This is a genomic window from Pedobacter sp. WC2423, from assembly GCF_040822065.1.
GTDB lineage: Bacteria > Bacteroidota > Bacteroidia > Sphingobacteriales > Sphingobacteriaceae > Pedobacter.
Genome location: NZ_CP162005.1, coordinates 1 through 922,746, shown reverse-complemented (window position 1 = coordinate 922,746; position 922,746 = coordinate 1). Strand labels below are relative to the sequence as shown.

Annotated in this window: 686 protein-coding genes, 1 tRNA gene, 1 other RNA gene, 2 pseudogenes and 1 riboswitch (1 of these 691 only partly in view); of the genes and pseudogenes, 259 read left to right on the top strand and 431 right to left on the bottom strand. The window is 38.6% G+C overall.

All coding sequences use genetic code 11. The features are described from left to right. A protein-coding gene (locus AB3G38_RS03450; protein ID WP_367867103.1) for a reverse transcriptase domain-containing protein crosses the window boundary here: on the bottom strand, window positions 1-466 show its beginning. The gene continues 2,012 nt to the left of window position 1, outside the view; 466 of the gene's 2,478 nt are visible here — the first part of the coding sequence; its start codon is at window positions 464-466; its stop codon lies beyond the left edge, outside the window. Further along, window positions 466-1,545 carry a ComEC/Rec2 family competence protein gene (locus tag AB3G38_RS03445; RefSeq protein WP_367867102.1) on the bottom strand — a complete coding sequence of 360 codons (1,080 nt, stop codon included), beginning with the start codon at window positions 1,543-1,545 and terminating at the stop codon, window positions 466-468. The genes AB3G38_RS03450 and AB3G38_RS03445 overlap by 1 nt, the downstream gene beginning before the upstream one ends. 1,289 nt (window positions 1,546-2,834) lie before the next feature. Between AB3G38_RS03445 and AB3G38_RS03440 the strand changes: the two genes are divergently transcribed. Next, the gene (locus tag AB3G38_RS03440; protein ID WP_367867101.1) at window positions 2,835-5,006 is read left to right on the top strand and encodes a hypothetical protein; all 2,172 of its coding nucleotides are present in this window, start codon (window positions 2,835-2,837) and stop codon (window positions 5,004-5,006) included. Window positions 5,007-5,429: 423 nt separating this feature from the next. Here AB3G38_RS03440 and istB (AB3G38_RS03435) read toward each other — a convergent pair whose 3' ends face one another. The 8 genes from istB (AB3G38_RS03435) to AB3G38_RS03400 form a co-directional block, all read right to left on the bottom strand. After that, window positions 5,430-6,179 (bottom strand): IS21-like element helper ATPase IstB, encoded by a 750-nt coding sequence (gene istB / locus AB3G38_RS03435; RefSeq protein ID WP_367866589.1) that lies wholly within the window; start codon window positions 6,177-6,179, stop codon window positions 5,430-5,432. A gap of 4 nt (window positions 6,180-6,183) precedes the next feature. Next, window positions 6,184-7,743, bottom strand: coding sequence for an IS21 family transposase (gene istA, locus AB3G38_RS03430; protein ID WP_367867100.1), 1,560 nt, complete (start codon window positions 7,741-7,743; stop codon window positions 6,184-6,186). Between the two features lie 143 nt (window positions 7,744-7,886). Further along, on the bottom strand, window positions 7,887-9,218 hold the full coding sequence (locus tag AB3G38_RS03425; RefSeq protein ID WP_367867099.1) for a hypothetical protein: 1,332 nt from the start codon (window positions 9,216-9,218) through the stop codon (window positions 7,887-7,889). 462 nt (window positions 9,219-9,680) lie between these two features. Continuing rightward, window positions 9,681-11,057, bottom strand: coding sequence for a hypothetical protein (locus AB3G38_RS03420; RefSeq protein WP_367867098.1), 1,377 nt, complete (start codon window positions 11,055-11,057; stop codon window positions 9,681-9,683). Window positions 11,058-11,323: 266 nt separating this feature from the next. Then, complete coding sequence (locus AB3G38_RS03415) at window positions 11,324-11,728, bottom strand: hypothetical protein (RefSeq protein WP_367867097.1); 405 nt, start codon at window positions 11,726-11,728, stop codon at window positions 11,324-11,326. Window position 11,729: 1 nt separating this feature from the next. Beyond that, a complete protein-coding gene (locus AB3G38_RS03410; protein WP_367867096.1) occupies window positions 11,730-12,407 on the bottom strand; it encodes a hypothetical protein in 678 nt (225 codons plus the stop codon). Between the two features lie 214 nt (window positions 12,408-12,621). Next, entirely contained in the window at window positions 12,622-13,158 is a 537-nt protein-coding gene (locus tag AB3G38_RS03405; RefSeq protein ID WP_367867095.1) for a hypothetical protein, read from the bottom strand. 120 nt (window positions 13,159-13,278) lie between these two features. Then, window positions 13,279-13,974, bottom strand: coding sequence for a hypothetical protein (locus AB3G38_RS03400; RefSeq protein WP_367867094.1), 696 nt, complete (start codon window positions 13,972-13,974; stop codon window positions 13,279-13,281). Window positions 13,975-14,075: 101 nt separating this feature from the next. Here AB3G38_RS03400 and AB3G38_RS03395 point away from each other — a divergent pair. Together AB3G38_RS03395 and AB3G38_RS03390 are read left to right on the top strand one after the other, a co-directional pair. Beyond that, a protein-coding gene (locus tag AB3G38_RS03395) for an IS3 family transposase (protein ID WP_367868746.1) occupies window positions 14,076-15,192 on the top strand; the annotation gives its coding sequence in 2 pieces (ribosomal slippage) (window positions 14,076-14,329 and window positions 14,328-15,192; 1,119 coding nt in all). A gap of 85 nt (window positions 15,193-15,277) precedes the next feature. Continuing rightward, window positions 15,278-15,880, top strand: coding sequence for a hypothetical protein (locus AB3G38_RS03390; RefSeq protein WP_367867093.1), 603 nt, complete (start codon window positions 15,278-15,280; stop codon window positions 15,878-15,880). Window positions 15,881-16,766: 886 nt separating this feature from the next. Here the strand turns inward: AB3G38_RS03390 and AB3G38_RS03385 are convergent. Then, window positions 16,767-17,774, bottom strand: a complete 1,008-nt coding sequence (locus tag AB3G38_RS03385) for an alpha/beta fold hydrolase (protein ID WP_367867092.1) — start codon at window positions 17,772-17,774, stop codon at window positions 16,767-16,769. Window positions 17,775-18,184: 410 nt separating this feature from the next. After that, window positions 18,185-18,499 (bottom strand): hypothetical protein, encoded by a 315-nt coding sequence (locus AB3G38_RS03380; RefSeq protein WP_367867091.1) that lies wholly within the window; start codon window positions 18,497-18,499, stop codon window positions 18,185-18,187. Window positions 18,500-18,919: 420 nt separating this feature from the next. Here AB3G38_RS03380 and AB3G38_RS03375 point away from each other — a divergent pair, with 420 nt between their 5' ends. Further along, window positions 18,920-20,098, top strand: a complete 1,179-nt coding sequence (locus tag AB3G38_RS03375; protein WP_367867090.1) for a glycoside hydrolase family 76 protein — start codon at window positions 18,920-18,922, stop codon at window positions 20,096-20,098. 262 nt (window positions 20,099-20,360) lie between these two features. Here AB3G38_RS03375 and AB3G38_RS03370 read toward each other — a convergent pair whose 3' ends face one another. Beyond that, the gene (locus tag AB3G38_RS03370) at window positions 20,361-20,831 is read right to left on the bottom strand and encodes a hypothetical protein (protein WP_367867089.1); all 471 of its coding nucleotides are present in this window, start codon (window positions 20,829-20,831) and stop codon (window positions 20,361-20,363) included. Window positions 20,832-20,951: 120 nt separating this feature from the next. Then, a complete protein-coding gene (locus AB3G38_RS03365; protein ID WP_367867088.1) occupies window positions 20,952-22,259 on the bottom strand; it encodes a hypothetical protein in 1,308 nt (435 codons plus the stop codon). A gap of 125 nt (window positions 22,260-22,384) precedes the next feature. On the opposite strand from AB3G38_RS03365, the gene AB3G38_RS03360 reads away from it, so the two are divergent. Continuing rightward, a complete protein-coding gene (locus tag AB3G38_RS03360) occupies window positions 22,385-22,765 on the top strand; it encodes a helix-turn-helix domain-containing protein (RefSeq protein ID WP_367867087.1) in 381 nt (126 codons plus the stop codon). A 143-nt stretch (window positions 22,766-22,908) separates the two neighbouring features. On the opposite strand, the gene AB3G38_RS03355 is transcribed toward AB3G38_RS03360, so the two are convergent. Both AB3G38_RS03355 and AB3G38_RS03350 read right to left on the bottom strand, forming a co-directional pair. After that, window positions 22,909-23,592 carry a retron system putative HNH endonuclease gene (locus AB3G38_RS03355; protein WP_367867086.1) on the bottom strand — a complete coding sequence of 228 codons (684 nt, stop codon included), beginning with the start codon at window positions 23,590-23,592 and terminating at the stop codon, window positions 22,909-22,911. 3 nt (window positions 23,593-23,595) lie between these two features. Further along, window positions 23,596-24,888 (bottom strand): AAA family ATPase, encoded by a 1,293-nt coding sequence (locus AB3G38_RS03350; RefSeq protein WP_367867085.1) that lies wholly within the window; start codon window positions 24,886-24,888, stop codon window positions 23,596-23,598. Between the two features lie 179 nt (window positions 24,889-25,067). On the opposite strand from AB3G38_RS03350, the gene AB3G38_RS03345 reads away from it, so the two are divergent. Both AB3G38_RS03345 and AB3G38_RS03340 read left to right on the top strand, forming a co-directional pair. After that, window positions 25,068-25,451 (top strand): helix-turn-helix domain-containing protein, encoded by a 384-nt coding sequence (locus tag AB3G38_RS03345; protein ID WP_367867084.1) that lies wholly within the window; start codon window positions 25,068-25,070, stop codon window positions 25,449-25,451. Between the two features lie 78 nt (window positions 25,452-25,529). Further along, window positions 25,530-25,868 carry a hypothetical protein gene (locus tag AB3G38_RS03340; protein ID WP_367867083.1) on the top strand — a complete coding sequence of 113 codons (339 nt, stop codon included), beginning with the start codon at window positions 25,530-25,532 and terminating at the stop codon, window positions 25,866-25,868. Window positions 25,869-25,917: 49 nt separating this feature from the next. Here AB3G38_RS03340 and AB3G38_RS03335 read toward each other — a convergent pair whose 3' ends face one another. Continuing rightward, the gene (locus tag AB3G38_RS03335) at window positions 25,918-26,121 is read right to left on the bottom strand and encodes a hypothetical protein (protein ID WP_367867082.1); all 204 of its coding nucleotides are present in this window, start codon (window positions 26,119-26,121) and stop codon (window positions 25,918-25,920) included. 132 nt (window positions 26,122-26,253) lie between these two features. Here AB3G38_RS03335 and AB3G38_RS03330 point away from each other — a divergent pair, with 132 nt between their 5' ends. After that, the gene (locus AB3G38_RS03330; protein WP_367864486.1) at window positions 26,254-26,733 is read left to right on the top strand and encodes a helix-turn-helix domain-containing protein; all 480 of its coding nucleotides are present in this window, start codon (window positions 26,254-26,256) and stop codon (window positions 26,731-26,733) included. Next, window positions 26,733-27,581 carry an IS3 family transposase gene (locus AB3G38_RS03325; RefSeq protein WP_367864487.1) on the top strand — a complete coding sequence of 283 codons (849 nt, stop codon included), beginning with the start codon at window positions 26,733-26,735 and terminating at the stop codon, window positions 27,579-27,581. The genes AB3G38_RS03330 and AB3G38_RS03325 overlap by 1 nt, the downstream gene beginning before the upstream one ends. A gap of 56 nt (window positions 27,582-27,637) precedes the next feature. Here AB3G38_RS03325 and AB3G38_RS03320 read toward each other — a convergent pair whose 3' ends face one another. Both AB3G38_RS03320 and AB3G38_RS03315 read right to left on the bottom strand, forming a co-directional pair. Beyond that, window positions 27,638-27,844 (bottom strand): hypothetical protein, encoded by a 207-nt coding sequence (locus tag AB3G38_RS03320; protein ID WP_367867081.1) that lies wholly within the window; start codon window positions 27,842-27,844, stop codon window positions 27,638-27,640. Window positions 27,845-28,005: 161 nt separating this feature from the next. Continuing rightward, window positions 28,006-28,317 (bottom strand): hypothetical protein, encoded by a 312-nt coding sequence (locus AB3G38_RS03315; protein ID WP_367867080.1) that lies wholly within the window; start codon window positions 28,315-28,317, stop codon window positions 28,006-28,008. Window positions 28,318-28,563: 246 nt separating this feature from the next. On the opposite strand from AB3G38_RS03315, the gene AB3G38_RS03310 reads away from it, so the two are divergent. Next, window positions 28,564-29,877, top strand: coding sequence for a sensor histidine kinase (locus AB3G38_RS03310; RefSeq protein ID WP_367867079.1), 1,314 nt, complete (start codon window positions 28,564-28,566; stop codon window positions 29,875-29,877). Window positions 29,878-29,893: 16 nt separating this feature from the next. Here AB3G38_RS03310 and AB3G38_RS03305 read toward each other — a convergent pair whose 3' ends face one another. The 5 genes from AB3G38_RS03305 to AB3G38_RS03285 all read right to left on the bottom strand — a co-directional run bounded on the left by AB3G38_RS03305 (window position 29,894) and on the right by AB3G38_RS03285 (window position 33,857). Further along, on the bottom strand, window positions 29,894-30,310 hold the full coding sequence (locus tag AB3G38_RS03305; RefSeq protein WP_367867078.1) for a hypothetical protein: 417 nt from the start codon (window positions 30,308-30,310) through the stop codon (window positions 29,894-29,896). Window positions 30,311-30,708: 398 nt separating this feature from the next. Further along, the gene (locus tag AB3G38_RS03300; RefSeq protein ID WP_068399462.1) at window positions 30,709-30,975 is read right to left on the bottom strand and encodes a helix-turn-helix domain-containing protein; all 267 of its coding nucleotides are present in this window, start codon (window positions 30,973-30,975) and stop codon (window positions 30,709-30,711) included. A 206-nt stretch (window positions 30,976-31,181) separates the two neighbouring features. Continuing rightward, window positions 31,182-31,736, bottom strand: coding sequence for a peptidoglycan-binding protein (locus tag AB3G38_RS03295; RefSeq protein ID WP_367867077.1), 555 nt, complete (start codon window positions 31,734-31,736; stop codon window positions 31,182-31,184). 402 nt (window positions 31,737-32,138) lie between these two features. Then, window positions 32,139-32,801: a DUF6266 family protein gene (locus AB3G38_RS03290; RefSeq protein ID WP_367867076.1), complete on the bottom strand. Its 663-nt coding sequence runs from the start codon at window positions 32,799-32,801 to the stop codon at window positions 32,139-32,141. A 255-nt stretch (window positions 32,802-33,056) separates the two neighbouring features. Continuing rightward, complete coding sequence (locus tag AB3G38_RS03285; RefSeq protein WP_367867075.1) at window positions 33,057-33,857, bottom strand: hypothetical protein; 801 nt, start codon at window positions 33,855-33,857, stop codon at window positions 33,057-33,059. Window positions 33,858-34,505: 648 nt separating this feature from the next. Here AB3G38_RS03285 and AB3G38_RS03280 point away from each other — a divergent pair. The 8 genes from AB3G38_RS03280 (at window position 34,506) to AB3G38_RS03245 (ending at window position 44,731) form a co-directional block, all read left to right on the top strand. Further along, on the top strand, window positions 34,506-36,362 hold the full coding sequence (locus AB3G38_RS03280; protein ID WP_367867074.1) for an acyltransferase family protein: 1,857 nt from the start codon (window positions 34,506-34,508) through the stop codon (window positions 36,360-36,362). A gap of 328 nt (window positions 36,363-36,690) precedes the next feature. Next, window positions 36,691-37,605 (top strand): alpha/beta hydrolase, encoded by a 915-nt coding sequence (locus AB3G38_RS03275; RefSeq protein WP_367867073.1) that lies wholly within the window; start codon window positions 36,691-36,693, stop codon window positions 37,603-37,605. Window positions 37,606-37,648: 43 nt separating this feature from the next. Beyond that, on the top strand, window positions 37,649-40,048 hold the full coding sequence (locus tag AB3G38_RS03270; protein WP_367867072.1) for a beta-L-arabinofuranosidase domain-containing protein: 2,400 nt from the start codon (window positions 37,649-37,651) through the stop codon (window positions 40,046-40,048). Between the two features lie 109 nt (window positions 40,049-40,157). Further along, window positions 40,158-41,099: a hypothetical protein gene (locus tag AB3G38_RS03265; RefSeq protein WP_367867071.1), complete on the top strand. Its 942-nt coding sequence runs from the start codon at window positions 40,158-40,160 to the stop codon at window positions 41,097-41,099. A 71-nt stretch (window positions 41,100-41,170) separates the two neighbouring features. Beyond that, entirely contained in the window at window positions 41,171-42,451 is a 1,281-nt protein-coding gene (locus tag AB3G38_RS03260) for a DKNYY domain-containing protein (protein WP_367867070.1), read from the top strand. A gap of 287 nt (window positions 42,452-42,738) precedes the next feature. Then, window positions 42,739-43,614 (top strand): alpha/beta fold hydrolase, encoded by an 876-nt coding sequence (locus tag AB3G38_RS03255; protein ID WP_367867069.1) that lies wholly within the window; start codon window positions 42,739-42,741, stop codon window positions 43,612-43,614. Window positions 43,615-43,622: 8 nt separating this feature from the next. Beyond that, entirely contained in the window at window positions 43,623-44,135 is a 513-nt protein-coding gene (locus tag AB3G38_RS03250) for an RNA polymerase sigma factor (RefSeq protein ID WP_367867068.1), read from the top strand. Then, the gene (locus AB3G38_RS03245; RefSeq protein ID WP_367867067.1) at window positions 44,132-44,731 is read left to right on the top strand and encodes a hypothetical protein; all 600 of its coding nucleotides are present in this window, start codon (window positions 44,132-44,134) and stop codon (window positions 44,729-44,731) included. The genes AB3G38_RS03250 and AB3G38_RS03245 overlap by 4 nt, the downstream gene beginning before the upstream one ends. A 50-nt stretch (window positions 44,732-44,781) precedes the next feature. Here AB3G38_RS03245 and AB3G38_RS03240 read toward each other — a convergent pair whose 3' ends face one another. The 3 genes from AB3G38_RS03240 to AB3G38_RS03230 all read right to left on the bottom strand — a co-directional run bounded on the left by AB3G38_RS03240 (window position 44,782) and on the right by AB3G38_RS03230 (window position 48,019). Further along, complete coding sequence (locus AB3G38_RS03240; RefSeq protein ID WP_367867066.1) at window positions 44,782-45,876, bottom strand: GAF domain-containing protein; 1,095 nt, start codon at window positions 45,874-45,876, stop codon at window positions 44,782-44,784. Between the two features lie 24 nt (window positions 45,877-45,900). After that, entirely contained in the window at window positions 45,901-47,031 is a 1,131-nt protein-coding gene (locus AB3G38_RS03235; RefSeq protein ID WP_367867065.1) for a GAF domain-containing protein, read from the bottom strand. 199 nt (window positions 47,032-47,230) lie between these two features. Then, window positions 47,231-48,019 (bottom strand): carbon-nitrogen hydrolase family protein, encoded by a 789-nt coding sequence (locus tag AB3G38_RS03230; RefSeq protein WP_367867064.1) that lies wholly within the window; start codon window positions 48,017-48,019, stop codon window positions 47,231-47,233. 320 nt (window positions 48,020-48,339) lie between these two features. Here AB3G38_RS03230 and AB3G38_RS03225 point away from each other — a divergent pair, with 320 nt between their 5' ends. Next, on the top strand, window positions 48,340-48,825 hold the full coding sequence (locus AB3G38_RS03225; protein ID WP_367867063.1) for a hypothetical protein: 486 nt from the start codon (window positions 48,340-48,342) through the stop codon (window positions 48,823-48,825). Window positions 48,826-48,875: 50 nt separating this feature from the next. On the opposite strand, the gene AB3G38_RS03220 is transcribed toward AB3G38_RS03225, so the two are convergent. The 5 genes from AB3G38_RS03220 to AB3G38_RS03200 all read right to left on the bottom strand — a co-directional run bounded on the left by AB3G38_RS03220 (window position 48,876) and on the right by AB3G38_RS03200 (window position 56,635). Continuing rightward, window positions 48,876-49,964: a GAF domain-containing protein gene (locus tag AB3G38_RS03220; RefSeq protein ID WP_367867062.1), complete on the bottom strand. Its 1,089-nt coding sequence runs from the start codon at window positions 49,962-49,964 to the stop codon at window positions 48,876-48,878. Between the two features lie 20 nt (window positions 49,965-49,984). Continuing rightward, window positions 49,985-51,067, bottom strand: coding sequence for a GAF domain-containing protein (locus tag AB3G38_RS03215; RefSeq protein WP_367867061.1), 1,083 nt, complete (start codon window positions 51,065-51,067; stop codon window positions 49,985-49,987). A 121-nt stretch (window positions 51,068-51,188) separates the two neighbouring features. Beyond that, window positions 51,189-55,100, bottom strand: a complete 3,912-nt coding sequence (locus AB3G38_RS03210) for a PAS domain S-box protein (RefSeq protein ID WP_367867060.1) — start codon at window positions 55,098-55,100, stop codon at window positions 51,189-51,191. A gap of 185 nt (window positions 55,101-55,285) precedes the next feature. Then, on the bottom strand, window positions 55,286-55,720 hold the full coding sequence (locus AB3G38_RS03205; protein ID WP_367867059.1) for a macro domain-containing protein: 435 nt from the start codon (window positions 55,718-55,720) through the stop codon (window positions 55,286-55,288). Between the two features lie 33 nt (window positions 55,721-55,753). Further along, window positions 55,754-56,635 carry an AraC family transcriptional regulator gene (locus tag AB3G38_RS03200; RefSeq protein WP_367867058.1) on the bottom strand — a complete coding sequence of 294 codons (882 nt, stop codon included), beginning with the start codon at window positions 56,633-56,635 and terminating at the stop codon, window positions 55,754-55,756. A 173-nt stretch (window positions 56,636-56,808) separates the two neighbouring features. Between AB3G38_RS03200 and AB3G38_RS03195 the strand changes: the two genes are divergently transcribed. Both AB3G38_RS03195 and AB3G38_RS03190 read left to right on the top strand, forming a co-directional pair. After that, window positions 56,809-57,402 carry a hypothetical protein gene (locus AB3G38_RS03195; protein ID WP_367867057.1) on the top strand — a complete coding sequence of 198 codons (594 nt, stop codon included), beginning with the start codon at window positions 56,809-56,811 and terminating at the stop codon, window positions 57,400-57,402. Window positions 57,403-57,713: 311 nt separating this feature from the next. Further along, window positions 57,714-58,688 carry a YihY/virulence factor BrkB family protein gene (locus tag AB3G38_RS03190; protein WP_367867056.1) on the top strand — a complete coding sequence of 325 codons (975 nt, stop codon included), beginning with the start codon at window positions 57,714-57,716 and terminating at the stop codon, window positions 58,686-58,688. Here the strand turns inward: AB3G38_RS03190 and AB3G38_RS03185 are convergent. After that, on the bottom strand, window positions 58,685-59,995 hold the full coding sequence (locus tag AB3G38_RS03185) for a PAS domain S-box protein (protein WP_367867055.1): 1,311 nt from the start codon (window positions 59,993-59,995) through the stop codon (window positions 58,685-58,687). The two genes, AB3G38_RS03190 and AB3G38_RS03185, sit on opposite strands and share 4 nt — an antisense overlap. A gap of 479 nt (window positions 59,996-60,474) precedes the next feature. Between AB3G38_RS03185 and AB3G38_RS03180 the strand changes: the two genes are divergently transcribed. Both AB3G38_RS03180 and AB3G38_RS03175 read left to right on the top strand, forming a co-directional pair. Continuing rightward, entirely contained in the window at window positions 60,475-60,963 is a 489-nt protein-coding gene (locus tag AB3G38_RS03180) for a hypothetical protein (protein ID WP_367867054.1), read from the top strand. 149 nt (window positions 60,964-61,112) lie between these two features. Further along, window positions 61,113-61,985: an FkbM family methyltransferase gene (locus tag AB3G38_RS03175; protein WP_367867053.1), complete on the top strand. Its 873-nt coding sequence runs from the start codon at window positions 61,113-61,115 to the stop codon at window positions 61,983-61,985. Window positions 61,986-61,997: 12 nt separating this feature from the next. Here the strand turns inward: AB3G38_RS03175 and AB3G38_RS03170 are convergent, their stop codons facing one another. The 7 genes from AB3G38_RS03170 to AB3G38_RS03140 form a co-directional block, all read right to left on the bottom strand. Next, window positions 61,998-62,729: a thioesterase II family protein gene (locus tag AB3G38_RS03170; RefSeq protein ID WP_367867052.1), complete on the bottom strand. Its 732-nt coding sequence runs from the start codon at window positions 62,727-62,729 to the stop codon at window positions 61,998-62,000. 390 nt (window positions 62,730-63,119) lie between these two features. After that, window positions 63,120-64,490 carry a TolC family protein gene (locus AB3G38_RS03165; protein WP_367867051.1) on the bottom strand — a complete coding sequence of 457 codons (1,371 nt, stop codon included), beginning with the start codon at window positions 64,488-64,490 and terminating at the stop codon, window positions 63,120-63,122. Between the two features lie 83 nt (window positions 64,491-64,573). Continuing rightward, window positions 64,574-67,720 carry an efflux RND transporter permease subunit gene (locus AB3G38_RS03160; protein ID WP_367867050.1) on the bottom strand — a complete coding sequence of 1,049 codons (3,147 nt, stop codon included), beginning with the start codon at window positions 67,718-67,720 and terminating at the stop codon, window positions 64,574-64,576. Window positions 67,721-67,795: 75 nt separating this feature from the next. Further along, entirely contained in the window at window positions 67,796-68,884 is a 1,089-nt protein-coding gene (locus tag AB3G38_RS03155; RefSeq protein WP_367867049.1) for an efflux RND transporter periplasmic adaptor subunit, read from the bottom strand. Window positions 68,885-69,107: 223 nt separating this feature from the next. After that, window positions 69,108-69,470: a hypothetical protein gene (locus tag AB3G38_RS03150; RefSeq protein WP_367867048.1), complete on the bottom strand. Its 363-nt coding sequence runs from the start codon at window positions 69,468-69,470 to the stop codon at window positions 69,108-69,110. A gap of 28 nt (window positions 69,471-69,498) precedes the next feature. Beyond that, window positions 69,499-69,669 (bottom strand): hypothetical protein, encoded by a 171-nt coding sequence (locus AB3G38_RS03145; protein ID WP_367867047.1) that lies wholly within the window; start codon window positions 69,667-69,669, stop codon window positions 69,499-69,501. A 13-nt stretch (window positions 69,670-69,682) separates the two neighbouring features. Further along, window positions 69,683-71,836, bottom strand: coding sequence for a PAS domain S-box protein (locus AB3G38_RS03140; RefSeq protein ID WP_367867046.1), 2,154 nt, complete (start codon window positions 71,834-71,836; stop codon window positions 69,683-69,685). A gap of 584 nt (window positions 71,837-72,420) precedes the next feature. Here AB3G38_RS03140 and AB3G38_RS03135 point away from each other — a divergent pair. Both AB3G38_RS03135 and AB3G38_RS03130 read left to right on the top strand, forming a co-directional pair. Further along, on the top strand, window positions 72,421-73,803 hold the full coding sequence (locus AB3G38_RS03135) for a PAS domain S-box protein (RefSeq protein ID WP_367867045.1): 1,383 nt from the start codon (window positions 72,421-72,423) through the stop codon (window positions 73,801-73,803). After that, window positions 73,793-73,996: a DUF4385 family protein gene (locus AB3G38_RS03130; protein ID WP_367868745.1), complete on the top strand. Its 204-nt coding sequence runs from the start codon at window positions 73,793-73,795 to the stop codon at window positions 73,994-73,996. Before AB3G38_RS03135 ends, AB3G38_RS03130 begins: the two co-directional genes overlap by 11 nt. On the opposite strand, the gene AB3G38_RS03125 is transcribed toward AB3G38_RS03130, so the two are convergent. Beyond that, on the bottom strand, window positions 73,993-74,286 hold the full coding sequence (locus AB3G38_RS03125; RefSeq protein ID WP_367867044.1) for a hypothetical protein: 294 nt from the start codon (window positions 74,284-74,286) through the stop codon (window positions 73,993-73,995). The genes AB3G38_RS03130 and AB3G38_RS03125 overlap by 4 nt on opposite strands. A gap of 232 nt (window positions 74,287-74,518) precedes the next feature. On the opposite strand from AB3G38_RS03125, the gene AB3G38_RS03120 reads away from it, so the two are divergent. The 6 genes from AB3G38_RS03120 (at window position 74,519) to AB3G38_RS03095 (ending at window position 79,037) form a co-directional block, all read left to right on the top strand. Beyond that, the gene (locus tag AB3G38_RS03120; RefSeq protein ID WP_367867043.1) at window positions 74,519-75,862 is read left to right on the top strand and encodes a hypothetical protein; all 1,344 of its coding nucleotides are present in this window, start codon (window positions 74,519-74,521) and stop codon (window positions 75,860-75,862) included. A gap of 120 nt (window positions 75,863-75,982) precedes the next feature. Further along, on the top strand, window positions 75,983-76,561 hold the full coding sequence (locus AB3G38_RS03115; RefSeq protein WP_367867042.1) for a Crp/Fnr family transcriptional regulator: 579 nt from the start codon (window positions 75,983-75,985) through the stop codon (window positions 76,559-76,561). 79 nt (window positions 76,562-76,640) lie between these two features. Beyond that, a complete protein-coding gene (locus AB3G38_RS03110) occupies window positions 76,641-77,030 on the top strand; it encodes a DUF4267 domain-containing protein (protein ID WP_367867041.1) in 390 nt (129 codons plus the stop codon). After that, the gene (locus tag AB3G38_RS03105) at window positions 77,027-77,548 is read left to right on the top strand and encodes a cupin domain-containing protein (protein ID WP_367867040.1); all 522 of its coding nucleotides are present in this window, start codon (window positions 77,027-77,029) and stop codon (window positions 77,546-77,548) included. Before AB3G38_RS03110 ends, AB3G38_RS03105 begins: the two co-directional genes overlap by 4 nt. A 106-nt stretch (window positions 77,549-77,654) precedes the next feature. After that, the gene (locus AB3G38_RS03100; protein ID WP_367867039.1) at window positions 77,655-78,242 is read left to right on the top strand and encodes a ferritin-like domain-containing protein; all 588 of its coding nucleotides are present in this window, start codon (window positions 77,655-77,657) and stop codon (window positions 78,240-78,242) included. 123 nt (window positions 78,243-78,365) lie between these two features. Continuing rightward, window positions 78,366-79,037 carry a DUF6766 family protein gene (locus AB3G38_RS03095; protein ID WP_367867038.1) on the top strand — a complete coding sequence of 224 codons (672 nt, stop codon included), beginning with the start codon at window positions 78,366-78,368 and terminating at the stop codon, window positions 79,035-79,037. Between the two features lie 82 nt (window positions 79,038-79,119). Here AB3G38_RS03095 and AB3G38_RS03090 read toward each other — a convergent pair whose 3' ends face one another. From AB3G38_RS03090 to AB3G38_RS03080, 3 genes are all read right to left on the bottom strand, one after another. Continuing rightward, window positions 79,120-80,130 (bottom strand): SDR family oxidoreductase, encoded by a 1,011-nt coding sequence (locus tag AB3G38_RS03090; RefSeq protein WP_367867037.1) that lies wholly within the window; start codon window positions 80,128-80,130, stop codon window positions 79,120-79,122. A gap of 101 nt (window positions 80,131-80,231) precedes the next feature. Continuing rightward, entirely contained in the window at window positions 80,232-81,800 is a 1,569-nt protein-coding gene (locus tag AB3G38_RS03085) for an FAD-dependent oxidoreductase (protein ID WP_367867036.1), read from the bottom strand. Window positions 81,801-81,923: 123 nt separating this feature from the next. Then, window positions 81,924-83,660 carry a glycogen-debranching protein gene (locus AB3G38_RS03080; RefSeq protein WP_367867035.1) on the bottom strand — a complete coding sequence of 579 codons (1,737 nt, stop codon included), beginning with the start codon at window positions 83,658-83,660 and terminating at the stop codon, window positions 81,924-81,926. A gap of 258 nt (window positions 83,661-83,918) precedes the next feature. Between AB3G38_RS03080 and AB3G38_RS03075 the strand changes: the two genes are divergently transcribed. Continuing rightward, complete coding sequence (locus tag AB3G38_RS03075; protein WP_367867034.1) at window positions 83,919-84,395, top strand: CinA family protein; 477 nt, start codon at window positions 83,919-83,921, stop codon at window positions 84,393-84,395. A gap of 170 nt (window positions 84,396-84,565) precedes the next feature. Here the strand turns inward: AB3G38_RS03075 and AB3G38_RS03070 are convergent, their stop codons facing one another. Then, window positions 84,566-85,009: an Hsp20/alpha crystallin family protein gene (locus AB3G38_RS03070; protein WP_367867033.1), complete on the bottom strand. Its 444-nt coding sequence runs from the start codon at window positions 85,007-85,009 to the stop codon at window positions 84,566-84,568. Between the two features lie 351 nt (window positions 85,010-85,360). Here AB3G38_RS03070 and AB3G38_RS03065 point away from each other — a divergent pair, with 351 nt between their 5' ends. Then, window positions 85,361-85,624 carry a hypothetical protein gene (locus tag AB3G38_RS03065; RefSeq protein WP_367867032.1) on the top strand — a complete coding sequence of 88 codons (264 nt, stop codon included), beginning with the start codon at window positions 85,361-85,363 and terminating at the stop codon, window positions 85,622-85,624. 58 nt (window positions 85,625-85,682) lie between these two features. Here AB3G38_RS03065 and AB3G38_RS03060 read toward each other — a convergent pair whose 3' ends face one another. From AB3G38_RS03060 to AB3G38_RS03000, 13 genes are all read right to left on the bottom strand, one after another. Beyond that, window positions 85,683-86,135, bottom strand: coding sequence for a GNAT family N-acetyltransferase (locus tag AB3G38_RS03060; protein ID WP_367867031.1), 453 nt, complete (start codon window positions 86,133-86,135; stop codon window positions 85,683-85,685). 94 nt (window positions 86,136-86,229) lie between these two features. Continuing rightward, window positions 86,230-87,474: an arsenic transporter gene (locus AB3G38_RS03055; RefSeq protein WP_367867030.1), complete on the bottom strand. Its 1,245-nt coding sequence runs from the start codon at window positions 87,472-87,474 to the stop codon at window positions 86,230-86,232. 79 nt (window positions 87,475-87,553) lie between these two features. Then, a complete protein-coding gene (locus AB3G38_RS03050; protein WP_367867029.1) occupies window positions 87,554-88,771 on the bottom strand; it encodes an MFS transporter in 1,218 nt (405 codons plus the stop codon). Window positions 88,772-88,876: 105 nt separating this feature from the next. Next, window positions 88,877-90,154 carry a sensor histidine kinase gene (locus AB3G38_RS03045; protein WP_367867028.1) on the bottom strand — a complete coding sequence of 426 codons (1,278 nt, stop codon included), beginning with the start codon at window positions 90,152-90,154 and terminating at the stop codon, window positions 88,877-88,879. 122 nt (window positions 90,155-90,276) lie between these two features. After that, complete coding sequence (locus AB3G38_RS03040; RefSeq protein WP_367867027.1) at window positions 90,277-90,960, bottom strand: response regulator transcription factor; 684 nt, start codon at window positions 90,958-90,960, stop codon at window positions 90,277-90,279. Next, a complete protein-coding gene (locus tag AB3G38_RS03035) occupies window positions 90,957-91,652 on the bottom strand; it encodes a hypothetical protein (protein WP_367867026.1) in 696 nt (231 codons plus the stop codon). Before AB3G38_RS03035 ends, AB3G38_RS03040 begins: the two co-directional genes overlap by 4 nt. Window positions 91,653-91,796: 144 nt before the next feature. Next, window positions 91,797-92,537 carry a hypothetical protein gene (locus tag AB3G38_RS03030; protein ID WP_367867025.1) on the bottom strand — a complete coding sequence of 247 codons (741 nt, stop codon included), beginning with the start codon at window positions 92,535-92,537 and terminating at the stop codon, window positions 91,797-91,799. Between the two features lie 161 nt (window positions 92,538-92,698). Continuing rightward, window positions 92,699-93,622: a helix-turn-helix domain-containing protein gene (locus tag AB3G38_RS03025; protein ID WP_367867024.1), complete on the bottom strand. Its 924-nt coding sequence runs from the start codon at window positions 93,620-93,622 to the stop codon at window positions 92,699-92,701. A 16-nt stretch (window positions 93,623-93,638) separates the two neighbouring features. Further along, window positions 93,639-93,773, bottom strand: coding sequence for a hypothetical protein (locus tag AB3G38_RS03020; protein ID WP_367867023.1), 135 nt, complete (start codon window positions 93,771-93,773; stop codon window positions 93,639-93,641). Continuing rightward, entirely contained in the window at window positions 93,742-94,659 is a 918-nt protein-coding gene (locus AB3G38_RS03015) for an SDR family oxidoreductase (protein ID WP_367867022.1), read from the bottom strand. The genes AB3G38_RS03020 and AB3G38_RS03015 overlap by 32 nt, the downstream gene beginning before the upstream one ends. Before the next feature lie 179 nt (window positions 94,660-94,838). Then, window positions 94,839-95,750: an SDR family oxidoreductase gene (locus AB3G38_RS03010; RefSeq protein WP_367867021.1), complete on the bottom strand. Its 912-nt coding sequence runs from the start codon at window positions 95,748-95,750 to the stop codon at window positions 94,839-94,841. A 364-nt stretch (window positions 95,751-96,114) separates the two neighbouring features. Further along, window positions 96,115-96,750, bottom strand: coding sequence for an OmpW family protein (locus AB3G38_RS03005; protein ID WP_367867020.1), 636 nt, complete (start codon window positions 96,748-96,750; stop codon window positions 96,115-96,117). Window positions 96,751-96,895: 145 nt separating this feature from the next. Next, window positions 96,896-99,334: an outer membrane beta-barrel protein gene (locus tag AB3G38_RS03000; RefSeq protein ID WP_367867019.1), complete on the bottom strand. Its 2,439-nt coding sequence runs from the start codon at window positions 99,332-99,334 to the stop codon at window positions 96,896-96,898. Window positions 99,335-99,526: 192 nt separating this feature from the next. Here AB3G38_RS03000 and AB3G38_RS02995 point away from each other — a divergent pair, with 192 nt between their 5' ends. Next, the gene (locus tag AB3G38_RS02995) at window positions 99,527-99,943 is read left to right on the top strand and encodes a MauE/DoxX family redox-associated membrane protein (protein WP_367867018.1); all 417 of its coding nucleotides are present in this window, start codon (window positions 99,527-99,529) and stop codon (window positions 99,941-99,943) included. On the opposite strand, the gene AB3G38_RS02990 is transcribed toward AB3G38_RS02995, so the two are convergent. Continuing rightward, on the bottom strand, window positions 99,940-102,375 hold the full coding sequence (locus AB3G38_RS02990; protein ID WP_367867017.1) for an outer membrane beta-barrel protein: 2,436 nt from the start codon (window positions 102,373-102,375) through the stop codon (window positions 99,940-99,942). The two genes, AB3G38_RS02995 and AB3G38_RS02990, sit on opposite strands and share 4 nt — an antisense overlap. A 129-nt stretch (window positions 102,376-102,504) precedes the next feature. On the opposite strand from AB3G38_RS02990, the gene AB3G38_RS02985 reads away from it, so the two are divergent. The 3 genes from AB3G38_RS02985 to AB3G38_RS02975 all read left to right on the top strand — a co-directional run bounded on the left by AB3G38_RS02985 (window position 102,505) and on the right by AB3G38_RS02975 (window position 104,751). Then, the gene (locus AB3G38_RS02985; protein ID WP_367867016.1) at window positions 102,505-103,848 is read left to right on the top strand and encodes a sensor histidine kinase; all 1,344 of its coding nucleotides are present in this window, start codon (window positions 102,505-102,507) and stop codon (window positions 103,846-103,848) included. Continuing rightward, window positions 103,845-104,528, top strand: a complete 684-nt coding sequence (locus tag AB3G38_RS02980) for a response regulator transcription factor (RefSeq protein ID WP_367867015.1) — start codon at window positions 103,845-103,847, stop codon at window positions 104,526-104,528. The genes AB3G38_RS02985 and AB3G38_RS02980 overlap by 4 nt, the downstream gene beginning before the upstream one ends. Window positions 104,529-104,664: 136 nt before the next feature. Continuing rightward, a tRNA-Ser gene (locus AB3G38_RS02975) sits at window positions 104,665-104,751 on the top strand. Between the two features lie 773 nt (window positions 104,752-105,524). Here the strand turns inward: AB3G38_RS02975 and AB3G38_RS02970 are convergent. The 22 genes and pseudogenes from AB3G38_RS02970 to AB3G38_RS02865 all read right to left on the bottom strand — a co-directional run. Beyond that, window positions 105,525-106,262: pseudogene (locus AB3G38_RS02970) on the bottom strand (recombinase family protein); the annotation flags it as partial. After that, window positions 106,246-106,389, bottom strand: coding sequence for a hypothetical protein (locus AB3G38_RS02965; RefSeq protein ID WP_367867014.1), 144 nt, complete (start codon window positions 106,387-106,389; stop codon window positions 106,246-106,248). The pseudogene AB3G38_RS02970 and the gene AB3G38_RS02965, both read right to left, overlap by 17 nt. A gap of 112 nt (window positions 106,390-106,501) precedes the next feature. After that, a complete protein-coding gene (locus tag AB3G38_RS02960; protein ID WP_367867013.1) occupies window positions 106,502-106,795 on the bottom strand; it encodes a hypothetical protein in 294 nt (97 codons plus the stop codon). Between the two features lie 19 nt (window positions 106,796-106,814). Beyond that, window positions 106,815-107,966 carry a hypothetical protein gene (locus AB3G38_RS02955; RefSeq protein ID WP_367867012.1) on the bottom strand — a complete coding sequence of 384 codons (1,152 nt, stop codon included), beginning with the start codon at window positions 107,964-107,966 and terminating at the stop codon, window positions 106,815-106,817. 39 nt (window positions 107,967-108,005) lie between these two features. Beyond that, entirely contained in the window at window positions 108,006-108,872 is an 867-nt protein-coding gene (locus tag AB3G38_RS02950; protein ID WP_367867011.1) for a hypothetical protein, read from the bottom strand. Window positions 108,873-108,917: 45 nt separating this feature from the next. Then, the gene (gene traN / locus AB3G38_RS02945) at window positions 108,918-109,754 is read right to left on the bottom strand and encodes a conjugative transposon protein TraN (protein WP_367867010.1); all 837 of its coding nucleotides are present in this window, start codon (window positions 109,752-109,754) and stop codon (window positions 108,918-108,920) included. A gap of 45 nt (window positions 109,755-109,799) precedes the next feature. Further along, window positions 109,800-111,077 carry a conjugative transposon protein TraM gene (gene traM, locus AB3G38_RS02940; protein WP_367867009.1) on the bottom strand — a complete coding sequence of 426 codons (1,278 nt, stop codon included), beginning with the start codon at window positions 111,075-111,077 and terminating at the stop codon, window positions 109,800-109,802. 53 nt (window positions 111,078-111,130) lie between these two features. Next, entirely contained in the window at window positions 111,131-111,628 is a 498-nt protein-coding gene (locus AB3G38_RS02935) for a hypothetical protein (protein WP_367867008.1), read from the bottom strand. Between the two features lie 5 nt (window positions 111,629-111,633). Continuing rightward, on the bottom strand, window positions 111,634-112,251 hold the full coding sequence (gene traK, locus AB3G38_RS02930) for a conjugative transposon protein TraK (protein WP_367867007.1): 618 nt from the start codon (window positions 112,249-112,251) through the stop codon (window positions 111,634-111,636). A 49-nt stretch (window positions 112,252-112,300) separates the two neighbouring features. Further along, window positions 112,301-113,521: a conjugative transposon protein TraJ gene (traJ, locus tag AB3G38_RS02925; protein WP_367867006.1), complete on the bottom strand. Its 1,221-nt coding sequence runs from the start codon at window positions 113,519-113,521 to the stop codon at window positions 112,301-112,303. Between the two features lie 11 nt (window positions 113,522-113,532). Continuing rightward, window positions 113,533-114,168, bottom strand: a complete 636-nt coding sequence (locus AB3G38_RS02920) for a TerB family tellurite resistance protein (RefSeq protein WP_367867005.1) — start codon at window positions 114,166-114,168, stop codon at window positions 113,533-113,535. Between the two features lie 16 nt (window positions 114,169-114,184). After that, window positions 114,185-114,817, bottom strand: a complete 633-nt coding sequence (locus tag AB3G38_RS02915) for a hypothetical protein (protein ID WP_367867004.1) — start codon at window positions 114,815-114,817, stop codon at window positions 114,185-114,187. A 36-nt stretch (window positions 114,818-114,853) separates the two neighbouring features. Further along, entirely contained in the window at window positions 114,854-115,522 is a 669-nt protein-coding gene (locus AB3G38_RS02910; protein ID WP_367867003.1) for a conjugal transfer protein TraI, read from the bottom strand. Between the two features lie 48 nt (window positions 115,523-115,570). Beyond that, window positions 115,571-115,954: a hypothetical protein gene (locus AB3G38_RS02905; RefSeq protein WP_367867002.1), complete on the bottom strand. Its 384-nt coding sequence runs from the start codon at window positions 115,952-115,954 to the stop codon at window positions 115,571-115,573. Between the two features lie 11 nt (window positions 115,955-115,965). Then, window positions 115,966-118,404: a TraG family conjugative transposon ATPase gene (locus AB3G38_RS02900; protein ID WP_367867001.1), complete on the bottom strand. Its 2,439-nt coding sequence runs from the start codon at window positions 118,402-118,404 to the stop codon at window positions 115,966-115,968. A gap of 45 nt (window positions 118,405-118,449) precedes the next feature. After that, window positions 118,450-119,349: a hypothetical protein gene (locus tag AB3G38_RS02895; RefSeq protein ID WP_367867000.1), complete on the bottom strand. Its 900-nt coding sequence runs from the start codon at window positions 119,347-119,349 to the stop codon at window positions 118,450-118,452. 13 nt (window positions 119,350-119,362) lie between these two features. Next, window positions 119,363-120,157, bottom strand: coding sequence for a hypothetical protein (locus tag AB3G38_RS02890; RefSeq protein ID WP_367866999.1), 795 nt, complete (start codon window positions 120,155-120,157; stop codon window positions 119,363-119,365). 108 nt (window positions 120,158-120,265) lie between these two features. Next, window positions 120,266-121,099: a hypothetical protein gene (locus tag AB3G38_RS02885; protein ID WP_367866998.1), complete on the bottom strand. Its 834-nt coding sequence runs from the start codon at window positions 121,097-121,099 to the stop codon at window positions 120,266-120,268. Next, complete coding sequence (locus AB3G38_RS02880) at window positions 121,096-121,461, bottom strand: DUF4133 domain-containing protein (RefSeq protein ID WP_367866997.1); 366 nt, start codon at window positions 121,459-121,461, stop codon at window positions 121,096-121,098. The genes AB3G38_RS02885 and AB3G38_RS02880 overlap by 4 nt, the downstream gene beginning before the upstream one ends. A gap of 33 nt (window positions 121,462-121,494) precedes the next feature. Next, a complete protein-coding gene (locus AB3G38_RS02875) occupies window positions 121,495-121,749 on the bottom strand; it encodes a DUF4134 domain-containing protein (protein ID WP_367868744.1) in 255 nt (84 codons plus the stop codon). Between the two features lie 449 nt (window positions 121,750-122,198). Next, window positions 122,199-122,687: a hypothetical protein gene (locus tag AB3G38_RS02870; RefSeq protein ID WP_367866996.1), complete on the bottom strand. Its 489-nt coding sequence runs from the start codon at window positions 122,685-122,687 to the stop codon at window positions 122,199-122,201. Between the two features lie 289 nt (window positions 122,688-122,976). After that, entirely contained in the window at window positions 122,977-124,158 is a 1,182-nt protein-coding gene (locus AB3G38_RS02865; protein WP_367866995.1) for a hypothetical protein, read from the bottom strand. 613 nt (window positions 124,159-124,771) lie between these two features. On the opposite strand from AB3G38_RS02865, the gene AB3G38_RS02860 reads away from it, so the two are divergent. Next, the gene (locus tag AB3G38_RS02860) at window positions 124,772-125,929 is read left to right on the top strand and encodes a hypothetical protein (protein ID WP_367866994.1); all 1,158 of its coding nucleotides are present in this window, start codon (window positions 124,772-124,774) and stop codon (window positions 125,927-125,929) included. A 93-nt stretch (window positions 125,930-126,022) separates the two neighbouring features. Here the strand turns inward: AB3G38_RS02860 and AB3G38_RS02855 are convergent, their stop codons facing one another. Further along, entirely contained in the window at window positions 126,023-126,826 is an 804-nt protein-coding gene (locus AB3G38_RS02855; RefSeq protein WP_367866993.1) for a TIGR02391 family protein, read from the bottom strand. Between the two features lies 1 nt (window position 126,827). Beyond that, entirely contained in the window at window positions 126,828-127,565 is a 738-nt protein-coding gene (locus AB3G38_RS02850; RefSeq protein WP_367866992.1) for a GNAT family N-acetyltransferase, read from the bottom strand. A gap of 82 nt (window positions 127,566-127,647) precedes the next feature. On the opposite strand from AB3G38_RS02850, the gene AB3G38_RS02845 reads away from it, so the two are divergent. Further along, complete coding sequence (locus tag AB3G38_RS02845; protein ID WP_367866991.1) at window positions 127,648-129,072, top strand: SEFIR domain-containing protein; 1,425 nt, start codon at window positions 127,648-127,650, stop codon at window positions 129,070-129,072. A 51-nt stretch (window positions 129,073-129,123) separates the two neighbouring features. Here the strand turns inward: AB3G38_RS02845 and AB3G38_RS02840 are convergent, their stop codons facing one another. Then, window positions 129,124-129,678, bottom strand: coding sequence for a GNAT family N-acetyltransferase (locus AB3G38_RS02840; RefSeq protein WP_367866990.1), 555 nt, complete (start codon window positions 129,676-129,678; stop codon window positions 129,124-129,126). A 683-nt stretch (window positions 129,679-130,361) separates the two neighbouring features. Between AB3G38_RS02840 and AB3G38_RS02835 the strand changes: the two genes are divergently transcribed. The 11 genes from AB3G38_RS02835 (at window position 130,362) to AB3G38_RS02785 (ending at window position 136,685) form a co-directional block, all read left to right on the top strand. Next, window positions 130,362-130,745: a single-stranded DNA-binding protein gene (locus AB3G38_RS02835; protein WP_367866989.1), complete on the top strand. Its 384-nt coding sequence runs from the start codon at window positions 130,362-130,364 to the stop codon at window positions 130,743-130,745. A 51-nt stretch (window positions 130,746-130,796) separates the two neighbouring features. Further along, window positions 130,797-131,864 carry a DUF932 domain-containing protein gene (locus AB3G38_RS02830; protein WP_367866988.1) on the top strand — a complete coding sequence of 356 codons (1,068 nt, stop codon included), beginning with the start codon at window positions 130,797-130,799 and terminating at the stop codon, window positions 131,862-131,864. A gap of 90 nt (window positions 131,865-131,954) precedes the next feature. Beyond that, the gene (locus AB3G38_RS02825; protein WP_367866987.1) at window positions 131,955-132,206 is read left to right on the top strand and encodes a hypothetical protein; all 252 of its coding nucleotides are present in this window, start codon (window positions 131,955-131,957) and stop codon (window positions 132,204-132,206) included. Between the two features lie 45 nt (window positions 132,207-132,251). Further along, window positions 132,252-132,626 (top strand): hypothetical protein, encoded by a 375-nt coding sequence (locus tag AB3G38_RS02820; RefSeq protein ID WP_367866986.1) that lies wholly within the window; start codon window positions 132,252-132,254, stop codon window positions 132,624-132,626. A 19-nt stretch (window positions 132,627-132,645) separates the two neighbouring features. Beyond that, window positions 132,646-132,849 (top strand): 3-isopropylmalate dehydratase, encoded by a 204-nt coding sequence (locus tag AB3G38_RS02815; RefSeq protein ID WP_367866985.1) that lies wholly within the window; start codon window positions 132,646-132,648, stop codon window positions 132,847-132,849. A gap of 30 nt (window positions 132,850-132,879) precedes the next feature. Beyond that, window positions 132,880-133,128 carry a hypothetical protein gene (locus AB3G38_RS02810; RefSeq protein ID WP_367866984.1) on the top strand — a complete coding sequence of 83 codons (249 nt, stop codon included), beginning with the start codon at window positions 132,880-132,882 and terminating at the stop codon, window positions 133,126-133,128. Between the two features lie 26 nt (window positions 133,129-133,154). Continuing rightward, complete coding sequence (locus tag AB3G38_RS02805) at window positions 133,155-133,712, top strand: hypothetical protein (RefSeq protein WP_367866983.1); 558 nt, start codon at window positions 133,155-133,157, stop codon at window positions 133,710-133,712. A gap of 25 nt (window positions 133,713-133,737) precedes the next feature. Then, window positions 133,738-133,959: a PRTRC system protein C gene (locus AB3G38_RS02800; RefSeq protein WP_367866982.1), complete on the top strand. Its 222-nt coding sequence runs from the start codon at window positions 133,738-133,740 to the stop codon at window positions 133,957-133,959. 58 nt (window positions 133,960-134,017) lie between these two features. After that, window positions 134,018-135,118 carry a hypothetical protein gene (locus AB3G38_RS02795; protein WP_367866981.1) on the top strand — a complete coding sequence of 367 codons (1,101 nt, stop codon included), beginning with the start codon at window positions 134,018-134,020 and terminating at the stop codon, window positions 135,116-135,118. After that, the gene (locus AB3G38_RS02790; protein WP_367866980.1) at window positions 135,115-135,828 is read left to right on the top strand and encodes a PRTRC system protein B; all 714 of its coding nucleotides are present in this window, start codon (window positions 135,115-135,117) and stop codon (window positions 135,826-135,828) included. The genes AB3G38_RS02795 and AB3G38_RS02790 overlap by 4 nt, the downstream gene beginning before the upstream one ends. Next, the gene (locus tag AB3G38_RS02785) at window positions 135,825-136,685 is read left to right on the top strand and encodes a PRTRC system ThiF family protein (RefSeq protein WP_367866979.1); all 861 of its coding nucleotides are present in this window, start codon (window positions 135,825-135,827) and stop codon (window positions 136,683-136,685) included. The genes AB3G38_RS02790 and AB3G38_RS02785 overlap by 4 nt, the downstream gene beginning before the upstream one ends. 438 nt (window positions 136,686-137,123) lie before the next feature. On the opposite strand, the gene AB3G38_RS02780 is transcribed toward AB3G38_RS02785, so the two are convergent. Next, entirely contained in the window at window positions 137,124-137,282 is a 159-nt protein-coding gene (locus AB3G38_RS02780; protein ID WP_367866978.1) for a hypothetical protein, read from the bottom strand. A gap of 238 nt (window positions 137,283-137,520) precedes the next feature. Between AB3G38_RS02780 and AB3G38_RS02775 the strand changes: the two genes are divergently transcribed. From AB3G38_RS02775 to AB3G38_RS02760, 4 genes are all read left to right on the top strand, one after another. Beyond that, complete coding sequence (locus tag AB3G38_RS02775) at window positions 137,521-137,805, top strand: IS66 family insertion sequence element accessory protein TnpB (RefSeq protein ID WP_367866680.1); 285 nt, start codon at window positions 137,521-137,523, stop codon at window positions 137,803-137,805. A gap of 55 nt (window positions 137,806-137,860) precedes the next feature. After that, a complete protein-coding gene (tnpB, locus tag AB3G38_RS02770; protein WP_367866681.1) occupies window positions 137,861-138,145 on the top strand; it encodes an IS66 family insertion sequence element accessory protein TnpB in 285 nt (94 codons plus the stop codon). A 50-nt stretch (window positions 138,146-138,195) separates the two neighbouring features. After that, window positions 138,196-139,701, top strand: coding sequence for an IS66 family transposase (locus AB3G38_RS02765; RefSeq protein ID WP_367866682.1), 1,506 nt, complete (start codon window positions 138,196-138,198; stop codon window positions 139,699-139,701). 782 nt (window positions 139,702-140,483) lie between these two features. Continuing rightward, the gene (locus tag AB3G38_RS02760) at window positions 140,484-141,026 is read left to right on the top strand and encodes a hypothetical protein (protein WP_367866977.1); all 543 of its coding nucleotides are present in this window, start codon (window positions 140,484-140,486) and stop codon (window positions 141,024-141,026) included. Window positions 141,027-141,115: 89 nt separating this feature from the next. Here AB3G38_RS02760 and AB3G38_RS02755 read toward each other — a convergent pair whose 3' ends face one another. Next, entirely contained in the window at window positions 141,116-141,403 is a 288-nt protein-coding gene (locus tag AB3G38_RS02755) for a hypothetical protein (protein ID WP_367866976.1), read from the bottom strand. A gap of 149 nt (window positions 141,404-141,552) precedes the next feature. Between AB3G38_RS02755 and AB3G38_RS02750 the strand changes: the two genes are divergently transcribed. The 9 genes from AB3G38_RS02750 (at window position 141,553) to AB3G38_RS02710 (ending at window position 154,255) form a co-directional block, all read left to right on the top strand. Next, window positions 141,553-142,443: a toprim domain-containing protein gene (locus AB3G38_RS02750; RefSeq protein WP_367866975.1), complete on the top strand. Its 891-nt coding sequence runs from the start codon at window positions 141,553-141,555 to the stop codon at window positions 142,441-142,443. Between the two features lie 209 nt (window positions 142,444-142,652). Next, window positions 142,653-143,063: a plasmid mobilization relaxosome protein MobC gene (locus tag AB3G38_RS02745; RefSeq protein WP_367866974.1), complete on the top strand. Its 411-nt coding sequence runs from the start codon at window positions 142,653-142,655 to the stop codon at window positions 143,061-143,063. Beyond that, window positions 143,051-144,352 (top strand): relaxase/mobilization nuclease domain-containing protein, encoded by a 1,302-nt coding sequence (locus AB3G38_RS02740; protein WP_367866973.1) that lies wholly within the window; start codon window positions 143,051-143,053, stop codon window positions 144,350-144,352. Before AB3G38_RS02745 ends, AB3G38_RS02740 begins: the two co-directional genes overlap by 13 nt. 20 nt (window positions 144,353-144,372) lie before the next feature. Then, window positions 144,373-146,361, top strand: a complete 1,989-nt coding sequence (gene mobC, locus AB3G38_RS02735; RefSeq protein ID WP_367866972.1) for a conjugal transfer protein MobC — start codon at window positions 144,373-144,375, stop codon at window positions 146,359-146,361. 48 nt (window positions 146,362-146,409) lie between these two features. Continuing rightward, the gene (locus AB3G38_RS02730) at window positions 146,410-147,342 is read left to right on the top strand and encodes an RES domain-containing protein (RefSeq protein ID WP_367866971.1); all 933 of its coding nucleotides are present in this window, start codon (window positions 146,410-146,412) and stop codon (window positions 147,340-147,342) included. 81 nt (window positions 147,343-147,423) lie between these two features. Continuing rightward, complete coding sequence (locus AB3G38_RS02725; RefSeq protein ID WP_367866970.1) at window positions 147,424-148,035, top strand: hypothetical protein; 612 nt, start codon at window positions 147,424-147,426, stop codon at window positions 148,033-148,035. Window positions 148,036-148,292: 257 nt separating this feature from the next. Beyond that, window positions 148,293-149,450, top strand: a complete 1,158-nt coding sequence (gene dinB, locus AB3G38_RS02720; RefSeq protein ID WP_367866969.1) for a DNA polymerase IV — start codon at window positions 148,293-148,295, stop codon at window positions 149,448-149,450. Then, on the top strand, window positions 149,450-152,395 hold the full coding sequence (locus tag AB3G38_RS02715; RefSeq protein WP_367866968.1) for a DNA polymerase III subunit alpha: 2,946 nt from the start codon (window positions 149,450-149,452) through the stop codon (window positions 152,393-152,395). Before dinB ends, AB3G38_RS02715 begins: the two co-directional genes overlap by 1 nt. Window positions 152,396-152,746: 351 nt before the next feature. Next, window positions 152,747-154,255, top strand: a complete 1,509-nt coding sequence (locus tag AB3G38_RS02710) for a hypothetical protein (protein ID WP_367866967.1) — start codon at window positions 152,747-152,749, stop codon at window positions 154,253-154,255. A gap of 233 nt (window positions 154,256-154,488) precedes the next feature. Here AB3G38_RS02710 and AB3G38_RS02705 read toward each other — a convergent pair whose 3' ends face one another. Then, window positions 154,489-155,028, bottom strand: coding sequence for a hypothetical protein (locus AB3G38_RS02705; protein ID WP_367866966.1), 540 nt, complete (start codon window positions 155,026-155,028; stop codon window positions 154,489-154,491). A 167-nt stretch (window positions 155,029-155,195) separates the two neighbouring features. Here AB3G38_RS02705 and AB3G38_RS02700 point away from each other — a divergent pair, with 167 nt between their 5' ends. From AB3G38_RS02700 to AB3G38_RS02685, 4 genes are all read left to right on the top strand, one after another. Further along, on the top strand, window positions 155,196-155,765 hold the full coding sequence (locus AB3G38_RS02700; RefSeq protein WP_367866965.1) for a Crp/Fnr family transcriptional regulator: 570 nt from the start codon (window positions 155,196-155,198) through the stop codon (window positions 155,763-155,765). Window positions 155,766-156,012: 247 nt separating this feature from the next. Then, window positions 156,013-156,480: a MauE/DoxX family redox-associated membrane protein gene (locus tag AB3G38_RS02695; protein ID WP_367866964.1), complete on the top strand. Its 468-nt coding sequence runs from the start codon at window positions 156,013-156,015 to the stop codon at window positions 156,478-156,480. Window positions 156,481-156,507: 27 nt separating this feature from the next. Next, window positions 156,508-156,765 (top strand): hypothetical protein, encoded by a 258-nt coding sequence (locus AB3G38_RS02690; RefSeq protein ID WP_367866963.1) that lies wholly within the window; start codon window positions 156,508-156,510, stop codon window positions 156,763-156,765. A gap of 116 nt (window positions 156,766-156,881) precedes the next feature. Next, window positions 156,882-157,139, top strand: a complete 258-nt coding sequence (locus AB3G38_RS02685) for a hypothetical protein (RefSeq protein WP_367866962.1) — start codon at window positions 156,882-156,884, stop codon at window positions 157,137-157,139. Window positions 157,140-157,183: 44 nt separating this feature from the next. Here the strand turns inward: AB3G38_RS02685 and AB3G38_RS02680 are convergent, their stop codons facing one another. The 5 genes from AB3G38_RS02680 to AB3G38_RS02660 form a co-directional block, all read right to left on the bottom strand. Further along, the gene (locus tag AB3G38_RS02680) at window positions 157,184-158,524 is read right to left on the bottom strand and encodes a TlpA family protein disulfide reductase (RefSeq protein WP_367866961.1); all 1,341 of its coding nucleotides are present in this window, start codon (window positions 158,522-158,524) and stop codon (window positions 157,184-157,186) included. Window positions 158,525-158,526: 2 nt separating this feature from the next. After that, window positions 158,527-159,876, bottom strand: coding sequence for a RagB/SusD family nutrient uptake outer membrane protein (locus tag AB3G38_RS02675; RefSeq protein WP_367866960.1), 1,350 nt, complete (start codon window positions 159,874-159,876; stop codon window positions 158,527-158,529). Between the two features lie 12 nt (window positions 159,877-159,888). Further along, window positions 159,889-163,158, bottom strand: a complete 3,270-nt coding sequence (locus AB3G38_RS02670; protein WP_367866959.1) for a SusC/RagA family TonB-linked outer membrane protein — start codon at window positions 163,156-163,158, stop codon at window positions 159,889-159,891. A 149-nt stretch (window positions 163,159-163,307) separates the two neighbouring features. Beyond that, window positions 163,308-164,462: a FecR family protein gene (locus AB3G38_RS02665; RefSeq protein WP_367866958.1), complete on the bottom strand. Its 1,155-nt coding sequence runs from the start codon at window positions 164,460-164,462 to the stop codon at window positions 163,308-163,310. An 87-nt stretch (window positions 164,463-164,549) separates the two neighbouring features. Next, window positions 164,550-165,131 (bottom strand): RNA polymerase sigma-70 factor, encoded by a 582-nt coding sequence (locus AB3G38_RS02660; RefSeq protein WP_367866957.1) that lies wholly within the window; start codon window positions 165,129-165,131, stop codon window positions 164,550-164,552. A gap of 984 nt (window positions 165,132-166,115) precedes the next feature. On the opposite strand from AB3G38_RS02660, the gene AB3G38_RS02655 reads away from it, so the two are divergent. Then, complete coding sequence (locus AB3G38_RS02655; protein WP_367866956.1) at window positions 166,116-166,340, top strand: hypothetical protein; 225 nt, start codon at window positions 166,116-166,118, stop codon at window positions 166,338-166,340. A 76-nt stretch (window positions 166,341-166,416) separates the two neighbouring features. Further along, the gene (locus tag AB3G38_RS02650) at window positions 166,417-166,638 is read left to right on the top strand and encodes a hypothetical protein (protein WP_367866955.1); all 222 of its coding nucleotides are present in this window, start codon (window positions 166,417-166,419) and stop codon (window positions 166,636-166,638) included. 140 nt (window positions 166,639-166,778) lie between these two features. Here the strand turns inward: AB3G38_RS02650 and AB3G38_RS02645 are convergent, their stop codons facing one another. The 7 genes from AB3G38_RS02645 to AB3G38_RS02615 all read right to left on the bottom strand — a co-directional run bounded on the left by AB3G38_RS02645 (window position 166,779) and on the right by AB3G38_RS02615 (window position 176,271). Beyond that, the gene (locus tag AB3G38_RS02645; RefSeq protein ID WP_367866954.1) at window positions 166,779-168,134 is read right to left on the bottom strand and encodes a TlpA family protein disulfide reductase; all 1,356 of its coding nucleotides are present in this window, start codon (window positions 168,132-168,134) and stop codon (window positions 166,779-166,781) included. After that, window positions 168,131-169,498: a RagB/SusD family nutrient uptake outer membrane protein gene (locus AB3G38_RS02640; protein ID WP_367866953.1), complete on the bottom strand. Its 1,368-nt coding sequence runs from the start codon at window positions 169,496-169,498 to the stop codon at window positions 168,131-168,133. Before AB3G38_RS02640 ends, AB3G38_RS02645 begins: the two co-directional genes overlap by 4 nt. A gap of 18 nt (window positions 169,499-169,516) precedes the next feature. Next, window positions 169,517-173,071 carry a SusC/RagA family TonB-linked outer membrane protein gene (locus AB3G38_RS02635; protein WP_367866952.1) on the bottom strand — a complete coding sequence of 1,185 codons (3,555 nt, stop codon included), beginning with the start codon at window positions 173,069-173,071 and terminating at the stop codon, window positions 169,517-169,519. A 118-nt stretch (window positions 173,072-173,189) separates the two neighbouring features. Beyond that, window positions 173,190-174,341, bottom strand: coding sequence for a FecR family protein (locus AB3G38_RS02630; protein ID WP_367866951.1), 1,152 nt, complete (start codon window positions 174,339-174,341; stop codon window positions 173,190-173,192). Window positions 174,342-174,493: 152 nt separating this feature from the next. Next, window positions 174,494-175,072 carry an RNA polymerase sigma-70 factor gene (locus AB3G38_RS02625; protein WP_367866950.1) on the bottom strand — a complete coding sequence of 193 codons (579 nt, stop codon included), beginning with the start codon at window positions 175,070-175,072 and terminating at the stop codon, window positions 174,494-174,496. A 221-nt stretch (window positions 175,073-175,293) separates the two neighbouring features. Further along, the gene (locus AB3G38_RS02620; protein WP_367866949.1) at window positions 175,294-175,581 is read right to left on the bottom strand and encodes a hypothetical protein; all 288 of its coding nucleotides are present in this window, start codon (window positions 175,579-175,581) and stop codon (window positions 175,294-175,296) included. 132 nt (window positions 175,582-175,713) lie between these two features. Beyond that, the gene (locus tag AB3G38_RS02615) at window positions 175,714-176,271 is read right to left on the bottom strand and encodes a hypothetical protein (protein WP_367866948.1); all 558 of its coding nucleotides are present in this window, start codon (window positions 176,269-176,271) and stop codon (window positions 175,714-175,716) included. A 306-nt stretch (window positions 176,272-176,577) separates the two neighbouring features. Between AB3G38_RS02615 and AB3G38_RS02610 the strand changes: the two genes are divergently transcribed. The 6 genes from AB3G38_RS02610 to AB3G38_RS02585 all read left to right on the top strand — a co-directional run bounded on the left by AB3G38_RS02610 (window position 176,578) and on the right by AB3G38_RS02585 (window position 183,284). Continuing rightward, complete coding sequence (locus AB3G38_RS02610) at window positions 176,578-177,393, top strand: DUF6597 domain-containing transcriptional factor (protein ID WP_367866947.1); 816 nt, start codon at window positions 176,578-176,580, stop codon at window positions 177,391-177,393. 15 nt (window positions 177,394-177,408) lie between these two features. Then, window positions 177,409-178,224 carry a DUF6597 domain-containing transcriptional factor gene (locus tag AB3G38_RS02605; RefSeq protein ID WP_367866946.1) on the top strand — a complete coding sequence of 272 codons (816 nt, stop codon included), beginning with the start codon at window positions 177,409-177,411 and terminating at the stop codon, window positions 178,222-178,224. A 74-nt stretch (window positions 178,225-178,298) separates the two neighbouring features. Next, complete coding sequence (locus AB3G38_RS02600; RefSeq protein WP_367866945.1) at window positions 178,299-179,306, top strand: nitrilase family protein; 1,008 nt, start codon at window positions 178,299-178,301, stop codon at window positions 179,304-179,306. Between the two features lie 73 nt (window positions 179,307-179,379). Next, a complete protein-coding gene (locus tag AB3G38_RS02595) occupies window positions 179,380-180,156 on the top strand; it encodes a PIG-L deacetylase family protein (RefSeq protein WP_367866944.1) in 777 nt (258 codons plus the stop codon). 9 nt (window positions 180,157-180,165) lie between these two features. After that, window positions 180,166-181,929, top strand: a complete 1,764-nt coding sequence (locus AB3G38_RS02590) for a carbamoyltransferase (RefSeq protein ID WP_367866943.1) — start codon at window positions 180,166-180,168, stop codon at window positions 181,927-181,929. Window positions 181,930-182,762: 833 nt separating this feature from the next. Further along, window positions 182,763-183,284 carry a hypothetical protein gene (locus AB3G38_RS02585; protein WP_367866942.1) on the top strand — a complete coding sequence of 174 codons (522 nt, stop codon included), beginning with the start codon at window positions 182,763-182,765 and terminating at the stop codon, window positions 183,282-183,284. A gap of 507 nt (window positions 183,285-183,791) precedes the next feature. On the opposite strand, the gene AB3G38_RS02580 is transcribed toward AB3G38_RS02585, so the two are convergent. From AB3G38_RS02580 to AB3G38_RS02505, 16 genes are all read right to left on the bottom strand, one after another. Further along, entirely contained in the window at window positions 183,792-184,925 is a 1,134-nt protein-coding gene (locus AB3G38_RS02580) for a hypothetical protein (protein ID WP_367866941.1), read from the bottom strand. A gap of 4 nt (window positions 184,926-184,929) precedes the next feature. Continuing rightward, the gene (locus AB3G38_RS02575; protein ID WP_367866940.1) at window positions 184,930-185,352 is read right to left on the bottom strand and encodes a hypothetical protein; all 423 of its coding nucleotides are present in this window, start codon (window positions 185,350-185,352) and stop codon (window positions 184,930-184,932) included. A gap of 559 nt (window positions 185,353-185,911) precedes the next feature. Then, window positions 185,912-186,253, bottom strand: a complete 342-nt coding sequence (locus tag AB3G38_RS02570; protein ID WP_367866939.1) for an immunity 22 family protein — start codon at window positions 186,251-186,253, stop codon at window positions 185,912-185,914. A gap of 175 nt (window positions 186,254-186,428) precedes the next feature. After that, window positions 186,429-187,253, bottom strand: coding sequence for a hypothetical protein (locus AB3G38_RS02565; protein ID WP_367866938.1), 825 nt, complete (start codon window positions 187,251-187,253; stop codon window positions 186,429-186,431). A gap of 4 nt (window positions 187,254-187,257) precedes the next feature. Beyond that, window positions 187,258-187,977: a tetratricopeptide repeat protein gene (locus tag AB3G38_RS02560; RefSeq protein WP_367866937.1), complete on the bottom strand. Its 720-nt coding sequence runs from the start codon at window positions 187,975-187,977 to the stop codon at window positions 187,258-187,260. 25 nt (window positions 187,978-188,002) lie between these two features. Continuing rightward, window positions 188,003-188,827: a tetratricopeptide repeat protein gene (locus tag AB3G38_RS02555; protein WP_367866936.1), complete on the bottom strand. Its 825-nt coding sequence runs from the start codon at window positions 188,825-188,827 to the stop codon at window positions 188,003-188,005. Window positions 188,828-188,843: 16 nt separating this feature from the next. Next, a complete protein-coding gene (locus AB3G38_RS02550; RefSeq protein WP_367866935.1) occupies window positions 188,844-189,530 on the bottom strand; it encodes a hypothetical protein in 687 nt (228 codons plus the stop codon). 2 nt (window positions 189,531-189,532) lie between these two features. Beyond that, the gene (locus AB3G38_RS02545) at window positions 189,533-189,865 is read right to left on the bottom strand and encodes a DUF4280 domain-containing protein (RefSeq protein WP_367866934.1); all 333 of its coding nucleotides are present in this window, start codon (window positions 189,863-189,865) and stop codon (window positions 189,533-189,535) included. A 10-nt stretch (window positions 189,866-189,875) separates the two neighbouring features. Beyond that, the gene (locus AB3G38_RS02540; protein ID WP_367866933.1) at window positions 189,876-191,690 is read right to left on the bottom strand and encodes a type VI secretion system Vgr family protein; all 1,815 of its coding nucleotides are present in this window, start codon (window positions 191,688-191,690) and stop codon (window positions 189,876-189,878) included. Between the two features lie 89 nt (window positions 191,691-191,779). After that, window positions 191,780-192,439 carry an RNA polymerase sigma factor gene (locus AB3G38_RS02535; protein ID WP_367866932.1) on the bottom strand — a complete coding sequence of 220 codons (660 nt, stop codon included), beginning with the start codon at window positions 192,437-192,439 and terminating at the stop codon, window positions 191,780-191,782. Continuing rightward, on the bottom strand, window positions 192,418-192,912 hold the full coding sequence (locus AB3G38_RS02530; RefSeq protein WP_367866931.1) for a hypothetical protein: 495 nt from the start codon (window positions 192,910-192,912) through the stop codon (window positions 192,418-192,420). Before AB3G38_RS02530 ends, AB3G38_RS02535 begins: the two co-directional genes overlap by 22 nt. A 288-nt stretch (window positions 192,913-193,200) precedes the next feature. Next, entirely contained in the window at window positions 193,201-195,966 is a 2,766-nt protein-coding gene (locus AB3G38_RS02525) for a family 78 glycoside hydrolase catalytic domain (RefSeq protein WP_367866930.1), read from the bottom strand. A 31-nt stretch (window positions 195,967-195,997) separates the two neighbouring features. Further along, window positions 195,998-197,434 carry a RagB/SusD family nutrient uptake outer membrane protein gene (locus AB3G38_RS02520; protein WP_367866929.1) on the bottom strand — a complete coding sequence of 479 codons (1,437 nt, stop codon included), beginning with the start codon at window positions 197,432-197,434 and terminating at the stop codon, window positions 195,998-196,000. Window positions 197,435-197,443: 9 nt separating this feature from the next. Beyond that, entirely contained in the window at window positions 197,444-200,758 is a 3,315-nt protein-coding gene (locus AB3G38_RS02515; RefSeq protein WP_367866928.1) for a TonB-dependent receptor, read from the bottom strand. Between the two features lie 100 nt (window positions 200,759-200,858). After that, window positions 200,859-202,013 carry a FecR family protein gene (locus tag AB3G38_RS02510; RefSeq protein WP_367866927.1) on the bottom strand — a complete coding sequence of 385 codons (1,155 nt, stop codon included), beginning with the start codon at window positions 202,011-202,013 and terminating at the stop codon, window positions 200,859-200,861. A 79-nt stretch (window positions 202,014-202,092) separates the two neighbouring features. Continuing rightward, window positions 202,093-202,671 (bottom strand): RNA polymerase sigma factor, encoded by a 579-nt coding sequence (locus AB3G38_RS02505; protein WP_367866926.1) that lies wholly within the window; start codon window positions 202,669-202,671, stop codon window positions 202,093-202,095. 575 nt (window positions 202,672-203,246) lie between these two features. Here AB3G38_RS02505 and AB3G38_RS02500 point away from each other — a divergent pair. Together AB3G38_RS02500 and AB3G38_RS02495 are read left to right on the top strand one after the other, a co-directional pair. After that, on the top strand, window positions 203,247-203,936 hold the full coding sequence (locus tag AB3G38_RS02500; protein WP_367866925.1) for a hypothetical protein: 690 nt from the start codon (window positions 203,247-203,249) through the stop codon (window positions 203,934-203,936). 31 nt (window positions 203,937-203,967) lie between these two features. Then, window positions 203,968-204,633 carry a hypothetical protein gene (locus AB3G38_RS02495; RefSeq protein WP_367866924.1) on the top strand — a complete coding sequence of 222 codons (666 nt, stop codon included), beginning with the start codon at window positions 203,968-203,970 and terminating at the stop codon, window positions 204,631-204,633. 626 nt (window positions 204,634-205,259) lie between these two features. Here AB3G38_RS02495 and AB3G38_RS02490 read toward each other — a convergent pair. Next, entirely contained in the window at window positions 205,260-207,401 is a 2,142-nt protein-coding gene (locus AB3G38_RS02490) for a P-loop NTPase fold protein (RefSeq protein WP_367866923.1), read from the bottom strand. An 88-nt stretch (window positions 207,402-207,489) separates the two neighbouring features. On the opposite strand from AB3G38_RS02490, the gene AB3G38_RS02485 reads away from it, so the two are divergent. Next, on the top strand, window positions 207,490-207,669 hold the full coding sequence (locus AB3G38_RS02485) for a hypothetical protein (protein WP_367866922.1): 180 nt from the start codon (window positions 207,490-207,492) through the stop codon (window positions 207,667-207,669). A 253-nt stretch (window positions 207,670-207,922) separates the two neighbouring features. On the opposite strand, the gene istB (AB3G38_RS02480) is transcribed toward AB3G38_RS02485, so the two are convergent. From istB (AB3G38_RS02480) to AB3G38_RS02460, 5 genes are all read right to left on the bottom strand, one after another. Next, window positions 207,923-208,639, bottom strand: a complete 717-nt coding sequence (istB, locus tag AB3G38_RS02480; RefSeq protein ID WP_367866921.1) for an IS21-like element helper ATPase IstB — start codon at window positions 208,637-208,639, stop codon at window positions 207,923-207,925. A gap of 3 nt (window positions 208,640-208,642) precedes the next feature. Continuing rightward, on the bottom strand, window positions 208,643-210,187 hold the full coding sequence (istA, locus tag AB3G38_RS02475) for an IS21 family transposase (protein WP_367866920.1): 1,545 nt from the start codon (window positions 210,185-210,187) through the stop codon (window positions 208,643-208,645). A gap of 400 nt (window positions 210,188-210,587) precedes the next feature. After that, window positions 210,588-211,856 (bottom strand): hypothetical protein, encoded by a 1,269-nt coding sequence (locus tag AB3G38_RS02470; RefSeq protein ID WP_367866919.1) that lies wholly within the window; start codon window positions 211,854-211,856, stop codon window positions 210,588-210,590. 108 nt (window positions 211,857-211,964) lie between these two features. Then, window positions 211,965-212,816 carry a hypothetical protein gene (locus tag AB3G38_RS02465; protein ID WP_367866918.1) on the bottom strand — a complete coding sequence of 284 codons (852 nt, stop codon included), beginning with the start codon at window positions 212,814-212,816 and terminating at the stop codon, window positions 211,965-211,967. 9 nt (window positions 212,817-212,825) lie between these two features. Next, window positions 212,826-213,743 carry a hypothetical protein gene (locus tag AB3G38_RS02460; RefSeq protein WP_367866917.1) on the bottom strand — a complete coding sequence of 306 codons (918 nt, stop codon included), beginning with the start codon at window positions 213,741-213,743 and terminating at the stop codon, window positions 212,826-212,828. A gap of 313 nt (window positions 213,744-214,056) precedes the next feature. On the opposite strand from AB3G38_RS02460, the gene AB3G38_RS02455 reads away from it, so the two are divergent. The 4 genes from AB3G38_RS02455 to AB3G38_RS02440 all read left to right on the top strand — a co-directional run bounded on the left by AB3G38_RS02455 (window position 214,057) and on the right by AB3G38_RS02440 (window position 216,956). Beyond that, window positions 214,057-214,668, top strand: coding sequence for a hypothetical protein (locus tag AB3G38_RS02455; RefSeq protein ID WP_367866916.1), 612 nt, complete (start codon window positions 214,057-214,059; stop codon window positions 214,666-214,668). A gap of 10 nt (window positions 214,669-214,678) precedes the next feature. Further along, window positions 214,679-215,590, top strand: a complete 912-nt coding sequence (locus AB3G38_RS02450) for a DUF6615 family protein (RefSeq protein ID WP_367866915.1) — start codon at window positions 214,679-214,681, stop codon at window positions 215,588-215,590. Window positions 215,591-215,772: 182 nt separating this feature from the next. Next, window positions 215,773-216,420: a transposase family protein gene (locus AB3G38_RS02445; RefSeq protein WP_367866914.1), complete on the top strand. Its 648-nt coding sequence runs from the start codon at window positions 215,773-215,775 to the stop codon at window positions 216,418-216,420. A 227-nt stretch (window positions 216,421-216,647) separates the two neighbouring features. After that, window positions 216,648-216,956, top strand: coding sequence for a hypothetical protein (locus AB3G38_RS02440; protein WP_367866913.1), 309 nt, complete (start codon window positions 216,648-216,650; stop codon window positions 216,954-216,956). Window positions 216,957-217,004: 48 nt separating this feature from the next. Here AB3G38_RS02440 and AB3G38_RS02435 read toward each other — a convergent pair whose 3' ends face one another. The 4 genes from AB3G38_RS02435 to AB3G38_RS02420 form a co-directional block, all read right to left on the bottom strand. Continuing rightward, entirely contained in the window at window positions 217,005-218,588 is a 1,584-nt protein-coding gene (locus tag AB3G38_RS02435) for an MAC/perforin domain-containing protein (RefSeq protein ID WP_367866912.1), read from the bottom strand. A gap of 822 nt (window positions 218,589-219,410) precedes the next feature. Beyond that, the gene (locus AB3G38_RS02430; protein ID WP_367866911.1) at window positions 219,411-219,893 is read right to left on the bottom strand and encodes a fibronectin type III domain-containing protein; all 483 of its coding nucleotides are present in this window, start codon (window positions 219,891-219,893) and stop codon (window positions 219,411-219,413) included. A gap of 1,181 nt (window positions 219,894-221,074) precedes the next feature. Next, window positions 221,075-221,815, bottom strand: coding sequence for a hypothetical protein (locus tag AB3G38_RS02425; RefSeq protein WP_367866910.1), 741 nt, complete (start codon window positions 221,813-221,815; stop codon window positions 221,075-221,077). Next, complete coding sequence (locus AB3G38_RS02420) at window positions 221,772-228,287, bottom strand: hypothetical protein (RefSeq protein WP_367866909.1); 6,516 nt, start codon at window positions 228,285-228,287, stop codon at window positions 221,772-221,774. Before AB3G38_RS02420 ends, AB3G38_RS02425 begins: the two co-directional genes overlap by 44 nt. Window positions 228,288-228,691: 404 nt before the next feature. On the opposite strand from AB3G38_RS02420, the gene AB3G38_RS02415 reads away from it, so the two are divergent. From AB3G38_RS02415 to AB3G38_RS02380, 8 genes are all read left to right on the top strand, one after another. Beyond that, window positions 228,692-229,597: a DUF4145 domain-containing protein gene (locus AB3G38_RS02415; RefSeq protein WP_367866908.1), complete on the top strand. Its 906-nt coding sequence runs from the start codon at window positions 228,692-228,694 to the stop codon at window positions 229,595-229,597. Window positions 229,598-229,612: 15 nt separating this feature from the next. Then, window positions 229,613-231,109: a hypothetical protein gene (locus AB3G38_RS02410; RefSeq protein ID WP_367866907.1), complete on the top strand. Its 1,497-nt coding sequence runs from the start codon at window positions 229,613-229,615 to the stop codon at window positions 231,107-231,109. A 12-nt stretch (window positions 231,110-231,121) separates the two neighbouring features. Beyond that, entirely contained in the window at window positions 231,122-232,186 is a 1,065-nt protein-coding gene (locus AB3G38_RS02405; protein WP_367866906.1) for an HNH endonuclease, read from the top strand. Then, window positions 232,183-232,584: a hypothetical protein gene (locus AB3G38_RS02400; RefSeq protein WP_367866905.1), complete on the top strand. Its 402-nt coding sequence runs from the start codon at window positions 232,183-232,185 to the stop codon at window positions 232,582-232,584. The genes AB3G38_RS02405 and AB3G38_RS02400 overlap by 4 nt, the downstream gene beginning before the upstream one ends. A gap of 463 nt (window positions 232,585-233,047) precedes the next feature. Beyond that, window positions 233,048-233,851 carry an SDR family oxidoreductase gene (locus AB3G38_RS02395; RefSeq protein ID WP_367866904.1) on the top strand — a complete coding sequence of 268 codons (804 nt, stop codon included), beginning with the start codon at window positions 233,048-233,050 and terminating at the stop codon, window positions 233,849-233,851. A gap of 44 nt (window positions 233,852-233,895) precedes the next feature. Further along, entirely contained in the window at window positions 233,896-234,810 is a 915-nt protein-coding gene (locus AB3G38_RS02390) for a helix-turn-helix domain-containing protein (protein WP_367866903.1), read from the top strand. Between the two features lie 532 nt (window positions 234,811-235,342). Continuing rightward, window positions 235,343-236,146 (top strand): SDR family oxidoreductase, encoded by an 804-nt coding sequence (locus AB3G38_RS02385; protein WP_367866902.1) that lies wholly within the window; start codon window positions 235,343-235,345, stop codon window positions 236,144-236,146. 44 nt (window positions 236,147-236,190) lie between these two features. Next, on the top strand, window positions 236,191-237,105 hold the full coding sequence (locus AB3G38_RS02380) for a helix-turn-helix domain-containing protein (protein WP_367866901.1): 915 nt from the start codon (window positions 236,191-236,193) through the stop codon (window positions 237,103-237,105). Window positions 237,106-237,539: 434 nt separating this feature from the next. Here the strand turns inward: AB3G38_RS02380 and AB3G38_RS02375 are convergent, their stop codons facing one another. The 5 genes from AB3G38_RS02375 to AB3G38_RS02355 form a co-directional block, all read right to left on the bottom strand. Beyond that, window positions 237,540-238,682: a redoxin domain-containing protein gene (locus tag AB3G38_RS02375; RefSeq protein WP_367866900.1), complete on the bottom strand. Its 1,143-nt coding sequence runs from the start codon at window positions 238,680-238,682 to the stop codon at window positions 237,540-237,542. Between the two features lie 201 nt (window positions 238,683-238,883). After that, window positions 238,884-239,525 carry an adenylate/guanylate cyclase domain-containing protein gene (locus AB3G38_RS02370; RefSeq protein ID WP_367866899.1) on the bottom strand — a complete coding sequence of 214 codons (642 nt, stop codon included), beginning with the start codon at window positions 239,523-239,525 and terminating at the stop codon, window positions 238,884-238,886. Between the two features lie 47 nt (window positions 239,526-239,572). Next, window positions 239,573-240,958 carry a TolC family protein gene (locus AB3G38_RS02365; RefSeq protein WP_367866898.1) on the bottom strand — a complete coding sequence of 462 codons (1,386 nt, stop codon included), beginning with the start codon at window positions 240,956-240,958 and terminating at the stop codon, window positions 239,573-239,575. Window positions 240,959-240,967: 9 nt separating this feature from the next. Beyond that, complete coding sequence (locus tag AB3G38_RS02360; RefSeq protein WP_367866897.1) at window positions 240,968-244,129, bottom strand: efflux RND transporter permease subunit; 3,162 nt, start codon at window positions 244,127-244,129, stop codon at window positions 240,968-240,970. 32 nt (window positions 244,130-244,161) lie between these two features. After that, a complete protein-coding gene (locus AB3G38_RS02355; protein ID WP_367866896.1) occupies window positions 244,162-245,322 on the bottom strand; it encodes an efflux RND transporter periplasmic adaptor subunit in 1,161 nt (386 codons plus the stop codon). Between the two features lie 362 nt (window positions 245,323-245,684). Between AB3G38_RS02355 and AB3G38_RS02350 the strand changes: the two genes are divergently transcribed. Continuing rightward, window positions 245,685-246,245, top strand: coding sequence for a TetR/AcrR family transcriptional regulator (locus AB3G38_RS02350; RefSeq protein WP_367866895.1), 561 nt, complete (start codon window positions 245,685-245,687; stop codon window positions 246,243-246,245). 35 nt (window positions 246,246-246,280) lie between these two features. Continuing rightward, window positions 246,281-246,865 (top strand): pentapeptide repeat-containing protein, encoded by a 585-nt coding sequence (locus tag AB3G38_RS02345; protein ID WP_367866894.1) that lies wholly within the window; start codon window positions 246,281-246,283, stop codon window positions 246,863-246,865. 54 nt (window positions 246,866-246,919) lie between these two features. On the opposite strand, the gene AB3G38_RS02340 is transcribed toward AB3G38_RS02345, so the two are convergent. From AB3G38_RS02340 to AB3G38_RS02330, 3 genes are all read right to left on the bottom strand, one after another. Further along, complete coding sequence (locus AB3G38_RS02340) at window positions 246,920-250,144, bottom strand: glycosyl hydrolase (RefSeq protein ID WP_367866893.1); 3,225 nt, start codon at window positions 250,142-250,144, stop codon at window positions 246,920-246,922. A 249-nt stretch (window positions 250,145-250,393) separates the two neighbouring features. Continuing rightward, a complete protein-coding gene (locus tag AB3G38_RS02335) occupies window positions 250,394-251,380 on the bottom strand; it encodes a hypothetical protein (protein WP_367866892.1) in 987 nt (328 codons plus the stop codon). Window positions 251,381-251,710: 330 nt separating this feature from the next. Beyond that, window positions 251,711-254,038, bottom strand: coding sequence for a GH92 family glycosyl hydrolase (locus AB3G38_RS02330; protein ID WP_367866891.1), 2,328 nt, complete (start codon window positions 254,036-254,038; stop codon window positions 251,711-251,713). Between the two features lie 233 nt (window positions 254,039-254,271). Between AB3G38_RS02330 and AB3G38_RS02325 the strand changes: the two genes are divergently transcribed. Next, window positions 254,272-256,611: a glycoside hydrolase family 3 N-terminal domain-containing protein gene (locus tag AB3G38_RS02325; protein WP_367866890.1), complete on the top strand. Its 2,340-nt coding sequence runs from the start codon at window positions 254,272-254,274 to the stop codon at window positions 256,609-256,611. Window positions 256,612-256,859: 248 nt separating this feature from the next. Further along, window positions 256,860-258,029 carry an alpha/beta hydrolase-fold protein gene (locus AB3G38_RS02320; protein WP_367866889.1) on the top strand — a complete coding sequence of 390 codons (1,170 nt, stop codon included), beginning with the start codon at window positions 256,860-256,862 and terminating at the stop codon, window positions 258,027-258,029. 80 nt (window positions 258,030-258,109) lie between these two features. Here the strand turns inward: AB3G38_RS02320 and AB3G38_RS02315 are convergent, their stop codons facing one another. Together AB3G38_RS02315 and AB3G38_RS02310 are read right to left on the bottom strand one after the other, a co-directional pair. Next, window positions 258,110-259,360, bottom strand: a complete 1,251-nt coding sequence (locus tag AB3G38_RS02315) for a cation:proton antiporter (RefSeq protein WP_367866888.1) — start codon at window positions 259,358-259,360, stop codon at window positions 258,110-258,112. 76 nt (window positions 259,361-259,436) lie between these two features. Further along, window positions 259,437-259,814: a winged helix-turn-helix transcriptional regulator gene (locus tag AB3G38_RS02310; protein ID WP_367866887.1), complete on the bottom strand. Its 378-nt coding sequence runs from the start codon at window positions 259,812-259,814 to the stop codon at window positions 259,437-259,439. Window positions 259,815-259,936: 122 nt separating this feature from the next. Here AB3G38_RS02310 and AB3G38_RS02305 point away from each other — a divergent pair, with 122 nt between their 5' ends. Further along, entirely contained in the window at window positions 259,937-260,539 is a 603-nt protein-coding gene (locus tag AB3G38_RS02305) for an FMN-dependent NADH-azoreductase (protein ID WP_367866886.1), read from the top strand. A 71-nt stretch (window positions 260,540-260,610) separates the two neighbouring features. Here the strand turns inward: AB3G38_RS02305 and AB3G38_RS02300 are convergent, their stop codons facing one another. Further along, window positions 260,611-260,778, bottom strand: coding sequence for a hypothetical protein (locus AB3G38_RS02300; RefSeq protein ID WP_367866885.1), 168 nt, complete (start codon window positions 260,776-260,778; stop codon window positions 260,611-260,613). A gap of 375 nt (window positions 260,779-261,153) precedes the next feature. On the opposite strand from AB3G38_RS02300, the gene AB3G38_RS02295 reads away from it, so the two are divergent. After that, entirely contained in the window at window positions 261,154-263,736 is a 2,583-nt protein-coding gene (locus tag AB3G38_RS02295) for a TonB-dependent receptor (RefSeq protein ID WP_367866884.1), read from the top strand. 151 nt (window positions 263,737-263,887) lie between these two features. On the opposite strand, the gene AB3G38_RS02290 is transcribed toward AB3G38_RS02295, so the two are convergent. Continuing rightward, the gene (locus AB3G38_RS02290; protein ID WP_367866883.1) at window positions 263,888-264,454 is read right to left on the bottom strand and encodes a DUF4256 domain-containing protein; all 567 of its coding nucleotides are present in this window, start codon (window positions 264,452-264,454) and stop codon (window positions 263,888-263,890) included. 191 nt (window positions 264,455-264,645) lie between these two features. Further along, window positions 264,646-266,955 (bottom strand): 5-methyltetrahydropteroyltriglutamate--homocysteine S-methyltransferase, encoded by a 2,310-nt coding sequence (gene metE / locus AB3G38_RS02285; RefSeq protein ID WP_367866882.1) that lies wholly within the window; start codon window positions 266,953-266,955, stop codon window positions 264,646-264,648. 236 nt (window positions 266,956-267,191) lie between these two features. Here metE and AB3G38_RS02280 point away from each other — a divergent pair, with 236 nt between their 5' ends. Beyond that, window positions 267,192-267,653 (top strand): Lrp/AsnC family transcriptional regulator, encoded by a 462-nt coding sequence (locus tag AB3G38_RS02280; RefSeq protein ID WP_367866881.1) that lies wholly within the window; start codon window positions 267,192-267,194, stop codon window positions 267,651-267,653. Window positions 267,654-267,688: 35 nt separating this feature from the next. Here AB3G38_RS02280 and AB3G38_RS02275 read toward each other — a convergent pair whose 3' ends face one another. From AB3G38_RS02275 to AB3G38_RS02265, 3 genes are all read right to left on the bottom strand, one after another. Beyond that, window positions 267,689-268,072 (bottom strand): acyl-CoA thioesterase, encoded by a 384-nt coding sequence (locus AB3G38_RS02275; RefSeq protein ID WP_367866880.1) that lies wholly within the window; start codon window positions 268,070-268,072, stop codon window positions 267,689-267,691. Between the two features lie 310 nt (window positions 268,073-268,382). Then, entirely contained in the window at window positions 268,383-269,804 is a 1,422-nt protein-coding gene (locus AB3G38_RS02270; RefSeq protein ID WP_367866879.1) for a serine hydrolase, read from the bottom strand. Between the two features lie 96 nt (window positions 269,805-269,900). Then, window positions 269,901-270,521 (bottom strand): hypothetical protein, encoded by a 621-nt coding sequence (locus tag AB3G38_RS02265; protein ID WP_367866878.1) that lies wholly within the window; start codon window positions 270,519-270,521, stop codon window positions 269,901-269,903. Window positions 270,522-270,719: 198 nt separating this feature from the next. Between AB3G38_RS02265 and AB3G38_RS02260 the strand changes: the two genes are divergently transcribed. Both AB3G38_RS02260 and AB3G38_RS02255 read left to right on the top strand, forming a co-directional pair. Then, window positions 270,720-273,731 carry an amidohydrolase family protein gene (locus tag AB3G38_RS02260; RefSeq protein WP_367868743.1) on the top strand — a complete coding sequence of 1,004 codons (3,012 nt, stop codon included), beginning with the start codon at window positions 270,720-270,722 and terminating at the stop codon, window positions 273,729-273,731. A 1-nt stretch (window position 273,732) separates the two neighbouring features. Continuing rightward, complete coding sequence (locus AB3G38_RS02255; RefSeq protein ID WP_367866877.1) at window positions 273,733-275,028, top strand: amidohydrolase family protein; 1,296 nt, start codon at window positions 273,733-273,735, stop codon at window positions 275,026-275,028. Window positions 275,029-275,162: 134 nt separating this feature from the next. Here the strand turns inward: AB3G38_RS02255 and AB3G38_RS02250 are convergent, their stop codons facing one another. From AB3G38_RS02250 to AB3G38_RS02210, 9 genes are all read right to left on the bottom strand, one after another. Beyond that, window positions 275,163-275,921, bottom strand: coding sequence for a hypothetical protein (locus tag AB3G38_RS02250; RefSeq protein WP_367866876.1), 759 nt, complete (start codon window positions 275,919-275,921; stop codon window positions 275,163-275,165). A 122-nt stretch (window positions 275,922-276,043) separates the two neighbouring features. Then, entirely contained in the window at window positions 276,044-278,755 is a 2,712-nt protein-coding gene (locus AB3G38_RS02245) for a glycoside hydrolase family 3 N-terminal domain-containing protein (protein ID WP_367866875.1), read from the bottom strand. 42 nt (window positions 278,756-278,797) lie between these two features. Further along, on the bottom strand, window positions 278,798-280,231 hold the full coding sequence (locus AB3G38_RS02240; RefSeq protein ID WP_367866874.1) for an alpha-L-fucosidase: 1,434 nt from the start codon (window positions 280,229-280,231) through the stop codon (window positions 278,798-278,800). A 99-nt stretch (window positions 280,232-280,330) separates the two neighbouring features. Then, entirely contained in the window at window positions 280,331-281,938 is a 1,608-nt protein-coding gene (locus AB3G38_RS02235; RefSeq protein WP_367866873.1) for a SusD/RagB family nutrient-binding outer membrane lipoprotein, read from the bottom strand. Window positions 281,939-281,957: 19 nt separating this feature from the next. After that, window positions 281,958-285,224: a SusC/RagA family TonB-linked outer membrane protein gene (locus tag AB3G38_RS02230; protein ID WP_367866872.1), complete on the bottom strand. Its 3,267-nt coding sequence runs from the start codon at window positions 285,222-285,224 to the stop codon at window positions 281,958-281,960. A 75-nt stretch (window positions 285,225-285,299) separates the two neighbouring features. Beyond that, a complete protein-coding gene (locus AB3G38_RS02225) occupies window positions 285,300-286,478 on the bottom strand; it encodes an ROK family protein (RefSeq protein WP_367866871.1) in 1,179 nt (392 codons plus the stop codon). Window positions 286,479-286,633: 155 nt separating this feature from the next. Continuing rightward, window positions 286,634-287,122, bottom strand: a complete 489-nt coding sequence (locus tag AB3G38_RS02220) for a DUF421 domain-containing protein (protein ID WP_367866870.1) — start codon at window positions 287,120-287,122, stop codon at window positions 286,634-286,636. An 18-nt stretch (window positions 287,123-287,140) separates the two neighbouring features. Next, a complete protein-coding gene (locus AB3G38_RS02215; RefSeq protein WP_367866869.1) occupies window positions 287,141-287,431 on the bottom strand; it encodes a hypothetical protein in 291 nt (96 codons plus the stop codon). Window positions 287,432-287,498: 67 nt separating this feature from the next. Continuing rightward, a complete protein-coding gene (locus AB3G38_RS02210; RefSeq protein WP_367866868.1) occupies window positions 287,499-288,605 on the bottom strand; it encodes a hypothetical protein in 1,107 nt (368 codons plus the stop codon). Window positions 288,606-288,821: 216 nt separating this feature from the next. Here AB3G38_RS02210 and AB3G38_RS02205 point away from each other — a divergent pair, with 216 nt between their 5' ends. The 7 genes from AB3G38_RS02205 to AB3G38_RS02175 all read left to right on the top strand — a co-directional run bounded on the left by AB3G38_RS02205 (window position 288,822) and on the right by AB3G38_RS02175 (window position 297,684). Beyond that, a complete protein-coding gene (locus AB3G38_RS02205) occupies window positions 288,822-290,225 on the top strand; it encodes an alpha-amylase (RefSeq protein ID WP_367866867.1) in 1,404 nt (467 codons plus the stop codon). Window positions 290,226-290,245: 20 nt separating this feature from the next. Further along, window positions 290,246-291,232 (top strand): hypothetical protein, encoded by a 987-nt coding sequence (locus AB3G38_RS02200; RefSeq protein WP_367866866.1) that lies wholly within the window; start codon window positions 290,246-290,248, stop codon window positions 291,230-291,232. A 618-nt stretch (window positions 291,233-291,850) separates the two neighbouring features. After that, window positions 291,851-294,736, top strand: coding sequence for a TonB-dependent receptor (locus AB3G38_RS02195; RefSeq protein ID WP_367866865.1), 2,886 nt, complete (start codon window positions 291,851-291,853; stop codon window positions 294,734-294,736). Window positions 294,737-294,796: 60 nt separating this feature from the next. Beyond that, window positions 294,797-295,462 (top strand): HAD family hydrolase, encoded by a 666-nt coding sequence (locus AB3G38_RS02190; RefSeq protein WP_367866864.1) that lies wholly within the window; start codon window positions 294,797-294,799, stop codon window positions 295,460-295,462. A gap of 72 nt (window positions 295,463-295,534) precedes the next feature. Further along, on the top strand, window positions 295,535-296,056 hold the full coding sequence (locus AB3G38_RS02185) for a hypothetical protein (protein WP_367866863.1): 522 nt from the start codon (window positions 295,535-295,537) through the stop codon (window positions 296,054-296,056). A gap of 183 nt (window positions 296,057-296,239) precedes the next feature. Next, the gene (locus AB3G38_RS02180) at window positions 296,240-296,731 is read left to right on the top strand and encodes an Lrp/AsnC family transcriptional regulator (RefSeq protein ID WP_367866862.1); all 492 of its coding nucleotides are present in this window, start codon (window positions 296,240-296,242) and stop codon (window positions 296,729-296,731) included. After that, on the top strand, window positions 296,728-297,684 hold the full coding sequence (locus AB3G38_RS02175; RefSeq protein ID WP_367866861.1) for an EamA family transporter: 957 nt from the start codon (window positions 296,728-296,730) through the stop codon (window positions 297,682-297,684). The genes AB3G38_RS02180 and AB3G38_RS02175 overlap by 4 nt, the downstream gene beginning before the upstream one ends. Before the next feature lie 54 nt (window positions 297,685-297,738). On the opposite strand, the gene AB3G38_RS02170 is transcribed toward AB3G38_RS02175, so the two are convergent. Both AB3G38_RS02170 and AB3G38_RS02165 read right to left on the bottom strand, forming a co-directional pair. Next, entirely contained in the window at window positions 297,739-298,257 is a 519-nt protein-coding gene (locus AB3G38_RS02170; protein ID WP_367866860.1) for an ExbD/TolR family protein, read from the bottom strand. 226 nt (window positions 298,258-298,483) lie between these two features. Continuing rightward, on the bottom strand, window positions 298,484-298,789 hold the full coding sequence (locus tag AB3G38_RS02165) for a hypothetical protein (RefSeq protein WP_367866859.1): 306 nt from the start codon (window positions 298,787-298,789) through the stop codon (window positions 298,484-298,486). A 247-nt stretch (window positions 298,790-299,036) separates the two neighbouring features. On the opposite strand from AB3G38_RS02165, the gene AB3G38_RS02160 reads away from it, so the two are divergent. Continuing rightward, window positions 299,037-299,909 carry an N-acetylmuramoyl-L-alanine amidase gene (locus AB3G38_RS02160; protein WP_367866858.1) on the top strand — a complete coding sequence of 291 codons (873 nt, stop codon included), beginning with the start codon at window positions 299,037-299,039 and terminating at the stop codon, window positions 299,907-299,909. A gap of 52 nt (window positions 299,910-299,961) precedes the next feature. Here AB3G38_RS02160 and AB3G38_RS02155 read toward each other — a convergent pair whose 3' ends face one another. From AB3G38_RS02155 to AB3G38_RS02115, 9 genes are all read right to left on the bottom strand, one after another. Next, the gene (locus AB3G38_RS02155) at window positions 299,962-301,848 is read right to left on the bottom strand and encodes an MASE3 domain-containing protein (protein WP_367866857.1); all 1,887 of its coding nucleotides are present in this window, start codon (window positions 301,846-301,848) and stop codon (window positions 299,962-299,964) included. A gap of 98 nt (window positions 301,849-301,946) precedes the next feature. Further along, the gene (locus AB3G38_RS02150) at window positions 301,947-302,522 is read right to left on the bottom strand and encodes a DUF1572 domain-containing protein (protein ID WP_367866856.1); all 576 of its coding nucleotides are present in this window, start codon (window positions 302,520-302,522) and stop codon (window positions 301,947-301,949) included. Window positions 302,523-302,647: 125 nt separating this feature from the next. After that, window positions 302,648-303,334: a hypothetical protein gene (locus AB3G38_RS02145; RefSeq protein WP_367866855.1), complete on the bottom strand. Its 687-nt coding sequence runs from the start codon at window positions 303,332-303,334 to the stop codon at window positions 302,648-302,650. A 71-nt stretch (window positions 303,335-303,405) separates the two neighbouring features. After that, a complete protein-coding gene (locus AB3G38_RS02140) occupies window positions 303,406-304,278 on the bottom strand; it encodes a helix-turn-helix domain-containing protein (protein ID WP_367866854.1) in 873 nt (290 codons plus the stop codon). A 120-nt stretch (window positions 304,279-304,398) separates the two neighbouring features. After that, the gene (locus AB3G38_RS02135; protein ID WP_367866853.1) at window positions 304,399-305,841 is read right to left on the bottom strand and encodes a M16 family metallopeptidase; all 1,443 of its coding nucleotides are present in this window, start codon (window positions 305,839-305,841) and stop codon (window positions 304,399-304,401) included. 31 nt (window positions 305,842-305,872) lie between these two features. Then, window positions 305,873-307,186 carry a M16 family metallopeptidase gene (locus AB3G38_RS02130; RefSeq protein WP_367866852.1) on the bottom strand — a complete coding sequence of 438 codons (1,314 nt, stop codon included), beginning with the start codon at window positions 307,184-307,186 and terminating at the stop codon, window positions 305,873-305,875. 106 nt (window positions 307,187-307,292) lie between these two features. Further along, window positions 307,293-309,443, bottom strand: a complete 2,151-nt coding sequence (locus AB3G38_RS02125) for an ATP-binding protein (RefSeq protein ID WP_367866851.1) — start codon at window positions 309,441-309,443, stop codon at window positions 307,293-307,295. A gap of 120 nt (window positions 309,444-309,563) precedes the next feature. Next, window positions 309,564-310,034, bottom strand: a complete 471-nt coding sequence (locus AB3G38_RS02120; RefSeq protein WP_367866850.1) for a ferritin-like domain-containing protein — start codon at window positions 310,032-310,034, stop codon at window positions 309,564-309,566. A 34-nt stretch (window positions 310,035-310,068) separates the two neighbouring features. After that, on the bottom strand, window positions 310,069-310,551 hold the full coding sequence (locus AB3G38_RS02115; protein WP_367866849.1) for a hypothetical protein: 483 nt from the start codon (window positions 310,549-310,551) through the stop codon (window positions 310,069-310,071). A gap of 115 nt (window positions 310,552-310,666) precedes the next feature. Here AB3G38_RS02115 and AB3G38_RS02110 point away from each other — a divergent pair, with 115 nt between their 5' ends. The 5 genes from AB3G38_RS02110 to AB3G38_RS02090 all read left to right on the top strand — a co-directional run bounded on the left by AB3G38_RS02110 (window position 310,667) and on the right by AB3G38_RS02090 (window position 316,320). Continuing rightward, window positions 310,667-311,254 (top strand): RNA polymerase sigma-70 factor, encoded by a 588-nt coding sequence (locus AB3G38_RS02110; protein WP_367866848.1) that lies wholly within the window; start codon window positions 310,667-310,669, stop codon window positions 311,252-311,254. Between the two features lie 19 nt (window positions 311,255-311,273). After that, a complete protein-coding gene (locus tag AB3G38_RS02105) occupies window positions 311,274-312,266 on the top strand; it encodes a FecR domain-containing protein (RefSeq protein WP_367866847.1) in 993 nt (330 codons plus the stop codon). Next, window positions 312,250-314,793: a carboxypeptidase-like regulatory domain-containing protein gene (locus AB3G38_RS02100; protein WP_367868742.1), complete on the top strand. Its 2,544-nt coding sequence runs from the start codon at window positions 312,250-312,252 to the stop codon at window positions 314,791-314,793. The genes AB3G38_RS02105 and AB3G38_RS02100 overlap by 17 nt, the downstream gene beginning before the upstream one ends. A gap of 2 nt (window positions 314,794-314,795) precedes the next feature. Further along, on the top strand, window positions 314,796-315,746 hold the full coding sequence (locus AB3G38_RS02095; protein WP_367866846.1) for a DUF4249 family protein: 951 nt from the start codon (window positions 314,796-314,798) through the stop codon (window positions 315,744-315,746). A 217-nt stretch (window positions 315,747-315,963) separates the two neighbouring features. Next, entirely contained in the window at window positions 315,964-316,320 is a 357-nt protein-coding gene (locus AB3G38_RS02090; RefSeq protein ID WP_367866845.1) for an RNA polymerase sigma factor, read from the top strand. 87 nt (window positions 316,321-316,407) lie between these two features. On the opposite strand, the gene AB3G38_RS02085 is transcribed toward AB3G38_RS02090, so the two are convergent. The 5 genes from AB3G38_RS02085 to AB3G38_RS02065 all read right to left on the bottom strand — a co-directional run bounded on the left by AB3G38_RS02085 (window position 316,408) and on the right by AB3G38_RS02065 (window position 320,327). Beyond that, on the bottom strand, window positions 316,408-317,322 hold the full coding sequence (locus AB3G38_RS02085; protein WP_367866844.1) for a hypothetical protein: 915 nt from the start codon (window positions 317,320-317,322) through the stop codon (window positions 316,408-316,410). A 10-nt stretch (window positions 317,323-317,332) separates the two neighbouring features. Next, window positions 317,333-318,259, bottom strand: coding sequence for a TIGR01777 family oxidoreductase (locus AB3G38_RS02080; protein ID WP_367866843.1), 927 nt, complete (start codon window positions 318,257-318,259; stop codon window positions 317,333-317,335). Window positions 318,260-318,299: 40 nt separating this feature from the next. Next, window positions 318,300-318,806, bottom strand: coding sequence for a GbsR/MarR family transcriptional regulator (locus AB3G38_RS02075; protein ID WP_367866842.1), 507 nt, complete (start codon window positions 318,804-318,806; stop codon window positions 318,300-318,302). Between the two features lie 89 nt (window positions 318,807-318,895). Then, window positions 318,896-319,837 carry a GNAT family N-acetyltransferase gene (locus AB3G38_RS02070; RefSeq protein WP_367866841.1) on the bottom strand — a complete coding sequence of 314 codons (942 nt, stop codon included), beginning with the start codon at window positions 319,835-319,837 and terminating at the stop codon, window positions 318,896-318,898. Further along, complete coding sequence (locus AB3G38_RS02065; RefSeq protein WP_367866840.1) at window positions 319,824-320,327, bottom strand: GNAT family N-acetyltransferase; 504 nt, start codon at window positions 320,325-320,327, stop codon at window positions 319,824-319,826. Before AB3G38_RS02065 ends, AB3G38_RS02070 begins: the two co-directional genes overlap by 14 nt. 272 nt (window positions 320,328-320,599) lie before the next feature. Here AB3G38_RS02065 and AB3G38_RS02060 point away from each other — a divergent pair, with 272 nt between their 5' ends. Beyond that, the gene (locus AB3G38_RS02060) at window positions 320,600-322,909 is read left to right on the top strand and encodes a glycoside hydrolase family 3 protein (protein ID WP_367866839.1); all 2,310 of its coding nucleotides are present in this window, start codon (window positions 320,600-320,602) and stop codon (window positions 322,907-322,909) included. Between the two features lie 74 nt (window positions 322,910-322,983). Here the strand turns inward: AB3G38_RS02060 and AB3G38_RS02055 are convergent, their stop codons facing one another. Next, the gene (locus tag AB3G38_RS02055; RefSeq protein WP_367866838.1) at window positions 322,984-325,317 is read right to left on the bottom strand and encodes a hypothetical protein; all 2,334 of its coding nucleotides are present in this window, start codon (window positions 325,315-325,317) and stop codon (window positions 322,984-322,986) included. Then, on the bottom strand, window positions 325,247-326,287 hold the full coding sequence (locus AB3G38_RS02050) for a hypothetical protein (protein ID WP_367866837.1): 1,041 nt from the start codon (window positions 326,285-326,287) through the stop codon (window positions 325,247-325,249). Before AB3G38_RS02050 ends, AB3G38_RS02055 begins: the two co-directional genes overlap by 71 nt. 363 nt (window positions 326,288-326,650) lie before the next feature. On the opposite strand from AB3G38_RS02050, the gene AB3G38_RS02045 reads away from it, so the two are divergent. Then, window positions 326,651-327,301 carry a response regulator gene (locus AB3G38_RS02045; protein ID WP_367866836.1) on the top strand — a complete coding sequence of 217 codons (651 nt, stop codon included), beginning with the start codon at window positions 326,651-326,653 and terminating at the stop codon, window positions 327,299-327,301. A 27-nt stretch (window positions 327,302-327,328) separates the two neighbouring features. Here the strand turns inward: AB3G38_RS02045 and AB3G38_RS02040 are convergent, their stop codons facing one another. The 5 genes from AB3G38_RS02040 to AB3G38_RS02020 all read right to left on the bottom strand — a co-directional run bounded on the left by AB3G38_RS02040 (window position 327,329) and on the right by AB3G38_RS02020 (window position 338,246). Next, window positions 327,329-328,567: an MFS transporter gene (locus AB3G38_RS02040; RefSeq protein WP_367866835.1), complete on the bottom strand. Its 1,239-nt coding sequence runs from the start codon at window positions 328,565-328,567 to the stop codon at window positions 327,329-327,331. Between the two features lie 213 nt (window positions 328,568-328,780). Continuing rightward, window positions 328,781-331,459: a TonB-dependent receptor gene (locus AB3G38_RS02035; RefSeq protein WP_367866834.1), complete on the bottom strand. Its 2,679-nt coding sequence runs from the start codon at window positions 331,457-331,459 to the stop codon at window positions 328,781-328,783. Between the two features lies 1 nt (window position 331,460). Next, on the bottom strand, window positions 331,461-332,375 hold the full coding sequence (locus AB3G38_RS02030) for an S-adenosyl-l-methionine hydroxide adenosyltransferase family protein (RefSeq protein WP_367866833.1): 915 nt from the start codon (window positions 332,373-332,375) through the stop codon (window positions 331,461-331,463). A 128-nt stretch (window positions 332,376-332,503) separates the two neighbouring features. Continuing rightward, window positions 332,504-336,970, bottom strand: coding sequence for a Pls/PosA family non-ribosomal peptide synthetase (locus tag AB3G38_RS02025; RefSeq protein WP_367866832.1), 4,467 nt, complete (start codon window positions 336,968-336,970; stop codon window positions 332,504-332,506). A 295-nt stretch (window positions 336,971-337,265) separates the two neighbouring features. After that, a complete protein-coding gene (locus tag AB3G38_RS02020) occupies window positions 337,266-338,246 on the bottom strand; it encodes a glycoside hydrolase family 43 protein (protein WP_367866831.1) in 981 nt (326 codons plus the stop codon). A gap of 176 nt (window positions 338,247-338,422) precedes the next feature. Here AB3G38_RS02020 and AB3G38_RS02015 point away from each other — a divergent pair, with 176 nt between their 5' ends. Further along, window positions 338,423-338,884, top strand: a complete 462-nt coding sequence (locus tag AB3G38_RS02015; RefSeq protein ID WP_367866830.1) for a VOC family protein — start codon at window positions 338,423-338,425, stop codon at window positions 338,882-338,884. Window positions 338,885-338,971: 87 nt separating this feature from the next. Here AB3G38_RS02015 and AB3G38_RS02010 read toward each other — a convergent pair whose 3' ends face one another. The 7 genes from AB3G38_RS02010 to AB3G38_RS01980 all read right to left on the bottom strand — a co-directional run bounded on the left by AB3G38_RS02010 (window position 338,972) and on the right by AB3G38_RS01980 (window position 351,151). Continuing rightward, complete coding sequence (locus AB3G38_RS02010) at window positions 338,972-339,841, bottom strand: glycine betaine ABC transporter substrate-binding protein (protein WP_367866829.1); 870 nt, start codon at window positions 339,839-339,841, stop codon at window positions 338,972-338,974. A gap of 73 nt (window positions 339,842-339,914) precedes the next feature. After that, window positions 339,915-340,745, bottom strand: coding sequence for an ABC transporter permease (locus tag AB3G38_RS02005; RefSeq protein ID WP_367866828.1), 831 nt, complete (start codon window positions 340,743-340,745; stop codon window positions 339,915-339,917). Window position 340,746: 1 nt separating this feature from the next. Next, the gene (locus AB3G38_RS02000; protein WP_367866827.1) at window positions 340,747-341,985 is read right to left on the bottom strand and encodes a glycine betaine/L-proline ABC transporter ATP-binding protein; all 1,239 of its coding nucleotides are present in this window, start codon (window positions 341,983-341,985) and stop codon (window positions 340,747-340,749) included. Window positions 341,986-342,002: 17 nt separating this feature from the next. Next, entirely contained in the window at window positions 342,003-343,205 is a 1,203-nt protein-coding gene (locus AB3G38_RS01995) for a hypothetical protein (RefSeq protein ID WP_367866826.1), read from the bottom strand. 539 nt (window positions 343,206-343,744) lie between these two features. Next, entirely contained in the window at window positions 343,745-344,542 is a 798-nt protein-coding gene (locus AB3G38_RS01990) for a hypothetical protein (RefSeq protein WP_367866825.1), read from the bottom strand. Between the two features lie 96 nt (window positions 344,543-344,638). Next, complete coding sequence (gene purL / locus AB3G38_RS01985) at window positions 344,639-348,313, bottom strand: phosphoribosylformylglycinamidine synthase (protein ID WP_367866824.1); 3,675 nt, start codon at window positions 348,311-348,313, stop codon at window positions 344,639-344,641. A 117-nt stretch (window positions 348,314-348,430) separates the two neighbouring features. Further along, a complete protein-coding gene (locus tag AB3G38_RS01980) occupies window positions 348,431-351,151 on the bottom strand; it encodes a DEAD/DEAH box helicase family protein (RefSeq protein ID WP_367866823.1) in 2,721 nt (906 codons plus the stop codon). A 151-nt stretch (window positions 351,152-351,302) separates the two neighbouring features. Here AB3G38_RS01980 and AB3G38_RS01975 point away from each other — a divergent pair, with 151 nt between their 5' ends. Further along, the gene (locus AB3G38_RS01975) at window positions 351,303-351,905 is read left to right on the top strand and encodes an HD family hydrolase (RefSeq protein WP_367866822.1); all 603 of its coding nucleotides are present in this window, start codon (window positions 351,303-351,305) and stop codon (window positions 351,903-351,905) included. A 25-nt stretch (window positions 351,906-351,930) separates the two neighbouring features. Here AB3G38_RS01975 and AB3G38_RS01970 read toward each other — a convergent pair whose 3' ends face one another. The 4 genes from AB3G38_RS01970 to AB3G38_RS01955 form a co-directional block, all read right to left on the bottom strand. Continuing rightward, a complete protein-coding gene (locus AB3G38_RS01970) occupies window positions 351,931-352,485 on the bottom strand; it encodes a hypothetical protein (RefSeq protein ID WP_367866821.1) in 555 nt (184 codons plus the stop codon). Window positions 352,486-352,714: 229 nt separating this feature from the next. Beyond that, a complete protein-coding gene (locus AB3G38_RS01965) occupies window positions 352,715-353,242 on the bottom strand; it encodes a DUF3828 domain-containing protein (RefSeq protein WP_367866820.1) in 528 nt (175 codons plus the stop codon). 174 nt (window positions 353,243-353,416) lie between these two features. Further along, a complete protein-coding gene (locus AB3G38_RS01960; RefSeq protein ID WP_367866819.1) occupies window positions 353,417-353,938 on the bottom strand; it encodes a DUF3828 domain-containing protein in 522 nt (173 codons plus the stop codon). A gap of 43 nt (window positions 353,939-353,981) precedes the next feature. Beyond that, window positions 353,982-354,824, bottom strand: coding sequence for a DUF3828 domain-containing protein (locus AB3G38_RS01955; protein ID WP_367866818.1), 843 nt, complete (start codon window positions 354,822-354,824; stop codon window positions 353,982-353,984). Between the two features lie 219 nt (window positions 354,825-355,043). Here AB3G38_RS01955 and AB3G38_RS01950 point away from each other — a divergent pair, with 219 nt between their 5' ends. Continuing rightward, the gene (locus tag AB3G38_RS01950; RefSeq protein ID WP_367866817.1) at window positions 355,044-356,099 is read left to right on the top strand and encodes an endonuclease/exonuclease/phosphatase family protein; all 1,056 of its coding nucleotides are present in this window, start codon (window positions 355,044-355,046) and stop codon (window positions 356,097-356,099) included. Between the two features lie 17 nt (window positions 356,100-356,116). After that, window positions 356,117-357,160 (top strand): hypothetical protein, encoded by a 1,044-nt coding sequence (locus AB3G38_RS01945; RefSeq protein ID WP_367866816.1) that lies wholly within the window; start codon window positions 356,117-356,119, stop codon window positions 357,158-357,160. 3 nt (window positions 357,161-357,163) lie between these two features. Here the strand turns inward: AB3G38_RS01945 and AB3G38_RS01940 are convergent, their stop codons facing one another. The 7 genes from AB3G38_RS01940 to AB3G38_RS01910 all read right to left on the bottom strand — a co-directional run bounded on the left by AB3G38_RS01940 (window position 357,164) and on the right by AB3G38_RS01910 (window position 367,535). After that, complete coding sequence (locus AB3G38_RS01940) at window positions 357,164-359,053, bottom strand: 7TM diverse intracellular signaling domain-containing protein (RefSeq protein WP_367866815.1); 1,890 nt, start codon at window positions 359,051-359,053, stop codon at window positions 357,164-357,166. Between the two features lie 112 nt (window positions 359,054-359,165). Further along, window positions 359,166-360,050: a polysaccharide lyase gene (locus AB3G38_RS01935; RefSeq protein ID WP_367866814.1), complete on the bottom strand. Its 885-nt coding sequence runs from the start codon at window positions 360,048-360,050 to the stop codon at window positions 359,166-359,168. 413 nt (window positions 360,051-360,463) lie between these two features. Beyond that, window positions 360,464-361,597, bottom strand: a complete 1,134-nt coding sequence (locus tag AB3G38_RS01930) for a sensor histidine kinase (RefSeq protein ID WP_367866813.1) — start codon at window positions 361,595-361,597, stop codon at window positions 360,464-360,466. 13 nt (window positions 361,598-361,610) lie between these two features. Further along, window positions 361,611-362,402, bottom strand: a complete 792-nt coding sequence (locus AB3G38_RS01925; protein WP_367866812.1) for a sensor histidine kinase — start codon at window positions 362,400-362,402, stop codon at window positions 361,611-361,613. Between the two features lie 254 nt (window positions 362,403-362,656). Beyond that, window positions 362,657-364,114, bottom strand: coding sequence for a S41 family peptidase (locus tag AB3G38_RS01920; RefSeq protein WP_367866811.1), 1,458 nt, complete (start codon window positions 364,112-364,114; stop codon window positions 362,657-362,659). Between the two features lie 15 nt (window positions 364,115-364,129). Next, window positions 364,130-364,318 carry a class I lanthipeptide gene (locus tag AB3G38_RS01915; protein WP_367866810.1) on the bottom strand — a complete coding sequence of 63 codons (189 nt, stop codon included), beginning with the start codon at window positions 364,316-364,318 and terminating at the stop codon, window positions 364,130-364,132. Window positions 364,319-364,409: 91 nt separating this feature from the next. Beyond that, window positions 364,410-367,535 (bottom strand): lantibiotic dehydratase, encoded by a 3,126-nt coding sequence (locus tag AB3G38_RS01910; protein WP_367866809.1) that lies wholly within the window; start codon window positions 367,533-367,535, stop codon window positions 364,410-364,412. 375 nt (window positions 367,536-367,910) lie between these two features. On the opposite strand from AB3G38_RS01910, the gene AB3G38_RS01905 reads away from it, so the two are divergent. After that, the gene (locus AB3G38_RS01905) at window positions 367,911-368,651 is read left to right on the top strand and encodes a LytR/AlgR family response regulator transcription factor (RefSeq protein ID WP_367866808.1); all 741 of its coding nucleotides are present in this window, start codon (window positions 367,911-367,913) and stop codon (window positions 368,649-368,651) included. Window positions 368,652-368,655: 4 nt separating this feature from the next. Here AB3G38_RS01905 and AB3G38_RS01900 read toward each other — a convergent pair whose 3' ends face one another. The 4 genes from AB3G38_RS01900 to AB3G38_RS01885 form a co-directional block, all read right to left on the bottom strand. Next, window positions 368,656-369,453, bottom strand: a complete 798-nt coding sequence (locus AB3G38_RS01900; protein WP_367866807.1) for an NIPSNAP family protein — start codon at window positions 369,451-369,453, stop codon at window positions 368,656-368,658. Between the two features lie 142 nt (window positions 369,454-369,595). Continuing rightward, window positions 369,596-371,146, bottom strand: a complete 1,551-nt coding sequence (locus tag AB3G38_RS01895) for a L,D-transpeptidase family protein (RefSeq protein WP_367866806.1) — start codon at window positions 371,144-371,146, stop codon at window positions 369,596-369,598. A 77-nt stretch (window positions 371,147-371,223) separates the two neighbouring features. Continuing rightward, window positions 371,224-371,958: a DNA-formamidopyrimidine glycosylase family protein gene (locus AB3G38_RS01890; protein ID WP_367866805.1), complete on the bottom strand. Its 735-nt coding sequence runs from the start codon at window positions 371,956-371,958 to the stop codon at window positions 371,224-371,226. Between the two features lie 26 nt (window positions 371,959-371,984). Further along, on the bottom strand, window positions 371,985-372,440 hold the full coding sequence (locus AB3G38_RS01885) for a PA2169 family four-helix-bundle protein (RefSeq protein ID WP_367866804.1): 456 nt from the start codon (window positions 372,438-372,440) through the stop codon (window positions 371,985-371,987). Window positions 372,441-372,872: 432 nt separating this feature from the next. Here AB3G38_RS01885 and AB3G38_RS01880 point away from each other — a divergent pair, with 432 nt between their 5' ends. Then, the gene (locus AB3G38_RS01880; RefSeq protein ID WP_367866803.1) at window positions 372,873-373,112 is read left to right on the top strand and encodes a hypothetical protein; all 240 of its coding nucleotides are present in this window, start codon (window positions 372,873-372,875) and stop codon (window positions 373,110-373,112) included. Between the two features lie 81 nt (window positions 373,113-373,193). Here the strand turns inward: AB3G38_RS01880 and AB3G38_RS01875 are convergent, their stop codons facing one another. From AB3G38_RS01875 to AB3G38_RS01840, 8 genes and pseudogenes are all read right to left on the bottom strand, one after another. Beyond that, window positions 373,194-374,936, bottom strand: a complete 1,743-nt coding sequence (locus tag AB3G38_RS01875) for a hypothetical protein (RefSeq protein WP_367866802.1) — start codon at window positions 374,934-374,936, stop codon at window positions 373,194-373,196. 111 nt (window positions 374,937-375,047) lie between these two features. Further along, window positions 375,048-375,716 carry a hypothetical protein gene (locus AB3G38_RS01870; protein ID WP_367866801.1) on the bottom strand — a complete coding sequence of 223 codons (669 nt, stop codon included), beginning with the start codon at window positions 375,714-375,716 and terminating at the stop codon, window positions 375,048-375,050. Window positions 375,717-375,793: 77 nt separating this feature from the next. Beyond that, window positions 375,794-377,101 (bottom strand): NAD-dependent epimerase/dehydratase family protein, encoded by a 1,308-nt coding sequence (locus tag AB3G38_RS01865; RefSeq protein WP_367866800.1) that lies wholly within the window; start codon window positions 377,099-377,101, stop codon window positions 375,794-375,796. Between the two features lies 1 nt (window position 377,102). Beyond that, entirely contained in the window at window positions 377,103-378,206 is a 1,104-nt protein-coding gene (gene rfbG / locus AB3G38_RS01860) for a CDP-glucose 4,6-dehydratase (protein WP_367866799.1), read from the bottom strand. After that, window positions 378,191-378,964 carry a glucose-1-phosphate cytidylyltransferase gene (gene rfbF / locus AB3G38_RS01855; protein ID WP_367866798.1) on the bottom strand — a complete coding sequence of 258 codons (774 nt, stop codon included), beginning with the start codon at window positions 378,962-378,964 and terminating at the stop codon, window positions 378,191-378,193. Before rfbF ends, rfbG begins: the two co-directional genes overlap by 16 nt. Before the next feature lie 244 nt (window positions 378,965-379,208). Continuing rightward, a pseudogene (locus AB3G38_RS01850) lies at window positions 379,209-379,696 on the bottom strand (integrase core domain-containing protein); the annotation flags it as partial. A 773-nt stretch (window positions 379,697-380,469) separates the two neighbouring features. Further along, window positions 380,470-380,685 (bottom strand): hypothetical protein, encoded by a 216-nt coding sequence (locus tag AB3G38_RS01845; protein WP_367866797.1) that lies wholly within the window; start codon window positions 380,683-380,685, stop codon window positions 380,470-380,472. Window positions 380,686-381,426: 741 nt separating this feature from the next. Then, window positions 381,427-382,215 carry a DUF72 domain-containing protein gene (locus AB3G38_RS01840; protein WP_367866796.1) on the bottom strand — a complete coding sequence of 263 codons (789 nt, stop codon included), beginning with the start codon at window positions 382,213-382,215 and terminating at the stop codon, window positions 381,427-381,429. Window positions 382,216-382,296: 81 nt separating this feature from the next. Between AB3G38_RS01840 and AB3G38_RS01835 the strand changes: the two genes are divergently transcribed. Next, window positions 382,297-382,476, top strand: coding sequence for a hypothetical protein (locus AB3G38_RS01835; protein WP_367866795.1), 180 nt, complete (start codon window positions 382,297-382,299; stop codon window positions 382,474-382,476). A 43-nt stretch (window positions 382,477-382,519) separates the two neighbouring features. Here the strand turns inward: AB3G38_RS01835 and AB3G38_RS01830 are convergent, their stop codons facing one another. From AB3G38_RS01830 to AB3G38_RS01815, 4 genes are all read right to left on the bottom strand, one after another. Next, on the bottom strand, window positions 382,520-382,807 hold the full coding sequence (locus AB3G38_RS01830) for a hypothetical protein (RefSeq protein WP_367866794.1): 288 nt from the start codon (window positions 382,805-382,807) through the stop codon (window positions 382,520-382,522). A 74-nt stretch (window positions 382,808-382,881) separates the two neighbouring features. Beyond that, window positions 382,882-383,346 (bottom strand): NUDIX domain-containing protein, encoded by a 465-nt coding sequence (locus AB3G38_RS01825; RefSeq protein ID WP_367866793.1) that lies wholly within the window; start codon window positions 383,344-383,346, stop codon window positions 382,882-382,884. Window positions 383,347-383,508: 162 nt separating this feature from the next. Then, window positions 383,509-383,910, bottom strand: a complete 402-nt coding sequence (locus AB3G38_RS01820; RefSeq protein WP_367866792.1) for a hypothetical protein — start codon at window positions 383,908-383,910, stop codon at window positions 383,509-383,511. A 126-nt stretch (window positions 383,911-384,036) separates the two neighbouring features. Beyond that, window positions 384,037-384,810, bottom strand: a complete 774-nt coding sequence (locus tag AB3G38_RS01815; RefSeq protein WP_367866791.1) for a hypothetical protein — start codon at window positions 384,808-384,810, stop codon at window positions 384,037-384,039. Window positions 384,811-385,035: 225 nt separating this feature from the next. On the opposite strand from AB3G38_RS01815, the gene AB3G38_RS01810 reads away from it, so the two are divergent. Next, window positions 385,036-385,650: a hypothetical protein gene (locus AB3G38_RS01810; RefSeq protein ID WP_367866790.1), complete on the top strand. Its 615-nt coding sequence runs from the start codon at window positions 385,036-385,038 to the stop codon at window positions 385,648-385,650. Between the two features lie 856 nt (window positions 385,651-386,506). Here the strand turns inward: AB3G38_RS01810 and AB3G38_RS01805 are convergent. Together AB3G38_RS01805 and AB3G38_RS01800 are read right to left on the bottom strand one after the other, a co-directional pair. Next, entirely contained in the window at window positions 386,507-386,833 is a 327-nt protein-coding gene (locus AB3G38_RS01805) for a hypothetical protein (protein WP_367866789.1), read from the bottom strand. A 323-nt stretch (window positions 386,834-387,156) separates the two neighbouring features. Then, the gene (locus AB3G38_RS01800; protein WP_367866788.1) at window positions 387,157-387,288 is read right to left on the bottom strand and encodes a hypothetical protein; all 132 of its coding nucleotides are present in this window, start codon (window positions 387,286-387,288) and stop codon (window positions 387,157-387,159) included. Between the two features lie 174 nt (window positions 387,289-387,462). Between AB3G38_RS01800 and AB3G38_RS01795 the strand changes: the two genes are divergently transcribed. The 12 genes from AB3G38_RS01795 to AB3G38_RS01740 all read left to right on the top strand — a co-directional run bounded on the left by AB3G38_RS01795 (window position 387,463) and on the right by AB3G38_RS01740 (window position 400,679). Further along, window positions 387,463-387,975, top strand: a complete 513-nt coding sequence (locus AB3G38_RS01795) for a hypothetical protein (protein ID WP_367866787.1) — start codon at window positions 387,463-387,465, stop codon at window positions 387,973-387,975. Between the two features lie 651 nt (window positions 387,976-388,626). Then, a complete protein-coding gene (locus AB3G38_RS01790; RefSeq protein ID WP_367866786.1) occupies window positions 388,627-388,986 on the top strand; it encodes a DUF1493 family protein in 360 nt (119 codons plus the stop codon). 344 nt (window positions 388,987-389,330) lie between these two features. Then, window positions 389,331-389,744 (top strand): hypothetical protein, encoded by a 414-nt coding sequence (locus AB3G38_RS01785; RefSeq protein WP_367866785.1) that lies wholly within the window; start codon window positions 389,331-389,333, stop codon window positions 389,742-389,744. 457 nt (window positions 389,745-390,201) lie between these two features. Next, window positions 390,202-390,585 carry a hypothetical protein gene (locus AB3G38_RS01780; RefSeq protein ID WP_367866784.1) on the top strand — a complete coding sequence of 128 codons (384 nt, stop codon included), beginning with the start codon at window positions 390,202-390,204 and terminating at the stop codon, window positions 390,583-390,585. A gap of 148 nt (window positions 390,586-390,733) precedes the next feature. After that, entirely contained in the window at window positions 390,734-390,928 is a 195-nt protein-coding gene (locus AB3G38_RS01775; RefSeq protein WP_367866783.1) for a hypothetical protein, read from the top strand. 1,626 nt (window positions 390,929-392,554) lie between these two features. After that, entirely contained in the window at window positions 392,555-392,854 is a 300-nt protein-coding gene (locus AB3G38_RS01770; RefSeq protein WP_367866782.1) for a hypothetical protein, read from the top strand. Window positions 392,855-392,931: 77 nt separating this feature from the next. Continuing rightward, window positions 392,932-393,588, top strand: a complete 657-nt coding sequence (locus AB3G38_RS01765; RefSeq protein ID WP_367866781.1) for a hypothetical protein — start codon at window positions 392,932-392,934, stop codon at window positions 393,586-393,588. Continuing rightward, on the top strand, window positions 393,585-394,523 hold the full coding sequence (locus AB3G38_RS01760) for a hypothetical protein (RefSeq protein WP_367866780.1): 939 nt from the start codon (window positions 393,585-393,587) through the stop codon (window positions 394,521-394,523). Before AB3G38_RS01765 ends, AB3G38_RS01760 begins: the two co-directional genes overlap by 4 nt. A gap of 11 nt (window positions 394,524-394,534) precedes the next feature. Continuing rightward, entirely contained in the window at window positions 394,535-396,262 is a 1,728-nt protein-coding gene (locus tag AB3G38_RS01755) for an O-antigen ligase family protein (protein ID WP_367866779.1), read from the top strand. Beyond that, the gene (locus AB3G38_RS01750) at window positions 396,259-398,664 is read left to right on the top strand and encodes an outer membrane beta-barrel protein (protein WP_367866778.1); all 2,406 of its coding nucleotides are present in this window, start codon (window positions 396,259-396,261) and stop codon (window positions 398,662-398,664) included. The genes AB3G38_RS01755 and AB3G38_RS01750 overlap by 4 nt, the downstream gene beginning before the upstream one ends. Before the next feature lie 11 nt (window positions 398,665-398,675). Beyond that, a complete protein-coding gene (locus tag AB3G38_RS01745; protein ID WP_367866777.1) occupies window positions 398,676-400,172 on the top strand; it encodes a hypothetical protein in 1,497 nt (498 codons plus the stop codon). 36 nt (window positions 400,173-400,208) lie between these two features. Beyond that, window positions 400,209-400,679, top strand: a complete 471-nt coding sequence (locus AB3G38_RS01740) for a thiol-disulfide oxidoreductase DCC family protein (RefSeq protein ID WP_367866776.1) — start codon at window positions 400,209-400,211, stop codon at window positions 400,677-400,679. A gap of 56 nt (window positions 400,680-400,735) precedes the next feature. Here the strand turns inward: AB3G38_RS01740 and AB3G38_RS01735 are convergent, their stop codons facing one another. The 3 genes from AB3G38_RS01735 to AB3G38_RS01725 all read right to left on the bottom strand — a co-directional run bounded on the left by AB3G38_RS01735 (window position 400,736) and on the right by AB3G38_RS01725 (window position 403,140). Continuing rightward, a complete protein-coding gene (locus AB3G38_RS01735) occupies window positions 400,736-401,242 on the bottom strand; it encodes a transcriptional regulator (protein WP_367866775.1) in 507 nt (168 codons plus the stop codon). A 33-nt stretch (window positions 401,243-401,275) separates the two neighbouring features. Next, the gene (locus AB3G38_RS01730) at window positions 401,276-401,788 is read right to left on the bottom strand and encodes a hypothetical protein (RefSeq protein WP_367866774.1); all 513 of its coding nucleotides are present in this window, start codon (window positions 401,786-401,788) and stop codon (window positions 401,276-401,278) included. A gap of 182 nt (window positions 401,789-401,970) precedes the next feature. After that, complete coding sequence (locus AB3G38_RS01725) at window positions 401,971-403,140, bottom strand: hypothetical protein (protein ID WP_367866773.1); 1,170 nt, start codon at window positions 403,138-403,140, stop codon at window positions 401,971-401,973. A gap of 131 nt (window positions 403,141-403,271) precedes the next feature. On the opposite strand from AB3G38_RS01725, the gene AB3G38_RS01720 reads away from it, so the two are divergent. The 7 genes from AB3G38_RS01720 to AB3G38_RS01690 all read left to right on the top strand — a co-directional run bounded on the left by AB3G38_RS01720 (window position 403,272) and on the right by AB3G38_RS01690 (window position 413,604). Next, complete coding sequence (locus AB3G38_RS01720) at window positions 403,272-403,835, top strand: RNA polymerase sigma factor (protein WP_367866772.1); 564 nt, start codon at window positions 403,272-403,274, stop codon at window positions 403,833-403,835. Window positions 403,836-403,915: 80 nt separating this feature from the next. Then, complete coding sequence (locus tag AB3G38_RS01715; protein ID WP_367866771.1) at window positions 403,916-404,902, top strand: FecR family protein; 987 nt, start codon at window positions 403,916-403,918, stop codon at window positions 404,900-404,902. Between the two features lie 133 nt (window positions 404,903-405,035). After that, window positions 405,036-408,467, top strand: coding sequence for a SusC/RagA family TonB-linked outer membrane protein (locus AB3G38_RS01710; protein WP_367866770.1), 3,432 nt, complete (start codon window positions 405,036-405,038; stop codon window positions 408,465-408,467). Further along, on the top strand, window positions 408,467-409,909 hold the full coding sequence (locus AB3G38_RS01705; RefSeq protein ID WP_367866769.1) for a SusD/RagB family nutrient-binding outer membrane lipoprotein: 1,443 nt from the start codon (window positions 408,467-408,469) through the stop codon (window positions 409,907-409,909). The genes AB3G38_RS01710 and AB3G38_RS01705 overlap by 1 nt, the downstream gene beginning before the upstream one ends. Window positions 409,910-409,922: 13 nt before the next feature. Next, window positions 409,923-411,176 (top strand): DUF5689 domain-containing protein, encoded by a 1,254-nt coding sequence (locus AB3G38_RS01700; protein WP_367866768.1) that lies wholly within the window; start codon window positions 409,923-409,925, stop codon window positions 411,174-411,176. A 58-nt stretch (window positions 411,177-411,234) separates the two neighbouring features. Then, complete coding sequence (locus tag AB3G38_RS01695) at window positions 411,235-412,782, top strand: calcineurin-like phosphoesterase C-terminal domain-containing protein (protein ID WP_367866767.1); 1,548 nt, start codon at window positions 411,235-411,237, stop codon at window positions 412,780-412,782. Window positions 412,783-413,124: 342 nt separating this feature from the next. Continuing rightward, the gene (locus AB3G38_RS01690; RefSeq protein WP_367866766.1) at window positions 413,125-413,604 is read left to right on the top strand and encodes a hypothetical protein; all 480 of its coding nucleotides are present in this window, start codon (window positions 413,125-413,127) and stop codon (window positions 413,602-413,604) included. Between the two features lie 146 nt (window positions 413,605-413,750). On the opposite strand, the gene AB3G38_RS01685 is transcribed toward AB3G38_RS01690, so the two are convergent. The 19 genes from AB3G38_RS01685 to AB3G38_RS01595 all read right to left on the bottom strand — a co-directional run bounded on the left by AB3G38_RS01685 (window position 413,751) and on the right by AB3G38_RS01595 (window position 446,512). After that, window positions 413,751-414,326: a hypothetical protein gene (locus AB3G38_RS01685; RefSeq protein WP_367866765.1), complete on the bottom strand. Its 576-nt coding sequence runs from the start codon at window positions 414,324-414,326 to the stop codon at window positions 413,751-413,753. A 117-nt stretch (window positions 414,327-414,443) separates the two neighbouring features. Next, window positions 414,444-415,106 (bottom strand): hypothetical protein, encoded by a 663-nt coding sequence (locus AB3G38_RS01680; RefSeq protein WP_367866764.1) that lies wholly within the window; start codon window positions 415,104-415,106, stop codon window positions 414,444-414,446. A gap of 118 nt (window positions 415,107-415,224) precedes the next feature. Then, entirely contained in the window at window positions 415,225-415,887 is a 663-nt protein-coding gene (locus AB3G38_RS01675; protein WP_367866763.1) for a hypothetical protein, read from the bottom strand. A gap of 8 nt (window positions 415,888-415,895) precedes the next feature. Continuing rightward, entirely contained in the window at window positions 415,896-417,053 is a 1,158-nt protein-coding gene (locus AB3G38_RS01670; RefSeq protein ID WP_367866762.1) for a hypothetical protein, read from the bottom strand. After that, complete coding sequence (locus tag AB3G38_RS01665; RefSeq protein ID WP_367866761.1) at window positions 417,053-417,988, bottom strand: hypothetical protein; 936 nt, start codon at window positions 417,986-417,988, stop codon at window positions 417,053-417,055. The genes AB3G38_RS01670 and AB3G38_RS01665 overlap by 1 nt, the downstream gene beginning before the upstream one ends. 2 nt (window positions 417,989-417,990) lie before the next feature. Continuing rightward, window positions 417,991-419,772, bottom strand: a complete 1,782-nt coding sequence (locus AB3G38_RS01660) for a type VI secretion system Vgr family protein (RefSeq protein WP_367866760.1) — start codon at window positions 419,770-419,772, stop codon at window positions 417,991-417,993. 153 nt (window positions 419,773-419,925) lie between these two features. Then, window positions 419,926-420,957, bottom strand: a complete 1,032-nt coding sequence (locus tag AB3G38_RS01655; protein ID WP_367866759.1) for a GntR family transcriptional regulator — start codon at window positions 420,955-420,957, stop codon at window positions 419,926-419,928. Window positions 420,958-421,097: 140 nt separating this feature from the next. Beyond that, window positions 421,098-423,833, bottom strand: coding sequence for a family 78 glycoside hydrolase catalytic domain (locus AB3G38_RS01650; RefSeq protein ID WP_367866758.1), 2,736 nt, complete (start codon window positions 423,831-423,833; stop codon window positions 421,098-421,100). A gap of 6 nt (window positions 423,834-423,839) precedes the next feature. Continuing rightward, complete coding sequence (locus AB3G38_RS01645) at window positions 423,840-425,354, bottom strand: RagB/SusD family nutrient uptake outer membrane protein (protein ID WP_367866757.1); 1,515 nt, start codon at window positions 425,352-425,354, stop codon at window positions 423,840-423,842. A 13-nt stretch (window positions 425,355-425,367) separates the two neighbouring features. Continuing rightward, window positions 425,368-428,490 carry a SusC/RagA family TonB-linked outer membrane protein gene (locus tag AB3G38_RS01640; protein ID WP_367866756.1) on the bottom strand — a complete coding sequence of 1,041 codons (3,123 nt, stop codon included), beginning with the start codon at window positions 428,488-428,490 and terminating at the stop codon, window positions 425,368-425,370. 205 nt (window positions 428,491-428,695) lie between these two features. Then, complete coding sequence (locus AB3G38_RS01635) at window positions 428,696-431,413, bottom strand: family 78 glycoside hydrolase catalytic domain (RefSeq protein WP_367866755.1); 2,718 nt, start codon at window positions 431,411-431,413, stop codon at window positions 428,696-428,698. Continuing rightward, the gene (locus tag AB3G38_RS01630) at window positions 431,410-432,798 is read right to left on the bottom strand and encodes an FGGY-family carbohydrate kinase (RefSeq protein WP_367866754.1); all 1,389 of its coding nucleotides are present in this window, start codon (window positions 432,796-432,798) and stop codon (window positions 431,410-431,412) included. The genes AB3G38_RS01635 and AB3G38_RS01630 overlap by 4 nt, the downstream gene beginning before the upstream one ends. Continuing rightward, the gene (locus AB3G38_RS01625) at window positions 432,798-434,072 is read right to left on the bottom strand and encodes a TIM barrel protein (RefSeq protein ID WP_367866753.1); all 1,275 of its coding nucleotides are present in this window, start codon (window positions 434,070-434,072) and stop codon (window positions 432,798-432,800) included. Before AB3G38_RS01625 ends, AB3G38_RS01630 begins: the two co-directional genes overlap by 1 nt. Before the next feature lie 10 nt (window positions 434,073-434,082). Beyond that, window positions 434,083-436,203, bottom strand: coding sequence for a bifunctional aldolase/short-chain dehydrogenase (locus AB3G38_RS01620; RefSeq protein ID WP_367866752.1), 2,121 nt, complete (start codon window positions 436,201-436,203; stop codon window positions 434,083-434,085). A gap of 22 nt (window positions 436,204-436,225) precedes the next feature. Next, the gene (rhaT, locus tag AB3G38_RS01615) at window positions 436,226-437,302 is read right to left on the bottom strand and encodes an L-rhamnose/proton symporter RhaT (RefSeq protein ID WP_367866751.1); all 1,077 of its coding nucleotides are present in this window, start codon (window positions 437,300-437,302) and stop codon (window positions 436,226-436,228) included. Between the two features lie 107 nt (window positions 437,303-437,409). Then, the gene (locus AB3G38_RS01610; protein WP_367866750.1) at window positions 437,410-437,976 is read right to left on the bottom strand and encodes an HD domain-containing protein; all 567 of its coding nucleotides are present in this window, start codon (window positions 437,974-437,976) and stop codon (window positions 437,410-437,412) included. 140 nt (window positions 437,977-438,116) lie between these two features. Continuing rightward, window positions 438,117-439,760 carry an MAC/perforin domain-containing protein gene (locus AB3G38_RS01605; RefSeq protein WP_367866749.1) on the bottom strand — a complete coding sequence of 548 codons (1,644 nt, stop codon included), beginning with the start codon at window positions 439,758-439,760 and terminating at the stop codon, window positions 438,117-438,119. Window positions 439,761-440,105: 345 nt separating this feature from the next. Continuing rightward, a complete protein-coding gene (locus AB3G38_RS01600; RefSeq protein WP_367866748.1) occupies window positions 440,106-444,956 on the bottom strand; it encodes a chemotaxis protein CheB in 4,851 nt (1,616 codons plus the stop codon). Between the two features lie 29 nt (window positions 444,957-444,985). Beyond that, window positions 444,986-446,512, bottom strand: coding sequence for a GAF domain-containing protein (locus tag AB3G38_RS01595; protein WP_367866747.1), 1,527 nt, complete (start codon window positions 446,510-446,512; stop codon window positions 444,986-444,988). Between the two features lie 175 nt (window positions 446,513-446,687). On the opposite strand from AB3G38_RS01595, the gene AB3G38_RS01590 reads away from it, so the two are divergent. From AB3G38_RS01590 to AB3G38_RS01575, 4 genes are all read left to right on the top strand, one after another. Beyond that, a complete protein-coding gene (locus AB3G38_RS01590) occupies window positions 446,688-447,230 on the top strand; it encodes a biliverdin-producing heme oxygenase (protein WP_367866746.1) in 543 nt (180 codons plus the stop codon). A 118-nt stretch (window positions 447,231-447,348) separates the two neighbouring features. Then, window positions 447,349-447,888 (top strand): hypothetical protein, encoded by a 540-nt coding sequence (locus tag AB3G38_RS01585; protein WP_367866745.1) that lies wholly within the window; start codon window positions 447,349-447,351, stop codon window positions 447,886-447,888. After that, complete coding sequence (locus tag AB3G38_RS01580) at window positions 447,882-448,418, top strand: STM3941 family protein (RefSeq protein WP_367866744.1); 537 nt, start codon at window positions 447,882-447,884, stop codon at window positions 448,416-448,418. Before AB3G38_RS01585 ends, AB3G38_RS01580 begins: the two co-directional genes overlap by 7 nt. 235 nt (window positions 448,419-448,653) lie before the next feature. Then, complete coding sequence (locus tag AB3G38_RS01575; RefSeq protein WP_367866743.1) at window positions 448,654-451,137, top strand: DUF5686 and carboxypeptidase regulatory-like domain-containing protein; 2,484 nt, start codon at window positions 448,654-448,656, stop codon at window positions 451,135-451,137. A 104-nt stretch (window positions 451,138-451,241) separates the two neighbouring features. On the opposite strand, the gene AB3G38_RS01570 is transcribed toward AB3G38_RS01575, so the two are convergent. The 6 genes from AB3G38_RS01570 to AB3G38_RS01545 form a co-directional block, all read right to left on the bottom strand. Continuing rightward, on the bottom strand, window positions 451,242-451,769 hold the full coding sequence (locus tag AB3G38_RS01570; protein ID WP_367866742.1) for a carboxypeptidase-like regulatory domain-containing protein: 528 nt from the start codon (window positions 451,767-451,769) through the stop codon (window positions 451,242-451,244). Window positions 451,770-451,782: 13 nt separating this feature from the next. After that, a complete protein-coding gene (locus AB3G38_RS01565) occupies window positions 451,783-452,436 on the bottom strand; it encodes an MBL fold metallo-hydrolase (RefSeq protein ID WP_367866741.1) in 654 nt (217 codons plus the stop codon). Between the two features lie 14 nt (window positions 452,437-452,450). After that, window positions 452,451-454,220, bottom strand: a complete 1,770-nt coding sequence (locus tag AB3G38_RS01560) for an ABC transporter ATP-binding protein (RefSeq protein WP_367866740.1) — start codon at window positions 454,218-454,220, stop codon at window positions 452,451-452,453. Between the two features lie 98 nt (window positions 454,221-454,318). Next, window positions 454,319-455,365, bottom strand: coding sequence for a hypothetical protein (locus AB3G38_RS01555; protein ID WP_367866739.1), 1,047 nt, complete (start codon window positions 455,363-455,365; stop codon window positions 454,319-454,321). Beyond that, the gene (gene sbnA, locus AB3G38_RS01550) at window positions 455,308-456,282 is read right to left on the bottom strand and encodes a 2,3-diaminopropionate biosynthesis protein SbnA (RefSeq protein WP_367866738.1); all 975 of its coding nucleotides are present in this window, start codon (window positions 456,280-456,282) and stop codon (window positions 455,308-455,310) included. The genes AB3G38_RS01555 and sbnA overlap by 58 nt, the downstream gene beginning before the upstream one ends. Before the next feature lie 707 nt (window positions 456,283-456,989). Further along, entirely contained in the window at window positions 456,990-459,374 is a 2,385-nt protein-coding gene (locus AB3G38_RS01545) for a glycoside hydrolase N-terminal domain-containing protein (RefSeq protein ID WP_367866737.1), read from the bottom strand. Between the two features lie 700 nt (window positions 459,375-460,074). On the opposite strand from AB3G38_RS01545, the gene AB3G38_RS01540 reads away from it, so the two are divergent. After that, window positions 460,075-461,523 (top strand): hypothetical protein, encoded by a 1,449-nt coding sequence (locus AB3G38_RS01540; protein ID WP_367866736.1) that lies wholly within the window; start codon window positions 460,075-460,077, stop codon window positions 461,521-461,523. 33 nt (window positions 461,524-461,556) lie between these two features. On the opposite strand, the gene AB3G38_RS01535 is transcribed toward AB3G38_RS01540, so the two are convergent. Together AB3G38_RS01535 and dnaA (AB3G38_RS01530) are read right to left on the bottom strand one after the other, a co-directional pair. After that, window positions 461,557-461,988, bottom strand: coding sequence for a hypothetical protein (locus tag AB3G38_RS01535; protein WP_367866735.1), 432 nt, complete (start codon window positions 461,986-461,988; stop codon window positions 461,557-461,559). Between the two features lie 19 nt (window positions 461,989-462,007). Further along, window positions 462,008-463,438: a chromosomal replication initiator protein DnaA gene (gene dnaA, locus AB3G38_RS01530; RefSeq protein WP_183865632.1), complete on the bottom strand. Its 1,431-nt coding sequence runs from the start codon at window positions 463,436-463,438 to the stop codon at window positions 462,008-462,010. A 170-nt stretch (window positions 463,439-463,608) separates the two neighbouring features. On the opposite strand from dnaA (AB3G38_RS01530), the gene AB3G38_RS01525 reads away from it, so the two are divergent. The 3 genes from AB3G38_RS01525 (at window position 463,609) to AB3G38_RS01515 (ending at window position 465,190) form a co-directional block, all read left to right on the top strand. After that, window positions 463,609-463,794 (top strand): hypothetical protein, encoded by a 186-nt coding sequence (locus tag AB3G38_RS01525; RefSeq protein WP_367866734.1) that lies wholly within the window; start codon window positions 463,609-463,611, stop codon window positions 463,792-463,794. A gap of 221 nt (window positions 463,795-464,015) precedes the next feature. Beyond that, window positions 464,016-464,738, top strand: a complete 723-nt coding sequence (locus AB3G38_RS01520) for a hypothetical protein (RefSeq protein ID WP_367866733.1) — start codon at window positions 464,016-464,018, stop codon at window positions 464,736-464,738. 23 nt (window positions 464,739-464,761) lie between these two features. Next, window positions 464,762-465,190 (top strand): SRPBCC family protein, encoded by a 429-nt coding sequence (locus AB3G38_RS01515; RefSeq protein ID WP_367866732.1) that lies wholly within the window; start codon window positions 464,762-464,764, stop codon window positions 465,188-465,190. Between the two features lie 8 nt (window positions 465,191-465,198). Here the strand turns inward: AB3G38_RS01515 and AB3G38_RS01510 are convergent, their stop codons facing one another. From AB3G38_RS01510 to AB3G38_RS01500, 3 genes are all read right to left on the bottom strand, one after another. Beyond that, window positions 465,199-465,612, bottom strand: coding sequence for a VOC family protein (locus tag AB3G38_RS01510; protein ID WP_367866731.1), 414 nt, complete (start codon window positions 465,610-465,612; stop codon window positions 465,199-465,201). A 74-nt stretch (window positions 465,613-465,686) separates the two neighbouring features. Then, window positions 465,687-466,670 (bottom strand): DUF1080 domain-containing protein, encoded by a 984-nt coding sequence (locus AB3G38_RS01505; RefSeq protein ID WP_367866730.1) that lies wholly within the window; start codon window positions 466,668-466,670, stop codon window positions 465,687-465,689. A gap of 193 nt (window positions 466,671-466,863) precedes the next feature. Continuing rightward, the gene (locus tag AB3G38_RS01500) at window positions 466,864-467,391 is read right to left on the bottom strand and encodes a protease (RefSeq protein ID WP_367866729.1); all 528 of its coding nucleotides are present in this window, start codon (window positions 467,389-467,391) and stop codon (window positions 466,864-466,866) included. A 309-nt stretch (window positions 467,392-467,700) separates the two neighbouring features. Here AB3G38_RS01500 and AB3G38_RS01495 point away from each other — a divergent pair, with 309 nt between their 5' ends. Beyond that, window positions 467,701-469,095, top strand: a complete 1,395-nt coding sequence (locus AB3G38_RS01495) for a glycosyl hydrolase family 18 protein (protein ID WP_367866728.1) — start codon at window positions 467,701-467,703, stop codon at window positions 469,093-469,095. Between the two features lie 113 nt (window positions 469,096-469,208). Here the strand turns inward: AB3G38_RS01495 and AB3G38_RS01490 are convergent, their stop codons facing one another. The 7 genes from AB3G38_RS01490 to AB3G38_RS01460 form a co-directional block, all read right to left on the bottom strand. Then, window positions 469,209-470,027, bottom strand: a complete 819-nt coding sequence (locus AB3G38_RS01490; protein WP_367866727.1) for a DUF4249 domain-containing protein — start codon at window positions 470,025-470,027, stop codon at window positions 469,209-469,211. Between the two features lies 1 nt (window position 470,028). After that, the gene (locus AB3G38_RS01485; RefSeq protein WP_367866726.1) at window positions 470,029-472,356 is read right to left on the bottom strand and encodes a TonB-dependent receptor; all 2,328 of its coding nucleotides are present in this window, start codon (window positions 472,354-472,356) and stop codon (window positions 470,029-470,031) included. A gap of 78 nt (window positions 472,357-472,434) precedes the next feature. After that, window positions 472,435-473,829: an undecaprenyl-phosphate glucose phosphotransferase gene (locus AB3G38_RS01480; RefSeq protein ID WP_367866725.1), complete on the bottom strand. Its 1,395-nt coding sequence runs from the start codon at window positions 473,827-473,829 to the stop codon at window positions 472,435-472,437. Between the two features lie 353 nt (window positions 473,830-474,182). After that, the gene (rfbA, locus tag AB3G38_RS01475; RefSeq protein WP_367866724.1) at window positions 474,183-475,043 is read right to left on the bottom strand and encodes a glucose-1-phosphate thymidylyltransferase RfbA; all 861 of its coding nucleotides are present in this window, start codon (window positions 475,041-475,043) and stop codon (window positions 474,183-474,185) included. 3 nt (window positions 475,044-475,046) lie between these two features. Next, window positions 475,047-475,919 (bottom strand): dTDP-4-dehydrorhamnose reductase, encoded by an 873-nt coding sequence (gene rfbD / locus AB3G38_RS01470; RefSeq protein WP_367866723.1) that lies wholly within the window; start codon window positions 475,917-475,919, stop codon window positions 475,047-475,049. Then, window positions 475,920-476,975: a dTDP-glucose 4,6-dehydratase gene (rfbB, locus tag AB3G38_RS01465; protein WP_367868741.1), complete on the bottom strand. Its 1,056-nt coding sequence runs from the start codon at window positions 476,973-476,975 to the stop codon at window positions 475,920-475,922. Between the two features lie 33 nt (window positions 476,976-477,008). Beyond that, window positions 477,009-477,917: an NDP-sugar synthase gene (locus AB3G38_RS01460; RefSeq protein ID WP_367866722.1), complete on the bottom strand. Its 909-nt coding sequence runs from the start codon at window positions 477,915-477,917 to the stop codon at window positions 477,009-477,011. 384 nt (window positions 477,918-478,301) lie between these two features. Between AB3G38_RS01460 and AB3G38_RS01455 the strand changes: the two genes are divergently transcribed. Together AB3G38_RS01455 and AB3G38_RS01450 are read left to right on the top strand one after the other, a co-directional pair. After that, window positions 478,302-479,381, top strand: a complete 1,080-nt coding sequence (locus AB3G38_RS01455) for a mannose-1-phosphate guanylyltransferase (RefSeq protein WP_367866721.1) — start codon at window positions 478,302-478,304, stop codon at window positions 479,379-479,381. 60 nt (window positions 479,382-479,441) lie between these two features. After that, complete coding sequence (locus AB3G38_RS01450; protein WP_367866720.1) at window positions 479,442-481,004, top strand: capsule assembly Wzi family protein; 1,563 nt, start codon at window positions 479,442-479,444, stop codon at window positions 481,002-481,004. Between the two features lie 3 nt (window positions 481,005-481,007). Here the strand turns inward: AB3G38_RS01450 and AB3G38_RS01445 are convergent, their stop codons facing one another. The 12 genes from AB3G38_RS01445 to AB3G38_RS01390 form a co-directional block, all read right to left on the bottom strand. Next, window positions 481,008-482,114, bottom strand: coding sequence for a DUF1972 domain-containing protein (locus tag AB3G38_RS01445; protein ID WP_367866719.1), 1,107 nt, complete (start codon window positions 482,112-482,114; stop codon window positions 481,008-481,010). Further along, window positions 482,105-483,226: a glycosyltransferase family 4 protein gene (locus tag AB3G38_RS01440; RefSeq protein WP_367866718.1), complete on the bottom strand. Its 1,122-nt coding sequence runs from the start codon at window positions 483,224-483,226 to the stop codon at window positions 482,105-482,107. The genes AB3G38_RS01445 and AB3G38_RS01440 overlap by 10 nt, the downstream gene beginning before the upstream one ends. Beyond that, on the bottom strand, window positions 483,226-484,332 hold the full coding sequence (locus AB3G38_RS01435) for a glycoside hydrolase family 99-like domain-containing protein (RefSeq protein WP_367866717.1): 1,107 nt from the start codon (window positions 484,330-484,332) through the stop codon (window positions 483,226-483,228). Before AB3G38_RS01435 ends, AB3G38_RS01440 begins: the two co-directional genes overlap by 1 nt. A gap of 3 nt (window positions 484,333-484,335) precedes the next feature. Further along, window positions 484,336-485,391 carry an alpha-2,8-polysialyltransferase family protein gene (locus AB3G38_RS01430; protein ID WP_367866716.1) on the bottom strand — a complete coding sequence of 352 codons (1,056 nt, stop codon included), beginning with the start codon at window positions 485,389-485,391 and terminating at the stop codon, window positions 484,336-484,338. Next, window positions 485,348-486,595, bottom strand: a complete 1,248-nt coding sequence (locus tag AB3G38_RS01425; protein WP_367866715.1) for a hypothetical protein — start codon at window positions 486,593-486,595, stop codon at window positions 485,348-485,350. Before AB3G38_RS01425 ends, AB3G38_RS01430 begins: the two co-directional genes overlap by 44 nt. Next, the gene (locus tag AB3G38_RS01420) at window positions 486,579-487,814 is read right to left on the bottom strand and encodes a hypothetical protein (protein ID WP_367866714.1); all 1,236 of its coding nucleotides are present in this window, start codon (window positions 487,812-487,814) and stop codon (window positions 486,579-486,581) included. The genes AB3G38_RS01425 and AB3G38_RS01420 overlap by 17 nt, the downstream gene beginning before the upstream one ends. Next, window positions 487,811-488,443: an HAD family hydrolase gene (locus AB3G38_RS01415; protein ID WP_367866713.1), complete on the bottom strand. Its 633-nt coding sequence runs from the start codon at window positions 488,441-488,443 to the stop codon at window positions 487,811-487,813. Before AB3G38_RS01415 ends, AB3G38_RS01420 begins: the two co-directional genes overlap by 4 nt. After that, window positions 488,427-489,164 carry a 3-deoxy-manno-octulosonate cytidylyltransferase gene (locus AB3G38_RS01410; protein WP_367866712.1) on the bottom strand — a complete coding sequence of 246 codons (738 nt, stop codon included), beginning with the start codon at window positions 489,162-489,164 and terminating at the stop codon, window positions 488,427-488,429. Before AB3G38_RS01410 ends, AB3G38_RS01415 begins: the two co-directional genes overlap by 17 nt. Beyond that, window positions 489,164-490,705: an aldolase catalytic domain-containing protein gene (locus tag AB3G38_RS01405; RefSeq protein WP_367866711.1), complete on the bottom strand. Its 1,542-nt coding sequence runs from the start codon at window positions 490,703-490,705 to the stop codon at window positions 489,164-489,166. Before AB3G38_RS01405 ends, AB3G38_RS01410 begins: the two co-directional genes overlap by 1 nt. A 6-nt stretch (window positions 490,706-490,711) precedes the next feature. Beyond that, entirely contained in the window at window positions 490,712-493,075 is a 2,364-nt protein-coding gene (locus AB3G38_RS01400) for a GumC family protein (protein ID WP_367866710.1), read from the bottom strand. Between the two features lie 25 nt (window positions 493,076-493,100). Then, window positions 493,101-493,910 carry a polysaccharide biosynthesis/export family protein gene (locus AB3G38_RS01395; protein WP_367866709.1) on the bottom strand — a complete coding sequence of 270 codons (810 nt, stop codon included), beginning with the start codon at window positions 493,908-493,910 and terminating at the stop codon, window positions 493,101-493,103. Window positions 493,911-494,024: 114 nt separating this feature from the next. Further along, window positions 494,025-494,753, bottom strand: coding sequence for a tyrosine-protein phosphatase (locus AB3G38_RS01390; RefSeq protein WP_367866708.1), 729 nt, complete (start codon window positions 494,751-494,753; stop codon window positions 494,025-494,027). 763 nt (window positions 494,754-495,516) lie between these two features. Between AB3G38_RS01390 and AB3G38_RS01385 the strand changes: the two genes are divergently transcribed. The 3 genes from AB3G38_RS01385 to AB3G38_RS01375 are packed head-to-tail and all read left to right on the top strand — an operon-like array spanning window position 495,517 to window position 498,655. Beyond that, window positions 495,517-496,872 (top strand): BamA/TamA family outer membrane protein, encoded by a 1,356-nt coding sequence (locus AB3G38_RS01385; protein WP_367866707.1) that lies wholly within the window; start codon window positions 495,517-495,519, stop codon window positions 496,870-496,872. Window positions 496,873-496,917: 45 nt separating this feature from the next. Further along, a complete protein-coding gene (locus AB3G38_RS01380; RefSeq protein WP_367866706.1) occupies window positions 496,918-498,087 on the top strand; it encodes an RsiV family protein in 1,170 nt (389 codons plus the stop codon). Between the two features lie 22 nt (window positions 498,088-498,109). Next, window positions 498,110-498,655 (top strand): HD domain-containing protein, encoded by a 546-nt coding sequence (locus AB3G38_RS01375; RefSeq protein WP_367866705.1) that lies wholly within the window; start codon window positions 498,110-498,112, stop codon window positions 498,653-498,655. A gap of 38 nt (window positions 498,656-498,693) precedes the next feature. Here the strand turns inward: AB3G38_RS01375 and AB3G38_RS01370 are convergent, their stop codons facing one another. The 11 genes from AB3G38_RS01370 to AB3G38_RS01320 all read right to left on the bottom strand — a co-directional run bounded on the left by AB3G38_RS01370 (window position 498,694) and on the right by AB3G38_RS01320 (window position 525,705). Next, window positions 498,694-499,374 carry a DUF2461 domain-containing protein gene (locus tag AB3G38_RS01370; RefSeq protein ID WP_367866704.1) on the bottom strand — a complete coding sequence of 227 codons (681 nt, stop codon included), beginning with the start codon at window positions 499,372-499,374 and terminating at the stop codon, window positions 498,694-498,696. 126 nt (window positions 499,375-499,500) lie between these two features. After that, window positions 499,501-502,632 carry a lantibiotic dehydratase gene (locus tag AB3G38_RS01365; RefSeq protein WP_367866703.1) on the bottom strand — a complete coding sequence of 1,044 codons (3,132 nt, stop codon included), beginning with the start codon at window positions 502,630-502,632 and terminating at the stop codon, window positions 499,501-499,503. 67 nt (window positions 502,633-502,699) lie between these two features. Further along, window positions 502,700-502,897 carry a class I lanthipeptide gene (locus AB3G38_RS01360; RefSeq protein ID WP_367866702.1) on the bottom strand — a complete coding sequence of 66 codons (198 nt, stop codon included), beginning with the start codon at window positions 502,895-502,897 and terminating at the stop codon, window positions 502,700-502,702. 59 nt (window positions 502,898-502,956) lie between these two features. Next, window positions 502,957-503,142, bottom strand: coding sequence for a class I lanthipeptide (locus tag AB3G38_RS01355; RefSeq protein ID WP_367866701.1), 186 nt, complete (start codon window positions 503,140-503,142; stop codon window positions 502,957-502,959). A gap of 86 nt (window positions 503,143-503,228) precedes the next feature. Then, window positions 503,229-504,440 (bottom strand): lanthionine synthetase C family protein, encoded by a 1,212-nt coding sequence (locus AB3G38_RS01350; RefSeq protein WP_367866700.1) that lies wholly within the window; start codon window positions 504,438-504,440, stop codon window positions 503,229-503,231. Window positions 504,441-504,658: 218 nt separating this feature from the next. After that, window positions 504,659-505,051 carry a tetratricopeptide repeat protein gene (locus AB3G38_RS01345; protein ID WP_367866699.1) on the bottom strand — a complete coding sequence of 131 codons (393 nt, stop codon included), beginning with the start codon at window positions 505,049-505,051 and terminating at the stop codon, window positions 504,659-504,661. Window positions 505,052-505,127: 76 nt separating this feature from the next. Further along, entirely contained in the window at window positions 505,128-512,576 is a 7,449-nt protein-coding gene (locus tag AB3G38_RS01340; protein ID WP_367866698.1) for an amino acid adenylation domain-containing protein, read from the bottom strand. Window positions 512,577-512,601: 25 nt separating this feature from the next. Then, a complete protein-coding gene (locus AB3G38_RS01335) occupies window positions 512,602-522,219 on the bottom strand; it encodes an amino acid adenylation domain-containing protein (protein ID WP_367866697.1) in 9,618 nt (3,205 codons plus the stop codon). Between the two features lie 71 nt (window positions 522,220-522,290). Then, window positions 522,291-523,889 carry an MBL fold metallo-hydrolase gene (locus AB3G38_RS01330; RefSeq protein ID WP_367866696.1) on the bottom strand — a complete coding sequence of 533 codons (1,599 nt, stop codon included), beginning with the start codon at window positions 523,887-523,889 and terminating at the stop codon, window positions 522,291-522,293. Between the two features lie 609 nt (window positions 523,890-524,498). Next, on the bottom strand, window positions 524,499-525,194 hold the full coding sequence (locus AB3G38_RS01325) for a GNAT family N-acetyltransferase (RefSeq protein ID WP_367866695.1): 696 nt from the start codon (window positions 525,192-525,194) through the stop codon (window positions 524,499-524,501). Between the two features lie 10 nt (window positions 525,195-525,204). After that, window positions 525,205-525,705: a MarR family winged helix-turn-helix transcriptional regulator gene (locus AB3G38_RS01320; protein ID WP_367866694.1), complete on the bottom strand. Its 501-nt coding sequence runs from the start codon at window positions 525,703-525,705 to the stop codon at window positions 525,205-525,207. A 640-nt stretch (window positions 525,706-526,345) separates the two neighbouring features. Between AB3G38_RS01320 and AB3G38_RS01315 the strand changes: the two genes are divergently transcribed. The 3 genes from AB3G38_RS01315 (at window position 526,346) to AB3G38_RS01305 (ending at window position 527,955) form a co-directional block, all read left to right on the top strand. Then, window positions 526,346-526,876, top strand: coding sequence for a Crp/Fnr family transcriptional regulator (locus AB3G38_RS01315; protein ID WP_367866693.1), 531 nt, complete (start codon window positions 526,346-526,348; stop codon window positions 526,874-526,876). 129 nt (window positions 526,877-527,005) lie between these two features. Next, window positions 527,006-527,440 (top strand): MauE/DoxX family redox-associated membrane protein, encoded by a 435-nt coding sequence (locus tag AB3G38_RS01310; protein WP_367866692.1) that lies wholly within the window; start codon window positions 527,006-527,008, stop codon window positions 527,438-527,440. Between the two features lie 182 nt (window positions 527,441-527,622). Beyond that, on the top strand, window positions 527,623-527,955 hold the full coding sequence (locus AB3G38_RS01305) for a hypothetical protein (RefSeq protein ID WP_367866691.1): 333 nt from the start codon (window positions 527,623-527,625) through the stop codon (window positions 527,953-527,955). Window positions 527,956-528,013: 58 nt separating this feature from the next. Here AB3G38_RS01305 and AB3G38_RS01300 read toward each other — a convergent pair whose 3' ends face one another. The 3 genes from AB3G38_RS01300 to AB3G38_RS01290 are packed head-to-tail and all read right to left on the bottom strand — an operon-like array spanning window position 528,014 to window position 533,892. Then, a complete protein-coding gene (locus AB3G38_RS01300) occupies window positions 528,014-529,387 on the bottom strand; it encodes a RagB/SusD family nutrient uptake outer membrane protein (protein ID WP_367866690.1) in 1,374 nt (457 codons plus the stop codon). A 7-nt stretch (window positions 529,388-529,394) separates the two neighbouring features. After that, window positions 529,395-532,592, bottom strand: a complete 3,198-nt coding sequence (locus tag AB3G38_RS01295; RefSeq protein WP_367866689.1) for a SusC/RagA family TonB-linked outer membrane protein — start codon at window positions 532,590-532,592, stop codon at window positions 529,395-529,397. 10 nt (window positions 532,593-532,602) lie between these two features. After that, window positions 532,603-533,892 (bottom strand): TlpA family protein disulfide reductase, encoded by a 1,290-nt coding sequence (locus AB3G38_RS01290; RefSeq protein ID WP_367866688.1) that lies wholly within the window; start codon window positions 533,890-533,892, stop codon window positions 532,603-532,605. 327 nt (window positions 533,893-534,219) lie between these two features. Here AB3G38_RS01290 and AB3G38_RS01285 point away from each other — a divergent pair, with 327 nt between their 5' ends. Together AB3G38_RS01285 and AB3G38_RS01280 are read left to right on the top strand one after the other, a co-directional pair. Beyond that, entirely contained in the window at window positions 534,220-534,777 is a 558-nt protein-coding gene (locus tag AB3G38_RS01285) for a helix-turn-helix domain-containing protein (RefSeq protein ID WP_367866687.1), read from the top strand. Between the two features lie 170 nt (window positions 534,778-534,947). Continuing rightward, entirely contained in the window at window positions 534,948-535,280 is a 333-nt protein-coding gene (locus AB3G38_RS01280) for a multidrug efflux SMR transporter (RefSeq protein WP_367866686.1), read from the top strand. Between the two features lie 53 nt (window positions 535,281-535,333). Here the strand turns inward: AB3G38_RS01280 and AB3G38_RS01275 are convergent, their stop codons facing one another. Continuing rightward, window positions 535,334-535,777 carry a rhodanese-like domain-containing protein gene (locus tag AB3G38_RS01275; protein ID WP_367866685.1) on the bottom strand — a complete coding sequence of 148 codons (444 nt, stop codon included), beginning with the start codon at window positions 535,775-535,777 and terminating at the stop codon, window positions 535,334-535,336. 37 nt (window positions 535,778-535,814) lie between these two features. After that, a complete protein-coding gene (locus tag AB3G38_RS01270) occupies window positions 535,815-536,390 on the bottom strand; it encodes a hypothetical protein (protein WP_367866684.1) in 576 nt (191 codons plus the stop codon). A 102-nt stretch (window positions 536,391-536,492) separates the two neighbouring features. Between AB3G38_RS01270 and AB3G38_RS01265 the strand changes: the two genes are divergently transcribed. Beyond that, entirely contained in the window at window positions 536,493-537,251 is a 759-nt protein-coding gene (locus AB3G38_RS01265; RefSeq protein WP_367866683.1) for a DUF4932 domain-containing protein, read from the top strand. 1 nt (window position 537,252) lies between these two features. On the opposite strand, the gene AB3G38_RS01260 is transcribed toward AB3G38_RS01265, so the two are convergent. Genes AB3G38_RS01260 through AB3G38_RS01250 form a run of 3 tightly spaced genes read right to left on the bottom strand, consistent with a single transcriptional unit; the run spans window position 537,253 to window position 539,433 of the window. Beyond that, window positions 537,253-538,758, bottom strand: coding sequence for an IS66 family transposase (locus AB3G38_RS01260; RefSeq protein WP_367866682.1), 1,506 nt, complete (start codon window positions 538,756-538,758; stop codon window positions 537,253-537,255). Between the two features lie 50 nt (window positions 538,759-538,808). Continuing rightward, the gene (tnpB, locus tag AB3G38_RS01255) at window positions 538,809-539,093 is read right to left on the bottom strand and encodes an IS66 family insertion sequence element accessory protein TnpB (RefSeq protein ID WP_367866681.1); all 285 of its coding nucleotides are present in this window, start codon (window positions 539,091-539,093) and stop codon (window positions 538,809-538,811) included. 55 nt (window positions 539,094-539,148) lie between these two features. Then, window positions 539,149-539,433: an IS66 family insertion sequence element accessory protein TnpB gene (locus AB3G38_RS01250; protein WP_367866680.1), complete on the bottom strand. Its 285-nt coding sequence runs from the start codon at window positions 539,431-539,433 to the stop codon at window positions 539,149-539,151. A gap of 37 nt (window positions 539,434-539,470) precedes the next feature. Between AB3G38_RS01250 and AB3G38_RS01245 the strand changes: the two genes are divergently transcribed. Continuing rightward, window positions 539,471-539,908 carry a DUF4932 domain-containing protein gene (locus tag AB3G38_RS01245; RefSeq protein ID WP_367866679.1) on the top strand — a complete coding sequence of 146 codons (438 nt, stop codon included), beginning with the start codon at window positions 539,471-539,473 and terminating at the stop codon, window positions 539,906-539,908. Window positions 539,909-539,925: 17 nt separating this feature from the next. On the opposite strand, the gene AB3G38_RS01240 is transcribed toward AB3G38_RS01245, so the two are convergent. From AB3G38_RS01240 to AB3G38_RS01230, 3 genes are all read right to left on the bottom strand, one after another. Then, window positions 539,926-540,342, bottom strand: coding sequence for a hypothetical protein (locus AB3G38_RS01240; RefSeq protein WP_367866678.1), 417 nt, complete (start codon window positions 540,340-540,342; stop codon window positions 539,926-539,928). Between the two features lie 187 nt (window positions 540,343-540,529). After that, window positions 540,530-540,973: an acyl-CoA thioesterase gene (locus AB3G38_RS01235; RefSeq protein ID WP_367866677.1), complete on the bottom strand. Its 444-nt coding sequence runs from the start codon at window positions 540,971-540,973 to the stop codon at window positions 540,530-540,532. 65 nt (window positions 540,974-541,038) lie between these two features. Beyond that, window positions 541,039-541,590, bottom strand: a complete 552-nt coding sequence (locus AB3G38_RS01230) for a Crp/Fnr family transcriptional regulator (RefSeq protein WP_367866676.1) — start codon at window positions 541,588-541,590, stop codon at window positions 541,039-541,041. 93 nt (window positions 541,591-541,683) lie between these two features. Between AB3G38_RS01230 and AB3G38_RS01225 the strand changes: the two genes are divergently transcribed. Next, a complete protein-coding gene (locus AB3G38_RS01225; RefSeq protein ID WP_367866675.1) occupies window positions 541,684-542,181 on the top strand; it encodes an ankyrin repeat domain-containing protein in 498 nt (165 codons plus the stop codon). Window positions 542,182-542,272: 91 nt separating this feature from the next. Here AB3G38_RS01225 and AB3G38_RS01220 read toward each other — a convergent pair whose 3' ends face one another. Next, the gene (locus tag AB3G38_RS01220; RefSeq protein WP_367866674.1) at window positions 542,273-544,420 is read right to left on the bottom strand and encodes a catalase; all 2,148 of its coding nucleotides are present in this window, start codon (window positions 544,418-544,420) and stop codon (window positions 542,273-542,275) included. 225 nt (window positions 544,421-544,645) lie between these two features. On the opposite strand from AB3G38_RS01220, the gene efp reads away from it, so the two are divergent. Beyond that, window positions 544,646-545,206, top strand: a complete 561-nt coding sequence (gene efp / locus AB3G38_RS01215; protein WP_068400487.1) for an elongation factor P — start codon at window positions 544,646-544,648, stop codon at window positions 545,204-545,206. Window positions 545,207-545,301: 95 nt separating this feature from the next. Here efp and AB3G38_RS01210 read toward each other — a convergent pair whose 3' ends face one another. The 3 genes from AB3G38_RS01210 to AB3G38_RS01200 all read right to left on the bottom strand — a co-directional run bounded on the left by AB3G38_RS01210 (window position 545,302) and on the right by AB3G38_RS01200 (window position 548,277). After that, complete coding sequence (locus AB3G38_RS01210) at window positions 545,302-546,243, bottom strand: carbohydrate kinase (RefSeq protein WP_367866673.1); 942 nt, start codon at window positions 546,241-546,243, stop codon at window positions 545,302-545,304. Next, a complete protein-coding gene (locus AB3G38_RS01205) occupies window positions 546,240-547,295 on the bottom strand; it encodes a LacI family DNA-binding transcriptional regulator (protein ID WP_367866672.1) in 1,056 nt (351 codons plus the stop codon). The genes AB3G38_RS01210 and AB3G38_RS01205 overlap by 4 nt, the downstream gene beginning before the upstream one ends. A 280-nt stretch (window positions 547,296-547,575) precedes the next feature. After that, entirely contained in the window at window positions 547,576-548,277 is a 702-nt protein-coding gene (locus tag AB3G38_RS01200; protein ID WP_367866671.1) for a toxin-antitoxin system YwqK family antitoxin, read from the bottom strand. 174 nt (window positions 548,278-548,451) lie between these two features. On the opposite strand from AB3G38_RS01200, the gene AB3G38_RS01195 reads away from it, so the two are divergent. After that, window positions 548,452-549,828, top strand: a complete 1,377-nt coding sequence (locus AB3G38_RS01195; RefSeq protein WP_367866670.1) for an aspartate kinase — start codon at window positions 548,452-548,454, stop codon at window positions 549,826-549,828. 104 nt (window positions 549,829-549,932) lie between these two features. Here AB3G38_RS01195 and AB3G38_RS01190 read toward each other — a convergent pair whose 3' ends face one another. From AB3G38_RS01190 to AB3G38_RS01170, 5 genes are all read right to left on the bottom strand, one after another. Continuing rightward, window positions 549,933-550,061 (bottom strand): hypothetical protein, encoded by a 129-nt coding sequence (locus AB3G38_RS01190; RefSeq protein ID WP_260159932.1) that lies wholly within the window; start codon window positions 550,059-550,061, stop codon window positions 549,933-549,935. Window positions 550,062-550,187: 126 nt separating this feature from the next. Further along, window positions 550,188-551,471 carry a diaminobutyrate--2-oxoglutarate transaminase gene (ectB, locus tag AB3G38_RS01185; RefSeq protein ID WP_367866669.1) on the bottom strand — a complete coding sequence of 428 codons (1,284 nt, stop codon included), beginning with the start codon at window positions 551,469-551,471 and terminating at the stop codon, window positions 550,188-550,190. 65 nt (window positions 551,472-551,536) lie between these two features. Next, on the bottom strand, window positions 551,537-558,904 hold the full coding sequence (locus AB3G38_RS01180; RefSeq protein ID WP_367866668.1) for an amino acid adenylation domain-containing protein: 7,368 nt from the start codon (window positions 558,902-558,904) through the stop codon (window positions 551,537-551,539). A 9-nt stretch (window positions 558,905-558,913) separates the two neighbouring features. Next, complete coding sequence (locus AB3G38_RS01175; protein WP_367866667.1) at window positions 558,914-582,436, bottom strand: non-ribosomal peptide synthase/polyketide synthase; 23,523 nt, start codon at window positions 582,434-582,436, stop codon at window positions 558,914-558,916. 918 nt (window positions 582,437-583,354) lie between these two features. Further along, window positions 583,355-584,956, bottom strand: coding sequence for a hypothetical protein (locus tag AB3G38_RS01170; protein WP_367866666.1), 1,602 nt, complete (start codon window positions 584,954-584,956; stop codon window positions 583,355-583,357). A 212-nt stretch (window positions 584,957-585,168) separates the two neighbouring features. Here AB3G38_RS01170 and AB3G38_RS01165 point away from each other — a divergent pair, with 212 nt between their 5' ends. Continuing rightward, window positions 585,169-586,785, top strand: a complete 1,617-nt coding sequence (locus AB3G38_RS01165; RefSeq protein ID WP_367866665.1) for a DUF6377 domain-containing protein — start codon at window positions 585,169-585,171, stop codon at window positions 586,783-586,785. Between the two features lie 253 nt (window positions 586,786-587,038). Then, window positions 587,039-587,797, top strand: coding sequence for a rhamnogalacturonan acetylesterase (locus tag AB3G38_RS01160; protein ID WP_367866664.1), 759 nt, complete (start codon window positions 587,039-587,041; stop codon window positions 587,795-587,797). A gap of 45 nt (window positions 587,798-587,842) precedes the next feature. Here the strand turns inward: AB3G38_RS01160 and AB3G38_RS01155 are convergent, their stop codons facing one another. The 6 genes from AB3G38_RS01155 to AB3G38_RS01130 form a co-directional block, all read right to left on the bottom strand. Further along, window positions 587,843-589,477: a hypothetical protein gene (locus tag AB3G38_RS01155; protein ID WP_367866663.1), complete on the bottom strand. Its 1,635-nt coding sequence runs from the start codon at window positions 589,475-589,477 to the stop codon at window positions 587,843-587,845. A gap of 235 nt (window positions 589,478-589,712) precedes the next feature. After that, window positions 589,713-590,387, bottom strand: a complete 675-nt coding sequence (locus AB3G38_RS01150) for a response regulator (RefSeq protein WP_367866662.1) — start codon at window positions 590,385-590,387, stop codon at window positions 589,713-589,715. 7 nt (window positions 590,388-590,394) lie between these two features. Next, entirely contained in the window at window positions 590,395-591,195 is an 801-nt protein-coding gene (locus AB3G38_RS01145) for a sensor histidine kinase (RefSeq protein WP_367866661.1), read from the bottom strand. After that, window positions 591,180-591,836, bottom strand: coding sequence for a hypothetical protein (locus tag AB3G38_RS01140; protein ID WP_367866660.1), 657 nt, complete (start codon window positions 591,834-591,836; stop codon window positions 591,180-591,182). The genes AB3G38_RS01145 and AB3G38_RS01140 overlap by 16 nt, the downstream gene beginning before the upstream one ends. Continuing rightward, window positions 591,836-592,369, bottom strand: a complete 534-nt coding sequence (locus AB3G38_RS01135) for a hypothetical protein (protein ID WP_367866659.1) — start codon at window positions 592,367-592,369, stop codon at window positions 591,836-591,838. Before AB3G38_RS01135 ends, AB3G38_RS01140 begins: the two co-directional genes overlap by 1 nt. A gap of 28 nt (window positions 592,370-592,397) precedes the next feature. Next, window positions 592,398-593,039, bottom strand: coding sequence for a hypothetical protein (locus AB3G38_RS01130; RefSeq protein ID WP_367866658.1), 642 nt, complete (start codon window positions 593,037-593,039; stop codon window positions 592,398-592,400). Between the two features lie 370 nt (window positions 593,040-593,409). Between AB3G38_RS01130 and AB3G38_RS01125 the strand changes: the two genes are divergently transcribed. Together AB3G38_RS01125 and AB3G38_RS01120 are read left to right on the top strand one after the other, a co-directional pair. Further along, the gene (locus AB3G38_RS01125) at window positions 593,410-594,414 is read left to right on the top strand and encodes an aldo/keto reductase (protein WP_367866657.1); all 1,005 of its coding nucleotides are present in this window, start codon (window positions 593,410-593,412) and stop codon (window positions 594,412-594,414) included. A gap of 8 nt (window positions 594,415-594,422) precedes the next feature. Further along, window positions 594,423-595,310 carry a helix-turn-helix domain-containing protein gene (locus AB3G38_RS01120; protein ID WP_367866656.1) on the top strand — a complete coding sequence of 296 codons (888 nt, stop codon included), beginning with the start codon at window positions 594,423-594,425 and terminating at the stop codon, window positions 595,308-595,310. Window positions 595,311-595,328: 18 nt separating this feature from the next. On the opposite strand, the gene AB3G38_RS01115 is transcribed toward AB3G38_RS01120, so the two are convergent. From AB3G38_RS01115 to AB3G38_RS01090, 6 genes are read right to left on the bottom strand one after another with little or no spacing between them, the layout of a single operon-like run. Further along, window positions 595,329-596,486, bottom strand: coding sequence for an aldose epimerase family protein (locus AB3G38_RS01115; RefSeq protein WP_367866655.1), 1,158 nt, complete (start codon window positions 596,484-596,486; stop codon window positions 595,329-595,331). A 16-nt stretch (window positions 596,487-596,502) separates the two neighbouring features. Continuing rightward, on the bottom strand, window positions 596,503-598,989 hold the full coding sequence (locus AB3G38_RS01110) for a DUF4965 domain-containing protein (RefSeq protein ID WP_367866654.1): 2,487 nt from the start codon (window positions 598,987-598,989) through the stop codon (window positions 596,503-596,505). A gap of 24 nt (window positions 598,990-599,013) precedes the next feature. Beyond that, window positions 599,014-600,855 (bottom strand): glycoside hydrolase family 2 protein, encoded by a 1,842-nt coding sequence (locus tag AB3G38_RS01105; RefSeq protein ID WP_367866653.1) that lies wholly within the window; start codon window positions 600,853-600,855, stop codon window positions 599,014-599,016. A gap of 54 nt (window positions 600,856-600,909) precedes the next feature. Next, window positions 600,910-601,605, bottom strand: coding sequence for a DUF3823 domain-containing protein (locus AB3G38_RS01100; RefSeq protein ID WP_367866652.1), 696 nt, complete (start codon window positions 601,603-601,605; stop codon window positions 600,910-600,912). 24 nt (window positions 601,606-601,629) lie between these two features. Further along, window positions 601,630-603,531: a RagB/SusD family nutrient uptake outer membrane protein gene (locus AB3G38_RS01095; protein WP_367866651.1), complete on the bottom strand. Its 1,902-nt coding sequence runs from the start codon at window positions 603,529-603,531 to the stop codon at window positions 601,630-601,632. A gap of 4 nt (window positions 603,532-603,535) precedes the next feature. Continuing rightward, window positions 603,536-606,718, bottom strand: a complete 3,183-nt coding sequence (locus tag AB3G38_RS01090; protein WP_367866650.1) for a SusC/RagA family TonB-linked outer membrane protein — start codon at window positions 606,716-606,718, stop codon at window positions 603,536-603,538. A 218-nt stretch (window positions 606,719-606,936) separates the two neighbouring features. On the opposite strand from AB3G38_RS01090, the gene AB3G38_RS01085 reads away from it, so the two are divergent. Further along, a complete protein-coding gene (locus tag AB3G38_RS01085; protein ID WP_367866649.1) occupies window positions 606,937-610,101 on the top strand; it encodes a two-component regulator propeller domain-containing protein in 3,165 nt (1,054 codons plus the stop codon). Beyond that, window positions 610,086-610,913 carry a response regulator gene (locus tag AB3G38_RS01080; RefSeq protein WP_367866648.1) on the top strand — a complete coding sequence of 276 codons (828 nt, stop codon included), beginning with the start codon at window positions 610,086-610,088 and terminating at the stop codon, window positions 610,911-610,913. The genes AB3G38_RS01085 and AB3G38_RS01080 overlap by 16 nt, the downstream gene beginning before the upstream one ends. Before the next feature lie 78 nt (window positions 610,914-610,991). Here the strand turns inward: AB3G38_RS01080 and AB3G38_RS01075 are convergent, their stop codons facing one another. The 3 genes from AB3G38_RS01075 to AB3G38_RS01065 form a co-directional block, all read right to left on the bottom strand. Next, window positions 610,992-613,019 (bottom strand): GxGYxYP domain-containing protein, encoded by a 2,028-nt coding sequence (locus AB3G38_RS01075; RefSeq protein WP_367866647.1) that lies wholly within the window; start codon window positions 613,017-613,019, stop codon window positions 610,992-610,994. 381 nt (window positions 613,020-613,400) lie between these two features. After that, a complete protein-coding gene (locus tag AB3G38_RS01070) occupies window positions 613,401-614,909 on the bottom strand; it encodes a hypothetical protein (protein ID WP_367866646.1) in 1,509 nt (502 codons plus the stop codon). A gap of 41 nt (window positions 614,910-614,950) precedes the next feature. Further along, window positions 614,951-616,219, bottom strand: a complete 1,269-nt coding sequence (locus AB3G38_RS01065; RefSeq protein ID WP_367866645.1) for a hypothetical protein — start codon at window positions 616,217-616,219, stop codon at window positions 614,951-614,953. Window positions 616,220-616,483: 264 nt separating this feature from the next. On the opposite strand from AB3G38_RS01065, the gene AB3G38_RS01060 reads away from it, so the two are divergent. From AB3G38_RS01060 to AB3G38_RS01050, 3 genes are all read left to right on the top strand, one after another. Continuing rightward, on the top strand, window positions 616,484-617,110 hold the full coding sequence (locus AB3G38_RS01060; RefSeq protein ID WP_367866644.1) for a hypothetical protein: 627 nt from the start codon (window positions 616,484-616,486) through the stop codon (window positions 617,108-617,110). Window positions 617,111-617,826: 716 nt separating this feature from the next. Next, complete coding sequence (locus AB3G38_RS01055; RefSeq protein WP_367866643.1) at window positions 617,827-618,513, top strand: sensor histidine kinase; 687 nt, start codon at window positions 617,827-617,829, stop codon at window positions 618,511-618,513. Then, complete coding sequence (locus AB3G38_RS01050) at window positions 618,503-619,138, top strand: response regulator (RefSeq protein WP_367866642.1); 636 nt, start codon at window positions 618,503-618,505, stop codon at window positions 619,136-619,138. Before AB3G38_RS01055 ends, AB3G38_RS01050 begins: the two co-directional genes overlap by 11 nt. A gap of 638 nt (window positions 619,139-619,776) precedes the next feature. Here the strand turns inward: AB3G38_RS01050 and AB3G38_RS01045 are convergent. The 7 genes from AB3G38_RS01045 to AB3G38_RS01015 form a co-directional block, all read right to left on the bottom strand. After that, on the bottom strand, window positions 619,777-621,330 hold the full coding sequence (locus AB3G38_RS01045) for an ATP-binding protein (protein WP_367866641.1): 1,554 nt from the start codon (window positions 621,328-621,330) through the stop codon (window positions 619,777-619,779). Window position 621,331: 1 nt separating this feature from the next. Continuing rightward, a complete protein-coding gene (locus AB3G38_RS01040; protein ID WP_367866640.1) occupies window positions 621,332-621,817 on the bottom strand; it encodes a hypothetical protein in 486 nt (161 codons plus the stop codon). A gap of 35 nt (window positions 621,818-621,852) precedes the next feature. After that, window positions 621,853-622,041, bottom strand: a complete 189-nt coding sequence (locus AB3G38_RS01035; RefSeq protein ID WP_367866639.1) for a hypothetical protein — start codon at window positions 622,039-622,041, stop codon at window positions 621,853-621,855. 19 nt (window positions 622,042-622,060) lie between these two features. Continuing rightward, window positions 622,061-623,761: a hypothetical protein gene (locus AB3G38_RS01030; protein ID WP_367866638.1), complete on the bottom strand. Its 1,701-nt coding sequence runs from the start codon at window positions 623,759-623,761 to the stop codon at window positions 622,061-622,063. A gap of 9 nt (window positions 623,762-623,770) precedes the next feature. Continuing rightward, window positions 623,771-624,223: a hypothetical protein gene (locus AB3G38_RS01025; RefSeq protein WP_367866637.1), complete on the bottom strand. Its 453-nt coding sequence runs from the start codon at window positions 624,221-624,223 to the stop codon at window positions 623,771-623,773. Window positions 624,224-624,228: 5 nt separating this feature from the next. Beyond that, a complete protein-coding gene (locus AB3G38_RS01020; RefSeq protein ID WP_367866636.1) occupies window positions 624,229-625,293 on the bottom strand; it encodes a type I restriction endonuclease in 1,065 nt (354 codons plus the stop codon). A gap of 133 nt (window positions 625,294-625,426) precedes the next feature. Then, a complete protein-coding gene (locus AB3G38_RS01015; RefSeq protein WP_367866635.1) occupies window positions 625,427-625,633 on the bottom strand; it encodes a hypothetical protein in 207 nt (68 codons plus the stop codon). A 564-nt stretch (window positions 625,634-626,197) separates the two neighbouring features. On the opposite strand from AB3G38_RS01015, the gene AB3G38_RS01010 reads away from it, so the two are divergent. After that, a complete protein-coding gene (locus AB3G38_RS01010; protein WP_367866634.1) occupies window positions 626,198-626,686 on the top strand; it encodes a hypothetical protein in 489 nt (162 codons plus the stop codon). Window positions 626,687-626,811: 125 nt separating this feature from the next. Here AB3G38_RS01010 and AB3G38_RS01005 read toward each other — a convergent pair whose 3' ends face one another. The 3 genes from AB3G38_RS01005 to AB3G38_RS00995 form a co-directional block, all read right to left on the bottom strand. Beyond that, on the bottom strand, window positions 626,812-627,477 hold the full coding sequence (locus AB3G38_RS01005) for a response regulator (RefSeq protein WP_367866633.1): 666 nt from the start codon (window positions 627,475-627,477) through the stop codon (window positions 626,812-626,814). Window positions 627,478-627,490: 13 nt separating this feature from the next. Further along, window positions 627,491-629,158 (bottom strand): tetratricopeptide repeat protein, encoded by a 1,668-nt coding sequence (locus AB3G38_RS01000; protein WP_367866632.1) that lies wholly within the window; start codon window positions 629,156-629,158, stop codon window positions 627,491-627,493. A gap of 197 nt (window positions 629,159-629,355) precedes the next feature. Next, on the bottom strand, window positions 629,356-629,511 hold the full coding sequence (locus tag AB3G38_RS00995) for a hypothetical protein (protein WP_367866631.1): 156 nt from the start codon (window positions 629,509-629,511) through the stop codon (window positions 629,356-629,358). Window positions 629,512-629,873: 362 nt separating this feature from the next. Here AB3G38_RS00995 and AB3G38_RS00990 point away from each other — a divergent pair, with 362 nt between their 5' ends. Together AB3G38_RS00990 and AB3G38_RS00985 are read left to right on the top strand one after the other, a co-directional pair. Beyond that, complete coding sequence (locus AB3G38_RS00990; protein ID WP_367866630.1) at window positions 629,874-630,920, top strand: hypothetical protein; 1,047 nt, start codon at window positions 629,874-629,876, stop codon at window positions 630,918-630,920. A gap of 521 nt (window positions 630,921-631,441) precedes the next feature. Beyond that, entirely contained in the window at window positions 631,442-631,801 is a 360-nt protein-coding gene (locus tag AB3G38_RS00985) for a YtxH domain-containing protein (RefSeq protein WP_367866629.1), read from the top strand. Window positions 631,802-631,909: 108 nt separating this feature from the next. Here AB3G38_RS00985 and AB3G38_RS00980 read toward each other — a convergent pair whose 3' ends face one another. Genes AB3G38_RS00980 through AB3G38_RS00935 form a run of 10 tightly spaced genes read right to left on the bottom strand, consistent with a single transcriptional unit; the run spans window position 631,910 to window position 640,482 of the window. Then, window positions 631,910-632,521, bottom strand: coding sequence for a TMEM175 family protein (locus AB3G38_RS00980; RefSeq protein WP_367866628.1), 612 nt, complete (start codon window positions 632,519-632,521; stop codon window positions 631,910-631,912). Between the two features lie 21 nt (window positions 632,522-632,542). After that, window positions 632,543-633,157, bottom strand: a complete 615-nt coding sequence (locus AB3G38_RS00975; RefSeq protein ID WP_367866627.1) for an alpha/beta hydrolase — start codon at window positions 633,155-633,157, stop codon at window positions 632,543-632,545. A 47-nt stretch (window positions 633,158-633,204) separates the two neighbouring features. Continuing rightward, on the bottom strand, window positions 633,205-634,140 hold the full coding sequence (locus AB3G38_RS00970) for a ring-cleaving dioxygenase (RefSeq protein ID WP_367866626.1): 936 nt from the start codon (window positions 634,138-634,140) through the stop codon (window positions 633,205-633,207). A gap of 25 nt (window positions 634,141-634,165) precedes the next feature. After that, window positions 634,166-634,861, bottom strand: coding sequence for a YoaK family protein (locus AB3G38_RS00965; protein WP_367866625.1), 696 nt, complete (start codon window positions 634,859-634,861; stop codon window positions 634,166-634,168). Between the two features lie 9 nt (window positions 634,862-634,870). Next, window positions 634,871-635,344 carry a Dps family protein gene (locus AB3G38_RS00960; protein WP_367866624.1) on the bottom strand — a complete coding sequence of 158 codons (474 nt, stop codon included), beginning with the start codon at window positions 635,342-635,344 and terminating at the stop codon, window positions 634,871-634,873. 13 nt (window positions 635,345-635,357) lie between these two features. After that, window positions 635,358-635,792, bottom strand: a complete 435-nt coding sequence (locus AB3G38_RS00955; protein ID WP_367866623.1) for a DoxX family protein — start codon at window positions 635,790-635,792, stop codon at window positions 635,358-635,360. Window positions 635,793-635,800: 8 nt separating this feature from the next. Beyond that, entirely contained in the window at window positions 635,801-637,645 is a 1,845-nt protein-coding gene (locus AB3G38_RS00950; protein WP_367866622.1) for an amidohydrolase, read from the bottom strand. Window positions 637,646-637,676: 31 nt separating this feature from the next. Beyond that, window positions 637,677-638,414: a M17 family peptidase N-terminal domain-containing protein gene (locus AB3G38_RS00945; RefSeq protein WP_367866621.1), complete on the bottom strand. Its 738-nt coding sequence runs from the start codon at window positions 638,412-638,414 to the stop codon at window positions 637,677-637,679. Between the two features lie 16 nt (window positions 638,415-638,430). Continuing rightward, on the bottom strand, window positions 638,431-639,813 hold the full coding sequence (locus tag AB3G38_RS00940; protein ID WP_367866620.1) for an alginate export family protein: 1,383 nt from the start codon (window positions 639,811-639,813) through the stop codon (window positions 638,431-638,433). Window positions 639,814-639,849: 36 nt separating this feature from the next. Then, on the bottom strand, window positions 639,850-640,482 hold the full coding sequence (locus AB3G38_RS00935) for a hydrolase (RefSeq protein ID WP_367866619.1): 633 nt from the start codon (window positions 640,480-640,482) through the stop codon (window positions 639,850-639,852). 238 nt (window positions 640,483-640,720) lie between these two features. Here AB3G38_RS00935 and AB3G38_RS00930 point away from each other — a divergent pair, with 238 nt between their 5' ends. From AB3G38_RS00930 to AB3G38_RS00895, 8 genes are all read left to right on the top strand, one after another. Beyond that, complete coding sequence (locus AB3G38_RS00930) at window positions 640,721-642,367, top strand: sigma 54-interacting transcriptional regulator (protein WP_367866618.1); 1,647 nt, start codon at window positions 640,721-640,723, stop codon at window positions 642,365-642,367. Window positions 642,368-642,401: 34 nt separating this feature from the next. Next, window positions 642,402-643,889, top strand: coding sequence for a sigma 54-interacting transcriptional regulator (locus tag AB3G38_RS00925; protein ID WP_367866617.1), 1,488 nt, complete (start codon window positions 642,402-642,404; stop codon window positions 643,887-643,889). Beyond that, a complete protein-coding gene (locus AB3G38_RS00920; RefSeq protein WP_367866616.1) occupies window positions 643,890-644,195 on the top strand; it encodes a helix-turn-helix domain-containing protein in 306 nt (101 codons plus the stop codon). 19 nt (window positions 644,196-644,214) lie between these two features. After that, entirely contained in the window at window positions 644,215-646,158 is a 1,944-nt protein-coding gene (locus tag AB3G38_RS00915) for a sigma 54-interacting transcriptional regulator (protein WP_367866615.1), read from the top strand. After that, window positions 646,142-647,029, top strand: a complete 888-nt coding sequence (locus AB3G38_RS00910) for a sensor histidine kinase (protein WP_367866614.1) — start codon at window positions 646,142-646,144, stop codon at window positions 647,027-647,029. The genes AB3G38_RS00915 and AB3G38_RS00910 overlap by 17 nt, the downstream gene beginning before the upstream one ends. Then, on the top strand, window positions 647,022-649,565 hold the full coding sequence (locus AB3G38_RS00905) for a histidine kinase dimerization/phosphoacceptor domain -containing protein (protein ID WP_367866613.1): 2,544 nt from the start codon (window positions 647,022-647,024) through the stop codon (window positions 649,563-649,565). The genes AB3G38_RS00910 and AB3G38_RS00905 overlap by 8 nt, the downstream gene beginning before the upstream one ends. A 155-nt stretch (window positions 649,566-649,720) precedes the next feature. Further along, window positions 649,721-650,542: an alpha/beta fold hydrolase gene (locus tag AB3G38_RS00900; RefSeq protein WP_367866612.1), complete on the top strand. Its 822-nt coding sequence runs from the start codon at window positions 649,721-649,723 to the stop codon at window positions 650,540-650,542. Window positions 650,543-650,712: 170 nt separating this feature from the next. Continuing rightward, the gene (locus AB3G38_RS00895) at window positions 650,713-652,662 is read left to right on the top strand and encodes a tetratricopeptide repeat protein (protein ID WP_367866611.1); all 1,950 of its coding nucleotides are present in this window, start codon (window positions 650,713-650,715) and stop codon (window positions 652,660-652,662) included. 4 nt (window positions 652,663-652,666) lie between these two features. Here AB3G38_RS00895 and AB3G38_RS00890 read toward each other — a convergent pair whose 3' ends face one another. The 9 genes from AB3G38_RS00890 to AB3G38_RS00850 all read right to left on the bottom strand — a co-directional run bounded on the left by AB3G38_RS00890 (window position 652,667) and on the right by AB3G38_RS00850 (window position 712,080). Next, complete coding sequence (locus tag AB3G38_RS00890; protein WP_367866610.1) at window positions 652,667-654,430, bottom strand: ABC transporter ATP-binding protein; 1,764 nt, start codon at window positions 654,428-654,430, stop codon at window positions 652,667-652,669. Between the two features lie 58 nt (window positions 654,431-654,488). Further along, window positions 654,489-672,419 (bottom strand): non-ribosomal peptide synthase/polyketide synthase, encoded by a 17,931-nt coding sequence (locus AB3G38_RS00885; protein WP_367866609.1) that lies wholly within the window; start codon window positions 672,417-672,419, stop codon window positions 654,489-654,491. A 33-nt stretch (window positions 672,420-672,452) separates the two neighbouring features. Continuing rightward, window positions 672,453-706,127, bottom strand: coding sequence for a non-ribosomal peptide synthase/polyketide synthase (locus AB3G38_RS00880; protein WP_367866608.1), 33,675 nt, complete (start codon window positions 706,125-706,127; stop codon window positions 672,453-672,455). Window positions 706,128-706,346: 219 nt separating this feature from the next. After that, the gene (locus tag AB3G38_RS00875; RefSeq protein ID WP_367866607.1) at window positions 706,347-707,324 is read right to left on the bottom strand and encodes a pyridoxal-phosphate dependent enzyme; all 978 of its coding nucleotides are present in this window, start codon (window positions 707,322-707,324) and stop codon (window positions 706,347-706,349) included. A gap of 47 nt (window positions 707,325-707,371) precedes the next feature. Further along, complete coding sequence (locus tag AB3G38_RS00870) at window positions 707,372-707,875, bottom strand: hypothetical protein (RefSeq protein ID WP_367866606.1); 504 nt, start codon at window positions 707,873-707,875, stop codon at window positions 707,372-707,374. A 46-nt stretch (window positions 707,876-707,921) separates the two neighbouring features. Next, a complete protein-coding gene (locus AB3G38_RS00865) occupies window positions 707,922-708,548 on the bottom strand; it encodes an RNA polymerase sigma factor (protein WP_367866605.1) in 627 nt (208 codons plus the stop codon). Between the two features lie 948 nt (window positions 708,549-709,496). Next, window positions 709,497-709,739, bottom strand: coding sequence for a hypothetical protein (locus AB3G38_RS00860; RefSeq protein WP_367866604.1), 243 nt, complete (start codon window positions 709,737-709,739; stop codon window positions 709,497-709,499). 556 nt (window positions 709,740-710,295) lie between these two features. Then, a complete protein-coding gene (locus tag AB3G38_RS00855) occupies window positions 710,296-711,054 on the bottom strand; it encodes an SDR family NAD(P)-dependent oxidoreductase (protein WP_367866603.1) in 759 nt (252 codons plus the stop codon). A gap of 438 nt (window positions 711,055-711,492) precedes the next feature. After that, window positions 711,493-712,080, bottom strand: a complete 588-nt coding sequence (locus tag AB3G38_RS00850) for a Crp/Fnr family transcriptional regulator (RefSeq protein WP_367866602.1) — start codon at window positions 712,078-712,080, stop codon at window positions 711,493-711,495. Between the two features lie 730 nt (window positions 712,081-712,810). On the opposite strand from AB3G38_RS00850, the gene AB3G38_RS00845 reads away from it, so the two are divergent. From AB3G38_RS00845 to istB (AB3G38_RS00785), 13 genes are all read left to right on the top strand, one after another. After that, window positions 712,811-713,203 (top strand): hypothetical protein, encoded by a 393-nt coding sequence (locus tag AB3G38_RS00845; RefSeq protein WP_367866601.1) that lies wholly within the window; start codon window positions 712,811-712,813, stop codon window positions 713,201-713,203. Window positions 713,204-713,308: 105 nt separating this feature from the next. Continuing rightward, a complete protein-coding gene (locus AB3G38_RS00840) occupies window positions 713,309-713,653 on the top strand; it encodes a PepSY domain-containing protein (RefSeq protein WP_367866600.1) in 345 nt (114 codons plus the stop codon). Further along, complete coding sequence (locus AB3G38_RS00835) at window positions 713,650-713,886, top strand: hypothetical protein (RefSeq protein WP_367866599.1); 237 nt, start codon at window positions 713,650-713,652, stop codon at window positions 713,884-713,886. The genes AB3G38_RS00840 and AB3G38_RS00835 overlap by 4 nt, the downstream gene beginning before the upstream one ends. Before the next feature lie 29 nt (window positions 713,887-713,915). Next, window positions 713,916-716,129 (top strand): TonB-dependent siderophore receptor, encoded by a 2,214-nt coding sequence (locus AB3G38_RS00830; protein ID WP_367866598.1) that lies wholly within the window; start codon window positions 713,916-713,918, stop codon window positions 716,127-716,129. A gap of 277 nt (window positions 716,130-716,406) precedes the next feature. Beyond that, entirely contained in the window at window positions 716,407-718,416 is a 2,010-nt protein-coding gene (locus AB3G38_RS00825; protein WP_367866597.1) for a glycoside hydrolase family 97 catalytic domain-containing protein, read from the top strand. 39 nt (window positions 718,417-718,455) lie between these two features. Further along, window positions 718,456-722,475, top strand: coding sequence for a two-component regulator propeller domain-containing protein (locus AB3G38_RS00820; protein WP_367866596.1), 4,020 nt, complete (start codon window positions 718,456-718,458; stop codon window positions 722,473-722,475). Window positions 722,476-722,651: 176 nt separating this feature from the next. Next, entirely contained in the window at window positions 722,652-725,783 is a 3,132-nt protein-coding gene (locus AB3G38_RS00815; RefSeq protein ID WP_367866595.1) for a SusC/RagA family TonB-linked outer membrane protein, read from the top strand. A 17-nt stretch (window positions 725,784-725,800) separates the two neighbouring features. Then, window positions 725,801-727,633, top strand: coding sequence for a RagB/SusD family nutrient uptake outer membrane protein (locus AB3G38_RS00810; protein WP_367866594.1), 1,833 nt, complete (start codon window positions 725,801-725,803; stop codon window positions 727,631-727,633). Window positions 727,634-727,644: 11 nt separating this feature from the next. Further along, window positions 727,645-728,322: a DUF3823 domain-containing protein gene (locus AB3G38_RS00805; RefSeq protein WP_367866593.1), complete on the top strand. Its 678-nt coding sequence runs from the start codon at window positions 727,645-727,647 to the stop codon at window positions 728,320-728,322. Between the two features lie 11 nt (window positions 728,323-728,333). Further along, the gene (locus AB3G38_RS00800) at window positions 728,334-730,253 is read left to right on the top strand and encodes a family 43 glycosylhydrolase (protein ID WP_367866592.1); all 1,920 of its coding nucleotides are present in this window, start codon (window positions 728,334-728,336) and stop codon (window positions 730,251-730,253) included. Window positions 730,254-730,262: 9 nt separating this feature from the next. Continuing rightward, entirely contained in the window at window positions 730,263-732,758 is a 2,496-nt protein-coding gene (locus AB3G38_RS00795) for a sugar-binding domain-containing protein (protein ID WP_367866591.1), read from the top strand. Between the two features lie 202 nt (window positions 732,759-732,960). After that, window positions 732,961-734,520, top strand: a complete 1,560-nt coding sequence (gene istA, locus AB3G38_RS00790; protein WP_367866590.1) for an IS21 family transposase — start codon at window positions 732,961-732,963, stop codon at window positions 734,518-734,520. Between the two features lie 4 nt (window positions 734,521-734,524). Then, window positions 734,525-735,274, top strand: a complete 750-nt coding sequence (istB, locus tag AB3G38_RS00785; protein WP_367866589.1) for an IS21-like element helper ATPase IstB — start codon at window positions 734,525-734,527, stop codon at window positions 735,272-735,274. A 673-nt stretch (window positions 735,275-735,947) separates the two neighbouring features. On the opposite strand, the gene AB3G38_RS00780 is transcribed toward istB (AB3G38_RS00785), so the two are convergent. The 12 genes from AB3G38_RS00780 to AB3G38_RS00725 all read right to left on the bottom strand — a co-directional run bounded on the left by AB3G38_RS00780 (window position 735,948) and on the right by AB3G38_RS00725 (window position 756,148). Beyond that, window positions 735,948-736,262, bottom strand: coding sequence for a hypothetical protein (locus AB3G38_RS00780; RefSeq protein WP_367866588.1), 315 nt, complete (start codon window positions 736,260-736,262; stop codon window positions 735,948-735,950). 59 nt (window positions 736,263-736,321) lie between these two features. Beyond that, complete coding sequence (locus AB3G38_RS00775) at window positions 736,322-736,585, bottom strand: hypothetical protein (protein WP_367866587.1); 264 nt, start codon at window positions 736,583-736,585, stop codon at window positions 736,322-736,324. 477 nt (window positions 736,586-737,062) lie between these two features. Continuing rightward, window positions 737,063-740,029 carry a type I restriction endonuclease subunit R gene (locus AB3G38_RS00770; protein WP_367866586.1) on the bottom strand — a complete coding sequence of 989 codons (2,967 nt, stop codon included), beginning with the start codon at window positions 740,027-740,029 and terminating at the stop codon, window positions 737,063-737,065. A gap of 2 nt (window positions 740,030-740,031) precedes the next feature. Continuing rightward, complete coding sequence (locus AB3G38_RS00765; protein WP_367866585.1) at window positions 740,032-741,720, bottom strand: AAA domain-containing protein; 1,689 nt, start codon at window positions 741,718-741,720, stop codon at window positions 740,032-740,034. After that, entirely contained in the window at window positions 741,717-746,333 is a 4,617-nt protein-coding gene (locus tag AB3G38_RS00760; RefSeq protein WP_367866584.1) for a hypothetical protein, read from the bottom strand. Before AB3G38_RS00760 ends, AB3G38_RS00765 begins: the two co-directional genes overlap by 4 nt. A gap of 30 nt (window positions 746,334-746,363) precedes the next feature. Then, window positions 746,364-748,403, bottom strand: coding sequence for a hypothetical protein (locus AB3G38_RS00755; RefSeq protein WP_367866583.1), 2,040 nt, complete (start codon window positions 748,401-748,403; stop codon window positions 746,364-746,366). Between the two features lie 10 nt (window positions 748,404-748,413). Next, a complete protein-coding gene (locus AB3G38_RS00750) occupies window positions 748,414-749,685 on the bottom strand; it encodes a restriction endonuclease subunit S (protein WP_367866582.1) in 1,272 nt (423 codons plus the stop codon). Beyond that, a complete protein-coding gene (locus tag AB3G38_RS00745) occupies window positions 749,685-751,142 on the bottom strand; it encodes an N-6 DNA methylase (protein ID WP_367866581.1) in 1,458 nt (485 codons plus the stop codon). The genes AB3G38_RS00750 and AB3G38_RS00745 overlap by 1 nt, the downstream gene beginning before the upstream one ends. After that, window positions 751,139-752,632, bottom strand: a complete 1,494-nt coding sequence (locus AB3G38_RS00740) for a DNA methyltransferase (protein ID WP_367866580.1) — start codon at window positions 752,630-752,632, stop codon at window positions 751,139-751,141. The genes AB3G38_RS00745 and AB3G38_RS00740 overlap by 4 nt, the downstream gene beginning before the upstream one ends. A gap of 17 nt (window positions 752,633-752,649) precedes the next feature. After that, window positions 752,650-754,446, bottom strand: coding sequence for a DUF262 domain-containing protein (locus AB3G38_RS00735; RefSeq protein WP_367866579.1), 1,797 nt, complete (start codon window positions 754,444-754,446; stop codon window positions 752,650-752,652). Continuing rightward, window positions 754,446-755,930 carry an N-6 DNA methylase gene (locus AB3G38_RS00730; protein WP_367866578.1) on the bottom strand — a complete coding sequence of 495 codons (1,485 nt, stop codon included), beginning with the start codon at window positions 755,928-755,930 and terminating at the stop codon, window positions 754,446-754,448. The genes AB3G38_RS00735 and AB3G38_RS00730 overlap by 1 nt, the downstream gene beginning before the upstream one ends. Continuing rightward, window positions 755,930-756,148, bottom strand: a complete 219-nt coding sequence (locus tag AB3G38_RS00725) for a helix-turn-helix transcriptional regulator (protein WP_367866577.1) — start codon at window positions 756,146-756,148, stop codon at window positions 755,930-755,932. The genes AB3G38_RS00730 and AB3G38_RS00725 overlap by 1 nt, the downstream gene beginning before the upstream one ends. A gap of 941 nt (window positions 756,149-757,089) precedes the next feature. Between AB3G38_RS00725 and AB3G38_RS00720 the strand changes: the two genes are divergently transcribed. Further along, complete coding sequence (locus tag AB3G38_RS00720; protein ID WP_367866576.1) at window positions 757,090-757,332, top strand: helix-turn-helix transcriptional regulator; 243 nt, start codon at window positions 757,090-757,092, stop codon at window positions 757,330-757,332. A gap of 488 nt (window positions 757,333-757,820) precedes the next feature. Here the strand turns inward: AB3G38_RS00720 and mnmE are convergent, their stop codons facing one another. Beyond that, the gene (gene mnmE, locus AB3G38_RS00715; protein WP_367866575.1) at window positions 757,821-759,191 is read right to left on the bottom strand and encodes a tRNA uridine-5-carboxymethylaminomethyl(34) synthesis GTPase MnmE; all 1,371 of its coding nucleotides are present in this window, start codon (window positions 759,189-759,191) and stop codon (window positions 757,821-757,823) included. 95 nt (window positions 759,192-759,286) lie between these two features. Between mnmE and AB3G38_RS00710 the strand changes: the two genes are divergently transcribed. Further along, window positions 759,287-760,408, top strand: coding sequence for an AI-2E family transporter (locus AB3G38_RS00710; RefSeq protein ID WP_367866574.1), 1,122 nt, complete (start codon window positions 759,287-759,289; stop codon window positions 760,406-760,408). 74 nt (window positions 760,409-760,482) lie between these two features. On the opposite strand, the gene AB3G38_RS00705 is transcribed toward AB3G38_RS00710, so the two are convergent. The 3 genes from AB3G38_RS00705 to rocF are packed head-to-tail and all read right to left on the bottom strand — an operon-like array spanning window position 760,483 to window position 764,598. Then, the gene (locus tag AB3G38_RS00705) at window positions 760,483-761,826 is read right to left on the bottom strand and encodes a deoxyguanosinetriphosphate triphosphohydrolase (RefSeq protein ID WP_367866573.1); all 1,344 of its coding nucleotides are present in this window, start codon (window positions 761,824-761,826) and stop codon (window positions 760,483-760,485) included. 35 nt (window positions 761,827-761,861) lie between these two features. Next, complete coding sequence (gene argS / locus AB3G38_RS00700; protein WP_367866572.1) at window positions 761,862-763,643, bottom strand: arginine--tRNA ligase; 1,782 nt, start codon at window positions 763,641-763,643, stop codon at window positions 761,862-761,864. A 4-nt stretch (window positions 763,644-763,647) separates the two neighbouring features. Further along, the gene (gene rocF, locus AB3G38_RS00695) at window positions 763,648-764,598 is read right to left on the bottom strand and encodes an arginase (RefSeq protein WP_367866571.1); all 951 of its coding nucleotides are present in this window, start codon (window positions 764,596-764,598) and stop codon (window positions 763,648-763,650) included. 102 nt (window positions 764,599-764,700) lie between these two features. Here rocF and AB3G38_RS00690 point away from each other — a divergent pair, with 102 nt between their 5' ends. Continuing rightward, a complete protein-coding gene (locus tag AB3G38_RS00690; RefSeq protein ID WP_041885712.1) occupies window positions 764,701-766,092 on the top strand; it encodes an arginine decarboxylase in 1,392 nt (463 codons plus the stop codon). Between the two features lie 283 nt (window positions 766,093-766,375). On the opposite strand, the gene AB3G38_RS00685 is transcribed toward AB3G38_RS00690, so the two are convergent. Beyond that, entirely contained in the window at window positions 766,376-766,810 is a 435-nt protein-coding gene (locus AB3G38_RS00685) for an Hsp20/alpha crystallin family protein (protein WP_367866570.1), read from the bottom strand. A 73-nt stretch (window positions 766,811-766,883) separates the two neighbouring features. Here AB3G38_RS00685 and AB3G38_RS00680 point away from each other — a divergent pair, with 73 nt between their 5' ends. Beyond that, a complete protein-coding gene (locus AB3G38_RS00680) occupies window positions 766,884-767,366 on the top strand; it encodes an acyl-CoA thioesterase (RefSeq protein ID WP_367866569.1) in 483 nt (160 codons plus the stop codon). A gap of 85 nt (window positions 767,367-767,451) precedes the next feature. On the opposite strand, the gene AB3G38_RS00675 is transcribed toward AB3G38_RS00680, so the two are convergent. Then, entirely contained in the window at window positions 767,452-768,861 is a 1,410-nt protein-coding gene (locus AB3G38_RS00675; protein WP_367866568.1) for an FAD-binding oxidoreductase, read from the bottom strand. A 21-nt stretch (window positions 768,862-768,882) separates the two neighbouring features. Further along, on the bottom strand, window positions 768,883-769,251 hold the full coding sequence (locus tag AB3G38_RS00670) for a dihydroneopterin aldolase (protein ID WP_367866567.1): 369 nt from the start codon (window positions 769,249-769,251) through the stop codon (window positions 768,883-768,885). 169 nt (window positions 769,252-769,420) lie between these two features. Here AB3G38_RS00670 and AB3G38_RS00665 point away from each other — a divergent pair, with 169 nt between their 5' ends. The 5 genes from AB3G38_RS00665 (at window position 769,421) to AB3G38_RS00645 (ending at window position 775,532) form a co-directional block, all read left to right on the top strand. Then, complete coding sequence (locus AB3G38_RS00665; RefSeq protein ID WP_367866566.1) at window positions 769,421-770,611, top strand: acyl-CoA dehydrogenase family protein; 1,191 nt, start codon at window positions 769,421-769,423, stop codon at window positions 770,609-770,611. A 54-nt stretch (window positions 770,612-770,665) separates the two neighbouring features. Then, window positions 770,666-771,049, top strand: coding sequence for an SRPBCC domain-containing protein (locus AB3G38_RS00660; protein ID WP_041884573.1), 384 nt, complete (start codon window positions 770,666-770,668; stop codon window positions 771,047-771,049). A gap of 369 nt (window positions 771,050-771,418) precedes the next feature. Further along, window positions 771,419-774,145, top strand: coding sequence for an outer membrane beta-barrel protein (locus tag AB3G38_RS00655; RefSeq protein ID WP_367866565.1), 2,727 nt, complete (start codon window positions 771,419-771,421; stop codon window positions 774,143-774,145). Window positions 774,146-774,204: 59 nt separating this feature from the next. Next, window positions 774,205-774,657 carry a GNAT family N-acetyltransferase gene (locus AB3G38_RS00650; RefSeq protein WP_367866564.1) on the top strand — a complete coding sequence of 151 codons (453 nt, stop codon included), beginning with the start codon at window positions 774,205-774,207 and terminating at the stop codon, window positions 774,655-774,657. 47 nt (window positions 774,658-774,704) lie between these two features. Continuing rightward, window positions 774,705-775,532 (top strand): ion transporter, encoded by an 828-nt coding sequence (locus tag AB3G38_RS00645; RefSeq protein WP_367866563.1) that lies wholly within the window; start codon window positions 774,705-774,707, stop codon window positions 775,530-775,532. Between the two features lie 32 nt (window positions 775,533-775,564). On the opposite strand, the gene AB3G38_RS00640 is transcribed toward AB3G38_RS00645, so the two are convergent. From AB3G38_RS00640 to AB3G38_RS00625, 4 genes are all read right to left on the bottom strand, one after another. After that, the gene (locus tag AB3G38_RS00640) at window positions 775,565-776,020 is read right to left on the bottom strand and encodes an NTF2 fold immunity protein (protein ID WP_367866562.1); all 456 of its coding nucleotides are present in this window, start codon (window positions 776,018-776,020) and stop codon (window positions 775,565-775,567) included. Window positions 776,021-776,047: 27 nt separating this feature from the next. Further along, window positions 776,048-776,953 (bottom strand): TolB family protein, encoded by a 906-nt coding sequence (locus AB3G38_RS00635; protein ID WP_367866561.1) that lies wholly within the window; start codon window positions 776,951-776,953, stop codon window positions 776,048-776,050. A 695-nt stretch (window positions 776,954-777,648) separates the two neighbouring features. After that, the gene (lysA, locus tag AB3G38_RS00630; protein WP_367866560.1) at window positions 777,649-778,800 is read right to left on the bottom strand and encodes a diaminopimelate decarboxylase; all 1,152 of its coding nucleotides are present in this window, start codon (window positions 778,798-778,800) and stop codon (window positions 777,649-777,651) included. A 186-nt stretch (window positions 778,801-778,986) separates the two neighbouring features. Then, window positions 778,987-780,300, bottom strand: a complete 1,314-nt coding sequence (locus AB3G38_RS00625; RefSeq protein WP_367866559.1) for an aspartate kinase — start codon at window positions 780,298-780,300, stop codon at window positions 778,987-778,989. A 248-nt stretch (window positions 780,301-780,548) separates the two neighbouring features. Here AB3G38_RS00625 and AB3G38_RS00620 point away from each other — a divergent pair, with 248 nt between their 5' ends. Beyond that, entirely contained in the window at window positions 780,549-782,282 is a 1,734-nt protein-coding gene (locus AB3G38_RS00620) for a phospho-sugar mutase (protein ID WP_367866558.1), read from the top strand. Between the two features lie 68 nt (window positions 782,283-782,350). Here AB3G38_RS00620 and AB3G38_RS00615 read toward each other — a convergent pair whose 3' ends face one another. After that, window positions 782,351-783,364 (bottom strand): LacI family DNA-binding transcriptional regulator, encoded by a 1,014-nt coding sequence (locus AB3G38_RS00615; RefSeq protein ID WP_367866557.1) that lies wholly within the window; start codon window positions 783,362-783,364, stop codon window positions 782,351-782,353. Between the two features lie 321 nt (window positions 783,365-783,685). On the opposite strand from AB3G38_RS00615, the gene AB3G38_RS00610 reads away from it, so the two are divergent. Both AB3G38_RS00610 and AB3G38_RS00605 read left to right on the top strand, forming a co-directional pair. Next, a complete protein-coding gene (locus AB3G38_RS00610) occupies window positions 783,686-784,594 on the top strand; it encodes a DnaJ C-terminal domain-containing protein (protein ID WP_367866556.1) in 909 nt (302 codons plus the stop codon). Between the two features lie 19 nt (window positions 784,595-784,613). Further along, a complete protein-coding gene (locus AB3G38_RS00605) occupies window positions 784,614-784,907 on the top strand; it encodes a chaperone modulator CbpM (protein WP_367866555.1) in 294 nt (97 codons plus the stop codon). Here the strand turns inward: AB3G38_RS00605 and AB3G38_RS00600 are convergent. The 8 genes from AB3G38_RS00600 to AB3G38_RS00565 all read right to left on the bottom strand — a co-directional run bounded on the left by AB3G38_RS00600 (window position 784,904) and on the right by AB3G38_RS00565 (window position 792,599). Beyond that, complete coding sequence (locus AB3G38_RS00600; protein ID WP_367866554.1) at window positions 784,904-785,881, bottom strand: 2-hydroxyacid dehydrogenase; 978 nt, start codon at window positions 785,879-785,881, stop codon at window positions 784,904-784,906. The two genes, AB3G38_RS00605 and AB3G38_RS00600, sit on opposite strands and share 4 nt — an antisense overlap. A gap of 4 nt (window positions 785,882-785,885) precedes the next feature. Continuing rightward, entirely contained in the window at window positions 785,886-787,610 is a 1,725-nt protein-coding gene (gene poxB / locus AB3G38_RS00595) for a ubiquinone-dependent pyruvate dehydrogenase (RefSeq protein WP_367866553.1), read from the bottom strand. Between the two features lie 52 nt (window positions 787,611-787,662). Next, complete coding sequence (locus tag AB3G38_RS00590; RefSeq protein ID WP_367866552.1) at window positions 787,663-788,334, bottom strand: superoxide dismutase; 672 nt, start codon at window positions 788,332-788,334, stop codon at window positions 787,663-787,665. Between the two features lie 105 nt (window positions 788,335-788,439). Next, the gene (locus AB3G38_RS00585) at window positions 788,440-790,017 is read right to left on the bottom strand and encodes a PepSY-associated TM helix domain-containing protein (RefSeq protein ID WP_367866551.1); all 1,578 of its coding nucleotides are present in this window, start codon (window positions 790,015-790,017) and stop codon (window positions 788,440-788,442) included. A 1-nt stretch (window position 790,018) separates the two neighbouring features. Next, entirely contained in the window at window positions 790,019-790,633 is a 615-nt protein-coding gene (locus AB3G38_RS00580; protein WP_367866550.1) for an SCO family protein, read from the bottom strand. Then, the gene (locus AB3G38_RS00575; RefSeq protein ID WP_367866549.1) at window positions 790,633-791,067 is read right to left on the bottom strand and encodes a hypothetical protein; all 435 of its coding nucleotides are present in this window, start codon (window positions 791,065-791,067) and stop codon (window positions 790,633-790,635) included. Before AB3G38_RS00575 ends, AB3G38_RS00580 begins: the two co-directional genes overlap by 1 nt. Before the next feature lie 149 nt (window positions 791,068-791,216). Further along, window positions 791,217-791,558, bottom strand: a complete 342-nt coding sequence (locus tag AB3G38_RS00570) for a hypothetical protein (RefSeq protein WP_367866548.1) — start codon at window positions 791,556-791,558, stop codon at window positions 791,217-791,219. A 39-nt stretch (window positions 791,559-791,597) separates the two neighbouring features. Beyond that, window positions 791,598-792,599, bottom strand: a complete 1,002-nt coding sequence (locus AB3G38_RS00565; protein WP_367866547.1) for a beta-ketoacyl-ACP synthase III — start codon at window positions 792,597-792,599, stop codon at window positions 791,598-791,600. Between the two features lie 100 nt (window positions 792,600-792,699). Between AB3G38_RS00565 and AB3G38_RS00560 the strand changes: the two genes are divergently transcribed. The 6 genes from AB3G38_RS00560 (at window position 792,700) to AB3G38_RS00535 (ending at window position 796,901) form a co-directional block, all read left to right on the top strand. After that, a complete protein-coding gene (locus tag AB3G38_RS00560; protein WP_367866546.1) occupies window positions 792,700-793,353 on the top strand; it encodes an SCO family protein in 654 nt (217 codons plus the stop codon). 2 nt (window positions 793,354-793,355) lie between these two features. Continuing rightward, window positions 793,356-793,775, top strand: coding sequence for a cytochrome c (locus AB3G38_RS00555; RefSeq protein WP_367866545.1), 420 nt, complete (start codon window positions 793,356-793,358; stop codon window positions 793,773-793,775). Window positions 793,776-793,809: 34 nt separating this feature from the next. Further along, an RNA gene (gene rnpB / locus AB3G38_RS00550) (RNase P RNA component class A) lies at window positions 793,810-794,199 on the top strand. A gap of 66 nt (window positions 794,200-794,265) precedes the next feature. Then, window positions 794,266-795,675 (top strand): sigma-54-dependent transcriptional regulator, encoded by a 1,410-nt coding sequence (locus AB3G38_RS00545; protein WP_367866544.1) that lies wholly within the window; start codon window positions 794,266-794,268, stop codon window positions 795,673-795,675. A gap of 193 nt (window positions 795,676-795,868) precedes the next feature. Beyond that, complete coding sequence (locus AB3G38_RS00540; protein ID WP_367866543.1) at window positions 795,869-796,087, top strand: hypothetical protein; 219 nt, start codon at window positions 795,869-795,871, stop codon at window positions 796,085-796,087. Window positions 796,088-796,220: 133 nt separating this feature from the next. Then, complete coding sequence (locus tag AB3G38_RS00535) at window positions 796,221-796,901, top strand: hypothetical protein (protein WP_367866542.1); 681 nt, start codon at window positions 796,221-796,223, stop codon at window positions 796,899-796,901. A 60-nt stretch (window positions 796,902-796,961) separates the two neighbouring features. On the opposite strand, the gene AB3G38_RS00530 is transcribed toward AB3G38_RS00535, so the two are convergent. After that, window positions 796,962-798,458 (bottom strand): gluconokinase, encoded by a 1,497-nt coding sequence (locus AB3G38_RS00530; RefSeq protein ID WP_367866541.1) that lies wholly within the window; start codon window positions 798,456-798,458, stop codon window positions 796,962-796,964. 68 nt (window positions 798,459-798,526) lie between these two features. Next, window positions 798,527-799,759 carry an MFS transporter gene (locus AB3G38_RS00525; RefSeq protein ID WP_367866540.1) on the bottom strand — a complete coding sequence of 411 codons (1,233 nt, stop codon included), beginning with the start codon at window positions 799,757-799,759 and terminating at the stop codon, window positions 798,527-798,529. 193 nt (window positions 799,760-799,952) lie between these two features. On the opposite strand from AB3G38_RS00525, the gene AB3G38_RS00520 reads away from it, so the two are divergent. The 3 genes from AB3G38_RS00520 (at window position 799,953) to AB3G38_RS00510 (ending at window position 804,106) form a co-directional block, all read left to right on the top strand. Further along, the gene (locus AB3G38_RS00520; RefSeq protein WP_367866539.1) at window positions 799,953-801,677 is read left to right on the top strand and encodes a hypothetical protein; all 1,725 of its coding nucleotides are present in this window, start codon (window positions 799,953-799,955) and stop codon (window positions 801,675-801,677) included. Between the two features lie 72 nt (window positions 801,678-801,749). Next, entirely contained in the window at window positions 801,750-802,142 is a 393-nt protein-coding gene (locus AB3G38_RS00515) for a MerC domain-containing protein (protein WP_367866538.1), read from the top strand. Window positions 802,143-802,207: 65 nt separating this feature from the next. Next, window positions 802,208-804,106: a CocE/NonD family hydrolase gene (locus AB3G38_RS00510; RefSeq protein WP_367866537.1), complete on the top strand. Its 1,899-nt coding sequence runs from the start codon at window positions 802,208-802,210 to the stop codon at window positions 804,104-804,106. On the opposite strand, the gene AB3G38_RS00505 is transcribed toward AB3G38_RS00510, so the two are convergent. The 4 genes from AB3G38_RS00505 to AB3G38_RS00490 form a co-directional block, all read right to left on the bottom strand. Continuing rightward, on the bottom strand, window positions 804,103-804,972 hold the full coding sequence (locus tag AB3G38_RS00505; protein WP_367866536.1) for an aldose 1-epimerase family protein: 870 nt from the start codon (window positions 804,970-804,972) through the stop codon (window positions 804,103-804,105). The two genes, AB3G38_RS00510 and AB3G38_RS00505, sit on opposite strands and share 4 nt — an antisense overlap. Window positions 804,973-805,008: 36 nt before the next feature. Further along, window positions 805,009-805,371, bottom strand: coding sequence for a response regulator transcription factor (locus AB3G38_RS00500; RefSeq protein ID WP_068400803.1), 363 nt, complete (start codon window positions 805,369-805,371; stop codon window positions 805,009-805,011). Between the two features lie 80 nt (window positions 805,372-805,451). Then, a complete protein-coding gene (locus AB3G38_RS00495) occupies window positions 805,452-808,067 on the bottom strand; it encodes an ABC transporter permease (protein ID WP_367866535.1) in 2,616 nt (871 codons plus the stop codon). Then, the gene (locus tag AB3G38_RS00490) at window positions 808,045-808,734 is read right to left on the bottom strand and encodes an ABC transporter ATP-binding protein (protein WP_367866534.1); all 690 of its coding nucleotides are present in this window, start codon (window positions 808,732-808,734) and stop codon (window positions 808,045-808,047) included. The genes AB3G38_RS00495 and AB3G38_RS00490 overlap by 23 nt, the downstream gene beginning before the upstream one ends. Before the next feature lie 94 nt (window positions 808,735-808,828). On the opposite strand from AB3G38_RS00490, the gene AB3G38_RS00485 reads away from it, so the two are divergent. Both AB3G38_RS00485 and AB3G38_RS00480 read left to right on the top strand, forming a co-directional pair. Continuing rightward, window positions 808,829-809,533 carry an arylesterase gene (locus AB3G38_RS00485; protein ID WP_367866533.1) on the top strand — a complete coding sequence of 235 codons (705 nt, stop codon included), beginning with the start codon at window positions 808,829-808,831 and terminating at the stop codon, window positions 809,531-809,533. Between the two features lie 12 nt (window positions 809,534-809,545). Next, window positions 809,546-810,922 carry a serine hydrolase domain-containing protein gene (locus tag AB3G38_RS00480; RefSeq protein ID WP_367866532.1) on the top strand — a complete coding sequence of 459 codons (1,377 nt, stop codon included), beginning with the start codon at window positions 809,546-809,548 and terminating at the stop codon, window positions 810,920-810,922. On the opposite strand, the gene AB3G38_RS00475 is transcribed toward AB3G38_RS00480, so the two are convergent. Together AB3G38_RS00475 and AB3G38_RS00470 are read right to left on the bottom strand one after the other, a co-directional pair. Next, window positions 810,919-811,923 carry a type IX secretion system membrane protein PorP/SprF gene (locus AB3G38_RS00475; RefSeq protein WP_367866531.1) on the bottom strand — a complete coding sequence of 335 codons (1,005 nt, stop codon included), beginning with the start codon at window positions 811,921-811,923 and terminating at the stop codon, window positions 810,919-810,921. The genes AB3G38_RS00480 and AB3G38_RS00475 overlap by 4 nt on opposite strands. Further along, the gene (locus tag AB3G38_RS00470) at window positions 811,923-823,397 is read right to left on the bottom strand and encodes a gliding motility-associated C-terminal domain-containing protein (protein WP_367866530.1); all 11,475 of its coding nucleotides are present in this window, start codon (window positions 823,395-823,397) and stop codon (window positions 811,923-811,925) included. Before AB3G38_RS00470 ends, AB3G38_RS00475 begins: the two co-directional genes overlap by 1 nt. Before the next feature lie 958 nt (window positions 823,398-824,355). On the opposite strand from AB3G38_RS00470, the gene AB3G38_RS00465 reads away from it, so the two are divergent. Then, on the top strand, window positions 824,356-824,553 hold the full coding sequence (locus tag AB3G38_RS00465; protein ID WP_367866529.1) for a hypothetical protein: 198 nt from the start codon (window positions 824,356-824,358) through the stop codon (window positions 824,551-824,553). Window positions 824,554-824,626: 73 nt separating this feature from the next. Here the strand turns inward: AB3G38_RS00465 and AB3G38_RS00460 are convergent, their stop codons facing one another. The 4 genes from AB3G38_RS00460 to AB3G38_RS00445 all read right to left on the bottom strand — a co-directional run bounded on the left by AB3G38_RS00460 (window position 824,627) and on the right by AB3G38_RS00445 (window position 826,930). Further along, window positions 824,627-825,523, bottom strand: coding sequence for an IS3 family transposase (locus AB3G38_RS00460; protein ID WP_367868740.1), 897 nt, complete (start codon window positions 825,521-825,523; stop codon window positions 824,627-824,629). Then, the gene (locus AB3G38_RS00455; protein ID WP_367865484.1) at window positions 825,442-825,987 is read right to left on the bottom strand and encodes a transposase; all 546 of its coding nucleotides are present in this window, start codon (window positions 825,985-825,987) and stop codon (window positions 825,442-825,444) included. The genes AB3G38_RS00460 and AB3G38_RS00455 overlap by 82 nt, the downstream gene beginning before the upstream one ends. 88 nt (window positions 825,988-826,075) lie before the next feature. Then, window positions 826,076-826,558 (bottom strand): YMGG-like glycine zipper-containing protein, encoded by a 483-nt coding sequence (locus AB3G38_RS00450; protein ID WP_367866528.1) that lies wholly within the window; start codon window positions 826,556-826,558, stop codon window positions 826,076-826,078. Between the two features lie 114 nt (window positions 826,559-826,672). Next, the gene (locus AB3G38_RS00445) at window positions 826,673-826,930 is read right to left on the bottom strand and encodes a hypothetical protein (protein ID WP_367866527.1); all 258 of its coding nucleotides are present in this window, start codon (window positions 826,928-826,930) and stop codon (window positions 826,673-826,675) included. A gap of 145 nt (window positions 826,931-827,075) precedes the next feature. Between AB3G38_RS00445 and AB3G38_RS00440 the strand changes: the two genes are divergently transcribed. The 4 genes from AB3G38_RS00440 to AB3G38_RS00425 all read left to right on the top strand — a co-directional run bounded on the left by AB3G38_RS00440 (window position 827,076) and on the right by AB3G38_RS00425 (window position 831,281). After that, complete coding sequence (locus AB3G38_RS00440; protein ID WP_037438206.1) at window positions 827,076-827,282, top strand: cold-shock protein; 207 nt, start codon at window positions 827,076-827,078, stop codon at window positions 827,280-827,282. 105 nt (window positions 827,283-827,387) lie between these two features. Continuing rightward, window positions 827,388-828,203 (top strand): NAD(P)H-binding protein, encoded by an 816-nt coding sequence (locus AB3G38_RS00435; protein ID WP_367866526.1) that lies wholly within the window; start codon window positions 827,388-827,390, stop codon window positions 828,201-828,203. 133 nt (window positions 828,204-828,336) lie between these two features. Next, window positions 828,337-829,722: an MBL fold metallo-hydrolase gene (locus tag AB3G38_RS00430; protein ID WP_367866525.1), complete on the top strand. Its 1,386-nt coding sequence runs from the start codon at window positions 828,337-828,339 to the stop codon at window positions 829,720-829,722. Window positions 829,723-829,943: 221 nt separating this feature from the next. Continuing rightward, complete coding sequence (locus AB3G38_RS00425) at window positions 829,944-831,281, top strand: OmpA family protein (protein ID WP_367866524.1); 1,338 nt, start codon at window positions 829,944-829,946, stop codon at window positions 831,279-831,281. An 82-nt stretch (window positions 831,282-831,363) separates the two neighbouring features. On the opposite strand, the gene AB3G38_RS00420 is transcribed toward AB3G38_RS00425, so the two are convergent. The 8 genes from AB3G38_RS00420 to AB3G38_RS00385 all read right to left on the bottom strand — a co-directional run bounded on the left by AB3G38_RS00420 (window position 831,364) and on the right by AB3G38_RS00385 (window position 840,053). Then, a complete protein-coding gene (locus AB3G38_RS00420; RefSeq protein ID WP_367866523.1) occupies window positions 831,364-832,464 on the bottom strand; it encodes an NADH:flavin oxidoreductase in 1,101 nt (366 codons plus the stop codon). Between the two features lie 10 nt (window positions 832,465-832,474). Next, the gene (locus AB3G38_RS00415) at window positions 832,475-832,774 is read right to left on the bottom strand and encodes an ArsR/SmtB family transcription factor (RefSeq protein ID WP_367866522.1); all 300 of its coding nucleotides are present in this window, start codon (window positions 832,772-832,774) and stop codon (window positions 832,475-832,477) included. Window positions 832,775-832,935: 161 nt separating this feature from the next. Continuing rightward, entirely contained in the window at window positions 832,936-833,874 is a 939-nt protein-coding gene (locus tag AB3G38_RS00410; RefSeq protein WP_367866521.1) for an L-histidine N(alpha)-methyltransferase, read from the bottom strand. 4 nt (window positions 833,875-833,878) lie between these two features. Continuing rightward, window positions 833,879-835,027, bottom strand: a complete 1,149-nt coding sequence (gene egtB, locus AB3G38_RS00405) for an ergothioneine biosynthesis protein EgtB (protein ID WP_367866520.1) — start codon at window positions 835,025-835,027, stop codon at window positions 833,879-833,881. Between the two features lies 1 nt (window position 835,028). Then, window positions 835,029-836,597: an ABC transporter permease/substrate-binding protein gene (locus tag AB3G38_RS00400; RefSeq protein WP_367866519.1), complete on the bottom strand. Its 1,569-nt coding sequence runs from the start codon at window positions 836,595-836,597 to the stop codon at window positions 835,029-835,031. 1 nt (window position 836,598) lies between these two features. Beyond that, the gene (locus AB3G38_RS00395; protein ID WP_367866518.1) at window positions 836,599-837,486 is read right to left on the bottom strand and encodes an ABC transporter ATP-binding protein; all 888 of its coding nucleotides are present in this window, start codon (window positions 837,484-837,486) and stop codon (window positions 836,599-836,601) included. Continuing rightward, a complete protein-coding gene (gene lpdA / locus AB3G38_RS00390; protein ID WP_367866517.1) occupies window positions 837,487-838,869 on the bottom strand; it encodes a dihydrolipoyl dehydrogenase in 1,383 nt (460 codons plus the stop codon). Between the two features lie 14 nt (window positions 838,870-838,883). Beyond that, window positions 838,884-840,053, bottom strand: coding sequence for an aminotransferase class V-fold PLP-dependent enzyme (locus AB3G38_RS00385; protein ID WP_367866516.1), 1,170 nt, complete (start codon window positions 840,051-840,053; stop codon window positions 838,884-838,886). A 152-nt stretch (window positions 840,054-840,205) separates the two neighbouring features. Here AB3G38_RS00385 and AB3G38_RS00380 point away from each other — a divergent pair, with 152 nt between their 5' ends. Further along, on the top strand, window positions 840,206-841,495 hold the full coding sequence (locus AB3G38_RS00380; protein WP_367866515.1) for an acetyl-CoA hydrolase/transferase family protein: 1,290 nt from the start codon (window positions 840,206-840,208) through the stop codon (window positions 841,493-841,495). An 88-nt stretch (window positions 841,496-841,583) separates the two neighbouring features. Here AB3G38_RS00380 and AB3G38_RS00375 read toward each other — a convergent pair whose 3' ends face one another. From AB3G38_RS00375 to AB3G38_RS00355, 5 genes are all read right to left on the bottom strand, one after another. Further along, window positions 841,584-842,150, bottom strand: coding sequence for an AraC family transcriptional regulator (locus AB3G38_RS00375; protein WP_367866514.1), 567 nt, complete (start codon window positions 842,148-842,150; stop codon window positions 841,584-841,586). 1 nt (window position 842,151) lies between these two features. Beyond that, window positions 842,152-842,364 (bottom strand): heavy-metal-associated domain-containing protein, encoded by a 213-nt coding sequence (locus AB3G38_RS00370; protein WP_367866513.1) that lies wholly within the window; start codon window positions 842,362-842,364, stop codon window positions 842,152-842,154. 52 nt (window positions 842,365-842,416) lie between these two features. Beyond that, window positions 842,417-844,651, bottom strand: coding sequence for a heavy metal translocating P-type ATPase (locus AB3G38_RS00365; RefSeq protein ID WP_367866512.1), 2,235 nt, complete (start codon window positions 844,649-844,651; stop codon window positions 842,417-842,419). Window positions 844,652-845,264: 613 nt separating this feature from the next. Further along, window positions 845,265-845,585, bottom strand: coding sequence for a hypothetical protein (locus tag AB3G38_RS00360; protein ID WP_367866511.1), 321 nt, complete (start codon window positions 845,583-845,585; stop codon window positions 845,265-845,267). Between the two features lie 368 nt (window positions 845,586-845,953). After that, entirely contained in the window at window positions 845,954-846,133 is a 180-nt protein-coding gene (locus AB3G38_RS00355; RefSeq protein WP_367866510.1) for a hypothetical protein, read from the bottom strand. Between the two features lie 30 nt (window positions 846,134-846,163). Between AB3G38_RS00355 and AB3G38_RS00350 the strand changes: the two genes are divergently transcribed. Genes AB3G38_RS00350 through AB3G38_RS00330 form a run of 5 tightly spaced genes read left to right on the top strand, consistent with a single transcriptional unit; the run spans window position 846,164 to window position 851,124 of the window. Further along, window positions 846,164-847,204, top strand: coding sequence for a hypothetical protein (locus AB3G38_RS00350; protein WP_367866509.1), 1,041 nt, complete (start codon window positions 846,164-846,166; stop codon window positions 847,202-847,204). Between the two features lie 25 nt (window positions 847,205-847,229). Next, window positions 847,230-847,802, top strand: a complete 573-nt coding sequence (locus AB3G38_RS00345) for a DUF4833 domain-containing protein (RefSeq protein ID WP_367866508.1) — start codon at window positions 847,230-847,232, stop codon at window positions 847,800-847,802. Between the two features lie 22 nt (window positions 847,803-847,824). Further along, on the top strand, window positions 847,825-848,409 hold the full coding sequence (locus tag AB3G38_RS00340) for an RNA polymerase sigma-70 factor (RefSeq protein WP_367866507.1): 585 nt from the start codon (window positions 847,825-847,827) through the stop codon (window positions 848,407-848,409). A gap of 1 nt (window position 848,410) precedes the next feature. Beyond that, window positions 848,411-849,379: a FecR family protein gene (locus tag AB3G38_RS00335; RefSeq protein WP_367866506.1), complete on the top strand. Its 969-nt coding sequence runs from the start codon at window positions 848,411-848,413 to the stop codon at window positions 849,377-849,379. Then, entirely contained in the window at window positions 849,379-851,124 is a 1,746-nt protein-coding gene (locus tag AB3G38_RS00330; RefSeq protein ID WP_367866505.1) for an STN and carboxypeptidase regulatory-like domain-containing protein, read from the top strand. Before AB3G38_RS00335 ends, AB3G38_RS00330 begins: the two co-directional genes overlap by 1 nt. A gap of 57 nt (window positions 851,125-851,181) precedes the next feature. Here AB3G38_RS00330 and AB3G38_RS00325 read toward each other — a convergent pair whose 3' ends face one another. The 4 genes from AB3G38_RS00325 to AB3G38_RS00310 are packed head-to-tail and all read right to left on the bottom strand — an operon-like array spanning window position 851,182 to window position 856,650. Further along, window positions 851,182-852,516: a DUF5074 domain-containing protein gene (locus AB3G38_RS00325; protein ID WP_367866504.1), complete on the bottom strand. Its 1,335-nt coding sequence runs from the start codon at window positions 852,514-852,516 to the stop codon at window positions 851,182-851,184. 8 nt (window positions 852,517-852,524) lie between these two features. Continuing rightward, window positions 852,525-853,430 (bottom strand): PKD domain-containing protein, encoded by a 906-nt coding sequence (locus AB3G38_RS00320; RefSeq protein WP_367866503.1) that lies wholly within the window; start codon window positions 853,428-853,430, stop codon window positions 852,525-852,527. A gap of 20 nt (window positions 853,431-853,450) precedes the next feature. Further along, a complete protein-coding gene (locus AB3G38_RS00315; protein WP_367866502.1) occupies window positions 853,451-854,587 on the bottom strand; it encodes a YncE family protein in 1,137 nt (378 codons plus the stop codon). A gap of 23 nt (window positions 854,588-854,610) precedes the next feature. Then, complete coding sequence (locus AB3G38_RS00310; protein ID WP_367866501.1) at window positions 854,611-856,650, bottom strand: TonB-dependent receptor plug domain-containing protein; 2,040 nt, start codon at window positions 856,648-856,650, stop codon at window positions 854,611-854,613. Window positions 856,651-856,744: 94 nt separating this feature from the next. Beyond that, a riboswitch (cobalamin riboswitch) is annotated at window positions 856,745-856,937 on the bottom strand. A 197-nt stretch (window positions 856,938-857,134) separates the two neighbouring features. Between AB3G38_RS00310 and AB3G38_RS00305 the strand changes: the two genes are divergently transcribed. Beyond that, window positions 857,135-858,769, top strand: a complete 1,635-nt coding sequence (locus AB3G38_RS00305) for a hypothetical protein (RefSeq protein WP_367866500.1) — start codon at window positions 857,135-857,137, stop codon at window positions 858,767-858,769. Window positions 858,770-858,846: 77 nt separating this feature from the next. On the opposite strand, the gene AB3G38_RS00300 is transcribed toward AB3G38_RS00305, so the two are convergent. Next, a complete protein-coding gene (locus tag AB3G38_RS00300; RefSeq protein WP_367866499.1) occupies window positions 858,847-859,728 on the bottom strand; it encodes a polyphosphate kinase 2 family protein in 882 nt (293 codons plus the stop codon). Between the two features lie 254 nt (window positions 859,729-859,982). On the opposite strand from AB3G38_RS00300, the gene AB3G38_RS00295 reads away from it, so the two are divergent. Continuing rightward, on the top strand, window positions 859,983-862,463 hold the full coding sequence (locus AB3G38_RS00295) for a transglycosylase domain-containing protein (RefSeq protein WP_367866498.1): 2,481 nt from the start codon (window positions 859,983-859,985) through the stop codon (window positions 862,461-862,463). 41 nt (window positions 862,464-862,504) lie between these two features. On the opposite strand, the gene AB3G38_RS00290 is transcribed toward AB3G38_RS00295, so the two are convergent. Beyond that, window positions 862,505-862,960 (bottom strand): ORF6N domain-containing protein, encoded by a 456-nt coding sequence (locus AB3G38_RS00290; protein WP_367866497.1) that lies wholly within the window; start codon window positions 862,958-862,960, stop codon window positions 862,505-862,507. A 57-nt stretch (window positions 862,961-863,017) separates the two neighbouring features. Beyond that, entirely contained in the window at window positions 863,018-863,368 is a 351-nt protein-coding gene (locus AB3G38_RS00285; protein WP_068400917.1) for a GIY-YIG nuclease family protein, read from the bottom strand. A gap of 134 nt (window positions 863,369-863,502) precedes the next feature. Between AB3G38_RS00285 and AB3G38_RS00280 the strand changes: the two genes are divergently transcribed. The 4 genes from AB3G38_RS00280 (at window position 863,503) to AB3G38_RS00265 (ending at window position 867,884) form a co-directional block, all read left to right on the top strand. Next, the gene (locus AB3G38_RS00280) at window positions 863,503-864,279 is read left to right on the top strand and encodes an XRE family transcriptional regulator (RefSeq protein WP_367866496.1); all 777 of its coding nucleotides are present in this window, start codon (window positions 863,503-863,505) and stop codon (window positions 864,277-864,279) included. 150 nt (window positions 864,280-864,429) lie between these two features. Further along, on the top strand, window positions 864,430-864,840 hold the full coding sequence (locus AB3G38_RS00275; RefSeq protein ID WP_367866495.1) for a hypothetical protein: 411 nt from the start codon (window positions 864,430-864,432) through the stop codon (window positions 864,838-864,840). A 200-nt stretch (window positions 864,841-865,040) separates the two neighbouring features. Further along, window positions 865,041-866,177, top strand: coding sequence for a hypothetical protein (locus AB3G38_RS00270; RefSeq protein ID WP_367866494.1), 1,137 nt, complete (start codon window positions 865,041-865,043; stop codon window positions 866,175-866,177). Between the two features lie 171 nt (window positions 866,178-866,348). Next, on the top strand, window positions 866,349-867,884 hold the full coding sequence (locus AB3G38_RS00265; RefSeq protein WP_367866493.1) for an IS1182 family transposase: 1,536 nt from the start codon (window positions 866,349-866,351) through the stop codon (window positions 867,882-867,884). A 153-nt stretch (window positions 867,885-868,037) separates the two neighbouring features. Here the strand turns inward: AB3G38_RS00265 and rplT are convergent, their stop codons facing one another. The 8 genes from rplT to AB3G38_RS00225 all read right to left on the bottom strand — a co-directional run bounded on the left by rplT (window position 868,038) and on the right by AB3G38_RS00225 (window position 874,494). Further along, a complete protein-coding gene (gene rplT / locus AB3G38_RS00260) occupies window positions 868,038-868,382 on the bottom strand; it encodes a 50S ribosomal protein L20 (protein ID WP_068400926.1) in 345 nt (114 codons plus the stop codon). Between the two features lie 76 nt (window positions 868,383-868,458). After that, a complete protein-coding gene (gene rpmI, locus AB3G38_RS00255) occupies window positions 868,459-868,659 on the bottom strand; it encodes a 50S ribosomal protein L35 (RefSeq protein WP_041887185.1) in 201 nt (66 codons plus the stop codon). A 26-nt stretch (window positions 868,660-868,685) separates the two neighbouring features. Continuing rightward, entirely contained in the window at window positions 868,686-869,255 is a 570-nt protein-coding gene (infC, locus tag AB3G38_RS00250; protein WP_051759761.1) for a translation initiation factor IF-3, read from the bottom strand. Window positions 869,256-869,268: 13 nt separating this feature from the next. Then, window positions 869,269-871,194, bottom strand: coding sequence for a threonine--tRNA ligase (gene thrS, locus AB3G38_RS00245; protein WP_367866492.1), 1,926 nt, complete (start codon window positions 871,192-871,194; stop codon window positions 869,269-869,271). A gap of 136 nt (window positions 871,195-871,330) precedes the next feature. Then, window positions 871,331-872,269, bottom strand: coding sequence for a LysR family transcriptional regulator (locus AB3G38_RS00240; protein WP_367866491.1), 939 nt, complete (start codon window positions 872,267-872,269; stop codon window positions 871,331-871,333). 82 nt (window positions 872,270-872,351) lie between these two features. After that, window positions 872,352-872,900, bottom strand: a complete 549-nt coding sequence (locus tag AB3G38_RS00235; RefSeq protein ID WP_367866490.1) for a GNAT family N-acetyltransferase — start codon at window positions 872,898-872,900, stop codon at window positions 872,352-872,354. Next, complete coding sequence (gene rpiA, locus AB3G38_RS00230) at window positions 872,887-873,582, bottom strand: ribose-5-phosphate isomerase RpiA (protein WP_367866489.1); 696 nt, start codon at window positions 873,580-873,582, stop codon at window positions 872,887-872,889. Before rpiA ends, AB3G38_RS00235 begins: the two co-directional genes overlap by 14 nt. Before the next feature lie 174 nt (window positions 873,583-873,756). Beyond that, window positions 873,757-874,494 (bottom strand): LytR/AlgR family response regulator transcription factor, encoded by a 738-nt coding sequence (locus tag AB3G38_RS00225; protein ID WP_367866488.1) that lies wholly within the window; start codon window positions 874,492-874,494, stop codon window positions 873,757-873,759. 275 nt (window positions 874,495-874,769) lie between these two features. Here AB3G38_RS00225 and AB3G38_RS00220 point away from each other — a divergent pair, with 275 nt between their 5' ends. Next, window positions 874,770-875,477: an HlyD family secretion protein gene (locus AB3G38_RS00220; RefSeq protein WP_367866487.1), complete on the top strand. Its 708-nt coding sequence runs from the start codon at window positions 874,770-874,772 to the stop codon at window positions 875,475-875,477. Window positions 875,478-875,480: 3 nt separating this feature from the next. Here AB3G38_RS00220 and AB3G38_RS00215 read toward each other — a convergent pair whose 3' ends face one another. From AB3G38_RS00215 to AB3G38_RS00195, 5 genes are all read right to left on the bottom strand, one after another. Beyond that, window positions 875,481-876,125: a response regulator gene (locus AB3G38_RS00215; RefSeq protein WP_367866486.1), complete on the bottom strand. Its 645-nt coding sequence runs from the start codon at window positions 876,123-876,125 to the stop codon at window positions 875,481-875,483. A 52-nt stretch (window positions 876,126-876,177) separates the two neighbouring features. Next, window positions 876,178-877,191 carry a chemotaxis protein CheB gene (locus tag AB3G38_RS00210; protein ID WP_367866485.1) on the bottom strand — a complete coding sequence of 338 codons (1,014 nt, stop codon included), beginning with the start codon at window positions 877,189-877,191 and terminating at the stop codon, window positions 876,178-876,180. 20 nt (window positions 877,192-877,211) lie between these two features. Next, window positions 877,212-878,837, bottom strand: a complete 1,626-nt coding sequence (locus AB3G38_RS00205; RefSeq protein ID WP_367866484.1) for an ATP-binding protein — start codon at window positions 878,835-878,837, stop codon at window positions 877,212-877,214. Next, the gene (locus AB3G38_RS00200; RefSeq protein WP_367866483.1) at window positions 878,830-881,742 is read right to left on the bottom strand and encodes a CheR family methyltransferase; all 2,913 of its coding nucleotides are present in this window, start codon (window positions 881,740-881,742) and stop codon (window positions 878,830-878,832) included. The genes AB3G38_RS00205 and AB3G38_RS00200 overlap by 8 nt, the downstream gene beginning before the upstream one ends. A gap of 172 nt (window positions 881,743-881,914) precedes the next feature. After that, window positions 881,915-882,601, bottom strand: a complete 687-nt coding sequence (locus tag AB3G38_RS00195; protein ID WP_367866482.1) for a hypothetical protein — start codon at window positions 882,599-882,601, stop codon at window positions 881,915-881,917. Between the two features lie 217 nt (window positions 882,602-882,818). Between AB3G38_RS00195 and AB3G38_RS00190 the strand changes: the two genes are divergently transcribed. Beyond that, window positions 882,819-883,400, top strand: a complete 582-nt coding sequence (locus tag AB3G38_RS00190; protein ID WP_367866481.1) for a YceI family protein — start codon at window positions 882,819-882,821, stop codon at window positions 883,398-883,400. A gap of 96 nt (window positions 883,401-883,496) precedes the next feature. Here the strand turns inward: AB3G38_RS00190 and AB3G38_RS00185 are convergent, their stop codons facing one another. Continuing rightward, entirely contained in the window at window positions 883,497-885,539 is a 2,043-nt protein-coding gene (locus AB3G38_RS00185; RefSeq protein ID WP_367866480.1) for a M13 family metallopeptidase, read from the bottom strand. A gap of 171 nt (window positions 885,540-885,710) precedes the next feature. Between AB3G38_RS00185 and AB3G38_RS00180 the strand changes: the two genes are divergently transcribed. Further along, on the top strand, window positions 885,711-886,988 hold the full coding sequence (locus tag AB3G38_RS00180; RefSeq protein WP_367866479.1) for a nucleotide sugar dehydrogenase: 1,278 nt from the start codon (window positions 885,711-885,713) through the stop codon (window positions 886,986-886,988). Then, window positions 886,975-887,979 carry an SDR family oxidoreductase gene (locus tag AB3G38_RS00175; RefSeq protein WP_367866478.1) on the top strand — a complete coding sequence of 335 codons (1,005 nt, stop codon included), beginning with the start codon at window positions 886,975-886,977 and terminating at the stop codon, window positions 887,977-887,979. The genes AB3G38_RS00180 and AB3G38_RS00175 overlap by 14 nt, the downstream gene beginning before the upstream one ends. 1 nt (window position 887,980) lies before the next feature. Here AB3G38_RS00175 and AB3G38_RS00170 read toward each other — a convergent pair whose 3' ends face one another. After that, the gene (locus AB3G38_RS00170) at window positions 887,981-888,706 is read right to left on the bottom strand and encodes a DUF6166 domain-containing protein (RefSeq protein WP_367866477.1); all 726 of its coding nucleotides are present in this window, start codon (window positions 888,704-888,706) and stop codon (window positions 887,981-887,983) included. Between the two features lie 563 nt (window positions 888,707-889,269). Between AB3G38_RS00170 and AB3G38_RS00165 the strand changes: the two genes are divergently transcribed. Further along, window positions 889,270-889,626 carry a hypothetical protein gene (locus AB3G38_RS00165; RefSeq protein ID WP_367866476.1) on the top strand — a complete coding sequence of 119 codons (357 nt, stop codon included), beginning with the start codon at window positions 889,270-889,272 and terminating at the stop codon, window positions 889,624-889,626. Window positions 889,627-889,634: 8 nt separating this feature from the next. On the opposite strand, the gene AB3G38_RS00160 is transcribed toward AB3G38_RS00165, so the two are convergent. Next, a complete protein-coding gene (locus tag AB3G38_RS00160) occupies window positions 889,635-890,150 on the bottom strand; it encodes a DUF892 family protein (RefSeq protein ID WP_367866475.1) in 516 nt (171 codons plus the stop codon). Between the two features lie 153 nt (window positions 890,151-890,303). Here AB3G38_RS00160 and AB3G38_RS00155 point away from each other — a divergent pair, with 153 nt between their 5' ends. Next, a complete protein-coding gene (locus tag AB3G38_RS00155) occupies window positions 890,304-890,555 on the top strand; it encodes a hypothetical protein (RefSeq protein WP_367866474.1) in 252 nt (83 codons plus the stop codon). Between the two features lie 41 nt (window positions 890,556-890,596). Here the strand turns inward: AB3G38_RS00155 and AB3G38_RS00150 are convergent, their stop codons facing one another. Then, entirely contained in the window at window positions 890,597-891,286 is a 690-nt protein-coding gene (locus AB3G38_RS00150) for an SOS response-associated peptidase (RefSeq protein ID WP_367866473.1), read from the bottom strand. 17 nt (window positions 891,287-891,303) lie between these two features. Here AB3G38_RS00150 and AB3G38_RS00145 point away from each other — a divergent pair, with 17 nt between their 5' ends. Further along, window positions 891,304-891,531 (top strand): hypothetical protein, encoded by a 228-nt coding sequence (locus AB3G38_RS00145; protein WP_367866472.1) that lies wholly within the window; start codon window positions 891,304-891,306, stop codon window positions 891,529-891,531. Between the two features lie 7 nt (window positions 891,532-891,538). On the opposite strand, the gene AB3G38_RS00140 is transcribed toward AB3G38_RS00145, so the two are convergent. Next, window positions 891,539-892,204 (bottom strand): HAD family hydrolase, encoded by a 666-nt coding sequence (locus tag AB3G38_RS00140; protein WP_367866471.1) that lies wholly within the window; start codon window positions 892,202-892,204, stop codon window positions 891,539-891,541. Window positions 892,205-892,212: 8 nt separating this feature from the next. Further along, window positions 892,213-893,538, bottom strand: coding sequence for an alpha/beta fold hydrolase (locus AB3G38_RS00135; RefSeq protein ID WP_367866470.1), 1,326 nt, complete (start codon window positions 893,536-893,538; stop codon window positions 892,213-892,215). A gap of 146 nt (window positions 893,539-893,684) precedes the next feature. Here AB3G38_RS00135 and dapB point away from each other — a divergent pair, with 146 nt between their 5' ends. The 9 genes from dapB (at window position 893,685) to AB3G38_RS00090 (ending at window position 900,652) form a co-directional block, all read left to right on the top strand. Continuing rightward, window positions 893,685-894,506, top strand: coding sequence for a 4-hydroxy-tetrahydrodipicolinate reductase (gene dapB, locus AB3G38_RS00130; protein WP_367866469.1), 822 nt, complete (start codon window positions 893,685-893,687; stop codon window positions 894,504-894,506). Between the two features lie 164 nt (window positions 894,507-894,670). Continuing rightward, window positions 894,671-895,525 carry an SPFH domain-containing protein gene (locus AB3G38_RS00125; protein ID WP_367866468.1) on the top strand — a complete coding sequence of 285 codons (855 nt, stop codon included), beginning with the start codon at window positions 894,671-894,673 and terminating at the stop codon, window positions 895,523-895,525. 2 nt (window positions 895,526-895,527) lie between these two features. Beyond that, complete coding sequence (locus AB3G38_RS00120; protein WP_367866467.1) at window positions 895,528-895,704, top strand: Arc family DNA binding domain-containing protein; 177 nt, start codon at window positions 895,528-895,530, stop codon at window positions 895,702-895,704. A gap of 22 nt (window positions 895,705-895,726) precedes the next feature. Beyond that, a complete protein-coding gene (locus tag AB3G38_RS00115) occupies window positions 895,727-895,957 on the top strand; it encodes a hypothetical protein (protein ID WP_367866466.1) in 231 nt (76 codons plus the stop codon). A gap of 487 nt (window positions 895,958-896,444) precedes the next feature. Continuing rightward, the gene (locus AB3G38_RS00110) at window positions 896,445-896,798 is read left to right on the top strand and encodes a hypothetical protein (protein WP_367866465.1); all 354 of its coding nucleotides are present in this window, start codon (window positions 896,445-896,447) and stop codon (window positions 896,796-896,798) included. 167 nt (window positions 896,799-896,965) lie between these two features. Beyond that, window positions 896,966-897,559, top strand: a complete 594-nt coding sequence (locus AB3G38_RS00105) for a hypothetical protein (protein ID WP_367866464.1) — start codon at window positions 896,966-896,968, stop codon at window positions 897,557-897,559. A 680-nt stretch (window positions 897,560-898,239) separates the two neighbouring features. Next, window positions 898,240-899,049, top strand: coding sequence for a hypothetical protein (locus AB3G38_RS00100; protein WP_367866463.1), 810 nt, complete (start codon window positions 898,240-898,242; stop codon window positions 899,047-899,049). 138 nt (window positions 899,050-899,187) lie between these two features. Further along, complete coding sequence (locus AB3G38_RS00095) at window positions 899,188-899,697, top strand: DUF6705 family protein (RefSeq protein ID WP_367866462.1); 510 nt, start codon at window positions 899,188-899,190, stop codon at window positions 899,695-899,697. A gap of 742 nt (window positions 899,698-900,439) precedes the next feature. After that, complete coding sequence (locus tag AB3G38_RS00090) at window positions 900,440-900,652, top strand: hypothetical protein (RefSeq protein WP_367866461.1); 213 nt, start codon at window positions 900,440-900,442, stop codon at window positions 900,650-900,652. Between the two features lie 622 nt (window positions 900,653-901,274). Here the strand turns inward: AB3G38_RS00090 and AB3G38_RS00085 are convergent. The 3 genes from AB3G38_RS00085 to AB3G38_RS00075 all read right to left on the bottom strand — a co-directional run bounded on the left by AB3G38_RS00085 (window position 901,275) and on the right by AB3G38_RS00075 (window position 903,812). After that, a complete protein-coding gene (locus AB3G38_RS00085) occupies window positions 901,275-902,150 on the bottom strand; it encodes a PfkB family carbohydrate kinase (protein WP_367866460.1) in 876 nt (291 codons plus the stop codon). A gap of 81 nt (window positions 902,151-902,231) precedes the next feature. Beyond that, window positions 902,232-902,693: a DUF4268 domain-containing protein gene (locus AB3G38_RS00080; protein ID WP_367866459.1), complete on the bottom strand. Its 462-nt coding sequence runs from the start codon at window positions 902,691-902,693 to the stop codon at window positions 902,232-902,234. Window positions 902,694-902,723: 30 nt separating this feature from the next. Then, a complete protein-coding gene (locus tag AB3G38_RS00075; protein WP_367866458.1) occupies window positions 902,724-903,812 on the bottom strand; it encodes an acyl-CoA desaturase in 1,089 nt (362 codons plus the stop codon). A gap of 212 nt (window positions 903,813-904,024) precedes the next feature. Between AB3G38_RS00075 and AB3G38_RS00070 the strand changes: the two genes are divergently transcribed. Beyond that, window positions 904,025-906,286, top strand: coding sequence for an NADP-dependent malic enzyme (locus AB3G38_RS00070; RefSeq protein ID WP_367866457.1), 2,262 nt, complete (start codon window positions 904,025-904,027; stop codon window positions 906,284-906,286). Between the two features lie 71 nt (window positions 906,287-906,357). On the opposite strand, the gene cysM is transcribed toward AB3G38_RS00070, so the two are convergent. The 5 genes from cysM to AB3G38_RS00045 all read right to left on the bottom strand — a co-directional run bounded on the left by cysM (window position 906,358) and on the right by AB3G38_RS00045 (window position 911,888). After that, entirely contained in the window at window positions 906,358-907,236 is an 879-nt protein-coding gene (gene cysM / locus AB3G38_RS00065; protein ID WP_367866456.1) for a cysteine synthase CysM, read from the bottom strand. A gap of 2 nt (window positions 907,237-907,238) precedes the next feature. Then, on the bottom strand, window positions 907,239-908,051 hold the full coding sequence (gene epsC, locus AB3G38_RS00060) for a serine O-acetyltransferase EpsC (protein ID WP_367866455.1): 813 nt from the start codon (window positions 908,049-908,051) through the stop codon (window positions 907,239-907,241). 20 nt (window positions 908,052-908,071) lie between these two features. Then, window positions 908,072-908,896, bottom strand: coding sequence for a mechanosensitive ion channel family protein (locus AB3G38_RS00055; protein WP_367866454.1), 825 nt, complete (start codon window positions 908,894-908,896; stop codon window positions 908,072-908,074). A 167-nt stretch (window positions 908,897-909,063) separates the two neighbouring features. Next, on the bottom strand, window positions 909,064-909,774 hold the full coding sequence (locus tag AB3G38_RS00050; RefSeq protein ID WP_367866453.1) for a hypothetical protein: 711 nt from the start codon (window positions 909,772-909,774) through the stop codon (window positions 909,064-909,066). Window positions 909,775-909,977: 203 nt separating this feature from the next. Next, entirely contained in the window at window positions 909,978-911,888 is a 1,911-nt protein-coding gene (locus AB3G38_RS00045; RefSeq protein ID WP_367866452.1) for an AAA domain-containing protein, read from the bottom strand. A 94-nt stretch (window positions 911,889-911,982) separates the two neighbouring features. Here AB3G38_RS00045 and AB3G38_RS00040 point away from each other — a divergent pair, with 94 nt between their 5' ends. Then, entirely contained in the window at window positions 911,983-912,837 is an 855-nt protein-coding gene (locus AB3G38_RS00040; protein ID WP_367866451.1) for an alpha/beta fold hydrolase, read from the top strand. A gap of 8 nt (window positions 912,838-912,845) precedes the next feature. Here AB3G38_RS00040 and AB3G38_RS00035 read toward each other — a convergent pair whose 3' ends face one another. Further along, a complete protein-coding gene (locus tag AB3G38_RS00035; protein ID WP_367866450.1) occupies window positions 912,846-913,586 on the bottom strand; it encodes a DUF6515 family protein in 741 nt (246 codons plus the stop codon). Window positions 913,587-913,744: 158 nt separating this feature from the next. On the opposite strand from AB3G38_RS00035, the gene AB3G38_RS00030 reads away from it, so the two are divergent. Further along, window positions 913,745-915,658: an alpha-L-fucosidase gene (locus AB3G38_RS00030; RefSeq protein WP_367866449.1), complete on the top strand. Its 1,914-nt coding sequence runs from the start codon at window positions 913,745-913,747 to the stop codon at window positions 915,656-915,658. A gap of 4 nt (window positions 915,659-915,662) precedes the next feature. On the opposite strand, the gene AB3G38_RS00025 is transcribed toward AB3G38_RS00030, so the two are convergent. Then, window positions 915,663-916,256: an RNA polymerase sigma factor gene (locus AB3G38_RS00025; protein ID WP_367866448.1), complete on the bottom strand. Its 594-nt coding sequence runs from the start codon at window positions 916,254-916,256 to the stop codon at window positions 915,663-915,665. Window positions 916,257-916,548: 292 nt separating this feature from the next. Between AB3G38_RS00025 and AB3G38_RS00020 the strand changes: the two genes are divergently transcribed. Then, the gene (locus AB3G38_RS00020) at window positions 916,549-918,105 is read left to right on the top strand and encodes a YdiU family protein (RefSeq protein WP_367866447.1); all 1,557 of its coding nucleotides are present in this window, start codon (window positions 916,549-916,551) and stop codon (window positions 918,103-918,105) included. A gap of 8 nt (window positions 918,106-918,113) precedes the next feature. On the opposite strand, the gene AB3G38_RS00015 is transcribed toward AB3G38_RS00020, so the two are convergent. Next, entirely contained in the window at window positions 918,114-919,097 is a 984-nt protein-coding gene (locus tag AB3G38_RS00015) for a 2-hydroxyacid dehydrogenase (RefSeq protein ID WP_367866446.1), read from the bottom strand. 208 nt (window positions 919,098-919,305) lie between these two features. On the opposite strand from AB3G38_RS00015, the gene AB3G38_RS00010 reads away from it, so the two are divergent. Continuing rightward, window positions 919,306-921,255, top strand: a complete 1,950-nt coding sequence (locus tag AB3G38_RS00010) for an SPFH domain-containing protein (protein WP_367866445.1) — start codon at window positions 919,306-919,308, stop codon at window positions 921,253-921,255. Between the two features lie 60 nt (window positions 921,256-921,315). Here AB3G38_RS00010 and dnaA (AB3G38_RS00005) read toward each other — a convergent pair whose 3' ends face one another. Then, complete coding sequence (gene dnaA / locus AB3G38_RS00005; RefSeq protein WP_068401097.1) at window positions 921,316-922,746, bottom strand: chromosomal replication initiator protein DnaA; 1,431 nt, start codon at window positions 922,744-922,746, stop codon at window positions 921,316-921,318.

Below are 922,746 nucleotides of genomic sequence, written 5' to 3'. Positions count from 1 at the left end.
CCCTGTTTGAATTTGGAAATCCAGCCGACCTGAAACTTCCTGAATCACGTTTATTAGAATGAAGGACTATCTCTGGGAAACCGGTGCGATTGGCTATCAGCTTCTTGTCAACCTTTAAGATACAGAAATCACGTTTGGGGTGGATAAAAATATCTTGCGCTGTAACTTTCTGTGCGCGGAAACTGCTGGTGGCAAGGTTTTCATTGTGTTCTACGAGAACATAATCAATATCACTTATGGCATGATGGTAAACGTTTTTATTCTCAATAACCTCTCTTTGCCCAAAGATACAATGGAGTGCTGTGAAAACATATAAATAGTTACAATCAGCCGAAGTGAAATAGATTACCCCGCTCCCCCCGGTATTTGTGGTGACCAAAATGCTTTCTTTAAACTTTACAGTAATCCTAACTGCAATTTTACTGAGCAAGTATTCGGTGTTATTGGTTGTCAAATTTGGTTGCATTAAATGGTGAGACAATAGCCATGCTGATAGTTTGCATTGAGGCACTCAAAATGATCTGCTCTTTTTTCGTCCACTGTTAAGTTCAGACAATCGGAAAAATTTTCGTAATTAAAGTGAAACGTTATACGCTCCCCTTCTTTCCGTTCTGTTCCAAGCAAGATTTTAGCGATGGTGGACTTATTTGGCAGACCGGCCTTCTTTCCATTCGTACTGATAATAAATTTCCTAGAATCAATCATTTTAAGCATCGTCACGCTTAAGCTCTTTCGGCTTCCGTGATGGGAAAGTTTGACCGCGTCGACTTTTAGCTTTTCCACTTTCCGATCCATTAAAATCTGCTTTAAGGATACTTTAATTATTTCCGGGATAGCGTCACCGAGATACAATAGAGACTTTTCTTTATATTCCAACAGAAATGCAATGCTTGTTGCGTTTTGTAATTTCTCATCTAAATCCTCCTTCTGTTCGTTATACATACGATTTTCCAACTTTTTTAACTCATTAATTGTTTTCTTGTAGTCTGTTGATTGAAATCCAACATCAGGATTGCCATATGCCGTTTGAAATTTAGCCATGAGCTCATCATTGGGTGAAAGTATGGTGATTTTCGCACCATAAAGCTCAATCTCCATTGGCATTTTCAACCTGTTGTTAATATCCCACTGAATATCAGGCAGCGTATGTAAATAGCTTTCGAATACGGCCATCTCCCTTGCACTTACATCGAGATTTCTAATCAGAGTGGTAACTTTTTTGTCTTTTTGTGCGGAGTTAAACCAATATTTATCAATACTACTTCCAAGAATGGGGCTGCTAGGGTTTTTGATATCTTCAGTAAGGTAAATAAGCCCCTTGATATGATCTTGGTCAATGTGGGTTATGATAAAAACATCAATGATCTGCTTTTTTTTTATCCTGCTTTCTATCTCTTTTCTGATATGATCTTCAAAAGTTTGTCGGCCATTGCCGCCATCAACCATTATATTTACGCGTTTGCCATGGTTTCCGATATAAGATATCAGAAAGCTATCGCCGTTGCCCGCCTTAAGTGCCTTAATTTGAATTCTATTGTTATTCATGGATAGATTTAACTTAGAAATATTTCTAAAAGGTATAGAATATCTAGATGATCTCACATTTTTTACCAATTTAAATAAAAAATTCCATCACTATTGGCTCATTTCCAATCTGTTATTTTCCTTATTCGGAAGGTGCTGATAATATAGATCAGCAAATGTGGTTCTCCAGAACCATTTTGATCCTTCTGTTATCCACTCAAAAAAAAGGAACAACCAGTCCGCTTTTTTGTATCCCAGTTACCACGGAGAAAAGAACGAAAGTTGGAAAAAATCATTTAATAAATAAGGATTTCTCAAAGGAAAATTAAGTGGCTAAAAATTATCGTATTTGCAATCTCTAACTGATTGTGTTAATCAGATTACTTTAATGTGTTTTAAACAGAAAATCTATTTAAGAAGATTCTCAACATGATTGAACTTTGGTAAGATTCGCATAATAAATGATAAAAATGGCAATATTAATTTGTCTTATTTTCGGTAGATTGCATAACTTCGAATAGAATTTACAGCTAAAACGTACCAAACAAAAGATGAGTGATTCGGTGAGTCAAATCCAAAACCTCCATAAATACTATTTAAAACCTGATTTTCACGCTAGGTACAAATCCCAGCGGGATTATTATTAATTAAGCTAGATTATTTTAATCCACTAAAAAAACTCAAAAGCGGTATCAGGGGTTCGACTGTGGCACCCCACTCTCCGCCAAACAAAAAATGCTACCCATTTCGGGTAGCATTTTTTGTTTTAAAGCAAGTTCTGCGCGCCTTCGCGCAAGGCTTGGTTTAAAACAAAAAATGTCATTGAGCGCAGCGAAAAGCATTTTTGGTTGAAGCCTCCCCCAAAAGGGATCAGCGAGAGTAACGAGCTAATCCACATTGGAGAATGGACTCGTACTTAAATTCTATGGAAACGCAGAGAATTATAACAACAATTATCTAAAGTTATTAACTGCTCTTTCAGGATAGGATTAGTTAAGTCATAAAAATGATCATTTAATTTTTATACTTTTTACTAGATCTATAATCAAAAGAATTCTATTCCTTAAGCTATAAATTTGATCTTTCATAATCAGACTTTTTCAATTCACAGAAGAGATATAGTTATTAAAATCATCTTTTACTCGTTATAATAGTTTAAAAATCAAGGAAAACCGTAATTTCAGTAACTATTTTTATCTTATCATTGCAATAAAATATTCTCTTCATTATTGCACAATCACGTAATAATTATCGAATATCAACCTACACGAGGTGCTACTAACGATACTATTAACCAAACAAATATAATAATGAAAGTATTATCAATTGATTTCGAAAACTGCTTTGGCATTGGAAAGTTAAATCATGAGTTTGACTTTAACAACTCAAATTCTTACTTAATATATGCACCGAATGGTACTATGAAAACTTCATTTGCCAAAACGTTAGATTTAATTGCTAAAAATGACAAAAAAAACCAACCAAAAGACCACATACATAACAAAAAATCCAAATTCAAAGTTTTATCAGATGGAGTTGAAATCAATCCCAATACAATTTTAATTATAAATGCAGAAGATAATTCCTTCGATGCAACAAATAAAATAACATCATTCATTGCAAGTAAAGAACTAAAAGAACGATATGACGCGATCTATGCAGAATTAAACAATGCTAAAAATGAACTTATAAAAAAACTTAAGGCGATTTCCCAAAGCTCAGACTGCGAAGGAGAGTATATTGGGACATTTGAAGAAGACAAAAACAGTAACTTCTTTGGAATTTTATCCAACCACATTCATGAATTAAAAGATGACATTGACAAAATTTCATTTAAATATAATAGTGTATTCGACACTAAAGGGAATGTGAAAGTTTTCCTATCTAAAAATGAAGATCTGCTTGATAACTATATTAAGGATTACAATGAAATAATATCCAATTCAAAACTTTTCAAATTGACAGGTAGCAATACTTTCGGAACTTACCAAGTTAATGAAATATTAAAGTCTATCGAAGATAATTCTTACTTTGAAGCAGGACATAAGTTCGTTTTAGAAGACGGTACGGAAATCAAAAATTCCACAGAATTAAAAAAGTTATTTCAAGATGAGGTTGAAAAGATTTTGGCTGATAAAAAACTTAAAGAATCATTTGATAAGGTTGATAAGGCAATTGGGGCAAATACTGAATTAAGAGCCTTTAAAAAGGTAATTGAAAAAGACAATTCCCTCTTGGTCAATTTAAAAGACTATAACGAATTTAAAAAGAAGGTCTGGACAAGTTTTCTCTCAGAGATCAAAGATGAGGCCAAAACCTTAGCTGAACTATATGAAAGACAAAAGAAAGAACTAGAGGCAATCATAAGGGAAGCTAAAAAAGAAGCCTCACTTTGGGATGAAATTACAAGAAAATTCAATGCACGTTTCTACATTCCTTTTGAAGTAAAAATAGTGAACCAACATGATGTTATTCTTAAACAAGAAACTGCAAGCCTACAATTTATCTATAAGGACAAAGAGGAAGCTCCTGCTGTACAAACTAAAGAAAATCTATTAAAGATATTAAGCAAAGGTGAACAAAGAGCATATTTTATTTTACAATTCTTATTCGAGATTGAATCAAGACAACTTAGTGATGAAACTACACTCTTAATTTTTGACGATATAGCTGATTCATTTGACTATAAAAATAAGTATGCTATAATTGAATATATTCAAGATTTGCATCTTTCCAATAAGTTTAAATCCCTGATATTAACACACAACTTCGACTTTTACAGAACTCTTGCCTCAAGACTTGCATTATACAAGCATACACTTATGGCAACTAGGGACAACAACAGATGCATACAGTTAAAAGAAGGATTATACATGAGAGATCTTTTTAAAGAATATTTAAAGAACCACGAAGAACCGAAAGTTTTCATTAGTTTAATCTCATTTGTAAGAAACTTGATTGAATACACGGACTCATCAATGTCAGCTGACTGTATTAAACTAACCGGCTGCTTGCACCAAAAAGAAAATTCTGAAGCTATCACTATAAATGAAGTTTTTGATGTTTTTAAAAGTAGGATTACGAAGCTCAAAGATAAAGTAATAGATTTCAATGGCAATGAAAAAATCATAGATTTCATATTTTCAACCGCCGATCACATAGAAAATGAAAAAAATATAAACGAAATCTTATTGGAAAATAAAATTACACTGGCAGTTGCATGTAGATTAAAAACTGAACAATATTTAATAAAGTCTTTACCAGAAGTTGATTTGGCCAAAATCAAGGCAAATCAGACAAAAGAATTATCAACCAAATACAAAACAAAATATGTAGACAGTAAGAATTTAGAAATTATAGATAAAGTAAATTTAATGACACCTGAAAATATCCATATTAACGCTTTTATGTATGAACCACTCATTGATATGTCAGTTTATCATTTAATAGATTTATATAAGCAAACAAAAGGCTTAAATTAGAATCAATATTCCAACATTAAGAGATAAACTTCTAGTTAAATAACCTATCTTTGTATAACTAAACAATTCATAATTATTTAAGTAAATGCTTTTATTAACTTAAATTATTATATTATGAAAAAGTGTTTAGTATGTACTAGTATCAGACCAGTGTTTGTAAGAGCCTATACCAGAATGCGCCTCGGCCGTCTAGAAAAAGTGATTCAACATTGTAGGTCTACAAGGGGCTAGTACTGATTATTTTAGATAAGCAGGGTTTAATTACCCTGCTTTCTTTTATAAAAAATTATATATTTTGGTTTCATTATATACACAAATTAATTTGTTGTAATCGGTAAATAGCAATGCACAGAAAATGGCAAATAAGAATGCACAACTTTTGGCAACAATAGTGCACAGTTTTACAAAAGTATATATCCCAGTTTAAGTTTCAAAAATAGTTTTTCTATTCTCCATTCTGTAGCTTTTTCCAGCGAGGTTAATGACTTCACATCTGAAGAGTAAGCGATCAAGTAATGCGGTTGCCAGCACTTCGTCATCAAGCATTTTAGCCCAATCTGCAGGCATCTTATTGGTGGTAATAATAAATGAAGTATTCTCATACAATTGATTGATAAAGTTGAACAGATTAATTGCCTGGGCTTTTTCTACCGGAAAGAGCATAATATCATCAATGATAATTAGATTGGCCTTGGCGAGCCTCTTATAATCTGCCATTGCAGCTCTGGAAAAGTCCTTCATGCGAAGTATATTCAGGATATCATCCATTGTTCTGAAATAAGCTTTATAGCCTTTTTCTATTGCCTGTGCACAAAGTCCGGCTGCAAAAAAAGTCTTTCCTACCCCTGAAGGGCCGAGCAACATAATATTATAGATTTGATCCAGCCAGTCCATTTCCTTCAACGTATTTATTTTTTGCAGAGAGAGCCCGTTTTGATCCCGTATTTCATATTGGTCAAGGCTGCATTTCGCGGGCAATTGCGCAGTTTTAAGTAATCTTTCTTTGGCCTGCTGCTCTCTGTGCAGGGATTCCTGTTCAAAAAGCTCAATTAGAAAACCCATGTAACTGAGTTGCTTGTTTTCGGCTATTTTAACCATCTGTTCTATTTTTACGGCCATTCCTGTAATCTTATACTGGCGGCAGTATTGATCAATCTGTTGTTTTTGGTTCATATGATTAATTAAGTTGATTCAGGATTTGCTGATAGTCATCAATTCTACTTACCTGGGGCTGTAGCAAAGCTTGCGGTGGATAAGACCCGTTCAAGGGGTTTAACCCTGTTGGGGTGACTGCTACCGGGATGGCCTGTTGCTTAAACTTTGAGATCAGTGCCTTAAAGTCATTGGCACTGTTTACGCCTTGCTGCAGGCAGAAGAGTAATCCTTTTTCAATCAGCTGATGGTCGTTACTGGTAATGACCTCACGGAGCAGGATCAACTGATCACGCAGATACCGGGGCTTATCAGCGCGAATGGCGCTAATGAAGCGGCGCAAATTATCTCCGTCACTGATCAGCTTACAGACTTCAGCCGTCATTTCTGCCAGGGCTGCACTTTTATCCCTTTTGTGATCAGTATTGATGATCTTTAGGCCAATCCCTTCAGCGACCGCGTGCCTGCATAATTCTCTCTGACCTGGTCCACAGATAACCAGATATCCATTTTCAAAACTAACAGCTATCTGACTTCCCCGGCCGGTATAGGTTCCAAGGGGCAATGAATAAAGATTACTTTTCCAGGAAATCATGTTATCTTTTCTCACTGAATATAATACCGGAGCTGGCCCGGTATCAGCGATAGGCTCAAAAGGCCTGAGAAAGTCCTGTTCAATCTGCCACTCATTCAAAGGGGATTTCTTAGTCAGGGCATGATCCAGTCTGTTGGCAGTGCGTTCCAGCCATTTTAATCCATCTTCATTTAGTGTTTCCAGGTCGTGGAAGGCGCGGTTATAAAGGAAGTTCTGTTTAATATACTTCACCACGTTCTCTATCTTGCCTTTACTTTCAGGATCTGCTTTTCTGCACATATGGACTTTAAACTTCCGGTCGCGCACATATGCTTTGAATTGCGCAGTCAGGATCAGTTCTCCATGGTTCTCATTGCTGATAAATACTTTATCCTGGTCGTAAACCAAAGTATCAGGTATGCCTTTGATATACTTAAAGGCACTTTCATGCGCAGTAATGGCGGTACTACTGGTGAATGGTTTACAGCTGAAACAAACGTATTTGAACCGGGAACGGGACAGCACAAGCGTGAAGAAATAGATCTTTACACGTTTTCCATCACCAGAACGCATATTATATTCTCCAAAATCTATCTGGCCCTGCATTCCATAAGCAGCGTCTTCAACTGCAGAATAATCCCGCAAGGGGCGCTCAAAAGGCAGGTGATGCTGATGACGAACCCACTTTACAAAATTGAAAATAGTTTTCTGGTTAACCTGTGGAAACTCGGCATGATGTTCTTTTAACCAATCATGCATCTGAGCGGCAGAGGTATCGCGGTACAGTTCCAGCCGCTCACGAACGAAAGTTTCGTAGGGTAAAAGCAGCTTTCCCCGCGTACTTTGGGACTTCAGGAAGGATTCAAATTCCTCATCCTCCATATCCAGATACTTTTTTACTGTCCGGCGATTGCAACCCAGGGCTTTGCTAATCTGAGAAATCGAACGACCGTCAAGGTGCATTCGTTTAATATCATAATACATCATAAATTTGCGTAAGAATGCGTTCATCTTCATTAGTTTTCGTAGACCAATGAAGTTCGTATTTAAACGGCGGGGTATAAAAACTCCGTCGTTTTTTTGTGCACTCTTGTTGCCATTTTCTGTGTATTCCTATTTGCCGATTTCTGTGCAGTTTTAATTACCGACTACAACTAGACGCTATGATTTGGATGTTGGATCGCCACCTTAAGATTGTAAGTATTAAAACGATTATTGTATTGATCAAACTGGCAAATGAGCTGATAATTTTTATAAAGCATTTGGCACTTCTTGCCCTTGATGATTGCATTAGCTAGTCCAGCAGGTACAGAATCTCCGGGAAATATCTTATCAAATAGTAAGGTAAAATAGTTTGCAAATACTTCGTGACCATTTCCTTTTTTACTAAGATCAAAAACTTTTAGAATCATTTCCAATTGAGTAACAATGGTTTTATTCCCTGTAACCTCATAAACAAGGTCATTAGCAAAATAATCATCTGAAAGGCGGAGAGGCGCTGATGTAGCACTCCAAGAATTATCATAATGATTTACATACTGACCTGTGGGCAGGGAATGTTCTTTCATATAGTTTTTAGATATATAGGGTGACCATCCACTATCTGCAAGAACAGCAGGCGGGTTTTCTTCCGCCTTTTGGAGCTCTTTAACGTCCTTTATCGATTTCAAAACGTCCTGCCTCGTTTCAGGTCGACGCATTAAAAACTGTTGTTCCCATCTTTTAATCCCCTTAAGGTTGAAGAAGAAATTCAGCAACAAGATCCATTTAGTATGCATCAAAAGATCTGGATGTTTCATTCTACTGTTAATTGTTAGAAAAATCTCTTCAAACCTCATATACACTACCAGCAGATACAAAAATGGAATCAACATCAATGTAAACTCTAGAGATAAAGCAAATTGTTCAAAATAAGCAAATGTCCAATACTGTAAAAAATGGTCATAAAGGTGGATTCCCACGGCGAAAAGCATGAATATAAAAATTAGTTTATTTATGCTTTTAAATATCTTATGAACTTTTACTTGTTCCGGTTTATGACTAAATACAATCAAACCTTGCAATAATAACAAAAATGCACCTATTAGTAATTCAATCCATAGAACAAAAGTATGCAACCCCAAAATAAATTCTAGAAAGATCGTTACTTGGATAAGTTCAAATAAAGTGGTTTTGAAATACATCTTTACATTGGATGCTGTACAAGCCTTATACATAGTTGGCAATGCAGCGAAAATCATCCAAACTATTGTGTCTTTTAGAAGACTAAAGTCCCACATTCCAATTTTCACAAGCAACATAACACAAAAAGTCGTATAAACAATTGTAAGCAAATAAATGATTAAGATGTGTTTGGTAAACAGTGCAGCTAGAATTGGTTTTATGTCTTTCTGAATTCCTTTATGGAAACATGTAAAAATAAAGAATAAGGCACCTAATAGGATATAGGCAATTTCTCTGGTATTGAATATTTCGGAGAGGGTCATTTACAAATATACGCATCCCGCTTAAAACACATTTGTACAAAGGCAAAGACATGAAGTTGACATTACAATTAATAGTATAAACACCCAGATATTTACAGACCAACTATATTTCTATAAAATGAGTATTTCAAATAGACTATAAGTATCTTAAAACCAATAAGAAAGATCATTAAAATCAGTTATAAATGAATATATGCTAATATTGCATTATTAAAGCTCATATACATAGCCCGCAATAACATCAGCCAGAAATGGACTATGTACTTAATTAATTGGAGAATAACTGCTAAGAAGCTTGTAATTTGATTTCCTAATCGAATGATATTTTTTTGAATTAAAATGAACGAAGCATCAATCCTTATGGATCAATGCCCTGACAAAGTTTATTTTGCATACCCAAACAATATCTGTAAATCTCATAAATAAAGTTCATTTCACTACTTAAAGCTTAGAGAAGATCGGTTACTCAATCTTTAAAAAGGGTTCTTCATAAATATCTTTACCTATACCTTTTTCTTGAAGCTTTGCGTGGTTCAAAATCAGACCGTCATAACCAATCATTTTCATAAAAATTGCGTTAATTAAAGTAAGTAGCCTTAAGGATATTTCAAAACTATCCATGCTCACTGGGCGACCTTTTTTAGGATTTAGATTAATATTGCCGTGCAAAAAATCATTTCTGAATTCAATAACTTCTTCAGCTAGCTTATCAATAGGAATCTTTAAATAATTAAATGGAAATTTTAGCTTTTCTCGGTTTGTAGGAGAATTCAACGTTTCTAATTTTCTATTTAATACAGTGAAATTTTTAATATGTGGGTCCTGTTGATAATTTTTTAGTACATCTTTAAGATCAGCTATAATTCTTGAAGACAGTTGTTTATCGTCTATTGGAGCAATCCTAAAACTATATTTATTATAAAAATACTCTGAAATTCCTTCAAGAACAACTGATAAACCAGCAGGCATTAACAACATTGAACTTGAAACCGACTCAACTAGTAATAACAACATAGCCTTAATATCAGGAATATCATGAATTAGGTTACATAATAAAGAGAAATGTTCAATTCCTAGTTCGCGAATTCTACCATAATATTCATCAGCAGACTTTGCAGGCAATCTCCAAGCATGAGAATTTGCGTTCACCGGAGCATAAATGGAGTAAATACTATTTCTCATTGTCTTGAAAGAAAAATTAAAATCACCAATCAATTCGGAATCATTGTAGTAAAAGAAATATTCTTCATCTTGTGGTAGGTAACCTGTAATGTATCCAATGCCAACTAAAACTGACCAACTGAGTTCAGAAAAAATATCTTTTGTCATTGCTTCTATTCCGTCTATCACCAAAAAGTCTTTTTCGTAGATAAAAACATGTATTTGGGAATAATTCGGAATTTTTATCCTTAGCAATCCCCGTATAATACTTTCTTCAGTTTCATAATCTTCAAAAGAATCTGACAGAATATTATTAAAACTTAAGCTACGCTTCAATGGAATAATAGTTCTGCAATATGGCAGGTGTTGTTCAAAACCATTGATCTCAAACTCGAAAATTTTAACGGTAAGAGAATTACCTCCTCTAGAACAAAACTCCCTAGATCTTTCAAAAAAATTGGTCAATGTAATTTCATAGTCCTGGAATTGAAATTTTAGGTTATTCATATCTCCAAGTTTAAATCGGTTACTAGAGTTTATATTTAGCAAGAAATCCTTTGTACCCTTTTCAAGTGAACCCGAAAAAAAATCCTCATTATATTTGAAAGTTACCGAGTTTGACTTATCTAGTGATTTGATTAACCTAAGTTCTTGTTTAAGAGATTTAAAATTTCCCATGATTATTTCTTTTCTTGTGAGGTAGCTTAATATTCCTCACAAATCTTTAGCTCTTCAGTATATTAAAAATAGTCTCTACTTCATTATCTCCCTTTGGAACTATTTTATATGAAAATTTCGATATCTTATGAAGTTACTTATCCTCATAATCAAGCTTTTAAAGCTATTTTTTCAAGAATAGCTAACATTTATCTTCAATTTACAATAACTACTTCTAAACCTAAAGACTAATAAGACCTAAATATTTAAAAGCCTATCAGGCATCCCTACTCACGCAAAAACATCAAAGCAGATTCATTATCAATCGGCTTCCAATTAATAAGTTTAATATGCTTATTATCTCCTTCTTCATTATCGTTTATTATTTCAATATTAATGCTTTTCAACTGATCTGCTTTTTTATCATTGAACATTTCAGAAAAGGGTTTAATGTCCCCATTACTTGAAACATAAGTAGGATTACTAATAGCATAATCCTTCGTCTTAAGGAATTCCATAAATTTATAAACCAGCTCTTTCTCTTCTTCTTTACTCTTGGCCTTTTTAATATGATTCCATTGATCATTAAAAATTTTATTCATATTTTTTTTACTTGAAATAGAGCTCTCCCCTTTTTGAACACAAGAAGCTGTGAAAAACAAAACAATTATATAAGTGATTACTGTCTTCATTTTAATTAATTTTTTTTTCTCTTAATACTTTTTGCATCCATTGTATAAACACAGAACGATGTCTTAATCTAACAACCTCACCCACATTCATTATAGAATCAAAGTCATTAACAAATGCTCCTGGCTTATATTCATCATCCAATCCAAGCATATGCCCAAATTCGTGAACCGCTCCTCTTTGTTGTTTATTCTTCTTTTTTTTGACAAAATCAAAATCATTAGAATCTAGTTTACCAGTTCTTAAACTAGATGTTATAGAACTTTGATTCCATATACCCTTATTAAATTTTTTGACACTTAAAGTCCAATGATTGTTTTGAAAATATGACTCCTGTCTACTGAAAGAGAACCTGAAATCTAAAGAAATTATCTTTTTACTATTCAATCTGTAAAGTGTCTCATTACCATATAGACCCCATTTCCTATTTATTTTCTCTTTAAAATCCTTTTCGAATAAATCTTTATCAATAAATTTCCAAGGTTCAGCACTATCGCTATATATTATTCTAATTCTCATATAAATAATTAGAACATAATTACCGCTTGAATTTTGAACAAAAAGCATGTCAAATGAAGGTGTAACTCTACTATTGTATGCTACGTCATTCGCAGACGGAGGATTTTCCATGGAAGAAATTAACCTCTCTCCGTATTTTAATATTTCCCATGTATTAATCATATAGTAAATATAATTATTCCTTAGCTAAATCTAGTATTTAGTTTTAAAGTATAAGAAACACTAAACAATCAAATCTTAGTGTTTAAATAGTTCCCATTTAAAGCCAAAAAAGAAAATGTGGAATTTGGGAGCTGCTATATTTGATTAGACAGTAAATTAAGAGTCTTATACATCTTATGCTCTGCCCAAATGTAGCAACTCAATCCTATGACATTTACATTAAATTGTAGATGTGCTTATTTTGTAATCTACAATTTAACAGAAAATCTAAGCCCATTAAATTACAACCAACCAGGCTGCAACAAAAGACGTTTCTCCATAACCAATCCACTTTGAGAAACCGAAAGTGATAATAATAATCATCAAGAATCATCTCCATAGTTAACCTCGTCCGATGATTTGTGAAATTTATCCAATTCAGCATTGCGTAAAGGCTCTTAGTTGTTTGAAAATCATTCCCTTTGGGTGGTCTTATTTTCTTGATATCAGCAATATTATTAGCAACCCGCTCTTGGAAGTGATTTCTCACATTGTCTGATATTTGTGGAGAATCCAGCAACCTGACAATTGTTTGTGCAAAGAATTCAATACTCTTCATTTCCGATACTTTAAGCCCAGTTAAATCACTGCTTCCTAATATCCGAAGTACCGTTTCATGAAAAACACATATATCATTGTAATTGTATTTAGCATTGATTGAATCAATTGCTTTTAGCTCATTAACAGAGCCCGGCTTATTTAACTTTTTCATACTCGTTTTGATTTTAAAATTTAAATGAATCTTTAAAAATTGAGCATCGCTGATTACAAAAACTTAAACCAGGCATCTCATTACAAAACCCAACTTTTCATTATTAATATTTTTAACCAACTATTTATCTATAAATTCATAAGTATCCCTTAGCTGATCCACAAAACAGCTGAAATAAGCCTCATAATGAACTTTAAGAAATAACATGCGATAGTTTGTTTCACCAAATAAAGCCAGGATTTCACAATCCATAAGAGAGTTTAGCAAGTGCATTTTCCTGGGATTCATACATGATGCTACAAAAAAAGAGGCATTGAAATAAGAAGGTAATCCATACAACTTACTACCTATCCTAAAACGAAGTTCAAGTTTATAGTAATCTGATTTCTCTTTCCACAAAAAACATAATTCAGCCTCTTCATTGCTAAATGTACAAGGTGACATACCCGATTTTACAGGTTTTCCTTTGATGTTTCTCATACCATAAGTAAAGTGATAATGCGTATATCGCCTACTCTGTAACAATGGAAACGCTTCATGCCATAAGGCAAAAACCTTACTAAAATTAGCCTTATTTAGTCTCTTGATTTCAACTCTCCTACTTTCGCTATCCTTCTGTTTTGGATATTGAACAGGTGATAATTCTCTCATTAAAAAGCAAATATCTTTTAAAGCTTGCTGTTCAGCAGTAAGCTCCTGATCTGGTAAATCCTCTGGTTTTAAAATATAGCTATTAAACCATTTTACAGATATTTTATCCTTACTTGGAATCCCAGTATAAGATATTAGAGATGGAACGTGATTCGTATGCCACATGGAACTACGCGTATCTAGTAAGTGACCTCCTCCCACAAAAGCGGACTTTTATAAAGTAGAGATTTTCGGTGTCAAAAAGATAAAATACTTAAATTGACATGATTAAAAAATCAAAGTTTACCGAGGCGCAGATCACCTTTGCCCTGCGTCAATCCGAGACGGGTACACGTGTAGAAGAAATCTGTCGGCAGATGGGTGTTTCGCAAGCTACGTTTTTCAATTGGAAGAAAAAATACGGTGGTTTAGGAATTCCTGAATTAAGAAAATTAATAAAACTTGAAGAGGAAAACGTTCAGCTCAAAAAACTGGTTGCTGATCTCAGTTTGGATAAGCAAATGCTTCAGGATGTGATAAAAAAAAGTTGTAAAATCACCCTATAAGAAAGAAATGGCGAACTGGATGGTTAGTAATTACCGGATATCGGTACAAAGGGCCTGCTGCTGTGTACGGCTGCCGAAATCTATGTATTATTATATCCATCATCGCCGGGATGAAAGCCTGCTGAAAATGCGGATAAATGAAATCGCGCAGACGCGTATTAGATATGGCTTTGAGCGGATTTTCGTTTTATTGCGACGGGAAGGTTTTGTTGACTATCACAAAAGGGTTTACCGCATTTATAAAGCCTGTGGCCTGAACCTGCGTACCAAACGGCCCAGACGTAGTAGAAGTGCAGCACATCGTCTGGAACGGCTGGAGACTCAAGCAATAAATAAGGTATGGAGCATGGATTTTGTGCAGGATGCTTTGTTCAACGGGGAGCGTTTCAGGATCTTAACTATAGTGGATAACTGTAGTAAAATATGCCATGGATTGCTGGTCGGAAAATCACTCAAAGGGTTAGATGTTGTGGGCGAATTGACTAGGGCATGTCTGGTAGAAGGCTGCTTTCCTGAAAGGATTCAGTGCGATAACGGGAGTGAATTTATATCCAGAGATGTAGAAATGTGGGCATACCAGAACCAGGTAACCCTTGACTTTTCAAGGCCTGGGAAACCCACTGATAATCCGTACGTCGAATCTTTTAATGGCAAATTTAGAGATGAATGCTTGTCAGTAAATTGGTTTCTTTCACTGGAAGATGCCAGAGAAAAAATTGAGAATTTCAGATGGGAGTATAACCACTACAGACCACATAGCAGCCTTAATGATCTGACTCCCAAAGAATTTGTTAACTTGCAGGTAAAAACATCGAAAACTCCACTTTTGACAGTCTGAATAACAGGGAGGAGGTCAATTATATCTAATGGTCTAAAAACAATAAACCTTATTAAAGGAAAATCAACAAAGGAACAGTTATAACATGAAAAAAGCATCATTAATGATCATATCATCTTGTCTTATAATACTAATCTACTCATGCGGATCAAATATAGAAGGCAAAGATCAAAAAAATAAGTTAACTATGAATGATTCATCTGTAGTTACAGGCGCTCCTGATAAAGAATTAAAATTTATAACAATAATCGACAGTAATTCTTACAAATCAAGTATATCTAACAATGAATTTGACAAGAAACAAAAAGTAAATGCATTATATCTTGAATTCAGATCTTATGTAAAAACAATATTAAATGATCGATTCGATAAATGGACTGCTAAAGTGACTAAAATTGAAAATGGCGACGATGAACATCGAGGAGTAATTCTTTCTTTCAATATTTATAACAATGAACAAACCGATAAATCAGTACAATTTAATTGTTTTGTACCCATTAATGAAAATAAACTTACTACTGAAATTAGAGAACTAAGCATAGGTGATAAAGTTATTATATCAGGAAAATTTGAATATAGTAATGAATTATTGTTGAAAATGCAATCAACAAAAGATGACAACTCATTTTCTGAAATATTTACTTCACCTGAATTTTTCATACTTCTAACCCAAATTAAGAAAAGTTGAGTTAGGCTATTATATATAATAATTATCAAAGAGCTTTTTTGAGTTAACAAAAACTAGATTGCAATTACAGCAAGGCTAGAAATATAGAAGTAAGTAAACCAACCTATATTAAAAGGTGCTTTATTCTCTTATTGTCAATTATTTATGTATATTACAATATACAAGGAATAGCGATTATGTGTTGTTTTGTAGGTGCCCCGATTAGGTGCCCTAAGAGCAAAAAAGATATGGAATACGGGTTATAGAGTGTATTAAGTCGATTATGGTCGATCCCCCACTCTCCGCCAAACAAAAATGCTACCCGATAGGGTGGCATTTTTTGTTGAAGCCTCCCCCAAAAGGGATCAGCGAGAGTAACGAGCTAATCCATATTGGAGGATAGACCGTAAAGAGGACTCATAGATAAACTAAGACTGCAAATCATACGATAAGCAGGCTTTTTGCATTTTAGAGATATCCAAAATATGCACCGTTTCCCATCCTGTAGGTGAGCGATTCGGTGAGTAGTTTTGGAAATTAAAATGACTCACCGAATATCGTATATCTATTTGATATACAACCCGTTCAAAGACTGAACATCTTGATTTACAGTAACTGCAAAGCTAAATTTGTAAACCCCTAATGTGCAACATTATGAAAACTAATTTCAGCTTATTCTTCTACATGAAGAAGCCAAAAAACTACGTAAAAGGCTCTGCCAGGATTAAGCGGAATTCTTGGGGGGAAGAAAATCCCTGGGGATCTGAATAGCCAGGTCACCTTGATCACTGTGAACTTTTTTCTTCGTGTGATTTACCGAGATCATCCAAGTAGTGAATGTTATACACATTTAATTGCTGTTATTATACACTTCAAACAATGAAGCGCTACGACGGGATCAATTATTTTATTTTCCTAAAAAAGACTCAAGTTCTGCTACAATTCGTTTAGATTGTGTATGATGTAGATAATGAGAACCAGGCAATAAGATTAGTTTTCCCTTATCCACGCTGTTGGCTTGCGCTTGATGCATTTCTGTCCAGCCTTTGACAGCTGAGTTTTCGTCTGCAAATAATAAAACCGGTAAATCCTTCGGGAAAGATAATTTTCGAGCATCTTTAAAACTATTACTTAATGAAGTTGCTTCTCTGTGCAAAGTATTGTTTCCGGTTACTTTCATCGTAATCATGTGTTCTTGTTCAAAACGGTGTACTTCTGATTCTTCTTTAGGTTTTTCATTTCCAAAAAACTTTAAAAATGCACGCATTACACCTACTTTGGCTAAAAAATCCATAGGTGCCGAATTATAACCCGGCCAAGGTTGTGTTGGCACACTGGTATCAATACCTACAAATGCGATTGCTTTACCTGGATAATTGTTAATGTATGCTAAGCTGTAAAGCCCAGCAATGGAATGCCCCATTAATATAAACCGATTAAGATTTAATTGTTTCACAACTTCATGGATTTCTTCCGATATATTATTCAAACTGCGTTCACGATTTGTTTCACTACTCAATCCATAACCAAAAGGTTCAATCGTGATCACTGTATACTTTTTGTCTAATTCTCTGATTAATGGTTCAAAATCTAATCTTGGGCTTGCCGTTCCAAATCCGGTGAGTAACACAATCGTGTCTGGATCATGGCCATCTATTGTAATATTCATTGTACCGTCAAAAATTTTTATTTTTTGACCATAATCTTCAATTTTATCAGCTTCGATGCTTGAATTGACTTGATGAATCAGGAATGTTGTGATGAGTAGGATAGCGATTATGGCTACAATTCCTATGATTGTTTTTAAAAAAAATTTTGATATTCTCATTATGAGCGAAGGACGGTTTTTATCCATTTTTTTAATTTCGGTATTATTTTGCAAGATTACAGCTTGAATATTTAATCCCTTGGGCATTTCGGAATGTTGATGCCAGTGTTTTCGGTCAACCTATGCCAATTATAAGATCATACAAATTTATAAAAAATACTGCGATTATTCCTGCTCTTAGTTTTTGCGCTTTCATTGCTACCACTGAATAAAAATTTCTGTAAATTTGTATTCAGTTAATACTGTGCTTACGACAGATCTCGGCGATAGAACCCCTCTTCCCCCGCTGAATGGGATTCCATTAAAACTAAATAAGGCTATTCCTAAAAAGCAGCCTTATTTAGTTTAAAATCATTGAATAAAAATCAAATTCAATAACCCTTAAGTGTTCAAAGTATTTTTCGATTAGATGTGGGATTAGGTTAGAACACCCCATTTTAAGTTGAATATCTTTAGATTAACCATAGTATCAATGTGTGTATGTTATTTAAAACCACTTATCTAAAATTTGATAGCTGGTATTGATTGAGGCCAACACCTTCAATATAAATTTCGTTAAAACCCTGAATATCAGTAATCCCTATACCGCCTTCCAAATTTAAATCTATATTACCATACAAGGTAATACGATAGTCGAAATCATGAATATTTGAAATCCCTTTGTTGTTGCAGTGGCTTTGAACTAGAGCCTGATATTTAAAATAATTCTCATTTGGAATAAATAATCCTCCGATTGTTCCCATAGAAACATCGGTTAATTCAAAGTCAGCTTCACCGATTGTTTCTTCTGCTATATTGATAATGCACTTCATTATTATAAAATTTGATTTCTGTATTTACGTTCGTTTTTTGATACAGGTGGCTGTCTGTTTGTAGTAATTAAGGCACTTCATTAGTTAAATAAAATGAAACAGGGTCGAAATACCATTAAGGTCCCAAACTAGCAAAATATCTGTTTTCTGATACACTAATTTTTTCTTCCGTATCAATGCGTTAAGAATCTTCAGAATTCCGACTGTCTACACCCTATAATAATTTTAATGTCTAAATAATAACGCTTGAAACATAGCATTGAAGCTTAATAATAAATCTGCCTTACTTAAAATATTAGTTATCTTCATTTATAAAGTTTAAGAACGACAAAAAAAATCTTGCTAGTACACATTAGAGACGCAGACTGGTACATCTGAACAAACAAAATAACCATCTATAAACCTTTTAAAAACTAAACAATGAACACGAACATTAAACTTATGGCTATGATCGCCATAGGAGCAGGCGCCGTATTTACAAACTGTAAAAAAGATAATGTCGTCACGGAGCCGGTTGCACTCAACGCGATTAATAACAAATCTAATTTATCCAGCCAAGCTGCTGCCACGCTCCCTACAAAAGCCGAAGCTTTGCTGGCCATGCAGGTATATAACAATCATTTTTACAATCAGTACGGTACCTATGGTCCCTCGTTTAAGGCGTATTATTGGAAAGACGATAACCATACAGGCAGAATGGATTTCTGGACGCAGCAGGAAGCTATAGAAACCCTAATTGACGCTTACAACATCAATCCAAGTGTAGATCTCAAAAATAAAATTTCTTATTTATATAATGGAGTAAGAGACGGGTACGGATTGCTTTGGACTAACAATATTTATAATGATGATATTGTTTGGGGAGCATTAATGTGCGTGAGGGCATTCAAGATTACCAACGATGGCGGAATGTTGGACATGGCAAAAAACAACTTTAACATGATGTGGAACCGTGCCTGGGATACCCAGACTTTGGGTGGCGGACTCTGGTGGACAACTAACAATCAGACTAAAAACACCTGCGTTAATGCTCCAGCCGTAATTTGCGCGATGCTTTTATATCAGGCAACCGGTGATGTTACGTATATGACTAAAGCAAAGCAAATTATGGATTGGATGGTCATCAAGCTTTACGATTCATCTACTGGCGAGGTTAAAGGAGCCATTAACACTTCAGGAACTATTACAGAAGGAGCACTTTCTTACACTCAGGGTACTTTTATTGGTGCATGTGATCTTTTACGTTCCTATTATCCGGCAAGTAACTACTTGGCGATGGCTTTGAAGGCAATGGATTATGCCCGTAGCAGCATGTGCAACAAATCCGGAGGAATTTTGAAAGATGAAAATGGTATTGCCGACACGCAGGGAATGAAAAGTATTTTCGCACGCTGGGCCACAATATTTGTAAAAAACACCGGTACGGCAAGTAACTACGGGCCCTGGCTTGACGCTAATGCAGCTCAAGCGTGGTCTATTCGAAATTCCCAGGGTTTGATGTGGAACATATGGGGAACCCAGACGCCGGAGAGCGTACGCAATGCTTTTGAAACCACTTGCGGCGTCGCAATGATGAACGGTATTTACAACTATCACTAATAAAAATCAGCCTTTAAAATTTACTTCTGGTCTTAAATTGGAGCTTTCGGATGTTTTCCAAGATTTTCTTTGGACAGAAAATGGTTGTTAGGAAAATAGGCGTTTCTTCACTTTCTCAGAGCGAAGAGTAATTTGTCTACAGGATACACCTGAAAAAATAATAAGGGACAACATAATAATTAAGCTTTCAAACGCTTTGATACATGAAAGCGTTAACTTAGATAAAGTTCCAGGATCGGAGGTCCTGGGGCTTTCTTTCGAATCACAGCCAACCAGGCTGCAACAAAAGACGTTTCTCTATAATCACTGCACTTCGAGAAACCGGAAAATGATAATAATAATCATCAAGAATCATCTCAATCGTTAACCTCGTCCGATGATTTGTGAAATTTATCCAATTCAGCATTGCATAAAGGCTCTTAGTTGTTTGAAAATCATTCCCTTTGGGTGGTTTTATTTTCTTGATATCAGCAATATTATTAGCAACCCGTTCTTGAAAGTGATTTCTCACATTGTCTGATATTTGTGGAGAATCCAGCAACCTGACAATTGTTTGTGCAAAGAATTCAATACTCTTCATTTCCGATACTTTAAGCCCAGACAAGTCACTGCTTCCTAATATCCGAAGTACCGTTTCATGAAAAACACATATATCATTATAATTGTATTTAGCATTGATTGAATCAATTGCTTTTAACTCATTAACAGAGCCCGGCTTATTTAACTTTTTCATACTCGTTTTGATTTTAAAATTTAAATGAATCTTTAAAAATTGAGCTTCGCTGATTGCAAAAACTTAAACCAGGCATCTCATTACAAAACCCAACTTTCCATTAATAATATTTTCAACCAACTATTTATCTATAAATTCATAAGTATCCCTTAGCTGATCAACAAAACAGCTGAAATAAGCCTCATAATGAACTTTAAGAAATAACATGCGATAGTTTGTTTCACCAAATAAAGCCAGGATTTCACAATCCATAAGAGAGTTTAGCAAGTGCATTTTCCTGGGATTCATACATGATGCTACAAAAAAAGAGGCATTGAAATAAGAAGGTAATTCATACAACTTACAACCTATCCTAAAACGAAGTTCAAGTTTATAGTAATCTGATTTCTCTTTCCACAAAAAACATAATTCAGCCTCTTCATTGCTAAATGTACAAGGTGACATACCCGATTTTACAGGTTTTCCTTTGATATTTCTCATACCATAAGTAAAGTGATAATGCGTATATCGCCTACTCTGTAACAATGGAAACGCTTCATGCCATAAGGCAAAAACTTTACTAAAATTAGCCTTATTTAGTTTCTTGAGTTCAACTCTCTTACTTTCGCTATCCTTCTGTTTTGGATATTGAACAGGCGATAATTCTCCCATTAAAAAACAAATATCTTTTAAAGCTTGCTGTTCAGCAGTAAGCTCCTGATCTGGTAAATCCTCTGGTTTTAAAATATAGTTATTAAACCATTTTACAGATATTTTATCCTTACTTGGAATCCCAGTATAAGATATTAAAGATGGAACGTGATTCGTATGCCACTTGGAACTACGCGTATCCAGTAAACAGTACCCCATCAACTGCTCCTCTGTTGTTAATGCTTCCGGTATTATATCAGCAGTTTTCCTCCTGATCATAACTTTATCCCGTTTAACCGCCGGCAGATACTTCACCGGTTTACACAATCCACGATATATAGTCTTTAAAATGACCTTTATCCCTCCTTTAGATTTTGATGTTGTTAAAAACTTATTTTGCATCTTATCATCAAAAAAGTCCGGCCAATAATATTCATCAAAATCACATTCATCAGATGCCCCTAATAAATCGCAGAGTGCGAAATAAGCATAACGACCTAAATAATTTTCATCAGTATCTACGCTGCAACTAACTAATAATTCCAGAGGCTTTACCTTGATGTAAACCATTTCTTCTGCTTCCTCTCCCACTATTATGCCTACTATCAGCAACTCATTCAAAAATGATATTTTCCTGGTCTGTATGCGTAAATACGGATGTTTGGGTTTTCTGAAATCTGAGAACTTATTTAACGTATCAATACCCAATTTAAAACTGCCATGCTGAAAAGGTAATCTAAAAAAAAGCCCTCCTTTTTTGGACAAGGTGTTTGTGCTAATCATGGTTTGCGCGTACATATAATCCGATTTTAGTTTCCATTACCAAATCTCGGGTTATCTAATGCCGTAACCTACCAATTCAAGTTGTACTTTACCCATATTTAATTGTTACTTACCATCTGGAAATTAATTATATTTGTTCTATGGAAACAGCTACAAAATCCAACAAAGTTCATATAGGAAAAAAGATTAGTCGCATTCGTGAAATCAGAGGTATAAAACAAGATTTTCTTGCTGGTGAGCTGGGCGTAAGTCAACAAACTATTTCAAAAATTGAGCAAAGCGAAGAGATAGACGATTCAATGCTTGAAAAAATTGCTGATGTTTTAGGTGTGAGTGCTGAAGCTATAAAAAACTTTAGTGAAGAAGCTATATTTAATATAATCGGAAATACTTACCACGATAATTCAGCATCATTAAATTACCAATGCTCATTTAATCCATTAGATAAAGTTGTTGAGCTTTACGAACGCTTACTAAAAAGCGAACAAGAAAAAGTCGAAATATTGAAAAACAGTAAATAGAACAGCATTACCAAATAAAAAAGGGGAGACAAAACTTATTTTGCCTCCCCTTTAAATAATACCTTGTTATTTAGTCGAAATTATCAATTAAAGTAACCATCAAGCCAATTATTTCTTTTCAACCTGGCTAATTAAAATTTGAACTAAAAGCCCAGTATTCTTCCTATATAAATCAAAAGAAACATACGAAAAGGCCTCTCCTTATCACGTGAGATATTACTAAATTGTAGTTCCCAAAATTTACGCCTGTCGCCTTTTTTAAACCCTATTGCAATACTTATAAGCGGATTGAGATGATCAATAGCACGCTTGGCTTTTAACAAGCTATGATTGAGATTCAACACCTCAATAAATACCTCCGCCAGCTTTTTATCTTCAATGCTACCTTTTCCTTTTGCAGAAATTGACCCATCAGAATTTGCCTCAAGAAAACGATGATTACTTTGTTGAGTGACATCAGATGCCGAAGAAAATATTAAAGAGGCGATCATTTCACTCTGTTTATATTTGTCACAATGAAACCTATCGTCTATTGGATCTGTAGGAGTTTCCTTACATACTGCTACTAAGTTATGATAATTTGTAGACTGTTCTTTGTTGAACTCTTTTGGGATAACATGCTCGATTGAGGCCTGTTCTAAAGTAAGCTTTTGCTGGCAATAAGCACAAAGCCAATTCTGTTCTTCAAGTAAATGCTTCTTAGCAAGAGGAAGATTACGCATAGCGCTCGCATCTGAATTATAATTATATGACCTATTACCAGTTCCAGTAGTAAACCATAAATCCCAATCACCCGGTTGCGGTCCGCTTTTTTGAATGTATTGCATGTATTATTCTAATTGCTGTTTGTCCTCATTTCTCCAATCAATAAGAGCTTGAGCCTTTATAATATCTGGATCATCATCTCCTAGCAAGGCCTTAAGTTGCAATAACAAAGGCTCGTACTCATTAATGACATCATTATCGATCAAAACAAATAGTTTATCTAGTTTTTGCTGCGTTTGTACATGCCTGTCTGAGGCATCGAGAACATCTCTGAGTATATAATTAATTTTTTTACCAAAGAAATCATTCTCAGATTTAATCACCGTTTTATTGTTGACCTCATACAATGTCCCTTCCTCCAAATTAGCAACAACAGTCGGGCTATGGGTAGTAATAAAAAACTGAACCTTTGGAAATAATTTTTGCAACATAGCAACTGCTTTCGCCTGCCATCTTGGATGAAGGTGCAGATCTATTTCATCAATGGTTACCACACCGTTAACATTTGCAGATAGCTCAGTAAGTTTTAGCCATGGATTAAGCTGTGAGGCTCTCCAGACTAAATCAAAAATGAGATAGATGAGATTACGAAAACCATCTGAATAATAACTTAACGGTAGATTATGTTCATTATCATAATTTACATAGATTTCGTTTCCAAAGTCAGGATCCTGATAGATCTTGAGTGCAAAATCTTCAGGCAAATTCATAAAGAAAATTAATGTTTGCCTTATCGCTTGTTCTACATTTTCGAGTACCAGATCGTCACTTTCAATGTCATTGATAAACTTTGTCGCTCTTCTCGTCACCGCATTACCAAGCCATTCATTTAGTGTCCCTTTAATGGCATTTTCCTTTAAGCTTTGCAAATAACCATTTCTTCTGGCACTTGCAGCATCATATCGTTGCTTATGTGATTGAGAACTGTCTTTAAACAATCTTTGAGTGGAATAAAAGGCTATAAGGGGTGCGATCGTCCTATCATCTGCATTATCAAAGTTATCAAAAAACTGCTTCCCAAAATCTACAGCTACTTTGATACCTTTAATATCATTGGCCCTGGTATCCCTTTTAATATTTCGAGTCCATTCCTGATTAATTTCATCAGAAAAGCCAGTAACAGATGAAAACGGTTCTCGTTTACCATTAGTAATTTTAATCTCATCAAATTCAATTCCACGTTGCATTTTTTGTTCTTGGGAACCAAAAAAACCTCCCAACGCTACATTTATTGCTTCCAAAATACTGGTTTTCCCACTTCCATTTCCACCTACAAAAAGATTTACCCCAGGGGCAAAAGACGCATCTAACTGGTCAAAATTTTTAAAATTGGCAACCTTTATCCGGTCAATTCTCATACAATGGATATTTACTAAAACCTATGGCTTTTGATTTAAAATGTAAATATATCAAAATTTATTTTCAAGCAGTCTGGAACTCCCGAATGAAACTTGGCAATAGCTAGTTTCCAATTCAAATTGTACTTTACCCATATTTAATTGTTACTTACCATCTGGAAATTAATTATATTTGTTCTATGGAAACAGCTACAAAATCCAACAAAGTGCATATAGGAAAAAAGATTAGTCGCATTCGTGAAATCAGAGGTATAAAACAAGATTTTCTTGCTGGTGAGCTGGGCGTAAGTCAACAAACTATTTCAAAAATTGAGCAAAGCGAAGAGATCGAAGATTCAATGCTTGAGAAAATTGCTGATGTTTTAGGTGTGAGTGCTGAAGCTATAAAAAACTTTAGTGAAGAAGTTTTGATTTTCCATATTCAGAATATGAATGACAATTCAACCGCTTATGCTTATAACTACCAGTGCTCATACAACCCATTAGATAAAGTTGTTGAGCTTTATGAGCGTCTACTAAAAAGCGAACAAGACAAAGTAGAAATATTGAAAAACAACAAATAGTTAAAAGCTTATTACAAAAAGCAATCAAAACTAGATGTAATTTGTATATGTTCAATTATAACCCATCATTTTGTAGTTATGGAACGTAAGCAGCATATACAAGGCAAACTATTTGGTGATCTGGAACGATCTGAGAAAAAAGGTTATTCGGAAGCCTATTTACGATGCCCAGAGCGAATTGAAAGACTTCAACAGGTTATTCGCAAACTGAGAGAAAATGATCTTGGTAGTGGGCATTGTTTTATGGTCTTTGATGATCGTTTGGAAGAAGATGAGGCATTTTATGAATACCCTGATGGTCGAATCCGGGTTGAGAGACTTGACAAGAGCAATATAGAAGTTCCCCGCCAAATCGTTAGGATACTGACTAAAACAGAGGTTAGAGCATTAAGAAGCAAGCATGCCATTATCCGCTAATCCTCAGCTATTTACAATTACAGAGAGTAAAGGTGCAGGAAAGTCTACTCTAAAACAGGCCCTGCTTCCACCTGAATTTAGTGATATGAAAATTTTTGATGGAGATATCTTTTATACTCAAAAAAGCACTGAATTCTACAAATAACATGGCAGCAGCAAGGAATCTATCCAGCGGGTGGAAGTCAGGTTTAAAAAGGTTTCCATATAAGTCCATTGGATGTAACTGCTCTGCTAACTTTATCAAAATGATCAAAGACACATACTTTCTAAACAAAAGGCAGACAAAAATGCAATGCCCCCAAAAAGTTAGACACTTTCTGGGGGCATTATTATGAAAAAGAAAAACAGACACAGTTTTGAATTCAAGTTATACTGTGTGAAGCAGATGTCGGAACATTATCGTTCTGCAAAATCTCTGGGTGAGGAATACGGGATTACTTATTCTCTTTTCGAAGATTGGTTTAGGATATACGAGCATCTGGGAGCTCCTGGATTACTTCCCAGAAAGGGGAAAAGAGTTTTTAGTCCATCCTTTAAGCTAGCAGTCCTGAAGTCAATTCGTGAAGAAAAGTTATCTTTGAGAGCGGCGGTGCTACGTTTTGGGCTTTCAAGTGATGCGGGAATTATCGAATGGCAGAAACGATTTGAGAAGTTTGGATCATCTGGACTAGAACCGCGACCTAAAGGAAGACTACCGATGGCATATAAGGAGAATCCAGCAAACAAGCGAAAACCGAGAAAATCGGATAGGCCACTTACCCGTGAGGAAGAGCTTTTACGGGAAAATGAATATTTACGTGCAGAGAATGCCCTGCTAAAAAAGCTCCAGGCCTTAGTTCAAGCCGAAAACAAGCGCAAGCCATAATGGAACTAAGGCATCAGTTCGACCTGGATACCCTGTTGAATTGTATTAGCATGGCAAGAAGTACATTTTATTATTATTCTAAGAAGGCCAGTTTGCCTGATAAATACGAACAGGTCAAGATCCAGATCAACAAGGTCTATCATGCCCATAAAGGTCGCTTCGGCTATCGGCGCATTACCTTGCAACTGAAACGGGTCGGAATGGCTATTAACCATAAGACTGTATTTAGATTGATGGGAGAAATGAGGTTGAAGAGCCTGATCAGGATAAAAAAATACAGGTCTTATAGGGGCAAGCTAGGGAAAATAGCTCCAAATATCCTTAATAGGAATTTCAAGGCTAACCAACCTATGCAAAAATGGGCCACAGATGTTACAGAATTCAAAGTCAAGGGAAAGAAATTGTACCTCTCTCCAATAATAGACCTGTTCAATCAGGAGATTATCAGCTATGAACTCACTGACAGGCCGGTTTTCAAGGGAGTATTGGACATGCTCAAAAAAGTATTACCACAAGCTAGGAATACTTCTCAGTTAGTCTTGCATTCTGACCAGGGATGGCAATACCAGATGCCAAAGTATCAGCAACTGCTAAAAGCAAATGGGATTATCCAAAGTATGTCCAGAAAAGGTAATTGCTTAGATAATGCTATAATTGAAAACTTTTTCGGAACCTTAAAATCGGAACTCTTCTACTTAAATGAATATGAATCGACAGATCAGCTCAAAAAAGATATAAATGACTATATCTGGTACTACAACAAGGAACGAATAAAATTGAACTTAAACGGAATGAGCCCGATGGAATATCGGGCTCATTATAACAAATCTAATACTAAATTTGTCTAAACTTTTGGGGGCAGTCCAAAACATCTTTATCTGCCTTTTAAATCTTTTTCGAAAAATTAGTTTGGCAATCCGTTTTTAGGATTTACAAGGTAGAAGTACTCATTTTCATACCGGGTAACTACAGATATTTTCTGAAGCTCTGACTTCACATCATTAATTCCCTTTTCCAATGATTCCATAGTTGAAACAGAATTCCCTTGTAATAAATCTATCCTTTTATTAAGCGACTCAAAGTTGTGATCTACTTTCTTATCCAAATTCATGGTATCCTTCTTCCATTTCTCACCCAATCAGCCATCCTGTAAATACTCTTCCACCCTTCCCAATCGTTATTTCCAAACCTGTCCCTCACACCTTGCTCCAATCCTAACCACCTGCAGCCGGTACTTCAAATCCAGGATTGCCTGATACTGCTAGTTACCCATTAACAAATTGCTGCCAGGCATATCGATGCTGCAAGCAAAAGCAACCCAAATGATGCCCAATAAAAGCTTAATTGTTGCCATAACATTAAAGTATTAAACTGTGAATGGATATTCTGGACGATGCCAGAATATCCACCTGATTCTCCATCCTTTGCAAAATTAAACTGTACCTGCTGTTCTTCATCGGAACTAAACGTTTTAATCCAGCCGTGATCCATTAATAAATTCAAGCCTAATATTTCCTGATAAAACTGCATAGCTAAATTAACGTCATGTACATCTATATCCATGACAATTATATTAACTTTCATTGTAATTATTTGAAATCTTATTCAAACTTATAATTTAAAAGGTAAAATATTCATCTATAAACGGATACTATGCTTAAACGTTTATATTCCTTCAGAATTTAGCATTAGACAAGCATTTTTCTTTGTAATATTGAGATTGAGTATTGATATAATATTCCAGAAGAAGAATACTATATCACACTAAAAGGCATAGGTTTTTGCCAACTAAAATTCTAATTTTAACAGCCATCGTAGTTTATAATCTTCATGCCAAAATTCAACTTCAGTATTCTTAATGCTCATCTTTCAAAAAAAAATGCTTTCCGGGTTGATCTGATAGGGAGTCCATCAATGTTTTCTTTAGAAAGCAGGATATTTCATTCTATTTGTATTGGCCTGATCGCTTTGACCTGTTTATATGTGCCATACGATATATCTGCAGGTCTTTATATTGCGGCGCTGTCCACTTTTCTAATTGGTTTATTCTTTTTGCACCAGTACTATTATTCCAGATTTCATAGCAAAACACATAACAGTACGTTATTCGGTTTAATAGGTGTTTTACTTCTGGGTATTAACTACTTTGCTAATTCAGGAATCAATGGATCTACTGACCTGATATGGCCTGCTTATCTTTTATTAGTATTTACAATTTCTCCCTATCACCAACATATCAAATGGTTAGTTATCTATTTGTCGTGTTTTCTGGTATTGCATATTCTTGAATATTACTGTCCGTCTTTAGTGAAATACCCCTTTAATACCGGCCGGGGTCAGTTTATTGACCGGATTACTGCATTTCCTATACCTGTAATCATAATTTACGTCGTCATTAAATTCATGAGACGGAGTTATGATAAAGAGCGAAAAGCTACGGAAGAAAAGACAATAGCAGTCCAAACACTGATGTCTATCATTTCACACGACATGAGGACTCCGCTAATGAATATACAAGGCTACCTGGAGTTATTAAATACAAGTGTAGTGGACACACAAGACCGGTTAGTATTAGAAAAGGCATTACTTAAATCTACTAATAATACGATGGAAATGCTTTCCAATTTGTTGCATTGGTCTAAGTCGCAGATGGAAGGCCCAAATGTAAACCTGGTTGTTGTAGATTTGATGACAACATTACAGCCAACAATAGAGATGGAAAGCATCCATGCCTTGAAAAAAAATATAACTCTGAATCATCACATCCCTCCTGCACTGGAAGTAATTGCTGATATCAATATGCTCCAGCTGATCGTACGCAATCTGATCAGCAATGCGTTGAAATTCACTCCGCATGGAGGACAAATTACGATCAAAGCTGAGTTGATATCCGGTAAATGTAAAATAAGTATCAGCGATAATGGAAAAGGGATCCCGGTAGATAAACAGGAAAGGATTTTTTCTATTAAGTCCGAACCTGCATTTGGTACGGATAACGAAAGAGGAATTGGCTTAGGCCTGGTGCTTTGCAAGGAGTTTATAGAGCGGCAAGGCGGGAGAATAGGGTTTGAAAGTAATCCAGGAGTTGGTTCCGACTTTTTTATTTTTATAAATTACAAGCAAATAGAAAGCCCGCGGTTTTAATTTCTTATTCTAGCTTCTACTCCCGTAAAAACATTACAGCAGATTCATTATCAATCGGCTTCCAATTCATAAGTTTAATACGTTTATCCTCTCCTTCTTCGTTATCGTTTATTATTTCAATATTGATACTCTTCAACTGGTCTGCCTTTGTATCATCCAACATTTCAGAAAAAGGTTTAACAGCCCCATTACTTGAAACATAAGTAGGATTACTAATAGTATAGTCCTTTGTTTTAAGGAATTGCATAAATTTATAAACCAGCTCTTTTTCTTCTTCTTTATCCTTGGCATTTTTAATTTGATTCCATCGATCATTAAAAATTCCATCCATATTTTTTTCATTTGAAATGGAGGTCACCTCTTTTTGAACACAAGAAACTGTGAAAAACAAAACAATAATATAAGTAATTACTATCTTAATTGATATTTTCATTCTTTATACTTTTTGCATCCTTTTTATAAACACAGAACGATGTGAGATCCTTAATTTAAACTGATTACTTTTTTAGCCACTGACCGAAAGCATATCCTTTTTGCATCAGAAGTATTAGAACAAGAAGAACAACTATTACAGCTAAAGTATTTCTTGCGAAATCAGATTTAATAAATGGAAATATGTTCATATTTAAGATTAATTATATTTAAAAAAAGCTACAATTGCAATCGCTACAAATACTGTAACTGACCTCTCACCGTAAAAACAGACTTTTGTAAAGTATAGATTTTCTGTTCAATTAATATTACTTTTAATTATAGTCGATGCTGCGTGATATAACATCGACTATAGTTTGTTCAATTTACTAAGATTCTTTGTTGGTGGAAATCTGTTCTTCATTTTATCTCATCCCTGAATTTACTTTCCATTAAGCTCATCACATCTTCTCTTCTGTAATAAAGACAGCCAACAATAATCACAGACTTCAATAACCCTCTGCTTCGCCATCTTCTTAAAGTACGGTCGCTAATTCGGAACATAGATTTCACATCATTGGTATCTAACAAATTTCTTTCATGAGCAACAAATTTCTCCTGCTTTTTCGTACACATCATTTCAGCCAGGACATTTATCAACAAATTCACTTTATCGTTCATTTCCATATTCACATGATTAAATTTTAAACTATCTGAATTATTCAACGATTGTTAAATAGTCACGTTAGGGAGGAATAATCAAAAAAGTATTTATAACTCTTTTGCAGAATAATTTTGCGTTTTTCAAAATAAATAGGTTTAATAACACAACAATATAATAAATATTATTTATTGAAAAGAAAACAAAATATCTTATTTAACAATAATTAACACTAATTAACTTTTACCCAATCAGCAATTCTATAAATAGTCTTGATATGTCTCTTTTTTCTATAAACCCCATCACCTTCTCTGCTGCCTTGAATATTCGTATTACCTTCTACACTATTTACCCAATCTCCTTTTTGATTAACGATCATCCCAACATGAGCTATTCTTTTTAATTTAACAAAGTATATACCCAGCAAATTACCTGGTAAGGCAGAACGTGCTAAACGGGATGAAGGGAAAAGATCTGGTGTCCATCCTGATCGTGGTTTATCATATCCAGCCTGCGCAAAAACCCAGCTTACAAAACCTGCGCACCAGGGCTGCCCTTTTTTTAAACTTACACTGGTCAAATAAGTCTCTACACGAAATCCGTCATTGTTTCCAGTTATTTCCCTCACCCCTATTTCTTTTTCCGCAATACGAACAAGAAGCTCTCTTTTTTGACACTCCAGAGCGTTGAAGCTACATTTGTTATTTAACAGATTGCGATCAAGCAAGCCGAAGCCGCTAATAATAACAAAGCAAAGGATGCCCAGTAAAAGCCTAATTGTTGCCATGACGATAGAAAATTAAATTGTGAAACCATAAATGTTAGAGCGGGTAATTTCATCAGTAGCCAAAACCATTGTAATAACCACCACGATAAAGCGGTTATTAAAAGAAAACTAATCATGCTCAATAAAATCAATAGCCAGATACTTTGATCTATGCTACCTACCCTTTCATCAAACAAGTTGAGAAACCTGGGCGCAAAGCACCATATTAACAGCAAAACTGCGAGTATCATTCTGGGTTCCGATCTTTTTAAGGAGGTATTGACAACCGGTAATAATTTAATTATCCCCGGCAATTCTATAGTTTTTATATTCATCACATTTTAAATTTTAAGAATTTATCAGTTAATAGCAGTCTTATTATATAAACCGGCAAACTCGTCAGCTTGCCGGTTTATTCAAATCCTATGCAATAGCTTTGATAGGCCCCAGATAAACACTGGTACTTACCTTTTTACCATCTAAAGAAGAAATGTAAAACCAGCAATGTAAAGTGTTACCGACGCTAGTTTTAGACAGCATACGTGCTTCTAATTTACCAGCGGTTCTGACCGCGGTTGATGGAATTAGAAAATAATCATTCGTTTCATCGTAAATTATTATACTAGCTCTATCCGTAGAACGCTCCAGACGTTCATTTTCTGTGTTAAAATCCAAAGGATCATAGGCCCAGGTGATTGCTACTTTACGGCCTGAAACTGGCACTGCTAAAAGGTCTTGTGGAATGTCCAACTTTCCAAGAGTCAGTTTTAACTTAGCATAATTGATCGTAAATAATGGAGACACACCTGAGATAGCTTCTTTCAGATTAAATTTAACCGCCTCGTTCATCGGGCCAGACAGTTTGTTGCCGGATTGGTATCCTTTACTCACAACCTCACTAATAGCACCTAAAAAACCGGTTATTAAGCCAAATTTTTTACGTTGATCAATTTGTGATCTGACTGGTGGCTTACTGGTTTTTTTGGGTAAACTTCTCATTACATCCAACGTACGCCAGCTGGCACCGATTACTGTTCCTACTTTTCCTGAGAATCCACCAAGGATTCCTGTTCTGATCTTTCCCATTTTCTTTAATTTTAAATAATGAATTATTCTATTAATTCAAGTCAATAGCATGCCGGCTGCTTAAACTCGTTAAACAAAAGTATATCAATAAATTAGCTCAAAAATAAATTGACCGCAATAGTCCGTTATTGTCCGCAATTGACCGGATTTGACCGGATTTGTCCAACACTGAAAAAGCTTTATTTATTAAAAACAGGGTTAAAACAAGAAAGGCCCTCCAGTTAAGGAGAGCCTTTGATAATAGCTGCTGCAAAATTAACCGAAGTTCAAACCTGGCATTTCCATCCATGAATGATTATCCTGATTGGTAAAAGTGCCGGGACTTAAGATTGCATCACATATGACTGCGGGATTAAATGATTTACTATTTAACAAGGTGATACCATTATAGAAACTCAAAAACATTACAGCGATGCTTAGACAACCATCTGGAATTTTAAAAGAAAAATCAATCAGATTTATTAATTCTTCGTTTTTTTTAAGGGTAATGCTATATTTTTCCGGATTAAGAATTCTTTTACCATCTTTCAGCCGGATTAATCCGACTACGAATGTTAGTTTGCATTGAGTTGCATGCTTTGGAAAACGCAATTTTGGCGCGTTACCTGACTCATCATAAACAATCTTCATAATTCCCTGATTGAGTTCGATTTTCGGTTTTAAATTCAAAATCTTTTTTACAGGAGATTTAATATTAAATTCAAAACCGGCTAAATTACCAAAACTGTTTCGCTTAAAAAAGTATCCCGTTTTTGTGGGATTCTCACATGCTGCAAGGGCTGTAGTCAGCACACTGGTGAATCGAAAAACGTAACTTGTTTCGTTCATTCCGCCGTTGGTATTATGAAATATACCTCTAACATGTTTTCCAAGCATGCTACTTTTACTAAAATTCGCTGATGCCTTTTTGGTTTCCACTGTTTGTTTCATTGTGCCTGGCACAGGTCTTTTTGAAACAACCTGTACTCCATCTACTACTTTAAAAATGAAATCGCCCAGGATTCCCTTTAAAAATTTACCGTCGAAAATTGCCATAAATATTTGTTTTTTTATCAATGTAAAAGATTTGTGCTAAAGAGTATCATCCTAAGCAGGCAATGTCCATAATTGTCCGCAGCTGTCTGCAATTGTCCGTAATTGTCCATGTTCTGGTCAAAGGAAAAATTATAAGGTTCATCAGTCTTCAACTAGTCATGCTTTGTTTGTGCCTGAGTGGTGGTCGGTGTAAGACCAAGCTGTAAACAGCTTTTAAGCGTAGGTACTCTAAGTCATTTCAACTAGTTGTTTTGACTTAGAGTTGCCATGCTCTCGCGTTACTTCAGCATTGTTCTTACCCTAACGAGTACTCAGGCAGTACTCAGGCAGTACCCGGATGTTGCAGGTCAAAAACATCTTTTTGATCAGGATGACTTATATCAAGTGAAAGGGTTTGAAAACTGGCTTTCCTGAAGTTGTCGAGTTCAATAATTTTAAAATTAATGTTCTTCGATTACCCGCGTTTTTCGCCTTTTAAATTTTAAAGTTTTTTGGGGAGAGGTCATTTCTATTTAGATAATCAATGCATTGTCTTCCTAACAACGGGGAGTAATTATTCTTTATATTTAACATACATTCGCTTAATTAAATCACTGATTCAAAATCAATAATGATAGATCACGCGCATTCAATTTATTTATAAATAAGTTATCTATCTTTCCGATAACAATGAATCAAAAAAAAATATACAGAATTGATATTCAGTCAATTAGAGCGATAGCTGTTATATCAGTAGTTATTTTTCATTTTAATAAATTTTTATTACCAGGTGGTTTTATTGGAGTAGATATTTTTTTTGTGATTTCTGGATATTTGATCACATCAATTATTATAAAACAAAAAGAGAACAACACCTTCCGTTTTAAAAAATTCTACCTAAACAGAATTAAAAGAATTGTTCCTGCTTATTTGTTTTTGCTGTTGTTTGTTACAGTCTGTACCACAATATTATTTATAGGGAAAGACTTTTCGAATTTCAGAACTATTTTGGCAAATTCCATCATATTTAACAGCAACAATTATCTGCCTGCTGCAGTTAATGACTATTTTGGTGCCAGGGCCGAACAAACACCGCTATTGCATACCTGGACATTGTCTGTAGAAATGCAATTTTATTTGATGCTGCCTATTGTTTTGATTTTCTTACCTGGAAGATTTAATAAATACATTTTTCCAATTATAATTATATTACTTACTACATATGCAGCATATAAAATCCGGCTTGGGGACAAGCAAGGAATGTATTTTTCTTTATTAGCCAGAATCCCGGAATTTCTTTTAGGATCTGTAGCGATTTTATGGAGATTAGAGGAAAAAACGTCAATTAGAACACGTAATATTTTGAGTTTGACAGGTATTACAGCAATAGTCTTCAGCTTTATTTTTATCAGTGAGGCCTCAGATTTTCCTGGTTTTTTATCTTTAATACCTTGTGTTGGAAGCTTATTTATTCTAATATCATGTGGAAGCTGGTTTAACAAGATAATTTCTGTAAAACCAATAGTATATATTGGAGAACTATCCTATTCAATTTATTTATGGCATTGGCCAGTACTTGCTTTTCTTAGATACTATTCAGATCGTTATATTCTAAATTTAAATCTGACCATATTTGCGTTAATAGCTATTGCATGCCTTTCATGGCTATCTTACAAGTTCATCGAAACTCCTTTTAAGGATTTAAAAGAAAACAGGAAATTCTTTATATTTTTCATACCACCAGTTATTTGTCTGATTTCATTAGGCTTTTTATCAAAATCTATTAATAGCAAAATATTTATTACTACAGATGAAGTCACATCACCAAATGCATTAGGACTGGAAAACCACAGTAATGGAGATAGAATTATTATCCGCGGAGATACAAGTTCTGCTAAAGAATTACTTTTAATTGGTGATAGCCATGCATTACATCTCAATCCTTTTTTTGATGTCATAGGTAAAGCCCACAATTTTAAATTTAGAAGTATCACGTTTGATAGATTTATTAACGTCCCTACATTCGATATCAAGAGCACACAAAGCTCTAAACCAGAAATTGATAATTGGAATAAACAGCAGCAGCTATTAAAGCCTGTTATTAATAAATCTAAAATTATTGTGATTGCAGGACTTTGGAAAGATAAAGGTCAGGAAGAGATTAAAAGCCTTGAAAATTTTTTCAAAGAAATGTCCAGAAATCAACAGCTTATAATTGTTTCAGACGTTCCTCATTTTTCTGTAAATCCAATTAAATATCAACGATTTAAACATTTAGGGTTACCTGTAATTAATTCTTTCAATGCGCTATATGATAAAGATGATTATGAAAGGCTACTCATGATCATCAAAAAATATCCTAATGTTCACTTTTTAGATTTAAGGAATAGTAAGCTCTTTAAATTAAAGGATTTTCCATTCTGCAATGGGACTTGCCTATATTATGATAATAGTCACTTGAATGCCATTGGATCTAAATTATATGGTAAAGCTGAAGATAAAAAAGTGATGATATTATTAGATCAATTATTCAGACACTGTCTTTAGTTATCCTTACCAATTGCCTTCCTGATAGCCCAAAGGAAAGCTTACTGGCTAATTTAAATATTAAATTACTGGCGGTCTAAAAAAATGGAAGCTCCTTTCTTGTAAAATAAATAAAGTTAAAAGGGTAACATGACCTGTATTTTATATTTAAAGGAACAGGAGCCGAATTATTTAATTTTAACTAGTGTAAATTTAATAAATAAGTAGTAAATTATTCCGGACAAAAATCCGGATGAATTAAAGATTGCAACCAAAGTTAAATAGTTAATGGCCTGGAAGTAATTTCAGGACTTATTCGAATATAAATTAGTAACCAATAAAACCAAATATGATTAAGTTAACCAGATATTTACGCATTAGAGAAGTATTGCTGATCGGCGCTTCTTTCTTGTGCAGCACCCCTGTTTTCTCTCAGGGAATGGTGGCACCAGCTGCTCCGGGTTTTGATGTAGAAAGCACTTCCATACCACATGGTCAGATAGATACCATAAGTTACTATTCTAAAACTGTGGGTAACAACAGAAAAGCCATAACCTATACCCCACCCGGGTATTCAAAAAATAAGAAATATCCCGTTTTGTATCTGCTTCATGGTATTGGAGGAGATGAAAAAGAATGGTTAAACGGAGGTAAGCCACAGGTTATATTAGACAATTTGTATGCGGCTGGCAAACTGGAACCGATGATTGTTGTGATGCCTAACGGACGTGCCATGAAGGACGATCGTGCTACCGGCAACGTGATGTCGCGAGATAAGGTCGAAGCATTTTCTACTTTTGAAAAAGATCTGCTCAATGATTTGATCCCATTTGTAGAAACGAATTTCCGTGTGTATTCAGACAGAGAGCACCGTGCCATCGCCGGATTATCAATGGGCGGAGGGCAATCTTTAAATTTCGGGTTAGGTCATCTTGATAAATTTGCCTGGGTTGGCGGATTTTCATCAGCTCCTAATACAAAATCACCAGAACAATTGGTCCCTGATCCAAAAAAGGCAAAAGAAATGCTGAAGCTATTGTTTATTTCGTGTGGTGCCAGTGATAATCTGATCGTAAATAGCAAACGTACCCACGATTACCTGGTAAAAACTGATGTTCCGCATATTTATTTTATTGAACCTGGATTTCATGATTTTAAAGTATGGAAAAACGGATTATTTATGTTTTCTCAGTTGTTGTTTAAGCCCGTAGATCCTTCTACCTTTTCTAAATATAATGTTACAGATAGCCAGGCCATTAAGTAACATGAATATGATTCACCCTATATCTGTTAAACTATAAAAAACAATGAGTAATTATTCTTTGAGTACCAGGGCCTGCAAAATCGCAATCGCAATATGTTTTTTCTCTTTACAAATAAATGCGCAGGAAAAGCTCTATCCAAATACATTTCCGCTGGATCAGGTGAGTTTGACGAACGGACCTTTTATAAAAGCCAGGGATCTTAATATTAAAACACTGCTGAAATACGATGTAGATCGAATGTTAGCGCCATACCTGAAAGAAGCTGGCATTCCTGTGAAAAAAGCAAGCTATAAAAACTGGGAAGGATTAGATGGACATATCGGGGGTCATTATTTAACTGCCATGGCGCTTAATTATGCGTCTACAAGAAATGCCGAATGCAAACGCAGAATGGACTACATGGTTGCAGCACTCAAGGCTTGTCAGATCAGGAACGGCATTGCTTATCCTGACTGGGGTGCTGGTTATGCAGGTGGAGTTCCCAATAGCCATGAAATATGGCCGGCATTTAAAAAAGGCGATTTTAAAGCTTACCGCACTGCCTGGGTTCCATGGTACAATGTACACAAGATGTATGCGGGATTAAGGGATGCCTGGTTGTATGGAGGTAATCAGGATGCGAAAGATGTATTTTTGAAGTTTTGTGACTGGGCAATTGATATAACATCAGCACTGTCTGAAAAGCAAATGCAAGCTATGCTTGATACCGAGCATGGGGGAATGAACGAAGAATTGGCAGATGCCTATCAAATCACCGGCAACAAAAAGTATCTGGTTGCTGCAAAGCGTTTTTCCCATAACCAGCTCTTAACCCCAATGGCAGCGGGCCAGGACAATCTGGATAACAAGCATGCCAACACACAGGTGCCAAAAGCTATTGGATTTCAACGCATAGCTGAATTGAGTCATGATGATCAATATACGAAATCCAGTAATTTTTTCTGGGAAACAGTTACCAGCAACCGTACGCTTGCATTTGGTGGAAACAGCAGACGCGAGTTTTTTCCGAGTGCAGCAGCGAGTACAGACTTTGTGAATGATGTGGAAGGGCCTGAATCCTGTAACACCTACAATATGCTTAAACTTACAGAAGGCTTATTCAGGGAACAGCCCGATGCAAAGTATGCCGATTTTTATGAGCGTGCATTATACAATCATATTTTATCGACTCAACATCCTGAGCATGGAGGATACGTTTATTTTACACCGGTAAGACCGAGGCATTACAGGGTTTATTCTGCGCCAAATGAGGCCATGTGGTGTTGTGTAGGAAGCGGCATGGAGAATCATGGTAAGTATAACGAGTTTATCTATACGCATACAAAAGATTCCTTGTATTTAAATTTGTTTATCGCTTCAAAATTAAACTGGAAGGAGAAAAATATAGCGTTAAAACAAGAGACTTCTTTTCCTGACGAAGAGCAGTCTACACTGACCATTACAGCAGGATCTGCAAATTTCACATTGATGCTGAGGCACCCATCGTGGGTAAAAGAAGGTACTATGCAAATTCTGATTAACGGTAAAGTAATACCCTATAAAAAGCTTCCCTCCTCTTACATCGGCATTCAGCGAAAATGGAAAAAAGGGGATGTGATCAAGGTAATCATGCCCATGCAGACTACAATCGAGCAAATGCCAAACGTTCCGGAGTATGTTGCCATTATGCATGGTCCTATCATGCTGGCTGCAAAAACAGCAACGGAACGACTGAAAGGACTGGTTGCGGACGATAGCCGTTGGGGGCATATTGCCAGTGGCCAGAAGCTTCCTGTTGACAAAGCACCTATCATTATTGAGGATAACATTGCAGCAATTCCGGGAAAGATCGTCCCTGTAGCCGGGCGGCCGATGACTTTTGCATTCGCCAGTGAAAAAATTATAAATTCAGAGACATTGGTGCTCGAGCCTTTTTATCGTATTCACGATGCCCGGTATATGGCCTATTGGATGAGGTTAACTCCGGCACAGTATGTTAATTACCTGGATTCAGTGGCAAAAATAGAAAAGGAGAAACTGAAGCTGGATCAGCGGACAGTGGATTTTGTAGCACCAGGCGAGCAGCAACCAGAAGTTGATCATGCCTTACGCCAGGAAAACTCCCGTACCGGTAGTAATGCTGATGAATTCTGGCGTGATGCCAATAACGGAGGATATTTCAGTTATAACATGTCCACTCAGGGACTTACTGATTTATCACTTAATGTCAGGTACCAGTTTGCCACCATAGCCGGGAAAAAGTTTGAGATTTATGTTGATGACCAGAAGCTTAAAGTAATTGATCATACTGATGACACAAAGAAATCTGGTTTCTATCACGAAGAATACCTTATTCCAGCAGCAATGCTAAAAGGTAAACAACAGGTAAGAATAAAATTTCTTTCGGTTTCGGGAAGTGATACAGCCCCGGTTTATCGTGTCAGATTGGTTAAAAATAATTAGGCACCGTTTAAAATAATAGATATTAAATAATTAGCCGGCGCCTTTTCAGACTATAGTCCGGTGCAAATATTGATCATAACTAACGAAAGAACAATTAAATTTAACTTCTATGGCGGAAAACCCGATTAGTGTTGTGATAAAAAACATAGTCATTCCCGAAGTTTACAGCTTTCGCTATGGACAGCACTCGCATGACCAAAGGTTTTTTGAACTCAGGTTCCGGCAAGCGCTGTTAGGCTCACCCTTGTCTTTTGCAAATGACGATGCAGCAACTTATATTCATCAGCCGATGACACTCCAGTTCCAGGGTGCTTTTGGCAAAATGAGATCGGTCAGTGGTACGATTGTGAATCTGGAATTCATCAATATACCGGGACAGAACGCAGAAGTTGTGGTGAGCGGAACGATGTATGAACCATCCGGCAACTTCTCTAAATTCACCCTGGCCCTGATTGCTTTGCTGCTGTTTCCGCTGCTGTTTACCGGAGGCCTTTTTGAATATGTTTCACTAATCAGTGGTTCGCTTATCAAAACAGAAGGCACAATAAACTCGCTGCGGGAAACAGGCAGTAAAGGATTTCACAACTATACATTTAAGATTGCCCCATACAATGCTTCTTTCTACCGGTCGTATCATTCACCGGTATTCAGCACAGCCCGCGAAAACATTATTGCTTTGTCTGTGCCTGAAGATGGCAGCTATGACCAGGAGCATAAAGGTGAGGCAGTGAACTTTTATGTTTTTAAAAATGACCTGGTTAAGTTAAATGATCCCCGTGCAAAGGTTGATTTCTTTTACCTGAAGTCAGCCCTACAGCCACAGGTAAAATTTGATTATTACTATGATGTTTTAGTATATGCAACAGATAAAACCTGGATCTATATTAGCTGGATTTTTTACCTCTTTATAGAAGTCTTCTTTTTTATCTGCGCATTTTTCTGCTATAAAATGTACGCACTTGATCAGCAAACAAAAAACAGGATCATCTGGTACACCTGCGTGGTCATAGCGGCCCTGTTCAATACGGCAATACTGGCAATGATGCTGTAAAACCGAATTTATAATTCTACATATTGATGCCGAAATTTTAAATCCTTAATTCTATCTCAAACAGATGTTTTATGAAGCCTGTTAAAATTGTAACCATCCTGATCATCTTAATCTCATTATTTGGAGGTTACGTCATCTTTAAACAAACCCAGTATAATAATGCACATGACGGCATCAACTTAACATCAGAGACAATTAGCTATCCGTACAGCAGATATTGCTCCAGTGAAGGAAAGATTTATTTCAACAAGCCCGGCGTGGGCTACTTTTGGGTAAAGGATGCCGATTTAGCTACTTTCCAACCTCTAAAGGATGTCTCATACAGGGGGGACATGGGCAAGGATTCCCATCATGTTTTTTTCAAGGCAGATAAAGTAGCCGGCATGAATCCTGCAACGACAGCGTATTTAGGCAATAATTTTTGCAGGGATGGGCGGAAGGTGTTTTATGCCAATATTGAGATAAAAAAAGCAGATGCAACCTCCTTTGCACATTTGCGTAGCTATTATGCCTTCGATAAAAATCACCTTTATTATAAACAGAACATCGTATCGTGGGCTGATGTAAATTCGCTGCATCAGGTGGAATACGGACCTGATGGATCTGCCCAGGCAGATGAATACATCTGCGATGAGAAAAATGTATTTTTCAGAGGTGTAAAAATAAAGGGTGCGAATCCATTAAGATTTAAAGTATTGAACCCACCAGATGACCAGTATCAATCACAATATGCCTTCGATGGGAGTCATTATTTCAACGATCAATACATTATATCTGCAGAAAAACATAGCCCTGAAAACGGTGGCTTAAAGCTTCTCTCTCTTGACGGGGATTTCGGCTGGCACGCAATTTTTTACAGCGGAACGGATTTTTATTGCTACGATCACCAACGTCATGAACTTGTTTCCCTTGGGCGCCTTGATAATACTGCACCATTGACTAGGATTGACCGTGGAATTTACACTGACGGAAAACATGTATATTTTACATTTGGCAAATGGGATAAGACAGGTGGCCGCATGCCCCATTACACAGGGCATACAACAGGTATCTGTGCAGTAGATGGAGTTGATGCCAGGAATTTTAAGGCTTCCGGTAGCAATGTCACTATGGAGGGCAAAGCAGGAACTCTTTACCTTTGCGGAAACCAAAATTATTTTCATCCTGAATACAGAAACGACGGTAACTACAATCAGGCTTTGATGATTCTTGGAACTGACGGAAAAACAAAGGAGCTCCCGATAAAGAATGCCCTGTCGAAATCAATCGACGACTATGAAGGCCCTTCCATATTTAGCACGGAATTTTATAAGCGTTTATTTAATCCGGGTTGGGACGACCAGGAGTATTAATATTCATCCCTTTACGCCCAATTCTTTGAATTGGCACTAGCGCATCGCACAGAGAACTATTGTTGAGGTTTATCTATTTTCTTCCTATATCCATAACACATTGTTTATCAGGCTGATTTTATCTGGCTCATTAATGTTTTGAATTAGCTTGCCTTAAAATTGCAAGAACACCAAATTTGCGCAATGTTGTTTCTTTTTACCATTCAGACAGGCACCATTTTCATAAAATTTAAATTTTGTTGTAATAAATTAAAGTGATGGCTTACTAATGAAGAAAAGAACCGAATATGAAAAAAGTAATTTTAGTTTTCAGCGTGATTTTAAATGTGGCCATTTCTGCATATGCAAATGGTTCGAATGAACCTTTTAAAGTACAGGTAAGTGGTAAAGGGCAACCGATGTTGTTTATACCCGGCGCAACCTGTAGTGGTGAGGAGTGGCAAAGTACAGTAGCGCATTACAATAAAAAATTCGAGTGTCACGTTTTCACACTTGCCGGATATGCTGGTGTTCCTCCAATGACTGAAGGCCCGTATCTAAGCAAGTTCAAATTGGCCTTGATGGATTACATCAAAACCCGAAAACTTAAAAACGTCATTCTCGTTGGCCATTCGATTGGTGGCTTTCTTGCACTCAATATTGCAGCTGAAATGAAAGATGGATTGAGCCGGGTTGTTGTAATCGATGCAATGCCTTTTTACGCGGCGGCAATTAATCCTGCTGCTCAAAGGGGTTTTAAGGAAAGCCAGGCAATAAAACTTCTGGCGCAATACAATGAGATGAGCGATGCAAAACTCAAAGCCTACCAGTTAAACGTTGCCAAAAGCTTATGTGCAGATTCAACAAAATGGGAAGCGATCGCGACCTGGGGAGCACAATCTGACCGGAAAACAATGGCCTATACTTTTACTGAAATGATGAGTGATGACATTCAGGACAAAATTGCATCGATAAATGTCCCGGTACTGGTACTGGCTGCTTTTAAAGAATCTCCGCAGTATATTGGTTTTACCCGCTCTTATGTTAGCGGAGTTTTCCAAAAGCAGTATGCGAAATGTAAAACCTGTACCATTCAGGTGAGCAACGACGCCAGGCATTTTATAATGTTTAATGAGCCACTCTGGATGTTAAACCAAATGGATAATTTTATCACCAAATTATAAAAGACACTGTGCAACAGAACAATCGCGATCAGCAGGAATTCTTTAATGAATTAGTCAGGGCCAATCATGCGAGTATTTATCGGATTTGCAGAGCCTATTTGTATGATGTTTCTTATGCCGACGATTTATATCAGGAAATCCTTTATCAGATCTGGAAAAGCATTCAAAGTTTCAAAGGAAAATCGAAAGTAAGCACATGGATTTACCGCATCGCGATCAATACTGCTATTGGTTTTAATTCCCAAAATAAGCGACATGATCATTTGTCTATTCCTGATGCCTATCAAATGCCTGATATCGAATATATTCCGGAAAAGATGGAACAGGAAGCGAAACTGGAAAAACTCAGGTTTTGTATTAGTCAGCTTGCTGCGCAAGACCGGCTTATCATCTCGCTTTTATTGGAACAGAAAAGCTATAAAGAAATCGCTGAGATTACTGGTGCAAGTTTAACCAATACAGGCGTAAGAATAAACCGGATTAAAGAACGATTACTTAACCTAATGGAGGATAAAAAATGACAAATTTCGAGGAACTTCAGCATAGCTGGCTTTCACAGTCAATAGAAAAAAACACTACAGATAATATCACTCCTATTTTACAAGATAAATTGGAAAAACATCAGCGTAAACTCCGGAGGTCTAACCTTTTCATGAGCGCCGGCTTCGTGCTTGCAGGATCAGTAATTGCCTGGGTTTACCTGACCTACCACCAGCAATACCGTTGGCCTTTTGATGTAAGCATTGGTTCGGTCATTTTCCTCATGGTTGTTTTTGCGGTTTTAAGCTGGAAAAGTTACAGCTTCCGGAAAGATCAGCGTGACGTTGCGGGCATCGATTACCTGGATAATCAAATTGGAAAACTGAAATGGCAAAAAAAAATGCTAACCAGTTATGTATGGGTGTATACTGTATTATTATGGCTTGCTATGGTTGGTTATATTATAGAAATTACAAAAAGGGGCAGTTTGCTTTTTACCTTTACCGCTCTGGCCATCACTACGATTTATATTGCAGGAGTCTCTATATGGAGCAGGTTTTATAAACAAAAAAAACAGTTGAATGCTATTGACGAACTGCTTAAGAACTTTGAACAGATGCGCGACGAAATTGGATAGGTGATATCAATACATGAAATTAATTTCGACCATGTAAGCAATAAAGTTTACTATCCAGTGCTTTTAACTGTAAAATTTACGATTTCGACAATGCGATCATCTATCTCATTTACGCTATTTCTGATCACTTTTAACAAGGGATAAGTCACATCGTATCCATCCATTTCCATCAGATTAAGCATGCCTTTGATTGTTGCTACCGGTCTGCGAAATTCGTGGGACTGTATAAATGCAATATGGCCGAGCTTACGCTGCTGGGCTAAAGCGGTTTGCTGAGAGGCTATTCTTTTGGAAATGTCGATGGAATTATAAGATATGCCGATAATTTCACCGTCGTTGTTTCTGGCTGGATCATAACTGGATATGAACCAACCGGAGTATACACCAAAATTATGTAAAAGTTCCAGTCTGATACTTTCTCCTGATAAAGTAAGCCTGCAATTCTCCATAAAATGAGCCATATATTCAGGATCAATAAACTGTTTAATATCCATGCCTGGTTGTATTTCAACATCATAAGCCTTCTTGATTAAATCTTTCACTGCTTTATTACAGCAAATGATGTTCAGATCCTTATCCAGCAATAAGTGATTGCTCGTAGTGCTTTCAAAAAATGAATTCATTTTCAATTCAAGCTTTTTGGCATTCACATATTGTTCTTTTAAAAAGTAAATATTGCTTTCAAAATCCAGCAACTGGATAACCTGTTTAGCTAAGTTTTGCAGCATTTTTGTCTGGATTCCGGTAAGTTCTCCTGGATTTTTATCAAAAACACATAAACTTCCCAGTGTTTGTCCGTCATCAGTGGTTAGCGGTGCACCTGCATAAAAGCGGATACCGGCCTCTCTTGTTACCGCAGCATAATTTTTAAAATTAGGGTCCAGTTGCGCATCTGGAACAATCATTATATGCTCGCTTTCCACTACGAAATGACAAAAGGATTGATCCCTGCCAGAGCTGGGTATAAACCGGTCATTAAACAGAATATATTCTGTATCCTGACCTATTAGCGTGATCAGCGCGTTGGGTACGCCGCAGATATCTGCAGCTAGCTGGGCAATTTCTTTGAATTCTTCCTGTTTATCAACCTGAACCTTTAGAAATCTATTTACCGCCTCCAGTCGTTTTAATTCATTATATGGCATTGAAAAGCGTAGTTTAATTAATGATTACTTATATGGAAGAGTTAATGAGGAAGGCACATACCCAATGTTGCGTTCGTCTGATAAAATAATTAAACTCCCTTTGTTCAAAAGTTCATTACATGCTTTTTCCAGTAGTTCAAACTCAATGATACCATCGGGATAGCCTTGCTGTTTCATCTTAGACATTGCACCTTTGATAACTTCAAGAGGATGATGTAAGTCAGCTGAGAGTATACGATCAATCTGACGAAGAGATTCTCCTTGTTCTAAGACCGTTTTTTCATCCCTTACCATTTGTGTAATATCAGTTGCACTATAAGTAACACCTGTAATGGCCCCCATCGAATCAAAAGCAGGCTCAAAAATAAGCTGCCATGGGTTATTTCCTTTTGACGGGTTGATGATGGCTTCAATATTGACATTTTCTCCCTTTAATGCGCGTTTACAATTCCTGATAAACTCCTCAACAAATCCAGTTTCAATGTAATCATTCACCTCCATGCCTTCTGCAATGGTGAGCTGGTAGTTGCTCCTGAGCAAATTGACCATGGCGTTGTTAAAAGAAAGTACACGCAGTTGAGTGTCGAGCAGCAAATGACAGCAACCTGAACTTTCAAAGAAAGAGCGGAGCTTAATTTCTTCTACACGTGAAAATTCATATTGTTCTTTCAAGAGCTGCAGGCTGGCATCAAATTCCAGCAAGCGGGTAACCTGGCGGGCAAGCCGGTGCAGCATCTTTTGCTCAATGGTTGTCAGTGTTTTAGGCTGTATATCGTACACGCATAATGTACCTATATTATAGTCATCGTGAGTAGTTAATGGTGACCCTGCATAAAAGCGGAGGTGAGGGTTCTGAACTACAGATGGATTATTCTTCACCCGCTCATCTACCAGTGTATCGGGAATAATCAACAGTTCTTTTTGTATAACAGTATACTTACAAAACGTATCAGTAAAAGAAATTTCGCTATGATCAGTACCGGCTTTGAATTTGATATGTTGTGTCTGATCATCCATAAATGTAATCATCGCTATCGGTACATTACATATATTGGCTGCCAACTCGACGATTTGCTGCAGCTCGTCCTCTCTATCAATCTTCCTATGCAAAAAACGATTTACTGTATTGCCCGTTTTTAATATACTATCTGACATATCTTAATTCCTGTTTAGTAATCATAAGCCCACAATGGTGAACTAAATTTTATTAAACATACGTAAGCTCTCTGCAAACAGTTTCTTAACAAACCCCAAAACGAGCAGGATCAATTTTGCTGCGAAAAAACAAGAAGAGGAACAAGAGGCATTAAAACCAATAGGAATAAAGCAGGATCTTAAAAAACCCGCCCAATTATTAACTGTATAAAGCGTTTTTAAATCTTTTGGCTAATAGGCCAGTTGCTTGATCAGGATCAATTTCTCCAACAATGATACCAGATCTCCCATAAACTTCATGGAGTACACAATTTCCAGAAGGGTCGATTAATGAACTGGCTGATTCAGGATAAAGGGATGAATAATTAACGCTGGCAAAATAAATCGTGTTTTCCAAAGCTCTCATCATCATTGCTTTTTCATAGTATGGATTGCTTTTATTGCCCCATTCCGTTAGCTTTACTCCATTCGTATTACTTCCGGAAAAGTGAGGATGAAAAACGATCCGGGCACCGTTTTGTGCAGCCCACCTTACTGATTCAGGATAACGAAATCCTTCATGGCATATAGTTATACCAAATTTGACATCTTTAATTTCAAATATAAATCTATGCGTACCCGGTACCCAAATAGTGTCCTCTGAAGGATCTAGTTGGTTTTTAGTTTGATAACCTAATATTTCACCTTTTTCGGAAACAACATAAGCCAGGTTGACAAGTTGTTTATTCATATACCAATCCATAGGAACAATTATGGCAATTGAGTTCTCAGCCGCAATTCTGCATACTTCGTTTAATGCCCTCTCCAGGTTTGCGCTGGTCTGGTCTGCTTTTGAATAGCCCATACCTGGATATCCTGGAAGATAAGACTCTGGAAAACAGATTATTTCAGCATTCATATCAGCTGCTTCTATAGCCATCTTCTCGAGTGTCTGTAAACCCTCACTCAGATTTTTCGGAAATGGAGGGGAAGCTAAAGCTATTTTCATAAATAAGGATAATTTAAAAATTTAGTGAAACTTATAGATAAGCTATTAAACAAGACTATAGCACCTTTGCAAATTATAAAAAAAGCTCCTTTTTTGAGGTTTTAAAGTTATTTTTATCCTATTTAAAATTCCTTCCTCCATAAAACACCTCTTTTGAACTGTCTTCGCGAATTTGCGTCTTCTTCTTTTGTGTGGTTCCAGGTGCCTGAGATCAGCCCCTACTTGTTGTATAAAGGGTTAATATAGAAAACATTGGAGATTAAAAACTGTTATTAATCTATAATATAAGTATTTTATATACCATAAAACGTTTGCAACCCATGATGAAACAGACCAAGAAAACCGTTTTTTTCGCAGTATTGCTCTCGATCGCTCTTTTTGCTCTGGGACTCTTTACTTTTGACAAATTTATCTATTTAGTGCTTCCAGAAGCTGCCGAGGTATCTTATCATCTTACAGACCTTAATAGAGAATTATGGACAACATTGTCTTTTTCTCTGGTAATTGGACTGATGCCCATTTTGGTATTGGCAACCTGGATGTTGGCTCCCATTGTTAGTGCGAATAAAAAATGCGCCAGCATGATTATAGTAATGATATGTACGGTTCTGGCAATTTTTGCAAGAAAACAGCTGCTCAGCTCATATTTTAGTGGAGTTTCAAAAAACTTCAGTTTGTCCCCTGATAAAATAGATATCGGTTATCTTATCGATCAAATGAATTTTGAATATTATATATTCTTGGGAAGCTGTATGGGATGCCTGATTTCTTATTTTTTACTAAAGGAAAAAAGAATACAGCGATAGGTGACTAAAAGATATGTCTAAGGCATTTTAATCCTTGAACATCCTAAAAATTAAACTCTTGTGCATTCCACTATAGCGCGAATTCTTTCGTCAAGGACATTGGTAGCTTTTTCCATTTTTTGTAGTGAACCATAATTTTCGAAGTATCCCTCCATTTGAAGCAGTGCTAAAATCCCCTTAATATTGGCCACGGGTTTACGTAATTCATGAGATTGTAAAAATGCCGTTTTCGTCAAACTGTCCTGGTGACTTAACAGCTTATTTTGCTGTACAATACGATCTGTAACATCTGTTGAATTAAAGGAAACACCAATAATTTCTCCTTCAGAATTTTTTGCAGGGTTGTAATCAATATCACACCAAATCGACGTACCTCCAAATTGCATCAATCTTTCATGCCTCACCTGTTCACCAGCCAGTGCCCGATTACAATTGACTATAAAATCCTGCATATAAACTTTCCCGACAAATTCCGTAATCTTCATTCCCTTTTTAATGGTGATATGATACTCTTTATAAATAAAATCTCTCAACCTTTTATTAAAAGCCAGGATAATGTACTCCCGGTCAATGATAATATGTTCAGAGGTAGAGCTTTCAAAGAATGATCTAAGTTTGATCTCTGTTTGTTTTGTCTGGATAAACTGTTGTTTCAGTAATGCCAGTCCAGATTCAAAATCAAACAAATTAATCACATGCCTGGCCAGCATCTTAAGCATTTTTAAATTAACAGCTCCTATTTTCCCTGGAATCTGATCGATTACACAAAGACTCCCCAAATTGTAGCCGTCATCTGTAGTTAACGGTACTCCTGCATAAAATCTGATATTGGGATTCCCGGTTACCAGTGGATTATTATTAAACCGTTCATCGTTTAATGTATCTTCTACAACGAAAAAATCAGGTTCCAAAATGGTATGATTACAAAAGGCATCTGCCATGGGCATCAGCGTAAAGTCAAGGCCCTGATTGAATTTAATATATTGCGTATCTTCACTAATCAGAGCTATCAATGCCGTTGGTGTACCACAAATCTCAGCAGCTGTTTTTACAATTTTCTGTAATCTATCAGCTACACTGATTTCCAAAGTAAGATATCTATTAACAGCTTCCAGACTTTCAAGTTCTTTCAGTGGCATATTTGTAAAATAAATTATTCTTAAGTAACAGTTATGATCTTTGCTTTCTTTTCCTTCAATTCTGCAACAGCCAATTGGAGCAGGTGAAATTCTTCCACTTCGCCCGTTGATATCATCTTTTTGATTTCTTCCGCTTCCTGAATGATCTGATCAATCGGCCCGGCAAGATCATTCGCCTGGATATCATTAATCTTAATAATGGCGTCAGCCTGGTTATTAAGTTGCCTTTGATTGATGACACTGCTGGTGATGTCTGTGGCATTGAGTGAAACCCCGAAAAGTTCACCATTGGAATCTAAAGCTGATTCATAGATCATATACCAGCAGATCGTTCCTTGGGTATAATCCAGGTGGCGCTCTACTTTAATCACCTCACCTGACAGTGCCCTGTTGAAGTAATCAGTAAACTCTTCCAAAAAGGATGCAGGAACATAATCTTTTATACTTATCCCTTCTACAATTTGGGGCTGATCATTTGCAACTATGAAATTTGCCATAGTTTGGTTAAAGGCTATTACCTGCATATGCTTGTCCATGAGTAAATGGCAAGAACTGGAGCTATTAAAATAAGTTAACAAAATACTGGCATTTTCATTTGACTCTTCATACTTCTCTTTTAAAATTTGCAGGGTTACATCAAACTCTAATAAGTTAGTAACTTGCTCAGATAAACTACGTAAAATCACTTGCTGAAAGTGAGATAATGAATGGCTTTCTAAATCAAAAACACAGAGCGTACCAATTGCATTACCTTTTTCACTGATCAGCGGCATGCCTGCATAAAATCTTAAATAGGGACCGGACTGAACAAAAGGGTTATTTAAAAACCTGTCATCCTTGATGGCATCCTCAACAATATGCAGGTCAGCATAATGGAGGGTATGCTGGCAGAAAGTGTCATTATAATCAACCAGATCAATATCAGCTCCGGTATGGAATTTAATAAATTGCGTTTCACCATCCATTAAAGTAATCAAAGCAATGGGTGATCCGCAGACTTCAGCAGCAAATTCCACAATTTCCTGTAGTTCCTTTTCTTTACTTATATTTAGTTTCAGAAAACGATCAACATCGGCCAACCTTTTTGGATTATAGCGGTTCATATGATAATAGTCAACATTAAACAATATACGAATTATAGTAAAAATCTGAATTTCATTTGTGATTAATTTTTTTCTTTTTTTAGCAAAAAAGACAAAATTAATCCCATGCTGCCCGATTGTCTCAAAATAAGTCAGTAAATATATTTATTTCTTCAGTTAACTCCTCTAACAGAACATTCATATTCAAATCGGGTTGATCTTTAATCATTTCCACTTTCCTTGCTATTTTTGCCAATCTGGGCAAACCTGCCGAAACAGCAGTACCATATATTTTGTGCCCTTGTGCAGAGGCCTCTTCAGGTGAATTCTTTTCTACGGCCTTTCTAAGCACGGCTAAAGATCCAGCCAGTTGTATTTTGGTCAGGGCGATAATTTCAGCAATAACCACCTGATTATCTCCAATATGTTTTTTTAAGATATCAGGATCGAAATGTGGTAACTCATCTTTTGCCATCTGTGATTCAGAACTAGTACTAAAGACACTAATATGCAGCCATTTCTTAAGAATTTGTACAATCGTCTCTTCCACTACAGGCTTAACTACAAAATCATCCATTCCTGAAGCAATACAGCGTTCACGCTCATTCTTTACATTCCCGGCTGTCAAAGCAATAATTGGGGTTCTATACTTACTTTTTTCCAATTTCCTGATCTCAACCGTTGCGTCATATCCATTCATTTGCGGCATTTGTACATCCATTAAAATGAGGTCTGGTCTGGTCTTATTAAAATGCGCTAAAACCTCAATTCCATTTTTCGCCTCTATGACCTCCGCATTCACAGCCGCCCTTTCAATAATGATTTTGGCCAGCATCATATTCACTGGATTATCATCAGCAACCAGGATCCTGAGTTGTGCTGTTGTTATGATTGGATCATCATCCTTCAATAGTAAAGGAGATGTTTTTTCCTTTAATTGGATACGCGATAGCAGCTCATAAAATTCTGTCATCTTAACTGGTTTGACCAGGCGGGAATTTACTTTCAATTCTTCACATCCTTTTATAATTTTTTCATCGTCCGAAGAACTGAATAGTAAAACAATGGGTTGTAAAATTTCTGTATCATTGAAACTTTCCCTGATCTGGCGTATAGTATCCAGACCATCCAGATAAGGCATATGATAATCCATTAGAATAATATCGAACTTTTCACCTGATGCCAGTATCTGCAAAGCTTCAAATCCATTTTTTGCCTGTCTGCTATTGATACCTTTATACAATAACATCTGTTCCAGGATCACTCTGTTATTTAAATTATCATCAACAATTAATGCATTTTTGAGCATGCTGATGTTTTCCCATTCTTTAGGTTCACCTTTTTCACATTTCAGCCAGATTTCAAAATAGAATTCGCTTCCTTTTCCAATAGTGCTTGTCAATTCCAGCTTGCTGTTCATCAGCCCCAGGAGTTTATTGGTAATCGCCAGGCCAAGGCCAGTGCCACCGTATTTTTTCGTAGTAAACCCGTCTTCCTGGGCAAAAGCTTCAAATATCTTGTCCTTTTTATCCTCTTTTATTCCAATACCTGTATCTCGTACTGCAAATCGAATCAGGGATAGGCCTTCCTGCTCCTTTACAACATCTATTTTAAGTTCAATTTCACCTTGTTCTGTAAACTTTGCGGCATTTCCTAACAAGTTGATCAGTATTTGTTTTAAACGTATCGAATCAGCCCAAATAAATCTGGGCAAATCATTGGAGAGATTGAGCAGCATTTCCAGGCCTTTCTTTTGTACCTGATAGGTAATTATATCGGTAGCCTGGCCACTAATCTCATAAATATCACACTCCTCAACGTCAAGTTCGAGTTTACCTGCTTCTATCTTGGAAAAATCGAGAATATCATTGATAATACCGAGCAAAGCAGTCGCCGATTGATTGACGATAGATAAATATTGTAATTGGGTATCTGTTAGCTTTGTTTTCAAAACCAGATCTGTAAAACCAATAACCCCGTTTAAAGGAGTTCTTATTTCATGGCTCATATTTGACAGGAAATCTGATTTTGCCACGCTGGCTTGCTCAGCAGCTAATTTAGCCTGTTCCAATTCATTTCTCTGATTAACCGCCGCAGTAATGTCCTGAGTAAATATGATCATTCCACCAATGGAACCATCAGCCTCTGACCAGGGCCGCATTTCCCAGTTGATAAATTCCTGATTGCCAAACCCCTTACCCAGATAACGGTCCTCTTCCATTCTTTCTATTGCTCCTTTTAAGATACGTTGATGCCGCTCTATGCCAGCCGCTGTAATAAAAGGAAAATGAGTATAGTATGATGTTCCGATGATCTCCAGTCCTGCAAGATTATAATCTTCCAGCCATCTGTTGCTCACGGCAATATAGTTCATGTGTTTGTCAAGCATTGCCACAGCCGCAGGAGCATGAGCGGCAAAAGAACTGAGTAACACCCGTGCGCGCTCGGCCCTTAGTTCTATTTTCTTTCTCTCGTCTATATCCTGGAAAGACCCATATAATCTTTTACATACCCCATCCTCGAAAAGAGCATTCCCTATTGCTTTTACCCAAATTTCTTTACCTGTAAAAGTGGTAATTTGTATTTCTATTGCCCATCCCTCCCCAGTTTGAATGGCCAAATCAACTGCTTTTAAAATCCGGTCCCGGTCTGTCCCCTCTTTATAATAAAGGACAGCGGTATCCATAGCAGGCTCAAATTGCTCAGGAAGCTCGTGGATCTCCCTGGTTACTGTTGTCCAAAATAATTTTTGCGTGGAAAGATCAAGTTGCCACCCTCCCACTCTTGCCACTTTATTGGTTTGCTCCAGCATTTCGGTTAATTGAACCAAACGTTCCTCCATAGATTTACGTTCGGTGATATCCAGCGCATTGGCAATCACATAGGCAGGCCGCCCAGCTATATTTTCCAGCACATTATTGAACAATAATGTGCGAAGTGAACCATCTTTATGCCTAACTAACATCTGTCCGGACCCATGACCGGATTGCTCGATTTCAAGAAGATATGCTGTTAGATAGTCGTGTCTTTCTTTGGGAATAACATCAAATAAGCTCATTTGACCGATCTCTTGAACGCTGTAACCCAAAATTGCAGCACCAGCACCATTAACCGTAATAAATTTTCCGGCAAGGTCGTGTGTAGTAATCAATCCCTGGGAATTTTCAAACACGGCCCTCAAATTGGCTTCTTTTTCAGCTAGTTTTTCCTCATTTGCTTTGATGCTGGTTATATCCCGGCCAACGGCAAAAAGATTATCGGTATTCTTTTCTGGAGTAATTACCCACTGAAATATTTTATAGGTGCCTGTTGAAGTGAGTAGTCTATGCTCAAAATTGACAATCGAAATCCCCTTTCTCAACTTTTCCATTTCATTTTCAGTGATTTGGAGGTCTGCCGGATGAACTAGTTCAAAAATATTCTTGCCTAAAATATCAACTTCACGCCAGCCCAGCAGATTTTCAAATGCTGGATTTATTTTCTTAAAGTAGCCGTCTGTACCAGAGATACAGATCAGGTCATTAGACAATAAAAAAAGCTTCTCAAAATTTCGGAGCTCCTCTTTCAATCTGCGATCTGTAATCAATTGCATGACCTCCAAACTGAGTAAACGAAGTGCTTCCTTTTGTTGTTCACTTAATGCGTTAGGTTTCCTGTCAATCACACAGAGCGTCCCCAAATTATATCCCTTAGGATCAATGAGCGGGTAACCCGCATAATATCTTATATGTGGTTCACCCAGCACTAAATCGTTATCCTTAAACCGCTCATCAAGGGTAGCATCATGAATTTCAAATAGGTCATTATCCATGATCGTATATTGGCAAAACGCGAGTTCCCTGGAAGTATGATCGACTTCCAGGCCTACTTTAGATTTGAACCATTGACGGTCCTCGTCCAGCAGGGTAATCAGCGAAATGGGAACTCCGCAAATGTTAGCAGCAATGGCGGTGATCCTGTCATATTCCTCTTCAGATAAAGAATTGAGTATTTCGTAATTCTTCAACGCTTTCAGGCGTTCATTTTCATTTTCAGGTATTGGAAATTTCACCATTTCGTTTAAGAATTTGATGATCCAATTTAACGAAAATTGATAATAATTGTACCCTAAAGGGGAATTTACGTAGTTTTACCCAAAGCGCAACTTTAAGTTAGAATTTATTATAATTACTATATTTTCTTATCAACAAGATAAAAAAAAGAAGCTACGCAGATTTCTTGAATTAAATGCACTCTGGATTATTGGATGTAAATTGAAACCGGTATATCGCATCCATCCAGATATCGTCTCATGATTTCCAGCGACCGCTGCGGGTCAATCTTACCATTACTGGCACCTAGTAAGGGAAAAGCCACGGAGGTTATTTTTTTGTCCTTGTAAGTCTCCATGAATTTCTCAAGTCCTTGTTCAAGATATTCTTCTTTACTGGGCTGTCGCCAGTCATATTTTGTTGGAAAATTCAATATCCATTTGTGCCCGGTCTTATAAAGCCAAAGTTTGCCAATGTCAAGCAACTGCCTGCTGCATAAATCTTCATAGTCACTGAACATATGCGGATAACGCTGTTTAAACTCTAATGCTATTCCTTTTCCCATAACACCAACACAGTTAACGGTATTAACCAAAGTCTGCGCGTTACTCTCGAAAATATTACCAGATTTAATAATCTGCATGTTAATTTAAAATTTTAATGATCTTTCTAAAAACTAAACAGTTTCATAGATTACTGAATTCAGTTCTTTTCTATATTGTGAAGCATTTTTACCTGTAAATTCTTTAAATGACTTATTGAAATGACTAAAATTATTAAATCCACTTTCGTAACAAATATTTGCGATACTGGTCTGTTTTTCAGCTAAAAGTTTTGAAGCATGTACAACACGGTACTCATTAACAAAAGCAGTAAACGTTTTTTTGGTAATTTTTTTAAAATATCTGCAGAAAGAAGGCACCGTCATACTTGCCATCGCAGCTACATTTTCTAAACTTATTTGTGTCTTGAAATTATCTTTAACATAATTGAGAACCATATTAATTCTATCGTTATCCTGAACCTGTGTTTCAAGTGAAAACCCGGAAGCATTTAAAATTCTATAATCGGCAGAGTTTTGAAGTTCTTTTAAAACGGCTAATAGTGCTAATAGTCTTTCAAAAGGTAATAAATTCTCCATTTTCTCTATCTGTTTGCCAACAACTTTTTTGATTTCATTTCCAAAAGCAATTCCTCCTCTGGCCTTATCAAAAAGTTCTTGTATCCATTTTGTTTCTTGTAAACCCAGAAATCCTGCTCCAAGAAAATCTGGTTTCATCTGGATGACCGTTTCATTCTTGTTCCCGGTATCGTAATCTGTAAAGCCACAATGTGGGAGATTGCTTCCAATTAAGATTAAGTCTCCATCGGTATAGTAAGATATATGACTCCCAATTTGTCTTTTTCCAGCACCACCATTTACAAAAACCATTTCTATTTCCTGGTGGTAATGCCATACATGAGCTTTGTTATTGGAATTCATTAAATATTTAGAATAATAGAAAGAGCTTCCAAAAGAAGTCTCAACTACCTCGTATCCAGGCTTTATTGCTTTCATATTTTTTCAGTTTATCAAATCAAAAATATACTTTATTATGAGTTTTAGCAAAAAAGAATACATATCAATGGTAATATAGCATAACTATCGGAAAATATGCAGTCAATTATACTAACTCATTGTCAATAACTTAGACCCATCAAATAATTACTAACTCTTCTAAAATTAATGATATGAAAAATCTATTCAAAATTAGCGTTATAGCTACCATCCTTTTTACTAGTGTAAATACATATGCAAATAATGATGACCTTTCATTAAAAGTCAACAGTGCAGAAGGAAAAACTATTAGTCTTTCTATAAATGAGACGCAAGACATGAAAGTAACGTTCTATGGCATGAATGATGAAATACTATATGAGAAAAAAGGTCACGAATTAAGCGGATCCACTAAAACTTACGACTTAACTGATTTTCCTGATGGAAATTATATAATGAAACTAGAAACGGATTTAAAATTGGTTGAATATCAAATTAACATTCAAAATAATAAAGCCTCTCTTTCTATAGCTTCAAATAAAGAAGTCTTTAAACCAGTATTAACTAAGAAAGATGGAGTGATAACCCTGAATTTAGATTACACCAATAAGGCTCCGGTTGAAATTGTGATTTTCGATGAATTCAACAATCAACTTTACACGAATACTTATAACAATTCAGAAAAATTAGTTAAAAAATTTAATATTGGAAAAGCCCTTTCTAATCAATTAACTTTTGTTATCACCTCTAAAGATCAAGCGTTTAACAAAACGATAGATGTTAGATAAATCGAATGATTTTTCTATTGGGCTTGCCTGATAATACCTGGAATATAATAAATAAACCATTTAATTTAAATCGTCTGCCAGTTTAACTGACTATTTAAATTAAATGGTTTATTTATTTTAATCTTTAGCGCTTCGGAATTAAAAACATGCATCTTTTGACAATAACTGCATATAAATATTGAATTTGCCCCTTCTGGCCATAAAGCTTTCGTCTGAAAATAAGGCTCCATTATTGTTTGAATACAATCAAAACAATCGCAGGATATTCAGGTTTACTAATACACAATAAACCGGATAATAATAAAGAAAGAATGAGCAAGAATACAAAGATCACTTTGAAAGGTATATGGGAAGTATTGAAAAATTCTTTTGCTGGTTTCAGCGACCATAAGATAACTAAGCTAAGCGGCTCGTTAGCTTATTACACTGTATTTTCGATGGCACCCTTATTAGTAGTGATCATATCCTTGTGTGGTATTTTCTTAGGACAAGAAGCCGCGCAGGGACAAATATATGGTCAGCTTGCCGGTTTTATGGGCAAAGAAACAGCATTACAACTCCAGGAAATTGTTCAAAAAGCTGCAATTAACAATAAAGGAACAATTGCATTTATTATCGGAATGGTTACTTTGCTAATTGGTGCGACTACTGTATTTGCTGATATTCAGGATTCGATTAACACCATTTGGGGACTGAAGCCAAAACCGAAACGTGGCTGGCTAAAGATGCTTCAAAACCGCTTTCTCTCTTTTTCGGTCATCATTAGTTTGGGATTCCTGTTATTGGTTTCTCTTGGAATTACTTCAATTTTAGATGGATTTAGTTCCCGGTTGCAGGCAAGGTTCTCCGACGTTTCTGTAGTTATATTTTATATCCTTAATCAAGTCCTTACTCTTGCAGTTGTCACATTGATTTTTGGCGTAATTTTCAAAGTATTACCTGATGCAATTATCAAATGGCGGGATATAATCTATGGTTCTTTAGTAACAGCCGTTTTATTCATGCTGGGCAAATTTGGGATTTCTATATATATTGGGCAAAGTGATATTGGCAGTACTTATGGAGCCGCTGGCTCACTTGTAATCTTACTGCTTTGGACTTATTATTCTTCAATTATTCTTTATTTCGGCGCGGAGTTTACTAAAGCATATGCATTAATGTACGGTCATGAGATTCATCCCTCCCATTATGCTGTAACGACCAGAGAAATTGAAGTGGAAACCGGCAACAATTCTATTCAGGCTAATGCATCAACTTCTGTCCACCCATCTAAACCATCAAATTAATCTGCAACGTCATCATGATTATTTGCTTGTGTCATAATATCAAATATCACCTGATTCAGCTGGTCTGCGGAAGTTTTCAGCATCGACAGCATATTTAAAAATTCTTCTTCCGGCATATCTGTAGCTGTTAACAGTTGTACGAGCCCCATAATATTTGCCAGAGGCGACCTTACTTCGTGTGACTGTATCCATGCGATCTTCCTTAGCTGCTGATTTTGCCGGAGAATCCTTTCCCGATCTATCCTTGCTTCTGTAATATCCCTGGAAAAGCAACTGATGGCTGAAACTTTATCCTGTTGATCAAACACCGGGTTAAAGCTGACTTCTTCATAAATAGGATTCCCATCTTTAGTATCTGTCCAGATGATTTTAAAGGAGTTACCGTCCATCGCCTGACGGTAGTAAGCGTTCCAGATAACCAGCAAATCTGCCGGGTAATCTGCATCAGCCAATTTATCTTTCGCCCTGCCAGTAATTCCAGCCATTCTATCCCGGAAGGCGCGGTTGGCAGATATGATTTTAAAATCTGTATTGACCAGCCATATCAGATCAGTTGTATTATTAATAATAGCCCTTAGGTTTTGTTCATTCGTATAGATCGTTTCACGGAGCTGCCGTTGTTCGCTGATATCTACCATATAAACTGCCAGTCCTTCGGTGGTTGGATAGGCATTCACCGAAACCCAGCTATTGTTTATTGGAATGTATTCCTCGAAGTGGACGCTAACCTGATCCTTGACCACCTGATGGTACCGGTCATAATAGCTGAATTCTCTGCCGTAAGGAAATAATTCCCAGATGTTTCCGCCAATCATGTCTTCACGTTTTCTTCCAAGCAGCTTTTCATAGGCTTTGTTAACATGAGTGAACTGCCAGCGATGATTTATGGTGTAAAATGCATCGGTTATGCTATCGAGAATATTTTCTATCTCAAGTGCTTTTTCCGTCTGGTCCACATCGATAGCCAGAAAAAGGATTGCTGTATGTTGCTCAAATATTGTTTGATGCGAATAGCTTTGGACGTAAAATATTTCCCCATTTTTTCTGCGATGCCTTAACCGCCCGCTGGATGTATACATCCCAGGAACAATCTTTGGCTGCTGAATCAAAGCATCCTGTTCCTCGACCGGTTGTATATCAGACAGGCGAAGGGTTAAAAACTCTTCATGGCTATATCCGTACTGGCACAGCGCCGTGTTATTGACTGCCAGGAATTTTTCGGCTTCATCGTCATAAATATACATGGTGAGTGGCCCTTCTCTAAATAGATGCAAGTATTCCTCAGTAATGGTTGGTAATTGTTGCATGAAGGGGTTAATTGAGTAATCCTAAGATAGGATAAAGAACGTAAAATTTCAATAACTGGTTTTTTATTTACTATTTTTCTGTTTGATAATAGTTACTGATTTGATTGGCAAGTTTATATGTCCCGGAACAGAAATTTTATAAGTTGTGTAATATGCTTTCGGTCCATCCTGTATTGATTTTTATTCACATTCAGACACAATCTGGAAAGATTAGTTAGCCAGGAAATAATCTTTATCTGATCATTCTAAATTACGCTGTTTGATTTGAGGTACTCAGAATAAACTTCCTTTTACAGTCTCATACGAATTAAATATCTGATTATAAGTACGATATGAAATAATTTTTGAAGCTGTTTCTTATTTGATATATAAAAAAGGTTTTCAACATAAAAAACTTCATCCAAGCCTAAATAAGTGAAAAATATCACGGCACCAAAGTTGTTGGGCAAAGAATTTAAAAATATAATACAATCAGGATTATGAAAAAATTATTTACAATTTTAGGATGTCTGGCTTTAACGGTAGCCACAATGAATGTTAAAGCACAAAATTACAAGACAGGTTTAGGTCTGGGGCTGGATTTTGGTGATGGTGCAACTTTAGTAGGTCCATCACTGAGGACACATTTTAACAGGAATACAGCTTTACAGGCAGAAGCTTTATTTGGTGGAAACACCACTGTACTTCAGGCTTTCCTGCAATACAATGCCCCGATTAAAGGTGCCCGCGGACTGGATTGGTACATTGGAGGAGGACCAAAGGTTCAGATTTATGACAGAAAAAGATACTTTTTTGCTGATAACTACACTGCATTTTATTTAGTTCCCGTTGCTGGTTTAGACTACAAATTCAGAGGCGCACCTTTGGCATTGGCATTTGACTGGAGACCGAGTATATATGTTGGTGATAATCCATTTCTTGGTAGTGAAGCCGGCAGGTTCGGCCTGGCACTTAGATTTACATTCTAAGCTGTTTATTAATTTACATAAAGAAGTTGTCTCATTTTAAAGTACCCCCTTAAAAGTTGAACAAAAACTTTGGGGGTACTTTACCTCATACAATCGGTATAAGCATTAAAACCATTTCAGGAACTAATTTTTAATGTATACTTTGCTGAATGAACAGGACACTAAAATTTATTTTTAATCATCCGCTTACGAGAAACAATCGCTTTTCTGCAATTATTAATTTGTTAAAATGGCAGATTTTTTCCAGGGTCATCAATTTTCCAATTGTATACCAGTTTACGGAAAAAAGTAAGCTTTTAGTTTGGAGAGGCCTTACTGGTGCGACAGGCAATTTTTATTGTGGACTTCATGAGTTTGAAGATATGGCCTTTCTGCTTCATACATTAAGGGAGGATGATTTATTTTTGGATATCGGGGCTAATGTAGGCAGTTATACTATGCTGGCTTCTTCGGAAATTGGTGCAAAGACGATTGCATTTGAACCGATACTTAAAACATTTAAAATCTTTAGCCAAAATATCGCAATTAATAGCATTCAAGATAAAGTAGAGGCTTTAAATATCGGCTTAGGCAGCTGTAAAAGCGTTTTAAAATTTACAACATCTTTTGATACCGGGAATCATGTGAGCAGCCCTGGAGACACAGAGAGTACAGAGGTAAATGTCGACACTTTGGATAATATCCTTTCAGGCAGAAGCCCTTTATTAATGAAGATTGACGTAGAGGGTTTTGAAACAGAAGTGCTGAATGGCAGCAGCAATACTCTTGAAGATAAGTCACTGAAAGCGATTATTATTGAGCTTAATGGTTCTGGTGACCGATATGGTTTTGATGAAAAAAACATTCATCTACTCCTTTTAAATCATGGTTTTAACCCTTATAAATATGATCCTATGGTTAGGGATTTGACTGTAAAACTACCTGGTGGACATCATAACACGTTGTATATACGTGATCTTGATTTTGTAAAGGAAAGGTTAAAAACAGCGAGAAAAATTAAGGTAAAAAATAAAGAAGTGTAAGCATTGATCATATTATTTTGTATTTAATTCACCATCAAAGGCTTCACATATTCTCTGTACAATAGTTTCAGGATGTTTGAGAATAAAAAAGTGATCTCCTTTTAATAATTCGAAGGAAAAAGAACCAGATGTTTCCTCACTCCATGCTTTCATACTTATCAGTGGAGTTTTGTTTTCTTCTTCACCAATTTCTTTATCTCCCATACAAACATGTATGGGAATTAGAAATGGACTTTTCATTGAATTAAACTCATAATCCTCAATAGCTTTAAAATCTGATTTCATGATAGGAAAATACAAATCTAAAAGATCATCATACTCAAAAAGCTCTTTAGGGAAACCTCCCATTTCATATACTTCTTTCCAGAATATGTCTTTTGGAAGAACTGATTTTTTATTTTTAAACCTATCAAATCCTGGAGCTCCACGTCCAGTAAAAAACAGATAAACAGGTTGTTTCAATTTATTTTTAATGATTCTTTTTGTGAGTTCATAACCTAATAATGTACCCATACTATGCCCATATAAAATATAATTTCCTTCTTTTATATGTGGTATTATTTGACTCAAAAGATCATCTACCATCTGGTCAACTTTATCCAGCAAACTTTCTTTAAAACGATTCCCTCTTCCAGGAAGCTCCAAAGTAATCCACGCTAATTTTTTGGGCACATGCTTTTCAATACTATTAAAACTATATCTGTTACCTCCTGCAAACGGGAGAGCTATTACCTTATTACTCATTATCATTAAATTTAAATTAATTCAGCATAATAATTAAAGAATTTTATTAAAATTATCAACCCATCTATAAAGTATTATTCTTCCTGATAATGACAATTGAGCATCCTGCCATCTTCGATAGCCAGTTATTTTATTTTGAAAATCAAATGAAAATGTTAACAAAAACTCTTGTATTATTTTTCTAGTCACTTTGACTTATAATATTTAGATATTATGTAAGTTTAGCAGTTATTTAATTAATAAAAAAATAAAATTTCTTAACAATCAATAGAACAGACTTTTAAACAGAAAACCTTTAAATATTCAAACCAGCAAAAACAATACTGGTTTGAATATTTAAAGGCGTATATTTAAGTTCAGGTTTTAGCAATCAAAATCTTCCAACTAAGCTTATTCAGAAATATTCCCGCCCAAAGCCCTGAAAAGGTTGATCAATGTGATATAGGAATCACGCTTTAAACCCACTTGCTCGATTTCTGAATTCAACATACTTCCTTGCGCAACAATCACTTCCAGGTAGGATGCATAGCCGGCAAGATAAAGATCGTTGGCTGTTGACAATGCAGTTTTCAATTCCTCGACCTCACTCGTTTTCAATTGGTAAGCACGCTTGTAATTATCAATTGCACTTAATTGGGTAGAAACTTCCTGATATCCTTGTAGTACTGTTCGCTGATAATTGTAAAAAGAGCTGAGCTGTGCTGCGTTTGCAATGCGGTTACCATTCTTTAGTACCCCTCTATTAAAGATCGGAGCTGTTAATCCGCCTAATACACCAGAGGCCAAAGATCCCGGCGAAAATAAAAGGGGTAACTTAAAGGAATTAATTCCACTGTAAGCATCTAATGTAAATGAAGGCAGCAAAGCCTTACGCGCTGCCTGAACATCTGCTTTCGCCGCTCTTAATTCCAGCTCAGCTTGTTTTATATCCGGTCGGTTCAAGATTACCCTGACAGGTATACCTGCGTAAATTTGATCAGGCAGCACCCTGGTAATCGAAGAGGTATCCCTTTTGATTGGGGCAGGAAACCTTCCTAACAAGTTGTTTAGTTCATTTTCGGTCTTTACAATGGCTTGTGTAATTTGATATGAACTGCCTTGTGTAGCCATCATTTGTGCTTTGAACTGGCTAACAGCTAATGATGTAGCCCTCCCTCCTGCCATTTGAGCCTCAATAATTTCAACACCTTTTTTTTGAAGCGCAATATTCCGCTTTAAAATTTCGGCATGTTTATCCAGGGCAATCAATTCAAAATACAACTTAGCAACCTGTGCGACCACCTGGGTACGGAGCCATTGCTGGCCCATTTTAGTAGCCAGGTAGCGGGAGTATGCAGCCTCTTTGCGCTTTGACAATTTCCCCCAGATATCAATCTCCCAGGAACTTCTAAAACCCATAAAGTAATCTGGTGTGGGAGTTGGAATTTGCTGATTGGTACTTACATTTGGCGAAAGGTTGGTGTCATAGTTCCCCACTCCATTCATCGTATATTTCCCAAACCTGTCCAGGCCTGCAGTTACACTCGTATTTAAACCTGGCAGCATACTGGCTTTTGCAAGTTTTAAATTTGCTTCTGCCACAATGATCTGTTGCATTTCGGATTTAAGTTCAAAGTTAGTATTCAGGGCGGTGTCAATTAATGCCACAAGTTCCCGGTCAGTAAAGATCTCTTTCCAGTTCAACAGGTGCTCAGGTGAATTTTCAGTGCTATTAAATGCACGGGGCATGGTCTGCATTGTGGGCATAACTACAGGTTCCATGCTCTTGCACCCCGTAAAAGCTATCAAGGTGGATAACAAAAGCGTTTTATAGCAGAAGGTGGTATTTTTATAGCTTAATCTCATTACGCGTTTTCCTTATTATTTTCAATAACTAATTTTGGTTTCTTTTTACCTATCGACGCAAAAATTGCATATAGTCCTGGTATAATGATGACACCGAAAAGTGTTCCGATCAGCATACCGCCTACCGCGGCAGTTCCTATAGAACGATTACCTACAGCACCGGCACCAGTAGCAATACAAAGCGGTATCAACCCGGCAATAAATGCAAACGAGGTCATTAAAATTGGCCTTAACCTGGATACAGCTCCGGCTTTTGCCGCCTCTGCTACTGTTGCGCCTTCTCTGCGCTTGAGCTCGGCAAACTCGATAATCAGGATTGCATTTTTCCCCAATAGCCCAATGAGCATGACCAGTGATACTTGTGCATAAATATTGTTTTCAAGTCCCGCGAGCTTTAAGGTGAAAAAGGCACCGGCTATACCTGCAGGAAGTGAGAGCAGCACCGGTAAGGGTAACAGAAAACTTTCGTATTGTGCAGCGAGCAAAAGATAGACGAATATAAGACAGATGATAAAAATGTAAATTGCCTGATTCCCTGAAAGGATCTGTTCGCGGGTCATCCCAGACCATTCGATGCTGAAGCCACGTGGAAGTTTTTCTTTGGCGGTAGCCTCAACTGCAGCAATGGCGTCACTACTGCTAAAATCGGCCGAAGCATCACCATTGATCATCGCCGAAGTATACATATTGTAACGGTTGATCTGCTCTGGTCCAAAAACTCTTTCCAGCTTTACAAAGGTAGAATATGGAATCATTTCACCCCTATCATTTTTAACGTGCAACCGTAAAAGATCATTTGGTTTGCTGCGGTATTCCGGATATGCCTGAAGCATTACCTTATACATTTGACCGAAACGGATAAAGTTAGTGGCATAATAACTACCTACTAAAGTTTGCAGTGTGCTCATTGCGTTATCTATAGAAACACCTTTCTGTGCAGCCATATCCTGGTCAATATGTATCATATACTGCGGAAAATTCGGATCAAAACTCGTAAAGGCTCCAGAAATTGACGGATGGCTTCGCAGTGCTTTTAAGAAGTCATTGGTAACCTGGGCAGTTTTATTCAAGTCTTCACTCTTGTTCTTATCCAGGAGCCTCAGTTCAAATCCGCTGGCATTTCCAAAACCAGGTACTGTTGGCGGAGCAAAAAATTCAATCGAGGCATCACTGATTCCCCTGGTTTTTTCTTTTAATGCTGAGATTACTTCTGTTACTGTTTCTTTTCGTTTATCCCATGGGGCCAGATTAATCATCCCCATTCCGTATGATGCTCCTGTTATATCACTCATCAAACTATACCCCGCAAGTGTACTTACATTTTCTACCATTTTAAGGCTGCGCGTACTTTGTTGTATCTGATCCAGTACTTTTTCTGTTCTTTCTACAGTTGATCCTGGTGGAGTGGTCACATTTACATAGATCATCCCCTGGTCTTCTGTCGGAATAAATCCAGACGGCAGTATTTTACTTCCTGCCCAGGTAGCGATACAAAAGAAAAGGAACAGACAAATAGTAATAGGTTTACGTCCAATGATATAGCCTATAAGGTGACTAAACTTCTTTTCTGTTTGATCATATCCTTTGTTAAACAGTTTGAAGAATCTGCCCATCAGGCCCTTACCAGCAGTGTGTCCTTCCTGGTGTTTGAGCATAATTGCACATAAAGCTGGTGTTAGCGTCAATGCATTAATTCCAGAAATGACAATGGCAATAGCTAGTGTAAGTGAAAATTGCCGGTAAAAAACACCCACAGGTCCTGACAGGAAGGCTACCGGAATAAATACAGCAGACATCACCATGGTAATAGCTATGATAGCACCACCAATTTCTTTCATTGCAGCAATAGTTGCCTCCATTGGCGGCAGGTGCTCTTCGCTCATTTTCACATGCACAGCCTCTACCACAACAATCGCATTATCCACCACAATACCGATTGCCAGAACAAGCGCAAACAGCGTGAGTATATTGATGGAGAAACCCAATATTTGTAAAAAGGCCAAAGTACTGATGAGCGCCACTGGTACTGCTAATGCGGGAATCAGGGTACTTCTGAAATCTTGTAAAAAGATATAGACCACGATAAATACCAGGATAAAGGCCTCCACAAGTGTGCGGAGTACTTCATGAATACTGGCATCCAAAAAACGGGAAACATCGTAAGCAAAATTATATTCCATTCCTGGTGGAAAACTGGTACCTTTTAATTCGGCCATTTTCTCCTTGATATTGTCAATAACCTCACTGGCATTTGAGCCAGGCCTTTGTTTAATCATAATCGAGGCAGAAGGCTTGCCATCTGTTTTGGATACCATATCATAACTTACGGTCCCGAATTCGATATCCGCTATATCTTTTAACCTAACTAAAGCACCATTTTTTTCAGCTTTTAAAACAAGGTTTTCGTAGTCTTCTTTGCTGTTAAATTTTCCTGTATATTTTAAAACGTATTGTTTTACTTCAGTTCCTTTTCCAGAATTTTCACCGGCAACACCGGGTGCCGCTTCAATATTCTGTTTACGCATGGTGCTGATAACTTCATCTGCAGATATATCATGAGATAGCATCCTGTCTGGCTTCAGCCATACCCTCATAGAATAATCTCTGGCACCCATAATATCTACAAAACCAACCCCATCTATACGTTTTAGTTCTTGAAGGACATTGATATCTGCAAAATTGTAGATGAACTCCTCGCTCATATCTTTATCATTACTGGTTACATTCAGATAAAGCAACATACTGTTTACTTCCTTTTCTGTAGTTACACCTGCTTTGATAACTTCTTCTGGTAGTTCATCCAATACTGTAGTCACCCTGTTCTGCACGTTTACTGCAGCCTGGTCGGGATCTGTTCCAACATTAAAGAAAACTTGTATTAGTGTTACCCCATTGTTGCTGCTTACAGAGTTCATATAAGTCATTCCAGGAACACCATTAATGGCTTTTTCAAGCGGAGTAGCGACGGCTTTGGCACATACTTCTGCGTTTGCTCCATTGTAACTTGCTGTAACGACTACGGATGGCGGAACAATATCTGGGAATTGCGTAATGGGGAGCGAAAAAAATGCGAGCACACCCAGCAAAATTAAGGAGAGAGAAATAACCAGTGACAATACTGGCCTTCTAATAAATGTTTCAACCATTTTTCTTTAATTATAAATGCAGCAGCTTACCCTGTGTTATACAAGGAAATTAGCTATGATGATAAGTTAGTTGTACTATTTTTTTGCGGAAAGACTATTGGATTTATTAAATACGGGGGTAATCGTAACACCGTCTTTGATATTCTGTATACCCTCATAGACGATATTTTCGCCAGCTTTTAGTCCGCTGCTTACCACATAATATTCAGCAAGCTTCATTTTAGGTACAAAACTTTTCATTTTCACTGTATTCTTTTCATCAACCACAAACACGTAGTTTTTGTCCTGAATTTCAAAGACAGACTTTTGAGGTACTAACAGGCTGCCTTCCAGTTTAGATATCAATTGGACTTTACCTGAAGCACCGTGTTTGAGTATGCGATCGGGATTGGGGAACATTGCTCTATAGGCAATTGAACCAGTACTTCCGGAGAAGCTGCTCTCCTGCGTCTGTATTTTGCCTTTGAGCGGATAAGTATTACCGTCCGAAAGTATCAGTGCAGTTTCTGCATGTGTAGAAAAATGCCCCTTGCCTGTACGCATAAATTGAAGATATTCATTTTCTGAGATATCAAAATAGGCATACATATTACGGCTATCGGACAAGGTTGTCAATAGTGCTCCTTCACTCACCAGACTACCAGTTTTTAAAGGTATGCGGTCTATAACACCTTCAAATGGTGCGCGGACGGATAAATAGGAAAGTTTTTGATTGGCATCATCAATGATTGACAAGGCTTCGCTCGCTTTAGCTTCAGCTTCTGCAAGGCGGGCCGTTCCCAGTGTCAGTTCTGATTTAGATATAACTTTTTTCTCTACCAGAGTTTTAATCCGCCCGAGTTCGACCTCGGCAATCTTTACGGATGAATGAGCACTTGCTAATTGTGATTTAGCCTGGTTTAGCTTAATCAAGTATTCTTTGTCGTTCATTTTAAAAAGCAGCTGTCCTTTTTTTACTTGCTGCCCTTCATCAACCAGTATTTGTTCAATAAAGCCTTGTACTCTGGCCCTGATTTCTATATTACGGACCGCCTGAATGTCTGCAACATAATTAAGTGCAAGAGCGGTATCAACTATTTTCAATTTAACAACAGGGATTTCCGTTAATTTCTCCTCCTTAGTTTTGGCGCTGTTAGTGGAGCATGCCTGGGTAACTACCATCATAAATATGATGAATATCCAATTTAATTTCATTAAGTATATATTGTTATATAAGTACTGAAGCTTAGCTATGCGCCGGGCATATTTCATCCGCGATGCTATATCAAAGCTTCGTTTTTTCGTTTCTGAATTTCATACAAAGTACCGGACCAGCCCCATAATTGTTATAGCGTGATTCAGTACACTTCCTGTTTTCAACAGGAGAAAGAATAATTTTAATGGGAATCTAGAAGACCGAAAGCCTGTACAGGAAAGATAGTTGCTCCGAAACGAAATAAGGAGATTCGTAATTCAGTTTAACAAATGAGTTCAGATACCGGATATACTGTAACTCTTTAACATAGGGAGAATGGTCGTCATTTCCCTCTATCAGATGTTTAAACTTTTTGCGATAGCTTGTAACTTTTCCTCTTACTGAGGAAGTAGTTTGACGCAGCAGGTCATTTTGATGAAAGAGTACTTCTGCCGTGTTAAAACTCGACTGCAAAATCTCCGAACGCAGAGATCTTTTTTTTGTGACCGTAGTTTTAAAATCACCAGTACTTATGACAAGCAAGAGCAGCGATGCAAGAAACCCAAGGCTCCACATTCTTGATTGTTTATACCTAAATATGATTTTAAAGTCCATAGATACTTAATCGTGTGCCGCAAATATACAATCCTTTGCTTCGCAAATATAATTTGAGTTGTAACAGACTTGTAACAGTAGCGAGATTATCTGTAGGGTGTGCCTGGCGGGTAATAAGATTCTTATCTTCCAATGTTCTCAATACCTTTGATACCATCATCTTAACATTATCATTATCCAGAAGGTATAGTAAAATAAAAAACACTCCCTATGCCTAAATCACTATTTACCCAGATTTTCCCTCCATGCCTCAATACAAAATCAACGATAAGATTTAATCCGAGTCCTGTCCCCTTTTCTCCATTTGTACCATAAGTAGTATAATTTGATTTACTGTTAAGGAGCTCCAAAACTTTCTCTGCTGGCACTCCAATCCCATTGTCAGCTACAGAAAAGAGCACATGACTTTCTTTTTTTAATACATTGATAGTTATTTCTCCTCCAGTATGTGAAAATTTGATAGCATTGGAGAGTAAATTTCTGACTATAGTTTCCAGCATTTCTTTATCTGCATAGATGCCCACATCCGGCTCTGTTTGGTGTACTATCCGAATAGATTTCTTATTGGCCATTGGCAAAACATTATGCACTGATCTTTCTATAAGGTTTGAAATATCAGCAATTTTCACAGGATGAAAACCAATCGCATTAAATTGCGACTTCGCCCAAATCAACAGCCCTTCTAAAAGCTCATTTGCATTCGATAATTCTTGCTTGATCATGGAGAGATGCAGGTGAATATCATCAACTGAAATTAAATAAAGATCAGCTAGTGTCATTTCTAAAAGCTCCAGACTACCTGAAATTGGATTCCTGAGGTCATGACCAATAATGGAAAGGAGCTTGTTCTTCTGCTCATTTGATGCAGTTAACTCCGAATTCAATGTTTTCAATGCATTTTCCTGAAACTTCCTGGCTGTTACATCTCTCATACTCCCTTCAGTGCCTGCAATCCGGCCATCTTCTAAAATTAACCTGGCATTCACAGATACATATCTTAGTTCCTTATCTGCTGTTTTTAGTCTGACCTCAAAATCAATTACTGTACCGTCATTTTTCAAACTATTGATAATCCTTGCTCTATCTTGAGGATAATAGTAAAAATCAGAAACAGGCTGGCCAATAATGGCGGCTCTGGAAAAGCCGGAATATTGAAGAATTGACGGGCTGATTTCAGTCACTAACCCAGATTGATCAGCCTGATAAAATACGTCTTGTACATTTTCAAATATAGAACGGTATTTCTTTTCGCTTTGCTTCAGGTCACCTTCAATTTCTTTTCTATTAGTAATGTCTTCAATCTGTGATACATAATGAAGTGCCCTGCCCTGGCTGTCTTTTAACATCGTTGCCGCAATTACGACCCAGATTATATCGCCATTTTTATGAATATACCGCTTTTCAATTTTAAGACTTTCGGTAACATTATTAGCAAGATCAATAAGTTTGGCAATACTTTCCGGTAAATCATCCGGATGTGTAATATCTTGTATACACATAGACTGCAATTCTTGTTCAGTATATCCTGTGATCAGACATAAACTGGCATTAACACGCTTCCAGCATCCTTCAGGAGAGATTAAAGCCATCCCCACCAAAGAGTGTTCAAATGCCTGGCGAAATTGTTCTTCGCTCTGGTACAGATTTTCTTCAAGTTGTTTATGCTTCGTTATATTAAAACCAACGGCTCCTACTAAACTCATATTTCCTGAAGAATCTAAAAAAGGAAACTTGAAAGTCATAAAGTATTGAGGAAAACCTTCCTGGTCCCGGATAGTTTGTTGAAATTCTTTACTTTGCTTTGTTTTCAGGACTTCTGAATTGTTAACGAACGCATTTGCTGCCATATCATTACCGAAAATGTCCTTTTTATTTTTACCTATTACTGTAGACGGAAGCTGATGTGTATCTAAAAAATGTTTATTTGCATAGGTCAGGACATTGGCTGAATTAGTGATCCAGCAAAGACCAGGTATATAATCCATAAACACATGAAATTGTGTCTCTTGAAGCTTACTAGTTTTAATTGCTGTAATATCTTCACAATACAACACAAGTCCTCCGCAACCTGGTGTATTTGCAGTCCACTGATTAATTTGCCATTTGATCCATACCTTGGTTTTATCAATAGGATCTACCCTGTTTGTCTCTCCATTGTAATCAATACCAAGCAGACAATTATCAAAAATCTCCTGCCACTTGCGGCTATTTACCGTGAATAGTTCACTATGTAATTTGCCAACTACTTGCACCTCTTTAAGCCCATTAATGATCAACCATTGGTTAGACACAGCCTGAAATCTCCTATCTAAGTCTAAAATAGCCATGGAAACCGGGCTACTGTTTAAAATATTATTTAAATCAGCGAAAGAAAGCATAATTCACAAACAATTAATCTTTAATTAAAATTATACAATTAATAACCTGAAAAGGTAAGCATAAGCTTACAATTATTTGATATCATTTATAATTTCAAACATTTAATAATTCATTTAAGACCAAAAAAAACAACATTTCAGAGATAAGAATTATATATAAAACAATATAACGCTTTAATTCTTTAGTGTTACATTATATCAACATACGTAAAAAACAGGTTCTGGTTTGTTATTTAATATTTAAAACTTTTAATATATTTTTTTTGTTAAATAACCAGAAAACATCAGTTATTTCATCTAAAAACGAAATACTATTATCATAACCAAATATCACACGAATTGTTATTTTGATTAAAAATGATTAAACTTTTTTAACAGAAAAGTTCTTCTTACTTAAAAAATACAGATAATCAGTTTTTCCGATACGAACTAGCTTATTATAGTATAGCTATACCTTTAATATTCAATGCGCGTTCAGCTATTATTTTCCTATGCCTGTAAGCTTATTTATAAAAAATACTATTCAATAATTTATGGACTTTCTAAATAACCTTTATAAAGATATCTTCCAGCTAAGCCCGCAGCCAATGTGGATTTATGATATTGATACTTTACGTTTTCTTGAAGTCAATGAAGCTGCTATACGCCATTATGGATATTCCAGAGAAGATTTTTTAAGCATGACTATCAAAGAAATAAGGCCAGAAGATACTATCCCCAAATTTGAGCTGGCTATGGAGAATGTTCACAGGTATAAAGAGCGCTTCACAAACAAACGCTATAAACACTTAAAAAAAAACGGGGATATTATTTCTGTCGAAATTAAGAGTAATCTATTTGAATCAGATGGAAGGTCCGTTGAACTTATAATCGCTACTGATATAACTTCACAGTTACAATATGAACAAGCAGCAAAAAGATTAGAAGAAACGCTGTTCCTCAGTGAAAACAGATTTAAAGCACTTGTACAGGCAGGATCAGATTTAACATCCGTAATCGATATGGACGGAAAATATAAGTTTCTAAGTGAAAGCTGTATTAGTTTGCTTAAAATATATCCCGAAAAAATGATAGGTAAAACTGCCTATGATTATGTACACCCCGAAGACCGGGAAAGGGTTATAGAACAGATGAATTCTTTGCTTGAAGTTGAAAGGATCCACATAAAACCTTTCCGGTTCCTGAATGGTGACAATGAATGGCGATGGTTAACGACTACCGCAAGAAATATGCTTGGAGACCCTGCTATTTTAGGGATTGTGACAAATTCTACTGATATAACCGAGCTCATCAATAAAAATGAAGAATTAAGGCTAAGCAATGACAGGTATAAGTTAATGCTTAAGGCAGCAGATGAAGCTATCTGCGACTGGGATATTGAAAATGATATAGCTAACTGGAGTGTGGGTTTCAATGAAATTTTTGGTTATAATATGGATGTATATAACAATACATTATGGTCTGACAATATCTTTCCCGAGGATAAGGAACAAGCTTTAAAAGAGTTAAATGATGCAGTAAAAAATCCAGAAACAGAAGTGCTGCATTCTGAATACCGATTTTTTAAAGCAAATAGAGAAGTTGCTATTATCCATTATAGAGGCATATTTCTGCGGGATAAAGACGGAAATGCAATTAGAGCTATTGGCTCTTACAGAGATATTACAGCTTATAAAGAGACCATCTCCCGGGTGCAGAGACAGGCCATGCAATTGCAGGAAATTGCATGGACACAATCCCATAAAATCAGAGACTCTCTCGCGAAAATAATTGGATTAGCTGATTTGCTGAAGAATGAAGATTTTACCACTGATGCTCAAAAAGAGATTTTAACTTTTTTAAATGAATCCGCAACTGAACTGGATAAAGGAATCAGAAATATAGTCAGTATCACCTATACTTTAGATAAATCTTAATACCCGATTATTTAGCATAACCAGGCAACGAAAACCCTCTTACCTTAATAACGGTTATACCCAGCTGGAGCGCGGAACCGGGGAAACAGAAAAAGCAGCATCAGCAGCCATCTTTTATAAGAAATGGAAAGCTGCTGAAGCCGATATAAAATATGCTAAAATGAAGTCAGCATGGAAAAAAGAGCGGGGTTAACCTGCTTTCAAAGTCAAAAATTCCACCAGGTGCTGTTCCAGCAATTCGGTATTATAAGTTCCCTCAGTAGTATGATCTGTGAGCTCCAAACTATTATCGCCTACGGTAACCGTATAAGCATTACCTTCAATGATTTCCGGGAAACTGATGTTGACAATATCTGAAACATGAGCAAACTCAACTGCCAGGTTGCTCCCCAATTTTTCATTTACATAAGCAGGAAATTCAGTTTTTAAAAGATCAAATAAGCTTTCAGGACTTAATGGTTGTACGTTGTTTATAGAAATCATATGTTTTTTTTTCCATAAGCATCCAATAATGGTGCCCCAAAATCCAAACAGCCATTTACCCTTTCCTATGCAGCTAAAATGACCAGGCCCGCAAAAAGTGTATGATTTGAACGAATAACTGCCTTAAAAGAATATTATCCGGTAATTAACAAAATTTAAATAGTCTCTTAAACTTTTTCGTCATTTGTTTATCTTAGTTTTAGCCGAAACTAGTTATTCCTTATTCATATTTATGAAACTATTTATTACAATCCTTATTTCTTTCATTTGGTGTTTGCCTGTAATTGCTCAATCTCCTGTTAATGATACCAGAACAAAAACGCAAAAATATTTTCTTGAATATGACCCGAATGTATTACGTATAGAAGGCAATTCGTTACCTATAGGCATTATAGTGTTATCTGATATGGGGATAAAATCACAAACTAAAGGTTTTTTAAATGGTTTTGATGATTGGTCGAAATATAAAATTGAAATAGATAGCGGCAATTACTCGAATGGAAAAATCAAAATAAAAGGAAGTAGAAAAGTATATAAAAAAGGAGATTCACTAACGGTTAATGTCTACACAAAAAAATGGTTTTTAGGCGGTAAAGACAAGTGGCTATTTCTGCAAAAAATACCTTATAATTATGAAACAAGCATAAATATTTTAACCACAGAGAATTTTCCGAAAGCACCGGGTGACCATGTTCAGTTTGGTGTGAGAAAAAACTTTGATAACAAAATGTTTATTGATAAATGGACTCCGGTCAGGAAAAATTTAAAAGATTTCGTTTTCTTATTTAATGGTGTTCATATTTCGAAATCAAAAGATGATTTAAAAATTGATAATGACCCGACAAAAATTAAAAATAATAAAATACAGTTGATAACTTTATTAGCCAAAAATACGGCTATAACTGATACCCTTAACGTTCTGCTGGATTATGTTGCAAACTATCAGTTCAATGCACGATCAGCCGGAAAAGGTTATGATTTAAATGTTACTGCAGATATTTATCACGATTCGGTTATCAATGCTCAATTGTTAAAGATTAAGATACAAAATCAGGCTACACAGCAAACCTATAATTATTGGGTGAATACAAATGGAGGTTCGATTGATATTTCAACCAGAAGTGCAAATGGAAGTGACGGTGCAAATGGCCCGGATGGCCATGCCGGTACAACCGGGTCATCTGGCATAGTTTCGACGCTTACAGAAACTAAAATCAATAGCGACGGAACAACTGTCACTACAACCAGCACAGTAACTGGTCAGGGTGGAGATGGTGGCAATGGCCAGGATGGTGGAAATGGCCGGGATGGTGATTCAGGTGGCAATGGCGGAAATATTACGATTAATTATTCTCCCGGTGTTACCCCCTATCTGAATCTGATTAAAGCGTATAGCATCCCGGGTACAGGCGGATCTGGAGGTAAAGCCGGTAAAGGTGGCGCAGGCGGAACTGGAGGTGCTGGAAATCCGAATGGGAATAATGGTTCAAGTGGCAGCGATGGCCGCAAAGGTTTCGATGGTTATAATGGACGAAAAGGAAATGTGACTTTTAAAATGACCGGTCAGATAAGTTAAAACCGGAGCGGATTGATAATTAACCTTTTATTACCTTCCGCAGAACCAAAGTTTATTTATTTTTGTTAAGTTAACAATCACAATCATAGCCTTTAGACGAAACTTCAGCGCAATAGCCGGATGATAAATAACTTACTTGATAGTATACAAAATCTAATTACACTAAGCCCGGCCGAGATAGGCACTGTAACTGCTTTGTTTAAAGAAAAGAGCTATAAAAAGGGAGATTTCTTTTTAGAAGAGGGACGAATTTGTAAACAAGTTGGGTTTGTTGTAAAGGGATTAATGCGATACTACATTAATCATGATGGTGAGGAAAAAACATATGCCTTTTCACAGGAAAATAATTATGTGTGTAATTATGAAAGTTTTCTTCCCCAAAAACCATCTTCAAAAATCATTCAAGCCTTAGAAGATTGTATGGTTTTAACGATTTCGTACGATGACCTGCAATTGCTCTATGCGAACGTTCGTGAAGGGGAACGTTTTGGCAGGATAGCAATTGAAGCTGTTTTTATACAATTACTGAAAGATATCAATTCATTTTATACCGAAACTCCTGAACTGCGCTATGAGCGGTTTATAAATGCCCATGCAGACTTGCAACAAAGAATTTCCCAATATCACATAGCCTCATTTGTTGGGGTTAAGCCACAATCGCTTAGCCGTATCCGTAAAAGAATTTTTACCCGATTTTGATTTGTTAACCCAGGTGCATTAATGCCGGAAGTTGTTCTGATAATTTTGTGTTATTATTTAACATTTAAAACAAATTATCATGTCAACAAAAATTTCTTATACAATCGCACTTTTACTGGGACTGGGAATGATTTTTCTGGGAGCCCGCTTTTTCTTATCTCCTGAAGTTGCTACAGCCGGATATGGCATACACTTTAATGTAAATGGCGACTATTCTTTTCAATACATAAAAGGGATCAGAGACATATTTTCAGGGCTGCTGATCTGTGTATTTGTACTGATGAATGAAAGACGCGCTTTGGGCGTGACTTTATTAGCAGGGACCATGATTCCGGTTACCGATATGCTTATTGTTCTCAGCAAAAGCTACAATGGCGTTATTCAAGCTATGCCCCACATCATTGCGATCGTCATTTGTGCGGTATTCGGGATAATCTTACTTACAACTAAATCAAAAAAACAATTATGAAAACTCAGGGATATATTAAACTGATTAGTTCAGCAGACAACAATGAAAACAGTGTGCTGCAATTAAATATTCTTCCGGGTGAAAAAACGCCATGGCATTTCCACACTTTATTTTCAGAAACATTTGAGGTTTTAAAAGGGACACTGGAAGTAGGTAAAGGTAAAGATATCCACTATTTAAAGAAGGGGGATATCGTCACTATAGCACCGAACGAAAAGCATTATTATCATAATATTTCTAACGAGGAATGCAGGGTAACGACAACCCTTAATCCTGGCAATAAAAACTTTGAGAATTCAATGTTTATTCTAAAAGGGCTTGCGAAAGATGGCTTGGCAAATACAGCAGGAACTTCACGCAAGTTTTCAGATTTAGTGCTGTTTATATATTTAAGCAATTCCAGAATGGTAGGGTTTCAAAAAATAGCCGAACCGGTATTTAATTTTTTTGCTAAAGCAGCTATCAAAAACGGAAGTCTGAATAAATTGATAAAGAGATATTGTAATAGTCCTATTTGAAAATTCAAAAAAAATTAAACAAAGAATAAAATAGTTGGTTGTAACCTAAGCTCGATTAAATGCCTATAAAAGAAGCATTAATAAACAATCTTTAAAACAAATAATTATGGCAACTACAACAAAATCAAACGAAAAAGCAACTCCAAAAGCAAACACAAAAAAAACAGGTTCAAAACCAACTGAAAAAACTGGTAAGATGGAAAACTCCGAATTCCATGAATTCTTTGTGGATGAGTTGAAAGACATTTACTGGGCAGAAAAACATTTGGTCAAAGCTTTACCAAAAATGAAAAAAGCAGCTACCAGTCCGGAATTGGCCAATGCTTTTGAAAAACATACCGAAGAGACCAATACGCATATAGCAACCCTGGAGCAGGTATTTTCATTATTAGAAGAAAAGCCACAGGCCAAAAAATGTGATGCAATGGATGGCTTGTTAAAAGAAGCGGATGGTATTATTGAAGATACCGATGCGGGTACTATGATTCGTGATGCAGGTTTAATCCTTGCCGCACAGAAAGTAGAACACTATGAGATCGCAACGTATGGAACGCTTGTAGTATTTGCACAAAATATGGGCCATACCAAAGTTGCTGAGTTATTGCAATTCACTTTGGACAACGAAAAAGAAACTGACGCAGCATTAACAGAAGTAGCTGAAAGCTTCATCAATGAGGAAGCAGCTGCAGAATAATAGGATAGCAGGCTAAGTCAACATTAGCTTAGCCTGCTTCCATTTTGTTTAAATTTATGATTAGTATATAGTTACCCAATGGAGCGGAACTCCTCATCGCATTAACCTTCTATAAATTGAAGCATGAAAACAAAACCAGGGCGACCTTCCTACTTCTACCGCAACGGCCTTACTATAGTTTTCCTTATTTTATTTGTGATTACCCTTGGTGCCCAGGCATTAACAGGCTGGAAACAGCACAATAATGATTTAAAGGAAGCGCACGCACAGGAAATCAGTTTGGGTACTTATCTTAAAAGCGGTCATTTCATATCTGCAACTTTCGAAAACTTCGAAAGTGAATTCCTGCAAATGGCGTTATATGTGATGCTTACAATTTCACTCCGCCAAATTGGTTCGGCAGAGTCAAAACAACTCGACAAGCCCGAAGAAGTTGATCGGGAGCCCATCCCCTCACCAAATGCACCCTGGGCCGTAAGAAAGGGTGGATGGATTCTGAAATTATACAGTAATTCTCTTTCTATTTGTTTTGTCATTCTGTTTTTTGCCAGCTGGGCAATGCACTTATACGGAAGCTGGGATAACCACAATGCAGAACAGTTGTCCAAAAAGCTACCAACAGTAACTATAATAGATTACCTTGGAGAGTCAGAATTCTGGTTTGAGACCTTTCAGAACTGGCAAAGCGAGTTTCTATCTGTAGCCTCAATAGTGTTTTTAACCATTTATCTACGCCAAAAAGGCTCGCCAGAGTCAAAGCCGGTCGATGCCCCACATTTGGAAACTGGTAAATAATAACTACTTATAAAAATTCACCAGTAAATATAAAACCGGATAGTTTTCTGACTACCCGGTTTTATATTTACTGGTGAATTTCTTATGGTTGTCCGCCGCCACCGGCTGCACCATAAATCTGGCCTGTAGCATAACTGGCGTCAGCTGCTGCCAGTTGAACATAGATAGAGGCTAGTTCAGCTGGCTGTCCTGGTCTGCCAAATGGTGTATCACCTCCAAAGTTTTTGAGTTTTTCCATAGTAGCCCCACCACTTACTTGCAAAGCAGTCCAGATCGGACCCGGCGCAACGCCATTTACACGAATACCTTTAGACGCTAATTGCTTGGCAAGCGACCTTACATAGCTGGTATTAGCTGATTTAGTTTGTGCATAATCAAACAATTCTGCAGAAGGGTCAGTAGCCTGCACAGATGTTGTCGAGATGATAGCAGATCCAGGTTTCAAATGCGGCAATGCAGCTTTTGTAATCCAGAAAGGAGCGTAAATATTGGTTTTCATGGTTGCATCAAAATCCTCAGAAGAGATGTCCAGAATCGATTCCCTGGTTTGCTGGCGCCCTGCGTTGTTAACCAGGATGTCCAACCCTCCCATACCTTTCACTGCTTGTGCTACTAATTTTTTACAAAATTCTTCTTCCCGCAAATCACCAGGAATGGCAATCGCTTTACGCCCTTCTTTTTTAATCAGTTCAATCACTTCTCTGGCATCAGATTCTTCTGCCGGAAGGTAATTTATGGCTACATCTGCTCCTTCTCTTGCATAAGCAATTGCAGCAGCCCTGCCCATACCCGAATCACCGCCAGTAATCAGTGCTTTACGCCCTGCCAAACGACCGGAACCTTTATAACTGGCTTCACCATGATCAGGTCTTGGATCCATTTTACTGACCAGCCCGGGCCAGGGTTGCTTCTGTTCCTTAAATGGAGGTTTGGGATATAAACCTGTCGGATCTTCAAGACCTTTAGCCAGAGAAAAACTGCTTAATCCTGATTTTGAAGCTCCCAATACAGGGGTCGCTGCCAGAGCGGCTGCCCCAAAAGCAAGGTTGCCTATTACCTTACGACGTGTGATTTTGTTCTTTTCATTTTCCATTGTCATTGTTTTTAGATTTACCTTTGATTAGTCTCCGGATTCTCCTGACCAGTAAAACTTATTCCAGAAGAACAGATTTTGTTGGAGAATAAATAGCTGTATCATACCTGCAGATCATAATTGATGATAATTTTTTCGAGATCCTGAGTTGGGGGACCATTCAGGACTTTGCCTGAAATATCAAATCTGCCGCCGTGACAGGGGCAATCCCAGCTCTGCTCTGCATGGTTAAACTGTACTATACACCCTGCATGTGTACAGGTTGGGTTTAATGCCGTAATTTTACCCGTTGCATCTTTATAAACTGCTAATTGTTTATCCTCAAACTTGACAAGCTTCCCCTCGCCTGCTTTTAATTTCTGAAGCTCATCAAGTCGTTCAAATGAAAAACGGTCAGCCAGAAAATGCCAGGCCACATCTGCATTTTCTTTTACAAATGCTTTGAAACCTGCCAATGGTTTTAACCTGGAAGGATCAAACAATTGTTGATATTTATTTTTCTTTCCCAGGATAAGATCTGCTATAATTCTGCCGGAAAGTGTACCGAACATCATTCCATTACCATTAAAGCCGGTGGCAACAAAAATATCCTGATCATGACCAGGAAGTTGCCCGATGTAAGGTAAACCATCTGCTGGCACATAATATTGAGCAGACCATTCAAAGTCTACAGATTCGACTTTGTAGTACTGGCTTACATAAGTTTTCAGATTTTCAAAAGCCTTATCGGGATCACCATGACCAGTTTTATGGTCTTCTCCGCCCACGAGCAGATATTTTTGCCCATCAATAATATGTGTTCTGAAGTAATGATAAGGTTCCTGCATATCATAAGCTAAACCTGCAGGGTACTGGTCATCTTTTAATCTTAAACCAATCACATAACTCCGATAGGGTGCATTGCTTAAATCCAGCAGGTTTATCCCTGGGGGCATATGTGTGGCATAAACAATTTTATTGGCTTTTATGGCTACTGAACCGGCTTTAGCGATGTGACTATCTCCTTCAGGTTCATAAGATATGATTGGTGTATTTTCAAGGAGTATTCCGCCTAAAGCTATATATTCAGCAAGCAATCCGTTGATATACTTCAAAGGATGAAACTGCCCTTGCTGTTCAAATTTAATTACAGTTGAAAAAGGAACTGGCACATCACTTTCAGTTGCGATTTCAACTTGCAGGCCTGCTCTTTTAGATGCTTCAAGAATTTGTATTAACTCCTTGTTTTCCTTTTCATTTTCGGCATACAGCCAGGCTTGTTTAAACTCCAGATCGCAATCAATCTTCAAGTCTTTTACAAAACTACAAATGATATCAAATGCTTCTTTACCGGCCTGGGCTGTTAACTTTGCAGCATCATGTCCGAAATCACTTTCGATCTCTGGATAAGTCGCATCGAAAAAGGTGTTTAAATGTGCGCTGGTACCACTGGTTGTCCCAAATCCAGCAGAGCGCGCCTCAGCAATCACACAGTTCAGGCCTGCCTGCTGCAGCAGCAAAGCGGTGGTAATACCGGTGATTCCTGCGCCAACAATTAAACAATCGTATACTTGATCGCGATTAAAACCCTTTGTTTGCTGAAGATCGGGCATAATAGCATTTCTTTGCCATACGCTCAGGGTTGCACTATCTCTTTGGACAGTTAAATCTTGTTTGCTTTTATTCTCCATATTGTCATTCTAAATCATCACCTGCATAGTACTTTATGAGAAATTTTTAGTTGAAGCAGACTGAGGATGTTACTTATTTATATTTTTTAAACCATAACATCTTTATAATAAAGTTGTTTATAATTATTGTTCTTCCTTCAATAGCATAACCGATCTGCCGCCAACCGTAACAATTGATTCTGCCAGATAGTTAGGGTCACTGCTTACCTGGAGCATAGTATTCATTACAGGAACCCATGACCTGCCATAAGCTGCTTCAGGCAATTTGTAATTGATTTGTTCAACACTTGAATTATAAATCATATAAAAGTTAACATCGGTAATCTTTTCTCCAGCAGCATCTACACTATTGATACCTTTACCGTTTAAAAATATAGCTATAGATTGCGCTTCTCCTATAGGTATATGCCAGTCCTGTTCATTCATGGTTTGTCCTGAAGGTAGAAAACACGCAATATCATTTACTCCATTTTCTTTGACCGGGCTCCCTTTAAACCAATTTTTACGGCAAAAGACAGGATGTTGCTTGCGAATATGGATCAATTGCTTTGTAAAGTCTAATAAATCGTTGTCTAAGAGGCTCCAGTTAATCCATGATATTTCATTGTCCTGACAATATCCATTATTATTACCTTTTTGCGAACGTCCCATTTCATCACCTGCCAATAGCATCGGCACGCCTTGAGATAGGAAAAGAGTGGCCAGAAAATTTCTTTTTTGTTGTGCTCTGGCCGCATTAACAGTTGCATTTTCTGTCGGTCCTTCTACGCCAAAATTAAAAGAATGGTTATGGCTTTCCCCGTCACGATTTTCCTCACCATTAGCCTGGTTATGTTTTTCATGATAAGAAACCAGGTCGTTCAATGTAAAACCATCATGGGCAGTAATAAAATTGATACTGGCCGTAGGTTTTCTCTCATTCTGGTACAAATCAGCACTACCAGTGAGCCGATTAGTAAACTCGGGCAAATTAGGTGCAGTATGGTTCCAGAACTGGCGAACTTCGTCACGGTATTTACCATTCCATTCTGCCCAGCCCGGTGGAAATTTCCCAACTTGATAACCATCTTCACCGATGTCCCAGGGTTCAGCAATAAGTTTGACCTGAGCTCCGTGTTTACTACTTGAACAGTAGCGTGAATCAGGAGCGAAAAAACCTATCGTATGGTAACCCCAATAATTACTCAGGCCTTTTTCTTCAAGGTGTCTGTCACTTAAAAAGTCATGAACAGGCATTAGCTCAATGGCTGTTATACCAAGCCTTTTCAGGTAGTCAATCATAACCGGGTGCCCGACTGCTGCATAAGTTCCACGAATTGTTTCGGGAATACCAGGATGTAGTTTAGTGAGCCCCTTTACATGTGCCTCATAAATAATTGAATTTTCATAAGTAATATCGGGGCGCTTATCATCGTGCCAGTCAAAGGCAGGATCAATAACTACAGATTTAGGGACGTAAGGGGCACTATCTACTTCACTATAGCTCAAATCATCATCTTTGTTGCCAATGATGTATCCAAAAAGTGCATCGTTCCAATCAATTTTTCCCGCCATCGCTTTTGCATAAGGGTCTGCAAGTAGTTTATGCGGGTTAAAACGATGTCCATCCTGGGGTTCATATGGTCCATAAACCCGAAACCCATACAATTGGCCGGGACAGATACCTTCAACATAAATATGCCAGATCAGGTTTGTCCGCTCAGTGATTTTCAACTTGATTTCAGTATCCTCGTTCTCAGCATCAAACAGGCACAACTCTACTCCTGTTGCATTTTCAGTATACAAGGTGAAATTTACACCATTGCCGTCCCAGGTAGCCCCTTGTGGAAATGATTTTCCAGGTAAAATTTTTAATTCCATCAGTATTTATGATTTGATAATTTCATGTTAACAAATTAATATAAACTGTGTTTTAGCAAATGCGCTAAGCCGGAAATTGCGCTATATTTTGTTATAATGAGCGCAAATCACATTTTAAAATATTTTATACAAGTAAAAAATAAGTATTAGTAACCGGTCAGAAAAGATCATACTATGATTTAAAAGAAATTAAACAAAACAGATAAGTGCCGGTTATATAATCCAAAATCAGTGACTTAGTTTTTAATATTCACTAATATGAATGACCAACTTGAAATATGCGGAAGATTATTAATCGCTCAGGGACTCACCCTTGCATTTGCGGAAAGTGCAACTGCCGGAAGGATTGCATCAGATTTTTCATTGCTGAATGATGCCGGAAAATTTTTAAAGGGCGGAATTATTTGTTACGATGCAATGCTTAAAGAAACTTTATTAAATGTTCCTGAAGAAATGATCAAAACTTTTACACCGGAATCTATGGAGGTCACACAAGCCATTGCTAAAGGACTCTTTGAATTGATTCCAGCTGACATACACATTGGTGTAACTGGACTTACCTGTCCCGGCGGTAGTGAAAGTCCGGAAAAACCAGTCGGCACGATATTTATTGATTGCCAGCTCCATAGCAAGCCCTTGTTTTCGGACAGAAAAGTATTTGAGGGCTGTCCAGAAGAAATTGTTGATCAGGCTGTACAAAGAACAGCTGAATTGCTGATTACATATTTGTCTTAAATTATAGCGATAAAAGACACGGAACCTGCGGTGAATTCTTTCTCTATGCTTTTAATGTAAATAAATTCAAAAGGCTTTCTGCTTTAAATAATAATTGATTAGAGATATAAAATTGACAAGAGATATAAAAAAGGGCCCTTTACAAGTAAAAGGCCCTTTGTTGAAACATTTTATTGGATCTCAATCTGACGGCTTATTGTTTTAGCCTCTTCTTTTTTTGGAATTTCAATTGTCAATATACCAGCTGCATATTTAGCCTGAATATTGTTCTCATCAGCTGATTCCGGCAAGCTGAAAGAACGTACAAAAGAAGTGTAGCTATATTCACGCTTGGTGAAATGCTTTTGATTTTGTTGATCTTTAGGTTGTTTTTCGACAGTGACGCTCAATACATTTCTTTCCAGGTTAAGTTTGAAATCTTCCTTATTTAAGCCAGGTGCAGCAAGCTCCAAATGAAAGTGATCAGGGCTTTCGCTGATGTTGGCTGCCGGAACTCTGGTTAGCAGACGGTCAGAAAAAAAAGTATCATTGATAATTGAATCAAAAACGTCGTTAAAGCCTGGTATTAATACGTTTTTCTTTTTGTTTTCAGCATTTAATTTAACCAATGTCATGGGTTTTTCCTCCTTAATTTGATTTAATGATTAAAACTTTTGTTAATTAAAATTTTTGAACTCATATTCATAAAATGAAATACAAGGTCAATGCCATTTGCATTTTGAGCTATTCTACCTGAAAAAATTTCAATATTTATACTATTTTCTCAGTAAAAATCTGTCAAAAATTCAGACAAACTATTCAAATGGGATGTCAGATTAGCCATACTCATTTTGGTTCCTTTAGCCCGTCAATATATTTTTCCGTTTACAATATTAATCAGCTGTTGATTACCTTAAATATTTGTGATTAATTTTCTGGCAGTTATTGTATATTAGATTTATCGCACAAATTAAACTTAAATATTTATGAAGTATTCAGTTGACATTAAATCAGTTATGATCGGTCTTTTTACTGCAACACTATTATTCGGCGCTTTTAGTTTCAAGCAAGAAGGTTCTGAACAAATTGGAAGGTATCAGACCGCTGTAGGAGAAAAAGGAGTAGTTATTTTAGATACCAAAACAGGTGCATATATTACCAACCCTTATGGTAATAACGCTGGATGGAGCAAGGGTAACTTTTCTCATACTTCTGAAATAGTTAAAGAGACAAAGGATAAAAACCTTTAATCAATTTAGCGGTGAAACTAGTTTTACATCTTTATAACTAGTTTCACTAATATGTTATTTACATTAACCTATTTTCCATTTTCATGGTATACTTATCGATTCCCTTACCAAAACCATCTGGTATAATGCAGACTATATTGAAACCATTTTTTTCATAAAATGCCGCCGTATGCTGTGAAGTATCAATTTTGTAGATTTTGGCAGGATATAATTTCTTTAAGAGATCTATCCTGTATTGTGTAAACAATTTACCAATTCCTTTCAGGTGATGCCGGGCATGCACCATGCCCCATGACAGGCCCGCCTCATCAGTTTTTTCATCTAAAAAAATGCCACCACAGCCTAATAAGTGTCCATCGTCCTCTACAACATAATAGTTATCTTCAGTATCATGATCTAAAAAGGCTTCAAATAATTGCAATTCATCCGGAGCAAAGAATTTAGGTAAATTACTTTTAAATATTTCGATACATTTCTCTTTAAAAACTGGTGTGTATTTTATAATAAGCATAGGCATCAGGGTTAATAACAATCAAGATATAGCAAGTTTACAAGAAAAAATAATTAACAAACTATAAATTTTAGCTACGGAAAATAAAAAGTATTTATATCCATAGAGACAGTATCGATATTAGCAGTGCTGCAGTCATGATCATGCTTCCTAATTTCAAGAATGTCCAGGCACTAATTTCCTGGCCTTCCCTTCGCAGCGCCACGAGCCACAAAATGGTAGCCAGCGAGCCGGTGATGGAAAGGTTCGGGCCAAGATCCACTCCAATAAGCACTGCACTTTTTACACTTTCAGGAACATGACCATTCTGGAGCACACTCCCTGCAATCAAACCAGCTGGCAAATTATTAACCAAATTACAGGCCACTGCAACCACTGAACCACTTAGCCAAACTGCTGCCGCTTCGGATCTGGAGATGGTATGCATTAAAAGCGCAGTTAATTGCTGAATCATACCGGTTTCATTTAAAGCTTCAACGATTATAAACAAACCTGCTACTAAAGGTAATACAGACCAGGACACACCTTTGACAATAGTTACAGGATTTTTATTTGTCCTGGCCAGCACGATCACAGTGGTAATAATGCCGGTAATTGCCGTTGGTAAACCAAGCTGAATATTCCATGCTGATGAAACTAAAAGTACTACTGTTGTAACACATATACCGATCAATGCCATTTTACCTCCCTGAGTCAGTTGAGGTAATTCGATGTCAGTTTCAATTTTCTCTGTAAAGCAGTCGCGTTGTGTATAGCGAAGCATAAAGTAAGTAACAGTTATGGCACACACAGAAGGTATTAAAAACTGCCCAAGCCAATGTAATAAAGAAGGCATGTGAGTACCGTAAATCACTAAGTTTGCCGGGTTGGATATAGGTAATACAAAGGAAGCTGCATTAGCGACAAATGCACAGATCAATAAATAGGGTAAAGGTTTTTCCACCTTTGCAGTTTTCACAACGGCAGCTACAGCTGGTGTCAAAACCACCGCAGTTGCATCATTCGATAGAAATACTGTTACGATAATACCAACAAGATAGATTAATAAAAATAATTTCCCTGAGGATCCTTTGGCCATTATAGTCGCATGTGCGGCCAGCCAGTCGAATAGTTTTTCCTCTCTGGCTGTTTCAGCCAGCAACATCATTCCGGTCAGAAACAGATAAACATCCAGACCCTTTGCTACTCCTGCCAGCGCATCTGATGTACTGATGAGTTGAAGAATTATAAGTACAAAGGCCCCACTTACCGCATAAAATGCTTCTGTGACTTTAAAAGGCCGTATAATGACACCTGCAATTGCAATAAAAGAAATGCTCCAGATAAGTATGTTATTCATAAAAACAGGTAAGATTGTTCAACTTGATTTATTTGATATTATTAGATGAAGTTAATGAGATGAAGAAAATTAATACCAGCTAACAAACAGCTCTGATAGTTTTTGCAAATAAAACCCACAGTAAAATTGAACCGATGGCAAATCCTCCAAGGATCATAAAGGTGGAGTTGTACCCTATTTCCTGTGCTATCCAACCGCCTATTGCAGGGCTAAACGAGGCACCAAGTCCCTGAACTGTCATAACCGCACCCTGACCGATGTTTACACGGCCTGTTCCGTTCAGAATATGCGCGACTAGTCCGGGAACAGCCACACTTTGCAGACCAGCACCGATACCGTCAAGGATTTGTACTGGATAGATACCGATATGGCTTGCCATATGTGCTGCAATTAAACCACGGATAGGTAATGAGATAAAAGAAATCAATAATACCAGCCAATAACCGCTTTTTTCAGACATACGAATTGCAAGCAAAGAAGCACCTATCATGACCAGTTGAGCGATAATTATTGTCATGGATACAAATACCGACGCATTCTCCTGATTTTTGGCAGCTGCCGCCAACCCATATAAGGGTAACATTGCACCATTACCAAGATGGAAAAAGGCAAGTGCGCCCGCAAGCACCAATAGAGGTTTACACTGAAACAGCACCTTAAAACCACTTGCTTTATCGTCTTCTCCCCCTTCTTTCATCCCTCGTGCAGCATTATCGTCGATGGACTTTGCCGGTATCATTAAAACTGAAATAATGGATAATACTCCGAAAAAGGCGGATAATAAAAATATAGCAGTCATTCCAAATTTATAGCCGAGATAACCTGAAAAAGCTGAACCTAAAACGTTACCTGCATGATTAAATGCCTGGTTATTACCGTTCTGCCGGTTAAAACCCTTCTGCTTAACTATTCCAAGCGTAATACCGATTATTGCCGGACCTATAACCGAACCTGCGATAGCTGTAGCAACGAGCGATATACTGACCACCCAAAACTCCTGGGAGAATAAAATAACGCAGGATGCCAGTATAGTAAAGACTGCTGAAATCACTACGTAAAACCGTTTTCTTTTAGTCGCATCGATTAATGCCCCCGCAGGAATAGTCATAATCATTCCTGCTACTCCACCAATAGTCATTACCGAACCAATCAGTCCACTTTTCCAGCCATGGGCTAATAGGAATATACCCAAAAACGGACCTACCCCTGCCTGGAGATCGGCCATAAAAAAATTGAGAGATTGCAATGGCCAGATGATCTTTTTGTTTACCGTGGCTCCTTTTATGTGTTTGCTCATATTAAATTGTCAACAGAAGGATTGGAACTATTGTTTGGACACTAAAAAACCACAAAACAAAATAACTAAATAAAAATCAGACACTTATCAAGAAAAGTATGCATATTAATTTTTCTTCATATGGGTTGGATATACGGATTGCCCATCAATTTGATGAACAGCACCAAATTTTGTTAAGGGCAGGGTAATCTCTGCTTCAAAAATGAAATCAGCACTGGTAATATTAAAATTTCCACCATGTAAATGGATTATTTCTTTGACCAGCCATAAGCCAATGCCTGCACCATTTGCCTGAAGAGTTTCTCTATGAAAAGCATTTTGCAGATTTTCGGTTGGAAAGCTCTCTTCAGGAATCGTATTTTTGAAGCTAATTGCTATATGATTTTTTTGTAATGTTTGTTGAACACAACAAGTAATAATAGTACCAGCAGCACTATACTTGATCGCATTTTCAATAAGATTCATTAACAGGATGTTTAACTTATCTTCGTCTGCCCAAATCATGAATGTTTCTGCTTCCTTATCAAAATGGATTGTAGTTTTCAGTTCTTTTTCCTGTAATAATGGTTGAACCCTGTGGAATAATTTCAGGATAACTGACGAGAGGTCTAACTGTTGTTTATGTAAAGTGATCCCTTTGCTTTTCAGCTGACTGATCAATAAAAACTCTTGTACTACCTGTTCCAGCCTGTTAATTTCTGATAACTGGCTTTCCATTAAATTTGATAGCTGCGTGGCCAATCCTGGTTTTAACAAGTGAACCTCTATCTCCGCGCGCATAATGGCCAGCGGTGTTTTAAGCTCATGAGAAGCCGACGCAAAAAAGTTTTGCTGCTGCTGCAGCGATTCATCGATTCTCAATAGCATAGTATTAATGGTTTCTGTAAGCTCCTGCAGTTCATCATTGGTTTTTTTAACCGGGATAACATCCCTGAGCTTATTGGTATTGATTACTTTGGCCGCATTGATGATCCGCTGTACAGGTTGCAACAAATAGAAAGACAAGATATAAGCGATTAAACCTGCCAGTAATACACTGATCAGACTGCAGGCGAAAAGTAGTAACAGCAGGTAATGCAGGTTATGGTTTAATTGATCTGCATTGCGCACAAGCATCAATTCGGCTGGATCATCTGCATTGCTGCTGATTACATAGGCCACCCTCATTCCTAAGGTATCTGTCACTCCGGTCTTTGAAGGTATGCTGATATTTTTAATGATCCCAGGAGACTGGAAAACTGTGACAGGTTTACCTGCTGAATGGTATAAAACCCTTATAGAGGTATTATTATCGGGCAAAGGGATAATTACAGGTGATATTTCTGTTTTATCCAGAAGCGTCTGCGCCATTGCCAGCAAGTAGGTATTATTATCAGAAATCATTAAGGTTCTGATCTGCCGGTAACAATACAGATTGAATGAAAAACTTAGCAATATAAAGATCAGACTAAATACTATAGTTATTTTTAACTTGATCCCAAACTGTCGTTTTCCCAGCATCCTTCTTATCCCTTTTTTACTTCGCCTTTGAGGATATATCCCCGCCCAATAACTGTGTGGATCAGCTCTTCATTATATCCCCTATCCATTTTTTTTCGCAACTGATAAAGATGTACTTCTACTATATTACTTCCAGGATCAAAATTTATATCCCATACTTTTTCAAGTATTTGTGATTTGGTAATCACTTTATTTGAATTGGAAACCAGGAATTCCAGTAAACTAAATTCACGATTACTCAGAATCACTGGTTTTTCGGCCCTGCAAACTTCCCTGCTCAACAGGTCAATATGGAGATCTGACACCTGTAATTTTAAAGTACTATGTGCTAGTGAACGTCGCTGAACAGCGCGGACCCTGGCTAATAACTCATCAAAATCAAATGGCTTTTTCAGATAATCAATAGCACCAAAGTCAAGACCTTTAATCACGTTTTCGGTATCATTTAACGCACTGAGTATGATTACCGGAGTTTGGTTATTGAAATTGCGCAAGTTTTTCAATACCTCAAAGCCATTAAGTGCTGGCAACATCAGATCGAGCAAGATCAGGTCGTAATTATTTACCATGGCCGTTTCCAAGCCCTTATTACCATCGGCTATATGGTCACATACGTGACCAGCATGCATCAGGCCATCGGCAATGAAACCTGCTAATTTAATTTCGTCTTCTACCAATAATATCTTCATCTGACTAGAAAAGTTTTGTTATCCATGGTTATGCTGAGAACAATATATACTTTATCGTGGTTCACATTGATAAAGCCAAGGTTATCAGGACGCCTTACTGCGACAAGATTTAACTGCTGGCTTAATTTGATCAGGGGTGCTATATTATTTACCAGCCCGGGTTTAAAATGAAAAAGTAATTGTTGCTGTTTTAACGCCACAATACCACCATATTGATCTGTGATAATTAAAGGTTTATTCAATTTGAAACTCTCCGTTTCATGATCAGGTATATCAGGAGGTGGTGGCAAGTTTTCAAGAACCTGACCAATGCCGGTTTTATTATTCTTTATGGCCATCAGCTGGTATCCAGCTTCCTCATCGTTTGGCTGTAAGCTATAAGTTATGGTAACCAGCTGCCCTGTAATACCAATCTTTTTTACCGCTTCGGCTGTATGCGGACGAAAATCAATAGTCATCATTCCTGCTGTTTTGGTTTTAAGTTCCAAAGCATTAATATCTAAATGAGGATTGTTTTTATAGGCTGTAACTATTCCTGTAACAGTACGCAGTTTCTGCACTTTTTTATGTTTTGGAAGATCTTCACGTAATGGTGGTCTGGGCAGTACCGGAACGGGAGATTTTACCAATAACCATACAATAACCAGCAATAGTGCGATGATCACCAATACTAAAGAACGGTTATTACTCATTTGCGGTTGTTTGTCTAATGATTTTTTTTATTCAGCATCTATTATCGCCTGAAAGAGATTTGAATAATTTAATTAACAGCAAAACAGCCCTGTTAGTTTGCTATTTCATAAAAAAACGGGGAGAGGCTGTTCTCCCCGGTTATCTTATCGTAACAGATAGGTCTGACCATTGAGTTCAATGGTTTGCGGATGAATAATCGCAGGTGCATTGGATGCCAGCGCAACACCATTTGGTACGGTATCTTTAAAGCCGGTAACTTTAACCTTCTCACCAGTTTTCAACAGGGACTGTAATTGTTCAGTAGCAGGTGGAGGTAAGTCTACCTGCACTTTGTTATCAAGATTAAATCCCCGGATCGCACCGCTCTGGTCACGCCTGATCTCCCTTATGCTTCCAGTAAAAGTTCCGGATTCTGCTGTTACCGGTACCATTGGAGGTCTTGGTGGCGTATCAACAATATTTTTACCACCTACCACGGCACTCACCAGCTGAAAAGTACTCAAGCCGTCCGGATCAAGATCTGTAAACCCTTTAACGGTAACTGTTTTTCCTTTATCAGCGTTGCTCATTAGCTGCTTACCCAAATGTTCAGGAAACCTGACTGTGATCACCTGGCTGCCATTTTGAAGGGTAAAGCTGTTGTAGGCATAGCTGTCATTTGTTTGGTATGCCAACACTTTCCCATTCAGAGTTGTAAGTGTTTTTAGTACCGGACGACGCTCCGGGCCGCCATTATTTCTTTCTGGTGGAGGTGGCGGCATATCACCAGGACCTTTAACTGGCCCGGCCGGAAGATTATTTAATGGGCGTACCTGAGACATTGCCAATCCGCTCATAAGAGCAAGAGTTGCAGTTATTGCGATTTTTTTAATTTGACTTTTCATTTTTTCTCCTTATTAGTTTTGCATTATTTATACCTCAAAACTATCCATGTGAACTGAACAGGAGATGAAAAGGAGATTAATTTAACTTCATACGGAATTTTTTCAGATAGTTTAATTAACAATATCAGGCCGGAGTTAGTGCTAACTCCGGCCTGATATTGTTAATTAAAGGAATGTCTGAATTCCATTGGTGAAAAGCTTGTCTTGATCTTGAAAAGTTTGCTGAAGGATTGCAAATGTTCAAAACCCAACTCATAAGCGATCTCACTGACCGACAGATTGGTGGTGGAGAGTTTCTCCTTTGCAAGTTCAATCAACTTGTGATGTAAATGTTGCTGAGTATTTTGCCCGGTAAGGGATTTAAGCAAACCACTTAGATAACCTGGTGAGATATTTAAGTTTCCGGCAATATAAGTCACGCTGGGCAGCCCTTTTTGAGCCAGTGCACCACTGTTAAAATAATTGGTCAGTAAATCTTCCAGCCTGGTCAATATTTCATGGCTGGCGATCTTTCGGGTGATGAATTGACGTTGATAGAATCTTTCGGAATAAGTGAGCAAGAGCTCTAACTGGGCAATGATTACACTTTGACTGAAACGGTCTGTAGTGGCATGGTATTCTTGTTCTATATTTTGCCCGATTGTAGTAAGCATCATTTCTTCCTTATCCGATAAATAAAGTGCCTCATAAACCGAGTAGTTAAAGAATTCGTATTGCTTAATGGTTTTGGCAAGCGGTGTGTTCCACAAAAAATCCGGATGAATAAGGATCATCCAGCCTTCTGGACGGTGCATTACACTACCCTTCTCAATCCCGACACCAAATACCTGACCGGGTGACATAAAAAACAATACACCTTCATCAAAATCACTGGCCTGCTGACCGTATTTAAATTTAGTATTCTTTACTCTTTTCATTGAGATTGAATAAAAATCATAGATCAAATTGAACGAGCCTTCGGCCAGTGGCTTGTTGATGTTTTCCATATGCACCAAACTAATCAGCGGATGCGCAGGATTAGGTAGCCCCACTGCCCGATGATATTCGGTGATCGTATGAAAACGAAAAAGCTGGTGATTATTCATAAGTATACTAATTTCGTTATTTTTTATGATAAACTGTGGCGAACTCTTGCGCGAAATCAGCGAGTTTGACTTTACCCATTTTTTGCTGGCTCTGGTGAAAGTTCTCCAGTGTTTTTCCGCTATGCATCGCTGCCTGCATTTCTACCAGCATTGGTATAAATACCGTTTTCAATATCTGTAAGCAAGCTGACATTCGTTGGATGCCAATTTAAATGCTCCTGTGTCCATTGGCTTGATGTCGGACAGTCAATAGCAGCCATGTGTGAGAACCATCCAAAATGTTCAGCTGCTACTTCAGGTGCTACTGAAATTATCGGGATGTTCAGTTGTTTACCAATGGCTTCGGCTATTGTTTTAACTGTAATGGCTTCCTCAGCAGAAGCATGATAACGGGCTCCAGAAGTAGCATTTTCCAATGCCAGCCGGAATAAATGAGCAGCATCCAGCCGATGTACGGCGTTCCAGCGATTCTGTCCCTCACCCACATAGGCCGATACTCCTTTTTCTTTGGCAATATTGACCAATATGGGTATAAATCCGTGTTTATCTTCGTCACCATGTACCGATGGAGATAAGCGAACCGTTGCTGCACGAATACCAGATACGGCTACTGCATCTGCTGTCTGTTCGGAAGCACGCGGCCAGTCGGGGTTAACTGGCGGGATGATATTTTCGGTAGCGAGCTTTCCCGGGCTGATCAGCGCTGTGCCTGAGGTAACGATAAAAGGACGGTCAGAGCCTGCCAATATTCTGCCAATGGTTTCAATAGCGATTTTATCTACCTCGCAAACTTCTGCAAAGCGGGTAAAGTCATGGATAAAACCGGCGTGAATAACGCCATCGGCCTGAGTTGCGCCACTGCGCAGACTGTCCAGATCTTCAAGATCACCGCGATGAACTTCTGCACCGGCATCGGTCAGCTTTTTTGCTGATGCGGCTGAACGGGCCAGTCCCAGTACCTGGTGACCGGCATTTAATAGTTCCTGCACAATGGCAGTACCAACGAAGCCTGTGGCTCCTGTAACAAATACACGCATAATTGATTTCTTTTGTTTCTACAAAGATGGGCTGACTGGATGGCCAGGATTTATCCAAATCTGCTTTTGGTTTAGCCAAAACCTTAAAAATATCCAATACTTTTTAGTTGGGCCGAAAAGAATCCTGAATGCCAGCAGTGAAAGCTGAGTTGCTGCTTAATTAGCATCGTGTGAAAAACTTATTCTTCCTGCTGATAAACTGCAGCAAAGTTCTTTGCAAATTCAGCAAGTTTGACTTTGCCCAGAACCGGCCGGTTGCGGTAATAGTCTTCGTACAATCTGCCACTGCCCTGATTGGCTTGCATTTCAATAAAACCCTGGGCAATCTGAGGATTAAAACCGATGCTTAACCAGGAATTTAAAAGCTGCTCATCTGAAATAACCTTCCATTGCAAATCTGGCTTTCCGATTGCTTTTCCAAGTGCCACGGCAATTTCATCAGGTGATACTTCATCACTGGCGATATAACGTATAGTTCTTCCCTCAAAAGGCAACTCCATCTCTTCTGCAATTACCGCAGCAATGTCCAGGGGGGAAACCCATGGTTCTTTTTGACCACCACCGTAATTAGAGATGATTGCGCCCTTGTTTTTGATCGTTGAAATGAAAGAAAACATATTCGTATAAAAACCAACCGGACGTAACGTTTTAATGGATACTTCAGCCTGCAACTGCTTTAATATATTTTCCACATTATGGTGAAATACTAAAAAGCCATTACCTTTATCCATGTGCGCGCCAATACTACTCAGGTGGATTACCTTTTTCACTCCTGATTGTTCGATCGCCTGCTTATAATTACGGCCAATCTGGCTAATCAGACCAATAAAATCGGTTTCCTTCTCTGACATATCACCACCGGTGGCATCCAGCGTTTCCATCAGATATACGATATCTGCACCTTGAAAGGTTTTGACAAGAAAAGAAGCATCCTTTATGGAGCCGATTGCTGCCTGAGCGCCAAGTGCCTCAATTGCCGGTTGTCGTTCTGCATTACTACTGATAACTGTGACCGCATGTCCGTTTTTTATTAAACTCTGGGTAAGGGGTTTTCCAATGTTTCCGATGGAACCTGTAAGTACAATATTCATAATTTTTCTATTTTGCTGATACAAAGTTCCGAAGCAACGCAATAGAAAAAATAACCAAATACCCAATTGTTGTAGCCAAATGGCAGGATTCAGTGCTTATAGATTGATGTTAAACACGTGATTCCATATAATGGATGCTGGAGATACAATCCAATGTACAAAACTTGATTAGGTAATCAGTATTCGATCTTAGTTAACTTCAGAAAACTCATCGAATGCTGCCCTTTTAATCTAAGCGATGCCTGTTTGCAGCTACCCAGGTTAAAAGCACCAGCTGCATCAGCGGGTCATTGCTTTTTTGGGTATAAAATATATAAAAGAAGGGTTATTTCTGACTAATAACCCTTCTTTAAAAAGTTAGATACTAGAACCTTTTTCCAATACCAAAACTAAATAACCATGGATCTATTTTGGTATTTGCAATTACAGTTGCACCACCTGCAACACTTGGTATAGTAGTTACTGTGGCGTCTGTTCTCAGCCATATTTTCTTCACATCTATATTCAGGAATAAGTTTTTGCCAATATCAAAATCACTACCAATCTGTGCAGCGAAAGCGAATTTATTTTTATAATCAGTATTAGCTATGGCGGAGCCATTTTTAGCACCATAAAAAATAGTGTAGTTTAAGCCGGCACCCAGGTAAGGTAAAATCCCTTTTGCAACTGGTGCATGGTATAAAAATGTTAGAGTTGGTGGTAATAACCATACTTTTCCAACATTTACATCTCCCAGGGCAGTTTGTGTTGCTGTTATTTGATGACGGGTTGTACCCAGAATTAAATTTGCTGAGAAATTTTTAGTTAAGAAATAAGTAAAATCCAGTTCAGGAATTAATGTTGTACTAATATCTGCCGATCCGCCTATTGTGCTGATAGTTGCACTGGCATCAGGGGCAACTACTGTTCCACGTAATCTTACACGCCACTCCCCTTTTTGTTGCGCCAAACTTGTTAATGTCACACTTACTAAAAGCGCTAGTATCCATATTTTTCTCATAATGAATTATTTAAATTATGGTCAAATATATTTAGGACAACCTTGCCTCTAAATGAGCTTAGACAGTTTTCATGATGATCTTTATCATAAAATCTAATAGATTTTCATAGTTTATTTTAAAAAACATCTGGATACAAGATCCTATTTACAATCTTTGTGATTCGTTTTGTAAACCTGACTCGCGGTTATCCTTCGTTTTGACCTTATTATTGCCAAACCGATAGGTAAAATTCAAGCGTACCTGACGACTCTCCCCTACATAGGTGGTATGAAGCAATAAATTATTCAGTTTCGCATCCGTATTAATTTTATTTGTCCTTAAAAGATCTGTAACAGCGAGTTTAAGCGTTGCCTTATCTTTCATTAAGTTCTTTTGCAAGCCCAGATCGACCTGTGAATTACTCTTTATATAAGTATTCAATCCACTTATATTTTTCGAGTTTACTATGCCAGCAACTTCAGCCGTCAGATGACCAGGCAGATTAAAGGTTTGCTGAACATTAATTGTACCTGCGAAACGGCTGCGGCTATAATTTCCATATTCCAAAGTACCTACCTTATTCTCCAGACGATACCCGATCCCGGTCAGGCTCACGTTCCACCATTTGGCCAGGGTAAACTGCTGAGTAACGGTCAGGTTAAGATTACGCTGAAAACCTATATTTCTGGGGATCATAATAATCCTGTTCTCCTGTAAAACCTCTGTTATTCCACTGCTCAGATCAGTTGTTTTAGTATAACTAGTTGATATGGTTGTATTTTTGAAACTATATTGCAGTGCCAGCGTATTTGCATACTGAGGCCGGAGAAACGGATTCCCTTTCCAATAAGAAAGCTCATCAACAGGATAAGAGAACGGGTTCAGATCATTATACGCAGGCCGGTCAATACGGCGGGCAAAACTTAAATTATAAGCACCAGAATTTTTGGTTTTATAAGTAATGCTTGCCGTCGGAAAGACATTTAAATAATTTCTGACTACTAAAGCCGGCGACTGGCTACTACCTTCTCTTGGCTGCAAATCTCCTTTAGAATGCGTATTTTCTATCCTTACACCAATATCCATACTAAATTCGTCATTAACGGGTGTCTCATATTTCAAATATCCCGCGCTAATTTGTTCCTGATATTTGAAGGTATTTGATAGATTAATATCAATCACATTCACACTACCGTTCGCATCATACTGATTAAATACATTATCAGCGTTTACATTAGAAAACTTTGCACCAGCAGCCATTCTTCCCTTCCCAACGAGAAAGCCATAATCAGCCTTAACTGCATACAATTTAATGTCCCTGCTATTGGCCACCAGGAAATTATTGGAGGATTGAAAATCACCATTTGGTGCATAAAAACTATTCGTACTCAGATTTTTCGTAGCTGCATCAAAGATTCCATAATCAGCATCTATATCCAGTGTAGTATGCTTACTCCCTTTATACCGGTAATTTAAATTAAAATTGTAGCGGTTAGCTTTCTGATCAGGATAATCGCTCTGGCTTCTCAGTGTTTGTAAAAGCTGGCCTGTTGGCTGATCATAGATATTCGTTAACGGAGTGATCAAACCACCACCATTCGAAAAATTACCATTGACCACCATTCCAATCGTTTTGGTTGTATCTATAGCGTAATCTGCGCCCAGGGTTGACCCGATATTACGGCGTTTATCTACATCATGATTCGAGTTCAGATAAACCTTTCCATTGGTTGTGCGGTCATTGTCATAGTCCATCGCAAAATGTCCGAAGTTATGGTTGTAACTTCCAAACAGGTTAACTTTTCCTTTACGGAAGTTAAGATTCAGGTTGGTATTCTGCTTTAAAGTGACACCATAAGCAATTCCATTATTGATACTGCCATTGAAACCTTCAGCAATTGATTTTTGAAGTACGAGATTAATAATACCACCAGTACCAGCAGCATCGTATTCAGCAGATGGATTTCTAATAATTTCGATAGATTTTAAGTCGGAAGAAGACATCGTTTTCAGCAGTTGTGCCAGCTCCGCAGCCTGTAAATAAGTTTGTCTGCCGTTAATCATTACCAGCGCACCGTTTGCCCCATTCAGTGTAATTGAATTATCCTGATTGACAATTACGCCAGGAGTCTTCTTTAAAGCCTCCAGCACATTAGTCCCTTGCGCGGTTATACTTTTCTGGATATTATAAATCATTTTTCTGCCTTCAATCTTAATTAAAGGCTTATTGGCGGAGCTTTGAATAACAACTTCCTTTAAGCTACGGGCGGCTGTTTCAATTTTGATGGTCCCCAAATCCAGACTTCCTGATAATTTTAACAGTTCACTCTGATAAGACAACGTACCTGAATAACTAACAGAAACCACATAACTTCCTGCAACTACAGTAAAAGCAAAAGTTCCATCTATAGCGGTCAATCCCTGTTTTATGACTTCTCCAGTATGGCCATCCTTTAAGAATAAAGTTGCACCATCAATAGCCACATTATCTGTATTCTTGATAATCCCTTTTAGTGTGATATTATTTTGAGCAAAGCTCTTTGAAAAAAAACAGGTGAGGATAAAAATGAATAAGACGTTTTGCTTTAAGTTAGAATCAATCATGAATAAGGGCTGCTATATTTCGGTTCTGTTATAATTTATCGGAGAGAAAGTTAAGACAAATTAACTATTGGGACGATAAAAAATACCTATTTAATAATCCGGACTCCTGTAGTCATCCTTCATTTTGGGACATTTGTCCCTACTCATACTACAAAAATCTTCTGACATTGGTATTAACCAACAAGGAAAAAAATGATACTTACAATCTTAACCTATTCCATCACTGGCATCTTCATCGCACTTTGGTCTTATGCATCGTTCCCAAAGTTTCGTAATCTGAGATATTTCAGAGCAATACTACGCAGTCAGGCTATTCCTAAATGGATTGTTTCTCCGCTTACCATATTGCTGCCATTAACTGAAATCGGAGTTATTATTTTACTGATCAATTCTGCAACCAGGCTCTTTGGGATGTATCTTTCCCTAACGATGATGTCCATTTTCACCATTTATGTGGCGGGAATCATGTATCAGGCTTACGAAAGATATCCATGTCCATGCGGAGGTTTTTTCAGCCATATGGGGTGGAGAAAACATTTCAAAGTGAATATTGCCCTAACCTTGCTTGCTTTAGCTGGCGTGATCTTGCTGGAACGTTTACCGCATTAGTTCTTTACCCGCTTTTGTTCACTTTCCGCACCGTTTCCTTCATGTTTGCGCAAATTGGAAATAGCTTTACCAAACCTGTAGCTTAAAGAAAGAACCGCGGTACGGCTATCACTTACATTATGATAATCAGCGCTGGTCAGTGCTAAATTATTAATCACACCACTATTCACATACGAATGAAACATATCATTAACCACCAGCTTAACTGTGGTACCCGGTGATATTTTTTTAGCAACGGCTACATTAATCCTTTTCTGTTCGCCAGCAACAAACTGAGCATTCGTTACTTTACTCTGATAATAACCATCCAGCTGTATCGTCCAGTCTTTTCCGGCTTTAAACTGTAATATTGGTTTTAAGTAGAAGAATGTTCCTTTCGTATCCAACTGACCAGTATAAAATGCACTGACTGTATGAATATTGGTTACTTGTCCATAAAAATGAAAGTTAAACCAGGAGGCCAGATCAAAACTCCCATCAAAAGATAGCGACTTCACTGTAGCCTTCCCGATATTTCCTGGTCTGCTGTAGTAAATACCGTTAACAATTTCGATAGTTTCATTCACCTGATCTATTGATTTCCCATAACTCAGCGACGTTGTAAATTTGCCTTTATAAGTATGAGACAACTCAATGCTATTTGTATAAGACGGCTTCAAAAAGGGATTTCCTGTATAATAAGTAAACTTATCAATCGGCGCCAAAAATGGGTTTAAATCCTGATAATAAGGTCTTTCAATTCTTCTTCCATAATCCATGCTGAGCAAATTAGTGCCCGCTGTGTCCAGCTTGTATTGTAAAAACAGCGTAGGAAAAAATCCTGTATAATTACGTTTAAACGTAGAATCAGTTTTCTGTGCATTGCCTAACTGATGTCCATCAGAAACTGTATTCTCCAACCTCAGTCCAGCCTGTACAGTTAACTGGTTAAAATCTTTATTTACATTTACATAGGCCGCATTAATATGCTCTATATATAAAAAATGATTGATCTTGTTATAATCAGGTTTGGTAACCTGGTTTACAGTATAAAAATAATCGGCGATATTGTCAGTCTGCGTATAGCTGGTTTTAAGTCCTGTTTCCAGTTTGACACCGCTTTTCAAAGGATGCGAGTAATCTATTTTAGCTGAATATATATTAATCTGTGCAGGCAGAGATCCGGTTAATAAATAATTGTTTGCAGGCAGTACGCCCTTCGGATAACTATTGTTATCAAATAACTGATCATTCTGAGTGTTATAGTTTACATAATCTATATCCGCCGTTAATTCCCTGCCATTTTTATCATATAAATGCCTGTAATTTAAATTAACACCAATATTTTTGAATTTATTCTTTTCTCTGTTATCCGCCAGTACAGTAGAATCCATCAAATGCTGAGCATTTGTAAAAACACTTTCAACAAGCATTTTTTGTTTCGAAGGACGGTATAGCCCGGTCAATCCAATGCCAAAAGTGGTTTTATCAGATAAATAATAATCCATACCGATCTTACTTGTATAACTTTGTCCGGTTGTGCGGGAAAAAGAATGCTGTAAAAAGTTAGCAACGACTTCTGCATTTACATTTTCAAAATGCCTGTTAATATCCAGATCGCTATAGTTATTAATGACTGTATACCCGACGTTCCCAAAAAAGTTCATTTTATGATAACGGTAATTGAAGTTAAAACTATTATTGGTTCGTGCATATTTCCCCTGAACATAACTTAGGTTAGCGCCACCATTAAACCCTTTTATTTTACTTTTCTTCGTTCTGATATTGATAATCCCGCCATTCCCGGCCGCATCATATTTAGCTGGTGGATTAGTCATCAGCTCAATCTGATCAATGGTAGACGAAGGCAAAGATTTTAAATAACTTTCCAGATCTGCTCCTGAAAGATAGGCAGGCTTATCATCAATAAATATAGCAGCACCTTTTCCCTTTAAGCTGACCCCTCCACTTTGATCAATCCTAATACCTGGAGATTTCTCCAGGACTTCATAAACAGTACTTCCTGCACTGCTGATCATTGCATCTACATTGATCACGGTACGGTCTATCTTTTTTTCTATCAAAGCTTTATGGCTGCTTATGCTGACCTCTTGTAAAGCTAGTCCGGTTTGCTGCAACTGGATAACGGGTAAAACCGTATTCACATTTAATTGGAAACTATCTCCCTTATAAACTGAATGTCCGATCATTATTACAGTAATCCTGTAAGCACCGGGTTTTAAATGAGCTAAACTAAACGCACCTTTCGAATCTGTTATTGCTGTTTGAACAGGTATTGAATCAGCAGTTTTATAAAGGGAAACAGTAGCACCATCCAATGGAATATTGCTATTGACCTGACCACTTAATGTTAAGTTATTTTGTGCAGCTGCAAAGTTTGAGATTGTAATCAGCCAGGCGACCAGTAGCATTATAATTCTAAGTTTCATCATCGTTGAGTTGAGTTGAAACAAAAGTGCTGTCGTTCTACCGGATAGATGGTTAACAGAGAGTTAATGAAGAGTTAACGGACACACAATGATGACTTAAATAAGGTAGTATCATTATATTTGACAGCGCAGATGAATAAAAATCACACGACCAGAGCCCTTTTAATAGCATGCATAATCATTGTATGCACTTTATCATTTATACAGTATTATCTGGTCAGAAACACTTACCAGCTGACCAGGAATGACTTTTATAAAGAGATCAAAGAAAAAATACTCAGCATTACGGGTAGTCCTGTTATGTTATCTTTAGCAGAGCGAACCAAGGCAAATCTGCGTCAGACAGTTACTCAATATGTAACTCATCCAATAGACAAAGCTATTTTTCTGAAATTACTGAAACGCAATACACAGGAATCCGGTAATCAAGCCAGTATTTACCTGAAAAATATATTCAATAAAGATCCAGGTATTCAAGGCATAAGTTATAAATCGCAATTCGATGAAATCATTTATGAGATTGACGGAAAATCCGACACATTGCTCTCTGCGAAAGCAAAACCTGTCATCTTTTCTGGTGATGACTTCCATACTGCGGATGTGATTACAGTAAATAAAGATATGACACTGAGTACTGGAGAAAATTTACGCATCTTAATCAAACAGTCGAATCACATAGATGCTTCAAGCCACGAAAAAGAAGTTTTTAAACGGATGGCTGGCATATTATCTCTTGCTATTGGTTTAATTGTAGCCGTAATTATTTTATTGTATCTGGTTTTTAGTGCAATGATCAGACAAAAAAAACTGGCAGAGATGAAAACGGATTTTGCTAATAACATTACACATGAACTGAAAACTCCTTTAAGTTCTGTAAGTATCATCTTGAAAAGTATTTTATTAAAAGAAGTCCAGACAAAACCAGCCCTGCTAAATGATTTGTTACACTCATTAAACAGGCAACATGGAAAAATAAGGCAGCTCGTGGATAGTGTACTGGACAGTGCAATGGTAACGGCTATAAAAGTTGAACAGAAAGAATTGGAAATTACTGGATTTCTGCATGAATATGTGAATGATTTAGCTATTGCCAATCACGAATTGATAACTGAAATAGGGACAAAGCCGCAAATACTGCTGACCAATGCTATGACGCTGGAAAAGATATTAAATATATTAGTAGACAACGCTGCAAAATATAGTGAAGAAGGTTCGCCGGTTCATTTAACAGCTTCTCACAGTCAAACTCATTATCATATAGAAATTGGTGATCAGGGAGCTGGTATTCCGGTACAGTATCAGCAACATATCTTTGATAAGTTTTACCGCATTCCGGAGGAAAATAAACATACAGTTAAAGGCTTGGGCCTTGGATTATACCTGGCTAAACAAGCGGCTTTACAGCTCGGTGCTGAGCTTGTTGTAAAAAGCAAACCAGGCAAAGGCAGTACATTTCAAATCAGCTTACCTATATGAGTATTAAAGTATTAATTGTGGAAGATGATATTGATCTGGGAAACTTGTTGAAACAGTATTTGGAAATAAACAATTTTCAAGCGCACCGGGTATATAATGGTGTTGAAGCCCGTGAAGAACTGAAAAGGAAAAATTATGATATCTTAATCATTGATGTGATGATGCCAAAAGAAGATGGTTTCACACTCGCAGAAAAACTGGTACAGACTTATCCGCAACTCCCCTTTTTATTTGTAACTGCCCGTAAACTAAAAGAGGACATTTTGCACGGTCTTAAACTAGGTGCCGATGATTATATTCTAAAACCCTTTGATGCAGACGAGCTGATACAGCGGGTCAGGAACATTTTAAAGCGAACGAAGATTAATCCGGTTTCACAGGAAATCATTCAAATTGGCATTTATAAACTCGAACCAGCGAATTTAATGCTTACTTGTTTGGAAGAAGCAAAGTTACTCACAGAAAAAGAGGCTCAGTTACTTCACTACCTATGCCTGCATCAGAACCAGATCATTAAGCGGAATGATATACTCAACCACTTATGGAAAGAATCTGATTTCTTTAACGGCCGGAGTATGGATGTATTTATCAGCAGGCTGAGAAAGTATTTAGCACAAGATAAAACCATTCATATAGAAAGTATAAGAGGAATTGGCTTCCGCTTTATCATTGATCAGTGAGGTTATTAGAAGTTTTTCAGTAAAAATGCTGCCTGTTTTGTTGTAAACAGCATTTTTTTCAATTCATAATGAGGCATTTAAACATATAAAGCAGATTAGCGTTTGCAGAAATGCGCATTATTTGTACTTTTGTCGCGGAGAGTTGGCAGAGTGGTCGATTGCGGCAGTCTTGAAAACTGTTGACTTGTCAAAGGGTCCGCGGGTTCGAATCCCCCACTCTCCGCTGTGAGGGGAGATCGTAAGATCTCCCCTTTTTTGTTCATATATCAGATACCCTTTCTCTTTCATTAACAATGAGTTACCAGTGAAAATCTCCATCATTGTAGGTGTTCGATAGATCCCATTTTGATAGTATAGATTGCTGTCGAACACCAGCTTAACAAGCTCTCTTTTATCTAATGTGCTTAAATGAGTGTAAACATAACTCATGTTACCAAGATGATCTAAATACTTGTTTAAAATATTAAATGCTTTATTATGATCTTGACTGAGCCTATCTATAGTAGCCTTTAAATCATCTATATTTGAATTATATGATAAATACCATCGATCGTAAGTTTCTTTGCTAATATCATTTCTTATCCACTTTTCCTCTAATGCAAATAGTTTTTCTTGTTCTGCTTCAAGTAATTGCTTTTTAGAGATAACATTCTTCGCATTTACAGATATTTCCTGTTCAATAGATTTTTGTGAACCAATACGAATGTCTTTAATCTTATTATCAGAAAGACTCATTAATTCCCACGCACCTAAGAGCTGGTTATGTGATTTTATTGCGCTTATGTTGTTATGACCTGAAAATCGACACTTATAGTAATAAAAATAATTGCCAAGCTTACCTCTTGATGGTGCTCCTGTAAGTGGATTTCCACAATGGCATCTTAAAAGCCCCCTTAAGGGTAATGAATCGTCAATGTCTGTTCTATGAATTACAGGTTTCTTCAATTTACTCTGAACTAGTCGCCAGGTAACTCCATCAATTATTGGTTCATGCAGGCCAGGAAATAATCCACCTTGATATTCCTTAAAAGGAATTGCATAAATCAAACCCGCATAAACTGGATTTGATAAGACTTTAGCCATAGCCACATTTCCTTTACGATCGTAGCCCATCTCTCGTGCCAATTCCTGAATTTTTTTTAGAGGAACATCTCTAAGGAAAGAATCAAAAATAAATAATACAATCTTAGCCTCTTCCTCAAAAACAACTATTTTACGATCCTTATTCTCACCCACTTTCCTATATCCAAATGGCGCTACTCTTGACACGTATCGACCTTCTTTCTTTGCAGTATAAAGTCCACCCCGAACCTTTATACTGCGATTGATGTTATCTTCTTCAGCTAGCAAAAGTTGTAAACCTGCTCTAAAAAAACTACCTGGTGTATCGTAATCAAATGTTATTCCTTCAGTTACACTTACAATTTGAATACCGTATGATTTCTGAAGGTCCTTAACCATACTAAGTGCTTCGCCAGCGATACGGCTAAATCTATCAAACTGATCTACTACTAAATAATCAACTCGTTTATGGTGTTTAACAATAAATTCCTTAAGCTTAATAAAATCTGGCCGATCAAAGTTTGTAGCAGTTTTCCCCCTATCAATAAAGGAATCAACAAGCTCAACATTATTATTTTTCAACCATTGGTTAGTATAAATTTCTTGTCTTTCGATAGAACCATTACTTTGGCCAACATTACTAAACCTTAAATACCTAATTGCCTTTTTCATAAAACTCTGTTAATGTCAATGTTACAATCATTTTAATTATTAAATCTACCAACTTCCTTTCTTTTTCATCTCTTATTTCTTCATCGAAACTTGGTTCTAAGGCATTCTTTTTTATCTCATCTTCCATCACACACCCTCCTTTTTAAACCACAAAAGCCTTTAAAAGGCTTTAGCATACATTTTTAAAAATTAAATTATTTTATTTTGCTTGAATAAATTTTACTTTTTAATCTTGAACTTTAAATGCTGTTGAGCAAATAGACCTTACTTCCTTTATTTCGCTTAAATGATGGCTCATACACTAAATAACCAAAATCGTTCAAATCTTTAATACTCTTATGGTATGTTGCACTTGCAGATATCTTTGCAATAGGCATAATTTCATGGCTGAATACATACATTGGATTATTTGATCCATGCTCTTTCCAATATTGCAATAACGCCGCAAAAACCCCGATATGTGTTACACTTATACGGGGGTCTGTTTTAATTGCAGCAAAGAAACAAGATAATGGCTGTAAATTTTCCATCATAAGAGATAATAGATGTCCGCTAACTAGCGGACATCTTAGTTTTCTTTTTTGTATTTCTAACAACTTTCAATCTCGGCTCTTTCTGGCTTGTCTTTGTATCAGAAGAAACATTAGGCGATTCTGTTTGCTTATTTCTCATTTCTTCCTTAACCACGCTTTCAGTGGCTCTAATTGAAATGGCATCCTTCAGCGTGATTTTTTTATGATGCTCATTATAAACAGTAAATGACTTTTGTCCTGGGTTAGCTTCAATATAATAAGTCTCTTCTACCCCATTCTTCAAAAATGTAACCTGCGCTCTATTACCATTAAGAATGTCATTTTCTAGTCTTGATAGAAGTGCACGGGTTTTATCTTTCAAAGGAAGAGCCGAAAGTTCTTTCATATAGTCAAAATCCAGAGGAAATTCCTTTGTCCGAAAATTGCCAGATACATCCTTGTCTGTAAAATCAAGCATGGTCATACTGGATTGTTTTTCTCCATCCATGGAATACGAATGAGCAACAGCTCTACCATTTAATTGGTTATAAGCTTTCACCGCTGTATAAGGCTTGTTATCATCCCATTTATACTGCTGAGATAAAGCTTCCTTACCATCCTTGCTATCCAAAATAATTTTAAATCCAAGAAATTGTAAATTGCCTTCTTCATCTTTTTTAAAATCAGCCTTATAACTGGTTTTTTCACCTGGTTTGAAGTAGATGGCTGCAGAAACAGAAAACTCATCATTACCTTGCTTTATCTGCCCTTCCAATTCACTGATGCAGCTACCTAAACCAGCTTGAATAAGCTGTTTTTTAACATCTTTAAGGGAGGCTTCATTATTGCCGGGAAAAGATTCTGAAAAAGGAACTGGCGCTGAAAACACTTTAGGTTTAGAAAATACATCGAAAACCTTTTTCAAAAATCTAACTGTACTACTTGGGTATAAAGCCCGTTCTAATTTTACTTTTTGTTCGCCTAAGAAGCGCGCAGCAAGACGGTCATTAGGATCTGGAGAATTTATATACTTAGCATGTACAAATTCATAATATTCGAGCTTTTCTAATTTGAACGCTCTACTCTCTAATGCTTTTGGATACTTTTTAAATGTTTCTTTAAACCATTCCTCTCTTTTATCCCACTCCGCCTGTTCAACCTCCACATGATTGATTGGTTTATCATTTTTCATATAAATACTTATTGATTGATTATAAAACTAAAATCTGCATTAGATCCCTTTACCTTTCCGTCTACTTTTATTAGTTTTTTTTGCAGTTGTATCTACCTGTTTATTATTTTTTTTTGACTCTTCATTGGTAATTTTATTATCCGTTTTAACTTCCTCGCCATTATGAATACCAAGGCGGTTCATACCAGAATCATATATCGCAATAGTTTTAGCCACAGCATCTAGTGCAAGAAAATGTTTTACCTCTTCCCCACCGACTAATAATAACACAGATTGGATATTACCTTTTTCCAACGATTCAATAAGCACACTTTTATTATCATTTTTGTCAAGATCTTTAATTGGGATAGAATCTATCTTACTTTCAAAATCAAAATCCGGCAGCTTTACAATTTTAAAATCACCATTTGTAAGTTTATCATTAAAATCGACTTTAATATGAGCCTTATAGTAGGATTTTACCTGATTTTGTTCTTTAATGAATTCTTTTAGCGGGTATCTACCCTGCATCGCATTAAAAGCTTCTTTCTTACTAATTGTGCTGTTAACTTTTTTCTCTAAAGGTTTTCCGTTAATCACTTCTGTCTCGCCATCAATTTTTATTTCCATGGCCTGCCAGTTCTGAACTCTGAAATTTTGAGTTAAAGGCTCTTTTCCTGACTCCATTAGCGTAAAATCATATGAATTAAAGAAAACCATATTAGAGTCTCCCTTGCCTCTTATAAAATTCAGATTCGTAAACGTATCGATACCATTAATTTTCTCACTATGAGCTACTGAAAATGAATTTTTCTCAGCATTCAAAGAAGCTATTCCCTCTCCAATTTCAAACCTGTGTGTGTCCCCAAACCCTGTATAAAATACTTGCGTATTTAGGTACTCTTGATTTTTGACATTGATTTCCATAATAAATTAGTTTTTATTGTTAAAAAATTATTTAATGCGCTATTACTAGAGCGATTTTGCCTGGATTATCTTATTATTAGCAATGTTAAGTTCCAAATGCCTGCCCCCTCCTTTCTCCATTAGCTGGATTGTCAAATATTTTTTATCAGGAATAGTCAGTTTTTTAATGACATAGACGTAATTCTGTTCAGCGTTTCCTTTTATAGTCTTGTTGGAGTTATTAATATATAAAGGCATCATTTCCTGCTCCTGAATTGCAGTACGCTTTGATTTCTTTTCGTCACGGACAAAAAATCGTAACTGATCAATGTCATACTGCACATTAGTTCTGTTTTTAATGTGCAGCTTATAATACATAAGATTGCCATTAACAAAAATTCCATCAAGACCAAACTGAAGCCCGTACTTCCGTTCCTTAATTCTTATGGATTCGCTTTTACTCATGGAAACTTTCTCTGAATTCTTTTGAACGCTGGCTTCATTTAAGCTGTTTTCTTCCGAAAAAGTGACCAAAGGCTTTTCCTTTACCTGGTATTTATGATTGATCACACTTAGTTCATTAGAATATCCAATGACAAAAGAGTAAAACTGACCATCAGTCGTAACCACTGATACATTCGTTAGTGGAAAATCTTTCTTGTTGGCTTTAAGGAGTAAAATATTATCAACTCCCTTAAACTGTTGAACCGTAATTGCGGTGCTTACCCATTGTGCCCGTTTAACTGGGAAAGGAAAAATTAAATTAACAGCCATGTTTTCATTTACAGCAACATAGTTTGGCTGCATATTTAAAACTTCTGTTGCTGCAACTTGCGCAAACACAGAAAAATGAAGTAATAAACTAAATAACCCTACTATCACCCCTACACTAATCTTTTTCATTTTTAGTTTTTTTTAGATTTATACTTATTTTATTGATCCTAATTACTATTTCATATTATGGTCTCTCAAAATGACCTGATAGCCTGATTTGACAGTTACACTTATTAACTTCACCTTTTTACTGACCAGTGTTTTAACAGCTTCAACTCCTGTACTTGCAACCTGTGTCATTAGTGAAGCATCGAAATTAGAAACGCCAAGGTTTTGAATGGCCTGGTCAGCGGACTGTTTACTCACATCCCTGCTAATAGTACCTGGAATATAAAGGCCAGGTAAGCCATCCAGATCATACACAGTTAGCTGTACCGGAAATATAGCTCCTGGACTTTGGATGCTTTTAATTTCTATATTTAAACGATCTCCATTCAGCACAGCCAGGCCATACAGGTAGTTATTTTTTTGAATTAGGATCCCGTTGATGTAGACATCACTCGTTAGGCGGATCTTAACTGTCGATCCACTAACAATTGATTGGCTTTCATCAAATACCCCAGTTATCATGCTTATACTATTCCCATTTATAAGTGTATCATTTAATCCAAAAAAGGTGTTTACTGTGCCGGCCTGTGGTTGACCATACTGATTTATATTATTCAAAAACAAACTAACCGGGTTAAAAATTCCGGTTGCAGAAACAGGAAAGACTTGCCCTTTTCTTAACTCAGATGTTTGTTTTATTTTTTCCTGTACACGATCAGGATGTTGTATATCTAATATTTTCTCCAGCATATCATTCAGCTGGCGAACTTCAGGGTCATCTCCATCTTTTTGGCCCATCATTTTCATCATGCTTTCAAGTCTGTCAATATCAGCGCTGTTAACAGTTGCAGTACTTAATGGAAGGGCAGGATCTGCTTTCTTTGGTTCAGATATAGCATTAGTATTCAGTGCATGGTTCAACTGAGCTAACTTCTCATAAACTTTTTTTTCACGATGTTCATTATTGCTACCATCAAAAGGTGAGGTTTTAAGATTACCTGTATTCCCCATACTTGGGAAGGAAGCAGATAAGGTAGTCGCGGAAGAATCAGAATTTGATTTAAAATAGGGATCTGATCTTGTGAGTGCCTTATATTTATCGGAATCTGATTTTGCTTTATCATAATAGCTCATTTTATCCAGCATATCACCTTTTTTAAAATGTGCATCTGGAAGATTCATATTAAAAGCAGCTTTCTTCTTATCCATCCCATCAGTTTCAGTTGATTTCCGCCCGCCCAATGCCCAGGTAAACAATAACAGAATTGGCACTATAATAATTGGGATGACCAGGAAAAATTGGCGCTTCCTGAGAAATTTTTCAGTTTTTAATGTTGGTTCCATAGTTTTAATTTTAATTAATTATTCAGTTTAATATCTTCAATCATTGATGCTTATTACCTACTGGTTTCTTTTTGCTGTTGCTTATATATATGTTCAATTTCATCCATGCTATCCAATAGCCCAGCTCGTTCATGTATTATTTTCTCATATTCAATTTTACCACCGGGGCTGAATTTTATACTGTCTAGATATTTCCTGAAATTCTGAACGGCCAGATAATCCCTTTTCGTAACCACAATGATGTTCCTATTCACCTCTGCCATTGTTTTATTGATAAATGGAAAGTGTTTTACCGAGGTAATGGATAATTGATATTTCCCAGCCAGGGAATTTAAAATCAGATATAAACTACATCCAGATCCAACTAATAAAAACAGACCGAGCAGAACCAATTTTGTCCTGCGTGAAAGAAGCTCACTCCTATGCTGAAGGTAAACCGCCAGCTTACGCAGCTGTGCCACAAATTGTTCTGCAACCTTTTCTATACTTTTTCTTGTAAAAGAATGATTTCGCTTCTCTTCACTGTTACCTATATTAGTTTCTTCAGCCATGATATTTAATGGTTTTCAATTTTTAGATCCTTGTTTTCTATCGTATTCCACCGCTCAATTAAAAATCCATGAGGGTTATTATCACTCCTAACCTGTTCCCGAACGTATCCTTCTGTTACCAGACTTCTAATCACAGTGCTTGTCGTTCTTACAATCTTTAGTGTGGCATAGCACTTGAAATAGTAGGGAAGCTTGTCTATATTAACTTTTATACTGTCTACTGTTATCCTCTGGCTGATATTCCCGGAAATGATATTGGAATAATAACCGTTCTCCTGCAAGTTGTCATATTCAATTTTTGCTGAATTATCAGCTAAATAGAGTGCTTTCTTTATATTAGATAGAATGACACTTTCATCAGGTGCCAGCGTAAAAAATAACAGATGAAAACTGGCAATATGGTCTTTAACTTCAACCGGAAGATTTGCAACCCTATCTGATACCTCAACTGGAATAACCTTTCCATTATTAATAAGTAATACCCTATTTTCTGCCTGCTCTATCCGTTTGTCTGATCTATAGGTGTAGAAACAGAACATAACAACATTGGCAAGAATCAGTATTATGTTGAAAATTTTGATATGCTTAAAGGCCGTATCTATATTTTGTAATTGCTTAAACATGATAATTATATTGCTCCCGCATATAAATGCGGTGATGAGAATTAAACTATTATTTAGATTTTCCGGATAGTCTTTCATTTAAGAATGACCCAACATGGCCAGACACACGGCCAACATGACCATGAGTGCCACTTCCGCGTGCAGCACCAGAATAACCCAGATTGAAGTTTTCCCTTGCATTTTTAATGTTGCTAAAGGTTTGCCCGGCTCTGCCAGCAACCATACCAGCAGAACTATTGACAGTACTCGACATCATGCTGGTTACTTTTTGCAGCATACCGCCCGCTCCGCCAGCATTTACGATATAACCAGCAACCGTTGGAACAGTAAAATATCCTATAATTCCTATAATGAGAAAGACCAGATAAGCCATGTCCGTAGCACTGAAAAAGGTACTGCCTTGATTCTGAATTTGCCCAATATCGAGTTTGAGCATGTTTTCCTGAATAGTACCTATAATTGCTCCAAAAATATTAGCAACAGGTAACCATAAATAAACATTGATATACCTCGATAACCACGCAATTAAAGAATTTTGCAATCCATCAAATACTGCAAATCCAAAAACAAGCGGTCCCAAAATACCAAGAATGATCAATTGAAATATCCTTAAAGTATTGATACAAAGCGCTGCGGCCTGATACAGTACATTTAACACCTCACTCATCCATTTTTTAACAGAATTTTCGAAATTATAAGCAACCTTTGACATTGCAAACTTGATATCATTTCCAATTCCAGCTAAAAAGCCTTCATTTGAAGGGTCATCGTCATCATGGGTATACTTGTACCACTCGTCACGATTACCCTCACCCGAATTTCCAACATACATTTGCCATTCTGGTGTAGACTTAATGGCTTCTGCTTTCCTTTTCAACAGCACCTCAATTGCTTTATTAGAATCAGTCACCATTAGACTGGTCACCATAACTGTAGGTTTTAAAATTCCATTTATAGTCGCCAATACCAAGGGAAAAAACATGATACAGAATCCCAATACGAAAGGTCTGAATAAAGGATAGAAGTCTATTGGCTCTGCATTGGCAATATGGCGCCAAACTCTTGTTCCTATATAAAAAACAGCAGCAAACCCTGCAATTCCTTGTCCAACCCCGATGAGCTGACTACATCGGGGTATCATATCATCATAAAGTCTATCCAGTACTGCCTGTAATCCTCCGATCTGTTCGCCCACCCCCTGGGCATGACTAAACTGAGGCAATAACACCCACACTGCTGCAACAATTGCAGCTCCAACCCACTTTGCCATCTTATTATTATTTAATTGTTTATACCATGTAAACCGCTAATAGTTACCGCATCATTTCTTTCTTTTGCACGCTGCAGCGATAATAAATAGGTTTCTTTATTGAAATTTTGAAGGAAAGAAACTTTATCCTGCATGTCAGTATATATCTTATCAATAGCTTCCAGCCGCTCATCATCAGACATCCTGAGCTTATTCGCTGTAACAACTGTCGTCAGGTTATCTATATTATTTAAGGACTGATCAAATAATTTTGTATAAACACGCCCGATATATGCGAGCTCATCATCATTGAAATTTTTATCTAACCTGAACCGTTTTAATGCGGTCTTATAATCCTTGACAATACGTATTTGAAGATTGATGATATCGCTTACCCGTCTATATTTTTTCACCGCCGGACTCACGGCCATTAATCCATCTAAAAATGTCTTATGGAGACTAAAATTGCCTTTCGATATGTCTTTAACCACATTATAGCCACCGTTTAAAATATCATATCCCTTTTTCATATCAGTAAGGATTTGCTTAAACTGAGTTAGTTTTTCGACATTTAATAGTAACTGCTCAACTTCGGTACTTTGTGCTGAAGTCTTATTTAAGCTTCCTAAAATCAAAAAGGCAATAATTGCTAAGAATATCCTTTTCATGTTTATGATTTTTAATTCAATAAAGTTTACCAATTGAGTAAGCGTCATTTTTCGATTTCAATCTTAAATTGATCAATACCAATGTTTGATTTGTAAAATCCTGGGAAAACACTGATTTGCGCTGCATTTCATAAAACAATTTATCGATGCGGTCTAATCTTTCACCATCAGTCATTCCCATTTTCCCTGTAGTGGTCAAATCAATCAGTTCATCTGTAGCTCTGGAACAATCTTCCAATAACTTCTCAAAAACGGCAGAGAGATAATTAATTTCACTGATACTCATTATATCACTTTTCCTGACCACACGAAATAGCCGCTTATAGTTAGAAATAACCTGGATCTGGAGTAAGATGATATCAGCAACCCTTGCATAATTCTTAATCTTTGGGTTTACAGATTTTAAGGCTGAAAAATAACCGCTGTGCAAATTGAGTTCTCCCTTTTTCAAGTCCCCAACCAGTGTTAATCCATTTTTAGCAATGGAATATCCTTTTTTAGCATATCCGATATAAATTTGCAATGCTGCAATTTGCTGGATCAGATACTTCTTTTGAGTTTTCTTTTGTGAGAACCATTCTGAAAATGTCTGGGCATTTGTGCTGATTGATAAAAAGCAGGAAATCGCAATCAAGATGAAATATTTCATATAACTGATTTTAATTTGATTATACTTTGAAATGGCCTATTCCGCCAGCCCATATAGTTTTTTAACTACCAAAACATCATTTCCAGTCCTTGCCCGCTGCAGACTAAGCATAATATTTTGCTGATTAAATCTCGTGAGGTCATTGTAATTGTCGTCTACCTGATCCGCAGCACTATTGATGATCTCTAACCGCTTTGCATCCGACATTTGTGTTTGAAAGGAATTTACAACTAGAAAGATCTGGTCTATATTTTTAAGGCTCTCATCAAGAATACCGGAGTAAACCTTACCTATGTATTCCAATTCCTGCGGAGAAAAATTAGGATCTTTTTTGGTTAACTGCCAGGCCCGCTGATACGCTTGTACCAGCCTAACTTGTTTATCTGAAATATCCCTGATCCTTTTATAATAGGAAATCAGCATTTTCACTTTGTACAATTCATCGTAATAGTCCTTGTAAAGACTTTTCTGACGATTTGCCCAATCTGAAATCTCATCCAGTTTTAATTTAGACATGGTATTTTCCAACGTCTTTTGCGCATTTTGAAGCCAGATTGTATTGTTCTGCAAACGCTGAACTTGCAGATCCACTGCTTTGATAACTTTCTTGACACCTGCCTTTATGATCTCTAAATAAGCCAATTGAGCATTAGCCTTTTCCGCAGATATATTAGTCGCGGTAAAAATTACAAATAATAATATCATCACCTTTTTCATCACATCCCCCCTTTCTCAATCCCTGTTAGATACTTCTCATTCAACTTTAACATAGCCATGCTTATCAAGCAACGCCTCGTTTTCGTCAGGAAAAAACGTAAAGGTCCTGGTACCCCCAACTTCAATGAGCTGCCTTCTGCTAGTATCATAAATCGCCAGCCATTCATCCGGCTGCTTAGTGTAAACCATTTGTTCATTATGAATCACAAGCTTGGATTTTACGATGGATACCTCGTACGCTTCCGCGATCTCATTATAAATTTTAATGGTAATGACTTCAACATGCTCACATTCTGCATCTTTCCATTCCCGGCGAAACCTTCCGGTCATAAATGAAAATATTGCTGCCTCCTGAAAACTTTGCCTTGAAAGCATTATAAAAGAGAACCTTACCTTTTTCACAAATCTTTTCCAACTCATCTCTTTATTTTTTAATTATAATTCTGTTTTACTAATGCAGAAATAGCCAGCTCTATACTACCAAGCTGTTTCGCTAATTCAAGGACCTTAAACCGCTCCTTACCTTCAGTCGTGAAAGCAAAATACTCTTGCGGACAAAGTTCATTTCTATATACCTGCTGAACCTGACCACCCAGGTCAATGAAAATATCACGGTCATCTTTGTTCACCGACAAAAGAATGGTTTTGGCCTTTTCAGATAAACCTAAAGTGTCCTGTATCTTGTCAAATTTGTTTATGAACTTTTTCATATCCATAAGAATTTTGATATCAGCATTGTTAATAATCGCATCTTTAATAATTGGGCTGCTGATCAAATCATCCAGTTCCTGCGTGATCACAATAGGGACTCCATTGAACTTACGTATCGTTTTAAAAGCATATTTTAAAAATGCGGCCATTCCACTTTTAGCAATAGCCGACCATGCTTCATCGATTGCCAGCACTTTTCTTATTCCTTTGAGCTTCCTCATCTTACTGATGAACATTTCCATAACTAAGATTGTAGTCACTGGAAACAAAATTGGATGGTCTTTTATATTATCCAGCTCCACCACTACGAATGGCTGATTTAAGATATCCAGGTTCTCTGTAGCATTAAGTAGGTAATCAAATTCGCCACCTTCATAATATGGACGCAGCACATATAAAAAATTGTCTACATCAAAATCGCGATCTTTAACTTTATGCTCCTTTAATATATTGACATAATCATCTTCCAGATATTTATAGAATGAATTGAAACATGGAAAAATATCCTTATTGATAGCGAGATGTGCATAATATCCACTAAGTGCATTGGAAAGTGCTACATACTCAGATCTGTTAAAACTTTCATTCTCCTGCTTCCAAAGGGCAACCAGCAATGATTTAAGACTTTCCTTTTTCTCTGTATCCAAGACTTGTCCATCAGGAATATAGAAAGGATTAAAACGGATCGGATTACTCTCTTCATAGGTAAAGTAATAACCTCCTACCAGCTCACATAAGCCCTTATAACTTCCTCCAATATCTACAGTTAAGCAATGCGCACCCTGAATAAACAGAGAATGCAAAATATGATTGATCGTCATTGATTTTCCACCACCACTTGTTCCGCAGCACAAAACTCCCATATTACTTGTTACACCTGAATTTCTTGGTGCATCAAAAAGATCAAGATATACTGGTCTTGAAGATAGCCGGTCACAGAACCTAATTCCTTCATCAGGTAACGCAGATTTTGGAGCGCCTTCGTTGTTAATGAAACAGCTTGCCTGTTCTAAGAATGTATCATAGCAATCATTAATTGGAAAATCTGACTCATTCCCTGGTATTCCGGCCCAAAAAATCTGTGCAGCTCCAGCAGTTTCTTCTTTAGCAACAGCATCCATCTGCGCAAGTGCAGATCCAACATGATTTTTAATGTCCTTAAGCTTTTCACTATCCTGTGTCCAAACCAATAAATTGCTGTGCGCTTTGACTGGCAAACGTTGTTCGGAGATCGCTTCATTTAAAAAATCATTTACACCATCTCTTGATATTGAATTTTCACGACTATATGCAGAGAGCGATTGCAATCTTAATCTTTTGCTCTCCAAAGATTTTATAGTTACCTGCGGATCTTCGATAAATATGTATTGATTATAAATATGATCAAATGGAAGCAGGTGATTTAATGAACTGGCAAATCCCAATGAAAATTTTGTGTTGTCATTACTAAATTTGTCATAATTGATCCTGCTCCCGCACAATCCCGGCAAATCAGCTACGTCACCAAGTGTATAAAGTTGGCAATTGCGATCCCCAATTTTAATTTTATCCCCAAACTGGATATCCCTGATTATGAATTCTTCTGGACTATCATTTAAATAGCAATACTTTTCTATTAAACCAACAAACCTGCCGTCACTGGCCAATTCTCCATCAGATAACCTACGTAACTTTAATAGACCTGTATCCTCTAAAATTCTTTTGAATTGGCCGCAACTATCTAAAAAATGCTGGAGCATATCCGGTTTAATGGTTTGATCTGGCACAATACTTTTTCTTAACAGGTTAGAAAACAGAGATGTGCTTAATTTCCGTCCATCTGGTTTTTTAGTCAGGTAAATGAAACACTGATGATCCATGTACTTCCTGCCAGCAAAATAATTGTCTGCAGAATCAGTTAAAAAACTCCGGGATTTTTTATTAATCGGTTTATAAACCGCGGCAGTGTACCAATCTTGCTTATGAAAAACTGAAAATTTTGGCAATAATCTGATCGCCTTAATCCACGATTGGTGAAGCAGCTCATACTCCTGATCACTAAGCGTAAAAATCTCTGGCAATTCTATTTTATAGACAACCGTAATATCGCCTTGCTTACTGAGGATGCAATCCCGTTCTACACCAAAAATTGGTAAAATATCCTTCAACTCCTTTTCCATCTTCTTTTTTATTTACCCACTTATAACTAACTGATTGTAATTACATTAATTCAGCCCCCTCTTATATTTTTTACTATGCTGTTTTTTCGGAACAATGATTTGACTTATTGCCCGAAGACGAATATCTTCCCGAACAGCTTTTTCTATGATCTTAGGTATCTGACTCTCTGCCACAGGACTAATTTTTGCACTATAGTCTTCAATGATCGGATATTTTCTAAGTATGCTCCTCATATCTAATCCATGATTAAGCGCAACGCCTACAGGGTCTAGCTTTATCATATTCGGCAGTTCAAAAGCCACAATATTTTCTGGAAACTTTTTATTTATGTCAAATTCAACTTTAACACCACAATGACCGTTTAAATCATAAAGTCCTATATTTTGGCCGTTATCTGACTTTAATAAATTACCCATATTTATTTCCAGGCCTGACCCGAAATCTACCGGATGAAGCACACCTGTTTTTGGCTCTAAAGAATACATATCACCAGCGATATTTATTTGAGGTAAGAATTCATTATTACGCCGCCTTTGATAGGCTTTTTGATCAACTAAAAGACTGAAATCTGCTTTTCCACCTAATTCTTCAACCGGGATTTTACATCTAATTGCCATTCCTTCTGGATCAAGCTCAACCATTTGTGGAATACGAAGCATAACATGATTTTCGTCGTAACTATATACATCCATGAATAACTTTAAATGGATACTATCATACCCAAAATCAAAATTTTGATTCAGTTGCCTGTCCGGGACATCTTTTAATTTTCCAATATTACATGTGTCGCTGTCATAAAAGAATTTATAATATATACCCTTATCTTCCATATCATTAAATGAAATGATATTATCAGGTTTTTCAGCTTGTATTAGCCTGCTGTTCATTACGTCAATAACAAACTCCGTGTTTCCTATTTTTAGTTTAGGCAATTCTCTATCCATGATCACTTATCCCTTATATTCCTCTACCTTTTTTCTTTTTATTGGTGCTTACCTTAATGGTGTTTTTATAATTTTTATCAAAATTCTGCCATAAGTTCTTTTGGATAATATCTACAAGCGGTGTTTCACGCCATGGTATAACAGTAGCCCTCAAATCCTTCTGAGGTGGATATTTGCGTAAAACTTCTTTTAAATCAAAACCATGTCTTCTTGCCCAACCTACAGGGTCTAAAATCCATTGATGAGGAACATGAAGTAAATACAAATCCTTGGGGAACTTGGTAATTGTTTGTAGATTTAATTCTGCAATAGCATGTTTTTTAGGATCATACACAAAGCCTAACTCCCGGTCATTAATTTCTTCCATATCATCAAAATAAATTCCCATTGTCCGGAAATCGTCTTTTGGCCGCAATGAGCCTAGTCGTTCATCAACAAAGAAAGGATGATCCATGAGCTTAATTATTGGAAGTGCTCCGCCCAATCTCAACTTAACTAACTCCTCATCTACAATAATTTCGTAATCGGTTTTTAGGTTCATGTCTGCTACAAGATAATTGTAGTGCATAGCCATTGTAACTGGGTCAAAATGCCGCATTTGAGGGACTGTAATATATATACTTGGATATACAGTGTCAATGGAGATATTTTTATCAACAGGATCATAATAAAATGAATATGATTCTCCATTATCAATCATCTCATGAAATCCAATGATATTCGCTGGATTTGCACATTCCCTCATTTCCCTTGCTATAACATCAACCTGGAACTGTGTTCCTTCGATCTCATATACTGGTAATTTCATCTCCACTTTATCTCCTTTCTTTTTACCCGGCCTTCTAATTACATGATCACAACTACTAATTGTGCGAAATTTGCTATTGCTACCTTCTCAGTCATGCCATCAAATTCACTATAACCTATTCCCCTTATTCTTTTTCTTTACCTTTTTTGTAGTTTTATTTTTTTCAGAGGTTCGATTTGAAATCCACTTATCACTAACGATTAACCTTTCCCTATTTTTAAGCACCAGCGCTTTAAAGAAATATAGCTCAGATAATGGAGTGAGCTGAGCTGTCATTGATTTTTGTATTGGAAATTTAACCAGGGTATCTTTTACATGCAGCCCAAGCTTTTCAATCATCCCATAAGGATCAAGTCTGAGTTGATTTGGGATTTTAGCCATAAAAACACCTGCTGAAAATTCAACCATATTTCGGTCGTAATGAACTATTTCTCTTTTTACAGGATTATATAAAAACGTATAATGCATTTCATCTTCGCTTAGATAAACATCAGGGCCAATCATCAAGTTGCCTCCAATTTTATCCTTTGGAAGAAGCGCATTTAGTTTTATATCATATATAAAATCTGAACCTGCAATTGATATTTCCGGTAACTTGCCATTGATACGCTGATTTAAAAGATCCTGGTCCACCATTACATCATAATCAGTTCTACCTTTCAATGCTTCGACAGTGACGCCATATTTCCTTGCCATGGCTACTGGATTCAATATCACTTTATGAGGAATAGGAACATCTACAATTTGCCCGGGATTAACTTTACTATTGTCCCCATCTACTGGTGATAACCTATTATATTTTAGGAGGTAATGTGTATCAGTGTAATGCATGTTTTTAAATGAGAGTCCAATTTCAGGGTCTTCAACAAGCAATAACATATCCCGGTCAACGTCCACTAAATAACTTACACCAAGAATTTCATAATCTGTCAGAAGGGTCATAATTCTCTCCGTTTAAACTGGATACTATTATTTTCTTTTTTCCCAGGTTTTAACGTTCTAAATGTTTTTCTGCTATAAATCTTGACTACTTTAGGTATGCTACGCCGTGCAATTTTTTTCATCAGTCCATGTTCACCATATTTATTACTAAGCCCGTAAATCTTCATAGTCATCATCGTTCCCAAAACACCTATTATTCCCAGGCATAAATAAGAGTTTATGCCAATGACATACATGATTGCAAACCCAATAAGCAAGGCGGCGGCACCAGCACCAAAATACCAGATATATTGAGCCTTTAACCCTTTAAATTCTATACTCTTATTGACACCCTTATTAATTTCATAGACGCTATTTGTCATAATCTTTAAATTTTATTTTACTACCGATAGTATTTAGGCAATGCCGAAGAAACTTTGAATTATTGTGGCTACTACTACCAAAAAGATGCAACTTCCAAACCATGCGGCTGCAACCTTTGATGTATCCTGATCTCCGCCATTCCATTTTTGATAAACCTTAACAGCTCCAATCAGACCGGTTAGTGCACCAATGGCATACATTAGATTGGTGCCCGATTTAAAATAACCTCTGACCTGCTCATTTGCTTTTTCTATCCCGGCATTTCCATCCTGAGCCATTACTGTCATCGTCAGTGCTAATAATATAAGCACACCGCCATAAGCAACAAGTTGCTTTCTTTTTAATCTCTTAATTTTCCACCCGCACATTTTCATCCTTACTCCTTTATTAAAAGTTCAATTTCAAAATTTAAAACCTTCATGTTGCCTGCTCCTTTATCAGGAACAGGCATGAAGGGTGCTGTCCTCTCAACATTCCATCATCGATCTCACAATAGCTCTACAGCACCTGGCATGGAGAACAGCATTTCTTTAATTTCTTTTCAAGCCTACCCCACCTTCACGGTGGGGAGGGTCGAAAAGAAGCCATTTCCCTTATCATCCTCTTCACTTCACCTTCAGCACTGAATAAGGAAAACAGCAATATTATTAATAGGATTCTTTCTTAAGCTGGTAATCAATCCCTCCTGTTACTTCCTGTCGAAACCGGCAGGAAGTCAGGAAGGTCCCTCAACCTATCACCACAGCTCTAAAATTTCCTCCTCTGTCAAAAGCACATAGTTATATTTCTCACATTCAGCTATGATCAGCTCATTGATCACCGGTATAAATAAGGAATTCTTCAAATCCGGATGCAGTCGTAATAAACTAGAAATCCTGCTCACAAATTCCGCCTTTCCGATTTTTTCATCAGCATTGCTTGCAATTAAGAATTGTAAGCCAGTAATGAGCTGCTCAACTTCTTCAAAGGTCTCATCACTTGTTTCGACAAATGGCTTATGAATCAGCTGAGCCTCATTTCCCTTATTACCTGCATTATCCTGTAAGTAATCCTGTTCCAAAAATTCAATGTGCTCCGGAGATGGCTTAAAATTTAGTTTCCTTTTACCATTAAGGATCTCTTTAAGTTCATTTGAATAGAACAGCAATATTATGATTAGATAATAAAGTGCAACTAGTAAGGCAATCACCACCAGGTAATCAAACCCTGAAATGTTTTTTAACATATAAAGCAGTATTTCATTTACAATTATCAACCCGGTCTGTCCTTGATCCGGTTTGTTTTAAATTACAGTTCAAATGTATCTATCATGAAAAGGCACAGAAAAGCACGAAATATTATCGTGCTCTTTCGTGCCTCAGCTAAAAACTGATTTACACCCTGAAATTCAGCAACTTAAAAGAAATTAATATTGTAAAAAAAAAGCATTCAATATTTACGATTTGTGTAAATGATTGAATGCCTGATATTAATTATGACAGCAGCTATGCGCTGAAAGGTGAAAACTCTGCCAATTAAAACTCTCTTATGGTCTGGATTAGCTTTTCTAATGCCATGATTAAAGTTTCTTTGTCATGATCTGTCGCTTCATATGATTTTACACGAGTATTTTCTACACTCAATTCCTCTCTATCCTTAGTAGACAGAGAAGGAACAATAGCCTTAAATATTGCAGTCATTGATGGAGCGATCAGCAATCTGTTCTGATCAGATGCCCGCAAAAACAGTCCGATCTGATCCCCGGTTAGCATACAAAGTACTTTATCACGCTCTTTTCTTTTTGGAAGAACCGGTGGCGGATTAAGGGCAGCAGAAATTTCCGGTACTTTTAATTCCTGTGAAACGAAGTATATCTCATGTGTAAACCAGCGCTCAATTTCAGCTTTTATTCCATTATACTCTGGATTTAAGATAACTCCTGGCTTCACATGCATTTGCTGAAATTCTTTTCGCTTAAATTCCAATTGTACAATCTTCTTATCAATAAATGGCAGCGAATTGATCTGCAATTTAATTTTGGATGTAAAATGATTGATGAAGAGCTTACTATTATAGTTTAGATATACTAAAAGTTCTACAAGAGCGGTATAGATACATTTTGGATTTTCTGGCTGATCAATATGCTCTAATTCTTTAACAAGATCTTTCATATAAATCACCTCTTTAAACGTAACTGAAGAGTTTTCAGATGGTGTTTCAATAAACTTTAAAATTTCATTGAGGACAATTTCAGATAATTCCTTATCAGGTACAGCATTCAAAAAAGAGTTTTTAAATCTTTCAATACTTTGTTTGATCTCATTTTTAGCGACTTCCAGGTAAGTAATTGGAACTGTTTCCAATAAACTTAAATAAGGGGCAAACCGCTCTTCAATAAATACCAATAGTTCATCTAGGGAGCCAACCAGCAGATTAAATGCCTTGCTCAGGACTGGATTTCCTTCATTAAAATAGGGCTTATTTTTATAAACCTGCTGCAAAAGCAGGATTAAAGTGGAATGATACTGTGAGACAAAAAGTTCAATTTCTTTTTCATTGTTGCTTTTAAAAATCCTGCTCTTTAAGTTTTTCTGAAGCTTTTCCTTTTCTTTTTCAATGATGCCTTCAATTATATTCAGCTGGATGCTTGATAAAGACTCAATTTCATTTTTTAGAGGATTTAGGGTAACGCTGATCACTTGATCTATCGCTGCCAAGGGATAATTGCTTAACATGATTCATGCTTAATTTACATTTTTATACATACTTTCAATTTTAAAGGTTAATTACAACCGGCTTCAATAAAAAGAGTTATCTCCGTCAAGTATCCTCTGTAAATTAGAACTATTAAACTATCAGGAGAGCTGTCATTAAAGCGGCAGGCTAATGCCATGATGCTATTTGTTATAAAACCAATAATATTAAAATATGTTTATTTCCCGTATTAAAAAAACATTATTAAAATGGCGTTTTTCGCAATGATTTTGAATTATTTTTTTACTAAAGATTAAACACCAACGTATAATCTTACGTAAAACCCTATTATGCATTTAACATGATGTTTTGCCCATATCTAAAATCGATATTTTATTTATCTATTTGCTATATAACCTATTAAAATGGGATGCTTTCTACCAAAATACGACACATTTACACATATAAATGTATTAAACAACTGTTTTTCAGTTCGTTAATTATTAATTTATGCTTAAATTTCATATTAACGAAGTCCAGCTATTCTAACTGACCATTATGATTAATGAATTAATTGCTTTTCCTGCCAACTTATAAAAGTAGAATTGTCCTTGAATTTAACCTGAGCTAAAGGCTATGAAGAAAGAACTTACTGAGTATGTGAACAACATTGAAAATTTGCTGCAACAGTTAAAAGAAATTCCATCCATTCCTACCAAAGATATCGATAGCCTGCTGTGTTATTTAAATGAAGAAAGGAAAATGATGGGGGAAACATTTGAGGAATTCTTATTTAGTAAAAAGCAGAATGGATATGTAGGAAGGATATGCAAACTATATTTTAACAGGTTAACTTCCTTATCCAATAAAGCTTACCGTAAAATTGATGTGAAAAATCAGGAAAAGATCAATTCAAATAACAGGCTCATCTATTTAAATACGGCAATGTGTATCGATGACCTCCAAAAATCAGCAATGTTAATTGCCAGGGATTATCTGAATAACAGATTGAACGCCTCAGATTATGCGGTTAATTTACAAGGCAACATTTTTCGGGAAACCTATGCAGGCATAGAGGGGCTTTTAAGGCAAAATCTAGTACCTGCTAACCTGGTTGAAATATTCTACGACTTTTTTCAGGAATTTTCAAGTATATATCCAAAAGCTTTTAATTATAAAAGAATAGAGTATGCAGCAAAACTCCTAAGGGGTTTACAGCGTGTCATTAAAAAAGAAGATAAGATCAATTGGAGTGAAAAGATCTGGAAATTGGTCATCTATCTAAACTTCAATAAGGAGAGGATTTTTCAGTATGCCAAACAGCAGGTGTATACAAATGCCATTCAGGACAAATCGTTACCGGAAATTATTGATTCTTTGTCTTTATTACTCAAAGATTTAAAACCAGCTGAGGTAAATCAGCATCTGAGTTATAAAACAAATCACATATCGCTGAAAAAGTATTACGAAAACTTGATTATTGAAGAAATTAACTGGTCAAAAAACACTCTTATCTTGCACAGTAAAGTAATTCAAATTGATACCACACTTGAAGAAATGCATCTTTGGGCAATATTAAATATTGAGCTGAATAAAATTCCTAATCAAGCGCAAGATGAGGTAGTAGAGATTATGAAAGGGTTTCTTGAAGTAATTAACCGTAATAATCACTCAGCAGATAAGCATATCAATGGCTTGGTTGACCTGGATACAAAAACTATCAATGATTATTATACAAACTTACAGCTGCAGTCCGGAATTCTAAAAATGAAATTTCCGGAACTTTTATTTTAAATAGAAAATTATATTTAGCTTAATTTGGGAATTGTGATCTTATAATAACCTTTTAGTTCATAAAAAATTTGAACAGAATACTAAATTTTAGAATTAAACACCTTTATCAAGCTTCTTATGTACGTATGATACAATTGTCATGATGTCCAAAGCTTCGGCTTCATTAATTACAAATTTGATTTTTGGAGTATGTGCAGTTGGGTTTCTAATGACACCAAAGAGCCCTTTTATCATATTGGAAAGTCCCAGATGCTCGCTTCTTTGCGTGTCCGTAAGTAGTGGATTAATTTTCAAAAGCGGATTAGCAGTTGAAAAAATCACATCTACAAGAGCATTTCCATCGGCATGTACACCTGTCTTATCCCTTAGTCTTTGAGCTACTCCTTTTACTCCTTCAAATACAGAGTGAAAATAATTTTCTTTAACAAGTTCTTCATCGCAATATTTAAAAACTTCAGGATGTATATTTCTAAGCTCCAATTTTGATTTATAATGACTGGCTCTTTCCTGAGCGTCAGAAAGCGTTCTTGCAGCAGCAACCTTTTTATATTTGGCTTCTTTTGATAATTCAAGGCCAATGAAAGATAGAGACTTATTAAGTTCATTTAGTCGGTATTGAAACAGCTCATTTCTTTTCATATATCTGGCTGGATGCATTGCATGACTTAGGAATTTTAAAATCCCATTTGAGCATTGGTTTCTATTTTGATAAAGTACGAATGCATTATATAATCGGGTTGATTTACTCGCCATTGATAAATTATCCGTCATCTTGCAGTCAGCCAGAATTTTTGTGATTTCAGTACCAGTAAGCCCTTCAACGGTGTCTCCGATCACAGCACAAATGCTTTCAAGATATATTTCCGTGATTATTGGTTGCTTTTCTATATTTGCCATACTAAGTTATTGGTAACTCTTCTATGATAATGAAACTCTTAAAATCGATTTCATTACGACTAAAGTATTTAATTTTACTGGTTTTGATGGGCATATCATTTTTACTCCAGCTGATTTGCCAATTACGATTTGCAGGAAAGACTATTGGTAACATTAATTTTCTTGTTCCTTTTTGGAATTTTGGATGCCATTTCCAGCGGGCTGCTTCACGTTCAGCCAAACGAGGTTCAACTCCCCAAAGGTATATGGATTCTTTAGATATCTGGGACTTTGTGGGTTTGAGATGCGGGACCATTATCTTGTATAAATGGCTGCCTCTCTCCGAATTTTCCCATTCAAATTCTTTAACATCAGGAAAGCGTACAAATCCCAACCGTTTCCATACAGCTTCGGACTTGGCAGGCTGGCAATGCAAATCTAAAACGGCGAATCCCCTTTTTAACAGCTTTTGAAAGAGTTTTTCTGCTAAATGTCTTCCATACCCCTTTTTTCTTAGTTCTGGTTTGATCTCCGCGATATCTATAGTAGCTACTTTCTCCCCTTCACGCCAAGTGATAAAGCCAATTGCTTTTTGCTCTGATATAAGTACTACTAATTTTTTATCTTCGTAAGATTGGAGTATTACTGACCAGTTGCAATAGAATCCCTCTTTGAAACTCTCATTTTCAGCGATTAACCAGCTTTTGATTTCTGCAATGTCATCTTGGGATGGTGTAAATTTCACTTTGAGACCTTTCATGTCTAAATATAAATCTTTTGGAGATGAAAGGCACCATAGCCCTTTAAAAGTTTGTTTATATTTACACTTCAATTAAGCGCCAATGAGTTTATCAAGCTATCATTCTCAAATCTCAAAACTACAAAAAGAAATACTTGACCTGGACAAAAAGATCTTTGCTGAAACGAAGAAAACAATAGACAAACAATCTCAAATCAATTCAGTTAGTAAATCAATTACGAAAACCACTTCATTATCTACACTCCAAAGTAAACAAAGTCAGATTTTAAGATATAATAAGGAGTCTTTGAGTATTCAGCAGAAGATTAACGATTATGAAAAGCAGAAACGTACTAAAAAAGAATCTCTGAACAAGAGAATTGATGCGTTAAAAAAAGAAGAGGCCGCGTTACAAAAAAGACAGCAATCATCCAGCAGAATCCAAAATAGTTCATTAAATTTCGGCAGAACACTTCAGTTATCATCTAATTTAAATGACTCAGAAGAACCTCAAATAGATTTTATGCGAGCAACAAATAACCAAACAGAAACTATCTCAAATGACAACCGGGTTTTTATCACCTATAGATGGGAGTCAAAAGAACATGATGACAAAGTTTTTGATTTTGCAAATTATTTAAGAGACAACGGTTTTGAGGCAGATATGGATAAAAAGCTAGCACAGCAAGAAACCTCAATTAATTTCGTTAAAATGATGCATAAAGCGATGCATGATTACCCAAAAATTATTATTATCCTATCTGAGGGTTACAAACAGCGAGCTGATAGTTTTGAAGGCGGAGTCGGGACAGAATACGAATTAATAATTAATGATATCAACAATAGTCCCAATAAATATATTTTAGCCAGTTTCCAGGGCAGAGCTAAAGAGATCACCCCAGCAGGTTTTAAGGGCAGGGATATAGTTGACCTCTCAGTTAAAGAAGAAAGAACCCGTCTTTTTGAAAAGCTAACAGGGCATGAACGATATATTTTTGCCGAAGTTGCTAAAAACAAACCCAAATTACCAGTTAAGGTTGCTCGTGCATTTGCTGTGGATGAGGCAGCTGATGTAATAGATCGCATTACAATAGATCCTGTAATTAAAGCAACGGGAGAGGCAGTCGTTTTGGGCGGTCTCTATAAATTCATAGATTTCAAGTTAAAATTCGTTTTCACCAACATAACAAATGGGAGCATCGGTGGATTCAATTATATTATAAAGATACCACGTGAGCTAGACCTTGCTAATTATGAAGACGCTGATCCGGATGGCTTCGTAAATTATGAGAGATCCTATAAAGGCACAGTATTTCAGAAACAAAGAGTAACAACAGAAGATTTTCTAATAAAGGTAGCCCACCAAAATGTTCGCCAGATTATCGGATCTCTTATTAAAGTCGATCTTTATACTGAGCATGGGGCACTTGAAAAAGAATTTCAGGCAACCGAACTTATTAAATTAAAACCAGGAGGTGAGCAGCATAAAGACGTAGTGCCACTTTCTTTGGACTTGTTTATTTCTTGAAAATATATTCAAAAAAGATAATTCTATCAGTAGCTTAGCATGTAGGATACTTTACTTGTAATTTCCCAAGTCAGTTTCATAAAAATCCTGAAGAATGTCAAATCTTGATTTGTAAAGGAAACTTGCTTTTTCAAGCACCTTTTTTGCAGCTGTGTTATTGCGATCAATGACTGCACCTATGCAAGTTATCCCCTGGCTAATTACATTACTTACAATCGCAGGAAGAATCTCAGACATAATTGAAGTCCCCGCTGCAAGTCCACTTAGATAAAACTCAATAAAATACGGGTACTTTTCAATTTCATAGTGTTCTCTGGCAACTTTTGGGGATATCAAGTCAATTATGCCTATTACACGGTTCATCTTTTTATCTGTGATAAAGTGCATAAAATTCCGCCCGTTGTGAAAATTAACAATCATGGTTTGCAGAAAGGCTTCGGCTTCAACAATAGTATTGAGCCGCTTTCCAGGAATAAATTTTAAGGTAAAATCGTCTGATAAGATAGAAAGAATATCAAGTGCGAATTGATCAAACCTTTGCAAGTCATAGGGTCTGAAGGAATGAACACACAATCTCTCACTTTCATAATCAATAGGTTTTAACATAAATAGCCTCTCAAATTAGCGTTCGCCAATTTGTGTAAAATCTCATTATTAAAAGAATAAAATATAAAATTCAATACTGCGTAAAATGATTTGTGCCCTAAACCCTTATGTATAATCTTTTCATTTATATAATTGTCTTGTGAACAAATCAGGGATTTATATCTGGCCATATTAATTTTCTTTATGCCGTTGCCGTAACCGGCCCGTCTCTCCGCTACAATTCCTCATTTCATTCCGGGATTTCCACTTCTTTCCTAACGGTTTTCTATAGCCTGTTACTAATACTGACTTTAATTTTATTACCAACCCTGTATTTCAAATAGCCCGAATTCATTATTGTTTGGTTTTCTTCTATCTCTAAAGGCATTAATATTCAATGCTGAATGCTTTATGATTTTGAAAGCTTTTTAATGGGTGTGAAATTTTTCATATGAAAACGGACGAAAAGGGCAGCTAAGATAGTGACCATAGTCTGGTACGTTCAGTTGTCGGAAAAAAAAATGGGTATCCCTGAAGAGGGAGCCTCCCATTTTTTTTTTCTGTCCGTCCTCACTCCCCAGTCTTCCTGGCCACTGTCTTTAAGGGCTTTCTTTTTTTCCGTTTTTTCTTTTGAAAAATGTCTTTTGAGGCAGGTCGGGTAAGGAGGAAGTAACTAACAGTATGTAAAATTTAAACTTAAAACAATGGAAATTATTGGAAGATTAACCGCAGATGCAAACATTAATCCGGTTAAAGGAAACAAAGAGGTAGTGAATTTTAGTATTGCCATTAATGACAGTTACAGGGCAAATGGTGAAACCAAAAAAGTGACTACTTATTACGAATGTGGTTACTGGATAAATACAAAAATCGCCCAGTATCTTAAAAAAGGCGTATTGGTGCAACTTATAGGCCGTACCACTTCAAGGGCTTATTTAGATCGTAATGGCGAACTCAAAAGCAGTCTTCACTTTTTCACCAATGGAATAAAGCTCTTATCCAAAGGCACTACCGGAGCAACAGCAGGAAATTCTGCTTCGCAAACCAGATCAGCCAGCACAGATATAACGGATGACCTTCCATTCTAACAGCGCAAACCATAACAGTTCATTTCAATTTCAACCTTAAAATTCAATATCATGTCACACAATCTTAATTACAACGAATTAACCGGAAATCACAGTTTCTTTTCAGTACGCGAAAAAGCATGGCATGGCCTCGGTCAAATTGTAGAGGATTATCCTACAAGCGCCGAAGCCATCAAATTTGCCGGGCTTGATTTCACCGTAGAAAAACGCAAATTATATACTCCTGACAGTGGTCAGTTCAATTTCAACAATCCTGATGAATGGATTTATTCACAAATTGAAGTCCCTGACTTCTTCGCCAATGTCAGAACCGACAACGATCAGGTTTTGGGAGTGGTGGGAAAAGGATACCAGATCGTACAGAATGTAGATGCCTTTTCTTTCTTTGATGAAATTGTAGGCGGTGCAAATGATATAAAATATGAAACTGCAGGTGCTTTGGGCAATGGGGAACGTATTTTCATCACCGCCAAACTTCCTGATTATATTACCGTTGGCCGGAATGATCTGATAGAGCAATATTTGTTTTTAACAACTTCGCACGATGGTTCAGGCAGTATAAATGCTGCTTTTACACCGATCCGTATCGTTTGTAACAACACGCTTAATGCAGCCTTAAAAAGCCAGACCAATGCGGTTAAAATTCGTCATACTTCCTCTGCTAAAGACCGTTTAAGCACTGCACATAAACTTTTAGGCATCAGCAACAGGATGACAAATGAACTGGGAGACATTTTCAACCACTGGTCTAAAGTCAGCATCACAGACAAAGAGGTGAAAAAACTGATACAGATTGCTATGGCTCCTAATAGAGAGGTACTCCACAATTTGGAAAAAGGGAAAACCGACCTGCTTTCTACTGCCTACCTGAATATTGTGGGTGATGTTTATAAATACGCTATGTCTAATCCAACTCAGCAGCTGGATACCACAGCAGGTACGGTATATGGTGCTTATAATGCGGTAACCGGGTACTTCCAAAATGTTCGCAAGTTCCAGAATGAAGAGGATAAATTCCGCTCAATCGTGGAAGGTACGGCAAAATTGAGATCGCAGACCGCATTTGATCTGTGCAATGATTTTTCACTTAAAGGAAGCGATTCACTCATTTTCAATTAAAAATCCGGGGGAGGAAACCCTCCCCCATTTAAAATCTAAATCAAATAGCAGAAATAAATATAAAAATCATTTAACCTAATATCTAAAACTATGTATTACGAAATCAATGTAGCGCATAAAGGAAAGCACTTTTTCGCTACTCACCCAAGAAGCATCACTGATCTGACCGAATTAATAGAAGTTTTCGGTGTAATGGATAAGAAATTCACAACAAAAGAGGGGTATTCACTTTCTGTTTCTTATCACCCGGAAATGGGATACGGTTGCGGTGCAGAAGCAATTCGGGAAGCTATTAAGAAAAATGACAGACAAGCAGTATCAGATATTTTCAATAGAAAATGATCTGCTGTTCTAATAATCAAATAGATCACATTAAAATCAGAAATCATGGAATTAAATAAATGCACCGCACAGGCTAAAGGCCAACTGTTATATGAATTTTTCCCAGGTGAAATACCTCCTTTACTGGATTTCATTCAATATACCTCGGAGAATATATTGGCCTTTGAAGATGATAACCGGGACAGGTGGAATCATCCGAACTATACTTTTACCACATGGCTGTATTTGATCCGCAACGTGGAACTGGCTGTAGCTGAATTTAAAAAATGTAAGAAAAGGGATGCTTACCTGTTTGCTACACTCCTGTACAAGGGGAACCAATCCTTATACATTAATCATTGCGTAAGGCTGTACATCAAAGATAAGCGGTGTCAGAATCCAAAGTTCATACAAACATTTGATCTTCTTTTTAATACTTAAACCATACAATTCTACGAAAATGGAAATAACAGATTTATCAGGTACAAAAATCAAGGTTACCGATTTGAAAAAGGCCATAAAGCAGGCGAATCTATTTAAAAGCTATGCACATGAGAATCCTAGTCCCGCACAAATCCTTTCGGATATGAAACTGCAATCTTACTGGTCAGATTTTCACGACAAACTTGTAGAACTGCAATCAAAATTAGCAGAGGAAAAATAATTCAATAATTAACATTTAATCAGAAAAACCATGAATACATTATTAATCATCAACATGAAGCCACAGACTTTTGGCTACCTGTTCATCATCATAGGAATTTTAATACTATTTATTATAGGAATGCGAAGATTTAACCGCAGGGGTTTAGGTGGGATGCAGCATTACAGCAATTATTTCATTGCTGTAATCTCTTCAATATTGGAATGGGTTTTATCAAAAGTCGCTTTTATATTGATAGTCATAGGGCTTTTTATGGCTATTCAATGGCAGTTACTGTAATCATAAATTCATCAAAAATCAAAATAATGAAAACCAATTTCTTCGAGGCTTTAGAAAGCCTCAATGTAAAAGGCGTGTTTAACATTGCTATCCAAATCAAAGACGATGATCAGGTTATTGCAAGTGTCCTGTTTAATCCTGAAATCAGTCATAAAGAACAGCAAAAGTCCCTCCCTCCGATGCTCTTTACAGGCACATCTGAACATTTAGGGGAAACTTTCTTTGAGGAGTTACTAAATCCCGTAAAAAAAACAGCCGAAGGGTTTATTAATAAAGCGCATTATGAAAAGGCATTACAAGAAGCTATTGCTCCTAAAAAATCTGAGAAATCAACTAAAAAATCCAATGTGGAGGATGATCAGATCGAGACTGCCCCGGCCGTATCTAAAGAGGAAATGAAAAAAAACTATGAAGAGGCCATGAAAAAAATTGAAGAGTTCAATGGCCTGTGCAAATATGAAGATGCGCTTAAAATATTACCATCTGAAATAGATTACCCTGAAAAAGAAAAGGAGCTGAAAAAGATGGCAATTGATTTAGATCGTAAGGCCAAACAATATGCTGATCAGCTCCAATTATTGTAAATCTATAACCTAAAAATAATACATCATGTCAAGTATAATATTAAAACGGGTTTTCATCCACGAAGAAAATGGGCAGCAAATCCCTTTAAGTGACCCTGATCCACAGGAAAAATTCACTCCCGAATATGTACGGGAGTTCTATTCTAATATTTACCCAATTCTAACTACTGCCAGAATAGAAGGCCCCTTAATTAAAAATGATAAACTACAATATACGTTTGTGTCTACAATGGGCACTAAAGGTTAAAAAAAATGAAAACAGAGCAGGAAACTGGCATTATTAAAATGCCGAAAAATAAAAAACAATGGAAGCTTTATCAACTTTTAGGACAAATTACAGAAACAATGGACATTCTTCCAGATGCCGGAAGCGTTCAAAGTATGGAACCGAAGTCGTTACCGGCCAACCGATTGCCGATGGTTTTCTAAACCATCGGTTCCTCCCGGTTTATGAACCCTCCGCGGAAAAATTACCAGACCAACTGGCTACAGAAAGGGACTTCTTTGATTCCGTTTCTATTTTTGCCAAAGCCCATAATTTTGAGCCTTTAAATGTAAAGGATAAACCATATCCTTATAATATTTTGTTAGCCTACTGGCATTGTTATGCCCATTTTGAGAACAATCAGCTGGATACTGAAATGTCTATTGTGATCAATGATGACAATAGAATTGTCCTCACTACAAAACAAACATTTGATGTTAGCTATACTTTGTACTATATCCCCGTACTTCCATTATATAAATTATTAAGGAATAAGAAGCAAAAAGATACTGCTGATCTATTGCTGTCTGTTTTCGCCTATCTGTATGATAAAACCGGAATCCCTTTTTACAGGGATGAGGGAACCTTTTTATATGATCAGTATGACATGCTCCGGGATTGCCTGGAATGGGATCAGGATTGTATGGAGGAATACAATTACCGGAATAGGTTAAAAGAACTGAATGATATTGAACATATCGGTGATGTGGTCAAGCGTATACTTCATAGCACAGATCATTTAGCGCAATTGCGAAAACGTATTGATGATTTTCATCCTAAAAATGAAACAGAACAGCTTTGTTTAAATGTGGCCAAACATGCCTATTACCTTGCTGAGAAATATCCTTACGGAAATGTATTCGACCATATGTACCACGATACGGAACCAGATGATCCAGATTTTGAGTATGTAAGCGGTGAACAGATCATTTCCTTTGTTTATAACAATATTGGAAGCATCTGTGATGAATTATGTGAATATGTCAGGGACAATTATGCAAATACAGGATGCGGAGATCAGCCCACAATTTTCAAGACTTATGACAGCAAATTCAATCAGGATGCAAAGAGCTTAGATTTCACAATAGAACTCTTTAGGCTGATAGATGATTTATGTTTTATTCTTAATAAGAAGCTATGAAAAATATAACTGAAATTTTTGGGACAGGTTACCACCCTGTAAAAACAATAGTGATCTATAAGACCAAAACAAGGGATAAAAACAGCTATGTACAAGCTTTTGATTTTGATGAAAATGGACGTCCTGTTAATGCCCATCCATTAAACAATAAAGAGTGCCACACATTTGCAAAAGTTTTCAATTCACTGGCCGATCAGAAAACGACCTATCTGAAGTCAAAAGGGTTAATGCCTAAAAATATTATTTATATAAATCACGATCAGAATGGTTATGTGATCTGGCATACGCCTGTAATGAAGGCAGACCTCTTGTTCAAAGATTTAGACTTACCATCCGGGAATGCTTATGTACCTGCATTATTATGGAAAGCATCAAAGGATAGCCTGTCAATTTATGCCATAACCGAAAGTGCAGATATTACTCAGGATACCCCGCTCTACCATGCGCCCTTCTTTAATTTATACAGGCAGGGAAAGGTTTGCATGGGGTCTGTTCAGATAAATATTCCAAAGGATTGTATGCTCGAAGATTTTATAGCACGATGGGAAGTTTATTTTTTTAACAGTTATTTCAGTCACCTTATTGATGGACACAATCCAATTAATGGCAACCTGCACCAGTTATGGAAACAATTGATCAACAGGAATAAAAAATTCCCTGTTCAGCATCTCGTTAAAACTGGTTCTACAATTAAAAATCTACTCCAATGAAAACTAAGCCGATCATCCATTTTACAGCAAATTACTTGCTTGCCCCTACCAACCAGCTCACCGTTAATTTAATCGGATGTGGCGGAACAGGAAGCCGGGTATTAACAGCTCTTGCAGAAATTAGTCATTCACTGATTGAACTGGGACACCCCGGTTTGCACGTGAATTTATATGATGATAAAGTCGTAACGACAGCAAATTTAGGAAGGCAAAGGTTCGCCCGCTCTGAACTTGGATTAAAGAAGTGTGTTGCCCGGATAAACAATATTAATGGTTTTTTCGGAACAAACTGGAAAGCCTGCCCCTATCAGTATAATAAGGAGAACTTGTCTGGTTTTAAGAATAAAGGAACCGCTAATATATTTATAAGTTGTGTGGATACGGTTCAAGCGAGGTTTGATATTGCTGAAATCCTTAAAAAATTTGAAATGACAAACTTTAATGAAAGGTATAGACCTTATTACTGGATGGATTACGGCAATAGTAAGGATACTGGTCAATTGCTCTTGTCTACCATTGGTGAAATCGTTCAGCCCAAATCCAAAAAATATCAGACAGTTGGGTTGCTCCCTTTTATCACTGATGAATTTAAAACTTTGTTGGTTCAATCCGAAGCAGAAGACAATACACCAAGTTGTTCTCTGCGTGAAGCTCTACAAAAGCAGGATCTTTTTATAAATCCAACGCTTGCGCAATTTGGCGGTGAAATATTATGGCAGTTGATCCGCAATAAATGGATAGCCAATAGAGGGATATTTCTAAACTTGCATGACTTGAAAGTGAACCCGATCAAAATTAATACGCCTTTGTCTGCTCCTGTGATCAGGACTTTAATACGGAAAAAAACCGCAGCCTAATCGCTGAAAATCGTCCGGTGGGCGGGCTTTGCCCGCCCCATTTTTCGCTCCCTGTTTTCCCCATGCTATGCCTGGGCTTAAGAAAAACAGGGAGCGCCGCAATTTTAAAAGACCTCTGATTTATTTGCTTTTTAGATTAGACTTCTAAAACTATTTAGAATTAAAGACTATTTAAAAATTACAGAAGAATTTTCTGTTAACCAGAAAGATTAGCAATCAAAGTTTTTTTGCATTGATATTTAATTGTTTTTGAGACATCTTCCCCTAGTGAACCACCCAGTTTTTTCTGAATTTAGTGTTGGGTATCGGTTGTAAGACTCATATTAGAATCATGAGTTTATAAAGTTATCCGAAAACATGGGAGAAGCTGAAAACCCAGAACATAGTAAGCTTAAAATAAAGTTTTTGTTGCTTTTTGACTTATAAAAGTAATGTACGTTATGGCAGATTGGTATTTAAGATCCCCAGCAACAAATCCATATGACTCAGGAAGCTATACCCTATGGGGTACAACTGCTCCATCATGTCCAGGCGCAAGATATATTTGTGCAGTACTTGCAGATAGTAATGGGCATGGTGGTCCAGTATTATCTCCATCTATACAGCAACAAATTGACAATGCACTAAGTACTCAGACAGATCAACAAGATGTTTTACTGAGAAGTAATAATTAATATTTTTAAATCAGTAACTGTTCAATGATTTTAGTAGTTAATGGTTAATACACTTGTTAAGTACTTGGAATATAGCTTAGACTTTAGCCGATCACAATAATTGTATCCGCCCTACTAAGTACATCTTGACTAGCTAACTTTCTCGGTTTAGCTTTGCCTGTATGAATAATTTAAAAGAAAAGCGCAGCGCGATGCACGCCATGATCGAAGATTGGCAATCCAGTGGCAAGTCAAAGAAAGACTATTGTCTGGAAAAAGGCATCAATGAGGCCAAGTTTTATTATTGGTATTCTCGGAGCAATGGAAAAGAAGATACTCCCCTGGGATTTATCCCGATCGTTCGGGATTCTGGTATTAGGGAGATAGAAGTATTTTACCCAAATGGAGTGAAACTGAAAGTTAATGGCGATCTGCCGCTTTTAGCTCAGTTGATTCGCCTGTATTGAAATGTTCTCACTAGGATCTTCGCATCGTTTTTATCTTTATTCGGGGCATTGTGATATGCGTAAAAGTTTTGATGGGCTTTGCGGATTAGTCAGCTCCGGGCTGCAACGCAGTCCCACCAGCGGTGAAGTGTTTGTTTTTTTGAATCGCAGTCGTACACACATCAAACTACTACATTGGGAAAGTGGGGGCTTTGTTCTCTATTACAAACGGCTGGAACAGGGCACCTTTCTTGCTCCAAAAGGCGGGGAAAATGAAATGTCATGGAGCGATCTGGTGCTGATGGTAGAGGGCATTCATGTGGTAAAGAGTATTCGAAAAAAACGTTATTCATTAGCATAAAAACAGGCTTTTATCTTGTTAAATAGCTGGTAAATCCGTATTTTTAGCGTATGGAAACGGCACTGGAAAATCTATCGAAAGAGGACCTTTTAAAGGTTATTTCCAGCCGTGATGAAAAGATAGATTCCCTTTCCCAAGAACGCGATTATCTGAAATCGCAAGTGGAGATGTACAAACGTATGCAGTTTGGACAGAAACGTGAGCGCTTTGAAGGTGACTCAAACCAAACGATGCTTCCTTTTGGAGCTGAGCCTGCTGAAATAGAGCAACAACACGAAGTAATCAAGGAAAAGATTGAATATGTACGTAAGCGTCCTAATCACAAAGGACGAGCTAAACTTCCAGCCCATCTTCCTGTAGAAGAGATCGAGATCCACCCTGATGGTGATTTATCAGAGACGGTATGCATTGGCAAGGAAATCACCGATGAATTAGAATGTGAGCCTGCTAAGTTCTATATTAAACGATATATCCGTTATAAATATGCAGCTAAAAATGGTGAAGAGATCAGGATCGGAGAACTTCCTGAGCGTGTAGTCGACAAAGGAATACCAGGATCGGGGCTGCTGGCGATGATAGTCACGGGCAAGTATGCTGATCACCTCCCGCTGTACCGCCAGAAGCAGATCTTCGCCAGGGAAAATATACAAATCCCATCATCAACAATCGAAGGATGGACCAAACAAGCGCTGGAAAAACTAGAACCACTGTATGATCAGCTCATTTTCGACACCAAATCCAAAGGCTACTTACAGGTCGACGAAACGCCAATAAAGGTACTGGATAGCGATAAAAAAGGCGCTGCCCATCAAGGTTATTATTGGGTTTATCACGCTCCGCTGGACGGAACCGTGGTGTTTGATTATAGTCCCACCCGTGGTGGCATCGCTGCTGTACCCATGCTTGGAAACTTCAAGGGATATCTTCAGACCGACGGCTATGCCGTGTACGAAAAATACGGAAAAAAGAAAGAGGTGACGCACCTGGCCTGCTGGGCGCATGCTCGCCGTGAGTTTGAAAAATCACTGGACAATGATAAACCAAGAGCTGAAAAGGCGTTGCTGTTGATCCAAAAATTATATGCTGTAGAGCGGCAAGCTAAACAAGGAAGCCTTTCTTCCCAGAAGATCAAGGAGCTGAGACTTGCTGAGTCTTTACCAGTAATCAATGAACTTGGTAAATGGATCTTTGAAGAAATAAAGACTACGCTCCCTAAAAGCCAGATCGGAAAAGCGATGGCCTATGCTTACGCTCGATGGGATGCTTTATCGGCTTACTTATATGATGGAAATCTACAGATCGACAACAATCTTGTCGAAAATGCGATAAGACCAGTGAGTTTGGGCAGAAAAAATTACCTCTTCGCAGGAAGCCATGAGGCTGCACAGCGGGCAGCAATGATATATTCGTTCTTTGCTATATGCAAGAAACATGAGGTAAACCCTTTTCGCTGGCTAAAACATACACTGCAAAATATCATGTCCATAAACCACAAAAACATCAAGGATCTATATCCCCAGAACTATAAACAAATTATCGAGCAATCAAACATGTAGTCTATAGGGCGGATACCAATAATTGAAATGATTCTCAAATTACTTGTCTTTTAACAAAGCTTTTTTACATTGATAATTAATTATTTTTGAGGCATCTGCCCCTAGTGAAGCACCCAGATTTTTCTGAATTTAGTGTTGGGTATCGGCCGTAAAACTCATATTAGAATCCTGAGCTTATAAAGTTATCCAAAAAACATGGGAGAAGCTGAAAACCCCGAACATAGTAAGCTTAGAATAAAGTTTTTGTTGCTTTTTGATTTATAAAAGTAATGTATATTATGGCAGATTGGTATTTAAGAGGTGCAGGATTAAATCCATACGATTCAGGAAGCTATAGCCTATGGGGTTCAAATGCTCCGTTTTGTCCAGGCGCCGGAAATATTTGTGCAATACTTGCAAATGATAATGGATCTGGTCGCCCAATAATAACCCCAGATTTGCAGCAACAAATTGACAATGCACTAAGTACTCAGACAGATCAACCAGATGTTTTACTGAGAAATATACCTTGATGCTTTAAATCATTAATTAATTGTTCAATAGCTTGGTTAGTTACTGATTAATGTACTTGTTAAGGCACTATATACTAAGTATAGTATATATACATTAACGGATCAAGTAATTGAAATAATTATTAGATTACTTGTCTTTTAACAACCTTTTTAAAAGAGAATCTCAATTCAAATAATTTATAAATACAACAATATATTGGTTATTCATATATTTTTTCAGTAGTATTTCAAAATCGATTTGTAAATTTAGATGATCAGATATGAAAAATTATGAAAAGGAATTTATCAGTTTTATCAGCAATTTGCTTGCTTTCATTATTGATTGCTTGCAGCCCCAAAAAATTAAATGAAAGTCAAGCCCTTGAAATTATAAAGAAGGATTACAGCACCCCCAAATTTTATGACTTTAAAATCTATTGTGCTGATCCGAAAACGGCGGCTAAATTACTGGATGCAGGATTGGAGACAGATGGTTTCGTAATCTTAAAACATTCTTATTCGTTAATGGATATAGGTAAGCCATTGGTTGCCTTTACAGAAAAGTCAAAACCTTATTTACTATCCACTCCAGAGGAAGACAGGAAGCATTCCGTCCAGCTGGTTAAATTGGCGGATATAAAATTAGGTTCGGTTACAGGTATTAAGACTGCTGAAGATGGTAAATCTGCCATTGTAGATTATTATGAAATTTATCAGAACATCTCTCCTTTCTCAAAAATAACTACTAAAGATTTTAATAAGAAGAATTTAAAGACAGCTCATTTCAGCCTCTATGATGATGGCTGGAGGTTAAAGAAAAAGGAAGAAATCTAATTTATTAGTCCGCTTATTATTAGCAATACAAGCACATCACAAATAAGGCCGTCTACTTGGACGGCCTTATTTGTTTACAAATTCATTTCTTACTTAACATTTAATGCTTTCAGCTTTTCACTGAACTCTGTCATCCCCGCTTTTTTTAAGCAGTCATCTGCGAAATTTCTAAGTTCAGCAATGGTTTCCTTTGCCATAGAGTCCAATAGATTCGAAGATTTATCATCCGGGTCTTTCAATGTCAATCCTCTTTCGAGAACATTACTGAGTAATAAAACATTTCTCCGGGTGATCTTAAGATCAATCTTTACAGGTTCACTCATTCCTGGGATACTCATAATGGTATCGTACACTTTTACAATTTCATTGTTTGTCATCGCTCTCCTCCTTATCGTTATTTAACTAAACAAAAATAAGGTGATGTCATGTAATGATCCCCATCAAAATATAGTGAGGATGGGTGAATGAGCTTTACACTACCTAATTTAGTATGGTATTCTGAGTGTGAAAGTGATAAGGTGTAGTTATGGAATCAAAGAATGGAATCTCTCTGCAAGAGATTAAAGAAATAGATCTGGTATCTTATTTAGGAAGTCTTGGTATTGAGCCTGTGAAAATCAGGGGCAATATATTCTGGTATTTATCACCCTTTAGGGAAGAGAAAACACCTTCCTTTAAAATTGATAGGCAAAAGAATGTATGGGTTGATTTTGGTGAGCGCAGTTCATCTGGAAAATTTAGTGGGGGGACTATCATTGACTTCGCAATGCAGTTTCACGATTGTACTATCGGCGAGTTCCTGGCCTGCTTTAATCAATCTTCTTTTCCCCCGCAAAAACAGAAGCACTTTGCTGTTTTCAAAGAAGACCCGGCAAGTAAAATTTTGGTCTCGTTCGAGAAGTCTCTCTACTCCAATGCACTCTTGCAATACCTAAAAAAAAGAAGGATCTCTGTAGCAATTGCGGACATATATTGTAAAGAAATTCATTATGAAGTAAATGGTAAGAATTACTTTGGAATAGGGTTCAAAAATGATTCAGGAGGATTCGAAATTCGCAATCCTTATGCTAAGATCAGCAGCGCCCCAAAGGACATTACCACCTTAGAAAATGGAGCTGATGAAGTGATAGTTTTTGAAGGCTTCATAGACTTCCTCTCCTATCTTTCAGTTCAGGAGAATCTACCTGGTTCCAAATATGATTATGTGATTTTAAATGGCGTGTCATTATTTGAGAGGGCACGTCCCTTCCTCGAAAAGCATCAGGGTATACACCTCTTTTTAGACCGGGATAAAACCGGAAAAGAATGTACGCTGTATGCCCATTCCTTAAGTGAAAAATATATTGATGAAAGCAACCTGTATAAAAATCACAAAGACTTTAATGACTGGCTCACAAATTTCGGAAACAGCTCTTAAATAGATCAGGATAGATAATATCGAAGTTTCATACAGACATTCCCAGGAGATAGAGCTTACAGTCCCAAAAAGCTATAAAGCTCTTTAAAGGGCTTACAGAATGCTGGAATCTTGCATTCGGCCAGATGTCCGGTTGTAATACAATCCGATCTGGCCGCTAATATCACTCCGAAGTCGTGGGCGGTGGAATTTAAACAGAATTAGTATTGATGTGTGAAAATGATGATGTGATGAGAGATGCTAAATCTAACAGAACCTGTACTATAATATGCAGGCTGACACCTGGTGAATATCAGCAGCTGGAGAAAAAATTCAAAGCCAGCACTTGCAGAAAACTAAGTGAATTTGTACGGAAAAGGTTGTTTGACAGACCTTATGTAACGACCTATAGGAATGCATCATTAGATGATTTTATGTCAGAAATGATGAAGCTCAGAACTGAATTGAATGCACTTGGAAACAACTTTAACCAGGCCGTTAAGAAGCTGCACACTTTAAATCAGATTCCTGAATTTAAACACTGGCTCATTACCCACGAACAGGACAAACAAAAGTTGTTCGGTAAGATGGATGTGATCAAAGACAGCATCAATAAAATCGCAGACAAATGGTTGCTGTGATCAAAACCTCATACTCATTGCACCGGATTTTCAACTACAATGAGAACAAAGTTAAGGATGGTGTAGCATCATGTATCGGAGCTGAAAATTATCCGAAAGATTTAGCTGATCTGACCTTAACCAATAAGTTAAACCGCTTATTAAACCAGGCTGCTTTAAATGAGAATGTGAAGCGAAATGCCGTTCATATTTCTTTAAATTTTGATCCCTCAGAAACGCTTTCCAATGAGCGCCTGGTTCAGATCGCAAAGAGCTACATGAAGCAGATTGGCTTCGGTAATCAGCCATATATTATTTATCAGCATTTTGATGCCGGACACCCTCATATTCATATTGTATCATTAAAAGTTCGTGAGAGCGGACAAAGGATTGATACGCAGAACATCGGTCGTAACCAGTCTGAAGTTGCCCGCAAAAACATAGAGAAAATATTCGGATTAGTAAAGGCAGAAGACAGTAAAGGAAACCTTTCCTATGAATTGCCACCAATTCAGGCTCAAAAGGTTCAATATGGAAAATCTGCAACAAAAAGAGCCATTACTAATGTACTGGATACTGTTCTTAACTCTTATAAATATGCTTCCCTTCCTGAGCTCAATGCAGTATTGAAAAGATACAATGTAATGGCTGACAGAGGAAGTGAAAACAGCACCGTATTTAAAAAGAACGGATTGTTATTCCGTGTTCTGGATGAAAACGGCAACAAGACTGGCATCCCGATTAAAGCCAGTGATTTCTACAATAAACCCACCCTTAAATTTTTACAGGACAAGTTTTCTCAAAATGAATCCAAAAAGCTTCCTCATAAAACACGTATAAAAAATATCCTCAACACTGCTTTAATGAAACGTGCCGGATTCTCTTTGGCAGGTTTCATTGCAGAGCTGGAAAAGGCCGGCATTTCTACCACGCTCAGACAAAATGAAAATGGATTGATTTATGGAATTACCTATGTAGATCACACCACGAAATGTGTCTTCAACGGCAGTTCGCTTGGTAAACTGTATAGTGCGAATTCAATTCAACAGCGGCTCATCCAATCTTCAGCAACAGCTGATCAGATCCATACTAAAAAAATCAGCGAAGAATTTCCAGAGACACAACTTCCTCCCCTGCCTAAGTCCGCAGATCCTTCAGAGAGAAATTACTTAGAAGAGCTTACTACAACTAACGCCAGTGAATCATCAGACAGCTTGCTCGAGCTGCTTTTCCAACCCGAATATACCAATGAATACATTCCGGGACACCTTAAACCCCGCAGAAAAAAGAAAAGGAAGAAACGCATTTAAACAATTAAAAATTTACGGCTATGCAGACAGGTGAAAACGAACAGGCGATGAGGAAAATTCTGGATATGACGAGACTGATTAGTATCATATTACTATTCATTCATTGCTATTATTATTGCTACGGTGCTTTCCAGGAATGGAAGTACACCAGTGAATTATCGGACAGGGTGCTGAAGAATATCACAAACTCCGGGTTATTTTCAAGTTTCAATAAGTCAAAGCTTATTGCCCTTGTATTCCTCATAATTTCTTTAATAGGTGCCAAGGGGCGCAAGGACGAAAAGTTAAACTATCGGACAGCACTTGCTTACATCATTACTGGTTTATTAATCTATTTTATAAGCCAGCTGACCATGTATTTACCACTTCCAATGGTAATTATTGCAGGGATATATATGTGCTTTTGTACGGCAGGATTCTTACTGCTGCTGTCTGGAGGCACTTTACTTTCCAGGATTATCAAGGATAAGCTTAAGGATGATGTTTTCAATGATGAAAATGAAACCTTTCCCCAGGAAGAGCGGCTTCTGGTAAATGAAAACTCTGTAAACATCCCGATGAAATATCGGCTGAAAGATAAATGGAGGTCAGGTTATTTGAACTGTATCGCACCATATCGAAGTATTCTTGTCTCGGGATCTGCTGGAGCTGGTAAAACAGCCTTCGTCATCAGGCAATTCATTGCCCAGGCTTTTAACCGGCCAGATCCATATACAATGCTGGTTTATGACTTCAAGTTCCCTGACTTAAGCATTATTGCCTACAACCATTTCTTAAAGAACAAGCATAAATATAAAGGGGAGCCGGAATGCTTATTTATCAATTTCGAAGATCCTTCCAGATCACACCGCGGCAATCCCTTAGAGCCGCAAAGCATGACAGACATTACAGATGCTACAGAGTGCTCCAGGACAATTTTATTAGGGCTGAATAAAATGTGGCAGACGAAACAAGGCGATTTTTTCGTGGAAAGTCCTATCAATTTTTTCACCGCCATCATCTGGTTTTTACGCCAATATAAGGATGGAATATATTGTACGCTGCCTCACGCCATAGAATTCCTCCAGCTTCCTTACGATAGCCTCTTCACTTTGCTCAGGTCAAACAAACAGCTTGAAGTACTCGTTGGCCCCTTCATTAATGCCTATCTCGCTGATGTCATGGAGCAGCTTGAAGGACAGATTGCAAGTGCAAAGATTGCGTTAGGCAGGCTTTCAAGTCCTCAGCTTTATTATGTACTCACTGGTCGTGATTTCTCGCTCGACATCAATAATCCGGAGAAGCCAAAAGTACTTTGTATCGGTAATAATCCACAAAAACAGCAAGTATATGGAGCTGTGCTTTCTCTGTTTGCTAATCGCTTGCTGAAAGTCATCAATAAGAAGGGCAAATCAAAATCTATGCTCATCTTCGATGAGTACCCTACCATTTCAGTTGACCTGATCCCTACCATCTCTACGGGCAGATCCAATAGGATTTGTGTGCTCATGGGTGTTCAGTCTATAAATCAGCTGCGTAAGGAATATGGCAAGGAACAGGCAGATGTAATTATGAGTATTGCAGGTAATATTATAGCAGGACAGGAAACTGGAGATAGTGCTAAACAACTGTCTGAACAGATCGGTAAGATCATGCAGAAAAGGGAAAGTCTTTCTATCAGTGATTCTGGTACCAGCATCAGCAAAAGCAAGCAACTGGAATATGCTGTGCCAGCATCAAAAATTGCTAAATTATCTTCAGGCCAGTTTGCAGGAATACTTTCTGATACTCCAGATCAAAAAATAGAATTGAAAGCGTTTGATTGTGAAATTATAGCTGACTTCAAGGCAATTAACAGCGAGGAAGCCGCATATAAAGAAATACCTGTAATCCGGCAGGTTGATGATGAAATGATTCAAACGAATTATCTGCAAATCAAACAAGACATACAGGATCTGATGGCCTCAGAAATAGGACGGATGATGAGTGATCCGGCTCTTGCGCACCTGGTTATTTATAAAGAAACGTAATGGCTGAATTCAAATGAGTATCTTAACAATTCAAATTAATGCTCGCTAATGGAATCTAAAAACAACAATCACCAACATGAACAGTCATCATCTGAAAATTGGTTGCTTCTGATTAATAAGTTTCCTGAGCTAATCCAGTTTAAAGAAGATTTGAATGAGCTCTTCCAAATAGATAAAAGCAGCATGAACCAACAGGAAATTGGTGAGCTTTTTTATAGAAAAGCTTTGATTCAGCCATTTGCATCAATTCAATATTTACCCGATCACATCAATAGCTTTCCTGTGTATCGAGCTAGAAAGAATATTGATGAAAATAATGAAAATATATATCTGGTTAAAACATATTCATACCCTAACCCGGAATTTTGTGAAAGCAACGGAAGGGCAAATTTAAAAGGACAATCTGTTTTCTATTCTGCTCATAATGCAGGAACTGCACTAATGGAAAACAAACCAGTCAATGGGGATATCCTTTATCTTTCAAAATGGAATATCAGATCTGATCGCCCAGCTGAAGTTATGTTCTTTTTTCCAGAAAATGTACCTGAGAAAAATATATTTTTTAAAATGTCTAGACGACTTCATCAGGAACGACTTATAGATGCTGGCATTAATGGTGAAAAAAAAGCCAGGCAGTTAGAAATGATTATAGAATTTATTGCCGATGCATTTGTAACTGAACAAGAACCATATAGTTTAACGTCATGGTATTCCAACTGCGCATTGTTTGAGCAAGCCGATATAGATATGTTAATCTATCCAAGTATGCAACGAAAGTACGTGACATCAAACATCGTCATACATCCTGAATTTGTAGATAAATACTTAGTTTTTGATCGTGTTTTTAAAGTTATAGTAACCAATCGTTATGACAACAACATGGGATACAAGTTATTAAAGACGGGGAATTGCATTGGAGAAAATATTACCTGGAGAGACCCTGTTGATGATGATTATAAATTTTTAGAGAATAATTACTAACTGTTATTAACTATAATCATTGTTAGCGTTTCTATAATATAAAACTGACCAATACCGCTGATAGCCTATAAAGAACTAATTATGATAAATAAAAATACAATTTTGTGGTTTGGTGGCATGTTCATAATTTTTCCGCTTTTTGTCCATTACTATAACAAATTCACGATTCCTAAAAATGATGCACAACCATATTTCCAGACTTATTTTAATAAAATAATTCCATTAACTATTCAAATCCCTAATCAGTCGGCCAAAGCTGAATATAGGGTTAATACTAATTATAAAAGCTATAAAATAGGTGGTAGCGCAATCGGATATAAAAGCATCAGTGGAGATATCCTGTATGTAACTTTTTTCGATGAAGTACTTAGGAAGTACTTTAAGATTAATATGTTCGACGTTGATTCTCAAAATTATGCAAGCTTCGGCATGCTAATGATCAGCAGAAAAATTACAGCTTATGTAAATAGTGATGATTATAAAAATTCAAAGTATGGAACCCGGGAAAATCCAGTTCCTATTTTTAGTTTTAAAGGGATAGACAAGAAAATCTGTCAGTTCTATTTTGATGATAATGATAAGTATATCGAAATCAGACTAGAACCAAATGCTACAGAATACAAACATAATGTGCTCACCTATTTAACCTACATCATGTCTGAAGAAGAATTTGAGCAACGCTTTAAAAAATAGATTAAGCTGTCAGTAAATTACAATCACTCATTTTCAAGACCATTTGACAATGGATAATAACATAGTTTGTCTTTATTGATTTAAATCTCCAAATCCTTTAAAAGAATATTATTTTCAGGTTGTAGTGACTATGGAACCTATTCATGTAAACATCTGTTAGTTACAATTAAAACGATTTTACTAATTATATTAGTAAAATTTATTTTGCAATTACCAAAAATATTAGCATAGATTTGTGTGATCTAAATACACGATTTATGAATAATGACAAACATATTATACACATGGATCAAGACGCATTTTTTGTGTCTGTCGAAGTTCGTAAAAATAAAAACCTGATTGGAAAACCTGTAATTATCGGAGGTACTTCAGATCGTGGAGTTGTTGCATCGTGTAGCTATGAAGCCAGGAAATTTGGTGTTCACTCAGCAATGTCTTCCAGACTAGCCAAAAGGCTTTGCCCTGATGCTATTTTCATTAAAGGTAACATGGATGAATACTCTAAAGCTTCACATGAAATTACTGCAATTATTAAAGACAGGGTGCCATTATTTGAAAAAGCCAGTATAGACGAGCATTATATTGATATGACGGGTATGGATCGCTTTCATGGGTGCATGAAATATGCACACGAATTGAGAGAAACGATTATACGTGAATTACATTTACCCATTTCATTTGGTTTATCGGTCAATAAAACTGTTGCTAAAATGGCGACAAATGAATGTAAACCTGGTGGAGAGAAAAATGTTGAGCAGTTAGGAGTGCAGCCTTTTTTGAACCCGCTTTCCATTAAGAAAATCCCAGGCTTAGGGGAAAAAACATTCATCAAGCTTAGTGATATGGGTATAAAAAAAATATATACGCTTTCACAAGTCCATCCTGATCATATGACTGCGCTTTTAGGTAAAAATGGTCTAAGCTTACTGCAAAAAGCTAAAGGAATTGACCATTCTCTTGTTATCCCCTATCAGGAACAGAAATCTATTGGTACTCAATGTACTTTTAAATCAGATAGCATAGATATTGCTATGATTAATAACCTGCTGACTTCTATGGTAATGGATGTTGCCTATCAGCTCCGGGAAAAGAAAAAGCTTGCCGCCTGTTTAACTGTTACCATCCGGTATTCCAATTTTGAAGACGTGACTAAACAGGTAACTATTCCTTATACCTCACTTGATTGGATACTAATTGCTAAGGCTAAAGATCTTTTTAGACAGCTCTACCAAAAGCGGATGCTCATCCGTCTGGTTGGCGTAAGATTGTCAAATTTAGTAACTGGTTTTGAACAGATTGATTTATACAGTGCATCAAATGACCAATATAATCTGGTACAGGCGATGGATAAAATCCGTCAGCGGTTCGGTGAAAAAGCGATCACCTTAGCTTCTACGATTAATTTAGAGTTGTAATGTATATCAACGTTCATTCTCAGTACAGCTTACGCTTTGGTACAATGTCCATAGAAAAGATTGTAGATGAAGCTCAGGCAAGAGGCATCAATCAAATCGCATTGACGGATATTAATAATTCCACCGGAATAATGGAGTTTATGCGGGAATGCGATAAAAGGGGCATTAAGCCAATTGCCGGAATTGAATTCAGAAGGGATAAAAAATTGCTTTATGTGGGTATTGCCCGCAATAGAGAAGGAATGAAAGAACTCAATGACTTTCTAACTTTTCATAACCTGGAACAAGTACCGCTTCCAGATCAGCCTCCTGTTTTTAACAATGTCTATGTCATCTATCCTTTTAATTATAGCCTGGGATTAAGAAATAATGAATTTTTCGGTATTCGGTTTGATGAACTGCATCTTTTGCATAACAGGGATCTTATTAATCTGAAGGATAAATTGATTGCATTGCAACCTGTTTTCATATCAGATAAATTAGAATATCGACTGCATGAATATTTGAGAGGAATTGACCTCAATACCTTGTTGACAATGGTTACTGATGACGATAAGTGCTGCAGAACAGATATGTTTCTTCCGCCTGGTCAGCTGGAAGCCAACTTTACCAGACATTCTTATATTCTGGATAATACACGGAATCTAATGAACAGTTGTGTCATGGATTACCAGCGTGGTAAAGTTAAGCTAAATAGAAAATCATACACTGGAAACAAGCTTGATGATAAGCAGCTGCTTGAAAAGTTAGCGATCAAAGGAATGATCGACAGGTATGGTAAAGACAATAAAGAGGCTTTAAAAAAGGTAAAGCATGAGCTTAAAGTAATTTATGAGCTTGATTTTTGTTCCTATTTTCTCATCACATGGGATATATTGAGATTTGCATCTGAACAGGGTTATTATCATGTTGGGCGGGGATCTGGTGCAAACAGTACAGTAGCTTATTGTTTAAGAATAACAGATGTCGATCCGATAGAGCTTGATTTATACTTTGAGCGTTTTTTGAATGCACAGCGTACTTCTCCCCCAGATTTTGATCTTGATTTTTCCTGGGATGAACGGGAGGATGTTCAAGATTATATTTTTAAGAGGTATGGGCGTGAGCATACTGCCTTATTAGGTACCATGACGACATTTAAAGATCGCTCCGTGATTAGAGAAATTGGTAAAGTAATGGGGTTACCGAAAGCAGAGATAGACGGTTTTACAGATCGTTCGCAATCGGCGGTAAATAGAAATAATGATACTTTCAAAAAGATTCTCGCCATCTATGAAATGATGGGGAATATGCCAAACCAGCGTAGCATTCATGCCGGAGGTGTACTCATATCCGAAGAACCCATTACTTACTATACAGCTTTAGATCTCCCACCAAAAGGAATGCCCGTGGTTCAGTGGGATATGTATGAAGCCGAGCTCATCGGATTTGACAAATATGACATCCTCAGTCAGAGGGGGATTGGACACATAAAGGAAGCTGTGCGTTTAGTCGAGGAGAATCAACGTCAAAAAATTGATATTCATGATGTAAAAGCCTTTATGAAAGATCCAAATCTTAACGAACGCTTAAAAACTGGAAATACTATTGGCTGCTTTTATATTGAATCTCCGGCGATGAGGCAATTACTAACTAAGCTGGCTTGTGATACTTATCTCGTTTTGGTAGCTGCCAGTTCAATTATTCGGCCAGGCGTGGCAAGTTCCGGAATGATGTCAACTTACATTCGCCACCATCATAATCCTGAAAAAGCGAATTACCTCCACCCTGTTATGAAAGAGCAGTTAAAGGAGACTTACGGTGTGATGGTCTATCAGGAGGACGTCATCAAAATTTGTATTCATTTTGCAGGTATGGACGGTACAGATGCTGATATATTAAGACGTGGCATGAGTGGAAAATACAGGTCAAAAATTGAATTTGAAAAACTTGTTGAACGTTTTAAAGAAGGTGCAAAAGCCTTGGGAAGACCAAATGAAATTGTTGAGGAGGTATGGCGGCAGGTGTCTTCTTTTGCAGGATATAGTTTCTCTAAAGCGCATTCCGCCAGTTTCGCTGTGGAAAGCTACCAGAGTTTATACCTAAAAACTTATTATCCTATCGAATTTATGGTAGCGGTATTGAACAACTATGGTGGTTTTTATACCAGATGGCTTTATGTTGAAGAACTGAAAAAGGCCGGGGCAATTGTACATCTCCCATGCGTGAACCATAGCACCCAGGTAGTTTCAATTGTTGGTAAAGAGGCTTATCTCGGATTTATAGGTATTCAGGGCCTGGAAATAAAGTTTATTGAACTGATCACCAATGAACGTAATAAAAATGGGCTTTATGTTAATTTAGAAAATTTCATTAAGCGTACAGGAATAGGTTTGGAACAAACCATAACGCTCATTCGCGTAGGTGCTTTACGCTTTACAGGAAAAAGCAAAAAAGCATTACTATGGGATGTGCATTTGTTATTTGGTGCTGCTAAAGCCAAGCCAACAAATCATGCTGAGCTTTTTGTAGTGGAAAATAAGGACTACAGCATGCCCGAATTGATCAATACAAAACTTGAAGATGCTTATCATGAACTTGAATTATTAGGCTTCCCACTCAGTTTATCTTCATTTGATCTATTACATACCTCTTACAGAGGAGAAATTAAAACTAAAGATTTGAAAAAGTATGTCGGCCAGACCATTAAACTAGCTGGAATGTACGTTTGTGAAAAAACTGTTCACACTAAAAATAATAAAAAAATGTGGTTTGGTACTTTCCTGGATACGGAAGGGAGTTTCTTTGACACCACTCATTTCCCCAATAGTACCCCTAACTATCCATTCCGGGGTACTGGATGTTATCTGATCATGGGAAAGGTGGTAGAAGATTTCGGGTTTCCAAGTATAGAGATCCAGAAGTTTGCAAAACTTCCGATTCTGTCTAATCCGGTGATGGATTAATAGTTTTCAGGCATAGTAGCTTAGTAAAAAACAAAAATTTCAGATACATTTCCAACCCTTTAAAGCATAGATATAAATGGGAGCCTTTAATTGCTTACCTGAATAACTTATCGCCTCGAATAATTTATCTTTTATATGAAAAATTCCTGCCAGAGTATTAAATCTCAAATGAGTGATATAGGAGCGCTGATATTTTTCTAAACCACAATTATAATGTTTGATTAACAACCTAATCAAACAGCGTAAAACACACTGAAAGACAAACCATTACACCTGTTTTAAGCTATTTTTTTTTGATTTTATAAATGTCCCTTTGTAGATTTATTGTATCTAAAATTAAAAACTATTCTCATGGACTTAATTAAACACCCAACTCTTGACAAGAGTGCTAAACGTATCAAATGGAGTAAGCTTTCATTTCTTTTAACCTTACTCCTATCATGTTTTCTCTTATATCCAAATGTGTCTATTTCCCAAGATTGTGCTGAATGCAAGGAAGCGCTCAGAAAAGATGTATTTAAGTATACGAGCAATTCCCTCATTTATTCTAAATATATGGAGCAAATAACTGAAAAAGAATATAATGAATTTAAAACTGACATTTCAAGTAGTGCTACAATTCCAGTACCCGAAATAGCAGATATTATCACGGCCAGTTTTAATTATTCAGATTTTAAAAAGAGAATGCATGATTTTCTTTCAAAAACTGAAAGTGAAAATTATAATAGCGAGATTAAAAATTATGAAGTCTACCGTACAGAACCAGTTGCATATGATAATTGGACTAAATGTATGCTGGAGTGTATAGGTAAACCAGGCGTCTTTTTGATTAAAAGCAATGATACGGAAAGAAGCTGTACATATACCGTGAGGTATAGAGGTGGAGTTGAAATGCCTGAAACTTATTATTGTGTAATAGAAATTAATTCTGAAGGTGCCAAAGAGGTTAAAAATATTATACTCAAAAGAGATGGCTACGCTTCTTTTACTTTTAACAGGAAATTTAATAACAATAAGTCTGAAACTTTAATAACTCTTAACGCTAAGAAACAAAGGAATAGTAGTTCAATATCATTTTCAGATAATTCAAAGACAGTTTTTATTAAGCCAGCAGGAATTACTATTAAAGGATTAAATTATTCTTACGTAACCAGATTATCAAAACTTGAAAAAGGGGCAATTGTAACAAACTGCGATGTTCATATTAAAATAGACCAACCTATGGGAGGTGATAAAGGTGGTCAGCGTGGTTTTGCAGCAACAAACGATGCAAAATCCGTAGAGGTTACTCAGAAACAAACACTCCGTTTTGTAGAAAAGTATAACAAAAAATTACGCAAAGCCGGATATTCAGAATTCGTAAATTATTTTGGGTGCGAGGGAAATGCGATTGGAATGAGTTGCGATAATAAATACCCAGGATATTACCATATCATTGATATTCAGCCATCTTCAGGCTATCATTTCGAAAATGTTAATAATTATCTGGATATGTTAAAGCTGGAAGGCGATGATAGAGATTGGAATGGCATGCAAAGGTGTTCACAGAACGATAGAATTTTGGCCGACCGTTCCGATTACAAACAATTAAGAGTATGGCTTCATAAGGCCGTTACTGCCCATTTAGAATTAACCTCATATAAGGACATGACAATTTTTGATACCGCTCATGGAAATGTTGATGAAAATGGAAATATAAGTTTTAAAATTCCGGATGAAAGGTTAAATAAATACAATATTGAAATTAGATTATCAGATGGAAGTATTACTAATATCAACGAATCCAATGTAAATGATTTAGCATATCTCAATAAAGTTAGTGGTCAGGCGATATTTACGTTGAAACGTAAACTTCTTTGATCACAGAAATAAGCTGGCAGATTGATTCATAATTCATACCCATATATCAAACTAATCGTTTTCTTTAAAATGGGGATCAGTATAATTAATTGCTTCTGCCAGCTTATTTCTTACACATTTAATAATCGCTATCTGATCATGGGCAAGGTAGTAGAAGATTTCGGTTTTCCAAGTATAGAGATCTAGAGTTTGCAAAGCTTCCAATTCTGCCTAATCATATGATGGGTTAATTATTAACTTTTGGCCACAACCTTCTTTAATAATTCCAAATAACGACTTTTATTTAGGTCTCTTTTAGCGTCTTGCAGTATTGAACTATATGTTTTTCTTACGATGTCAGACGTCAGCTGCAAATAATCCAATGTCGAAACAGCCCGGTGTTCTCTTATAACCCAATATTCACCAATAAGATCTTCAAGATCAGCTATAGATTTATCTGATAGAAAAATACGTCCTATATTCACTTGCTCCCGAATATTTTGATAAGCATTTCGACCTTGTTCACTTCTTGCCAAAAAATAAGGTTTATTCTCATGCTCCGTGTCATACTCCGACCCTGGCTGCTGATAGTAATCTAATCTATCAGATAGACTATCCTTCCAAATTCCCAGATTTTTTAAGATATCGTAATAGAACTTTTCACGTTCTGACCACCTGGCCTGTGAAGAAATGACAATCCTAATTGTAAAAAGGACTGATAAAATTAGTAATAGCGATATTCCATAGCGATTTGCTAAATTTACGCTATCTTCAAATAAATTAATAAACCACATAAATTATTAAGTTTTTATACATTACCAAGATAAATATTTTAAATTTCCAATACTATAAGTCGTATTAATAAAGTGCGTTTTTTTTCAGCATGACACTTTCAGCAGACCTCATGTAACTTGACATTCCTGATAAATAATATTCTTCTGTAAGAATAAATCAAAGCAAGATGAATAAACTTGAAGAAAAATTACTTTCTATGGCCTCTGCAGATAAAAGAGGAATAGAAGATTTACTAAGTCTTTTCATGCCTATAAGCTTTCGTAAAGGATTGATCATAGGTACTCCTGAACACTCCTATCCAATTCTACATTTTATAGAATCTGGCTTGCTCATGGGTAATTACATAGTCGATGACAAGGAATATCCTTCCTGGATTTCTGATCATGGCTTTGTACTTCCAATAGGGGGATTTCTTTCAAAAAAAAATTACAGCGAATTTATAATGGTACTCGAAAATTCGCAATGCTGGTATTTAAACTTAGCAAAAGCTGAAATCCTTGCGCAAAAGAATTACCACTTATACAGAATGTTATTGGAGATTTTTGAGGAAAATTTGCAGTTAACAAGGGAACGGGAAATATCTCTTAGGATACCAAATGCCTATGAACGCTACCTGAAATTTATGAACGAACAATCATCACGTAAATATCCATTGACGAATTCGGTTCTTGCCTCACTTCTGAGTATAAACGAAAAACATCTATCTAAACTTAAAAGAAGATATGTAAAATCATAATCCATTATTAGTAATGGCATTTTAAGTAGTGGATAAATCTTTCAAAACATTGGATGTTTCAATGTAATTCAGAATATAGTTTGTATCAAACCCTCACAGTATTATGAATTTTAATGGTTTACGTAATAATTACAGGCGCAATTGCGTCTGATTATTACCGCAATTGCGGTTTGTTTTCACCGCAAAGTGATGGTATATAAATTCTGTTTTAGCACTAATTTTATTTTGTTACTCCAACGCGATCAAAATGAAACAAGCCGATAAAATAGAAGCAGTTACGATGGCAGCAAGTGTACTCATCATTTGCTTATTTGGGTATACTGCAATAGCCAAAATTTTAGATTACGGTACATATGTATCGCAGATGAAATCAGCACCTGTGCCATATATGTCCCTTTTCGCTCCCATTATAGGCTGGTTAATTCCGCTTATAGAAGTGATTATAGTGTTATTACTCTTGTTTGATAAAACAAGGGTAAAAGGACTTTATGGTTCCCTGGTACTGTTAATAGCTTTTGAAATTTACATTTCATCAATGTTACTGTCTGGACGAAGTTTACCGTGTACATGTGGTGGATTTATTGCGACTATGGGATGGAAAACACATTTAATATTCAATGCAGTCTTTATTGTAATTTCTGTAATCGCCATAATTTATAAAAACATACCACATAATAAATATTCATCACATCAATCCGCAGGAATAGATATGTAGCCAAAATTTTAACTTAAACTTTTAATCATGAAAAAATCATATAAATCAATAATACTTGCCATTGCATTAATGGTCAGCATTACTGGAGCATTCGCCACAAGCTACACTAATTCTTCAAAAACACAAGATCCGAAGTATAATTGGAGCCGTTTTGACGGAAATGGAAACCCATTACCTCCATTGATTAATAAAACATTTGCAGAGGCAGTAGCAATAACTGGATGTAACGGATCATATCACATCTGTGCATCAGCTTTTGGAGGCCCAACGTTACGGTATTCATAATAAATGGAATCTTAATAATCAAATTACACTATAATATTAATTATCCAATTGAATATTCACCACACCAATTTACGGGAATAGATATATAACCAAATTTTTTACTTAAACTTTTAATCATGAAAAAGTCACTTAAATCAACAGTACTTGCCATTGCATTAATGGTCAGCGTAACTGGAGCATTCGCGACAAGCTATGCTAATTCTTCAAAAGCACAAGATCCAACATACAATTGGACTCGTTTCGACAGGAATGGTAATCCATTACCTCCACTATTTAATAAAACTAAAGCTGAAGCCATTGGTATCACAGGATGTAATTCTACATTGGCTGTATGCGCAGTAGCCTCCGGAGGTCCAACACTGAGGTACAATTAAGTTTAAACTGGCATTTCTAACAATTAGAAATGCCGGTTTAATAATTATTCCAATTCGTTAATAATTAAATATGGAAATAAATGTTTCTTTAATTTAATTTCTAGTCCAATACCATTTAGAGCTTTACGCATTTTTTTTATAGAAACTGCTGGATCACTAGGATCAGTGAAATCAAATAATAGGTTAATCCCCTTCTCCAATCTACTCTCATCAACAAAATGTGGTTCACTTGGATAATAAGCAGATAGCTGGTTTGCTAATTCTTTAATCGTTTGGTTTTTAGCAATCATTTTAGATCCATCCATAAATTGAAGAGGCATCTTCGCTTTGTCTGTGGAGATAGATTTCCTAATCTTCTCATTTAATTTCGTAATCACCCAACAATCTGTTAATCGAGACATCATTTTGACCTTAACATTAAAAAACAAACACAGCTCTTGTGCCATTAATTGATAAAAACGATCCACATCAATTCTTCTAGAAAAAGATATTTCATAACAATAGGAATTCCTATTTAAAAAGCTATTTAAACTATCAATGCCATAAGTTTTAATCCAATTCTCATCCCGAAATCCATTTCTATAATTAGGTCCAAAATAGCTGGATGAATCTTTTGTATTTACTTGGATTAGTTTATAATCTCTCGGCGTCATATCACTTCTCATATAAGCCGCCCATAAAAAGTCAGATTTTAATAAATTCCATCCTAAATAGCGCATGCCACCTTTTGTAGTATCTAATAGCCAAGAACCACCATTGCCAATGTTCTGAGATGGCGTGATTACAGAACGATAACTAAAGTTACTGTCCTTAACGCCTAATGGTTTGGTCCAATCAAAATCGAGTTGCTCATTTTTTATAGGCATTGCAATTTGATTGCTTAAAAACTTTTCGATATTAACGGCAGTAACCTGGTAATCATCTGTAATTGCTTTTACAGTGCCTGTTTTATCTATCCAGATGTTGTGAGGTAATACCCTAAAAGGAAAATATTTCTTTAGTACATTATCGCTGGCTATATATGCCAAATGATGAAACTTATTATTCTTTTCTAAAAACACGTCAATTTCCTTATCAGATTGGTCTGAAATGCAAATTACACTGAAGTTGTCTTTAAACTTTCCTGCCAGTTCATTGATTTCAGGCATTTCCCTCACGCAAGGTGTACACCAGGTGGCCCAGAAATTCAAGATCAGTATTCCTTTCTTGTAAAGTTCAGATGCTTTTATAGACTGCACTTTATTATTCTTTAACTTTTCAAATTGAAAATCAGGTATTTTATCTCCAATTTTTAATGGCTGAATATCCAGGTTCTGACCAAAAGTTACAGTACAAAAGAGCATTGTTAGCAAAAAAAATGGCACAGAATATTTAATAGTCTTCATGATTAATAGTTTGGATTTTGAATTAATGAATGATTATAGGTGATCTCATTTTGTGGGATAGGCAATACTTTAGCCGATGGTTTCCAGGTATTTTTATAGCTGAGGGCAGCGTCCAAACTCCCAGTTCTTTTTAAATCGATGAACCTTGAACCCCATTCACAGAATAATTCACATCTACGTTCTTTCATAATAGCGTTTAATAAATCTATCTGTGTATTTGCTGTTGAGTTTAAAAGACCAGCACGTCTCCTGATAATATTTAAATCATCCCTTGCATCATCTAAGGAGGATAAATGCGCTCGCGATTCAGCCCTGATTAAAAACTGTTCTGATAACCTCAATCCAATTAAATATTCAGGTTCCGAAGCGCTAGCTAATCTGTTTTTGTATTTATTGGGAAATGATAAAACGGTTCCAGCCTGATCAATGATGCTTTCCCCTATCCATAAGGATTTCCTCAAATCACCAGTCTCAAAGGCATCCAAAAGTAGTTTAGTGACCGGATACACAGGTATTGAAGTCAGAGATGATGGAACAAATATTGATGCTAATCCGGTAAAACCATCTTTTGTCCAAAACTGTAAAATGCTTTCCTTATTGTTTGATTTAAAAACCTGATCTACAGCGTCTAAAGGCAAATACGACCCACTATTGATAACCAAGGAAGATTCCATTTCAGCATTTGCCCAGTTTTGCATGATTAAATAGACCCTTGCAAGAAGCGCAGCTGCTGCCCATTTATTTGCACGCACTTTTTCCAATCCCTGATATTGCGCAGGAAGGTTTTGTTGTGCAAAAATTAAATCCCTTGTAATCTGATCATATACGACAGATTCATCTGATTGTTTTAATGATCTATTTAAATTTGCATCAGTTGTTAGTACTAAAGGTATCCTTCCATAAAAATTAGTCAGATATAAATAACAATATGCCCTCAGAAATTTTGCTTCTGCTACATAGATAATTGCCTTAGATGGGGAAATTCCATTTGAGTTAGAAATACGCTCAATTAAGTCATTACAACTATATATCGTAAAGTAAAAATTCCCCCACAAAGTTTCATTCAATGAATTAGACGCAGTTAGTCTACTGAATAAAAATTCTTTGGTTGTAGGATCAATAGAGGTAATTTCTAATTCATCAGTATACAATCCGAATGTGTTTGTCAGATTAAGTTCTATCCTTTTATCGAATTGTCCGTAAATGTTAACCAGTGCTGCGGTTGCTGATATTGTATCTGAAAAAACGGCATTAGATGTTAACTGATCTTTTGGGGCTTCAATATTTATTAATTTTTTACACCCTAAAGTTGATAATCCCAAAACCAAAATGATTATAATTATATTTTTCATATCATTCATAAATTAAAACGTAAATTGAACACCTAGATTAATACATTGTAGTGGGGGAATATTTGAGCTGGCACCACTTTCCGGATCATAAAGTGCGTTATTCTTGTTCCACCAAGTGGCTAAGTTTTGGGCTTGAATATAAATGGTCGCTCTATCTACCCTTATCTTTTTAAGAATATGATCTGACACAGCATAAGATATTTGTACGTTTTTTAACCGCAGGTATGTCGAATTGAAAAAATTTGCTGACGATAACGTATAATAAAAATCTGATGATGTAGAAGCCTTTGGTGTAATTGTTAAATCATTAGGATTTTGCCAGCGGTTTTTCACCAAATCAAAACTATTGAATATAGTTCCTGGAGAATTTACACTTCCAGATATACCTTGCTTGGCAAACTGAAAGAAAACATCCAATCTAAATCCTTTGAAACTAAAAGTATTACCCATACCACCATAAAAAGACGGGTCTTTTCTACCGATAGTTGAATAATATGAATCGAAATCTGGCAAGCTAGTACTGTTGCCATCCTTATCTTTAAATAAAGATGATCCTGTTGCCGGATCTGTACCTAAGTACATAAATCCGGTCGCCCTTTGTACACTTTCACCAACAACAAGAGTTTTAGAATAACTGCTGGATTCAATATCTGGAAAACTAATTAACCTATTTTTTAGAAACGTAATATTAAAATTAGTTGACCAATTAAATTTTTCTGTCTTAAAATTTGTACTGTTCAATTCTAACTCCCAACCAGAATTTCTAACTTTTGCTGGCAGATTAGCCTGATAACTGGTGAACCCTGTCATTAATGGTAAAGTATAATTTACAAGCTGGTCGCCACTAACATTTTCAAAATGACTAATGGTAAAATTGAATCTGTTATCAAACAAGCCTACCTCTAGTCCAACTTCAGTCTTTTTATTGGATTCCCAATGATAATTATCATTAGCAATTCTTGCTGGTTCTAATCCATTTTGATTTTGATAAACAATCCCAGATGTCCGATAAGTAGATAGGTATTGATAGTCAGCTATTTGATCATTCCCTGTAATTCCGTAACTACCTCTAATTTTAGCATAGTATAAAAATCTCAACTTATCTTTTAACCAATTTTCATTACTGATTAACCATGCAGCACCTATTGCACCAAAATTTCCAAATTGATGATCAATTCCAAAACGTGACGAACCATCTCTCCTGCCGCTAACATTTAAAAAATATTTCTGATCAAAATTATAGCTCACCCTGCCAAATAATGAAACATATTTATAAACTATATTATAACCATTTGGAGTGATCGTAGATGCAGATCCAGGATTTTCCAATAATGATTCACTATTAAAATTTGTACCTACTAATATTTGGTTTTCTGTAGAATTCTTCTGGTACGTGCCACCTGCTAGAAAATTTAAGCTGGACTTATTAATATTAGTTGAGTAGTTTATTTGGGGCTCAATTATAAATGTTCTGGTTAAATTGTCTCCGAAAGTGGTTTGGCTCGTTGGGGAATAATTAGGATTACTTCCCGATTTTGGAGAGACAATTATTTGACTCATCTCCAGCTGATTAAAACCAAAATCAGTTTTAACAGTTAAACCTTTTAACAACTGGAGCGAGGCTGTGGTATTAAAAACCGTATTTCCTGTTCGGGTTTTGGAGTAATTATTTATTGCTGCAATAGGATTACTACCTGTTGCCCAATTCAATTCTCCATTTTGGTTGTATAATGGAAAATTAGGAGGAAGCAATAAAAAATTGAGAAAATCATTCTTTGGATTTGAAGAATTATTATCATCTGCCGTATATGATAAAGAACTGGATAAATTGAATTTATTATCAATGGAATGATGTTGCAGGCTAAATCTGGCTCCTCCTCTTTGGTATTTGTTATCTCCACGTAATACTGAAGTTTCATTTCTATAATTGATGCCTCCAAGCATTTTTGTTTGCTCAGATCCACCGGAGAGGCTGGCATTTACGTTTGTTGTCCTTCCAGTTCGACCCATAATATATTTGCCCCAATCAGTAGCATCAGTTTGGCTCCAGAGCTTTAAATCAGGTGCATAACCTAAAGAACTTGGATCAGTAGAAGGTTCCAGTCCATCGTTTTTAAATGCCTCCCTACGGATCGTCAAATAGTCGGAGAGTTTTAACAGTTTTGGAAAACTAGCTACCTCACTTACACCAGAGCTAATGTTTATATCTGCTTTAGTTTTACCAGCGATACCTTTTTTTGTTGTTATCAAAACTACACCATTAGCACCTCGGCTTCCATAAATTGCCGTAGCATCTGCATCTTTAAGTACATTTATGCTCTCAATATCATTTGGATTAATAGAATTGAGCGGACTTATTTCCCCGCTTATTATATCACTTAAAGAAGTGTTATGTACAAGTGAAGTACCAGGGAAAGGTACTCCATCAACAACATAAAGCGGATTTGTACCAGCGGTAATTGAACCTTTCCCCCCAATTTGCACTTCTATATTCCCTCCTGGCAAACCATTAGTGGTTTGCAAAAAAACGCCAGGGAGCCTGCCAGATAAAGCTGATAATACATTTGTTACAGGCTGCTTCTCTAAATCTTTAGAAGTTATGGTAGATACGTTTCCAGTATTGAATTTCCTGGATACTTGTCCATAACCTATCACCTGGATTTCTGACAAATTACCAGCTTCTTTTAATTTGATAGTGATAGGCCCGGAATTCTTCACAGGAACTTTTTGGGACTGATATCCAATATAACTAATTAAGAGCACAGCGCTCTCATCAACGTTATAAAACTCAAAAGCGCCATTTTCATCCGTTAATAGCGCTCTGTTCGTATTTATAATCTTAACAGTTGCACCGATAAGTGGTTTTTCCTTTTCATCTACGACACGCCCACTGACATCAATTTCCGAAAAAAAACCAGTAACAGCGGTGCTTATTTTATCTAATATGGACTTGCTCAGTGGTTTTAATGAAACAACCTTGTTCTCAATTTTATAGGTAATTGACTGCCCGGTAAAACACAATTCAAGTGCATTTTCAATGGTTGCGTTTTTTATTTTAATGCTGACCGGCTTTGTATTTTTAATTAAATTACCATCATAAAAGAACTCATAACCAGTTTGCTTACTGATTTCCTTTATGATGACATTTAGAGGGGCATTTTTAACATCAAGGGAAACCCTCTGGCCAAAGCTGCTAGCGTTAACCTGCATTATTGTTGCTATTAAAATAATTGTAGTTAACCGCATAATGAGCTGAATTTTAGGGACACGCCGTTCTGACATACCCCTTTTCTTGGTATATATTACATACATTTGTATTCTGGTTTAAATTGATAAGTAACTCAAATTTTTTATTGGTATAATCCAGATATAGCCAGTGGTGTTCTAGCACTACTGGTTTTTTTGTGGATCACACTTTAACTTCTGATCGTTTATTTTGTCACAATGACCCTCCTTCCTTCGATTTTAAAGTGTACAATTCCCTGATATTCCATAATCTTTAATACTTCTGATATATTCCTGGTTCTGGCTATCTTTCCCTGAAAATTATGATTGGGATCTGGTACGGTCTCATATACAACTTCTACATCGTACCACCTTCCAACCCTATTCATTATACTTTTCAAATTTTCATTAAAAATGAAATAGCCATCTTTCCATGCGATTACATCTTCCAGATCAGCATTATTTATAACTGATATATGATTTGCCGTTAATTGTGCTTGTTGGCCAGGATTCAGGATAGTCTCAGATTTCTTTTTACCTGGCAGTGAATCATTAGAATTGGTATTGATTTTTACAGACCCTTCTAATAGAGTGGTTTTCACAACAGGTTCATCGTCATAACTATTTACGTTAAATCTGGTTCCCAGCACTTTAACCTCCTGCCCTTTACTGGAAACATAAAATGGATGACTTTTATCCTTAGCTACCTGAAAGTAAGCCTCACCTTTTAATTCAACTCTTCTTTCTTTTAATGAAGTGAAAGAAGTAGGGTATTTAAGGGACGAGGCGGCATTCAGCCACACGATGGAGCTATCGGGTAAGCGAATCTTATATTGCTCGCCTCTGGAGGTAGAAAGTGTATTAAATCTTAAGTCTTTGCCCCTATTGCTATTTGCAGGAGAGGAACTTGAAAGTTCATATAAAAGTTCTCCGTCAACAGTTTTCGTAATTTTTACTCCGGCCTCCTGAGCGAGCTTTTCATTTGAAACTTCGGATAAGATGATTTTCTTACCACTAGATAAGATTAGTGTCGCACTGTTTTTACCGGGAGCTATGTCTTTAGAGTCAGCAATAATATCTTGATCTGTTTTATTTTTCAGGAAGCTAAACATAGCCAGAACCATAACCATAAGCATGATTGAAGCTGCAATACCAATCTGTTTCAAAGTTGGGCTGTAGATTGATTTTTTAATTTTTGAAGGTTCAGGATTCATCAATATCTCCAATTGTTCTTCGGTTAAATCAGAAACATCAACTTCCACATAATTCATGTAAAATGTCTCTATCAAGGCAATTTCCTCAACAGTACATTGACCCGAATTATATCTTTTTAATAATTTTATGATATCCGTTCTTTCCATACACCGACTTTTTTTGCTGGTTATAGTAGTATAACGGCGAGTGCACTATGCAGGGACTATACGAAAATCAAAAAAAAATGAAAAAGTTTAATAAAAAAGCACGAAAACCAGAAACCAGAATAAGCCAAACTTGCACTTCAATTTTTTAAGGGCACCTTTAACCTGGTTTTTAACGGTATTTTCAGAAATGTTTAGTTTTTCTGCGATCTCTTTATGAGATAACCCGGTGGTTCTGCTCAAAATAAAGATTTCTCTCATTTTTGGTGGCAGCTCATTTATTTCCTTCTCAATAATTTTAGCAAATTCCCGCTCTCTAATGAACAGATCAGTTACATAACTACTTTTATCATTTATGAAAATTTGAAAGCTATTAATATATTTTGATTCTACTTTTTTGTGAGAAATGAAGTCCAGTATTCTATTACGGACAGATACAAATAAGTAACTTTTAAGGTTGGTTTGATCCGGCAAAGCAGAACGCTTAATCCACAGATTGGTAAATAGTTCTTGTATGATGTCACTGGCATCATCAAAGTCACCCAGTTTTTTATAAGTGTGAATGTGTAATAAACTTTTATAACGAAAGTAAATCTCATCAAATGCGACTGCATTACCATTTCGAAGCAAATGTGTCAATTCAATATCTGAAAGGTCACTATATAATCTCATACTTACGTTTAGTTACAATTAGCCTAACATAAATTCATTGTAACAGTAGAAGAGATTAAAAGCAAAATTAGTATTATTTAAATTAGTGTTAACTAATTATTATTAGTTCTCATGTGAGTTGTAGGATTTGAAATTTAAATCTCAGGATTTAAAACCTAAATTAACAAGGCGAATAATGCATTATAGACGTATTTAAGGTAAAATTTCATTTTTAATCCAACTAAATATTATTTTTATTTTTTAGATATTCAACTTCAGCCTTCTGAAACAAACCGCCAAAATAAATGAATTATCAGGTAGTGAATATACATATGAATAGCTTTTTATTGACAAATGAATAGTTTCTTTCATACAGATGAATAGTCTATTTGTGGCAACTGTCCCTAGGTAGTATTTAGAATTCTTGCTAACTTATTAGATATTTTACAATAACCTCATTAGAATTAAAATTGAGGTAATATTCAAATAAATAATATTTGGGGAGTACCAATGTGTAAACGCTCTTCCAGTGCGTATTAAGCATCAGAGAAAATTACAGTCCCCAAACCCAATTAACTGTAATTTTTTAAATACCGGAAGGTACTGGTAACAAACCACCGCTACTGATGCAAGGGACGTAAGCAAAGCGATATTGTATTAATACTAAAAAGTAATAACTCCGCCAAGGGTGTGGGCTATTACTAAGGATAAGAGATAATCAATTGATATCTCTTATCCTTAAACAATATAAAAAAAAATATAAAAAACTGAATTTGAGCCACTTGACCCTTTTATTCGAAATAAAATCTTTCGATATTAGTATTACATTATCTGATGATACAACCTTTTGAAAAGCAAATTAAACATGCAGTTTGCATGGCAGTTAGTAAAAAGGAAAATGCTGAATATCCTTAACATAGTAGGCAAAGGGCTAGCTGAAAACCTTGAAAAGAGTAGGCAGTTAATGAATTAGAGTTTACACTTTTATATTAAAAGTGAAATATTATGAACTGGTTTAAATTAAATACAGGTGCTACTAATCCTTATCTTCCAGCTAATTATACGCTCAACAATAATCCGGGCTGTGTTGGATCAGAAACTTTATGTTCTATCAATGCGCAAACTGATGCAAATAACAAGCCTATTATAACTGGGCAAATTCAAACAGCCATCACTAACGCTTTAAATGGCATAATTACACCAAATGTGACTCAGCTGAAAGCTGCTTAGTCTTTAGCCAAGTGGTAATTTGATAAGGACCACTTGGCTTATTTTAATTTTGATAAAATATTTAAAACTTAAAATTATGAATTGGTTTAAATTAAATGCAAATGGAGACCCTTATGTAGCATCTAACTATATAATTAACAATAATCCTGGTTGCATAGGTGGTGAAACACTATGTGCAATTTTTGCAAATAGTGATGCCCATGCGAAACCAATTATAACAGGAGATATTCAAAATGCAATTACAAATGCTTTAAATGGTATAATTACGCCTGATGTGACTCAGCTTAAATATGTATAAAATATTTAAAGCCGAATTAAGATAAAAGTCTGGCCATCATGAGAATCCAGACTTTTAAAAGTTCCCAAATTAAATATATACCATTTTGAAAATGAATATCATAACTGTGCATTACAATAAATCATTTTCCATTCAATAGACTATTTTTCGGTCAATACAAACACATCAAGCTCACGTTCTTCTTCTTTAAAATCAAGACCGTATTGCCGAAGTACTTTCTTTATGGTTTTTATATCAGTCCAGGAATCTATCTTAAGCTCAATATCTACAGGGTCTTCATATCCGGTTTCATTAATTATTGGTGGATTATTTTCATAATCGTTTAACTTATAGACCAAATTATCAAATGGGGTGTTTTTGAACTCTTTAACCGATTTATCAAAAGATAAAATAGTTTCTCCGCCTTTTGATTTAATTTTGTCAGCGGAAGATGTTCTGGTCAACACAAGACATTTCATTAATCGTTTTTCCCACCGTGCATCTAATCCAAATAAGCGATTCAGATCAGCAATCATCAACTCATATTGTTTTTTATCATCACCAACTCTATCTGGAGTAATAGACTCATAACAAAATTGATTTTTTCTGTTCCATTCCTCTTTAGTACCTAACGCCCGATCATAAATGTACTTAGATTTGTCCTTTACGTTTAAAATAAGCCGGTTGCGACTCCCACTTGATAAAGGAATTTGAACCAAATAGCTCAATAAAGCTTTATAAGCTGATAATATACCCAAATTCAAAAAATAATTTCTGCGGGTTTTAGTATTGGAATCCAAACTGCTTATGATTTTTTTGTCGTGCACACCTTCTCTAAATGGTGTTATAACAGTATAACTCACAGTTTGACCGAATCCCCCTTTACTGATCAGGGGTTTGCTGTCATCAAGTTGCTTAAAATCATCCTTAACAGGCCATTCAGGTAAATTCCCATCCAGTACATATTGGATATTTTTTGCCGTAACATATTCACCCCCGGTAAGTGCAATGACTTTTCCTCTGTAAATCCAAGCTTCGTGGGGTATTGCCCAATGCTTAAACCATTTATTTAATACATTATCTTCTACCACAGACGGTAGCATCGTTGTTTTTGCATATTTATTATTTTTAAAAAATGAATTAATATGGCTTTCAGCTTCATAAGTAACCGCAAGTATTTTAATCTGATCGCCAAATACTTTTTGTAAAGAATCCATTTTAGGAAATTCAGCAATGCAGGCGGTACAGCCTGTTGTCCAAAAATCCAGAATCAATAATACATCTTTGTAATCTGACAGATGTGTGCTTCGCTGTTTATCATTAACTATCTTTTTAATAATAATGTCCGGTACAACATCTCCGACATTCAAACTCTTTATTGTATCAGTAAAGGTACTTACTTGAAGATTATCACTGTGGATTGGATTAGCATTCAACACCAAATGGGTAGATAAAATAACTGCAATCATCATACTTACCCAGCCAAAGAAAGGAAGATTTTTTAGTTTTAATTTCATCTGGGATTTTGTTGGAGATTTGAATTATTGATAACTTGCTGATCAATTAGTAATACATAACGTTTATCATTTGGCGGAAGTGAATAGGTTGTCCCATCAAGATTGCGATATAGTGTTTTTTGAAATTTAGTATCCTTATTTAATCTCCTTAGATCAGACCATCTTAGCCCTCTGAATAAAAGTTCCTTTCTTCTCTCTTCAATCACTTTACTTAATGCTTCATCTACAGTAGTAGCCCCAATCGTAGGATAAACAACATTATCATCCCACCTTGTTTTCATTAATGTATTGAGATCTGCCATAGCCAGATCTATTTTTCCATTTCGGGCATAACATTCTGCACGTATAAGGTATACCTCATCCGTAGCAAATCCATTAAAAAATGCGGCAATAGTAACCGGGTTATAATTTCCGGTAAATCTTTGCCCGGCAGCGACAGGGTTAAAAAAAATTTCCTTTCGCAGATCATGGTCGTTATAAGACCTATAAAGCAAGGTATCTATTAGTGCTATTGACGGGCGCACAGGGCCAGCTGCATTCGTGGTACTATGAAATATCACTTCATCATTAAATCTGGTAAAAGGTGTAAGAGAAGTTCTGCTGATAGAATTATAGTCTAGTAAGGTCTTATGGTATTTTAAGCAGGAGTCTGCATATATACCAGCATTATTGTAATCTTCCATAGCCAGAAATGTTCTTGCGAGCGCAGCAAATGCCGCTACCCTGTTTGGACGTGACTTAATGCTACTTGTTAAAGGTAATAAGGTGATTGCCTCTTTAAAGTCCTGTATGATCCGGTCATAGGTTTGCTTTACAGTTCCTCTCTCAGATTCAACTTCTAAATCTGGTTCTGTCCGTACAGGAATTCCAGGATCTGAATTAGTAGAATTTTGATCGTAAGGTTTTGCATACAACTGGGCTACTTGAAAAAAAGCGTGTGCCCGAAAAAACAATGCAGATCCCCTTAAAGTATTTATTGTTATCTGGTTGAGATTACCCGGGTCATCTTGAAGTACCTTTATTACCAGGTTCGCATTATATACAACGGTATAAGGTGCAATCCAACTGCTGTTAGCGCCATTCCTTCTAGCATCAGAAGCCCATCTGTGTATATCTTTGTCTGCCTGATCAAAAAGTCCGTTATATGTAGAAGTCAGCAGGTAATAATTATCTGATGATAACTCACCATCTATAGGATAGAGGGCATTCATTACATCAAAATTATCTAATAAAGCCTGGCAATCAGCAGCAGAAAACTTCACTTCTTTACTGTTTGGCCTAACATCCAGAAAATCCTTTTTACAGGAAATAGAGCATACACAGATTAAAATGAAGAGTGTTAAAAATATGTTTTTCCGATTCATAATTAGTTTTACTAAAAATTAAAAATTCGCTGTTAGTCCCATTGAAAATGTACGTGGAGAACGGTAGCCACTGATGATATCTGGATCAATACCTTTTTTATTAGCCCTCCATAGAATTCCAACATTATTCACATTTGCATAAAGTCTGACAGATTTCAGACCTGGTATCCTATTTTGGAGCAGATAAGCAACTGTAATATCTTGCAGGCGAATATGGTCAGCCTTTTCTACAGTAGCCGCAGAGCCATTATAAAAATCATCACGCTCAGAGTTTGGAGGATAGATCATAGCAGGTATATCTGTGATTTTTTCATCTCCTTGTTTTTGCCATCTTCGTGAATATTCTTCATTACCCATACCTATGGCATAAAGATTATTGTAGTTTATCCCGGGTCTTTTAAAATAATAATCAAATTTATAAAGGATATTAGCTGACACTTCTATTCCTTTAAAGGAAAATGTATTACGAAACGCTCCATAATAAACTGGCGTGGCAGAGCCAAAATACCGAAGATCCTCTATTTTAGCATTCAATAAGTTTGAATAATCTTTACTCACTTCGCCATTAAGATAACCTTGAGGCTCTCCATTGGAAGAATCAAGGCCAGCCCAATTATATGCAAGAACAGCATACGCATCCTTTCCCTCAATTGGATTGAGAAAATTTGACCGACCAATGTAATCCAGAGCAGTATTTTCCTTTAATAAATAACGGGTCACTATTGTTCTGCTATAATTAAATATTAAAGTGCTCCTCCATTGAAAATCGGACATATTCATGTTCAAAGAATTTAAAGTTATATCAATTCCTTTTCCATGCAGGTTAGCAGAATTTAAAGTTTGTGTATATGATCCCTTGGTAAGATCAATTGGTGCGTTAGTGACCAGATCTTTTGAGCGCTTATCAAAATACTCAATACTTCCTGTAAGCCGGTTATTCTTCATACTAAAATCTAATCCTATATTTAACATTCCGACCTTTTCCCATCTTAAATCTGGATTAGGGGGATTAGTAGTCTCTGCATAAGGAAGTCCTGTTATAGAATTACTGCCAGGATAAGTGACAACTGCATACGCAGGAACTCCAGTTACAACGTTTCCGCTATAGCCATATGTTCCCCTAAGTTTCAAATTAGGTATGAATTCAAATCTATAAAAGTTCTCTTTAGATATATCCCAACTTGCACCTCCAGACCATAAAGGAGACCCTCGTTTATTGGCATTATCTCCAAACACATTTGAAGCATCTTTACGAACACTTGCAGATATTGAATAACGATTATTATACGTGTATGCTGAGTTGAAAAATAAAGAAGTGAATCTATTGTTATTATCATTTATTGATGGCTGGTTAGGTATTAATTCTGTTCCTCCATAATAAGTTTGGACAGGGTTCTTGTAGTCTACATTTAAAAAAGAATTGGTATTAGGATCAAAACCATATAATGTATTTTGAATTGTTGTCAATCCATAATTTTTTCGAGCTTCGGCACCAGCAATTGCATTAAGTTCATGTTTATTATTCCAGATTTTGTGCTCATTGACCTGTGCACGGATAGTTTGGGCTTTAAATATTGATTCCCTTGGAATATTTATTGCACCAGAAGGAATAGCCCGCTCAAAGGTAATTGGATCAGTATAGGTGTTTACCAGATTCCGTACATAGTAGGAATCTTTGTCGTACAATGTTTTGGAATCTGTATTAGTTTGCTGATATTGATATTTGATGTCTGCTGACAGTATTGAATTTAAATTGTATGTAACGCCAAGGTTGAATAGGATATCCTGTGAATTTCCAGTAAAGACAGTTTTATGAAGATCATCCAAAGGCTTAAATCTCCAGTCAACCAGTCGGGAATCCTTACTTAAGTTGTCAAGATAAGTCGGATTATAGATCATGCCAGGCGCGAGATGGTTGCCGGAGCCGTCAGCCAAACGAGCATAAGGGTAGAACAATCCAGGATCATATGATGTCGCGCCAGCAGCTGCCTCGTCAGAATTTACGTCTTTTGTTCTTGTGTACAAAAAACTGGTTTGAATATCAAGCTGTTTAATTGGTTTAAAAGTGACATTAGATCGGAAGGATGTTCTATTATAAGTAGAAGTTACTAAACTATTTAAGTTTCGGTCATACCCTGCAGATAACATATAGGTAACTTGTTTACTACCACCATTTATATTAAGTGAATACTGTTGGTTTATAGCGTCCCTATACATATATTTTAGATAATCGTTACGTACATCATACTGACGAAAGGCATTAATCTGATTATCTATCAGTGCTCTTCCTTCTGTATCTGATAAAGGTAGTTCACGTTGCTTTGCTAATAGTTCAACTACGGGGGTTAAAAATGGAGGATAAGGACTGGTGGTTGTTAATTTGTTATCATAATACTGATTGGCAAATAAAAACCTCTCAACATCAATGGCATCTGAACTACTTATTTGAGGCAGGTAAAATAAATCCGGCTTTTCTGAAATAGTGACATTTCCATTGAATGATATAGATAGAGGTTTATCATATGCGCCTTTTTTTGTAGTTATTACGATTACACCATTACCAGCTCGTGTTCCCCAGATAGAAGCAGCAGCAGCATCTTTAAGAATTGTGATATTTTCAACATCATTTGGGTTCAAATTAGATAGATCTCCTTCATAAGGGATATTATCCAATACTACCAGCGGCCTGGTAAGAATGGTATTATTATTTAGTGAACTTATTCCCCTTATTGATATCGCATCACCAGTTGGAGATGTTGCCGATCTATTATTAAAATACACCCCTGCAACAGTTCCAAGTAATCTTGATGTGACAGTGGTTCCTGTTACGCGATTAAATAAATTATTGTCTATCTTTTCAAATGAACCAGTTGTACGTTCTTTTGGTAAAGTTTGGTATCCTGTACTCACAATTTCTACACCTTCAAGGTCTGAGGGTTGAAGTTCAAGTTTAATAATTAAAGGCCCAGATTGCTGGGCTGGTATCTGCTGTGATTTGTAGCCAATATAACTTACAATTAAAATTGCTTTTTCATCAACATTTAATAATTCAAAATACCCTTCATTATTCGTTAAAACTGCTTTATTGCTATTTAACACTTTAACTGTTGTCCCAACTAAAGGCAAATTGTTATTATCAACGACATGTCCCCTGATATCAATTTCAGTAAACAATTCAGACAGTGCTTTATTTAAGCTTTTAATAATTGATGGGCTTTTAGGTTTTAAAGAAACCGCTTTATTACGGATTTCAAATGTGAAAGGCTGATTAATGAAGCATTTAATTAATGCTTCTTCTAAAGATGAATTCCTTATATTAATTGTAATTGGGCTGGTTTTCTCAATCAAATCATTATTATAAAAAAACTCGTAGCCGCTTTGCCTGCTTATTTCTTTAATGACATTGTTTAATGGCGCATTCTTAATGTTGAGAGAAATGCGCTGGCTATAGCCAGTAGCACTCAACTGCATTATGGTTGCTATTAAGATCAAAGTAGTTAATCGCATAATTAGCAATAATTTACTGATGTGCCGATTAAGCACACCATCTTTCTTAGTATAAATTTTATACATTTGTAGTTCTGGTTTAAGGTTGATAACTATCTCAAATTTTTATTATCGGAACCCAGACTTAGCCAGCAGTGTTTCGAGCACTTCTGGCTTATTTTTTGGATTCTTAACAGTTAAGTATTTAATTTATCGTAATTGTAACCCTCCTTCCTTCAACTTTAAAGTTTACTGCTCCTGTTCTTTCCATAATTCCAAGTACTTCACTTAGACTTCTACTTCTGGCAATTTTACCTTGAAAAGCAAGCTTAGGGTCTGGCTCATTTTTATAGAAAATTTCTACATTATACCACCTTGCCACCTTATTCATAATGCTCTTAATATTTTCATTGAAAATAAAATATCCATCTTTCCATGCAACAATGTCGTCCAGATCAACATTGCTTAAAATCTTAATCTGGCCTTTTCTGATTTGGGACTGTTGACCAGGTTTAATAACTACAGTTTTATTTTCAGCTATTCCGCGCTGATATAGATGATTTATCTCCTTTTTAGAGGTCACTTCAATAGAGCCCTCTAATAAAGTGGTTTGAACAGAAAATTCATCATCGTATCCATTGATATTGAAGTGCGTCCCCAGAACTTTTACTTTCTGACCTCTGCTGTAAACGATAAAAGGACGTTTTTTATCCTTTGCTACCTGAAAATAGGCTTCGCCGCTCAACTCTACTACCCTGTCTTTGAGTGACGCAAAAGATGAAGGGTATTTGAGAGCTGAGGCAGCGTTAAGCCATACTATCGAACTATCCGGCAAACGCACCTGATATTGTTCGCCCCTGGCTGTTGTCAGAGTATTATAGTGTAATTCCCCCTTTCCATTTTTGGAAGAGGAATTCGAAACTTCATAAATAATTTGTCCGTCAGCAGACTTAGTGATTTTTACACCCGCCTCTTTAGCAAGAATTCCGTTTATAGCATTTGATAAGGTAATATTCTTACCATTTGCCAATGTTAGCGTAGCACCATTCTTTCCTGGCCTGATTTCGTTTTTAAAAGTGATTTCAGTTCGGACAGTACCTACGCTTTTATAAAAATAAAACCAAATGCAGATTGAAATAATTATTGATGCGACAGCAGCTATTTGGGGCCAGAGCTTATTCTCTCTCTTGTTAGCAATGATATTAGGAACTGAAGTGTTGATTTCTTCAAATTGGAGTTCTGTTAAACGGGGAATATCATTAAGTTCAAATTTGTTATACCAGGATTCCAGCAGTATTTTTTCACCTTCAGTACAAGTGCCATTACTATACTTCTTTATTAATTCCGATTTATTCATAAGCCCCAGCTGTTTTTTCTAATTTTAACTAAGACAGGTAACGCTATGGCAAAGGGCTAGTCATGCTGAAAAAATATTTTATTTTCTCAAACACAATCATAAAAACACTGTATAGGCAAAGATTAAGCTATCCGATTAAGAAAAGTAAATAATTAGAATTTTAAAAGCAGAGCTAGGTAAAGAATCAACCCTAGTTTTGTTCTGAGAATCTTTAATGAACTTTTTATCTGATTTTTCACTGTATGTTCAGAGACTCCCAGGGTATTGGCAATCTCTTTATGGCTCATATTTTTTCTGCGGCTCAAAATAAAGACTTCTCTCATTTTTGGTGGCAATGCATTGATTTCCTTCTCTATGATGCTAGCCAGATCCTTTTCACGCATGATCAAATCAGTAGTGAAATTATTTTCATCAATGAAGCTAGTGATAGAATCCGTATATTTTGATATTACCTTTTTATGAGCAATTATATTAAATATCTTATTCCTGATCGTTATATATAGATAACCAGAGATATTTGTAGTTAGCGGCATATCCTTATGCTTTAACCATAAAGTGGAAAATAAATCCTGTATAACATCTTTAGCTTCTTCGAAGTCACCTAGCTTTTTATAAGCATGAACGTGAAGGATTCCTTTGTATCTATGGTAGATTTCGCTGAATGCGGTTTTATCACCATCACGGAGCAAGACAGCCAATTCATCATCAGAAAGTTTACTATACAAAATCATTACAATGGAATTATTTTTTGTAAACACAATAACAATAAATCTTTGGAGATGATCTTGTAAAATTAGGTAATATTTAAATCATTGTTAAATTATTATTAATCGCAAACATATAAGTTGTATAACTTTAGCAATTGATTTATTAAAAAACATCAAAGGAATATCAATGAAGCAACATTCTGGGAATTATTAATTGGTCAAATAATAGATCTAATTTTATTCTATCAGATGAATACAATTGAAGTAGTTTGTTTTGTATAGGAATCATTAAGCTTCTTTTGTTCCAGCTTTGCTTCTTCTAATAAGTCCGTCAATACAGTGTGCACATCAAATATAAATTCCCGGTATTCCTGGTTATAATCAAAATTGTATAAAAAGGGTTGTATTGAGGAAATGATGATATGCTCCAGTTGTTTTATAGAAAATGTTGTGGTTTTCTTTGTCCTTCTCTCTTGAATGCAAGATAGCCAATATCTGCCGTCGACTGATTTAGGATTAATAACTGTGTTCATCTTAACAGCTATCTTTATAAAATTAAAAACATGATCTGGCAACTTTACATCAAGTTGAAGATTACATTCAAAGGAATAATTCATACAAGCGTTAATAAGGTAAGTATAGTTTAGGCTCTTTATTGGTTACTCTTAATGGAATTCCTGACTATAAATCTTTCTCAGTTCCAGAATAGCCATCCGAATCTTGCATTTAATTACTTCAAGTGGTGATCTAAGAATCTCTGATGCTTCTTCTAACGTATTTCCTAAGAAATAAACAGTATAAAACACTTCTGATAACTCCAGATCCAGGTAATTTAAAAGCTCTTCAGCTCTTAAATGACAATATTCATTCTTTTCATCATTATTAAATGTAGTGTAGTTAATATGCTGCTGGTTTTGTAAATCTTTTCGATTAGAATTCTCCTCAATTATTTTCAAAGTCTTTTTCGCATGTTTTACAGCGAGGTTTAAAATCCATGTAAATAAGCGCCTATCATTTGGGTTGTAATCAACAGCTGTCCTCCATGCTTCTACAAATACATCTTTAAGTACCTGTTCAGCTAAATCTGTGCGTTCAACTATATATAATATTTTGAATAACAAAGCGCCCGAATATTTATCATACAATTCACTGATCGCAAAAGTTCTATTTGTTCTTAGGGTTTCAACCAGCTCCTTTTCACTTAAAAAAACTTCTTTACTCATATTATTGACCATTATTCATATACTCAAATTGCAGTTATAACAGTTTATGTAAAAAGGCCTTTAAAGCTTAAAAAGCACCATTTCTGATGTAATGTTAAGGATTCCTACAAAAAAAAACGAATCTAAAATTGTACAAATTCGACACGAATAAGGCTAAAAGCATTTATAATTACGGAAACATCAAAATTATTTTTTCAATAAAAATAGGACAAAATAATCCATCATCATTTTTGAGGTGTTTGAGACTTTTTACATTTTTATGTAGTTTAAGAAAGATACATTTGGTAATAAATTGAGGGATCTGATATGCAGTTTTACCCAGCAAAGCAATTGTCAACATTGATTAAACATTACTTATTTGTTGAGAGCAATGCAAAAGGAATCAAAAAATTCCGTCTATTTTCAGATGGGAATACAGGGATTGTTTTTTCGTTCAAAAATAAATTGATTACAAGTTCCAGCCAAACAGGGCTAACTGATTCTTTACCTGTTTCATTTGCTTATGGCCAAATTAGCGGATTCAAGAATATCTTTTGTGTGGATGAAACTTCTTTATTGATCGTGGTCTTCAAACCGTATGCATTGAGCAACTTACTAAATATACCTGCGAATGAATTGGTAGAACAGACTATTGATCTGACTGATTTATTTGGGAATATCGCCACTGAGGTGACTGAGAGATTATTTCTTTGTCAGAATCTGGCTGAAAGAATTCAAATGTTGGAATCATTTTTTATTAAGATCATTGCAAATGTTAATAATCCAGCTACTCCAATGATAACAGCATCTGTAAATTTCATTCAGCAAAACAATGGTTTAATCAACCAGGAACAATTAATTAGGTACACTGGCTGCGAGCAGAGGCAAATTGAAAGAAAGTTCATTGAAACAATTGGGATTACTCCAAAAAAATATTGCGATATCGTCAAGCTTACAGTTTATTTAAAATATCTCAGAGACTCAAAGCCTGCTAAACTAAGTAATCTTGCTTATGAATCAGGGTATTATGATCAGGCTCATGTTACGAGGTACTTCAAGAAAATAACTGGGGTGACACCAACACAATATTCATTAAAATTTGATGCACTAGCGCTTAATCTTTTGGAATTTCCAAATTTATAATAAAATAGATCTGATATGCAGTTTTATCCTACAAAGCAATTATCATCATTAATAAAACATTACTTATTTGTGGAGAGCAATACAAAAGGAGTCAAGAAATTCCGGCTATTCTCTGATGGTAATACTGGAATTGTCTTTTCGTTCAAAAACAGGTTAATAACCAATTCTGGAAAAACTGGTATAACTGATTCCTTACCTTCCTCATTTGCTTATGGCCAAATTAGCGGATTTAAGAATATCTTTTGTGTGGATGAAACTTGTTTACTGATAGTGGTCTTCAAACCTTATGCATTGAGCAACTTGCTAAATATACCTGCGAATGAATTGGTTGAACAGACTATCAGTCTCACTGATTTATTTGGAAATATCGGCACTGAGGTGACTGAAAGGTTATTTGTTTGCCAGAATCTGGCTGAAAGAATTCAAATATTGGAATCATTTTTCATTAAGATCATTGCAAATATCAATAATCCAGCTTTGCCAATGATAACAGCATCTGTAAATTTCATTCAGCAAAACAATGGATTAATCAACCAGGAGCAATTAATTAGGTATACGGGCTGCGAGCAGAAACAAATTGAAAGAAAGTTCATTGAAACAATTGGAATCACTCCAAAAAAATATTGTGATATCGTCAAGTTTACCATCTACTTAAAAAGTCTTCGAGACACACATCATCTCAAATTAAAAGATAGTGCTTATGATGCCGGGTATTATGATCAGGCTCACGTAGCCAGGTATTTCAAAAGAATAACTGGGATAACACCAACTCAATATTCATTAAAATTTGATGCACTGGCCCTAAATCTTTTAGAATTTCCAAAAATTTAAATTATTTTTTTTTATATGTCGAATTCTTACAACCCGTTTTCATGTATGAAGTATACATTTGTTTTTAATAGGATATGAAAAATATAAAAATAGCTACTGCTCAGTTTGAGAATAAAAGTGGAGACAAAGATTATAATTTGTCTGTCATCGCTGCTTTAGCTGACAAAGCATCTAAAGCAGGCGCAGATGTGATTTCATTTTACGAATGTTCTATTACTGGATACACTTTTGCACGCAATTTATCAGAAGGGCAACTGCTGGAGATTGCAGAATTCATTCCTGCAGGAGATAGTATTCTTAAACTTCAGGGAATTGCTGATCAGCACAACATTGTTATTCTTGCTGGATTATTCGAAAAAGATGAGCAAAACAACATTTATAAAGCTTATGTATGTGTGGACAGGAATGGATTAGTAGCGAAATACAGAAAACTGCATCCTTTCATTAATCCCTACATAAAACCAGGTAATGATTATTGTGTATTTGATCTTTTTGGCTGGAAATGCGGAATTCTTATTTGCTATGATAACAATGTTATTGAGAATGTGAGGGCGACAAAATTACTGGGTGCTGAAATCATCTTTATGCCTCATGTTACAATGTGCACTCCTTCTACCCGTCCTGGTGCCGGATTTGTATCTCCGGATTTATGGTTCAACAGAGAAAATGATCCGAATTCGCTTCTTGCTGAGTTTAATGGATTAAAGGGAAGAGCCTGGTTAATGAAATGGCTTCCTGCCAGAGCTTACGATAATGCCATTTATGCTGTTTTCTCGAACCCGATTGGTATGGACGATGACCAGCTTAAAAACGGTTGTTCTATGATCATAGATCCTTTTGGTGATATCATTGCTGAATGTAAGGTGCTTGGAAACGATTTTGTCATAGCCGAGTTAACGGAGGAAAAATTAACCCAAGCTGGCGGCCACAGATATATTAAGGCGCGCAGACCTGAGCTATATGCCGATATTCTGGGACAAAGCCATAAATCCAGTCAAAGTGTTATCTGGCTGGAATCCGGTAAAACAGAAGATCTATCTTACGCTGAAATTAATGAACCTAAACATCTAACAATAGAATAATTATGGGTCATTTGTCCAATTAACAGGTAAGCTAAAATTGTAAATTACTTTCAAAAACAAGAGATAATTTACAATGAATACTCCCCTTAATAACACTTCTTTCTTTCTTGATTTACGTAATAAAACGTTAGTATCTGATTACAATAAATTCATTTTAAATCGTCTGGCTATCGTTGTTTCCCCCCATCACGATGATGAATCGATCGGTATGGCTGGTACGATAGCGAGGCTAATTGATTATGGCTTCAATGTTTATATCCTCTACGTAACGTCCGAAAAATTAGATTTAAAAAGCGGGACAAATCCTTTGAATCGTAAAGCTGAGACTATTGCTGCTGTATCTGTTTTAGGTGTAAATACAATTGATAATATCTCTTTTTTGGATTTTGAAGATGGAAATCTCAAAGAGTTTTCTTTAAACTACTCTAAATCCGTGGAGATCCTTAAATCTAAAATTCATTCAATTGAATTTAAAAATGGAGTTATTGACCAAAATGGCAATAACCTGAATCAAGGTAATACATTGGTATTAACTACTTCAAGATATGATGCTCACCGCGATCATGAGGAAACATTTAATATGATCAAGAATGCACTTAGAAAAAGGATCATTCTTGAATTCCCAACTGTCAATCATATGGCATCCTGCTACGTACCTAATTGTATCATTGACATATCTGATTTCTTCTTTTTAAAGGAAAAAGCATTGAAAAATTATACCGGAGAAATAAAAAAAAACAGAATTCTTTGGGACGACATCTTCGCGCTTGACGAGCTGACTGGAAAAAAAATAAATGTGGATTATGCAGAAAGTTGCTTTATCAGCTGGTATGGACTATTAACCAATTAATAATTTCAAATGATAACATTGGGCATATATAATTTAGGTGTAGATCCTTCTGCAGCTATCATACAAAATGGTAATGCAATAGCTTATGTAGAAGAAGAACGTTTAATACGTTATAAACATGCCAGTAACCTTTTTCCGATTAACGCAATTGCTCAGGTTTTTAAACAGACAAAATTAGATTGGGATCAGATTGATAATATAGCCATCCCCTGGCAATGCGCAAAGTATGATGATGGTACAATGGAGAAACACTATGATTCCATAAATACCAGATATGATATTAACCATAAAAATGATATCGCTTATGAAAAGGCAAAACTAGCTGAGTATAAGAGTGAAAATCAAAAATCAATTATTTTAAAGCAATTAAGAAGAGTTTATGGTAATATTCAATTTCCTGAAATATTATTCGTAAATCATCATCTAGCTCATGCATGCACTACTTTTTTCACCTCTGGTATTTCTGAATCTATCGTTTTAACACTTGATGGTTCTGGGGAAGAAGTGACAATTTCTATTTGGGAGGGTAAAAACAATAGGCTTGAATTGCTTAAAGAGGTAAAAACTCCGGTTTCATTGGGCTGGTTTTACTCTGCAATCACCGAATATCTTGGATTTACAGCTTATGGTGATGAATGGCAGGTAATGGGTCTTTCTGCATATGGAAAAAAAAGCGCTATTTATAAAAAAGCCAAAATGAGATTAGATGCTGTAATCTGGTACGATCAAACAGGTGGTGTTGATTGCAACCCTCATTATATTTCACTTGGCAATAAAACTTTTTCAAATTTTTGCTCAGATTCATTCGCCACTTTGATGGGAAGATCGCCGAGAGCTTCAGATGCCGAAATCACCCAATGGCACAAAGATATTGCACTGGCAGCTCAGAACCATCTTGAAGAAATTATACTTGAGGTTTCCAAATATTGGGCTATTAAAACCGGCAACCACAATTTGTGTTTAGCCGGTGGAGTTGCTATGAATGTTAAAATGAATGGTGCACTATTTGAATCTGATTGGATTCAAAAAATGTACGTCTACCCCATTGCTTCGGACTCTGGAACATCAATCGGCGCTGGAATGGCGCTTTATTATAATCTCGAAGGTAATTTGCAAAATCAGCCATTAGGTCATGTATACTTAGGAAACAAATATTCTGATAGAGAGATTGAAGTGATATTAATGAGATGTCAGTTGAAATTTTTTAAGCCTGAAAACTTAGAAGGATATGTCGCTCAGCAAATTGCAGACAATAAGGTGATCGGATGGTTCCAGCTTGGTATGGAAGGTGGCCAGCGAGCATTGGGTGCGCGCTCTATATTGGCCAATCCATTAAACATTGAGTCTAAAAATACAGTCAACCGGATTATTAAGCAAAGGCAGATCTGGCGACCTTTTTGTCCTTCAATGTTACAAGATGATGTTTCAAAATACTTTGTTTTAGGAGAAAAGATTAAAAAAAATCTGAAAAACGGAGCATTCAGTTTTATGACAATGACTTTAACTGCAAATGATTTGGCTAAGCGAGAAATTCCGGCAGTAATTCATGAGGATGGCACTTCAAGGATTCAGATTGTAAGTGAGCATCCTAATGAGCGTTATTACAAATTGTTAACTGAATTAAAAGAACTCACTGGTACTGGTACCGTATTAAATACATCATTTAATGTAAAAGGAGATCCTATTGTATGCAGTCCAGTTGATGCTATCCGGACATTTTATGCAACCGGTATTGATCTCCTGGTTATAGGCAATTGTATTCTTCTAAAATAAAATTTCAACTTTTTGTTTATCACCACCGTTTTCCTGATCCTAAATGAATCAGGAAAACTACTATTGGTAGGTGGTGAACAGAAATCTGGTGCTTTGTTTATGAATGACCACTAAACTTAAATAATTCCAGGATGAAATATTAAAAATAATACTCTTAAAAGCTATAAAACACCATTAACTAGCAATCTAAACGTACAATTCGATTTAGTCTACTGTAAGAAATTGATTTTACACGAGAGGTAAATTGAAAAGGAAATTTGTACAACTTTTAGTGCTAAAAAAAATAAAAAAATAATTCTGTCAGTCAATATATAAAAAATCGATTTAACATTTTTCTCATTAAATCACTGACTAATAATTACTTGTCGATGAAAAAAAAAGTATTTATAATTGACCCGAAATATTTATTTACCCCTAAAAATAATGATGAAAAATATAAACAATACAACTGCTAATTGGACAACATGGTTGCTAATACTTTCAATTGCAGTTCGTAAAAATTACAGCCAAAACACTAAAGGTTACATTATATGCATGCTAGTTATTCCATTCTTTGTAGATGGCTTTTTGCCAAAGGTTTTAATGCTTACATAAGCAACATCATTTATGAAATTGAATCCAAAAAGTAATTTATTCACAAAATTAATTTAAATACACTCCTTTTAGGATAATTATTCATCTCATTAGGAACTACAGTAATAAATTACAAACAAAAATATTAACCAATAAATTTAATCAACAACTTCATGTTATTGTAATAGACTTTTATTGTCATTTATTTTAAATGTATCAACTTAAATCTATTTATAATTTGATAAAAATAATCCTGAATAATGGCGCTAATAGCAATGCCCTGGCCACCAATAAAACCCGTATATGAAGAAATATACCAGCAAACCCCTATCCTAACCTTATCATTAATTGCGATAATCAATTTAGCACTGGCATTAGGTGCTTATCAACTTATAATCGATGTTAAAAAACTGAATAAAGTAGATGAAATCTTCTCTCTTGAAAAGCTGTTAGTTGATGACATTATTACTTATTTACTTATCATCATGCGAGCAAACAGATCAAAATCAATAAATTTTGATGTTGAGAAATTTGCCAGCAAACACAGGAGAAAACGTTATGTTTTAAATGGAAAATGCAAACCAGAAATAAATTGCAGTATTAAGATAACACCAGCAGTTTGCATTGCTGTAGCAAATATCCTTATGAGAAAAGAGATTAGAATTGATTTAAATGATGCTTTAAAATTGGAAGAGATTATAATTTTTTCTGAGACCGGGTTTAATTACTCAATATCAATTGATGTGATCAAATCACTTTATTTACCAGTAATACGTGATTGAAAGCATTGTTCTTCTGTATTGAGTTTCAGGGAACAGTTATAGGTTAGTTAATAAGGAGCCGATGTATGTGGATGCAACATCGGCTTTATTCGATCTAGAACTCAAACTTTATTCCTCGATTATCAATAAGTAATTTGGCCTTACATTTATTAATTAATTCATCCTGTGGATAGTCAATACTATCTTTAGGTGGATATTCCGCTACATAGTACGCCACGATTCCGCTTCAAAGTGGTTCTTCGTCACTTTTGGTGAAATCATAAAAGATAAATCACCGTTGATGGATCCCTGTCTATAAAATAGTTTTTTGTAGCACCGAATTGTAAAGATGTATACTGGCTGAATCCTTCATCAAAAGTGATTAAGAGCCACTTTCGCTGAAATACACACTCCCTGACTTTACCGTCAAAAAATAGCTTAAACTGCAATCTGCATGAAAATCATCGCTCGTGAGAAATAATTCAAAACGACCAGTGCCGATTGCGTATTTTTAGACTCTATCATCTGTCAGTTGAGGTTGATCAGTTTATAATTGAACTGAAATACTGTGTTAATTGTCTGACCTTTAGACTTGGTATCGAAAAGCTCGGAGTTTTTAAACGGAAATCCCATCCTGAACTGCACAGTCGGGATAATGGCGAACTCAATATATGGCGTCCAAGTGTAGATATGTTTGGCTCCTTCTTCTGCAAACAAATAATCCTGTCCCAAAAACTTAGACCGTTCATAAGATACGCCGAACAAAATGGAAGGAATGAACCTAGTGTTCTTGTAAAAATCTTTTTTCTTAAGTGCTTCCGTTCCGATCAGCTGTACAACCCTCTTTGACACACCAAAAGAAAATCCATCGTAGCGGTTGAGTATTTGTGTGGAATCAGCAGCTTTGCGTTTATTAAAATAATTATATCCTGCACTAAGGTTTAACCAGCCATTATTAAAGCTGTAAGAAGCCGTTAGGAATAAGTTGTTGCCTTTAAAGCCATGGTAGTTCAGGCTGTCAAAAGTTGATGTGGGACTGTTACTGCCTAGCACGCTGAAGAACTGCGCATTGTAACCGCCCTGAACCTTAAACACGTGCTTGAGCCTAGCGAGATCGAATTCTTCGATTAGTTCATCGAGTTTTTTCCGGTAAACGCTCTGGTAATAAATGGTATAATCGGCTGTCGATTCGGCGGCCCCCCTGGGTCGTAAAACCGGAAGTAATTTATCATCATCAAGCTTGGCCTTAAGTTTTGTGTAAAGCCCCCTTACCCGAGCGCTTTCCAACGCCGAGCCGTCGTAGCCAAGACTGAGCCCCGAGGTTAGGCCGGTACTGCTATTCGCCGCACTTATCCGTAAGTTGGATATACCCCAGTCTGTATACCAGTTGCTGATCAGCTTTAAAGGCGAAAATCCGATTTTTTGAACCTGATCTTTCTCGGAAAAAGAAAGGTTGGCGTTGAACAGGTCGAAACCCAAAGGATCGACTTCCTTAAATATCTGGTTTTGGGATAAGGTGTTGCCGGTCACGTCTGAAATAAACGGAGTTTCCTTGCCTTTGACTTTCGCTTCATCTCGTAATTGCTTCACAACGGCTGGGCTGACCTGAGCGAACACATCGCTGGCCATTATAAACAGGAAGATCATTAAAATATATTTCATAGCTTCAAAAGTTTAACGAGATATCCTTTTTTTCGTCGATCCAGTCCTTGCCTTTCTCAATTACCTTACTTCCTTCGGCAGGGGCAATCCTAATAAATTTCTTTGTTTCCTTGTTGCCAAGAAATATCGCTACGGAAGACAACTTAGTGATACCGTTTACGATCCAGAACAGCTGTAGTGGCAACTCGGGACTGAACGAACCAAGTTCGAATGTTATCTCATGGTTGTTCGACGATAAATTGCTCGCCTTGACTATCCACGGACTGGTCGGATCGAACCGGTATTGCAGGGTTGACAATAAGCAGATCTCATATTTGGGAAATACGATAGCTATGAGATACGTTTGGAAGTTAAGATCGAATTCGTCAGCGAGCGCGTTGATCTTTTTTGCCGTCAAATTGTCCGGCAATATTTTGTAGTGATCCATGATTGGGAATTTAATCTACCCTAAGCTACTAAATATCAATTGCTTATAATAATAGTTTGAGGAAATTTTATCCTATCACCATATTATGGGACAAACTGGTTCTTCGTCACTTTTGGCGAAGAATCATTAATGCGTATGTAATAAAACGGTTTTGATACTTCGAAAGCACTTTTAAAGCTAAAGATTTAAGTTGATTTTACCCCATTGGGGTTTTCACCAAAAGTGACGAAGAACCACTTTAGTACGGAACACTGGTGTACTTTCTTCGGAATATTTATTTAGGCAAAGAATTGATTTGCATTAGCATTAATTCATTATTATCGGCAATGAATTCGGGTAACACCAAATTTCTACGAATGGCCAAGCATGTTAATATTTCTACAGGAAAAATAAAGTAGCTCGAGTCTGAGAATTCAGAACCATATACTCATTATCATACTCATCGGTAGCCACATCCTCATCTACACCCAATATCTTAAAAACACCTCTAGTCGGTTTATACTTTGATTCGACTAACAACAGATATAATTCTGTAGATCCTATCTTACAATAAGTCAAATCAACGGTAATCATAAACCCCTATTAAAGTAATTTTTTGAGGTTTATTTTTACAGTTAAAATTATATAATAAAATCACACTATTATAACCTGATAAATCCTCGTTTATTAAATGCAAAAAAGATTCTGAATACGAAAATTGCACCAAATCATCCTTAATAACTTCCTTACCAATATAAAGCACTTCTTGAAATTGATTATCTATGTAATCAACTTTTAGATCATCCATTAAATCTGAATAGATATCACCATCCTCCGTAAAATTCTCCTTAACAAATGAGGAAAGGTGTTCTTCAGATAAAACAAATCCACCAAATATTGACACTTTGTTTTCTTCTTCCATAAAATTAAATTACTATAAACTATCAATTTAATCAAAAAATCCTGGTGGCAGAGAGCTCCTGCCTCCTTCCAAACTTCTATCAGACCAGTCAATTAGTTTTTGCTTAAATTCAGTATAATTTTTTTTATTCTCAGAGAACTAGTCTTAGTATTATACTTTATGATTATTTAATATACTATATCAGAAAGCTCCTGTTTTTTGGTCTGAAAATATTATCCAGGCCATCCTGAGTAAATTCATAATCAATTTCTTCAATAATTTGTTCCTCTTTTCCTGATATTTTTAGCCTAAATACTGCAGAATGAATATATCCCGTATTCAGATCATATGCAATTTTTATTTCCGACTGAATCTGAAAATTTCTTGAATAATGGTAAGGTTTGGCCCTGCTTTGGAAATTCTTATCGGCTATTACCTTAGTCAGCATTTCTTCGTCCAAGGAAATTACACCTAGAATATAAATGATATCTCCTTTAGTACCGCCTGCCTGATAATCAATTCTCAGGGGTAAGTTTAAAGGTGTATGCACCCAGTCCATGCCTCTTAGAATAGTGTCCTCCTTTAGATCTGTATAGTAAACATAAAGAAGAAACGGGACGTATGCACCATTAGACGCCAATTCATATTCCAATCCTAAAGGAGTATGGAAATACAACCGTTCAAAGGTCATCAGTACGGATAAATTCTCAGCATTCCTATATTTTTCCTTATACTTACTCCATTGAATTTTAAGGTTTTCTCTGTTTTTAATTAAAAATAAATTCCCGTCAGGGTGATATATGAGTTTTACGGGAGAAAAAACCAATGGGTCTTTTGAGGTATTATTCGTGTAGAATTCATTTCTAAAAACAAGTTCGAGACCTTTTTCAGTAGATTCTAAAAAGAAACTAAACTTACCATTACCGATTGTATTAACCAGAGTCTTGGTTTTGTATACAGTATTTTTTTTATAAGCAAATTGATATTTAACAGGGTCTATAGTTTTGAGCGTGATTTCCATGTTGTTAGAGGCTATCTAATAAGTCTTGATATTCATCTACTTTTTCCAGGTTATGCAATTTACCATATATCCTGATCAGGGCTTGGTAGCAAACTTTTTTTACAGTATCATTTGTGTTTTGAGCGAGTATTTTTTCGAAATTTCGGCAGGCCTCTAATTCTTTGCCATTAATTTCCTGATTAACGGCAAGAGTCACTGTTTTTAATATTTCCTCATCTTTAAGCGGGTTACTGGCCTTAGCATTGAGCAAGATTGCCATTTGATCGAAATCTGCTTTCGCCTGATCCTTCTGGCCTATTGCTTGAAAAATAGCTCCTCTTTTTTCGTAAGCATCTATATTTGAGGGGTCTAGTTCAATTACTTTATTTAGTAGCCCGATTTGGTATGCTCCGCTAAACTGATCAAAATAAGCGGGATCGTATTCTGTTAATATGTCAATTAATTTATACTCATATAGGTGCAAATTTGCTAAAAATTGATCTTCACACAGAGATTGGCCGGACTTAATTTTTTTGATTACGGATACCAGAGTTTCCTCAACACCTGCTTCTGTATCCATGAATTCTTCGTAATTCGTCAACATATACTCTGCCAAATTTCTATAGGAAAAATATTCTGTTGGATAATTTTTAATCAATTTGCTATACAAAACATAAACTTCTTCAATATCATCATTGTTCAATGCCTCTTCTAAATCTCTGTTTAGTTGTTCTCTATTTTCCATATGTTGATTTTATGCTTCAATCTGATTACAGATAAACTAGTCCTTTGTCTGCTTCAGCAATCGAATTCAGAACATGCTCTTCGGATTCTTTCTTGTTACCGCCTTGATTCATATAGGATTCAAATATTTTTATATATTCTTTCTTCTTTTCTTCGTTGCCTAGTAAATGATATAATTTAAAAATGTTTGTTTCTTCGTTAATGAAAAAGCCAGGAAAGAGTTTAGTGTGTAAGGATGAAAATTCTATTTGTTTCTTTAAACATTGGATACAATCCTCATATTTCCTTAATTTATATAATGCGACAGAAAGCAAACGGAAAGTGAGCAAACAAAATTTTGAAAGTTCTCTTGTCTTCTTTTTTGTCAGTTTATCTAAATCTACAATGTTCTTTTCTAACAAATAGGTAGCATGTTTCGCTACTTTTTCAGGGACATTAAAGAACTCGATATATCCATCTTGGTACTCACCTAAACGTTTTGGAAAAAAATAATTCGAATACAATTGAACTAAGAGAAAGCGGGCATTGTCAAAATTTGGATCAATCTCTAAACATTTTAGGTAGCAGCCTTCTGCTGCTTCAAACTTTTCTTCCGCTTCATTAATTAAGCCAAGTAGTTCTATAGCTTCTTTATAATTGGCCTGTATGGTTATTGCTTTATCTGCATATAGCCTGGCAGCTTCGGTGTTTTCGGCTTCAAGATAGGTGCTTGCTAATAAATAAGTATAAACTACATTATCAGTCACTGCATTGACAATCTGGTGAAGATCTTCTAATGCACCAGCATAATTCCGCATATCACGGTAGGCACGAGCCTCTAATAACAAAACTTCTATTTCTTCTTTTTTCATTACCCAATAAAGTGTGTTAACCTAATTTTGAATTGCCCGGGGGGAAAGTTAAATGTTTACCAAAGTAAGCTGCAATATAGCCAGTTTCTTCCATTTTTGCCGTTAGAGCATCGTAAGGTCCATGAAAGAATCCCTGTTCCAATCTACCGAGACTTAGCTGAATACTAATATAGCCGCCTGTATATCTTTCGGGAACGGTATTTCTTATGGTAATCCCATATTTAAAGGTATTATCTCCATTGCAGTCAGCTGGATAGTTATGCCATATATTCCAGCCAAAGCCCCAAGTCCTTTTTTGGTATCTACCCGGCTGTTTCATAATAATCTGGTATACGTTCCATTTTCTTATCAGTGCTGTTTCAGCTGCAATAAGAGCTGCAAGTTCTTTAGCCCAATCCTTTACTTTCTTTTCAGCCTTTTCTTCTACTACTGTTGCAGCATCCCAAACGGCAACGGCTGTAGCTGCGACCCAATTGGCTGCAGCCACCATTTCTCCCCCTACCCAGGTGCAGAAAGCACAAATTGCATCCCAATTATCAATAATTAGTACCACTGCCGCCAGTATTGTTGCGACGACCAGCACGACTGCTACAACAATCACAACGATGTCAATGATCCACCCTATTGGATTCCATGACATTGATAATCCTGTCGCTGCTGCTGTTCCTTCAAATGCCCACGCTGTGGCTAATGCTGCTGCCATAATTAAATTTGTCCGGAGTTAATACTTGAAATAATGCCTCCTAAAGGGCAAATACACTTAGAAACTTCATAAAGGGGCTTCATTCCTGAAATACTGACTTTTGGAACCGTATTTATCCAGTTAAGGGGTTGTCCACTTAAGTTTAGGTTTAGCCTGCATATCCCAGCTATGGCACATAATGTGAAATGAGTGATATTAACTCCCGCTATGTTGTCTTTATCAGTAGCGAAAACGCCATCTCGGTTTTTGATTTTTGAGTTGCTTGTTACGTTGAGTGGCGAAGAAATTAACCCTTTGTCACACTGTAATATCGCATTGTTCTTTAAATATTGCATGATGTATTATCTATTTCAGTTGAACTTCTTTTCCTCCGCTTACAATTACATTTTGATCGCTATTAATTTTAAAATTCGCCCCTTTTGCAGTTTGCGTGACTCTTTTAGCATCTAAATCGTAGTTATTTTTAACGGTTTGCTGTAAATTTTTGCCGTTTAGTTTAATGAGTCCTTCTTTATCAATAGACAACAGGTTATCACCAACTTTTAGGGTAATGGATGTTTTTGCATCTAAAACAATGTTGCCTTCTGCGTCGGCATGAATAACTGATTGAGGTGGATTATCTTTATCACCGCCTACATTGATGGTCTTAGAGTTTGCAGCATTGAGGGTGGCGTTACCTGCCCCATCAAAATGGAGGTTAGCACTTCCTTTATCCATAAGGTTAACACTTCCATCTGCGTCATTCATTTGCAGCTTATTACCACTTCTGGTCGCAATACTTTTTAAATGATTATCCTCTGACCCTCCAGAGCCGTTATTACCATGATAAACACTGCCCAAAACAATGGGCCTTGCTATATTCCCTTCTTCAAAAGCTATTACAACCTGATCCCCTTTTTCGGGGATAAATGCGAACCCTCTATTTTTACTCACTTTGTCGCTGCTGCCTGCATCAGGTGTCATTACCCGAAGCCATTCCGTTTCGTCATTGGTTCCGCATTGCCATTTAAACTTCACTTTTATGCGTCCGTGTCCTTGGGGATCATTATTGTCCACCACATTGGCCAATTGCATATCTGGTTGAGGTTTTAAAGCGCGTCTAACTGGTAACTTCTCACTCTCCGAAGAAACCCCTTCAAAAGTATGGTGATAATGTCCAACACCGTCAATTTCATGATGGATGGCCATCACAACAAATTTTCCGAAGTCTTCTACCTGGAAATCCTGTCCATTGCGCATACTGGTACTGATATTAACCACTTTGCCAATCCCTACCTGAGGATTGTCGCCACGGCCATTGACTTGGACAAGTCCAGACACGAGCGCTTTATGCTCATCGTTTACAAATGTATCAATCTCTTTTTGGGAGTTCACCCTGACACTTAGTGGCTGGCTGAAGCGTTTACTATATACATCGTTAGAGGCAGAAATGGCGTGGGAGACATCTGACAAGCTTGAGCTTTTTACTGAAGGCTTTGCGCTCAATAATATGTCTTCCGGGGAATGATAGGCAAACTTCTGATAATTCAGAGGGGCAATCTGCATTCCATATTGCATGCTGTGAAGATCCCTTCCGTATATAAGTGCAACTTCTTCCTGCTGGTCTGGCTTACCGAAATGCAGCATACTGCCATCATAATAAAACCATTCATGGTATTCAGCAGAAAGCCGGTTGATGAAATCAAAATCACTTTCTTTATATTGTATGATATAATCAATCATGGAGGTATAAGCTGGATTGATTTGAAAATTCAGGTCATTCTGCGGCGTATCATTGGTAGCTTGTTTCAAAATGGTTTTTAGGTTTTTATTGAGATAAGAACCCAGATCGGGGCCTCTGTCAAGCAGGATACCCGGACTATACCCGGTGATTACTATATCGCCCTGAAAACCGTGGGTTTGGGCGATCTCAACTTTTGCAATGATCCCCGTGAAGATGTTTTGGGGTTCTCCAAGAATACCAAATTGAGCAGTCAAGCTCTTCCCTATGAAATCTTTGGATTTGGCAAGAGTAATGCTACTGGTACCCTCGACCTGATCGTGATTAATACGGAGTTCAAAAATATGATGTTCATTGAAACGCTGGTCCAGCGAAAAAAGGCTGAAATGCGTAATAGGCACCTGCTCTATGTTTATGTCTGCGATTAATTTGTTTACCATGATATTAGGATTTATCATCAATATATATACCTTAATCAATTGTATTGTAGTTTATTACGTCAACGTTATTATAGTAGTGGCACAAAGAGCTATTGTATATGTTTTCGCCGCTTGAATAATGACCTGATCCGATGCGTTTTTCTTCTATTTAATTTCATTATATGGAATCGCTGAACATATTCATTTAAACTGCGCCCGGAACCGTTTATTTGTGCATTTACGACATTTAACGGAATATCTAATTTTTCGCATATCTGTTTTGAAGTCATTTTCACCTTGTATTTAAGGTTAAAAATCTGAACTCGTTCTGGAGGTTGGATAAGGAGCCATTTATCAATGAGCTCCTTAATTTTCGGGATACTCAATGCTGAATCAGCCTTAAGTATTACCAGGGCAAAATGATTTAGGGACTCGGTATAGGCACTGTGTAACTCATTTTTCTCATCAAGTTCGTATAGCTTGTCTTTCAAACTACCTACCAGATACTCTGATGCCTTTCTTATTTTGAGTTTCCTCCTGTTAACCCAAAGCTCATTGAATACCTGCTCTACAAGATCCATTACAATTGATTGATTCCGTAACTTTCTATATGCTTTTTTGTAAAGCTTTGTTGCCCATCTTTCGGTAAGCTCATAATGTGCAGCCTTTACATCTTCCTTTATCAGAGAAATGAGTTCTTCATCATTTTTTAAATGAAAATATTTCGAATATCTATTGAAATTATCATTCATGTCAGCAACCCTCTCCATAGGATTAGTGCATCTATATTTTCCCGTTCCCTTTCTATCATGAAAGACAGTAGGTCAAAAAAGCTTCCTTTCATCTTTGGTTCTTCCTCCGAAAAAGTAAATAGTTCCTCGTTATCTAATTCAAGTATCTCATTTTTTAGAATAGGGCTGATTATTTCCCAATCTTTTCTGAAAGTTTCAAGCGAGGGATATTCGATATAAAGCTGAGTACCATCGGTACGAAAAATTTGATCAGTAGACGGATTAATCTCAATTCCTAATACATTTGCTATCTGAAATCTAAAACTTACCTGGCCGCCTACTATCCATGGAACAGACTTGGAATAAACATCGAAGCGGTAAAGATCCTTTTCAGTAATCTCATTTAATATCTTGGAGAGTTGTAAAGTATGCTCATCATATTTTAGAATGAGCATTTTTAACCTGATGTCCTTATTATCCATGACCATAAATTTTGAGGTGTTATATTCCATATTAATTTTAGGGTAACTGATACAATTAAGTTTCGATAGGACAGAAGTAATAGACATAGATGTGGCATTAACTATAATTCTGTTATAGTTTTAGTGAGATTAATTAAACAAAATGAGGAGTCAGATCAGTGTATTCCTATATTTCAAATATGATACACCTGCTTTCTTTAGCATAGTGCATCTGTAAATTAAAATACAGGATAATCCAACTGAATAATTAACTTAATCAGTTGTATGTTGGATCTCTTATGCAAACTGTAGAATAAAGGTTTGTATGTGCCATACTTATTAGAAATGAAAGGTATATTCAAAATGATAATTTCCGGAACCAACGCTCATTTGTTGGGTATCCCCAACCTTCTTTATTTCATGAAGATCTTTTACAGAGTAAATGTCATTTCCGTTCTCCAGTACCTTGCCGGCAACATTAGGTAGTTCTATTTTTGCCGTTGTATTAGGAGGTATTACAATGTCTATTTTCAGTTTTTTTCCATCAATCATCCATTTTGAAGATACTTTACCATAAAGGGTTTCCAATTCTGCCTGAGCAGTTGTGAGATTTGCTCCGGGCTTAGGGGAAATCACCATTTCTTTAAACCCTGTGGCGGTTTCGCTGGTGTTTATTCCAGCAACAACTCGGTACATCCAATCACCAATGGCACCATATGCATAATGGTTAAATGAGTTCATCCCTGGATCTTCAAATGAACCATCTACTTTAATGCCATCCCATCGCTCCCAAATTGTTGTTGCACCATTTTTTACCGGGTATAGCCAGGAAGGGTATGTTTCCTTAATTAATAAACGATAAGCCATATCAAGATGGCCAAAACGAGTAAGTACGTGATTAAGATATGGTGTGCCTAAAAATCCTGTAGTAAGATGTTCATCATAGTTGTCGATATTTCTGCGGAGCCTGTCGGCTGCAGATTGTCTGAGCTCTTCTGGCAACATATCAAAGTTAAGGGCTAAAACATAGGCCGTTTGAGTTCCTGAAGCAATCCTTCCTGAAGGTGTCACGTATTCTTTTTGGAATGCTGATTTTAAGTGATTTAACAATATGGAATATTTCCTTTCATCTTCAACTTTCCCTAAAATTTCAGCTGAATTGATCAATAATTGTGTTGAATGTGCAAAGAAAGTCTGCGCGATAAGTCCTTTGTCCGTTACTGCTGCACCATCTTCGTAATCCGTCCCGGCATACGATAACCAGTCTCCGAAATGCGTTCCTGTACTCCACAAATAATCTTTGCTGTGACGAACCATATAATCAACCCATCCTTTCATTGAAGGATACTGTTGTTCAAGTATCCTTTTATCTCCATAAGCCAGATAAACGTTCCAGGGAACTATTGTTGCGGCATCCGCCCAGCCAGTGGCAGCTACAGCGCTACTATCCTGTACTGTTGGTATTACATAAGGTACTGCCCCGTCTTTATGTTGATCTGCTGCAAGATCCTTTAACCATTTACCATAAAAACCAGCCACATCCATATTGAAAGTTGCTGTTCTGCAAAAAGCCTGTGCATCGCCAGTCCAACCCATTCTTTCATCTCGCTGAGGGCAGTCGGTCGGTACATCTACAAAATTTCCTTTCTGTCCCCACACAATATTATGCTGAAGCTGATTAATTAAGGGGTTTGAAGTTGAAAATGTGCCGGTTTGGGGCATATCCGAGTAAATCGCATAGGCTACAATGCTTGTGGAGTCTAATACACCTGTATATCCTTTAACCTTAACGTACCGGAAGCCTTGAAAGGTAAAATGAGGTTCATACGTCTCTTCAGCTCCTCCTTTAAATACATAAGAGATTTCCTGTTTGGCAGAACGAAGGTTTTGCGTATAAAAATTGCCCTTTTGATCAAGAACCTCAGCATGGTATAATTTCAAGGTATCACCAGATTTACCAGCCAGTTTAAATTTCACCCAACCGACAAGATTTTGCCCAAAATCTATTACCCGATCCCCCTGCGGGGTAGTAAGGACTTTCAGCGGAACAAATTTTTCATGTTTTCTAACTGGCGGGCCTGCCATTGAAACCAAATTGTCTTTGATACTTGAATTGACCAATACTTGCTTCCAGGCTTTATCATTATAGCCGACTGTTGACCAGCCTATTTTTTCCATTCTAGCATCATATACTTCTCCGTCAAAAAATGAAGAGGAATGAATCGGACCTTGTGAAGTTTTCCAGGTTCCGTCGGAAATAAATGTGCCACGTGTTCCATCTTTATATTCGACCTCCAACTGAACGAGTAAAGCTAATTCTTTACCATATATATCCTTTTTCTTGTCATAAGTATAACCGCGATACCATCCATCTCCCAAAGTCACTCCAATAGCATTCAGGCCATTTTTAAGTTGACTTGTTACATCATAAGTCTGGTATTGAATGCGGTTATTGTAACTTGTCCAGCCCGGAGTGAAATAATCGTTGCCGATTCTTTCACCATTAAGCCAACCTTCATATACACCATGTGAGGTTATATACAAATAGGCTTCCTTTACAGGTCTGTTAAGTTTAAAATCTTTTCTGAATTGTGAGCTTGGGCTTCCCGTGGTGTCATTTTTAAAATTAGATTGTATCCACTTTGCTTTCCATTCCCGGGCATTTAAAATACCCATTCTCCAGCAGTTAACCTTACTCCATGTAGAGGATTCTCCTTCACTGTTCCATACCATAACCCTCCAAAAATACGCCTGTTTTGATTTTAATGCCGGCCCATTATAAGGTACCTGAACAGATTGATCTGAAAATATCTTGCCAGATGACCATAATGGAGCTTTTAATGTATTCGCAGATTCTTTTTCAGTAAAGACCTGAATTTCATAGGCTGTCTGCCTGATATTCCTTTTGGCACCTGTAAGTTTCCAGCATAGTCGAGGTTTAAGTACATCAATACTTATTGGATTCATTTTATATTCACAGATCAGGTGATCAACTCCGAAATTCGTTGGTTCACCCTGTGCCCGTAATACGAAAACCTGTACAATTATTAAGAACAAAAGCCCCTTTAAATACCGGTTCCTGAACAATGTTTTAATATAAATCATGGGTGTATGGTTAGAATTTATAAGGTTTCTATTATTGCTGTAAGTTAATGTCACGTTGAGGGTATTGATACAGCAAACGAATATTCCCGTAAGCTGCAACACTCAGGTAATTTTTCTCTTTTTTCTCTTTGGCAGCGTGTCTCGTCATGACTTCAAGAGCTGTACCTGTTCTCAGTAAATCATACCATCTTTGATTTTCAAACGCAAATTCTATTCGTCGCTCATGTAGGATAGCTCTTCTGAGTTCGGCCTGACCGGTTCTTAGGAAATCAGGTAATCCTGCCCGTTTTCGGACTTGGTTCAAATATGGGATAGCTTCCACTGACATTCCTGTTTCATTTAAACATTCAGCAAGCATTAACAGCACATTTGAATACCGATAAACCGGGAAGTTGTTTCCGGTAATTTCTCTAACAGCATGAACGCTATTATATTTCTTTATATAAGGGACTATTTTCCCGGTATTTTCTGATTCGTAATTTTCGTCAATGGAAGCGGCTCTTCTCAAATCTCCTTCTTCATAGGCATCCAATAGATCCTGAGTAGGTATGTTCCATCCATTGCCGGTATCATGAGTGATTTCAAAGCCAGTTACTAAACCGTCAGGAGAATCCCAGGGTGCAAAAAGATCCGTAAAGTCACTTCCTAATCCATTAGGGCCTTCCATAAACTGGATTTCAAATATTGATTCCGGCCCATTCTTCTTTTTTACATCGAAATTGTCTGCATAGTTCTCAAGTAGATGATAGTTAGAAGTTAGCAAGGGGCGCAATTTCTGTATTGCCAGATCATATTTATGTGTGCTTAAATACACATCTGCCAGCAGTATCCTTGCTGCCCCTTTGGTCGCCCTACCTTTTTCATCAAATACTTCCGGAAGTTTGGTAATTGCCAAATTCAAATCATTAATAATTGATATATATATATCAGCTGCCGGCTTCCTTTTATTTAAGGAAAATGCATTTTCAGTAGAAGTAATTTCTTCAAGTATGAGCGGTACTTCACCGAACATCCTTACCAGATTGAAGTAGTAATAGGCACGCAAAAAACTAGCCTGTCCAATAATTTCATCAGTTGCTTTCGCATCACTGATAGCTGCTTTTGGCAACCTGGTTAAAATAACATTACAGCGCCCAATTCCAAGGTAGTTACCCTGGAGAAAATCTTGTACATCATCATTTAGATTGATTTCTCTGAATTCGTCCAGCTCTTCGCGAAGGTTGCCTGATCGGTCATCTGTATTTAATTGGTAGGATGTGTTATCAGAGCGCATTTCGGCAATTTCCCAGTAGGAACGGGTATATAACCCATGCAACGGCGCATAGGCCCCATTCAAAGCTTTCACAAACTGGTCTAATGTTTTAAAATAATTGGCTCCATTTTGATTCGTTTCTGGCTCGACGGTCAGATAATTTTTTTTGCAGGCACTTAACCCTATAATGAATATGATAATTAGTAATTTTTTCATAGGAGCAGATTATAATGTTAAATTAATGCCTAAGGTATAAACCGCTGATATGGGATACCCCGTAAAATTAATTCCTGGTGCCAGGGAATGGTTGCCCTCCTCTGAATTTATACCCACTTCCGGATTACCACCTTTATAGGCAGTGATCAGTAAAGCATTTTGTGCACTTGCATAAACCCTGAAATTCTGACTGAACTTTGTTTTGAAAGTGTAGCCTAAAGAAATATCCTTAAATGCGATATATGAATTGGACTTAACCCAATAGGATGGATAATAATCTCTTGCCAAATTGGTATTTGCATTGGTTGATGGTAAAAGGCCAGCACCCGGATTAGTTTCAGATCGCCATCGATTTGCCACTTCTTTCTCTACATTAAACACTCCATCAAGATTGGTCGTGAATTGCTTATATAGATCGAAAACGTGGCCACCTTGTGAGCCAGCCATTACAATGTTCAGGTCAAAGTTTTTATATGATAAACGGTTGTTCAGACCAAATGTAAAGTTAGGATGCGGATTTCCTATTATAGTTTGATCATTCCCATCAATTATACCATCACCATTGATGTCCTTATATTTAATCGAGCCAGGCAACTGGCCTTCAAAATGTGGCTGCTGATCAATTTCTTTTTGATTTTGAAAGATGCCTTCGAAAACATATCCAAAAAACATTCCTAATGGCTGCCCGACTTTTGTAATGCTCGTTGGATTCTCGAATTCAGGGGCATCTAAAATCTGAGGGGTTTTTCCAAGACTTATTACTTTATTCCTGTTGAATGAAATGTTAAAATCTGTGGACCAGTTGAAATCCTTTTTTAAAATATTTTTAGTTGTTAATGTAAATTCTAACCCCCTGTTTCTTACATTTCCAATATTAGTCAATGAGGAGGTAAAGCCTGAGCTTATGGGTAGCTGAAGGTAGCTCAGCATATTTTCTGTATACCGGTTATAAAACTCTGCTACTAAATAGATTCTTCCTTTAAGCAGGGATAGATCCATCCCGATATTTAGCTGAGTGGTAGTTTCCCATCCCAATTTAATATTCCCTAGCTCATTGAGCGCATTTCCAGGAGCAAGGACATTACCAAATACATAGTTGTATTTATCCAGAGTGGCGATGTAAGCATAGTTTCCAATGTTGTTGTTACCCGCAAGTCCATAACTTGCGGTAAATTTGAGCTGATCAATTGCTCCGGTTTTTGGAAAAAAAGATTCATTTGAAATTCTCCATCCAGCTGATATAGAAGGGAATGTGCCCCAACGGTTATTTGGGGCAAACCTTGATGATCCGTCACGGCGAATAGAAGCTGTTAAGAGGTATTTATCCTGATAGGCATAATTGAATCGGCTATATAAGGAAAGTAGTTTCCATTGTTCTTTCCTGGCTTCAGCGGTTAAGCTTGCCGCAACATTTAAAGTCCTTACAATATCGTCTGGAAATCCTGAGCCAAAAGTAGCTCTGTAATCACTTGTCTCATTTTGGATGGAAAAACCTGCTAAAGCGGTCAAACTGTGTTTACCCCATTGATGATTGAAGTTTACCGTATTTTCATTTAAACAGTTCATTGAATTACTTGCCGAGGTCGAGCCAGTAGCCAGTTGTGGAGGTGCTTTTCGGAAATCCCCAACGTAAGATGGTCTGAAAGAGTCCGTGTTACTGTTATTGTAATCTGCACTTAAAGTAGTTTTAACGTTCAATCCTTCAACCACTTTCCATGCTGCATAAACATTTGCCATGGTCCGAAAATCTACCTGCTTGTTCATGGTGTTGGTCAATGCATTGACAGGATTGTTGTTGACGAAGGTGCCTGGTGAAGTTATTCTTGGATTAAAAGTTCCATCCGTAAGTCTGACTGGAGGAATAGGACTATCAAGCAATGCCTGGGTTATCACGCCACTTTGAAAATGGCCATCGGTCTCCTGCTTATTTCTTCTATTATATGTTGGCGCTAAATTTAAGCCAATCGTTAGGTTCTTTAGTACATCCGCTTCAATATTTGCCCTTAAGGAATACCTGGTAAATCCGGTATTGATTACCGATCCTTTCTGATTAAAAAAGCCTATAGAGAATAAAGACCTGACTTTACTGGTGCCATTTGCAATAGTCAAATTGTAATTTTGCATTAATGCTGGCTGTGTCAATTCATTATACCAATTTGTTCCCTCGCCAAGAGAAGAAGGATTACGATATTCAACTGGAATAGTAGAAGGATCAAATACTTTCCCATTGAATTTAGCCAAATCTTCAGCTGCCTCATTGCGAAATTGAGCGAACTCAGTAGCATTCATCATCTTTATTTTGCTCTTTTGGGTGATAGATTGTAAGCCTGTAAATGTGCTTAGGGCTATGGATGACTGACCGATTTTTGCCTTTTTTGTATTAATAATGATAACTCCATTTGAGCCACGAGATCCATAAATCGCAGTTGAAGCAGCGTCTTTTAATACACTGATTGATTCTATGTCATCAGGATTCAATGTACTTAAAGGATTGGAATGCTGATCAAAACCTGTGGAAATTGGAAAACCATCTACAACATATAGTGGGTCATCTCCGGCACCAGTTGAACCTGATCCTCTTATTCTTATGATCACACCGCCACCAGGAGTACCTGTAACCTGGTTGACTGTTACACCTGCCAGCTGACCCGCTAGTTTCAGGTCAACGCTTGCTGCTTTAATACCCTGGATATTTTCCATTTTTACCGACCCTATGGCACTGGTCAGATTGCGACGTTCCTGGTTTCCATAACCTACAACTATGAGCTCATTCAATTCCCTTTCGTCCTGTTGAAGTATAATATTAATTGAAACGCGGTCTTTTATTTCCTGCTCTTTAGTCTTAAATCCAATAAAGGAAATAATTAATATCGCATCAGGGTTAACATTTATGGTGAATTTGCCTTGCCGGTCGGTAGTTGTACCTCCAGATATTCCCTTTATCCGAATACTTACCCCAGGGAGAGGCTGGTTTTTTTCATCCTTTACAAATCCGGTAACAGTATTTTCAGAATTTGATCTGTTAAGATTGCCTGGTTTCAAACTTACTATAATATTATCATCTACAACTTTATAGCTTAAAGGCTCATTTTCAAAACATTTTATTAACGCTTCATCAAGAGTTACATTATCTAATTTAATACTGAGTGGCTTTGCTTTAATTATCTCCGAGTATTTATAAAAGAAATGATATCCACTCTGCTTTTCAATTAATGTGAAAACTTTCTCCAGATCAGCATTCTTTACATTGATACTGATATTTTGAGAATAACTTTCGGCGCTTAGATGTAAACAGCATACAAGCAAAATAATAGTAAATTTCAATCTCAAGAAAGATTGTGAGCATACTTTTATAAATCTGAATAACTGCAATGGAGAGATTAGACGCATATTGATTTATTAAATTTTAGATATAGGTTGGACTTTATTGCTTTTTTGGCGTAACAATGACCTGGCGGTCCTTGACTTTAAAGCGAACTCCGCTAAATTCTAATAATTCTAAAGTTTTAGAGAGATTGCTATTTCTTTTAATCTTTCCGAAAAGATCTTGTTCATTAGAAACCTTTCCATGAAAGATCACTTCAATATTATACCATCGTGATATCTGTTGCATGATTTCAGGCAGGCTGGTTCTTTTAAAAGAAAAGTAACCATTTTTCCAGGCGACTGCCTGCTCAGGATCTATATCTGTGATTTTAATTGATCCGGCATTATCAATTACACCTTGCTGGTTTGGCTTTAGAACCTTATTCGCTTTTCCATTACTTAATTGAATAGAACCTTCGAGTAGTGTAGTTTTTGTTGAAGACAAGTCTCCATATGCACTGATATTAAAATGCGTACCAAGAACTTTAACTGTTGTAGAATTTACAGTGACCTTAAAAGGCATAGCAGGATTTTTGGCAACCTCAAAATACGCTTCTCCAGTTAGCTGTACGAGACGTTCTTCACCGATAAACTGAGCAGGGAATTTTAAAGAAGAGGCAGAATTAAGCCAAACTTTAGTTCCATCCGAAAGAGTGACCTGGTACTGTCCACCTCTTGGGGTCTTAAGAAGATTTGTCGAAAAATTATTTTTAGTGTGGTTTATTTTTGACAGATCTAATACATTATTAGCCGTATAAATGAGTTGACTATTTTTTGTGTTTACAATACTCAAACCATTGTTCTGCACAAGAACTCGATCTCTGCCTGTATTAAGGTCGATAGATTTTCCATCTGAAAGAGTTAACGTTGCAAAATTACCACCGGGCCCAATATCTTTAGTTACTGAAAGAGTATTTCCTTTTATGTCATTTTTAGCAGGTGCTGATGTGTAGAAATATAAACCAGTACAAACAACCAAAAAAATTGCAGCTGCAGCTGCAAAAGTTCGAATAAAATTATGCTTTTTGACATTATGATTTAATCCCATTCTAAAATCAAGATCAATCAGATTTTGCTTTAATTCTTGATCAGATAGATTAAAATCAGTTTTATTTTCATAAAAAAGCCAGTTCTCAACAATAGCCCCCTCCTTTTCAGTGCATTGTCCTGATTGATATTTTAATAAAAGATCTTTAACTTCTTTTTTGTTCATATTTAAATAATTGATTATTCTCAATTCATATAGATGACGATAAGAGAAGTTCGGCGGGTGCAATTAAAATTTATAAATATTACAGTTTCATAAACATATAAAGGAAAGTAACGACCCCAAGTTTTGTTTTTAATATTAATAACGCCCGGCGTATATGACTTTTCACAGTTTCTTCGGATAAATTAAGCTTTGCGGCTATTTGTTTTCGAGTTAAATTAGACTTTCTACTCAATTCAAAAGCTTGTCTCATCTTTGCAGGCAAAGCAGAAATCTCAGATTCAATAAATTTAGATAGATCGTTATGACGCACCAGGTAATCGGTATCGGCCTCATGCTCTATGAGATAATTTGAAAAAGAGTCTATATACTTTTGAGTTACGGTTTTGTGTCTGAAAGAATCAAAAATTTTATTTCTCAGAGTCCAAAACAAATAAGCCGATAACTCTTTGGTTATGACTATTTCTGTACGTTTTTCCCAAAGCGTTAAAAATAATTCATGGATCAGATCTTTAGCTTCTTCTTCGCTATTTGTCTTTTTATATGCGAATACGAATAAAAACTCTTTATATCGATGATAGATCTCAGCATAAGCAACTTTGTCACCGGCCTTTAGTCTGTAAAACAATTCGTTATCACTGATTTTAAAAGAATTGCTCATTGAATTTTTATGATTTTATTTTAGAATTATCCCAATAAAAGGCCGCAGAAAAACTAATATTTAGTAATGCCAGTGAAATTTCGCTTCGATGTTGAATCATTTAAAATATAGTGCAATAAATGATAATTTTTATACTTAATAGATATAATTTATGCCAATTATAGAGTTTTAAATATGGATTTTTTTAAATATTACGCGAACGATCTCGATCTCATGGTCAAATTCATTATGGTTTAGGCGTATAGGATAATTGGGAAATTATTAAAATCTATATAAAGCTATTTTAATACTAAGTTCTGAATCAACCCTGCATTGCATTGATTTTTGATATCCCAAGTTTATTTTTTTTAAAACCTCCTGTTCCCAATGCACCCATGTGCTTTAACTAAGCGTCATGTATTTGAAAAGGCAATAATTGCTTATGTAATTGAGGTATTGAAGTCTGGTCGTTAAAATATGAACTGATTAATAATGTCACTGTTTAATTGACATATGCAATTTTCAAAATAGGTGAACAAATTTGTCTCATTGACTCAAACAATTCAATATTTAACTTAAAATAAATAATTACGATCATGAATAAATCAGTTAAAAAAATTTTACTTCTGGCTTTTGTATTTCTAAATTTTTACTCCTGCAAAAAATCTGAATCAGATAATTTAGAGATTAAAAATAATACAGAAGAATCTGCTTCACTTGACTCGTTGAAAGCTCTAATGATGAGCAAAGCAACACATAGTAGATCTTATTTAGATAAGATCGATTCCAGCAATGTGCAAGTGACTGTCAATGATTATTATGTACCCGAACCTTTTCCATCAAATGTACCTGAAGTTTATCCACTAAATGGCGGGGACCTTGGATATGCACATATCAGAGGGTATTATGCTAATATTAAAACCGGAGTTGGGTATACAGGTGGGGTAAGCAATTTAGGAGTGATCCTTTCAATCAGAGAAGGGAATGTGCAGGAATACACTAGAGTACCTGCCGTGCTGCCTACAACCTGCTGGCAAGTCGGTAGAGCATCTAATAGTGCAAGTGCGTCAGCTCTATTTGTTTTAGCCTATAACCTCGCTGTCGATGAGCTTAAGCTCGCAGTACAACGTAATCCGGCACCTTTTTATATATCTTATAATGTTCAGCAAACTTTAGTTAACTTAGTGAGAGCTAATTTAAGTGTTGTCGGTGGAAGTTTTAGTATGGGGACATGTTCAGGCATTACAGTTCCTTATCAACCTGCTGTATTTGGACGTTTAACGTAATATTACCTTTAATAAATTAACCAAGATCAAAATGAAAGATAAGCTAATAAACGACATTTATAATTATTACCCAATTGGTTCAAGTATAAAAAGAGCTGAATATTCAGGTTATAGCGAATTAATGAATAGACTAGAGAAAAAAAATGATGTCTATAACCTTAATAATAACAATGGTGGTACATTTGAAATCGGTGAATTCCTCTCAGCTAATCAGATAGAGTACATACCAGATTTTCAAAATTTTCCATCATATGGTGTATCTATATTTTTAGGGGAATCCGAGCAAAACAACACAAAGATATCAGGTCAGTTGATATTGAGGATTTCAATGCTAACTAACTCGTTTACTGTTTTCTACATAGAAGTTATTTCAAGTAATAACTACCACGAAACCTTATCATTTAAGAACTTGCAGCTATCAAAAAATAATTTTTATTTAGATCCTGGGGCGAGAATATTAAACCTTGTTAAAACGGCTGTTAATCAAAGTAATAGTGATCTGATATTTGCAGATCCAATATTGCTTTTTACCAATAAAATCGGTAAAGGTGTACCACATGGATTAGATGATGTTCCTGAAGCATTGAATTACTATTCTATCTACGATTATCTTTACGGTTCAGATTTTTCAAGCTATTCTACCTTGATTTCAGATTTTTTTGTTGCTCCGACTACTCTTACAATCGTACCTTATTAAACTATGTAATTAAATAAAATAAACGTATTTCTCTCAAGCCCATTAGTTGCAACGTGGAAATCCCAGAATGAAATCGCGGAGCCGGCCGCTCTAAAGGCGGCAACGGCATAATGCTTTTTCAATTCAGGGTAGTGCAATTCCAAAATATCAATGCAGAGGACTGAGTATCGCACAAGTAGTTCGGGTAGAAACGTCTATGTAAGCATTGGCTGTATGTTTCGACAAATGTAGTCATCAAATACGCGCCAAACTGTCCACCCCTTTTCTGCCATGGGGATTAGCGAATGCTAAAATTATTGGATTCTAATTTAGAATATCATATCTTTATAGAATAGAAGGAATTTCTTTAAAACGACACAAATCAGGTCTAAATAATCGGTTATCTTTTCGGTTACCTATAAAATACGAGAGAGTGGAAACTCATTTTAAACCCATTTAAATGCATATTGGTATGATCCCGAAACGATTACAAAAAAAGCCTCACATTTGAGGCTTTTTTTGTAATCGTTTCGGGGGCTATCCGACCAAGAAGATTTACAATAAAGCATAAGTCAGCCAATTTCATACCCCAACACGGTAAGACTTGCGCTAGAAAAGGTTATTTTTTATTGCTGTTCTGAGCTTGGCTAAATGTTGGTTTTGCGCTCATACCAGTGCATGAACTGTCGGACTAAGTTTTCATCGGTCTGGTATGCTCCGGCGTAAGAATCCCAGATAATTTCCGGCTGACCGGATTTATTAAGCCTAAAGTTCTTCTCGATCTCGGTTTTAATCAGTTCGGCATCAATCATCCCGGTGATATAATCGTATTGCTTTTCATCAATGTTAGAGTAATATGGTTTGGGATTGCTGGAGCTATGGATTTTACTAGTCAGGCAATAAAGGATTTTGATGTAGGCATCTTTATGCCTTTGGATTAATCCGCTAATGTAAGTTTTAAAACTTTCCGAATCCTCTTCATGCCAAGTGTCAAATAATCGGTAAGTAAGCTCCGGAAAAACTTGGTATAATGGGCTTTCCCCAGCCTGCTCTATTGCTCGCTTCAAGATAAGGTTAGAAAGTTCATTGATTTGCGATTTATTGAAAATTTTTTGCTCGTTTTCTTCTTTTGCTGCATTTATCCACCTGAGTAAGGCAAAGGCGTAATCAATGTCAGCAATTGAGAAAAGTTCTGTAGCTAATGTGTAGCTTTCTGTTTTATTGGAGCTAAGCTGGAGCTGCTTGCTGATGAAGATAGCAGATTGGCTGTATGGACGCAGGTAGGCAAAAAAACCTTCGCTTTGATCATTATCCAGCAGATGTGAATTTCTGGTTAGGGTTACGGCAATGGCGGTAGAAAAGGCCCAAGAATATTCTTCTTCCCTGCTGCGCAGTTTACGCATTAGGTTTTCTGCAGTACCGTCGTCCAATAGTTTTTTAAGCTCACGGTCCTGCTCAGTTCCGCTAAAGCTTTCCAGGGTTTTAATAAAGGTTTCAAAGGCGCCATCGGCCAGGTCGCCAGTAATCACGCAATAGCTAAAGTAGCGGTTAAAGTAGATCGTGGAGGCGATACGTTTTTGCCTGTAATACTCACTATCCATCCTTGTATTATGGCGTATGTTGCTGAAGGCTTCTGCTAATCTTGGAAAGAGGCTTTTTAGTAGGTCATTGATGGCTCTTATAATTCTTGTATCTTCTTTTTCACCGAGTTTTTCAAGCTGGCTATTCAGGCGATTAATCTTATTCTTGTCTGAACTTTCAGAATATTCATCTTGGAAGCCTTCGGTAAACAGGTTGGCATCCGAGCGGATCAATTCATAGTGCTGGGGATAGACAATTTTAATAGCCTCGATTAACATCAAATCAACAACGTTTACTTCACCGAGTAATAGCGGTAGCGAAAAGGAAAGGGTATTGCTGTATCGGAGCACCATTCTTGGGGTTTTAAGTTTGGGCATAATGGCCTGTTGGAAGCCTTCGATAAAACGGTTTGCCTCTTCTCCAGCGACATTGATCTTGTGTTGATCCAGGATTATGTTGATGAGCGAGATGCTGTACTCCTGTAAAGCGCGAATTTGCGCGGCAGGGATACGCAAAGGCACCTGAATTATTTTTTCCAAAAATTGTTTTCCGGCGGCAGCATTACCTTCACCAAAGCGCTCGCCAATTGCAGCAGATACCATTTCCTCATCGAAGGATAACAGGTATATGGTATTGGAAAAATCAGCAGTCAGCTTTACCAGCCGGAAGATGGAATGAATTTCTAATTTCTCCAGGCGGTCAATGTCATCAATAAAGATGACCAGTTTCTTGTTTTTTTCTAAAATGATCTGGTTAATTCTATCTTTCAGGGATTCTATACTAGTTTTATCGAGCAGTTTGGAAGCACCTTTTGCAATACCGGACCCATCACCCACCATGGGAACGTTAACCAAATCGCTGTACTGGGCAATTAATTCGCCGAGTTTTTCTTTTTTGGTTTTTAGCTTGGCATCAAGAGTTTGAGCCAAAAGGTTAAAAAATTGGAGTAAAAGAGTGTTGTCATCCTGGTACCTCCAGGGATTGAATTTAACAGTGAGGACGTTTTCGTCCAGCTGAAGTTCCTGCTCGATAAAGTTAAGCACAGAGGTTTTTCCTTCACCCCATGCACCGTAAATGCCGATAGTTATGCAGTCCTGACTTTGCCTGTTGATGATGGTTTGGGCAATTTGGCGGGAAAAACCGTAGCGCTGGAAGCGATCATCGCTAGAGCGGAAGATAGGGCTATCGGAAGAAAAATTTAAGTCCATTGATGTTGAGTCGTTTTTAGAATTGATTAATATAAAAATAAAGGATTTGTTTAATTGTATCGATAAGAGTTGTTAACAATCAGCCTGCATGAAAGTAATCGCTGATTTTAAGTGGTTTGTGACGAAGTATGATATTGCGAAAATCATTGTCCACCCGGAGTCGGCTTTGAGAAATTATAAGGCGCTGACAGAGCGGGTTTGCAGGTATTGTAACCGGGATTCCACGCTTACAACTAAAAAAAAGAAGCCTATATTATCCCTCAGTTGATTTGTAACCATTATTTGTGCTCTGATTTTGAATGTGAAGAATTCAACAGCTATTTTTCAAGGCTTAAACATCATTTAGCAGACTTCTTTCTGCATGGCCGGCTTCCAATGAAAGATACAGGGGATTCTGAGTATTTAACCGGTATCATCTTAAAAATGTACCTGCTGGATATTCTGGCAATGTTGACCCCAGTAATGCATCATACTGACCCCCTTCGGGGATTTGGCCTGTCATAGCTGACGGCATGACAATTTTACCTTTTTTTTCTAAGACTTTCTCCTTTTAATTCAATTCTGTAAGAAGTGTGCACCATACGGTCCAAAAATGCATCTGCCAGGGTTGAATCCCCAAAGATATCCCACCATTTATCCACCGGCAATTGGCTGGCAATTATTGTAGCCTTTTTTGCATGTCGGTCCTCAATTATCTCTAACATGTCCATTCGCTGTTGTTGTTCAAGATGTGTCAGTCCGAAATCATCCAAAATGAGCAAATCTGCTTTTGATATCTTTTCAAAAAACTTGTATACACTTCCATCAATCCGGCTCATCTTTGTTTTTAACAATAATTTCTGGACATTGAAGTAAGCCACTCTGTATCCCTGGGTACAGGCCTGGTGTCCGAGTGCTGACACGAGAAACGATTTTCCTGTTCCCGTAGAACCGCACACTAATATTGCTTCTCCTTTGGGTATATACTCACCTGTGGCAAAGATACCGACAGCGGCTTTGTCCAATCCTCTTTTTGCATCCATGTTCAGTTCCTCTATTGATGCTCTGTAACGGAAGTTTGCATTTTGCTGAAGCCGTTCAAACCGCTTTCCATCCCGATCGTCAGCTTCTGCCTGCAGAAGCACTTCCATCCCTTCGCTCAGGGTAAGTTCATGGATTCTTCTTGTTTCGCTAAGCGCTTGCCAGCTCCGGATCATACCATGTAGGCGTAAGTCCCTTAATTGAGTTTCAATGTTCATTTTTTAGAATTTGATAGTTGATTGTGAATAATATTCTTTGCCCCGAATGTTCGGGTGCTCTGGAAGCGACTGTTCCTGTTTTGGCTTATCCTGATGATCGACCATATTGTTTTTGAGGATGCGTTCGACAAAGCGGTAGGAAAGGTTGCGTACATCCATTGCCAGTTCGCAAGCAGCTGCAAATCCGCTGGGACTTGCGGTTTTCTGCAATCTTAACAAGCCATCACATGTACGGTAAAGTTGTTCAGGATGTGTATTCTGTTCAAATACCATCTGGAACAAAAGATACATTTCCGGAGATCTCTCCTTTGCCCGGGCAATATAATAATCTGGACTCCTCTGCAGGTAGTGTTGGTGATGTGAGCTTAAGTGATCTTTCTGTGTGGAGTAACCTGCCGGGTTCACATTCCGCACATGAACGGCAATCTGCTTACCCCTTGCATAGATCTTGACCATGCTCCTGGTATAAATCACCTGAACCTTAAGCCCTACGTATGCAAAGGGAACGCTATAATAGTGTTTGTCCTTCCCAAGGTAGATATGGTTATTGTGCGCCACTTTGGGCTCTGAATAATACTTGACCTCAAAGCCATCGGCCGGCAGCGGTTTGAGCAGGCTTTTTTCCGCTGCAAGAAATCGCTCTTCCCTGCAATAGGGCTTTTGCTGCATCCTGGTCTGGTTATGCGCCTTTACTTTTTCCCTGATAGCCAGGTTAAGGGACTCGATATCAAAGAACTGACGGTTTCTGAGTCTGGCATACACACGATTGTATACCAACTTAACCTGATTCTCTACCAGTGCCTTATCTTTTGGCTTTCTTGATCTTGTGGGGATAACTGTGATTCCATAATGGTTTGCAAAGTCCTCCAGTGCCCGGTTAATCTCTGGCTCAAATCTATTAGACTTGATCACCGCGGATTTGAGATTGTCCGGTACCAAGACTGCCGGAGCACCTCCAAGTTCCCTAAGACAGCATTCCAGTGCATGGAGAAAATCATCCACTCTCTGGCTTTTAACGGCCATTACAAAACAATAATCAGAGAATGGAAGCGATGCAACAAATATCTGGCAGGCCACCACTTCACCAGTCTCTCTGTTTATGTAATGCATTTGCTTGCCTGCAAAGTCAACAAAGAGCTTATCTGCAGCCAGATGCTCTAAGCGCATGCCCGGACGCCTGGCAACTAATTGCTGGCGAAGGTGGAAGCAGAACTGGGGGTAGCTGTAGGCGGGCTTGCAGCCAGCCTCATACTCTTCATAAAGAAGAAGCCGCGTCATGCCTACGGATTCAAGCTCCTTGGCATAATAGGTCAGGTTGTTCCGAAGATATTCAAACCGCGGATCCTTATAGGCTGGACTACCAACATGGAATTTCCCCATTAACAATGGGTCTTCCATTTCCAGAAGTTCTGCTACCGGGATTTCACCAGCCGCTAGTTTGGAAATATATGCTTTTACGGTGTTCTTGCTTATCCCTAGATTACGCGCAATACTTTTGATGGAATCGCCCTGTTTGTGAAGACGTAATAATTGTTTGATCTGACTCATAGCTTTCGATTTTCCGGCCATCAACACGCTGCTTTAGGTAAATATTATTTACCTAAGTAAGCCAAATCAAATTAAAGAAGGGGGTCAACATGCTCCATTATAACCTGCTTTAACACAGATCAAGAGGGGTCAATATGCTCCATTACAAAATCTTTAATAACCCGGGGTGGGGTCAGTATCCGCCGGAATGTCAGTAAAAGCTTAAAGTACTTTTAATGTAAACCGAAATTAGAACCATTACTGGGGGGTCAACATGCACCAGAATATCCACCTGCTGTTATATGTCCTGATTTTGGCCGATTCAGGTTATCTCGGCTATTATTTTAACTTCTATAATTATAGGTTCCAAAAAAGTTGCACGGAAGATTTATATCGTACAATGAAATGATCGGTTTTTATTTTACTCAGCACTATGTTTTGGTTGAATGCGATTGATTTGGTTGATGTAATTGGTGCAGGAGGCATCCATCTTCTCCCGCCAATGCTCAAACGAACTATGTGTTACATAGGCAATGCAATTAAAGTCTCCGACCTGAAGATCCTTTTTTCTCAATTTCATCCTTTTGGCTTTTTGATGAGAAGCGATATAATCATATATGGATTGTAGGGTTTCCTCATAGCTCTGCTCATCGGTGGCGAAAAGGTAGGTAGCCCTTCCATGGAGTGTACTTTCCCAAACCAAAAATAAAACTTCCTCTCTCACAATGGTGAAAACAAAAGTTTCTTCTGTTACGATTGAGTGTCCATTCGTGATGACCTCATAAGCTGGCGCAAGCTTGTAGCGCAAGTCACTATGTTGGGAAAGGTAGGTTATACACTCGATTTGGCCAGCTGCACTTTTTGCGACTTCAGTTAGAAAATTTGATGGTAAGTTTTCGATAAGGTCTAAGATGGATTTAACTTGTACCGTTTTATCCTTCTCGAAATGTTCTATAAATTCATTCCGAACTTTTAAAATGGTCACGATGTTTTTGAGCTGATCAAGATTTTCAATCTCTTTAATTTCATTGCCAGCCAGCAATACTGATAAAGGCTTAAGGTTGAGACCCAACAAATATTTTTTCAAAAATTTGAAAGATTTTCGAGATTCTGCTATCGGATATGGCTTGGAATAATTGACATCGAACTTTAAGGTAATTGTATAATCATTGAATACAACATCATTCCATGGAATTTCCAGCCGTTGGCTGATCGGAGTCGGCGCTAGGTAAGGTATACGAAAAGGACGTGATACCGCTGGCGGGGTGATAGCTGCCCTTTTATTTAGATCAACCTTGATCTTCTTCTGAAGCTCCGTTAATAGAAACTGCTTTTGTTCCTTTTGCTTTTCACTGACAATCAAGTCCTGAAAGTAATATTCGAAATATTTATAGGTTTTAGGATCGAACTTTTTAATGAGTTCAATAAAGTCTAAAATTTTAAGGCGTTGCTGATGCACTTCATTTACAGGAAATATGCGATTAGTGCGGATATGATTAAAAAGCGCATCTGAAGTAATTCTCAATTGCTCCGCAGCGCGGATGAGCGTCGGTTGTAATTGCTTACTGTAAGCCTTCCACTGTTTTTTAACTTGCGGCGAAGGTATGGGTAAAGGAAATTCATCTTTCGCCTGGGAAAGCTGCTCCTGCCAACTTATTTTCTTGGCGTCTACTCGCTTTTTATCACTCATAATTTATTTCAGTAATAGCTAAGATAAAAATATCCTCGTTCATTCTGACATCTTAACAAAGAGTCAATTATATAAGCAGCGAAGGATCAGTTGGATCATTCCCCTTTTCTATTTAAGTCGATATCTAAATTCTTCAGTCATGGCATCCTGTTCAAATACCAATTCATTAAGAAAGTCCATGGCTTTGAAATATCCTTCCAGGCACAGCTCCATTTGCTGGTGTAAAAATGGTAGCAAGTCCTGACGCTTCGCATCCAGCACCTCCATTTCACTAATTGCTGTGGTATCAGCATCTAAAAAGTTCCTGAAGAACTGATTTTCAAAGCCTTCAGTATGTACAAACACTTTCCGCTGTTTGTTGATCAGCGGATAGGTCTGGTCTGCAAAGTTATTTATCCATTGAAAATTTAATGACGAGGTCAAATGTGGCTGCGTATTATTGATGTGATTAATGACGGTATGAAAATACGTCACCCCTTTTGTTTTTAGCAACAGTTCTGGAAAAAAAGCCGTTATATAGTCCATCAACCGCTGCCAGAATTTATATAAGGTTTCAAAAGCTACAGGAATCTCTCTGTTGTACCTGCTGTCAAGGTAGGTGGGCTCGTGGTAAAACTGATCCTTTCCATTAAACTGATAATAAGAATCTTGTAATTTCACTACGTAAGGAGCGTAAAGATATAAAGTTCCCAGGCGGTATTTGAGATCAGCCGTCGTCCCAATAAGTTCGTTCTCGGCATGCATGAAATTATTGTCCGCTTTGTTGAGTGTAAGTATTTGTTCCAGTCTTGTGTATAGGCCAGAGCGAACCATATCTTGTTCGGCATCATTGGCCGGGCTGAGCACATTTCTGCCTTTGTAGGTGTAGTCTTCATCAGCAAGACATCTCAGGTCATATTCCATATAAATTTCCCGTAGCAGGGTGTTGTATTCCTCAATTATTTCAATTCGTGCTTTCATATTTTGTTTTTAATTTTCCGGACCGCATTTTTTCTTCGCTAGGTGCGGATACAACGCTTGTATTCGTTTCCTTTTCTCTTCAGTATCTGCCTTGTCCAACATCCGTTGATAAATGTTTGATTTTAAGTAATGTGTTTCAGTGCCCATGTAAAAATAGTCCGTAATAAAATCCACAGACAATTCCAGTAAATGGATCATTTCAGTTAAAGCTGCTGGTTCGAATAAGATAATAGTGTCATCAAGCGGATTATCGTCGTATTTGATAAATTGCTCTTTGAAATCGCCCGGAATATTGCTTACATGTTCCACTACTTTGTAAAGTGGATCAAGTACCAATATCTGAAAGAGAGAATCGTCGTGCTTGTTGGTAACCATAGATTCTACTGTATTTTTGTAAATTACTTGAAGCTTATGCCCATGGAAAGCTGGAATGCCAGATAGTGAAAGATAAGCCTTACAAAAGACCTCAATATAAAAGGTCATGTTATGAAATATGGCGGGCGACAGTTCGCCCAGGTGTTCAAAATTATAAGAATCGATGTCATATACATTCTCATCTTCAACCACTTCAATCGCTTTTTTGATTAGCAGTGAAATCACTGTATACTGATTTAAACAGGAATTTACGGCGCGGTTTGTAGTAGCCTTTCTCCTTGCGATCAAACCGTGGGTGCTAATCCATACATGCCCGAAGTCACTCTCGGCTATATGCAGTCTCCGGCTTGCATCGTAATGATAGTACTTTGCAGTAAAATCGTCGTAACTGATGTTGACTGATTCAAGTAAAGAGATAAAGAATTCCCGTTCAGCAAATTTGAATAGGTAAGCAAATGCTTCTCGTGTTGCAATCCGATCAATTAATTCTTTCAAATCAGTTTCATTCGAAACCAGCATAAATTTCTCACCTTTTTCAGTTATAGACTCCATATCAGATAAAATTTATTGTTAGCCGGATCGCTAACTGAAACAAAGTAAAACTAATACTGCGCAACCTATTTGCGCAATACGTTAAAATATCTGAATTTAATTGCTAATTATATTTAAGCTAAAGCGAAAATATTTTCTGAATGAAATTTAACGAGGTGTAGGAATAACTGAAATTTCGACGTGGATATATTTTTGGGATATTTTAAGCCGTATAATTGTTTCATATTTTATATTTCAAACAATAAGTGCATTTCGGAAATTTAGTAAATAGAGATGCCCCATACTCTTATGTTGATATCTAGATCATTAAGAAATGAATTTTAATACGAACTGCGCTTTTAAAGAAGAACCACATCCTTTTGATGTATATATTACCAAAAAATGCCGATTTCTAATTCTTGGTACTTTTCCGGCAAAGCCAAAGGACAGAAGATTTACTTTTTTCTATCCAAGTGGGAGAAACCGGTTTTGGGAAGTAATGTCTATAGTATCAGGTATAACTATTAATTCATTTACCGATCCCTTAGCTAGACATGAAAGAGAAATAATACTTGATAAACTAAATGTAGGTCTTGCGGATATGGGGAGTCGCGTGCTCAGACAAGCAGATAGTTCAATGGACATCAACATTTTTCCAATTGAATTTCAGGATATCTTTAGAATTTTAGAAAAACATCCTGGGATCACTCATCTTATTTTGACAAGTAAAGGTAAAGGCAATAGTGCTTATGATTGGTTCAAAAGCTATTGTAAATTGAATAGGATGAATTTTACTTTAGAAAAAGGAGCATATCCAATGCAAAAAGATCTTATATTAGTAGATAACAGGAAAGTCAAAGTTGTCCTACTGCCCTCTACATCTAACATATGCCGATATTCCACCCCTGAACTTGTTCAGTTCTATAGAGATCTCTTAACACCTTAATTATTAATTTATGAGCATTGAACATTATCTGCCCTCCAAGAAAGTTCTTGATAACTGTAGTTTATTTAAAGCTGTAGCTATTGATACATGGGAAAGGATTGAATTTTCCCGCAAAACACCTGGTCTTAGGATAATGGAAACTACCATTACGCAAAATATAGTTTATGAACTAAGATTATTGAAAGACCGATTTATGCATACTGGTTATAGTCTTTTTGAATCAAGGAATGAAAAAGCAAATGGACACGACATATTATTGCGAATCATACATAATAATCATAAAGTATATACCTACGCTCTCCAAGCTAAGATCATTTACCACAACCTAGGCGACCATAAAAAAGGAACTCATTTAGATGATGGTACCTATCCACAACTCAAGCATATGGTAGCAAAAGGTAAGGTAAACGAGAAAGCTCAAGTAGATGTACTACTCGAATATGCAAGAGACGAAGGATATATACCAATGTATCTTCTATATAACTACATTAAAAGGAAATACCGTGGGATAGACCGCAATAGCGGATGCACAGTGATTGGAGCCCAATTCATAAAAGATAAATATTTCAACAATACAACCAAGGATTTAAGTGACAAGGTTAAGTTTAGTAACCTACATCCTCACTTAGCTTTTCCGCTTTCAAAATTGATCTGCACAATGGCAGGCGAAGACGACAAAACGATCCTAGAAGCAGTGGGTTTACCACCCGATTATAGTTTAACATTAGGTGATCCATATTATCTTAGAACAGATAAGGAATGGTTTGATATCGAAGATTCAGGTAAGATCATGGAATTGATTCTTCCTGAGCCAAAATTGAATATAGCTTCCAGTATAAATAACGTAATAGATGTTTCATCTGAAGGGTTCAATCCAAAATTTATGATTCTTGTTGATCAGCAAGGCAATTCTTTTGGTTAAATTCACTGTATTGAAGGATATTTATAATAAGTAAAAAAATATCCGAATGGATGATATTTAATCTCAGCCATTTATGAATTTCGTTTGTTTCCAATATCTGGATATTCTGGACGATGCTGGTTCTTACCCATTTTTGGTGGATAATTTAATAATCTTTAAATTAGCATTATAAATTACTGATTATGAGTACTGAAAAATTAATTTTCTCTACTTCAGAAAAGTTTAAAGTGGTTTCAGTAGATAGGATTGCAGATCTTGCTAATATTTATGTGAAAAGTGTACAGAAAAAATGTTTTTGTCCTAACTGTCTTGAACCTAGCTATGGTGTTCACAGTTACTATACCCGCAAGATAAAAGATTTACCCGCATTTGGGAATCGTATAATTATTTATTTAAGAGCCCGTAAATTTTATTGTAGAGAACCAGAATGCCCCGTCAAGGTATTTACAGAAAGGTTTACTGATCATTTTGAATCCTTCAAACGGTTTACCAAACGTGCCGAAAAGCTACTGTTAACGACAGTGGTTGAAACAGGGGCAAAACCTTCCGAGCGGTTATCGATAAAAATGTCAATACCAGTCAGTGATACAACGTTACTGCGATGGTTGAAGATACAGGCAATACCCATATTAAAAGTTCCTATTGCGTTGGGATTAGACGACTGGGCCTTAAAAAAATGCGATCGGTACGGAACCGTTCTTATAAATCTTGAGAATAGAAGAATTATTGATTTGCTTCCTGACAGAGAATCCAGTACGGTAGAGAAATGGCTCCAGGAGAATCCAGGTGTAGAAATCATTAGTAGAGACCGATATGGTAAATATCGGTAGGGAGCGACGAAAGGTGCCCCATTGGCCGAATAAGTTGTTGACCGATGGCATTTACTTAAAAATTTGGGCGAAGCACTTCGCAAGTTGCTAGAGCAAGAATATCAAGTACTTAAATCAATAAGAAATCAGGAAATAAATTCGGTCACCATTGATCCAAAGAAATTACCAATGCGCAATATGGATCTGGAGAGTGGTGCTTCAGACCGACAAAGGAAAAGTCTAAGCAGGTGAAAAAACTGCATGCTGAAGGTGCATCTATTAAATCTATAGCCAGAAAATTTAAGATGTACAGAACGACAATTCGAAAATATATTGCAGCACAAAGCTTACCCCGCCATCATTATAATCTTCCCACCCAGCTTGAAAAATCTTTGCCTTACATTGTTGAAAGACTCATGGAAGAAGCTAAACTTTTACTTCGTAATTTATTGAATCAGCTAAAAGAACTGGGATATACTGGGGCCTATAGCCTCTGTCTGCTTCTAAAAGTGTTAAGAGCAAGTAGCCAGATTTTTATCTCTGGCTACTTACGGTAATAATGTTATGAAGTATTTTTAAATAATATATTTCAGGATCATATCAATTTATAAACCTATTATAGTGTAACTCTGAAGTTGTACAAATGAAAAGTTCGTTGTTGGCATCGCATTGACCCAAGCGCGTATGCCGTACGTATCTAATACATAATCATCGTGGATAGAAAATGCATATTTCTTTCCACCTCCGGAGTATAAAAGATAAGTTGTATTTGTCTTATCATGATGAAATTTACGCATTGTATTCTCCTCTATTCCAGTCAAAGAAAACACTGGTATACCATCAGAATCAGGTATAAAATAATCCCCGCCTGCATAGTAAGTTAAGTCGAAGAAGGGCTTCTTCCTGGCGACATATGAATTATAAAGCTCAGATGGAAAATCGAATCGGGTTTGAAGCATGTCACTTGGAGTGATGTTGATAAACTCACCAAATCTGGTAAATAGAAACATTGAATATACTGTACCAGCTCCACCACCAGGAGGGTATGTAGGTCTTATCCATATCAGCGGCTCTACAAGTTTTGTTTGATATTTTAAAGTTTCAGGATTTTTAAGATATAGATAAATTGATTTCTTGAAATTTTCTTCCATTACAAAATCGCTGATAGGATTTAAACCACCTTCGTTTATTCCAATCAAATTATACTTCGAGTGGTCATTTAGTGACATCACCCAATCACCTAAATTGATATTAATATCTTCAATTCTTTTAGGAACGGTGAATGCTCCTAATCCTTTAGTTCCACCGATTGTCTGAATTGACAACCTCAATTGCGTAATGTTATGTTGCTCACCCGTGGATCCTCCACTTCCATTTGCAAAACCAAAGTCGCCACCAACCTTTCCATCAACACCTTTTTTTATGTTAAATCCAAAAGAGCCGTTAATAGATCCATCCATTCCTTTCTCTTTAGTCTCGTTTGTTGTAGTTTTATTATCAGTTCCCGTGTACATTGCAGTTGCTTTCCCACCTGTATAATATCTTGCAAGTACAAAAGCTCCGTAGTTACGAACGAATTCACCTCTTGAGCTGTTATTAACTTCACTAAGGAAGTCTGGACTCAGATAATTCTCCATGATAGTTCTTTGTGCATTTTCTGAGGACAATAGCGAATAAGATGAACCTTTTACTTCAACATTCAATTCTCCAAAAACTGCATTGGTTTCATTAACTACTGATGATGTAAATATAGTTGTCCATTTGTTTTTTGCTCCAAAACTAAAAAGCCCCAGATTAACACTGAACCCACCTGATATTGTTTTATTTGAGTTAGTTTTGTGCTCATACCTATCAAAGGAAGCGAAAGATGAACTTGTCGCTGTAACAACATCCAGGTTTAAGGGGGTGTAATAATCCGGATGTTCTTGTAACAATCGTTCAATATCTATTACCTTAAAACTTACGTTTATCGGATCTACTATAATACTTCCGTCTCCACGATAAGATCTGCCCAAGTAATATTCTGGCTGTAAAGGTTGTGGAATTGAAAGAGGAGTAGTCAATGCTGATCTACCGGAACTTAATTCTTTAGAGCTCAGGATAATCTTTCCGGTGCCAGTACGCTCAGATACCACCTCCATGTCTTTCATAAATTCAGGAATTGAACTAGAATGGTTCTCTGGTTTCATAATGTCCTTGCTACACGAAGAGAATGCAAGAAGAGCAATGATTATAGATTTGTTTGAAATTTTCATTTTAAGAGTGTTTTTTAGTTAAAAAAGTTGATCAGTATTATTGTTGTTTTTATTTCATTTATTTATATAAATTATAAGCTATAAAATAGTGCATGAACTCCATCTATTTAATTTTTTTACATATTGATGTGTCTTACGTAGACATATTATTAAATAATATATCTACTTAAGACACATATGTTAATTTAAGTGTAAATGTAACTTAAATATATGTACGTTTTTTTTTATTTATTATCAATATGACATTTAGCAATACGATGGTAGAGCCCATTTGAAGACACACCTTTTCATATCCAAAATATAAGGCGTTCAGTCGCGGATAAAAATGCTCTTCAAGATAGCTTTCTTCGATTGCCATATTACCTTGTTGAAGAATAATAACTTTTCACAATATCAAAAGTATAGGCAAGTTTGATCCCAAATGCGGTAATCTTTTTAGACCTGTACACTCCGTCTTCACTTGTATTGATTGATGTCTGCACTTCTGAATTGACTGTATATTGCAGGCCATTACCTCTATATTTTTCAATAAAAGATTCCTTAGGCTGCCTTAACGAAAAAAATTCGGATGTTGCAAGTATTGAAAAGAACCCGGTTCGATAACCTATTGCAAGGCCGAGATCTACCGGAGAGCTTTGGGTAGTATTGATTGTCGAAAGTTCAACGGGATTGAAGAAAAATCCGAAGGTTATTCCTCTCGGGTAGTGATCATAGACTACTTTAGTTTCTGTATCGCTTATTTTTTAATGCTTCTTCTTATATCAGACACAAATGGTGTGTAAGGATTCCTAGACTTAGATTGGTACGCAATTTATCTGCCTTTTCGATAAGGACGTTATTGGTGGATTTATCGATAGCTACATCCTGATAAACGGTGTTAGCAATCAACGATGGCCCGCCTCCAACAATGAAAATGATACGCTTTGACCATCCATAGTTGTCATCTGAACCAACATTATTGGCGATTGGTGTGACGCTGTTAGAGACTGCTGAAGTCGAGCCTTGTCCACTATCGTTGCTTGCCGTAACTGTAAAGCTATAGGCTTTGCCGTTAGTAAGACCGGTTATTACAACCGGAGAGGAAGTTCCCCATGCAGAAATTCTAACCGGCGAGGATATGACTGTGTATCCCGTAATTTCAGAGCCGCCGATGGTGGTTGGCTTTGTAAAAGTTACTGAGACGCTGACGTTTCCAGCAGTTGCAACACCGATTAATGGAGCACCCGGCGCTTGTGACAAGGCTATTTTAGAGCAGAATAATACTGTCGCGAAAATTAATATTTTTTTTTCACAATGTTTGTTGGTTTTGAAATTGTTTATTGTTTCCGCTACAAAGATTTGCTAGTACTTCCGGAAACAAGGAAAGTAAAATACATGGCAATGCCACTGCCCGTGTATGAACTCGGAAGCAACCATATATAGAGAGCCGTATCCTTCATATATTTTTGATTTAGATGCAATGTGCAATTCAAATCTAAATCAGGAAATATTTTTTCCTTTCAGTGCAAACGGAGCAATTACTACAGGCAAGGACGCATGAGTGAAATTTACCGAATATCAGGGTTATCCTGGATCATTCGGAATTCAAAATGTGATGGATCTGTCTATTTTTCAAGAACTAATTAGTCTGTATATCAACCACCTCTTCTGTTCATTTGAGGAAGGATCAGATTTAGGTACTCAACTAATCTTATTGTTTAATTTAATAATTAATCAATATATTTAATTAAATTTGATTCATTTTGGTTATTGTAAATATTTTAAATTCTGTATACTTATATCTAGCAATTGCAGCTAAAAACGTATAAATAAATGGTGAGCGATTCAGACTAGGTTCGAATCCTCGCGGGATTATTATTATTCTAAGCTAGAATATTTTTAATCCACTAAAAAAGCTTAAAAGTGGTATCAGGGGTTCGACTGTAGCACCCCCACACCCTGATCAATTTTGATCGTTTCTTTTTTTTATGCTCATATTTAATTGTTTTTCAACACTTTATACTTGAATTGGCGGAACAAACATAGTGTTCGAGTTTTTTTAGAATATTAGTTTACTGATAGCAATGACAACCAAGAATCAGAATATAAGTGTTCGAGTCATCCCTTATGTTCTGATTCTTGGTTGTCAACATATAGTTTTTGTATGTCTTGGCTATAGGATAAAGGAAATTCAATATCTTTTCAGCTTTTTCTTTGTTTACACAAATGTCACTTCTTCCCAGCAATTTTATAGTTTGATAAATGGAGACTTTTCTGATTGAGAAACAGCCAGTTTTTTTATAGAGAAATTGGTTCTGACACAAACCCTAAAGTGATCACAAGTTAAAGTATCGAAATGTTAGAGTTTATGCTTGAAGGTTTTAATAAATGTTCATAATAGTCCTAAAGCTACACTTACGCAAGGTTTCGAAATTGAAAAATCAGTCCAGAAAATCATTGAACTGATTTTCCCAGTCATCACTATCGTCGGCTAGCTCACGTCCTTTCAGCACAGATTGTTTCAGTGCTTCAAACTGTTCCTGCTGCTGTTTCAATAACTTTTCTATCCGACCCAGCACCTTGTCTTTCTTTTCCACTTTCCTGGGCTTGTCCTTTTTGTCGGCACTGGTATAATGGATTTTAATGGGATTTTCATCCCGTTTGAGGATCTCATCTATATAGTTCAGAACCTCTCTTTCTTCATCAGACAGCAGGTTGGGAAACTTCTCCCATTCCTTTTCTTTGGCCAATGCATCTTGCCCAATACTTGCAAATATGGTGAGCGCAAAAATGTTCTCCGAAGAATTCCGCATGGTTTCAGCGAAATTTCCCCAGGGACCGTTTTCCTGGTACTCCCGGCTGCGCTTCCAATAGTCCATCTCCGGATCTTTCCGCCTGAGAGACCTGATCACTTCAACAGCTGAGGACAGGCCGTTTAGAGGCTTGGTTCCCCTTGGAAAATCATTGCGATTCTGCCAAAGGGTAAGGATCATATCAAAAGCCTCTTTGTTCAGCTTCGTTTTCTTTGTCTGGTTCTGTTCTTTTTCGGCAGATACGATCAGGTCGGAAAGGTAATGGGCCATCCAGTTTAAGGTGAGGTCCCTCTTGTCATGCGCAGAAAATTCACTAATCAGTTTCTTACCAAGGTCTATAGTCTCCTGAGAGTATTTCAATTCTTCCATTTGCTTTGAATAAATAAATTTTAGTGTAGGCAGGATAGTACTTATGGTCCCGTCTTTCCACGCTGCGCTTCATCTCCACCTTGATAATCAGGTCTTTTCCCTGATCATTCAGAAAAGCTTTCAGCTGCTTCCTTTTGATACAAAGGGAAACCCCACAGCTTGAGAAATCGCTGTAGCTTTCCTTTTCGTTGACCGTAGACCAGCTCGAAAATTCGGAGATCCGGTTTTTCTCTGTCTGCTGCCCCTTGTAGCTATAAGTAAAATCATCCGAAAAACTGCAACCGCTCCACTTCTGGAATGCCGTTCCAGGGCGTATCCTTATTTTAGAGACATTCTTGAAAAGGGGATCGTTGTCATCTATGCACTTGCCCTCTACCTCAGTCTTTTCCTCATATAGCCAGCCCCCCACGTTAAACCTAGGAAATCTTTCCTTGAGTGCACGGGTCTCATAGCCTCCATAATCGTGATCGCTTTCCAGGGAAATATAGTTATCGTTTGCAGATCTGGCCTGGAAAGACCTCAACAAGGCGGGCGCTGTCTGGGGATCCACAAGACCAGAGCGCAGGCTCAGGGTTTCGCTGTCCTTTCCGATATGGACAGTGGCCCCAAGGTAGACTACAACAGTATCCTCCGTATCCAACCCCAGTAGGCTATCGAAATCTTCTTGTACGATTTCCCATTCCCAGTCGGGATTCCCCTCTTGATGGTGTACCCAGTATTTTTTGATCAGCGGAGTGGGCTGGTTGAAATCAGAGAGCCAGAAATCTTTCCAGCAGGTGGCCCATCCTTCCAGCCATTCCTCCCAGGTTTCCCTCCAGCTGTCCTCCAGCACAACCAGCTGTTTGGTCTGCAAAAGCGTATAGGCCGCACAGAACATGGCATGGTACTCGTAATAACTACTCAGGTTTTCTATTTGGGGCTCGGAACCATGACGGTTGTCAGTTTGCGTATAGTCCGAGTCATGGATATAGTCATCCTTTCTTGTATCCCCAACATAGCCCCAATGTTCGCTGATGAACCTATCGGCAGTGGCAGCCACCGAATAACTTCCCACCTTAAAAATCCTTCCAAGCGGCTCATACCAGTACGGCAGGGTGTCCATCGTATCAAAAGAAAACTTTAGCTCTGTCCGTTCCGGATCTTCGGAATATTCGGTCTGCTCGAAATTAATGATCTCAAATGGCGAAGAAAGCGCTCTGTCTATTTCCGCTATCTCCTCAGCGGTAAATGCTGTAGCCTCATTTTTAATAATGGCTTTTGCCGCGAGCTGGGCAAAGTATTTGATCTGGGCATGTGGAAGCTTCTGGTCCCTTAACTCAGCCAGCAGATACCGTGCAAGCGGAAGCATCACCTGCGGGCTTTCCTGGCAGATACGCGCGATGGCCACCCATAAGAACAGTTTGGCGGAAATCCAATAGAAGAAATTCTGCTGATCCTGAAACGGATGACATTCATGGTCATTTTGCCGCTCCAGCAGCGCCTTAATCACATCGGTATTTCCCAACCTTGCCATACGGCGAAGTATATGAGCAGTGATCCAGCGCACCCGCTTTTTGGGATGTCCCAGATGGTAGCGTAGGAATGCAGCGACCACATCGGCGGAACTACCTGAGCGCAATATGTCAGAGGTTGCTGTCTCCGCATAATCCTCGGGAACGCGCGTCGACCACCGGCCCAGGATCCAGCCGAGAACCTCTGGCCGCTCTTGCGCTTCTACTAATGGATAGACAATGGTCAGCATCTGATAGAGCACTTTGGATGAAAACCCATCCAGTTTTTCTGGTATCATTTTGATCAGTCCCAGTGCAAAGCTCTGCTCGTCGATTTCCAGGATCTTCGACAGGCGCTGCAATGAACTGTAGCTGATGTAATCCTCTGAAAAGAAAATATTGAACCAGCTTTGAACAATTTTGTCAAATGCACCTTTTTTCCAGTTCATGACCTGTGGATCGTTCTTCCACTTCTCAAGCAATACTTTCAGGCCATCTTCGAAATCATTGTAACATACACCTAAACTGTCCACTTCAACCAAGGCTTCAAGGTAGGTGATATAATCCTCTTGCTTTGCAATTTGGGCAATCTGGGTGAAAAGCTGTTCAATATTTACGTAGGCATGCTGTTCACCTCCCCTGATTTCTTCAATGACTTCCCTCAGGGTATCTGGCCCGAGGTTCGCGTGTTTCTTTATCACCGCAGCATACAGCAGGTACTCCTTTTTGGAATATTCTTGGTTTTCAGCGTGCTCTTGATCCGGCGTTTTTAGGATGATGGCTTCTAGGGCCACAATATATTGCTCCAGATCACGGACAATCGCACTGTCTGTAAATTTCCCGTCCTTGATTATATCCAGGAATCCCCTCAAAAAGGTGGTGTTCTTCATTCCCGGGCGGTGGAGCTTCATGTCTTTAATGATCTGCTTTAATGCTTCATTTTTCAGTTTATGGTCCTTCAGCCTATCGATCTTTTCTAGGAGCAACTTGTGGTAGCTTTCCAGTCCATCGTAATAATACCTGTTCATGGCCAGCATGGCGGTAGCGATGTCCGCGGGAATAAAGTCCTGTTGTAGCGCCGAGGAAATCAGTTCCATATAGTGCCGGTCAGTCGACCGGACATACCTGTGGTCCCATTGGCATACCACGGCAAATGCCGTACGGATGTCCAGCTGCGCTAGTGATGGGACCACCACGTGCCAGGGGAAGCCGTCCCAGCTCCGCATCCGCTGAGCACAGTATTCGGCATACCTAAAAAACTGGATGGCAAGTTTAGGATTGTCCAATGGCTGGATCAGTTCGGTCAGTTCATTAACACTCCTGATCTGGTCGAAGGCTTCGAAATCGATCTCGGTCGAGGCCTGCACCATCTTGTCGAAATAGTATTTTCCCTTTTCAAGAGAACAGCGGCTGCCGGTAATGGCCGCCCTGGTATAGTCATCTATGATCTCCTTGCCGGAAAGGTTCGCCGAATCGATAATTCCCTCGGTGTGAGACAGGATAGCGACCACAGTATTTCGCAAACGTTCCTTCCTGCCGAGCTTTTCGCAGATCGACAGTAGCAGATCGATTTCCCGCAGTTCACCCTGGAGGATACGGTTCCTGATCGAATTGATCAGCCCATCCCCTTTCTGGTGAAAAGCGATATCCAACAGTTTCAGAATGATGAACTTCTGGAGCCCGGGGGTCTCGTGGCGCTGGTAGTGTTTGAGCTCCCAATCATTGTCAAAATTTGAGAGCAGACTCCCGAAATTTTCGAGCTGCGCCTTTAACGGCTGCTTTTTCAAAAAATAGTTCCCCCTGATCGAGTAGGCGGGGAGCAGATGTCCATAGATACGTTCGAACCTTTTTACCTGGTCCTCTACCTGTGATCGGACCTTATGGTCCGGACTCGCATTTTTTTCCTGGAGGCTCTTCGGATAAAAATCCTTAGTGGTAAAGGAGCTGCCTTCGAAGAGGTGCAAGATCACCCCCTTTCTGAGAAGCACGTCCAGGTGTTCCATCTCAGAGCGCGATGTGGAATAGAAGCTCGGGGTATGACTCGGGACCTGCACAGCGATCAGGTTCAGCACCGGTCTGACCTCTGCATAGGAAATACCCGCTGCAAGGCTTGCCTCACAGCAGACGATTAAAGAAGTCAGCAGTTCATCCTCCTTTTTTACGATCCTTGAAAGCGGCAGCACGTCTGCCAATATCTTTTTCAGGTTAAGCGGGACCTTCAGAGCGTTTGTAAAATAGACCTCAACGATCATTAGCCTGAAATCTATACGCAACTGGTCGCCGTTTTTCTTAAACCAGCGATCGACCTGCGCAGTATTGCCGAGGGCAAAAAGGTTGTTCAACAGGATATGGACGACATCATAAATGGCCTGTCTGGGCTTCCACCTGCCGAGCCATTCGATGGCCTTTTCCGCTCCGTGGAGGTGCAGCACTGCCTCGGCACCAAAAGCAAGATCATTTGCCGTCAATTTATAATCTTTTAGTTCTTCTTCGTCCAATTTGTTACGATAGTCCAACCATTCGCGGGCCTTGCTCAGGTGCTGTTTGGCCAGGTCCCAGGTCTCTTTCTGCCTGGCATATACCGCCGCATTGCGATAGTGTACCTTGCCGAACCATCCGGGGTTCCCCGACTGGAAGTAGATCTTCTGGTTGGTCTGCAGGTTACCATATTTTGCAGCAAGGTCCGGCTTGTCTAAAAGAATTTCCTCCAGGACACTATTAGTCTTCGCTGCCTCTGCCGCTACGATCTGCAGCTTTATAAAATCCTGCGGATCAAACTCAGCGCTGGACATGCGCATAGCGGTCTTCGTCCGTTCGATGAATACTTCCTTATTTTTGACCGGATCCAAGGGATATGCAAGATATTTTTTCTCTATAACAATATCCCTAAGTTCACCGTAATTGCCTGATTTGCTCAGAAAATTTGAGAGATGCGTACTGCAATATTCGTCTGACTCCGCGCCTTCTAACAGTTTAGAGGCAATCTGCTCAAAATCCTGTTGCGCGAGCTTATAGGTCTTTCTCAGAAAGGTTTCAAAGTCCTCGTCACGGAAGGTAAATTCACGGCCATTTTCCAGAATCTCCCGCCATAGGTCGATCCTAATGTCGCCGATTCCTTCCTCGCTCAGCTGGGCAGCCTTAGTGATAAAGTCCATAGGGACGGGTCGGGGCATAGCAATCAGGTTCTTCAGAAAAGCCGTTACCTCTTTCTTAGAGGCCTTTCGTTCAGCCTCCCTTACCCGTAGCCTGAAGATCTGCTCCAGTGTCTTCCCGTTTGGCTTAAGTGGCAGCAGTTTAGCACTCAAGGTTTTTCCGGGAAGCTCCAGCGCGTATGCCATTACCCGTGGAGTCGCATGGGTAAGCTTTCTGAATTCGGAAACCTGGTTCTCGGTTACTTCTGTATAATACCCCTCCAGAAAAACTCTGGTCTCCGGCTGGGAAAAAGGCTTGATTGGGATGACTATAGCCTCCTGGGGCAGTTGCAGTGTTTTTACCCGTTCGGTCCTTGACGATACGATGATTTTGCAGCCCTCTGGAAATTGCATTTCTATCAGATCTCTGACAAAGGTTTTGCCCTGATAAAGTTCCGATGCCGTAACGCTGTTGTCGGCAGCATCTAGGATAATGGCAACGATCGCTTCTGGATTGATCGAGCGGACGATTGAAAGCGCCGAGATCATCCTTTCCTTTAACTGTTTAAGATAGAACTCGTCAGGTTTGTCGACACTTAGCAGTAGGCTTGAACCAGATTTAAGGGAAAGTTCGTTGGAGATCTGAAGGATCCCCGCCTCATGCTTGTGCCTGCGATCTTCAGGATCCAGATAGCTACCTCCACCATAACAGTCGAAAACTACCGAAACTGAACTAGCAGGAAGTATCCCAGGTATCATATTGACCAATGTAGACTTTCCGATGCCAGCACCGCCATGTAGACAGATGATCTGATTCTCCTGCTTGAGCAACTGCTCGCTGATGGAAGAAAGCTGCTCCCTAGGTACCAGTTTTTCGGGCGCGGCGATCTTATTGTTCACTGGAAATATCGCAGATATGTCGGGCAAACCGAAAGCAAGAACTACGTCAGATAGCACTATAGTGCTGATCTTCTTCTGTTCCGGCATCATCTTGCCCCAGATTAGTTTGTGTAGGTAGGTATATTCCAGTGAGGTCTTGAAAGCAGTCCATTTTGAAATTGCAGAGACGATCTGCTGTTCCAGCTGGAAACGCGAAGCCTGGTTGCAGTCGGAAAAATCAAGGACAGCAATAAAATCTATAAACTGATTTACCGAAAGCTTAGAGGCATTAAAAAGCCTGGAAAGATCCTTTTGCTGCGCTTGGCTAAGCTTGGCATTAAGGTCATTAATATCGACACTTTTTAGAGATCGCTGGTTGATGACCGATTTACAAGTTTCTACAACTCCCAGAAGTTTTCTAGCTGCAGGGCGGTTGCTGACCAATTTTATAGTAAGCTTGTTCAGCACCGAAGATCTGTCTACCTGGTCAGATAGTTTCCTGTAGAATAGGGCTAATCTGTCTATAATCGAACCCTCTGTTCCGCCTTTGCTGCTGGTACATATCCTCGATGCGGTCCAGTCCTTGTCCGGTGTTCGCGTACTGTATTTGAGTTGGGAGACGACAACCTTGCTGGAATCCAGGATACCTGAACCGCCATAATATTCGGTCAGGTCTACACCCAGATTCATTCCTCCCCCGGTATCTAGGTAGGAGCTATCGGAGATAGAGAGGTTCTCTACCGAAATTGCCTTTAAGGCATTCGGCTCAAAGTTAATCAGCTTCAGGCACTTTTGAATGGACCAAAGTATGTGAAAATCATCGCCCGCACTTGATTCTGCGGCATCTGGGGTATCGTCCTGGAGCATCGGTTTATCTGGTTTATTCTGTTTGGTAAATTTATTGATAAAAAAATGGAATCCTATAAAGCAAAGGTTCAAAAAATCATGCAATCTGATACCTGAAAATAACATCAATGCGAGCTTTTAGATAGCATCTGGGTAATACTCATAATTTAGCGATCAGTTGCATTCATGTCACCCCCTACAGTATTTGCATCTACCAAATTCCCTTGGTGCTCATAAGAAAGTCTCGGTTTGGTTTTGAAAACTTCCGGTTTTTTTATTGGCATAAGGATTCGTTGCAGAAGATATAACGGACAGCAATGTTCCTCGCGACCGGCCATATAAACACATCGGATAAAAAACCGGTTCTATAATAGAAAGTTATCAAAATCGAACTATCCTGCAGATAAAAAAATGTTATAGATTACCCGGGCGAATTTTTGGCTCCAATGCTGAACGCATATTAGACAACCCTAAACAAAAAAGCACACTACTAATAACTCAAAAATCGGTTATTTTGATTAATTTTCGCGATGGATCAGACCTACGAAAAATATTTCTGCCAGGCATGTAGAGGCGAACGGAAGCACATTGTCCTCTTTGAGAAAAAAACAAAAGGCTCAGAGGATGAATATAACTTCCAATGGATTAACCGTTTCCGAGTTATCGAATGCGCGGGTTGTGAGAATATTTCCTTCCTTAAGATGTACGGGGATAACTTCATGATGAGAGAAGATCCCGATGGAGGCATGGAGTACTATGAGGATGCGGAGGTCTATCCACCTTATTTATATCAGGGCGAGGAGCTCAGCGGCATACACCAAGTTCCTGAAAACATCAAGAGCATCTATAAAGAGACCATCAACGCACTCAAAGTCGGTTCCTTGCTGCTAACGGCCGCGGGCTTTCGTGCTTTGATCGAGGCCACGTGCAACCACCTGAAGATCAAACATACCAATCTTGCAGAACGTATAGACCTGTTGCACAGCAATGGCTACCTTACCAAGGCAGAATCCCGTAGGCTGCATTCGATCAGGTTTCTAGGAAATAGTGCACTTCACGAAATCCAGACGCCGAAGGCAGATCAACTGGTGATCCTTTTGAGCATTGTCAACCACCTGTTGAGCAATTTGTTCATTAGTGATAAACTGCTGAAGAGCAAACTAGATATTCCCTTGGATAACTATGAGGATTTCACCAATGTGATCAAGCGATCTGTACGAAAAGATATGATCGGAACTGAGGTAGAATTGGACGATCTGCTGGGCAAGGCAAAGCGTTTGATGTCCAACAAAGACTATAAATCCTTTACGGCTTCATTTACCGAAGAAGCCGTAAAGGGAGCCTTCGATTTCCTTGAGCTAAGCGAGGCGGGTAGCGCCAGGTTTAAGGTTTTGAAGGAGTCCAAGGTGTTCAGCACCTTCGATATCGGTCTTTAGTTCCGTGAGGGAAATTTGAAAGACAAAATTAAACAGCTGATGAGGATTTACCTAGATACCAATATTATCACAAAGCTTGACGACCACACCGAACTGAAAAAGGTAATCGACGCATATGGTGAATACCTGAATATTGTCTATTCCGAGGCCCACATCGATGATCTCATAAGAAGCAACAACCGGGAAAAGACGATAGCCGACTTGGAAAAGATCCGCGAGATCACCCATAAACAGTGCATCGCCAAATACCCCAAGCAGCAGCATGTCACCTATGAGATCAGGGATCCAGTGGAGTTCTACCAGACTACCTTGGATAACAGTTTTAGCGCCGAAAGCCTTGAAGGCCTCGACGATGTATTTGCGGGTATCGATTTTACAGCTCTGGGAATGGAGGATCCTGTTGAAAAACTCAACTCAGCAATCGCGGCCTTCAAGCGGACCGTCCTGGACAACCTGGCTACACCGGAATATGATTATTCATCGCTGTTCAAACAATCCAACGACCAGCCCACAATGAAGTCGCTGATCACGGACATGCTTAATCTGGTCAATGGCTCCTCAGAGGCAAAGGCTTTCTACAGGCACGCTAGGACAATGATGGATGAACATGTAGAGCAGCGCAAGGAACTGAGCAATCAGAACGACCCCATTGCACATTTGAACAGTATATTGCCCGGCTCTGTGATGGGTCACACTTTCAAAGAATTCAATGCGATGGCCATGGAAATTGGCAAAAACCACTTCATTGATCAGGGCGAAAAGGAATATTTCGTAACCAGTTACTCCAACCTTGATCTGATGGGATTCAGGTCTGACAGCAAGATGTCTGCGCAGAACATCAATACAGATGCGACACATGCTTATTTTGCCGGACACTGTGAGATTTTCGTCACGCAGGACCAGAAACTGAGTGCAAAGTCAGTGGCGATATACCGTGAGTTTGGAACTCATACACTAATCATGGACGTAGCGCAAGCAAGTCGCTTTATACCCGAAATGATCCCATTTACCAATACCGCAGATGATCTGATAGCTGAAATCGGTAGGCATGGCCAGGCCCAAGTATCCCAATATCATTCAGAGGTGGAAACAAGGGTTACAAGTATCGTCAGGTTTCTTGATGAATTTTTTCTGGGCTTTTTTGACGTGTATCTTCACCAAATTGATCCCCAGGATGGCTTTATCTCAGTTTATTATAAGGACATGCCTACATTTAACCTGTGGTACTACAGCCGCGAATACGAGATGTTGACCAACAAACTGTTCGCTGTATTGGGGCCGGACAACTTTGGCAATGGAAAATTCGAAAGCTGGGCAAACGAATTTCAGGGAGAGCAGCAACACTGGCGCGGCAGACATTGGGGCAGTAAATGCGGCATAAGCCTCAAGCAGACCGAAAAATTCGGTATCAGCCTGTTTATTACCGGCAGACTGGAAGCTAAAAAACCGGATTCTACTGATCCCGCAACCCAACACAGCGATGCCCAATTAAAGGTGGATTCAAATTGTTAGAAAGTATACGTTATGATGAAAATTGTTTCCAATTTTAACGAACAGACCGGAATGGTAGATATAAATTTTGTGGTAAATCTTCCCGAGAAGTTCCGCAAACAGCATGAGGATTTCTTTTCGATATATGAAGTCACCGATTTCCAGCCCAACCAGTTGCAGGATAGATTGCTCAAGCCAAAGCACGAGCGAACCTGCCGGTTCTGCACCAAGAGCTTTCCAGAGGTCACATTCAAGAAAAAGGCGCATATTATTCCCGAACTTCTTGGAAAGAGTTCCTTTGTTTCGGATTTTGAATGCGACGTCTGCAACTTGCTTTTTTCGACCTATGAAACCGATCTAGCCTCCTTCATCGGGGCGCCAAGATCTCTCTCCTCCAAGAAAGGGAAGAACGGAAATCCGACCTACAAATCTGCGTACGGAAACCTGGAGATCAGGCACCGTGAGGATCCAGAAACTGGCAGTAAGAAGGACCTTACCTCGTCCAATTTCGAGGAGGACATCGAGATTAATCTTGATGACAAAAAAATGACCATCAATGCAGACCGGCCGCCCTATACGCCATTAAGGGTATTCAAGTCGCTGGCAAAAATAGCACTCACTTTGTTCAATGAAGAAGAATTTGCAGAATACGCCGATCTGAATCTCATGCTCCAACAAACCGATGAACAGCAAAATAAACTGTCTGGCAATCCATTGTGTAGGGCGATGATCTATGTCAATCCCGGCCCGGAATTCCCCAGTCCCTTGGCGCTGATGGTCAGGAAAAAGAAAAGTTCGGAAACATTCCCCACACATTCAATGCTGCTCTATTTCCATAATTACATTTACCAGATCTTTTTACCATTTTGCAAACAAGACCTGTGGATGTACGACGGCAAGACAAATATTACCTTACACTCCGCGCCACCGATGGTAGACAAGGCCTTTACAAATAAATATGGACTTCCCGAATTGCATAACGTGGAACTCTCATCGGCCGAGCGTATTAAGAATCAGAAACACACCATCGTTATGAGCTTCAACAATATCCTAAAGATGGAGGGTAATGAAAATGATGTTACAAAAAGCGAAGAATGAGACCCGAACATCCAATCATCAGTCTCTATGACAGGCTGATCTCCACTTTCGAGAATACCTGCGAGGCAGCCAATCGCCGATTGTCGTCCTATAACGAGACGCAGCTCAGCCGTTATGTCAGGATCGAAACAGAAGGTTTTCGCACCCCCTATTCCGACCACCAGAGAAACGAAGTCGTGCCGAACAGGCGTTTTCTGTCTTTTTGTTGGTGCATCGTTTATATCATAATAGAAGTTGCTGGAAAAAAAATGCAAAAAGCGATCAGGATTAGTGAAAATTATAGCATCTTGGACAGCTCGGATCCCGAATTGAGCGAACTTGATCATCTCTTCGATTTTGCGATGAGTTTAAAAAATAGTTGCGTTATTCGGGGAGTTCGAATTTCAAAGCCATTCTAAAATATTGCAAACTTTGATTTTTGCACTGGGTGCAAATCCCAGCGGGATCATTATTAATAAATTTAGACAATTTTTAATACACTAAAAAAGCTTAAAAGTGGTATCAGGGGTTCGACTGTAGCACCCCACACCCCGCTTAAAGAGACGTACAGCTTTGTACGTCTCTTTTTTTATTGAACTCAACTCATTGAATACGAATTATTTACTTGTTTATTTTTAAGCATCAAAAACGGTTCGATATTTTTTTTAATACATATTATAGCTTTATCTTTTATTAAAAAGTGCTCAAATTCATCAGAAATGGCTATTTTGGGTTCGACACTCCCTCAAGGTATCGTAATTCTCAAGTAGCTGAATCTTTGATATTAAAAATCAGAGAAATGTATAAGTGTTTCCGTGAAATCATCAAATGCCTCACAATTATTTGAAGGAAATTTGTACCAGAAATATTAAATCATTTATTATGAAAAAGACAGTATTGATAACAGGGGCATCATCAGGATTTGGAAAAGCGTCCGCAAAATTGTTTCAAAACCAGGGCTGGAATGTCATCGCTGCTATGCGTTCTCCTGAAAAGGAAGACGAATTAAAGGATAGTGAAAATCTACATTTGGTAAAACTGGATGTTACAGATTTGGAAAGTATTAAAAAATCAGTTGAACAAGGACTAGAAAAGTTCGGTAAGATTGACGTTCTCATCAACAGTGCAGGTTACGGTTTGATAGGCGTTTTCGAATCGTCGGACGAAGCTCAGATTCAAAAACAATTTGAAGTCAATGTTTTCGGCTTGATGAATATGACTAAAGCCATTTTACCGGCGATGAGAAAACAAAAAAAAGGAGTTATCATCAATATTTCATCTTTTGGAGGTGTGACAGCCAGTCCTTTTACAAGTTTATACAACAGTTCGAAATTTGCCGTCGAAGGTTTTTCTGAAGCATTATATTTTGAATTGTCATCTTTTGGAATTTCCGTAAAAATTGTAGAACCCGGAAGCGTTGCGACCAATTTCAGAAACGGAATGGAAATGATTCAGAATACGATCGAAGATTACAATCAAGAATTGGCGACTTTCATTCCAAAGTTTACAAAACGTACGGAACATTTAGCAAATGCTACAACCGAAGAAGTTTCAGATACTATTTTTGAGGCAGCAACAGATGGTCAATCCAAATTGAGATACAGTATTGGGGATGATGCAAAGTTCTATATCGATTTGAAAAATCAAAATTCTGAAGAAGATTTTTTAAGAGGTATGCAGGAATAATCGCTGCAGAAAGATTTAACTTTATCATTACAAATTCCAACAAAATGCCAGAATCATTCATCAATATTCATTCGATTGCAGAGTTTCATCGATATTACGGTCTTGAAAGTCCGAAACATCCTCTGGTAAGCGTTATCGACCTTAAAAAAATCAAAAGAAAAGATATGGATTCTGCCCTTCATTTTCATCATCTGGGTTTATATGCAGCTGTATACAAAAAATTTGACGGGAGCTTTAAATACGGCCGTTCAGATTATGATTTTCAGGAAGGTGCTTTGATGTTCATTGCGCCTGATCAGATAATACAGACAAGTTCTGATACTGATGCTGAGATTGACGAAGGATGGTTTCTGGCATTTCACCCTGATTTTATCTATGGTTCCGAATTGGGCAAAAAGATTCGGAACTATACTTTTTTCGACTACTCAAGCAATGAAGCACTGTACGTTTCTGAAGAGGAAAAGAAAACGCTTGAGGTAATAATTTCTACCATTGAAACAGAGTATTCAAAAAACATTGACCGGCACACACAAGGTTTGATTTTAAATAATATCGAGTTACTTCTCAACTATTGCGACCGCTTCTACGAAAGGCAGTTTTTGACGAGGTCAAAAGTGAGCAGCGATATTCTTCAGAATTTTGAACAGTTGCTCAATCACTATTTTGATGACGAAAATCTCATTGACAAAGGTATCCCCGAAGTGAAATATTTTGCAGAAAAACTTTATCTTTCATCTAACTATTTATCTGACCTTCTCACTAAATATTCCGGGAAAACTACGATTGAACATATTCATCTCAGGTTGGTTGATAAAGCAAAAAATCTGCTGCTTGGAACTTCAAAATCTATCAGCGAAATTGCTTATGAGCTTGGATTCGAACATCCTTCACATTTCACAAAAATATTTAAAACAAAAACAGGATTATCGCCACTTTATTTCAGGAAAAACCAGAATTGACTAATCCGTAGAAAGACTGAGTATTTCAGGCAAAATGGACGTGCGCCCCATTTTCAAAGTCATATTGTATATATAACCCCTGGTAATTGCACTAGGTGCAAAAATTCCAGCGTGATCATTATTAATATAATTTAGATAATTTTCAATCCACTAAAAAAACTCAAAAGTGGTATCAGGGGTTCGACTGTAGCACCCCACACTCCGCTTAAAGAGACGTACAGCTTTGTACGTCTCTTTTTTTATTGAACTCAACTCATTGAATACGAATGATTTACTTGTTTATTTTTAAGCATCAAAAACGGTTCGATATTTTTTTTAATACATATCATAGCTTTATCTTTTATTAAAAAGTGCTCAAATTCATCAGAAATGGCTATTTTGGGTTCGACACTCCCTCAAGGTATCGTAATTCTCAAGTAGCTGAATCTTTGATATTAAAAATCAGAGAAATGTATAAGTGTTTCCGTGAAATCATCAAATGCCTCACAATTATTTGAAGGAAATTTGTACCAGAAATATTAAATCATTTATTATGAAAAAGACAGTATTGATAACAGGGGCATCATCAGGATTTGGAAAAGCGTCCGCAAAATTGTTTCAAAACCAGGGCTGGAATGTCATCGCTGCTATGCGTTCTCCTGAAAAGGAAGACGAATTAAAGGATAGTGAAAATCTACATTTGGTAAAACTGGATGTTACAGATTTGGAAAGTATTAAAAAATCAGTTGAACAAGGACTAGAAAAGTTCGGTAAGATTGACGTTCTCATCAACAGTGCAGGTTACGGTTTGATAGGCGTTTTCGAATCGTCGGACGAAGCTCAGATTCAAAAACAATTTGAAGTCAATGTTTTCGGCTTGATGAATATGACTAAAGCCATTTTACCGGCGATGAGAAAACAAAAAAAAGGAGTTATCATCAATATTTCATCTTTCGGAGGTGTGACAGCCAGTCCTTTTACAAGTTTATACAACAGTTCGAAATTTGCCGTCGAAGGTTTTTCTGAAGCATTATATTTTGAATTGTCATCTTTTGGAATTTCCGTAAAAATTGTAGAACCCGGAAGCGTTGCGACCAATTTCAGAAACGGAATGGAAATGATTCAGAATACGATTGAAGATTACAATCAGGAATTGGCGACTTTCATTCCAAAGTTTACAAAACGTACGGAACATTTAGCAAATGCTACGACCGAAGAAGTTGCAGATACTATTTTTGAGGCAGCAACAGATGGTCAATCCAAATTGAGATACAGTATTGGGGATGATGCAAAGTTCTACATCGATTTGAAAAATCAAAATTCTGAAGAAGATTTTTTAAGACGTATGCAGGAATAATCGCTGCAAAAAGATTTAACTTTATCATTACAAATTCCAACAAAATGCCGGAATCATTCATCAATATTCATTCGATTGCAGAGTTTCATCGATATTACGGTCTTGAAAGTCCGAAACATCCTCTGGTAAGCGTTATCGACCTTAAAAAAATCAAAAGAAAAGATGAGGATTCCGCCCAGCATTTTCATCATCTGGGTTTATATGCAGCTGTTTACAAAAAATTCGACGGCAGCTTTAAGTACGGCCGCTCAGATTATGATTTTCAGGAAGGTGCTTTGATGTTCATTGCGCCTGATCAGGTAATACAGACAAGCTCTGATACTGATGCTGAGATTGACGAAGGATGGTTACTGGCATTTCACCCTGATTTTATTTATGGTTCCGAATTGGGTAAAAAGATTCGGAACTATACTTTTTTCGATTATACAAGCAATGAAGCACTGTACGTTTCTGATGAGGAAAAGAAAACGCTTGAGGTGATAATTTCTACCATTGAAACAGAATATTCAAAAAACATCGACCGGCATACACAAGGTTTGATTTTAAATAATATCGAGTTACTTCTCAACTATTGCGATCGCTTCTACGAAAGGCAGTTTTTGACGAGGTCAAAAGTGAGCAGCGATATTCTTCAGAATTTTGAACAGTTGCTCAATCACTATTTTGATGACGAAAATCTCATTGACAGAGGTATCCCCGAAGTGAGATACTTCGCAGAAAAACTTTGTCTTTCTTCTAACTATTTATCTGACCTTCTCACTAAATATTCCGGGAAAACTACGATTGAACATATTCATCTCAGGTTGGTTGATAAAGCAAAAAATCTGCTGCTTGGAACTTCAAGATCCATCAGCGAAATTGCTTATGAGCTTGGATTCGAACATCCTTCACATTTCACAAAAATATTTAAAACAAAGACAGGATTATCGCCACTTCATTTCAGGAAAAACCAGAATTGAGTAATCCGTAGAAAGACTGAGTATTTCAGGCAAAATGGACGTGCGCTCCATTTTCAAAGTCATATTGTATATATGACCCCTGGTAATTGCACTAGGTGCAAATTCCAGCGTGATCATTATTAATATAATTTAGATAATTTTCAATCCACTAAAAAAACTCAAAAGTGGTATCAGGGGTTCGACTGTAGCACCCCACACTCCGCCAAACAAAAATGCTGCCCGCAGGGTGGCATTTTTTGTTTTAAAGCAAGTTCTGCGCGCCTTCGCGCAAGGCTTGCTTTAAAAAAAAATTGCCATTGAGCGCAGCGAAAAGCATTTTTGGTTGAAGCCTCCCCCAAAAGGGATCAGCGAGAGCAGCGAGCTAATCCCCTCTTGGAGTATAAACCCTTGGAAGTACTGTCTGGTCTAAAGACGAACCTTTTTAATAATCGGTATTATTTCTTAAAAATCTCTTGCAGCTTATTGGTGAGATCCTGCCCCAGAAGATCTTTACCTACAATTTTACCATCTGGTCCGATCAGAAAATTTTGTGGAATAGCGCTAACTGAATATAGCTGTGAAACCTGATTCTGCCATGCTTTAAGTTCTGACAGCTGTGTCCATGTCAGATGATCATCATGGATGGCCTTTAGCCATTTATCTTTTGCTCCTTGTTGGTCAAGTGATATACCCACAATAGCAAATCCACTGTCTTTATATTTGTTGTAGGCAGCAACTACGTTTGGATTTTCCGCCCGGCAAGGGCCGCACCAGCTGGCCCAAAAATCAAGTAGCACATATTTACCTTTAAAATCATGAAGTGATACGGCTTTACCGGATGTGTCTGCCTGCGTAAAATCGGGAGCAATCGCGCCGATTGCTGTGTTTTTCAGCTTCGCGAGCTCGGCACCATATTCCTTGCCCGGCTTAGATGACCGGACGTTTTGGGATAAAGTACGAAAAATCGCTTCGAGTTGATTGGCGTCTGGAAAATAGTCGGCATAGCTATGTAAAGCGTATAAGCTGATCAGTGAATTGGGATGATCCTTTATAAAAGCATAGTATACTCTATTTTGCTCACTACGAAGAGAATCATTTACCCTTTCCATTTTATCATTAAATTCTTTGTTCTCTCTCATCGCTTGCGTTGCCTTACTATAATCGCTTTTCATTGTAGTCAGTTTTTTATTTACTGCTGACATCGCGGCATTCAAACGGGCATTATCTGTATTCAATGGCCCGCCTGAAACCGTGGAATTGCTGGCCGAATCCGGACTGTTTACGTTAATATTTCCTGCTTCAAGGTAAAGCTTGATATAGACAGCATTACTGGAACGTACACCATCGCCTAATTTGTTGACAAATAGAGCAGCCTGTTGATCAGCAAAAATTGGTCCTGAAAAAGTAAATTTACCTTGTTTGATCAAAGTCGAATCTATTTTCCAGCCAGTAGAGTTAGTATAATACAAATAGGCTTTGGCAGGTATGTTCAACTGCCCGATCTTCCCCTTTAGCGAATAAGTATGGACTTGCGCAAATACCATAGGAGAATATATGGTCGCGACAGTGGTCATTAGTAAAAGTCTGATGTATTTCATGTTTTCTAATTTAGTTTTTAATTATTGGGCAAAAAAAGATTTTTCTAATGATTTTATCAAAAAAAATACGATCAGGTAAAAAAATGTTTAGCCTGATCGTATTTAGCCATTATTTACAGAATTTAGCTTTTTTCCGTGCGCTCTGATTTATGACACAGCTCTTCTACTGATGTTATAGAAGAAAGTACAGATGGGTATAAGTTATTTTGCCTGGACAGATTTCACGCCGAAGATCTCTAGTGGGAAGGCACTCCCCCTAATTTTAACCAATCCTATTGCAAACGCCCGATAGCTCTTATTAACCGGGATTTTTTCCCATACATTTAGTGAAACGATCAGCTCCTGCCCGTACTGATAACAAAGCTCTTGTAACCTGGAAGTAACATTGAGCACATGCCCATGGTATACTGGCTTTTCTCTATATATTAATGGAGCTGTGGGCATCACTTTTCCTCCGTGGATACTTCCCTTGAAGACGGGCATCTGTCCGAATTCCCTAATGTATAGAGATTTATGTGCCGCCACATCATCTTTTATCATAAAAAAACAGCGGATACAATTTTGCTGATTATAGGCATCATTTTTTTCCCAGCTCAATACTACCTCGTCTCCAACGCATTCATAGATTTCTCCATTACAGCTATAGGCGGCATCTTCGACCTGCTCAAAAAACCGATTTAAATACCGGCTATATTCCCTGTTTCCCAAGCGTTCTGCACTCTCTGTAGAAGAATTGATGTCCAGAAAAAGAAAAACCCTATCTTCTTCCAATACTTCTGATGATCTTCTAAAAAAATCTGCGATTGAAAGAATAACAGCTTTAAGATTATTGATTAAATTCATTGATTAGTTTTTTAAGAGAACGCGGCCAGGTGCGTTCCAATTATGATTTATCTCCATCCTCCACCTAAGGCCTTGTATAACAAAATTATTCCCTGTAACTTTTGAACTTTATCTTCAATGTTTCCTGATTGTGCATTTAAAAGATTATTCTCAGAGGTGAGTACATCGGTATAGTTCGTTGAGGAATTGTACCTCAGTAGTTCTTTGGTAAATTCTACCGATTGCTCGAGAAACCTGACTTGCGAAGTACGTTCAGTCTGCTTTTCCTGGGCAGTCTGAATGGTAAACATCGCATCAGATACTTCTTTTGCAGCTACCACCATTACCTTCTGGAAGTTATACAGGGCTATTTGCTGCTCGGATTCCATAATTTTGAGCTTTGCTTTATTCTCGCCCCTGGCCAGGATGGGCTGTGTTAGCCCTCCTGCAATATTAGCAAACAGACTGCTTACAGTAAATAAATTCTTAAAATTAAAGCTCGAAAACCCGGAACCGCCTGTAATCCTCAAGCTTGGGTAAAAGGAGGTTCTTGCCACATTTGTATGCTGGAAAGCTGCCCTTAACAACTGCTCTGCCTGTTTTACGTCCGGCCTGTTTTGCAGTAGCGCGGATGGTACACCAGTCTGCAAGCTTTCGGGTAAACTAAAGTTGGCCAGAGATCCTCTTTCCACATTACCCTGTTCACGGTTCAATAAAGCGCAAATTGCATTTTCAGTCTCGAAGATCTGTTTTTTTACTTCAGGAATAGCAACTTTGGCGGCCGCATGGTTTGCTTTACTCTGTACTACCGCTGCACCATTTACAATATTTGATGCATTCAGTGCCTCCATGGTTTCTACATCTTCTTTACGGTTTTTGACCGTCTTTTGTAGAAGTTCAAGTTGGCTGTCCAAAGAGAGCAAAGATATATAGTTGCTGGCAATATCAGCAACCAGTTGCGTCTGTATTGCCCGCTGTGCCTCTTGGGTAGCCATAAGTTCTGCATAAGCTGATTTCTTGGCACTTCCCAGTCTTCCCCAAATATCGACTTCCCAATTCATCTGTAGCCCAATATCAAATTGCGTGGCATCCTTTACCAACCCAAAACCTTGTGGAAAAGGAAGTTTGGATTGTTTGATGCCTATTGTGCTGTTTAGTTCCGGAATGAAGGCCTGTTTGCTTCTCCATAAACCGGTTCTTGAAGATACAATCCGCTGATAGGCTATTTTCAGATCGAGATTATTACTAATCCCTTCGGCGATCAAGTCTTGTAGTACCGTATCAGCAAAAAAGGACTTCCAGGGTACACTTGCTGTGCTGATGGTATCCGAAATTTTAATTGATCGATAGTTGGTGGACGCAGGTACCGCCGCCGCCTCATATTTTTTGGTTACCTGGCACGATGCCATAAGCAGCAGTGCGGGTATAAGCCATTTATAATTGTTGTTCATCATATTCATATTTTAGATAAAAGCCTCATCATGCTCGCTTTCTGTCCTTTTCGAGGGGGCACCGCTTATTTTTTCCTGCAGGCTTTGGCAGATGATGAATAGTGTAGGGATAATTAAAATGCCAAAGATGGTACCCACAAGCATACCTCCAATTGCAGCTGTACCAATAGAACGATTGCTCATCGCTCCCGCACCTTGTGCGAACATCAGTGGCAAAAGCCCAAAGATAAAGGCAAAAGAGGTCATCAGGATCGGGCGCAACCTCGCTGTGGCACCACCAACTGCCGCGGCCACAATTCCCTGTCCACTCCTGCGGTGCAACAATGCAAATTCTACAATCAGAATGGCATTCTTGGCCAATAGGCCAATCAGCATTACAAGACTGATCTGTACAAATATATTATTATCTACCCCAAACAGTTTCCCGAAAAGGAATGCGCCTGATAGCCCGATTGGGAGCGATAACAGTACTGCGAATGGAACTATGTAACTTTCGTATTGTGCACACAATAGAAAGTAAACAAAAACAAGTACCAATAAGAAAATGAGGATGGTCTGTCCTCCGCTTTCTACTTCTTCCCTTGATAAACCTGAAAATTCGTATGTAAATTTTCTGGGTAAGGTCTGATCTGCAACTTCCTGTATTGCCTTTATCGCATCTCCGGAACTATAGCCAGGTTTTTGTAACCCCGTAATAGCAGCTGAGTTGAATAGATTGAAGCGATTTAAGAATTCCGGGCCATGTACCTTTTTAAGGGTAACAAACTCCGATATTGGCGCCATCTGCCCGCTATTTGTTTTTACAAATATACTATTGATGCTTTCAGGAGTTGCCCTGGAACCTGCATCGGCCTGTACCATTACACGATACTGTTTGCCGAAACGGTTAAAGTCAGAAGCATAAATACCACCATAGTAGCCCTGCATAGTATTAAGTACCATATTTACAGCTATTCCAGCCTGCTCACATCTTTCTACGTTTATATCAAGTTGGAACTGTGGAAAGTTGTTATTGAATGAGGTGGTTGCATATAGGATCTCCGGTCGCTGGTTTAATGCCCCGAGGAATTTACCCATGGCCTGTCCGAATTTGCCCGGATCGCCATTGGTGCGGTCCTGCAGGTTGAATTCGAAACCGGTAGTGTTTCCAAAACCAAGTAGTGTTGGAGCGGCAAAGAAAATAATTTGTGCGCCTTTTACATGAACGGTTCGGCCAAAAAGCTGGCCCACAATGCTCTGTACATCCTGACCTTTGTGTTTACGCTCTTTCCATGGTTTTAGCCTGATGAAAAGTGTTGCATATGATCCGCCCGCACCGCTAATCAGATCTTGCCCGGCTAAACGGGTAACTGATTCTACTTCCGGAACTGAGCTAACAATCTTCTCTACCTGATCTGCAAGCACCTCTGTTCTTTCCAGCGAAGAGGATGGGGGAAGGATAATGTCTGAAAAAATAGCTCCACCATCTTCATTCGGCACAAAGCCTGTCGGAGTGGTCTTTATGAGGTAAAAACTCAATGCAGAAAAAACAATAATAGAACAAAGCGCCAGCCATTTCCTTTTAATGAGGAATTCTACAGTTTTTTTATATTTGGATGTCATGGCCTCAAAAGAAGCATTAAACCCATTATAAAATCTATTCATTACACCTTTTTGCTGATCACCATCATGCTGCACATGGGGCTTAAGGAAAATGGCGCACAAGGCAGGACTAAGGGTTAAAGCATTGATGGCTGAAATTACAATGGCAATAGCCAGGGTTAGTCCGAACTGTTTATAAAAAACACCTGCAGAACCGTCGATAAAGGATACGGGAATAAAGACAGCTGCCATTACCAGTGTAATTGAAATAATGGCGCTGCTGATTTCGCTCATGGCATGTAAAGTTGCTTTTTTTGCATTTTTAGCACCATGTGCCAGTTTAGCGTGCACTGCTTCTACCACTACAATGGCATCATCTACTACAATACCGATGGCAAGTACCAAAGCGAACAGCGTGAGCATATTGATACTGAAACCGAATAGTTTTAGGAAGAAGAATGTGCCGATAATGGCTACCGGAACCGAAATAGCAGGAATAAGTGTTGAACGAAAATCCTGTAGGAATATAAAAACTACAATAAAGACCAGGATAAATGCCTCAATGAGCGTATGTATTACTTTCTCAATGGAGGCATCCAAAAATTCGTTAGCGTTAAGGAAGGTCTTATGGTGCAGGCCTTCCGGAAAATCCTTTCCACTTTCGTTTACGATTTTTTCACATTGTTTTATTAGTTCGTGCGCATTGGAACCGGCCGATTGCGTAATGGCAATAGAGGTGGAAGCCAAACCACCTTTTGTTACTGCTCCGCTGGCATAGCTTAGTGCACCGAGTTCTACCCTTGCCACATCTTTCAGACGCAGAATGTTGCCCTTCTGGTCTGCCCGGATCACGATCTTGTCGAAATCTTCTGCCGTTTTAAGCCTTCCTTTGTATTTCATTACATACTGGAAAGCCATTTTCCCATTCTCGCCGAATTTGCCAGGTGCTGCTTCTATGTTCTGTTCTGTAAGTTTCTGCATTATATCCTGGGGGACAAGTTTATATGCAGCCATTGCTTCTGGCTTCAGCCAGATACGCATGGAATAGTCTTTCGCACCGTATAAAAATGCATCGCCAACACCGGGAACCCGCTTAAGCTGGGGCATCAGGTTTAGGTTAACATAGTTTTGGATAAAGGCTTCATCGTATGTCTTGTTGGTGCTGTATACATCAAAAATAAACACTAAACTGGACTGGCGTTTGCTGGTGGTTACACCCGATTTGATCACTTCAGCAGGCAACAGGCTGGTGGCTTTGGTTACCCTGTTCTGTACATTTATAGCAGCCAGATCGGGATCGGTTCCCAGCTTAAAAAAGATAGTTATGGTCGCTGTACCGTCATTACTTGCAGTAGAAGTCATGTAAGACATATTTTCTACTCCGTTGATCTGTTCCTCTAATGGTACGATCACACTGTTCATAACTACATCAGCATTGGCGCCCTGGTAACTCGTTTTTACCTCAACAGTTGGTGGGGCAATGTCAGGATATTGTGATATGGGAAGAGTATACAATCCAAGTATGCCTAAGATCACAATGATCACAGAGATAACAGTAGACAATACCGGGTTTTCTATAAATTTTCTTAACATATTGTTATGGTATAAATAAGTTGGATACCTGACTAGTAATTTGGTTGTGTACCCATTTTCGAAGGGTCTGTAGGAATGATTTTCATTTTGTCTTTAAGGCCTGACATTCCATCTGATACAATCCTTTCGCCGGCTTTAATTCCTTCTTTTACTACAAAGTTTGTATCGTTGGAAATTGGATTCACCTTGATTTCTCTGCTATTGATGGTACCATCAGCTGCAACAACATATACAAAACGTTTATCCTGCATCTCATAGGTAGCACTTTGGGGTATGATTACTGCATTATTTATTGCCATTGGGATGCGTATGGTCGCACTCGATCCGCTTCGCACCAGATTTTCAGGATTATCAAATACAGCACGTAAGGTTGCCGTACCGGTAGAGGGATTGATTTGTCCTGCAATAGTCTCCAATTTCCCTTTTGAACTGTACGCTTTACCATTAGCAAGCACAAGGCTAACCTCCGGGAACTTATTAATTTTTTCTTTTGTGTTTTTGCCTGGATAAGACGCTGCAAAGTCGAGGTATTTCTTTTCATCTAACGAAAAATAAGCATACAACCTGCTCACATCAGATACGGTGGTAAGCGGCTGTGGTGCAGCACTGCTGACTAAACTTCCGGTTTTATAGGGAATGGCTCCAATGATACCATTCATTGGGCTAACGATATTTGTGTATCCAACATTTACCCTGGCATTGACCAGTGTTGTACGTGCCTGTGATAGTGCAGCTTCCTTGGCTTGAAGGTTGTAACGGGCCTCATCGACCTCAAATTTATTTACAATTCCCCGTTCAGCCAGTGGCTCGGCTTTTTTGAGCTGAAGTTTAGCAGAATTGAACGCCGCCACGGCACTTTTGATATTGCCTTCCGCATTTTTCACCTCCTGTTCGTACTGTGGGGCCTGAAGTCTAAAAAGAAGTTGACCCTTAACGACATTAGAGCCTTCATCTACATAAATTTTTTCGATGAAACCGTCTACCTTGGGACGGATATCTACATTTTGCTGCCCTTCTAGCATTGCCGGGTAATCTTCGGTAAGGATTGTATTGGAGGCCGATACCATAATTACGGGGAAAGGTTGCGGTGCGCCGGAACCCCATTTCTGGTCGCCTTGCTGTTGGTTTCCACAGGAACTAAAGAATAAGCCCGCGAAAGAAATAGGCACAAAAAGCCTTCTCAAATTTTGCATATTGGTGTGATTTGTTAAATTAAAAAGCATAGAGAAACCGTTGTGCATATATATGCACGAACAGGGGCTCAAATAAATGAGCTGTTTTTAGGAGTCAGAATTAGGAGTTAACTCAATAAAGCGCGTTCCAGAATGGAACTATAAACAAAACAGTGATTGGCTTAGCATCAGAATAAATAATTACGTTGCATGAAGCACTTTTAACAATTTCTGAATGAACTATATCTACAGCCAATTTTTTTTCCATTTATAACGAGATATTTTTACTACCCGCTTTTAGTTTTAAAGCAGGATTATGTCACAAATATAAGAATTATTTTGAAACAAACCATACGTTCGGTATATTTAAAAAAAATATTAGTATGGTATTAGAGAATGCTTATAAACGTAAAAAGGAGCCAGAGATCAACAAAAAAATGATCATTGATATGGCTATTGAGATAGGTGCAACTGAGGATTGGCATCAGGTAACTTTTCAGGCGATAGCCGACCGGACGGGGCTGAGTAAAGGTGGTATTATACATCACTTCCGGAACAAGGAAGAACTGCTCGATGAAATGATGAGGCAAGGCCTTGACGAATTGACCGAATCAGTAAAGCAATATAAACTCGATGGCAACATATTGGAAAAGGATGGAAGTCTGGCCTATCTTAAGTTCATCATCAGCAAAAGTGATGATGAAAGCTACAAGAAGAAAATGCGGGTTGTGCTACAGGCCATAATGATCAGCGAGCATTATAGGGAAATGTGGGACAGCTGGTGCAGGGCAAACATTTTGCCACCCGAGGGTGAAATCAATATACACGGACTGGTTACCAAACTAGTTGCAGATGGGATATGGTATACAGAAAATCTGGGTTACGGTGCACTTACTGAGAAAAATAAGCAGGATATCCTGGATTATTTAACACCAAAACTATAAAAGCCACAAATTTCACTTAAAAATAGATCTGTTTCATGAGCGAGCAAACCGAGCCTACAATACACCAGGATAAAACATTTACGAATATTGATTATTCAGAGAAACAGTTATTGAACAGAGAGTTTATTAAATGTGTTTTCATTAACTGTGACTTTAGCAAGAGCGACTTGCGAAATAACGATTTTGAAGGTTGCTACTTTAAACAGTGCAACTTTTCGATGGCCATGGTCGATGGTGCTGGGTTTAGGGACGTTACCTTTACGGGTTGCAAAGTATTGGGCGTAAATTTCACACGCTGTAACAAGTTTATGTTTTCTTTTACTTTTGTTCAATCCTATCTGGATTATTCTACTTTTTTTGGGACGAAGTTGAGAAAGACAAATTTTACCGACTGCTCATTAAAAGAGGTCGATTTTTCGAATGTAGATCTCTCTGAATCTGTATTTAAAAATTGCGAACTAAGTGGCGCAACATTCATAAATACGATACTTGAGAAAGCAGATTTTAGAACTGCACTGAACTATGGTATGGATCCTGATCTGAACAAGATGAAAAAAGCAAAGTTTTCGGCACTTAATTTAAGTGGTCTGCTCCATAAGCACAATCTAGATATTGAATAAAATATAGGATTTTTCCGTAAAGCGGTAATGGATTGATGAAAGTATATATATTGTTCAGATTTGGGTCTTCGAAAAAGCTGATTTAATTATTTCCAACTTTACAGGTCCGAAAAGACCTGATGGTTTTAATTTGCTTTGTGGTGTATACTTATCATAAGTTACCGAGGTTTTACGTTCTTTAACTGCCAATTTGCTATCACCAATCAAACGGTTCACCCAAGTATTGACTACCTTGATTTCAAGTTCGTTATTACCAGATTTAAGTGCTTTAGAAATATCTACTTTATATGGCGAGGTCCATACACCACCTACATCTATACCATTAACCTTAACCTTTGCAATTGCAGAAACAGCACCTAAATCTAATATTACCCGCTCTTTTTTTCCAAGATTTGTTAATTTAAAGGTATTGTGATAATATGCTGCTCCAGAGTAATATTTGATACTGTCATTTTTACTTATTGACCAGTCCTCTAATTCCTTAAATACAACAGGATTGGATGGCCCTATGGATTTGGATTCAAAATTAACCAGCCATTCACCAGTTATTTTCATTATTCGTTTAGTCAAAAAATAATTTGAATTTGGTTGCACCACCTTTATATCCTTAGTTATATCATCCTTTTTAAACATGACAAAGGCACTTTCAAATGGTGCCAGGGTTAATGGTACAGTAGTGCTAACTGAGTTATGACCATAACCTGAAAGTTCCCGCATAGTTCCTTTAGTAGCATCCCATAGCTCTGGCACTCCAAAGGGTATCCGAAATTCTGGTTTAATATTAATTGATTTATCTTTTTGGTTGGATATAAAATAAACAGAACCTTCTTTCAAATCTCTATGAATAAACATAACAGAATCAGTAGGATTAGTTTTCAAATCAGGTACCAAATTGACCATTTTGAATACTTCTTCCAGACTCATACTATTAATTACCATTCCCTTTCCCAGCCTGTTCACTTTGATATCGGTGTTATTTATACTTCCCCAAAGCTGAGCAGCAAGCTGCTGAACTTCTTCATCAGCCTTTCCAAAATTTTGTAAACTTGGAGATCTTGATGGTTTCGGACCTAAAACTACAGCGCCGTCAAGAACTAATTGTTTAATTTTCATTAGAAGCTCTGGTCTCATCGTTTCCAACTTCGGCAAAACCAAAACTTTATAACTCATTCCATCAGGCAGCACAATTCTTCCATCTTTTACAGACATGCGGGTTTTAATAACTTCAGCATTAATATAATCAAAAGAGTAACCTATTGGTAATGCAGGATCCTGCGAGCCTGTCATTTTAGGTGCATCTTCACTAATAAAATAGGCTACATCTGCTACATACTTACCCTGTTGCAATAGTAGATTACATCTCTTTATATATTTCAGGAAGTCGTCCATATCATAGAACCAAGTATTATGACGATTAAACTCATTTCCAAACCTGGCATTTACGCCAGGCGTTTTTTCATCTGGTTGCTGAATATATACATGCAGCAGTGTATTATTAATACCTTCTGTAAAAAAGCGGTCCAGACGTTGTTTCATTAGCGCCGGATAACGTGAATAAGAATCACGCGAACAAGTAAGCGACTCGGCAGATACTTTTGTTTTCCCATAAATATGGGCACAAGAAGATGCAGCCCTATTCTCAATTGCACCCAGACTCCCTTCACTCCAAAATTCACCACTGACCTCATCAGATTGACCGCCATATTGTAAAAATTCACCTGGAAAGCCCCAATGTCCATAGTTTTCCAACCAGGTAGTTAATCCATTTTTATGACTTACTTCTCTTAAACCAGCTACATATTCATAAGCCAACTGATCAGCTACAAAGCGTCTTAAATCCCATAGAAAACGATCAGAACGGTCAACGCTCCCTACAACCCTTCCCTGTAATACAGGTAAATAATGTAACGGATCATAACCATAAACCTTTTTAAATGGCTCTATAAAATCATCGGTCCAATTCTGGCTCCCTGTTTCGTAACTATCTTCTACAGCCACCTTCCATGTCTTTCGGTCTTCTGCAGGTATTCTCCGCATAATCTCTCCTAAAAAAGAATCAAAATGAGCTGCTATATGCATCTTGCTCATCTTATCAGTTTCTAAACCTGTACCTTCAGCTGAAGCCGGACTATTACGCATTTTTGTTGGTAACATTCCTGTACGCTCAATAATCCATTTACCAGGAGGTACATTCCAATTTAAGTTACCATCAGCAGAAATGAATCCAGAGATATCTATAATTTTATCAGGATCAATCAAAAGGCTCCTATCATCAATTGCGGGTTTTAACATCCACTGATAAGCATTCCAATAAGGATAAGGAGTCTGCCACATCTTAGCCAGGGTCTTTTCCATATAATCTTCTACAATAGGAGCCGATGAAAATTTGATCTCCGCTATTCCACTTCCATCAGAAACTTCATTAAATAACAGTCTGAATTCTTTGGCCGTTATTTTGGGAATGGAGATTGCGACAGGCGCATATGGTTTAAAACCAACATTCAATCCCGGATTTGTACGATCCATTGTAAAATGCTTTATCGTTTGGTAAACTCCATTAATTTTGCATTGTAAATCTACCTCACAATATGCTGGCGCATTTGCTGGATAGATTAGCAAGCTACGTGCAGTAAATGCATTTTCCAATATAAAATCTAAAGTAAAGGCTTTATTTACAGGTAAATTGATTACCGATACTTCATTCTTGTCAACCAGATTTTTTAGATTATCTACTTCAGGTGTTCCAATTAATTTCACTTTATGATTACGCAGGTCCGAATCAAAGTCTTTAGGTGCGGGATAAGCAATTACTTTTACATCCTGAAAGTCAGGATCTGGTTTAATTAATTTTCTATTCAATAACATAGGCCCATTCACCGAAATTTCAGAAGACGTCAGATAACGCATTCCTTGTTTAGGTTTAACCCATGGTCCGCCAGACTGGCTCCAGCCCGGACTATTAAAAATTCCAATTTCTATACCTAGTCTGGTAGCTGTTTTTAATGCAGTATGAATTATATTCCACCATTCAGAAGAAAATAATTTCACTTTTCCATAAGGGATATCACTTATACCAATATTTCCAATAAACGCACGATTAATCCCTACTTTTTTCATGGCTTCGAGATCTTTAATTACCCCGTCTTTAGAAATATTATCAGACAACCAATACCAATAAACACTTGTTTGGATACTATCTGGAACAGCAATAAATCCTTTTTCGAGTTCTGCAAATGTTGTAGCATTTTTATGTTTGCCCTGAGCATAGCTGCTACTCATTAATAGAACAATTATAAAAGTAAGCAACATGATTTTTTTTAAAAAAAACAGGATAATATTGCAAAAAAAACGATTCATTATGATCAATAAATATGGTCTGTAATTGGTTGATTCCTATAAAGGAACAAAATATAAATAATAATAGAAACTTAAATAAAAGCCCTTTGAACCTGTAAATAACCCATTTCAGCCACTCGGATTGAACTAAAAGCTTTTTTCAAACTGTAAAAAAAAGGAGATGTTTTTCAATTAACTGGTTAATCCAAGAACTATTTTCCAGGCCATAAGTCCTGCTTTTGCTTCTTCAGCCGTATAATATGTTTTTCCATTATCCGGATGAATACTTCGGCAGTCATTTTTTAACACAGATAATTCATTTTGAGGTCCACCCAGCCAATCTTCGAAATACCACCTATGTGTTTTTATTTCCGGAACTTCACAAGTTAGAATATAACTAGCCCTGGCGTACCAGAAATTATACCATATCCATCCCCCCCTGGATCCAGCCAGCCATTTAGACTCCATATCCTCTAATGCAGGAAATAACCCTATTTTATTAATGCTATTATCTTTAAAAACCTCTAAATTCTTTCTCCAGTTATCAAAGGTTCCAGTTAGCAGGGCAATATCAGCAGTTGCTCTGCTTTGTCCGTGATAACTCATTCCTTTTGTATGCAGATAGATGATTGTAGATTCAGGATATTGGCCAGATAAATCATATGCCAATTTAATCCCATAATATTCAAAATGATTCTGATTAGATTTAAGAATATAGGCATGCTTGCAAATATTTTTAATAATTCCTACTACATCATTAAAAATACCTTTAACATCAGTGATGTGAACATACAAGTCGGCCTCATCAAGAATTCCATAACACCGAAGCTGTTTTAATTGACCTGAAATTATCTCTTGCCAATTCGAATTTCTATCAATATAAGCATAATATATAATTTTAATATTTTTGTCAAGTTGATTTAAATCAATCTCAATATCAAATTGATAATCGTCTTGTATAATATTAAACTTTCTATATGGGCTAATTATCTGTATAAATTTTCTTTTACCAGCTGCAGGGTCGCCAAAATATTCGATAAAATCCGTATTTGGCGGGATTATAATTTTCAGGTCACGATGAAAATTATCTTTAATTATTTCAGTAATATCAATCACGGAAACCGGTTCCATATCTACGTCAAAAGTACCAAAAAATGCATTGAAATTTAATTCTTCCATAATTCCTGTGTCTAATTCTAATATTTAAAGGCTCTGCCAACAACAATCAAGTAAATTCATAGATTGATCTAAGATATTGTCTGGATAAACCACAATTAAAACTTAGTATTATACTATATATTTACCCATTATGTAAAATACATAAAACACATTAAGGAAATTACATTGATTTGTGATAGAATAAATGAATAATATGATTGCATTATTCTGAATAGCGGCGATAAGTGCTGAATTTTAAAAAAAGTAAAAAAATCATTTATAATTTTTCTCCTGACACAGTTGGCTCATACGTCTAATACGAACCATTTAATTAGTCAAAACACTGATAATTTAATTGTAGCTCCCAACAACCAATTCCAAAACCCCGCCCCTAACCAAATCCCCAAACCCAATCGACAACCCTTTCAACGCCCTACCATTAAACCTTCCACTCTGAATATAAATATGATCGGGCTCCTGTTGACGAACTTTAATCAAAAACTCATTTTTCCTTACACTTTCAGGAAGTTTAATCCTTACCGTTTCAAACAAAGGCGTTCCTATTAAAAAAGAAGGATTGGGTGCCGTCAACCCCTTCACATCAAAAAGCCCTATGGAAGCCAGAACATACCAGGCACCCAGCTGCCCTTGATCCTCATCCTGACCATATCCATAACCATGTATACCATCAGTACCGTAAAATTCATTACAAATTGCTCTTACCCATTTCTGGCTCAGATCCGGTCTTCCGGCATAATTAAACAACCAGGAAACATGTAAATTCGGCTGATTCCCATGGTTATACAAGCCCTGAATCCCTGCAAACGCATCAATTTGCGTTCCTCCACCAAATGAATTTTTCTGAGAAATAGTAAAAATACTATCCAGTCTGCTGCTGAAAGTCTCCTTTCCAATCAAACTCACTAACTGCTCTGGCGCTTGAGGAACATAAAACGTATACTGCCAGGCATTCCCCTCCTGAAAACCTTTCCAGGCTTCAAAAGGATCAAACTTATCTAAAAACCTGCCCTCCCTATCTCTGGGTCTGATGAATTTTGTAGCCGGATCATACAACAACTTCCAGCCTTCTGAAAGTTTGGTCAACTGCTCATAATCCTTTGTCTTTTGAAGAGACTTGGCAAAAGTTGCTGCTGCAAAGGCAGAAAAAGAATATTCCAGCGTATGAGAGGCTCCAAAAGGAGAACCTTGCGTATTTAACTCCGGTTTACCGGTCACATCCTTCAAATACGGTGAATAACCCTTCTCCACAAAAATACCAACATCCAGCTTTCCAGCTCCGGGAATCCGTCCCTTAGCTTCCAGTTCATTTTTCCGTACTGCTGCATAAGCAAGAGGAACATCATAATTCCGGATTCCTGCATTATAAGCTGCTGCAATCGCCAGTCCTGTAAAATTTGTTCCAACACCAGATACGTATTTACTAGTGGCTATACCATCACCTAACCAGCCTGCATCCTTATAAACCAGCAATTGACTTTGTACCCAGTCATTATAATATTCCGGATAAGCGATGGCCCATAACTGAGTCAAATTCCAAAAAGCTCCCCAAATGGCATCCGTATTATAGTACTGATACTTCGGAGTACCATTTTTCAATAATGAAATGTGCCCTATATCTCCATTATTTTTAGGATAAGCACCATTCACATCACTTGCCAGACCTCTGCCTGAAAGCGCATGATAGAGTCCTGTATAAAACTTAATCCGATCTTGTTCGAGTCCGCCTTTTACCTCAATTCTACCCAATAATTTATTCCAGTTTTGAATGGCATTAGCCTTTGCTTTTGCAAAACTTAATCCTGAAGCTTCCTGCTTCAAATTAAGTTTTGCATTTTCTACAGAAGTATAAGAAAGACCTGTTTTAATTCCAATCTGTTCATCTTTCTTAGTCTTAAACTGCAAATATATTCCAGCACCCTTTCCCTTTATGGTCTTAAGCCCTTTAAACTGTGTATTATCCTTAAATACACCATAAGAGGAAGGGATTTTATCCAGTAATGCATAAAAATACATCGTGACATTTGCTGATTCCTGATATTTCTGAACATATACAGGTTTAGTTACTACATAGCCCCATACATGACCATGATCATAAGTCACTTTTGCATCAAGAACCGGCCCGCTCTCTCCCATCTTATGGCCAATATCAAAGATCACATTGGCACTATCTGTTTTTGGAAAAGTATATTGATGAAAACCAACCCTTTCTGTAGCAGTAAGTTCGGCTTTGATATGATAATCTTTTAAAATCACCCGGTAATATCCAGCAGTAGCATATTCATCAGACTTATCAAAAGCAGACCTGTACCCCGAATTTTTCTCTTCCTTTTGACCAGGAAATGTTTTCAACTTCCCTACTGTTGGTGCAAAGACTACTCCTCCAATCTGAAACTCATGAAAATTTGCAAAGCCCTCTATAGAATTATGGCGATCGTCATATCCTACTGCTTCCCATCCGGATGCATTGCCTTCGCTACCATTCGTGCTGGGTGCTAATTTGGCCATACCAAAAGGAACGGCTCCGGGGCTATAAAAAAAATACCGGCTATGCGCGGATCCGATGTTCGGCCTCACATATTGAACTGGCCCATTCTCTTGCTGTGCATAAAGTAAGGTCGCCTGAATACTGATTAATAAGAGGAGAACAGTCCTTTTCATTATGGTTTAAGGTTTTGGTTTTATTAAAGAAATGGCAAATATAAAATACAACTAATCTAAATGTACATACATAATAACCAAATATATTTTAAATTCTTAATAATCCAACATACAGTAAAAAACCACCATATATAAATATTAACCATTTTGATTTCTGAAAAAAGTCAATTACCTATAAGGTAATATTTAAATTTTACTATACTTGTATGTACATATATTTAGGAATTAACCAGATGAATAGACTTGTAATATTGACCTGCTGTACTTTTCTTTCATTACCTGTTAGCGCTTACTGCCAGCAACCGCTTTACAAAGATGCCAGTCAGTCTGTAGCCTTAAGAACTCAGGATTTAATCAAAAGAATGACGCTCAAAGAAAAAGTAGGTCAACTTTTAAGCCCGCTTGGATGGGAAATGTACGAACGACAAGGAAATAAGGTTAAAGTATCTCAAAAATTCAAGGACATTGTTGCCGAAAAACAAATTGGCATGCTCTGGGCAACATTCAGAGCCGATCCATGGACACAAAAAACCCTGAAAAACGGTCTTAATCCTGAGTTGGCAGCCGAAGTTGCGAATGAATTACAACGATATATGCTAAAAAATACGCGTCTTGGTATTCCGGTATTTTTGGCAGAAGAGGCACCTCATGGCCATATGGCGATTGGTACTACCGTATTTCCGACTGGTATTGGCCAGGCTTCCACCTGGAACCCATCATTAGTAGAAAAAATGGCCAAATGTGTATCAAAAGAAGTCCGTTTACAAGGAGCTCATATCAGCTATGGCCCGGTACTGGACTTATCACGCGATCCGCGCTGGTCACGTGTGGAAGAAAGTTATGGTGAGGACCCTGTACTCACAGGAACGCTTGCTGCTTCGATGATTAAAGGATTGGGAGCAGGAAAGCTGTCTGCTCCATATAGCACAATAGCCACACTCAAACATTTTGTAGCTTATGCAATACCTGAAGGAGGACATAACGGAGCCGCTGCCAGTGTTGGTGAGCGGGAACTTCGTGAATATTACCTCCCTCCTTTTCAATCGGCCATAAATGCCGGAGCCAGATCAATTATGGCCGCTTATAATTCCATAGATGGTATCCCCTGTAGTTCCAATAGTTTTTTATTGACAGATATATTAATTAAAGAATGGGGATTTAAAGGTTTTACAGTGTCTGATTTAGGAAGTATAGAGGGGATAAAAGGCAGTCACCGGATCGCACGGGATTATACTGAAGCTGCTATACTGGCACTCAAAGCTGGTTTAAATGCAGATCTAGGAGGGAATGCTTACCCTAACCTGATCCAGGCTGTTGAAAAAGGAAGAATTGAAGAGCGCTTTATTGATACCGCCGTATCCCGCGTGCTCCGTTTAAAGTTCGAAATGGGATTATTTGAACATCCTTTTGTCAATCCTCAAAAAGCTAAAAAGGAAATTAAAACACAGGAACAGCTCCTGCTTTCCCGACAGGTTGCCAGAGAATCGATTATCCTATTGGAAAATAAAAATAGCATCCTCCCACTAAAAAAGGGAATTAAGATTGCTGTTACGGGCCCTAACGCAGACAATGTATATAATATGCTGGGCGATTATACAGCACCACAAGCTGAAGGAAATGTGATTACTATATTACAAGCACTTCGCTCCAAATTATCTGATGCGCAAGTAAGCTATGTGAAAGGGTGTGCCATTCGTGACACTACAGAAAACACTATTCCTCAAGCTATTGCAGCGGCACAACAGGCAGATGTGGTCATCGCAGTAGTAGGTGGATCAAGTGCCCGGGATTTTAAGACAGCCTACGCAACAACGGGGGCTGCAATTGCAACGGCTCAAACAATTGGAGATATGGAAAGTGGTGAAGGGTTTGACCGCTCTACGCTAGACCTGCTGGGTAAGCAAATGGATTTACTAAAAGCATTAAAAAAGACAGGAAAACCTCTTGTTATTATCTACATACAAGACCGGCCGCTGAACATGAACTGGGCTGCGGAAAATGCAGACGCACTACTTTGCGCCTGGTATCCCGGCCAGCAAGGAGGTTCTGCTGTTGCAGATATCTTATTTGGAGAGTATAATCCAGCTGGGAGAATGCCTGTTTCCGTACCCCGAAGTGTCGGACAAATCCCTGTCCATTACAATAGAAAAAGTCCGCTTGACCATCGTTATGTCGAAGAAGAGGCAACTCCTCGCTATGCATTTGGTTACGGCAAGAGCTATACAACATTCGCTTATCATGACCTGAACATCAGCAAAGCATTATCAAATCGAACTTATCAGGTGTCATTTACCTTAGAAAATACCGGGCCATATGACGGAGATGAAGTAGTCCAGCTTTACTTGAAAAATCAGTTTGCCTCAACAGCTCAACCAATCAGGCAATTGAAACATTTTGAGCGTATTAAACTCAAAGCAGGAGCATCAAAACGTGTGGAATTCCTTCTGACAACTGATGACCTGTCCATCATTGATCTGCAGATGAAAAAAGTATTTGAACCCCGCAGCACATTCACCATCATGATCGGTTCATCTTCTGATAAAATCCAGCTACAAAAACAACTGGAAATTTAATTAAATCATAGAATTGCTTTTTCAGTTCTATGATGGAACTTAATTAGGAAACTGAGCTATCTGATAGTTAATATTTGTGATAGACAGAAGCGGATGAAGACTGATTACATTCCAGATTGCATAATTTTTAACAGTATAGAAAAAAAAGTGGATATTACCAATAGAATACAGTAGCTTGGAGAAAATAAAATAGTACTCATACAGCTGGATTTTGATGATCAAATGAGAACGTCTGTAAAAGAAAAATTATGAAATATATCAGTATACTATTCCTTACCATCTTTGCGTCCAATAGTTACGCGCAGGAGAATCTTAATTTTGGCAAACAAAAGGAAATTATCTCTCCGGAAGTCCATGAAAATGGTACGGTTACCTTCCGGTTAAAAGCATCTGCTGCCAGAAAGGTAGAGGTGCAGGGAGATTTCAACACTGCTGGCAGTAATAACGCTGGTACAGATCCCATGGTCTTATCCGCAGATAGTGTCTGGACTTTTACAACCAAAGTGCTGCCCTCAGAATTATATAGCTATTCCTTTATAGTCGATGGATTAAAAATACGCGATCCTAATAATGTTTATCTGATCAGAGATGTGGCTTCTGTTGTAAATGTATTTCTTGTTGGTAAAGGCAAAGCAGATTTATATAAGGTCACGGATGTTCCCCATGGAACGGTATCCAAGCGCTGGTATAGCTCAGATGGGTTAAAAATGTCCCGCAGATTAACTGTTTATACACCCCCTGGCTACGAATCAACCAAAGAAAATTATCCCGTACTCTACCTTTTACATGGTGTAGGTGGTGATGAAGAAGCATGGATGCAGCTTGGCCGTGCTTCACAGCTATTAGATAATCTTATTGCCGCAAAAAAAGTAAAACCTATGATCGTTGTCATCACTAACGGGCATACCATTAACAGTGCTGCGCCAGGTGAATCAAGTAAAGGAATGTATAAACCCATTATGATGACACCAGACGTATTTAATGGCGATATGGAACAGTATTTTCCGGAAATAATTAAATTTACTGAAAGTAATTACCGTACTAAAAAGGATAAAGCCAACAGGGCTATAGCTGGCCTTTCAATGGGTGGTTTCCACTCGCTTTACATCTCGGCAAACTATCCAAATACCTTTGCTTATGTAGGTCTTTTTTCTCCGGCAATTTTACCACCTGCAAACAATCAGCAACCTATCTATCAGCAGCTTGACGAAAAACTAAAAATACAAGCCAAAAATGGCTTTAAACTTTATTGGATAGCGATTGGCAAAAAAGATTTTTTGTTTAAAAATGTGGAGACTTACCGTAAAAAATTAGATACTCTCCCCCTAAAATACGATTACGTAGAAAGCGATGGCGGACACACCTGGTCTAATTGGAGAGCTTACCTATCAGAATTCTTACCCTTACTTTTTAATTAAATTTCCGGAAATCCTATAATAGACCATCTTTAACAAAAAACATAGAAACCTGAAAATAATAATCTCCTTTCCTGAACGGATTATTTGGCAATTAATTCGTTATCCTCAGGTAATACCTGCTCGAGTTTTTTAAAAGTAAAGCCAGCAGTAATCCCGTGTATACCAATAGAAATAAGTACAATAAAGGCTATAATTGACCAAAGGGCATCCTGATATTTAAAAAAAGTGGTTCCAAAAGCGAAAGCCAGATAATAAATAGATCCCATTCCCCGGATACCGTAAAAACTGATGACCAGTTTCTCCTGGATTTTGAGCTTGGTGCCAATCAGTCCGATCAGACCAGATAATGGTCTGATCACAAAAATAAAGACAATGCCGAATGCTGCCATTGGCCAGGTGAGGCTGTTCATTACACCACGCACAAGGCTGCCTCCAAAAAGAATCAGCATAATGGCAACAAGTATCCTTTCAATCTGATCTGAAAATGCATGCAGGCGGTTATGATATTTATGCCCCCTCTCGTAACCTCTGAGTGTTATCGCAGCAATAAATACGGCAATAAATCCATATCCATGAACAATTTCAGTTGCGCCGTATACGATCAGTGTCGCTGCTATAGAGACAAAACCATCCTGAGTAAAGAAAGTTTCATATCTCTTACCAAGCGTAAAAAGTACATAACCCAATAATTTACCCAGTAGAAATCCGCAAACTAACCCGGCAGCAATCTGGTAAAGTACATGTTTCAATGCCCATGTAAATAAAAAGGGAATTTCGCCTCCTGAAGTCATGGCCAGTGCGATGGCAAGCCATACAAATGGAAATGCCATACCATCATTAAAACCAGCTTCAGTGGTAAGAGAAAACTTAGCATTGTCACGATCTTCCTGATTGGGATCACCTACCTGCACATCAGTAGCCAGTACAGGGTCTGTAGGTGAAAGTACCGCAGCAAGTAATATGGAAGTAGAAAGAGGCATTTTAAAATAATAGATGCCTATTAATGTAACTGTTGCTATACAAAGGAACATGGTAATAGTAATCAGCCGGAATGGAATTATCCATGTCCTGAATGAAAATTTCTGGTCGATTTTAAGCCCCGTGCACATCAGTGAGACAATAAGCACCAGTTCTGTCAAATGAAGTGTAAATTCACCATGTACCCTTGGATTTGGGGCAGGCAGGAAATCAAAAACGCTGTAAAGCAGCATACCGATCAAAAGGTAAACGATAGAATATGATATCCTGGTTTTGGCAGTAAAGGACGGCATCCAGGCCATCCCAAGGATTCCTACCCCTATGATCGTGAGTATAACGAGGTATTGATCCATTGTTTTTATAATTTGTAAATAATAACACTGAACTTTAAAGATTGTTAGTTTTAATTCCTGTTAAAGAATTCAGGTCTCAGGATTGTTTTCGCATACTTTGCTTAATTTTCTCTCTATGCTGCTGACCCCATGTACTCAGTTCACCTATTACATTTTTCAAAGTCCTGCTATAATCGGTTGCTTCATAGATAATAGTTACCGGGGTAGTTGGATATACGTTACGTTTGATAAAGTCATTCAATTCCAGATTCTTTAACTCGTTAGCCAATACCTTGGAGGATATTCCCTTGATTTCATGCTGAATTTCATTAAAACGTTTGGATGATTGCACCAGGCAAAGGATCAGCGCCAGCCTCCACTTTCCATTCAGAACATACAATGCATCAAGGACGTTTTTGAGTGAGCCTGTGCACTCTTCATGGCTTGGAAGATCCTCATTTCTAATCATTTTCATAGCCGTAAAGATACATCACTTACCTCAATGTAACCGCTTTCCTTCAGGTAAGTATGGACTTTTGATCAATAGGTAACTATACATTTGCTTTAATTAATATTATTAAATAAACAAATTTTCATATGAAACGTATCCTTCATTTAATCTCAAGCATACAAGGCAAAGAATCACAAAGCATTAAGCTGGGTAATACTATAGTTGAAAAAATTCAGCATAAGTACCCGGGTAGTACAGTGGAAGAATTAAATCTTGTAGATGCCAAAATTCCGCATCTTACGCCTGAGGTTCTCCGGACCTTTTTTATTCCCGCAGACCAGCTTACTGAGGAAGAAAAAGAATCTATCCGTTTTTCTGACCAGGTCGTTAAACAATTATTCGCTGCAGATACCATTGTTATTGGTGCACCGCTTTACAACTTTACCATACATACCTCCTTAAAGGCCTGGATTGATCATATTACAAGGGCAGGAATAACTTTTGGTTATAGTGAAAACGGCCCTGTCGGAATGGTAACAGGAAAAAAAGTTTATGTGGCTATGTCTTCTGGTGGTGTCTATTCACAAGGCCCGGGTAAAGCCAACGACTTTGTTGCGCCTTATTTAAAAGCCTTCCTTGGTGCTTTAGGCATGACAGATCTGTCGGTATTCCGTGCTGAAGGATTAAAAGTACCTGGAATAAAAGAGCATGCAATGGAGAAAGCAATAGACAGTATAAAGATTGATTAAATCTTCTTTTAACTAAAAATAATGTTTGAGGAGGCTACCCTGCACTACCTCAAACATGATCACCATGTTAACTAATTTGTTTCTTCTTCAATTGAATGATCAGATTCAATTGAAGAAGCCTTTTGTACCAGTTCATCAGGTTTACCAGTCATCCTCTTTGCTTTTGAGTCCAGATTAATTTGTTGTTCTTTGATCTGATCTTCAACAACTAACACCTGCCTTAATATATTATAAATCATAATATTACAAGGGTTTCATTGTCCGTTCAAATAAAAACTACAAAATCTATAGATTTAATCTTTTAAACAAAAAAAGAATACTATATTCGTATAATCAACATAAATCTTTACAATCAGAACCAAATGAAAACAGACTTACATTTTATAAAAATGAAAAGAAAAACAGCTAAAGAAGGAACCCTCTTTCTAACCTACTGTTGCTGTTGATTCAGTTCAGTAATCACTGAGCAAGACTAAAAAGCCTGCAAATATCATATTTTAAAACGTTGCTGGATGTTGAAAACGTCCATATGGCTTTGCTATGCAATAATCACCGAAAACTAACGCATAAAACCAATTACCTGGTTGCGTATAATCAAACTATTGACTATTAATATGATGAAGAAACATTTACTCATTATCCTTTCACTCCTGCTCACAGCAAATTATGTTTTTGCCCAAAGTGCGATAACGGGCATTATAAAAAGCAGTAACGGCGTTCCTGTACCACATGCAACAGTACTGATCAGAGGCACTAAGATTTCTGCAACTGCAGATGTTGACGGCAAATTCACTATCGATTCAAAACAAGAGCTTCCATTTTACCTTCGGGTGAGTTCAATTGGCTACAAATCCCAGGATTTCCAGATTCTAAAACTTCAGGATACACCTTTTGAATTAATCCTGATTGAAAGTGCACTGCTTGATGAAATCGTTGTTACCTCAAGAAGACGTTCAGAAGTATTACAGGATGTACCTATCGCAATTACAGTTATCGGAGGCCAGGCCGCAGAAAACGCAGGCGCTTTTAATGTTAACCGCTTAAAAGAACTGGTTCCTTCAGTACAACTGTATGCTTCAAATGCCAGGAACACTACATTGAATATCAGAGGGCTGGGCTCAACATTTGGCTTAACCAATGACGGTATAGATCCTGGAGCAGGCTTTTATGTAGACGGGGTTTACCAGGCCCGTCCTGCTGCTACTTCTACTGATTTTCTTGACATTGAACAAATAGAAATATTACGTGGCCCACAAGGAACATTGTTTGGCAAAAACACGACCGCAGGTGCCTTTAACATTACTACAGCCAAGCCAACACAAACGCCAGGCGGGAAAGTTGAATTGAGCTTTGGAAACTATAACTTTATGCAGGCGAAAACCTCAGTTACCGGAGGTGTTGGAAAAAATCTTGCCGCAAGATTATCCATTTCGGGAACTCAGCGTGATGGTACAATTTTCAATACTAAAGAAGAACGCAGATATAGCGGTCAGAACAATCTTGGTTTTAAAGGCCAATTGTATTATACCCCTTCAGATAAATTACAAATCTTGTTTAGTGGAGATGCAAGCATTCAGCATCCCGCAGGTTACCCACTGGTAATTGCAGGCGTTACTGCAACAGAAAGAAGTCCTTACCGTCAATATGCCAAAATTGTTTCTGATTTAGGCTACCAGCAGCCTGTCGCAGACCCGAAATCCAGGACAATCAATACCAATACACCATGGAAGCACGATCAGTCTATTGGTGGTTTATCCGTAAACCTGGATTATAAAATAGGCAATGGGACACTGACTTCAACTACCGCCTGGAGGTTCTGGAACTGGAACCCTACAAACGACAGGGATTTCTCAGAATTGTCTGCACTAACTAAATCTCAGGGAACCTCCCGTCATGATCAATATTCACAGGAAGTCAGATATGCCGGTAATTTATCGGAAAAAGTAAGCGGCGTAATCGGTGTATATTTCCTGAGTCAGAATTTGAAAGGATTAGGGCAGACAGAAGAAGTTGGTAAAGATCAGTGGAGATTTGTGCAAACAAGTAATACCGGTGCGCAGGCATTATACTCCACACCAGGCCTGTTAGATGGCTACGGTATCAAAACCAATTCAACCATCAAATCATTAAGTGCTGCTGTATTTGCACAGGTTGACTGGGAAATTCTGAATCACCTGCACGTTTTACCCGGCTTAAGATATACTTATGATAAAAAAGATGTAGACTATGACAGGACAACTTATGGAGGATTGCAAACCGCAAATCCGGCTTTACTTGCATTAAAAACAGCTGTTTATGCCAATCAGCGCTTCAATACCCATGTGGACAATAATAATTTGTCCGGTAATATCACAGTTTCCTACCGCCCTACTACTAAGTTAAACGCTTATGGAACCTTTTCTACCGCATATAAACCAGTTGGTGTTAATGTAGGTGGCTTGCCAACTACTGCTACCGGAGAAGCAGATTTGTCTGTGGCCGTCGTAAAACCAGAATATGTTCAGCATTATGAACTGGGCATTAAAACTAAACCTGTTAAAGGTGCAATCTTAAACATCAGTGTTTTCAATACAGCTATCAAAGATTACCAGACCAATGTACAATCGCCACAATTAGGTGTAAACAGAGGTTATCTTGCCAATGCAGAAAAAGTGAGGGTAAAAGGTCTGGAAGTTGATGGAACTTATCAAGCAGGAAGGTTCTTAACTATAAATGCCGCTCTGGCTTATCTTGATGGTAAATATATAAAATTCACCAATGCACCGCTCCCCTTAGAAGAAACCGGCCATACTGAACTTGTAAATGGCGTAGCTACTCAGGTAGCATTTAAAGATGCTTCCGGAGGCAGGTTACCAGGTATTTCTAAATGGAATGTTTCTGGTGGTGCAGAATTCAGCAATCCTGGCAAACTGGCCACCACAGCAGGCAGATATTTTATTGCAGCTGATGCCAGTTACCGTTCACAATATTCTTCAAATCCAACACCATCGAGTGTGTTAAATGTCGAAGGTTATTCTTTGTTGAATGGTAGATTAGGATTCAAGTCAGATAAATTCTCTGTATTCATCTGGGCAAGAAATATAGCTAATAAAAATTATTATGAACAATTGCAGGCCGCAGCAGGTAACTCCGGTTTATATGCTGGTGTACTCGGTGATCCAAGAACTTATGGAGTAACACTACGTTATTCTTTATAAGGTTTTATAGGTTAAAAAGCTGTCTTCTTATCTAAAAAAGACGGCTTTTTTATAAATTGATCAGGATAGACGGGCTCTTTTGAGTACCATTATGTAGAATAATTAGATACAATCCATCGACCATAGCAATGCTTAAAGCATGTCTAAAACATCAGACCCTCAATGCACCACGAAAACCACGGGAAGCATAATAAGATTCTGCTCCATTGTGGTAAACAAAGACCGTATTATAACGCCGGTCACAAAAAATAGCTCCACCTAATTTTCTGATATCAGCAGGTGTTTTTATCCAGCTCGAGGTTTTGGCATCAAAACTCCCTATTTGCTGTAATTCCCGGTATTCTTCTTCTGTTAAAAGTTCAACGCCAATATCAGCTGCCACGTCAATGACATTATTTTCCGGTTTAAACTCTTTCCTTGATGTATGCGCTTCGAGGTCATAACAAAGACTTCTGCGGCCTTTCGGACTCTCCGGGGAACAATCATAGAAAACATATTCTTTTGTCTTTTGATCATAACCAACAACATCCGGTTCACCGCCAGTTTTTTCCATTGCCCACAGCGACTTCATTTTTTCAGGATGCGCTTCTAATTTTTCCTGTACGCCAGCCCATTCCAAATCCTTATGACGGTTCCTGTTCTTCTCAAAACGTGCCTTCAATATTTCGAAAAACTCTTTTTGTTCCTCTGCTGAAAATTCTTCTTGAATACTATCCATTTTGCTATTATTTTGACTGATAATTTTTCAAGATAAATGTAGCTATTTAACACACAAGGTTTTTCTTCATTTTTTTCGGTTAAGTATGAACACAAATCTTTAATAAACCAATAAAACCCGCTCTGCAAATTGTCAGAGAAGGTTTTATTACCAGGTGATCCTCAAAATATATTAAACTGCTTACCTTTAATTTAACAGGTATTGTTTGCACTTAGTTCTTTAGCTGCTGCTACCATAGCAATCAAAGCACTTTTGGTTTCTGGCCAGTGACGGGTTTTTAATCCGCAATCAGGATTTACCCAAAGTTGCTCAGCGGGAATCACGGCCTTCGCTTTGATTAAAAGCGCTACCATTTCTTCTTTTGAAGGTACTCTTGGAGAATGGATATCATATACTCCCGGCCCGATATCATTCGGATATTTAAAGTCTGCAAAAGCATCTAACAATTCCATTTGTGAACGGGAACACTCTATAGTAATCACATCCGCATCCATATCAGCAATGTTCTGAATGATATCGTTAAACTCAGAATAGCACATATGCGTATGGATTTGTGTTCCATCCTTGACACCGCTTGCTGAGATTTTAAACGCATTTACTGCCCATTGCAAATAAGCTTGCCAAGCTGCTTTTCTCAAAGGCAAACCTTCGCGGATAGCAGGTTCGTCAATCTGAATAACTTTGATTCCTACTTTTTCCAAATCTACTACCTCATCACGAATTGCTAATGCGATTTGATTACAAGTAACAGAACGAGGCTGATCATTCCGGACAAAAGACCATTGTAAAATCGTAACGGGCCCGGTTAACATACCTTTAACCAAACTTTTGGTCAGTGATTGTGCAAACTCCGTCCAGTAAACAGTCATTGCCGCTGGTCTGTGTACATCTCCATAAATAATAGGAGGCTTAACACAACGGCTACCGTAACTTTGTACCCATCCGTTTTTTGTAAAGGTGAAACCGTCCAGCTGTTCGCCAAAATATTCTACCATGTCATTGCGTTCAAACTCACCATGAACCAATACATCAATACCTACTTCTTCCTGCCAGCGGATTGTTTCTTCCGTCTCTTTTTTCAATAAAGTATCATATTCTGCCGGAGTAATTTCACCTTTCTTAAACTGCGCTCTCCAGCTTCTAACCTCAGGAGTCTGTGGAAATGAACCTATAGTGGTCGTTGGAAAAAGAGGTAACTGTAAAATTTCCTGCTGTGTCTTTTTACGTACAGGAAAAGGACTTATACGCGCTGCATCTTTAGCTGTAATCGCACTTACACGCTGTTTGATTTGCTCATTGTGAATCAGTTTCGACGTTCTGCGGTTGGAAGCAGCCTCTTTATTTTCTTCCAGTTTCTCCAATGCAATTGCACCAGGATTCTCAGAAGCTAATGCCTTCAACGTCACTACTTCATCAATCTTTTGTTTAGCAAAAGCTAACCATTGTTTAAGCTCAGGAGTTAAAGTCTGATCATTGGTTTCTAAATCCAGATCACAGGGTGAATGCAGCAAGGAGCACGAAGGCGCAATCAATACGCGTTCGCTTCCTAATTGAGCTACCGCTTTTTTTATGATCGACAAAGACTGCTCGAAATCATTTTTCCAGACATTTCTTCCATCAACTACACCCAAAGATAAAATCAATTGTCCAGGGATAGCCTTCAGCACTTCATCCAACTGCTCTGGATTACGTACCAAATCAATATGTAAGGCATGAACAGGTAATGATGCCGCTAAAACCAGGTTATCTTTTAAACCTTCAAAATAAGTAGCCACCAGGATTTTTAGCAATGGAAATTTCTTTTTCAGCTCTGCATAAACATACTGGTAAGCTTCTTTTGCCTGAGCATTAATATCTAAAGCCAGGAACGGCTCATCAAACTGTATCCATTCAGCTCCATGTGCTTTTAATTCCGTTAAAATCTCCACATAAACTGGCAATAAACGTTTCACTAAATCCAGTTTATCAAAACCCTCTTCCTTTTCTTTGCCCAATAACAGGTACGAAACTGGTCCGATAATTACAGGCTTACTATTAATGCCTAAACGCTTTGCACTCACAAACTCGTTAACGATTTTATTAGAGAATAACTTAAATTCCTGATCTTTATAAAATTCAGGAACGATATAATGGTAATTTGTATCTAACCATTTTGTCATTTCCATCGCGGTAATGTCCAATCCTTCTTTCTGATAACCTCTTGCCATAGCAAAATACAAATCCATTTCATTATTGGATTTTAAGGCCACCTGATTATAGCGTTTCGGGATAGCGCCTACTGTTAACGACATATCCAGGATCTGATCATAATACGAAAAATCATTAGAAGGGATCAGATCTATTCCGGCTTCCTGTTGTAATTTCCAGTTATGCTCGGATATATTTTTGCCTTTACTTAATAAATCAGCTAAGGTAATTTTGCCAGACCAGTATTGTTCGCAGGCTTTTTTCAGTTCTCTGTTGCTACCAATTCGCGGGTAGCCTAGGTTGTGCGTTTGCATCTTTGTTCAACTTTTTAAATGGTTAATAATCATTGTAAAAAACTCCCCGGTTATTGCTCAATAACCAGCGCTTTATTTGCTACAAATCAGTTTTTAATTCCTCACAAATGTATATATGAAGATTTTAAAACTATGTTAGTCCCAATAAATAAGGATAAATTACTTTTCTATGAACAAAAAGAAGCATATTATGCTTTTAAGTTGTTATTTTTGGTATCACTAAGGAAAATTATTCTATGGAAGAACTGGACGGCACAGATTTATTGCTATTAAAGATATTAGGTAACAATTCAAATTACACGATAAAAGAGCTGGCGGCCCAGGTAAGTTTATCACCATCGCCAGTATTTGAACGGGTAAAAAGACTGGAAAGTAATGGATATATTAAAAAGTACATTGCCATACTTGATCCCGAAAAATTTAACCAGGGATTTATAGTCTTCTGCAATATTAAACTTAAACAACACGATAGAAAAATAGGCCATCAATTTGTAGAAGACATTTTAAAGATCGATGAAGTAGTGGAATGTTATAATATTTCGGGGGATTTCGATTTTATCCTGAAGGTTTATGCAAGGGATATGAAACATTACCAGGATTTTGTTTTTAACAAATTAGGCTCTGTTAAAAGTATAGGAAGTACACATAGTACTTTTGCAATGGCAGAAATAAAAAACTCGTATAACATTAGTTTCTAAAAATCAACCCGGATTAAAATCCGGGTTGATTGAATTTACCGGATTAAAACAGGTTTATTATCTTCATCAATCGCAACTAAAGTAAAAGCGCCGTTCACTACCTTTTCCCTGAACTCTTCCCTCATCTTTTCTAAATAGACTTCTACTTGTATCACAATACTTGTATGACCAATACGTTCAACTCTGCCTACCAGTTCAACCAGAGAACCAGCAGGGATAGGTTTCTTAAAGTCTATCTGACCGCTGCTCACCAGCACAAAGCTCTTCCTGCAAAACCGGGTAGCAGTCATGAACGCTGTTTCAGTCATCATCATTAATATTCTTCCACCAAACATCGTATTGTGGTGATTGGTAGTATCAGGAAATACTACTTTAAAAACGTGTGTTTCCGATTCATTGATTTTTTCTTCTGTTGTCATGTATGACCAAGTTCATTTAAAATAATCAGATCACCAATAAATCCATGAATTTATCAACAGGCGCATTGGCAAGTCTGTTCTTGTTTTCAGGGAATTTCCGCCCAAGATTGATCTTGAATTTTTCAATAATTCAGGCATTCCTGGATGAATATTAGGATTGCTTACATTCTCACTCACAATAATTCTTCTGAGTCTTTTAATTGAACTAGAATAAAATGAATGAAGTGGATTTTGAGTAACTGATTTGTCTATTAATTAGGAAATTAACAAATAAATGGCCGGTGAACTATTTTACCGGCCATTTAAATCACTATAATTTATCTGAAATTCCTACGCCTATACTATCAGTTTCGACATCCGAATTAGAAAGTATAACTACAGCAGTTTTTTTATCGATATTGATGAGCATAAAACTTCTGCTTCCGGCAGTTCCACCATTATGCCAATAATAAGTATCCGCCGCTGGTTTCATCACATGCCAGCCTAAACCAACCATAGGTTCTTTTGAAAAAGTAACCTGATGGGTAAGTTCAAATGCTTTTGCCAAATCTGGATTTTTACTTTCAATATTGTTAGCTGCATAAATCAACAGATCATTGACAGTAGACCGAAGACCTCCGGCACCAACGAGTACATCGAAATCCCAGGCTTTAACTTCCCTGGCCTCATTGTTATATACTTTCGTAAAGCGTTTTGCCGATTCAGGAGTCAGGTGCTGAAATGTGCTGTTCATTTTTAAAGGATCAGTTATAATTTCTTTCACTAGCTGCGCATAGCTTCTACCGCTGATCCGCTCTAAAATCACACCCACAAGCGCAGTGCCCGTATTGGAATAACTATAAGTTTCCCCTGGAACGGAAACTAACTTACATGACTTCAAATAACTGAATAATAACTCCTTAGTATAGTTTTTATAAGGATTTTCAGCTTCTAAATTTTTGCCAGCCATATTGTCTGGTAAACGAATTAATCCAGAAGTATGGTTAATTAAATTTACCATCTTTATTTGCTGAAGCTCGGGATTTGCAGCTACTGAATCCGGCAGATATTTCGTCATCGGATCTGTTAAACTGATTTTCCCTGCATTCACAAAGTACGCTAATAACTGAGCAGTAAATGTTTTGCTAATGGAACCTATTTCAAAAATTGTATTTGCATCAGGAACTACCCCATTTTTCTTTTGTGTGGTACCATATCCATAAGTAAAGGTCTTTCCATCTTTCAAAATACCAATGCTCAAGCCTACAGTATTTGAATTTTGAATATAATTCCTGGCCAGCGTATCAACTTCTTTGTCCAGTTTAGATTTTAAAGGATTGGAAGAAGGAACCAATATAGTCTTTTTGGTAACGAGAGGTACAAAAGGTGAAAAAGAGAGTTTGTTTAATTTGTTATTTTGATCAAGTGAGAAAGAAAGTTCAACATTCCCAGCTTCAAATTCCAGTTTATATTTGCTTTGATTTTTTTTAGTCCCAAGGAAAGAAGATTCTTTTATTTTCCCCAGGATATAGGCATTTTTCTCTATAAAAATAGTTAAGCTATCCTTACTGACAGCAGCTTTATAAGCTTTACTGCCCAGTGCGTAAATCTGATCCGGGCGTTTTTCAGTAATATATTTTTTGATCAATACTACTACCAGGTCACTTTTTCTTTGTCTGCTATTTTGTGCCAGGGTCATTAAAGGTGTAAGGCACAGCAACATAACCAACGCCTTAAAATTTGTAAGTTTCATAATTTAAATTGTATAATCAATAGTGTATAATTAACACTTACAACTTAAACGAACTAAAAATCAATACCCCTATTGTCCTTAAAAATAATCGGCTTTCTATTTCTTTAATAACAACCTCAGCTGATCAAGATCTTCCTTTAATTCACTAATCAGCTGCTTTAATAATACCACATTATTATCGTCAGTGTTCAGCAGACGCGACCAGTTCTGATCAGCTGAATTAAACTGTCTTTTAAATACCAGCGGAATTTTATAACGCTGTACAGTGATCGCCGCAGCATAACTATATAAACAAGCAATAATCCCTTCTAATGTCCGCTCATAATAAAGCTTTAGCTTTTTATAACTTTTAGCCCGTTTATAAATCAGTACATAAGGCTTAAACCGCTGTGCCTGTATAATAATTTCAGCATCTTCCAGATCTTCTGTTTCCGTAAACCCAAATCTCCGGATCAGTTCCAGCTTAAACTTCATAAGTTTGAACTGAGCTTTAAGTGCATTCTGCACAAAAGGATCTTCTATCTTTTCAAAAAACTCATCTTCGTCCAGGTATTGTTCCCATGCATCATTGAAATCTTTCGCATAGGATTTCATTACCTTTTTAAAGGTGAAATAGTAGATATATTCATAAATATCAGAATGCATGTAAGTAGTTAAAACACCTAATCCTCTGATACAAAGATTCAAGTCAAACAGATCGTCTCTGGAAATTTTCATAAAATGGCTCCTGGTTCTAATAGCGTAATATCATTCGCTTAAAGTAAGGCTATATATCGATACTTTCACTTAAACCCAGCAAATTTCCCGAACATGAAAAGCCCTGTTTCGTGCCTGATCAATTGTAAAAATTGAGTGATTAAGTAAGTTGATTATTAATTTATATTATTTTTAAATGAATTAACCTCTTAACCTATGATGAAGAAACTTTTACTCGCCATTGTGCTGGTATTTTATGCTGCATTTCTGTTTGCACAGCAAACTACCTATCCTGTTAATGGCTCTTTTGACACCAGACCGGGCATGTTTGCGTTTACCAACGCCACAATCGTCGTCAATTCCAACCAAACCCTTACAAACGCTACTTTATTGGTGAAAGGCCAAACGATACAAGCAGTTGGGCCAGACCTTGCTGTACCTAAAGGCTATGTGATCATTAACGTGAAAGGAAAGTTCATTTACCCTTCCTTAGTGGATGCATTTACTGGTTATGGCTTGCCAGAAGCCGTTGTCCAGCCCCGTGCGGCACGCCAATCTGTCTTTATTTCCACCAAAAAAGGCGCTTATGGATGGAATGAAGCCATCAGACCAGAAACACAGGTAAAAAACATTTTTTCTGTGGATAGCAAAAAAGCAGATGATTTACGAAAAGCTGGTTTCGGAAGTGTCAATGTGATCAACCGGGATGGAATTGCACGCGGGATTTCTGCGGCAGTAACCTTAAATGATGGTGCAGCTAACACTGTATTTCTGAAAGATCAGACTGCTGCAAACTATTCATTCAGCAAAGGGACATCTTCAAACGATTATCCGACTTCTTTAATGGGTTCAATTGCTTTATTGCGCCAAACTTATTACGATTCACAGTGGTATGGCAGGCAGAAAGAAGAATATAATATTTCGCTCGAAGAATTTGGAAAGCAGCAAAATATCCCTCAGCTTTTTGAAGTGGATGGCTGGGCTAATATCCTTCGTGCCGATAAAATTGGCAAAGAGTTTGGCAAAAAATATATCATCAAATCTACAGGTGATGAATATCAGCGCATTCAGGAAGTTAAAGCAACCGGGGCGAGCTTGATTATCCCATTGAATTTCCCTAAGGCTTATGAGGTGGAATATCCTTCGGAAGCAAGAAATTTAACTTTAACACAGATGAAAGCCTGGGAAATGGCACCTGCCAATGCAGCTGCTTTAGAAAAGGCAGGAATCAAATTCGCATTGACTTCTTTCGGTTTAGAAAACACCCGTGATTTCTGGGCTAATATTCGCCTTGCGATAGAAAAGGGACTGACTGAGAAACAAGCTTTACAATCCATTACCGAAATTCCGGCTTCTCTTTTAGGCATCAGCGATAAAGTAGGTTCACTGGAAAAAGGTAAAGTGGCCAACTTCCTGATTTCATCTGATAATCTGTTCAAAAAAGAGAACATCATTTTTGAAAACTGGGTACAGGGAAAACGCTTTATAATCAATAAAATAGACGTCACTGATATCCGTGGAAATTACAATTTAAACATCGGCGGTTTAGGTGCGTTAACGTTAAAAATCACCGGGGCATCGGGTGGTTCGGTCGCAGCAATTGAAAGAATTGGTGCAGATAGCGTTAAAGCTACTGCTGCTTTTACCAGAAATGGTGATTGGATAAGTATTAACTTCAATTTAAAGAAAAACCCTGTTGGTAATGTCCGCTTAAGTGGATTTCTGACCGCTGCTTCTCCCCTGGTATTCAAAGGTGAAGCGGTAATGCCGGATGGATCGGCTGGCAGATTTACAGCAACTTACAAAGACGCAGCTAAAGAAACACCTAAAAAGGAAGAACCAAAATCTATTTTAGCAATGGGTACTGTAATCTATCCTTTCGGCGCTTTCGGAAATGCAGAATTGCCAAAAGCTGAAACTGTGCTGATTAAAAATGCAACGGTCTGGACAAATGAAAAAGATGGTATCCTGAAAAATGCAGATGTATTGCTGCAAAATGGAAAAATCAAGGCAGTAGGCAAAAATCTGAATGCGGGCAATGCGAAGGTTATTGATGCAACGGGCAAACACGTAACTGCGGGAATTATTGATGAACATTCGCATATTGCAGGCAGCGGTGGTATTAATGAAGGTGCACAGTCTGTTTCTGCAGAGGTTCGTATTGCTGATATTATCAATTCGGAAGATGTGAATATTTATAGACAGCTGGCAGGAGGTGTAACGACTTCACATATTTTACATGGCTCGGCAAATCCAATTGGTGGTCAGTCTCAGTTGATTAAATTACGTTGGGGTAAAGCTCCCGAAGAACTGAAATTTGCTGGTGCTGATGGTTTTATCAAGTTTGCTCTGGGTGAAAATGTGAAGCAGAGTAATTTTGGTACCGGTGCCCGTTTTCCGGTAACCCGTATGGGTGTTGAACAAACCTTTGTGGATGAGTTTACACGTGGAAAAGAGTATGAGAAAGCAATCGCTGTAAAAGGAAATAATGTCCGCCGTGACCTGGAATTAGATGCTATTGTTGAAATCCTGAAGAATAAGCGTTTTATCACCTGTCATTCTTATGTGCAAAGTGAAATTAATATGCTGATCCATGTTGCGGACAGTATGGGTTTTAAGATCAACACATTCACACATATTTTAGAAGGTTATAAAGTGGCTGCACAAATGAAAGCACATGGCATTGCTGGTTCAACGTTTTCTGATTGGTGGGCCTACAAAAATGAAGTTGCAGAAGCCATTCCTTACAACGGGAAGATTATGCACAATGTAGGGATTACAACTGCTTTCAATTCTGATGATGCAGAAATGGCGAGACATTTAAACCAGGAAGCAGGCAAGGCTGTTTTATATGGTAATGTTTCTGAAGAGGACGCTTTTAAATTTGTGACCTTAAACCCTGCAAAGATGCTTCATATTGATGGTCAGGTTGGGAGTTTAAAAGCCGGTAAAGATGCTGATGTTGTTATCTGGTCAGATAATCCGCTTTCTATTTATGCGAAAGCCGAAAAGACTTTTGTAGATGGGGTAGCTTATTGGGATATAGAGAAAGATGCTTTGGTCATTAAAACTCAGCAAACTGAAAAAGCACGTTTAATTCAAAAGATGCTAGAGAGCAAAAGCAGCGGTTCTGGTATGCAACGTGCCCAGGGAATTGCTCCACGCCTTTACAATTGCGAAACTTTAGAAAACTATTCAGCAGAATTAAACGAATCAGCACATGCACACTAATATGAAAACCTATCTATTTACCCTCGCTTTAACGGCATCAGGCCTGATGTGTTTTGCACAGGCCAACATATCTCCAGCAAAAAAACAAAGTAAAACCATAGCGATAACCGGAGCAACGATACATGTTGGAAACGGCACAGTCATTGAAAACGGAACGCTTCTTTTTGAGAATGGAAAAATTATAGCGGCAGCTGCAGGCGTACAAGTTCCTCAGGGTGATGTATTGCGTATCCATGCGAGTGGAAAACATATTTATCCAGGCTTTATTGCGGCAACAACAAATTTAGGTTTAACCGAGATTGAAGCTGTAAAAGCTACACTTGATTTTGAGGAAATTGGTGATTATAATTCACATATCCGCTCTATTGTTGCTTACAATACGGATTCAAAAGTACCCGCTACTTTAAGGAGTAATGGTATCCTGATGGCACAACCAACACCGCAAGGTGGAGTAATTTCAGGAAGTTCTTCTGTAGTGCAACTGGATGCCTGGAATTGGGAAGATGCTGCGCTGCGAAAAGATGATGCAATGCATATGAGCTGGCCGGCGACTCCCCGTTTCAGAGGATATGGCAGGCCGCAGCTGGCTCCTGAAGTATTAGCAGAACGTACACAGTCAGCTATTGATCAATTAACTTCTTTCTTCGCTGAGGCAAAGGCATATGCAGAAATGGGTAAACCAGAAGTGATCAATACTCGCTTTGAGGCTATGAAACGTGTTTTTGCAGGTACGGAAAAGTTATTTATTGGAGCAGAGCGTCAAAAGGATATTGTAGCGGCGGTTAATTTCGCTAAGAAATTCGGGATTATACCGGTAATTACGGGTGCGGATGAGGCTTATTTAATCATTGATTTTTTAAAGGCGAACAGCATTACGGTGGTGGTTAAACAGCCGCATGCTTTGCCAGATCATAATGATGATGATGTGAATATGCCTTATAAGAATGCAGCTATTCTGGCTAATGCTGGTTTAAATGTTGTTTTAAGCATTGATGGATACTGGCAACAGCGAAACTTACCTTTTATGGCGGGAACTGTTACCGCATGGGGTCTGGATAAAGAGAAAGCATTAGCTACAATTACCTTGAACGCAGCCAAAGCAATGGGTGCAGACAAAACTACCGGAAGTATTGAAGTTGGGAAAGATGCCACTTTCTTTATTTCTGCGGGTGATGCACTGGATATGAAAACAAATAAGGTGGAGCAGGCTTTTATACAAGGAAGGGATATTAATCTGGATAATCTGCATAAACAACTGGACAAAAAGTTCAGTGATAAATATGCGGCAGAGCAATAAATGGTCAGGCAGTAAAGTTGGATTTACAACTTGTAATTTAACAAAAAATGCTGCTCAGATCGGGCAGCATTTTTTTTGTATTTTCGATTGTGAAATATACCAGCTCTGTGGTACAATGGATCAAATAAACAAAGCTATTTTGTTCTCTTTTTTTGAAACGTATTGAGATAATCTGCAGATTTTTGATTGAGCTTTTCAATTTCCTGCTGATAGCGTTTATCATCGTTGAATATTAAATGAAGCTGTTTAAATGCTTCAATTCTGTCTGAAATCTCTTTTCCGGCTGCAGGATCATCTTTAAACCGTTCGTAAACAAAAAGTTCACGTTTTAAGAATTTTGCGTGAGATTGATTAAATAGGGCTATATCCCTCGCTTTAAATGAGCTATCATAAAATAAAAGGTCAGCACTTACAAATTCAGGAATAGTCTCACTATCATTTGTGCGATAGTGTTTTAATAAATCCTGATGATGAAGCACTACTTTTTGATAACTATCATATTGATCAAAAAAAGGGATTAAGCTTTTCCTTGTTTCTTCCACAAGGTGTCCGGCAAGTAACAAGTACTCCTGCGTTAAAGGATAACTCCTTTTAAACCCTGCTGAAATCTCAAATGCTTCCAGAATCCAATACGGGATAGCTGGATCAGAAAAAAGTGGTTTTATAGCTATTTTTATTCTGAAATCAGTTTTAGAACTCAGAGTTTCAAAATAAACAGCTTGTTCAAAATCTTCATTAAACCGATAAAACTTCTTGACTGTTTTTGATTCCTTCAGTTTAAAATTCTCTTTAAACAGTTCATTCGCAATATAATGTGCGAAATTTTTGAATGATGGAGAAATCTCTTCTGCTTGTAATTGCCGGTAAACTTCCAGTTTTTTCCAATGTGTCATGATCAAATTGATAGTCGGGTATTTGTTATCCAATATAAACTTCGCCAATATAGTAACTTATCAGGGTCCAGGTGTTATCAGTTTACACCACCTGGACCTGATAGGCTACACTATTTTTCCGATCATTTAATCACCTTTAATGTGTCTTTCAACAGCAATTCTTTGCTTGAAGAACCGATCATTATTCTAAAGTCTCCAGGCTCAATAACGGTCTTCATTTCAGCATTCAGCATTTGCAACATTTGAGGAGTAATTTCAAATTTAACCTGTTTAGACTCCCCTGCTTTTAACCTGACGCGCTCAAAACCTTTCAATTCTAAAACCGGTCTGGCTACTGTACTCAGCAGGTCACGGATATAGAGCTGTACCACTTCTTCTCCATCATAAGTACCAGTATTTTGTAATGTAAAACTTGCTGTTACAGATTCTGTTCTGGAAATAGCTGTTTTACTTAATTTCAGCTCTCTGTAGTCAAATTTTGTATAACTCAGGCCAAAACCAAACGGGAAAAGAGGCTCACCACTCAGGTTGTTATAATCATCGCCCCTGCCTGTTGGTTTATGGTTGTATACCAATGGCAGTTGTGATTCATGAACCGGATAAGTAATCGGTAAGCGTCCTGCAGGATTATAGTCACCGAACAAAGTTTCTGCAACCGCATTTCCTCCTTCTTCTCCCGGATACCAGATCGACATAACTGCCGCAGCATCATTGTACCAATTGTCCATCGTGATGGCACTGCCCCCAACTAATAAAACGATTACAGGTTTCCCGGATTTCTCCATCGCCTGAATCAATTGTTCCTGGTTACCTGGTAAGCTCAATAGTGCGCGATCCTGAAACTCTCCTTCTTTAATTCCCGCAGCGACTACAATAACATCTGCATGCTCAGCGAGTTGAATCGCATCAGCTAAATTTTTAGCACGCTCATCTGCAACGCCATAATTCCAGATCAGCCTGAGGTGTGCATTGCCTTTAGTTTCTTTAAATTCTACCCGGACCTGATACGATTTGTTCTGCTCAAAAGTGAATGGAACCAAACGGGTATGATAAGATATTTTATCCCACTGATCAATTAATAGTTTTCCATCCACATAAAGACGATAACCGTCATTTCCTTCCAGCCCAATTTGATAAGTTCCTGATTTTGGAGCTTTAAGCATGCCGTTCCAGCGGATCGCATACTGATCTTTCGCTAAACGTTTGTCCGGTGCAGAGAGCGTCCACATGAAGTCTATTCCCTGATCTATCCGCGTAAACAAGGGTTTACCACTTAAGGTAAGGTTATCAAAGTATTCAGCGAAAAGCCCTGAAGCAGTATCCGCTTTCAGAAATTGTTTAGCTACGGGAATATATAAAACCGGATCCCGCGTGCTTCCTTTACTGTAAGTCACCTTAACCTGTTCACCCGCTCTTTTCTTTAAACCGTCCACAATACTGATCTTACCATTACCAGTTCCGCTGTAACCTCCTAAACGCGCTTCGGCAGCATCTTCTCCAACGACTAGTATGTTCTTAATATCTTGCAACGGCAACACAGATTTTGCATTCTTTAGCAAAACAAATGATTTTAAAGCTGCCTGTTTAGCAATTGCTTTATGACTTTGATCATTCAAAGCATTTTCAGCATCCTTTTCAGAGACATAAGGATTTTCAAAAAGACCCAATTCAAATTTTGCTCTTAAAACTCTTGAAACTGCATCATCTATCCGTTTTTGTGGAATTGATCCATCAAGGAATGGGGGAATAAACAATTTATAATGGTCATACTCTATTTGAAAAATCACATCCAGACCTGCAATAATCGCCTGCCTGGTGGCTTCAGTATAATCTGCTGCGGTATAGTGTAAAACATTTGCACCACCAACTGCTCCGGCATCAGAAATAACAAATCCTTTAAAGCCCCATTCTGTTTTCAACTTTTGTGTCAGCAAATAAGCATTTGAAGTAGCGGGAGTACCGTTTAAGCTATTATAGGCAGTCATGAGTGACCTGCTTTTACCTTGCTGTATGGTAGCTTTAAATGGAGGAAAATAGATTTCTTCCAGTAAACGTTCATTCGCATGGATCGGATAACTATCACGGCCACCATCGCCAACATTGGCTACAAAATGTTTAGGCGTAGTTATGATATTCTGTTTTTCAAATGCGCTTACGAAAGCCAGTCCCATTTGAGAAGATAGAAAAGGATCTTCCCCATATGTTTCTTCGGTGCGCCCCCAGCGTACATCTGCAGCGATATTCACTACTGGTGTTAAAATATCCCTGATCCCCCTCACCTTAGTTTCCTGCGCTATAGTGCCGGCAACCTGTCCCATCATTGCGGTATCAAAGCTGGCTGCAAGACCAATGGCTTGCGGAAAAGCGGTAGCTCCCTGTCTCACCAGACCATGAAGCGCTTCATCAAATGCAATCATAGGAATACCTAAACGGCTTTCTTTAACAAAATACCGCTGTATGGCATTAATCTTTTTGGCTAAGGTATAAGCGTTCTCCTTTGTATTATAACTTAACATTTGTCCTGCTCCCCCTCCGCCCTGAGAAACAGCACTGACTTGTAAGCCAAAAATCCCGTTTTTATAGCGGTTTTTATCTACTCCATCCAGGTCTCCCGGAATCATAAAAAGCTGCCAGAATTTCTCTTCCGGTGTCATCCTGGAGAGCAGATCACGCACTCTTTTATCGATGCTCATCCCCGGATTTTTATATAAGGGCAAGGCTGACGAGGTCTTTATCCGGCTTTTATTTTTAACAACTTTAAGTGTATCATTCGCAATAGCAGCATAACTTAAAAGGGAAAGCAGGAACGGCAATAAAACGACTTTATACTTCATTAATCATAATTTAAGTTTTCTTCCTATAAAAATTCTAAACCACTAAATGGCTGGCGTAAATTCAAAAGACAAAGCAGCTGCTGAGCCCACTATATTCGCTGGCAATTCTACTGTAGTCTGATCATTTAATACTGTCCATTTTAAGGACTGACCTGTAGAGACCAATCTCAGCACTGTCCCCTTTTTTGGTAAATTACCTGTCCATTGAATGGTCTTGGCGGGGTGCTCTCCAACATTTTCACAATAAATCGCATACCTTAATTTACCATCTTTACTTTGCGTAAACCAAGTTTGGCCACTGTGGTAGTTCTTAGTAATCCTCGTATTGTAAATGGCTTTACCATTTTTAGAAGTCCATTGACCAATCTCATTTAATTTAGTGACCACCGAAGCTGGTAAAGTACCATCCGGATCAGGCCCGATCCCTAAAAGCAAACTTCCGCCTTTAGCAACAATCTCCACTAGCTTGTGAATCACTTCACTGGCAGGTTTATACTGATCATTGGGAACAAATCCCCATGCCCCGCCCAGTGTCATGCAGCTTTCCCAGGGATGATCCAGTTGCGTATCAGGAATCTTTTGCTCTGGTGTCTGGTAGTTCTCATAAGGCCCGTGAACCGTTCTGTCTACCATCAAAATACCAGGTTGTGCTTTTCTTGCCATCCGGGCAATTTCAGGCATGTTAATATCCTGGCTCCATTTAGGGATATCAGCGCCCCAGGAGCGTACTTCTTCATTAACAGTTTCCAATGGTCTGACCCATCCTCCATCAAGCCATAAAATATCAATACCACCATAACGGGTCATCAGTTCTTCCAGCTGATTGTAGACAAAACCTTTAAATTTGTTCCATCTCCACGGGTTTTTCTGAATGTCGTAATTGTTATTGCGGTTGGGGGTCGCATATTTAGACCACCAGTAATATTCAGAGTGCCAGTCGGGCTTGGAAAAATAAGCACCGATCATAAAGCCTTCTTTTCTGAAAGAGTCAAATACATATTTAGCCACATCTGCTTTCGGATTATTTGCAAAGGGACCTTGAGCGATACTGAAGTCAGATGCCCTGGTATCAAACATGGCGAAACCGTCATGATGTTTGGTGGTAAAAACAAGATATTTCATGCCTGCACTTTTACCAGCTTTTGCCCATTGTTCCGGATTAAAATGTACCGGATTAAAAGCTTTACTCAACCCCCAGTACCACTTTTTATAATCGTCATAAGTCTTTGTACTGTCGCGTTCTATCCAGTCTTCTGAACAAAGTGTCCAGGATTCGATCATCCCTGGCACAGCATACAATCCCCAATGAACAATCATTCCAAATTTCTGATCCTGCCATTTGTCCAGTTTCTTTTTAACCAGGGGATCTGTTGGGGCTTCATAAATGGTTGATTGCTGATGAATTCCGTTTTCTTGTGCTGCTAACTTACCGGCAGCACAAATCAGCATCGCTGCAATTATAATTTTTGTTTTCATTAGGATCGGATTTGTTGAACTGATTTTATCTCCTGAATATAAAAATGTCCCGGCTAAAAAAACTAACCGGGACAAGATATTAATTAAAAATGCTATAGCTTACGGTTGCCAGAAGATCTTGGTTTTACGCGTATCCTTAGCTTGAACAGCCTGATAATTTGCCGCATTCAGAATCTTTTCTTTACCTGGATAGATTAACCGGTTTGGAGGAGTATCAAAACCTGATAGTTTACCATCTGCAGGGAAATTTAAAACAGGGAAACCAGTTCTTCTGTATTCAGACCAGGCTTCTGTAGATTGGAGTACCCCTAAATGCACCCATTTCTGAGTATAAATATTAGCCAGTTTATTTGCAGAAGTACCTGTATAAGCAGCTGAAGAGGTATTCACCCAGGTATCTATAGCAGCAGCGTCGGGAGCCTGAACATTCACATATCCACCACCCTGATTTAAGTTATTCAGGTAGTAATAAAAAGTAACAGATTGTCTTAGGGCATTTCCATATGCAGTCTGCGCACTGGCTGAGCTACCCCATCTTTCAAAAGCCTCTGCTTTCAAAAAATTCACTTCAGAAGCAGTGATCACAATACCTGGTAATTTTTGATTAAACAGGAAAGTTGCAGAGTCAAGTACTGAATAATCCGCAAATTTAGTTTCCTGATCTGATGCAATCATCGTAACCGGCATAGCTTTATATGTTTTATTAGGCACAAATACATCCTTTTTATCAATCTTCACTATTCTGCCGTATTTATCATAGATTACAGGAATACGCGGATCATTAGCTGGCAACATCACCGTGTTTAACATATAATCAGTAGCATACCAGCTGCCTTCCATAAAAGCGGCCCTTAAATCACTGGTGCTATTGGTTAAAGGTTGTAGTAAAACATCAGATGCTCCCGGGTTATAGGAAGGATTATTTCCTCCATCGACTAATGGAAAAGCGGACGGATTGTTTAACATATCCAATACTGCTGTTCTGGCTGTCCCCTCATCTACTTTTGAAATACGCATCAGTAATCTTAAGCGTAAAGAATTGGCATAGCGCACCCACTGATTGACATCGCCTTTCAGCAATATATCCGCTTTGGAAAAATCTTTATTGGTAGGGTTTGCTTTGAAATAAGCAGCAGCAGTAGTCAGATCACTGATAAAACTGGTATACAAAGCTTTTTGCTCATCAAATTTAGGATTTACAATCGTACTGCTTGTTTCCAGACTCCCTGTTTCACTATAAGGAATATCTCCCCATAAGTCTACCATTTTTGCCGCCTGCTCTATCAATACAACCTTTGCAGCCTGCATAATTATAGCCTGAGTCGCTTTTTCCGCATCTGAAAGTGTTTTGAATTTGACTTCCATAGAACGGTATTGTGCCATACTTCCGCTACCGTTACCACCTGTAGCATAAAAATCATCCCAATAGTTTTGAGCATAACCATCATTTTGCTGATAAACTGAATTTGCATTCGGGAAATAAGAAGTCTGCGCATATACGCCTGGCATCTGACATAAAAAAGTACGTACATTCCAATATTTCGCCGCAACTCTGTCATTGTTTAACATTGCAGTAAAAAGGCCTGGAACACTAGCATCACGTGCTTTTTCCGGGTTATAGAATTTATCTTCAAGTGCTTTTTTGCAACTCACTAATGACGTCGCTGCAACTAAAACAAAGCTTATATTTATAATTAATTTTTTCATCTTAAAAATATTAATGCGATTAGAAATTCGCGCTTATAGAAAAACCATAATTTCTTGAGGCAGCTGTTGAACCTACATCTACTCCTTGTGACCACCATTTATTTCCCAGTGGTGCTTCAGGATCCAGATCTTTCAGCGTACGCCAGATATAGAATAAATTACGGCCAATCAATGAAACTCTCAGGTTGGTGATTTTAAGTTTACTGGTAAATGAAGCTGGCAATTTGTAGCTTAATACCACTTCTCTCATTTTGATAAAACTGTTATCAAAAATTTCTCCATCTGTCAAAGAACCTTCTCCCCAGTTATAAGTATTAATGTAATAATCAGCAGCACTAATAACTTTGGTATTCGGTAAGCCTGTAGTCTGGTTTACACCTTGTAAGAGTACACCGTCGTTATATGTTTTACCATTACTGGTAAAAGCAATTCCACCGTGTTCAGCATCTCTGAATTCCATAGAGTTTTCCAGCATACCTGCTCCACGCATATATTTAAGATTTGGAGACAGCATCTTTCCGCCGAAACGACCATCAATAGTAAAATCTAAAGAGAAGTTACCATAGCTGAAGGTGTTAGAGATACCACCAACAACTTTCGGCATAATGTTCCCTGCTTTAACATAAGTACTGTTGTCCATCACATACAAACCATCAGCATTAATGATATAATTGCCTTTGGAATCTGTGGATCTTGGGCGTACATAGATATTACCTAATTCTTCTCCGGCTTTAGCTACAATTTTAGCAGTTGCCTGATCTGAAGAATAGAAATTCAACTCTGACATGCCTCCCGTCAATGAAATTACACGCGATTTATTAGAGGAGAAGTTCAAACGTGTGTCCCAACGGAATTTACCAGCTTTTACAGGGGTTGCATTTAAAGCGACTTCAAATCCTCTGCTCCCAATTTCACCCACATTTACAATCTGACTCGTCGCACCAACAGTTGAGCTTACTTGTAGTGGTACAATCTGGTTTTTAACACGGTTGTTGTAGTAACTCACATCTAAACCAAGACGTCCTTCTAAAAAGCGGGTTTCCAGGCCAAATTCTGCTTCATGTTTCTTTTCTGGCATTAAACTATTATTTCCATAAGCATTAGCAACTACTAACGAAGGAACTGAACCATTTATAGTTTGAAGAGAAGTTTGTGTATAGACAATATTTGATTCAAATAAAGGTGGCGCATTACCAACCACACCGTAAGAAGCCCTTAATTTACCATAGTTCCAGAAACCTGGTAATTTCACTACATCACTGAAAACAAAACCACCATTTAATGAATAGTAAGAGTAATTGTTATTTTGTGGAGGCAGTGTAGATGCATATTCCTGACGGGCTGTACCTTCTAAGAATAAGAAGTCTTTATAGCTTAAATTTAAGATTCCCAGGTAAGCATATTTCGATTGTTGTTTCCTGGTGTCAGTAGTTTCAGGAACACTGAATGAATTACTGATCGCAAACCAGTTTCTTGAAACCAGTCCATCTTTCGTATTCGATTGCTGGTCTTTATAAGTTTCATTTCTACCTTGGTAACCTCCACTTACTGACAGATTCAGGTCTTTACCAATTTTGTTGGAGTAAGTTAATAAAGCGTCTCCATATAAAACTGCATATTGTCCTTGTGTAGTAGTGTATCCACCAGTACTGGTATTCCCATTTAATGCAATCGGAACTTCAGTAAACTGACGGTTTTCTGTTCTTGCGCCGGTATAGTCATTACCAATACGTCCTCTGAATTTCAGATTTTTAGCAATATCATAGTTTAAAGTAAAACTTGATAGTAATCTGTTTTCATTTTCAACGTACTCGTTTTTCAATTGCTGCCAGTAGAAATCCAGTAAATTAGTTGCTCTGATATTGTAAACGAATGGCTCCGGACGATCCAGTTGGTCGAAAGTGGCATATTTATACCCGTCACTAGTCTGGAATTTTTGTTTCATCAGGTTCATATCTTCAGCACGGCTGAAGAAACCACCGAATGATCCTAAAACCTGGCCCAATTGATAAGGTCTGTTTTTTGTGATCGTATTTACATAACTCACAATTACATCTGCGGAAAGTTTTGGTGCAAGTTTAATCGTAGAGTTTAAGTTGAAAGAGTTCTTTGACCCTGTGTTTCCTGGCTGTGTACCTTTATAATCCAGACGTGATGCTGAGAAACGGTAATTGATAGCCTCGCTTTGGTTAGAGATAGCCACGTTTGCGTTTGAGGTATAACCTGTTTGATAAACGTCTTTATAATTATCAGGTTGCGGAGAATAAGAACGGATCGAACCATCCCACCATTTGACCTGCTGACCTTCCATTTTAGGGCCAAAGTTTGCATAGGCTCTGAAATATGGTCTTAACCCTGTTGGTGAAGTCGCATCTACATTCCAGCCATCTTCACGGCCGACATTGGCTAAGTTAGTTGCCCTGTCATAACCCGGCCCATATACATTTTGGAAATTTGGTAAAAAAGCAACCTGATCAACTGATCCCTGGTAATTAAAATCAATTCCAAGACCTTTGCCTTTCATTCCTTTTTTAGTGGTAATTACGACTACGCCACTTCCTGCATCCGAACCATATAAAGCAGAAGCACTCGCTCCTTTTAAAATAGTCATACTTTCAATATCCGCAGGATTGATATCTAAAATACCGTTTCCTCTGATACGCTGATCTCCCCAATAGTCATTGTTATTAGCACCTTTAGCTCCATTCTGGCCATCATTTCTAATCATTACCCCATCTACAACATATAAAGGCTGCTGGTTATAACTGATCGAATTGATTCCACGAATTTGTACGCTTACCGCACTGCTCGCACCACCTGGTGCAGTAGTAATTTTTACTCCGGCAGCTTTACCATATAAAGCGGATGCAAAATTGGTATTACCAGCTTCTGTTAGTTGTTTAGCTGTGACCGTACTTACTGCATATCCTAATGATTTTTCTTGTCGTTTAATCCCTAATGCGGTGGTTACAACAACTTCATTCAGACTATTTGAACTTTCAGTCAAGGTAACGTTTAGTGACGTTTGATTCCCAATAGTGACTTCCTGTTTAGCGTATCCTACCGCAGAAAAAGACAAAACATCATTTGTACTGGCGGTAATGGAGAACTTTCCAGTACCATCTGTCTGGGTAACTTTGGAAGTTCCTTTTAGCGAAACACTAACTCCCGGCACAGGGCCAGAAGCATCCCTTACTATCCCGGTAAGGGTTTTTTGTGCAAAAGCGCTGACTGTCAACAGGGTTAACAGAAAAACGCTTAAATACTTTAAGTAAATTTTTCTCATGTTTAGTGTGTTCTAGGTTAGTTATTCGATTTAGTTTTATTTTATATTAGTTATTAGTGTGAATTAAAAGTTAAATCAGTCAAATTCGCAATGCTCAATGACTAAGCTTGCTCCTGCCAGTAATTCTGCATCCGCGGCTAATTCTGAGAGTATGACTGAAGTCTGAGCAGCTATTCTTGGAATACAGAACTCATTGATAGCTTGTTGTATAGGTGGCAGCAATATTTTACCTGCTGCTGCACCCCTACCGCTCAGTACGATACATTCAGGATTCATAATATGGATTAATGTGGCTACACCTTTTCCAATGTGAAACGCAGCTTCAGAAAGAATAGAAACGGCTAAAGGATCATGGTTACTTGCTGCTTCTAAAAATAATTCCCCCGTATTCCTGCTTTCATCTTTAAAAAGTTCAGTCATACTGGTGGCTTCGCCAGTTTCCATAGCCATTTTTGCTTTCTGTGTCATCACCAAAAGAGAGGTTTCCACTTCCAGACAGCCGCGTTTGCCGCAGGAGCATAATGTATTGGTTGCAGATAAAGGAATATGGCTGAACTCACCTGCGTATCCGCTGTTTCCACGGTATAACTGGCCGTTGATAATCATCCCTAAACCAGTTCCCCAGCCAATATTAACAACCATTACATCTTTCATTCCTACTGCGGCACCAAAAAACAACTCTGCATTGGCAATCAGGCGCGAATCATTATCTATGAATACCGGAAGTTTAAGCCTGGTTGTTAAATATTGACCAAAATGAGATCCGTCTTTAGTTTTCAGATGCGTGTAGTTTACACCTTCTTCTGCACTGATAAAACCAGGCATACCGATTCCGATTCCAAGGAATTTTTTTTGATCTATACCAGATGCATCAATATTTTCTGCAATAAATGAAACGAGCTTATCTACTGCTTCTTCATCATCAAGAATATCAAGTTCAAGTTTTTTAACGGGAAGAATGATTGTATTGGCCAGATCATAAATGATTAACCGGGCGGTGAACTGATCTGTAGCGACAGAAATAACATAACGCTGTTTTTCGATATTTAAAAGGAATAAAGAAGCTCTTCTTCCCCCTGTTGAAGGCCCAAGGCCTTGCTCCTGTACATATCCTTCTGAAACCAGCTCATTAACTACTTTCGTAACCAATGGTAAACTCTTAGCAGTCAGTTTACTTAGCTCAGTTAGCGAAAGTGGATTTTTATAATAAAGTTGCTTGATAATATCAACTCTTAATAGTTCCCTATTATTCATAGTTGCAATAGTCTGGTTTAGTTGGCTTTACCAAACTTAATAATTAAATTTTAAACATTGCTAATACTTATTAAATAAAATAAAAAGTATTAGCAATGTTTAAAATTTATTTGCTAACTAAAATATGGAGGGTATATTTTCCTTATTTATAAAATTTATTCTTTTTTGATGATACTGATCTCCCCGCTTCTTTCCAGACGTGCTTCTTTTATAACCTCAAGATTATTAAGATTCCCATTTATTCTGACACTTTCCATCAGATCACCTTTGGACATCAGGCTTTTATCCAGATTTTGCTGCTCTACTATCCCTTGTTTATATAATATTCTTTCTGGTCCTTTAATGATACGGTCAATCCATTTGTGATGTAAACTTGCCCAGGCTAAAACACGGTGTGCCATAACAAGTACAAAACCAGCGGTGACTGTGGGGATAAAAGCAGAAGCACCGACTACTACTCTGCTAAGTAATGCGCCAATTGTGATCACAATGATATTATCAAATGTGGTTTTTTTACCGAATGTCCTGCTACCGGAAATCCGGATAAATAATAGCATGATGATATACATCACCAGTGCCCGGCATCCCATATTTAATGCATTAAGATCCTTGCCCTCACCAAATATCCTGATCATTAAGTCCATTGGATTTATTTATATTGCTCAGATATGTTCCTCAAGGTATAAGTCAATTTCACGGCCTGCACGCTCAACCAGGTACTCAGTTAGCGAGAGGCCTTCATGATCATCATGAGCAGGATCTGGTTCATACATTGGCAGATCTCCTGCAATAACATCGGCTGGCGGAACTTGTTCCCAGTTATGCCCGTCAAAATAGATGGCTCCTAATATTCCTCCATAATAAATTACTTTAAAATAGCCCTTGTCGTCGGGCAGGATGGTTAAGGTAATTTCTTTTTTACCGTGTTCGATTTTAATGTTAAATGGTTCCATATGCTGATTGCTGCCCTTTTGTGGGTGATAGGTTTAAACATCAGCTTATTTAAAATGTTTTCGAATTCTATGGAAGATCCTTTTTGAATTGTTCAAAAAGTTCAGGGTTCATTACTTTGAAGTTCTTTTTTAAATCAGCCTGTTCATTATCGGCAGCTATAATTACAAAATCATTTGTCTTATTCAGTTTGAATTCGTTCAAACAGGCCTTCAACTTCATGGTTACGTTTAAGATAGTTTTTTTTGCAACTGCCTGTTTTTGCTGCATTTCCGTCTCCTGATTGTAGAAGGAAAAAAAGTTTTCCGTTTCCTTATCCATTTTAACATCCATGTTGAATTGATAATCAGCAGGATTCCAGACTATCCATTTCATTTTGATCTCTTGAGCCTGCCAGTGGTCTTTTTCGGCTTTAGTACCGTAAGCAATACCTGGTGGGAACAAATCAGCATTACCATAGCAGATATACAAACAGTATAATTCTTCTTGTACAGCATGCTGGTGGATATTTTGCCGGAGTACAGTAAATAATCTTTCTTCGGCCATCACCGTAAGCTGCTTAAAACTGATGGACTTATCCGGTTTCTGATAGATGACGCTTTCCTGGTTTTCTGTAATAGTTTCCAGCAGGCCAAACTGGTCATATTTGTATTCATGGTTCCTGTCTGTTTCAAAATCTTCAAATTCCAGATGGCATTTCTTTTCAATCAGCTTTTGATGGCTGTCATAATGATAAGTTGCATAGTCACATTTGCATTGATTGTCAGCAACAGTAATATGTTGGGTAAGCCGATCTTGCTGGTAATAGAAACGGGAAATTTGTTCGATCTCCTTTTCATCATAAGAAAATCTATAGCGGGTTATTGTATCGTGAGTTCTGATAAAAAACAGCTCATAAAAATAGGACTCAAAACTAGTGTATTGTCTTTCAACAATGATTTCACCCTGAGCATTTAAACCATAATGATGATGCTGCGCTTTTTTTTCCGGCTCCTCCTTGAGCTTGCGTCCCCTTGCCCAGTTATTACTTTCATAATGAAAAGGCTCTGGATTGTATAAATCACTGGTTGCCCAGAACCATGTTGCAACCTGATTTTCGGTTTCACTTTTTAGTTGTTCAAAGTCTGCTTTTGTAAAGTGTTCAATTTTTATTTTAAGATCGGCTATTTCTCTCATTATATAATATGCTTACAGCAACGAATTATCAATGAAGACGAAGATAATGGAATTGCTTTCTTTACCAATAAATTATTAATTATAATCAACAATTGTGTTCAGATTAAATAAATTATTGTATTTTTATTCTGGTTCGGGAACGTTCCCGAATCAGATCAGACTTGTCGGGAAATATGCGCTGAACAAAACATTAAACCAAATAAATAACCAAATCGTATGAACAAAAAATCAGCTTACCTGGCAGGGAAGACTGTCCTGTTTATGGGCTTTTTTCTTTCTTTCACTGCATGCAAAAAGTCAGTAGTCACTGACCCTGCCCCATCAAACAATTTTAAACAGATTCAAGTTGACGCAGCCAAAGGCTCCGGAAGCGATGTAATGATGCAAGCATTTTACTGGGACGTTCCTCAGGGCGGCTGGTGGAATACCCTGAATGACAAAATACCGGCATGGAAAGCAGCAGGAATTGGCGCAATCTGGCTTCCGCCTGCTACTAAAGCACAAGGTGGTGCAACAAGTATGGGTTATGATCCTTATGATTATTTTGATTTCGGCAGTTACACTCAGATGGGTACAAAACCCACAAGATTTGGTGATTCTACCAGCCTTGGCAAATTGATAACTACTGCGCATAATAATAGTATAAAAGTATATGCAGATATTGTACTCAATCATTGTAGTGGAGGGACTTTAGAAGCGAACCCTTATACCAATACCAGTACTTATACGAAATTCACTCCTTTGTCCGGAAAATTTCAGCGGACTTATAATGATTTCCATCCAAATGACATTGAAGCTGCTGACGAGGGTGCTTTTGCCGGATTCCCCGATCTTTGCCATAAAAAAGCAAATGTTTCTAACTGGATCTATAATGCTTCCTACAGCATGTCTAAATTCTATAAAAACAATCTTCACTTTGATGGATTTCGTTTTGATTACGTGAAAGGCTACGGTGCCTGGGTAGTCAAAAACTTCGTAAACAGTGTAGGTGGCCCAGCTGCCGTTTTTGCTGTTGGTGAGGAATGGGATGGAAATGCTGCAAATTTACAGAACTGGGTAGATGCAACTGAACAAACTTCTTCAGCTTTTGATTTTGCTTGTTTTTATGCAATGCATAGTGCTTTTGATACGAATGATCTGACACATTTGAATGATGACATGTTATTAAAGAGAAATGCAGCCAGGGCAGTTACTTTTGTAAGTAACCATGATACTGATATTACGACGAATAAGTATGCTGCTTATGCTTATATCATGACGCACGAAGGGTATCCTTGTGTTTTCTATAAAGATTACGAGAATCTGCTGGACAAAAACAGGATGAACAACCTGATCTGGATCCACAAAAACCTGGCTGGAGGAACAACAACCAATTTATATTCAGCTACTGATCAGTACATTGACAGAAGAAATGGATACGGAACGCTTCCTGGTTTAATTGTTTACTTTAATGGTAGTGATAACTGGCAGCAACAGTGGGTAACTTCTAACTGGGCAAATAAAAAGATAAAAGAATATACAGGAGCATCGAACTGGGAGCCAACTGTAGCGGCTGACGGAAGGGTGCTGATCCAGGTTCCTCCACACGCTTATTCCATCTGGTCTGTTACTGGTTTGTAACACCACTCATCATTTATCCTATGAAAAGAATCATTTCTTTAGTCCTGCTCTCTTTACTTTTTGCCTGTAAAAATCATTCCGAAACTCAAAGGATTAAAGGTGATTTGAATTATACACCCGTTAAGATAGAGTCTGAACGGATATCGGCCGGATTCTATCTGACTGCTGATCTTAAAACGCAGGAACTGCAGGCCAGTATTCAGCTCAGTAATCCGGGAAGCAGTGTTTTAACGATCAGTGAAATTGAAATAGCTACAGGTGAAGGTCTGCGGACATTGCCCAAGACTGGAAGTACCGGATCAATAGTGCTTAAACCCGGAGAAAACAAGTCTCTTTTTTTAAAATTTCAGCCTTTAAATGAACTCAGAACGTATCAGCTTACAGGCAGGAACGGTCATTTCAAATCCCTCTACAATCTTTTAGTCAATTATAAAACAGAGGATAATAAATCAGCAGTAATCAGTATGACCACAACTTTACTACCAGCTGAATATAAAGTATACCTTGACCAGCATCAAATTACTGCCACTAGTTATTCTTTTAATACAAAGTCCGGTTTCACCAGAAAGCAGCTTACTTATTTAAACAGTATAAAACAAGTTAAAAAACCGCCATTTGTTTATGTAAGCGATCAGGAAATTGCCCTTTCAGGTATAAATTTCAGACTCAGAAGTTATCAGGAGCGGGACACTTTAAATGCTGAAATATTTATAGTAAACCATTCTGGTTTTTCTGTAAAAATAAATCAGGGTAAACTGGATATCAAATATCCCGGGGAATCTCCTGCTGTTGATTTGAAGGGAGTAGTCACCGTAGAAAAGATTTCGGGGTCAAAACAGGAGCTGTATACCATAGAAAAAGGTGACCGCGTTTTAATCCATCTTAAAAAACCGTTTAAAACCACCGCAGAAAAGGTGATTCTATCTTTTAATAAAGCTTTTGAATTTAATGATCATCTTCCGTTATTTAAAAATAACATAGAGTTAATAAAGGTTAACCTGCCTTAAATCACCACAGGGTATTAAAGCAACTGAATAATATAAAAACCTGTATCCTAAAAAATGCAATTAAAAGGATTAAGCATGCGGCCTGGAAACGGGCCGTATTCTTTAAACTGATTTTCCAATTTAGCAACAACCAGCTGCTTAAGAGAGAAAAGCATAACAAAAACAGTTATTTATCGAATTTAATTCGATTTTCCAGCTTTTAATTCACGCATAGTCTTAAAAAAGAAAATGCAAATTCTCATTTCACAGAAAAAACAATCAAATACAAACAGAAGGCTAATATAAAACCACACGAAATCAGACATATACCCCAGAATTAGATTACAATAGGATTAAAAAACAGTTAATTACTGAAATACAAAAAATAAGCAGCGTTCGCATCACTAAATGGATGCTTGAATTCAATTTACAACGATTTATATAAATAAACAACAATAAATTTAAAAAAATACAAACAATGCTGTTTTAACGAATAACATTTCCAGAAGTTGACATCAAAGTACTTAAATTATTAGCCCAAAATAGCAAACACAAAATAAAAAAAAATCATAAATAGGTTTGTAACCATAAATTTATTGTAATATTTTAGTTAGATTACAATCTAAATAAACCTAACCTATGATTAAAACCTTACAAAAAATCGTTTTCATCCTCTTTTTTCTGATGATTACGAACCAACTATTCTCCCAGGTATTAAAGGGAAAAGTCACTGATTCTGCCGGACTCGTGATTCCGGGCGCAACACTACAGGTAATTGGCCTTAAATTGGGAACTTCTACAGATTCTAATGGAAAATATGCCATTAAGTTTCCAAAAGCTGGAACTTATAAACTCCGTGTTTCTTTTACAGGGTATCAGAACACAGAAGCAGCTATTCAAATGGATAGCAGTTCAAAAACTACAGATTTCGTTTTAATGGACACTAAAACATTATTGCAGAATGTAGTAGTTATCGGATCCAGGTCAGCGGTACCGAGAACAAACATTGAAAGTGTAGTTCCTGTAGATTTAATTACAACCAAAGACGTGAAAACATTTGCACAAGTAGACCTGACCCAGATATTAAACTATGTAGCTCCTTCATTTAGTTCCAACAGACAAACTGTTGCAGACGGAACTGACCATATTGACCCGGCATCACTCCGGGGATTGGGCCCTGACCAGGTATTAGTTTTAGTAAACGGTAAACGCAGGCACACTACCGCACTGGTGAATATCAATGGTACATTTGGCCGGGGTTCTGTCGGTACTGATTTAAACTCAATTCCTGTGTCGGCTATTGAACGGATTGAAGTTTTACGTGATGGTGCAGCAGCACAATATGGTTCGGATGCGATTGCAGGCGTAATCAACATTGTCTTGAAAAAGGTAACCCCTTATAGCTTTTCTACTTCATTCGGCCAGTCTGATTCTAAAGCTTTAGGACGCGAATTTAGTGATGGACGTACTTTTCAGGCCGATTTCAGCAAAGGATGGGCTTTCAATAATGACAAGGGCTTTATCAATTTTGCAGGTCAATATATCAAACGGGAATATACAAATCGTGGTGGTTTAGACACCCGCCCGCTCTTATATTCAGCAGCACCTGCAAAGGGCGCGCTGGAAACCGAGGCAGCATTTGAAGCCAGGTATGCAATTTTAAAAGCCGCGGATGATGCAAGAGCAGCCGCAAATGGGCTGGATAGAAATAATATGCGTGTAGGGAACTCTGATTCAAAAAACGGAGGTTTCTTTTTAAACGGGCAATACAATTTCACAAAAAGTTCCAATCTTTATTTTGCAGCCGGATATACGCATAAAACGGGTAGTGCTGCTGGATTTTTCCGTTTACCAACGCAAACTACACAGATTGACCTGACTTTGTTTCCTAATGGATTTCTTCCTTTTATAGACACAAGAATTAATGATCTTTCCTTCTCTATCGGTTCAAAAGGTAAAATAGGAACCTGGGATTATGATATTAGCAATACCAGCGGTGAGAACAATATTAAGTTCAACATCAACAATACAGTTAACGCTTCCCTCCCGCCTGGCACAAGCCCTACTTCATTTTATGCGGGTGAATTACTGTTCAGACAAAATACCAGCAACCTGGACCTGAGTAAAAAACATGAGTTTGATGGCGGATTTATCACCTCACTAAATACCGCTTTTGGGGGAGAATTCAGGGTTGATAATTATCAGATCAAACCAGGCGAGGAATTATCTTATTCTTTTGGCCAGCCATCGGCAGGTATCCCGGGAAGACTGGCAGGCACTTCGTTTACGGCAGCTGGTTCACAGGTATTTCCTGGATTCAAACCCAGTAATGCAGTTGACAAATCAAGAAATAACGTAAGTGCTTATGCAGATTTTGAAGCTGAGTTTGGCCCAAGAGTACTGCTGGAAGCTGCAGGACGTTATGAAAACTACAGCGATTTTGGTGCTAACTTCTCTTACAAATTCACCGGTAAAGTGAAATTATTTGGCGACATCTCTTTACGTGGTGCTTATGCAACTGGCTTTAGAGCCCCTTCTTTACATCAGCGCTATTTCAACAATGAAAGTACACAGTTTGTTGCGGGTAATCCAACACAGGTATTAACTGTTAATAACGATAATCCTATTGTTGGCCAGTTTGGTGTTGGCTCTTTAAAACCAGAAATCTCCAGATCAGGAAGTCTTGGTTTAGCAGGAAAGATAGCCAAAACGTTTACTTTCACTATTGATGCTTACAATATTGATATTAAAGACCGGATAGTTTTCTCTAGTCAATATGCACGCGAAAGAACAAGTGCAGGAGCATTAATTCCAACGGGTGTAGTCAATCAGATTTTAAACACAGTTGATCCGAATGCGCAGGTAAACAGTGTGCAATTTTTCACGAATGCCATTACAACCAATACTGCCGGTTTGGATGTCGTGCTGACCAATAAATTTTATTTAGGCAGTAAAAGCAATTTATTGTTAAGTATTGCTGGAAACTTAAATAAAACTGTAGTGAGAAGCATTAACGGAGGAGATAAAATAGAAAGCAATCCTACATTAAAAGCCAAATTATTTGACCGTTTAGAGCGTTCACGTTATGAAAGTTCAGTACCTAAAAACAAGTTAAATATTACTGCTAATCTGACTATTGACAAATTAAGTTTTGTGGCAAGAGCGGTTCGTTTTGGAGAAGTAACTTATCTGAATGCGATTGATCCAAACATTCCATCAAATAACTTACCAGTACAGCTGGATCAAACATTTACACCAAAGTGGGTAAGTGATTTTTCTGTTAGCTATGCAGCAAATAAGGTTTTAACATTAACCATTGGTGCAAATAACATTTTTGATGTATATCCTGATAAACTATATATCAATCCAAGAAACAATGCGAACAATTTAAGTGGTATTCCTACCGAAAATTATACAGGTAACCTGGATAATACTTCAAATGGAAGATTTTTATATCCAAGGGCAATCAGTCAGTTTGGTTACAGTGGTCGTTATGTATATGCAAAAATTGGCTGTACATTCTAAATTCTTATAAAATGGAAAAGGCTGTAGCCTTTTCCATTTTATTCAGCTTAACTTTGCAGGATGAATAAAGAAATTGCTGTCATCTTTGACATGGACGGAGTAATCTGTCATACCAATCCCTATCATTCCATGGCTTTCCGTGAATTTTTCTCCGTACGTAACCTTTACCCTACGCCAGAAGACTTTGCAGCACATATGTTTGGAAAAAGCAATCGCTATATCCTGTCCCATTTTTTAGGAAGACCTGTTGCAGAGGAAGAGTTATATGAAATGGAAAATGAAAAGGAAAGTCTTTTCCGGAAAATATATGCTCCGCATATCGAACCCATTGCTGGTATCCTTGAATTCATTACTGATTTACAGCATAACGGGGTTAAAATGGGGGTGGCTACATCTGCACCTTGCGCCAACCTGGATCTGATTTTAAGCGAGGTACCCATCCGTGAAAAATTAGGTTCTATCCTGGCGAGTGAAGATGTTAAAAAGCACAAACCAGATCCTGAAGTATACCTGGCCTCCGCTCATAATCTGAGTGTCTCTCCTGAACAATGTCTTGTTTTTGAAGATTCATACTCAGGCATTTCCGCTGCACTAAATGCAGGAATGCGGGTAGTGGGCGTATTAACTTCTCACACCGCAGAAGAACTGCCAAAGTGTAATTTATATATAGATAATTATAAAGAGTTGTCATTTGATAAAATTAAAGCGTTGTTTCTTAATTTATAAGGATGTGGCATTATTTTCGAATGTGATATTACTATGCTGTAATCAGCACAGCTATAACCTAATAACCACAAAATGAAAAAGCTAATATTACTTAGTTTGCTTGGCATGATAGGCTTTTTGCCATACCATGCAGCAGCACAGATCAATGTAAATGTCAATATCGGATCACAGCCACTGTGGGGCCCGGTAGGTTATGATCATGTAGATAACTATTATCTTCCGGATATAGAAAGTTATTATAACGTACCTAAGCGGCAGTTTTCGTACCGTGAAGGGAGCAGATGGATATCTTCATCTTCACTTCCTCCCAGATACAGTAGTTATGATCTGTACAATGGCTATAAAGTTGTCGTAAATTCAAGTAATCCTTACCGCAATTTTAATAGTGACAAAGTAAAATATGCAAAGTATAAAAAAGTACGTAATCAAAAAGTAATCAAGTATAGTGATGATCCAAGGTATTATGCAGTCAAAGGACATCCACACGGAATGCCGCCCGGACAGGCTAAGAAATATGATTCAGGAAATGACAAAAAAGGTGACTGGAAAGACAAAGGCAATAATGGTCATGGAAAAGGAAAACATAAAGATTAAAATGAGTTCTTAACAAGAATCTATAAGATTTTATAAACACAAAACCACTCTGCTGAACGGCAGGGTGGTTTTGTGTTTATAAAGAGATGTTATCCTAATCAGCGGCAATCATCTATTCAGAATTTATTATATTTATTTCACAATATAAATGAATATAATTCTGAATTGTATTACATTTATAGAATGATAGTCGAAAACAACATTAATTTAGATCATATTGATCTTGCGATATTAAGATTAATGCAGGATAATTCAAGAATTTCCAATGTCCACCTGGCAAAAGAACTTGATATGGCACCATCTGCTGTTCTGGAGCGGGTAAAGAAACTGGAACAAAAGCAAGTAATTGTTCAATATACGACCAGGATTAATCCCGCAGCAGTAGGTCTGAAATTGCTGGCCTTCATCTTCATGAAAGCATCACACAGCCTGGGATGTACAACTACCGCAATTGAACTTGCTAAAATAGAAGAAGTTCAGGAGGTGCATATCATTGCAGGAGAGGATTGTTATTTAGTTAAAGTGAGAACGGCAGACTCTGCCTCTTTGATGGAGTTGATGCGAAATTCCTTTAGTAAGATCACAACGATCGTGTCTATCCGTACGACGATCGTTCTGGAAACTGTAAAAGAACAACAACAATTAGTCATTCCTGAAAACAAAAAAGTATCATGACCAACAAACCCGCCTCTCCGCTCCTCGTCTATCTCGCATTTGCCACTGTATATATTGTATGGGGGTCTACCTATTTTTTCATTCAAAGAGCCCTTGCCGGCTTTCCGCCATTTTTTCTTGGCACTTTCCGTTTCGTCATTGCAGGCACCCTGCTTATGACCTGGTGTAAATTCAGAGGAGAAAAAATATTCGACTGGAAAAATATAAAATATGCAATAGTTAGCGGTCTGTTAATGCTTGGGGTTGCCAATGGTACAGTAATCTGGGTAGAACAATTTATTCCAAGTGGCCTGGTAGCCATTATGGTTGCATCCGCAGCCATCTGGTTTGTAATTCTGGACAAACCTAAATGGAAGGAAAACTTAAGTAGTCAATCGACAATAGCAGGATTGATTATAGGCTTTATTGGTGTAATCCTGTTATTTTCGGAACAAGTAATTCAGGCAGTAAATACAACTCAAAGCTCAAACCAGATAGTAGGAATGTGTTTGTTGGTTCTCGGCCCGGTTGCCTGGGCTGGAGGATCTTTATATTCTAAATACCATTCAGCACCCGGGAGTTCTGTATCTGTAAATACAGCCTGGCAAATGCTGGCTGCAGGTACTGCTTTTATAGGAGGTAGTGCACTGAGCTCTGAGTATCAGCATTTCCACTGGGGCAGTGTATCACTTAGTGCCTGGTTAGCTATTATTTACCTGATCATATTTGGTTCAATTGCTGCATTTAGTGCCTATGTATGGCTCTTAACAGTTCGTCCTGCAACCCAGGTAAGTACCTATGCTTATGTTAATCCCGTGGTAGCAATTCTATTAAGCGTATGTTTTACCAGTGAAACAGTCAGTCTGATTCAAATTCTCGGATTGTTTGTTATTCTTGGAAGTGTACTCTTGATTAATCTTGCCAAATACAGGAAAGATAAAAACTTAACTGCTGATTTAGAGTTAACCAAATAAAAACAGTGCAGGCAAGGTCGTTACAATGCTTACCTGCACTGTTGAACAGTTCAATTATAAAATATTATTGAGTTTCATAAATGTCTTTTCAGCATCAGTAATATGATGATCATCAATTGCCGGAGCATTCGTGATTTTTACTACAGACAACTCATCCATGATATCTACAAAATTTTTATAGGTAGCCCCTGCTGTAGGCTTAATAATGACAGTAAGTGTCTTGTCAGGACGATTCGCATTCGCAAGAGCTACATTCATTTTATTGTTTAAAATGGAGTGCCTGATATGACTGAACCCTTCAATATTTGGCCTGCTTTTTCCTGCTTCTCCCATATACCACGCCACTTTATTATCTTTACCCAGTAAAATAGTCATGGTTCTTGAAGCTGCATAATCCAGGGTCGCATCCGGATCACTAGTGTCTGGTTTAGCAATATCCATAGCCACTGGCTTAGCAAGGGAAGTAGTCAGCATAAAAAAAGTAATCAGTAAAAAAGCCAGGTCTACCATTGCAGTCAGATCAACTTTAGGAATACTTTTTCTGTTACGGGAGGTATTGTTTAATTCAGCCATAATCTTTTTGTTTTTATCGCCACTGGCGAATGGGGTTCGGTTTATTAAACAGATGATGCTGATTATGGATCATTTCCATAGCATTATCTTAAAAAAACACTTAACCAGATAAAAACAGATTAAACAATAGCTTATTCAGACAAGAACTGAAGCTCATTCATAGCATTCAGGAAGAAAAACAAACTGGTAGTTTTACAGAATGAACTATAAAACTACCAGCATTTGATTAAGGTTTTACCGGACTCGGATTTTTGTCACCTGTCATTCCAGGAGTAGTTGTGGTACCAGGAGGCGGCGTACCTTGCCCGTTAGTGCCTGTCGCACCAGCCCCTGAGCCTTCAGTACCCGGGCCAGCCCCGCTAACGCCCACACCTGAAGTATCTGACCTGGTGGTATCATGCATTGTAGTATCCATGGAAGATGTATCTGTCATTCCAGTATTTGAGGTATCACTACTACCTCCTTTGTTTGAATTACATGCCGTAAAAACCATTCCGGTTAAGGCTACGACTGCCAGAAACTTTAAATTCATAATGTTCTGTTAAGGTTAAACATCTGTTTTGAACAACTCCTATTGTTCAGTTTCTACCTTAAATCAAAAAAAACGTTTAAAGTTTTATATTTTTTATTATTTCTGCCGAAACTTGTTATTTCTTCTTCTTAGTAATTTTCAGGGCAATGAATTCGAACTAAGTTTAGAATTTCAGCGTTATCTTTGTAAATTTGTGAATTATCCTCAAAAGGATTTTATAAAAACACTAATAAACCTGCAAAAAATAATGCCTGAAAACATTAAAAACAAAACAGCCTTTAGAACTGCTTTTACTGTTCTTTTTCTGCTTAGTTCTTCTTATATATACGCACAAACGCCTCAGCAAGTACAACCAGTACCACAAATACAAACAGCGCCTGCGGTACAACAAGTCAAACCAGCTCCTGTTCTTAAGCCAATGATCATCGTTATTGATGCGGGTCACGGTGGAAAAGACGGATCAACAAGGGGTTTGTTTTCTAAAGAAAAAGACGTTGCTCTGGATGTTGCCATGCTGCTGGGACAAACAATCGAGAAAGAAATTGAGAACACCAAGGTAATATATACACGTACAGAGGATGTTTTTATCCCTTTATATGAACGGATCGACATCGCAAACAAAGCGCACGCCGACTTATTTATTTCTATTCACTGTAATTCAATGCCAGGAAACATGAGAGGCAGAACAGAAACTACAGGAGTGGAAACATTCGTTTCCGGTTCTGGCAGATTAGGCGAACAGGATGTAGCGGTCAGAGAGAATGCGGTAATCTTACTAGAGAAGGATTACAAGGAAAACTACGACGGATATAACCCAAATGATCCGGAAAGTTTTATCATCCTTTCGCTGATGAAAAATGCGTACCGCCGCCAGAGTATTAAACTGGCAACTTTAATTCAGCAGCAATATGTCAAAGTTGGCCGCGTTAACCGTGGGGTAAAAGAACAAAGTCTGGCTGTATTGGCAAGAGCAGGTATGCCTGCGGTATTAACCGAAATAGGATTTATCAGTAATCCTGAAGAAGAAGAATATATCAACTCTTTAAGTGGAAGACAAGAGATTGTTCAAAATATCAAAAATGCGATTCAGGAATATACAAAGCAACTGATCGCTAATTAAGTTGTTAAATGATAAAAGCTCCTGAGGAGCTTTTATCATTTAACAACTACGTTTAAACAGAAATATCTTTGGAAGAATGCACCGTCTGAGTTGGTATCGTAAAATAGATAGTCGTCCCCAGCCCCAGCTCACTTTCCAGCCAGATACTTCCACCGCTTATTTCTACAAATTCCCTGCATAATCTTAGCCCCAAACCTGTTCCTGTTTCATTTTGAGTTCCAGGTGTAGAAAAACTGCTGTCGGCTTTGAACAGCAACTCCATCTGTTTCTTTTCAATACCGACGCCAGAATCCGTTACTGAAAACAGGATCTCATCCTGACGGTCATAAGCATTGAGCACCACACTCCCACCTGCATAACTGAACTTGATCGCATTAGCAATGATATTCCTCAATATTGTACTCACCATTTGTTTATCTGCAACAATTCTGGCCGAAGGTAATTCTTCAATTTTGATCTCTATTCCTTTCGCAACAGCAATGGAAGAAGAAATATGTTTAATTTCGTTGAACAACTCAACAACGTCCAATTCCTGTAAATCAGGTTTCAGCACTCCGGTCTGCATCTTTGACCAATGCAGCAGATTTTCTAATAAAACATAGGCTTGTTTAGCGGAATCATTCATTCTCATAGCTAAACTTTCAATTTTCTCAGGACTCAGCCTATTCACATTTTTATAAATCAGCTCACTAAAAGAGATCAGTGAAGTGAATGGATTTCTCAGGTCATGCGCGATAATTGAAAAGAACTTATCCTTGGTATTATTCAACTCCATTAACCTTAATTCCGTAATCCTTAAAGCTGTAATATCGTAGCAAATGACTAAATAAGTCGCTTCATGATCTTCCAGGCCATATTCAGGAATTACCTGGATAGAGAAAGATCTGGCATAATTTCCTTCATTCAGATCAAAATTAGCTTCCTGGGTGATCTTTGTTTGTTTCACCGCGATTAACATTTTGATTAACAGGTGCTCAAAAGAAGCAGGAAATCCAAGATGGCTTAATTTCCTTCCAGTATAAGTTCCATGCTGCAGGGAAAGAAATTGTTCCAGCGCGCAGTTGGCATATAAACACCGGAAGCTCCGGTCAAAGCGGAAGATCAGCTCAGGAAGATTTTCCGTCAGCGTCCTGTACTTTTCTTCATTATCCTTCAGATCTTTAAAGATGAGTTCTGTGGGTTTGGTAAATCCGGTTTCTACGTTGGCCTTATAAATTAAAAAGAACGAAATCAACTTTGCATAATGCCCTATTTCTGCAGGTACACTAAAAAAAGAAACATATAAGGTGAAACAGAATTCACTGAGGATAGCAAAAAACAGAGATACAATCAAAAACCGAAACACAGAGGCACTAAAACTATTGCGGGAACTATACAACAGAAATCCGGCAAAAAAGAGCATGGCGATAATTACATATTCAGCAGTAATTTTGAAAGGCGTCTGCCCTATTCCTTCCAGATAACAAACAGGAAATATCTTCCAGTATAAAATAGATAAGGTAAAGAGTATCGTTACTACGCAATAAGTCAATATTGTAATATCTCCGTTGAGTACTTTCTTTCTTTTCAGAAACCAGAAACCCATCATGAAGGTTAAAGCTTCAAGAAATCTTGTGGCAATCCAAAACTGATTTGTATAATAAATAGTTCCTGGAATAATATTCAGGCCCGGATAAGTAATGGTATGCAGCAGATCTAAGGTGCCAATAAAAATATAGGCCATCCCAACGAAATACAAATAATTGTTATCAATTATTTTCCTGGTGTTCCAGGTCACTATAAAAACTGCGAAGGCAATTACAATGGCAGAAAGTTCAACAATAGTATGAAATAACAGGAAATTTTGCTTCACACTTATCTGAAATATCAATACCAGTAACCCCACTGTAAAAATGGTTCTGTAATTAGCCTTGATAAAACTATGCAGATAAGCTTTCAACTGTCAATTGATTAGATACTATCACCAGCCTAAATTTAAATAATTGTCCTTATAAACAAAAACATAAAAATCACCGTTTATAAAAGCTATCGTAAAGACTAAATCTTTCCTTTATTCAGGAATTCATCTGTAAAATGCGTCTTCGTTTTCGGCCGAGCAAATTTTTCTCCGTTAAACTTTTGAGAATCTCCACGTGGAATGGATAAAGAATCCCAGTTGTCATTCTTCAGCATTTTACCCAAAAATACGAGCTGACCGATATGATATGGGTAATGCGCCAGCTGTCTGTTCACTGCTTCAGTAATGGAGTGCCCCTGATTCCTGATATAAATAATTTTTTCAAAATTATCCTCATTAATCGTATTCAAAGCTGTAAACAAACAATCCCAGCCTTTATTCCATAGCAACATTAATTCTGCTCTGTCTTTAACATCATTATCAAATTCCGCTTCCCGGTTACGCCATTCCTTTTCACCATCCGCTGTCAGAAAGTCTGTCCAGCGCGATAACATATTCCCGGATATATGCTTAACAATAGTTGCGATACTATTACTTTCCTGATTATATTGATAAAAAAGCTGTGCATCCGTCAGTTGTACAAAAGTTTTTTCGCCAAGCATTTTATAATATTCAAACTGTTTGAATACGCTTTCAAGATAGTTGTTGATCAGCATAAGCTTAATTGATATGATGACACTAATTTACAATATACCAACCAAATTTAATAAGCAATTAAGCGCGACCATTAAAAACCACAGATCCAGTAAAATATCTGATTTCATTTCGTTAATTCGTTTCATTATTGCCAGAATCCCTGTAATTTAATACTTCCGTTAAAATCATTTCGCTGTTTTAAATGGCTGCGGAGTTGCATCGCTGTTGGAATATGGCCAGCAATATAAATTGTCTCATTACTCAATTCCTGCTCATTCAGCCAGGTAACCAAAGAAAGATCCTTTTTATTTTCATTTAATGGCTGCAGATAAGTATCAAAATATTCTGAGAATTCCTGTGCATGTGATTCCATATTAAAACTAATCGCGCCGTAGACTTCACCAATACCCAGAGCCAATTGCTTTAAAGCCAGAAAATGACCGATACTACTGCTATCGCCTAAGCACAATAACCTGCTATCTGCTACTGGTTTGTGAAAAGTGCCTCCTATGCCGACATAAGAGAGAATGTCATCTTTTTTCAAATTACTGACCCAGTCACTTCCCGGCCCTTTGTGGTCTGAACTGATACAAAGCGTACACGTTTGTGTTTCAGTATCCCACAATGCCGGGGTATAATCACGATAGGTATATTCGGAAACTTTAACTTTTATATGCTGGACTGAAGTCCATTTTTCCATATCTACACCCGGAAGGTGCACATCTACTTCAAAAAAAGTGGCGGGATTCCACGCCCTTACTTCTAATACACGTCCTTGTTTTAAAACGCGGCTTTCAAAAATTGATAAGACTTTCTTTTTGATACTGTTCATCAGCTTTATTTTATACAAAAAAACGATAAAACAAATGCCCATTCAAGAGACTATCCAAGGTTTAACTTGGATTATTCGCGGTAGTCTTTCCGGAATTGTACAGCGGAAACACCCGCCACTTTACTGAACAGCCTGGAGAAATAAGCATGGTCATCATAGCCCAGTGAAAACGCAATCTGCTTCACCGTTAAATCGCTATAATATAGCATTCTCTTGGCTTCAAGAACGATTTCATGATGGATCCAATAGCTTACAGGGAAACCGGTTACCACTTTAACCACCTCGTTCAGGTAAGACAGGGAAAGCGAAAGCATATCTGCATACTGACTTGGATTTTTAAGGGTTTTAAATTGACTGCTTACTAATTTCCGGAACTCACTGGTAATAATTTCCGGTCTTAGCAGTTGCTTATCCTTTTCGGGATTACTGGACTTATAAAGTGCAGCAAAAATCCCTACATAAGCGGAAGCAAGCGAATGAATCACCGTGCCCGGCATCAAGGCTTGTTCGCCATCATCAAACATATCACACAAAAGCGCTGCACATTTAACCAACTGAGCTATTTTTTCGGTACTAACCACCAGGGTTTGCTGATGCAGTGCAAGTTCCTCGAAAACCTGCTGATAACTTTTGTCTACCAAAGAGGAATCTATAGCCATAAACCAACCTGCTGCCTCTTGAGAATCAGGCACATAATGCACTTGTCCTGGTAAGATAAAAAAAGCAGCACAACCACTGATTACTATAGTTTTAAAATCAATATTTACATGGCTATTTCCATATTCCTGAAGAATCAAAATATAATGATCATCCCGGTGTGCGCCCAATTTTCGCATATCATGTTTATTGAAATTGACAAAATGGCGAATGATTAACCCCAGTGAGGTACGTTCCTGCAATTTATGAACAGGTATGGTAGTCCGTTTTGGCTTTGATTTTTTCACGATTAAAATTAGCGTATTCAAAGATGACAAATTCCGGCAGTATAATACAAAAACCCCTGGTTTATAGCTAAAATTAAGTTTAACCTATAAACCAGGGGTTTTAATCCGTTAAAAAACAGCTTATTCAGCTACCTTTTTTGCTGCTTCAGAAACCACTTTTACCGGAACTGCATATCTATCATAGGCTTTAACAACAAATCCCATTTTCTTTAAACCCGGAACAAATTTCTCCTGGTTACCGACAATAACGATCCTTGCATCATCATAACCAAAATACTTTTTACTCACACGCAGGATATCATCGGCAGTCACTGCATTAATCTTCTGAAGATAAGTCCGGTAGAAATCTTTTGGAAGGTTATTGATCAGAATATTGCTTGCAAAACCAGCGGTACGCGCCGGATTTTCCAACCCCAGAGCAAAAGAACCATTGTAAAGGTTTTTGGCATTCTGAAGGTCATCAGCACTTACTTTTTCGGTACGCATCACCTTGATTTCTTTCAGAAATTCAACCACTGCACTGTCTACTTTTTCATTTCTTACTGCCGCATTTGCACGGAACGCTGATTGAAAACGACCTGAACCCGTGGAAGCATAAGCACCATAAGTAAAACCGTGTTTCTCTCTCAGATTTCTGAATAATTTAGCATCAGCACCACCACCCAGAATTTCATTCGCCAGTAAAACAGCATGATAATCAGGGCTGCTCATCGGAAGATCAATCAGGTTGGTTACCGTAATTTCTGATTGCACCGCGTTGGATACATCCACTACATCGACCTCAGTTTTAGAAGGGTTATTTACTTTTGCTAAAACCGGAAGCGCTAAAGAAGCACCTTTCCAGTCTCCTAATGCTTTAATTGCTATAGCTTTTGCCGCTTCAGGTTTAATATCTCCAACAAAAGTAAGATAGCCTCTGGAAGGAGTTACATATTTACTATAAGCTGTTTTAATATCATTCAAACTAAGTGCTTTAATACTTTCTTCAGTTTCAAACTCTCCAAACGGATGGTTCACCCCATAAGCAAGTGCATTTACTACACGTCCAGAAATAGCTTTAGCACTGCGTTCACTGGATTTTAAACCGGTCAGTGCCTGAGATCTTAATTTCTCAAAAGAAGCTTCCGGGAAAGCAGGATGACGTAAAGCATCAGCCATTAAAAGGAATGCGCTATCGAAATAACGGGTAAGTGCACTGGTATGTCCGCCAGTTGAAGAAACACTCACATCTGCACCCATCTGATCTACAGCTTCATCAAACTGCGCTTTGGTTTTGCTTGTCGTTCCCTCGTTCATTAATCCGCTTAGTAAAGCGATTGAACCCCCTTTCGACCCTTCAGTAACCGGGCCGGCATCTATGCTGAAAGTAGCGGAGACTTTTGGTAATTTATGATTTTCAACAACCAGAACCGTAATCCCGTTAGGGAGTTTATAGATCACCGGATCAGCAAAAGTAAGTACAGGTGCCGGCCCTGGTTTTGGTTTCTGACTTCTATCTAATTTTTGCGCTACTACAGACTGTACAAACAGTGTGGCAAAGGCAAGTATGAATATCTTCTTCATTTTGTAATTTTAATCTTGATTGGAAAGCGGACTATTTTTTAGGTAAGTAATAAAGAACAATACGTTGGTTCTTATTTAAATATTTACGGGCAACTTCCCTGATTTCTTCCCGTGTGATAGCTCTCACTTTATCTAATTCCTCATTCACATCATTCGTATCTTTATTGTGGAAAGTATAGCCATTGGCAAGATTCTCAGCAAGACCGATCATTTTACTGTTTTTACTCACATAGCTGTTTTCAAACTGGTTTTGTAATTTAGTCAGTTCAGATTCGCTGATCAGGTCAGTCTGTAAACGTGTAACCTCCGCATCGATATCTTTCAAAAGATCATTCAGTGGTGTATTGTTGTTAGGCAGTGCCAAAGTAATATAGACACCATAATCCTCTAAAGAATAATTAAAAGCGGCAACCTGAATTGCAGTTTTCTTTTCATCCACCATTTTAGTACTCAGTCTTGAACTGCCACCACCCGAAAGCAAGGTACTGATCATACCTAAAACCTGGCTGTCATGACTTTTCATACCTGGTACACGGTAAGCAGCAAATATCGCAGGGATCTGAATATTTGCATCATATGCAGTATCAATGATTTCTTTCTCTACAGGCTTCACTTCATAAACTGTTTTCACAACCGGAGCACCTTTTGGAACTTCTTCAAAATATTTCTGTACCAGGGCTTTCGTCTGGGCAACATCAATATCACCGGCAATAGTTAGTACGGCATTATTCGGAACGTAATACTTTTTAAAGAAAGCGATAAACTCACTTAATTTTGCAGCATCCAAATGTTCCATCGAGCCAATTGGCTGCCAGCGGTAAGAATGTCCCTGGAACAAACGGTCAAATATCTTTTCTGTAAACTTTCCATAAGGAGAGTTATCAATACGTAATCTTTTCTCTTCTTTAACAACTTCATTCTGTGTTTTAACCCCGATCTCATCTATTTTAGGATGCAGCATACGCTCACTTTCCAGCCATAATCCCAATTCTAACTGATTCGAAGGAAATACCTCGTAATAAAAGGTTCTGTCTTGCGAAGTATTTGCGTTGTTTTGCCCGCCATTGCTACTCACAGTTTTCATAAACTCTCCGCGTTTCATATTGTCGCTGCCTTCAAACAGCAAGTGTTCAAAGAAATGTGCAAAACCAGTTCTTTGCGGATCTTCATCTTTCGAACCTACATGATACATCACAGAAACAGCCACCACTGGCGCTGTTTTATCCTGGTGTAAGATGACATGTAATCCATTATCCATATCATACTCGGTAAACTTCACCTTTTGCGCCGAAGCACTCAGGAACAAGCCCGAAATGGCCATTGTGATTAGTAATTTTTGTTTCATATTTAAATTTATCGATAATTTATAAAATGGTAAGGTCGTTATTATAGTTCTCCCCTATCGTAAGACTCCGCGAAAAGATTAAAATTACATAAAAGAATAAAAATATTTATGACGGCTGTGATGGAAGGAGTTGTAATACAGCTGCAATTTTTCTAACCAGTTCTGACTCGATAAAAGGTTTTCTGATTAAGCCGGAAAAATCACTTGCTGAAATCTTTATATTTTCCAGCTCAGTTTCATTTCCTCCGATTACAATCACGGGTACTTTATGGATAGAACCCTCAGCAGACCGGATGGCAGAAAGCAGCTCATAGCCGTCCATTTCTGGCATATGAATAGCTGTCAGCACCACACTTACAGGGTTTTTATGTAAAATATCCAGAGCTTCAGCGCCATTTAATGCCTGGTAGAAGCTGATGTTCCACTTACTGGTCATCATTTTCAGAAACATTAAATTCAGTTCATTGTCATCGACTGCCAGAATACTGATGCCGTTCATCAATACCAGCGGGTCATCTGTTGCAGGTTTAACAACCCCGCTCTCTAAATCAATTCCTTGTTGATAAGGGATATAAAATTTGAAAGTACTGCCTTCTCCGGCTTTGCTTTCCACACTGATCTCTCCTTTTTGCAATTCGACCATCTGCTTGCATATATATAAGCCAAGACCAGTCCCAGCTTTACCTTTAGCAGAATTAGTTTGATAGTATTTAGAGAATAAATTGGTTTGCTGTTCCGCGCTAATCCCCATTCCAGTGTCTTTAATACTAATTTCCAGCTTGTTTTGCTGCGCCTCATTGCTAAGTTTTGCATTCACGGTAATACTGCCTGTATTGGTATACTTAATCGCATTACTCAGCAAATTAACCATGATCTGTTTTAACCTGAAACTATCGCCTGACAAGATAGCTTGTTTATCTCCTTCAAAATTATAATGGATTGCCAGCTTTTTTTTAGTGGCACTGAATTCCATGCTCTCTATCACTTCTTTCAGCGCAAAATCAGCATTAAAAGGCTCAGCATTAATCTTAAATTCATTAGTTTCCATCTTTGCTGCGTCCAGTGTATCATTCAGGGTAAGCAGCAGCATATCAGAAGATAAGGTAATAGAGCCCAGCATTTCTGTTTGACGCGGAGAGAGGCTGGTACGACTGAATATATAAAGGAAACCTTTGATCGCTGTTAGTGGATTTCGGATTTCATGGCTCATATGCAGCAGCAAGTCCATTTTTTGCTGAGCAATAGTTACAGCGCGATCATTTTCTTTACGCAGATCCACTTCTGACTTATCCAGCTTAATAATAAATATGATCAGTAATATGGCAAATACCAGCACCAGGAAAAGTGCCGCAAGGTAAAACTTGTTCAATAAAGCAGTAGTTTCCTGATAACTTTTGAAAGCCATCTCCTTAAATTCAGCAACAATACTATAATTGATTTCCCTGACGCCATTGATAATACGTTCCATCTCATTGTTGATGCGTATATTCAGAGTAATCAGTTCCTTTTGCGCAGTTAATAACTTTTCATTACGTTCCTGTAATTGTTTAATACCTTTTGTATAGGCTCTTTTATCATTTCCTGCAATTTTCATCGTCACAGAGTCAATAGCACCACTGGTCCGGTTATGGTTAATCTCAATTACCCCTGTTTTAGTTGAATTCGTATTAGAAATAGCATCTTTTAACCTGCTAAAGAGCCCTTTCTTTTGAACTTCCAATTCCTTACGGATAGTATCGGTTTGACTCTTCGTAATCTTTTTATTCGCATGCACCACCGTTTGGATACCGGGTAAATGCCGATTATTCAGGTTAAAATCAGTATAAGCAGTAAGCAGGGAATCAAAATTATGCTTGAGCGTATATAAGTTTTCAGATAGCTTTAATTTTTGATGATACCAATATCTAACTTTATTACGCTGTATAGCAGATAAACCTGCTGTATCCGTATTTTCTTTAAGCAGGGAATCGATCTCATTAAACGCTTGTGACAATTTTATTTTATAAGCATTGCTTTTAGTACTGTCTGTACTTAAAAGTGATTCCTGAAAATCATCTTCAGCCTGATGAAGCAGTAATAAAGCCCGCTGTGGTTTAGATTGATCGCGTTCTATATCGTAAGCGAATCTGGAAAGGTTTTCTAATTTATGAGTGATAGAATAGCGCACAAATAATGCAGCTATAGCCAGAACGATAACCCCGGCTAAAAAGGCAAGAATAATTTTTCTCGATAGAAATTTAGTATATGTAGGTTTCAAATCGTAAATATTTCATTCAATAGAACGACAAAAATACCATTAATTTTTTTAGACTCCCTTTATATTCAGAATAGATAGCAAAACCCCTGTGGTAATCATATCCCACAGGGATTGCTGAATTTACAGATAAATCTTCAGGTCGAGCCGCATTCTCTGGTGTATTGCTATGAGTTCCATCATATAACGTCCAACTCCGGATTCCTGAAGCTCATTTCCAAAGTAAACCGCTTTCTTTTGCAGGCGGATGATTAAACTTTCATGATCTTCGAGTAATTCATGGATAAGCTCTACCCCACTATAATTAAACTGGGACTGCTCAGCCAGGTGCTCCAGTTCCAGAAATATATCGAGTGTGGCCGGAATATTGTAACCTGTGGAGTGGATATGCTGTGCAATACTATCCATTGTCATTTCCAATTGCTCATATTGTCCCTTGAAAAGCATTAATTTCCGGTAGAGGTCATTTTCATCAAGATTCAGGTGAGCATTCTTCGTTTTGGTATAAAGCAAAAATTCATCTGCTAAAACTACATTCAGCGTCTGTGCTACTTTTGCCGAGTTATTTTCTATAATTCCGATAATTGGTTCCATATAATTTAAAATGTAAAAAATGAGCGATCAGGAGTTAAAATTTATAGGCGAGCCCGGCAGTCAGAAGGCCTCTGTATCCCCAGCCCAGTTCAGCAAAACCGACTATACTGCCATTGCCAATCCGCATAGCCAGAGGGTTGAACTGATAGATAAACTTATTGGCAAGAATGCCGGTAAAAAAGCCATACCCAGCGCTGGCTGATCCATAGAGTTCTACCGTTCTGCCATGTGAATAAGTGAAATCAATGCTGGCGGCACTATTAAATTCCTTTACTATACTATCGTCATAAGTACCACTATGAAAACCAAAATCAACACCAGCTTTGAGTTCCTCACTGAACTGGTAACGATAGCCCAGAACTGTTAATATAGAGAGATTTGAATTTCCCCTCACCAGACTTTCAGAAAGGCGTAAACTATTTAGTCTTCCAAATTTGAGGCCTTGTGCTTTAACCTCAATGAAGCCCCCACATAAAACAATTAGTATAGAAACTACAGCAATTTTCCTTCTAAACATTGGGCATAATTTATTATTCCTTTCCCCATAGACGACAAGAATCATAAATACCCCCACGTTATATTTTAAATTAATTTATCTTTGTCAATTGCAGGCCCATACTGGGTATTACTATATGCACATACAAGAACCTTTATATTCAGATTTTCAGAAGTTATTCCGTCTGCATTACAAAACTTTATGTATGCATGCTTATAAATATCTTGCCGACGCCGACGAGAGTCAGGATGCCGTACAAGAAGTATTTGTAAAATTCTGGGAAATAAAGCAGGACATGGTCAATGATAAAAATGCACTTTACTACCTGATTACTGCGGTACGCAATAATTGCATTTCAAGACTGAGGAAGAAAGTTCATACGGTATCCATGGAGGATGAAATGGTTTACAATAAAATAACCGACACCCCATTAGAAGCAGAAGAAGATAAAGAAAGTACAGATATACAAACACTTGTTGATGAAGCATTAGCACTCCTTCCACCAAAATGTGGTGCTATTTTCAGGATGAGCCGGATTGATAAGCTCACTTATCAGCAAATTGCCAACGAACTTGGAATTTCCATTAAAACAGTTGAAAACCAAATGGGTAAAGCGATCAGTATTATGCGGGAATTTGCCCGTACGCACTATATTCCCCTTTCTGTTTTGTTTTCATTAATTTATTTTCTGGAACATAGGGGTATGCTAAATTTTTACGTTTAATCTTTGTTTAACAGCTACCATGCAAAATCAAGATATTAATTCTCTTCTGGCCAAACACTTCAACGGCGAGCTTCTTCCAGAGCAAAACGTAGTTGTGGAAGAATGGATCAGATCCAATCCGCAGGAGTACAGCCGTTTGAAATCATTGATAGCAAAAGCTGAACAAACTGTTTATAATCCTGATTGCAACTTAGATGATGCCTGGCAAAATATAGACGCTCAAATCAGAGGAAAACAAACTCCAACAGTAAAATTAGTCAAATCAGCAGGACAACGCAGCTGGTGGATGTCTATCGCAGCGTCACTGTTCCTGATCACCAGTTTTGCACTTATCTATTATAGCTCTTATTATAACCCTTTAATCACTGTCAGCTCAGGCAACTTTGCCAATAAGCAGGTTACACTGCCAGATGGATCTCTGGTTACTTTGAATGCAAACAGTACTTTAAAATATTTCAAACTGCTTTCCGGAGATAAAAGGCAGGTAAGACTTGAAGGAGAAGCGTTCTTTGAAGTCACTAAAAACCCGGCAAGACCATTTGTTATTGATGCCGGAAAAGGACAGGTAAAAGTTCTGGGTACATCATTTAATGTCAATACCGCAGAGGCGCAGGTTGAAGTTACCGTGAGAACCGGAAAAGTACAACTCAGCAGTACTGAAAAACGTGGCCTTGCAATTACGCTTTTACCAGGTAACAGAGGAACATTACATAACGATCAGCTTCAAAAAGACACTGTCACTTCTGAGAATGAATATGCATGGAAAACAGGCATGTTAGTTTTCAGAAAAGAAAAGCTGTCCAGCCTGGTCAAAGTACTTGAAAATACCTATCACAGAAAAATTATATTGGATAATAATGCTACATCGTGTGCGGTGACAGCAACTTTTAAGAACCAGGCTTTGGAAAGCGTATTAGAAGAACTAAAACTCATTCTTAAGTTTAATTACGAGGTTAAAAAAGATTATATATTAATCCATAATTTAGCCTGTGAGAATGACAACAGGGAATAAATTCTATCTTTTCCTACTTTTAATTCTGGCTCCTGTTATTTTAAATGCACAAAACAGGACCGGGCTATTAAACACGCCCATAAAAATCAGCCACAGAAAAGGGTTAATCTCTTCTTTTCTGACCCAGGTTGAGCAAACAGGCATCCTATTAACTTATAATCCTGATGACATCAGGATGAACAGAAAAATAACTTTATCTAACCGTATCACAACAGTTGGAGAATTACTGGAGGAAATTTTACGTGCAGAATCTATTCAAATTAAAGAATATGAAGGTAAAATACTACTTATCAGCAATCCCAGACTGATTACATTAAGTGGATTTATCAAAGAAGAAGGAAGTGCAGAGGTCATTATTGGTGCCAATATAACGGAGACTGAAAATAATAATATTGCCGTAACCAATGGTTTTGGCTTTTATAGTATCAGTCTTGAAAAAGGTGTTTATGAGTTAGTTATTAGCCATACAGGTTACGCGCCAGTTCGTGTAAAAGTTAATCTGGAAGGTGAGAGTATCCGGAAGGACATTTTTCTCAGATCCGGAGTAGACCTGCCCGAATTAGTGGTTACAAAAAGTCAGGAAACCCGGAACAATTTAAATGTTGGCGGTGATCATGTGGATCTGGAAGCAGCGAATAAACTCCCCTCCTTTCTGGGAGAAAAAGACGTGATCAGGGCTATACAATTATATCCTGGTGTTTCAGGTAATACCGGTGGTTCGGTAAGTATGTTTGTAAGAGGTGGAAATGCAGATCAGAATCTGGTTACGCTGGATGATATCTCCATTTATAATATCAATCACTTTAACGGAATGTTCTCCATCTTCAATCCCGATGTGCTCAAAAGTGTAGACTTTTACCGCAGTGATTTTCCTTCAAAATACGGCGGTCGTCTTTCCTCGGTATTGAATGTCCGTTCCAAAGATGGTAACATGGAAAAATACCATGGCTATACAACCATTGGTTTATTGTATGCTTCTTCTGGTTTTGAAGGGCCTATTATTAAAGATAAGGCTTCTTTTTCTTTAAATACCAGAAGAAGCTGGCTGGATCTATTAGGCGCAAAAGCATTGGAAGACGCAGGGTTATACTATTATTTTTTAGACTTTAATTTAAAGCTCAATTATATCGCAAACCCAAATAACAGGTTTTATATCAGTACTTATTTCGGCAATGATTCTTACCGGCAAAAATTAGATTTCCCCGAGGAACTTAAAATTTCAGAATCTTTAAGATCGACCCTGAAATGGGGAAACAGGCTGGTCGCATTCAGGTGGAATAGCATTTTAAGCCCGCGTCTATTTAAAAACACGACGGCTACTTTTAGTCAGTACAGAAATACGCTGGATGCAAATCTCGTCTCGTCTCTGGTTGGCCTGCCAAAACGTATATATACTACCGTAAAGGATTATGGGTTAAAAAGTGATTTTAATTATTATTTGAGGCCAGATCTTAAACTGAATTTTGGAGGTGGCGTGAGTATGAATTCATTTATTTTTCCTGTTGGATTGAGCACAGATGAGAGTATCACGATTAATACGCTTAATTTGGATGCCTATATCGAAGATGAAGTTAAGATTGGAGAACGCTCAGAATTAACAGCAGGCTTACACTATACAGGATTTAAATCCGGGAAGACATTTTACAATACCCTGCAACCAAGAATAAGATTTTCTTATCATTTAAGTGATAATCAGGTGTTCACTGCTTCTTATTCCAGAATGTCGCAATTTATACATCAATTTACCACGAATGGACTTTCAGTTCCCACAGAATTCAGGATTCCCAGCAGTAAAAATATTAAACCAGAGACCTCTGAGATCTACAACCTGTCTTATCGTTTGCAGGCAGGAAAAACAACTAGTTTTACTGTAGAGGCCTATTATAAAAATATGGATAACTTACTGGCTCTGGGTTCAGGACAGGATATTGCGAATGGTTATTTTGCCAGGGCAATTGAAGACAGACTGGCATCAGGAAAGGGAATCAGCAAGGGAATAGAATTGAGTTATGTACAACAACTCAACTGGCTGCGATTTCAGATGGCCTATACCCTATCCAAAACAACCGGACAGTTTAAGGCCCTTAATCTGGGACAAAGCTTTCCTTTAGATCAGGATTTAAGGCATAATTTCAACATTGCACTGAACGCTTCTTTAAGTAAAAGGCTGGAAATATCCGCGCTTTGGACCTATATTACCGGCCGGCATGTTACTGTACCACAAAACATCCATAAAAACATTGACGAAGTGCTGGGAAATAAATCAGAGAACTATACCTATATAATTTCAGGATTAAATAACTATACGCTCAGCAACAATTACAAGCTTGATCTTGGTTTAAATCTTACCCGTAAATTTAGTAACGGACACCAGAGAATCTGGACTTTAGGAATGTACAATGCGATTGCGAATTCAACGTCGTCGTCTTTATATGTATCAACTGGTAATCCGCCTGATAAAGTCAATATTCTGGAACAAGTCAAGTTAAAATTAATCCCCTATTTTACGTTCACCTATAAATTTTAGTCATGTTTATTTACAGAAAAATAAATATTTTTGCCTTACTGCTTTTTTTAGTTGTGAGCAGCTGTGAGAAAGAAACAAATCTGGACATTTCACCCAAAAATCCTAAATTGGTTGTATTAGGGGAGCTTAACCAGGCAGACAATGGATTCATTAACCTGAGTACCTCAGATTTCTCTGCTGGTGCAGCTGGATTCCCTGATGTTTCAGCTGCGCAAGTCAATCTTCTTGATCAGCATAATAACCTGCTAGAGAAGTATCTTTACCAGGGAAAGGGGAATTACACGGGTAAAAAGGCTTTCGCTGGTCAGAATTATAAGCTGTCTATTGCGTACCAGGGAAAAACATACCAGGCAGAGACCACTATTCCTACGGCTTTTAAACTGAATTTGCTTGAACAGGATTCAACTTCCATGGATGTAGAAATTATTGACCCCGGTGCGGAACCTGATTTTTACACTTTTGAACTGAAGGCCAGGCATTATACACTAAATAGATATTATCTGTCGAACGGACAAAAGGTAACAGTCAATTCAGAAGCCGAATTTATGGAGTTATTGAAAACCAACCCTGCTTTAGAACTTAAACGCGACACTACTTTTGATGAAAAATTTAACAGATTAATTATTGCCACTGATGATAAGAGAACTGAAAATGTAAGATTCAATGTTTTAAAAGATCACTCAGGAAGGATTTTTTTAACAGATAAAACATTTAACGGAAATAAAACTATCTTAGAAATCTATTATGATAATACCACGCTGAAATCTGAAAACACACAGTATACATTAGTTGTAAAATCAACATCTGCTGCTTATTTTGATTATTTATACAGTATTGATCTACAGGCAGCCAAAGGTATTGTTGGTGTGCTGGATGTTCCTATTAAAGGAAACATATCAGATGCTTTTGGAATTTTGGGCGCAGCTTATATTCAGAAAATCACTATCAAATAATAAAAGTTATGTTCTGCCTGCACCATCAAACATCGCAAAACACATTCAGCTGAAGCAGCCATAAAAAAAGCTTATTATAAATAACCATTATTATTATATTTAAATGCTTTTAGCTATAAAAAACTAAATTACAGACATTTATTTTGATGATAATTAGCGGTTATTTTTTTATAATTGGTAAATAAAATGCTAATTATATTGACCTAAAAGGATTACTATGGAATCAGAAAAAACCGTCTACAGTTACTTCAGCGATGCTATGCTGCTCGAACATTTGAAAAAAAGCGACCGGCTGGCATTCATAGAAATTTTTGAACGGTATTGGAAGAAAGTCTATAACGAATCTTATAAGAGAATAAAAAATCACACGCTCGCTGAATCAATTACTGAATGTGTTTTTATCAATCTTTGGGAGGAAAGAGAAAATGCAAAAACCGATAAATTACTTCCGTACTTGTTAGCTTCATTACGTTTTTGTATACTGCAATTATACATTGAGGGCAAAGCAGACGGGCACTTTGAAAACGGTTTAAGCTACCGAATGCTATCTTCCACACCTACCGGAATTAATTAAAAAAGGAAAAAAGGTAGTGAAATCATAATTTCACTACCTTTCTAATCAAATAACTATTGAGGCGTAAATTTAAAAGAGTGAATAAGCTTATCTTTTTTCACTTAGTTCTTTAATATGTTCCATTACTCTTAAATGCACATTTCTGGTAATACTTTCCGCCCAGATATCGTAATACCAGGTCGGAAAAACATGTAATTTATACCAGCTGTTGCCAACCAGCGTAGTTGTACCGTTGCCATTATCTTTGAGTATAAATTGTCCTTTCAGGATATCAATATGTCCCATAATTTCAGGATCCTGCGGCTGTCCGATAATATCGAAAGTCAGCTCCTTATTTACTTCATAAGTGGCTATTTTTTCATCGAAAATATAGCCATTACTAAAAATACATTTACGCCCTGCTCCTTTATAATGCCCGGTCACTGTAGTTGCAGCAGGGCTTGGCATGCCGATATTAAATAACCAATAATTATTTTTCTTCTTTATGGGTTCAAATGAAACTACATTCTTCCATATTTGTTGAGGGCTTGCTTTAATAATGATTTCATCAGCAACCATATTCTCATAATGATGTTCCTGAACTGCATCCGTAATAAACAGGACAAATATTAAGGAAAAGACACTCACACTTAGCTTTTGACTTTGTTTTTTCAAGATCACGCGGCCAATAAATCCACCAGCGATGATACAACAAAAAATCAGCGGAGAAACGATGAGCAGACAAATGACCCCTTCTCTCAGAAAAACAAAACTGAGTAGTATTGCTGTTAAACCACTCAAACACGAATAGCCAACAATTGCCCTGCTGCTCAAATTAAGGCTCTTCCAGAACCAGCTATTGATCATTCCCATGAGCAGCGGGAGGATGACAAACTCAGAATAAATCATTACTCCACTCTTGTTCGTAATAAAATAACCGGTAAGCCAGATAATGAATAAGGCAAATAGATTTGAAAAAAGGATTCCTGTTAATAAGGAAAAATTGAATGGTTTACGAGGCATATATTTAAATTTAAATCCGGATACTTAAAATATCTTTCACAGCATGTTCAGCTTTAGAGAATAGAAAAGGATAACCACCATCCAACAGACGTTTGGGCTTAACCCACCTGCTTTTTAAGATCAGTTCTGTTTCTGTTCCAATGAATTTCGCGCCGATTTCCAGTAACCAGGCAGGGGCAGGAAGTCCGAAGGGAATGCCGTAAGACCTGCGGAGCAATTTCATCAGGTCTGTGTTACTGATGGCTTCTGGCGCAGCACAATTAATAACCCCGCTTAATTCTTCCTGCTGTAATAACCATTCTGTACATTTTGCAGCATCCTGCTCATGAATCCATGAAACATATTGCTGACCATCTCCCTGATGCCCACCCAATCCAAGTTTTACCAGGTTCAGCAGGCGGGGAAACGCGCCATCGTTCCTGCCCAGTACAATGGCCATACGCAAAGCAATTTTCCTGGTTTTTGGCGTAACAGTTTCAAAGAAAGAACGTTCCCATACCCGGCACACATCAATAGAAAAACCATAACCAATATCTCCCGTTTCCTCATCCTGAGGCCGGTCTTCTGCATGGCGGTAAATAGTTGCAGAAGTTACATTGATCCATAGTTTTGGGGCGGCCTTCATTTTTCCAATAACCAAACCGAGTAATTCAGTTGGCTGCTGCCTTGAGGAAATAATTTCTTTCTTACTTTTCTCCGTATACCGGCAATTCACATTTTTACCGCAAAGATTAATCAAAAGATCAGCTCCTTCTAATGCATCAGCCCATTCTCCCTCCTCTATTCCATTCCACACTAATGTTTTAACATTTTCATCTGCTACTTTTTGAGTTCTGCTCAGAATGATAACTTCAGTAGCCAGTTCCCGATAATATTGTGTCAACACGCGCCCCAGGTAACCATTACCTCCGGCCAGAATAATTTTATTGTATTTCATTTGAATGGACTAGAAACTTAATGAATATTTTAATATTTGTTTATTTAAACATCTTAAATATTGACCCCCAAAACCAGCTCTCTTCTGCCTTAAGCATGGTATCTAAAGTTTTATCTACGTTTTTCGCCAATTTATTAATGTCTTTGACAGATTTCGTAAAGGTCATAAACTCAGGATCTTTTACATTCCCCTCCACTTTAGACAATTCATCAAGAATTTTGATCACTGGATCAAGTTCTCTTTTTCTTCGCTCTTTAGCTACTTGTCTGGCAATATTCCAAGTGTCTTTGTCTGCAAAGAAATACTCTTTACGCTCTCCTGCTTTATGTTGTTTTTCCACTAATCCCCAACCAATCAATTCTCTGAGCGTCATGTTTGCATTCCCTCTTGAAATACTCAGGGTAATCATGATTTCTTCAGTAGTCAATGCTTCTGGTGAAATCAATAATAAGGCATGAACTTGTGCCATAGTCCGGTTGATCCCCCACTCAGAACCCAATTTACCCCATGCCTCTATAAACTTTTGTTTTGCTTCTGGTAATTCCATAAACAAACATACACAATTTATCGAACTTTCAGTTATTACTGAAAGTTTATTTTACAATAAAATAAGTAATTATAAAGATTCTTAGTCATTTAAGTATTAAAAACCATTTTGTAATAAAGATTACCGGATTCTTCCAGTTGTTTACCTTTTTTCAAAAAACCTGTTTTTTCAAACCAACTCACCAAAGCAAGCGGTGAATGCACATAAAAGAACTCGTTAGGGGAAGCAGTGATTGCTTTAATTAAAGCTTTTCCTACTCCCATTCCCCGGTATTGCTCTAGTACAGCGAGCCCTTCGATTTTGTATCCTGTTTTGGTTTTGTAATAACTGCATGTTCCTGCGGGCAGATCATGTACAGTTGCCAGAAAGTGTGAGGACTGATCAATTGCAGCAACAGCAAATAAATGATCTCCATTTATTCCCCTTAAAACTGACTTCAGTATAGCACCCGAAGTTTTCAACCCCTCGGTAGTTTTTACTAACTGAACCTCCATTTCAAGAGGCTCAATAATAGTTCTGACCTTCTCATTTTTGAGCTGATCTACCAGAACCAATGCCCGTTCTAAAAATCCTTTTTTGCGAAGTTGTGCTTCGGACTCATTCAGCGCCTTCAGCAAACTATTTTCATTCTCAGTAATTTCTGAAAGCACTTTGACCATAATTTCCCATACCGGTTTCATCTGTTCAATCAATTCCCAGGCCTTGCCTGTCAGAACAATCAGCCGCTTGCGTTCATCATTCTTATCACGCAAAGAGCTGATCAGCTTTTGCTGCTCCAGCTCTTTCAGCAAACTGATTGTGGAAGGATGTGCATAGCCAATTTCTGCCGCAAGCTCCAGGATACTCAAAGGAGATTTGAATTGCAGTGTATAAATTACAGGAAACCATTTCGGTTCAAATTCTATCCCAAAAGTTTTATAAAGGAGTAGCCCATCTTTACGAAGCTGTTCACTTAAGCGCTGTAAACGCGTTGAAATGGCAAGTATACCAGATTCATCTATTAAATTTGCAGTTTCTTTATTTGTCATCATTGCTATGTAAAACAAAAAAGTGAGTATCCAGTTTCATCAAAGGCATATGCGCTGGTAAGTTAGCTTTTTCGACAGGCACAAAACCATTACGCTGATAAAACCGGATTGCTGCCTGTAACTTCTCCACAGTACCAAGATAGATCGTATTGATTCCTTTTGTTCTGGCATAAGCAATCAGGGTAACGAGCAGCTTTTGCGCAATCCCTTTCTCTTTACCCCGGTAATCTTTATGGACGAACATCTTACGGATAACACCAATACCGTTACCTATATTAATTAAGGCGATAGAACCGATTACCTGATCATGATGTTTTGCAATCCAGAATTCTCCACCTGGTGCTTTGTAAAATTGATCAATCTCATTCAGATCTGGCTGATCTGCCGCAGTAATCGGAATATTAAATTCCTGTTGCTGAATAGTGAGTATTAAATCAATGATTTGCTCAGTTTCTGCAACTGTTGAGGGGATAATTTCAAATTGTGTTTCCATCGCTATTCAATATATAAGTTTAAAATTACGTAGTTAACTACATAAGTACAAATTTTTATTAAATAATTGCATTTGCAGGATAAAGTAATCTAAAGTTTTTACAGCAATATTATTCCCTGATTAAATATGAATTTGGAAAAACAGAAAATAAAGTCTACCATTGCTTCCTACTGAAGCACATAAATATAAGAAACACCTCAGACCACCTTATATCACTGATAATAAACTATATCAATAACCAAATAGTCGAAGAACAAACCAAATTAAGCTGTATGAAAAAGGAAATATTAACGCTCCTGGCTTTCTCCTGCCTCCAGGTCACGAATGCACAGGAAGGAAAAAACTATAAATTAATTACGAATCCGAACGGAGTTATATTAGGTTATAATCCGGCGTCTGGTGTCAAAATACTGACCGTTGACGGGCTTCAATTCAAGGATTTGAACAAAAACGGGAAGCTGGATAAGTACGAAGACTGGAGATTATCAGCCGGTGTGCGGGCTAAAGATCTGGCACAGCAAATGACCATCGCACAAATCTCAGGCCTGATGCTTTACAGCGGTCATCAGATGCTCCCTGGTGCTGAAGCTGGTTTTGGTGCGGCAACTTATGATGGAATGGCTTTCAGTAAAAGCAAAGCTAAAGCAGCAGACCTGAGCGATAACCAAAAGAAATTCCTGAAAGAAGATAATCTAAGACATATCCTGATTACCAAAGTACAGAGCCCTGAAGTAGCCGCAGCCTGGAATAACAATATGCAGGCCTTTGTGGAAGGCATAGGGCTTGGTGTGCCGGGAAATACCAGTACTGATCCCCGGCATACCGCAACTATAAACAGTGAATTTAATGCAGGTGCCGGAGGTACCATTTCCATGTGGCCTGATGGATTAGGAATGGCCGCAACATTTGACCCGGCAACCGTGAAAGAATTTGGACATATCGCCGCTCAGGAATACCGGGCATTGGGTATTTCTACAGCACTTTCTCCACAAATCGACTTAGGTACAGAACCACGCTGGTACCGCATTGCTATGACTTTTGGAGAAAGCCCGTTATTGGCTGAGGATATGGCGCGTGCTTATATCGATGGTTTTCAGACTTCCTTCGGAAAGGATGAAATCAAAGATGGCTGGGGTTATAAAAGTGTCAATGCCATGGTTAAACACTGGCCTGGCGGAGGCGCTGAAGAAGGTGGTCGTGACGGTCACTGGGCTTATGGTAAATTCACTGTTTATCCCGGAAAGAATTTAGCACAACATCTGAGTCCTTTTATCAACGGAGCTTTTAAACTGGAAGGTAAAACCAAAGAAGCGGCAGCAGTAATGCCTTATTATACGATTACTTATGGACAAGATCCTTCTGGTCAGAATGTAGCCAATGGATATAGCAAATACATGATTACAGACCTGTTGAGAAAAAAATACAATTATGATGGTGTAGTCTGTACAGATTGGCTGATTACTGGTAATGAAGGTGCTACACCTGATATTTTTGCAGGTAAACCCTGGGGTGCTGAAGCTTTAACGATCAATGAAAGACATTATAAAGTGATTATGGCTGGAGTAGATCAGTTTGGCGGGAACAATGAAATCAAACCGATCATGGCGGCTTATCAGATGGGTATCAAAGAATACGGAGAAAAATTTATGCGTGCACGTTTTGAAACCTCGGCAATCCGGTTGTTGAAAAACATTTTCAGAGTGGGTCTTTTTGAGAATCCTTACCTTGATCCTCAGGAAAGCAAGCAGATTGTGGGTAATACTGAATTTATGAAAGCAGGATTTCAGGCACAGCTGAAGTCGGTAGTTTTGCTTAAAAACAAATCTTCCATCCTGCCTGTTGCTAAAAACAAAACTGTGTTTGTACCAAAAATCTATTATCCTGCCTCCAGAGACTGGTGGGGAAACTTGACTGCGCCAAAATTTGATTATCCGGTAGATATCAATCTGATCAAAAAATATTATAACCTGACTGAAGATCCTGCTCAGGCTGATTTTTCTATTGTCTTTGTATCCAGCCCTTACAGTGCAGAAGGTGGTTATGATTTAAAAGACAGAAAAGCCGGGGGCAATGGTTATGTGCCAATCACCTTACAATATGGCGCTTACACCGCTTCTACAGCCAGAGTACAAAGTATGGCTGCCGGAGATCCGGTCATAGACCCTGCAATCAGCAACCGCTCTTACGCTAATAAAACAGTTACGGCTTATAATACAATGGATTTGAGAACGATCCTGGATACAAAAGCAGCGATGAAAGACAAACCAGTGATTGTAGTTGTTAATGCTTCCAAACCTATGATATTTAATGAATTTGAGCAGCAGATAGAAGGAATTGTATTACACTTTGGTGTGTCAGGACAAGCTGTGCTGGATATTATTTCAGGAGCAGCAGAACCTTCAGGCTTACTGCCTGTTCAGATGCCCGCTAACATGCTCACAGTAGAGCAGCAATACGAAGACGTCCCTTTCGATATGACCTGCCATACAGACGCGCAGGGACATGTTTACGATTTCGGTTACGGATTAAACTGGAAAGGACAAATCAGCGATGAGCGCAATACTAAATATCATTCCAAATAGATTGGATATCATTTCATAAAAAAAGGAGCAGATAAAAACATCTGCTCCTTCCTGAAAGTTGAATAACTATTCAATTAATGCTTCTTATTGACGTAAGCTTTAAAATAACCACACTCATTTAATACTTCCTGATAATATTTGGTCTGGCTGTACTGTGCATTCAGCTCCGCAAAATATTTACCTGCAGGTATTTGACTAAAATCAAAGCCCCCATAATACTTCCGGTCATTACCAGGACTATTGTATTGCGTGTTGTAGATCTCATTCCGCTCACATTTAGCCGCCATATAAGTATACTTCGCTTTTAACTCTTTAGTTTTAGCATTAGCGCGCGCCATCAGATAATACTTCTCCGCGACTTTACTATCGGTCACTATCTTTCTATAAGGTACCGGAATACTATAAGGAGAATCTCCATAGCTATCAATTACGCTAGCTGTGTAGTAAAATACACGGGCATTCCCATAATGCGTAATGTTATAGTAAGCATTACCCAACAGAGCTGCATTTCTGGAAACATCTTTACCTGCAGCCAAATCTCCCTTAATTGTTTTTAAGGCTTCAATAAAGCCTAATACGGTAAAATGCTTCTTGTCCTTGTCAGCCTGATGATCACAATCGTGACAATCCTGAATCTTGATATTGAAAGGATTAGCCATCAGCTCAGTTCTATTGACTGTATCTGCCTGCTTCATCAGCACAATTGCTTCATCCAATTTTTCCTGATAAACCAATAACATAGCCTGTAAATAGCTTAGCTGTCCAACATTGATCGAATAATAATTCAGCATAGCCAGTTCGAAAGGAGTTTTATCCTTCTTATTCAGCAGTGCTTTTGCTGCTTCTATCCTATCATTGCTATTATAAAAAGCCATTTCAGGAGCGAAAAAATAAGCTTTTAACACATTTCCCTGCTTTTTATATTGTGCAGATAACAAGGTCATACTTTGAGCAATCGCACTGTTATAACGAAGATTAGCAATAGATTTTTTATTCTTGCTCAAACTATTCAGCCAGTTTAAAGGCTCAACCATCTCTGCTTCTGCTTTTGCATCGATATGTTTCAGCGTTTTCAAATAAAGCAGCCAGTTCAGCACTTTATATTGCGCCATAACCAGGGTATCATTGGCCGGTAATTGTTTTCTTCCTTTGGTATAAAATGTTTTGGCCAGCGCATAATTACCCGAAAGGGAATTCAGATAACCCGCAGCCAGATTCCAATAATAAGGTTTTGATGTTTTTTCCTCATTGGCAATCTTACTCACCAGAGTTCGTTCATTTAATGTTGCTGCACGTGTTACCGGATCAATTGTACTCGTATCTTTTGATACCTGCCCTTGTGCTTCTCTGATATTAACCAGCCTGCTCAGCAAAAGATCAAGTTTCTCAGATTTAGGATCAATGGCATAAATTTCTTTAATCGCACGTGCTTCATCTTTACTGCTCCCTAACATCTGCCATAAGGTGATTTTTTCGTCTCCATTTTTGGCCAGGTTTAAAGTCTGTTTCCAGTCTGACTCATTCTGAGGATGAAAACTCCATCTGCTTGGGATTTTCATTTCGAAAGCGTAGTTATAACATAAGCTATACAAATAGTTTGCCTGTGCAAATTCCCCTTTTTGATAATAATAACCGGCCAGATACCCTAATGCACGGTAATACATCATGTTCTTTGGAAAAGCAGCTTCCTCTTTAGCAAAATAGGCTGGCAGGGGAACATCAACCTTTGACACATCAGTTGCATGCTGTTTCTGCTTGAAATAATAATAACGCACCATCTGGAACCATAGCCGCTGTTTGATAAAAATATCTTTTGTATCACCTACAGCTTTTAATAAAGTATTTTCTAAATCTGCAGGTACTTCTTTTACAGGAGTTTTCTCATAAGACCAGTAATCGCCCGGGCCTACTGCGTAAACTTCACATTCTTTGGCTAAGAGTAAATAGTCAAGAAAAGCACTTACTTTCTTTTTATTCGCTTTCGTGCTTTTCAGATCAGGCATTCCTGCTGGTAATACATCCAGCTTTCCCTTATAATAACGGGCAACAGAATCAATATTTCCGGAACTGGCTTTGATGAGCAGTGTTTTCAGCGTAGTAGTATCTACCTTATTTTCAAACCAGGAATTCCATTCACTCACTACCAATTGATTATAACGGGTATTGCTGTCATCCAGATTATATCCATTGTAATAACTAATTTCACTGGTATAGAAAAAGGGAGAGTAAGAACTGCTTACAAAAGCTTCGGGTGCAAAGCTGGAACTTTGATAATCATCATAGTAGCCTCCATCACCACACGCGACTACAACACCTGCTACTGCAATGGAGCAGACACTAAAAATGAGCAGAAACTTCTTTGATATCTTTTGCTTCAAGCGCTGAAGCAGCGACGGTTGATAATTCATAATATATTATATTTCTATTTTCAAGGTGTGCAAGGTGTTTGGAGAGTTGTTTCGCTGCCACGTTCAGTAGCTTAGGATTTACATCTTCGAGTTTAAACAAATCATTTTCTTTAATATAAAGACCTGATAAATAAAAGCTTTTATTCGCTTTATAAACATTTGATTGAGTTGTTTGCCGGAAGTTATTCTGGTCTGCTAATTCTTTTCGGCCTATTTTTCCATAGAGCTGAATGACCTTCCCTTCTCTGATTTGTACCGACCAGGAGAATAAAGGCAAAGCAATATCTAAAGGCAACTGATAAGTAGGCAGATAGCTGATATACTTTGAGGCATCCGTTGCATTGTAAATAGAATTACGCTGTTGCAGCCTGGCTGATATTTTGCCCATATTATAAAACATTAACAGGCCTTTATCAACGGGTGGTACACCTGTACGATCTGCATATTTGATCTGGTGCAGGCGGATCGTTGCTTCGAGTTGTTTTTTACTGGCCGCTTTAAAAGCTTTAAGAAAAGTAAAATAACGATTTTTAGTCCCTGTAGTCCAGTCACAATCTATCTGCACACGCTGATAAGACACTTTATTTTGTGTAGTAATCTCATTGATCAATTGATTGACCTTTTCGGCCAATGGCTCTATTTGATCAGCAGTTAGTTTTTCAAAAGTTTTATTGGTGATATAAATAACCGGGACAATATGAAATTGACTTACATCCTGGTTAATACTGATCACAGCATTGGGCCGGACATCGCTTTTCTGTTCATCCCAGATCACATCAAATAAACGAAGATATAATTGATTACCAGCTCCATCCTTTAATAATCCAGCCTGAGATTTATCCAGTAAAAACGTGGTTTTCCAGTAATAAAAAGCAGAATTAGCTGTAGATTTTTCTTCTTTACAGCCTGTAATGGAACAGGTAGTCAGTCCCATAAAAATCAGCCCGAATAAAAATACTTTTTGACGCATATCAGCAAATTAATATTACACTCTTAAATACGATTTAAGAATAGTGCAAAGGTAGACAAATCTGGTTCTCTTTTCAGCAGAACAAGATTTTATCCGGTTAAAACCCCATAAAGATCAGCAAATGAGTGGCAAACAGCATTAAACACAAGGGCGTGTAAAATTAAGCTATCCTGCCTGACGAAACCGGATGTTTTGTGCTCTTTCCAAACATGCTGACCAGTTTAATTCCAGATTCCAAAATACGTGCTGGTACGGTAGCAGGCCCGTGATTCTACCTGAACGGGTATTAAAAATTTGATACTTTATTGGAATTGAATTATATTTATTATTCGGATTTAAATCTAATTATAATTGCTCTCTCTTATGATACCGCTAAAAATTGCAATCGCTGATGATCAGAAAATCTTCAGAAAAGGATTAACAGCAATAGTAAATGATATCAAAGAATTTGATCTTGTTTTTGAGACAGGAAATGGTTTTGATCTGCTCCATCAACTGTCTTCTAAAAAGCCGGATGTGATCATTATAGACATCAGGCTACCTGGTATGAATGATTTGAAAATGCTTGATCATATCAAAGCTAATTTTGAGAATATCAAAATACTGATGCTGTCTGCCGTTGATGAAAGTCAATATGTTATCAAAGTGATGAAAGCGGGTGCAAATGGTTATCTGTTAAAAAATTCTGAGCCTGAGGAAATTATCCTGGCTATTCACGAAGTGCATGAAAAAGGCTTTTATTTCAATAAACATTTATCAGTTACTTTAATCAAAGAATTATTAGTCCAGCCGCCTGCAACGATTGGCAGCAAAGAGGCCATGCTGAATGACCGGGAAATTGATATACTCAAACTGATTTGTGAGGAAAGCACCAATATAGAAATTGCAAAGAAGCTCTTTCTGAGTGTGCGGACTGTAGAAGGTTACCGGACTAAGTTGTTTGAAAAAATAGGTTCAAAGAAGATTGCCGGACTGGTTATTTATGCCGTAAAAAACGGGATCATTCACGTTTAAGCAAAGATCCCGTTCTGTTTTTGACTGCTATACGGTTTGTGCTGCGGGTTGATTTGCAGCTTTCTTATTGATACTAGCAATGATCAGCATAATCACTACCGAAAGTGCAATCAGAATCAAATAGCTGTAGCTCAGATTTGTTTCGTCTTTTGCGGGTACGACATTCACAATCCCATAACTCAGGAAGGAAACAATGACATAAGTGATTCCACCGGTAAGGCCCCCTGCAATACCTGCATTTTTTGGAAACTTACCTAAACAGAAGGTGAAATAGTTGTTAAAAGTATAACCTGCGCCTACATGAATGATAAAGGCAAAGAACAGCATAGAATATAAATTACTGATAAAGTTAAGACTGATGATCATCACAGTCACAAAGGCAACCTGCAAGCCGACATTAACAGCAAGTCTTCTAAAGAAAGGCTTGTTAATTGTCGCTTTACCAATAAATCCGCCGACCATCCATGCAAAACCTAAAAACAGGGAACTATAACCTGCAATAATAGGTGAAAGCTGTAAATGATGCTCAATGATGAAAGGGCCTGTCATATTATAAATCATCACCATACAGTAAGCCAGTCCAAGCATCACTATGCCCAATGAGAAACTTGCAGTCTTCACCATGGTGGTATAGATATTTAAAATATTACGGAAACGGAACTCGGTAAAGTGTACGAGGCTTTCTCCACTATAAATCATTTCCAATACCAGCAGTACCAGTGCAAAACCACCTAAAAAGTAAAAGTTAGACTCCCAACCGAAGGCTGCTTGTAAATAACCGCCTATAAAAGGAGCGACAATCGGGCCTGTAGACCAGATAATAGAGAAAAGACTTAAATAATGTTTTAATTTATCTCCGGAAAATACATCTACAAAATAAGCACGCTTGGCTACGATAATTGCACCAACCGTTAATCCGTGGATAACCCGCATCAGGTAAATCAGATAGATATTGTGTGTAGTTGCAATCGTAAAACTTGCCAGTGCGAAAATTACCAGGGAAATCAAAGAGATTTTATAGCGACCAAAACTATCCAGGACACTCCCGATAAAGAGTTGAGAAACACCATAACTGATCAGAAAGATACTTAAGGTAAGCTGCACCTGGATACTGCTCACATTCATCTCCCCTGCCATGGTTGGCAAAGACGGAATATAGATATCAGTTGCAAAGCCAGATAGAGGTAGTAAGGCAAAAGCTAACAGGGTGGCTATTCCCTGGTTTTGATCTTTAATAGCTTTCGATTTGGAGGTAATCGTTATCATAATGCTACAAAATTACCACTTTAGCAACTCCTGCAATTACAATAATCAAATAAATGATTACACAATTCAATGATAGTATATTAAATCATGATTAACAATGCAGCTCAGATAGCAATGAACAAAGAATACAGGTGATTCATATTCCCGAATTATTACACAATTCAAACAAAAAGAAACTAAAGACAAGATTACTTCCTGCCTTTAGCCTTCCATTTATCTCTTTTTATTGGGTAACTCCAGTGTCGCCCGCAGAAAGCAATAACTTCCAAGGGTTCCCATCTGCACTGAAGCATATTTAAATACACCAAAATAACTGTTGGCATAAATTTGCTGATCAGGAAAGATATCAAAAAGGTTATTCGCACCCAAAGTAAAGGTCACAGGTTTTACGTTATAGCTTAAGGATAGGTCAGTTACCACTTTTCCACTATGAATCTGCTCTTCTCCATAAGGGAAACTGTTTCTGGCCACTTTTCCAAAGTAAACGTTACGCAGCAGTAAACTGAAATTCTTGTAGCCATAATTCAGCGCAAGATTGGTTTTTATCCTTGGTGTTCCCTCTGTAATCAAAGTTCTGTCATTCGGTGAGAAAAAGATATCCTCCTGCCCTTTTAACTGATCCGGGATATGCAGGTCACCAATAATTTTATTCCTGTTAATATTAAAACCCAGGGAAGCGCCATAAGTATGGCCGCCTGATCTGATATTATAATCTGCCACAACATCTACGCCGATAGTCCTGGTATCAATTGCATTGCTGAAAAAGCGTGCAGAAGATACACCAAAAGAATTAATGATACTTTGAACTTCAGGAACGGGATCTCCAAATGCATCATAACCGAAGCTTCCGGTCAGCACAATCCTGTTTTTAATAGCAGTCAGATAACCATCTACCGAAATACTGAAATTCCTAAAAGGCTGAGCTGTAAAACCAAGGCTGTAATTCATGGAGGTTTCCTGCTTTAATTCCGGAATCCCCAAAGCTTTGGCGACAGGGCTGCTATTGATAAAAAATCCCGATTGCCCTAAGGTATTGTCAGGTAAAATATCGGTACTTACCGCACTAAAATATTGCTGATGCAGGGATGGCGCTCTGAATCCATTACTGATGGCCCCCCTGATATTAAATTTCGGGGTGATCTTGTAACGGGTAGCGAATTTACCACTTACAGTAGAGCCAAAGTCACTATAATGTTCAAACCTGGCTGCACCACTGATGAGCCATTTTGAAGTTATATCCAGTTCACCATCGGCATATAATCCGGTATTGCTCCTGTTTTTATGCACCACATTATCAGGAGAAAACCCGTTGAATGATTGTGAACCTCCTGCAAGTCCTGAAGGGTTGGAAACCGTACCATCAGGATTTGTAATCAAAGCATAATTTTTCCAGGAAGCTTCTTCACCTGCCCTGATCTGGTAATCGTCCACTCTGAATTCTGCACCAAAAGCAACGTTTAAGCCCGAAGCAACATCAAGTTTACGGCTAAAGTCAAGGTTAGTTGTATTTTGAAGGAATTCATGCCCTCCTGCTTTAAAGCTGGTTGGAGATTTATCCTGTAAAGAAGCATTCACGGTATTGTTCACTTCGTAGTCAAACCTGTTGTCACCCAAAGTATTGCTCAGGTCAGCATTCCAATTCCCCAGTTTCTGTTTAAATCCAAATGCCAAAGACCTGTCATTGATCTTTGAAGTCGTATTGGGCTGGTATCCATCAGGAAAAATACTGTATACATTTACTGAAGGGTTAGCCGGCAGCCTGCGAAAGCCAAAGCCTTCTCCGGTTCTGTAATTATATCCGCCAAAGGCATAAAATTCAGTTTCCCCATGGTTAAACGGAAGTCCAAGGTTAAAAAAAGCAGACAGGTTCTGAATTTTAGCATCTCCGATCTGGAAATTAAAATCATCTCTGGTTAAACCTCTTGCTTTTAACCGGGCATCATCGTAAGCACGGGCCGGATTAGCAGACTGATCAAAAATAATCAGGTCATTGTTCTGGTCACGTGTGGTTTTACCCCGGTAAGCACCTTCGGCAGTCAGGTTTAAATAACCACCATTTTTACCTAAGGCAGTTCCATAGTTCAGATTGAGCTGCCCCACCTGTCCATCACCTCTGGAAGTAATCCCCCCTGTCGCTGCAATCAGTAATTTACCCGTATTTTGTTTCAGAACGATATTAACCACACCTGCAATTGCATCTGAGCCGTATTGTGCAGAAGCACCATCTCTTAAAACCTCAATTCTTTCAATAGCAGAGGCTGGAATGGTATTCATATCTGTGCCTACAGATCCATTGCCCACCGTTCCCTGGTTGTTTACCAGAGAAGTCGTGTGTCTGCGTTTCCCATTCATTAACACCAGTAACTGATCAGGGCCTAATCCACGGATACTGGCCGGATCAATATGTTCACTACCATCAGAAGAGGACTGGCGGTTAGAGTTAAAAGAGGGTGAAGCATATTGCAGCAGCTGGTTTAAATCATTCTGCGGTGCCATCAGCTGTAATTTTGGGATATTGAATACATCTACAGGCACTGCGGTATTCAATCTTGTTCTGCCTGTACTGCGCGTACCGACCAAAACGACTTCATCCAGCACCGCTTCATCCGGCTGTAAGCTGATGGTATAATAGTTTACAGCGGTCAGCTTTTCTTTAAAGAGTTTATACCCAACAAAGTTAACTCCGATCAGCTGTGTACCGGCAGTTGCCGTTATTTTAAAGGCACCGGATTGATCGCTGGTGGTTTGTTTGCCATCCGGCGATAGTACAATCGTTGCACCGGGTAATGGATTGTTGTGCTGGTCTGTAACCCGGCCTGTTATCGTCCGGTTTTGTGAGAAAGCAGCAGTTGAAATCAGAAGAAAAAGGAAAGCGCTAATTAATCTCTTCATCTTATTTACCCTTCTTTAAAGTTACTTCTACACTCCATTCATTGCCACTGGCAATCTGATGAACTGCAGCAAAGTTAGCCTGGTTTAAAGCGAAAGACAACTGTAACAGGCTATTCAGATAACTTAAAGGCTTACCTTCGGCAACAGCGCCAAAAGTCTGACTATAAGGCGCATCTCCTTCATAAACTTTCTTTCCTTTGTGGAAGATTTGCAAGTGCATGACGTCTCCATATCGCGGGTTAAGCTGTTTGACCAGGTCTGCGGTAATGTCTGTCCAGATATTGCCGAACTGTACATCAAGAATAGAGATGCTTCCTTTAAGTTTGCCATTTTCCAGCGTAGCTTTTTGATAAGGAATCTCTACAACTTGTTTTGGAAGTTCATTTCCAACCTGATCATAGGTGATTGCACCTGAAGCTAATCTTGCTCCGGTAAAAGCGTAAACATCACGTCCGTGGAAAGTATAAGACTTCTCTGAATCTTTACGTCTGTTTTTAACCTCATTGATTTCCCGGACTTCTTCAATCCCCAGAGATTGCGCAACTAAAGTCAGCGTACCATTATCTGGTGTCACGATAAATTGTCCTGTTTTAGTTTTAAGCACTACAGATTTGCGGCTCGTCCCTACTCCCGGGTCTACCACAGAAACGAATACTGTTCCGGCTGGATAATAAGGTACGGTCTGAACTAATCGGTAAGCAGCCTCCCAGATATTATAAGCAGGTATTTCATGCGTGAGGTCGAATATTTTAAGATCCGGCGAAACGCCAATAGCTACTCCTTTCATCGCAGATACTGCACCGTCTTTTAAGCCAAAGTCTGATTGAAAAACAAGAATTTTGTTTTGAGCTGAAGCCAGGCCGGTAATAAAGAATAGAAAAATTAAGGTAATACTGTATTTTAGGTTTGTGATCATCTGGTTTTATCTAAAGTCTACAAATTTAGTAGATAAACCCAGAGTTGCAACAATTAAACCTATATAATCAACTTTATTTCCCCTTGTTATTTTTCTATGCTACGATTTCACCTCACCATCCTATTGAACTACTTCACAAATTTGGCTGGCGAACCTGCCCATTGTGTTCGCTTCGGAATTGTTTCCCCTTTCATCACTAAGGATAGTGCTTGTAAAGTCGCCCCTTCTTCCAGGGTAGAATCATAAAGCACTACACTCATTGCCCCTACATTACAATTATCACCTATATTCAGGTGCGCCATTTTCATCACACGGTCTTCAAATAAGTGAGTTTGTATAGTACACATGTGGTTAATGGCTACATGATCCCCTATATGCACAAGATCGAATTCTGTGATCTCACTGGTATCCATATAAACGTCTTTTCCAATGTCACAACCCATCATTCTGAAAAATACAGGTGCAAATGGCGTCCCCAATAATGTATTGACCAGTAGCGGGTAGACCATGTTTTCACACAGGGAATTAACGAGTTCATTTTTCCAGACAAACATACTCCAGAGCGGTTGGTTTGAGGGTTTATAAGTACCAATCAGTACCTTTTTAAACAACACAGTAATTAAAGCAGAGACGCCAATCAGCGCAAGCAATAAAAACGGGGCGATACTCAGGGTATAAGCGATATGCCTGCTGGAATGAGCATAATAGTTATCAATTAAATGATAGAATAACAATAAGATCACCGAAGTAATGGCATAAGGCAAAGTAATTTTGAAAAGCTCAATGATACCACGCTGAATATATAATTTATTGGTAGGTCTGAAAGTCAGGTCATCGGCAAACTTCACACTTTCCTGTCTTTTAGGCAAATACATTGGCGGAGCACCAAGCCAGGATGAATCATTGATATATTTTTTCTCGATATTAGCTGGCGGTGTAGACAATACACCGATCAGGCAATTGCTGCCGATCGTATCTCCTGATGAAATCACCGCACTGTTTCCAATAAAAGTTTTATTTCCGATAGTAATCTGACGCAGGTACATTGTACCCTGGTGTACTTCAGGAGAGCCTAAACTCACAGAATCGGCCAGAAAACTTCCTGCCCCTATTTTTACCAGGTCGGTCGTGATTTGATTTACGGTTGATATTTCAGTGGCTTTACCAATACGCGTCCCCATCAGTCTTAACCAGGAAGACAGGTATATGGTCGCATAAACGGATCTGAAGTAAGTTAAACTCATATTCATCAGCGAATCCACTGCCCATTTGCGGATATACTTGTAGCTGTACATACTGAAAGCCTCTTCTTTGAGTTTACCAATGATCAGCCATTTGAACAGCGCTACCGAAGCACAGTAAATGATAATATACATAGCCGAAATCGGGATAGAAAGTATCATTGCCCAGCCCAGACCAAAAGATAAGACGACTTCGTAATAGATCACGATAAACGGAATACTTAATCCGAAAGGAAAAACGAAGACAAAGCCTAAAGTTAAAGCCAGCACAGCCACATACAATGCAAAATTCATCGGTTTATTCTGTCCGATAAATTTGATAGCGGGTGCTGCTTTGTTTGGCCCGATATGTACCGCTGGCGTTCCTTTCCAGTAAGCTCCTGCAGGAATCGTAGTGTCTGGCTGAAGTTGCGACAGCTCTCCTATTCCAGCGCCATTTTCCATCACTGCACCCGGCGAAATTACGGAACGCGTACCCACAAAACAGTTTTCCCCAATGGTTAAACTACCGATAATCAGCGCACCATCTTCAATTTTATAACCGAGTAAATGTGATTCTTTGGAAATGCTGGAGCCATCACCGATAGTCAGCAAGTCGAATACCCGGATTCTGTCTGAACCCAGGAAAACACGTTTTCCTATTTTTGCACCCATCAGGCTGAAATACCATTTTAGAAATGGTGTTCCGCTTAAAATGCCAATCGGACTCAGATCAATCAGTTTCTTTACAATCCAGAAACGCAGGTAATACCAGCCCCAAAGCGGATATCTGCCTGCTTTGAATTTACCAATCAGTATCCATTTCGCTGCAATGGAAAGGATAATGATAGAAAAGAATAAAGCAGAGAAACCCGTTACGCCATAAACCAAAAGGTCATGTACCTTGGTTGATGAGCCGAAATGACGAATAACAAAAGGTGCCATCAGCCCTGCTGAGCCTATCATAAAAAAGATCAGCACACTGATTAATTGCAAAAATGAGGTTATGGCCTTCATTCCTGCCGGCACTTTTAGTCTGACAGTGGGTTCGGCTTTCTCTTTTGGTAATTGTTCATTGTCCTCAGCAATCGCGCTGATTTTAGCCGCAAGTTTTTCTAAACTGCGACAAGTATAAATGTCCTGCACAGAGATTTGTGCAGCAGCACCTGTTTTCCGCAATTCCGAAACCATCATGGAAGCAACAAGGGAGTGTCCGCCAAGGTCAAAGAAGTCATCGGTCACAGAAACTTCCTGTGGTTCAAAATATTTTTTCCATACCTCCAGCAGCATCGTTTCTGTTAGAGTGCGGGGAGCTACGAGTTTACGTCCCTCTGTTTTATATTTCTTAACAGGCTGAGGCAAGAGTTTACGGTCTACTTTACCACTGGCCAGCAGTGGAAAGGCATCCATAATTACAAATACCGCAGGTACCATATAAGGCGCTAACCTGGCTTTAAGCTGTGTTTTACAACCCTCTTCGTTAAACGTATCTGCTTCTCCTTTCAAAATCAGGTAAGCGACCAGCCTTTGTACTTTCTGCTCATCTTCTTTAACGGTAACGACCGCATTCTTAATACTCTCAATTTGCAGTAACTGCGATTCTATTTCTGAAAGCTCTATTCTATAACCTCTGAGTTTTACCTGAAGATCTATACGTCCTAAAAATTCAATGTTCCCCTGTTCATTGAAACGGGCAAGGTCACCACTGCGGTATAGACAGCATGGAGCATTATCGGCGATTGTAAAAGCTGGCTGAATGAATTTCTCAGCAGTTAGTTCAGGCTGATGCAAATAACCAATAGCCAGCCCAGGTCCGCCGATACAAAGTTCACCGGGTACACCAATAGGTACTGGTAAATGTTGTTCATCCAGGATATAGGTGGTATAATTAACTGCGGGTTTTCCGATTGTTATTTTATGTAAAGGGTTAAAATCAGCATAGGTAGCAATTACCGTTGCTTCTGTAGGGCCGTAAGTATTCACAATTCTCAGGCCGCTGCTATGCCATGGCAATAGTAGTTCATGCGGACAGTTTTCTCCACCAAGAATCAGCAGGCGCAGCGATGGCAAAGGGTATTGCATCATTGAAAGCATGGTCGGCACAGTAGACAATACCGTGAGCTGATGGGTTGCGATATAGTCACTCAGATCTGATCCGGAGTGCATCACAGCTTCCGAAACAGGGAATAAAGCAGCTCCTGATCTGAAAGCCAGCCAGATTTCTTCTAAAGAAGCATCAAAGGCCACAGAGAAAACTTGTGCAACTTTATCCTGTGGGTTCAGTTCAAACAGGCGATCTTCTCCTTTAACCAGGTTACTGATCGCTGCATGTGAAATAATTACACCTTTAGGACGTCCTGTTGACCCGGAGGTATAAATCATATAAGCCGGATCAGCGACTGTAATCTCTATTTCCGGTGAATTGTTATTGTTTTGACGAATGGCAAATGAATGGTCATCCACCAGGATTACTTCGCAGGAAAGTTTGAAGCTGGCAGAACAGGCTTCATCACTTAATAAAAATTTAGCACCGCAATCTTCCAGGATAAAGCTCACCCTGTCTTCAGGATAACCGATATCCAGTGGTACATAAGCTGCTCCTGCTTTGAGAATAGCAAGCATGGAAAGATAAACTTCAGGGGAACGTTTGAGTAAAATCCCCACAAAATCACCCTTTTGTATACCTCTTTCAATTAAGCGGCCGGCAAGCTGGTTTGCGGCCAGATTTAATTCCTGGTAACTGACCTGCCTGCTTCCGGCATGTACCGCCTTGTTTTGAGGAAAAGTTAACGCAGTACGTTCAAATATAGAGTGTAATAATTCTGGCGTTGCAACTGCATTATCAATCAGGCCGGTGTTAAAAATGGTCAGCTGTTCCAGCTCCTGTTCGTCCATAAAGGAGAGTTTGGAGATTTGTATCGCCGGATTTTCCGCTACTTGTTGTAATACATTCAGAAAGTGGTTGTGTGCTTGTTTAAAAACGGCAGCGTAAAATGCAGTGTCTTTACAGCTGAATACTGAGCCAGCCACATCACCATCTTCTATACGAATGATACATTTATATTCATTGGCCTGATCGTCACTCTTCCAGATAATCAGTAATAAAAAGTCATCAGCCGGATTGCTGTTCAGGGCATTGATACTGTTGGATATCCGATCACTTAAGGAATTGAAAGTCAACGAACCATCCAATAGCTGTTCAAATTCTATTGCTTTTTTTATTTTTCCGTCCTGCCCGTTTTCCTGAATGCCCAGTTCAATCTTAACGACATCGTTCAGATAGGCCTGATATTTATTCAACAGTACATAAACAGCTCCTGTAACAGCACTTAATAAATTCAAAGTTTGTTTAGAAGACCCGGTTAATTCATTCATTTGTGTAGCAGCGTATTTAAAATTCTTAGCAAAAATCAGTATATAATCCCAATCGATAAGGGATGTACAACTTAGTTGTTTTTTCTCTTATTATCATCACCCTATTGCTATTAAATAGGATTTAAATCAATCAGGCCATTATTGTATGCTTTTATGGTTTACAAAAACCAGTCCGGAAGTGTAATTATGAAATTGTTCAGTTTTATTATTAAAATACGAACAAAACGTCTTTATCAGGCTTTAATTGTAACAAATTAAAGAAATAATCCTCATTCACGCCATCAGCTCAATTCTATCATTTGATTGGATTACTTTTTACGCCTTCAAACGTGATCTGTACCGGTTTAATCAATCCGTTAGTATCAAACTCCATTTTATCGATACAGGTTACCCGGTGATTTCCATTGCTTTCATTTAAAGGTCTTCTGTGGTAAACGATATAATAATCATCAGTTTGCGGGTGTTTGATAATAGAATGATGACCTGCACCAGTGGCAACTTTCGGGTCTTGTTTGAGTATTTTATCTACTCTTTTAAATGGCCCCATTGGTGAATCGGCTACTGCATAAGCCACAGAATAATCAGGGCCTGTCCATCCGCCTTCTGACCACATGAAGTAATATTTTCCATTCCTGATAAACATATAAGGGCCTTCTACATAACCCTGAGGGGTAATTTCTTTGAATAATTTGCCGTCTTCAAATGGGATGAACCCGGTAAAATCAGGTTTCATTTTTCCGATATTACAGTGTCCCCATCCGCCATATATCAAATAATACTGACCGTCTTTATCTTTAAATATAAACTGATCTATCGGCTGGGCACCATTATAAAATTTATCAATTAACGGTTTTCCGAGATAATCTTTAAAAGGGCCCTCGGGTTTATCAGCTACGCCGATCCCGATTCCTCCTGTTTCCTGATCACTTTGTATATCATTTGCACCAAAAAACAGATAATATTGGTCGCCTTTTTTAGTAATGGAAGGTGCCCACACTGCTTTTTTTGCCCATTTAAAATTGGCAGTATCCAGTACATGGCCATGTTTTTTCCAGGTAACCAGATCTGATGAAGAAAAAGCATCCATAAATACTTGTTCTTCATATTTAGCGGAATAAGTTGGATATACCCAGAATTTATCACCAAAAACTGCGGCTTCAGGATCTGCATACCAGCCTTGAAAAATCGGATTACCCGGGGTTTTAACTGGTTTTTTCTGCGCAAATAAACAAGTTCCGAAAGCTGAGCAAGCAAAAAGGATCAAAATACGTTTCATAATTGTGGTTATTGGTTTAGGCTTAAAGGCACGATTTCACCCATTAAATGTCTCTTTTCCCCCTTCATTTAATCAAATTACCAAGGTATATTTAAACTTTAAACGGGCTTAACTACTGCTTTTCCTAATGTAGGAGTAATTAAATTAAGAATAATTAACCACCAAATATATTACGTATGAAAAAAATAACCCCATTTTTATGGTTCGACAACAACCTGGAAGAGGCAATTCATTTCTACACTTCCATCTTTAAAAATTCAGTAATTCAAAACATTTCTTATCATGGGGAGGGCGGTCCTATGCCAAAGGGTTCAGTCATGTCTGCTTCTTTTCATCTGGACGGACAAGATTTCCTGGGAATGAACGGAGGCCCTATGTTTTCTTTCACGCCGGCAATTTCGCTCTTCGTGAACTGTCATTCGCAAGAAGAAATAGATGAGTTCTGGGAAAAGTTATCAGCAGGGGGAGAAAAATCAAGATGTGGCTGGCTTAAAGATAAGTTTGGCCTATCATGGCAAATTGTACCTGCTGATTTAAGCAGATTGTTACATCATAATGATCCTGAAAAAACTGCCAGAGTGATGAACGCAATGCTGAAAATGGATAAGCTCGATATTCAGGCGTTGAAAGACGCATAAAACAGAAAAAGGCTATATATCCTTCTATTATAGGGACATATAGCCTTTTGTTAGTAATGGCACCGATTACAAGCAGCCATTTTTTTACTATTTTACAGATTCAGTCTTTAAAAAAGAGCTCATTCTAACAGCAAATTCCGTGTTAGCGGCCAGCCATTTTTCAACTGCTGCTTTTTCATCGTCAGCACCATTAAGTGCAGCCATTAATGAACCTAATTGCGCATCGTCTAGCTGAAAGTTTCTAAAAAATGATGTCACCTGTGGGTTTAATTTCACAAAGTCTTTATTGGCAACAGTTTGCAGGGTTTCAACCTTTCCGAAAACACCTTTAGGATCAGCCAGGAATTTCAATTTATAAGTACTGAAAATATAATGCGGTGACCAGCCTGTAATCACTACTGGTTTTTTAGCATCAATACTTTTCTTTAAGATCGCCAGCATTGCTGCTTCACTTGCAGACTGCAATTCCAGTTTTAATTTATAGTCTTTAATGGCCAGTTCAGCTTTATTCATGATGCCTGCACCAGCATCGATTCCAGTAATTTTACCCTCAAAAAGTGCAGCATTTGCATTCAATTCTTCAATACTGTTTACTTTTACATAATCAGGAACCACTAAACCAATACGTGCATTTGCATAGTTTGTACCCAAAACTTCTAATTTTGCACCAAACTTATCCATGTATTCTTTGTGCGTAACCGGCATCCAGGCATCCATAAAGATATCTGCATCCCCACCTGCTACTGCTGCAAAAATTGGTGCAACATCGGCATTCTTCAGTTCTACAGTATAACCTTCTTTTTCCAGTAATACTTTTGATAACTGAGTCATGGCAACGCCTTCTGCCCAGTTTACATAGCCAATGGTTACTTTTTTATTGTTCGCAGCGCGACCTCCACAAGAGTAAAGTGCAGTCGCTGTCAGTGCTATTAATAATCCGCTGATTACTTTCTTCATTTGAATAGATTTATTTTTTTTACTGAATATCATTTATCAATTTTTATTGCGTTTTGAAACCTGAGCTTGCAGCTTAGGCCATATTTTTCTTTTTGGTGTTTCCGAAAGATTGTGTAATACGATCCAGGATAATTGCCAGGATTACCACAGCGATACCACCTTCAAATCCTAATCCTATTTTCAGCTGGGTAATCCCTTTCAATACCACTTCGCCCAATCCTCCGGCTGCAATCATTGCTGAAATAACTACCATAGAAAGTGCCATCATAATCGTTTGATTTACTCCTGCAAGTATAGTAGGCAATGCCAAAGGCAATTCTACTTTAAAAAGCAATTGTCCTGGTGTAGCACCGAATGAACGGGTTGCCTCTACAATTTCTTTAGGTACCTGACTGATCCCCAGAGTAGTTAAACGAACCGCAGGCGGCATTGCAAAGATAATAGTCGCAAATGCCCCGGGCACCTTCCCTAAACCAAAAAATAATACTGCCGGGATCAGGTACACAAATGCGGGCATGGTTTGCATTAAATCGAGTATGGGTCTCATAATTTTCCCTGCCAGAGGGTTTTTAGCAGCCCATATTCCCATAGGTACACCCATTAAAAGTGCAATAAAAGCAGCAGACAGAATCAGCGCCAATGTAGCCATCGTTTGTCCCCAGTAGCCCATTGCCCAGATCAGCGTTAAGCCTAAAATAGTAAATATCGTTACGCCTAAACCGGTACGTTTCCAGGCCAGGAAGGCGACCAGTAAAATGATCACATAAAATGGAGGGAACATCAATACCCATTCCACGGAGTCCACTACTGAGATCACAATGATCTTGATGATATTAAATAATGCTCCAAAATTGCTGGTAAGCCAGTTTATAAATTCTTCTATATAAGGTCCTATATGTATCATATTATATTACTTCGTTTTGTAAGTTATCAATTGAGTTTCCATTCACATTTTCCCAGGAAGTTCCTGTAGTCTCTATCAAAAGAGACGTTTGTGCAACGATTCCAAGCAGTTTATTGGTCTCTCTGTCAATAATTGGTACTGCTCTTCCGTTTTCTGCAATAAATGGAAGCATTTGTTCCACTGTAGTTTCCGGGTAAGCCACCGGTACATCTTTGACGATAGCCATTTCTATAGTTTGGTGCCCTTTGGCTTTGAGTTCCAGAATATCTTTCAGATAAACGAAACCAAGGAAATGTTTATCTACAGAAACTGCTGGCAGCGATGTTAATCCCGAAGAACGCATCTTTCTTAAACTACCTTCTACCCCATCTTTTTTGAAAATTGCTACAGTAGGCTTTTCAAACATCAGACTGGCCGCAGTAATAATTGATTTCCGGTCCACTTTTTCTACAAAAGAAGACACATATTCATCTGCCGGATTGGTTAAAATATCTTCAGGAGTACCAATCTGGATCACTTCACCATCTTTCATAATGGCAATACGGTCTCCAAGGCGGATTGCTTCGTCAAGATCATGCGTAATAAAAACAATTGTTTTATGCATTTTTTCCTGCAAGTCAATCAGCTCATCCTGCATTTGTGTACGGATCAGCGGATCCAGTGCTGAGAAAGCTTCATCCATTAACAGGATTTCAGGATCATTCGCCAAAGCGCGGGCTAAACCCACACGTTGCTGCATCCCGCCTGAAAGCTCTGAAGTATTCTGATTTTCATAGCCTTTCAGACTCACCATCTCCACAACTTCCTGAGCTTTTGCTTCCCGTTGTTCTTTTGGGATATCCTGTAATTCCAGGCCAAAGGCTACATTTTCCAATACAGTACGGTGTGGTAACAGGCCAAAATTCTGGAAAACCATGGCCATCTCTTTTTTACGGACGTTCTGTAATTCCTTATCTCCAAGACTGGTAATATTGACATCATTCAAAATGACGCTACCCGAAGTGGGCTCAATTAATCTGTTAAAACATCTGAGCAAACTAGACTTACCACTGCCTGATAAGCCCATAATTACAAAAAATTCGCCTTTTTCTATATTAAAACTGGCATTTTTCACCGCAACGGTACATCCTGTTTTTTTCAGGATTTCTGCTTTGGTTTTTCCTTGTTTTAATAAGGTGAGTGCCTCCTCTTTTTCTTTACCGAATATGAGTGTAAGGTCTTCTATTTTAAGTTTAGACATGGTATAGACGTTTTATGTTAAAAATAATAACCGATATTAATGTTGAACCGGCTGCTCCATTGAGAGTCCGGATTACCTGATGATAATCCATTTTGCCAATCCGGCCCTAACCAGGGCTGATTTTTTCCTGCGGCCCAATCTACATAGGTCACGAGGTTTCCTGCATTGATCATACAACCGAGTACATTCATCTGTGTATCTTTAAATCCGGCTTGTGGTTTATTCATATAAGAGTAGTTCTCATAAAAAACAAGCGACTCTACCGGGCCCAATTTTACAGGCTGTGTATAAGCGAATGACGCAGTATGCAGGTAAGCTTTACGGGCGACATCGTATGATGATCCATAAGCTGCTAGTTGTACTCTATTTTTGTACTGAGATGAATCCGACAGATTATATTGATAGTACATGGATTGCAGCTTCACATTAAGCCGACCAAACGTTAGGTCTGTGTGTAACGCAGCAGCCCACCTGGCTCCCATTCTACCCGTAGGAATATTGTATACACCACCAATCATACCGGAAATTCCGATTTTCTTGTCTTCGGCCAGCAAATACTCCGTCTTGATATTACCCTGGTTAACTTCTTTGTTTCTGCCGGCAACGTCATAAGAATAACGGGATGGATCTGTTCCTGATTGATCTCCGAAGTTCAGCTCCATTGCATTTTTAAAGAAGGCAACGTCATAAACCCAACGGTTTCTGCGCTGATGGAAGTTAATACCCATCGAGAACTTATCTTCAAAACCGACATAATACGGAAGGTTAAAGAACCAGTTATGAGAGTTATAAGTTGTATTTCCAAATGGATTCTGAACAAGCCCGATATCCATATGTGTACTGTCATTGAAAAGGTATCTTACATAACCTTCTTTCAAAAAGCTCCCTCCAAAATCTTTGGAGTAAAAGCGGTATTCTGCGTGAAAGTCCAGTTTCTTGTAAGCAACAGCTGCATTGATACGAAACATGTCGAGGCCAAAATCACCGCCTCTTTTAACTTGTTCCTTTTTCCAGGAGGATAGATTATAGTTGAATCTTAATGCGCCCCCGATTTTCAGTACTGGTTTATCCGGACGTGCAGGAATTATTATGGTCTCCTTTTTTAAGGGAGTTGCTGTAGTATCTTTTTTTATTGATGCAGAGTCTTGCGCTATTAGTGTTAAAGGTAAAATAACGATAAATACTATACAGCTGAATATATGCTGTAATTTTATTTTCATAAATAAAGTTTATATACGCCGGCTTAATTGCCGCATATCATAAAATGCTTTAAATAAAACATTAATTAACAAATGCTCAGGGAGTAAATTCCCTGAATATTTAAACAGAAATTGTGCTGTTTCTTTCTAGAATTTAACGCTCAGATGGCGTCTTTAACAGCGGACGTTTAAACTAAAACCGAGGCAAAGGTAAGCAAAATTTATCGGTTTTTAGCCCCTGTGGCGGATATGGAGCTACAACGGGCCGAATTTGGACATCAAAAAACAAGAAAAAACAAGGGTTAATTCAGCTGATTTTAAGCTGCAAAAAAGACGCAAAATTTCTTCCTGATTTCATGACAATAATTGAGTACATGCAAGAATTATTAAGCCATAAAAAAAGGCGTGTCAGCAAACATAAAGCTTGATTTCTTCCCATATTTATAAAGTTGAGACAAGTTTGTTTTCCGGGGTTTGAACCCGTAATTTCAGACAATCAGGGCAGTAAATCTGGCTGCTGGATACGGAGTGAAAACTTTAGCTCTCAAAAGGACGATATTTTATTTTGTTTTTTTTTCTTTTTCAAAATATTCGTAGCTGAAATTAAGCAAATCTGGCTTCACGTCCGACTCTTTTACTGATTTTTCATTACCAAATATGAGCTGTTTGAAGGTGCTCAGAGTGACCGGTAATCCATTCTCCATTTTAAAGACCAGGTGTGATCTGTTGCTATAAATTGTCTTGTCCAAAATCAAATTTCCTTTTCCGTCATTAAAGAAATTTTCTGTCATGATATTCATTTCATCATCATCCGGATGCTGTTTATAATGGATGGTCAAAGGCAAATCCCAGTTCGTATTAGAATAAATGGTTATCGGTTGCGATAATTTATCAGCATGCTTATTCACTTTATGAAAAATCCTGCCTTTACGGATATAGCGGTCTGTCTTGTGGTTATGCAATGAAATTACCGTGTCCCCTGAATATTGAAATTTATTAATGCTCCCTGAACGGTTTATAAATTCATCAGGTGCACCGTCTTTATAGGTTACCCATAAAGTATCAGCTGGAGTTTGCATAGCCGTCCACTGCCCTCTTCGGTTAAATACAAGCGCAAAGCTTTTAGCCGGATCAGCTGTATTTTCTACCTTCATCTTTTTAACACCTGTAAGCTTAAAAAGTTGTAATGGCAGATAACGGTCAGGAAAAAGCAGATCAAATGCGAGATACATGGCCAATCTGGGCGTAGGATCTTTCTTATACTTACTCGCTGTACCAATTTTCACTTCATACACAACATCCTGTGCATACACGCGGTAAGTAAATAACAGCAGCAATATTAATAAACCCTTTTTCATAAAACCTCCTGACATAAATATGGCCTGATATACTATACAAAGATAGTACATCAGGCCATGATAAAGAACTTGCTTATCTGCAAGGTTCCAGCTATTTTAAAAAGTCTGTTTTGCTAATTTATCAATCCATTTCCTGGCATTTACAAACGCCTCTATCCATGGAGAAACTTCGTCTTTACGTCCTTCAGGATAGTTAGCCCAATGCCATTGGAACAATGAACGCTCAATATGCGGCATCATCACCAGGTGTCTTCCTGTTTGATCACTCAGCATTGCTGTGTTGTAATCAGATCCGTTAGGATTAGCCGGATAAGTTTCATAAGCATATTTTGATACGATATTATACTGATCTTCTGCATATGGCAAATGGAATTTACCTTCACCATGTGAAACCCACACCCCTAAAGTGCTTCCTGCTAAAGTGGAAAGCATTACTGAATTGTTTTCCTGTATAGTCAATGAAGTAAAAATGCTCTCATGTTTAGCACTATCATTGTGTAACATTTTAGGTTTTTCTTCATGGTCTTCGTTAATCAGCCCCAGCTCTACAAACAACTGGCAACCGTTACAAACACCAACTGATAAGGTATCCTCACGTTTAAAGAAATTAGTCAGCGCATTTTTAGCCTTCTCATTGTATAAGAACGCCCCTGCCCAGCCTTTAGCCGATCCTAAAACATCGGAGTTGGAGAATCCACCAACTGCACCTATAAACTGAATATCTTCCAGGGTTTCTCTGCCTGAAATTAAATCAGTCATGTGTACATCTTTCACATCAAAACCAGCTAAATACATTGCATTCGCCAATTCTCTTTCTGAGTTACTTCCTTTTTCACGAAGAACAGCAGCTTTAGGTCTTGGTTTAGCAGCATCAATAACTGGTTTCTTTCCATCAAAATTTAATGGAAAACTATAGTTTAATACATGATTTTTATAGTTATCAAAACGTTCTTTAGCTTTAACCGGCCCGCTTTGTTTCTGATCAAGCAGGTAAGAAGTTTTAAACCATACATCACGTAAATGATCAATATCAAAGCTCCAGTTACCAGCAGCATTTTTAACCGTTAACTGAGCTGTTTCACTCACCGTACCAATTTGATGATAAACTACACCATTCGCATTCAGAACAGCTTCAGCACTTGCATCAGCCTGGAATACGATACCGATGTTCTCCGCAAAAAGTGTTTCAATAATATCCTGATCTCCTAAAGCAGAAAGATCAAGGTTTGCCCCCAGGTTACGGTCTGCAAAACATAATTCTAAAAGGGTCGTAATTAAACCACCACTGCCTATATCATGTCCAGCTTGTATTTTCCCGGCTTTAACTAATTCCTGTAAAGTATTAAAAGTAGTTTTAAACTGTCCTGCATCTAAAACATCAGGAGTTTCAGTACCAATTTTATTTAAGATCTGTGCAAATGATGACCCACCTAATTTATAACGATCTCCTGAAAGGTTGATATAATAAATAGCACCACCGCTTTTGCGTAAAACAGGTTCTACAACTGCGGTAATGTCATCACAATGACCAGCAGCAGAGATGATCACTGTACCTGGCGCAATAACTTCTCCATCTTTATATTTCTGTTTCATCGATAAAGAGTCTTTACCAGTAGGGATATTAATACCTAAACTGATTGCAAACTCTGAACATGCTTTTACAGCTTTATATAAACGGGCATCTTCGCCTTCATTTTTACAAGCCCACATCCAGTTGGCTGAAAGTGAAATACTTTCCAAACCATCTTTTAAAGGAGCCCAAACAATATTTGAAAGTGACTCTGCAATAGCATTTCTGCTTCCTGCAGCAGGGTCAATCAGCGCTGAAAGCGGCGCATGTCCAATAGAAGTTGCGATACCGTCTTTACCTTGAAAATCCAAAGCCATTACCCCACAGTTATTCAATGGTAATTGTAATGGGCCTGCACATTGTTGTTTAGCCACACGGCCACCCACACAACGGTCAACTTTATTTGTTAACCAGTCTTTACTCGCTACTGCTTCCAGTTGTAATACTTGTTCCAGATAAGTATTCAGTTCAGCAGCATCATAAGTTACCGGCTCATATTTTCTATCAACCGTTTTATCCTGCATGATTACTTTCGGAGAGCTGCCAAACATGTCCTCCATTTTCAGGTCCATCGGTTTAGAACCGTTGGTAGCAGATTCAAAAGTAAAACGATGATCACCTGTCACTTCTCCTACCGTATACATCGGAGCCCTTTCACGGTCAGCAATTTTCTGTAACGTATCAATGTTTTTCTGGCTGATCACCAGTCCCATACGTTCCTGAGATTCATTGCCGATAATTTCTTTGGCAGAAAGGGTCGGATCACCAACTGGCAGTTTATCTAAATCAATCTTTCCACCAGTCTCTTCAACCAGTTCAGAAAGACAATTCAGGTGACCACCTGCTCCGTGATCATGAATAGATACAATCGTATTGTGATCGCTTTCTACCATACCACGTACGGCATTGGCAACTCTTTTCTGCATTTCAGGATTTGAACGTTGAATAGCGTTCAGTTCGATACCTGAACCTAAAGCCCCTGTATCTGCTGAAGATACCGCAGCACCGCCCATTCCTATTCTATAGTTTTCTCCGCCTAAAACAACAATTTTGTCATTCAGCGCAGGTTTTTCTTTTTTAGCCTGGTCAGCTTTTCCATAACCAACGCCACCTGCCTGCATGATTACTTTATCATAACCAAGTTTCCTGGCGTCTTCCTCATGTTCAAAAGTAAGGATCGAACCTGTAATCAGTGGCTGACCGAATTTGTTACCGAAATCAGAAGCTCCGTTTGAAGCTTTGATCAGAATATCCATTGGAGTCTGGTACAACCAGTCTCTTTCGTTTACTGCTTTTTCCCATGGACGGTTTTCTTCCAGACGAGAGAAAGAAGTCATATAAACAGCAGTACCCGCTAAAGGCAAAGAGCCCTGACCACCAGCTAACCTATCTCTGATTTCTCCTCCTGAACCTGTAGCCGCACCATTAAAAGGTTCTACAGTAGTTGGAAAATTATGTGTTTCTGCTTTCAGTGAGATTACTGAATCAAAGTCTTTAATTTCATAGTAATCCGGTACATCAGCTCTTTTAGGGGCAAATTGCTGCACTCTCGGGCCTTTGACGAAGGCTACGTTATCTTTATAGGCCGAAACAATGCCGTTAGGATTAGCCTCAGATGTTTTACGGATCAGTTTAAATAAAGATGAAGGCTGTTCTTCTCCATCAATCACAAACGTACCATTGAAAATCTTGTGACGGCAATGTTCTGAATTCACCTGAGAAAAACCGAATACTTCGGAGTCTGTCAGTTTACGTCCTAGTTTATCTGCAAGTTTATTTAAATAATCTACTTCTTCTTCACTTAAGGAAAGACCTTCCTGCTGATTATACGCTGCAATATCTTCAATTGGCAGAATTGATTCTGGCTGAAGGCTGATCGTATAAATCTCCTGATTGAGTTCACTGTATTTTTGAAACAGCATCGGATCAAAGTCAGTAAAATCTGCTGTTGTGTTTTTGAACTCTTCAATTCTGATGATCCCGTGAATATCCATATTCTGCGTAATTTCAACAGCATTCGTGCTCCATGGAGTTACCATTGCAGCGCGCGGACCAATAAAGAACTCCGTCAAAACGGTTTCTTGTTTGAACCGGGCCCCGCCAAACAGCCAAGTTAACTTAGAAATATCTGACGATGAGAGAGTTTGCTCTGATTGTAAAGCAAAAACAGTATTAAGCTCGTTGGAGAAGAAATAAATCATGGTATGTTTTTATGGCGCAAATTTAATTTAAAAAAATTCTATGCCGCTATATATTGCAAAAATAGATGCAACAATTTGCAAATTCTACTTTAAGATGTAGAATTACAACGCTGTTGATCATTTCCATTTATTCACTTGCTCTGTTTTTTTCGTAAATTGGGAAGACAGCGCCTGCATTCTTGATTGCAGTAACAATTTTCTGCCTTTCAGGGTCCGCGTAAATATCAAATTACAAGGGCCAACCAGATTTCTCCACTGCCCGGTAAAATATTCAGCAAGTTCTTTATTTCTGGCCAGTATTTCCGGAAGCGCATGGTAATCCCGCTGACTAAAAAAAGAAAACAACCAGCTTTTCCTTACAATCACATAACGCGGGTTATCAATTTCTTCCAGCACTTCCCTTAAAGCTTTTATAAATACAGAATTTTCAAAAGTTGTTCCCCCTGTCAGATGGCAATAAACAGCACCATAACTATCATGTGTAGTAATAATCTCCAACTTCGAAGGATCAGAGTGAATAACTTCCGCCTTAATCAATGATTTAAGCAGCGCATTGGAAATCTGAAACACATCTTTTGAAATATCACGATATTTTAAATATAACCTGGCAGCAGTATAAAGCTGTTTACCACAAAAGATCAATCCCAGGCACCCTGCAAGCATCAGCCATTTAAAAAAAGATTCAGGAGTTTTCATATACCGGAGTGAACGGAAAAACAGCCTGATCATATCTGCTCCGAAACTCAGGAGTCCAAAAAACAATTCAGCGAACAGATAAGCCATCGTTTTATTCAGATACATCTTTTTTACCTTTTGATAAGGTACCTTATCAGAAAAAGGAACGCGAATTTCCTCTACCAGTACTACTCCAGCTTTTAAAGCGGTGTTCCAGGCCTCCTTTAATGATTCACGGTCACCTGCACCAATAAATGTTTCTTTGTTGCTGAGGGCTATTTCTTTAACCTCGTGAATTCTATCAGGAATATTTAAACGCCCTATCCCATTTTCAATACCCGATTTCTCTTGAAGTGACACGCCAACAAAGCCTCTGAATCTTCTTTTCAGTAGATCAAAGTCATCACCACCCGTAGCTGAAGTTGGATCTATACAAGCTAAATGCCAGATATTGGCGGTTTTTCCCGGATTATCTTTTTGCGTTCTGATCGCTCTTCCACGCATCTGGTTAGATAAAACAAAAGAACCAACAAAACTGGCCAGAATAAGTGAATTTATAGCGGGTGCATCCCATCCTTCACCTAGCAGAGATTTGGTACCAATCAGTATTTCAATACCACCAGCCTCAAAAATGGCAGTGACCAGTTGTATAATTGAATTCCTCAGGTTTCCTTCAACCTGGATGAATAGATAATCTGCATCAAATGGCACAACCGACGCATTAACTTTTAAGCATCCCGCAGCTTTTGATAAGACTTCAAATGCTGCATAAGCAGTTTGAGGAAGGATAACAATTGAACCTGTTAACACCCCTATTTTCATCTGGGCCGGATTATTACGTCTTAACTTTTCAAAAACAGGCATCACACCAATTTTATTCAACTCCATGACGTTCTCTGAGCCGTTCACATAAAATTCTTTCCTTATATAATCTGAAAGAATAACCATCCTCAATGCCGTATTGATCCGTTGATATTCAAAATCAGCAATCTCTTTAATACTATTTAACTTATTAATACTGGAAGTTAAAAAACCTGTTACCTTCTTGTTATGCCAGAAGCTGATCTGTTTGCCTTCAATTATACCATGATGAATTAACCGGTTTTCGAGCTTTCTCCGGTGTTCCTGAAACGTATTAAAATGAGTATTGTCAAAAAGATAAAATTGCAACAGGGTTTCTATCCAGGTATAATCCAATATTGGAACACTGAATTTTTTATCTCCTATAACTTCAAGATGTCCATCCTGAATTTCTCTTCCACATGCTTTCAGAAAGATCAGACAAGCGGCATAAGAAGAGAAGTTTTCATAAATCCATTCCAGATGGGCGGCAGGCTCTATCCAGACAGTCCAGTTTTCTAAAGCAGAAATCAAAGTCTCATCAGCTTTGATTTCTAAATATAAACCAGATACATTTTGCCGGAAAGTCTGTATGCTTTGCGCATCATCTGCTGTAGGCAAAGTAAAATGGATATAGTCCTGATGTGCGCATAAGTCGTTCTCTATCACTAGTTCAGGCACAGAAATCTCCAGATCAACCGGCCCGTTAAGTTCGAGGTACCTTTGCCATTCATTCACAGAAACATCATAAGGAGGCGTTGCCGTCAAACCAACAATAACAGGCTTAAGCTGGTTTTTAACTCTTGTCAACGTCTTCCACCACTCATTTTTCAAGTGATGTGCCTCATCAACTATAACTGTCCCGACTTTCTGTTCAATCAGTCCTTTAACAATCAGATCAAGATTCCTGTTATCGCTATTTTCAGTTTTTGTTTCTTCAGTTTCCTCTTCGGCGTCAGTTTCAGCTTCATCAATACGCAGGTTATTACAGGCTGCATGGAGTGCCTGATAAGTAACAACCGTCATAAATCCAGGTTTACGAATATCTGTTGATATCCAGCCGGGTATTATATCATTTGATAAAAACAGTTCGCAGAAACGCTGAATCCATTGTGCTCTGATCGCAATAGTTGGCGCCAGAATTAAAACAGGCTGATTGAGCCGCAAAGCCACTTCTAACCCCAGTATGGTCTTTCCCGACCCCGGAGGTGCTATAATATGAAGGTGTCCGTCTGTTAAATACCTGTCCAGCTGATCAAAAATGCGCTGCTGATATTTTCTCCAGCTATATTTAAACCCAATATCTTTTGGAAACTCAATCAACCCGATGTATTTATAAATTAATGATCCTAAATTTTAAAGTTGAGCGAAGTTAAATTTTTCCTCTCACTCCGGGCTTTAAATTAGAAAATTCTTACTGGATTATCCTGATAACCGTTTTCCATTTCTATCTTTGACAAAGATTTTTATCCTCATGAATTTAGATATACTACTTCAGCAAGTTGCTTTTATTCACGAAATCGACAAGCTTAAATACATCCAGAGAAAAACCCGCCTTTTCAACAGTGACCGCAGAGAAAATGATGCCGAACACAGCTGGCACCTGGCTATGATGGCACTTACATTGGCGGAACATTCCAATGAGCCGGTAGATATTTTAAAAGTCTTAAAAATGTTGCTGATCCACGACCTGGTAGAGATTGATTCAGGTGATGTTTTTCTGTATGATACGATTGTGAACCATGACAATATAGAGGCCGAACGTAAAGCAGCAGAAAGAATATTTGGTTTGCTGCCTGCAAAACAAGCAGAAGAATTTGTTGCAATCTGGGAAGAATTTGAAACCGGAGATACAGCAGAGGCCAGGTTTGCACGTTCTATGGATAGGTTTGAACCGATCTTACAGAATGTATCAAATCAGGGCGGTACCTGGACTGAACACCATGTACCTTACCATACAGTGATGGAGAAAACCCGTAAAATTGAACATGGATCTAAAATTATATGGGATTTTACTGAAACACTGATTGATGATAGTGTAGCAAAAGGATATATAAAAAAGACGGACACTGATTAAGATTTTTGTTCTTTACGCATTCATACTAAAATTGAGACAATAAAAAATCTTCACTATCCGGCTTGCCCTCAGCATCAGCTTCAGTTAAATGACCATCCTGACCACTTACTCTGGTCAGTTTTTTTCCCTGTCTGAAAACTAACTGCAACCCATGTTCCTGATCCCAATCACACGCACAGACAACCTGAACATAAAGATCTTCTTGTTCATACAACCGTCTTGTCACATAAATTTCTGTTGGCTGCACGAATTTCCAAATCTCATTTTCATCAGTAATTGCTCTTAAATCATCATCTGCTTCATCCGGCTCTGCGAATTCCAGAAAATCTAAACAGTTTTTATAAACAAGATGGGTTACGGCTTTCCTGTCTGCAGAAGTCAGCGCCAGAAAATGTTGCAAAGCATCATCAGCCTCCACTAAAAACGTTTCATCATGCTCCCTGTCATAATCGGTAAAACTGATGCCTACTTTTTCATGATCAAAAAACGGGATCTCAATTTCTTCTCCTATCCACCAATCTAAAAGGCTATCATCTTCAGTTAAAGTTCCGATTACTTTTGATATGATTTTTTCTCCCATGGCTGCTTTTTTGTGAAAAATTAAGCATTTTTATCAAGAAACTTATTATTGTGTGAATATTATACTACTGTTAATCAATTAATAAGCTTATTTAAGGTTATTCAGCGGCATAAAAAAGCCCCCAAATAGTGTCTGACTTTTTGGGGGCAGTGCAGGCTGGGCAAGCTTTTTTTATCAAATCAGTATAAATCTATACTCTTGGTGAATGACAATATAAAAGCACACGGTATTATTTTTTGCTTTCCATAGGGGCAGAAACTGAAGCCGATGAGAATTGGGTGAGCACTGCTTTGACATTTTTGCCTGCATCCCCTTTATAATTGACATTATCAATTTTCCAGGCACCGTTCTCTTTAACCACTACGACATCATCTTTCCATGCTTTATTGTTAGCAGTCTTGTTGGTAAACTCAACACTAACAACAGCTTTATCTCCTTCAATTTTAGTTTCACCAATTTTGAATCCGGTATATCCATCCTGCTGGCTGGTAAAAATGTCACCATCAATCATTGCTGGCTTATCCGTTGATTTTGAGGCCCTGATCTCTGCTGCCGATAAAGCCTCCTTTTCAAGTGCTTTGTCAATCAGTACGGCTAATGAGGCAGAAAGCAGCCCTTTATCGGCACCAACATACTTGCCTTTGTAATATTTGTAAAATTTGTTAACCACCTTGGTGATCCCATCACTTTGAGTGTTGTTACAGCTAAATAAAAGCATAATAACAATAAGAGGAAAAAATAGAATTTTGGTTTTCATAAGCTTAATATTTGGTTTTTAGCTAAAAAATACTACTCTCTAATATAAGCAATTATTCAGACAGGACAATAAATAATATCACTGAAATTAACCCATAAGTATTTGAATGATAACACAATAACATTGCTTATCAAATCAATCGTTTTTCTGTTTTTCGGGCCTCTTACAGGTTCGCTAACTTTCGTTTACAACAGGCTCAGGAGTCAGAAAATCTGACAGTCCTTTCTTAAGATTCGGACAGGGTGCATTTTTCAACCCGTAACGTACATCATCTATTTTCCAGTTCCCATTTTGTCTGATCAGCTGCACTTCATCCGTCCATACAATATCATCTTCCCGGTGATTCGTGAATTCTACACGTACTGTGGCCAGATCACCGTCAGTTCTTACCCGTACTATTTTAAAAGAAGTATAACTCTCATACAGACTTGTAAAAATATCTCCTTCTATCATAGCTGGCTTATCAGTTGACTTTGCCGCTTTTAATTCAGCGGCTGATCGTTCTTCTAACTTAACCGTTTTGTCAATCAGTGCAGCCAGTTCTCTGGACAATAAGGTTTTGTTTACCAGTTCAAAAGGGCCATCGTAATTTTTATAAAATGCATCTACAGCTTTAGCTGCGCTATTGCTTTTAGAATTAGTACAGCCGAATAAAATTACAGCAGTAATGATTGATACTAAAATTTTGGTTTTCATTGGTATATGGATTTGTTTTGCCAGGTATTAATTGATGATTATTTTATTCTACATGCCCTGAATAGATCGTTTTACCATCTTTCAACTCTCCAAGCCTCCAGACATTATTTCTTTTTTCCAGAAATACGCCTTTATCAGAAGCTTCGGTTTCATAAGCTGTTAAAGATTTTTTGTTCAGTACCCAGCTTGTTTTTTGTGTAAAGACTTCTGCTTTTTTCTGATCATCGGAAAAGATGACACTTGCGGTTGAAGTTTTATCCATACTTTTTAATTTAAAAGGCAATTCAAGCACACGGATACATCCTTTTTTAAGATTACTCCATTGATATTGATGACCAGCACACAGCCTGCAACGCTGATCGTCGGCATCCGAACTTACTGCGGTAATGGGGGTCAAAAACTGCGACAGCACATCTTTAGTACTTTTCCCAAAAGAGTGTTCCCCTTTAAAACGAACATTATCGATCTTCCAGGCATGATTTTCTTTAATTAATTCTATATCGTCTTTCCACGTTTCAGTGCCGGCCTTGTTATTGGTAAACTCGACCTGAACAGTAGCTTTATCGTCATAGATGCTGGTTTTACCAATCTCATAAGAGGTGAAACTTTCTGACAGACTGGTAAAAATATCACCTTCAATCCTGTTTGGCTTGTCTGTTGATTTTAAAGCTTTGAGTTCTTCTGCAGATTTAACTTCTTCTGCAATTGCTTTGTTTACCAGATCGGATAAAGTAGTGGAAAGTAAAGTTTTGTCTACCTCCTCAAACGGCCCCTTGTGGTGATTATAGAAGGCATTAATCACTTTGTTAATCTCATTATTTTTGAAAGGGTTACAACTGAGTAAGAGCGTCGTTACGATCAATGATAACAGGATTCTTAATTTCATATCATTAGGTTTAAAGTTCAGTAAGCTGCCCGGAACAGCTTTTATAATTCTATAAACGCGATTTAGCTGCAAGACCCCTATTGCAGCACTGAAATATTTATATGCACCGGAGAATAAATGGATTGTGTAGTCAGTAACAATAAACCCCTATTTTGGTGAGCCGGGATAAATCAGTAAGTTTAAAAAAAAATAGTTAAATAGTTCTTTTAAAATCCGGTAATGCACGCATTTATTATCATCTTATCAATTCTTCTGCTCTCTTTCACCTTATTATCAATTGTTAAACACGATTACTGGACTTTCAGAATTTTCGATTATCCCCGTTTACAAAAACTGGTACTTTCTATCATTTGTGTATTACTGATTATCTTTTTTTACCAGGGGCCGGTACTTTATAACTGGTTACTCACTGGTTTAATTACCTTGAATATTGGCTATCTTTTTGTACAAATCGTCCCTTTCACTCCATTTGGAAAAAAACAAGTACTCAGGATAACGGCAGCTATTCCGGAACAAAGTCTGAGTATCATGATCGCCAACGTTTATCAGGACAATACCAATTCAAAAGGCTGCCTGCAAGAAATACAAAAAAGCGATCCGGACCTGGTACTCCTGCTCGAAACTAACCAGCGCTGGGACAACGAAACCAGGGAACTGGAAAAGAGATACGGGTTTCACGTTCGCGTACCACTGGAAAACACTTATGGAATGCTATTGTATTCCAAACTGGAATTAAAAGATCCGGCTGTTCTTTATCTCGTAGAAAAAGATATTCCATCTATTCATACTGGTGTGATCCTTAAAAATGGCATGCGGATCCAGTTATATGCGCTGCACCCGACTCCGCCTGTGCCTAATGAAAATCCAAGATCTACTGAAAGAGATAAGGAATTGCTGCTCACAGCAGATCTTGCGCAGCAAAGTAAAGATCCTGTAATCGTTATCGGTGATATGAATGATGTTGCCTGGAGTTATACTACAGAACTGTTTTTGAAAATGAGCGGCCTGCTGGATCCAAGAAGAGGAAGAGGATTTTTCAACACTTTCCATGCACATTATCCGGTTATGCGCTTTCCATTGGATCATGCTTTTATCTCCACAGATTTTAAACTGAAGCATATCAAGCGCCTGGCAAATTCCGGCTCTGATCATTTTCCGATTTATATTGACCTCCAATACGAGGCAAAAGCCTCTATTGAACAAGAAGCGATGGAACCTGATGCTGAGGATATAGCAGTTGCAACAGAAAAGAAACAAGATATTACCAGTGATTAAACGTAAATTGCCTGTACATGGAACCTGATGATGTAAAAATATCCCGTAAGAAACCAATTTTCCCAGTTACAGCTGCTTTGCAAAAGTACCTGAGAACCTATCAGCGGGACTCCAAACTTCCAATCACTTACAATGACTTGTTAGTTTTTGATGAAGCCTATCCGATTATGGATAAATATGGAAAAGATTCACTTTGGGAAGGGCCTATTTACCCTGCAGACCGGATTGAACAATTACATAATGGCCTGAAAGTTATTTATGCCAATTTAAAAGCATCTGGTAACCTGCGTATCGTACAACATAAATATATTGAAAAAATCGAATATTGCACCTTTGGCAATACACATCCTTTTCGGATTAAAATTGTCAATCGTCTAAATGATGTCTACGACTATTTTTATGTTAAAAAAGCAGATGCATCCCGGATTTACGGCCTGGAGCTGGAAGAAATTCTCTCCCCAAACCAAGTTAACTATCTGGTTGATGGAGAAACACTGATTGAAGAGCATGTGGCCGGAATACCAGGAGATGTTTTCGCAAAAATGTATTTACACAATCCAGAATATAATCCTACACGTATTGCAAAAGAATTTGTAAAATTCAACGAACGTTGTTTAGTCATGCTGCTGGGCGATATGCGGGCTTATAATTTCGTGGTACAGATCACACCCGACTTTGATGATATTCAGTTCAGGATCAGGGCTATTGACTTTGATCAGCAGTTTTATGAAGGAAATATCAAAGTATACCTTGCACAATTCTTTAAAGAGAACCTTCCTTATGTAAAGATGTGTATGGACCAATTGTCTGATAAAACTTTTCTGCAATATCAACAGGAAGAGAAATCTTCTATCTTACACCGTGTCCGCAGTGAGCGCCATCGTCTTACGGATTTACGGGATGTATCCAATACGGAGGTTCTGACCACGCCAGAAAACATAGAGACATTGAAAAAAGGGATGTCAGAACATTTTGCAGACCTGAATTACCTAAACTGTAAAACCATGACTGATATTGTAGAACTGAATATTAAAAATATTATCAGGCAGGTGAAATTATAGCAACTAAGGAAGATTCGGATCCAGCACCAGTTTACTCCATCCTCCTTCTCCGCTGGTTTTTAATTCTTTTTTTCGTTCTTCCAGTATCTTCTGCATTTTACTGTTATACGCCCAGCATGTGCTCTGCCTGATCAGCAATAATCCTGAGAGTTTATGGGAAGAAATCTTCCCTTTTGTAGAGTATACCAAAAAAAGCATATAAAAAGCTTTATTGATCGGGATCTTGCTATTTTGAAAAATAGTATGCGCAATTACTGATTCATCATAACCGCACTTGGTACATCTTCTGCTATAGGGTAAGAAACCGGCCAGAAAAAATGTATTTGTACATTTACGGCAAGTATATCCTTTCGCCCATTTCAGCTCGGAAAGATATTTAAAACACGTTTCCCTATCCGGATAAATCTTACTGAACTCTGCAAAATCAACATGAGCTGACATTACCCTGGCTTTGGTAACCTTCTCTATGTTCAAATGCAATTCCTGATTATCTTTTTCCAGCATCGTATTCATCAAGGAAATCTCTTCATTCTGTTTTTCAATAATGGAAGCCTTCAGGCTGACTTCTTGTGTGCGCTCATCAACCAGTGTAGTTAATTCCTTGTTTAAAGTATCTTTCAGACTTTCATTTACCTGCAATTGATGAATCATTCTCTTTTGCACTTCACTTTCATTTTTGCGCAAGGTCCTCACACGCTCGCCAATGGCAAAAGACACAAGGATCATTTCAAATACAAAACAGAAACTCAGGCTATAGTAAGTAAAGGGCCCGTATGGCATCCAGGGTACATTTAATAACAACAGAATTTTGATCAGGAAGCCGATAACCAGAAATGTATAACCGATCACAAAAAACATTGCCGGACGGTAATGTTTTTTAAAAATATAAATACCAGTTCCATAAGCAACGAGCAAAGGGATGATTTCTACTAGTTTATAACTAAAAAGATGTGTATTAAACAGACAGATTATAAAAAATAAACTGCGTAAAATGATAACCCAGACAATTAATTGATAAAGCTTCGGCGCTTTGGATTTGACGTAAAGAAAATTAAGGGTAAACATCAGCGCGAAAACACTGCTTAAATACAAACTAAAGCCAATCCCATATTCATTCCATAAAGGCCAGTCAGGCCACAGGTATTGAAAGGCTATACCATCAATGCTCATTTCGTAAAGGCCAATACTTAGATTATACAATACATAATAGAGATATTGCATCTGTCTGACCGCAAAAAACATGAGCAGGTTATACAAACTGAAAACGATTACCATTCCATAGAACAATCCGAAAATCAGGTATTCATTCAGGGCATATTTCACAAACCAGCGGATATCTCTCAATACCATAAGCGCACTTACTGATTGAGACGATTTTATCCGTACATAGTAGGTTAGCGTTGCGTCAGTATCATTATTAAGCTCATAAACAAAGTTCTTATGCTGATATTCTCTTTGACTAAATGGATAGGCAGTCCCGGAATAATACGCCTGGTAATTACCATTGCTGTCGGGTACAAACAAGGCAAAATGATTAATTGACTGATCAAAGAATTCAAGTATCCAGTTTTTAGCAGATGCTCTGGAATGTTTTATTTTAAACTTATACCAGTAAGCAGAGGTGATATGATAGTTTTTGGGTGTATATTTCTTATTCACAAGAAATGCTGACTGAAGAGCAGGCTTTAAAATATCAGTTAATTTCAAAGTGCCCGTACTATCTTCCAAATATTCAATTTCCCCATAAGAAAAAATATAATGCGGAACTTTATCATCAATTGAAATAATCTTTTGTGCATAAGACAGTTCAGTTGTCAGCATAAAAAATAAACACATGACCATAAGGATTCTAACCAAATGGCCTGCAGAAGAGTTAAAAACAGGTTTAGTCATTAAAAATTGTAAAGATGTTAATCACAGGATGACTAAATATAATCAATTGCAATGAACAATTTAACAATCAGACAACTGGCCTGACCATGAAAAGCCAGGCCAGCTGAGTGCACTAATTGATTTTATTCACCACTAAATTATCGTAATAGATATAATCTGTAGTATTTGCTTTCCATTCTTCCTGGCTTCCTCCTCTGAAAGTGTGGAAGGTAAGCTTATTGATTAATCTCTGACTATCATTTGTAGTCCAGCGGATATCATTATCCAGAATGGTTTGTCCATTGATCATAATTTGAGCATGTCCGTTGGTACTTGAACCTGTATTGCTTTTCACATACATATGGACATGATACCAAACTCCTTTTTGAAGAGATCCGCTTGATGGGAACCGTTGCGTGTAAGTATCGCCAAATTTGGTAGGCTGATCTTTATGATAAACATAAGGCTGAAAGAATACTCTGTCTGCACTTGATGCATACCACATTAACCGCAGCGTTCCACCATTTCCGTCCCACCCAGGATCTCCCCCGGTATTTCCTTCACCAATTGCAAAGCCGAAACCAATCTTTCCGCCTTTGCTGAAATTGAAATTGCTATGAAATTTCACATCATAATCCAGTTCATACGCAGTTCCCTGGCTCAGATTTACATTTCCAATCAACCCCCCAGCTCCTGAAAGCGCATTTGGCAATAAAGTAACTCTTAATCCATTAGAACCGTCTTTTCCATTGGTCACAAATGCTCTGGATTCCTGCCATCCCGAAATGTTTCCAAAATCTGCTGCCGCCTGTGAATTGGTGTAAGTAGAGCCATTGGCCCGGTTTTCCCAGTTCAGATTAATGTCTTCATTGACGGCATTCACTGCAGTTGCTGAAGCGTCCTGATTTTTGTTGCCCGATTCGTTTGTATTGACGTCTTTTTTACAAGCTGTCCCGAATAAAACTGCCAGTAAAACTATACTGGCCATCAACTGTCTTCTAGTAGTCTGTTTTTTCATTAGATAAATATTTAGTTTATAATTTAGGTCCTATAAATTTAAAGGACTTTTATGGATATAAGCAAGATAAAAATTTTACAATTATCTGTATATCAAATAATTAAAAACCAATTGATACGCTATAAATCATAGATTTTTTAACATAACAAGCGTATTTATCAGCCTGTAACCGCTTTAACTGCTGTCTCATTTTATCTTTGATACGCTTACACCACAAAAAAATATTTATTCTTTTTTTCCAGTTACCCGGATATGATTTTCAGAAGATGAAAAAGCAAACGGACCTGTATTAAAATTACGGCCGGTTAACAAGGCTGGTTCGCCTGTACCGGAGATGGATCGCCCATTTCACCATAGGATTAAGGCGGGCTGTCAGGAGATATCATCTCCATGTTCGATGAGTATGCTTAAGATTAAGAAAGGTTAAGTTTCTTTTTTGCAAATAACCTGGCCCATTCAGCCTTTTCATTACTGAGCTGGTCATCATGTGAAGTATAAAACTCAACTTTATGAAAAACAGGTAATTGGAGTGACAGGGAATAAAAAACATCATTATTATCAATAATCAATTGATAATCATTTATATAATGATGAGCAATACGTTTTCTGATATTTTCAACACCTATCCCACTGGAATGCTCAGCTGCCCATTCACTCTTTTTATTGTAAGTATTCAGCAAAATAGAACATCCGTCTTCAGAAATTGACAGCCGGATTTTTGCGGGATCATCCGGCAATGTACAATTCCCATGTTTCAGAATATTTTCTACAATGGTGATAATAATCAATGGGACAATTTGAATTGATGAAGATGTAGTCCCGAAATCAAGGTCGATTTGTAAACGGTTGCTAAACCTCATTTGATTCAGCTTAATCACGTTTCGTACGTGTCTGAGTTCGTCAGAAAGCATCACCATCCGGTTACCTTCATTCCTATCCAGTGAATACCGCATAATTTGGGATAAGGTCATAATGGCGTCTGACAGTCCATCTGATAAAGGCAAAGCTTTTGCGTAAAAGAAGTTCAGGGTATTGTTTAAAAAATGCGGATTAATTTGTGCGCGAAGAAATGCATATTCTGCTTTAAGCCTTTCCTGTTCCAGACGGTTGCGCTTTCTTTCATTCCTGATCATCTTAACAGCAAAAGCATAGGCAAAACCAAAAATCATATATTTCATTGTAAGGTATGCTACTGAAGACTGGACAGCATAAAACCCCTGAGGCGGTATACCAGGCCCCGGATTGACTTCAATAAATGGGGTGATATGATTCTCAACCAGGTACCAATCAATGGAATTAATGACGTGAATAACAAAAATACCGATAGTTAATGCTATAGGTTTATTGGGAATAGTATATTTTAAAAACAAATAAATACTCAGATAAACGATAATTAAGTTTGGGACTTGTGTAACTAATATATCTGTTAAACTGAAGAAATAAGTTTCAGGAATATTTACAAATTCATTAGCTGAATACAAAGAAAAATAAATCACCCAAAAAATGAAATGATAGCAGATTAAACGGAGTCCTAAAGGTTTCTTCATCAGCCGTTTGTAATTAAGAATAAAAATCAGTTTGGTGAAAAACCGGTAATTTGAGTTTCAGCATGTAAAAATCATCATTATTATCAACGATAAGTTCATAATTATCACCATAATGATAATCCAGACGCTTTTTAATGTTTTCCATTCCTATTCCATTCATGCTTTTGATCAATGTTTTTTTCTTTCTGTTATAGGTATATAAATGAATAAAATATCCATCTTCAGAGTTGAACAGGCTAATTACAGCAGGATCTTTTGCCAGCGTACAATCTCCATGTTTTAGTACATTTTCTACAATAGTTATAATGATCAGCGGAACGATCTGAATTGAAGGAAAAGTATCTTCAATTTTAAGGTCAATTTGTAACTGGTTACTAAACCTCATCTGATTAATTTTAATCACATTATTTACATGTTCCAATTCATCAGAAAGCAAGACCATTTTACTATGTTCATTCTTTTCCAGAGAATAGCGCATAATTTGAGATAAAGTTACAATTCCATCCGATAGTTCTTCAGATAAGGGTAATGATTTTGCATAAAATAAACTCAGTGTATTAAACAAAAAATGAGGATTGATCTGCGCCCGCAGAAATGCGTACTCAGCTTCAATTTTCTCCTTTTTTATCATTGCCATGTTCTTTTCCCGTTTAATTACTTTCATGCAAATTTCATATCCAAAGCCAAAAAAAGCGAACTTAACAAATACCCAAAGCACAATTACAACCTGATACAGGAAATTAAATTCAGGTACCGCCGAGTTTTTCAGGAATGGCCTGAGCACAAAACTTATTTCGTACCACATCAGGAAATACCAACAATAAAGTATCACAACCCCAATCGTCAACGGGATAATCTTTAGCGGAACAGTATATCTCGAACACAAAAATATAATGAGATAAACCAATCCAATATTTGTTCCCTGCGCACATACGATATCAAGCCACACCCTCAAATAATGATCACCAGGATGAAAAATAGAATCATACCTGTTGAAAATCAAATGTAATACCCAGAATATTATATGATAAGATATTAACTTATAATTTATGGACCGTTTCAATTGGCAGTTTTATAAGTCCGTACAAATTCAACCCAGTCTGGAGTATGATGCGGAATCACAATATCAGGAGTTATCCCAATATTGTTTAATGGACGCTTTTCTATCCTGTCTGACCTGAATGCAGGATATTGAACAGTAAAATAACTACATGGGATTTTTCCACTTACAATTTCAGTATAGTCAATAGCTCCCGCACTATTCTGACCAAACAGCGTAACTTTTTTACTTTGTTCAGCTCTTAAAATAAAATGCTCTGCAGCACTCGCACTTCCTCTGTTCATCAGCACAGAGACACGCTGCGGATTCTTTAAGACCTGAGAAAACTCAATAGTATCTCCCTCATAAAGCGGATAAAATTCACCAACATGTGCCTTTAATTTTTCGGTCTCTTCCCTAAACTTCTTTTGAGTCTGTTCAGGAAAACCAGAAATATCGGTATCGTATCCATTCTTAATATTATCCGGAGTTGCCCATACCACTCCACCATCTGTATAAATTGGATTGGTATAAATATAAGGTAATACTTGCTCGAAGGTACTGGTTAGTCCTCCCGAATTATTACGGATATCAATGATCAGATGTTTGCTTGTTTTCAGTAATTCCTTATTTTTCTCCAAAAGGCTGTCTACTTCTTTTTTGTATTTAAAAGCAAAGCTAGGCATTACTAATAAATTAGTTTCCTTATCAAGCACTTTAAACGACGGTGATAAAGACTTTTTAACCAGTGTTCTGGGTTCGTATTTATTGGTGAAAAATTTACTTTTATACCATACGCCAAAATAACCAAGCTCCAGGCTGTCTTTCTTTACAACTAACCATGGGAATTTCTTCCCATGGTCTATCCCTCTGAAATAAATAAGGTGATATTTATCTTTTATCTTTTTTATCCTGAGCTTTACCTGCTGATTCTCCCAGTTAGGAACATTCGTCCGAACAATAAAGCCAACGAACTCATTCCGGATACTATCTTTTACGATACCTATTTTATAAGTGTCAGGCGCATAAGTCCAGTATCCTTCTATGTTGTCAAGATTCTTTTGATTACGAAGTAAGTAGGCATCTAAGGTTTTTTCATTCCATGATGTCTTTTCTGTCGTAGAAAAAAAATCATTAACCTCTTCTTTTGTAGCTTTACCAGGAGTAAAAGAGAGACCTATGTGCTCATCTTTGAAAAAAGACAACCATTCCGCACAAATATCATAACAATTCATTTTGGAGGATAACTTAGCGATTTCTTTTAAACTATCCGTGAAAACAGTAAATTGTTTTTGATTTGAAGCATTTACTTTATCCTTATAACCAACATAATTATTCTTTATTTTATCTACCAGAGATTTAAAATTATCACTACAATTACAGCTTTGAGCACTAGATAAAAAGGGCAGTAAAATTAAAATCAGTATAAGTATTCTCTTCACTTTAGTGCGGTTGATATTATATAATCGGTTTATCATCAAATTATATGCTGCCTAACCAGTACTTTGCACTGTGTCACAAGTGAGACGCCCTGAGTCACCATCATTCGTATTAGCCTCAAAATTGCGGCCTCCCCCCCTGCCACCACCTCTTATTTTCATCATTTCTTTTTTTCCAAGTGATACAATAACCGTTTTTTCAAATGACAACGCCTTATTGGTACTTTTTTTCTTTTTCTTCATAAGATTGCTAGATTTTCTAAATATATAATTTACTTTTTAAATACGCAACAACTACAATACAGAGCTAACTTATTATTTTTGTCTTATTAAATCACAACTGAATTCTATTTTTCATTCCCTTTACACTCTTATAATATTGATATAAAAAATCATAGATAACAGCTTCATGCAGTCTTGAAAATTCGGGAATAATACGGTTGACCAGCATATGTATATAACTACTTAATAAATCCGCAATTGAAACCTTTAATGTTCCGTCCATTTCCATTTTCCTGAGCTGCCGGATTATTGGATCAATCTGTTCAGTCCGTTGTCTCAAAATCAAATAAAACTGATAAAATTGATCACCTGGCTGCTGTACACTTAATGAAGCGTAAATTTCGCTTTTCTTTTCCCTGAAAGATCTGGCAAGTTGTTTTCTTTGTTCTGTTCCAAACTTAAATTCCGATGCAAATGCTTCTTTGAGGTTCCTCATCAATTCAAGTTTAGGTTCTGTTGTAAATTCAAAAGCTTCAAACAAGGTATCAATAGAGAGAATTGCATATTGCCAGCGAAGATTTTCTCTTTCATCACCCGAACTCTGATCAAGAAAACCCAGGAAAGCAATACTGTCATAATAAAAGAACTTTTCAGCGAGCGCTAATGTATTGATCCCATAACGACCATACTCCGGCTGGTAATTATCAGTCATTATTTTCCAGAGAAAACCAGTTTTCTTATACGGTTTAAATGTGCTATGAAATGTCCTGGTGAGATATGGAAGCCACTTGATATCATTCAGCTTTAAGCGAAGCCTGATATGAAAATCGCTATCCGTATAACGGATAAAAAACCACTCTTTGATCCAGCCCTTTTTTTCACAGTGCGCAGTCAATGCCTTTATAGGGTTTGCAAGTAATACATCAGCATTACGCACACCGCAATAAAGCTTATAATATATCCATTCATGATCAGTATTACAGGTGGTTGCAGTTAATGCTTCGTGTATAGATAAACTATCTTTTTGTGTCGATAACTCCATATTAAGGTCAGGTTTCACTGTAATAAAAGCTTGAAACTCATGCATGTAATGTTGCTTATCTGAATTTCTTACTAAGTGAGCTGGCTGCAGGTATTCTTTGAAAATGAATTGACTGCTGCCTTTCAAATGCAGCTCAAAAATGCGATGGGTTTCTTCCAATGCCTCAAAATTGATAAGCAATTCATTATCACCATCTGCAAGAAAAACTTTTTGAGGTAAATTATATTCCTGTATAAAATCAAGGAGCAATTCCCGAAAGCGAATTATGCTTTTTTGAAGCAGATTTTGAATGTCCTGCTCCAGAAAGATCCAGCTGGCACGCTGTAATATAACGTTCTTAAAGATCACCCGTGGTAAAAAACGATATTGTTGGCTAAGGCTTCCCCAATTAAATTTTAAATCAGTAATCTGATCCTGATCCTGAAGGTCACAAAGAAAATGATATACTGGCAAAGCGTTCCTACCAAAATTATGCGCATTACTTAATCGTGGTATAATTATTTTATTCAGATTTTTTGAGTACAAGACAATTTTTCCTTTTTTATAAGCTATAAACAGGTCCTGAACACGTATTTGCTGCTCTTCCGGTAATAAAGATTTTGCCAGATAAGGTATTTCGTAATTTCTGAAAGCAGGGCGCTGGAGCACATTTCCGACCCTTCCTTCAGGAAGATGCACAATTTCTGCAAAAATAACCCCTGGTGTGCTATTTTGCTCGGCTGTAGTCAGATCAGAAGCCAGTTTAGTAAGTTCCGGATCAGATTGTGCAAAACGGGCGATCATATTGACAGGGCTTGTTCCGCCAGCATATTTTATATAGACTTGTCCGGAAGATATGACTTCAAACATCAGCTGAACAGAAGAAGGGAATAATGAATTTGCAGGAATAATATCCTCCATATCTTCTTCAGAGATCTCAATATGGCGCTGATCAGCTTTATAAGCCTTTAACCATTTTTTTTGTAAATTTTGCTCCCAGTTACCCCAGGCAAGCATTTCTGTTTCAGCGGCCTCAAACAAATACAGTCCTTCTAAAATAGGTGAAGGTACTAAATGCTTACCAGGCACGTAACCAATACCCGTTTCCGTGTCCAGAACTTCTAAAAGAGGCATCTCCTGATCACCGTAACGCTCGTAAAACCGTTTGGTGAATGAAACTAAATGGGTCTGTTTTTTGCTCCTCATTTTATGGAGGATTCCAAGAGCTGTTAAAATTTCTCTTTGTAAATCAGTTGACAAACCGCTTTCGGGGTCAACTATACCTGTTACATCAGTTTGAAATATCTTTCCTGCCTCATAGGGAACGTCCAGCGTATCAATTACTTTTAGTATTTCCTGATAATCAGCTATTTTATTGACTAACTGCAGATCTAATTTGTTTAATAGTTGTTCTATTTTTTTGATTTTCTGAACGATACCCTTAATTTGCAAATCATTTACAGCATATTTTTCCAGAGTTTTAAGTAGCTGTGTAAGCAGCCCATCACCCGTAACTGCAGGATCAAGTTCATGAATCAGAAGTTGAGAATCCAAACAGTTATCAATAAATTTAACTGCATCATCAGTTTGAATACCAGCTTTTTCTAAAATAGCGATGAGATTAATCCTGGTTAACCCATGCCTCGCCGATTCCATAAGCTCCGTTAAATAAACTGAACTCTTTACAGCACTAATCTGGTGCTGTCTTTTGCCATCTGCATATTTATATTCTATATAACGAATATCCTCACCCATTACATACCAGCTACTGTTTGGAAAATAAAGTAACTGATCTCTAACCCCGGCGAGTGATGATAAATAAGCCGCTAATGCACAGAGATAATGCATATCCAGGCGCGTATGGCGGCTTAAATTACTGTTATCAATTATAATTTCAGATTCCCCTTTCTTCCATTTTGTAAGTCTGCAAGAAGAAAATAAACCGAATGGGGTACACCGGTTGTGCATCCTGGAGTAGTATTTATAAAGCGAATGCTTAAATTTTAAGATTTCTTTCTCCATTAAAATTAATCCGCTGCTGTACTTAAGACAAGCATTATATAAGCTTGGAGAAGCGATATAGATGGCCTCTAAAAAAACCGGGTCGCAGATCAGTTTTTCTATGACGAAGCTTTTATCAAAGTCAGCTAAAGAATATATTGGGGTACGAAGAATTACGCGCTGATCAAAATTGTGCGTATTTGTTATCTTTATCAATTCTGATAACCTCCCAAGTAAATTACATTAACCTTAAAACATGCTCCCCAAAGAATTAAACACACCTCTGAGTATAAATAAAGAGAGCATATTTTAAGATAAATGCCGCTAAAATCTAATGAAGTTGACATTGATTAACAAATTGCTTTTCTATTATATTTTAACTAATAATCAATAAAATAAATTTTAAGCCCGGATACTTAATTTTCAAACCTATTAATTATGCTAAAAATAACATTAAGGCTTATTAACCTGAAATGTATTATCTGTAACCCTGAAGAAGCTTGCCGAAACCTTATATTTTACTGCTCAACCCGATTTTTATTATTCAATAAAGTGTTACTTTCGTATTAACTACCCAAAAGACGAGATACCATGTATAATTGTATAATAATTGAGGATGAACTTCATACCATTGAATTATTAAAAACATATATTGATTCCATTCCTAATTTAAATCTGGTTGAGTCTTATTCAAATCCTGTTGTTGCTTTAAACAACATTACAACCAGGGTGCCTATCGATTTAATTATAATGGATATAGAGATGCCTGTTATTTCCGGATTAGAATTATCGAAAGAGCTTATTGGAAAAACGAAAAAGCTGATTTTCATAACCGGGCATATGCAATACGCCTATGAAGCCTTCCAGGTTCATGCTGATGGCTTTTTATTAAAACCTTTTACCATCCTAAAGTTCACCTCATTAATTAAGAGGCTCTTTCCTGATGAACAGCCGGGCAATGACGAGAAATCAAAAGATGACCACGATTTTTTCTTTGTGAAGAATAAAAGTGAAGACCTGAATACAACAAAAATAAATTTCAATGACGTTATTGCAATTGAGAGCCTGCATAACTATATTAAAATTTACACGGAGAAGGCCGAAATTGTAGCTTATTTAAAGCTGAGTGATATGAAAGCTTTATTAGCAGACAATACTAATTTTATCCAGGTACACCGCAGCTTTATTATTTCCATGAGGCACATCAAAACAATTAATGGCCCTAATTTAAAAATGGAAGGTGACTTATTTATTAAAATCGGTGAATCTTATGGTGAAAAATTCATCTCTTTTGTCAAAAACAGGACGTTGACAGTAAGTAAGAAAAAATAAAGCTTTATACCTGTGAATAAACCGCCGGCAATAATAACGTTGAAGTAATCTTACTCACTAATAGTGCATCCGAATAACCATCAACTGTACTTATTTTTTTCCACTCTGCATCAGCTATAAAAGAATCCCAATGCGCCGCTTTACCTTCCAGATTGTCAAAGGTCAGCATATAAGTCAAATTTGGTCTTAATGGCCCTATGACCGTTTCTCCCCAAAATACAGGTTTAAAACCCAGACGTTTGAAAATATCAATCTCCCCCTGATCATTGAACATTTCAACTTTCTTCTTTCCGGCAGCCTCACTTGCACTCTGATACTGACGCAATTCAAAAATGCGGGACTTATTTGGAGGGACTGCTATTTTAGGCGCATGTGCAAATGCCTTCATAATGGAACTTTCAATACGCACATAAGCAGGAGCTGTTGCCGGAGCAGTCAGATAAGGGATACCCTTTTGCTGAAATACCTTATCCTGTTCCAGTTTGACAATCACTTCATTGAAATGTGCAAGACTGTGATAAGGAATCAATACGAATAATCTGGTCTGGCCATCCGGCTTTAATTCGGTAAAAACGCCCACATGTTCTACCCCCAGTTTATTAAACGCTGGTATAGCTGCCTGACTATAAAAATCTTCCACTATTTTTTGCTGAATATCATCTTTCAGCGTATAAACTCTTAATTCATAAAATTCAGCAGGTTCATGCTGATTATCTTTAACTGCGGCTTTAGTCATTACAGGAGAAATAATTGCAGCCGTACCTGTTACCAGGGAGGCTTTTACAAATGAGCGTCTTTTCATATATTGAGATTGACAATAGATATGGTTGATGTAAATATAATTTTTCAAACTCAATATCACACATTATATTTTTACTTTTAGTTTAATAAAATCAGGCTGCATGACACTCCTGTCGTAGTTATCTATCAAGTATAAAGAAGCACTATAATCTCTTTGCACTTTCAAACTGGTTCTTCTGCATTCCATCGTACACCAGTTGATCAAGCTCATAAATATCCTTGCCAAACCGTACTCCTCCTTTATCATTAAGCCAGGCTGTATAATAGTATAGCCGGACAGGAATCCGCTGAGGCAAACCCATAAACTTTGCACGCGGGTAGCCGCTCTCTATCCCCTTTTTGAGCTGATCATATTTTTCACCTTTTCCAAATAAAGCAAAAGCCAGGTCAAGCGGTTTTTCTACCCGTACACAACCATGGCTGATTGCCCGCATACTCCGTTTGAACACACTCCTTACCGGTGTATCATGCAAATAAATGCTATATCCATTTTTAAAAAGAAACTTGATTTTACCCAACGAATTTTTCGCTCCCGGTTGTTGCTGAAAAGAATAATCACGAATATCAACCGCAGGCCAGTCAATAGATTCCAGATCTCTAACCAGTTTACCTTTTTTAAAAACTTTGATATTATTATTGGAAAGATAGTATCTATCTGCCGATGCATACCTGGAAATCTCATTCCGTGCAATACTTTGCGGGATATTCCAAACCGGATTAATCTGAACGCTATGAATCATACTTCCAAGCTGAGGCGTTTGCCTATCCCCAGGTTCTCCTACACAAACTTTCATCTGCAATATTGATTTATCCTTATCTATTACATCCAGACTAAAATTTGCAATATTTACTGCTACAAATTTCTGTTCAGCAGGTTTGTTCTTCCACCTCAGCCGCTCCATATTCACAACAACCTTCTGCCGCATGCTGATCTTAACACTATCTGTATCTTTATTTTCCGCTGTATCCGCATCCAGACGCTTTAATACTCTTTGTAAAGCCAGGTAAGTTTTTTCTTTTGGTTGTATACTATCCAGATAAATTTTAAGGTTTACTATTTCAAAAATCCTGATCACTGAATTACTATCAGGGATTAAAGTAGGAATTGTATAATGATTATAGATTTTAGCCGGATTTGTCATCCCATACTGCATCGCCATACTATACCGGATTAAAGAATTCACAACAGCCATTTCCAGTTTGGCCAGACTGCGCTGGATTTTTACCGTGTCCGATGACCTTTGATGAATCACTTCATCCAGCTGATATTTTAAACCAGTAAAAAAGAATTGTTCAGGATCCAGTCCATGCGTTACAGAATTATCCAGATAATCTGACAGCGTTTGCAGTTGCTGATCCTCAAAGAACTTTCGAACCAGCACCGGCTGATATTCTTTTTTTTCATAAATACTATGTATCAGATTGGGAAAAGGCAAATCGGACGATTTGGCTTCCAGCACATCAATAAACGCTGCGCGAAGTGCTTTCTCTTTCCTGGTTAGTTCAGTAAGATTTCCAGAAGGATCCTGTTTAATACCAGGTTGTACCTTTACAGGGTTCTTTGTAGAATAATTTGCCGGAGCCTCCGGTGTATTAACGGTTGTACGTCTAACCCCACAAGAACTCAACAACAACAGACAGCCTGTTATTCCAATAAAACAATTACATAAGAAATTACGCCCGAAAAATTTCATCTTATTTTCACTGAAATACAGCTACTTAAGAAACAAGTGCCTCTCATTTTTTGTTTGAGCAGTTTTTTGAACGAATGTTAAGAAAACAATTTCTGACACCGTTCACAGAAAAAAGTTCTTCTCTTGGTTTTACCGAGACTTTCCTTTTCAATTGGATGCCCGAGAGGGCAAACTTTACGTGAATAGACTAACCAATGCTTTTTAAGGACAAAAGCCTTTTTCCATTCCAGGAAATCAAAACTATATAAACTTGCCTCTTTAACCATTTCCTTTAATTTACCAGGAGGCAGGCCATCCACCGTACTCAAAGGGTGTACCTCTATTCTGTACAATACTTCATTTTTAATGATATTTCCAACACCAGAAAATATATCCTGATCCAATAATACGTCACAAACCAGGCTCTCCCCTTTTTCCTTAAGCTTTTTTATCGCCAGTTCCGGATCCCATTGATCTGACATGACATCACCAGACCAGTCATAAGTCTGGTTTATATCTCCTTCAATAAATTTCAAGGCACAGGTATAAAAATTGAGCTCATCATTTTCAAAGATCAAACTTAACCTGGCAGGCCTGTCTTTGCGCTCATTAATCATATAACTCCCAAACATGAGAAAATGAATACGTAAAGTAAAACCTTTAAAACAGATCAAAAAATGTTTGCCCCAGCTTTTAAAGGAAACAAGTTCCTGATTCAGCATCCGGGCCTTATCAATAGTCGTATCACCTACCACATTGGTAATGAAAGTACCTTCTAAATGAAGTTCTTCTACAAGCTCTCTTAATATGACTATTGACGGGCCTTCGGGCATAACATTCTTTGATTTGTATAATTTAATTATCTTTCCAGACGCTGACGGTAAGTCTCGATTTCTTTAAGTGCTTCCAGAATACCAGTTCTTTGTTTTTGCAGCAGTCCAATATGATCAGCATGAGATGCGTAATCCTCCAGGCATTTATCAAATTTCTCTATCGCAGCCTTTTCACCAGTTTCAATTGCGCCAAGAATAGCTGCATCTTCTTTACTGCTTAAAGCCTGTTTAATATCAATCCAGGTGCGATGAAGGCTTCCTAAAATTCCACCATCTTCATTTTCAGAATCTCCCCCATGCTGAGCAATATGTTCTTTAAGTTCCATTGCATAACCTGCACGCTGGGCCGAGTACTTTAAGAATAATCCTTTCAGTTCAATACTGTCAGTCGTTTCACTTGCAGACTCATAACCTTCTTTTCCATCGTTAACAATGTTGACCAATCCTTTCAGGTCACTAATAATTTCGTTATTGCTTTCCATATGTTCTAGATTTTTTCCCTGTAAGAACCCAGAAGAATGGAAATAGTTTTAGATTGTTTTTAAGGATGGCTTTTTATTATTTTTTAAGTATAACCTGTTATGAAGACGCTAAACATGTTTCATTGAGCAGGAAAGAGAACTAATGTGATTCATGTATATCTACAAAGGAGTAATATGTTGTCCATAAATAGCAAGTGTATTATAAAATCAAAGTATCTATTTTTGAATGTTGTTTTTAGTAATTAGCTGGACCGTTTATATTGATGCATTGATATCTTGGTATCAATATGATATGGTGATTCAGTGCGATAACGGGAGTGAATTTATATCCAGAGATGTAGACATGTGGGCATACCAGAACCATCAAGATCACATTTCCATGCATGGAGTACAAGTCCCGATTACAATTTTTTGGCTACTATATGCGGAATTATGCCAGAGGTACCTAGATTCAGAAGAGTTTTAATTAAACCTGCTCTCGCTAAATTGACAAAAACAAGTCGAACAATTCCCTCCCCTGAAGGCATTATCTCGGTGAAGTTAAAGCGTAAAGGTAAAAGTGGGATCAATGCCAGATTGAGATTGCCTAAAGTTGTTATGGGAACTTTCATCTGGGATGATAAACGTTATACATCACACGAAGGGTCGCAGCGATTGAACCTATTTCAATAAAACTATAAAAGAGCTAATCATTTAATAATGATTAGCTCTTTTATAGTTTGCTAAAAATCAGAAAATGACAAAATTGATTTTCTATTTTAAGTCTGCAATTTTGAATAAAATTTGTTTTGAATAACCTGATTCTTTGGTGACTTTAGGATCAAGTAATTGATATACAGTTGAAAAATGAATTCCATTTGTTCCAGCCATCCAATCACGATCTGTAAGTCTTGTAAATTTCGGGAGCTTAGTAAATGAGATTTCTGGCTGTTTATTGGTATTATCAATACCGAGTATCAATGGTCCATAATTTAAAGTATAAAAATCTGGTTTAGAATATTCCTGATTCACCATATGTTCAGCTTTAATTTGCTGATCAAAGGTCAGTACTATTTTATTCCCTTTCGAAAGTTTAGGTTTAAATATTAAAAAACCATTACGCAATACAAAAGGAATTGATCTTCCATTTAGTGTTAATTTATGTTTTTTGGTCCAGTAAGGAGCAAAAACTTTTATTGTAAAAGCTGAGTTTAATGAAGAATTTAAAACATCAAACGATACCTTCCCTTCGAACGGATAAACCGAGGTTTGATTCAATGTAACAGTCTGATTTCCCAATTTAAGCGTTGCTACACTATTGTTAAAAAATGGAATTACAATTTCTTTGACACCAATAAAATAACTATATTGAATAGCTCTTGCCAATCCTTCACCACCGCGCATAGTACAGCACCACCAGGCTTCATTCTCATTCACGTTAAGAGAATTATATCCTGGTCTCGGACAATTATTTAAGCCAAAGCCTCCATTTGCCCTTTGTGTATTGGCAATCCCATTATAATAAATATGATGAGCATCTTCTAAATAAAAAGGTTTATTGGTATACTGCCATAACTGTACTGCCAGCAGATAAGAATCTACAATAGCACAAGGTTCTGTCCATTCAGGACGATCAAACCAGTTAAAATTCTCAAAATCAGCTGTCATTGAAGTTGAACGATAAAGATTATATCTTTGTATCACAGCTTGTAAAAGATACGGTTGTTTAGTGATGGAATAATAACGCAAAAGTCCTCTTAGCCCAGTCAATGTTGCATGAGCCTGTACTTTCATACCTTTTAGGTCAATTTCAAGAAAACGGGCTACTATCTCATCGATTATACTTTTTAGTTCTGGTGAAGGAATAATTCCATAAGCCTGTACTATGCCATCTAAGAACACGAAATCGGTACCAATATCTGATGACACCCTCCACTTTCCAATTATTTTCTCCGCATAACCTATTGCTGCTCCCTTTGTTTTATCCCTTTCTTTAGGGTCTATTGGATAAATAGCATGATAACCTTTGGTAGGCAAAACCAAGTTTCTGATTACACGTTCCAAATATTCCTTCATTTTGGGATCTCTCTTCCAGTAATAATATTCGCAAAGTGTCCGTAAAAGCCAGCTATTACCTGATAGTTGTTGTTCCTGTATTATATCACTTTGAAGTGCCCCGAAATAACCATCTCTATTTAACTTTTGAGGAAGCATGCGCATCATTTCTTCCAAATATTTCGGCTTACGATGGGCAGCCTGTGATTCCACTATTAAACTAACCAGTACACGCCCTTCATAGTCGCCTGGCCATCCTGCTGTATTTTCTTCTCTTGGCGGAAATACTTTTTCCGGCGTATAAATATCACTTTCTAACCGGTCAAGATTCTTTTGCGCTCTAATATTTAGTTCTCCTCTAGTTCTGATATCAGCAAAATTTATTGGTTTTAATAACTGGGCATAACCAATAAAATTTGTAAAGCATAAAATGCCAAAAGCTAAAATTTGTTTTTTAATCATATATAATAATTACTTGATGTAGATACTTATATATATAGTATATGAAAATGCACAAATGTCCCATACTGAAATAAAATAATTATTCGATAAGATGGTATCAATTCAGCAGAATTAGCCAATAAAACCTAAAAAATCATTATTAAAGAGATTTTTATCATAAACTCTAAAATTTACTTTATGTTTTTTTACCAGATAAGGGAGCCATAATTGATCCTGAACACTATAAAGCACATTATGTAAAAGCCAATCAATCATAAAATTTTGCTCTTTATTTTCAACCAGTTTTCTGGAATACATAAATAAACCACCATCAAAGAGCAAATCATCCTTATAATTTTTATCTGCAAGGTATTTGTTTACTTGTTCTTCCATTACATCTCCTCCGTATCTGCTTAATACATATGAATCCCCGCGATCCATATGATCTTTCATAAAATCCATTTCTGCTCTGATTGAAGATTTCATATGGTGATTAAATAAAAACAGTTCAGCATCTTCATCATTTTCATAGGCAAACATGTTCTCAAAGAATCCATCCATTATTACAAACTTAGAATTAACCCATATGTAATAGTCATAATCAGGATATTCAAGCCATTCCATCATTTTATAGATTTTACACTTTGTTCTGGATTGTAAGCTCGCAGCCCTTGAAGGAGTATTTCTATTATTGTACAAAGCCAAATCTATAATATAGTCTTTGAATACCAACGGGGTATTAATGATAAGTTCATTTTTACCTTCTTCGAATGAAGTTGAGATCAGTCTTATTTTTTTCATAATTTATCAGTTTTAACTAAGATAACTAATCGCTTAACCAACGCATAAAACTTGTAAATTTCGGGTCATATGACACTTTAAAAATCATCAAATAAGATCGTGTCTTCAGGAACATATAATTGATCGGAATAAGCTAATAAGGTAAATTGATCTGCCCCCCGATTAATAAAAATATGAGCAATATGATTTGGAACATATATTGTTATTGGCCTTGCAAATGACAACTCAAAAAACAACTTTTCTCCAGTGGCTATATCCACTAATCTTAACTCACATTCACCTCCTATTAACGTAAACCATTCATTTGCTTTTTTATGATAATGTCCTCCTTTAGTCTCCCCAGCCAGTGCATTGGTCAAATACATCTCTCCCGTATAATCTGGTAAATGATCTTCAAAACCATTCATCACTTTTAAGAACCACCCCCTGTGATCTTGTATTTTACTTCTTTCGATAAGTTTAATTTTGTCTTTCAATCCATTTGATAAACAAATCTTTAAACCATTATCCAAATTTATTTCAGGACTCCAGTTATAAATATCCTTCTTAACTTTACCTGTATTTATAGCCAAATAAGCCATATTTTGATCTCTTGTATCTACCTGATCATATCTTGTCAGTTCAATTCCCATTAACTGATGAATCCGGGTCACAAGATCCTTGATCTTAACAGGCTCATCAGGCCCTGCTATATTGTACAGGTCAGGAGGAATAGCCGAGTCAATAATTAAGGAAATAAAATCAACAAGATCAGTAACAAAAAGATATTGTCTTACCTGTTCACCTGACGATAACTTTAAATTATTTTTCAATCTTAAGCTATTGATCACATAAGGTATTAACCTGTGCTCATTTTCGCCGGGACCATATAATGAAGGAATAATCAGGTGAATCCAATTGAAATCAAATTGTTTATTATTGTACAATCGGCTTAATAATCGTTTTGAATCACAATAACTATTTGGAATATCACCTTTAGCCAGGACTATTTCATTCTCATCGAAAGCTTTTATAGCATCGTTCCTCCCGATTTCAAAATAAGTACCAAACGTGATTAATTTACCCTGGTATCGTTTGTCATTTAAAAAGCAAACAATTTTTAAAGGCAAATAGAAATTGAGATCGTAAATGAGTAATCCGGACTCATGAAGATGAGACTGAACACCGGCCGCAGCGGTATAAATAATAATATCATAATTGAGGAGAAGATCGAAATCAAGTGAAATTTCCGGATGATTAAATTCAATATAAGTAATATTATCCTTGTTAATATTCGCTGATTTATAGTTCCTGCCGTATAGATACAATTCATCTCTTTTAGCCAACCTGCTAATCAGATGGCTGGCCAAAAATGAATTACATCCAATAATAGCTATTCTCTTCATCTTATGCCATTTTTGAGATATAATTTAATATTTGTTGTTCTGTAAAAGCAGCAATTACCTTTGGATCAGTGTTATACATCTTATACCAACTGACTGTATCGTTTACTGCATCATGGGCGCTTAATAATGGTTTCCATGCTAATTGATTCATCGCTTTGCTAATATCTAATTTTAATAACCCCGCCTCCGCATATTGATTTTCGGCTTTCAGATATTCAGCTTTCCCTTTGCCCCATATTTCAATTAAGAGCTGAACCATTTCTCTGACAGTTAAAGTATCATTATTATATGGACCAAAATTATAAGCCTGGGCATATTTTAAAGGTTCTCTATTTAAATAATTCCCTAAGTTTAAATAAGCAATGACAGGTTCTAAAACATGCTGCCAGGGCCTGATAGCATCTGGATTTCTAATAAAAACATTTTTATTGGCTGATAAAGCTTTCATAGTATCCGGAATTAATCTATCCTTTGACCAATCACCGCCACCAATCACGTTACCAGAACGACCTATAGCAACACCTTTTAAATGTTCCCAATAGTTTTTAACATTAAAAAAAGAGTTTTTATAAGAATCAATAACGAGTTCTGCACAAGCTTTGCTTGCACTATACGGATCATGCCCTCCAAGTTTATCATTTTCCCTATATGGATAGTCCCACTCATTGTTATAATAAACTTTATCTGTAGTGATTAAAACTACTGTACACTTTTTTTTTAAGTTTTTCACTGCATCTAATAGGTTTGCGGTACCAATCGCATTGACTTCAAAAGTTTCAGACGGAATTTCATAGGAAAGCCTTACTAAGGGTTGAGCAGCTAAATGAAATATAAAATCCGGTTGAAATTCTGACACAGCAGCTAACAAAGAATCCCGATCCCTCAAATCAGCGATTATAGAGTCACCTAATTTATCACCACTGATAAGTTCGTAAAGATCATCGTCATTTAACGACTCAAGGGCATAGCCCCTAATTTCAGCTCCTAAAAGGTGAAGAACTTTTAACATCCATGTTCCTTTAAAGCCAGTATGTCCGGTAAGAAAAACTCTCTTACCATTATAACATTGTTTAAGTGTTGTTAATGAGCCTACCAGATTTTCCATGGAGAATTACCTTTGTTCCACATTTCGTTTAATTCATGTTTATCTTTCAGCGTATCCATTGGACGCCAGAAACCATGGTGCTTATAAGCATACATTTCACCTGATGATGCTATATTCTGCATAGGCTCACGTTCCCAAATGGTATCATCACCATTATTTATAAAATTGAAAATACCAGGTTGACAAACCATGTATCCACCATTTATCCACGACCCATCGCCTTTGGGTTTCTCCAAAAAAGAAAATACTTCATTGTCACCCGATACAGCTAAGGCACCAAAACGACCTAAAGGCTGAATGGAAGTCACTGTAACCAGTTTTCCATGATTTAGATGATAATCTACTAAAGATTTGATATTAATATCACCTACTCCATCTCCATAGGTCAGCATGAAAGTTTCATCTTTAACATACTTTTGAATGCGTTTGATTCTACCTCCGGTCATCGAATCATCTCCTGTGTTCACAAGTGTAATTTTCCAGGATTCTGCTTCAGATTTATGTATTTCAAAGGAATTACTTTTGAGATCAATTGTCAGATCTGATTTGTGCAAAAAATAATTAGTAAAATATTCTTTAACTATATATCCTTTGTATCCTAAACATATAATAAAATCATTGTATCCGTATGCAGAGTAGATCTTCATGATATGCCATAAAATAGGCATTCCACCTATCTCTACCATAGGCTTTGGTTTAATTCCTGTTTCTTCTGAAAGGCGGGTGCCTAAGCCCCCCGCAAGGATAACAACCTTCATATATGCATATGTTTTAGATACGATTTATATTCGTAAGGTTAAGTTATAAAATTCTCATTAAACTTTTACCACAGATAGTGTTAAGAATCTATTTTGGGACATATGACCTTTCCAATTCTTATAAATTAAAAAGAGAAATATTAAATGAAAAATCAAAAACTCAATAAAATCATAATTTTACCTAAATATCTTAGTAAAAAACTGACCTCCTCCCTGTTATTCAGACTGCCAAAAGTGGAGTTTTCTATGTTTTTACCTGCAAGTTGACAAATTCTTTGGGAGTTAGATTATTAAGGCTGCTGTGTGGTCTGTACTGGTTATACTTCCATCTGAAATTCTCAATTTTTTCTCTGACATCTTCCAGTGAAAGGAACCAATTTACTGACAAGCATTCATCTCTAAATTTGCCATTAAAAGATTAGACATACGGATTATCAGTGGGTTTTCCAGGTCTTGAAAAGTCAAGGGTTACCTGGTTCTGGTATGCCCACATGTCTACATCTCTGGATATAAATTCACTCCCGTTATCGCACTGAATCCTTTCAGGAAAGCAGCTTTCAACAAGATATGCCCTAGTCAATTCGCACACAACATCTAACCCTTGAGTGATTTTCCAACCAGCAATCCATGGCATATTTTACTACAGTTATCCACTATAGTTAAGATCCTGAAACGCTCCCCGTTGAACAAAGCATCCTGCACAAAATCCATGCTCCATACCTTATTTATTGCTTGAGTCTCCAGCCATTCCAGAAGATGTGCTGCATATTATATGAGCGGGTCTCTTAGAATGTACGTCTGCCATATTGATTTATAACCGTCCTTAGCTAAAAATTTGTTTATCTTAATGCAATTTTAAGATTTGCAAAAATTTAGCATAGATTAACTAAAAAATTATTTTAAGTATCAGACACAATTATTGAAGACTTATTTTTACATAAAATAAATAATATTTCCAATATAATATATGGTAGAAATGGTAATGTAGAGGGAAGACGCGGCAAAGAAGAAGAAACACAGAGTCATAAAAATCTGGGACCAAAAGACAAAGCTGCCAAAGCTTATTTATTAACATGGGGTTTAACAAAAATGACGGATAACAATCTGTTAAGCCTTGCATTTGAACCATTGAATAATTTTAAAAAAAGCTAGAAGTATGATAGATTTTACTGAAATGAATCTTGAATCTCCGGATGAATCTAAATTTTATAAATTATAAATGTCCTATAATCGTCACTATTACAATGAAGGAAGAAACTTTCCTAATCATTATGTAATTACATTTAACAATAAAGGCGGGGAAAAATATTTTCTCAAGGATAGCATTACCAATAAATTACGCGAAATACCTATTGAGTTTCTATATCCGCATATAAATGATCCTCATTAACCACAAAAACGCCACGCCGCATTTCAATCACAAAGTTTCCCCCGTCTGCACTGGTACAGTTGAAGTCAAAGAATATCTTGCTGATTTCACCACCAATGTCCTTGCAAAGGTTTCATTAAATATCCAATCCACCTTTGTAAAAAAGAAGAGTAAACATTGCGAGAATGAGCACGTAAACCAGTACCTGTTTAATCAGTTTCCATCTTTTGCTTTCACCAGGTTCTAAAAATAGTGCATTCACAATCACAAAAATTAAGCCCACGAGTAAACCAACAGGAAAGCCGATCCAAATTGCGACAATCATGGACACAAAAGAGTCTGAAAATAACATAAACCAAATAATCGAGCTGATGATGGTGCTCAAAATCATTAAAAGTAACGCTGTAAAAATCCGGGTTCCTAAAAAGCCATACATCGAAAGCAAAACACCAATGATTAAAGTAAGATAAGTGTAATGGAATTTACTGGCATATCTTCATGTCCTTCTTTAGCATTAATACCTACTTTTGACGGGGAGTGTACAGTTATTGTTCCTACTGAAAGATAGTAAAAATGTAATCCAAAATCGGAAATCTCAACATGTAAAATGGCATCAGCGCTATTGCAGTCAGTAAGTAAGATTTTGCAGTTGATCGACTTCCATTTTTTACATGCAGGTAGAAACCCAATCCGAGTAGCGACAGAACTATGGTTAGGGGTAACCATTCGCTAAGCAAAATCACCAAAGGAAGACTTCCTATTCTTTCTGAGATAGCTCCCTCACCATAGATGCCCCAGAACGCATATGGTATTAAAATCAGATAGATAAAGACACTCAACAAAAGTGCAGCGACAAGCAAGAAAACAAAATGCCACCATCTTGTTTTGCTAGTTATAATTTTGTTGACTGACATGTTCATTTCTACTGCTCGAAAGACTTGTTAAAAATATCAAGTAAGATAACTGTTTGCTTCTACTTTTCAATATCCAAATTATGTTTAAAACCTATTATTAAGGGGTTACGTTCAACTTATGGATATCATTCAGACAGTTTTCATCATTAACAGTGACCTCCTCCCACAAAAGCGGACTTTTATAAAGTAGAGATTTTCTCATCTCTTATAGTCCCAAGAACCAAATCTTTCAACGTAAATAAATTAGCAATTGCCTCACCCATAGTATTATTGAAATAAGTATACACTGTTTTTCCTTCGGCCATCCATTCCCGGATATAATCTGCGTATTCAGACATTAAGTCATCCTGATAACTTCCCCTGTAACTTCCTCCAGGCCCGTGGAAACGCAAGTACACAAAGTTGAGATCTGTATCCAGCATTGGTGTACTGGCAGGTGGTTTATCCTGTATCACCATTCCCAAACCATATTCATCAAGCAAGCGATAAACCTGCTCGCAATACAAAGACACGTGGCGAAACTCCAGCGCAATATTCCAGTCACCAGCTTGATCACATTCACGCAGACAAGCCATTAATAAAGCCAGCTGATTTAAGTTTCCAATACGTACAGAAGGGGGAAACTGCACTAGCAAACAACCCTTCTTATCACCTGCCAAAGAAATAACCTGCATAAAATTCTTTACAGATTCAGGATCAAAAGCAAGCCCCTTATTGTGGGTGATCATCTTAGGAAGCTTAAAGGTAAATCTAAAATTTTCCTGAACATCCTTAGCCCATTTCGCAACAGTTGATCCCATTGGTATTTTATAAAAAGAACTATTGATCTCAATACTGTTCATCATCGAAGAATAAAAACACAACCTGCTTTTTTCTTTAAATTCGTCCGGATAAAAAAGCTTATTACGCACAGGCAACAGCAAGCCACTGGTACCTGAATAGTAAGCAGGAACATTATTTTTTCCCATAACAGCAAATACTAAAATAGACCATCCCAATAATAAACAGATAAAGACGTTATTAATTATACCACACTAAAAGCTAATCACATGGAAAATCAACACGACAATTCAGCTTCAATCCAGAATAAAAAGTTCACTGAAGCGCTTTTAGAAAAATCAGCCGAGCTAAAAGTGAAAACCGCAAAAGTCAATGAAAAACTCCAGGAGCTTAAAAAGCAGACAGAAAACCTGCTTCATGTCAAAAACGACCAAAGCCAAGACTCATAACTCAGACCATTTAACATACCAACATTAATTTAACACACCAATATCAATCAGCTGAAGGCTCATTCAACGGTGGAAAATATTCAGTACCAGGATTGGTTCCATCAGAATTGATACCTAAATCTTCGTCCTTATGACCAGTAGCTCCCTCCCTATCCAACTCCTGCTCAAGCGGATACAAGTTAGAACTTTGCTGAACACCATGTAAATTAACGTCAGTACCAGCCGGTCCGGAAATCTGGTCAACAACAACGTCTTTAATTCCCTGGGTAAGATCATTTTTCCCAACAACATCAGAATGCTCTGCATTTAAATTAAAATCTTTCCTATCCATCCTATATAAAATTGATTAATTTCTACTAAACAGACTCCAGGAAAGAATGTTTTAAAACATCCTGACTTATCCCATCAGCCAGTTGTCAGCATTTCTTCCAGTTCATCCAAAAAGCTGATCTGCCTCGAATTGATAAGCAGTCTCGCCTGATCCAAAGAAAACCAATTTCCTTTATCAACCTCTGGAAAATCCACAACTTTACCAGACCGGGGTGGCCACTCCAAAGCGAAAGTATTACAAACCATACTTGAAGGATTTAAATCCCCAGCTACCGCCCAGCAATGCACTACTTTTCCAGCTTTCTGCACAATAGACTTCAACTCCTTAAAATCACCTGCCGGTGAATAACCAGTTTCCTCATAAAACTCACGCAAAGCAGTGGATAGCAATTCCTCCTGCGCAACAGGTTCGCCCTTAGGAATTGTCCAGTAGCCCTTATCCTTATGTCGAAAAAAAGGACCACCAGGATGAACCAAAAATACCTCAGTCAGCTCAGCATTGATACGATATAATAATATTCCTGCACTGATAGATTTCATAAAGCTAATAATAAGGTCAAATACCAATAACAAATTATACAATACCCGGGAAATCATAATGCAAAATATTTTTCAGAATTCCCATTACTTTCACCATCTCATTTTCTTTAAGCGAAGAATAACCTTGCTGGTTTCACTACCAATGTCCTTGCAAAGGTTTCATTATATATCCAATCCACCTTTGTAAAAAAGAAGAGTAAACATTGCGAGAATGAGGACGTAAACCAGTACCTGTTTAATCAGCTTCCATCTTTTGCTTTCACCAGGTTCTAAAAATAGTGCATTCACAATCACAAAAATCAGGCCCGCGAGTAAACCAACAGGAAAGCCGATCCAGGTTGCGACAATCATGGACACAAAAGAGTCTGAAAATAACACAAACCAAATAATCGAGCTGATGATGGCACTCAAAATCATAAAAAGTAACGCTGTAAAAATCCGGGTTCCTAAAAAGCCATACATCGAAAGCAAAACACCAATGATTAAAGTAAGATAAGTGTACTGGAATTCGGCTATGGTAATAGCTTTGCTTTTTTCTATTGGGAAAACTACAGCGATTGCCATTATCACTAAAATGCCTCCGGCAATGATGAATAGTTTTCTATTTCTCTATTTATCTAAGAATGCCATCATCGAAGGGGGTTTAAATCAATTATTTTTATGTATCATATTTTATGAATATATAGCTGTTTAAAAGAACCGTTTGTCGGTAACTGGCGCACGTAAGGCAACAATTTCATATAACTTGCCCAAAACATCATCTGCAAGTTCCAGGTTACCAGAAAAAAACAAATCTACTTGATGGTCTGTACCTATGATGTAGCGCAGTTCAATAGGTGTTATTGAAAAAAATTCTATCCGATTCTTCACGGCCTCAAAAATCTTAAGTTTCGGAAATTCCAGCTTGTACTCTTCATAGTCAATTACCTGTGGAAGCAAAGTTAAGAGTTCCTCAAATTCAGGGGTTTCAGGTTTTGCATCAAATAGTATGTTTACGAGATCAAGATTTTGTTCATATTCATCTGCTGTACCAATTGCCAACTCCTTCAGCTCTGGATGGAACAGGTTTGCAACAACCTCCTTATTGTTGCTTTGTTCTAATTGGTACAGATCTTCTATATCCGGTGGCGGAAATGTCACAACTACGGTGACCGACTGGTTTATGATCTCTTCTCTAATCCCGGTTGCTTGCTGTTCTTTGCGTTTTTGCTCCCACTTATTCATTTCCTCTTCCTTGGTGGTAAGCTCTAAAATATGGATGGCTTTAGCAAAATGATTTACTCGAACTTTGATTAAACAATCAAAGCCATCCATTTGGTATGTCCCATCAACCTGAACATAACCATGAGCTGTATACCGCTCCTGCCGATAAGGAAATTCTTTGAGAAAGGTTAATAGAACTACACGGGATTGAGGATGCTTAAGTATATAGTCAGCGATTTTATTTTTCCCAATCAGGTTCATAAGGTTTGCGTTAGACTGCAAGTTACAAATTCTCACTGATCCTGTCGGGCTGCCTTGCTGTTTAGGTAAAAAACATTTTAAATTATTAAGTTTGAGAGGAAAAAAAGAGCTGCAGACTGGCAAAATTGAGATATGAAACTAAACTGGTTTACAGGTATAAAGTTACTACTTGCCCTTTTTATAAGTTTAGGGCTAGGCTTAACCATATTTATGATTTTCCAGGACGTGAAAATTATTGGTGCTTATATCGTTTCCGTACTTTTCTTTTTAGTGCCAGGCATGATACTTTATGGGCTCACATTTGGTTTTAAAGTCTCAGAGCAGTCTATAAAGAAACAAGTTGAAAGACAAGAGAGCGTTACATTTGACAACAATGGTATAAGTTATAAATTGCCTCTTTTTGATACCATTCAATTCATTGGCTGGAGGACTATAGAAACGATAATTTATACAGACTATGCATCTGGCGACAATTCACAATTTATTTTCTATTTGACAGAGCCTCCAGGCCAAAGCATGAAAGAAAACCCCTGGTTTTTAAATAGACTTTTCCCATTTGCATTTCGAAATAGCAGGGAAATAACAATTAAAGATGACTGCAAAAACTTTCACGAGATTCCAGGGATGCTGGATAAATATCTGGTAAAAACAAATCCTGTTGACTTAACTGAAGATTATAAAAGAGGAACATTGATAAGTTCAGAAACAAAAATTAAAGGCAATAGGATTAAAACAGAAGAACTTTGGAAGCCTGATCATACTTACGAAAGGGAGAAAGTAGTTTATGACAGCTATAACCGATCGTTTCAGCAGATAAAACAAGCAAGAAATACCGGATAAAATAAAGATGAGTTTAGCCGCATCTGGTAATTGATAAACTTTTGCAGGAATTTCTCCGGCCAGCCACGTTTTAAGATCGAAGAATTCTGGTACAGTACCAGCGCGCTTGACGGCCAAAAAGATTATCCGTTACAAATACCTGTTACCTACACCTGACGGTGATCCGGGGCTGACCAGCAAGATTATTATTGCCCCCTACCTGATGAAGTAATCAGAAAATGGTAAATTACTACTATATATAAATTACAAAATTTGATTATTATACAATAAAATATGCTGACGGCCTGATACAACAAGACATATATACAAGCGGTATTCAATCTACCAATGAGCTTAACAGCCATTATGAAGATAGAAGACCTATATGGCTCGTTTATGTAATAATCCTCTATCTTATCAATAATGAAGTTAAAACTTTCGTGTTCCATCACAGTTTATTTAATTGTAGTATTTATAATAGCATATGTTTTCTCAAATCTTGAATCTATTCAGGAGCATACACCAGGATTCATATGCTATCTCATTCTTATAGTGATTGCCTTTTATTTCTTCTTATCTAGATATAGCTGCAAGCTTGATATTGATGGCAGTACACTTCATATTAAATATCTAATGCCCTGGAATAAGAATATACATATTGATTTAAAAAACTATAAATATTTTGATTACGGAAGAGGATTTTATAATCTTGTCTCCGAAAGAGAAAAAGGGTTCATGAATTTATTAAGATACCCTTATGACACTATTGTTTTAAGCGAAGGACCCGACTTTAGCAGTAATATTTTAATACTAAAAGTCAATTTAAGACTTGGGCAATTTAATAAATTACTTAATTATTTAAAAAGTCCTGTCGGACTTAAATTAACAGATTCAAATGGTTCTGGAGGCTATTTCTGGTAAAACATAAGTTTCTAATCACATAGGAGGTCATAGTCAGCGCACTGGTAAATCGAAAAACATAACTTGTTTCGTTCATTCCACCGAGCGTATGATGAAATATGCCTCTAATATGTTTTCCAGGCATGCTACTTTTACGAAAATTCGCTGATGCCTTTTTGGTTTCCACTGTTTGTTTCATTGTGCCTGGCACAGGTCTTTTTGAAACAACCTGTACCCCATCTACTACTTTAAAAATGAAATCGCCCAGGATTCCCTTTAAAAATTTACCGTCGAAAATTGCCATAAATATTTGCTTTTTTTATCAATGTAAAGCATTTGTGCTAAAGAGTATCATTCTAAGCAGGCAATGTCCATAATTGTCCGCAGCTGTCTGCAATTGTCCGTAATTGTCCATGTTCTGGTCAAAGGAAAAATTATAAGGTTCATCAGTCTTCAACTAGTCATGCTTTGTTTGTGCCTGAGTGGTGGTCGGTGTAAGACCAAGCTGTAAACAGCTTTTAAGCGTAGGTACTCTAAGTCATTTCAACTAGTTGTTTTGACTTAGAGTTGCCATGCTCTCGCGTTACTTCAGCATTGCTCTTACCCTAACGAGTACTCAGGCAGTACTCAGGCAGTACCCGGATGTTGCAGGTCAAAACCATCTTTTTGATCAGGATGACTTATATCAAGTGAGAGGGTTTGAAAACTGGCTTTCCTGAAGTTGTCGAATTCAATAATTTTAAAATTAATGTTCTTCAATTGCTCACATTTTTCGCCTTTTAAATTTTAAGGTTTTTTGGGAATAGGCCGACATTTGAATTCTCGTCTCCTAAATCAGTTCGAAAAAAGTGAGGGTTACAGCGGGTGTATCAATAGGGTATAGTTTCGGAAGCCTTAATCTTGCTACATTGTCTACCTATAATACGACTGGCATTGTTATCAGTATTGGTGAGAATTTTCAATGGCGGAAAAAAACTAACTTTACAAAATCATATATTCAAAATTTCGGACAGCGCTAGAATGAATTTAAGATTTCAAACAAATAAGTTAGTAAATTTCGATCAAAATACTGTAGTCGAAAAAGCAATGTCATTCTTGCAAAAGGAGAATTATAATATAATTGAAAAGACTGGATCTTTTGTTTTGTTCAATGATGATGATGGCTCTTCGAGGTTAATTTCAAACTTCGCCTATCAGCGTAAAGTAAATAAAGGTCGACTGGAATTTTCTGAAAATAATAAAAATACCGATGTATGCCTAACTTACTATTTGTCAATTACTATTGAGTTAATTCAATGGTTTATAATAATTATTATTAGTGTGTTTGTTGATTACCATGCTATATTTGCACTTATCCTTTTTGTGCTGATTTTTCTTTTTAAAATTAAAAATATCCAGGATAATTTTATCGGTAATATGATAGGATCTCAAGATAATGATATCTAGTTGTTCTAACGCTGTAATTGCAGCAATAAAGTTGACTTGGTCTTAGTGAGGGGTTTAATGACAGAATAAGAAATCTGCGTCTGTAAGCGTTGGAAGGACTACGCTAATAGGTGAACCTTATAGGGCAGATCAAATTGGAAAACCTAACTTTACACAATCATACATTCAAAGCATAGGGCAACACTAGCATGGAACTAAGATTTCAAACAAATAGGTCAGTAAATTTCGACCAGGAAACTGTAGTTGAAAAAGCAATATCATTCTTACAAGAGGAGAATTATAACATTTTGGAAAAATCCAGGACTTTTATCTTATTTGATGGTGAAGCTGATACTTCGAAGGTAGTTTCAAATTATGCTTATTATCGTACTGTCGATAAAGGTCGGTTAGACTTCACCAAAAATGATGAAAATACTGATATATGTCTAACTTACCGTGTGTCAATCACGATAGAATTAGTTATATGGTTTATAATAATACTTATTAGTGTATCTGTCGATTATAAAGCATTATTTATACTCGCTATTTTTGTTCTGAATTTTCTTTTTAAAATTAAAAATATCCAGGATAATTTTATTACAATGTTAAAGTAAGCCCAATGTTTTGGCTTTATAAAAGAACCGGGCAGTGGTTAATAAATTTAGGAAAATAATGGATAATTTACTGCCAGAACTAAAGGTTTTCATTGGGAACTTCATTTTAGAAAATAGTATTAAAAATGTCGATTTAAGTAAGCTGAATTTAAATACGAGCTTAGATTTGGATCTTAACTTGTTTGATTTGGAGATGGATCTGTTCATAACCGATTTTGTTAATACGTTTAATATTGATTACACAAGATTTAATTGGAAGAATTATGGATATCCTGATGATACCTTCATAATTTCAATTGTTAGATCCTTTCTTAATTATAAATTGAATTGGGTCAGGCAATTAGCTCATTGGGTATACAAACCCAAAATTACAGTCTCTACGTTGCAACAGGCGATTAATACAGGTGTTTTAGTGTAAATCTAATCAGATATAATTGTAAGGCGAATGATTTGATGTTTATTGCATGAAAGACAAGATATATGAGAAATTGAAACTTTTTATAAGTAGATATTTTGTGGTATCCCAGAAAATAAAACACTGGAAATGTTGATTCTACTTCGAATTATATGGTTTGGGGCATGGGCTTGAATGCTGCACCAGAAGCTGTCTCTATTCCTTATATGAAAGGTTTAAAGGGGGGAGGTCGTATGGACCCCGGTGTTACCAGCTGGATTTGATCCCCATTTAAAGTCAGAAATTTGAACTCACCGGGAGCTGGTAAACGTTATATGAATACAATGCAATATCAAGGAGGATATTAGATGAAAATTAAATTTAGGATAAAAAAGAAGATACAGATACAATCTGATGTTTTAGAAGAAAAAATCAATGAATATCTAAAAAAGAATTTTTACAGAATTGTAGATCGAGGTCCTGGATTTATTATTTTTATTGATGATGAATATAGTGATAGAAAAAGATTTAGATCCGATTATCATACTAGAATTGGGGAAGGAAAATTTGAATTTCACTTTACCGGCCAGGAGACAGATGTGAAATTGATTTACCTTACTCCAGTATTATACCCAATTTTCCTTATGATGTTATTTGCTGCAGCGGGTATGTACAGTAAGTCTTTTATGCCAATCTTTTTCTCTTTTGGTTTTTCATTACCCATTTTTTATAAAGTCTACTATCTAAAGGAACATGTGTTCAATGAAATATTGGAATCCTGATTATTCAAAAATGAGTAATTGACGCCTTAGTCAATTAGAAGACACGAGATCCATACTAGAATTGGGAAAATATAAAAAAGTTAAAAGACCGTATGTTTTTATATGGATTTTGGATTAGTAAATTATATATCAGTTAATCCCAATAATACAATGGTGTCGCCAAACAATACTGTCGAATAATAACTTCCTGTGAGTTCAAATGGTTGTTTAACCCATTTGAACTAAATAAATTTTGTAATACCAGATAGTCCAGTGTTTGGTATTACGCTTTTCTCGTCAGGAAAAGTCTTTAAAGTCCTAACATTAATAAGATTATTTACAGGATGGCAAATCTGGGTCAATGAGCATTGGAAATACTACATTAATAAGTGAACCATATAGAACAGATCAAGTTGGAAAGACTACTTTTACAAAGTCATATATTTAAAATTTCGGACAAGAATAGAAAAACTGATTAATGAAAAATAATATTCTTACGATTTTGTCATCTACAATTATCCTCTTTTTTGTGTTTTTCTATATTTTACCTTACAATCATGACAAATATCATGCATGTTTTGTAGAGCAAGAGGTGTATGTGCAGGAGATTCGCTCCAGGATTGAGAAAAAATTTATTGACACTCCAAATCACGCTTATGAAAAAATAATTTATTTAGATACTAATAAAAATGAAACCGAATTAGTTTTTACTTCTGAATATAAAAATATGTATGCTTCTATAGGTGTTGGTGATTCTATTATTAAATTGAAGGGAACATTGTACTATACAATAAAGTCTAAAGGAACAAATAAATCAAAGGTGTATAAATTTTACTCCTTATGTACAGACCATACAGAATAGATTTTCAATGGATTCGTGGCTTTTTTGTAGGAGAATACATTACAGAAATTTAATACTTCTTTTTTCAAATCGGTTTAAGAATTGGAATAAATAATGGAAGATTTATATTTCATAGAGATATGTTCCTGTAAAGTTATTTTAATAATATATGTCAGTAGTATTTAGAAAATGTAGAGGTGAACCTGTATTTAAATTAGCCAATTTTAATAATAAAAGAAATGGGCATCCATATGTAGAATATGAGTTTGAATTTGATAATGACGGTTTCAAAACCAAGCTCTTATTAGAAGCAGAACCTTTTGATATTAAAGGCTTACTTGACGTATTACTGTTTAATAATTAATTTGATTAATGCACTATTGTTATTTTTATGAATATAGTATATCTACTTTTTTTTGCAGCTGCAAATTTTATAATTTATTCAGTACTGAATAAAACCGGTAAAATCAGTAACAAAATATTATGGAGTTCAGGTTGTGTGTTTTTACTATTTGTACTATTACATATAATTCCCCTTAACCTGAACTTTCTAATGGCGGGGGAATATTTTTTTCCATCTATATTTTTCCTTGCAGTACCCATTGTAGTTTATTTGTGGTTTAATTATTTTGTCATTAACAGAGTCCAAAGATTAAAAGGTATAGGTGAACAGTCTTTAAGATTTGCCATTGGATTATTTTCGTTCTTTTTCTTAAAGTTTATTTATATCATAGTTTTTGCGATGCAATGCATGCTTATTTTTAAGCTAATTCATTGAGCTTAATAGTTGTCATTTATATGCCAAGACAGAATAGTAATTATGACGATAACTGATATGTGCCATGCGGCTTACCTTTCGTGTAGATAGGCCCATTACCTGATACCGTCGGAGAGAAAGTGCAGCCAAGGACTGTTTGTCTATACCATTAAGACGGTTTCAGGAATCTTTCTGGTGGTGACATGAACACGCTTATTACAAACTTCCTTATTCCAGACTTTAAATTCGCAGACTAGTGCGTCATAATCAGATCCCCCTAAAGTTTCTCAGAAAGTCGTTTTTCACATACTTAATTGCCGATTCAACTTTTCCTTTATCTTCAGGTCTACTGAACCTGCATACAATGGGGGCTCTATTATAATGAGCAAGAAAAGCAGGCAATGTCCATAATTGTCCGTTATTGTCCATGTTCTGGCCAAAGGAAAAGTTATAAAGTTCATCAGTCTTCAACTAGTCATGCTTTGTTTGTGCCTGAGTGCTGGTCGGTATAAGACCAATCTGTAAACAGCTTTTAAGCGTAGGTACTCTAAGTCATTTCAACTAGTTGTTTTGACTTAGATCTACAAATCATTCCTTTTATTATCATAATAAGGCCATTCACGTAAATTATAGTACTATTCACGTAATTAAAAAAAAAGAAATACTGTTTTAAACTATCTTAGTAAAAGTAATTGAAATGAAATATATTTTAATATAAAGAAATTAAAAATCAAAAAAACTGAGCTATACTTAATCACCTAAACTAATGTATCTTAAATCTCTGCTATTAAAACTCTCATTCCCTTTACAATCAAAAATAAAATACGCAAAAAAAACAGAGTGCATTATGATTAGTGTTTTAATCATAATCGCCGCCACTTTCAGCTCTTGCAAATCTTTATACATATTTAAAGACTTAGCTTCAAATAGATGCCTTGTAATTGGAGGCTTAGGCAAATCAGAATTTACAGCAACAATTACAAACAAATCAAAAAATAAAATCAAGATTTGGAAAGAGTACAAGAACCAGAAGGGAGAAAGTACATTCCTGGCTCAAAAAACAATAAAATTGAAGGTTGGTGCAGATTCGAGTCTGATAATATCAAACCAGTCATCTTCAAACTCACAAATAAGTGTGACTATTAAGACCGTTGATAAAATGGTCTCCAACTACGAAGTTAATTGCCAATCACCTAACTAAATTATATTTTAACAATTAAATAAAACGATTTTATGAAAAATTTCAAAAGTATCTTAACCTTAGCCTGTGTTGCAGTATTACCTATAGCACTTTTCTCTTTTAAATCTCCGAAGATTTCTGAAACTGAGACTGCTATCAGTAAAGTAAAAGTAGTAACAGAATCTGCAAAATTCATCGCTGGTGATGGCGTCTTCACCAGTTCAATAACAAAAAACACTGATCTTTCTAAAGGTACAACAACTTCAAGATTAGTTGAAGCAAAGGTTACAAATGATGCTTTAGTGGAATTAAATGACAATAGTATTGATAGAGTTTTAAATTCATACGAATAAAATATTATCATGTTTACGGTTATAGATTGGTATAACCGTAAACATATAATTCAAATAACACTGCACCAAATGCAAAAATGAACAGATCAAAAATTACACTTAAAGAAAGATTATTTCTTTTTTTTACAGCAATACATTTAATACTTATCATTTTAGTTTGCATAAATAGTTCAATAAATGCGTACAACTTAGTATTTAATGAGAACGTTAAAAATCCACCTCTTACGAAAATAACAGACGCAATAAAGCTAGTACTTAGAATACCTTTGACTCAACAATATAGCGTGATGGCTGGTATAGATGCTGGCTATGGCTTTTTCGCTCCTAATGTAGCAAGTGGTTATGTTCTTCAATTTTCAATTAAAGACACTAGCAATACTGTTATCAGACAAGTTTACCTACCTAAATTAAAAACTAATGAAGGACTTATAAGATATAATACCTTATTAGGAGCATTTCAAGCAAGATTCAAAGCACTTGATGATGAAAGAAAGAAAATAGGCAAATCAAAAAATAAAGTCGCCAGTAATAAATCGCTCTATACAAGATACTTAGATGTAGTTATTAAATCTATTGGTAGAAATATTTGGTTGAGTAATAATGATTACTCAAAGGATCAAAAAATGTCGGCGACTCTATATTTATATGAATTCCCAAATCTTAAGGAATCGTTAATGGGTGACTACAAGCCTGAATTAATTAACATACTCACTCTTGAAGTAAATAAAAAATGATCACAAAAAGCTTAGGGTCAATAGCAGAAAAAATTGATCAAAAAATAATCGATTTTTTCTTCAAATATGAAAAAGAAAATTATTACTTCTTACCTTTTTTTCGAATTTCAATAGGATTATTCTGTTTGATTCATTTTTTGTCCGTAATTCCTGATTTTAGAATGTTATATCTGGGAGGGCTTACCCCTATGGCAGTTAGCGGATTATTAAAGGTTAGTTTCATGCCCACAATATTGAATTTTATGAACCTATTTCAAAATAACATAGGTTTGTCTGAAAGTACTGCAATCAACTTATTCATTAGTGCGTATATAATTTCATGCCTGTTACTCATTTTTGGATTTTTGACAAGAATCGCAGCATTCGCTTTAATTATACTTCAAATAATGATAAATCAGGGAGCTCCTCTGTTTATATATGGTGTGGACGCCTTTAAATCGATAAGTATATTTTATTGTTTTATATTCCCGGTGGGCAGATCTTATTCATTAGATAATAAATTGTTTAAATTATCTCCTGCAAACCCTACTCCATATCGCCGGTTACTTCAAATCCACCTAACGATAGTCTATTTTGAATCCGGATTTGATAAAATTATAGGACCAAATTGGTGGAATGGAGAGTCTATCTGGAAATCAGTCCACCTGCCTCTCTTCGGTAATGATCTGTCGGCAAATTTTAATTTCATGGCAAAATATCCAATAATTCCCCTGGCGATTGGATTAGGAACTATCATTGTCGAACTCTTTTATCCATTATTTATGTGGAATAAAAAAACGAGAAAATTGTGGCTTTCATTAGTTATTATGATGCATATCAGCATTTTAATATCTCTTAACCTATTTTTCTTTGCCACCCTGATGATTTTGCTAAACATCTCCTGCTTTTTTGTTATGGAGAAAGATATGCATAAAATAGAGCCTCAGAATTTATAAACTGCTCAAAAATGACATTATCCAATCCGATTTTCGACTACGAATATTTATATGCCTTAATTGTCATAATAATTTTGCTAATTCGGATATTAAAAGATAAAATTTCGCTAAAATACTCAATACACAGGCTTCAGGTTAAGGGACTTGATTTAATTTTGTGTATAGGATATATTATCCTGGGAGTAAACATAATAAGAAACTCCACTCCTTTAAGTATCGCAAGCATCTATCCTCTAATAGTTTACCCATTAATATATATACTTATAAAGTTTTCAGCCTCTCAGACGAAAACGGTAAAAACAATCACCTTAATAATTACATTTATCTCCGTCACAGAATTAATTATTGGCTCATTACAAGTTACATCTGCTGTTGCATCGGTTAACTCTCTTTTCAAAGTAACAGGGAGTTTTGGTTCTCCAGCCGTTTACATCAACTATTTAATATGCATAATTCCATTTTCCTTCTATACTATTTATAATGGCAAAGATTACAGTCCTTTAGCGAAAGGTGGATTTTTCCTGTTAACTGTATGGATTTTAATTATCCTCCTATTTTTTACATCCTCAAGATTAGCCTGGATGACATTGTTCTTCCAGATATTTTTGATTTTATTATTGAAAAAAAAGCTTGATATCAAAGTTTCAAAGAATAATATCTACAAATTTCTAGGAATATTTTCTTTAACAGCAGTACTGTTTTTTTCAATGTTGGTCATTAAGCCTCAATCTACATCGGGGAGATGGTTTGTACTAAAAAACAGTTTAGTTATACTAAAACAAAATTATGCTAATGGCATAGGAATCTCACGGTTCGATGTTGTTTATAACGATTTTCAGGAAAATTATTTTAAAAGTAACAATGACAAACAAGGTGAATACCTGGCGTCCTATATTTCAGTAGCTTATAATGATTATTTACAACTTTTCATAGAAACAGGCATTTTTGGTTTTTTTATGATATGCATGCTCATTTTTAAACTTTTAAAAATTGGATTAAATATCCGAAACAAATATAGACACATTGATCATGAAGTTCAACCAGCCATTATATGCTGCTTTACCATCTTATTTTTAGCATTATTTTCTTTTCCATTCCGTTTGAGCCCTGTCTTAACGATATTCATAATTGCCTTGTCAATATGTAGCAATTACGATAATAAAACATATTTTTCATTACGAACTAAAGGATTTGTCAGTTTTTCATTGCTATCAATCATTGTACTTACACTTCTGGTTAGACTATTCGTTAGTTATGACAAACAAATTAAGTGGCGTAATGTAGAAAACTACAAGACTGTAAAAAATGTAAATAATATACAAATAATTAAGATATACGACGAACTCAAACCTGAACTGCAAACTAATATAGACTTTATTGAGTCCTATGCTCGTACCTGTTATAGTTTGAAAAATTATAAAAAGGCAATAGCGAGCTTAGAGATTGCTAATAAATATTCAAGCAAATATGATGTTTACCTTTTACTAGGGATGTGTTATGAAGAAATAAATGAAATTGAATTAGCTGAAAAGGCGTACCTAAAATGCAGTTTTTTAGTTCCAAACTTGTTTATAGCACGATATAGATTGATGATGCTTTACCATAACAGAAAAAACCATTCTGAGGCAATTAAATGGGCTAATGTCATTATTAATATGCCCATTAAAGTAAATTCACCGGCGATCGAAAAGATCAAAAAGATAGCAATGTCAATGGTAAAATTGAACTCATCTCTATGAAATACAAGAATAAATTGTTCATAGTGTTGCAAATTATATTCATCGTGCTAACTTTCAGCTTATCTGCCTGGTGTCAGGAATCTTCACTAATCGTACAAGTAAATGATCAGTTTTTAAATGAGCCTCTTTCTTCGGCACTCGTAGTCATAAGAAATACAAATGGAGAAATCAAATCTGGTAGCACTAATAAAGCCGGACAAGTAATATTTAAAGATTTAAGATTTGAAAGTTACCGTGCAACGATTAATTATGTTGGTTATGAAAAAGTTACAGACACTTTAATAAAAATCTCAAAGCCAGGAGCCGAAAAAATTGTGATTTTTCTAAAACCGCATATTGAAGATCTCAAACAAGTAGAGATTAAAAGTCATAAACAATATATAATCATGAATAAGGGTAAAATTACTTTAACCCTGGAAAACTCTCCGTTGGGGAAAGCAACTGACGTATGGAATATCTTAAAATATGCTCCTTCGGTTGAAACCTCCATTACAGGAAAATTAACCATCAAAAACCAAACAACTACGGTCTTTGTTGATGGCAGGAGAATATACTTAAGTGGAATAGATTTGATGAATTATCTTAAATCTATAGCTCCGGTAAATATTCAAAACATAGAAATTATCAGCCATCCGGGGGTAGCCTATCCTTCCGACGTACAAACAGTTATCAATATTAAATCAAAAAAAAACCAGCAAGATGGAATTAAAAATTTCACCTCAGCAACTGGGAGTAAGGGAATTCACTATAGATATATGCTAACAGATAACATTATATATAATAGAGGACCTTTCAACTTACAAGTTAACTTTAACCATCATGAGTCTGACTTACAGGAGAAAAAAATAATTAACACAATTAATCAGCCTGACAATATTTGGGAAACCAATCAAATTACCAATACATTACAAAAACAGAATCGGATTTCTGCGAACATCACATATAACAGTGCGAAGAATACTGTAATTAGTTTTTATACAGAATTGAATCCAGGTATTTCCAGAATAAGCACTAATTCGAACAACGGTGATCCGACTCAGGAGCGAATTGAAGCACGGGATTCAATATTCCAATTCCTATCTAAAATAAATATGAAAAGTTCATCTCACTTAATGCAAACAAGCTTAGAGACAAAATGGGATAGTACAAGACAATCATTTAAAATTCAAGCGGAATACTTTGGCAATCCCAGGAAGTTGTCAAATAATTACAATACTAGTAATTTTTCAAAGGGTATGTTTGTAAACACCAAAAACCTTTCTGACAGCCTCCCCCAAAAAATCAAGACAATAGTTGGAAGTATTGAATATAGAAGAGGTTTGTTTTTTGGTGAGCTTACTTTAGGTACCAGATTAAGTAATACCAATCTAATCAATCACAACAAAACATTTTCATATATCGATAACCGCGTCGTTAGCCAATCCGACTTAAACTATGACGAAAACAATTACGCTGGTTTCATAGATTGGAGTAAACAATTCAAAAATACGTACATAAGTCTGGGGAATAGGTTAGAAAACCTGGACATTAAGATTAACAATTATGATGGACATGAATCAGTCAAATTCCACTTATTTTCTTATTTGCCATCATTTCTTTTTCAGCAAAAATTAGACGCAACAAATGTTATAGAAATTTCTTACAAAAAAAATGTAATCAAACCGGATTATTTTCAATTGAATTCCTACAAAAGATACAACGGTAATAGTTTAGTTTATTTTCAAGGAAAAGACGATATACAGCCCCAAGTTAATAACACTTTTGACTTGACCTGGACGCAATCAAATGGCATTATCATATCGACTGGGTTTGTGTTAATGAAAAACCTGATAAGTACGTTATATGTTAAAGATAGTCAGAATGTTCTATATGAGCAATATACCAACTTTTCAAATACACGTGCATTATATCTAAACGCTTCGTACGTCAAAACATTTAGAGATTTCTGGCAAATTCGGCTAAATGGAAATTCGTTTTTCATAAATGGAACTGAACTGCAAGATATAATACGTGTAAAATCAACTCCCTCTGTAAATCTGGCTTATATTAATAGCCTCACATTACCTAAAAATTGGGTTGTGGAAACCGCATTGGTTTGGAACAATAAATTCAAGGATGGCTTTTTCGAACATGGAAGTACTAGCTCCGGACAGTTAGCTGTCCAAAAGAACATGCCCAAACAAAATCTGACAATAACCCTATCAGGAAGTTTGAGATTTGGTACTGATCAATCAAATCGTGCTTTGTACAATAATATATATTATAAGGATAGAACTTATTCAGATTCAAATGTTGCAAGCATCAATATTTCCTGGAATATAGGTAAGCTTAGTGTGAAAAATGTAGCTAAACAAAAATCAGAGTCTGACGAATCTAAACAACGAATAAAAGATAGAAACTAAATAATACCTCTATGAAATTAATAATCACAACTTTGGCTATCAAAACTTCCTTAATCTTTATTGCTGTTTTTATTTCCTGCAATAATGTTAAAGAAAATAAGCTTGTTCAAACCCAAAAATATGTATATGATTATTATAAAAATGATAAGCTTAAATTAAGAGCTGCAAAATTTTTATTAGACAACATGAACGGGAACTTTCATATTGAAAATGGCCACGCAATAGCTGACATATCTACAATGGAGCCAAAAACCATTATCCGCAATATAGATTCTACTTTTAAAGCCTCTCAATATTTACTGAATAATAAAAGCATCAGTTTCGACGATTTTTTAGAGTTTGTCCTTCCATATAGAATCAATTTTTCAAAGGATGATGATTGGAAAAATTTAATTTCAAAGAATACTAAAAACCACATAGAGAATAAAAAGCTAAATAATAGTAAGGATATTATTGAATATATAAACAACACCAATAAATTGATTCTCCCAGACTTCAAATTTGATGTTGCCAACACACATGAAGATACGCTTAGCTATACCGATATTTTTAGACAGAAAAAGGGATCTTGCATTACCATGGCCTATATGGGGCAATATTATTACAGAGCATTAGGGATACCTGTTTCTTTCGACTATGTTTTATGTTGGGGAAATATGGCAGGAGCACATACCTGGAATTCGTTAATATTACAAGATCATAAGTTGAGGCCTTTTTTAGGGTTAGAGCAACAAGTAACAAAATATGATCCGTTATTATATTATAGTGGCGGCAAAAAATATCCATCTCTTTCTACATACAAAAAAGCGGGTAAAATCTATCGCCATACTTATTCTTTGCAACGTAATTCATTGGCGTACAAATATAAAAGAACAAAAATTTTACCTCCATTACTTCAAAACTACAGATCAATAGACGTTACCAGACAATATCATAAAGTGATAAATCTCAATACACGAAAGTTGTTTAATAATATAAAATCTAAAATTTTACTGGCCTGTAATTATAGTTCACAAGAATGGATACCCATATCAGCAGCAGAATTTAAGAACAATGGATATAGGTTTGACGAGTTGTCCACAGACATGCTTTACTTGTTATCAACTTATGATAAAAGTAGTTATAAAGACGTTTACTATCCTTTTTACATTGATTCAAATGGTAAAATATTAACTTTAAAACCTACAAAACGAAAAGGTAATCTAATTATAAAATATATAAAATCAATCGAGAGCGACCAGGCCATAGCAAAAAATGCATACGTATGGGAAGTAGCAGTTGCTGTTGCAAAAAATCAACTTAGAACGAAACCTTTGATAGGGCAAGAATACACTCTTTTTTTGTGGCAAAGCGGATGGAAACAGATTTCTACCATTTCTAATTTAAGTAATAAGGAGCTGGTATTTAAAAATGTACCAGAAAATGGGCTATACTTGATTTCCTCAAAAGAGCATAGTGATGATGACCGCCCATTTTTCATTTCTAATGGCGCAATTAAGTGGTTATAACAATGAAAAACAATAAAATCGATCAACCTTTATCCTATGAATTTAACACATGACCAAATAACAACTAAAAACGAGCAATTTTATAATGAGAAAATAGACATTCTGAAAAGTGAAAAAGCAACTATAATTCTTTTCGATGGGGAATGTAATTTTTGTAATAGCACTGTCAACTTCATTATTAAAAATGAACAGGGTTCTTCTCTTTTCTTTTCGTCGTTACAATCAAAGGCCGGGCAAAAAATATTGAAAGATAACAGACTGCCGGCAGACAATAAATCAATTTTATTTCTTGCTGACGGAGTTGTCCACCAAAGAAGTGAAGCCGTATTAAATATACTTGCAAAAATGCGCAGACCATATTATTACTTAGTATTATTTAAAATTCTGCCACTTTGGTTTAGAGACTTCATTTACAATGTGGTTGCAAAACATAGAAAATCTATAGTGACTAAAAAAGTAAGCTGCGAAATTCCATCTCCTCAGGTGTTGGATAAATTTCTTATGTAACGTAACCACCGCCCTGTATTTGAATCAATAACTGGCAGTCATAAAAAAATGGCCATTTAGGCCATTTGTAAAACTTTCTTATAATCATACTTATCGTACTTGTGACCCTTTTCTGCCTTGTGTAAAGCGATCAAATCATTCTTTAACTGAACTTTTAACCAAACGTCTACTGGAGTATGAAAGAAATGGGAAAACTTCATGGCAAACTCAATATTAAATGCCCGCTGCCCATTAAGATACTTATTGAGGTTTGAAACATCGGTATCAACATGTGAGGCAAATTGAGTTTTATTTAGTTTTAAAACCTTGCAAAACTCTTCAACAAAATACGCAATGGTATAAACCTCTTTGTTATCTCCATTTTCTTCCTGTAAATATGCTTCTAAACGATAGAGAACTGAAAGCATCTGATTTCTGATCAAACGTTCAGGAGAACGTTGAGCATGGCGTAATTTTGCAGATTCTTCAATTAAATCTTTTTCTTTTTTTGTCAGGTTATGACCATCACTTGGTGCGATGGTCATACTGAAATCTGCTTTATTTTTTCCTTTAGTAGTATCCATAATAAGTCTTCCTATTATTTATTCTTATTAATATTAACTTAGATAGCGCCGGATCAGTTCTTCTCCATCGGCATCATAAATTGCCATAATATTAGAGTCACCCAGCCGGTAAGCATTGTATTTAGTGGAGTAGAGCCTCATCAACTTGATTTCATCTTCCTTTTTCTCTTCTGCAACCTTAAAATGCAAAGCTCCATTAAATTCATCCACACCTTTTATTAAACTGAGTTTAAAAGCATATGCAATGAGGCTGCCAGCTACATGATCATGTTTTTTCTCATCTCCTTTATTATGTGGAGCTATCTCAACAAAAGCCAAATACGGCTCTCTTTTATTGATCAGCTGAAAAATCATACATCCCTCAATCACATGAGGTGTATCTTCCTTTACCAGGATGTAACCTGTTGCATTCTTTAAGTTTTTCATCTGCTTTTTGAAGTCAAATTTCCAATCTTCCTGAACTGAGGGCATATCGGATATTTTTGCTTCTTTGATTAAGGCATCCGCCTTATCACCTGTCCCCAGGACTATGATCTTTATGTTCATAGCTTGTTATTTTCATATTGAGTATGTTAACTTTTTATAATACGAATATAACAAAAATAAATTAAAAAAAGGTACAAATTGTACCATAATAATTCAACCACATCAACTAAATTTACTTGATAAAACTACGCAATAAGTAACGTCAGCATTTGACTCTATTTAAAGGTGGATTGTGTAAATTTTCACTTTTCCTTGCGAAAATTCAATAATGTCTCGTTTAACCACTCCAAAGTTTTCTTTGCCGTATAAACTCCACCAGACTCAATATTTCGACGATCAGATTTTGCAGGTATTTTCCACAACACTTCCATCTCATCCTCCAAATAAACAAATGACTCCATACCGCGATCAGATACAGTTGCAGGGATCAACCAAAATTTACAGACATTTAAATCAAGATTAAGACAAATAATCTGGGCTCCTGGTTGATTAAAACAAAATTGTGCCCCTTTTCCACGATCCAGATCATATTTTGAAGCATACGCTAATAATTGTTTCCATTCAGAACGATTTATTCTCTTGAGTACACAATGCGTATTATTTCTGACAACTTCCAAATCACCAATTTCCAGAAAATTCAGAAATAGCCTGTATTGTTTATCATATTCAGACAGGAAATCTTCAAAAGCTGCTCTAAGTTGTAAAAATGCCTTCGTAGAAAGATGTATGGAGGTATTATATAGAGTAACAAAAAATTTATCATCCATAGATGGAATTTCCGGCAATAAATATGCTATCCCTCTTTTCTTAAAATCGGACACCATCTCCATTATGTTTTTATGATTAATAGTAGTCATAACCGATTCATTTCTAAGTTCTATCAAACAACTACCAAATTCCTGATAACAAGACGGTAGAAAAGCATTAAATCTTAACTCCGTATTGGACATAAAATAATGATTTGGAGCATGGGGATATTCGCTTATAGTAAGATTACGATATACTTCAAACTCTTCTTCAAATCTAAAATCATTTCCACTTTTATTTTCAATCAGCCATTTACGTTTTTGCAATTGCTGCGCTTTTATTTTAGCTAAATTAGTCTTAACCAGCTCGACTTTCCGGCTAACAATTTCCAGATAATAAGTTTCTCTGTGGAGAGGAAATGGCTCTTTTCCTTTTTTTGCGTTAGCTAACCTTGTACTGGGTGCTAAATTATTCAGTGAGGTTTTAACATTAAAATCATTGCCTAAGTTATGTATGCGTATTTTTTCTGCCAAAATATCAGCTGGAGTAGATTCTGGAATAATATGATCAATTTCCAGTGCCTTAAAATCTTCTAAATATTCACCTGTATATAAACATCTGCGATCATGTGCCTGCCAGATAGCATATCTTAAATTATCATCCATCTTTTAACTTAAATTATTAATAACTATTAAATACAGTTTGAGAGTTAAAACTAAATAATTAATCACAGACCAATTGCCCCCCTCTCAAACTTAACATCCCCGTAACACTAGACCCGTACCTTTGCCTGGTAATGAAAACCCACAACTACAACGTTTTTTCGGACGAAGAACTCCTTGCCTTGCTGCACCAGGACGACACACTCTCCCTGCAAACTATCTTTTCCCGTTACTACACCCCATTAACCCAATTCTCAACCATATTCACCAAAGACATCACCATTAGTGAAGTCCTGATCTCAGACCTGTTCATCAACCTCTGGGACAACCGCAAGCAACTGCAAATCCGCTTACTAAAACCCTACCTGTTCCAATCTGCTAAAAACCTGTCCTTAAACCAGCTAAAAAAACACAAACCCCTGCTCGAACCGCTTGAAAACCATGAAACACTTCTTTCCGGGCACCTTACCCCATTTGAAATCCTGACCAACCGCGAATCGCAGCAACGCATCCTGTCGCTCATTAACCTGCTCCCTGAAAGACAGCGTGAAGTCCTTTTAATGAGCCGTATCGAGCAAATCGATAAAACCACTATTGCCCCGCTCCTGGGCATTACTGTACGCACCGTAGAAACTACCCTTTACCAGGCCATAAAGTCACTACGTACCCTGCTGTCCACTTCAGAAAAGAAAAAATAGTTAACACACTCATAACATAAGCTTAACCTTTCCCGCTACGTAAAACACCCTGTCAATCTTGTCTTATAGATAAGAACGAAATGGAAGAACTATACTATCAGCTGATTACTGAATACTATCATCAAACGATTACAGAAAGAGATCTGACTGTCCTGCAAGAATGGGTAGCCAGCAACCCTGCACACGAAACAGAGTTCAGAGAAGTTATCCTGATCCTGGATGCTTCAAAACTCTATTACAAAATTCCAGTCAATCAGGAAAAAAACTGGGCTAAAATCACCGCCTACATCAACCAGGACAAAAAACCGGTGAAGCGTAAATTTCCATTCGCCAGACTGGCTGTGGCAGCCTCGCTGATACTCATCATTGGTGTTGGACTCCATCAGTACAAAACCCATAAATCCAATCCTCAAAACCTGCTCACAGAAATTACCAACCCATATGGCCAGCAAAGCAGTTTCATCCTGCCTGACAGCTCTATCGTTTACCTCAATGCAGGCAGTAAACTGAAATACCCGAAACACTTTGCTACTCACAAAAGACTGGTGATCCTGGAAGGAGAAGCCTTTTTCGATGTCAAACACCAAACCACCCAGCCCTTCATTATCCAAACTGGAAAAGTAAGTACAACCGTTCTCGGCACCTCCTTCAATGTTAAAGCCTTCCCTAAAGAAAGCCACATAGCTGTAACCGTAAAAACAGGAAAAGTAGGTGTCGTATTCAAAGAAAAGAACCACCCTGCTATCACCAGCCTCCTTTTGCCCGATCAGCAACTCCAGATCGATACCAAAACCGGGAAAACAAATAAAAACGAGATCAATGCAGAAGCTATTTGCGACTGGAGAAACTACAGAATGGTTTTCTACAATGCCTCACTCAAAGAAATCACCTCAACCATAGAAAGAACCTATAAACTCGATATAGAACTTGAAGATCCTGCAATGGCCGCCATGAAAGTAACCACATCATTCCATAAAACACCCGTAGACCAGATGCTCAAAACACTGGCTATCCTGACCGGATCACATTACACCAAATCAAACAACACCATCATATTTTATAAATGAGAAAGGAAAACACGATGAACTAAAAATTTACAATCCCATAAAAAACAAAGAAGCCGGAAAACGCTGTAACGTTCCCGGCCCTTAAATGATGTTTTAAACTCCCGATTAAAAAAGCACAAAACTTAGTAAAGATATGAATAATACTATTCGATGGCTCGGCTGCACAGCAATTTTGTTGTGGTTAAGTCTGTTTATCAGTACAGCAAACGCACAAACAAGCCAGATGATTACCTTTGGCGGAACCAGTATCACCTTAAAAAAAGCCTTTAACGAGGTCGAAAAGCTAAGTGGCATGACCATCAGCTATAACAACAGCCAGTTAGACGATCAGCAAAAGGTCAACCTCCCAAAAGCAGAGAGAACAGTAGCAGAAACATTGCGCCTGTTACTCCGCAACCAATCCTTAACCATCAAACAAACAGATGCTAAAAACATCCTGCTCGTCAACAGTGTAAAAGGGAAACTGACAGGAAAAGTAACCGATCAAAATGCTGAAACAGTTCCCGGTGTATCTATCAAAATACTCGAAACTGCACAAACTATCCAGTCTGGCAACGACGGAAGCTATAGTATCAGCCTTGATCCGGGAACCTATACCATCATCACCAAATACATCTCTTTTGAGGATACCCGTACCGAAAAGGTAAAGATCACGGCTAACCATAACACTTTATTAAACCTTCATCTGCAGGAATCTGCCAACGCTTTAAATGAAGTCGTAGTCACAGCGCTCGGTATCAAAAGAGAAGAAAAGGCCCTTGGTTATTCCACCAAAGTTTTAAAAACCGAACAGTTGACCGATGCCATGTCCAACAACTGGACAGACGCGTTGTCCGGTAAAGTTGCCGGCTTAAACCTGATCAGATCAAACGGTGGCCCGGCGGGTTCAAACAAAATCATCCTGCGTGGAGAAAGTAACCTGACCGGTGAAAATGATGCCTTAATTGTAGTAGACGGTGTGGTGATTAACCATGGCAGCGGCCGGACAACAGGAAGTGGCAGCTCCGCCTATTTACAGGGCGAGTCGCCTATTGACTTTGGCAGTGGCTTAAACGACATCAACCCGGACGATATAGAAAATGTAACCGTTTTAAAAGGTCCGGGAGCCGCTGCTTTATACGGACAGCGCGGTGCAAACGGTGCGATCATCATTACCACTAAATCCGGTAAACAAAGAAACGGGATCGGGGTAACAGTCAATTCGAATACTGCTATAGAAACGATTTCCCGCTGGCCCGATTACCAGTACGAATACGGACAGGGAAACGATGGTGCCAACTTTTACTCCTTTGGGGCAACAGCAGATGGCCCAAGTACCAGGAGTACAAGTTCTGCCTGGGGGCCTAAGTTTAACGGACAATCCTTTTTCCAGTATGACCCGATCACTAAAACTATAGGAAAAGAGAGAACTCCATGGCTTCCTTATCAAAACTCAAGAAAAGATTTCTTTCAGAGCGGCCGTACTTTCACGAACAGCGTAACCCTGGATGGTGGAAATGACCAGACCACTTTTCGCCTTTCGCTAACCAATGTAGACAACAAATGGATCATCCCCAATACTGGTTACGGCCGAAATACAGTTGCCCTTTCTGCCACCCATAAAGTAAATGAGAAACTTCAGGTCGCAACCAAAGTTAACTATACGAACAAGTTTAGTGATAACCTCCCTTCTACTGGTTACAATAACCAGTCTATCATGTACTGGAACATGTTCTGGTTACCTAGCGCAGATGCGGGATGGTTAAAGGACTATTGGGCCCCCGGAAAAGAAAATGTAGCGCAGAGCTATCCTTTTAGCAGTTATCCTGACAATCCATACCTGATTGCGAATGAAATGCTCAACAAATCTAACCGGAATGCACTAACGGGAAACGTACAGGCCACTTATAATTTCTCTAAGAATTTAAGCCTGATGATTCGCAGTTCGATGGACTTTTCTTATGAAGCCCGTTCTCAGCAACGCCCGTTTGATACCGAGAAGTTCAAAAAAGGAATGTTCAGGACACAAAACATCTTCTCTCAGGAAATTTCCAACGACTTTTTAATCCGCTACAACAAAGACCTGAACAAGGATCTTAAAATCTCGGTTTCTGCGGGGGGCAGCATGTTAAAAAACACTTATAACAAAGATGAACTGCGTGCGGATTCACTTACCTATCCGGGTATTTATAGCCTGGCTAACAGTGCAGGTGTGTTAACGCCAAAACCTTACCGTGGTAAATATGGAATTAACAGTTTCTATGGCGTTGCGACAGCAAGTTATAAAGATTACTTATTTATAGATGTTACAGGCCGTAACGACTGGAACAGCGTACTGGCAACTGCAAAATCTACTGATAATGTTTCCTTTTTCTATCCTTCAGTAAACCTGAGTGGCATCCTGTCTGAAATGTTTAAACTGCCAAAATTCATCTCCTATGCCAAATTAAGAGCTTCGGTAGCAGGTGTGGGCAGTGGTCAGCAAACCCCTTATATCACTTCTTTCACTTATGATGTAGCGGATAATTTTCCCGGCGGACTCCAAAATCCAACGGTATTAACCAATACCAATCTGAAACCTTTATATACCACAAGTTACGAAGTGGGTACTGATCTGAGGTTCTTAAATAACCGTCTGGGCATCAACATTGCCCTGTATAAAAGTGATACCAAAGATCAGATTCTGAAAACTACTGTAGACCGTTCTTCGGGCGTAAGTTATGCTTATGTAAACGCTGGAAAAGTGCGTAATAAAGGGATAGAAGTTGAATTGAATGGTACACCGATAGATCAGAAAGATGGGTTCAAATGGACAGTCTTCGGAACTTTTACCGCTAACAGAAACAAGATTATCGCTTTAACAGATAGCCTGGATAACCTGATTTTACAATCCGGGCCAGCCAGCCGCGGTGCAATTGTAGCTAAAATTGGAGGCAGCATGGGTGATCTGTATGGCCGTGGTTACAAACGGTCTCCAGACGGGCAGATTGTTTATAAGAATGGTTACCCGGTTATCCCTGATGATCAGCTTTATATCGGCAATACCACCCCTAAATGGAAAGCGAGTTTAGGCAACCAGTTCCGTTATAAGAATTTTGGAATGAGTTTCCTGGTGGATGCACAATATGGTGCAGTAGGTTATTCGCTCACTGCAGGTGTTTTAGCTGAACAAGGAAAGACAACAAACACGCTTCCGGGACGATACAACGGGATTATCGGTAAAGGTGTAGTGCAAAATCCAGATGGCAGTTATAGCCCGAACACGGTAATTGCACAAGATATGACTAATTATTACACTACCCATTATGGCCGGGATAATATTGAGGGAACTACCTATTCTACTGATTTTATCAAACTCCGTGAAGCCAGATTTGACTACACTTTTAAACCAAAAACACTGAGAAGGTTCGGTTTGCAAAGGGCCACAATTGGTATTTATGGCCGTGATTTGATGACAATCACGAAATGGCCGGGCTTTGATCCTGAGTTTGGGACATTAAACGACGGTACGATTAACCAGGGTTTTGAACTGGGCCAGTTCCCTGCTACCCGAACTTTTGGTATCAATTTAAACATAGGTATTTAATGAATATGAGACTCAAAAATTATACAATCTGTTTGATTTTATGTTTAGCGGTGACCTCTTGTAAAAAAGGTTTTCAGGAGCTGAATGTGAATCCTAATACGAGTGAAAAGGCTTTACCGCAGGCTTTGCTTGCTCCCGCTATTGCAAGTATTGTAACCGCAAATATGAGCCGCAGCCAAAGGCTCACTAACGAACTGATGCAGGTAACGGTAGATATGGGTGATACAGACGGGAAAATTTTCCGTTACGACATCCGTAAATCTGAGGGTGATTATCTTTGGAACAGCTGGTATCTGGAACTTTCCAATTTCAATGATATCTACAAAGGTGCGGAACAATTGGGCAGCAATAGTTTCAAAGGGATCTCGCTGATCTGCCAGGCTTATGTGTTTTCATTACTGACTGATACTTATGGTGACATCCCGTATTTCAATGCGACTAAAGCTAAAGAAGGTGTTTTTATGCCCGAGTTTGATCGTCAGGAAGTCATCTATCCGGAGCTTTTTAAAAAGCTGGAAATGGCTAACGAACTGTTAAAAACGGGCACCAATATCCCTTCTTCAAGTGATCCGCTCTATGCAGGAAATGCAGCTAACTGGCGCAAGTTTGGCAATACGCTTTATTTGAGATTGCTGATGCGGGTTTCTGCTAAATCGCCAGCTTTAGCAGTAGCAAAAATTAAGGACATTGTGGATGTAAACAGTGCTAATTACCCGGTTATAAGCAGTAATGCAGAGTCGGCAGCTTTGAGGTGGTCAGGTACTGCGCCTTATGTTTCGCCTTTTGCCACCTGGCGGCCTGCCGATTGGTACACGCCCAAACTGGCTGATTTCTTTGTCAACAATTTAAAGGAATGGGGCGATCCGCGAATTGCGAAATGGGCTACCATTTACAATGGAAAGTATGAAGGCATTCCGAGTGGCTATCCTGTAGGGCAAGCTCCCGAAGGGAAATCTACTTTACCTGTTGCCTTACAGTCTGAGCCTTTACTGGGTAATATCCTGAACTACGCGGAGCTCCAGTTCCTGCTGGCCGAAGCTGCTTCAAAAGGCTGGATCACTACCGGAACGGCTAAAGGTTATTATGAAAACGGGGTAACCAGCGGGATTACTTACTGGGGCTATGCGGTTCCTGAAAACTACCTGCAGGGTGCAGATGTGAAATGGACTGACAATTTAGCTTTGGAGAATAAACTCGAGCTGATCCATTTGCAGAAATATTACAGCCTGTTTATGACTGATCTGGAGCAATGGTTTGAATATCGTCGCACAGGCCATCCTCAGTTACCGAAAGGTGCTGGTTTGCCAAATGGCGGCCAGATGCCTTCCCGCTTAAATTATCCTGTCTATCTGCAATCTACCAATGGTGCGAATTATGCTGCGGCTGTAGCCATACAGGGTGCAGATGATTTATACACTAAAGTATGGTGGCAAAAACCTTAATCGCTCAATAATCATGAACAAATATATATTTCAATTTTTTAGTTGCTGGTTGCTGTTAACCGGCTTAGCAGGATGTAAAAAGCATGATGCTGCTTTGGGCGATCCTAGTCCGGTTATCGCCATAGAAGATTTGCGCGCCATCTATCAGGGTACAGCTGTAAGCTTAAATACAGGCAATTTAGCTGGTGCACACCAGATTATCGGCATCGTGGTTTCTGATGTCCAGTCTGGGAATATGCCTGCCGGAACTATAGCCATGCAGAATAACAGAAGGAATAAAACCAGGGGAATTTTACTGGCGGTAGAAAATGCGGCAGCTTTGAAAACGGGAGATTCTATTGTGGTAGACCTGAACGGAACAACGCTTACCAAAGTGAATGGAAGTTTACAGGTGACAGGTTTAAATGCGGCGTCAGTAAACAAGGTTTCGAGTGGAAATGCAAGAAACCCGATTACTGTAACTACGGCTTTATTTAAGGCTAAACCAGATGATTATGAAGGCTGTCTGGTCAGAATATTTTCCGGAAGCATCACTCCTGTTCCTGTTGCCGGAGAGTTATATGCGGGCGATAAAAGTTTAGCAGATAATGGCGGAACAATGGTTTTGCATACAGAAAAGAGTGCTTCTTTTGCGGGTAAGGGTTTACCAGCGAGCGCTACTTTTACAGGTATTCCACTCCTGTACCAGGTAGACGGGAAAGGTGATGCTGTGCCTAGTTTATGGCCACGCAACATACTCGATATGCTGGATGCAAGCGGACCTGTTTATAAGGGTTTCCCTGAAACTTTTGAGTTCCCGAATCAGAGTTTAAAGGCTTCTTATGCAGCGGCAGTTGTTGGTTTAAAAACAGGAAACTGGTTGTTGGATCAAGCTATTTTAGCGAATACTTCTGGCCGTGACCGCTTTAATCCTGCTGGTTTACAGTGTATCCGGATGCAGCAAAATCTGGCTGTTCCGGCTTATGTGCAAATGAACTTTAATGTGCCTGACGGGGCATCAAAAGTATCCTTTTTATATGGTGCTTACTACAATGATGCGACCAGTTCTTTTGTATTAGAATATTCTAAGGATGACGGTTTAACATGGCTGCAAACTGGAAAGGTGATCAATAATGCATCGGCCGTTGCCAAAACAGCAACTTTCCCGATGGACATTACCGGGCCGGTACGGTTCAGAGTTAAAAAATTAGGCTTGGGAACAACAAATAATACATCTATTAATAACGGAAGGCTGAGTATTGAAGACTTTGCTATTTACGCGAACTAAAATTCACCAGACTAAACATTTAAGCGGGCTAAAAACCGCTCTTTAAAATAATATACTCATGTTAAACAGAAGACATTTTTTAAGAAACTTAGGCTTATCAGGTACGCTGATTGTGGCCCCTGCAGCTTTAATTGAGGCAGCAACGTTGCCACTCCCGGCAAAACCAACTGACCTGACTACGGTTACTTTAAAAGGGAATATCAGCGCTGGCGACAACCCGGTTGCAGGTGTTGCGGTAACAGATGGCATTAATATCACCCTGACTGATAAACGTGGTAATTACGAGCTGCTGAGTAACCACACTGCGGACTATGTTTATATCAGTTCTCCGGCTGGTTATCAGTTTAATCAAAAGAGAGGTATTGCCTCTTTTTATAAGGCGATCCCAAAAGACAGTACTAGTTTCAAAGCTGATTTTGTATTGGAAAAACTGAATGTATCTGATCAGAAACATAATTTTTTAGTCTGGGCCGATCCGCAGATTATCTCTAAAAAAGACGCGGCTTTGCTAAAAGCTCAAACTGTTCCTGATGTTCAGGAGTTATTAAAATCTTACCCTCAGGGAACGTTGTTTCATGGAATTGGCTGTGGTGATTTGGTTTGGGATCATTTTGAACTGATTGCAGATTATAAAGATGCAGTAGCTGAAACGGGTATCCCTTTTTTCAATCTGCCTGGTAACCATGATATGGATTTGGATGCAAGATCTGATGAATTGTCAACCCGTACTTTTAAAGACGAATTCGGCCCTACTTATTATTCTTATAACCGGGGTGAGATTCATTATATATCATTAGATAATGTGTTCTTTTTGGGAGTCGCTAAAAAGTATATCGGTTATTTAACAGAAACTCAGTTACAATGGGTTGAACAGGATTTAAAGACGGTAAAACCAGGAAGCACGGTGGTAGTTTCTGTACATATCCCGACCAATACAGGTAATTCCAGAAGGAATAAACTGAAAGATGATGAGCTGGGTGGGGTATTATCAAACAGAGAACGTTTATATAAATTACTGGAAGGTTATCAGGTTCATATCCTATCGGGACATACGCATATGAACGAGAAATGGGAAGACCGCAACATGATTGAACACGTGCATGGTACGGTATGTGGTGCATGGTGGACTGGCCCGGTTTGCAGTGATGGCTGCCCTAACGGCTATGGAGTTTACGAAGTAACCGGCAGTGAAATCAAATGGTATTACAAGTCTACCGGAAAAGCCAAAGATCATCAGCTCAGGATTTATCCTAAAGGTTCTTTCTCAGAAATCGCTTCAGTGGCTGCTTCTGGTAATTTACAGGAAACCACTCCCGCCACCTCACCAGAAATCGGTGTTAACATCTGGAACTGGGACCCAAAATGGAAAGTAGAGTACTTCGAAGACGGAGTAAATAAAGGAGCAATGAAACAGCGAACAGCAATGGATCCGATCGCTTATAAACTATACGATGGCCCTTTAGTTCCTAAAAAGCATAAATGGGTGGAACCGACCTTAACAGATCACCTGTTTTTCGCTACTCCTGCTCCGGGAACCCGTCAGTTTAAAGTAGTAGCTACTGACCGTTTCGGCTCAGTTTACACGGAAGAGGTTACAATTTCATAATTAAAAATATAGGACTAAAAATTTGCTAAAGAGGGTGCTTTTTCAGGCACGCTCTTTAGCTAAAATCTAATTCATCAACTACAGAATGATTTGTTGAACTAAAGATCAAAGTGATTTAAAATATTTTTAAATCACTTATTAACCCAGATCTAAAATAATAATTAAATTTAGTGAATGATCGTCATAATCTTTACAATAATACTTTTCTTAATATGCATCTCTAGTGGAAGTTTAAACGTTTTCCCGGGTATTTTAACGCCTTTCCTAATTTATCTTGTGCTGAATTCCGAATCAATTTACTTATCTATACCAGGCTTATTTTTTTCTTTGTTAGGACTATTTATGTTTAAAGTTCTTGGCTGGGATGCTAATCCCAGAAAGCCATTATTTTGGAAGATCATACAACACTTACCAAGTATTATTGCTTGTGTATTAGTAATCATTTACTATACCACTCCAACATACCTGGCTGGTAAACAGCACATAGTTAGTTTAATTTCCAATAGCATCATGTTACTTGGATTCTCTTTTATCATTACAAGATCTGTTATTACTAATCCAATATATCGACTGATTAATATGTTGTATACTAAAGAGAAATTTTTGGTAAGAAGAAAAATCAATGCTCCAAAGGCAGAAAAGGGTTATAAATCGGTAGCGTATTACATCCATATCCGCGAAACAGAGGATGGTATATTTTATATCAATAGCTTTCTTTCAGTATACCTTAATTATTTTGTAAAAGGAAAAACTGTTGAGTTCACGCTTAAGCGTGGCTGCCTTGGTTTGTTATATTGTAGCAACTTTCCAAAAGTCGTGTAATGATAGCTAAATTGCATTCTTTTCGGGTATGTAAAATAAGTAGGTAAAAAATTAGTAAAATCATATAAACCGAGTCAGGGTTATTGAGATATGCCTAGTCCAAAAAACTAATTTAAAATCTGTTTCACTTTGTACGATACAATATTTTATATTAAGGGATTTTTGGGATTAAAATATTCCACATATTTTATTCCTTGCAAATTATGTGTATAAATAGAGAATGGCACAGGCTTGATTTTCATCCCAAGCTTTTTTTCACAAATTAGCACAAACTCATTGAATTGGCTCTTATTATTATAGTTTAAACTGGAGGCCAGATTAAAAGTCTGATTTCCAATATATATTTGAGCTTGTAAGTCATCTTTTTTATTTGAAAGATCAAGTGTTCTAATAGCTTTTAATTCATTGATATTTCCATTAAAAACTATAAACTTATCTATCTCCAATACTAAGCTAGTATCTATAATTTTTAATAGTACCAGCTCTCCGTAGCCCGGTTTGTCTTTCCTATTGAAAAACTCCTTAATCCCAAATATTATTATAAAAAGAACAAAGGCATTTCTTAAATGAAAGAATATACTAGATACCTCATGATTAATAAATATTCCGTAAGTAAAGCTTCCGATCAAGCCTATAAAGAAAAGCCCTCCAGTCCACAAGATCGATTTACCTGCCTGCTGTAAACCGACATCCTTAAGCTCAAATATCCTCACCTCTTCCATATCATACTTTCCAATTGTAAATACATATTAAAACCTAAGTTTTAAAATATCTCCTATTCAAACTAAAAAGCCATCTCGAAACTATCATTAAATTTAGATATGATAAGACTTCCAAAACTATTCAACCTTATTTTCTTTACCGAACATCTTTTCAAAATCTTGTTTACTTTTTACATATGATAAATAATAGCCAGCATTAGAATTAAGCATATACTTTTTAAAATCAGCCTCGCTTCCACGGAAATCACCTTTACCTTCACCCTTAATCAGGCTGTAAAAACTATAAGATTCGTCTTTTAACAAACGAAAATAAACTATCGGTATAGGTTTTTCTTTAGTCCCATAAGTAGTATCTGCAAGTTCCTGTTTATTCACAGTTGCAATAATTTTTTCTCCAGGATCTTTAATAGCTCTAACTAAGTACATTCCAAAAACTTCATCCATAGAAGAGTATCTAAAAAAATAGAAAATAGAAAAATATTTATGAAGGGAATCACTATAAAACTTAATCTCATGCTTATAAACAATAGCTATATTATCTGCTGAGAATGGGTTAAATTTAGCTTTCACTTCAAAATAACTTGCTGAGTCAGCAAAATTTCTCACATTTAGTGTGATTGTATCACATTTTGACAAGTATTTGTTAATATATAAATGTCCATCATTTATACTAGTATCCGGATTATCAAAGATATTCACTAACCAACGGCCAATATATCTACCAAAAATCAGTCCTAAAGCGAGAATACATATACTTGCAGTTTGCAGAACCCTTTTCATTTATAAATTTATTAGAAATTCCTCAAAACACATCCCAATAAGTTTATTCTTATAATGAGAAAAAATGATCAAAGTTGATGTATAAGCTTAAAAAGCAATTAGCAACCAGAATCCTTTTCTATTTAAGCTTGTTTTCTTTTCCAAACATCCTTTCAAAATCTTGTTTACTTTTTACATATGATAAATAATAGCCAGCATTAGAATTTAATATATTTTTCTTAAAGTCAGCTTCAGAACCATGAAAATCACTCTTATTATTTCCTTTAGCCATACTATAAAATGTATTTGATTCTTCTTTCTTTAATTGGAAGTAAATTATTGGTATTGGTTTTTCTTTAGTCCCATAAGAGGTATCATTAAAATCCAGTCTATTCACAGTAGCAATAATATTTCCACCTGGATTCTTAATAGCACTTGTATAATAAAAACCAAACAGATGATGTAATTCGGGATTGCCGAAAAAATAAAAAATAGAAAAGTACTTATGAAGGGAATCACTATAAAAAGTAATTTCATTTTTATAAGCAAAAGCAGTATTGTCAGCCGAAGAAGGATTAAATTTAGCCTTTACTTCAAAATAACTACTTGAGTCAGTGTATTTTTTTATATTTAAACTAACTGTATCGCACTTTGACAGATATTCATCAAGATGCAAACGTCCATCGTTTATACTTGTATCCGGATTATCAAAGATATTAACTAACCAACGGCCAATATATCTACCAAAAATCAGTCCTACTGCGAGAAGGCTAACACTGGAGATTTGCAGTATTTTTTTCATATTTAAGATTAAGATTTACTTGCGATAACATTTTCATTATTTTCACTATCTTCATTACGCATATTACGTGCATTCTTCAAAGTATCTTCTATTAGTTTTACCTTGTTTTCCTTGTAACTCTTAGCAATATAGTGATTGGCAACAGAACCAGCTAAACCAACACCTAATCCAACACCTAAACCTGCGCCCATTTTTGAGAATTCTCCTTTAAATGTCTTTTCACCAAATCTGGAGAATGCAGCTGCCTGGTCATATGTTGCCCCTTGCTCCATTAATTCTCTGATAATAGTTTGATTCTGTCTAGTCATAGTCTTAGCAACGTCGATGCTACCTTTTCCTGCCCCTGCAATAGTGCCGGCACTATTATCTCTAACCGTATTACCTACATCGGTTTTATAATCTTCATCAGCTGTGCTACCTTCGTTTGCCAGAGTTTGATCATCATTACCTTCAACATACTCCCATCCTGCAAAACCAACACCAATCCCTGTTCCTATTGGATCACCCAAACCACTTAAACCACTTACAAAGCCCATCCAAGCCTGTTGTTTAAGATGTTGATCGACTTCTTCTTTGTTATTCGATGAAAATTTAACTGCGGCTTTATGTGCTACAACAGGGCTAATAAAAGGTTGTATCATTCCTCCTTTTACACATTTTAAAATGGAACTTTGAAGAAGAGCTTTTTTTTGATTAAATGTAACCTTGTTATGGGGTAATGTCCACTCAGACCCTCCCTCCAACGAACAGTCACATGCATGTGCCACTTTATAATCTCCTATCGCGATAGATACAGCACCAGCAATTGCCACTACACCAGCAATAACTGTAGTAGCACCAGTTACAGATGCAGCCATTCCTGCTAAAATAACCCCGGCAACACCACCAGTACCTACAATTGCTGCAACCACTACTACTGCAACTGCAATACAAATAATTCCTACGGCAATTCCAACTAACATTGCTCCCAAACCTCCCCAGAATTTAGCCGGAGACTTACAGACAAAACTTACGCTGACTTTTTTATCATCAATATTAAGCCATGCTGCACGTTTAGTATTAATCACAGTTTTACTAGACCTGACAACTCCAAGATTCTGAGGCTTAGTTACAGTCATTAAGGTGCAATTGATCATCACACCAGATGGTAAATATGAGCTTCCCATTATTCTATTCTTTGTAACTTATAATCAACAAATAATTCAATATTATTTTTCACTTCCTCAGTAATTACCATATTAGCATCACTCAGCATATTTTCGTTCAAATCGTATATAACCCTTGTCTCGTGATTATAATCATAGCCAGAAAACTTATAACCAATACTTGGCTTATACCTTGAATCATAAATCTTTTCAAAGTCAACAAGATGAGGATTACCTTCCACTAATCTTCCATCTTTTAAAATGCTAATTGAAGAAGGAGTTTCATCAACAATCTCCTCTGTAACCTTAAAGTCAACAGGCAGCCGGTCAAATAGCTGAGAATAATAAAGTTTAGTAAATGGCTTCATTATAAATTGATCATTGATTAGGTATTTATCAAAAAACAGGTCAAAAAATGGACGAACCTGAAAATCAAGGAGAATATTCTCTTCGGTCATCTGCTGCTCCACATTAACTAGAAAGGTATCAATGTTGGCTCTCATTTCTGGTGACTTCACAAACGATGTACTAGACTTCACTTCATTTTTAAAATCCAACCAGTTCGCTTTAATTTCATCCATATTATCGATCCGTAATATCTTTCCTGTTTTTGGATTTACAACTACTAATGCATTACTCTTAATTACATCAATTTTGCTCATCAGATCCAAATTTTCCTGTAAATAAGAAGGCTGGATAGCAACAATCTGATCTGCAAGAGTAACTCTTACCATCAATTGATCATTGTTAATATATTTTTTAACGTGGTACTCCAGTTTAGTTTCTACATGGTTTTCAATAATACCATTCATTTTAATTACCGCAAGCTGCACACTTCTGTACTTTGCTTCACCCTCTTTAAAAAGTATAATATCACTCGATGATTGAACATCGATTACCTCAGTCTTTTCTGGGATATTAGTATTTTCCGTACCGAAAAAAGTAAATCTGCTCATGACTAATTTATATTAACGGGTCCACCTTCTATTTTTTGTTCACCTTTTGCACTGCTGGTAATTTTACCGCTTGCCTTCGTTTCTTTGCTACTCGCATTAATAGCTATAGTAGTATTTTCTAAAGATCCAATATTTACCTTCGCCCCTTTTAACGGATCGGCATTTGCATTAATGGCATCCTTACCCTGAATATTTATAATATTCCCAATTAAATCAATCGTCCCATCAGAATTGAGTGTAATACTGCTATTTCCAGATCTTATGATAACCTTCGTATGAGCTACTATCTCAATCTCCTTATCCCCATTCTTTATATCAATAAAATTACACTCATCAGTTCCCAGATGAAGTGCATGATTCAAATCGTCAAAAGTCAGGCAACTCCCCATCCTCGAACTCAACCCTTTCACATTACTATTCTTGAACCCTTTACTATCGCCATTTTTGCCATGATAAACACTACCCAAAACCACCGGTCTTGCAATATTCCCTTCCTCAAAAGCAATCATGACCTGGTCACCCTTTTCAGGGATCACATGAAAACCACGATTCGACCCTGTATCTCCACTCCCTGCATTCGGACTCATCACCCTTAACCACTCACTCGGATCATTGGTCTGGCAAGCCCATTTAAACTTTACCTTCACCCTACCTTGTCCTTGCGGATCATCATTATCCAAAACATCAGCAAGCTGCATATCCGGATCAGGTCTTTTATAGTTTTTAACCACCAAACGCTCTGTGGTAGAAACTAATCCTTCAAAAGTATTTACATAATGTCCCCGATCATCAATCGTATGAGTTACTGAGGTGATTAGAAATTTACCCAGACTTTCTGTTATAAAGGACACTTCTTGTCTGAGACTCATGGTGATATCTACAATTGACCCTAACGCAACCTCTGGATTATCACCACTTGCGCTTATTTTCAACAGCTGACTGATGTTCGCTTTTTCTTCATTATCCACCATGCTCTTAATATCGCTGCCATTATCTACACGAATCAAAGAAGGTTGATTAAAGGTCTTGCTATAAGTCGTATTTGAAGCATTTATCGCATGAACAAGATCCGGCCTGCCATCAGCTTTACCAGAACTTTCGCTTTGCAGCATCTCATCTTGTTTTGGATTATAGGCAAATCTTTTATTCTTAATCGGGGCAACTTCCATTGCATATTGTAAGCTATTCACGTCCCTCCCATAAAATAAACTCACTTCCTTCTGCGTATCTGGTTTACCGAAATTAAGGCTCATACCATCGTAGAAAAACCACTCATGATATTCACCACTAAGCCGGTTTAAAAACTCAAAATCACTCTCACGATACTGAATCACATAATCTATAGGGTTTTTTCTGGTTGCATTGGTTACTATCCGCAAATCATTAGCAGGAGTATCATGCGTAGCCAGCTGTACAATGGTGCCTAAATCCTTATCCAGATAAGAACCCAAATCAGGCCCCCGGTCAATCAGTATAGTCGGGCTATACCCACTTACAACTAAAACACCATGATATCCATTACTTTGTGTCAGCTCAACTTTAGTGACCAAACCAGCAAAAATCTGCTGTTTGCCAAGCACATAGCCAAATGACGCGCTTAATGTCTTCCCTACAAAGTCCCGGCTGTTGTCCAGATTGATTAACCCTGGTGCGCCCATTTCATCATGATTAAACCTGAGTTCAAAATAGTGATGCGCATTAAAATGTTGTTGAAGTGTGAAAGAGCTAAAATGAGAAATAGTCTTATCCCCTATGCTGATCTCCTTGATTAAATTATTTTCCATGTTTTGAGCACTGCCTCTCAGCAGCTTATATATTTGGTAATCCACTGAAACCAACTATCATTCCAAAACGGAAACAAATTTCAATATAAATTAATATAGCATTAATACAGTTTTAAAACAATTAGCATAAAATCAAGAATAAATAAATGCTAATTACAAAGAAGGCCGAAGCGTTAAATAAAACGGAGCCTCCTGATCCTGCCTGTTCTGACTTTTAATAATCTCCGCAGCAATCGTACCCATCATTTTAAAATCAGTGGAAATCGTTGTAATTCCATTCAATAAAAACTTTTTCAGCGGTGTCTCATTGTAAGAAATTACCCCCACATCTTTTCCCATCTGCAAGTCCATAGATAAAATCCTTTCAATCAAAACCACCAGGTCATCTTCCATCAAATTGATATAAGCCTCCCCAGATTGAATAATCTCATTTTCCACGTCGCTAACTATCAAATGGTTAAAAGCATACTGCTGACAAAACCTTCTGAATCCGTCAATAATCTCATTTGGAAAATAACTTTTTTGAGGAAATATCAACTTTAAAGTATGATACTTCTCCAGCTGTTCCTTTGCCTGGATCAGCGCCCTGTAAATATCCTTTTCAAAATTCTCATAAACCGCAGAATAATTACCAACCACGCCCGGCACTTTTTTATCCAGCAGGATTAATTTTTCAGTAGGGATCGTATTGATAATCTGATGTGCATCTTCTCCACCCTCCACAAAATGCGGAATGATTACATAATGAGAATATTCAGTCCTTTTATTTAAAATCAGCTTTTTAAAGATCGAAAAGTCATTGTTATATATATAAAAATCAATCAAAGCATCATCCCCCAGCGCGGCCACAAAAGAATCATAAATGATCTTTTTATGCACAGACAGCTTATTAAATAATAAGAATATTTTTATCTTTTTCTTGAACTCTGTATTATCAATATAAAACCCTTTTCCAGGAACGGATAAGATCACTCCCTGTTTCTTCAGATATTTATACCCTTTCTCTGCTGTATCCCGGGATATCTCCAGTACACTGCTTAGCTCATTGATAGAAGGAAGGATATCATTCTTATTCAAAATACCATCTTCTATCGCTTCAATAATAGAATCACTAAGCTGTAAATACTTAGGAGTTGCAGAATATTCATCTACATGTATAAACTTGAAAAAATCGGCTGTCTTCATTGTTGTAAAAAATAAATATAAACCTTTTAGTGATAATAAGACACTGATTTGATTGCATTGACCTCTTCAGGCGCGTCAATAAGAACCGCATTTTTCATCTCCAACCTGATCAGATTGGAGATGAAACAGCAAAACGGCAACTATAACTTTACGGCGTATTCAAACTGATAAATTCCTGACCCTGCATTAAACTCCACATCATTCCCTTGCTTAGAAACCTTAACAATCCCCTTAACTTCCTTCAGCTCAGTTCCGCTTTCGGTAACCGCAGCCCCGGCAGCACCGGGCAACCTGATCAGTGCAGTCGCATTTGGAGGAATAATTACCTTTAACTTAAACTGTCCACCCTCTATTTTCCAGTCACTTACCGTTAAACCATACAAAGTCTCCAGCTTTGCAGCCGCCTGTGTAATCTTACCGCCAGGTTGTGGGGCAATAATTATCTTTTTATAACCAGGTTCAGACTCGTCCGTATCCAAACCAGCCATAACCCTGTACATCCAGTCCCCAATTGCGCCATAAGCATAATGGTTAAATGAATTCATTCCTGTAGTTTGAAAACTGCCATCAGGTTTAATCCCATCCCAGCGTTCCCAGATGGTCGTTGCACCCATTTTTACCGGGTATAACCAGGAAGGATAAGTTTCTTGCAATAGCAGGTTATAAGCCACATCTGTACGGCCAAAGCGTGTCAGCACATGGCAAAGGTATGGTGTACCTAAAAATCCGGTCGTTAAGTGATTACCATAGCTCTCTATATTTTTCACCAGAAAATCAACCGCTTGCTGTCTTAAATTTTCCGGCAGCATATCAAAATTCAAAGCAAGCACATATGCTGTTTGAGATCCGGAAACTAACCTGCTACTTGGCGTAACATATTCTTTAACAAATGCCTTTTTGATACGGTCCAACAACTCCATATACTTCTCTTCCTCATCTTTTTTACCCAGCACTTTAGCTGTATTGACCAGCAACTGCGTAGAATGTGCATAAAAAGCTTGTGCAATCAAATACTTATCAGTTATTGCTGAACGGCCATCATTGTCATCTTCGGGGCGATAAAACAGCCAGTCGCCAAAATGGGAACCTGTGTTCCAAAGATCATTTTTACTCTTGCTGGTCATAAAATCAACCCAGCCCTTCATACTTGGGTACTGCGTTGCTAAAACTTGTTTGTCACCATAAGCGACATACATATTCCAGGGTATAATCGTAGCCACATCACCCCAGCCTGTTGAACCGGCATCATTTTGAGTTAACACATTAGGCACCACATAAGGAATACTTCCATTAGCCAGCTGATCTGAAGCCACATCTTTCATCCATTTCGTGAAAAATCCAGCTACATCCATGTTAAAAGCCGCAGTACGGAAAAATACCTGTGCATCTCCCGTCCAGCCTAAACGCTCATCACGTTGCGGACAATCTGTGGGCACATCCATAAAATTACCCTTCTGCCCCCATTGGATATTATGCTGCAATTGATTTAACAGCGGATCAGAACTTGTAAACGTCCCTGTAGGATCCATATTTGAATAAACGGCTATTGCTTTAAAAGCCGAAGGATCAACCTGTGCCGTATTCCCTGTTAATTTCACATAACGGAAACCCTGATAGGTAAAATGAGGCTCATAACTTTCCACACCTACCCCTTTAAAAATATACTTTACATGTTGTTTAGCCTTCCTTAAATTAGCATCATAAAAATTGCCTGCTTTATCCAGTACTTCTCCATGTTCCAGCTGGATAAAAGATCCTGCTTTCCCACTCAGTTTAAAGGAAACCCAACCTACTACATTCTGGCCAAAGTCAAGCACAGTTTCGCCCTTCGGTGTTTTAATTACTTTAACCACACTGAACTGCTCATGCTTACTCGCAAGCGGACTAATACTGCTCTCCAACACTTCTTTACCAGGAGCAATAATCTGCGCATTTTTCCAGCCTGTATCTTTATAATTCACAGTTGCCCAACCTGGTTTTTCAAACCTGGCGTCATAAATCTCTCCATTATACAAATCGGAAAAACGAATGGGCCCGGTGCTGTATTTCCAGCTGCCATCACTATTGATTATTTTTTTCGTACCATCAGTATACTCCAAAACCAACTGTACCAAACCGCTTAAATGTTTGCCATAAAACCCGCGTTTACCGTCAAAAGCAAGATAGCCGCGGTACCAGCCATCACCCAGCGTAAAACCTATTGCATTCTGACCATCTTTCAGCAAGTTCGTGACTTCATAACTTTGATATAATAAACGCTTATGATAACTCGTCCATCCCGGTGCCAGGTGATCATGACTCACTCTTTTTCCGTTAATCTGCGCCTCATATAAACCATGCGCAGAAATATAAAGCACAGCTGATTTCACCTTTCTATCTGTAGCAAATACCTTTCTGAAGATAGGGCTTGGTCCTTCCAGCGTATCTGCCATAGCACTAGTGATCCACTGGGCAGACCAGTCACCCGGATTCAGCAAACCCGTATGCCAGGAGTTAACAGCACTCCATCCAGACTCATTTCCCTGGTTATCTTTGATTTTAACCTGCCAGTAATAGCGTGTATCAGATTTTAACTGTTTCCCGGCATACCGTAAAAAAACAGACGCGTCACTTTTCTGAGTTCCACTATCCCATACCGATGAATGACCATTTAACAAGCCAGCAGAATCCGTTCCTACCCTGATCTGATAAGCACTTTGCATCATATTACGCTGTGCAGAACTCATCTTCCAGCTTAAACGCGGTGCCGCCGATTCAATGCCCATTGGATTTTTCAGATATTCCGTTCTTAGATCAGTAACACCTAATTTTTGAGCTGCCGCCGATAAATCAAGCAGACAGCAACCTATTGCAATTCCTGTAAAATAATTTCTCATGGTTGATTATTGAGGGTTTTGAGTTAGATTATCCAGATTCACCTCTCTTTGAGGGATCGGTAACAAGAGTTTATTCGCATTTAAAAGATAAGAACCCGAAGGGATATTCGGTTTATGCGCAATTTCATATTTTCCATGCGCTGCCATCACTTCCACTGCTTTGCCAGAACGTATCAGATCATACCACCTATGATTTTCAAAAGCTAATTCCACCCTTCTTTCTTGTAAAATAGCATCCCTGAAAGCCTGCTGATTATCCACACTTAAAGTCGCCACAGCATTTCCAGGAGTTTTTGCAGGCAGTCCAGCCCTGCTGCGGATTTGATTTAATAAAGTAAACTGTTCTCCGCCCGCTGCAAAACCCTGTTCATTCAAACATTCGGCAATCATCAGCAGCACATCGGCATACCTGATGACAGGAAAATTATCATTGGTGCGTCCTCTGTCAATAATCCCATGGTTGTATTTTTTAACGTATGGAATATTTACAAACTTCCCTCCCGCATCGGTAAAACCTACTGCTAAAGAAGCATCTTTCCGTAAATCGCCAGTTTCATAAGCATCGATCATATCCTGCGTTGGAATATTCCAGCCACTACTTCCATTCAATGAGGTCGCCGGATCTCCGGTGATCACACTTCCGGAATTCCAGGGTGCAAACTGATACAGAAAATCACTCGACAACCCGGGCTGAGATCCAAGATACTGAATCTCAAAAACAGATTCACTGTTGTTTTTATTTGCAGGAAGAAAAATATCCTTGTACACAGGGACAAGACTATAACCCAGCTGCTGTACTTTTCTTAAAGGAACCAACGCTTCTGAAAATTTCTTTTGGGTCATATATAATTTGGCCAGTAAAGCCAAAGCCGCACCCTGAGTGGCCCTTCCAGCCTCCAGGCTCGTATATTTAACTGGTAACTTAGTTGCCGCAGCAGTCAGATCGGTAACTATTTGTGTATAAACCTCTTCTATAGCAGCCCGCCCTTTAGAACGCGCATCTGCCGGAGACTGACTTGGAACCAGCCTTAAAGGCACTCCTCCAAACTGTCTCACCAAATTGAAATAATGAAAAGCTCTTAAAAACAAGGCTTCTCCTGTAAACTGATTTTTAACATCAGCAGACATTGTTACTCCATCTATTCTGGCCAGGATTTCATTGCAGCGTGCAATACCCGTGTAATTTTGCTGCCAATAGCCCTGTAAAGGTTCAGCCGTTGCCCCAATCAGAAACTGATCCATAAACTCACGCTGTTCAGAACCGCGGTCTGCCGGATTATATTGATAAGTTGTATTATCAGATCTCATTTCACCAAATAGCCAGTAATTTACTCTCCCCATATCACTTATAGAAGAATAAGCACCGCTCACTGCCTGTTTAAAATCTGCTTCTGATTTGTAAAAATTAACGCCCGGTAAAGAAGCTTCCGGAGTTTGATCCAGAAAAGCTTTTTTACAACCTGATACTGACAAACTGATCAGCAGCACCCCGGTTATTATATATTTTGTATAATTTCTCATGATTGACAAAAGATTAAAATGTTAAGTTCAGACCCAGCGTGAACGTTCTTGGCAGCGGATAATTTGTAAAATCCTCTCCCGGAACCAATGCACTGCTTACTGCATTTCCTGAAATCGTGTTCCGGCTAACTTCTGGATTTGCACCACTATATTTGGTAAAAGTTGCCAGGTTCTGAATGCTGGAATAAATTCTTGCACCTTTAATCACTTTAGATGCCCGCAGCAATCTTTCCCCAAAACGGTAACCGAAAGTTATATTTTGAATACGCATATAACTCGCGCTTTCTACCCACGAAGAATTCACATCCCGATAAATTACCCTTGATCCATTGGTAGTTGGGGTAACTCCATCGCCTGGGTTTTCTGGTGAGCGGTATCTGTTCAGCACCTTCCTGTCTACATTGAAAATACCGTCAATATTCAGCAAATACTGATTCGCTGTTTTTAAAATCTGTCCGCCCTGAGAGCCTACTAATAAAATATTCAGGTCAAATCCTTTATAACCAAACGTATTGGTCAAACCCCAGGTAAAATTGGGCTGAGGTGATCCGATTACTGCGAAATCTTTTACCGGCTCAATAATCCCATTGCCATCTACATCTTTATATTTTACAGAGCCCACTACGGAAGTCACATGTTTGGGTGAGTTGTTCAAATCTGCCTGATCTTTGTAAATACCTTCCAGGATATACCCGTAAAATTCACCCACAGGATGCCCTACCTGCGTGATATGCTGGTAAGAACCTTCCCCGCTTCTGCCGCTGTAAATAGGGTCGTTATTTTCATTTAAGGCTAATACTTTATTTCTGTTAAAAGCAATGTTAGCACTGGTGTTCCAGGTAAATGTACCTTCCAGATTTTTAGAAGTCAGTCCAAATTCAAATCCTTGATTCTGAATCTTTCCAGAGTTAATAATCGCATTGGAATAACCTGATGATAAAGGAATCTCACTGTTATATAACATCCCTTTAGTTATCCTTTTATAGTAATCCAGATTAAATGATAGACGGTTTTTTAAAATCCCTAAATCAATACCCGCATCCAGCTGAGAAGATTCTTCCCACGTCAGGTTTGGATTATTCAAAGATGCAGGAACACGACCGCTGGAAATCTGGCCGCCAAACACATAGTTCGATGAACCAATATTTGTGATATAAGTATAGTTTCCAATATTGTAATTTCCAGACAACCCATAAGTTGCTCTCAATTTCAAATCACTGATCCACGTTGCTTTTTTCATAAATTCTTCTTCCGAAGCTCTCCATGCAAAAGCAGCCGAAGGGAATGTTCCATATCTTTTATTGCTGCCAAAACGTGACGAACCATCTGTACGCACTGTGGCGGTAAACAGGTACTTATCCTGATAAGAATAATTAGCACGCGCCAGGTAAGAAATAATAGACCACTTTTGTACATCAGCATTATATCCGCTGATCATAGAAGCCGCATTGATCGTCTGTATTTTATCATCCGGATAATTATCGGCGAACAGATATAAACTTTCTGCACGCTCTTTCTGCGCACTATAACCAACCACCACATTCAGTCGGTGATCTTTACCAAATGACTTATCATAAGTCAGTACCGCTTCAGACAGCCAGTTGAAACTTGTTGATTTATTGGTTGTAGAATTTGGAACCGTTGGCGGAGGTGAATTTACACCACCAACAAACGAAGGATTAAAAACAAATGAAGAACTATTCGTATAATCTACATTAAAGCTATATCTCAACTTTAATCCATCGAGAATTTGATATTCAGCGAAAGCAGTACCAAGGCCTCTGAAGTCCTTCGATCTTGTCCCTCCAAATTCCAGACTATTCAATGGATTAGGGCCGGCATACATACCCGGAGAACTGACATAAGGCGTACGGTTGCCATTTGCATCGGTTAAAGGAACCAGTGGACTTAACCACAAACTTCTGCTTAACACATCCACAAACTCATTTTCAAAATTATTCAGATCCCGCACACTATTCGTTGGTGCCAGGTTAAGCCCTATTTTTAATTTCTTACCCAGTTTAGTTTCCGTATTCATGCGAATTGCATACCGCTGGAATCCGGTATATCGTATCGTTCCTTCCTGATTCAAATAACCAAGGGAAAAGTTATATTTTGTATTTTCAGACCCTCCGCTAATACTTGCATCCAGATTGCTCATCGGCGCATCATGGATGATTTCATTGTACCAGTTTGTGCCAGTACCATACTGTGAAGGATTACGAAAGGCTTCAGGAATATCCGCATCAGTAGCGACCAAACCTCTGGAAGCAAAATCATCTGCAATTATATCTTTTCTGAATTGAGCAAATTCAGTTCCGTTCAGCATTTGCGGCCTCCCTTTCTGAGGGACCTGCTGAATCCCGGTATATGCACTTATATTCACTACCGGAGTTCCTTTTAAACCTTGTTTAGTCGTAATCACGATTACTCCATTAGACCCCCTTGACCCATAAATGGCAGTCGAAGAAGCATCTTTCAAAACAGTAATTGATTCAATATCATTCGGATTAATCACATTCAAAGGATTAGATACCTGCCCTGATGTGTTTGAAATCGGATAACCATCCACTACAAACAAAGGATTATCTCCTGCGCCAATAGAACCCGATCCCCTGATTTTAATAGATGTACCACCACCCGGAGTTCCTGTGGTGGTACTGATCTGCACCCCCGGAATCTGGCCTTTCAACTTCTGATCTACAGAACTTACGGGTAAATCTTTAATTTGTACTGCCGAAACCGTAGCCACAGCACCTGTAGCATCTTTTTTCGTGGTTGTTCCATAGCCGATAACCACTACTTCATCCAGCTTCTGATTATTGGAAACGAGCTGTGCATTCAGTGTAGGATTACCTGTAAAAGTCAGCCTGGTTTCTGTATAACCGATATAGCTAAAAACAAGTACCGCATTCTCCGCGGCTTTTAAAGCATATTCTCCATTTGAATTGGTAGTGGTTCCGGCAGCCGAGCCTGATACCTTGATGGTCACCCCCGGTAACGGACTGCCATCACTTTGATCTGTGACCTTACCTGTCACAGTTTTCTGCTGAGAATAGCCATTTGTACTATTGTAAAATGTAAACAAGAGTACACAAACCAGCGCAGAAAAAAACTTTTGTAAATTCCTCTCCATTGTCATATGTGTTTTATATTTGGTTGTTCTAAAGTAAAGCAACCTCTGCTGATCGGCAACCTGCTCTATCCTGTAAATCGGCTTTTATTTACATTTAAAAGGTTTTAATAAAAAAGGGAAAGCCAATTGAATGACTTTCCCTTTTACTGATTTTTTAAACTAAGAAATGAATGCTGAAATGATTTTATTCGGTTTTATACCCGTGTTACCGGATTTCGAACTGATATTTGCCAGATTCGGTTTTATAAATCCGGCTGATCTTTTTACCGTTAGAATAAACAGCCTGCTTTCCCGATATTGGAAAAGAAATTGTTGAACTGCTATTTGCCGGAATAGTCACCTCGTAAATAACGGTCTCACCTTTTCTTTTCCAGGAAGAAACGATTTTCCCATATGGCCCATCATGGCTCGCTTCAAAATGAGTTAAGCCCGTGACGAAATTAGGTGCCAGGATTACATTTTTGAATCCCGGTTGTTGCTCATCCACTTTAATCCCTCCCAATCCTTTGAAAAACCAACCACCAATCTCTCCAAACATCATGTGGTTTAACGAGATATCACGCTCTGCTTTAATATTCCAATTTTCATAAAGTGTAGTTGCCCCATTGACAATCCACCAGCCCCAGGAAGGATAAGTATCCTGCGCAGCCAGTTTATAAGCCGTTTCTGCCTGACCATGATCACTCAATGCATTCAGAATTGCTTTAGCACCCAATACACCTACATCCAGATGCATCCCATCTGCCGCTACTCTTTTTGCCAGATTGGAAGCCACTTTATCCTGAAGTGCTGCTGGAACAATGCCCAATTGCAGCGCCATACTTAACTCCGTTTGTAAACCACTGCCATAAATCCCGGTCGATTGATTCAGATATTGAGCATTGATAGCTTTCTTAATTTTATTGGCCAGTGTGCTATAATACTGAGCATCTTCAGTTTTACCAAACAACTTTGCTGTTTTAGCCAGAATATGAGCATCCACATAATAATAAACTGAAGAGGTATATTCTAACGGAGAGGAAGACTTTACAGGAACCCAGTCCCCTCTTCCATAACTTGTTAACCCCGAAGGACTAATTTGCGTCACATAATTTACATAGCTTTTTATATGGTCATAACAAGCCGCCAACAACGAGGAATCTCCATAAAACTGGTAAATATCCCAGGGAATAATAGCGATTGTACTCGTCCAGTCCGTTCCGTTTGCAGTTCCATAACCCCAGCCACCAGTAGGAATGATATCCGGCAACACCCCATTAGGCTGCTGTTCATCCCGGTGATCAGCAAGCCATTTCTCATAAATTGTAATGCCGTCAAAATTATATAAACCTGTTTCTACAGCAAAATGCCCGTCTCCTGTCCAGCCATTCTTTTCCCGCTGCGGACAATCTGTAGGATAACCATATAAATTTGATAAGTACGAATTATTCGTTGCCCACCATAATTTATCAATCAAAGGATTAGAAGAACTAACCTGGCCTGCTACAGGAACATCACTGTGCATAAAATATCCGGTAATACTTTCCTTTTTCAATGCTACAGGCTTACTGCTCACGACCTCTACGTATTGAAATCCTTTATAGTTGAACCTGGCCATAAACTCTTCTTCACCCTTACCATTTAAGATCAGTATATCGGTTTGAAAAGGATCTTTTTCATCTTTTGGGCGATGATAAACATCAATATTAGAAAGATCCAGGCGGCCGTCCGGATACAATCTTTCGCCATGTTTAAGCTGAATCACTGTTCCGCTTTCACCCCTTACTCTAATTTTGCTGACCCCTGCAATATTTCTGCCCAGATCAAAAACATATGTGGTATCGTTAAACTTCTTCACTGATACTGCCGGAATAGTTTCAATGCTACGAATAGGGTGCATCGCCTGGCTGACAATATTTTTAGAAGGTGCTGCGCGCAAAGTCACTTCTCCCCATTTACTGGCATCAAAATCAACTTTATTCCATCCCGGCTGCTCCAAACGTGCATCATAATGTTCAGCAGTATAAATACTGTTAAAAACTAATGGCCCGCTATGTGTTTTCCAGCTGCCATCAGAAGTCACTGTTTCTTCAGAGCCATCCTGATAAGTAATCCGCAAATCCAGGCAAAATGCGGGTCTTGCTCTCCATGGTGCTTTATCGAAGTTCCATACTGCTAAAGACTGGTGATTATACCAGCCATTTCCCAATAAAACACCAATTGCATTTTTACCAGCCTGCAAATTGGCAGTCACATCATAACTTACATATAAATTCCTTCTGTCAAAGCGGGTATACATCGGATCAAGACGATGGTTGCCAACCTTTTTACCATTCAGATAAAGTTCATACAATCCTGCTGCTGCAATATATGCCCTGGCAGATTTTATCTTTTTCGGACTTTCAAATACCTTTCTGAAATACGGGGCAGGTAATATATTCACCTCATTCCGGTCACTGATCCATGTTCCTTTCCAATTGGACATTTGCACCATTCCGGTTTCAAAACTGGCGGCCTTAGCTACCCCGGGTTTTCCATCTTTATCCCAGACCTCTACCTGCCAGAAATATTTAGTAAATGGTTTTAACAATTCTCCATTATAAAGAAGCAACGCGGCAGAAGAATTAACTTTTCCCGTGTTCCATAAAGCTTTTTTTTGCTGAACCAATGCAGAAGAATCTGTGCCAACCATTACCCGGTAAGCGGTTTGTTTAGCACCTTGCCGTGTATCAGACAGCAACCAGGATAATCTTGGTTTTGGCACATCAATGCCGATAGGATTTACTAAATGTTCACACTGTAAGCCACCTGGCGATACAATTTCATGACCAGAAGGAGGCACCAAACTACCTGCAATTAATCTGGCACTTCCAAAAGCAAGAGAACTCAAACTAAAAATTAAAAACAGGGAAGAGCTAATACTTATTTTCTGACAAAACTTCATAATTCCTGGTTTGTATGTGCTGTATAATATTTTAATTCAATCAGGTCTGTCGGAATGGGTTTGCTATTCCAGCACTGATGTATCGCCAGTGCAGTTCCAATTGCTGTAGCCTGCGCCATAGAGGCAGCAAAAACTTCCAGTTCAGGAAACAACAGGGCTAACATATTCATATAAATTGTATTCTTGCTAAAACCACCATCCACAAAAATTCTTTTCACCTTTTTATGATCCATCACCAGGCTGGAAGAGGCCTTTTGCTGTAAAGTAAGATCCAGAATAAACTGGTGATAAGCAAAAGTATCTGATGGAAAAGAGGCAAGATCGCGCTTAGGGAAAGCAGACTCTTTGCACAAAGGAAGATCCAGCTCCTTTCTTTCTTTCATCCCTTTCCATAACTCTTCAGTGATATTTGCCTCATATTTCATATGGCGGTAACGGCCAATATTCTGCTTAAAATAAGCAGCAATACGTTTCACCTGCTGTTCGTGTTCATAACCGGCAAAAATCCGGGAGGCTTTAACAGGTTTCCCTTTATATTGCAAATAGCAAAGACAATCCTGCGCCAGCTCTGCCGGGGTAAGCGTCGTTGTATTAAATGGATTCATCGTGATACACCAGGTTCCGGTAGAAATCAGCACAAATGGTTCATGAAAATTAATGAGATACGGGATCAATGCCGCAGAACTATCATGCAAACCAATGCCTACCTTATACTGATTACCCGGAAACTCCGAAGCAAATACCTGTTCTGCAGGAGCAATAGGCGCCAATTTTTGAGTTAACTCCTCCTTTTTAACCCATTCATGATAATCATTCTGCTTAAAATCCCAAAGCTGCGTATGACAACCAATACTGGTCAAGTCTGAATACTCCACCCCAGAAACTAAGTAACTCAAATATTGAGGAAGATGCAGCGCATACCGGATCTGTTGATACAAATCTGGCTTTTCTTTTTTAATCCGGTATAATTGCATCCCTGAATTAAGGCTGCCTAAAACAGGCGATGCCGTAGCTGCAGAAATTGCTTCCCGGCCACCATAAGCAGCATAAAAGCTGTTCTCCAATTCTTCAGGATAAGTTTTCAGATAATTATATAAAGGTGCCAGCGGCTTTCCATATTCATCAATGTATACAAAACTTGCTCCATAAGCAGAGAAGTTAATTGCCTTAATCTCAAACTCCCTGCGCTTCAATATTTCGCGTAAAGAATCAAAAACAGAAAGCCTTAAACTTTCCAGATTTTCACACAGATCTCCATCCTCGTCATACATTTCTATAAAACGGGCGGAGCGTTCAAAAACTATTTTATAGTCTTCATCAAAGAGGAAAATCTTTTTATTGGTTTTTCCAACATCAAAAACAACAATAACTGGAATGGCACCCATTATAAACCTGTTGCTATGGTTTTTGCTCCTCTTGCTGCAATCAGCTTTTCTCTGACTTTTAGCTGGCGGTATAATGCTAAAGGTTTTGCAGCTCCTCCGCTTCTTAGCCTGGCTTCCTGTACAATCGCTCTTGCGTCTGTACGGAAAGCATGCTGCAGAATTTCCTGACATTTAACAGTGTCATTTTCCTGCTGCGCAACAGATAAGGCTTCTTTATCAACTAACAATGCCTGTGTATAAGCCAGCATAATCGCTTCCACAGATTGCAGCAAATCTTCTAAAGGATCTTTCACATTGTGCGAAGCATCAATCATCCAGCCTAATCCTGTGGCATGATCTATACCTTTTGCATCCATCCCTTCAATCAGTTCATTAAAAATAAGAAACAATTGATAGGGCTTCATACTTCCGGCAGTTAAGTCATCGTCCCCATACTTGGAGTCGTTAAAGTGAAAACCACCCAGCTTGCCTTCCATCAGTAAAAGAGAGACAATCTGTTCAATGTTTGCATTCGGCAAATGATGTCCCAAATCAACCAGCGTATAAGCTTTAGGCCCTAGTTTACTGGCGAATAACAATGACTGTCCCCAATCTCCAACTGTAGTCGAATAAAAATTTGGTTCAAAAGCTTTATACTCCACAAACAACTTCCATTTTTCTGGTAAAGCCGCATAAATTTCTTCCAGGCTTTCCAAGGTGTTCTGAAAGGCTTTTCTGAAATTCAACTGTCCCGGAAAACAAGAGCCATCAGCCAGCCAGACCGTTAACGCATCCGACCCAAAGGCCACACCCTGACGGATCACTTCAATATTGTGTGCAATCGCTTGTTTGCGTACCGCTTTATTCACATGCTGCAAAGACCCGAATTTATAGCTATGTGCCTGGCCGGGCTGATCTTGAAAAGTATTAGAATTCATGGCATCAAAACGAAGTCCATGGTGATGAGCTAACCTCTTAATTCCTTCGTAATCTTCAGTTTTATCCCATGGAATATGTAATGAAATTGCACCGCTTGACTGGTTCAACCGATGAAGCAGCCCAATATCTTCTATTTTCTCTTCCAGGCTACGTGGCTCTCCGCCACCGGAAAAGCGGCCGAAACGTGTTCCACCAGTACCGAGTGCCCAGCTTGGAATCCCAATCTGGAACTGAATCAACTTAGAGATTATATTTTCAACCTGCGGATTTTCTGCTGCCGCAAAGTCAAATCTGCGTTGATGTTCAGTTTCCAGTTCCTGGTTGTGTGTGTCTATCTGATATTTTTCTATTTCCATTTTCTTCAATTTATCTGACGAAAGCCATAGCCACGCCACCATCTACATTTATTACATTTCCGGTAGATTTATTTAAAAGTCCACCTACAAAAACTAAACAAGCATTTGCAATGTCTTCCGGAAGGATAATTTTATCCAGCAACGTTCTTTTTGCATAAAAAGCAGGCAATTCTTCTACTTTAATACCATATGCCTTTGCACGGCCCGCAGCCCAGTCTCCTTCCCATATTTTACTATCCGAAATTACCGCATCCGGGTTAACCACATTGACCCTGATCTGATCTTTTCCCAATTCCGCAGCATTCAACCTGCTGAGGTGAAGTTGTGCAGCTTTAGCCGATCCGTAGCCTGCATTGTTAGGCCCGGAAACTAACGCATTTTTGCTGACAATGTTTAAGATATCACCACCGATTGCCTGTTTGCGCATCATTATTACAGCTGTTTGTGTGATTTTAAACTGCCCCTTAACCAGTACATCATATAACAAATCCCAATCTTTGCCGGTATGTTCTTCGATGGGTTTGGAAATAGACAATCCAGCACAATTGACCACAATATCTACCCCGCCAAAGGCCAGCGCAGCTGTATTGAAAGCTTCCTGTATCGCTTCATCACTAGTGACATCCAGTAATACAGTGGTATAAGCGTCCTTGCCAAATAACTGATCAAATTCCTGGTCTGCCTGTGCTAAACGGCTGCTATCATTGTCATTGATGATGATAGCAGCACCTTCCTCTGCAAACTTCCTGGAAATCGCTTTGCCGATTCCTCCTGCGCTGCCAGTAACCAGCGCAATTTTACCCGTTAACGCTTTCGGCTTTGGCATCCTTTGCAATTTTGCCTCTTCGAGCAGCCAGTATTCGATATTAAATGCTTCCTGACGTGGCAATGAAGTATAAGAAGAAATTGCTTCCGCTCCTTTCATCACGTTAATTGCATTGATATAAAACTCTGCTGCCACACGAGCAGTCTGTTTATCTTTGGAGAAAGAAAACAAGCCAATTCCCGGATAAAGAATGATAACCGGATTTGCATCACGCATCGCCGGACTGTTATCATGCTTACAGGTTTGATAGTAATCAGCATACATTTCCCGGTAGGCTGCAAAAACAGGAGCCAGTATTTCTTTAAGGCGCTCCGTATCGGAAAGGTCTTCTTCTGCATCCAGCGTTAAAACCAGCGGACTTATTTTAGTACGTAAAAAGTGATCCGGACAGCTTGTGCCTAAAGGAGCAAGTCTGGCCAGATCATTCGAGTTAATAAACTCCAGCACTCTTGCGTCATCGGTAAAATGCCCGATCATATGACGTTCAGAAGAACAAAATCCACGTAAAATGGGCGATATAATTGCCGCCTGCTTTTTCCTTACCGATTGCTCAGGCGCGGCGATTTTCTGACCACCGAATACCGGCCCCTTTTTTCCATAATTAGCTTCCAGATAATCCGCACAAATCTCTATAACTTCCAATGTGTTCAGGTAACTTTCATAAGCGGTATCTCCCCAGGTAAATAATCCATGAGACCCGAGCATTATTCCGCGGATTCCCGGATTTTCATCCAGACATTGTTTCAATTGTAAACCCAGATCAAACCCAGGTTTCTGCCAGTCTACCCAGCCAATTTCACCTTTAAACAAATCGTGCGTGATCTGCTTCCCATCTTTCGCTGCTGCAATTGCAATCGCCGCATCAGGATGCAGGTGGTCAATATGTTTAAAAGGGAGAAATCCATGTAAAGGGGTATCAATTGAAGGTGCTTTGGAGTTTAAATCATAAATGCAATGGTTAAAGAGCTCTACCATTTTATCTTCCTGATCTAGACCTTTATAGATGTTTTTTAAAGCGCTCAGCCGGTCTGCATACAACGCAGCCAATCCGTTACGCTTTAACGTACCAATGTCTCCTCCCGAACCTTTGATCCACATAATTTCAGTAGTCTGACCCGTTAGCGGATCAATTGCATTTGCTTTGCACGAAGTATTTCCACCACCATAGTTGGTAAGCCGTAAATCTGCACCTAATAAATTTGAACGGTAAAGTAATAAGGCAACCTCATCTCCTGCTAACTTAGCAGCTTCTGTTTCATCCCATAAATAACTTACGTGTTTAAAACGATCTCTTTCGTCGAACATAGTATTGAATATTTTTTTGTGACTATTTAATTGAATTTCCATATCCTACAATCAGGATAGAAGCGATAATAAATACAATACCAACCAGCACAGTTCTGAATGTTTTTCGCGATACGGCTTTCCATTCATTCAGCACTAATCCCCAGATATTGGCTACCAGGATAATAAAGGCCATGTGTAAAATCCATGAACTGGCACCGTTCCCTAGTTTGCTTTCTCCCATTCCGTAAAAAAAGAACTGTAAAAACCAGGTGATCCCTGCCAATGCAGAAAAAATATAATTCTTAAGTAATGGGGCTTCTTTATTTGTATAATCTTTGAATGTTTTATTTTTAGCGTTCAGCAGCATACACCAGATAAAATTGGTCGTTAGGCCTCCCCATAAAATCACGATATAAGTTACATTATTTTGAAAAAGGAATTCTCCCTGTCCCGGATGAAGCGTTTTCCATAAGTGATTAGCCTCATGCGCCATGTCCTTTCCTGCATCAATACCAAAGGCGAAACAGGAACTGAGTATCCCTGAAATCACGGCAACTGTTAAACCCAGTCCTATTTTAAATTCCGCACTTTCTTGTGTTTGCCGATGTGCAGACAGATCCTTTTCTTTCATCATCCCGGCTTTCCCGCAAATGAAAATACCTGCTATACAAACGATTAAACCGACAATGACTAGCTGCCCCCACGGACTCGTTATAATATCAGTAAAAGTATCTTTGCCTGCTTTAGGATAAAAATCATAATAAATTGATGGCATTAATGCGCCAAAAACAGAACTCATTCCCAATATGATGGAGCTGCCTAATGATACCCCGAGATACCGTACACCCAAACCGAAAGTAAGCCCTCCTATTCCCCACAATACGCCAAAGAAATAGGTTAATCCTATAATTGCAGCACTGGTATGTTGGATAATTTCAGCAAAATCAGGAATGGTTAAATAAGCTGCCAATGGTGGCACAATCAGCCAGGAGAAGATCCCGCCAACGATCCAATAGCTTTCCCAGGCCCAGTCTTTAACTTTTTTATAGGGGATGTAAAAGCTGCCAGAGGCGAAGCCCCCGATAAAATGGAAGATAACTCCAAAAATGATCTGCATAAATTTATATATCTGGTTAGAATAATAAGCGATAATACCGCTTTATAATCAGCTAACTGTTATTAACTGTCCTGCTCTAACCTAAATTTATGCAGAAATAATCAAGATTATAAGTTCATCAGATAATGATGTGTCATTTCCTTCATCAGCTGGATTTCCTCTGCCAGCACCGGTTTATCCGCATTTTTTCCTAAATCATCCCATTTACGAATCTTAACATACAACGGCAACAATGGATCTTTTTCGAATTCAGCAGCCTCTTCAGCTGTCATTTTACCTCCCTGAAATTCAAGTGTAATCTTACTCACTTCCGAAAGCGCATCGTAATAAGCCGGCTCCGCATAAACCAGGTATTTCTTCGCAGCAACGTGACTCGACACCAGGTCGCCCATTCTTTGCGGAAAACCCAGATCCACTAAAAACCGGCCACCCAGATCATCATGATGCTGCGTACCGTAAATATCCATCTTTTCATCACCTTCCAGAAAATGGCCTATATCATGTAAAAAAGCGGCGAGTACAACTTCATCAGTTTCACCAGCCTGCTGCGCAAGTTGCGCACATTGCATCATATGCATGGTCATACTCACACTTTCACCATATTCTTCCTCACCAAGGGTTTCATATAAACTGAATATCCGCTCTACTGTATCTTGTACCTGCTGTTGTTCCATATTAGCCTGCCTGTCTTACTGATAAGCAGGCCAAAATTCAACAACTCATATGAACAGAAATTAAACATTATGTTATCAATGAGCTGTAAAAATAAAAGCCTGATAAAAATGAATTCATCAGGCTTTTACAATTGTGGATTTTATAATCCTATAATAGTATAACTTTCTAATTCAGTTGGAGTTACTACTGTCGTTGCCATACCGTTAACCCAATTCCTGATTGCATAAGTATCTAATAAGAAATCATTGTGTATTGAATAAGCAAATTTCTTTCCATTTGCCTGAGATAAAAGATATAACATCTTATGTTTCACATCGTAAAACTTTTTCATACTTGCCTCGTCAATATTAACGATTGAAGTTGTATAATTCGAGACATCATCTGCTTTCATATAGTTAGCTGTAACTGCGACCTTATAAAAAGGTAGCTTTTTCAATGCTTCTTGTTTCGCAAAAGCCTGCATCGCATTCAAATCCTGGAATTGCAAAACAGTTGAATTGTCACTAATCAGCAACTCATCACCAAAGCGCGTTTTCAATACAACGGTAACAAACCCAATACCACCAGACATGATATATCTCCATCTAGCCTCAATCCGCGGCACTTCAAGTGGTTTAGACTCTGAACTTGTTATTGCATATCTGTCTAAGTTATAGCGAATATTTTCTTGCAACAAAAGATCCGAAATCGGTCTGAGTCCATTATCATTAAAATCAATCAGCACATGTTTACTTTTATCATTCATCGAAGATGCCCAAGTTGAAAGATCAATATTCACATCATCAATTGACTTTGGAACCGTAAATGCGCTGTACCCATAACTACCACCATAGGTTTTTACAGAGGTTCTGAATTCACCAATATTATTCGATTTTGCAATTGTACTACCATTACCATTACCAATTCCAATGTTTGCACCTATTGAGTCTTTACTTTTCTCTTTGAATGTATAAGAAGCGCTAATTGAATTATCCATAGACTTCTCTTTGGTTTGCGTGTCAGAAGTAGAAAGGTAACTCCCAGTAAATAATGCATTTGCTCTTCCACCTGCTATAAAATTTGTGATTAAAAATGCACCGTAATTATTGACAAATTCACTTGGAGAAGTGTTATACAATTCATCCAGAAACGTTGAATTTAAGTAGTCTTCTTTAACCTTTTTTATTACGTTGCTGCTCAAAAGAAGCTCATAAGAAGCGTCCTTGACCCTTACATTGAGTTCCCCGAATACCTTTTTATTGTCAGTAACTACATCTGAAGAAAAAGTGTTAGTAAATTTATGCTTTGTCCCAATAGAAAAAAAGCCTATTTTAAGGGAAAATCCACCAGTCACAGTGCTCGATTTATTAGATTTTTCCTGGTATCTTTCAAAATCTGAAAAAGAAAAACGTTGAGCATCTGAAGTTCCTATTTTTATACTCTTGAAATAATCAGGATTAGCGGCATAAAGTTTGTCAATATCAATTACTGGAAATTTCACACCATCAGGACTCCCGATTTCACTTATTTTTGTATTATAAGATCTTCCTAAATAATATTTAATATCCAGAGGGCCATCTGGTAAGCCATTTACTTGTACACCAGATGCAGACTTACCAGAAGCCTTATTAGATAAGATAAATGGTTTAGAAGATGCTCTTTCAATTAAGACAATGGTTTCATCTTTTCCGCTCCCATCTTTGCCATTGGCATGGTCATTAGCAACTTGATTCTTTTTACAAGAAACCAAACCAACGGTGGTTAGCAAAAAAATCAATAATAAAGGGTAATTGTGTTTTCTCATATCTGTTTATTTTTCATAAAACTACATACTTTATTTATAATTAATCTAATCAAAATAAATTATATTTATAAAACAATCTTAGCTATAAGAGCAAAAACATTTTTAAGAATAAAAACAGTATGTTAAATCACCTATATTAAGCTTTTGTTAAATCATGCTTCACCCCCATAAATTCTTAATATGAGACTTATCTTTGCACCCGAAGTACAAGTGCTACTTTCAAAAAGCAGGGGGCTGAATAATGGCAGCACCAGAAGGTTCGATTCCTTCCTCTGCATCTAAACTGATCTTCCGATCAAAGAATTTCAAAGATCAGTCTTATCCCCGTAAGGCTGATCTTGATATTTAATTGCTTTCATTTGCTATTTCATCCTTCTTCTCCACTCCTTTTACTGGTATTTGGAACCAAAACTCAGAGCCCTCATTTTCTACACTGTTTACACCGATCTGGCCACCGTGCCTGCTAATAATTTCAGCACAGATATATAATCCCAGTCCTAAACCCGAAAACATAGCAGAAACCGCGTCAACTCTGAAAAAGCGATCAAATACATTCTCAATCTTGTCCTGAGGTATGCCAATCCCATAATCTTTAACCGTTAACTTCAAATCATCCCCAATCAATTCTGTATACACTCTTGCAGTTCTGTGTTTTGGAGAATATTTAATCGCATTGGATAAGAAATTGTTAACCACCTGCTCTATTCTATGCTGATCTCCATAAACCTGGATATCATCAATATGATCAATGATAATTTCGTAATCTTCGGTATGCCTGATATCATCAATACACTCTTCTAAAGTACTCTTGATATTAAAATGCGCATAATTAAACTGCATTTTTCCCGCCTGTATCTTGGTGACGTCCAGCAAATCATTTACCAGTGAAGTTAAATTACCAACCTGTTTCTCTGCCTTGCTAATCAAGGTCAGCATCTGATTATTCTGCTGTGTCTTGTCTGCAAACCTTAAGGCCAGCTGTAAGAACCCTTTGATACTGGTAATCGGAGTTTTCAATTCATGACTTGCAATACTCATGAATTCATCTTTTTTGTGCATCAGGTCTTTGGTCGTTTGCTGTGCCTTGAGCAAATCAGTCACATCAAAACCAAAGAATGCAATTCCATCTATCTCGCCATTGGCCGTGTAAACAGGAATAAAGGTAAAATCAAACCAATGTTCAGCCACCCCGTAACCAGGATGTTTATATTTTATATTGAAGGATTTGGCAATATGAGTCTCACCGGTCCTTAAAACCTGCTGCTCAATTTCCGCGATTGGTGAGCCTATATATTTAGGATGTGCAACAGCCGAGGCTTGCCCGATAAAATCTTCCGTTCCTACAAACTCATTAAACTTATTGTTGGTAAATTCATAAACCAGGTCTTTACCTCTTCTGATCGTAATTAATGCCGGGGCATTTTTGAAGATCCTGTAAAACTCTTCTTGTTGGTTCTTAACCTGAAGCTGAAGCTCCGCCCTTTTTTGTTCCGCTACCTTCTGCTCAGTAATATCAATAATATAAGTTACTGTTTCAGCATCCTTGCCTAACAAAGCCGATCCGATCATCACAAAAATCCGGCTTCCATCTTTACGGATGTATTCTTTTTCATAAGGCGGGCAAACCCCTTCGGCTTTCAACCTTGACATGGCGTCCTCAGTAACCTGATTGTATTCCGGAGGTGTAATTTTAGTCCAGTCCAGTCCATCAGTCAGGTCTTGCTTACTATAACCAATCATCCGCAGAAACACGTCATTTGCATCTGCGATCAAACCGGTATCAAGATTTGAAAACATCATTCCGATCATATTCGAATGAAATACTTTTTCAAATTTCTCTTCACTTGAAGTTAGTTTTGCCTCAGTCTCAATCAACCTGGTCACATCAACCATTGATCCGACCATCCGGTAAGGGGTATCAAAATCATCGTGCATAATTGATCCGCGATCCAGAATGATCGCATAACTTCCATCAAGCTTCCTTACCCTATACTGCGCAGACCACTGTTTTTTATTCGTATTAATCGCCTCATATACACTATCCTGTACAACCTTTCTGTCTTCCGGATGTATTTTTTCAAACCAGAACCTGATATTGCTGCTCTCTCCGGTAGACTCATAACCGAACATGGAATTAAAATTATCACTCCTCCACATGGTATTCTCCACCAGGTTCCAATCCCAGATCGTATCATTGGTTGCCCTGGAAACCTGGTTAAAGCGCTCTTCACTTTCAGACAGTTCCTTTGTACGTTCTGCAACTTTGATTTCCAGTTCTGTATTCAGGTTTTTTAAACTTTCTCTGGCAATAATCAGTTCATTGTAATTCTTCTTCAGCCTGTCTTCCGCAGCTTTCTGATCTGTAATATCCGAAAGCGTAGCTACAAAACCATCCGACATTTTTACAGCAACGATTTTATACCATCTGTTAGCGGCATCCTGAAATTCAGTTTCTATATTTTTGCCCTTTTCTACGAGGTTTATATATTTAGTAAATAAACTTCCCTGAATCAGTTCAGGAAGCTGTTTAACCAGCAATGCATTTTCAAGTTCAATCTTATCTTTTTGAAGCAGCTTTAAAGCAGAATCGTTGAACGAAGTACATTTAAAATCAACAATAATCCCCTCTTTATTACGAATGGCTGTAAAGGCCAGGATACCATTTAAACTTGCATTAAAAACACCGGAAATAATATTATTCAGTTCCGTAATATGTGTAATATCAACAAAAGTGATGACAGCCCCATCCCTCTTTCTATCCTTACGGACATAAGGCATGATCCGCATCAGACTTCTTTTACCGCTTTTAAGCGTTACCTCTTTTTCAATAACCGGCCCGCCAGCCAATACAGAACTTACCTCTGAAATCAGGTTTTCAGCAATCAGATTAGTAGAAATCTGTACAAAAGAACGGCCTATATCCGCCTCAATCATATTGATGATATGAATAGCGGCCGCATTAAATTTACGGATATACAGGTTTGAGTCCAGAAATACCTGGCCAATATCTGTACTCCTGAAATAATTATCCAGGTCATCATTCAACTCAACCAGCTCTTTAATCTTTACCTGATGTTCAGTATTCAGTGTATAAAGCTCTTCGTTTAAGGATTGTAATTCCTCATTACCCGACTGTAATTCTTCGTTCGCTGAAAGCAATTCCTCGTTTGTAGACTGAAGCTCCTCATTTGTAGTCTCCATTTCTTCCATAGCCAGCTGAAGATTGCTTCTGCTTTCATTTAACTCAGCTTCCAGTTCAAACACATACTCATCATACTGTAATGAAGATAAGGGAGAACTATTGGAATCATCTTTATCAGGAACCACATCAACAGCATGTGCTGTAAAAGCAAGCATCGTATATCCTGCCTCATCGGGTGGCTGAATAGCTATATTAAGAAGTGACGGCGTTTCATTTTGATGGATACGAAGCTTATTTAAATGAACAACAGTATTTTCTTTCCATACTTTTCTTAAAGCAGTGTTCAGGACAACAGCTATTTCTTTAGGAACCATTTTCAGAATATTCAATTCAATTTTCTGATCTGGTAAGGATAAGAAATTCTTATAGTTCCCAATAACCTCTTTTATAATATATCCCTTATCAATAAATACACCTGCATAACCCAAATCATCAACAATAAATTTATTGAAGCGTTTTTCTAGTGGAGTCTGAGCCGGCTCAGGTATACTTTTTCCATTTTTATCTTCCGAAATCAATAATCTTCCAGAAGTATTATAGGTATTAAATGAAGAATAATTGATCGCTCCGGATTTCTGAAAGATTTTCCACTTCTCTGCACTTTCCGAAACCCCACCCTTTAAAACATGTGCAGTTTCACTCGAGCCCAGGAACAAGTACCCTCCCTTATTCAGTGAAAAATGCAAAGTAGAAAGTACCTTTTCCTGAAGCGTCTTATTCATATAAATCAGCATGTTCCGGCAGCTCACCAGATCATTCTTAATAAAAGGCGGCGATTTGATCACATCATGTTTCACAAAAACCATCTGCTTTCTGATTATTGGACTGACGCTATAAAAATCACCTTCCTGAACAAAATACTTTTTAAATAACGCAGCTGGAACCTCCTTTTTTATATTTTCAGGATACTGGTTTCTGGAAGCTATTTCTATACTTTTCTGATCAATATCCGTAGCAAAAATCTTCACTTCCAAAGTTTTCCCAGCCCGTTCCAAACATTCATTAATCAGAATAGCAATTGTATAAGCCTCCTGCCCTGTACTGCAAGCACAAACCCAAACCTTTAAAACTTCCTTTTCTTTCTTATTGCTGATAATATCCGGTAATATATTTTTCTCTAAAAACTCGAAATGATCTTTATCTCTGAAGAACTTGGTTACACCAATTAAAAAGTCTTGTCCAAGTATTTTTACTTCATTGACATTATTTTTTAAAAACTGGATGTAACTTTCCAGTGTATGGAAACCATTCTCATTCATGCGGCGCCCAATACGCCTGATGATTGTGGGTGTTTTATACAGATTAAAATTATTACCACTTTGTTCGTGTACCAGTTTAAAAATGGTATCCAGCATGCTTTCATCGACATTGTTATGATCAAGCACCTCTAATGGATCTTCATTGACGTGATTAAGCAATTCGTGGAACATTTTAGCGGGGGAAAGAATATAATCAGCCTCTCCCAGTGAAATAGCACTATTAGGCATTCCATCAAACTTGGCAGTAGACGGATCCTGAACCAGCACCATTCCTCCGTTTTCTTTGATACTTTGAATTCCTTTAGTACCATCAGTACCTGTACCAGAAAGAATAATAGCGATAGCTTTTTCTTTTTTGTCTTTAGCCAGCGTATGCAGGAATACATCCACGGCCATATTAGGCGCTTTAATTTTTGATTTATCAGCAAGTTTCAAACGGCCTTTACTTACCGTCATCAATTTATTATTGGGAATAATATAGACAAATCCCTGCTGTATCAGCATATTATGGGCCGCCTCAATCACTTGCATTTGTGTATGCTTGGAGACTAATTCTACCAATAAACTTTTATGATCCGAAGAGAGATGCTGAATCACAACAAATGCGAAATCTGAACTTTGAGGCATGTTATCAAAAAACTCATGTATAGCCTCCAAACCACCCGCAGAGGCGCCTATGGCGACAATATATTGAGCATCTTCTTTTGAATAACTGTTCTCTTGCTGATCCCGCATATTGGTCTTTATTTGTATTTTATGCTTTTCTATTGTTGTGCTTGTTTAATTGTAAATTCGAACAGGAAGCTCCTTAAAGATTCTGCAACCTCCAGTTCATTTTTAGTCCAGGGTAAGGCTTGCTTCTCTACGGTTTGTTTCCACAATTCAAATGAAGTTCTGGGATGATACTTTTTACCATCAGCAGTGAAATTGATGGCATGATTAGGATCACCTCCCCAATCAATATTTCTGATAGCCTCTGGTCTGAAACAGACCAGAAAATCACCTGTAATCCTGTCGATTGGTATAAAAAGCAGGCCACTTACCAGAGCTGGATACTCAGCAGCATCCTCATATACATCAGCTAATGAACTGGTTGAATATACGGTGTCTAAATTTCTGCTTTCCAGCCATTGTATTAGATTATATAAATCAATTTTATCAGGAATATCCCCTTTCGTTTCTGATCTGCCATTTGTCCTGATAAAGACCCCCGAAGCATTGAACAACTGAAGTATATCGCTTGAATCATCTTTTAAAAGGCCGGCAGTAATATCATCATGGGCATAAATCTGATCAGCTAATGCAACACGCTTTTCCTGAATTTGTTTAATATTTCTATAATCCTGTTTGTTAATGATCAATGAAATTCTGGTAGAAATCACTTCAGACAACCATTCAAATATAGAGCATAACTCATAACCCAGATATTTTGGTTCCAGGTGATGGCAGGAGATTAAACCCCATAAAGTCTCATTGTAAATTACCCTGATTGACATGGAAGCTTTCACATTCATGTTCTTCATATATTCCAGATGTACTTTGGCTACTCCCCTCAGGTTACAATCAGAAAGATCTATAAATGCGTTGGTTACCGGGTTGATTACAGGGTATAATCTGATTGCTTCATAATCGCGGTGAGGAATTAGCCGATAAGGATTCTTAAGATACATTTGCCTGGCCTGTTTAGGCACGTCCGAAGCAGGGAAAGTTTGTCCGAGATAACGATCAAGACGCTCATCTTTTTCCTCTGCGATGACCGTACCATTCCATTCACTATCAAACTGATACATTAAAACCCCATCAAATCCGGCTAATTTACGCAGTTCATGAATGGCGATATTGCAAACTTCCTGTACGCTATCAGCCTGATCAATAGCGGTACTGATATATTTTATTTCCTGATAAACATCGGCGAAACTTCTGTTTCTGCTTTCTTCTTGTTTTTCAAGTTCAATAATGATATAATCTGTCTCAACATGTAACAAGGCCAGTAATAAATTTGTGCCTTGTTGTTCCCGGAACTGAAGATAAAGGGGTACTCTTTTAGATAGCCCCTTTTTTAATAATTCCTCAATCTTAAGCAGATCCTGCTGCTGGATAAAATCTGCCAGCGGACTATTGATCAGCTCATCGGTCTTTTTACCTGTCAATTGAACTACATTCTCACTTAACTGTATAATATTCAGATTCTTGTCAACAATTAATAAATAACCGTAGTCTTGTATAGAGTTGATATGGTGTAAGGGTAAACTGCCGCAGAAGTCAGAATCAAAGTTTTTTTTATTGGTCATCTTGAATAAAAAATCAGAGGTTAATTATACATGGAGCAAGATAAAGTATTTTTGCTTGTGTTTTTTCTTCACCAAATAATATACCAATTCCGATTTTTGATTTAGAATTTTTAAAGTTTCAATTGCAGATGGTCTATTTAATAATTACTATTTTAGCCGCCATACACAGACTATTATGATCAGTTCAATCATCAAAGAGGCTACCATGCCTGCACATCAAAAACTGGAAAAAGAAGTTATTTTAAAACTTAAAGCGATTCGCAGTGACGAAGATTATATAGCCCTTCTTAAAAATTTCAATGACTATTTCAGTGCACTTGAAAACGCGATAACACCTTATATTACACCAGAAGTCCTTTCAGATTTGCCTCAAAGAAGGAACTCTGCTTATATCAAACAGGACATCATAGAACTGGGCGGAGAGGCTACTGCAGCAACAGGAATTAAAGTACCTGAGATCAAAAATGCACTGGACGCAATGGCCGCTTTATATGTAATGGAAGGTTCTATTATGGGCGGTAAAATCATTGTACAAATGCTGGCTAAAGGTGGAGTTACCAAAGGAGTATCTTTCTTTTCTGGCTATGGTGAAGAAACCGGCAGTATGTGGGGGAAATTTGTACAGGCTTTAGATCAGACTGGCAAAAATGCAGCCGATGAAAGCAGAGCAGTTGAAGTAGCCAATGAAACTTTCAATTGCTTCGCCAAAGTATTTTAATATATTCCTGCTTTCTCAGTTAGTTCTTAACCTCAGAAAGCAGGAATAATACAGCCTTAAAGGCATAATCGGCCTGATTATTGAAGGTGAAAAATAAATTTAACCAATCAATAATTTAATGACAAACATTATTAAACATTCCGCTGCCAAGTTAGCTGTTGCCGCCACCCTTGTTCTATTTCTACAATCCTGTACTGAAACCGCAGACAAATTTTTCGGTATTGCAGTCTTAAACACGAATTCCATATCCAGATTTGCGACACCGGCAATGGCCAGAGAAATCAATGGGCAAACCATTGAATATCCGGATATCCCTTCTTCGAAGAAAAAAGGTGATGAAGCCGTTACCTACATTAAAAATCAAATTTTATATATTGAGAAATCTCTGAAGGACATCAAAGCCTTAAGTGCAAGCGGCGAAAGAAAAGTCATCCAGGATCAGGCTATCGCGCTTTATGAATTCGTTCTGCCAGTTTATAAAAATGAATATACTGCTTATGCTAAGTTATGTGATGCAAAAGGGACGCAGGAACAAAAAGATAAGCTAATCAAAGCTATTGAAGAAAAATACAATACTGAATTTGAGAAGAAATATTCCATTTTATTAGAAAACGGAAAAGCATTCGCAGAAGAAAATAACCTGAACGTCAAATGGTAGTAGAATTTTTCAGAAACAGAAAGAAATCAATTAACTTATTATTGATATTGTCAGGCGTACTAGTACTCATGCTGCTGATCCTGTTGTACAGCAGCGGAATCATTTCTGACGGAACTATAATTGCGAAAGGTGTTGCTTTTTCTTCTATAGGCAGTATAATACTGGCTATTATTATCATAAAAACGATGATTTCCTTAAAAGATAAGTCTCCTTTAATTGTGCTGGCTCCAGAAGGAATCACGGCAAAGGTTACTGCTGTGAGTAAAGCCGCTGGTTTAATTTTATGGCAGGATATTGATGATATACAGCTTCATAAAGTTGGAGGAGATACACTGGTTACTTTAATTATTAATAATCCTGAGCCGTATTCAGCAAAGATTCGCAAAAAACTGAGTTCAATTGCTTTGGAAAAAGATCAGGATCTGCAAATTTATATGACTGCTTCAGTTCTGGACATCAGCGTAGAAGAACTTTTTGATCAGGTAACTGCATACAAGGCGCACCTAAATCCAGGGGCTGCTTCGCTGTAAAAAATGTTAATTTCTGAATAACATGAGGGTGTATCATAAATCATGATCACCCTTTTTTGATATTTTTATCCGTACCTCCAGCAATCAATTTAATAACGATAATTGAGTATAACAATTGAAACAGGCAGGTATAAGAAAAAGCCTTCCTGTTTTAGTTAATTTAACTTATTTTAACTTATTGCTACATGATATTATACAAATAATATAACCAACTTAGTCCTAAGTTATTATATACATGAAGAAACTATTACTTTCCTTACTATTCCTTTTCGCTGCAAACCTGGTTTTTGGACAGCAGTTTATCCTTAAAGGCGTCACTTCCGATAAACAAAACAATACGCTTCCATTTACGAGTATTTATATTCAGGGTACTACTAAAGGTACTTCTGCCAATACCAACGGGGAGTATCAGTTCAAACTGGAAAAAGGCCATTATACCTTAATTTTCAAAGCCGTAGGTTATAACCAGCTAATTAAACAAGTCGATATCAGCGCAGATATGAATTTGTCTGTCATTATGGAAGCTGAGGTATATCAGCTTAAAGATGTGGTGATTAAAGCAAATTCAGAAGACCCAGCCTACGAAATTATCAGAAATGCGATCAAAAAACGCAAGCAGCACCTCACAGAAGTACAAGCATTTTCTTGTGACACTTATATTAAAGGAGTAACCAAACTTAAAAATGCGCCTAAGAAATTCCTGGGCAGAAATGTACAGGATGACCTTAAAAACATAGGGCTGGATTCCGGTAAAAGAGGGATACTCTATCTTTCTGAATCGGTTTCTAAATTTAACTTTCAGCAGCCGGGTAAAATCAATGAAGAAATGATTTCTTCAAAAGTGAGCGGCAATAGTAACGGTTTTAGTTTTAATCAGGCTACAGATTTTCTGATTAGTTTTTATAAAAACACCATTGATATTAAAGAGCTGAGTAATGTAGGTTTCGTCTCACCTGTAGCTGATAACGCCATGTTGTTTTACCGCTATAAATTTATAGGAACTTTTAGAGAAGGTAATGACTGGATCAACAAGATACAGGTAATTTCACGCCGCAAATACGACCAGGTATTTAATGGCTACATTTATATCATTGATGACAGCTGGCGCATTCATAGTACAGATCTGGCGATTACCAATAATTCAATTATTGAAGGTATTGACACCCTGCATATCAAACAACAATTCATTCCGGTTAATCAAGATAAATGGATGCTGGCCAGTCAGCGGTATGATTATTCAGGTGGTCTGCTGGGCTTCAAATTTACAGGTACCTATACCGGTGTGTTCAATAACTATAATATTGAACCAGATTTTCCGCCAAAGTTCTTTACCAACAGGGTAATGAAAGTCAATGCTGATGCGAATCAAAAAGATTCAACTTATTGGGCAGGAATCCGTCCAATGCTGCTGACCCCTGATGAGCGCAGGGATTATGTAAAAAAAGACAGTATTAAACTGGTACGGAGTTCTGCTCAATACCGTGATTCAATTGATAGAAAAGAGAATAAATTCAAGCCTTTAAAAGCATTATTTTTGGGATATAGCCATCAAAACACGGAAGAAAAAGAACATTGGGGCATAAGCGGACCACTTTTTAGCATTAACTATAATACAATAGAAGGCTGGATCTATAACCCTAAAATAACCTATAAAAAAACATTGAAAGACAGTACTTTTTTAGTGATGCAGCTGAATCCACGCTATGGTTTCGAAAATAAAAAATTGAGTGCCAATGCAAATTTAAGCTATACATATGATCCAAAATACAATGCTTATGCCGGAATCCGCGGAGGAACAAGCTACGCCGATTTTAACACAAACTACGACGCTATACCTGCCCTTTTCAATACAATCAGTACGTTGTTTGATAAGAATAATATCTTAAAACTATACAAAAAGGATTTTGTAAATATCAATTCAGGCAGAGAACTCAGTAATGGATTATATCTTTCAGGTAGTCTTGAATATGCCAGCAGAACGCCTTTGCTGAATACTTCTTTCAGAACAGCTAAAGACTTTCCTGACAAAGAATTTACAGCAAATAATCCATACCCTACCCTGGGCAATGATTACGCATTTGTGGCAAACAAGGCGCTTACCCTTGGTTTATCACTAAATATCACCTTTGCTCAAAGTTATATTGAGCGTCCTGATTTCAGGATCAGACAGGGTTCTGTTTATCCAAAGCTTCAGCTGGATTATCGTAAAGGGATAAAAGGTTTGTTAAACTCAGCTGTAGACTATGATTATGCAGGTGCCCGTGTTTTTGATTCAAACAAGAGACTGGGGATGATCGGTACCTTCAAATATAGTTTAGCAGCAGGGAAATTCCTCAACAGGGACAAATTGTATTATATGGATTTCAAGCATTTTGCAGGGAGTAATATTGTGGTTTACACTCAGTTTACCGATGGTTTTATGCTGCTCAGTCCTTATGAATTCAGTACAGGAAAGGAATTTCTGGAAGGGCATTTCGAACATAATTTCGGAGGCCTTTTTGTGAGTAAAATTCCGTTGTTTAAAATGTTAAAACTACAGGAAGTTGCGGGAGTAAATTACCTGACTTCTGATGTGATCAAAAATTACACGGAAGTATATGTCGGTGTACAGCGCTTTGGATTAAGGTTAAACTTTGTTAAAGCTTTTAATTATCATAACATGAGCGCTTCAAAAGATAACCAAAGTACTACAGGATTCAGGATCTCAGCAGGATTCTAAGGTACGAATAAAAGCGATTATAAGGTGCAAGTAAAGCAATTATAAGAATCCTGTATAAGAGGCCAATCGCAAAGATATGGCCTCTTAATTTGCAAACAACGAATTTATTTTTTAGTTAAGCGCTCAGGATACAGTGCCACTTTATAAGGTGTGGTATTTCCACGGATCACCCTGATTACTTTAGACTGATAACCAATAAAGGAGACAACCATGATACAACTGTGCTGAGAGGTTTTTAGTGCTGCTATCCCATCAGCATTCGTAATCGTGTCTTTATTGAGTTCTACTAATCTTACCGCTGCACCCGGAAAAGGCTTAGCCCCTTCATCAATTACAACAATATCAAGCATAGATTCCCGGTTAGCTATCTGATAATAAACAGTTTCTGCGGTTGAACTGGCCGTAAAACTGAGTATTAAAATAGCAAATAAGCATAACAAGCTGATATACAGGACTAATTTTTTCATCTTTTTGAGATGAATAAATTTATCGATTATAATACCGCTTAAGCAGGACAAATGCCCCATAATCAGCAAAGCCTGAAAAATAGTTACTTCATCAAAAAAGAGGTCGTATTGAGACGCGCCGTCTACCAGGTAGTGTCTAACTGCAGGCAGATTACGTTTTCTCAATAAGACCTCTTTTTTATTTAAAGGCTAAAGGATCAGGTCTGTTTTTACGCATTCTGAAATCGGCAAACATGTTCTTTTCATCAATCATAAAATAGAGATTATTAGACATCAGAAAATCCAGTTCCTGCCCGGCCGCCATCCCAAAAGAATGTCCCGGCCAGATCAGCGTATTTTTAGAAAAATAACCTTTAAAAAACTGCACAGAATTATAAAGCGCATCAATATCGTTAATACCACACGCTCCTACACCCTCAATAAAAACAGTATCTCCGGTAAAACAGTGAGATCCAGCCTGGTAACAGGTACTTCCTGAAGTGTGCCCCGGTGTAACTACAGGCATAATCTTTAAATTGTCTATGATCAGCTCTTCCAAATGGTAAACCGGTTGCAAATTCTGACAACTAAAATTATAGTCCCTGATTTCAGTTGCAGACATATAAACCGGAACTCCATGCAGCTCCGCAAAAGTTGAGGCCAGATTTACATGATCCTTATGCGAATGTGTTAAAAGCACTCCTTTTAATATAATTTGATGCGCTGATAAGAAATCATTGATCAGCTCATAATCCCATGCCGGGTCAACCAGTACACCAGTTTCGCCCTCATGAATCAGATAACATTGATTTTTCATCTTCCCATCAGAAACGCGAAAAAGTTTCACCTCCATAAATATCCTTTTATTTAGTTCGTAAACTGCATTTCACTCAGGTTCCGGTACAAGCCGCCACTCACATCAATCAGTTCATGGTGCGTACCTTCTTCAACAATCTGCCCCTGGTGAAGTACTATAATTTTATCAGCCTGCCTTACTGTAGCCAGACGATGCGCAATCACGATAGACGTACGTCCTTCCATCAATTTATCCAGCGCATCCTGCACCAGTCTTTCAGACTCTGAATCCAGTGCCGATGTGGCTTCATCCAGTATTAAAATACGCGGAGCTTTCAATACCGCACGGGCAATTGCAATCCGCTGACGCTGTCCGCCGGAAAGTTGTATTCCCCGCTCCCCTACAATGGTATCCAATCCCATTGGAAATCTCTGGATAAACTCCCAGGCATTTGCTTTTTCCGCAGCAGCAATAATTTCCTCTTTGGAAGCACCTTTTCTGCCGTAACCAATATTGTCTCCAATGGTTCCGCCAAAAAGAAAAACATCTTGTGGAACAACTGCAATCTGCGCTCTCAATTCCGATAATGGAATACTCGCACTGTCCCTTCCATCAAAGAACACCCCTCCTTTTGAAGGGTCATATAGTCTCAATAATAAGGACACAATTGTGCTTTTACCGGCTCCGCTTGAGCCAACAATCGCGACTTTCTGATTTGAAAAGGCCTCAAAAGACACCCCCTGCAACACATTTATATCTTCCCTTGTAGGATAATGAAAGTGAATATTACGGAAAGCGATTGTTCCATGAAGCAGATTTCCCGGTGCAATGCTCTTGAAATCTGTCAGTTCCTCTACCGGTTCTTCCAGCAATTCGAAAAGATGGGTAGTTGCTCCGATACTTTTCTGTAAAGAAGTATATACTTCTGCCAGACCAGAAATAGAAGTGGCAATAAATATAGAATACAATAAGAAAGAAATAAGTTCACCTGAAGCCACTCCTGTGGTTACCCCACGCCAGATTACCGCGACCAGTGTTCCGAACATCCCGATAATAACAAATGAGCTAAATAAACCTTTGTACTTACCGCCTTTCATTCCTAACCGGGCCATTTCGTTCGTATGTTCACGGTAGCGCCCAATTTCAAAAAACTCACTGACAAAAGCTTTCACACTGAAAATCCCCTGCAAGGTTTCTTCTACAACAGTATTGGACAGGGCTACCTTATCCTGTACCTGCATTGCATATTTATTCAGGAATTGCCCGAACAATTCTCCCACAACCATCATGACCGGTAATAACAGCAGCATGAAAATAGTCAGTTCGAATGAAGTATACATCAGTAAAACCAGGCCACCAATAATAATGACCGATTGCCTCACCAGTTCTGCTAATGTAGTATTGAATATTTCCTGCAACAACGTGATATCAGCCGAAATCCTGCTGCTCAGTTCCCCTACACGTTTGTGCAAAAAAACACGCATCGGCATTTTGATCAGATGACTATAGACTGTCTGGCGTAAAGCAGCCAGTGTTTTCTCCGTCACGTTCACAAACAAGACTACCCTGAAAAAAGAGAATATCGCCTGCAGCACAAGAATAATAATCAGCAACCAGCCTATATAGGTAGTTTTACCAGATTCAATACCCTGCTTCCCGCCATCAATCAATTGCCCGAGTAATTTTGGCAGCGCCAAACCAGATACGCTGGCCACCATCAGCAAAAAAAGTCCTGAACTGAATTCCAGCCAATAGGGCTTTACATAATGTAATAAACGTAATAATGGTTTAAGAGAATTACTCTTGACACTTTTAACTTTAACAACTGTCGGATTTTGCATTGAGAAAATTTTGCATTAAAAAATACGCCATTACAGCCCGCATTGAGGCGGGCTATAAAGCATAAATTTCATAAAATAAACAAATGATTGATTGGTAATTAATCCGGCAATGCGAAACCCATATTTTTATGCAGTGCTTCACGATAATAATATCCGCCAACTGCAATATCAAAAATAGCCATTCCCATTGGATTGAACATCACTACATCAGTCGCTGCTCTTTTCCCCAAAATACCTTTGTTCACAATTTCCGCAATTGACCAGGTATCATTTTCCAAAAGTCCTTTTTGTTTGTGCATGTTTTCAATATCGGTATTCTGTCTGCAAACTTCTTCCCAGTTGTCTACGATAATGATATCCATAAAGTCTTTCATATCTACTGTGTAATCCCTCAAAGAGACATTCAGTTGTAAAGAACCCTTTTTAGGCGGAAGATTAATATAAGGTGCATCAGAAACTGTGCAGGTGATAAATATATCGGCCTCCCGATAACATTCTTCCCAGCTTGACACGATAAACGTTTGCGCTGCAATTTCATCGTCGATATTATTGACATCAATAGGATTCAGATCATGTATCAATACTTTATCAATAGTTTCACCTAAAATGGAAGTAATCATTCTCAGGTGCATCTGACCAATCGGGCCGAAACCATTGATCCCGACAATTAGCTTCCGGTCACTATTGTATCCATTGATAAACTCTTTAACTACTAAACCGGATACGGCCGCAGTTCTGATTGCACTGACCGTTGCGGTGTTAATGATACAACGCGGTATTCCCGAATCATGTTCATTCAAAATAGTAACGGAATTTGCTCTTAGTTTATCTTTATAAATATTATCAGGAAAACTAGCAATCCATTTGATACCTGCCCATGGATTCTCTCCGCCAATATAAGCTGGCATCGCAATAATCCTGTTTTTAGGATCTCCAAATCTTAAATAAGGCTTAATTGGCTGTGAATAGTCGTTAGCATGAAGCTGTACTACTGCGTCCTTGATTACTGAGGTTAATTGTTCCCAATTAAAACCTATCTCTTTAATATTATTGGCATTCAGATATAACATGATTTCTATTTTACGACTTAAAAATTGATGGAAAGGACTTCTTCGTTTAACCTGGCTGCCAGTTGTATACCCCATTCCTGGTTATAAATGGTATCTAAATAAGTATGGCCTTTATCTGGAAAAATCAATAGCGAAGTAGCTTTGGGATCACTACCATTAAATCTGAAATAATTTTTCGCAGCCAGGTAAACAGCACCTGAAGAAGCTCCTGCAAAAATTGCCTGCTCATTCAGCAGTTCATTACAACCTCTGATAATACTCATTTGAGAAACAATAACCACATCGTCAATAATTGCATTTTCCATAATCGGAGGAACCTGGCTCGCGCCTATTCCTGAGATATAACGTTTGACAGGCTTGTCACTAAAAATGACAGAACCTTCTACATCTACCCCTACAATTTTCACTTCTGGTCTTTTTCTCTTGATAAAATCAGATATACCAGTAATCGCTCCGCTGGAGCTTACTGCAACAAAAATATAGTCCAGACGATCAAAAGAGGCAATAATTTCTTCTCCAAGTCCATAATAACCTTTATAGTTATTAGGATCTCCATACTGATCAGCAATAAAAGAATCCGGCGTTCTTTCCTGTAATTCATTCACGACATTAATCCGGGTTAACAAGTATCCTCCGGTATGATCTCTTTCGGTAACTTTCACAACCTGGTAAGACATGAGGTTTAATAAAGTCTCGTAAGAGGAATTAATATTAGGATCGATTACCGGGATAAATCTTAATTTAAGTCTTTTACAGATAGAAGCAACTGCTATGGCAAGATTACCTGAACTCGACGCAATGATAGTTGTATGGTCCGTAATTTTCCCCGATTTGATACCGTTGTAAATGATGCTGAATGCAGCACGGTCTTTTGAACTTCCCGAAAAATTATTGTATTCTAACTTTGCAAAAAGGTTGGCTTCATTATTTTTCAGTTCAATTAGGGGGGTATTGCCAATAAAGGCAGCGAGTTTTCCTAGTTCGTTTAACATGGGTAGGTGAGCTAAAGATAAGAGATTGACTAATTTATAATTTGTTAAAATGGTTTGTAGAAGGTTACTATTTAATTCGATTAATTATTTCTTAATAGAGTATAAAAGTTTGCATTTTCACTACTGGAATTAAAAAACAAAACAAATAAAAGCATAGTTCCCATACAGGGTAAAAGATACAATCTCTGTTCTTTGATGAGCGCAGATTTGATTTTAATGCGCACTCCTTTAATTCTGCCATACGAACAATCAATTTAATCTATTAAGATATTTTATAAAGTAAAGCAACATACATTAACATATTATTAATTGAACAACTTATTATCATTAACAAAATATATCAGCAGGAACAAAAAAAGATAAACAAAATAACACAGAAAGCAATCTGATTATGATTTCATCTCTAAAACCTTTCACATCGCTGCGTCTTCCACAGTAAAACAGCTATTCCCTTTTTACAGGAAATAAACTCCTTTATTTATCAATAATTATTCAACTTCACACTCATTAGCACAAACGTAATCAACAACTTACAGGATATTTATTTTTTTTATAACTATCTTGTAAATACGTATTAACTCTAATTACTAAGAGATGCCTTAAAGTTAAATTATAAAAAATAAAATCTATTCATTATTACACCAATTGACGATTGCCCTAGGTGAACATCACGGAATTTTCAGCAGAAAGTAAATCTGAGTTGCTGATTACAGCAACTCAGAGAGGTTATAAGTGCTTCCTGAGGCCACAGGCAAGCTGATTATTTTATTTCCGTATTTAATCTTGCAATTCCCTGCTTTTTTAGCCTTCAACTGTGCCGAGATCAGTTTACCATCTTCCCACTGCATATCAATACTATACCCTCCCCTGGCAATCAAGCCCTTAACCTGCCCTTGTTTCCATTCGGCAGGAATAGCCGGCAACAGTTCAATATACCCCTGATGACTTTGTAAAAGCATTTCTGCAATACCCGCTCCTCCGCCAAAGTTGCCGTCAATCTGAAATGGCGGATGCGCACAAAACAGATTCGCATAAGTACCACCACCGTTCATTTTCACGTCTGCCCCGTTACCTACAAAACGCAATAGTTTTTTTAACGCATCGTAGGCTCTTTCCCCATTCTGCATTCTTGCCCACAAATTGATTCTCCAGGTAATTGCCCACCCGGTTCCTTCATTGGTACGCACAGTTAAAGATTTTCTGACTGCATTGGCCAGCTCAGGGTTTGCTGCCGAGGTAATAGAATAACCCGGATAAGCACCAAAAAGATGAGAAACATGCCTGTGCTTAGGATCCTCGTCCTTCCAGTCATGATACCATTCCTGTAAATTCCCTGCCTTGCCTATACGATAGGGCAACATCCTTTTTAAAGCGTTTTTAACCTGATTACGTATATCAGGATCTGCATTTAACAGCTCGCTTGCCTTTACATAATCATTAAATAATTCTCTGATAATAGCTAAATCGGACGTACCACCATATAATAAAGCGCCAACATATCCGGATGGCGTGATATAATTATTTTCTGGCGAAGTTGAGGGAGCAGTTAAAAGATAGCCATTTTTATCTGCAACTAAAAAATCAAGACAAAATTGTACTGCACCTTTCATCAACGGGTAAGCCTGCGCTTTTAAATAGGTTGCATCTTGTGTAAAAGCGTAATGTTCCCAAAGGTGAGTAGCCATCCAGTTACCACCCATTGGCCAGTTTGCCCATGCCGGAGAACCATTTCCAAAATCACCAACAGGATTGGTCATCGCCCAGATATCACTGTTATGATGTAACACCCAGCCACCCGCTCCATAATAATTCCTGGCTGTTACAGCGCCGTTTTTTGCCAGACGACCTATAAAATCAAGTAATGGCTGATGCATCTCAGGCAAATTTGCAGTTTCCACACCCCAGTAATTCATTTCAGCATTGATATTGGTTGTATAATTACTACTCCAGGGTGGTTGTACTTTTTCATTCCAGATTCCCTGTAAATTGGTAGGCTCCCCGCCTGACCTTGATGAACTGATCAATAGATACCTGCTGTATTGATAATATAAAGCAACCAGTGCATTATCATTTTTACCAGCAGCAAAGGCATTCAACCGGTCTGCAGTATTCAGCTCTGCACGGTCCTCATCGCCTAAAGTAAGCTGTACCCGGTCATAATATTTTCTGAAATCCTGCGTATGATTTTTTAAAAGCACAGCATAAGAAACCGCTTTTTTCAGATAATCATCCGCTATTTTTAATTCATTTTTTCCACGGGTACCCGGATTGACGTCAAACCCATTATAACTGGTTGCCATAGAAAGCACAATAACCGCTTCACGTGCACCTGAAATATGCAGCACACTATCTTCTGTATTAAACTTTCCATCTGTTTTAAGCACTTTAAGCTGCGCAGTAAAACGCATTGCATTGACATCATCCCAGATCACTTCGTTCCTGTAATAACCTGGAGAAACATGTACAGGCGAATGTCCGTTCATTGACAGGACTTTACCATTTGAAGATACCTTATGCCTTAGCAGACTGTTTAAATGGCAGGTAAAATCCAGCTTATCTTTTCCGCTTGCAGTAAGCCGGACTACAACCAGCTGATCCGGATGAGAGATAAAAGTTTCCCGGGTATAAGCTGTTCCATTAAGTGTATAGCTGACTTTACTCTTTGCATTTTGTATATCAAGCTCTCTTCGATAAGCCACAGGCTCTCCCTGATGTTTAAAATTAAAAAACAGGTTACCAAGCGGCGCATAAGATTCTGAGAATTTGCCCTGCATAAAATGCACCAGTGAATCTGCTTTTTTATAGTTTTCTGCAAACAAAGCTTCCCTTACTGGCTTTAGATAAGTTTTCGCTTGCGGATTCATGTCCGGATTAACAGGTCCTCCTGCCCATAATGTAGCTTCATTCAACGAAAATCTTTCAGTCTGAACACCACCATAAACCATCACTCCCATTCTGCCATTTCCTAATGGCAGTGCCTCTTCAAATTGCGTGGCGGGTTTATCATAAATGAGTTTATGGTTATTTGGTTGTGCAGAAGCTTGAATTACAAGCAACGGGAGGCCGGCAAAAAAAAGGAAAAGTTTCTTCATTTGATATATAGCTTAAATTTGGTCAGGATTAAATTAAAGAAAATAATTGAAATGCTGGTTTTACTTTATTAGCCAATGATTAAACGATATAGGCTATAAAAATCAGCATATCTGGTCGTCACCATGAAATTTAGTGATTTAAGATAAGAATTAAAAATTACTTCTAAGTCAAAAAAAAACCAATTTTAAAAGCCAGGCTATATTTATTATCAAATTATCTACCATCATATTATAATATTTGTCAGTCAGCTCATAAAACTACAACCATATACGGAATTTTAACACAATTGGGAAAATCAATGGAATTACCTTGATCATTATGCGTAAAGGAATCCAGTTGCTCATCCAGTTTGAAAATTAATAAAAAACAGGAGTTGATATTGGTCTTTTGATTAAAGTGCAGCTTTACTGAAAGCACATACAAACCTCTCTTAACCCTTGCTAAACCCTCATGCCCTCCCTGTAAATCACCTGAAGATCCAAAAGAATTCAGTCGCAGTTAATTTGAATTGTCATCATCACATTCAGCAGTGAATTTATCAGAAAACCATTGCTTATGTTAACAAAACAACATATATGTGTAACAAATACTGCAAAATTGTTAATTTCCGACTATTTAAATAAAAATTCCTAAGGAGGATTGCTTCTCCTTTCACTACTTTTAAATAAGCCTCATATCAAGCAATTTAAATAAATATAAATGAAGACAATCCTCAAAATGGCTGTCATTTCAACGTTAATCTTTTTCCTTTCTTCTACCCTCCTGTACGCTGGAAACGGCCTCCGGGATAAAATAATAACAGCTGTAAATTCTTCTGCATCTGTATCAGAAATGCAGCTGGAAAAACTGATCAACTCTTATATATGGCTGGCAAAAGAAGAAAACCTAAGCAGCAACAGAGAAATATTATTATCGGTAATTCTAAAAAGTAATCTTTCTGATAAAAAAATATTTAGCTATGAAATAGAGGCTTTATATGCCAAAAGACTTTTAAAATTTGAACAGGCAAAGCGCTATATCCTTAAAGCACTGGATGAAACACCACAGCAAAATTCACGGATGATCAGGCTGCTGAGTATACTGGCATTGATTGATACTGACCTGGAAAATTACATGCGGGCAATGGAAAGTTATCTGATTATTGAAAAGCGATTACAAAACCTTCACGATACCAGTAAACTTATTTCGAATTATATCAACATGGCAGATCTTTACATCAAGAGCAGCCTTTATAAAGAGGCTATAATAACATTGGACACTGCGCATCATCTGGCTGCTCAACAAGGAAGAGCGCAAATGCTGGTTGATGAGCATAAAGCTATGGCCTACTTTCATTTAAATAACCTGGATTCTTTAAATTATTATACGGATAAAGCAAATCAGATCAAATCTGCCAATACGAGTAATACACATCGCCTGAAATACATGGTATTATTATTACAAAAGGATAAAAGATCAATTGATGAAATTAAGCTACTGATTGATAATGCCAATGATCCTGAAAAACTCTGCACCTCTCTTCATTTAGCACAGGCTTACCTGCTATTTAATCAAGCAGAAAAGGCCAGAGCAATAGCGCTTAAACTCTTGTCATCCGCAGACCTGAAGAGTCTGGGCCAGATGAGATGCAAACTATTCAATATTTTGGGTGATGCCTGTATGAAAGAAAAAAAGTTTGCTTTAGCTGCGTTATATTATAAAAGAGCAACCGATCAGGCCGCATTAAATACAATCAGAACCATGAAAACCGGAAGTATTCTGAATTACCTGAAGTATGATGAGATTAATAAAAAATATGTAGTTGCTCAGGAAAATTTAGCAGTGAGACAAAATTACTTTATGTTATGTATGGTAGTTGCAGGTATGATTATACTGACTTTTATTTTCCTGTACCGCTCGCTGAAAATGAAGAAAAAGTATGATGAATTGATGTTCAACAAATTAAACAGTGAGATTTCATTTATCAATTCTCATGAGATACGTAAATACCTGAGCAATATACTAGGCATAATCATGGTGATCAGAATGAGTGAAGACCGGAAGGAAACTTACTTTGAGTTTGAACAGGCACTTTTCGATTCTGCTCAAAATCTGGATAATTCTATTCAGAATATCGCAACTAAACTAAATGATAAAGCTGAACCTTAAGGACAAGATTCAGCTTTATCATTTGATATTTTTTTAGACTAAGACTTCTGATACAGTTTCCTGTTCAATTACAGCTTCTTTGCGTTTCAATTGTGCATTGATCTCCTGAAACTGAATGCTGGCTGCCGGATGTAAAGCCAGGATACCATTCACCTGATCTGCTCTGCCATCTGCAATTCTTGCATTCAGATCTGTCACATCCTGTTCAGTTAAACTACCGTTTTCAAATTTGGCAGTCCAGTGTTTAATGAATTTTGCCAGCTCCTGCGTTTCCATTTCCTTAACGATTGGAGATAAACTCAACTTCAGCTGATCTGCTTCGTGCATCTCCTTTGTATAAAAAGGATTTAATGCTTTGATCAAAGGGATGCTATAGTTTTGTACTTTTCTGATCACATGGACCAGGTAAGGGATCGCAAGGACAACAACCAGTAGAATTGCTATCGTAGTGGCATTTAAGTTCATAATTTTTTATGGGTTCGGGTTAACTCATCTTTAATTTCTTCTGGATATCGGTTACATATCCTTTGAATTTCTTATCACTGTCAATCAGATCTTCTACAGTCTGGCAGGCATAAATCACAGTAGAGTGATCTCTGCCTCCGTAAAATGCGCCAATACTTTTCAAAGAAGATTTAGTCAGGCTTTTAGACAGGTACATAGAGATTTGTCTGGCTTGTACCACCTCACGTTTACGGGTTGGTGATTTAACAAGGTCAACAGCAACTTCAAAATATTCACAAACTAATTTCTGGATATATTCCATTGAAATTTCTTTGGATGTATTCTTAATGAAATTCTTCAACATCGATTTGGCAAGTGCCAGGTCGATCTCTTTTTTATTTAAAGTTGCCTGCGCAAGTAAAGAAACCATAGCACCTTCCAGTTCACGGACATTGTTATCAATGTTATGGGCAACGTACTCCACTACCTCTGCTGGCAGGTCAATACCATCACTAGCCATTTTCTTTCTCAGAATAGCAATCCTTGTTTCTAAATCAGGAATTTGCAAATCTGCTGATAAACCCCATTTGAAACGACTCAGCAAACGTTCTTCTAAGCCAGATAAGTCTTTTGGTGCTTTATCTGAAGTAATAATGATTTGTTTACCAGATTGATGTAAATGATTAAAAATATGGAAGAAGATATCTTGTGTTTTTTCTTTTCCGGCGAAGTTGTGAATATCATCCATGATAATTACATCCATTGCCTGGTAAAAGTTCACGAAGTCATTGATCGTGTTATTTTTCAGAGATTCAACGAATTGCTGACAGAATTTTTCGCAGGATACAAAAATTACTAATTTGTCTGGGTAAGTACGTTTGATCTCATTTCCGATGGCCTGTGCCAAATGCGTTTTACCTAATCCTACTGCACCATAAATCATTAATGGATTGAATGATGTTGCGCCAGGTTTAGCAGCCACAGCGAAGCCCGCAGAGCGTGCCAGACGGTTACAGTCTCCCTCAATGTAATTCTCTAAAGTGTAATTAGAGTTTAGCTGAGGATCAACGTTTAGTTTTTTCAAACCCGGGATCACAAAAGGATTTCTCAGGTCTTTACTGATTGGCGCTGGTGTTGGCAGTGCTTTCGAAGCAATAGTATTGGTGTTTGCCGGTGAGCTTGCAGCAATGTATGGTGTATTGCTTTTTGATGGCTTATTGTCTACAACAATGTTGTATTCCAAACGGCCTTCATCTCCTAGTTCCTGCTTTACTGTTTTGCGCAAAAGGCCAACGTAATGCTCTTCTAACCACTCATAGAAGAACAAACTTGGTACTTGCACAGTTAAAACGTTACCTTCTAATTTTAAGGCTGAGATCGGCTCAAACCAAGTTTTATAACTTTGATTCGGGATGTTAGCTTTAATGGTTTGAAGCGAGTTATTCCACACTGTTGTACAAGTATTCTGCATAGTTTTTTATTGTTATTGGTAATGTTACTGACCCTGAAAAAAGCTTCCTTCCTTTTTGGGATTGCGAAGATCCAGAAAATTACCAACAAAAAAACATAAACTTATACTCAGCAGTAAGCCACTAAAAAGCAATTATTTAGCTCTTTTTTTTGACCATAATGTGGATAAGTATGGGTTACCAACAGATGTTGTTAACTAAAGACCTGTTAACAACTTTACCAGGTTATGAACCACTGGACATAGCTGGCAAAAGACTAATAACTATCAACCAGTTAGGGCAAAATTCAGGAGGAAGACAGGGCTTGTTAAGCAATTTAAAAATCCGGTTTTTTGATTTTTCTGCTTTGCTTTTTTAAGCATAAACTAAAAAAGGACATAATTTCCGGGATGAAGAATTGAGGTTATACACATTATTGAATACGCATTAAAAAAGGTGTAAAATGAAAGTAAAGCAGCGCCTGTTTTTCTTGTGGTCAATGTTATGTGCCGTTACCACGATTATACCGGATTTAATTAATAAATTAGGGCTTGTTAATTAATCACGCAAATGTATCTATCAGGAGACTATTTTATAATTATGTTATTAGGAGCAGGTGCAGCCGCAGTATTGCTTTCAGGCTTAATCCTCTCTATTGTTATTTTCTATTCCAAAAAGACTGTACCAGAAATTATTGCCTGGATTTGCGGAGGATTATCCCTTATACTTTACCTCGCTTTAATCCATTTTGGTGTGGCCAGAGAGTTCGGCTGGTTTGACGCTTATCTTTTAACCCTGCTGCTGACATTCTTCTTACTGCTGCATTACCGGTCAAAATCAGCACTGGGAAATAAGCTTAAGCTCGTTTTAATCTTTAGAACAGTGGTCATCCTTTCAGGCTTTTCCACAATTTGTAAAGGAGCTATCAACTATCTGATCAATGCTCAATTGATCAGTTATCAGACAGGAGCAATCAAAACACTCTATACGGTTCAAAGTGTAATCTTCTGGTGTATTGTAACCTCCTGTTGTATCTGGGCTTTATACAGAATAAAACCACCCTTAGTGAAAAGTGAAATCTTTAAGACCGCCGTATTATTCAACTGGCCTGTGTTTTTTCTGGTCGTAACGCTGGGTATGCTATTCTTTTATATAGAATACATTAATATGAACAATGGAGCAACGATCTCCATGCTGTTTAATCAGAAGTTTTTGTTCAATCAAATGGGATTTCTGATTGTTGGCTGCACAATTTCAGCGATTATCGCAACTTCAATTTATTATTACGAGCAAACCGCGAAGAATAAAATAATTACCAACTAAAATTTATAAATTAATAGCTGATTATGGAAACTGCAAATCACCCCCCTGTCACCGTAGAAACCACAATTAATTTGCCCGTAGCTAAAGTATGGGAATCATGGAGCCAACCTGCACATATTACCCGATGGAATAATGCCTCGCCCGACTGGCATTCCCCGTATGCAGACAATGACCTGCGTAAAGATGGAAAATTCAAAACTACTATGGCTGCTAAAGATGGCAGCGTAAGTTTTGATTTTGAGGGCGTATATACCGATGTAAGAGAGCATGAGCTTATCGAATATACCATAGCAGATGGAAGAAAAGTAAAAATCTCTTTTAATAGTGACGGGGATCAAACTAAAGTTACCGAAACCTTTGACCCGGAAAGCACGCATCCGGTTGATATGCAGCGAGATGGCTGGCAGGCTATTCTGGATAACTTTAAAACTTACACAGAGCATAATCTTTAATACGCTACTTATGGCAATTCGATAGCAGAGTGATCCTGGTCATTTTCTTCTTTTGGTTCCCAAAGCTCAATAATATTTCCTTCCGGATCGAGCACATGGACAAATTTGCCATAGTCATATTCCGCAATCTCATCAACAATGGTCACATTCTCCTTTTTTAGTTCATCAACCAGTGCAACAATATTTTCGACCCGGTAATTAATCATAAAGGGCTTGGCTGACGGATTAAAATATGGAGTATCCTTCGGAAATGTACTCCACATGGTAGATCCTTTTTTTGACGGCTGATCTGCCTCCCGCCATTCAAAATTTGTTCCGTATTCACTGGTAGCCAATCCAAGGTTTTTGGCATACCATTCATTCATACTTTGCGGATTATCGCATTTAAAAAACACACCGCCCAAACCTGTTACTTTTTTCATAAACAACAATTAAATGTTTTTACCGGACAACCTCTTTACTAATTTCTATCTATTTCCTGACCTGACCAAATCTGTTATCTGATCGGGGTAATTATAATTTTTCTGAATTCAATCGGCCCGTGATCTCCCTGAAAATAAACCGGCCCTGCTTCGCCTTCTTTACTATCCAGCGCACCGCCTGTAATTCCGGGGATTTCCTGGTTACTGATCACTGTTTTTCCGTTTGCCACTACAGTAACCATACGCCCAATCAGGGTGATATCATAAGTTTGCCATTGATCAGGGCCAAGCGCAGCAATCTGATTGGGTGGCAGGAAGCCATAAACCCCACTAAACAGCACACTTGAAGGATGTGCGTCTTTAGGACTATCTTCAATTTGAACTTCGTAACGGCCTCTTAAATAGACCCCGCTGTTACTGCCTTTTTGATATTTAAATTCTACGTGTAATTTGAAGTCTGTAAATTTCTGATCTGATATTAAATTAGCACCGGAATGCGGACTGGTCAAAATACCGTTTTTAACAATCCACTGGTTTTCTCCCAAAGCTTTCCAGCCGGTCAGATCTTTTCCATTAAATAAAGCGATTGGTTTAGCCCAGACTACCGGGGTGGTTCTGTATAAATAAGGGGCTTTTACGCCTTTCCAATTGTATTTTTTTCCTTCACTGGTCACTAAAGTCCCCTGAATTTTATCTCCTGTTAATTCACCTTCTATCACAAAATCCTGGTCTCCTTTTTCCCATTGCGGCGGAATAGTAAAGCTGAATTTGCCATCCTTAAAAGATATTTTAGCAATTGGACGGGCACTTCCTGATACACCAACGAAATAACCGGTGAGGGTACTGTTACCTGAAAGCTTAACCTCTAACCAGGATGGAACAGCTTTGCCATTTTCATCCATGGTGATATCCCAACGCCCTATCAGGGCTTTTGCTGTCGCTGCATTTAGAAGGTGAGCTGCCGGAGAATAGTCTGCTGCATACAAAGTAGTATCCGCTGCTGCGAATGTAAGCAGACTGCCTAAGCTTAAAATAAGAAATTTATGATACCTGTTCATCGTATTAAAATGGTTTATTGATTTGACAGGATAAGATAGGATTTATTTAATTTCAAATAAACCTTTTTCCCGATTATCATACATTCTTTACGAAGATTGTGCTGCCGGCTTTACAGAGATTTTACTGCGCTAAGCAGGAAGATTGCACAATTGAATTGATGGACTATGGTAGTAGTCCAAAAATACAAAAATGCTAGGGTTTAACGTAATTAAAAACCACACTGTCTTTAACCGAAAGGCCGCTCATTCCTTCTCCGTTATAGGTAATCACATACTTTCCTGGTTTTTTGACAGCATAGCCTTTCAGCAGGTCAATTGCAATAGAAAGACTGTCTCCAGGATTTACTTTCTGATAACTGCTGGCTGGTGGCGGCATCATTCTTTTAGCCATTGCGCCCTGGTAATTTACTTCTTCGCCATTGACTTCTTTAACATCAAGATACTTGCTGATTAAAGGCTCAAATGGGGTATGCCATTTACAAAACTGCTGTACACTGTCTGTTGGGTTATAAACAGTAAATTTCAGCTTCACAGAATCACCAATTTTAATGCTGTTTTCAATTTGCATTGCGGCATAAATCTTTTGACCAACTGGTCTTTTCCACGCCTTGTTGGTCGCAGCATCTTCTTTGATCTTCCTGGCTGAAGAGGTTGATGTTTGATTGCTGCAGGATGAAAGTATCATCACTGCGGCAGATAATAATGGAATAATCGTTTTCATGGTATAAAAGTAGAGCTTTTATCAGCTATAGCTGCAATTCTTCTTATTTATTAGCTATACCTGAAATTCTTCTTATTGATTAGCTTAATATTTCATTGGTTTTATTGTGCATCATCATTTTCCATCAGCTTAAATAAAAAGATGTGCTTTAACTATATAAATGTCCATATAAGCTAGAACTAACTGTATTTCAAGCGTATCAGTAATTATCTTAATATATTAATTGTTTAATTTTAATTATAAAATATTTTGTTTTATACAATTTATGATGTTAGTTTTATGTTCAATCTATAACCTAAACCAACTATCATGAAAACAAAAAAACATTTAAGATCAGTGTTAATGCCGGCACTATTACTATTATGCATGGTGTCCTGTAAAAAGCAAGAGGCAGATTCTGCAATTCCTGACAACCAGATGAATGCAAACAATACTTCAGTAAATGCCGTTTCTGCGGCTAACTTTAAAGTAATTGGCTATGTACCTTCATGGGCCGGCGAAGTTAATCAAATCCAGTACAGTAAGTTAACACATATCAATTATGCTTTTATTCTGCCTACTGCTTCTGGTGGTTTCCAACCTCTAGAAAACCCTTCAAAACTTCAAAGCCTGGTCGCTGCCGCCCATACGAACAATGTCAAAGTATTAGTATCTGTTGGCGGATGGAATAATGGAGATGACAGCGCATTTGAAGCTTTCGCATCCAGCGCAGCTGGTCGTACAACGTTCACTAACAACGTAGTTAATTTAGTGAATCAGTATAACCTGGACGGTATTGATATTGATTGGGAATATCCTGATGCAGGAAATTCTGGCAATAACTATACCGCTTTAATGCAGCAGTTAAGCACTGCAATGCACAACAAAGGAAAATTATTAACTGCTGCCGTAGTTTCTTACAATGGCCCCGGTGTTCAAAATGCAGTATTTGCTGCGGTAGATTTCTTAAATATTATGGCTTATGATGAAGGTGGAGCTAACCACTCTACTTCTGCACTTGCTGTTCAGTCGTTAAACTACTGGATAGGCAGAGGACTTCCTGCAAGCAAAGCTAATTTAGGGCTTCCATTTTATGGCCGTTCTGCAAATGAATATGTGGATTATAAAACTATCTTATCAAGAGGCGGAAGTGCAAATTCAGACTCTTATGCAGGAATCGGATATAATGGCATCCCTACGATTAAAAGCAAAACCAATCTTGCTTTCGATCAGGCTGGCGGTGTGATGATCTGGGAATTATCGCAGGATGCGACTGGTGCAAATTCACTGTTATCAGCAATTAACCAGGTCGTAGTTTCCAGAGCAGGCAACCCGGGCGGATCTGTTCCAATCGGAAGTACAGTAACCTTAAAAGGAATTAATGGCCGCTATGTAAGTGGCGAAGATGGCGCTACAGCAATGACTTGTAACCGCACTGCAGCATCACCTGTAGAGACTTTCACAGTAGTGGATGCCGGAGGTGGTAAAATTTCGTTAAGAAGCAAAGGCAAATATGTTTCGTCTGAAAACGGAACCCAGGCTATCACTTGCAGCCGCACCACTGCTGGTGACTGGGAAAAGTTTGACTGGGTAACGAATGCGGACGGAACAGTATCTTTCAGAGGAAATAATGGAAAATACATTTCAAGCGAGAACGGTACACAGGCGATGACCTGTAATCGTGCAGCGATTTCGGGATGGGAAGCTTTTGGTATCAATAAATAAGTTTTCTACAGCAATCGAAAGCTTTTGATATCATTCAGTTATTTTTCGATATCAAATCAGTTATTCCTAAAAACAGGCTGCCGGATTGAAGCAGCCTGTTTTTAATGGTATGCTTATCTGAAAAGTGCCTTACGTGAACTTGTCGTATAAGCACTAAATACACCCAGCGCATTGTGATCAAAATTCGATGGTGGGTTAGCAGGCGAAACAGGCTGGATTTCGGATAAGTTCTGCCCCAAACTAAAAAAATACCTGTGAACTGCTTTATCAACGCATTGAAATTCCACAGCAACGGTATCACCAGGAATCATATCCTTACTGAGATCATAAAAGATCACGTCATTGACTTTATTACCATCATTAAACCGATCGTCAGTGGCGACATCGAATTTCACTTTCCCTTTGAACCGGACAATAGCATGGTACCAATTCTCAACACCGGGCGGATCATCATAAATAACAGCAACGTATTTCCTGGTTTTATCAGCCACAGTGAGCGCTTTAAAAGTCAGCAGATTCAAAATTACTTTTTGCGGCATCGTTGAGCTGGCAGTATAGGTTTTTCCCTGTGCATTGACAGTGAGTTGATAAGTAGTTCCGGGTTTTCCTTTAAATTTCGGACTGTTATAAATACCAGTTGTTTTCTCCGTATAATTAACGGTTGTACCATCGCTTCCGGTCAGCACAACTTTCGCACCTGCGAATCCATTAAATTTATTCGCTTCTGTAAAAGAATAGGTGGTGGAAATCCGGACCACCTGAACTTCATTGAGGTCATTTACACCACCGTCAATCACAATAACCGGTTTCACATTATCCAGATTCAGGTCAATTGCTTTCTCACAAGCGGTCAATAAACTCAATACAACTATTCCAGTCAGTAAGCCTGCTGCCAGCTTAATTTTTCTGTTTCGGTTTGAATACATCATCATACTAGAATTTAAAGTTCCAGGTTACTGAAGGGATAATCCCAAACAGGGTTGTTCTCACAACCTGTGTTTTGGATGCATTATCCGGATCATCTTTAAAATTAATTGCAAAAGCGTTCTGGCGATTGTACAAGTTATAAATACCAAAGGTCCAGCTGGACTGATACTTTTTACCAGGTTTTCCATCCAGTGTTGCTGAAACGTCAAGACGGTGATAAGCCGGGGTACGGTAACCGTTTTTATTCGCATAATAGAAAGCGGTTCTTCCGTTAACCTGGTACTTACCGCTCGGATAAGTTACTGCATTCCCTGTATTGTACACAAATACAGTAGAAAATGTCCAGCGTGAACTGCCTTTGTATATACCCACTAAAGAAATATCATGTGTCCGGTCTTGCCTGGCATTAAACCACCGGCCTTCATTCAGGGTATCAAATTGCCGCTCCGTTTTAGCATAAGTATATCCGATCCAGCCGTTGAACTTGCCAGATCTCTTCTTAAAAAACAGTTCGATACCATAAGCTCTGCCATCACCATAAAGCAAATCCGATTCTATATTATCTTTTTCGCGCAAATCTGCACCACTCCGGTATTCGATTTGGTGCTGCATTGTTTTGTAATAGATTTCTGCTGAAAATTCATATTGATTCTCCTTGAAATTCCTGAAATAACCTGTAGAAACCTGATCTGCAATTTCCGGCCTGACATTATTACTGTTCATCATGTATAAATCAGTTGGAGAGGTCGAAGTAGAGTTAGACATCAGGTGGATGTTCTGCGTATTCCTGGTGTAAGCAGCTTTTATAGCACTGTTCGTATTTAGCTTGTAACTGGCCGAAAACCTGGGTTCCAGGTTCAGGTAGTTTTTCACAGACTGACCGGAGGTATAACTGGTCATTTTCACGATATTTCCTTCGGCATCATAGGTTTTAAAATTACCTGGTCCAAGCACAGAGAAACCGCTCAATCGTAACCCGTATACCATTTTAAACCGGTCGTTCACATTCCATTCATCGGTCAGATAAACTGCGAGCTCAAGTCCTTTGCGTTTTTCGTAAGTGATCGGGTTGACACTGGATGCGCTGGTAGCGGTCATCGTACCGGGCGCAATGGTATGATGAATGGCGTTAAGGCCAAATTTCAACTGGTGTTTGTTGCTGATGTTATACTGGAAGTCCTGCTTTAAATTAAAGTCCCGGATAAAGGAATTGACTTCAAAGTTTGCATCTTCCATCAGGTTGTTGATCACATAACTGTAATTGCTGTAAATGAGGGAAGTGTTGGAAAATAGCCTCGGCCCATATAAATGGTTCCAGCGCATAGTCACGGTTGCATTGCCCCAGTCAAAGCCAAATATATTGACAAGGTTCAGTTTATCTCTTCCAAAGTAACCAGACAGGAAAAGCGTGTTTTTGTCATCGATTTTGTAATTACCCTTTGCATTGAGGTCGTAAAAGTATAAGGCATTTTTACTAATGGATTTATTGGGGGATAATTTAAAGAAGGCATCCAGATAGGTTCTGCGGCCGCTGACCATAAACGACCCTTTGTCTTTGACGATTGGCCCTTCTACTTTGAGCCGGGAAGAAATCAGGCCGATCCCTCCTTCTACAGTGGTTTCTTTGCGATTGCCTTCGTTCATTTTGATATCTATGACCGAAGATAACCTTCCACCATACTGAGCGGGCATCCCCTCTTTATAGGTGGTGACGTCTTTGATCGCATCGGAGTTAAAAGTGGAGAAAAAGCCGAGTAAATGAGAAGCGTTGTAAACGGGTGCTTCATCCAGCAGGATCAGATTTTGATCAGTTGCCCCTCCTCTCACATAAAAGCCGCTGTTTCCTTCTCCTGCCAGTTTAATCCCGGGTAAAAGCTGCAGGGCCTTCATAACATCTCTTTCGCCAAGCAGCATGGGAAGACTACGGATTTCATGGATACTCATCCTTTGAGGCCCCATTTGAGCACTGTTGATATGGTCACTACTTTTTACGCCGGAAATAACGACTTCATCTAATTGATTACCGGGTTCCAGTACGAAATCAAGCCGCATATCTTTGGATAAGTTAAGGTGCTGTGTGATAGTTTTGTAGCCAATAAAGCTCACAGAAATATCATGTTCGCCGGGTATAGTGCTAACCGCATAAAAGCCATAGCCATTGGTCATGGCTACGGTGGTTGTGCCTCCGGTTATTTTAATGCTGGCACCAATTAAGGTTTCTCCGGTTTTCCCATCAGTTATATTTCCTGTAACAGCCTTTTTGACCTGGGCAAATGATAACTGAAATGGAGTGAGCAGTAAAAGCAATAGTAAATTTTGATAGGCAGACCGCATAAATTTGCTTTAGGTTTCACTCAAAAAATAAAAACCCGGAAAATCCTTTCCGGGGCAAAGATTTGGTTAGCATAGTACCTAATAGGCATTGTCTTCTCCGTGAATAACGTTGATAATCGTCATAAAAAGAATCTTTACGTCGAGCATAGCCGTCCAGTTTTCAAGATACCAGATATCGTGTTTTACACGTTTCTCCATAGAACCCGGTGCTTTGGTCTCTCCGCGGAAACCATTGACCTGAGCCCATCCTGTAATTCCTGGTTTCATAAAATGGCGTACCATGAATTCACTGATAATTGCCCTGTACTCTTCTGTGTGGCTCAGCATATGTGGTCTTGGCCCGACAACAGTCATACTTCCGGCAAATACATTGAAGAATTGCGGCAGCTCATCCAGACTTGTTTTGCGCAGAAATTTACCAATCGGGGTAATACGGTCGTCGTTTTTAGTCGCCTGTTTTTTATCACTGGTACTGTTCATCCGCATACTTCTGAATTTCAGACACCAGAATGGTTCGTCATTTCTACCACTGCGCAGTTGTTTAAACAAGACAGGCCCTTTGCTTTGCAGTTTAATCAGCAGCGCAATAATTGGATATAACCAGCTTAAAATAAACAAGATAACCAGCCCGCTGAATATAATATCAAAAGTTCGTTTTTTGAACCGGTTGCCCATTAATTCCAGTGGTTCGTTACGCAAAGTGATGATCGGGAATTCATCCCCCATATAACTCATGGTATACGGTGCATCTAAAGATCCTGCGATATCAGGAATGAATTTCAAACGCAGACATTGTTTATCTGCCTCTCTAACCAGGGAATGCATTTTTGACATTCTTTCGGGTGGAACTGAGACGTATAGGTCTTTGACACCCCCGGCCGCTGCTGCTTTCATTTCAGCAATAGCAAAGTCAGAGATCAGCCCTGTTTTATCACTATAAAAGTCTTCATCCCGCTCTGCTATAATCCCATAAAAATCTACATTATTTTGCTTGGTCAGATAACTGGCCAGCCGGTTACCTGTGGGATTACCTCCCATCACAGCTACCTTTTTTGTCACTTGAAATTTATTGATTAACAGGAATTGCAAAGATGTCCCTACAAAACGATTTAATATAAATGCACTGGAAAGCAGGAAATAAAAGACCGCAATAAAGGTTTTTGAAAAGTCTATATTCTTTTCCAATAACAGATAAGCCGAGAATAAAACAGCATGCATCAGTACACTTCTCCAGGTACTTCTGTAAATACGTTCCAGGCGCCTTGCTCCATATTCAGTATACATACCAAAAAACAAGGCATTAAATACCCAAATCAGATTACATACAATCACATAATGATGTAATAATTCATAGGAAACATTTTTTCCCATGTAAATACTTAAATTATAGGCAGTAAAGTAAACCAGATTAAGCATTAACAGGTCAGTGACGGGTAAAACATACCTTAGAAGGTATAAATAACGTGTTTGCATAGGGAGATTTATTTATAGATACACGAATATAGCAAATAAGCGTCAATCGCAAAGAGAATTATCAATTTTATTGCAATTTTTAACTTAAAAAGATTTTTTATAGCATAAAATTTATTATTTAATCAAAATTTAACAATAATTGAACAAAATAAAAGCGCCAGACTCCTTATAGTTTTAAACTATTTTTTTATATTTCATTTAAGAATAAAATAACCTGAATAACACCTCAATACGGAAAAAAGGGAAACAATCTGAAAACATACAGCACAACCTGCAGTGATATTTCACAAAAAAAAGATCCCCGGGACAGGAGTCCCGGGGATCTTTTAAGTAAAGCAAAACTGTATTAAAAGCTACTTCAGCAACTTCAGCAAGTATTGTCCATAACCACTTTTAACTAAAGGAGTAGCGATAGCAGTCAGCTGCGCTTCATCTATAAAGCCCATCCGGTAAGCCACTTCTTCAATCGCTCCTATTTTTTGTCCCTGACGTTCTTCAATAACCTGAACAAATTGCCCGGCCTGCATCAGCGAGTTAAACGTCCCGGTATCTAACCAGGCAGTCCCCCTGCTCAGCACACCAACCTTCAATTTCCCCTGCTCCAGATAAACTTTGTTTACATCAGTAATTTCATATTCGCCGCGCGGAGAAGGGTTGATATTTTTTGCAATCTCTACTACACTGTTATCATAAAAATACAAACCAGGAACCGCGTAATCAGATTTTGGCTGAACCGGCTTCTCTTCAATAGAGACCGCTTTTTTGTGTGCATCAAATTCCACAACACCATAACGTTCCGGATCGGAAACCTGGTAAGCAAAAACAACACCTCCATCAGGATCTGCACTTGCCTGTAATAATTTAGACATACCCTCTCCGTAAAAAATATTATCACCCAGTACCAGCGCAACTTTATCTTTTCCAATAAAGTCAGCACCAATCACAAAAGCCTGTGCCAGTCCATTCGGCTCCGCCTGTACGGCATAAGAGAATTTACATCCCAAACGACTTCCGTCACCGAGAAGTTTTTCAAAGTTAGGCAGATCGTGAGGCGTAGAGATAATCAGCACCTCCCTGATTCCTGCCAGCATCAAAGTTGACAGCGGGTAATAAATCATCGGCTTATCATAAACCGGCATCATTTGTTTACTCATTACAAGAGTCAGGGGGTGTAAACGCGTTCCGCTTCCTCCTGCCAGAATTATTCCTTTCATATTTTAAATTTGAGGGGCATTAATTAAAGCCAGTTGGTGGATACAAACTGATAAACTATCTCTCCAGTATGGGATCTCCAAATCAAAAGTCTTTTTAATTTTAGTTTTATCCATAACGGAAAACTTCGGTCTTACTGCCCTTGTCGGATATTCAGAAGCAGGAATAGGGAATAATTTCACCTCCGTATCACTGAGTTCAAAAATACCCTGCGCAAAATCATACCAGGAGGTCACTCCTTCATTACTGTAATGGTAAACTCCGTAAGCCGTCTTTCCTGATTCAATAATTGTTAAAATTGCTTTTGCCAGATCAATCGCATAAGTCGGCGTACCAATCTGATCAGCAATAATATTCAGCTCATCTCTGTCTGCACCTAATTTCAGCATAGTTTTCACAAAGTTGTTTCCATATTCCGAATACAACCAGCTGGTACGTAAAATGAAATGGGCAGATAAAACAGCTGCAATATCTTTTTCACCCGCCAGCTTAGTGACGCCATAAACATTAACGGGCTCAGCAGCATCTTCTTCTTTCAACAAATTAACAGTGTTACCGCCAAAAACGAAATCGGTAGAAACATGGATCATCACCGCACCGTACGCCTGGCAAAGCAGCGCAATATGCTTTGCTCCATCCCTGTTAACCTGCTCACAAAGCTCCGCATCATCTTCTGCTTTATCTACAGCAGTATAAGCCGCACAGTTAATCACGAATTCCGGCTGCTCTGCAATAAATAATTCTTCAAGCCCTGCATAGTCCAGTATATTCCCTGCACTTTCATCAGGAAAAGAGATAGAACTGATTTTTTTTTGCGAAGCTACTTTTCTGATACAGCTACCCAGCTGACCAGATGCACCTAATACTAATATATCCATTTATCTTTCTGCGTATTGAGTTTCATAATAAGACTGATAATTTGACGAAGTCACGTCCTCCAGCCATTGTTCATTTTCAAGATACCAATCTACTGTTTTTGCCAGACCTTCTTCAAACTGAAGGCTGGGCACCCAGTTTAATTTTTCCTGAAGTTTAGAAGAATCAATTGCATACCTTAAATCATGACCCGCACGATCGGTTACATAAGTAATCAATTGTTCAGAAGTGCCGGATGAGCGTCCAAGTTTTTCATCCATAATCTTGCAGAGCAGCTTAATCAGGTCAATGTTTTTCCATTCATTGTGACCACCGATATTATAGGTTTCCCCGGCTTTTGCCTGGTGGAAAATCACATCAATAGCACGCGCATGATCTTCAACCCAAAGCCAGTCACGTACATTTTCACCTTTACCGTATACAGGTACCGCTTTATTATTTTTAATATTATTGATCGCCAGCGGAATTAGTTTTTCCGGAAAGTGATGAGAGCCATAGTTATTTGAGCAGTTGGAAATCACCGCATCCAGCCCGTAAGTATCGTGATAAGCACGCACAAAGTGATCTGAACTTGCTTTAGAAGCAGAGTAAGGACTATGCGGATCGTAAGCGGTAGTTTCAGTAAACATACCCGCTTCCCCAAGCGCCCCGTAAACTTCATCCGTAGAAACATGATAAAATCGTTTCTGTGCATAGCTACCTTTCCAATGTTCTTTTGCAGCGTTCAGCAGGTTAACTGTTCCAATCACATTGGTCATCACAAATTCCATCGGATTGGAGATAGAGCGGTCTACGTGTGATTCAGCAGCCAAATGAACAACGGCATCAAATTGCTCCGCACGGAATAGTTCAGTTATAAAAGCGGCATCCACAATATCCCCTTTCACAAATTCGTAATTTGGAGCTGACTCTATATCAGTCAGATTTAAAAGATTCCCTGCATAAGTTAATTTATCAAGGTTTACGATCTGATAATCGGGGTAGTTCTTCACGAACCTGCGTACGACATGTGAACCGATAAACCCGGCACCACCAGTAATTAAAATTTTCTTAGTCATCATTGTAGATTTAATGGTTGATTATCCTGGTTCTTATTTCCACAGATCAGCCGGATACAATCCAGATGCTGTTAACTCCAATAGTCTTTCTTTAACGATTTGTGCATCTTCCTTAAAAGTCACACCAAACCATTTGGACTCAGTTGGAATCATTTTCACCACTCCTTCACCTGCACTAATCAGCTGATCTGCAACTTCCGGAATTAAAAATTCAGCTTTCAGATTATTTACATTCTCCTGAAGAAACTTAAGGTAACCAACTTCGCTCCAATTCACAAATTCTGGTGTAAAACAAAAAAAGTTCATACTCACCATGGTATCCAGTGCCAATTCAATAAACTGATCACCATCCTTTGCAATTGCTTTACCATCCCTTTTAACTACTTCTTTACGCTCCGTAATTCCGGTAATATGACCTGCTGCATTCACATTAATCTGACCACGGGTCACTGAACCATGCTCACTTAAGCTATTTTTAAGTTCATATCCGATACAGGCATATTTACCTGCCGCAGCTGCTGTAGTCAGAAAATCATAAGCTTGCTTAAAGGCATCATCACCATAAAAGTCATCTGCATTGATTACTGCGAAAGGCGCATCCAAAACTTCCCTGGCACACAATAGCGCATGCTGTGTTCCAAACGGTTTTGTACGTTCGGCAGAGATCTCCTGGCCACCGCTAAATTTATCCAGAGATTGATAAACATAGTCCAGCTCGATTTTACCTGCGAGCTTAGGCTCAATAGCAGCTTTAAAGGAAGCAGCAAATTCTTCACGGATGATAAAGATCACCTTACCAAACCCCGCTTTAATGGCATCAAAAATTGAATATTCCATAATGGTTTCTCCGGAAGGCCCAAAAGACTCAATTTGTTTGTTACCACCATAACGGCTCGCCATTCCGGCAGCCAAAATAACGAGTGAGGGTTTTAATTTAGTCATAAGTAGAAATGTTATAGGTACAAATATAGTACTCTTAAGGATTTTACCTCATGAACGCAGCATTAAATTTTCACTTAAATTCAATATATTAACATAACAAAGCTTTTATTAAACGCAAATAGCAATAGAAACATAATTATAATAACATAAAAATAAATACATTTGCAACAATAGGATGAGATTAAGGTTAAAAAATCATTAACTTCTGAATTCACTCCTGGTTTATAAGGAATAATTCAATAATTTTAGAATCAAGGGGAATAACTGCCATTAAAACCTCAGGCTATAACTCATTATTCAGTCGTAAATGCTAAAACGAAACAAAAAATAACCATAAACATAATATTTTCAATCATTTAAGAGCAACCACAATCAACCAGAAAAATGAAAAACAACAACTTTGTATTGATAATGGCCGGCGGAGTCGGCAGCAGATTCTGGCCTAAAAGCCGCAATGCCTATCCTAAACAATTCCTCGATATCCTTGGAATCGGCAAATCACTCCTCCAGTTAACATATGATCGTTTTTTGAAATTATGTCCGCCGGAAAATATATACATTGTAACGAATAGTCAGTACAGCAATATTATTATAAATCAACTAAAAGGGATTAGCTTAGAACAGCTAATTTGCGAACCAAGCCGCAACAATACAGCCCCCTGTATCGCTTATGCATCTTTTAAGCTGAACAAAATCAACCCGGATGCAAACATTGTAGTCGCCCCTTCTGATCATTTTATACTACACGAAGATATCTTTATTGATAAAGTTAAACAGGCATTAGCTTATACAGCACAGCACGATGTACTGGTTACCTTAGGAATTTCACCCACCCGGCCAGATACAGGTTATGGTTATATCAAATATGCGGCAGATCAGGATCAGGGACTTCATAAAGTTATGCAGTTTACAGAAAAACCTTCCCTGGAAAAAGCAAAAGAATTCCTGAAAACCGGAGATTACCTTTGGAATGCTGGTATCTTCATCTGGAAGGCCGGCTCTATTCTTAAAGGACTAAAAGAGCACGCAGAAACAATATATACGCTATTTGACAGTGGAAAAGACCTGTATAATACTTCTGAAGAACAGACATTCATCACTGAAAACTATCCAAAATCACCAAACATATCTATTGATTATGCGATTATGGAACAAGCCGACAATGTTTATACCATCCCATCAGATTTTGGCTGGTCAGACCTTGGAACCTGGGCTTCTTTGTATGAGTCTGCACCAAGAAATGGCGACAACAATGTATTATCTGCCAGGCAGATTAATATAAAAGACACCCAGAATAGTATCATCCATATCAATAGTGATAAGCTGGCTATTATCCGCGGCCTTGATAATTTTATTGTCGTAGATGAGGGTAATGCTTTATTGATCTACCCTAAAGATCAGGAACAGGAAATCAAAGAAGTGGTTAAAGAAATGAGTATCACTTTTGGAGAGGCCTTCATTTAAATTATAAGCAAGCGCTCCATAAATATAAATACGCTACCGTACCTTTTTATCCTGATCCTGATGAGTTTTATTGAAAATTTTAATAGTAAGTTAATATTAGTTCCTGTAGCGCTTCTGGCACTGACCAGCCAGATCAAAGCACAAACCTTTAAGGGTATAAAAGCCGAAGTGGAGACTCAGGCCATCGGAACAACCAGCGGGGCTGTTCCTTTCTGGATGCGGTCAAACCAGTTCGGATCCACTCCTTCCCCTGGCGCATCGGGGAGTTTTATCGCAAGATTCCACCGTGATTATCTTAAGCCGTCTTCAATTGATAGTACATCCGGAAAGAAAAAGCTGATAGACTGGGGCTTTGGTTTTGACGGGAGAGCAAATATTGGAAAGGAATCAGCACTCCAGCTGATCGAGGCTTATGCAAAAGTAAGAGCTGGTATTTTTGAACTTAAAGGCGGAAGAACGAAAGATGTGATGGGATTGAATGGAGATACCGCATTAAGTTCAGGTAATTTCTCTGTATCAGGAAATGCCCTGGGGATACCAAAAATAGAACTTTCCATTCCTGACTATTATACTTTGCCAGTCTTTAACGGACTGTTCGCTATCAAAGGAAACTTTGTACATGGCTGGGTTGGAAAAACAAGAATTCTGGACGTTATTAAGGGTTCGCAGTCCAGCAATCAGGTTTATAATATCCAGAATACCCACCCTGCCACTTATTTTCATCAAAAGTCTTTGTATGTTCGTTTGGGCAGGGAAGATTGGAAACTGAAGTTTTACGGTGGATTCAACCACCAGGTCTATTGGGGTAATGAAAAAGAAGCTTACGGGCCTAATTTCAAACTTTCTCCACTCAAATCATTATTTTATGTAGCCACAGGTAAATCTTATGGAACTACCGGCGTACCGACTTCTAAAATTGGCAACCAACTGGGCTCTGTGGATTTGGGCGCCGAATATGATTTCACCAGTATTAAAGTCATGGTATACCGTCAAACTTTTTATGATGTAGGTGCTTTGTCCAAACTGGCAAATATCAGGGATGGTTTAAATGGAATCAGTTTCGGGAATAAGAATTACAACCGTAAAAATCGCGGATTTGAATGGAAGAAAGCATTATTTGAGTTCTTTTATTCTAAAGATCAGGCAGGCTACCCATGGTCCGTACCTACCAAATCTGGTGATGAAGATTACTACAACAATTTCTATTATATGGAAGGCTGGTCTTATAAAGGCATGGGTTTGGGAACACCTTTAATTACCACAAGAAATGATGCGCGGACAGGACAGGCCTACCGGAATGCGGATAACTTTATTAATAACCGGATAGTTGCAGTACATTTCGGTTTATCAGGGAGCTTACAAGACTGGGACTTCACCACAAAACTTACTTATTCGAAGAACTACGGTACTTTTGGAACGAGTATTTTCGGAGGTTCAACAGGCTCGATCAGAAATCCGCAGACCACCAATATCTTTGTGCCGGTTGATCAGCTCTCTTTCTATCTGGAAGGTATGAGACCACTAAACAAGGGCTATAATATTGGTTTTGCTACAGCCCTTGATCAGGGTAAATTACTTTATAATGCTTATGGTTTGCTTTTGAAACTGAGAAAGAGCTGGTAAAATTTACCTGTTAATCTGACCCTTGATCGCAGCAAAGTGATTTGCGTATTGATCAACAATCAATTCCCAGTCATAGATCCTGGTAATCTTATCTCTGTTATTAGCGATCATGGATTGATAAATATCCCGATCATAAACTACTTCCAACAAGTGCCTTTGAACGTCGGCTGCATTCCCGAAATAGAGCGCATCATCTTCTAAAATGTACTTATTAAATGGATTATCATTTGCACAGACCAAACTGCTGGAGGCCATAGCTTCGAGCAGCGATGGATTAGTACCACCAACGGTATGGCCATGAAAATAGAGCTTTGAAAAATGTCTCAGACTATTCAGGATCCCAATATTATAAATTCCGCCAATAAACCTGATTTGAGGATAAGCGCCAAATTTTTCTTTCAGATAATTCCCATAATCGGTTTCGTGTTTTCCGACTACCAAAAATGGGATATTAAGACCTGCCATCGCTACACCTTCCAGGATAACTTCAATACTATTTTCAGGCTCTAACCTGGCAATCAGCATATTATAGGCATACGGAGCGAGTTTGTATTCCTGAAGCATACTGGGATCCGGACTTTCAAATAAGGTAGCTCCGTAAGCAATGAAGGTGGAGTCTTTTTTATATTTATCTTTCAGATAGTCCTGAATCCCGATAGAATCTGATATCAAATGATCACTATATTTTACGCCAAGGCTTTCTGCATATCTTAAAAACTTCTTTACTTTTTCTGAGTACTTTGTCCGCTTCCACTCCAGTCCATCCATATTGGTGGTCACCACTACTTTTTTCGGCAGCATCCAGCCCCATACAGAGCTACTGGTATACCCCAGCTGCAGGATGATATCACAATGCTGTTTCCTCACGTCAAGAATACAGTTCAGGTCGTAAACAAACTGGCCGGCAGTACCCATTTTATCTTCAGGATCGTAACAGTGCACAAGCTTAACCCCATTCCACTCTTTTTCCTGGTAGGGATGGTTATGAGAATTATAAACGATAACTTCAAATCCTCTTTTCACTAACCCAAGCGCAAGGTACTCTGCACATTGTTCAAAACCTCCATAATAGTTTGGTATACCTCTTGTCCCGATTATCGCTATGCGCATATATGATCTTTGCTAATTATATTATAAAATTTATCTGCTATCACTTCCCAGTTATATCTACTGGCTATCTCTTGTTTGATTTGTTCAAAAGGGTATTCCTGATCATCCAGTACTGCACGTAACATAGATTCAAATCCGGATTGGTCTGCGGGATCAAATAAGTATTTGAAAAAGCTAAATTCTGACATCGCCGTCTGATTGGAACAAATCACCTTACATCCGTTCATGGCTGCTTCTATCGGCGGAATACCAAAACCTTCGGCCAAGGAAGGAAAAGCAAAAACTTCTGCCTGCTGATAGAAAGCGTTCAGATCGGGCCAGCTGATGCCTTCCAGAAAATGGACATATTTCCGGTTATCCTCCTGAATCAAGGTTTGTAATTCATCAAAAGCGTCTTGCTCAATTTTCTCTTTTTTACTCCCGATAAAAACCAGGTTATAGCCTTGCTCGTATAGTTTTAAATTCAGGAAGGCTTTCAGGAGCCCATTGTGATTTTTTCTGGGCTCAAAGCGGCTTACGAATAAGATATACTTCTCTATACCATATTTAGCTTTGATATTAATTTCGGATGCTACTTTTGCCGGGTTTACTGTAACGGCATTCGGAGTCACATGAATCTGCTCTTTAGCAATCCGGAACTTTTTAGAAACATCAATTCGTGAATATGCTGAAACTGTTAAGACAATATCTGATCTTTTAGCAGAAGCCAAAAAAAGCACTTTTCTGCTGATCCGGTAAGACCATGGGAAATATTGTTTAAACTCCAAAAACAGCAGGTCGTGAACAGTATTGATAAACTTGCAGTTTTTAACAAAGGGAACAATATATTGAAAGTGTGCATAATCATATTTCCCCTCTTTAATCAGCCTGGGGTATTCAGTCAGCAATCTTTTGATGCTGGAACTTGCATTCAACTGCACAAATTTAAATCTTGGATCAGGAAACAGCGCTTTTAAATGCTGAAGGTCATTCGCACATAAAGAGATTTCAAGTCCTTCGAATTCTACCAATGCGGAATACAGTCCATACATATAAGTGGCTGTGCCCTGAAAAGAATGATCAAAAATATGTGCGTCGAGCAGAATTCTTATCTTTTTTGGTATCAAACTCATTATTGTTTATTTAAAGCTTTTTGTAGTCCTCTGAGGAAGTCCGGCCCTTTCGCAGAAGGAGTCAGATAAGCGCCTTCTCCGTTTTCATTCCATGCGTAGAGCAATGCAATGTTTTCTTTAGTGAGATGTGCTGCATTTTTATTCATCCAGGTCATCATTCCCGAAACGGAATTGTAAACTGATTGCTCAGAATAACCGACAAAATAAGGAGCAGTATCATAGGCATTATTTGTTGCTGCCCAGGGTCTTGGATCCCAGTTCAGGGTAGACACCGGGATATAGGGCAAATCACTGATTTTAGCTACCCTGTTCCATAATCTTTTCTCCGCAGTCCGCATGCTGTCAATAGGAATCTGTGTAGTTTTCGCCGTAAAGCCTGCGCTATGCTGATTATACCCTGTCAGGATATCAAAACCACAGTCCTGGGCTTGTTTGACACTTCGTGCATCACCAGAAATACAGGCAGCCATGGTTACACCAGTTAATCCACTGGCTGCTGCTGCAGTTTTCAATTCCTGAAAAGCACTTTTAACAGCATCTGCCGATCCCAGATCTTTAACCAGGTTCCCGACTGAGAAAATGATGAGCAGCGGTTTACCGTTCACTTTCAAATAGTTTGGCGTTTTAAATTGTTTCACCCACTCTGCCTGAACGGTACTCCAGTCTGCGGTTCCTATTTCAAATCCTTTATGGTTAGCCACCATCAGACAGAATTCCATTTTATCGGTATTGGCAGATTTTTGAAAATATTTCAGTGCATTATTTAAAGGCTCTGTTTTATATTTGTCTTTCCCGCTGTAATACCAGCAGAAACTAAAGAAAGATAGCCCGGCATTAGAGGCTGCTATAATCTGCTGATCAACAACGTTCTGAGAACTTGTGATCCACCCCCATTTTGGTTTCCTGTTCGCAAAAGCGTTCATTAGTTTTGGACTGATATGCTGTGCATATTTTCCAGTCCATCCGTCAAAATAATAAGCTCCCAATTTAATATCAGCAGCTGGTTTTTCTGGTGGGCTGCTTTGAAAGCTACCGGTAAAAGGGATGATCGCAATCGCCAGGATTGCAATGTTCATCCTGAAAGGAAGAAACGATGTCAAATTCATAAGCTATTGAAAAACAGTATATTCATTACTAAAATACTTTCTTAACTGCGCGTAGATATAAGTAAATTTCTTTTTTTCTTTACGGGCTAAAAGGTCAATCATCTGTGGGGTGAGCAAAGAAATCCCTTTAACACCAAAAAATTCGTGGGCATAGATAATCGTATTAGAATAAACGCCAACAACTTCTTTAAATTTCCCATTCAGCAGCATGGATTCTGCCGGAATACCGTAGTCTTCAAAAAACTCTACCTGACTGGAGGTGAGCTTACTTAAAGCTTCAATTTTTTCCGGACATGAACGTGGATGGGGTTTAATAATCACCGTCATTTTTAAGTCGTTACAGCGTTGAATGAATTTCTCATACAGCTTCAGTTCTTCTTGCAGCGGAACGACTTTATCTTCAGAAAGAGATTGGCAGAGCAGCAGGACATCTTTACCTTTAAAGGTATCACCACCTTCAGTGATTTGATAAGCCGTTTTCAGGACAGTCAGAAATTCCTTTTTAAGGCTTGCCAGTGGAACATAACACTCCGGACTCACTTCCTCAACCTTACTGAACATGATCACCTGGCTGAAAATGTGATAATAATTTTTATAGACGTAATATTTGACTTTGGATTGGATGAATACATACCCGGCAATTTGTTTGAATAAACTGTGGTGTTTGAGCTCTGGCAAATAGTCCAGAATTCCATCCTCTGATTTGAGATAAGTTTTATCATCTCCAAAAAGATCATAAATGATTTTAAAGAGCACGGTTTGCTCAGAAAAGACCAGGATTTTTTCAACAGCTTTAAAATAATCGTGTTGCAGGGCCTGCCTGATCGCATCGATATAGGAAGATGCAATTTTAGCTTTCGCCCTGGAAAGCACAGAGAGTTGCGACCATTCAATAACCATGCGGATCGAATCCTGATCAGCATCGAGTATTTTTATAATCTCTGCGAATGATTTCGGAGATGATTTCTCAATGATGTATTGCGGGTCAGTTATATTCTCTTTCAGCATATAGCTCTTAGCCAAAAGAGCTTGCCATGGACTTCCTACGATGATCAACATATATTTTCTTTTCGTTATTTAGTGCTTCAATAGTAATGAGAATTAACAGGGATAATTCTACGTAATAGATTAGGGGCAAAAGGAAGGATACTGCCAGGTAAACCAGGATAATGACGGTAGACAGTGAACCTTTTTTATAATGCACCAGCGGAAATGACAGGTATATAAATACCGCCGTCATTAAACCAAGTTCAATGATTACTGATAAGTAACCGGACTCTATGACCAGGGCGTTATCAAAAAATGCGGCAGTATGTGCACCGACTTTCCCCAGACCAATACCATTTCCAATGTTTTCCCACGCGATTTTATAACCTCTGTCCAGACTTTCAAAATGTCCGGCAGAACTGGTATCTTCCAGCGAGGTACTGTTGCTCCAGAAAGTATCAATGGTACTGAGTTCCATGTCCTGAATAGCAGCTGGGACAACGAAAAACTGGACTATCACCACCAATACGAGCACAACCAGATATTTTACGGTTTTCCGGGTAAAAACATTCAGGTAAGGAATGGCAAAGAAAAACAGGTAGGTAGCAATGGTAGAACGGGTAAAAGTAAGCACCAGGCTAATGGTTAATACCATATTCAGCGTTTTGGCAAATCTGGCACTAAACAGTTCTTTGTATTTGAACAGTAAAACCAGCGCCAGGATCAGGTATACGCTATATGGAATTGGCGCAATAAACCCTCCTGCCCCTCTTTGCAGCAATCCGTAGCCGATGTAAAAGGTAAAGTTGAGTTTCTCATCGCTAAAGGTGTTCACCGGATAACCTGCGTTCAGGTAAATACTCTCTCCCAGAAATAGTTGCTGGATGGTAGTAAATATCGCCATCACAAATGCACCGGTGATAAACCATTTAGAGATTTTTTCCCAATCAATTAAGTCTGACAATTTATAGAGGGAAATGGTCATTAATATCGGCAAAAGGTATATCCGGTAACTATAGGCGGCCAGTAAGCCGACACTGTTAAAGAAAAGATGAGCGGTTAACAGGAAAATAGTACTGAGCAATATAATGAGCTTTATACCACTTATTTTAGGCCCTTTATGCGTAATAGCCAGGATAAACAGGGCTACCACAGCTAATTCCTTCCAGAGCACGATCAATGAGAAATATTTTCTCAGGTATCCGTTCACGATCAGTGAATGCCATGGAAGCAACAGGACAAGGCTTAAAAATAATCTGTTAACTAATGCCTTCATTATTTGTCTTTTTAAAAATGTAGCAATAAGAATAAAGCGCAATTAAAAATTCTGCCGTCAATAAAGAAGCAATTGAACTGTACTTCAGATACCCCAGAAAATAACCCAGCAGATTCAGCACCAGTACGATCACCAGACCATAGATTGTTAGCCGGTTAAAGATTCCTCCACCTTCAAATGCTTGTAAAAAAGTAATGGTAAAAAAGGACATACAGACTACCCCGATCAGCGCTACACCGATAGTAAAGTTGAACCGGATAACCTCAGAAATAGCTGTCGTTTTCGGTACGATGATATGGATAATTTCATCCGAATAATTCAGGTAAATAAGCAGGAATAGAACGAAGCATAGTGTGGCACCCAGATTCAGAAACATCGATAGTTTAAGTGCTTTTTTCCGCTCAAGTTTACAGAAGTATGGGTAAACAGAGGTAATGAGTATCGCCCTGCCCATACTGAAAATATTATAAAAGGTGAAAGCATAAGAGATCATCCCCAGCGTAGTTTTATCCAGCAGGAAGCCGACCAGGATTAAACCTATCGAATTATAAGCTCTGGCACAGAAACTGCCGGTAGTAAAAAGCATAGTTTCATTAAACTGGCTTTTAGGCCATGTTTTTTTGATTCCGACCAGCACGAGGTTGGATTTGGTAAACCATTTTAAAAAAAATCCGGAGATTATAGCTGCAGCCAGTAACGGGCCGATCTTGGCGACACTGATGATATAACTGTTGGTCAGCTCAAGTTTCTTCCAGATCAGCAGGTAAAGTACCAGTAAAGCAATTCCGTTGGTAGTGAGGTTGATCAGTGCCTGGCTGGATATTTTACCAACCCCCTTTAAAATCCAGTCGCAGTAATAGAGATAGATTAATCCCCATATAATCAACAGCGCAGCAAAAGTAAAAGAGTCTTCCATGAAGAAGGAATAGACAATGGAAAACAATACCCAGACTATAAATCCTATAAAACGGAAGGTACTCACCGTAGTGACCATTTTCCTGATGTCTGTAATTTCCTTCAGCTTGATCAGCTCTTTTACCCCAAAATTCTGCGAACCGAAGTCAATGACAGTCTGCCCGATAGAAGTGATGGTGATAAACAAAGAAAAGTACCCATAAGTACTGACAGAAAAATTCCTGGAAACCAGCAGCACAATAATTAAAGTGCAAAGCCTGTTCAGGGATTCAAAGAAAACCGTCTTAAGGATACTGAATTTCATTGGGAAACGATGAGCTTGAATTGCGTGATATAATTTTCAGAAAGACGTTTCAGTTCAGGATTGTTGTAGCCTGTAAATGAAATATTATTGACTGTGGCCGCGTCATAGTCATTGATAGAATCACCGATCAGCACAACTTCATTTTTATCGTAATGATTCGCTGTTAATACCTCTGCTACCAATTGTTTTTTGGGAGTCGGAGAACCATTGATGGTTTTAAAGTATTTGGAAAGTCCCAGCTCGTCATTGATCATTCGAAGTTCTTTACCGTCAGATCCGGAAACGATATGCATCTGGAAATCCTGCCAGTTCGCTTTGATAAATTCAACACTATCAGTAATCAATAGTTTCTCATCCATCAAAAGAGAAAGCATGATTTCAGAAAATTGAGCTGCAAACTCCAGCACCTGCGCCTCAGTAATCGTTTCTTTCCTGATCTGTTCAAAAAAATATCTGAATTTCACATACCTGGAAAGACCACCATTCAGTTCATGATAAGCCATCAGCTCGTCCACTTGTTCTTTTGGGTATTGCGCTAATACCAGCTCAAATCCTTTTGATCTTATGGGCATGGAGTCCATAATGACTCCATCGAAATCCCATAATATTACTTTATACTTTGATAGCATCTTCTTTTAATTTAGCCAATACTTCTGTCAGGTCTTCCGGATTATCTATCGCAATAGATTCACTGGACAACTCAATCATTCTCACTTCATAATTCAGCTCCAGAAACCTCAGAATCTCAATATCCTCTTCTGCCTCCAGAACAGTCTTATTTTTAGTTTCAGCAAAAGCTTTTAAAGCCGTGTAAGGAAATGCATACACGCATACTTGTCTCCATGCTTTCACAAAATCCAGGCTTTTATTTCCCGGAACAGGGCTTCTTGACATATATAAAAGCCTGCCATCTGGTCTGAAAACAACTTTGGGTACAGATTTGCTTCTGTACTGTCTTTCATCTGTAATCGGACAATACCCATTGAGGATCTCCCCCGGATAAGTATCCAGGCGGGAAATCATTTGAGTAATATCATCAGGGTTGAACAAAGGTTCATCACCCTGAACATTGATGTAATAGTCTGCTTTCACCAGCGCTGCAACTTCAGCAATCCGGTCTGTACCGGTTAAGCAGTTGTCTGAGGTTAATAAGACCTGAATACCAAAGGACTCGCAGTGTTCTACAATGCGCTGATCTTCAGTAGCCACATAGACTAAACTCTTATCTACGGCCTGAATACATTGTTCATAGGTGCGCAATAACATGCTTTTACCTTTTATATCGATTAACGGTTTTCCTGGAAACCTGGTCGATTGATACCGTGCGGGAATAACTACAATAAAATTCATTAGCATACCAGACTATAGACTGAACCGGACTGTAAGGTTTTATACCTTGTAGGAGTTAAAGAGATAATATCTTTAGCATAAGTTTCCTGGAAGATCTGGAACAAAAATTCATTTTCGTCTACCAGGCTTCTTTCCAGCTGAGAAATTGAAGCTTCCTGATAACCGTCAAAGCCAGCAATATAAATCTCTTCTGCTTTTAATTCCAATGCCGTTTGCAAGGCCAGGATACTGTGCGACTCTTTAAACTTATCAGTAAAAGATATTTGTTCAAATTCGAAGCATTGATCATGGATCTGCGCAGGAATATAAGTACCCATTTTTCGTGGGAACGGAGGAAAAACACAAATACCTTTAAAATCTCCAAGGTCACTGAACACTTTTTCCAAACGATGGCCTTCATTCCCTACCAGGCAATAGAACTGGTCTGCCTGAACATCTTTGTAGTACAAAGCATTTTTTGAACTTGAATGTACAACAGCTATATTTTCAGTGTGATTGATAAATTCAATAATGGCTTTGGAATGCTCCACTGAATTTGGTCCGCCTCCCAGAATAAGTACTTTATCATAAGATTTTGCAGGTGTAAAAACTGGCAGCTGCTCATTATCTTTTATATTGTTTTTTTGATTCTGAAGCGCTCTGACCATACTATTCAGGGAATACACACGGGTTGTATACCAGTCCATTACATCTTTTTGAGGCAATGAATTTGATCCTGAAATCATATAAGGTACGTTAGTTCCCCATTCGTATTTTTTTAAGAGTTTATCAAAGCCGTCAACCACATTTCCAATCGCATTAAAATCGATGTCCATGTTATATTTGGTATTTAAAACTGAGAGTAACAGTTCAGTTTTTAAATTCCCTGCGCCGCGTCCCATTCCTAAAATGGTTGAATCCACAATATCAGCTCCATAATCAACGGCTGTCAGTGAATTGATCAAGGCCATTTCCAGGTTATTGTGGCCATGGAAACCAATTTTACAATCAGTTTTTGACCGGATCAGGTCCATGGTTTGTTTCACATCGTCAGGAAATACACCGCCGTAACTATCTACCATGTAGAAATAATCAGCCAGGCCGTCAAGACCACTCAGCTCTTCTACAAAATTGCCGTATTGTTTCCATTTAGACATGTACATCACGTTGAAGCCAACTTCAAAACCGTATCTTTTGATTTCGGCAGCCAGTTTCAGCGCACGTCCTAATTGCTGCGGATCGAGTGCGATACGCACCATATCCACGATACCGATGATAGGCTGCAACAGGTCAGCTACGTGTTCAACTCTGATATCTTTTTCATTAAAAATGATCACGAGCTTTTTAGTGGTCAGACTTTTTAACTCCTGCAATTCATAAACAGGAGAATAAAAATATTTGCCATAATATTCTTTAATGGGAATGCTTCTGTAACCCACCTCAATGTAATCAACTGGCAGGTTGTTTAGAGAGGACAAATAAGTATGAACTAAACTTTTATCGAAGTCCCAGTTCGTGTAGTAACCACCGTCCCTTAAGGTACAATCAAGTATTTTAAACATAATTAATTAAGATTTGAACAACTTTTTAAACCACTTTTTATTTTTATTGTCTGGGGCATCGTATGAGCCATAACCGTAACCATAGCCGTATCCGTAGCCATAACCGTAACCATGACCATCAATGTCATTGACAACGATTCCAATATTTTTCATCATTTCATTCCTGCTCAGATCTTCCACAATATTCAATTGCTGTTTGGCAGTGAAGTTTTGTCTGACCAGGTATACACAAGCGTCTGCATGGGCAGACATCAGCTGCGCATCCGCAACGATCCCGATTGGCGGAGCATCTATAATGATATAATCAAACTGTAATTTGAGTTCTTCAATTAATTCTCTGGTCCGGTCATCCAATAACATTTCTGCCGGGTTTGGCGGTACAGGCCCCGAACTGATAATCGATAAGTTTTTATGGATACTTAAAGGTTTTATAATATCCTTTGCAGTTAAATTGGGATCAATAATATAATTGGTAAACCCTGAATCATTTGGAATATCGAGCTTGGCAGACAGTCCGGGCTTACGTAAATCAAGTTCCATTAAAAGAACTTTTTTATTGGAAAGCGCCAGTACATTTCCCAGGTTAATCGCAACAAAAGATTTTCCTTCACCCGCCATACTCGAGGTAATCAGAATAACCTTCGCCTCTGCGGCTTTCATGTAGAAATAAAGGTTAGTTCTTAAAGCTCTGAATTGCTCAGAGACTGCAGATCTTGAACTATTGGCCACAACCAGGTTAGTTCCTTCTTCGTTATGACTGATTTCTCCGATTACAGGAACAGCGGTTACTCTGCTGATATCTTCTTTAGTCTGGATCTTATCATTTAAGATATCTTTCAGATAAATAACTGAAACAGGAATAAACAAGCCCAGGAACAGCCCAACGATATAAATCATCGCTTTTTTAGGACTGAATGGTTTCACCTCGGATTTAGGCGGGTCAATCGTTCTGGAATTTGAGATATTTGATGTTTTAGAAATTGCAGTCTCTTCACTTTTCTGCATCAAAAAGAGATAAAGCTCTTGCTTGATTTGCTGCTGACGCGCAAGGTTCAAATAATTACGCTCGATTTCAGGTACGCCGCGAACCTGAGTCTCCGCCTTTTTCATTTGATTGCTTAATCTGTCCCTGGTAATGGTAAAGGCATCCAGTGTGGTCACCAGATTAGCTTCAATATCAGCTCTTGCGTTTGCGATTTCCTTATCCAGTAATATAATCGCCGGATTGGCTTCAGTGACACCAATTAATCTTTTTGCCCTTTCCAGTGTCAGGGTATTGAATTTTTCTACAGCACCACTAAACACTAAATCTGCCGGTACTAAAGAACTCGGTAAAACGCGTTTGTTCTTTGTCCCGTCTTTCAGGTATTCCTGCAAACTTTTAAGAATACTGATCTGGGTTTCAGTTTTACTCAGATCACTCACATACTGCCCCGTAGTCTGCACCAATAGCTTAGACTGCTCGGTCATATCGGCCAGGTTATTCTTTTGTTTAAAACCCTGAATATTACCTTCCAGGTCACCTAGTTCCCTCCCGATGAAATTCAAACGGTTCTGAATAAATTTAACGGTACTGTCAGCAATTTCATTCTTATCTTTCACGTTTTCCTGAACATAGCTTTCAATCAGCTTATTCAGTATATCCTCTCCTTTTTTCGGTATAGGGTGGTTTAAAGAGACATCGACAATCGTAATCAGTTTATTTTTCACCTCGACGGTAAGATCTTCCATCATATCTGCCACTTTGGTATCGACAGAATTGATGTTCACATTGTATTTGTTGTATAAATCCGGAACTTCAGGATTTTTGGTAATCAGCAGGGTTCCAACATGAGGGACCTTAAAAGGTTTACCAAAACTAACCAGTGTATCCAGCTTTTCAGAACTGATCGCCAGCTGGTTGTTTTTCAAAATCTCCACACCAACATTCGTTTCTTTAATCGTATCTTCTGCGGAGATTATTCTCACCTTAACCGGTGATTTGTAAAGCTCTGTGTTCTTTACTCTTCCTTTTCTATAATAAGTGATGTTAAGGTTCATATCCTGAACAACACGCTCCATCAAGTACCTGGTCTTTAAAATTTCAGCTTCATTATCAACAGTACTTTTTGCCCCAAGCAACCCGCCGAGGTCACCTAAAATATCACTGCCGGCCATCAGGCCACTGCCCTTTTTCTCGTCATTCACCAGTACTCTGGCAGATATTTTATAACTGGGTGTTTTATACCTGGCATACAGCACAGCAAAAGTAACACAAATTAATAATGACAATAAAATCCAATACCAGTTGTATAATAAGCGTGATATAATTTGCTTAATATCTAAAGCATCATCTTTTTGTGATATCCTGTTTTCAACTATGTTATTCATTGGTTTATACTAAAAGGGTGAGCAACTAGAGCCTTGAAAACAAGACAATTAAAACTGAGAGCGCAGTTCCAATAATGGCATAAGTCTGGGTTCTTGCCTGGTTTAAGGACGCAGCTTTTCCTTTGTTAGGCTCGACGTAAATGACATCGTTTTGTTTGAGGTAATAAAAAGGGCTGTTAAACAGTTCGGAAGAGTTTAAATTCAGCCGTGCGAATTCCTTTTTACCATTATTCTCCCGGATCAGCAGCACGTTCTCACGTCTGCCAAATATCGTCAGATCTCCGGCCAGCCCCAAGGCATCCAGCACACTAACTCTCTCATTTGGCAACACATAAGAAGCCGGCCTGCTCACTTCTCCCAGTACAGTAACTTTAAAATTAGCATAACGTACCTGCACATTCGGATCTTTGTAAACGACAGCAGCCTTCTCCTTAATCAAGTCTCTGGCCTGGAAAGTAGTCAACCCCCCAATCTTTACTTTACCGACGATAGATAAATCAATTTCCCCATTTTTATCAACCAGGAATCCTGAAGCAGGAGGCGTAGCGACAATACCGCCGGATGGCCCGGGAATAGTACTCAGCGCCTGCGTACCTACCTGATTTACCACCATAGAAGTAGCCGGATCAATCGTAAATATGGAAATAGAAAGGATGTCATCAGGCTGGATAGCTGGCTCTGTGAAGACTGCTGTATTGGCTAATACAGATTTTTCTGCGGACGTAATGTCCTGAAAATAAGGTACATTTTTAGTACTTGCGCAGGATGCAAAAAGTAAAGTCAGAAACAGTATTGCACCGTTTCTAATTTTACCATTTTTAAAACTTCTTCTCATAGGTGGATAAGGCGTTTTTAACGGGTTATAATTTTAAAAGTTTATTCGGGCTATCATTGGCAGCTACATATTCTTTGTGCCCTGTTTGAATATATAAGTCGTTTTATCTGAATATTAAAGGAAGATCTCCTTGTTTTTAAAATCATAGTTACCTAGCTTTTGATATAAAGCACCACTGGTAATTGCATTCGAGAGCACATGCAAATGCCTGTTATGATGTAAGTCTGTAGCAGCAAAATCATAAAGCTTGTTTTCCAGCAGATAGCCGGATACACGTTTCACTTCATTCCCATAATATCCACAAACAGCTAATAAATTTAACTGAAACAGCACCCCCATTTCTTTATATCTATTAAATCTGGCCAGATATTGATGATTGAAGGAGTAGCGCTCCGGATGTGCAAGAATGACCTGATAGCCATGAATCTGCAAGTCAAAAATCACCTGATCAATTCCAGGAGTTTCAGAGAGATAAGACATCTCTATCAAAATATATTTCCCCGGCAAACAAAGCAAGTCATTTTTAACTTGAAAATTTTCGTCTATCATATATTCAGCAGCAGCAGCAATATCTACCTCTAAACCAGATTTTTCCAATTCAACTTTAACCTCTTTCAATGCAGATGAAATCGTACTAGCGTCGTTTGGATACAATTCCTTAAAAATATGAGGTGTACAAATGAACTTACCAAAACCCAAATCACTTAGCTGATGAATCAGACTCAAAGATTGCGCAACATCAGGAGATCCATCATCAATCCCTGGCAATAAATGGGAATGTATATCAACACCCAGCCATTCTATATCTTCAACTCGGTTTTTTTTCTTAAAAAAAGTAAACATTCTTTATAATATGGTATTTCGTGAAGCAATAAGAATCTAGTTTCTCTAATAGAGGATAATAATGTATGTTTTTTAACGAAAGTACAAATTTATTCATACATAAAATGATTTGCACGTTAAATTATTGTGTTTTTTTTATCAAGTAAAGGTACAACAGTCAAAAACAGCACATTTAATCCGACTTAAAAACACAATCAGCCAAAAAAATTACGGCAATAAAATAAGTGTTATAAAAACAAATAACGACTACACAAAACAGGAATAATCAATACCAAAACCGGCTCAAAACATATTTAAAAGCTTTATAAGACTATAACCAGCTCTCATCCTCACATTTAAGCAGAACACCACATCGAAGACTAATACCGTTCCGCTCATCCAGAAGTAAATTCAAAAACAACCTGCAGGAATACACTCCAGAAGCTGGAATCGACGATTAATTTCTAACAGCCAATCAAAAAATAAAATTAAAAAATCACCTTTAGTTAATTATTTTTTCCAAAAAAATCTTTAAAAACACAATAATTTTCTTATTTAATATAATTAAATAAATATATAGTGTAATATTATTATAATTGATTAAAACAATTCCCCTCAAATAAATGTCAAACAGGATGAACTGATATGCTTGTCAGCATTGATATTTAATGCCCTGAATAGTAGTCTTTAAGCAGGAATGTAATAATAAATAGTTAAAGCATAAAACATTATAGCGATTTCGGGGTTTAACATTTACAATCAATACTCCTAACGCCTTTATAAATTGGAATTCAGACATTCAGCAAATCATATAAAAAAGTTCAATCCTGCCCGGACAAGACTCTATTTAATATCGAGGTTATTTTTATTAGCCGGATTTACAACCGTAAGCAGTCTTGCTTATAGCCAGGAACTCAAATCTGATTCCGTAAAAAAGGATTCTTTAGCCGCTGCCGCTGTCAGGCCTGCTGACTCGACTGATAAGCAGTATGATGTTGCTGACTTATTCAGAAAGGTCTTACATCCCAATAGAAAGCCAAATCCGCTGCGTAAAAAGTCTGGAATTACACCAATACCTAATGTGGCCTACAATCCAAGTATTGGAGCACAAATAGGTATAAAGGCTGTAGCTGGCAGAGTATTAGGAAGTGACCCCAACACATTAATGTCTGTAGCAGCCACTTCAGCTTCTATCACCACTAAAGGGATTATTTATTTTTATATCAATCATAATATTTACACCCCGGGTAATAAATGGAATTTCCAGGGTAGCCTGGTTGCCGCAAAAACTGTCACACCGGATTTCGGATTAGGTATAGGAAATAACAATCCGGGAACTGCTGAAGACGAGGCATTGTTAAATCCCGATCGAAAGGGCTATGTGCTGCATGCGCAGTATTACAGCTTTAAAGAGAAAGTATATAAACAAGTTAAAGAAAACTTGTTCGTTGGTGCTGGTGTATCATTTGATATCAGAAGAAAGATTGAGGACAGAGCAACAGAGAGCGACTTAACGCCGTATAATATTTACAGTGACCGTCATGGATTTGACCGTGATCATTATAGTTCAAATGGCTTGCTTTTCAATGTGCAGTATACTACTCGTGATAATCAGAACAGGGCATATAAAGGGATTTATGCAGATGCAGGAATCAGGGTAAACCAGAGCTGGATAGGCAGCACAAAAAATGCGGTACAATTCACCACTGATTTCAGAAAATACTGGAGTCTTTCTGCGCGTAACCCTGAGCATGTAATTGCGTTCTGGAACTGGGGATCATACCTGGCCAGTGGAGCAATACCCTACCTGGAATTACCGGGAACAGGAAAAGATCCGGCCTTCCGTAGCGGAAGAGGTTATACAATAGGCTATTTTAAAGGGACTAATTATAACTATTCAGAATTAGAATACCGGTTCCCGATCACCAGGAATAAGTTTTTGAGTGGCGTTACCTTCTTTAATGTACAAACGACCAATGATGAGCTGGGTACGAAAATATTTGACAAGTGGCAACCTGGAGGAGGTGCAGGTTTACGTGTGTTATTCAATAAAGCGACACGGACCAATCTATGTCTTGACTATGCCTTCGGAAATTACGGTGCAAGAGGATTCTTTCTGGGATTAAATGAAGCGTTTTAAATGCTGAAATTTGTTTATTTTTACGAAATACAGCTATAAAAATCTATGAAGCCATTCTTATATACTTTTTGTCTGTCGGCATTAATTGCCGGCTGTCATTCAACAGAGAAAAAAATATCAGTTCAGGACACAACCACCAAAGAAGCAGTATCCCGCCGGGTAGCGGTGCAGGAACATCTTCCGGAAAGCTTTTACAAAAGATTCCAGGGAATCATTGGCGAGCGGAATGTAGTGGTCAATTTAAGCAGGACCGGGAATAATTTTACAGGTACATATGATTATAATGGCACCCAGGTGAACCTGATCACTGATACAATAATTAGTCAGGATAGTATAATTCTGACTGAAAGTGGTCTTGGAGACCGGTATTCGGATGACATGCCTGCCGGACCAAAATTACAATTGAAGTGGACAGGAACTGTATTAAGCGGACTAAGGGTACAGGGCAAAGAAAAATCAAGTATCCGACTGGAAGAAAGGTATCCTGAAGGAAGTTATACTTTTAATATTGCCAGCTATCAGGATTCAATCAAGGCATTTCCGAAAATAAAAGATTCACCTCAGGCAGTGATTAGTTATGAATATTTAATGCCTGCCGGAAAAACTCCAGAGGTCTTATGGCTGGATAAGCAGTTCAGGAAACTCCTGGAAATACCAAATGCACCTTCCTGGATGGCAGGTATAAAAGCTGATGCAAAGAGTTATCTGAGTGCATACAAAACTGAAATAAGCAGCCTGAAAGATGATGAAGACAGACTGAGTGCCAGTTCAAACTATTCCAAAACTCAGCATCTTTATATGCAATACAATGGTGGAGGTTTTGCTATTGTCAAGCATTTATTTGATGGCTATTCTGGTGGTGCACATAATAATTATGCGACAACATTTTATTGTTTTGATGTGAAAAACCAAAAACAGTTAGCCTTAACTGATGTCATCAATATCGATTCTGTTTCCTTACAAAAAATAGTAGAAAAGAATTTCAGAGTACAATATAAAGTGAAACCTGGTGAGGCATTAACCACTCAATTATTTGATGATCACCTGGCAGCGAACAAGAACTTCTTTTTTGATGCCAATGGAATTGCATTTTTATATAATCCTTATGAAGTTGCCAGTTTTGCGCAAGGACAACTTGTGGTGTCTGTTCCCTACAAGGATTTAAAGAAATATCTTAATCCTGCTTTTGTTAAAAAAATGGAGCTTAGTTTATAACAGGATTCTATAATTTAATACAATGGTTGCGAAAGATATAAAAACAACGGATTATAAAAGATTATTTAATGAAGCCCGGGCATTTGCAGTTCAGTCACATGGTGATCAGAAATATGGTGTATCTCCTTATGAGATACACCTTGGAAATGTAATTAGTGTGCTGATGAGGTTCAATGTTGACCTGAGCACTCCATATCATCTGAACTTATTAATTGCGGCCTGGCTGCACGATGTACTGGAAGATACCGCAGTGACCAGAGCCGAACTGGAAGAGAAATTCGGAGCAGTAGTTACTGAAATCGTTTACACTTTAAGTGATGATCAGGGAGCCAGCCGGGCAGAAAGAAAAATTAACTTCTATAAAAAGATAGCCCAAAATGAAGAGGCCATTATTGTAAAACTTGCAGACAGAATTTCAAATGTTGAGTTTAGTCTCATCCATGGCAATGACCGAAAGTTTGAAATGTATAAAGTTGAACAGCTGAAATTAGAAGAAGTATTAATTCCGGTATTAAAATCAGCATTAGGCCTTGAACTTTTAGCGTATCTCAGGAAATTATTAAAATAGATTACGCATTTCAAAAAATACGCGTCAGGGGTTTGAGTTTACAGCCCATTGATATCAGTTGTCAATATTTCACTCATATAATCAAAAAATGGGCGCATGTTTTTAAAAGTCTGCCCGGCTTGTTGCAAAAAGTTTTCACTCAGCACTTCCTGATCCGAAAACTTTCTGATCAGCAAGAATTGTTTATAACGTAAAAGATCAATGGCTTCATCATTGGCATCAAACCCTTTAGGGGTAGTTTTGAGTTGTTCACCTTTTAAGTTTTCAAATGTCGAAATAAATGAGGCACTACTTAATATTTTCCTGAGCGGTGTGGCATCAAAAGAAATTTCTTGTCTGATTCGTTTCAGGTCTTCGGTAGATGGACCAAAAAAACCGCCTGCAATATAAGTGTTTCCTTCCTGGAGGTGAAAATGATAACCTCCTCTGCGGAATTTTCCTGCACGGCTGAAACTACCGCTCCAATGTGTTTTATAAGGAGTCTTATCTTTGGAGAAACGGGTATCTCTGTAAATACGGTATAAGCTCTTTTTGCCCGAAGGGGTTTCAATCACATCATGGGTATTCAGCTCTTGCAATATTGCATCAGCAAAATTTTCTATCTGTACCTGTTCTTTTTGAAATTCATCTTTATGTGCATGAAACCATTCTCTATCATTATTCTGACCTAATTTATTTAAAAAATCAAAATTAGAAGGATGAAGTTGTGTCTGTTTCATACTAAGTTTTTCCATAATGCTTAAGGCCTGTAAAATCAGCCGGACACAAATATAAGGGGTGTCAGAAACTAATTCTCCATAATTAAGTAAATTTAGGAAGCTTGTGGATATAATTTAGCTCACAGGTTACCTGCCCAGGGCTTTCTTCGTTCTGTAGCTTCTGTAAAGAAAATCATATAAAACAAGTTCATGCGCACGCTGTCTGCTTCTGAATATCCTGTTAATCATCATATGAATGATAGCACAACAAAAATCATTCAGCAACCCGCGGTTCAATGGGGCAAAATGGGCGAGAATAAATTCATTGGTCCGGGTAAGAGATGCAGTACGGTATTTCAAAATGTTCTCCATCGGCCCCATGATATTTTCCCCCGCAAAAAGCCCTTCGATATCCGCCCTTTTCTGTCTGTATGCTTTATCGAGCTGTGCCTTTGATATTTTTGTCAGGTCAAATTCTTTCCCGAAAGCTAGTTTCAAATAGCCCGTTAATTCTATTTTCTGGTCTGTCGTGAAATTCATATTCTCCAGAAATTCATTTACTGAAAGTAAAGCAAAACGCCAGCGCTGATCTTCATCGTTAACAAATTGAGGAATCATTTTTACAATAGTTCTGCTATCCTGGAAAAACAATTGTTCCGCAGCTTTCATTGTTGAAGAGCCATAACGCTCCATTTCTCTTTTATAGGTGTCAATTTGAATTTTCCATACCACACCTTCTTCTTCAAATCTTTTTAAACATTGGCTTAAAGCTGTAATCACAGCTCCACAATGGACTGTATCTGTGAGATGGAACCGTACACGCAAATGAAAATCAGGATCCTGATATCTGATGAAAAACCATTGATCAATCACTCCCTGTTCAAGGAGCTTCTGAACAAGTTCATCAATCACGGAAGATAGTATGTCATCAGCGGTTTTATTGCCACAGTATATTTTATAATAAAGCCATTCGCTACCAGCAGAAAAATCTCTTTGAAGTGTTTCCGGTTCTAAAACAGCGGCATGTTTTGGGACGATCACATTTTTCAATTGCTCTTTTTCAATGACAACCAGAAGCTCATTGTTAAACAAATGTCCATCCTGATCTTGTATAAGAACATCTCCCTGGTGTGCTATATATTCTTTAAGAATGATAGCACTTCTTTTTTTTATTTCCTGCACAAACATTTGCCTGCTTAAGGCAGACCGGGTATCAATTAATAACTCATTGTCATCATTTACCAAATAAAACAGCTCCGGAATCCTGAACTTTTCTCTCCAATCTTCAACTGCTTTTGCAAGTACCAAATCAGAATGATTAGCTGAAGCGGGGAATAAGAAGGCATAATCCTCAGCTTTTAATTTCCAGATCGCGTAAGATAGGATGACCTGACCAGTCTGTACCCTTGGAAGAAAAACAATTCCATCTGCAAGCCCCCCCCATTCAAAATACAATCCATTTCTGAAATTCTGCATCTGCATATCACACAGGAAATGATAAACAGGTAATGAACTTTGATTAAAATTGTGTGCATTGCCTAATCTTGGCCCAACTTCTTTACCTAATCTTTTTGAGCGCAATACTAACCGGTTCTGTTTTAAAGAAAGGTATAAGTCACCTACATGAATCTGTTGTGCTGCCGGACGGCATGATTGAGACAAATATGGAATTTCATAAGACCTGAAAGCTGGTCTGAAAAGGAAATTCCCCATCCCGTTTTCAGGCAGATGTGCAATTTCAGCCAGAACAGTATCAGGATAGTTTTTTTCATCAATCACTGAGATTTCATCAATAAAATCTTTAATATCCTGGTTGCCGGCGCCAAATCTACCAATCAGATTGATAGCACTGGTACCTCCAACGTGCTTGACACCAACCAGAGGCATGCCATTCAAAGTTCCGAATGAAGTGCAAAATATAGTCATCGTTGCAGACAGATCATTCCAACCTTCCTTGAAATCAGCTAATTCCACCTCATCGATTAAAATTACATGCGCATTATTGGATCTGGCGTCCATCAGTTTTTTATATAAAAATGTATGGATCTTATCTATATTAATTGTCTTACTATCTTCCCTGTTATTCCTGATGATCGGTATATTTCTCAGCAATGCGGATATATCTCCGGATTCATTTGAATTTGCACCATAACCGATACCTGCTTCATTATCTAAAGCAAGCATTAAAGGGACTTCTGCATTTTCATATCGCCGGTAAAACTTTTCTTTAAATTCTTTTAAACGTATTTTCGAAGGTTTCGGGGTCAGCTTATTCAAAACCCTCAAAGCTTTAGCAAGAGTGTCTTTTAAGAGCCACGAATCTTCAGTTCCCTGCTTATTATTCAAAGGAACGATAGCCGAAAACATATCTGTTTGAACAAGCCTGCTAAGCTGGAAAGGCACCTCTGTTTCTTTAAGATCTGATGCAAGCTTTTCATATTTATAAATTTCATTTTCAAAATTCCCGTCAATAACCAGGAGTGAATCCTTAATGCCTTTAAGAAATAATAATAAAGTAGTGATTTCAGTTTGTAATGGATGACGTAAACTGATATCAGTTAATACGGATAAGATTTTATCCAGGGGTTCCAACCCGGTAACTGAAGGATCAAGATTACTTGTTAAAATTTGAGCTCCAATGATTTCATCAATAAAACCAGTCGCTTCATCAATTGCTATATCCTGAGCAATCAGTATCTGAATAAGCTCTTCATAATATTGCCCATTTGCTGCGGCCGAAAGAATCTCAGACAGATAATCAGAAAGCTCTACTTCTGCGATCTGATGTAAACGTTTTGAACCAATATAGATATATTCAACATACCTGATTTTATCCTTTATTTGATATAGACTACTGTTAATGGTATATTTAAGGTAAGGTTTAAGAAAACTCTTTTCTGCAGTTCTTAGTGATAGCAGATAAGAGTAATTCATATCTAACCTGGTCGATCTGAAAGCATGACTATTTAACAGCAGGTACTGATTAGCTGTCCCGGTAATCCCGCAGCCTGCAAACATCCCAAAAGGTGTGCACCTGGTATGCATTCTAATTGCATATTTCAACAAAGAAAAGACTAATTTATCTTGTTCTTTACCTTCAGTATATTCACCATTCAGCCATTTGACACATTCATAGTAAAGTACCTGGGAAGAAAGAAACAGGGCCTCCAATACGGTCTGATTTGAATAAAGTTCTTTTAACTCTGCTAAAGAAAAAGAAGATTTAAAAGGCTTTAAAGGAGTACGGATAATTATTTTATTTAAAAAAGAATAATTCATAGGTGTGCACACAAAGCAAGGTTAATGGCTCCAAAGAGCCATTAACCTAATAAAAATCTGAAAACAGTTAGTCGTTTGGTACAACTGTTTTGGTTCCATCACAGCAAAGAGTTCCGGTACAACTCACAAAAGATGTTGTCCATAAATACGGCTCTGGCTTAACTCCACCTGTAACCAGTGCAAGATCTTCTTCGTTTAAAACTGAAATAACAGTTTTTTTAAGCACTACTTTTTTACCTGGTGATTTTTCTGAATTACTTTCCATAAACTGGTTTTGTTTTGATTATGAATTGATTAAAGTTTTAAGATAATTTAAGGGAAATTTTAGTGTTCAGTAGGTACTTCTGTAGCACAGCAAAGAGATCCGGTACAACTAAAGTGAGAGGTAGTTAGCAACTGTGATTCGGCCTTAACCCCACCAGTAACCAGTGCAAGATCTTCCTGACTTAATTCTACAATGGTTACTTTTTTCAATGTTAATTTTGAATTTTTAATGTTTTCATTTTTCATAAAAATTACGGTTTAATTTTATTCCTACTCTATAGGCTTTTCGGATTCCGCCTTCCCAGAATAGTTACTCTGGTATGATTTAAATATTATAATAGCATACTTTCGTCCCAATCTGAGATTTCGGGATTTAGATAACTGAGATAGGCCAATGCAACACCAGTACTCCCTTCTAATAGGGTGGAACAACTTTTTAAACTCCGCTCTTCAAAATTTCCTACCAGAAATTCATATCCTTCTTCAGCAGGCTTCCCTGAGCTATAGGCCAATGTTTGTTCCAACCAGAATTCGGAAGACCTGAGAAAATTTTCTATGTTCGTTTTTCTCCAGATTTTATTGAAAACGTGAATAATACCCGAAGCGCCATGACAAAATCCTGCATCTATTACAGAAGTTTCCTCAAATGATGTTCTTAAGGTATTTTTTAAAAGACCTGCTATAGCCAGCTCACGAAGCTCTTCATCTTCAAGAACATCGGCAGCATCAAGCAGAATGTAAAAAATGGTCAGATCTCCGTAACACCAGGCCAGCCGGCTCTGAGCGTTTTTGTGAACTCCTGCCTGATAGTCTTCAAAATTGATAATACCCGGAAAAAACGAACCTGCTTCCTCAAAAGGCTGTCTGTTATGGATTAAAAACCGGGCACCTCCGGCAATCAGGTAACTGCATCTTTCCTTTTCTATGTTATTTCTGAAACAGGAAATGAGAAACTGAATAATACCAGTTACTCCATGTGCCAGACTGAAATCATAGAAGTAAGTACCTGCCTTCCGCCAGTTCTCCCTGCGCCATTTTATTTCATCACCTGATTCAATTTTATGCTGTTCCAAATAAGTCAGGAGAGTTAATACTTCGTCCTTTTTACCTCTTTTCATGAAGTATCTTCCTATACCTAAAGCGCCGTTCAGCTGGTCGAGATTATGCTTTAAAAGCATAGCCTTCATCCTGGAGCTGAGGTAAATGTCTACGTCTGATAATAAAAGATCAGCCTCAGTGCCTAGTATTCCTTTCTGAGACATATATTCAATAAGCCAGCCCCAACCAGCCAGTCCAGAAGAGAAAGAAGGATCGGGATTAGGGTTCTCATTAATAAAATCATTGATTTTATTTAATAAGGAACCAAGTTTTTCATAGTAGATTTCATTGCCGCTGGTTAAATAGTTAAGGCTGAGTAATAAACAACTGCCAGACATTCCCATATATAAGCCTATGTTATTTTCAGTATCATCTGTTTCCAGAAAATATTGATTTAACCGCGATAATTCTGCTTCTACCTGATTTTTTAACTTATTTTCAATCATATTCTGTTTAACATTGTATAACTACAGTGTAATTACAGAATTCAAATTATAAATTTTATTTCAATTAAAATTATATATTTTGCTTTATTTAAAAACAAAAAAGTTTATAATTTAAATTTATTGCACTAAAACATATTCAGGACATGTATTTGTGAAATAAAACAGATGAAGATTCAGGATTTTTAATCAGAAAAGAATTTAGTAAAAACAAGGAAACCTTAATACCCCTGGGGATCAAAATAAGCGGCCAGACTTAATTTATCCGCTTCAAATCCTTCAGCCTTTTTAAAATAGATTTTAGCATTTGCCCTGGTCTGAGCAGAAATATTCAGCATTGCAATCGCTATATTCAGATATAAATTGCGATCAGCCGATCCAATAGACTCAGCCTTTTTCAAAAATACAATTGCCTCTTTATGTTTACCCTGGTCGCATCGCAATGCACCTATACTCGTCATGACCAGCGTATTTTCAGGAAATTCTGAGATTAATTCTTCTAAAAGATCTTCGGCCTGCTGCAAACGCTCCTTTTCCTCCGGCCAACCCCAAAGCCCCTCATTTAATTTCCTGATCAGCTTTAATTTTTTAATAAGGGCATCATTATTTTCCATTCCATCAGTTTATTAGTCTGGTTGCAGAAAAATCTGCAACCAGACTAATGCAATATAGCTGTTTAGTTAAAAACTGTTACAAATCAGTATAACAAATGAGATGCGTTTTTAAACAAGCAGCCAAGGTGAGTGCTTCTTTATTTTTCACCATACTCAAATGATTTCCAGGAACGGTATAAACAGCAGGATTAGCTGTATGCTTTTCCCAGCCCAAACCTGGTGTATAACCTGTCCAATCCTCATCCTCAGCTTTGACAATAACAGTCAGGGCTTTGATTTCTCCATCCACAGGATAATCCAGCTGTACATTTGTAAATTGTAAATCGAGCAATCTCAAAATAAAAGCAATATCTTCTTCTTTAACAGCAGTTTGATGCGTCAGAAAATCAGCTGCAAAATCCTTGAGTTCATGCTCAGGAACCTCCTTCACAGCAGTTAAAAACCTGCCTGTCCAGGCTGGATAAGGAGTCTTAATCAAATGATAATAGCTAAGGAGATTAAGCAGCGAGCTTCCAGGATTTTCATCAGGCTGAACATTTCGTTTTAAAATAGCCGCTGCATCCAGAATAGCCACTAAATCTACCTGTTCCCCCTTACGCTCCAACTGCAAGGCCATTTCATAAACCACTTTTCCGCCAAAAGAATGACCTATCAAACGATAAGGCCCTTCTGGCTGTACTGAGCTGATCCATTCGATATTCATCGCTGCAATTGCTGCTATGGTATCCAGAGGTTTTTCACCTTTGAATAAACCCATCATTTGCAGACCATATACTGCACCACTATCTTCTAATCCCTTAGCCAGCTCATCGTAACCATCACAAATTCCATCTGAACCTGGTATGATAAAAACAGGTTCATCCAACCGCCCGGAATTCAATAAAACAAGATGCTCATTACCTGTCTCCTCTATTTGTTTCTGCAGCATTCCAGCTAACGTACTGATTGTCGTATTGACCAGTAAATCCTGCATTTGCACTATATATCCGAGTTTCCGGATCGGGTTCATCACCCGCATAGCCAATAAAGAATGTCCGCCAAGATCAAAGAAACTATCATGAATTCCTACAGGAGAAACATGAAGTAATTCCTCCCAGATAGCGACCAGCTTTGCTTCCAGTTCATTTCTGGCCGGCACATAACCCTGATGCTGATGAACCGAAGCTCCAGCTGAGGGCAATGCCTTTTTATCCAGCTTGCCATGTGAAGTCAATGGCATGGTTTCCATTTCCACAAATACCCGTGGCACCATATATTCAGGTAATTGAGTTTCCAGATAGGATACCAGGTTATCTTTGGCAAAAGAGCCTTCCGGAACCACATAACAAACCAAATGATTACTACCAGATTCATCTGCCCGGGTCAGTACAACAGATTGACTTACAAAATCACTCTGCTGAACAGCATGCTCAATTTCCCCTAATTCAATCCGGTACCCCCGTACCTTAACCTGGTCGTCCATCCGTCCGATAAACTCAATATTTCCATCGGGAAGCCACCTGCCGATATCACCTGTTCTATATAAGCGGCCACCAGCCGTATTTCCAAAAGGATCTGCAACAAAACGCGCAGCAGTTAAATGCTGCTGGTTCAGATAACCTCTTGCTACACAAGCACCACCAATACAAATTTCTCCCGGCACCCCTGCAGGCAATAAACTACCTCCCGCATCCAGCAGATAAATTTGTACATTTTCAACTGGTTTGCCGATCGGCAGATAACCGGCCTCATTCCAACCCTTTTCAAACTGATAAGTAGTTGCAAATACGGTACACTCGGTTGGCCCGTAAGCATTGTAAAAATCAAGCGAAGTATAAGCCGTCCAGCTTTGCGCCAAAGGTATTCCGCAACGCTCTCCTCCTGCAGTAATATGCCTTAAACCTGATGGAACCTGATCTGCTGGTATATTCCTTAAAAAACCGGGAGTAGCCAGCATATAAGTCACATTTTCTGCATTCATGACTGCTATAACTGCATCTGCATCCATCTGTACCTCTTTTGTTATTAAAACCAGTCCCGCTCCATTCAATAAGGCCATAAAGATTTGTTCTACAGCAGCATCAAAAGTATAATTTGAAAACAACAATACCCGGTCAGCATTGGTCAGCGCCAGTTTTTTCTGCCATCCGAAAACCATATTGTGAACACTTCTGTGTTCCACCAATACCCCTTTGGGCTGTCCGGTAGAACCCGAAGTATAAATCACATAACATAAATGATCAGATCGGAGCGCAGTTGATACAGCTGCTGAGGACTCCTGGTTAATTGCTGTCCAATCCTCATCTATGGAGACAATACGCACATTTTTACCCAACAAAGCCCGGTTACAAGCATTGCTGACCACAATACCAGCCCCGGTATCTGCAAGCAGATAGTTTATTCTTTCCTGAGGATAATCCGGATCTACAGGAACATAGGCACCCCCTGCTTTTAAAATACCCAGTATACCAATAATCATATCCAGCGAACGGTCTATGCAGATAGGTACCAGTATATCTTCCTTCACCCCCATCGAACACAGGTAATGTCCTAATTGGTTACTTTGCTGATCAAGTTCTTTATAAGTTAATTGCTGATCCCTGTAAATCAGCGCAATCGCGTCAGGACTCTCAGCTACCTGTGCTGCAAACAAATCTACCAGTGTCAGTTCAACCGGGTAAGCTGCTGACGTTGAATTGAAAGCCGATAATTTCGCCAGCTCCTGCGCCGGTAATACCGGAACATCAGCAATCCGCTGCATATCATGCTCAAGGTAGGCATCCAGCACAGCATCAAAATAGACATGAATATCAGCCAGTGTCTGACCACTTTTAAGTACTTTACCTAATCTGTAATTTACCCCCAGCACATTCCCGGTAGTACTGACTGTACAATCCAGGTATGTATTGGTCACTTCCGAACTTTCCAGCTGTAAACTGCCTGCTTCGGCTTGCAGATAATCCTGCTGCACAAACAAGGCCTCTGCACCATCCATCTGATCAAAGACATGGAAATTAATATAATTAAAAATCGTGTCAAAGAAAGGATTACCGCTTGATGCCTGTTCTCCAATCAGACGGGCAATTTCTGATAAAGGCACACGATCCCTTTCTTTTAGTGAAACCAACTGCTGCTCTATGCGCTCAAAATAAGCTTTCCAGGTTATAGCTGATTCATTACCAGTAAAACGGAAAGGGATTGTATTTAAGAAACAACCTAACACTTTATCCCCATCTTCGGTGAGCGGACGGCCATTAGTTACCACCCCCAGCGTAACCTCCTGTTCGATAGTCAGCATATTCAGCATATATTGATATGCGCCAAGAAACACGCCCTTCAAACTCAACCCATCTGCTTCTGTTTTAGCTTTCAGGCGATCCAGATAACTCACCTCATAAACCTTTAACAGATGATCATCAACCACTGTAGCTGTAAAAATATCCAGACGCTTATACTCGGCTAATGACTGCACCCAGAATTCACGGTTCTCTTCATTGCGCTTTTCTGAAATACTCTCTATCACAAAATCACGGTAACTTGCTTTCAACAGCGGTAAACTCACCTCCACCTTACTTTCCATTTGTGCCACATAGAGATTATTCAATTCTGTAGTAAAAGAGGCTACACTCCAGCCATCCAGCATCGCATGATGAAATTGAAATAGCAGTATATGTGCTTTACAGGTTTGAAACACATCCATTCGCCACAAACTTCCCTGATGAACCCAGAAAGGAACTGCCCTTTGTTCTGCCAGATAAGCGCCCAGGTAAGCACTAATCTCAGTTTCTTTCAGCATCCGGATATCATGATATTCCACATGAATATCTCCTTGCTTATAAACAACCTGTATCCCCAGGGTATGGATATGAAGGTCAAATCTGGTTCGCAAAATCGAATGTTTGGAAACCAATCTTTGAAGTACTTGTTCAAAAACATCCTTATCCAATATGGACGGTAGTTTAAAGGTGATCTGATCATGGTATATAGCCATTTCAGGATTTAACTGAGAAGTGTAGACCATTCCGCTTTGAATATCACTCATCGGATAAATATCTTCAATTTCCAATCCGGTATGTTGTTCAGCGGCAAGCTGTTGCAATTGTGGAAGCAGCTGCGAACGGAGTGCTTCCAGTTCCGCAATGATCACCTCACGAACCGGATCTGTCTTTGGGCTCCCGGCATCATCCACCTGTCCCGAATCAATCAAAGCGGATAAACTGCGAATGGTAGAACATTCATATAAATCATACAGGCGTATGGTATCATGGAATGCTTTACGCAATCTGCTGATCACCCCAATAGCAACAATTGAATCACCGCCAAGCTTGAAGAAATCTTCATGAATATCCAATTCATCCACACCCAGTGATAAAGCCCAGATCTCTTTTACTTTTTGCTCGGTCTTTGTTAAAGGCTCTTCTGTCTCCACTTCAGTTCTGATCGGCTGAACACTGCCCGCATCAGGCAGCCCTTTTTTATCCAGCTTACCATTAGCAGTAAGCGGAAAAGCTTCCATTGCTATAAATATATGGGGCACCATATAATCAGGCAAGCGTGATTCCAGATAAGAAATCAACATATCCCGGTCAAACCGCTGTCCACCAGCAATCACGTAAGCTACCAGACGTTTTTGCCCCGATTCATCAGCAGGTGCCAGCACCACGCACTGCGTTACAAAACCACTTTGCTGAATACTATTTTCGATCTCTCCCAGCTCAATACGATACCCGCGGATTTTCACCTGATCATCTTTGCGGCCAATAAATTCAATGTTTCCATCAGCCAGCCATCTTCCAATATCTCCTGTTTGATATAAACGGCCACCTGTTTTCCTAAAAACATCCGGTACAAACCGTTCAGCAGTCAATACCTCCTGATTCAGGTAACCGCGGGCTACCCCAGCTCCGCCCACATAAATCTCTCCGGCCACGCCAACTGGCACCGGCTGTTTATAACTATCCAGCACATAAGCCTGCCGGTTTCTTAAGGGCCGCCCAATAGGAATACTTCCCTCATATTGGTCACCTGTTAATTGATAAGTCAGTGAAAAAGTTGTATTTTCAGTTGGCCCATAACCATTGATCAAAATCTTATCGGGATAAAGCTGACGGAAACGGTTTACATGTGCGACTGACAATTTCTCGCCACCAACCATAATGGATGACAGCCCTGCAAACAGCTCTATATCTACATCAACCAGCTGGTTAAACCAGCCAGAAGTAAACCACATGACTGTGATTTTATTCGCTTGTAATACCGCTTTCAGTAAATTATTATCCAGTAAACTGCTGGGCGGACATAAGACCAGGCGCCCGCCGTTAAGCCACATTCCCCAATATTCAAATGTTGTCGCATCAAAAGAAGGAGAACCTGCTGATAATAAAGCATCATGGGAATTTAACTTGATATAATTTGCACCCGAAATCAGACTGATCACATTGCCATGTTCTACCAGGACACCTTTAGGCTGTCCTGTAGAACCAGAAGTATACATGATATAACATAAATGGTCAGCACGAAGACCTGTGGGTACGGCAGAAACCGGCTCCCGGGCAATGAGCTCACGCTCGCCATCCAGAGAAATCACACAGATATGCGCATAAGCGCTCAGCAGCATTCTGTTAGCTTCACTGCTGACCACTACATCCGCACTGGTATCTGACAGGATATAACTAATCCTTTCCTGCGGATATTCGGGATCAACAGGCACATAAGCACCGCCGGATTTCAGAATCCCTAATATTCCAACCATCATATCTACAGAACGGGTAATACAGATTGGGACCAGCGTATCTTCCTGAACACCTGCCGACCGCAGATAATGCCCGAGCTGATTACTCTTTTCCTCAAGTTCTTTATAAGTTAAAGACTGATCCAGATCAACCAGCGCAATGGCATCCGGAGTTTTAGCGGCCTGCAAACTAAACAAGCTGACCAAAGTCTGATCATGGGGATAAGCCGAAACGCGTGCATTAAAAGTCTTTAAAAGTTCTTCCTCCTCCGATTTGCGCAGTACAGGCAACTGATCTATATTTTGCGATGGAAACTGCACGATAGCCTCAAGCAGCACCAGGTAATTCCGGAACATGCGGTCTATTGTTGCCGCTTTAAACAAATCAGTACAATATTCTACTCCTATTTCAATTCCGGCCGACCCCTCTATTGCAGAAATATTCAAATCAAACTGACTCGTGGTATGCCCGGTTTTCTGTTCTGTTAAAACAGCTTCTCCTAAGCGGAATACCGGCACTTCCGGAATATTCTGTACCGTAAAAATAACCTGGTACAAAGGATTACGGCTTTTATCTCTTTCTTGTCCGACTGCCTCAACCACACGTTCAAAAGGTACATCCTGATGCTCGTATGCGCCTAAAGTTGTCTCTTTTACCTGCTGAAGAAGCTCCAGAAAAGAGGGATTACCACTAAGGTCACTTCTGAGCGCCAGTGTGTTGGCGAAAAACCCGATTAATTCTTCCAGCTCCTGACGTGTACGTCCTGCAATCACACTCCCCACACAAATATCAGCCTGCCCGCTGTAGCGGTAAAACAAGATTTTAACGGCTGATAACAGCACCATATGCAAAGTAGCGCCATGCTGACGTGACAACAATTGTAACCCCGCAGAAAGTTTTGCGCCAAGCGGAAAGCCAGCCATTGCCCCCCTTGTACTTTGTATCGCCGGCCGCGGATAATCTGTGGGTAATTCCAGTGTACTGGTACCCACCAGACGATCCTTCCAATAAGCTATCCGGCGGCCCCAATGGGTCTGCTCCTGTGTACGCTGCCAGATGGAATAATCTCCATATTGTAATACAGGCTCAGGAAGTTTAACTTTTAAATCCCCCATATTCATCTCATATAAAGAAACGAGCTCCCGGATCAGTATAGAAAGTGACCAGCCATCGGCTGCAATATGATGCAGCAAAATTACCAGTACATGCTCCTGAGCTGAAATCCGGATCAGGTGTCCCCGCAACATATGATCTGTACGAAGATCTATACTGGCCGAAGTGATGGAAGCGAGTAATTTAGCCAGACCTGCTTCTCCTCCCTGGTAATCAGCGATCTTGTTTAAATACCAGCGATTTTTCTCTAAAACAACCTGAAGAGGCTCACCTGCAGCATTCTGACGAATTACCGTTCGTAAAACTTCGTGACGGTTCACCACTTCTCTGATGGCCAGTTCCAGCGCATCCGCATTAAATTTTCCCGATAAACGGAAATACATTGGCATATGATAATGCGTACTCCCGTTGAGCTGATCAATCATCCACAGCCCCTTTTGGCCATAGGACAATGGGATATCATCTTTCTTCCCTCTGATTGGAATTGGCAAATGATCAAAATCGTTACCAGAAGACAGTTCATTCCGTAAAAAATCAATGAGCTCTTGTTTATATTTTTTGATTTCCGCCAGCAGTTCAGGATCAATCTGAGTCTGCTCACCCAAGTCAAGTTTAAGATTATCATGTTCAAGAAAAATAGAAACACCATTATTTCTTGCCTTTTTCAACACATTGACAACCTGGTTAAAGTCCGTATTCATAGCTATTTATTTAGGTTATATTGATTTAAAGGCTGATTACATTCACCCCTAGCCGAACAGTTTTAATTTGGAGCTCTTCTATATATGCCGCCAGTTTAGCTATGCTTTTGCACTGAAATATACTTTTCACCGGAACATTGACTTCCAGCTCTTTTTGTATACTGCTGCTCATCCGCATAGCCAGCAAAGAATGTCCACCCAATTCAAAGAAACTGTCATGAATTCCTATCGGCACTACCTGGAGTAACTCTTCCCAGATACCAACCAGCGTAGACTCCAGTTCAATGGCTGCAGGTACATAATTCTTACTCAGTTGTCTTTTTGTATCTGCTGATGGCAAGGCCTTTTTATCCAGTTTTCCATGAGAAGTGAGTGGAATAGATTCCATTTCTACAAATACACGCGGCACCATATACTCCGGCAATTGCATTTCCAGATAAGCCATCAGCTTTTCTCTCCCAAAAACTCCGGAAGAAACCACATAACAAATCAGCTGGTTATTCCCTGCATCATCTGCATGTGCCAGCACAACAGACTGGCTCACCAAACCACTTTGCTGAATGACACTTTCAATTTCTCCTAATTCAATACGGTATCCACGTACCTTAACCTGATCATCTATACGGCCTGTAAATTCGATGTTTCCATCCGGAAGCCACCTGCCGGTATCACCAGTTTTATATAAACGACCACTACCAAAAGGATTTTCGATAAAACGTGCAGCGGTTAACTCTTCCCGGTTCAGATAGCCACGGGCTACCCCTGCGCCAGCAATACACAGCTCTCCCGCTACACCTGCAGGCAATAAGTTGCCCGCTTTATCCACGATGTGTATCTGCACATTTCCAACCGGCTTACCAATAGAAAGATATTCGCCATCTTTCCTGTTTTTATCGTAAGGATAGACTGTAGCGGTGATGGTACATTCAGTTGGCCCGTAAGCATTATAAAAATCTAACTGACTGTTTGATGTCCAGCGCTGTGCCATTGATGCAGCACAACGCTCCCCTCCTGCAATGACGTGTTTTAAATCTTTTAATTCTTCGTTTTGAACTAACCCCATTAAAAAACTTGGTGTCACATCCAGATAGGTAATCTTTTCAGCTGCCACAACCTCCATCAGTTTACTGGCATCCAATTGCACTTCTTTGGAGACGATGACTAATGCGGCACCACTTAACAAAGCCATAAATAGCTGCTCCACAAAAGGGTCAAAAGTATAGTTTGAAAATAAAAGTACCCGGTCAGCAGCACTGAAATTTAATAACCGCCGGCGGTCACAAATTAAGTTAACCACCCCTGTATGTTCTATCAATACGCCTTTGGGTTGCCCGGTAGAACCTGATGTATAAATTACATAACATAAATTAGCCGGCCGCAGCTCAGTGCTTACAACGGCAGAAGGCTCTTTTTGAATTAATTCCAGCTCTTCATCCAGCGAAACGACCAGCATACCTTTGGCATTCAGTAGGTCACGGTGCTGTGCATTACTGACCACAATACGTGCTCCGGTATCACAAAGCATATAATTAATCCGTTCCTGGGGATATTCCGGATCTATCGGCACATAGGCTCCTCCAGCTTTCAAAATTCCCAGTATACCAATAATCATATCCATAGAGCGGCCTATGCAGATCGGTACCAGTGTATCTTCGCGAACACCAGCCGAACGCAGATAATGTGCCAGCTGGTTACTCTGCAAGTCAAGTTCTCTGTAAGTTAGCTGCTGATCCTGGTCAATCAGTGCAACTGCATCCGGAGACTGGACTGCCTGAGCGAGGAATAAATCAACCAGCGTCTGCGCTTGCGGATAAGCTGCTTTTGTTGAATTGAAAGCCTGTAACAATTCCATTTCCTGCGCAGGTAATACCGGGGCGGCAGCAATAAGCTCTTCATCATGTTCCAGATAAGCTGTTAATACAGCATCAAAATAAGCATGAATACCGGCCAGTGTTTTACCACTTTTAAATCCCCTGGTCTGGTGATAACTGACCACCAGAATATCTCCGGTAACACTAACCGAACAATCGAGATAAGTATTGGTAGCTTCATAACCTCCGGATGCATCCTGTTCTTCCTCTTCTTCCAGCTGAACATGTCCTTGCTTTGCAAACAGCCCTTCTTCAGCATCCATATGCGCATACACATGAAAATTAATATAATTGAAAATAGTGTCGAAGAATGGATTACCACTGGATGACTGCTCTCCTGTGAGCTGTGCAATTTCCATCAAAGGCATTCTGTCGCGTTCTTTTAATGAGGTCAGCTGCTGCTCAATACGTTCAAAATAAGCCTTCCAGGTTAGCTCACCAGTATGACCACCAATAAAGCGGAAAGGAACTGTATTTAAAAAACAACCCAGTACTTTATCGCCATCTTCTGTGAGCGGACGGCCATTGGTGACCACACCCAGGGTAACTTCCTGTTCCGCAGTCAGCATGCTCAGCATATACTGATAAGCACCCAAAAACATTCCTTTCAAGCTCAACCCATCTGCCTTTGTTTTATCTTTTAATTTTTGCAGGTAACTCAGCTCATAGGCCTTTGCCCAATTATCATCTGCAACCATTTCGGTAAACATATCTGATCGCTTATAATCAGTTAATGACTCTGCCCAGAATGTCCGGTTATCCTGATTGCGTTTTTCAACCATACTTTCGATCACAAAGTCACGATAACTCGCTTTTAACGGAGATAACTGCAATTTTGCTCCACCAGACAGGAGAGCTAAATACAGATTATTCAATTCTGTTGTAAAAGAAGCGACACTCCAGCCATCAAACATCGCATGATGAAACTGAAAGACCAGGATATAATCCTTCATAGTCTGCAATAAACTGATCCGCCATAATTTTCCCTGATGGACGACAAAAGGAATAGCACGCTCTGCTGCCAGGTAGTTATTTAAATAAGCTGCTGATCCATTTGCTGTAGCCGAACGGATATCGTGGAATACCAGTTCAGGATCTCCTTGCTTATAAACAACCTGTATACCTCCGATATGCACATCCAGATCAAATCTGGTCCGCAGGATGGAGTGTTTAGCCACCAGCAACTTTAATGCCTGTTCAAAAACAGGTCTGTCCAGAGATAATGGCATTTTAAAAGTCAGCTGATCATGATAAACTGCTTGCTCAGGGTTTAACTGAGAAGCATAAACCATTCCGCTCTGAATATCACTCATCGGATAAACATCCTCTATTGCTGATTCGTCTTCAAAGTCTGGCAATAAACGGGAACGCAAAGATTCCAGTTCAGCAATTACGACATCACGAACGGTATGCCCCTTATCTTCTTCCACTACTGCATGTCCGGAATCAATGAGCGCCGACAAACGGCTGACCGTTGAACATTCATACAAATCATATAAACGAATACGATCATTAAATGCTTTACGCAGCCGGCTGATTACACCAATGGCAATAATAGAATCGCCGCCTAGTTTAAAGAAATCATCATGAATCCCCAGTTCTTCTATTTCAAGTGATAACGCCCAGATCTCTTTTACTTTTTGCTCAGTCTCTGTAAGTAAACCGGCTGTATCTGGTCTGACCAGCTGAATACGATTCGCATCAGGCAGTGCTTTCTTATCCAGTTTACCATTCGCATTCAGCGGGAAAATATCCAGTACTACAAATACATGCGGCACCATATAATCCGGTAAACGCAAGTCCAGATAAGCAATCAGCGCATCCTGGTCAAATCCTTGTTCACCGGCAATTACATAACCTACCAGGCGTTTCTGTCCGGATTCATCGGCAGGTGCCATCACCACACATTGTTCTGCAAAACCGCTTTGCTGAATGGCAATTTCAATCTCCCCCAATTCAATACGGTAACCCCGGATTTTAACCTGATCGTCCATCCGGCCAACAAACTCTAAATTTCCATTCGAAAGCCATCTGCCAATGTCACCCGTTTTATATAAACGATTACCAGCCACAAAAGGATCTTTGATAAATCTTGCTGAGGTCAGTTCTTCCTGATTCAGATAACCGCGTGCCACACCAGCTCCGCCCACGTAAATTTCCCCGGCTACACCAATAGGTACCGGCTGTCCAAAATTATCCAGCACATAAGCCTGCCGGTTGTTCAGCGGACGCCCAAGTGGAATATTCCCTGAGGATTCCAGCTCCTGAACAGGATAACAAACAGAGAAAGTTGTATTCTCAGTCGGCCCGTAACCATTGATAATAGTCTTATCCGGATAACACCCGCGGAAACGGTTAATATGCGTGACCGATAGCTTTTCGCCTCCAACCATAACCGCAGATAAACCTTCAAATAATTCTATATCCACATCTACCAGCTGGTTAAACCAGCCTGCTGTAAACCACATCACAGTGATTTTATTCACCTGCAATACTTCTTTGAACAAACGGTTATCCAGCAAGCTGCCCGCCGGACATAATACCAGACGTCCGCCATTCAGCAACATGCTCCAATACTCAAAAGTTGTTGCATCAAAAGATGCAGAGCCGGCAGATAACAGGGCATCACTGGAACTCAGCTGGATATAATTTGCACCAGAGATCAAACTTATCACGTTAGTATGGGTAACCAGCACACCTTTCGGCTGCCCGGTAGAACCTGAAGTATACATGACGTAACATAAATGGTCGGAACGAAGTGCTGTGGGCACGGCTGATTTCGGTTCCTGAGCAATAGCTTCACGTGCTGCGTCTAATGAAATCACCCGGATATCAGTATACGCATTCAGCAGCAACGGCTTGTTATCCTCACTACTGACAACGATACTTGCATTGGTATCAGACAAAATATAATGAATACGCTCCTTCGGATAGGCTAAATCAATGGGTACATAGGCACCGCCAGACTTCAGGATACCCAGTATCCCAATCATCAGGTCTATAGAACGTGTGATACCTACCGGAACCAGCATATCTTCTTTAACACCTGCGCTGCGCAGATAATGTCCGAGCTGGTTACTTTGTTCGTCAAGTTCTTTATAAGTTAAAGACTGATCCAGATAAACCACTGCTATGGCATCCGGGGTTTGAGTGGCCTGCCTGCTAAACAAATCTACCAGAGTCTGTTCATGGGGATAAGCAACAGCCGTATGGTTAAAGTTATAAAGCAATTCTTGCTGTTCTGTTTTACGCAACACCGGCAGCTGATCTATTTGCTGCCACGGTGTATGTAAAATAGCCTGAAGCAACTCCTCATAATTACCAAACATACGGTCTATAGTTCCGGCAGTAAACAAATCGGTACAATATTCCACACTGATTTCAATCCCTTCAGCTCGCTCTGCTACAGACACATTCAAATCAAACTGACTGGTAGTACGACCTGTTTTCTGCTGCGTAAAAACTGCTTCTCCTAAACGGAACTCTGGTACTTCCGGAATATTCTGTACGGTAAAAATTACCTGGTACAAAGGATTACGACTTTTATCTCTTTCTTGTCCAACCGCCTCAACCACACGTTCAAAAGGTACATCCTGATGCTCATATGCTCCTATTGCCGTTTCCTTAACCTGCTGCAGAAAATCTACAAAAGAAGGATTCCCGCCAAGGTTACTTCTTAAAGCCAGTGTATTCGCAAAATAGCCAATTAGTCCTTCGAGTTCCTGACGTGTCCGCCCTGCAATAACACTGCCCACACAAATATCATCCTGACCACTATACCGGTGCAGCAAAACCTTAAAGGCCGATAAAAGGGTCATATGTAAAGTAGCTTCATGCGCACGTGCGAATATTTGCAACGCTGCCGACAAAGTTGCATTCCATGTAAATACAGCGACTGCACCTTTTGTACTTTGTATTAAAGGGCGCGGATAATCTGTTGGCAGTTCGAGCTGGCTGGTACCTTCCAACCGGTTTTTCCAATAGGCAATACCACCATCCCAGGATTTTTCCTGTGCACGCTGCCAGATTGAATAGTCTCCATATTGTAATGGAAGCTCTGGTATTACCGAAGTTAAACCATTTATATTCAATTGGTAGCAGGAAATGATTTCGCGGATCAGCACTGAAATTGACCAGCCATCAGCCGCAATATGGTGGAGGATAATAACCAATATTTGTTCCTGCTCCGAAATCCGGATCAGATGAGCCCGCAGCATATGAGCTGTACGAAGATCTATAACTGCCGAAGAAAGCTCCGATAGCAAATCGTTTAGCCCGCTTTCTCCACCCCGAACATGTTTTATTCTATCCAGTGACCAGGTATCTTTTTCCAGCACAAGCTGAAAAGGCTGCCCGTCAGCATCCTCACGGATTACTGTTCTTAAAATTTCATGACGGTTTACTACCTCATTGATCGCATGTTCAAGCGCATCTGTACGTATTGTTCCAGAAAGACGGAAATACATCGGCATATGATACTGCACACTTCCACTCAGCTGATCTATCCGCCATAGTCCTTCCTGACCATAAGACAATGGCAAATTTACTGTTCCCTGGTTCACAGGAATAGCTGAATGTTCTGAACCAATAGCCGTCTGCCTGGTGATATAAGCCGCAAGCTGCGCTATATTTTTACATTGGAATATACTTTTTACCGGAACATTTACCCCCAGTTTCTGATGTATATAACCACTAACCCGCATCGCCAGCAGAGAATGTCCGCCAAGCTCAAAAAAACTATCATGGATTCCTATGGGGCTTACCTGAAGCAGTTCTTCCCAGATAGCGGTCAAACTGGACTCTAATTCATTTCCTGCAGCAACATAATCCCTGCTCCGCTGTCCTTTAATATCTGCCGGAGGTAATGCTTTTTTATCCAGCTTACCATGGGCAGTTAGCGGGAAAGCAGCCATCTCTATAAAAATACGGGGCACCATATATTCCGGTAACTGAGTTTCCAGATAAGAAATGATGCGTTGCTGGTCAAAAGTATCTTCCGGAATCACATAACAAACCAGCTGGTTGCTGCCGGATTCTCCCACAGCCAGCACAGCAGCCTGACTGACCAGACCACTTTGCTGAACAGCATTTTCAATTTCTCCCAGCTCAATCCGGTAACCACGCACCTTAACCTGGTCATCTTTACGACCAATAAATTCAATATTCCCATCCGGCAGCCATCTTCCGATATCACCTGTTTTATATAAACGGCCACCAGCCTGGCTGCCAAAAGTATCCGGTACAAATTGCGCTGACGTTAATTCTTCGCGGTTCAGATATCCCCGGGCTACACCGGCGCCACCTATACAGATTTCTCCCGGCTCACCCAAAGGCAGTAAATGACCACTGGAATCCACTATATGTATTTGCTGATTTTTTGCTGGCTTCCCGATAGGGAGATATTCTCCTCCCTTTTGAGCTTTATCATAGGTATAAATAGTAGAAATCACCGTACATTCAGTAGGCCCATAAGCCACATAAAACTGCAGTTCAGGAAGTTGCCGGGTCCACTGTTGTGCGAGTAAAGTTGTGCAGCGCTCGCCTCCAACCATTACAGCTTTTAAACTCCGGGGCGCAAGCTCAAAAGGTACATTCCTTAAAAACCCCGGTGTATTCAAGATATAAGTAACCTGTTCCTTATTCAGCACAGCAACAAGCGCTTGTGTGTCCAGCTGTACTTCTTTTGAGATCAGGACCAGTCCCGCTCCGTTCAGCAAAGCCATAAACAACTGCTCTACAAACGGATCAAAGGTGTAACTTGTAAATGCTGCTACCCGATCCTGCTGACCTAGCTTTAAAAGTTCCTGACGATCATAAACTAAATTCACCACATTGCTGTGTTCTACCATTACACCTTTAGGCTGTCCGGTAGAACCAGAAGTGTAAATCACATAACATAGATGCTCGGAACGCAGCTCATTTACGACTGCTAAAGTTGATTCCTTAGCAATTTCTCCCCAGTCTGCGTCCATTGAAATTAAACGAATATCCGCATGATGCGCAAAGAGCTTTTGATGCGCTTTACTGCTCACAACAATGGCAGCCCCGGTATCTGCCAGCAGAAAATTGACCCTTTCCTGAGGATACTCCGGATCAATCGGAACATAGGCGCCGCCTGCTTTCAAAATACCCAGTATACCGATCACCATCTCTATGGAACGGTCTATGCAAACCGGTACCAGCGTCCCTTCGCTCACCCCTGCATGACGTAAATAATGCCCGAGCTGATTACTCTTCTGATCCAGCTCGTTATAGGTTAAATACTGATCCTGAAAGATCACTGCAATCGCATCAGGGTGCTGACTTGACTGCGCAATAAACAGCTCCACGAGGTTCCTGTCCAGGGGATAAGCTGCTGCTGTAGCATTGAATGTTTTTAGCTGCTCCAATTCCGCTGCGGTGAGTACCACATTCGTATTTTTTTTGACAAATGCAGGTATTCCAGCCGCAGCATCAACCTGAATTTCTTCCACAGGAAGCTGAAGAGCTTGCGTAAACTGCTTTAGAATAGTTAATAACTGCTCAGTAAATAAAGCGATTTCTGTTTCCCTGAAGTATTCATGACGAAATCCAATAACCAGCTGTAAGGGCTGATCTTCGCCATGGTCAAGCCACATAATTTCCAGTGGAGTTTGCTGATGCCTGCTAAACCTCACCTCATGATCTGTTTGAATATCAGTGCCTAAATTAAATGATAAATCAAACACAATATGATTAATCACAAAATCAAAGAAAGGCCCTGCTAAAGGATCATGTTTAAAATGTCTGCTCAGATCACCAGCAGTATAATCAAGATGCTGGTAATCTTCTTTTTGAGAACGACCAATATCTTTGATGAAATCAATTAACTTAGCTGCAGGCTGATAATCACCTTTAAACGGGGCAACCCCGGAAAACATCCCTAGTATTTCCCGCTGATTTTTTTGATTTCGTTTATGGGCAGCTGTACCAAAAAGTGAATGTTCCTGTCCATACGTTCTGGCCAGGTAAATCATCATTGCGGCAATCGTTAAATGCTGCAAACGCGCCTGACTGGTCATCGCTAATTGAGCTAACTGTATTTGCTCCTGCTTTTCCAAAATGCGCGTATAGCATTTGCTTTCTTTCCCCGACTCATTCAATGCCTCATATGCTGGCCGGAGAACGGAAGCTGGCTTAACTTTTATTTTTGATTTCCAGTAGGCAGCACTGACCTGATAGGCATCAGCTCCATAATTTACTACTGCTTTTTCCACCTCCTGCAAATAAGAAGGGGAAACAAAAACTTCCTGATTATTATTTAACAGGCTTTTGTATTTATTGGAAATATAACTGGTCCATACCCTGACACTATAGCCATCAAAAATCAGGTGATGAAACTTAAAAAAATAATAATGTTCATGGTCAGCTGCTTTAAGGATATACTGCTCCACAGGTAACCTTGATTTTTCTAATGCGAACGGTTTATCCAGCTGATTTTCTATCCACTGAAGAATCATTTCTACAGGATGATCGTAACTCCTGAAGTCTATGAACTGAACAGAAAGCTGGCGTTCCTGCGCAGCAACCTGGTAACCGGGATTAAAATCGTCTGTCGCGATTGCCATTTTAAAAACATCAAAAACAGCAGCAGAAGAAACAATAGCACTGACAAATTTATCGATGTCTAATGGGCCTGTAATCTTAAAATAGTTATTGATATTGTAATGGGGACTGTTGATATTAATCAGCTGATCAATAAAGATATCCTGTTGAGCAGGATGCATAACAAGGGTATTGGATGAGGGTTCCATACAAGGTTAAATTAGAGTACTATAGGAGTAAGCAGTAAGAAATCTATAAGATGATTATTAATTTGAATCAGTTATTTGTTATAGAGTATTTCTCTTTCACCAAATAATCGCTCCGCGACAATTCCCTTTGCTCTGCACTCCTCTATTAACCTGTTTGACTGGACAATCGGGTTTGACTCATCAGTGTATTTAATACTGCTGATAAATTCAACCCAGGGCTCCTGTCCCATGGCATAAACGTAAACTTCTTTAGGATTAAAGATGTCTACTAAAGACATTCCTTTTTTACAGTCAGACCCCGATAATCTTCGGCTATTATCCTGATCTCTTGGTAACTTTTGAGGCAATAACTGCCCATATAACCAGGATAATGGCGCTCCATCACATTCCATTCCCAGAAAAACAACATCAACATTTCCTGTTTTTCTTTGAATATGAGCGTATAATTCTGGTTCCATTATTCTTGAATCCGCAAAAAATGCCAGTTTAAAATCTCCTATCTGTACAAAATAGCAAGACTTTGTTAATATATTCAAATCACTGTGTTCTCCGGTAAATGGCACCCCTGTAATAATTGCATCCGCAAATTTCACCGATTCCATTTCATTAATAGAGATCACATTATCAAAACCAATATGGTTAAACATAAGCTTTAAATCAGGATCCTGAAGCTTACCGCTGCAAGTATTGGGAACGATAATATTTTTGATTTTATGGCGCAATGGCAACAAGGTTTCAAATAAGATATGATCCTGGTGATTATGAGTAATCAAAACGTAATCAATAGTATCAGGCAGATCCACATCCGAAAAATGATCTACTTCTGAAGCATAGCCATAATAACTGATCAGCGGGTCAACCAATATGCTGATATCTTTTGTTTCAACCAAAATACAGGCATGGCCAAAATACCGCATACGGATTTTATCACCAGCATATTTTTCATAAACGGGTGGAACTTCAGTCGTGAAAAATGTTTCAAAAAGGGCTGACTGATCGTCCGTAATACCCATTTTCTCTTTGATATAATCAATGGTCTGAGGGACTCTTTTCATTCTGGCCAGCTCATCAATTCCAGGATGATCAAAAGGGATCTCCAAATGCAGCGTATTTTCATCATTCAGCTTAGGCGTACTCAGACAGAATGGTCTGTGGTCATTGTCAGTAATCCACAGGGCCAGACTTTGAGCATTCTTATTGTAATAGGAACTCTCATATAAAAGGGGCTCAAAAAACCTGAATCCTCCATTATTATTCCGGTCATAATAGAGTTCGACATAACCTTTAAGTTCTTCTGGTACACATGCATACAGCTCTTCCATTGCGAAACCTTTTGCATCAGTTTTCAGCAATTTATCTAATTTATTGACAGCTTTTGAAAATTCCAGTACGGGCTGTTGCTTTAACAGGGTATCCTCATAAATAGCTTTGACTTCACCGACCCTTTCTATAGGTATATCCATAAAGGGACCTCCTCTTAATTTTGGATTCAGAACAGCTTCTGCATGAAGCTCCGGTGCCATTAAATAGGATTCCATGATAGTCATGTGCCGCCCGACAATGTTCATCGCAGCTGTAGCCGGAGATATGAGATGACTCCATGCATACCATTTATCGACTAATGGCTCCATGACTAAATTGGGCTTAAGGTATACTTCAGTATTTTTCATTGATAGGTTAATTTTTAGTTAATTTTACTCTAAGACAAACAATATGACATCTATTTATATTTATGCACTAAATGAATAACAAAAGCATTCAAAAGCCATAATAAGCGGATATTTTTACATTATTTATATTTATAATAGCTAATCGATAATTACAATTTCAGCACGAAAAATCACAAAAACAAATAATAATTACAAATAATTAAAATTTATTCATAAATCAGCGTTTAATCACCTATTTACAGGAAAAAATAGCTGTTGTTTATTTTGAATTAAACAAATAATATTTATTAATTTTAATTTAAAAGAAATTTAAAAATATTAATGTTACCACCTCAATGAATTGCAAGAGTATGACCTGTAGCTTAAGAAGAACTCTTCAGCTAGTATTAGTGGTCGTAGTTGAGAGGGGGTTGAAAGGGCCAATGGCCCTTTCAACCCCCTCTCAACTACGACCATAAAAGGATGACAGACTTATGGGGACTAAGCCTGTCCTTATTTGATATTAATCGTATCTGGTGTATTAAAGTTTAACAGCAACAATCCGTTAGCATTCAAGGTATAAGGATGATTCCCATTATATGACCTGTTTAATAGCCCTGCTTCTGTTAATTATATACCCAGATATTTCAATTTGATCAGCGGAAAATTTATCCTGGTTTCAAAGTTCAGATGCTCATAGAGCTGAATGGCCCTTATATTCGTGTCCACAACATGCAAAAAGGGAGTACTTCCCTGTGTTAAGTTTTTGTTGCATAATACATGCAATAACCGTTGCGCATATCCATTACCAGTATAATCAGGATGCGTGCAGACTGCGCTTAATTCAGTAAAACCGTTTAAATTAAATCTTTCTCCGGCCGCAGCAACTAGTTTACCATCTTTCTTAATTCCGTAGTAATCTCCCAGCGAAGAAGTTTTTTCTTTAAAAAAACCAGGCTGTACTAAATTGATCAGTTTTGATAACTCGCCGGTATCTAATCCGGAAAGTTTAACTATTCCATTGCTATGAACCTCTGTACTCAACGCAGGTACATAGATCATCTGTAAACAGTTTAATTTGTTCAGCAACTCCCACCCTTGCGGGATGAAGTCCAGTTCATCTTTTAAAAAGACTTCTTCATTCGCTTTAAAATATGGTGCGATTTGTCTTAACAATTCACCATCCGGACTGGCCATTCCCATAAAAGGAATAGTGTCCTCATTATATCTTTTAATTACCCGATTACCAGATGAAAAATCCTCATGAGCTGTATTCAGCGCATTCCATATGGGGTTGTCCAATAGAGACCAGTCTTTGTGCATCATAGATTAGATTTTAATATTTAACCAGTTTTTTTGAAGCTTGTAAACCATGATATCTTTGATAGTAAGTACGTTCTTTCAGCATTTCTTCCAGCTTTTGAATACTCTGTAAAAGCTGTACTTCCTGCTCAAATATCTGCTGGTTTAGCCCCATAATATCTTCCCAGAGTACCCTGTACCTGGCCAAGTCTTTCTGTCCTTTTCTTGTTAGTTTCAAGAGACGTTTCCTGCTGTCATTAACAGATTTTTCAGATTCGATGTACCCTGTTTTTTCTAAACTCTTTGCAATATGAATCACCGCAGGATGAGTAAGGTTCAGTTCTTTTGCAATCTCTGAGATACTAATACTGCTGCGTTTACTCACTAAATAATAAAGAATAAAATCTTTTGTTTCCAGCGGTAAGCCTTGCTCCTGATATATCAGGGTCATATCATTGGTCAGTGATTCATACAATCTGCGCAGTCTGGTACCAATGGCAAAAGAGCCTGATTCATTAATAATGTTTGCTATCATTGTATATATTTACGTAAATGTTTACGTAAATATATACAATAATTAGATATACAATCAATGCTTTTAACTTTCCGCGAAATCTGACCGCTATTCTACAAGGCTTTGTACCTTTATAATAAATTTGAAGCAGCAAAATTGTTAGCAAATTAAAGCAGGTTAAGCTTAGTAAAGAACCGATCAGATTAAAAGGACTTGACGGGAAAAAGAAATATAAACTGGAAGAGATTAACCTTGATCCGGGAACCTGGTCAGCGTTAAAAAAGATGTTGTTTTTTCAGAAGATTCTTAATGAATATTGGTTTAATCCGCCAATAAATGCGAGCCGGATGAGTATAATTTAAAAAAATAAAGGATTATGAGTACAGCATTGAAACTCAGATTGACAACGAAAGAATGAAACTAATTTAAATAAAATCTATATTCAATATAAAATTAAAAAAATAAACTTATTAACACAAATATTAAATTTAACAATAAATAGTTATATTAGTAAATAACTACCTGAAGCGCTCATCTCCCTCTCCTGTTACTGTGGCTGGATCTTAAACTTCACGATTAGTCCTATTGTATGTACTAAAGAAAGATAATGGCCGTAAGTCCCCACATATTTCAGCAGCTAATTCCATTGTTAGAAAAATTAATGACGGTTTCTGCTGTGGCCAAAGTGATGCTGATGGATATGGTATTTGAAGATTTTTGCAAAAAAGGAACCCGGATTCTTTACCAGAGAGAGATTCAAAAGAAATTATGGTTCATCTTTGATGGCTCGGCAAGGGAATTTAAAGAAGATAAAAATGCTGAGGTTCAGGAACAAACCCTATGGTTCTCCTTTAGTGGAGATTTACTTTATACCATTCCAGGTTTTTTTAGCGAGGCCGCTGCACCAAGTTCTATTGAGCTTTTAGAAGACAGTCATTTAGTGTATGTGAATGTGGAAGATTATTTACGATTGGAAAAAGAAACGGACTTCCTTTTTAGAAGAATCAGAGATCACTATGATGCTGTGAGACAAGAATACCAGGCCAACAGACTACATCTGAGCGGTAAGCAGAAGTATCTCCAATTGTTCAAAGCCCATCCCTCACTGTTTAACAATGCCAAAATGAAAGATATTGCGTACTTTTTAGGGATTAGTCCTAATTCTTTATCAAGGTTTAGAAAAGACAATTGACAATTTTCAACTCACCAAATGACAATTACGAATGTAATATTTGGTGTATGCGAATTCAATAAAAAGCAATCATAATACGATTCAATCCTCCCGACATTTAATCTATATTCCAAAAGGAGATCAGTCAGGATGAGAAAAGAAATCATATTGCAAGGAATTGCGACTGCAATTGCCCTGTTATTCTGTTATGCGGCTTTGAGTAAGTTGACCGACTTTACCCGGAGCAAATCAGAAATGCTAAACCAGGTATTCCCTGAATCTGTTGCATTGATTCTGGTATGGGCGATCCCTGTTTTGGAGCTACTTATTGTAGCACTGTTACTTTATAAACCATTAAGGTTAACAGGATTTTACGCTTCCTTTATTTTGCTCGCCTTATTTACTATTTATATCGCGATTACGATGACAGGAGTATTCGGCAGAATCCCATGCAGTTGTGGAGGCATCCTCAAATACATGAGTTACAGCGTACATCTGATTTTTAATATCTTTTTCCTTTTACTGGCTTTAACAGGAATTCTACTGAAAAGAACACCGATCATCAATAGCCATATTCTTAATTAACCGAATGTTTAATTGCAAAAAGAAAGGAGAGCCGCCAAAAATTGAAGAAATATCAGGAACAGCGAACAAGCTCAGCTGTCATACGATGAATTAATATTTAGCCCGAAGGAATGGAGCTTCCAGGTTTCTGAACGGTGATAAAGACAGGACACTATAAATAAATGCGCTGTCGTAATATTTATATGATGAATAAATTCTTTAAGAATGTAAATACATTCGGATTAACAGTAGTAGTGATAGCAGGTGGATTAATATTTACACAGAGCGCTTTTAAAAGTGCAAATCCGAATCGGTTTGACACTTTTTACTATTTTAATGGACAAGATAATAGTGAAATGGGAGTCGCTGGGGCCTGGGGCCCTACCTTGAATTCGAAGAAGTTCGTCTGCAATGGTCAAGAAAATACCCCTTGTAAAATTAAAGTTCCAGCTGGCCAAACTCTGGAAAATTATTTAACTAATCATACCGATGACCAAATTATTAATAGTTCATTGTCCAGAAGACAAAATAAATAATCAATAATTTAAGTCCATAGAAAGCCTTTCCTAAAAGCAATCTATGGACTTTGAAAATCTATCTCTTATTCTGCTCCATACCTGATAAACTAATTATGTCTTCCGGAATTGGCAAGGCATATCTCAAATCATTTGGTAACAACTCATAAACCTTATTATTCAAAGTCCGGGTGAGGATAATATTTGCCCCTTCTTTATTCAGCCTTTTTATATCCATCCACCTCAGTCCTCTCATCATTAACTCCTTTCTCCGCTCTTTCAAAACAATATCCAGTGCCTCAGCAGAACTTCCAGCACTATAAGGAACAAAAACCTTATTTTTATCCCAGCGCTTAACTAATAGCCCATTCAATACCACCATACTCTCATTAATCTGATCCTTTCTGGCCAAACATTCAGCCTTAATTAAGAACATTTCATTAGTAGCAACACCACTAAAAGGCCCATAACTTCCGCCATAGCTTCCTTTAAAGCGATAACTATTATCCGGATTCTTTTTAAAAAACACTTGTTTTCTTAAATCGGCTAAATCAAAACTGTCATAACTCTTTGGTACTACCATGGGCGATACACCGGATATAATAGGTGGTGTACTCATTGACTTATAGTATATAGCCTCTGTGTTATTATCTACATTGAAAGGAAAATTTACAGTAAATGAAAGTGTATTAAAATCCAGTATATCTTTTCTTAAATACAAACAGGAATCAGCATATTTATACGCGTTCTCATAATCACGCATTGATAAATAAGCCCTTGACAATAATCCATAAGCCGCAGGCTTTGAAGGTCTGAATTTAGATAAAGGTGTTACAGGTAGTAAAGCTATAGAAGCTTTCAGATCCTGAATAACCAGTTCATAAGTTTGTCGTACACTAGCTCTTTTAGTTTTTTCACTAAAAACCGTGTTTAACCGTAAAGGAAGTCCTAGATCCGATCCTGCTGTTGCCTCATCATAAGCAATTCCCCAAATTATTATACCTTCCAAATAACTATTTCCACGGCCATATAGCGCCTGGCCCTTCACATTATCCCACTCCACAGCATTTGTTCCGGATCTGGGTACCCCATCTATGCCTTGCAAAACAGTATTGTCGATATAAATCGCACTATAAACACTTGACCAGTCATTAAAGCTGCTGGCAAATAGATTATCCTTCTCCCAAACATACATTCTTCGATTTTGCACAGAGGCCAAACCATTCCATTTTGTATCAGTCAGGTAATAATCATCCGAACTTATTTCTCCACTTACCGGAGAAGAATAATTTATCCTTGACGGGTTATCCAACAGTGCCTGGAAGTCAGCTAAAGTGGTAGGGATTGCCAGTTTTTTATTCGTTTTTTCATCCAGAAATTTTTCACACCCTAAAAGGCAGATCAAACAGCTAATCAATAGAAGAGCCATTATATTTTTATATAATCTATACATTATCTATTTAATTTAAGTTGGCCCTGATTCCCAATGAAAAAGTTTTTGAAGGTTTAAGTACATTCCTACCCTGATAATCAGGATCAATATGATCTTTATTAGCCGTCCAGATCAGACCAAGATTAGCCGCATTGATATAAATTGACAGACTCTTAAAAGGAAGAAATTTCACTTTCTCCCGGTCAAGCTCATAAGAAAAATTCACATATTGTAACCTAATATGATCACCTCTATCTACTAAAACCTGTGAACCAGCATAAAAAACATCCCTGAAACTATTATTTGGATAAACAATAGCAGGAACATTGGTTTTCGACTCATCACCAGGCTGTTGCCATCTAAGGGCATAATCTGAATGACCATTATTTTGCTCAAATAAACTCCCATAATTCACAGAAGACTTTCTGAAATAATAACCAAGTTTATAAGTAAACCTAACAGTTAAACTAAGTCCTTTATAAGAGAAAGTATTACCTAAAGAACCATAAAAAGTTGGTAAAGCAGAGCCATGATAAATCAAATCATCCAATTTTACAGTAGTTCCGGTCAGCAAGTTGTAATTACTACTTACTTCACCATTTACATACCCTCTTGGGTTACCATTTAAAGGATCAAGTCCCGCCCATTTATAAGAAAACACGGCAAAAACAGGCTTACCAGATAATCCTGAAATCCTTGGACTGGCATTTACATAAGCAGAGACAGGTTGCTTTGGTAAATAATATGCAATAACTTCTTCCTTATAAAAATTTGCATTCCAATTACTTATCCAGCTAAAATTGCCCACTTTAAGATTAATACTGTTCAATTCTACATCAAAGCCATAGCCTCTTGTACTGGCCGCATTTTTCAAAATAGAAGGACCTACACCACCAGTATAATCAAGTTGGGCGTCGCCAAAAAGATTAGTACCACGCTTGTTAAAATATTCAACACTTCCACTCACCCTGCTACCCTTTAATGTAAAGTCCAAACCAAGATTCAACATTGCAGAACGCTCCCAGGTTAAATCAGGATTGCTGAAATTACTAAATCCAGCATATGGTGACGGAGTATAGTCAGAATTACCATTATAGCTAATTGTTGTCACTGCACTCATCGCAGGATCTACATTTCCACTAATCCCATAAGTGGTTCGAAATCTTAAATAAGGTATGGATCCAAATTGATAAAACTTTTCCCTGCTCAGTTCCCATGAACTACCAGCAGACCACAGCGGATTCCATCTTGCATTGGTCTTCACCCCAAAAAGGTTAGAAGCATCACTCCTTCCACTCATGGAAAAAGTATATTTTCCATTGTAAGTATAGGAGGCATTTGCATAAACAGAGACGAAACGATTCACATTCTCTTCGAGGTTTCTGTTATCGGTGATATAGCTTAAGTTTCCGCCAATAAATTCTGGAAATGGAGTCAAATAATCGACATTTACGTAATTCAATAATTGATCATACCCATATGTTCTGTTTTGATCTGAAATAGTTCTGGAATTTCTCAGTTCACCACCGGCAATAGCACTCACCTGATGCTTGCCCCATTGTCCACTATAGTTCAGCTGCCCTCTTAAGTTATGAGCCTGTAAAACAACATTAGACTGATCGAGTATGCCTCCTTTGGGCACGTTGTAAATTATTTTATTTTCCTCAGCAAACTGCGTATAGGTATTGACTAAATCCCTGGCAAAATAACTATTTAAGTCGCTCAAGTTGTTACCACCAGTTTGCTGGCGCTCATACTGATATTTTACATCTGCGTATAACCCTTTAATCAGCTTATAATTTGCACCAGCATTAATTAGTATATCACTTATTGATACCGTATTTACGACATGCTTATAGTCATCCAGCGGATAGTATTTCCAGTCCATTAACCGTCCGTTACCAGCGGTATCGAGATAACCTACCCGATTACTTTTCATTATAGCTAATGGATTTCCCTGTTCATCCGCGAAACGCGCATAAGGGAACAGGTCTGATCCAGACCTGATTTCCCCATACGCCGGTCTACCAGAACTACTTTTACTTTGTGTATAAAACGCACTCGTTGATATTTCTAAATTTTTAACAGGTTTAAATATATTTTGAAAACGCATAGAGAACCTGTTGTACTTCACGTCCAATACCGAAGAATTATGATCGTACCCCGTAGAAATGCTCCATGCATTATTCGCTGACCCACCTTTAATATTCAAAGCATATTGCTGATTTAAACCTTGCTTGTAAATATGCTGAGCATATTGATCCCTTATATCAATAGAGCTTAAGGCTGTTTTTTTAAGGTTATAAGCTTCTTCTGACAGTTCTCCTCTATCTTTCCTTATTAATAGTTCAACTACCGGTGTAAGCCCTGGCCTGTAGATTGAACTGATATCATCCGTATACTTTCCCTTGCTATACAGGAATTCTTCAATCCCTATAAAATCAGCAGAAGATATCTGTTTCAGATAGCTCAAATCAGGTTTACTGATTATTGTACTATTTACATTAAAATCAATAGTTAAAGGCTGGTTAAATCTTCCTGTTTTTGTAGTAATTACAATTACACCATTACCAGCGCGGGCTCCCCATATCGAGGTAGCTGCTGCATCCTTCAGCACTGTTATATTTTCAATATCATTAGGATTCAGGTTATCCAGGTTTCCCTCATAAGGAAAATTATCCAGGACAATTAATGCAGCTTTCGGTCCTTTAATTGTGCTTAATCCTCTTACAATAAGACTACCAGCACCACCGAGCGTACTCCTGTCTGCAAATATTCCATTCGCTACTGCCTCTAATCTCGACAATACAGTAGCCCCCACCTGCTGGTTAAATGTTTTCTGCCCTATATAATTAAAAGATCCTGTGGATCTTTCTTTGGGTAGTTTCTGGTAACCAGACGAAACTATATTGATTTCTTGCAAAATCTGTTCCTGAACTTCTAATTTAATCAGAAAAACCTCTTCATTACCAGCGCTGACAACTACTCTTTTTTTTCTATAACCCAGATGAGAAAATTCAAGCGTATCCGTTACAGATTTCAATATCAGATGGAAAGAACCATCACTGCTGGTATGTATAGTTATGTTTTTTTCGGCTATTTTGATAGTTACCCCGGCTAAAGGTTTTTTATCCTTATCAGAAACAACTCTTCCTGTAATTTTATGCTGGGCATTACCGTTTAAAGCAAAAATAAGTAATGCTAATGTTATAATTAAGTACTTCATTTTCTTTCTTCTAATCTTTATCCCTGAGTACGAACATATCTAATTCCCTTATTCCTGCTATCAATTCCAGATCATAAGCCTTTAATGATTGTCGTAAAGCGGTCAGATCATCCCTTTTAAGAACCTGGATATCTACAGGTTCTTTATATCCTGTTTCGTCAATTAAAGGCATATTGATAAAGGGGAGTTCACTGATACGCAGCAGCAGGATGGTTAATGGATAGTTGATCAGTTTAGCATCTGGATCTGTAAACCGTTGACTTTTTGGAGTACCACCTTTGGTCTTCATTTTATCAACTTTACTTGTCCGCCTCAATACCAGGCATTTTACTTTTATTTTTTCTATACTTCCACGGTAATCAGAATATCGGTTCAGCTCATCAAAAACATGTTGATATACTAACGTATCTTTCAACTCAGGTGCATTACCAGCATATGTGTAAAATCCATTAGGGCCTGCTCCACTTTTATGCGCAATCAATGCAGGATCTTTAACCAGTATCAGGCTCCTGGTTTTACTATAGGTTTTACCCCGCTGTTTAAATAAACCTGATGCTACTTGTTCATACATACTCAAAAGGGCCATATTGGTAATATTTAAACCTGTTAGTTTACCAGCTTTATTAAATTGCTCATTGACCCCTGAGCCAAGACCATCATACAAACCTTTCAAAAAAACAGAATAATGTTTTAACTCATTATTTTTTAAAAGTTCATTGTTAATAAAAAGCGGTTCAGCATCATCCAGGTCTACTTTTAAACGCATATCTCCAATACTATCGCTACTTAAAAACCGATCAATATTTTCTATGGTGATCTGATCACTAGTGGTTGTTGCTACCACATTGCCTGCCTGATCCAGCCATACATAATGAGGAAGATAGATATGGGGAAATAATTGATCCAGTATTATATCATTAGTAACTACTGGGATGACTGACGGCTTACCCTTATAGAATTTCTCAAGAAAAGGTAATACCTCTTCTTTTGGCTGATAAGCTACTTTAATGAACTGAACCTCTCCCCCATAATTCTTTTGCAGTTTTTCTATTTTCGGGAAATTAACCAAACAGGACGTACACCATGTTGCCCAGAAATCAAGAATAATCAGTTTAGCCTTAAAATCAGAAAGATTAGTTTTTGTAGTCTTATAATTATAAATATTAGTCAATGTTACATCAGGGATTCTATCCCCTATTTTAACAGGTTTATAAGTTGGTTTCGTTACCTGAATCTGAGCCTGTACGCTTAAAAAAAGGCAAAGCGTGGCCATAGCGATTATTGAGATCGTTTTTTTCATGTTTATTGGTTAGTGATGATTAAAAAATCAGATCAATACAATTCTTATCAGAATTGATTAACCGGCAGTCAAAAAGGTTTTAGGTTATGGTTTTAGGTTTCTGTGCATACAGGATGCATCACGACAATTGTCGGAAGGAAGGATAAATAATCTTAAAGTATAGGAATAAGCCTCTGTTTAATACACGTATGATAAGGAAAATCATCATACAATATTTCTCTATTCTAGATATCTATTAAATCATAGTGTAAAGATATAATTCTGAATCCACAATAACAACTATTTCATTAATAATGAGGACAGATTTATATCTCTTTTTGATTTATTATGGAAGAAAATGAATATCTGAGGGCTGAACTAGTTGGAAAACAGCTTACTTCTCTACTTAATCAAACAGGCATTAATGTGACAGGATTGGCAATTGCAACTGATATCTCTTTAAACCATCTCCGTACAATAAAAAATGGAAAAGCCTCTATTTCAAGTAAAACCGCCGGAAAGATAGCAGATTTCTTCGGAGTAGAGATTGATGTGATCTTCTCAGCCAAACTCTTTAAACTCAAAAAATGGGATACTATAGAGCCCATCAAAAACTTTTACGAAGAAAATGTCAACAATCCTCAGTTCTTCGTTGCCAGACAAGGAGAAGAAAGTATAGCTTATTTCATAAAAAAGGAATTAATTCCAACTTTCTTCTTTGCTGAACAGAGAGAAGTTAATTATGTCAGAAAATATATAAAAAAAGAATATAAACGGGATTTCAGCAGCAAAGAAATCTCAAGACAACTCAACAGGTTAACGGAGTCAGGTGTCCTGTCTAAAGAAGACAAAACGGGAAATAAGAGTATATACTTATACAAGCTTAAATCAAAAAAGGGCTCTTAATAAGCAATATACCCATCCTATATCAAGCCCCCGGTCAGGGTGCTATCATTTGCATTACCATTAATTGTATTAGGTACGGGATATCTCCTGTTTTTAATTTGCTTGTAACTACATTAGCCCATTGTTTAAAATCATCATTTCTTTGTCCTGTCAAATTAAAACATCCTTTTATGAAAGCGTATTTGTTTCTGTTGTTAGCGATTATCAGTGAAATTACCGGAACCACTTTTTTGAAAAAATCTGATGGCTTTACAAAATTACTTCCGAGTGCTATTTCAATTACAGGCATAGTCCTTGCCTTTTATTTCATGAGCATAGCCGTTAAAACTATGCCTGTAGGAACTGCTTATGCAATTTGGGCCGGTGCAGGTATCGTTTTCATTACTATTATCGGAATCTTTGTCTATCAGCAAATCCCTGACACCCCTGCGCTTATTGGAATGACCTTAATTGTTGCCGGGGTAGTAATCATTAACTTATTCTCTAAAACAGCGGGACATTAAGTTTATTCTAGCTATCCATTGATTGTCATGAACTATTCCGATAAAGTATTTTTTTATTCTACAGGATAGCCGTGATCAATCCAGTCGGTTTTGATATTTGTTGGAAGTTCCAATAACCTCACATTTGTAAATTTCTGATCCACAAAAGCTTTAAATGCTGGTCTGATGTTCGGGCATCTGTCCATCGGGCAACATCCGCAATAAATTACAATAGCTTTATTTTTAGCCGTGGTCTTCAGAATTTCCTTCAGCTTATTCAGATTCTCTGTTTCACTTGCTGCACCCAGATTCGTTGCCCCTTTTATATTTTGAACAACTCCGATATTGTAAACCTTAACATCTTCTTTCTTACTGATCATTCCAGCCAGTGCTGCAGGCGAAATCAACTGCCCCTCTTTCCATGGATTAGTTTGAAAACTGGACTTTGAAACCTGTGCATAACCAACAGCTGTTGTCGCTGTAAATAGTAATAAAATAAATGATAATTTTAATAGCATATTTTTAAACATAGTCCGGGGCAATGTGTGTCAAAGGTTAGGTATACTTTAATGAACTATCATAGGTATCATCGATCACTTTGTCCTTCCACTCTTCTTTTCTTTCTGCTAGTAATTCAGCTATTCTTTCTGCACTTAAACCCGCTGCACTATTATAGGACGCGATATAAACTGATAGTTTTTCTTCTATTGCCTTGATACTGTTGGTGAAGTCTACAAAGTCTTTGATCATGCGTTTACGACCACCGTGCGAAGAGAATAATACATCATTAAATCTGAAGTATCTGTGGGCCAAATTATTTCTTAATACCAATACTTCCCTGAATTCTTCCATATCAATGTCACTGATTTGATAAGCCTCTTGTAAAAGGGTTGTCATTACCCCTACCATCATTTTACTATGGTCATATTTAGCCCAGATAGCTTCGTAGGAAGCTTGTGAATCAGGTTTGGTTTTAACGATGTCATCTATTGCTAACATATTGATAGTCTGTTGCTCTAAAACCTGCCCCATATAGATTGCCCTGCCATAATGTGCGTAAAGCAATAAAGCTTGTTCGTTTTCTTTTAATTCATATTCTTCGATCGCTTCCTGATAAGATGTATGTTTCATTATTTATTTTATAGGTTTTAATCGTTATAACGCTTATCACAGGTATTATGTTCTGATTTATTTTTTTATAACTTCGGTTATTCAGAATTAATGTTCCAGCCAATGAAATTAACTATTACTTTTCTGCTGCTATTGATCAGCACTTTTTCTTTTGCCAAAGCTCCTGCTTTTACCAGTCAGCTTTCTGCATCTGTTAAAACAGAGGCTGTTGAATCAACAGTAGACCGAAGAATAGAATTGCTGAGCATTGTCTTCAGGCTTGCAGGAAATCCTGAGTACAATATGAATTTTGCCAAGCAGTATATCAAAGACATTAATGCTTATTTTGGAAAATATAAGGATCAGCCAGTAATCGGTTTTGCAAAGAAACTGAGTGATGAAAAGGGAATGGGTTTTTCAAGAGTCATGTTCCTTGCTGTAAATCTTGAACTCAAAGGCGATCAATTTTCTATGATCAAAGTTTCAAAAAGCAGTATAGCAGGAAAATGGGAAATGGAAGATGCACTGAAATTTGTGAAGCTGCTGAACGACTTTTATAAGACTTCTGCATTTGAAGTATTTTATAAAAATCATCAGGCAGTTTATAAAGAAGCCACAGCCCGGTTTAATCAGGCGGCGGCAAGCTTTGATTCTGCCTGGTATCCGGCTTACTATGGCGATCATAGTGTAGATTACAAAACTGTCGTTGGCCTTGCCAATGGTGGTGCTAATTATGGCCCGGGCGTGTTCCCCGCCGGAAAAAAAAAGATCGTCTATGCCATAATGGGTTGCTGGACTTTCGATGAAACAAGTCAACCATTATTTTCTACGAATGACTATCTGCCTACCTTAATTCATGAGTTTAACGTATCCGCCCTATAGACTACATGTTTGATTGCTCGATAATTTGTTTATAGTTCTGGGGATATAGATCCTTGATGTTTTTGTGGTTTATGGACATGATATTTTGCAGTGTATGTTTTAGCCAGCGAAAAGGGTTTACCTCATGTTTCTTGCATATAGCAAAGAACGAATATATCATTGCTGCCCGCTGTGCAGCCTCATGGCTTCCTGCGAAGAGGTAATTTTTTCTGCCCAAACTCACTGGTCTTATCGCATTTTCGACAAGATTGTTGTCGATCTGTAGATTTCCATCATATAAGTAAGCCGATAAAGCATCCCATCGAGCGTAAGCATAGGCCATCGCTTTTCCGATCTGGCTTTTAGGGAGCGTAGTCTTTATTTCTTCAAAGATCCATTTACCAAGTTCATTGATTACTGGTAAAGACTCAGCAAGTCTCAGCTCCTTGATCTTCTGGGAAGAAAGGCTTCCTTGTTTAGCTTGCCGCTCTACAGCATATAATTTTTGGATCAACAGCAACGCCTTTTCAGCTCTTGGTTTATCATTGTCCAGTGATTTTTCAAACTCACGGCGAGCATGCGCCCAGCAGGCCAGGTGCGTCACCTCTTTCTTTTTTCCGTATTTTTCGTACACGGCATAGCCGTCGGTCTGAAGATATCCCTTGAAGTTTCCAAGCATGGGTACAGCAGCGATGCCACCACGGGTGGGACTATAATCAAACACCACGGTTCCGTCCAGCGGAGCGTGATAAACCCAATAATAACCTTGATGGGCAGCGCCTTTTTTATCGCTATCCAGTACCTTTATTGGCGTTTCGTCGACCTGTAAGTAGCCTTTGGATTTGGTGTCGAAAATGAGCTGATCATACAGTGGTTCTAGTTTTTCCAGCGCTTGTTTGGTCCATCCTTCGATTGTTGATGATGGGATTTGTATATTTTCCCTGGCGAAGATCTGCTTCTGGCGGTACAGCGGGAGGTGATCAGCATACTTGCCCGTGACTATCATCGCCAGCAGCCCCGATCCTGGTATTCCTTTGTCGACTACACGCTCAGGAAGTTCTCCGATCCTGATCTCTTCACCATTTTTAGCTGCATATTTATAACGGATATATCGTTTAATATAGAACTTAGCAGGCTCACATTCTAATTCATCGGTGATTTCCTTGCCAATGCATACCGTCTCTGATAAATCACCATCAGGGTGGATCTCGATCTCTTCTACAGGAAGATGGGCTGGAAGTTTAGCTCGTCCTTTGTGATTAGGACGCTTACGTACATATTCAATCTTTTCCTTGATTACTTCGTGTTGTTGCTCTATTTCAGCAGGCTCAGCTCCAAAAGGAAGCATCGTTTGGTTTGAGTCACCTTCAAAGCGCTCACGTTTCTGTCCAAACTGCATACGTTTGTACATCTCCACTTGCGATTTCAGATAATCGCGTTCTTGGGAAAGGGAATCTATCTTTTCATCACGGCTGGAAATAACCTTTAAAAGGTCCTCTTTCGATAGATTTTCCAGTGCCGTTTCCATACGCTAAAAATACGGATTTACCAGCTATTTAACAAGATAAAAGCCTGTTTTTATGCTAATGAATAACGTTTTTTTCGAATACTCTTTACCACATGAATGCCCTCTACCATCAGCACCAGATCGCTCCATGACATTTCATTTTCCCCGCCTTTTGGAGCAAGAAAGGTGCCCTGTTCCAGCCGTTTGTAATAGAGAACAAAGCCCCCACTTTCCCAATGTAGTAGTTTGATGTGTGTACGACTGCGATTCAAAAAAACAAACACTTCACCGCTGGTGGGACTGCGTTGCAGCCCGGAGCTGACTAATCCGCAAAGCCCATCAAAACTTTTACGCATATCACAATGCCCCGAATAAAGATAAAAACGATGCGAAGATCCTAGTGAGAACATTTCAATACAGGCGAATCAACTGAGCTAAAAGCGGCAGATCGCCATTAACTTTCAGTTTCACTCCATTTGGGTAAAATACTTCTATCTCCCTAATACCAGAATCCCGAACGATCGGGATAAATCCCAGGGGAGTATCTTCTTTTCCATTGCTCCGAGAATACCAATAATAAAACTTGGCCTCATTGATGCCTTTTTCCAGACAATAGTCTTTCTTTGACTTGCCACTGGATTGCCAATCTTCGATCATGGCGTGCATCGCGCTGCGCTTTTCTTTTAAATTATTCATACAGGCAAAGCTAAACCGAGAAAGTTAGCTAGTCAAGATGTACTTAGTAGGGCGGATACAGTTTAACCATTCTTTTGTGAATCACATTCTGGAGGAAGATGGCAACGATAAGTTACTTGAAGCCAGTGGCAAAATATTGCTGGATTCACAGCAGATAGAGATGAAGCGTCAGGCTTATGAGGACTGGCAAAGTGTGATCAACGAATCTGTGGTCAGAGCTTGTGTAGTCAGATATTTAATTGATCACCAAAGTGATGATCAGGTTGTAAAGGCAGAGGTTCTGGAACAGCAAAATAAGGGTTTCCTCTGGACAAAAGAATTAGTTACGCTATTAGGCAAATATGAATCTTCCAGGGATCGCTATCCAACATTCAAAAGCTTTTATCCGGAAATTATTGCTTTTTTTAATCAAACGGCGGGAAATATCAAAGAGATTAAAGCGGCTTACAGTGCTAAAAAGCAGCCTGAAAACTAATATCTGCTCTGGGCAGCTTATTTATTCCGCCGCCATGCAGCCCAGGCTCCTGTACTCCAAAGTGCCCAGATTACAAGCACTGGCTGGAACAATAACCTGATGCCACGAAGCAAATCTGAGTTCAGCCCAAAAGCATTGGTGTGTGTAATCAATTGAGAAATATTACCAGGAAAAACGAGTACAAAAAACAATGCGGCAATCCAGCCAATCCTGATGCGCTGGCTGCTCCAGAATACTAAGGAAAGTCCCATGGAAATTTCTGCAATTCCAGACAGAATAACGACAAGATCTCCATTCAGCGGAACCCAGTCCGGTACTTGTGCCAGGAATTCAACCCTTGCCCAGCTCAGATGACCGATTCCTGCGGTTAGCAGGATCAGACCTAATATGATACGAGCGATGTGCTGTGCTTTGCTGGTTTGATGTAGTTTCATTTTTTTGATTCGATTAATTTCAACAGGAGAACAGCCATTGTGTCAAAAAGTTTCGCCTCCTCAGCTATTAAATTAAGTCTTATCAATTTCATTTCCCCGGGTAATAGTTTATCAAAGGATAATGAATTTCCCGCAATTATTCTAATTTACATTTATTCAGCGAATACTGCTTTTATACTAGTTTAGACTAAAAAATATCATTTAATGTTTTTTCCATTTTCGGTAACAGGCTAAAAGCATCCTGTGCAACCTGAGGTACTGGTCTGGCCAGTTTACGTAATTTGGTATCTATCCATGACCCTTCGACGGTAAGAATGGCTCTTATTTTATTTTCGTGATCAGTAAATTCTTGCAGAATTGACCATTTTGATCCGTCGGCACTCATCTTCTCTACTTTAATATTAATGCTGATCTGGTCTTCTGATTTAATTTCCCTGATAAATGTACAGGATTCTTTGAAGATGACAGGGCCAAAGTGCTGTTCTTGCATTACAGTCATTGTCAGGCCGAGTTCGCCTAAGATCTCTAACCGCGATTGAGCAGCCAGGTCGTAATAGCTGCTATGCCTGAGGTGGAAGTTGGGATCTAAATCGGCCCAGCGTAATGCTAATTTTCTTTGAAAATGTACCATGATCTCTACGGATTATTTATGGGGACAAAGGTAACGGATCGTAATTTTTAATAGACTAACCTATGTTAGGAAATTAATTTACGAAGTCTGCTCAGGCTTTCGGGATGGATACCAAGGTACCTGGCTACGCGATGAACAGGAATTTCTTTGATGATTTCTGGTCTGTCTTTAACGAGTTCAAGATACCTTTGTTCTGCATTTTTAGTGAGGGCATCTTTTTCTTTCCGCACTCTTTTCCTATAAAGTTCTTCAGTACTTAGTCTGCCAAACTGATTGGCGAGCAGCGAGGTTTTATAGGCTTCATTCAATTGCGCATAGGGAATAATTTCTACAACACATTCCGTTAAACAGTAGAGGTATACATCTGATTTTTCTTGTGACAGAAAGGAAGTATAAGAAGAAAACAGATCGTTGGAAAAATAGAAGTCAATGATTTTATTGCCAGCTTCAGTTTCCATACCGATTTCTATGATTCCTTTATTAAGGAAATAGACATTTCTTTCGACCTGTCCTATACTGGTAATCACAGATTTTTTGGAATACGTTGCGGTAACTACAGGAAATGGTAAGGCTTCATTTGTATCCAGTATTCCAGCAATATATTCATTAAATGTCATATTGTTCTTCGTTATGATCTTCAAATTTAATAAACCATTTCAGGATTGTGGTGTTCATACTACTCATTAATATGAAATTAATCAGATCAACAAATGGATAATCAAACTTATGCGCTCATCAATGCTTCAAGAACCGGAGACGTTGATCAATTAAAGACATTGCTGAAAAACAATCCCGATTTAAATAGTCAGGATGAAAAAGGGTATTCTCCGCTTATTATTGCGGCTTATAACAACCGCTATGAGGCTGTAAAATTACTGGTGGATGCGGGTGCCGATGTCAATGCACAGGATTTTGGCGGAAATACAGCATTGATGGGAGTTTCGTTTAAGGGTTATCCTGACATTGCCGAACTACTGATCAGTAATGGCGCAGATCTGGATCTTCAACATGGAAATGGCGGAACTGCATTGATGTTTGCAGCTATGTTTGGAAGAAATGAACTGGTTAAACTGTTATTAAGTTATGGAGCGGATAAGACTATATTAGATTCCAGAGGATTATCAGTATTTGATCTGGCAGCTCAGCAGGGAAATGAAGCTGGAATTGCATTGCTTGAGCAAGAGGATCTGAATAATCAAGCATCTTAAATTGAATTCAACCAGAAAAACTATTTCTTAAGCTATTGAAAAGGGCGGTGTCAATAATAATTGACACCGCCCTTTTATGTTTCAAATGTTATTAAGCTGGTATTTTTCCTTTTTTCTCCCGATCCCAGAAACGGTGTTCTTGTATAGCCTTTTCAAAATCTTTAGCCGTCTTGTTCAGCAGTAACCCGCTCACCAATTCTTTTTCATCTTTAACCGGAATATTGGAAAGCAGAATGAAATCTACCCCTTCTGCATTCGCCGCGATAGCTTTGCAGTGTCTGAAAGCTTCTTCGGCAAAATGAACTGCATCTGCTTCTGCCGTTAATGCGTCAATTGATTTTTTACCACCAGGTATATATACCGCATCGAATAAAACGGATGCCGTAGTCAGAAAAGTAAAATCTACTTTGATTAGTTTTCCTGAGTCATCCTTAATATGTCCGTCGTGAGTAGCCACAATTTTCGTTACTGCACCAGCTGCTTCCAGTACTTTTTTATACGCATCCAGTTGACTTCCATTTACGCCATCAGTAGCCAGAATAGCTATTTTTCTGGTTTTAATAGTATCTTTAGGCGTGTCTTGCATACTGAGTGCTGCACTCGATTTCAGCGTACTTTTAACAATTTTCGGTTCATATTTCTTCTGGTCACCATCTGCCGGAACGCCATGATTAACTGGTCTTTCAGGCCCCGAAGGTACATCCAAACCTAAACCTTCTGCTACACGTGCGGCCAGTGTAAGGTCAACCTGTGTTAAAATGCCAAGCATACGTTTCCTGATGTCTTCAATTTCTACTTTTCCAAGTTCAAATCGCAATGCGTCTACCAGGTGATTCTTTTCTGGTTCAGACTGGCTATTGTAGAAAAGTGTAGCCTGAGAAAAATGATCAAAGAAACTATCACTGCGTGCCCTGATTTTTTTAGCATCAATCCGCTCCTGATAAGAACTGAACCCACCTTCTGAAACTTTAGCCTGCAATGGTGAATTATCATTGATACGATTTGGCTGATAACTGGTACGCCCTTTATTAATAGTTTGACGCATATGCCCGTCTCTTTGATTGTTATGCACCGGTGAGATAGGTCTGTTAATTGGAATCTCATGAAAGTTTGGCCCTCCCAACCTGGAAAGCTGCGTATCAGTATAAGAAAACAGACGTCCTTGTAAAAGCGGGTCATTCGTAAAATCAATACCTGGAACCAGATGCCCCGGGTGGAAGGCCACTTGCTCAGTTTCTGCAAAAAAGTTATCCGGATTCCTGTTCAGCGTCATTTTTCCAATTCTTTGAACAGGTACCAGTTCTTCCGGAACTAATTTGGTTGGATCAAGTAAATCGAACTCAAATTTATGTTCATCTTCTTCCGGAATCACCTGAATCCCTAATTCCCATTCTGGAAATGCTCCTGCTTCTATCGCTTCCCAAAGATCACGCCTATGGAAATCGGGGTCATTACCTGAGATTTTTAAAGCTTCATTCCAGACTACTGAATGCACACCAAGTAGCGGCTTCCAGTGGAATTTAACAAAGTGTGATTTTCCTTCTTCATTAATCAAACGGAAAGTATGGACGCCAAATCCTTCCATCATTCTATAACTTCGGGGAATTGCCCTGTCGGACATTAACCACATCACCATATGCGAAGATTCCGGCATCAGCGAAATAAAGTCCCAAAAAGTGTCATGTGCAGATGCTGCCTGAGGCATTTCATGGTGTGGTTCTGGTTTTACAGCATGGATAAGATCCGGAAATTTGATTGCATCCTGAATAAAGAAAACAGGCATATTGTTACCGACAAAATCATAGATACCTTCCTGAGTATAAAATTTAACAGAAAAACCTCTTACGTCTCTGGCCAGGTCTGTAGAACCTCTGGAACCCGCAACCGTCGAAAACCGAACAAAAACAGGAGTCTTAATTGTGGTATCATTTAAGAATCCGGCTTTTGTATATTCAGCCTGAGATTTATACAATTCAAATACACCATGTGCACCTGAACCTCTGGCATGTACAATACGTTCAGGAATCCTTTCATGGTCAAAGTGAGTGATCTTTTCTCTGAGGATAAAATCTTCCAGCAAGGTTGCCCCACGCTCACCAGCTTTCAGTGAATTCTGATCATCATTAACTTTTAATCCCTGATTAGTGGTCAGCAATTGACCTGACCCGTCTTCTTTATTGGTTTGAAGGTCTTCATTCTTTGAAATTGCTTCCGAAGGAGATACTACTGGTTTTTTCATAATTCGACATTTTATCGTTGGTGATTATACCTTTTACAGCTATAAGATTCAGGCTATTTTCAGTTAATTTGCAACCAGAACAAACCGTTTTATGAAATGTTTTAAATTAAAATATACTATTGAATGATGATTTTGTGAGTAAGAAACAATAAGATGTTATGAATTGAACTATAAATACACAAAAAAAGCACATATATTTGAACTCAAATTTTACAACTATATTTTATGGCAAAGGCATCCGAAATCAAAGTAGGAAATATTTTACGTTTCAACGGCGAATTGGTAACAGTTACAGAAATCCTGCATCGTACACCAGGTAAAGGTGGAGCTTTCTACTTAGGAAAGTTTCGTAATATTAAAACCGGGAAAATTGTAGAGGCCCGTTTAGCAACTGACGAGCAGGTTGAAATTTGCCGTGTAGAAACTAGTGATTTTCAATATTTATATGAAGAAGGTGACTATTTTGTAGTCATGGATAACGTTACTTTTGAGCAGTTCAGTGTTGCTAAAGCCTTATTCGGCCCGGCTGCGAAGTTTATCAAAGAAGGAATGGATGTTATCGTTTCTTTTGAAAGTGAAGAACCTATCATGGCTCAGGCACCAAACTTTGTAGAATTAGCGATTACTTATGCTGAACCAGCTGTAAAAGGAGATACTTCTTCTGGTGCATTAAAATATGCAACTACAGAAATAGGCTTTGAAATCAAAGTTCCTTTATTTGTAAACGAAGGTGATAAGGTAAAAATCGATACACGTACAGGTGAATACGTTGAACGTGTAAAATAAAATAGTTTCATCACCCAGGTGGTCTATTATATGCTTAACAAAAAAAGCAGCTTATCGGGCTGCTTTTTTTGTTACATCAAAACTGAAACCCAGTTTTATGAAGCAGGACCAGACCAGCGATCCACACTCCATTCTTTTTTATAAGTTCTGATAAATTTGTTTACATCTGCTACTTTGTAAGGTGGACATGCCCCTGCTTTTGTAGTGATAAAAGCACTGAGTCCAACTGCAAAATCCAAAGTATCATTGATGTATTCGTTGGATAGCTTCATCGCCAGTAAACCTGCTAAAAATGAATCTCCGCTACCTACAGTATCTGCTACCTGAATCGCATAAGCAGACCAGTGATGCTCCGTCTCATCTCCATAATAAGAAGCTCCTTTACTACCTTTTGTAACCACAATCTCCGGAATATCAAACTTGCTTCTAAGGAGCTCTACACGCGCTGTTTCTGTTTGACAATCCTGACTGAACCAGTCACTGATAATCGTGAGCTCTTCCAGATTTAATTTAAGTAAATCCGTTTGATGCAGCAGTACAGCGATATATTCTGCATCATAATCAGGTGCACGCAGGTTCACATCCATCACTTTATAAGGTGCCAGTGCCAATAATTTTGCCAGCGTTGCCCTGCTCGTTTCGCAGCGGCCAGATAAACTTCCATAAACAAGCGCATCGGCCTGTGCCACTAAACGGATATGCGGGTTTTCAAATGCAATATAATCCCAGGCTACAGGCTTAACAATCTCATAACGAACTTCATTATCCTGATCCGTAGTGACTTCTACAGTGGAAGTTTTATGCGCCTGATCCAATTGAACAAATGTAGTGTCTACAGCTGAATCCTTCATCACCTGCATAATTTCTGTCCCATTCTGATCAGCACCAACCCTGCTGATTAAATGACTGTTCACACCCAGGTTTTTCAGGTGATAAGCCACATTCATGACTGCACCACCAGGCTTTTTACCAGATGGAAAATTGTCCCACAATACTTCTCCAAAACATACTACCTGAAGATTATTTTTTCTGCTCATATTTCATTAAGATTGATCATTGTCCTTCTGGCTTCAGCATTTGCTGATGATTCCTGAATAATCAGTTCTGCTTCCAGTATAATATTATTTGTACTCTTCTCCTCATTTCCGAGGTTTTCCAGCAGTAATTTAACGGCTGCCTGCCCTAATCTGTTCAATGGTTGCCGGATATAAGTAATCGGGCAATAGAATAAGTTATACGCATTAGATTCATCAAAGCATACGATTGCCAAATCTTCAGGGATACGGATATTTAAACTCCGGATATGAATCAATCCTTCAATCGCTAAGTTATTGTTACCAAAAAAGATCGCCTGGATAGGCTCTGCCTGATTTAATAGTTCATTGATGGCCTGATGAACCTCTGCAATCATATTTTTCTCTTCTACTTCTTTCAGGTTCTTTCCTTCGTTTTGCTGACCAGCATTGATAAGTGCTGCTTTATATCCTCTGGAACGTTCTGCTAAATGGAAAAGATCCGATTTTAAATTGATCATCCCGATTTGACTGAACCCTTGTCCGAGCAGATGATTGATGGCCTCCATGGAAGCCTGAAAATTATTAATAGTTACTGTATTCACATTGAGATCCGGAAAATAGCGATCGACCAGAACAAATGGAATAGCTTGTTTTTTGAGGGAGATTAACAGTTCTTCCGATCCTTCGGGAGCGGCGATAATAAAGCCATCTACACGCCTGCTCATCAAAGTACGGATCAGATCTTCTGATTTAACAGTGCTTTCATCGGCACTGCCAAAAATCACGGTATAATTATGCTTCTTTGCTTCGTCTTCCACAATCCTGGCCAGACTTGCGGAGAAAGGATTTGAAATATCTGCCAGGATTAAACCGATGGTCAGTGTTTTATTGATCTTTAAACTTTTAGCTACATGATTGGGCCGGTAGCCGAGTTCATCAGCTAACTTTTTAATCTTCTGCGCAGTATCTTTATTGATTCTGTCTTCCAACTGGCCATTAAGAACATAAGATACCAATGCTGTGGAAACACCCAGTTGCTGGGCAATATCTTTCATTGAAATGTTCTTCTTCATACAGTATATAAGATTTGGGACTGCTAATATTGTGTTTAAACGTTTAAATCACAAATTATTTAACATATATTTTTATTAAACATGAGCATAAAACAGTTTAACATTAGACATTTATCTGGCTTTAAAACACAATAAACATATATTTTTAGCCTGATAATATAAATTCACCTATACTAAAAAACCCTATTGTGTTTTTAACACAATAGGGTGCAACCGGCTTATTTTACAGATTAATTGTTTAACCGTTTAAACTTCGTTATTCAATAAACAAGCTTGCTGATCAGATTTGTTTATTCTCCTGTTCCTGACCATCAACGAAAAAACGCGTAGCAGAAACCTTCATTGGATTGAAGTCAAATTCAATCATAGTTCCATTGTTAGGATTACCATACAAATCAAAAATCAATTCTCCCAAAAGCTTTCCATCGGAGCCGTAATATTTAGCTTTACCTTCATTTAAAAAGGATTCCTGGCGCATACCTTTCGGGTTACCATCATAAATAATCTGCTTCACACGCTCATCTTTTTGAAAGATAGTAATCAGATCATATACAGATGGAACACCTTCTATTTCAGTACCTTTGTAAGTATAAAGTGTAGCAGTTTCTTCCTCACCGTCTTTATAAACAGCATTCTGTCTTAACCTTCCGTCTTCGAAGAATGTTTTCACCGGGCCATTTAAAACTCCATTTTTAAATACAGATGTACCACTGATTTTACCGTTCTCTCCGTAATATTTAACTTCCCCGTCAAATTTCTCTTCGGTTTTAGACAAAGAGTAACCTACAAATTGAGGTTTACCTGATTTATAATAATCCTTAAAAAGGTATTTTCCATTTACAGCAGCAGGTTCAGGTCTGTAATAGACCATGTTTTCTTTAGCTACCGGTTTCCAGTCTGCATCAAAATATTGAGTTTTTACCTGTGCAAAGGTAGTAGTGAACGCAAATAGCAAGACAAGTAAAATCGTATTCTTTTTCATGAGGTTAACTTTTAATCTATAAATTTATAAAAATCTATTCAGACTACTGATAGCTGTCCAAACATAAAATGAAGATAGAAATATACCAGGCCGGTAATTATCAAAATAATCCTGTATTTTAGGCAGAAACTAAACAAAAGAACCAGCACAATCCTGGTATAATAAATATATTAGATGTTAACAGTAGAAAAAATTGGCGGCACTTCTATGAGTGCCTTGCAGGATGTCATTAAAAATATTGTTCTATTTGAACGTACAGGCGATCAGTTATATAACAGGATATTCGTAGTATCCGCTTTCTCAGGTGTTACGGATCTGTTACTTGAAAACAAGAAAACGGGTGCTCCGGGTGTCTATCACCGTATTGCCAAACACCAGAATTTTCATCGTCCGCTAAAAGATTTGATTGTCAAATTAAAAGCTATCAATAAAAAATATGCTGATCTGGGATTGGATCTTACAGTTGCGGATCAGTTTATTGAGGATCACGTCAATCAAGCTCAGAAATATCTGGAAAATTTAGCCAATATTTTAGCTTCCGGTTATGTGAGTAAAGAAGGAATATTGCAGGCAGCACGTGAGATATTAGCTTCGATTGGTGAAAGCCATTCCGCATTTAATTTCACCAATATTTTGCAGAACATGGATATCAATACTGCACTGGTTGATTTGAGTGGATTTAATGATCACCGTGCTTTTACAATAGATCAGCGTATAAAAAATGCTTTTAAAAATATAGAGCTCAAAAAAACACTTTGTATCGTGACTGGGTATGCCAAGGGTACAGAAGGAATTATGCGTGAATTTGACAGAGGTTATTCAGAGGTTACCTTTAGTAAAATTGCAGAATTTCTAAGACCGGCAGAGGCTATCATCCATAAAGAGTATCACCTGTCTACTGCCGATCCTGCTTTGGTAGGGCTGGAAAACTGTACTCCGGTTGGGTATACTAATTATGATATTGCCGATCAGCTGGCAGATGTAGGTATGGAAGCTATCCATCCAAAGGCTTCAAAGCCTCTGGAAGTAAGCGGCATTAATCTGCGGATTAAGAACACATTTCAGCCCGCACATCCGGGGACTTTAATTACACGCGAGTTTGTGTGCGAACATAAACGTGTAGAGGTCATTACCGGAACTGATAAATTACTTATGATTGATGTATATGATCCTTCCATGGTAGGTAATGTAGGCAGTGATTTACAGATCATGCAGGCATTTTATGATCATCGGGTGAGTTATACTTTTAAAGCAACCAGTGCAAACAGCATTTCTATTGTCATATGGGCGCGCGACTATAATAAAAAACTGATCAGTCAGCTGGAAGATGATTTTGAGAAAGTAACGATTGAGAAAGTTGCGATGGTTTGTTTGCTGGGTACGAATATGGATCAGCCAGGTTTATTAGCTAAAAGTGCCAATGCCTTAACCGAAAACAATATAGATATCAAAAGTGCAGGTTTTGCATTAAGAAAAGTAAATATTCAGTTTTTGATTGCACCTGAACATTTTAAACTGGCGATTATTGCATTGAATAAAGCCATGAAGTAAAATATAAGCTATCACCTGGATGCTGAGGTCCCCGGGCCTGGATTTACACCTCAGGGAATACCGTTAACTAAAAAAGCCTCTCCTTAAGAGAGGCTTTAAAATTCTTAAGCTTCTTTTTCATCAAAAGAAACAATACCAAAATTCTTTTTGTTTAATTTTTTCAATTTACGTGGGATACGTACTACATCACCACCTTTTACCACTTTATCCTGTGTTTTTACTGCTTTACTCATGTTTTCAATTCCTATTTGTTCAGTCTTGAATTAGACATCCCGTTTCTATTTTCGGCAATTTAAACATATTCTGCCGCAATGCGGCATTAATCTTCATTGATAAAAGGTATTAACATCACTTATTAGTTAAGCGAGTACTTCCGATTTTTGGTTAACATGCAAATTTATGGTATCCTGTAAAATGCCAAGGGCTCTTTCCAGTACTTCCTTTTCTATCGTTAATGGTGGAAGCATTTTAATCACCTTATCGTGACGACCCACACATTCTACGATTAAATTGTGCTTTTCAAAACAGTCTTTTGCAATTTTCTTTGCCAGTAACGGATCGCTGAACTTTGATAAATCTATGCCCCACATCATACCAAGGCCTCTGATTGCGATACGTTCATCCTCAGCTGCTATTTCTTCATGAAGAATACTACTGATAAATGCAGCTTTCTCTTTTACTGCCGCTTCCAGACCAGTTTTCTCTCTGAATTCCAGTGCCGCTCTTCCGCCAATAAATGCAAGCTGATAGCCACGGAAAGTTCCGTTATGTTCACCCGGCTGCCAGATATCAAGTTCAGGTTTAATCAATAAGATGGCCATTGGCAAACCATAACCACTCAATGATTTTGATAAGACCACAATATCCGGTGCAATATGTGCTCTTTCAAAAGAGAAAAAGTCACCAGATCTTCCGCAGCCAATCTGAATATCATCACAGATAAAAAGGATGCTATGTTTTTCGCATATTTTTTTCAGTTTAAATAACCATTCCGGTGAGGCTACATGTATCCCGCCTTCTGCCTGTACTGTTTCCAATATAACAGCAGCTGGTTTTTCAATCCCTGAGTGTGTATCTTCCAGGATCATTTCGAAGTAAGCAAGACTGTCAAAACCTTCAGATCCGCAGTTCTCAAAAGGAAGAAAAGTAACATTATGCAATCCAACTCCAGCTACATCACGATGATATTGATTACTGGTCAATGCAAGACTACCCTGAGACAAACCATGATAAGCACCCATAAATGCAATCACATTAGAACGTTTGGTATAATTTCTGGCCAATTTAAGCGCAGCTTCAATAGCATTGGTACCGGTTGGCCCGCAAAACTGAAATTTGTATTCCAGCCCTTTTGGTTTTAACAGCAAATCGTTAAAAGTGGTAATAAAGTCACTCTTGGCCACAGTAAACATGTCAAGCCCCTGCATAATATTATCTCCTGCCATGTACTCTAAAAGCTGTGCTTTAATATAATCATTGTTATGACCATAATTAAGCGCGCCAGCCCCCATCAGAAGATCAATATATTCTTCCCCATTTGAACCGTATAAGAAAGAACCTTTTGCTTTCTGAAATACCTGGGGAAAACTTCTGGAATAGCTGCGGACATTGGATTCAAGAGTTTCAAAAACTTGTGTAGACATAATAATAAAAATTAGAGAATTAATAAATTAATAGTTAGAAGATTTGTTTTTTATAGGGAAGCCGGTCAGGCTTCCGTTTGGCTGGCTATTGGTGTCTGAATTGAATATGGTCTGAGGCGCGCTGCCAATATTTTAGCATTTTCATTTTTCAGCATGCTTACGTGATCGCCCGATGCCCCTACTGGCTGAATTTCATCCGCATGTGGTGCCCACCCCAGATTTTCATCGAAGCCAAGCTGCTCCCATTGTTGTTCAAGCGCACGGACAACGGTCAGTGTGGCATTCACCTTACCCGAAATGTAATATTCCATAGTTGAATTACAGATCATCAGGTAAACCATTCTGGCCAGGAAGTCTGTCAGTACACCTTTTCCAAGACATTGAACTTTCACGTAGTCCAGCATAAATGCGCGGCGTTCACCGGCAGGCAACTGTTCAAGAGCTGATTTCATTTCCGCTATCCATACGGGATAAGGCTGCGCTATAAACTTGTTTTCTTCGAGATAAATAAGTGCATCATTGACCAGCGAATCAACGGGGACCGGATAAATATTAGCTCTGACTGGTATATCCAGTAAAACGGCCTGTTCTACCTGCTCGTCCATAATTTCGAATTGACGAATCATTTCATACAAGACATATCCGCCAAAAGAATGACCTGCTAAACGGTAAGGCCCTTCTGGCTGCACCTCTTTGATCCACCTGATATTTTGCGCGGCAACTTCTTCTACAGTGTCCAGTGGAACTTCTCCTTCCAGCAACCCGATCATTTTAAGACCATATACAGGGCCTTCCTGATGAATTTCTCCTGCTAACTGATCGTACCAGTCCGGATTACCATCACCTCCAGGCAAAATGAACAAGTTTTGATCACCTTCGGTCTTACTTAATAAAATCAGATGTGCATTGAAATCCTGATCCAGTGATGCAGAGAGTCCGGTCAGCAAAACAGCCTGTGTTTCAATAGTTTTATTGACCATCAATGCATTCAGTTGAATCGCATAACCCATTTTTCTGATCTGTGCCAATAACCGTACAGTGATCAGAGAATGGCCTCCCAATTCAAAGAAATTAGCATAGATACCTATCTTTGCAATACCCAGCAATTCCTGCCAGATCCCTGCCAGTTTCCTTTCTGTAATATTACGCGGGCCAACATAATCTGCAGCTGTCGATTGATGTGTATCCGGTTCCGGAAGTGCCTTTCTATTGATCTTTCCATTCACTGTAAGCGGCATTCCGGCTAAAGGAACCCATATTCCAGGTACCATATAAGCCGGCAAACATCCTTGCAAAAATGCGGTAAGCTGTGCTTTATTAAACTCACCTTTTGGAACTACATATGCTGCCAGGTATTTATTTCCCGCGCTGTCTGTTTTTGCCAGTACTACCACATGATTCACTAAACCACTTTGTTGCAATACACGTTCTATTTCTCCAGGTTCAATCCGGTAACCTCTGATTTTCACCTGGTCATCTATCCGTCCCATATACCTGATATTGCCATCCGGTAACCAGCAGGCCAGATCACCCGTTTTATAAATCAGGGAATCAGCATCTTCATTATATGGATTACGTACAAATTTCTCTGTGGTCAATTCAGGCAGATTGAGATAACCTCTGGCCACTCCACGTCCGCCTATACATAATTCTCCTCCTGCTCCTACCGGTACAATTCCACCTTCAGTATCCAGAATATATAAAGTCGTGTCAGAGAAAGCATTTCCAATTGGCACACCCGTATAATCCTGATGCAGATCCAGCTGATACATACATTTCCCAATCGTAGTTTCCGTAGGTCCATAATGATTGAACACCTCACAACTGGTTTCAGACAATCTGAGCTGCTTTACGATATCATCCTGTAAAGCCTCTCCACCAAAAATCAGCAGTTTAGCAGGCAGCAATAACTTCCCGTCAATACACATTGCTTTCCAATGCGAAGGGACAATCTTCAGGCAATCAATACCGTGAGTTTCAAAATAATTGTAAAGTGAAAGCGCATCTGTAGTTAAAGCCTCTGCAATAACATGAAGCGTACCTCCCGCGGCCAAAGCGCCAAACAGAATTGTATTTCCAAGATCGGTCGCAATAGCAGGGACTAATGCAAATGAATCACACGCATTAACAGCACAACGCTGCTGTAAACCATCAACATAATCTACCAGGTTATCATGTGTGATCATTACCCCTTTAGGATTACCCGTAGAACCAGAAGTATAAATTACATAAACCAGGTTGGCAGGTTTACTTGCATTAAGAGAATCTTCCTGAGGAATTTCACTGACAATAACAGACCAGTCTTCCTTAATATTCAGGTAGTTTACAGGCTCATCAGCATGAATGGTTATTTTGTCTTGTAAACTTCCATCAGTAATACAAATCCGGCAACCGGTGTCTTTCAGGATGAAACGGATACGTTCCTCAGGAAATGCCAGATCAATAGGCACATATGCACCTCCGGCTTTCAATATACCAATAATAGAAATGATCATCTCCAGACTTCTGTTCATACAGATTGAAACCAGGGTATCTTCTTTTACACCTTGTGTTTGAAGATACCTTCCCAGCTCATCTGTGCGCTGATCCAGCTCCCGGTAAGTGAGTTGCTGGCCTTCATATACTACAGCTATTTGATCAGGATTAATATTTACTCGTTCTAAAAACAGAGCTACGATAGTTTTATCTCTGGCATACTGATGCACAGCCGCTCTTTCATTAAAGACATGAACAATCTCATTTTCCTCTTGTGAAGAGAGCATTTTCATGGCTTTAACAGCTTGCGAAGGATGGGTTACCGCAGCTTTTAACAACTGCTCATAATGTTTAGCCATCCTGGCGATAGTCGCTTCCCTGAATAAATCGGTACAATAGACAATACTCAGATCCAGCCCCTCGGCTGTTTCTTCAACCATAAAATTAAGGTCAAACTTAGCAGAAGCATGGTCTACTTCTTCACTGCTTAGCGTCAGGTCGCCTAATATCAGTTCAGGCTCTTCAGGCGTATTTTGCAAGACCAGCATGGCCTGGAATAAAGGAGTTTTGCTCCGGTCCCTGTCTTTAACTACCGCCTCTACAATTTTCTCAAAAGGAATATCCTGATTGTCATAACCTTCCAGAGAAGTTGTTTTAACCTGCTTCACTAATTCCAGAAAAGTTGGCGCAGCGCTAAGATCACAACGTAAAGCCAGCGTATTGATAAAAAATCCGATCAATGCTTCCGATTCTTTTTGTCTTCTTCCGGCTATCGGAGTACCTACCGTAATATCATCCTGTCTGCTGTAACGCGACAACAGCACATAAAATGAAGACAACAAAGTGATAAATAAAGTCACATCCTGTTGCTGACTGAATGTATTGAGCTGGTCAGTTAATGAGCGATCAATATGGAAGCTCTTTAAAGCACCACGTGTACTTTGTATAGCAGGTCTTTCATCATCCAGCGGAAGCTCCAGTGAAGCCGCATCCCCAAGTTTTGCTGACCAGTAATCCTGCTGTGATTTCAGTATTTCTCCAGCTAAATAAGTGCGTTGCCAGATCGCATAATCAGCATATTGAATAGCCAGATCAGGCAATTGAGCTTTTGTATTTTGTAGCGCAGCCTGGTAATTTGCAGTTAGCTCATCAACCAGGATATTGATTGACCAGCCATCACATGCAATATGGTGCATCGTCAATACCAATAAATATTCTTCTTCCTGCAATTTGATTAATCCTGCCCTCAGCATATAATCAGCCGACAATTCAAAAGGATGAAGGATAAGCGCATTGATAGTAGCAGTCAAATCATCCTTAACTTCAACAATAGCAAGCTTCCATTGATCAGCAGACCTGATTTCCTGGTAAGGTATACCCTCAGTGGATTTGATTACTGAACGGAGTACTTCGTGCCTGCGGACAATACTTTGTAGTGCATGCTCAAGGGCATCCTGATTAAGTTTACCCTTTAATTTAAGTACTGAAGGCATGTGATAATGGACACTTCCTTCCAGCTGATCTATAAACCACAGCCGCTCCTGACTGAAAGATAAAGGAATAAATTCCGGTCTTGGCAACACTGTAATGGGTGGAAGCAATTTCTTATTCCCGCTAACCTCCAAATATTCTGCAAGCGCTGCGATCGTTGTATTTTCGAACATCGCTTTCACGGTAACCTCTAATTTCATCTGATCTCTTATGGTCCCGATCAGCCGGATAGCCAGCAGAGAATGTCCTCCAAGTTTGAAGAAATCCTCATATACTCCTATCTGTTCAATTTTTAATATCTTCTGCCAGATCACTGCCAGTACTTGTTCCGTTTCATTTCTTGGTGCAACATAACCCTGCTCTGTCAGAGCTCCGGTTTCAGGAACAGGTAATTCCTTTTTATTGACTTTACCATTAGCTGTTAACGGTAAAGATTCCAGTTCAACCAGCATAGCTGGAAGCATATAATCGGGAAGTTTTTGCTGTAAAAACTCCATTATATTTTCCTGATTATAAGCCCCCTCCGGCACTATATAACCAATCAGACGCTTACTTCCTTCTTCGTCAGTCAAAACGGTGACTACCGCCTGGCTTACTCCTTCACATTTTTGCAGTACACTTTCGATTTCCCCGAGCTCGATACGGAAACCGCGGATTTTCACCTGTTCATCAATCCGGCCTTCATAAGCAATGCTGCCATCCGGAAGCCATTTGCCCAAATCGCCTGTTCTATACAAACGTTCCCCTGCTTTTACAGAGAAAGGATGCGGAATAAACTTTTCTTCAGTCAGTTCCGGCCGGTTCAGATAACCCGCAGATAAACCAGCACCACCCAGATAAATTTCACCAACTACACCAATTGGCAACAATTGCTGCTGCTCATTTAAAACATAAACGGTACGGTTACTTAATGGAAAACCTATAGGAATATTGTTGTCAAACCCTGGTTTAATCGGGTAGGTTAGAGAAAAAGTAGTATTTTCTGTAGGGCCATAACCATTAATGATGTCAATAGCAGGATAAATTTCCTGTAATTTACGTACATGTTTCGCCGATAATTTTTCTCCGCCTATCAGGATAACAGACAGTGTTTCAAACACATCAACAGCTGTTTCTACCAACTGATTAAACCAGCCTGCGGTAAACCACATTTGAGTAACCTGTTGCTTACGTATTTCATTTTTTAACAGTACAGGATCAAGCAAAGTCTGCTCTTCGCATAAAACCAGGCGGCCACCGTTAAGCAGCATTCCCCAATATTCAAAGGTAGTTGCATCAAAAGAAGGTGCTCCGGTTGACAACAGCACATCATCCTTACCCAAAGAAACATAGTTAACTCCCCGAACTAAACTCACCACATTTCCATGTGTTACTTTTACGCCTTTAGGCTGACCTGTAGAACCAGAAGTATAAATGACGTAAGCCAGATCCTGTTCAGAAAGGACAATACCCGTTGGTGTCACAGGCCTTTGATGTAACTGATAAGCCAGCTTATCTAAACTTAGTGTTTCAATATCCTCACGCAGTGTTTCCAGCAGATCTGCATAGTCCGAAGTGGTCACCACTACCGGGCTGCTGCTTTCTGACAACATCAAGCGGATCCGTTCTTCAGGATATCCCGGATCAATTGGCATATAGGCAGCTCCTGCTTTCAATATCGCCAGAATAGCAATCATCACTTCCAGGCTTCTGTCCATACAAAGCGGCACCAGCATTCCGGTAATTACTCCTTTTTCAACCAGATAGTTCGCTAACTGATTACTGCGTTCCTCCAATTTAGCATAGGTTAGTTTTGAATCCAGAAACACCAGGCCTATCGCTGAAGGCGTCAGTTCTGCCTGCTTCCTGAATAATGAAACAATAGAATCTTCCTGCTCATATACAGATAAGGTATCATTAAAATGATGCAATAACTGTTCTTTATCTTCCCCTTCTACCAATAACAAATCGCCGACTTTGTCTTTTTTAAAGGATATAATTTGTGACAACACTTGTTCAAAATGTCTTTTCAGCTGCTGCACATATATTCCGCCTAGTATTTCCTCATTGTACATGAATAAAATATTAATCTCCTCTGTTACCGCTACGATGATAGACAGCGGATAATTATTGTGCTCTTTAATCACCACATTATCCACTACCAGTTTTCCCGGGCCGGATGAGCCGCTTTTACCAACGGGATAGTTCTCAAAAACCAGTATACTATCAAATAAATCTCCGGTAACCCCAGTCCATTGCTGGATCGTACTTAACGCGGTATAGCCATATTCTCTGGACATAATCTGTCCATCCTGAATCGAAGCTAACCACTCAGTGATTGCTGTAGCCTGTTTTACAACGGTATGTAAAGGGAGGGTATTGATATACATTCCGACCCTGGTTTCCATATTGGACAGTTCTTCCGGACGTCCGGATACAGTGACTCCATAAGTTACGTCTGTTTTACCCGTATAATTGTGCAGAATAAAAGCCCATATCCCTTGTATCAGTGTATTCAAGGTCAAACCAGCAACTTTTATATAAGCATCAGCCTTTTCTTTAATTTGCTGGTCCAGCACAAGCAGCTCTTCCTTAAAAATCCCTGCTCCCCTTGTACTGCCTTCCGGCGTTTGAATAAATGGCAATAAACTTCCCGCTTCTACACCTTGCATATAAGTACGCCAGTATTCTTCCTGTGCCCCTAAACCTCTGCTTTCTATGTAGCGGATATAATCTTCATATTTATCCTGTTCCGTTATTTTCACTTCCTGACCATTTGCCAGCAGTTCATAATACGCTAGTAATTCTTCCATTAATACGGACATAGACCAGCCGTCCAGCAGAATATGGTGATAAGTCCATACCATGAAAAAAGTATCTTCACCAGTTTGCAATAAGCTGATACGCATCAATGGCGGCTTTTTAAAGTCGATTCCTTTTTTCAGATCTTCTGCTATGAATAAAGCGATGTCCTCTTGTTGAATCTCCGGACTATGCTGACGTAAATCCACTACTTGAAAAGGCAGGATCACCTCTTCATGAACACATTGAACCGGCATCCCCAGAGATTCATAATCAAAACTGCTGCGCAGAATAGTATGACGCTTTAACAATAACTTCCAGCTTTCCTGAAGCAAACCAGTATTTACCTGTGATAAATCACAAGTAAATTGTTCCAGATAAGCAGCAGCCTCACCATCGTATAAACCATGAAAAAGCATTCCTTCCTGCAAGCCGCTCAACCGGTAAATAGCAGATATACTTTCATGACGTTTCCTGGTTTCCGGTGCCTCTGCATGCTCCAGATAGTCTATCAGCTCTTGTTTATTGTTTTTGATATAATTGATAACTTCCGTATCACTTCTGATTGCAGCGATCTGTTCATTTGTCAATTTGTTCTTATCTCCTCTTAAAGTGAGTTTACCATCTTGTACGTTTAAAGAGAAATGTCTGCTATATAGTTCCGCTATGAATTCTTTGATTTCCATGTAATAATTTTAAAAACTAATGATGTCTTCGAGATCTCCCTCGTCGCTATTTAAAAATTTGTCCATTTGCTGATAACTCACTTCCCCTGTTAATCCATAATCAGAAGGTGTGAATGACTGAGGACTTCCGGCCTGTGTGATACAATGTGTAATCAGCTCTTTTAGACGAACCATATAAAGCACAGCCAGTGATTCAATAGTAGAACTTTCAAAATGCCAGTTACTGTAACTCCAGTTCAGAGAAAGCTGCCCGTTTTGTACCAGTCCGGTCACAGAAATCAATTCCCGCATCGGGTAACTGGCACTGATTTCCCGGCCAGCAGACTCTTCTGCATAAGTAAACACACCTGCTGCACTGGTGATATGATCAAACTGACCGAGGTAATTAAAGATAATATTCCACGGTGCAGCATCCTGAAGTGCGGGTTCTCTGTTGATATATTTCAGCACGCCATAACCAATGCCTTTGTCAGGAACCTGGCGGAGCTGCTCTTTGATACTTTTAATCAGATTACCAGTGTCATTACTTTCAATTGCATCAGTAGTCAGCAATACCGGGTAAAGATTAGTGAACCAGCCTACCGTACGGCTTGTATCCATATCAATTCCCAACTCTTCCCTTCCGTGGCCTTCCAGTCCGATCACTACTTGTTTTTCACCACTCCAGCCGTTAATCGTCAAGGCCAGCGCCGTTAATAACAAGTCATTTATTCCTGTATTGTAAACTGTTGAAGCTTCTTGTAATAACTGCTGGGTAAACACCGTATCTAACTCTATAGAGAATGAGCCTGCGTCTTTTAACATAACCAGAGTTTCCGGAGTTTTATCCGTTGGCAAATAGGTTGCTGAACGGACTACCTCTTTCCAGTAAGGCAATTGGGAGCGTAACACCGAAGACTTTCCGTATTGTACCAACTGATTATGCCACTGTCTGTAAGAACTGCTTTTTTCACCCAGGCTGATACTTTCTTTCTTCAACCCCGCTTCCAGCAAGCGTTCCATATCTTCCAGTAAAACACGCCACGAAACCCCATCTACTGCAAGGTGATGCACTACAAAAAGCAAGCGATTATACAACTCAAAATCAGGAGTTTCCATCCAGACAAACTGGATTAGCGGACCGTTAGTAATGTCTAATCCAGCCTGATAATTTTCGCAGTTTTCAGCAATGGTTTCTTCCAATGCCGATTTAGCCACTACGGTCAGATCTTCATAACTCAGCTGTACAGATTCATCACTGTAAGTCTGAACCCATTGATTTTCATTCTTATGGTAAGAGAACCTGAGCGCATCATGATGCGCTTGTAATTGCTCCAAAATATCGGATAACATTTCCTGATCAATACGTTTGTCCAGGTTTAGTAACACACTCTGATTGAAATGATTGATTGCATGTTTATTGACCAGCTCTTCTTCAAAAAACCATTGCTGAATCGGTGCAAGGCCTGCTGTTCCTTCCAGCTGTCCCTGCTCCCCTTTAACCAGCCCTGCTGTATTTTTACGTGCAACAGCAATAATTGCCAGCTCTGCGATAGTCTGATGCATAAATACATCTTTAGGTTTCAGATTACAACCTATCCATTTAGCACGGCTTACCACTTGTATCGTGATAATAGAGTCACCACCCAATCTAAAGAAATTATCGTGTATACCTACTTTGCTGATGCCCAGCAATTCCTGCCAGATCCCCGCTAATCCGGCCTCGGTTTCATTACGTGGAGCCACATATGATGTGGTATCAATTTCACCATCAGCAACAGGCTGAGGTAAAGCTTTACGGTTTACTTTTCCATTCGCTGTCAGTGGAATAGTTATTAATTCTACCCATAATGCAGGCACCATGTAAACTGGTAAACGTGTTTTCAGATATTCTTCTAAAAGCTGTCTGTTAAATGCACCCGATGGTACAATGTAAGCTACTAAACGCTTATTGCCCTGATCATCCGGATTCACTATCACGACAGCCTGATTAACCAGTTCATTTTGCAGTAATACCGTTTCTATTTCTCCCAGTTCTATACGGTAGCCTCTGATTTTCACCTGTTCATCTGTTCTTCCCAGATATTCAATATTTCCATCTGCCAACCAGCGTGTCAAATCTCCGGTACGGTATAACCTTTCTCCGGCCAGGAATGGATGGGCAACAAACTTTTCTGCTGTCAATTCTGGTAAATTCAGATAACCTCTTGCCAGCTGCATACCGCTGATACAAAGCTCACCAGGTGTTCCTATAGCAACAGGGGCCAGATTAGCATCAAGAATGTAAGCTTTGGTATTGGATACTGGCTTACCAATAAATGGCAGCGTACCATTTGTAGCTGCTGATAAAGCATAATGAGTAGCGACTACTGTATTTTCTGTTGGCCCATAATTATTGACCAGTGCGTATGATAAATGAGTTACATCTACTGGTGGTAAACGATCACCACCTGTGAGCAGATATTGCAACACATGATTTTGTTGCTGCAAGGCATCAACTATTTCTTTAACCAGGCCTGTGGCCACAAAACTATGTGTGATACCAGCTAAAATGTAATGTTTGGCAACTTCTTCAGGAGATAAACGCGTATCATCATCCAGCAGATGCAGCGTACTTCCGGCACACAAATAAGGCCATATTTCCCAGCCAAATGCATCAAACCCGATACTTGCCATGGCAGTCGCCTTGCTTTCAGCAGTGACTTCATAAGCACCAATATGCCATTTCACCAGGTTCACCACGCTATGATGCTCTACCATTACTCCTTTAGGACGACCAGTTGAACCCGAAGTATAAATGACATAGGCAAGTTGATTTGGAAGAATTTCCAGATTAGACACCGCTTCTTTCTTATTCCAAATCGCATCCAGCTCTTCAATCAGCAACAGACTTGCATCTTCTCTCTGGCATAACCCCGCGTATTTATTATTCGTGATGACCAGACTGCTGTTACAATCTGCTAACATATAAACAATACGATCCTGCGGATAACCCGCATCAACAGGTACATAAGCACCTCCTGCTTTCAGAATACCCAGGATACTGATAATCAGCTCCGGACTTCTGTCCAGACAAACAGGGATCAATTGTTCAGCGCTAACACCTTTGCCTTTCAGCTCCTGTGCCAGCTGATCAGATTTTCTGTCGAGTTCTCCATAAGTCAGGCTGATATTTTCAGCAACCAATGCAATTGCATCCGGATTACCTAAAGCCTGTTTTTTGAAAAGAGATACTAAAGATTCAGTGGTTTCAACCGGATAATTGACCGGGGCAGTTGCGAAATCTTCTAATACTTGCTGCGTTTCTCCCGCAGTCAGGAAGTTAATGCTATTGATCTGCTGTTCAGGCCCCGACAGAATTGCTTGTAACAACTGCTCGTAATGGCCTGCCATACGGGCAATAGTAGCCTTATGGAACAAGTCCGTGCAGTATTCTATACTCAGGTCCAGCCCATCTTCATTTTCTTTCAGTACAAAAGTGAGATCAAATTTGGAAGACGTGTGTTCAATATCTTCTGCAGATAAGACCATCTCTCCCAATTTCACTTCAGCTTCTTCCGGTGTATTCTGCAATACAAACATGACCTGGAATACTGGTGTTCTGCTGATATCCCGGTTTTCAACTACCGCATCTACAACCTTTTCAAAAGGAGTATCCTGGTAAGTATAGCCTTCTAAAAGCGTTTCTTTAACCTGTTTCAACAAGTCGCTGAATGCTGGTTCTCCACTTAAATTGGTACGTATAGCAAGGGTATTGATAAAGAATCCAATCAGTCCTTCTACCTCTTCCTGCTTTCTTCCCGCCACTGGTATACCCACAGCAATATCATCCTGACCACTATATCTGTACAGCAACACTTTAAATGCAGCCAGTAAAGTCATAAACAAAGTTGTACCCTGCTGCTGACTGAACTGCAGCAGTTGCCAGCTCAATACAGTATCCAGTTTAAAATCGGCCATCGCACCATTTGTACTTTGTACAGCCGGCCTGGTCAAGTCAACAGGCAGATCCAATATAGTGGTATCAGCCAATTGCGTAGTCCAGTAATCCAGTTGTTTAGTCAAGACAGTACCCTGTAAATAATTGCGCTGCCACATGGCATAATCTGCATATTGCAGCGGCACCGGCAACAATGACGTATCGCGTTTTTCTACATGCGCGTTATATAATTCAGTCAGTTCTTTGACCAGAATTCCTTCAGACCAGCCGTCAGATGCAATATGGTGCGTTACAAGAACTAACAAATGATCCGTTTCACTGCGTGTTACCAATCCTGCTCTTAACATATGGTCTGCAGACAAATCAAAAGGAGCTTGTATAAACGATTGAATAGCAGTGGTCAGATCTTCCGGTCCGGATTCCGGTTCAATTGCAGCTAACTGCCACTGATTTTGTGCTAATATCTGTTGATAAGCACTATTGTCTTCCTCAGACCAGTGGATCACACTTCTTAATACTTCATGTCTGTTCACAATTTGCTGAATGGCATATTGCAGACTTTCTCTGTTCAATTCGCCCTGTAATTTAAATACACCGGGTATATGGTAATGAACAGTACCTTCCAGCCTGTCAATGAACCATAAACGCTCCTGGCTAAAGGAAAGCGGAATATGCTGTGGACGTACCTGAGCCGTTACCGGTGGCAATAAATCAGCAGGATGCTGCGCCAATAGAAAATCTGCCTGACCGGCAATTGTTGGATAAACAAATATATCTTTCACAACCAGTTCCACTTTCAGTCTGCTACGGATCAGCGCAAGTAATCTGATCGCCAGCAGGGAATGCCCGCCGCGCTCAAAGAAATTATCATGGACGCCAACCGCTGTAGTTTCCAAAAGCTCTTCCCAGATTGTAACCAGTGTTTGTTCTGTTTCATTACGCGGAGCTGCATATAAATTATTAACTAATAATGCAGCAGATGGATCAGGCAATAATTTGCGATCCACTTTTCCATTCGCTGTCAATGGCAGCTGCTCCAATTCTACCAGTACCGGCACCATATACTCAGGCAGTTTTTGCAGCAGATATTGACGTATTACATCCTTATCCGCAGCTGCGCCTGTGATATAGCCAATCAGATTTCCTGATTTCACAACCACAACTGCCGCTGTAACCTGTTCATGCTGCAGCAATACTTTTTCTATTTCTCCCAGTTCGATACGATAACCGCGGATTTTCACCTGATCATCAATACGCCCTAAGTATTCGATAGTCCCGTCTGCCAGCCAGCGTCCAAGATCTCCCGTTTTGTACATTCTTTCCCCCTGCAGATTGGTCACAAACTTCTCTGCAGTCAGCTCCGCGCGGTTCAGATAACCACGGGATACCCCAACCCCGGTTACACAAATTTCTCCTGGAATTCCGAAGGCACATAAGCGTCCTGATTTATCCAGTATGGAGATATGCAGGTTCTGTACCGGCTTACCCAGAGGCACGCTGTTACCCACCGGTGTTTCATGCATTATAAAATGCGTAATATCATCCGAAGCTTCCGTTGGCCCATAAGCATTCACGACCGGAATATTCCCATAAAGAGGATGGCTGAACCATTGCTCCAGCAAAGGCTGATTCACTGCTTCCCCAGTGACCAGTAAGTACTGTAGTTTTTCCAGTTTTATATCCAGCTCTTCCTGCAATAAAGCCCTCAGATAAGAAGGCACCAATTCAAGAATAGTAATTTCATCTTCAGCCACCTGCTCAAGGAAAGAAACAGGTTTTAAAATCAGTACATCATCATAAATAACAGTGCGGCCTCCACACAATAGCGCGGCAAACATCTGCCATACTGAAATATCAAAAGTATAAGAGGCAGTATAAGCCAGCACAGATGCTGCGTTTAACTGCAGGTCATTTACTTTGGCAAATAAGTGATTCAGCATTCCATCATGTTCTACCAGTACCCCTTTAGGCGTACCAGTAGAGCCGGAAGTATAAATCACATAAGATAAATCCTGTGGTGCGGCCATTACTGCTGGATTGGCAGTTGAATATTGTTTCAGCATTCCGCTGTCCACATCCATTAAAATTAACTTAGCAGAAGTAGCCGGTATCACATGACTCACCGTACTGTTACTGATCACCAGCGTTGCTTTCGCATCTTCCAGTAAATAACTGATCCTGTGCGGCGGATAATTAGTGTCCACAGGGATATAAGCTGCCCCTGCTTTCATCACTCCCAGAATAGAAATAATCATTTCTGGTGAACGGGTAATACATACCGGCACCAGGATATCTGGTTTAACTCCTAAAGTAATCAAATGATAAGCCAGCTGATTCGCCCGCTCATTCACTTGTTGATAAGTTAAAGTATCATTTTCATACATCAGGGCAACCGCATCAGGCGTATTTGCTGCTTGTTTTTCAAACAGGCTTACAAACGTTTCCTCCTGAGGATAAGCAACCAACGGCCCCTGTCCTATTTGTTGTAATGTATTTTCTTCTTCCTGCGTCAGCATTACCAGCGCTGCAATATCCTGTGATGGCATCTCTACAACAGACCTCAGCAACTGCTGATAATGTCTGCCCATGCGGGCAATGGTCTCTTGCGCAAAAATATCCGTACAATAATCTATACTTAACTGTAATACACCTGCTTCTTCTGCGAGGGTAAAAGTAAGATCAAACTGAGCCACTACATGCTCATTTTCAACCGCTGAAATAGCGATCTCATGGAAACCATCCGTAAGCGTGACAACCGTATCCTGCATTACAAAAAGCACCTGGAATAACGGACTTCTGCTCAGATCCCTGGTTTTCACTACAGCCTCTACTATTTTTTCGAAAGGCATATCCTGATGTTCATATCCATCCAGCAACGTAGTTTTAACGTGCTGTAATAAATTCACAAAAGAAGGATTTCCGCTCAGATCAGTATGGATTGCCAATGTATTGACAAAGAAACCGATCAGCTCTTCTGCTTCCTGTTGTCTTCTGCCTGCAACCGGGGTACCCACACAGATATTTTCCTGGCCACTATAACGGTGCAGTAAAACCTGGAAAGAAGCAAACAAAGTCATAAACAAAGTGGCCGACTGCTGATTACCCAAAGCATGTAAACCGCTCGTTAACTCTTTTTCTATTTCAAAACGCAATACAGCACCATTGGTACTTTGAACAGCTGGTCTTGGATAATCTGCCGGAAGTTCCAGCGGTTCCAATCCCGCAAGTTGTTTTTCCCAATAAGCCTGTTGCTGCGCTAAAACTGCTCCGGTCAGATAAGCTCTTTCCCAAAGCGCGTAATCCGCATATTGTATAGGTAAAGGAGCTAAAGAAACCACCTGCTGCGTAGTATAAGCATTGTAAAGCGTTGTAATTTCATTCACCAGTAAGGATACTGACCAGCCATCGGATGAAATATGGTGCATCACTATGGCCAGCATATATTCATCTTCCGCTAAAATAACCAGTCCAGCTCTCAGCATATGATCTGCTGCCAGGTTAAAAGGACGGTCAATAAAATCAACAATCGCCGATTCTGCTATTTCTTCCAGTTGCCATAAATCTGAAGGCAATACCTGCTGCTCGACCATTCCGCCATACGGAGCTTGCAACAAAACTGTTCTTAAGATCTCATGACGGTTGATTACTTGTTGTATCGCATACTGCAAAGCTTCTTTATTCACCCTGCCCTGCATTTTCAGCACTGCAGGAATATGGTAATGTGTACTTCCTTCCAACTGATCAATGAACCATAAACGCTCCTGTCCAAACGACAATGGTATACGTTCCGGCTTAGGCTGTACAGTAATTGCCGGTAGTAAAATCCGGTCTGATTTTTTATCCGCATAAGCTGCCAATGCGGCAATAGTTGCATGAGCAAACAGCTCTTTCACCTGCATTTCCACTTTCAGGTCTCTGCGCATCGCACCCAATAACCGGATAGCCAGCAGGGAATGTCCTCCCAGTTCAAAGAAATTATCATAGATACCCATACGCGGCACTGCTAACAATTGCTGCCAGATTGCTGCAATCTTCACTTCAGTTGCGCTTCGCGGTGCCAGATATTCATTGGCAGACAACGCACCTGCCTGTGGATCCGGTAATTCTTTCCGGTTTACTTTTCCGTTGGATGTCAATGGAATTTCTTCCATCAATACCCATATTGCAGGCACCATATATTCCGGCAACCTTGAACCAAGCCAGTTTTGTACAGCTTCTTTATCAAATTCTTTTTCTGGCACTACATAAGCAACCAGTTGTTTATCACCCGAATGACCAGTTCTTGCCAGTACCACACTATTGCTCACCAATCCGCTCTGCTGTAAAGCGCTTTCAATTTCTCCAAGCTCAATACGGAAACCGCGGATTTTCACCTGGTCATCGATACGGCCCAGGTATTCAATATTTCCATCCGGATACCATCTTGCCAAATCACCTGTACGGTATAATCTTTCACCCGCTACAAATGGATTGGCGATAAATCTTTCCGCTGTCAATTCTTCTCTGTTCAGGTATCCCCTGGCTACACCAGCACCACTGATATAGAGTTCTCCTGGCACCCCTATCGGTACCAGATTTTGTTGTAAGTCCAGAATGTAGGCACTTAGCGTGGGTATTGTTTTACCAATAATACTCGCACTGCTATTCAAATGCTCCTCGTCAAGTAACTGATAAGTAACGTGTACCGTTGTTTCGGTAATACCGTACATATTAATCAGCAAGCAATCTGTATAAGCCTCTCTCCATGGTTTCAGTTTTCCGGGATTTAGTGCTTCCCCACCAAAAATCACATAACGAACAGCGATCGTATCTGTATAAGTAACCAGGTAATCCTGCAATACATAAAATGAAGACGGAGTCTGGTTCAGTACAGTCACTTTTTCTTCGACTAATAATTGCGCAAACAAAGTGGTATCGCGGGATATATGCTTAGGTACAATGACCAGGCGGCCACCATAAAACAGCGCGCCATACATTTCCCAAACTGAGAAGTCGAAGCAGAACGAGTGGAACATGGTCCAAACATCCAATTCATTAAAATCATATAATGGTGATTCCGTTTCAAATAACCTGACTACATTCACATGTTCAATCAGCACTCCTTTAGGGCGGCCTGTTGAACCAGATGTATAAATTACATAGGCCAGGTTATCCGGATTCACGTTTACCATTACCGGCGAAACTGAATACTGACTGATCAGCTCCTGATCTGTGTCCATTTCAACCAGTTTACGAATACTGCTGATAGATTTTAGTGTTTCACTATCAGTACTGTTACTGATCACAATAGTCGCTGCCGTATCTTCCACCATATACTGAATACGATCTTGTGGATAAGCAGGGTCCATCGGCACGTAAGCACCGCCCGCTTTTAACACCCCTAATAAAGCGACGATCATGTCCAGTCCATTGCTCATGCAAACCGGCACGAGCATCTCTTTAGTCAGACCGATCCCGCACAGGTAATGTCCTAACTGATTAGAACGCTCCTGTAATTGACGGTAAGTCAAATGACTGGTTTCATAACTTACTGCAACCGCATCGGGCGTTTTAATCGCTTGTGTTTCAAAAAGCGATACAATAGTTTCTTCCAGCGGATAACCAGCTGGTACACCTGTAAAGACTTTCAATAATTGGGCAGCTTCCTGAACCGGAAGGATTTCACTTTCACGAACCAGTCCTGTATAATTATTCAGGTAAGCCTGAATGATATTGTTGAAATATTCCAGCAGTTCAGCCAGTTTTTTACCAGACTTCAGCTTTTTACGTAAAATATACTGGATGCTGAACGTATCACCAGTGGTATTGACTGTACAATCCAGGTAAGTATTGGTAAGCTCGTAACCTGCAATAGCCAATTCCTCTTCTGCAGACTCTTCAGCAATGGTTGCTGCAATCCCCGCATCCAGTTTATTGTAAACGTGGAAGTTGATATAATTGAATAAAGCATCAAAAAATGGATTGTCATGAGACGACTGTTCTCCGGTAGCCTTGGTGATTTCAAACAGACTCGTTCTGTCGCGTTCTTTCAGTGACAATAACTGCGCTTCTATGGCCTCAAAATAGCTGCTCCATGTCAGCTCCCGGGCTGATATTTTTAACCTGAAAGGATTTGTATTCAGGAAACAGCCCAATAGCTGATCTGCATCTTCAACCAGTGGCCTGTTATTGGTCACCAGACCTACAGTAAGCTCATCTTCTTGAGTAAGCAGGTTCAATGCATACAAATAAGCACCCATTGCCAAACCCTTCAGGGAAATATTATCTTGTTTGGTTCTTTCTTTCAATAAGGTAACCAAATCTGCATCAAACTGATGATTTAGGACCTGGAAGTCATTCTCCGCTGTAAAAATATCGAGGCGTTTATAATCTTCCAGTTCATTTTTCCAGAACTGTGTGTGATCATCGCTATTTTTTGCGATCAGACTTTCAATGATAAAATCCTTATAAGTACATTTCAATAATGGCAATACAACCTGCTCCGGCTCACGGATCAATTGATTACATAAATTGAAGAGTTCTGTATTCAGAGAAGCCAGACTCCAACCATCCAGAATAGCATGGTGAAACTGGAAGGCCAGTAGGTGCTGATCTTTTTGAGTAAACACGGCCGCTCTCCATAAAGGTGCTTTTTCAGGAATAAAAGGAGTAGCTCTTTCTTCTTCCAGATATAATTCCACCGCACTTTTTACTGCATCATCTTCTAGTTCTTTGAGATCAAATGACGGAACGACTACATCAATACGTTTATGAACAAGCTGAAGATCATTCCCATCCACATCCAGTTTGAAAGCAGTCCTTAAAATACTGTGTTTCACCGCTAACAGTTCATATGCTCTTTTTAACAGATCAGCATCAAAAGTTACCGGAACAGGACATACAAACTGGTCATGATATAATGCTTCCTTCGGATTTAACAGCGAAACATAAATCATTCCGCGTTCAATATCACTCATTGGATAAACATCTTCAATCGCCGCTGCATTTTCCAGTTTTGGCAGCATCGTATCTTTCAGTTCCGCTATTTCTGCTGTAAGCTGATCATACAATACCCTGCTGTTTAATAACGCAGGCTTGCTATCCACAACCGTTCCCAATTGCGCAATCGTTGCCGCTTTATAAACTTCAAATACTTTGACCTCTTTATTAAACAGTTGCTTGATCTTACTAACCACCCTGATGATACTGATGGAATCTCCACCCAGTTCAAAGAAGTTATCATGAATACCAATGCGTTCTGCTCCCAGCAGTTCCTGCCAGATTGCGCTTAGTTTTTCTTCTGTTTCATTGCGTGCTGCTTCATAGACAGTACTCAATAATTTATCCACCTCCGGCTCTGGCAATGCTTTACGATTGACTTTTCCATTGGATGTCAACGGAATATCTTCCATCATCACCCATATAGCCGGCACCATATATTCTGGTAAACGTGTGCCCAGCCAGTTCTGCACTGCTTCTTTGCTAAATGCCGCTTCTGGCACGACATAACCTACTAATTGTTTATCGCCCGAATGACCTGTTCTTGCCAGAACCACACTGTTGCTCACCAAACCACTTTCCTGTAAACAGCTTTCAATTTCTCCAAGCTCGATACGGAAACCGCGGATTTTTACCTGGTCATCCATACGGCCCAGGTATTCAATATTTCCATCCGGATACCAGCGGGCTAAATCACCTGTACGGTATAATCTTTCCCCTGCTTCAAATGGATTGGCAATAAACCTTTCTGCAGACAATTCTTCCCTGTTCAGATAGCCTCTGGCCACACCAGCACCGCTGATATAGAGTTCTCCCGGAACGCCGATCGGTACAGGATGCTGTTTTGCATCCAGAATATAGGCACTTAACGTTGGAATTGTTTTACCAATGATACTCGCACTGCTGTTCAGGTGCTGGTCATCAAGCAACTGATAAGTCACATGCACTGTGGTTTCAGTAATACCGTACATATTAATCAGTGAACAATCCTGGTAAGCTTCCTTCCATTGTCTGAGTTTTCCCGGATTCAATGCTTCTCCGCCAAAAATCACATAACGTACTGCTATCGTATCCGTATAAGTAACCAGGTAATCCTGCAATACATAAAACGAAGACGGAGTCTGGTTCAGTACAGTCACCTTTTCTTTAACCAGTAACTCAGCAAACAAGGTAATATCACGCGAAATATTTTTAGGTACCATGACCAGGCGACCACCATAAAACAACGCACCATACATTTCCCAAACCGAGAAGTCAAAGCAGAACGAATGGAACATGGTCCATACATCCTGTGCATTGAAATCATATAATGGAGTTTCCGTTTCAAATAATCTGACTACATTCCTATGTTCGATCAATACCCCTTTAGGACGACCAGTAGAACCAGAGGTATAAATGATATAAGCCAGATCTTCTGCATTTACAGCTACAGGCACTGATTCAGTTGAATAGCTGCTGATCATCTCAAAATCAGTGTCCATTTCAACCAGTACACGAATTGCATCAATAGTTTTTAAAACAAAGCTGTCAGCACTGTTACTGATCACAATAGCTGCTGCGGTATCTTCTACCATATACTGAATACGGTCTTCAGGATAAGCAGGGTCCATGGGTACATAAACCCCACCAGCTTTTAATACACCCAGAATGGCTACAATCATATCCAGTCCATTGTTCATACAAAGAGGCACCAGCGTTTCTTTGACCACACCGATACTGGACAAATAATGTCCAAGCTGATTAGAACGTTCCTGCAGCTGACGGTAAGTCAACTGACTGGTTTCATAACTTACCGCAATAGCGTCCGGCGTTTGGAGTGCCTGTGCTTCAAAAAGTGAGACTATAGTTTCTTCTTTAGGGTAATCTGCCTGCACACCTGTAAAGGTTTGCAGCAGTGTCAGTTTCTCTGGCGAAGTCAATAAAGGCAACACACTGATCTGCTGCGCAGGACTAGTAGTCACTGCTCTTAATAATTGTTCAAAGTGCCCGGCCATTCTGCTGATGGTTGCAGGTCTGAACAAATCTGTACAGTATTCAATGTGGAGGATTAACCCATCTTCCCCTTCTTCCATATTGAAGATCAGATCAAATTTTGCAGTAGTCAGCTCTACTTCATCTTCCGTTAAAGTAAGGCCCGGCATAGCCCAACCCGCGTGATCCGGTACATTTTGTAGAACAAACATCACCTGGAACAATGGGCTGATGCTCATATCCCTGCTTTTCACTACCGTATCTACTACTTTTTCAAATGGCAATTCCTGATGTTCATAAGCTTCCAGCAACGTAGTTTTTACCTGTTGCAATAATTCTGTGAAGGAAATATTCTCATTCAAACCCGCACGTATAGCTATCGTATTGATGAAGAAACCAACCAGTTCCTCTACTTCCTGACGGCTTCTGCCCGCTACAGGAGTACCTACGCAAATATCTTCCTGTCCGGTATAACGGTATAATAACACTTGCAAAACAGACATCAGTGTCATAAACAGCGTAGTGCCTTGTTGCTGACTTAGCTGGTTCAATGCTTTACTCAGTTCAGGATCTATATTAAAAGTCAGCATCGCTCCTTTGGTACTTTGAACTACTGGTCTGATAAAATCAGTAGGCAAGGCAAGTGGCTCAAGACCAGACAACTGCTGTTTCCAATAATGTTGTAAAGATTCCAGCACTGCACCCTTCAGATATTGACGCTGCCAGATTGCATAATCTGCGTACTGTACTTCTGGTAATGTCAATGCTGCCGTTGTATTTTCCAGGTAAGCCGTATACAGCTCAGAAAGTTCACTGACTATAATAGCAGATGACCAGCCATCTGAAGCAATATGGTGGATAGCGACAACCAGTATATGTTCTTCCTGCTCCAGTTGAATCAATCCCGCCCGCAGCATATGATCTGCCGATAAAACAAATGGACGATCAATAAATGCACTGATCTGATCGTGCAGCTTACCTTCTATGGTCAGCTCTTCCAGTTGCCACTGATCTGGTGCTAAAATATGCTGAAAAGGAACTCCTTCTTTTGCTCCGATTACAGTTCTAAGCGCTTCATGACGGTTAATAATCTGTTGCAGGGCACAACTTAGTGCCTGCTGATTGACTATTCCATTCAACCTGAATACAGCCGGAATATGGTAATGTATACTTCCTTCGAGCTGATCGATAAACCATAAACGCTCCTGACTGTAAGACAATGGGATAAATTCTGGTCTTTTCTGAACAGTAATGCCGGCATTCAGTTCAGTTAATCCCATTAACCTGATATAAGCAGCCAGTTCATGAAGAGTTGGACGTATAAATACATCTTTAACCAGCAGTTCTGTCTGCATTTCTTTTCTGATTGCTGCGATCAGTCTGATCACTAATAAAGAATGTCCGCCGCGTTCAAAGAAGTTATCATAGATACCCGCCTGTGGTATTTCCAGCAGACGTTCCCAGATCTCAGCCAATTGCTGCTCACTCTGATCACGCGGTGCTGCATATTCCCTTAAGGCAGCCGAAGCCACATCAGGCAACGCTTTTTTATCAATTTTACCGTTGGCCGTCAATGGAAATACTTCCATCATAAAAATCACCGGTACCATGTATTCTGGTAATCTTTCTTTCAGATATTCAGCCAGTTCGTCCCTGTCAGCTCCTTCTTCGGGAACAACATATCCGATTAATCTTTTAATACCACTTTCGTCTGCTTTAGCTACTACTACGGCCTGTGCAACCAAAGGATGATCCTGTAATACACTTTCTATTTCTCCAAGCTCAATACGGAAACCACGGATTTTCACCTGGTCATCCATACGGCCCAGGTACTCCATATTTCCATCTGGCAACCATCTTCCAAGGTCACCGGTTTTGTACATTCTTTCGCCAGCATGTAATGGATCTTCTACAAATTTCTCTGCAGTCAGCTCAGGACGTTTCAGATAACCACGCGCTACCCCGATACCAGCTACACAAATTTCACCTGGTATGCCTATCGGACACTGCTGCCCGGCACTATCCAGCACATATAACCTTAAATTTTGTATTGGTACACCCACCGGAATATTTACAGCATCCGGAGTATCATTCATAAAGTAAAAACTTACATCATCAGAAGCCTCTGTAGGGCCATAAGCATTCACTACCTGTATGGATTTAAAATGCGGATGTGCAAACCATAACGACAGCAACTGACGCGTCACGGCCTCACCAGTAACCAGCAGATATTGTAACGCACTTAAAGTCACCTCTGTATCTTCATGCAATACCGCATTCAAATAAGAAGGCACTAACTGAAGCAGCGTTACCTCCTGCTGATCAACTGTTCTGATCAGCGCATCCGGACGCATGATCAGACTTTCCGGATAAATGATAGTGCAACCGCCACAAATCAGCGTATTCACCATTTGCCATACAGAAATGTCAAAAGTATAAGGAGCGGTAAAAGCCAGCATAGTTTTTTCGTTCATGGTGAACTCATCCACCATAGCCAGTAAATGGTTGAATAAACCAGCATGCTCAACCAGTACTCCCTTTGGCTTGCCCGTAGATCCTGAAGTATATAACACATAAGCCAGATCTCCCGGAGCGGTAATAAGTTCGGGTGAATCCACCGGCTGGCTTTGCCATATTTCAAGGTCATGGGCTAAAGTAATCACCGTAACATTCAAGTCTGAAGGTAAAACCAGCTGGCTTACAGGATCAGCAATGACAACAGTTGCCTCACAATCTGCCAGCATATAGCTGATCCTGTCTTGCGGATATTTTGGATCAACCGGAACATAAGCTCCACCTGCTTTCCAGATACCTACTACAGCAACGATCATATCCAGTCCCCTGTTCATGCAAATAGGGACCATACTATCCCGTTTCACCCCTTTCGTCCTTAAATAATGTGCAAGCTGATTGGCGCGTTCATTTAATGCGGCAAAGCTTAACACTTCTTCTTCAAATCTTAAGGCTGGTGCATCCGGCGTATTTTTCACTTGCGCCTGGAAAGCATGGACAAAAGTCAGCTCATCAGCATAAGTAATCAGCTGGCCGCTGGATATCTTTACCAGCTCTTTTTCTTCCTGGTCAGTCAGGATATTCAGGGTGCCTGTTCTTTGTTCAGGATTAGCGACTATAGCTTTTAACAACTGGTTATAATGACCAGCCATTTTCTGAATGGTTTCCGCACTAAACAGGTCTGTACCATATTCAATACCCAATAACAATTCCTCACCTTTTGGAACTACGGTAAAGACTAAATCAAATTTAGCTGTAGTTTCTTCCAGATCTGTCGTAGTTAGGGACAAATCTCCCAATTCGAATGCGATCTCATCCGGCATATTTTGTAATACAAACATGGCCTGGAACAAAGGATGTCTGCTTAGATCTCTGGTTGTGGCTACTGCCTCCACAATCTTTTCGAATGGCATATCCTGGTAATCATAGCCTTCCAGCAAAGTTCCTTTGACCTGCTGTAGTAAGTCTGTAAATACAGGATTATCACTTAAATCGCTTCTTACCGCCAGTGTATTCACAAAGAATCCAATCAGGTTTTCTTCTTCCTGTTGTTTCCTTCCAGCCAGTGGTGTACCTACACAAATATCCGTCTGGCCGCTATAGCGGTATAACAAGACCTTAAACGCAGCCATCATAGTAATGAACAGCGTAGCGCCCTGCGCCTGGGTTAAGGAATTCAGCTGAGCAGTCAGTTCACTGTCTAAAGTGAACCCTAATAGCGCACCGTTCGTACTTTGAACAGCTGGTCTTGGATAATCAGTTGCTAAATTAAGCGGTGATAATCCGGATAATTTATTGGTCCAATATTGTTTTTGTTGTTTCAGTACCTCACCAGTTACATATGCTTTTTGCCATAATGCATAATCAGCGTACTGTATGGGTAAAGACAGCAGCTGATGCTCCCTGTTTTCTATATAAGCTCCATATAATCCGGATAGTTCCCTGGCCAGAATAGCTACCGACCAACCATCAGAAGCAATATGGTGCATGGTAATCAGCAGTGTATATTCATCAGTTGTAAGCTGCATTAAACCTGCGCGTAACGAATGATCCGCAGCCAGATCAAAAGGCTGATGAGCCAGTTCATGAATTCCTTCCGTATTAACAACTTCACTAAGCGTCCACTGATCAGCAGCTAAAATATGCTGATAGGCAACTCCATCTTCTTCTCTGATGACAGTTCTCAATACCTCATGTCTGTTGACAATCGTTTGCAATGCATATTGTAAAGCTTCGCGGTTTACTTTTCCTTTAATATTCAGTACTGTAGAAATGTGATAATGTGTACTTCCTTCCAGACGGTCAATAAACCATAAACGTTCCTGACTAAATGACAATGGAATATGTACAGGTCTTACCTGTGGAGTAAGGGCTGGTAATAACACGCTGTTTTCCTGTTGCTGAATATGTATAGCCAACGAAGCAATAGTCCGGTGTATAAAAATATCCTTCACTGCAAGCTCTGCCAGCAATTGTTTACGGATAGCCGCAATTAACCGGATAGCCAGTAAGGAATGTCCTCCCAACTCGAAGAAATCATCATTTACACCTGCGCTTTCTATAGCCAGTAAATCTTCCCAGATCACTGCCAGTACTTGTTCAGTCAGGTTACCCGGAGCTACATAGGCTTTCTTTCTAAGCAGCTCTCCTGCAGGATCTGGTAGTGCTTTTCTATCCACTTTTCCACTGGTTGACATTGGAAACAGTTCCAATTCTACCACTAATGGAATCATGTATTCAGGAAGGATCTGCTTCAGATAAGCAGTTAATTCTTCCCTTTTATAATTTTCGGCAGGAATAATATACGCTACCAGTTGTTTATTTCCATCACCGTTTACTTTGGCCAGCACTACTGATTCTTTAACCAGTTTGCTTTGCTGGATGACCGCTGCGATTTCTCCTAATTCAATCCGGTAACCTCTGATTTTCACCTGATCATCTGTCCTTCCTAGGTATTCAATATTTCCATCTGGTAACCAGCGTGCCAGGTCACCACTGCGGTAAAGCCTGCCATGCTGCATAAAAGGATCAGTAATGAATTTCTCAGCGGTTAACTCAGCCCGGTTAAAATATCCTCTGGCTACCTGGACTCCACCAATATGCAATTCTCCCGGTACACCTGCTGGTACCAGTTGCCCTGATCCATCTAAAATATGTATGGATACATTGGCTATCGGCTTTCCAATAACCACTCTGCCTTTTGCTTTAACCGGGTCATCCGATAAAGTTGCACAAACCGTATTTTCTGTTGGCCCGTAAGCATTCACCAAACGGATACCATAAGATTGAATTTTACGTGCTGCTTCACTATTCAGTGCTTCTCCTGCGGATACGATAGTTTGAATCGAAACAGGAATATTATCCTTAATGATATTCAGATAAGAAGGTGGCAGGGTAACTACCTCAACCCCATAATCGTTCATAAATTTACTGAAACGATCTGCAGACAAGATATCTTCCTTTTCCGGAATCACTAAACATCCACCAGTTAAAAGGGTGTTAAAAAGTTCATAACAAGACGCATCAAACCCGAAGGATGCAAACTGTAAGGTTCTCATACCAGGCACCAGGCGTAATGCTTTCGCCTGACTTGAAGCCAGGTTCACTACCCCGCCATGCTCCACAAGCACTCCCTTTGGAGTTCCGGTGGAACCAGAAGTATAAATCATATAAGCCAGGTTATGGGGCCACAATGAAGTTTTTATTTTTGTGCCTTTTTGATGCAAACTGGAAATAGTCGCATAGTCAAGTATAGTAATATCAAGTTGTTCCGCTGCTGAAATCTCCTGTAAATCTTCCGCAAATGCGGCACTGGTCAAACACCAGTTACTGTTGATATCTTCCAGCATAAACCTCACTCTTTCTGCCGGATATTGTGTATCAACCGGTACATAAGCAGCCCCTGCTTTTAATATACCCATAATCCCGATGATCATTTCAAGACCTCTGTCCAGATAGATGGGCACTAGTGAGTCTTCTTTTACCCCTTGATCTCTAAGGTAATGCCCCAGGTGATTGGATAATTTATCCAGTTCCTGATAACTCACCTGTGTTTGCTGATACCAAACCGCAGTTGCATCTGGTGTTGCGTTCACATTCGCTGTAAAAATATCCAGGATAGTTCTGTTTCTGGCTATTCTGTTTACCGGCTGATTAAATTCATGCAGTAATTGATGTTCCTCTTCCGCAGTCAGTAGTTTAAGCTGACCAATCTCCAGGGCAGGTGATCCTGCAGCTGCTTCCAGTAACTGAATATAATGTGCAGCCATTCTTGCAATCGTATCACGTTCAAACAGAGCTGTACAATATTCTATGCTTAAGGTCAAGCCATCTTTCTTTTCCGTAACGATGAAAGAAAGATCGAATTTAGCAATGCTATGCTCCACATTTTCTGTTGTTGCGGAAATCCCTTCCAGTTTGATACCGGACAGATCCATCGCATCCTGTAACAGGAACATGACCTGGAAAACAGGACTTCTGCTGATATCCCAGTTTTCTCCAGCTACTTTCACCACTTCATCAAAAGGCAGATCCTGATGCTCGTAACCTTCCAGTAAGGTTTCTTTCACCATTTTCACTAATTCAGTGAAAGAAAGAGATCCGTTAGCCTGATTACGTATGGCCATTGTATTGACAAAAAAGCCAATCATACTTTCCACTTCCTGTTGTTTTCTTCCGGCAAGCGGCGTACCCACACAAATATCTTCCTGGCTGGTGTAACGATACAACAATGCCTGGCATACAGACATCAGCGTCATAAATAACGTAACGTTCTGTTCTCTATTGAAATGATTCAGTTTTTGCAATAAATCATTTCCGGTTTCAACTTCAAGTATGGCTCCTTTTTTACTTTGAACAGGAGGCCTGGTAAAATCTGTGGCCAGGTTTAGTGGCTCTATTCCGGAAAGTTGCTTTCTCCAGTACTCCTGTTCTGCTTTTAAAACTTTTCCGGTCATATAATTCCTTTGCCAGATCGCATAATCTGCATACTGCAAAGGAAGCTGAGGAAGAAGACTGTTCTGGTGACCTGCATGATGGTTATACAAGGCAGATAATTCACAAATTATAATCGGGGTAGACCAGCCATCCGCAGCAATATGGTGAATGGTAATGGCCAGTATATGCTCATCTGTTCCGGCCGGAATAATACCTGCACGCAACATATAGTCGGCAGAAAGATCAAAAGGACGATACATGAATGCGGTAAGCGCAGCTTGCAGGTCCTGGTCTGTATTGATGTCTTCCGTTTTCCAGTAATCCGCAGATTGTACCTGCTGATAGCCGATTCCGTCCTGCTGACCGATTACCGTTCTGAGTATTTCATGACGACTAACAATATCTTTTAAAGCCAGTTGTAAAGCTTCCGTATTCAGCTTACCTTTTAATTTTAAGACCAGTGGAATATGGTAATGACTGCTTCCTTCCAGCTGATCGATAAACCATAAACCTTCCTGGCTAAAGGACAATGGCATTCCCATTGTCCGTGGTTGCGGGGTAATCGTTAACTGTGCCCCTTTTTCCTGTTGCGCTATATGAGCTGCCAGCGCTGCAATAGTTGGGTAAAGGAATAATTTTTTCATGGTAATGACCACTTGTAATTCTCTGGTAATCGCTGCAATCAGACGCATGCCCAGCAGCGAATGCCCTCCAAGTTCAAAAAAGTTATCACAGACACCGACCGATGATATTTGCAGCAATTGCTGCCATTGTACAGCCAGAAATTCTTCCGTTTGATTACGTGGCGCAATATATTCAGTAGTGATTACCGCTTCGGCAGTTGCATCAGGCAGTGCTTTTTTATCAATTTTCCCGTTCGCGCTTAATGGCAATTGTTCCAGTTCCACCAATGCCGGAATCATATAAGCAGGAAGCTTTTCCTTCAGATAATCCAGTACTGCATCTTTATCATAACTGGTCACAGGCACGATATAGCCCAGTAAACGTTTATTTCCGGTGATATCCTCTTTTGCGATCACTACAGACTGGCTGATCAAACCAGATTGCTGTAAAGCGTGCTCAATCTCTCCCAGTTCAATACGATACCCCCTGATTTTAACCTGGTCATCTATACGTCCCAGGTATTCAATAGCACCATCTGGCAACCAGCGGCCTAAATCACCTGTACGGTACATCCGTTCTTTCGGATCTGTACTGAAAGGATCTTTAATAAATTTCTCATTCGTCAATTCCGGTCTGCCAAGATATCCTCTGGAAACACCAATACCCGCTACACAGATTTCGCCGGGAATCCCCATTGGTGCTAACTGCATTGCTTCATCAAAAATATGGATACGCAGGTTCCTTACCGGTTTGCCCAGAGGGACATTGATATGCAAAGGGGTATCATACATGATATGGTGCGTAATATCATCCGATGCTTCTGTAGGCCCATAAGCATTAACTACCGGGATATCCGCATAATACCGGTGGCTGAACCACAGGCTTAAGACATGCTGATTAACCACCTCTCCTGTAACCATCAGGTAACGCAGTTTCTCCAGCGGGATATCCATATCTTCCTGCAGAACAGCAGCCAGATAAGATGGCACCAGTTCCAGAATAGTAATCTGATCTTGTGCCACAGCACCAATCAGAGCTGATGGTTTATAAATCAGTTCATCCGTATAAATAACAGTGCGTCCGCCACATAAAAGCGCAGCAAACATCTGCCATACCGAAATATCAAATGTATAAGACGCAGTAAAAGCCAATACCGTTTCTGCGTTCATTTGCAAATCCTCAATCTTTGCAAATAAATGATTGATCATTCCGGCATGCTCTACCATTACCCCTTTCGGTTTACCCGTAGATCCGGAGGTATAAATCACATAACTTAAATCTTTACCTTCGGGGATAACTGCAGCATGATCTGCTGGTTGTCCTGCAAAAACTGAAGAACCCTCTTCAATGGTAATTACCTGAATCTGACCAGTAAGCTGTGCTTTTGTTTCTTTGCTGCAGATCATCAGTTCAGCAGCAGTATCTTCCAGCATATAATTTATTCTTTCTGCCGGATAAGAAGTATCTACAGGTACGTAAGCAGCACCCGCTTTCATGACACCTACAATCGCAATCAGCATTTCAATGGAACGTTCTATACAAATCGGAATTATTGTATCTTTTTTTATACCAAGACCATGCAGATAATGAGACAACTGATTAGAGCGTTCTTCCAGTTGTTTATAGGTTAATTCAGTTCCTTCCAGTACAATTGCAACCGCATCCGGTCTGAGCGCAGCCTGCTCATCCAGCAACTCAGTTAACATTTTTGGATCTCGCGAAAAAGAAGAGTCCGGTGAATAACTGAGTGATTTCAGTAATTCTCGTTCTTTTCCCGGCAGCGTATTGATCTCTGAGATATCGCTATCCAGCATATAATCAAACTGATCCAGCATAAAAAGAATACGTTCCGCCATTAATCCGACCTCTTTCTGATCAAAATACTGAACCTGGAAATCCATTCTTAATTGTAATGGCTGCTGCTGACCATAGTCATACCAGAACATTTCCATTGGGAAAGGTAAATGACCACTGGGTACATTGTTCGCTATACCAGTCAGGCCATCGCCAAAGTCGAGCTGAAAATCCATTGGCGCATAATTCACTACAATTTCAATCAATGCATCTTCTACCGCATTGATTTTGAAATGTCTGCTCAGATCACCTATCAGGTAATTCTGGTTGCGATAGTCTTCTCTTTGTGAAGCCGCAATTGATTTTAATAAATCTATGACTTTCGTTCCCGGAGCACAGCTTCCCAAAAATGGGATTACCCCGGTAAACATTCCGGGAATAACGCGCAGTTGTTTTGTTCTTCTGCGGTGTAAAGGTATACCAAAAACAAACTCGGACTGATCTTGTATACTGCTAAAATAGATCATGAGTGCTGCAAGCGTCAGCTGCTGTACAGAGGCCTTGGTTTTCACCTGTAATGCTTCAAGTTTGCTTCTCTCTGCCGCTGTAAACTCCATAATGAAAGTATCACATTTTGTATTCCACTTTTCATCAGTAGCGTATCTGCTGCTTAACATAGGGGATGGCCTTTTCTCTAGTTTCTTTTTCCAGTAATCACCCTCAGCCGCATAGGCATCAGAACTATAATAAGCAGAAGCCCTCGCAGCCTCTTCGATATAGGAAGGATGTTTAAAAACAACATCTTCACCACTCACCAATGCTTTGTATTTTTTAGCGACATACTGATTTAAACCCGAAACACCGTAGCCATCAGTAATCAGGTGATGGAGTTTAAAATAATACAGATGTTCCTGATCTGTAACGCTGATCAGGTATTGTTCGGTCAGGATATTTTCTTTTTTTACTTCAAAAGGTATAGCCAGACGTTCTTTTATCCACTGCTCAATTTCCGCCCGCTTATTTTCACCCTCTTCAAAAATGAGCTCTGGCAACTCAAATTTCTGGTAAGTATCATCTATGTAAACAACAGGTACCGGATCATTGAGATCAAATCTCATCTTTAGCGCATCAAAAACTTCTAATGCAGAATTAACAGCGATGATAAATTTTTCTTTATCCAGGGGGCCGGTTAATCTGATGTATCCTCCCACATTGTAATATGGAGCTTCTGTATTGATCAATTGATCTATATACACATCTTGTTGTGCAGGGTGTAGCGGAAAAGTATGCAGTGACATAATTATTGTTTTTTAAGGTTGTAGATGTAGTTGTGAAGGAGTAGCAGATTTATTGTCCCGGGGTATAAACTGCCTTTAAGCGTATTTTTATTACGTTTGATTTATTAACCGCATACGCAGAAAATAAATCAAATTCTTAAATTGCAATTTAAGTTTTCATAGTAGTTTTAAATTATCACAAATGATTCAATAGATTGCTCCAAAGTAAATATCAAATATTAATTTATTAATAACTGTTGATTATGATTAACCTTTAAAAAGATCAATTTACAGTTAAAAATATTCATGATTTTACAGTTTAGGCTTTGAGAAAGAGAGGTCATTATATTTATATTTATCTGCCAGCCGGGATCTGGCAAAATAGAGTGAGTATTATCTTAATTATTTAAGGCTTAATTCCATCTATGCCTTATACCTATACAAACAACTGATATACTTTCAGTTGTACATAGGTATATTTTACGATTCAACAATTTTTATCCGGACAGGGTACGATTATATGATTTTCCATCCAGGTTTTGGCTTCCTGAATGCGAATGCAGACATTCTTTTGCTCAGCAGCTTGCTGACCTTTGTTACGTGAAATGAAACATAAACTAACGCATGAAACAACGAATAGCATCATCAAATTTTTAAAAATCAATTGTTTTCTCATAAAAACACTTAAATAATCTTCAAGTATAAATTTTTAAAATTATAATCATTTTTTTATTACACGAATCCACATATTATCGTGGTTAATAGTAATATCAAGATTTTAGATTTTAAATCAGATTTTTGACGAAATAATAAACAATTGTGAATATCTAAACGAAAATTTCAATTAACTAATGACGGGAATTTTATTAAGGTAATAGAAAAATAAATGCGCCAAAGACCTATCATGAATAGTCCTCTGACGCATATTTGATTAAAATATTAATTTAACGTCCACTGGCTGCTCTCGGCAGTAGCGTTAATACTGGTAGCCTGCGCAAACCCGCTCTGATTTTCTAAATTCAGGTAAGTGTTTTTCCATTCACTTTTAATCCTTTTAAAGCCATTGTAATCTTCAATTATCCAATAACTGCTGTAAAAACTATCAGGGATTACTGAACTTTCTGCATAGCTATACAAATGCTCAATATTCAAATAATGACTTGTACTTACATTTTTAATCCTGGTATGCCCGTTAACCTGCTCTAAAACCCATTTTGCACGGGCATCAGTATTGGATGAGCCGTATTTAACCTGGCCGGTTTCTTCAAACAGAAAAGTATTTAACCATTTATTTTTGATAGTAATACCTGTTCCGGTTGGTGGTGTTATAGTTCCGCCTCCAATACTGTTCAACAGACTTTCGGCATTGCTAACCTGTTGCGCGGCAAAGTAACCAAAGACCTGATTAAGTTGCTGCTGAATGCCAGAATTACCTTTATACTGTTTACGATATTGATATAAACGGTAAATCAATTCCAGTTCATGCTGCCCATAAGACACGCCCAGTTTTTGCTGCATGGTAGTTAAAAATCCATAACCAAATTCAGCAGTAGGCTCAATCATCGTTCCCTCTCCGTAATCATTCCACGTTGCAAACTGAATAATGCCTACGCTGGAGGCTAATGCTTTATCCAGCAAGGTTGAAAAAGTACTGGTTCCATTATAGGCAATTTGCCAGGTAGGCCCGTCAGCTCCGCCAGCCTGGTAAAAAGATTTGAAACCAGGATAAACTATACCAATTGAAATTGGGAAATTAGAAGCCTGTGCATAATAGTTATTTACCACGGTAGGATGATCCTGATAAATCCATGGAAACTCCCCTCCGGCATTATTTGATCCCACCTGGTTTGTATTCCCATATAATGGGATAACTTTTGGTTTTGGATTAAGACCTGCCAGGATTTGATTCCATTCTGAAGGCTGATGAAAAGTTATCGGGCCAAAGTTTAAAACCACTGGCACATTGTTCACCTTCAGATAATTACTTTGATTGAAGTAATTGTTCTGCATATAAACGAAATCACCATTTGCGCCGCTGGTTTGTCCGGCGTCCCAGTTCCGGTCTTCGTGTACAATACTGAATTGTAACCCAAGCGCATTTAATTTTGAAATCAGTGCATTAGAATTTGCCAGGTTATCCGGATAATCATAACGTGCCCTTGTACCCGGCCAGTCAATCATCACCCCATCAACCCCCGAATACTTCATCAGTAATAACTGGTATTCGATGATATCAGGATCTCCTGAGGCATATGGGCCTGTTTTCGGATAAGCATAAGCCGCAATCTGACGCTTACCGTTTGTGATTACGTCCGGATTTTGCGTGTTCATTTTCCAATGATACCCCCACGCCCCTCTTGAATCCGGTGTTTCGAACCAGGGCATCCAGTGCATGAAAATTTTCTTGGAGGTTGACTTTGAGATTGCATTCGCTACAGTAAGCGATTTAGATGCACCCTGTTCACCTTGCTGTGAGGTGACTGACTTTTTACAACCCAGGCAAGCCATGGCTATAAGTAAGCAAATAGTTAAGTGTTTCATATCAATAGAATATTTGGTTATCTACCCTGCACATTGTGCTCCGGGTATTTCTACAAATGACAGCAGTATATTCAGTTAATTAAAGCATTCTCCCCTTTCTGAGAAATAATATAAACTCACACCGGAAAAACAAACACACAAACAACTGATAAACAACCAATTAATATTTAAAAAACACGAATACTTCCAGGAAGAATATAAATCAGAATTTAATGATTAGCTTAAATAGTATGAAACACCTGGTACTTCATCTAACCTTATTGTTTATCGGTTGCCTTTACTCTGCCGCCCAATCTCCTGCAAGGGAAATAGAAAAACTTAAACTTGTTTTAAAGGAGAAGTCACAATTAGATGCACAAAAACAAAAACGTATTGACTTTCTGAAAGCTTCACTGACACACAAAGAATTGGATTTAAACGATGAATATGTGGTCTGCCTTAAGCTATACAATGAATATAAATCTTTCAGATATGATAAAGCATTTTATTACGCTCATCAGTTACAACGCATCAGTAATGAACTGAAAGATCCAGCTAAAATTGCCTATGCCAAGTTAAAACTGGGTTTTATCTTACTTTCTTCGGGTATGTTTAAAGAAACTTTTGATTCACTGAGTACTTTAAAGCTCAAACATCTGCCCGACTCAGTTAAAAGAGAATATTACTTGCTTAGCGCAAGAACTTATTATGATCTTGCAGATTTTGACCAGGATGATTATTACACCAGGATCTACAAGACCAAAGCCAGCCTTTACGTGGACTCTGCACTTAAACTATGTGACAATCATTCTTTTGATTATGCTTATTATAGCGGTTTAAAATTGATTAAAGCGGGTGATCTTAAGCAGGCTATTCCTAAACTTAAATCACTGATTTATAGCAAGCGGTTATCTGAGCATGAGTATGCAATTACCGCCTCTACATTAAGTGATATATACATCCAGTACCACCAACCTGACAGGGCCATCAAATTGTTAATCAATGCTTCGATAGCCGACATCAAATCATCTACAAAAGAAGCTGCAGCCATGTTAAACCTCGCTCAGCTCCTGAATAAAAAAACGCATATAGAAGATGCTTACCTTTTGATCAAAGCAGCTATGGATGATGCGGTTTACTACGGTGCCAGACAGCGCAAAGTACAAGTAAGCGCTATTTTACCAGTCATTGCCAGTGCAAAAATCTTACACGAGCAGGAGCAAAAACAAATGTTGTTTTTTTATTGCGCACTGTTAACTGTCTTATCAATTACAATTATTGTTTTTGCCATCATCATTTACAAGCAGCTCAAAAGGATCAAAGCAGCTGACAAACTGGTTTTACAGGCAAATGCCAGGCTGAGGAATACAATAGAAAAACTGAACGAAGCAGAAAAGATCAAAGAAGAATATATAGGATATTATCTTCATATCATTTCTGATTACCTGAACAAACTGGAAAAGATTAAAAGTTCCATTACCCAAAGGCTTACGACTAAAAAATTCGGGGAGATCAAGGTATTGGTGGGCAATATCAATCTGAAAAAAGAGCGTGAAGAATTATTCAGCAATTTTGATAAAGCATTCCTGAAACTCTTTCCGAATTTTGTTACCGAATTCAATACCCTTTTCCCGGTGGAATATCAGGTCAGACTGCTACCCCATCAATTATTAAACACAGATTTAAGAATATTTGCGCTTATTCGTCTGGGCGTGAATGATCCGGATAAACTGGCCCGTATCCTGGAATATTCTTTAAATACAATTTATAATTACCGGACAAGGATTAAGAATAAATCAATTCATCCGGATAAGTTTGAAATCGCGATTATGGCTATAAAAGCTATATAGAGGATCCCCAATGCTAAGAATTTTGCAGTCTGGCTGGTATAATACTTATAACCGGTATTTTAATCCTGATCAAATAGAAACAAAAGGGATATTACAGAAAAATAGCAACCGGTATAGGGTTATCTGAGCAATAACTTTTAAATAAATCCTTTTGGCAACGATTGCGCAATTTTAATACCTCCATTTTTGCCATTAACTCCTTCTAATCGTAATTTCAAATCTTTAAGACCAAATATCCAAAAGCATAAATTATATGAAAAGATTAGCACTGCCTTTAATTTACCTTCTCGCCATAACTCCTTTAATCCTGCTGATGTCTTTCTATTGGCCTGCTAAAAACATAACCGTTTATCTTGCAGGAGATTCAACTATGTCTGATAAAAACATCAGGGCTTATCCCGAAACTGGCTGGGGTATGCCTTTTGCCCTATTCTTTGATTCTACAGTTATCATAAAAAATATAGCCAAAAATGGCAGAAGCACTAAAACCTTTATTACTGAAGGTTTATGGAAACAGATTTCCGATCAGTTAAAAGCAGACGATTATGTATTTATTCAATTTGGGCATAATGATGAATCAAAGGCAAAATCCAGCTACACTCCTGAAGCTGATTACCAAAACAACCTGCGGTTATTTATCAAAGAAACAAGGACGAAAAATGCGGTTCCGATATTAATTACTCCTGTATCACGCCGTAAATTTAATGCCACCGGTCAAATTGAAGAAACACACCTCATTTATTCAGCACTGGTACGCGAGGTTGCGCAAGAACAACAAGTACAATTAATTGATCTGGACAAAGAAAGCCGGGCATTGTTTCAGGAACTGGGCCCGGAAAACTCAAAAATGCTCTTTAATCAGTTAAAAGCTGGTGAAAATCCCAATTATCCGGAAGGAAAAACAGATAATACCCATTTCAACGAAATGGGTGCCCGTAAAATTGCAGAAATCGTACTGCGTGAAATCAAAAAACAACATTTAAGTCTGGCAGACCGGATTTATAAAAAATAGCCGCCCCGGAAAGAGGCAGCTATAAGAGAAACGCTATTTTAAATTTTAAGGCCAGATTGTACCAGTTTGACTATTGCTCAGCCATGGTTTACCATTGCAACTTGTTCCTGGATGTGCTTTAAGACAAGCTTTCACAAACGCAGCACCGGTTGCATGGCTTTTTTGTTTCTTAGCACTGCAATAAGTAGTTCCCGTGTTATCCTGATAAAGCTGATAAGCCGGGTATCCCAATCCACTGGCAATTTGAAAATTACTTTGAACAGCACCAGGAAAACTGGTTTCTGAACCAAGAACCCATCCTCTTGAACTTTCATTTGTACCAGCAACCATATCAGCAGGAGGATTCAATGTAATGGTCACTGTTGAAGATGAACTGCTTGAACTTGCGGTATGCGAATAAGTAGACTCCGACCCGCCACCTAGAGGTATACCCAGGAATGAAATTCCTAAAGAAACTGTTTGTTCAATAGTTTTTTCAATACTATTATAAGAATCACTTTGCACAGTGATCACAACAGAAGGATAATTACTGATCGCAACGCCTGTTAAAAAGCCGAAAGGACCATCTTCGGAAAAATCAATGTTTGGTTTTGGAGAAAATACAAAACCTGAAATATCTTTAGAACCATTTCTGATCGCATCAGTGATCGGTTTCATCCATGACCAGTTTAATCCGGTTGCCATACTAAATGCAGTAGGGCCATAATTAACCAGCGTAACACCCGTAAAAGTCATGCTCACACTAATCGCATTCGAAGCGGTTGCAATCGTATCTGAAAAATAACTTGCACTCCCGTCTACAGATAAAGTGAGAAAAGAAAGGATAGGAATTTCAAAACTTGCCCCACCTTCAATACTTATTTTCACCTCACTTTCACTTGACCGGGTAACGGTCATGTTTAGTTCAACCTTATTACTGGTTGCGCTTAAACCATTAATGATATCAGGCAATGGCGTGCTTACTGCATAAGCAGGATGATAAACAGTCGCACTATCATCTAATAACATTCCACCGTTGTCGGCATCAGCACTCTGTACATTACCCAGTGCTGTGTACAAATATCCAGTGTTCATTGTTGTTGCATTTTGCAAAGAGATACTGCTGCCCAGTGCATTCAGGTAATTTGCAAAAATTGGTAATACAGGCTGACCACTTGCTGGTGTATTGTTTAATAATTTAGCTAAGTTTTTACTTCTTTGAATCGTATAAAGATCAGTGGCAGGTGTTGCCCAGGTCGTTGCAATAGTACTCATAATAATATCTATTGGCTGTTGTTTCCCCGTGGCCACTACCGGACCATAGATTGATGTCCAAAGATTTAAGAGCGCCATTTGCTGATTAGTCGCTTTTTTTTGTGCTGCGTTAAGTGATGCCTGATCTGCACTTGACAGCATATATTTTACGCTGGATAATGCTTCAATAAAAAGATTAGTAAATGGCTCATCAAGCGTTACAGGATTTGCACCAGCGGTTAAACCAGCACTGATCCAACCATAAGTAGTCGCATTGAACTCCAGGTTATTAGGATTGAGGTAATAGTATGGGAAGTTTCCTAAAGCGGTTACGCCAAAATCTGTTAGTGGCTCTTTTAATACAGATGACAAAAGTGTTGATGCTTGCTCTTTCAGCGCATCGATAATTTCTGATGCTTCTGATTCGACGGTTAATTCGGTATTCATGGTCGTAGTGTTTTGAGGGTTGAATTTTACCTACTCTGTTAAGGCTTTTCGGTTTCTGCCTTTGTCAGCTTTAAATTAAAGCGCTTTAATCGTTTGACATGTCAAAGTAAAGGCAGAATAAAAGCTTTTTTCCGCGTTGAATATCCCGGCTTGGTAAACAGGTGTTTTTAACATGCAGACCAGGTAAAAACACCTGGTCTGCATGTTTCAGGAAAAAGAATAAAGAGGTTTTCTATTAAAATTTGACTTCGAAGATGCCATACTTGATGGCAAAGATGACTAAGCCGGCTGTGTTTTTACAACCTGTTTTTATTAACAGGTTTGTCCGGTGTCCGTCAACAGTACGACTGCTGAGAAACAGTTTTTCAGAGATTTCAACATTGGTCAGTTCATCACAGATCATCTTTAAGATGGTAGTTTCCCGCTCCGAAAGATTGATGGGTATACTGCTTACACTTTTCAAACCCTGCTTGCGGTATCTGGCCGCGTTGCGCATCGCATTTAAAGTTTCAATATTAAAATGAAAGCCAACGTGATAGGTATTATGAATAGCCGAAAACAATTCGCTGGTTTCACAATTCTTGATCAGATAACAGCAGGCTCCGGCCTCTATCATTTTACTTAGATAACGCTCTTCACCATGCACAGAAAGTATGATCACTTTTATCGAAGGATAATCTTTATGCAAAACTGCATTCAGTTCAACCCCGTTCATTTCGGGCATATTCATATCAATCAATGCCACATCAGGAAGACTTTCCAGCCCGCCAAGCTGTTCTAAAAAAACCTTCCCATTTTCAGCCTGGGCCACCAGCTGGTAATCAACTTTACTACTTAAAAGATTAACCAGCCCTTCCCGAAATAAGTGCTGGTCATCAACAACGGCAATCCGTATTTTGTCTGACATCATTTAAAATCTAAACTAATAAACTGTTCAACACGATAAACATAGAGAATCCAGCTCCCGGAGCAGTTTTCACCGTATAAGTCGCATCGATCATATTTAACCTGCTTTCTATATTTTGCATCCCCATTCCTTTTCTGTTCTTCTGATCCCCAGGATCATACCCTATTCCTTCATCCCTGTATTGGATAGCTAATAAACCATTTTCCATGAAAATGGATATCTCTATCCGTTTTGCACTCCCATGCTTAACCGTATTGGAAATAAGCTCTTGTAATACCCTGATTAAGGCTAATGCCATATCGTATGGTAATTTATCTGTAATAGCCTCTGCAGCATTAATAATGTTTATCAATGAACCATCTTCATCATTTATGCTATCAAGTAATTCTTCCAGCGCTACCGTAAAACCAAATAATGCTAAAGCAGGAGGTGATAAATTATGCGATATGTTACGTACATCCTGTATAATTTTATCAATTAACAGTTTATGAGCAGCCATTATAGCTCCAACCCCTTGTTTTTCAGCAAGATCCTCCCGGTTAATTAACATGCGTAAATTTGACAAAGAACCGCCAACATCATCATGTAAATCCTGACCGATACGCTTTCTTTCTTCCTCTTGTGATTGTAATACCACCCGCATCAATTCTTTTTGATAACTCATTTCTGCCTCATGAATCTGCTGTCTGTTCTTGAGTAATTTTTTCTGATTATTTATAAATAAAATCACAAATGAGACCACCAGCAGAGAAATACCACCGGTGCACAAAATGATTAACAGAAAAATATTATCCCCTATTGTTTGCTGCATTTACTAAAGCCAAAGGCAATTAAAAGATACATTATGAGTAAAAGTGTGGCATGGATATTCCACATTAAAACATTGATCGCATAATACTTTTCAGTCATCTCGTTTACAGTTAAATTGGAGAAAGAGAAAATAAACAAGGCACCCGAAAAGTATAATAGTATTCCAGTATTAATCCAGTTTACCGGATTTAGTGACCACCTGGTTTCTGCATCATTGCTCTGCGCAAAATAAGCAAGACTACAGCCCATTATAATTAATGCTTCAACCGGTCTGGCATAGGTATTAAATTGATAGATACTTTGGAAAAACAAGAAGTTTACAATACAGAATACCGGAAAAAGAATCAGCAGATATTTAATAATCCTGACAGCTGTTTCCTCCTTCAAAACAGACAGATAAAAATAGCTCATCAATACAAATTCAAGTATAGTGAAAACATGCAAAACCGGAAGATTGTTAATCTTGTGATTTGCAAGCAGCACAGCCAATACATTGACGACACAATCCAGTAATAAATAATACCAGATTATTTTTAATGGCCTGTCAGCATCCTTTCTTTTGGAAGCAGCCATACCAATAGGAATTAAAACACTTACAGGAACAATTATTCCTGTATAGATCAAACTGACTGGAATTGCCATTATTTTTTATATCGCAAATAAGGCTCAACACTATTAAAACTGTCAAATAGCGGACTCATCGTGTTACATAAAGTTGGACAAGGCTGAGTGAAATCATACACGGTGGAATATGCTTTGTTTTTTAACATTTCTTCCTTAGATATATTAGCAGCACTGGATCTGGTAAGCATGTCATTGTTCTGCGCATCCACCGGAACCAGCATCCCACAGATTTGAAATGGAAAATCAGGATCAGGTATACTCATATACAGCCTCACTGAACTTGCATCCGGATGTTCTTGTTTCAGCAAATCTATATCTCTCATATTAATATTGATTGCTCTGAAAATTAATTGAGATGGTATTAACGGGCCAACAGAATCGCAAGCCGGAATTGCCTGTGGTAATTTAGATTCCTCAGGTAATGAGGTAATCATCTTTCTCCAGGACGTAGCTCTTTCAATGGCAACACTCAAAGGAATGGTTGGTGGAGTTTCAGCTAGTATACTGTTAGGTGTTATTTGTACAGATTGAATATGATCAGAGTTTTCCATGATTTCTTTATTTTATATTAATAGGATGTTATTTCATAATACTTTGCAGTTTTCCATTGGCAGCACTACAACTGTAAACCACAGCATAACCAGGTACACCGGCTGCATTGATTGTCCCAGTGCGGAATATGCCAAAAGCTGCTACCCAAAATAAATATTCTACGGTAATCCGCGGATCAGCAATCGTTAAATTAGGGGTTGCCACCCTGCCAAAAGTTGCAGATGGTGTATTTCCGCTTGCCATTACTTGTGGCTGTAATTGTTTGGCAAGTTCCCCGGCAAGCAGTGGTTGTAAATTACTATTCGTCAAAAACAGAGAAAGTTGATTGGTCAGGCTTTTAAAATCTCCCATTACAGGCGTATAATTAAGCACAACACCAAAATCAGTATTTCCTGGTGGTAATTCAACGGAGGGAAAAACAGCTTTAAATAAATATTCTGATTCCAGATAAGCTGAATTAATTGCTTTACTAATAGTCTTTGAAAGTGTGGAATCAGGCAAATCTGACTCAGCAAACGGAGGAGGAACCGAAACTTTAGTACGTGGAGTGAGAGAGGTCGTAATCAAATTCAGATCCTGAGTAGCGGTTGGAATGTCCGTTATATGCGTTTCAGTTAAAGTCAGAATTTCTTTCCTGGTCAGGGAAATAATGGAGGCAAATTGGCCCATTGTAATGGTTGATTTAGATTAAAATACCTACTCTTTTATGGCTTTTCAGTTTACGCCCTATTGCTATTGAGAACGGCTAAATTATTTTAAAATATTGAATTGTAACGAGATAGAAATACCTGATTATTTAAGGTGTTTTCGTCTTTTTACTTTAAATTATTTTTCTGTATATAAGACAGGGTTTTCCGGGCATGAAATTAAACCTAAAACTAATATCCGGTTTTATACTGCAAAAAAAACGAAAGGCAGCGCTGTTAGCAAAAGATGAACAACTTGAACAAAAACAGGCTGTATCATAAATCATTGATTTGCTTACAGGCTTCAGGGGTTTGCATACATGCGCGCGATTTGGCTTACCGACCTTTGAATCATGGAAATAAAACAAATAGCATTGGGCAGCCAGGGTTTGGTTGTGCCTTTGATCGGTCTGGGTTGTATGGGGATGACGGGTTTTGAAGAGGCACATATGTATGGTCCTGCGGATGAGCAGGAAGCCATCGCAACGATCCAGCGTTCGCTTGAGTCAGGAGGTAATTTTTTAGATACTGCCGATCTGTACGGACCGCTGAAGAATGAGCAGCTGATCGCTAAAGCGATCAGTGGTAAACGTGATCAGTATATTTTGGCAAGCAAGTTTGGCTGGGAGATCGATGATAACAATAAGGTAACCTGGGCCATCAATGGTAAAAAAGATTATGTGAAGAAAGCTGTGGAGCGTTCGCTCAAAAACCTGAATACGGATTACATTGATCTGTATTACCTGCACCGTCTGGATAAAAATACGCCGATCGAGGAAACAGTTGAGGCGATGGCTGAGCTGGTTCAGGAAGGTAAAGTGGGTTATATCGGGTTGTCGGAAGTTTCGTCTGAAACGGTTAAGCGGGCGCATGCCGTACATCCGGTCACTGCCGTACAAAGCGAGTATTCTTTGTTCGAGCGAACGGTGGAAGAACGTGGGGTTTTGGCAACCTTAAAGGAACTGGGTATTGGTTTTGTAGCTTACTCACCGCTGGGCCGCGGATTCTTATCCGGACAGATCAAAAGTATCGGCGACCTGCCTGAGCATGATTTCCGCAGGGCAATCCCGCGTTTCCAGGGCGTACAGTTCGACAAGAATATTGAATTGGTGAAAGCTATCGAAGTAATGGCCGCAACCAAAAATGTTACTTCTTCGCAGCTGGCTTTGGCCTGGATCATGAGCAAAGGCATTGTGCCGATCCCTGGAACGAAACGCCGGAAGTACCTGGAGCAAAACATGGCGGCAACAACTATTGTATTAACTCAGGCAGATCTATCACAACTGGAAAGCATTGTGCCTTTAGGTACGGATACCGGCGCGCCTTATGATGAGTTCAGTATGGGTTTAATTGATTAATTTTGTTTATGAACTCGATTAACACCTTATCTGAATTTCACCGTTTGTTGTCCTTAACAGAACCTCACCACCCGCTGGTGAGCGTGATCAATCTGGCGGAAAGTGTTTTTTTGGAAGACGAGATCTGGAAAGGTTTCGTTAACCGCTTTTATTGCGTGGCGCTCAAACGCGAGGCCAAAGGCAAAATCAGATATGGACAGCAGCATTATGATTACGATAAAGGAGTACTGAGTTTTACCGCGCCTAATCAGGTGCAGCAACTGGACCTGCAGAATATGGAATGCGGGTCTGGTTATCTCCTGATCTTTCACCCGGACTTCCTGTTACAGCATGCGCTGGCAAACAGCATTCATCACTATGGCTTTTTCGATTACGCGGTTAACGAGGCGCTGCATCTGTCGGCCGGGGAAGAAGATGACCTGATCACGATCCTCCATAAAATTGATAAGGAGTGCCAGCATATTGATAAACACACCCAGGAGATCATTCTGACGCAGATCGAGAGCTTGCTAAAATACTCCAACCGTTTTTATGAGCGGCAGTTTTTGACCCGCAAGAATAATAATTCAGCGCTGCTGACCAGGTTTGAGCAGTTGATCGATGCCTACTTTAACAGCGACGTACAGGGTTTGCTCACCGTACAATACATTGCTGCACAGATGAACCTGTCGCCGAATTACCTGAGTGACCTGCTTCGGGTTCATACCGGGCAGAACACACAGCAGCATATTCATGAAAAACTGATCGCGAAAGCCAAAGAAAAACTTTCAACGACCAGTCTTTCGGTCAGCGAGATCGCCTATGCTCTGGGATTTGAGCATGCGCAATCCTTTAGCACGCTTTTCAAAAAGAAGACGAATTTATCACCGCTGGAATTTCGTCAGGCTTTTAACTGATAAAAATTAATTGATGTTTTAAGGACTTGAAAACTTATAAATTGAACTCGTTTTATAAGTTTGTCCAGGCTTAAGTACTGTGGAAGGAAAAGCAGCCTGGTTTGGAGAATCCGGGAAATGCTGAGTTTCCAATGCAATTGCCGTTCTAAAGTCATCTCTTGTACCACCTTTAAAGGTATTTTTACCTTGCATAAAATTACCGCTGTAAAATTGTAATCCAGGCTCAGTGGTATAAATATCCATCACAATACCAGATTTATCACCCTGAACAGTAGCTGCATGAAACATGCCCATTCCTTCTGTTTTATTCAACACAAAGTTATGGTCATAACCTTTACCATAGCTTAATTGTTCATTTTTATCGTCGATCCTGGCTCCTATAGTAAATGGTTTAGAGAAATCGAATGGAGTTCCAGCCACCTTTTCAATCTTACCCGTTGGGATTAAAGCAGAATCGACCGGAGTATATCCATCTGCATAAATCTGTAGCTTGTGCCCCAGAATTTTACCGCTTCCTTCGCCATTCAGGTTAAAAAATGCATGATTGGTCAAATTTACCACAGTTGGCTTATCCGTTGTAGCTTCATAATCCATTTTCAACTCATTATCATCAGTTAACGTATAGGTTACTTTAACGGTTAAATTACCAGGAAAACCTTCTTCCATATCTTTTGATAAATAATGAAATTCAACGGTATGTTCATTCGGTTGCTTTGCATCCCAGACCACATACTGATACCCCTTTTTACCCCCATGCAATGTATTCTGTCCATTGTTGGTGAATAAAGTATAAGATTTACCGTCCAAACTGAATTTACCTTTGGCAATCCGGTTACCATAACGTCCAATCGTTGCGCCGAAATAGGGCTCTGTAGATTTCTCATACGCATTCACACTATTGAAACCGACTACTACATCCGTTAATTTCCCAGTTTTGTCAGGAATCAGCAAACTAACCAGCCTACCTCCATAATTGGTAAATACAGCTTCTGCATGTTTAGCATTTTTCAAGACGTAAAGCCCTGTTTCCTGACCATCTGTAGTTCTTTTGAAAGAATCTGCCGAAAGCTTAACCGTTTGCACGGTGTCCAATACCTGCGTTGATTTAGTTTCTGAATTACAGGAAGCAAAAGTTGTCCCCGCAATTGCTAAAATAGTGATGTAAGTAAACTTCATATACCAAATTTATCTTTTATTTACCATGTAATTTATAATCCAGCAATTTAATCGCATACCCCCCTACTACACTTCGTGCCTGAAAGCCAACCTGTTTACCATCTGTTGTTTCATGCCAGTCACTTAGCGGAACTCTGCTGGATGTTTCTGTGGCAAACTTATAAACCGGATCAATAAACTTTTCAAAGTCTGCACGGTTATCCGTTAACGTTGCTGTCCACATAATCCAGTCCGATTTGGTATAACTGCGGCGGCTATCCAGCGGCAAACCAAAAGTATTTTGTTTAGTCAGATAATATTTAATTTCCTTTTTGAACACGTCTTTTGGAAAGATATCCATATCTAGTACTTTATCCCAAACCATGTTATATTTCTGGCTCCAGGTGTTTTTCTGATCAAAAGTTAAGGCATAATGATCTCCATCATTTGCCATTTCCATCCATTTAACCGCCATCTGTTTCGCCATCTGTTTATATTTCACAGCCTCAGCTTTCATTCCCAGTTTATCCGCAAGCATTCCGTATCCACCTAAAGCGACAATTGCTTTAACGGATAAATTTGCATTACGTGCCATATGACCTGCAAAATCATCTGTACAAAGCTGATTAGCCGGATCAAACCCTTCTTTACTTAAGTAATCTGCCCAGACAGACAGTGTTTTCCAATGCTTTTTAGCGTAATCTGCATTGCCTTCCACCCTGGCAATTGCTGCGGTCAGAATAATCATATTACCTGCTTCTTCAACCGGCATATCTTCTCCGTAGGTCTGTCCGTTTGCCAGAGGATAAGTTCCCAGATCATGCGCAGGGAATGGTTTTTTCCATTTGCCACTTTCACTATAATAAAAGATCCCGTTTAACATCCCTTTCAGTAAATCAGGATTATAGACAAGATATAGTGGTGCAGAAGGATAAGTAATATCCACTGTATTGATAGATCCATTACTGAAGTTTTCTTTAGAAAGAAAAAGGAGTTCTCCTTGCGGGCTCTCCACCAGTTTATGGGCAGCAATTGACTGACGGTAAGAAAGATCTAAAAGGTCAGCATATTTTGCACCTCCTGCTTTAACATTGTCTGCACGGAATCTTTGATCAAAATCAGTACATTTTTTCAGCACAGCCGCATATTCAGCATTGGCAAGCTCCAATTGTTTTTCTATCGTCTGATCTTTTTTCCGGTTCCACCAGGCGCTTAGATTCTGGCCAAAATACTGCACAGCGTATAAATCATCATAACCTATTAAAATGTGTTTTTCAACGGGCGATGCTCCAACCTGGTTAAAAGGAAGTTCTGTAGAAAGCATTAATTTTTTCCCATCCGCACTGGTTTTTCCTTTCGCAATAGTCTTTCCGGTGGTCTTTCCAGTTGTAAATGCTGCTAAAGCTTCATCTGCCGGGCCGGTATATTGTTTAACCTGTGTCCCTGGTGCAGCTACATATAAATAACCCCAATCGATACGCACATCGTCACCAGATTTTTTCAATACCGCCTGTTCTTTGGTACCTGCTTTCAAAACAGACAATTGTCCTGTTTTATATTGCTTAGCAGTTACTTCCTGAAACTCTGTATTGACCGCTAAACCTGTACTTGCTCCAAAGTATACTTCAGCATTGTGTTTTTTACCATCTTTAGCTTTTACTTTAAAAGACACGTAAGAAACCGGCCGGGACAGTAGATTCAAATCACTCATCAGCAGTGGTGAAGTGAAGTCAACATCCAGATTTACATTTCCACATTCAAAACTATAAAAAGTTTGAGTGGCAGTTACGCCAATTTTAGTTTGTTTAGCCAGCAAAACATTTGGGTTACCCACCACAGGTTTATCATATACGAGTCCGGCGTCCAGCCATTGGCCACCCACATTATTTTTAACATGAACCGCCAGCAGATTCTGTCCCTTTTTCAAAATTCTGGTATCTACTGGTACATAAATAAACTTGCCATTGAAACATTCACAGGCAAAAATCCGGGTTCCATTTAAATAGACTTCAACATCATCATCGTTCATCAATTTAAGTTTCAAACCTTTAAAATCTGTTTGTCCTAAATTAAATGTCCGGCGCATCCACAGATCTTTAGTTTTCCACTGGGTGGTTGCTGCACCATCTCCAAAAGGAGCAGTTCCGGTTTTCCAGCTTGTTTCTGCAAATCCTGCCTGATTCCAGCCTTGCCCAGGCACTGATTCTATGTATTTTGCTGGGTATGCCTTTTCGTCCGAAGCAGGCAGCAGCGTCAGGAAGCTTTCCTCCTGTCCACCAAGAAAGCGGTAAACTTTGCCGTCTACCTTTAATAGACCTGTCAACGGTTGATTTGCTCCCGTCCAATGTTTGGTAGCCGATCTGTTTAATCCCTCTGTAAATGACCAGACACTAAAATAAGGATCGTGTGTAAGCAGTGGGTATGCCGGAGCAATACGCTGCTGCTGAACTGGGGAATGCTGTTGCTGGGCTGAAGCTTTGAGCAGCAAACCTGCTAAAGCTAAAGAGATAAATAATCGTTTCATGCGATGTATGTTTTATGGCTATAATTAAGGAGCTGGAATTAAGTAAAGTTTATTGTTAACACGCTTTAGTTCTTCTACAGGCATTTTAATCACTTTTCTATCGTAGGTCATAAAGCCATTGATTTCACCTTCTACATCAGTTGTTTGTGTATAAACTGCGGCCGATAGTCCTAGCGGTATTAATTCTGCTATCCTTTTGGTGAAGGCTGCATATTTGGCAAACAGGTCACCTGAATTTTTGAAAGACTGGTAGCCCCAGTTATTTTTTTGCTGCCACGTATGTCCATCAACTGGTAAACCCAATCCGCCAAACTCACCCAAAACAAGGATATGGCCCTTGCCAAATAAATCTGGTCTAGGCATAGCCGGATGCGGATAATTATGCAGATCGACCATATGTCCGGTGATATAAAAATTACCTCCGCTTGCACTATTGACTAAACGGGAGGGGTCTTTTTTCATCGTCCATTCTGTAATTTCAACCGTTTTAAACTGTCCCCAGGCTTCATTAAATGGCACCCAAACTACAATAGAAGGGAAATTATGCAGGCTGTTCATGATCGCATCCCATTCTTTACGGTAATACCCTTCAGATTCAGCTGTCCTGTTTTTGTCTGTTGCACGGTCAAGTACGCCGGGATTGTTTTCCCATCCGTTGCCCAGGTCACCACTTGGCATATCCTGCCACAACAACATTCCAACGCGGTCGCAATAATTGTAATATCTTGCCGGCTCCACTTTGATATGCTTACGAATCATGTTGAACCCCATCTTTTTAAGTTCATCAATGTCATATAGCATAGCCTGTTCTGTAGGTGCTGTATATAAACCATCCGGCCACCACCCCTGATCGAGCGGTCCGTATTGAAAAACAAATTTGTTATTCAGCAGCATCCGTTGCATGCCTTTGCCATCCGGACCCATAGAGATCTTACGCATCGCGAAATAACTCTTTATTTCATCTACAGGTTTCCCATTTCTCAGCAACGTAATTTTCAGATCATATAAAAACGGATGTTCCGGAGACCATAACTTTTCATTTTTAACTGAAATCTCAGCAGTCGCATCTACAGCTACCTTTTCTTCGGCAATTACGGTACTCCCATCTAATATACTGATTTTCAACTGGTCACCCGGCTGGTTATTTTGAACCGCAGCACTTACCGAAATACGGTGCGTATCGATATCTGGTGTTTGTTTGGTAGATAGAATATAAGATTTGGGTACAGCTTCCAGCCAAACTGTTTGCCAGATACCCGTTACGGGTGTATACCAGATATTTTCTGGTTTTCTCACCTGTTTTCCTCTTGGCTGGGGCCCCTCGTCGGTCGGATCCCATACCCGTACTTTAATTTCCTGCTTATTCCCTTTTTTAAGTAAGGAAGTAATATTCAACGAAAAAGGATCAAAACCTCCTTCATGTTTCCCTGCGCTTTTACCGTTGACAAAAATTTCAGCCTGCCAGTCTACGGCTCCGAAATGCAGCAGCACATCTTTACTGTTCGCCGATTCCGGCAACGTGATGATATTTTTATACCACAATACACTGTCTTTACCCACTGTTTTACCAACTCCGGATAAGGCAGACTCTACTGCAAATGGCACCAGGATATGACCCTGATATTTAGCGGGTTCTTGCTGGTTTTCAGGTATAATGGCATACTCCCAGAGCCCGTTCAGATTTTTCCATTTATTGTTGCGCACAAGCTGCGGCCTCGGATACTCCGGCAAAGGGGCAGCTGGATTTACTTTCTCTGCCCATGGAGAAACAATTTTGTCTTTAATTAAAGCCCATTTTGCCTGCTGTGCATTGGCAGAATAACCTAATAGTAAGAGCATTGTTCCCGTTAGAATTTTCTTCATCATCTTATGAATTTATGGTTATAATTGGTATTTCGTATTTAAAACTCGTATTCGTGGTTACAACTGGATTTTTTGAAGAGGCGAAAAAACCATGTCTTCTACCCCATCTATTTTCACCCCTATACGTGCGAAAACATAATTCTGAACCGGAACAATAGCCGGAACAACAGCTTTAAGTGTTAAAGCAGTGGGATCTGTTATAGCTCCTCCCGATAGCTCTGCACTGGCAATATTATCTGAGCCGGAAACAAACTGAGTTTTATTCACGTATAAATTAACGCGTTCAATTTTTTTAGCATCGTTACCTGTAATGATCTGGTCTACACGGAATGTGGCAGTCAGGTCAGTTCCGGAAACTTTATAAATGGCATTCCTGATCAGGTAATAAGGGATTGCCTGCAAGTCCAGGGTCTGATTTCCATTCACGGTGACTGCTAAGGTATCATTGACTCCCGCTGTATTTTGATGCCATTTAAAAGGCCCTTGTCCATTTGGAATGATAGCCTTATAATTACCATCAAACAAAAGTGCCGAATAACTTCCATCCTGAGCAAAGCTTGCATTAATAGCTCCCTTTTTTCCAAAACCCGGCTGATAGAATTCCAGCAGAACACGATTGAATTCCAATCCGATTTCCTCCTTATTATACAGAATCCTGCCTTTTAAAGTAGAGGAAGGCGCCTCATAATTATCCTTTTTACAGGAGAAAACGGGCAGGAAAAGAAACAATATATATATTGGTTTTAACTTCATAATTGTACTATTTAAAAGCCAGGGTTACTGGTTTGGTTGTTTAACAATTTTTGGATTTGCGGATAAAATATCATTGCCAATATTTGAATAATAATTCCCCATCTGGAACATATTTGCACCTGTAACTGCTGTAGGCAATATTTCTTTAAATAGCCATTTACCGTGATTTGGACTTCCAGGATTGTAATATTTATAAGACCAGAGTCCATAGGGTTGTGTATTTTTCTTGGTAGACTGCCCTATATTACTCACCAGCTGAGCGACAGACATTTTACTTCCATCCCAAACGATATGTGCCAAACGCCATCTTTTCATATCATATAAAGTGTGTCCTTCAAATACTAGTTCTACCCGGCGTTCATGAACAATCTGATCAAACGTAACTCCTTGTATTGCTGTTGTTAAACCAGCTCTGGAACGAACCTGGTTGATATATCCATCGGCAACACCGCCCATTCCCAGTTCAAAAGCAGCTTCGGCAGCATTCAATAGAACCTCTGCATAACGGTAACGGATAAATGCTACATCACTCTGTCTTCCCCTTCTTCCTGATCCTACCTGCGGATCTAAGTATTTTCGGATATAAAATCCGGTTTGCGTCCTGAATTCTTGTCCATTAACCGGCCCATCTTTCCCAACCACCTGAACTGCAACGTCAGTTCCTGGTAACTTCACTAAATGGCTCGCATCATCACTGCTTAAAACGCTGCCATCTGCCAACTGGTAACCTGCCCAGATATCAACGTTTTTACCTTTAAATGTCCCATCAGGCAATAAAATAGTTCCTGCCAGCCTGGCGTCCCTGCCCGCAAAAGCATCCAGCTGATTGGTGTAATATACAGGATTACCCTGCCCGTCCTTTGTAGCGATTGGTGCATAAGTATTGTCTAGTTTTTCAAAAGCTTGTACCAGGTTTAAAGAAGGGTTCAGACGTCCCGCATCCAAACCTTCGTCAGAAATTGAAAACGGTTGGTTGTTAGTGGTAAAACCATGAACTTTTGCTGAGTTTACTTTAAAATCTTCAATAAAAATGGATTCCTGATTGACACTGCTTTTATCCAGAAATACTGCCGCAAAGTTCTCTGAAAGGTCAGGTAAAACTTTATACAGTTGATAAGCACCAGCCTGACCATTGATAATTTCTTGTGCAGCTGCAAGTGCTTTTTGATAATAACCGCCAGCCAGACCAGCAGGTATTCCCACTTCCGCACCCGCCAAAGTAACTTGCGGAGTTTTAAAACCATATTTAGCAATAGACCCGGCATATAAGGCGGCACGCGCTTCCATCGCCAGTGCAGCTCCTTTGGATGCTCTTGATTTCTGGTTCACATCTTTTGGTAATATATTTTTTATCGCTTCAGCTTCGCTGATGACAAAATCATAAACCTCCGATTCTTTTGATCTTGGGACTTGTAAATTAGTTACATTTCCTGAATAATCGTACTGCATTGGCACTGTGATTATGGGTACTCCCCCCATCCGCTTTGCCAGTTCAAAATAAAAATTAGCTCTTAAAAACCGTGCTTCTGCAATGAACCTGGCCTTATCTGCTTCAGTAAGCTTGGTTGCCGCAGTGGCCCGCCTGATAAAAAGATTCATGTCACGGATATACCCATAATCCCAGTTTCCCCATTCTCCATAACCCCAGCCTGTACGCTGAACAATATTGTAGCTTCCGTTTTCTGAAGGAAAAGCCTCGCTAAAATCAACAAACGATCGCCAGCCATCTCCATCCAGACTTGAAAAATCCAGTTGCCGGTTATACAAATCTCCTAAAACAGAAAGTACCAAAGCCGGATCCGAGAAGGCGACTTCTTCGGGAATAATCTGTTTAGGAGGTACATCTAAAAATGCACTATCTTTTTTACAAGCCCCTGTAAGTAAAAGAGCTGTAAATGTAAGTACTGTATATATCTTCTTCATCATGCTATTAAAAAGTTAAATTGAGACCTAGGTTAACTATTTTATTCTGTGGAAATTGAAGGCCATTATCGTCTGCAACCTCAGGGTCAACGTTATACTGTTTCATATTATCAATAGAGAATAGATTGTACCCGTTAATATAGAACCTTGCCCGCTTCACCTTAATTTTAGCTAGCATTGCAGCTGGTAAAGTATAGCCAAACTCTATTGTTCTTGCCCGGATATATTTCACACTATGCAACCAGAAAGTTGAATTATGATTGTAGTTGCTATGCCCGCCATCATTATAGCGGTTTGCAGGATATTTACCAGGAATCCATGCACTGTTCAAATCAAACGGATCGGCACGGTGCCATCTGTCTTCAAAAATTGTATTCAGGTTACCATTATTCTGAAAGGCCCATCTGGTTTCATAGTTCTGGAACCAGGTATACCCTGCTCCTCCAGAAAAATCTGCATGAAAATCAAAAGATTTATAACTTGCGCCAAAGCTTAAACCAAAATTAATGTTGGGTTGCTTTCCATAGCCAAAGCCAATTGGACGGTCGTCATATTCGTCGATTTTGCCATCGCCATTCTGATCCTTATAGATCAGATCACCAGGTAAAAGACTTCTGTTTCCTTTACCATCAATATTTACCGGATAATTATTGATTTGTTCCTGAGAAGTAAACTGTCCAATAGCTTCATATCCCCAATCTATATTGGTATACCTGTTTTCGGACGAGTTCCGGTATTTATCCCACGAATTAAAAAATAATGGGTTATAAGATTGCAGGTTTTCAGACCGGGTATAGGAAAAATTACCTCCGATATTAAAGTTAAACTGTCCAACTTTACTGCTATAATTTAAAGAGATCTCCTGACCATACTGTGCATCACTGTTCACATTTTCATCTGGCAGTCTGTAGCCCAGTTCAACGGGAACAATAATATCATTTCTTCCTCCCAGTAATCCAGTACGCTTTCTGTAAAAATAATCTATCGTACCCGTAAGCTTATTGTTGAACATGCTAAAGTCTGCACCTACATCAAAAGTCCTGCTCTTCAGCCAGGAAATTCTGTTTAAAGGAATTCCTTTATCTCTGGAAACAATCACTGGGTTTCCATCCAGAATGACTGTTCCCTGGTTATAGTTATAACCTGGAAGATAAGCATATGGAGACACAATAGGTTGATTCGGATCATTTGGATTCCGGTCATCTCCGAGTATGCCGTAAGAAGCACGGAACTTCAGATCACTCAGGATCTTTTTATCTCCCACAATATTTTTCATGAACCCTTCTTCTGTAATTCTCCATCCCGCAGAAACACCAGGGAAATAACCTACGCGTTTATCTGGTGCAAATAAATAAGAGGCATCCCGTCTTGCAGAAGCTTCCAGGTAATACTTACTGTTGTAATTATAATTTAACCTGGCAATGTAGCCGATACGTGCTTCGCCATCATCGACGTCATCATACCTGTCAGCAGTTGGAAAATAGATTAAGGGCAGATTATTGGAAATTGGTGAAGAGTGTATATAATTCCGCTGATGCTTCAGTTCAATCCTTTCTGCAACCAGCGTGGCACCCACGGTATGTTTACCAAAAGTGTTATTATAGTTTAACTGACTCTGAAAAGTGGTTGCAAATTCCTTTTTCTGTTCACGTTCGCGGTATGGATTATTACTACCGCCTGTAACGTCATAAGCACCAGTAGCGGGGCGGTAAGTATAAGTATTATAGGTATACTCATGATTATTGAGTACATAATCTGCCAGATAATAAGAATATACAGCTTTAGCGACCAATCCTTTGATGCCAGGAATCTGGTATTCTGCATTGAAATTAGTTTGTAAAACCCGCCAGTCGTTACGGTATATGCCTGAAAGTTTTTTATTTAAAAAGGCATAATTGGTTTCCGTATGTCCAATATCATTCAGATAGTCTGGATTATCGTTGGCATATGGACGTTCCAAAGGATTGTTCCGCAATACTGCCAAACGTGCCAGCAGGTAATCATCAGTACCGGGAACACCAGGGTTCTCGCGGCTTTCAATCCTTCCGTTAATGTTAACCCCGACCTTAAGCCCATTGGCTACAGTTGCTGTAATGTTAGATTGGATGTTAGTCCGTTTAAATTCATATTCTTTACCCAATACAGAATTCTGATATAGATTTGTCGCGGAAACATAATAGCTCATTTTATCCGTTCCGCCGGTAAAGTTCACATTAACCGAATTCTGAGGGGCATTGTTATTACTTTTCAGGATATAATCCCGCCAGTCAAAACTTCTGTAGGCAGGATCGGTTCCAATTTTGTATTTTTCCAATTCTGCTGGTGTAATACTGGTTTTCCCGTTAGAGTTCATTTCTGCCTCTGCTTTATAACGCATATAATCATAAGAGGTACGCACTACGTCAGGGAATCTTGACCAGTTCTGGAAACCCAGATAAGCATCTACGTTAATCCGGCTTTCACCAGTTGTTCCTTTTTTAGTGGTCACCACAACTACTCCATTCGCTGCGCGTACACCATAAATAGCAGCAGAAGCATCTTTTAGCACTGAAATACTTTCAATATCGTTAGGTGCAATATTGTTAAACTGACCCTCGTCCTGTTGAATCCCATCAATAACATAGAGTGGTCGCCCCATATTTCGAATTTGTATACTGGCACTTGCTCCAGGCCGGCCATCGGTCATCCGAAAGGTAACGCCGGGAATCTTTCCTGCCAGCGCCGTACTTACGGTAGATCCGCCATGTACACGCTCAATATCCTTGCTGGTGACAGAAGAAATTGCGCCGGTAATAGACTCTCTTTTTTGCGAACCGTATCCTGTGACCACAATCTCCTGAAGATCATTGTTGTAGTCTTTCAGTTTAACGGATAGCTCCGTTTGTCCGTTTAAAGGCACTTCTTGCGTAGTATATCCGATATACGCAAATACCAAAATGGCATTTTTATCCGGAACGGTCAATTTAAATTTCCCGTTCGCATCAGACATCCCGCCGATTTTCGTGTTTTTAATTTTCACTGTGACACCGATGAGCGTCTGTCCTTTGTCGTCCGTAACTGTCCCGCTCACGTTGCTCGTTTGTGCGGTACTGGTCAGGGAGAAAAGAAGGAAAATACAAAAGGTAAAAGCTTTAAGCGGATACTGCTTTAAGCGCACACTTCTGCAATAAGCAGGTAGACTTTTTTCCATAAAGAGTTTATATTTGGTTAGGTGTACACTGATCATCAGGTGATTTTATCCGCGTACAATCAAATATTGGTTTTTTAGCTTTTGGTTGTTGCATGCATTTGTATCAATAATTCTTCAATTTGTCTCTTTTTTTTGTCAGATATAGATAGGAAAGGTTCAGTTATAAATCGATTCAGCTTTATAATTATTAATATATTTGAGATAACCATCAGACCAAATTGAAAATTCTAACCTTATTTTTTTTATTGCTGTCTGCCACGCTATCACAGGCACAGCCTTATTACTTTAAACATTACCAGGTAGAGAACGCTTTATCTAATAATAGTGTGTTTTGTAGTACTCAGGACCGCAGTGGTTTTATGTGGATGGGGACAAAAGATGGCCTGAACAGATTTGACGGGTATTCTTTCAAAACTTATCGTCATGATCCTGCAAATCAGAGAAGTCTGGGCAGCGATAAGGTTCATTCGTTACTCAGTGACCAACCAGCCAGTTTATGGGTAGGCACAGCTCAGGGCCTTTATCACTACAATGCAGTTAACGAATTTTTCACACTGGTCAAGGAGACAAAAAACAGGAGTATTAGTGTACTCACGCTTGATCATGAAGGTAATTTATGGATGCTTTCTTCAGGAAAAGTATATATTTATAACATCCTTCACGAAAAATTTTCTACGGTACAGGTTAGTCAATCATTTATTCCAACTTATATTTATTGCCGTCCAAATGGAGAAATTCTGTTGGGCAGCCCGGATGGTTATCTTGCCAGATACATCAAAACATCACGCACTTTTGAGATTCTTTCTTTAACGGCTAAAAATACAGCTATCGGATGGATCTCTTCGATCGAAGAAACAAATGATCAGCAGCTTATTATCGGGACAACGAATCAGGGCATCAAATTATTCGATCTTAAAACAAACGTTTTGAAAGATCTGATCGTAATGAACAAGGATAAAACCCACATTTTTGTCCGGGCCATAAAAAAAATGAATGACCAGGAGTATTGGATAGGTACGGAATCGGGAATCTATATCTACAATCACCAAAACGGGAAACTGGTTCATTTGCAAAAGCAGAACAGCAATCCCTATTCCTTGTCTGACAATGCAATTTATTCCCTTTGCAAAGATACAGAAGGTGGTATGTGGGCCGGAACTTATTTTGGCGGAATGAATTATTATGCTGCCCAATCTTCTATTTTCACCAAATACTTTCCCACGCAGCAGGAAAATTCAATCAGTGGAAATGACATCAGGGAAATCTGTAAAGACAAGAACGGCAATTTATGGATCGGAACCGAAGATGCGGGATTGAACAAATTAGCTCCCGGAAGCGGCAAATTCAGTTCTTATTTCCCTGATGGCAGCAAACACACCATTGCCCATTATAATATTCACGGGCTGCTTGCCGATGGCGATAAGCTCTGGATTGGCACTTTTGAACACGGACTGGATGTAATGAACATCAATACGGGTTTGATTACCAAACATTATCATATGCGTAAGGGAAGTTTACTCCGGTCAGATTTTATCTTAAGTTTATATAAAACCAGGGCTGGTGATCTTCTGATTGCCACTACAGCGGGCATTTATACTTACAATAGCAAAAAGGATGACTTTGATCCTGTACCGGGTTTGCCATTTCTATTCTTTAATAACCTCAAAGAAGATGCAAACGGAACAATCTGGGCAGGAACTTTCAATGACGGACTTTTCAGCTTCAAATTGGGGAACAGCAATTATAAGAATTACAGAAATGATCCTAAAGATGCTGGCAGTCTGCCCAATAATACTGTAAATTGTATTTTTCAGGATAGTAAAAAGAACCTGTGGATTACTACAGATGGCGGTGGTTTATCTCTTTTCCATAAAAAAACAGGCCGTTTCAAATCTTTTACAGTAAAGAATGGGATGCCGGCTAATTTCCTTTTTAATATCCTGGAAGATGATCAATATAAATTATGGATCAGCAGTACGCGTGGACTAGTCTGTTTTGATCCGCTTAAAAAAACAGTTAAAGTTTATACAAAAACTGATGGTCTGCTGACCGATCAGTTCAACTATAGCTCTGCTTATAAAGATACAGACGGCAGGATGTATTTCGGAAGTGTAAAAGGACTGATTAGTTTTCTTCCGCGTCAACTGAAGACCAATACTAAAACTGCGCCTTTATTTTTAACTGGCTTTAAGATTGACCATACAGAAGCCCGGCCTAAAAAAGAAGACCCGGTATTGCAACAATCTATCCTATATATCAATCATATTACGCTGAATAACAATCAATCTTCTTTTAATATAGATTTTGCTGCATTAAGTTATTTTTCTCCGGAAAAAACTGAGTATGCTTATAAAATAAGCGGGTTATATAACAACTGGCAATATCTAAAAACTAACCGGAAAATATACTTTACAAAACTTGCTCCGGGAGAGTATGTTTTTGAAGCAAAGGCGATGATCCAGGGCAGTAATGCATGGAGTAAAAACAACATTAAACTGTTTATTATTGTACTCCCACCCTATTGGAAAAGTCCAGTTGCCTGGTTCATCTATGCACTGCTGTTTATTGGTTTAACTGTCTTGCTGATCAGGCAATACCACCAAACCATCCAGCGTAAAAACAACCGGCGTATGGAAATCTTTGAACATAAAAAGGAAAAGGAGATCTATCAGGCCAAAATTGAATTTTTCACTAATGTGGCACACGAAATACGAACACCGCTTACACTGATTAAAGGGCCAATGGAGAAAATGATCAAAGCTGCTGGAGAAGTTCCTGCATTGGAGAAAAACCTGAAGATTATGGACCGTAATACTGACCGCTTGTTAAATTTGACTAATCAACTGCTGGATTTCAGAAAAACAGAGATTCACGGTTTTTCTTTAAATTTTGTTAAAGCAAATATTTCTGAGATCCTTCACGATGTGAATTTGCAATTTATGCTTGCTGCCGAACAGAAAGAGATTGTTTACGAAACCTTTTTACCTGCAGAGCCGGTATATGCTTATATCGATCTGGAAGCCTTCTATAAAATAATGAGTAATTTGGTAGATAACGCGATTAAATATGGGAAACAAACGGTTAGGGTAACACTGACAGTAAATGAACAGCAGGATCAGTTTATGGTACGTATGCTGAATGATGGAAATAAAATCAAACCTGAACTGGCACTTCATATTTTTGAGCCCTTTTTCAGGACAAGAGAGGCTGAAATGAAACAAGGAACCGGCATCGGCCTGTCTATAGCAAAATCACTGGCCGAACTGCATAAGGGCTCCCTTAAATTGGAAGAAACTCCTGCAGATTATAATATACTGGTGGCCACATTCCCCATTCATCAAATGATAGAGTTCAACTTAAAAGGAAAATGGAAAAAGATTTAAACTTTGTATCAAATACAGCTGATGATAACCAGGAGAAACCGGTGATTCTTCTGGTGGATGACCATGAAGAAATTCTTGAATTCATAGCGGATGATCTGGGCGAAAAGTTCAAAGTCCTGGTCGCAGCGAACGGTATTGAAGGGCTTGAGATCCTGGAGAGAGAAATTGTACACCTGGTTATTAGTGACGTAATGATGCCCAAAATGGATGGTTTTGAATTTTGCAAAAGGATCAAATCAGGGATAGCATTCAGTCATATTCCAGTTATCCTGCTGACAGCCAAAAACAGTTTACAGGCTAAGATTGAGGGTTTGGAACTCGGCGCAGATGTTTATATTGAAAAGCCATTTTCTCCGGAGTTTTTACAGGTACAGGCTCTGAGTTTGATTGCTAACCGCAATAAAATCAAAGCTTATTTTTCAAGCTCTCCGCTGCTCCATATCAAGAGTCTCGCTTACTCCAAGGCAGATGAACAGTTCTTAAAAAAAATACAGATGATTATAGATCAGGCAATCAGTAATCCACAGTTAGATGTAGACCTTCTGACTGATCACATGAATATGAGCAGGCCGACGCTGTACCGGAAAATAAAGTCTATTTCCAATCTTTCTCCGAATGAACTGATTAACCTGGCAAGGCTGAAAAAAGCAGCGGAACTACTGAATGAAGGTACCCTTAAAATCTACGAGATCGCAGAGATGGTAGGATATAGTTCTCAAACTCATTTTGGCCGGATTTTCGCCAAACAGTTCGGAATGTCTCCGACCGATTATGCAGCCAGCATGTACGCGAATCAAAAAAAGAAGGTTTAAGTAATTAAAATCCATGCAAAAAGGATAAATCTTTTTACATGGATACTGCTGTTTAATCAGGTTTCTCTACTCACTCAATTATAGTTTATTAGACAAATGAGATTTCGCCGGCAGACTGGTTGAAAGACCTTTTGATTCCCGGATAAGCTGAAAGATATGATCCGGACGCACTACTACATAATCTGCGTTCAGGGAACCCGCCACATCCTTAAAACTTGTTGGCCTGGCATTATTCCAGGGTTGTGCTTGTATAATTACAAAGCGTGGTGAATTACGATCCCATCCTGCGGCAGCAGAAGCAATATGATCTTTCATATTTTGTTCATTGCTACAGTAGTTACAGGAAAGTGCCATTCCAGGAAGGCTGTTATTGTAAATAGTTAGTCCCCCACCTGTATTCTGACCAGTTAAGCCAAGCAAGGTTGGCGCGTGGCTGGCAAAGGTTTCTCCAACGTTCTGACTGATTCCACCGGTGATGGTGTTCCAGACCGTAATCACCCGCAAACCAGCACGTTTATTATAATCTTCTGTTTTAGCAACAAATTGTTCCAGTAAACTTTGATTAGTCCAGCTGTTCGGATAGGTATAGCCATATCCTGAAGGGCCGGAAATCAGGTTATCATTGTCGGTAGCGGTTTGCCAGAAGTAATTGAGTGCTCCGGGCATAGCATCCAGCATTGCAGGTGATAATGTCCATCCTATAGGAACTGAGCCGCGATCAGGGTTAGACCAAAGCTTACGCATCAAATGTTCGACATATTGTAAATTGTCACCATCACTTAAAATGAAGGCCACATAAATCTTATTTTGTAATGCGGGTTTTGGAGGTATTGGTTTAATATTCACTGTTCTTGATGTACCGCTATGTACGGTCAGATTTGTACACCAATCACTGGCAATGGTTGTCAATCCATATTTTGAGGCTCTTTCTACACCTGAGGCTTCTTCAGGCCACCATCCCATAAAGTTTGAACCTGCGGGCATGGAAGAAAGAAAGCTGTTTAGTAATTCACTTTCACCAGCGATATCCGGATCCAGCCAGACTACCGCTGCACCCAATGCAGTTGCATATTCTCTGAGGGCAGCTTTATGTGCTTCAGGATTTAATCCGATTAATAACCGGTGATCAATGTTTGGCCAGTAGGTATTATATAAAGTTTGGTAGACCTGCAACTTACTACTGAACTGCCCGCGCATATCTACTAAAATGGGTAAATTGTATGGAGCAGAGGTTAAACGTGATAGCAGTAATGGAGAGACGATCAGGGCATTTTTACTTTTTGCAAGCATGGTTGCCAGGTTAACGGTATGTATTTGCGCAGGGTCATAAACGATTAAACCGGATATTTCACTGCGGTATTTAGTAATCAGATCCCATTTGTCTGCGGGTTCAGACCAGCCTAAGCCTAAAGATTGCAACCAGGTATATGGCCCTTCTGCAAATGAATCACCTTCGTAAGAGAAAATACGCGGCTTTGTTTGGTTAATAATCCCTTTTAAAGAGGCAAACAGGTACATTTCTGCGGAGGAACTATTTTGATCTGCACTAACCCAGTCTACTTTGATATAACTGGTTCCCCGCCAGAATACGCGTAACTCTATGGATTGATTATTTGCTGGCATAGTGAAGGGTAACCTAAAGCTGGTATAGTCTGCAGCTATAGCAAACTGCTGACGGGTAACGGTCTTCGTGGTCAGGATCTGCCCGGTTGTGGCATTAACGACTTCAAGATCTACTACCGGATCGTTATTGACGGTATTGTTATCAATCTTCATTCGAAATTCAGCTACGTTCGGGCCAGCTGGTATAGTTTTATCATAGGGCCCGTAAACCATATGAAGGTTTGGAAGGTCAATTCCGGTTTGACAAAGCCAGCCGTCTGTTTCCGGTCTTCCGGTTTTGTGACTGATAGCTGAGCTTTCGGCCTCCCACCGGGAAGATGTTTCGCGAAGCGTAATTAAATCCTGAGTTTGTGCTGGCGCAGTAAAAGATGGAAGAAGCTGACTGGCAGGCCAGGTGATCTGAGCGATTGATGACATGGTATAAAACTGGAGCAAAAGCAGTAGCACAACAACAGTTTTAATAAAATTAAACGATTTAGTCATAGGTAAGAGTAGTTTATAAAGGTTTAGTATTTGGTTATAGACAGGAAGTTATAGCTTTTATTTAATTAGTCCAAAAGATAAAAACAGAAGGATATGAAAAGAGATTTTCATTAAAGAAAACAAAGGAGTACGGGTTATCCGGAAAACAGTTAATTACACCGTTTACATGCCAATTATAGCGATGTGCAAAGGGATGAATTAAAACATACTTTCCCTTTAAATCCGCATTATATCAAAAAGAACATTTATGAAGTCTTCATCGCCTTTAAGGATATTTTGAGCGATGAAGTCTCCAAAAGTGTGTATTGCGGACGGTTTACGAATTTAATAGTAAAAGACTTTCATCTGTACCCATTGTTGCTATCTTTTTAGCCTTTCCATTTAAGGAATCATATTCAAATTCCAGGTCAGGCTGAAAAAACCACCAACTCTGGTAACCTTTTCAATTGGAATTATTTCTGGTGATATTGCTGTTTTCAGTAATTGTTTTTCATCATATCTACCAGAAAGCATATCCGATTTAGCAATTGAAAGACCTCCACTAAGAATTAGCCGGTCCGATTTCCCTATAATTAACGAACCGCCAAAATGTGTATAAAACCTCTGATCAGTGCCCAGACTTCCACCAACAACAAGACCGGCATTCAGGTATCCTGAAACCCTGGTATAGGCATGAAGAAATGCGCCCATAGAGAACATTGCCTGATTATTATTGTTATTTTTTTCAATAGAAATACTATCAGTTAGTCTGTTCCCAATATAAAACGGCTCTTTACGATAAGATTGATCAAAGAATTTGTTACGACCAAAATTCAACACCGGACCAGCGCTAAAATCAATTTTCACTCCTCCTACAATGTTTGCTTTAACATCAAAACTGGTTATTGGCTTAGGACAATTTACTTCTTTCAGTTTTTTAACCTTTATTTTGAAAAGCAACTGATCAGCTCCATAGCCTGCTGAAGCAGTTTTAAATGGATTAATTCTGGAGCTAAAAACATGATCGTAACTTTCAGCGATCCGCTGTCCAAGATTTACCTCACTAATTTTCACCAACTTTTCTTTAAGTTTTACAGCGTTATCAATTAGCTCTTTAATTGCGGAAACTTCATTTGCGGATATCAGATAGTTTCCTTTAAGCTGCTCACCCTCCTTTATAAAATCTGTTGCAGCTTCAAGGTTTGAGGCTATCATATTGTCTATTGCCGACTGTAGCCCGACTGGAAAGGCGCTTTCGTCAATTCCATTTATATGTTTACTAAGAATATAGGTCTGTGCCAGCCTTTTCGATTCTTCAAGATCCAGGTTACATTTGACAACAATTTTATCTAGCTCTGTTAAAAGATCACCAAGACTTAATACTTTTTTAGTGCTATCTTCAAGAGTTGAGTACTTGTGGATAAATTTTTTCATTAAACTATCCTGATCAGCTTCTTGTTCCGGGATAGACTTAAACTTCAGAATCTCTGCCCACATATAAGCATTAGAGTTCATCGTATTTGGCTGCACATCTTGTACTTTATTTAAAGTGGGCATTGCAAATAGTTCTGTAAACAAAGGTGGTTTTTGATTTGGAAACGTTATTAAAGTATCATTAATGCTCACCTCATAAAGAAAGGGATTAACGTTTAAAAGTTGCAGGGTGATTACTTTATTAGCTGGAAAAAATTGGTTCTCAATAGGAACGGGGTTATTAAAATCAAAATATAATGTTCTACTTTTAATACCCCGTTCAAGCGCTGCTTTTTTTAAAGCAATTTTACGCTCAATTTTTTCCCTCGCTGCTTTCTCTCCAGATGTCTCCTGATAGGAGGAGGACGGAATTGTTTGGGCTGTGATACCGCTCCAGAGCAGCATAAACAGACTTAATAAAACTAAATTTTTATTCATGAGTTGTTAATTTAGATATATGGTTGATTACGATAGGATTACTAAAGGCCGTTGAATGGAGCTGTAGCGATTAAGATCTGCCTGTCTTTTATCAGATTTAATTTAACCAGAGAAGAGCTCTGATCTGTAGATGCAATTGTAAAAACCGAGTTGTCATACTTTTTAAAAACCAATTTCCATATGGAGTTTCTTGGCAAATCAAATACGGTGGTGGTTCCCCACCCTAAGTCAACAGGCTTGGATAGCTTAACTACATCAACTTTTTTAATTTGAAAAGAATTATAAATCAAGTTGATAGAAACAACTCCATCATGACCAAAGGGTCCGGATTTTGGGGTTGTCAGCATTTTCCATTTTGCACCACCAAGCGAACTCTGATTCCCGTTATCAAACCAATCTACATTTGATCTGCCTTGCGCACCTAATAAAACAGGGTGAACACTAGCAATATCACATTGCCACCCTGCTTCCATATCACAACCCTGGATTTCATTGTGATTATTTCCATCTATGGAACTCCAAATGTAAGGTCCGCAAGTTTGGTTAACCCGAACAAAAGTTGAATCCTGCAAACTTGAAGTTTCTAAAGAAACCTGGGCAAATTTTAAAGGGAGAACAATTAGTTTCTGACTGAATTTTGCAGTTTCTTTACTACTAAACACCAGCAATTTATCTTTTTTGTAGTCGATTTCAATTTCGCACGGTATAAATACAATTTCATTGGCTGGAGTTTTAAAAAGTGCTTTGGGCATCTGAAATTCAACCTCATTGGTTGCTTTGATAATAGGCTTGATAACTTTCCCATTTATTTTTAAAACTGCACGGTAACCGTCTTTCGCCAGATCCCAAAATCCTCCAGCCAGATGCAACGTGTATTTCTTCTGATTTGGAGCAATAATATTCCCTGTACATAACCTGATCTGGGGCACCCTATCCATCAAAGGTAAGGTTAACATAAGATTCTGTGTATTAATGATAGAATTGGTTACTCCTTTATCTAACTGAATTATGGTCCGGTTAATATCTAAAAAGGTTTGTCTCTCTGCTGCTGTAAAAGAATCCAGGGTATGATCCAATTGACCGTCATAGGCTATTCTGGCCTGCTCAATAACATTCATTAATTGGGACGCTGCGGTAAGTTCAAGTATAGTTCCAGAACTTTGTGCTTGTTGAATAATTGAATTTAAATGATTGGTCAGGCCAGAAAAAAAAGAGCCTAAAACCATAGAAGCCGGACTTGGTGATGGCTCGCAGCTTACATTAAAAAATGAGATGACCATAGCCATGAGAATGATTTTTAAAGACTTCATAATGATTGATTTTATAGTTAAATTTATTTTCCTGATTGCCTTTACGATAATAATAAATTCGTTATGCAGCTCTGAATGCTGATCAGCTATACAAATGTCTTAAGATCAATAACAGAAAAACAGGTGAATTATCACCATATTTTAACAGTAGTTTCCTTTTGATGGATATGGGAAATATCCCGTTCATAAACAGTGATTTACCCGTTGTAGTTACCAATGAATCTTGCCATATTGTGGTATTATTTAACGCAAACAAAAAGAATTATGCCAAGAACAAATGACTTAATGACTTTAAAAGGCTTTGATCGCCAAAGCAAAAAACGTGACCTTATCCTGGAGCAACCATTTTCAAACACTGACATCAGGCATTATGGAATGCCTATTACACCATGCGCTGCATTAGAGATGATCGGGAGATTTCAGGATCAGGTAAATACAGATGACGTCAATGATCCATTTAGGAATGTTTATTGGGTAGAGTTTAGTAAAGCCTCCATTTTCAGGGTTTTATCCTATGAAAATTGTGAGTATGTAAGATTTTATCTTGCAATACCCGATAAAGATGGTAAAGATGCGAGCCTTACATTAGAAGGTGTTGATAGCACTGGGGAAGTGATTGCAAGAGCAGCTCTACTTGATGTAGCGGCGGCAATGCAAGCTCAAAAAAAGGTCAGTAATACCGCGGAGCTTGATGAAGACGCTATTTACAAGAAAATGAATTACCTGCTGCCACCAATAGAGGAAAAGGGTAATGGAGGCAGTCCATTTTTGGAGGCCAAAAATGTGAAATCAATGAAAGATTTTCTTGAAAGCCAGTCTCAATATCTGAAAGAAATGGACTTTGCAGAGTTTATAAAATCTTTTTATAATTACGCTAAAGAAAAGTTTTAATAAATGATTAACCTCAAGTATTTTTATTACTTCTTAATGGTTGCCTGTTTTGTAAATAGCTTATTCCTTCTAAAAGTCAGAAGAATAAAAATACTTGCTTTATTACTATTTATATCAATTTTGACGGAGGCTATAGTTGAAGTATATATCAGTAAAGGATTAAATTATTACCTAATTTACCATATATTTAATATACTGGAATACAGCCTTATAACACTATCTCTTATTGATGGCATCCCTATAAAGCCTATCAGAAAATTAATGTTATATTCCATTCCTGTATTTATTAATGGTTCTTTGATTATCAGTTTAAATATGCAGGACTGGACACAGATGCCATGTATCAGCAATAGCTTTGAAGCGTTGCTGATCATTACATGGTGTATACTTGCATTGTGGTGCATAGAACCAAATGATGACCGGTCAATTTTCATGCTGCCCTCCTTCTGGTTTATTATTGCATTTTTCATTTACTTTATTTGTACGCTGCCTTTTAATGGTATATTTAATTACTTAATTACTGTAAAATCCAACTATACAAAAGCAAAGTACCTTTTTTCACTTATAAATTCGGTTAGCAATTATTTCTTATATATATTTCTCTTAATTGGTTTTTCACTTTATAGATGGAAGAGATTTACGCCACAATAATAATTACTTCAATAATTCTTATCATTCTGTTTTTGGGGATTGTATTTGCAATCGTAAATTACAAAATGAAACAGCATGTTTACCTGAAGGAAAAAAAAAGCATGCAAGAGGAGTTTGAGAACCAATTGATGAAGTCTCAGATAGAGGTTCAGGAAATGACATCCAATGAACTGGCCAAAGAACTTCATGATAATGTGGGGCAGTTATTGAGCTGTACCAAAATGTTCATCGGCATAACTCAAAGAAGCCTGGCTCAGATCCCCGATACTTTAAACCTTGCAGAAGAGACATTGGGTAAAGCTATTAATGAGCTTCGTGCGCTTACAAAATCAATGGACAAAGAGTGGCTTGAACAATTTGACCTGATCACCAATCTTGAAAATGAAATCAACAGGATAAATGCAGCAAAAACAATCAGAATAAATTTAAGTCATTGTGGTAAATTAGGGTTAGATACACAAAAACAAATCATTCTTTTCCGCATAACCCAGGAGGCAATTCAGAATGCAATCAAACATGCTGACTCAGAAAACATCAGTATAAACATCACTACAATATTAAATACAATTGACCTGAAAATCTATGACGATGGTAAAGGTTTTGATTTAGAATCAGCGAATACAGGTCTGGGTATCAGAAATATGAAACAACGTATTGGCTTGTTAGGAGGAAGTATCTGCTGGGATACATCTGTATATGGGTCTAAAATCAATATACAATTACCAATTAATGATGACAAATATGAAAATTAGTATCGGAATTATAGATGATCATAAATTATTTCTGATGTCATTGGTATTAATGCTGGATACTTTTAAGAAGTACGAAGTTATTATTCAAGCGAGTAATGGTCAGGATTTGAAAGATAAAATGCGATTAAGCCTCAATCATCCGGAAATCATGCTGATTGATGTAAATATGCCAGTAATGGATGGATTGGAAACTACCGCATGGCTGAGTCAGAACTACCCTGAAATAAAGCTTGTTGCACTCTCAATGACTGATACAGACAGCACCGTTATAGAAATGATTAAGGCAGGTTGTTGCGCCTATCTTTTAAAAGATACCCATCCTAACGAATTAGAAAAAGCCCTTAATGAAATTTACATCAAAGGGCAATACAATGCAGATGTCAGTAATATCAATTTCAGACGTTTATTAAATCATAAACCAAATGTTCCACTACTCAATGAAAAAGAAAAAGTATTTTTAAAACTTGCATGCAGTGATCTGACCTACAAACAAATCGCTTCTTTAATGTTTTTGAGCGAAAGGACTATTGATGGCTACAGGGAAAAATTATTTGAGAAGTTGAATGTACAAAGCCGTGTGGGTATGGTGCTCGAAGCGATTAGAAAAAATATTGTTAAATTATAAACAGTAGGCTTATACCGCAAGGCGATTCTAATGAATTTCCCACCTGCACAAAGTTTTACCATCTTTTTTAGCCTTGTCCAAGCTGGTCTTTAAAAGTTTAAACTGGCAATTTTTTAATCCACGGCAGCTTGGTTTATAGTGGTATTTTTTTGAAATACCACTGTTACAGATATAAACAGACTTTGGGGTTGAAAAGTTAGTATTGGTGAAGAAAATGACAAGGAGTAAAAGTGTTTTCATAATTTATATTTTATGTGAAAGATTTCAATTTAATTCTCATAGTAGCTCGATTTTTCTAAAATGTATGTCCATCTGTTTTTGAATGGTCTTATCATAATCAGATTCAGTAGTGTATTTTCTTTAACTGTCTTCCATGCTTGTCAGGAGTAATCTCAATGTTTTTTTGCCATGCTTTTTTTATAGCTATGTATCTTCTGTACGGGTTCATAAAAGTTAAGCGATCAAACTGTTTATTTACAGGTAAATATTTAGACAAAAAAAACATTATAACTATCAGACAAAAAAATAGTAACAAACTAAACAAGGGTATAGACCAATAAACCGGTTATTTACGGTAAACCAGAAAACGAAAAATTATTTTAATAGCTTCAGGCTAAAACGATTGCCGGCCAGACCGTCTAAATTATAATAGATCTTTTGCCAGCTGCACTATCATATGGAGTTGTATTCCATGAAATACCAGAGGCGGGAACAGCTCTTTCTCTTCCCCAAATCCTGATCGCCTCAATTCTTTCGGGTGCAGTTTTGCTTAACGGTACAATATTTTTAAAACACTTCTCGAATAATTCATCATTGACTATATCATCCCCATGAATAACTGCCTGTATAGCAACATCTCTAACTGCTCCTTCAAGATCAGAACCAGCAAAGCCTTCTGAAATTTCAATAAGCTTCGTTAATATACCTTCTGTGGGACGGTTTAATAAATTTCGTTGGATGTAAAGATTGATGATATCCTTCCGCTCCTGGTTACCTGGCAGATCAACGAAAAACAGTTCATCAAAACGTCCTCTGCGTAACAGTTCCGGAGGAAGCTTGCTGACATCATTTGCAGTTGAGACCACAAATACTTTGGCTTCACTTTCCTGAAGCCAAAATAGAAACTGACCAAGCATTCTAATGGATGTACCACCATCATTTGAAGAAGTTGCACCTGCAAGACCTTTTTCAATTTCATCAATCCATAAAATGCAGGGGGCGGCATTATCGGCCGAAGCCAATGCTTCTTTTAATCTATTTTCAGATTGACCAAGATATTGTCCCTGAATTGCGGCAAGATCAAGACGGTATAAAGGCAGATTCCAATTGGCAGCAATAAACTTCGCAGATAATGATTTACCACAGCCTGGAACCCCCACTAAAAGAACTCCTCTTGGTGGTCTCATTTTTCTCGCTTTGAGATTAGATGTTAAGAGTTTTTTTTGATTATCAAGCCAATTTTGAAGCCCACTTAAGCCTGCAACTGAAAGTGTAGCAGGATCAATCTTTACTTTTTCCAATCCAGAAATGTCGCTGAATAATTTATCTTTTGCATTACTGAGTTCTCTGATATCATCTTTGGTTAGAGATCCTTTAGCCATTTGAGTGGCCAAAACGTTTTCTGCTTCTATTTTAGTCATATTTGCTAAAATAGTAGCAGCCATTTTATAATCGGTTTCGTCCCATTCCAGTGGAATAGAATTTTTATAAGGTGTAACACAATCTTTAACAACTTCCAGCATTTCTTCCTCGTTTGGCGCATTCAATGTGATTGTCATTCCCAATCGCTGTAATTGAGGCCAAATACTTTTTGTGGTAATTAAACAAATACTCCCTCCTCTTTCGATAGCCTGAATAACGCAATCATAAATATGCCTGGAGACCAGGTTATCATCTTCAATATCACTTACTTCATTAAAAACAAAAGTCAGGTTCTGTTTTTGTGAAATATACTGAACGGCATAATCCAGTCCGCCTGCAACAGACCGGTCATCATTCACACTTTTCCTGGTTTTAATATCCATTGTTCCATGTGACAGGCTGTGTACATAAATAGGGATATTGATTTCTTCAGCCAATTGCTGAACAACTTCCAATACCCTTGCCCTTTCAATACTTCTAATAGATATAAAGGGTATTCTTGCTCTGAACATCCGCAAAAGCGAAGTTTTGAATTCTACTTTGTTTGCCATTTTAGAATATTATTTTTCTACCTGTAACAGGTAGAATTTCAGTTGTTCCACTATCGGTTGTTTCTATTTTTTCTGATTTGCTATTTATTCCAAAAGAATTTAGCAGAATCATCATTTTTTCGCTTCCACCCGCGGATTTTGAAACACCGTCCTGTAGTGATTTTTTAATTTCTTCAACAAAGGCTTCAAGATCATTTTTAAGCGTTTTCTTTAAATCATCAGGTATCCCCTTTAAGGTGATAAATACGATTAAAGGATTCAGATTTTGTTTTCCATTTCTTAGAACAATCTCAAAATCAGCTATAGTTTTAGGCTCTTGCATTCGAAACGATTGCTGAAGTTTATTAAGCCATTTTTGCTTCCTCTTTTTATAAGTATTTTCAACTCCGGCATAGAAACGAGAAGCCGTTCCGGCATCTATAATAAAGGTCCCCTTATTCAGCTGTTCTAAGCTTTCATCATTACCTTCTCCGAATTGATTCAGCAAATTAATCCACTCTGCATAAGTTGTCGGCGACTGCATTATTGTTTTTTGATTCTTGGATTTATGAATTGATTTGGCGGAACAATATCCCATTCAGGGAATTTAGCTGTGTCAATTCCGCCTTGTGTATTACCTTGAAATAAATTGGGTTTTATTGCATTTTCTTTCTTAGCCTGATTATTGATGTTTTCAGGTTGCGCTGAATCGTTATCTAATATGATGTCCATCGTTTTAAATTGCTAAATGTTAAATAATGTTTCGTACTGTCTCTTTGGATACACTAGAGAAATTTTCCGGAATAATTGACCCGAGCAGTTCCAAAACCAATTCGGCCTTGTTGTCTTCTTCCTGATGCTCGATTCTATAATCTACAGTTTCAGAAATGCAACCTCTTAATACCGCTTTTGCCATACGTTTTCTCTCTTCAACATTTTCGGTGATTTTTTTCTTTGCTTTAGCATGGCTGTTGATTACATTCCAGATTATGACAACTCCAATTCCCAATCCGATTAATCCTGCAATAACATTTGATGTACATGCCCAGACACCGCCAAGAGCAATTAAAACACCGATGATCACACCACCATATGGAAATGAAAGTTTACCCAATTCTGTTTCGAGAACATTTTGATAAAAGATTTCTTGTTTTTCAAGGAGTTTGGTTTCATCACTTCCATTGCTGGTTGTTATCTTAAAATTATCGATATCAAGTTCAATGGTTTGTGGTATATTATTTCTATTCTGTGCAATAAAGGTATTGCAAGATTCAATAATCCAGGGTTGACTAATGGAAACAGCAAGTGATTGGGTTACTTTTGTTACGCCTGACAATTCTGGATTAAAAGAGGCATTTGTAAGTAGCTGGAGAAAATCCACCTGCTCATTAAAAATGTGCTTCTCCACATCTATCAATGCTTGTGCAGATTTTTTATCACCATCCATTTGAATAATAAGCTGATTTAGCCTCACTTGCTCTTGTAGTGGTAATTCTTCTTCATCGAAATTAGTTACCAGAAGTGACAAAATTTCATCTAACTGGACCTTCGTACTTTTTGAAAAATCCGCAGAGGCTGCGACAATACTTCTGAAATGCGCATCCAATATATCATATGTTTTAGCTTCTTTCAAAGAGGTTTCGAGTGCTTCCCAGTTTGTTGAAAATTTCCCCAGCAATGGATATTTTCCATCTGGCAAAGGCCCCATCGCTTTAAAGAAGCTAACCCATTGTGACTTCTGCTCATTAATAAAGGTATCACCTTGTGTGAGCTGATCCAACCAGCTTTTGACATTTGTCATCATTAATTGTCTTGCCGCAGGAGGGAATACGCCCGTGGTCACTGCTTCCAGTATGATGATGAACTCTCTATCCAGATGATGCGGATTTTGATGCATAAAATAACGCTCCAGCCATTTCAGACTGGCATCATTTCTTTGGAGTCTTCTCATTAACAACAAAAAGAAAAGAGTTGTCTTATAATCATCTCTTTTTAAAGCTTCTGCCATTGCTTTTTGATTAGCAAAGTGGTCATTTGTAATCCAGGCAGCTAATGCCACTAATGCTGGAGCCAGCCAATAACCAGGCGCTTTGATCATGACCTCTTCGGTCGTAAATTTTAAGGTATCATCGCTGACTACGCCTGCATCTACCCCTTGTAAAATACCAGTGGCCATTCTTCGGATTTCCGCGTAATAGCCATATTTTATTTGTAAATCTTGCTTTAGGTTCCCCTGACGGGTTTCAGCAAGTTGTAATGATTTATGTTTTAAATCTGCATTCACAAAATCGGCAAAAGAACCTGCCAGCTTTGTTAAATCATCCTCTAATTGGTCTTGTTTGAAATTTAGTGTCCCCAATTCGGATTTTACACCCGTCATATTTGATGATATTGACCGTAATGCATTATTAATAATAGTAAGGTCAGCGTAAGAGATTACTTGTTGTGACATAGGATTAGGTTATAATTTTGTAGCTGTTCCGTCTTTACGGATCAAAATAATTTTATCTTTATAGACTTCGACCATAGCATAAGCATTATGCTTTGCCACAACCCTGGCTTTTTCAAAATCAGCCTCCATCGTTTCATTTACTTTATAATGTTTGATGATCTGACTACCACTTAAATCAAGAGTATGCACTTCATAGGGGTGCCCTAGAAAACATTTGGATACTATGCCTAAAGGCAAACTGCTCAATGCTGCTGTACCAAATTCTTCATGAATTGCCTGCATAAGTGCTTCCATCCCTTTTGTAGCGGTCAGGGTTTTAGAATCAAACCCAGCGATGAGGGCAAGATATTTTCCAGAACGTTTTTTAAGTAAATCTCTATCACTTAAAAATACAGTAGATAACGTCTTTTCTTTACTAGTATCTAGCGTGATATCACTATTTTGAAGTATAATTCTTGCCATAAGATTTAATAGTTATCTACAGTTTGATGCAATTGACTTCTATAGTCATAAATCTCGTCCAGACTTTTAAGTTGTTTCTTCTCGCCTGTATCCTTTCCATTTTGAAAAGTCTCCAGGTATTTATTTGCGGTATTAAAGTGGAACCGGCAGATTGGTTTTCGGTTATTATTGTCAAGCAATACACCGAAATAAGACTGGGTATCTCTTGCTGCAATTCTATTCGCAGGGATTTTTTCTCTTAAAATTGCCTTAACAATTTGGAAAGCCTCCAATTCCTCTTCAGTAGTAATAATCCTGGACTCATCTTGATTTTCATCAATATTATTTGTTTTAATATCGTCCTGTTTTTCAATCTTCTCGTTAATGCTCAGTGCTGATTTTAAGCGAAAGCTTATAGACTCATTGATCGAAATAGCTAATGCTTTTTTCGCATATTCTTTAAAAGCGATCATTCGGTTTGCTGTAAGCGGTTTATCAAAAAAACGATTAACCAGTAGCTTGACGATTTCATCAGATGGGTTATCGATTTCTTTCTCGAATTCGTTCCTGATTGCCTTAATGTATTTGAGGCCTTCTGCCGAATCAAGAATACTTTCTAAGTTGTATTGATTCTTGGTAAAGCTTTCCAGAATTTTGATTGAGTTATCTTTCAGGTTTTCCAGATCAATAGTTAAAAATGGTTTCTCATCCATAATATTTGGCTTCTCCAGATCGGCATAGAAGTTATAAATCGTGCCGTTTGTCAATACACCAAATCTCGCTTTAGAAACATGATAGTAACGGTGGAGTTGTGAATTATGGGCATCTGCACTTTCTTTCCAGTGCTTGCATTCAAAGATGAGAATAGGTTCATTATTTTTACGGATTACATAATCCACTTTTTCGCCTTTTTTGGTTCCGATATCACAAATATGTTCTGGAATTACCTCTGTAGGATTAAAAATATCATAACCCAATATTTGAATGAAAGGCATGACGAAAGCATTTTTCGTTGCCTCTTCTGTGTTAATCTGATCTTTTAATCCGACTACTCTTTGATGAAGTTGTTCTAATTTAAGTTTGAGATCCATTTTCCTGTATTTTTAATTGACTTTATTTTCATCAAAAGTAGGGAGGTGAGCATTCCAAATCTTACGGTTTCCCGTAAGATTTGATTATTTCATGAAATACATTTTATTGATTTTGAGTGGAGTTATGGAGGATTTACCTGGTATGACATAAATTCGAGCAGGTCTTACAACCGTTTGTAGTCGGGTATATGTTTTTTGCTGTTGCTACAGCTCCAATACAGGAAGAAAATTCGCCCAGATAGGTTCTGTTGCCTGTATTTGGCAGGTATATGCAGTCTTCCGCATGAACTTCATGATCACCGTTACCCTGGGCATTTTTGTTAACATAATACTTTTTCATAATCCAGTTTTTTAATTAATAGACATGACAAAAGTATCAAGACAGGAAGTCTTTATATTACGGATAGCCGTAAAGCAGTTATTTTAATCGCAGCACTATCATTGTATTAAATAGCTTAAGTTTCGCATATGAATTTTAGCCATCATGTGATGTGGTTCTGATTATTAAAGGATAGGATTTTTTGATTTTACCGTCATTCATTAGCGTTTGTATTTATGCGTCAATATCATCGATCTCTAATTCAAAAACCTCAATAATAAGTCTTACAATCTCTTATTGTAATCTCACAGAGATGAGCAGCAAGATCTTCAGCCAGGCACTTGCGTAAGTTTAGAAGTTGTCTTCCCTCTTTGAAAAAACTTCCACAGCCCATCTTACTTGATATCCTGATTCTATCCTGCGAAACTTGAGTTAATTATATTCAGAGTAAGTATTAGCGAAGCGGTAATTTTGTGTTCTTGAAATTGCAATCAATATGTTTTTAATAAATTTCTGATTAATAATACTTAAAATGGCATTATTGTTTAATTTGCGATACAGTTTATAAACTTAGTAACTATCAATATGAAAAAACTATTAATTGCAACTTGCCTTTTATCCTTAGTTTGTCTGGGAAATAATGTTTCTGCCCAGCTAAAAGTTGGAAGAACTAAAGAACAAATTAATGCCGACAAAAAAAACATAACGCCCCAATTAGTTGGATCGAATAATCTTATAACGCCAACATTTCAGTTATATCGCTTAGGAAAGACGGTTGAAATTTTGACATTTACTGATGATATAAATGGAACCCGCAAAGTAGCATTCGCTTCTGTTAAAGATGAAAAAGATTTTTATAATTATGTATTAGGACTTTTTGATGATTTCAAAAATAATGAATTTTCGATAGGGAAAACACGAATCGTTCCATTAAAAATGGGCAAAATATTGGGTACAAAAAATTTAGCATTTGATTTTTATATAGACGGTGATACTCACGCCTACAAATCATTGATTATTGGAAAATCAGGTTGGGAAAGACTGTTTAAAAAATCAATAATTAACGAGAAATAAAAGCCCAGCACATATAAATTTTAAAAGTGCAAAGAATTAGATTTTTTAACCTTTTATCTTGCACCTTTTTTATTAATAACTCAAGTTTTGTACATGATTGCTAAAATTCACGTGCGAAACTTGAGTTAAATAATCTTTTTATCCTTACAATAAGCAACCAGCTGTTCATTGCTCGAAATATTCAATATCGTCTTGATTGCATTCAACCGTTTTTCAACGCTGCTTAAGCCGGATGGTTTAATATTATTTTCCAGCAAATAGCATGGGATATTTTTTTGAGGCATTCCATTACAGAGTAATTTGATGATCTCAATATCAAAAGTTTTAAAATCATAAGAATTTTCTATTCTTTTATTACGCATCAAACCGGCAGAACGATATTTTTTATTGCCGGAAACTGCATCTATAGCTTTCCTGAGATCTTCTGCATCATGGCGGGCTTTACGTACATAGGCATCAATGCCATGTTTATTAAACAATTCGTCGACCATATTGATGTTATTCTCAAGAGAGAAAACAATGATTTTTAAACTGGGCTGCAACTGTCTGACTGCTTTGATCAGTTCTCTGCCACCGGTAATCTGCTGTATGTTTGTGTCTTCGTCAAATGAGAGGTCAGTAATTAATAAATCAAAGGGATCTCCCTGACGCATTGCTATTTGCAGTATTGATAATGCATCATCACAATAATATCTAAATTCTTTCTGGACCGTACCGAGATCCTCCAGGGTTTTGCGCACGGAAATATTAACGTGTTCGTGGTCTTCTGCTATAAGTACTTTTTTGAACATTCTTCTTAAATTTTTACGAAAAAGGGAATGAGAGCTGAATTTCAAGTTCTTTCTCCTGTGTATTTTCAAATGTAATAGTACCCTGGATACTATTTATACGGTTTTCCGTATTTGTCAAACCATTTTTCTTGATGACATCATTCATCCCAACTCCATTATCTGAGTAAGATATATGCATCATACCTTCATTCCGGTTAAATTTCAGGACCACAGTTTCTGCCTGGCTATGTTTTTTCATATTGGTCATCAGCTCTTGTATGATATAAAAAACTTCAGTCTTTGCTTCAGGACTGACGCCTTCCCATAGCTCTTCCTCGTTTCCAATAATAAAAATTTCTATAGTTTCGCAGGAATAGGACTTTAGCATTTTCGAAAGCTCCTGATCGTAATTTTTGCCTGTGTTCAACTCTTTACTGTCATAAGAAATATCTCTCGAAATATTATAAAGGATTTCAAGTCTGTCCAGCAAAATATCTCTATTCACCTTCGGAGTATTATCTACTTCTGACATCAGCTGGTACACTTTATTAGCCACCCGGTCATGAATCTTTTTCACATACTTAATCTCTGTATTTTTAACTTCTATTTCTTTTTCCTGCTGAAGTCCTTTTTTCCTCTTTCTATACCACCAATAACCAGCTAATAAGAATAAGGCGAGAATACCTACTACAAAATTCTTCCTTTGAATATTATTCTGTTTTTGAATATTTTCTGCTTGAGCATTTAAAAAGTCGGCTTTATGTTTTTCCGTTTCATAACGAATAAGCGCAAACTGGTTTTTGGCAGCATTACGCACATTTTGCAAACTGTCATCAAGCTTTTGATAGGTTACAAAATATTGCTGGGTTAATTTGGGTGAACTCAGTTGAATCAATCTTCTAAGTGCTCCTAATCTGTTATCAGTGCTATTTAAATTGGTAGCTACCTGATAGAACTTATGTGCATAAAACAAAGCAGAGTCGGTTCGTTTTTTAGTATAAAAATCAGAAAGATGGAAATAGCTTGAATTCAGCCCTAAGAGATCTTTTTCTTGTTCACGAATCCGCAATGCTTTTAAGTAATCGGGTAAAGGATTATAGTTGGGGTTTTGCTGCCACCTGGCAAAGGTAATGTTAGTCAGTGCCATGGCATATTGTTTCTTGTTTTTAGAAGCTCCTTTCAAGATCTGATTGTATATTTTTAAAGCGGCTTTATAATCAGCAATCTTTAAATAGATTGTAGCTTTATTATTCAGATAAAGACGCATGGCTAAAGAATCTTTGCAAAATTCGATTGCAGCGTCATAAAACTTTAAGGCATCTGTGTAATTCAATAGCTTAGATGTTACAATCCCAAGGTTATTATAATTGGAATGAATGTAAAAGTACTGGTCTTCCTTCTTCTGATCAAAATAAGACATGGCATTCAGGGAGAGTTCTTGTGCACCGAAATAGTCTTCTTTGCCGGCCGAGATAATTCCCATATTGACTAAACACTTTCCTGCACTCAAGCTGTCTTTTTGCTGTAGGAATAAATCTTTAGCTTTATTGAAGTAAAGAAATGCACTGTCGGGCATTTCTTTTTGCCGGAATTCAAAAGCTTTATCGTAGAATAAGTTATCTTCCTTCTTTCCTTTCCTAGTATGGTCTGTACAGGAATAAAAAAGCAGGAGAAGAAACGAGAATAAATAGAGATATTTCAAGAGCTTAGTTTTATCCAAAATAAAGAAAAATTTTAGCTCTTTTATCAAAAAAATATTATTATATACATTAAAGAAAAAGAATTGATCAAATAATAATGAAAACCGATATATTAAATTAAAAGATAGGTAATGCAGCAGCCCCATAGAGTTACACACATTATGGGGCTGCCGCATTATTTCCTACCTACCAGTTATTATTATTTTGGTGGAGGATTCTGGCCGGTGTCACCTCCTAAAATAGGTTCAGTTTGAGCAGCACTCATCGTTGTATCACCATGTGTATGACAGGTTGTATGAGTAGTTGAAGGGGATACCAATCCCAATAGCATAGTTATTATAAATTGAAAAAACATGATTCAAAAATTTAGAATGTGATTACCATGTAGTCCCCCACGAATCATACGTGGGGACTGCTACAAATGCGAATCAGAAGGCCTTCTGAAATTTTTGGGAAGTGTGAGAATCAAACGCGGGAATTAATAACTGCTTCCCAAACCGGTCATTAACTACCGCGCTTTCATCTCTTTATGAAATCTGTTTTGTACATTTAAACTCTGATAGCGAATCAAAGTCTGAACTGATTTCTGATACAAACATACAGGGATGTAAGTAGCTAGCTATTAGAGGATTCCGAAGATTCCAATGATTCTGTCAGAATTCCGAAAATTCCTTAGAGATTCCGAAAATTCCATTTAATAATTATTTGCTAATTGATTTGAAAAGATTTGAAGATTATAAACAAGAGGTAATTCTGACTTATAAAAAGAGAAAAGATGAGGGAACATTACCTTATAATTTGCGGAATCTCACCACTGCAAATATGAAAAAGGAATGTCTGGCCGCTTTCCAAAATCGATATTCAGAAAAGGATGAGGAGACTTTTAAATTATTATTCAAGGAGGAAAGAAATAGCGCGGAAGAATATTTTAAAAAGCTGAAGACATCTAATTCTGAAATCTTCAAAGCCTTATATCAGTTCCTGAAAGGCGTCTCAAACGATACAAAAGACAACAATATTGAACTTTTAGCCTGGCTGATAGATTTCCACCCCAGACCACATGTTTATGCGGATATGGGTGAATTGGTAAAAAGTGAATGGGAATTTTCAGCGAATAAGTCAAAAGAGTTATATGCAGAAGAAAATAAAACAGTTGATATTGTTGAAGAAACAAAAGAGGAATTTCTGGAATCATCTTCAATACCATCACCTAACACACTGTTAGACAACAATAAAATCCAAAAAGCCAACGAAACAAAAAAAGAGGAATTTCCGGAACAGGCATCAACATTAACAGTTAATAACCTGTTAAGCAACCATCCAGCAGATAATGGTCAAAAGATAGGTAATGGAAAAATTGGTTTTCCAAGTAAATTCAATAAAGCAGTGATATCATTTTTTGCTGCTTTTATTATTGTGGGTGGGTCATATTTATTTTATGACAAGAGTAACCAATGTATGTACTGGAATGGCAACGAATATCAAACCGTAGCCTGTGATCAGAAAATTGAGGGAGCAAATATCCTTCCTAAGGATACTTTCAGATTAAAACAGCTAAAAAGAATAAAAAATATATCAGAGATTACCCGGGGTGATATTGGAAAGATTTATTACTCAAAGGTGAATAAAAAGGTGGAATTTTACACTACTGGTGGTGTAGATGTGGATACCAGTGGTATTGAGAATCCTACAGACAGCCGTAAAAGATTATTGCCCCTCACTGAACATATGTATACGGAGTATGTCGAAAGTAAACAACCGTAATTTGATTCTATACTATAAATCATTTAATTGATTGATTTAAACTGCAGGTTTCATCAATTCTCTTCGGTAGGTAATTGATACAACAGCCGATAATGTTATCTATTTTGTTCCGGTTTTTCAAACAAAACACCAATATCATTTTCCTGATAAGGATACAACTTTCCCCTGTGCTTAATTACATGTTTTTCCATGATGAGAATTTCTATATTATTCCGGCTATTGAATAAGATCTCCTGCTGCTCAATGGAGATACCGGAAAATATATAATGCTGGCATTTACAAACACACCTTGAACATTGTTCAGTAATTCAGTGCACAAACCCCATAAACAACGTAATAAACTGATTATAAAACAATTAATTTACCGGTCTTTATTTTTTAATGGACAAGCCAGGTTTAGAATCAGCAGAAATAAATTAAAAACTATATCATTTTCCTCTTGTTATATGCCGGAGATTAAATCCTGAATTACTCCAGGCTATTAACTGATTAAATCAGAAAATAACTTTAAACCTATAATTATGAGCTATAGAAAAATCATCAAAAGTGTTTTACACACCCATAAGGATAATAGTTTGGGCACATTTGCCCTTGTAGCCGGATTAGCAGCAGGTACTGCATTAGCGGTATTATTTGCTCCCAGATCTGGCCGTAAATTCAGGAAACTGATACTTGAAAAACTTAATCTTGCACCACAGCAAGAGCAGCACCACGAGCTGAAAGATCAGCTGTTAGCTGACCTGCGTGAAAATACACGTGAGCGTGCTGATCAATTACAAGGACCGCAAAAGAAACGAAAAGACCCAACTCAAATCAGGGTTCCTTCAGCAGGTACGACCGCATGGAAAAATAAATCGGAAACCCCAAAGCTGACTAATTAATAGTCAGCTTTGAGGTTATATAATTTACAATCATTTTTTTGCTCCAAAATTTTAATCACAATCCTGGCTAAGAATTACTTTCATTTCCCTAACGAAATATCTAAGATTTCACCTGCTACTTATTTTCCTGGAAGACACAGCCCAGAATCCCCAAAGTAAAACACAGATGATCAGTGCAGTTTTTGGAAAATAAAAAGACAGTGCAAATGCCGATAGATAGGTAAACAGGCCATACCGATAATTATTCCTGATCAAAGTAATCGTATGCGCATCCAATCCGGGACGCAACAATTCTTTGTCCCTGGTAGCCTGATACCATAATAAACTATAAGAAATATTAACCAGCACAAACATACCTGTGTAAATCGACACTGCAAACTGCTGCGAAGGAGTCTGGTAAAAACGAGCCAGCAAAGCACTTGGATAAGACACAATCGAGGCCAGAAAAAGAATAAGTCCATTGGCAAACATAACCCCGGTATTTCGTTTGTAAATCTGTTTGAACAACTTATGGTGATTTACCCACATGATAAAAATACTGAAAAATGAAATCGTAAAAGCCAGGTATCCGGGCCACTGCGCCTTAAGCTCTGCCAAAAGCAAACCAGGATCCTGACTTTTACTGAATTCCGGAACATGGAGTTCAAGCACAAGCAAAGTCACCGCTATAGCGAATACTCCATCGCTAAAAGCCTCTATTCTTGCCGTTTCCTTTTCCATGTATTTAAAAATTTATGATCACTATTTTTTGAAAATCAACTTATTAACCTGCGTTATTTCAGATTCACTTATCGTGTGCCCCATATTTTCGTAAATGATCTCCGTAACATTTGCTCCCATCTCTTCAAAAAGAGCGGCAGTATCGTTTACTCTTTCAACAGGTACATGAAAATCAGGATTACTACTCCCTAAAAATACAGGTGTACCCTCAAAATCACCATGGTAATTCCTGTGGTCAAGATGCTCCCCGATTACACCACCGGTAAAAGCAACTACCCCTCCATATCTTTTTGCATCAGAAGCAGCAAATTCAAGTGCAAGACATGCGCCTTGTGAAAAACCAAGAAGATAAATTTGAGACCTTGAAAAACCTTTAGTTTCCAGATCTGCGACTGTTTCTTTAATAACATTTAATGAAGAAGAAAGAAAAGGTTCGTTCTCCTGTCTTGGCGAAAGAAATGATGCAGGGTACCAGCTGTTTCCCTGAGCCTGTGGCGCCAGTAGCGCAAAATCGGCAACATGCAGCTCTGACGCCAAAGAAAGAATATCTTCAGCAGATCCTCCACGTCCATGTATCATAATCAGTACTTTATCGGCCTGGCTTAAATTCTTGCCAGCAGTAAATATATTTTGCATAATTCTATCTTTTATTAATCTTATTTCCGGCATTTTTTATTTAAGAACTAGCTTAATTCAGGGAGGATTTTCTCCAGATCACTTCTAAGATGTGCGTGCTGTTCTGGTAGCATTAAATGTGTACCCAGCTCACTGAGTGGCTCATCGATAGTAAAACCAGGATTTTCGGTAGCGATTTCAAAAAGCACACCACCTGGTTCCCGGAAATAAAGAGAGAAAAAATAGTCCCGGTCAATCTTCTGGGTAATCTGTAGGTTTTTACTGAGAATCTTTTCTCTGAGCTCCAGTTGAACCTCTTCATTCTTTACCCGAAAGGCAACATGGTGATTAGTTCCCGCAGCATTTTTTCCTCTCTTACCATCAGGAATTTCCAGAAGATCCACAATTGATGCGGTATCTACGGTATCTGTGATAAACCTGTAACGATTTCCCTCCTGAGCCAGCAGCCTGTAACCAAATATATCGGTAAGGACTCCTGCTGTTTCATCAATTTTCTGCAGACTCAATGTCGTACTATGAAATCCCCTGGTTGCATTTTCTTTTTTGACTTCTTCCGTTTCCCATGAGATTCTGGAATCCGCAGACTTTGGAATAATAAGACTTAAAGAGAGGCCGTCAGGATCTTTAAATGGAAGCACCTGTTCTCCAAAGCGTTCCAGGATTTCGCCTGCTTGTATATGGTGTTCTTTAAACCTTTTCTGCCAGAAACCCAGGCTGCCTTCGGGTACCGAATAACCAATCTCAGTAGCCATTCCTACACCTTCAACGCCCTGACTTATTCCTTCCCAGGGGAAAAATGTAAGTATGGTTCCGGCAGAGCCACTTTCATCACCATAATATAAATGATAGGTTTCCGGGTCATCGAAATTAACAGTCTTTTTAACCATTCTCAGACCTAATATTTTGGTGTAAAAATTAAAGTTTTGCTGTGCGTTGCCTGCTATCGCCGTAATGTGATGCAGACCTAAAATTGTATTTTCCATAAGTATTTTTGTAAAGGTGGTGGAGCTACCCTATTTGTGATTGAGTCTCTTTAGCAGAAGATTTAGTGTATAAATAGCAGATGACCATGGCAATACCAGGTACTAAAATCCCGGCCAATCCAAAAAGTTTGCCGATATAAGCACCAAGAATACATCCGGCAAGAAAACCACCGATTGTGATGGCTCCTCTTTTGAAATTCTCCAGATAATCAACATTACTGAACCTGCTGATGATCAATCCCTTAAGATCAAGTGATATTTGCGTAACATTTCCAGTCATCATGGTCGTTGGTCCAAAGGTGTCTTTAGCGAAGAGTTTACCGTAGGCATTTTGAAAGCCCATAGCAAAAACAACCATCATGACCACCAGGTACATTGGCCAGGTAATTTCCTGATTCTGGATATAACCAAGAAGATAGGCCAGGAAACCTGCTGCTATTAATATGAGCCCCTCAAAGAATAAAAGATAATGCTTGTTGACAACTTTATCAGCTATCCTTCCTGCGATCATGACCGATATTATGAAAACAGGAAAGGTCATCAACTTGATCCAGGCATCATTATCCGATCCTTTGACGAGCTGATAGGCGAAAACAATAAAGTTTCCTGTAACATGCGCAGAAAAAATCTTGTCTGCTGCAACGAAGGTAATAGTATCACAATAACCCGCTATTGCAGTTAATATCAGGGTAACGAACCAGATGTTCTGTTTTTGTTCCATTTTATTTTTTTAAGATAAGTGCGCCCTTAACATCCAGGCCATAGTCTCATGTTTTTCCATTAAACCAGTGATATAGTCACTGGTTCCAAGATCTTTTAAAGCATTTGCATAGCCATTGATGTTCGCTCTTAAATGAATAAGAATACTCTCATGATCTTCCAGAAGAGTTTTTATATAACCTTGACTATCATTTTTCTCCCTGCTTTCTTCTGACAAATGAGTTAACTCCAGATACTGTTTTAAAGTAGCCGGGGCATAATGGCCAAGGGTGCGGATACGCTCAGCCACCTCATCAACGATCTCTTCAAGCTGTATATATTGCGCTTCAAAAAACTTATGCTTATTATAAAAATCAGGCCCCTCTACATTCCAGTGTGCATTACGTGTTTTGGTGGACAGCAAAAATTCATCTGCAAGAATTTTACTCAGCGAATGGGCAACTTCTGCCAGATTTTCGGGTTTGATTCCAATGTTAGTCTTCATAATTGATATTAAATTAATTAAAAAATGTAGTTAGTAAATAGTGATCCAGTGAATACGTACCTGAACCTAAAGCCCATAACAAGAGCAAAGAAAGTGTATACATATAAGGTACATCCCGTATTTCAATGGAGTCTTTCCGGTGCACTACAAAGTACCCTATAGCCGTAACTCCAATAGTTGGCAGCAGAAAAATCCTGGTGCCCAGCCCCGCAAATACCAGAACAGGAACTATAGTATCTGAAAATGCAGCGACCAGGGCATTTAATTTCTCCGGCAGATGCAATGGATTAGGAACCTGCTCCCGCTGTCCGTTCTCTACGCTGAATTTCTTCATTCCATGTACGCGGAATAATTCCAGCATCAGGAGCATCCTGAAAATCAATAGCGCGATATTGTTGATCTGGCTGCCCGGATCGGAATAAAGAATGTCTTTAATTATATTTTCCATGATCTTTTTTAAAAAGCAAAGCAAGAACAACCGAGTGCTCCCCAGAATGCCGTATAATTGTTAATTGGAAGATTACTCTGGCGTACAGCATCATGCTGATGTGCATGAACATTGCAGCTGCCTGAACAAGAATGAATCTGTGCAGGTGTGTTACCGGGTTCAGCAGAATAGCCCTTATAAATATGAGTTGGTGACCAGTCAGGAAGTACTGGAATTTCAGGTGGAGAGAAGGAAGAAAAATCTGCTCTTGCATGTACAATTTTTCCATCTACAATGGTAAGATCAGCTTCTATGCCTTTAATTAATTCTTCTTCTACATTGAAGTAATCTCTGTTAAGCACAGCAAGATCTGCAAACATACCTACTGCAATATCTCCCTTTTTCTGCTGTTCGTTGGAGAACCAGGCACTGCCACGTGTATAGAGTTCAAGCGCTGTTTCACGGCTCAACTGCGATTCTTCATTGTATATTTTTAATCCTCCGACAGTTTTCCCGGCGCAAAGCCAGAACATAGATACCCATGGATTATAGCTGCTTACCCGCGTTGCATCTGATCCACCTCCAACCGGGACACCCATTTCCAGCATTTTCTTTACTGGTGGTGTCTGCAAAGCAGCTTTCTGACCATATCGTTCTGTAAAATATTCACCTTGATAGGCCATCCTGCTTTGTATAGCAATCCCTCCTCCAAGCGCTCTTACCCGCTCAATATTCATCTCATCAATCGTCTCTGCATGATCAAATATCCACGGTATTCCAGCAAAAGGAATATCTTGGTTCACCCTTTCAAAAACATTCAGAAAACGGGTTATACTTTCATTATAAGTAGCATGTAACCTGAAAGGCCAGCGTCTTTCTACCAGCAGGCGAACCACGCGTTCCAGTTCAGCTTCCATATTTTCAGGCAGATCAGGTCTTGGCTGAAGAAAATCTTCAAAATCAGCAGCGGAAAATACCAGCATCTCTCCTGCACCATTGTGACGGTACATATCATCTCCCTGGTAAAGCTCAACAGCACCTGTCCAGGCTTCAAAATCCTCAAATTCCTGTTTTGGTCGCTGGGTAAAAAGATTATAAGCAATCCGTACTGTCAATTGCTTTTTCTCATTGAGTTCATGCACCACTTTATAATCATCCGGAAAATTCTGAAATCCACCTCCGGCATCAATTACGCTGGTAATTCCGAACCTGTTGAGCTCCGCCATAAAACACCGGGTTGAGTTTACCTGATGCTCATAAGAAAGCTTTGGCCCTTTAGCCAGGGTAGAATAAAGAATCATCGCGTTAGGACTTGCGATAATCAACCCGGTAGGCATACCTGAAGAATCCCGCTGAATTTCACCACCAGGAGGTGCCGGGGTATCTTTCGTATAACCCACAGCGCGTAACGCCGCACCGTTCATAAATGCCCTGTCATAAAGATGCAGAATAAATACAGGCGTATCTGGTGCTATGGCATTGATTTCTTCGAGCGTAGGCATCCTTCGTTCTGCAAATTGAAATTCAGACCAGCCTCCCACAACTCTTACCCACTGTGGCGAAGGTGTTCTGTCCACCTGTTCTTTTAACATGCGTAGCGCATCTGCCAGCGAAGGCACTCCATCCCAGCGAAGTTCCAGATTAAAATTCAGCCCTCCTCTGATCAGGTGAATATGTGAATCGTTAATACCGGGTACTACCCTTTTATTTTTTAAATCAATGAGCTGGGTACCTGAATCTGCTAAGCTCATCATCTCCTTATCGCTACCAATGGCGATAAATCTGCCATCTTTTATGGCTACCGCTGTAATCTCCTTTTTATGCTGTGCAATAGTGTGAATTTTACCATTGAAAAGAATCATTTCTGCACTCATCGTATCTTTTGAATAAAGAATTAGTGATTGATTAATTAATAGAAGCTATTGCTTCTTTTATTCCCTCACCGGCAACTGTAAAAAATGAGGGGCCAGCAAGCAGTATAACTTTAGAAATTGGTTTAAAACTGGCCATTTTTTTATCTCTAAGCCAGATTTGTGTCTGGTAAGCTTGAAAAATGCCTTTAACGACATTGCCTGCTACCAGCGCAGTTGGAGAATCAATTCCTGCATCCTTAAGATCGCTTGCAAAAGAGAAATTTTTCACTTGTATCCTGAGTGCTTCATTCATGGCTACACTGCCAACAGCAGTCATCATATCAGCGTTGAACTTATTTCTGTCCCCCAGCCCAATCAATAAAAGTTTTTTTGCACCTATAAATCCTTTTGGCGGACTTAACAGGATCGTTTCCAGTGCATGCCCCTTAAATTTGCCCTCTTTACGCAAAGTGGTCAGCATTCCTTTCAGGTCATGATCAAGGTGTACCAGGCCATTTACCGCGGCAGGTAATGCAGGCGGGGAATTGAATATGTCTCCTTCTGTATATTCAAATACACAAACGATCTGAAGTTGACTAACCTGAGCGGATGGCCCTTGTACAATGCCTTCGATAGCCACACCATTAACGCTGCCCCATACTTTGGTTGTTCCCACAGCAGTGGTCTGCTGTGCATGCAATGCTGTTATATTTAAAATTGAACCGAAAACCAGCAAAGCTGTGGTTATCCCTTTACGAATCTGTTGCTGATTCAAATAGTTATTTTTCATGTTGTTAATTTTAGAGTTAAAATTTAAAGACGAGACGAGTATTCATAAACAGACCGTTTCTTGAACCTGGAATGATATCATCAATGAAATTTCCTGTTTTAAAGTATTGTATCCCTGTATTCAGGTTAATAAAGTTATTGATGCCATATACTGCACTTAAAAGATAGGCCGTACCAATGTATCTCTTGTTCGAAGCGGCCCCACCCAGATTGAAAGTACCGCTGGGCCTGTAAACACCGTCTTGTAAAGCATACCTCCAGTTAAATACTACATCAGCCTGAACTATCAGTTTATTAGTTAGAGACAAGCTGCCATAAGGATGGATATCGATCAGGTTGACCGGCCCGATCTGCGGACTAAATCCAAAATACCCACCCTTTGGATAAATAGGATTGAAAGTATTTAAATGAGTGCCGTTTGTGTTATTATTTCCTGATATATAATCATTTCTGAGGCTGATTGTGGGCTTGAATTTCGTTTGCTCAAAGGAATAACCTAATTCTGCTGAGGCTGTCCAGGCTGAAATACCTTTGCTACCGAATTTCCCGAACTGATAAGCTGCCTCCAGATTATAAATCAGCCCACCACCGTTTTTCCAGAACCTGCTTCCCACGGTATGCCGGACCTCTTTATTTATCCCTTGTTCAAATTGGGATTCATCTCTTGTGATGCCGATATAATAAGCATCCAGATTTCCGGATTTTGGGAATATAATTTTAGCATAAGCACCCCATAGATTTATATTTTTTGATCTTTTATTATCAAACTTTCCCGGGTTGATTGTATCTGCAAACATGGCGAATCCATCCAGAGATAGATTTTTTGACGTATACATCAGCTTTGCACCCGTAAAATACAACCGTACATTTGGCCCTTCTCTGACAGATATTAATCTTCCGGAGCCATAATCCATTTCCTGTTTACCTATACGCAGATTTAAGCTCTTATCTGCTTTTTTCCATGCTTTGAGATCAACAAACAGGTTCTGAATATTCAACTCATCCTGATCAACGGGTCTGGAACCATTTTTCCTTCCTCCCTGCAATGCACTTCTAAGCTGAACAAAAACGCGTATTTTATCACTAAAATGTATATCAGTATGCAGGTCATAGCGTTGCAGCAGAAAATTGTTATGACCGACCCCTAATCTCCCCCAGTCTTCATTATTAAAAGCCACATATTCCAGCCTGGCCTCTCCACCAAAAGAAAAATACATCTTTTTATCTGGTGAAAAGGGCAGGAATTTTATGTTGTTGTACAAAGTTTTCGCAGAGTCACTCCATGTGGAATAATCTTCATCAAAACGCATCAGTTTGAAACTCTGTGCCTGACTTTTGACTGCTCCGAATGTTAAGATAGCGGTTAACATCAGCACAAATATCCTGGCGGAACTAAACATCAGGTTTATTATTATTTTTTTGATTGTCACTATTATTTAGTGCTTAAGCATATGATGTGCGTAGTGAATGCCAAGACCATAGCCTGCACCATATTTCTTCATCAGATCGGTTACAGCCACATAGGTTTCAGTTCTTGCCCAGTCTCTTTGAAGTTCCAGTAAATATTGAACAGCAGTAACTGGTTTAACACCCGCATGTACCATTCTTTGAATTGCGCGTTCATGAGCTTCGGAACTGACATCACCGCAAGCATCAGTAATTACAAAAACCTCATATCCTTCAGCAAGAGCAGACAATGCCGGGCCAACAATACAAACACCTGTCCATAAGCCTGCAAGTACTAATTTCTTTTTTGCTGTACCTGTGATCGCTTTGTAAGCGGGCTCATCTTCCCAAGTATTCATCGATGTTCTATCTATATAACCTGAGGTAGCCTGAGGATAAAACTCTTCAATTTCAGGAAATACAGGGCCAGAAAAAGAATCTTCAGCCACCGTAGTTACAATGGTTGGAATTTTAAATATTTTTGAAGCTCCGGCAATGATTGCAACATTGGTGCGGAGTTCCGTAATGGCAATACTTTTGGTGGCAAAAGCCATTTGACCTTCAAAATCGATCAGTACTAAAGCGTGGTTTTCCGGAGAAAGAAGATTTGGTGATGGTTTCATATCATTATAATTTCTATTCATCTAACCAAGAAGCATACCAAGCAAATAAAATACTGAAAAACAGCGATTTATATTAAAAAACTCTTTTTTAAGCTCTCTATATATCGTCGATTTACGAATGATTTACGAGTACCTGACAACTGAAAAACAAACCTTAAAAACGCACATTCACGAAATATCGTCAATTCACATTTTTTAATTTCGTCAGGTTTATAATAATAGCCTTACATTTAATGCTATGGAAAATGTGCAGAATTTAGAAAAACCGCATACGCAATCAAACCGGCTGAAGAATGAATCAGAAAGTATTTTTTCCCTTCAAGAGATTGCGGTACTTCTTTCTTTAAGTAATGCCATAGCTACCATCAGGAATAAAACCGATCTGTTTCATGTAATTGAAGAAAAATTAAAAAAACTCTTCTGTTTCGAGCATTTTGTGATTTGCCTGATTAATGAGGATAAAAAAACACATAGTCCGTTTTTGTATAACCAGACAGAGAGTTTTATCAAAAACCGGGGCATTGCACCTGCCTCCACAAAAAAATATGGGCTTGATGATGGTTTATGTCATATCATGATGTCAACCGATATACCGGTTGTATTTAATGTTGAAGAGGTATTAAAATGGCCTTCTCCCCCGATATGGCTCGAGTTTTGGTTTCATCTTGGAATCAGGGAAATGATTGGTCTGCCTATTTGGGACAGAGCTGAATGTGTTGGTTTTTTCTATCTGTATACTAAGGAGATCAATGCCGTTTCCAATGCGTACTATAATCTGCTGCATAGCATTTCACTCCAGATTTCTGTTGCGGTTTCAAATATTAAAGCGAATGAAAAAATCGAAGCGCAACTTCAGGAAATAAAACATTATAAACAACTGCTGGAAGAAGAAAAATCATACCTGCAGGAAGAGGTAGAAAAGAACTACAGCCATACTGAAATTATTGGACAGGGGCCTGGAATTAAAAATGTATTTCATTTAATTGAACAGGTTGCTGACTCAGATAGTACTGTTCTTCTTCAGGGGGAAACTGGAACAGGCAAAGAACTGATCGCCAGAGCTATACATGTAAACTCTCCAAGAAAAGATAAATTAATGATTAAGGTAAACTGTGCTGCCTTGCCAGCAAACCTGGTAGAAAGTGAACTATTCGGACACGAAAAAGGCAGTTTTACCGGGGCGACAGACCGAAGGGCTGGAAAATTTGAACTCGCTCATAACAGCACGCTTTTCCTGGATGAAATTGGAGAACTTCCGCTGGATATTCAGGTAAAGCTACTCCGCGCAATTCAGGAAAAAGAAATTGAGCGTGTTGGCGGTAAGAGTGTCATCAAAACAAATGTAAGAATCATAGCTGCAACCAATAGAAACCTTGCAAAAGAAGTAGAAAATGGTAAATTCCGGAGTGATCTTTTTTACCGTTTGAATGTATTCCCAATCACTATTCCTCCTTTGAGAGAACGAAAAGAAGATATAGTTGAAATGTCCATATATTTTATGAACAAATTCGCTAAGAAAACGGGTAAAGAAATAAAAACACTATCCAGAAGTGTTTTCAATTCCCTGATAACCTACCCCTGGCCTGGTAATGTACGCGAACTGGAACATTTAATGGAACGCAGTGTGTTATTGTCTAAAGGCAATATGATTAAAGAAATACATCTCCCTAAAATAGAGAATCTATCAATTGAAAACGCCAAGCCCGGAACAACCATCAAGACTATTTTTGATAATGAACGGGATCATATTTTTCATATACTCCAGTTATGTAAAGGAAAAATATCAGGGAAAGGAGGTGCAGCAGAATTATTAGGTGTTCCTGCAACCACACTGAATTCCAAAATAAAGAAGTTTAAAATCAAAAGAAAGCATACTATTAGCTAAGTAATATTTAAAATCTGCTGAATACAATCTAAATATGACAGACCGAATTCTAATTGTCGAAGACGAATTTATTGTTGCCCATGATCTGAAAATGATTCTTACCCGTGCAGGATACGAGATCGCAGGAATTGCAGATTCGGTGAAAACTGCGCTGATTATATTAGGGCAACAGGAAGTCGGTCTGGTTCTGCTTGATATATTTCTGAAAGGAAAGCAGACAGGAATTGACCTGGCAAATATCCTGATGGATAAACAGATTGCATTTATCTATATTTCTGCCAATTCCAATGAAAAAGTAATGGAGGCCGCCAAATCTACAATGCCCTATGGATTTATAGTTAAACCTTATCGGGATAAAGATGTATTACTCAGTATTGACATTGCACGTTACCGCATGGAGCATGTTCAAAATCTTAAAATCAGCAGCAAATTGTTTATGGAAGATTTCATTGCCGATGTTTCCATGAAGCCGTTAAACTGGAAGAAAAAACTTTTATTGATTACTGGCGCATTTCAAGCCTATCTGCCTTTTGATTTTCTGACGCTTACAGCAACAACGAATGACAGCACCATGCTTTCCAAAATCGGAATAGCGCGTAAACAGTTTAATGAATATGATATGGTATCAGCAGATGAGCTTGCCGGTAACCTAAAATCCAACCTGGTTAAATCTATTATCCTCAGTAATGGAGATTGTATTACGCTTTCTTTTTACAGCAAGCTTGACAATATTTTCAAACGTGAACATTCAGAGCTACTGAATCTTCTGGAAAGCACACTGGCCAAAAACCTCCTGCATATCATTGAATTTGAGAAGGTCAGTCCATTCAAAAAGAATACCAATGTACCAGAGAAAAACAAAATACCATTTCCTGTTGAGGAAGATAAATTCAAGGATATTATTGGCCAGAGCCCTGCCCTGCTCAACCTGCTGGACCAACTGATGATTGTTGCTCCTACTGATACTTCCGTATTAATTACAGGAGAAAGTGGCACCGGGAAAGAACTGATCGTACAAAACCTGCACAGGCTGTCTACGCGAAAAAACAAACCACTTGTTGCAGTAAATTGTGCTGCCTTACCTAACGATCTTATGGAGTCTATACTTTTCGGGCATGAAAAAGATGCCTTTGCAGGAGCAACCAGCCAGAGCATGGGAAAATTCGAAGAAGCCAGTGGCGGAACAATTTTCCTTGATGAGATCGGGGAAATGCCATTTGATCTCCAGGCTAAATTATTAAGGGTGCTTCAGCAGAAAGAGATTGAACGTGTAGGCGGCAAAAATCCTGTTCCAGTTGACCTGAGGATAATTGCAGCAACCAATCTTCAGCTGGAGAAAGAGATATCAAAGGGGAAATTCAGATTAGATTTATTTTTCAGACTCAATGTTTTTCCTCTTCACGTTCCATCCCTGCGCGCCAGAAAAGAGGATATTCCAATCCTCGTAGCCTATTTCATTGAAAAACATGCAAAATTGCTCGACAGGGAAATATCCGGAATTTCAAGCAGGTTCATGGAGTAAATGATCCATTATAACTGGCCTGGCAACATCAGAGAACTAGAACATGTTGTTTTAAGAGCTATTCTTTTATCAAAAAATGGTGTTCTTCAGGAAGACCTCCTGGAATTGGAAATAAAAAACGAAGAAATACCTGATCAAACGGGTATAAAAACAATTTCGGAGAATGAACGGGATCATATTATTGACGTCCTGGATATGTGCAAAGGAAAAATATCAGGCACCGGTGGGGCAGCGGATCTGCTGGGAATACCAGCGACCACCCTTAATTCGAAAATAAAAAAATTAGGTATAAACAGAGAAGTCTAAGTAAGATATTGAAAATAAGATGAGCAAAGAAAAGATTTTAATTGTTGAGGATGAATTTATTGTAGCTAATGACCTGCAGATGATGTTGGAAAGAGCTGGTTATAGAGTGTGTGGAATTGCTCCTTCAGTAGCCAGGGCTCTGGAATTAATAACGTTAAAACAACCAGATTGGGTATTACTGGATATTCAACTCAAAGGTAACCTGTCAGGGATTGATCTGGCTGAACAATTGACAATAATTGGAATCCCTTTTATATATATTTCGGCAAATACGAGTCAGGACATACTGGAAGCCGCAAAAGCAACTTTACCTTATGGGTTTTTAGTCAAACCATTCAGAGAAAAGGATCTGATGGTGATGCTTGACATTGCACAGTACAGGCATACAAACAACTTAAAATATAGTAAAAACGAAGAGCAGACTATTCAGGAGCAAATTAAAAATATAATCAATAAACAAGAATCGCTGTCTGAAAGACTGAAACAATTGGGAAAGCCACTTAATTCCATTGTTCCTTTTAATTTTTTGTGGATTGCAAGGATTCAACCTGGAACAAGTGTGAGGGATTTGAATTTACAACAGGAAAGTACACACATTTTCCGAACCTTTTGCCAGGAAGAGTTATTAGCTGAAATGTCGGTTTCACAGCGGACGTTTAAATCGTGGGGTACCATTCATATGGTTTCCTGTAAAAATTCTGTCTGGAATGACTATGAGTTTAGAAAATTAAAAATGGAAAATAACTGGATCAGAACTCTTTCAGACCATTTTAAATTAGAATCTGCGCTTTTAATGGAAATCCCATATGGAGAAGAGCGTTTCCAGTTTGTTTTCTTTAGTACTGCTGCAAAAAAATATAGAGAGAAAGACACTATACTCCTGAACCAATTTCATGAAAGCCTGGTTCTGATTATTGAAGATATTATATATGGGAAAAATCCGGTTGTTCTTACACCCTTAATACAAAAACCTAAGCATATACCTTCAACTGAAGAATCTTTCTTACCCCATTTCAACGGCATTATTGGAAACAGCCCTTTGCTGCGTTCCGTTTTTGAGAAAATAGAAATGGTTGCGCCAGATGATACTTCAGTTCTGATTCTTGGAGAAAGTGGCACAGGAAAGGAAAAGATTGCTCAGACGCTGCATAAGCTTTCTTCAAGAAAAGCCAAACCAATGATTACTGTAAACTGCGCAGCTCTTCCATTAACCTTGATCGAATCAGAACTTTTTGGCCATGAGAAAGGTGCTTTTACTGGTGCTTATGACAAAAGAATCGGCAAATTCGAACAGGCCGATGGAGGTTCTATTTTTCTGGATGAAATTGGCGAACTACCGCTGGAGGCACAAGTTAAGTTATTAAGGGTTTTACAGGAAAGAGAGATTGAAAGACTGGGTGGTGTTCATACCAGGAAAATAAATGTCAGGGTGATCACGGCTACCAATAAAAACCTGGAAAAAGAAGTGGCAGAAGGTCGTTTCAGATTAGACCTCTATTACAGGCTTAACGTATTTCCAATCGAATTACCTCCATTACGCAAAAGAAAAGAAGACATCCCTGCCCTTGTCCATCATTTTCTGAATAAATATAACAAAGGAACTTCAAGATCTATTAAAGGAATTTCCAGTAAAGCGCTGTACACTTTGCAGCAATATGACTGGCCTGGAAATATCAGGGAACTTGAACATCTGGTAGAGAGAAGCATGCTACTTTCCAAAGGGACAGAAATTACTGAAATAGATCTGCCGGCAAATCAGAAGCAGGCCACTGTTCAGTCAGATGACATTTTCAGCATAAAGACTATGCATGAGATGGAAAGAGATCACATTCTGAGTATCCTGGAAATGTGCAATGGAAAGGTATTCGGGCCAGGTGGCGCGGCAGAAGTATTAAACATCCCTTCCACTACATTAAATTCCAAAATAAAAAAACTGGGGATAAAATATGAGTTTTTCAAGTAAACGTTCGATGCTAAAAATCCCCGGACAGCTCTTTGCACAGACAGATTATATTTCAGCTATTGATAACTATAAGATTGGTGGCCTCATTGCGGTTTCATTTATAATTGGGTTATGCTATTATAACTTCAGAAACAGAAGAAAGGCCAGCCAGTTATTGCTTGCTTACCAACAGGAAATTAACCTGAAGAACGATTCCCTCCAAAATCTGGTTGACAAGCAGACAAAACTACTTTCAGAGAAGGAATTTCTGATTAAAGAAATACATCACAGGATAAAAAACAACTTACAGGTAATTACGAGCCTGCTTAGTGCACAACGTAATTATCTTCAGGATGAATCGGCAATAATGGCCATCAGGGATAGCCAAAACAGAATTCAGTCTATAGCTTTAATTCATCAGAAATTATTTCAGTCCGATACGGTAGCCATGATTAATATACAGGATTATGTGGCTGAACTCATTAAATTTCTATGCGAAACCTTTCATGTCAACCAAAGAATTAAGTTTAACATCAATGTTCCGGAAGTGAAACTTGACATCGCGCAGGCGATGCCACTTGGACTCATTATCAATGAAGCGATTACCAATATTATAAAATACGCTTTTCCTGATAATACGCCAGGAATTATCACGCTGTCTTTAGCTGATTGTGAAGATGGCTATTACCAGTTTAAAATTTCTGATAATGGTATAGGCCTTCCGTCAGGGTTTGACCTTTCCAGCACCTCCTCAATGGGCATGACCCTGATCAAAGGTTTAGGCGAGCAACTCGGTGGTATAGTCAGCATTCAATCCAGTAATGGTGTACATTTCAGCCTGAGATTTCCAGTTGCGCGCTCACCATTGCCAAACCGGGAAGAATATGTTTAAATATCAATTGATACTGCTTTTGCTTCTGGCTACCTGTGGTCCTATATTTGGTCAGGGAACAAAAAGAAATACACTGTCTGTTCCAAAATTCAATGAGATCTCTGCTAGCGAACTGCTGACTAAACTACCCGAATTCAAAAACGACACCACAAAAGTATGGCTGCTCAATAAAATTGCAGCCATTTACTGGTGGAGAAGATCAGACCGGTATAATGATCTGGATAGCTGTATGAATTATGCGCTGCAAGCCAGGCAACTCAGTAATAAATTAGATTATCAACCAGGGTATAACGAATCAACTTTTCTTATTTGCAGGGTATTTGCGGAGCAGGAAAACATTAACAAGGCATTGATCCTGATCAAAACAGTTTCACCCGAACAGCAAGTACGACTAAATCTTGTGCTTGGTGAACATTATATAAATCTGCCAGGAAGCCTGAAAAATAATATAAAGAAAGGATACCCATTCCTGCACAACGCACTCCGGTTAAGCCAGACTTTTAAATTGATCCGTTGGCAACAGGAGTCACAAATAGCACTGGGAAAATATTATTTTTTATCTGACGATCTCAAACGAGGTATTTCCTCATTTGAAAATGTAATTACTTATTGGCATCAGTTGGGTAATATCAGTGAAGAGGCACACTGGTATTCTGAGCTTGGACGCTATATGCCAGGAGGCCAGGAAAATCTGGCACTTTCGATAAAATATCAGAAGCAGGCACTTGCTTTATATAAAAAGATCAATGCTAAGCCTGACATGGCTTATACAGCAGATGATATCGGACAGGTTTATAAGGAACAGTTAAATAACCTGGATAGCGCACAATTGTATTCCAGTATGGCTATTGGTTTACTGAAGGAAGCTAAAGTCACTAAATTGTATAAATATTATTATCATTTATCAGATATCTTTCTGGAAAAAGGAAATTTTAGTCAGGCCCTATCCTATTCTCTTGCTGCATTGGATAATATAGAAAAGCTCAAAGATAACCGGATGAAAGGCATTGTATATAATGGTCTGGGGGAAATTTACTCTGGTTTAGGTGATCAGAATAACAGCCTGAAATACTTCGGACTAGCTATGGAACAACTTACAGAAACAGGGACTTACCTGGTTTTCTATCTGGCAAAGAATATTACTGACAATCTTATTTTACAGGGCAAAGTTAAAGAAGCCATAGTTTTCACACAGCGATTTGAAAAGGAAAACCCGGCTATAAGTCTGAGAGATCGTCAGGTTTTAATGGCAATTAAGGGCAATTGTTATGCAGCTGCAAAAAAACCTGTTATAGCAGAGCGCTATTTTCTCAACATGATGGAGTTGGATAGTTTATCCATAAAAAACGGAGCGATATATTGGAGTAAGTCTATAGCAGGTGCTGAAGCGAATTATATTATTGGAAAGTTTTATGTAGATCAAAAACGTTATACAGATGCATATCCTTATTTAAAGAGATTCCATGGACTTGATAATAAAATATTAGCGCTTTCAAAAGATATTTCATTGTTACAATTTAAAGTGGATTCTGCTTCTGGAAACTATGCTTCAGCCATAAAATACTATCAAAAATATTCAGCTTATAAGGATTCCATGTATAACATTTCAAATACAGGGAGACTTGCTGATATGCAGATCAGGTACGAAACAGCCCGAAAAGAGAAAGATATCAAACTTTTGCAAAAGGATTCACAGTTGCAGCAGCGGCGTATTTCTCAATCTTCCCAGTCCAGAAATTTCGCCTTCGCAGGAATTGTAATGCTTGGCCTTATTATAGCTATCGGCTATAATCGTTTCAGGCTGAAACAAAATAGTTATATACAGCTGGAGTCGAAACAACAGAAAATCAACAGGCAGAATGAAGCGTTGTACATGTTAAATAAGAAACAGCAAAATTTATTACAGGAAAAAGAATGGCTGGTCAAAGAAATTCACCACAGGGTAAAAAATAATTTGCAGATGATGCAAAGTCTGCTAAAATCACAAGGCTATTATATCGATAATAAAGATGCAACAATGGCAATTAAAACTAGTCAGCGCAGAATGCAGGCTATGTCTCTGGTGCATGAAAAATTATATTTAGATGATCAGATGAACAGCATATCGATGTATGATTATGTCCACGAGTTGCTAACCTATTTAAAAACCAGCTTTGATCTGGAGAAAACAATAGTTTTTATTATTCAGGTAGAAGAATTTCAACTGGATATTATCAGAGCAATCCCTGTCGGATTGATTATAAATGAAGTAGTGACGAATGCTATTAAATATGCATTTCCTGATGGAAAGGAAGGTTTAATTTCTATCTTTCTTAAAGAACAAGAGAAAAAAATCATCCTCAACATACAGGATAATGGTATCGGTTTAGTTCCTGATTTTGATTTTGAGGCCAACAATTCTTTTGGTATGACCTTAATTGACGGACTGGTCAAACAACTGGACGGCAATCTTTCTATTACCAGTAAAAATGGACTTGATATAACCGTTACTTTTAGTTCATATACGCCGCTGGAATCCATTTCAGAGCTTGCATAAGCAGGTGGATTTTGAAAGAAAGACGTAAATTGACGATATATAGATAGTTTTAAAATTCACAAAAACATGTAATAAATTGAATTACAACTAATTAATCAGAAGGCATACAAATTGCTGGATTGGGATTGTTTAAACACATTATAAAATTTAAAATTATGAGTACCATTAAAGTAAAAGACGGAACTGAAATTTATTACAAGGATTGGGGAACAGGGCAACCAATCGTTTTTCATCATGGATGGCCATTATCGGGTGATGATTGGGATACACAGATGATGTTTTTCTTAAATCATGGATACCGTGTGATCGCACATGACCGCCGCGGACATGGAAGATCAAGTCAGTCTTCACAGGGTCATGACATGGATACTTATGTAGAAGATGTGGCTGAACTCACAAAAGCCCTGGATCTTAAAGATGCAATTCACATTGGCCACTCGACTGGTGGCGGTGAGGTAATCAGATATGTTGCAAAGTATGGAAAAGGCCGTGTTGCAAAAGCAGTACTGATTAGCGCCGTAACTCCGATTATGGTTATAGGAGAAAATAATCCAGACGGGGTACCGATGTCAGTTTTTGATGAAATCAGAGAAGGTACAGGTTTTCACAGACCTCAGTATTACCATGATTTTCCTACTGCTTTTTATGGTTATAACCGTGAAGGGACAAAAGTATCTGAAGGAAATAAACAAAATTGGTGGAGACAAGGGATGATGGGTTCTGTAAAGGCACATTATGAAGGAATTAAAGCTTTTTCAGAATCTGATTTCACTGAAGATTTGAAGAGTGTAGAAATCCCTGTACTGGTGATGCATGGAGAGGATGATCAAATTGTTCCCTATTCAATTTCAGCTCCTAAAGCGGCAAAACTTTTGCCAAACGGAAAATTGATCTCTTACCCTGGTTTTCCTCATGGAATGCCAACAACAGAAGCGGAAACAATTAATAAAGACCTTTTAGAATTTATTAAATCTTAACCTGGTCAGCTTATTTAGATTCAGGTAAGGATGATGGGTCTGAGAAGACTCATCATCTTTTGTATATCTTATCCAGGATAAGATAAATAATTCAAAAGGCAATTGGTATTATTATTGTCGTAAATATTATCTTTGACGTCTGCTTTGTCCTGGTAATTTCTATGTCAATTTTGCGCGCGTTCCTCCCATGTTTTCTTCTATCCTATTGTTTTCAGGCACTTTATGGTTCTCAAAAACCTGTTAAGCCAGGCCTTCCTGTGCTGGATATTAATGCCTATGAAAAGTTAATTGTTCATTACCGGTATAACAGACCCGATTCTGCACTGTTTTTTGTGAATCTTGGGATGAAGCTTGCAAAAAGCACTAAAGACGAAGAAGGTGTAGCAAGAATGCTCAACCAGATGGGCATGATTGATGATAATTCCGGGAATGCAGTATCCTCAAGACAACACTATCTGGAAGCACTTGAAATCTACAAACGCCTGAATAATTATAAAGGAATCATTAAGGAGAATATCCGGCTGGGTGTTGTGGAAAACAGGAAAGGCAGTTCGGCAACAGCAACCCCCTATTTTCTTCAGGCATTAAAAATAAGTGAGCAAAACAAAGATAAGAGTGGAATTATGGAGTCATACATTACTCTTGGTGAAGTACATGCTTTCCGCCATGACTATCAACTTGCCATCTCTTATTACAAGCGGGCTGAAGCGATCGGAACTACACTTCCTTTTTCAAGCCTGAAGTTAAATACCTTCCTGAACTTTGGAACGGCCTACAGGGAAACCGGTGACCTGGCAAAAGCCATTTACTACTTTGAAAAAGGTATCAGCCAAAGTGATTATCCTGAAATGATGGGATTAAATATTTCCCTTACTATTGGACTGGCCCAGGTGTATGCAAAATCAGGAGCAGTAGCAAAAGCCATTGAACTTCAAAAGGGAGCTTTGCTGAAATCGAAAAAGATCAACAATAGTATCCGGGAATTCCAAAGCCTGATCGCATTGGCAGAGAGCTATGAAACTTCCAACCGGGCAATAGCGCTGAATTACCTTCAACAAGCACTGGCTTTGGGACAAACTAAAAAAGCAAATAAGCAGATTGTTGAAGCACTATCGCATATTGCTGCACTTTATGAAAAATCAGGAGATTATAAAGCCGCCTATCAAGCTAAAACCAGGCAATATAGCATCGCTGATAGTTTTTACTTCAAGGATATAACCCACAAAATATCTAATCTGCAAGCACAATATGAACTCACCAAATCTCAGGCTAAAGTTACACAGCTAAAATTTGTGAATAATCAGCAATTGCTTGAACAAAAAATTATGTTCGGGATCATGTCAGGTGGTACAGCTTTCATGCTGATCCTGGGGGCTTATTTTTTTAAGATCAGGAACTTGAACCGGTTGATGAATAAGGCTAATGCAGATCTTATAGAGTCGAATAACGTAAAAGACAAGCTATTTTCTATTCTTGGGCACGATCTGAAAGCACCGCTGGCTTCAATTCTGAATCTTCTTGTATTAATAAACAGAGGCTGGTTAACTGACGAGGAAAAGTCACTTATGCTCGGTAAACTGGAGTTACAGTGTAATGCTACACTGGAAACACTGAATCTTATTTTGCACTGGGGACAAATGCAATTAAAAGGCGTCATGATCAATCAGAGCGATGTCAGTCCTGAAAAGAAAATTAAACGCAATGTTTTGCTGCTGAAGGAAATGGCTGCTCAGAAATCAATATCTATTGAACAGCATATTGAACCGGGTCTGCTCGTTTTTTGTGACGCAGATCATCTTGATTTTCTGGTTCGCAACATTTTGTCCAATGCCATAAAATTCACTCCTGTTGGAGGGACTATCCATATGTCAGTAAGGGCTTACCAGGATAATCAGGTAATTTGTCAATTCAGGGATAGCGGAATCGGAATAGCTCCTTCACGTTTAGAATCCATATTCAGCGTAAATAATGTAAGTACAATGGGCACGAATAATGAAAAAGGAACTAGTCTTGGTTTGGTTATCTGTAAAGAGTTTATTAATGCAAATGAAGGAAATATCTGGGTAGAAAGTGTAATTGGTGAAGGCTCTGCATTCTTTTTCACTTTAAAGAGGAAATAGACTCTTAGTTTGTAAACTGCATTTCACTAAGGTTTTTATATAATCCTCCGCTAACACCAAGCAATTCAAGGTGAGTTCCCTCCTCCACAATCTGCCCTTGGTGAAGCACAATAATTTTATCAGCTTGTCTTACAGTAGCCAGCCGATGCGCAATAACGATAGAAGTACGTCCTTCCATCAGCTTATCTAAAGCATCCTGTACCAATCGCTCTGATTCTGAATCCAGTGCAGACGTCGCTTCATCCAATATCAAAATGCGCGGAGCCTTCAATACTGCACGTGCAATAGCAATCCGCTGACGCTGCCCACCAGAAAGCTGTATCCCACGTTCTCCTACTATGGTTTCCAGTCCAAGAGGGAAACGCTGAATAAATTCCCAGGCATTGGCCATTTCTGCTGCTGCAATAATTTCATCTTTAGAAGCCCCTTTTCTACCATAGCCGATATTTTCTGCAATCGTACCACCAAAAAGAAAAACATCTTGCGGCACTACAGCGATCTGTGCCCTGAGTTCTGATAAAGGAATATCCGCACTATCTCTGCCATCAAAAAACACCCCTCCTTTTACCGGATCATACAATCTCAGCAATAAAGATACTATTGTACTTTTACCTGCACCGCTTGAACCTACAATAGCCACTTTCTGATTGGAAGAGGCTTCGAAAGACACGCCCTGTAATACATTTATATCTTCCCTTGCAGGGTAATGAAAATGAATATTGCTGAAATTAATCTGTCCATGCAATTGATTTTCAGGCGCTATGGTTTTAAAGTCTGTAAGTGATTCTACGGGTTCTTCCAGCAAATCAAAAAGATGGGTAGTAGCCCCAATACTTTTCTGTAAAGCCGTATAAACTTCTGCTAAGCCAGTAATTGAGCTGGCAATATATACAGAGTAAAGTAAAAAGGAAATAAGTTCTCCTGAAGCCACCCCTGTAGTTACACCCCGCCAGATCACAGCGACCAGCGTACCAAAGATACCGACGATAACAAAAGAGTCAAACAGACCTCTGTACTTCCCTCCTTTCATCCCCAGTCTGGCCATTTCATTGGTTTGCCCGCGATAACGGCTGATCTCAAAAAACTCACTTACAAAGGCTTTTACACTAAAAATACCCTGTAATGTTTCTTCTACAATGGTATTAGAAGCCGCAACTTTGTCCTGCACGTCCATCGCGTATTTATTGATGAACTGGCCAAATAATTCAGCCAGCACTACCATAACAGGTAATAACAGCACCATGAAAACTGTCAGTTGAAACGAAGTAATCATCAGTAAGATCAAACCACCAACGATAATAACCAGCTGTCTGACCATTTCTGCCAGCGTACTGTTAAAAATTTCCTGCAATAGCGTAATATCTGCCGAAATCCTGCTGCTCAGTTCCCCCACACGTTTGTGAAGAAAAACACGCATTGGCATTTTAATGAGATGGCTATACACAGTTTGACGTAGTGCAGCCAATGTTTTTTCGGTAACATTTACAAACAGTACCACTCTGAAAAAAGAGAATATAGCCTGGATAATCAGAATGCCGAATAATAGCCACCCAATATAGGTCGTCGCTCCTGAATCTATTCCTTGTTTGCCACCATCAATTAATTGTCCGAGCAACTTAGGCAGTGCAAGCCCGGAAACACTCGCGATCATCAGCAGGAATAGCCCTATGCTGAATTCCAGCCAGTATGGTTTTACATAATAGAATAAACGAAATAAGGATTTAAGAGAACTACCCTTAATATCTTTAACGGATTTAGAATTCTGCATTTAAATTGTTTTATAAATTGTTAGTATATAGCCCGCCTTACGGCGGGCTATAGTTTTCTTACCCCTTAAATTGTTGCAAGTATGCCGTTAATTCAGCTGCCAATATCTGTACATGAGCATTTCCTACCAGTGAATCGTGATCTCCGGGCATAGTAATAGCCTGCGTTGTAGTTGCAAAGGCTTCCCAGCCAAGGCTTCCGCTATTTTCCTCCCATAGGGTTTCTTCTGCTTTTACAATTAAAAGGCTCGCATTAATCTGCTCCGTCACTGTATATTCCAGAAAAGCATTACTGATCACCAGGGTCAGTATCCTTAAAATAAAACTGGTATAATGCTTGTTATTTCCAAGGTTCTCCATTACAATTGAAGTAATTACCGGCATTATTTTTTCTCTGTCTGCTAAAGAAAATCCCGCTTTCAATTTCCAGATCCACTCAGGATAAGGTTTAGTGACGATACTTCCCAATTCAAATACCAGCATAGCCAGTCTGAAAAGTGTTTCCCCATTATCATCATCTTCATGAAATGAACTTTCCGTAGTGGTGTCTTTATCCAGAATAATTCCTGTCTGTACCTGTTCTCCAGCGGCTTCCAGTTGTTTGGTCATTTCGTGAATCATGATTCCTCCCAATGAGTGTCCGATAAAACGGTAAGGGCCGGCAGGCTGCACTTCTTTCATCCATGCAATATTACGGGTAGCAATCATAGTCAGCTCTTGTTCAGGAGTTTCTCCTTCAAATACTCCGGGCATCTGCAATCCATAAAGGGCACAGGTTTCATTAAGCGCCTGTCCTAAAGCACTGTACACTTCACAAACCCCGGCCGCTCCCGGCAGCATAAATACAGGGAATGAAACCGGGCCATCATTCAATAAGACGATATGATCACTGTAGCTTTGGGCATCAAACTGTGCTGCTGTATTTTCTTTGAGCTCTTCTTTGCGCAGATGAATAACTTCAGCAAGCTGATCTATGGTAGGATAACTGAAAATATCCTTTACCTGAACTTTCACGCCAATTTCCTTTTTAATTACAGAAACCAAACCAATCACCAGCAGTGAAAGGCCACCAAGTTCAAAGAAATTATCATGGATACCGATTCTTGGGATGCCCAGCATATGTTGCCAGATCTCCGCCAGTTTTTCCTGTAAATGATTATTCGGCGCTACATATGCAGTAGTCAGCAATTCATTGGTATCCGGATCAGGCAGTGCTTTCTTGTCTATCTTTCCGTTAGGCGTTAATGGAAGTTCTGCAAGTGTGATAAAAAATGAAGGCACCATATATTCCGGTAAAACTCCTTTTAACCAGTTCAGCATTGAATCTTTGTCATATGCTGGTTTTGTGGCCAGATAAGCTACCAGACGTTTATTTCCGCTTGCATCATCTTTAACCACTACAACTGCCTGATTGATCTCTTCATATTGTTGCAATACATTTTCAATCTCTCCAAGCTCAATACGGAATCCGCGTACTTTCACCTGATCATCCATACGACCAAGGTATTCGATATTTCCATCAGCCAGCCAGCGGCCAAGATCACCTGTACGGTACATTTTGCCTGCTGCATGAAAAGGATTGGAAATAAATTTGGCAGCAGTCAAATCAGGACGGTTTAAATACCCTCTGGAAACCCCGATTCCTGCTACGCAGATTTCACCAGTCACGCCAACCGGACAAAGATTCAATTCATTATTCAATACATAAACCTGCAAATTCTGTATCGGACTACCCAGCGGAATATTAATCTGCGCAGGAGTTTCATGCATTATATAGTGACAGATATCATCCGAAGCCTCTGTAGGCCCATAAGCATTCACTACCGGGATACGCCCAAAATCAGGATGTCCGAACCATTGCGCAAGCAATGGCTGGCTAACCGTTTCTCCGGTAACCAGCAGATATTGCAGTTTTTCCAGCTTAGTGGTCAGCTCTTCCCGCAGAACAGCAGCCAGGTAAGAAGGAACCAATTCTAAAATAGTTACCTCGTTTTCTTCTACTTTGTCCAGCAATGCTGCAGGTTGTAACAACAATTGTGAAGGATAAATAATGGTATGCCCTCCGCTTAAGAGCGCCGAAAAGATCTGCCACACGGAGATATCAAAAGTATACGAAGCTGTAAAAGCAACCACACTTTCTGCATTCAGCTGCAGGTCATTCACTTTGGCATACAGGTGATTCAGCATTCCTGCATGCTCCACCATTACCCCTTTTGGCTGTCCGGTAGAACCGGAAGTATAAATCACATAAGCCAGATCCCCTGGTTTTACTTCTCCTGCTGCGATCGCAACCGGATACCTGTCAATGATTGCAATATCCTGGTCAAGCAATACCAGCGGGATATCCGATATGGTATAAATCCGGCTGCTGATATCTGCCGTAGTAATCACCATCAACGCCTTGGTATCTCTCAGTATATAACTGATTCTTTCTGCCGGATAAGTCGTGTCCAGCGGCACATAAGCACCACCGGCTTTCATCACACCCAAAATAGCAACTACCATTTCTGCCGATCTTTCCAGAAAAACCGGAACCAGCGTATCAGTTTTTACGCCTTTACTACGCAGATAATTAGCCAGTTTCCCGGATGCTTCATCCAGCTTGCGGTAAGACCAGGTGTTCTGTTCAAAAACTATTGCCGGAGCATCAGGCGTAGTAGCTGCCTGCCCGATGAACAGCCCAACTAAAGTCTGTGCAGCTGGATAAGCAACAACTTTATTGTTAAAAGTAACCAGCAATTGCTCCGCTTCCTGAGCGGTCATCAATTCGACTTCTTTCCAGGTCTTCACTCCTTTTTCCACCAGCTGCAACAGCACTTGTTTAAAATGGCCCATCATCCTGTCAACAGCCTGTGTATCCAGCAATTCATCATTATGAACAAACAGCAGGCTAGTCTCTCTGCCCGTAATCACGTTAATGGTGAGCGGATAATTGGTCTGCGGATGCACCACAAGATCACTGACTTCAAGTTCTCCGCCTTTTTGCAGATCAGATTCACTCACAGGATAGTTCTGGAACACAATAGACGTATCAAAAAGGTCACCTTTAATATTTGTCAGGCGCTGAATATCATTCAGGGTAGTATATTGATACTCCCTGCTTTCCAGTTGACCCTGTTGTATTTTCTGCAACCAGGTATTGATATCCATTGACAGATCCACGCTGATATAAAGAGGCAACGTATTGATATACATGCCCACTTTTCTTTCGATACCTGGCAAATCTTCAGGACGGCCCGACACAGTAACTCCATAAATTACTTCAGTACGACCGGTGTAGCAGTATAAAAGATAAGCCCACACCCCTTGCATCAGAGAATTAACCGTTAAATGTTGTTGTTTCGCATAAGTTGAAATCTGTTCAGTCATCACCGCATCAAACGTGATGATACTTTCGTTCATCCCAACTCCGCGGGTACGGTCTGCTGTTGCGCTTACAAAAGGAAGCAAACAGCCTTCTTCTACTGGTGCCAGATAATTTCGCCAGTAACCTGCGGTTTGTTCTTTGTCCTGCTTTTCGATAAAACGGATATAATCTTCATATCGGTCTGCTGGTTGCTCTTCTACAGGTTTTTCTGCCTCTAATTGTTCATAATTAGCAAACAATTCAGCTAACAACACAGGAACAGACCAGCCATCCAGCAGAATATGATGGAAACTCCAAAGCATTCTGTATTGCGTATCAGAAAGCCGGATCAGACAGATTCTCATCAGTGGGGCTGCTTTCAGATCAAATCCTTTAAGGCGGTCAGCCTGCTCAAATTCTGCTATCGCTTTTTCCTGCTCCGCTGTACTCTTGCCGCGATAATCCAGCAGCGTTGATGAAAGCGCGGCCTCTTGATAAACACATTGTATAGGGATCGAGAATACATCGTGGTAAAAACCTGTCCTTAAAATACTATGTTGCTTAATCAGGATCTCCCAGCTCCGGATAAATTTGTCTGTTTGTAAGTTCATCAGGTCACAGGAAAGCTGTTCTGTAAATGCCCCCTGTTCGTTATACAACTCATGGAACAACATTCCTTCCTGTAAACCGCCTAAACGATACAGACTTTCCAGTTGTGCTTTTCTTGGTGCACCCTGATAATTCTCTTCCAGAAACTTGTCCAGTTCGTTTACAGTAACCAAATCATTCAGCCCGTAATCAAAGGGCGTAAAGGCTGGAGAAACCTGTTCAGCGCAATGGCTGATCAGATTCTGCAATTGCTCCATGTACAAATCAACGAGTATATCAATATTGGCTTCTTCATAATGTTTGGTACTATAACTCCAGTCAAATAACAATTCACCACCCTGAATCATCGTATTGACAGACAATTTATCGGTAGCCGGATAATCTGCTGAAACGCTGTCACCGGCCTGTTCATTAGCCATTCCGATTTCTCCCTTTTCACTGACCAGGTTATCCAGCTGTCCAAGGTAGTTGAATACAATGTTCCAGGAACCTTGCCCTTGCAGCGCAGGTAACTTCTCTATATATTTCAATACACCAAAGCCAATTCCTTTTGCTGGTATTTTTCTTAATTGTTCTTTAACTGATTTCAGCGCATACCCGATATCTCTGCCTGAATCTGTTTCCAGGGATACAGGATAAAGATTTGTAAACCAGCCTACAGTGCGGCTGGTATCAATACCAGCCATAATATCTTCGCGTCCGTGCCCTTCCAGGCCGATAGAAATTCGTGAAATACCACTCCATTTTGATAAAGCTACAGCCAGTGCACTTAAAAGCACGTCATTGATTTCTGCATGATAAACCTGTAATACCTCCTGCAATAACCGCTGTGTAACTGTACTATTCAGCCTGGTCACTTTAGTACCCATATCATTCAGCGTTAAACGCGCAGTATAGTCATGGTCTTCTGGCAACGGAACATAATGTGCTGCAACCTCCGTCCAGTAGACATGTTGTTTGGAGATCGTTTTTCCATAGCCTTCCAATGCCTGATACCATTGACGGTACGAAGCACTTTTACTGCCCAGAACAGATACTGCATTTTTGCCCGGCTGTTTGATCAGCAATCCAAGGTCTTCCAGTAAAATTCGCCATGAAACTCCGTCTACTGCAAGGTGATGTACAAGAAGTAACAAACGGTTATCCTGATCATTTTCCGGAGTTAAAAACAATAAACTCCGGAAAATGATTCCCTGTTCAATATCAAGGCTGCATTGCGCCTCCTGGCCAAATTGTTTGATTGCAGCAGCTGCATCAGCAGTGGTCATTTCTCCCAGATCTATCGTTTCCAGTGCCCCGGTATAACTTCCGTAAGCTTGCTCCCAATGGTTCTCATTTTTAGTATAAGTAAACCTTAACGCATCATGATAATCAGCCAGCTGTAATACCGCATCAGAGATTACAGCTGGATCTATCTGCTTGGAGACCGTTAATAACACATGCTGATTAAAGTGCGATACAGCAGGAGTTTCCAAATCAAAGTACCATTGCTGAATAGGCAATAATCCACTGCTACCCGTAAGGAAGCCCTCTTCTGCGTAAGAAATAACATGCGCTCTTTCTTGCAGTAACTTAGATAATCCGGCAATAGTTTGCTGTACAAATAAGTCTTTTGGCTGGAATTCATAACCAGCTCTTTTTGCCCGGCTTACTACCTGGATCGTAATAATGGAGTCTCCACCCAATTCAAAGAAATTGTCATGAATACCAACCTGTTCCAGACGAAGCAGGTCCTGCCAGATTTCTACCAGCGCCTGTTCTGCCAGTGTACGTGGCGATTCATAACTTTCCGTCAGTAAAGTACTGATATCCGGCTCAGGCAACATTTTCTTGTCTACTTTACCATTGCTGGTTAAAGGAAGCTGATCAAGAGACACCCATAATGCAGGAACCATATAATCCGGTAAACGATCTTTCAGATAAGCGATCAGCAAACCTTTATCAAAGGAACCTTCCGGTACAATATAACCCACCAGTTGTTTATGCCCGCGGTCATCAGATTTAACTAAAACCACCGCATGTTTTACCCCTTCATTTTGTTGTAATACATTTTCGATCTCCCCTAATTCTATCCGGTAACCCCGTATTTTTACCTGATCATCGATACGGCCAAGGTATTCAATATTGCCATCCGGTAACCAGCACGCAAGATCTCCGCTACGGTACATCCGGCCTCCGTAATTGGTATTAAAAGGGTTCGTTACAAATTTCTCTTCCGTAAGCAAATCCCTGTTCAGGTAACCAGTTGCAAGCCCCACACCGCTGATACAAAGTTCTCCAGGCACACCAACAGGACTAATTTTGTTGGCTGCATTCAAAATATAAAGCTGTGTATGGCTCACCGGAATACCAATCGGAGGTGCAGTTTCACTATATTCAGCAGAAAGTTCATAACTCGTTGTCACCACACTATTTTCTGTCGGACCATAATTATTGATGATCTTATAACTTAAGCCATCCACATTTACAGCAGCCAGTTTATCCCCGCCTGCAAGCAAATATTTTAATGCTGACGCGCGGTTTCTGCTCGCTTCAATAAACTCAGGAATCAGGATCGTAGACAGGAAACTATGCGTAATACCCTGCTCGATATAATAATCCACAAGACCAGATGGCGATAACCTTTGTTCATCATCTACCACATAAAGCACTGCTCCGATACTCAATGCCGGCCATATTTCCCATCCAAAAGCATCAAAACCCACTCCTGCCGCAGTCGTAGTTTTACTATCCCTGGTGAGATGATAGCGTTCATGGTGCCAGTTAATCAAATTGGAAAGTCCCGCATGCGTAATCTTCACTCCTTTAGGCTGACCTGTAGAACCGGAAGTATAAATCACATAAACCAGATCTTCCAGCCCAACATGAATCAACGGAGCTGTTACTGGATACTGCTTAAGTTCGGCTGTTAAATCTTCGGGATGAATGAATTCAAGCCCTTTGATGCTCCCTAAAGCAACTGATATTTTAGCGTTACAAATCAATAAATCAGCGCCGGTATCTGCAAGCATATACTGAATCCGGTCTGCCGGATAACCCGGATCGATGGGAACATAAGCCCCGCCTGCCTTTAGAATAGCTAGCATAGTCACTATAATATCAGCCGATCTTTCCTGGCAAACCGGTACTAAAGTGCCTTTCGTTACCCCTTTTTTACGCAGGTAATGCGCAAAACATGAAGATTGCTCATTCAGTTCGCGATAACTCATCGTATCAGTTCCTGTAATGACAGCAGGATGGTCAACTTGTGCGGCTGCCGCTAAGGCAAAAAGCTCAACAACACTCTCAGAAGGTAAAAGAGAGATGTTTTTAGCATTAAAATCATATAAAATCTGCTGTTGTTCTCCCGCAGTCAGTAAATTAAGTTCTCCAATTTTCAACGGTTTAACTGCCGAAGCAATTTGCTCCAGTATAGTCTTGAAATGATGTGCGATCGCTTTTACATAGTGCTGTGAGATCAGGTTGTTATGACTTAAAAGGAAGTCAATCTGTTTTCCAGCCATGATGATCACACTTAATGGATAATTAGTGTGCTCTTCGGAGGATACATTTTCTATCTGCAGTTTCCATGGTTTGGTGTTCAGTGTCTCACTTACCGGATAATTCTCAAACACCAGCAGCGTATCAAACAGATCACCCTTAATCCCCGAAAGACGCTGTATTTCACTCAGACTATTGTATTGGTAGGCTCTGCTTTCTAATTGCTCAGATTGAATCTGTTGTAATGCCGCAGCAAAATCTTGTGTCAAGTCAATTTTCCCGTGTAATGGTAAGGTATTGATATACATACCGACCGCGCTTTCTACGCCAGCCAGGTTCTCAGGACGCCCTGAAACGACCACACCGAAGGCAACATCTTTTCTGCCCGTATAACAGTACAATAAATAAGACCAGACGCCTTGCATCAGCGTATTGATCGTTACCCGGTTTTGCTGCGCATAGTTTGTTAAGCGTGCTGTAAATCCGGCATCCAGCTGAAAGATCTCTTCCCCATAACCGCTATGGCTTTTTGTCCGGTCGGATAAGTTCGTTACAAAAGGTAATAAGCTGGCTTCCTCGAGTCCATCCAGATAGTTACGCCAGTAAGCGGTTGCCTGCTCTTTATCCTGACGCTCGATGTAACGGATATAATCTTCATAACGGTCTGCGGCAAGCACTGGCATTGGTTTTCCACTAACCAGGTTTTCATAATTAGTGAGCAGTTCTTCCATCACAATAGGCATAGACCAGCCATCCAGCAGTACATGGTGATGGCTCCATAACATATAATAACGTTCGTTATCCAGTTTAATAAAACAGATGCGCATTAATGGAGCCGCTGTAAAATCAAAACCTTTTTTAAGATCAGCTGCTTCGTAATCAAGAACATACTGTTCTTGTTCAACACTGTTCAGCTGACTGCAATCCAGTATTTCTACTGGTATTTTCACTTCATGGTAAACGCACTGTACAGGGATTTTAAATTCATTATAATTGAATCCGCTGCGCAGGATACTGTGACGTTTTAAGATCCCATACCAGCTTTGTACAAATGCATCTATATCGGGTTTTACCAGTATACAAGAAAACTGTTTACTGTAAGCTCCAGCCTGATCGTCGTATAAACTATGAAACAACATTCCTTCCTGTAAACCACTTAAACGTGCCATACTTTCCAATTGTAAACGGCGTGGAGCCCCGTTGTAAGTTGCATCCAGAAATTTGTCCAGCTCTTCATTGGTGATCTCTTCACCCAGGTTATAATCTGAAGGCGTAGACACAGGAAGTTCTACATCGACAGCATGAGTAATGAGGTTTTTTAGATTTTCAAGATAGGAGTCAGCTATTTCGGTTAAAGCATCTGCTGTGAAATGACGGTTGCTATAACTCCAGTTCATCCTTAATTCCCCACCCTGTATCATACTGTTAACAGATAGCAGTTCTCTGACCGGATAACTCTCAGCAGTCGAACTGCCTGTAGCTTCAGTGGCACCAGACAAGTACGTATTTTCTTCTTCCTGAACCAGGTTATCCAGTTGACCGAGATAGTTGAATTCCACTTGCCATGGATCATCCCCCTGTAAAGAAGGAACCCGATCAATATATTTTAAAACACCAAAGCCCAGACCTTTATCTGGTATCTGACGAAGTTGTTCTTTAATATTCTTCAAATGTGAGCCATAATCTGCATCAGCAGCAACAGACAGCATAACCGGGTACAAATTAGTGAACCAGCCAACCGTACGGCTAATATCAATACCCGGAATAAAGTCTTCCCTGCCATGACCTTCCAGCCCAATGATCACCTGTGTATGAGCGTTCCATTGAGTTAAAGTCAATGCCAATGCAGTCAACAATACATCATTAATGACGGTATGGTAAGCACGGGGTACATCCTGTAACAACTGGCGGGTAAGTGCCTCATCCAATACAACACTATGCTGCTCAATATCCGCGCCTGTCAGTATTCCTGACCATTCCTGAATGGTACGCATGGGTTGAGCAGCTGCAACTGTGTGCTCCCAATACCGGCGTTGCTGCTGTACCGATTGCCGCGCGCCATAGGTGACCAATGCCTGGTACCATTGGCGGTAAGAAGCAGTTTTATAAGGCGCCATTGATTCTTTTGACAATAACAATTCCAAATCTTCCAGCAGGATACGCCATGAAACCACATCTACAACAAGATGGTGCACTACAAGCAATAACCTGTTTTTCAACTCTGTATCAGGGGTCAATAACAATACAGTACGCAAAACAGCACCTTTGGTAAGCTCCAGACTGGTTTGATACTGCGCATTGTGCTCCGCAATAACAACAGGTAAGTCTTCGGCCGGGATATGGCGCAGGTCACAGATTTCAAGCGCTCCTGCATAATTGCTATAAACCTGTTTCCAGCCATCGGCGGTTTGTTCATAGCTAAACCGCAATACATCATGTGTAGCGACCAGCTGACTGATGGCAGCGGATACCACCTCTGCCGGCACATTCTTCCCGATAGAAAGCAGCACATCCTGGTTATAATGAGAAATTTCAGTAGCCCCCGATTCAAAATAATGTTGCTGGATTGGCAGTAAACCACTCTCTCCTTCTAAAAGCCCTTGTTCACCCGATGCTGCACTTTCTGCTTCAGTTAAAAGACTGGCCGATAATCCTGCAATGGTCTGGTGAACAAACAAATCACGCGGATGCAGGCTGAAACCAGCCCGGCGTGCCCTGCTGACTACCTGAATGGTAATAATCGAGTCTCCACCCAGTTCAAAGAAATTATCATAGATGCCAACTTTCGGGATATGCAGTAATTCTTGCCAGATCTTAGCCAGAATCGTCTCCTGTTCATTACGTGGCGCGGTATAAGTGCCGGTCTGTAAGGAGCCCATATCCGGATCAGGTAAACCTTTACGATCTATTTTCCCGTTACCCGTTAGTGGCAGTTCATCCATGGCAACAAAAAGACCAGGAACCATATATTCCGGTAAATGATTCTTCAACCAGCTTACCGTTGCCTCTCTGTCAAAATCACCTTCAGTAACCACGTAGGCAACTAAACGTTTGTTTCCACTCTCGTCAGTTTTAACAATTACCGCTGCCTGCAAGATTGCATCGTGCTGCAGTAATACATTTTCAATCTCTCCAAGCTCGATACGGAAACCGCGGATTTTCACCTGGTCATCCATACGGCCCAGATATTCTACTGTTCCATCAGGTAACCAGCGGCCTAGATCTCCGGTACGGTACATTCTGCCTGTCGACTCAAATGGAGTAGGTACAAAACGCGAAGCAGTCAGATCCGCCCTGTTCAGATAACCCCTGGACACCCCGATTCCTGCCACGCAGATCTCTCCAGGTACCCCCACAGGGCAAAGCTGATCGCCCGAAGACAACACATAAATGCGCATATTCTGTACTGGTTTTCCTACCGGGACATTGATCCTTGAAGGAGCCTCATGCATAATATGGTGACAGATATCATCCGATGCTTCAGTTGGCCCGTAAGCATTTACAACCGGGATACGACCGTAATTCGGATGTGCAAACCATAACGCCAATAAAGGCTGGCTGACCGCCTCTCCTGTTACTAACAAGTAAGACAATTTGTTTAGGTGAGCCATCGTATGCTCTTGTAATACAGCACTCAAATAAGAAGGAACCAACTCTAAAATGGTAATTCCGTCAGTCTCCACTGCATCAATCAGCATGGCTGGTTCCAGGATTTTTGCCGATGAATAAATCACGGTTTTACCTCCGCAAAGCAAGGCTGAGAACAGCTGCCAAACCGAAATATCAAAAGTATATGAAGCCGTAAAGGCAACTACTGTTTCTGCTGTTAATTGTAAATCATTGATTTTAGCATAAAGGTGATTCAGCATACCCGCATGCTCTACCATTACCCCTTTCGGTTTTCCGGTAGAACCAGAAGTATAAATCACATAAGCCAGATCGCCAGGTTTCGCAGGGTTTAAAGGTACAGTTACTGCCCATGTACTGATCTTATCCCAATCAGTATCCAGCAAAATAGTATCTGCTGAAGCAAAAGCCCCGATACTTGTTTTCAAATCGCTGCTGGTCACTACAACCGAAGCGTTGGTATCTTCCAGCATAAAACTGATCCGTTCATCCGGATAACCAGGATCAATCGGAACATAAGCCCCTCCTGCTTTCAGTACTCCTAAAATGGCTACAGCCATTTCTGCCGAACGTTCCAAACAAACCGGCACTAAGGTGTCAATAACCACTCCTTTGCTGCGCAAATAGCCTGCAAGCTGATTAGCGCGTTCATCTAATTCCTGATAAGTATAAACCGTGTCTTCAAAAACGATAGCCGGCGATAACGGATAGTTTAAAACCTGCGCTTCAAAAATGTCTATCGCAGTCTGCTCCTGCGGATAAACGTGGTCCGTATGATTGAAGGTTTTGAGCAGCTGCTCACTTTCCTTAGCATTTAACAATTCAATAGCTGCCAGCGTATCTGTTTCGTGAATCAGCAATTGTTGTAATACCTGTTCACAGTGACCTGCGATAGCTTCCACGTAGTTTTTCTCTAATAAGCTGCTGTTATAGCTGAACATGATCCCCAATTCTTCACCGGCCGAAACAATCAGGCTCAGCGGATAATTTGTCTGTTCCTGCATAGCTGCATTTTCCAGTTCCAGATAACCTGAGGACCCTTCTACGACTTTACTTGGCGGATAATTTTCAAATACAATTAAACTGTCAAAAAGATCACCCTCTACTTTAGCCCAGCGCTGAGTAACATTTAGCGGGGTATGCTGATACTCCCTGCTTTGCAGCTGGTTCATCTGCAACTCCTGTAACCACTGTGCAATTCCAGCCGTTATATCTACTGAGGTATACAAAGGCAAGGTATTGATATACATCCCTATCGCCCGTTCTACACCAGGGAGATCTTCCGGACGACCAGAAACCGTAACCCCGAAAATCACGTCAGGACGGCCGGTATACCGGTACAAAAGATAAGCCCACACCCCCTGTATCAGGGTATTTGTAGTGACACGGTTTCTTTGCGCAAAATGGAAAAGTTTAGCAGAGCTCGCAGCATCTAACCTGAAAGGTAATTCGCGGTACACACCAATTCCTTTGTTCCGGTTTACTGTTGTATTGACAAAAGGTAATAAACAACCTTCATTCACCCCTTTCAGATAATTGCTCCAATAAAGCATCTCCTGTTCCTGATCACGGCGTTCTGTATAACGGATATAATCTTCGTAGCTATCTTTTGAGATCACTGGTAATGGATCACCCGCAAACAAAGCTTCATAAGCCATCAATAATTTCTCCAGCAAAACAGGGATAGACCAGCCATCGAGCAGCATATGATGGAAATTCCAGAGTAAACGATGACGTTTATCATCCAGGCGCGTCAGTGTAATACTGATCAATGGCGCTGTTTCAAAGTCAAATCCTTTTAATTTACTGTCAGCTTCATAAGTTATAATCGCCTGATTTTTTGCCTCTTCATCAAGGCCACTATAATCAAGTAAGGTAACTGGTAAAGCAACTTCACGGTACACACACTGTATAGGAACTGAAAATCTATCATAATAAAATCCGGTTCTCAAAATACTGTGGTGATGTAAAAGATATTCCCAGCTTTTCAAAAATGCAGGAATATCCAGGTTCAGTAACTCCCCTGTAAACTGCTCAATATAAGCACCTGCCTGTCCATCATAGATACTGTGGAATAACATTCCTTCTTGTAAACCACTCAAACGGTAAATGCTTTCAATATTGGTATGTCGCGGAGAACCTTTATAGTCCTCTTCCAGGAAATTATCCAGCTCTTCATTCGTAATTTCACCCCCAAGATTGTAATCAGACGGGGTAAAAGAAGCATATGGCTTATCTGCACAATGCGCAATCAGCTTTTCAAGATTTGACACATAGGAATCCGACAAAGTCTGAATTCCCTGCTCAGTAAAATACTGTGTACTGTAAGTCCAGGTTATAGCCAGCTTACCACCCTGAACAATACTATTTAAAGATAGTTTTTCACGCACAGGATAGGTTTCGTGTACATCCGTACCTGAATTTTCATTAGCCCCGTCCAAAAGATCTTCTGTGCCGACCACATTGTCCATCTGGCCCAGGTAATTAAAAATAATATCCCAGGGTTCTTTTCCACTCAGTGAAGATACCTTGTTGATGTATTTAAGTACACCATATCCGATTCCTTTGTCCGGAACCAGGCGAAGCTGCTCTTTTACAGACTTTAACAAGCTTCCTAAATCTTGACTTTCCTCTACTTCCAGTAAAATCGGGTACATACTGGTAAACCAGCCAATAGTACGGCTGGTGTCTATACCCTCTGCAATATCTTCACGCCCATGTCCTTCCAATCCGATAGAAACCTTGCTATTGCTGTTCCATGCGGAAAGTGTAAGTGCAAGTGCACCCAGTAATATATCGTTAATCTCTGTATGATAAGCTCTTGGAGAGTCTTGCAAAAGTCGTTTGGTAGTAGCCTGATCTAAAGAAACCGTATAACTCGTGGTATCGGCTAAAGTAAGGCCTCCATCTGATTCTTTTTCAGTTCTTAAAGGGTAATACTCAGTCCTTGCATTTTCCCAGTAAGCTTGCTGAATCAGCAAGCGGCCGCGCTGCCCGTATTCTTCCAATGCACTGTACCACTGGCGATAAGAACTGCTTTTATGACCTAATACGATAGCCGCAGGCTCTCCTGGATGTAACAACAACAATCTCAGGTCTTCGAGCAGGATACGCCATGACACCCCATCTATAACAAGGTGATGACTCACAAATAAGAGCCGGTGATTGTTTTCTGTTGCCGGTGTTAACAGCAGAACAGCTTTAAAAAGCACTCCCTTTTCTATAGCAAGACTGCCCTGTATCCGTTCACAGTTGTCTTCTATAGCCTTAGAAAGCTCCTCTGCAGGCAATTGCTGTAAGTCAGCAATTTCCAGCTGACCTGCCTCATGGCCATATATTTGTTCCCAGCCGTTAGTACCTGAAGCATAAGAAAAACGAAGTGCATCATGGAATTCTACCAGCTGTGTCACCGCATCCGAAAGAGCTCCAACGTCTGTATCTTTATCTATAGTCAGTAATATATGCTGATTGAAATGAGATGGAAAAGGGCCTGTCTGCTCAAAAAACCATTGCTGGATAGGCAATAAACCAGCTATTCCACTCAATTTCCCTTGTTCGGCTGTAATCTCGCTGTTTTTCCGCGCTAAAAGTAGTGCAGAAAGTTTTTCAATAGTCTGATAAATAAACAGATCCTTTGGCTGTAATTCATAACCAGCCCGTTTGGCCCTGCTTACTGCCTGAATAGTAATAATAGAATCGCCCCCTAACTCAAAAAAGTTATCATAAATTCCTACCTGCGGTACACTCAGTAAATCCTGCCAGATATCCGCAATGGTCTGCTCCATCAAATTGCGGGGCGCAGCGTAAGCATTGGAAGAAACAAGGATATCTGATGGCTCAGGCAAAGCCTTTTTATCAGTCTTACCGTTAGCTGTAAGCGGCATTTCCGTTAATGGGATCCACCATGCCGGCACCATATATTCCGGCAGTTTATCTTTCAGATAAGTCATGAACTGATCCCGGTCAAAAACATGAGCCGGCACCACATAACCGATCAGACGCTTATTTCCCAGCTGATCAGCTTTGGCTAAAACTACCGCTTGTTTAACTAAACCGCTATTTTCCAAAGCACTCTCTATTTCTCCTAATTCTATGCGGTAACCGCGAATCTTCACCTGATCATCAATTCTGCCCAGAAATTCAACGTTACCATCTGGTAACCAGCAACCCAGGTCACCTGTTCTATAAAGCATTTCTCCTTCACTAAAAGGATTGGCTACAAATTTCTCCGCAGTCAGTTCAGGGCGATTCAGATAACCACGCGATAAACCCGCCCCACCCAAATAGATTTCACCACGCACGCCTGCCGGCACCGGGTTTAAATAGTGATCAAGGATATAAACTGTACGGTTATCCAATGGACGGCCGATAGGGATACTGCCCCTGTTATCAATAGTATAGGTTAGCGAGAAAGTGGTATTCTCCGTTGGGCCATAACCATTAATCAGCTGAATATCAGGATAAGTATCCTTTATCTTGCTGACATGTTTATCCGATAATTTCTCTCCTCCAGCCATGATCACCGAAAGTCCATCAAAAACACTAATATCCGTGTCTATCAACTGGTTAAACCAGCTGGACGTGAACCACATCTTAGTGACCCCGTGAATCCGTATTTCTTCTTTCAGTAAACTGCTGTCCAGTAATTTGTTTTCCGGGCAAAGTATCAATCTGCCGCCATTAAGCAGCATACTCCAATATTCAAACGTGGTGGCATCAAAGGACGGTGAGCCTGTTGACAGTAAAACATCCTCCTTGCTTAAAGAAACATAAGTTACATTTTTGACCAGGCTTACAATATTACCGTGCATAACCAGTACCCCTTTAGGCATACCGGTAGAACCTGAAGTATAAATGATATAAGCCAGATTTTCTGCTGTAAGGCTGAGGTTGAGCGGCCTTTTTGAATGTGCCCCGATCTGCTGCCAGTCCTGATCTAAAAGAATCACCTCCACGTGATCTGCCAACTGTATTAATTTAGCCTTACTGCTGTTGTCTGCAATAATTACACTAGCAGCGGTATCCGTTAAGATATAGCTGATCCTGGTATCCGGATATTCAGGATCAATAGGCACATAGGCAGCACCTGCTTTCAGTATTCCCAGGATACCTGTCATCATTTCCAATGATCTGCTTAGACAAACAGGCACCAGGGTTTCGGTCGTCACACCTTTAACCTGCAAGTAATGAGCCAATTGATTCGCCTGCTCATCTAATTCTTTATAGGTCATAGACCGGTCTTCAAAAACAATAGCAATCGCGTCTGGTGTAGCCTCAACCTGTGCACTGAAATGATCCAGCACAGTTGCCCCATCTGGTTTTAAAAGGCTATCTGCTGCTGAAAAAGAAAAAAGCAATTGTTCTTTTTCAGCAGCATCCAGCATTCGTAAATTGCTGATTCTTTCGGCAGGCGTTTCCACAATAGCCTCTAACAGCTGTTTAAAGTGGACTACCATGCGCGAAATCGTTTCTTCACGGTAAAGATCTGTACAGTATTCAATCGCGCCAGAAAACCCTTCTGCTGTTTCACGAAGGGTGAGCGTAAAATCAAACTGTACCTTAGTCTGCTCCATTGGCTCTGCCGAAAGCACTACATCCTGTAGCTTCAAATCACCGTCTCCAGGGATGTTCAACAGTGTAAAACAAACCTGAAACAGTGGGTTACGGCTCAAATCACGTTCTTTCACCACAGTTTCCACTATTTTTTCCAGTGGAAGATCCTGATGCTGATAAGCATTTAGTGTCGTATCTTTTACCTGTTGCAGTAAAGCTTCAAAGGAAGGATTCTCCCCAAGATCACTGCGCAAGGCCAGTGTATTCACAAAAAAACCGACCAGACCTTCTAATTCCTGCTGCGTCCTTCCCGCTGTAGGCGTACCCACACAGATATCATGCTGACCAGTATAACGGTACAACAAGACCTTAAAAGCGGTTAGCAAGGTCATAAACAGCGTTGAATCGTGTTTGCGGGATAAAACATTTAGTTTTTCTGCCAGCGCCAGATCCATTACAAATTCAATCACTGCACCTTTTGAACTTTGAACCGCCGGACGCGGATAATCAGCGGGTAAAAACAGCGTAGTCACATCGTTAAGTTTCTTTTTCCAGTAATCCAGGTGGAATTTCTCCACCTGTTCAGAAACCTGCTCCCGCTGCCATACCGCATAATCTGCATATTGTATGTCGAGCTGCGGCAGTTGAACCTGTCTTTTTTCTATACCTGCATTATAACCCTCAATCAATTCATTCACAATAATACCCAAAGACCAGCCATCAGAAGAAATATGGTGCATCGTCACTGACAGCACAAACTCTTCTTCTTCAAGGACGAACAGATAAGCGCGTAACATATGGTCGGCCGCCAGGTTAAAAGGCGCATCTGTCAGCTCTTTAATCCCTGTTCGTAAAGCATTTGGATCTTTCCTGTACAGCGGGCTGTCAATAACTGACAGCTTCCATTTATTTGCTGGTAAAATATGCTGATATGGTTTCCCATCTTCTGTTAAGATAACCGTTCTTAATACTTCATGACGGTTTACAACTTCTCTGAGCGCCGATTCCAGCACTTTTTTATCTAGCTTACCCTTCAGCCTTAAAACAGTTGGAATATGATATGCTGTACTGCCTTCCAGCTGATCCAGAAACCAAAGACGTTCCTGACCAGATGAAAGTGGGATATGTTTGATTGTACCCCTTTTAAAAGGTACAATCTTATTTTCATCAGCGATAACTGTGGCGGCGCTATGCTTTTTGAAATAAGTAATCAGATGTTCTTTTCTCAGCTTCAATTCATCCATCAAACTGCTGTCTATCACCTGATCTTTGTGCATTTTAATCTTTAGCCGGTCATCATCTAAAGTAATTTTGATACCGACATTATTCGCTTTATTCAGCAGCTCTACAACATCTATTAAATTAAAATTGGGCATAATTATGTTTTTTATAGGTAAGGGTTCTTAGGTTTATAGTTCTATTGTGGTGGAATCTTCATCCTCCAGGTCATCGTTATTGATATTGATATATTTAGCCAGTGCATCAATCGTGGTGAGCTCAAATAGCGTCCTTACAGACACTTCTACCTGCAATTCTTTACGGATAGCTGAAATCATACGCATCACTTGTAACGAATGCCCGCCCAGTTCAAAGAAATTATCATTAACGCCAACCTGTGCCAGTCCAAGCAATTCCTGCCAGATCACAGTCAGATTTTGTTCAATTTCATTTCTTGGAGCCACGTATTCATTAGCAGTTATGGCATTCATATCAGGCTCAGGCAACGCTCTTTTATCGATCTTGCCATTGCTGGTTAGCGGCAGCTGATCCAGTACCACCCATAAAGCTGGAACCATATAATCAGGCAACCTGCTTTTCAGAAACGTCACTACACCTTCCTGATCAAAAGCTCCGTTTTCAGGAACAACATAACCTACCAGGCGTTTATTTCCATGATCGTCTTGTCTTGCGAGCACAATTCCCTGCGTAACCAGACTACTCTGTTCCAGCGCATTAACGATCTCACCCAGTTCAATTCTGAAACCGCGTATTTTCACCTGATCGTCATTACGACCAACATAAGTCAGGTTACCATCGGGCAATAAGCGGCACACATCCCCTGTTTTATACATGCGTTCTCCGCTTACAAAAGGATCAGCCATAAAGCTTGCTGCGGTTTGTTCAGGAAGGTTTAAATAACCTCTGGTCACTTGTACACCAGCGATATACAGCTCTCCTGTTACTCCCGAAGGAACCAGCCGCAATTGTTCATCCAGCAGATAAGCCCTGGTATTCCCCACAGGACGGCCAATCGGCACCCCATCCTGATGCGGTACATCATTTGCAGGATACTCATACCTGATCGCTACAATTGAAGTTTCTGTAGGCCCGTATTCGTTATAGAATGCTACATAAGGTTTCCATTTTTCTGCCAGTGACACGCGGCAGTATTCTCCACCTGAAACGATCCGCTTAAGACCGCCGTAACTCCCTGCATTCATGGTTTCCAGGAATCCGGGAGTTGCATCAATGTGGGTGATTTTTTCACGGATCAGCAGATTTTCAAGTGCTGAGGGATCTAAACGGGTAGCCTCATCCAGCTGTACAACAGTACCTCCATTGAATAAAGCAAGGAATATCTGCTCTACCGAAGCATCAAAATTATAGTTCGAGAACTGCAGGACATTATCGCTGCTGTCCATATTGTATTTTTCGCCCAGATAACTTAGCAGATTGACTACTCCACCATGTTCTACCAGTACTCCTTTAGGTAAACCTGTTGAACCAGAAGTATAGATCACATAAGCCAGATCAGATGCCAAACGTTCAACCGATGGGGCGGTTAAAGCATATGCAGCCATTATGGATTCGCTGTTATCCAGCAAGATAACCGGCAACGCTGTTTCTGGTAAGAAAATCGCACTTTCTGTACTGCTTAATACCATTGTTGCACCTATATCTGCAAGAATATAAGCGGTCCGTTCTGCCGGAGAATCGGGAAGGATCGGTACGTAAGCCGCCCCTGCCTTCATAATAGCCAGCATTCCCACCAGCATTTCAGGAGACCTTTCGATAAACAACGGGATCAGCATATCACGTTTTGCGCCCAGCTGGACCAGGTAATTAGCCAGTTGATTAGAAAGCTGATCTAATTCACTGTAAGTCAATTTTCTGTCTTCAAAAATCACTGCTGTTGCAGCAGGTGACTTCCAGACTTGTTTTTCAAAAAGACCGGTCATCGTTTGTGCCGCAGGATAAGCAAATGGATGCTCATCCGACCCTTTCAGCAATTCAGCCTTTTCAGCAGCTGACAGGATTTCAATGTCGTTTAAAGTTGCATTTTCTTGTGTGATGATGTACAATAAAGCCGCTTCAAAATGTCCGGCAATAGCTTCTGCATAGCTTGTATCCAGCAAAGTGCTGTTGTAATTAAATGTAATATTGATTTCTTCCCCCGTGCCTATGATCAAACTGAGTGGATAATTACCCTGTTCATTCATGCTTACCCCCTCTGTTCCAAGCTTCCATGATTGTGCAGACAGCACTTTATCAACCGGGTAATTCTCAAATACCAGTAAACTATCAAATAATTCTCCTGATACCGCAGACCATCTGCGGATATCATTTAAGGTGGTATACTGATAGTTCCGGCTGCTGATCTGATCGGCCTGGATTTCCTGTAACCAAGTTGAAACAGGTTTTATAGTTGCTGTAGAAGCACGTAAAGGCAAGGTATTGATATACATACCTATACGCTGTTCTACGCCTGGCAGGTCATCCGGGCGGCCAGAAACAATTACCCCATAAACTACGTCTTTATTGCCAGTATAACGGGACAATAAGTACGCCCACACCCCTTGCATTAACGTATTCAGGGTAATATGGTTACGCTGTACATAACGAGTAATCCGGGCTGTTGTTTCCCGGTCAACAGGCAGGTGTTTATCCTGATATAAACCAATTCCTTTGGTACGATCTGCCGAAGTACTGATGAAAGGCAGTAAACTTGGCTCGTCCAGACCGTCCAGATATTTCTTCCAGTAGTGTGTTGCTTCTTCCTTATCCTGACGCTCAATATAGCGGATATAGTCTTCATAACGATCTTCAGAAGCTGCCAGCCCGGTTTGACCAGTAACCAGCTGTTCATAAACCTGAAGTAACTCTCCGAGTAAGACAGCAAGTGACCAGCCATCCAGCAATACGTGATGATAAGTCCAGAATAACCTGTAACGGTTCTCATCCATACGGATCAGACAAATGCGTATGAGTGGTGCAGCTGTCAGCTCAAATGCCTGTAAACGGTCAGTCTGTTCATAATTATGGATAAACCGCTCCTGTTCCTCTTTACTCATTTCGCTGCAATCCACCACATTCACCGGTATTTTCACGTCGCGGTAAACACATTGTACTGGTATTTTGAATTCATTGTAATAGAATCCACTGCGCAGAATACTATGATTCTTCAATAACTGATCCCAGCTTTTAGTAAAAATTGCTGGTTCAACATCGGTAAGTACCGTAGTAAATTGTTCAATATAGGCACCTGCATGGTCATCATATAAACTGTGGAAAAGCATCCCTTCCTGTAAACCACTCAACCTTGATATACTTTCCAACTGCAATTTCCGCGGCATGCCGTGATGGTCTGCATCCAGGAATTTATCCAGCTCTTCGTTCGTGATTTCTTCGCCAAGGTTATAGTCTGAAGGCGTGAATACCGGGGTCTCTACAGTGATGCAATGTGCGATCAGATTTTCCAGATTTTCCAGGTAAGCTGATGACATTTCTGCGATAGCTTCCGGCGTAAAATGAAGGCTGCTAAAACTCCAGTTCACCTGCAATTCTCCACCCTGTACCTGGCTGTTTATCGACAGTAGCTCCCTGACAGGATGACTGCCAGAGATCGCTTTACCCGAAGATTCTGATGCACCTGACAGCAATGGATTGTCCTGTTCTCTGACCAGGTTATCCAGTTGTCCGAGGTAATTAAACTCTACTTGCCACGGATCAGTTCCCTGCAAAGCAGAAACATGAGCCATATATTTTAAAATTCCGTAACCCAGACCTTTATCCGGAACTAACCGTAGTTGTTCTTTAACATGTTTCAACTGTAAACCAGCTGCTGCACCCGGAACAACAGACAGCATAACCGGGTATAAACTAGTGAACCAGCCTACTGTACGGCTGATGTCAACACCCGGAATAAAGTCTTCCCTGCCATGACCTTCTAAACCAATCACCACAGTGGAATGTTTATTCCAAGTAGTCAAAGTCTGTGCTAGCGCAGTTAGTAATAAATCATTGATTACTGTATGGTAAGCACGGGGTACATCCTGCAATAACTGGCGGGTTCGCAAGGCATCTAATTTTGTAGAATGCTGCTTTATTTCCGCACCGGTTACCGCTGCTGGTCCTGCAAGAATGGTACGCAATGGCGTGGCTGACGCCACTACATTTTCCCAGTATCCACGCTGATTCTGTAAGCTTGTTTTGGCACTATAATCCAGCATTGCCTGATGCCACTGACGGTAAGAAGCGGTCTTGTATTGTGGCAATGGTTTTTGTGCCAACAGCTGCTCAAAATCTTCCAGCAGGATACGCCACGAAACTCCATCAACCGCAAGGTGGTGAACCACCAGCAGTAAACGATTTTGTGGTGTGGTATCCGGAGTCAGGATCAGTACCGCACGTAGAAGTGTTCCTTTCAAAATATCCAGACTAGCTTGATATCTGTCATTGTGAGCAGCGATAGTATTTGCCAGTTCTAACGATTTTAAGCTTCTCAGATCATTTATTTCAAGTGACCCAGCCTTCATGCCGTAAGTCTGTCTCCAATGCCCTCCTGAGTGCTCATATACAAAACGTAATGCATCATGTGCCCCGACTAGCTGACTGATCACTTCAGTCAACCTCGATGCGGTGATACTTTTACCGATACTCAGGAATACACTCTGATTGTAGTGAGATAATTCTGTAGCCCCCGATTCAAAATAATGTTGCTGGATTGGCAGTAAACCACTCTCTCCTTCCAACAGCCCTTGTTCACCTGAAGATGCGCTTGCAGCTTCTGCTTCCATACAAGCAGATAAACCTGCAATGGTCTGATGGATAAACAGATCACGCGGATGCAGACTGAAACCTGCACGGCGTACACGGCTGACTACCTGGATCGTAATAATCGAATCTCCGCCCAGTTCAAAGAAATTATCATAAATCCCTATTTCAGGAATATGCAGGAGTTCTTGCCAGATCTCAGCCAGAATCGTCTCCTGTTCATTACGTGGCGCGGTATAAGTGCCGGTCTGTAAGGAGCCCATATCCGGATCAGGTAAACCTTTACGATCTATTTTCCCGTTACCCGTTAGTGGCAGTTCATCCATCGCAACAAAAAGACCAGGAACCATATATTCCGGTAAATGATTCTTCAACCAGCTTACCGTTGCCTCTCTGTCAAAATCACCTTCAGTAACCACGTAGGCAACTAAACGTTTGTTTCCACTCTCGTCAGTTTTAACAATTACCGCTGCCTGCAAGATTGCATCGTGCTGCAGTAATACATTTTCAATCTCTCCAAGCTCGATACGGAAACCGCGGATTTTCACCTGGTCATCCATACGGCCCAGATATTCTACTGTTCCATCAGGTAACCAGCGGCCTAGATCTCCAGTACGGTACATTCTGCCTGTCGACTCAAATGGAGTAGGTACAAAACGCGAAGCAGTCAGATCTGCCCTGTTCAGATAACCCCTGGACACCCCGATTCCTGCCACGCAGATCTCTCCAGGTACCCCCACAGGGCAAAGCTGATCGCCCGAAGACAACACATAAATTCGCATATTCTGTACTGGTTTTCCTACAGGGACATTGATCCTTGAAGGAGCCTCATGCATAATATGGTGACAGATATCATCCGATGCTTCAGTTGGCCCGTAAGCATTTACAACCGGGATACGACCGTAATTCGGATGGGCAAACCATAACGCCAATAAAGGCTGACTGACCGCCTCTCCTGTTACTAACAAGTAAGACAATTTGTTTAGGTGAGCCATCGTATGCTCTTGTAATACAGCACTCAAATAAGAAGGAACCAACTCTAAAATGGTAATTCCGTCAGTCTCCACTGCATCAATCAGCATGGCTGGTTCCAGGATTTTTGCTGATGAATAAATCACGGTTTTACCTCCGCAAAGCAAGGCTGAGAACAGCTGCCAAACCGAAATATCAAAAGTATATGAAGCCGTAAAGGCAACTACTGTTTCTGCTGTTAATTGTAAATCATTGATTTTAGCATAAAGGTGATTCAGCATACCCGCATGCTCTACCATTACCCCTTTCGGTTTTCCGGTAGAACCAGAAGTATAAATCACATAAGCCAGATCGCCAGGTTTCGCAGGGTTTAAAGGTACAGTCATTGCCCATGTACTGATCTTATCCCAATCAGTATCCAGCAAAATAGTATCTGCTGAAGCAAAAGCCCCGATACTTGTTTTCAAATCACTGGTCGTGATCACAACCGAAGCATTGGTATCTTCGAGCATAAAGGCAATCCTTTCTTCAGGGTAACCAGGATCAATCGGAACATAAGCTCCTCCTGCTTTCAGCACTCCTAAAATGGCTACAGCCATTTCTGCCGAACGTGCTAAACAAACCGGTACTAAGGTGTCAATTGTAACTCCCTTATCGCGCAGATAGCCTGCAAGCTGATTAGTGCGTTCATTTAACTCCTGATAAGTATAAACCTGGTTTTCAAACACCAATGCCGGTGATAAAGGATAGCTTAAAACTTTAGCTTCAAAAATAGCTATAACCGTTTGATCTTGCGGATAAGCAGTTTCTGTCGCGTTAAACACGTTCAGCAGTTGCTGTTCTTCTGCGCTGGTCAACATTGGAAGCTGTCCTAAAAGACTATCAGGTGAGGTAATAACTGCCTGCAGTAAAGTTTCGAAATGTATGCTTAAGCGTTCAATCGTTGCTTCACTATACAAATCTGTACAATAAGTAATATATCCATTTAATTCGCCATTGCTTTCCAGCAGGTTTACAGTCATGTCAAACTGAGCCGTAGCCGCATCAATGTCTTCTGATGAAACCACAACTTCCCCAAGACTCAATTCCGGCATTTCAGGCGTATTATGCAACTCAAACATCACCTGGAATAAAGGCGTGCGGCTCAGATCTCTTTCTTTTACCACTGCCTCCACTACTTTTTCAAATGGAAGTTCCTGATTTTCATAAGCATCAAGTGTAGTTTCTTTGACCTGATGAACAAATGTCCGGAAAGAAACATCCTGATCAGGAAGACTGCGAAGAGCTAACGTATTCACAAAGAATCCTATCAGTTTTTCAGTTTCCTGCTGTACCCTGCCCGCAATCGAAGTCCCTACACAAATATCTTCCTGCCCGCTATAACGTGACAGCAACACTTTGAAAACAGCCAGTAAAGTCATAAATAACGTGGTATCCTGTTGACGCGAAAGGGCATGAAGCTGTTCCAGCATCTCAGGTTTAAGGACAAAAGCATAACTCGCTGCATTTTTACTTTGCATGGCCGGGCGCTGGAAATCTGCCGGCAACTGAAGAGGTTCTATTCCACTCAATTGCTTTTTCCAGTAACTCAACTGTTGATCGAGCAGCACCGGTGTCAGTTGTTCCCTTTGCCAGATTGCGAAATCTGCATATTGAATAGCCAATTCAGGTAATTCAGGTGCTTTACCAGAAGTAAAAGCCTCATAATAAGTTGCAAGTTCATTCACCAGGATACTTACCGACCATCCATCAGCAGCGATATGGTGCATCGTCAGCACCAATACTGAAACCTCAGTCTTCAGTAAGATCAGATTTGCGCGAAGCATATGATCTGCAGCCAGATTAAACGGCTCCATGATCAGTTCACGAATATCATCATGCAATGAACCCTGCGGCTGATGGATCAGATCGGTGACCTTTAAATGCCATAAATGTGCAGGCATGATATGCTGACGGGCTTTTCCATCTTCTTCAAGCATTACAGTACGTAATACCTCATGACGATTGATCAGCTGACGTATAGCTTGTTCCAGCGCAACAATGTTGAGCTGTCCTTTTAACCTCAATGCAGCAGGAATATGGTAATGAATACTGCCTTCCAGCTGGTCGATAAACCATAATCTTTCCTGATTGAAAGAAAGCGGGATATTTTCAGGTCTTGGTTTTTGCTCAATAGCTGCTCTGGCCGTATGCGGAGCTTGTTCACTAATATAAACCGCTAATTCAGCTATTGTTTTATGTGTAAACAGGGTTTTAACTGTTATCTCGGCTTGTAATGTTTTACGAAGCGCTGAAATAACACGCATCGCAAGCAGCGAATGACCACCAAGCTCAAAAAAGTCATCCTGTATGCCAACCCTGGATACAGACAGTAAATCCTGCCAGATAAAGGCAATTTTTTCTTCCAGTAAATTTCTCGGAGCAACATAATTACCCTTAATTAAAGCATCGTTATCGGGTTGTGGAAGAGCTTTTCTATCCACCTTACCGTTTGGAGTTAAAGGTATTTTGTCTATGAACAGCAATATAGCTGGCACCATATACTCCGGTAGTTTTTCTTTCAGGTAAGCGATAATAGCCTCCTTATCAAAATCTCCCTCAGGAATAATATAACCGACCAATCTGCTGTTTCCATTCAAATCGGGTTTAATCGCTACAACAGCTGCATTGACCAGGCTGCACAATTGCAGCTCTGCTTCAATTTCACCCAATTCAATACGGAACCCTCTCACTTTTACCTGGTCATCCATACGGCCCAGGTATTCGATATTACCATCCGGCAAGAAGCGTGCAAGATCACCTGTACGGTATAAACGAGCATCTTTCTGAGTTGAATAAGGGTCTGCAATGAATTTTTCGGCTGTTAACTCTGCACGGTTCAGATAACCACGGGCAACACCAATTCCACCCACGCAGAGCTCACCGGCTACACCTACCGGACATAATTGTCCATTTTCAGCCCGGATATAAGTCTGTACATTAGCTATCGGTTTGCCGATCACAACGACGTTGTCTTCCCGGATAGGCTGATCAGTCAGCGTAGTTACTACCGTATTTTCTGTAGGGCCATAAGCATTCAGCACCCGTACTCCTTTAGCACTGATATAGCGTACATCTTCTCTGTTCAGCGCCTCACCTCCTGAAATAATCGTAGTAATTGGCCCCAGAACATCTTTAACAAGATGCTGATAAGATGGCGGTAAAAGAACCACCTCTACCCCATGTCGTTGAACAAAAGCACCAAAACTTTCCTCAGAAAGCAGGTCTTCTTTTTGTGGCAGAATCAGTATTCCCCCACTGAGCAGGGTATTAAATACTTCATAGCAGGATGCATCGAAGCCAAAAGAAGCGAATTGCAAACATCTGGTTCCTTCGGTCAGATATAGCGCGTGCTGCTGACTTAAAGCCAGGCTCACCACGCCTCTGTGTTCTATCAGTACACCTTTTGGTTTACCTGTAGAACCGGAAGTATAAATCACGTAAGCCAGGTTATCCGGACTTAGCATAATCTCAGTAACGGAGTCATATTTATTAATCTGCTCCCATTCAATATCCGGCTGAATGACTTTAAGACCATCAGCGGGTAAGGAACCTGCACATTGACTACTGCTGATCATTACGGTAGAAGCAGTATCTTCGAGCATGAAACGGATTCTGTCTTGCGGATAATCAGGATCTATCGGAATATAGGCTGCCCCTGCTTTCAGGATTGCCATAATACTGATTACCATTTCAGGAGATCTTTCCAGACATAAAGGCACCAGTGTTTCTGCGCCAACGCCCTGATCAAGCAAGTAATTTGCCAGACGGCCTGCCTGCTGATCCAGCTCCTGATAAGTCATGGTCACCAGATCTGTAATAAATGCAGGAGCATCTGGCGTACGCGCCACCTGTGCATTGAACTGATCGATAATTGTATTTGCTTCAGGGAAAACAGAGGCCGTAGCATTGAAAGTATGAATTATTTGCTCTTTTTCAGGGGCAGACATTATTTCAATGTCTTTCAACAAGAGGTTATCAGCACTGGTCATACCGAGGATGGCCTGTTCAAAATGCCCTGCAATAGCCTCCATATACCCTTTAGTGAGTAATGAAGTATTATAACTGAAATATACCGTGATTTCTTCTGCAACCATTACGGCTACACCAAGAGGATAATTGGTATGTTCTTCTTTTCTTACCTGATCAACCTGTAAACTAAGCGATGGCGTAGTAATCGGGTTGCTTGGATAATTTTCATAGACCAGTAAACTGTCAAAAAGATCTCCCGGAATACCGGCCCAGCGCTGAATCTCGTTCAATGCGATATGCTGATATTCACGGCTTTCCAACTGCTCTCCCTGGATCGTTTGCAACCATGCAGGGACAGACTGTGATTCATCTACCTTTGCCCGCAAAGGCAAGGTATTGATATACATTCCTACGGCACGTTCTACACCAGGTAAATTGTCAGGTCTTCCCGATACGGTAACACCATAGGTTACTTCAGAACGGCCGGTATAGCGGTATAAAAGATAAGCCCAGACACCTTGTACCAGCGTATTCATGGTAATACGGTGACGCTGTGCATACTTCGACAAACGGGAAGTCATTTCAGTATCCAGCACCAGATGATGGGTACTGTATACGCCTATTCCTTTATTCCGTTCTGTTGTTGCACTAATAAATGGCAACAAGGTACCTTCACTCACATTTGCTAAATAATTCCGCCAGTAATCTTCTCCTTTAACTGCATCGCGGTTTTCGATGTAACGGATATAATCTTCATAACGGTCTGCCGCTGGTAAAGGCAATTGTTTACCTGCCGATATTAATTCATAGGCTTTTAACAATTCTCCCATCAATACAGGCATAGACCATCCATCCACTAAAATGTGGTGATACGTCCAGCAGAGCTGGTATTTAGTCTCACTCAGCTTCATCAGGAAGATACGCATCAGCGGGGCCGTGGTGAAGTCAAATCCTTTTTTCAGGTCTGCTTTTTCATAATCACGGATAGCCTTCTGCTGTTGTTTAGCAGTTTTACCACTATAATCAACCAGCGTAATCGGCATTTCGATTTCCTGGTAAACACACTGGACAGGGATAGCAAAAGCATTGGCATAAAACCCACTTCTAAGCACACTGTGTTGTTTCAGCAAGTAGTTCCAGCTTTGTATGAAAGCATCCGTATCCAGATCAGTTAATTCTCCTGAAAACTGCTCTACATAAGAAGAACTGGTCTGCGCATCAAATATGCCATGGAACAACATTCCTTCTTGTAAACCACTCAACCTGTAAACACTTTCTATTTGTGCTCTGCGCGGCTTGCCTTCAAAGTTTTCGTCCAGGAACTGATCTAATTCCTCAATGCTCACTGCGCCTGCTAATCCAAAATCGGCAGGTGTATAGTTATTTACCTCCTGCTGTTCAATACAATGTTTGATTAGCGATTCCAGGTTTTCAAGATAAGCCGCTGCCATTTCTTCTACACTTTCGCTCTGGAAATGTTTATTGCTGTAACTCCAGTAAAGTACGAGCTGATCATCCTGAATGATTCCGGCAACAGACAGTGGTTGAGAAACAGGCGTTTGATTGCCTATTGCTGAACCAAAGGTTTCCCATTGAGGATGTGCCATTTTACCGGTAACTTGTTTTGTACCAGCTTGTCCGAGGTAATTGAATTGTACATCCCATGGATCATTGGCCTGTAAAGACTGATTGATATATTTCAGTACGCCATAACCCAATCCTTTATCAGGGATTTGTCTTAAGGTTTCTTTGACCTGTTTAATGACCTGGCCATAATCATTTCCAGTTTCCAGCAGCACAGGGTAAATGGTAGTAAACCATCCTACAGTACGACTGGTATCAATATCCTGGGTAATTTCTTCACGGCCATGACCTTCCAGTCCGATCGAAACTTTTGAAGTTTTGTTCCAGTCAGCTAAAGTAAGTGCCAGCGCACTTAACAGCAGGTCATTGATTTCTGTATGGTAAACGGATGAAACTTCATGAAGCAGTTTGCTGGTCGCTGAACTATCCAGTTGAACCATTACTGTATCCATATCAGAAATACTAATCACCATTTCTGACTGATGATCAGTCCTTAAAGGCACATAAGCGCGGGAATGCTGTTCCCAATAATCCTGTTGCCCCTGTAAACCACGGCTATGGCCATAAGCTGCCAAGGCAGCATACCATTGACGGTAAGAACTCGTTTTAGCGCCTAATACAGCAGCGGCTGGCTGCCCTGGATGCTGTAACAGCAATTCAAGGTCATCCGAAAGGATACGCCACGAAACTCCGTCAACTGCAAGGTGATGGATAATAAAGAGTAGCTGATGTGCTGCTGACGGCGATAAAAACAACACCGCACGGAATAAAATACCTTTTTCAAGGTCAAGGCTCTCCTGGTAGCGTGCAGTATGCTCAGCCAATGCCAGGTCAAATTCTCCTGTTTCTTTATTTTGCAGATCAATAACTTCAAGCACCACTTGCTGAGCAGTATAAGTTTGCTCCCACCCTGCTGTTGTTTGCTGATAAGCAAAACGGACCGCATCATGGTAAACCGCGAGCTCAGAGATTGCTGCCGATAAGTCCGCTATAGCAACATCTTTATTTATGGCATAAGTGATATGGTGGTTATAGAATGATTTGACAGGATTGACGCTATTCAGGAATTTTTGCTGGATTGGTAATAATCCACTGTTTCCTGAAAGTGTTCCCTGTTCTGCATTTACTTTATTGTTTTCCTGTACAGCCAGTTGTGCCGATAAACGGGCAACAGTCTGACAGGTAAATATATCTTTAGGTGACAATACATAACCGCTTCTTCTGCTTCTGCTGACTACCTGAATGGTAATAATTGAATCTCCACCCAGTTCAAAGAAGTTATCATGTACCCCTATTTTATCCAGGCGTAAAACTTCCTGCCAAATGGCAATCAGTACATTTTCTGTTTCGTTACGCGGTGCGACATAATCATTCGGTAAAAGGCTATTAACATCAGGCTCAGGTAAAGCACGTTTATCAACTTTCCCGTTAGCGGTAAGCGGAAGTTTTTCCAGTTCCACAAAAAGCAGCGGAATCATATAATCCGGCAGCCTGTTTTTCAGATAAGCGACAATCGCATCTTTGTTATACTCCCCTTTAGCAACGATATAACCTATCAAACGTTTATTTCCTGCATCGTCAGGTCTTGCCAGCACTACCGCCTGATGAACATAATCAGAACATCCGGCCAGTGCACTTTCTATTTCTCCCAGCTCGATACGGTAACCTCTGATTTTAACCTGATCGTCACCACGTCCGATAAACAGGATATTCCCATCAGCTAAATATTTAACGGTATCTCCTGTACGATAGAAACGAATATCACTGGTATCTGAGAATGGATCATTGATAAATTTCTCTGCGGATAGCACTGTGTTATTCAGATATCCTGAAGCCACACCATCTCCACCAATGAGTAATTCTCCTGGTACACCTACAGGACATAATTGTCCACTGGCATTCACTACATATACTTTGGTATTAGAGAATGGTTTACCTACCGGGATATTTTCCTGATAATCGTAACCCTCTTTCACCACATGTAATAATTTACCAATGGTGGTTTCTGTAGGCCCATAATGATTCACCAGCGTACAATTACTGCCGTAAGCCCTGATTTTATGGATCAAATCTGCCGACAGCGCTTCTCCTCCGAAAATGAGCAGTTTTTCTGGCAGCAGTAAGAAATCAGGCATTGAAAGTGCTTTCCAATGTGACGGAACAATTTTGATACAGTCTATCGGATGTTCAGCCAGATAAGCTTGCAGCTGATATGGATCAGTAATCGCAGCTTTAGAAAAGACATGCAGCGCTCCGCCATTCAGGAATGCAGCAAACAATACGGTATTTCCAAGATCAGTTGCGATACTGGACATCAAACCAAATGAAAGACATGAAGCTATCGGAAGTGCGTCTTGTAAACCTGCTAAATAATCTGTTAAGTTACCGTGCGTCAGGATTACTCCTTTTGATTGACCCGTACTTCCGGAAGTATAAATTACATATACCGGACTGGACGCATCAACAGGTTCGTTTAGCGCAGTAACCGGATAGTCTGTTAATATAGCAGTATCCAATGTAATCGCCTCAGCGCTGCTTTCGGTTAATAAATTCAGACCAGTACTGCTGGTCACAATGACTTTTGCAGCGGTGTCGGCCAGCATATGGTTAATCCGGTCTTGCGGAAAATCAGGATCAACCGGCACATAGGCAGCACCAGCTTTTAAAATTCCAATCAGCCCAATAATCATATCCAGAGAACGTTCTATGCATAAAGGCACTAACGATCCTGCTCCTATTCCCTTAATTCGCAGATAATGTGCCAGCTGATTCGTGCGTTCATCCAGTTCCTGATAAGTCAAGGAATCATTTTCATAAACCAGTGCAGGTGCTTCAGGTGTGCGGATAACTTGCGCAGCAAACAGGCTGACAAAAGTTTCTTCTTCAGCATAAGGAACAACTTTACTGTTAAATAAAGCAAGCTCCTGCTGCTCATGAGCAGTTAATAAAAACAGATCTCCCGGTACAACAATGTCAGCAGTTGCCAGTTGTAACAAGACCTGCTCGAAATGACCGGCAATCCTGTTCACCTGCTTTTCATCCAGTAAATTAGTATTGTATTCAAAACGGATATTAATTTCCGCCCCGGCCATAATCACCAGCCATAAAGGATAATTGGTTTGCGAAGTAATCTGAGCATCATCCAATTGCAGTTTCCAGGTACGTGCAGCTAAAACTTCGCTGACAGGATAGTTTTCAAAAACCAATAAGGTATCAAACAATTCTCCTTCTACAGCAACCCAGCGTTTCACCTCGTTCAATGGCGTATATTGGTATTCGCGGTTATCCAGTTGAGCTGTCTGTATAGCTTGCAACCAGTCTGATAACGGCGAATCATTCACCGTAGCGGTTAACAATAATGTATTGATATACATCCCTACAGCGTGTTCTAAACCTGGTAATGCTTCTGGACGGCCCGATACGGTTACACCATAAGTCACCTCGTTGCGGCCTGTATATTGTGACAATAAATACGCCCACACCCCTTGCATCAATGTATTTAAGGTAATGTGATTACGTTGTGCATAAGCTGCTAACAGCGAAGTTGTTTCCACATTCACAGCCAGTTGTTTCAGGCTGTAAACCCCGATTCCTTTAGTACGGTCGGCTTTGGTATTTACAAAAGGAAGTAAACTACCTTCTGTTATCGGTTGTAAATAGCTTTTCCAGTGTGCTTCTGCTTTTCCGTTATCGTCCTGCTGAATATAGTGGATATAATCTTCATAACGGTCTTCAGTTAATACAGGTGCTGGCTGATTTGTCGCCAGCGCCTCATATACTTCCAGTAATTCCTGTAATAAGATCGGCACAGACCATCCATCCAGTAAAATGTGGTGGAACGTCCAAAGCAGATGATTACGGTTATCGTCCAGTTTAGACAAACAAACACGCATCAGCGGAGCTATTGTAAAATCAAAACCACCTGAACGATCTGCAGCAGCATATTCCTGAATCGCGGTTTCTTGTGCCAATGCATCCATAATACGGTAGTCAAAAACCGTTAACGGCATGGCTACTTCCTTATAAACACATTGCACAGGGATATTAAACGCATCAGCATAGAATGCACTGCGCAAAATTGTATGTCTTTGCATCACCCAGTCCCAGCTTTTCATAAAAATCACTTCGTCCACAAAGTTGAGTACTGAGGTAAACTGTTCTACATAATTACCTGCTTCACCGTCATAAAGACCGTGGAACAACATGCCAGACTGCAAACCACTCAATGGATAAATGCGCTCTACCTGGTTTCTGCGTGTTTTCTGAAGATAAGTATCATTCAGGAAGTTATCCAGCTGCTGATAAGTAACCGCATCGCCCAGCCCATAATCTGAAGGCGTAAGAACAGTAGTCCTTTGTGCCGCACAATGATCAATCAGGATTTGTAAATGCGCAAGGTAAGACTCACCTATTTGCTGAATTCCAGCTGCAGTAAAGTGTTTCGCGCTGTAGCCCAAATCAATAACCAATTCACCACTGCGAATTGAACTGTTAATGGCCAGTTTATCGCGGAAAATGAAATCGTTTCCTACTGTAGCTCCAGTGTCTTCTTTAGCAGCTGATAAGTGCCCGTCTCCACCAGTAGCATTATCCCATTGTCCAAGGTAATTAAATACCACATCCCACGGATCTTTGCTTTGCAGGAATGAAGCCTTATTGATATATTTCAATATGCCATAACCAATCCCTTTTACCGGGATACGGCGCAATTGTTCTTTAATGTTTTTGATGACGTCAGCCGGTTCTTTTGCTGTACCAACTTCCAGCAATACTGGATAAAGCGTCGTAAACCAGCCAATAGTATGACTCGTATCACTATCTGCATCCATGTTTTCACGGCCGTGACCTTCTAATCCAATGGACACTTTACCTTGCCCATTCCATTCCGATAAAGTAAGGGCTAATGCACTTAACAGGATATCATTGATTTCGGTATGGTATGCTTTTGGAACTTCCTGTAATAAACGATGCGTTTGTTTAGCATCTAAAATCACGATATAGTTTGCCGTGTCCTCAGCCCTGATTTCAGCTGTATACGCCTGTTCTGTTTTTAGAGGAATGTATTGTTGTGCAGCTGTTTTCCAGTAAGATTCCTGAGCTAACAGGCTCCGGCTTTGACTATAAGCCACCAGTGATTCCTGCCACTGTCTGTAAGAATGACTTTTAGGAGCAGTTAAGCCCTTTTGCGGAGCTTGCAGTAATAAAGTCAGGTCTTCTAAAAAGATTCGCCAGGAAACTCCATCTACTGCAAGGTGATGTACCACAACCAATAAGCGATTATAAGGTTCAGTAGCTGGTGTCTGCATCAAAACAGTGCGGATCAATATCCCTTCTTCAATATTTAAACTGTGTTGTGCAAGGTTACATTCAGTTGTAATGGCATCAGCTAATAAATTAACGGGTATCTGTGTCAGGTCTGTGATCTTCAGCTCGCCTCTGTAATCTCCATAACGCTGTTGCCAGCCAGCTGCTGTTTGCTGATAAATAAATCTCAGGGCATCATGGTAAGCTATCAATTGTTTGATCGCTACTTCAAGTATGGCATGATCAGTTTGTTTATCCAGGTTTAATAAAATCTGCTGATTGAAATGAGAAGTTACCGTACCTCCATCTGCAAAAAACCAGGACTGGATAGGTAACAATCCGCTGTTTCCGCATAGTGTGCCTTCTTCTCCTTTGACCAGCTGCGCTTTAGCGACTTGTAAAAGTGCTGCTAAACGGGCGATAGTCTGGTGAACAAATAAATCTTTCGGCTGAAATTCTAAACCAGCTCTTTTTGCACGGCTAACCGCTTGTATCGTAATAATAGAGTCACCACCCAATTCAAAGAAATTGTCATGGATACCCACCTGCTCTACGCGCAACAGCTCTTGCCAGATTTCTACCAGTGTTTGTTCTGCCGTATTTCGTGGTGCAACATAGTTTAAACTCAGCAAGTTGCTGACCGATACTTCAGGCAACATTTTCTTGTCTACCTTACCATTGCTGGTCATTGGCAGCTTTTCTAAAGCAACCCATAAAGCAGGAACCATATAATCAGGCAACCTGTCTTTCAGATAACTGATCATATTTTCTCTATCAAAAACATGCTCCGGCACTATATAACCTACTAATTGTTTATTGCCGCTATCATCAGTTTTAGCAATTACTATGGCATGTTTTACTGCCGGATTTTGCTGAAGGACATTTTCAATCTCGCCTAATTCTATACGGTAACCACGAATTTTAACCTGATCATCCATACGCCCCAGATATTCGATATTTCCATCTGGTAACCAGCGTGCTAAATCCCCGCTGCGGTACATCCGTGCCCCCCAGTTCTGATCGAATGGGTTAACTGTAAATTTTTCCTGAGTCAGCACTTCGCGGTTCAGATAGCCAGTAGCTACACCAATACCACTGATACACAGTTCTCCGGCTACCCCTACCGGACTTAGTTTGTTTTCTTCATTCAGTATATATAATTGTGTATTGCTGACCGGGATACCAATTGGAGGCGCAGTTTCACCATCCGCAGTTGAAAGTACGTAACTGGTAGTGACGACACTGTTTTCTGTTGGCCCGTAGTTATTCACGATTTGATAACCTAAACCATGCAGATCGACAGCGGCTAATTTATCTCCACCCGCAAGAAGGTATTTTAAAGCTAAAGCGCTATTTCTGCTGGCTGCTATAAATTCAGGGATTAAAACCGTAGCAAGGAAACTATGCGTAATGCCTTCCTGAAGATAATAAGTGGCTAAACCTGATGGCGACAATCTTTGTTCATCAGTTATCATATATAATGCAGCACCCGCACTCAGGGCAGGCCATATTTCCCAGCCGAAAGCATCGAAACCGATCCCCGCTGCTGCGGTCGTTTTACTTTCACTGTTTAGTTCATAACGCTCCAGATGCCAGCTCACTAAGTTAGAAAGGCCTGCATGGGTAATCTGTACCCCTTTTGGCTGACCTGTAGATCCTGAAGTGTAAATTACATAAACCAGATCTGCTAAACCAACAGAGATAACTGGTGCTGTAACCGGATACTCATCCAGATTCAGCTTTTCAGGGTTAATCAATTCCAGATTTTTGACAACTGGCAAACCAGCTAATACTTTCTCATTGGCGATCAGTAAAGTTGCACACGTGTCTGCTAACATATACTGGATCCGTTCTGCCGGATAACCCGGGTCAATCGGAACATAAACCCCTCCTGCTTTTGCAATAGCGAGTATAGAGGTCACAATACTTGCTGATCTTTCCTCACAAACCGGGACTAAAGTACCGGTGGTTACCCCTTTTTCAATTAGGTAATGCGCAAAACGGGAGGATTGCTTGTCCAGTTCACGATAACTCAGGGAATCTGTACCAGCGATGATAGCCGGGCGGTCAGCTTGCAACAATGCTTGTGCTGCAAAACGGGCAATCACGGTCTGAACAGGTAATGGCGAAATGCTTGTGGCATTGAAATCATTCAATAATTGTCCTTGTTCCTGCTTAGTCAGCAGGTTTAGATCACCGAAATTCAGCTTTCCTGAAGAAATTACCTGATTCAACACCTGTTTAAAGTGACCAGCGATAAGCTGGATATAGTTTTCGGCTAACAGGTCATTGTAACTGAAATGGATAGCTATTTCTTTGCCAGCCATCACAATAATACTTAACGGGTAATTGGTATGCTGCGCTCCAACATCCAGGTTATTGATTTGTAAACTCCATTTTTTCACCTCTAAAGCCTGGCTAACCGGATAATTCTCAAAGACCATTAAGGTATCAAACAAGTTTCCAGTGATACCAGAAAGTCGTTGAATTTCACTCAGACTGGTATATTGGTAAGCTCTGCTTTCCAGTTGCTGCGCTTGTATTTTCTGTAATCCTGCGGCAATATCCTGTGATAAATCAATCTGGCCATGAAGCGGTAAAGTACTAATGTACATCCCTATGGCACTTTCTACGCCCGGTAAATCTTCCGGACGGCCAGACACAACTATACCAAAAGAAACGTCTTTTCTTCCTGTATAATTATAAAGCAGGTAAGACCAGATTCCCTGCATCAGGGTATTAATAGTAACCCGGTTTTGCTGCGCGTAACGCGTTAAACGGGTTGTAAATTCAGCATCAAGCTCTAGAATTTCTTCTCTATATCCCAGGTTACTTTGGGTACGGTCTGATAAATTATTGATGAAAGGCAGCAGGGTTGCTTCTTCCAATCCATCCAGGTAATTACGCCAGTAAGAAGTTGCTTCCTCTTTATCCTGACGTTCTATATAACGTATATAATTTTCGTAATGGTCTTCTGCAACAACTGGTATAGCTTTTTGATGGATCAGGTATTCGTAATTAGTGAGCAGTTCTTCCATTAATACTGGCATCGACCAGCCATCTAATAAAATATGATGGTGGGTTAAACAGAATTGATAACGGGCCGCATCCAGCTGAATCAGACAAATACGCATCAGAGGAGCCGAAATAAAATCAAAACCTTGAATCAGGTCTTCCTTTTTATACTCCTGGATGGCCTGTTCCTGTTGTTCAGCACTTAACCCCTGTAAGTCGAGTTCAGTAACAGGGAGCTGCGCTTCTTTGTAAACACATTGTACCGGAACCTGGAAGACGTCATAGTAAAAAGCACTTCTTAAAATACTGTGTTGTTTGAGCAGATGTTGCCAGCTCTGTATAAAAGCATGGATGTCTGCATCTTTCAATTCACCAGTAAACTGCTGGATATACGCTCCGGCATTTTGATCATATAAACTATGGAACAGCATCCCTTCCTGTAAACCACTTAAACGGGACATACTTTCCAGTTGCAATTTCCTTTGTTTGCCATTGTAATCATCATCCAGAAACTGATCCAGTTCATTATAACTAATCATCCCACCCAATCCATAATCAGAAGGTGTAAATGACGCGGTACCTTTTCCAATACAATGTTTGATTATATCTTCGAGATGAGACAGGTAATTTGCCGCCAGCTGATGAATAGTTGCTGTATTGAAATGACGGTTGCTGTAACTCCAGTATAAGACCAGCTCGTTATCAATGATCATACAATTGACAGCCAGTTTTCCTTCAACCGGGAAATCACGGCCTGCTGATGAGCCAAATAATTCCCATTGCGGTACAGTATATGAACCTTCAGTTGCGGTTTGACCCGATTGTCCGAGGTAGTTAAATAAGACTTCCCACGAATCTTTTCCTTGTAAGGATTCCGTTTTATTAATGTATTTCAGTAAGCCGTAGCCAATTCCTTTATCCGGTACTTGTCTTAATTGCTCTTTGATATTTTTAAGCTGCTGTCCTCTGCCTGCTCCGGTTTCTACTTCCAGTAAAACAGGGAACATACTGGTCAGCCAGCCAACAGTACGGCTGGTATCGGCATCTGCTGCTAAATCTTCACGGCCATGCCCTTCCATCCCCACCAATACCTTATTGTTTTTATTATATGATGCAATTGTAAGCGCCAGTGCGTTTAACAGAATATCGTTAATTTCGGTATGATAAGCTTTAGATACATCCTTCAATAAATTTGAGGTTGCAGTACTGCCTAATTTTACGGTATAATTCTGTATATCAGCTATGGTTATCACTTCATTAAAAGTATGATCGGTACGCAGTGGAACAAACCCTTGTTTAGTTTTTTTCCAGTATGCTTCCTGATTCAGCAGGTTTGTACGTTTGCCATAGGCCGCCATCGTATCATACCATTGACGGACAGCGCTTGTTTTATTGCCCAAAACAGCTAAAACAGGCTGATCTTCCTGTTGAAGCAACAGCTCAAGATCATCTGTCAGGACACGCCACGATACCCCATCTACAGCAAGATGATGAACAACCAACAGGAAGTGATTCGCTGGCTCAGCAGCAGGAGCAATCAATAAGGCTGCCTGCACCAGGTTTCCTTGTTCGATAGCCGTTTGTACCTGTAAAAGATCCAGATTAACCTGAATAGCTTCTGACCATTGTTTTGGCTTTTTGGTATAGTCAAAGACTTCAATTTTTGACTGATGATCACTATAAGTTTGTTCCCAACCCCCTGCCGACAAATGATAAGCAAAGCGGAGTGCATCATGGTGATTCACGAGTTTATCCAGTGCCATTTGCAATTGCTCAGCACTGATGCTTTTAGCAACTGTTAAAACAATATGCTGATTATAATGTGAAAGTGCAGCGGTTTCTGTTTCCAGGAACCATTGCTGAATAGGCAATAGCCCACTATTTCCGGTTAAAATCCCTTGTTCAGCAACAACCTTAACTTCCTGTTGTAAATCCATGAATGCCGCAAGACGCGAAATGGTCTGACAGGTAAATAAGTCACGGGGATTGAGTCCGTATCCTGCACGTCTGGCACGGCTGACCACCTGAATGGTAATAATCGAGTCACCTCCCAGTTCAAAGAAATTATCATGAACACCTACTTGTGTTAAGCCTAACAATTCCTGCCAGATGACAGCCAGTGTTTGTTCCAGTTGATTTGCCGGAGCAACATACTCCTGTATGGTCAAATCATTTGCATCCGGATCTGGCAATGCTTTTTTATCAATTTTACCATTGCTGGTAAGAGGTAGTTGAGCTAAAACTACCCACCACCCCGGAACCATATATTCTGGTAAACGGGTTTTCAGGAAGGTAATCAGTTCTTCTTTATCAAATAAGTCAGCATCAGCCGGAACCACATAACCTACCAGGCGTTTATTGCCCTGATCATCAGTTCTCGCTAAAACTACTCCTTGAGAAACCTGTGTACTTTGTTCTAATACATTTTCTATTTCGCCAAGTTCAATCCGGTAACCACGGACTTTGACCTGTTCATCATTACGCCCCACAAAAGTCAGATTTCCATCTGGCAATAACTTACAGATATCACCTGTTTTATACATGCGTTCTCCGCTTACAAATGGATCTGCAAGGAAACTCTGTGCGGTTTGCTCCGGACGGTTTAAATACCCTCTTGCCACTTGTACACCTGCGATATACAGTTCTCCCGCCACTCCGGCTGCAACAGGACGCAATTGTGCATCCAGCAGGTAAGTGCGGATATTCCCTAAACCGCGGCCAATTGGAACACTATCCTGCCCGGTTGCTGCTGAAGCTAATGGATATTGATATTCAAGCGCCGTAACTGTAGTTTCAGTAGGCCCGTATTCGTTATAAAATGCAGCAAATGGTTTCCATTTTTCAGCGAGAGAAACGCGGCAGTATTCACCACCGGAGATTACACGTCTAAGCCCTTCGTAATTGCCTGCATTGATAGTTTCAAGGAAACCTGGGGTAGCATGAAGGTGCGTAATCTGCTCTTTTAGCAATAGGTTTTCCAATGCAGACGGATCTAAACGGGTAGCCTCATCCAGTATAACCAGTGATGCACCATTGAATAGCGCCAGGAAAATCTGCTCTACTGCCGCATCAAAATTATAGTTCGAGAACTGAAGAATTTTGTCCGTCTGATCTACACCAAATTTAGCGCCCTGGTAATTGATCAGGTTAACGACGCTGCGGTGTTCTACCAGTACACCTTTAGGTTGCCCTGTAGAACCCGAAGTATAAATTACGTAAGCCAGGTCTGATGGATTATTTTCAAGAACAAGCGCTGTTGAAAACCCTCCTGAATGTAATTTATTATCCAGTAAGACGACCGGCAAATCGGTTTCGGGTAAAAATTCAGCACTAACACGACTGCTTAAGATGAGGGGTGCTGTAATATCCGAAAGAATAAAAGCGGTACGTTCAGCAGGATAATCCGGATGAATAGGTACGTAAGCTGCCCCTGCTTTCAAAATACCCAGCAGACCAACAATCATTTCAGGAGACCGCTCTATGAATATTGGCAGGAGCGTATTTCTTTTAACACCAAAACCTAAAAGTATATGAGCCAGTTCATTGGAAAGCGCATCAAGTTCAGCATAAGTAAGTTCCTGATCTTCAAAGCGCACAGCAGTTGCCAGGGGAGATTTTAACACCTGTGCTGCAAAAAGACTAGTCAGGGTCTGATCCGCAGGATAAGTGAATTGATTCGCATTTAAACCTGTAATTAACCACTTTTTTTCTTCAGCGGTCAGGATATTTATATTTTCAAGTTTTGGTGATTTCTGGGTAATGATATGGAACAGGGCAGTTTCAAAATGCCCGGTCATTCTTTTCACATCAGCACCGCTCAATAATTCTGTATTATATTCAAAACGAATATTGATCTGCTCTGCCGCCATCACCGTAATACTGAGCGGATAATTAGTTTGCTCTTTTACATCTGCTCCAGATAATTGTAGTTTCCAGGTTTGAGCTAATAAAACTTCATCTACCGGATAATTTTCAAAGACCAGGATACTATCAAACAATTCGCCCGAAACTGAACTCTGACGCTGAATTTCATTCAATGCAGCATACTGGAATTCACGGCTGCGCAGTTGACCGGCCTGTAATTGTTGTAGCCATACCGATACCTCCTGAGCGGGTTCGATCTGAGTGAATAAAGGCAGCGTATTAATATACATACCTACTGCACGCTCTACTCCTGCCAGATCTTCGGGACGACCAGACACAGTTACCCCATAAACCACATCGGCACGGCCAGTATAGTGGTGTAACAGATAAGCCCAAACGCCCTGTACGAGTGTGTTCAGCGTAATCCGGTTACGCTGCGTGTAAGCGGTAAGACTTGCTGTAATTGCTTTATTGAGTTGTATAGTCTCTATTTCAAATTGTCCTTTTGCTGGTTCCGCCACAACCGTTCTGATAAATGGCAGTTTACTACTTTCAGTCAGCGGTTTCAGATAGTTAAACCAATATTCTTTTTCTTCCTGTTTAGGACGGCGGTTGATATAACGGATGTAGTTTTCGTAACGATCTGTTGTTGCAATAGAAACCGGCTGACCATTGATCAGCGACTCATAAGTTTGTAAAAGCTCTTCTATCAGCACCGGCAATGACCAGCCATCTAAAAGGATGTGATGGAAACTCCATAACAATCTGTACTGATTATCTGCCAGGCGGAACAGGCAGATCCGCATCAATGGCGCTGCTGCAAAATCAAAACCACGGATCCGATCTTTAGCTGTGTATTTCTGAATGGCTTTCTGTTGCGCTTTTTTACTGAGTTCACGGTAATCCTGAATCTCAATTGGCAGTTTAACATCTTTCAATACACATTGCACAGGGACATTGAAAATATCGTAATAAATAGCACTGCGCAAGATAGTATGCTGTTTCAACAGATATTCCCAGCTCTGAGCAAATAATTGTTCGTCCAAGGCCGTCATATCAGCAGTCAGCTGTTCTACATAAGAACCAGTCTGGGTATCTGCTAATCCGTGAAAAAGCATACCTGCCTGCAACCCGCTGAGCGGATAAATGCTTTCTATTTGTTTTCTGCGGTTTCCATCTCCGTTATCCAAAAATGCATCCAGTTCAGCATAACCGATCACATTTCCAAGACCGTAGTCTGAAGGGGTGAAAGCCGTTTCTGTACGGGACACGCAATGGTCGATCAGTGTTTCCAGGTTAGCGATAAATACCGCTGATAAATGTGCAATACTTGCAGAAGAGAAATGATGAGGACTGTACCTCCAGTCAATTTCCAGTTCATCATTTTTAATGATACTATTGATATAAAGTTTATCAGGCAGCTGTAAAGTATGGCCAACCGGGCTTCCTGCCTCCTCTTCTGCTGTTCCCAGAATTCCATTGCCATCCAGCATATTATTCATCTGACCTAAGTAGTTGAATACGATATCGCCATTAGGGTGCTGTAACGCCGGTTCTTTATTGATATATTTAAGAATACCATAACCAAGGCCTTTTCCCGGGATCTGGCGCAATTGCTCTTTCACACTTTTCACCACATCACCGGCCTGCAGATTTTTTGAGATTTCAAGGGATACCGGATACAAACTTGTAAACCAGCCAATAGTACGGCTGGTATCTATGCCATTTGAAATATCTTCACGCCCGTGGCCTTCCATTTTGAGCGTAACGGTTTGATTGCTGTTCCATTCAGTCAGCGTCATCGCTAAGGCAGCCAGCAAGATATCGTTGATTTCTGTATGATAAGCTTTGGGTACTTCTTGTAAAAGACGACGCGTCTGTTTGCTGTTTAATTTTAAGACCTGGCTGGTCGTATCACCATAAGTAACTATACCCGGATAATCAAAATCCGTTTTTAACCTGCCAGCTTGTTGTACTGTTTTTTCCCAGTAAGGTAGTTGCGTTTTTAAATCATCGTTTTTTGAATACGCTGTCAGTGCATCATACCACTGACGAACAGCGCTGCTTTTCTTACCTAATAACCTGGTTACTGATTTGCTGTTTGCGATTGACTTATCCGTATTTTCAATTGATTGCGCTGTACTATTTTCAACGGGTTGCGCCATACTATTTTCAAGCAGCAATTGCAGATCTTCCACCAAAATACGCCATGAAACGCCATCTACTGCAAGGTGATGCACGATAATCAGCAAACGGTTTTGTGCTTCTTCTTCTGGTGTAAGCATCAGCACTGCACGCAGTAATATCCCTTTTTCAATATCCAGACTACGCTGGTATTTTTCGCCAGTCAGCAAAATGGCTTCTTGTAATTGAGCAGGCGCAACATCGTTTAAATCTGCTATAGCAAGCTGACCTTCATAGGTGCCATATTCCTGTACTAATCCGCTTTCATCCGAATTATAAGTAAAACGAAGGGCATCATGGTATTGAACCAATGTACGGATCGCTTCTTCTATGGTCTGCGGCGTGATATCCTTAGTTATCGTCAGTAAAACATGCTGATTGAAATGTGATTCTTTCTGATCAGCAATTTCAAAAAACCATTGCTGAACAGGAAGTAAACCACTATGACCTTTTAAAATCCCCTGTTCTGCCAATGAGCCAGCCTCAATTTCACTTTTGGCCAGCACAGCAGCTAATACTGCAATGGTCTGACAGCTAAACAGATCTCGCGGATGCAGGTTATAGCCCATTCGTTTAGCACGGCTCACTACCTGTATCGTAATAATAGAGTCCCCGCCCAGTTCAAAGAAATTATCATGAATACCTACTCTTGGAATCCGCAGTAAATCCTGCCAGATAGTAACCAGATCCCGCTCCATCGTATTGCGCGGAGCCTCGTAGTTTGCTGTAAACAGTGTACCGGTATCTGCATCTGGTAAGGCTTTTTTATCCACTTTACCGTTATTGGTTAGTGGTAATTTATCCAGCTCTACCCAAAGCGCAGGGATCATATATTCTGGCAAACGGCTTTTCAGAAAGACAGCAATGTTGTCTCTGTCAAATTCACCTTCGGGTACGATATAACCAACCAGACGTTTAGTTCCATTTTCTTCTTTAACCAGAACCACTGCCTGATTAACCAGTTCACTTTGTTGTAAGACATTTTCTATTTCCCCAAGCTCGATACGATAACCACGGATTTTTACCTGATCATCTATACGTCCCTGGTATTCAATATTGCCATCCGGAAGCCAGCGGCCAACATCTCCGGTTTTATATATTTTCTCTCCTTTATTAAAAGGATGATTCATGAATCTTTCTGCAGTAAGATCAGGACGGTTCAGGTATCCGAGAGATAAACCAGCACCTCCCAGGTATATCTCACCGGGTACACCTGCTGGCAATAATCTCAATTGTGCATCTAATATATAGGCAGAACGGCTATCCAGTGGTTTTCCAATTGGAATAATGCCCCTGTCATCAATCGTAAATGTGAGGGAGAAAGTCGTATTTTCTGTAGGGCCATAACCATTGATCACGGTTAATTCAGGATAGGTATTCCTGATTTTAAATACGTGTTCATCTGATAATTTCTCCCCACCGGCCAATACAACCGAAAGCCCTTCAAATACACTGATGTCGGTATCGATCAGCTGGTTGAACCAACTGGAAGTAAACCACATTTTCGTCACTTTGTGCAGCTGTATTTGTTCCTTTAGCAAACCGCTGTCCAATAAACTATCATCAGGACAAAGAATCAGTTTCCCTCCATTCAGCAGCATTCCCCAGTATTCAAAAGTAGTCGCATCAAAAGAAGGTGAACCTGTTGACAGCAAAACATCACGTTCACTTAATTCAACATAGCTGATATCTTTCACTAAACTAACTACGTTGCGGTTTGTAACCAGTACCCCTTTCGGCTGACCAGTAGAACCTGAGGTGTAAATTACATAAGCAGGGCTGTCTGGGGTAGTTATACTGAACTGAACCTCACTATCTATTTCGGGTAATTCTAATTTATCCAGACAAATAAATTCCACATCAGGTGCTAAATTAGTAAACAGGGAAAGCCATTCACTGTCTGTGATGGCTATTTTTCCTGCTGTATCTTCCAGCATAAATGAAATCCTTTCTTGCGGATAATCAGGGTCTATAGGAACATAAGCCGCCCCTGCTTTCAAAATAGCCAGGATACCAACCATCATGTCCATACTGCGTTTAGTAGCAACAGGAACCAGTGCCCCAGGTTGTAAACCTTTGCCGATCAGCGCATGTGCAAATTTTTCAGAACGTCTATCCAATTCACGGTAGGTCAATGAGGCGGATCCGAAAACGATTGCCGTGTTTTCTGGCGTAAGGACAACCTGCGCATGAAAAGCATTCATAATAGTTAATGGGGACTGCAGATATGGATCTGAACTATCATTAAAGGTATCCAATAACAGGCTTCGTTCCCGGTCTGATAGTATTTCAACAGCTGATAATAAGCCCTGCCCTATCTTAATGAATTGTTGTAATACTTGCTCAAAGTGTGCCGAAATAGATACTGCATATTCAGGTAACAATAAGCTGGAATTATAGCCAAAATCAATCTGAATGGTATCTGTAGCCAGGATGACTATATTTAAAGGATAATTGGTATGCTCATGCAAACCGATATTTTCCAAACGCAATTCCCAGGGCTTTTCATTCAGTACTTTACTAACCGGATAGTTTTCAAAAACCAGTAAACTATCAAAAATATCCCCTGAAATATCTGATAAACGCTGTATTTCATTCAGGGTTGTATATTGATGTTCTCTGCTTTCCAGCTGATTGATTTGCAAGGCCTGCAGCCAGCCGGTTAAAGATTGATCTTCATCCACTGCGATGTGTAAAGGAAGCGTATTGATATACATACCTACTCCTCTTTCTACACCCGGTAAATCTTCTGGTCTGCCGGATACGATTACACCATAAATGACTTCGGTTTTACCGGTATAACGGTGCAGTAAATAGGCCCATACACCTTGCATTAAAGTATTCAGGGTAATATGATTCCGTTGCGCAAATTGCATCAGAGAGGCCGTAAAAGTACTATCCAGGTGTAATTTCACTTTCTCATAAACACCTTTTCCTTTGTTGCGGTCTGCTGTAGTGCTGATAAAATTCAGTAAAGTACCTTCACTTACACCTTGCATGTATTTACGCCAGTAATTACTGGCTGTGTCTTTATCCTTGCGGTAAATGTACCGGATGTATTCATCGTAACGCGCATGAGGTAAAACAGGTAAAGCTGTTGCTTTTACCTGCGCTTCATAAGCACGTAATAATTCTTCCAGAATGATTGGAAGCGACCAGCCATCCAAAAGAATATGATGATAACTCCAGATCATATGATAGTAATTATCACGTAACTGGATCAAACCCAAACGCATTAGCGGTAAGACTGTAAAATCAAAACCTTTTAAACGATCTGATGCCTCAAATTCACGGATTGCATTTTCCTGTTTGGTACTGCTTAAATGACGGTAATCTAGTAACGTAACCGGCATTTCTGCTGCTTTGTAAACACATTGAACAGGCACATTGAACACATCGTGGTAAAATCCGCTGCGCAAAATACTGTGCTGGCTGATCAGCTGCTGCCAGCTCTTTACAAATTTGTCTACCTCAAGATTTTCCAGCGTGCAATAAAACTGCTGGATATAAGTACCTGCCTCACCATCATAAAGACCATGAAACAACATACCTTCCTGTAATCCACTTAACCTGGCCAAACCTTCAATCTGGTCTTTTCTGGGTGAACCATTGCTCGTTTCTGCCAGGAATTCATCCAGTTCGGTTACACTGATTACCCCTGTAAGTTCATAATCCGCCGGAGTAGCTGATGGCGCTTTCTGAGCCACACAGTGGTTAATAATTTCTTCCAATGCAGAGACAAAAGCCTTTGCAAGCTCTTTTACAGCCTTTTCATTAAAATCAAGCGTACTATAATCCCATTGAATTTCCAATACCCCTTGTCTGATCAACGCATTCACAGCAATTTTCTCTCTTAAAGGATAAGCAGCAGCAACAGAAAGTCCGAATGTTCCCCATAATGGATGAATTACCGCAGCATCGTTCTCATTATGCTCAAGTTTACCTAAATAGTTAAATACAATATCCCAGGGGTCGCGGGTTTGTAATGCCTCTGACTTATTGAGATATTTCAATACCCCATAACCGATTCCTTTTTCCGGAACCTGCCTTAACTGCTCTTTTATATTTTTCAGGATAAAGCCTGTATCTGCACCTTTTTTAACATCCAGTAAAACCGGGTATAAACTAGTAAACCAGCCTACAGTATGACTGGTATCTATTTGTGCCGAAATGTCTTCCCGTCCATGACCTTCTAAACCGATGGAAACTTTCTGGTTATCGTTCCAAGCTGAAAGCGCAATGGCAAGCGCACTGAGTAATATATCGTTGATCTCCGTGTAATAGGCCTGAGAAACTTCCTGCAATAATTGTTTAGTTTGTTTTTTATTCAGGCTTACTTTGAGGCTACCTGCATCAGCTGTGCTTGCTATCAATTGATTATCGATAGAGGTACGCAGCGGTACATATTGCTGTACTGCATTTTCCCAGTAAGGCAGCTGGTTTAACAGCCGTTGTTCCTGACCATATCCTGTTAATGCATCGTACCATTGGTAATACGCAGTGGTTTTATCTCCTGCAATTTCTTGAAGCGATTTTATTTCCTGCTGTTCTAAAAGTAAAGTCAGGTCATCAAGCAGGATACGCCACGATACCCCATCTATGGCAAGGTGATGGATAACTAACAATAAACGGTGATGTGATTCATTTTCAGGCGTCTGTAAGAACACAGCGCGCATCAGGACCCCTTCTTCCAGATTTAAACCCTGCTGGTAATCAGCAGTAATCCATGCCAAATCTTCTGCTGACCCTGAAAAGTCTGCTGTTTCAAGCGAAATTTCATAATGGCCATAAACCTGTACTGTCTCCTGCTGTTCCCTGTTGTAAGAGAAACGCAGAGCATCATGATATTTGACCAGTTCACTAATTGCGGCTGCTAATTTTTCCTGGCTGATTTGTTTCGCAACCTTTAATAAAAGATGTTGATTGTAGTGCGAAAAGTCTTTCGTCTGTGCTTCAAAGAAATGCTGTTGTACCGGTAATAAACCACTGCTTACAGTCAGAAAACCTTGTGCAGCCTGCGCAGTTGAAACGACTTGTAAAGCTAATAAAGCAGATAGTGAGGAAATGGTATAATTCATAAACAAGTCCCGGGGCTGCAGGCTGATTCCAGCTCTTCTTGCACGGCTTGACACTTGTATCGTTGTAATTGAATCCCCGCCCAGTTCAAAAAAGTTATCATAGATACCAACGCGCTGCACACCCAGCAAATCCTGCCAGATATTCGCTAACTCCTGCTCGGTTTCGTTTCTTGGCGCTACGTAAGCTGTAGTCATCAAGGCAGCTGCATCCGGATCAGGTAATGCTTTTTTATCTACTTTACCATTATCAGTCAATGGCAGACTTTCCATCTCTATAAAGAATGTCGGAATCATGTATTCCGGCAGTTTTTCCTTCAGACGTAAGCTTATACGTTCTTTATCAAAATCACTGTTAACGACAACATAACCAACCAAACGTTTATTCCCGTTATCGTCTGTTTTCACTAAAACCACGGCCTGAATAACCTCATCGCATTGTTGCAGCGCGGCTTCTATTTCACCCAGTTCAATACGGAAACCCCTGATTTTAACCTGATCGTCAATACGGCCAAGATATTCTATATTTCCATCAGGCAGCCATCGGCCAAGATCACCTGTACGGTACATAAGGTACGCTGAACCGGGATCAAAAGGATGTTGAATAAACTTTTCTGCGGTCAGCTCAGGACGGTTCAAATAACCTCTTGATACACAAATACCAGCAACACCAATCTCTCCCGGTACTCCAATCGGGCATAACTGCATAGCATTGTCAACGACATATAATTGCGTATTCTGAATGGGTGATCCCAATGGCACATTTGTACTCACCGGGGTATCATGCATGATATAGTGACAAATATCGTCTGAGGCTTCCGTTGGACCATAGGCATTAACGACCGGAATTCTGCCATAGAAAGCATGTTCAAACCATTGTGCCAATACCGGCTGACTGACCGCTTCACCTGTCACCAGCAGATATTTTAACGCAGTTAATGACGCAACGAATTGTTCCTGTAATACTGCAGCAAGGTAAGAAGGCACTACTTCCCAGATCGTAACTTTATCTTTGTCAATGGCACGGATCAGTTCAACTGGCTGCATAATAAGTGCAGTAGTATAGATGATGGTTGTTCCACCACGTAACATGGCAGAGAATAATTGCCATACAGAGATATCAAAAGTATAAGAAGCTGTAAAAGCTACAATAGAGTTACTATTGAGTTCCAGATCATTGGCTTTTGAATACAGGTGATTCAGCATTCCTCCATGCTCAACCATTACCCCTTTAGGTTTACCAGTAGATCCCGAGGTATAAATGACATAAGACAGGTCACTTGCGTGTATCTTATTTTCCGGGTTAAGCAGTGATTGCTTTGCTATAGCTTCCTTGTCAGCATCAAGCTGAATCAGTTCAACCGCATTAAATCTTTCTGCAAGTGCCGCGGTTGTGACCACTATTTTTGCTTCTGTATCTTCGAGCATATAGCTAATCCTGTCTTCAGGATAACCAGGATCAATCGGTACATAAGCAGCGCCAGCCTTCATGATCCCCAAAATAGCGACCACCATATCCATCGAACGGTCAAAACAAATCGGGACTAAGGTATCTCGTTTTACGCCCTTTTCCTGAAGATAATGAGCCAGCTGGTTAGCTTTTATATTTAATTCTTCATAACTATATCGCTGATTTTCGAATTGAAGCGCAATTACTCCTGGTGCTGCAATCGCATGTTCTGTAAAAATCTCCACCAGGTTTTTGGTATCCGGATAAGCAACAGTCACGTCATTGAAATGCTCCAGCAATTGTAATTCCGATGGTGGGATGATTTCTATTGCACTTGATTTATTATCCAGCTGTGTACTGAATTGTTTCAGGATAAACAAAAGCCTTTGTGCAATAAGCTCCATTTCGGCAGCAGAAAAAAACTGGAGCTGATAATCAATACTTAACTGTAAAGGTTGCTGTTTTCCATAGTCTTTCCACCAGATCTCAATTGGATAACGGCCATAACCACTCGGAAGTTCATAAAATCCGGCTTGAATGCCTTCTCCAAAATCGAGTGCAAAATCAATAATCGCGTAATTGATGACTACTTCCAGGAGATATTCTTCTGCCGCATTAATCTTAAAATAACGACTTAAATCTCCTATCTGATAATTACTATACCGGTAATCTTCACGTTGGGAAGTCGTAATATGTTTGATCAGTTCATCGACAGAAAGGTCTGGCTGATAAACTCCTTTAAAAGGAAGAATACCAGTAAACATTCCAACAATATCCCGAACTTTTTTATTTTTTCTTTTATGTAAGGGAGTACCAAAAATGAAATCCTGCTTATCAGATGTCTTGCCAAAATAGATCATCAGCGCAGCAATGGTTAGCTGTTGAATACTTGATTTTGTTTTTTTCTGCAAGTTTTCAAGCAGGGTAACATCTTCTAATGAGAGATTAACAACCACTGTTTCACTTCTCCTTTGCTCCTGACTGCTGTCTAAAAATCTTCTTTGTAATAATTGTTGTGGTTTCTTCTCAATCTTATCTTTCCAGTATTTTCCTTCTGCTGCATATTCAGCAGAATGATAATAGTTATCAGCTTTTACAGCTTCATCCTGATAAGAGAGGTAAGTGAAGTCTGCTTCTTCGTTATTAATTAATGCACTATATTTTTTAGCTACATAACGTGTTTGTGAGGACAAACCGAATCCATCGGATATCAAATGATGATATCTAAAGAAATACAAATGTTCTTCGTCTTTTAGTTTAACCAGGTAATGTTCAAAAAGGACATTACCTTTTTTAATTTCAAATGGTTTACTAAACTGCTCCTTCATCCAAACCTGCAGCAATTCTTCTCCATCCGCATACCTACTGTAATCAAGTTCTTTGATTTCCAGCTGCTGGTATGAATCGTCAAAATAGATTTGAGGTGTATGTTCATCAATATCAAACCTCATCCGGTAAGCATCAAATACTTCGGGTACCGAGTTAACTGCAGCAATGAATGTGGATTTGACCAGTGGTCCTATAATCCTGGTGTACCCACCGATATTATAATAAGGATTACTTACGTTTATCAATTGATCCAGATAAACATCTTTTTGTGCTGGGTGAAGCGGAGATTTATTAATTGGCATAATTTGCGGGTAATTTTAAAATGCAGCTGTTTGGCTTTGTAAAGACAGTTAGCGATAAATAATGAACATAGCAGACCCGGCAGCGCAGCATTTGATTGCTGCCACAGCACCTGAATGGCATTATTTAGTTTAGGAAGTAGACATTATTGAAAAGTTTCAAGTTATATATCCACGGCATTTAATGTGCGCAGCTATATAACCTGATTTCTATTTTAAGGCTTAAAAATTAGTGGAAAGAACATCTTCATTTAATTTGGCAGCCAGTTGAAATCTCCATTCTTCATTATAAATAGTATCTAAATAGGTATGGCCTTTATCTGGAAATATTAACAAAGAGGTAGCCTTTGATTCCTGGATCTCATTCAATCTGAAATAGTTTTTTGCAGCCAGGTAAACGGCTCCGGATGAAGCTCCGGCAAAAATTGCCTGCTCATTCAACAGTTCCGTACATCCTCTGATAATACTCATTTGAGAAACAATTACTACGTCATCAATAATTGCGTTTTTCATGATCGGAGGAACCTGACTTGCCCCTATTCCTGAGATATAACGTTTCACTTGTTTATCACTAAAGATGACAGAACCTTCCACATCGACACCTACAATTTTAACTCCCGGTTTTTTCCTTTTGATGAAATCTGAAATACCTGTAATTGCACCGCTTGAACTTACGGCAACAAAAATATAGTCCAATTTTTCAAACGAGGAAATAACCTCTTCTCCAAGACCATAATAGCCTTTATAGTTATTGGGATCACTATACTGGTCTGCAACAAAAGAATCAGGTGTAGCAGCATGCAGTTCGTTAACTACCTTGATCCGGGTTAAAAGATAACCACCTGTATGGTCTCTCTCCGTAACTTTCACTACACGGTGAGACATCAGATTTAATAATGTTTCGTAAGATGAATTAATATTCGGATCAATTACAGGAATGAATCGTAATTTCAACCTTTTGCAGATCGATGCTACAGCAATAGCAAGATTGCCGGAACTGGATGCAATGATGGTGGTATTTTCTGAAATTCTCCCTGATTTTATACCATTATAGATAATACTGAATGCAGCTCTGTCCTTTGAGCTGCCAGAGAAGTTATTGTATTCTAACTTCGCAAATAGATTGGCATCGTTGTTTTTCAGTTCAATAAGAGGGGTATTGCCTATAAAGGCAGCTAGTTTTTCTAGTTCTTTTAACATAGGTAGGTAGTCTAAAGATGAGATGTATTAATTTATATTTTTCTTTTTTATTTGATCGCCCGGACCTGGTTCATGGACGCGTAATCACCGGGACGATATTTAACTGAATATATTAAAGAATTTTCCGGGTGGTCTGCCGGTTTATGGAGTTCATTATTTTTAATGCAACAACTCTCTAAGAAACGAACCGCGCTTATTCTATCCTTAATTGATTCATCTGTGAACCCGTAAAAAAATAATATAACGGGCAGAATAATTATTGCTGCTGCTGAAGTGATCCAGGAGAAAAAGAAAAGTATATCTCTTTTTTTCATCTCATATCCCTGATTAATCAATGTACGCAATTTCAGATAATTCTGTTCTATTGATTTTTGTCCTGCATGATATCCTATGGAAAGAACTATAGCTTTTAATTCCTCCAGTTTTGCCTTTGTTTCCGGGTGGTCTTTTATCCTGTTTTCCCAGTCACTGATATCCTGTTCATTACTCCTTAAACAGTAATTAATGAAGGTTTCATTTTTCAGCAGCTCATTCAAATATTTCTCTGGCATCTGATTAATTATTTTTCTTAATAGAGCAGAAAAATTTATTTTTTCACTACTGCATTTGAAAAAATAATAAAAATAGAATCATGGTCCCAATTGCGATCAAAAGATAGGTTTCCTGTTCTTTGGTAATTGCTGATTTCAATTTATCAATTGCTTTATAAATAGTATTGTAAACAGTATGAATAGAAACATTATTTGCAATAGCTATTTCCTGATAAGATAATCCGAGGTAGAATTTCTGATAAACCATGTTCCGCTGTTTGTCAGCAAGCTGATTAACATGCGCTTTAACAATCTGAATCACTGTACCATTCATTCCCTGCTGAATGTATAGATCTTCTACAGAGGGAGATAGAAGTAAAACAGGAGATTCAAGAACCTCTTCTGTTTCTTTAGGTACAATCATATTTTTACGATACAATTTTCTCACAAAGCAAGTAATAATATAATTATGGTAATTATCTACTTTCTGAAGAGCGGACTTATTTTCCCATAAATACAGGAAAACGTCGTTAATTGCATCCTTAACTATATCTTCAGAAAAATATCTTTTATACCCTATATAACTGAGATAGTGATGATAATGAGAATATATAATATAAAAATCGTCTTCTCTCTGCGACAATGTAAAAGATTTCCAGATATGTTTTAGGTTTTTCCCTTTTAACGTAACCATATATTGACTAATTATTATATTAATATTTTTTATAAAAATAAAGCAATATATATTAATATAAAACCAACTAATCAACTACAAATTATTAATTAATTATATCAACAGGAACAATAAACAAATCAATAATTAGTCATAAAGAGTTCTTAATTATAGTTTAGCACTTAAAATTTTTGAAATACAGCAACTCCATGATTTATTAAAAACATAAAATGTAATTAATAACTCATATCAATTGAATACACCTCAGAAACCTTCAACTATTAAAAAAAAACTTTAAAACTAATCTTGCTCGTAAATTATTTTTAAGCTTTATATCCAATCAGCACATACAGGATCAACCACTTACAGGAATATTATTTTTTATTATAACTTTCAAGAAAAATGAAATTAACCTTAATAACCAATAGATTCCTTAAAATTAAATTATAAAAAATTAATTACAATTATTATTACACCAAATGAGGATTGCTCTAGGTGAACACGCTTAAATTGATCACCAGGATGTGGGTTTTAGATTAGAGGGAGGACAGCTTATTAAACACAATAGCTCAAAAGCTTACCTCATAATTTTCAAGAATCTGGTTTTCCGTAAAAACAATAACATCATCTTGTATAATTTTGAATATCAAGAAATGAATATATATGATTCACAGAATACTCCTAATTAAGCCCGAATCTAAATCGAACAAAAAAGGCTTTTGGGACTGGTTGTTTAAATAACTAACGCTAATATCACTTTGATCTTTGTGACACATAGGGCAGGTTCGATATCCAGGATTAACATAAACTTGTGGATTAGGGATTAGGGATTAAATTCCAAGTTTTGGGTTTGATATTTTTTGAGTTCAAAGCAGCTGGTTACGATTCTTTAATCAGCTGATTACTTCCTGATTTTATAGTTCAATTTATCCTTATTAAACGCTCCTGATTACTTTGATAAGAGATCGGTCAACGCTTCAGCGGAATTCTTAAGGGGAGGAAAGATCCTGTTTTTTCCAGGCTGGCTACTTTGACGAAAGTTCTCTGATGCCTTTGGGTTTCCATTGTTTGTTTCCTTTTGCCCGGTACAGAACTTTTGAAACAACCTGTACGCCAAACTGCTGCTTTAAAAATGAAATCGTCCTGGATTCCCTTTGAAAATTTACCCGTTAAACTTCCCATAATAAATATCTTTTCACCAATGTAAGCCATTAGCGTTAAAGATTATCCTGATGCGTAAAAAATGTCCGTAATTGTCCGCAGCTGTCTGCAATTGTCCGCAGTTGTCCATGGGTTAGTCAAAGGGAAAATTATAATTTCATTAATCTTCAACTAGTTATGGTTGGGTTGTGCCTGAGTGGTGGTCGGGGTGACACCAGGTTGAGAACGGGCTTTAAGCATGGCAAGTCCATGTTGTTTCAACTAGTTGTTTTGACTTGGACTTGCCATGCTCTCACGTTACTTTAGCATTGCTCTTACCCTAACGAGTACTCAGGCAATACTCAGGCAGTACCCGGCCGGTATAGCTTTATTATTTAAGCTATTTTGAATTTATTTACTGACAGTCCGGCCTTGTTTCGCCCGAGTCATTCCCAGGCAAATTGAAAGCTTTCAGCGCAACTTCCACAGGCATAAGAGCATCCGTGACAGCAAAGAATTTCTGTTTAGCGTGTCAAAATTTATGCTTAAAAAAGAGTCTGATCCACAAGTTTATGACTTGATCCGGTATCTATTAGCAAACCATGCCCCTGTGCAATTTTAAAGCTTTTTAAAAACCATACATACCGCCCGAAACACCAATTTGCTCACCTGTAATCCAGGCTGCATCATCCGAAGCAAGAAATAAAACAGCTTTCGCAATATCTTCGGGCTGGCCTCTGCGGCCAAGCGGTGTTTTGGAAACAAACATTTTTTCATATTCACTACCAGGGGTTACGCCTGCACTAGCTGCACCTTCTGTATCCGTAGCACCCGGCAAAATAGAATTGATGCGAACATTCTTTGCACCTAGTTCTTTCGATAAAGCAATCGTCATGGCGTCTAATGCCGCTTTAGTGGCAGAGTACAACGAAGCTCCCGGAAGAGGGTATTTACTCGAACCCGAACTGATATTGATGATATTGCCACCCTTATCGCCAAATGCCTTTAAAGCTGCCTGGATAGTCAATATAGGCCCCAAAACATTGACGTTGAAATGCTGATGAAAAGCTGCTATTGATATCTGTTCAATAGGTAAGTACCCCTGATGAACCGCGTTGTTTACCAAAATATCCAACGCACCGAAAGCCTTGTTGGTTTCTTCAAACAACCTGATTACATCGGCCTCGTTCGATACATCGGCTTGTACGGCAATGGCCAGGCCTCCGTTGTCAGTTATCTCCTTAACTACCCTAGCTGCGTCTTCTGTACTTGAGGCATAATTCACAACTACTTTTGCGCCTGCTGCCGCAAAGTGTTTTGCGATAGATGCACCTATTCCTTTTGCTGCACCGGTAACTACTGCTACTTTGTTTTCTAATTTACTCATGATTTCTATATGTTAATTTATCATATTCTTCAGATGTATTTCCGTTCTGAAGTATATCCAAAGATGCAGCCCTGTAACGGGCTGTTTATTGACATGAATCATTAAGTATGTTTGATTTAGATCAACTCATTGTCCTGACCTAAATCAAGTTAATCGGATAACTAACTGCAAAAGAACAATTTATGATAGCCATAAAAACGCAGGAAGCAAAAATCCAGAAAGATCACTGCGGCCTATTATGCTTTGTTGAGCAATTTTTTTGCATTCAGAATTTACATCGATGGGTTTCTGAAGCAGCAATTGAAATTTGGCCGTTTTTTTGGAAAAGCTATATTAAAGCGTGTTGTTTTCAGGGATGTTATGGCAGGCTACTGTCTGGGGTAAAAATAACATGGCACTTTTTATTTGGATACCGAATTTCATCCTTTCATAAAGGATCTATTTAAAAGAGTTTTTCCTTATCCTGCTCAAAGTTTCCGGGGATAAACCCAGATAAGAAGCGATCATGTTTTGCGGGAACCGTTTTAAAAAATGCGGATAATTGCTAATCAGATCCTCGTAACGCTCTTCAGCTGTATAGCTAAAAGCGGCCTGTATCCTTTTCTGGGTTGCAATGGTATAATTTTGACTGATTATGTTCTGCATCGCTGAAAAGGCAGGGATATGCTTAAGAAACTCCTCAATTTGAGCATTGGTTGATTGAAGAACCTCCAGATTCTCCAGCGCCTCAATATTAAAACGACTTGGCGTCAACAGGTAAAAGCTTTCAAAATCAGCCAGCCACCAATTTTCCACAGACAATTTCAATACATTTTCATGCCCCTTTTCATCTACCGTAAAAGTCCTGGCGGATCCTTTTACAATAAACCCAATATATTTGCACACGTCACCTTCCTGTAAAAAGTATTGTCGTTTTCTAAGTTTTTTGGGTTTGAAATGTGCCATCAACAACTGCTTATCATCTTCTGAAAGCAGTTTACCTGATATTTCCTGAATGTAATCGAAAAACACTTCAAAATTGGACATTGTTCAAGTATATAATAATTCGCAATTTAATCAAGCTGCCTGATAAAAACTAATATCCGAAAATCAGATTGAGTTATTGTCTTGTAGAAATTTTACTACCTGTAAAATATCGGTTATTTGCGATCACACCAACTGTTTACTGTCCTTACGATTTCATACAATAACTTGATTTTATTTGAGATTTTCAAATTATTACAAAAACCTTCATCCCCCATTTCTTAATGGTGGAGACAATGACCAAATTAACTAAATACTACTTATAAAAATTGAAGGGATCCTATTATTCATAAAATTTAATGATTAAAATAGGAACTTATAGAAATTAGAAGGCCATTGCAATTTTCAAAATAAAAGAGTGTCGTTTTTATACCAATTTTAAATTAAATAACACTATATTACATTATAATTAAAATAATACTCTTTCAGCCTGACATCTTATTATACTAAACCACCATTATCCATTAAAATAGAAAATAAAACTTTCGTAATTAACTTAGCGAAATATTTTTAGTGATTATAATTTCACCTAAAAATGACATCAAATATTGTGGTATTTTTTTTATACCAGTGAAAGTCAATCAACGATATGCAGAATTCCTGCCAATCCAGAAATACCACAAAAATTATATTTACAATATAAAGAAAAACGATAAAAAAGATTGACTTTATGCCGTCAATTATCATACTTAACAAGTAAGATTTCGAACATTTTAGATTACTTTTGCGTTTAATGTTACATCGGTCAATCGTATTTATCTTATTAGCCTGCGTGTTAAACACGTACTTTTCACGTGATTTTGCCGTGATCAGCTTTGAGATGAACCAGAAAATGATTGCCGAAAAGTTATGTATCAATAAGGCCAAACCCTGGATGCACTGTAACGGACGCTGTTACTTAATGAATAAAGTAAAACAGGTTGAGGAAAACGAGAAAAAACAAGCTGGCAAAGATTTTCGTCTTGCGATGCAAATGGTCTGGTACATTCATCCTTCAAATCTTCAGGAAGCAATTTTTATTAGAAATGCTGGTTCTCCCGATTTTCAGATCCTGTACCAATACAACTATTACAACCAGTATAACTCTTCTATATTCAGACCACCTAAGTCTGCTTCTTTAGTTTAATCAGCATTTCAATCATAGTTGAGTTAATATGATTAGTCCGCTATTGTTTTCATTTATTGCTGAATGGAGATCAGTTAATTATACAATAATTAGAAAATTATACCCATGCGTAAGCTCATTGGTACACTTCATCTCTGGTTAGGGATGATGTCGGGCCTGGTGATCGTTATTTTAGGCATTACAGGCTGCCTTTATGCGTTTATCGATGAAATCAGGCCATTAGTATATTATTACAGGATTTTCATTAACCCCACAAAGCAGCAAAAAATGCTGCCTTTGCAGGAACTTAAAAATAATGCAGATGTAGCACTTAAGAAAAAACTTCCATTGCTGGATGTGGAAATCTATGCCGATGATCGGCATACAATAGTTTTCCGCTACCGGGAAAGAAATAACCAGGCCAATCTGTACACACTCATTATTTCATCAGCTACTTCAAGGTTTATATGAACCCTTTTACCGGAGAAGTCGTAAAGGTAGAAAATAGTAAGTGGGAGTTTTTCAACCTTGTGGTAATGCTGCACTGCTCACTACTGTTAGGGCATGTAGGTACACAGATAATTACCTGGTCGACTATTATTTTTGATCATGCTGATCACCGCTACCCTCCCCATTTCCGGTTTTTTAATCTGGAAAGCCAGAAGAAAAAACAAACCCGTAAAAGCAGCAGTCAATACCGCTGATTAATCACTCATTTTAATACAATAATATCATGAAATCCTGGTTTACACCTTTATTTATTTTTTTATATTTAACTGCTAATGCACAAACTGACACTTTAAAAACTAAGGTATCAGCACCTTTGAAACCAACAAATCAAACGCTGGGACAAGATACAGACAAGCATAAAACAACAAATCTTTCCGAAGTAATTATCTCTTCCAGGTACAATAAAAGCTATAAAATAAGTGAGCTGTCGAAAACGCTCAGAATGAACACCCCATTACTCAAACTGTCACAGAACATCCAGGAGATTGGTAAGGAGATCATAACCGATCAGCTTGCCTTTAACATGACAGATGGGGTGACCAGAAATGTAAGCGGGGTGATCAGACAGGAAATTTCCAACAACCTTGGTCCCTTTATATTTATGCGGGGAGGCCTGGTCTCTACCATGAGGGACGGAACTGACCTTACCCCAATATATCGCGGGCCGGTACCAGAGGATGCTGCTGTGATTGAAAGAGTAGAGTTTATCAAAGGCCCTTCTATGTTCATGAATAGTATTGGTGATCCGGCAGGAACCTTTAATGTGGTCACTAAACAGCCCACAGGAAAAAATAACTATTCTGCTAATATCATGTTCGGAAGTTACGATTTTTACAGGGCTTCGGCAGATCTGGACGGATTGCTGGATAAAAAGGGAAAAGTACAATACCGCTTAAATGTGATGGGGATGAAATCGAACTCTTTTGTGAAATATGATTTTAACGACAGGCTTGTAGTAGCGCCGGTAATCAAATACCAGGTCAGCGAACACAATACCATCACCGGCTCTTATACTTATCAGAAATTCAGTTATGGCCTGATGAGCCCCATTATAATGACTCCAAATGGTTTTGGTACATTACCACGCAATTTCACCATCTCGGAGCCCAGCCTCGCCCCCTATAAACCAACAGACCAAAGTGCAGCGTTGAACATTCAGCATGTATTTAATGAAAACTGGCGTTTAACCGCAATTGGTGCCTTTATGCAAAATGATAATTCAGGCGCCTATCTATGGCTTACAGGAGTAAACAAGGTCAATCCTAACGTGTTATTGAGAAATCCTAAATATGATCTTACCAGATCAATAGTTTATTCTGAGCAGGCTTTTATCAACGGAAAAATAAAAACAGGCAGTCTTACTCATCAGATCCTGGCAGGAACTGATATCAATCAGAAAAGGTTCTTTGCGGATAGTTATATAGAATACGATAAATCAACAGGAGGTTCTTTGAATTACTACCCGCTGGATGTAACCAATCCGGTATATGGTGCAGAGGTGCCGAATTATACAGACCCGAAAGGTGTAGAAAATGGAAACACCAAACAGCATATCAATTATGCTTCCTTTTATGCTTTGGATGAAATTACGCTGTTAAATGATAGGCTTAGATTTACTTTTGGAGGCAGATTTACCTCCGCCCAAACCAACAATGAAATATCTGGTGTAAATACAGGCTCTTCTGATCATGTTTTCACGCCACGCATTGGTTTAAGTTACAGCATTACTAAAAGTTTGTCTGTTTACTACCTGAATGATAAAACCTTCACTCCCCAGGCTGGTTCTACAGCACCTAAAGCCGACGGAACTGGCAGCGCCGCCGTAAAGCCAAAAACGGGAATGCTCTATGAAGTTGGGTTAAAGAAAGATTGGCTAAACGGAAATTGGAATACGACATTATCCTTTTATTCTGTTAAACGAGCCGGTGTGCTTTCTGCAGATCCAGATAACAGTACTTATTATATCCAGATCGGCGAAAGTAAATCCAAAGGGATTGATTTTGATTTGAAAGGCCGCATTTTGACAGGTTTAAACGCAATGATCAATTATGCCTACACAGATTCCAAGGTTACTAATGATGCCGATAAAACGCTTATCGGGGCGCGTACGCCTCTTTATGTAAAACATATCCAGAATACCTGGCTTACCTACGATCTTCCTTTCTTATGTTTAAGAGGTTTCGGACTTTCCATGGGCTACCAGTATCAAGCCGGAAGAAGTGGCAGGTATGCAACAGCCGTTCCTTACAGCATCCCTGATTTCTTCAGGGTAGATGGAGGCTTGAGATGGGCGAACAAAAAAGTTACGGTTAATGCCATCGTCAACAACCTGCTTAACAAAAACCTCGTGGGTACGCCATGGTTAAGAAATGGATTATATTATTGGGTTCCCCAGTCGCCTGCAAATTTGAGGGTGTCTGTTGTCTATAACTTCTAACTGTCTTAAAGTAATTTACGAAATTTCATTCGTCTATAATAGTTATGGTCTTCCTGGTAATATCAATGATCTTTTGTAAGAAAAGATCATTGATATTACGAAACTGGGAAATGTAAAAAAAGCCAATTAAGACTCTGATTTTCGAGTTTAGGGTGTCTGAAAATTGGGGAGGTCATAAATATCTTTAAACGTATTTTTGACATTTAAAAAAAATAATATCTACCTTTTGCATCTCAAACTAACCAAATTTATAAACAGCCAATTTCGATATAGAACGATGAACTTTTCTACGAACAGTGAACGGAAGATAGTAAATATTATATTACCTGCTTATATGCCCCCCATCAGGAATATTATTTGCGGGTTATTATTGTTTCTATGTTTTTCAAAATCTTCTGCACAAGACCTCAGCATTTCCAGTCCGGATGAAAAGCTAACTGTTAAGTTATCATTAGACCAGGGCAGGCTCTACTATCAAGTATTTTTACAGGGGAGTGAAATGTTGGAAAAATCACCTTTGGGACTTCGTGGAAGCCAGATAGACTTGTCTGCAAATCTTCATCTGACAAACAAGAGTTCGCGCCGGATCGACGAAACCTATTCGGAGCCAAAAATAAAAAAAAGCACCGTGAAATATCAGGCCAATGAGCTGGTCTGCAAATTTGAAAATCCAAATAAGAACCAATTGGAAGTGGTTTTTCGTGTCAGCAACAACGATATTGCATTCCGGTATCAAGTACCTCAAACAGGCGAACCTGCCAATTTGATCATTGAGGAGGAATTAAGCGGATATAATTTTCCTGCAATTACTACAACCTTTTTAACGCCGCAGGCAACGTCTATGATTGGATGGATGAAAACTAAACCCAGTTATGAGGAAGAATATACTCCGGACCAGGCATTAGGTATTCCTTCAAAGTATGGCGTCGGTTATACTTTTCCGGCTCTGTTTCATGTGGGCGACAAGGGCTGGGTTTTACTTTCCGAAACAGGTGTGAATGCGCTGTACTGTGGCTCAAAGTTGAGCGAAGGAACGCAAGATGGCTTATATAAAATTGCTTTTCCGGAAAATGGTGAAAATAACGGGATAGGCCTTGCAAACCCAACTATAGCTTTGCCCGGCTGCACACCTTGGCGAACGCTTACCGTAGGAAGCAGCCTTAAGCCAATTGTAGAAACAACGATTCCGTTTGATGTGGTAGAGCCTCAGTATAAGGCATCTAAAACCTATACATTTGGGCGCTCTACATGGAGCTGGTTACTATGGCAGGACGAAAGCATTAACTTCGATGACCAAAAAAAGTTTATCGATCTTTCGGCCGCCATGGGTTACGAATTTGTGTTGGTTGACAACTGGTGGGATACCAGAATAAGTCGCGGAAAAATAGAACAACTGGTTTCATACGGCAAAAATAAAGGTGTTGGCATATGTCTGTGGTACAATTCTAATGGCTTTTGGAATGATGCCCCGCAAGGACCTAAAAACAGAATGAGCACTGCTGTTGCCCGAAAGGAGGAAATGGCCTGGATGCAACGCATCGGTATAAAAGGTATTAAGGTAGATTTTTTCGGCGGCGACAAGCAGGAAACGATGAAATTGTATGAGGATATTCTATCGGACGCAAACACTTACGGGCTCACCGTTATTTTTCATGGTTGTACTCTGCCTCGCGGCTGGGAAAGAATGTACCCCAATTATGTGGGGAGTGAAGCCGTACTGGCATCTGAAAACCTGATTTTCACACAGCATGCAAACGATAATGAGGCATTTAATGCGAGTTTGCACCCCTTTATCCGCAATGCTGTGGGCTCTATGGATTTTGGTCCCGTCCTTCTGAACAAACGCCATAACCGGGGAAATAACGGAGGAACTATCAGAAAGACAAGTGAAACATTTCAATTGGCAACAGCTATCTTATTTCAAAGCCCGGTCCAGAATTTTGGTATAACTCCCAATAATCTGAACGAAATGCCAGTTCATGTGATAGACTTTATGAAGCAGGTTCCGACAACCTGGGACGAAACCGTATTTATTGATGGTTATCCAGGGAAATACTGTGTAATAGCACGACGCCATGAAGAAACCTGGTACATTGTGGCCATCAACGCAGAGAAAAAGGAAAAAACAATAACGGTTTCATTGCCTATGTTGTCAGATAAAGAGATAGTTCTGCATTCAGACAATGATAATAAACAGCCACAGCTCACCAAGGTACGGTTACCAAAAGATAAGCAGATAAAGCTTAAATTGTTACCTGGCGGAGGCGCTATTATTACCGGGAAGTAGCCTTGTAAGTCGATCAAGTAGAGTCTATTACATACGAGAATGAGGTCATTACTTTTTTTAATCGTTTTTTTTCATCCCGTACTACTGTTTGGGCAGCCGAAAAAAGCAAGGTATTTATCTTTGCAGGAAGGGCTATCGAGCCAGCAGGTACTTGATGTTGCACACGATAAATATGGTTTTATCTGGATTGCAACAGAATTGGGACTGAACCGGTTTTCGAGTAATTCATTTAAACAGTATTACAAGTCTGAGAAAGCAGATGGTTTTTCCGTTAACAGTAATGAAATCAATACGATTTTTTATGATAATGATCAGCTTTATATTGGCACACGTGCGAACGGCCTGAATGTACTTGACATGAAAACTAACCGGTTTTCATACTATCTTCATGACCCTGAAAACAATCGGTCGATTGCAACAAATGACATTACAGATATCATCAAAAGTAAAAGCGGCAAATTATGGTTGGCAACCTATCATCAGGGCGTACAGCGCTTCGACCCCGTAAAGAAGCAATTTGAGCGTTTCAACAAAGCGTATATCCCCTCTCTACCCGAAAACAGCATTTGGACACTAGCTGAAGACGAACAAGGGCTTCTTTATATAGGACATGTCAATAAGGGAATTTCAATTTTCAATTCCAGAGATCGAAGCATCGAGCTGATTGACTTCGAAAGAACGAAGGGCAGATTACCTGACAATGAAGTGAAGGCTCTGTTTTGTGACAGCAAGAATAATATCTGGATAGGGACCCGAAAAGGACTTGCGGTTTACAATCCGTTTACAAAGAAAATCCGTCAGATCAGCCTTGCCAGTCAGGCCAAAAATGGAGTTGAACCCTTTGTCTATGCTGTCAAGGAAATTAATGGTGCCATCTGGGTAGGTGCAGAATCTTCACAGCTATTTATCCTGCAGCCTATCTATAGTACAGACAAGGATATCCAGCAGATTCAAACCGTACGTCGGTTTTATCTGAATACAGGTAACAGCTCCTCAGTGCAAAACATCGACCGGGATAACTTTGGCAATGTATGGTTGGGCATTTATAGTGGTGGAATAGCCTTTTTCGGACATTTGGATCCATTTTTTTCCGTTTTCCAAACTTCCGAAATCACGCCGGGTTTAGGTAAACTGGCAACAGTTACAGGAATTCTGCACGACAGGGACAAGAGTATGTGGCTGGCTACAGCAGGAGATGGTATTTTGCAGATACAAACTGATGGAGAAGTAATCAAAAGAACAACGCACAGCGACGGGCTTGCTGATGATTTCCTGCTTTCTAGCTTTAAAGATAGCCAGAGCAACAAATGGTTTGGCTTACAGAAGGGCGGAGTCTCTTTTTTTAATGCAAAGACGAAAAGCTGGCATACAATAAATGCGGGTGAAAAAATGTCGGCCGTAAGAGCCATATTTGAGGACTCCCGAGGAAATATATGGTTTGCGGCCGAGGAAGGGTTATTCATTCACGACCCTAAACAACAGACATTCCAAAAATCAACAATTAACACACCCATGCTTGGGGACTACGCTCCTCGTACACTTGTTGAGGATAGTCGCGGAAATATGTGGGTCGGTACTTATGGACAGGGTCTTTACATATTTGACCGTAACCGGAAATTGATTCGAAAAATCGCTAAAGGGAAAGGGATCAACAGTAATACCATTAATCACTTGTTCCGTGACAAGAGAAACAATATATGGATAGCTACAAACGAAGGTTTGGCATTCCAAAGTGCAAATAAGGAAATTGGACAGCTTGAACGTATTTTTATTCCCGGATCGGATGCATGGCTCATGGTAAATGCAATAGCCGAAGACAGCAATGGCAACATCTGGTGCTCTACCAGATTGGGCTTATTGCGCTATTTGCCTGAAGAAAAACGTCTCTTGAGCTACGACCAGACATTTGGTTTGCCTTTAGGAGGTTTTACCAACAACAGTGTTGGTTTAGATACGAAGGGCAATTTATTTTTTGGAATGCCTGCAGGCATCTGTTATTTCGATCCTGCTAAAATTCCGCTGAACCTTCCAAGATCGCCCATCAGGGTAAGCCGCTTTATGGTGTTTAATACAGGAGAGACTCATGCTCAATCTGAAAAATATCCTGGCCTTACCAATGAGGTCAGCCTGAAACATGAAGAGAACAGTTTTCGGGTTGAACTTGCGGTCATGGATTATGCCCTGAATGACATGGTAGAGTTTAGTTATCAATTGCATGGACTGGACCACAAGTGGATCTTCCTGGGCAATGAAAAGAACCTGGATTTCCGGAATATTCCATATGGAAATTACGAACTCCGGATACGCACCCGCCAAAAGAATGAAAACTGGTCGGGCGACTATACACACCTTTTTATCAACATCTCTCCCCCATTTTATCTGAGTACCTATGCGCTGGCCCTGTATATCATTCTTATCGCTGCCATCATATTCACTGTGTTCTGCTTTTACATAAAAAAAATAAACGCAGAAGCGGAACTTCGTATGAAGAAGCTTCAGCTTGAACAAGACGAACAACTGCATATGGAAAGGTTGAATTTTTACACTAACATTACCCATGAACTTCGAACGCCACTAACCATGATTCTTGGTCCATTAGACAGCCTCCTCCATGATCAAGGGCTGTCTTCGGGGCATAAAGACTGGGTTTACATCGTTCAAAAAAGTGCAAACCGGCTCTTTTCACTGGTCAATCAGTTACTTGAGTTCAGGAAAGTAGAATCTCAACACAAGCCACTGGTGCTAGGAGCAGGTTTTTTGGGCGAGCTGGTACATGAAACGGTCCTTAAATACGTAGAAGCAAACCACAAAAAAGACCTCACCGTTAAATGTATTGTCGAAGAAGGGGACATCAAGACGATCTTCGATGCAGAGATTGTGCAGTTGATATTGGATAATTTATTGTCCAACGCATGTAAATACACGTCTTCTGGCAGTGTAGAAGTCCGTTTAACCTACGAACAGGAAAGACTGAGTACCTGCGCATTAATTTATGTAAAAGATACAGGTTGCGGTATCGCACCTGAACACGTAGATAAGATATTTGATAAATTTTATCAGGTACCACGTTCTGCCGTGCAAGGCACAGGTGTTGGTCTGGCTTTGGTTAAAGAACTGGCTGCCATACATCACGGAAAAATCTCCGTAAAAAGTGAACCAGGAACAGGAAGTGAATTTTGTGTTCGCCTGCTCACAAATTCGGTAGTATCTGCACTGGACCTAACAGATGTCTCTTCCGATTCAGATAATATTACGGAAACCCCAGGTGAAGATCTGCACCCGCTCCTATTACTGGTGGAAGATGATAGAGATCTCCGGAAATATCTAATCTCGTTGCTCTCTTCAAAATATGAGGTGATACAAGCCGAAAACGGATACCAGGGACTGGAGCTTGCAAAGAGCCGTGTTCCAGACCTGATCCTTAGCGACGTTACGATGCCTGATATGGACGGGTTCCGGATGCTGGAAGAATTAAAACAGGAACGCGAAACCAGCCATATACCTATAATATTCCTGACAGCCAGGGACAGTGAGCCAGACAAGGAGCGCGGCTATGAATTGGGCATCGACTCTTATTTAACCAAACCGGTTAGTCCGCAGCTGCTTTACCGGCGGATTGAAAATCTACTGGTCAAACGGAAAGCAGTCTATACCGAAGTATTGGGGCAGCTTTCGTCTCAAACCATGCAGGGAACAACAGGAGCAGCAGCGACTCATCCCGAATTATGGCGGGAGAATGTCTTCGTACAGGAATTTGTATACCTGGTTGAAGACTGCATACAGGATGAAGTCCTGGATGCAGCCACACTAGCCGAAAAAATGAACATGAGCCAGTCTACACTTTACAGAAAATTAAAAGGTCTGACAGGGAAAAACATCAATCAACTTGTACGTAAAGTGAGGATTCAAAAAGCAGCAAAGCTGCTACGTTCCGGACAATATAATATCACTGAAGTGTCCCTTATGGTAGGTATCAACAGCTCTATTTATTTCCGCCAGTGCTTTAAACAAGAGTTTGGACAACTCCCTTCCGAATATCAAAAAAGAAGCTTTAAATAGAAAATAAGCCGATTTGACGAAAAACTAAATGTTAATTGACGGATTTGTATACGTTCGTGAATAGCAGAATCTTTTAGGTTTGGTTACAGAAACCAATTATAAACATGTATCCTCTTTATCCCACGGGGATGGCTGTATATCATTGCGTCATTACAACCAAAAAACCAAATATAAAAATGAAGAGCCTGAAAATTTTTTTAATCTGCGTGATGATATGGGGTGTACCCACGTATACATACGCACAACGCAAGATTTCAGGGTATGTGCTTAACGAAAAAAACGAGCCACTTAAGGGCGCCACAGTTCTCGTTGAAGGCATGCCAGGCGAAATCACAAACACAGACGACCGGGGGCATTTCCAGATCACAGCCACCAGGGGGACTTTACTCATCACCAATATTGGCTACAAAAATCAAAGCATCGTTATTGGTGAACGTACTGAACTTAAAATCTTTATGGAAAGCAGTAACAAAGACCTGGACGAAGTAGTGGTTGTTGGTTATGGCACGCAATCCAAGCGCAATGTTACAGGCGCAGTAAGTAGTATCAAGTCGGAAGATATCGTCCGCTCTTCATCTACCACAACAGCCGGGGCATTAGCTGGAAAGGTGCAGGGCGTTTCGGTACGGGCAAAAGATGCGCGTCCGGGAAAAGGGGCCAGTATTGAAATCCGCAATATGGGAAATCCCCTGTATGTAATTGATGGGGTTGCGTATGGCGGAGAAGTAGGTACCGATTGGATTGGAACCCAAACGGCCTCCGGGGCTGATATTTTTAACGCGCTGAACCTGGAAGATATCGAAAGTATTTCCATCCTTAAAGATGCAGCGGCAGCCGTTTATGGTTTTCGGGCATCCAGAGGTGTAGTTCTGATCACCACCAAAAAGGGCAACCGTGATGAAACCGCGAAAATAAACATCAATGGTTACCAGGGATGGCAAAACCTGACACGCTTCCCCACTTTAGCAAATGCAGCACAATATACACGGGGATTGGTCGAAGCTGCTCAAAACGATTTGAACAGAGATCCGGCTCAAGTGTATACCCGTGCAGAACTTGCCAAATGGCAGGCGGGCACCGAACCAGGCTATCAAGGTTACAATTACCGTGATTTAGTGATCCGTAAGAATATACCACAACGTTACCTCAATGCGAATATAAGAGGCGGGGGAAAAAACTCCAACTATTTCCTTTCCATAGGCCATCTTAATCAGGATGCCATGATGAAAGACTTTTCCTATAAACGGACTAACCTTCAAGCCAATCTGGAAGCTACTATTGCAGAAGGATGGAATATTGGCACGCAGATTTCCGGCAGACAGGAAACGACTCAAGATGTAGGTTTACCTGGAGGCGATGGCTACTTCTCGTCCATTTTATCCTTATTTAGAAACCGGCCAACAGTAGGGCCTTATGCCAATGATAATCCGGCATACCCAAACCGGGTTAATGATCTTGCCTACAACCCTGCATTGTTTAGCCGGGAAATTGCAGGCTATAAGGACAATAAATATCTGAGCGGAAATGTGAACCTTTTTTCTTCCTATAAAACAAAATTCGGTTTATCAGCAAAGGCAACGGTGTCTTACAACTATACCAACAACAAGTTCGATGGTTTCCAGTATACCTATGATGTGTATACTTATGAAAATGATATTTATAAACGTACCGGTGGAAACGATGCAGGATGGCGGTACAAGACAACCCGCGAGGCTGTGTCCCGGTTCGGACAATTTCAATTAGATTATACTAAACAATTTGGTGACCATAATTTTTCTGCCATGGCAGGTTATGAGCGGTCTGACTGGGATCGGACTTACGCGTCAATAGGCGCTAATCCAACAAACAATTATATCCCTTTAATTAAAACCGTGGCTGAGCTGAACAGTATTTACGACGATTGGTCGTACGAAGCCAGGGCAGGCTATATCGGCCGTTTAAATTATAACTTTAAAGGCAAATACCTGCTTGAAGTGCTGGGACGCTACGATGGATCCTACTTATATGACAGAGATCATCGCTGGGGCTTTTTCCCGGGTGCTTCTTTAGGCTGGCGGATTTCGGATGAGCCCTTTTTCAAATCACTTAAGGGTGTCATCAACGATTTGAAACTGCGGGCCTCCATAGGACAGACTGGATTAGAAGACGGTGTAGGTATGCACGGTTATTTAGCCGGATACAATTTCGGACAGGGAGATGCAGTATTGGATGGCAAATATTATTCCGGCCTTCAGCCCCGGGCTTTGCCGGTCCGGAATCTATCCTGGGTGAAGAATACAAATTACAACATTGGTATAGATCTGGCTATGCTGGATAACAAACTGACCTTAACAGCTGATGCCTTCAAAATTATACGTACGGGCGTGCCTGCACCACGTTATGATGTCTTACTGCCCAGCGAAGTTGGTTACGGGCTTCCAAACGAAAATCTGAACAAAAACGGATACTACGGTGCGGAAGGTATACTGACCTATACCAGTAAAGCCGGCGAACTCAATTATGTAGTTAGCGGAAATGTAACCTTTTCCCGGTTCAAAAGTTTAGAATCTTATAAACCACGCTTCGGAAGTTCATGGGACGAATACAGAAACTCTAATGAGGGACGCTGGGGTGGTGTTTTTTGGGGTTACCAGGTAGTTGGGCGTTTCCAGTCGGAAGAAGAAATTCGTAACTACCCGGTAAACAATGATGGCTCCAACAACAGAACCCAATTGCCGGGTGATTTTATCTACAAGGATGTGAACGGTGATGGGGTGATCAATGATACAGACAAGCGTCCGATCGGTTATCCAACAGGCTGGGCACCAATGATGACCTTCGGTGGCCGCATAGGATTGAACTGGAAAGGCATAGATCTCAATATTGATTTTGCGGGTGGTGCCATGCAGGGCTGGAACCAGAATTATGAATTGAGAAACGCATTTCATGCAGATGGTAATTCGCCTGCTTACCTGCTGGAAGACAGGTGGCACCGGGCTGATCCATACGATAGAAACAGTGCATGGATCCCAGGCTATTATCCTGCAATTCGCCAGGGCAATTCTGGTCCGAACAGCCTGGACAGCGATTTTTGGCTAACCAATGTGCGGTACCTTCGGGTACGAAATCTGGAACTGGCTTATAGCCTGCCTAAGAGATTTACAAATAAGGTTAAAGCAGAAAAAATCCGCGTGTATATCAACGGATCAAATCTGATCTCCTTTGACAATGTAAAGAAATTCCAGATTGACCCGGAAATCGAAGCTGCAGCAGCTGTTGTCTATCCTCAGCAAAAAGTTTTTATGGTAGGTTTCAACGTAACCTTTTAAACCCAAAATTTAATACGATGAAGAAATTATATATATCTATTGCTTTGCTGGCATGCTTGTTCATGAACAGCTGTAAGCACAACGAATGGTTTGAACGTGATCCGAAGTCGATGATCACCGACGACCAACTGTGGAATAGTCCAACATTACTAACCTCTCTAATGGCAAACTACTATAACAGGTTGCCTGCATTACATGGGTTGTTTAACACAGGAGGGATGACGGAAATTGATGATGCAATGTGGTCGGGACATCGCGATCAGAACTGGCATAATGATTTTCAGTTCGGCGATGATTATGGGCGGTACTGGGATTACGGATTAATCCGCGATATTAATCTATCCCTGGAAAACATTGAAAAACTAAGCGTAAAACTTACAGATGCGCAAAAACGATTATTTAAGGGTGAGTTACGCTATATGCGCGCTTTTGTTTATTTCGAAATGGTCAAGCGCATGGGTGGAGTGCCTCTTGTAACCACCCAATTGATTTATGATTTTAGCGGCGACCCTACCCCATTACAGGTTCCACGTGCAAAAGAACATGAAATATATGACTTTATTTTCCAGGAGATGGAAACCATTAAAGAAGACCTGAAAGATAACAATAGCAGTAAAACAAGGGCAAACAAGTATGCTGCCCTGGCTCTGGAAAGCAGGGCGATGCTTTATGCTGCATCGATTGCCAAATACAATAACCTGATGTCAAATCCTATTACCACACCTGGTGGTGAAGTTGGTATCCCGGCGGCGATGGCTAATGATTATTACACTAAATCCTTAAATGCCTCAAAAGAAATCATCAGTGGCCCTTATGTGCTCTTTAATGAGAATCCTGATAAAGGAGCCAACTTCTACGATATGTTGAATAAGAAAACCGGGAGCGAAGTGATTTTCGCCAAAGACTTTACTACAGGTCTCAAGGTCCACAGGTTTGCTTACGATAACATTATCAAGAGCATGACTGAAGACAATGAATCTTCATCAACAATATCGCCATCGCTGAGCCTTGTAGAAAGTTTTGATTATCTGGATGGAACCAAAGGGACATTGCGTGATAAAGACGGATCTGGTAATTACATTACCTATACGGGCATCGGGGATATTTTTGCGGGTAAAGATGCACGGTTATACGGCACTGTGATCTACCCTGGTACAACATTTAAAGGCAATCCTGTGAAAATACAGGCGGGGGTAGCGGTCTGGAATAACGGTAAGTACCAGTTGACGACCTCGGCAGAATTGGGGAAAAACTATGAAGATGGCCAACTTTGGACCGGACTCGATGGACCAAAGGACGATGCCACGGATGTCAGCAATACTGGATTTTATATACGTAAGATGGTAAGTGATGCCCCGGCAGCAAGTACAAGAGGTACATCGGCAGCGAATTGGTGGCCATGGTTTCGCCTGGGAGAGATTTATCTGAATGCAGCGGAGGCTTCATTTGAACTCGGCCGTGCAGAAGGCCTCGGATATGTCAATTTACTGCGGCAACGTGCGGGATTTCCAGCCAATAGCCTTAGTATACTGACCATGGACATCATTCGTCATGAGCGCCGTGTGGAGCTTGCTTTCGAGGACCATCGTTACTTTGATCTTAAAAGATGGCGTCTGGCGCACCTGGTATGGGACGGTTCTGAGAATGATCCTGATGCCGTGGTGAATGGATTGTACGCATATCGGGTAGTGAGACCAAACCATGCAGATCATGGCAAATTCATTTATCAACGTATGAGACCAAGCCGCTTCCGGCGGGCACGATTCTTCCGTCTGGCCAATTACTATTCTTCTATTGATCAGAGTGTATTAAACAACAATCCAAAAATTGTTAGAAACCCATTCCAATAATCTTTTGTGCTATGAAATTTAAATTTTCAATAATACTGACCGCAACTGCAAGTTTATTTCTGGCAGGATGTGCACATGATAACTTTAATGCCCCTGAGTCTATGCTGTCGGGCAGAGTAGTCTACGATGGAAAGGCTGTAGGTGTACGTAATAACGGGCCTCAATTACAATTATGGCAGGACGGTTATCCGCTAAAATCGGCGATTCCCGTATATCTGAATCAGGACGGGACATTTTCAGCAAGTCTGTTCGATGGCCAGTACAAATTGGTCCGTAAGGGAGATTCGCCATGGCTGCAGCAAGCTACAGATACAGTGTTGGTAAATGTCAAAGGGAATACCAACATTGATGTGCCGGTAACTCCCTATTTTACAATCACTGGCGATTCTTTTCAAAAATCCGGCAATACAATAACTGCCCGGTTTGTGGTCAATAAGGTGGTACCGTCGGCAAATGCCGAGTTGGTACGTCTCTACATGGGAAAATCAATATTGACAGATCAGGTACAACGTGAACTTCGGGTAGACGGGAATATTGGTGGTTTGGTATTCGGACAGCAAACTGTTATTGCAGGTGAATTACCAGATAACCTGAAAAACCTGGATTATGTATATGTCAGGCTTGGCATTAAATCAACGGCCGCAAGTGAATATTTATATACGCCAATACAAAAAATAGCTTTAAAATAAAATAAATACTGATGAAAAGAGTTAGCTGTAAGCACCCGTTCCTTCTTGCCATTTTAATGATCACATTTATCGGAGACTCCTTCAGCCAGGATTATAAATCAGGCCCGGCCAATAAGGATTTTGCAGGTTATTTGTTCACCTACTTTAAAGGGAATGCCCCTAAAGATGAGGCTCTTTGCTTTGCGATCAGTACCGATGGCTACAATTACCGTGCATTGAATCATAACGAACCCGTTATTGATTCGAAAGTCATCAGTTCTACCGGCGGTGTGCGGGACCCGCATATCCTTCGCGGAGCGGATGGGCGGTCGTTCTACATGGTTCTGACAGACATGACCTCGTCAAAAGGATGGGATTCTAATCGCGCCCTGATTCTCATGAAGTCTGACGACCTGTTGAACTGGAAGCATACGGTGATTAATATACAGCAGCGCTACAAAGGCCAGGAAGACCTCAGGCGTGTATGGGCGCCGCAAACCATATTCGATCCTGCAGCACACAAATACATGGTTTATTGGTCTATGAAACATGGCTCCGGTCCAGATATTATTTACTATGCGTATGCCAACAGTGATTTTACTGGCTTTGAATCAGAGCCTGCGGTTCTGTTCCGTCCAAAAAATGGCAAATCTTGTATTGATGGCGACATCATCATCAAAAATGGATTGTTCTATTTATTTTATAAAACGGAAGGGAACGGAAATGGGATAAAGCTAGCTCTTACCGACTCCCTGACTTCCGGAAAATGGATTGAACAAGCGGGATATAAGCAGCAAACAAACGATGCAGTTGAGGGCTCAGGTGTGTTTAAATTAAACCATTCTGACAAGTATATTCTCATGTATGATGTGTACGGCAAAGGCAAATACCAGTTCTGCGAAAGTTACGATCTGGATAAATTTAAAGTGGTAGACCAGGATGTGAAGATGGATTTTCATCCGCGTCACGGAACGATTATTCCGGTGTCCCGTAAGGAGCTGAAGGACCTGACAAGTCGGTGGGGTATACCTAAAGACATGGAACTGCAGTTAAAAACAAACCCGGTGCTGGATGGCTTCTATGCTGATCCGGATGTATTGTATTCCAATAAAACCAAAAAATACTATATCTACCCAACCAGTGATGGTTTCGATGGCTGGGGTGGCTCCTACTTTAAAACCTTCTCCTCTCCAGACCTGATCAATTGGACAGATGAAGGCGTGATCCTGGACCTGAAGAAAGATGTGAGCTGGGCAGACCGTAACGCCTGGGCACCGGCAATCATGGAAAAAAAGGTTAAAGGAAATTACAAGTACTACTATTACTTTACAGCCGCCCAAAAGATCGGGGTTGCAGTTTCAGACTTACCTGCAGGCCCCTTCAAAGATTCGGGAAAACCATTGGTTAATTTTAAACCGGAAGGTATACAGGGCGGACAGGAAATAGATCCCGCTGTATTCAACGATCCCAAAACAGGCAAAAGTTATTTGTACTGGGGAAATGGCTATCTTGCAGTAGCCGAGCTGAATAAAGACATGGTCTCTCTAAAGGAGCATACTACCAGGATTCTTAAGACCGATAAAACGTTCAGAGAAGGATGTTATGTGTTTTACCGAAAAGGAACGTATTATTTTCTTTGGTCGGAAGACGATACGCGCAATGAGAATTATCGCGTGCGTTACGGAACCTCCAGCTCGGCTGCAGGCCCTATAGAGATTCCGGAAAACAATCTGATACTTCAAAAAGATCCCTCTCAGGGAATCTATGGCACAGGACACTGTTCTGTACTGCAAACTCCTGGAAAAGACGAATGGCACATCATCTACCACCGGTTCAGTTATCCTGATGGAATACATATGGGCGATGCAGCCGGCTTTAATCGTGAGGTTTGTATAGATCGAATGTATTTTGACGAAAAAGGAAGTATTGTACCTGTAAAACCTACACATTAATTAAACAGAATGATACGATTGATTAAATACTCAATTCTTGCTCTTGCTATTCATTTATTAAACCCGGCAGCTATTTTTGGGCAGCCAGGATTCGGTCAGGCTGAAAAAATTAATGCTGACTGGCATTTTCATTTAGGAGAAGTTGATGGCAAAGCAGCAATAGACTATACTAACAAATCCTGGCGAAGCGTACAGCTGCCTCATGACTGGAGCGTTAAACAGCCCTTCAGTCCAACTTTTGCCAGTGCTAACGGATATCTTCCAGGAGGAATAGGCTGGTATCATAAAACACTGACCGTTCCTCAGCAAGACCAGGGGAAGAAATTATACCTTTATTTTGAGGGGGTGTATAACCGCAGTGAGGTTTTCGTGAACGGGCAGTCTGTAGGTAAACGTCCAAACGGTTACATTTCATTCAGTTACGACATCACGTCTTACGTTAAATATGGACAGGAAAACCAGATTGCCGTCCGGGTGGACCATAGTCAGGAAGCCGACTCCCGCTGGTACACAGGTTCTGGAATCTACCGGGATGTATGGCTGGTTAAGGCAACCCCTATCCATCTGGAACAATGGGGAGTATACGCCTTTCCGGAAGTAAAAGGTAAGAATGGGACACTGCATATACAAACCAGCCTGGCGAACGGATCACCATCAAACGCTAATGTGTCTGTACTCCATGAACTTTTGGATAAAAGCGGAGCTATCGTAGCGAAGAAAATAAATAAATTCACTATTGCTGCTGGCAACAGGACTGAGATCAAATCAGAGTTGGATGTAAACCATCCAAAGTTATGGAGTGTAGATGTTCCTGCTTGTTATACCCTACGCACAACAGTTATGCAAAATAACAAGGTTATAGATCAGTCTACCGTAATAACAGGCTTCCGTAAGTTTACTTTTGACCCTGATCAGGGTTTTGCGCTGAATGGTGAGCAAATGAAAATAAAAGGTGTATGCTTGCACCATGACTCAGGCGTGCTGGGAGCCGAAGTGTATCCCAATGTGTGGCGTCGTCGTCTGCTGACCTTGAAGACATTGGGTGTCAATGCGATCCGGACCAGTCACAATGCTCAGGCCTCCTCATTGTATGCCTTGTGTGATGAATTGGGGCTGCTAGTGATGGATGAAGCCTTTGACGAATGGGAATTCCCCAAGCGCAAGTGGCTTCAGGGCTGGAATGTAGGGGTTCCCGGATTCCAGGGATCTTATGATTTTTTTAAGGAATGGGGAGAAAGGGACCTTGCAGATCAGGTTAAACGCGACAGGAACCATGTCTCCATATTTGCATGGAGTATTGGAAATGAAGTGGATTATCCGAACGACCCCTACTCCCATCCTGTGCTTGCAGGTGCCGGAGAAAATGGTTTTACTCAGCCAATTTTTGGTGGTTATAAGAAAGATGCACCAGATGCAATGCGTTTAGGGGACCTGGCTAAAAATCTTGCTGCCGTGGTTAGAAAACATGATAGAAGCCGCCCTGTAACTGCAGGTCTGGCGGGAGTTGCGATGTCCAATGAAACAGCATATCCCGGCACACTGGATATTGCAGGCTATAATTATACCGAAAGCCGCTATCTGCAGGACCATAAACGTTATCCAAAACGCGTAATTTTTGGTAGTGAAAACCGTCATGACTTCGATGCATGGAAGGCGGTGAGGGACAATGAGTATATTTTTGGCCAGTTTCTGTGGACAGGCATAGATTATCTGGGTGAATCCGGCCGCTGGCCTTCACGTGGCTTCTATTCAGGATTGATGGACTTCGCCGGTTTTATCAAACCTAGGGGCTACTTCCGTCAATCCCTTTGGTCGGATAAACCTATGTCCTATCTGGGTAGCTACCCACTAAGGGAAGGCGGATTGGTCACGGATGCATGGTCTGTACTGGAATCAGCACAAGGACGGCAAAAAGGTGAGGCCCCCTCCATGGATGCCTGGCCGATCTGGAATTATCACAATGGACAGTTGATACGGGTTGTTTGTTATACAAACGCGGAAAAAGCGAGATTAGAGTTGAACGGACAGGTTGTTGGGACAACGAAAGACTATGATCAAAAGCATGGTATAATCTACTGGGACATCCCCTACGCTCCCGGCAAGCTGGAGGTTGTGGGAATGGATGGGAAAGGAAAAGAGACTATCCGTCATCAACTGCAATCCAGCAAACGCCAGCAAGCCATTAAAATAGTACAAGGAGATCAGCTTCAGATGGAAGCAAAGAACGGCCTGGCGCAGATAGAGCTTCAGATTGTGGACGAAGATGGCATTCCAGTACCGCTGTCAGATGATGAGATCACCTGTAACATCATCGGTAATGCACGATTGCTTGGAATGGAAGCAGGAAACAATGCAGATACTGGTGACTATACGGATAATAAACAACGTGTTTTCCATGGTAAGATCATCGTTTATATCCAAACCAATGGTCAGCCATCTGATGAAGTATCCGTAAAGTTTACTGCACAGTGGTTGAAAGCGGCAACTATAAAGATAAAATTATGATAAATAAGAGGAATAGGATTCCTCTTATTTATTTAAAATGGATGCATCACATCCAATAAATGTAGTCGGTAATTAAAACTGCACAGAAATCGGCAAATAGAAATACACAGAAAATGGCAACAAGAGTGCACAAAAAAACGACGGAGTTTTTATACCCCGCCGTTTAAATACGAACTTCATTGGTCTACGAAAACTGATGAAGATGAACGCATTCTTACGCAAATTTATGATGTATTATGATATTAAACGAATGCACCTTGACGGTCGTTCGATTTCTCAGATTAGCAAAGCCCTGGATTGCAATCGCCGGACAGTAAAAAAGTATCTGGATATGGAGGATGAGGAATTTGAATCCTTCCTGAAGTCCCAAAGTACGCGGGGAAAGCTGCTTTTACCCTACGAAACTTTCGTTCATGAGCGGCTGGAACTGTACCGTGATACCTCTGCCGCTCAGATGCATGATTGGTTAAAAGAACACCATGCCGAGTTTCCACAGGTTAACCAGAAAACTATTTTCAATTTTGTAAAGTGGGTTCGTCATCAGCATCACCTGCCTTTTGAGCGCCCCTTGCGGGATTATTCTGCAGTTGAAGACGCTGCTTATGGAATGCAGGGCCAGATAGATTTTGGAGAATATAATATGCGTTCTGGTGATGGAAAACGTGTAAAGATCTATTTCTTCACGCTTGTGCTGTCCCGTTCCCGGTTCAAATACGTTTGTTTCAGCTGTAAACCATTCACCAGTAGTACCGCCATTACTGCGCATGAAAGTGCCTTTAAGTATATCAAAGGCATACCTGATACTTTGGTTTACGACCAGGATAAAGTATTTATCAGCAATGAGAACCATGGAGAACTGATCCTGACTGCGCAATTCAAAGCATATGTGCGCGACCGGAAGTTTAAAGTCCATATGTGCAGAAAAGCAGATCCTGAAAGTAAAGGCAAGATAGAGAACGTGGTGAAGTATATTAAACAGAACTTCCTTTATAACCGCGCCTTCCACGACCTGGAAACACTAAATGAAGATGGATTAAAATGGCTGGAACGCACTGCCAACAGACTGGATCATGCCCTGACTAAGAAATCCCCTTTGAATGAGTGGCAGATTGAACAGGACTTTCTCAGGCCTTTTGAGCCTATCGCTGATACCGGGCCAGCTCCGGTATTATATTCAGTGAGAAAAGATAACATGATTTCCTGGAAAAGTAATCTTTATTCATTGCCCCTTGGAACCTATACCGGCCGGGGAAGTCAGATAGCTGTTAGTTTTGAAAATGGATATCTGGTTATCTGTGGACCAGGTCAGAGAGAATTATGCAGGCACGCGGTCGCTGAAGGGATTGGCCTAAAGATCATCAATACTGATCACAAAAGGGATAAAAGTGCAGCCCTGGCAGAAATGACGGCTGAAGTCTGTAAGCTGATCAGTGACGGAGATAATTTGCGCCGCTTCATTAGCGCCATTCGCGCTGATAAGCCCCGGTATCTGCGTGATCAGTTGATCCTGCTCCGTGAGGTCATTACCAGTAACGACCATCAGCTGATTGAAAAAGGATTACTCTTCTGCCTGCAGCAAGGCGTAAACAGTGCCAATGACTTTAAGGCACTGATCTCAAAGTTTAAGCAACAGGCCATCCCGGTAGCAGTCACCCCAACAGGGTTAAACCCCTTGAACGGGTCTTATCCACCGCAAGCTTTGCTACAGCCCCAGGTAAGTAGAATTGATGACTATCAGCAAATCCTGAATCAACTTAATTAATCATATGAACCAAAAACAACAGATTGATCAATACTGCCGCCAGTATAAGATTACAGGAATGGCCGTAAAAATAGAACAGATGGTTAAAATAGCCGAAAACAAGCAACTCAGTTACATGGGTTTTCTAATTGAGCTTTTTGAACAGGAATCCCTGCACAGAGAGCAGCAGGCCAAAGAAAGATTACTTAAAACTGCGCAATTGCCCGCGAAATGCAGCCTTGACCAATATGAAATACGGGATCAAAACGGGCTCTCTCTGCAAAAAATAAATACGTTGAAGGAAATGGACTGGCTGGATCAAATCTATAATATTATGTTGCTCGGCCCTTCAGGGGTAGGAAAGACTTTTTTTGCAGCCGGACTTTGTGCACAGGCAATAGAAAAAGGCTATAAAGCTTATTTCAGAACAATGGATGATATCCTGAATATACTTCGCATGAAGGACTTTTCCAGAGCTGCAATGGCAGATTATAAGAGGCTCGCCAAGGCCAATCTAATTATCATTGATGATATTATGCTCTTTCCGGTAGAAAAAGCCCAGGCAATTAATCTGTTCAACTTTATCAATCAATTGTATGAGAATACTTCATTTATTATTACCACCAATAAGATGCCTGCAGATTGGGCTAAAATGCTTGATGACGAAGTGCTGGCAACCGCATTACTTGATCGCTTACTCTTCAGATGTGAAGTCATTAACCTCGCTGGAAAAAGCTACAGAATGGAGAATAGAAAAACTATTTTTGAAACTTAAACTGGGATATATACTTTTGTAAAACTGTGCACTATTGTTGCCAAAAGTTGTGCATTCTTATTTGCCATTTTCTGTGCATTGCTATTTACCGATTACACCAATAAATTCCCTGATGTTAATTTCCTGTTTTTTTATATGTTCCTGTGTATGTTCCATAAGCTACCATTTTGTTATCGCCGGCAACATAATATTCAGGTGTCAATTTATAATCAATCCGTTCGCTGCCTAATCTGCTGAACACAATTCTGGTCATCTCATCCAATCCGATGCAGGTTCCTGCGTACGGAAAATTATCAGTATAATAACTAAGCAAGATAAAATCAAAATTATCCACTCCGTTATGACAAAAATAACAATAAATTATTAACTAGGCTTGCTCATTTAATAACGTGAACTACTGATCTCAAATACGTTATTCTCCTTCTGAAAAAGATTTAAGTCGAGTATATAATAATGGCAGCCCTTTTTTGATCCAGGTCTTCTTTAGCGCTTTTGGAGAAACGTACTCAATGATATTATCTTCTAAGCTACAAAGTAAGGTTGGCACTAACATTCCATCATACAGCTCTAGCCTTTGAAATGTTTGGTACTGTGTATTAATATGCAAAAGGTTATCATTAAAGACTTCTTTAATGGTATCTGGTCTAACAACATGCCCACCTTCAAGAACTCTTTACTCAACCCGACCAATACAATCCCCTACTTTATCTAAACAAAGATAATTAAGCTGAACCTGATATCCAGCAGTTTCAAACATATCGATATATCTCCAATAATCAGGATGAGATAATGGTGTTTCCAGAACAAAATGCTCTTTCACCACTATAGCTTTTTTCATTTCTTCAAAAAGCTTTTCTTCCATCATACGGGTAGCACCAGCAACTACTATAGTTTCTGAAAGACCTTGTGATTCTAATTCTGATTCAAAAGCCACCCTAGTATTATCCCTATCAAAGGAAAATATCCCTTCAAAAGCATCGGGTAACATAGTTTGAATGTGTGTCGACTTACCAGCACCTTTTGGACCAGATAACTAGAAGTGTTGGCTTAGAGTAATCCATAAGCTTTGCGGACGTTGTCAGCCTGCAATCCTTTAAGAACCTTTATAACACGGGTACGAAATTTCTTACCAGCAGATGCTATTTCCTGAATTTCAATACGACCGTCAGCGAATTCCTTATATACCTGCCCTTCTGGAAGTTTTTCCGAAAGAATAAGAAATGGAAGATCATTGCTGAAGTTTTTAGCTCTGAGATTCTTTATGGTAAGAAGATATTTTTCATGCTTAGTTTCAAGCTCAAAATCCGACATATTTCTAACCTCTAATTGTTAAGTAAAAATACAAAATTTATAACAAAAACTAAAATCATCTTATATTGATTTTACCCTACAAAGGCGTTAATCAAAAAGAAATAGTACTGTAACAATTAAACAAGCAAGCTTATTTACCGATACAAAAAGTAAAGTTATACTGATTGATAAATAGTTAGGGTACTTAAGGTACAAATTCGGTACAGAATTTAAAAAATCACTTATTTTTAAATAAGCTCGATATCTTTCTTACAATAAAATTTTGTACCACTCTTTATATTTTTCATAAAGAAACAAACGTTGTAAACGCTCTTCTGCTATAGGTTTAAAATTTTCAAGTCGTTAAAAACTCTCCTAATTTGCTTTTCATTGAGATTAAGCTTGACTTCCAAATATTGGAAATTATCTAGACTGAATTTCGTCTTTTTGCTTTCTAATGTTAAAGCCAAATCCTCGTTATATGATGATTGTTAATTTTCAATAATATTCTTTTATATAACTATAAGCCCTATCAAATAAAATTTGGTCTTTGTGCAATTGATATTTTAATAATGCTTGCCTAAGTGATTTCTGTACTTCTCTTTCTCCTGAAGTTGTTTTTTGCCAACCAGGAAAACTAACCACCCTAACAATAGCATCAATATCAGCTACAATACGTTCTACAACGGCAGGTGTTTGTTCTGTTTTTAATTCAACAAACAATTCTGTTAATGCGGCTTTTGGGGATTTTTCTTGGTAAGCGTCTGCTAAATCTTTTTCTGCTTGAACAGTTTCTTTCGCTATTTTACAAAGTTCCTTTACAAACTCAATCGAAGTTATCAATCCTTTTTCTGCCCTGTCTCTCAGTTCTTCTAATAGCTCACTAAGTTTTCTAAACTTTGGATCGCCTGTATGTTTCTTGAATCTGTTAACCAGTAATTTTTCTAGTTTCTTAGCGTTCTTAGGATCTGGGTTATTGAAAATATCCTCAATTACATCAGCATCTAAAATAAACTCATCTAAATTATGTATATCACCTACGTGTATATTATCATGAATCAATTTAGTGGTTTGTGCCCCTAAGGTCATCCATAATAATTTGCCAATATTATCTGAAGCTGGACGTACCGACTCATATACTTGAGATAGCCATTTGTAATCTGCTTGGTAAAGCCCCAAAATATTATCAGGAGAAAGTGATTCCCATAGTTTACTTAAGAATTTATAATCTGCAGCAAAAGCGTCTTTTTTCTCGACTGTTTTAATAGCGTTTTGTGCATCTTCCAATCCTTCAAAGCCTTGCTTTGTTCTATCTACCCCATCAAAGTGTATTAACGTATTTTTTACTGCTTGTGGCAACTGTGCCCTTAGTTCAGATAAATTGGTGATAATTTGCTTAACTGATGTCTCATCAAACTCCAACGCTTTAGCAGCATCATCAAATACTCCAAAATAGTCGACAATCCTACCATAGGTTTTATTGGGAAATAAACGATTGGTTCTGCAAATTGCCTGCAATAGTGTATGGTCTTTGATCGACTTATCTAAGTACATCGTTTGCAAAATTGGTGCATCAAAACCTGTTAATAGTTTAGCAGTAACAATTAAAAATTGTAAATCAGAAAGTGGATCATTATACTCATCCACTATCCTTTCTTGCTGTGATTTATTTATTCCCCATTTTTCTTTAAACTCCAAAGTATCATTTGCAGTAGTAGAAATCACTATTTTACTAACTTCTGAAGAGAAATATTTATCTAACTCTTCTTTATAAAGTGTACATGCAAATCGGTCTGGCGTTACAATCATAGCTTTAAAACCATGTGGTGCAACTTTATCCTTAAAATGCGTAGCAATATCGTTCACTATTTTTGCTATTCTTTCTGGTGATTTTAAAAAGGCAGCCATCTTCGCAGATTTTTTGTTCAATGCATCTGCTTCTTCATCCGTTAATGCAGCTTCTTCCTTAAATTCACCAAAAAGCTGATCTATGGTTTCCTTATCTACATGAACATCAATTAAACGAGGTTCAAAATGAAGAGGAAGAGTAGCCCCGTCACGAATAGAATCTTGAAAAGTATAACGGGATAAATAGCCGCCTTCATCTTCATCGGAACCAAAAGCCCAAAAAGTGTTTTTATCTGCTTTGTTTACAGGCGTCCCTGTTAAACCAAATAAAAATGCATTGGGTAAGGCGGCTCGCATTTGACGTCCCAAATCTCCCTCTTGTGTACGATGGGCTTCATCAACCAGCACGATGATGTTATCACGGGTATTCATGTTGGGTTTTGCATCCCGAAACTTGTGTATCATCGAGATGATGATTTTCCGAGTATCTTGCTCCAACATTCTTTGTAAATCTTTAATGCTTTCTGTGGCTTCAACATTAGGAATGTCTGACGCATTAAAGGTGCCTGAAATTTGGGTATCTAAATCTGTGCGATCTACGAGTACAATAACGGTTGGGCTCTTTAATTCGGCAGCCCTCCTTAGCTTTTGTGCAGCAAAAACCATTAATAAGGACTTACCAGAGCCTTGGAAATGCCAGATTAAGCCTTTTTTAACACGTCCTTCTTTTACGCGATCAACAATTTTGTTAGCACCTTCGTATTGTTGAAACCGAGGGATTACCTTGCTACGTTGTTTCTTATTGTTAGTGGTAAACAAAGAGAAATTTTGTAAAATATCTAACAAACGAGCTGGATGTAATAAATCACCCATCTCTTTACCTATTTCTCCCAATCCTAACCTACGAGCCAAAGCATCATCTTCATCTTCTAAGCGCCAAGGCGCCCAAAAATCTAAAGGGCAGCGGATACCTCCGTAATACAACGTTTTACCTTCTGTTGCAAAAGATAGTATGTTTGGCACAAACAATTGAGGAACTGAGTTTTCGTACACCTCGTGAATTTCGTAAGCACCATCTAACCAACTTACACTTGGGCGTATGGGTGTCTTTGCCTCACCAACCACAACTGGGATTCCATTGATACATAGTACAATATCAGGTATTTTTGTTTCGCGATGATGAATGCGAAACTGGTTGGTAACGATATATGTATTTTGATTTAGGTTTTCGAAGTCGAAAATTCTGATGGGTACATGTCGATTATTTTCTCCGAAAGGCATTGTTTTATCCCCGCCTAGCCATTTAAAAAATTCTTCATTTGCTTTTACCAAGCCGGTATGATTAACTGAGATTAAAATTGCCCTTAGTTTGTAAATTACTTCATCAGCAAGCTCTGGCTTGGCATGAATCTCTGGATTTAAACGAATTAAAGCCTCTTTTAATTCCATCTCTAATAAAACCTCGTTTACAGAGCGATGTAAGTCGGCTGCAGATTTATACTGCCACTGTAAACCATAGCTTACCTTGGGTTCTTGAAATTGTGTAGTATTCAAGTTAACTCCTGAGAGCTGACTGATGATGTAATATTCTACACTATTGAGTTCGTTGAAAGCCATTATTAAACTATGGTTAAGTAATTGATGTAATTTTTTACTTCTATTGGAAGCAAAGTATTAAAAACTTTGAATTTTTTATCGGTAACAATTAAATTATAATGCTTACTTCGGCTTGTGGCAACATTGAACCGATTACTATCAAAGATGAAATTTGCAGGCCCATCTAGGCGCAAGATTAAGAAACAAATATCCACTGTTAGACCTTGTACCCTATCTATCGTCTCCACAGTAACATGGTTAGGAACGTTCTTCGTTACAGCCGAAAGTGCTTCATGAAGTAGAACAACATCTTTACGAAATGGAACTAGCACACATATTTTAAGATCAGTATTATTTTGATGTATATCATGAAGAATATTATTTAGTTTAGATGAATATCTAAGCAAATCATCCAATGTAGACAGTGAATCTTCCAGTAAAATTTGAGTAGTTTTTTCTTTGTTAAAATAGCTCTGAAATGCTGAACCTATCTTAATAGATGGTTGAGTTTGATTTTTTGAAACTAATTTACCTTCATAAAAAAAGTTTGTAAGAGTTGTATTGTAGGTGTTAAGTCTAAAACTTTCCTTTAAAAGGTAATTCACAACATTTTCTTCACCCATTATACTATTCATGCCATTAATGAGAAGGTAGATTTTTTTACTTATTTTGTTGGCATTACTTGAATTTAAAACTATTGGATTTAATTGCTTAGGATCCCCTATGATAATTATTCTTTGAGCAAGATACTTAAACGCTAAAATAGTTGTGTAAAATGCTTGTGAAGCTTCTTCGATTATGAGTAAGTCAAAATAATAGATCGGTTCTGTTAGCTCTTTTATTTTGTTAGAAAGTTTAAAATAAGTTGTCAACAAAACAAAATCATCAGTTACCTTAGAGTCATCATAGGCTTCTAAATAGGTCAATTCGTTTTTCTCAGAAACAGTTAAATTAGTCTTAAAAACATTTAAGTTAGGGTTTTTCAAGCCATCTTTTTGTGCTATTTCTATTAATGCTTTATTGGCTAGCGCAGCGACACATACTTTTTTATTCCTGCCAAATTTACTTATCAAATCTGCTGTAACGGTTGATTTTCCAGTCCCTGGTGGGCCTTGAATAATGATGGTTTCTTGATTTTCTAATGCTGTTATTACATTTGACACCTTATCTACTCCAAAAGAAGAATATCTAAATGAGCCATTGTCAACGGGATTAATTTTATCACCGTTGTTTTTTGTAAATTCTAAAAGATTTTGCAGATACGCATATGGAGGCTCCGGTTCTCCCAACACAATGGTAATTTCGCGATTAGAAGAAGCCTTACTTACAAAAAAATCAAAAATAGCTATAGGAATGTTCCCAATACCTACAAAAACACTTTCACAATCATTGTCCATATAGTACAAAGTTGAGACATTATGATCACTGGTACTATAGGCCTCTTTTGCAAAATCAGAAAAAGTTCCGTTCAAGCTATTTAAATCCTTTGGCAGATAAAGGCAATATTGCATATCCAATCTTGGTCCTCTGTTCTTCGGGAATTTAATAAGAACATTGCCTCTAACTTTGTCAATCCCATGGAGTTTCCCGAGAAAACACTTTCTTTCCTCCAACAAAACCCTCATTTTGGAACCTAAATATTGTTCCCATTGTAAACTCAGCTCGTAAAGTTGCCACTCGTAAAACTTTAATTGATCGGGTTTAGGAATCATACATTTCCAAAGCTATATAAATCTTTATTTTCGTTACCAAAGCCTTCAAACAAGGACTTAAACTCAGGTGTATTATTCATACGAACTATTAATATCATTTCAGAATTGAAATCATATTTCAATTCATTAATCGATTCTTTATTAAATAGATTATTTACCGCTGATATTTTTTTGTTTGGATCTAATATATTCATGCTAAAAAGAAGTTTATCTCCGTCAATTAGTAGTTCTTCTTTTGACCTAATTATTTGATGAATATTATTTTTCTTCAACACAAATAATTCTACACCATCGTTATCTAGTTGCTCCCAAGCCTGGATAGTTATATATAACAAATCTCCTTTAGCTGACCTAGGATAAACATTTAGTTTTTGGCCGTCTTTAGTGAACTCAAAGAATTTTTTATGCAGAGTTTCATTATATCCAGAAATGTTGTAACCATTTGATTCGTAATATGACAAAGATTTAAACGCAACCAATAACCAAGCTGCTTCTTTATCCGATTTAGAATATTCTTTACCAAAAAGACGCTTGAAATCCTCAATTTCTTTATCAGTTAATTCAGATTTTTCTTTTTTTGGAGGGTTGTTTGGTTGATAGTAGAATTTGGCTTCAGTAAGGCTACGCCAGGCTTGCATATCCATATCAGATAGGCAAAAAGGCAATTCAGCTTCTAATTTCTTACTTACGTAAAAACTATTACCTTCTGGATAAATCAATTTACCTTGATCTACATTATCATCGAGTATCAAATCACAAAATGACAAGGTGTAAGGAATATAGCTTCCTGAGTAGATATTAATTGGAAAATGTTCCTTCTGATTCCAATTTTCGTAATATGGAGCTGAAAACAATTCACTATGTTGATCTAACAAATCTTTATTTACAATTGAAGATATTTTGACGTCAAATACTTGATTTTGAAACTTAGAAGGAAGTAATGATTCTTTGTGAATTATATGAGATTGCTCTTCTTCTATAAGGCTTATTATTTCTTCTTCATACCCCATCCATTCATCTATATTATACTTATAACAAGATTTCATGGTAGCCAAAGGATGGAAACTGATTTTTTTATCTTTTGGATTTAAAAAAGGGTATTTTAGATTAGATAACGTAACACTATTCAATGTTGTTAGTAGATTATAAAAGCCAATAATCAATTCAGTTTGCTCGTTGTTATCGTAAATTTGCTCACCAAACTTTTGGATGTAAATTGAGGTGTGCTCAAAGAGTTTTTCATTTTTTTCCAGTTTAGATAATAGCTCTAAGCATACTGAAATGTTATTTAAACTTAATGCTTTCCTAAATTGGTAATGCAAGTTACTTTCATCAAAACAACCAGCCTCTATAAAAATTTGGCATTTCAATTTATCATCGCCAATCCAACTTTCATACACCTTCGCCACAATTTCATTCTCGTGCAGTAAATCATTGTCAAAAATTACGAACTTATTTTTCGGCAAAAAAGAATGATTTTTTTCATTTTGGATATATTCAAATTTATCGCAGTCAACTTTATTATCAAATATATAATCCAATAATGCAACAGTGAAGTGGTCAATAAAGCCAAAATTTGCACTTCCAAGATTGAGTGTGGTTTTATTGTCAAACCACGCATCTATTGCTAAATAGAAAAATTGTCTGTAGCTAATGGAAATGTCTTTTTTTGATTGGATAGTTTTTATTATATCTACTTTTTTAAATTCTTTAAGTTTAAAAATGTCACTTCTAAATAATTCCCTATTCTCGACTCTTAAACCATTCAAATTAGATAATAATTCATCTAGAGATTTATTGCTTATGGTTAAATTAGAAACTAGTTCTACTAAGCGGAATTCTTCTTCTATTTGCTCATCCTCACTATTCGTAAACTTGATAGTTACTTGGTCTAAATATAAGTCTCCATCTATAATAGTACCATTCCAAGTAATTTTCTTGGCTAAAGATTGATAGATATTGGCGTCTTCTTCTGCTAATTTTAAGAAAATTTCAAGAAGCCTAATGTCTTCATGTTGAGAGTCATAAATTTCACCTTCAGTATATGCTAAATAAAAATCCTCATCATCTAAAAGGTCAACTAGTGAATTCAATTGATCAAGATAAATTTTAGAAAGGTTTTTGATTTCTGTGTGATGCAAAAAGAAATCATTGTATTTTGAAGAATAAACAAAACCTTCGTTATTATATAATTCAGGTAATGACTTCAATTCACCTAATGCGTTTTTGTACCAAGGGAGTTTTGTAACTGTTTTGACATCTATTCCTCCAATAGACCTTAAAACTTCCAAAATCAAATATTTGTCTTGTGCACTAAGAGTAGATATTTTTGATTCGAAAAAAGAAACTATTTTAAGATAGAAACCGTTCATTTGATGATAATATGAGGCTTCATCTCCCACTACTATTTCATAAAGCTCTTGAAATGAAGAAAGGTTAATCGCAGAAATTTTACCACCGTTATTTTTTATTAAATGATTTATAGACTTTAGAGCATCATCAAATAGGAATAAACTATTATTTCCGTAGACATCTTCTAACGAAAAGTGCTCACTCCCGAAAGCAATAAATTTTACCTTGCTAAGGTCATCATAACTTAATTCAGATGAATTAAGCCAACCTAAAAATTCCTGATATTTGTCCTTTTTAAACGATGTTATTTTAGAGTTTAAAACCTTAATAGAATCGTTATCATCAAAAAAAGCCTTTATCTTCTTCTTACCTATTACTTCAATCTCTAAGTAATGAATTTTTAAATCAAGTTCCTCGATTGAATTGTTTGTAAGGTGCTTTTCACTATTTATAAATTCAAGATAAGTTATCGATCCAATAATATTTGCTAAACCAGACTTATCATAAACGACCTCATTAGCCAATCGTTTTTTGCCGCCAGAGTCAATAACAAATTTAATCTCATCAATCCCCTTTTTTAAGCCTCTATTAAATGCAGCATTGATAACACTACGTTCTTGATTGTCCTCATCAAGGTACGTTTTCGGAAGTATTTTTAGATAAGTGGACCATAAACCCTTTTCCGATATTTTATTTACCCACCGTATAAGTGAATAACCAATGTGATAGAATAGATAATGATTCCATACATTCTCAGCAAGTATGCCTTCCCTATCTGTTTTGGAAACAAAATCTGCATTTACAATAAATGGGAACCTATACTTATCGTCTGAAGTTGGCAAATAGTTATACAAAATTGATTCTGACTCTCTGATTGGCAAGATTTTATCATTCTCTATTTTAACAGCAAAAGATATTATAGTTTCACTGAGTTTACCAAGTTTTTCTGGGATATTTTCTAAGATCTTTCCGTTTTTGTTCTTGAATACAAATTTGTTTTCTTCAACCTCAACATGTTCTAAATCAAAACCAGCGTCAGCAAAAGCATCATTGTTTATTTCAATATCATTTTGAAATGAGGCATAAACAAACTGTAATTCGTCATTTGTATACACCTTAGTTTGATCATCCTCTTTTATAACCCTTATTGATATCTCTTTTTTGCTTGGATCTATGTACCGTATGCTTTTGGTATTTCGAAGAAATAATAAAAATGTCGGATCGTCCACCAGACTTGCTATCATCCCATTATAATTCTTTTCTCGGATCTTTGCCTCACCAACGGCAAGGGAAATATTTACGTTTTTATTTTTATTGATGAATGGAGCTACTTCTTCTGGATATTCGGCAATGTCCACCCAAATTGGTTTAATCTGCCAAGGGATATTATCAATATTTGTATATTTGTCTTCATGTCCCTCAAAATCTAAAAAGAAATTTCTTTGAGCGTCAGTATTCAATTTATTCCAGTATGGTTTATACAGTCCTCGGAAATCACCATACACATCAGCACTTTTGTCGAATTTAAAGCTGTAATCTTGAGAATAGATAAATACCTTTTCACTATCAGAAAATACAGATTTAAAACCTATTCCCTTATATCCGGTTTTGGTTTCATCATTACGCTTAGTGCTTTGTGCAGCGTCACAAATTGCCTTAACATTTTCTCTAGTAAAATATTGGCCCGTATGCTGAAACAAAAAATAATTTTGTAATAATCGGATATCTATCTCAACTCCTCTATTATTCAATGGCATATCATCTGCATTTTGAATCAATTCAAATACAAATCGTTTGGTTTGTGTATAAAGTTCCAGTTGATTTAATCGCAATTGAGCAGCAATAGAAGCTGCATCTCCAGGATTTTCACCTTTTTTGCCAAACCAATTTGCTATAAAGTCTTTAGGACTCAAGACATCGGTAGTTTGCTCTATTTCAAATATCTCTTCGAATGCTAATAAAAACGGGTTGTTAAATTTAGTCCTATCATCATCACCTGCAATGCGAACTTTTATATAGTATGTTTTACCGTTTACTAGTGTTCTAGCGTCTGGAATAAAGACACTTACCAAATTATGGTATTTATACCCCTCGATCAAAGGGTATTTTAATGCTCTGTCGTTTAGTTTTAATTTAAAAAAACCAATTTTTTTGAGACTGCCATCTTCATTTTTAGGTCTATCTAATACTCCTAGAAATTGCATTTCTTCAATTTGCCAGGATTTTTTGAGTTTATTTAAGGCTTCTTGTTGTGAGAGCATAATATTTATGATTGGGATTTTATCAAATAATTACATACCAAGTTTATGAAATAACACCTTGTTTCTTTTCTTAGCATTTGACAAAACCTGATTAAAAGGCATTACATCAATTGTACATTTCAAACTTTTATTGTACCCAAACCAGCCTAGCCCATCAAAAGACTTTTCAAGCTGTGCATTCTCGGCATATTGGTCAATTTTTTCGGTTCGGTCGCAAACTAAATAACAGTAAAATCTTGTGTGTTCTCCAATATCGTAAGTTCTACCATCATTAGTTAACTTTTTGCCTTTGCGAATCTCCCTTACATAATCATAAAGTTGAACGATTGGATTGTCATCAATTTCATCATATCCTTTACGCATTGGTCGTTTAAACTCAACCAACACAACTGAATTGAATGGCGCTTCGTCTCCTTCAACGTATGAAATAGGATTATTGAATATCATTAGGTCAGGGCGGTCTAAACTATCGCTTTGAAAATCCGCGATACTTTTTAAAGGCTTGTCTGAGGATAAAAAATTATGGAAACTTAAACGTTCATCAATTATCCACAGATTTTGGTTATTAAAGTCTATTTGATTAGAATCCGTTTTGGTTGGGTAAATTATGCTATGAACAGTATCTTCTAATTCGTATTTACCTTGTAAATTGAGTGCCAAAGATTTTTCGAAAAGTTCTAATATGTATTTACGGTGTACCACATACTGAGCCAACTTAGATTTATTGATATCAGAAAGCTCTTCAAATAATTTAGAGTACTTTTCTTTCAAGGTATTAGCATCTTCCCCTTCAACATCTCTAAGTATGTCAACTGTCTCTTTTCTAAAATCGTATTCAAGTTCTTGAAGCTTCTTGTATAATTTTAAATCTAACTCTTGATCCGAGGTATGTTCCGTCACCACAATATCGTCAAACGAAGGAATGTATTTATTTAAAATTCTATATTGTGGAGCAGATTCTGCTATAAAAGTTGAAATGCGTCCATTTTTTCTTGCTTTAAATTCTTCTATTTCCGCTTCAAAGTATTTTTTAACAATGGGTTGTAGTGCCAAAAACAAATCACTTTCTGCAATTAAATCACTATCAAAAATCCCATTTTTGCTAAATCTAATCTCTGTTCTCTCGTCATTAATGTTGGTATCAAAATAGGTTCCCTCCACATAACATACAATAAAGTATTGTTTACCAGTCCCTTCATCCTCAATTTTTGAATGTATATCTGGAAAAACCTTACTAACATTAAAATAATCAACTTCTCGATTATTCGCACACAAAGAGATTTTATGATTAGTAAATTGCTCGTGCTCAAACCATTTTAAGAGCGTGATGTCAAACGAAAAGGACGCGACTTTAAAAGTATCTTTAAAAGTGTGTCCTAAAGTTAATTTGCCAAAATAATCATTTAACGTAATGGCTTCTTCTTGGTCTTTTAAAACAATTTTTGGGCAATGGGTACTTAAGAAATAAATTAAACAGTGTTCTATTATTCGATCTGCAATAGTACTCAGTTTCTTGGGGCATTTAGATTTATAAGGTTCTCTATAACCTATCAAATGCACAACCGTTTTTCGGCCGTTAATTTTTTCTAAAGGTATAACCTCATGTTTTGCAATTCCCTCTGTTGTATGCAGGTTAAAGAAAAAAGTTCGATTTGAAGGAATTTTGTCATTGTAAAACTCACTTTCAATCTTAACATCATTAAAAGCTTTGAGCCACATAAAACGACCCACACCCAAACCACCACGATCAGCTTTGTAGGTTGAATACTCTCTTTTAAATGATTCATAGTTCTCATTTGTAAAGCCTATACCATTGTCGATTATTGTAAAACCAATAATCTCTGCCAACACCTTTCTGCCGTCATTTTCAGTTTCAAAAGTAGTTTGAGGACTTCGATGAACTATAATTTCAATCTCACCATTAGGTACTTTGGTATCTTCAATAGCGTGAATTGAATTAATTATAGCCTCAAAAACTGGAAGTAACATATTACGCTCTGCCAATTTTAAACGGCTTACCCTTCCTTTAAGGTCTATGCCAATTCTTTCGGTTGATACTTTTGAGGCCATGATTTATTAATTAAAATATTTGGTTGATGAGACTTTTTTGAAGGGATTGGGAAGTGAAGATTTTTTGATCTATATCTTTTCGATTATTTTCTATTAAGCTCAAAATGTTTACAATTTCAATCTGTTCGTCAATTGAATTGGGAATTGCTAATTTAAAATCTCTTTGAGAGGTGATGCCAACATAAGCTCTTGTTGATTGTGAGCTTAATCTTGTAATTTGATTTTGGAAATATTTAGCATTAAAGACGTAATATAAAAACTTGTTTAATAGTTTTTCAGGGTTTGTTCTATAGAAAGTTACTTGAGGAGTGAGCATCAAATATGGATATTCAATTTTATCAGGGATCATGGCAACTTGACCTACTGTTCCCTTATGGCTTAACAATACATCTCCTGAATAAGAAAATCCAATTCTCAATTTATTTGTAATATCTTCTGGAAGCCTCATAGATTTCTCTAAATCAATGATTCCATCTACTAAAGTATTGGCCATTATGAATGGTATTCCAATAGGAACATAATCTGACGATTTTGGATGAAGCTCGCCATGGTTGCCATCTTGAATTTTCATAATGTACTTTTCAGACAATAACTTGCCAACTGTAGTAACCTTCCATCCATTCGCTACTTCACGTTTAATTAAGTTATTGAATGTGGTTTCATTTTTAAAACCTTCTAATACTAATCTACTTTTTGCAACTTCATACTGCATATTAGCCTGCCTTTTCAAGAATTTCTCCTTTTCAATTACTTCATCTAATGTCCAAAGTAATTCTGCCAAACGGCGTTGTTCTTCCTTGGGTGGCAGAAGGAATTCGTAGTTTGCAAGGTCTTTCCAATTTATGTATGGATTAACAGAACCTTTTGAGTTTTTTATTGAATGGTCTGTAAAACCTTCTGACATCATTACAAAAGGTAAAAAAAGCTTATCGATAATTTTTTCATTTGCCTTTATTACTAATGTTGTATTTGATGTAATACCTTCAAATGGGGCTATAACAACTTTTCTTAAATAAGTTCTTCTTGAACCATAAAGTATATCGTCTTTTTCAAAATACCTTATAAATGCTGGCCCTAGGTACTCATCCTTCAATTCTCCCCATTCACGCAGATGTAAATCTTGAGAACCCATATGTTCTCCTTTAACATAGAAAGTCAAATCCGTTTTTTCTCTATCAACTGATTTCTTTTGTTGAATAGCTACTGTTCCAAATTTTACTTTAGTCCACTTAGCTTTGTCAAGTTGAAATTCCCCATCTATATTGTAAAATATATCTTTCATTATTTCAATACTTCAAAAAGGTTATTCATAGAGTCATTAAATTTTTTGCTATAAGTAGTCCAATTGCCATAAGCATCATTAAAAGAGATTTCATTTTCTCCTTTATCAACCTTAACATAAAAATTGATGTTCATATTTCCATTAAACTCTAAAATTTCTTCAATGGTAGCAACATTCGCATAGTGAGGTATTTCTTTAAATTCCTTGAAAGCAGAATAAAGTTTATCAATATGCTCTTTTGTTAGGTATGCTAAGCCCTTATTATCAATAACATCATGCTTACCGTTCACAAACAGGATTCTTCCTTTTCTATCTTTAGGTTTATTTGTGTTTCCAACCAAAATCATAGCTTCCATTGGTGAATTGTAAAATAGATTTGCACCTAGGCCAATTACAGCTTCAATCTGGTCTTCGGAAATCATTTTTCTTCTCATTTCTGCTTCCATATCCCGAAATAAAATCCCGTGAGGCCAAAGTATTGCATAGCGGCCATTCTTATCATCTAAGCTTTTGTGGATGTGTTGCTGAAACGCATAATCAGCACAACCTTGTGGCGGTGTACCCCAAATGTTTCTGCCGTAAGGATCATTTTCAAACCCTTTACGATCCCAAGCTTTGATAGAATAAGGCGGATTGGCTAAAATTACATTGAACTTTTTAAGCGTGTCGTTCGCTAAAAAAGCAGGTTGTGCTAAAGTATCGCCACGTACAATGCTAAATTCTTCAATGCCATGCATAAACATATTCATACGTGCAATGGCCGAGGTTATGAGGTTAATTTCCTGTCCGTATAATTTCAAAGTGCGGTATTCTTTGCCTTCATCACGCAAATGCAAGGCGCAGTTTAATAACAAACCACCAGAGCCGCAGGTAGGGTCATACACGCTTTCGCCAGGTTGCGGGTCCATAATCATCGTCATCAATTTCACTACCGTACGGTTAGTATAGAACTCTGCTGCTGTATGCCCACTATCGTCAGCAAATTCTTTAATCAAATACTCATATGCGTTACCCAATTTATCATCTGCAACTGTACTTAAATTGAGTTTATGCTGTGAGAAATGTTCAATCAAATTAATGAGCGTAGCATCAGAAAGCCTGTCTTTATTGGTCCAACTCGCATCACCAAAAATACCGTAAAGCGTGTCAGGGTTGGCCTTTTCAATTTTACGCATCGAGTTTTGTATGGCCATACCCAAATTGGTGGTGGTCTCCCTTACTGTATTCCAATGTGCCTGTTGCGGCACAATAAAATGATGGTGCTCTGCAAAAGCAGCGTATTCTATATCTCCACCACTTTCTGCTAACGCTTTTTCAAACTCTTCATCGTATACGTCGCATATCCTTTTAAAAAACAGCAGAGGAAAAATGTATTGTTTATAATCTCCCGCATCAATGGTACCGCGTAAAACTTTAGCGGCGCCCCATAGGTATTTTTCTAATTGTTGTTGGGTCATAATATAAATTTTCTTTCTTGCATTAGGTCATGATATTCTTTGACCTTCAATTTCACTGAACTAGTACCATTTCGAACGTAAAAATCATTTTCATAAAAAACATGCATAATAGTTGGGCTTACATCTATTTTAGCAATAATTTTTTCTTCTATCGTTACAAAACTCAAAGACACCGCATCTATTATGTTACTACCTAAAGTGTCTTTAATTTTATTTGTAAGTGATAATTCAAAACCATCTATGTTTTGTTTTTGAGGATTAACGTGTTCAAAGTCTTTATCGATCCCAACAATATTACCTTTGTCACTAACCCCTATTAATATTGTACCTCCAAATTTTGAATTGAGAAAAGCAGATACCTCTTGCATAATTTTATTCGGCATTTCAGCATCTTTTTTGCCTGTATAGTGATTGAATAAATACATTTCTTTAAACTCTAATCTAGAATTCTCACCTTTTTTTATCCGTTTTGATAAAATATCAGCTTCACTTTCATTAATAGAGTTGTAGTCATTGAAAATTATTGGATACTTTACAATGTCTAATTCGGTCAAACTTATAACACCTAATTTTGCAATTCTATTAAAGGCAATATCATAACCAATTTTGCTCTTCTCAATTCCAAACCATTTCCTACCTAAATTAATTGAAGAAACTCCAGAAGTACCTGTTCCAGAAAAAGGATCAATAACTAAATCCCCTTCGTTTGAAAAGAGATTTATAATACGATTAAGTAGTTTTTCATTTTGCTGTCCTGCATAATCTCTTTTTAATTCATAAGCAGGTATATCATGCCATACTGTTTCAACATTTTGTAATGAATATTCATCAGAATAAACTTTAAGTGTTGGATATTTCATATCACCTTCATAAAAAAGCTTACCCATTTTGTTTAGTTCGTCCAATTTACTTTTAGAATATCTCCAAATTTTATTATTTGGAAGTTCAAAACCATTCCATTCAAAGTTTAAACTAGGTGAATCTCCATTTATAATAATTGGTTGAAGTCTAAATCTGCCTTTGTTGTCCTTTAATTGAAAAACTTTTTCTATTTCTTTTTTACTTTTTTCAACAAGGTGATTAAATTTTGACTTATCTGATAACACATAATTAACTATGGTCTCATGAGTATGTTTGAACGTTTTATTTCCAAAGTTGATATTCTTAATAGGTAGGATAAATTCCGCTCTAAAGTTTTCACTTCCAAAAATTGGAGAGATTAGATTGTGAAAATTAATATTCAAGGATGGTAATGAATGGAAAACCACATTGCCATCATCTTTAAGAATTCGTTTTGCATGCTGTAAAACTTCAAAAATAAATTCTTCATAACTATTAGACGGATTAGAATAATAAGTAAAATCGTTACCTATATTCCATGGTGGATCTAGGTATACTAAATCAACCGTTTTATCGCTAAGTCTTTCAAGAACACTTAAACAATCGGCATTAATTAAAGTATCCCCGATAAGACTATCTGATAAAGTCATCTATTTACCTCTTTTATTTATTCTGGAACGTTTGCCTGTAGAAGTTCTTTTCCTGCTTGAACATTTAATATGTCAATTAGCCTTTTCTTTAAGTCACTTCTTCTCGTTTCATAGAACGTTACAAAATCCTCTAATTTAAGGGAAGAATCTGCTCCAATATGATTTAAAGACAAATAATTGGACCTATCAAGCTCATTTGGATAAATGTCATTCATCCATTGATCAAAATGTTTATCTTTCTTTTCAATGTTTGTTGTTGCCTGAAGTAATTGAAGATTCGCTAATTTATTAAATCGGGATATAAACTCAGCCCTTAATTTTTCATCATTGATTCCTAAACTTACTAATTTTCGACTGTTAAAAAGAGATTTAGGATGTATGTGGTCCTGATGATACTTGAATGAATAATTAAGTGAAGAATATAACAATGCTAAAACGCTATGGCTTCTTTTCGTTGCATATTGTGTCTCAAGTAGATTATTTATGTCGTCCAATGAAAAGGATATAGATTTCCTTTTCCCACGATAGTATTCAATAATTTCTGACAATGGAAATCTACCTAGATTTTGATTTACCAAATTTCGCATTACGGGATATATCGCGTCCGGTGTTCCTCCAAAGGTTCCACGTAGTAGAACCCTTGCTAGCCATTCCATGATTGCTTTTCTATCTGACTCTTGAGCCCCAGAGTGAAGAATTTTTGTAGAAAGTTCATTCTTATAGACAAAATAGGCAATTGGTATAATGGCGTTAGAAGCTGTTAAACTATCTCTGTTGTAACCATATTTGGCTACTAGTTCTACTGAGGCCCGGACTGCCGCCGCTACTTGCTCCCAGTTCTTTTCGATAACCTCCATATTCTGTTTGGTAAAATTATCTACTTTAAATTTGATGTCGTTAAAATCTGCAAGTACTAAACAAGCTTTTAAAACAAAATCTTTATTAAATACAAAGCCATCTCCAATCTTATTTATATCATCAACAAATTCATGAATGACTTCTCTAGCATCTTTTTCATTCCATTGTGCTGTTGCAATAGATAATAAGAGATCTGAATAACTTAACTTAGTTCCCCCGCTATTGATACGAATAAATATTTGAAGGACTTTATCCAGTTCTTCACCTTCTTCCAAGAAATAACTAATTGAACCTTTTTGGTGAATTACGTTAAAAAACTGATTAAGCGTATTTAAGGCATAATTACCTTTCTCTGGTGAGTATTTAGAACTATCGGTCAGACCTACGCTCATCATATAGCCCATTACCTTAGCTATGTCTGTAAATTCAAGTATCTTACCAGCTTCAAACCAAAAATGGTCTTCATCATTTTTAATAGCATCCTCTACAGTTAAAAATTGGAAATCATATTCTAACTCAATATCTTCTGCTTTTTGTAGAAGATTTAGGTATAGTTTTTTAATAGGAAACGCCAAATCATTATTCCAAGAATAATAAGGTAATTTCTTTGAGTAAGAGCCAGTTAAACCTATAAACATTGAGGTCATTCTTTGTTGGCCATCTAATACCGCAATCACATCCTCTTCATGACTAATATCTGCCTTTGTATTATGAGTTGATTTCCTTTCATGATAGTTTTTTAGAAATTCATAGAACTGAAAGTCTTTGATTTTTTGCTTCTCCACTTTCCAAAAAAGAAAAGTACTGATTGGATAATCTCTCATCAGCGAATCAAAAAGTCTTTCAATTTGTTCTGTGTCCCAAACAAACTCTCTCTGAATAGAGGGTAAAACATAATGCTTTTTGCGTATGTTATCTATTGCTTTTTTAATGGTAATTGGAGCCTCGTACGCCATTATATAAATTGGTTTAATATTTTTTTAAATTTTTCTTCTGCTTCTAAACTCTCGTTCCAAGCGGTTTTTAAATCTGCCAAAGCAACTTCAACAGAGGGTAAATTGTCTTCAATAATTTTTTCTACATAAAGTGGAATGTTGAGATTATAGTCATTCTCTATAATATCTTTTAAAGAAGCTATTATAGTATAATTATCTACTTCAATAAAACTGTTGTACCACTCAAATAATTGATTGACGTGTTTTGGTTCTAAGAAATTTTGAGCCCTACCTACTCGAACTTGGTCGGAACCGTCTATGAATAACACCTTTCCTTTTTTATTTGGAGATTTATTTTGTTTAAAAACCATAACACAAGCAGCTAGCTGTGTTCCGTAAAATATATTTGAGCCTAGGCCAATTACAGCCTCCAATAAATCCTGTTTCAATAATTCCTCTCGAATTTTGCCTTCAGCTCCTTTTCTAAATAGTGCACCATGTGGTAAAACTACAGTCATACGACCAGTACTATTCATGGATTTAATCATATGCTGCACCCACGCCATATCACCATTACCTTTCGGTGGTACGCCCGCTATGTTTCTTCCATAAGGATCATTGACCCAATTTTCACTCCCCCAGTCGTCTAGTGAAAAAGGTGGGTTCGCGATTACACAATCAAATGTTTTTAAACCATCTGCTACAAAAAATGCAGGATTACGAAGTGTATCGCCACGCACAATATTAAAATCTTCAATGCCATGCAAAAACATATTCATCCTAGCAATAGAGCTAGAGGTCAGGTTTTTTTCTTGTCCGTATAAAGTTAATGTTCTATAGTCTTCATTACTTTCCTGTAAGTGATTAACACACTCTAAAAGCATCCCACCCGTACCGCAGGCGGGATCATAAACACTTTCTCCTTCATGTGGATCAAGTATCAGTCCTAACAAATGAACTACAGAACGAGGGGTATAAAACTCACCTGCTTTTTTGTTTGTTAAATCTGCAAAATGCTTGATCAAATATTCATAAGCCTGGCCCAAGATGTCTGGATCTACTAAAGAATTGGATAAAGTGTATTGAGAAAAATGCTCAATTAAATCAATCAATAATCTATCTGACAGTTTATTCTTATTGCTCCATTGGGCGTCACCAAAAATACCATAAAGTAACTCTTGGTTGGCTTGTTCAATCCCTCGAAAAGCTTGCTCTATTGATTGCCCAACATTAGTGGTGGTTTCCCTTACATTACTCCAGTGGGATCCTTCAGGTATTTCAAAACGATGAAATTCTGGTAATGATGCATATTCCAAATCGCCACCCGATTCTGCAAGTGCCTGCTGGTATTCTTCATCATAAACATCAGAAAGACGTTTAAAAAATAATAATGGAAATATGTAAACCTTAAAATCAGATGCATCTACGGGACCTTTTAAAATCCAAGCAGCCCTTGATAAATATTGCTCGAGTTGTGATTGTGATATTTTGTTTGTAGTACTCATTATTTATTTGACATCAAGAGTTGTTTTATATCGACATTTAAAAGCTCAGAAATTTGCCAAAGGGTGTCTAGACTAGGCTGAACTTCATTTGTACACCAGCGAGAGATAGTAGTCTCATTTTTGTTCAATTCAACTGCTAGCCATTTATTTGTTTTGCCTTGCTCAGCCAAAACTGCTTTAAGCCGGTTAATTGCTTTCGGACTCATATTTATCTGCATTAAATGTTGATAAACCTACAGATTAAACCGAACTCTACAAAAAAAATAAGGAGTATTATTAGATTAGTTACCGTATTGATTTGAGTGACAATGACTATAAATTGAACGGAATTAAATAAACCATTATAGTATTTCGACCTATACATGTATAGGTAATCTACGCACACTGCTATTTAAAGCCACTCTCCGGAAAACCCTAATAGTATTTCGACCGCTATATTATTATAGCAAATTGAACGAAAAATATAGCTTTGCTATATTTTTAGAGAATACGTATATTAAAAAACCTGCACGATTAAAAGGCGATGTAACCTCAAAATATAGCTTTGCTATATTTTTATAGTAGATTGAGAAGGAAATATAGCAAAGCTATATTTTAACGATTGCGAGGTGATTAGACGGCAAAAAGAAAAAATAAATTATTTATAATCCTTTATAAAACTCAAGCCAGTGATCATAATCCCAGGGGTAAGCACAATTGCCATCTAATTCACCGTCTATAAGTGGCTGGGTTTGACCGTTAATATTTAACCACTTCCTAAAACGAGCCTGCTCATCTTGCGGCAGATCGCTAATTGAATATAAGCTATATTTCCATCATGTTTTAAGTATTTCTGTTCAATCATCTGAATTATCCTTAGTACCGTCTATTCTTGAATTTCATAAACTCATTAAACAATTTTTGCTGTTCTCTTTGCTTGGTAGATGCGTTTGAAGATATAGAACGAACAAATAAAACCCAGACCAGAAGCGCCAAAATTATCAAAAATGTAGGATGACCTGAGCCAAGTGCACCAATCATCAAAAAGAAACTTACGAAAACAGCTACCAGAAATTTTCCAAATACAGTCATATGCAAACGTTTGATAAGTAAATATAATCAATTTTACTTATACATGTATCGGTGTTTGGAAAATATGCTTTTCTTTTATTGCAGGGTAATGAATAAAGCACCCAGTAAATCAGAAATTGATATTTACGTAATTAATAAGGTACGTGAGCTACGTGTGAGTGCAGGTATTTCTCAAGCTGAATTGGCGTTGGCGCTGGATCTTTCTGTTGGATTTATTGGCCATATTGAAAGTTCCAAATATCGGGCGAAATATAATATTAGTCATCTCAACCAATTGGCCAAGATTCTCAAGTGCTCATTTGGTGATTTCTTTCCAGAAGCCCCCTTATAATCCTATGGCTTCGCATCTTTCTTCATCACTCTATATATTTGTCTGAAAATTTTGTACATTTCCTGCTCCTTCTTTAAATTTCTTGGTTTCCTGATTACTGTTTTCAATCTTTAATCGTTTTATCTTGTTCTTAAGATTTTTACCATTACAAGACCTGCTACAAAATCGTGTCACTGTAGTCTTAGCGACAAATAATGCATTACACTCCTCGCAAAATCTATTCAATCTGATATTTGAACTCATACAAAATTGTTTCAGGATGTTTCCACCTGTTTCCTGATGTTTCAAAGTGTTTCATCATTTCTCCGATACACTAAAAATACTTTACTCATTTGTACCTTTTTAAAAACATCCTAATAAAGGTAAAAATATTAACGAAAGGTAAAAAAAATATAAAAACCTCAAGAAATAAAAAAACCTCATAATGATTGATTATAAGGTTTTTTAATAGGTTTTATTAAGCGATTTTTATTATTATTTATCGTTTGTTACTTTCCGATACAAAACTTACTAAAAATATTATCCAGCAAATCATCCGTAGTAACCTTTCCAGTAATCTCTCCCAGATAATACAGCGCCTGTTTTATATCAGTCGCCAAAAAATCCGAAGTAACCGGGTTAATCAACCCTTGCGAAACGCTATTCAACGACTCTTGCGTCTTCCTTAACGCTTCCACATGCCTGATATTCGTAACCATCGTATGATTCTCCGACAACTTATCCCCTATCACAGTCTCATACAACAACTCCTTCAATTCCTCCACATTTTGATTTTCCTTCGCGGATATCCCAATAAACTTAATCTCAGCAGGTAAATTCAACTCCTTTAACCTGTCACTAAACGACAAATCAATCTTATTCGCTACTGCAATAAAAGCCAACCCAGGTTTATATAGACTTGCAATATCGTCCCTGATCTCGTTCGCAGTCAAGTTCAGCACATCGAACAAATAAACTAAAACAGCAGACTGGCTAATCTTCAGCATCGTCTTCTCTACTCCTATCGCTTCTATCGTGTCTGTAGCTTCGCGTATACCCGCCGTATCAATTAATCGGAAGTTAATACCATTGATATTTAAAACTTCCTCTATCGTATCCCTTGTCGTTCCTGCAATCTCACTAACAATTGCCCTGTCCTCGTTCAACAGTGCATTCAACAAAGTAGATTTACCCGCATTCGGCCTGCCAGCAATTACCGTATTGATACCTTCCTTGATCACATTCCCCAATTCAAAAGAACGGATCAGCTTATTCAATACGATCGTAATCTTATTAATTAATTCCTGCAACTGATCTCTGTTTGCAAACTCCACATCCTCCTCAGAAAAATCAAGCTCCAATTCAATCATGGAAGCAAAATGGATCAGCTGTTCACGCAATACATTCAATTCCGTACTAAAACCGCCCCTTAACTGATTCATTGCAACACTATGCGCAGCCTGTGAATCTGAAGAAATCAAGTCCGCCACAGCTTCTGCCTGAGATAAATCCATGGCACCATTCAAAAACGCTCTTAAAGTGAATTCTCCTGGTTTCGCTGCCGAAGCACCCTTTTTTATCAATAAATTAATAATCTGCTGAATGATATAATTTGACCCGTGGCAAGAGATCTCTATCACGTTCTCTTTCGTATAAGACTTAGGGCCTACGAACAAACTTACCACTACTTCATCAATCACGATGTCACCATCTTTAATCAATCCAAAATGCAGTGTATGTGTAGGTTGGCTCAACAGATCCTTTCCGCTAAATACGGAATTTGCGATCGCAATAGCATCTTTCCCAGATAAACGGATTACGCCAATGGCACCCGCTCCAGGTGGGGTTGATAAAGCTACTATTGTTTCATTTGTAATCATAACGGACAGAACTTAGTTTAAGATTGCGCAAAAATACCCAAACATTTGCTATCTTTTCATGTTTAACCCTTGAAAATTAACATTTACATTACAATATGAAAGAATTACCTCTCACCGTCAAGCGGTCAATTGAGTTACTCGGTTTGGTACTGATTGGTGCGTTATTCGTCGTTGCCAGTGATATTATCATGCCTGTTATTATGGCATTCTTTATCAGTATCATGCTGTTACCTGTTTACCGCTGGCTAAGGAAATATAAAGTTCCGGAAATCATCGCAATCATCTTTCCTATTTTACTGGTTGTAATTTTCATAGGTATCATTGCCTGGTTTTTCACCTCCCAGGTAGGTAATCTGGTTTCAGACTTTCCTGAAATCAAGAAAAACGTAGCCCAGCATCTAAAATCATTAAGCGAGTGGATAAGTAATATCAGCCATTATTCACCTACCGAACAACTGAATTTCATCAATAAAAAAAGCAACGATCTGTTAAATATGGCAGGTGGAATGGCAAGTGGTGCTGCTTTAACACTGAGTTCAGTATTTGTATTTGTCGGTCTTCTTCCAATCTACATCTACCTGATGCTTTTCTACAAAGACATCCTGTTACGCTTCGTTTTTATGTGGTTTAAAACTCCGGATCACCCGAAAGTTAAAGAGGCTATCTATGAAACTGAATCTATTATCAAAAATTACCTGGTAGGCTTACTGATACAAATCACTTATATGACTATTCTTTTAGGAGGTCTGCTGATGCTTTTTGGTATTCAACATGCGCTCTTAATTGGAATCATCTTCGCCATTTTGAACCTGATCCCTTACGTAGGTGCATTAATCGGGAACATTATCGGTGTACTTTTAACCATAACCGCTTCAACTTCCCTTACACCAGTAATTACAGTTTTAGCGGTCATTGCAGCCGTTCAATTTTTAGACAACAATATACTGATGCCAAGGATTGTCGGTTCAAAAGTAAAAATCAATGCTTTAATAGCGATTTTAGGTGTAGTTGTTGGAGGCAGTATCGCAGGAGTTTCCGGGATGTTCCTGGCCATGCCGCTTATTGCAGTACTTAAAGTTATTTTTGATAGAACTGAGTCCTTTAAACAATGGGGTGTACTATTTGGAGATGAAAGACCTGCAAAAAGTCCAATGACTTTTCCTATCTTCAGACGCAAAGGAAATGTGAAACTAACATCCGGAACACAAAAAGATTAATAACGATATTAAAATTTGTTGCTGAATTTTAAAAACCAGAGACCCCGGGAGTGAATGCCCCGGGGTTTTCTTTTTTAACTCATTGAAGGAAAAGAAATTCCTTTTATTTTTCTAAACATTTCAACGGCATAGATATCCGTCATACCAGATACGAAATCCAGCACGCAAAGTATCTTTGTATAGTCGTCAGTGGCTTTGGTCTTGAACTGGTTGGGAATCAATTCCACTAATTTCTGATGATATTTCGATTCATTTTTCAAATAAGCAGGAATAAACTCCTCCAGCAACCCACCCATTACTTTATAACCCGCAACCTCTATCTGTACAACAGAAGAATAGTTGTAAATCTTTTTAATAGAGATCCGCTCGATATACTTCATAATTGACAAAAAAGGTTCCTGGATAGCATCCAGCAAACTCTTGTTGAAATCACCACTCAAAATCGCTTCCTGATTGTTATAAAACACCTGAGAACATTGCCCGATTAACGTACTGATCGATTTCGCCCGCATCAGTGTGATCTTGGCATCATCATCCTCCATCTCCGACAAACGTTCAGGCAGTTTAACATCATTACATAACGGCAATAATAAATTCTCTACCTCCTGATAACTCAGGATTTTCAAACGATGCGCATCTTCCAGATCAATGATATTATAACAAATATCATCCGCAGCTTCTACCAGGTAAACCAAAGGGTGACGCTTATAAATCAGCGGCTCATCCGAAACTTTGATCAGCCCCATTTCATCTGCTATCTTTTTAAACCCGCTTTGTTCCGCCTGAAAGAAACCATACTTCTTCGTATTGATATTCGTTTTATCATGACCTGCGATAGAAGCACAAGGATATTTCGCAATAGAAGCCAGTGTAGCATAAGTCAACGCAAAACCTCCGGTTCCTTTTCCGGCAAAAGCATGGGTCAATATCCTTAAAGCATTCGCATTCCCTTCAAAATTGATCAGGTCCTGCCATTCAGCTTCAGTTACCCTATCCTGATAAACCTTTCCATCCCCCGTCGTAAAATAATGAGAGATAGCAGATTCTCCGGAATGTCCAAAAGCCGGGTTTCCAAGATCATGTGCCAGACAAGCCGAAGCGATAATATTACCAATTTCGGCAAGCAGTGGAATAGTCTCATCTACATTCGGATCTATTTCTTTAATCCTGTTGTAAAAGATAGTACCCAATGACCGCCCTACACTCGCAACTTCTAAACTATGAGTCAGCCTGTTATGTACAAATACACTTCCTGGCAAAGGAAATACCTGTGTTTTATTTTGCAGCCTTCTGAAAGGAGAAGAAAAGATAATCCTGTCATAATCACGTTGAAACTCAGATCTTGCCTCTTTTTCATTCCCAGCAAAGCGATCTTCATTTCCCCACCGTTTGGCAGACAATAATTTTTTCCAATTCATAAATTGATCAAATGATTACCTAAAATAATAGCTGATTACATCCTTTCAGGAACTTCAATTCCTAAAATACGCATACCAGATTTAAGAACATTTGCAGTTACCCAGCTCAGATTTAACCGATGTTGTTTAAGCGCTTCATCTTCTTCCTTCACAATTGGCGGGATTTCATGATAAAACTTGTTAAACATCTTGGCCACCTCATAAATATAGTTCGCTAAAGTAGCCGGACTAAACGCTTTAGCGGAAGAAGCGATTTCAGCAGGATATCTTGATAATAATATGATCATTTCAAGCTCAGTAGCTGATAAAGCAATATCATTAGCCACATGCTGTCCATTCTTATATTCAGCTTTACTTAACAGCGATTTAATCCTTGCGTGTGTATATTGGATAAACGGGCCTGTATTTCCCTGGAAATCGATAGACTCAGCAGGATCGAATAGCAAACGTTTCTTAGGCTCAACCTTCAGCAGAAAATATTTCAAAGCACCCATTCCAATTTTATAGTAAAGGCTCTCTTTCTCTTCCTCACAGAAATGATCCACTTTACCCAGTGCTTCAGTTTTCTGCTTAGCGGTAGCGATCATTTCCGCTATCAAATCATCCGCATCCACTACAGTACCTTCCCGTGATTTCATTTTACCACTTGGCAGATCTACCATTCCATAAGATAAATGATATAATCCTTTAGCCCAGCTTTTGCCTAACTTATCTAAAATCAGGAACAGTACTTTAAAGTGATAATCCTGCTCATTACCCACTACATAAATAGACTCATCCATTTTGAAATCATCATATTTCATTTGTGCAGTACCCAGATCCTGAGTAATATAAACTGAAGTTCCATCCGCACGAAGTACCAGTTTCTGATCCAGTCCGTCTTCCGTCAGATCAATCCAGACAGAGCCATCAGGTTTCTTAAAGAAAACTCCTTTAGCTAAACCTTCTTCAACCGTATCTTTTCCTAATAAATAGGTATTACTTTCGTAATAATACCTATCGAAATCAACACCCAGGTTTTTGTAACTTACAGCGAAGCCATCATAAACCCATCCGTTCATTTTCTTCCACAACGAGATCACCTCTTCATCACCAGCTTCCCAGGCCAATAACATTGCCTGAGCTTCTTTGATTAAAGGTGCATTCTTTTTGCCTTCATCCTCAGTCTGACCAGCTTCCTTCAGTGCTTCGATTTCCTTTTTATATTCTTTATCGAAAATCACATAATACTTACCAACCAGGTGATCGCCCTTTAAACCAGAGCTTTCAGGCGTTTCGCCGTTGCCCCATTTCTGCCAGGCCAGCATAGACTTACAGATATGGATTCCCCTGTCATTCACCAAATTAACCTTATAAACTTCTGATCCACTCGCTTTTAAAAGCTCAGAAACAGAATAACCTAATAAGTTGTTCCGAACGTGTCCAAGGTGAAGCGGTTTATTGGTATTTGGCGAAGAATATTCGACCATTACTTTTTTACCATTCGATGGAATAGTGCCAAAGCTCTCTTTCAGCAAGTCAGTCTGAAAAAGATCGACCCAGTAAGTGCTGACGATGCTCAGGTTTAAGAACCCCTTAACGACATTAAACGCAGTTATTTCTTCAATATGTTCCTTAAGATATTCTCCAAGGTCATTCGCAGTTGCTTCAGGTGATTTTTTAGAAAATCGGACTACAGGAAACACAACCATCGTAATTTCTCCTTCAAATTCGCTGCGCGTATCCTGAAGATTAACTTGTGCTTCAGGTAAATCCTGGTTGTATAGTTCTTTGACCGCATTGATGGTCGCAGTAATAATATGTTGTTGGATATTCATAATTCTATTCGTTTCTAAAGGCATTCGTTGCCTTAATTAAAATTTCAAATGCGTGCTCAGCCATTTGATTCTCCCTGTCAAGGGTCGGGTTAACTTCTACAATCTCAAAACAACATACCTTTTGATAAGCAAGGAATCTGGACATCATTGCACCAGCCTCACGCTCAGTAAGCCCCTGAGCTACGGGAGTTCCAGTACCTCTTGAAGCTGTAGGATCCATAGAATCCACATCAAAAGATACATAAATCAAATCGCACTGATCCAGGTATTGCATCGTTTCAATAACGATTCTCTCTACCCCTCTTTTCCGGACTTCAGCAGTGCTGTACAGCTTTACCTTATTTTTCTTCAGTAAATTCTCTTCCGGTTTCTCCATATCCCGCGCAGAAATCAGCACAAGATCGCTATAACTAATCTTCGGTGCAATTTTACCGACGTTTTTTAACTGATACCAGTAATTAAGAGTTTCCTGATCAAGTTCATTAACCTTTGCATCAAGATTGTCCTCATCCAGCACCATGGCAAGCGGCATTCCGTGCATATTTCCGGACGGAGTAGTGTAAGGAGAGTGCATATCTGCGTGTGCATCGATCCAGATTACCCCTAATTTTGATTTAGGAAAAGCTTTTTTTATTCCTGTGATTGTTCCCGCAGCAGTACTGTGGTCACCCGCCAGCACAATAGGGAATTCATTCCGGCCTAACGTTTCAGTCACTTCGTCTGCAACTCTTTCTACCATGGTCAAAATGCCAGAAATCCGCTTGGCGAATGGACTACCCGTGTTTTCAAGCAATAAATGGTTCTCATTAGGAACCTCAACCGACTTATGTTTTTTAAAAAATCTACTCCCAAAATCCAGGGCGGCAATCTTAATCGCGTCAACGCCCAGGCTGGCACCGCGTGTACCTGCGCCCAACTCCGACTTAACTTCTATAATCTTTAAGCTCTTCGTCATAAAATAAAATTACCAGTGTATTTTAAAGTGTTTATCTTTGGCACCAAAATTAACTCATTTTAATTTGTCAACCCTTTAAATAATTGTTCAAAAATATAAAAAATGCAGAGTTACTCCGAATTTCTTGATCTAAGTGTAGGTTTTCCTCAAGAAGGATACAGTGTCATCGATGACGAACTATACTTTCAGGATCTGAATTTAATGGAAATGATTGAGACTTATGGTACGCCATTACGTTTCACTTATCTTCCGATGATCACTAAAAAAATCCAACAGGCAAAACTGTTGTTTCAGACCGCGATCATCAAGAACAATTACCGTGGAGATTATAAGTATTGCTATTGCACAAAAAGCTCCCACTTCAGGCACATCGTTGAAGAAGCTTTAAAAAATGGCATCCACTTAGAGACATCGTCCGCGTTCGATATGCCGATGATTGAGGCCCTTGAGAAAAAAGGCGCCCTGACCAAAGACATTACCGTTATCTGTAACGGTTTTAAAACTTATCAGTACAAACAATATATCATTGATATGTTGCATGATGGGTACAAAAATATCATCCCTGTATTAGACAACAAAGAGGAATTTAACCTTTTTGATGACGAAGTAGAGCTGGAAACACCTTGTAATTTAGGTATCCGTATTGCGGCAGAAGAGCAGCCGGACTCACAATTCTATACTTCACGTTTAGGCGTACGTATGGAAGATGTAATCGAGTTCTATAACAACAAAATCTCTGCTAATCCTAACTTCAGGGTTAAACTACTGCATTTCTTTATCAATTCAGGAATCACGGATTCTCCGTACTACTGGAACGAACTGGAGAAATACGTAACCTTATACTGTAAATTCAAAAAAATTAATCCTGAGCTGGATACTTTAGACATCGGTGGTGGTATGCCATTCAAAGACTCTTTAGTATTTGACTTCGATTATGAATATATGGTGAATGAAATCGTTAAACGTATCAAAGAAATTTGTGCAGAACACGATGTTGTAGAACCAGATATTATTACTGAATTCGGTAAATACACAGTAGCGGAAGCTTCCGGTATCCTGTACAAAGTATTAGGACGTAAACAACAAAACGACCGTGAAAAATGGTTAATGCTGGACGGATCTTTCATTACAAACCTTCCTGATGTATGGGCTTTAAACCAAAAATACATCCTCTTACCAATCAATAACTGGGATGCTGAGTACGAAAGAGTGAATCTTGGTGGTATTACCTGCGATGGTCAGGATTATTACAACCAGGAAGCACACATGAACTCGGTATTTATGCCTAAAACACGTAAAGTACAATACCTTGGCTTCTTCAATACCGGAGCTTACCAGGAAGTACTCAGCGGATATGGTGGAATTCATCACTGTCTGTTGCCGAGTCCTAAACACGTGATTATCCGTCGCAACCGTGACGAGACTTTCAACTTTGAGGTATTTGGAGAAGAGCAAAACAGTAAGCAAGTATTAAAAATCCTGGGTTACACCTAGCCCCGGATTACGATAAGAAATACCAAATCCCGTTCGCAAGAGCGGGATTTTTAGCAATCCAACAAGTAAACAAATTAGCAATCCAACCAACAACTTTGAGAAAGTATACCAGTTTTTTACATCTCCAAGGTCAGGATTGCCTTGAGGAAAAATAAACGGTGGGTGACAGTTTCCGGGCATTGTTCATTCTTCATGAACGTCGACCGGAAACTGTCACCCACCGTTTATTTTCTCATTAAAAAAGGGGATATCTTTCGATACCCCCTCATAAACCAACCAAAAATTACAAAACTTTAATCTCTTTATTCTCTTCCTTCACCTCAACCCTTTTGCCAATTGCAATAGTCAGTATCCCATTTACATATTCAGCAGAAATCTTTTCCGCATCTACACTTTCAGGAAGCGTGAACGACCTTGCAAAAGACAAATAATCAAATTCTTTTCTGCTGTAATTTTTTTTCACTTCACCATCAGCAACTTTTTTCTCTGCCCAGACAGAAAGCGTATCTTTTTTCAAGTTGATCTGAAAATCGCTTTTCTCTAAACCAGGTGCTGCCAGTTCGATCGTATATTCAGTTTCCGACTCTAAAATATTTACTCCCGGAACTTTATTAATTGTATAATTTTTATTTAGCGCTTCACTGAACAAAGAATCAAAAACATTGTTAAAATAAGGCGCGTGGCTTCTTGTACGATTGTTAAAATTTACTAATGTCATAGCTATAATCTTTAATTTTTTATTTTTAAATTATACAACGACCTGTTCAACTCTCATACCAACCTAATAATTTATGATATTCAAGACATTTTGGCGCAAAAAAACAAAACAGACAGACAAAAAGTCAGTTACCGTAGGAACTTTAGACAGTTTTAAGTATAAAACTCAAATTGAAACCCGTTTTGCAGATTTCGACATGTTAGGCCACGTGAATAACGCAGTCTACTTTACCTATCTTGAAATTGCGCGTACAAAATACTGGAACAGCGCTATATCCTGGAACTGGAAAGAAACAGGGGTAGTCATTGCACAAGCCTCCATGGACTATATCAGCCCAATATTAATAGAAGATAAAGTAAGTATATACGTGCGGACTTCCAGAATTGGAAACACCAGCTTCGATCTTGATTATACGATCGTTAAACACGTTCTAGGTAAAGAAGAAATTTGCACCAAAGGAAAAACCGTTTGCGTATCTTATTCACATTCCACTAAAAAAGCAATCCCTATTCCTGAAAGCGAAAAAGCAAAAATGGTTGCCTTCGAACAATTATAAAACCAACAATTACAGAATCGTTAAACAAGGACAGCGTATAAATCAATATTTAAAACTCCGTCCTTGTTTAACGCGATAACTCCAACTAAAATATCTTTCCAGGATTCAATATCCCATTCGGATCAAAAACTTGTTTAATTCCTCTCATTAAATTGAGATTGATCTCACTATATTTAATAGACATAAACTCTTTCTGAACAAGTCCGATACCATGCTCACCAGAAATTGTCCCTCCTAAGCCGGTCGTTAACTGGAACAACTCCACAATACCATCCTTCAGCTTATTTTTCCAATCCTCATCACTCATACCCGCTTTGATAATATTGATATGTAAATTACCATCACCAGCATGACCATAGCACACACTTTCAAAACCATATCTGGAACCAATCTCTTTGATTCCATTAATTAATTTTGGAAGCGCTGCTCTTGGCACAACTGTATCTTCTTCTTTATAAACAGAGTTAGACTTCACCGATTCAGCCATAGTTCTGCGCATACGCCATAACTCTTCCTTTTGTCCGGCAGTATCCGCAAAAAGAACTTCCGTACAACCAAATTCTTCCAGCACCAAATTGACCTTTTCACAATCTTTAAAGATGGCATCCAGGTCATCCCCATCAAATTCTATCATCAGATAAGCATTTACTCCATCCTTAATATCAAATTTAATATCATCATACTGTACAACCCACTCTACCCCTCTGCGTTCCATAAACTCTAAAGCAGATGGAGTAATACCAGCCCTGAAAATCGCCGAAACCGCAGCACAAGCCTGTTCATTCTCAGCAAAAGAACCTAGCATCAACACACTGTTCTGTACTTTGGGAATTAGTTTAGTTACAATTTTAGTCACCACCCCTAAAGTCCCTTCAGAACCGATCATCAACTGTGTCAGATTATAACCAGAAGCATATTTAAGCGTATTTGCACCTGTCCAGATGACTTCTCCGGTTGGCAAAACGATCTCCAGATTTAATATATATTCTCTTATTGTCCCGTACTTCACGACCCTCGGCCCGCCAGAACCATGCGCTACATTTCCACCAATAAAACAAGACCCCTTGCTGGACGGATCAACCGGATATAATAACCCCCGCTCTGCCACTGCATTCATAAACTCTTCGGTAATTACTCCCGGTTCAACCGTTGCCTGCAGATTTTCAGTATCAATGGAGATAATAGCCTTGAAGCGCTCCATAGATAACAATACACCGCCATAAACTGGCAAAGCACCTCCGCTTAAACCAGTCCCCCCGCCTCTTGGAGTAACCGGAACATGGTTTTCATTACAGAGCTTTAATAAAGCAGAAACGGCAGCAGTATCAACCGGTTTTACGACTACTTCTGGTGCGTAATGAAGATCTTCCGTCTCATCGTGGCTGTAATCCAAAAGAGAAACATCATCAGTAAACACATTTTTTGCACCCAAAATGGTGACTAGCTGGGCTAAAAACCCCGAATCTATCTTTGTATAACCTGGAATTGCAGACATATATATTTTAATAATTCTATTTTAGTGTTTCTTCTCCGAAGTGTAAGATAATTGAACAAAAGAATGATCAATTTCTCCTGGCATAGGCGGATGCATCTTTTTTATACCGGCAACAGCAGTCAGGATAAAAGGAAAAGATGAAATCGTTCTGTCCAAAATAAGTTTAACCACTGATTCAAGCATTTTCCTGGTATTCCTCATCTCTTCCAGGATAATCGTATTCAGCACTTCATAATTAACAGTTCGCTGCAAGTCTTCTGTATCGCCCGAAGGGATAAAAGTAACTTCAACGCTTACCAGAAACTCAGTTCCTGTAAGTTGCTCTTCCGGATAGTATCCATGAAGCGCAAAACATTTGACATCATTTAAAGCAACAGTTTGTAAATACATAATGATCTGATTTGTGCAACAAAATTAAATTTTTGATTGGTTTTAGCCAGCCATTACACGAAATTATTACCTTTGAAAACAAGGCTCGGATAATAGTTATATAATAATACGAAAAGATTTATATAATGACACGCAGCACAAAGCCAGCTCAACCAAATATTTGTAAACCATGAACAAATCAGGAAAGAAAGACCTTTATGAAGCACCCGATTATTATCTGTTAGACGAATTATTGTCTGAAGAACATAAACTGATCAGATCAACAGTGCGTGACTGGGTAAAGAAAGAAATCAGTCCGGTTATAGAAGATTATGCACAAAAAGCGGAATTCCCTAAACACTTGATTAAGGGCCTGGGCGAAATTGGTGCTTTTGGCCCGACTATTCCAGTTGAATATGGTGGTGCAGGACTGGATTATACCGCTTATGGTATCATCATGCAGGAATTAGAGCGTGGAGATTCAGGGATTCGTTCTACAGCTTCGGTACAGGGATCTTTAGTGATGTATCCTATTTATGCATATGGTTCTGAACAGCAGCGCCTTAAATACTTACCTCAATTAGCTACGGGCGAAATGATGGGTTGTTTTGGTTTGACTGAGCCGGATCATGGATCAAATCCGGGTGGCATGGTTACTACGATCAAAGATAAAGGAGACCATTACTTATTAAATGGTGCTAAAATGTGGATTTCTAATGCTCCATTTGCTGATATCGCTGTAGTCTGGGCGAAGGATGAAGCTGGAAAAATCAGAGGAATGGTTGTTGAACGTGGAATGGAAGGCTTTTCAACTCCTGAAACACACAATAAATGGAGCCTTCGTGCTTCGTCTACTGGTGAACTGGTATTTGACAATGTGAAAGTTCCGAAGGAAAATATATTTCCGGAAATCTCTGGTCTTAAAGGCCCGCTGGGTTGTTTAAATCAGGCGAGATATGGTATTGCATGGGGAGCTCTGGGCGCAGCAATGGATTGTTATGATACTGCTTTGCGTTATTCCAAAGAGCGTATCCAGTTCGGGAAACCTATTGGCGGATTTCAGTTACAGCAAAAAAAGCTTGCTGAAATGATTACGGAGATCACTAAAGGTCAGTTATTGGTTTGGAGACTGGGTGTGTTGAAAAGTCAGAACAAAGCGACAGCTGAGCAGATTTCAATGGCGAAAAGAAACAGTGTGGAGATTGCGTTGGATATTGCCAGAAATGCCAGACAAATGCTTGGTGGAATGGGAATTACTGGTGAGTATTCAATTATGCGCCATATGATGAACCTGGAATCGGTTGTTACTTATGAAGGTACACACGATATTCATTTGCTGATTACAGGAATGGATGTAACGGGCATCAATGCTTTTAAATAGAAAAAGAGGTCATGATTGTTTCATGGCCGTTATATAATAAACAATAGATTACGAATGAAGACTTTTAAAAAATACTATTATCTTCCTGCTCCGCCTGAAGAGGTTTATCTGGCAATGACCAAAGCACAAAGTATACAGTTATGGACTGGTGCTGAAGTTGAGTTTACAGATCAGCCGGATACAGAATTCTCTTTATGGGAAGGGGATATCATTGGAAAGAACCTGGAGTTCGACTATGGTAAAAAAATTGTACAGCAGTGGTACTTTGGTGAAGAGAATGAGCCTTCAATTGTGACGATTAAGTTGCATGCGGATAAAAAAGGAACTTCTCTGGAGTTTGTACAGACGAATATTCCTGATGAGGATTACGAAGATTTTACAACTGGCCTGAATGAATACTACATTGGGGGGTTGCAGGATTTCTTCGAAGAAGAGTAGTTTCATTTAGCACTGTAAAGGCAATAAAATAAGGCGCTGCATGTTCCAGTCGACGTTCATGAAGAATGAACAAGGTCTGGAACATGCAGCGTCTTATTTTATTGTACAATTTGCAGATCTGCATTTCATAAGGTGTTGTTGGTGGTTAGCCGGGTTATTGGTTAACTTGTCAGATGGAAATATTGATAAATTAACCGGGTAACTGATTAGATGATATTATTGATAAATCGTTCCAATGATAGAATGTATGAAAATAAAAATTGATTTTATTTAACTGAATTACAGCGGATTAACAACTACCGATTAAAATATATTTTTGTAATGGGGTAAAAGAAATAGTTTGCAGCTAATAGGCTCGAAAACAACATTATGAAAAGAATTTATTTTTGCCTGAGCCTGTTATTATGCTGCCATTACGCTTTGAGTTATGGTTTTGCTAAAGAATTATTAACGCAGTCCCCTGCTCCCGGGACTACAATACCGCTGATGGAAGCTCTGAAGAGTTTAAGTGTTTTATATAAGGTGAATTTCTTATATGAGCAGGAAACGATCAGCCAGAAGAAAGTGGTTTGGAATACGATCGAATTTAAAGGAAAGAAAATCGGGGAAGTTTTAAGCGGATTATTAACGCCTTTGAGGTTAGGCTGGTATAAGATCGATGACAAAAACTATGCTGTTTATCCGCTGGACAAGCCTCAAAAATCTGCAGGTTTAAAGAATAGTAATCACGTTACGATTTCAAATCAGTTAACTACAGATAGCCTGGTTACTGGTCAGATAGCCGGCCGGGTGATAGATGAACAACAAAAGCCATTAGCCTATGTAACCCTGACTTTAAGGAGAGCTGCTGATTCGTCATTTGTGCTCAATGCGCTAAGTGATTCAACAGGGAGATTTGTATTTCCGGGGATTAGGCCGGGAGATTACAAGATTAAAGTAACAGCTATTGGTTATCAGTATTTTACAACATCTTTATTGAGTTTGAATAGTAAGGAAGAGCTTGTTATAGCACCTTTTAAGTTAAAGGCTTTAGCTGAGACATTGCATGAGGTTAAGATTATGGCCAGCCGGCCTTCTGTAGAGACTAAGAGCGATCGTTTTATCCTGAATGTAGAGAACAGCCCGATGGCTATTGGAAATTCATTACAGTTATTAAAATCTGCTCCTTTCGTTAAGGTTTCTGCTGACAACAGCGTAACGCTTCAGGGAAAGAAAACAATGATATTAATTGATAACAAGCCGGTGCCGGATGCTATTTTACAAAACATTCTGGAGACGCTGCCTTCCGGGAATATTTCAAAAGTGGAATTGATTACGCAGCCTTCTTCAAAATATGATGCTAGTTATGGTGCTGTAATTAATATTACCACTAAAAAAAGTACGACTGATGGAATAACGGCCAGCATTAGAGCTGATGGTTCTATGGGTAGCTATGGCCGGTCTGAATTGAATACTACAATAGCCTACAAACACAAGGCGCTGACGCTTTATGGAAATGCCGGAATAAATAGAAGTGATTATCTATTTTCTATTCATTCAAACCGGGTGTTGGGTGATCCGGATAATCCAGATTTACTGACAGATAACTGGAGAAGACTTTCCAACAATAAAGCCTTTAATTTCCAGTTAGGGGCTGATTTCGAATTAACTAAAGATCAAACTATCGGAATACTGATCAATGGTAACCCAATGAAGTTCGGTGGCCCGTGGGGAACAGTTAATCAATTTGGAAAACAAGGTGCAGCAATTGATTCTACCTTATATACCAATGCTACTTTTGATCAGAAGGCATCATTTTACACTTATAACCTGAATTATCATTTACTGTCTGACTCAGGAAAAAATGAATTGACTGTGCTGGCTACATTGACTCCTTTCAGACGTAACATGTTTCAATCCTTTCCTTCGGTATTGTTAAACTCCCTGGGTGAGACTATCAAAAAACCTCCTGTTTACCAGACGGTTAACATTTCTGAAATTAACATTTACAATGCACAGCTTGATTACAGGCATGCGTTTAAACAGCAGTGGACATTAGAGAGTGGTATCAAGTATCAAAGGACAGATTCAAAAAGTAGTGTTGCTTATGAAATCGCGAAGGATAATCAGTTTGTATCGGATCCGGCTTATTCCAACCAGAGTAAACTAACTGAGGCCATAACTGGCGCTTATCTGATTCTAAGTAAGGACTGGAAAAATGATAAACTACAAATGGGTGTCCGGACTGAAAATACCAAAGTCGCATTTAAAGGGGTTTTCGATCAGAGTTATTTCAACGCTTTTCCTTCTTTTTTATATCAGCATAATTTCAACGAACACAATAATCTCGCTTTCTCGTTTAAAAGAACTATTTCCAGAGCAGCTTATTATGATCTGGTTCCTTATACAGTCTTCATCAATAAATACACGATTGAGCAAGGTAATCCTGCGCTTAAACCAGAATATGATAACATCTATACCCTAACCAGTAATATTCACAAACTGAATTTATCATTAAGTTATACGGCTGCAAACGATGTGATTGCCCTGCTTCCCTCCAGTCAGGACTATGCGACGAAAGTCACTTTTTTCTCCCGCCAGAATCTAAACAAATCCTCAGACTTATCACTTTTTTTGCTGTATCCCCTGCGTTTCAACAGCTGGTGGGAAACTCAAAACAGCGGTACAGTTATAGGCTATACTAAAGCCCGTGGCCAGGTATTAGGCAATCCATATGAACTTGGTGCATTCCATTCAGACTTTAAATCTGCTCATATATTCCAGTTATCCAAAAAATTAAAATTACAAGTAGATGCTTATTACTGGACGCGTTATAGTCAGGGATTAACTAAATACAGCGGTTATAAAAACATAGATGCATCTTTCTTGTTAGACATCTTTTCGGGGAGAGGTCAGGTGAGGCTGAGCGGCAATGAGATCGTTTTCAAAAGAAATGACTTTCATCAGGATACTGACTTTGGTCAATATCGTGCTCAGCAGATTGTTAATAATGACAGCAGAAGAATAAGCGTAGGCTTTACCTATAAGTTCGGTAAAAACAAGCTGAATTCACCAGAGAAAAAAGCAGGTAACGAAGAGGCACTTAAAAGACTTTAGAAATACGTAATTTAAGGGTTTCTTATTAAAAACTATACAAAGCCGAAAACCGTCTGATTATGAAACTTATATCCGTAAGAGAGCACCCTGAATATCTAAAAAAAGCAATTCAATATCTTCAAACCTGCTGGTCTGAAGTAGAACCAATTATTTATGAAGATTGCTTAACACATTGTATAGCTGCAAAAGGGGCATTTCCTCAATGGTATCTGCTGGAAAAAGAGAATGAAATTATTGGCTGCGCAGGATTGATTCCTAATGACTTTATCAGTAGAATGGATTTATATCCCTGGGTTTGTGCCTTATATGTGGATGAAAAACACAGAGGAAAAGCCTACAGCAAATTGCTGCTGGACAAAGCAAAAGAAGACACGATTCAAGCAGGCTTTGATAATTTGTACTTGTGTACTGACCACATTGGATTATATGAAAAATATGGTTATCAATACATAGGAACGGGCTATCATCCCTGGGAAGAAGAGTCCCGGATTTACGAGCTGAAACTCAAATAGCATAAATTAATTTCTGTAAAGCGCAGAATTAGATTAACCTTGCAGACATGGCTATTAGAACTCACGACATTTTCAGAAAAAAGCTTTATACGATCATCTTTGAATCAGACACCAAGGCTGGTAAATTATTTGATCTGATTTTACTATGGGTGATTCTGCTAAGCATTCTGTCTGTTTTTCTGGAAAGTGTAGCTAGTTTCAGAGCGCATTACCTGATTTATATCCGCACTGTGGAATGGATTTTCACGATATTCTTTACACTGGAATATGCGCTCCGGATTTATAGCAGTGATAAACCATCCAGGTATATCTTCAGCTTTTATGGGCTCATAGATATTATCGCTTTTTTGCCGACTTATCTGAGTCTGTTTCTGGCAGGAGCACATTACCTGGTTGTTATTCGTGCATTCAGACTACTTAGAGTTTTCCGGATTTTAAAACTTAGCCGTTTCACCAGTGAAGGGAACATATTGAGAAACGCGCTTAAAAACAGTTTATATAAAATTACCGTATTCCTGGCGAGCGTCGTTACACTGGTAACCATTATTGGTACACTCATGTATATTATTGAAGGGGATGCAAGTGGTTTCACAAGCATCCCCGTTTCTATTTACTGGGCAATAGTTACAATCACCACCGTTGGTTACGGAGACATCTCACCACAAAGCCCCTTAGGACAACTTCTGGCGAGTATCCTGATGATTATCGGTTATGGTATTATTGCAGTCCCTACCGGTATTGTATCTGTAGAAATGGCAAGGGCCACAGATGAAGCCAAGGAAAAATGCCCCATATGTTACGCTCCGGTTTACCCCGCAAATGCAAAGTTTTGCTCCAGATGCGGAAAAGAATTAAAAGAGCCGGAGAAGCCTTGATTATTTCCGTACTTCCTTAATTGTTTCCGTATTTAAAGTATATCAAACTCCCACATCTTATTCCCACTTAAACTCTCCACACCACCTATCTTCCAAACCTGTCCCTGCTTCACTACTGAATACCTTTTTACAGGTGAAAAATTTTTAATCTTTTTCGTCTGAATGATCACTTCATTTTTCGCCAGCTCCGTACAACTTTCAATTGCCGTCCCCGCCTTATAAGTCCCACCATAAAAATAATACCCTGTACCAGTCCGATGATACTGTCTATTCTTTGAAGTACAATACTTCTTATAAATCTCCTGTAAAACTTGCCGGGCATGACTATCCTTTTGAATCAGCTCATTCAGCTTCTCCCGATCAGCAACAACCAAATTATGGCACTCCTTAGCCCATCTATTGTAAACAATTACAAATTCAATCACTGTATCTTCTGCCGTTCGCTCAGCATCAGGAATACTATCAAAAGTATATTTCTCTAAATCCATAAGATCAGGCCGGATAATAACTAAGTTTTAATTAGCTGTTGGATTATTTCCCTTATCAACAACAAGCTTAATCTCACTTCCTGATAAATCAGTAGTATATATTTTCGAAACTACAAACGGCTTTTCCATCCCACTATAAATAACCTTATCATTACCTGTGACAAAAAGAGAAGGTACAGTCATACCTTCAGGAGAAATTCGCTTCACCTGTTTAGATGCAAGATCCAGCACATAAACCCCTTCACCCGGCCCGGTCAAACCCGGTAAAACATCCTTATTACCCGCATTAAAAACCAATTTCTTTCCATCCTTGCTATAAAAGAAACTATTATTACTTGCAATTGAAAGCTCCTTTCCAATCAGATCCGTGATATTGACCGATTCTACCATTTTCCCCGTCAAATCAAATGTGTAAAGCTTTTGAAGATCCTGAGCTATAATCTGATTTTCATTCTTCCAGGCCGGCGCATAAACATTCAGCTTCGACACGCTATCTAACATCACATAGCCCGAATTATCCGTCTTAATGATCCCCACCTTCCAAAAAGATTTCTTATTAAAAATGCTAAAAGCCATCATATCTCCCGAAGGAGACCATACAGCCCGGTAATAATTTTTACTCTTTACATTTAACTGAACCTGACTTTTGCTAACCATGTCCGCAACCCAGACAGACCTGTTCCCTAAACTATCGCTCACCGTGTAAGCCAACTTATTTCCGTCCGGAGAGATGGCCGGATCAGTAGCCCCACCGAAAGAAATCTGTTTTGAAGTATCCGCATTCGCCGCCACAATTTTCCCATCCAACTGATAAGCCAGTGAATATTTATAATCAACAACCTTAGCTGTTTCAACCTTATTGGAATTACTGTTAGAATTACAAGCCACTACTAAAAGCGACAATGCCGGAATTAAAAACTTAAACGATCTCATATAGTATATCTAATATTATTTATAGTGCTAAACCTAATTTAATAAGCACTTAGTGAATTCAAACAACCAGAAAACCTATCAATTTACTATCAAATTGCAGCTATTGGAATCCCGGCTCCAAGATTACTGAATAATCCAATTATAGATGTAATAGAAAAAGCATTTTTATCCGGCAAAAACTAAAACCAGCCTCCTGAATACAGAGATAAGTCCGTCATCGTATTATAGTCGTAGTTGAGAGGGGGTTGAAAGGGCCAATGGCCCTTTCAACCCCCTCTCAACTACGACTAATTATAAACCCTGAACAGTTGTCCTATACTGGAATTAGTTTACAGTAAAAGACAATGATATAGTTAATTACTGAATGGTGTTTACCCTGAACAGTTGAAGAAACCAAAACTCTCACCTCAAAGCAAACCAAAATCTTTCTCCCCAAAGCAAAACAAACTTTTCTCCTCAGAGCAAACCAAGATCTTTCTTCTCAAACCAAACCTATTCTCCTCCTAACCAACAACCCACCCCCTCACAATTATTATACTGACTTAAATGAAACGGTGTCTTTTTAATTATGTAAGGGTAATCCAGAAAAATTAAGGAATAAAAAAAGCAACAAGCCATATTTCTGACCTTGTTCCTACTTCAGGAACGTCGGCAGAAATATGGCTTGTTGCTTTTTTTATACTATATGGAAAAACCTACTTACTAAAAACCACCCTTACATTTTCCCTCAGATTATAATGTGAACTCATCACTTCACCATAAGCCCCAGTACTCCTGATTGCCACTAAATCGCCCCTTTCCGTTTCCTGTAACAAAACCTCTTTCCCAAAACAATCCGTACTCTCGCAAATCGGGCCTACCACATCATACTTTACACTCAATCCTCCATCCTGTTTGCTCAAATTCTCGATCTGGTGATAAGCCTGGTAAAGTGCCGGTCTCATTAACTCCGTCATTCCTGCATCCAGAATTATAAAATTCTTGCTCTTGCCATTCTTCACATAAAGCACTCTGCTGATTAGCGAAGAACACTGGCCCACAATCGCTCTTCCCAGCTCAAAATGAACCTCCTGATTAGGCCTTTTCTCTAAAAATTCATTAAAAATCTTAAAATAAGCTTCAAAATCAGGGATCTGTTGCTCAGGATTCTGATAATCAATACCCAATCCTCCGCCAACATTGATCAGCTTTACCAGAAGCCCGCGCTCCTCGAACCATTTCGCAAACTCGTTGATTCTTACACAAAGATTCTTAAAAACATCTAAATTTGTGATCTGCGAGCCAATATGAAAATGTATCCCCATGAACTCCAAATTTGCAGAAGCCTTTAAAACCACCACACAATCAGGAAGATCCCATGAATTTACACCGAACTTGTTCTCATCCAGTCCCGTTGTAATATTATGATGCGTATGTGCATCTACATTAGGATTAATACGGATGGCAACCTTGGCCACCTTTCCTCTTTTTCCGGCAAGCTCATTGATGACCTCTAACTCCTGAACAGACTCTACATTAAAGCAGAAAATATCCAGATCCAGCGCCTCATTGATTTCCTTGTCCGATTTACCGACACCAGCAAATACGACCCGTTTCTTGTCAAAACCTATCTCAATGGCCTTCTTCACTTCATTGCCACTTACACAATCAGCGCCCAAACCGGCCTCTTTAATTTTTTTCAGCAGCGTATCATTAAAATTCGCCTTCATTGCATAATGCACATGAAAATCATAAACCTTAGCCGCTTCAGCACAAGCACTTAAGCTGCGCTGCAATAAACTCAGGTCATAATAATAAAAAGGTGTTTCTAAATCTGCAAACTGTGCTATATCTTTGTTAGAAAACATAATGTTTAAATATCTTATTGTATTTTGTCTAATTGGAATGCTGTTGATTTACCTGGGCAACTATTTCGATCTTCAACGTCAGAAAATCAACAAAAAAGAATACGACAGAAGAGTCAGGCTCTTTATCGTACTCATTTTTATTATTATAGCAGTCCTTACTTACCTCAAAAAGAGATAAACCGGTTTTTATTCAAAAATGCGGTTATGTAAACTTCTCAGTACCTCTGTTTTATCTCCCGTATTTACTAATAAAGAGATATTATAATTACTTCCCCCATAAGAGATCATTCTGACAGGAATATGTTTGATAGCATCAAGTACTCTTGACGCAAAGCCATGTTTGCCCGCACCAAAATCTCCCACCACACAAACAATCGTCTGTTCCCTGTCAATCTCTACAGAACCAAAAGTATCCAGCTCCTCTAAAATTTTATCCAGGTTATCCGTAAAATCTATCGTTAAAGAAACCGCAACCTCCGAAGTTGTAATCATATCGATCGGCGTCTTATAACGTTCAAAAATCTCGAATATCCTTCTTAAGAAACCATAAGCCAAAAGCATGCGGCTCGACTGGATCCGGATAGCAATCAAACCATCCTTAGCAGCGATAGATTTGATTTTCCCTTTTTCACTCTCTGCAGAAATCAATGTTCCCGCAGCAGAAGGCTCCATCGTATTTAATAACCTTACCGGAATTTTGTATTTCTGTGCCGGAAATACCGACTGAGGATGAAGAATTTTAGCTCCGAAATAAGCAAGCTCCGCAGCCTCATCAAAAGAAAGATGAGCAATTGGTTTCGTACCCTTTACAATCCTTGGATCATTATTATGCATTCCGTCAATATCCGTCCAGATCTGTACTTCCTCTGCTAAAATAGCAGCACCAATCAGCGAAGCCGTATAATCACTTCCGCCACGGCGAAGGTTATCTACCTCACCGAAGCTGTTTCTGCAGATAAAGCCCTGCGTAATAAATAATTTATTGCCCTTATGCTTGTCCAGCAAAGGTGTAAGATTCGCCGTCGCAAAAGAGATATCAGGCTCATTATCTTCATCAATCTTCATGAAATCAAGTGCCGGTAATAATACCGAAGGCACATCAATAGCTTTCAAATAAATATGATAAAGCGTAGTGGACAATAATTCACCCTGCGCTAAAACCACCTTCTCTTCAGCAGGTGTAAAAATATCGTTGACCAGGCCAGTTAAAAACTGAAAATGGTAATTCACCACTTCCTGTCCCTGCTCCCTTAAATCACCCTCAGGAAGAAGCTCAATAACGAATTCATTATATTTTTGATTCAGGGCGTTAATTAAAATTAACGCCCCCTGTTTATCTTCCTTTAAAAGTTTGCCTGAAATTTCTACTAAACCATTGGTTGTACCAGACACTGCTGATAAAACTACAATTTGCTCTTCAGCCGGATTGATAATATCCAGCAATTTCGTCATCCGCTCGGGGCTTCCGACAGAAGTTCCGCCAAACTTTAATATCTTCATGTTTCTAAATTGGGTTAATAATTAAACTAAAATATCCATCTGCAATTAATTTATTTGTAGCAGGTATTTTTAATTCAATTAATTTGGTATATAATTGCATTAGGGCGTGAAATTAATAAAACGCGCTTAATAATCATGCTATAAACAAAATTAAATTTGGAGGGCCTGAAATTTAAAAACAGATCTTAAAAACATCCATAGCTTTTGTTTTGTTTATAGACCAGAATAATCAAATATTAACGGAGAACATGCAATTAGAAGCAGCAATACAAAACACCATTAACGAGTGGCTTAATGGCAATTATGACCAACAAACAAAAGAAGAAATCCAAAAACTAATAGACAGTGAAGCGTCTGTAGAATTAGTAGATTCCTTTTACAGAAGTCTGGAATTTGGTACAGGTGGACTCCGCGGTATTATGGGAGCTGGTTCTAACAGGATTAATAAATACACAATTGGTACAGCCACACAAGGCCTGAGTAACTATCTGCTGAAAAAATATCCTGGAGAGCAAATTAAAGTAGCTATTGCCCATGACAGCAGAAATCAATCAGACTTTTTCGCTAAGATCACTGCTGATGTATTTTCTGCAAATGGAATTCATGTCTGTTTCTTCAAAGAATTACGCCCTACTCCTGAACTTTCATTCGCGATCAGACATTTAGGCTGCCGCAGTGGTGTAATGCTTACTGCTTCACACAATCCTAAAGAATATAACGGATATAAAGCTTATGGTGCAGACGGAGGACAATTTACTTCTCCTGATGATAATATGGTGATGGACGAAGTTGCCAATATCAAAAGCATCGATGAAGTTAAATTTGAACGTAACGAGAAACTTGTTGAACTGATCGGCGAGGAAATCGACACCCTATATCTTGATCAGATTACTGCGCTTTCTGTTTCTCCGGAAGCGATTGCCAGACAAAAAGACCTTAAAATAGTTTACTCTCCGATTCACGGTACAGGGATCACTTTAGTTCCTAAAGCATTAGCTCAATTTGGATTCACCAATTTGACTTTGGTTAAAGAACAAAGCACACCAGACGGAAACTTCCCTACGGTAGTTTATCCTAATCCGGAAGAAAAAGAGGCAATGACCCTGGCTTTAAATAAAGCAAAAGAAATTGATGCAGACCTGGTTCTGGCCACAGATCCTGATGCCGACCGTGTTGGTATTGCTGTTAAAAATAATGACGGAGAATTTGTATTGCTTAACGGAAACCAGACTGGAAGTTTGTTAATCAATTACCTGCTTACTGCATGGCAGGAAAAAGGCAAATTAGACGGTAACCAGTATATCGTTAAAACTATCGTGACCACTAACCTGGTGGAAGAAATTGCCAAAGCTAAAAACGTTGAATATTTTAATACCCTGACCGGATTCAAACATATCGGACATCTGATCACCAGCCTGCAAGGCAAAAAAACCTTTATTGGTGGTGGTGAAGAGAGTTATGGTTATCTGATCGGTGAGCTGGTAAGAGATAAAGATGCGATCATTTCCTGTGCTTTTATTGCTGAGATGACTGCTTTCTACAAAGATAAAGGCAGCAGCTTATATGATGCGATGCTGGATATGTATGCAGAATATGGCTTGTATAAAGAAGAACTGGTTTCTCTGACTAAAAAAGGAAAAACTGGTGCTGAAGAAATCAAGGCGATGATGGAGAAATTCAGAAATAATCCGCCACTGGAACTCGGAGGTTCTAAAGTAAAAACTTTAAAAGACTACGAACTGGGTGTGGAAACGAATTTAGATACGAAAGAGAAAACCAAACTTGATTTCCCTGTATCTGATGTACTGCAATTCATTACAGAAGATGGAAGTATTGTTTCTGCCCGCCCTTCAGGTACAGAGCCTAAAATCAAGTTCTATTGCAGCGTGAATGCTCCATTAACAGACAAAGCTCAATTCAAAACAGTTGATGCAGCACTGGGTGCTAAAATAAAATCATTGATGGACGATTTACAGGCGTAAACCAAACCACCTTTAAATAAAAAAAGCGGAAGATATCTTCCGCTTTTTTTATTTAGGTTTATTTTTTATTATCTTTCTATCAGTCTGGACGATAACACCACATTATTCAATTCCTTTTTCTCAAAAGAATCTACAGTTGCCAGCTCTTTTAAAACAAAGTTGATTACGTTTTCAGCAATTTCCTCTATCGGCTGATCTACCGCACTGATGGTCGGAGAATGCAGTTTAAAAATATCATGGTCGTCATAAGCAATGACTTTAAATGAACCATTCAGCTTCTTGTTCATTTCCCTGAAACTAAACAAGCCCCTTACCGCCAGATAATTTGTTGCAAAAAGTACAGCGTCAATTTCCGGGTTGTCCGTAAAAAACTGAGTCAGTTCAGCAGTGGTCTCATCCGCAGTATTATTAAATGAAATCAATTTACAAAGCTTTGGATTAATCTCCATCTTATTTGCCTTCAGCGCCTGCTCATAACCTTTATAACGGTCCTTGATCTGTTCCACTTCAACATCTACAGTAACGAAAGCGATGTTTTTCATTCCTTTAACAATTAAGGAATCAGTAGCCATATAAGTTCCCTTAATATTATCTACCAAAACGCTGCTCACTTCCAATCCTGGTAAATGACGGTCAAATACAACTACCGGAGTGCGGTCAGAGAGTAATTCACGAATATCTTCTTCCATACCCACCATTGGTGCGATGATATAACCATCCACCTGTCTGGATTTAAACATCCGGATCAGGCCTTTCGCCTTATCCAGGTTATTTTCAGTACTCGAGTAGATAATCTTATAACCATGTTTGTAAGCTTTATCCTCAATCAACCTTGCGATGGCAGCGAAAAACGGATTAGATATATCCTCTACAATCAGACCAATTGTATTGGTATTTCCTGTACGCAGACTTCTCGCGACCTGATTTGGCCGGAAGCCTACTTCCTTAATAATTGCCTCGACTTTTGTAATCATGTCCTGGCTAATACGCATTTTCTCTGCCTTACCATTTAATATGAAAGAGACAGTAGTAATAGATACGTTAGCCTTCTTTGCGATATCCTTTATAGAGAGGGGTTTCATTTTGTTTTTTTTATTTAGAAAGCCAAGCTAGAAAAATAAAAACTATTAATGAAACAGTCTCAACTGTCTCCCCGATATTTTATTTCACCACGGCTAATCAAAACCTGACGCTTATGTTGTAAACCGTACTTTTATCGCGATAAAATATGTTAAAATGGTCATTACTCACGCTAACAAGCCTGAATTGATTCACTTTGTTCAATCTTCTAATTCGCCCTCAATTGTAATCATATCATTGTGCACATTGGAAATTAAAAATAAAAATCAGTTCCATGCAAATACTTATATAAAGCGTAAATTTGCAGTACTGATATTTTTACTATGGCATACATTGATTATTACAAAGTCCTGGGCGTGGATAAGAAGGCAACACAGGATGAGATAAAGAAAGCGTACAGGAAACTTGCACGTAAATATCATCCCGATTTAAATCCCAATGACAAAGAAGCAAATAAGCTATTTCAGCAGATCAATGAAGCGAATGAAGCATTGAGTGATGCTGAAAAGCGCAAAAAATATGATGAGTACGGTGAAAACTGGAAACACGCAGATCAGGCTCAGCAGCAAGGTAACCCTTTTGGTGGTGGCAGACGCGGTGGTTCAGGTGGTTTCGGCGGCGGATTTGGTGGTGGCTCAGATTTTGGAGGCGGTGATTTCTCAGATTTCTTTGAGTCGATGTTTGGCGGTGGCGGCAGACAACAAAGAAATGCAGCAAAATTCAGAGGACAGGATTTACAGGCTTCTTTGCAAATTTCTTTCAGAGAAGCAGCAGAAACACATAAACCTACGATTACGGTAAATGGCAAAAACTTAAGGATTTCTATTCCTGCTGGTATTGCCAATGGTCAGGTTATTAAATTGAAAGGTCAGGGTGGCGCCGGCGCAAACAATGGACCTGCCGGAGATCTTTTTATTACGATAACGATTACCGATGACCCTATTTTTAAAAGACTGGGGGACGATCTTTACTTAACGAAGGAAATAGACCTGTATACTGCTTTATTGGGTGGAGAAACTATGATTGACACGCTGAGTGGAAAAGTAAAGCTAAAAGTACCAGAGGGTACCCAAAATGGAACAAAAATAAGACTGAAAGGCAAAGGATTTCCTGTTTACAAGAAAGAAGGAGAATTTGGAAACCTTTTTATAACTTACTCAGTTAATATACCAACTGGCCTGACAGAAAAGCAAAAAGAACTATTTAAAGAACTTCAGGAACTTTCGAAATAATGGAATAATTCAATATCCTATGGAAAACGAATTAATAACTATAAGAGATTACTGTGTTAATTATGCCATTGACCCTTCTTTTATTCAAAAACTCGAAGAGTCCGGATTAATCGTACTGACCATAATTGACGGAAATAAATGCTTACATTTTGAACAATTAATGGAAATGGACCGCTATGTCCATTTCCATTATGATCTGGAGATTAATATCGAAGGCATCGACGCAATCATGAACCTTTTACAAAAGGTGAAACACCTGCAACAGGAGATTGAGCATTTAAAAACTCATATCCATATTCATGAACGACATTAACTTTCCTTATAAACTTCAGGATTAACCAGAAAAGGAGGCTTCTCCCCTTTGGATACTGCAATAATATTCTCCGCAGCCAACCTGGCCATGGCATTTCTTGTACCCTCTGTAGCTGAACCAATATGAGGTAAGATGGCTACATTCGGCATAAACAGCAACCGGTTATCCGGATGCATCGGCTCGGGATTCGTTACATCCAAACCAGCTCCCCAAATCGTTTTACTTTCCAGTGCCTCAATTAAAGCCTTCTCATTATGAATGGCCCCTCTGGCTGTATTGATAAAAATAGATCCTGGTTTCATCTGTTTAAATGCTGTATGATCAAATTTACCCTCAGTTTCTGAGGTTAAAGCGGTATGTACAGTCAGTACATCACTTTGTGCTAACAACTCTTCAAAAGAAACCAGTGTTGCATCCAGCAGATTTTCAGCCTCTTCATTTCTGCTTCTGTTATGGTAAATGATTTTCATACCAAATGCTCCTGCACAGCGTTTAGCCATTTCCGTCCCTATTTTCCCTAAGCCAAAAACGCCCAGAGTACAGCCATTCAGTTCCTTCCCTAAATTAGCTGTCGGTTCAAAAAAGTCCCATTCCCCATTGATAATCTTACGGTTCATATAAAAAGCATTCCTGGCTGCAGCCATCATTAACAGGAAAGCGGTATCAGCCGTTGCACCACTTAAAACGCCAGGGGTATTACCCACTGGTATCTTAAGCCGTGTTGCTGTTTCAATATCTACGTTATCATAACCTACTGAATGCAATGCGATTACTTTCAAATGTGCACTTGCCTCCAGAAACTCCTGATCCAGCCGCTGCCCTGCACTCAGCAATGCATCTGCCCATTGGCATGCCGTAATTAACTGGTCACGGGTCATACTCTGCTGCTGTGTCCATTGTCTGACTTTCAATCCTGCCGCTTCCAGCAAGCGCAAACCCGATTCCGGTATTACTCTGGTTATAAATACATTCATGGTGCTATTTACCTAAAAAATTTGAACTGATCGTATCCCACACTTCTTTTCCATCACCATTCAGTGTTTGTTTCAGCATATAAATTCCAAATCCTTTAGCTTGCTCAAAATCAATTTTAGGTGGCATTGAAAGTTCTGCCTGATTCACAACAACATCAACCAGCACGGGTCCGGGATGAGCTAAGGCCGCAGCAATTGCCGCTTCTACTCCTTCTGCCTCTTCTACCCTGATTCCCCTGATCCCAATAGCCTGTGCCATTTTCGCGAAATCGGGGTTTTTAAGATCCGTTCCAAAAGGAGGCATTCCGATCACTTTCATCTCCATGGCTACAAAGCCGAGAGAGCTGTTGTTATAGACAATAATTTTTACAGGCAGGTCATATTGATAGATGGTTAAAATATCACCCATCAGCATCGCAAAACCACCATCACCTGACAGAGAAATTACTTGTCTTTCGGGAAAGGCAACCTGTGCACCAATTGCCTGTGGCATCGCACTTGCCATTGATCCATGATTGAAAGAACCAATCAGCTTCCTGCCTTTTTTCATATCCACATAACGTGCAGCCCATACCGTTGGCGTACCAACATCTGCTGTAAATATGGCATTATCGGCCGCTTGCTCACTTAAGATACGGGTTAAATATTCCGGATGAATAGCTTTATCTGGAACCATTTGTGCATGTCCCATCAGGTTTTTCCTGTTCTCCTGATAACGCTGCTGACATTTATCTAAAAAGGCAACATCAGTTACTTCTTCCAGGAAAGGCAGTAAACATTTAATTGTTTCTTTGACATCTCCGGTTAAACCAAGATCCAGTTTACACCTGCGGCCTAATCTTTCTGGACGGATATCTATTTGTATGATTTTGGCTTTTGATGGAAACCATTCTTTATAAGGGAAATCAGTACCCAGCATTAACAGCAAGTCACTTTCTTCAACTGCATGATAACCTGAAGAAATACCAATCAGCCCGGTCATCCCTACATCGTAAGGATTGTCATATTGCACATGTTCTTTTCCTCTGAGTGCATGTACAACTGGTGACTTGATTTTACCTGCAAGTGCTAACAATTCATCATGTGCATCTCTGCAACCCGCGCCACACAATAAAGTGACTTTTTTAGCCTCATTAATAAATTGTGCCAGCTTTTGTAACTCTTCATCAGCAGGACGGATTGCCGGACGGCTGATAAACAAAGGATGCTCTAATTCCTCATGCTCCATTTTCTCCATCGCCACATCACCCGATAAGCTGATAACCGCTACTCCGTTCTGCCCGATAGCATGCTGCATCGCAATCTGTAAAACTCTTGGCATTTGTCTTGACGAGGCGATTGTTTCGCAGTAATAACTGCATTCGCGGAATAAAGATTCAGGACGTGTTTCCTGAAAATAAGAAGTGCCAACCTGCTCACTTGGAATATGCGCTGCAATGGCCAGTACTGGCGCATTACTTTTATGTGCATCATATAAACCGTTGATCAGGTGCATATTTCCGGGTCCGCAGCTTCCTGCACACACCGCTAATTTACCTGTTAACTGCGCTTCAGCGCCAGCAGCAAATGCCGCCGCTTCTTCATGCCGGTAGTGAATCCATTCAATGTCTTTAGAATTACGGATTTCATCCACAATTCCATTCAGAGAATCACCAACTAAGCCATGTACACGTTTAACTCCTGCCTGAATCAGTATCTCTACTAATTTCGCTGCTACTGTTTTTGCCATTATATTTTTGATAAAATAAAAGCCGTCCTCTTGGACAGCTTTCATTGGGTGATTATTTTTTTACAACTTCGTTATATCTGCGTTCCACTTCCGGCCAGTTTACTACTGTCCACCAGGCAGTGATATAGTCTGCACGTTTATTTTGATATTTCAGGTAATAGGCATGCTCCCAAACATCCAGTGCTAAAATCGGACGCCCTTTTTCAGCAACTGCATCCATCAATGGATTATCCTGGTTAGGGGTTGTGGTGATTTTCATCTTCCCATTCTGTACAATTAACCATGCCCAGCCTGAACCAAAACGTTTAGCAGCACTATCTGCAAAAGCAGCCTTAAATTTTTCCATAGTACCAAAATTTGCATTAATTTCCTTCAAAAACTCAGGAGATGCGGGTTTTGGTTTAGGAGCCATAATCTGCCAGAATAAGGAATGATTATAGTGTCCGCCGGCATTGTTACGGATAGCTGCAGGATAAGTTGAAGCTACAGCTAATATTTGTGCCAGCGTTTTACCTTCTGCAGCAGTACCTTTTACAGCAGCATTTAAATTGGTTACATACCCCTGGTGATGTTTAGTGTAATGTATTTCCATGGTCTGCTTATCTATAGCAGGTTCCAGTGCATTATAAGCATAAGGTAATGGTGCGAGTTTGAATTGTGCGCTCAGGGTCTGTGTGCCTGCTATTAACAGAAAAACGGGTAAAAAGCTCTTGAATAATTTCATCGTTATCAATAGGGTTATTTGAAAAAGCTGTTTAAACCCTGCAAATGATTACATAGGTTTAAACAGCTGTCTATTTAAAACGATTATTAAATTAATTTGTTTTCCCTATTTGGTTTTTATGAAGAGGATTAATCCTAAAACACTTACCACCAGGACACCAAATGCAGAAAAAGCAGTCAGAAAATCCCTGAAGTTTTTACCTGCAAAGTCTACCAGCAAAAATTTATGGAATACTGCAAAGCTTAAGCCTTCTCTTCTGTCTGAATCCTGAACTTTTGCTGCTAATCTCCCAGTTGCTGTTTCCACATAATAAGTGAGGTGCTGAGGCGTACTTAAAGCTATTTTTACAACTGGCAAACGCTTATTGACAAAACCATAATCGTTATCAAATTTAGTGAGGTAATCTGAAGAAGAAATAATGAGCGGAGCCGATTCATCAGCTGCCGCATTGGCCATCATTTCACAACAAGCAGCTTCTCCATCAGCAGCTCCCTGAGCTACAAAGTGTTTAACCAGGCTATAACTATACTCCATAATTCCGTCTGGCAGGAGTTGTCCGTTAGCGGCATCATAGCAGGCAATATCAGGCTTCGTTTTTTTAGCTTTCTCTCCAAACATGGTTTCAGCTTTTGCAACCTGCTGCTTTTTCCAGCTATCATTTTCCTTTTTAACCAGGTAAACCTGGTAATAAGTTTTATCATTAAACCTGGCTAGTGAAATATTGCTCACCTGTTCCCAGTTCACTGGTAAAGCCGTAGAAGCAACCACCAGATCACGCGCCTTTACTTCGGGCTCAAAAACATAATTGATCCGGTCATCTGGTGTAAATTTATGTGTAGCATGGTAAAAGCCTGATCCCATAAAGGTCAGTGTAACTAAAGAAGTCCAGATGCCGATACTGCGGTGATATTTCCTCAGAAAACCCACCTTTTGTCCGGTAACTGGCTTTTTAAACTTGTTCCATAAAAAACCGTAGATCAATAAGCCACTTAAAGTAGAAAAGATAACGATCGAGGCCAGTAAAAGAATCAGCACATACCTGGCTGTATTATTCGTAATTTTAGCGATGAATTCATAGCTGTGTAAATTACTGAATACCCATAGAAAAACTTTCCTGTTGGTATCATTGTAATTAGCGAGCCTGCTTTGTGAAGTTTCTACATAAACATCCATTTGATCTTTCCGGTCAAAACTGACCTTCCAGACCGGGAGCAGACGGTTGATATACTTATACTCATCTGTAAAACTGGTGATCTGCGTAACAGATACAATTTTCGAAGTACTGTCTCCCAGAAAATACCTGCTCAGATATGTTGCATATAAACGTTCTCCATCCACCAGCTTTACTCCATCGGCAGCAGAAAAGTACTGTAGCTGGTTCTTCCGGTCTTTTACCTGGTAAAAAGTTTTCCCCTGAAAATCAATTAGCCTGAAATTCAGGAATAAATTGATCCCGTTTTTCTTTAAGACCTCGTTAACAGACAGTTTAACCTGTTCGCTATGGATCGCTTTAGGTTTAATATATTCATGAGCGATCTGCAATTTGAACCAGTGGGCAATAATGGGATGACTTAAACCAGAGCATGTCCAGAAAATTACTGGAATGATGGTTATAATCCCAAGGATACGGTGCCAGGAATACATGTTCCTTTTCACCGTCCGGGTAAGATTTTCAGTACTCATCTTAGTGTTTATATTCTGCCAGCAGGATATCCATATCCTTCATGAGCTGTTCTACCTGGGCATCTACTGTTCCATCGTAAGCGCCTCTGATCCTTTTATCTTTATCCACCAGCACAAGATATCCCTGATGAATGAAACCACCTGGTGCAGCCTTATCCTGTCCTACAGAAACCAGGTAATTACGTTCGGCCAAAGCATAAATTTCTTCTTTGGTTCCCCATAAAAACTCCCACTGCGTACCTTTAATTCCTAGTTTAGTTGCATAAGCTTTCATTCTTGAAGGCGTATCATATTTCACATCAATGGTGTGTGAAGCTAATTTCACCTCCGGATTATTTAAATACTTATGATATACTTTCAACAGGTTGCGGTGCATGGTCGGGCAGATTGTAGGGCAGGACGTAAAAAAGAAATCAGCGACATAAATGGAGCCGTCAAAATCTTTATTGGTCACCACTGCGCTATCCTGATTCAGAAATTTAAAGGCCGGAATAGTCCGGTAGGTCGTATCAGTACCGGTAATATCCTGCTGTAAAAAAGGGAGTCTTTTTGCTTTATCTTTACAACCTGCAACTACTGCCAGCAGCAGAAACAGGTAAATTAATTTCTTTCCCATTATTTCCTGAATTGTTTAAGGTAAGCATCAGACGACTTAATTTCAGCTTTATACAAACTATCTATCTTTCCGATTTTAATCCGTTCTGCTCTAAAATATTTAATCGCATCTTCATTGGATTTACCGGTCACATCTGGTTCAAATTTGTGCATCCAGTCATTCATTAACTCTTCAGCTACGTTTAACCTGGCCAGCGTAGCTTTCATCACTTCTTTTTCTTTTAAAGTATCGGTAGAAGGAAACCTGGTTTTCAGCGCAGGTATTTCTTTCAGCATAGAATCCAGCTTCATCTGATTGTTGACCAGTATACCATGATCTTCCATCACCACATCATGAAATTTCATGACTTCATCTCTTTCTGACTTATAATTTGGATTTTGAGTACAGGCAACTGCTCCTGTAACTAATACGAGTACGGCTAAAAATAATTTCATATTGTATGGTTTGAATAGCGACGTATGGACAATCCTGCAGGATCGTGAGCTTTAAAACCATCCTGATATACTGCAAAAATTGTATTACATCATTTGACAGCCTGCTTTAGATTAAACAGACTTATAAAAAATTGAATTAAAAGATAGTATTAGCAGGAGAACTGCGGAGGATGGAAAATAGCGCTCAGACGCGCAACTGGTACTCCCGTTGTTAAGGGAATACGCAGGTTTATCGCAATAAAAGAATATTGTTTAAATATAAAAGGGGTAGAAACTATAGCTTCCTGCAACTGGATTTTCTGAAACTGATGATCTTGTTTCTGCTCCTTCTCCTGTGCTTGTTTAAGCTTTCTCATCAGGTAACATTTCCCATTGCAATGCAATTGTGGTTTATCTTTATTCACACAAAGCTCTTTGGCAATATACCCCTGGTTCATCTCGAAACCTGCAACGACAAAAAGTCCCGACAGGCTTACTGAAACCGAACACATTAAAAGTAATATAGCTATAAAGCGTGTGAACATGGATTGTTACCCCCTTAATTTACCCCATTTTAAATAGGTTGCTCCCCAGGAGAATCCTGCACCAAAAGCGGTGAGCAACAAGTTATCATTTTCTTTGAAATCATTTTTAAATTCCCACATACATAATGGGATCGTTGCAGCAGTTGTATTGCCGTAAAGCTGAATGTTAACCTTTACCTGGTCTTCTTTCAAGCCTAACTTATCTCCTACTGCCTGAATGATACGCAGATTAGCCTGATGCGGAATCAACCAGCTGATGTCTTTAATCTCCAGATGATTTCTTTCCATGATCTCATTACAGGTCTGCGTCATGCCTTCAATTGCAGCTTTAAAAACAATCCTTCCATTTTGAGAAATGTAATTCTGTTTCTTGCCAAGCGTATCCAGTGAGGATGGATTTAATGAACCACCAGCGGTAACGATCAGGTGTTCTTTACCAAGGCCGTCAGTTCTGAATACATTATCTACCAATCCTGTTTCTGCTTCAGTTTGTTCCAGTAAAACTGCTCCTGCACCGTCACCAAAAAGAATACAGGTATTTCTGTCTTCATAATTAACTATAGAACTGTTTGCATCTGCACCGATCACAATTACATTTTTGTAACGGTTGCTCTCAATTAAGCTGGCACCCAGAGTCAGTGCATAGAGAAAGCCACTACAAGCCGCATTGGAATCCACACCCCAAGCATTTTTCAATCCTGCTTTTTCACAGACAATACTAGCGGTGGAAACCATAATATAATCTGGAGTAGCCGTAGCTACAATTACGCATTCGATTTCATCGGGGTTAATGTGACTATCTTCCAACAGTCTTTTGACTGCCATGGTAGCTAAATCGGAAGTTGCAAGTGAATCATCATTAAGGATTCTTCTCTCATGGATACCAGTTCTTGAAATAATCCAGTCACTATTCGTATCCACCATTTTCTCCAGATCGTGATTGGTTAAAATGGTTTCCGGTACATATCCTCCCAAAGCTGTTATGGCAGCATTATATCTCTTTCTCATTAAGCATTACAATTCTTGGCGCAAAACTAATAAATATTTACAGCTGTGTTACACTTTATTTTTATAGTAGCGTACCTTTGCCGGATCAATAAATTTTATTATGAGATATCAATACCTACTTATCTTCGCTATTTTACTGACTGCCACGCTGTTTGCTTCTTCCTGCAAGAATGAAAGAAAACTTCCGATATATGGCTTAAGAGACACTAAAACAGTCAAAAACAGCGATGGGACGGCTGGTGTTGATACCATTTATCAAACTATACCCGCTTTTAAATTCCTGAATCAGGATAGTGTATATATTACAAACGACCATTTTAAAGGTAAAATATATATTGCCGATTTCTTTTTCACTTCCTGCACGAGTATCTGCCCTATTATGCATAGAAACTTGAAAATGATCTCAGAAAAGTTCAAAAATAATCCTGATGTCATGTTTTTATCACATACGATAGATTTTAAGTATGACACACCTTCAGTGCTTAAAAAGTATGCACAAAAGCTTGGCGTGGATGGTCCGAAATGGCAATTTGTATACGGTCCGAAAGACAGTGTTTATACTTTAGCAGAGAAAAGTTATCTGGTCGCTGTTCAGGTCGATAGTACAAACAGAGATGGTTATGTGCACCAGGGCTTTCTGGTTTTAATTGATAAAGACAGAAGAATCCGCGGTGCTTATGATGGAACAAATCCTGAACAGGTAGCACAATTAGAAAAAGATATTCCGGTTTTATTAGCAGAGGATAAAAAATAGAGATGAGGAAATTTATAATCATTACCCTGGTTTCGCTTGCGCTGATCAGCATGTTTTATTCTTGCCAGACGGCAGAAACGGTACAGCAGGATGCTTATTATGTAAATGGAAGAGATCTTTATATTAAGCATTGCCAGAATTGTCATGGTGGAAAAGGTGAAGGATTGGGTGCTTTAACCCCTCCGCTTACGGATAGTGTTTTCATGAAAGCGAATAAAGAAAAGCTGGCTTGTATTATTAAAAATGGAATTTCAACACCGGTTACGGTACATGGACAGGTTTATGAAGGTAAAATGCCTGAATTTAACCTGGCTAATATAGATATTGCACAATTAGTGGTCTATATCACCAATGGCTTCGGTCATCGACAAGGAATGTACAGTACTCAGCAGGTAGAAAACGATCTAAAGAACTGCAAGTAGTATTTTTTAAATCGGTTTCTGTACCTTTGCGCAAAATGCAAGCTGTTCTATCGCTGTAAGTAATGCTCCGGCATCTTAAAGAGGAAAGTCCGGGCAACACAGAGCATCCCGCTTCCTAACGGGAAGAGGTTTGGGATTGAAGACCTGAATTATGGAAAGTGCCGCAGAAAATATACCGCCGATGGCCTGTAAGGGCACAGGTAAGGTTGAAATCGCGAGGTAAGAGCTCACGAATTTTCCGGGTGACCGGAAGGGATGGTAAACCCCGGGAGTTGAAAGACCAAATAGGCTGACGCATGTAGGGCTGCTCGTCCGATGTCAGTGGGTAGGTCGTTAGAGATAAATGGCGACATTTATAGTAGATTAATGGTAGAAGCTTTGATTTATCAAGGTACAGAACCCGGCTTACAGGCTTGCATTTTTTTATTTTATCTGTATTATTTGATAATTAGTAAATATATTCGTATCCGATAAAAGACTAACAACCCCTATGGCTAAATTATTAATTATTGATGATGAACGTGCGATAAGAAGCACATTACGTGAGATCTTAGAGTACGAAAATTACGAGGTAGAGGATATTGATAATGGAGTTGATGGATTAGATCTGATCAAAAAAAAGAAATACGACCTGGTATTATGTGATATAAAAATGAATAAGATGGATGGTATGGAAGTGCTTGAACAAGCATTGGCCTACAGTCCTGATTTACCATTTATTATGATCTCCGGCCATGGTACTGTAGAAACGGCTATTGAAGCCAGCAAAAAGGGTGCTTTTGACTTTATCTCTAAACCACCTGATTTAAACCGTTTACTGATTACTGTCAGAAATGCACTGGACAGAGGTAACCTGGTTACTGAGACTAAAGTTCTAAAACGCAGAGTAAGTAAAACAAGAGATATCCTGGGCAGTTCAGAGAATATCAATAAAATTAAAGAAACGATTGAACGTGTTGCCCCTACTGAAGCCCGTGTATTGATTACAGGTGCAAATGGTAGTGGTAAAGAACTAGTAGCCCGTTGGTTACATGAAAAATCACACCGTTCAGAGAACCCTTTAATTGAAGTGAACTGCGCTGCAATCCCATCTGAACTGATTGAAAGTGAACTTTTCGGTCACGAAAAGGGATCATTTACCTCTGCTGTAAAACAGCGTATCGGTAAATTCGAACTGGCCAATGGTGGTACTTTGTTCCTGGATGAAATCGGGGATATGAGTCTTTCTGCACAAGCAAAAGTACTTCGTGCTTTACAAGAACATAAGATTACGCGTGTTGGTGGTGAAAAGGAATTAGAAGTTAATGTACGTGTCCTGGCTGCAACCAACAAAGACCTGATGAAAGAAATTGAAGATGGCAATTTCAGAATGGATTTATACCACCGTTTAAATGTCATCAACATTCATGTTCCTCATTTAACAGAACGCCGTGAGGATATTCCTGAGATCGCAATGAGCTTCCTGGAAGATATTTGTAAGGATTATGGCATGCCCGTTAAAAAGATCAGTGAAGCCGGAATGGTTGCATTGCAAAACTTACCATGGACAGGAAACGTACGTGAGTTACACAATATGATTGAACGTCTGATTATTCTAAGTGATAAGATTATCTCTGAACATGAGGTTGTTGCATTTGCCAATCCAGGTGGAGGAACCAACATTGGTGCCGCAAATCATGGTTTTAACGGTAATAGCAACGGTTCATCTGCAGGAACAACCAATTACGATAAATTCACAAATTTCCAGGATTACAAAGATCATGCGGAAAGAGAATTCATCAAGTTTAAATTGGAAAAGAACAACTGGAACGTTTCTAAAACTGCGGATGATATTGATATTCAACGTAGTCACTTGTACAGTAAAATTGAGAAATTCGGCTTAAAAAGAGTCACTGAATAATATTTCATTCGCCTGAACAGCAAAAAGGGATTAGCAGTGCTAATCCCTTTTTTAGTATTTATTTAGTCATGGTACGTTATTTGTATGTTATGCTCAAAAGAAGCAGAAAATACGCCAGTTATAATTCGGCTGGATATACTAGCGAATCTGGAAAATGTTTTATAGCTTCATGTAAATTTTAAAAAACCGCAATATGAAAAAGTTAATCGTTATGATGCTGTTGGCTGTAATGGCTTTTACAACCACGCAAACATTCGCTCAGACAAAAAAGGATGGGTCAAAAGATATGCGTTATAAAAAGAACAAACAGCCTTTGAAAAAAGACGGAACACCTGATAAGCGTTTTAAGACAAACAAAGAAGTAAAAAAAACAACAGTTAAGAAGACAACAGCTGTAAAAAAAGCAGCTTAAGCTTCCTGACTGAATAGCACGAAAAGAATGCCCTGGATAATTTTCAGGGCATTTTGCATATCTGAGCTGCCTATGACAACAATTAGTAAATAATTCACGTTATTTGGATTGATAAGAAGTTATTTGAATCGATATGAGGTTAATAAAATATGTGAGTACACTGGTACTCTTCTCTTTACTTGCACTGGCTGCTTCCGCACAGGATGCTGTAGTGATTGATACTGGTAATTTTGTCCGCGGAACCATACAGGGAACCGATTTCCTGACGGTTGGTCTCAAGAAAGACGATGGAACAATGGCGCAGTATAATGCTAAAGATATTAAGGAGTTTTTATGGAATGGGGAAACCTATGTCAGCAAGCCTTTTTTAGCGAACAAGAAAGCCGGATACCGTTTCTTTAAATTGGTAGAAGCAGGAAAGTTGAATTTATATTCAATGGGTGGCAGCACAGGAGTTACTGAAAAACCAAGAAGACGGGTTCGTTTTTCACCTTCCATCGGTCTGGGTATTGGAACCGGAGGTTATAGTGGTGTTGGAATTGGCGGAGGCATAAGTTTTGGCGGTCGTGGAGATGATGATGACCGTCCCAGAAGAGAACGCCGCGCGTTATATTATATAGAAAAACCAGGTTCTGGTGATATGATGGAGATTACTCCGGATAATTCAGATACAAATACACAGTATATTAAAAATATTTTAATGGAGAAAATGTCGGATGATCAGGACCTGACTGAACGCATTAAAGGAATAGAATATTTTGATGTAAAATCTCTGACTTCACTGGTAAAGAGTTACAATTCTGTTCACCAATAAGATGAATTATAAGCAGAAAAGCTGTTCCTGACAACCGGGAACAGCTTTTCTGCTTTAAGGCTAACTGTTGTTCTGCAAATCATAAATTTCGTGCATCACTCCTTTTAGCTGTTTATATATCTTTTTGTAAAGACCAAAACTGGTTTGATAACTCAGGTGATTCTTTTCATCAGGTTCAATATAGGTAATGTCCTGCTGATCTGGAAGTGGATAAGCTGCTGAAAGACCGAGTGCTTTAAACGCAACATAAGCCGCCCCTACTGCCGAAGCATCTTCCACACTATATAACAAAAGTCTTTTGCCTGTTATATCAGCCATAATTTGCAGCCATATGGCCGAAGTCACAAAACCTCCGCTTACATTTAACTGTTTTATTTCTTGCCCTGAGGCAGTTAATGCCAGTAAAACATCATTCAGAGCGAAACAAATTCCTTCAATTACCGCACGGGTAAAATGAGCGGTCTGATGATTCAGACGGATTCCGAAAAATGTACCGCAACTTTTGGAATCCCAGATTGGAGCACGCTCTCCCTGTAAATAAGGCAGAAAAATAAGGCCTTCAGCACCAGGTTTAATAGCTTCAATTTTATTCAGTACGTCGTTGTAATCATTTTCATTGAGCGCTGTTTTTTGAAGGACATTCTTCATATGCCATTTCAAGGCAATTCCTCCGTTATTGACAGGCCCTCCATTGATCAAAGTCTCTTCATCCAGCCGGTAACTGAAAGTCATTGCCTGCTCATTCAATACAGCAGTATCACCCGCAACTCTTAAAGCCCCGCTTGTTCCTATCGTTAAAGCTGCAATTCCTGGTTTTACTGCCCCTGTTCCTAAATTAGCCAGACAGCCATCCGTTGCTCCGATCACAAAAGGTGTATTTTTATTCAAACAGGATAAGCCTGCTGAAGGATCAGCATCTTTTCTTAAATAATGTGTACTCACCAAAGCAGAAAGCTGTTCCGGCCTGATTCCGGCGGCAGCTAAAGCTTCCGGATGCCAGACAAGCCGCTGAATATCCATAAGCCCGGTACAGGAGGCTACTGAATAATCCACCTCAAAAGTATGAAACAAACGATACCAGATATATTCTTTGATAGAGATGAATTTATAAACACTTTTGAAAAATTCAGGCTGATTCTCCCTGATCCAGATAATTTTGCATAAAGGAGACATCGAATGAACTGGTGTACCCGTTGCTTTATATAAGAGTGCACCCAATGGAGTCGCTAATAAAGAAGCTGCAACCGGGGTACTTCTGCTGTCTGCCCAGGTCATCATTGGCGCCAATGCTTTCCCATTTTCATCTACAGCAATCAAACTATGCATAGCACAGCTCAAACTGATTGCCTCAGGACCAGACTTCAGCCCGGTAACTATAGCACTTATACTTTGCTGAAAGGCTTTCCAGATCAGCTCAGGATCCTGCTCACTATAACCAGGTTGTTTGACCTCGGTTGGATAAAAATACTGACTACTATCAAAAGCTTTATGATCTGCTCCTACAGCTACTGCTTTAGTACTTCCGGTTCCAATGTCTATTCCAAGGATATATTGCATGAGTATTGATTAAGCCGCAATTTAAACTTTATTCAAGATACCAGGTATCCTGATCTATATAAATAAGTCTAAAACTCTTCTACATAGTCCAGGTCCTTAAAGAAAGTCTCTTTCATCCTGCTTAAGGCATAAAATGCAACCGCAAAGCTGATTATTGCCACTGTGATTCCGGAATGGATAATATTTCCGCCGAAAGCACCTTTTAACAGTTGAAAAAGTAAGGTGAGCGGAACAACGGCACCACGAACAAAGTTAGGAACGGTAGTGGTTACTGTAGCTCTGATATTCGTGCCAAACTGTTCGGTTGCAATCGTCATAAAGATTACCCAGTAACCCACAGTCAGCCCTATACCGCCACATAACCAGTAGAAATGTTGTAAACTAAGGTCATAAAGCGTAAAGTAAGCAGTAATACCGACTGTGGCCATCCCCAGGAAAATATAAACCACTTTAATCCGGCTCTTTAGCCACTGGCTGATTAATCCGCCGGCGATATCACCAATCACGATCCCTCCATAACACCAGGCTACGGCTGCACCTGCGCTCACTTCTCCCTGTACACGTAATACTTTACCGAATTCAGGAGATAACGTAATTAAGATCCCTACAACAAACCATAAAGGGATACCAATCAGAATACACCGGATATATTTAACAAACTGAACTTTATTTTTAAACAGCGCGAAGAAATCACCCCGGTTACCCGCTTCTTTGGATTGACTGAACATTCCGGATTCTGCTACCCCGATCCGGAGTAAAAGCAGAAATAAGCCTAATCCGCCTCCAATAAAGAAAGAAGTACGCCAGTCAAATATCTGCGCGATAAAATAGGCTACTACAGCACCGCTCACCCCAACAGAGGCCACAATGGTGGTTGCATATCCTCTCTTTTCTTTAGGCATCAGCTCTGCGACCAGCGTAATCCCGGCACCTAATTCTCCAGCCAGTCCCAGCCCGGCAACAAAACGCCAGAATGCGTAAGCATTGACAGAGTGTACCAGCCCATTGGCAATATTGGCCAGGGAATACAGGAATATAGAACCAAATAATACTGATAAACGGCCTTTTTTATCGCCAAGCATTCCCCATAAGATACCTCCGATCAGCATGCCGATCATTTGTATGTTTAATAGCATAATACCAGTATCGGTTAATGCTGAACCGCTAAGTCCAAGAGATTTTAAACTCGGAATACGGACAATACTGAATAATAAAAGATCGTAAATATCAACGAAGTAGCCCAGAGATGCTACTAGAATAGCTGCACTTAAGGCAGCATTAGAGGCTTTGTGTGGTTGCATCAGGTTAGCATGATTTTTTGTGTAACTAATGTAGTAATTTATGCTTCACCTAATTAACTTTCTTTAACAATTGAGTTGCAAAAAATCGAATATATTTGTGGGTAGTCATTCATTATTCATCTTAAACCCAGATCTGTTATAGCCAAAACTCTACTTTAACAATACAATACTAAGTATGACAGGTGCTAATCATATGATTTGGGAACATCAGCAGCATTGCCAGATTTCATTACAACTTGCAGCAGAAGAACTTTTTAATTCATTAGATGACAGGCTTTCTCCACGGATTTTTTTGATCGGTGTATTGCTTAAACCTGATATGCACCTTCCATTTGTGAGCCTGGAATGTCCGGATGCTGCCTATGAAATGAAGGATTTTGTGTCTTTAAAAGCGCTGAGCATACAACATAGCTTATTAGTGAAACAAGAGAACGAGGAGGAAAAAGAGAGCCATACCGGGTTATTGAATACTGCTTATATCACAGAGATGCAGTATATTTTAAGAACACATGTTAATGGAAAAAACAATGCTTATTTTTTCTCTGAACCAGTTTATGTGAATGGATATCTCGTTTATGTAGTGATGGAATTAAGCAGACCACTGCTGAGTACTTTTTATTATCTGACTAAAAATACACTTCCAAACGGGCAGCACATCAGCCGCTCCTTTCTGGAGAGTATTATCAAAGTATATTCAGATTCCGCAGCTGATGCGCTGAAATCAAAACCACAATCAGATTTTAACGTACTGGCTAAAAGCCGTGATGAGCTGGTGAGTAAAGCTGGTCACGATTTTCTGACCACAATTTCTCTTGCCGGACAAAATTCCAGCAACCTGCATGTATTGTTTGATGCATGTAATACCATTTCCTCTTTGAAATACGAGGGCGAAGAGGGTTTTGGGAAAATGATTATTGCAAAACAGCAGCACCCCAATGTTAAAGTGACAATGCTATTGGAAAATCCTATACATATTAAAGATTTCAGGAAGATGAGAAAATTTCTGGAGCTGGCAGATAATAAGCAGATGATGCTTTCAGATTCAGTCTGGATTTATGGCTTAGGACAGTTAACAGGAAAGTATAATTACCATGATGAGTCTTTGTTTATTGTACATTTCACCAAACATTTTCACTGGGAAGTTTTACACCATGATCATATTATGATGTCTGTTTCGTTCCGGATGCCAGCACTGCATAATGAAAAAATCAATAAAGAAAAGTTCTATTCCAGTCTTAAACGAGTATTTCATGGAATAGATAAATCAAAGTTAAATGCCCTTTGGGAGGTTACGATGGAGGCCACCAAACAAAAACACGGAACTATTTTAGCCATTTCTTCTGAAGCAGATCAGGAAGCTATCCGGCTGAGCAGCCAGTGTTTTAAAATTAAACCCATGCGGATCAATAAAGATATTATCCATCAGATCACTTCTATCGATGGCGCTGTATTAATTGACATTGATTGTACTTGTCATGCTATAGGGGTGATATTAGATGGCATTGCTACAGCTAACGGTGATTCATCCAGAGGTGCACGGTATAACTCAGCAGTGAGGTATTATGAGCATATGATCAATAAAGCGCAGACAGTTTTGGTAGTGATTTCAGAAGATGGCCTGATTGATCTGATTCCGGATCTTAAAGCACAGATCAAACATTCGGTCATTGTAGCACAGATCCGGGAACTTACCAAACTCAGTCAAACTGATAAATACAGGAGAAGAAATTTCAACCGTTTGATGGAGTTCTTCCAGGAAAATGATTTTTATTTGTCTCCAAAAGAATGTGCCACGGTTAATAGGTTACGCAGAATAATTGAAGTGAAATATAAAGATAGTGAAGACGGGGTAAGAATGATATGGAATAATTTAGTACCCAATAGTGCAATGAATATTGGATATTATGTGAGAGAGTAAATTAAAATATGACCTGACACAGATTAAATGCAATAAAGTTGCTTCTATATTTGCAGTTCAATACGATATGCTATGTCTCTTTCAAAAACTTTACAACGCCTCGACCGGTTCGGAATGACTGCTTCTGCTTTATGTGCAATCCATTGTGCCTTAGTTCCTATATTTCTGACTACACTTCCGCTTTTAGGTCTTGAATTTTTAAGTAATGAATGGGTAGAGATCTCAATGATCATCGTATCAGTAGTACTCGGAACATTATCATTAAGCCTGTCTTACCGGAAACAACATCATAAATTATTTCCGTTTATTGTTTTATTAAGTGGCTTTGCATTAATTGCCATAGGCCATTTTTCTGGCATAGAAAACCTCGAGCCTGTTCTGATCCCTATGGGCGGGTTCACTGTAGCAGCTGCTCACCTGGTCAACTGGAGATTAAACAGGTCATGTACACATCACGGGAAATAGCTATCCGATAATAAAATTTGAAATGCTTTTTATAATTGTATAAACAATATGTCTATTTTGCCGGTATGAAATCTTTAGCCAGGAAAACTTATATCTTATCAGCCGCGGTCTCTATGCTATCATTTGGTACACTGGCTCAAAAACCAGCACAAAATCCGGATGATGCTACTTATATAACCGCGCATTATACAAAAATTGAAAAGCAGGTTCCGATGCGGGATGGTGTAAAGCTGTTTACTATTATCTATGTTCCAAAAGATAAAACAAAAAAATATCCGATACTCTATAACCGTACTCCTTATAGTGCGGGGCCATATGGAGCAGAGCTGTACAAAACAAGTTTAGGTCCATCTATGGTTTTTGCAAAGGAGGGTTATATATTCGTTTATCAGGACGTAAGAGGCAGATATATGTCTGAAGGGGAATTCGTCGCTACGCGTCCCTATATTCCCAATAAAAAAGGGAAAACAGCTGTAGATGAAAGTTCTGACAGTTATGATACGATAGACTGGCTGGTTAAAAATGTGGATGGAAACAATGGCAAAGTTGGAACCTGGGGAATTTCTGCTCCTGGTTTTTATACAACAATGACTACCGTTGATGCACATCCTGCTTTAAAAGCTGCTTCTCCGCAAGCCCCGGTAACGGATTGGTTTATGGGAGATGACCGTCACCATAATGGCGCATTCTTTTTGATGGGGACATTCTCCTTTTTAGCTTATTATGGGGCACCAAGACCTGAACCTACACCAAACCATGCAGATAGATTTATGGCTTATGGTACGCCAGATGCTTATGAATTCTATAAAAACCTCGGCCCTTTAAAAAATGCTGATGAACGCTATTTTAAAGGAAAAAACCCGATCTGGAATGAAATGATGGAAAATGAAAATTATTCTGATTTCTGGAAGTCACGTACTCCGGTTCCACATCTTAAAAATATTAAACCAGCAGTGATGACTGTTGGCGGATGGTTTGATCAGGAGGATTTATATGGTCCTTTAAAGACATTTGCAGGCATAGAAAAGAATAAACCAGCTGCCCCAAACTATTTGGTGATGGGCCCATGGACGCATGGAAGCTGGACTACGGGCAGCAATGAAGCTCTGGGTAATGTACGTTTTCATTCAGAAACAGGGCCTTATTACAGGGAGCAGATTGAACTGGCCTTTTTTAATCACTATCTTAAAGGAACAGTAAATCCTGAGCTGCCAAAAGCTACAATCTTTGAAACAGGTTCAAATCAATGGAAAAAGTATACCGCATGGCCCCCTGTTGAAGCTAAAGAAGAACGTCTTTATTTTCATGCTGGAGGGAAATTATCTTTTGAAGCCCCTGTAAAGGATGCAAAGGAATATGATGAATTTATCAGCGATCCGCAGAAGCCTGTTCCTTATACCAATACAATCAGAATTGACAGAGGAAGTGACTTTATGTATGAAGATCAGCGTTTTGCTGCTTCAAGACCGGATGTGTTGGTTTATCAGACTCCTGTCTTAGCGCATGATGTAGTAATCTCCGGACATCTTTTAGCTGATCTGTTCGTTTCTACAACAGGCACAGATGCCGATTTTATAGTGAAACTTATTGATGTATATCCTGGTGATGCGCCTGATGACAGTCCGATCGCTGATACAAAAATGGGTGGTTTTCAGCAGCTGGTTCGTGGTGAGGTGATGCGTTCTAAATTCAGAAACAGCTTTTCTGAGCCGGAAGCAATGGTTCCGGGCGCGGTAACTGAAGTTAAATTTGATATGCAGGATGCGGCACATTGCTTTAAGAAAGGACATAAGATCATGGTTCAGGTTCAAAGTTCCTGGTTTCCTTTAGTAGACCGCAATCCGCAAACATTTGTAAACATATATAAAGCTACGGAGGCTGACTTTCAAAAAGCGACCCACCGTGTATATTTTAAAAACGGACAGGCATCAAGCTTGAAAGTTAATGTGCTGAAGGCTGATTAAAAGACTTCAACTTCCCAGCTCCTTTTCCAGTCAAGCCCTGGCGATAAAGATTGTATTCCTTCTTTATCGCTAAGCTGCTGGTTGTGATGAATGCCGTCAGCAATACCGCACCAGGGTTCCAGACACACAAAATCTGCATCCTTCGCTGACCAGATTCCAAAGAAAGGAAAATCTATAAAACGGAAATTAAGGCCATGCTGATTTTTTGTATTCTTTAACTGAATAGATTTACTGTTCAGGTCTTTGATCACCAGCGCATCATTGTAAAACAATTCATGCTGCAAGTTTAGTTTACGGTCACTGAGCTGTAAGATAGCGACCTGATCACTAATCAGGTTATCTTCAATCTGGTGAATATTCAAAGACTCATCCTGAGAAAATTCAAGGTAATAATCTTCATAAAGCGTATCTGAAGTTAAGGGTACAGCAAAAGCCGGGTGGGCACCTGCAGAAAACAAAAGGTCTTTTGTTCCCGGATTACTCACTTCATAAATACAGGAAACTGCTGCGCCGGAAAGGCTGTATCTCAAACTGAATTTAAACTCAAAAGGATAAACCTCCAGAGTTTGTGCGTTGTGAGCAAGTGTAAATAAAGCTTCCTCTTCATTTATTTGCTGAACCTCAAAATTAAGATCCCTTGCAAAGCCATGACGGGGAAGCTGATAGGATTGCTCACCAATCCAATAGGTGTTATTTTTAAGTGCCCCTACAATTGGAAAAAGTACCGGACTGAATTTGCCCCAAAAAGCAGGATCACCTTTCCATAAATATTCCAGGTTATCTTTTTTGCTTTTGATACTTTGTAACTCTGCTCCTTTTGCCGAGATAGTTACTTTGATATTTTCGTTTTCCAGTAAAATCATCATTTTATAAATTTAGGCAAAAAGGGGGCTTTTAGTACCTTATTTAACTAATAGTCTTTCTATTCTTTTAACTACATAATCCAGATCAAACGGTTTACTGATATAAGCATCGGCTTGTGCAGTAACACTTTTCTCCTTACTTTCAGGATTCGCTGACATCACAATCACCGGAATATGTTTAGTAAACATATCAGTTTTCAAATCATCACAAATTTCAATTCCGTTTCCGTCAGGCAGCATCACATCAATAATAAACAAATCTGGTAATGCGTCATTCAACTTGCTTTTTAATTCTGCAAAAGTTGAAGATAACTGTAATTCATACCCTTCATCTTTTAATAAAAATTCAATAATGTATCTGATATCCTGGTCATCTTCTAAAACATGTATTCTTTTCTTCATAATTTCTTTTGGTGGGAATCTAAATTTTCACTCAATATGCAAACATTGTTCCGAATTCTCAGGTTTCAGAACATTTTCTCTTAACTATCTTTTCTTAAGACTTCTAAAGGTGGATGCTTCAATATTCCCCTGCTGCTGCTCATTCCTGTGAACACTACAATCAAGGTCACTGCACTAAATAATAATACTACAGGTAAAAGTTCAGGCGTGAAAACTGCATCGAAAATATAGGTTGCCAGTGCCCAGCTCCCTGCCAGGGCAATGACCATTCCTGCAGCAGCAGCAAGCAGACCAAGAAACAGGTATTCAATAGCTGTAATCGCAAGAATCTGTGTTCCTTTTGCACCAATAGTTCTTAGGAGTACAATTTCCCGAAGCCTTTGGTTTTTACTGCTTCGCACGGCAGAAATTAACACAATCCAGCCTGTAATAATGCTGAATGAAGCCATGAAGCGAATAACAAAACTGATTTTACCAAGTAAAGTATCCAGAACCTGTAAAACCAGTCCAAGATCGATAACTGAAATATTTGGAAAAATCCGGACTACTGCTGCCTGAAATTTTGCAGAAGTTTCCGCATCAGGAATTTTAGTCATCAGCACGTGGAATTTAGGGGCATCTTCTAAAACACCAGCAGGGAATAAGACACGAAAATTAGTTTGTACTTTCCCCCATTCTACTTTCCTTAAACTTCCGATCACAGTTGGAATCTGCATGCCCTGAACATTAAAAAGCATTTTATCTCCTACTTTCACCCCAATCCTTTCTGCATAACGATCATCAAGCGAGATATAAACTATATCCTCCGGATAGTTAACTTTCCCAATCCACTTTCCGGCTGTGATTTTTTCTGCACTGGTTAATTGTGTTTGAAAAGTAGCCCTGATCTCATTTTTAAAGGCAGATGAGGAGCTTTCCCGCTTTTGATTCTCCTGGTTTTCAGGCTCCTTCTTTTTTAAACTATCAGCCTCAGCCAGTTGCGTAGCCGTTTTACCGTTAATTTCTTCCAGACGCATCGTTACTACTGCAACCTGATTCATTAAAGGTAAATGATATTGCTTAGTGAGCGCATTTAAAGCCTCAACCTGATCATCCTGAATATCAAAAAGAGCCATATTGGGTTGATCTTTTCCAGAAGAGATGGTCACTTTATTGATCAGTATCCCCTGAACGAAATACAAGGTAGCAATCAGTGTGGTCGATAAACCAATGGCTACAATGAGCATAAGGGTCAGGTTGCCTGGCCGGTAGAGATTGGAAAATCCTTGTCTCCAGGTATAGGCAATACCTTTGGGAATTGTTTTTTTAACCAGCGCTAATAGTAGAACTGATAGTCCGTAGAATATAAAAATAGTAATTACCAGCGCTCCTGAAAAGATAAGAGCCTGTAACCAGCTATCCATCTGAAGATAGGTAAAACCCAGTACGAATAAGAAAATGATCAGATAAACTATAATTTTAAGGGGATCTGTTTTTAATTTAACCTGCTCAAAAGATAGTCTTATTGCATTGAGCGGGGATATCCGGCGAACCGATAAAAGAGAGGGTAAAGCAAAAAGTATGGCAATTACCACCCCAGTTATGATCCCCTGTAATATGGCCATCCAGGAAATTTGCATCGTAAAGTCTACCGGCAGAAAATCTTTCAGCACATAGGGTAATAAAAACTGAAGTCCGGACCCGATTATCGCACCTGCAACTGCACCCGCAAACCCAATAAATGTCAATTGAATGAGGTAAATAAAGAAGGCTTCCCATGCGCTTACTCCCAGACAGCGTAAGGTTGCAATTGCAGCGAGTTTTTCACTGATATAAACGTGAATTGCACTTCCAACTCCGATACAGCCTAATAATAAGGCGATAAACCCTGCTAAAGAAAGAAATTGAGTCAGATCCTGAAAAGCACGGCCTGTACTTTGTTTTTTAGACGCAATGGTTTCGTAGTCCATTCCCTCTTTATCTAAAACAGGCTTGATCTTTTTCAATAAAAGAGGAATCGCTGCTGACTGCTTGAATTTATAATAGAAGGAATAGTGAATGCGGCTGCCAAACTGGGCCAGTCCGGTCTGTTTCAGATATTTAAAAGGAATATAAACCACCGGTGAAATGGAAGCCATAATTCCTGATTGTCCCGGTGCCTGATCTAAATAACCTGCAATCGCAAAGTTAAGTTTACCAATCTGAACAGAATCGCCTGGTTTGGAATTAAATTGCAGCATCACGGTTTTGTCTATGAGCGCATTTCTTCCCTGGTCAAATTGTTTAGCGGCTAATTCTGGGGTTGTTTCTATGGTTCCATAAAAAGGATACTGACCCTCGAGCGCCTTAATCTGCACTAAACGGCTCCCCTGCCCTTTAATAAAATAAAGCATCGAAGGAAAGCTTTGTTCTTTTGCGCGCTGATCACCTAAAGTATCCAGCATAGCCAATACAGGTTTACTGATCTCTTTGCGGCTATCAATAATCAGGTCTGCACCGGTCAATGTTTTAGCTTGTTCATCAATATCACGCTGTAAGTTATCACTGAAAGAATAGACAGCCACCAAAGCTGCAATCCCTAAAATAATAGAGGAAGTAAAAAGGAAAAGCCTGGACCGGTTTTTACGACTATCCCGCCATGCCATTTTAAACAACCAGGAAACAGGAACAGTTTTTCGGAAAACAGGTTGTTGATCAGGCATAAGTTTTTTGTTCATCAGCTATAATTACTCCACTTTTCAACTTAATAATCCTGTCAGTCCGCGATGCCAGCTCCAGATCATGGGTAACGATTACAAGAGTTGTTCCTGCTTCTTTATTTAAATCGAAAAGAAGCCGGATTACTTTTTCACTGGTTTCTCCATCCAGATTTCCTGTAGGTTCATCGGCAAATAAGATTGCGGGAGTATTAGAAAAGGCCCTTGCTAAGGACACGCGTTGTTGTTCACCACCAGAAAGCTGCACAGGATAATGATCAGCACGGTCTGTTAACCCCACCTTATCTAACAACTCCATTGCCCGCGGACGAATATTTTTCTCTCCTCTCAACTCAAGCGGAACCATAATATTTTCCAGGGCAGTTAATGTGGGCAGTAACTGAAAGTTTTGAAAAATGAAACCTACATAACGGTTACGGACTGCGGCCCTTTCATCTTCAGAAAGCTGATCTAATACAACATGGTTAAGTTCTACACTACCAGAAGTAGCGCGGTCTAATCCTGCACATAAGCCCAAAAGCGTAGTTTTTCCACTGCCCGAAGGTCCTGTAATTGATACAGTAGAGCCTTTCTGGATAGAGAAATTGATATGATCAAGTATAGTGAGTGAGGAATCCGCACTTTTATATTGTTTACTGACTTCTTTTATATTTAAGATGGTTTCCAAAGAAATAAGGTTAAATGATGATATTTATTGATATTTGACGCAACAGATGGTATTTTGTTACCTTTAATCTATCAAAAACCAATCCTTTTATAAGATGAAAAGTATTAAGTTACGTTATAATTACATCGTTTTGATAATATCCGCTATTGTACTATCTGGTTGTGGTCATATGGATAAAAAGACTGATCAGACTACAGCAACTCAGGTCAAAGATGCTGTACAGGCAGAGCATAAACCAAAACAGGATTCAGTTAAACATATCCTGTTTTTTGGAACTAGTTTAACAGCTGGTTTAGGTGTAAACCCGGAACAGGCTTTTCCTGCACTGATTCAGCAGAAAATTGACTCTTTACATTTACCATATCAGGTAATTAACGGTGGTTTAAGTGGAGAGACTTCTGCGGCAGGAAAAAGTCGCATCAACTGGTTGCTGAAACAACCAATAGATATTTTTGTGTTGGAACTAGGGGCTAATGACGGCTTAAGAGGAGTTCCTGTAATAGAAACAGCAGCGAATTTACAAGCTGTAGTGGATCAGGTAAAAAAGAAATATCCAAAAGCGAAGTTACTGCTTACCGGAATGCAGATGCCACCAAGTATGGGTGAGAAATACACTAAAGCATTTGCTGCGCTCTTCCCGGCGCTTGCTCAAAAAAACAACATGGAGTTCGTGCCTTTTTTATTAAAAAATGTAGGTGGCATCCCGCGTTTAAATCAGAAAGACGGAATTCATCCAACACCAGAAGGCCACAAAATAGTTGCAGAAAATGTATGGGAAAAGATAAAGCCCGAATTGTAATTTCTTTGCCTTATGAATCCTGAACAAATGATCAGCCAGCTGGCCGGATTTTATAACCATGATCAATTTGCTGAAATCTATCATTTGCATGCTGCTGAATTTAAGCAGCATGTTCCTGAAAAGACAGTCATGGATTTCTATCATTATGACATAAAGCGAAGCCTTGGAGAAATTACTTCCTGGGAATTTATAAAGTCTGAAGAAGAAGTATCGGAGTACCTGGTAAATTTCAAATATGGGGAACTTTCTTTAAAGATATCTTTAACAGCAGATCAGTTGCTTGCCCTGGTGAATTGGGAGCCGGTTGATCAGGAAGAAGAGATTTTAAATAGCAGAGATCCGCTCACAATTCTGTCTGCTAATCCATTAGCTAATCCCTTACACCGTTTTATTGACCAGCAGGCCATTAATTATCTTCAGGATCCTAATAACCGGAGCCTCAGTATTGGCTTGATTCATGGAACATATACTGAAACTTTCTTTTATGGAGAGACACAACAAGGAAACAGCGTTTTGCCAGATAGTCATTCTCTTTATGAAATTGGCTCAATTTCCAAGACTTTTACAGCTGTTATACTTGCGCACGCGATCAATCAGGGCAAAATCGGACTAAATGATGATATCAGAAAATACTTATCAGGGGATTATCCAAATCTGCAATTTGAGGGCACACCAATAAGCGTTATAGCCCTTTGCAACCATACTTCGGGTTTACCCGGACTTCCTGAGAATTTCGAAGCGCATGAGGGTTATGTGGAGCGTAATCCCTATCTGAATTATTCGAAGGAAATGATTAGTGAATATCTGAAAAGTTTCGTTCTGGATGAGCCTCCGGGTACAAGAGCCGAATATTCAAATCTTGGTTTTGCTGTGCTGGGAATGATACTGGAAGATCTTTATCAGCTTCCGCTAAAAAAACTGCTCCAGGAAGTGATTACAGTCCCATTGGAAATGAAAAATACAACTTATGAAGTTCCTGCGGGTCGTCAGGATTCTCTTGTTGCCGGATATGATCACGAAAATGGTGAAGATGCAGGTTATTGGGATTTAGGGGATTTTAAAGCTGCTGGCGGATTAAAGTCTGATCTGGATGACTTGTTAAGCTATCTGCGCGCAAATATCAATGATTCCACCAGAGATTTTTCATTAACCCATCATCAAACTAATATTCAGAATGGCTATGGGCGGGGACTTGCCTGGGTTACCCAATTTTTCAATGAAGATACAATTATCTGGCATAATGGAGGAACCGGAGGATTCAGAAGTTATTGTGCCTTTGTAAAAGAAAAGCAAATTGGTTTGGTTGTATTGAGTAATTCCAGCAAAGATGTGGATGATATGGCGCTTGAAATATTATTATATAGTATCCAGAACCTTATAAATATTTAGAATACTCTTGGACAGATAGATGATTTAGGTGCTTTTCCGAAGGCTATTCCTACAGTAATTTCGTGTGTTCCGGACTGATATCCGTTAAGTTTAGAAATCGCATAGTCGTAAGAATAACCTATCCTGAAGCGCTCATTTACATAAAACTGGGCAATTCCGATCAGTGCGGCCTGACTGGATACATCAGTATTCTGATATTCTTTTTTAAAAGCTTTGATACTTGTCCGGTATCCTCCGCCAAGCCATATTTTATCATTAAATATGGCCATGATATTAAAGTCTGCATTGGTGGGACCTTTGAAATCTTCTCTGATCATTATGCTTGGTCTGAACCGCAAATCTGTAGCGGCATTGATCAGTGCGCCTGCAACAAAGTACATATGCCTGGTACGGATAATGTTATCAGCAATATTAGTACTTCTGCGGTAATCATCAACAGATTTACTATTTGATAACAGGTTAAGGGCTGAGATACCAGCATACCAATAAGGAGTAGTATAGTAAATACCCGCACGGAAGTCTGGTGCAATCTTACTGGAACCTCCGGTTGGAATTGAGCCATCTCCTCCATCAACAGTAGTCAGCACACTCCCGTCTAATCCGTATTGTGCTGCTCCTACTCCTAAACCAAAGCTTAAACGACGTGTGTCTGCTCCATCGAGTTGTATACGAAAGGCATAGTTTAGCGTAATAGCGTTAGAAGTCTGAGGCCCTAATTTATCGGAAGTGATCTGTAATCCAACTCCGTGTTTGGTAGTCTGCGGATCCAGAATCCCATCAATAGAAATTTGTCCTGTTTTAGGTGCACCTTGAATTCCTACCCATTGGTTACGCAGCGCCATTTGAGCAAACCATTCTTCTTTATATCCTGCGTATGCAGGATTTACGCTCAGTGTGTTAAATATATATTGAGAGAACTGAATATTTTGCTGCGCAGAAGCATGACCGGTAAATAAACCGATAGCGCAAATCAGCAGTAATATTTTATACAGTTTCTTCATTATCTTTTTATAAGTATCCAACCATTTTTATTCACCTTGCTTCCGGCTTTTTTCAAGGTGATAACATAGTAATAAGTTCCTTCTGTTAATCCGGAGCCATCCCATTCGTCCAGGTAATTGTTATTCTTGTATACTTCGTTACCCCAGCGGTTAAACACCAGGAGTTCAATGCCGTCAAAGCTTTCTCTTCCAATGATTTTGAAAGTATCATTTTTACCATCCCCGTTTGGAGTGATCGTATTTGGAATGAATAAACCAATTGGAATGACAGTGATAGTTACAGTAGCTCTGTTACTTATTTTTGCCCCTCCAGCTTTAGAATCGTAGATATAATAAGTAAACTCATCTTGCCCTGAGTAGCCTTTATTTGGAGTGTAAGTTACTGTTCCATCCATATGTACCTCTACTTTTCCGTTTGACGGTTGTGTACTTTCTATGCTTGCTTTATTCAGGCCATTTAGTGAGGCTATATCATTTCCTGCAATATTGATCACAACGGTCTGGTTAATCTGAACTTCTGCTTTATCATCTATCGCCTGTGGTGCATCTTCAATAATGTGAACCGTTGGCTCATCATTATTCGCCTGTGTACCTGAAATGTCGGAAACAGGATCGCCAGATGGTGTATAACCTTTAATGGTCGCAGTATTGACAACTCTTCCATCTCTTTTTTCTTCATCTGATACTTTATAGGTTGCGGTAACTGTAATGGATGCTCCCGCGGCAATTTCAGTGGTTCCCAGGTTGAGTTGTCCGCCAATTTTGGTATCCATCAGATTCAGGTTGTAGAGTTTCACTCTTCCGTTATTCGTTATTTTGAAAGTATAAACGATAGTAGAGAAGTCACTGCTGATCACGCCTGTTTTCAGCAGTACAATTGATCCGTTGGTTACAATATCAACTGTAGCAATTGCTGTTAAAGGAGTTGACATTTCACCCGTGGTTAAACTTGCTTTGTTTATGATTTTACCTGATCTAGCATTTGGTTTACCGTTTTCGTCAATGTCTTTTTGAGTAACGCGGTAAGTTCCTGTATATACCCATGATTCATTAGCTTCAAGAATACCATTTCCATTATCTCCATAAGCCGGCCCTCTTAATACACCACCTAAAAATGGATCTGTTACCTGAACGCTGGTATGGTTCGCTGTACCTGTATTTTTCACTGTGATAGTATATTGTATCTGATCTCCTGCTGTTGAAACCAAATTTACATTCGCAGTTTTTGTAAGGCTCAGGCTGCTGCATACGGGTACATTGATGGTAACGGTAAAAGTTTTTCCCGGACAACCTCCTGTAACTGAAGTTGGGGTTACGGTATAGATAACTTGCTGAGGGGTATGACTTGAGTTAATGAGAGTGGCGTTGATGTTGTTTCCAGAACCACTGTTCAGACCTTTTACGTTATTGTTTGGAGCAACTGTCCATGTAAATGTAGCAGGAACTGAATTTCCACCATTTGCTGTATTGTTTATATTGTCTTGCAGGTTGTACTGAATGCTGTTATTTGTGCAAGTCAGATTATTGATCACATCATTAAAGCCAATTGGGTTCGGGCTAACGATTATTGTTCCGCTCAGTTGCTGGGTTTGACATAAACCAGTGGTACTAACGGTATAGTTGAATATTCCTGATTGGGTTGGAATTCCATTTATTATAAGCTGATTATTGTCGTATGACCAAATTAATCCTGCTGGCAGGCCAGTTACTTTAGCATCTGTTGCATTTGTAGTTCGATAGGTAATGGTTTGCAGGTTATTACTATTTATACATAGTGTTTGATTCGCTGTTGAGGATGCAGTGGTTAATTGTAAAGTTGTATTTGGGTTTACTTTAATTGTACCGGTCAGTATGACTGATGCGCATCCTCCGGTAGTAGTTATGGTGTAAGGGAAAGTTCCGGATATTGAAGGGGCGCCGGTAATAGTAAATTGTTTTGTAGCAGGATCGTAGTTTGATGTCAAACCCGCTGGCAAGGCCGATATTGTTGCGCCTGTCGCATTTGTTATTTTGTAAGTTATTGGATGAAGTGATGTATTGATACATAGGACAGGCTGATCGCTTCCTGCCGGAGAGAGAAGCTCCATAATTGCATTTGGATATACATCAATTTGCGCGTGAAGTTCTTTAGTACCACAGTCTCCTGTAGCGGTTATTGTATAGATAAATGTACCTGATTGCGTAGGAATTCCACTAATGGTCAATAGCCCGTTTGCATAGTTTTGATTTAAACCTGGTGGAAGGTTAGTTGCAACTGCGGTTCCATTACTTACGGTGTAGATTGTATTTGATATCGGTGTGTTGATACAAGATGACTGGTTATTGCTGCCAGTTGTTAATACGAGTTCAACGGTTGGTTTAACGAAGATTGTCCCGGTTATATTTGCTGTTTTACAGTCACCTGTTGCTGTGATGGTATAAGTGATTAACCCAGCTGTTGAAGGTGTGCCTGTGATAGTGAATTTGCCGGTTGTATTATTATAAACTCCTGTCAGTTCTGCTGGTAAGCCCGAAGCTGTAGTATTCTTTGCGTTAGTTGTTTGGTATTCGATTTGGGTAATTGTTTTGTTTACGCACAGTTCCTGCTTATCAGTATTTACTGCTGAAGTTAAAGTTATGGTCACATCTGGTTTGACTGTTAAATCTCCTTCTGCTATAGCTGACTGACAATCGCCTGTAGCCGTGATTTTATAGTGTAATGTACCCGAAACTGTTGGTGTTCCGCTGATTGTGATCTTGCCATTCTCATGTTTCCAGATTATTCCTGCTGGCAGGTTATCTACTGTGGCCGCTGTTTCATTCGTTACGGTATAAATGATAGGTTCAATCGCTGTATTGATACAGATAGATTGGTTTTTAGCGCCAGATAATAATGTTAATGAAACATCTGGTTTAACCGTTAAATCCCCTTCTGCTGTAGCTGACTGACAATCGCCAGTGGCTGTAATCTTATAATGTAATGTACCCGAAACCGTTGGTGTTCCACTGATTGTGATCTTGCCATTCTCACGTTTCCAGATTATTCCTGCTGGCAGGTTATCAACTGTAGCCCCTGTTTCATTTGCTACGGTATAAATGATAGGTTCAATCGCTGTATTGATACAGATAGGTTGGTTTTTAGCGCCAGATAATAATGTTAATGAAACGTCTGGTTTAACTGTTAAATCACCCTCTGCTGTAGCTGACTGACAATCGCCAGTGGCTGTGATCTTATAATGTAATGTACCTGAAACCGTTGGTGTTCCACTGATTGTGATTTTATTACCTGCCTGAATCCAGCTTACTCCCGCAGGCAGGTTATCAACTGTAACAGCAGTTTCATTTGCTACTGTATAAACAATAGGTATGATTGCAGCATTGATACACACTGTCTGATCTTTAGCACCAGATAATAATGTTAATGAAACGTCTGGTTTAACCGTTAAATCACCCTCTGCTGTAGCTGACTTACAATCGCCAGTGGCTGTGATCTTATAATGTAATGTACCCGAAACCGTTGGTGTTCCACTGATTGTGATCTTGCCATTCTCGCGTTTCCAGATTATTCCTGCTGGTAGGTTATCAACTGTAGCCCCTGTTTCATTCGCTACGGTATAAATGATAGGTTCAATCGCTGTATTGATACAGATAGATTGGTTTTTAGCGCCAGATAATAATGTTAATGAAACGTCTGGTTTAACTTTTAAATCACCCTCTGCTGTAGCTGACTGACAATCGCCAGTGGCTGTAATCTTATAATGCAATGTACCAGAAACCGTTGGTGTTCCACTGATTGTGATCTTGCCATTCTCACGTTTCCAGATTATTCCTGCTGGCAGATTATCTACTGCGGCCCCTGTTTCATTCGCTACGGTATAAACAATAGGTGTGATTGCAGCATTGATACAAACTGTCTGATCTTTTGCTCCTGAAAGCAACACAAGAGAAACATCTGGTTTAACCGTTAAATCACCCTCTGCTGTAGCTGACTGACAATCGCCAGTGGCTGTAATCTTATAATGCAATGTACCAGAAACCGTTGGTGTTCCACTGATTGTGATCTTATTACCTGCCTGAATCCAGCTTACTCCCGCAGGCAGGTTATCAACGGTAACAGCAGTTTCATTTGCTACGGTATAAACAATAGGTATGATTGCAGCATTGATACACACTGTCTGATCTTTAGCACCAGATAATAATGTTAATGAAACATCTGGTTTAACTGTTAAATCACCCTCTGCTGTAGCTGACTGACAATCGCCAGTGGCTGTAATCTTATAATGCAATGTACCAGAAACCGTTGGTGTTCCACTGATTGTGATCTTGCCATTCTCACGTTTCCAGATTATTCCTGCTGGCAGGTTATCTACTGTAGCCCCTGTTTCATTTGCTACGGTATAAACGATAGGTGTGATTGCAGCATTGATACAAACTGTCTGATCTTTTGCTCCTGAAAGCAACAAAAGAGAAACATCTGGTTTAACTGTTAAATCACCCTCTGCTGTAGCTGACTGACAATCGCCAGTGGCTGTAATCTTATAATGCAATGTACCAGAAACCGTTGGTGTTCCACTGATTGTGATCTTGCCATTCTCACGTTTCCAGATTATTCCTGCTGGCAGGTTATCAACTGCAGCCCCTGTTTCATTTGCTACGGTATAAATGATAGGTGTGATTGCAGCATTGATACAAACTGTCTGATCTTTTGTTCCTGAAAGCAATACAAGAGAAACATCTGGTTTAACTGTTAAATCACCCTCTGCTGTAGCTGACTGACAATCGCCAGTGGCTGTAATCTTATAATGCAATGTACCCGAAACCGTTGGTGTTCCACTGATTGTGATCTTACCATTCTCGCGTTTCCAGATTATTCCTGCTGGCAGGTTATCTACTGCGGCCCCTGTTTCATTTGCTACGGTATAAACGATAGGTGTGATTGCAGCATTGATACACACTGTCTGATCTTTAGCGCCAGATAATAATGTTAATGAAACGTCTGGTTTAACCGTTATATCCCCCTCTGCTGTAGCCGACTGACAATCGCCAGTGGCTGTGATCTTATAATGTAATGTACCCGAAACCGTTGATGTTCCACTGATTGTGATCTTGCCATTCTCACGTTTCCAGATTATTCCTGCTGGCAGGTTATCAACTGTAGCCCCTGTTTCATTCGCTACGGTATAAATGATAGGTTCAATCGCTGTATTGATACAGATAGATTGGTTTTTAGCGCCAGATAATAATGTTAACGAAACGTCTGGTTTAACTGTTAAATCACCCTCTGCTGTAGCTGACTGACAATCGCCAGTGGCTGTAATCTTATAATGCAATGTGCCCGAAACCGTTGGTGTTCCACTGATTGTGATCTTGCCATTCTCACGTTTCCAGATTATTCCTGCTGGCAGGTTATCTACTGTAGCCCCTGTTTCATTTGCTACGGTATAAACGATAGGTGTGATTGCAGCATTGATACAAACTGTCTGATCTTTTGCTCCTGAAAGCAACAAAAGAGAAACATCTGGTTTAACTGTTAAATCACCCTCTGCTGTAGCTGACTGACAATCGCCAGTGGCTGTAATCTTATAATGCAATGTACCAGAAACCGTTGGTGTTCCACTGATTGTGATCTTGCCATTCTCACGTTTCCAGATTATTCCTGCTGGCAGGTTATCCACTGTAGCCCCTGTTTCATTTGCTACGGTATAAACGATAGGTGTGATTGCAGCATTGATACAAACTGTCTGATCTTTTGCTCCTGAAAGCAACAAAAGAGAAACATCTGGTTTAACCGTTAAATCACCCTCTGCTGTAGCTGACTGACAATCCCCAGTGGCTGTAATCTTATAATGTAATGTACCAGAAACCGTTGGTGTTCCACTGATTGTGATCTTGCCATTCTCACGTTTCCAGATTATTCCTGCTGGCAGGTTATCTACTGCGGCCCCTGTTTCATTCGCTACGGTATAAACAATAGGTGTGATTGCAGCATTGATACAAACTGTCTGATCTTTTGCTCCTGAAAGCAACACAAGAGAAACATCTGGTTTAACCGTTAAATCCCCTTCTGCTGTAGCTGACTGACAATCGCCAGTGGCTGTGATCTTATAATGTAATGTACCCGAAACCGTTGGTGTTCCACTGATTGTGATCTTACCATTCTCACGTTTCCAGATTATTCCTGCTGGCAGGTTATCTACTGCGGTCCCTGTTTCATTCGCTACGGTATAAACAATAGGTGTGATTGCAGCATTGATACACACTGTCTGATCTTTTGCTCCTGAAAGCAACAAAAGAGAAACATCTGGTTTAACCGTTAAATCCCCTTCTGCTGTAGCTGACTGACAATCCCCAGTGGCTGTAATCTTATAATGTAATGTACCAGAAACCGTTGGTGTTCCACTGATTGTGATCTTGCCATTCTCACGTTTCCAGATTATTCCTGCTGGCAGGTTATCTACTGCGGCCCCTGTTTCATTCGCTACGGTATAAACAATAGGTATGGTTGCAGCATTGATACACACTGTCTGATCTTTTGTTCCTGAAAGCAATACAAGAGAAACATCTGGTTTCACATTGATCGTTCCGGTGATATTTGCCAGTTTACAATCGCCTGTTGCAGTGATCGTATAAGTTATCTGACCTGCTGTAGCGGGCGTACCACTGATGATAAATTTACCAGCCAAGGCATCATAAGTCGAAATTAACTCTGCCGGCAAACCAGTAATCATAGCTGCTTTGCCATTGGTTACCTGATATTCAATTTGGGTAATCGCTATGTTCACGCACAATTCCTGCCGATCTGTTTTCACAGCGGAAGTCAATGCAATAGTCACATCTGGTTTCACATTGATCGTTCCGATGATATTTGCCAGTTTACAATCACCTGTTGCAGTAATCGTATAAGTTATCAGACCTGCTGTAGCAGGCGTACCACTGATGGTAAACTTACCGGTCAATGCATCGTAAGCTGAAGTTAACTCTGCTGGTAAGCCTATAATTGTAGCATTCTTACCGTTAGTAACCTGATATTCGATTTGAGTAATCGCTTTGTTCACGCACAGTTCCTGCTGGTCAGTGTTTACAGCCGAAGTCAATGCAATGGTCACATCCGGTTTCACATTGATCGTTCCGGTGATGCTTGCCAGTTTACAATCTCCTGTTGCAGTGATCGTATAAGTTATCAGACCTGCTGTGGAAGGTGTGCCTGTGATGGTGAATTTGCCGGTTGTATTATTATAAACTCCTGTCAGCGTTGATGGTAAACCAGTAATCGTAGCTGCTTTGCCATTGGTCACGTGGTATTCGATTTGGGTAATCGCTTTGTTCACGCACAATTCCTGCTGATCTGTTTTCACAGCGGAAGTCAATGCAATGGTCACATCCGGTTTCACATTGATCGTTCCGGTGATGCCTGCCAGTTTACAGTCGCCGGTTGCAGTGATCGTATAAGTTATCAGACCTGCATTAACTGGCGTACCACTGATCGTGAATTTACCTGTTACTGCATCGTAAGCTGAAGTTAACTCTGCCGGCAAACCAGTAATCGTAGCAGCTTTGCCATTGACCACCTGGTATTCGATTTGAGTAATCGCTTTGTTCACGCACAGTTCCTGTTGATCAGTGTTTACAGCCGAAGTCAATGCAACGGTCACATCTGGTTTGACGTTGATCGTTCCGGTAATACTTGCCAGTTTACAGTCGCCGGTTGCCATGATCGTATAAGTTATCAGACCTTCATTAACTGGTGTACCACTGATGGTGAATTTGCCGGTTGTATTATTATAAACTCCTGTAAGCTCTGCCGGCAAACCGGTTATCGTAGCTCCTTTGCCATTGGTTACCTGGTATTCGATTTGGGTAATTGGTTTGTTCACGCACAGTTCCTGTTGGTCTGTTTTTACAGCCGAAGTCAATGCAATAGTCACATCCGGTTTCACATTGATCGTTCCGGTGATACTTGCCAGTTTACAGTCGCCGGTTGCAGTGATCGTATAAGTTATCAGACCTGCTGTAGCGGGCGTACCACTGATGGTAAACTTACCGGTCAATGCATCATAAGCTGAAGTTAACTCTGCTGGCAAACCAGTAATCGTAGCTGCCTTGCCATTGGTTACCTGATATTCAATTTGGGTAATTGGCTTATTGACACACAGTTCCTGCTGGTCTGTTTTTACAGCCGAAGTCAATGCAATGGTCACATCCGGTTTCACATTGATCGTTCCGGTGATGCCTGCCAGTTTACAATCGCCTGTTGCAGTAATCGTATAAGTTATCAGACCGGCTGTTGTTGGGGTACCACTGATGGTAAATTTGCCAGTCAAGGCATCATAAGCTGAAGTTAACTCTGCCGGCAAACCAGTAATCGTAGCTGCTTTGCCATTGGTCACCTGGTATTCAATTTGGGTAATCGCTTTGTTCAAGCACATTTCCTGCTGATCCGTTTTCACAGCCGAAGTCAATGCAATAGTCACATCCGGTTTCACATTGATCGTTCCGGTGATACTTGCCAGTTTACAGTCGCCGGTTGCAGTGATCGTATAAGTGATCAGACCTGCATTAACTGGTGTACCGCTGATGGTGAATTTGCCGGTTGTATTATTATAAACCCCTGTCAGCTCTACAGGCAAACCAGTAATCGTAGCGGCCTTGCCATTGGTTACCTGGTATTCAATTTGAGTAATTGGCTTATTGACGCATAGTTCCTGCTGATCCGTTTTCAATGCAGAAACTAATGCAATAGTCACATCTGGTTTCACATTGATCGTACCTGTGATACTTGCAGGATTACAATCTCCTGTCGCCGTGATCGTATAAGTGATCAGACCTGCATTAACTGGTGTACCACTGATGGTAAATTTACCTGTTACAGCATTATAAACCGAAGTTAGCTCAGCAGGTAAACCAGTAACTGTAGCAGCTTTGCCATCGCTCACCTGGTATTCGATTTGAGTAATTGGTTTATTCACGCAAAGTTCCTGCTGATCCGTTTTCACCGCAGAAGTCAATGCAATAGTCACATCTGGTTTCACATTGATCGTACCTGTGATACTTGCAGGATTACAATCTCCTGTCGCCGTGATCGTATAAGTGATCAGACCTGCATTAACTGGTGTACCGCTGATCGTAAACTTGCCAGTTACAGCATTGTAAACGGAAACCATTTCAGCTGGTAAACCAACCACTGTTGCATTCTTCCCGTTAGTGACCTGATACTCTATTTGAGTAATTCCATGATTAACACAAACTTCCTGCTGATCAGTCTTCACTGCTGAAGTCAACGCGATCGCGGTATTTGGCAAAACATTGATTTCTCCTGTAGTACTGGCTGTAGAACAACCACCAATTGTATTCACAGTAAAAGGGAATTTCCCTACTAAAGATGAAGTTCCGCTTATCGTTATTGTTTGTTTTACAGCATCATAAATAAACGTTATACCCGGATTAATTTTATTAAAACTCACAGTCGCTTCATCAGCATCTTTAACCTGATAAACTATTGATTGCATAGGTACTCCAACACATACATTTTGAACAGCTGTACCAGATAATGGAGCCAATCCAACTGAAGCATTAGGTATGATAGTAAGTTTACTCCTTGTAATCAGATCATTGCTACAAGTCGAATTGGAAACCTTTACAATCTCATAGGTGAAGACCCCAGGTACATTAGCAGGATGATTTATCGTAATACTGTTACTAGAACCTGATGTAGTAAGAGTCTTAATAGCGCTTTTAACTGTTCCGTCACTAATCGTATAATAAAAAGTATAAGGTGCTGCCCCATACTTGCCACTGAATGTAACTGGAATATCAGGGCTATCCTGACACACATCTTGTTTCAAAGGTGAAATTGCTGCTGTAGGCAGTTGATTAACCGTTAGGCTTATAATATCAGAAATAATATTACATCCGCCGGGAGAACTAACCTGAACTCTATATTTATAGCCATTATAAGTAAATGGTACCCTGGTGATATTTAGCGTATTTGTCTTTGATCCTAATGATCCATCAGGATCTGCAACAGGATCCCAGCTACTACCAGTATTAACCTGCCATTGATAAGAAAGACTTGGTCCGGAAGCTGCTACTGTAGTCGTAAAATTTGAGTTTTCACAAATAGCTGTACTTACTGGCTGTGTGACAATTATTGGAGAATTGATATTAAATGTAGCTGTCCCAACTGTTGATTTAGCTCCGTAAACATCCATAAAAGTAAACTGTATGGGTGCAGAACTACCACTAAAACCTTGCTTAGGAGTAAACGTAAGCAGTTTAGTATTCACATTATCAAACACAAAAGTACCTGCGTCTGTTACGAATTGCCGGTCAATCTCTGTAGTTAGAGGATTAAGGTCCACATTATCCGGATTGGGGTCTCCTCCTGCATTTGGTTTTGTTGCACCGGCCAATATATCTAAACTACCAGAAGCACCCTGGCAAATAATCATTGAAGGACTTGGTGCTACAGGCTGACTTAATACACTTTTATCAACCGTCAACGTTAAACCTCTGATTTCATGGTAATTCACATTATCACCTGTTGAAGAAGCAATTCCATATTTCAGGCCTTTTGCAGGAATAGGTGTGGTATAAGGAAACTTTACAATGACAGGAGTAATCACCCCCCCATGCTTAATACTCACACTAATTAATAGGCCTCCTCCTTGTCTGGGTACCAAATTGATAAACACTTTACGGTATTCCGGATCTCCATCCTTCGCTGTCCTGGAACCTCCGGCAATATTAAATGCATCTGTTGCAAGTGCTGAAGTTTTAACTGTCGTGAGCAAAGGGTAATTTGTAGGTACATAAGCGAATCCATCTCCCGCACCACGAAGAACTATACTATTAGGAATCTGATCTTTATCGCCTTGCCTGCCTTCCCCGTGATTTGAAAAATTTCCAAATTCATCTAAACCAATACCTAAATATCCCTTGCTAACTCCCTTAAAATCTTTACCATCTTTATTAAGTTGAGCATATCCCAGCGACCCGCCAAATCCGCCAATATTAAAATCAGCATCAGCTACCGATGCATCAAACAAGAAAAAACTAAGACCATCAGCACCATCATTACCACCCCCATAAGTGAAATATTCAAATTCTATATTCAGACCATAAGTACCTAAAAATATATTATTCGAATAGACATATCCTTTTTGCTTCTTTGTATTATTTGTCAGCCGTAAATATCCCTCGCCTTGTGCATCTGTAACCGACCCGCTAATTGGCTTAAGGGCAGTTAAAAATGCAGTGGGATCCCCCCCAAATTTTACATCTGGCTTATTTGTAGTTGAATTTCTAAAACTTTCATCATAAGGAAACTGAGCCCGTGAAGAAAAAGGATTTAGTGTAAATAGAAAAAACAAACCTACACTCGTTATCGCCAGTAATCCTTTTTTTGCCGCAATCCCCCTGCGATTCATATGCGCTGTTAACGAGTGAATCAGCGAAGTAAACTTTGTCAGAAGTTTAAAACGGAGAGATTTATTCATAGGAGGCGATAGCGTAGATAGTAATTACAAATTGCCAATCACTAATTCAAAATATATTTCAAAGTTTGCAGGTTACATGAGACAAGCTTTGAAAGTTAAAATCCTAAATAACTAAGAATCAATATTTCACATTAGTTAATTACACAATTTACACCCACAAAATAGGCACAATTAATGCTATTATCCAAATTTTCACCCCACAAAATTCCCCTTTTAATAATTTTTATGCCAAAAAAAATATTTTAAAATTATATAGTATCAAATAAGCACTCCTAAATGGAATCTTAATAAAAAATAACAAGACTAAACCGTATTATAGACCAATTTAAACCGCATTATCAAATACATAGTTTATATAAAAAATATCTATGAAATAAGAAAAAGAATTGTTAAATAATTAACAACAACTAATTAAATGAGTAACAACACCACAAAAAGGGAAATATATTACACACTAAAATCAGCATTTAAAATCTGCAAAAAATTAATCTTAAGAATAATTATGTAAATAAAAAAATATGTTAATTAACCAAATAACAACGCCTGCCAGAATTAAAAGAATACTATTATCATTATTATACCTTTCCAGGATTTTAATATAATTATATTAAAGAAAATTCTCCTGGTACTATTACTCCTCAAAAAAATATTCCCGCCTGTTCTATCTGATAATTCAAAGAATAATTATGAAATAGATTAATATATATTCAGCCCCAGCTTTTGTAAATAAATTATTTTGTGTATATTTGCGTAGAACGGAGTATAAACTCAGACTCTCTTAATACTTACTTGCTAATCATCCATTTGATTAGATTCAATTTCTCCTGGCTTCCCTACCGTTGTTGCCCGGGAATTTAAGTTTTATTCGGGCTAGATCGATCCAGAATTATATTGTTTATGGAACGCCTTAACAAGTAACAGCAGAGAAGAGTTATTTTTAAACTAAATACGGAAATTTATGGCTAAGTCTCAGGCGACCTTCATGAAGAAGCAACTAGAAAAAAACAGGCAGAAGAAAAAAGAAGATAAAGAGCAACGCAAAGAAGAACGCAAGCAAAATTCAACAGGCGGCGATTTGGATAGTATGATGGCATACGTAAATGAATACGGTGAAATCGTATCAACACCTCCAGAAAAAGCACCTGAAAAGAAATAACATAAAAAAGCCTGATTTATCATATGATAAATGAAGTGCCCCCAAAAAGTTAGACAAATTTAACTTTAAAAAATTAGGCTGCAAGAGTCCGGTATTGTACCGGACTTTTTGCATTTAGTTTCATTTTGATCCTGTCATTGTTGTAGTATTCAATATAACTTTTGATATCTGTTTTGAGTTCTTCGACTGATGTATATTTTTTCACGTAGAATAGTTCTGATTTTAGTATTCCGAAGAAGTTCTCCATTACCGCATTGTCCAGGCAGTTGCCTTTTCTGGACATGCTCTGTAGCACCCCCTTCTTTTCTAGCGCACGCTGATAGGATTTCATCTGATAGTGCCATCCCTGGTCGGAATGCAGTATTAGGCCGTTGAGGTCGGCATGTTTTTCAAATGCCATTTCTACCATTCTGCCGACCAGCCCGTAATTGGGCCGGACGTCTAGATGATAAGAAATGATCTCTGAATTGTAGAGATCGAGTATCGGGGAGAGATAGAGTTTCTGGCCTGCCACTGCAAATTCCGTAACATCAGTGACCCACTTTTGGTTCGGCAGCTCGGTTTTGAAACCTCGCCTCACCAGATCGGGCGCAATCCTTCCATGGTCTCCCTTATAGGATCGGTATCTTTTAGGCCTCAGTGTACATTTTAGCCCAAGTTCGCCCATAATCCTTGACACCGTTTTGTGGTTGATCGTACAGCCCTGTTGCTTGAGCGCTGCCGTTATCCGCCGATATCCATAACGCCCCCTGTGTCTGTGAAAGATATCGGAGATCAGCTTCCTGGCAGGTGCATACCTATCTTCTTTAGCATGTTTAAGGTGATAGTAGAACGTGCTCCGCGCCAGTTCAGAAGCAGACAATAATAGATGCAGGTCATAGGTATGCCTTAATTCTTCGACCGCTTTGGCTTTGGTTCGCGCGCTTTGGACTTTTCCTGTTGAATTAAGGCACTTAGCTTTTTTAGATATGCATTTTCTGCACGTAGGAACTCCAGCTCCTCCTGCAAAGCTGCCTGTGGATCTAATGGATCCTTCTTCTTTTTTATCCTGTTGTTATCTGGTGCCGACATATTCTTTGAACGGCCAACTTTGGTAGTTTCAAGACCTTCCTCGCCAAATTCACCATAGAGCTTCATCCAGTGGACGATGGTGCTGTCGCTGGGGATCCCGAAACATGTGGCCGCCTCGCTCAAAGATAAACGCTTTTTTATCACCGAAAGAACGCATGCAACCTTGAGTGCCTTGTCGTATATATTATTGCCCTGCTGATGGCTCAAGCTACCACGGTCCTCGTAATTCTTGACCAGACGGCGTAGGTATCGGTCGTTGATGCCATGCTTTCTGGAAAGTTCCCTTGATCCGATTGACCCGGAAACAACCTCCTTCACCAAAGCTTCCTTGAAGCTTAAACTAAACTTTGTTTTTCTATTCATAAAAATGCCCCCAATAAGTGTCTAACTTTTTGGGGGCACTTCAAAATCAGGCTTTTTTATGTTATATAAATGCTTACTGATCCAAAACCTAATTGTTGGATTGAACCCTACCCGATTTTCTATCTTGTCCACGACCGATTAAATATCCTGCACCAGCACCCGCTACACCACCGATAATAGCACCTCTGCCTTTCTTTTTGTCAATAAGTGCCCCACCTAATCCACCTGCACCTGCACCAATAACAGTTCCTAATGCTGCACTGCTCCAACCTTTCTTTTTAGTTGTTGTAGTAGTTGTCTGTTGATTTACAGAATGATTGCGTGGTGAAGCCATTGTAGCAGCAGGAGCATTTTCAGCAGCTTTGGCAGAAGCCAGCATCAAAACTCTTTTTTCTTCCTGTATTCTGGCTGCCTGCTGTTTTTCAGCAGCATCTGCTCTTTTAAAGCTATCTAATCTCATACTGTCTTTTACAGCTTTGATCGTAGCTACTTTAATTGCTTCTTCTTTCTTGGCATTAGTACATGCTGTAAAAGCAAGTGCTATACCTAATATTGCGAACGTATTTTTCATCTTGTGTTTTTTTTAGTTGTTATATAGATATTAAAGTCACATAACTGTTTGCTAAAATGATGCCAAGATTAATATTCCTGTTACAATAACTTGTAAAACTTATCTAAAAGCATCTTATTTATCCATTAAAGGGGAATGGCCAGGTGACTCTCTCGTATCATGGTCATCATCTTCTCCATCCGGATTATGGGAAACCCTGTCATTATCATTGTTATAATTAGTCTTTCCTTGATTTACAGAAGAACCATCTGCATCCAATCCTAAATTGTCCGCTTCGTGGTACTGCTTCGGGTCTTCATTTGTATGAGCTGCTTTAATCCCATTTAGCTCGTCAGTTTTAATCTTGTTTGCTTTTGATCCTGAATTTATCATAAATTGATCTTTTATATTTTAATAACAACAAAAACAATATCCGCTGGTTTTACTCAATTCATGTAAAATGAATACAATAAGCAATTAAGATTTTGGATATTAGTATTCAATTGATTATTTTCACAGCGAAATTTATAACATTAATATGCGTACAACAGGAAAAGTTAAATGGTTTAATTCTGCAAAAGGGTTTGGTTTTATAACTCCAGAAGATGGAGGAAAAGATATTTTCGTACATTTTTCTGCGATTGCAGGAGATTCATTCAGAGAATTGAATGAGGGTGACAATGTAGAATTCGAATTGAATGACGGTAAAAAAGGCCCTGAGGCTTCTAATGTAACTGTTCTTTAAGAAATTCGTTAAAATTCAAAAAGGGGTGATGCAATGCATCACCCCTTTTTTTATAAAATTCACACAAAGCCATTTAAAACTTTCAGGCTATAAAAATCAGCATTCATGTATTCATTAAATAATAAAATCAGCATACTGGGCTGTGGTTGGTACGGACTAGAGCTTGCTAAAGAACTGCTAAAAAACGGTTATACCGTAAAAGGTTCGACAACTACACCTGATAAATTAGAAAGTCTTCAGCAAGCTGGAATCCTGCCCTATCTTATAAATTTCACTGAAGAGAAAGATAATGTGGACTATGAATTTTTCGACTGTGATTTACTCATTATAAGCATCCCTCCAAAGAGAAATACAGCAGAGCAACATACCTTTTTATCAAAGATTCAGAAAGTATCAGAAGCGGCAGTAAATGGTAATATTCCAAATATTATCTTTATCAGTGCTACTTCAGTATATGGAGATTATAATCAGGAGGTTAATGAACACACTGTCCCAAACCCTGAAACAGAGTCTGGTAAAGCAATTCTGGCTGCTGAACAAGCTTTAACAACGAACGAGAATTTTAGTACTACAATACTCAGATTTGGTGGCTTGATTGGCCCTGGCAGAGATCCGGGGAGATTCTTTGCTGGCAAATCAGCTATACCGAATGGAAAAGCCCCTGTAAATCTTATTCACCTCTCAGATTGTACCGGTTTAACATTACGCATCATTGAAAAGCAAGCCTTTGGCTATATTTTTAATGCATGTGCTACAGCTCATCCCACTCGTTCCATATTTTATACTGCTGCAGCCGCAAGATCAGGATTAGAAATACCTCAGTTCAAAGATGAACTGCTCAACTGGAAATCGGTGCATAGTATATATATAGCTGAAAAACTCAATTATGAATTTAAGATCTCACTAAATAGCCTTGTTTAAGTTTTAAAATGATATCTTGCTCATCTTTTTATTCTTTTTAAGCTTAAAGAATCCGGGCTTTTGCAATTAAAATTGTTTATCTTCTATAGATGTTTAAACAGGCCCTAAAGATTGCGGAAAAATATATACAGACATGAAATTAACGATTTGGGGAGCAGCGAAACAGGTAACAGGAAGTATGCATCTGCTTCAATCACACAATTATAGTATACTTATAGATTGCGGACTTGATTACGAAAAGGAAACTTATCAGGAAGAAAATCAGTATTTCCCCTTTGATCCGGCTACTATAGATGTGGTTATTTTAACCCATGCACATATTGACCATTCTGGAAATTTACCTACACTTTTAAGACTAGGATTTAATGGTCAGATTCTCTGTACACCACCAACAGCAGATTTAACAGAACTCCTGCTAATGGACTCTGTAAATATCTTTTTGAGTAAACAGAATAAAAGAGCCAGAGGCAAACGAGCATCATCCGGCCCTAAACCACTTTATCTTCACAAACATGTGATGGATACTGTAGATCGTTTTGTAACTATTGCCTTCGATAAAGATTTCACAATCAAAGAAGATATTACACTTCGCTTTATTCCTGTAGGCCATTTATTAGGTGCAGCAGCTGTGGTATTAAACATTATGGAAGACGGAAAGGAAAAGCGCATTGCTTTTACCGGAGATATAGGTCGTAAAAACTATCCGGTTTTGGTAGATCCACAACCGATTCCTGAGGTTGACTACCTGGTATCTGAATCTACTTATGGCGGCAGGCTCCACAGTAAAGACACCACGATTGAACAGAAACTGGTAGAAACGATTAATGAAACCTGTGTTAAATTTCCAGGACGTTTAATTATTCCTGCTTTTAGTATAGGAAGAACTCAGGCCCTGGTTTATTCACTGAACAAAATATTCAGCGAAGGATTACTTCCTCCTGTAAAAATATTTGTAGATAGTCCACTAGCTAGTTTTGCGACGGATGTTTACCGTAAACACCATCATTTACTCAATGAAGAATCTCAGAATTTTTATAACCGTAAAGGTGATGAGTTTGAATTTGAGGAACTTTCTTATGTACAAGATAAGAGAGAGAGTATTTCGATCTCTAATTATCATGAACCTTGTATTATTATCTCTTCAGCAGGTATGCTGGAAGGTGGAAGGATTCAGGATCATTTATACCATAATATCCAAAATTACTACTGTACTATTCTGTTTATCGGCTATTGTGCCAAAGGAACTTTAGGGAACAGGCTACTCAGAGGGGACCCTATTGTTCGTTTACGTCATCGTGATTTAATGGTTTTTGCAACAATCAAGCAAACAGACCTGCTGAGCGGGCATGGTGATCATGACGACTTGTTAAACACGGTGAAACAACAAAGTCCAGAAAAACTAAAAAAAGTATTTCTTGTTCATGGTGAAAGTAAAAGCCTGGAGAGTTTAGCAGTTGCAATAGCAGAAGCCGGATACACGGTAACTATACCAGAAAAGGGTGAAGTATTTGAACTGTAATTTATAGAAAAAAATAATTCTGTAGCAAATACTATACAGTTTATTGAACTTCGGAAGAGAATAGTCAGTATGAACTCAAAAGACAAATAACCACTTAAAACATTCATTATCAATTTATTATATATTTATAATCTCAATTAAATTTCAATTGGCAGGATTATTACGCGTTAGTTAATCATTCAGTAAAGTACTGATGATTTAATATCTAACTATAAATAAAGATGAACTCAAGAATTACAAAATCAGCGTTGATACTATCCTTAGTAGGACTATCAACCTCGTTGTTCGCACAGGATGTAAATTCTGATACAACAAAACGCTTCGAGAAAAAAGATTTCCGTACCTGGTCAATAGGTTTAAATGGTGGTATGTTAACCCACTATACTCCCTTCAATAGCAGAGGTAATGGTGACTTCAGTACTCCACAAGAAAGCTGGGGTTATGGAGGTTACATTAAGAAACAAATTCTTCCGGGATTTGGTATTCAGGCAGACTTCCTTGCTGGTAAAGTAAAAGGTTTAAGAGCTAATAACCCAGATGGTAGTGTACAGGCAGGTTCTAGCTTTGAAACTCGTATCGACTGGTCTGCAGCTGTTAGTGGTAATTTCACAATTGCTAACATGAGCTTAAACCACAAACGTACTATTCTTTCACCATACTTAACAGCTGGTGCTGGTTATATGTCTTCAAGCGCTAATACGAATGCAAATTCAGCACTTAATGGCGTACCTTCAGGAAGTACAGGTTATGGCGAGCACTGGTTTATCCCAGTTGGAGCAGGTTTCAAAGTTGGTTTATCAAAAGGTGTTAACCTTGATTTAGGTTACACAGTTAACTTCATGAAAACTAACAACTTTGACGGTGTACAAAGTGCAACTAATGACAAATTCACTTATGCACATGCTGGTGTTGAGATCGCTCTTGGTAAAAGAGGAACTTCTCAATTACAGAACTTCAGTGCAATTGCAGCAGTTCGTGAAGAAAGTGCAGCAGAAAGCGCTGAGTTAAGAAGAGCATTATCTACTTCTGAGCAAAACAGACTGAGAGATCAGGAACAATATGCTAAAGATATGGGTGATGAAGATGGAGACGGTGTAGCTAACAAATTTGACAAGTGCCCTGGAACTCCAGCAAACACTACTGTTGATGGTGCTGGTTGTCCTTTAAAAACACCAAAACAAATTATCAAAGAAAAAGTAATCGTTACTGCTGAAGATCGCAGAGTTGTTGATGAAGCAATCAGAAACTTAGAGTTTGACTTAGGTAAATCTACTATCCGTTCTACTTCATACAATACTTTAAACAAAGTTGCTGCTTTATTAGTAGAGAAAAACTTTAGCTTGAAATTAGCTGGTCACACAGATAACACTGGTTCAATGGCTATCAACTTACGTCTTTCTAAAGACAGAGCTGAAGCGATCAAAACTTACTTAGTTTCACAAGGTGCTAATGCATCTCGTATTGAAGCAACAGGTTACGGTCCAAACCAACCAATTGCATCTAACAAAACTGCTGCTGGTCGTCAGAAAAACAGAAGAGTTGAATTCTCTTTATTTTAATCAGAACAGTTTAAATCCATAAAAAAAGCAGGTGTCTTTAATAGACACCTGCTTTTTTTATGGATATTAATTTTATAATGGTTTAAACCAGTTCAGCAAGTGCTGCAGCAGTAAACCCTTTTAATTCATCTTCACGGTGATCACGAATTTTTTGCACCCACTCCGGATCAGCCAGCAGTGGCCTTCCAACAGCAACCAGGTCAAAATCACCTCTATCCAATCTTCTAACCAACTCATCCAGAGAACTTGGCTGTGAAGATTCGCCAGCAAAAGCAGCAGTAAACTCTCCATTCAAACCTACCGATCCTACTGTAATCGTAGCTGCGCCTGTAATTTTTTTAGCCCATCCTGCAAAGTTTAAGTCTGAACCTTCAAATTCAGGTTCCCAGAAACGGCGTTGTGAACAATGTAAAATATCAACCCCAGCATCTACAATAGGATTTAACCAGCTATCCATTTCTGTCGGGTTAGCGGCAAGTTTATAATTATAATCTTGTGGTTTCCATTGTGATAAACGAAGGATAACTGCAAAATCATTACCAACTTGCCTGCGTACTTCTTTGACCACTTCTACCGCGAAGCGACTTCTTTCAGCAATTGTTTTACCCCCGTAGTTATCAGTACGATGGTTTAACTGATCCCAGAAAAACTGATCGATTAAATAACCATGTGCACCGTGTATTTCCACAGTATCATACCCTAATCTCTTCGCATCAGCAGCTGCACGTCCATAAGATAAAATCGCATCAGCAATATCACTTTCCGTCATTGCTTTTCCTTTTTGCTGCCCAGGATTTACAAATCCTGAGGGCCCTTCAAATTCTACTGGAGGAACCCAGCCAGATTTATGGTCAGCCTGTATACCCATATGCCAGATCTGAGGACCCATCTGACCTCCTGCTGAATGCACATCTTTAATTACTTTGTCCCATCCTGCTAATGCTTTTTCTCCATAAAAATGAGGAATGCTCGGGTCACTTGCCGAAGAAAGGCGGTCAATCACTGTACCTTCTGATAAAATCAAACCGACATCGCCAGCTGCTCTTTTACGATAATAATCAGCTACATCTGCTGTTGGTATGCCATTTGGTGAGAATGCACGTGTCATCGGCGCCATCACCAATCTATTTTTAATATTCAATGTTTTCAGCTTAAAGGGCTGGAACAAACTTTCTGTATTCATAACTATTTAATTATATTGAAGTTTCTATTAACTGTTTAAGTTCAAGGCAGGCAGCCTCATTTCTTTTATAATATGTCCACTGTCCTATACGGGTTGATTCGATCAATCCGCTTCTATGGAGGATCGATAAGTATTCAGAAATTGTTGATTGCGTCAGCTGTGCTTTACACTGTATCTGACCTACGCAAACACCCACCTCTTTTATATCCCGATCTTGTGGAGGAAAATGTAATTCAGGCTCTTTCAGCCATTGTAAAATCATTAATCTTGTCTTATTCGACAACGCTTTAAATACCTCTACCTGATCCATGGCACAAATGTATATCGGAACTTCCCGATATCCCTATCCAAGGATACAAAGTGACATTAACCTGATATCCAGACAAAAAACTGACAATAAAAAAGGCTTAACCACCCTATTGAGAGTAATTAAGCCTTCGCAGCCTATGATGAATTCTGATTAAAGCTACGCTATACGCATTGCCAAACAGTATCAACAAACCATTTCTTATGATCATAGAAATGCGTTACAGTTTTAAATCCCGATATTTTAGCCATTCCCTCTATCTCCTGTATACTGTACTTTTGGGAAATCTCCATATAAATCACTTCATTTTCATGAAATTGAAGAGTTTGATCAGCAATATTCACCTTCTGATTTTTTTTACTAACCAGATAACTTTTACAAGCACCAGTTATCGGATCATAGTTCGGATAATGCTGAAATTGAGATACCTTAAAATCACCGCCTAATTCATTATTTATGCGATGTAGCAGGTTCAGGTTAAAATCACGCGTAAAGCCTGCAGCATCATTATAAGCGGCAAGAATAGTATGCGGATTCTTTTTCAGATCAAAACCAATTAACACTAAATCTCCTTCTTGTAGTGCAGCACGGATTTTACGGCAAAATTCAATCGCATTCTCAGGTGTTTCATTTCCAATGTTCCCTCCAAGCAGCATAACCACCTTCTTTCTGGAAGAGATGCGATTTGCTTTTTCCAGCATATCAAAATATTCCCCATTTAAGCCCTTTACTTTCAGACCTTCAATTTTTGCTGGTAATGACTGCTCTAAATGCGCAATCATTGTAGAGGAAATATCAATAGGCATATAAGTAAAGTCTACCTGAGTATCTACCAGTTCTTTGAGCAGATAACTTGACTTTGTAGCATCTCCTGCGCCCATTTCCACCAGATCGAAAGTATTAAATCCGTTTTTCAAGGTAATTGCCAGGTCTTTAAACCGCTCTCTGAAGATCTCCTTTTCACAGTTGGTTGGATAATATTCAGGGCAATTCATAATCTCCTGAAAAAGTTTATCTCCCTTTCCGTCGTAAAAATACTTAGCATTTAAAGTTTTCTGTGGTTGACTAAGGTCGTGTAGAACCTCTTTTAAAAATTGATTCATATCATTATTTTGAAAGCCTGATACCACTGAACATCCAGCGCATATCAGGGTGAAAGAAGTTTCTATAAGTGTTTCTGCTATGCTTTGCAGGGGTAGCAATTGATGCACCGCGCAATACTTTCTGATTCACCATAAATTTACCGTTGTATTCGCCCAGTGCTCCCGCAGCTTTGGAGAAACCCGGATAAGGCAGGTAAGCACTCTCTGTCCATTCCCACAATTTACCCCATTCAAATAAAGAAGAAGCCACTTCCCACTCAAATTCCGTTGGTAAACGCATACCTTTCCATTGCGCATAAGCCGAGGCTTCATAGTAACTGATATTCGAAACAGGGGAATTCATTTTTAAAATTTCCAGTCCGGATAAACTATAACGATGCCATTGCCCCTCAATTTCATACCAATATAAAGGTGCGTTGATGTGTTTTTCCTTTACCCAGTCCCAGCCTTGTGCATGCCATAAACTAAAATCCTCATACCCTCCTGCCTTTATAAATTCCAGATATTCTGCATTGCTCACCAGACAGGTTGAAATACTGAAGTTCTGGATATATACTTTATGCCTGCCAAGCTCATTGTCAAAATGAAAAGAGTCCCCCTGGTATCCAACTTCATAGACCCCCTCTTTGAAATCTGTCCAGCCTTGTTCAGCCAGCGTTAATCCCTTTTCTATGTTATCGGCAGCATAAACCGGAAATAACGGATTATGGCCCAAAATATATTTAATATCATACCACAACAGCTCCTGATGCTGCTGTTCATGGTTTAATCCTAATATCAGGAGCTCTTCTATATCCTTACTAATTCCACAGCGCAGGAATTTGTCCATCGCCTCATCCACATAAGCACGGTAATGGAAAATCTCATCTACCGTCGGACGGCTCAGATTACCTCTGTCTGTACGAATAACTCTTGCTCCTATACTTTCATAATAACTATTGAAAACATAATTATAATCCGGATTAAAAGACTGATAAGCAACAGCGTGAGGTATCAAAATAAAAGTCTCAAAAAACCAGGTGGTGTGCCCGAGATGCCATTTAGGCGGGCTAACTTCTTCCGCCGGCTGTACCACGTAGTCTTCTTTTTGCAGTTTGTCACATAGCTGTACGCTATGCGACCTCACTGCGGAGTATTGCTCCCAAAGTGACATATTAATTTTGGTTTTGATAGTTAGTTAAGTTTGTTATGGTTTTGATCTGCAAACTTTGTGCCTGTTCTCTTCTCATCATCAATGCATAGGCATTATTGAAGCCTATTGGTTTAAGCCACTTCACATTGAATTGACTTTTAAATTCATCACTGACATACCGGTATACACCATCCACATCTCCTGTCAATTTATTTATCGTTTTCATGTCAGGTTTAAGCAGCACTAAAAAACCCGTTCCTGTATACTCCGGATAAAAATCGATCTGATTATTAGTCAGTGCGTCAAAACATATTTTTGTACCTCCTAGCCCCGTTTTAGTCATAACTTCCAAATCTGTATTTCCTTTAATCAATATTTTGTAAATCTGAGCCAGGATATATTGCTCCCCAAATATCTTTGATCCTATCCTGATAGTACCTTTTCCAGCAGTTCTGGCCGGTTTATATAAATGATGTGCTTTGGTAAAATCCAGGGCAACCTTTTCAGGAGTTTCTTTGAGCTGATCAACTCTATAATTCATTGCAATCATAGTTGAATCATTAATAAACCCGGATAATTGGTTCAATACACCTTCAAGTTCAGGATGCTGATCCAGCACTTCCTGCCGCACTACCGGAGCGGCATAATAAGGGGGAAAGATATGCTTGTCGTCTTCCAGAATCACCAGGTCATAAGCTTTCAGTCTACCATCAGTACTGTAACCACTAATCACATCTAATTTTTTCTCAAAAGCAGCTTTATACATTACAGCGTCACTGATTACTACAGTTTCAATCCCCAATTTATAGATTCTTTTCAGTCCTAAATACCCATCTTCTCTGCCCATAAATTCAGGAGTAAAGCCACCCAGCATCTTTCCGCCAATTTGCGTTGGCAATAAATAGAAAGAGCTCAGTGTAATCAAAGCAAAAGGAAGTACCAGATAAGAGATACGAATACTTTTCAAATTCAGTTTTTGAACGAGAGACAATAAAAAATCCAGTACAATTGCCAGTAAAGCGGCAGGGATAGCACCCGCCAGAATCATATTAGCATTATTTAAAGCAATACCACCGAAAATAAATTCTCCTAAGCCACCCGCAGCAATATAGGCTGCCAGCGTAGCTACGCCCACATTAATTACTGTAGCTGTCCGGATACCGGCCATCAGCACTGGAAAGGCTAAAGGCAATTCAACTTTCATCAGGATCTGCCATTTACTCATTCCCATTCCTTTAGCAGCTTCAACTACCGCAGGATTTACCTCCATAATACCAGTGTAGGTATTTCTGATGATCGGTAACAGTGCATAAAGAAATAGTGCGAGAATAGCTGGCTTCGGGCCGATGCCCAGAAAAGGTATCAGTACCCCAAGCAGTGCAATACTCGGAATAGTCTGTAAGATACCGGCTAAACCTAGTACAATACCAGATAACTTTTGCTTCCTGGTAATCAGTATTCCTACCGGAACAGCAATCAGGATCGCAATGATTAATGAAATCAAAGTTAGTCCTATATGTGCCCAGGTCTGGCTCCATAATTTATCGGACTGCTGACTGACAAATCCCCAGAAAGTTTGTGCCTGTTCCATATTATTGTTTTTTATAAGCTGAAAAAGCACGCATCAGGTCTTCCATATTTACTGCATCATCTTTACTGTCCTTCTGAAGTAATTGCTCCATTTTTTCCCAAACAGTAACCTCCTGGTCTGAATAACCTGGCAATAATTCAGCAATCAACACAGATTTCAATTCCAGTTGTAACCGCTGCTCTTTAAAGAAATCAGCTACAAAGTCATTTGCAGGATGAAAAAGTAAATCTTCTGGTGTTCCGATTTGTTTAATCTCACCTCTGTCCATCAGGCAAATACGGTCTCCCATTTCAAAAGCCTCCTGTACATCATGCGTAACCATAACCACTGTCTTTTTAACCAGTTCATCCAAAGCTTTAAACTCTTTACGGATACTAATTCTTGTTAAATTATCTAATGCACCAAAAGGTTCATCCATTAATAGCACCGGAGGGTTAACCATGAGTGACCTGGCTAAACCAACCCGCTGTTGCTGTCCCCCACTTAAAGCTGCCGGATATTTATCAGCCAGGGCAGGATCAAGATTTAGTTTATGAAAGAGTTCTTCTGCCCTTTTACGAATGTCCTCATTTCTCCATCTCAGCAATCGTGGAACAATAGCTATATTTTCAGCGACTGTATAATGCGGAAAAAGACCATGATTTTGTAATACATAACCTATACCACGCCTTAATTCCTCTGGCTGACGGGTACTGATATCAACTCCGTCCAGAAAAACAGTTCCCGAATCTGGTGAAATCAACCTGTTGATCATACGTAATGTAGTTGTTTTACCGCAGCCGCTTGTGCCCAATAAAATCAGGTTTTCACCTTTTTTCACCTCAAAGCTGATATTATCAACGGCTATTGAAGTACCAAATTTTCTGACCAGGTTTTCTGCTTTAATCATTTAGGCGATTGACATAAATAAGTTATTCAGAGATTCAGCATATAAAGGATGTGCAAAAATGGTAAATCTGATCTCCTCATAAGTGATCTTTCCCATCATCGCCATTTGCAAAATGGACATAATCTCACCCCCTTGTTCACCAATGATAGTTGCCCCAAGTATTTGTTTGGTCTTTTGATCAACCACAGCTTTCATAAAACCTCTGGTTTCGGCATTTTCAATCGCCCTGGCTACATTCCGCATTGGAATTTTAGCAACCAGGTAATCGATTCCCTGTGCGGCCGCCTGTGTTTCAGTTATACCAATACGGCCTAATTGAGGATCAGTAAACATACAATAGGGTATCATACGGTCTTTAATACTCATTTTGAGTCCTTCCAAAAGATTTTTGGTGACTACAATATAATCATTATATGAAATATGTGTAAATGCAGGACCACCTTTTACATCTCCTAAAGCATATATATTTGGCGCTTTAGTTTCCAGAAATTCATTCACCTTAATAAATCCGTGCGGATCACATTCTACACTCGTATTTTCCAGTCCTAAAGCTGTTGTTTGAGGTGCTCTGCCTGATGCAAGCAGTACATGTGAACAGGTAATGGTCGTTTTTTCGCCTTTTAAATCCAGAGTAGCTTTAATTTTATCATTCGCTAGTGTTTCAAATTTCACGACTTTGGCTTCTGTTAAAACCTCCATTCCTTCTTCTTTGAAGATCTCGCTCATGACTTCACAAACGTCATTATCTTCTTTTGGCATCAGCTGTGCACCTTGTTCCATAATAGTAATTCTGGAACCAAAACGCTTAAACATCTGCCCGAATTCCAGCCCAATATAACCTCCCCCAACAATCAGCAGATGTTCAGGAACTTCTTTAAGTTCAAGAATAGTGGTTGAAGTGAGGTATTTAATGGCTTTAACACCTTCTATATCTGGTATCCGCGGACTCGCCCCTGTATTGATAAAAATATGTTTAGCAGTATAATTTTCAAAATTGCCATCTCTTTGATTCACATATACAGTATGGTCATCCTGAAACTTAGCCTCTCCATAAATCAGGGTCAGGTTCTTCGTCTTTTCGATTCCGGCAATTGAACCTTCACGGAATTGGGTCACAATAGCTGCTTTACGGGCCATAATTGCCTTGAAATCTATCTCATAAGCAGGTATATCGATCCCCAGGTCTTTACTTCTGCCAGCCTGATAAGCCAGCCTGGCAGAAGCGACCATAGCTTTAGTAGGCGTACAACCGTCATTGATACAAGTACCACCAACCATTCTTTTTTCTATCAATGCAGTTTTCCAGCCTGCATTTGCTAATTTCTTAGCCAGGGGCACGCCAGCCTGACCTGCACCGATTACTATTGCGTCAAATTCCTTCATTAAACGAATAACAATTAAAAATCCAAAATGGCGACAACTTTTTCCAATTCTTCAGCAGTATTGAAATAATGAGGCGAAAGACGGATTGCACTTTCTATGTTTTTCTTCGGAAAATCGATCATTGCAGAGCCTATAGAGGCAATAGAGAAATAAACATCATGCGCACGAAGGTGTTCTGCAATTTCTTCTGTGGTATGGTGTTCCATGGTAAAAGTCAGAATATTGCTGACTCTTGATCCCCAATCTTGCAAATTCAACCCTTTTACTTGTTTCAATTGGCTTCTGAACTGAGCCATTAAACCTGTATTGTACTTTTCAATATTTGCCATTCCAACCTGATTGGCATATTTCACTGCTTCTTTAAGTGCTAACCTGCTTGCAATGGAAGACTCCCAAAACTCGAAACGCTTAGCGGCCGGCTGTAAAGTATAATCATTTACTGAAGTCCATTCCGCACCAATCATATCAATGATAAGCGGAGCTAAACCTGCTTCAAGCGCCCGGTCAGACACATAAAGAAACCCCGTACCACGTGGTCCGCGCAGAAACTTTCTGCCTGTAGCTGCCAGAAAATCACATCCGATTGCTTGCACATCTACTACCAATTGCCCTACCGACTGACAAGCATCAACCAGGTACCAGCAGTGATATTTCCGGCAAATCGCCCCTACTTCTTCAGCTGCCTGCACAAGTCCTGAGCTGGTTGGAATATGAGTTAGTGCTACTAATTTAGGCTGATGTTGCTTAACCAGTTCCTCAAATGCTACTAAATCAAGATCTCCATTAGCCAGATTACTGCCTCTGATGATGTCAATTCCGAAGCGTTTCTTTAAAGAAAGAAAAGAGATTTGATTGGAGATATAATCATCATCTGTGGTCAGAATAACATCTCCGGCTTTAAAGTCAATAGAGGAAATCGCCTTTGCATAAGCATCTGTAGCACTATTCTGAAAGGATATATTGTCAGCAGCACAGTTGAGCAGCTTAGCAGTTTCTGTATAGAATTCATCTACCCCCTGCTGGTTTAGATAAGCAAGTGCATATCCTCCAATCTGAGCTTCTTCAGTCAGACTAGCTATCATTTGATTAAATACGGTATCGGGCACTAAGGAAGAGCCTGCACTGTTCAGGAAAATTTTATCTGTACAACCTCTGGTTTCTTTTCTGATTGTGTTTAAGTCCATTCTTTTATGAAATTGATCTCTGTTAACAATATTTTATATCGGCAAAAGGTAATGAAAAACCTTTAAACCTAACCTACATCATGCCGGATTTTGATCAGGATCACACATTATCCCAGCTTATTTGTTCTAATTGCAGTTAAATAGAACAGTTTATGAGTCAACCAAAATATAGTAGCGCAGCGGATGCCGTAAAATACATTCAATCCGGACAGCGCGTATTCCTTCATGGAAGTGCAGCAACCCCGGTATTATTGATTAAAGCCCTCCAACAACGGCATGCAGAGCTCAAAAATGTAGAATTGGTTAGTATCTCAACCCTGGGCGATGTGGATTTCAACAACCCTGAATGGCGCGGAAGCTTCTTTTTCAATTCCTTATTTACTTCAGCAAATACCCGTTCTGTTGTCAATAGTATCAATGGCGATTATGTTCCTGTCTTTTTAAGTCAGATTCCAAAGCTCTTCAGGGAAGGTTTTCTACCCCTTGATGTAGCTATAGTACAGGTTTCTCCGCCTGATGTACATGGTTATTGTTCTTTAGGAACTTCTGTAGATATCGCAAGGGCAGCTGTAGATACTGCAAAACATGTCATTGCACAGGTTAATCCAAACATGCCGCGAACACATGGTGACGGCTATCTGCACAGCAGTAAAATAAACACTTTTGTATGGCATGAATCGGTATTACCAGAAGTAGATTATTCAGCAAAAGTGAGCAGTGCTATGGTCACCATTGGTCAGCATATCGCTTCTTTAGTGGAAGATGGCGCAACCCTTCAACTCGGAATAGGAGGTATCCCCGACCAGGTTTTAAAGAATTTAGGTAACCACAAAAACCTCGGTTTGCATACAGAAATGTTGTCAGACGGAGTGATCCCACTCATACAAAACGGGATCATCAATAACAGTATGAACAAGATTAACCGTGGTAAATCGATCACGTCATTTATGATTGGAACACGTAAACTTTATGATTTTGTGAACGATAATCCGAGCATAAGAGTGATGGATATTTCCTATGCAAATGACACGAGCGTGATTCGTCAAAACCCAAAAGTCACTGCTATAAACTCTGCAATTGAACTGGATTTAACAGGTCAGATTTGCGCCGACTCCATGGGAACTTTTCAGTATTCCGGCATTGGCGGACAGATGGATTTTATTCATGGTGCATCTCTGTCTCCGGGAGGAAAGCCGATCATTGCACTACCATCAATTACCTCAAAAGGTATCTCCAGAATTGTACCATTTTTAAAAGAAGGAGCGGGTGTAGTAACCACCCGCGGACATGTACATTGGGTGGTTACTGAGTATGGAAAAGTAAACCTTTTCGGTAAAAGTTTAAAGCAGCGTGCGAAGGCATTAATTGAGCTTGCCCATCCGGATCACCGGGAAAATCTGGAAAGAAAATGCTTTGAAAGGTTCGAAACTTCTTTCGAATAGCAATATTATATATCCATAAAATATTAATAATCAAAACTTAAAACAAATCAAATAATCTAAAGATTAAGCATTAACTAAAATCATAAGATTAGTTGATTTGATCCAGAGGTTTCCGGTCACCACCCGGCTGAGCCTTATATTTACTCGGTGTAACTCCGGTTATGGCCTTGAATTGTGTAGACAAATGTGCACTGCTGCTATAGCCCATCTGGTAGGCAATCTCATTCAGATTGAGTTCTCCATACTCCAGCAATTCCTTTACTCTGGCTACCTTTTGCTGAATGATATATTTCTCAATCGTGATCCCTTCCACATCAGAAAACAACCTGCTGAGATAAGCATATTCCTTGCTTAATTTCTCTGCAATTATGCTCATCAAACTCTGCTTCAATTCGAATAGGTTTGAATAATGAACCAGTTCGATCACCTGTGTCTTCACCTGCTCTACAAGCTGGTCTTTATCTTTGTCGATCAGCTCGAAACCCAGTACCTGGAAGGCAGCTGAGATATCCTGTAATTTCGCCGGATCAGGTTCCGGCGAAACAGTAACTCTCCCCAATGAAATCTCATTCACAGAGAAGCCAAGATTTTCCAGCTGCTGCCTGACGATCAGAATGCACCGGTCGCAAACCATATTTTTAACATGCAGCTGCATATCAGATTAACTCCCCGTGGAAGCCCGCCTTTTTTAAAGTCTCTTCTATTGCCTGTTGCAGATTATCAGCATCACCAGTTACCGTCAGAACTTTATCAGCTACCTCAGTATCCACGTTCCATTGTTCAAGACCATTCATTGCGTTTAAATGAGGAGTTACCGTAGCGATACATCCACCGCATTTAATATTCGTTTTAAATTTCAGAGTTTCCATAATATGTGTTTTTATTGCGCCCATCTGTTCATCAGGGCATCGTGTTTTAAAATTAGTTTAATTTAGTTAATTTCAACCTGAGGCTGTTACCTACTACAGAGACTGAACTTAATGCCATTGCTGCTCCTGCGAGCATCGGATTCAGCAGGAAACCATTCAACGGATATAATATCCCCGCAGCCAGAGGAATCCCAATCAGGTTGTATATAAACGCCCAGAATAAATTCTGACGTATTGTTCTCACCGTAGCCTTCGATAGTTTCAGTGCTTTAGAAACCTGTCTTAAATCAGACGAGATCAAAGTCAGCTTTGCTACATCAATAGCAATATCAGATCCCCTGCCCATTGCAATCGAAAGATCAGACTGAGCCAGCGCCTGGCTGTCATTAATTCCATCACCTATCATCGCAACAATTTTACCTTCCTGCTGCAAGCTTTTGACAAAATCCGCCTTCTCTGACGGAAGTACGTCTGCCTTATAGTTTAAAATACCTGTCTGTTTCGCAATTGCAGCCGCTGTAAAGGCATTATCTCCCGTTAGCATATAAACTGTTATCCCTTGCGCCTGCAGGCCTTCTACGGCCTGCTTTGAGCCCGCTTTAATCTGATCGGCAATAGCAACTACGGCAAGCACTTGCCTGGCACTGGTAAAAAAGATCACAGTTTTAGCTTCCTGCTGAAACTGATGAACGATTTTCTTTATTTTTCCCGGCAGTTCTCCATGTGCTTCAGTCAAAATTTTATGGCTTCCTGCAAAATAGGTTTCGCCATTAAAAACAGCTTCTACTCCTTTTCCCGTCAGACTTTTAAAACCAGTAATTGAAGCTGCCCTGACACCCGTTGCTTTGACATAACTCACCACAGCTTCGGCCAGCGGATGTTCAGAATGCTGCTCCATTGCAAGGAAAATGCCCAGCATTTCCTCCTGAACTGAACCCTCATAATCAATCCATTCCATACCTGTAACTAAAGGTTTACCTTCAGTAATCGTACCCGTTTTATCTAAAATGACTGTATCCACTTTATAACCCGACTCCAGTGCTTCCGCATCTTTAATCAGGATCCCATGCTCAGCTCCCTTACCAATTCCGACCATAATTGCCGTTGGCGTAGCCAGTCCTAAAGCACAAGGACAAGCAATCACCAATACCGTAACCATAGCCATCAACCCCTGGCTCAATTTATATTCCCCGCCAAACAGCAACCATACTCCTAAAGTACAAACCGCAATAAAAAGAACTATCGGAACAAATATACCAGCAATCTTATCTACCAATTTCTGAACAGGCGCTTTCGATCCTTGTGCATCCTGAACCAATTTAATGATCTGAGCTAATAAAGTTTCCCCACCAACTTTCTCCGCCCTGAATTTAAAGCTCCCTTTCTGATTGATCGTCCCTGAAAAAACCTGCGCACCCGCCTCTTTCAATACCGCCACAGGCTCTCCGCTAATCATACTTTCATCCACATATGAATGACCTTCATCCAGCACACCATCCACCGGAATTTTATCACCCGGTCTCACCAGTAACCGATCCCCGGCCTTAACAGCCGACACCGCTATTTCCTGTTCCCCATCCTCAGTAACCAATATTACTGTTTTTGGCTGTAGCCCAATCAGCTTCTTAATTGCTGACGAAGTATTTGATTTCGCATTCTCTTCCAAAAGCTTACCCAGCATAATAAAAACAACAACTACAGCTGCAGCCTCATAATATACATGAGGATGAATCCCTTTAGCATGCCAGAAATCAGCAAAGAAGGTATTAAATACACTAAAAAGATAAGAAATACCCGTACTCAAAGCAACCAGGCTATCCATATTTGCTCTGCCATACTGCGCCTGCCTGTAAGCATTGATGAAAAAATTCTTTCCAAACACAAACAAAACCGGAGTAGTTAAACCCAGCATATAATAATTCGCATAAGGGATATCCATCAAAAACATCCCGATAATTACTACCGGTAAAGTGAGTATTCCAGCCAGAATAGTTTTTCTTTTCAAAGCACTATAATTCTGTTGCTGTACCTCCTGCTGCTTTTCCTTTCCGTTCAGCGTATCCAGAATCAAATCATACCCCACCGACTGTACTGCTGACTGAAACTGCTCCGGCATAATTTTACCAGGCTCATAACTGACCTTTACCTGTTGTGTAGCATAATTTACTTCCGCACTTTGAACACCATCCTGAGCCTCAATCATAGACTGTACACTAGAAGCACAACCCGCACAGGTCATACCCAATACCGGGAGGGAAATAGTTTGTATGTTCTTTAAATCTGACATCTTTCTTAAATTATGATACAAAGATAGGCCCTACCCTACCTAAAGACTTACATCATTTTGTTATAAAATTTCATAATTCGGCAAAGAAATCGCAGAAGAAAGTGGCTCTTTTCAAATTTGAATAATCAGGTAAATTTTGATTACCTTCTCTTCCCGTTTCCAAAGACGTAATTTTCTAGAATATCAATAGATAGATATTCATACTGAGATCTTATCATGTTATTAACATAAAATTTCCTAATAAAATCTGCTCTGTTATTATAACTATAATACCTGACCCGGGTCTGTTTAAAATTCAAATCTACTTTAGAACATAATTATTTGATACTATAAGGTCATATATGCCATCTTTTTCCCAAATAAAAGTAAATCCATTATGATTAGTAGTCTGAAGGTATTCTCTATCAGGTTTGAATAACCCAATATATTTTCTTGGTATAATCACACACTTGCCCCCAAACCTTTTCCAAATAGTAATACATTTTGTACCATCCGAATTGTAATAGAAACTCCTTTTCTCATAAAAAAAAATCAAACAGAATTATTTTATTGCAAAAAGGATGAGCCAGCGTTTAGATATTTTCATTTTATACTTTTATAAACCCACATAATATTATGGAACAGATGGAAATCTTATTAATGGAGAATAATCTACCTTCCAGATATCAAGCTCAAAAAAATCATAATTAGTATCAAGATGAATGCTAATCCAAAGCGCAACTCCATCTTTATCTAACAACTCCACACGAGCAAGATCTTTGAAATAAACTTTATTTTTTTCAGAAACAACTCTTAAACTACCCATACCACCATCCTTCATTTCTTCAACTAATAAAGTTAAAAGAGATGGAATTATATATTTGGATTCTTTAGTATCCCTTACCATCCATGAAATTAAATCAATCTCATCCGATCTTAATAATCTTTTAACCATTTTCTCTTTTAGAATACTTTATTTAAATCAGTAATCTTCACCAATCCGAATTGTGTAAACATTATTTCGAAGAAGTACACTTTTTTTTAATTGCCGTGAATCTAAACATATTTTTCATTCTACTCATCTAATCCTAAAAGCGATCTATTCTTTGAGGTCACAGATTGTGACCTCAAGTTACTCAGCGTCTTTTTATCTCATTTAAAACACAGACCAAAGAATCCGCAAATATTTCCTGGCATAATGCAACTAGCAATATTAATCTGCTAAGATAAGTATCCTCCCAGCCTAACCTCCCAAACTAACCTCCCAAATTAGCCATCCAACCCAGCCACCCCCCTCCCCAACTCACCCATGATGGCGTCTCCTTAACCTATTTGAAAATTCTTCAAAGGATACAAATCAGGAATAGTAAATAAAAAAGACATTGCTAATTTCCGGGCATTGGCCATCCCTTCAGATGGGCGTCGACCGGAAATAGCAATGTCTTTTTTATTTTCCCCCTTTTTACTAAAAAATTTCAAATCCGCGTAAGGGTAAACCTTCATCACGTTGTCCCTAGATTAAACAACAACAATATGAACATAAAACCTTACACACTCAACCTGCTAAAAACCATTACCCTAACCCTTTTAACCACTACACTATACGCTCAAACCAAACCATCCAGAACCCATATCGGTTTAATTTATCCCTTAAGCAGTAACGGCACACACGCCCCATCAGACAGCAACACCTTTTCCCTGAACCTTATTGCCGGAGTTTCCGCAGCAGAAGACGGCTTTACACTTGCCGGAGTAACCAATGTTATCCATCACACCTCCAAAGGCGTTCAGCTGGCAGGCTTCTCTAACCATACCGGTCAAAAAGCAGAAGGCGTAAGAGTAGCCGGTTTTATGAATCTCTCCGGAGAAAGCAAAGGCACATCAGTAGCAGGCTTTCTGAACAAAGCAGCCGATATGAAAGGTGCGCAAGTTGCCGGATTTATGAACCTTGCAAACACCGCAGACGGATTACAGATCGCAGGTTTTATGAACAAAGCCAAAAACACCTCCTCACAAATAGCAGGCTTCATGAACATCGCCAAAAAAGTTAAAGGCGTACAAGTTGCCGCCTTCCTGAACATAGCCGACAGCTCTGACTATCCAATCGGCTTCATTAACCTCATTAAAAACGGGGAGAAAAGTTTAGCCGTAACCGTTGACGACAACCTCACCACCCTGCTATCCTTCAGATCAGGAGGAAGAATACTTTACGGAATCCTTGGAATAGGCTATAACCTGAAAAACAAAAAAGAAATATATGCAGCCGAAGCAGGCCTGGGTGCACACGTTTACACCTCACAAGCCTTTCGCTTAAACCTTGAACTCGCAGGCCTTACCCTGCAAAACTTTAAAGCCGGAGAATACTTTAAATCCTCTATAAGAATTCTGCCAGCATTCAAACTCACCCCTCACCTGGAAATTTTTGGAGGCCCAACCTTCAATTATGTCAATACCAACACAGAAGAAGGCCGGAAACTAACAGAAAAATTCATCTCCAAATGGGAAAGCAAAAGCGTCACCAGGCTTCAGGGAATTTACGCAGGTTATACAGCCGGTGTACAATACATATTCTAAACAAAGAATATAAATAAAAAAAATCATGACCTCACTCAGCAAAGCTCTTAAAACTATACAACTCCTGATACTGGTTCTGCTGGCAATGATCAGCCCCTTAAGCGCGCAACCCGCTGAAGAAAAACAGAACCCTAAACTGGATAATCTTTTATTCTTTGTGCAGAAAAATCCGGGTGCCAATACCGTAATTTACGAACTCAATTTCAACGAAGATGGTACAATTTGCACCCAGGCTCCAGTTAAAGTTTCCTGGATCAAGTATGCAGAAGACGGAAAACGTGAAGAACTCAGTAACGTGGAAAAGAAATATGTTTATGGCGTAAAAAGCCAGGATCTGGGAAATGATGAATATGAAATTCATTTAATGGCCTATACCAGATTACCGCTATACCTGAAACGCTCTCAAACCGACAACAAATACAAAATCTATATCAAAGATGAAGACACACACTATTTACTAAAAAGAGCATTCATCAAACTCGGCAGCTGCTCCTTCTGGTTTCCAAAAGTACAATACATTGATCTGGTTGCAGTAGATACAGTAAATGGAAGGGAGATTTTACGAAGAATTAATATCAGATCACAAGCAGAATTCTAATATATTTGAAGAGACATAAAACGTGGATTTAACATACCCAGTGAGCTATACCGCACCTATAATTTATGATGACGCAGCATTTGAACACTTGTTCAAAGCGCACTACAAAGCATTACATAGCTATGTGAATACCATGATCCGTGATGAGGAAATGGCAGAAGAAATAGTACAGAACAGATTTATGAAATTCTGGGAAAAACGGGAACTACTGAATATACAAACTTCCGTAAAAGCCTATTTATACAAATGCGTTCACAATGACACTTTGAACTTTCTGAAGCATGAAAAAGTAAAAATACGCCACCAGAATTTTACGATGCATTCCACACAGGAAAGTGAACCTGCTTCACACAGAGTGGAATTAAACGAGTTAGCCTCCAAAGTACAGGGAGCTATGGAAGATTTACCCGAACAATGCAGGCTTATATTCCATATGAGCAGGTTTGAAGAGTTAAAATACAGAGAAATCGCAGACCAGCTGGAGATCTCTATTAAGACCGTAGAAACTCAAATGGGAAAAGCATTGAGAATATTACGCTTAAAACTGGTCGATTTTTTAGTTCTCCTTTTATCAGGAGTATGGTTTTACAAGGATTTTTTGAATTAAGATGAGCGATAGAGATGAACTTTTAATAAAACACTTATTAAACGAAACCAGTACGGAAGAAAATACCCGATTTCTGCAATGGATAGCTGAAGATCCGGCTAATAAGGCATATTACAACCAATTTAAACAGATTTGGGAAACAAGTAAAGCACTAGAACCAAAAAGCACCATAGACGAAGAGCAGGCCTGGAAGAAATTTAAAGCTAAAGTAACCCCGTCAAATCAACAGGAAGCTAAAATTGTTCCTTTGCGCTATAAATATGGATGGCTTAAAATTGCAGCCATATTTTTGATTGCCGCAGGCCTGTGGAGTACCTACCGCATTTTTAGCACTGCTGATTATATATCGGTCGGTGCCGGCAAGGAAGTACTGGTAAAAACACTTCCTGACGGCTCAACAATTACCATGAATAAAAACTCTTTATTAAGTTTTGCCAGTAACTTCACCGATCACCGGGCAATTCGTATGCAAAAAGGAGAGATATTCTTCAAAGTAACCCCAAACAAAGAGAAACCATTTATTATTGAGGTAGAAAACGTAAAAATAAAAGTAGTCGGTACCTCTTTCAATGTGAAATACAGGAATGAGCAAACTGAGGTTATTGTAGAAACAGGAATCGTCAAGGTAAGTATTAACGGCGCTGATGCAGCACTGCACAAAGGAGAGAAAGTGATCGTCAAAAATGGTACAACTGAATTAAAAAAAGAGCTCAATACCGATCAGCTTTATACTTACTACCGGAATAAAACCTTTATCCTGAATAACACTTCACTTGCAAAAGTTATAGAAAAATTAAATGAAGCCTACCAGGTAAATATTGTCATTGAAGACCCGCGAATCAAAAACCTGACGTTAACCACTACCTTTCCGGAAGATTCACTGGATCACATTTTACAAACAATTTGTGAAACCTTTAATATTAAACAAGTACACAGCGAAGGAAAAATCCTGTTGGTAAACAAATCATAATGAACAGGAAATTACTTTTACTATGTTTTTTATCCCTCATTGCCTGTAAAATATATGCACAACAAAACCATCAGGCTGAAAATTTATCCAGGCGCGTTACCATTAAGGTAAAAAATCAGAAAATTGCCGAAGTACTCACCCAGATCAGTACTTCCGGCAATTTTTATTTTGCCTATGAGGGGAGTTTGTTTAATACCGATAGCCTCGTTAACCTTTCTGTTCAAAATACCCCGGTAAGAACTATCCTGGACCAATTGTTCAGAGGTAAAATAGACTATAAAGAAACCGGGCAGCATATTATTTTACGCTCAGCAAACCTGCATCTCACCATAGAGCCCGATAACATTACGACTGCCGAACGTTTATACCTGATCAGCGGATACGTGATCGACACTAAAACAGGAGCAAAAATTAAACAGGCCAGTGTTTATGAAAAAAGACTGCTTCAATCTACCCTGACCAATAACGATGGTTATTTCAAACTCCGTTTCAAGGGTGACTACAATGAAGTGGTCCTTACTGCCAGTAAAGAGGCCTACCGTGACACCACGCTGATCTTCCTATCTAATATCACGATTAAACCCCAGAGTTATGAAGACACTTCCTCAGCGCGTAAAAGCAAAGTAAGCAACCTGGTAGAAAACATGGGAATCGGAAGGTTCTTTGTTTCTTCCAAACAAAGGTTCCAGAGTTTAAACCTCTCTGGTTTTCTGGCGAACAGTCCGTTTCAAGCCTCTCTTACCCCTGGCTTAAGCTCACACGGAATGATGAGTTCACAAGTGATCAATAAAGCCTCCTTCAATATTTTAGGAGGATATTCAGCAGGACTGGATGGTCTTGAAATGGCAGGCCTATTCAATATGGATAAAACAGATGTAGGTATAATACAGCTGGCAGGCCTGTTTAATATTGTCGGCGGATCTGTAAAAGGCGTACAAATGGCAGGAGCAGTAAACTCAGTTATCGGAAATGTTGATGCGATACAAGCAGGTGGTTTGGTCAATTATGTCCGGGGAAATACCTATGGCCTGCAAATGGCCGGAGTAATGAATTTTGTTAAAGGAGATATGTATGGGGCTCAGATTGCCGGTTTATATAACCATACCCGAAAAAATCTCCAGGGATTACAAATGGCAGGCGCAGTGAATATCAATAACGGAACTTTAAAAGGTGCACAGATCGCTGGATTATTTAATTATGCCAAAACAGTTAAAGGCGTACAATTTGGTTTGGTGAATGTTGCTGACAGCTCTTCGGGTTATAGCATCGGTTTGATTAACATCGTTAAAAAGAATGGCTACCACCAAATCAGTTTGTCCGGTAATGAGCTCATTAATGCAAATTTAAGCCTTAAAACAGGTACTAAAAAACTTTATACTATCCTGATGGCCGGAAGAAATTTCTCAGATACTGCAAAAATATCTTCTTTCGGTTTTGGATTGGGACATGAAATACAGCTGAATCAAAAATTATCCATTGGAGTTGAATATCTTTCTCAATTTATTTCTACAGGTAAATGGTCTGAGACTTCCAGCCTCAATAAGTTACAACTAAACTTACAGTTTAAAATAGCGAATGGACTAACTATTTTTGGTGGCCCATCGTATTCTCTTTATGCTACAGATTATGCACAAGGTTCAGGCGTAAAAGGATTCAAACAGCAAGTTCCACCCAGTTACGCACATAAATTCAATTCTACAACCAGCGGTTGGTTAGGCTGGAATATAGGAATCACTTTATTTTAAAAACCCCCTTTACTTTATAGTAAAAGGGGGTCACAACACACACAAGATCTTATTGATTTATTGATGGGCTACGATTACCGAAGGAAAGTAATAACCATTATAAGAAACTGTCTTTTTAATGACAGCTGTTATCGGATCATAGAAATATAAGTTGTTTACACTAAAGTTTTCTCCGAAGCCAGACTGTACAGTACTGACCAATAACTGATCCAACTTTGCATTATAGCTTAAACCAGCACCGTAAAGTATCTTACCTGCAGGTAAGGTTAAAAAAGGAGCTTGCAAAGAAGCAGTACTTCCGGAAATATATTTATAGATCGTTGTACCACCACTAAAAGATCCATTTTTAGCAATAAAAACAGCATTCTCTTTGGTAGAAGCAGTAATAGATCCAGGATGCCATGCACCCCATGAACCAAAAACTGTAAAAGGAGCTGTAATTGATTCAACATCCAGTGCAGCATTGATTTTAAACAGCTTAGTACCTCCCGCAGCCCAGATATTTCCATCCATCGTACGGGTGAAACCTACAGAAGCACCAGCAATCTTTTTCACTACTTTATTGTCGGCGGCATTCAGGATCACTATACCATCTGTTGAAGAAAGCACAAAAATGTAATCACCTTGTTTGATCATATCGCCAACCTGACCACCTACACCATCAATCGTCCTGCCGATAGCCAATGTATTTAAATCAACCGGAAACACTCCTTTACCTGAGCTCAGAAGACCTTTAGTCTCACTAATACCCACAAATGAGCGCCAGTCATTGCCACCCTGACTTGGTACCCGTGCCAGTTCTTTCATACTGTATTCATCGGTAACTACCATCGGCCCTCCTACCTTTGAAACCAGGTAGAATTTGTTTTTAAAAACAACGCCTGATTGTAAAGTAGAAGATACCGGATTCAGATCTTTCGCAGGGTTTTCTTTGACAAAGATGCTATCCTCCATTTTATTGGTATTGTACCGGTAAAAACTTACCGTTCCTGTTCCATGTCCGAACCAGCCTTCATTCACAAGGTAAAAACCATTCTCATATTTATCCCAAACGTGGATCTGGTAATCAACAGTGACTTCACCACCAGGAGTAGCTGCTTTAAAACTTATCTTAAAATCTCCTTTATTTATCGCTTTAAATGTAAATACAGAATCAGATCCGGTACGCGCACCATTCACTGTCCAGCTGTAAATCGCATTTTTAGTATTGGCAAGCTTTGGATGTAATAACAGGGTATCACTAACTGTAATAGAATCCTTTCCATTGTTCTTTAAAGATTCTGTGGCCTGTGGCTGAAGCAAAAGCTCTTTTTCATTATCCTTTTTACATGAAGCAATGGCCAGCATAGATAAACCGGCAAATAAATAAGGTATTAATTTTTTAAAATTCATTGATTGTATTAGTTAATATTTAAATCTACGGCACCTCTCACTTCGGTCGAAATTTCACCTAACATCGTATTTCCTTTTTCATTCTGTCCGGTATAAACCTTAATGAAATCTATTTTCGAAAGATTAGCCGGCTGACCAGCACTATTAACAGCCCAGGCAATATCAAACGAGTTGAACATATTCTGCTCATAATAATCACCCGTTGACCAGCTATCAGCATATCCATAAGTAAAAGCACGGTTAACATAGACGCTACCTTCCATACCCCATGTAGATCTTAATAATGTTCCGTTAAACGTAAGCGTTTCTTGATTTTGTGCAAACAGCGGGTAATAGTTATGTCTATGAAACTGGTTAACTTGTACCTTTCCGGAATTACCTTGATTATCTGTCCAATTTACATCGGCAGTAGCTTTTGGATTAGTATAAGTAATCTGATAATTCTTAATCGTACTTGGTGAAGTATATTCACTACCAGCAACTTCATACCACGCATCATCAGGCAGACCATTGCCATTAGCATCCTGGCTAACCATTACAATACCTGGTTCAGACCATTGCAATACGGGGCCTAAAGGATTACCATAAATAGTAAAATCATGTCCTACCCTGTTGATTACGGAATGATCAAAGCCAAAAACGATATACCCACCGTAGCCACCAAGGGAAACCATACCAGTCTGGCTCACATCACCAATGATACGCTGTGCACCAGCTAAACTGCCCAGACTTTCATTAATAAATTGTCCTGGTGCAGGCAGGTATTCATATACCTTAGAGATGAATTTACTGTTTACAGCATTTACTTCTTTTCCAGGTTTTACCCCATTGGCATTGTTTACATCTTTTTTACATCCTGCAAATACAGCAGCCCCCATGAGTGCGATTAAAAGAGGTTTTAAATTTGTGTTCATAGTTATATCTGGTTGATTGGTTAATAAACAAAAGCAAAATGTGCAGGAATATCACCTGTGGTTACTTCAAGTTTCTTTATGCCCGCAGGAGTAAAACAATATAATGTACCTGGAGAAACATAATCCTTCGCGTCAGTTACAAATACATCTTTGGTAATCGGGTTAACCGCAATTCCATATGGAACTGTTATTTTTTCATTTGTACCATCGGTAATGAAACTCTTGCTCAATGGAGTCTCTGTTTTCACATCAATCATTCCATAGGTAATTTTGTTTTTATCTGTTTCATAACTATACTCAGTACTATAGTAATAAGCAAGATCACCATCTATTACGATTTCACTAACCCCAATATCAAATGATTTTTTCACCTTTTCAGTCTGGGTATCAATCACGAAAAGTTTCGAAGGTATATCAAAGTAATCACCTCTTGAACTCACATATAAATCACCATACTTATCTGCCTTCAGACGATGAAGATTAATAGCCACATCAATCTTATTGGTTACCTGAAAGCTATTCAGATCAATCACAGAAACCGTTCTTTCATAATTTGTAGCACTGTAACCGCCAGAATTGGCTACAAATAATTTACCTCTCACTACAGCCAGCTCTTCTGGCTGACGGCCAACTTCAACACGTCTTTTTTCAGTAAGCGTTGCGGTGTCAATCTCAATAACAACCCCATTACCTGCTGTAGGGTCACCTAAAGCACCTAAGTAGGCACTTGCATAAGCTTTGCCCTTATAGAAAGTAATATATCTGGCACTTACCAAGGGAATTTGACCCAGTTTTTTACCTGTTTTAGCATTCAAAACCTCTATTTTATGAGAAAGATTCACCACTACATATACTTTAGAACCATATACACCTATATCATTACCTACATCACCCAATCCTTTAACGATTTCAGGATTGGCCTGGTTATAGATATTCCGGCGATATACACCGGTTGCTAAATCCAGATAGTCCAATGAGGCTTTATTCATATTCATATTGCCTTCATTGAGCAGATAAAGACCTTTTACAGGACCAGACGGTGTTGGTTCCAGTATTTCGACTTGTTCTGGAGCTGGCTGAGGATCCTTCCTGCACGAAAACAGGGATGCTGACAACATAACGGCCAGTGATAAACGATAAAGGAGCTGTTTTTTCATGTTTGATTATTTAAGGTTATATTTTAATAAGAGTAAGCTAAAGTGAAACGGTAAGAGCGGCCGGGCATCGGGAAATTGGCAATCACATCGTAATATTGATTCAGGAAGTTGTTTACTTCAGCAGAAAGGCGGAAGCGATCGTGCTTCAACATTTTGGTATAATGAAAGGCAATGTCATGTGTATACCAGGCTGGCACATAATTATATACATTATTAGCCCCCTGATTAAACCGCTGACCGACATAGATATAACTATAATTCATAGCCAGATTTTTCCAGTCAGCCCCCAAAATGAAGGAACCACTATTTACAGGTGTATATACAATTTGATTTCTATAGTTCAGGTTTTTATTGGTTACGTTCAGCGCTTGCTGATAGGTATAAGTTAACCCGGTAGTTAACGAAAGGTCCGCCATGATGCCCCATGCCGTCTGAATATTCACATCCAACCCTTTAATTTGTACTTTTCCTAAGTTTTGCATGCTCCAGCGGAACAGATTTGCGCTTGGTACAGCAACAATTTTGTTCTTTACGCTATTATAGTAAGCATCAGTCTGAATTGATATTTGTTGCAATCTATGGCCTTTAAACACTTTGATATAGGTAAATCCCAGGTCATATTGCTTCGTATACTCTGGTTTGAGCAGTGTATTGCCAATAGAGGTATAATACAAATCGTTAAAAGTAGGCATACGAAAAATGCTCTTGTAAAAACTACGTATACGGAATTCCTTCAGGTGGTCAAATGGCTGCCACGAAACCATTACTGTAGGCGTAAGTTCATTTTTGTTTCCGGCAGAGAAAAACTGCTTTACTTTATCATTTACATAAGTGCTGAGTAAATTGGCCTGCACATCTATTCTATCGAAATGGATTAGAGTAGCCAGTGCCGTCAAAAAGGTGTTTCTGGTGGGATAAGCAAAGTAGTCGAGATTTGCATCCAGCGTGTTATACTGATAATCACCTGATAAAACAACGTCCCAGAATGAATTGATTTTATAGCGGTTGGTCAGCGATAAATAAAGCTCCCGTTGTTTGAATCTATTGTCCAGGAATCCATCGTCTTTGACAAAATCAGGATCCAGATACCGCACATAGTCCTGCGCATATTTTGCTGAGGCCATCAGGTTATATCTTCCCTTTTCTTTTTTATAGCTGGATTGTACAAAAAAGTTCTCATTCCATAAGCGTTGGGTAAAGTCATACCTATTGCTCACAATTGCACCAGGCAGTCCCTGATGATCTTTATAATAATAAACTTTAGCTGCCCAGACACTACTATCCTGTAATTTACCATTCAATCCGGCCTCCACACGCATCGTTTCTATATCTGCGTTTTTTCTTACAAATGTGCTGTCATAAACCCCATTGGTATACCTGAACTTATAGCGGCCATTGGCATTTTTATATTCTGTACTCAAAGAGGCCGAAACTGCATCACTGATTTTATGCTGCCATAACACACTAGGATTAATCAGCCCGAATGATCCCCCTTTAACAGAAGCTTTGAGATGATCGGTCTGTCCATTTTCAAACTCAGGTTGTTTAGCATTCAGGTATAAAGAACTTCCGGAGGCGAAACCTCTTGCGGATTGGAAAATGGTACTCTTTTGCCCATTATAAAGTTCTATTTCTTCAATATTATCTAAGGAGAATTTGCCCAGATCGACTTGTCCGTTTTGTGCATTTCCTAATTGCACACCATCATAAAATACAGCAGTATGGTTAGTCCCCATACTTCTGACATTAATCGTCTTTAAGCCTCCTATCCCTCCATAATCTTTCAATTGTACACCGGAGAAAAACCGGATTGCATCTGCAACAGATAAACTGTTTAATCTTTCAAGATCTTTACCAGACAAGATTTGTAATGGAGAAGCGGAAAGCTGGCGTTTGCCAAGTTTTATAGCACGAATAAAAACTTCTTTCAGGTCATTCGCTTTTTTAACAGAATCGGTTTGCGCAGAAGAATTATAAGGCACAAAAACCCCAAGCCATACTATAGCAGAAAAGCCGAAAAAAGAATTACAGATGCCATCTAAGGCAAATTTTCTTTTAGTCATTTTGTTGTGAGGGTTACCCACAGCAAACAGCAGATTAAGGAAATGATTACGTCAATAAAAAGCATTCACCCCTAGCTTCAATCCCCGAAAGCTATGAAATTATAAGGCTGGAGGCAGGTCTTCTGACTTACTCCCGGAGATTCATGCCTTCCCCATGGTTTTAAACACGAGTGGCTGGATATGGATTCCGTTAAGGAGCTTACAGCTGCGGGACAGTTATGGATTTACACCATATTCCCTTTTAATCCTGATTGTTGAGATCAGGAACCAAAAGCAATACAAAGTTATTAAAATAAGCGACATAGAATTAAAGAAACTATATAATTCTAAATAACTACGTAAAATATTGATACCCAACTTTTCTTTTAATGGAAGTTTATCAAAAAAATAATAATTTTTAATAAAAATAAAAATTATTATTTTATTAATAAATATTTCTTATCATTACACCCTATAAATCATAATTATAATTAAATTAAAAACAATGAAAAATAACATTTACCTAATTCTTATTTTATTAATGGTCTCTTCATGTAAAAAAAATCAGGATCATCAGTCCATTGAAATAAATGGAGATTCAAAAGATATTCTGTTACAGGACAGAGATCCAAACTCTCCTCTTGTTTTAACAAATAAGAAAAATGAAAAAAATGGCAAAATCTCAGTTAATTCTATACCGGATGAGATTTTGGATTTAAGATATTATTTAGGCCGATCTTATTTATTGAATACTAATTTAGATGGGAATGCTGAAAGTGTAAGATTTAAAGTAATAGATATTGAGAAATTTTTAAATGAAAATCCAGGATACTACCTACCAAAAGACATAGGAACTGGTATAGCTAATAGTTTCTCTTACACTTCTTTTGACAGATATGAGAGTAAAAGTAACTATACTAAGAAAATAAGCGGCGGTTTCAACCTTAATTTAGGACTATTTTCAATTGGCGCCAAACGTAGCATGGATGAAGTTTTTTCATCAGTAGTAGTAAATGAAAATAAAAGAATTTTTGGTGAGTTGTCAGTAAAAATAAAAGGAGTATCATATTCTTTTTTAAATACAACAAATGTTAAGAGCCAGATTGCAGCAAAATATTTAGATAAAACATTTTTAAACGAAATTTATAATAATCCAATGGGAGAATTTGTGGACACCTATGGCTATTTTATCTTAACAGATTTTTTAACCGGAGGAAAAACGGATGCAGTCTATAGCGGTGTGTATGCAAAGTCAACTTCTGATGCGACTAAAGAAACTGATATGGACAATTCCATTAATGCATCCTATGGATTTAAAGCTGGCAAAGATACTGAAGGTAAAATATCAGGAGATTTTGGTTTCGGAAAAAAGAGTAATGGTTCTACATCAATATCGAAGGAAATAAGTGATTTTACCATGTCAGTAAAAACGGTTGGAGGCTCAAAAACTTTCGGAAGTTTTACAGTGCCAAAAAAAGTTGAAGATGTAGATATTAACTTATCAGGTTGGATGGCTTCTTTAAACGACTTGTCGACTCATAAATTAATTGGCATAAATGATAATGGATTAAGCCCAATAACAGATTATATTTTAGAAGAAAATTTCAAGCAAGGTCTTCAAAAACATCATTTAGGACAAATGAATGTTAGGAGTTTCCAGGAACCAAAAATAGAAATAAGAAAAATACGAATAACTAATCAGCTAGCTTTAGTATGTATGTATTTAGTAACACGATTTGGCGATTTGATCATGTTTGAATCCACAAGCCCTGAGCAGGATGGCTTTATCGTAATTGGTGACAATCAAAAATTTATGGAGATCGCAAATAGATTTAAAGGAAATAGAGGGGATTTTTATAAAATGAAGATTACTGCTAATCCAACTGAATTTTATCTAGGATCGAGTAAAACTGTCAATGTACAATTTCTTGGTCTGAAGGAGGGTGAAATGAAAAAATTTACAGATCCTAATAGCAGAATTACTTATCTATTCCAAGCTGGCAATAATAAGAAATTGGCTTATGCTATTCATGATGATTATGTCCTTGATACCTATGGTATAAGAGCCTGGGTTAATAGTATGCCTATTGAGAATATCGATCCGAGAACTTTAGCGCAATACACAATTATCGGATTATAATCTGATTCATAACTTGAGCTATCGTAAGTCCATCTGTTAATGAATGGGACTTACGATAGCTCTATAAACTTTTAACCTTACCCTTCCCCCATTAAGTTTTTCTTATATCCCTCTAATTTATCCATTTCTCCCTCCGGCAATACAGGATATTTGAGTTTCATTCCTTTGAAAGTCTCTTCCAGGATCTGGCTGATGGTCAAACGGGCAAACCACTTTTTATCAGCAGGAATAATATACCATGGAGCATTTTCAGTGGATGTTTCTGTAATTGCATCTTCGTAGGCCACCATATAATCTTTCCAGAGTGCTCTTTCAGCAATATCTGCAGAGGAGAACTTCCAGTTTTTTGAAGGATCATTTATCCGATCCAGAAAACGCACCTTTTGTTCATCCTGCGAAACATTAAGAAAGAACTTAAGAATCACCGTACCATTCTCAGTAAGCTGTTTCTCGAAATTACGGATGCTTTCATAACGTGCTTTCCAAAAGTTCTTGTCCACTTTTTTAACCTCATCATATCCTGGAATTCTTTCATTTAATATATATTCAGGGTGAACCTTACAAACCAGTACATTTTCGTAATGTGACCGGTTATGGATACCAATTCTTCCTCTCTGGGGCAGCGCAAGATAATGTCTCCATAAAAAATCATGCGCATACTCATTGGAATTTGGGGTTTTAAAACTAAATACCTGGCAACCTTGTGGATTTAAACCAGACATCACATGTGAAATTGCACTATCCTTTCCTGCGGCATCCATCGCCTGAAAAATAATCAGTACAGAATGTGAATTTTCAGCATATAATGTTTCCTGGTGATTGCTTAATCTTTCCTTAATAGAGGCGAGTGTTGCCTTACCAACTTTCTTACCCAAATCTCCATTATAATGGGTACTGTAGTCTTTTAACTTTATTTTTTGACCTGCGGGCGCTAAAAAGCGGCTGGTTTCTTTACTCATGGATAGTATCATTTAAATCGCATCTGAACAGACGGGATTTGAATTTACCAAAAATCAAGCCATATCAAATACTGCCTGCATCTATTTCTTATTTATAAAATTCTGAATTTGGTTTAAATTGTCTTTCTTTGCCTTCTAAATTGAGCTATATTTCCAGTATATATACTTAAGAATCCAACCCTTTCGTTTAAAGGTTTGATTTGGATATAGGCTCAGCAAGCTTACAAGTTTTACTAATTTTTTGACCATACTATATGTTTAAAGAGATCCATAATAAATACCTGCGCTATTTCTCCGTATTTATTTTCTGTATCATCATTTTCTTCTGTGCACTTCAACTGAATTTTCTGTGGCTGTTCGGCTACTCTCCTTCCTACAAGGACATTAAATTACCTACTCAAAGTGTGGGTTCAGAACTTTACACTTCAGATGGGAAGCTAATAGGAAGATATTATAAAGAAAACCGTACCCCTGTTATTTTCAAACAGATCTCACCAAGTGTGATCCATGCACTGGTCGCAACAGAAGATGTCCGTTTCTACAAACATATGGGGATTGATTTCAGGTCATTATTATCAAGTGGGCTTTCTACAGCCACGGGTGATAAAAGAGGTGCAAGTACGATCACCCAGCAGCTGGCAAAAAACATGTACCGGACCAGGTATAACAAATCACAGGGCTTTATCAAGCATATCCCGGTCATCAGAACCATAGTTTCCAAATTAAAAGAATGGATGACAGCTGTAAAACTGGAAGGCAACTATTCCAAGAATGAAATTATTACCATGTACCTGAATACAGTTTCATTCGGAAATAATGCTTACGGGATAAAAACAGCAGCAAGAGTTTATTTTGATAAACAAACAGATTCACTAAGCGTACCTGAATCTGCCATGTTAGTGGGCATGCTGAAAGGAACGACTACTTATAACCCAATCAGAAATCCTGAAAGAGCGTTAGAAAGAAGAAACGTTTCTTTATCACAAATGAATAAGTATGGCTATATCACAGCTGCTGAACTTACACAATATAAAAATACACCGGTTAAACTTAAAGAAGGCAGAGAAGACGAAGGCAGTGACGGTGATTCATACCTGAGGGCCGCAGTAGCTAAATACCTGGAAAGCTGGTGTAATAAAAACGGATATGATCTTTATGAAGATGGTCTTAAAATATATACTACTATTGACTCTAAACTTCAAAAATATGCGGAGGAAGCTGTAGCAGAACAAATGAAAGTTATTCAGCGCAGGTTTTACAGTGTTTGGGGAAATGAAGATCCATGGCAGGATTCTGAAAAGAAGAAAGTAGATTACCCTGGCCGGGCGATGAAGAATCTTCCGATTTATGCAAGGCTGGAGAAAAAATATCCAAACAACCCTGATTCTATAACTGCTTATTTCAATAAGAAGAAAAAGATGAAAATCTTCACCTATAAAGGTGACCGTGATACACTTTTCTCTACGCTGGATTCTATCCGTTATTATGGTAAAATCATGAATACCGGGATGATGACTCTGGATCCTTTCAATGGCAAGATTAAAGTATGGGTAGGTGGTTTAGATCATAAGTTCTTTAAATATGACCACGTAAACCAATCCAAACGTCAGGCGGGTTCAACTTTCAAACCATTCGCTTACCTGGCTGCCTTTGAAAGCGGTATGAGCCCTTGCGATACTTTCATTGACAAACCTGTTAAAATCAAATACGAAGAAAAAGGTAAAACAGAATATTGGGAGCCTAGAAATGCCAGCTGGGACAACAGTTACCGTGAAACCTCCCTGCGTGCTGCAATGGGTCGTTCGATCAATACAATTACTGCACAGGTAACAGAAAAAGTAGGCTGGGAAAATGTAGTTAAATGGGCGCATGAGTGTGGTATTGACAGTCATCTGGAATCGGTGCCTTCTGTAAGTTTAGGCCCTAATGATGTTTCTGTATTTGAAATGGTGAGAGCTTATGGAACATTCCTGAATAAAGGAGTAAGAACAGATCCGATTTTAGTAGAAAGAATCACGGATCAGGATGGTAATTCACTGGAAGATTTCGTTGCTAAAACCAAAAAAGTAATTTCTGAAGAGATTGCATGGTTGATGCTTTATATGTTCAGAGGTGGGATGGATGAACCAGGAGGAACTTCAAGAGCACTTTGGGAATGGGATCTTTGGAAACAAAATAACCAGATTGGTGGTAAAACAGGAACCTCTTCAGATTATGTAGATGCCTGGTATATGGGAATTACCAAAGACCTGGTAACAGGTGTCTGGGTTGGTTGTGATGAACGTTCAGCTCACTTTAAGAATGGTGAAACTGGTGAAGGATCACGTACGGCTTTACCTATTTTCGCTAAGTTTATGGAAAAGGTTTACCATGATAAGAGTACAGGTTACACTTACGGGCCATTCCCGAAAGCTACAGTACCAATTACAAGAAACTATAACTGCCCTACCCCGGTTTATACGGTAGATACCACTAAAACTGATAGCGTAGCTACAGATTCATTACACGTAGCTGTACCTGCAGAAGGAGATAAACCTGCGGAGAAGCCCGATGAAGTAAAAAGCGAAACTCCGGAAGCTCCTGTAAAACAACTGGCACCAGCAGCAGTGCCACTGACCAGAAAAGAAGAACGGGAACTCAGAAGAAAGAAACGTCAGGAAGAGAAGGATAAGAAAAAAGAAGAGGAAAAGAAAAAAGACGAAGAGAAGAAAAAGAACGAGGGTAAAAACAAATAACCTGGTTAAAAAGCTCAGTTGGAAATATCCTGCTGAGCTTTTTAACTATCAGACTCAGAGCTGAGCAGACTATTTTTGAACTGCTCCATCTCTCTGTATAATTCAGGAAAATCAGGAACTATTTGTCTGATCAGCGTGAAAATCCGAATGATCCTGATGTTGACCGCTATTGCCTGTTTACTGTTCAGTAAGCCGGATAACATGGCTAGCCCCTGCTCCGTAAAAGCAATTGGAGACACACTTAAGCCAGTATTTCGTTTAATCCCGCTATCCTGTCTGATTAAGGAAAGTTCATCTTCCTCACTCACCCTAAACATAAAATCTGCTGGAAAACGAGTGGTATTCCGGTCCAGGATAATTCTGATCTTACTAGTCCCTAACCGGTAAAGTTTCGCTAAATCCAGATCAATCATCACCTTCTGCCCTCTGAGTACATAGATATGGTTCATGATCATTTCATCAGTGACCCCATCCTCTTTTCTATCTTTATGCTGCATATTGGTTAGCTGATTTATTTCACAAATATATTTCAGTCCAGTCCGTACAGACTGGAGTTAAGACATAATAGTCAATGGTATTTTAACCTGCGTGGATAATGGTCTGCTCATGGTGATATGCTCAAAGTCAAGACCTATGGTCAGATCAATCCAATCGGGATTACAGGCACGAACCAGACGTTCCTTCTGCATCCTTGTAAATCTGCTGATCACCTTGAAACGGTTCAGCGCCTGTGATTCAGTTTTAAGTTCTTCAAAATAAACCAGACGGGTAAGCTGCTGGCCGCTGTCGAAGAACAGACTTGGCATTTTTTTATAAAAATCAAGCGTCTTAATTAAATCAGCGCTCATTCCAACATGTAAACTAGTACGGTTTCTATCGGTCACGATGTAGACAAATTTTCTCATTGCTTGTAGTTTAAATTATTACCACTAATTAAATTAGCATATATATTTGCAGTGCGAATAAATATTACTAACTTTATTGGTACAATAATACTAACAATTTTAGTAAAAACAAATTATTTTTAATCTTTTATTTTATGTCGAATATTTCCGTAAATCTCAAATACTTAAGAAAGAAAAAAGGCCACACACAACAGCAATTTGCTGATTTGATGGGAATTAAAAGATCATTGGTTGGAGCTTACGAAGAAGACCGTGCAGAACCAAAATATGATTTGCTAAAAAAAATAGCAGAACACTATGAATTAACAATGGACGAGTTTATCAACGAAATCATCAACGATAACTGGAAGCCTAAATTAAAAAGTCAGGGTTCAAATTTAAGGATCCTGAGCATTTCTGTAGATCAGAGCGATAATGAAAACATCGAGATGGTTCCTGTAAAAGCCAGTGCGGGGTATCTTAACGGCTTTTCTGATCCTGAATATATCAAAGAACTTCCAAAATTCCAGTTGCCCCTGCCCTCTTTAAAGCAAGGTACTTTCAGGGCATTTGAAATTGTCGGAGATTCTATGCTGCCCATTCAACCGGGCAGTATTATCATTGGCGAATACATGGATAACTGGAATGATGTAAAAACCGGAGAAACGTATGTGATTGTTAGTAAAAATGAAGGTGTTGTCTATAAACGTGCAGGAAACCGTTTCAAAGAGAACAAAGAATTGAAACTGGTTTCTGACAACAAGCTTTACGACCCTTATCATGTTCCTGCTGAAGATATCCTGGAGATCTGGAAAGCAAAGGCTTATATCAGCTCAACGCTGCCTGATGCAACACCTGAACCAACGATGGAGACCCTGACTAATATGATGTCGCAGATGCAGAAATCAATTTCACAAATGAATAAAAACTAAATTGCTTTTAAACCCTTTCCCTGTTTTTCACTCTATGCTTTAAAACTACATACAAATGAAACCATCATGTGCAGCACAACACAAACCGAAATGAACAAAATCAGGTAGCACATGATAGCTTCATCACCGCTAAAAAACAAGTATACCCTTATGAAAACAATCGTTTTAACATTAGCCATAGCATTCGCTGGATTAACTGCCACGTTTGCGCAAAGTACTGGTAAGCAGAAAATGACCCCGGAACAAAGAGCAGAGAAAAGTACTGCTAAACTGGAGAAAGAACTCACACTGACTGCCGATCAGAAACAAAAGATTTATGCAGTAGAACTTGATAAGTACAAGCAAACTGAAGCATGGCATAAACAAACCAGTGCAGACAGAAAGGCGAAGAGAGATCAGCACATTGCTTCTAAAAAAGAAACAGATACTAAGATTGACCAGGTTTTAACTCCTGATCAGAAGAAAAAACTGGAAGATTTACGTACAGCAAAGAAAGCCAGAATGCAAGACAAAAAAGACCATCACAAAGGGGCTGAACCTGCAGCTAAAGTACAAGAATAAAATATAGGATCACACCTGTTATACAAGCCTCCAGAACTTTATAAGATTTGGGGGCTTTTATTTTTATGATGGTTAATGTCAATTTAATCCACTTGTCATCCTTGTTTCAATTGTCAGGAGTTTTTGCAATACTGAAGCTAATGTATTGTTCATTTGTGGAATATATAGCTAAAATAGCTTTATCAATTCAGCACATTATCATGAAAACTCAAAACAAAAAGTGCCACATCTTAATGACAGGAATGCTGGTTAGTATCTCCGCATTAACTTATAGCTGTACCAAGGACAGTAATACTGTTATGCAACCCGGCACAGCATCCGGTTCAATATCCAGGAACACCAATCTGCAGAGAATTCTGTTTGTAGGAGACAGCTTTACGCACGGCAGATACGCCCCGGTACGTCAATACAATTCGGGAGGGCTCGCAAATCAGACCAGTGGTTCAACGCTTGTTTTTGATGAAAACTTTGGCCAGACCGGTGCAAGACAAGAACTGGAAGCTGGCCCATGGGGAGGTATTCCCGGGATCTTTGCCGAATTTGCTTACGAATCAGGCTTAAACTACGATGTCCATATCGAAGCCATTTCAGCAACCAGTCTGGCAAAAAATTATGCTGCTGCTCCTGAAGTGATTGCACAAGCCAAATGGAATGCTGTTGTATTACAGGAAATCAGTGTAAAACCTATTCCCTATGCACTGACCAATAGTAATATCAGTAATCCGGCTAACTTCTGTTCGAGTGTACAAACCATCGAAAAAGCTGTGCATACTGCTTCATCAGCAGCAAAAGTTTATCTCTATGAACCATGGCCATCGGCAGATCTGGCTGAAACAATGAGCGGAGGAAATCCGGATGCTTCAGGCTTCAGTGCAAATTATGCTGCCAACCTGATGACGCTGGCCAATGCGAATCACAACGCTTATTACAGCGCCGCCAGTCATGATGGAAACATTGCTGGTGTTGCTCCTGTTGGTGAGGCATGGGTAAATGCATGGGCAGCAAAAATAGCCAATGCAGATCCTTATCTGGCTAATTCAAACCTGCCAATTTTATGGTACGGCATGAACAAGGTGAATGATCCTCAAATCAGTAAACCTGACTACCATCACCCTAATACTTATGGCGCTTACCTGAGTGGCCTGGTGCTGTTTCAGCAGATTACAGGAATTGATGCACGCACTCTGGGTGCACAGGAAAAAGCTGCCAGCAGCTTAGGCATACCGAGTTCAGTAGCGACCCAATTGCAGCTGATAGCCTGGCAGACAGTTACAAAAGAGAGTTCACAACCAATTAACCAGACTGTAGATCCTTGTACGATAGGAAGCGGGATATAAAATTTAAGACAAAAAAAAGAGCCTGTATCATAAATCATGATTACAGGCTTTTTTTTGTTTTAAAGAATTTATTTCTTACTGATCTTAAGTAATTTAGAGTAATATTTTCCTATTTTCATTTGATTTAAGCACTTGATTTTCATATATTTAAGTGATTATAATTAGTAAAAAATGGCAGTAAGAAAACCTATTTTCAGGCCCTATCACCAGGACCAGCTCATGGCGCTCCCGCCTAATCTTGACGACCTTATACCTGCAGACCACACCGTAAGAATCGTCAATGATGTGATCAATGCAATCAATGTTGAACCACTTCTGAAAGCCTATCATGTACGGGGCGGCTCTAATTATCATCCGCTTCTGCTTTTAAAAGTTTTGGTTTACGGCTATGTGACCAATATTTATTCCAGTCGAAAATTGGCTGAAGCCTGCAGGGAAAGGGTTCCTTTTATGTGGTTGAGTGCAATGAATAAGCCTGACCACAATACCATCAACCGCTTTCGTGGGGTACGTCTTAAACACGCACTCCGGAGTGTCTTTGAAGAAGTTGTTAAGCTGTTGGCTAAAGAAGAGCTGCTGAGTATTGACCAGGTTTATACCGATGGGACCAAGATTGAAGCCAATGCCAATAAGTATACTTTTGTCTGGAAGAAATCGATCCAGACCAACAAAGAAAAGATGAAAAAGCAATTAGACGAAATCTGGAATTATGCACAAAGTGTTGCAGCCGATGAGGACCTGATGCCTGAGCCACCCACTGCGACCACGATTAATAAGGAAAGTGTCAGGGCGACTGTTGAAAAGCTCAATAAGGTTCTGGCAGACAATGATCAGGTTGATAAAAAGGTAAAAGCAAAGCTCAGATACATTAACCAGCACTTTCCTGTAAATATGGATAAATATGAGCAGCAGGAGGTTATTCTTGGAGAAAGAAACAGCTATAGCAAAACCGATACTGATGCTACATTTATGAGAATGAAGGAGGATCATATGCTAAACGGCCAGCTCAAACCGGCCTATAATGTTCAGATCTCTACTTCTAACCAGTTCATTGTCAATTACACCATCCACCCAAATCCAACAGATACCACCACTTTAAAAACTCATTTGGAACAATATGAAAGTAGCTTTGGCAAAGTGCCAAAAACCCTTACTGCAGATGCAGGATACGGCTCAGAAGAGAACTATACGTTGCTTGAAGGAAAACAAATGGAAGCCTATGTGAAATACAATCTGTTTGACAAGGGGCAAAATGATATGTATAGCAAAAAACACCCATTTGCTGCTGATAAGTTGTTTTACAATGACCAGCTGGACGTGTATATATGCCCAATGGGACAGCAGATGCATTATATCGGTGACACCATTAAAAAAACCACAACCGGATTCAAACAGATCTACAGACGCTACCAGGCTAAAAACTGTAGTAATTGTCCTTTAAACGGTATTTGCCATAAATCAAAAACCAACCGCATCATGGAGATCAATGTTAACCTGAAAAGGTTAAAACAAAAGGCACATGAACTATTAAATACTGAAGAAGGAATAAGACATCGAAAAAAGCGATGCTTCGATGTTGAGCCGGTCTTCGCAAATATTAAACAAAACCATGGGTTCCGTCGCTTCATGCTCCGAGGAAAAGACAAAGTGGAGATAGAATGGGGATTATTAGCTATCGCACAGAACTTAAGGAAAAAAGCAGCCTAAAAAAGGCTCTTTTTGCTGTTTCTTACCGAAATAACCATTAGGAAACACAAAAATCCAAAATCATGCAGCTATAAAATACTGAACACAAAAAAAAGAGATTGATCATCTTTTTATCAATGATACAACCTCTTTTTTCGTTGATGTTATATATTTCTATTTAACTGTATCAATTACTGCTTTGAAAGCTTCTGGATGATTCATAGCTAAGTCAGCTAAAACCTTACGGTTTAAACCAATGTTTTTAGCCGCTAATTTACCAATGAACTGAGAGTAAGAAATTCCATACTGACGCGCACCAGCGTTAATACGTTGAATCCACAAACCGCGGAATTCTCTTTTCTTAACTTTACGGTCACGGTATGCATATTGCAAACCTTTCTCAACCGTATTTTTTGCTACAGTGAATACTTTACTTCTTGATCCCCAATAGCCTTTGGCCATATTAAGGACTTTTTTCCGTCTTCTTCTCGAAGCTACTGCGTTTACCGAACGTGGCATAGTGTTGTTGTTTTTTGATAAACGGTGTTGCGTATTTCAGCAAACTTACTACCGGGTACCTGGTTTAAAATTCTAATTATTTACCGATAGCAAGCATACGCTTAACGTTGCCCATATCAGCAGCTGACACCATTGAGGTGTGACCCAAATTACGCTTACGTTTAGTAGACATTTTTGTTAAAATGTGACTTTTGTATGCGTTTTTTCTTGCGATTTTACCGGTTCCAGTAAGCGAAAAACGCTTTTTAGCACTGGAATTGGTTTTCATTTTTGGCATAACCTGTTCTTATTTATGTAATTTATTTATTTTTTTGCAACTTTTGGAGCAAGGGTAAGGAACATACGTTTACCTTCTAACTTAGGTAAAAGTTCAACCTTTCCTATATCTTCCAAAGCTTGTGCGAACTTAAGCAATAAGATCTCTCCCTGCTCTTTGTAAACGATCGCTCTACCTTTGAAATGCACATATGCTCTGACTTTCTCTCCATTCTCAAGGAAACTAACTGCATGTTTCAGTTTGAACTGAAAATCATGATCATTAGTGTTAGGTCCAAAACGGATCTCCTTAATAATGGTTTGTTTAGCATTCGCCTTAATCTCTTTCTGCTTTTTCTTTTGTTCGTAAACAAACTTGCTGTAATCGATTATTCTACAAACCGGTGGAACTGCGTTTGGTGATATTTCTACCAGATCCAACTCCAGTTCATCGGCAAGGGCTAAAGCTTTTGCCAAAGGATAAATCCCCGGTTCAACATTATCGCCAGCTAATCTAACCTCCTGGGCTCTGATAAACTGATTAATATTATGTTCTGCTTCTTTTTTCTTAAAAGGAGGACGTGGTCCCCTATTAAATCCTGGTCTGCCTAATGCCAAATTTATATACTGTTTAAACTGTTATTTCTTTAATTAATAATTCGCTGAACGCCTGGATAGTCATTTCTCCTAAATCTCCTTCTCCGTGCTTCCTTACTGATAATTTTCCTTCTGCCATTTCCTTTTCCCCGATAATCAGCATATAAGGAGTTTTTTTCACCTCTGCGTCCCTGATTTTCCTTCCGATTTTCTCATCGCGAAAGTCAATCAAACCGCGAATATCGGAATTATTTAGTTCATCTGAAACTTTTTTGGCATATTCTTCATACTTTTCTGAAATAGGAAGGATTATAAATTGCTCAGGAGAAAGCCATAATGGGAAATTCCCTGCACAATGTTCAATCAAAACGGCTATAAAACGTTCCAGGGAACCGAATGGAGCACGATGGATCATCACCGGTCTGTGTTTCAGGTTGTCGCTGCCAGTATATTCCAGTTCAAATCTTTCCGGTAAATTATAATCTACCTGTATAGTTCCCAACTGCCATTTTCTACCTAAAGCATCTTTCACCATGAAATCCAGTTTCGGACCGTAGAATGCAGCCTCACCATATTCGATTACTGTATTCAAACCTTTCTCTGCCGAAGCTTCGATAATTGCATCTTCAGCCAGTTTCCAGTTTTCATCAGTACCAATATATTTCGACTTATTTTCCGGATCCCTTAAGGAAATCTGCGCAGTGTAATTTTCAAATCCTAAAGATTTAAATACATACAATACCAGGTCAATCACCTTCATGAATTCGTCTTTCACCTGGTCTGGACGACAGAATAAGTGCGCATCATCCTGAGTAAACCCACGAACCCTTGTTAAGCCGTGTAACTCACCGCTTTGCTCGTAACGGTAAACAGTACCGAATTCAGCTAAACGCAATGGAAGATCCTTATAAGACCGTGGTTTAACTTTGTATATTTCACAGTGATGCGGGCAGTTCATTGGTTTTAACATGAACTCCTCCCCTTCCTGAGGTGTTTTTATCCCCTGAAAAGAGTCAGCTCCATATTTATCCCAGTGACCTGAAGTTACATACAGGTTTTTATGACCAATATGCGGAGTAATTACTTGTTCGTATCCTGCTTTTCCCTGTGCTTTAGTTAAGAAGTTCACTAAACGTTCGCGCAAAGCAGCTCCTTTAGGCAACCATAATGGCAAGCCCATCCCTACTTTTTCAGAGAAAGCAAATAATTCAAGTTCTTTTCCTAATTTCCTGTGGTCGCGTTTTTTAGCTTCCTCGATCATCAACAGGTATTCTGTTAATTCACTTGCTTTAGGGAAAGTAACCCCATAAATACGGGTTAACTGTTTTTTAGTTTCATCACCTCTCCAGTACGCACCAGCAACGTTTGTTAACTTTACAGCCTTGATAAATCCTGTATTCGGAAGATGCGGGCCACGGCATAAATCAGTAAATTCACCTTGTTTATAAAAAGTGATTTTACCATCTTCCAGTCCCTGTATAAGGTCTAATTTATACTCATCACCTTTTTCAGTGAAATAGGCAATTGCATCTGCTTTGGAAACATTTTCCCTTACAAAAACTTCTTTTTGTTTGGCCAGTTCCATGAATTTGGTTTCTATCGCTTTAAAGTGATCTGAAGAAAATTCCTGATCTCCAAAATCAACATCATAATAGAAGCCGGTTTCGATAGCAGGGCCGATACCGAATTTAGTACCCGGATATAACGCTTCCAGTGCTTCGGCCATAATGTGGGCAGAAGAGTGCCAGAAGGTAGCTTTACCAGCGGTATCATTCCAGGTTAATAATTTAACTGCTGAATCTTTTTCAATAGGTCTGGAAGAATCCCAGACTTCGCCGTTAACTTCGGCTGCTAAAACGTTACGGGCAAGACCTTCAGATATTGATAAAGCAATCTGGTGGGCACTTGTTCCCTTTTCATATGGACGTACTGAGCCATCCGGAAGTGTAATGTTAATCATCTACAACTATGATTTATATGTGAATTTAATGAATTAATGGTGCCGAATCACTTACAAGGTGATTTCTTGGACACAAAGGTAAGTTTTTATGCTGCAATTCGGGAAATAAATTCAAAAATGAGGCAAATGTCCCTGTTCATTTTTCATTTTCCAGCGGTACCATCTCCCTTTCAAAAATATCCTGGATCATTTTAATTTCCGCAGCATAAATTGTTTTTTTCCGCATGGCGAAATGCAGCGTGTTTTCCATGACTTTACTGCCCTCCCATACTAATTTAACGTTGCCATTCAATATTTCATGACGGCACAAAAAGTCCGGGACCACTGCAAATCCTTCCATTCCTTTAATACAGCGCACAATAGAGCTCATATTAGGAACAATATAATTAGGTTTAAAATCCAGTCTTTGATTAAAATTGAAATGCCAGAATCTCATCAGATGTTCCATATCGCCAGAAGTCCCATACCAGATCTGATGTTTCAGCCATTCCCGCATGCCTTTCAGGTTTCCGTCCTGAAGCATCAGGTCAAAATCTGTCAGGTCATTTTTCGATCCCCCAACCAGTACAATCCGTTCTTTTGAAAATGGCTTATAGGCGATATTTTTCATGGTATTATCCATATGCGGGGTAATGACCAGATCGAGAATCCCATTGTCCAGATCGTTCAGCATTTGCGGATAATCCCCGAATTTAACAATTACATTAAAAGGTAAACCTGACAAATAAGGTTCAAGCATCAGCTGAAAGGTTTCAAAACACATCCCTAAACTTAGGGTCGGTTTCTCCTTTTCAGTACTCCGGTGGAAGTGTTTTTCGGCTTCTTCTAATTTCAATAAAGCTTCCAGTACAAAGTTATACATTACTTTACCCCTTTCTGTAGGGACCATCTTTCTGGATGTTCTGTCAAAAAGTTTATAGCCCACATAAGATTCTAAAGAACTCAGATGTAAACTTACCCCCGGCTGAGAAACGAAAAGCGCTTCTGCTGCCCCGGTCAAAGTGCCAGTTTCATAAATAGCTTTAAATGTGCGGTACCATTCCAGATTGACCATAGTATCATAATTATGATACAAATATACAATTTACATCATAATAATAAAAGAAACAGCATTAAGCTTGGTGATTGGGTTTTGCAGGGGATTGTGGCTAAGTCATTTATCGATTAATCCTTGAATAAATAACTGCATCCAGAAACTTGCCTTCATAAAAACAATTTTCCTTGAAATGCCCTTCTTTCACAAATTTATGTTTGATCAATAATTGCTCAGAAGCAATGTTATCCGGGTCAATTACGGCTTCAAGCGAGTGAAATTTGAGCACATTAAAGGCATAGTCAATTACCGTATCAAAGGCTTCACTGATAATCCCTTTCCGGTGATAATCAGGATGGAGGATATATCCGGTTTCTGTCCGGTAGTTTTCTGGCTGCATTCTGATCAGGCAAATCATACCTAACAGTTTAGGATCATCCTTAAATGAAATTCCCCAGTTGATACCGGCATTATCTTCAATAGCTTTATTAACCACATTGATATGCTCCAATGCATCATCTTTAGTTTTTGCCAGCGGGCGGGGAATATATTTCATCGTCTGCGCATCAGATCTGATGGCAAATACTTCATCAACGTCGGCAGGTGTAATTTTTCTGAGTACTAAACGCTCCGATTCCAAAGTTGGAAAGGGATCAAAGTTAATTTCCAGCATAGATAATAGTTTCAGTTCCTTGTCCCATAATAATCTTTGAGGTGAGCTGCACAAATAAGCCATGTGCTAAAATTCCTTCTATCCTGTTTAAGTTTTCTGATAGCGCAGCAGGATCGCCGATCAGCCCAAAGTCTGCATCTACAATGATATTATGATTATCTGTGATAAACGGGGAGTTATCTTTTATCCGGACTTCTCCTTTACCGTTCAATTTACGAAGCTGCTGCTGCACATAATTAAGCGCAAGCGGCACTACTTCAATGGGAACTTTGAATTTTCCCAGCTGCGTTACCAATTTACCTGAGTCTGCAATAATAATTTCATTTTTAGTGAGGGAAGCCACAATTTTCTCTCTGAACAATGCACCCCCGCCCCCTTTGATTAAATTTAACTGCGTATCAAATTCATCTGCTCCATCTATAGTAATATCAATTGATTTAACTTCTTCCATCGGCAGTAATTCAATTCCTAAGGATAATGCTAGTGCCGCTGTATGCTCAGAAGTAGGTACACCTTTGATTTTCAGTCCATTCTTCACTAAAATGGCTATTTCCTGAATCGCAAAAAAAGCTGTAGAACCAGTCCCTAATCCAACGATATCATTTTGCTGAATAAATTTAACTGCTGCCCTGGCTGCGCGCTGTTTTTCAAGATCTTTTTTATCAATTGATTGCTTATCCAAAATATAAGGGTTAAATGAGAAATTTTAAGATTTCATCTGCTAATGGAATGACCTTAACTGGTGCTAAAACTAGGAAAAAAAACAGAAGGCCGCAAATCAGAAAAGCCCGGCCATAATGGCCAGGTTTCCTGGTATAAACTTAATTATAAATGATTAACCCGGTAAATCTGATGTTTATTTATTAGTTTTTAATACGCTTAAGCCAACATATTTAAAGAAAGAATCTTTGTAGGTATTACCCAGTTGCAGTATAGTTTTATTCTTTAAAATGATCATATTTCCTTCAATGTGGCTGATCTTTTTATGGTTCACTACAAAGGATTTATGGATCCGCAGAAAGCTCGTTTCCGGTAGTTGAGGAAGAACAGTTTTCAAAGGAACATAGGCGATATAATGCTCAGTTTCCAGGTTAAAAACTACCTGATTATCATTTGATTCTAAATAATAAATATCATCAAATTCCATTTTGATCAGCCTTCCTTTTACTCCGTGTTTAATATAGATGTAAGAGACTTCGGATGCCGGATTCTTAGCCGACGGCTTACCGCTCAGCATAGGTACAAAACTGATCACTTTATGTATAGCTTGCATAAATCTTTTATGAGAAACCGGTTTCAATAGATAATCTACAGCATTGTGACTAAATGCATCAAAAGCATAATCCCGGTAACCGCTTACAAAAACAACCTTGGTAGAGGTAGTAATCAGCTGGCAGAAATCCATTCCATCCAGCATCGGCATATTGATGTCCAGAAAAACCAGGTCCGGAGCCAGCCTGTTCACCTCAGTCAGTCCTTTTTCAGGATTACTGTTAAATCCAACCAATTCAAGATAAGGAACTTCACTAATATACTCTCTTAAAGTACTGATCACATGATATTCATCATCAACAATGTAGCAGGTAATATTCATAGGTTAATTTTAATTAATTACTGGTAGTATTCAGAGAAATGAATGTACTATATAAACTCCTGAATCAATAATCGATTTAATATTTTTTTAACCCTCTTAAAAATTACTTTCACCATTCCAATACTCAGTTTAACCCAAATTATTTCAGGATACGGAACTATATCAATAATTTGATTAGAATATAACTTTTCTACCTATGAAAAGAACAAGTCAGGCGAGGTCTAGCTCCCTGGCTTGTTTTATTTTCTGGCTGGCTTAACCGACACGGCAAATTGATGAAACTGAAAGAGACAGATCGTAGTACTGCTGTTAAACCATGGAAATGGTTTTTCAACCGGGATGTAGTGGTCACAGGTGTATCATTGCTGCTGATTGTGACTACTGCCCTTATGATCCCTTATCAAGACAGTATATCTTTTAATGCACAGTTTCATACACAACACAAAATTACACCTGTAATCAGCCCGTTTAATGGTATTATCAAAAAAGATGTGTTTGACATGAACGATGAGATTGTCCTCAATACTTTTCTATTCACTATTTATGATTTATCCGCACAAAAGGAAACATCAGTTTATGCTAAAGAAGCTGGTTATTACCTGCCCAATAAAATTGAGTTCAGGAGCAAAACTTATGTAAGTAAAAATGACACCCTGTTTTATATTATGCCTGATATTAAAAGTCAGGGCGAGGTTTATTGTACAGCAGTAGCCGATAAATTTAATATTTCCAGATTGAAAACGGGAAGTAAAGTCATGATCACTGTAACGAGAGAGGAGGAAGTTTTCCGTATTTCCGGAACAATTTCATTCATTTCCGGAATTCCTGATGATTCAGGAAAATATCCTTTTCAGATCAGCCTTGAGCATAAAGACGTTCAGCATCTTTCAGCAAAAGGAATGTTTTATTTTAACCAGCAGGGAAAAGCCCAAGTCAATTTTGAAACACAGAAACTTGCTTACAAACTGTTAAGTTTTTTATAAAAGCTATTGAATAATTCCGCTTAATACAGCATATCTGATCAGCGCAGCCGTATTTTTTGCGCCGGTTTTTTCAATGAGGCTTTGTCTGTGCCCCTCTATAGTACGCTTGCTGATAAACAGTTTGGCAGACATTTCATTATTTGTCAATCCTTCGGCAATCAATTCCAGAATTTCAATTTCCCGCATAGAATACTCTACATGATCATTGATCCGGTTCAGTGGCACCGTAGAAATGGATTTATTCAATAAACGCATGGCCAGCTCAGCACATAAATACTGCCCTCCGGCATTCACATGTTTCAAAGAAAATATAAGTTCATCCGCACTTACACTTTTAAGCAGATAACCAGATGCGCCTTCAGAAAAAGCCTGAGAAACATATTTATCATTATCCAGCATAGAAAGCATCACAATCTGCGTAGCCGGACTTTTCAATTTCAGTTCTTTAATCAGGGCTATTCCGTCCATTTCGGGCATATTAATATCTGCCAGTACAATGTCCACTTTAACCCCGCTGCTGATGATCTCCAGTACTTCCAAACCATTTGTAGCTTCCCCGGCAATACTAATTTCTTTATCAGCTTCCAGTAGCATACGAATTCCGTTGCGTACAATATTATGATCTTCGGCTAATATCAGGCTTAACATAAATATTCTTTAGTTTTCTTATAATCCAACAGTTTTCTGCAAAATCACAGCATTAGTCTGCTGTTCCTGGCAAATTTCCCAGATCCATTAACATCTTTCTGAGTCTGTCTATATGCAGCTGAATTCCTTCAGCCCTTTCATTTCTTGAAGTATCCGCTGGTAAACCCTGATCAGCCATTCTTGGCCTGCTCATATTCATCAGCAGATTTTTCCTTTCTTCCATCATTCTTATAGCCACCCAAAGAGAATCTTCTATTCCTTTTAGCTGCTGTTCTTCAAAAATCCGCTCTGTGAAAGAATGCCCCGTATAACAACGGTAACGTGGTATGGCATCATTAGTTATTCTGACCATTGTACCCCCACAATCCGGGCAGGTCAAATGGCTAAAGTCACCTAATTTACTTAAATCTTTCATATTTGTGGTCATTCTCCTGGTAATCTCTGCCTCCAGTTTCACCTCAGCAGGAATTTCTGTTTCTACACAAGTGGTATGAGAAAATCTATTGCTTAAAATAGGTCCTATTTCATTCAGCGTTACTTTATAATCGACTTCCATCACCTCTAATACACTGTTTGGCATATCAGGAAATTCAGCTTCTTCAGGATCCTGAACAATACACAGTCCTCCGCTCCTTTTGATCGCATACATCCCGGATACACCATCATCCATGAGTCCGGTTAAGATGATTCCTGTGACACAACTTCCATAGGCAGCAGCAGCAGATCTGAAAAGTACATCTACAGCAGGACGCCAGTGATTTTCAAAAGCACCTTTAGTTACCAGCATTTTACCTTTGATCAATAATAGCTGATGGTCTGCTTTGGCCAGATAAATTGTCCGGTTTTGAATTTCCTGCTGATCTTCGGCTACCTTGCATTTTAACAGTGTATGTTTCTGAATACCTTTTAGAATGATTTCTGAATTGGAATGACCAGACAAATGAATCACAATAAATATGGCTGCATCGAGATCTGGTTTAAAATTTGTTACTAATTTTGCAATGGCAGAAAAGCCACCTGCCGAAGTTCCGATTGTAATAATGTTTTTGATTGCTTCCGCTTTCATATCCCCTGAATTGAATATAATTACATCGAAAGTTCCGCTGTTTTTTCGAATGTAATCGTTACGATCATGCCCTGTTTGGACTTATGAAATTTTACCTGCCCATTTAACAAGTATACTCTGTTTTTAATTCCGCTTAAGCCCGATCCGGTATGACCAGCCTGCTCTGTATTGATGTTAAAACCTATGCCATTATCTGCAACCTGAATAGAAACCTGATTACGATGTAAACGAACTTTGATCTCTGCCTTACTCGCTTTGGCATGTTTGATACAGTTATTGATTAGTTCTTGTATCATCCTGAAAAGATAAAGCTGCACATCTGTACGCAGATAATCTGCCGCACTATCAATATAAGTATCAATATGGAAATGATCAGTACTGGTACGCTGTGCCATTTCTTTGATCCCTGCAACAAAGCCAAAATCTTTGAGTACAGTAGGTGTAAGTTCATAAGAAATTTGCCTGGTTTCTTTAATCACCTGATCCAGTAACGCGTTCACATTCTTAAACTCCCCTTTCAGGTAATTAGTTCTTTCTACACTTTCCAGGTTTAGCTTAATTCCATAAAGCAGCTGACAAATACTATCGTGCAAAGCACTACTGATGATATTACGCTCTTTTTCCTGTGCAGTAAGTGTTGCAGAAAGAATTAGTTTTTGCTGATCATTTTTTAAGGATTCAGCTTCACGCTCTAACCTTTTCCTTTCTGTGATATCTGATAATATACCGGCAAAATAACCGGATTCTTCCTGCATTTTAATTTCATGACCCTTTGCAGCAATATATTTGAAATCGTCATCTTGTGTAATGATCCTGAATTCCAGACCTATATCTTTTACTCCATGTATAGCTCCCAGCAACTGATTGCTCACCTGTTGCCGATCTTCAGGATGAATTAATGCAATTAATCCTGTAATTGTTCCATTAAATTCCCAGTTTCTGATTCCCATAATATTAAAACTGTGGGGATCCAGGAAAACAGAGTTGGTTTCGCTGCATATAGTCCAGGTTCCTGTTGCAGAGGCTTTAAGTGTCATCTCCAGTCGTTCTTTGGTCTCTTTTAAGACTTGTTGTGCATTACGACTTTCTGTAATATCAATAACTGTAATATAATATTTGACATCTGTTACTATGATACTGGAAATTGCTCTTCCCTCCATACGGGTATAAATGACCTGATCATCTGCTAATTTCAACTTGATTTCTGCCGTTTGTTTGGTATCATTATATTGCATCCTGTGCAGAAAATTGTAAAAATCTTCCCACGACTGCGGAGAAATAAAACTTTGAAATCTTTTATGGAGAATGGTAGGTCTGGCTATATTAAGCAGATCTATACCATTCTGATTCGCTTCTTCCACTACACCCAGATAATCCAGGATAAAATAGCCTACAGGTGCCAGGTCGAATAAGCCGACGAACTTAGCCCGCTCCCTGTCCAGTGTCAAATAGGAAGTTTTCAATTCATCATTCTGCATTTCCAGCTCCAGTTGGTATACCTGAAGTTCATTGAGCAAAACATTAACATCATCAAGTGTCAGGCTTATCTTTGAAGAGAAGTTTTCATTCTTATACTTCAGCTTTTCTGATAGCCGGCCAATTAATGATGTACTATTTTCTCTCGATGAACCCTGCCTTCTATCCACTGTTTTGATTTCTAAAAGTGATCAATGATACTAAACCTATTCCTTCTTCTACTTTATTTACAGGTTGGGTTTTCACAAAAATGTCTTTAATCCCTGTCCCCTGAAAGTTATGTTGTATAAACAAATCAGCAGGTCCTGTTTGCAGCAGTAAACTGTCAAGCTTATTTGTTTTCCATTTGTTGTGAACAATCTCCATGAAGGATTGTTCTGTAATTTCTCCCTCTTTTAAATTAAATTGTTGTAAGAACAAATCATTCGCAACCAGTATCTTTCTGTCTTTGTCCAGCACTACTGCTGCATCAGGAATAAGACTGATCATCCCTTTTGCATATTCCATGAGCGATGAAAGTCTGCTCTCCATTGCTTTTACAGGTGTTATTTTAGTAAAAGTAACCACTGCACCGCTGATAAAATTGTCCATGGTACGGTAAGGCATAATTCTGAGGTTATACCATTCATTTTTTTTGGTGGTTACCTCCAGTTCTTTACCAGAAAGCTTTTCAATTACTTCCTTAATAGAATCTTCTAAAGAAGGATAATCAAAATTGGAAACAATATGGGTAATTGACCGGCCTACATCACCCGGTATCACATTAAACAATTTAGTGACCTGCGGAGTAAAACGGACAATATTAAGCTGATTGTCTAAAAATATAGTTCCGATTTCAGTATTATCCAGCAGGTTTTTCATATCATTATTCAGCTGAGTCAATTCTTCTGCTTTATTCTGATATTGAAGATTAATGGTCATCAGCTCTTCGTTTAAAGACTGCATTTCCTCTTTTGTGGTTAATGCTTCTTCATTGGTACTCTGCAATTCTTCGTTCGTACTTTGTAATTCTTCATTGGCAGACTTCAGTTCTTCCATAGAAGTCTCCATCTGCTCAATGGTACTATGTAATTGCTGCTTGGTATAAATCAATTCTTTTTCCAGCTCCTCCACCTCTCCATCCCTGGTCTCACTGATACTTATTCCTTTGGAAGTTTTTCTTTTTTTAATCAGGCCCAGATCGAAGAAAGTAACCAGCAGCAGATCCTGCAAAGGTATTTCTGTCATATAATCAATCTTAAAACCAGCCAGGTAAACCCGGTCACCATCCTTGATTTTTATATCAGAGACCTCTATTTTACTCTTTTGCTCCCATACCTGGTGAATTGCGTTGCCTAAAGCATATTTAAGTTCTTCTCTGGCCAGTCTATGGATATTAAATACAGCTTCCCCCGAGTTAATCTGCATAAACTTCGCTGTTTTACCATTGATATACAGAATATCGCCACGCTCGTTTAACAATAGCGAAGTTGGGGTAAAACTTTCCAGTAATATTTTATGAAAAGTTTCTACCAGAGGATTCTTTAAGTTTTTGGTAGGAAGATGCATTTTTACATTTTTACTGTGCTGACTCGCTACATGAAAAGGAAAATCAAGCATATTACCTAATGATGCCCCTTCTTTACGCTGAAAAAGCTTCCATTTGGTATCGAGATTGGTAAAACTGTCCTGAAAAGTCCCTACTGATTCTGCAGGCCCTAAAAACAACAAACCATTAGGATTCAGAGAATAATGAAATACAGGAATAATTTTACGCTGTAATTCTGTGGTCAGGTAAATCATAACATTCCGGCAACATAACAGATCCAGACGGGTAAATGGTGCATCTTTGATCAGGTTATGCTGTGCAAATACAATCATTTCGCGCACCTCTTTTTTAACAATATACCCCTCGTTAACTTTAATAAAAAAGCGTTCCAGTCTTTCCGGGGATACCTCTGAAGAGATGTTGGAGAAATAATTTCCCGAACGGGCATGGTCAATAGCAATCGGGTCAAGATCAGTTGCAAAGATCTGTAATCTTGGTTTTCTTTCTAATTTTACTTCTTCGAGGAATTCGATGAGCAGTATCGCAATGGAATAAGCTTCTTCACCTGTAGAACAGCCTGCTACCCAGACACGAATAGGATCGTTTTCATCTTTGGTAATCAAATAAGGGTATAACTTTTCCTTCAGGGTATCAAATGCCTGCTGATCTCTGAAAAACTTAGTTACGCCAATCAATAACTCATTGAATAACAATATGATTTCATTTGGAGTTTCCCGCAGGTAAGTAATATATTCAGCATAATCATGTAATTGATTGATCGCGATCCTTCTTTCAATCCTTCTGACAATCGTATTCTTTTTATATAGGGTAAAGTCATGCCCGGTATGCGACCTTAAAAGCATTAATATTTTTTGCAGTCGTGTTTGGTTGGTATTGGATAAGTAAGCTTCTTCAATAGCACCGGATTCCAGGAGTACAGGATGGTTCAGATATTGAATCAATTTTACCGGCATATCTTCAGGGGCGAGTATATAATCCACCATATTTGACTTGATCGCAGCATTCGGCATACTTGGATATTCAGCTGTCACCGGATCTTGTACTATAGCCATACCCAGCTTTTCCTTGATCATTCTGACACCTGTTTCTCCATCTGCGCCCATACCCGAGAAAATAATAGCGACAGCATTGCCCCATTGATCCTGAGCCAGGCTTTGCAGAAAATAATCTATGGACATGTGGGCCCCTTTATAGCGGGAAGCTTCCATGAGTAACAGGCGCCCGTTATGGATACCCATATCTTTTCCCGGCGGGATGATATAAATACGGTCAGGTTCAACCAGCATACCGTCTGTGGCTTCCATAATTGTCATAGAAGATACTGGCTGTAACATGGATGACACATTGATATGGTGCGAGTTGTCAAGATGCATAATGATTACAAATGCAATCCCGCTTTTTACCGGCATATGTAAAAAGAACTTTTCAAAGGCATGAAAGGATCCTGCGGAGCCTCCCATTCCAACGATAGGAAAAGATGTTTTATTTTGTTCGTTTTTTTTGGATCTGGATGCTTGTACGGTCATTATTTCAATTCATAAATCTTATAAAGTTAAAATAAAGTTGGTATTTTCCAGTTACAAAAATATTTTAAAAGAGAGAACAATTATACTATTTCCGTAAAACAACACACTAAACCGTTATTATTCTGGTTATTGAGACACCGGATAAATACCTACTGAAAATTGGAGAATAGCGTTAAAAGACATTAAAAGCCTGATCTCTGCAGGTCTTATTTTTAAATGAGTTACGCGGATCGCTATTCCCCGCTGAACTATCTTTAATTAAACGGGACATTGCGCTATAGGTATCATCCCATGATAAGATCTGAACGGTATTTTGTAAGGAGTCTGTAGAAGGAAATGGATGAACCTGAGGATAAGACACTGATTTACTGTTCGTAATGGTATACCCCTGCGTAAAGATAAGATCAGACTTTTCTACTAATTTCTTCTCCAGAATACCCATATCTTCAGGACAATGTCCAAACATGGAAACCTCGTCCATACAATCGTATATGGTTAATCCGGGTTTATATTTTTTGGTAAAGGATAAAGCAGAAGAAGTATAATACCAGAATGTCCAATCCTTAAGGTCCGCATTTTTCATAAATCCGTCAATTAACCAGGTCATGCATTTAGTGACCTGGCTGGAAGTAAGCCCTGGTCTTAGATGCGGAACCATTTTCCATAAGGTTTCTGAACGCGTTCCAAAAGAGAAATAAGGTTCATCTTTGGCGTCAAAAATGGGATTTTCAACGTAATAAACATTGGTATCTTCAGCAAACCGCAATAACAATTGCTGAGGCCGCTGCAACAAAAAGTCCCAGCGGAGATGTGAAAAGCAGAGTAAATTTTTAGGTACCATATCTACAAATGATTTCATACTATTCAGATAGTACTTAACTGAACATCAAATTTAAGAGGTTTATTTAATTAACCACCAGTATAAATACCCAAAAACCTGAAGTCAACTACCTATTTCAAGAATGTAAGACCTTTTAATCTTTTAATAATTTTATGTTCATTTTATTTTTCTTACCATACATCAATACAACAACAACTTTATTATACCATATTTGTCGTATAAAAAAATTACAAACATGAAAAAATTACTTGTATTATTATTAGCAGCATCAGCTGCATTATTTGCTTTTAAACCAGTTGGACCAAGTACCTGGACTGCAGATAAATCGCATTCAAAATTAGGATTCGTGATTACACACTTAATGATCACTGATGTTGAAGGTTCATTTAAAAACTTTGAATCAACAATCACAGCTTCAAAAGATGATTTCTCTGATGCAGTGATAACTTTGAGTGCTGATATCAATTCAGTAAATACAGAAGATGAAAAAAGAGACGGACACTTGAAAACTGCTGATTTCTTTGACGCTGAAAAATTCCCTAAATTAACTTTCAAAAGTACTTCAGTTAAAAAATTAGCTGGCAATAAATTCAAAGTAAACGGTCTGTTATCATTACATGGTGTAACTAAACCAGTTACTTTAGACGCAACTTTAAGAGGTGTAACTACTAACCCAATGTCTAAAAAAGCTACTGCTGGTTTCAAAGTAACAGGAAAAATCAAAAGAGCTGATTTCGCTTTAGGTTCAAAATATCCAAATGCAATGTTAAGTGATGAAATTATACTTAACGCAAATACTGAATTCGTTAAAAACTAGTCAAATGGACTGATTTAGCCATCAAGCTAAATTAAATTGAAAAAGCCGCTGTTTCGTAATGAAACAGCGGCTTTTTCTTTCCGGTATTAAATCTGTTTACCAGATTTTAACTCTCTTTGCTGGTGCAAGATATAACGAGTCTCCAGGTTTTACATTAAATGCTGTGTAAAATTCAGGAATGTTCCTTACAATCCCATTCACACGGAATCTTGCAGGAGAATGCGGGTCTGTACCTACTTGTTTCCTTAAGGCCTGTTCTCTTGATTTGTTTAACCAAACCTGTCCCCATCCAATAAAAACACGCTGATCGCCATTAAAGCCATCCAGTACTGGTGCAGTTTTACCATTCAAACTGGCGTGATAAGCTTTCAGCGCAATTGTTAATCCACCAAGATCTCCGATATTCTCTCCCAAAGTAAATTCGCCATTTACATTCAGATCGCTCAATACTTTAAAGCCACTGTATTGTGCAACCAAAGCATTGGTTCTTTTCTTAAATTCACTTAAGTCATTTTTTGTCCACCAGTCACGCATCACACCGTCGCCGTCAAAAGTACTGCCCTGATCGTCAAATCCATGACCAATTTCATGTCCGATAACAGCACCAATACCACCATAATTTACGGCATCTTCGGCATTCATATCAAAAAATGGTGGCTGCAGGATAGCTGCCGGGAATACAATTTCATTCAATGGCGGGTTATAATAAGCATTTACCGTCTGAGGGGTCATCCCCCACTCTGTACGGTCAACCGGAGTTCCCAGCTTTTTCATCATCCGGTTATATTCAAAAGCAGTAGAACGGGTCAGGTTACCATAAAGATCATTTTTAACGATTTTCAGGCTGGAATAATCTCTCCATTTATCAGGATAACCGATTTTGGGCGTAAACTTACTGATCTTTTTAAGTGCCTCAGTTTTAGTTTCAGGACTCATCCAGTCCAGTTCTTTGATACTGGTTTCATAAGCTTTAAGCAGATTGCCAACTAAAACCAGCATACGTGCTTTAGCTTCAGGAGAGAAATGTTTCTCTACATACAACTTACCCACCATTTCCCCTAAAGAACCATTCACAACACCAACAGCTCTGCGCCATTGCGGACGTTGTTTAGGTACACCATTTAATATAGTTCCATTGAAACTGAAATTCTCTTCATCAAGAGCAGCATTCAAAGCACTTGCACCACCTTTGACCAAACTCCATTTCAGATAAGTTTTCCAGATACTTAGCGGCGTATTTTTAATAATTCCGTTCAGCTCTTTAGTATAAGCAACTTGTGCAACAACAATACTGTCCGGATTTTTCACACCTGCTTCATTCAGCATACCTTTCCAGTCATAATCAGGCATTAAGGTATTCAGCTTGCTCACCGCATATTTATTGTATAAACCAGCCATATTCCTGGTTTCTTCTTTCTTCATTTGTTTAGAAGCCAGCAAAGTTTCCAAAGCCATAATCTCTGATGCTTTTGGTTTGGCTTCTGTAACACCTGCAAGGGTCAGCATTTTTTCAATATGTGATACATACTTAGTTCTGATCTCTTTAGACTTGGCATTATCAGTGAAATAATATTCTCTGTCCGGAAGGCCTAATCCACCCTGCCAGGTTAACAGCATATAATTTTTAGGATTTTTAAAGTCTTCTGTAACTGTCACACTAAACGGTGCCATATTTCCTATTTTATTCGCATAAGCAAAATACGCGGCCAGTTCTTTCTGGTTTTTAATGGCATCAATCTTCTTGAAATCAACTGCCAGAGGTTTTACGCCAACCGCATCTCTTACTGTCATATTCATATAAGAACCATAAAGGTCACCTATTTTTTGTTCCTCAGAACCATCGGCAAATTTTCCGGATGCTGCCTTTTCTATAATTTCTTTGACATCTTCCTGAGCTTTATCATTGATCACTGAGCTTACACTTGCAGAAGGTTTATCTGCTGGAATTTCTGTTTTTTTAATCCAGGCTCCATTTACGTAATCCATGAAATTATTTCCCGGAACAACTTGTTTATCCATATTTTCAAGGATAATTCCCGATTTAGGATCTCCTGTGGAATGAAAGGATTGGAATGCCGCCAAAACCAGCAGGGAACCTGCAATGATGGGTACACCCAAAGAGAGTTTTAAATTATTCATCTGTTATCAGTTAGTTTAATCAAATCTACTAAGAAACCGTTTCTTAATTTGCATCTAATTATAATTCTTTAGGATCTGGACTCTGCCTACTTTATTAATGCTTAAGATTCAGTTTTATTTCAATAAATTGCGCCCTGTTTGTTGAAAAACAAGCAGCATAGAAGATTATAGATGACAAGGATTGATAAAGACACACCTATAGCTGTTATTGGCCTGGGTTACGTTGGCTTACCACTGGCAGTAGCTTTTGCGCAGTATTTTAAAGTGACAGGCTTCGATACTAAACAAAAACGCATAGAAGAACTCCATAAAGGATACGACAGCACGCTGGAAATCACTGAAGGGCAGCTGCTGAATATCAAGTCTGATTTAACATTCAGCAGTGATAGCAATGCTTTACAGCAGGCCCGTATCTATATTATTACCGTACCGACCCCCATTGATAAATTTAACCATCCTGATTTGTCTGCTTTATATAAAGCAAGTGAAACAGTGGGCCGGTTTTTAAAAAAGGGAGATATCGTAATTTATGAGTCGACCGTTTACCCTGGCGTTACCGAAGACGAGTGCGCACCCGTACTGGAACGTATTTCGGGACTTAAATTCAATGTTGATTTCTACTGTGGCTATTCTCCCGAGCGGATCAATCCAGGAGATAAAGAACATACACTGACCCGGATTTTAAAGATTACTTCTGGTTCTACACCAGCAGCAGCAGACCGGGTAGATGAATTGTACCGCACCATTATTACAGCTGGTACTTACAGGGCCCCGAGTATTAAAGTCGCGGAAGCAGCCAAAGTTATAGAAAATGCACAGCGGGATATTAATATCGCCTTTGTCAATGAACTGGCCAAGATATTTAACCTGATTGGTTTGAATACGCTGGACATATTGGAAGCAGCAGGTACTAAATGGAATTTTCTGAACTTCAAACCCGGACTGGTGGGCGGACATTGTATTGGTGTAGATCCTTATTATCTTGCTCAAAAGGCACAGGAAGCTGGTTATCATCCGGAAATCATTCTTGCCGGCAGACGTTTGAATGATGGAATGGGACAATACATTGCTGATGAAGTCATTAAATTAATGGTACGCAGGCAAATACAGGTTACAGGCAGTGAAGTCCTGATTTTAGGTTTCACTTTCAAGGAGAATTGTCCGGATGTACGTAATACCAGGGTAATCGATATTGTAATGCGTTTAAAAGAGTATCATGTGAATGTATGTATTCTTGATCCCTGGGCTGATCCTGTCCATGTTTACCAGGAATACGGTATTACCTGCCAGAATGAAGCGATTACCGACCGTCAGTTTGATGCCGTAATCGGTGCTGTTGCGCATTCGGAGTTTAAAGAACTCGATGTACGGCAGCTTTGTAAAGAAAATACAGTAATCTATGATATAAAAGGAATGTTACCTGAAAAAATCACGCATGGAAGACTCTAATTATCAACTTTATACTTATCCTTACCATGATCAGGATTTGAGTAAATCAGCTTTTCTGATCACTGGCGGAGCTGGTTTTATTGGTTCAAACCTGGTTAAATATCTATTGAAATATGGTGCGGGAAAAGTACGTGTGCTGGATAATTTGTCTACCGGATTCAGGAAGAACCTGGAAGAATTTGAATCGAACCCTGCCTTTGAATTTATAAATGGTGATATCCGTAATCCTGAAACCTGTATATCTGCTTGTAAAGGAATTGATTACGTAACACATCAGGCGGCACTGGGATCTGTACCGCGTTCTATAAAAGATCCTTTAACCACCAGCCAGGTTAATATAGAAGGCTTTTTAAACCTGCTGATGGCAGTTAAAGAGCAACAGGTGAAGAGAATGGTCTATGCAGCCTCTTCTTCTACTTATGGAGATAGTAAGGAATTACCCAAAACAGAAGAACGCATTGGCGCCCCCCTCTCCCCTTATGCAGTGACTAAATTAGTCAACGAGCTTTATGCGGATGTTTTCAGAAAAACTTACGGAACGGATAGTGTAGGTTTAAGATATTTTAACGTTTTCGGACCAAACCAGGATCCTGAAGGTGCTTATGCAGCAGTTATTCCGCTGTTAATGAAAGCAGTTATAACTGGCTCCGCACCTGTTATTAATGGCGATGGAAGTCAGACCAGGGATTTCACTTTCATTGAAAATGTAGTACAAGCAAATATCAAAGCTCTATTATTTACTGGTGAGACTCCCCATACAATTTATAACGTAGCTTACAGTGAGCGTATTTCCTTAAATCAGCTTTGGGTTATTATAAAAGAACTTCATGGTACAGATCCTGGACAGACTTATGGTCCATCCAGGGCCGGAGATATTCATGATTCACTGGCAAACATTAGCAGGATTAAAGAAGACCTGGGTTACGCTCCATTATATGATGTACAAAAAGGGCTGGAATATACGCTGAACTGGATGAGGAATAAAGTATAGTTTAATTATCGTAACGCTCTGCCAGTTTATTGGTAATAATTTTCTCCACAGATCTCCAGTAGAATCTGGCCATCATTTCTTCTACCCTGCGCATCACCTCGGGAAATTCATAACCGCTGACGATATAGTCATCCTTAGCAAATAGCCTGAATAACAATCTTTGTTTACGTTCATTAAGCTTTCTCAACTTCACATCAGGCATATACGCTCTATGCATAGCATAATTCTCAGCAAGATCGGTTGTGATTAACCCGGTTTCCGGATCTTTATACAAAAGAATTTCTCTCGAATTGGTAATTGCGGAGAAACAAAACCGGCTGTACAGATGAGGATGCAACCTGTGGTTATGTTTATTTAAAAACCTGGTCACTTCCAGCACCAGTTCAAAATTGCCATCAGGAAAATTCTGAACAAACTCTTCTTTAAAACAGATAAACATGTTTTCGGCTAACCTTTCACTATTGAATATAGCCAGACAGATTGATAATGCGGCTGTATAAGAAGCGTTCTGCCCGAGTTCGCCCCATTCAAAGCTACAATCATAAAATGAACGCAGTGCGGTCGCGGTTTCCGGAAATATTTCCTGGTGGTTTACCCATAACCTCCTGGTAGTTTTAACCGGTACGGAAAGTTCATTGGAAATACTTACAGTTCCTTTAATATGAAAAACTTTCTCCGGCATTCGGATGTCCCATTTCACTGTTTTAGATTCTGAATAATTATTCATAAGCATGTTTTAACTAAGGAAAAACAGAAAAGGTATGGCAGCCAGCTTTTACGCGATGAACCAGGAAAATTTTACTGGCCGCACATACCATTTTCTTCATCAAGGTAATTGGTGTTTATACGTAGCTGCGGATGCAAATAAGCGAAATCTGGAAAAAGAACAGGGTCGGCTACTTGCCCGTTTAATGTAACAGAGGTTCTGGTAAACCTATATATTTTTTGCAAAATATACCCTACAATAAACTTAAGCAAGCAACCGACCCCATATTTATAGGTTCAGGCTGCTTGACTTATCTCGTAGGGTATTGTTGAAATTTACCAGATTTCTGTTACGAGGCTCGTCAAGCAGTCCTTCATTTCAATTGAAGAACTGCAAAATTATAAATTTGTGTGAATCTATATTCTATTACATAATATTAATTTAAATAAGTGGACAAATATGTAGAGTAATTCTTCAAATTAAATTACAATTCTACATTATAAATACTAATATCAACATAAATGTAGAATTATACTAATAAAATGTAGAATATTCTTAAAGATTATTGATTTACCTTGTTTTTAGTGAAAAAAGAGGATATTAAGAAACATAAAGGTGAACTTCTGGACTCCGTTGTCCGCAATTCAGGCATGACCATAAAGGCTGTTGCAAAAGCTGCGGGATATGACAGAACCAGTTATTATAACCACATTCTGGAACCTCAATTACCTTATAAAATAATCTCAAAATACGGAGAAGCACTTAAATATGATTTCTCTGATGAATACCCAGAAGAGAAAGTGACCAGGCCAGCCCATACTAAGGAGATTACCACTTTTGAAGAAATGGAACAAGACAGGAATTACTGGCGTGAAAGATTCTTCAAATTAGCGGAAAAAGTAGCCGATAGTTTTAACGAAGAAACTTCTGGCGACGTCTAGTAAATCGATTATTCAGCTTCGTTTTGCGCTGCCGGATTAATAAAATCCACAGCAATTTTCGTCAGATAAGCGTCCGAAGCTTTCTCCTCAGCCAGGCACTCTTTCAATATCATTTGAGCTTTTGGATAATCCAATTCTTCAAGCAGGGAAATTAAACTTCCATAACTGGCTATTTTGTAGTGTGCAATCAGCTGAACAGCATAAATTATTGCTGCATCTCTCAATGCTGTACCAGTTTCTAAAGTCTTTACGATAGAGGCTGCTTTATCACTTAGAATTTCGATAATGTGACATTTCCCTTCGCCAGGTTGCTGGTTCATTAAATCAAATACCATATCCAGCCGTTGCACGTGCAAGCTGGCTTCTTCAGATTGTTCGATTAATGCGCGTTGCAATTCTTCTGTAAATGCAGCAATAGATAGTGCAGCTGCACATTTAACCAGTTTCTTTTCCGAAATATACAGGTCTTGCAAACATTGAATAAAGAAATCCTGCAAGCCTTGCGCTTTGAGTTTATCCACCATAAGGCAATGATTTAATTTCTCTCTGGAACGATCCTATAATGATTAACAGCATTAAAACAATTAACGATTAACCACATTAAAACAATCAGAAATCAGAAAAGTTTACGTAAATCACTTTTAGTTCCATAGCTTTGGAAAGATTTAAAATTCATTATGGCAGTATTACATAGAAAAGAAGAGAAAATAGAAGTTGTGCTAAGTAAGCTTCCAAAAGATTATACAGATGAGCAATTTGTGGAAACCTTTATCCAGCTTTATTCAAAAGACTGGGGAAAGATCAAAGCTAATTATATCAAACAATCGCAGGATAAAGAACCTGGAACAATTATCACCATGCCTAAGCCGGAACTGTACTTAAAAAGTGTTTTAACAGTTTACCTGGAAAACAGAGCCAAAAAAGATTAAAAATATAGTATAGAAGTATAAGTGTTTCATTTATACTTCTATCAATGTATAGCCTGCATCAGTTCAGGCCTGTTATTAATTACTCCTTTAATCACTGTAGCATTTACAGCTTTGTCCACTCTGTAGCAATCCATCAATTCGTCCGGATAAGCTTTGCATAAATTCAGCAGGTCAGCAGTTCCCAGATCTTTACTCAGCCAGAGTGCTTCTTCTTCTCTGCTTAATATAACCGGCATCCTGAATTTAGGTGCATGGACTTTACCAACGGTTTCATTAGCCTGAGTAGTCATAATGGTAAAAGAGCGATAGACTTCTTCTGAAAACTGATCTTTCCATTGACTCCAAAGGCCTGCAAAAGCAAACAAATCTCTGTCTTTTAAAACAAAACGGTAGGGCAAAGTATCTCCGGTTTTTTTATCCCATTCATAAAAGCCATCTGCCAGTATCAGGCAGGTTTTACGATGTGTGATCAGCGGTGCGAACGTTTTCTTAGCCATAATCTCTTCAGAACGGGCATTAAGCGTTGAAAAATCAAGTTTTGTACTTTGAGCCCAGTACGGAACCAGTCCAAAGTGCATCAGCTGTGCGGTATCAGGTTCATCGGCAGTAATCACCAATCCTTTTTGGGTAGGTGCAAGATTATAATTGGGTTTGTAATCAGCAGGGAATTTAACCTGGTAACGGATTAATAATTCCTTTTGGGCTTTAGTAAGCGTATAGCGTGCACACATTTTTATATCTTTGCTTAATGAGTTATAAAGTAACCAAATTTGAAGTTAGTTTTGAAGGTAAATCTATTCCTGTATCGGTACATTCAGTAACAGATGGTGAAGAGACAAATCACATTGTCTCTATTGATGACCATGAAAACTTCGAAATCAAAATGACTAAAGAAAACAAATGGAAGGCTGATCATGGCACTGGAATCAATGAAGATCTCCTTGATTTAATTACAGGTCATTATCAGGCTCCTTAATTTGGTATCAGATCAGTTCATTTGCTGTTATGTAGGCTGTAGCTGCTTTGAAATCTTTAAATATGCGGTCAGCACCAGCGAGTTTCTCATGACTTTCTTCATCGCCCTGAATGGCAAAACAAGTTAAATCAGCATTTTTAGCAGCCAGCAATCCGTTTACCGTATCTTCAAAGACCAGGCATTCATTTTTAGCGAATCCAATTTTCTGAACAGCAAGATTATAAGATTCCGGATCAGGCTTGCTTTTTGCCACATCACTTCTGGTTACCAGATGCTTAAAATATTTTCCAAGTCCGTTTTTCCGGAACAATTCATCTACATCAGCTCTTTTACTTGCCGTAACAAGTGCCATAGCAATCCCTTTTGATAAAAAGAAATCCATCGTTTCCTCTACATAAGGCATGAGTTCAATCGTGCTGGTAATTAAACGTTGATTCGTGAGTTCTTCTTTCCTGGTGATCAATACATCCAGAGGAGAGGCTATTTCATATAATTCCTTTAACCTTTTAGCATTTCCAGGTAAGGGAATACCTGCAAAGTTTCTCAGGAAATCCGAATATTCGAGCTGAACATCAGATTCTGCCAGTATCTCATTCCATACCTGGTAATGAAAATGTTCTGAATCTACGAGTGTACCATCTAAATCAAAAAGCAGTGCTTTAAATTTCGTCATGAACAGAGTTATTTTTTATTATTTAATTTTATCCAGGCTACTAAATCATTAATTAATGTTTCAGATACACTTGATGCCATAGCGTACTGACGGGTATCACCTTTTTCTACCTGAGAACTCAATAAATGGTTCAAATCAGGATATAGTTTCAGTGTTACGTTGTTCTTCTTATTTAATGCAGCATCCCATAATTCATAATCACGTGTCGAAACCTGGAAATCGTTCCCTCCCTGTACAATCAAAATGCGTTGTTTGTTTATTTTTTTTGCAGTTTCTACCTGATTGTATTTATTCAGATCAATCCAATAAGATACTGGCAGACCTAAAATCGTGGAGTCTGCTTTCATATTACCTAAAGCGACTAACCTGGTTCTGTTAAGCTCCTTATTTAGCTCAGCAAACTTGACTTTAGTAGCTTGCGTAGTATCTTTTGACGCATCGAATACAGCTTTCTCCTGTTCAGTGATCAAATCTGTAAAACTTCTGGCCGGAGCTGCGGCCAGTATTATTCCGCTTAATTCAGGTGTCAGTGCAGCTATTTTAGGCGCTAACATTCCTCCAAGGCTATGCCCCAGCAGATAAATTTGTTTTTTATCAATATCAGGTATGGTAGCAGCCAAATTTACTGCGGCAACTGCATCATCGATTACTTCTTCCTTTACAGTAAATGCACCTCCAAATTCACCACTATAAATTCTTGTTCTTTTTACATACCGTATACTGGCAACCCCTTTGGCAGCAAAGCCCGCAGCAAGATCTTTGAAAGGCTTGTTTGGGCCAACGGTTTCATCCATATCCCCAGGCCCTGAACCATGTACAAGAACTACAATCGGAAAATTCTTTGTGTTTTTTGGTGTAGTAAGCACACCAACCAGGCTATGCCCGGGAGTCTTGACATATATTTCTTTTTCTGTATATAAGGTTGTATCTGCATAGGCAGGATTCAGGTATTTTGCCTCATTTTTAACAGGAGCAGGAGTAAAACCAACCATATTTCCAGCTTTATTATAAATAAGTCTGAAACTTTGTGTGGTATTCGCAAATTTCCCGTCCACAATAACAATAAAAAAATCGCCATTAACTTTACTTTCAACCCCGTTCGCTGATTCAAACTTACCAAGTTTCTCGTTAAACACCCCCCATAGTTTCTGCAAATCTTCCACAGAAATCTTAGCGGAAACACTTGGATCAAAATATGCCTGTGCTTCAGTAAATTTCTTCTGATTCATCAGCTCAAAGAAATCTGCTGAACGGTTAAACAGTTTAATAATGTCTTGTGAAAATGACAAGGTAGAGCACAGCATTGCAAAGATTATCAGCGTAATTTTTTTCATGTAATTGATATGGCTTTAAAATCAAAGCTAACATATTTTTGACTTAAATATCACGCTCTCCATGAAAAAATCAGGTAGCTTAGGGCAAGTATATTTGCTTTATAAATTAACTGAATTACGTGTATTTATCATTTGAAAGAAGAAATATGACAACCAGAAAAAAAATACGTGTGTGCGTTGCAGGAGCAACTGGCTGGGCAGGCTCAGAACTTTGCAAAGGGATTGTTTTAACAGATGACCTGGAATTGGTTTCAGCAGTTTCCCGTAAAAGCGCGGGTAAAAATCTGAATGACCTGCTGAATTTATCCGGTACGCAAAATATTCCTGTTTTCGGAACAATAGAAGAGGCTTTAGCTATTCCCTGTGATGTTTTAGTAGATTATACAAAACCAGATATTGCGAAACATCAGGTAATTACTGCGATCAATCAAGGTGTTAATGTTGTGGTTGGCACATCAGGTCTTTCGGATGCTGATTATGAAGAAATCAGCCTGGTAGCTAATGAACATAAACAAGCTGTACTGGCTGTTGGAAATTTCGCAATCAGCGTTGTCCTGTTGAACAAGTTTGCTGAAATGGCCGCGAAGTATATGCCGAACTGGGAAATCATTGATTACGCAAGTGACCGTAAAATTGATTCTCCAAGTGGAAGTACATTAGAACTTGCGAACAGGTTATCTAAGGTTAGGGAATCCAATAAAACTATTCCAATTGCAGATACTAAAGGAATTAAGGAAACCAGAGGTGCAGATATTAACGGGATGCAGGTACATTCGGTCAGATTACCCGGATATGTAATTGCACTGGAAACTATTTTCGGAATGGAAGATGAAAAGCTGATTATCAAACATGAAGCCGGAGGCAGTGCGAAACCATATGTTCAGGGGGCTTTACTGGCCATCAGAAAAGTGGATACTTTTACCGGTTTAAAAAGAGGTTTGGATAATGTAATGGACTTTAATTCATAAACTTCTGCACTAATGTTCAACTACAAAATACTCCAGCTGTTATGGACAGCATAGAATTCAGCACAAGTTCAATTGATATGAAAATAGATCATAACATTTGGAATTGTGCTGAATTAATACCTAGATTTATGATATCAATTTAATATCATTTAAATACTATATTCATGAAAGTAGAAAAGATCGTTACGCCCTTTAATGGTTATCTGGTTATCTTCCTTTTAGTCATTACTGCAGGCTTATTAGCTTATGCCGTAAGTGACCAGCAAATTATGCTGATTATCGCCTGCATCCCTATATTAATTATTTTGGCTAAGGGTTTGATTATTGTCAGCCCAAATAGCTCAAAGGTGCTGCTGCTGTTTGGAAAGTATAAAGGAAGTATCAAACAAAATGGGATGTTCTGGATCAATCCATTGTACACCAGGTTTAGTTATTCACTGCGTGCAAGAAACTTTGAAAGTGAAAAAATCAAAGTAAATGATAAAATGGGAAATCCGATCCTGATCAGCGTTATCCTGGTCTGGAGAGTAAAAGATACTTTTAAAGTCGCATTTGAGGTAGATAATTATACGACGTTTATCAAAATACAAACAGATTCAGCAGTAAGAAAACTTGCGGGTTCTTTTCCATATGATCATTTTGAAGACGAAACAGCTACAATTACGCTAAGTACCAACTTTGATGATGTAAATATTGCATTGGAAAAAGAATTAGCAGAAAGGCTGGATATTGCCGGGATAGAGGTTATAGAATCAAGAATCGGCTATCTGGCTTACGCTCCTGAGATTGCACACTCAATGCTGAGAAGACAGCAAGCTTCTGCTGTAGTGGCAGCGCGCCACAAGATTGTGGAAGGGGCCGTTGGAATGGTAGAAAGCGCACTTAAACTCCTGGCCGACAAGAAAATCATAGAGTTTGATGATGACAGAAAAGCAACTATGGTCAGTAATTTAATGGTTGTCCTTTGTGGTGATAGCGAGACAAAACCTGTGATCAATACCGGGACATTAAATCAATAAATATGTCAGATAAGAAATCATTTGCGTTAAGGATAGATTCAGAAACGATGAAGGCTATAGAGAAATGGGCTGCTGATGAATTTCGTAGTGTTAATGGTCAGATTGAGTGGATGCTGAATAATAGCCTTAAAAACGCAAAAAGAATAAAAGGGGTACAAAAAGATAACCCTGAAAAATAAGAAAACAAGAACTGGAAAATAGATGACCGGACAATCAATTCAAAAACTACAATACTTATGCAATACGATACCTCAGCTTTTGAATGAAATTGATGATCATATATTTTCCTTAAAACCGGGTGCTGCGCAATGGAGCAAGAAAGAAATCATTGGTCATCTTATTGATTGTGCTGTGACCAATCATCAGCGTTTTGTGAGAAGCCAGTTCGAGGATGTTCCAAAAATCACTTATGATCAGTACAGCCCCCGTTAATTTGCACTAAAGGCACAATTATCCCTTTTATTCGGTTTAGATACCCTTATAAATCCGAATTCACATTGATAAAATAGCTGTTCACGTAATAAAATAGCAGAAATTACATTATATCCTTATTATTAAGAATAAATAAGGCTAATTATGGGAAATCTATCAAAAGCTATATTGGTAACAGCCACTTTAGAAGTCGCTCTACTTTTATTAGTATTCTTTATCAAATTAACGGATGGAGCTTTCCCCTTTTATAATATAGCACTCGTTACCGGCGAAACCATCATGGTTGTTTTGATAAGTCTGATTGGTATATTAATAGTCAAATCAATGAAATCAGACTTCCGGATAGACAATTGAGTTTTCCATTGTTAAATGATTTGAGCTAATACGTAAGTAAACGACTATATTTGGCGCTCTATTCAATTTAACCATCACAATGGATCAGCCACTGCCCGATACTCTTATTAATCTGTTAAATTACAGCTATTCCATGGCGAAAGCTCTTCTGGAAGAGCAAGGCGAGTTCTACCCTATTGGTGTTTGTGTCGATCAGGAAGGGAAAACCATGCAAAGATTGAGCAAAGACGATACTGAAGACCTCCCGCTTGCAAGTATACTGGTAGATCAGATACAGCTTGATTTCATAAGCAGGTTATCTGCGGGAACGATTACAGCTTATTCAATCGTTTATGAGGCCACTGTTACGAATCAACAATATCCAGAGCCCACTCATGTGCTGATCGCTAAGTTTAGTGGTACAGACACTGATACTGAAGGGTCTTGCTTCCTGCCTTACAAAATCACTGATCAAGCAGTTGAGTTTTTAGAACCCTGGCTGGAATAAGCCCGATCTTTTTCAGATTTGACGAGGTGAGTATTTATAGACTAAACGTATATTTAGCTACAACTCTTTTTATTATATAATTGTCGAAAAATTACTGAGGAAAATGTATCTCAAACATTAAGAATATTTTCTCCTTTAGTTATCTTTGCAAAAAAACACACGAAACGATGAGCGAAACTACACAGTACCCAGTCCTGAAACATATTGTAAATGTAATTAAGAATGCGATCGCAGATTCTAAAGTTGAAGAGCAATCACAAAGCGTTTCAATTATAAAAGATGGGAATGATTCAATTCACATTAAACAATTATTTGATAGCACTGAAGATATCGCTACAATTTTCATCACTGATAAAAAAGAAATATTATTTAGTGAAGATCTATTAGAAACTCTGCAAGACATAGAAGACAGCGCTAAAGGTGATGCAGCATTAAAAAAATCATTACAGGCTACTACTATCATTGTAAATGACCTGACTATTGAAACAGATTTTATATTTCAAGCAGTTAAAGAATCATTTAATGAACTAAGTGATAGCTATGAATTTATAAAAACAACAGATAAAAACATAGAGGAGCTTGCTGCTCAGTTTAAATTTGGCGATAACAGATTCGATATAAAACTTAAAAATGAATCAGATATAATCCGCATCGAAGCTCTGGTTAATGAAGCTGTAACTCCAAAAGTTAAAAAGATTATTGAAGCAGACGTTGTTAAAATTGAACAAGGTCTGACTAAAATGTTCAAAGAAGATAAATAATTTGAAGATAGGATCAGGTGGTTAATGTGCTGATCTGAAAAAAATTGTTAAAAAGACGCCAGTGATGGCGTCTTTTTTTGTAGTATCTGAATTTTTGTGTAAGTAAGAAAAAAGTCACGCCAACCATTTACACAAAATTCCTCACAGGCTCCTACGCACTAACGACTAGAGTTACTCAAGTGGCACTTTTTCATTTACTAGTAATTATGGTAGATGTGGTTTGACCTTTTAAACCATGAACAAGGCAATTATTTCAATTACAGCTACTACATAAATAGATGTAATACCACTGTATCCTGATCAAAAACATATTAAGATTTAACCAATGGATAAAATCTATTAAAATAAAACCAACTATATTGATTCGTTATTTATATTTGATAGATAGATATACATTTACCTGCTTTCCTCATGCTAACGAACAAGAAATACAAATCTGATAAGATTGTTAAACCATTTTTGGTTATTTTATGGGTATTACCTTTTATAGCATATTATAGCCATCAACGTCAGGGTGTAATAATTGGATTAATATTTATAGCCATTACATTTTTATTTGGAGTTACAACCTTTAGATATTTCAAAGAGGGAAATAAAAGGGCTGGATTCTTCGGAATGATCGCGTATATACTCTTCATTTCCTTTATAATCTACCTTATTAGGTTCTTAAATGTACAGTTATGAAAACATGGCATATAAAATCTCACAATATTCTGTTATCTGGAGACGGAGCAAATACCAGTTCTCTTCAATTTAACGGGATATGGATTAAATTTATAGAACAAGGGCGTATTATAATAACCCAAACACATCAATGCAGGTTTATAGATACTGTAACTGCTAATGGTCAACAAGGTAGAATACGGAGTGGTGAAACGACAAGGTCTGATGGCAGAATAGAGGAAGTTTTTGGTAAACTGAAAATAGAGAATTCTCCTACTCATCACCAAAACTTAATGAACGTAAATGGGCTACAATCCTTATTCCCGCAAGGCATACGTAATTTTAACAACCTAATTTATAACATTAGATCCTATAATAAAGCGCATTTTAGCGAAGGAAAGAACTTCTATACTGAGCGTAAAGGCTATGGTAAAAGATATTTGGATGGTGCATTTACATTAGGCTCAACAGGGCCTTTATTAGGATCAGTATTTGCTGCTGGTGCAGCAGCTTCTTATGCAGCCAAAACGTTTTCTTATATTGGAATAGGAAGTCAAACTGTGGGCTTAGTTACTGATGTTTCTTTCAGTAATTTGTATGAGAATCTTGTAAAACAATCAACTAAAGATCCGGTAATCATTTTGGATTTTGATAAAGAAAACGATAGTCTAAGAGACTCTACGGGGCATATTGTTCGTGCATTCAACAAAAACATTATCAGTAAAAACAATGAGGTCATTACTGAAGAAAACATCTTCCAAACAATGATTCATAGTGTTTCTGGATATATAGATGGCTATATGAAACGAGCGAAGAGCTTACATTAATTAATGGCATTCTCAACGCCATTAATCCTACAAATCGTCAGCTCAACATTTTGCAAAAAAACAGATACAGTGACTTGGGACCAGAAAAATTAATGATCAAGGTAATATTGTAAATAATCCATATTAATAATAAAACCTATGAAATATACATTCTATATCATCTTATTATTTGGCATTTTTAATGTTAATCTAACATATGCACAAAATTTCCCTAAGTCCGGAGATAATTTCCCAAATCCCAGGTTGAAAAAATTTACAGGAATTTGGGTGTCTACACAAGGTATTGATACAATTAAAATACAATTTAATTTTGAAAACATTAAACTACCTATGAATATGACGGCTGATGCTTTAGTCGGATATATTTTATATAAAAAAGGAGATCAGGTGATAGAAAATACTATTAAGGATGCTCACCTTAAATATGAGTGTGGAAAAAGTTCTATGATTATTGGAGTGAATGATTTGGAAGGTAATTTAACCGGGTGGATTAGGGATGGGCAAACAAGCCAATCGTTCAAATATGAATTTATACCAAGTTCTGATTTAAATACGATGACTGCTGTACTTCAATTATCCGAACGAATTTATGTGAATGAAAAACCAGGCAAAGGTTACCCTAACGAGATGGTGTTTAGACGTGAATAATAGGATTAGAGTAACTATTCCATTTTATAATTTACAAGTAATATTCACAAGATTATAGCCAAAAACAAACTCAAATCAATATCCAGAATTTGCACCTACCTCTTAAGATAGAAACAAATTTTGGATATTGAAGAGGTGTTATATGTTGATATTTTACAAGGGGGAAATTAAGATATAAAGAGGGAGATACTGAAGTTGGATCAAGTTATAAACTTGTGGAGCAGGCTCTTTTTTAAGCATAAATTTTGACACGCTAAACAGAAAGTCTTTGCTGTCACGGATGCTCTTAAGCCTCTGGAAGTTGCGCTGAAAGCTTTCAATTTGCATGGGAATGACTCAGGAGAAACAAGGCCGGGCTGTTCGTAAATAAATTCAAAATAGCTAAATCATAAAGCTATATCGGCCGGGTACTGCCTGAGTATTGCCTGAGTACTCGTTAGGGTAAGAGCAATGCTAAAGTAACGTGAGAGCATGGCAAGTCCAAGTCAAAACAACTAGTTGAAACAACATGGACTCGACATGCTTACAGCCCGTTCTCAACCTGGTGTCATCCCGACCATCACTCAGGCACAACCAAACCATAACTAGTTGAAGATTAATGAAATTATAATTTTCCCTTTAACTAACCCACGGACAACTGCGGACAATTGCAGACAGCTGCGGACAATTACGGACATTTTTTACGCATCAGGATAATCTTTAACGCGAATAGTTTACATTGGTGGAAACATATTTATTTATTATGGGAAGTTTAACGGGTAAAATTTCAAAGGGAATCCTGGACGATTTCATTTTTAAAGCAGCAGTTTGGCGTACAGGTTGTTTCAAAAGTTCTGTACCGGGCAAAAGGAAACAAGCAATGGAAACCCAAAGGCATCAGAGAATTTTTGTCAAAGTAGTCAGCCTGGAAAAAACAGGGTCTTTCATCCCCCTGAGAATTCCGCTGAAGCGTTGACCGATCTCTTATCAAAGTAATCAGGAGCGTTTAATAAGGATAAATTGAACTATAAAATCAGGAAGTAATCAGCTGATTAAAGAATCGTAACCAGCTACTTTGAACTCAAAAAATATCAAACCCAAAACTTGAAATTTAATCCCTGATCCAAAAGTTTATGACTTGATCCAATCAATATCCAGAATTTGCACCTAACCCTTAAATATAAGATAGAAACAAATTTTGGATATTGAAAAGGTGTTATATGTTGATATTTTACAAGGGGGAAACTAAGATATACAGAGGGGAGATATTAAACTTTAAGCTTCGGAAAAGAGTATATTAATTACAAAAGGTCTTAAAAAAAAGAAAGGGTTGTTCCATCCAGACACATCCCTATTCTAACCAAATATAAACCTGTATGAACGGGTTTTCTCTTTAAAATTCCGGTAGTGTTGCTGTCATTTCTAATGACTCATCCTTGATCCGGAAAATATTTACTGCTTATTTTCTGATACAAATATATACAACTTTTATATAGTGTACAAATTACACTAACGATTATTTTAAATAAAACATTTCTATGACGAATCAACGACAAATCATGCGCTGCAATCAGGAAACGAACATTAAAAATTTGAATTTAGCCCCTATTTGTGGCTAACAATTGAATGATGTCATCCTCAGTACCATCAAAAGGTCCGTAAGATTCCATTTTTAAGCTGGCCATAGCAGCACCGAACTCACCCGCATCCTGTATACCAACACCTTTTACTCTTTGAGATAAATAACCTGCCATATAAGTATCGCCACATCCTGTCGCATCTACTTCAGCTACCGGTCTGAAGGCAGGAATATCATAAAATACACCATCTCCATAAATCACAGAACCTAAACTAGCCCTGGTAATTACAACTTCCTGAACACCCCAGTCCGTTAAAATCTTCACTCCCTCCTGAATCCCCACAACTCCCGTCAATACTTCCAGTTCAGCTTCATCAGCCTTTACCGTATGTACATACTGAAGCGCTTGCTTTTTATCCTTCCAATCCACCGCACAAACACTTTGTCCCTTAACTTCACGCAAATATCCCTGAACATCTAATGAAACCCTGCTCCTGCCCGCTAACTCTCTGATCAGCTCCACAGAAATATCATTTGATAGTAATGGCCCCAAATGGAAAATTTTAGCGTCAACAGCCTTAAACTGCTCCACAGTAAAAGGATCAGACTCCTGCAATACCCTTTGCGTCCGGTGATCCAGATTTCCAGCGTAGATATTCTCGAAATAAACGGTTTTTGCACTCGGAAAAACGATAACATCTGTACCTTTTGTACGCAAATCCAATACAAAACCCATCTCACTTTGTGCTATCGCCGTAACCAGGCCATAGTTAATCCCCATGCTGCGGATTGCATTAGAAAAATAAAATGATGTTCCTCCCGCCATATGTTTTTCAGTAGTTGGCGTAACCACTCTGTCTAGCGTAATATGACCTACACAACAAATATCGTACATATACATTTATAATAATCCTGATCAGCTGAACCGCTAACAAGCCACAAATGTATCAAATGATTTAATTGGAACGGGTAAATTTTATTTAAACAGCTCAAAACTGTGTGAAGCATCACACCAGAATTCATCAAGTGCGATAAGTCTTGGCTTAAGAAAAGAGATGATTTCAGGCCAGTCTTCTTCCTTAAAGATACTGACGTCAGGTAAGGTTTTATAAATCCTGCTTACAGGCTTATAATTTTCATCCAGCAATTGCTGTTCCCACTCCCAATCCTCGTTTAAATAACCTTTCAGGATATTCCTGAATTCCTTAAATTGTTCAAATAAGAGTTCCTGAACCCCTGTATCGGGATGAGAAAGCTCAATTGCAATAAACGCAGACTTGTTGTCTGCGTGCAATTTAAAATTCAGGTGCTTAATTCCTGTCTTATAATTTATCCAGTTGATCCGCATTCCCTCAGCAGATAGCTGGGGGGCAATATACTGGCCAAAAGCCGTCCAGAAAGCCTGTTTCAATTTTGAAACCTGATCCTTAGAATACATTAAATTCTATATTATCCTTTTAGCAGTAAATTATCCTTTATTTTTTTGCAGGATTAACATCTTTTTTTCCTGTAAACGAAGAGTCTGTTCATCTTCAATCAGCGCTACTTTATTGTAATGCGTATCTAAAAAGTCCGTCTTGGAATCTCTGAAAGATTTAACAGTTCCGATCGCATACATAAAACGAATGTAATACCAGGCAATATCTACCTGGTGAGGTAAAAATCCCGTTCTTGCACTCTTTGGATATAAATGGTGATTATTATGCCATTCTCCGGCAACTATTCCCGGCCAAAGCTGGTTAATAGACATATCCTCGCGTGAGAAATCATAATTATCTCTGCGCATGTCTTTTCCTTTGCCATGTCCTTCATAATTGAAAGTTCTAACGCCTACTGCCCAGATCCCTGCAGCACCAAAAACAGTACAAGCTAATCCATGACCACCAATTAAAAATAATACTCCATACCAGAAACCCCAGTTTAAAGCCCAGGCAAGAACTGTTCTTGCCGGATTAGCTATAGAGCCCCATTTCAAATATTGAGCATATGTATTTGGCTGAATACCCGTATGCTTCATTAATCTTGCCGCGCGGTGATAATCTCTTTCGCACAAATCTTTCGCTATCGGCTGATGATTCACATCCGCTAAAAAGCAGTATAAAAATCCGCCGGAAGCATTATAAGGATCACCAGGCATATCAGACTTCGCATGATGCACATGATGTGAAACCACGTAGATTTCTTCCGGGATCATAGATATAGTCAGGTTCTGCGTAAAAAAGCGCCAGAATCTGTTTTTAAAAGCATAAGCATTGTGCGTACAAAACCGGTGATGCCATATCGTACCATGCGTACCCATGATAATCATACTATATAAGAAGGCAACGATTAATAAGCTCCAGCTAAAATATTCGAAGATAAAAAAGTAAAGAAAAGGTATAGAAATGACAACCTTTGACCAGCTCATAAATGGAAGCCAGTTTTTCTTACTTTTAAAAATATTCAGACGTTTAAAAAATTCCTGCAACAACTGACGAGTCGTCGGCTTCGATAAATTACCCTTAGCATCGGCCCATCCATAAGCTGGCGGATCCAATACTATACTCAAAAATGCCATAGGCTACAATTAGTTTTTCCCGTGAAAGTACGTCAGATTTTTCACAAATCAGCTACTATATAAAAAATTCTTACATCTAACGGTCACTTTCAGGTAATTTCACCATTATTTTCTAGTATTATTTTAAACATATACCTACTTTCGACCACTTATTAGCTTTTGGAGTAATCTGCTCCCCTGAGCATAACAAAGATCAAGGATACACACACAAGATGAACAAAGCAACAAACCGTAAACAGGACGCATTAGCTTATCACGCTGATGGCCGGCCAGGTAAGATTGAAGTCGTACCTTCCAAGCCAACAAATTCACAACGAGATTTAGCACTTGCCTATTCACCTGGAGTAGCGGAACCCTGTATGGAAATATACAGAAACCCTGAAGACGTATATAAGTATACAGCTAAAGGTAATTTAGTAGCGGTAATCAGCAATGGAACGGCAGTATTAGGTTTAGGAAATATCGGCCCGGCAGCGAGTAAACCAGTAATGGAAGGTAAAGGATTGTTATTTAAAATCTTTGCTGACATCGATGTTTTCGATTTAGAGATCAATGCGACTACTGCTGATGAATTTGTAAATGTAGTTAAAGCCCTGGAACCAACTTTTGGAGGGGTAAATCTGGAAGATATTGCAGCGCCGATGTGTTTTGAAATCGAGCGGCGCTTAAAAGAAGAAATGAATATCCCGGTCATGCACGATGATCAGCATGGAACAGCAATTATTACCAGTGCGGCTTTATTGAATGCCTGTGAATTGCAAAATAAAAAAATAGAGAAAATAAAGCTTGTAGTGAGCGGAGCCGGTGCAGCGGCAGTATCCTGTATCAAACTATACCTTAAATTAGGCGTCAAAAAGGAAAACATGCTGGTATTCGATAAGGATGGCATTGTGAATGCTGACCGTACCGACCTTGATCCAATGCGTATGGAATTCGCGACACCAAGAAAAGACATCAGTACTTTAGCTGAAGCGATGAAAGGTGCAGATGTATTTTTGGGTCTTTCAGCAGCCAATGTAGTTTCGGTAGATATGGTACAGTCTATGGCCAAAAATCCGATCGTATTTGCATTAGCTAACCCTGATCCTGAAATTGCTTATGATCTTGCGATCAATAGCCGTAAAGATATCATTATGGCAACCGGACGTTCTGATTTCCCTAACCAGGTGAATAATGTATTGGGATTCCCGTATATCTTCCGTGGCGCCCTTGATGTACGTGCTACATCGATTAATGAAGAAATGAAGCTTGCTGCTGTGCGCGCAATTGCTGAACTGACTAAACTTCCTGTACCAGAAATTGTACATCTTGCCTACAAAGCTAAAAACCTGAAGTTCGGAAAAGACTATATCATTCCAAAACCTATTGATTCAAGATTGATTGGTATTGTTTCTACTGCTGTTGCCAAAGCGGCGATGGAATCTGGTGTTGCCCGTAAACACATTACAGACTGGAACGCTTACCAGGAAGAATTGCAAGTCAGATTAGGTGCTGATGATAAAATTCTTAGAAACCTTGCCAGCAAAGCAAAATCTGCCCCTAAACGTGTAGTATTTGCTGAAGCTGATAACTATAAAATATTAAAAGCTGCACAGATTGTTAAGGACGAAGGTATTGCAACTCCTATTCTGTTAGGAAATGTGGCTAAAATCCAGAAGATCATCCTGGAACACGGAATTGAATTCGGCGAAGTTGAAATCATCGACCCATGGCAGGGAACAGAGGAATCTGATCAGTTTGCAGATCACCTTTTCCAAAGACGTCAGAGACGCGGTATTACTTTATATGAAGCGAAGAAACTGGTACGTGACCGTAACTATTATGGTGCAAGTATGGTAGAATTCGGACAGGCTGATGCATTGATTTCTGGTTTGACTAAAAACTACAAATCGACTTTGAAACCTGCATTACAGGTTATCGGTACTAAACCCGGCGTTAAAAAAATCGCGGGTATGTATATGATGCTGACTAAAAAAGGGCCTGTATTTTTAGGAGATACCACTGTAAATCCTGATCCTACAGCACAGGATATGGTAGATATTACCGGAATGATCAACGAAACTATCAAAGAATTTAATGTCACACCACGTATCGCTTTACTATCTTACTCAAACTTCGGATCTAATACCGGTCCTGTTCCTGATAAGATGAGAATTGCGACTGCAATGCTGAAAGAAAAATATCCTGATATGATTGTTGACGGAGAAATGCAGGCTAACTTTGCGATGAACGCAGAATTGCTGCAAAGTAACTATCCGTTTTCCAGCTTAAAAGGAATTCCTGCAAACACTTTAATCTTTCCTAACCTGGAATCAGGAAACGTTGCCTACAAATTATTGCAGGAACTAGGAAATGTAGAAGCAGTAGGCCCTATTCTATTAGGGCTGAACAAACCAGTACACGTTTTACAAATGGACAGTTCTGTTAGAGAGATTGTAAATATGATTACAATTGCTGTAGTAGACGCACAATAAAAACTATCACTAATATAAAAGCCTCAGCCGATCAAAAATCGGCTGAGGCTTTTTCTTTGAACTATATCAGGTTATTTGCTTAAAAACAAATCGCTGCTCAGGTAGCGGTCTCCCCTGTCGCAGGCGATAAAAACGATCACTCCTGAAGTTAGCTCCGAAGCCAGTCTAAGTGCACAGGCCAAAGCACCACCGCTGCTCATTCCAGCAAAGATACCTTCCGCTTTCGCCATTTGCCGGGTATACTCCGAAGCCTCATCCTGCGAAACATCCATTACCCTGTCTACCCTTGACGCATCAAATATTTCAGGCAGATATTCCTTTGGCCATCTTCTGATACCAGGGATGGAAGACTCCTCGGTTGGCTGACAGCCTATAATCTGAATTTCCGGATTCTTCTCCTTTAAATACATAGAATTCCCCATTATACTACCTGTAGTTCCCATAGAACTTACAAAATGCGTAATCTGGTGTTCAGTATCCTTCCATATCTCGGGGCCTGTTGTTTTATAATGTGCCAGATAATTATCAGGATTTGCAAATTGATTTAACAGGAAATAACCTGGTGTAACACCCTTTTCCTCCGCATAATCCCTGCACTTTTCAATGGATTCCAGCAAAGTAACTTTTGCGCCGAAAGCTTCCATAGTCAGGGTACGTTCCCTGGTCGAGTTCGAAGGCATCACCAATTCAATATCCAGCCCATAAATAGAAGCGATCATGGCCAGTGCAATACCTGTATTCCCACTGGTCGCTTCCACTAATTTTGTATCTTTCGTGACTTCACCGCGTTCCATCGCACTACGGATCATATTTAAAGCAGCTCTGTCTTTTACACTTCCGCCAGGATTATTTCCTTCCAGTTTCGCGAAAATCCGGACTGCCGGATTCGGGTTTAGCTTTGTAATTTCTACTAAAGGCGTATTTCCTATGCAATCTATTAACGTTCCCATGCTTAAATTTTGCTTTTTGTTTCTATCACTTTCATGGCCGACTGATGATATACCGTTGAATTTGGCGGCACACTCTTAGTGAGCCATACATTTCCTCCGATCACACTATGCGCTCCAATTACCGTATCCCCGCCCAGAATGGTTGCACCCGAATAAATAATCACATGATCCCCGATTGTAGGATGTCTTTTAGTATTCGCCATGAACTTCTCCACGCTGAGTGCCCCAAGTGTAACATTCTGGTATAATTTCACATGGTTACCAATTTTCGTTGTTTCCCCGATCACCAAACCAGTACCATGATCTATAAATAAATATTCTCCGATTTCAGCTCCCGGGTGAATATCAATACCCGTTGCCGAATGTGCATATTCAGTCAGTACCCTTGGAATTAGCGGGATACCCATTTTCAATAACTTATGTGCAATTCTATAAATTGATATCGCAAGAAAACCAGGATAAGTTCTGATAATTTCAAATTCACTTCGTGCAGCCGGGTCACCACTCAGCGTGGCTGTAACATCTGTATTCATCTGACGGAATAACTCCGGAAGCTCGTTATAAAATGTCTCCGCAATGATATGGTGATTGCAGGCTGTACAGGCCTTTGTTTTCTGTAAAATATGAAGTAGCTCTTGCTCAGAATGACTAAAATAACCCTTAATTTCTTCTAAAGTATATGCAGGATTGGTTAATCGTTCCGGATAAACTAAATTTAACAGACTTACAGCCCATTCTGCGATTTCAAGGTTGGATGGTATAGCTTCAATCTGGCTTTGTCTGTTATAGACATGAAGATAAAATTCTTCGTTCATTATAGGTGGATTTTAAATGTTTAAGATACGCGATTTGTCATCACATATACCTCAGCTTTTTTTGATAAAATAATTTGATTCTTTTCTAAAGCCTCTTTGATTTTTTGATAGTTAGCATGATAAACAGAATTAAAATCTCCATTTGCCACCCATGCCCTCACTAATAATACTACCGCATTATCCTCCAATGAAGACACCAGCACTGCGGGCTTAGGACTTTGATGAACTAGCGGATCACTCTCCAGCACAGCCATTATCACCTGGCGTGCACTATCAATATTCGTATCAAATGAAATACTTATTTTATATTCTGTCTGGCGGAGTTCATTATCGGATGTATTATTGATTACAGCATTTGCCAGCGGGCCATTAGGTGCATAAATCGTTGTACCATTACCAGCTTGCAAAGTCGTATATAAAATATCAATCTTCAATACTGTTCCGGAGACATTATTCGCAGAACTGATCGTATGTCCAACCTTGAAAGGCTTGAAAAGCAAAATCAGAACCCCGCCTGCAAAATTAGAAAGACTTCCTTGTAATGCCAGCCCCACAGCCAAACCGCCTGAAGCCAGTACTGCAACAAAAGAACTCGTTTGTATTCCGATCATTGAAGCACAGGAAATAACCAGTAAAACATAGAGCACAACCCTGATAATACTGGTTAGAAACTCACTCAAAGAAATATCAACAGTTTTCCGTTGAAAGTGCCGGTGGATAAAGCCGAGAAACCATTTGATCAGCCATATACCAGCCAAAAGAGTAACTACAGCAAGAATAAAGTTTGGCAGCGCGCCGATTACCTTTTCAGAAAACATTTCTGCATATCTTTCAATTCTATTCATTTGTCAGTAAACGTAATGTTGATTAGAGGAGATTAAAAAAAAGAGTCTATTTAAAATTTAGCAGCTAAACTTTAAGCAGACTCTAATATTTTTTAAAGATACATATCTATTTTTTTGTTCAAAACGAAAAGGTATCATCAGAACGTCAGACAGGCAATAAAATCCCTTTAAGTAATAAATTCTACTTCGAAAGAAGTTCCCGGATTGAGGACAAAAAAATGCGATTTCAAACTCCCGTCAATTGCTTCATCGATACTTCGCCAGTCGAATTCCGCTACTGTCAGATCGCTTGGCACTTCCGTCATTCCGCTCTTGAATACCATGTCTTTAGTGGAGAACAAAGGTATAAACTCTTTGCCATCCCTTACAAAAGTCTGAAAATCGATCCCTTTACTCAGCGGATTAAAATCCTTAAAAAGAGAAGTGACTTTTGAAACCTTGATCTTCTCCACGAAGCTTTTCTTATAAGAAGGATCAAACCACTGTTTCATCACCAAAACATTCAGTGACTGAGGCTTGTCCTTTACATAAAACGGAAAGTTGCTCCCCTCAATAAAATCCAGTAATTCCGGTTGATCAAGCGTTGAGGTATAAAACATGGGGATATCCGGCATAAATGTCTTTTTGATATAATGCGTCATCTTCTTCAGCCCTTGTCCATCTCCCAGATGCGCTATTGCCAAAAACAGGTCATTATCATCCTTTTCCTCATCATACAACAAACCAAAATAGGCCCTTAATACTGCAGGTTTAGTTGCAAATAAATTAACAAGATTTTCTACGAATCCCATATCCGTACCCCTGGAATAAGAAGAATGATCGTCTCCACGCTTATCAGCGTCATTCTCATTGGTATTTAAAAAATCAAATAATCCCATACATATATATTTTCAGGGCTTTGGTTTATCTTCTCAAACAAAACACTGATTACCAAACCATAAGATCTAATATATGGAATTATAAAAGGCAATAAAAAGAAATACCTAAAAAAAAATTATCCTTTCCTGACAATAAAACAATAATAACTCCCTTAAAACAAGCCCCTAACGCTCTATGCCTCACTTCCGCCTTTCAAAAGCGATTACCCCTCCACAAACTCCCACGCACTCTTATATCCTCCAAACCCTTCCACATACCCGATAAATCCATTATAAAACTCCGACCTGGAGAGCGTCGCACTGTCCCCGATCACGACTAACTTCTTCTTTGCCCTGGTTATCGCAACATTCATCCTTCTTACGTCAGCCAAAAACCCGATTACCCCTTCACTATTACTCCTTGTTAACCCTATATATACTATATCCCTTTCCTGCCCCTGAAAACTATCAATCGTATTCACAGCTATCTTATCCGCATAAACCATTAGCTCCGGTGTATTCAGTAAAAGCTCCTTTAATAAATACACCTGCTGCTTATAAGGTGAAATCACAGCAATAGACGGAAAACCGGCCAGCGCCACTCCACTATCCTTCACCTTATTTACCAGCTGCGTCAAATGCTTCATCAAAAACACTCCTTCCTCAGAATTCGTCGTACTCGTTCCCTCCAGCTTCTCCTCAAAACCACAACCCGCCGTATCTACAAATTCAACGGGCGCTTCCCCATCCATTAAAACCCGCGTAGCTACAGAAACATGAGCCTTCATCTTATCCTCATAAAAAACCCTGGAAGAATACCCCATGATCTGTTCATTCATCCGGTACTGCTCCTCTAACAGCACTACCGCTTCAGGATGTAAACTCACGCACTTCTCTAATAAAGTAGTGCTCAACCCATTTTTCGCAGCCACATCAGACTTTACCGTAGGCGACAACTGGCAATGATCTCCCGCAAAAATCACCTTTTCAGCCTTCAGAACAGGTATCCAGCAAGCAGGTTCAAGCGCCTGTCCAGCCTCATCAATAACTACGGTATGAAAATGACGATTTCTGACCGTATAATGATTAGACCCCACTAAAGTTGCCGTAATCACCTGGGCCTTTGTTACCAGATCATCAATAATATATTGCTCGGTATTGCCCACCTCTTTCATAATCTTATGCGCCTCACTAAACAAAGCCTTCCGCTGTTCCTGCTCCGCCTTACCAAAATTCCGCTTATACTTATGCGCAAGATTCTTATACTCATTAGCCTGCTTCTTCAGGTTTTTCATTTCCTTCATGCTGCTATGCTCAGACATTTTACTATCCAGCGTTAAAGCCGTCAGCCGCTCCGAAACCCTTGCCGGATTTCCTACACGCAATACATTCAGCCCTTCATCAGCCAGTTTCTCACTCAATAAATCGACTGCGGTATTACTTGGAGCAACGACTAAAATCTGCTGATGATCCTGCTTAATCAATGCCTTTATCGCCTGAACAAGCGTAGTTGTTTTACCCGTTCCAGGAGGCCCGTGAACAATTGCCAGGTCAGTTGCACGCAAAATCTGATCAACCGCAGTCTGCTGAACTTCATTTAAGGAAGGAATACGATACAAAGGAAGCTGATTATTGAACGAAGGAGACAACTCACCCGTCAAAATCCTGACCAGTCGTCCATCCTGCTCCTTCTCAAAAGGAGAACCAGCCGCCTTAAGCGCATTTTGCATTTCATCATAACTATTGTTATCAAAAAGTACATCAAGCCCCAGCTTACCATCACGGCACCAATCAGGCAATTCATCCGTACGTAAAGTGACTTTTATTTTCTGACCAGACTGATGAGAAACCACCCCCTCTACCCGGTCAACCTTTGGATCATGATTAGAAAACAACACTACCGATGCTCCAAACCTAAGCTGATGACTGATATCAAGATGAGAAGTCCGTTCCATCTCTACCGTCAGATAATCACCACGGCTCATCTCAGAACCCCTGATCGCAACCGGGTACCATGTTAAACCGTTTGCCCGGCGATCCGCTACAGAAGAAGATTCCGTTAATTTCAGATAAGCATTTTGATCTTCTTCACGTTCAGTTTTGAGTAAATCGAGCAGTTTTTTGAAATATTCCATTGCTGCAAAGGTAGCAGTTTACCTCAATTTTGACATTCACTTGAAAAGCTCCTGAAATAGAAGCCCTATATTGCCGGCAATCTATCAATCTATAATGAAGAACTACAGACAAATCTATCAGCAAGCAAAAGATCTGAGCCAGCTGGAAAGCTCAGCAATTGATGATCTACTCTGGAAATTGATCTGTTATGCCCCAAAGATCCCATTAAGATTAGCACAGCAGGAACTGTTAGATACAGCTGAAAACTTTCAATTATCTGTAACAGACGCCTACTTCACCAAACAAGAACTCGTTTTTAATGGATTTAAATGGGGATCAGGCAGCCGTAAAATACTGCTTACTCATGGATGGAGTTCTAAAGCAGCAGATTTTTCTGCCCTGCTGGAAGAATTACTCAAACTGGAAGATGTAGAAATTATTGCATTTGATGCGCCAGGAAACGGAAGTTCACCAGCAGAACTATCAAACCTGATTCTTTATATAGAAGCTATTAAAAAGATTATTACTCAATATGGGGCACCATCTACCGTGATCGGACATTCATTAGGCGCAATGGCCAATGTAATTGCACTCCAGCAAGCAGGAATCAAGCCTGATGTATTAATCAGTATCGCACCAGTTATCAAACTGAAAGCACTATTCTGCAATATGCTGAATAGCGTAAATGTTCCTCAAAACCTGCAGGATAACTTTTTCACCTCTTTTCAGGCTACTTTTAACAGGCCAGCTTCCGACTACGATCTGGATACCTATTATAACTTTGACCATACCCTGAACCACTGGATTGCATTTGATGAAGAGGATACTGTAGTCAGCTCAGTTTACCTGGATACCTTTTTAAAAGACCGGCCATGGATAAAGTCCAAAAACTACAAAGGAGCAGGGCATGAAAAATTAATCAGGCATACCCCACTCCTTAATGATCTGATCAGAGATTACTTCTCCTAGCTTATAAATTATTTCCCAATCACTTTATAAGAAACCTTTCCATCCTCACCAAAAATCTGTTCATAATAGACTCCATAATCAGAAACATAGTATTTATTACCTTTAACCATTACTTCTTTATAACCTTCAGGCAGCTCATTCACCACATCGCCAATCTGCGGGCCATTGTCTGTCGTATCATTTCCATTAGCTGTATTCAGTACCCCATCTTTACCCGCTACGATATAAATCGTTTTCCCATCCTGATCCTGAGATTCGCTGTAATACACTCCTTTATACTCATAATAAGTTTGTCCGTTAATCACCACCTGCTGCGCATCTGAAGGAAGCGAAGGAACCGAAGCTCCTACCGGGGGAACAACCACCTTATAAGTATCATCATACTGTCTGTAGAATAATCCACCAGAATAATAAAACTGGCTATTTCCATAAAAAAACGGGTAATACCCAAAAGGAAGAACGCTGATTCCAAAGCCTACATAAGGTCTGTAAAAACTGCGGTAAGAGTGGTAAGCATAATACGGTCTTCTAAAGCCCCAGCCACCCGGACGGTAATGATAACCGGTACGATAACCAGTACGAACGCCGATATGCACTGAGCCGCCGCCAAATGAGCCTCTTGAGGGCCCATGAAAAGACCTGCCGCCGCCACCACGACCACCTCTTTGCGCAAAAACACTCGTGGTAAGTCCGCTGAATACCAGCAGGGCAACTATAAATAGTAACGATTTAAGATTTAGAGTTTTCATAATCAAATGAATCAATTTGGCATTATGACTATGCAGTAACTAAAAGGATTATTTTAAATTCTGAACAATCCATTATTTAACTAAAAGGTGAGAAAACTGTGACAAACCCAGGGAAAGAAAAAGAAGAATACTATCTTAGGCTTATCAATTGATTACAAATGAAATTATTTACAAAACAGCATATTTTAATCCTGTCAGCCATTTTATTATCCACAGGTTCCTATGCCCAGCACTTAGCTGGAGCACCTCAGCCTTATGGTGCTATTCCTACAGAAAGACAGCTTAAATGGCAGGAAACAGAAATGTATTGTATCATTCATTTCACCCCAACCACCTTTCAAAACAAAGAATGGGGTTACGGAGATGCTGACCCTGCTCTGTTTAATCCTTCCAAATTCAGTGCCGTTCAAATCGTAAGTGCAGCTAAATCCGGGGGCTTTAAAGGAATTGTATACGTGGCTAAACACCATGATGGTTTTGCACTCTGGCCAACAAAAACTGCTGCCTATAATATTAGCGAAAGCCCATGGAAGAACGGTAAAGGTGATATGGTCAGAGAATTTCAGCAGGCAGCAAAACAAACAGGAATGAAATTCGGAATTTATTGCTCCCCATGGGATCGCAACAATCCGGATTATGGAACACCAGCCTACCTTACCACCTACCGCAATCAGCTTAAAGAACTCTATACCAACTATGGCGATCTATTTATGAGCTGGCATGATGGCGCAAATGGCGGTGATGGCTCTTATGGCGGAAAAAACGAGAAAAGACAAGTAGATCAGTCCACTTATTACGACTGGCTGAATACGTGGGAAATTACCAGAAAACTACAACCCAATGCCAGTATTTTCAGTGATATAGGTCTTGATGTACGCTGGGTAGGCAATGAAAAAGGGATTGCGCCAGAAACAAGCTGGTCTACGATTACACTGAAAGGAAACGGAGATAAGCCACCAATGCCTGGTTTCCTGCAAGATTCTAACCTTGGCAGCGGTACAAGGGGCGGTAAACAATGGATACCATTTGAAGGCGATGTATCCCTGCGCCCGGGATGGTTTTACCATGCGGATCAGGATAGTAAGGTTAAAACTGTAGCAGAATTATTTAACATCTACTGCAAATCAGTTGGCCATGGCGGAGCGCTGGATCTTGGACTTTCTCCAACTACCGAAGGAATTCTTCATCCAAAAGACGTCAGCACACTAGCTGCATTCGGGAAATTACTGCAACAGGTATTCGCACATAACCTGGCTAAAGAAGCTAAAATAAGCCTCTCTGACACACGAAACAAACAACCTGGTAAATTTGGCGCAGTTAACCTGACTGATGCAGACAGATACAGCTACTGGGCTACAGATGACGCCGTTCACAGTGCCTGGGCACAACTTGATTTTAAAAAGCCCGTACAATTCAGTATCGTACAGCTTCGTGAAAATATTAAGCTCGGACAAAGGATTGATAGTGTGACAGTGGAGGTCTTCAAAAATAAACGGTGGGAAGAATTGGCGAAAGCAACCAGTATTGGCGCCAACCGGATCATCCGTTTGCCACAACCGGAAAAAACTGCAAAGATCCGCATCCATGTATATGCACCTGTAGCTATTGCATTGAGCGAAATTGGTCTGTACCTGGAACCAGAACTCAAACCAGCGACCAGTCAAAATCAGGAAGATGCTTACACCAAAACAAACTGGAAAGCAACTGCATCAGCTGTTACAGCACAGCTTGAGCTTAAAAAAAGCATAGACAATGATCAATCTACATTTTTCGAAACGAAAAGCAGTAACTACATTGACGTCGATTTTGGAAAACCACTGACATTTTCGGCAGTAGGTTATTTACCCGGACAAGATGGAACAGCAAACGGAGCCATTGAAAAGTATGAACTGTTCAGCAGTGCAGATGGTAAAAACTGGCAGAAAATTGCAGCCGGAGAATTTTCAAATATCAAGGCTAACCCTATTTTACAACGCATCACACTAACAGGAAAAACAACAGCAAGATACCTGAGATTACAGAACACTGAAAATGGGGTCATGCGTATTGCAGAACTGGAGGTTTACAAATAGCGCATTAAAAATAGCCCCTTAATTCTTTCACAGCCTGCCTGATTTTTGATTTTACGGTGCCTAAAGGAATATGAAGTTTATCAGCAACTTCCAGCTGCGTGTAGCCCTGAAAATAGACCAGGTTAATAATTTGCTTCTGCGAATCTGATAGCACGCCCATCAGCTCACGCAAGCCGATGACATCGGTATTATACCTAAAATAATGAAAATCATTAACCTTGGAATACACACTATCGATGTCATCATTCCTGATACTCTTTGCAAAATTTTTCCCTTTGAGGTAGTCTTTTGCGGTATTGCGTGCTAAACAGGCCATCCATGTAAATAATCTGCCCTTCTCCTCATCATATTGATCAATTGACTTCCAGATCTTGATAAAAGTCTCTTGCAAAATATCTTCAGCTACTTCTCTGGAAGAAACCATTTTGGAGATTACGCCTAATAACATAGACGCATAATTCGTATACAAGCGGTTAAAAGACAGCTGGTTTTGCGCTTTTAATTCCAGCACCATTTCTCTTTCAAAAAAATCTTTCTGAACAGAAACTTTGTCTTCGCTGGCGACCACCATTATTTTTTGACTATAAGCTCTGTTCATAGGATTAATTAATTTAACCTGAGTAATTATTTAAATTTACCCTCTTCCAATAAGGATCGCAATAGATTATCACCATTCATTCCGTTCATTTTCCGAAGAGATAATTTTAGTTTTACAAAAACAATTTACGCTGTATTCAATAAATCAGGCACCTGGTAACACACGTATAAGTTAATAAAACTTCACCACAGTAACAAATTTTCTCTTTACAATGCGTATAAAATAAATGGAAAGATTTATTAAAGCCCATCAAATGGCTCTACCTTTGTGAATTCAAAAGAAGCAGGATTTTATGGAAAACTTAAGTACAAAAACGTTTAAAAATGAATTCACCACCACATTTGATGGTGATGAAAGCGGAAACTTTCCACCCAGACAAACTCCCGGCGTTTTATATAGCAAAGCTATCCCTACCCCAGTTAAAAATCCTGAATTAATAGCGTGGTCTGCTGAACTGGCTGAAGAAATTCAAATCGGTAAACCAGATGAAAACGATATCAGCATCCTTGGTGGTAACCTGATCACCCCTTCCATGTATCCTTATGCAGCCTGTTATGCAGGTCATCAGTTTGGAAACTGGGCAGGACAGCTCGGAGACGGACGCGCAATTACCCTGGGAGAATGGGAAAATTCAAATAAAGCCGTTTACGAGCTTCAGCTTAAAGGGGCCGGCCCAACACCATATTCCCGAAGAGGAGACGGCAGAGCGGTCCTCAGATCGTCTGTACGCGAATATTTGATGAGTGAGGCCATGCACTATCTTGGCATCCCTACTACAAGAGCTCTGGCCCTGGTCACTACCGGAGACCAGGTGATGCGGGATCTGTTTTACGATGGAAATGCTGCTTATGAAAAAGGAGCCATTGTGATGCGTACAGCCCCAAGCTTCCTGCGCTTTGGAAATTTCGAGATGCTTGCTGCAAGGCAGGAAATTCCTCAGCTGCAAAAACTCACCACATGGACCATAGCCAGGTTCTTCCCTCATCTGACAGGAGAAAACCAGACGCTGGCCTGGTTTGAAGAAGTCGTAGAGAAAACAGCGAGCCTGATGGTAGAATGGATCAGGGTAGGTTTTGTTCATGGCGTCATGAATACCGATAATATGTCAATCCTCGGTCTGACTATTGATTACGGCCCTTTCTCTTTCCTGGATCAGTATGATCCTGAATTCACACCAAACACCACAGATCTTCCCGGCAGACGATACGCTTATGGTCGTCAGCCATCCATTGGCTACTGGAATTTAGGTTGCCTGGCCAGTGCTATTGCCCCGCTGTTTGAAGAAACCGAACAGCTGTCAGCAGCACTCGAAAACTACAAGACAATTTACTTCTCCAGGTACCACGCTATGATGGCAGACAAGCTTGGTCTTGATGCGTTTAAAGCAGCCGATCAGGGGCTCATCGAGGCGGTTGAAAAGACCTTGAATTTACTCAAAGCTGATATGACAATTTTCTATCAGCTGCTCATTTCACTGCCTGCTCAAACTAATACTGAAGAGTCAGTTTCGGCACATTTCTCACCTTCATTTTATGAGCTTCCCAACAAAGACACACAACAAGAACTCTACCAAACCATAAAGTCTTACCAAAAGAGAATCAGCGAGAACCAGATTTCACCTGAAGCATCAAAAGAGCTAATGAGAAAAACTAACCCGCGCTTTATTTTAAGAAATTATTTGCTGCTTCAAGCCATACAAGAACTGGAAAAAGGTGAACAAACCCTCTTTATAAAATTGCAGGAAGCGATCAGAAATCCTTATTCAGCGGCGCATGATGAATTCTTTAAATTAAGACCGGAATGGGCAAACGACCAGCCCGGAAGTTCCACGCTCTCCTGTAGTTCTTAAGCCCGGAATCAGGTCAGTATATTTGCCGTAGACTGGCCTGATTCTGCAGCATTCAGGTTCTGCAAAGTAGTTTGTGCAATCTCGGTCAGGGCCTCCGTAGTGAAGAAACCCTGATGCGCAGTAATCAGTACATTAGAGAAACTCATCAACCTGAGAATCTGTTCATCCTCAATCAGGCTTTCTGAAAGATCCCGGAAGAAAAGCTTGTCTTCCTGTTCATAAACATCAATCCCTAAGTACCCCAGTTTGCCTTGCTTAAGCGCCTCAATTGCATCATGCGTATCTAAAATTGCCCCTCTGCTGGTATTGATCAGCATCACTCCCACTTTCATCTGCTCAAAGCGTTGTTTATTAATCAAATAGTGTGTATGCTCATTTAAAGGGCAATGAATTGAGATCAGGTCTGCCGTTGTCATTAAAGTATCCAGATCTGTAAGGTTGATATAAGAAGGTGCGGTCTTCACTACAGGATCATATGCAATCACTTCACAACCAAAACCCTGCATTATTTTCGCAAAGGCAAGACCGATTTGCCCCAATCCGATAATACCAGCCTTTTTGCCGTTCAGATTAAAACCAATCAACCGCTCTAAAGAAAAATTACCCTCTCTTACGCGGTTATAGGCCTTGTGCGTTTTACGGTTCAAAGTCATGACCATTGCAACTGCATGCTCTGCTACGGCCTCAGGTGAGTAAGAAGGCACTCTGTACACCTTCATTCCTAATTCTTTAGCAAAATCAAGATCTACCTGATTAAAGCCCGCACAGCGCAATACAATGGTATCTGTACCATGCTGATGCAGTATTTGTAATGTTTTAGCATCTACTTTATCATTTACAAAAACGCAAACGCCACGGCATCCGTCAGCTAAAATCGCCGTATCTGCATTTAAAGATGGTTCGAGGAAAATAAACTCATGATTAAAATCTTCATTTACGAGATTAAAATACTGTTTATCATAAGATTGCGTACTAAAAACGGCTACTTTCATACAAATTAATTTAAGCTGAATATAAGGTTTTTAAAACCCGGAGAAAATTCAATTAAAGCTATTAGTTCTATCCAACAAAATTTACATAAAAACACAAATAATTACTCTTAAATAAATTATATTACCCATAAAAACACATCAGAATATAATCTGGTTTACAGATAATGCTTGATAAAATAATATACCTTGCATAAAAAAAACTTCAATTATGGAAGCGCTCATTTCTAATTATTACTGGGTTCTAATAGCCCTTTTATGTGTTGTATTATACAAATATATCCTGCGGTTTTTATTCGGAATGGTGATCGTCCCTGAAGATAAAGTAGGACTGATTACTAAAAAATTCGTTCTTTTCGGCTCAGACAAAGAACTTCCTGATGGTCGCATTATAGCCATTAAAGGCGAAGCAGGCTTCCAGGGAAAGACCCTTGCACCGGGCCTTTATTTCGGGATGTGGTTTTGGCAATATAGTGTGACTATGGAACAATTCACAATTATTCCCGAAGGAAAAATTGGCCTGATCATGGCTAAAGATGGTGCTGAAATACCCACAGGAAACATCCTTGGGCACCGGGTAGAATCTGACAACTACCAGGATGCCGTAAAATTTCTTGAAAATGGCGGGCAGCGTGGCCGTCAAGCCTCCTATATCACCTCTGGCTCTTACCGGATCAATACAATGCTGTTCCAGATTTCAGTAACCGATATGATCCGTATCCAGGAAAGTATGGTCGGCATTGTAACTACGCTGGACGGTTTACCAATTGAGGCTAACCAGATTGCTGGTAAGCTGGTAGATGGCCATAACAACTTCCAGAATTTTGATAACTTCATTAAAAGCGGCGGTAACAGAGGTTTACAGCCACAAGTCATCCTTGCGGGTTCTTACAACTTAAATCCCTGGGCGATACAAATGGAAGAAATCCCGATGATGGAAATAGCTATAGGTTACGTTGGAGTGGTGATTTCTTACATCGGAAATGATGGAAATGACCTGACAGGAAGCGATTTCAAACATGGTAATATCGTTGGAAAAGGTTCTAAAGGCGTTTGGCTGGAACCATTAGGCCCCGGCAAATACCCGATTAATAAATACATCATGAAAGTGGAACTGGTACCAACCACTAACCTGGTACTGAACTGGGCAAGCGCCCGCAGTGAAGCACATAATTTAGATAAAAACCTGTCTACGATCACTGTACGTTCAAAAGATGGCTTCCCGTTTAACCTTGATGTCTCACAGATTATCCACGTTCCAACTACAGAAGCGCCTAAAGTTATTGCCCGTTTCGGAAATATGGTCAACCTGGTATCGCAGGTTTTAGAGCCGACTATTGGAAACTATTTCCGTAATTCAGCGCAGGACAGCGATGTGATTGCCTTCTTAAGCACACGTAAAGAGCGTCAGGAATCCGCAAGAGAACATATTCGTAAAGTATTGGATGAGTATAATGTAAACGCCGTTGATACGCTGATCGGAGACATAGTTCCACCAGAATCACTCATGAAAACATTGACTGACCGGAAGATTGCCGAAGAGCAGAAAGTCACTTATAATACGCAAAAACAGGCTCAGGAGACACGTCAGGGGATGGAAAAGGAAACTGCCATTGCAGATATGCAAAAAGATATTGTTAAAGCGCAGCAAAGCGTAGAGATTGCCGAACGTACTGCAAGCGCAACCGTTAAGAAATCTGAAGGTGATGCAGCTGGTGTAAAATTAGCGGTTGGCGCAGAGGCTGAGGCCACTAAAATGCGCGCCCATGCAGAAGCAGAAGCCACAAAAGCAAGAGCACAAGCTGATTCAGAGGCTATTAAGTTAAGAGCATCAGCAGAAGCTGAATTAATCTCTTTAACCGGGGGTGCAGAAGCCGGGAAAATCTTAGCGATTGGAAAGTCTACCGCAGAAGCTTATGAGCTGGCAGTAAAAGCCTTAGGAGGGGAAAACTTCACCCGCTATAAGATTACAGAAGAACTATCAAAAGGTAAGATCAAACTTATACCTGATGTATTGATTGGTGGTAATGGAAATAATGGTGGTTCAGCGATGGACGGGCTTTTAGGACTAAAGCTCATGGAAATGATGGATCCTGAAAAGAGAAAGGAAGTCATTGTAGCTGAACTCATTGATCCGGCTACATCGCGCATAACCCCTTAACAGCGCACAAACAAAAAAGGCACCTTATGGGTGCCTTTTTCTATTTCAACCAGGATTAACCTAGCTCATCTTTAATTTTTTCTGAATATCATTTACATATCCTTTGAATTTCTTATCTGTATCAATCAGATCTTCAACCGTCTGACACGCATAAATCACCGTAGAGTGATCTCTGCCTCCGTAAAACGCACCAATACTTTTCAAAGAAGATTTAGTAAGGCTTTTCGACAGATACATCGAAATCTGGCGTGCCTGTACAATTTCACGCTTACGGGTAGGTGATTTCACCATCTCTACAGGAACTTCAAAATACTCACAAACCAATTTCTGGATATAATCCATTGAAATCTCTTTCGTAGTGTTTTTGATAAAGTTTTTCAGCATTGATTTAGCTAAGCCAAGATCAATGTCTTTTTTATTCAACGTAGACTGCGCTAGCAAGGAAACCATAGCTCCTTCCAGCTCACGTACATTGTTATCAATGTTATTTGCTACATATTCAACTACATCCGAAGGAAGTTCAATCCCGTCAGCGTACATCTTTTTTCTTAATATTGCAATCCTGGTTTCCAGATCTGGAATCTGTAAATCAGCTGAAAGTCCCCATTTGAAACGACTTAACAAGCGTTCTTCGACACCCGAGAGGTCTTTTGGTGCTTTATCTGAAGTAATAATAATTTGTTTACCAGATTGGTGTAAGTGATTGAAAATATGGAAGAAAATATCCTGAGTTTTCTCTTTTCCAGCAAAATTGTGGACATCATCCATGATAATTACATCCATTGCCTGGTAAAAATTCACAAAGTCATTGATGGTATTGTTCTTCAGAGACTCTACAAACTGCTGACAGAATTTCTCACAAGACACATATATAACCAGTTTGTCTGGTAAAGTACGTCTGATTTCATTACCGATAGCCTGTACTAAGTGGGTCTTGCCCAATCCTACAGCACCATAGATCATTAAAGGGTTAAATGAAGTTGCACCCGGTTTTGCTGCTACTGCAAAACCAGCAGAACGAGCTAAACGGTTACAATCACCTTCTACATAACTTTCAAAAGTATATTGAGAATTCAATTGAGGATCAACATTCAATTTCTTCAATCCTGGTATAATAAAAGGGTTTTTAATGTCCTTATTGATTGATACCGGAACTGGCATTGATTGTGTTTTTGAAGCAGCCCCATTCCCGTTTGAGGGCATGCTGGTGGTATATGGTGAACCGCTGTTTGACGATTTATCTACCACAATATTATACTCTAAACGTCCTTCTTCTCCCATTTGCTGTTTAACTGTCTTGCGCAATAAACCAACATAATGCTCTTCCAGCCATTCATAAAAGAATAAACTTGGCACTTGTACAGTTAATATGTTGCCTTCCAATTTTAGTGCCGAAATCGGTTCGAACCAAGTTTTAAAACTTTGAACCGGGATATTATCCTTAATAATCTGGAGACAGTTATTCCATACTTCGGTACAAGTTTTTTGCAT

Coding starts and splice junctions, on each gene's coding strand:
- AB3G38_RS03445 (WP_367867102.1), bottom strand. CDS start 1,545: ATGAATAACAATAGAATTCAAATTAAGGCACTTAAGGCGGGCAACGGC.
- AB3G38_RS03440 (WP_367867101.1), top strand. CDS start 2,835: ATGAAAGTATTATCAATTGATTTCGAAAACTGCTTTGGCATTGGAAAG.
- istB (WP_367866589.1), bottom strand. CDS start 6,179: ATGAACCAAAAACAACAGATTGATCAATACTGCCGCCAGTATAAGATT.
- istA (WP_367867100.1), bottom strand. CDS start 7,743: ATGAACGCATTCTTACGCAAATTTATGATGTATTATGATATTAAACGA.
- AB3G38_RS03425 (WP_367867099.1), bottom strand. CDS start 9,218: ATGACCCTCTCCGAAATATTCAATACCAGAGAAATTGCCTATATCCTA.
- AB3G38_RS03420 (WP_367867098.1), bottom strand. CDS start 11,057: ATGGGAAATTTTAAATCTCTTAAACAAGAACTTAGGTTAATCAAATCA.
- AB3G38_RS03415 (WP_367867097.1), bottom strand. CDS start 11,728: ATGAAGACAGTAATCACTTATATAATTGTTTTGTTTTTCACAGCTTCT.
- AB3G38_RS03410 (WP_367867096.1), bottom strand. CDS start 12,407: ATGATTAATACATGGGAAATATTAAAATACGGAGAGAGGTTAATTTCT.
- AB3G38_RS03405 (WP_367867095.1), bottom strand. CDS start 13,158: ATGAAAAAGTTAAATAAGCCGGGCTCTGTTAATGAGCTAAAAGCAATT.
- AB3G38_RS03400 (WP_367867094.1), bottom strand. CDS start 13,974: ATGTGGCATACGAATCACGTTCCATCTCTAATATCTTATACTGGGATT.
- AB3G38_RS03390 (WP_367867093.1), top strand. CDS start 15,278: ATGAAAAAAGCATCATTAATGATCATATCATCTTGTCTTATAATACTA.
- AB3G38_RS03385 (WP_367867092.1), bottom strand. CDS start 17,774: ATGCCCAAGGGATTAAATATTCAAGCTGTAATCTTGCAAAATAATACC.
- AB3G38_RS03380 (WP_367867091.1), bottom strand. CDS start 18,499: ATGAAGTGCATTATCAATATAGCAGAAGAAACAATCGGTGAAGCTGAC.
- AB3G38_RS03375 (WP_367867090.1), top strand. CDS start 18,920: ATGAACACGAACATTAAACTTATGGCTATGATCGCCATAGGAGCAGGC.
- AB3G38_RS03370 (WP_367867089.1), bottom strand. CDS start 20,831: ATGAAAAAGTTAAATAAGCCGGGCTCTGTTAATGAGTTAAAAGCAATT.
- AB3G38_RS03365 (WP_367867088.1), bottom strand. CDS start 22,259: ATGTACGCGCAAACCATGATTAGCACAAACACCTTGTCCAAAAAAGGA.
- AB3G38_RS03360 (WP_367867087.1), top strand. CDS start 22,385: ATGGAAACAGCTACAAAATCCAACAAAGTTCATATAGGAAAAAAGATT.
- AB3G38_RS03355 (WP_367867086.1), bottom strand. CDS start 23,592: ATGCAATACATTCAAAAAAGCGGACCGCAACCGGGTGATTGGGATTTA.
- AB3G38_RS03350 (WP_367867085.1), bottom strand. CDS start 24,888: ATGAGAATTGACCGGATAAAGGTTGCCAATTTTAAAAATTTTGACCAG.
- AB3G38_RS03345 (WP_367867084.1), top strand. CDS start 25,068: ATGGAAACAGCTACAAAATCCAACAAAGTGCATATAGGAAAAAAGATT.
- AB3G38_RS03340 (WP_367867083.1), top strand. CDS start 25,530: ATGGAACGTAAGCAGCATATACAAGGCAAACTATTTGGTGATCTGGAA.
- AB3G38_RS03330 (WP_367864486.1), top strand. CDS start 26,254: ATGTCGGAACATTATCGTTCTGCAAAATCTCTGGGTGAGGAATACGGG.
- AB3G38_RS03325 (WP_367864487.1), top strand. CDS start 26,733: ATGGAACTAAGGCATCAGTTCGACCTGGATACCCTGTTGAATTGTATT.
- AB3G38_RS03320 (WP_367867081.1), bottom strand. CDS start 27,844: ATGAATTTGGATAAGAAAGTAGATCACAACTTTGAGTCGCTTAATAAA.
- AB3G38_RS03315 (WP_367867080.1), bottom strand. CDS start 28,317: ATGAAAGTTAATATAATTGTCATGGATATAGATGTACATGACGTTAAT.
- AB3G38_RS03310 (WP_367867079.1), top strand. CDS start 28,564: ATGCCAAAATTCAACTTCAGTATTCTTAATGCTCATCTTTCAAAAAAA.
- AB3G38_RS03305 (WP_367867078.1), bottom strand. CDS start 30,310: ATGAAAATATCAATTAAGATAGTAATTACTTATATTATTGTTTTGTTT.
- AB3G38_RS03300 (WP_068399462.1), bottom strand. CDS start 30,975: ATGGAAATGAACGATAAAGTGAATTTGTTGATAAATGTCCTGGCTGAA.
- AB3G38_RS03295 (WP_367867077.1), bottom strand. CDS start 31,736: ATGGCAACAATTAGGCTTTTACTGGGCATCCTTTGCTTTGTTATTATT.
- AB3G38_RS03290 (WP_367867076.1), bottom strand. CDS start 32,801: ATGGGAAAGATCAGAACAGGAATCCTTGGTGGATTCTCAGGAAAAGTA.
- AB3G38_RS03280 (WP_367867074.1), top strand. CDS start 34,506: ATGAATCAAAAAAAAATATACAGAATTGATATTCAGTCAATTAGAGCG.
- AB3G38_RS03275 (WP_367867073.1), top strand. CDS start 36,691: ATGATTAAGTTAACCAGATATTTACGCATTAGAGAAGTATTGCTGATC.
- AB3G38_RS03270 (WP_367867072.1), top strand. CDS start 37,649: ATGAGTAATTATTCTTTGAGTACCAGGGCCTGCAAAATCGCAATCGCA.
- AB3G38_RS03265 (WP_367867071.1), top strand. CDS start 40,158: ATGGCGGAAAACCCGATTAGTGTTGTGATAAAAAACATAGTCATTCCC.
- AB3G38_RS03260 (WP_367867070.1), top strand. CDS start 41,171: ATGAAGCCTGTTAAAATTGTAACCATCCTGATCATCTTAATCTCATTA.
- AB3G38_RS03255 (WP_367867069.1), top strand. CDS start 42,739: ATGAAAAAAGTAATTTTAGTTTTCAGCGTGATTTTAAATGTGGCCATT.
- AB3G38_RS03245 (WP_367867067.1), top strand. CDS start 44,132: ATGACAAATTTCGAGGAACTTCAGCATAGCTGGCTTTCACAGTCAATA.
- AB3G38_RS03240 (WP_367867066.1), bottom strand. CDS start 45,876: ATGCCATATAATGAATTAAAACGACTGGAGGCGGTAAATAGATTTCTA.
- AB3G38_RS03235 (WP_367867065.1), bottom strand. CDS start 47,031: ATGTCAGATAGTATATTAAAAACGGGCAATACAGTAAATCGTTTTTTG.
- AB3G38_RS03230 (WP_367867064.1), bottom strand. CDS start 48,019: ATGAAAATAGCTTTAGCTTCCCCTCCATTTCCGAAAAATCTGAGTGAG.
- AB3G38_RS03225 (WP_367867063.1), top strand. CDS start 48,340: ATGATGAAACAGACCAAGAAAACCGTTTTTTTCGCAGTATTGCTCTCG.
- AB3G38_RS03220 (WP_367867062.1), bottom strand. CDS start 49,964: ATGCCACTGAAAGAACTTGAAAGTCTGGAAGCTGTTAATAGATATCTT.
- AB3G38_RS03215 (WP_367867061.1), bottom strand. CDS start 51,067: ATGAACCGCTATAATCCAAAAAGGTTGGCCGATGTTGATCGTTTTCTG.
- AB3G38_RS03210 (WP_367867060.1), bottom strand. CDS start 55,100: ATGGTGAAATTTCCAATACCTGAAAATGAAAATGAACGCCTGAAAGCG.
- AB3G38_RS03205 (WP_367867059.1), bottom strand. CDS start 55,720: ATGCAGATTATTAAATCTGGTAATATTTTCGAGAGTAACGCGCAGACT.
- AB3G38_RS03200 (WP_367867058.1), bottom strand. CDS start 56,635: ATGAAAGCAATAAAGCCTGGATACGAGGTAGTTGAGACTTCTTTTGGA.
- AB3G38_RS03195 (WP_367867057.1), top strand. CDS start 56,809: ATGAAAAATCTATTCAAAATTAGCGTTATAGCTACCATCCTTTTTACT.
- AB3G38_RS03190 (WP_367867056.1), top strand. CDS start 57,714: ATGAGCAAGAATACAAAGATCACTTTGAAAGGTATATGGGAAGTATTG.
- AB3G38_RS03185 (WP_367867055.1), bottom strand. CDS start 59,995: ATGCAACAATTACCAACCATTACTGAGGAATACTTGCATCTATTTAGA.
- AB3G38_RS03180 (WP_367867054.1), top strand. CDS start 60,475: ATGAAAAAATTATTTACAATTTTAGGATGTCTGGCTTTAACGGTAGCC.
- AB3G38_RS03175 (WP_367867053.1), top strand. CDS start 61,113: ATGAACAGGACACTAAAATTTATTTTTAATCATCCGCTTACGAGAAAC.
- AB3G38_RS03170 (WP_367867052.1), bottom strand. CDS start 62,729: ATGAGTAATAAGGTAATAGCTCTCCCGTTTGCAGGAGGTAACAGATAT.
- AB3G38_RS03165 (WP_367867051.1), bottom strand. CDS start 64,490: ATGGAACCTGTAGTTATGCCCACAATGCAGACCATGCCCCGTGCATTT.
- AB3G38_RS03160 (WP_367867050.1), bottom strand. CDS start 67,720: ATGGTTGAAACATTTATTAGAAGGCCAGTATTGTCACTGGTTATTTCT.
- AB3G38_RS03155 (WP_367867049.1), bottom strand. CDS start 68,884: ATGATGGTAGTTACCCAGGCATGCTCCACTAACAGCGCCAAAACTAAG.
- AB3G38_RS03150 (WP_367867048.1), bottom strand. CDS start 69,470: ATGTGGAGCCTTGGGTTTCTTGCATCGCTGCTCTTGCTTGTCATAAGT.
- AB3G38_RS03145 (WP_367867047.1), bottom strand. CDS start 69,669: ATGATGGTATCAAAGGTATTGAGAACATTGGAAGATAAGAATCTTATT.
- AB3G38_RS03140 (WP_367867046.1), bottom strand. CDS start 71,836: ATGGCTATTTTAGACTTAGATAGGAGATTTCAGGCTGTGTCTAACCAA.
- AB3G38_RS03135 (WP_367867045.1), top strand. CDS start 72,421: ATGGACTTTCTAAATAACCTTTATAAAGATATCTTCCAGCTAAGCCCG.
- AB3G38_RS03125 (WP_367867044.1), bottom strand. CDS start 74,286: ATGATTTCTATAAACAACGTACAACCATTAAGTCCTGAAAGCTTATTT.
- AB3G38_RS03120 (WP_367867043.1), top strand. CDS start 74,519: ATGAAACTATTTATTACAATCCTTATTTCTTTCATTTGGTGTTTGCCT.
- AB3G38_RS03115 (WP_367867042.1), top strand. CDS start 75,983: ATGATAAATAACTTACTTGATAGTATACAAAATCTAATTACACTAAGC.
- AB3G38_RS03110 (WP_367867041.1), top strand. CDS start 76,641: ATGTCAACAAAAATTTCTTATACAATCGCACTTTTACTGGGACTGGGA.
- AB3G38_RS03105 (WP_367867040.1), top strand. CDS start 77,027: ATGAAAACTCAGGGATATATTAAACTGATTAGTTCAGCAGACAACAAT.
- AB3G38_RS03100 (WP_367867039.1), top strand. CDS start 77,655: ATGGCAACTACAACAAAATCAAACGAAAAAGCAACTCCAAAAGCAAAC.
- AB3G38_RS03095 (WP_367867038.1), top strand. CDS start 78,366: ATGAAAACAAAACCAGGGCGACCTTCCTACTTCTACCGCAACGGCCTT.
- AB3G38_RS03090 (WP_367867037.1), bottom strand. CDS start 80,130: ATGGAAAATGAAAAGAACAAAATCACACGTCGTAAGGTAATAGGCAAC.
- AB3G38_RS03085 (WP_367867036.1), bottom strand. CDS start 81,800: ATGGAGAATAAAAGCAAACAAGATTTAACTGTCCAAAGAGATAGTGCA.
- AB3G38_RS03080 (WP_367867035.1), bottom strand. CDS start 83,660: ATGGAATTAAAAATTTTACCTGGAAAATCATTTCCACAAGGGGCTACC.
- AB3G38_RS03075 (WP_367867034.1), top strand. CDS start 83,919: ATGAATGACCAACTTGAAATATGCGGAAGATTATTAATCGCTCAGGGA.
- AB3G38_RS03070 (WP_367867033.1), bottom strand. CDS start 85,009: ATGACATTGGTTAAATTAAATGCTGAAAACAAAAAGAAAAACGTATTA.
- AB3G38_RS03065 (WP_367867032.1), top strand. CDS start 85,361: ATGAAGTATTCAGTTGACATTAAATCAGTTATGATCGGTCTTTTTACT.
- AB3G38_RS03060 (WP_367867031.1), bottom strand. CDS start 86,135: ATGCTTATTATAAAATACACACCAGTTTTTAAAGAGAAATGTATCGAA.
- AB3G38_RS03055 (WP_367867030.1), bottom strand. CDS start 87,474: ATGAATAACATACTTATCTGGAGCATTTCTTTTATTGCAATTGCAGGT.
- AB3G38_RS03050 (WP_367867029.1), bottom strand. CDS start 88,771: ATGAGCAAACACATAAAAGGAGCCACGGTAAACAAAAAGATCATCTGG.
- AB3G38_RS03045 (WP_367867028.1), bottom strand. CDS start 90,154: ATGATTTCTGATAATAATACCTACTTGCTGGCAATGGCGCAGACGCTT.
- AB3G38_RS03040 (WP_367867027.1), bottom strand. CDS start 90,960: ATGAAGATATTATTGGTAGAAGACGAAATTAAATTAGCAGGTTTCATT.
- AB3G38_RS03035 (WP_367867026.1), bottom strand. CDS start 91,652: ATGAGTAATAACCGTTCTTTAGTATTGGTGATCATCGCACTATTGCTG.
- AB3G38_RS03030 (WP_367867025.1), bottom strand. CDS start 92,537: ATGAAAAGTCAAATTAAAAAAATCGCAATAACTGCAACTCTTGCTCTT.
- AB3G38_RS03025 (WP_367867024.1), bottom strand. CDS start 93,622: ATGAATAATCACCAGCTTTTTCGTTTTCATACGATCACCGAATATCAT.
- AB3G38_RS03020 (WP_367867023.1), bottom strand. CDS start 93,773: ATGCTGGTAGAAATGCAGGCAGCGATGCATAGCGGAAAAACACTGGAG.
- AB3G38_RS03015 (WP_367867022.1), bottom strand. CDS start 94,659: ATGCGTGTATTTGTTACAGGAGCCACAGGCTTCGTTGGTACTGCCATT.
- AB3G38_RS03010 (WP_367867021.1), bottom strand. CDS start 95,750: ATGAATATTGTACTTACAGGTTCCATCGGAAACATTGGAAAACCCCTT.
- AB3G38_RS03005 (WP_367867020.1), bottom strand. CDS start 96,750: ATGAGAAAAATATGGATACTAGCGCTTTTAGTAAGTGTGACATTAACA.
- AB3G38_RS03000 (WP_367867019.1), bottom strand. CDS start 99,334: ATGATTGATTCTAACTTAAAGCAAAACGTCTTATTCATTTTTATCCTC.
- AB3G38_RS02995 (WP_367867018.1), top strand. CDS start 99,527: ATGATACTTACAATCTTAACCTATTCCATCACTGGCATCTTCATCGCA.
- AB3G38_RS02990 (WP_367867017.1), bottom strand. CDS start 102,375: ATGATGAAACTTAGAATTATAATGCTACTGGTCGCCTGGCTGATTACA.
- AB3G38_RS02985 (WP_367867016.1), top strand. CDS start 102,505: ATGAATAAAAATCACACGACCAGAGCCCTTTTAATAGCATGCATAATC.
- AB3G38_RS02980 (WP_367867015.1), top strand. CDS start 103,845: ATGAGTATTAAAGTATTAATTGTGGAAGATGATATTGATCTGGGAAAC.
- AB3G38_RS02965 (WP_367867014.1), bottom strand. CDS start 106,389: ATGGAAGATGAGATAAAAAAGAATGCCTTAGAACCAAGTTTCGATGAA.
- AB3G38_RS02960 (WP_367867013.1), bottom strand. CDS start 106,795: ATGATGGAAAATTTACAGCCATTATCTTGTTTCTTTGCTGCAATTAAA.
- AB3G38_RS02955 (WP_367867012.1), bottom strand. CDS start 107,966: ATGAAAAATGATAAACCAATCAATCATGTGGAGGTTGAACAGGCGGAG.
- AB3G38_RS02950 (WP_367867011.1), bottom strand. CDS start 108,872: ATGGAAATCAATGTCAAAAATCAAGAGTACCTAAATACGCAAGTATTT.
- traN (WP_367867010.1), bottom strand. CDS start 109,754: ATGAAAAAGATTAGTGTAGGGGTGATAGTAGGGTTATTTAGTTTATTA.
- traM (WP_367867009.1), bottom strand. CDS start 111,077: ATGGAACCAACATTAAAAACTGAAAAATTTCTCAGGAAGCGCCAATTT.
- AB3G38_RS02935 (WP_367867008.1), bottom strand. CDS start 111,628: ATGGCTGAAGAAACTAATATAGGTAACAGTGAAGAGAAGCGAAATCAT.
- traK (WP_367867007.1), bottom strand. CDS start 112,251: ATGTTTAAGCAATTACAAAATATAGATACGGCCTTTAAGCATATCAAA.
- traJ (WP_367867006.1), bottom strand. CDS start 113,521: ATGGCAAAGTGGGTTGGAGCTGCAATTGTTGCAGCAGTGTGGGTGTTA.
- AB3G38_RS02920 (WP_367867005.1), bottom strand. CDS start 114,168: ATGAAAAGGATATTCTTAGCAATTATTGCCTTTTTGATTTTAGGAAGC.
- AB3G38_RS02915 (WP_367867004.1), bottom strand. CDS start 114,817: ATGAAATATTTCATCTTGATTGCGATTTCCTGCTTTTTATCAATCAGC.
- AB3G38_RS02910 (WP_367867003.1), bottom strand. CDS start 115,522: ATGATATTATTATTTGTAATTTTTACCGCGACTAATATATCTGCGGAA.
- AB3G38_RS02905 (WP_367867002.1), bottom strand. CDS start 115,954: ATGAGTTGGAAAAGATTTGTGAAAAAGGTAAGGTTCTCTTTTATAATG.
- AB3G38_RS02900 (WP_367867001.1), bottom strand. CDS start 118,404: ATGGAAAAGGAGTTGAAGGATATTTTACCAATTTTTGGTGTAGAACGG.
- AB3G38_RS02895 (WP_367867000.1), bottom strand. CDS start 119,349: ATGGATAGAGAATTGCCTAAACTAAAAATAGGAAACACGGAGTTTGTT.
- AB3G38_RS02890 (WP_367866999.1), bottom strand. CDS start 120,157: ATGAAATTACCAGTATATGAGATCGAAGGAACACAGTTCCAGGTTGAT.
- AB3G38_RS02885 (WP_367866998.1), bottom strand. CDS start 121,099: ATGACCCTTCTGACAGATTATGAAATTCTTGGTGTAAGTTATTTAGTG.
- AB3G38_RS02880 (WP_367866997.1), bottom strand. CDS start 121,461: ATGACAAATAGCGTCTATGAAATTAATAAGGGTGTCAATAAGAGTATA.
- AB3G38_RS02875 (WP_367868744.1), bottom strand. CDS start 121,749: ATGACAGTAATGGCTCAGGATGGAAATGCCGGGATAGAAAAAGCAAAT.
- AB3G38_RS02870 (WP_367866996.1), bottom strand. CDS start 122,687: ATGTTAAAAAACATTTCAGGGTTTGATTACCTGGTGGTGATTGCCTTA.
- AB3G38_RS02860 (WP_367866994.1), top strand. CDS start 124,772: ATGAAGAAAGAACTTACTGAGTATGTGAACAACATTGAAAATTTGCTG.
- AB3G38_RS02855 (WP_367866993.1), bottom strand. CDS start 126,826: ATGGCAAATATAGAAAAGCAACCAATAATCACGGAAATATATCTTGAA.
- AB3G38_RS02850 (WP_367866992.1), bottom strand. CDS start 127,565: ATGAAAGGTCTCAAAGTGAAATTTACACCATCCCAAGATGACATTGCA.
- AB3G38_RS02845 (WP_367866991.1), top strand. CDS start 127,648: ATGAGTTTATCAAGCTATCATTCTCAAATCTCAAAACTACAAAAAGAA.
- AB3G38_RS02840 (WP_367866990.1), bottom strand. CDS start 129,678: ATGTTAAAACCTATTGATTATGAAAGTGAGAGATTGTGTGTTCATTCC.
- AB3G38_RS02835 (WP_367866989.1), top strand. CDS start 130,362: ATGGAAATTATTGGAAGATTAACCGCAGATGCAAACATTAATCCGGTT.
- AB3G38_RS02830 (WP_367866988.1), top strand. CDS start 130,797: ATGTCACACAATCTTAATTACAACGAATTAACCGGAAATCACAGTTTC.
- AB3G38_RS02825 (WP_367866987.1), top strand. CDS start 131,955: ATGTATTACGAAATCAATGTAGCGCATAAAGGAAAGCACTTTTTCGCT.
- AB3G38_RS02820 (WP_367866986.1), top strand. CDS start 132,252: ATGGAATTAAATAAATGCACCGCACAGGCTAAAGGCCAACTGTTATAT.
- AB3G38_RS02815 (WP_367866985.1), top strand. CDS start 132,646: ATGGAAATAACAGATTTATCAGGTACAAAAATCAAGGTTACCGATTTG.
- AB3G38_RS02810 (WP_367866984.1), top strand. CDS start 132,880: ATGAATACATTATTAATCATCAACATGAAGCCACAGACTTTTGGCTAC.
- AB3G38_RS02805 (WP_367866983.1), top strand. CDS start 133,155: ATGAAAACCAATTTCTTCGAGGCTTTAGAAAGCCTCAATGTAAAAGGC.
- AB3G38_RS02800 (WP_367866982.1), top strand. CDS start 133,738: ATGTCAAGTATAATATTAAAACGGGTTTTCATCCACGAAGAAAATGGG.
- AB3G38_RS02795 (WP_367866981.1), top strand. CDS start 134,018: ATGGAAGCTTTATCAACTTTTAGGACAAATTACAGAAACAATGGACAT.
- AB3G38_RS02790 (WP_367866980.1), top strand. CDS start 135,115: ATGAAAAATATAACTGAAATTTTTGGGACAGGTTACCACCCTGTAAAA.
- AB3G38_RS02785 (WP_367866979.1), top strand. CDS start 135,825: ATGAAAACTAAGCCGATCATCCATTTTACAGCAAATTACTTGCTTGCC.
- AB3G38_RS02780 (WP_367866978.1), bottom strand. CDS start 137,282: ATGGAGATAATACTGGACCACCATGCCCATTACTATCTGCAAGTACTG.
- AB3G38_RS02775 (WP_367866680.1), top strand. CDS start 137,521: ATGAATAATTTAAAAGAAAAGCGCAGCGCGATGCACGCCATGATCGAA.
- tnpB (WP_367866681.1), top strand. CDS start 137,861: ATGCGTAAAAGTTTTGATGGGCTTTGCGGATTAGTCAGCTCCGGGCTG.
- AB3G38_RS02765 (WP_367866682.1), top strand. CDS start 138,196: ATGGAAACGGCACTGGAAAATCTATCGAAAGAGGACCTTTTAAAGGTT.
- AB3G38_RS02760 (WP_367866977.1), top strand. CDS start 140,484: ATGAAAAGGAATTTATCAGTTTTATCAGCAATTTGCTTGCTTTCATTA.
- AB3G38_RS02755 (WP_367866976.1), bottom strand. CDS start 141,403: ATGACAAACAATGAAATTGTAAAAGTGTACGATACCATTATGAGTATC.
- AB3G38_RS02750 (WP_367866975.1), top strand. CDS start 141,553: ATGGAATCAAAGAATGGAATCTCTCTGCAAGAGATTAAAGAAATAGAT.
- AB3G38_RS02745 (WP_367866974.1), top strand. CDS start 142,653: ATGTGTGAAAATGATGATGTGATGAGAGATGCTAAATCTAACAGAACC.
- AB3G38_RS02740 (WP_367866973.1), top strand. CDS start 143,051: ATGGTTGCTGTGATCAAAACCTCATACTCATTGCACCGGATTTTCAAC.
- mobC (WP_367866972.1), top strand. CDS start 144,373: ATGCAGACAGGTGAAAACGAACAGGCGATGAGGAAAATTCTGGATATG.
- AB3G38_RS02730 (WP_367866971.1), top strand. CDS start 146,410: ATGGAATCTAAAAACAACAATCACCAACATGAACAGTCATCATCTGAA.
- AB3G38_RS02725 (WP_367866970.1), top strand. CDS start 147,424: ATGATAAATAAAAATACAATTTTGTGGTTTGGTGGCATGTTCATAATT.
- dinB (WP_367866969.1), top strand. CDS start 148,293: ATGAATAATGACAAACATATTATACACATGGATCAAGACGCATTTTTT.
- AB3G38_RS02715 (WP_367866968.1), top strand. CDS start 149,450: ATGTATATCAACGTTCATTCTCAGTACAGCTTACGCTTTGGTACAATG.
- AB3G38_RS02710 (WP_367866967.1), top strand. CDS start 152,747: ATGGACTTAATTAAACACCCAACTCTTGACAAGAGTGCTAAACGTATC.
- AB3G38_RS02705 (WP_367866966.1), bottom strand. CDS start 155,028: ATGTGGTTTATTAATTTATTTGAAGATAGCGTAAATTTAGCAAATCGC.
- AB3G38_RS02700 (WP_367866965.1), top strand. CDS start 155,196: ATGAATAAACTTGAAGAAAAATTACTTTCTATGGCCTCTGCAGATAAA.
- AB3G38_RS02695 (WP_367866964.1), top strand. CDS start 156,013: ATGAAACAAGCCGATAAAATAGAAGCAGTTACGATGGCAGCAAGTGTA.
- AB3G38_RS02690 (WP_367866963.1), top strand. CDS start 156,508: ATGAAAAAATCATATAAATCAATAATACTTGCCATTGCATTAATGGTC.
- AB3G38_RS02685 (WP_367866962.1), top strand. CDS start 156,882: ATGAAAAAGTCACTTAAATCAACAGTACTTGCCATTGCATTAATGGTC.
- AB3G38_RS02680 (WP_367866961.1), bottom strand. CDS start 158,524: ATGAAGACTATTAAATATTCTGTGCCATTTTTTTTGCTAACAATGCTC.
- AB3G38_RS02675 (WP_367866960.1), bottom strand. CDS start 159,876: ATGAAAAATATAATTATAATCATTTTGGTTTTGGGATTATCAACTTTA.
- AB3G38_RS02670 (WP_367866959.1), bottom strand. CDS start 163,158: ATGTCAGAACGGCGTGTCCCTAAAATTCAGCTCATTATGCGGTTAACT.
- AB3G38_RS02665 (WP_367866958.1), bottom strand. CDS start 164,462: ATGGAAAGAACGGATATCATAAAATTATTAAAAAGATATAATTCGGGT.
- AB3G38_RS02660 (WP_367866957.1), bottom strand. CDS start 165,131: ATGAGATTATATAGTGACCTTTCAGATATTGAATTGACACATTTGCTT.
- AB3G38_RS02655 (WP_367866956.1), top strand. CDS start 166,116: ATGAACTGGTTTAAATTAAATACAGGTGCTACTAATCCTTATCTTCCA.
- AB3G38_RS02650 (WP_367866955.1), top strand. CDS start 166,417: ATGAATTGGTTTAAATTAAATGCAAATGGAGACCCTTATGTAGCATCT.
- AB3G38_RS02645 (WP_367866954.1), bottom strand. CDS start 168,134: ATGAAATTAAAACTAAAAAATCTTCCTTTCTTTGGCTGGGTAAGTATG.
- AB3G38_RS02640 (WP_367866953.1), bottom strand. CDS start 169,498: ATGAATCGGAAAAACATATTTTTAACACTCTTCATTTTAATCTGTGTA.
- AB3G38_RS02635 (WP_367866952.1), bottom strand. CDS start 173,071: ATGTATAAAATTTATACTAAGAAAGATGGTGTGCTTAATCGGCACATC.
- AB3G38_RS02630 (WP_367866951.1), bottom strand. CDS start 174,341: ATGAATAAATCGGAATTAATAAAGAAGTATAGTAATGGCACTTGTACT.
- AB3G38_RS02625 (WP_367866950.1), bottom strand. CDS start 175,072: ATGATTTTGTATAGTAAACTTTCTGATGATGAATTGGCTGTCTTGCTC.
- AB3G38_RS02620 (WP_367866949.1), bottom strand. CDS start 175,581: ATGAACACAGTTATTAATCCTAAATCAGTCGACGGCAGATATTGGCTA.
- AB3G38_RS02615 (WP_367866948.1), bottom strand. CDS start 176,271: ATGAGTAAAGAAGTTTTTTTAAGTGAAAAGGAGCTGGTTGAAACCCTA.
- AB3G38_RS02610 (WP_367866947.1), top strand. CDS start 176,578: ATGCAGTTTTACCCAGCAAAGCAATTGTCAACATTGATTAAACATTAC.
- AB3G38_RS02605 (WP_367866946.1), top strand. CDS start 177,409: ATGCAGTTTTATCCTACAAAGCAATTATCATCATTAATAAAACATTAC.
- AB3G38_RS02600 (WP_367866945.1), top strand. CDS start 178,299: ATGAAAAATATAAAAATAGCTACTGCTCAGTTTGAGAATAAAAGTGGA.
- AB3G38_RS02595 (WP_367866944.1), top strand. CDS start 179,380: ATGAATACTCCCCTTAATAACACTTCTTTCTTTCTTGATTTACGTAAT.
- AB3G38_RS02590 (WP_367866943.1), top strand. CDS start 180,166: ATGATAACATTGGGCATATATAATTTAGGTGTAGATCCTTCTGCAGCT.
- AB3G38_RS02585 (WP_367866942.1), top strand. CDS start 182,763: ATGGCGCTAATAGCAATGCCCTGGCCACCAATAAAACCCGTATATGAA.
- AB3G38_RS02580 (WP_367866941.1), bottom strand. CDS start 184,925: ATGAAATATATTTTAATGATCTTCCTGTTTATAATGGCCAGCGATGTG.
- AB3G38_RS02575 (WP_367866940.1), bottom strand. CDS start 185,352: ATGGATCACTACAAAATATTGCCGGACAATTTGACGGCAAAAAAGATC.
- AB3G38_RS02570 (WP_367866939.1), bottom strand. CDS start 186,253: ATGGAAGAAGAAAACAAAGTGTCAATATTTGGTGGATTTGTTTTATCT.
- AB3G38_RS02565 (WP_367866938.1), bottom strand. CDS start 187,253: ATGGAAATCACGCTCAAAACTATAGACCCTGTTAAATATCAATTTGCT.
- AB3G38_RS02560 (WP_367866937.1), bottom strand. CDS start 187,977: ATGGAAAATAGAGAACAACTAAACAGAGATTTAGAAGAGGCATTGAAC.
- AB3G38_RS02555 (WP_367866936.1), bottom strand. CDS start 188,827: ATGAAAAAAGAAGAAATAGAAGTTTTGTTATTAGAGGCTCGTGCCTAC.
- AB3G38_RS02550 (WP_367866935.1), bottom strand. CDS start 189,530: ATGGCAGCAGCATTAGCCACAGCGTGGGCATTTGAAGGAACAGCAGCA.
- AB3G38_RS02545 (WP_367866934.1), bottom strand. CDS start 189,865: ATGCAATATTTAAAGAACAATGCGATATTACAGTGTGACAAAGGGTTA.
- AB3G38_RS02540 (WP_367866933.1), bottom strand. CDS start 191,690: ATGGTAAACAAATTAATCGCAGACATAAACATAGAGCAGGTGCCTATT.
- AB3G38_RS02535 (WP_367866932.1), bottom strand. CDS start 192,439: ATGGAGAGGGTTGCTGACATGAATGATAATTTCAATAGATATTCGAAA.
- AB3G38_RS02530 (WP_367866931.1), bottom strand. CDS start 192,912: ATGGAATATAACACCTCAAAATTTATGGTCATGGATAATAAGGACATC.
- AB3G38_RS02525 (WP_367866930.1), bottom strand. CDS start 195,966: ATGATTTATATTAAAACATTGTTCAGGAACCGGTATTTAAAGGGGCTT.
- AB3G38_RS02520 (WP_367866929.1), bottom strand. CDS start 197,434: ATGAAAAAATTACTAATTATCATATTCATTATAGGGTTAAGTGCCTGC.
- AB3G38_RS02510 (WP_367866927.1), bottom strand. CDS start 202,013: ATGAACAAAAAAGAAGTTAAAGATCTTTTATTAAAATATCAATCAGGA.
- AB3G38_RS02505 (WP_367866926.1), bottom strand. CDS start 202,671: ATGAGCAATTCTTTTAAAATCAGTGATAACGAATTGTTTTACAGACTA.
- AB3G38_RS02500 (WP_367866925.1), top strand. CDS start 203,247: ATGAATAAATCAGTTAAAAAAATTTTACTTCTGGCTTTTGTATTTCTA.
- AB3G38_RS02495 (WP_367866924.1), top strand. CDS start 203,968: ATGAAAGATAAGCTAATAAACGACATTTATAATTATTACCCAATTGGT.
- AB3G38_RS02490 (WP_367866923.1), bottom strand. CDS start 207,401: ATGGACTTAAATTTTTCTTCCGATAGCCCTATCTTCCGCTCTAGCGAT.
- AB3G38_RS02485 (WP_367866922.1), top strand. CDS start 207,490: ATGAAAGTAATCGCTGATTTTAAGTGGTTTGTGACGAAGTATGATATT.
- istB (WP_367866921.1), bottom strand. CDS start 208,639: ATGAACATTGAAACTCAATTAAGGGACTTACGCCTACATGGTATGATC.
- istA (WP_367866920.1), bottom strand. CDS start 210,187: ATGAGTCAGATCAAACAATTATTACGTCTTCACAAACAGGGCGATTCC.
- AB3G38_RS02470 (WP_367866919.1), bottom strand. CDS start 211,856: ATGAGTGATAAAAAGCGAGTAGACGCCAAGAAAATAAGTTGGCAGGAG.
- AB3G38_RS02465 (WP_367866918.1), bottom strand. CDS start 212,816: ATGAAAGCACGAATTGAAATAATTGAGGAATACAACACCCTGCTACGG.
- AB3G38_RS02460 (WP_367866917.1), bottom strand. CDS start 213,743: ATGGAGTCTATAACTGAAAAAGGTGAGAAATTTATGCTGGTTTCGAAT.
- AB3G38_RS02455 (WP_367866916.1), top strand. CDS start 214,057: ATGAATTTTAATACGAACTGCGCTTTTAAAGAAGAACCACATCCTTTT.
- AB3G38_RS02450 (WP_367866915.1), top strand. CDS start 214,679: ATGAGCATTGAACATTATCTGCCCTCCAAGAAAGTTCTTGATAACTGT.
- AB3G38_RS02445 (WP_367866914.1), top strand. CDS start 215,773: ATGAGTACTGAAAAATTAATTTTCTCTACTTCAGAAAAGTTTAAAGTG.
- AB3G38_RS02435 (WP_367866912.1), bottom strand. CDS start 218,588: ATGAAACCAGAGAACCATTCTAGTTCAATTCCTGAATTTATGAAAGAC.
- AB3G38_RS02425 (WP_367866910.1), bottom strand. CDS start 221,815: ATGGAAGAATTGAAATACTCTCAGGAGACTATAGACCTTGGTAAGAAA.
- AB3G38_RS02420 (WP_367866909.1), bottom strand. CDS start 228,287: ATGTTATTTTCAGGTATCAGATTGCATGATTTTTTGAACCTTTGCTTT.
- AB3G38_RS02415 (WP_367866908.1), top strand. CDS start 228,692: ATGGATCAGACCTACGAAAAATATTTCTGCCAGGCATGTAGAGGCGAA.
- AB3G38_RS02405 (WP_367866906.1), top strand. CDS start 231,122: ATGATGAAAATTGTTTCCAATTTTAACGAACAGACCGGAATGGTAGAT.
- AB3G38_RS02400 (WP_367866905.1), top strand. CDS start 232,183: ATGAGACCCGAACATCCAATCATCAGTCTCTATGACAGGCTGATCTCC.
- AB3G38_RS02395 (WP_367866904.1), top strand. CDS start 233,048: ATGAAAAAGACAGTATTGATAACAGGGGCATCATCAGGATTTGGAAAA.
- AB3G38_RS02390 (WP_367866903.1), top strand. CDS start 233,896: ATGCCAGAATCATTCATCAATATTCATTCGATTGCAGAGTTTCATCGA.
- AB3G38_RS02385 (WP_367866902.1), top strand. CDS start 235,343: ATGAAAAAGACAGTATTGATAACAGGGGCATCATCAGGATTTGGAAAA.
- AB3G38_RS02380 (WP_367866901.1), top strand. CDS start 236,191: ATGCCGGAATCATTCATCAATATTCATTCGATTGCAGAGTTTCATCGA.
- AB3G38_RS02375 (WP_367866900.1), bottom strand. CDS start 238,682: ATGAAATACATCAGACTTTTACTAATGACCACTGTCGCGACCATATAT.
- AB3G38_RS02370 (WP_367866899.1), bottom strand. CDS start 239,525: ATGAATTTAATCAATAATCTTAAAGCTGTTATTCTTTCAATCGCAGAT.
- AB3G38_RS02365 (WP_367866898.1), bottom strand. CDS start 240,958: ATGATGAACAACAATTATAAATGGCTTATACCCGCACTGCTGCTTATG.
- AB3G38_RS02360 (WP_367866897.1), bottom strand. CDS start 244,129: ATGTTAAGAAAATTTATAGAAAACCCGGTATTGTCTACTGTTATCTCT.
- AB3G38_RS02355 (WP_367866896.1), bottom strand. CDS start 245,322: ATGCAAAATTTGAGAAGGCTTTTTGTGCCTATTTCTTTCGCGGGCTTA.
- AB3G38_RS02350 (WP_367866895.1), top strand. CDS start 245,685: ATGGTATTAGAGAATGCTTATAAACGTAAAAAGGAGCCAGAGATCAAC.
- AB3G38_RS02345 (WP_367866894.1), top strand. CDS start 246,281: ATGAGCGAGCAAACCGAGCCTACAATACACCAGGATAAAACATTTACG.
- AB3G38_RS02340 (WP_367866893.1), bottom strand. CDS start 250,144: ATGAGTAGCAGCTATGCTCAGGGCAAACATAAAAATGCTACAACATTT.
- AB3G38_RS02335 (WP_367866892.1), bottom strand. CDS start 251,380: ATGGAAGAATTAAATTTCAATGCATTTTTTGGTACTTTTGACGTAGAT.
- AB3G38_RS02330 (WP_367866891.1), bottom strand. CDS start 254,038: ATGAAAAGGACTGTTCTCCTCTTATTAATCAGTATTCAGGCGACCTTA.
- AB3G38_RS02325 (WP_367866890.1), top strand. CDS start 254,272: ATGAATAGACTTGTAATATTGACCTGCTGTACTTTTCTTTCATTACCT.
- AB3G38_RS02320 (WP_367866889.1), top strand. CDS start 256,860: ATGAAATATATCAGTATACTATTCCTTACCATCTTTGCGTCCAATAGT.
- AB3G38_RS02315 (WP_367866888.1), bottom strand. CDS start 259,360: ATGGATCAATACCTCGTTATACTCACGATCATAGGGGTAGGAATCCTT.
- AB3G38_RS02310 (WP_367866887.1), bottom strand. CDS start 259,814: ATGAAAATGATTAGAAATGAGGATCTTCCAAGCCATGAAGAGTGCACA.
- AB3G38_RS02305 (WP_367866886.1), top strand. CDS start 259,937: ATGAAACGTATCCTTCATTTAATCTCAAGCATACAAGGCAAAGAATCA.
- AB3G38_RS02300 (WP_367866885.1), bottom strand. CDS start 260,778: ATGATTTATAATATATTAAGGCAGGTGTTAGTTGTTGAAGATCAGATC.
- AB3G38_RS02295 (WP_367866884.1), top strand. CDS start 261,154: ATGATGAAGAAACATTTACTCATTATCCTTTCACTCCTGCTCACAGCA.
- AB3G38_RS02290 (WP_367866883.1), bottom strand. CDS start 264,454: ATGGATAGTATTCAAGAAGAATTTTCAGCAGAGGAACAAAAAGAGTTT.
- metE (WP_367866882.1), bottom strand. CDS start 266,955: ATGCAAACGCACAACCTAGGCTACCCGCGAATTGGTAGCAACAGAGAA.
- AB3G38_RS02280 (WP_367866881.1), top strand. CDS start 267,192: ATGGAAGAACTGGACGGCACAGATTTATTGCTATTAAAGATATTAGGT.
- AB3G38_RS02275 (WP_367866880.1), bottom strand. CDS start 268,072: ATGACAACAGAAGAAAAAATCAATGAATCGGAAACACACGTTTTTAAA.
- AB3G38_RS02270 (WP_367866879.1), bottom strand. CDS start 269,804: ATGAAACTTACAAATTTTAAGGCGTTGGTTATGTTGCTGTGCCTTACA.
- AB3G38_RS02265 (WP_367866878.1), bottom strand. CDS start 270,521: ATGAAAATTTCCAGAGACGATCTGTTTGACTTGAATCTTTGTATCAGA.
- AB3G38_RS02260 (WP_367868743.1), top strand. CDS start 270,720: ATGAAGAAACTTTTACTCGCCATTGTGCTGGTATTTTATGCTGCATTT.
- AB3G38_RS02255 (WP_367866877.1), top strand. CDS start 273,733: ATGAAAACCTATCTATTTACCCTCGCTTTAACGGCATCAGGCCTGATG.
- AB3G38_RS02250 (WP_367866876.1), bottom strand. CDS start 275,921: ATGACACATTGGAAAAAACTGGAAGTTTACCGGCAATTACAAGCAGAA.
- AB3G38_RS02245 (WP_367866875.1), bottom strand. CDS start 278,755: ATGAAGTATAAAGTCGTTTTATTGCCGTTCCTGCTTTCCCTTTTAAGT.
- AB3G38_RS02240 (WP_367866874.1), bottom strand. CDS start 280,231: ATGAAAACAAAAATTATAATTGCAGCGATGCTGATTTGTGCTGCCGGT.
- AB3G38_RS02235 (WP_367866873.1), bottom strand. CDS start 281,938: ATGAAAAAATTAATTATAAATATAAGCTTTGTTTTAGTTGCAGCGACG.
- AB3G38_RS02230 (WP_367866872.1), bottom strand. CDS start 285,224: ATGAGAAAAATTTACTTAAAGTATTTAAGCGTTTTTCTGTTAACCCTG.
- AB3G38_RS02225 (WP_367866871.1), bottom strand. CDS start 286,478: ATGAATAATAGGGAACTATTAAGAGTTGATATTATCAAGCAACTTTAT.
- AB3G38_RS02220 (WP_367866870.1), bottom strand. CDS start 287,122: ATGGACTTAATGATCAGGATATTTGGTGAGGGCAAGGATCTTAATGCA.
- AB3G38_RS02215 (WP_367866869.1), bottom strand. CDS start 287,431: ATGGAACCATTTAACATTAAAATCGAACACGGTAAAAAAGAAATTACC.
- AB3G38_RS02210 (WP_367866868.1), bottom strand. CDS start 288,605: ATGAGAGAAATAGCCGATCTTAAAATAAAAATTGAACACTTTACAAAA.
- AB3G38_RS02205 (WP_367866867.1), top strand. CDS start 288,822: ATGAACAAAAAATCAGCTTACCTGGCAGGGAAGACTGTCCTGTTTATG.
- AB3G38_RS02200 (WP_367866866.1), top strand. CDS start 290,246: ATGAAAAGAATCATTTCTTTAGTCCTGCTCTCTTTACTTTTTGCCTGT.
- AB3G38_RS02195 (WP_367866865.1), top strand. CDS start 291,851: ATGATTAAAACCTTACAAAAAATCGTTTTCATCCTCTTTTTTCTGATG.
- AB3G38_RS02190 (WP_367866864.1), top strand. CDS start 294,797: ATGAATAAAGAAATTGCTGTCATCTTTGACATGGACGGAGTAATCTGT.
- AB3G38_RS02185 (WP_367866863.1), top strand. CDS start 295,535: ATGAAAAAGCTAATATTACTTAGTTTGCTTGGCATGATAGGCTTTTTG.
- AB3G38_RS02180 (WP_367866862.1), top strand. CDS start 296,240: ATGATAGTCGAAAACAACATTAATTTAGATCATATTGATCTTGCGATA.
- AB3G38_RS02175 (WP_367866861.1), top strand. CDS start 296,728: ATGACCAACAAACCCGCCTCTCCGCTCCTCGTCTATCTCGCATTTGCC.
- AB3G38_RS02170 (WP_367866860.1), bottom strand. CDS start 298,257: ATGGCTGAATTAAACAATACCTCCCGTAACAGAAAAAGTATTCCTAAA.
- AB3G38_RS02165 (WP_367866859.1), bottom strand. CDS start 298,789: ATGAATTTAAAGTTTCTGGCAGTCGTAGCCTTAACCGGAATGGTTTTT.
- AB3G38_RS02160 (WP_367866858.1), top strand. CDS start 299,037: ATGCCTGAAAACATTAAAAACAAAACAGCCTTTAGAACTGCTTTTACT.
- AB3G38_RS02150 (WP_367866856.1), bottom strand. CDS start 302,522: ATGCTGATCAACAACTATCTTGAAAGCGTATTCAAACAGTTTGAATAT.
- AB3G38_RS02145 (WP_367866855.1), bottom strand. CDS start 303,334: ATGAACAGTATCAAAAAGAAAGTCTTATCAATTTTTGAAAGCCGCGTT.
- AB3G38_RS02135 (WP_367866853.1), bottom strand. CDS start 305,841: ATGAAGAAGATATTCATACTTGCCTTTGCCACACTGTTTGTACAGTCT.
- AB3G38_RS02130 (WP_367866852.1), bottom strand. CDS start 307,186: ATGAAACAAAAATTACTAATCACAATGGCCATTTCGGGCTTGTTCCTG.
- AB3G38_RS02120 (WP_367866850.1), bottom strand. CDS start 310,034: ATGGAACCAATTATCGGAATTATAGAAAATAACTCGGCAAAAGTAGCA.
- AB3G38_RS02115 (WP_367866849.1), bottom strand. CDS start 310,551: ATGTTTAGAAGGAAAATTGCTGTAGTTTCTATACTAATTGTTTTATGT.
- AB3G38_RS02110 (WP_367866848.1), top strand. CDS start 310,667: ATGCACATACAAGAACCTTTATATTCAGATTTTCAGAAGTTATTCCGT.
- AB3G38_RS02105 (WP_367866847.1), top strand. CDS start 311,274: ATGCAAAATCAAGATATTAATTCTCTTCTGGCCAAACACTTCAACGGC.
- AB3G38_RS02100 (WP_367868742.1), top strand. CDS start 312,250: ATGACAACAGGGAATAAATTCTATCTTTTCCTACTTTTAATTCTGGCT.
- AB3G38_RS02095 (WP_367866846.1), top strand. CDS start 314,796: ATGTTTATTTACAGAAAAATAAATATTTTTGCCTTACTGCTTTTTTTA.
- AB3G38_RS02090 (WP_367866845.1), top strand. CDS start 315,964: ATGGAATCAGAAAAAACCGTCTACAGTTACTTCAGCGATGCTATGCTG.
- AB3G38_RS02085 (WP_367866844.1), bottom strand. CDS start 317,322: ATGCCTCGTAAACCATTCAATTTTTCCTTATTAACAGGAATCCTTTTT.
- AB3G38_RS02080 (WP_367866843.1), bottom strand. CDS start 318,259: ATGAAATACAATAAAATTATTCTGGCCGGAGGTAATGGTTACCTGGGG.
- AB3G38_RS02075 (WP_367866842.1), bottom strand. CDS start 318,806: ATGGAATTACCAGAAGCAAAACAAAAGTTTATAGAGGCATGGGGTAAA.
- AB3G38_RS02070 (WP_367866841.1), bottom strand. CDS start 319,837: ATGATGACAAATAAAGAAACTGCAAATTTAATAGATGAATCTGGTATA.
- AB3G38_RS02065 (WP_367866840.1), bottom strand. CDS start 320,327: ATGGAAACACAATTTGAAATTATCCCCTCAACAGTTGCAGAAACTGAG.
- AB3G38_RS02060 (WP_367866839.1), top strand. CDS start 320,600: ATGAAAAAGGAAATATTAACGCTCCTGGCTTTCTCCTGCCTCCAGGTC.
- AB3G38_RS02055 (WP_367866838.1), bottom strand. CDS start 325,317: ATGAATTATCAACCGTCGCTGCTTCAGCGCTTGAAGCAAAAGATATCA.
- AB3G38_RS02050 (WP_367866837.1), bottom strand. CDS start 326,287: ATGCGTCAAAAAGTATTTTTATTCGGGCTGATTTTTATGGGACTGACT.
- AB3G38_RS02045 (WP_367866836.1), top strand. CDS start 326,651: ATGATACCGCTAAAAATTGCAATCGCTGATGATCAGAAAATCTTCAGA.
- AB3G38_RS02040 (WP_367866835.1), bottom strand. CDS start 328,567: ATGATAACGATTACCTCCAAATCGAAAGCTATTAAAGATCAAAACCAG.
- AB3G38_RS02035 (WP_367866834.1), bottom strand. CDS start 331,459: ATGAAGAGATTAATTAGCGCTTTCCTTTTTCTTCTGATTTCAACTGCT.
- AB3G38_RS02030 (WP_367866833.1), bottom strand. CDS start 332,375: ATGATCACAAACCTAAAATACAGTATTACCTTAATTTTTCTATTCTTT.
- AB3G38_RS02025 (WP_367866832.1), bottom strand. CDS start 336,970: ATGAATGAATTAACCGGGTCTTCTAAACAAACTTTGAATTTATTAAGT.
- AB3G38_RS02020 (WP_367866831.1), bottom strand. CDS start 338,246: ATGAAACGTATTTTGATCCTTTTTGCTTGCTCAGCTTTCGGAACTTGT.
- AB3G38_RS02015 (WP_367866830.1), top strand. CDS start 338,423: ATGAAAAAAATAACCCCATTTTTATGGTTCGACAACAACCTGGAAGAG.
- AB3G38_RS02010 (WP_367866829.1), bottom strand. CDS start 339,841: ATGAAGAAAGTAATCAGCGGATTATTAATAGCACTGACAGCGACTGCA.
- AB3G38_RS02005 (WP_367866828.1), bottom strand. CDS start 340,745: ATGATACATATAGGACCTTATATAGAAGAATTTATAAACTGGCTTACC.
- AB3G38_RS02000 (WP_367866827.1), bottom strand. CDS start 341,985: ATGTCTAAACTTAAAATAGAAGACCTTACACTCATATTCGGTAAAGAA.
- AB3G38_RS01995 (WP_367866826.1), bottom strand. CDS start 343,205: ATGAAAATAAAATTACAGCATATATTCAGCTGTATAGTATTTATCGTT.
- AB3G38_RS01990 (WP_367866825.1), bottom strand. CDS start 344,542: ATGAAAAAGGGTTTATTAATATTGCTGCTGTTATTTACTTACCGCGTG.
- purL (WP_367866824.1), bottom strand. CDS start 348,313: ATGATTTATTTCTTCTCCAACGAGCTTAATACTGTTTTTGCTTTACAA.
- AB3G38_RS01975 (WP_367866822.1), top strand. CDS start 351,303: ATGAATTTAGATATACTACTTCAGCAAGTTGCTTTTATTCACGAAATC.
- AB3G38_RS01970 (WP_367866821.1), bottom strand. CDS start 352,485: ATGGGAGAAAAAATCATATCAAAAGTAATCGGAACTTTAACTGAAGAT.
- AB3G38_RS01965 (WP_367866820.1), bottom strand. CDS start 353,242: ATGAAAACCAAAATTCTATTTTTTCCTCTTATTGTTATTATGCTTTTA.
- AB3G38_RS01960 (WP_367866819.1), bottom strand. CDS start 353,938: ATGAAAACCAAAATTTTAGTATCAATCATTACTGCTGTAATTTTATTC.
- AB3G38_RS01955 (WP_367866818.1), bottom strand. CDS start 354,824: ATGAAATTAAGAATCCTGTTATCATTGATCGTAACGACGCTCTTACTC.
- AB3G38_RS01950 (WP_367866817.1), top strand. CDS start 355,044: ATGCACGCATTTATTATCATCTTATCAATTCTTCTGCTCTCTTTCACC.
- AB3G38_RS01945 (WP_367866816.1), top strand. CDS start 356,117: ATGGAACCTGATGATGTAAAAATATCCCGTAAGAAACCAATTTTCCCA.
- AB3G38_RS01940 (WP_367866815.1), bottom strand. CDS start 359,053: ATGACTAAACCTGTTTTTAACTCTTCTGCAGGCCATTTGGTTAGAATC.
- AB3G38_RS01935 (WP_367866814.1), bottom strand. CDS start 360,050: ATGAAAAAACAGACTACTAGAAGACAGTTGATGGCCAGTATAGTTTTA.
- AB3G38_RS01930 (WP_367866813.1), bottom strand. CDS start 361,597: ATGAAGAAACCTTTAGGACTCCGTTTAATCTGCTATCATTTCATTTTT.
- AB3G38_RS01925 (WP_367866812.1), bottom strand. CDS start 362,402: ATGTGGTACGAAATAAGTTTTGTGCTCAGGCCATTCCTGAAAAACTCG.
- AB3G38_RS01920 (WP_367866811.1), bottom strand. CDS start 364,114: ATGATAAACCGATTATATAATATCAACCGCACTAAAGTGAAGAGAATA.
- AB3G38_RS01915 (WP_367866810.1), bottom strand. CDS start 364,318: ATGAAGAAAAAGAAAAAAAGTACCAATAAGGCGTTGTCATTTGAAAAA.
- AB3G38_RS01905 (WP_367866808.1), top strand. CDS start 367,911: ATGTATAATTGTATAATAATTGAGGATGAACTTCATACCATTGAATTA.
- AB3G38_RS01900 (WP_367866807.1), bottom strand. CDS start 369,453: ATGAAAAGACGCTCATTTGTAAAAGCCTCCCTGGTAACAGGTACGGCT.
- AB3G38_RS01895 (WP_367866806.1), bottom strand. CDS start 371,146: ATGAAATTTTTCGGGCGTAATTTCTTATGTAATTGTTTTATTGGAATA.
- AB3G38_RS01890 (WP_367866805.1), bottom strand. CDS start 371,958: ATGCCCGAAGGCCCGTCAATAGTCATATTAAGAGAGCTTGTAGAAGAA.
- AB3G38_RS01885 (WP_367866804.1), bottom strand. CDS start 372,440: ATGGAAAGCAATAACGAAATTATTAGTGACCTGAAAGGATTGGTCAAC.
- AB3G38_RS01880 (WP_367866803.1), top strand. CDS start 372,873: ATGCCAGAGGTACCTAGATTCAGAAGAGTTTTAATTAAACCTGCTCTC.
- AB3G38_RS01875 (WP_367866802.1), bottom strand. CDS start 374,936: ATGATTAAAAAACAAATTTTAGCTTTTGGCATTTTATGCTTTACAAAT.
- AB3G38_RS01870 (WP_367866801.1), bottom strand. CDS start 375,716: ATGAAAAAAATAAGACTGATCTCAACTTCATTCGAAGAAGGTAAAAAT.
- AB3G38_RS01865 (WP_367866800.1), bottom strand. CDS start 377,101: ATGAAGAGAATAGCTATTATTGGATGTAATTCATTTTTGGCCAGCCAT.
- rfbG (WP_367866799.1), bottom strand. CDS start 378,206: ATGGAAAATCTGGTAGGCTCATTAACAACACTTAAACAATGTTATAAT.
- rfbF (WP_367866798.1), bottom strand. CDS start 378,964: ATGAAGGTTGTTATCCTTGCGGGGGGCTTAGGCACCCGCCTTTCAGAA.
- AB3G38_RS01845 (WP_367866797.1), bottom strand. CDS start 380,685: ATGTTATTTTCAGACTCTTTTGTGTCCATGATTGTCGCAATTTGGATC.
- AB3G38_RS01840 (WP_367866796.1), bottom strand. CDS start 382,215: ATGGGAAAAAATAATGTTCCTGCTTACTATTCAGGTACCAGTGGCTTG.
- AB3G38_RS01835 (WP_367866795.1), top strand. CDS start 382,297: ATGGAAAATCAACACGACAATTCAGCTTCAATCCAGAATAAAAAGTTC.
- AB3G38_RS01830 (WP_367866794.1), bottom strand. CDS start 382,807: ATGGATAGGAAAGATTTTAATTTAAATGCAGAGCATTCTGATGTTGTT.
- AB3G38_RS01825 (WP_367866793.1), bottom strand. CDS start 383,346: ATGAAATCTATCAGTGCAGGAATATTATTATATCGTATCAATGCTGAG.
- AB3G38_RS01820 (WP_367866792.1), bottom strand. CDS start 383,910: ATGGCAATCGCTGTAGTTTTCCCAATAGAAAAAAGCAAAGCTATTACC.
- AB3G38_RS01815 (WP_367866791.1), bottom strand. CDS start 384,810: ATGAACCTGATTGGGAAAAATAAAATCGCTGACTATATACTTAAGCAT.
- AB3G38_RS01805 (WP_367866789.1), bottom strand. CDS start 386,833: ATGGCAATTTTCGACGGTAAATTTTTAAAGGGAATCCTGGGCGATTTC.
- AB3G38_RS01790 (WP_367866786.1), top strand. CDS start 388,627: ATGGATAATTTACTGCCAGAACTAAAGGTTTTCATTGGGAACTTCATT.
- AB3G38_RS01785 (WP_367866785.1), top strand. CDS start 389,331: ATGAAAATTAAATTTAGGATAAAAAAGAAGATACAGATACAATCTGAT.
- AB3G38_RS01780 (WP_367866784.1), top strand. CDS start 390,202: ATGAAAAATAATATTCTTACGATTTTGTCATCTACAATTATCCTCTTT.
- AB3G38_RS01775 (WP_367866783.1), top strand. CDS start 390,734: ATGTCAGTAGTATTTAGAAAATGTAGAGGTGAACCTGTATTTAAATTA.
- AB3G38_RS01770 (WP_367866782.1), top strand. CDS start 392,555: ATGAAAAATTTCAAAAGTATCTTAACCTTAGCCTGTGTTGCAGTATTA.
- AB3G38_RS01765 (WP_367866781.1), top strand. CDS start 392,932: ATGAACAGATCAAAAATTACACTTAAAGAAAGATTATTTCTTTTTTTT.
- AB3G38_RS01760 (WP_367866780.1), top strand. CDS start 393,585: ATGATCACAAAAAGCTTAGGGTCAATAGCAGAAAAAATTGATCAAAAA.
- AB3G38_RS01755 (WP_367866779.1), top strand. CDS start 394,535: ATGACATTATCCAATCCGATTTTCGACTACGAATATTTATATGCCTTA.
- AB3G38_RS01750 (WP_367866778.1), top strand. CDS start 396,259: ATGAAATACAAGAATAAATTGTTCATAGTGTTGCAAATTATATTCATC.
- AB3G38_RS01745 (WP_367866777.1), top strand. CDS start 398,676: ATGAAATTAATAATCACAACTTTGGCTATCAAAACTTCCTTAATCTTT.
- AB3G38_RS01740 (WP_367866776.1), top strand. CDS start 400,209: ATGAATTTAACACATGACCAAATAACAACTAAAAACGAGCAATTTTAT.
- AB3G38_RS01735 (WP_367866775.1), bottom strand. CDS start 401,242: ATGGATACTACTAAAGGAAAAAATAAAGCAGATTTCAGTATGACCATC.
- AB3G38_RS01730 (WP_367866774.1), bottom strand. CDS start 401,788: ATGAACATAAAGATCATAGTCCTGGGGACAGGTGATAAGGCGGATGCC.
- AB3G38_RS01725 (WP_367866773.1), bottom strand. CDS start 403,140: ATGGATGATAATTTAAGATATGCTATCTGGCAGGCACATGATCGCAGA.
- AB3G38_RS01720 (WP_367866772.1), top strand. CDS start 403,272: ATGAAAACCCACAACTACAACGTTTTTTCGGACGAAGAACTCCTTGCC.
- AB3G38_RS01715 (WP_367866771.1), top strand. CDS start 403,916: ATGGAAGAACTATACTATCAGCTGATTACTGAATACTATCATCAAACG.
- AB3G38_RS01710 (WP_367866770.1), top strand. CDS start 405,036: ATGAATAATACTATTCGATGGCTCGGCTGCACAGCAATTTTGTTGTGG.
- AB3G38_RS01705 (WP_367866769.1), top strand. CDS start 408,467: ATGAATATGAGACTCAAAAATTATACAATCTGTTTGATTTTATGTTTA.
- AB3G38_RS01700 (WP_367866768.1), top strand. CDS start 409,923: ATGAACAAATATATATTTCAATTTTTTAGTTGCTGGTTGCTGTTAACC.
- AB3G38_RS01695 (WP_367866767.1), top strand. CDS start 411,235: ATGTTAAACAGAAGACATTTTTTAAGAAACTTAGGCTTATCAGGTACG.
- AB3G38_RS01690 (WP_367866766.1), top strand. CDS start 413,125: ATGTTTAAAGTTCTTGGCTGGGATGCTAATCCCAGAAAGCCATTATTT.
- AB3G38_RS01685 (WP_367866765.1), bottom strand. CDS start 414,326: ATGGAAGAGGTGAGGATATTTGAGCTTAAGGATGTCGGTTTACAGCAG.
- AB3G38_RS01680 (WP_367866764.1), bottom strand. CDS start 415,106: ATGAAAAGGGTTCTGCAAACTGCAAGTATATGTATTCTCGCTTTAGGA.
- AB3G38_RS01675 (WP_367866763.1), bottom strand. CDS start 415,887: ATGAAAAAAATACTGCAAATCTCCAGTGTTAGCCTTCTCGCAGTAGGA.
- AB3G38_RS01670 (WP_367866762.1), bottom strand. CDS start 417,053: ATGGGAAGCTCATATTTACCATCTGGTGTGATGATCAATTGCACCTTA.
- AB3G38_RS01665 (WP_367866761.1), bottom strand. CDS start 417,988: ATGAGCAGATTTACTTTTTTCGGTACGGAAAATACTAATATCCCAGAA.
- AB3G38_RS01660 (WP_367866760.1), bottom strand. CDS start 419,772: ATGGAAAATAATTTAATCAAGGAGATCAGCATAGGGGATAAGACTATT.
- AB3G38_RS01655 (WP_367866759.1), bottom strand. CDS start 420,957: ATGAAGACAGCCGATTTTTTCAAGTTTATACATGTAGATGAATATTCT.
- AB3G38_RS01650 (WP_367866758.1), bottom strand. CDS start 423,833: ATGAGAAATTATTTTACAGGAATTGCAATAGGTTGCTGTCTGCTTGAT.
- AB3G38_RS01645 (WP_367866757.1), bottom strand. CDS start 425,354: ATGAGAAATTATACAAAATATATAATAACCGGGGTGCTGCTGATCAGT.
- AB3G38_RS01640 (WP_367866756.1), bottom strand. CDS start 428,490: ATGGAGAGGAATTTACAAAAGTTTTTTTCTGCGCTGGTTTGTGTACTC.
- AB3G38_RS01635 (WP_367866755.1), bottom strand. CDS start 431,413: ATGAAGTTTTGTCAGAAAATAAGTATTAGCTCTTCCCTGTTTTTAATT.
- AB3G38_RS01630 (WP_367866754.1), bottom strand. CDS start 432,798: ATGGGTGCCATTCCAGTTATTGTTGTTTTTGATGTTGGAAAAACCAAT.
- AB3G38_RS01625 (WP_367866753.1), bottom strand. CDS start 434,072: ATGGAAATAGAAAAATATCAGATAGACACACACAACCAGGAACTGGAA.
- AB3G38_RS01620 (WP_367866752.1), bottom strand. CDS start 436,203: ATGTTCGACGAAAGAGATCGTTTTAAACACGTAAGTTATTTATGGGAT.
- rhaT (WP_367866751.1), bottom strand. CDS start 437,302: ATGCAGATCATTTTTGGAGTTATCTTCCATTTTATCGGGGGCTTCGCC.
- AB3G38_RS01610 (WP_367866750.1), bottom strand. CDS start 437,976: ATGGAACAACAGCAGGTACAAGATACAGTAGAGCGGATATTCAGTTTA.
- AB3G38_RS01605 (WP_367866749.1), bottom strand. CDS start 439,760: ATGAGAAAACACAATTACCCTTTATTATTGATTTTTTTGCTAACCACC.
- AB3G38_RS01600 (WP_367866748.1), bottom strand. CDS start 444,956: ATGCGGGATCAGCAAGAGAACAGTTATTCAAAAGAAGATGCTCAATAT.
- AB3G38_RS01595 (WP_367866747.1), bottom strand. CDS start 446,512: ATGACCAATAAAAAAAACTTTGATTCTGACTTCTGCGGCAGTTTACCC.
- AB3G38_RS01590 (WP_367866746.1), top strand. CDS start 446,688: ATGATCAGTTCAATCATCAAAGAGGCTACCATGCCTGCACATCAAAAA.
- AB3G38_RS01585 (WP_367866745.1), top strand. CDS start 447,349: ATGACAAACATTATTAAACATTCCGCTGCCAAGTTAGCTGTTGCCGCC.
- AB3G38_RS01580 (WP_367866744.1), top strand. CDS start 447,882: ATGGTAGTAGAATTTTTCAGAAACAGAAAGAAATCAATTAACTTATTA.
- AB3G38_RS01575 (WP_367866743.1), top strand. CDS start 448,654: ATGAAGAAACTATTACTTTCCTTACTATTCCTTTTCGCTGCAAACCTG.
- AB3G38_RS01565 (WP_367866741.1), bottom strand. CDS start 452,436: ATGGAGGTGAAACTTTTTCGCGTTTCTGATGGGAAGATGAAAAATCAA.
- AB3G38_RS01560 (WP_367866740.1), bottom strand. CDS start 454,220: ATGCAAAATCCGACAGTTGTTAAAGTTAAAAGTGTCAAGAGTAATTCT.
- AB3G38_RS01555 (WP_367866739.1), bottom strand. CDS start 455,365: ATGGGGTATACAACTGGCAGCCAGGTTAAACGAAGAAGTCCTTTCCAT.
- sbnA (WP_367866738.1), bottom strand. CDS start 456,282: ATGTTAAACGAACTAGGAAAACTCGCTGCCTTTATTGGCAATACCCCC.
- AB3G38_RS01545 (WP_367866737.1), bottom strand. CDS start 459,374: ATGAAGAAACTTTTCCTTTTTTTTGCCGGCCTCCCGTTGCTTGTAATT.
- AB3G38_RS01540 (WP_367866736.1), top strand. CDS start 460,075: ATGAAGACAATCCTCAAAATGGCTGTCATTTCAACGTTAATCTTTTTC.
- AB3G38_RS01535 (WP_367866735.1), bottom strand. CDS start 461,988: ATGAACTTAAATGCCACTACGATAGCAATTCTACTGGTTGTTGTCCTT.
- dnaA (WP_183865632.1), bottom strand. CDS start 463,438: ATGCAGAATACTTGTACAACAGTGTGGAATAACTCGCTTCAAACCATT.
- AB3G38_RS01525 (WP_367866734.1), top strand. CDS start 463,609: ATGGGTTACCAACAGATGTTGTTAACTAAAGACCTGTTAACAACTTTA.
- AB3G38_RS01520 (WP_367866733.1), top strand. CDS start 464,016: ATGTTATTAGGAGCAGGTGCAGCCGCAGTATTGCTTTCAGGCTTAATC.
- AB3G38_RS01515 (WP_367866732.1), top strand. CDS start 464,762: ATGGAAACTGCAAATCACCCCCCTGTCACCGTAGAAACCACAATTAAT.
- AB3G38_RS01510 (WP_367866731.1), bottom strand. CDS start 465,612: ATGAAAAAAGTAACAGGTTTGGGCGGTGTGTTTTTTAAATGCGATAAT.
- AB3G38_RS01505 (WP_367866730.1), bottom strand. CDS start 466,670: ATGAACAGGTATCATAAATTTCTTATTTTAAGCTTAGGCAGTCTGCTT.
- AB3G38_RS01500 (WP_367866729.1), bottom strand. CDS start 467,391: ATGAAAACGATTATTCCATTATTATCTGCCGCAGTGATGATACTTTCA.
- AB3G38_RS01495 (WP_367866728.1), top strand. CDS start 467,701: ATGAAAACAAAAAAACATTTAAGATCAGTGTTAATGCCGGCACTATTA.
- AB3G38_RS01490 (WP_367866727.1), bottom strand. CDS start 470,027: ATGATGATGTATTCAAACCGAAACAGAAAAATTAAGCTGGCAGCAGGC.
- AB3G38_RS01485 (WP_367866726.1), bottom strand. CDS start 472,356: ATGCGGTCTGCCTATCAAAATTTACTATTGCTTTTACTGCTCACTCCA.
- AB3G38_RS01480 (WP_367866725.1), bottom strand. CDS start 473,829: ATGCAAACACGTTATTTATACCTTCTAAGGTATGTTTTACCCGTCACT.
- rfbA (WP_367866724.1), bottom strand. CDS start 475,043: ATGAAAGGAATAATTCTGGCAGGAGGAAGCGGAACGCGTTTACACCCC.
- rfbD (WP_367866723.1), bottom strand. CDS start 475,919: ATGGATATATTAGTATTAGGTGCATCTGGTCAGCTGGGTAGCTGTATC.
- rfbB (WP_367868741.1), bottom strand. CDS start 476,975: ATGACTAAGAAAATTTTAATTACTGGTGGTGCCGGGTTTATCGGTTCA.
- AB3G38_RS01460 (WP_367866722.1), bottom strand. CDS start 477,917: ATGACTAAATTAAAACCCTCACTCGTTATTTTGGCTGCCGGAATGGCG.
- AB3G38_RS01455 (WP_367866721.1), top strand. CDS start 478,302: ATGAAAAACAACAACTTTGTATTGATAATGGCCGGCGGAGTCGGCAGC.
- AB3G38_RS01450 (WP_367866720.1), top strand. CDS start 479,442: ATGAGTTTTATTGAAAATTTTAATAGTAAGTTAATATTAGTTCCTGTA.
- AB3G38_RS01445 (WP_367866719.1), bottom strand. CDS start 482,114: ATGCGCATAGCGATAATCGGGACAAGAGGTATACCAAACTATTATGGA.
- AB3G38_RS01440 (WP_367866718.1), bottom strand. CDS start 483,226: ATGAGTTTGATACCAAAAAAGATAAGAATTCTGCTCGACGCACATATT.
- AB3G38_RS01435 (WP_367866717.1), bottom strand. CDS start 484,332: ATGAATTTGACATCGTTTCTTCCTTTCAGGATGAACATTGCAATCCTG.
- AB3G38_RS01430 (WP_367866716.1), bottom strand. CDS start 485,391: ATGTTGATCATCGTAGGAAGTCCATGGCAAGCTCTTTTGGCTAAGAGC.
- AB3G38_RS01425 (WP_367866715.1), bottom strand. CDS start 486,595: ATGAAGGCATTAGTTAACAGATTATTTTTAAGCCTTGTCCTGTTGCTT.
- AB3G38_RS01420 (WP_367866714.1), bottom strand. CDS start 487,814: ATGAAATTCAGTATCCTTAAGACGGTTTTCTTTGAATCCCTGAACAGG.
- AB3G38_RS01415 (WP_367866713.1), bottom strand. CDS start 488,443: ATGCTATCAAAGTATAAAGTAATATTATGGGATTTCGATGGAGTCATT.
- AB3G38_RS01410 (WP_367866712.1), bottom strand. CDS start 489,164: ATGAATTTTATTGTAGTTATTCCCGCACGGTATCAATCGACCAGGTTT.
- AB3G38_RS01405 (WP_367866711.1), bottom strand. CDS start 490,705: ATGTTTAAAATACTTGATTGTACCTTAAGGGACGGTGGTTACTACACG.
- AB3G38_RS01400 (WP_367866710.1), bottom strand. CDS start 493,075: ATGAATAACATAGTTGAAAACAGGATATCACAAAAAGATGATGCTTTA.
- AB3G38_RS01395 (WP_367866709.1), bottom strand. CDS start 493,910: ATGAGAAGAAGTTTTAAAAATGGTAAAATTAGAAACGGTGCAATACTG.
- AB3G38_RS01390 (WP_367866708.1), bottom strand. CDS start 494,753: ATGTTTACTTTTTTTAAGAAAAAAAACCGAGTTGAAGATATAGAATGG.
- AB3G38_RS01380 (WP_367866706.1), top strand. CDS start 496,918: ATGAAGCCATTCTTATATACTTTTTGTCTGTCGGCATTAATTGCCGGC.
- AB3G38_RS01375 (WP_367866705.1), top strand. CDS start 498,110: ATGGTTGCGAAAGATATAAAAACAACGGATTATAAAAGATTATTTAAT.
- AB3G38_RS01370 (WP_367866704.1), bottom strand. CDS start 499,374: ATGAAACAGACACAACTTCATCCTTCTAATTTTGATTTTTTAAATAAA.
- AB3G38_RS01365 (WP_367866703.1), bottom strand. CDS start 502,632: ATGAATTATTCTTTTTTAAATAAAATAATTATCCGTACTCCTTTAAAG.
- AB3G38_RS01360 (WP_367866702.1), bottom strand. CDS start 502,897: ATGGAAAGTAATTCAGAAAAATCACCAGGTAAAAAAGTAGTGCTTAAA.
- AB3G38_RS01355 (WP_367866701.1), bottom strand. CDS start 503,142: ATGAAAAATGAAAACATTAAAAATTCAAAATTAACATTGAAAAAAGTA.
- AB3G38_RS01350 (WP_367866700.1), bottom strand. CDS start 504,440: ATGATTGAAAATAAGTTAAAAAATCAGGTAGAAGCAGAATTATCGCGG.
- AB3G38_RS01345 (WP_367866699.1), bottom strand. CDS start 505,051: ATGGAAAATAATGATGCCCTTATTAAAAAATTAAAGCTGATCAGGAAA.
- AB3G38_RS01340 (WP_367866698.1), bottom strand. CDS start 512,576: ATGAATACGGACTTTAACCAGGTTGTCAATGTGTTGAAAAAGGCAAGA.
- AB3G38_RS01335 (WP_367866697.1), bottom strand. CDS start 522,219: ATGGAACCCTCATCCAATACCCTTGTTATGCATCCTGCTCAACAGGAT.
- AB3G38_RS01330 (WP_367866696.1), bottom strand. CDS start 523,889: ATGAAAAATACTGAAGTATACCTTAAGCCCAATTTAGTCATGGAGCCA.
- AB3G38_RS01325 (WP_367866695.1), bottom strand. CDS start 525,194: ATGATGCACAAAGACTGGTCTCTATTGGACAACCCCATATGGAATGCG.
- AB3G38_RS01320 (WP_367866694.1), bottom strand. CDS start 525,705: ATGATAGCAAACATTATTAATGAATCAGGCTCTTTTGCCATTGGTACC.
- AB3G38_RS01315 (WP_367866693.1), top strand. CDS start 526,346: ATGACGGTTTCTGCTGTGGCCAAAGTGATGCTGATGGATATGGTATTT.
- AB3G38_RS01310 (WP_367866692.1), top strand. CDS start 527,006: ATGAGAAAAGAAATCATATTGCAAGGAATTGCGACTGCAATTGCCCTG.
- AB3G38_RS01305 (WP_367866691.1), top strand. CDS start 527,623: ATGATGAATAAATTCTTTAAGAATGTAAATACATTCGGATTAACAGTA.
- AB3G38_RS01300 (WP_367866690.1), bottom strand. CDS start 529,387: ATGTATAGATTATATAAAAATATAATGGCTCTTCTATTGATTAGCTGT.
- AB3G38_RS01295 (WP_367866689.1), bottom strand. CDS start 532,592: ATGAAGTACTTAATTATAACATTAGCATTACTTATTTTTGCTTTAAAC.
- AB3G38_RS01290 (WP_367866688.1), bottom strand. CDS start 533,892: ATGAAAAAAACGATCTCAATAATCGCTATGGCCACGCTTTGCCTTTTT.
- AB3G38_RS01285 (WP_367866687.1), top strand. CDS start 534,220: ATGGAAGAAAATGAATATCTGAGGGCTGAACTAGTTGGAAAACAGCTT.
- AB3G38_RS01280 (WP_367866686.1), top strand. CDS start 534,948: ATGAAAGCGTATTTGTTTCTGTTGTTAGCGATTATCAGTGAAATTACC.
- AB3G38_RS01275 (WP_367866685.1), bottom strand. CDS start 535,777: ATGCTATTAAAATTATCATTTATTTTATTACTATTTACAGCGACAACA.
- AB3G38_RS01270 (WP_367866684.1), bottom strand. CDS start 536,390: ATGAAACATACATCTTATCAGGAAGCGATCGAAGAATATGAATTAAAA.
- AB3G38_RS01265 (WP_367866683.1), top strand. CDS start 536,493: ATGAAATTAACTATTACTTTTCTGCTGCTATTGATCAGCACTTTTTCT.
- AB3G38_RS01260 (WP_367866682.1), bottom strand. CDS start 538,758: ATGGAAACGGCACTGGAAAATCTATCGAAAGAGGACCTTTTAAAGGTT.
- tnpB (WP_367866681.1), bottom strand. CDS start 539,093: ATGCGTAAAAGTTTTGATGGGCTTTGCGGATTAGTCAGCTCCGGGCTG.
- AB3G38_RS01250 (WP_367866680.1), bottom strand. CDS start 539,433: ATGAATAATTTAAAAGAAAAGCGCAGCGCGATGCACGCCATGATCGAA.
- AB3G38_RS01245 (WP_367866679.1), top strand. CDS start 539,471: ATGTACTTAGTAGGGCGGATACAGTTTAACCATTCTTTTGTGAATCAC.
- AB3G38_RS01240 (WP_367866678.1), bottom strand. CDS start 540,342: ATGAAACTACATCAAACCAGCAAAGCACAGCACATCGCTCGTATCATA.
- AB3G38_RS01235 (WP_367866677.1), bottom strand. CDS start 540,973: ATGGTACATTTTCAAAGAAAATTAGCATTACGCTGGGCCGATTTAGAT.
- AB3G38_RS01230 (WP_367866676.1), bottom strand. CDS start 541,590: ATGACATTTAATGAATATATTGCTGGAATACTGGATACAAATGAAGCC.
- AB3G38_RS01225 (WP_367866675.1), top strand. CDS start 541,684: ATGGATAATCAAACTTATGCGCTCATCAATGCTTCAAGAACCGGAGAC.
- AB3G38_RS01220 (WP_367866674.1), bottom strand. CDS start 544,420: ATGAAAAAACCAGTAGTATCTCCTTCGGAAGCAATTTCAAAGAATGAA.
- efp (WP_068400487.1), top strand. CDS start 544,646: ATGGCAAAGGCATCCGAAATCAAAGTAGGAAATATTTTACGTTTCAAC.
- AB3G38_RS01210 (WP_367866673.1), bottom strand. CDS start 546,243: ATGAGCAGAAAAAATAATCTTCAGGTAGTATGTTTTGGAGAAGTATTG.
- AB3G38_RS01205 (WP_367866672.1), bottom strand. CDS start 547,295: ATGAAGAAGAACATTTCAATGAAAGATATTGCCCAGCAACTGGGTGTT.
- AB3G38_RS01200 (WP_367866671.1), bottom strand. CDS start 548,277: ATGAAAAAGAATACGATTTTACTTGTCTTGCTATTTGCGTTCACTACT.
- AB3G38_RS01195 (WP_367866670.1), top strand. CDS start 548,452: ATGTTAACAGTAGAAAAAATTGGCGGCACTTCTATGAGTGCCTTGCAG.
- AB3G38_RS01190 (WP_260159932.1), bottom strand. CDS start 550,061: ATGAGTAAAGCAGTAAAAACACAGGATAAAGTGGTAAAAGGTGGTGAT.
- ectB (WP_367866669.1), bottom strand. CDS start 551,471: ATGTCTACACAAGTTTTTGAAACTCTTGAATCCAATGTCCGCAGCTAT.
- AB3G38_RS01180 (WP_367866668.1), bottom strand. CDS start 558,904: ATGGAAATCAAAGAATTCATAGCGGAACTATATAGCAGACATTTCTCT.
- AB3G38_RS01175 (WP_367866667.1), bottom strand. CDS start 582,436: ATGTCACTGCATACTTTTCCGCTACACCCTGCACAACAAGATGTGTAT.
- AB3G38_RS01170 (WP_367866666.1), bottom strand. CDS start 584,956: ATGAAACACTTAACTATTTGCTTACTTATAGCCATGGCTTGCCTGGGT.
- AB3G38_RS01165 (WP_367866665.1), top strand. CDS start 585,169: ATGATTAGCTTAAATAGTATGAAACACCTGGTACTTCATCTAACCTTA.
- AB3G38_RS01160 (WP_367866664.1), top strand. CDS start 587,039: ATGAAAAGATTAGCACTGCCTTTAATTTACCTTCTCGCCATAACTCCT.
- AB3G38_RS01155 (WP_367866663.1), bottom strand. CDS start 589,477: ATGAATACCGAATTAACCGTCGAATCAGAAGCATCAGAAATTATCGAT.
- AB3G38_RS01150 (WP_367866662.1), bottom strand. CDS start 590,387: ATGATGTCAGACAAAATACGGATTGCCGTTGTTGATGACCAGCACTTA.
- AB3G38_RS01145 (WP_367866661.1), bottom strand. CDS start 591,195: ATGCAGCAAACAATAGGGGATAATATTTTTCTGTTAATCATTTTGTGC.
- AB3G38_RS01140 (WP_367866660.1), bottom strand. CDS start 591,836: ATGGCAATTCCAGTCAGTTTGATCTATACAGGAATAATTGTTCCTGTA.
- AB3G38_RS01135 (WP_367866659.1), bottom strand. CDS start 592,369: ATGGAAAACTCTGATCATATTCAATCTGTACAAATAACACCTAACAGT.
- AB3G38_RS01130 (WP_367866658.1), bottom strand. CDS start 593,039: ATGGGCCAATTTGCCTCCATTATTTCCCTGACCAGGAAAGAAATTCTG.
- AB3G38_RS01125 (WP_367866657.1), top strand. CDS start 593,410: ATGGAAATAAAACAAATAGCATTGGGCAGCCAGGGTTTGGTTGTGCCT.
- AB3G38_RS01120 (WP_367866656.1), top strand. CDS start 594,423: ATGAACTCGATTAACACCTTATCTGAATTTCACCGTTTGTTGTCCTTA.
- AB3G38_RS01115 (WP_367866655.1), bottom strand. CDS start 596,486: ATGAAGTTTACTTACATCACTATTTTAGCAATTGCGGGGACAACTTTT.
- AB3G38_RS01110 (WP_367866654.1), bottom strand. CDS start 598,989: ATGAAACGATTATTTATCTCTTTAGCTTTAGCAGGTTTGCTGCTCAAA.
- AB3G38_RS01105 (WP_367866653.1), bottom strand. CDS start 600,855: ATGATGAAGAAAATTCTAACGGGAACAATGCTCTTACTATTAGGTTAT.
- AB3G38_RS01100 (WP_367866652.1), bottom strand. CDS start 601,605: ATGAAGTTAAAACCAATATATATATTGTTTCTTTTCCTGCCCGTTTTC.
- AB3G38_RS01095 (WP_367866651.1), bottom strand. CDS start 603,531: ATGATGAAGAAGATATATACAGTACTTACATTTACAGCTCTTTTACTT.
- AB3G38_RS01090 (WP_367866650.1), bottom strand. CDS start 606,718: ATGGAAAAAAGTCTACCTGCTTATTGCAGAAGTGTGCGCTTAAAGCAG.
- AB3G38_RS01080 (WP_367866648.1), top strand. CDS start 610,086: ATGGAAAAAGATTTAAACTTTGTATCAAATACAGCTGATGATAACCAG.
- AB3G38_RS01075 (WP_367866647.1), bottom strand. CDS start 613,019: ATGACTAAATCGTTTAATTTTATTAAAACTGTTGTTGTGCTACTGCTT.
- AB3G38_RS01070 (WP_367866646.1), bottom strand. CDS start 614,909: ATGAATAAAAATTTAGTTTTATTAAGTCTGTTTATGCTGCTCTGGAGC.
- AB3G38_RS01065 (WP_367866645.1), bottom strand. CDS start 616,219: ATGAAGTCTTTAAAAATCATTCTCATGGCTATGGTCATCTCATTTTTT.
- AB3G38_RS01060 (WP_367866644.1), top strand. CDS start 616,484: ATGCCAAGAACAAATGACTTAATGACTTTAAAAGGCTTTGATCGCCAA.
- AB3G38_RS01055 (WP_367866643.1), top strand. CDS start 617,827: ATGAAACAGCATGTTTACCTGAAGGAAAAAAAAAGCATGCAAGAGGAG.
- AB3G38_RS01050 (WP_367866642.1), top strand. CDS start 618,503: ATGAAAATTAGTATCGGAATTATAGATGATCATAAATTATTTCTGATG.
- AB3G38_RS01045 (WP_367866641.1), bottom strand. CDS start 621,330: ATGGCAAACAAAGTAGAATTCAAAACTTCGCTTTTGCGGATGTTCAGA.
- AB3G38_RS01035 (WP_367866639.1), bottom strand. CDS start 622,041: ATGGACATCATATTAGATAACGATTCAGCGCAACCTGAAAACATCAAT.
- AB3G38_RS01030 (WP_367866638.1), bottom strand. CDS start 623,761: ATGTCACAACAAGTAATCTCTTACGCTGACCTTACTATTATTAATAAT.
- AB3G38_RS01025 (WP_367866637.1), bottom strand. CDS start 624,223: ATGGCAAGAATTATACTTCAAAATAGTGATATCACGCTAGATACTAGT.
- AB3G38_RS01020 (WP_367866636.1), bottom strand. CDS start 625,293: ATGGATCTCAAACTTAAATTAGAACAACTTCATCAAAGAGTAGTCGGA.
- AB3G38_RS01015 (WP_367866635.1), bottom strand. CDS start 625,633: ATGAAAAAGTATTATGTTAACAAAAATGCCCAGGGTAACGGTGATCAT.
- AB3G38_RS01010 (WP_367866634.1), top strand. CDS start 626,198: ATGAAAAAACTATTAATTGCAACTTGCCTTTTATCCTTAGTTTGTCTG.
- AB3G38_RS01005 (WP_367866633.1), bottom strand. CDS start 627,477: ATGTTCAAAAAAGTACTTATAGCAGAAGACCACGAACACGTTAATATT.
- AB3G38_RS00995 (WP_367866631.1), bottom strand. CDS start 629,511: ATGTTTTTTCAATTTATAATAACTATGCTATTGGGATTGGTATCCCCT.
- AB3G38_RS00985 (WP_367866629.1), top strand. CDS start 631,442: ATGAGCTATAGAAAAATCATCAAAAGTGTTTTACACACCCATAAGGAT.
- AB3G38_RS00980 (WP_367866628.1), bottom strand. CDS start 632,521: ATGGAAAAGGAAACGGCAAGAATAGAGGCTTTTAGCGATGGAGTATTC.
- AB3G38_RS00975 (WP_367866627.1), bottom strand. CDS start 633,157: ATGCAAAATATATTTACTGCTGGCAAGAATTTAAGCCAGGCCGATAAA.
- AB3G38_RS00970 (WP_367866626.1), bottom strand. CDS start 634,140: ATGGAAAATACAATTTTAGGTCTGCATCACATTACGGCGATAGCAGGC.
- AB3G38_RS00965 (WP_367866625.1), bottom strand. CDS start 634,861: ATGGAACAAAAACAGAACATCTGGTTCGTTACCCTGATATTAACTGCA.
- AB3G38_RS00960 (WP_367866624.1), bottom strand. CDS start 635,344: ATGAAGACTAACATTGGAATCAAACCCGAAAATCTGGCAGAAGTTGCC.
- AB3G38_RS00955 (WP_367866623.1), bottom strand. CDS start 635,792: ATGGAAAATATAATTAAAGACATTCTTTATTCCGATCCGGGCAGCCAG.
- AB3G38_RS00950 (WP_367866622.1), bottom strand. CDS start 637,645: ATGAGTGCAGAAATGATTCTTTTCAATGGTAAAATTCACACTATTGCA.
- AB3G38_RS00945 (WP_367866621.1), bottom strand. CDS start 638,414: ATGAAAAATAACTATTTGAATCAGCAACAGATTCGTAAAGGGATAACC.
- AB3G38_RS00940 (WP_367866620.1), bottom strand. CDS start 639,813: ATGTTTAGTTCCGCCAGGATATTTGTGCTGATGTTAACCGCTATCTTA.
- AB3G38_RS00935 (WP_367866619.1), bottom strand. CDS start 640,482: ATGAAACCATCACCAAATCTTCTTTCTCCGGAAAACCACGCTTTAGTA.
- AB3G38_RS00930 (WP_367866618.1), top strand. CDS start 640,721: ATGGAAAATGTGCAGAATTTAGAAAAACCGCATACGCAATCAAACCGG.
- AB3G38_RS00925 (WP_367866617.1), top strand. CDS start 642,402: ATGACAGACCGAATTCTAATTGTCGAAGACGAATTTATTGTTGCCCAT.
- AB3G38_RS00920 (WP_367866616.1), top strand. CDS start 643,890: ATGATCCATTATAACTGGCCTGGCAACATCAGAGAACTAGAACATGTT.
- AB3G38_RS00915 (WP_367866615.1), top strand. CDS start 644,215: ATGAGCAAAGAAAAGATTTTAATTGTTGAGGATGAATTTATTGTAGCT.
- AB3G38_RS00910 (WP_367866614.1), top strand. CDS start 646,142: ATGAGTTTTTCAAGTAAACGTTCGATGCTAAAAATCCCCGGACAGCTC.
- AB3G38_RS00905 (WP_367866613.1), top strand. CDS start 647,022: ATGTTTAAATATCAATTGATACTGCTTTTGCTTCTGGCTACCTGTGGT.
- AB3G38_RS00900 (WP_367866612.1), top strand. CDS start 649,721: ATGAGTACCATTAAAGTAAAAGACGGAACTGAAATTTATTACAAGGAT.
- AB3G38_RS00890 (WP_367866610.1), bottom strand. CDS start 654,430: ATGCAGAATTCTAAATCCGTTAAAGATATTAAGGGTAGTTCTCTTAAA.
- AB3G38_RS00885 (WP_367866609.1), bottom strand. CDS start 672,419: ATGCCCAATTTTAATTTAATAGATGTTGTAGAGCTGCTGAATAAAGCG.
- AB3G38_RS00880 (WP_367866608.1), bottom strand. CDS start 706,127: ATGCCAATTAATAAATCTCCGCTTCACCCAGCACAAAAAGATGTTTAT.
- AB3G38_RS00875 (WP_367866607.1), bottom strand. CDS start 707,324: ATGTTAAAAGAACTAGAAAAACTAGCTGCCTTTATAGGCAATACCCCT.
- AB3G38_RS00870 (WP_367866606.1), bottom strand. CDS start 707,875: ATGCCAGAGAAATATTTGAATGAGCTGCTGAAAAATGAAACCTTCATT.
- AB3G38_RS00865 (WP_367866605.1), bottom strand. CDS start 708,548: ATGGTTACGTTAAAAGGGAAAAACCTAAAACATATCTGGAAATCTTTT.
- AB3G38_RS00860 (WP_367866604.1), bottom strand. CDS start 709,739: ATGGCTTACATTGGTGAAAAGATATTTATTATGGGAAGTTTAACGGGT.
- AB3G38_RS00855 (WP_367866603.1), bottom strand. CDS start 711,054: ATGAGTAAATTAGAAAACAAAGTAGCAGTAGTTACCGGTGCAGCAAAA.
- AB3G38_RS00850 (WP_367866602.1), bottom strand. CDS start 712,080: ATGTCCAATTTTGAAGTGTTTTTCGATTACATTCAGGAAATATCAGGT.
- AB3G38_RS00845 (WP_367866601.1), top strand. CDS start 712,811: ATGTTACATCGGTCAATCGTATTTATCTTATTAGCCTGCGTGTTAAAC.
- AB3G38_RS00840 (WP_367866600.1), top strand. CDS start 713,309: ATGCGTAAGCTCATTGGTACACTTCATCTCTGGTTAGGGATGATGTCG.
- AB3G38_RS00835 (WP_367866599.1), top strand. CDS start 713,650: ATGAACCCTTTTACCGGAGAAGTCGTAAAGGTAGAAAATAGTAAGTGG.
- AB3G38_RS00830 (WP_367866598.1), top strand. CDS start 713,916: ATGAAATCCTGGTTTACACCTTTATTTATTTTTTTATATTTAACTGCT.
- AB3G38_RS00825 (WP_367866597.1), top strand. CDS start 716,407: ATGAACTTTTCTACGAACAGTGAACGGAAGATAGTAAATATTATATTA.
- AB3G38_RS00820 (WP_367866596.1), top strand. CDS start 718,456: ATGAGGTCATTACTTTTTTTAATCGTTTTTTTTCATCCCGTACTACTG.
- AB3G38_RS00815 (WP_367866595.1), top strand. CDS start 722,652: ATGAAGAGCCTGAAAATTTTTTTAATCTGCGTGATGATATGGGGTGTA.
- AB3G38_RS00810 (WP_367866594.1), top strand. CDS start 725,801: ATGAAGAAATTATATATATCTATTGCTTTGCTGGCATGCTTGTTCATG.
- AB3G38_RS00805 (WP_367866593.1), top strand. CDS start 727,645: ATGAAATTTAAATTTTCAATAATACTGACCGCAACTGCAAGTTTATTT.
- AB3G38_RS00800 (WP_367866592.1), top strand. CDS start 728,334: ATGAAAAGAGTTAGCTGTAAGCACCCGTTCCTTCTTGCCATTTTAATG.
- AB3G38_RS00795 (WP_367866591.1), top strand. CDS start 730,263: ATGATACGATTGATTAAATACTCAATTCTTGCTCTTGCTATTCATTTA.
- istA (WP_367866590.1), top strand. CDS start 732,961: ATGAACGCATTCTTACGCAAATTTATGATGTATTATGATATTAAACGA.
- istB (WP_367866589.1), top strand. CDS start 734,525: ATGAACCAAAAACAACAGATTGATCAATACTGCCGCCAGTATAAGATT.
- AB3G38_RS00780 (WP_367866588.1), bottom strand. CDS start 736,262: ATGTTACCCGATGCTTTTGAAGGGATATTTTCCTTTGATAGGGATAAT.
- AB3G38_RS00775 (WP_367866587.1), bottom strand. CDS start 736,585: ATGTCGGATTTTGAGCTTGAAACTAAGCATGAAAAATATCTTCTTACC.
- AB3G38_RS00770 (WP_367866586.1), bottom strand. CDS start 740,029: ATGGCTTTCAACGAACTCAATAGTGTAGAATATTACATCATCAGTCAG.
- AB3G38_RS00765 (WP_367866585.1), bottom strand. CDS start 741,720: ATGATTCCTAAACCCGATCAATTAAAGTTTTACGAGTGGCAACTTTAC.
- AB3G38_RS00760 (WP_367866584.1), bottom strand. CDS start 746,333: ATGCTCTCACAACAAGAAGCCTTAAATAAACTCAAAAAATCCTGGCAA.
- AB3G38_RS00755 (WP_367866583.1), bottom strand. CDS start 748,403: ATGGCCTCAAAAGTATCAACCGAAAGAATTGGCATAGACCTTAAAGGA.
- AB3G38_RS00750 (WP_367866582.1), bottom strand. CDS start 749,685: ATGAAAGATATATTTTACAATATAGATGGGGAATTTCAACTTGACAAA.
- AB3G38_RS00745 (WP_367866581.1), bottom strand. CDS start 751,142: ATGACCCAACAACAATTAGAAAAATACCTATGGGGCGCCGCTAAAGTT.
- AB3G38_RS00740 (WP_367866580.1), bottom strand. CDS start 752,632: ATGACTTTATCAGATAGTCTTATCGGGGATACTTTAATTAATGCCGAT.
- AB3G38_RS00735 (WP_367866579.1), bottom strand. CDS start 754,446: ATGGCGTACGAGGCTCCAATTACCATTAAAAAAGCAATAGATAACATA.
- AB3G38_RS00730 (WP_367866578.1), bottom strand. CDS start 755,930: ATGAGTACTACAAACAAAATATCACAATCACAACTCGAGCAATATTTA.
- AB3G38_RS00725 (WP_367866577.1), bottom strand. CDS start 756,148: ATGCAGATAAATATGAGTCCGAAAGCAATTAACCGGCTTAAAGCAGTT.
- AB3G38_RS00720 (WP_367866576.1), top strand. CDS start 757,090: ATGAATAAAGCACCCAGTAAATCAGAAATTGATATTTACGTAATTAAT.
- mnmE (WP_367866575.1), bottom strand. CDS start 759,191: ATGATTACAAATGAAACAATAGTAGCTTTATCAACCCCACCTGGAGCG.
- AB3G38_RS00710 (WP_367866574.1), top strand. CDS start 759,287: ATGAAAGAATTACCTCTCACCGTCAAGCGGTCAATTGAGTTACTCGGT.
- AB3G38_RS00705 (WP_367866573.1), bottom strand. CDS start 761,826: ATGAATTGGAAAAAATTATTGTCTGCCAAACGGTGGGGAAATGAAGAT.
- argS (WP_367866572.1), bottom strand. CDS start 763,643: ATGAATATCCAACAACATATTATTACTGCGACCATCAATGCGGTCAAA.
- rocF (WP_367866571.1), bottom strand. CDS start 764,598: ATGACGAAGAGCTTAAAGATTATAGAAGTTAAGTCGGAGTTGGGCGCA.
- AB3G38_RS00690 (WP_041885712.1), top strand. CDS start 764,701: ATGCAGAGTTACTCCGAATTTCTTGATCTAAGTGTAGGTTTTCCTCAA.
- AB3G38_RS00685 (WP_367866570.1), bottom strand. CDS start 766,810: ATGACATTAGTAAATTTTAACAATCGTACAAGAAGCCACGCGCCTTAT.
- AB3G38_RS00680 (WP_367866569.1), top strand. CDS start 766,884: ATGATATTCAAGACATTTTGGCGCAAAAAAACAAAACAGACAGACAAA.
- AB3G38_RS00675 (WP_367866568.1), bottom strand. CDS start 768,861: ATGTCTGCAATTCCAGGTTATACAAAGATAGATTCGGGGTTTTTAGCC.
- AB3G38_RS00670 (WP_367866567.1), bottom strand. CDS start 769,251: ATGTATTTACAAACTGTTGCTTTAAATGATGTCAAATGTTTTGCGCTT.
- AB3G38_RS00665 (WP_367866566.1), top strand. CDS start 769,421: ATGAACAAATCAGGAAAGAAAGACCTTTATGAAGCACCCGATTATTAT.
- AB3G38_RS00660 (WP_041884573.1), top strand. CDS start 770,666: ATGAAGACTTTTAAAAAATACTATTATCTTCCTGCTCCGCCTGAAGAG.
- AB3G38_RS00655 (WP_367866565.1), top strand. CDS start 771,419: ATGAAAAGAATTTATTTTTGCCTGAGCCTGTTATTATGCTGCCATTAC.
- AB3G38_RS00650 (WP_367866564.1), top strand. CDS start 774,205: ATGAAACTTATATCCGTAAGAGAGCACCCTGAATATCTAAAAAAAGCA.
- AB3G38_RS00645 (WP_367866563.1), top strand. CDS start 774,705: ATGGCTATTAGAACTCACGACATTTTCAGAAAAAAGCTTTATACGATC.
- AB3G38_RS00640 (WP_367866562.1), bottom strand. CDS start 776,020: ATGGATTTAGAGAAATATACTTTTGATAGTATTCCTGATGCTGAGCGA.
- AB3G38_RS00635 (WP_367866561.1), bottom strand. CDS start 776,953: ATGAGATCGTTTAAGTTTTTAATTCCGGCATTGTCGCTTTTAGTAGTG.
- lysA (WP_367866560.1), bottom strand. CDS start 778,800: ATGTTTTCTAACAAAGATATAGCACAGTTTGCAGATTTAGAAACACCT.
- AB3G38_RS00625 (WP_367866559.1), bottom strand. CDS start 780,300: ATGAAGATATTAAAGTTTGGCGGAACTTCTGTCGGAAGCCCCGAGCGG.
- AB3G38_RS00620 (WP_367866558.1), top strand. CDS start 780,549: ATGCAATTAGAAGCAGCAATACAAAACACCATTAACGAGTGGCTTAAT.
- AB3G38_RS00615 (WP_367866557.1), bottom strand. CDS start 783,364: ATGAAACCCCTCTCTATAAAGGATATCGCAAAGAAGGCTAACGTATCT.
- AB3G38_RS00610 (WP_367866556.1), top strand. CDS start 783,686: ATGGCATACATTGATTATTACAAAGTCCTGGGCGTGGATAAGAAGGCA.
- AB3G38_RS00605 (WP_367866555.1), top strand. CDS start 784,614: ATGGAAAACGAATTAATAACTATAAGAGATTACTGTGTTAATTATGCC.
- AB3G38_RS00600 (WP_367866554.1), bottom strand. CDS start 785,881: ATGAATGTATTTATAACCAGAGTAATACCGGAATCGGGTTTGCGCTTG.
- poxB (WP_367866553.1), bottom strand. CDS start 787,610: ATGGCAAAAACAGTAGCAGCGAAATTAGTAGAGATACTGATTCAGGCA.
- AB3G38_RS00590 (WP_367866552.1), bottom strand. CDS start 788,334: ATGAAATTATTCAAGAGCTTTTTACCCGTTTTTCTGTTAATAGCAGGC.
- AB3G38_RS00585 (WP_367866551.1), bottom strand. CDS start 790,017: ATGAGTACTGAAAATCTTACCCGGACGGTGAAAAGGAACATGTATTCC.
- AB3G38_RS00580 (WP_367866550.1), bottom strand. CDS start 790,633: ATGGGAAAGAAATTAATTTACCTGTTTCTGCTGCTGGCAGTAGTTGCA.
- AB3G38_RS00575 (WP_367866549.1), bottom strand. CDS start 791,067: ATGAAATTATTTTTAGCCGTACTCGTATTAGTTACAGGAGCAGTTGCC.
- AB3G38_RS00570 (WP_367866548.1), bottom strand. CDS start 791,558: ATGTGTTCGGTTTCAGTAAGCCTGTCGGGACTTTTTGTCGTTGCAGGT.
- AB3G38_RS00565 (WP_367866547.1), bottom strand. CDS start 792,599: ATGAGAAAGAGATATAATGCTGCCATAACAGCTTTGGGAGGATATGTA.
- AB3G38_RS00560 (WP_367866546.1), top strand. CDS start 792,700: ATGAGATATCAATACCTACTTATCTTCGCTATTTTACTGACTGCCACG.
- AB3G38_RS00555 (WP_367866545.1), top strand. CDS start 793,356: ATGAGGAAATTTATAATCATTACCCTGGTTTCGCTTGCGCTGATCAGC.
- AB3G38_RS00545 (WP_367866544.1), top strand. CDS start 794,266: ATGGCTAAATTATTAATTATTGATGATGAACGTGCGATAAGAAGCACA.
- AB3G38_RS00540 (WP_367866543.1), top strand. CDS start 795,869: ATGAAAAAGTTAATCGTTATGATGCTGTTGGCTGTAATGGCTTTTACA.
- AB3G38_RS00535 (WP_367866542.1), top strand. CDS start 796,221: ATGAGGTTAATAAAATATGTGAGTACACTGGTACTCTTCTCTTTACTT.
- AB3G38_RS00530 (WP_367866541.1), bottom strand. CDS start 798,458: ATGCAATATATCCTTGGAATAGACATTGGAACCGGAAGTACTAAAGCA.
- AB3G38_RS00525 (WP_367866540.1), bottom strand. CDS start 799,759: ATGCAACCACACAAAGCCTCTAATGCTGCCTTAAGTGCAGCTATTCTA.
- AB3G38_RS00520 (WP_367866539.1), top strand. CDS start 799,953: ATGATTTGGGAACATCAGCAGCATTGCCAGATTTCATTACAACTTGCA.
- AB3G38_RS00515 (WP_367866538.1), top strand. CDS start 801,750: ATGTCTCTTTCAAAAACTTTACAACGCCTCGACCGGTTCGGAATGACT.
- AB3G38_RS00510 (WP_367866537.1), top strand. CDS start 802,208: ATGAAATCTTTAGCCAGGAAAACTTATATCTTATCAGCCGCGGTCTCT.
- AB3G38_RS00505 (WP_367866536.1), bottom strand. CDS start 804,972: ATGATGATTTTACTGGAAAACGAAAATATCAAAGTAACTATCTCGGCA.
- AB3G38_RS00500 (WP_068400803.1), bottom strand. CDS start 805,371: ATGAAGAAAAGAATACATGTTTTAGAAGATGACCAGGATATCAGATAC.
- AB3G38_RS00495 (WP_367866535.1), bottom strand. CDS start 808,067: ATGAACAAAAAACTTATGCCTGATCAACAACCTGTTTTCCGAAAAACT.
- AB3G38_RS00485 (WP_367866533.1), top strand. CDS start 808,829: ATGAAAAGTATTAAGTTACGTTATAATTACATCGTTTTGATAATATCC.
- AB3G38_RS00480 (WP_367866532.1), top strand. CDS start 809,546: ATGAATCCTGAACAAATGATCAGCCAGCTGGCCGGATTTTATAACCAT.
- AB3G38_RS00475 (WP_367866531.1), bottom strand. CDS start 811,923: ATGAAGAAACTGTATAAAATATTACTGCTGATTTGCGCTATCGGTTTA.
- AB3G38_RS00470 (WP_367866530.1), bottom strand. CDS start 823,397: ATGAATAAATCTCTCCGTTTTAAACTTCTGACAAAGTTTACTTCGCTG.
- AB3G38_RS00465 (WP_367866529.1), top strand. CDS start 824,356: ATGGCTAAGTCTCAGGCGACCTTCATGAAGAAGCAACTAGAAAAAAAC.
- AB3G38_RS00455 (WP_367865484.1), bottom strand. CDS start 825,987: ATGAATAGAAAAACAAAGTTTAGTTTAAGCTTCAAGGAAGCTTTGGTG.
- AB3G38_RS00450 (WP_367866528.1), bottom strand. CDS start 826,558: ATGAAAAATACGTTCGCAATATTAGGTATAGCACTTGCTTTTACAGCA.
- AB3G38_RS00445 (WP_367866527.1), bottom strand. CDS start 826,930: ATGATAAATTCAGGATCAAAAGCAAACAAGATTAAAACTGACGAGCTA.
- AB3G38_RS00440 (WP_037438206.1), top strand. CDS start 827,076: ATGCGTACAACAGGAAAAGTTAAATGGTTTAATTCTGCAAAAGGGTTT.
- AB3G38_RS00435 (WP_367866526.1), top strand. CDS start 827,388: ATGTATTCATTAAATAATAAAATCAGCATACTGGGCTGTGGTTGGTAC.
- AB3G38_RS00430 (WP_367866525.1), top strand. CDS start 828,337: ATGAAATTAACGATTTGGGGAGCAGCGAAACAGGTAACAGGAAGTATG.
- AB3G38_RS00425 (WP_367866524.1), top strand. CDS start 829,944: ATGAACTCAAGAATTACAAAATCAGCGTTGATACTATCCTTAGTAGGA.
- AB3G38_RS00420 (WP_367866523.1), bottom strand. CDS start 832,464: ATGAATACAGAAAGTTTGTTCCAGCCCTTTAAGCTGAAAACATTGAAT.
- AB3G38_RS00415 (WP_367866522.1), bottom strand. CDS start 832,774: ATGGATCAGGTAGAGGTATTTAAAGCGTTGTCGAATAAGACAAGATTA.
- AB3G38_RS00410 (WP_367866521.1), bottom strand. CDS start 833,874: ATGAATCAATTTTTAAAAGAGGTTCTACACGACCTTAGTCAACCACAG.
- egtB (WP_367866520.1), bottom strand. CDS start 835,027: ATGTCACTTTGGGAGCAATACTCCGCAGTGAGGTCGCATAGCGTACAG.
- AB3G38_RS00400 (WP_367866519.1), bottom strand. CDS start 836,597: ATGGAACAGGCACAAACTTTCTGGGGATTTGTCAGTCAGCAGTCCGAT.
- AB3G38_RS00395 (WP_367866518.1), bottom strand. CDS start 837,486: ATGATTAAAGCAGAAAACCTGGTCAGAAAATTTGGTACTTCAATAGCC.
- lpdA (WP_367866517.1), bottom strand. CDS start 838,869: ATGAAGGAATTTGACGCAATAGTAATCGGTGCAGGTCAGGCTGGCGTG.
- AB3G38_RS00385 (WP_367866516.1), bottom strand. CDS start 840,053: ATGGACTTAAACACAATCAGAAAAGAAACCAGAGGTTGTACAGATAAA.
- AB3G38_RS00380 (WP_367866515.1), top strand. CDS start 840,206: ATGAGTCAACCAAAATATAGTAGCGCAGCGGATGCCGTAAAATACATT.
- AB3G38_RS00375 (WP_367866514.1), bottom strand. CDS start 842,150: ATGCAGCTGCATGTTAAAAATATGGTTTGCGACCGGTGCATTCTGATC.
- AB3G38_RS00370 (WP_367866513.1), bottom strand. CDS start 842,364: ATGGAAACTCTGAAATTTAAAACGAATATTAAATGCGGTGGATGTATC.
- AB3G38_RS00365 (WP_367866512.1), bottom strand. CDS start 844,651: ATGTCAGATTTAAAGAACATACAAACTATTTCCCTCCCGGTATTGGGT.
- AB3G38_RS00360 (WP_367866511.1), bottom strand. CDS start 845,585: ATGGTTAAAAGATTATTAAGATCGGATGAGATTGATTTAATTTCATGG.
- AB3G38_RS00355 (WP_367866510.1), bottom strand. CDS start 846,133: ATGAAGGTTTACCCTTACGCGGATTTGAAATTTTTTAGTAAAAAGGGG.
- AB3G38_RS00350 (WP_367866509.1), top strand. CDS start 846,164: ATGAACATAAAACCTTACACACTCAACCTGCTAAAAACCATTACCCTA.
- AB3G38_RS00345 (WP_367866508.1), top strand. CDS start 847,230: ATGACCTCACTCAGCAAAGCTCTTAAAACTATACAACTCCTGATACTG.
- AB3G38_RS00335 (WP_367866506.1), top strand. CDS start 848,411: ATGAGCGATAGAGATGAACTTTTAATAAAACACTTATTAAACGAAACC.
- AB3G38_RS00330 (WP_367866505.1), top strand. CDS start 849,379: ATGAACAGGAAATTACTTTTACTATGTTTTTTATCCCTCATTGCCTGT.
- AB3G38_RS00325 (WP_367866504.1), bottom strand. CDS start 852,516: ATGAATTTTAAAAAATTAATACCTTATTTATTTGCCGGTTTATCTATG.
- AB3G38_RS00320 (WP_367866503.1), bottom strand. CDS start 853,430: ATGAACACAAATTTAAAACCTCTTTTAATCGCACTCATGGGGGCTGCT.
- AB3G38_RS00315 (WP_367866502.1), bottom strand. CDS start 854,587: ATGAAAAAACAGCTCCTTTATCGTTTATCACTGGCCGTTATGTTGTCA.
- AB3G38_RS00310 (WP_367866501.1), bottom strand. CDS start 856,650: ATGACTAAAAGAAAATTTGCCTTAGATGGCATCTGTAATTCTTTTTTC.
- AB3G38_RS00305 (WP_367866500.1), top strand. CDS start 857,135: ATGAAAAATAACATTTACCTAATTCTTATTTTATTAATGGTCTCTTCA.
- AB3G38_RS00300 (WP_367866499.1), bottom strand. CDS start 859,728: ATGAGTAAAGAAACCAGCCGCTTTTTAGCGCCCGCAGGTCAAAAAATA.
- AB3G38_RS00295 (WP_367866498.1), top strand. CDS start 859,983: ATGTTTAAAGAGATCCATAATAAATACCTGCGCTATTTCTCCGTATTT.
- AB3G38_RS00290 (WP_367866497.1), bottom strand. CDS start 862,960: ATGCAGCATAAAGATAGAAAAGAGGATGGGGTCACTGATGAAATGATC.
- AB3G38_RS00285 (WP_068400917.1), bottom strand. CDS start 863,368: ATGAGAAAATTTGTCTACATCGTGACCGATAGAAACCGTACTAGTTTA.
- AB3G38_RS00280 (WP_367866496.1), top strand. CDS start 863,503: ATGTCGAATATTTCCGTAAATCTCAAATACTTAAGAAAGAAAAAAGGC.
- AB3G38_RS00275 (WP_367866495.1), top strand. CDS start 864,430: ATGAAAACAATCGTTTTAACATTAGCCATAGCATTCGCTGGATTAACT.
- AB3G38_RS00270 (WP_367866494.1), top strand. CDS start 865,041: ATGAAAACTCAAAACAAAAAGTGCCACATCTTAATGACAGGAATGCTG.
- AB3G38_RS00265 (WP_367866493.1), top strand. CDS start 866,349: ATGGCAGTAAGAAAACCTATTTTCAGGCCCTATCACCAGGACCAGCTC.
- rplT (WP_068400926.1), bottom strand. CDS start 868,382: ATGCCACGTTCGGTAAACGCAGTAGCTTCGAGAAGAAGACGGAAAAAA.
- rpmI (WP_041887185.1), bottom strand. CDS start 868,659: ATGCCAAAAATGAAAACCAATTCCAGTGCTAAAAAGCGTTTTTCGCTT.
- thrS (WP_367866492.1), bottom strand. CDS start 871,194: ATGATTAACATTACACTTCCGGATGGCTCAGTACGTCCATATGAAAAG.
- AB3G38_RS00235 (WP_367866490.1), bottom strand. CDS start 872,900: ATGCTGGAAATTAACTTTGATCCCTTTCCAACTTTGGAATCGGAGCGT.
- AB3G38_RS00225 (WP_367866488.1), bottom strand. CDS start 874,494: ATGAATATTACCTGCTACATTGTTGATGATGAATATCATGTGATCAGT.
- AB3G38_RS00220 (WP_367866487.1), top strand. CDS start 874,770: ATGAAACTGAAAGAGACAGATCGTAGTACTGCTGTTAAACCATGGAAA.
- AB3G38_RS00215 (WP_367866486.1), bottom strand. CDS start 876,125: ATGTTAAGCCTGATATTAGCCGAAGATCATAATATTGTACGCAACGGA.
- AB3G38_RS00210 (WP_367866485.1), bottom strand. CDS start 877,191: ATGAAAGCGGAAGCAATCAAAAACATTATTACAATCGGAACTTCGGCA.
- AB3G38_RS00200 (WP_367866483.1), bottom strand. CDS start 881,742: ATGACCGTACAAGCATCCAGATCCAAAAAAAACGAACAAAATAAAACA.
- AB3G38_RS00195 (WP_367866482.1), bottom strand. CDS start 882,601: ATGAAATCATTTGTAGATATGGTACCTAAAAATTTACTCTGCTTTTCA.
- AB3G38_RS00190 (WP_367866481.1), top strand. CDS start 882,819: ATGAAAAAATTACTTGTATTATTATTAGCAGCATCAGCTGCATTATTT.
- AB3G38_RS00185 (WP_367866480.1), bottom strand. CDS start 885,539: ATGAATAATTTAAAACTCTCTTTGGGTGTACCCATCATTGCAGGTTCC.
- AB3G38_RS00180 (WP_367866479.1), top strand. CDS start 885,711: ATGACAAGGATTGATAAAGACACACCTATAGCTGTTATTGGCCTGGGT.
- AB3G38_RS00175 (WP_367866478.1), top strand. CDS start 886,975: ATGGAAGACTCTAATTATCAACTTTATACTTATCCTTACCATGATCAG.
- AB3G38_RS00170 (WP_367866477.1), bottom strand. CDS start 888,706: ATGAATAATTATTCAGAATCTAAAACAGTGAAATGGGACATCCGAATG.
- AB3G38_RS00160 (WP_367866475.1), bottom strand. CDS start 890,150: ATGGTGGATAAACTCAAAGCGCAAGGCTTGCAGGATTTCTTTATTCAA.
- AB3G38_RS00155 (WP_367866474.1), top strand. CDS start 890,304: ATGGCAGTATTACATAGAAAAGAAGAGAAAATAGAAGTTGTGCTAAGT.
- AB3G38_RS00150 (WP_367866473.1), bottom strand. CDS start 891,286: ATGTGTGCACGCTATACGCTTACTAAAGCCCAAAAGGAATTATTAATC.
- AB3G38_RS00145 (WP_367866472.1), top strand. CDS start 891,304: ATGAGTTATAAAGTAACCAAATTTGAAGTTAGTTTTGAAGGTAAATCT.
- AB3G38_RS00140 (WP_367866471.1), bottom strand. CDS start 892,204: ATGACGAAATTTAAAGCACTGCTTTTTGATTTAGATGGTACACTCGTA.
- AB3G38_RS00135 (WP_367866470.1), bottom strand. CDS start 893,538: ATGAAAAAAATTACGCTGATAATCTTTGCAATGCTGTGCTCTACCTTG.
- dapB (WP_367866469.1), top strand. CDS start 893,685: ATGACAACCAGAAAAAAAATACGTGTGTGCGTTGCAGGAGCAACTGGC.
- AB3G38_RS00125 (WP_367866468.1), top strand. CDS start 894,671: ATGAAAGTAGAAAAGATCGTTACGCCCTTTAATGGTTATCTGGTTATC.
- AB3G38_RS00120 (WP_367866467.1), top strand. CDS start 895,528: ATGTCAGATAAGAAATCATTTGCGTTAAGGATAGATTCAGAAACGATG.
- AB3G38_RS00115 (WP_367866466.1), top strand. CDS start 895,727: ATGACCGGACAATCAATTCAAAAACTACAATACTTATGCAATACGATA.
- AB3G38_RS00110 (WP_367866465.1), top strand. CDS start 896,445: ATGGCGAAAGCTCTTCTGGAAGAGCAAGGCGAGTTCTACCCTATTGGT.
- AB3G38_RS00105 (WP_367866464.1), top strand. CDS start 896,966: ATGAGCGAAACTACACAGTACCCAGTCCTGAAACATATTGTAAATGTA.
- AB3G38_RS00100 (WP_367866463.1), top strand. CDS start 898,240: ATGAAAACATGGCATATAAAATCTCACAATATTCTGTTATCTGGAGAC.
- AB3G38_RS00095 (WP_367866462.1), top strand. CDS start 899,188: ATGAAATATACATTCTATATCATCTTATTATTTGGCATTTTTAATGTT.
- AB3G38_RS00090 (WP_367866461.1), top strand. CDS start 900,440: ATGGGAAGTTTAACGGGTAAAATTTCAAAGGGAATCCTGGACGATTTC.
- AB3G38_RS00085 (WP_367866460.1), bottom strand. CDS start 902,150: ATGTACGATATTTGTTGTGTAGGTCATATTACGCTAGACAGAGTGGTT.
- AB3G38_RS00080 (WP_367866459.1), bottom strand. CDS start 902,693: ATGTATTCTAAGGATCAGGTTTCAAAATTGAAACAGGCTTTCTGGACG.
- AB3G38_RS00075 (WP_367866458.1), bottom strand. CDS start 903,812: ATGGCATTTTTGAGTATAGTATTGGATCCGCCAGCTTATGGATGGGCC.
- AB3G38_RS00070 (WP_367866457.1), top strand. CDS start 904,025: ATGAACAAAGCAACAAACCGTAAACAGGACGCATTAGCTTATCACGCT.
- cysM (WP_367866456.1), bottom strand. CDS start 907,236: ATGGGAACGTTAATAGATTGCATAGGAAATACGCCTTTAGTAGAAATT.
- epsC (WP_367866455.1), bottom strand. CDS start 908,051: ATGAACGAAGAATTTTATCTTCATGTCTATAACAGACAAAGCCAGATT.
- AB3G38_RS00055 (WP_367866454.1), bottom strand. CDS start 908,896: ATGAATAGAATTGAAAGATATGCAGAAATGTTTTCTGAAAAGGTAATC.
- AB3G38_RS00050 (WP_367866453.1), bottom strand. CDS start 909,774: ATGGGATTATTTGATTTTTTAAATACCAATGAGAATGACGCTGATAAG.
- AB3G38_RS00045 (WP_367866452.1), bottom strand. CDS start 911,888: ATGGAATATTTCAAAAAACTGCTCGATTTACTCAAAACTGAACGTGAA.
- AB3G38_RS00040 (WP_367866451.1), top strand. CDS start 911,983: ATGAAGAACTACAGACAAATCTATCAGCAAGCAAAAGATCTGAGCCAG.
- AB3G38_RS00035 (WP_367866450.1), bottom strand. CDS start 913,586: ATGAAAACTCTAAATCTTAAATCGTTACTATTTATAGTTGCCCTGCTG.
- AB3G38_RS00030 (WP_367866449.1), top strand. CDS start 913,745: ATGAAATTATTTACAAAACAGCATATTTTAATCCTGTCAGCCATTTTA.
- AB3G38_RS00025 (WP_367866448.1), bottom strand. CDS start 916,256: ATGAACAGAGCTTATAGTCAAAAAATAATGGTGGTCGCCAGCGAAGAC.
- AB3G38_RS00020 (WP_367866447.1), top strand. CDS start 916,549: ATGGAAAACTTAAGTACAAAAACGTTTAAAAATGAATTCACCACCACA.
- AB3G38_RS00015 (WP_367866446.1), bottom strand. CDS start 919,097: ATGAAAGTAGCCGTTTTTAGTACGCAATCTTATGATAAACAGTATTTT.
- AB3G38_RS00010 (WP_367866445.1), top strand. CDS start 919,306: ATGGAAGCGCTCATTTCTAATTATTACTGGGTTCTAATAGCCCTTTTA.
- dnaA (WP_068401097.1), bottom strand. CDS start 922,746: ATGCAAAAAACTTGTACCGAAGTATGGAATAACTGTCTCCAGATTATT.